At 49.3% G+C, this 922,746-nt stretch carries 848 protein-coding genes, 2 tRNA genes, 1 other RNA gene, 6 pseudogenes and 4 riboswitches (2 of these 861 cut by a window edge); of the genes and pseudogenes, 664 read left to right on the top strand and 193 right to left on the bottom strand.

Annotated elements, in window-relative coordinates:
• Window positions 1-877: the 5' portion of an MFS transporter gene (locus OHJ21_RS15585; RefSeq protein WP_486020478.1), read on the bottom strand. Its footprint begins 314 nt before the window's first position; only the first 877 of its 1,191 coding nucleotides appear in the window; it begins with the start codon at window positions 875-877; the stop codon falls past the left edge of the window.
• Between the two features lie 243 nt (window positions 878-1,120).
• Here OHJ21_RS15585 and OHJ21_RS15580 point away from each other — a divergent pair, with 243 nt between their 5' ends.
• Complete coding sequence (locus OHJ21_RS15580) at window positions 1,121-2,203, top strand: tetraprenyl-beta-curcumene synthase family protein (protein WP_486020477.1); 1,083 nt, start codon at window positions 1,121-1,123, stop codon at window positions 2,201-2,203.
• 21 nt (window positions 2,204-2,224) lie between these two features.
• On the top strand, window positions 2,225-3,196 hold the full coding sequence (gene pfkA, locus OHJ21_RS15575) for a 6-phosphofructokinase (protein WP_100538493.1): 972 nt from the start codon (window positions 2,225-2,227) through the stop codon (window positions 3,194-3,196).
• Window positions 3,197-3,383: 187 nt separating this feature from the next.
• On the opposite strand, the gene OHJ21_RS15570 is transcribed toward pfkA, so the two are convergent.
• From OHJ21_RS15570 to OHJ21_RS15555, 4 genes are all read right to left on the bottom strand, one after another.
• Window positions 3,384-4,760, bottom strand: coding sequence for an MATE family efflux transporter (locus tag OHJ21_RS15570; RefSeq protein WP_100538492.1), 1,377 nt, complete (start codon window positions 4,758-4,760; stop codon window positions 3,384-3,386).
• Window positions 4,761-5,034: 274 nt separating this feature from the next.
• Window positions 5,035-6,222 carry a putative glycoside hydrolase gene (locus OHJ21_RS15565; RefSeq protein ID WP_486020476.1) on the bottom strand — a complete coding sequence of 396 codons (1,188 nt, stop codon included), beginning with the start codon at window positions 6,220-6,222 and terminating at the stop codon, window positions 5,035-5,037.
• Window positions 6,223-6,611: 389 nt separating this feature from the next.
• Window positions 6,612-6,806, bottom strand: a complete 195-nt coding sequence (locus tag OHJ21_RS15560; protein WP_006211704.1) for a hypothetical protein — start codon at window positions 6,804-6,806, stop codon at window positions 6,612-6,614.
• Window positions 6,807-6,977: 171 nt separating this feature from the next.
• Window positions 6,978-7,799, bottom strand: a complete 822-nt coding sequence (locus OHJ21_RS15555; RefSeq protein WP_100538490.1) for a YitT family protein — start codon at window positions 7,797-7,799, stop codon at window positions 6,978-6,980.
• 286 nt (window positions 7,800-8,085) lie between these two features.
• Here OHJ21_RS15555 and cshA point away from each other — a divergent pair, with 286 nt between their 5' ends.
• Complete coding sequence (gene cshA, locus OHJ21_RS15550) at window positions 8,086-9,696, top strand: degradosome RNA helicase CshA (RefSeq protein ID WP_100538489.1); 1,611 nt, start codon at window positions 8,086-8,088, stop codon at window positions 9,694-9,696.
• A gap of 193 nt (window positions 9,697-9,889) precedes the next feature.
• On the opposite strand, the gene OHJ21_RS15545 is transcribed toward cshA, so the two are convergent.
• On the bottom strand, window positions 9,890-9,994 hold the full coding sequence (locus OHJ21_RS15545) for a YjcZ family sporulation protein (RefSeq protein ID WP_207797483.1): 105 nt from the start codon (window positions 9,992-9,994) through the stop codon (window positions 9,890-9,892).
• Between the two features lie 188 nt (window positions 9,995-10,182).
• Here OHJ21_RS15545 and OHJ21_RS15540 point away from each other — a divergent pair, with 188 nt between their 5' ends.
• From OHJ21_RS15540 to OHJ21_RS15530, 3 genes are all read left to right on the top strand, one after another.
• Window positions 10,183-10,989: a YesL family protein gene (locus tag OHJ21_RS15540; RefSeq protein ID WP_326113820.1), complete on the top strand. Its 807-nt coding sequence runs from the start codon at window positions 10,183-10,185 to the stop codon at window positions 10,987-10,989.
• 41 nt (window positions 10,990-11,030) lie between these two features.
• A non-coding RNA gene (gene ssrS, locus OHJ21_RS15535) (6S RNA) lies at window positions 11,031-11,222 on the top strand.
• A gap of 145 nt (window positions 11,223-11,367) precedes the next feature.
• Window positions 11,368-11,760, top strand: coding sequence for a DUF1499 domain-containing protein (locus OHJ21_RS15530; protein WP_486020473.1), 393 nt, complete (start codon window positions 11,368-11,370; stop codon window positions 11,758-11,760).
• 72 nt (window positions 11,761-11,832) lie between these two features.
• On the opposite strand, the gene tpx is transcribed toward OHJ21_RS15530, so the two are convergent.
• Window positions 11,833-12,351: a thiol peroxidase gene (tpx, locus tag OHJ21_RS15525; protein ID WP_071223106.1), complete on the bottom strand. Its 519-nt coding sequence runs from the start codon at window positions 12,349-12,351 to the stop codon at window positions 11,833-11,835.
• Between the two features lie 120 nt (window positions 12,352-12,471).
• Between tpx and OHJ21_RS15520 the strand changes: the two genes are divergently transcribed.
• Window positions 12,472-13,086 (top strand): rhomboid family intramembrane serine protease, encoded by a 615-nt coding sequence (locus tag OHJ21_RS15520; RefSeq protein WP_100538487.1) that lies wholly within the window; start codon window positions 12,472-12,474, stop codon window positions 13,084-13,086.
• 90 nt (window positions 13,087-13,176) lie between these two features.
• Window positions 13,177-14,112 carry a glutamate biosynthesis transcriptional regulator GltC gene (gltC, locus tag OHJ21_RS15515; protein WP_100538486.1) on the top strand — a complete coding sequence of 312 codons (936 nt, stop codon included), beginning with the start codon at window positions 13,177-13,179 and terminating at the stop codon, window positions 14,110-14,112.
• A 100-nt stretch (window positions 14,113-14,212) separates the two neighbouring features.
• Here the strand turns inward: gltC and OHJ21_RS15510 are convergent, their stop codons facing one another.
• Entirely contained in the window at window positions 14,213-14,893 is a 681-nt protein-coding gene (locus OHJ21_RS15510) for a zinc metallopeptidase (RefSeq protein ID WP_009594846.1), read from the bottom strand.
• Between the two features lie 43 nt (window positions 14,894-14,936).
• Entirely contained in the window at window positions 14,937-15,386 is a 450-nt protein-coding gene (locus OHJ21_RS15505; RefSeq protein ID WP_100538485.1) for a MerR family transcriptional regulator, read from the bottom strand.
• A 315-nt stretch (window positions 15,387-15,701) separates the two neighbouring features.
• Here OHJ21_RS15505 and OHJ21_RS15500 point away from each other — a divergent pair, with 315 nt between their 5' ends.
• From OHJ21_RS15500 to OHJ21_RS15490, 3 genes are read left to right on the top strand one after another with little or no spacing between them, the layout of a single operon-like run.
• On the top strand, window positions 15,702-17,141 hold the full coding sequence (locus tag OHJ21_RS15500) for an ammonium transporter (RefSeq protein ID WP_100538484.1): 1,440 nt from the start codon (window positions 15,702-15,704) through the stop codon (window positions 17,139-17,141).
• 48 nt (window positions 17,142-17,189) lie between these two features.
• Window positions 17,190-18,269 (top strand): DUF294 nucleotidyltransferase-like domain-containing protein, encoded by a 1,080-nt coding sequence (locus tag OHJ21_RS15495; protein WP_486020472.1) that lies wholly within the window; start codon window positions 17,190-17,192, stop codon window positions 18,267-18,269.
• Window positions 18,266-19,006 (top strand): 3'-5' exonuclease, encoded by a 741-nt coding sequence (locus OHJ21_RS15490; protein WP_100538482.1) that lies wholly within the window; start codon window positions 18,266-18,268, stop codon window positions 19,004-19,006. Before OHJ21_RS15495 ends, OHJ21_RS15490 begins: the two co-directional genes overlap by 4 nt.
• A gap of 33 nt (window positions 19,007-19,039) precedes the next feature.
• On the opposite strand, the gene OHJ21_RS15485 is transcribed toward OHJ21_RS15490, so the two are convergent.
• A complete protein-coding gene (locus OHJ21_RS15485) occupies window positions 19,040-19,579 on the bottom strand; it encodes a M67 family metallopeptidase (protein ID WP_486020471.1) in 540 nt (179 codons plus the stop codon).
• A gap of 481 nt (window positions 19,580-20,060) precedes the next feature.
• Here OHJ21_RS15485 and OHJ21_RS15480 point away from each other — a divergent pair, with 481 nt between their 5' ends.
• A complete protein-coding gene (locus OHJ21_RS15480) occupies window positions 20,061-20,612 on the top strand; it encodes a TlpA family protein disulfide reductase (protein ID WP_486020470.1) in 552 nt (183 codons plus the stop codon).
• Between the two features lie 102 nt (window positions 20,613-20,714).
• Here OHJ21_RS15480 and cimA read toward each other — a convergent pair whose 3' ends face one another.
• Window positions 20,715-22,331, bottom strand: coding sequence for a citramalate synthase (gene cimA / locus OHJ21_RS15475; RefSeq protein WP_100538479.1), 1,617 nt, complete (start codon window positions 22,329-22,331; stop codon window positions 20,715-20,717).
• A gap of 253 nt (window positions 22,332-22,584) precedes the next feature.
• On the opposite strand from cimA, the gene OHJ21_RS15470 reads away from it, so the two are divergent.
• The 4 genes from OHJ21_RS15470 to OHJ21_RS15455 all read left to right on the top strand — a co-directional run bounded on the left by OHJ21_RS15470 (window position 22,585) and on the right by OHJ21_RS15455 (window position 26,790).
• On the top strand, window positions 22,585-23,415 hold the full coding sequence (locus OHJ21_RS15470) for an MBL fold metallo-hydrolase (RefSeq protein ID WP_486020469.1): 831 nt from the start codon (window positions 22,585-22,587) through the stop codon (window positions 23,413-23,415).
• A 37-nt stretch (window positions 23,416-23,452) separates the two neighbouring features.
• The gene (locus OHJ21_RS15465; protein WP_486020467.1) at window positions 23,453-24,784 is read left to right on the top strand and encodes a DNA polymerase IV; all 1,332 of its coding nucleotides are present in this window, start codon (window positions 23,453-23,455) and stop codon (window positions 24,782-24,784) included.
• 185 nt (window positions 24,785-24,969) lie between these two features.
• A complete protein-coding gene (locus tag OHJ21_RS15460; RefSeq protein WP_009594795.1) occupies window positions 24,970-25,209 on the top strand; it encodes a ferredoxin in 240 nt (79 codons plus the stop codon).
• Between the two features lie 168 nt (window positions 25,210-25,377).
• Window positions 25,378-26,790 (top strand): L,D-transpeptidase, encoded by a 1,413-nt coding sequence (locus OHJ21_RS15455; protein WP_486020466.1) that lies wholly within the window; start codon window positions 25,378-25,380, stop codon window positions 26,788-26,790.
• Here OHJ21_RS15455 and OHJ21_RS15450 read toward each other — a convergent pair.
• A complete protein-coding gene (locus OHJ21_RS15450) occupies window positions 26,787-26,924 on the bottom strand; it encodes a hypothetical protein (RefSeq protein ID WP_015736685.1) in 138 nt (45 codons plus the stop codon). The two genes, OHJ21_RS15455 and OHJ21_RS15450, sit on opposite strands and share 4 nt — an antisense overlap.
• A gap of 198 nt (window positions 26,925-27,122) precedes the next feature.
• Between OHJ21_RS15450 and OHJ21_RS15445 the strand changes: the two genes are divergently transcribed.
• Genes OHJ21_RS15445 through OHJ21_RS15435 form a run of 3 tightly spaced genes read left to right on the top strand, consistent with a single transcriptional unit; the run spans window position 27,123 to window position 29,488 of the window.
• Window positions 27,123-28,217 carry a quinone-dependent dihydroorotate dehydrogenase gene (locus OHJ21_RS15445; RefSeq protein WP_207797508.1) on the top strand — a complete coding sequence of 365 codons (1,095 nt, stop codon included), beginning with the start codon at window positions 27,123-27,125 and terminating at the stop codon, window positions 28,215-28,217.
• A gap of 25 nt (window positions 28,218-28,242) precedes the next feature.
• Entirely contained in the window at window positions 28,243-29,055 is an 813-nt protein-coding gene (gene yjbM, locus OHJ21_RS15440; protein WP_076325749.1) for a GTP diphosphokinase, read from the top strand.
• Entirely contained in the window at window positions 29,045-29,488 is a 444-nt protein-coding gene (locus OHJ21_RS15435) for a DUF309 domain-containing protein (protein WP_326113827.1), read from the top strand. Before yjbM ends, OHJ21_RS15435 begins: the two co-directional genes overlap by 11 nt.
• A gap of 83 nt (window positions 29,489-29,571) precedes the next feature.
• Here the strand turns inward: OHJ21_RS15435 and OHJ21_RS15430 are convergent, their stop codons facing one another.
• Together OHJ21_RS15430 and OHJ21_RS15425 are read right to left on the bottom strand one after the other, a co-directional pair.
• Window positions 29,572-30,027, bottom strand: coding sequence for a PCYCGC motif-containing (lipo)protein (locus tag OHJ21_RS15430; protein ID WP_127591497.1), 456 nt, complete (start codon window positions 30,025-30,027; stop codon window positions 29,572-29,574).
• The gene (locus OHJ21_RS15425; protein ID WP_100538472.1) at window positions 30,024-30,551 is read right to left on the bottom strand and encodes a thioredoxin family protein; all 528 of its coding nucleotides are present in this window, start codon (window positions 30,549-30,551) and stop codon (window positions 30,024-30,026) included. Before OHJ21_RS15425 ends, OHJ21_RS15430 begins: the two co-directional genes overlap by 4 nt.
• 159 nt (window positions 30,552-30,710) lie before the next feature.
• On the opposite strand from OHJ21_RS15425, the gene OHJ21_RS15420 reads away from it, so the two are divergent.
• The 13 genes from OHJ21_RS15420 (at window position 30,711) to OHJ21_RS15360 (ending at window position 51,036) form a co-directional block, all read left to right on the top strand.
• Window positions 30,711-32,315, top strand: a complete 1,605-nt coding sequence (locus OHJ21_RS15420; protein WP_100538471.1) for an RsmB/NOP family class I SAM-dependent RNA methyltransferase — start codon at window positions 30,711-30,713, stop codon at window positions 32,313-32,315.
• On the top strand, window positions 32,312-33,067 hold the full coding sequence (locus tag OHJ21_RS15415) for a pseudouridine synthase (RefSeq protein ID WP_100538470.1): 756 nt from the start codon (window positions 32,312-32,314) through the stop codon (window positions 33,065-33,067). The genes OHJ21_RS15420 and OHJ21_RS15415 overlap by 4 nt, the downstream gene beginning before the upstream one ends.
• 38 nt (window positions 33,068-33,105) lie before the next feature.
• Entirely contained in the window at window positions 33,106-33,906 is an 801-nt protein-coding gene (locus OHJ21_RS15410) for a Cof-type HAD-IIB family hydrolase (RefSeq protein ID WP_100538469.1), read from the top strand.
• Between the two features lie 260 nt (window positions 33,907-34,166).
• Complete coding sequence (locus OHJ21_RS15405) at window positions 34,167-35,381, top strand: helix-turn-helix domain-containing protein (protein ID WP_486020465.1); 1,215 nt, start codon at window positions 34,167-34,169, stop codon at window positions 35,379-35,381.
• 48 nt (window positions 35,382-35,429) lie between these two features.
• The gene (locus OHJ21_RS15400) at window positions 35,430-36,500 is read left to right on the top strand and encodes an ABC transporter substrate-binding protein (protein WP_486020463.1); all 1,071 of its coding nucleotides are present in this window, start codon (window positions 35,430-35,432) and stop codon (window positions 36,498-36,500) included.
• An 11-nt stretch (window positions 36,501-36,511) separates the two neighbouring features.
• Window positions 36,512-37,354, top strand: a complete 843-nt coding sequence (locus OHJ21_RS15395) for an alpha/beta hydrolase (protein WP_486020462.1) — start codon at window positions 36,512-36,514, stop codon at window positions 37,352-37,354.
• Window positions 37,355-37,367: 13 nt separating this feature from the next.
• Window positions 37,368-38,153: a 2,3-dihydro-2,3-dihydroxybenzoate dehydrogenase gene (locus OHJ21_RS15390; protein ID WP_486020460.1), complete on the top strand. Its 786-nt coding sequence runs from the start codon at window positions 37,368-37,370 to the stop codon at window positions 38,151-38,153.
• 70 nt (window positions 38,154-38,223) lie between these two features.
• Window positions 38,224-39,468: an isochorismate synthase DhbC gene (gene dhbC / locus OHJ21_RS15385; protein WP_486020459.1), complete on the top strand. Its 1,245-nt coding sequence runs from the start codon at window positions 38,224-38,226 to the stop codon at window positions 39,466-39,468.
• 3 nt (window positions 39,469-39,471) lie between these two features.
• Complete coding sequence (locus OHJ21_RS15380) at window positions 39,472-41,124, top strand: (2,3-dihydroxybenzoyl)adenylate synthase (RefSeq protein WP_486020458.1); 1,653 nt, start codon at window positions 39,472-39,474, stop codon at window positions 41,122-41,124.
• A gap of 21 nt (window positions 41,125-41,145) precedes the next feature.
• Entirely contained in the window at window positions 41,146-42,132 is a 987-nt protein-coding gene (locus OHJ21_RS15375) for an isochorismatase family protein (RefSeq protein WP_100538462.1), read from the top strand.
• A 15-nt stretch (window positions 42,133-42,147) separates the two neighbouring features.
• Window positions 42,148-49,377: an amino acid adenylation domain-containing protein gene (locus OHJ21_RS15370; protein ID WP_486020457.1), complete on the top strand. Its 7,230-nt coding sequence runs from the start codon at window positions 42,148-42,150 to the stop codon at window positions 49,375-49,377.
• Window positions 49,361-49,588, top strand: a complete 228-nt coding sequence (locus OHJ21_RS15365; protein WP_486020456.1) for an MbtH family protein — start codon at window positions 49,361-49,363, stop codon at window positions 49,586-49,588. The genes OHJ21_RS15370 and OHJ21_RS15365 overlap by 17 nt, the downstream gene beginning before the upstream one ends.
• Complete coding sequence (locus tag OHJ21_RS15360) at window positions 49,585-51,036, top strand: MDR family MFS transporter (RefSeq protein WP_486020455.1); 1,452 nt, start codon at window positions 49,585-49,587, stop codon at window positions 51,034-51,036. Before OHJ21_RS15365 ends, OHJ21_RS15360 begins: the two co-directional genes overlap by 4 nt.
• 277 nt (window positions 51,037-51,313) lie before the next feature.
• On the opposite strand, the gene OHJ21_RS15355 is transcribed toward OHJ21_RS15360, so the two are convergent.
• Together OHJ21_RS15355 and OHJ21_RS15350 are read right to left on the bottom strand one after the other, a co-directional pair.
• Complete coding sequence (locus OHJ21_RS15355) at window positions 51,314-52,702, bottom strand: RsmF rRNA methyltransferase first C-terminal domain-containing protein (RefSeq protein ID WP_486020454.1); 1,389 nt, start codon at window positions 52,700-52,702, stop codon at window positions 51,314-51,316.
• A gap of 190 nt (window positions 52,703-52,892) precedes the next feature.
• Window positions 52,893-54,056: a GGDEF domain-containing protein gene (locus OHJ21_RS15350; protein WP_486020453.1), complete on the bottom strand. Its 1,164-nt coding sequence runs from the start codon at window positions 54,054-54,056 to the stop codon at window positions 52,893-52,895.
• 108 nt (window positions 54,057-54,164) lie between these two features.
• On the opposite strand from OHJ21_RS15350, the gene OHJ21_RS15345 reads away from it, so the two are divergent.
• From OHJ21_RS15345 to OHJ21_RS15335, 3 genes are read left to right on the top strand one after another with little or no spacing between them, the layout of a single operon-like run.
• Complete coding sequence (locus tag OHJ21_RS15345) at window positions 54,165-55,301, top strand: glycosyltransferase family 4 protein (RefSeq protein WP_100538456.1); 1,137 nt, start codon at window positions 54,165-54,167, stop codon at window positions 55,299-55,301.
• 27 nt (window positions 55,302-55,328) lie between these two features.
• Window positions 55,329-56,618 (top strand): metallophosphoesterase family protein, encoded by a 1,290-nt coding sequence (locus tag OHJ21_RS15340; RefSeq protein ID WP_486020451.1) that lies wholly within the window; start codon window positions 55,329-55,331, stop codon window positions 56,616-56,618.
• A gap of 11 nt (window positions 56,619-56,629) precedes the next feature.
• Window positions 56,630-59,827 (top strand): AAA family ATPase, encoded by a 3,198-nt coding sequence (locus tag OHJ21_RS15335; RefSeq protein WP_486020450.1) that lies wholly within the window; start codon window positions 56,630-56,632, stop codon window positions 59,825-59,827.
• 48 nt (window positions 59,828-59,875) lie between these two features.
• Here OHJ21_RS15335 and OHJ21_RS15330 read toward each other — a convergent pair whose 3' ends face one another.
• The gene (locus tag OHJ21_RS15330; protein ID WP_486020449.1) at window positions 59,876-60,922 is read right to left on the bottom strand and encodes a YkvI family membrane protein; all 1,047 of its coding nucleotides are present in this window, start codon (window positions 60,920-60,922) and stop codon (window positions 59,876-59,878) included.
• A gap of 252 nt (window positions 60,923-61,174) precedes the next feature.
• Here OHJ21_RS15330 and OHJ21_RS15325 point away from each other — a divergent pair, with 252 nt between their 5' ends.
• From OHJ21_RS15325 to OHJ21_RS15310, 4 genes are all read left to right on the top strand, one after another.
• Complete coding sequence (locus tag OHJ21_RS15325) at window positions 61,175-61,744, top strand: xanthine phosphoribosyltransferase (RefSeq protein WP_127591468.1); 570 nt, start codon at window positions 61,175-61,177, stop codon at window positions 61,742-61,744.
• Window positions 61,745-61,960: 216 nt separating this feature from the next.
• Window positions 61,961-62,290 (top strand): hypothetical protein, encoded by a 330-nt coding sequence (locus OHJ21_RS15320; protein WP_071221736.1) that lies wholly within the window; start codon window positions 61,961-61,963, stop codon window positions 62,288-62,290.
• A 119-nt stretch (window positions 62,291-62,409) separates the two neighbouring features.
• Window positions 62,410-62,628, top strand: a complete 219-nt coding sequence (locus tag OHJ21_RS15315; RefSeq protein WP_076325776.1) for a hypothetical protein — start codon at window positions 62,410-62,412, stop codon at window positions 62,626-62,628.
• Between the two features lie 70 nt (window positions 62,629-62,698).
• Window positions 62,699-63,028 (top strand): carboxymuconolactone decarboxylase family protein, encoded by a 330-nt coding sequence (locus tag OHJ21_RS15310; protein WP_486020447.1) that lies wholly within the window; start codon window positions 62,699-62,701, stop codon window positions 63,026-63,028.
• Window positions 63,029-63,108: 80 nt separating this feature from the next.
• Here the strand turns inward: OHJ21_RS15310 and OHJ21_RS15305 are convergent, their stop codons facing one another.
• Window positions 63,109-63,528: a YhjD family protein gene (locus tag OHJ21_RS15305; protein ID WP_486020446.1), complete on the bottom strand. Its 420-nt coding sequence runs from the start codon at window positions 63,526-63,528 to the stop codon at window positions 63,109-63,111.
• 181 nt (window positions 63,529-63,709) lie between these two features.
• Here OHJ21_RS15305 and OHJ21_RS15300 point away from each other — a divergent pair.
• From OHJ21_RS15300 to OHJ21_RS15290, 3 genes are all read left to right on the top strand, one after another.
• Window positions 63,710-63,793, top strand: a tRNA-Leu gene (locus OHJ21_RS15300).
• Between the two features lie 159 nt (window positions 63,794-63,952).
• Entirely contained in the window at window positions 63,953-64,267 is a 315-nt protein-coding gene (locus OHJ21_RS15295; RefSeq protein ID WP_486020445.1) for a DUF6944 family repetitive protein, read from the top strand.
• Between the two features lie 220 nt (window positions 64,268-64,487).
• On the top strand, window positions 64,488-65,375 hold the full coding sequence (locus OHJ21_RS15290; protein WP_486020444.1) for a divergent polysaccharide deacetylase family protein: 888 nt from the start codon (window positions 64,488-64,490) through the stop codon (window positions 65,373-65,375).
• Window positions 65,376-65,554: 179 nt separating this feature from the next.
• Here OHJ21_RS15290 and OHJ21_RS15285 read toward each other — a convergent pair whose 3' ends face one another.
• Together OHJ21_RS15285 and OHJ21_RS15280 are read right to left on the bottom strand one after the other, a co-directional pair.
• On the bottom strand, window positions 65,555-67,795 hold the full coding sequence (locus tag OHJ21_RS15285) for a methyl-accepting chemotaxis protein (protein ID WP_486020443.1): 2,241 nt from the start codon (window positions 67,793-67,795) through the stop codon (window positions 65,555-65,557).
• Window positions 67,796-67,997: 202 nt separating this feature from the next.
• Window positions 67,998-68,792: an N-acetylmuramoyl-L-alanine amidase gene (locus OHJ21_RS15280; RefSeq protein ID WP_486020442.1), complete on the bottom strand. Its 795-nt coding sequence runs from the start codon at window positions 68,790-68,792 to the stop codon at window positions 67,998-68,000.
• A gap of 151 nt (window positions 68,793-68,943) precedes the next feature.
• Between OHJ21_RS15280 and OHJ21_RS15275 the strand changes: the two genes are divergently transcribed.
• Window positions 68,944-69,135 (top strand): YqzE family protein, encoded by a 192-nt coding sequence (locus OHJ21_RS15275; RefSeq protein WP_100539482.1) that lies wholly within the window; start codon window positions 68,944-68,946, stop codon window positions 69,133-69,135.
• A 254-nt stretch (window positions 69,136-69,389) separates the two neighbouring features.
• Here the strand turns inward: OHJ21_RS15275 and OHJ21_RS15270 are convergent, their stop codons facing one another.
• From OHJ21_RS15270 to OHJ21_RS15260, 3 genes are all read right to left on the bottom strand, one after another.
• Window positions 69,390-70,520: a hypothetical protein gene (locus OHJ21_RS15270; RefSeq protein WP_486020441.1), complete on the bottom strand. Its 1,131-nt coding sequence runs from the start codon at window positions 70,518-70,520 to the stop codon at window positions 69,390-69,392.
• A gap of 159 nt (window positions 70,521-70,679) precedes the next feature.
• Window positions 70,680-71,642: a YqhG family protein gene (locus OHJ21_RS15265; protein ID WP_486020440.1), complete on the bottom strand. Its 963-nt coding sequence runs from the start codon at window positions 71,640-71,642 to the stop codon at window positions 70,680-70,682.
• 1 nt (window position 71,643) lies between these two features.
• Entirely contained in the window at window positions 71,644-73,401 is a 1,758-nt protein-coding gene (locus OHJ21_RS15260) for a DEAD/DEAH box helicase (RefSeq protein WP_100538445.1), read from the bottom strand.
• A 424-nt stretch (window positions 73,402-73,825) separates the two neighbouring features.
• On the opposite strand from OHJ21_RS15260, the gene OHJ21_RS15255 reads away from it, so the two are divergent.
• The 12 genes from OHJ21_RS15255 to OHJ21_RS15200 all read left to right on the top strand — a co-directional run bounded on the left by OHJ21_RS15255 (window position 73,826) and on the right by OHJ21_RS15200 (window position 87,770).
• On the top strand, window positions 73,826-76,471 hold the full coding sequence (locus OHJ21_RS15255; RefSeq protein WP_411830427.1) for an adenosylcobalamin-dependent ribonucleoside-diphosphate reductase: 2,646 nt from the start codon (window positions 73,826-73,828) through the stop codon (window positions 76,469-76,471).
• A 220-nt stretch (window positions 76,472-76,691) separates the two neighbouring features.
• Window positions 76,692-76,838, top strand: coding sequence for a hypothetical protein (locus OHJ21_RS15250; RefSeq protein ID WP_165789676.1), 147 nt, complete (start codon window positions 76,692-76,694; stop codon window positions 76,836-76,838).
• A 347-nt stretch (window positions 76,839-77,185) separates the two neighbouring features.
• Complete coding sequence (locus tag OHJ21_RS15245) at window positions 77,186-78,346, top strand: GntR family transcriptional regulator (RefSeq protein ID WP_394054406.1); 1,161 nt, start codon at window positions 77,186-77,188, stop codon at window positions 78,344-78,346.
• Between the two features lie 596 nt (window positions 78,347-78,942).
• Window positions 78,943-79,893, top strand: coding sequence for an ABC transporter permease (locus tag OHJ21_RS15240; protein ID WP_326113855.1), 951 nt, complete (start codon window positions 78,943-78,945; stop codon window positions 79,891-79,893).
• A 32-nt stretch (window positions 79,894-79,925) separates the two neighbouring features.
• Window positions 79,926-80,846 (top strand): carbohydrate ABC transporter permease, encoded by a 921-nt coding sequence (locus tag OHJ21_RS15235; protein ID WP_100538438.1) that lies wholly within the window; start codon window positions 79,926-79,928, stop codon window positions 80,844-80,846.
• A 92-nt stretch (window positions 80,847-80,938) separates the two neighbouring features.
• Window positions 80,939-82,597, top strand: coding sequence for an extracellular solute-binding protein (locus OHJ21_RS15230; RefSeq protein ID WP_486020437.1), 1,659 nt, complete (start codon window positions 80,939-80,941; stop codon window positions 82,595-82,597).
• A 94-nt stretch (window positions 82,598-82,691) separates the two neighbouring features.
• The gene (locus OHJ21_RS15225; protein ID WP_486020435.1) at window positions 82,692-83,480 is read left to right on the top strand and encodes a phytanoyl-CoA dioxygenase family protein; all 789 of its coding nucleotides are present in this window, start codon (window positions 82,692-82,694) and stop codon (window positions 83,478-83,480) included.
• Between the two features lie 41 nt (window positions 83,481-83,521).
• Window positions 83,522-84,505 (top strand): Gfo/Idh/MocA family protein, encoded by a 984-nt coding sequence (locus OHJ21_RS15220; protein WP_326113857.1) that lies wholly within the window; start codon window positions 83,522-83,524, stop codon window positions 84,503-84,505.
• Between the two features lie 18 nt (window positions 84,506-84,523).
• The gene (locus OHJ21_RS15215) at window positions 84,524-85,606 is read left to right on the top strand and encodes a Gfo/Idh/MocA family protein (protein WP_486020432.1); all 1,083 of its coding nucleotides are present in this window, start codon (window positions 84,524-84,526) and stop codon (window positions 85,604-85,606) included.
• A 326-nt stretch (window positions 85,607-85,932) separates the two neighbouring features.
• Window positions 85,933-86,436, top strand: a complete 504-nt coding sequence (locus OHJ21_RS15210; RefSeq protein WP_486020431.1) for an RDD family protein — start codon at window positions 85,933-85,935, stop codon at window positions 86,434-86,436.
• 123 nt (window positions 86,437-86,559) lie between these two features.
• Entirely contained in the window at window positions 86,560-87,030 is a 471-nt protein-coding gene (locus tag OHJ21_RS15205; RefSeq protein ID WP_486021047.1) for a P-loop nucleotide/nucleoside kinase family protein, read from the top strand.
• Between the two features lie 125 nt (window positions 87,031-87,155).
• Window positions 87,156-87,770 (top strand): alpha/beta hydrolase, encoded by a 615-nt coding sequence (locus OHJ21_RS15200; protein ID WP_486020430.1) that lies wholly within the window; start codon window positions 87,156-87,158, stop codon window positions 87,768-87,770.
• A 95-nt stretch (window positions 87,771-87,865) separates the two neighbouring features.
• Here OHJ21_RS15200 and OHJ21_RS15195 read toward each other — a convergent pair whose 3' ends face one another.
• The 4 genes from OHJ21_RS15195 to OHJ21_RS15180 are packed head-to-tail and all read right to left on the bottom strand — an operon-like array spanning window position 87,866 to window position 91,360.
• Window positions 87,866-88,567, bottom strand: a complete 702-nt coding sequence (locus OHJ21_RS15195) for an ABC transporter permease (RefSeq protein WP_326113861.1) — start codon at window positions 88,565-88,567, stop codon at window positions 87,866-87,868.
• Between the two features lie 12 nt (window positions 88,568-88,579).
• A complete protein-coding gene (locus tag OHJ21_RS15190) occupies window positions 88,580-89,533 on the bottom strand; it encodes a glycine betaine ABC transporter substrate-binding protein (RefSeq protein ID WP_326118996.1) in 954 nt (317 codons plus the stop codon).
• Window positions 89,530-90,195 carry an ABC transporter permease gene (locus tag OHJ21_RS15185; protein WP_100538430.1) on the bottom strand — a complete coding sequence of 222 codons (666 nt, stop codon included), beginning with the start codon at window positions 90,193-90,195 and terminating at the stop codon, window positions 89,530-89,532. The genes OHJ21_RS15190 and OHJ21_RS15185 overlap by 4 nt, the downstream gene beginning before the upstream one ends.
• A gap of 1 nt (window position 90,196) precedes the next feature.
• A complete protein-coding gene (locus tag OHJ21_RS15180; protein WP_486020428.1) occupies window positions 90,197-91,360 on the bottom strand; it encodes an ABC transporter ATP-binding protein in 1,164 nt (387 codons plus the stop codon).
• 744 nt (window positions 91,361-92,104) lie between these two features.
• Between OHJ21_RS15180 and OHJ21_RS15175 the strand changes: the two genes are divergently transcribed.
• A complete protein-coding gene (locus tag OHJ21_RS15175) occupies window positions 92,105-93,310 on the top strand; it encodes a macrolide family glycosyltransferase (RefSeq protein ID WP_486020427.1) in 1,206 nt (401 codons plus the stop codon).
• 175 nt (window positions 93,311-93,485) lie between these two features.
• Here OHJ21_RS15175 and OHJ21_RS15170 read toward each other — a convergent pair whose 3' ends face one another.
• Window positions 93,486-94,304, bottom strand: a complete 819-nt coding sequence (locus OHJ21_RS15170) for a hypothetical protein (RefSeq protein WP_486020426.1) — start codon at window positions 94,302-94,304, stop codon at window positions 93,486-93,488.
• 649 nt (window positions 94,305-94,953) lie between these two features.
• Between OHJ21_RS15170 and OHJ21_RS15165 the strand changes: the two genes are divergently transcribed.
• The 16 genes from OHJ21_RS15165 to OHJ21_RS15090 all read left to right on the top strand — a co-directional run bounded on the left by OHJ21_RS15165 (window position 94,954) and on the right by OHJ21_RS15090 (window position 106,108).
• A complete protein-coding gene (locus OHJ21_RS15165; RefSeq protein ID WP_486020424.1) occupies window positions 94,954-95,562 on the top strand; it encodes an HAD-IA family hydrolase in 609 nt (202 codons plus the stop codon).
• A 63-nt stretch (window positions 95,563-95,625) separates the two neighbouring features.
• Window positions 95,626-96,051 (top strand): DUF4275 family protein, encoded by a 426-nt coding sequence (locus OHJ21_RS15160; RefSeq protein WP_486020423.1) that lies wholly within the window; start codon window positions 95,626-95,628, stop codon window positions 96,049-96,051.
• Between the two features lie 388 nt (window positions 96,052-96,439).
• A complete protein-coding gene (locus OHJ21_RS15155) occupies window positions 96,440-96,889 on the top strand; it encodes a GNAT family N-acetyltransferase (protein ID WP_486020422.1) in 450 nt (149 codons plus the stop codon).
• Window positions 96,890-96,900: 11 nt separating this feature from the next.
• Entirely contained in the window at window positions 96,901-97,233 is a 333-nt protein-coding gene (locus tag OHJ21_RS15150) for a hypothetical protein (protein ID WP_486020421.1), read from the top strand.
• A gap of 39 nt (window positions 97,234-97,272) precedes the next feature.
• Complete coding sequence (locus OHJ21_RS15145) at window positions 97,273-98,442, top strand: alanyl-tRNA editing protein (RefSeq protein ID WP_486020420.1); 1,170 nt, start codon at window positions 97,273-97,275, stop codon at window positions 98,440-98,442.
• Between the two features lie 358 nt (window positions 98,443-98,800).
• Window positions 98,801-99,403, top strand: a complete 603-nt coding sequence (locus OHJ21_RS15140) for a hypothetical protein (protein ID WP_486020419.1) — start codon at window positions 98,801-98,803, stop codon at window positions 99,401-99,403.
• Between the two features lie 85 nt (window positions 99,404-99,488).
• A complete protein-coding gene (locus OHJ21_RS15135; RefSeq protein ID WP_486020418.1) occupies window positions 99,489-100,016 on the top strand; it encodes a GNAT family N-acetyltransferase in 528 nt (175 codons plus the stop codon).
• A gap of 52 nt (window positions 100,017-100,068) precedes the next feature.
• Entirely contained in the window at window positions 100,069-100,971 is a 903-nt protein-coding gene (locus OHJ21_RS15130) for a carbon-nitrogen hydrolase family protein (RefSeq protein WP_486021046.1), read from the top strand.
• A gap of 23 nt (window positions 100,972-100,994) precedes the next feature.
• On the top strand, window positions 100,995-101,810 hold the full coding sequence (locus tag OHJ21_RS15125) for a GNAT family N-acetyltransferase (RefSeq protein WP_486020416.1): 816 nt from the start codon (window positions 100,995-100,997) through the stop codon (window positions 101,808-101,810).
• A 58-nt stretch (window positions 101,811-101,868) separates the two neighbouring features.
• Window positions 101,869-102,414: a GrpB family protein gene (locus OHJ21_RS15120; protein ID WP_486020415.1), complete on the top strand. Its 546-nt coding sequence runs from the start codon at window positions 101,869-101,871 to the stop codon at window positions 102,412-102,414.
• Window positions 102,415-102,464: 50 nt separating this feature from the next.
• Window positions 102,465-102,953 (top strand): GNAT family N-acetyltransferase, encoded by a 489-nt coding sequence (locus OHJ21_RS15115; RefSeq protein ID WP_486020413.1) that lies wholly within the window; start codon window positions 102,465-102,467, stop codon window positions 102,951-102,953.
• A 96-nt stretch (window positions 102,954-103,049) separates the two neighbouring features.
• Window positions 103,050-103,520 (top strand): GNAT family N-acetyltransferase, encoded by a 471-nt coding sequence (locus OHJ21_RS15110; RefSeq protein ID WP_326113875.1) that lies wholly within the window; start codon window positions 103,050-103,052, stop codon window positions 103,518-103,520.
• Window positions 103,521-103,587: 67 nt separating this feature from the next.
• The gene (locus OHJ21_RS15105; protein ID WP_326113876.1) at window positions 103,588-103,995 is read left to right on the top strand and encodes an NUDIX hydrolase; all 408 of its coding nucleotides are present in this window, start codon (window positions 103,588-103,590) and stop codon (window positions 103,993-103,995) included.
• Between the two features lie 107 nt (window positions 103,996-104,102).
• Window positions 104,103-104,561, top strand: coding sequence for a GyrI-like domain-containing protein (locus tag OHJ21_RS15100; RefSeq protein WP_100538416.1), 459 nt, complete (start codon window positions 104,103-104,105; stop codon window positions 104,559-104,561).
• A gap of 278 nt (window positions 104,562-104,839) precedes the next feature.
• Window positions 104,840-105,487: a FusB/FusC family EF-G-binding protein gene (locus OHJ21_RS15095; RefSeq protein ID WP_326113878.1), complete on the top strand. Its 648-nt coding sequence runs from the start codon at window positions 104,840-104,842 to the stop codon at window positions 105,485-105,487.
• A 96-nt stretch (window positions 105,488-105,583) separates the two neighbouring features.
• Window positions 105,584-106,108: a GNAT family N-acetyltransferase gene (locus tag OHJ21_RS15090; protein ID WP_486020411.1), complete on the top strand. Its 525-nt coding sequence runs from the start codon at window positions 105,584-105,586 to the stop codon at window positions 106,106-106,108.
• A gap of 136 nt (window positions 106,109-106,244) precedes the next feature.
• On the opposite strand, the gene OHJ21_RS15085 is transcribed toward OHJ21_RS15090, so the two are convergent.
• On the bottom strand, window positions 106,245-106,847 hold the full coding sequence (locus tag OHJ21_RS15085; RefSeq protein ID WP_486020409.1) for a TetR/AcrR family transcriptional regulator: 603 nt from the start codon (window positions 106,845-106,847) through the stop codon (window positions 106,245-106,247).
• 196 nt (window positions 106,848-107,043) lie between these two features.
• On the opposite strand from OHJ21_RS15085, the gene OHJ21_RS15080 reads away from it, so the two are divergent.
• From OHJ21_RS15080 to OHJ21_RS15025, 12 genes and pseudogenes are all read left to right on the top strand, one after another.
• The gene (locus tag OHJ21_RS15080) at window positions 107,044-107,781 is read left to right on the top strand and encodes an SDR family NAD(P)-dependent oxidoreductase (protein ID WP_486020408.1); all 738 of its coding nucleotides are present in this window, start codon (window positions 107,044-107,046) and stop codon (window positions 107,779-107,781) included.
• 54 nt (window positions 107,782-107,835) lie between these two features.
• The gene (locus OHJ21_RS15075; RefSeq protein ID WP_100538411.1) at window positions 107,836-108,609 is read left to right on the top strand and encodes an SDR family NAD(P)-dependent oxidoreductase; all 774 of its coding nucleotides are present in this window, start codon (window positions 107,836-107,838) and stop codon (window positions 108,607-108,609) included.
• 242 nt (window positions 108,610-108,851) lie between these two features.
• Entirely contained in the window at window positions 108,852-109,316 is a 465-nt protein-coding gene (locus OHJ21_RS15070; RefSeq protein WP_486020406.1) for a GyrI-like domain-containing protein, read from the top strand.
• Between the two features lie 55 nt (window positions 109,317-109,371).
• On the top strand, window positions 109,372-110,124 hold the full coding sequence (locus tag OHJ21_RS15065) for a hypothetical protein (RefSeq protein WP_486020405.1): 753 nt from the start codon (window positions 109,372-109,374) through the stop codon (window positions 110,122-110,124).
• A gap of 67 nt (window positions 110,125-110,191) precedes the next feature.
• Window positions 110,192-110,746 carry a GNAT family N-acetyltransferase gene (locus OHJ21_RS15060; protein ID WP_486020404.1) on the top strand — a complete coding sequence of 185 codons (555 nt, stop codon included), beginning with the start codon at window positions 110,192-110,194 and terminating at the stop codon, window positions 110,744-110,746.
• Between the two features lie 133 nt (window positions 110,747-110,879).
• Window positions 110,880-111,254: a hypothetical protein gene (locus tag OHJ21_RS15055; RefSeq protein WP_100538408.1), complete on the top strand. Its 375-nt coding sequence runs from the start codon at window positions 110,880-110,882 to the stop codon at window positions 111,252-111,254.
• Between the two features lie 239 nt (window positions 111,255-111,493).
• Window positions 111,494-112,153: a TetR/AcrR family transcriptional regulator gene (locus OHJ21_RS15050; protein ID WP_326113886.1), complete on the top strand. Its 660-nt coding sequence runs from the start codon at window positions 111,494-111,496 to the stop codon at window positions 112,151-112,153.
• Between the two features lie 68 nt (window positions 112,154-112,221).
• Complete coding sequence (locus OHJ21_RS15045; RefSeq protein ID WP_486020402.1) at window positions 112,222-114,540, top strand: ABC transporter permease; 2,319 nt, start codon at window positions 112,222-112,224, stop codon at window positions 114,538-114,540.
• A 4-nt stretch (window positions 114,541-114,544) separates the two neighbouring features.
• Window positions 114,545-115,303, top strand: coding sequence for an ABC transporter ATP-binding protein (locus OHJ21_RS15040; RefSeq protein WP_486020401.1), 759 nt, complete (start codon window positions 114,545-114,547; stop codon window positions 115,301-115,303).
• Window positions 115,304-115,444: 141 nt separating this feature from the next.
• Window positions 115,445-115,906, top strand: a pseudogene (locus OHJ21_RS15035) (NUDIX hydrolase); the annotation flags it as partial.
• Window positions 115,904-116,458, top strand: a complete 555-nt coding sequence (locus tag OHJ21_RS15030; RefSeq protein WP_486021045.1) for a nucleoside-triphosphatase — start codon at window positions 115,904-115,906, stop codon at window positions 116,456-116,458. The pseudogene OHJ21_RS15035 and the gene OHJ21_RS15030, both read left to right, overlap by 3 nt.
• 1 nt (window position 116,459) lies before the next feature.
• Window positions 116,460-117,038 carry a GNAT family N-acetyltransferase gene (locus OHJ21_RS15025; RefSeq protein WP_100538403.1) on the top strand — a complete coding sequence of 193 codons (579 nt, stop codon included), beginning with the start codon at window positions 116,460-116,462 and terminating at the stop codon, window positions 117,036-117,038.
• Window positions 117,039-117,125: 87 nt separating this feature from the next.
• Here the strand turns inward: OHJ21_RS15025 and OHJ21_RS15020 are convergent, their stop codons facing one another.
• The gene (locus tag OHJ21_RS15020) at window positions 117,126-118,172 is read right to left on the bottom strand and encodes a PocR ligand-binding domain-containing protein (RefSeq protein WP_100538402.1); all 1,047 of its coding nucleotides are present in this window, start codon (window positions 118,170-118,172) and stop codon (window positions 117,126-117,128) included.
• A gap of 204 nt (window positions 118,173-118,376) precedes the next feature.
• On the opposite strand from OHJ21_RS15020, the gene OHJ21_RS15015 reads away from it, so the two are divergent.
• The 9 genes and pseudogenes from OHJ21_RS15015 to OHJ21_RS14975 all read left to right on the top strand — a co-directional run bounded on the left by OHJ21_RS15015 (window position 118,377) and on the right by OHJ21_RS14975 (window position 127,485).
• Window positions 118,377-119,513 (top strand): glycerol dehydrogenase, encoded by a 1,137-nt coding sequence (locus OHJ21_RS15015; RefSeq protein ID WP_486020399.1) that lies wholly within the window; start codon window positions 118,377-118,379, stop codon window positions 119,511-119,513.
• A gap of 1 nt (window position 119,514) precedes the next feature.
• Entirely contained in the window at window positions 119,515-121,275 is a 1,761-nt protein-coding gene (dhaK, locus tag OHJ21_RS15010; RefSeq protein WP_486020398.1) for a dihydroxyacetone kinase subunit DhaK, read from the top strand.
• Window positions 121,276-121,498: 223 nt separating this feature from the next.
• Window positions 121,499-121,600: pseudogene (locus OHJ21_RS15005) on the top strand (IS5-like element ISMra2 family transposase); the annotation flags it as partial.
• 134 nt (window positions 121,601-121,734) lie between these two features.
• On the top strand, window positions 121,735-121,950 hold the full coding sequence (locus OHJ21_RS15000) for a hypothetical protein (RefSeq protein WP_486020396.1): 216 nt from the start codon (window positions 121,735-121,737) through the stop codon (window positions 121,948-121,950).
• A 13-nt stretch (window positions 121,951-121,963) separates the two neighbouring features.
• The gene (locus tag OHJ21_RS14995) at window positions 121,964-122,674 is read left to right on the top strand and encodes a hypothetical protein (RefSeq protein WP_486020395.1); all 711 of its coding nucleotides are present in this window, start codon (window positions 121,964-121,966) and stop codon (window positions 122,672-122,674) included.
• Between the two features lie 481 nt (window positions 122,675-123,155).
• Window positions 123,156-123,986 carry a methyltransferase domain-containing protein gene (locus OHJ21_RS14990; protein ID WP_486020394.1) on the top strand — a complete coding sequence of 277 codons (831 nt, stop codon included), beginning with the start codon at window positions 123,156-123,158 and terminating at the stop codon, window positions 123,984-123,986.
• 194 nt (window positions 123,987-124,180) lie between these two features.
• Window positions 124,181-124,651, top strand: a complete 471-nt coding sequence (locus tag OHJ21_RS14985; protein ID WP_486020393.1) for an NUDIX hydrolase — start codon at window positions 124,181-124,183, stop codon at window positions 124,649-124,651.
• Window positions 124,652-124,715: 64 nt separating this feature from the next.
• Window positions 124,716-125,783, top strand: coding sequence for an ABC transporter ATP-binding protein (locus OHJ21_RS14980; RefSeq protein WP_486020392.1), 1,068 nt, complete (start codon window positions 124,716-124,718; stop codon window positions 125,781-125,783).
• Entirely contained in the window at window positions 125,776-127,485 is a 1,710-nt protein-coding gene (locus tag OHJ21_RS14975; protein ID WP_486020391.1) for an ABC transporter ATP-binding protein, read from the top strand. Before OHJ21_RS14980 ends, OHJ21_RS14975 begins: the two co-directional genes overlap by 8 nt.
• 595 nt (window positions 127,486-128,080) lie before the next feature.
• On the opposite strand, the gene OHJ21_RS14970 is transcribed toward OHJ21_RS14975, so the two are convergent.
• The 3 genes from OHJ21_RS14970 to OHJ21_RS14960 all read right to left on the bottom strand — a co-directional run bounded on the left by OHJ21_RS14970 (window position 128,081) and on the right by OHJ21_RS14960 (window position 131,499).
• Window positions 128,081-129,438, bottom strand: a protein-coding gene (locus OHJ21_RS14970; RefSeq protein WP_486020390.1) for an IS3 family transposase whose coding sequence is annotated in 2 segments (ribosomal slippage) — window positions 128,081-128,985 and window positions 128,985-129,438 — 1,359 coding nt in all. Because the reading frame shifts where the segments join, the coding sequence is not laid out codon by codon here.
• 293 nt (window positions 129,439-129,731) lie between these two features.
• Window positions 129,732-130,991 (bottom strand): chymotrypsin family serine protease, encoded by a 1,260-nt coding sequence (locus OHJ21_RS14965; RefSeq protein ID WP_009589838.1) that lies wholly within the window; start codon window positions 130,989-130,991, stop codon window positions 129,732-129,734.
• Between the two features lie 151 nt (window positions 130,992-131,142).
• Window positions 131,143-131,499 carry a DUF3221 domain-containing protein gene (locus OHJ21_RS14960; RefSeq protein WP_009590036.1) on the bottom strand — a complete coding sequence of 119 codons (357 nt, stop codon included), beginning with the start codon at window positions 131,497-131,499 and terminating at the stop codon, window positions 131,143-131,145.
• 303 nt (window positions 131,500-131,802) lie between these two features.
• On the opposite strand from OHJ21_RS14960, the gene OHJ21_RS14955 reads away from it, so the two are divergent.
• The gene (locus tag OHJ21_RS14955; RefSeq protein ID WP_133120331.1) at window positions 131,803-132,255 is read left to right on the top strand and encodes a hypothetical protein; all 453 of its coding nucleotides are present in this window, start codon (window positions 131,803-131,805) and stop codon (window positions 132,253-132,255) included.
• A gap of 157 nt (window positions 132,256-132,412) precedes the next feature.
• Here the strand turns inward: OHJ21_RS14955 and OHJ21_RS14950 are convergent, their stop codons facing one another.
• On the bottom strand, window positions 132,413-133,534 hold the full coding sequence (locus OHJ21_RS14950) for a hypothetical protein (protein ID WP_009589800.1): 1,122 nt from the start codon (window positions 133,532-133,534) through the stop codon (window positions 132,413-132,415).
• 277 nt (window positions 133,535-133,811) lie between these two features.
• On the opposite strand from OHJ21_RS14950, the gene OHJ21_RS14945 reads away from it, so the two are divergent.
• From OHJ21_RS14945 to OHJ21_RS14915, 7 genes are all read left to right on the top strand, one after another.
• Window positions 133,812-134,282, top strand: a complete 471-nt coding sequence (locus OHJ21_RS14945) for an RNA polymerase sigma factor (protein ID WP_486020388.1) — start codon at window positions 133,812-133,814, stop codon at window positions 134,280-134,282.
• Between the two features lie 469 nt (window positions 134,283-134,751).
• Window positions 134,752-135,033, top strand: a complete 282-nt coding sequence (locus OHJ21_RS14940; protein ID WP_083829904.1) for an AAA family ATPase — start codon at window positions 134,752-134,754, stop codon at window positions 135,031-135,033.
• 478 nt (window positions 135,034-135,511) lie between these two features.
• Complete coding sequence (locus OHJ21_RS14935) at window positions 135,512-136,018, top strand: DinB family protein (RefSeq protein WP_486020386.1); 507 nt, start codon at window positions 135,512-135,514, stop codon at window positions 136,016-136,018.
• Between the two features lie 59 nt (window positions 136,019-136,077).
• Window positions 136,078-136,872, top strand: coding sequence for a hypothetical protein (locus OHJ21_RS14930; RefSeq protein WP_394054432.1), 795 nt, complete (start codon window positions 136,078-136,080; stop codon window positions 136,870-136,872).
• A 64-nt stretch (window positions 136,873-136,936) separates the two neighbouring features.
• Window positions 136,937-137,554: an SUKH-4 family immunity protein gene (locus OHJ21_RS14925; RefSeq protein ID WP_486020385.1), complete on the top strand. Its 618-nt coding sequence runs from the start codon at window positions 136,937-136,939 to the stop codon at window positions 137,552-137,554.
• Window positions 137,555-137,794: 240 nt separating this feature from the next.
• A complete protein-coding gene (locus OHJ21_RS14920; RefSeq protein ID WP_100538394.1) occupies window positions 137,795-138,199 on the top strand; it encodes a zinc ribbon domain-containing protein in 405 nt (134 codons plus the stop codon).
• 46 nt (window positions 138,200-138,245) lie between these two features.
• Window positions 138,246-138,650, top strand: a complete 405-nt coding sequence (locus OHJ21_RS14915) for an NUDIX hydrolase (RefSeq protein ID WP_486020384.1) — start codon at window positions 138,246-138,248, stop codon at window positions 138,648-138,650.
• 229 nt (window positions 138,651-138,879) lie between these two features.
• Here OHJ21_RS14915 and OHJ21_RS14910 read toward each other — a convergent pair whose 3' ends face one another.
• A complete protein-coding gene (locus tag OHJ21_RS14910) occupies window positions 138,880-139,758 on the bottom strand; it encodes a carbohydrate ABC transporter permease (protein ID WP_100538392.1) in 879 nt (292 codons plus the stop codon).
• 37 nt (window positions 139,759-139,795) lie between these two features.
• Window positions 139,796-140,722, bottom strand: a complete 927-nt coding sequence (locus OHJ21_RS14905) for an ABC transporter permease (protein WP_100538391.1) — start codon at window positions 140,720-140,722, stop codon at window positions 139,796-139,798.
• A gap of 461 nt (window positions 140,723-141,183) precedes the next feature.
• Here OHJ21_RS14905 and OHJ21_RS14900 point away from each other — a divergent pair, with 461 nt between their 5' ends.
• From OHJ21_RS14900 to OHJ21_RS14815, 18 genes are all read left to right on the top strand, one after another.
• Complete coding sequence (locus OHJ21_RS14900; RefSeq protein WP_486020383.1) at window positions 141,184-143,460, top strand: helix-turn-helix domain-containing protein; 2,277 nt, start codon at window positions 141,184-141,186, stop codon at window positions 143,458-143,460.
• Between the two features lie 125 nt (window positions 143,461-143,585).
• Window positions 143,586-145,025, top strand: coding sequence for a DUF3502 domain-containing protein (locus OHJ21_RS14895; protein ID WP_486020382.1), 1,440 nt, complete (start codon window positions 143,586-143,588; stop codon window positions 145,023-145,025).
• Window positions 145,026-145,381: 356 nt separating this feature from the next.
• Window positions 145,382-146,755, top strand: coding sequence for an alpha-L-fucosidase (locus tag OHJ21_RS14890; protein ID WP_486020380.1), 1,374 nt, complete (start codon window positions 145,382-145,384; stop codon window positions 146,753-146,755).
• Between the two features lie 3 nt (window positions 146,756-146,758).
• A complete protein-coding gene (locus tag OHJ21_RS14885; protein WP_486020378.1) occupies window positions 146,759-149,875 on the top strand; it encodes a glycoside hydrolase 5 family protein in 3,117 nt (1,038 codons plus the stop codon).
• A 302-nt stretch (window positions 149,876-150,177) separates the two neighbouring features.
• The gene (locus OHJ21_RS14880) at window positions 150,178-152,469 is read left to right on the top strand and encodes a glycoside hydrolase family 3 N-terminal domain-containing protein (protein WP_486020377.1); all 2,292 of its coding nucleotides are present in this window, start codon (window positions 150,178-150,180) and stop codon (window positions 152,467-152,469) included.
• Between the two features lie 62 nt (window positions 152,470-152,531).
• A complete protein-coding gene (locus OHJ21_RS14875; protein WP_486020376.1) occupies window positions 152,532-154,448 on the top strand; it encodes a sensor histidine kinase in 1,917 nt (638 codons plus the stop codon).
• Window positions 154,414-156,105 (top strand): response regulator, encoded by a 1,692-nt coding sequence (locus OHJ21_RS14870; protein ID WP_486020375.1) that lies wholly within the window; start codon window positions 154,414-154,416, stop codon window positions 156,103-156,105. The genes OHJ21_RS14875 and OHJ21_RS14870 overlap by 35 nt, the downstream gene beginning before the upstream one ends.
• Window positions 156,106-156,199: 94 nt before the next feature.
• Complete coding sequence (locus tag OHJ21_RS14865) at window positions 156,200-157,882, top strand: extracellular solute-binding protein (RefSeq protein ID WP_486020374.1); 1,683 nt, start codon at window positions 156,200-156,202, stop codon at window positions 157,880-157,882.
• A 112-nt stretch (window positions 157,883-157,994) separates the two neighbouring features.
• Window positions 157,995-158,894, top strand: coding sequence for an ABC transporter permease (locus OHJ21_RS14860; protein ID WP_486020373.1), 900 nt, complete (start codon window positions 157,995-157,997; stop codon window positions 158,892-158,894).
• A gap of 16 nt (window positions 158,895-158,910) precedes the next feature.
• Window positions 158,911-159,792, top strand: a complete 882-nt coding sequence (locus OHJ21_RS14855) for a carbohydrate ABC transporter permease (protein WP_100538382.1) — start codon at window positions 158,911-158,913, stop codon at window positions 159,790-159,792.
• A 139-nt stretch (window positions 159,793-159,931) separates the two neighbouring features.
• A complete protein-coding gene (locus tag OHJ21_RS14850) occupies window positions 159,932-160,408 on the top strand; it encodes a DinB family protein (RefSeq protein WP_326113897.1) in 477 nt (158 codons plus the stop codon).
• Window positions 160,409-160,761: 353 nt separating this feature from the next.
• Window positions 160,762-160,935 carry a hypothetical protein gene (locus OHJ21_RS14845; RefSeq protein WP_486021059.1) on the top strand — a complete coding sequence of 58 codons (174 nt, stop codon included), beginning with the start codon at window positions 160,762-160,764 and terminating at the stop codon, window positions 160,933-160,935.
• A gap of 66 nt (window positions 160,936-161,001) precedes the next feature.
• The gene (locus OHJ21_RS14840) at window positions 161,002-161,769 is read left to right on the top strand and encodes a class I SAM-dependent methyltransferase (protein WP_326118967.1); all 768 of its coding nucleotides are present in this window, start codon (window positions 161,002-161,004) and stop codon (window positions 161,767-161,769) included.
• Between the two features lie 67 nt (window positions 161,770-161,836).
• Window positions 161,837-162,235, top strand: coding sequence for a DUF6508 domain-containing protein (locus OHJ21_RS14835; protein WP_326113900.1), 399 nt, complete (start codon window positions 161,837-161,839; stop codon window positions 162,233-162,235).
• Entirely contained in the window at window positions 162,229-162,903 is a 675-nt protein-coding gene (locus OHJ21_RS14830; protein WP_486020372.1) for an HAD family hydrolase, read from the top strand. The genes OHJ21_RS14835 and OHJ21_RS14830 overlap by 7 nt, the downstream gene beginning before the upstream one ends.
• Window positions 162,903-163,421 (top strand): hypothetical protein, encoded by a 519-nt coding sequence (locus OHJ21_RS14825; protein WP_486020371.1) that lies wholly within the window; start codon window positions 162,903-162,905, stop codon window positions 163,419-163,421. Before OHJ21_RS14830 ends, OHJ21_RS14825 begins: the two co-directional genes overlap by 1 nt.
• 194 nt (window positions 163,422-163,615) lie before the next feature.
• Window positions 163,616-164,038 carry a VOC family protein gene (locus OHJ21_RS14820; protein ID WP_071219842.1) on the top strand — a complete coding sequence of 141 codons (423 nt, stop codon included), beginning with the start codon at window positions 163,616-163,618 and terminating at the stop codon, window positions 164,036-164,038.
• Between the two features lie 48 nt (window positions 164,039-164,086).
• On the top strand, window positions 164,087-164,923 hold the full coding sequence (locus OHJ21_RS14815; RefSeq protein WP_486020370.1) for a PIG-L deacetylase family protein: 837 nt from the start codon (window positions 164,087-164,089) through the stop codon (window positions 164,921-164,923).
• Window positions 164,924-165,005: 82 nt separating this feature from the next.
• Here OHJ21_RS14815 and OHJ21_RS14810 read toward each other — a convergent pair whose 3' ends face one another.
• On the bottom strand, window positions 165,006-165,812 hold the full coding sequence (locus OHJ21_RS14810) for a lipase family protein (protein WP_486021044.1): 807 nt from the start codon (window positions 165,810-165,812) through the stop codon (window positions 165,006-165,008).
• Between the two features lie 242 nt (window positions 165,813-166,054).
• On the opposite strand from OHJ21_RS14810, the gene OHJ21_RS14805 reads away from it, so the two are divergent.
• The 17 genes from OHJ21_RS14805 to OHJ21_RS14725 all read left to right on the top strand — a co-directional run bounded on the left by OHJ21_RS14805 (window position 166,055) and on the right by OHJ21_RS14725 (window position 179,526).
• Window positions 166,055-167,605, top strand: a complete 1,551-nt coding sequence (locus OHJ21_RS14805) for a tetratricopeptide repeat protein (RefSeq protein WP_486020368.1) — start codon at window positions 166,055-166,057, stop codon at window positions 167,603-167,605.
• Window positions 167,606-167,849: 244 nt separating this feature from the next.
• Entirely contained in the window at window positions 167,850-168,626 is a 777-nt protein-coding gene (gene murI / locus OHJ21_RS14800) for a glutamate racemase (protein WP_100538374.1), read from the top strand.
• A gap of 143 nt (window positions 168,627-168,769) precedes the next feature.
• On the top strand, window positions 168,770-168,955 hold the full coding sequence (locus OHJ21_RS14795) for a hypothetical protein (RefSeq protein ID WP_100538373.1): 186 nt from the start codon (window positions 168,770-168,772) through the stop codon (window positions 168,953-168,955).
• Between the two features lie 166 nt (window positions 168,956-169,121).
• Window positions 169,122-169,496 carry a VOC family protein gene (locus tag OHJ21_RS14790; RefSeq protein WP_486020367.1) on the top strand — a complete coding sequence of 125 codons (375 nt, stop codon included), beginning with the start codon at window positions 169,122-169,124 and terminating at the stop codon, window positions 169,494-169,496.
• Window positions 169,497-169,619: 123 nt separating this feature from the next.
• Window positions 169,620-169,931 carry a hypothetical protein gene (locus OHJ21_RS14785; protein ID WP_394054454.1) on the top strand — a complete coding sequence of 104 codons (312 nt, stop codon included), beginning with the start codon at window positions 169,620-169,622 and terminating at the stop codon, window positions 169,929-169,931.
• A gap of 287 nt (window positions 169,932-170,218) precedes the next feature.
• Window positions 170,219-170,791, top strand: a complete 573-nt coding sequence (locus tag OHJ21_RS14780; RefSeq protein WP_394054456.1) for a hypothetical protein — start codon at window positions 170,219-170,221, stop codon at window positions 170,789-170,791.
• Between the two features lie 29 nt (window positions 170,792-170,820).
• Complete coding sequence (locus OHJ21_RS14775; protein ID WP_486020366.1) at window positions 170,821-170,949, top strand: hypothetical protein; 129 nt, start codon at window positions 170,821-170,823, stop codon at window positions 170,947-170,949.
• Between the two features lie 33 nt (window positions 170,950-170,982).
• A complete protein-coding gene (locus OHJ21_RS14770; RefSeq protein ID WP_486020365.1) occupies window positions 170,983-171,525 on the top strand; it encodes an NUDIX hydrolase in 543 nt (180 codons plus the stop codon).
• A gap of 766 nt (window positions 171,526-172,291) precedes the next feature.
• Window positions 172,292-172,969, top strand: a complete 678-nt coding sequence (locus OHJ21_RS14765; protein WP_326113907.1) for a response regulator transcription factor — start codon at window positions 172,292-172,294, stop codon at window positions 172,967-172,969.
• On the top strand, window positions 172,966-174,054 hold the full coding sequence (locus OHJ21_RS14760; RefSeq protein WP_326113908.1) for a sensor histidine kinase: 1,089 nt from the start codon (window positions 172,966-172,968) through the stop codon (window positions 174,052-174,054). Before OHJ21_RS14765 ends, OHJ21_RS14760 begins: the two co-directional genes overlap by 4 nt.
• Before the next feature lie 88 nt (window positions 174,055-174,142).
• On the top strand, window positions 174,143-175,528 hold the full coding sequence (locus OHJ21_RS14755; protein WP_486020364.1) for an ABC transporter permease: 1,386 nt from the start codon (window positions 174,143-174,145) through the stop codon (window positions 175,526-175,528).
• 13 nt (window positions 175,529-175,541) lie between these two features.
• Window positions 175,542-176,210: an ATP-binding cassette domain-containing protein gene (locus OHJ21_RS14750; protein WP_486020362.1), complete on the top strand. Its 669-nt coding sequence runs from the start codon at window positions 175,542-175,544 to the stop codon at window positions 176,208-176,210.
• A 35-nt stretch (window positions 176,211-176,245) separates the two neighbouring features.
• Entirely contained in the window at window positions 176,246-176,614 is a 369-nt protein-coding gene (locus OHJ21_RS14745; RefSeq protein WP_326118950.1) for a hypothetical protein, read from the top strand.
• 167 nt (window positions 176,615-176,781) lie between these two features.
• A complete protein-coding gene (locus OHJ21_RS14740; RefSeq protein WP_486020361.1) occupies window positions 176,782-177,555 on the top strand; it encodes a class I SAM-dependent methyltransferase in 774 nt (257 codons plus the stop codon).
• A 54-nt stretch (window positions 177,556-177,609) separates the two neighbouring features.
• Window positions 177,610-178,008, top strand: coding sequence for a DUF1801 domain-containing protein (locus tag OHJ21_RS14735; RefSeq protein ID WP_486020359.1), 399 nt, complete (start codon window positions 177,610-177,612; stop codon window positions 178,006-178,008).
• Between the two features lie 64 nt (window positions 178,009-178,072).
• Complete coding sequence (locus OHJ21_RS14730) at window positions 178,073-178,903, top strand: class I SAM-dependent methyltransferase (protein WP_486020358.1); 831 nt, start codon at window positions 178,073-178,075, stop codon at window positions 178,901-178,903.
• 179 nt (window positions 178,904-179,082) lie between these two features.
• Entirely contained in the window at window positions 179,083-179,526 is a 444-nt protein-coding gene (locus tag OHJ21_RS14725; RefSeq protein WP_486020357.1) for a GNAT family N-acetyltransferase, read from the top strand.
• 76 nt (window positions 179,527-179,602) lie between these two features.
• Here the strand turns inward: OHJ21_RS14725 and OHJ21_RS14720 are convergent, their stop codons facing one another.
• The gene (locus OHJ21_RS14720) at window positions 179,603-180,106 is read right to left on the bottom strand and encodes a VOC family protein (protein WP_100538358.1); all 504 of its coding nucleotides are present in this window, start codon (window positions 180,104-180,106) and stop codon (window positions 179,603-179,605) included.
• A 224-nt stretch (window positions 180,107-180,330) separates the two neighbouring features.
• Here OHJ21_RS14720 and OHJ21_RS14715 point away from each other — a divergent pair, with 224 nt between their 5' ends.
• From OHJ21_RS14715 to OHJ21_RS14685, 7 genes and pseudogenes are all read left to right on the top strand, one after another.
• Window positions 180,331-180,810: a GNAT family N-acetyltransferase gene (locus OHJ21_RS14715; RefSeq protein WP_486020356.1), complete on the top strand. Its 480-nt coding sequence runs from the start codon at window positions 180,331-180,333 to the stop codon at window positions 180,808-180,810.
• A gap of 20 nt (window positions 180,811-180,830) precedes the next feature.
• Window positions 180,831-181,571, top strand: a complete 741-nt coding sequence (locus tag OHJ21_RS14710; protein ID WP_486020354.1) for an SDR family NAD(P)-dependent oxidoreductase — start codon at window positions 180,831-180,833, stop codon at window positions 181,569-181,571.
• 43 nt (window positions 181,572-181,614) lie between these two features.
• Window positions 181,615-182,094: an NUDIX hydrolase gene (locus OHJ21_RS14705; protein WP_100538356.1), complete on the top strand. Its 480-nt coding sequence runs from the start codon at window positions 181,615-181,617 to the stop codon at window positions 182,092-182,094.
• Window positions 182,095-182,136: 42 nt separating this feature from the next.
• Window positions 182,137-182,661 carry a GrpB family protein gene (locus tag OHJ21_RS14700; RefSeq protein WP_326113921.1) on the top strand — a complete coding sequence of 175 codons (525 nt, stop codon included), beginning with the start codon at window positions 182,137-182,139 and terminating at the stop codon, window positions 182,659-182,661.
• 21 nt (window positions 182,662-182,682) lie between these two features.
• A pseudogene (locus tag OHJ21_RS14695) lies at window positions 182,683-183,567 on the top strand (class I SAM-dependent methyltransferase).
• Between the two features lie 18 nt (window positions 183,568-183,585).
• The gene (locus tag OHJ21_RS14690; RefSeq protein WP_486020353.1) at window positions 183,586-183,978 is read left to right on the top strand and encodes a histidine phosphatase family protein; all 393 of its coding nucleotides are present in this window, start codon (window positions 183,586-183,588) and stop codon (window positions 183,976-183,978) included.
• A 53-nt stretch (window positions 183,979-184,031) separates the two neighbouring features.
• Window positions 184,032-184,127, top strand: a complete 96-nt coding sequence (locus OHJ21_RS14685; RefSeq protein WP_486021043.1) for a hypothetical protein — start codon at window positions 184,032-184,034, stop codon at window positions 184,125-184,127.
• A 57-nt stretch (window positions 184,128-184,184) separates the two neighbouring features.
• On the opposite strand, the gene OHJ21_RS14680 is transcribed toward OHJ21_RS14685, so the two are convergent.
• From OHJ21_RS14680 to OHJ21_RS14660, 5 genes are read right to left on the bottom strand one after another with little or no spacing between them, the layout of a single operon-like run.
• Window positions 184,185-184,793: a response regulator transcription factor gene (locus OHJ21_RS14680; protein ID WP_326118941.1), complete on the bottom strand. Its 609-nt coding sequence runs from the start codon at window positions 184,791-184,793 to the stop codon at window positions 184,185-184,187.
• Window positions 184,790-185,896: a sensor histidine kinase gene (locus OHJ21_RS14675; RefSeq protein WP_326113924.1), complete on the bottom strand. Its 1,107-nt coding sequence runs from the start codon at window positions 185,894-185,896 to the stop codon at window positions 184,790-184,792. Before OHJ21_RS14675 ends, OHJ21_RS14680 begins: the two co-directional genes overlap by 4 nt.
• Before the next feature lie 51 nt (window positions 185,897-185,947).
• Complete coding sequence (locus tag OHJ21_RS14670; protein WP_326118939.1) at window positions 185,948-186,634, bottom strand: ABC transporter permease; 687 nt, start codon at window positions 186,632-186,634, stop codon at window positions 185,948-185,950.
• Window positions 186,631-187,365 carry an ABC transporter permease gene (locus OHJ21_RS14665; protein ID WP_486020352.1) on the bottom strand — a complete coding sequence of 245 codons (735 nt, stop codon included), beginning with the start codon at window positions 187,363-187,365 and terminating at the stop codon, window positions 186,631-186,633. The genes OHJ21_RS14670 and OHJ21_RS14665 overlap by 4 nt, the downstream gene beginning before the upstream one ends.
• 1 nt (window position 187,366) lies before the next feature.
• Window positions 187,367-188,311: an ABC transporter ATP-binding protein gene (locus tag OHJ21_RS14660; protein ID WP_486020351.1), complete on the bottom strand. Its 945-nt coding sequence runs from the start codon at window positions 188,309-188,311 to the stop codon at window positions 187,367-187,369.
• A gap of 175 nt (window positions 188,312-188,486) precedes the next feature.
• On the opposite strand from OHJ21_RS14660, the gene OHJ21_RS14655 reads away from it, so the two are divergent.
• From OHJ21_RS14655 to OHJ21_RS14635, 5 genes are all read left to right on the top strand, one after another.
• The gene (locus OHJ21_RS14655; protein WP_100538348.1) at window positions 188,487-189,182 is read left to right on the top strand and encodes a response regulator transcription factor; all 696 of its coding nucleotides are present in this window, start codon (window positions 188,487-188,489) and stop codon (window positions 189,180-189,182) included.
• Window positions 189,179-190,714, top strand: coding sequence for a sensor histidine kinase (locus tag OHJ21_RS14650; protein WP_486020350.1), 1,536 nt, complete (start codon window positions 189,179-189,181; stop codon window positions 190,712-190,714). The genes OHJ21_RS14655 and OHJ21_RS14650 overlap by 4 nt, the downstream gene beginning before the upstream one ends.
• A gap of 173 nt (window positions 190,715-190,887) precedes the next feature.
• Window positions 190,888-192,096 (top strand): WD40 repeat domain-containing protein, encoded by a 1,209-nt coding sequence (locus tag OHJ21_RS14645; protein WP_326113929.1) that lies wholly within the window; start codon window positions 190,888-190,890, stop codon window positions 192,094-192,096.
• 70 nt (window positions 192,097-192,166) lie between these two features.
• Complete coding sequence (locus OHJ21_RS14640; RefSeq protein ID WP_100538345.1) at window positions 192,167-192,856, top strand: stalk domain-containing protein; 690 nt, start codon at window positions 192,167-192,169, stop codon at window positions 192,854-192,856.
• A gap of 299 nt (window positions 192,857-193,155) precedes the next feature.
• Window positions 193,156-194,055 (top strand): phosphotransferase family protein, encoded by a 900-nt coding sequence (locus tag OHJ21_RS14635; protein WP_486020349.1) that lies wholly within the window; start codon window positions 193,156-193,158, stop codon window positions 194,053-194,055.
• A gap of 58 nt (window positions 194,056-194,113) precedes the next feature.
• Here the strand turns inward: OHJ21_RS14635 and OHJ21_RS14630 are convergent, their stop codons facing one another.
• Window positions 194,114-194,377, bottom strand: coding sequence for a hypothetical protein (locus tag OHJ21_RS14630; protein ID WP_326113932.1), 264 nt, complete (start codon window positions 194,375-194,377; stop codon window positions 194,114-194,116).
• Between the two features lie 131 nt (window positions 194,378-194,508).
• Here OHJ21_RS14630 and OHJ21_RS14625 point away from each other — a divergent pair, with 131 nt between their 5' ends.
• The 5 genes and pseudogenes from OHJ21_RS14625 (at window position 194,509) to OHJ21_RS14605 (ending at window position 196,908) form a co-directional block, all read left to right on the top strand.
• A complete protein-coding gene (locus tag OHJ21_RS14625) occupies window positions 194,509-194,892 on the top strand; it encodes a nuclear transport factor 2 family protein (RefSeq protein WP_486020348.1) in 384 nt (127 codons plus the stop codon).
• Between the two features lie 113 nt (window positions 194,893-195,005).
• Window positions 195,006-195,460, top strand: a pseudogene (locus tag OHJ21_RS14620) (GNAT family N-acetyltransferase); the annotation flags it as partial.
• 39 nt (window positions 195,461-195,499) lie between these two features.
• The gene (locus tag OHJ21_RS14615; RefSeq protein WP_486021042.1) at window positions 195,500-195,925 is read left to right on the top strand and encodes a GNAT family N-acetyltransferase; all 426 of its coding nucleotides are present in this window, start codon (window positions 195,500-195,502) and stop codon (window positions 195,923-195,925) included.
• Between the two features lie 41 nt (window positions 195,926-195,966).
• Window positions 195,967-196,410, top strand: a complete 444-nt coding sequence (locus OHJ21_RS14610) for a GNAT family N-acetyltransferase (RefSeq protein WP_326118930.1) — start codon at window positions 195,967-195,969, stop codon at window positions 196,408-196,410.
• A 39-nt stretch (window positions 196,411-196,449) separates the two neighbouring features.
• Window positions 196,450-196,908, top strand: a complete 459-nt coding sequence (locus OHJ21_RS14605; protein ID WP_486020347.1) for an NUDIX domain-containing protein — start codon at window positions 196,450-196,452, stop codon at window positions 196,906-196,908.
• A 73-nt stretch (window positions 196,909-196,981) separates the two neighbouring features.
• Here OHJ21_RS14605 and OHJ21_RS14600 read toward each other — a convergent pair whose 3' ends face one another.
• A complete protein-coding gene (locus OHJ21_RS14600; RefSeq protein WP_486020346.1) occupies window positions 196,982-198,190 on the bottom strand; it encodes an S-layer homology domain-containing protein in 1,209 nt (402 codons plus the stop codon).
• A 369-nt stretch (window positions 198,191-198,559) separates the two neighbouring features.
• Between OHJ21_RS14600 and OHJ21_RS14595 the strand changes: the two genes are divergently transcribed.
• Together OHJ21_RS14595 and OHJ21_RS14590 are read left to right on the top strand one after the other, a co-directional pair.
• A complete protein-coding gene (locus OHJ21_RS14595) occupies window positions 198,560-199,237 on the top strand; it encodes a class I SAM-dependent methyltransferase (RefSeq protein ID WP_486020345.1) in 678 nt (225 codons plus the stop codon).
• Between the two features lie 40 nt (window positions 199,238-199,277).
• A complete protein-coding gene (locus tag OHJ21_RS14590; RefSeq protein ID WP_326118927.1) occupies window positions 199,278-199,751 on the top strand; it encodes a DinB family protein in 474 nt (157 codons plus the stop codon).
• A gap of 53 nt (window positions 199,752-199,804) precedes the next feature.
• Here the strand turns inward: OHJ21_RS14590 and OHJ21_RS14585 are convergent, their stop codons facing one another.
• Window positions 199,805-201,289, bottom strand: a complete 1,485-nt coding sequence (locus OHJ21_RS14585; RefSeq protein WP_486020343.1) for an endonuclease/exonuclease/phosphatase family protein — start codon at window positions 201,287-201,289, stop codon at window positions 199,805-199,807.
• A gap of 179 nt (window positions 201,290-201,468) precedes the next feature.
• On the opposite strand from OHJ21_RS14585, the gene OHJ21_RS14580 reads away from it, so the two are divergent.
• The gene (locus OHJ21_RS14580; RefSeq protein ID WP_486020342.1) at window positions 201,469-201,870 is read left to right on the top strand and encodes a hypothetical protein; all 402 of its coding nucleotides are present in this window, start codon (window positions 201,469-201,471) and stop codon (window positions 201,868-201,870) included.
• Between the two features lie 335 nt (window positions 201,871-202,205).
• On the opposite strand, the gene OHJ21_RS14575 is transcribed toward OHJ21_RS14580, so the two are convergent.
• From OHJ21_RS14575 to OHJ21_RS14550, 6 genes are read right to left on the bottom strand one after another with little or no spacing between them, the layout of a single operon-like run.
• Window positions 202,206-203,297 (bottom strand): class I SAM-dependent methyltransferase, encoded by a 1,092-nt coding sequence (locus OHJ21_RS14575; RefSeq protein WP_486020341.1) that lies wholly within the window; start codon window positions 203,295-203,297, stop codon window positions 202,206-202,208.
• Window positions 203,298-203,326: 29 nt separating this feature from the next.
• A complete protein-coding gene (locus OHJ21_RS14570; RefSeq protein WP_100538334.1) occupies window positions 203,327-203,887 on the bottom strand; it encodes a methyltransferase domain-containing protein in 561 nt (186 codons plus the stop codon).
• Window positions 203,888-203,925: 38 nt separating this feature from the next.
• Entirely contained in the window at window positions 203,926-204,096 is a 171-nt protein-coding gene (locus OHJ21_RS14565; RefSeq protein ID WP_165789671.1) for a hypothetical protein, read from the bottom strand.
• A gap of 22 nt (window positions 204,097-204,118) precedes the next feature.
• A complete protein-coding gene (locus tag OHJ21_RS14560; protein WP_486020340.1) occupies window positions 204,119-205,351 on the bottom strand; it encodes a glycosyltransferase family 4 protein in 1,233 nt (410 codons plus the stop codon).
• Entirely contained in the window at window positions 205,348-206,079 is a 732-nt protein-coding gene (locus tag OHJ21_RS14555; protein WP_486020339.1) for a glycosyltransferase family 2 protein, read from the bottom strand. Before OHJ21_RS14555 ends, OHJ21_RS14560 begins: the two co-directional genes overlap by 4 nt.
• 33 nt (window positions 206,080-206,112) lie before the next feature.
• Window positions 206,113-206,712, bottom strand: a complete 600-nt coding sequence (locus OHJ21_RS14550; RefSeq protein ID WP_486020338.1) for a hypothetical protein — start codon at window positions 206,710-206,712, stop codon at window positions 206,113-206,115.
• 469 nt (window positions 206,713-207,181) lie between these two features.
• Here OHJ21_RS14550 and OHJ21_RS14545 point away from each other — a divergent pair, with 469 nt between their 5' ends.
• The 9 genes from OHJ21_RS14545 (at window position 207,182) to OHJ21_RS14505 (ending at window position 212,363) form a co-directional block, all read left to right on the top strand.
• Window positions 207,182-207,670, top strand: a complete 489-nt coding sequence (locus OHJ21_RS14545) for an NUDIX hydrolase (protein ID WP_326113943.1) — start codon at window positions 207,182-207,184, stop codon at window positions 207,668-207,670.
• Between the two features lie 43 nt (window positions 207,671-207,713).
• A complete protein-coding gene (locus tag OHJ21_RS14540) occupies window positions 207,714-208,130 on the top strand; it encodes a hypothetical protein (RefSeq protein WP_486020337.1) in 417 nt (138 codons plus the stop codon).
• Between the two features lie 114 nt (window positions 208,131-208,244).
• A complete protein-coding gene (locus OHJ21_RS14535; protein ID WP_486020336.1) occupies window positions 208,245-208,784 on the top strand; it encodes a YfiT family bacillithiol transferase in 540 nt (179 codons plus the stop codon).
• A 98-nt stretch (window positions 208,785-208,882) separates the two neighbouring features.
• Window positions 208,883-209,350 (top strand): NUDIX domain-containing protein, encoded by a 468-nt coding sequence (locus tag OHJ21_RS14530; RefSeq protein ID WP_486020334.1) that lies wholly within the window; start codon window positions 208,883-208,885, stop codon window positions 209,348-209,350.
• 61 nt (window positions 209,351-209,411) lie between these two features.
• A complete protein-coding gene (locus tag OHJ21_RS14525; RefSeq protein WP_394054521.1) occupies window positions 209,412-209,990 on the top strand; it encodes a hypothetical protein in 579 nt (192 codons plus the stop codon).
• A 54-nt stretch (window positions 209,991-210,044) separates the two neighbouring features.
• On the top strand, window positions 210,045-210,734 hold the full coding sequence (locus OHJ21_RS14520) for an HAD family hydrolase (RefSeq protein ID WP_394054523.1): 690 nt from the start codon (window positions 210,045-210,047) through the stop codon (window positions 210,732-210,734).
• Between the two features lie 108 nt (window positions 210,735-210,842).
• Window positions 210,843-211,355, top strand: coding sequence for a hypothetical protein (locus OHJ21_RS14515; protein WP_486020332.1), 513 nt, complete (start codon window positions 210,843-210,845; stop codon window positions 211,353-211,355).
• A gap of 34 nt (window positions 211,356-211,389) precedes the next feature.
• Entirely contained in the window at window positions 211,390-212,076 is a 687-nt protein-coding gene (locus OHJ21_RS14510) for a class I SAM-dependent methyltransferase (RefSeq protein WP_486020331.1), read from the top strand.
• 20 nt (window positions 212,077-212,096) lie between these two features.
• Window positions 212,097-212,363: a hypothetical protein gene (locus OHJ21_RS14505; protein ID WP_486020330.1), complete on the top strand. Its 267-nt coding sequence runs from the start codon at window positions 212,097-212,099 to the stop codon at window positions 212,361-212,363.
• 63 nt (window positions 212,364-212,426) lie between these two features.
• On the opposite strand, the gene OHJ21_RS14500 is transcribed toward OHJ21_RS14505, so the two are convergent.
• A complete protein-coding gene (locus OHJ21_RS14500; RefSeq protein ID WP_486020329.1) occupies window positions 212,427-213,314 on the bottom strand; it encodes a LysR family transcriptional regulator in 888 nt (295 codons plus the stop codon).
• A 166-nt stretch (window positions 213,315-213,480) separates the two neighbouring features.
• Between OHJ21_RS14500 and OHJ21_RS14495 the strand changes: the two genes are divergently transcribed.
• From OHJ21_RS14495 to OHJ21_RS14465, 7 genes are all read left to right on the top strand, one after another.
• Window positions 213,481-213,828, top strand: a complete 348-nt coding sequence (locus OHJ21_RS14495; protein ID WP_486020328.1) for a nuclear transport factor 2 family protein — start codon at window positions 213,481-213,483, stop codon at window positions 213,826-213,828.
• A 50-nt stretch (window positions 213,829-213,878) separates the two neighbouring features.
• Entirely contained in the window at window positions 213,879-214,673 is a 795-nt protein-coding gene (locus OHJ21_RS14490; RefSeq protein WP_486020327.1) for an SDR family oxidoreductase, read from the top strand.
• A gap of 313 nt (window positions 214,674-214,986) precedes the next feature.
• The gene (locus tag OHJ21_RS14485) at window positions 214,987-217,047 is read left to right on the top strand and encodes an alpha-galactosidase (protein WP_486020325.1); all 2,061 of its coding nucleotides are present in this window, start codon (window positions 214,987-214,989) and stop codon (window positions 217,045-217,047) included.
• A gap of 20 nt (window positions 217,048-217,067) precedes the next feature.
• Entirely contained in the window at window positions 217,068-219,677 is a 2,610-nt protein-coding gene (locus tag OHJ21_RS14480) for a carbohydrate-binding protein (RefSeq protein ID WP_486020323.1), read from the top strand.
• Window positions 219,678-219,819: 142 nt separating this feature from the next.
• A complete protein-coding gene (locus OHJ21_RS14475; protein ID WP_486020321.1) occupies window positions 219,820-222,171 on the top strand; it encodes a glycoside hydrolase family 95 protein in 2,352 nt (783 codons plus the stop codon).
• A 235-nt stretch (window positions 222,172-222,406) separates the two neighbouring features.
• Complete coding sequence (locus OHJ21_RS14470; protein WP_486020319.1) at window positions 222,407-223,753, top strand: SIR2 family protein; 1,347 nt, start codon at window positions 222,407-222,409, stop codon at window positions 223,751-223,753.
• Window positions 223,746-225,836: an ATP-binding protein gene (locus tag OHJ21_RS14465; protein ID WP_486020318.1), complete on the top strand. Its 2,091-nt coding sequence runs from the start codon at window positions 223,746-223,748 to the stop codon at window positions 225,834-225,836. Before OHJ21_RS14470 ends, OHJ21_RS14465 begins: the two co-directional genes overlap by 8 nt.
• Before the next feature lie 184 nt (window positions 225,837-226,020).
• Here the strand turns inward: OHJ21_RS14465 and OHJ21_RS14460 are convergent, their stop codons facing one another.
• Together OHJ21_RS14460 and OHJ21_RS14455 are read right to left on the bottom strand one after the other, a co-directional pair.
• Window positions 226,021-226,914, bottom strand: a complete 894-nt coding sequence (locus OHJ21_RS14460; RefSeq protein ID WP_009590032.1) for a carbohydrate ABC transporter permease — start codon at window positions 226,912-226,914, stop codon at window positions 226,021-226,023.
• Between the two features lie 19 nt (window positions 226,915-226,933).
• On the bottom strand, window positions 226,934-227,911 hold the full coding sequence (locus tag OHJ21_RS14455; RefSeq protein ID WP_119847286.1) for an ABC transporter permease: 978 nt from the start codon (window positions 227,909-227,911) through the stop codon (window positions 226,934-226,936).
• Between the two features lie 174 nt (window positions 227,912-228,085).
• On the opposite strand from OHJ21_RS14455, the gene OHJ21_RS14450 reads away from it, so the two are divergent.
• The 4 genes from OHJ21_RS14450 (at window position 228,086) to OHJ21_RS14435 (ending at window position 235,389) form a co-directional block, all read left to right on the top strand.
• Window positions 228,086-229,627, top strand: coding sequence for a response regulator transcription factor (locus OHJ21_RS14450; protein WP_009589857.1), 1,542 nt, complete (start codon window positions 228,086-228,088; stop codon window positions 229,625-229,627).
• On the top strand, window positions 229,605-231,440 hold the full coding sequence (locus tag OHJ21_RS14445) for a sensor histidine kinase (RefSeq protein WP_009589792.1): 1,836 nt from the start codon (window positions 229,605-229,607) through the stop codon (window positions 231,438-231,440). Before OHJ21_RS14450 ends, OHJ21_RS14445 begins: the two co-directional genes overlap by 23 nt.
• A gap of 122 nt (window positions 231,441-231,562) precedes the next feature.
• Window positions 231,563-233,176: an ABC transporter substrate-binding protein gene (locus tag OHJ21_RS14440; protein ID WP_009590024.1), complete on the top strand. Its 1,614-nt coding sequence runs from the start codon at window positions 231,563-231,565 to the stop codon at window positions 233,174-233,176.
• Window positions 233,177-233,277: 101 nt separating this feature from the next.
• On the top strand, window positions 233,278-235,389 hold the full coding sequence (locus OHJ21_RS14435; RefSeq protein WP_486020315.1) for an alpha-galactosidase: 2,112 nt from the start codon (window positions 233,278-233,280) through the stop codon (window positions 235,387-235,389).
• Window positions 235,390-235,590: 201 nt separating this feature from the next.
• Here the strand turns inward: OHJ21_RS14435 and OHJ21_RS14430 are convergent, their stop codons facing one another.
• The 3 genes from OHJ21_RS14430 to OHJ21_RS14420 all read right to left on the bottom strand — a co-directional run bounded on the left by OHJ21_RS14430 (window position 235,591) and on the right by OHJ21_RS14420 (window position 240,424).
• A complete protein-coding gene (locus tag OHJ21_RS14430; protein WP_326113962.1) occupies window positions 235,591-236,880 on the bottom strand; it encodes an ABC transporter substrate-binding protein in 1,290 nt (429 codons plus the stop codon).
• A 162-nt stretch (window positions 236,881-237,042) separates the two neighbouring features.
• On the bottom strand, window positions 237,043-238,662 hold the full coding sequence (locus tag OHJ21_RS14425) for a response regulator transcription factor (RefSeq protein WP_326113963.1): 1,620 nt from the start codon (window positions 238,660-238,662) through the stop codon (window positions 237,043-237,045).
• Window positions 238,637-240,424 carry a cache domain-containing sensor histidine kinase gene (locus tag OHJ21_RS14420; protein ID WP_486020313.1) on the bottom strand — a complete coding sequence of 596 codons (1,788 nt, stop codon included), beginning with the start codon at window positions 240,422-240,424 and terminating at the stop codon, window positions 238,637-238,639. Before OHJ21_RS14420 ends, OHJ21_RS14425 begins: the two co-directional genes overlap by 26 nt.
• On the opposite strand from OHJ21_RS14420, the gene OHJ21_RS14415 reads away from it, so the two are divergent.
• Window positions 240,423-240,554 carry a hypothetical protein gene (locus OHJ21_RS14415; RefSeq protein WP_486020312.1) on the top strand — a complete coding sequence of 44 codons (132 nt, stop codon included), beginning with the start codon at window positions 240,423-240,425 and terminating at the stop codon, window positions 240,552-240,554. The two genes, OHJ21_RS14420 and OHJ21_RS14415, sit on opposite strands and share 2 nt — an antisense overlap.
• 33 nt (window positions 240,555-240,587) lie before the next feature.
• Here the strand turns inward: OHJ21_RS14415 and OHJ21_RS14410 are convergent, their stop codons facing one another.
• The 3 genes from OHJ21_RS14410 to OHJ21_RS14400 all read right to left on the bottom strand — a co-directional run bounded on the left by OHJ21_RS14410 (window position 240,588) and on the right by OHJ21_RS14400 (window position 243,494).
• A complete protein-coding gene (locus OHJ21_RS14410) occupies window positions 240,588-241,424 on the bottom strand; it encodes a carbohydrate ABC transporter permease (RefSeq protein WP_486020311.1) in 837 nt (278 codons plus the stop codon).
• A complete protein-coding gene (locus tag OHJ21_RS14405) occupies window positions 241,421-242,386 on the bottom strand; it encodes a carbohydrate ABC transporter permease (RefSeq protein ID WP_009589829.1) in 966 nt (321 codons plus the stop codon). Before OHJ21_RS14405 ends, OHJ21_RS14410 begins: the two co-directional genes overlap by 4 nt.
• A gap of 214 nt (window positions 242,387-242,600) precedes the next feature.
• Window positions 242,601-243,494, bottom strand: a complete 894-nt coding sequence (locus tag OHJ21_RS14400; RefSeq protein ID WP_394054563.1) for an AraC family transcriptional regulator — start codon at window positions 243,492-243,494, stop codon at window positions 242,601-242,603.
• Window positions 243,495-243,663: 169 nt separating this feature from the next.
• Here OHJ21_RS14400 and OHJ21_RS14395 point away from each other — a divergent pair, with 169 nt between their 5' ends.
• Entirely contained in the window at window positions 243,664-247,002 is a 3,339-nt protein-coding gene (locus tag OHJ21_RS14395) for a tetratricopeptide repeat protein (RefSeq protein ID WP_486020310.1), read from the top strand.
• Window positions 247,003-247,102: 100 nt separating this feature from the next.
• Window positions 247,103-248,065: an aldose epimerase family protein gene (locus tag OHJ21_RS14390; protein WP_486020309.1), complete on the top strand. Its 963-nt coding sequence runs from the start codon at window positions 247,103-247,105 to the stop codon at window positions 248,063-248,065.
• Between the two features lie 22 nt (window positions 248,066-248,087).
• On the opposite strand, the gene OHJ21_RS14385 is transcribed toward OHJ21_RS14390, so the two are convergent.
• A complete protein-coding gene (locus tag OHJ21_RS14385) occupies window positions 248,088-248,837 on the bottom strand; it encodes an MBL fold metallo-hydrolase (protein ID WP_486020308.1) in 750 nt (249 codons plus the stop codon).
• Window positions 248,838-249,171: 334 nt separating this feature from the next.
• On the opposite strand from OHJ21_RS14385, the gene OHJ21_RS14380 reads away from it, so the two are divergent.
• From OHJ21_RS14380 to OHJ21_RS14325, 12 genes are all read left to right on the top strand, one after another.
• Window positions 249,172-249,960: an ABC transporter ATP-binding protein gene (locus OHJ21_RS14380; protein ID WP_326113969.1), complete on the top strand. Its 789-nt coding sequence runs from the start codon at window positions 249,172-249,174 to the stop codon at window positions 249,958-249,960.
• A 46-nt stretch (window positions 249,961-250,006) separates the two neighbouring features.
• Window positions 250,007-251,098, top strand: coding sequence for a winged helix DNA-binding domain-containing protein (locus tag OHJ21_RS14375; RefSeq protein WP_326113970.1), 1,092 nt, complete (start codon window positions 250,007-250,009; stop codon window positions 251,096-251,098).
• 39 nt (window positions 251,099-251,137) lie between these two features.
• Window positions 251,138-251,581 carry a DinB family protein gene (locus OHJ21_RS14370; protein WP_326113971.1) on the top strand — a complete coding sequence of 148 codons (444 nt, stop codon included), beginning with the start codon at window positions 251,138-251,140 and terminating at the stop codon, window positions 251,579-251,581.
• A gap of 49 nt (window positions 251,582-251,630) precedes the next feature.
• A complete protein-coding gene (locus OHJ21_RS14365; protein WP_326113972.1) occupies window positions 251,631-251,969 on the top strand; it encodes a YrdB family protein in 339 nt (112 codons plus the stop codon).
• A 274-nt stretch (window positions 251,970-252,243) separates the two neighbouring features.
• Entirely contained in the window at window positions 252,244-253,164 is a 921-nt protein-coding gene (locus tag OHJ21_RS14360; protein WP_486020306.1) for a Gfo/Idh/MocA family protein, read from the top strand.
• A 189-nt stretch (window positions 253,165-253,353) separates the two neighbouring features.
• Window positions 253,354-253,830, top strand: a complete 477-nt coding sequence (locus OHJ21_RS14355) for an NUDIX domain-containing protein (protein WP_100538295.1) — start codon at window positions 253,354-253,356, stop codon at window positions 253,828-253,830.
• A 23-nt stretch (window positions 253,831-253,853) separates the two neighbouring features.
• A complete protein-coding gene (locus OHJ21_RS14350) occupies window positions 253,854-254,267 on the top strand; it encodes a VanZ family protein (protein WP_100538294.1) in 414 nt (137 codons plus the stop codon).
• 224 nt (window positions 254,268-254,491) lie between these two features.
• Window positions 254,492-255,142: a bis(5'-nucleosyl)-tetraphosphatase (symmetrical) YqeK gene (gene yqeK, locus OHJ21_RS14345; protein WP_481856498.1), complete on the top strand. Its 651-nt coding sequence runs from the start codon at window positions 254,492-254,494 to the stop codon at window positions 255,140-255,142.
• 57 nt (window positions 255,143-255,199) lie between these two features.
• Window positions 255,200-255,487, top strand: a complete 288-nt coding sequence (locus OHJ21_RS14340) for a hypothetical protein (protein ID WP_100538292.1) — start codon at window positions 255,200-255,202, stop codon at window positions 255,485-255,487.
• Window positions 255,488-255,524: 37 nt separating this feature from the next.
• Window positions 255,525-255,929 carry an RDD family protein gene (locus OHJ21_RS14335; protein WP_100538291.1) on the top strand — a complete coding sequence of 135 codons (405 nt, stop codon included), beginning with the start codon at window positions 255,525-255,527 and terminating at the stop codon, window positions 255,927-255,929.
• Between the two features lie 308 nt (window positions 255,930-256,237).
• Window positions 256,238-256,510 (top strand): hypothetical protein, encoded by a 273-nt coding sequence (locus OHJ21_RS14330; RefSeq protein ID WP_486020304.1) that lies wholly within the window; start codon window positions 256,238-256,240, stop codon window positions 256,508-256,510.
• A gap of 2 nt (window positions 256,511-256,512) precedes the next feature.
• A complete protein-coding gene (locus OHJ21_RS14325; protein WP_486021041.1) occupies window positions 256,513-257,178 on the top strand; it encodes an HAD family hydrolase in 666 nt (221 codons plus the stop codon).
• A 184-nt stretch (window positions 257,179-257,362) separates the two neighbouring features.
• Here OHJ21_RS14325 and OHJ21_RS14320 read toward each other — a convergent pair whose 3' ends face one another.
• Window positions 257,363-257,995: a TetR/AcrR family transcriptional regulator gene (locus OHJ21_RS14320; RefSeq protein WP_486020303.1), complete on the bottom strand. Its 633-nt coding sequence runs from the start codon at window positions 257,993-257,995 to the stop codon at window positions 257,363-257,365.
• 175 nt (window positions 257,996-258,170) lie between these two features.
• Between OHJ21_RS14320 and OHJ21_RS14315 the strand changes: the two genes are divergently transcribed.
• From OHJ21_RS14315 to OHJ21_RS14300, 4 genes are all read left to right on the top strand, one after another.
• Window positions 258,171-258,545, top strand: coding sequence for a DUF6526 family protein (locus OHJ21_RS14315; protein WP_486020302.1), 375 nt, complete (start codon window positions 258,171-258,173; stop codon window positions 258,543-258,545).
• A gap of 34 nt (window positions 258,546-258,579) precedes the next feature.
• Window positions 258,580-259,077 carry a DUF6022 family protein gene (locus OHJ21_RS14310; RefSeq protein ID WP_486020301.1) on the top strand — a complete coding sequence of 166 codons (498 nt, stop codon included), beginning with the start codon at window positions 258,580-258,582 and terminating at the stop codon, window positions 259,075-259,077.
• The gene (locus OHJ21_RS14305) at window positions 259,070-259,462 is read left to right on the top strand and encodes a DUF6220 domain-containing protein (protein ID WP_486020300.1); all 393 of its coding nucleotides are present in this window, start codon (window positions 259,070-259,072) and stop codon (window positions 259,460-259,462) included. The genes OHJ21_RS14310 and OHJ21_RS14305 overlap by 8 nt, the downstream gene beginning before the upstream one ends.
• Window positions 259,463-259,616: 154 nt before the next feature.
• Window positions 259,617-260,498, top strand: a complete 882-nt coding sequence (locus tag OHJ21_RS14300) for an HAD family hydrolase (RefSeq protein WP_486020299.1) — start codon at window positions 259,617-259,619, stop codon at window positions 260,496-260,498.
• Between the two features lie 18 nt (window positions 260,499-260,516).
• On the opposite strand, the gene OHJ21_RS14295 is transcribed toward OHJ21_RS14300, so the two are convergent.
• Window positions 260,517-261,383, bottom strand: a complete 867-nt coding sequence (locus tag OHJ21_RS14295; protein WP_486020298.1) for a LysR family transcriptional regulator — start codon at window positions 261,381-261,383, stop codon at window positions 260,517-260,519.
• Window positions 261,384-261,531: 148 nt separating this feature from the next.
• Between OHJ21_RS14295 and OHJ21_RS14290 the strand changes: the two genes are divergently transcribed.
• The 11 genes from OHJ21_RS14290 (at window position 261,532) to OHJ21_RS14240 (ending at window position 269,379) form a co-directional block, all read left to right on the top strand.
• Complete coding sequence (locus OHJ21_RS14290) at window positions 261,532-261,879, top strand: DMT family transporter (RefSeq protein WP_100538283.1); 348 nt, start codon at window positions 261,532-261,534, stop codon at window positions 261,877-261,879.
• Complete coding sequence (locus OHJ21_RS14285; RefSeq protein ID WP_100538282.1) at window positions 261,879-262,193, top strand: DMT family transporter; 315 nt, start codon at window positions 261,879-261,881, stop codon at window positions 262,191-262,193. Before OHJ21_RS14290 ends, OHJ21_RS14285 begins: the two co-directional genes overlap by 1 nt.
• Window positions 262,194-262,335: 142 nt before the next feature.
• The gene (locus OHJ21_RS14280) at window positions 262,336-264,030 is read left to right on the top strand and encodes a M3 family oligoendopeptidase (RefSeq protein ID WP_394054598.1); all 1,695 of its coding nucleotides are present in this window, start codon (window positions 262,336-262,338) and stop codon (window positions 264,028-264,030) included.
• A gap of 135 nt (window positions 264,031-264,165) precedes the next feature.
• Window positions 264,166-265,047, top strand: coding sequence for a GNAT family N-acetyltransferase (locus OHJ21_RS14275; protein WP_394054600.1), 882 nt, complete (start codon window positions 264,166-264,168; stop codon window positions 265,045-265,047).
• A 40-nt stretch (window positions 265,048-265,087) separates the two neighbouring features.
• Window positions 265,088-265,648, top strand: a complete 561-nt coding sequence (locus tag OHJ21_RS14270; RefSeq protein ID WP_394054602.1) for an NUDIX hydrolase — start codon at window positions 265,088-265,090, stop codon at window positions 265,646-265,648.
• A gap of 34 nt (window positions 265,649-265,682) precedes the next feature.
• Complete coding sequence (locus OHJ21_RS14265; protein ID WP_394054604.1) at window positions 265,683-266,315, top strand: histidine phosphatase family protein; 633 nt, start codon at window positions 265,683-265,685, stop codon at window positions 266,313-266,315.
• Between the two features lie 55 nt (window positions 266,316-266,370).
• On the top strand, window positions 266,371-266,592 hold the full coding sequence (locus tag OHJ21_RS14260) for a hypothetical protein (protein WP_243390783.1): 222 nt from the start codon (window positions 266,371-266,373) through the stop codon (window positions 266,590-266,592).
• Between the two features lie 15 nt (window positions 266,593-266,607).
• Window positions 266,608-267,306 (top strand): cyanophycinase, encoded by a 699-nt coding sequence (locus OHJ21_RS14255; protein ID WP_394054606.1) that lies wholly within the window; start codon window positions 266,608-266,610, stop codon window positions 267,304-267,306.
• Between the two features lie 441 nt (window positions 267,307-267,747).
• Window positions 267,748-268,101 carry a DUF952 domain-containing protein gene (locus tag OHJ21_RS14250; protein WP_486020296.1) on the top strand — a complete coding sequence of 118 codons (354 nt, stop codon included), beginning with the start codon at window positions 267,748-267,750 and terminating at the stop codon, window positions 268,099-268,101.
• Window positions 268,102-268,143: 42 nt separating this feature from the next.
• Complete coding sequence (locus OHJ21_RS14245) at window positions 268,144-268,431, top strand: antibiotic biosynthesis monooxygenase family protein (RefSeq protein WP_326118875.1); 288 nt, start codon at window positions 268,144-268,146, stop codon at window positions 268,429-268,431.
• A gap of 30 nt (window positions 268,432-268,461) precedes the next feature.
• On the top strand, window positions 268,462-269,379 hold the full coding sequence (locus tag OHJ21_RS14240; RefSeq protein ID WP_486020295.1) for a phosphotransferase family protein: 918 nt from the start codon (window positions 268,462-268,464) through the stop codon (window positions 269,377-269,379).
• A 26-nt stretch (window positions 269,380-269,405) separates the two neighbouring features.
• Here the strand turns inward: OHJ21_RS14240 and OHJ21_RS14235 are convergent, their stop codons facing one another.
• Both OHJ21_RS14235 and clpP read right to left on the bottom strand, forming a co-directional pair.
• Window positions 269,406-269,618 (bottom strand): hypothetical protein, encoded by a 213-nt coding sequence (locus OHJ21_RS14235; RefSeq protein WP_100538274.1) that lies wholly within the window; start codon window positions 269,616-269,618, stop codon window positions 269,406-269,408.
• Between the two features lie 70 nt (window positions 269,619-269,688).
• The gene (clpP, locus tag OHJ21_RS14230; RefSeq protein ID WP_015736473.1) at window positions 269,689-270,285 is read right to left on the bottom strand and encodes an ATP-dependent Clp endopeptidase proteolytic subunit ClpP; all 597 of its coding nucleotides are present in this window, start codon (window positions 270,283-270,285) and stop codon (window positions 269,689-269,691) included.
• A gap of 163 nt (window positions 270,286-270,448) precedes the next feature.
• Here clpP and OHJ21_RS14225 point away from each other — a divergent pair, with 163 nt between their 5' ends.
• The 5 genes from OHJ21_RS14225 to OHJ21_RS14205 all read left to right on the top strand — a co-directional run bounded on the left by OHJ21_RS14225 (window position 270,449) and on the right by OHJ21_RS14205 (window position 275,502).
• The gene (locus OHJ21_RS14225; protein ID WP_394054612.1) at window positions 270,449-271,183 is read left to right on the top strand and encodes a sigma-70 family RNA polymerase sigma factor; all 735 of its coding nucleotides are present in this window, start codon (window positions 270,449-270,451) and stop codon (window positions 271,181-271,183) included.
• 188 nt (window positions 271,184-271,371) lie between these two features.
• Window positions 271,372-271,884, top strand: a complete 513-nt coding sequence (locus tag OHJ21_RS14220) for an 8-oxo-dGTP diphosphatase (RefSeq protein ID WP_326118870.1) — start codon at window positions 271,372-271,374, stop codon at window positions 271,882-271,884.
• Between the two features lie 17 nt (window positions 271,885-271,901).
• The gene (locus OHJ21_RS14215; RefSeq protein WP_486020294.1) at window positions 271,902-272,615 is read left to right on the top strand and encodes an HAD family hydrolase; all 714 of its coding nucleotides are present in this window, start codon (window positions 271,902-271,904) and stop codon (window positions 272,613-272,615) included.
• A complete protein-coding gene (fosB, locus tag OHJ21_RS14210) occupies window positions 272,596-273,021 on the top strand; it encodes a metallothiol transferase FosB (RefSeq protein ID WP_326118867.1) in 426 nt (141 codons plus the stop codon). The genes OHJ21_RS14215 and fosB overlap by 20 nt, the downstream gene beginning before the upstream one ends.
• 345 nt (window positions 273,022-273,366) lie before the next feature.
• Window positions 273,367-275,502 (top strand): Ig-like domain-containing protein, encoded by a 2,136-nt coding sequence (locus OHJ21_RS14205; RefSeq protein ID WP_100538270.1) that lies wholly within the window; start codon window positions 273,367-273,369, stop codon window positions 275,500-275,502.
• A 132-nt stretch (window positions 275,503-275,634) separates the two neighbouring features.
• Here the strand turns inward: OHJ21_RS14205 and OHJ21_RS14200 are convergent, their stop codons facing one another.
• Window positions 275,635-276,741: a glycosyltransferase gene (locus OHJ21_RS14200; RefSeq protein WP_100538269.1), complete on the bottom strand. Its 1,107-nt coding sequence runs from the start codon at window positions 276,739-276,741 to the stop codon at window positions 275,635-275,637.
• Between the two features lie 194 nt (window positions 276,742-276,935).
• Between OHJ21_RS14200 and OHJ21_RS14195 the strand changes: the two genes are divergently transcribed.
• The 12 genes from OHJ21_RS14195 (at window position 276,936) to OHJ21_RS14140 (ending at window position 288,960) form a co-directional block, all read left to right on the top strand.
• Complete coding sequence (locus tag OHJ21_RS14195; protein WP_100538268.1) at window positions 276,936-277,823, top strand: PhzF family phenazine biosynthesis isomerase; 888 nt, start codon at window positions 276,936-276,938, stop codon at window positions 277,821-277,823.
• 60 nt (window positions 277,824-277,883) lie between these two features.
• Window positions 277,884-278,429, top strand: a complete 546-nt coding sequence (locus OHJ21_RS14190) for an STM3941 family protein (protein ID WP_100538267.1) — start codon at window positions 277,884-277,886, stop codon at window positions 278,427-278,429.
• Window positions 278,426-279,355, top strand: a complete 930-nt coding sequence (locus OHJ21_RS14185) for a phosphotransferase family protein (RefSeq protein ID WP_394054616.1) — start codon at window positions 278,426-278,428, stop codon at window positions 279,353-279,355. The genes OHJ21_RS14190 and OHJ21_RS14185 overlap by 4 nt, the downstream gene beginning before the upstream one ends.
• Before the next feature lie 119 nt (window positions 279,356-279,474).
• Window positions 279,475-280,086 (top strand): hypothetical protein, encoded by a 612-nt coding sequence (locus tag OHJ21_RS14180; RefSeq protein WP_100538265.1) that lies wholly within the window; start codon window positions 279,475-279,477, stop codon window positions 280,084-280,086.
• Between the two features lie 60 nt (window positions 280,087-280,146).
• Window positions 280,147-281,361: a glycosyltransferase family 4 protein gene (locus OHJ21_RS14175; protein WP_394054618.1), complete on the top strand. Its 1,215-nt coding sequence runs from the start codon at window positions 280,147-280,149 to the stop codon at window positions 281,359-281,361.
• Between the two features lie 21 nt (window positions 281,362-281,382).
• Window positions 281,383-281,556, top strand: coding sequence for a hypothetical protein (locus OHJ21_RS14170; RefSeq protein ID WP_165789669.1), 174 nt, complete (start codon window positions 281,383-281,385; stop codon window positions 281,554-281,556).
• Window positions 281,557-281,579: 23 nt separating this feature from the next.
• Window positions 281,580-282,149: a methyltransferase domain-containing protein gene (locus tag OHJ21_RS14165; protein WP_100538263.1), complete on the top strand. Its 570-nt coding sequence runs from the start codon at window positions 281,580-281,582 to the stop codon at window positions 282,147-282,149.
• 21 nt (window positions 282,150-282,170) lie between these two features.
• A complete protein-coding gene (locus OHJ21_RS14160; protein WP_394054621.1) occupies window positions 282,171-283,304 on the top strand; it encodes a class I SAM-dependent methyltransferase in 1,134 nt (377 codons plus the stop codon).
• A 129-nt stretch (window positions 283,305-283,433) separates the two neighbouring features.
• Window positions 283,434-284,324 (top strand): TIGR01777 family oxidoreductase, encoded by an 891-nt coding sequence (locus tag OHJ21_RS14155; protein ID WP_100538262.1) that lies wholly within the window; start codon window positions 283,434-283,436, stop codon window positions 284,322-284,324.
• Window positions 284,325-284,430: 106 nt separating this feature from the next.
• Window positions 284,431-284,940, top strand: coding sequence for a GNAT family N-acetyltransferase (locus OHJ21_RS14150; protein WP_394054623.1), 510 nt, complete (start codon window positions 284,431-284,433; stop codon window positions 284,938-284,940).
• 245 nt (window positions 284,941-285,185) lie between these two features.
• Window positions 285,186-288,521, top strand: a complete 3,336-nt coding sequence (locus OHJ21_RS14145) for a DEAD/DEAH box helicase (RefSeq protein ID WP_394054625.1) — start codon at window positions 285,186-285,188, stop codon at window positions 288,519-288,521.
• 100 nt (window positions 288,522-288,621) lie between these two features.
• A complete protein-coding gene (locus OHJ21_RS14140; RefSeq protein WP_100538259.1) occupies window positions 288,622-288,960 on the top strand; it encodes a potassium channel family protein in 339 nt (112 codons plus the stop codon).
• Window positions 288,961-289,135: 175 nt separating this feature from the next.
• On the opposite strand, the gene OHJ21_RS14135 is transcribed toward OHJ21_RS14140, so the two are convergent.
• Both OHJ21_RS14135 and OHJ21_RS14130 read right to left on the bottom strand, forming a co-directional pair.
• Window positions 289,136-289,456 (bottom strand): hypothetical protein, encoded by a 321-nt coding sequence (locus tag OHJ21_RS14135; protein ID WP_486020293.1) that lies wholly within the window; start codon window positions 289,454-289,456, stop codon window positions 289,136-289,138.
• 39 nt (window positions 289,457-289,495) lie between these two features.
• The gene (locus OHJ21_RS14130) at window positions 289,496-289,624 is read right to left on the bottom strand and encodes a hypothetical protein (protein WP_394054629.1); all 129 of its coding nucleotides are present in this window, start codon (window positions 289,622-289,624) and stop codon (window positions 289,496-289,498) included.
• Window positions 289,625-289,768: 144 nt separating this feature from the next.
• On the opposite strand from OHJ21_RS14130, the gene OHJ21_RS14125 reads away from it, so the two are divergent.
• Window positions 289,769-290,386 (top strand): NUDIX hydrolase, encoded by a 618-nt coding sequence (locus OHJ21_RS14125; protein WP_394054631.1) that lies wholly within the window; start codon window positions 289,769-289,771, stop codon window positions 290,384-290,386.
• A gap of 24 nt (window positions 290,387-290,410) precedes the next feature.
• A complete protein-coding gene (locus OHJ21_RS14120) occupies window positions 290,411-292,480 on the top strand; it encodes a peptidoglycan D,D-transpeptidase FtsI family protein (protein ID WP_394054633.1) in 2,070 nt (689 codons plus the stop codon).
• Between the two features lie 100 nt (window positions 292,481-292,580).
• On the opposite strand, the gene OHJ21_RS14115 is transcribed toward OHJ21_RS14120, so the two are convergent.
• From OHJ21_RS14115 to OHJ21_RS14090, 6 genes are all read right to left on the bottom strand, one after another.
• Window positions 292,581-293,612: a glycoside hydrolase family 88/105 protein gene (locus OHJ21_RS14115; protein ID WP_486020292.1), complete on the bottom strand. Its 1,032-nt coding sequence runs from the start codon at window positions 293,610-293,612 to the stop codon at window positions 292,581-292,583.
• Window positions 293,613-293,655: 43 nt separating this feature from the next.
• A complete protein-coding gene (locus tag OHJ21_RS14110) occupies window positions 293,656-294,489 on the bottom strand; it encodes a carbohydrate ABC transporter permease (protein ID WP_100538255.1) in 834 nt (277 codons plus the stop codon).
• Between the two features lie 5 nt (window positions 294,490-294,494).
• The gene (locus OHJ21_RS14105) at window positions 294,495-295,394 is read right to left on the bottom strand and encodes a carbohydrate ABC transporter permease (RefSeq protein WP_100538254.1); all 900 of its coding nucleotides are present in this window, start codon (window positions 295,392-295,394) and stop codon (window positions 294,495-294,497) included.
• A 118-nt stretch (window positions 295,395-295,512) separates the two neighbouring features.
• Window positions 295,513-296,853, bottom strand: coding sequence for an ABC transporter substrate-binding protein (locus OHJ21_RS14100; RefSeq protein ID WP_100538253.1), 1,341 nt, complete (start codon window positions 296,851-296,853; stop codon window positions 295,513-295,515).
• A 143-nt stretch (window positions 296,854-296,996) separates the two neighbouring features.
• Entirely contained in the window at window positions 296,997-298,544 is a 1,548-nt protein-coding gene (locus tag OHJ21_RS14095) for a response regulator (RefSeq protein ID WP_326114013.1), read from the bottom strand.
• A 13-nt stretch (window positions 298,545-298,557) separates the two neighbouring features.
• On the bottom strand, window positions 298,558-300,291 hold the full coding sequence (locus tag OHJ21_RS14090; protein WP_326118849.1) for a cache domain-containing sensor histidine kinase: 1,734 nt from the start codon (window positions 300,289-300,291) through the stop codon (window positions 298,558-298,560).
• 227 nt (window positions 300,292-300,518) lie between these two features.
• Between OHJ21_RS14090 and OHJ21_RS14085 the strand changes: the two genes are divergently transcribed.
• The 3 genes from OHJ21_RS14085 (at window position 300,519) to OHJ21_RS14075 (ending at window position 302,544) form a co-directional block, all read left to right on the top strand.
• The gene (locus OHJ21_RS14085) at window positions 300,519-301,625 is read left to right on the top strand and encodes a rhamnogalacturonan acetylesterase (RefSeq protein WP_100538250.1); all 1,107 of its coding nucleotides are present in this window, start codon (window positions 300,519-300,521) and stop codon (window positions 301,623-301,625) included.
• A 101-nt stretch (window positions 301,626-301,726) separates the two neighbouring features.
• The gene (locus tag OHJ21_RS14080) at window positions 301,727-302,101 is read left to right on the top strand and encodes a sensory rhodopsin transducer (RefSeq protein WP_207797481.1); all 375 of its coding nucleotides are present in this window, start codon (window positions 301,727-301,729) and stop codon (window positions 302,099-302,101) included.
• Window positions 302,102-302,115: 14 nt separating this feature from the next.
• Window positions 302,116-302,544: a GNAT family N-acetyltransferase gene (locus OHJ21_RS14075; RefSeq protein ID WP_100538248.1), complete on the top strand. Its 429-nt coding sequence runs from the start codon at window positions 302,116-302,118 to the stop codon at window positions 302,542-302,544.
• Here OHJ21_RS14075 and OHJ21_RS14070 read toward each other — a convergent pair.
• From OHJ21_RS14070 to OHJ21_RS14060, 3 genes are read right to left on the bottom strand one after another with little or no spacing between them, the layout of a single operon-like run.
• Window positions 302,523-303,725, bottom strand: a complete 1,203-nt coding sequence (locus tag OHJ21_RS14070; RefSeq protein WP_207797480.1) for a Ger(x)C family spore germination protein — start codon at window positions 303,723-303,725, stop codon at window positions 302,523-302,525. The genes OHJ21_RS14075 and OHJ21_RS14070 overlap by 22 nt on opposite strands.
• A complete protein-coding gene (locus OHJ21_RS14065; RefSeq protein WP_100538247.1) occupies window positions 303,722-304,813 on the bottom strand; it encodes a spore germination protein in 1,092 nt (363 codons plus the stop codon). Before OHJ21_RS14065 ends, OHJ21_RS14070 begins: the two co-directional genes overlap by 4 nt.
• Window positions 304,814-304,838: 25 nt before the next feature.
• On the bottom strand, window positions 304,839-306,377 hold the full coding sequence (locus OHJ21_RS14060) for a spore germination protein (RefSeq protein ID WP_326114020.1): 1,539 nt from the start codon (window positions 306,375-306,377) through the stop codon (window positions 304,839-304,841).
• 365 nt (window positions 306,378-306,742) lie between these two features.
• On the opposite strand from OHJ21_RS14060, the gene OHJ21_RS14055 reads away from it, so the two are divergent.
• The 17 genes from OHJ21_RS14055 to OHJ21_RS13975 all read left to right on the top strand — a co-directional run bounded on the left by OHJ21_RS14055 (window position 306,743) and on the right by OHJ21_RS13975 (window position 322,747).
• Complete coding sequence (locus OHJ21_RS14055) at window positions 306,743-307,825, top strand: Gfo/Idh/MocA family protein (protein ID WP_100538245.1); 1,083 nt, start codon at window positions 306,743-306,745, stop codon at window positions 307,823-307,825.
• A gap of 157 nt (window positions 307,826-307,982) precedes the next feature.
• Window positions 307,983-308,774 (top strand): lipid II flippase Amj family protein, encoded by a 792-nt coding sequence (locus OHJ21_RS14050; RefSeq protein ID WP_100538244.1) that lies wholly within the window; start codon window positions 307,983-307,985, stop codon window positions 308,772-308,774.
• Window positions 308,775-308,822: 48 nt separating this feature from the next.
• Window positions 308,823-309,116: a hypothetical protein gene (locus tag OHJ21_RS14045; RefSeq protein ID WP_394054645.1), complete on the top strand. Its 294-nt coding sequence runs from the start codon at window positions 308,823-308,825 to the stop codon at window positions 309,114-309,116.
• A 359-nt stretch (window positions 309,117-309,475) separates the two neighbouring features.
• A complete protein-coding gene (locus OHJ21_RS14040) occupies window positions 309,476-310,174 on the top strand; it encodes a FadR/GntR family transcriptional regulator (RefSeq protein WP_100538243.1) in 699 nt (232 codons plus the stop codon).
• 90 nt (window positions 310,175-310,264) lie between these two features.
• Window positions 310,265-311,614, top strand: coding sequence for an acyclic terpene utilization AtuA family protein (locus tag OHJ21_RS14035; RefSeq protein ID WP_243390775.1), 1,350 nt, complete (start codon window positions 310,265-310,267; stop codon window positions 311,612-311,614).
• Window positions 311,615-311,627: 13 nt separating this feature from the next.
• Entirely contained in the window at window positions 311,628-311,954 is a 327-nt protein-coding gene (locus OHJ21_RS14030; RefSeq protein WP_127594255.1) for a DUF4387 domain-containing protein, read from the top strand.
• A gap of 3 nt (window positions 311,955-311,957) precedes the next feature.
• Window positions 311,958-312,851: an ABC transporter permease gene (locus tag OHJ21_RS14025; RefSeq protein WP_100538240.1), complete on the top strand. Its 894-nt coding sequence runs from the start codon at window positions 311,958-311,960 to the stop codon at window positions 312,849-312,851.
• A gap of 14 nt (window positions 312,852-312,865) precedes the next feature.
• On the top strand, window positions 312,866-313,738 hold the full coding sequence (locus tag OHJ21_RS14020; protein ID WP_394054648.1) for a carbohydrate ABC transporter permease: 873 nt from the start codon (window positions 312,866-312,868) through the stop codon (window positions 313,736-313,738).
• 70 nt (window positions 313,739-313,808) lie between these two features.
• The gene (locus tag OHJ21_RS14015) at window positions 313,809-315,302 is read left to right on the top strand and encodes an extracellular solute-binding protein (RefSeq protein ID WP_394054650.1); all 1,494 of its coding nucleotides are present in this window, start codon (window positions 313,809-313,811) and stop codon (window positions 315,300-315,302) included.
• Window positions 315,303-315,315: 13 nt separating this feature from the next.
• Window positions 315,316-316,470 (top strand): ADP-ribosylglycohydrolase family protein, encoded by a 1,155-nt coding sequence (locus tag OHJ21_RS14010; protein WP_486020290.1) that lies wholly within the window; start codon window positions 315,316-315,318, stop codon window positions 316,468-316,470.
• Between the two features lie 46 nt (window positions 316,471-316,516).
• Window positions 316,517-318,637 (top strand): ADP-ribosylglycohydrolase family protein, encoded by a 2,121-nt coding sequence (locus tag OHJ21_RS14005; RefSeq protein WP_394054654.1) that lies wholly within the window; start codon window positions 316,517-316,519, stop codon window positions 318,635-318,637.
• 20 nt (window positions 318,638-318,657) lie between these two features.
• Window positions 318,658-319,569 carry a ribokinase gene (rbsK, locus tag OHJ21_RS14000; protein WP_394054656.1) on the top strand — a complete coding sequence of 304 codons (912 nt, stop codon included), beginning with the start codon at window positions 318,658-318,660 and terminating at the stop codon, window positions 319,567-319,569.
• 261 nt (window positions 319,570-319,830) lie between these two features.
• Window positions 319,831-320,016, top strand: a complete 186-nt coding sequence (locus OHJ21_RS13995; RefSeq protein WP_100539464.1) for a hypothetical protein — start codon at window positions 319,831-319,833, stop codon at window positions 320,014-320,016.
• A 348-nt stretch (window positions 320,017-320,364) separates the two neighbouring features.
• Window positions 320,365-320,913, top strand: coding sequence for a nucleotidyltransferase family protein (locus OHJ21_RS13990; protein ID WP_394057338.1), 549 nt, complete (start codon window positions 320,365-320,367; stop codon window positions 320,911-320,913).
• Between the two features lie 101 nt (window positions 320,914-321,014).
• Window positions 321,015-321,722, top strand: a complete 708-nt coding sequence (locus tag OHJ21_RS13985) for a class I SAM-dependent methyltransferase (RefSeq protein WP_326114034.1) — start codon at window positions 321,015-321,017, stop codon at window positions 321,720-321,722.
• 3 nt (window positions 321,723-321,725) lie between these two features.
• Window positions 321,726-322,190, top strand: coding sequence for an NUDIX hydrolase (locus OHJ21_RS13980; protein ID WP_394054660.1), 465 nt, complete (start codon window positions 321,726-321,728; stop codon window positions 322,188-322,190).
• The gene (locus OHJ21_RS13975; protein ID WP_394054662.1) at window positions 322,187-322,747 is read left to right on the top strand and encodes a histidine phosphatase family protein; all 561 of its coding nucleotides are present in this window, start codon (window positions 322,187-322,189) and stop codon (window positions 322,745-322,747) included. The genes OHJ21_RS13980 and OHJ21_RS13975 overlap by 4 nt, the downstream gene beginning before the upstream one ends.
• Before the next feature lie 201 nt (window positions 322,748-322,948).
• Here OHJ21_RS13975 and OHJ21_RS13970 read toward each other — a convergent pair whose 3' ends face one another.
• Together OHJ21_RS13970 and OHJ21_RS13965 are read right to left on the bottom strand one after the other, a co-directional pair.
• Window positions 322,949-324,199: a methyl-accepting chemotaxis protein gene (locus OHJ21_RS13970; protein WP_326118836.1), complete on the bottom strand. Its 1,251-nt coding sequence runs from the start codon at window positions 324,197-324,199 to the stop codon at window positions 322,949-322,951.
• Between the two features lie 184 nt (window positions 324,200-324,383).
• The gene (locus OHJ21_RS13965; protein ID WP_394054665.1) at window positions 324,384-325,091 is read right to left on the bottom strand and encodes a class I SAM-dependent methyltransferase; all 708 of its coding nucleotides are present in this window, start codon (window positions 325,089-325,091) and stop codon (window positions 324,384-324,386) included.
• A gap of 158 nt (window positions 325,092-325,249) precedes the next feature.
• Between OHJ21_RS13965 and OHJ21_RS13960 the strand changes: the two genes are divergently transcribed.
• Complete coding sequence (locus OHJ21_RS13960; protein ID WP_100538229.1) at window positions 325,250-325,948, top strand: nucleotidyltransferase domain-containing protein; 699 nt, start codon at window positions 325,250-325,252, stop codon at window positions 325,946-325,948.
• Window positions 325,949-326,065: 117 nt separating this feature from the next.
• Window positions 326,066-326,161, top strand: a complete 96-nt coding sequence (locus tag OHJ21_RS13955) for a sporulation protein YjcZ (RefSeq protein WP_100538228.1) — start codon at window positions 326,066-326,068, stop codon at window positions 326,159-326,161.
• A 73-nt stretch (window positions 326,162-326,234) separates the two neighbouring features.
• Here the strand turns inward: OHJ21_RS13955 and OHJ21_RS13950 are convergent, their stop codons facing one another.
• On the bottom strand, window positions 326,235-326,840 hold the full coding sequence (locus OHJ21_RS13950; protein WP_326114040.1) for a YkoF family thiamine/hydroxymethylpyrimidine-binding protein: 606 nt from the start codon (window positions 326,838-326,840) through the stop codon (window positions 326,235-326,237).
• An 84-nt stretch (window positions 326,841-326,924) separates the two neighbouring features.
• Window positions 326,925-327,027, bottom strand: a riboswitch (TPP riboswitch).
• A gap of 182 nt (window positions 327,028-327,209) precedes the next feature.
• Window positions 327,210-327,812: a nitroreductase family protein gene (locus tag OHJ21_RS13945; protein WP_100538226.1), complete on the bottom strand. Its 603-nt coding sequence runs from the start codon at window positions 327,810-327,812 to the stop codon at window positions 327,210-327,212.
• A 522-nt stretch (window positions 327,813-328,334) separates the two neighbouring features.
• Between OHJ21_RS13945 and OHJ21_RS13940 the strand changes: the two genes are divergently transcribed.
• The 5 genes from OHJ21_RS13940 to OHJ21_RS13920 all read left to right on the top strand — a co-directional run bounded on the left by OHJ21_RS13940 (window position 328,335) and on the right by OHJ21_RS13920 (window position 333,758).
• Entirely contained in the window at window positions 328,335-329,288 is a 954-nt protein-coding gene (locus tag OHJ21_RS13940; RefSeq protein WP_486020289.1) for an ABC transporter permease, read from the top strand.
• On the top strand, window positions 329,278-330,225 hold the full coding sequence (locus tag OHJ21_RS13935) for an iron chelate uptake ABC transporter family permease subunit (protein WP_394054669.1): 948 nt from the start codon (window positions 329,278-329,280) through the stop codon (window positions 330,223-330,225). Before OHJ21_RS13940 ends, OHJ21_RS13935 begins: the two co-directional genes overlap by 11 nt.
• Complete coding sequence (locus tag OHJ21_RS13930) at window positions 330,222-330,980, top strand: iron ABC transporter ATP-binding protein (RefSeq protein ID WP_076325073.1); 759 nt, start codon at window positions 330,222-330,224, stop codon at window positions 330,978-330,980. Before OHJ21_RS13935 ends, OHJ21_RS13930 begins: the two co-directional genes overlap by 4 nt.
• A gap of 203 nt (window positions 330,981-331,183) precedes the next feature.
• A complete protein-coding gene (locus tag OHJ21_RS13925) occupies window positions 331,184-332,155 on the top strand; it encodes a siderophore ABC transporter substrate-binding protein (protein ID WP_486020288.1) in 972 nt (323 codons plus the stop codon).
• 178 nt (window positions 332,156-332,333) lie between these two features.
• Window positions 332,334-333,758 (top strand): NAD-dependent succinate-semialdehyde dehydrogenase, encoded by a 1,425-nt coding sequence (locus OHJ21_RS13920; RefSeq protein ID WP_486020287.1) that lies wholly within the window; start codon window positions 332,334-332,336, stop codon window positions 333,756-333,758.
• A gap of 158 nt (window positions 333,759-333,916) precedes the next feature.
• Here the strand turns inward: OHJ21_RS13920 and OHJ21_RS13915 are convergent, their stop codons facing one another.
• The 6 genes from OHJ21_RS13915 to OHJ21_RS13890 all read right to left on the bottom strand — a co-directional run bounded on the left by OHJ21_RS13915 (window position 333,917) and on the right by OHJ21_RS13890 (window position 340,574).
• On the bottom strand, window positions 333,917-334,879 hold the full coding sequence (locus OHJ21_RS13915; RefSeq protein ID WP_486020286.1) for a Gfo/Idh/MocA family protein: 963 nt from the start codon (window positions 334,877-334,879) through the stop codon (window positions 333,917-333,919).
• A 193-nt stretch (window positions 334,880-335,072) separates the two neighbouring features.
• Window positions 335,073-336,056 (bottom strand): Gfo/Idh/MocA family protein, encoded by a 984-nt coding sequence (locus tag OHJ21_RS13910; protein ID WP_100538220.1) that lies wholly within the window; start codon window positions 336,054-336,056, stop codon window positions 335,073-335,075.
• Between the two features lie 347 nt (window positions 336,057-336,403).
• The gene (locus OHJ21_RS13905; protein ID WP_486020285.1) at window positions 336,404-337,426 is read right to left on the bottom strand and encodes a Gfo/Idh/MocA family protein; all 1,023 of its coding nucleotides are present in this window, start codon (window positions 337,424-337,426) and stop codon (window positions 336,404-336,406) included.
• A 43-nt stretch (window positions 337,427-337,469) separates the two neighbouring features.
• On the bottom strand, window positions 337,470-338,306 hold the full coding sequence (locus tag OHJ21_RS13900) for a carbohydrate ABC transporter permease (RefSeq protein ID WP_100538218.1): 837 nt from the start codon (window positions 338,304-338,306) through the stop codon (window positions 337,470-337,472).
• A gap of 16 nt (window positions 338,307-338,322) precedes the next feature.
• The gene (locus OHJ21_RS13895) at window positions 338,323-339,264 is read right to left on the bottom strand and encodes a carbohydrate ABC transporter permease (RefSeq protein ID WP_486021040.1); all 942 of its coding nucleotides are present in this window, start codon (window positions 339,262-339,264) and stop codon (window positions 338,323-338,325) included.
• Window positions 339,265-339,311: 47 nt separating this feature from the next.
• Window positions 339,312-340,574 (bottom strand): ABC transporter substrate-binding protein, encoded by a 1,263-nt coding sequence (locus OHJ21_RS13890; protein ID WP_100538216.1) that lies wholly within the window; start codon window positions 340,572-340,574, stop codon window positions 339,312-339,314.
• Window positions 340,575-341,005: 431 nt separating this feature from the next.
• Here OHJ21_RS13890 and OHJ21_RS13885 point away from each other — a divergent pair, with 431 nt between their 5' ends.
• The 4 genes from OHJ21_RS13885 (at window position 341,006) to OHJ21_RS13870 (ending at window position 346,808) form a co-directional block, all read left to right on the top strand.
• Window positions 341,006-342,208, top strand: a complete 1,203-nt coding sequence (locus OHJ21_RS13885; RefSeq protein WP_486021039.1) for an ROK family transcriptional regulator — start codon at window positions 341,006-341,008, stop codon at window positions 342,206-342,208.
• A gap of 69 nt (window positions 342,209-342,277) precedes the next feature.
• Window positions 342,278-343,768 (top strand): glycerol kinase GlpK, encoded by a 1,491-nt coding sequence (gene glpK, locus OHJ21_RS13880; protein ID WP_486020284.1) that lies wholly within the window; start codon window positions 342,278-342,280, stop codon window positions 343,766-343,768.
• A 187-nt stretch (window positions 343,769-343,955) separates the two neighbouring features.
• The gene (locus OHJ21_RS13875; RefSeq protein ID WP_486020283.1) at window positions 343,956-345,686 is read left to right on the top strand and encodes a glycerol-3-phosphate dehydrogenase/oxidase; all 1,731 of its coding nucleotides are present in this window, start codon (window positions 343,956-343,958) and stop codon (window positions 345,684-345,686) included.
• Between the two features lie 129 nt (window positions 345,687-345,815).
• Window positions 345,816-346,808, top strand: coding sequence for an aldose epimerase family protein (locus OHJ21_RS13870; RefSeq protein WP_486020282.1), 993 nt, complete (start codon window positions 345,816-345,818; stop codon window positions 346,806-346,808).
• Between the two features lie 106 nt (window positions 346,809-346,914).
• On the opposite strand, the gene OHJ21_RS13865 is transcribed toward OHJ21_RS13870, so the two are convergent.
• Window positions 346,915-347,685, bottom strand: coding sequence for a YwaF family protein (locus OHJ21_RS13865; RefSeq protein ID WP_326114105.1), 771 nt, complete (start codon window positions 347,683-347,685; stop codon window positions 346,915-346,917).
• An 87-nt stretch (window positions 347,686-347,772) separates the two neighbouring features.
• On the opposite strand from OHJ21_RS13865, the gene OHJ21_RS13860 reads away from it, so the two are divergent.
• The gene (locus OHJ21_RS13860; protein ID WP_486020281.1) at window positions 347,773-348,717 is read left to right on the top strand and encodes a hypothetical protein; all 945 of its coding nucleotides are present in this window, start codon (window positions 347,773-347,775) and stop codon (window positions 348,715-348,717) included.
• Between the two features lie 88 nt (window positions 348,718-348,805).
• Here the strand turns inward: OHJ21_RS13860 and OHJ21_RS13855 are convergent, their stop codons facing one another.
• From OHJ21_RS13855 to OHJ21_RS13845, 3 genes are all read right to left on the bottom strand, one after another.
• Window positions 348,806-349,150 (bottom strand): LytTR family transcriptional regulator DNA-binding domain-containing protein, encoded by a 345-nt coding sequence (locus tag OHJ21_RS13855; RefSeq protein WP_009590070.1) that lies wholly within the window; start codon window positions 349,148-349,150, stop codon window positions 348,806-348,808.
• Window positions 349,151-349,283: 133 nt separating this feature from the next.
• On the bottom strand, window positions 349,284-350,468 hold the full coding sequence (locus OHJ21_RS13850) for a peptidyl-prolyl cis-trans isomerase (RefSeq protein WP_486020280.1): 1,185 nt from the start codon (window positions 350,466-350,468) through the stop codon (window positions 349,284-349,286).
• 134 nt (window positions 350,469-350,602) lie between these two features.
• Window positions 350,603-351,673: a permease gene (locus OHJ21_RS13845; RefSeq protein ID WP_326114053.1), complete on the bottom strand. Its 1,071-nt coding sequence runs from the start codon at window positions 351,671-351,673 to the stop codon at window positions 350,603-350,605.
• A 295-nt stretch (window positions 351,674-351,968) separates the two neighbouring features.
• Here OHJ21_RS13845 and selD point away from each other — a divergent pair, with 295 nt between their 5' ends.
• The gene (gene selD, locus OHJ21_RS13840) at window positions 351,969-353,021 is read left to right on the top strand and encodes a selenide, water dikinase SelD (RefSeq protein WP_100538208.1); all 1,053 of its coding nucleotides are present in this window, start codon (window positions 351,969-351,971) and stop codon (window positions 353,019-353,021) included.
• A 39-nt stretch (window positions 353,022-353,060) separates the two neighbouring features.
• Window positions 353,061-354,113: a tRNA 2-selenouridine(34) synthase MnmH gene (gene mnmH, locus OHJ21_RS13835; protein ID WP_486020279.1), complete on the top strand. Its 1,053-nt coding sequence runs from the start codon at window positions 353,061-353,063 to the stop codon at window positions 354,111-354,113.
• Window positions 354,114-354,298: 185 nt separating this feature from the next.
• On the opposite strand, the gene OHJ21_RS13830 is transcribed toward mnmH, so the two are convergent.
• Complete coding sequence (locus tag OHJ21_RS13830; RefSeq protein ID WP_326114054.1) at window positions 354,299-354,943, bottom strand: SDR family oxidoreductase; 645 nt, start codon at window positions 354,941-354,943, stop codon at window positions 354,299-354,301.
• Between the two features lie 192 nt (window positions 354,944-355,135).
• Between OHJ21_RS13830 and OHJ21_RS13825 the strand changes: the two genes are divergently transcribed.
• The 5 genes from OHJ21_RS13825 (at window position 355,136) to bcbE (ending at window position 363,023) form a co-directional block, all read left to right on the top strand.
• Window positions 355,136-355,825: a phosphatase PAP2 family protein gene (locus OHJ21_RS13825; protein ID WP_486020278.1), complete on the top strand. Its 690-nt coding sequence runs from the start codon at window positions 355,136-355,138 to the stop codon at window positions 355,823-355,825.
• 107 nt (window positions 355,826-355,932) lie between these two features.
• Window positions 355,933-356,991: an FUSC family protein gene (locus OHJ21_RS13820; protein ID WP_100538204.1), complete on the top strand. Its 1,059-nt coding sequence runs from the start codon at window positions 355,933-355,935 to the stop codon at window positions 356,989-356,991.
• A gap of 295 nt (window positions 356,992-357,286) precedes the next feature.
• On the top strand, window positions 357,287-359,617 hold the full coding sequence (helD, locus tag OHJ21_RS13815) for an RNA polymerase recycling motor HelD (protein ID WP_486020277.1): 2,331 nt from the start codon (window positions 357,287-357,289) through the stop codon (window positions 359,615-359,617).
• A gap of 312 nt (window positions 359,618-359,929) precedes the next feature.
• Window positions 359,930-361,633, top strand: coding sequence for a methyl-accepting chemotaxis protein (locus OHJ21_RS13810; protein ID WP_100539462.1), 1,704 nt, complete (start codon window positions 359,930-359,932; stop codon window positions 361,631-361,633).
• Between the two features lie 85 nt (window positions 361,634-361,718).
• Window positions 361,719-363,023 (top strand): bacillibactin exporter BcbE, encoded by a 1,305-nt coding sequence (gene bcbE, locus OHJ21_RS13805; protein WP_326114106.1) that lies wholly within the window; start codon window positions 361,719-361,721, stop codon window positions 363,021-363,023.
• A 150-nt stretch (window positions 363,024-363,173) separates the two neighbouring features.
• On the opposite strand, the gene OHJ21_RS13800 is transcribed toward bcbE, so the two are convergent.
• Both OHJ21_RS13800 and OHJ21_RS13795 read right to left on the bottom strand, forming a co-directional pair.
• Complete coding sequence (locus OHJ21_RS13800) at window positions 363,174-364,412, bottom strand: MFS transporter (protein WP_486020276.1); 1,239 nt, start codon at window positions 364,410-364,412, stop codon at window positions 363,174-363,176.
• A gap of 8 nt (window positions 364,413-364,420) precedes the next feature.
• The gene (locus tag OHJ21_RS13795; protein ID WP_326118813.1) at window positions 364,421-364,867 is read right to left on the bottom strand and encodes a MarR family winged helix-turn-helix transcriptional regulator; all 447 of its coding nucleotides are present in this window, start codon (window positions 364,865-364,867) and stop codon (window positions 364,421-364,423) included.
• Window positions 364,868-365,091: 224 nt separating this feature from the next.
• Here OHJ21_RS13795 and OHJ21_RS13790 point away from each other — a divergent pair, with 224 nt between their 5' ends.
• The 4 genes from OHJ21_RS13790 (at window position 365,092) to OHJ21_RS13775 (ending at window position 371,534) form a co-directional block, all read left to right on the top strand.
• Window positions 365,092-365,829, top strand: coding sequence for a glycerophosphodiester phosphodiesterase (locus tag OHJ21_RS13790; protein ID WP_100538199.1), 738 nt, complete (start codon window positions 365,092-365,094; stop codon window positions 365,827-365,829).
• Between the two features lie 4 nt (window positions 365,830-365,833).
• The gene (locus OHJ21_RS13785; protein WP_486020274.1) at window positions 365,834-367,042 is read left to right on the top strand and encodes an SLC45 family MFS transporter; all 1,209 of its coding nucleotides are present in this window, start codon (window positions 365,834-365,836) and stop codon (window positions 367,040-367,042) included.
• Between the two features lie 149 nt (window positions 367,043-367,191).
• On the top strand, window positions 367,192-368,202 hold the full coding sequence (locus OHJ21_RS13780; protein WP_326093264.1) for a LacI family DNA-binding transcriptional regulator: 1,011 nt from the start codon (window positions 367,192-367,194) through the stop codon (window positions 368,200-368,202).
• Window positions 368,203-368,312: 110 nt separating this feature from the next.
• A complete protein-coding gene (locus OHJ21_RS13775) occupies window positions 368,313-371,534 on the top strand; it encodes a cellobiose phosphorylase (RefSeq protein WP_486020273.1) in 3,222 nt (1,073 codons plus the stop codon).
• A 70-nt stretch (window positions 371,535-371,604) separates the two neighbouring features.
• On the opposite strand, the gene OHJ21_RS13770 is transcribed toward OHJ21_RS13775, so the two are convergent.
• Complete coding sequence (locus OHJ21_RS13770) at window positions 371,605-371,778, bottom strand: glycine zipper domain-containing protein (RefSeq protein ID WP_326114061.1); 174 nt, start codon at window positions 371,776-371,778, stop codon at window positions 371,605-371,607.
• A 216-nt stretch (window positions 371,779-371,994) separates the two neighbouring features.
• Between OHJ21_RS13770 and OHJ21_RS13765 the strand changes: the two genes are divergently transcribed.
• The 3 genes from OHJ21_RS13765 to OHJ21_RS13755 all read left to right on the top strand — a co-directional run bounded on the left by OHJ21_RS13765 (window position 371,995) and on the right by OHJ21_RS13755 (window position 373,752).
• Window positions 371,995-372,618: a TraX family protein gene (locus OHJ21_RS13765; RefSeq protein WP_326114063.1), complete on the top strand. Its 624-nt coding sequence runs from the start codon at window positions 371,995-371,997 to the stop codon at window positions 372,616-372,618.
• 57 nt (window positions 372,619-372,675) lie between these two features.
• The gene (locus OHJ21_RS13760; RefSeq protein ID WP_127594299.1) at window positions 372,676-373,107 is read left to right on the top strand and encodes a hypothetical protein; all 432 of its coding nucleotides are present in this window, start codon (window positions 372,676-372,678) and stop codon (window positions 373,105-373,107) included.
• Between the two features lie 69 nt (window positions 373,108-373,176).
• Window positions 373,177-373,752, top strand: coding sequence for a macro domain-containing protein (locus tag OHJ21_RS13755; RefSeq protein WP_100538193.1), 576 nt, complete (start codon window positions 373,177-373,179; stop codon window positions 373,750-373,752).
• Between the two features lie 82 nt (window positions 373,753-373,834).
• Here OHJ21_RS13755 and OHJ21_RS13750 read toward each other — a convergent pair whose 3' ends face one another.
• Window positions 373,835-374,032, bottom strand: coding sequence for a hypothetical protein (locus tag OHJ21_RS13750; protein ID WP_127594301.1), 198 nt, complete (start codon window positions 374,030-374,032; stop codon window positions 373,835-373,837).
• Window positions 374,033-374,121: 89 nt separating this feature from the next.
• Here OHJ21_RS13750 and rpiA point away from each other — a divergent pair, with 89 nt between their 5' ends.
• The 4 genes from rpiA (at window position 374,122) to OHJ21_RS13730 (ending at window position 376,564) form a co-directional block, all read left to right on the top strand.
• Entirely contained in the window at window positions 374,122-374,838 is a 717-nt protein-coding gene (rpiA, locus tag OHJ21_RS13745) for a ribose-5-phosphate isomerase RpiA (protein WP_326114065.1), read from the top strand.
• A 49-nt stretch (window positions 374,839-374,887) separates the two neighbouring features.
• Window positions 374,888-375,337: a MarR family winged helix-turn-helix transcriptional regulator gene (locus OHJ21_RS13740; RefSeq protein ID WP_100538190.1), complete on the top strand. Its 450-nt coding sequence runs from the start codon at window positions 374,888-374,890 to the stop codon at window positions 375,335-375,337.
• 30 nt (window positions 375,338-375,367) lie between these two features.
• Entirely contained in the window at window positions 375,368-375,799 is a 432-nt protein-coding gene (locus OHJ21_RS13735) for a GNAT family N-acetyltransferase (protein WP_326114066.1), read from the top strand.
• A gap of 129 nt (window positions 375,800-375,928) precedes the next feature.
• Window positions 375,929-376,564, top strand: a complete 636-nt coding sequence (locus OHJ21_RS13730; protein WP_326114067.1) for a GDSL-type esterase/lipase family protein — start codon at window positions 375,929-375,931, stop codon at window positions 376,562-376,564.
• A gap of 84 nt (window positions 376,565-376,648) precedes the next feature.
• Here the strand turns inward: OHJ21_RS13730 and OHJ21_RS13725 are convergent, their stop codons facing one another.
• On the bottom strand, window positions 376,649-377,320 hold the full coding sequence (locus OHJ21_RS13725; RefSeq protein ID WP_486020272.1) for a tetratricopeptide repeat protein: 672 nt from the start codon (window positions 377,318-377,320) through the stop codon (window positions 376,649-376,651).
• A gap of 178 nt (window positions 377,321-377,498) precedes the next feature.
• On the opposite strand from OHJ21_RS13725, the gene OHJ21_RS13720 reads away from it, so the two are divergent.
• Window positions 377,499-377,753, top strand: a complete 255-nt coding sequence (locus OHJ21_RS13720) for a helix-turn-helix domain-containing protein (protein ID WP_326114069.1) — start codon at window positions 377,499-377,501, stop codon at window positions 377,751-377,753.
• A gap of 205 nt (window positions 377,754-377,958) precedes the next feature.
• Window positions 377,959-378,066 carry a YjcZ family sporulation protein gene (locus OHJ21_RS13715; RefSeq protein ID WP_243390772.1) on the top strand — a complete coding sequence of 36 codons (108 nt, stop codon included), beginning with the start codon at window positions 377,959-377,961 and terminating at the stop codon, window positions 378,064-378,066.
• Between the two features lie 279 nt (window positions 378,067-378,345).
• Here the strand turns inward: OHJ21_RS13715 and OHJ21_RS13710 are convergent, their stop codons facing one another.
• The 3 genes from OHJ21_RS13710 to OHJ21_RS13700 form a co-directional block, all read right to left on the bottom strand.
• On the bottom strand, window positions 378,346-380,319 hold the full coding sequence (locus tag OHJ21_RS13710) for a stalk domain-containing protein (protein WP_486020271.1): 1,974 nt from the start codon (window positions 380,317-380,319) through the stop codon (window positions 378,346-378,348).
• Between the two features lie 235 nt (window positions 380,320-380,554).
• Window positions 380,555-380,728: a hypothetical protein gene (locus OHJ21_RS13705; protein WP_394054715.1), complete on the bottom strand. Its 174-nt coding sequence runs from the start codon at window positions 380,726-380,728 to the stop codon at window positions 380,555-380,557.
• 85 nt (window positions 380,729-380,813) lie between these two features.
• Complete coding sequence (locus tag OHJ21_RS13700) at window positions 380,814-381,023, bottom strand: DUF5316 family protein (protein WP_100538184.1); 210 nt, start codon at window positions 381,021-381,023, stop codon at window positions 380,814-380,816.
• A 474-nt stretch (window positions 381,024-381,497) separates the two neighbouring features.
• On the opposite strand from OHJ21_RS13700, the gene rsmD reads away from it, so the two are divergent.
• Entirely contained in the window at window positions 381,498-382,103 is a 606-nt protein-coding gene (gene rsmD / locus OHJ21_RS13695) for a 16S rRNA (guanine(966)-N(2))-methyltransferase RsmD (RefSeq protein ID WP_486020269.1), read from the top strand.
• Window positions 382,093-382,608, top strand: coding sequence for a pantetheine-phosphate adenylyltransferase (gene coaD, locus OHJ21_RS13690; RefSeq protein ID WP_100538183.1), 516 nt, complete (start codon window positions 382,093-382,095; stop codon window positions 382,606-382,608). The genes rsmD and coaD overlap by 11 nt, the downstream gene beginning before the upstream one ends.
• On the opposite strand, the gene OHJ21_RS13685 is transcribed toward coaD, so the two are convergent.
• Window positions 382,586-383,818, bottom strand: a complete 1,233-nt coding sequence (locus OHJ21_RS13685; RefSeq protein ID WP_100538182.1) for a nucleoside recognition domain-containing protein — start codon at window positions 383,816-383,818, stop codon at window positions 382,586-382,588. The two genes, coaD and OHJ21_RS13685, sit on opposite strands and share 23 nt — an antisense overlap.
• 113 nt (window positions 383,819-383,931) lie before the next feature.
• Between OHJ21_RS13685 and OHJ21_RS13680 the strand changes: the two genes are divergently transcribed.
• Window positions 383,932-384,972, top strand: a complete 1,041-nt coding sequence (locus OHJ21_RS13680; protein WP_486020268.1) for a SepM family pheromone-processing serine protease — start codon at window positions 383,932-383,934, stop codon at window positions 384,970-384,972.
• Here OHJ21_RS13680 and OHJ21_RS13675 read toward each other — a convergent pair.
• Window positions 384,962-386,197 (bottom strand): nucleotidyltransferase, encoded by a 1,236-nt coding sequence (locus OHJ21_RS13675; protein WP_486021038.1) that lies wholly within the window; start codon window positions 386,195-386,197, stop codon window positions 384,962-384,964. The two genes, OHJ21_RS13680 and OHJ21_RS13675, sit on opposite strands and share 11 nt — an antisense overlap.
• Before the next feature lie 198 nt (window positions 386,198-386,395).
• Here OHJ21_RS13675 and OHJ21_RS13670 point away from each other — a divergent pair, with 198 nt between their 5' ends.
• From OHJ21_RS13670 to ftsY, 12 genes are all read left to right on the top strand, one after another.
• Window positions 386,396-386,905: a YceD family protein gene (locus OHJ21_RS13670; protein ID WP_100538179.1), complete on the top strand. Its 510-nt coding sequence runs from the start codon at window positions 386,396-386,398 to the stop codon at window positions 386,903-386,905.
• Between the two features lie 53 nt (window positions 386,906-386,958).
• Window positions 386,959-387,132 (top strand): 50S ribosomal protein L32, encoded by a 174-nt coding sequence (rpmF, locus tag OHJ21_RS13665; protein ID WP_006211382.1) that lies wholly within the window; start codon window positions 386,959-386,961, stop codon window positions 387,130-387,132.
• A gap of 187 nt (window positions 387,133-387,319) precedes the next feature.
• The gene (gene fapR, locus OHJ21_RS13660) at window positions 387,320-387,886 is read left to right on the top strand and encodes a transcription factor FapR (protein WP_036664034.1); all 567 of its coding nucleotides are present in this window, start codon (window positions 387,320-387,322) and stop codon (window positions 387,884-387,886) included.
• 24 nt (window positions 387,887-387,910) lie between these two features.
• Window positions 387,911-388,897 carry a phosphate acyltransferase PlsX gene (gene plsX, locus OHJ21_RS13655; RefSeq protein ID WP_326114076.1) on the top strand — a complete coding sequence of 329 codons (987 nt, stop codon included), beginning with the start codon at window positions 387,911-387,913 and terminating at the stop codon, window positions 388,895-388,897.
• 8 nt (window positions 388,898-388,905) lie between these two features.
• A complete protein-coding gene (locus OHJ21_RS13650) occupies window positions 388,906-389,895 on the top strand; it encodes a beta-ketoacyl-ACP synthase III (RefSeq protein ID WP_100538177.1) in 990 nt (329 codons plus the stop codon).
• Window positions 389,896-389,945: 50 nt separating this feature from the next.
• The gene (gene fabD, locus OHJ21_RS13645; protein ID WP_100538176.1) at window positions 389,946-390,878 is read left to right on the top strand and encodes an ACP S-malonyltransferase; all 933 of its coding nucleotides are present in this window, start codon (window positions 389,946-389,948) and stop codon (window positions 390,876-390,878) included.
• A 46-nt stretch (window positions 390,879-390,924) separates the two neighbouring features.
• Window positions 390,925-391,674, top strand: a complete 750-nt coding sequence (gene fabG / locus OHJ21_RS13640) for a 3-oxoacyl-[acyl-carrier-protein] reductase (protein WP_071220042.1) — start codon at window positions 390,925-390,927, stop codon at window positions 391,672-391,674.
• A 109-nt stretch (window positions 391,675-391,783) separates the two neighbouring features.
• Window positions 391,784-392,017 carry an acyl carrier protein gene (gene acpP, locus OHJ21_RS13635; protein WP_006211375.1) on the top strand — a complete coding sequence of 78 codons (234 nt, stop codon included), beginning with the start codon at window positions 391,784-391,786 and terminating at the stop codon, window positions 392,015-392,017.
• Between the two features lie 161 nt (window positions 392,018-392,178).
• Window positions 392,179-393,417 (top strand): beta-ketoacyl-ACP synthase II, encoded by a 1,239-nt coding sequence (fabF, locus tag OHJ21_RS13630; protein WP_100538174.1) that lies wholly within the window; start codon window positions 392,179-392,181, stop codon window positions 393,415-393,417.
• A 12-nt stretch (window positions 393,418-393,429) separates the two neighbouring features.
• The gene (gene rnc / locus OHJ21_RS13625) at window positions 393,430-394,128 is read left to right on the top strand and encodes a ribonuclease III (RefSeq protein ID WP_071220044.1); all 699 of its coding nucleotides are present in this window, start codon (window positions 393,430-393,432) and stop codon (window positions 394,126-394,128) included.
• A gap of 205 nt (window positions 394,129-394,333) precedes the next feature.
• A complete protein-coding gene (gene smc / locus OHJ21_RS13620) occupies window positions 394,334-397,903 on the top strand; it encodes a chromosome segregation protein SMC (RefSeq protein ID WP_100538173.1) in 3,570 nt (1,189 codons plus the stop codon).
• 27 nt (window positions 397,904-397,930) lie between these two features.
• The gene (gene ftsY, locus OHJ21_RS13615) at window positions 397,931-398,932 is read left to right on the top strand and encodes a signal recognition particle-docking protein FtsY (RefSeq protein ID WP_098747111.1); all 1,002 of its coding nucleotides are present in this window, start codon (window positions 397,931-397,933) and stop codon (window positions 398,930-398,932) included.
• A gap of 93 nt (window positions 398,933-399,025) precedes the next feature.
• On the opposite strand, the gene OHJ21_RS13610 is transcribed toward ftsY, so the two are convergent.
• The 5 genes from OHJ21_RS13610 to OHJ21_RS13590 all read right to left on the bottom strand — a co-directional run bounded on the left by OHJ21_RS13610 (window position 399,026) and on the right by OHJ21_RS13590 (window position 402,869).
• Window positions 399,026-399,229, bottom strand: coding sequence for a hypothetical protein (locus OHJ21_RS13610; protein WP_100538172.1), 204 nt, complete (start codon window positions 399,227-399,229; stop codon window positions 399,026-399,028).
• A 62-nt stretch (window positions 399,230-399,291) separates the two neighbouring features.
• Window positions 399,292-399,567 carry a hypothetical protein gene (locus OHJ21_RS13605; RefSeq protein WP_486020267.1) on the bottom strand — a complete coding sequence of 92 codons (276 nt, stop codon included), beginning with the start codon at window positions 399,565-399,567 and terminating at the stop codon, window positions 399,292-399,294.
• Between the two features lie 64 nt (window positions 399,568-399,631).
• Window positions 399,632-400,642: a polysaccharide pyruvyl transferase family protein gene (locus OHJ21_RS13600; RefSeq protein ID WP_486020266.1), complete on the bottom strand. Its 1,011-nt coding sequence runs from the start codon at window positions 400,640-400,642 to the stop codon at window positions 399,632-399,634.
• A gap of 29 nt (window positions 400,643-400,671) precedes the next feature.
• Complete coding sequence (locus OHJ21_RS13595) at window positions 400,672-401,637, bottom strand: glycosyltransferase family 2 protein (RefSeq protein ID WP_486020265.1); 966 nt, start codon at window positions 401,635-401,637, stop codon at window positions 400,672-400,674.
• Between the two features lie 203 nt (window positions 401,638-401,840).
• The gene (locus OHJ21_RS13590) at window positions 401,841-402,869 is read right to left on the bottom strand and encodes a glycosyltransferase (protein WP_100538168.1); all 1,029 of its coding nucleotides are present in this window, start codon (window positions 402,867-402,869) and stop codon (window positions 401,841-401,843) included.
• 206 nt (window positions 402,870-403,075) lie between these two features.
• Between OHJ21_RS13590 and wecB the strand changes: the two genes are divergently transcribed.
• The 13 genes from wecB to ylqF all read left to right on the top strand — a co-directional run bounded on the left by wecB (window position 403,076) and on the right by ylqF (window position 413,487).
• A complete protein-coding gene (gene wecB / locus OHJ21_RS13585) occupies window positions 403,076-404,194 on the top strand; it encodes a non-hydrolyzing UDP-N-acetylglucosamine 2-epimerase (protein ID WP_207797479.1) in 1,119 nt (372 codons plus the stop codon).
• 261 nt (window positions 404,195-404,455) lie between these two features.
• Window positions 404,456-405,103 carry a PAQR family membrane homeostasis protein TrhA gene (gene trhA, locus OHJ21_RS13580; RefSeq protein ID WP_100538167.1) on the top strand — a complete coding sequence of 216 codons (648 nt, stop codon included), beginning with the start codon at window positions 404,456-404,458 and terminating at the stop codon, window positions 405,101-405,103.
• 138 nt (window positions 405,104-405,241) lie between these two features.
• Window positions 405,242-405,598, top strand: coding sequence for a putative DNA-binding protein (locus OHJ21_RS13575; protein WP_100538166.1), 357 nt, complete (start codon window positions 405,242-405,244; stop codon window positions 405,596-405,598).
• A gap of 21 nt (window positions 405,599-405,619) precedes the next feature.
• Entirely contained in the window at window positions 405,620-407,002 is a 1,383-nt protein-coding gene (ffh, locus tag OHJ21_RS13570; protein WP_076325017.1) for a signal recognition particle protein, read from the top strand.
• A 48-nt stretch (window positions 407,003-407,050) separates the two neighbouring features.
• The gene (rpsP, locus tag OHJ21_RS13565; RefSeq protein ID WP_006211361.1) at window positions 407,051-407,323 is read left to right on the top strand and encodes a 30S ribosomal protein S16; all 273 of its coding nucleotides are present in this window, start codon (window positions 407,051-407,053) and stop codon (window positions 407,321-407,323) included.
• A 21-nt stretch (window positions 407,324-407,344) separates the two neighbouring features.
• Entirely contained in the window at window positions 407,345-407,575 is a 231-nt protein-coding gene (locus OHJ21_RS13560) for a KH domain-containing protein (RefSeq protein ID WP_006211360.1), read from the top strand.
• A gap of 111 nt (window positions 407,576-407,686) precedes the next feature.
• Window positions 407,687-408,208 carry a ribosome maturation factor RimM gene (rimM, locus tag OHJ21_RS13555; protein WP_127594326.1) on the top strand — a complete coding sequence of 174 codons (522 nt, stop codon included), beginning with the start codon at window positions 407,687-407,689 and terminating at the stop codon, window positions 408,206-408,208.
• Between the two features lie 3 nt (window positions 408,209-408,211).
• Window positions 408,212-409,027, top strand: coding sequence for a tRNA (guanosine(37)-N1)-methyltransferase TrmD (gene trmD / locus OHJ21_RS13550; protein WP_486020264.1), 816 nt, complete (start codon window positions 408,212-408,214; stop codon window positions 409,025-409,027).
• A 186-nt stretch (window positions 409,028-409,213) separates the two neighbouring features.
• A complete protein-coding gene (locus OHJ21_RS13545; RefSeq protein ID WP_486020263.1) occupies window positions 409,214-411,010 on the top strand; it encodes a collagen-like repeat preface domain-containing protein in 1,797 nt (598 codons plus the stop codon).
• Between the two features lie 110 nt (window positions 411,011-411,120).
• Window positions 411,121-411,264, top strand: a complete 144-nt coding sequence (locus OHJ21_RS13540) for a hypothetical protein (RefSeq protein WP_164817561.1) — start codon at window positions 411,121-411,123, stop codon at window positions 411,262-411,264.
• A 240-nt stretch (window positions 411,265-411,504) separates the two neighbouring features.
• The gene (rplS, locus tag OHJ21_RS13535) at window positions 411,505-411,849 is read left to right on the top strand and encodes a 50S ribosomal protein L19 (protein ID WP_015736355.1); all 345 of its coding nucleotides are present in this window, start codon (window positions 411,505-411,507) and stop codon (window positions 411,847-411,849) included.
• A 102-nt stretch (window positions 411,850-411,951) separates the two neighbouring features.
• Window positions 411,952-412,566 carry a signal peptidase I gene (gene lepB, locus OHJ21_RS13530; protein ID WP_486020262.1) on the top strand — a complete coding sequence of 205 codons (615 nt, stop codon included), beginning with the start codon at window positions 411,952-411,954 and terminating at the stop codon, window positions 412,564-412,566.
• Between the two features lie 54 nt (window positions 412,567-412,620).
• On the top strand, window positions 412,621-413,487 hold the full coding sequence (gene ylqF, locus OHJ21_RS13525) for a ribosome biogenesis GTPase YlqF (RefSeq protein WP_486020261.1): 867 nt from the start codon (window positions 412,621-412,623) through the stop codon (window positions 413,485-413,487).
• A gap of 136 nt (window positions 413,488-413,623) precedes the next feature.
• Here ylqF and OHJ21_RS13520 read toward each other — a convergent pair whose 3' ends face one another.
• Window positions 413,624-414,661 (bottom strand): LacI family DNA-binding transcriptional regulator, encoded by a 1,038-nt coding sequence (locus OHJ21_RS13520; RefSeq protein WP_326114090.1) that lies wholly within the window; start codon window positions 414,659-414,661, stop codon window positions 413,624-413,626.
• Between the two features lie 508 nt (window positions 414,662-415,169).
• Here OHJ21_RS13520 and OHJ21_RS13515 point away from each other — a divergent pair.
• The 10 genes from OHJ21_RS13515 to OHJ21_RS13470 all read left to right on the top strand — a co-directional run bounded on the left by OHJ21_RS13515 (window position 415,170) and on the right by OHJ21_RS13470 (window position 428,706).
• Entirely contained in the window at window positions 415,170-416,093 is a 924-nt protein-coding gene (locus OHJ21_RS13515; protein ID WP_326114107.1) for an ABC transporter permease, read from the top strand.
• Between the two features lie 16 nt (window positions 416,094-416,109).
• Window positions 416,110-416,991, top strand: a complete 882-nt coding sequence (locus tag OHJ21_RS13510) for a carbohydrate ABC transporter permease (protein ID WP_100538159.1) — start codon at window positions 416,110-416,112, stop codon at window positions 416,989-416,991.
• Between the two features lie 57 nt (window positions 416,992-417,048).
• On the top strand, window positions 417,049-418,650 hold the full coding sequence (locus tag OHJ21_RS13505; RefSeq protein ID WP_100538158.1) for an ABC transporter substrate-binding protein: 1,602 nt from the start codon (window positions 417,049-417,051) through the stop codon (window positions 418,648-418,650).
• An 86-nt stretch (window positions 418,651-418,736) separates the two neighbouring features.
• Window positions 418,737-420,200, top strand: a complete 1,464-nt coding sequence (locus tag OHJ21_RS13500; protein WP_486020260.1) for a glycoside hydrolase family 32 protein — start codon at window positions 418,737-418,739, stop codon at window positions 420,198-420,200.
• Between the two features lie 43 nt (window positions 420,201-420,243).
• Window positions 420,244-421,128, top strand: coding sequence for an ROK family protein (locus OHJ21_RS13495; RefSeq protein ID WP_394054735.1), 885 nt, complete (start codon window positions 420,244-420,246; stop codon window positions 421,126-421,128).
• Between the two features lie 89 nt (window positions 421,129-421,217).
• Window positions 421,218-425,054: a GH32 C-terminal domain-containing protein gene (locus OHJ21_RS13490; RefSeq protein ID WP_486020258.1), complete on the top strand. Its 3,837-nt coding sequence runs from the start codon at window positions 421,218-421,220 to the stop codon at window positions 425,052-425,054.
• Window positions 425,055-425,283: 229 nt separating this feature from the next.
• Window positions 425,284-425,901, top strand: coding sequence for a ribonuclease HII (locus OHJ21_RS13485; RefSeq protein WP_100538154.1), 618 nt, complete (start codon window positions 425,284-425,286; stop codon window positions 425,899-425,901).
• Window positions 425,902-425,981: 80 nt separating this feature from the next.
• Entirely contained in the window at window positions 425,982-428,015 is a 2,034-nt protein-coding gene (locus OHJ21_RS13480) for a hypothetical protein (RefSeq protein ID WP_100538153.1), read from the top strand.
• The gene (locus OHJ21_RS13475) at window positions 428,012-428,323 is read left to right on the top strand and encodes an EscU/YscU/HrcU family type III secretion system export apparatus switch protein (RefSeq protein WP_100538152.1); all 312 of its coding nucleotides are present in this window, start codon (window positions 428,012-428,014) and stop codon (window positions 428,321-428,323) included. The genes OHJ21_RS13480 and OHJ21_RS13475 overlap by 4 nt, the downstream gene beginning before the upstream one ends.
• On the top strand, window positions 428,323-428,706 hold the full coding sequence (locus OHJ21_RS13470) for a YraN family protein (RefSeq protein ID WP_100538151.1): 384 nt from the start codon (window positions 428,323-428,325) through the stop codon (window positions 428,704-428,706). The genes OHJ21_RS13475 and OHJ21_RS13470 overlap by 1 nt, the downstream gene beginning before the upstream one ends.
• A gap of 300 nt (window positions 428,707-429,006) precedes the next feature.
• On the opposite strand, the gene OHJ21_RS13465 is transcribed toward OHJ21_RS13470, so the two are convergent.
• On the bottom strand, window positions 429,007-430,620 hold the full coding sequence (locus OHJ21_RS13465; protein WP_486020257.1) for a YifB family Mg chelatase-like AAA ATPase: 1,614 nt from the start codon (window positions 430,618-430,620) through the stop codon (window positions 429,007-429,009).
• Between the two features lie 310 nt (window positions 430,621-430,930).
• Window positions 430,931-431,731, bottom strand: coding sequence for a collagen-like protein (locus OHJ21_RS13460; protein ID WP_486020256.1), 801 nt, complete (start codon window positions 431,729-431,731; stop codon window positions 430,931-430,933).
• Window positions 431,732-432,278: 547 nt separating this feature from the next.
• Here OHJ21_RS13460 and OHJ21_RS13455 point away from each other — a divergent pair.
• The 3 genes from OHJ21_RS13455 to OHJ21_RS13445 all read left to right on the top strand — a co-directional run bounded on the left by OHJ21_RS13455 (window position 432,279) and on the right by OHJ21_RS13445 (window position 435,757).
• Entirely contained in the window at window positions 432,279-433,814 is a 1,536-nt protein-coding gene (locus OHJ21_RS13455) for an ABC transporter substrate-binding protein (protein WP_486020255.1), read from the top strand.
• Between the two features lie 149 nt (window positions 433,815-433,963).
• Window positions 433,964-434,881: an ABC transporter permease gene (locus OHJ21_RS13450; protein ID WP_326112928.1), complete on the top strand. Its 918-nt coding sequence runs from the start codon at window positions 433,964-433,966 to the stop codon at window positions 434,879-434,881.
• A gap of 12 nt (window positions 434,882-434,893) precedes the next feature.
• Window positions 434,894-435,757, top strand: coding sequence for a carbohydrate ABC transporter permease (locus OHJ21_RS13445; protein WP_100538086.1), 864 nt, complete (start codon window positions 434,894-434,896; stop codon window positions 435,755-435,757).
• A 24-nt stretch (window positions 435,758-435,781) separates the two neighbouring features.
• Here OHJ21_RS13445 and OHJ21_RS13440 read toward each other — a convergent pair whose 3' ends face one another.
• A complete protein-coding gene (locus OHJ21_RS13440; RefSeq protein ID WP_486020254.1) occupies window positions 435,782-438,022 on the bottom strand; it encodes a helix-turn-helix domain-containing protein in 2,241 nt (746 codons plus the stop codon).
• Window positions 438,023-438,152: 130 nt separating this feature from the next.
• Between OHJ21_RS13440 and OHJ21_RS13435 the strand changes: the two genes are divergently transcribed.
• The 80 genes from OHJ21_RS13435 (at window position 438,153) to OHJ21_RS13040 (ending at window position 518,606) form a co-directional block, all read left to right on the top strand.
• Complete coding sequence (locus tag OHJ21_RS13435; RefSeq protein WP_326112930.1) at window positions 438,153-438,308, top strand: hypothetical protein; 156 nt, start codon at window positions 438,153-438,155, stop codon at window positions 438,306-438,308.
• Window positions 438,309-438,515: 207 nt separating this feature from the next.
• A complete protein-coding gene (gene sucC / locus OHJ21_RS13430) occupies window positions 438,516-439,676 on the top strand; it encodes an ADP-forming succinate--CoA ligase subunit beta (protein ID WP_006211339.1) in 1,161 nt (386 codons plus the stop codon).
• A gap of 96 nt (window positions 439,677-439,772) precedes the next feature.
• The gene (gene sucD, locus OHJ21_RS13425) at window positions 439,773-440,702 is read left to right on the top strand and encodes a succinate--CoA ligase subunit alpha (protein WP_071220478.1); all 930 of its coding nucleotides are present in this window, start codon (window positions 439,773-439,775) and stop codon (window positions 440,700-440,702) included.
• 130 nt (window positions 440,703-440,832) lie between these two features.
• The gene (gene dprA / locus OHJ21_RS13420; protein ID WP_100538083.1) at window positions 440,833-442,008 is read left to right on the top strand and encodes a DNA-processing protein DprA; all 1,176 of its coding nucleotides are present in this window, start codon (window positions 440,833-440,835) and stop codon (window positions 442,006-442,008) included.
• Window positions 442,009-442,044: 36 nt separating this feature from the next.
• On the top strand, window positions 442,045-444,144 hold the full coding sequence (topA, locus tag OHJ21_RS13415) for a type I DNA topoisomerase (protein WP_100538082.1): 2,100 nt from the start codon (window positions 442,045-442,047) through the stop codon (window positions 444,142-444,144).
• A 15-nt stretch (window positions 444,145-444,159) separates the two neighbouring features.
• On the top strand, window positions 444,160-445,494 hold the full coding sequence (gene trmFO / locus OHJ21_RS13410; RefSeq protein WP_394054754.1) for an FADH(2)-oxidizing methylenetetrahydrofolate--tRNA-(uracil(54)-C(5))-methyltransferase TrmFO: 1,335 nt from the start codon (window positions 444,160-444,162) through the stop codon (window positions 445,492-445,494).
• A gap of 29 nt (window positions 445,495-445,523) precedes the next feature.
• Window positions 445,524-446,066, top strand: coding sequence for an ATP-dependent protease subunit HslV (gene hslV, locus OHJ21_RS13405; protein ID WP_006211334.1), 543 nt, complete (start codon window positions 445,524-445,526; stop codon window positions 446,064-446,066).
• A gap of 49 nt (window positions 446,067-446,115) precedes the next feature.
• Entirely contained in the window at window positions 446,116-447,522 is a 1,407-nt protein-coding gene (hslU, locus tag OHJ21_RS13400; protein WP_100538080.1) for an ATP-dependent protease ATPase subunit HslU, read from the top strand.
• Between the two features lie 458 nt (window positions 447,523-447,980).
• A complete protein-coding gene (flgB, locus tag OHJ21_RS13395) occupies window positions 447,981-448,388 on the top strand; it encodes a flagellar basal body rod protein FlgB (protein ID WP_071220075.1) in 408 nt (135 codons plus the stop codon).
• Between the two features lie 5 nt (window positions 448,389-448,393).
• Window positions 448,394-448,843, top strand: a complete 450-nt coding sequence (flgC, locus tag OHJ21_RS13390; protein ID WP_326112937.1) for a flagellar basal body rod protein FlgC — start codon at window positions 448,394-448,396, stop codon at window positions 448,841-448,843.
• 44 nt (window positions 448,844-448,887) lie between these two features.
• Window positions 448,888-449,196 (top strand): flagellar hook-basal body complex protein FliE, encoded by a 309-nt coding sequence (fliE, locus tag OHJ21_RS13385; protein ID WP_009594713.1) that lies wholly within the window; start codon window positions 448,888-448,890, stop codon window positions 449,194-449,196.
• Between the two features lie 34 nt (window positions 449,197-449,230).
• Window positions 449,231-450,811, top strand: coding sequence for a flagellar basal-body MS-ring/collar protein FliF (fliF, locus tag OHJ21_RS13380; RefSeq protein ID WP_127592524.1), 1,581 nt, complete (start codon window positions 449,231-449,233; stop codon window positions 450,809-450,811).
• Window positions 450,812-450,822: 11 nt separating this feature from the next.
• Complete coding sequence (fliG, locus tag OHJ21_RS13375) at window positions 450,823-451,839, top strand: flagellar motor switch protein FliG (protein WP_100539452.1); 1,017 nt, start codon at window positions 450,823-450,825, stop codon at window positions 451,837-451,839.
• Window positions 451,832-452,686 carry a FliH/SctL family protein gene (locus OHJ21_RS13370; protein ID WP_486020253.1) on the top strand — a complete coding sequence of 285 codons (855 nt, stop codon included), beginning with the start codon at window positions 451,832-451,834 and terminating at the stop codon, window positions 452,684-452,686. The genes fliG and OHJ21_RS13370 overlap by 8 nt, the downstream gene beginning before the upstream one ends.
• Window positions 452,670-453,989: a flagellar protein export ATPase FliI gene (gene fliI / locus OHJ21_RS13365; RefSeq protein WP_127592522.1), complete on the top strand. Its 1,320-nt coding sequence runs from the start codon at window positions 452,670-452,672 to the stop codon at window positions 453,987-453,989. The genes OHJ21_RS13370 and fliI overlap by 17 nt, the downstream gene beginning before the upstream one ends.
• A 9-nt stretch (window positions 453,990-453,998) precedes the next feature.
• On the top strand, window positions 453,999-454,442 hold the full coding sequence (gene fliJ / locus OHJ21_RS13360; RefSeq protein WP_100538075.1) for a flagellar export protein FliJ: 444 nt from the start codon (window positions 453,999-454,001) through the stop codon (window positions 454,440-454,442).
• A gap of 39 nt (window positions 454,443-454,481) precedes the next feature.
• Window positions 454,482-455,414, top strand: coding sequence for a MotE family protein (locus tag OHJ21_RS13355; RefSeq protein ID WP_394057347.1), 933 nt, complete (start codon window positions 454,482-454,484; stop codon window positions 455,412-455,414).
• 47 nt (window positions 455,415-455,461) lie between these two features.
• Window positions 455,462-456,805 (top strand): flagellar hook-length control protein FliK, encoded by a 1,344-nt coding sequence (locus tag OHJ21_RS13350; protein ID WP_486020252.1) that lies wholly within the window; start codon window positions 455,462-455,464, stop codon window positions 456,803-456,805.
• A 20-nt stretch (window positions 456,806-456,825) separates the two neighbouring features.
• Complete coding sequence (locus OHJ21_RS13345) at window positions 456,826-457,419, top strand: flagellar hook capping FlgD N-terminal domain-containing protein (protein WP_394054762.1); 594 nt, start codon at window positions 456,826-456,828, stop codon at window positions 457,417-457,419.
• Window positions 457,416-457,805, top strand: coding sequence for a TIGR02530 family flagellar biosynthesis protein (locus OHJ21_RS13340; RefSeq protein ID WP_394054764.1), 390 nt, complete (start codon window positions 457,416-457,418; stop codon window positions 457,803-457,805). Before OHJ21_RS13345 ends, OHJ21_RS13340 begins: the two co-directional genes overlap by 4 nt.
• Window positions 457,806-457,879: 74 nt before the next feature.
• Window positions 457,880-458,704: a flagellar basal body rod protein FlgG gene (flgG, locus tag OHJ21_RS13335; RefSeq protein WP_326112947.1), complete on the top strand. Its 825-nt coding sequence runs from the start codon at window positions 457,880-457,882 to the stop codon at window positions 458,702-458,704.
• A 51-nt stretch (window positions 458,705-458,755) separates the two neighbouring features.
• Window positions 458,756-458,980: a flagellar FlbD family protein gene (locus tag OHJ21_RS13330; RefSeq protein WP_009594749.1), complete on the top strand. Its 225-nt coding sequence runs from the start codon at window positions 458,756-458,758 to the stop codon at window positions 458,978-458,980.
• Entirely contained in the window at window positions 458,977-459,441 is a 465-nt protein-coding gene (locus OHJ21_RS13325; protein ID WP_100538069.1) for a flagellar basal body-associated FliL family protein, read from the top strand. The genes OHJ21_RS13330 and OHJ21_RS13325 overlap by 4 nt, the downstream gene beginning before the upstream one ends.
• 35 nt (window positions 459,442-459,476) lie before the next feature.
• Window positions 459,477-460,475, top strand: coding sequence for a flagellar motor switch protein FliM (fliM, locus tag OHJ21_RS13320; protein WP_100538068.1), 999 nt, complete (start codon window positions 459,477-459,479; stop codon window positions 460,473-460,475).
• Window positions 460,465-461,724 carry a flagellar motor switch phosphatase FliY gene (gene fliY, locus OHJ21_RS13315; RefSeq protein WP_486021037.1) on the top strand — a complete coding sequence of 420 codons (1,260 nt, stop codon included), beginning with the start codon at window positions 460,465-460,467 and terminating at the stop codon, window positions 461,722-461,724. Before fliM ends, fliY begins: the two co-directional genes overlap by 11 nt.
• A 29-nt stretch (window positions 461,725-461,753) precedes the next feature.
• On the top strand, window positions 461,754-462,119 hold the full coding sequence (locus OHJ21_RS13310; protein ID WP_006211317.1) for a response regulator: 366 nt from the start codon (window positions 461,754-461,756) through the stop codon (window positions 462,117-462,119).
• 11 nt (window positions 462,120-462,130) lie between these two features.
• The gene (locus OHJ21_RS13305) at window positions 462,131-462,655 is read left to right on the top strand and encodes a FliO/MopB family protein (RefSeq protein WP_100538066.1); all 525 of its coding nucleotides are present in this window, start codon (window positions 462,131-462,133) and stop codon (window positions 462,653-462,655) included.
• On the top strand, window positions 462,652-463,404 hold the full coding sequence (fliP, locus tag OHJ21_RS13300; protein WP_100538065.1) for a flagellar type III secretion system pore protein FliP: 753 nt from the start codon (window positions 462,652-462,654) through the stop codon (window positions 463,402-463,404). The genes OHJ21_RS13305 and fliP overlap by 4 nt, the downstream gene beginning before the upstream one ends.
• A 39-nt stretch (window positions 463,405-463,443) precedes the next feature.
• Window positions 463,444-463,713 carry a flagellar biosynthesis protein FliQ gene (gene fliQ, locus OHJ21_RS13295; RefSeq protein WP_100538064.1) on the top strand — a complete coding sequence of 90 codons (270 nt, stop codon included), beginning with the start codon at window positions 463,444-463,446 and terminating at the stop codon, window positions 463,711-463,713.
• Window positions 463,714-463,724: 11 nt separating this feature from the next.
• Window positions 463,725-464,513, top strand: coding sequence for a flagellar biosynthetic protein FliR (fliR, locus tag OHJ21_RS13290; protein ID WP_100538063.1), 789 nt, complete (start codon window positions 463,725-463,727; stop codon window positions 464,511-464,513).
• Window positions 464,514-464,533: 20 nt separating this feature from the next.
• Complete coding sequence (gene flhB, locus OHJ21_RS13285) at window positions 464,534-465,622, top strand: flagellar biosynthesis protein FlhB (RefSeq protein WP_100538062.1); 1,089 nt, start codon at window positions 464,534-464,536, stop codon at window positions 465,620-465,622.
• A 24-nt stretch (window positions 465,623-465,646) separates the two neighbouring features.
• Complete coding sequence (flhA, locus tag OHJ21_RS13280) at window positions 465,647-467,680, top strand: flagellar biosynthesis protein FlhA (RefSeq protein WP_100538061.1); 2,034 nt, start codon at window positions 465,647-465,649, stop codon at window positions 467,678-467,680.
• Entirely contained in the window at window positions 467,677-469,116 is a 1,440-nt protein-coding gene (flhF, locus tag OHJ21_RS13275; protein ID WP_486020251.1) for a flagellar biosynthesis GTPase FlhF, read from the top strand. The genes flhA and flhF overlap by 4 nt, the downstream gene beginning before the upstream one ends.
• Window positions 469,113-470,003 (top strand): MinD/ParA family protein, encoded by an 891-nt coding sequence (locus tag OHJ21_RS13270; RefSeq protein ID WP_486020250.1) that lies wholly within the window; start codon window positions 469,113-469,115, stop codon window positions 470,001-470,003. The genes flhF and OHJ21_RS13270 overlap by 4 nt, the downstream gene beginning before the upstream one ends.
• 38 nt (window positions 470,004-470,041) lie before the next feature.
• Window positions 470,042-471,379 (top strand): protein-glutamate methylesterase/protein-glutamine glutaminase, encoded by a 1,338-nt coding sequence (locus OHJ21_RS13265; protein ID WP_486020249.1) that lies wholly within the window; start codon window positions 470,042-470,044, stop codon window positions 471,377-471,379.
• A gap of 23 nt (window positions 471,380-471,402) precedes the next feature.
• Entirely contained in the window at window positions 471,403-473,472 is a 2,070-nt protein-coding gene (locus OHJ21_RS13260) for a chemotaxis protein CheA (RefSeq protein WP_326094805.1), read from the top strand.
• A gap of 50 nt (window positions 473,473-473,522) precedes the next feature.
• On the top strand, window positions 473,523-473,984 hold the full coding sequence (locus OHJ21_RS13255) for a chemotaxis protein CheW (RefSeq protein WP_071220099.1): 462 nt from the start codon (window positions 473,523-473,525) through the stop codon (window positions 473,982-473,984).
• Window positions 473,985-474,020: 36 nt separating this feature from the next.
• The gene (locus tag OHJ21_RS13250; protein WP_251035541.1) at window positions 474,021-474,614 is read left to right on the top strand and encodes a chemotaxis protein CheC; all 594 of its coding nucleotides are present in this window, start codon (window positions 474,021-474,023) and stop codon (window positions 474,612-474,614) included.
• Entirely contained in the window at window positions 474,607-475,104 is a 498-nt protein-coding gene (locus OHJ21_RS13245) for a chemotaxis protein CheD (RefSeq protein WP_100538055.1), read from the top strand. The genes OHJ21_RS13250 and OHJ21_RS13245 overlap by 8 nt, the downstream gene beginning before the upstream one ends.
• A gap of 3 nt (window positions 475,105-475,107) precedes the next feature.
• Window positions 475,108-475,509: a hypothetical protein gene (locus OHJ21_RS13240; protein WP_100538054.1), complete on the top strand. Its 402-nt coding sequence runs from the start codon at window positions 475,108-475,110 to the stop codon at window positions 475,507-475,509.
• Window positions 475,510-475,524: 15 nt separating this feature from the next.
• Window positions 475,525-476,313, top strand: a complete 789-nt coding sequence (locus tag OHJ21_RS13235) for a FliA/WhiG family RNA polymerase sigma factor (RefSeq protein ID WP_071220103.1) — start codon at window positions 475,525-475,527, stop codon at window positions 476,311-476,313.
• Window positions 476,314-476,343: 30 nt separating this feature from the next.
• Window positions 476,344-477,753, top strand: a complete 1,410-nt coding sequence (locus tag OHJ21_RS13230; protein WP_326112964.1) for a flagellar assembly protein A — start codon at window positions 476,344-476,346, stop codon at window positions 477,751-477,753.
• A 59-nt stretch (window positions 477,754-477,812) separates the two neighbouring features.
• On the top strand, window positions 477,813-478,124 hold the full coding sequence (locus OHJ21_RS13225; protein WP_486020248.1) for a hypothetical protein: 312 nt from the start codon (window positions 477,813-477,815) through the stop codon (window positions 478,122-478,124).
• 25 nt (window positions 478,125-478,149) lie between these two features.
• Window positions 478,150-478,695, top strand: coding sequence for a hypothetical protein (locus tag OHJ21_RS13220; protein WP_486020247.1), 546 nt, complete (start codon window positions 478,150-478,152; stop codon window positions 478,693-478,695).
• On the top strand, window positions 478,692-479,294 hold the full coding sequence (locus tag OHJ21_RS13215) for a hypothetical protein (RefSeq protein WP_486020245.1): 603 nt from the start codon (window positions 478,692-478,694) through the stop codon (window positions 479,292-479,294). Before OHJ21_RS13220 ends, OHJ21_RS13215 begins: the two co-directional genes overlap by 4 nt.
• 239 nt (window positions 479,295-479,533) lie before the next feature.
• Window positions 479,534-480,232 carry a 30S ribosomal protein S2 gene (gene rpsB / locus OHJ21_RS13210; RefSeq protein ID WP_071220108.1) on the top strand — a complete coding sequence of 233 codons (699 nt, stop codon included), beginning with the start codon at window positions 479,534-479,536 and terminating at the stop codon, window positions 480,230-480,232.
• A 248-nt stretch (window positions 480,233-480,480) separates the two neighbouring features.
• Entirely contained in the window at window positions 480,481-481,131 is a 651-nt protein-coding gene (gene tsf, locus OHJ21_RS13205; protein ID WP_100538050.1) for a translation elongation factor Ts, read from the top strand.
• A 295-nt stretch (window positions 481,132-481,426) separates the two neighbouring features.
• Window positions 481,427-482,155 carry a UMP kinase gene (gene pyrH, locus OHJ21_RS13200; protein ID WP_006211297.1) on the top strand — a complete coding sequence of 243 codons (729 nt, stop codon included), beginning with the start codon at window positions 481,427-481,429 and terminating at the stop codon, window positions 482,153-482,155.
• A complete protein-coding gene (frr, locus tag OHJ21_RS13195) occupies window positions 482,155-482,709 on the top strand; it encodes a ribosome recycling factor (protein WP_006211296.1) in 555 nt (184 codons plus the stop codon). Before pyrH ends, frr begins: the two co-directional genes overlap by 1 nt.
• Window positions 482,710-482,782: 73 nt before the next feature.
• Entirely contained in the window at window positions 482,783-483,550 is a 768-nt protein-coding gene (uppS, locus tag OHJ21_RS13190) for an undecaprenyl pyrophosphate synthase (RefSeq protein WP_100538049.1), read from the top strand.
• A 20-nt stretch (window positions 483,551-483,570) separates the two neighbouring features.
• Window positions 483,571-484,371: a phosphatidate cytidylyltransferase gene (locus OHJ21_RS13185; protein WP_100538048.1), complete on the top strand. Its 801-nt coding sequence runs from the start codon at window positions 483,571-483,573 to the stop codon at window positions 484,369-484,371.
• Between the two features lie 17 nt (window positions 484,372-484,388).
• Window positions 484,389-485,528 (top strand): 1-deoxy-D-xylulose-5-phosphate reductoisomerase, encoded by a 1,140-nt coding sequence (locus tag OHJ21_RS13180; protein WP_100538047.1) that lies wholly within the window; start codon window positions 484,389-484,391, stop codon window positions 485,526-485,528.
• Between the two features lie 136 nt (window positions 485,529-485,664).
• Window positions 485,665-486,933, top strand: coding sequence for an RIP metalloprotease RseP (rseP, locus tag OHJ21_RS13175; protein ID WP_371860414.1), 1,269 nt, complete (start codon window positions 485,665-485,667; stop codon window positions 486,931-486,933).
• A 222-nt stretch (window positions 486,934-487,155) separates the two neighbouring features.
• Window positions 487,156-488,613, top strand: coding sequence for a proline--tRNA ligase (gene proS, locus OHJ21_RS13170; RefSeq protein WP_100538045.1), 1,458 nt, complete (start codon window positions 487,156-487,158; stop codon window positions 488,611-488,613).
• 90 nt (window positions 488,614-488,703) lie between these two features.
• Window positions 488,704-488,886: a hypothetical protein gene (locus tag OHJ21_RS13165; protein ID WP_100538044.1), complete on the top strand. Its 183-nt coding sequence runs from the start codon at window positions 488,704-488,706 to the stop codon at window positions 488,884-488,886.
• A 49-nt stretch (window positions 488,887-488,935) separates the two neighbouring features.
• Window positions 488,936-493,252, top strand: a complete 4,317-nt coding sequence (locus tag OHJ21_RS13160) for a PolC-type DNA polymerase III (RefSeq protein WP_486020243.1) — start codon at window positions 488,936-488,938, stop codon at window positions 493,250-493,252.
• Window positions 493,253-493,431: 179 nt separating this feature from the next.
• The gene (gene rimP, locus OHJ21_RS13155) at window positions 493,432-493,893 is read left to right on the top strand and encodes a ribosome maturation factor RimP (RefSeq protein WP_076324962.1); all 462 of its coding nucleotides are present in this window, start codon (window positions 493,432-493,434) and stop codon (window positions 493,891-493,893) included.
• 32 nt (window positions 493,894-493,925) lie between these two features.
• A complete protein-coding gene (gene nusA, locus OHJ21_RS13150; RefSeq protein ID WP_076324961.1) occupies window positions 493,926-495,023 on the top strand; it encodes a transcription termination factor NusA in 1,098 nt (365 codons plus the stop codon).
• Between the two features lie 25 nt (window positions 495,024-495,048).
• The gene (gene rnpM / locus OHJ21_RS13145; RefSeq protein ID WP_053492673.1) at window positions 495,049-495,360 is read left to right on the top strand and encodes an RNase P modulator RnpM; all 312 of its coding nucleotides are present in this window, start codon (window positions 495,049-495,051) and stop codon (window positions 495,358-495,360) included.
• Window positions 495,353-495,676 (top strand): YlxQ family RNA-binding protein, encoded by a 324-nt coding sequence (locus tag OHJ21_RS13140; protein ID WP_174819209.1) that lies wholly within the window; start codon window positions 495,353-495,355, stop codon window positions 495,674-495,676. The genes rnpM and OHJ21_RS13140 overlap by 8 nt, the downstream gene beginning before the upstream one ends.
• Window positions 495,669-498,362 (top strand): translation initiation factor IF-2, encoded by a 2,694-nt coding sequence (gene infB, locus OHJ21_RS13135; protein ID WP_486020241.1) that lies wholly within the window; start codon window positions 495,669-495,671, stop codon window positions 498,360-498,362. Before OHJ21_RS13140 ends, infB begins: the two co-directional genes overlap by 8 nt.
• A 19-nt stretch (window positions 498,363-498,381) precedes the next feature.
• Window positions 498,382-498,735 carry a 30S ribosome-binding factor RbfA gene (rbfA, locus tag OHJ21_RS13130; protein ID WP_486020240.1) on the top strand — a complete coding sequence of 118 codons (354 nt, stop codon included), beginning with the start codon at window positions 498,382-498,384 and terminating at the stop codon, window positions 498,733-498,735.
• A 30-nt stretch (window positions 498,736-498,765) separates the two neighbouring features.
• On the top strand, window positions 498,766-499,743 hold the full coding sequence (locus tag OHJ21_RS13125; protein WP_100538039.1) for a DHH family phosphoesterase: 978 nt from the start codon (window positions 498,766-498,768) through the stop codon (window positions 499,741-499,743).
• Entirely contained in the window at window positions 499,740-500,651 is a 912-nt protein-coding gene (gene truB / locus OHJ21_RS13120; protein ID WP_326112978.1) for a tRNA pseudouridine(55) synthase TruB, read from the top strand. The genes OHJ21_RS13125 and truB overlap by 4 nt, the downstream gene beginning before the upstream one ends.
• A 36-nt stretch (window positions 500,652-500,687) precedes the next feature.
• On the top strand, window positions 500,688-501,641 hold the full coding sequence (locus tag OHJ21_RS13115) for a bifunctional riboflavin kinase/FAD synthetase (RefSeq protein ID WP_486020239.1): 954 nt from the start codon (window positions 500,688-500,690) through the stop codon (window positions 501,639-501,641).
• Window positions 501,642-501,806: 165 nt separating this feature from the next.
• Window positions 501,807-502,076, top strand: coding sequence for a 30S ribosomal protein S15 (gene rpsO / locus OHJ21_RS13110; RefSeq protein ID WP_006211281.1), 270 nt, complete (start codon window positions 501,807-501,809; stop codon window positions 502,074-502,076).
• Window positions 502,077-502,482: 406 nt separating this feature from the next.
• Complete coding sequence (pnp, locus tag OHJ21_RS13105; protein ID WP_100538036.1) at window positions 502,483-504,588, top strand: polyribonucleotide nucleotidyltransferase; 2,106 nt, start codon at window positions 502,483-502,485, stop codon at window positions 504,586-504,588.
• A gap of 214 nt (window positions 504,589-504,802) precedes the next feature.
• Window positions 504,803-505,795: a polysaccharide deacetylase family protein gene (locus OHJ21_RS13100; RefSeq protein ID WP_100538035.1), complete on the top strand. Its 993-nt coding sequence runs from the start codon at window positions 504,803-504,805 to the stop codon at window positions 505,793-505,795.
• 91 nt (window positions 505,796-505,886) lie between these two features.
• Entirely contained in the window at window positions 505,887-507,155 is a 1,269-nt protein-coding gene (locus OHJ21_RS13095; protein ID WP_100538034.1) for a M16 family metallopeptidase, read from the top strand.
• Window positions 507,130-507,576, top strand: coding sequence for a dUTP diphosphatase (gene dut / locus OHJ21_RS13090; RefSeq protein WP_207797476.1), 447 nt, complete (start codon window positions 507,130-507,132; stop codon window positions 507,574-507,576). The genes OHJ21_RS13095 and dut overlap by 26 nt, the downstream gene beginning before the upstream one ends.
• 34 nt (window positions 507,577-507,610) lie before the next feature.
• Window positions 507,611-507,742, top strand: coding sequence for a hypothetical protein (locus OHJ21_RS13085; RefSeq protein ID WP_486020237.1), 132 nt, complete (start codon window positions 507,611-507,613; stop codon window positions 507,740-507,742).
• 79 nt (window positions 507,743-507,821) lie between these two features.
• The gene (gene dpsA, locus OHJ21_RS13080) at window positions 507,822-508,718 is read left to right on the top strand and encodes a dipicolinate synthase subunit DpsA (protein ID WP_098746977.1); all 897 of its coding nucleotides are present in this window, start codon (window positions 507,822-507,824) and stop codon (window positions 508,716-508,718) included.
• Complete coding sequence (locus tag OHJ21_RS13075; protein WP_100538033.1) at window positions 508,719-509,309, top strand: dipicolinate synthase subunit B; 591 nt, start codon at window positions 508,719-508,721, stop codon at window positions 509,307-509,309.
• An 82-nt stretch (window positions 509,310-509,391) separates the two neighbouring features.
• A complete protein-coding gene (locus OHJ21_RS13070; protein ID WP_100538032.1) occupies window positions 509,392-510,438 on the top strand; it encodes an aspartate-semialdehyde dehydrogenase in 1,047 nt (348 codons plus the stop codon).
• Window positions 510,439-510,508: 70 nt separating this feature from the next.
• Complete coding sequence (gene dapG, locus OHJ21_RS13065; RefSeq protein WP_100538031.1) at window positions 510,509-511,723, top strand: aspartate kinase; 1,215 nt, start codon at window positions 510,509-510,511, stop codon at window positions 511,721-511,723.
• A gap of 107 nt (window positions 511,724-511,830) precedes the next feature.
• Window positions 511,831-512,712: a 4-hydroxy-tetrahydrodipicolinate synthase gene (gene dapA / locus OHJ21_RS13060; RefSeq protein WP_100538030.1), complete on the top strand. Its 882-nt coding sequence runs from the start codon at window positions 511,831-511,833 to the stop codon at window positions 512,710-512,712.
• Between the two features lie 224 nt (window positions 512,713-512,936).
• Window positions 512,937-514,616 carry a ribonuclease J gene (locus tag OHJ21_RS13055; RefSeq protein WP_100538029.1) on the top strand — a complete coding sequence of 560 codons (1,680 nt, stop codon included), beginning with the start codon at window positions 512,937-512,939 and terminating at the stop codon, window positions 514,614-514,616.
• 270 nt (window positions 514,617-514,886) lie between these two features.
• Complete coding sequence (locus OHJ21_RS13050; protein ID WP_100538028.1) at window positions 514,887-515,663, top strand: ClpP family protease; 777 nt, start codon at window positions 514,887-514,889, stop codon at window positions 515,661-515,663.
• The gene (locus OHJ21_RS13045) at window positions 515,660-515,902 is read left to right on the top strand and encodes a YlzJ-like family protein (protein WP_100538027.1); all 243 of its coding nucleotides are present in this window, start codon (window positions 515,660-515,662) and stop codon (window positions 515,900-515,902) included. Before OHJ21_RS13050 ends, OHJ21_RS13045 begins: the two co-directional genes overlap by 4 nt.
• 40 nt (window positions 515,903-515,942) lie before the next feature.
• Window positions 515,943-518,606 (top strand): FtsK/SpoIIIE family DNA translocase, encoded by a 2,664-nt coding sequence (locus OHJ21_RS13040; protein ID WP_207797475.1) that lies wholly within the window; start codon window positions 515,943-515,945, stop codon window positions 518,604-518,606.
• Window positions 518,607-518,684: 78 nt separating this feature from the next.
• Here OHJ21_RS13040 and OHJ21_RS13035 read toward each other — a convergent pair whose 3' ends face one another.
• Window positions 518,685-519,545 carry a helix-turn-helix transcriptional regulator gene (locus OHJ21_RS13035; protein WP_100538025.1) on the bottom strand — a complete coding sequence of 287 codons (861 nt, stop codon included), beginning with the start codon at window positions 519,543-519,545 and terminating at the stop codon, window positions 518,685-518,687.
• Window positions 519,546-519,740: 195 nt separating this feature from the next.
• Between OHJ21_RS13035 and uxaC the strand changes: the two genes are divergently transcribed.
• From uxaC to OHJ21_RS12900, 27 genes are all read left to right on the top strand, one after another.
• Window positions 519,741-521,165: a glucuronate isomerase gene (uxaC, locus tag OHJ21_RS13030; protein ID WP_100538024.1), complete on the top strand. Its 1,425-nt coding sequence runs from the start codon at window positions 519,741-519,743 to the stop codon at window positions 521,163-521,165.
• 3 nt (window positions 521,166-521,168) lie between these two features.
• Entirely contained in the window at window positions 521,169-522,680 is a 1,512-nt protein-coding gene (locus OHJ21_RS13025; RefSeq protein ID WP_486020236.1) for a tagaturonate reductase, read from the top strand.
• The gene (locus OHJ21_RS13020) at window positions 522,677-524,194 is read left to right on the top strand and encodes a UxaA family hydrolase (RefSeq protein ID WP_486020235.1); all 1,518 of its coding nucleotides are present in this window, start codon (window positions 522,677-522,679) and stop codon (window positions 524,192-524,194) included. The genes OHJ21_RS13025 and OHJ21_RS13020 overlap by 4 nt, the downstream gene beginning before the upstream one ends.
• A gap of 44 nt (window positions 524,195-524,238) precedes the next feature.
• Window positions 524,239-525,351, top strand: a complete 1,113-nt coding sequence (locus tag OHJ21_RS13015) for a glycoside hydrolase family 88/105 protein (protein ID WP_486020234.1) — start codon at window positions 524,239-524,241, stop codon at window positions 525,349-525,351.
• Window positions 525,352-525,542: 191 nt separating this feature from the next.
• The gene (gene sleB, locus OHJ21_RS13010) at window positions 525,543-526,358 is read left to right on the top strand and encodes a spore cortex-lytic enzyme (RefSeq protein ID WP_127592477.1); all 816 of its coding nucleotides are present in this window, start codon (window positions 525,543-525,545) and stop codon (window positions 526,356-526,358) included.
• 125 nt (window positions 526,359-526,483) lie between these two features.
• Window positions 526,484-527,764: an EF-P 5-aminopentanol modification-associated protein YfmF gene (yfmF, locus tag OHJ21_RS13005; RefSeq protein ID WP_326112996.1), complete on the top strand. Its 1,281-nt coding sequence runs from the start codon at window positions 526,484-526,486 to the stop codon at window positions 527,762-527,764.
• 3 nt (window positions 527,765-527,767) lie between these two features.
• Window positions 527,768-529,048 carry an EF-P 5-aminopentanol modification-associated protein YfmH gene (yfmH, locus tag OHJ21_RS13000; RefSeq protein WP_100538018.1) on the top strand — a complete coding sequence of 427 codons (1,281 nt, stop codon included), beginning with the start codon at window positions 527,768-527,770 and terminating at the stop codon, window positions 529,046-529,048.
• On the top strand, window positions 529,048-529,818 hold the full coding sequence (gene ymfI, locus OHJ21_RS12995; protein WP_071220144.1) for an elongation factor P 5-aminopentanone reductase: 771 nt from the start codon (window positions 529,048-529,050) through the stop codon (window positions 529,816-529,818). The genes yfmH and ymfI overlap by 1 nt, the downstream gene beginning before the upstream one ends.
• Window positions 529,819-529,926: 108 nt before the next feature.
• Window positions 529,927-530,181: a DUF3243 domain-containing protein gene (locus OHJ21_RS12990; protein WP_100538017.1), complete on the top strand. Its 255-nt coding sequence runs from the start codon at window positions 529,927-529,929 to the stop codon at window positions 530,179-530,181.
• 204 nt (window positions 530,182-530,385) lie between these two features.
• Window positions 530,386-531,153 (top strand): DUF3388 domain-containing protein, encoded by a 768-nt coding sequence (locus tag OHJ21_RS12985; RefSeq protein WP_100538016.1) that lies wholly within the window; start codon window positions 530,386-530,388, stop codon window positions 531,151-531,153.
• A gap of 47 nt (window positions 531,154-531,200) precedes the next feature.
• Window positions 531,201-532,211 carry a RodZ domain-containing protein gene (locus OHJ21_RS12980; protein ID WP_486020233.1) on the top strand — a complete coding sequence of 337 codons (1,011 nt, stop codon included), beginning with the start codon at window positions 531,201-531,203 and terminating at the stop codon, window positions 532,209-532,211.
• A gap of 77 nt (window positions 532,212-532,288) precedes the next feature.
• Window positions 532,289-532,462, top strand: coding sequence for a DUF4175 domain-containing protein (locus tag OHJ21_RS12975; RefSeq protein ID WP_146746999.1), 174 nt, complete (start codon window positions 532,289-532,291; stop codon window positions 532,460-532,462).
• 149 nt (window positions 532,463-532,611) lie between these two features.
• On the top strand, window positions 532,612-533,103 hold the full coding sequence (locus OHJ21_RS12970; RefSeq protein ID WP_100538014.1) for a YajQ family cyclic di-GMP-binding protein: 492 nt from the start codon (window positions 532,612-532,614) through the stop codon (window positions 533,101-533,103).
• Window positions 533,104-533,363: 260 nt separating this feature from the next.
• Window positions 533,364-533,951 carry a CDP-diacylglycerol--glycerol-3-phosphate 3-phosphatidyltransferase gene (gene pgsA, locus OHJ21_RS12965; protein ID WP_113058685.1) on the top strand — a complete coding sequence of 196 codons (588 nt, stop codon included), beginning with the start codon at window positions 533,364-533,366 and terminating at the stop codon, window positions 533,949-533,951.
• Window positions 533,952-534,072: 121 nt separating this feature from the next.
• On the top strand, window positions 534,073-535,335 hold the full coding sequence (locus OHJ21_RS12960) for a competence/damage-inducible protein A (RefSeq protein WP_100538012.1): 1,263 nt from the start codon (window positions 534,073-534,075) through the stop codon (window positions 535,333-535,335).
• A gap of 287 nt (window positions 535,336-535,622) precedes the next feature.
• Window positions 535,623-536,684 carry a recombinase RecA gene (recA, locus tag OHJ21_RS12955; protein WP_326113726.1) on the top strand — a complete coding sequence of 354 codons (1,062 nt, stop codon included), beginning with the start codon at window positions 535,623-535,625 and terminating at the stop codon, window positions 536,682-536,684.
• Between the two features lie 139 nt (window positions 536,685-536,823).
• Window positions 536,824-537,561, top strand: coding sequence for a regulatory protein RecX (locus tag OHJ21_RS12950; RefSeq protein WP_326113002.1), 738 nt, complete (start codon window positions 536,824-536,826; stop codon window positions 537,559-537,561).
• A 359-nt stretch (window positions 537,562-537,920) separates the two neighbouring features.
• Window positions 537,921-539,462, top strand: coding sequence for a ribonuclease Y (gene rny / locus OHJ21_RS12945; RefSeq protein ID WP_127592470.1), 1,542 nt, complete (start codon window positions 537,921-537,923; stop codon window positions 539,460-539,462).
• A gap of 128 nt (window positions 539,463-539,590) precedes the next feature.
• Window positions 539,591-540,394 carry a TIGR00282 family metallophosphoesterase gene (locus OHJ21_RS12940; protein WP_100539449.1) on the top strand — a complete coding sequence of 268 codons (804 nt, stop codon included), beginning with the start codon at window positions 539,591-539,593 and terminating at the stop codon, window positions 540,392-540,394.
• Between the two features lie 129 nt (window positions 540,395-540,523).
• On the top strand, window positions 540,524-540,784 hold the full coding sequence (locus tag OHJ21_RS12935; RefSeq protein ID WP_006211249.1) for a stage V sporulation protein S: 261 nt from the start codon (window positions 540,524-540,526) through the stop codon (window positions 540,782-540,784).
• Window positions 540,785-540,875: 91 nt separating this feature from the next.
• Window positions 540,876-541,832 carry a dipeptidase gene (locus OHJ21_RS12930; protein WP_486020232.1) on the top strand — a complete coding sequence of 319 codons (957 nt, stop codon included), beginning with the start codon at window positions 540,876-540,878 and terminating at the stop codon, window positions 541,830-541,832.
• A 176-nt stretch (window positions 541,833-542,008) separates the two neighbouring features.
• Complete coding sequence (gene pduL, locus OHJ21_RS12925; RefSeq protein WP_486020231.1) at window positions 542,009-542,581, top strand: phosphate propanoyltransferase; 573 nt, start codon at window positions 542,009-542,011, stop codon at window positions 542,579-542,581.
• Window positions 542,582-543,075: 494 nt separating this feature from the next.
• Window positions 543,076-544,635 (top strand): tRNA (N6-isopentenyl adenosine(37)-C2)-methylthiotransferase MiaB, encoded by a 1,560-nt coding sequence (gene miaB / locus OHJ21_RS12920; protein ID WP_326113007.1) that lies wholly within the window; start codon window positions 543,076-543,078, stop codon window positions 544,633-544,635.
• A gap of 102 nt (window positions 544,636-544,737) precedes the next feature.
• Entirely contained in the window at window positions 544,738-545,187 is a 450-nt protein-coding gene (locus OHJ21_RS12915) for a YlbF/YmcA family competence regulator (RefSeq protein WP_009590459.1), read from the top strand.
• 162 nt (window positions 545,188-545,349) lie between these two features.
• Window positions 545,350-546,135: an NUDIX hydrolase gene (locus OHJ21_RS12910; RefSeq protein WP_100538006.1), complete on the top strand. Its 786-nt coding sequence runs from the start codon at window positions 545,350-545,352 to the stop codon at window positions 546,133-546,135.
• A gap of 62 nt (window positions 546,136-546,197) precedes the next feature.
• A complete protein-coding gene (locus OHJ21_RS12905) occupies window positions 546,198-546,755 on the top strand; it encodes a cysteine hydrolase family protein (RefSeq protein WP_486020230.1) in 558 nt (185 codons plus the stop codon).
• Window positions 546,756-546,811: 56 nt separating this feature from the next.
• Window positions 546,812-548,266, top strand: a complete 1,455-nt coding sequence (locus tag OHJ21_RS12900) for a nicotinate phosphoribosyltransferase (protein ID WP_100538004.1) — start codon at window positions 546,812-546,814, stop codon at window positions 548,264-548,266.
• 78 nt (window positions 548,267-548,344) lie between these two features.
• Here the strand turns inward: OHJ21_RS12900 and OHJ21_RS12895 are convergent, their stop codons facing one another.
• Window positions 548,345-549,145, bottom strand: coding sequence for a hypothetical protein (locus OHJ21_RS12895; RefSeq protein WP_486020229.1), 801 nt, complete (start codon window positions 549,143-549,145; stop codon window positions 548,345-548,347).
• 215 nt (window positions 549,146-549,360) lie between these two features.
• Here OHJ21_RS12895 and OHJ21_RS12890 point away from each other — a divergent pair, with 215 nt between their 5' ends.
• Both OHJ21_RS12890 and OHJ21_RS12885 read left to right on the top strand, forming a co-directional pair.
• Entirely contained in the window at window positions 549,361-550,359 is a 999-nt protein-coding gene (locus OHJ21_RS12890; RefSeq protein ID WP_486020228.1) for an NADPH:quinone oxidoreductase family protein, read from the top strand.
• Between the two features lie 88 nt (window positions 550,360-550,447).
• The gene (locus OHJ21_RS12885) at window positions 550,448-550,975 is read left to right on the top strand and encodes a hypothetical protein (protein WP_100538001.1); all 528 of its coding nucleotides are present in this window, start codon (window positions 550,448-550,450) and stop codon (window positions 550,973-550,975) included.
• Window positions 550,976-551,035: 60 nt separating this feature from the next.
• Here OHJ21_RS12885 and OHJ21_RS12880 read toward each other — a convergent pair whose 3' ends face one another.
• On the bottom strand, window positions 551,036-551,554 hold the full coding sequence (locus OHJ21_RS12880; RefSeq protein WP_486020227.1) for a MogA/MoaB family molybdenum cofactor biosynthesis protein: 519 nt from the start codon (window positions 551,552-551,554) through the stop codon (window positions 551,036-551,038).
• Between the two features lie 107 nt (window positions 551,555-551,661).
• Between OHJ21_RS12880 and OHJ21_RS12875 the strand changes: the two genes are divergently transcribed.
• The 8 genes from OHJ21_RS12875 to OHJ21_RS12840 all read left to right on the top strand — a co-directional run bounded on the left by OHJ21_RS12875 (window position 551,662) and on the right by OHJ21_RS12840 (window position 558,372).
• Window positions 551,662-552,732 carry a CobW family GTP-binding protein gene (locus OHJ21_RS12875; RefSeq protein WP_486020225.1) on the top strand — a complete coding sequence of 357 codons (1,071 nt, stop codon included), beginning with the start codon at window positions 551,662-551,664 and terminating at the stop codon, window positions 552,730-552,732.
• Window positions 552,733-552,858: 126 nt separating this feature from the next.
• Window positions 552,859-553,197: a four-helix bundle copper-binding protein gene (locus tag OHJ21_RS12870; RefSeq protein WP_100537998.1), complete on the top strand. Its 339-nt coding sequence runs from the start codon at window positions 552,859-552,861 to the stop codon at window positions 553,195-553,197.
• Between the two features lie 167 nt (window positions 553,198-553,364).
• Window positions 553,365-554,585 carry an ROK family protein gene (locus OHJ21_RS12865; protein WP_486020224.1) on the top strand — a complete coding sequence of 407 codons (1,221 nt, stop codon included), beginning with the start codon at window positions 553,365-553,367 and terminating at the stop codon, window positions 554,583-554,585.
• A gap of 193 nt (window positions 554,586-554,778) precedes the next feature.
• Window positions 554,779-555,033 carry a hypothetical protein gene (locus OHJ21_RS12860; RefSeq protein WP_486020223.1) on the top strand — a complete coding sequence of 85 codons (255 nt, stop codon included), beginning with the start codon at window positions 554,779-554,781 and terminating at the stop codon, window positions 555,031-555,033.
• A 182-nt stretch (window positions 555,034-555,215) separates the two neighbouring features.
• Window positions 555,216-556,106 (top strand): ABC transporter ATP-binding protein, encoded by an 891-nt coding sequence (locus tag OHJ21_RS12855; protein WP_486020222.1) that lies wholly within the window; start codon window positions 555,216-555,218, stop codon window positions 556,104-556,106.
• Window positions 556,106-556,834 (top strand): hypothetical protein, encoded by a 729-nt coding sequence (locus tag OHJ21_RS12850; RefSeq protein ID WP_486020221.1) that lies wholly within the window; start codon window positions 556,106-556,108, stop codon window positions 556,832-556,834. Before OHJ21_RS12855 ends, OHJ21_RS12850 begins: the two co-directional genes overlap by 1 nt.
• 79 nt (window positions 556,835-556,913) lie before the next feature.
• The gene (locus OHJ21_RS12845; protein WP_100537993.1) at window positions 556,914-557,378 is read left to right on the top strand and encodes a hypothetical protein; all 465 of its coding nucleotides are present in this window, start codon (window positions 556,914-556,916) and stop codon (window positions 557,376-557,378) included.
• Between the two features lie 67 nt (window positions 557,379-557,445).
• Window positions 557,446-558,372 carry an S-layer homology domain-containing protein gene (locus OHJ21_RS12840; protein WP_486020220.1) on the top strand — a complete coding sequence of 309 codons (927 nt, stop codon included), beginning with the start codon at window positions 557,446-557,448 and terminating at the stop codon, window positions 558,370-558,372.
• 223 nt (window positions 558,373-558,595) lie between these two features.
• Here OHJ21_RS12840 and OHJ21_RS12835 read toward each other — a convergent pair whose 3' ends face one another.
• Window positions 558,596-560,701: an ABC transporter ATP-binding protein gene (locus tag OHJ21_RS12835; RefSeq protein WP_100537991.1), complete on the bottom strand. Its 2,106-nt coding sequence runs from the start codon at window positions 560,699-560,701 to the stop codon at window positions 558,596-558,598.
• Window positions 560,702-562,459 carry an ABC transporter ATP-binding protein gene (locus OHJ21_RS12830; protein WP_486020219.1) on the bottom strand — a complete coding sequence of 586 codons (1,758 nt, stop codon included), beginning with the start codon at window positions 562,457-562,459 and terminating at the stop codon, window positions 560,702-560,704.
• Between the two features lie 576 nt (window positions 562,460-563,035).
• On the opposite strand from OHJ21_RS12830, the gene OHJ21_RS12825 reads away from it, so the two are divergent.
• Window positions 563,036-563,341 (top strand): HesB/YadR/YfhF family protein, encoded by a 306-nt coding sequence (locus OHJ21_RS12825; RefSeq protein ID WP_100537990.1) that lies wholly within the window; start codon window positions 563,036-563,038, stop codon window positions 563,339-563,341.
• A gap of 46 nt (window positions 563,342-563,387) precedes the next feature.
• Window positions 563,388-563,837 carry an NUDIX domain-containing protein gene (locus OHJ21_RS12820; protein ID WP_100537989.1) on the top strand — a complete coding sequence of 150 codons (450 nt, stop codon included), beginning with the start codon at window positions 563,388-563,390 and terminating at the stop codon, window positions 563,835-563,837.
• 143 nt (window positions 563,838-563,980) lie between these two features.
• Here OHJ21_RS12820 and OHJ21_RS12815 read toward each other — a convergent pair whose 3' ends face one another.
• A complete protein-coding gene (locus tag OHJ21_RS12815; protein ID WP_326113025.1) occupies window positions 563,981-564,493 on the bottom strand; it encodes an ADP-heptose synthase in 513 nt (170 codons plus the stop codon).
• A 133-nt stretch (window positions 564,494-564,626) separates the two neighbouring features.
• Between OHJ21_RS12815 and OHJ21_RS12810 the strand changes: the two genes are divergently transcribed.
• Window positions 564,627-566,372, top strand: coding sequence for an ABC transporter ATP-binding protein (locus OHJ21_RS12810; protein ID WP_100537987.1), 1,746 nt, complete (start codon window positions 564,627-564,629; stop codon window positions 566,370-566,372).
• 77 nt (window positions 566,373-566,449) lie between these two features.
• On the opposite strand, the gene OHJ21_RS12805 is transcribed toward OHJ21_RS12810, so the two are convergent.
• From OHJ21_RS12805 to OHJ21_RS12775, 7 genes are all read right to left on the bottom strand, one after another.
• Window positions 566,450-567,742 (bottom strand): DUF6080 domain-containing protein, encoded by a 1,293-nt coding sequence (locus tag OHJ21_RS12805; RefSeq protein WP_486020218.1) that lies wholly within the window; start codon window positions 567,740-567,742, stop codon window positions 566,450-566,452.
• Between the two features lie 61 nt (window positions 567,743-567,803).
• Window positions 567,804-568,124, bottom strand: coding sequence for an EamA family transporter (locus tag OHJ21_RS12800; RefSeq protein WP_486020217.1), 321 nt, complete (start codon window positions 568,122-568,124; stop codon window positions 567,804-567,806).
• Window positions 568,114-568,455, bottom strand: coding sequence for an EamA family transporter (locus tag OHJ21_RS12795; RefSeq protein ID WP_486020215.1), 342 nt, complete (start codon window positions 568,453-568,455; stop codon window positions 568,114-568,116). Before OHJ21_RS12795 ends, OHJ21_RS12800 begins: the two co-directional genes overlap by 11 nt.
• Window positions 568,443-569,075 carry an HAD family hydrolase gene (locus OHJ21_RS12790; RefSeq protein WP_486020214.1) on the bottom strand — a complete coding sequence of 211 codons (633 nt, stop codon included), beginning with the start codon at window positions 569,073-569,075 and terminating at the stop codon, window positions 568,443-568,445. The genes OHJ21_RS12795 and OHJ21_RS12790 overlap by 13 nt, the downstream gene beginning before the upstream one ends.
• Before the next feature lie 29 nt (window positions 569,076-569,104).
• Window positions 569,105-570,031: a decaprenyl-phosphate phosphoribosyltransferase gene (locus OHJ21_RS12785; RefSeq protein ID WP_207797473.1), complete on the bottom strand. Its 927-nt coding sequence runs from the start codon at window positions 570,029-570,031 to the stop codon at window positions 569,105-569,107.
• Between the two features lie 196 nt (window positions 570,032-570,227).
• A complete protein-coding gene (locus OHJ21_RS12780) occupies window positions 570,228-570,671 on the bottom strand; it encodes a DUF441 domain-containing protein (protein WP_015736251.1) in 444 nt (147 codons plus the stop codon).
• Between the two features lie 130 nt (window positions 570,672-570,801).
• The gene (locus OHJ21_RS12775) at window positions 570,802-571,779 is read right to left on the bottom strand and encodes a YpdA family putative bacillithiol disulfide reductase (RefSeq protein WP_127592432.1); all 978 of its coding nucleotides are present in this window, start codon (window positions 571,777-571,779) and stop codon (window positions 570,802-570,804) included.
• 213 nt (window positions 571,780-571,992) lie between these two features.
• Between OHJ21_RS12775 and OHJ21_RS12770 the strand changes: the two genes are divergently transcribed.
• Window positions 571,993-572,301: a DUF2087 domain-containing protein gene (locus OHJ21_RS12770; RefSeq protein WP_486020213.1), complete on the top strand. Its 309-nt coding sequence runs from the start codon at window positions 571,993-571,995 to the stop codon at window positions 572,299-572,301.
• Window positions 572,302-572,397: 96 nt separating this feature from the next.
• On the opposite strand, the gene OHJ21_RS12765 is transcribed toward OHJ21_RS12770, so the two are convergent.
• The 5 genes from OHJ21_RS12765 to OHJ21_RS12745 all read right to left on the bottom strand — a co-directional run bounded on the left by OHJ21_RS12765 (window position 572,398) and on the right by OHJ21_RS12745 (window position 575,508).
• Window positions 572,398-573,024, bottom strand: coding sequence for an FMN-dependent NADH-azoreductase (locus OHJ21_RS12765; RefSeq protein ID WP_486020212.1), 627 nt, complete (start codon window positions 573,022-573,024; stop codon window positions 572,398-572,400).
• Window positions 573,025-573,102: 78 nt separating this feature from the next.
• On the bottom strand, window positions 573,103-573,951 hold the full coding sequence (locus OHJ21_RS12760) for a DUF4097 family beta strand repeat-containing protein (RefSeq protein ID WP_486020211.1): 849 nt from the start codon (window positions 573,949-573,951) through the stop codon (window positions 573,103-573,105).
• Window positions 573,948-574,508, bottom strand: coding sequence for a DUF1700 domain-containing protein (locus OHJ21_RS12755; RefSeq protein ID WP_486020210.1), 561 nt, complete (start codon window positions 574,506-574,508; stop codon window positions 573,948-573,950). Before OHJ21_RS12755 ends, OHJ21_RS12760 begins: the two co-directional genes overlap by 4 nt.
• Entirely contained in the window at window positions 574,501-574,830 is a 330-nt protein-coding gene (locus OHJ21_RS12750; protein WP_100537978.1) for a PadR family transcriptional regulator, read from the bottom strand. Before OHJ21_RS12750 ends, OHJ21_RS12755 begins: the two co-directional genes overlap by 8 nt.
• A 438-nt stretch (window positions 574,831-575,268) precedes the next feature.
• Complete coding sequence (locus OHJ21_RS12745) at window positions 575,269-575,508, bottom strand: hypothetical protein (protein ID WP_006211206.1); 240 nt, start codon at window positions 575,506-575,508, stop codon at window positions 575,269-575,271.
• A 366-nt stretch (window positions 575,509-575,874) separates the two neighbouring features.
• On the opposite strand from OHJ21_RS12745, the gene OHJ21_RS12740 reads away from it, so the two are divergent.
• The 10 genes from OHJ21_RS12740 (at window position 575,875) to OHJ21_RS12695 (ending at window position 587,380) form a co-directional block, all read left to right on the top strand.
• The gene (locus tag OHJ21_RS12740; RefSeq protein WP_100537977.1) at window positions 575,875-576,186 is read left to right on the top strand and encodes a hypothetical protein; all 312 of its coding nucleotides are present in this window, start codon (window positions 575,875-575,877) and stop codon (window positions 576,184-576,186) included.
• Window positions 576,187-576,275: 89 nt separating this feature from the next.
• Window positions 576,276-580,259: a type VII secretion protein EssC gene (gene essC / locus OHJ21_RS12735; RefSeq protein ID WP_486020208.1), complete on the top strand. Its 3,984-nt coding sequence runs from the start codon at window positions 576,276-576,278 to the stop codon at window positions 580,257-580,259.
• Between the two features lie 16 nt (window positions 580,260-580,275).
• Window positions 580,276-581,082 carry a hypothetical protein gene (locus tag OHJ21_RS12730; RefSeq protein ID WP_100537975.1) on the top strand — a complete coding sequence of 269 codons (807 nt, stop codon included), beginning with the start codon at window positions 580,276-580,278 and terminating at the stop codon, window positions 581,080-581,082.
• Between the two features lie 27 nt (window positions 581,083-581,109).
• The gene (locus tag OHJ21_RS12725; protein ID WP_100537974.1) at window positions 581,110-581,622 is read left to right on the top strand and encodes a WXG100 family type VII secretion target; all 513 of its coding nucleotides are present in this window, start codon (window positions 581,110-581,112) and stop codon (window positions 581,620-581,622) included.
• A 157-nt stretch (window positions 581,623-581,779) separates the two neighbouring features.
• Entirely contained in the window at window positions 581,780-582,055 is a 276-nt protein-coding gene (locus tag OHJ21_RS12720; RefSeq protein WP_006211202.1) for a WXG100 family type VII secretion target, read from the top strand.
• A gap of 158 nt (window positions 582,056-582,213) precedes the next feature.
• Window positions 582,214-584,283, top strand: coding sequence for a protein kinase family protein (locus tag OHJ21_RS12715; RefSeq protein ID WP_486020207.1), 2,070 nt, complete (start codon window positions 582,214-582,216; stop codon window positions 584,281-584,283).
• 42 nt (window positions 584,284-584,325) lie between these two features.
• On the top strand, window positions 584,326-585,078 hold the full coding sequence (locus OHJ21_RS12710; protein WP_100539444.1) for a vWA domain-containing protein: 753 nt from the start codon (window positions 584,326-584,328) through the stop codon (window positions 585,076-585,078).
• A gap of 10 nt (window positions 585,079-585,088) precedes the next feature.
• Entirely contained in the window at window positions 585,089-585,931 is an 843-nt protein-coding gene (locus tag OHJ21_RS12705; protein ID WP_486020205.1) for a hypothetical protein, read from the top strand.
• A gap of 160 nt (window positions 585,932-586,091) precedes the next feature.
• Window positions 586,092-586,889, top strand: a complete 798-nt coding sequence (locus OHJ21_RS12700) for an SDR family oxidoreductase (RefSeq protein ID WP_100537972.1) — start codon at window positions 586,092-586,094, stop codon at window positions 586,887-586,889.
• A gap of 110 nt (window positions 586,890-586,999) precedes the next feature.
• On the top strand, window positions 587,000-587,380 hold the full coding sequence (locus OHJ21_RS12695) for a DnaJ family domain-containing protein (protein ID WP_486020204.1): 381 nt from the start codon (window positions 587,000-587,002) through the stop codon (window positions 587,378-587,380).
• Between the two features lie 123 nt (window positions 587,381-587,503).
• On the opposite strand, the gene gluQRS is transcribed toward OHJ21_RS12695, so the two are convergent.
• Entirely contained in the window at window positions 587,504-588,481 is a 978-nt protein-coding gene (gene gluQRS, locus OHJ21_RS12690) for a tRNA glutamyl-Q(34) synthetase GluQRS (RefSeq protein WP_326120178.1), read from the bottom strand.
• A gap of 185 nt (window positions 588,482-588,666) precedes the next feature.
• Between gluQRS and hrpB the strand changes: the two genes are divergently transcribed.
• From hrpB to OHJ21_RS12655, 7 genes are all read left to right on the top strand, one after another.
• Entirely contained in the window at window positions 588,667-591,177 is a 2,511-nt protein-coding gene (hrpB, locus tag OHJ21_RS12685; RefSeq protein ID WP_486020203.1) for an ATP-dependent helicase HrpB, read from the top strand.
• Window positions 591,178-591,255: 78 nt separating this feature from the next.
• On the top strand, window positions 591,256-591,807 hold the full coding sequence (locus OHJ21_RS12680; RefSeq protein WP_486020202.1) for a general stress protein: 552 nt from the start codon (window positions 591,256-591,258) through the stop codon (window positions 591,805-591,807).
• A gap of 230 nt (window positions 591,808-592,037) precedes the next feature.
• Window positions 592,038-593,234 (top strand): acyltransferase, encoded by a 1,197-nt coding sequence (locus tag OHJ21_RS12675; protein ID WP_486020201.1) that lies wholly within the window; start codon window positions 592,038-592,040, stop codon window positions 593,232-593,234.
• Window positions 593,235-593,535: 301 nt separating this feature from the next.
• A complete protein-coding gene (locus tag OHJ21_RS12670; protein WP_071220214.1) occupies window positions 593,536-593,895 on the top strand; it encodes a replication termination protein in 360 nt (119 codons plus the stop codon).
• Between the two features lie 42 nt (window positions 593,896-593,937).
• Window positions 593,938-594,942, top strand: a complete 1,005-nt coding sequence (locus OHJ21_RS12665) for a Gfo/Idh/MocA family protein (RefSeq protein WP_100537966.1) — start codon at window positions 593,938-593,940, stop codon at window positions 594,940-594,942.
• Window positions 594,943-595,138: 196 nt separating this feature from the next.
• The gene (locus OHJ21_RS12660) at window positions 595,139-596,410 is read left to right on the top strand and encodes an MFS transporter (RefSeq protein WP_326113048.1); all 1,272 of its coding nucleotides are present in this window, start codon (window positions 595,139-595,141) and stop codon (window positions 596,408-596,410) included.
• A gap of 81 nt (window positions 596,411-596,491) precedes the next feature.
• A complete protein-coding gene (locus OHJ21_RS12655) occupies window positions 596,492-597,052 on the top strand; it encodes a winged helix-turn-helix domain-containing protein (protein ID WP_100537964.1) in 561 nt (186 codons plus the stop codon).
• A 66-nt stretch (window positions 597,053-597,118) separates the two neighbouring features.
• Here OHJ21_RS12655 and OHJ21_RS12650 read toward each other — a convergent pair whose 3' ends face one another.
• Window positions 597,119-597,682: a TraR/DksA C4-type zinc finger protein gene (locus OHJ21_RS12650; protein WP_486020200.1), complete on the bottom strand. Its 564-nt coding sequence runs from the start codon at window positions 597,680-597,682 to the stop codon at window positions 597,119-597,121.
• Between the two features lie 237 nt (window positions 597,683-597,919).
• Between OHJ21_RS12650 and OHJ21_RS12645 the strand changes: the two genes are divergently transcribed.
• On the top strand, window positions 597,920-598,297 hold the full coding sequence (locus OHJ21_RS12645; protein WP_009590687.1) for a DivIVA domain-containing protein: 378 nt from the start codon (window positions 597,920-597,922) through the stop codon (window positions 598,295-598,297).
• Between the two features lie 67 nt (window positions 598,298-598,364).
• Here the strand turns inward: OHJ21_RS12645 and OHJ21_RS12640 are convergent, their stop codons facing one another.
• Window positions 598,365-598,931, bottom strand: coding sequence for a cupin domain-containing protein (locus OHJ21_RS12640; RefSeq protein WP_486020199.1), 567 nt, complete (start codon window positions 598,929-598,931; stop codon window positions 598,365-598,367).
• Window positions 598,932-599,181: 250 nt separating this feature from the next.
• On the opposite strand from OHJ21_RS12640, the gene OHJ21_RS12635 reads away from it, so the two are divergent.
• The 4 genes from OHJ21_RS12635 (at window position 599,182) to nagE (ending at window position 605,363) form a co-directional block, all read left to right on the top strand.
• Window positions 599,182-601,866, top strand: a complete 2,685-nt coding sequence (locus tag OHJ21_RS12635) for a CHASE3 domain-containing protein (protein ID WP_100537962.1) — start codon at window positions 599,182-599,184, stop codon at window positions 601,864-601,866.
• A gap of 275 nt (window positions 601,867-602,141) precedes the next feature.
• Complete coding sequence (locus tag OHJ21_RS12630; protein WP_100537961.1) at window positions 602,142-603,029, top strand: BglG family transcription antiterminator; 888 nt, start codon at window positions 602,142-602,144, stop codon at window positions 603,027-603,029.
• A gap of 1 nt (window position 603,030) precedes the next feature.
• Window positions 603,031-603,528: a PTS sugar transporter subunit IIA gene (locus OHJ21_RS12625; protein ID WP_486020198.1), complete on the top strand. Its 498-nt coding sequence runs from the start codon at window positions 603,031-603,033 to the stop codon at window positions 603,526-603,528.
• Window positions 603,529-603,887: 359 nt separating this feature from the next.
• Entirely contained in the window at window positions 603,888-605,363 is a 1,476-nt protein-coding gene (nagE, locus tag OHJ21_RS12620; protein ID WP_326113054.1) for an N-acetylglucosamine-specific PTS transporter subunit IIBC, read from the top strand.
• A 90-nt stretch (window positions 605,364-605,453) separates the two neighbouring features.
• Here nagE and OHJ21_RS12615 read toward each other — a convergent pair whose 3' ends face one another.
• The 3 genes from OHJ21_RS12615 to OHJ21_RS12605 are packed head-to-tail and all read right to left on the bottom strand — an operon-like array spanning window position 605,454 to window position 609,114.
• A complete protein-coding gene (locus tag OHJ21_RS12615) occupies window positions 605,454-606,593 on the bottom strand; it encodes a Ger(x)C family spore germination protein (protein WP_100537958.1) in 1,140 nt (379 codons plus the stop codon).
• Window positions 606,590-608,002: a spore germination protein gene (locus tag OHJ21_RS12610; RefSeq protein WP_100537957.1), complete on the bottom strand. Its 1,413-nt coding sequence runs from the start codon at window positions 608,000-608,002 to the stop codon at window positions 606,590-606,592. Before OHJ21_RS12610 ends, OHJ21_RS12615 begins: the two co-directional genes overlap by 4 nt.
• A complete protein-coding gene (locus OHJ21_RS12605; RefSeq protein WP_100537956.1) occupies window positions 607,999-609,114 on the bottom strand; it encodes a GerAB/ArcD/ProY family transporter in 1,116 nt (371 codons plus the stop codon). Before OHJ21_RS12605 ends, OHJ21_RS12610 begins: the two co-directional genes overlap by 4 nt.
• Window positions 609,115-609,337: 223 nt before the next feature.
• On the opposite strand from OHJ21_RS12605, the gene OHJ21_RS12600 reads away from it, so the two are divergent.
• Window positions 609,338-610,714 carry an amino acid permease gene (locus OHJ21_RS12600; RefSeq protein WP_100537955.1) on the top strand — a complete coding sequence of 459 codons (1,377 nt, stop codon included), beginning with the start codon at window positions 609,338-609,340 and terminating at the stop codon, window positions 610,712-610,714.
• Here OHJ21_RS12600 and OHJ21_RS12595 read toward each other — a convergent pair.
• The gene (locus OHJ21_RS12595) at window positions 610,711-611,346 is read right to left on the bottom strand and encodes a LysE family transporter (RefSeq protein WP_486020197.1); all 636 of its coding nucleotides are present in this window, start codon (window positions 611,344-611,346) and stop codon (window positions 610,711-610,713) included. The genes OHJ21_RS12600 and OHJ21_RS12595 overlap by 4 nt on opposite strands.
• Before the next feature lie 244 nt (window positions 611,347-611,590).
• On the opposite strand from OHJ21_RS12595, the gene OHJ21_RS12590 reads away from it, so the two are divergent.
• The 4 genes from OHJ21_RS12590 to odhB all read left to right on the top strand — a co-directional run bounded on the left by OHJ21_RS12590 (window position 611,591) and on the right by odhB (window position 617,505).
• Window positions 611,591-612,100: a metallophosphoesterase family protein gene (locus OHJ21_RS12590; protein WP_100537953.1), complete on the top strand. Its 510-nt coding sequence runs from the start codon at window positions 611,591-611,593 to the stop codon at window positions 612,098-612,100.
• A gap of 116 nt (window positions 612,101-612,216) precedes the next feature.
• Window positions 612,217-613,119, top strand: a complete 903-nt coding sequence (locus OHJ21_RS12585) for a DUF72 domain-containing protein (protein WP_243390758.1) — start codon at window positions 612,217-612,219, stop codon at window positions 613,117-613,119.
• Between the two features lie 229 nt (window positions 613,120-613,348).
• A complete protein-coding gene (locus tag OHJ21_RS12580; RefSeq protein ID WP_486020196.1) occupies window positions 613,349-616,225 on the top strand; it encodes a 2-oxoglutarate dehydrogenase E1 component in 2,877 nt (958 codons plus the stop codon).
• Window positions 616,226-616,230: 5 nt separating this feature from the next.
• On the top strand, window positions 616,231-617,505 hold the full coding sequence (odhB, locus tag OHJ21_RS12575) for a 2-oxoglutarate dehydrogenase complex dihydrolipoyllysine-residue succinyltransferase (RefSeq protein WP_100537950.1): 1,275 nt from the start codon (window positions 616,231-616,233) through the stop codon (window positions 617,503-617,505).
• Between the two features lie 75 nt (window positions 617,506-617,580).
• Here the strand turns inward: odhB and OHJ21_RS12570 are convergent, their stop codons facing one another.
• On the bottom strand, window positions 617,581-617,748 hold the full coding sequence (locus OHJ21_RS12570) for a hypothetical protein (RefSeq protein ID WP_165789659.1): 168 nt from the start codon (window positions 617,746-617,748) through the stop codon (window positions 617,581-617,583).
• A gap of 173 nt (window positions 617,749-617,921) precedes the next feature.
• On the opposite strand from OHJ21_RS12570, the gene OHJ21_RS12565 reads away from it, so the two are divergent.
• The 3 genes from OHJ21_RS12565 (at window position 617,922) to OHJ21_RS12555 (ending at window position 620,371) form a co-directional block, all read left to right on the top strand.
• Window positions 617,922-619,004: a lactonase family protein gene (locus tag OHJ21_RS12565; RefSeq protein ID WP_100537949.1), complete on the top strand. Its 1,083-nt coding sequence runs from the start codon at window positions 617,922-617,924 to the stop codon at window positions 619,002-619,004.
• Between the two features lie 235 nt (window positions 619,005-619,239).
• A complete protein-coding gene (locus OHJ21_RS12560; protein WP_100537948.1) occupies window positions 619,240-620,031 on the top strand; it encodes an SDR family oxidoreductase in 792 nt (263 codons plus the stop codon).
• Window positions 620,032-620,116: 85 nt separating this feature from the next.
• Entirely contained in the window at window positions 620,117-620,371 is a 255-nt protein-coding gene (locus OHJ21_RS12555; protein WP_009590675.1) for a YuzB family protein, read from the top strand.
• Window positions 620,372-620,472: 101 nt separating this feature from the next.
• Here OHJ21_RS12555 and trhO read toward each other — a convergent pair whose 3' ends face one another.
• Window positions 620,473-621,378: an oxygen-dependent tRNA uridine(34) hydroxylase TrhO gene (trhO, locus tag OHJ21_RS12550; RefSeq protein WP_100537947.1), complete on the bottom strand. Its 906-nt coding sequence runs from the start codon at window positions 621,376-621,378 to the stop codon at window positions 620,473-620,475.
• Between the two features lie 201 nt (window positions 621,379-621,579).
• Between trhO and OHJ21_RS12545 the strand changes: the two genes are divergently transcribed.
• The 16 genes from OHJ21_RS12545 to OHJ21_RS12470 all read left to right on the top strand — a co-directional run bounded on the left by OHJ21_RS12545 (window position 621,580) and on the right by OHJ21_RS12470 (window position 641,966).
• Window positions 621,580-622,218 (top strand): SGNH/GDSL hydrolase family protein, encoded by a 639-nt coding sequence (locus OHJ21_RS12545; protein WP_076322084.1) that lies wholly within the window; start codon window positions 621,580-621,582, stop codon window positions 622,216-622,218.
• A gap of 281 nt (window positions 622,219-622,499) precedes the next feature.
• Window positions 622,500-623,540, top strand: coding sequence for an ABC transporter substrate-binding protein (locus OHJ21_RS12540; RefSeq protein ID WP_100537946.1), 1,041 nt, complete (start codon window positions 622,500-622,502; stop codon window positions 623,538-623,540).
• A 61-nt stretch (window positions 623,541-623,601) separates the two neighbouring features.
• Window positions 623,602-624,522, top strand: coding sequence for an ABC transporter permease (locus OHJ21_RS12535; RefSeq protein WP_100537945.1), 921 nt, complete (start codon window positions 623,602-623,604; stop codon window positions 624,520-624,522).
• Window positions 624,522-625,316: an ABC transporter ATP-binding protein gene (locus tag OHJ21_RS12530; RefSeq protein ID WP_100537944.1), complete on the top strand. Its 795-nt coding sequence runs from the start codon at window positions 624,522-624,524 to the stop codon at window positions 625,314-625,316. Before OHJ21_RS12535 ends, OHJ21_RS12530 begins: the two co-directional genes overlap by 1 nt.
• A 321-nt stretch (window positions 625,317-625,637) precedes the next feature.
• Window positions 625,638-626,321, top strand: coding sequence for a response regulator transcription factor (locus OHJ21_RS12525; protein WP_100539442.1), 684 nt, complete (start codon window positions 625,638-625,640; stop codon window positions 626,319-626,321).
• Window positions 626,322-627,323 (top strand): sensor histidine kinase, encoded by a 1,002-nt coding sequence (locus tag OHJ21_RS12520; RefSeq protein ID WP_100537943.1) that lies wholly within the window; start codon window positions 626,322-626,324, stop codon window positions 627,321-627,323. It abuts the gene before it with no gap.
• 101 nt (window positions 627,324-627,424) lie between these two features.
• The gene (locus OHJ21_RS12515; RefSeq protein ID WP_100537942.1) at window positions 627,425-628,363 is read left to right on the top strand and encodes a VanZ family protein; all 939 of its coding nucleotides are present in this window, start codon (window positions 627,425-627,427) and stop codon (window positions 628,361-628,363) included.
• A gap of 24 nt (window positions 628,364-628,387) precedes the next feature.
• On the top strand, window positions 628,388-629,071 hold the full coding sequence (locus OHJ21_RS12510; protein ID WP_100537941.1) for an ABC transporter ATP-binding protein: 684 nt from the start codon (window positions 628,388-628,390) through the stop codon (window positions 629,069-629,071).
• Window positions 629,068-631,659, top strand: coding sequence for an ABC transporter permease (locus OHJ21_RS12505; RefSeq protein ID WP_100537940.1), 2,592 nt, complete (start codon window positions 629,068-629,070; stop codon window positions 631,657-631,659). The genes OHJ21_RS12510 and OHJ21_RS12505 overlap by 4 nt, the downstream gene beginning before the upstream one ends.
• Before the next feature lie 81 nt (window positions 631,660-631,740).
• Complete coding sequence (locus tag OHJ21_RS12500) at window positions 631,741-633,174, top strand: VanZ family protein (protein ID WP_100537939.1); 1,434 nt, start codon at window positions 631,741-631,743, stop codon at window positions 633,172-633,174.
• Window positions 633,175-633,470: 296 nt separating this feature from the next.
• Window positions 633,471-634,859, top strand: coding sequence for a helix-turn-helix domain-containing protein (locus tag OHJ21_RS12495; protein WP_100537938.1), 1,389 nt, complete (start codon window positions 633,471-633,473; stop codon window positions 634,857-634,859).
• Between the two features lie 303 nt (window positions 634,860-635,162).
• Window positions 635,163-636,542 carry a helix-turn-helix domain-containing protein gene (locus OHJ21_RS12490; RefSeq protein ID WP_486020195.1) on the top strand — a complete coding sequence of 460 codons (1,380 nt, stop codon included), beginning with the start codon at window positions 635,163-635,165 and terminating at the stop codon, window positions 636,540-636,542.
• Window positions 636,543-636,584: 42 nt separating this feature from the next.
• Window positions 636,585-637,949, top strand: a complete 1,365-nt coding sequence (locus OHJ21_RS12485; RefSeq protein WP_486020193.1) for a transcriptional regulator — start codon at window positions 636,585-636,587, stop codon at window positions 637,947-637,949.
• Between the two features lie 167 nt (window positions 637,950-638,116).
• Window positions 638,117-639,346 (top strand): CynX/NimT family MFS transporter, encoded by a 1,230-nt coding sequence (locus OHJ21_RS12480; RefSeq protein ID WP_100537935.1) that lies wholly within the window; start codon window positions 638,117-638,119, stop codon window positions 639,344-639,346.
• 288 nt (window positions 639,347-639,634) lie between these two features.
• The gene (locus OHJ21_RS12475; RefSeq protein WP_100537934.1) at window positions 639,635-640,864 is read left to right on the top strand and encodes a chromate transporter; all 1,230 of its coding nucleotides are present in this window, start codon (window positions 639,635-639,637) and stop codon (window positions 640,862-640,864) included.
• Window positions 640,865-641,033: 169 nt separating this feature from the next.
• Entirely contained in the window at window positions 641,034-641,966 is a 933-nt protein-coding gene (locus tag OHJ21_RS12470; RefSeq protein WP_100537933.1) for an NAD(P)/FAD-dependent oxidoreductase, read from the top strand.
• 148 nt (window positions 641,967-642,114) lie between these two features.
• On the opposite strand, the gene OHJ21_RS12465 is transcribed toward OHJ21_RS12470, so the two are convergent.
• Window positions 642,115-642,414 (bottom strand): hypothetical protein, encoded by a 300-nt coding sequence (locus OHJ21_RS12465; RefSeq protein ID WP_100537932.1) that lies wholly within the window; start codon window positions 642,412-642,414, stop codon window positions 642,115-642,117.
• A gap of 149 nt (window positions 642,415-642,563) precedes the next feature.
• Here OHJ21_RS12465 and OHJ21_RS12460 point away from each other — a divergent pair, with 149 nt between their 5' ends.
• The 8 genes from OHJ21_RS12460 to OHJ21_RS12425 all read left to right on the top strand — a co-directional run bounded on the left by OHJ21_RS12460 (window position 642,564) and on the right by OHJ21_RS12425 (window position 651,352).
• Window positions 642,564-642,950 (top strand): antibiotic biosynthesis monooxygenase family protein, encoded by a 387-nt coding sequence (locus OHJ21_RS12460; protein ID WP_100537931.1) that lies wholly within the window; start codon window positions 642,564-642,566, stop codon window positions 642,948-642,950.
• 220 nt (window positions 642,951-643,170) lie between these two features.
• Complete coding sequence (locus tag OHJ21_RS12455; protein WP_100537930.1) at window positions 643,171-644,151, top strand: AAA family ATPase; 981 nt, start codon at window positions 643,171-643,173, stop codon at window positions 644,149-644,151.
• A gap of 12 nt (window positions 644,152-644,163) precedes the next feature.
• Window positions 644,164-645,270 carry a DUF58 domain-containing protein gene (locus OHJ21_RS12450; RefSeq protein ID WP_326120208.1) on the top strand — a complete coding sequence of 369 codons (1,107 nt, stop codon included), beginning with the start codon at window positions 644,164-644,166 and terminating at the stop codon, window positions 645,268-645,270.
• Entirely contained in the window at window positions 645,267-646,571 is a 1,305-nt protein-coding gene (locus tag OHJ21_RS12445) for a DUF4129 domain-containing protein (protein ID WP_100537928.1), read from the top strand. The genes OHJ21_RS12450 and OHJ21_RS12445 overlap by 4 nt, the downstream gene beginning before the upstream one ends.
• Window positions 646,572-646,583: 12 nt before the next feature.
• Entirely contained in the window at window positions 646,584-648,536 is a 1,953-nt protein-coding gene (gene pulA / locus OHJ21_RS12440) for a type I pullulanase (RefSeq protein ID WP_486020192.1), read from the top strand.
• Window positions 648,537-648,641: 105 nt separating this feature from the next.
• Complete coding sequence (locus OHJ21_RS12435) at window positions 648,642-650,246, top strand: S-layer homology domain-containing protein (RefSeq protein ID WP_486020191.1); 1,605 nt, start codon at window positions 648,642-648,644, stop codon at window positions 650,244-650,246.
• A 132-nt stretch (window positions 650,247-650,378) separates the two neighbouring features.
• Window positions 650,379-650,834, top strand: a complete 456-nt coding sequence (locus OHJ21_RS12430) for a RidA family protein (RefSeq protein WP_486020190.1) — start codon at window positions 650,379-650,381, stop codon at window positions 650,832-650,834.
• Between the two features lie 2 nt (window positions 650,835-650,836).
• Entirely contained in the window at window positions 650,837-651,352 is a 516-nt protein-coding gene (locus tag OHJ21_RS12425) for a GNAT family N-acetyltransferase (protein WP_486020189.1), read from the top strand.
• 73 nt (window positions 651,353-651,425) lie between these two features.
• Here the strand turns inward: OHJ21_RS12425 and OHJ21_RS12420 are convergent, their stop codons facing one another.
• Complete coding sequence (locus tag OHJ21_RS12420; protein ID WP_394054926.1) at window positions 651,426-652,274, bottom strand: alpha/beta hydrolase family protein; 849 nt, start codon at window positions 652,272-652,274, stop codon at window positions 651,426-651,428.
• Window positions 652,275-652,466: 192 nt separating this feature from the next.
• Between OHJ21_RS12420 and OHJ21_RS12415 the strand changes: the two genes are divergently transcribed.
• The 9 genes from OHJ21_RS12415 (at window position 652,467) to OHJ21_RS12375 (ending at window position 657,725) form a co-directional block, all read left to right on the top strand.
• Window positions 652,467-652,539, top strand: a tRNA-His gene (locus tag OHJ21_RS12415).
• Window positions 652,540-652,671: 132 nt separating this feature from the next.
• On the top strand, window positions 652,672-652,932 hold the full coding sequence (locus OHJ21_RS12410) for a YqkE family protein (RefSeq protein WP_071220257.1): 261 nt from the start codon (window positions 652,672-652,674) through the stop codon (window positions 652,930-652,932).
• Between the two features lie 172 nt (window positions 652,933-653,104).
• Complete coding sequence (locus tag OHJ21_RS12405; RefSeq protein WP_394054928.1) at window positions 653,105-653,689, top strand: uridine kinase family protein; 585 nt, start codon at window positions 653,105-653,107, stop codon at window positions 653,687-653,689.
• Between the two features lie 132 nt (window positions 653,690-653,821).
• Complete coding sequence (locus tag OHJ21_RS12400; protein WP_394054930.1) at window positions 653,822-654,541, top strand: DsbA family oxidoreductase; 720 nt, start codon at window positions 653,822-653,824, stop codon at window positions 654,539-654,541.
• A gap of 101 nt (window positions 654,542-654,642) precedes the next feature.
• A complete protein-coding gene (locus OHJ21_RS12395) occupies window positions 654,643-655,449 on the top strand; it encodes a GNAT family N-acetyltransferase (RefSeq protein WP_486020188.1) in 807 nt (268 codons plus the stop codon).
• A gap of 38 nt (window positions 655,450-655,487) precedes the next feature.
• Window positions 655,488-656,087 carry a DUF4269 domain-containing protein gene (locus OHJ21_RS12390; protein ID WP_326120219.1) on the top strand — a complete coding sequence of 200 codons (600 nt, stop codon included), beginning with the start codon at window positions 655,488-655,490 and terminating at the stop codon, window positions 656,085-656,087.
• Window positions 656,080-656,550, top strand: a complete 471-nt coding sequence (locus tag OHJ21_RS12385; protein WP_486020187.1) for a DinB family protein — start codon at window positions 656,080-656,082, stop codon at window positions 656,548-656,550. The genes OHJ21_RS12390 and OHJ21_RS12385 overlap by 8 nt, the downstream gene beginning before the upstream one ends.
• A gap of 53 nt (window positions 656,551-656,603) precedes the next feature.
• On the top strand, window positions 656,604-657,221 hold the full coding sequence (locus tag OHJ21_RS12380) for a TVP38/TMEM64 family protein (protein WP_486020186.1): 618 nt from the start codon (window positions 656,604-656,606) through the stop codon (window positions 657,219-657,221).
• 186 nt (window positions 657,222-657,407) lie between these two features.
• Window positions 657,408-657,725 (top strand): hypothetical protein, encoded by a 318-nt coding sequence (locus OHJ21_RS12375; protein ID WP_100537915.1) that lies wholly within the window; start codon window positions 657,408-657,410, stop codon window positions 657,723-657,725.
• A gap of 93 nt (window positions 657,726-657,818) precedes the next feature.
• Here OHJ21_RS12375 and OHJ21_RS12370 read toward each other — a convergent pair whose 3' ends face one another.
• From OHJ21_RS12370 to OHJ21_RS12360, 3 genes are read right to left on the bottom strand one after another with little or no spacing between them, the layout of a single operon-like run.
• Window positions 657,819-659,531: a CotH kinase family protein gene (locus tag OHJ21_RS12370; protein ID WP_486020185.1), complete on the bottom strand. Its 1,713-nt coding sequence runs from the start codon at window positions 659,529-659,531 to the stop codon at window positions 657,819-657,821.
• Window positions 659,532-659,549: 18 nt separating this feature from the next.
• Window positions 659,550-660,260, bottom strand: a complete 711-nt coding sequence (locus OHJ21_RS12365; protein WP_326113100.1) for a DUF4956 domain-containing protein — start codon at window positions 660,258-660,260, stop codon at window positions 659,550-659,552.
• 3 nt (window positions 660,261-660,263) lie between these two features.
• Window positions 660,264-660,977 (bottom strand): polyphosphate polymerase domain-containing protein, encoded by a 714-nt coding sequence (locus OHJ21_RS12360; protein WP_326120222.1) that lies wholly within the window; start codon window positions 660,975-660,977, stop codon window positions 660,264-660,266.
• A gap of 261 nt (window positions 660,978-661,238) precedes the next feature.
• Between OHJ21_RS12360 and OHJ21_RS12355 the strand changes: the two genes are divergently transcribed.
• The 4 genes from OHJ21_RS12355 to OHJ21_RS12340 all read left to right on the top strand — a co-directional run bounded on the left by OHJ21_RS12355 (window position 661,239) and on the right by OHJ21_RS12340 (window position 665,025).
• On the top strand, window positions 661,239-662,585 hold the full coding sequence (locus OHJ21_RS12355) for a sensor histidine kinase (RefSeq protein WP_486020184.1): 1,347 nt from the start codon (window positions 661,239-661,241) through the stop codon (window positions 662,583-662,585).
• Window positions 662,582-663,220 (top strand): response regulator, encoded by a 639-nt coding sequence (locus tag OHJ21_RS12350; protein ID WP_486020183.1) that lies wholly within the window; start codon window positions 662,582-662,584, stop codon window positions 663,218-663,220. The genes OHJ21_RS12355 and OHJ21_RS12350 overlap by 4 nt, the downstream gene beginning before the upstream one ends.
• Window positions 663,221-663,410: 190 nt before the next feature.
• Entirely contained in the window at window positions 663,411-664,364 is a 954-nt protein-coding gene (locus tag OHJ21_RS12345) for a DoxX-like family protein (RefSeq protein WP_486020182.1), read from the top strand.
• Window positions 664,348-665,025 (top strand): DUF4166 domain-containing protein, encoded by a 678-nt coding sequence (locus OHJ21_RS12340; protein WP_486020181.1) that lies wholly within the window; start codon window positions 664,348-664,350, stop codon window positions 665,023-665,025. The genes OHJ21_RS12345 and OHJ21_RS12340 overlap by 17 nt, the downstream gene beginning before the upstream one ends.
• Here OHJ21_RS12340 and OHJ21_RS12335 read toward each other — a convergent pair.
• Window positions 665,015-666,313 carry an MFS transporter gene (locus tag OHJ21_RS12335; RefSeq protein ID WP_486020180.1) on the bottom strand — a complete coding sequence of 433 codons (1,299 nt, stop codon included), beginning with the start codon at window positions 666,311-666,313 and terminating at the stop codon, window positions 665,015-665,017. The genes OHJ21_RS12340 and OHJ21_RS12335 overlap by 11 nt on opposite strands.
• A 157-nt stretch (window positions 666,314-666,470) precedes the next feature.
• Between OHJ21_RS12335 and OHJ21_RS12330 the strand changes: the two genes are divergently transcribed.
• The 9 genes from OHJ21_RS12330 to OHJ21_RS12290 all read left to right on the top strand — a co-directional run bounded on the left by OHJ21_RS12330 (window position 666,471) and on the right by OHJ21_RS12290 (window position 674,706).
• Window positions 666,471-667,226 (top strand): DUF2087 domain-containing protein, encoded by a 756-nt coding sequence (locus tag OHJ21_RS12330; protein ID WP_326113728.1) that lies wholly within the window; start codon window positions 666,471-666,473, stop codon window positions 667,224-667,226.
• A 27-nt stretch (window positions 667,227-667,253) separates the two neighbouring features.
• Window positions 667,254-667,607, top strand: a complete 354-nt coding sequence (locus OHJ21_RS12325; RefSeq protein WP_100537905.1) for a GIY-YIG nuclease family protein — start codon at window positions 667,254-667,256, stop codon at window positions 667,605-667,607.
• A 150-nt stretch (window positions 667,608-667,757) separates the two neighbouring features.
• A complete protein-coding gene (locus OHJ21_RS12320; RefSeq protein ID WP_100537904.1) occupies window positions 667,758-668,606 on the top strand; it encodes a DegV family protein in 849 nt (282 codons plus the stop codon).
• Between the two features lie 123 nt (window positions 668,607-668,729).
• Complete coding sequence (locus OHJ21_RS12315) at window positions 668,730-668,885, top strand: hypothetical protein (protein ID WP_164817406.1); 156 nt, start codon at window positions 668,730-668,732, stop codon at window positions 668,883-668,885.
• Between the two features lie 149 nt (window positions 668,886-669,034).
• Window positions 669,035-670,369: a beta-N-acetylhexosaminidase gene (gene nagZ / locus OHJ21_RS12310; RefSeq protein ID WP_100537903.1), complete on the top strand. Its 1,335-nt coding sequence runs from the start codon at window positions 669,035-669,037 to the stop codon at window positions 670,367-670,369.
• Window positions 670,370-670,626: 257 nt separating this feature from the next.
• Complete coding sequence (gene rpoD, locus OHJ21_RS12305; RefSeq protein WP_076322045.1) at window positions 670,627-671,577, top strand: RNA polymerase sigma factor RpoD; 951 nt, start codon at window positions 670,627-670,629, stop codon at window positions 671,575-671,577.
• Window positions 671,578-671,779: 202 nt separating this feature from the next.
• A complete protein-coding gene (locus OHJ21_RS12300; protein ID WP_326120226.1) occupies window positions 671,780-672,802 on the top strand; it encodes a UDP-N-acetylmuramate dehydrogenase in 1,023 nt (340 codons plus the stop codon).
• 125 nt (window positions 672,803-672,927) lie between these two features.
• Window positions 672,928-673,857, top strand: a complete 930-nt coding sequence (locus tag OHJ21_RS12295) for a manganese-dependent inorganic pyrophosphatase (protein ID WP_100537901.1) — start codon at window positions 672,928-672,930, stop codon at window positions 673,855-673,857.
• A gap of 333 nt (window positions 673,858-674,190) precedes the next feature.
• Window positions 674,191-674,706, top strand: coding sequence for a hypothetical protein (locus OHJ21_RS12290; RefSeq protein WP_100537900.1), 516 nt, complete (start codon window positions 674,191-674,193; stop codon window positions 674,704-674,706).
• A 229-nt stretch (window positions 674,707-674,935) separates the two neighbouring features.
• Here OHJ21_RS12290 and OHJ21_RS12285 read toward each other — a convergent pair whose 3' ends face one another.
• On the bottom strand, window positions 674,936-675,661 hold the full coding sequence (locus OHJ21_RS12285) for a hypothetical protein (protein WP_100537899.1): 726 nt from the start codon (window positions 675,659-675,661) through the stop codon (window positions 674,936-674,938).
• 282 nt (window positions 675,662-675,943) lie between these two features.
• Between OHJ21_RS12285 and OHJ21_RS12280 the strand changes: the two genes are divergently transcribed.
• The 6 genes from OHJ21_RS12280 (at window position 675,944) to OHJ21_RS12255 (ending at window position 681,648) form a co-directional block, all read left to right on the top strand.
• Window positions 675,944-676,711, top strand: coding sequence for an amino acid ABC transporter substrate-binding protein (locus OHJ21_RS12280; RefSeq protein WP_127592358.1), 768 nt, complete (start codon window positions 675,944-675,946; stop codon window positions 676,709-676,711).
• Between the two features lie 154 nt (window positions 676,712-676,865).
• Window positions 676,866-677,525, top strand: a complete 660-nt coding sequence (locus tag OHJ21_RS12275) for an amino acid ABC transporter permease (RefSeq protein ID WP_113058793.1) — start codon at window positions 676,866-676,868, stop codon at window positions 677,523-677,525.
• Between the two features lie 15 nt (window positions 677,526-677,540).
• Complete coding sequence (locus OHJ21_RS12270) at window positions 677,541-678,287, top strand: amino acid ABC transporter ATP-binding protein (RefSeq protein ID WP_486020179.1); 747 nt, start codon at window positions 677,541-677,543, stop codon at window positions 678,285-678,287.
• 195 nt (window positions 678,288-678,482) lie between these two features.
• Window positions 678,483-679,976, top strand: a complete 1,494-nt coding sequence (locus tag OHJ21_RS12265; RefSeq protein ID WP_486020178.1) for an alpha-N-arabinofuranosidase — start codon at window positions 678,483-678,485, stop codon at window positions 679,974-679,976.
• A 90-nt stretch (window positions 679,977-680,066) separates the two neighbouring features.
• A complete protein-coding gene (locus tag OHJ21_RS12260; protein WP_347708112.1) occupies window positions 680,067-680,264 on the top strand; it encodes a DUF6171 family protein in 198 nt (65 codons plus the stop codon).
• Window positions 680,265-680,406: 142 nt separating this feature from the next.
• Window positions 680,407-681,648 carry an MFS transporter gene (locus OHJ21_RS12255; protein ID WP_486021036.1) on the top strand — a complete coding sequence of 414 codons (1,242 nt, stop codon included), beginning with the start codon at window positions 680,407-680,409 and terminating at the stop codon, window positions 681,646-681,648.
• Between the two features lie 216 nt (window positions 681,649-681,864).
• On the opposite strand, the gene OHJ21_RS12250 is transcribed toward OHJ21_RS12255, so the two are convergent.
• On the bottom strand, window positions 681,865-682,257 hold the full coding sequence (locus tag OHJ21_RS12250) for a DoxX family protein (protein WP_100537892.1): 393 nt from the start codon (window positions 682,255-682,257) through the stop codon (window positions 681,865-681,867).
• Between the two features lie 135 nt (window positions 682,258-682,392).
• Window positions 682,393-683,307 carry an AraC family transcriptional regulator gene (locus tag OHJ21_RS12245; protein ID WP_100537891.1) on the bottom strand — a complete coding sequence of 305 codons (915 nt, stop codon included), beginning with the start codon at window positions 683,305-683,307 and terminating at the stop codon, window positions 682,393-682,395.
• A 192-nt stretch (window positions 683,308-683,499) separates the two neighbouring features.
• Here OHJ21_RS12245 and OHJ21_RS12240 point away from each other — a divergent pair, with 192 nt between their 5' ends.
• On the top strand, window positions 683,500-685,263 hold the full coding sequence (locus OHJ21_RS12240) for a glycoside hydrolase family 35 protein (RefSeq protein WP_486020177.1): 1,764 nt from the start codon (window positions 683,500-683,502) through the stop codon (window positions 685,261-685,263).
• A 96-nt stretch (window positions 685,264-685,359) separates the two neighbouring features.
• On the opposite strand, the gene OHJ21_RS12235 is transcribed toward OHJ21_RS12240, so the two are convergent.
• From OHJ21_RS12235 to OHJ21_RS12225, 3 genes are all read right to left on the bottom strand, one after another.
• Entirely contained in the window at window positions 685,360-686,613 is a 1,254-nt protein-coding gene (locus tag OHJ21_RS12235) for an MFS transporter (protein ID WP_326113120.1), read from the bottom strand.
• A 29-nt stretch (window positions 686,614-686,642) separates the two neighbouring features.
• Window positions 686,643-687,686: an ROK family protein gene (locus OHJ21_RS12230; protein ID WP_243390756.1), complete on the bottom strand. Its 1,044-nt coding sequence runs from the start codon at window positions 687,684-687,686 to the stop codon at window positions 686,643-686,645.
• A gap of 184 nt (window positions 687,687-687,870) precedes the next feature.
• Window positions 687,871-688,617: a sulfite exporter TauE/SafE family protein gene (locus OHJ21_RS12225; RefSeq protein WP_486020176.1), complete on the bottom strand. Its 747-nt coding sequence runs from the start codon at window positions 688,615-688,617 to the stop codon at window positions 687,871-687,873.
• 128 nt (window positions 688,618-688,745) lie between these two features.
• On the opposite strand from OHJ21_RS12225, the gene OHJ21_RS12220 reads away from it, so the two are divergent.
• From OHJ21_RS12220 to OHJ21_RS12205, 4 genes are read left to right on the top strand one after another with little or no spacing between them, the layout of a single operon-like run.
• Window positions 688,746-689,798 (top strand): LacI family DNA-binding transcriptional regulator, encoded by a 1,053-nt coding sequence (locus tag OHJ21_RS12220; RefSeq protein WP_486020175.1) that lies wholly within the window; start codon window positions 688,746-688,748, stop codon window positions 689,796-689,798.
• 25 nt (window positions 689,799-689,823) lie between these two features.
• Window positions 689,824-690,984: a Gfo/Idh/MocA family protein gene (locus OHJ21_RS12215; RefSeq protein ID WP_486020173.1), complete on the top strand. Its 1,161-nt coding sequence runs from the start codon at window positions 689,824-689,826 to the stop codon at window positions 690,982-690,984.
• A gap of 52 nt (window positions 690,985-691,036) precedes the next feature.
• Window positions 691,037-691,768, top strand: a complete 732-nt coding sequence (locus OHJ21_RS12210) for a ThuA domain-containing protein (RefSeq protein WP_260065378.1) — start codon at window positions 691,037-691,039, stop codon at window positions 691,766-691,768.
• Between the two features lie 20 nt (window positions 691,769-691,788).
• Window positions 691,789-692,895 (top strand): Gfo/Idh/MocA family protein, encoded by a 1,107-nt coding sequence (locus tag OHJ21_RS12205; RefSeq protein WP_486020171.1) that lies wholly within the window; start codon window positions 691,789-691,791, stop codon window positions 692,893-692,895.
• 132 nt (window positions 692,896-693,027) lie between these two features.
• Here the strand turns inward: OHJ21_RS12205 and OHJ21_RS12200 are convergent, their stop codons facing one another.
• Both OHJ21_RS12200 and OHJ21_RS12195 read right to left on the bottom strand, forming a co-directional pair.
• Complete coding sequence (locus tag OHJ21_RS12200) at window positions 693,028-693,720, bottom strand: pentapeptide repeat-containing protein (protein ID WP_486020170.1); 693 nt, start codon at window positions 693,718-693,720, stop codon at window positions 693,028-693,030.
• Window positions 693,721-693,802: 82 nt separating this feature from the next.
• The gene (locus OHJ21_RS12195) at window positions 693,803-695,638 is read right to left on the bottom strand and encodes a DUF2334 domain-containing protein (protein ID WP_486020169.1); all 1,836 of its coding nucleotides are present in this window, start codon (window positions 695,636-695,638) and stop codon (window positions 693,803-693,805) included.
• 173 nt (window positions 695,639-695,811) lie between these two features.
• Between OHJ21_RS12195 and OHJ21_RS12190 the strand changes: the two genes are divergently transcribed.
• The 3 genes from OHJ21_RS12190 to OHJ21_RS12180 all read left to right on the top strand — a co-directional run bounded on the left by OHJ21_RS12190 (window position 695,812) and on the right by OHJ21_RS12180 (window position 697,969).
• The gene (locus OHJ21_RS12190) at window positions 695,812-696,339 is read left to right on the top strand and encodes a GNAT family N-acetyltransferase (protein WP_326113127.1); all 528 of its coding nucleotides are present in this window, start codon (window positions 695,812-695,814) and stop codon (window positions 696,337-696,339) included.
• A 111-nt stretch (window positions 696,340-696,450) separates the two neighbouring features.
• Window positions 696,451-697,536, top strand: a complete 1,086-nt coding sequence (locus OHJ21_RS12185; RefSeq protein ID WP_486020168.1) for a redoxin domain-containing protein — start codon at window positions 696,451-696,453, stop codon at window positions 697,534-697,536.
• A gap of 100 nt (window positions 697,537-697,636) precedes the next feature.
• On the top strand, window positions 697,637-697,969 hold the full coding sequence (locus tag OHJ21_RS12180) for a hypothetical protein (protein WP_100537879.1): 333 nt from the start codon (window positions 697,637-697,639) through the stop codon (window positions 697,967-697,969).
• Between the two features lie 314 nt (window positions 697,970-698,283).
• Here OHJ21_RS12180 and OHJ21_RS12175 read toward each other — a convergent pair whose 3' ends face one another.
• Complete coding sequence (locus OHJ21_RS12175; RefSeq protein WP_486020167.1) at window positions 698,284-699,177, bottom strand: hypothetical protein; 894 nt, start codon at window positions 699,175-699,177, stop codon at window positions 698,284-698,286.
• A 356-nt stretch (window positions 699,178-699,533) separates the two neighbouring features.
• On the opposite strand from OHJ21_RS12175, the gene OHJ21_RS12170 reads away from it, so the two are divergent.
• From OHJ21_RS12170 to OHJ21_RS12125, 10 genes are all read left to right on the top strand, one after another.
• Entirely contained in the window at window positions 699,534-700,373 is an 840-nt protein-coding gene (locus OHJ21_RS12170) for a WXG100 family type VII secretion target (protein ID WP_127592318.1), read from the top strand.
• A 17-nt stretch (window positions 700,374-700,390) separates the two neighbouring features.
• Window positions 700,391-700,591, top strand: a complete 201-nt coding sequence (locus OHJ21_RS12165) for a hypothetical protein (RefSeq protein ID WP_071220301.1) — start codon at window positions 700,391-700,393, stop codon at window positions 700,589-700,591.
• A gap of 5 nt (window positions 700,592-700,596) precedes the next feature.
• The gene (locus OHJ21_RS12160) at window positions 700,597-700,917 is read left to right on the top strand and encodes a DUF4176 domain-containing protein (protein ID WP_100539441.1); all 321 of its coding nucleotides are present in this window, start codon (window positions 700,597-700,599) and stop codon (window positions 700,915-700,917) included.
• 204 nt (window positions 700,918-701,121) lie between these two features.
• Window positions 701,122-703,191 carry a bifunctional aldolase/short-chain dehydrogenase gene (locus tag OHJ21_RS12155; protein ID WP_486020165.1) on the top strand — a complete coding sequence of 690 codons (2,070 nt, stop codon included), beginning with the start codon at window positions 701,122-701,124 and terminating at the stop codon, window positions 703,189-703,191.
• A gap of 114 nt (window positions 703,192-703,305) precedes the next feature.
• On the top strand, window positions 703,306-704,571 hold the full coding sequence (gene rhaA / locus OHJ21_RS12150; RefSeq protein WP_100537874.1) for an L-rhamnose isomerase: 1,266 nt from the start codon (window positions 703,306-703,308) through the stop codon (window positions 704,569-704,571).
• 68 nt (window positions 704,572-704,639) lie between these two features.
• Complete coding sequence (locus OHJ21_RS12145) at window positions 704,640-706,109, top strand: rhamnulokinase (RefSeq protein WP_486020164.1); 1,470 nt, start codon at window positions 704,640-704,642, stop codon at window positions 706,107-706,109.
• A 30-nt stretch (window positions 706,110-706,139) separates the two neighbouring features.
• Window positions 706,140-706,916 carry a DeoR/GlpR family DNA-binding transcription regulator gene (locus OHJ21_RS12140; protein WP_071220495.1) on the top strand — a complete coding sequence of 259 codons (777 nt, stop codon included), beginning with the start codon at window positions 706,140-706,142 and terminating at the stop codon, window positions 706,914-706,916.
• A 105-nt stretch (window positions 706,917-707,021) separates the two neighbouring features.
• The gene (locus tag OHJ21_RS12135; protein WP_326094858.1) at window positions 707,022-707,759 is read left to right on the top strand and encodes a (Fe-S)-binding protein; all 738 of its coding nucleotides are present in this window, start codon (window positions 707,022-707,024) and stop codon (window positions 707,757-707,759) included.
• On the top strand, window positions 707,746-709,266 hold the full coding sequence (locus OHJ21_RS12130) for a LutB/LldF family L-lactate oxidation iron-sulfur protein (RefSeq protein WP_100537872.1): 1,521 nt from the start codon (window positions 707,746-707,748) through the stop codon (window positions 709,264-709,266). The genes OHJ21_RS12135 and OHJ21_RS12130 overlap by 14 nt, the downstream gene beginning before the upstream one ends.
• A complete protein-coding gene (locus OHJ21_RS12125) occupies window positions 709,259-709,999 on the top strand; it encodes a LutC/YkgG family protein (RefSeq protein WP_486020163.1) in 741 nt (246 codons plus the stop codon). The genes OHJ21_RS12130 and OHJ21_RS12125 overlap by 8 nt, the downstream gene beginning before the upstream one ends.
• Before the next feature lie 175 nt (window positions 710,000-710,174).
• On the opposite strand, the gene OHJ21_RS12120 is transcribed toward OHJ21_RS12125, so the two are convergent.
• Complete coding sequence (locus tag OHJ21_RS12120) at window positions 710,175-711,029, bottom strand: SDR family oxidoreductase (protein ID WP_127592307.1); 855 nt, start codon at window positions 711,027-711,029, stop codon at window positions 710,175-710,177.
• Between the two features lie 419 nt (window positions 711,030-711,448).
• A complete protein-coding gene (locus OHJ21_RS12115) occupies window positions 711,449-711,586 on the bottom strand; it encodes a hypothetical protein (protein ID WP_486020162.1) in 138 nt (45 codons plus the stop codon).
• Between the two features lie 330 nt (window positions 711,587-711,916).
• On the opposite strand from OHJ21_RS12115, the gene OHJ21_RS12110 reads away from it, so the two are divergent.
• From OHJ21_RS12110 to OHJ21_RS12095, 4 genes are all read left to right on the top strand, one after another.
• Complete coding sequence (locus tag OHJ21_RS12110; protein WP_486020161.1) at window positions 711,917-712,324, top strand: YmaF family protein; 408 nt, start codon at window positions 711,917-711,919, stop codon at window positions 712,322-712,324.
• A 109-nt stretch (window positions 712,325-712,433) separates the two neighbouring features.
• Window positions 712,434-712,532: a YjcZ family sporulation protein gene (locus tag OHJ21_RS12105; protein WP_100537869.1), complete on the top strand. Its 99-nt coding sequence runs from the start codon at window positions 712,434-712,436 to the stop codon at window positions 712,530-712,532.
• Window positions 712,533-713,638: 1,106 nt separating this feature from the next.
• A complete protein-coding gene (locus OHJ21_RS12100; protein WP_100537868.1) occupies window positions 713,639-715,147 on the top strand; it encodes a UDP-N-acetylmuramoyl-L-alanyl-D-glutamate--2,6-diaminopimelate ligase in 1,509 nt (502 codons plus the stop codon).
• A 23-nt stretch (window positions 715,148-715,170) separates the two neighbouring features.
• Window positions 715,171-716,256 (top strand): PQQ-dependent sugar dehydrogenase, encoded by a 1,086-nt coding sequence (locus OHJ21_RS12095; RefSeq protein ID WP_486020160.1) that lies wholly within the window; start codon window positions 715,171-715,173, stop codon window positions 716,254-716,256.
• A gap of 105 nt (window positions 716,257-716,361) precedes the next feature.
• Here the strand turns inward: OHJ21_RS12095 and OHJ21_RS12090 are convergent, their stop codons facing one another.
• Window positions 716,362-717,009 (bottom strand): helix-turn-helix transcriptional regulator, encoded by a 648-nt coding sequence (locus OHJ21_RS12090; RefSeq protein ID WP_486020159.1) that lies wholly within the window; start codon window positions 717,007-717,009, stop codon window positions 716,362-716,364.
• Window positions 717,010-717,295: 286 nt separating this feature from the next.
• On the opposite strand from OHJ21_RS12090, the gene OHJ21_RS12085 reads away from it, so the two are divergent.
• The 11 genes from OHJ21_RS12085 to OHJ21_RS12035 all read left to right on the top strand — a co-directional run bounded on the left by OHJ21_RS12085 (window position 717,296) and on the right by OHJ21_RS12035 (window position 729,522).
• Complete coding sequence (locus tag OHJ21_RS12085; protein WP_015736133.1) at window positions 717,296-717,532, top strand: ferredoxin family protein; 237 nt, start codon at window positions 717,296-717,298, stop codon at window positions 717,530-717,532.
• A gap of 938 nt (window positions 717,533-718,470) precedes the next feature.
• The gene (locus OHJ21_RS12080) at window positions 718,471-719,631 is read left to right on the top strand and encodes an ROK family transcriptional regulator (protein ID WP_100537865.1); all 1,161 of its coding nucleotides are present in this window, start codon (window positions 718,471-718,473) and stop codon (window positions 719,629-719,631) included.
• Window positions 719,632-719,659: 28 nt separating this feature from the next.
• Window positions 719,660-720,664 carry an asparaginase gene (locus OHJ21_RS12075; protein ID WP_100537864.1) on the top strand — a complete coding sequence of 335 codons (1,005 nt, stop codon included), beginning with the start codon at window positions 719,660-719,662 and terminating at the stop codon, window positions 720,662-720,664.
• A 94-nt stretch (window positions 720,665-720,758) separates the two neighbouring features.
• Window positions 720,759-722,348 carry a glutathione ABC transporter substrate-binding protein gene (locus OHJ21_RS12070; protein WP_486020158.1) on the top strand — a complete coding sequence of 530 codons (1,590 nt, stop codon included), beginning with the start codon at window positions 720,759-720,761 and terminating at the stop codon, window positions 722,346-722,348.
• A gap of 116 nt (window positions 722,349-722,464) precedes the next feature.
• Window positions 722,465-723,391, top strand: a complete 927-nt coding sequence (locus OHJ21_RS12065; protein WP_009592113.1) for an ABC transporter permease subunit — start codon at window positions 722,465-722,467, stop codon at window positions 723,389-723,391.
• Window positions 723,392-723,403: 12 nt separating this feature from the next.
• Entirely contained in the window at window positions 723,404-724,312 is a 909-nt protein-coding gene (locus tag OHJ21_RS12060) for an ABC transporter permease (protein WP_100537862.1), read from the top strand.
• A gap of 15 nt (window positions 724,313-724,327) precedes the next feature.
• Window positions 724,328-725,332, top strand: coding sequence for an ABC transporter ATP-binding protein (locus OHJ21_RS12055; protein WP_100537861.1), 1,005 nt, complete (start codon window positions 724,328-724,330; stop codon window positions 725,330-725,332).
• The gene (locus OHJ21_RS12050; RefSeq protein ID WP_100537860.1) at window positions 725,329-726,318 is read left to right on the top strand and encodes an ABC transporter ATP-binding protein; all 990 of its coding nucleotides are present in this window, start codon (window positions 725,329-725,331) and stop codon (window positions 726,316-726,318) included. The genes OHJ21_RS12055 and OHJ21_RS12050 overlap by 4 nt, the downstream gene beginning before the upstream one ends.
• A 38-nt stretch (window positions 726,319-726,356) precedes the next feature.
• Window positions 726,357-727,817 (top strand): leucyl aminopeptidase family protein, encoded by a 1,461-nt coding sequence (locus OHJ21_RS12045; protein ID WP_486020157.1) that lies wholly within the window; start codon window positions 726,357-726,359, stop codon window positions 727,815-727,817.
• Window positions 727,818-727,846: 29 nt separating this feature from the next.
• Window positions 727,847-728,533: a copper homeostasis protein CutC gene (locus OHJ21_RS12040; RefSeq protein WP_127592287.1), complete on the top strand. Its 687-nt coding sequence runs from the start codon at window positions 727,847-727,849 to the stop codon at window positions 728,531-728,533.
• A gap of 35 nt (window positions 728,534-728,568) precedes the next feature.
• Entirely contained in the window at window positions 728,569-729,522 is a 954-nt protein-coding gene (locus OHJ21_RS12035; protein WP_394055005.1) for an ROK family protein, read from the top strand.
• A 396-nt stretch (window positions 729,523-729,918) separates the two neighbouring features.
• Here the strand turns inward: OHJ21_RS12035 and OHJ21_RS12030 are convergent, their stop codons facing one another.
• Window positions 729,919-730,446, bottom strand: coding sequence for a hypothetical protein (locus OHJ21_RS12030; RefSeq protein WP_326120249.1), 528 nt, complete (start codon window positions 730,444-730,446; stop codon window positions 729,919-729,921).
• Between the two features lie 260 nt (window positions 730,447-730,706).
• A riboswitch (cyclic di-AMP (ydaO/yuaA leader) is annotated at window positions 730,707-730,837 on the top strand.
• A gap of 3 nt (window positions 730,838-730,840) precedes the next feature.
• Here OHJ21_RS12030 and OHJ21_RS12025 point away from each other — a divergent pair.
• Window positions 730,841-731,317, top strand: coding sequence for a C40 family peptidase (locus OHJ21_RS12025; RefSeq protein ID WP_100537856.1), 477 nt, complete (start codon window positions 730,841-730,843; stop codon window positions 731,315-731,317).
• Between the two features lie 227 nt (window positions 731,318-731,544).
• On the opposite strand, the gene OHJ21_RS12020 is transcribed toward OHJ21_RS12025, so the two are convergent.
• Complete coding sequence (locus tag OHJ21_RS12020; protein WP_486020155.1) at window positions 731,545-732,819, bottom strand: stalk domain-containing protein; 1,275 nt, start codon at window positions 732,817-732,819, stop codon at window positions 731,545-731,547.
• 225 nt (window positions 732,820-733,044) lie between these two features.
• On the opposite strand from OHJ21_RS12020, the gene OHJ21_RS12015 reads away from it, so the two are divergent.
• Window positions 733,045-733,428 carry a 2Fe-2S iron-sulfur cluster-binding protein gene (locus tag OHJ21_RS12015; protein ID WP_486020154.1) on the top strand — a complete coding sequence of 128 codons (384 nt, stop codon included), beginning with the start codon at window positions 733,045-733,047 and terminating at the stop codon, window positions 733,426-733,428.
• Between the two features lie 97 nt (window positions 733,429-733,525).
• On the opposite strand, the gene OHJ21_RS12010 is transcribed toward OHJ21_RS12015, so the two are convergent.
• Window positions 733,526-734,383, bottom strand: a complete 858-nt coding sequence (locus tag OHJ21_RS12010; RefSeq protein ID WP_486020153.1) for an AraC family transcriptional regulator — start codon at window positions 734,381-734,383, stop codon at window positions 733,526-733,528.
• Window positions 734,384-734,586: 203 nt separating this feature from the next.
• Between OHJ21_RS12010 and OHJ21_RS12005 the strand changes: the two genes are divergently transcribed.
• The 4 genes from OHJ21_RS12005 to fucU all read left to right on the top strand — a co-directional run bounded on the left by OHJ21_RS12005 (window position 734,587) and on the right by fucU (window position 739,168).
• Complete coding sequence (locus OHJ21_RS12005; protein ID WP_127592273.1) at window positions 734,587-736,380, top strand: L-fucose isomerase; 1,794 nt, start codon at window positions 734,587-734,589, stop codon at window positions 736,378-736,380.
• A gap of 26 nt (window positions 736,381-736,406) precedes the next feature.
• Window positions 736,407-737,066: a class II aldolase/adducin family protein gene (locus OHJ21_RS12000; protein WP_100537851.1), complete on the top strand. Its 660-nt coding sequence runs from the start codon at window positions 736,407-736,409 to the stop codon at window positions 737,064-737,066.
• A gap of 77 nt (window positions 737,067-737,143) precedes the next feature.
• On the top strand, window positions 737,144-738,655 hold the full coding sequence (locus OHJ21_RS11995; RefSeq protein ID WP_486020152.1) for a rhamnulokinase: 1,512 nt from the start codon (window positions 737,144-737,146) through the stop codon (window positions 738,653-738,655).
• Window positions 738,656-738,739: 84 nt separating this feature from the next.
• Complete coding sequence (fucU, locus tag OHJ21_RS11990; protein WP_486020151.1) at window positions 738,740-739,168, top strand: L-fucose mutarotase; 429 nt, start codon at window positions 738,740-738,742, stop codon at window positions 739,166-739,168.
• 62 nt (window positions 739,169-739,230) lie between these two features.
• Here the strand turns inward: fucU and OHJ21_RS11985 are convergent, their stop codons facing one another.
• A complete protein-coding gene (locus tag OHJ21_RS11985; RefSeq protein WP_486020150.1) occupies window positions 739,231-739,800 on the bottom strand; it encodes a DUF4183 domain-containing protein in 570 nt (189 codons plus the stop codon).
• 426 nt (window positions 739,801-740,226) lie between these two features.
• On the opposite strand from OHJ21_RS11985, the gene OHJ21_RS11980 reads away from it, so the two are divergent.
• From OHJ21_RS11980 to OHJ21_RS11970, 3 genes are all read left to right on the top strand, one after another.
• Window positions 740,227-740,640, top strand: coding sequence for a DUF4183 domain-containing protein (locus OHJ21_RS11980; RefSeq protein WP_100537847.1), 414 nt, complete (start codon window positions 740,227-740,229; stop codon window positions 740,638-740,640).
• Window positions 740,641-740,861: 221 nt separating this feature from the next.
• Complete coding sequence (locus tag OHJ21_RS11975; RefSeq protein ID WP_486020149.1) at window positions 740,862-742,352, top strand: amidase family protein; 1,491 nt, start codon at window positions 740,862-740,864, stop codon at window positions 742,350-742,352.
• 20 nt (window positions 742,353-742,372) lie between these two features.
• On the top strand, window positions 742,373-742,909 hold the full coding sequence (locus tag OHJ21_RS11970) for a hypothetical protein (RefSeq protein WP_100537845.1): 537 nt from the start codon (window positions 742,373-742,375) through the stop codon (window positions 742,907-742,909).
• Window positions 742,910-743,052: 143 nt separating this feature from the next.
• On the opposite strand, the gene OHJ21_RS11965 is transcribed toward OHJ21_RS11970, so the two are convergent.
• The gene (locus OHJ21_RS11965) at window positions 743,053-743,334 is read right to left on the bottom strand and encodes a CD3324 family protein (protein ID WP_006211013.1); all 282 of its coding nucleotides are present in this window, start codon (window positions 743,332-743,334) and stop codon (window positions 743,053-743,055) included.
• 442 nt (window positions 743,335-743,776) lie between these two features.
• Between OHJ21_RS11965 and OHJ21_RS11960 the strand changes: the two genes are divergently transcribed.
• The 11 genes from OHJ21_RS11960 (at window position 743,777) to OHJ21_RS11910 (ending at window position 757,514) form a co-directional block, all read left to right on the top strand.
• Window positions 743,777-745,498 carry a GAF domain-containing sensor histidine kinase gene (locus OHJ21_RS11960; RefSeq protein ID WP_486020148.1) on the top strand — a complete coding sequence of 574 codons (1,722 nt, stop codon included), beginning with the start codon at window positions 743,777-743,779 and terminating at the stop codon, window positions 745,496-745,498.
• Window positions 745,476-746,141, top strand: coding sequence for a response regulator (locus OHJ21_RS11955; protein ID WP_486020147.1), 666 nt, complete (start codon window positions 745,476-745,478; stop codon window positions 746,139-746,141). The genes OHJ21_RS11960 and OHJ21_RS11955 overlap by 23 nt, the downstream gene beginning before the upstream one ends.
• Before the next feature lie 180 nt (window positions 746,142-746,321).
• Entirely contained in the window at window positions 746,322-746,882 is a 561-nt protein-coding gene (locus OHJ21_RS11950; RefSeq protein WP_100537842.1) for an NADPH-dependent FMN reductase, read from the top strand.
• Window positions 746,879-748,591, top strand: coding sequence for a VOC family protein (locus OHJ21_RS11945; RefSeq protein WP_486020145.1), 1,713 nt, complete (start codon window positions 746,879-746,881; stop codon window positions 748,589-748,591). The genes OHJ21_RS11950 and OHJ21_RS11945 overlap by 4 nt, the downstream gene beginning before the upstream one ends.
• A gap of 103 nt (window positions 748,592-748,694) precedes the next feature.
• Complete coding sequence (locus tag OHJ21_RS11940) at window positions 748,695-749,237, top strand: NADPH-dependent FMN reductase (RefSeq protein WP_486020144.1); 543 nt, start codon at window positions 748,695-748,697, stop codon at window positions 749,235-749,237.
• Window positions 749,238-749,357: 120 nt separating this feature from the next.
• Complete coding sequence (locus tag OHJ21_RS11935; RefSeq protein WP_486020143.1) at window positions 749,358-750,977, top strand: response regulator; 1,620 nt, start codon at window positions 749,358-749,360, stop codon at window positions 750,975-750,977.
• Complete coding sequence (locus OHJ21_RS11930; RefSeq protein WP_486020142.1) at window positions 750,974-752,770, top strand: cache domain-containing protein; 1,797 nt, start codon at window positions 750,974-750,976, stop codon at window positions 752,768-752,770. The genes OHJ21_RS11935 and OHJ21_RS11930 overlap by 4 nt, the downstream gene beginning before the upstream one ends.
• A complete protein-coding gene (locus OHJ21_RS11925) occupies window positions 752,767-753,747 on the top strand; it encodes a substrate-binding domain-containing protein (protein WP_394055029.1) in 981 nt (326 codons plus the stop codon). The genes OHJ21_RS11930 and OHJ21_RS11925 overlap by 4 nt, the downstream gene beginning before the upstream one ends.
• Window positions 753,748-753,880: 133 nt before the next feature.
• Window positions 753,881-755,380 carry a sugar ABC transporter ATP-binding protein gene (locus OHJ21_RS11920; RefSeq protein ID WP_486020141.1) on the top strand — a complete coding sequence of 500 codons (1,500 nt, stop codon included), beginning with the start codon at window positions 753,881-753,883 and terminating at the stop codon, window positions 755,378-755,380.
• Between the two features lie 34 nt (window positions 755,381-755,414).
• A complete protein-coding gene (locus OHJ21_RS11915) occupies window positions 755,415-756,383 on the top strand; it encodes an ABC transporter permease (protein ID WP_486020140.1) in 969 nt (322 codons plus the stop codon).
• 102 nt (window positions 756,384-756,485) lie between these two features.
• A complete protein-coding gene (locus OHJ21_RS11910) occupies window positions 756,486-757,514 on the top strand; it encodes an ABC transporter substrate-binding protein (protein ID WP_326120361.1) in 1,029 nt (342 codons plus the stop codon).
• 223 nt (window positions 757,515-757,737) lie between these two features.
• On the opposite strand, the gene OHJ21_RS11905 is transcribed toward OHJ21_RS11910, so the two are convergent.
• Entirely contained in the window at window positions 757,738-758,283 is a 546-nt protein-coding gene (locus OHJ21_RS11905) for an AAA family ATPase (RefSeq protein WP_394055033.1), read from the bottom strand.
• A 388-nt stretch (window positions 758,284-758,671) separates the two neighbouring features.
• Between OHJ21_RS11905 and hxlA the strand changes: the two genes are divergently transcribed.
• The 3 genes from hxlA (at window position 758,672) to OHJ21_RS11890 (ending at window position 760,375) form a co-directional block, all read left to right on the top strand.
• A complete protein-coding gene (gene hxlA / locus OHJ21_RS11900; RefSeq protein WP_100537834.1) occupies window positions 758,672-759,304 on the top strand; it encodes a 3-hexulose-6-phosphate synthase in 633 nt (210 codons plus the stop codon).
• Between the two features lie 6 nt (window positions 759,305-759,310).
• Window positions 759,311-759,874, top strand: coding sequence for a 6-phospho-3-hexuloisomerase (gene hxlB / locus OHJ21_RS11895; RefSeq protein ID WP_100537833.1), 564 nt, complete (start codon window positions 759,311-759,313; stop codon window positions 759,872-759,874).
• 81 nt (window positions 759,875-759,955) lie between these two features.
• Window positions 759,956-760,375, top strand: coding sequence for a winged helix-turn-helix transcriptional regulator (locus OHJ21_RS11890; protein WP_100537832.1), 420 nt, complete (start codon window positions 759,956-759,958; stop codon window positions 760,373-760,375).
• Between the two features lie 138 nt (window positions 760,376-760,513).
• Here OHJ21_RS11890 and OHJ21_RS11885 read toward each other — a convergent pair whose 3' ends face one another.
• From OHJ21_RS11885 to OHJ21_RS11875, 3 genes and pseudogenes are all read right to left on the bottom strand, one after another.
• Complete coding sequence (locus tag OHJ21_RS11885) at window positions 760,514-761,020, bottom strand: SRPBCC family protein (RefSeq protein WP_486020139.1); 507 nt, start codon at window positions 761,018-761,020, stop codon at window positions 760,514-760,516.
• Between the two features lie 29 nt (window positions 761,021-761,049).
• Window positions 761,050-761,367 (bottom strand): annotated as a pseudogene (locus OHJ21_RS11880) (ArsR/SmtB family transcription factor).
• Window positions 761,368-761,391: 24 nt separating this feature from the next.
• Window positions 761,392-761,730 (bottom strand): DUF1801 domain-containing protein, encoded by a 339-nt coding sequence (locus OHJ21_RS11875; RefSeq protein WP_486020138.1) that lies wholly within the window; start codon window positions 761,728-761,730, stop codon window positions 761,392-761,394.
• Between the two features lie 610 nt (window positions 761,731-762,340).
• Here OHJ21_RS11875 and OHJ21_RS11870 point away from each other — a divergent pair.
• Together OHJ21_RS11870 and OHJ21_RS11865 are read left to right on the top strand one after the other, a co-directional pair.
• Complete coding sequence (locus tag OHJ21_RS11870) at window positions 762,341-763,549, top strand: GTP-binding protein (protein ID WP_100537829.1); 1,209 nt, start codon at window positions 762,341-762,343, stop codon at window positions 763,547-763,549.
• Window positions 763,550-763,948: 399 nt separating this feature from the next.
• Window positions 763,949-764,200 (top strand): YolD-like family protein, encoded by a 252-nt coding sequence (locus OHJ21_RS11865; protein ID WP_090908448.1) that lies wholly within the window; start codon window positions 763,949-763,951, stop codon window positions 764,198-764,200.
• A gap of 82 nt (window positions 764,201-764,282) precedes the next feature.
• On the opposite strand, the gene OHJ21_RS11860 is transcribed toward OHJ21_RS11865, so the two are convergent.
• The 3 genes from OHJ21_RS11860 to OHJ21_RS11850 all read right to left on the bottom strand — a co-directional run bounded on the left by OHJ21_RS11860 (window position 764,283) and on the right by OHJ21_RS11850 (window position 767,466).
• Window positions 764,283-765,386, bottom strand: coding sequence for a CobW family GTP-binding protein (locus tag OHJ21_RS11860; RefSeq protein WP_486020135.1), 1,104 nt, complete (start codon window positions 765,384-765,386; stop codon window positions 764,283-764,285).
• Window positions 765,387-766,358, bottom strand: coding sequence for a TIGR03943 family putative permease subunit (locus tag OHJ21_RS11855; protein ID WP_486020133.1), 972 nt, complete (start codon window positions 766,356-766,358; stop codon window positions 765,387-765,389).
• Window positions 766,359-766,455: 97 nt separating this feature from the next.
• A complete protein-coding gene (locus OHJ21_RS11850) occupies window positions 766,456-767,466 on the bottom strand; it encodes a permease (protein WP_486020132.1) in 1,011 nt (336 codons plus the stop codon).
• 157 nt (window positions 767,467-767,623) lie between these two features.
• Window positions 767,624-767,703: riboswitch (ZMP/ZTP riboswitch) on the top strand.
• A 67-nt stretch (window positions 767,704-767,770) separates the two neighbouring features.
• On the opposite strand from OHJ21_RS11850, the gene OHJ21_RS11845 reads away from it, so the two are divergent.
• The 8 genes from OHJ21_RS11845 to OHJ21_RS11810 all read left to right on the top strand — a co-directional run bounded on the left by OHJ21_RS11845 (window position 767,771) and on the right by OHJ21_RS11810 (window position 776,553).
• Window positions 767,771-768,619 carry a bifunctional 5,10-methylenetetrahydrofolate dehydrogenase/5,10-methenyltetrahydrofolate cyclohydrolase gene (locus OHJ21_RS11845; RefSeq protein WP_486020131.1) on the top strand — a complete coding sequence of 283 codons (849 nt, stop codon included), beginning with the start codon at window positions 767,771-767,773 and terminating at the stop codon, window positions 768,617-768,619.
• 315 nt (window positions 768,620-768,934) lie between these two features.
• Window positions 768,935-769,927 (top strand): LacI family DNA-binding transcriptional regulator, encoded by a 993-nt coding sequence (locus tag OHJ21_RS11840; RefSeq protein ID WP_486020130.1) that lies wholly within the window; start codon window positions 768,935-768,937, stop codon window positions 769,925-769,927.
• A 181-nt stretch (window positions 769,928-770,108) separates the two neighbouring features.
• Window positions 770,109-771,611 carry a glycoside hydrolase family 32 protein gene (locus tag OHJ21_RS11835; protein WP_486020129.1) on the top strand — a complete coding sequence of 501 codons (1,503 nt, stop codon included), beginning with the start codon at window positions 770,109-770,111 and terminating at the stop codon, window positions 771,609-771,611.
• Window positions 771,608-773,029 (top strand): sucrose-specific PTS transporter subunit IIBC, encoded by a 1,422-nt coding sequence (locus OHJ21_RS11830; RefSeq protein ID WP_394055045.1) that lies wholly within the window; start codon window positions 771,608-771,610, stop codon window positions 773,027-773,029. The genes OHJ21_RS11835 and OHJ21_RS11830 overlap by 4 nt, the downstream gene beginning before the upstream one ends.
• 266 nt (window positions 773,030-773,295) lie before the next feature.
• A complete protein-coding gene (locus OHJ21_RS11825; RefSeq protein WP_326113173.1) occupies window positions 773,296-774,096 on the top strand; it encodes a Cof-type HAD-IIB family hydrolase in 801 nt (266 codons plus the stop codon).
• Between the two features lie 272 nt (window positions 774,097-774,368).
• Window positions 774,369-774,731: a PadR family transcriptional regulator gene (locus tag OHJ21_RS11820; protein ID WP_100537819.1), complete on the top strand. Its 363-nt coding sequence runs from the start codon at window positions 774,369-774,371 to the stop codon at window positions 774,729-774,731.
• A complete protein-coding gene (locus OHJ21_RS11815) occupies window positions 774,718-775,734 on the top strand; it encodes a hypothetical protein (RefSeq protein ID WP_486020128.1) in 1,017 nt (338 codons plus the stop codon). The genes OHJ21_RS11820 and OHJ21_RS11815 overlap by 14 nt, the downstream gene beginning before the upstream one ends.
• 342 nt (window positions 775,735-776,076) lie before the next feature.
• Window positions 776,077-776,553 carry a hypothetical protein gene (locus OHJ21_RS11810; protein WP_127593660.1) on the top strand — a complete coding sequence of 159 codons (477 nt, stop codon included), beginning with the start codon at window positions 776,077-776,079 and terminating at the stop codon, window positions 776,551-776,553.
• A 244-nt stretch (window positions 776,554-776,797) separates the two neighbouring features.
• Here the strand turns inward: OHJ21_RS11810 and OHJ21_RS11805 are convergent, their stop codons facing one another.
• Window positions 776,798-777,217, bottom strand: a complete 420-nt coding sequence (locus tag OHJ21_RS11805; protein ID WP_486020127.1) for a hypothetical protein — start codon at window positions 777,215-777,217, stop codon at window positions 776,798-776,800.
• The gene (locus OHJ21_RS11800) at window positions 777,214-777,828 is read right to left on the bottom strand and encodes a glycine-rich domain-containing protein (protein ID WP_486020126.1); all 615 of its coding nucleotides are present in this window, start codon (window positions 777,826-777,828) and stop codon (window positions 777,214-777,216) included. The genes OHJ21_RS11805 and OHJ21_RS11800 overlap by 4 nt, the downstream gene beginning before the upstream one ends.
• A 224-nt stretch (window positions 777,829-778,052) precedes the next feature.
• Here OHJ21_RS11800 and OHJ21_RS11795 point away from each other — a divergent pair, with 224 nt between their 5' ends.
• The 3 genes from OHJ21_RS11795 (at window position 778,053) to OHJ21_RS11785 (ending at window position 779,314) form a co-directional block, all read left to right on the top strand.
• Complete coding sequence (locus OHJ21_RS11795) at window positions 778,053-778,256, top strand: hypothetical protein (protein WP_486020125.1); 204 nt, start codon at window positions 778,053-778,055, stop codon at window positions 778,254-778,256.
• 28 nt (window positions 778,257-778,284) lie between these two features.
• Entirely contained in the window at window positions 778,285-778,560 is a 276-nt protein-coding gene (locus tag OHJ21_RS11790) for a hypothetical protein (RefSeq protein WP_071220365.1), read from the top strand.
• A gap of 124 nt (window positions 778,561-778,684) precedes the next feature.
• A complete protein-coding gene (locus tag OHJ21_RS11785) occupies window positions 778,685-779,314 on the top strand; it encodes a DedA family protein (RefSeq protein WP_100537814.1) in 630 nt (209 codons plus the stop codon).
• A gap of 18 nt (window positions 779,315-779,332) precedes the next feature.
• Here the strand turns inward: OHJ21_RS11785 and OHJ21_RS11780 are convergent, their stop codons facing one another.
• Window positions 779,333-779,554 carry a hypothetical protein gene (locus tag OHJ21_RS11780; RefSeq protein WP_486020124.1) on the bottom strand — a complete coding sequence of 74 codons (222 nt, stop codon included), beginning with the start codon at window positions 779,552-779,554 and terminating at the stop codon, window positions 779,333-779,335.
• Window positions 779,555-779,795: 241 nt separating this feature from the next.
• Between OHJ21_RS11780 and OHJ21_RS11775 the strand changes: the two genes are divergently transcribed.
• The 6 genes from OHJ21_RS11775 to mnhG are packed head-to-tail and all read left to right on the top strand — an operon-like array spanning window position 779,796 to window position 785,623.
• On the top strand, window positions 779,796-782,654 hold the full coding sequence (locus OHJ21_RS11775; RefSeq protein WP_486020123.1) for a Na+/H+ antiporter subunit A: 2,859 nt from the start codon (window positions 779,796-779,798) through the stop codon (window positions 782,652-782,654).
• A gap of 2 nt (window positions 782,655-782,656) precedes the next feature.
• The gene (locus OHJ21_RS11770) at window positions 782,657-782,995 is read left to right on the top strand and encodes a Na(+)/H(+) antiporter subunit C (RefSeq protein ID WP_071220369.1); all 339 of its coding nucleotides are present in this window, start codon (window positions 782,657-782,659) and stop codon (window positions 782,993-782,995) included.
• Window positions 782,988-784,469: a Na+/H+ antiporter subunit D gene (locus OHJ21_RS11765; protein ID WP_486020122.1), complete on the top strand. Its 1,482-nt coding sequence runs from the start codon at window positions 782,988-782,990 to the stop codon at window positions 784,467-784,469. Before OHJ21_RS11770 ends, OHJ21_RS11765 begins: the two co-directional genes overlap by 8 nt.
• A 5-nt stretch (window positions 784,470-784,474) precedes the next feature.
• On the top strand, window positions 784,475-784,954 hold the full coding sequence (locus OHJ21_RS11760; RefSeq protein ID WP_100537810.1) for a Na+/H+ antiporter subunit E: 480 nt from the start codon (window positions 784,475-784,477) through the stop codon (window positions 784,952-784,954).
• Complete coding sequence (locus OHJ21_RS11755; protein WP_100537809.1) at window positions 784,951-785,244, top strand: Na(+)/H(+) antiporter subunit F1; 294 nt, start codon at window positions 784,951-784,953, stop codon at window positions 785,242-785,244. The genes OHJ21_RS11760 and OHJ21_RS11755 overlap by 4 nt, the downstream gene beginning before the upstream one ends.
• Window positions 785,228-785,623, top strand: coding sequence for a monovalent cation/H(+) antiporter subunit G (mnhG, locus tag OHJ21_RS11750; RefSeq protein ID WP_100537808.1), 396 nt, complete (start codon window positions 785,228-785,230; stop codon window positions 785,621-785,623). Before OHJ21_RS11755 ends, mnhG begins: the two co-directional genes overlap by 17 nt.
• A gap of 226 nt (window positions 785,624-785,849) precedes the next feature.
• Here the strand turns inward: mnhG and OHJ21_RS11745 are convergent, their stop codons facing one another.
• Together OHJ21_RS11745 and OHJ21_RS11740 are read right to left on the bottom strand one after the other, a co-directional pair.
• A complete protein-coding gene (locus tag OHJ21_RS11745; RefSeq protein ID WP_100537807.1) occupies window positions 785,850-786,503 on the bottom strand; it encodes a TVP38/TMEM64 family protein in 654 nt (217 codons plus the stop codon).
• Window positions 786,504-786,692: 189 nt separating this feature from the next.
• Window positions 786,693-787,529 carry a CPBP family intramembrane glutamic endopeptidase gene (locus OHJ21_RS11740; protein ID WP_486020121.1) on the bottom strand — a complete coding sequence of 279 codons (837 nt, stop codon included), beginning with the start codon at window positions 787,527-787,529 and terminating at the stop codon, window positions 786,693-786,695.
• Window positions 787,530-787,867: 338 nt separating this feature from the next.
• Between OHJ21_RS11740 and OHJ21_RS11735 the strand changes: the two genes are divergently transcribed.
• On the top strand, window positions 787,868-788,476 hold the full coding sequence (locus OHJ21_RS11735; RefSeq protein WP_100537805.1) for a TetR/AcrR family transcriptional regulator: 609 nt from the start codon (window positions 787,868-787,870) through the stop codon (window positions 788,474-788,476).
• Window positions 788,477-788,585: 109 nt separating this feature from the next.
• The gene (locus OHJ21_RS11730; RefSeq protein ID WP_100537804.1) at window positions 788,586-789,452 is read left to right on the top strand and encodes a YitT family protein; all 867 of its coding nucleotides are present in this window, start codon (window positions 788,586-788,588) and stop codon (window positions 789,450-789,452) included.
• A gap of 172 nt (window positions 789,453-789,624) precedes the next feature.
• On the opposite strand, the gene OHJ21_RS11725 is transcribed toward OHJ21_RS11730, so the two are convergent.
• Both OHJ21_RS11725 and OHJ21_RS11720 read right to left on the bottom strand, forming a co-directional pair.
• Window positions 789,625-789,837: a hypothetical protein gene (locus OHJ21_RS11725; protein WP_071220380.1), complete on the bottom strand. Its 213-nt coding sequence runs from the start codon at window positions 789,835-789,837 to the stop codon at window positions 789,625-789,627.
• Between the two features lie 49 nt (window positions 789,838-789,886).
• Complete coding sequence (locus OHJ21_RS11720; RefSeq protein ID WP_127593650.1) at window positions 789,887-790,459, bottom strand: thymidine kinase; 573 nt, start codon at window positions 790,457-790,459, stop codon at window positions 789,887-789,889.
• A gap of 500 nt (window positions 790,460-790,959) precedes the next feature.
• On the opposite strand from OHJ21_RS11720, the gene OHJ21_RS11715 reads away from it, so the two are divergent.
• The 7 genes from OHJ21_RS11715 to OHJ21_RS11685 all read left to right on the top strand — a co-directional run bounded on the left by OHJ21_RS11715 (window position 790,960) and on the right by OHJ21_RS11685 (window position 798,932).
• The gene (locus OHJ21_RS11715) at window positions 790,960-791,736 is read left to right on the top strand and encodes an ABC transporter ATP-binding protein (protein ID WP_100537801.1); all 777 of its coding nucleotides are present in this window, start codon (window positions 790,960-790,962) and stop codon (window positions 791,734-791,736) included.
• A 69-nt stretch (window positions 791,737-791,805) separates the two neighbouring features.
• The gene (locus OHJ21_RS11710; RefSeq protein WP_486020120.1) at window positions 791,806-792,825 is read left to right on the top strand and encodes an aliphatic sulfonate ABC transporter substrate-binding protein; all 1,020 of its coding nucleotides are present in this window, start codon (window positions 791,806-791,808) and stop codon (window positions 792,823-792,825) included.
• 38 nt (window positions 792,826-792,863) lie between these two features.
• On the top strand, window positions 792,864-793,724 hold the full coding sequence (locus OHJ21_RS11705; protein WP_486020119.1) for an ABC transporter permease: 861 nt from the start codon (window positions 792,864-792,866) through the stop codon (window positions 793,722-793,724).
• A complete protein-coding gene (locus tag OHJ21_RS11700) occupies window positions 793,721-794,533 on the top strand; it encodes an ABC transporter permease (RefSeq protein ID WP_486020118.1) in 813 nt (270 codons plus the stop codon). The genes OHJ21_RS11705 and OHJ21_RS11700 overlap by 4 nt, the downstream gene beginning before the upstream one ends.
• Window positions 794,534-794,573: 40 nt before the next feature.
• Window positions 794,574-795,953: an LLM class flavin-dependent oxidoreductase gene (locus OHJ21_RS11695; RefSeq protein ID WP_486020117.1), complete on the top strand. Its 1,380-nt coding sequence runs from the start codon at window positions 794,574-794,576 to the stop codon at window positions 795,951-795,953.
• Between the two features lie 168 nt (window positions 795,954-796,121).
• Entirely contained in the window at window positions 796,122-797,870 is a 1,749-nt protein-coding gene (locus OHJ21_RS11690) for an RNA polymerase sigma factor (RefSeq protein WP_486020116.1), read from the top strand.
• Between the two features lie 159 nt (window positions 797,871-798,029).
• Window positions 798,030-798,932: an EamA family transporter gene (locus OHJ21_RS11685; protein ID WP_486020115.1), complete on the top strand. Its 903-nt coding sequence runs from the start codon at window positions 798,030-798,032 to the stop codon at window positions 798,930-798,932.
• A gap of 89 nt (window positions 798,933-799,021) precedes the next feature.
• Here the strand turns inward: OHJ21_RS11685 and loaP are convergent, their stop codons facing one another.
• Window positions 799,022-799,597 carry an antiterminator LoaP gene (gene loaP / locus OHJ21_RS11680; protein WP_100537794.1) on the bottom strand — a complete coding sequence of 192 codons (576 nt, stop codon included), beginning with the start codon at window positions 799,595-799,597 and terminating at the stop codon, window positions 799,022-799,024.
• Window positions 799,598-800,064: 467 nt separating this feature from the next.
• Between loaP and fabD (OHJ21_RS11675) the strand changes: the two genes are divergently transcribed.
• The 10 genes from fabD (OHJ21_RS11675) (at window position 800,065) to OHJ21_RS11630 (ending at window position 851,854) form a co-directional block, all read left to right on the top strand.
• Complete coding sequence (gene fabD, locus OHJ21_RS11675; protein ID WP_486020114.1) at window positions 800,065-802,449, top strand: ACP S-malonyltransferase; 2,385 nt, start codon at window positions 800,065-800,067, stop codon at window positions 802,447-802,449.
• A gap of 20 nt (window positions 802,450-802,469) precedes the next feature.
• Entirely contained in the window at window positions 802,470-812,180 is a 9,711-nt protein-coding gene (locus tag OHJ21_RS11670; protein WP_486020113.1) for an SDR family NAD(P)-dependent oxidoreductase, read from the top strand.
• A 15-nt stretch (window positions 812,181-812,195) separates the two neighbouring features.
• Window positions 812,196-822,533: an SDR family NAD(P)-dependent oxidoreductase gene (locus tag OHJ21_RS11665; RefSeq protein WP_486021035.1), complete on the top strand. Its 10,338-nt coding sequence runs from the start codon at window positions 812,196-812,198 to the stop codon at window positions 822,531-822,533.
• Window positions 822,530-840,532 (top strand): SDR family NAD(P)-dependent oxidoreductase, encoded by an 18,003-nt coding sequence (locus OHJ21_RS11660; RefSeq protein ID WP_486020112.1) that lies wholly within the window; start codon window positions 822,530-822,532, stop codon window positions 840,530-840,532. The genes OHJ21_RS11665 and OHJ21_RS11660 overlap by 4 nt, the downstream gene beginning before the upstream one ends.
• 73 nt (window positions 840,533-840,605) lie before the next feature.
• Window positions 840,606-841,283 carry an MBL fold metallo-hydrolase gene (locus OHJ21_RS11655; RefSeq protein WP_394057361.1) on the top strand — a complete coding sequence of 226 codons (678 nt, stop codon included), beginning with the start codon at window positions 840,606-840,608 and terminating at the stop codon, window positions 841,281-841,283.
• Between the two features lie 11 nt (window positions 841,284-841,294).
• Complete coding sequence (locus OHJ21_RS11650; protein WP_486020111.1) at window positions 841,295-842,281, top strand: acyltransferase domain-containing protein; 987 nt, start codon at window positions 841,295-841,297, stop codon at window positions 842,279-842,281.
• A 352-nt stretch (window positions 842,282-842,633) separates the two neighbouring features.
• Window positions 842,634-843,377 carry a GTP pyrophosphokinase gene (locus OHJ21_RS11645; RefSeq protein ID WP_486020110.1) on the top strand — a complete coding sequence of 248 codons (744 nt, stop codon included), beginning with the start codon at window positions 842,634-842,636 and terminating at the stop codon, window positions 843,375-843,377.
• 517 nt (window positions 843,378-843,894) lie between these two features.
• Window positions 843,895-845,292 (top strand): protoporphyrinogen oxidase, encoded by a 1,398-nt coding sequence (locus OHJ21_RS11640; RefSeq protein ID WP_486020109.1) that lies wholly within the window; start codon window positions 843,895-843,897, stop codon window positions 845,290-845,292.
• Window positions 845,289-845,861: a DUF1697 domain-containing protein gene (locus OHJ21_RS11635; RefSeq protein ID WP_486020108.1), complete on the top strand. Its 573-nt coding sequence runs from the start codon at window positions 845,289-845,291 to the stop codon at window positions 845,859-845,861. Before OHJ21_RS11640 ends, OHJ21_RS11635 begins: the two co-directional genes overlap by 4 nt.
• 776 nt (window positions 845,862-846,637) lie before the next feature.
• Complete coding sequence (locus tag OHJ21_RS11630) at window positions 846,638-851,854, top strand: S-layer homology domain-containing protein (protein WP_486020107.1); 5,217 nt, start codon at window positions 846,638-846,640, stop codon at window positions 851,852-851,854.
• A gap of 170 nt (window positions 851,855-852,024) precedes the next feature.
• Here OHJ21_RS11630 and abnA read toward each other — a convergent pair whose 3' ends face one another.
• The 3 genes from abnA to OHJ21_RS11615 form a co-directional block, all read right to left on the bottom strand.
• Window positions 852,025-852,978 carry an arabinan endo-1,5-alpha-L-arabinosidase AbnA gene (gene abnA, locus OHJ21_RS11625; protein WP_394055080.1) on the bottom strand — a complete coding sequence of 318 codons (954 nt, stop codon included), beginning with the start codon at window positions 852,976-852,978 and terminating at the stop codon, window positions 852,025-852,027.
• 297 nt (window positions 852,979-853,275) lie between these two features.
• A complete protein-coding gene (locus OHJ21_RS11620) occupies window positions 853,276-854,505 on the bottom strand; it encodes an aminopeptidase (protein WP_394055082.1) in 1,230 nt (409 codons plus the stop codon).
• A 125-nt stretch (window positions 854,506-854,630) separates the two neighbouring features.
• A complete protein-coding gene (locus tag OHJ21_RS11615; protein ID WP_100537782.1) occupies window positions 854,631-855,002 on the bottom strand; it encodes a MerR family transcriptional regulator in 372 nt (123 codons plus the stop codon).
• A 207-nt stretch (window positions 855,003-855,209) separates the two neighbouring features.
• Between OHJ21_RS11615 and OHJ21_RS11610 the strand changes: the two genes are divergently transcribed.
• Window positions 855,210-856,790, top strand: coding sequence for an MDR family MFS transporter (locus OHJ21_RS11610; protein ID WP_100537781.1), 1,581 nt, complete (start codon window positions 855,210-855,212; stop codon window positions 856,788-856,790).
• Window positions 856,791-857,022: 232 nt separating this feature from the next.
• Here OHJ21_RS11610 and OHJ21_RS11605 read toward each other — a convergent pair whose 3' ends face one another.
• From OHJ21_RS11605 to OHJ21_RS11595, 3 genes are all read right to left on the bottom strand, one after another.
• On the bottom strand, window positions 857,023-857,844 hold the full coding sequence (locus OHJ21_RS11605; protein WP_326113189.1) for a carbohydrate ABC transporter permease: 822 nt from the start codon (window positions 857,842-857,844) through the stop codon (window positions 857,023-857,025).
• Window positions 857,845-857,860: 16 nt separating this feature from the next.
• The gene (locus OHJ21_RS11600) at window positions 857,861-858,820 is read right to left on the bottom strand and encodes a carbohydrate ABC transporter permease (protein ID WP_100537779.1); all 960 of its coding nucleotides are present in this window, start codon (window positions 858,818-858,820) and stop codon (window positions 857,861-857,863) included.
• A gap of 86 nt (window positions 858,821-858,906) precedes the next feature.
• Window positions 858,907-860,163 carry an ABC transporter substrate-binding protein gene (locus OHJ21_RS11595; protein WP_100537778.1) on the bottom strand — a complete coding sequence of 419 codons (1,257 nt, stop codon included), beginning with the start codon at window positions 860,161-860,163 and terminating at the stop codon, window positions 858,907-858,909.
• A gap of 486 nt (window positions 860,164-860,649) precedes the next feature.
• On the opposite strand from OHJ21_RS11595, the gene yqeK (OHJ21_RS11590) reads away from it, so the two are divergent.
• The 7 genes from yqeK (OHJ21_RS11590) (at window position 860,650) to OHJ21_RS11560 (ending at window position 870,397) form a co-directional block, all read left to right on the top strand.
• Window positions 860,650-861,285 (top strand): bis(5'-nucleosyl)-tetraphosphatase (symmetrical) YqeK, encoded by a 636-nt coding sequence (gene yqeK / locus OHJ21_RS11590; protein ID WP_486021034.1) that lies wholly within the window; start codon window positions 860,650-860,652, stop codon window positions 861,283-861,285.
• A 22-nt stretch (window positions 861,286-861,307) separates the two neighbouring features.
• Window positions 861,308-862,039 (top strand): metallophosphoesterase family protein, encoded by a 732-nt coding sequence (locus tag OHJ21_RS11585; RefSeq protein WP_394055086.1) that lies wholly within the window; start codon window positions 861,308-861,310, stop codon window positions 862,037-862,039.
• Window positions 862,040-862,393: 354 nt separating this feature from the next.
• Complete coding sequence (locus OHJ21_RS11580; protein WP_486020106.1) at window positions 862,394-863,824, top strand: SWIM zinc finger family protein; 1,431 nt, start codon at window positions 862,394-862,396, stop codon at window positions 863,822-863,824.
• 25 nt (window positions 863,825-863,849) lie between these two features.
• Window positions 863,850-865,712 carry a HEAT repeat domain-containing protein gene (locus OHJ21_RS11575; RefSeq protein WP_486020105.1) on the top strand — a complete coding sequence of 621 codons (1,863 nt, stop codon included), beginning with the start codon at window positions 863,850-863,852 and terminating at the stop codon, window positions 865,710-865,712.
• A gap of 15 nt (window positions 865,713-865,727) precedes the next feature.
• Window positions 865,728-866,831, top strand: coding sequence for an ATP-binding protein (locus OHJ21_RS11570; RefSeq protein WP_326120293.1), 1,104 nt, complete (start codon window positions 865,728-865,730; stop codon window positions 866,829-866,831).
• Window positions 866,810-869,182 (top strand): DUF5682 family protein, encoded by a 2,373-nt coding sequence (locus tag OHJ21_RS11565; protein ID WP_486020104.1) that lies wholly within the window; start codon window positions 866,810-866,812, stop codon window positions 869,180-869,182. The genes OHJ21_RS11570 and OHJ21_RS11565 overlap by 22 nt, the downstream gene beginning before the upstream one ends.
• Window positions 869,183-869,185: 3 nt before the next feature.
• On the top strand, window positions 869,186-870,397 hold the full coding sequence (locus OHJ21_RS11560; RefSeq protein WP_100537772.1) for a VWA domain-containing protein: 1,212 nt from the start codon (window positions 869,186-869,188) through the stop codon (window positions 870,395-870,397).
• 132 nt (window positions 870,398-870,529) lie between these two features.
• On the opposite strand, the gene OHJ21_RS11555 is transcribed toward OHJ21_RS11560, so the two are convergent.
• Window positions 870,530-870,709: a hypothetical protein gene (locus OHJ21_RS11555; RefSeq protein WP_100537771.1), complete on the bottom strand. Its 180-nt coding sequence runs from the start codon at window positions 870,707-870,709 to the stop codon at window positions 870,530-870,532.
• Window positions 870,710-870,943: 234 nt separating this feature from the next.
• Here OHJ21_RS11555 and pxpB point away from each other — a divergent pair, with 234 nt between their 5' ends.
• The 4 genes from pxpB (at window position 870,944) to OHJ21_RS11535 (ending at window position 874,129) form a co-directional block, all read left to right on the top strand.
• Window positions 870,944-871,663 (top strand): 5-oxoprolinase subunit PxpB, encoded by a 720-nt coding sequence (gene pxpB / locus OHJ21_RS11550; protein ID WP_486020103.1) that lies wholly within the window; start codon window positions 870,944-870,946, stop codon window positions 871,661-871,663.
• Window positions 871,660-872,661: a 5-oxoprolinase subunit C family protein gene (locus OHJ21_RS11545; protein ID WP_486020102.1), complete on the top strand. Its 1,002-nt coding sequence runs from the start codon at window positions 871,660-871,662 to the stop codon at window positions 872,659-872,661. Before pxpB ends, OHJ21_RS11545 begins: the two co-directional genes overlap by 4 nt.
• A 6-nt stretch (window positions 872,662-872,667) precedes the next feature.
• A complete protein-coding gene (locus OHJ21_RS11540; protein ID WP_486020101.1) occupies window positions 872,668-873,426 on the top strand; it encodes a LamB/YcsF family protein in 759 nt (252 codons plus the stop codon).
• A 64-nt stretch (window positions 873,427-873,490) separates the two neighbouring features.
• Window positions 873,491-874,129, top strand: a complete 639-nt coding sequence (locus OHJ21_RS11535) for a pyroglutamyl-peptidase I (RefSeq protein ID WP_486020100.1) — start codon at window positions 873,491-873,493, stop codon at window positions 874,127-874,129.
• A gap of 131 nt (window positions 874,130-874,260) precedes the next feature.
• Here OHJ21_RS11535 and OHJ21_RS11530 read toward each other — a convergent pair whose 3' ends face one another.
• The 3 genes from OHJ21_RS11530 to OHJ21_RS11520 all read right to left on the bottom strand — a co-directional run bounded on the left by OHJ21_RS11530 (window position 874,261) and on the right by OHJ21_RS11520 (window position 878,180).
• The gene (locus OHJ21_RS11530; RefSeq protein ID WP_100537767.1) at window positions 874,261-874,665 is read right to left on the bottom strand and encodes an immunity 7 family protein; all 405 of its coding nucleotides are present in this window, start codon (window positions 874,663-874,665) and stop codon (window positions 874,261-874,263) included.
• Between the two features lie 19 nt (window positions 874,666-874,684).
• Complete coding sequence (locus OHJ21_RS11525; RefSeq protein WP_486020098.1) at window positions 874,685-876,853, bottom strand: restriction endonuclease fold toxin; 2,169 nt, start codon at window positions 876,851-876,853, stop codon at window positions 874,685-874,687.
• A gap of 193 nt (window positions 876,854-877,046) precedes the next feature.
• Entirely contained in the window at window positions 877,047-878,180 is a 1,134-nt protein-coding gene (locus OHJ21_RS11520) for a phosphodiester glycosidase family protein (protein ID WP_486020097.1), read from the bottom strand.
• A gap of 231 nt (window positions 878,181-878,411) precedes the next feature.
• Here OHJ21_RS11520 and OHJ21_RS11515 point away from each other — a divergent pair, with 231 nt between their 5' ends.
• Genes OHJ21_RS11515 through OHJ21_RS11505 form a run of 3 tightly spaced genes read left to right on the top strand, consistent with a single transcriptional unit; the run spans window position 878,412 to window position 880,350 of the window.
• On the top strand, window positions 878,412-878,780 hold the full coding sequence (locus OHJ21_RS11515; protein ID WP_009591066.1) for a GntR family transcriptional regulator: 369 nt from the start codon (window positions 878,412-878,414) through the stop codon (window positions 878,778-878,780).
• On the top strand, window positions 878,780-879,670 hold the full coding sequence (locus OHJ21_RS11510) for an ABC transporter ATP-binding protein (protein ID WP_100537765.1): 891 nt from the start codon (window positions 878,780-878,782) through the stop codon (window positions 879,668-879,670). The genes OHJ21_RS11515 and OHJ21_RS11510 overlap by 1 nt, the downstream gene beginning before the upstream one ends.
• Window positions 879,667-880,350, top strand: coding sequence for a hypothetical protein (locus OHJ21_RS11505; protein ID WP_100537764.1), 684 nt, complete (start codon window positions 879,667-879,669; stop codon window positions 880,348-880,350). Before OHJ21_RS11510 ends, OHJ21_RS11505 begins: the two co-directional genes overlap by 4 nt.
• 17 nt (window positions 880,351-880,367) lie before the next feature.
• Here the strand turns inward: OHJ21_RS11505 and OHJ21_RS11500 are convergent, their stop codons facing one another.
• Window positions 880,368-881,693 carry a voltage-gated chloride channel family protein gene (locus OHJ21_RS11500; protein WP_486020095.1) on the bottom strand — a complete coding sequence of 442 codons (1,326 nt, stop codon included), beginning with the start codon at window positions 881,691-881,693 and terminating at the stop codon, window positions 880,368-880,370.
• A gap of 72 nt (window positions 881,694-881,765) precedes the next feature.
• A riboswitch (Fluoride riboswitch) is annotated at window positions 881,766-881,826 on the bottom strand.
• 231 nt (window positions 881,827-882,057) lie between these two features.
• On the opposite strand from OHJ21_RS11500, the gene OHJ21_RS11495 reads away from it, so the two are divergent.
• The 4 genes from OHJ21_RS11495 to OHJ21_RS11480 are packed head-to-tail and all read left to right on the top strand — an operon-like array spanning window position 882,058 to window position 886,948.
• Window positions 882,058-883,113, top strand: coding sequence for a FecCD family ABC transporter permease (locus OHJ21_RS11495; RefSeq protein ID WP_326113205.1), 1,056 nt, complete (start codon window positions 882,058-882,060; stop codon window positions 883,111-883,113).
• The gene (locus tag OHJ21_RS11490; RefSeq protein WP_100537760.1) at window positions 883,114-884,148 is read left to right on the top strand and encodes a FecCD family ABC transporter permease; all 1,035 of its coding nucleotides are present in this window, start codon (window positions 883,114-883,116) and stop codon (window positions 884,146-884,148) included.
• Window positions 884,149-884,201: 53 nt separating this feature from the next.
• Entirely contained in the window at window positions 884,202-885,917 is a 1,716-nt protein-coding gene (locus OHJ21_RS11485; protein ID WP_326113206.1) for an ABC transporter ATP-binding protein, read from the top strand.
• Window positions 885,918-885,949: 32 nt separating this feature from the next.
• On the top strand, window positions 885,950-886,948 hold the full coding sequence (locus OHJ21_RS11480; RefSeq protein ID WP_486020094.1) for an ABC transporter substrate-binding protein: 999 nt from the start codon (window positions 885,950-885,952) through the stop codon (window positions 886,946-886,948).
• A 137-nt stretch (window positions 886,949-887,085) separates the two neighbouring features.
• On the opposite strand, the gene OHJ21_RS11475 is transcribed toward OHJ21_RS11480, so the two are convergent.
• On the bottom strand, window positions 887,086-887,490 hold the full coding sequence (locus OHJ21_RS11475) for a winged helix-turn-helix transcriptional regulator (protein WP_100537757.1): 405 nt from the start codon (window positions 887,488-887,490) through the stop codon (window positions 887,086-887,088).
• A gap of 191 nt (window positions 887,491-887,681) precedes the next feature.
• Between OHJ21_RS11475 and OHJ21_RS11470 the strand changes: the two genes are divergently transcribed.
• The 3 genes from OHJ21_RS11470 to OHJ21_RS11460 all read left to right on the top strand — a co-directional run bounded on the left by OHJ21_RS11470 (window position 887,682) and on the right by OHJ21_RS11460 (window position 890,761).
• On the top strand, window positions 887,682-888,887 hold the full coding sequence (locus OHJ21_RS11470) for an MFS transporter (protein ID WP_486020093.1): 1,206 nt from the start codon (window positions 887,682-887,684) through the stop codon (window positions 888,885-888,887).
• A gap of 115 nt (window positions 888,888-889,002) precedes the next feature.
• Window positions 889,003-889,848 carry an aldo/keto reductase gene (locus tag OHJ21_RS11465; RefSeq protein WP_486020092.1) on the top strand — a complete coding sequence of 282 codons (846 nt, stop codon included), beginning with the start codon at window positions 889,003-889,005 and terminating at the stop codon, window positions 889,846-889,848.
• Between the two features lie 118 nt (window positions 889,849-889,966).
• Entirely contained in the window at window positions 889,967-890,761 is a 795-nt protein-coding gene (locus OHJ21_RS11460; RefSeq protein WP_486020091.1) for an SDR family NAD(P)-dependent oxidoreductase, read from the top strand.
• 26 nt (window positions 890,762-890,787) lie between these two features.
• On the opposite strand, the gene OHJ21_RS11455 is transcribed toward OHJ21_RS11460, so the two are convergent.
• Window positions 890,788-891,648, bottom strand: a complete 861-nt coding sequence (locus OHJ21_RS11455; RefSeq protein WP_486020090.1) for a helix-turn-helix transcriptional regulator — start codon at window positions 891,646-891,648, stop codon at window positions 890,788-890,790.
• Between the two features lie 191 nt (window positions 891,649-891,839).
• Between OHJ21_RS11455 and OHJ21_RS11450 the strand changes: the two genes are divergently transcribed.
• The 10 genes and pseudogenes from OHJ21_RS11450 to OHJ21_RS11405 all read left to right on the top strand — a co-directional run bounded on the left by OHJ21_RS11450 (window position 891,840) and on the right by OHJ21_RS11405 (window position 902,798).
• Window positions 891,840-893,720, top strand: a complete 1,881-nt coding sequence (locus tag OHJ21_RS11450; RefSeq protein WP_486020089.1) for a beta-L-arabinofuranosidase domain-containing protein — start codon at window positions 891,840-891,842, stop codon at window positions 893,718-893,720.
• Between the two features lie 183 nt (window positions 893,721-893,903).
• Window positions 893,904-894,026, top strand: a complete 123-nt coding sequence (locus OHJ21_RS11445) for a hypothetical protein (protein WP_279300449.1) — start codon at window positions 893,904-893,906, stop codon at window positions 894,024-894,026.
• A 70-nt stretch (window positions 894,027-894,096) separates the two neighbouring features.
• Window positions 894,097-894,627 carry a hypothetical protein gene (locus tag OHJ21_RS11440; protein WP_486020088.1) on the top strand — a complete coding sequence of 177 codons (531 nt, stop codon included), beginning with the start codon at window positions 894,097-894,099 and terminating at the stop codon, window positions 894,625-894,627.
• Window positions 894,628-894,646: 19 nt separating this feature from the next.
• Window positions 894,647-895,477, top strand: a complete 831-nt coding sequence (locus OHJ21_RS11435; protein ID WP_486020087.1) for an aminoglycoside phosphotransferase family protein — start codon at window positions 894,647-894,649, stop codon at window positions 895,475-895,477.
• A 316-nt stretch (window positions 895,478-895,793) separates the two neighbouring features.
• On the top strand, window positions 895,794-896,801 hold the full coding sequence (locus tag OHJ21_RS11430) for a LacI family DNA-binding transcriptional regulator (protein WP_326120314.1): 1,008 nt from the start codon (window positions 895,794-895,796) through the stop codon (window positions 896,799-896,801).
• A 172-nt stretch (window positions 896,802-896,973) separates the two neighbouring features.
• The gene (locus OHJ21_RS11425; protein WP_486020085.1) at window positions 896,974-898,650 is read left to right on the top strand and encodes a ribulokinase; all 1,677 of its coding nucleotides are present in this window, start codon (window positions 896,974-896,976) and stop codon (window positions 898,648-898,650) included.
• Between the two features lie 98 nt (window positions 898,651-898,748).
• Window positions 898,749-899,831 carry a glycoside hydrolase family 172 protein gene (locus tag OHJ21_RS11420; RefSeq protein WP_486020084.1) on the top strand — a complete coding sequence of 361 codons (1,083 nt, stop codon included), beginning with the start codon at window positions 898,749-898,751 and terminating at the stop codon, window positions 899,829-899,831.
• Between the two features lie 190 nt (window positions 899,832-900,021).
• Window positions 900,022-900,978: an acetamidase/formamidase family protein gene (locus OHJ21_RS11415; protein WP_486020083.1), complete on the top strand. Its 957-nt coding sequence runs from the start codon at window positions 900,022-900,024 to the stop codon at window positions 900,976-900,978.
• 73 nt (window positions 900,979-901,051) lie between these two features.
• Window positions 901,052-902,098, top strand: a pseudogene (locus OHJ21_RS11410) (ATP synthase beta subunit C-terminal domain-containing protein).
• Between the two features lie 226 nt (window positions 902,099-902,324).
• Window positions 902,325-902,798 (top strand): DUF3574 domain-containing protein, encoded by a 474-nt coding sequence (locus tag OHJ21_RS11405; protein ID WP_215154538.1) that lies wholly within the window; start codon window positions 902,325-902,327, stop codon window positions 902,796-902,798.
• A gap of 96 nt (window positions 902,799-902,894) precedes the next feature.
• Here OHJ21_RS11405 and OHJ21_RS11400 read toward each other — a convergent pair whose 3' ends face one another.
• A complete protein-coding gene (locus tag OHJ21_RS11400) occupies window positions 902,895-903,881 on the bottom strand; it encodes a DNA-3-methyladenine glycosylase family protein (protein ID WP_486020081.1) in 987 nt (328 codons plus the stop codon).
• 141 nt (window positions 903,882-904,022) lie between these two features.
• On the opposite strand from OHJ21_RS11400, the gene OHJ21_RS11395 reads away from it, so the two are divergent.
• From OHJ21_RS11395 to OHJ21_RS11345, 11 genes are all read left to right on the top strand, one after another.
• Window positions 904,023-904,619, top strand: coding sequence for a bifunctional transcriptional activator/DNA repair enzyme AdaA (locus OHJ21_RS11395; protein ID WP_486020080.1), 597 nt, complete (start codon window positions 904,023-904,025; stop codon window positions 904,617-904,619).
• The gene (locus OHJ21_RS11390) at window positions 904,606-905,154 is read left to right on the top strand and encodes a methylated-DNA--[protein]-cysteine S-methyltransferase (RefSeq protein ID WP_486020079.1); all 549 of its coding nucleotides are present in this window, start codon (window positions 904,606-904,608) and stop codon (window positions 905,152-905,154) included. The genes OHJ21_RS11395 and OHJ21_RS11390 overlap by 14 nt, the downstream gene beginning before the upstream one ends.
• Window positions 905,147-905,860 carry a 2OG-Fe(II) oxygenase gene (locus OHJ21_RS11385; protein WP_486020078.1) on the top strand — a complete coding sequence of 238 codons (714 nt, stop codon included), beginning with the start codon at window positions 905,147-905,149 and terminating at the stop codon, window positions 905,858-905,860. The genes OHJ21_RS11390 and OHJ21_RS11385 overlap by 8 nt, the downstream gene beginning before the upstream one ends.
• A gap of 91 nt (window positions 905,861-905,951) precedes the next feature.
• Window positions 905,952-906,770, top strand: coding sequence for an SPL family radical SAM protein (locus tag OHJ21_RS11380; RefSeq protein WP_100537742.1), 819 nt, complete (start codon window positions 905,952-905,954; stop codon window positions 906,768-906,770).
• Between the two features lie 173 nt (window positions 906,771-906,943).
• Window positions 906,944-907,708 carry an SDR family NAD(P)-dependent oxidoreductase gene (locus OHJ21_RS11375; protein ID WP_100537741.1) on the top strand — a complete coding sequence of 255 codons (765 nt, stop codon included), beginning with the start codon at window positions 906,944-906,946 and terminating at the stop codon, window positions 907,706-907,708.
• Window positions 907,709-908,208: 500 nt separating this feature from the next.
• On the top strand, window positions 908,209-908,304 hold the full coding sequence (comI, locus tag OHJ21_RS11370) for a competence inhibitor ComI (protein ID WP_486020077.1): 96 nt from the start codon (window positions 908,209-908,211) through the stop codon (window positions 908,302-908,304).
• 178 nt (window positions 908,305-908,482) lie between these two features.
• Window positions 908,483-908,689 (top strand): DUF1963 domain-containing protein, encoded by a 207-nt coding sequence (locus OHJ21_RS11365; RefSeq protein ID WP_100537740.1) that lies wholly within the window; start codon window positions 908,483-908,485, stop codon window positions 908,687-908,689.
• Window positions 908,690-908,923: 234 nt separating this feature from the next.
• The gene (locus OHJ21_RS11360; protein WP_326120327.1) at window positions 908,924-909,523 is read left to right on the top strand and encodes a transglutaminase-like domain-containing protein; all 600 of its coding nucleotides are present in this window, start codon (window positions 908,924-908,926) and stop codon (window positions 909,521-909,523) included.
• Window positions 909,524-909,597: 74 nt separating this feature from the next.
• Complete coding sequence (locus OHJ21_RS11355) at window positions 909,598-910,104, top strand: DUF6886 family protein (protein WP_326120328.1); 507 nt, start codon at window positions 909,598-909,600, stop codon at window positions 910,102-910,104.
• A 227-nt stretch (window positions 910,105-910,331) separates the two neighbouring features.
• Complete coding sequence (locus OHJ21_RS11350) at window positions 910,332-910,925, top strand: YdcF family protein (RefSeq protein WP_486020076.1); 594 nt, start codon at window positions 910,332-910,334, stop codon at window positions 910,923-910,925.
• Between the two features lie 604 nt (window positions 910,926-911,529).
• Entirely contained in the window at window positions 911,530-912,990 is a 1,461-nt protein-coding gene (locus OHJ21_RS11345) for a chitinase (protein ID WP_486020075.1), read from the top strand.
• A gap of 349 nt (window positions 912,991-913,339) precedes the next feature.
• Here OHJ21_RS11345 and OHJ21_RS11340 read toward each other — a convergent pair whose 3' ends face one another.
• Window positions 913,340-915,730: an Ig-like domain-containing protein gene (locus OHJ21_RS11340; protein WP_486020074.1), complete on the bottom strand. Its 2,391-nt coding sequence runs from the start codon at window positions 915,728-915,730 to the stop codon at window positions 913,340-913,342.
• 163 nt (window positions 915,731-915,893) lie between these two features.
• Window positions 915,894-917,246, bottom strand: coding sequence for a cytochrome P450 (locus OHJ21_RS11335; protein WP_486020073.1), 1,353 nt, complete (start codon window positions 917,244-917,246; stop codon window positions 915,894-915,896).
• 196 nt (window positions 917,247-917,442) lie between these two features.
• On the opposite strand from OHJ21_RS11335, the gene OHJ21_RS11330 reads away from it, so the two are divergent.
• The 6 genes from OHJ21_RS11330 to OHJ21_RS11305 form a co-directional block, all read left to right on the top strand.
• On the top strand, window positions 917,443-918,045 hold the full coding sequence (locus OHJ21_RS11330; protein WP_486020072.1) for a TetR/AcrR family transcriptional regulator: 603 nt from the start codon (window positions 917,443-917,445) through the stop codon (window positions 918,043-918,045).
• A 290-nt stretch (window positions 918,046-918,335) separates the two neighbouring features.
• Window positions 918,336-918,983 (top strand): YkoP family protein, encoded by a 648-nt coding sequence (locus tag OHJ21_RS11325; protein WP_486020071.1) that lies wholly within the window; start codon window positions 918,336-918,338, stop codon window positions 918,981-918,983.
• Between the two features lie 85 nt (window positions 918,984-919,068).
• Window positions 919,069-920,340, top strand: a complete 1,272-nt coding sequence (locus OHJ21_RS11320; RefSeq protein WP_486020070.1) for an alcohol acetyltransferase — start codon at window positions 919,069-919,071, stop codon at window positions 920,338-920,340.
• Window positions 920,337-921,014, top strand: a complete 678-nt coding sequence (locus tag OHJ21_RS11315; RefSeq protein WP_486020069.1) for a DUF6320 domain-containing protein — start codon at window positions 920,337-920,339, stop codon at window positions 921,012-921,014. The genes OHJ21_RS11320 and OHJ21_RS11315 overlap by 4 nt, the downstream gene beginning before the upstream one ends.
• Before the next feature lie 15 nt (window positions 921,015-921,029).
• Complete coding sequence (locus tag OHJ21_RS11310; protein ID WP_326113230.1) at window positions 921,030-921,629, top strand: GNAT family N-acetyltransferase; 600 nt, start codon at window positions 921,030-921,032, stop codon at window positions 921,627-921,629.
• A gap of 208 nt (window positions 921,630-921,837) precedes the next feature.
• A protein-coding gene (locus OHJ21_RS11305; RefSeq protein WP_486020068.1) for a LytS/YhcK type 5TM receptor domain-containing protein crosses the window boundary here: on the top strand, window positions 921,838-922,746 show its 5' portion. 843 nt of this gene lie beyond the right edge of the window; only the first 909 of its 1,752 coding nucleotides appear in the window; its start codon is at window positions 921,838-921,840; its stop codon lies off the right edge, out of view.

Here is a 922,746-nt window from a genome sequence, read left to right as displayed (position 1 = left end):
GGTCAGCTGCAAGGGCCATGAGCAGGAAACGGAGCGCGAACATCAGGCTTGCAAAAGCCAGCAGGGGAAGCTCCTTCATCTTGTCGCCATACTTGCTTAGCAGGAAGAAGATCGGGATCTCGCTGGCAGCCGAGACCATCAAGGACCAGCCGATGAGTCCTTCGCCTGCACCCAGGTCGGATAAGGTAAGCGTGAGGAAGGCTTCGTTCATACGGTGGGCGATGGCAAGACAGAACGAGCAGCCGAAGAACCACAATATTTCTTTGGAACGCAATATCTTGAGGAGGGCTGCCAGTTCGACAGCCTCCGACTTCGCAGCAACTCCGTCGCGGAGAAGAAACGAGCAGAGCAGCGTGAACACGCCAATTCCGATGCCGATGGCCAGTGTGGCCGATGCGCCCGCGGCACCGATGGCATATCCAATAGCAAGCGCGAAGAACGCGTAGCCGAGTGAGCCGAATACGCGAATGACGGTAAAGCTGCGTCCGTACCTCTGTGCCGTTTGGATCGCCATTGTATCCGCCAGGGGATAGACCGGATAGTAGAAAAAATAAAACAAACTGATTGTAATCAATACAACGCCGAAGCTTGCAACCTGCCACAAAACAAGCATCGTGACAAGCTGACCGATTATCAGAATGTTCATAATGCGTTTGATGGTCCGGTATTTGTCGCTCGTGTAACTCCAAATCATATTGGAGAACATGGATATAAGCGGGCCGATGGCATACAGATAACCGATCTGTGCGCTGCTGAAGCCGATTTCTTTGAAATATAGCGGGAAATAGGAAATGACGAGAGCTGTCGTGCCAAATATCGTAAACATAAAGGCGCGCAGCCAATTCTGATCCGGTCTTTTCGTAGCGGGAAGTTTCATGCTGGGGTTCTCCGTTCTTTTTATGAACCCGGCGCATATACGCAATTCGTGAGGTTCATGGTCTGTTATTCAGCTCCGACTAGTATATAACATATCGCAGAATGGAGATAGATGGATAATAGGACGCGCTCAACTACCCTACGCCGTCAATGATTTGTGTTATTTGTGCAAAATGAACGATCATATTATAATAGGTTTGATTTGGATAGGGATAAAAAGACAACCATGTGGAGGCAGAGTTCATTGAATAATCAAGAGCTAAGCCGTAAGGTTCCGCGCAGTCCGGTCGGGCTGATGAGCCGGGTGTACAAATTCATACTCCCGGAAGTGCGGATCGAATTGGAGAAGTGGCGCCGGGAGGCTGAGCAAATTCCGGATGAGGAGCTACGAAAGCAGGCACTGGCCAGTATAGATAACAAAAGATTCCACTGCCAGGGCGGTGCTGTGTATGCCGCAGCCAATTTGCCGGAGAAGCATATTCTCATTCCATTGATTGTAGCTTACCAGACAATTAGCGATTATCTCGATAATTTATGTGACCGTAGTACTTCGCTGGACCCAGCGGATTTCAGACAGCTCCATCAGTCGATGCTGGATGCCGTTACGCCTGAGACTGAGCCGGCCGATTATTACGCACTCCGGACCGAAAGGGAGGATGGAGGTTACCTTCTCCGTCTTGTGCAGAAATGCCGGGATTGCATCGGTCAATTATCAGGATATGAAGCAGCAAAGCCCTACATAAGGGATTTGGCTGGGCTGTATACCGATTTGCAGGTATACAAGCACATCCATCCGGATAAGAGGGAAGCGGCATTGCTTGAATGGTGGTCCCTGCATGCTCACCGGACACCGCATCTGCGGTGGAATGAGTTTGCGGCAGCAAGTGGATCAACCTTGGGTGTGTTCATGCTATTCTTGGCTGCAACCGATCCGTTTCTGGATGACGAGGATGCTTCGTCCATTCATGCGTCTTATTTTCCGAATGTATGCAGTCTCCACATTATGCTGGATTATCTTATTGATCAAGACGAAGACAGGCTGGGTGGCGATCTGAACTTTTGTAATTATTACGAAGATGCCGATACGATGCTGAACCGTATAGCTTCCATTGTTGAGTGGGCCCGGAAGGATGTCAGAACAATTCCCTCGACCCCTTTTCATCGTATGATCATTGAGGGGTTACTGGCGTTATATTTATCCGATCCAAAAGTCAGCGAGCAGCAACTGGTTCGCTCCGTATCCAAACGTTTGATGAAGAAGAGTCCGATGACCCGGATCTTTTTCTACGTCAACAGCCGATGGATTCGCAAGCATAAGCATGAGTGACATTGAAGGAGGAAAAGAAACATGGCAGAGGTTAAAAAAATTGCAGTTCTTACAAGTGGTGGCGATTCCCAAGGGATGAACGCGGCGCTTCGCGCTGTTGTACGCAGCGGTCTGTATTATGGTCTTGAAGTATATGGCATTCAGCGCGGTTACCAAGGACTTCTGGAGAACGACATTGTCAAAATGGATCTTCGCAGCGTAGGGGATATCATCCAGCGCGGAGGCACGATCCTTCGTTCCGCCCGCTGTGAAGAGTTCAAGACGGCGGAAGGGCAGCAGAAGGGTGCCGAGATTCTGAATCAGCATGGCATCGACGGGCTGGTCGTTATCGGTGGGGACGGTTCTTACCATGGGGCGAACAAGCTCAGCAAACTCGGAATCAAAACGATGGGCCTTCCTGGAACGATTGATAACGATATTTCCTTTACGGATTATACGATCGGCTTTGATACAGCCGTGAGCGTTGTTGTAGACGCCGTTAACAAACTGCGCGACACGATGTCTTCCCATGCGCGCTCGTCCGTTGTAGAGGTTATGGGACGCCACTGCGGCGACATTGCGCTCCATGCGGGTCTTGCTTCAGGGGCAGAGACCATTCTGGTGCCGGAAGTGGAATACAACCTTGATGAAGTGGCAACCCGCTTGCGCGAAAATTTTGCAAAAGGCAAGCGTCACAGTATCATCATCGTAGCGGAAGGCGTCGGACGCGGCGAGGATATCGTATGTGATCTTAAAGAGTGCCATGCCTCGATCGATGCACGGGTAACGGTGCTCGGACATATTCAGCGCGGTGGAGCTCCGACTCCGTTTGATCGCAACCTGGCAAGCCGTCTTGGCGATTTTGCAGTTCGCAGTCTGATTGACGGCCAATCCGATAAAGGATGCGGTATCATCAAGGGTGAGCTGGTCCTCACGGATATTGACAAGGTCGTTAATACGAAGAAAGAATTTAACCGTGAATTATATGATTTGGCATTGCGATTATCCCAATAAATTAGGCCGTGTCCTAATTTCGGACGATAAGCAAAAAGACCGTCTCCCATTGCAGAACGCATTCTGCATGGAGACGGTCTTTTTTTAGCGATGGAGATAGTATACGCTTCAGAGGTTTATCATCCCTGTCTCGCAAGAAAAATCCGCTAAAAGCGGTCTGTCTTCTGAGAAGTACGTCGATAGACGTTTAGGATGCGGATCGGGCTTGTGCATTGACTTGACGTGCGAACTTGCGTTGAACTTTGACCAGACGCATCAGCATCAGGGCAGCGCCGACGGCAAGGCCCGTGATTAAGCCGATCCAGTAGCCGAAGGCTTGCCAATCGGTGTAGTTGGCGAGCACATATCCTACTGGCAGGCCAATCACCCAGAACGACAAAAAAGCGAGCATGAAAGCGACATTAACGTCCTTATAGCCCCGCAGCGCCCCTTGGGTTGGAGTGGCGATAGCGTCCGAGATCTGGAAGAAGATCGCGAACAACAGAAACTGCTGGATCAACGCCACGACCGCAGGCTCGTTGGAATATAATCCGGCGACCTGGCGGCCGGCCATAAACAGGATGACAGCCGTGATCAGCGACAGGATAACGGCTGTGCTGATGCCGAGTTTAGCGTACTTCCAGGCATCCTTCATGCGTCCCGAGCCGGCCTCGAAGCCTACAAGGATCGTCAGACTCATGCATATGCTTAACGGCAGCATGTACAGTGTCGTAGCGAAATTCAGGGCCGCTTGGTGTGCGGCAATGGTCGCCGTATCAAAGCTGCTCATGAGCAGCGTCACTGCTGCGAAAACAGCGGTCTCGAGGAAGATGGAGAACCCGATCGGCACGCCGATTTTTAACAGGCTTTTCCATGCACTCAAGGAAACACCCTGAAGCTGCCTGAAGATGCCGAATGGAGAGAACGGGTGATTGTTATGGATGATCACCATGGCAATGATGAGAACGGTCCAGTATGTAATCGCGGAAGCGAGGCCGGCGCCCACGCCCCCCATTCTTGGAAAGCCCCAGAATCCATAAATGAATAACGCATTCAAGCCTACATTCACCGGCAGGGTAATCAGCGTGATCACCATGGAAATTTTAGTTTGCCCCAGAGCATCGATAAAGCTGCGGAGCACGGTGTAGGCGAATAGCGGAATGATGCCGATCGATATGGCGGCGAGAAACTGGGAGGCAATCCGCCGAACTTCCGGCTCGAGGCTCATGGCTCCAAGAATGCCCGGTACAACGGCATACCCGATCCCAAGCACGACGATGGCGAGTAAGATGGACAGCCAGAGCGCCTGGTTAACTTGGTAAGCGACTTTATGTTCCTGACGCCCGCCAACGAGCTGCGAAACGATGGGGGTTATCCCCATCAGAATTCCGCTGAGGCCGGTTTGGACCGGGATCCAGATGCTTGTAGCGATCGCTACGCCTGCCAAGTCAGCGGAGCTGAATTTTCCGGACATGTTGGTGTCAAAAAAAGTAATGGCCGATAAGGCTAGCTGTGTAATCAGAATGGGGATAAGAATAATCGCGAATTGCTTCAGCTTTCCCCGTGTTGTAGTGGTCGGTTGCATGTGCGATGTGCCTTTCTTATTGTAGTTTTTATGATGCTGCCCCCATATTGTAGGGTCTTGCTAAGGATGGGAACAATAACTGGCTTATTGAGCGGCGAGCCAGAACTCAACCAGCGGTTGAATCGGAGTGCGTCAGGTTTGCATGTTCAGGGCCCGAAGCCCGGCCCTAATCTTCATCATAGCATCTGCTGTCAAGTATGCTCACTGATCGATTTGAACGCTGAAAAGGGCCGGCCCTGTTGATGGGCCGACCCTTAACGAATGGATAATTGAATTATTTATGAGTGACGCCTTCCGTATAACGGTTGGAAGCATTCCAGAGTAAATATTCATCGACGTTTGTATCCTTGAGGGCGCGAATCTGCTCCTCGATTTCCTTTTTACCGTACTTGGCATAATTTCCGCTTCCAAGCCAACTCGCGGTAAAGTCCTGAATCCAAGGCCGAATGATTGGTTTTTGATCCCCCAGCTCTTCCAGCTTTTTGTGGGTATCTTCCATGGAGCCTTTGATGGTCTGGTATGGAGCCTTATCCGGTACAGGGGAGCCGAACCAGCCTGCCGTGTAATGGCTTGGGTATACCATCGGGCTGATGACATCCACGTTTTTGGAAATTTTGACGAAGTCTTGGCCGATCCCTTCCGCCGCGGGTACCGAAGCAGCATACCCGAAGATGTCAACGGATACGCGTATGCCGAGCGGCGCTAGCTCTTCCCGGGCATATTGCACAAAATCGGATACCACGTCCACACGCGATTGATCCGTCTTGGTATATTTCAGGGAATCGGCGCGTTTCTCAAAGCCCTCCGGAAAACGGACATAATCAAACTGGATTTCCTTGAATCCGAGTTTTGCGGCTTCCTTGGCGATTTCGATGTTGTAATCCCAAACCTCTTTGCTGTACGGGTTAACGAAGCTGTCGCCCCCGCCATTGGTCCAGACGCTGCCGTCTCCTTTACGGAAGGAAAGCTCCGGGTTTTTCTTGGCAAGAATGGTATCCTTGAACACGACAACTCTGGCGATCGGATAAATATCGTGTTTCTCCAGCCGCTTCATCAGCTGCTTGATGTCTTTGATAAAAGGCTGGGATTTACCGAGTTCCTTCAGCTTCGGATTATCGGTTCTGTACGTTATGTATCCTTCATCGTCCTTGATGTCAATGACCATCGCATTAAGATCGGTCTTGTCCATAAGATCCACGAGCTGATTCATTCTGGAGCCGCCTGCGCTATAAGCCGTTACATAAATGCCCTTGACTTTAGGCGCGTCAATCTGCGGATCGATTTCCGTCGTGTTTGGCTTGATGCCGGAGTGTCCTTGACCCTGGTTGTTATTTTGGTGCATGCCCTGAATCATGGCGGTATTTAACGAAGCCTGAAGTTTGGCGGTAAGATTGTTGTCTTGCGGACTGGAACCGCCGAAGCCCGCGGACGCCAAGATGAATAAAGCCAAGATGATATTCATAATTACTCTCTCCCTTGTGTACATTCACATCATGATTATAAAGGAACGGATGCCTTCAAAAAGAACAGGATTGTTACAATCGACAATAAATTGGAAACGGCGGGTGAGCGTACTTAGTTCATTAAACGGGTCGAGGGCGTTTTAAACGCTAAAAATCGACATTTGTGGCAGTTGGCCGTGAACAACATGTGAACATGGGGAGTGACTAGCATCGGAATATAACAACCATAAGAAGGTGGATAGCGTTTACAGCAGCTTACCCTGCTTTGGTGGGGAATGACGTGCTTATAGAATTTACATTTATCCATAAAAAAATGCCGTTACTCACCGGTGAATTTTACCGGAGAATAACGACACTTGTCGTGCGATATTTACGTGTAGCATTAAAATTAATGAAGCGGCGTTTGGTTCTGATGCTCGCAAATGCTGAACTGAATGATTTCAAGAGCGTCCTCCTGCTCCAGAATACTCAGCCCGTCCCTAAGAACGATCATGGAATTCAGTTCGTTCTGTCTAAAGAACGGTATCATTTCCGGGAACCACTTCATGACGATTTGTGACAATTTTACCGTTTCCATTTCCATAAAAATCACCCTTTCCTTCCAAATTGGTTAGGCAGGACGTTCTTTTGTAAAACGGAAAAACAATTAAAATTGGGCCAAAGCGATGCCCGGGAAAAGATCTCATGAATATTGTAGGAACCGCGCACCAATATTATACCACATATTTACCATACCCTCACAGGTGGTAAATATTTAGTTCTTGCGGAATTGACCCATGACAGCCGTGGTTTCCACGATATTAACGAAGGCCAGGGGGTCTGTCTCCGTAATGATTTGTTTTAGCTCAGCCAGCTCATATCGCGTCGTGACGGTCATTAGCATATCCTTTTCTTTATGACTGAAGGCCCCCTCGGTTTTGATCTTGGTTATACCGCGGGGGCGCTTAAGCAGCTTCTCCAGCAGGGCTTCCGTCTGGTTCGTGACAATAAAGACCGTAACCTTGATATGACTGACATGGAGCATATCCACCATTTTTCCGGCAATATAGATGGAGGCCATGGAGGCGAGGGCCAGGTTCCAGTCGTCTTCCAAATAAGCAACTGCCATAATGACGATGGCGTTCAGCGTCACGAGCACACTTCCAACGGGGAAGTCCCGGTATTTCGTAACGAGGGAGCCGATGATATCAAAGCCCCCGGTGGAACCGCCAACTCGAAAGGAGAGGCCGGTGCCGAATCCGACAAGCACGCCGCCGAAAACGGAGGACAGCAGCATGTCGGTTGCAACCGGAGTAACCGGAATGAGCTCCAGGAATAGGGTTGTAACGATAACCGAGAGAACGCTGAGACCAACGAACCTTTTGCCGAGCTTGAACCAACCGGTTATAAGAATCGGGATATTGAGCACAAAATACAGGATGCTGATATTTAGCGGCGTGAAATAGCCGATAATCAGAGCAACGCCGGAAACGCCTCCGCTGAGCAGATGATGGGGAATCAGAAACAAATTAAATCCGCCGGCGATAATGATGCCGCCGAACACGATCGAGAAATAGGTCCATAGACGCTTCAACATAGGAATCACCTCCCGGTTATTATGACTTCTTTAAGCTTGCTGGTATTCCAGAAATGTTTTGTGATATAATGTATTGGATATTCTTGAGTAGTCCGTTACATTGATAACTTTGCAAGCTTATCAGGATGATTATACATTAACCAGTCACCATACTGGTGATAAGAGAAATATACCGGTTCACCTCGTGCAGAAAATCCTGCTGGCCGGGAAAGCCTATAAACGTTACCACTACTTAAGAATACAGAGAAGAAAGTGGAAGTCCACAGATAGAAGGAGTATGAACCTATTGAAAAATTTCGCAGATTTTGGCTTGGAGCCGCGCGTGCTGCAAGCAATTACCGAACTTGGCTTTGAGGAAGCCACACCGATTCAATCCCAATCAATTCCGATTGCCCTTACCGGCAAGGATATGATTGGACAAGCACAGACAGGTACTGGTAAGACAGCAGCATTCGGCCTTCCTCTTATCCACAAAATCGCCAAGGAAGAGGAGCGTATCGTCGCTCTCATTATGACACCGACCCGTGAACTTGCCATCCAGGTTGCTGAAGAAATCGGTAAACTGTCCCGTTTTAAAGGAATTCGTTCCTTGGCTATTTATGGCGGACAGGATATCGGGCGTCAGATCCGCGCTTTGAAAAAGAAGCCTCAAATCATTATCGGCACACCAGGTCGACTACTTGACCACATCAACAGAAAAACCATCCGACTTGATGATGTCCAAACGGTTGTATTGGATGAAGCGGATGAAATGCTGGACATGGGCTTCATGGAAGATATTCAGTCGATCCTTAAGCTTGTTCCTGAAGAACGTCAAACCTTGCTGTTCTCCGCAACTATGCCGGCTAACATTCAGAAGTTGGCATCCCAGTTCCTTAAAGAACCTGAGCATGTATCCGTTATTCCTAAGCACGTTAGTGCACCTCTGATTGACCAAGCATATATCGAAGTTCCTGAACGTCAAAAATTCGAAGCCTTGAGCCGCCTTCTGGATATGGAATCGCCTGAGCTTGCGATTGTATTCGGACGCACGAAGCGCCGGGTAGACGAACTGGCAGAAGCTCTGCAAAAACGCGGCTACTCTGCAGACGGTCTCCATGGTGACCTGTCCCAACACCAACGTGATACCGTTATGCGTAAATTCCGTGACGGCAGCATTGATGTTCTCGTAGCGACAGATGTGGCTGCACGTGGTCTCGACGTATCGGGCGTTACCCATGTTGTGAACTTTGACTTGCCGCAAGATCCGGAAAGTTATGTACACCGTATCGGACGTACAGGCCGTGCGGGTAAAGAAGGTACAGCTTGGTCCTTCGTAACTCCTCGTGAGATGGATCATCTGTACTTCATCGAGCGTGTGACTCGTCACCGTATTCCACGTAAACCTTTGCCTACGATCGCTGAAGCGATTGAAGGTAAACAACGGATCATCGCTGAGCGTGTGCTTGAAATCATTGAGCAGGGCGAATTGACCGAGTATAAAGGTCTTGCCATTCAATTGCTGGAGCAGTACGATTCCGTACAATTGCTGGCAGCTGCAATGAAAATCCTGACGGGTGACAAGAAGGAAGGCTCCGATATTCACTTGACTCCGGAAGATCCGATCCGCGCAAAGCGCCGGAAGCCGGATATTCGAAGTGGCCGCAAGCCAAGCGGAGGCTATGGCGGACGCAGCAACAGCGGTGGCGGCGGCTATCGTCGTGAAGGCGGTAGCGGTGGCGGTGGTAACCGTGGCGGCTACTCCAAAGGTGGATACAACCGTGATGGCGGCAGCAGCAGTTATGGCAACCGCGATGGCGGTGGCTACAACCGTGACCGCAGCAATAGCGGTGACCGTAAACCTCGTTCCTACAGCGGCGGCGGCGAACGTCGTCCTAACCGGGGCGGAGACGAATAGTATTTAAAGGTTAACTTCTTCTGAAATGAAGTAACCGAACACCAAAAGACGAAGCAGCTGCTCACACCAAGTGGAGCCGCGCTTCGTCTTTTGTTCATGTTTAAAGAAGATGCACCCAAGGTGCATCCCCTTTAAACTCGCAGTTTTAGAGCAGTAACATCCGATCTGTTTCACTTCATGACTCAAAGAGACATTAGATGTAGAATGTGCTGAGAATAATGACAAGGAGAATAAACAGAACTAGGACAATTCCAACATTATTTCCGTAGCCGTAACCGCCGCCACCTTCACAAGACATACATAATCCCTCCTCTTTAAATTTGGAAATTCAAGTTTGTTGAACGGATTACGAGATATCGTATGGGGAAACCAAGGCGATGGATTGGACATTCACCCAGATGCGTTTAAATTAGGCTCTGGCAATGCATGTACCAAATAAGGTATATTAATAGATACATGCATGATTTGAGTGAGGAGGAAACGGATTTGGAAATGAAAGGAGCCATGGGTGGCTTATACAAGCTCACCGAGTGGATTACCCGTATTGCTTTTTCGAACATCTTGTGGGTTATTTGTACATCGCCTTTCCTGTTTATCGTTCTAACCAAATTCCTGATGGCCGTTCAGACACCGGAGGCGCATAATGAGCAGCTGCTGTCCAACTGGGTTCTGGGAATATTATCACCGTTTGTTTTGTTTCCGGCTACGGCGGCTTTATTTACCGTTGTACGCAAATGGGTAATGGGCAATCCGGATGTGTCCGTATTTAAAACGTTTTTCAAGGGTTATAAGGAAAATTACAAGCAGAGCATGATCGGCGGTATTTTTTATACGCTGCTGTTCGTGATTATGTACGTGGATTACACGGTTTATATGACGCAGCTTGATGGTTTCCAGCTTGTCGGCATTGTGATGCTCGTGCTGCTTATCGTGCTGTTTGTCTCCCTGTTCAACTTCTTCTCCATGGCCGTTCATTATGAGATGAAAACGACGCAGCTGTTGAAAAATGCGGTGCTGCTGACATTGATTCGTCCGTTCCGCGTATTTTCGACTTTGATCGGAAGCGCTGTCTTGGCGTATATCGGCACGCAAATGCCGGTGCTGTTCGTGTTCTTCCTGTTCTGCCTGATGGCATTGTTCGCGTTCTTTAACTTCTATGCCACCTTCACCAAAATGCAGGAACAGCAGGAGAAGATGAAGAAAGCCGAGGAAGAGGAGTCCGAAACCGAACAAGCCCTTCTTGAAAGCATGGATTCTGCCAAAAAGGGAGAGAACGGATCGAACCTTAAATAATGCGAGGTTTACTTTTCCGGCAAAACCCCCTATAATAAGACTACATCCTGCGATGTTCGTTTCGGTTTTCCGTTGTTTTGAACCAATGACGATGTCTAGGGAGATCTATACGTAATCGTGGCTGAAATGCCCTGTCTATATGACAAGGGGAATTCATAAGCGGTTCTGCGGTCACCCACCTGCTAATGCAGGTTCGAAGACAATGTTTACCGGACGGCATAGGCGGGTTTCGTTTAACCAATGAATGGGCACCTCTTTTATTTCGAATTCGAAGTGAAAGAGGTGTCTTTTTGCTATATATAAAGGTTTGCTGAAAGCATAAACAATGTTAAACTAGAGTATGGAAAGGAACGGTCATTTATAAAGGAGGAACGGTCTTTGTCATTAAAACGAGTTCTAATTGGTATCGTGCGCAGCTATGACGGCACAAGCGACCGTGCTAAAGATCCCAAGCTGAAGACGCGTTATTACAATCTTTCAAAAGAAAAGTGTTTTGAAGAGGTTTCCTCGACACTGAAAAAAATTCCGGGTTACAAAGTTCTGCATGAGGTTAAATCCGTGGGAGAAATCACGCTCGAGAAAAGAACCTCGTTTGGACGTACACTGGACATTACCGTATCCGTGCTCGGCATCAGTCCGGTTCGCAGCGCAGTTGATATGTATTCGGCGTCCCGCGGTTCCCTAGGGGATCTGGGAGCGAACTACCGGGTTATCTTGAACCTGTACACTGTTCTGGATAAAAAACTGAGCAAGTATAAAGTGGATGCTTAGTAGAATAAGAAAAAGCGGGAGAGCTGCTCTCCCGCTTTTTAAAAGTGTGCAGTGTATGTAGCCTTTGGCGTGTTACCGCAAAGATTTTACTGCATCGATCGCGGCTTCGTAATTCGGGTGCTCCGTCATTTCACCAAGGTATTCTACATAGGTGATGGTATCGTTAGTATCCACGACGAAGATCGAACGCATGTCGAGCTGGAATTCCTTGATAAGCACGCCGTACGCTTCACCGAAAGAACGCGATTTATAGTCGGATAGCGTAATGACCCGGTCAACGCCTGCAGCTCCGCACCAACGGGCTTGGGCGAACGGAAGGTCGGCACTGATCGTAAGGATCACCACATCATCGCCTAGACCAGCTGCTTCTTCATTGAAACGGCGCGTCTGAGCATCGCATACCCCGGTGTCGAGGGAAGGAACGACACTGATCAGCTTGATTTTACCGGCATAATCTTTAAGAGATACGTCTTCGAGCAGGTTTTTGCTCACTGTAAAATCCGGCGCGGCATCACCAGCCTTGAGCTGTGGTCCGATGAGTGTAATAGGATTGCCTTTAAAAGTGGCAGCTCCTGAACGTTCTTGAGCCATGAGAAATCTCCTCCTTGGATATCAAAGTTTGGTGATCAGGTTCATGGTACATTATAATCTTTTTAAAAAGGGAATGTCCACTATGGGCACCCCTGCCTGGTTTAGGATGAGGAGGATGCTATGATATTCGTACGTTATGAAAATTGGAAAAGTTATTTGCGTTATTATCCCGTTACATCGCTGCTGCTTGTGATCAACCTGGTGATGTTTGTAATTACATCCTTTGACGGCGGTTCCAGAAACCCGGTTACGCTGCTGAAATATGGAGCTTTATCGGATTTGCCGCAGTTCGTTGATCAGGCATGGAGATACTTTACGGCGATGTTCCTCCATAACGGATTTGACCACTTTTTGTTCAACAGCTTCGCACTGCTGGTATTTGTTCCCCCGCTGGAGAGAATCATGGGGAGCTGGAAATTTGCCATTCTGTATCTGCTCAGCGGTGTTCTCGGTAATGTAATCGGATTGGCTTATTATGAGCGCATGGAGGACTATACCTTCCTTGTAGGCGCCTCAGGAGCCATATACGGAGCTTATGGCGCTTATCTGTACATCGCCCTGTTCCAGCGGCATGTCATGGATGAGTCGTCCCGCAAGACGCTGTTCACCCTGCTTATTCTGGGGATACTGTTCTCGTTTACACCAGGGGTCAGCCTTGTAGCACATGTCGGCGGATTGGTAGGCGGATTTTTCCTCTACGGTCTCATGATTCGATTATTTAAACGTCGAACATAATCGGACCTTAGAGGGTCTGTTATAATAGAATTGGATGATTTGATAAAGTCTTCAAGTCTTCTAGGGAATAAGAATGGAGCGATAAAAGGCGTGGAATTACGACAGTTGCAATACTTTGTAAAGGTTGCGCAAAAGGAACACGTTACCCAAGCGGCAGAAGAGCTTCATGTGGCTCAATCAGCCGTCAGCCGTCAAATACATCAGCTGGAAGAAGAGCTTGGTGTTAATTTGTTCATGCAAAAAGGCCGGAATCTGCAGTTAACCCCGGTAGGTCAGCTTTTTTGCAAACGGGTGGAGAGCATTATGAAGGATTTGGACCGTGCGGTCGTCGAGATACATGAATTTCTGGACCCGGAGCAGGGGGAAATCCGCATCGGATTCCCTCACAGCCTGGGCATCCATTTGATTCCGTCCATTGTGGCTGAATTCCGGAAGAAGTACCCGAACGTGAAGTTCCGGTTCAAGCAGGGGATGTTCCCGACACTGATCCGGGACGTGGTCGGGGCTGAAGTGGACTTGGCATTTGTGTCTCCGTTTCCGGATCGCCATGATCAAGTGGACGGAGATATCGTCTTGACAGAGGAGCTGTTTGCGATCCTGCCGCCGAATCACCCGCTTGCGGGGGAGCAGACCATCAAGCTGGAGCAATTAAAGGAGGAGCGTTTTGTGCTGTTCAGCAAAGGCTACTCCTTGCGCCCGATCGTATGGCATGCCTGCCTGGAAGCCGGGTTCACGCCGAAAATTGCTTTTGAAGGCGAGGAGACGGATACGATCCGCGGGCTGGTTGCGGCCGGCATGGGGGTCAGCCTGCTTCCTGAAATGGCGCTGTTCCAGACGAATCCGCTGCAGCCAGCACGCGTCCGGATCTCGGAGCCGAAGGTAACGCGTTCCATCGGTCTGATTCACCGCGCGGACGAGAAGCTGCCACCGGTTGCGCAAGCCTTCCGTGCGTTTTTGCTTCAATATTTTGGCATTGATCCGTCGCCGAAAAAGGAAGGTGCAGGGACTGACGCATCAACTCCCTAACCTGGCTTCATTAATCAAAAATAACATATAAAAAAGAGGGCTTTCCTTCTCCACCCATCCATGGTAGAGAGGAAAGCCCTTTGTTGTTGTGCGTATTGGTTTATTCCCGGTTGCTCGTAAAGATCATGATATACCGGATCAACTCGAGCAGAGAGATCAAGGCTGCAGCGACGTAGGTCAGGGCCGCGGCGTTCAATACTTTAGCAACTCCGCGTTCTTCGTCATTGGCGATATAGCCTTCTTGAACCATCAGCTGACGGGCACGGTTACTTGCGTTAAACTCGACCGGCAGGGTGACAAGCTGGAAGGCAACGGCGCAAGAGAAGAAGATAATGCCGAGACCGACCAGGTTCATGGCTTGGAACAGGAATCCGGCAATCAAGAGAAACGGAGCGATACCCGATGCGAAGTTAACGACCGGGAACATCTTGTGACGGGCTACAAGCATCGGATAGTGCTCGGCATGCTGGATCGCATGGCCGACCTCGTGACAAGCAACCGAGACGGCCGAGATGGTACGTTCATAATAAACGGGCTCTGACAAGCGCACAACGCGTTTGGTCGGATCATAGTGGTCGGAGAGCGTGCCTGGCACCGGTTCAATCGGCACGTCGTGGAGTCCGTTGGCATCCAGCATATGCCGGGCCGCATCGTATCCGGTCATGCCGGTGCTGTTCTCAACCTTGGCCCATTTGTTAAATGTGCCTTTAACCCGGAACTGAGCCCAGAGCGAGAATATAAAAGCGATAATAATGAGAATAAACATCCAGTCAGAATACATGTATCATACCCCCATACAAAGTTGTTATTTGGTTCTTCACCATTTACATCGAAGTGAACTGGTTCAGCAAGATTTGTAGCGACTCGATGCAAGCAGCCCCTTTAGGAAGAATGTTAGCGAGTACCTCCCGGGCTTGACTTGGCTTTAATTCACTTAGAAGCGGGTTGAGTTCCTTCACATCCCGTTCCAGCTGTTTCATCTGTATTTCGAGCTTAGTTAGCTTCTCCGTCATTTCGGAATCATCGGGAACCGACTTCCAGCGATCCAGCCTCTCCTTAATCTCATCGAGAGTATATTTCTCTTGCTTTAACTGATTAATACGTTCGAGAGTGCTTAAGGTTTCAGAACTGTACAACCGGTAGTTTTTTAACGTCCGTTTCTCAGGGGAGATCAAACCCAGCTTCGTATAGTAGTCAATGGTTCTTTCGCTGATTCCGGCAACCTTGGCCAGCTCACCGATCCGGAAAAGGTTTCCTCTCGTGATCCCCATCATTCATCACCTCACAAGCTTTCATTGAATGGACATTAATGAATGCATTTATATTTTCATTTTAATAGAAATATGATACATGATCATGAACCATACAGTCAAACGTCATAGTTGTGACAAAAAACCTTGAAGCTTAGTCTTTACTTAACTATACAGGATGTTAGACGATTTGCACTGTATGCACTTAATGTTAGATTATATTACATAAGTGAAGTTTATTTTGAAAAAAACCGTTGCGGATTTTCATTCTCCCCCCTATAATGACAATATGAATTCAAGGTGATGTTATATTAGTTTACATTAAGGGGAGTGTAAAACATGAAAAAAAGATGGCTAGGTTTAATGGCGGGAGTAATCGCATTGCTTGCATTCCCGGCGAGCGCGTTCGCCGCTGATGGGGGAGCCACGAATGTTGAATTAACGGCTGGCTTGAACTCCGTGTTCGTATTCTTGGCAGCATTGCTCGTATTCTTCATGCAAGCAGGGTTCGCATTGCTGGAAGCCGGATCGGTTCGTATGAAGAATGCAGGCCACGTTGCAGGTAAAACCTTCCTGACCTTCGGCATTTCAATCGTCGCCTTCTGGGCGCTAGGGTTTGGCCTGGCATTCGGTAACGGGAACAGCTTTTTCGGATTTGAAGGTTTTTTCTTAAGCGGCGACAATGCGGCCGGCTCTTTTGATTCCTTGTCCGCTTACGATGTGCCAACAACCATTATGTTTCTGTTCCATTTATCCTTTGCAGCTGTATCCTTGGCTATCGCTTGCGGAGGTATGGCCGAACGGGCGAAACTCAGCGTTTATATCGTGTTCGGTTTGCTGTTCACCATCGTGATTTACCCGATTGTTGCTCACTGGGTATGGGGCGGCGGCTGGCTCGGGGCTCTGGGTATGCAGGACTTTGCCGGATCGACGGTTGTTCACTTGACAGGCGCTACAGCTGCGTTGGTGGCTACCGTTCTTCTGAAGCCTCGACTTGGCAAATATAATAAGGACGGGAAGCCTAACAGCATTCCGGGTCACAACCAAGTGTTATCGGTACTCGGCGTTTTCATCATCTGGATCGGCTGGTTCGGATTTAATCCAGGCAGCACCATCTCCGCACTCACGGACGGCTTCTTCGGATTTGTGGCATTAAACACGAATATCGCAGCTGCGGCAGGTGCGCTTGCGGCGTTGCTGATCTCTTGGGCGGTTCTGGGCAAAGCGGACATTCCCAGCATGCTAAACGGTATTCTCGCCGCATTCGTTGCGATCACGGGGGCTTGTGCATTCGTGGAACCTTGGGCGGCTGTCGTTATCGGTGCGGTTGCCGGTACGATTACCTTCTTTACGGCTCAGTGGTTTGACCGCAAAGGCATTGATGATCCTGTATATGCATTCTCCGTACATGGTATTGCCGGGATGTGGGGTGCCGTATCCACCGGTTTGTTCGCAGCACCGAGACTTGTTGAAATTACAGGCGTAGGCAAAGAAGGCTTGTTCTACGGCGGGGGCTTCGGTCAGCTTGGCGTTCAGCTTTTGGGCCTGGTCGGCACGTTTGCATTCGTTCTCGTGATCTCATTCATCATTCTGTATATCATGAAAGTTACGATGGGTATCCGCGTAACGGAGGAAGAAGAATTGGTGGGTCTTGATATCAGTGAACACGGAACTTACGGATATCCGGAGCAAATGAAACTTCTAGCGGAATCGGAAGGGAAGTCCCCTGAGTTTCGTTCCGGGGGCAAAGCGGTACCTGGAAGCGACACGGCTTTATAAGTACTAAATTCTAGATGGTTCATGAATATGTAATAAGGAGGCCGCGGCATGAAACCTCTGAAATCCGTCAATCTGTTTCCGGTATTCTCGGAAATTCAGACAGCAGCAACAGCCCAGCAATTACGAGATGAACGGATCGTTTGTCAGAACCATCTGATCGAGATGCGTCATGACATGGAGCTGAGAGAGTGGATCGCATCCGTCAATACGATGCACGATCTGATTGGACAGCGTGCCGCGGCAATCTGTGAGCAGGACATGTGGGAGGCTGGCTTGGGCCGGCCTCCTGCGCGTTATGCGTTTGTTGCTTTTGGCAGCAGCGGAAGACAGGAAGCGATGCTGTGGAGCGATCAGGACAACGGTTTGATCATTGGCGATGAGCTGGAGGAGGATCAGCTTCCCTTTTTTCGGGAATATGGCCTTCGGCTGGTGAATCTGCTGGAGTATGCAGGCTATCCCAAATGTTCGGGAAAGGTGATGTGTTCCGAACCCTTATGGAGCAAAAAGCTTGGCGATTGGAAAAATCAGATTAGCGAGTGGTGTGGAGATCAGCAGTGGGAGCCGATTCGCAATTTCATCATCGCTTCGGATCTGCGTCATATAGCGGGAGATGGCGAGCTATCGGAGGCTTGGACCGACCATTTCCGGAGCTCGGTCGAGCTGCATCCGAACATCGGCTATGCCGTACTGCGAAACACGGTCAAGCACAAGGCAACGCTTAATGTTATGGGGCGAATTGTGACGGAGCGGTTTGGTGAGCATGCCGGTGAATTTGACGTAAAGTATGGCGTCTACATTCCCCTTGTGAACAGCATCCGCACGATGGCGCTGCAAAGAGGCATCACCGAAACCTCGACGCAAAAGCGGATGGAGAAGGTCATGCTGCTTGAGGGCGGCAATTTGCTGCTGGAAAGCGTACAGCGTGCTTTCTTGACGGCTCTTCGATTGAGGAATAACACGCCCCATCGGGTGGAGAACGGGCTGATCACCAGCAGCGGGTATATTTCGCAGGAGCAGCTCAAGAACAAAACCATGCAGTACGAGCTTCGCGATACGCTTGGCGTTGTCAGACGGATACACCGGTCATTGCAGCGAGAGCACCGTTTTGCGGAGAGGAGGAACCCATGACTGAACCGGGACAATCGAACGGGGGCTTCTGGAGATCGCTCCGTTCGGGTAACTTTAATTCCGCCATCGCTTCCATGCGCGGGGCGCAGACGGCGCAGCAGCTGGCCTTCATCCGATCCCAGATGAAGGATAACCGGAGGCCGGAGGTGCTGGGTACCCCGCTGGACGAGCTGGAGGTTGTCGTATTTGATCTCGAGACGACCGGGTTCAATCACCAGCACGGTGATGAGATTTTGTCATTCGGTGCAACCAAGGTCATCGGGGAGCAAGTGATTGAGAACGAAACCTTTCATATGATCGTTAACAGCGGTGCTCCTGTTCCTCCATTCATTGCTGAGCTGACAGGCATTACGCAGCATATGGTTGATGCAGCCCCGCCTTTAATGGAGGGGCTGCATGATTTCATGGCTTTTATAGGAGGCAGGGTGCTTGTTGCCCATGCCGCTGCGCATGACCGCGGATTCCTGAACGCAGCCTTGTGGAAGACATCGAAGGTTCGATTAACCCACCGGCTCCTTGATACGATGATGCTTGCGCAGAGATTATATCCTGAGCAGAAGGACTACAGTCTGGATGAGCTGCTGCGAAGCAGCGGCATTCCGGTGGAGGGCAGACATCATGCTCTGTCCGACGCGCGCATGACCGCCCGGCTGTGGGCGGATTATATGCAAGAAATTCAGGCGCGCGGCCATGCAACCACGCTTGGAGATTTGTATGTCTATTTAAGCGAGGCGTAAACCCCGAGCATGATGGCTGCACGCGATAGCTCATTATTCGCTTTGGATTTTGCAAGGAATCGGGGCGAGGGAGTAGCATTTCGATCCCGAATGCCCCCAGGAATTGGATGGCAGATCGCTGGTTAATTCTGAGGCTTCTGTTCCCTGAATAATTTTGTAGGCATGAAGCTGCAGTGGTTTCAAGCCTGGAGCATATGAAGTTGAAGCTGCAGGAGATCCGATGGCATATACCTGAAGCAGTCCGCCGAAGGATGGAAGCTGCAGCAGATCCTCTTCGGACGGCTCAGGGGATGTGTACGGGTGACTGTGAAACAAACCGACGATTCGTTTTTCCGTCATAACCAAGCGGGTCCATTGAACAGGATCCAGATGAAAAGAATGCAGCGGAAACTCCGCTGTATTTTTTACGGGAATAAATTGTGTAACGGTTACCGCTCGGCTTGTTGCGCTGGAGTGCCCGATAAGGACACCACAAGCCTCCTCTGGCAGACAATGATACGTATAGTCCGATATATGCTGTTGTACCGCCGCGTGCAGCAGAAGCTGCTCCAGGGCCGTGTCAGACGGGTTCATCTTTTTCCCTCCCGGGCTGTAATTGGAGTCGATCGCGTGTTTGAAAGATTAGGGTTTCAGGGTACAATAGGGACTATAAGTGCGTGTTCAAAAAAGGTCGATTTTCAGCACCGAAGCTTATGCTTCCGATGTGCGTTTTTTCAAAACGCTTCAGTTGGATGAAGCTAGGGAGTGAGGAGCGGAGCGTACGTTTTGGGTACGTGAGCACCTAAGATGTTTCCGCAGGAAACATGACTTCGTAAGCATCCGCTTAGGCCCGGCTGAATTCAAGATTCGATGCCGAGCTGCTTGCTGATTCGCTTCGTGTTAGATATAGAATTTATGAGTTATCAGTGGAACTGATGAAATTCTATATCGCAAGAAAACCTACCTATGCATCGCGGTCGCTCATCCTTGAAGTGGCCTCGATAGAGGTTTTCTTATCAAAAGCGGACTTTTTGAACAACCTCTATAACTAAGTTTAGCAAAGGAACCTATACCTATGAAACGAAATATCATCATTCTCGTCCTGCTTGTTGTCGCGGCAGGCGCTGTAATCTATAATCAAGCCGGCGACAATATCCAGGCCGTCTTCATGCAGGAGAAGCCGCTCCCGACAGAGACAGGTGCCAAGGCCGGGCTGCTTGCCCCTACCTTCACGTTAAAGGGGATGGACGACAAGACATATTCCGGCGGCGGAGCGCGCGATAAAGCGATGGTCGTCAATTTCTGGGCATCATGGTGTGAACCGTGCAAGCAAGAAGCCCCGGAGCTTGATAAGTTGGCAGCGGAATATGCAGATGAGCTGGAAATCTACGGCGTGAACGTGTCCAAGTATGACAATGAGAAAAAAGCCCGTCAATTCGTTAAGGATTTTGAACTCCGGTATCCGATCCTTCTCGATCCCAAAGGAGAAGTGTTCGAGGAGTTGTATAAAGGCCAGGTCTTCCCGACGAATGTGCTGATTGATCGGAACGGCGTGATCCAGGAAATCATTCTTGGCGCTCCGGATCCCAAGGATCTTCGCAAAAAGGTAGCCAAGCTGTTGAATTAATTGTGAAGCGACAAGCGGCGGAAACACCCGGAAACACCAAAAAAAGCGCGGCCACCATGTTCATGACATGGCGGATACGCGCTTTTTATATTGAACGCAGCCTTAGTGATTAACCAACCCTTGCCTTGCCGCGGACTCATGCACCTGTTCCGGTGAGATTTGGCCGAGGAGCGCATAGCGCATACTGTCCACCAGCGCTTCCCAGCTCGCCTCAATGACGTTGCTGGAGACCCCGACGGTGTTCCAGGAATTCTCAAAGTTCTTGGATTCGATCAGCACCCGTACTTTGGCTGCCGTCGCATCCTTGTCATCCAGCACCCTTACCTTATAGTCAGCAAGATGCATTTCCTTAAGTGTCGGGAAGTATTGGACCAGTGCTTTACGCAGCGCGTTGTCAAGCGCATTGACCGGACCGTTGCCTTCTGCCGCGGTGTAGATGCTCTCGCCGGCAACGTTGACTTTGACGAAGGCTTCGGAGACGACGGGCTGGCCGGCTGATTTCTCTACCAGCATTTTGAAGGATTCAAAGGTAAACAATTCCTTGAGCTCTCCGTTCGCTTCCCGAAGAAGCAGCTCCAGGGAGGCATCTGCGCCCTCGAATTGATACCCTTCATGCTCAAGATCCTTGATCTTTCCGATAATATGCTTGGATTGTTCACTAGCCGGGTCAAAGTCAAGACCCATGTCCTGCGCCTTCGATACGATATTGCTCTGCCCCGCGAGCTCGGAGACCAGCACCCGCTGCTTGTTTCCGACCTTCTCCGGTTCGATATGCTCGTACGTTCTGGAATCGCGCAGGATCGCCGAAACGTGGATGCCACCCTTATGGGCGAAGGCGGCGTTGCCGACATACGGCTGGTTGACGGGCATGTTGACGTTGGCGATTTCACTGATATACCTTGCGGTATTCGTCAGCGTGCGGAGGTTATCGTCTCCGATGCACTCGTAACCCAGCTTTAACTGCAGATTCGGGATGATGGAGCACAGGTTCGCATTACCGCAACGCTCCCCGTAACCGTTCATCGTTCCCTGTACATGCTGGACACCAGCCTGTACGGCACTCAGGGTGTTGGCAACGGCAAGCTCGCAATCGTTGTGGGTATGAATGCCGAGCGGGGCGCCGGGCAATGGACCCGTTAAAGATGACACAATGCTCGAGATCTCGTGCGGGAGACTGCCGCCGTTCGTATCGCACATGACAAGCCAATCCGCACCTGCCTCCCGTGCTTTTGACAATACGGCAACAGCATACTCGGGATTGTTCTTATAGCCGTCAAAAAAGTGCTCGGCATCAAAAATCACTTCGAGGCCTTTTTGCTTCAGGAAGGCGATGGAATCATAGATCATGGCCAGATTCTCTTCGAGTGTCGTCTGAAGCGCGGTATGGACGTGGAAATCCCATGACTTCCCGACCAAAGTGGCCGCAGAAACACCGGATTCCAGAATTCGAAGCAGATTGGCATCCTGGTCGGCAATAGAGCCTTTGCGGCGCGTGCTGCCAAACGCGGTTACTTTTGAGGTTAGACCGAGATCCTGGACTCTTTTGAAAAATTCGATGTCCTTGCTGTTGCTTCCCGGGATACCGCCTTCAATATAATGAACACCAAGAGCATCGAGTTTCTTGGCGATTTTGACCTTGTCGTCCGCCGACAAGCTGATTCCTTCGCCTTGGGTTCCGTCGCGAAGTGTCGTATCAAAGATGGAAATGGACTTAGACATGATGTCCTCCTTTGGGTGTCCGGGATTGGACCGCATTGTTTATAATTTTGTATTATAGCATTTCTTTGCGGGAAAGTAACAGAGTAAAAAAACAAACGACCGATAGGGGCTTATTCTTGACCCCTGTTATGGGGAACGGTATGCTGGAGGCGTTAGGCTGGCTGGTAGTCATGCGTTCAACATAATCCTACGAACAAGACGTTAGAGGCACTCTTAATGTCTAAACAAGTTATAATGGAATGGGGCATATGCGATGATTCAATATTCTAATGACAAGGTGACGGTTTTTCAGAGTGCATTATTCCAAACAACTTCAACGGTCATCGAGCTGGATGATTGTATCATTATCATGGACCCGAACTGGCTGCCGCACGAAATCCGTGAAATTCAGGAGCATGTTAAGGCAGTCCGGGGAAACCGAGAAATATATCTGATCTTCACGCATGGGGACTATGACCACATTATCGGCTACAAGGCGTTTCCGGACGCCAAGACGATCGGGAGCGCGGGACTCAGGGATCACCCGGAGAAAGAGAAGAAATTGAAATTAATTCGTGAGTTTGATGCTTCCTATTATATTACTCGCGATTACCCCATAGAATTCCCCATGCTTGACTTCGTTATCGAGGAAGATGGGCAGCAGCTTATCCTCGGCTCTGCAACCTTGACGTTCTACAGAGCGCCCGGACACACGAAAGACGGCCTGTTTACCTTGGTTGACTCCGTTGGCGTATTTGCTGCGGGTGACTATTTATCCGATTTTGAGCTTCCCTTTATTTACGACAGCGCACTGGACTACGATGAAACGATTCGCAAAGCTTCATGGATTCTGAAGAAACATCCGGTATCCTTGCTGATTCCGGGGCATGGCCGGCATGCGACAAGTCGTTCCGACATGGAGCGAAGAGTGGAGACGGCCCGGAGCCACCTGGAACGTCTGCGACAGGCGGTTATGCATGGCGATGATGCGGCGCTTGACCGGCTGCAGCAGGAGCACGGATTCGGATCCGAATTTACAGCGGCATGTCATAAAGAAAACGTAAGAATCATTCAAACCGAACTCGAAAAAGAGGCCGGCAATTAATAGGAAGAACCGTACCAAAAGAAAGAAGGAATTCTGCGTGGGACATATCGACAATTATTATCCGGCCAGCGGCCGCGTTATACTTCATGTGGATATGAATGCATTCTATTGTTCTGTACACGAAGCGGAGGAGCCGGAGCGCTACCGGGGCAAACCCACGGCTGTTGCAGGCAGCATCGAGCTGCGAAAAGGCGTCATTGTTACCTGCTCCTATGCGGCACGGTCGCTCGGGATCCGCACTGGAATGAACGTGAGACAGGCGCTGCGGATTTACTCTGACCTGATGATCATCCAACCGAATTTTCATCTGTACCGCAAGTATTCCAATGCATTCATGAATATAGCTTATGCATATACGCCGCTGCTGGAAGCGACTTCGATTGACGAATGTTACCTGGATATAACGGGATCGAAGCAGTTCGGCACCCCCCTGGATATCGCCCGGGAGATCCAGGAGCGCATACGCGAGGAGCTGTCGCTGCCTTGCTCCGTCGGCATTGCTCCCAATAAACTGCTGGCCAAGATGGCCTCGGACATGAAAAAGCCCAACGGGCTGTCCGTGCTGCGGATACGGGATGTCCCGCAGGTGCTCTGGAACAGACCCTGTGCAGAGCTGTTCGGCATCGGGAGCAAGACCGCAGATAAGCTGCGTAAGCTGAACATCCAGACCATCGGACAGCTCGCCGCTGCCGATGAAGGCCTGCTGACCTCGACATTTGGCGTGATGGGGTCATGGATGAAACGGGCAGCCAGCGGCATCGACCATGCTCCTGTCAATGCGGAGCGGGAACAGAGCAAATCGATCGGACACACGACCACGCTCCCGCAGGATGTTACATCGGCGGAGGAGGCAAAAAGAGTGCTCCTGAATCTGAGCGATCAGGTAGCGCGCCGGCTCCGCAGGCAGGGTCTGATGACCAGCGGCATACAGATTACGCTGCGCACACCGGATATGAAGACCATTACCAGGTCGAGGCATCTGGTCATTCCGACGGAAAATACCGAGGATATCTACCGGGAAGCGTGCGAGCTGTACCACCGGCATTGGAAGCAGGATAAGCCCCTCCGTCTTCTTGGCGTTACGCTGCAGCAGCTTATCGCGAAGGAGGAATCCGCCATTCAGCTGGATTTGTTCGATTACGAGAAACAGCCGAAGAAAGAATCGCTCACCCGGGTTATGGACGAGCTGCGCAATAAATTCGGTGAGAGTGCAGTGCTGACCGCCGGCATGCTGGGAGATGATCCGTCGTCTTTAATCCGCAACCATAAGCGGAGAGGAACATCTTTACAGATGGATTTTGCAAGGGATCTGGGGAACGATAATAAAAATGCCGTCCAGCCAACCTCGAAGGACCCGGACATGGATTAGCCGTTTTTTGATAGTTGAAGCTCCTTCCATTCCTTAGAGCACAACTGATTTTTGTCGGAAAATGTTAGGAAATTTATTTGTATTCCTAAAAAAATTGTATTAATATATGTAGATGGTGGCGGGATACCGTCAGCTTATACTATGTTTATAAAGATGTTTATAGATATACAGGAGGAAGAGAGACTATGGCGAAGTTTACTTGGGTAGATAAAGATACCTGCATCGCTTGCGGCGCATGCGGCGCAACGGCACCCGATATTTACGATTACGACGACGAAGGCCTGGCAGAAGTCATTTTTGACGGAGACAACAACCGCGGGGTAACCGAAATTCCGGAAGATATGCATGACGATATGCTGGATGCCTGCGACGGCTGCCCAACAGATTCAATTCGGATTGCAGACGAGCCGTTTAACGCAGAATAACCAGTACCGCTTTAAGCCCTGATATTCCATCTTGAACTTATACCGACGCCCTCTGCCCGACAAAGGCAGGGGGCGTTTTTTCGTACCTTACAATTCATACATAATTGGAGCAATGATACCGATATACAGGATAATAGAGGTAAAAATGTCATAAAAGGAGGCTCCCGAATGAACAATTCGCTGTACCTCAAAAGGTATGTGGAGACGCATCCTGATAATAAAATGGCCTGGTACCTGCTGGGCAAGGAGTATGAGCAGGCCGGTGAACAAGGCAAGGCAAATTACTGCTATAACAAGGCTGAGGGGGTCTATGAAGCCTTCGAGCTTAGCCAGGTCCCGTCCGATATATGGAAAAATTACGAACAGCGCTTATTGGAGATGGAGAGGGACAAGGACCGCAGACGAAAAAGAACCCGGCGTTTGCTTGCTGCGCTGGTGTTATTGCTGCTCGTATTTCTTCCTCCGGCCCAGGCGCCGGGCTCCGTTCCCGGGGATGTGGCATCGGATGTGTTCCCGCCGAATGAGCCGGTATCCGCCTCGGCCGTTAACAAAGAGAAGCGGGATTCGCGTAAAGAACCGCTGTACACCGCCGTTGCTTCTGGCCAGGGGAAGGATTCCGCCGGAGCCCTGTCCTTATTGCTCCGGAATCCGCAGGCATTGCCGAATTGGTCGGTTGCGCTTGGAATGAAGCCATCGGGCAAGTGGCTGTTATGGAGCAAGGACATGGAACGTTTATACGGATTGCATCGGGATGCTAAGGGCGCTATTGCGATCCAGCCATATGAAGGAGCTGCATTGGAGTGTGATTGCGAGCCTGCGGATAGTTCGCAGCTTAAGCGGAGCGCGGGGCAATGGGCGGATCTGCAAGTCGAGACGGCCGTGCTGCAGGAAGCGGTCAGCCAGTATAAGGCTCGGCATGGACGCCTGCCTAAAAGCTTGAATGAACTGACGCACCCGTATCCGAACAATTGGCTGTCCGGCCGTTCGAAAGCGATGGAGGAGATGTTTGGAGCTTTAATGAAGCAGCAATCCCAAGGAACTGACGGCCCAGAGGACCAACCGGGACAGCAGCCGCCTGGGAACGACCCGGAAGAGCCTGGATATTGGGGGACTTCGCCGAACGGGGATCCTTTTTTTGAGCAGCCGCTTCAGGTCATCATTGACCGGAAACGTCATCGGCTGGCCGTCGTGAGCGGCACCGTCATGCTGCGCAATTATGCGGTCGGGCTCGGAGGAGTGAAAACGCCGCTGGGTGATTTTCATATCAATGACAAGGTTGTTAATCCGAACGGGACCACAAAGGGCCCCTATGGGACGCGGGGAATGCAGCTGTCCGATACGTTGTACGCGATACATGGTACGCTGGATGTGGACAGCATCGGAGCGAATGAATCCGAGGGCTGCATTCGTATGCTTAAGGAGGATGTAGAGGAGCTGTTTGATCTGGTTCCGATGGGAACCGTCGTAAAAATTCGGGAAGGGGTTCTGCCCGAGAGCCTGTGGACGCCGAAAGAGCGTTTTAAGCTCAAGCATGCCCAGGGGCAGACCAACCCGGGCAAGGTGTATCACTGGCTGGATTAAGGCTGGGCGATCACAATCAGAACAATAATCAGGATAATAAGAAGAGCAATGCCGGAGCTAATCCATAGTATGGCCTTCTTATTAACCTCTTCTTTTTTCTGCTGCAAGGTTGGAGGCTTACGTTTGGCTGACATGTCTTTCCCCTCTTTCTCTCATGATCGTTAAATATGATTTGTACAATCTTCCTTTATTGTAAGGGGTTTGTCCCGAAATTGCCATATCGCTTTCTCGCCAGGACGAACGCCCCGGTTTACGCTGAAGAACTTTCTTTTTGAGACAGAAACGGATAAACTGAAGGATAGAGAAATAACTGGATGAGAGGAAGAGTGGATGTGCTGTACCGCAACATAGGCAAACCTATATTTTTTAAACTCGACCCCGAAAAAGCCCACCACCTTGTGGTTGGCGGCCTTGGACGTGCCTCCGGCGTGGTTGGCGCAGACGCTGTCATGCGAGGGATGTACGGTGTTAGCGAAACACCGGATTTGGCAGTGGACCTGTTCGGTCTTCATTTCCCGACACCGGTCGGACTTGCCGCCGGATTGGATAAAAATGCTCAGGCCGTCAAAGGATTCTCCTCCATCGGCTTCGGATTTATGGAAGTAGGCACGGTGACCCCGAAGGGACAACCGGGCAACGAACAGCCGCGCTTGTTCCGCCTTCCTCCGGACGAGGCACTCATCAACCGGATGGGCTTCAACAACGAAGGGGCCGAGGCGATGGCAAAAAGGCTGTCTGGACTCAAGGAACGCCGTATTCCGGTTGCCGTCAACATCGGGAAGAACAAGGCGACCCCGAACGAGAAAGCCAACGGTGATTACGAAGCTTGCATTCAAGCTTTATTTCCGTATGGCGACTTTTTTGTTGTCAACATCAGTTCACCGAACACGCCGGATTTGCGCAGCCTTCAGCATGGGAGCGAATTGTCATCCTTGCTGGAGGCCGTAAAGAACGAAATGTCCCGCCAAGCCAAGATTCATGGAGGCGAGAAGGCCGTCCTGGTGAAGATTGCGCCGGATGTAAGCGATGAGGAACTGGAATTCATGGTAGATACGATTCGTGCAAGCGGGGTTTCCGGCATCATCGCCACGAATACGACGCTTTCGCGGAAGGGCCTGACGCACAGTAACGCCAAAGAAACCGGCGGCCTTAGCGGGAAACCGCTGCGTAACCGGTCAACGGAGATTGTATCCCGGATATATAAGCAGACCGGCGGTGCGCTTCCAATTATCGGGTCTGGCGGAATTTTTACGGCAAGTGATGCTTATGACAAAATACGCGCGGGCGCAAGCCTGGTGGAAATTTATACAGCACTTATCTATGAAGGGCCTGAGGTGAACCGCAAGCTTCATTCCGGTCTCCGGGAGCTGCTTGCACGGGATGGCTTCAGCCATATTTCCGAAGCCGTCGGGGCTAATCATCGGTAAAGGGGTAAAGACAGGAGGCAAGGCGATGGACGTTAGAGACTGGGGGACATTTTTGCTTCCGTATGAGCAGACCGTTGAGGAATTGAAGGTTAAATTCAAGACGATGCGTTCCGAACTGAAAAAGCGGGAGGAATACGCACCTATCGAATTCGTAACGGGTCGGGTCAAACGGATCTCGAGCATACTGGACAAGGCGAAACGCCTCGATGTGCCGATGGACGAGTTGGAAACCGGGATTGAGGATATCGCAGGCATTCGGATTATGTGTCAGTTCGTGGAGGATATCCGGCGGGTAGCCGAATATATCCGGGCACGGAAAGACCTGACCGTATTATATGAGAAAGATTACATTACCAATTTCAAAGAGAGCGGCTATCGGAGCTTTCATATGATTATCGAGTATCCGGTGCAGACGGCTCTGGGGCAAAAGAAAGTGCTTGCCGAAATTCAGATCCGTACGCTGGCCATGAATTTCTGGGCGACGATTGAGCACTCGCTTAGCTACAAGTACCGGGAAAGTCTGCCGGATGACATTCGGGCACGGCTGAAGAAAGCCGGAGAAGCGGCGAATACGCTGGATACGGAAATGTCGAGCATCCGGGAGGATATATTGGAGGCGCAGCGGCAGTTCGAGGACGATTCCAATATTACGACACAGGTGCTGAACGCGATACACAAGCTGTATTTCTTCCACCTGGTCAATGAGGCGATTGCTTTTCAGAGCCGGTTTAATGCGATATTTCAGGATCATGACATGGATGCGATGAAGGTGCTTCTGGACGAGGTGAAGGAGCTGCTGGCAGAAGCCAAGAAGAAAGTAAACGAACATGAGTTATGAACCGCTGTATGTCGCTTACCTCGTCTACTTTAACCGGGATCAAGACTACTTCGAATGCCATGAGGTGCTTGAGGAACTGTGGCTAGCGCGGGAGCGGGATCCCAGGTATAAGGGGCTTTTGCAAGTGGCTGTCGGGCTTTTTCATTTCCGGAACAACAACGTAAGAGGAGCATATAAAATGTTCACAAGCGCTGTATCCCGCCTCGAGGGTTATCCCGGCGATGAACTGGGGATCTCGATGGGGAAGCTGGTGAGCGAAGTGCGGGAATACGCCAAACAGCTGTCGTCGTATAGCGTTCATCCATTCCCCTATAGGGATTTGACGATCGAAATTGGGGATACTGAGCTTAAGCAGGCAGTTCAGTTGGCATCGGAGCGCATCCAGCCGAACATTCCGCAGCGGCGAAAGCCGGAGCGGGCACATTCCAAGTAACCCTAGGAACAAGTGAAAAAAGAGCTGCCCGTCTGTAGAGGGATCTACTTTTGGGCAGCTCTTTTTTGTATGACCGTGCAGAATCAGGATTCGGTACCTTTATATTTGTCATCGATGAACTGCTTGATTTCCTCGACGGATTTTCCTTCGTCATGGAGCCGTTTGGCATCCTGCAGCTCGGTCAGGCAGATGCCGCATTGGGCGCCATGGTCCGTCCATTTGACTTCGCCGTCCTTGTTCTCGGCAATGAAGCAGCGGTGGAGGGAATCATGGTAGCCGTTCTCCTCATCCATGCAGCCGCAATAACATTTGATTTCCTTGATGATGTCCTCTAGTTCGCCGACCGTGGCATAGGTTGCCTGCGTATTGTCGGTATAACTCGACAAGAACTCCGGCATAACCGTCAAGCTGGCCGTTGTCTCATATCGTTCCGAATCGGCGCCGTGCTGATGCCCGGCAGCGGATTCTTTACCGCCGCATGCGGTCAGCAGCATGCCCGAAATGACGAAGGTAAAGAGGATGGCGCGAGTGCGGTTCATTTCGTCACGCTCCCTTTATACTTATCCAGGAATTGCTTGAAATCATCGATGGAGTAGCCTTCACTGGAACCTTCCGGTTTCAATCCGCCGACCATGCGTTCTTTCTCTGCACCGTTCTCGAAGTAGACCAGCGTCGGGGTAAACTCGATGTTGTACTCTCTCCAGCCTTCCTGATACTCGCGAAGATTGTACTGGTGCATCGTAATGCCGGCATCATCCGCCAAAGGCATCAGTTCCGGGGTCGTCGCACGGCAGTGCGGACAGTCGGATGCAAAGAAGTACACAAAGAAGTTCTCTTTGTTGTCGACCTTGCTCTTCAGCTGATCCGGCAATATAATTTGCTGGTAGTTCGGATCATTAAGGAGCTCTTGCGTAGCCGGGTTCAGGCTGGAGACCTTCTTGCCGCCGTACAATTCGCTTGCTTCTCCTTGACCGTTCAAGAAAATGAGTGCAGCAATCAATAAGACGAAGACTCCGCCGAAGGCGTATAGTGCGGTGTATTTATTCTTTTTTTTGCGGTTCATGGATCCACCCCCTAATGATTAATAATAAATAAGGACTTGTCCTTTTTAATGTAGTTTATTATACAATATTAAAAGTCGGAGCGGAACATGCGAATGTTTGCTTCAGCACGGTGAAAATATACTTCAGACGATACGATACAGAACAGGTAGGTACTATGTATGGCATTACGACTGCCCTCGCCGTTTCTGGCGAAGATGAAATCGCTGCTCGGCGAAAACTATGACAATTTTATGAAGTCTTATGAACAAGCCCCGAATGCGGGCATTCGGGTGAATACCCTGAAGATCAGCAGAGAGGAATTCATGAAGTTGTCCCCCTTTGATCTTGCGCCCATCCCCTGGTGTTCAACCGGTTATTATACTCAGGCTGGTGAACGTCCGGGACGGCATCCTTACTATCATGCGGGGTTATATTATATCCAGGAGCCAAGCGCCATGGCTCCGGTCGAACTGCTTGGCGTAACGCCGGGAGATCGGGTGCTGGATCTGTGCGCGGCTCCCGGCGGCAAATCTACGCAGATTGCGGCAAAGCTGAATGGGCAGGGGGTATTGGTCAGCAATGATCTTCATCCGGACCGCACCAAAGCGCTTGCCAAAAACTTGGAGATGTACGGCGTACGGAACGCCGTGGTGCTCAATGAGGATCCGGAGCGGATCGCAGGTGCATTCCCCGGATTTTTCTCCAAAATATTGATCGATGCCCCCTGCTCCGGCGAAGGGATGTTCCGCAAAGACGAATCCATGCTGAAGTACTGGGAAGAATCGTCTCCGCTCAAGTTTGCGGAGATGCAGCGGGACATCCTGAAATCGGCTGCTGCCATGCTCCGACCGGGAGGTCGGCTGGTGTATTCTACCTGTACCTTCTCGCCGGAGGAGAATGAAGGGATGATTGCGGAGTTTCTGAATGAGCAGCCGGATTTTTACGTGATCCCGGTGGATCATTCGGAATCTTTTTCTCCGGGGGAAACGAACTGGATGACGGGACAGGAAGATGTGAAGGAGGACGTGCTGAAGCAGCTTTCCGGGACCGCAAGACTGTGGCCGCATAAGGTCAGAGGCGAAGGGCATTTCATGGCTGTGCTTCAGCGGGAAGGCGAGCCGGACATGCATGAGGCTGAACGGGAACAAGCTCCACTATTCAAGCCAGACGCCTTGGTCAATGGGTCGCTTGCTGTAACTTCCCGCACAGAGCACGCCCGTGAGCGTAAAGGAAAAGCGGCCCTTCGGGAGGAGCGCCCGGGTAAAGCAGGGAAATACGGTAAAGGTGCAGCGCGCCAACAGGGATCCCGCCGGAGCGGAGCAGATTCTCCATCGGGTTCGATTGCGATCAATCTGTTCCAAGCCTTTATCCGCGAGCAGCTGGATATGAAGCTGACCGGCTATCCCGTAATCTACGGGAACCATGTGTATGTCTCGCCCCTGCCGGAAGACCGGCTGAAGCAGCTTAAAGTGATTCGTCCCGGATGGTATATGGGACAGTTGAAGAATGAACGGTTTATACCTGGACATCCCTTGGCTACAGCGCTTCAAGCGGATGAGGCTGTCAGATATGTCAGCCTGTCCTCCGAGGACGGAGAAGCGGTCCGGTATTTGAAAGGGGAAACCTTGTCGATTCCGGAAGAGCGCGTGATTTGTCGATCGGGTGCTGAAGCGAAGGGTTATGTGTTAGTGTGTATAGACGGATACTCGGCCGGTTGGGGCAAATGGCAGGCAGGAATATTGAAGAATGAGTATCCGGCAGGGTGGAGGTGGACATCGGTATGAGTGCTAAAGGCAAAAAAACAACGCAAAGATTGGACAAGGTGTTATCCAATCTTGGATTCGGCTCGCGGGCCGAATTGAAGAAAAAGGCCAAACAAGGGAGCATCGTGGTCAACGGAACGGTAATGAAGGACCCCGGTAAACATGTTGATCCTTATACGGATATCATTGAGTTTGAGGGAGAGACCGTGCAATATCGGGAATTCGTGTATCTCATGCTGCACAAACCTCCGGGCGTCATTTCGGCGACCGAGGATCTTCGTGACCGTACGGTGCTGGATCTTCTGGATGAGGAGTACCTGATCTTCGAGCCGTTTCCGGTGGGCAGATTGGATAAGGACACGGAAGGACTGCTGCTGCTTACGAATGATGGTAAATTAGCTCATGAGCTGTTATCGCCCCGGAAGCATATTCCGAAAACCTATGAAGCGATTGTAGAGGGTTGGGTGGACGATGAGGATGTGCGGTTGTTTGCTGCGGGTGTTACCTTAGATGACGGATACGTGACCTTGCCCGGCGAGCTGGTGATCCATTCCCATGAGGAACGAGGCGACGGTGTCCAGCTGTCCCGCATCTCGCTGACGATCCATGAAGGCAAATTTCATCAGGTCAAGCGGATGTTTGAAGCAGTAGGCAAAAAAGTCGTTTATCTCAAAAGAGTCAGCATGGGCGAGCTTCGATTGGATGAAAATCTTGAAATCGGGACGTACCGGGAGCTGACCGAACAAGAACTGTCTTTGCTCGGAAGGGCATGATCACGATAGAGAAATAGAGACTAAAGGATGGATGGAGAATGGCATACAAATTGGTAGCACTTGATGTGGATGGAACGCTGCTGAATGATGATCATGAAATCACGGAGAAAACGCGGAACACCGTGATGGAAGCCGCAAAACAAGGAGTGGAAATTGTACTGTGCACAGGCAGAGGACCGCTGAATTCGATTCCTTTTATGAAAAGCATGGGTCTAGGCGGTTATGTCATCAGTCATAACGGTGCGGCAACGGTAGAAGTGGAGACCCATAACATCGTTCATCAGTTCGGTATGGACCCGCTTCAGCTTGAGCCCTTCATGAAATACTGCCGTGAGCACGGGGTGCATTTTGACGTAAACACCGCATTCGAGATGTATGTGGACCAAGTGGAGGAACTTGCCGGCCCGGTGCGTTCGATGTACGAGAACTACTTGATGCTGCCAAGCAACTTACCGACATGGGAGGAGCTGTCAGACCCGGTCGTCAAATTTACCACCTTTGGTGAATCCGCCGATATTGACCGCGTTTACGCGGATTGGAGCCAGTGGACGCTTCCCTTCAACATGCTGCGAAGCGGAGAGTACTTCATCGATCTGATGCATCGTCAAGCATCCAAGGGAAGCGCGCTTCAGCAGCTGGCAGCAAGAAGAGGTTATGAGCCGGACGAGGTGCTTGCCATCGGCAATTATTTCAACGATATTACGATGCTGACCTACGCAGGGATGGGGATTGCGATGGATAACTCTCCGGTCGAGGTCAAGGCTGCAGCCAATGCGGTGACAACTTCGAACAATGAGGACGGCGTACACGAGGCATTGGTGAAATACTGCTTGTCGTAAATCGACTGTTTTATGAATGAGAACCCGCCACAGGACACTTGGACAAAGTGCCTGATGACGGGTTTTTTGCGTGGTTTGGAGCCTGTTAACAGGTTTCACTCAGAGCATGGGGACAAGCATTTCCTTCCAAATTTGGATTGACACGCTGCAAATGGCATGCTATTTTTATCAGTGAAAATGATAATCATTATCAATTATTAAAGCTGGTAAACATGCCTGCATAGCCTGCAAATCGTTTTATCGTAAAAAGGGGGCAACTCATGCGTACGGAAGAAGAGCTGAACATAGATAGCGCATTGGATTTGGATCGTAGCGGAAGAACCAGCCTGGTTGAGATTAAGGAGTTTATCGATTGTCATTATAACGAGGCGTTAACCATTGGCCAACTGGCCGGAATGGCTAATATTTGTCCAAAGTATTTCGTGGACCTGTTCAAGAAGACATTCGGCCAGACCACGATTGATTACCTGACGCATGTCCGCATGAATCACGCCAAGCGTTACTTGGCTGAATCGGACGATCGGCTTCGGGATATTGCACAGCGAGTCGGTTATAAGGATGAGTTCTACTTCAGCCGTATCTTTAAAAAGAAGGTGGGCATTTCGCCGTCGGAATATGCCCGAAATTCGAGGCAGCTTATCGCGGCCTGTTCCTCTTCGATCATCGGGCAGCTTGTGGCGTTGAATGTCATTCCTGCCGCGGCGCCGCTTGACGCGAAGTGGACCCCATTTTACTACAATGCCTACAACTCGGAGATCAAGTCCCGCTTGAAATTGACAAACCCTTATCCGGACAGCCGCTTTGAGGAAAATATCGAGCAGCTATTCCGGGCCAAACCTGACGCCATTATCGGTATGGATCATCTCGGTCAAGAGGAAATCGCCAAGCTGGAGCCTATTGCCCCCACCTTAATTGTTCCGTCCCATGCAGGGTGGAGGAAGCAGCTGGAGACGATCGCAACATTCCTGAACAAAGAAGAACAGGCACAATCCTGGATCGAGCAGTATGAACGGAAAGTGGTGCATGCCCGCTCACGAATGCAGCAAGTGGTAGGAAATGAGCGTGTTGCCGCGCTGCGGATATATGGGCAAAGCCTCTATATATACGGTAACCGGGGGCTTGAGGAGGTGCTGTATCAGGATTTGCAGCTACAGGAAGCCTGCGGACTGAATACCATGCGTAATCAACAGATCACGCTGGATGATTTGCTCCAGATCAATCCGGACCGGATCCTGATTGCGGTATGCCCTGAAGCCACATCACGCCGCTATTGGCTTGCACTTTTGCATTCTGCGAAATGGCATACACTCCGAGCTGTCGCTCGAGGCAGCGTCTATATGATCTCGTCCGATCCCTGGTTCGAATATTCGGCTCTTGCCGTGACGAGAATGCTGGACGAGGCATTGCTGCTGTTTACAGGAGATAGTCCAAACGGAGTTCTGGATAAAAGCCATGGTGAATCGTTTGCTACGTAATATATACTCGACTTAATTGAGAATCATTATCACAGGAGGAGATACATTGTGGCAGAACGTTTTAACCGTGGAAAAAGAAGTTGGAGGATCAAAACATCAGCACTTGTGTGCTGTGTTATCGTCATAGGCTTGTTGTCAGGCTGTGGGGGCAAGGCGGATTCCGAAGCAGCGGGCGGCGATCAGCCTGCAGCGAAGAAGGCAGCGGCTGAGACGTCCAGTAAGGTAGAGGGCAGCCAAACGTCGACGGAAGAAACAGGGACGAACAGTGAGGAGACGTCACCCAAGGAGGAGCGTACGGTAACGGATGAACTCGGGCATGAAGTGAAGATTCCGGCGGAGGTGAACAAAGTGTTTGCACCGAACATGGAGGATTCTTTGCTGAAGCTCGGCGTGAAGCCTGTGGCGCAATGGGCCAACGGCAAGATGGGACACACCTATTTGCAGCAGGAGCTGGACGGCGTCCCGCTGATTGATTTTTCAGGAGGCTTACCTTCACCTGAAGCCCTGATGTCCTATGAACCGGATCTCATCGTGCTTCATACCGAAACCTATGCTGCGGATGGTACATATGAGAAATATGCCAAAATCGCGCCAACGTATGTGTTTAAAAATGCTTCCGGTCATGTTGAGAAATCGCTGACCACCTTGGGGGAACTGCTTGGGAAAGCTTCGGAGGCCGAGACTGCCTTGAAAAATTATCAGCAAAAAGCAAGCGAAGCGAAGGCGAAGCTTCATTCCGTGGTGGGGGACAAGAACGTTGCCATCATTCGTTTTGCTCCTAGAGGCGTCAGTTTGATGGGCGGAAATTATCTCTGCGGATATGTGATTCATCAGGATCTGGGACTGGGCAAGTCCAAGCTGGTCGAGAACGAAAATGCAGCTAACATCTCGCTGGAGATACTGCCACAGCTGGATGCGGACTATATTTTTGTCATTAACGCCTACGATCAGGGAACGGAACGCTTAAAGGAAATGACGGAAAGCCCGATCTGGAAGGGCATGCCGGCGGTCAAGAATGGGCAGGTGTATGAAGCGAATAACGAATACTGGCTGGGAAGCGGCCTTATTGCCTACGAGAAAATCGTGGATGATGTCGTTCGCTCCATCACGGGTCAATAGGGAGGCACTGCATGAGCAACCATACGCCTTACGTTGATATGATGCGGCGCAGCGTAGAGCTGCCCCATGCGGAGCATTGGGTGATGCGCTCGAGGGTAGGGCAGCGCCGCTACCGAATCATTGCGGCACAGCCGATGGGACCGGCCCCGCCGTCTGGATATCCGGTCATCTATTTACTGGACGGCAACAGCGTGTTTCACACGATGGTCGAAACACTGCGCCTGCAGTGCCATAGGCCGGACAAAACTGGGATATTGCCGGCGGTCGTAGTCGGTATCGGTTACGAGACGGAGGGGCAGTATGCCCCGAATCGGTTCTATGATTACACGCCCTACCCCAACATGAGGTTCAAGAACAAGCTGGATGGGGGTCCCGTACCGGAACAGGGAGGAGCGGCTGAGTTCCTGCAATTCATCGAGGAGGAACTGAAACCGCAGATCGAGGGCGAGTTTAACATCGACCGCCGTCGCCAGACGATATTCGGTCATTCCCTAGGCGGGCTGTTCACGCTCTACGCCATGTTCGCTAAACCGCAGGCATTCTCGTGTTATATCGCGGGCAGCCCTTCTATTCACTGGAATCAGGAATATTTACAAGAGCTGGAGCAGCGCTTTGTCGAACGCGTCAAGGAAGAGCCATATCCTGTACGGTTGCTGCTTGGCGCAGGAGAGTTCGAGAGGTCCCATGTCACCGGCAATTGCATCAGCGCATCCCAACTCGCTGAACGCCTGGCTCTTCAGTCCGGGTATGGCATTCATGCCGAATTCAAGGAATTTGAAGGTGAAGGGCATTTGTCCGTGCTGCCTGTCCTCATCAGCAGAGCGTTACGGTTTGCCCTCCATCCTCAAGAATAAGGAGATGATCACCATGGAGAGTACAGGTATTAGAGGGAAAGTAGCCCTCGTGACCGGTGCCGCCCAAGGGATTGGCGAAGCGGTGGCACGAGCCCTTGCCCGGCAAGGAGCCGTTGTCGCGGCTTGCGACCGGAAGGAGGCCGAGTTGATCCGCCTTACGGCAGATTTATGCAGCTCAGGCGTACAGGCTGTGGCTTACAGGACGGATGTCAGCTGCAGTGCCGAGGTTGAAGCGATGGTCGAGCGGATTGAGGAGGAACTCGGTCCAATCGAGATTCTCGTTAACGTTGCCGGAGTGCTGCGAATCGGTGGGGTTGAGTCGCTTCGCGACGAGGATTGGCAGGCGCATTTCAACGTCAACACCCACGGCGTATTCTACACGTCACGCTCGGTCGTAAGGCGGATGGCGAGCCGTAATTCCGGAGCTATCGTGACCGTGAGCTCGAATGCATCCAAAGTTCCGCGGGCCCAGATGTCGGCTTATGCTGCTTCCAAGGCGGCGTCCACGATGTTTACGAAATGCTTGGGGCTCGAATATGCCCGTTATCATATCCGTTGTAACGTGGTTTCCCCCGGCTCTACGGATACCGAAATGCAGCGTTTGTTATGGAAGGATGATCAAGGTGCAGTTCCCATTATCGAGGGAGCGCCGGATTCCTTCCGCGTCGGCATACCGCTTGGTAAAATCGCCCTTCCTTCCGACATTGCGGATGCGGTCGTATTCCTCGTATCCGATCGGGCCGGGCACCTGACCATGCAGGACGTATGCGTGGATGGCGGCGCGACGCTAGGATGCTGAGCATTCGCGGATCTCATGATTTTCTAACTTCAATATACTAGGTAGGCTCATAAGCAGAGAGGAGACTGAAATGGTACACTATGATGCTCCAACCGCAGCCGAGGCTGCGCAACTTATGGAACAATACCGGGTCGGTTCGTCTTTCTTCTTCTCTTCCCCGCGCAAGACGTTGTTAACGCATGGAGAGTATTCAAGGTTGCCGGTTCCCGCGGGGACCGATCACAGATCACTGCCGGAGCGCATCGTGGAACTGCTGGAATGTGCGAAGCAAGCGGGCCGGTCGGATGCCGTTGTTGTAGGCGCCATACCTTTTGACATTCAAAAACCGGCCAGTCTGTTTATTCCGCTAACGGCCCAGTGGCATGATTCCCTTCTATTCTCTGCAGGCAAGGCCCCGGAAATGCCCCGAATTTCCAGTTACAAGGTCCTTTCCGTTCCGGAGCCGGAGGCGTTCAAGGAAGGCGTGAACCGACTGCTGGAGCTCATTCGTCAAAAGAAACTCCATAAAGCGGTGCTTTCCCGAACGCTGGATATCACGCTTCCCCATGCCTTGTCCATTCCTCACCTATTGAATCATTTAGCGTACCATCACTCCCATGGCTATACGTTTGCCGTACCATTGGCACCCGAGTTGTCCCACACTTCAAGTCCGGATGCCGTTGCATCCACCAGGACGCTGTTTGGCGCAAGCCCGGAGCTGCTCGTTACGAAGAAGGGGCTGCGGATCAAAGGAAATCCGTTGGCGGGCTCTGCGGCGCGGAGTGCCGATCCCGTTGAAGATCAGCGGCGGTCGGCAGCCCTGCTGTCATCCGCCAAAGACCGATATGAACATGCCATCGTAATCGATGCCGTAGCATCGGCCTTGCAGCCTTATTGCAGCAAGCTGGAGGTTCCCGCCGAACCTTCGCTCGTACAGACAAAAGCCATGTGGCATCTGTCTACCGAAATCAACGGCGTCCTGAAGGATGAATCGATAATGTCATTGGAGCTTGCCCTGGCGATGCATCCGACGCCGGCAATCTGCGGCACGCCGACCGCTGCGGCCAGGGATGTCATACAAGAGATCGAGCCGTTCGATCGCGGCTTCTATTCGGGAGCCGTTGGTTGGTCGGATGCCAACGGGGACGGCGAGTGGGCCGTGACGATTCGCTGCGCGGAAACGGAAGGAACCTTATTGCGGGTGTTCGCTGGGGCCGGAATCGTGACAGGCTCCATAGCGGAAGCCGAACTAGCCGAGACGTCAGCCAAATTCCGCACGATTCTGGCTGCCATGGGCTTGAATGAACAACAAACCACGATGTTGGAGGAGGAATGAGGGATGTTGACAGGTTGTAAGGCTTGGCCGGAGGAGTTTGCCGCCCGCTACCGGGAGGCAGGCTGCTGGCAGGGCGAAACCTTCGGAGAGCTCCTGCGGAAGCGGGCGGCAGCGCACGGGGAGCGGATTGCGATCGTGAGCGGCGATCAGCGCATAAGCTACGCTGAGCTGGACAACCGGGTGGACCGCTTGGCAGCGGGATTTCTTAAGCTCGGAATTAAAGCACAGGAACGGGTTATTATTCAGCTGCCGAATATCGCTTCATTTTTCGATACGATCTTTGCGCTGTTCCGCATCGGGGCAATTCCGGTTTTCGCTCTGCCTGTCCACCGCCGGAGCGAAATCGTATATCTATGCGGCTTCAGCGAAGCTGCCGCTTATATTATTTCGGATCAGGATTCGGGATTCGATTACCGTGACTTGGCAGCTCAGGTTCAGGCATCGGTTCCTTCGCTGCGCCATGTCATCGTTGCAGGCGACGCGGGCTCCGGGTCATTTCTATCCCTGGATGACCTGTATCTTGATGATTCGGGCAGTCCTTCACGCGGATTAGACGAGGAAGGTCCAGATTCTGGCGATGTCGCGTTCCTGCAGCTGTCCGGCGGGACGACCGGACTGCCGAAGCTGATTCCGCGCACGCATGACGATTATATTTACAGCTTGCGCATGAGCGCCGAAATCTGCTGGCTGGATAAGGAAAGCGTTTATTTGGCGGTGCTGCCCGTCGCGCATAACTTCCCGCTCAGCTCGCCGGGCGTGCTGGGGACGCTGTATGCCGGGGGAAGGGTGGTTCTCGCACGGTCAGCGAGTCCGGATGCGGCCTTTCCGCTGATCGCCTCCGAGGGCGTCACGATCGCGGCGGTCGTCCCGCCCCTGGCCTTAATCTGGCTTGAAGCGGCACCATCCCGCTCCGAAGACCTGTCCAATCTGCAGGTGCTGCAGGTAGGCGGGGCCAAATTCAGTGCAGAGGCGGCCAACCGCGTGAAAACGGTGCTGGGATGTAGGCTGCAGCAAGTGTACGGGATGGCGGAAGGCTTGGTGAACTATACCCGGCTGGATGACCCCGAAGACATAACGGTGCATACGCAAGGGCGTCCCATGTCCCCGTACGATGAAGTGAGGCTGGTCGATGAAGATGACGCCCAAGTAGCTCCCGGCGAAGTCGGAGAATTGCTGACACGGGGGCCTTATACGATTCGCGGCTACTATAAGGCGGACAAGCATAACGAGAAGGCTTTCACATCAGACGGTTTCTATCGAACGGGTGATCTGGCGAGCATGACACCCTCAGGATATCTGGTGATCGAAGGTCGTTCCAAGGACCAAATTAACCGCGGGGGCGACAAAGTCGCGGCCGAGGAGGTCGAGAACCATCTGCTAGCCCATCCGAGCGTGCACGATGCCGCCGTGGTCGCCATGCCGGACGAGTATCTGGGCGAGCGGACCTGTGCATTCGTTATCGTTCATAACGGTACGGTTAGCGGCAATGAGCTGAAGGTGTTTCTCAGAAATAGAGGGCTCGCTGCGTACAAAATCCCGGATCGGGTGGAATTTATGGATTCCTTCCCCCACACAGGTGTCGGAAAAGTAAGCAAAAAGAAGCTGCGGGAGCTTGCGGCGCAGAATCAGGACGCACGGGTGAATATTTCAAAATAACATAGAAATGAGGAGATATTAATGGCACTTCCTAAGATTTTACCTTATCCAATGCCAGGGGAGGCAGACCTGCCCAAGAACAAGGTGGCATGGACTGCGGATCCGAATCGTGCCGTGCTGCTCATCCATGATATGCAGCAATATTTCATCGACGCGTTTACGCCTGATCAATCGCCTGTCGTGGAGCTGCTCACCCATATTCAGAAGCTGCGTTCCTGCTGCGCAGAGCTTGGCATTCCCGTGATCTATTCGGCGCAGCCCGGGGGCCAGGCACCGGAGCAGCGCGGTCTGCTGCAGGATTTCTGGGGATCCGGCATCAACGACGGTCCCTACCAGAAAAAGTTCGTGGATGCGGTCGCGCCGTCGGAACAGGATATGCTGTTAACCAAGTGGAGATACAGCGCCTTCCAGAAAACCAATTTGCATGACATCATGCGCGAGCAAGGCCGCGACCAGCTGATGATCTGCGGGATATACGCTCACATCGGCTGTCTGCTGACCGCCAGCGAAGCTTTTATGAAAGACATACAGCCGTTCTTCATTGCGGATGCCCTTGCGGATTTCTCGGAAGAGAAGCACCGTCTGGCACTTGTTTATGCTGCCGAACGCTGTGCTGTTACGCTGACCACGGAACGCTTGGTTGCTTCGTTAATAACGCAAGAGCAGCGTTTTGTCTCGGAGCATTCTAAAGCTCCAAGCGGGGAGGCAAATACCGTGGATGCTGCGAAGGGACAATCGCTGCTGACGCTGCAAACCTTGCGGGAGAACGTGGCGGAATTGCTGCAGGAACAGCCCTTGAGCATCGGTGAGGATGACCATTTGATTGAATACTGGGGACTGGATTCCATTCGCATCATGAGTTTGGCCGAGCGATTCCGGCGTGAAGGCTTGGATATCAGCTTTGTGGAGTTGGCCGAGCAGCCGACACTGGCAGGCTGGTGGGGATTGCTTTCAGATAAGCAGAACGTGTGCGTGTCACCGCCCAATTATGATTACTATACGGTGTAAAAGGAGGGAATGGATATGCTTGAGCAGAAGAGGGAGCGCTGGTCGCTGTCCGGCGCGCAGCTGGGGATTTGGTATGCCCAGCAGCTGGACCCGGACAATCCGATATTTAACACGGCGGAATGCGTTGAGATTCGAGGACCTGTAGATCCGGTTCTATTCGAGAAGGCTTTGCGTCAAGTGGTGGGGGAGGCTGAAGCCTTGCATGCCCGCTTCGACGAAGATGAAGACGGTCCTTGGCAGTCGATCGATCCATCTCCTGACTGGCCTCTTTATGTGATGGATGTGAGCGGGAAAGAGGATCCTCATCTTGCTGCCCAAAGCTGGATGGAGCATGACCTTGCCCAAGCCATCGACCTATGCCGAGGACCGCTGTTTACGGAGGCGCTGTTCAAGATCGCCGCCGATCGCTACTATTGGTACCAACGCATTCATCATATCGTGATTGATGGATTCGGCGTATCGCTTCTGTTGCAAAAAGTCTCTCAATTCTACACGGAATTAACAGGCGGAGTATCTTCCGGCATTGGAGCGTTCGGCAGGTTCCGGACGATCCTGGAAGAAGATACGTCATACCGCATGTCGCAGCAGCTCGACTCGGATCGCCAATTCTGGTTGCAGCGCTTTGCCGATGAGCCGGAGGTGGTCAGCTTAGGGGGACAGGCACAGCGTTCGGCACGGAGCTTCTTGCGCCGTTCGGCTCAGCTTCCGACCTCTTCGACGCTTCGCTGGCAGGCGGCTGCGCAAGCTGCAGGGACAAGCTGGCCGGATGTGATTGCGGCTGCAGCAGCCCTGTATGTACATCGTATAACAGGCGCTGAGGAGGTTGTGCTTGGATTGCCGGTGATGTGCCGCTTAGGTTCGTCATCCATCCGCATTCCGGGCATGGTCATGAATTTACTGCCGCTCCGGGTGCGCGTTAGGCCCGATATGAGCCTGATCGACCTGCTGCAGGAGGTCGCACGGGAGAATCGCGAGATCAAGCGGCATCAGCGCTACCGACATCAGGACATCCGGCGCGATCTCAAACTGCTTGCGGACAACCGCAGGTTATTTGGACCGCTCGTGAATGTGATGCCTTTTGCAGAGGAATTGAATTTTGGCGGTTTCGGCGGCAGCGTCCGCAATCTTGCGTCCGGTCCCGTGGATGATTTGACGATGAACGTGTATGGCGGATTGGGCGGGAACGGGCTGAGAATCGATATGGATGCCAATCCGCTGATCTATAGCGCAGAGGAGTTAGAATCCCATTTACATCGCTATTTGTATTTGCTGGACAGCCTGGCCGAAGCGGAGCTGATGGATCCCGTCGGGAGCTTGGCCTTGATTTTGCCGGAAGAACGCGAGAAGGTGCTTTTTCAGTGGAACGATACGACCCGTTCCTTGCCGCAGCTAAGCGTACCGCAATTATTTGAAGAGCAGGCTGCACGTACTCCTCAGGCGGAGGCGGTCATATGCGAAGGGTTATCTCTTCGTTACGAGGAGTTAAATAGGCGAGCGAATCGCCTGGCCCGTTTGCTTATTGCCCGTGATGTAGGGCCAGAGCGGATCGTGGCACTCTCGCTTCCGCGGTCGGTGGATATGATTGTTGCCATCCTCGCCGTGCATAAGGCTGGGGCGGCTTACTTACCGTTAGATCCGGATTATCCGGACGAACGTATCGCTTATATGCTTGAAGATGCGAAGCCGGCATGCTTGATAACAACACAGGAACTGGCTGGAAGTTTCGCAGCTGTCATGGAAGACAAGAACGTGGTCGTGCTGGATGCTCCGACTACTCTCCAGCGATTGGAGCGGCAGGCGTTTCATAATCCTGTCGATACTGATCGCATACGTCCGCTGCTGCCGCTTCACCCGTCTTACGTGATCTATACCTCCGGATCAACCGGTCGGCCAAAGGGGGTCATGCTCACGTTCGAAGGTCTTGCTAATCTGCTGTCGGATATGCGCGGGCGTTTGGGAATCGGGGAGCGGGACCGCTGGCTGTCGGTCACCACGATGTCATTCGATATCTCGGTCATGGAGGTGCTGCTGCCGCTGGCATGCGGTTCGACGCTCGACATCGTGATGCGGGATACCATTCTCGACGCATCGGCGCTCATACGCCGAATGCGGGAGACGGGGACCACCGTCATGCAGGCGACCCCGACGTTATGGCAGTCGATTGTCGCTTGCCGTCCAGGAAAATTTGAACGGCTCAAAGTCATTACCGGGGGCGAGGCGCTGCCGGTCGGTCTTAAGCTTGCGCTTCAAGACCTGAACTGCGAAGTGAACAATCAATATGGTCCGACGGAGACAACGATTTATTCGACGGCGGCCAAACTCGATCATGAACGGGAAAAGCCATCCATCGGGGGACCGGTATGGAATACGAGACTGTATGTGCTCGATTCTTCACTTTCCCCGGTTCCACCAGGGGTAACGGGCGAGCTGTACATTGCGGGCACTGGGCTTGGCCGGGGCTATTTGGGAAGATCCGACTTGACGGCGGAACGGTTTGTCGCGGATCCCTTCGGTCCTCCCGGGTCCAGGATGTACCGGACCGGCGACCTTGCCCGCTGGCTGGAGAACGGCTGGATCGATTATTTGGGACGTGCCGATCATCAGATCAAGCTGCGCGGCTTCCGGATCGAGACGGGGGAGATTGAGTCCGTGCTAGTCACTCATCCGGCAGTGGAGCAGGCCTTTGTCATGATTCGCGAGGATCGGATCGGTGATCGCCGGCTAGTGGCTTATATCGTCCCGTTGTCAGCAGGGACAGACCCCATCGATACCGCAGATTTACGGAATTACACCGCAGAGAAACTGGCCGAGTATATGGTGCCTTCTGTGATCGTAGCCCTTGAAGCGCTGCCGCTCACGCCGAACAAGAAGGTGGATCGCAAAGCGCTGCCCGTGCCTGATGTTCGGTTGGCGGCCGGGCGTATGCCGCGAACGCCGCAAGAGGAGATGCTTTGTACGATTTTTGGTGAGGTGCTGGGCTTGCCGAGGGTTACCATCGACGATGATTTCTTCGAGCTTGGCGGTCATTCTCTGTTAGCCGGCCGGGTCATGGTCCGTATCCGGGAAGCTTTTGGCGTAGAGCTCAGCATTGGCAGCCTGTTTGAAGCGTCAACGGCGGCGAGTCTCGCCAAACGGCTCGATCATGCGCAAGCGGCAAGACAGGCTGTGCGTCCTGCGGCAAGGGGCGAGCGCTTGCCGTTGTCGTTTGCCCAGCAGCGGTTATGGTTTTTATACCGGTTGGAGGGTCCGAGCCCGACCTACAATATTCCCCTTGTGGCCCGCTTGTCAGGTGAACTCGATCTGGCAGCGCTGCGAATGGCACTGGGTGATGTGGTGGCTCGTCATGAGTCGCTGCGCACGGTGTACCCTGAAAATGATGGGGCCTCGTATCAGCACATTTTGGATGCCGAGGGGACACGACCGGTGCTGATGGTGACCGAGATCAGCGAAGCAGAGCTTGCGGATCGATTGGCCGAAGCCGTTAGGTACCGTTTCGAGCTTGCAGCCGAAACTTCCCTGCGGGCTGAATTGTTCCAGCTGGGCGATCAAGAATTTGTACTGCTGTTGCTGCTGCATCATATAGCGGGAGACGGCTGGTCGCTTACCCCGTTGACGCGGGATCTATCGGATGCCTACGCAGCACGGTGCCTGGGGAGTGAACCGACATGGACTCCGTTACCGGTACAATATGCGGATTATGCCATTTGGCAGGAGAAGCTGCTTGGCAGCTCGGGCGATGAGAACAGCCTGATTGCCCGCCAGCTGGAATATTGGACCGGAGCGCTTTCCGACTTGCCGGAGCAATTGGAGCTGCCTACCGACTATCCGAGGCCCGCCGTGGCCACCTATCAGGGCGGAAGCGTACCGTTTCCGATATCCCGTGAGCTGCATCAGCAGTTGAATGCGCTCGCGCAGAACAACAGGGCGACTTTGTTTATGGTGTTTCAGTCTGCGATGGCTGCGCTGTTTACGAAGCTGGGCGCAGGGACGGACATTCCGATCGGTAGTCCCGTCTCGGGTCGGAATGACGACCATCTGGATCATTTAATCGGTTTCTTTATCAATACTCTTGTGTTTCGTGTGGACACGTCGGAAGACCCGCCGTTCGATGAGCTGCTGCAACGGGTTCGGGAAAAGAGCCTGGCAGCCTTCGAGCATCAGGATGTGCCGTTCGAGCGGCTTGTCGAGACACTGAACCCGCCGCGTTCCCGGGCGAGGCATCCACTCTTCCAAGTGATGCTCGTGCTGCAGAACACGCCGGAAACTTCGCTTGAGCTTCCGGGAATCACCTCGAGGCTGCAGCTGCAAAGCGTGGGCACGGCGAAGTTCGATTTAACCTTCGAACTGACCGAGCGGCGTGATAGGAACGGCGAACCGGACGGAGTCGACGGCTTCATTGAATTCAGCACGGATTTGTTCGAACGCAGCACGGTGGAAGCGATGGCGGAACGATACGTGCGCGTATTGGAAAGTGCTGTCGTTGAACCAAGTAAAACCATCAGCAAACTGGATGTTTTAACCGCTCATGAACGGGAAGAAATCCGGCGACAATGGAGTGCTCCGCTGCCGGTCACCGAGCAGGCAACCTTGCCTCAGCGGTTTGAAGCGCAGGTCAGCCGCTCGCCTCAATCGATTGCGATTATCCATGACGGCCAGTCTCTGAGTTATGAAGAGCTGAACGAGCGCGCCAATCGGCTGGCTCACTTGCTGATTGCATCAGGCGTCGGCACGGAGCAGATCGTAGCTCTCGCCCTGCCGCGTTCGGTGGATATGGTTATCGGCATTCTGGCCGTGCTTAAAGCGGGAGCCGCTTACCTTCCTCTGGATCCGGAGTACCCGGAGGATCGATTGGCTTACATGATGGAGAATGCTTGTCCGGTATGCGTTATTACGAGCATTCACGTGATAAACCAGCTGCCGAGTTACGCACGATTCATGTGTGTTGTCGTCGATGAGCCTGAACAAGCTTTGCGATTGCAGGGTTATTCCAAGGAGAATCCAAGCGACCGCGAGCGCCTCGGGCTGCTTATGCCGCAGAATGCCGCTTATATCATTTATACTTCCGGTTCCACCGGCAAACCGAAGGGCGTGCTCGTGCCGCATCAGAATGTCATCCGGCTATTCGACTCTACCCGGCATTGGTTTCAATTTGATGAGACCGATGTATGGACTTTATTCCATTCGTATGCCTTCGATTTCTCGGTATGGGAAATATGGGGGCCGCTCTTGTACGGCGGTCGGCTCGTCGTTGTTCCGCATACGGTCAGCAGATCGCCTGAAGAAATGTTAAGCTTGCTGATCCGGGAAGGCGTGACTGTGCTGAATCAGACTCCGTCGGCGTTCTATCCATTGATTCAGGCGGATCGGGAGCAGGCGGGGATAGGGCAGAAACTGTCACTGAGGTATGTTGTGTTCGGCGGCGAAGCTTTGGAGCTTGGACGGCTCACTGATTGGTATCGGCGTCATGCCGACGATGCCCCGCGTCTGATCAACATGTACGGTATTACGGAAACCACCGTGCATGTCAGCTATAAGGAATTGAATCAAAGCCTTGCGCTGCCGGGAGCAGGCAGCCTGATCGGTGAAGCGATTCCGGATCTGCGGGTATACGTGCTCGATGCCAGGCTCCAGCCCGTTCCCTATGGCGTCATCGGGGAAATGTATGTTGCCGGCGCAGGATTGGCACGCGGGTACTGGGGTCGTCCCGACCTTACTGCCGACCGGTTTGTGGCGGATCCATACGGTCCGCCGGGGACAAGAATGTACCGAACCGGCGACTTGGCAAGACGGTTTGCTGACGGCACCCTGGATTATTTGGGACGGTCCGATCACCAGGTGAAAATACGCGGCTTCCGGATCGAGCTTGGCGAGATCGAATCGGTCCTCATCCGTCATGTGGCTCTCTCGCAGGCGGCCGTCATGGTGCGTGAGGATCAGCCCGGAGACCAGCGGCTTGCAGCTTATGTTGTCGGCAAGCCCGGTGAGTCGCTTTCGAGTACGGAGCTGCGCCGTTATGTCGCCTCGCTGCTTCCTGATTACATGGTTCCATGGGCATTCGTATGTATGGACAAGCTGCCGCTTACACCTAACGGAAAGCTTGATCGCAAAGCGCTGCCGGCTCCCGATATGGCGCCGGATGCGGATGGGCGCAATCCGCGAACGCCGCAGGAGGAAGTGTTATGCGAGCTGTTTGCCGAAATACTCGGCGCCAAGCGGGTCGGCATCGATGACAGCTTCTTCGAGCTCGGCGGTCACTCTTTGTTGGCGGTCCGGCTCATCAGCCGGGTTCGCGAAGCCCTTGGCAAAGAATTAAGCATAGCAGCTTTATTCGAAGCGCCTACCGTAGCGGGACTTGTCGACAAGCTTGAGATGGGCGGCGGCAACAGTGCGCTGCAGGTCGTGCTTCCGCTTCGGTCGCATGGAGATCAAATTCCGCTGTTCTGCGTGCATCCGGCAGGAGGATTAAGCTGGTGCTACGCCGGTTTAATGAAGCATCTCGGCATGGATTATCCGATATACGGCCTGCAGGCAAGGGGAATTGCCCAGGCGGAGGAGCTGCCGGAATCACTGGAAGAGATGACGGCAGATTACATCAATCATATCCGTTCCCTTCAGCCAACGGGGCCATATCGACTGCTCGGCTGGTCTTTGGGCGGCAATGTCGCTCAGTCGATTGCGGTACAGCTGCAGGAAGCGGGTGAAGACATTGAATTGCTAGCCATACTGGATGCTTATCCAAGTCATTATTTGCCGATCAAGGATAAACCCGATGAAGATGAGGCTTTGACCGCGCTGCTGGCGCTTGGAGGCTTTGACAGGGAAAGCATTGAAGCGGGTCTTGGGGACGCGCCGTTAACGGTAGCGGCCGCCCTTGAATTGCTGCGTAACGAGAGCAGCGCGCTCTCGTCCCTTGAGGAAGAGACGATCATGATTTTGAAGACAACCTATGAAAATTCGGTTCAATTGTTAAAGGCTTACGTTCCGAAGCGGTTTGAGGGAGACATGTTATTCTTCCACTCCACCATCATCCCTGATTGGTTCGACCCCATTGAACCGGAGATGTGGGAGCCTTATGTGGGCGGTAACATCGAGCGGCACGACATCGAATGCCGGCATAAGGATTTATGCCAGCCGGGTCCACTGGATTATATCGGCAAGTGCATTCTAAGCAAGCTTGAGGAAATGGCACCTAAAACAGTGACAACAATGGACAGGAGGGAACTCATCCATGACCAATCCTTTTGAGCAAGCCGACGGCAAGTTTCTTGTACTGATGAACCATGAGGGCCAATATTCGCTCTGGCCGGGTTTCGCGGCTATTCCGGCCGGCTGGAATCAGGTTCTGGGACTTACCACACGGGAGGAATGCGTCGCCTATATCAACAAGAGCTGGGTCGATTTACGGCCGCGGAGCCTGTATGCCGACGCCGGGTCAACACCGGAATCTAGGTCATGAGCCATGGGCTGAATTCGAAAAAGGTATTATGCATCGTCTATGTGGCAGCGATGTTTGTGGTTGCTATGGACGCCACCGTGCTGAACGTGGCGCTTCAGACGATCAGCCGGGAGCTTGAAGTGCCGCCTGCGGCATCCGGGGTTCTGAATGTCGGTTATTTGGTCAGCTTAGCCATCGTTCTGCCGATGGCGGGCTGGCTTGGCGATACATGGGGAACCAAGCGAACGTTCCTCTTGGCCCTGTCTCTTTTCACGGGTGCATCTGTATTGTGCAGCTTTGCTGACAGCTTGGCAACGCTGACCCTGTTTCGCGTGATCCAAGGCATCGGCGGCGGCTTGCTGACCCCCGTCGGCATGGCGATGTTGTTCCGCATGTTCCCGCCGGAGGAACGCGCGAAAATCTCCCGGGCTCTCATCCTGCCCATTGCGATTGCGCCTGCAGTCGGACCGATTGTGAGCGGTCTGCTCCTTGAGTATTTGACCTGGCGGTGGATCTTCTACGTGAGCTTGCCGATTGGTTTTCCCGCGATAGTGTTCGGTCTATTCTGGCTGAAGGAACATCGAGAGCCGGATGCCGGCAAACTGGATGTGCCGGGTTTGCTGCTGTCCGCGCCGGGTCTTGCGCTGGTCATGTATGCCCTGAGCCAGGGTCCGCTGCATGGGTGGAACGCCCCGCAAGTATGGAGCGCCGGCTTGGCTGGCATCCTGCTCCTTGCTGCGCTGGTGAGGGTAGAGCTAAGAACTCCAAAACCGCTGTTGGATTTGCGGCTTCTAGGGAATCGCTTGTTTCGGACGACGGGTTTCATCGCGATGTGCGCTTCGGCAGGGTTGCTGGGTATGCTGTACGTATTCCCTTTGATGTATCAGAACGCCCTGCATGTGTCCGCGCTGGATACGGGGCTGACGACGTTTCCCGAAGCCATCGGACTTATGGTTGCCTCGCAGCTCGTACCCTGGACGTATCCAAGACTCGGTCCAAGACGGGTGATCATGATGGGATTGGTGGCCACCGCGTTTATCTTCATCATGCTAAGTTTGGTAGATGCCGGGACGAATCCGTGGTTTATACGGGTGCTGCTGTTTGGCGTGGGAATTTTCCTCGGGCAAACGGTGGGAGCTGTTCAGATTGCGGCCTTTGCCACCATCCCGCCTGCTTCGATGGGACGCGCTTCGACCTGGTTCACGGTGCAGAACAGGCTTGGTCCTGCGATAGGGCTGGCCGTTCTGTCAGGCATCTTGGCTGCCGTTGGTACGGGGACTATGAGCGCGACAGGGGAGGTGGAGCCGAATCTGATGGCATATCGAGCAGCATTGCTCGGGGCTGCAGGCTTCCTGCTCATCGGTGCTGGAGCGGCGTTATGGATTCGGGATGCCGATGCGGCGTCTACGTTTCGTAGACCATCCGCCTCGAATCCAGCGAAGGAACGGACGGCCCCGGTCGAGAGCTGAACGTAAGGGATTGCAAGATATGAATGAGGAGTTTGGGATTTAAGCATTGAGCGAAAAAAAGCATGTCATGTGAGGAGAATCGGACCTACCGGAAAAAGCTGCTGCTGTTTAGAAGTTAAGGATGCAGCCTATGATGAGTAAAAAAGCGTTCGGTTTGGTTAGGTGGATATAGTGAAGGCTGTCTCTCTGTTTGTTTATGCAGAGAGACAGCCCTTTTTTACGCGTTTGAACGTATGTTATACATGGTTATGTTCCATCGGTATTCGGTTCGGAAGGGTTACTTGGGATTTCGCAAGCCTTTGGGCAGGTGATTCTTGAGCTGTCCGCCGCTGGCTTTGCCCCAACCCAGAGGTAATCCATCCGTGGTCACCAACGTCCATCCCCGGTATTCGGAAGGAATGGAGAGCACCTCTCCCCGCAAATAAGCAGCTACCTCGGCTGAATCTGAAGGCAGATCCCAGCTGCGGGCAGCTGGGCCAGGATGCAAGGACATGGCGAGGGCATGTGCCGGTTCGATTCGGTTCTTCTTCAGATGAGCCAGATGCAGACCTGCACGAGGCATCTTCAATCCTTTTAGCTGCTTGTCATTCCATGCCAAGCTCTCACTGACCGGAAGCCAGTACAGTTCCTCACCGAACAATATCGGAGTACCGCCGTTAAGCTCAAATCCTGGGATGTCCTGCTTCGCCCAATCTTGAAATGCAGTCAGGGCGGAAAGCGCAGGCGTGTGTTTGCTGCCTCGGTTTGATTTAGCCGGGGATTTACTGCTGACCGCAGAGTAACCGAGGTCTTCATTTAAAGCTTCGGGAGCCGCCGATTTGACCAAGATAGCAACAAAATGCCCCTCCCCCCGCTCCAAGTGGGGCCACAAGCGCTTCATTTCACGCAGCTCCATATCGGGATACTGCGAAAGAATGCGCTCAATCATCTCTTCATTCTCCGCCGTGTTGAACGTACAGGTGGAATAAGCCAGGGTTCCTCCCGGTTTGAGCATCGGGTACGCCTCCTGGACAATGTCCCACTGCCGGGCAACGCACAGATCCACATGTTCAGGAGACCATTCCTCAATCGCAGCGGCATCCTTTCGAAACATGCCTTCACCGGAGCATGGCGCATCAAGCATGATCCGGTCAAAGCAGGCAACGAAACGGCGGGATAGCTGATCCGGTGCCGCACTCGTAACGACGGTATTCATAATTCCCATACGTTCCACGTTCTCGGCCAGAATCCGCGCCCGTTCGGGATGGATCTCATTGGAGACAAGCAGTCCCCTGCCCATCATCTTGGAGGCAATATGGCTTGTCTTGCCGCCAGGAGCTGCCGCAAGATCCAGGATGGTCTCTCCGGGCTGAGGGTTCAACAGCTCGACCGCGGACATTGCCGAGGGCTCTTGAATATAATATAGTCCAGCAGCATGATAGGGATGTTTGCCTGGACGCAGGCTTTCATCATAATAGTATCCGGTGTCACACCAGGGAACCGGCGTCAGCTGGAATTGCCGGATGAGGTTTTTTACGCTGTCTGCGGCATGAACCGCTTTCAGCTGGTTAAGACGCAGCCCGTGGGTGCGGGGCAAATCGTAGCTGTCCCAAAAATCGCACGAGGCATCCCCGAGAATATCATTCATGCTGGCGACAAAGCCAACAGGCAATAGTTCCTTTCTCATTCGTTATATTGCTCCTTCTTTAGAATAAGGTACATGCTGTAGTTAAGGCAAAAAACCCAGTTCAGAGTTCTTTTTTTCTCTGGCATTAAGGAATCGGTCATTAGTTTATCACGTTGCCGCAGGCGTAGTAAAGAAATGTCAAGCAAAAAAAAGACCGCCCACTTCATATAGTGGGCAGCATGCGCCTGTGTTATCCGGCGGATTCCGTTGGTTCGGTTGAAGAGGTTTTTAATGACCGGTAATCGGACACCTTGTTTTTGCCGGTCGTTTTGGAATGATACATCGCTTTGTCGGCCTGCTTCATGAGTTCATCGCCGCGAACGCCTTTGCGCAGTATGCTGTAGCCGATACTGATGGTCACGATGCTCTCGCTTGCCACCCTGGCACGGATGTTTTCGGCGACCTGGGCGGGTTTGACTTTACGGTCAACCACCAGGGCGACCAATTCCTCACCGCCATACCGGCCGGTAATTCCGATACCTTCAAGCTCTTCCTCCATAATGGCGGCGACCTGCTTCAGCACTTCATCGGCTCTGGCATGGCCCTGGGTATCATTCAGCTTCTTGAAATTGTCGATGTCGCAGAAGATCGCGGATATCTTCAATTCCTGAGACGCGTAATGGTCCAGATACTTCATGAAATGCCTGCGGTTGTAGAGCCCTGTTAATCCGTCCGTTATGGCGGACCGGTAGATGGACTGCATCAGCTCGACAATGCGTCTGAACAGGATAAAGAACACGATGCTGTAGAAGAGCACTGGCAGCGCGAGTGCCAGTCCCTGAAGAACGGGCGACAGACTGCCGGAATAGGTATGTATGGCTTGCAGAATAGCCGAGAAAGCGTAAACGGCAAGTCCAATCGCATATTTGATCGGCTGTCCGATCCGCGGGGTGACTTGGGTATAAGCCAGGTAGAACGAAACGAGCTGAAAACCATCAAAATATATGCTTTGCCATATCGGGTCCAGGGTGTAAGGAAGAAATGAGGGAAGAATGAGCGGAAGCATAAGAAGTAGGGCTGACAACAAGGGAAGCCAATAATGCATGGTCTTGATTTTACGGTACAGCATGACAACCGAGACGTTCAGCAGGACAAACGAAAAAAGCTGAATGAAACGGAGGACGTCCGATTCCGGTGAAAAAACAAGTTTTCCCGTCCAAGCTGAATGGATGTTCAGACCCTCGTATGTCATAATGAAGAAGAAGGCTGCCGCCATATATATGTAAGCATTCTTGCGCTGCTTGCTGTACATAAAGAGACACATGATCAGCATCATGAGCGCGATATAAGCTCCGCATACAGCAAATATGGTGGGTAGTGGAGAAGTGGACCAGTAGCTCAATTCATAGGACAAATCGATTCACTCCTGAGTAGGGATAGGTTTCCTTTGCATGAAACATATGTTCTAATATATCATATCGAAAAAGAATCTGAAAAGAGATTTAGAGAAAGGGGGATCCCCATGAAACTTCTTCAAGCATTATTCTTCCCTCCTGAACAGCCGGGCGGCGTCTCGTCCATGATTCCTTATTTGCAGGAGCGTTTTCATTCCTCCCGTTGGGAGATGGAGATGTTCTGGCTGCCCAAGCGGATCCGCAACAAAGGCCAGGAGGATCCGATATTCCACACCTTTGATTGGAAAGAGTTCGAAGACAGTCCGATCGTAGCCAAATACCTTCAGACCTACCGGGATTACCTGTGGTGGACACGTCTGCGTCTTCAAAAGCCTTATGATCTTATCCATAGCCATCATCCGATTGCAGGCATGTCGATGAAAGCCGTATTCCCTGAGGTTCCGCTCATCCAAACCGTGCATTCCAGTTACGAGCGCGAGCTCATCCTGAACGGAAGAATCAAAGAAGGAGGGCTGGAGCACAGATTTCTGGTCTCTTTATATAAGGAGCTTGAGCATATCAGCGACCGTCTGTTGACGGTGTCGAACTCCTTCAAGGATTACATGGCTCCGTACGTGAATACGCCCGAATCGATCGGGGTCATCCATAACGGATTTGATGATAAACGATTTAAACCGGTGCCTCATGAAAATGCGGTTCCGCAGTTGATTACGGTATGCCGTCTGGTACCTGCAAAAGGATTGGATATTCTGCTCCAAGCCTGCGCGGAACTGAAACGCAAAGGGTATGATTACGTCCTCCATATTATCGGCGACGGACCTTCCCGTCAGGAGCTCGAGGAGATGGCCAAAACCTTGGACATCTACCAGGAGACGATTTTTTACGGATATACGCTGCATCCTGAAGAGTTCATGCCGTTCTTTGATATCTTTGTACTGCCTTCAAGAGCGGAGGCGTTCGGCTCGGTGTTCGCAGAAGCGGCACTCAGCTGTCTTGCCCTGGTAGGCACCGATGTCGGCGGCATCGCCGAGCAGATTGAGGATGGGGTAAACGGTCTGCTGGTACCGCCGGAGGATCCGATGGCACTCAGCGTTGCGCTTGAGAAGGTCATCAGCGATCCGCTCTATCGTTACGAGCTCGCCCGGACCGCTTCGGATAAGGCGAAGAATCAATACTCCCTGTCCAGATCCGTGAATGAACTGAAAAAAATGTATTTGAAATTTCAACCTAAGATAGAGAGTTAGGGATCGGTTATGACTTCTTTTCGATTTATGCATGCTGCAGATTTACATCTGGACAGTCCGTTTATCGGCATAAGCGGACTCGATGACAAGCTGCGGTCGTTCGTACAGGAATCTACGTTCAGGGCGCTGGAGCGCCTCGTTAAACTCGCCATCGACGAGCAGGTTGATTTTATCGTCATCAGCGGGGACATCTACGACAGCTCCAACATTTCGCTGCGTGCGCAGCTTCGCTTCCTGGATTCCCTTAACCGTCTGGGAATGGAAGGGATTGCGGTATATGCGATCCATGGCAATCATGATCCGCTGGACAGCACCAAGCTGTCCATGACGCTCCCCTCCCATGTCCATGTGTTTGGGGCCGAACCTGCAAGCGTAACGGCTGTTCGCCGATCGGATCGTCAAGAAGTGGCGGTCATCGCCGGCATGTCGTACCCGACCTCGAAGGTCACGGATAATATTGCGTTACGCTATCCTGCCCCGTCATCCGGGCTCTACCATATCGGACTTCTGCATGCGAATGTGGATGGGGATCCCCAGCACGAAACCTATGCACCCTGTACAAAAAGGGAGCTGATCCAGGCCGGATTTCATTATTGGGCGCTCGGACATATTCACTCCCGTCGAACCTTGCAGGAATCTCCTTATATTGTGTATCCGGGCAATGTCCAGGGACGTCATGTTCGGGAGACGGGGCCAAAGGGATGTTATATCGTCGATGTGGATGGGGACTTCAACACAAAGCTGAGCTTCCATGAGCTCGATTCCATGCGCTGGAACATCGTTGAAGCGCCACTAGATTCCTGTCAGGATGTCGATGAATGGAGACGCTCGCTGGAATCCATTCTGAGTGAAATAGCCACAGCGTACGCGGATGGACTGAGCATGATCCGTGTTCGGATTACCGGACGAGGTCCGGTTCATCGTCAGCTTGAAGGCGGATATGTGCTCGATGAGCTGCTGACCGATCTGCGGAGAAGAGAGGCCGCGAAGGGGCAGACATGCGGCTATCGGGGATGCGTCTGGATCGAGAGCTTCTCCCTTCATTCCGGGGACGCGATCGACAGGCAGAGGCTGCTTGCGGAAGACAGCTTTGCAGGGGACTTGCTTCGTCTTGTTCGAGGAGAACAGGGACGGGTTCAAGATCCTGACGGGGTTGTTGCCAAGAGCCTGGAGCCTCTGCTCGAGCACGCGGAAATCCGTTCTTTGCTGGACGAGATCAGTCCCGAGGAAATGCTGGATTGGGTAAGTAGAGCAGAGGAACTGACCTTAGGGTTATTGCTCCGCGACCGTTCGCAAGGGGAAGGTGCCGGTATATGAGACTAGAGCGGATGAACATTCAAGGCTTCGGAGCCGTCCGGGACAAGAGCCTTGCGATCGATGCTCCTGTAACCGTGTTGTATGGGCCGAATGAAGCGGGAAAGAGCAGCGTCCTGTATTTTATCAGAGCCATGCTGTACGGATTTCCGGGCAAGGGCTCGCCGGCAGAACGCGGCGAGCCTTCGGGGGAAGGCGTTCACGGCGGCGAGCTGCGTTTTCTGGATAAGGAGGGAGTGCCTTGGGTGATCCGGCGCTACAGCCGTTCCAGAGAAGGACATTCAGCCACCGGCAGAGGCGAGCGCGTACATATTCATAAACTAGCGGATAACGGGATCGTGATCGAACTTGGACAACAGGAGCTGGAGCAATATGCCTTGGGCGGCGTGTCCAGGGATATGTTTCGTCAGCTGTTTGCCATCTCGTTAAGCGAGCTGCAGGAAATCCGCAGTCTGCAATCTGCCGAGATGAGCGGTTACCTGTTCCATGCCGGAATCGGCGGCGGGGGCAATATACTGGAGGCCGAACGCAAGTTGTCCCAGGAGATGGACAAGCTGTATAAGCCGCGTGGAAAGGTTCAGCATACAGCTAAGCTGCTGCAGTCCATCGAGCATTTAAGAACCCAGGTTTCGGAGAGTCGGACTTTCGTTCCCCGCTATAACGAGACCGTTACATCCATTCTGGAAATACAGGAACGGTTGAGCCTGCTGGAGCAGGAGCGTACCAGGGACGCCGAGGATTTGTCGCTGCTTCGAAAAGCGCAGGAGATTCGTCCGGCTTGGCTGGAATGGCGTGAGGCCAAGTTGGAATTGAAGGAACTGATGGACAGTGACAACTTTCCTCCGGATGGAATCACCCGCTACGAAAAGATGCAGGAGGAGGAGCGCCTTCTCCTCGCCCAGTCGATTCGCACCGAGCGGGCGATCGAGGATGCGGAGCATAAGCTGAGCGCTCTCCCCTTGAATGGTTTCATGGAACAGTATGGCGAACGGATTGAGGAGCTGTGGGCGAAACGAAGTCTGCACGAAGCCGGAAACCGGGAGCTTGCCGAGCTAACGGCCGAATATAAATCTCAAGAGATTCGGCTGGAACAGCTGCTTCGGGAAATTGATCCGGCATGGACCCGGCAAGAGCTGCTGGCTCTGCCTTTATCCACCTCGGAGCGCGAGGAGGTACGGCGAATCAGTACGGCCTTTGCCGGGTATGATCGCCGGATGGAGGCGCTGTTCATTGAACAGCGCGGGGCCCAGCGTTCTGCAGCGGCAGCCGAATCGGCCCTGCGAGAAGCCAGGCGGCAGCTGCGCGAGGAGATGGACCGGGGACAAGAGGCTTTTGCCATGATTAAGCCGGCAGCGCCCCAGGAGACCGCCGCACTGTGGAATCAGCTGCAGCTGGAGATCGAGCGTTGGCGTGAACGGAGATTGACCCGAACTCAGCCTGAGCCTGCTTCCACGCGTCAGTCGTCGAGGGACAGATTCCCTCAGATGTACGCGGGTCTGTTGGCGGGAATGGCTGTTATGACATTCCTGCTGGTAGCCGTATTGTTATGGACGGCAACCACGGAAGCCGCCGTGGTCTCAGGTATCGTGATGCTGATTGGTATGGGTTATGTTTTCTGGAGCGGTCAACGCAGCCGGGAGGTTTATGGTGCGGCTTCGAATGAGACCCAGGTTCAAGACGGGCAGGGAACGGAGCATGTAGATCATCTCTATTCCAGGCTCGTCTCTGCTCCTTACGCGGCGGCTACAGCAAGCACGATTCCGGGCAGTCGAAGGGACAAAAACGCAGCTCTCGCTCGCGACCCCTTCATGGTGGAGGCGCAGATGCGCGAGCTTCGATCCGTGATGGAGGGCTGGCAAGCATGGAGGCAGCGGCTTGATCGATTGACGTCCGATTGTGCGGCGGCTGAGGAGAAGGCTGCGCTGCAAGCGACTGAACTACTAACGGTTCAGGGCGCCATTGATCAGGAAGAGAAGCGATATTTGGAGCTGGAACGGCAGTGGGAGAATTGGCTTATGTCCCGATCACTCCCGCAGAGTCTGTCGCCTGACGTGATGCTGGACGTATTCGTCAAAGTGGAGCAGGGGCAGGAGCTGATCCGGCAGCAGAAATCGCTTGGAGTGAAAATGGACGTGCTGTTAAAAGAGGCGGAGGATTACATCATCCAATGCAATGAGATCTTTGCGGCGGATCCCCAAGGAGACGCTAACGGCAGCCGAATCCCAACCGTCGCTGAGCTCGGCAACGTCCATTCCAGATGGAAGACCTATCAAGAGGACTCAAGACAGAGGAAGGCTCTTGCAGAGCGAATACAAGAGCTGCGCAAAGAGGGGGCTGCGATTGCAGAGGAGCGGGAAGGGCTGCAGCTGCGCAAAGCGGCTCTGATTGCATCGTCCCAATCGGCAGACGAAGAGACCTTTCTTCGTATGGGAGCTGCTGCGAAGCGCCGTGAGGAACTTGTTCGCACGATCCGCCATCACGAAATTACCATGTTCAGCGGATGGGATGAAGCGGGTCGCCGGCAGCTTGAACAGCTGTTGGAGCTGACGGATGGTGCGGAACTTGAAGCACAATGCATCAAGAAGGAGGAAGCCGTATCCGCCGCGCTCCGCCTGCGGGACGAGCTCCAGGAACGGCGGGGGCGGCTGCTTCAGGAGAGAGAGTCACTGGAAGCAGCGGGAAATCAGGATTCCGCCCTGCAGCAGCTGGAGGAGCAGCGATCGGCCCTGCGGGAATTAGTCTCGCAATATGCGGTACGTTCGATGGCCTCCGAATTTATCAAACGCACGCGCCGCATGTACGAGGAAGAGAAGCAGCCGCAGGTGCTGCAGCTGGCATCCCGGTACTTCTCCATACTGTCCGGCGGCATGTACAGCCGGATTGTCATGCGGATGGGGGATCAGAGCCTGCTGGCAGAACGCCCGACTGGTGAATGGGTGGAGAGCTGCAGGCTAAGCCGCGGCACGGCGGAGCAGTTATATTTGGCGATGCGGCTCGGTTTGATCCAATCGATGCAGCATGCGGCGGGGTTGCCGTTATTGCTTGATGATCTGTTTGTTAATTTTGACGGGGAACGGCTCGGATATGCGCTCGAGCTTCTCTCAGAATTGTCGCAAGACCGGCAAATCGTGATGATGACGTGTCATCGACATGTTGCGGAGCAAACCATGGAACGCATACCCAATGCACAATTCATCACGATGCAGCCATAAGAAGGGGGCTTCCCAAAGGCAGATTTACCATCCTTTGGGAAAGCCCCTTTATTTCCCCCTGATTTCGGGGATTCCGAACAAAGTCAGTCGGAGCACCCAGAGCAGACACAATCCCCCGAACATCGGGTAGAGGAGAGAGAGCAAGGAACTGAATCCGAACTGGCTGAAAAAATAACAGAACACCATGATACCAAGGGTAATCACTCTGGGCGAGAGCGAGGTTCGCTGCTGAACCTGCAGGGTAATGCCGTAGATATTCGCCACGAAGGTGCTGAAAATTTCAAGGAAGATCAGAATGAGATAGATGATCTGCACCAGCCAGCCTAGCTGGTTGGCGATGCTGCCCATCGGGATTTCGAATTGGGCGATGCCGGGCATATGGGCGGACATCGCAAAATGTGCTGCCATCAGCATAAAGCCTACACCCGTACCTCCAATGATGCCTCCCCAGGTTACGGTGCGGGCGCTTTCGGTCTGGCTCCCGAGCGGGACCAGCACCGGCATCGCCATTACCAGGTTAAAGGCGGTGTAGAGCAGGGGCGCAAGCCAAACCGAAGGCAGGCTGTGGTCCGTAGTCAAGGTTAAGAATCGGGTGGCACCCGGCGTTTGAATCGTCTGAGAAATAATCGCAAGCGATAAGGTTAGCATCATGGGCACAACGAGACTATTCATCGTCATGATGGACTGGATGCCTTTTCTGAGAATGAAATAGGTTCCGATCATCGTGACAAACAACCCGGTCTGGTAATTCAAATTTAGATGCTCCACAAAAACAGAGCCCGCGCCGGCAAGCATGATGCTGTTGACTCCAAGCAAAATGATAAACATAAAGAGGCTGATCCACACGCCGGCTTTCTCTCCAAACAGGAATTTGTTCAAGTCCTCAAAGGATTTGGCCCCGATCCGCCTGGATATCGTCATGATTTTCGTTCCGAGCCAAATGAATAGTCCTGTCGTAAGCAGAATGGTAAGGGTAGCCCAGTGACCATATTGGGTAAAGAATTGAAGGATTTCCCGTCCGGTAGCAAAGCCAGCGCCAACGATGGTTCCGATATATGTAAAGGCGATCTGTAAAACACGAATAGAATTACGCAAGCCCCGCATCCCCCTTGAAAGTTAATCGTTCTGCATAGTACAAGGTATGCTTGGCTCAGCTGGGACATGACTCCTACCTGTCCCAGGTCCTTGGCCGGAGGCATGACCCATGATTAGTTCCGGGCAGCGGAGATCAATGTCAGGAATGATGACGGAAACCGTACAGTTAAATGACGGAGTATCCGTTTATACTTGCCGTACAGGGAGGAATATGTTACTTTTACGACAAAGGAATCGTGGGAGGTCTTTGGGATGGATTGGTTGAAGGAGCGGATCATCAAAGAAGGTGTCGTGTTGTCGGATCAGGTGCTGAAGCTGGATGCCCTGCTGACGCATCAAGTGGACCCGGCTTTAATTATGGATATGGGCCGGGAATTTGCGGCGAGATTTAAAGAGAGCGGCGTGACCAAGGTCGTGACGCTGGAATCCTCCGGCATTTCTGTTGCATTTGCCGCGGCGCTTGAATTGGGAGTCCCCATGGTATTCGCCCGGCGCAAAAAAACGCTGCTCGCCGATCCAGACGCCTTATGTGAGCGGGTTCCGTCTTTCACCAAGGGCATTGTCACGGACATTATGGTATCGCGCCAGTTTATCGGTGAAGGGGATAAATTGCTCTTCATTGATGACATTATCGCGAACGGAGACGCTGCAAGAGGCCTGATCAAGATCATTGAACGGGCAGGGGCGGAATTAATCGGGCTTGGCGTTGTGATTGAAAAGAGTTTCCAGGCCGGAGCGAGAACGCTGCGCGAACAGAATGTTCATGTGGAGTCGCTTGTCACCATATCGTCGCTTGAGGACGGCAAGATTACGTTCAGCTAGGATCAGGATTATATCAAGCGCTTATGGCATGACAGGATAGAGCTGAAAGGTAGGCCTTAAGTCATGAACGTTTGTACCCTGGCCTTTGGCGTGCGTAATCATGGAAATTCGTAGACGAATTTAAATGCATTTCAGCCTAAAATCACAACAAAATCTTTTCGCCTCCGTGATTTTCGCTTATAATAAAGAGGTAGGCAAGAGAGAGGAGGCAGCACCATGGGGAAACAACCTGTAACCGAGCCGTTTTTGATTGAGAAGCTGAATGAAGCAAAGGTACATTTTGAACGTGCTTTGGATTGTAAACATACGGAGTTTGATGATCTATATCCCTATATGATTGAACATCCTCAGTTTTTCTGGTACAAACGCTATGTTGCCTGGTCAGAACTGCTGACGATTGCCGGATTGTGTGAGGAGGTTTCCTTCGAGTGGAAGGAACAGTTTACGCCTCAGCAGGTAGAATATATCGAAAAGCGCGTCATGTCTTCAACCGTTCTGGATTTTTGGTACGAGAAGAATGACAGTATCGAGCCGGCACAGCGTTAATGGGTATATAGAACATCTCTTAGTCGGGATGTTTGTCGATATCGCAACGCATTCAAAAGACCTAAATGATCTCATTTAGGTCTTTTTTTGCACAGTAAGTTTATGAAGGAGGTATGGTGATGATTAGCGATGAAAGACTTGATGAGCTTAGGCTCTCCGGCGAATTGGTCCGGGTTGTGCGGGATGGCTTGGAGACCAATGATATTATAGGCTTTGTCGTAGCCTGGGACCCCGAGCAGGTCATTATACGCCGCAGAAACCGGCGGGTCGTTAAACTGGATCGCCGCTACAGCTACCAGCTTAAAAAAGATCCAAGAGTAAGCCCGATCGAAGAGTAGGCATAGATCTCGCACTCGTCGGACAACTTAACCTCGCATCAAATTTTTTGTGGAAGAGGTGCTTTAGGTTATGGAAATGTCCAATGACAAGGTTTCGGCTTATAAGAATGAAATTCTGAATTTGAAGCAGAGCATGCCGGATATGGCAGAGGCGTATCATCAGTTCACCCGCGTCTGCTTTCAGGATGGCGAGCTGGATGAACGAACGAAGCAGCTGATCGCACTCGGGATCGGACTGTTTGCCAATAATGAGCTGTGTACCTTCTATCATATGGAGGAAGCTCGTGCGAAGGGAGCCTCGGATGCGCAGATTATGGAGGCTGTAGCCGTGGCGTCTGCCGCCAGTGCGGGACATGCTCTCTCGCAGGGACTGACCCGCGTGCAGCATAATCTTCATTGATTCGCGATCACCAATAACCGTCTCACCGGAGCAATCTTGTTCAGGGGGAGACGGTTATTCTCTGTTTAAGGGGCAGCGATTTAGCGGGCGGAAACAGCTGCAGGAGGATGGGCTTGCTCAGAGGACTCGGTCTCGGGCGAGACCAGTCCAAGATAGGCTCGCATGCGGTCCATCATCTCCTCACGGAAGGATGGCCATAGAATGTTCATCGAACCAATGTAACCCCGACATGCATATCGCGCCTGGATTCCTTCCTGGTTTTGCCCGATATCATACACCTTGATCGCCCGCTTGGTAAATTCTTGCTTCACCTCACGAAGAAGCACAGCAGCCCGCTTGGCCCCGTTCCCCACAACCTCTACATACAATTGAGGGCTCTTGAAGACACCGCTCTCCTGAATGATTCGGCAATCCCTTTCAAACACCTTATGGATGCACATCAGCAGCAGGTAACTTTTGATCAATGCTCGTTCCTCCGTCGTAACAGCCGGTATGGCCATCAACATCACCGCCTTTATATAGAAAATGGTCATTGAATGAGAACTTATGTTCTTATTTTAACCGAAAAACAGGTTTTTAATCAAGTTCAAAAAAAATGTTGACTCGATTCACATGGCGTGATATTATATATCTTGTCGCCGCTGATAAGGACTTGTCTCCTATAAGCGATGAACATGATACGCGGTCGTGGCGGAATTGGCAGACGCGCACGGTTCAGGTCCGTGTGGGCTAACCCCCGTGGAGGTTCGAGTCCTCTCGACCGCATTCTTCTAAAGAAGCTCGTAAACTTGCTTTTTAGCAGTTTACGAGCTTCTTTTGTGTTTAGATTTGGAAGGGGCGGGATGTAAGACTTTAACCAAAATAAATGATGCGCGTATTATATTAAATAATGAAATATATGGATAGTTGAAAGAAGGGATTGCCTTGCCAGCTAAGTCATTGGATCCTCAGGAGCAGCTCGCGGCCTATGCTTGGCTGCAAGCATTGGGGACGAATATTGCCGCGCTTGGTCAAACGAAAATGTTGTCCAAAAGAAGGAAGCAGCAGGATGAAGGTCAACGGCTCTCCATCCTTGGAAATGCGATGCAGTCGATAGCCAACGCCGCTCAGGCTAAAATTACCGCGGAGCTGCGGGGCACGGCTGCGAATAAGAAAGCCAACGATTTGACGGTGGCCGGCAATCTTCTGCAATCCGTCGGAAATGCGCTGCAGGTCATTGCGGGAGCGAGAGATTCCTGAATGACGATGCTTTTTACTTTTTGAAGGGGAGCTGAACCGAATCAATAAGGAATATGAAACAAGACGTTTTCCGGCGACGGGAAGTGTCTTGTTTTTATTTCTTAGTAAAAAGGTTGTGTGTCTATGCTGAATGCACCTTGCTTACATATTTGCATACCTTTTCTCAAACAATACGGTTAGGTGTACATTAGCATGAAAATGAATGGAAAGGGGAGTAACCATGCGGAACGTATATAAAAAATCGGCTATCTTGCTGTGTGTGATATGGATCCTCGTGAACGCAGGTCAGATCGGATATGGGGCGGGAGTGATGAGGATCCCAGCGGCAGCTTCTCATCATCAAGAAACAAAAGAGATGCACAAAGAATCCGGGAGCAGCAGGCATGGTCAAGAAGCGAAAGTTAAAAAGTTAGCCGTCATCATCGATGATTTTGGCAATGATCAGAAAGGGACTCAGGAAATGCTCAATCTGCCTGTCAAGATCACGGTCGCCGTGATGCCTTTTTTGTCGACAAGCGTGAAGGACGCCGAAGCCGCGCATCGTCAAGGCCATGACGTCATTATCCATATGCCCATGGAGCCAAAGCAAGGACGATCTTCCTGGCTTGGACCGGGTGCCATTCTGAGTTCGCTCACCGATGAGGAGATTCGTAAACGCATGGAAGAGGCAATCGATTCGGTCCCTTACGCCGTAGGGATTAATAATCATATGGGCTCCAAGGTTACCGGGGATGAGCGGGTCATGTCCATTGTACTCGAAGTATGCAGGGAGAGAGGGTTGTTCTTTATCGACAGCAAGACAAACTACCGCAGCGTGGTTGGCAAATTGGCAGCGGAGAAGGGGATGCCGTCCATCGCCAATGACATATTCCTGGATGATGTTCATACCGTTCAGCACGTGAGCAAGCAGCTGCAGACTGCGGCACAGCATGCGGAAGAGAGAACATCCTGCATTGCCATTGGCCATGTCGGCAAATATGGAACGCGAACGGCAGAAGCACTGAAAGGAACCATTCCGAAACTGCAGACAAAGGTGGAGTTTGTCGGTATCAGCGATCTGGTCAGAGAGCATTCAAGCTGGAGGCCTGATCCGCTTCGTGCGCATTAGCGCAATTGCAGAACCGATGGCAATGTAATGGCATTGTGAGTAACTGGACGGTAAAAGGTTATCGGGCAATGGTCAGCCCACTCCCTGCACGGCCATAAAAAACAATAGCCTTCCATACAAGGCCCCGGTGATTCGGATCCCTATATGGAAGGCTGTACTTATGTTGAGGTGCATTCAATTTATCGGATACGGGAATCGGTGAGCTTGAATTGTCCTACCAGCTGCTGCATGGATTTTGCAATAACTTCAACATTGCCGGAAGTGTACCTTACGCTTTCGATTTCCTGTGTAAGCTCCTGTACCTTGCTCTCCACATCCTTGGAAATCTTCCGGTTCTCCTTGCTGACCGATGCAATTTTCTCCATGAGCTGTACCACTTTATCAACAGCCTGATGCTTTCGCAGATCATCCTCGGCAGCGGCGGCGAGCAACTCGGAGGCGGCGGAAACCAGCAGATTCCCTTCTTGCACGACCTTGGTACCTTCCTTCATTGATAGCACGGCTTGCTGGGCGTCTTTATAGATATGGCTGATAATTCGATGGACCTCTTCTGTGGAATGTCTGGTCAGTTCGGACAGCTTCCGGATTTCGCTAGCAACCACGGCAAATCCTTGTCCGTGTTCTCCGACCCGCGCCGCCTCAATCGAAGCATTCAGGGCCAGTAAATGGGTTTGGGAGGATATTTGCTCGATGGCGTGCAGCACGCCGGTGACCTCCTGAACGGTTCCCATGAAATTCCGGATCGTCTGATTCGTTTCCTCGACTTTTGAGGAGATATGTGACATCTTGTCTCCGATACGGACCACTTCATTCTTGGCTACATCAATCTGTTGATTCGCTTGCCGTTCCAGCTGGCGTAGGGTCTCCCGCATCTGTTCCGCGCTTTCCTTCACCGCATCGATATCCTGCAGCTGGCTGCGCATGCTGCGAATCATCTCGCTAATGTTGCCACTGACACGCTGTGCGGAGGTAACGGTGACGGCCGTTGTGTCATTCATGACCAGTTGGCTGGCGGAAACATCGCCTGCCGTTAATTTCACCTGCATCATGATGCTTTCCAGGGAGTCGATCATATTATTGATCCATTTGGCTAATTCGCGCGTTTCGTCCTGATCGAATCGGTGAATATCCAGCCTCTGCGTCAAATCGCCGCTGCCTTCGGCATTCATGCGGATGAACCGGCTGAGGTTGCGAAGACGATCTGCGAAGCGCCCGATTTCTTTACGGCCGACCAGGGAAGAGGTAAGAAGGCCAGAGACCAAGCAGGCGAATCCTCCTACAATTGCGGCGAATGCAGGTGACCCATAAGCAGCAGCAACATAAACAATGAGAGCGATCAGAATACTGGACAAAAGGGTGGATCCGCCATGGAGCTTAGCGTGTCTAAAGCGAATGCTGCGAATGCGGTAAACCTCTTCCAAATCTCCTTCGCACATCATTCCCCAAACATCCGGACAATGGGGCAAGCGGAACGTGACGCCTTTGCCGATCACGGAAATGTGGCGGTAATCGGAATATCCCGGAAAGACCACGAACAGATTGCTTCCGTTCGCAATGGTATTGGCTACTCCCGGGTGCAGCTGACCCGTCGCCGGATCGGTGAAGATAAGCTCAAGCTCGGTATGCTCTTTAACGGAAACGGTTCCCCAATCGGTGGTAACACCGTCCTTCAGGTTCTCGCCATGAGTAAAGGTTCGATCTTCAAACCTGCTTCTGGAAAGAGCGGTTCCGGGAGCGATGTGATGATTCATTTCGGGCTTGGACATGAAAATGTAGTTGTCGCCGGAATCAGGGTAAACGTGGCCGGATTCCCGCTGGATTAAATCTCCGATCACGTCATTCGGCACACGGCCGCACAGGATGCCGGCAAACGTGCCGTTCGTGTAGATGGCATTCATGAACAGGAGCGTCATTTTGTCGTGAAAGGTAGAGGATCGCGGGCCAATGGTCAACGTGATGGGGTCGGCATATGGCCCAAAGAGCAATTTGCCGGTGTCTGAACCGGTAAGATAGGTGATCGCTTGGCCCAGAGGGCTGCTGTTGCTATAGCTGGCTCCAATGTGTGAAGCATATGTAGAGTACGTGACTTCACCAGAGGGGTTCAACAAGAATAATTCCGTAAAGTCGGTAGCGCGCGAATACAAGGCAGAGAAGAGCTGTTCCTGATTCAACCGGGTGTCTGAAGACAAAGGGCGAGGACGTTCGCTGCCGACTTGCGAATCATGGGGGTTATCCTTGTTCAGCTGCTCCTTCAGTCGTTCCAGATGTCCCCAATACTCATAACTCCAAGTGAACAGCAGGTCTTTACGCGTTTCGGCAATACCTTCGAATATGTCTTCAACATCGTTCTTCAAATTACGATTCAGACGCCATGAAATCCAGAGCGGAAGTCCCTGGCGATAGCCAAGCCAGTCCAACATCGCGATCTCCCCCAATTCCTATTTGAGTAATCTATCTTTCTATATGTTAGTTATACTATCATAATATCCCGAAATTTCTATCACAATTTCAAAAAAAATGATACTTTTTTCATATTGATGTTAATTAAAGTTACATAATATAAGGCTGATAGACCTAATTATTGGAGCAGGCAGGTCTATATAGCAAAAAAACAGCCCCTAACTACAGGGCTGTTAAATAACTGATAATCCCGTCGGCAATGGCCTCGGCGATCTGCATTTGACCGTTACGGCCGGTTAATAATGTCCGGTCCTCCATATTGCTGAGAAAGCCGGTTTCGACAATGACGGCGGGTACTTTGGTTTGATTCAGCAGATAATATGGTTTACCTACCATGATGTGATTGTTGTTACGGTAAACCAGATTCAACTGCTCTTGAATGGTGTCCGCAAGCAGGGTGCTGCGTCCCTCGGATTGATGCAGAACGATGCCTCCGCGCTTGGACGAGTTCTTTCCCCAATTCACATGAATGCTGACCACCAGCTTGGTCGGGATTTCACTGCTGAGCTGCTTGCGCTGCGACAGATCGCGGCGATGTCTCGAGGAGCTTCGATGCCAACGGTTGTCGTCGCTAAGCGCGTAATCGGCATCGCGGTTCAGGACGGCATGATAACCTTCCTTGCGAAGCAGCATGAACAGTCTGCGCGAAATGGCCAGGTTGATATCTTTTTCGAGAATGTCTCCATACGACGTTCCTCCATCGATTCCGCCATGCCCCACATCGATCATAATGACATCATGGGCAAAAGGGTGCAGTTGCCTTAGTTCTGACTGGTCGACCTCCTGCCCTGAAGAGTGGGTGGATTCCGGCGTTTCGGTCAGAAGCCTTGTTGTCGATATGGGGATGGGATGAACGGGGCGCGTCATGGCTTGCTCCTTCACTGGATAGGCTTCCATAACAGAACTCGGGAGTACCAGTGTAAAGAGAAGCATCCATACCATGGCTGTCTTAATCATGTTGGCTCCCTTCTTTCACGTAAAATTTTCGGCTTTTTTAGAATGTGCATTTGGCGGAAAAATCATGCTGTTCAAGTGCGTGCGTCTAGAATCGATCGAAATGGAGCAAACTGATACTGGGATGTGGAAAAACCATAAGGAGTTGATTCGTATGGCTAGCGGCGATGAATTGATCAAGTACATTACCGAACGCGTGGTTCATTATATAGATACGCCTAAGGACGTTCGGCGCCAGGCGAAGGTGAAGGAATCCTGGACCACAAGGTGGTTCGGCATGATTCCGCTCTCCATGTCGCTGTGGAAAGAGGATGTAACCACCAAACGCAAAAAAAAGACAAAGTAGCTGCTGCTGCATGTTATTATGAATCCGCATTTTGTACATCGTGCGAGTTGCTTCATGTGCGCACGATCTCCGGTTTGGGGCGACCAAGCTCCTGGATGGCTGTCGACCCATGTGGGTGAACATGTTGTAAAACGCCGTGAAATCATAAAGGACGCTGCCCTGTGAAAGGGCCGCGTCCTTTTGTCATTTATGGCATATTTTGCAGGAATGAGGGCTGTTGTATGGGATGGCATATGATATTCGTAAATCGCTTGTTAGCTGCCGAAGCCGTATTCTTCCGGCTGAGCATAAAATTGTCCCTGCCCGATTAACCGGGATGCCGGCAGGAAACGGAGGGTGTCCGTATTCCGCAAGGGAACCGAAACATATAGCGCAGCCGGGTTCTCCTGATTCCCCGATGACCAGCGATGCCAGCCGGTTAAGTTAAAAGGTGCGCCGTAAGCGGCATTGCCTTTTTTGGACTTGAATATCAGGGTGGAGTGCTCCTGCAGTAAATTCCGCAGATCGGCGCTGCTTCGGGCCGTTAGATTGCTTGAGGTCAGCCACAGCAGATTATCGTAAGGATCAAGAGAGTCCCCGGATGCGATGGAGGGCGTTCCGGCAAACCAACGATTCGACGTGGATGAAGCCACGAGTCCTTTGGCTGCGGCAGGCAGGGATATGGATACCGGCTTAGTCTTTGTTTGTGTCTTCTGAGGCTCATCCGGGAGCGCTTCGCTGTTCAGTGCACTAAAATAGACTGGCTTTTTGCCGGGGAGCTGGACCTGCCAGACAGGGGATACTTCATACAGCTTACGCACGATGCTCCCTTGAGGCAATGATCCTCCGGCCTTCATAAGACCTTCCGCAGCGAGCCGCTCTTTCAGCGGAGCTTGGCTGTAGGGAAGGGTCGAGCCGATCCCGTATTCACTTAGGATATATCCACCCTCTTCTCCTGCACTGATAATCATGTATCCTTGCGGCAGTCCTTCAGCAGAAATCGTGACCAGCCAGCCGTGCGTGCCCGGACCGAGCGGGGTGAATTCGAGTTTTGCTTCGTCCCAGGTCGTAAATGGCGCATGGGCCGATAATTGAGCGACGGTCTCCTCAGCAAAGTCCATCAAACTCCCGGGCACCTGAGCCACGGCTTTGTTCGGATTAACACCTGAAATACCTAATATATGATGATCCGCTGTAAACGGAGTGCTTGTCAGACTAAGGCTATCCGCAGAATTGGAAACATCGGCTTGGCTTGCAGCAGCTATGCTTGCCTGCGGCTGGACCGTGCTGAACGACAGGATGGTCGTTACGATAACGGAGACAGACAACATTCGATATCGGCTCAACTGCTTATTATAGGGTGATCTGGGCTTAAAATCCTTGTCATTAGGGTTATGAAGTTTCATGTTCCACCGTTTCAAATCATTAACCGCCTTTCCTTGGCCCTACGCGCCATGGATGTGATGGAATCATCATATCGGACAAGCTCTGCAAAGGCTGTTGCAAGCTGTCGCGGCAGGAGAAGGGAGAATGGTTCTTTTTTTGCCTGCTTTTGTAGAGGGGCGTCATGATGACGCACCCACAGGCGAACATAGATGAAATAGACCGCAGGTTATGACGGACAAGCTCAATTTCGGCTCGTACTGCCACTGCATTTCGGACCGGCGGTTCTTATATTGCTCCTCGATGAGCGCTTTTTTCTCTTCGTCCTGCTCCTTGAGCAGGTCCTCGTAATAGCTGTCGATGACCAACAGTTCATCTTCAAGACGTTCTCTTGCTTTTGTGGCCCAGTCATAGTCGAGCTTGCTTAGCTTGTCGATGAGATGGTTCTCCAGCGCATCTACGGCCTGCTGCAAGGTGAGCGCAGCCGGGCGGACATGAACGCTCTCCGGCAAGCGGGGCGTCAGTTCGCGTCCATTCAGGACCGCCGGGAAGTCTTGGGCGATCGAACGGCTGGATAGTGAGATGCCGAGAAAAAACAATTCCTCCCGCTTCAGATCACAGCTGAACTCCACCTTGAAACAGACGCCCAGCCACTGCTCATACGGAGTGGAACGGGCTCGCGGACGCGGCTCGGTCTCGCGCTGCTGGAACAGATAGACGCATTTGCCTTCCTCCCGGGAAGCATTCCAGATCTGTGCGAGCCGGCTGCTGCCGTAGCCGATGTTCTCCCGCTGAATGCGGCCGGGACCAAGGATAGGCAGCACCGGGGCATTCCCATAAAAGCGGGCCAGGAGCGGATCCTGCGCAGGCGCAGCGAGCTGCGCTTTGGTTTCGGCTTCTTTGGTCTTTGCCAGCCGTTCGTCGTATTTTTCCGGATCAAACACGAAATTGAACGACAACGTTTCGGCGGGAGCGCCGGTACGTTCCACGAAGCCCCAGTAATACGGGCGGTTGGTGAGCATTTTGTCAGCTTGCGGCGACAGTTTCACGGTGACGTGCTCAGGCGATTTTTCAATGACGGTGCATTCGGTGGCTTCCAAATAGGCCATGAAGTGCTGCTGCACCTCCTGCGGCGTCATGGTCATATTAGGCCTCTTCCTCTCTCAGATTTTCTTCGACGATGCTTCCTTGCTCGATATCCTGTTTAATATGGTGAATCGAGTCACCCAGTGTACTGATGCGCTGGCGAATTTCATCATCGTTGCCGGACTCCAGCATGATTTTGTACAGGCTCTTCTCGATGGATTCCTTCTTCTCGAACCGCTCCAGGATGACGTCCAGTCCGCCGATGACCATCTCGAACATGTTGATTTTCTCGTGCAGCAGATTCAGGATATGCTCTTCAATGGTTCCCGACGTGGACAGGTTGTAGATCTTCACGTCATTGGTCTGGCCGAGACGATGCACACGTCCGATCCGCTGCTCGACCCGCATGGGATTCCAGGGCAGATCAAAGTTGATCATATGGTGGCAGAATTGCAGATTGATGCCTTCACCCCCGGCTTCCGTCGCAATCATGACCTGCGCCTTGCCCCGGAAGAGGTCCATCATCCAGTCCTTCTTGCCGCGGTTCATGCCGCCCCGGTACGGTACGGAGATCAGTCCGTGATCGCGGAAATAATTGAGCAAATATTCCTGCGTGGCACGGTATTCCGTAAATACAATGACCTTCTCGTTCATTTGCTGGATCAGCTCAATGGCTTTTTCCGCCTTGGTGTTGGCTTTGATGGCCTTGATGAGATAGACCAGCTCCCAGATTTTATCGCGCAGCGGCGAGTCCTCCGGCAGCTTCTTGGACAGATTAACAAGAGTCACGAAGACGGCATCGCGGCTGCTGCACACTTCACGCTGGAGGGTAACGAGGGACAGCATACTGCTTAAATTTCCCCCTGCTGCCTGATACTGATCTTTGACGAAGGACGTGACGCCGTCGTATAATGACTGTTCTTCGGGCGAGAGGCTAAGCCCTACATTGCGGACGGATCGCTTGGTGAATTTCACTTCGCCTTCGCCGCGGCGGTTACGGATCATGACCTTGGACAGCTCATCCTTGAGCTGATCCTGGTTCTTGGGTCTTCGTTTATCGACAACAAAATTAGCGGCAAACTGCCCTTGGCCTCCGAGCTGACCCGGCTTCAGCAGGGTGATCAGATTGAAGAGCTCGCTGAGATCGTTCTGCACCGGCGTGGCCGTCAGCAAGAGGCAGTATTTTTTGCGCAGCTTTTGAATGAATTGATAATTGGACGTTTTCTTGTTCTTGAGCTTATGCGCCTCATCGATGATGAGCATATCGTACTCCTCGTTCAGCAGAATCTCCTGATGCGGATCGCGTTTGGCCGTGTCCATGGAGGCGACAACGATATCATTGCCCCAGGAGTACGCTTTTTTCTGCGCAATCGCGGGAATGCCGAACTTGGAGTTGAGCTCGCGAACCCATTGCAGCACAAGGGAAGCCGGAACCAGAATCAACACTTTGGATACCAGGCCGCGCACGATGTATTCTTTTAAAATAAGGCCGGCTTCAATCGTCTTCCCAAGTCCCACCTCATCGGCCAGAATCGCTCTGCCCGACATCTCGAACAAGACGCGTCTTGCGGTATCGGTCTGATGGGGGAGCGGGGACAAGCCGCCAAGGTGCTTGAGGCATTGCAGTTCTTCAAAGCTTGTAACGAGACGCGATTTCTCGCCCTCCACGGCAAGCTGGGCGAGACGATAGTCACCCCAAGGTCCGCCCTTGTCCAGTCGACCGGCGAGATCGTCAAACCAGGAACGGTCGATCTGCAGTGGAACGGGAAGGCGCGGGTCGAAAATCATGCCTGAGTCGGCAGATGGCTGATGGTTCATGTCGATCTCCTCCTGTTGTGAAAGATTCCGGGCCAACGGTGTATATGTAGTATGGACGAAAAAAGAAGTCTTCATAACCTTGCACGGATTCGGAAGGGCGTGGAATAACCCGAATGGCGCACGGCTGCTGGAATTGGATATTTTCATCCTTTTTTTTCATAGGGAATGGCGAAAAAGAGAGCGAGAGGAAGAAAGCGGAAGCTTGCGAGCGGGAGCTTGGATCTGTCGGCTTAATTTTCACAATATCGGCATAGTTAACCTATATATAGTGTAGTATAATGAATTAACAGCACTATATATGGTGTATATAGTGGTTTTTGATGTTTGACCGGCTACATAACAGGTTATGTTGTTGGTGAGCGCATATACTGGGGAATCTTTTTAATTTTATATCTTATATAGGAGGTAGTTGCTCTTGAGTACGATGCAGAATCAGCGGCTGGAAGGTTTAAGCGAGAAGATCTTTTTGGACCGGTATGCCTGGAAGGATGCCGACACCAACAACGCTAAGGTAGGCGATGTGGTGCTCGTTCTGACAAAGGATGATCCTAAATTTCCGACCAAGGAAGTTGGCGAAATCGTGAAGCGCGAAGGCCGCAAGGTCACGGTGAAGACACGGAAGGGCGAGCTTGTGGAATCGGATGTGGAGAAGCTGACGTTAACCATCGAGAAAACGCCGGAAGAAATGTGGGATCGACTCGCGGCCGCCATGTCATCGGTTGAGGCAACGCCGGAACTGCAGGAAGAGTGGCGCGGGAAGTTCCGCGAGATTCTGGATGATTGGAAGCTGGTGCCGGGCGGACGGATTGCGGCCGGAGCGGGTGCAAGCGATGAATTGACGCTGTTCAACTGCTACGTGATTCCTTCACCGAAGGACAGCCGGGGCGGTATCATGGAAACCCTGTCCGAGATGACCGAGATTATGGCACGCGGCGGCGGTGTCGGCATTAACTTGTCTTCCTTGCGTCCTCGGCGCGCGATTGTAAGAGGCGTGAACGGATCTTCCAGCGGTGCGGTATCGTGGGGCGGATTGTTCAGTTATACAACGGGATTGATCGAGCAAGGCGGAAGCCGCCGGGGTGCGCTCATGCTGATGATTAACGATTGGCATCCGGACGTGGAGGATTTCATTACGGTGAAGCAGACGATGGGACAAGTTACGAATGCGAACCTGTCGGTATGCGTCAGCAACGATTTCATGAAGGCCGTAAAGGAAGATCTGGACTGGGAGCTGGTGTTCCCGGATACTACCGATCCGGATTATGATGAGCTGTGGGACGGCGATCTGGATAAATGGAAGAAAGCTGGACGCAGTATCATTCCATATAAAACGGTAAAAGCACGCGAGGTCTGGCATACCATTATCGAATCCGCGTGGAAATCGGCAGAGCCGGGCGTCGTCTTCATGGAATACTACAACCAGATGTCCAACAGCTGGTATTTCAACCCGATTATCTGTACGAACCCTTGCGGTGAGCAGGGCCTCCCGGGCTGGGGCGTATGCAACCTGTCCGCGATGAACCTGTCGAAGTTCTATGATGAAGCGAATCATGACGTTGCCTGGGAAGAGCTGGCGACAACGACGCGTTACTCCGTGCGGTTCCTGGATAATGTCATTGACCGGACGCCGTACCATTTTGAAGAAAACGAATTAAATCAGAAGAAAGAGCGGCGCGTGGGTCTCGGAACGATGGGTCTGGCCGAGCTGATGATCAAGCTGAACATCCGTTACGGCAGCCCGGAATCGCTGGAGTTCCTGGATAAGCTGTATGGCTTCATCGCGCGCGAAGCATATCTTGCATCCGCCGATATTGCCGAGGAGAAGGGTTCGTTCCAGGCATTCGATGCCGAACTGTACCTGCAAAGCGGATTCATGAAAAATATGACCGAGGTATATCCAGAAGTTGCTGAAGCGGTACGCAACAAAGGTGCACGCAACGTAACCGTCATCACCCAAGCACCGACAGGCAGCACGGGTACGATGGTCGGAACGTCGACGGGTATCGAGCCGTACTTCGCCTTCAAATACTTCCGTCAAAGCCGTCTCGGCTTCGACGAGCAGTTCGTCCCAATTGCCCAGGATTGGCTGGACAGCCATCCGGGTGAGGAGCTTCCGGACTATTACGTCACGGCGATGAGTCTTTCCGCCGAGGATCATATCCGCGTGCAAGCGGCGATTCAGCGTTGGGTGGACAGCTCCATCTCGAAGACGGCGAACTGTCCGGCGGACTTCACGGTTGAAGATACGAAGCGCCTGTACGAGCTGGCATTCGATCTGGGATGCAAAGGCGTAACGATCTACCGCGACGGCAGCCGCGACGTGCAGGTGCTGCAGACGGAGAAAAAAGAAGACAAAGCCGCCGAAGCGACGACAGCTTCTACCGCGGAAACGGCGCTTGAGCAAAGCGCGGCAGGGCAAGCGGCTGAGGATGCGGCGAGCGTGGAGCCGGCGGCTGCAAGCATGGCCGTGACAGCCTCACCGAGCAAGAGCGGGCTGGATAAACAATACAAGAAGCGCCCGCAAGTGCTGCGCGGCGCGACCTATAAAATGAACACGCCGTTCGGTATGGCGTACATTACGATCAACGATCTGGACGGCATTCCAAGCGAAATCTTCCTGAACGTCGGCAAAGCCGGATCGGATGTGTTCGCGATGGCGGAAGCCTTGGGCCGCGTTTGCTCCCTGTTCCTCCGTTACGGGGACCATGGCAATAAGGTGGAGCTGCTGATCAAGCACCTCAAGGGCATCGGCGGCACCGGCGCGATCGGCTTCGGCGCGAACCGCGTCGAGTCCATCGCCGACGCCGTGGCGAAGGCGCTCGAAACGCATGTGGCCAACAACGCCGAGGCGGATCATGACCATGATCCGGCACCGGTCGCAGCCACGATGGCGCCTGTCGATGCAGGCGAAGCCGGGGCAACGCCAGCTGCTGGATATGGCGGACATGGCGCGCACGCAGGCGGGGGCTCCATGTCGCTGGATCTGTGCCCATCCTGCGGCGGGGCATCCTTGATTAACATCGAGGGGTGCAAGACGTGCGGGAACTGCGGGTATAGTAAGTGTTCGTAAGGAAGTTGAACTCTTCGTTTAGAAAACATTAAATAATGAATAATGAATGATCATTTCAAATGCATTGGAGATTTCCGCGAAGGCGGGGATCTCTTTTTTTATGGTTCCGGCAGAGCGATGCCGATAGTATGGAGTTCTTTATAGGGAATGACATAGCATTATGACGGGTAACTCATTCTGGCAAGAGACGAGACTTTATCCCATGGTTTTACTTCCCTTTATGGTCTTGTTATTTGCAGCGGCAATGATTAGTCGAAGCCTGTACAAATTGACAGGAAATATTTGGCTCGGTGCAATGGTGAACACATTGATCATAACGATGATTGGAGTTGCAAACACGGCTACCTTGGTTTCTTTTCAGACCTAAAAGCACATGTAGAATTTATGGTAGTGCAGGGGCATGCAAGATAGCTTACAAAGACAAGAAGGCAGTCGATGTTAGAACAGTCGGCTGCTTTTTGTTATGCTAACGGGCAAATTAAAACCGGGAGATGTTAATCTCGTTTACTGGGATTTGTCGTTTTGATCATACAAAAAGTCCCTTTCAGGGCGGGCTATTTTCTCAGGTAAAAGAAAATCCACCCTCCCCATCAAAGAGTCTAAGGGTATTCACATCCAGCTGCACGACGCATTTATTCCACCCTAATGGAATAAAACGATGGCGTCTTTCGTAATGTATATATTGAACATATTGATTGAAATGTGGTGATTCGGATGAACCCAACGGAAAGAATACCTTTGTATCAGATGGTTCAAGAGTATATACGCGACTTGATAACATCGCAAGTATTGAAAATCGGTGACCGTATACCTACGGAAAAGGAACTCATGGAGCGTTTCGGAGTAAGCAAGATTACGGTGGTGAATGCCCTCTCCGGATTGGTTAACGAAAGAATCATAACGAGGGTGCCCGGAAAAGGGACTTTTGTAAGCGATCCTGAATATGAAATTCCGATGACACCTCCTAAAAGTGCCGTAAAGCAAATCCATAAAACTAGCGGAGAAACGCGGACACGGTTGATAGGCCTAATTATGCCGAGCATTTATGACTACTTTACCATTAGACTTATACAAGGCATTCAGCAAGCACTAAATGAGAACGATTACCGCTGCGTTATCTATTTATCAGAGGGCAACCTAGATAAGGAAAAAGAGGCTATCCAGACATGCAGTAAAATCGGAGTGGAAGGCTTACTGATTTTCCCGGTTGACGAGGAATTATTCAACGAGGAAATATTAAGCATGAAATTTGCGGGTTTTCCGTTCGTTCTCATCGACCGTTACCTTCCTGGGGTGGAAACTCATTATATAGCGTCGGACGGTAGGCTTGGCGTTAACATGGCTGTCAATTACCTGTGGGAGCTGGGGCATCGTGATATCGCTATTTGCTCTGATTCGCCCATACAAACCGTTACTGTTCAAGAGCGGATCGATGGATATATGAATGCCTTCAAGGAAAAGGGATCACTCATTAACCCTGCCCACATCGTAACCGATTTTGAAATCGGAAGTTTGGTGCAAGCTCAAACACATCCCCTATACCGCTATATTCAAAATCGAATGGCAACGGCCTACATTACGCTAAATGGAAGTCTTGGCGTGAAAATCTATCAGATGGCGCGTCAAGCTGGATTGAAGGTGCCTGAGGACATATCCATCATCAGTTTTGACGATCCGACTTCCATCATCGAAGGATACAGCACGTTCACGCATGTTAAACAGTTTGAACGAGACATGGGTTACCGCGCGGCTTGCACGCTGCTTGAAGTCATTAACAGTGAAGACGGGCAACACGGAAAATTCGTTAAAACCCTAGTGGAGCCGGAATTGGTGATTGGCGAGACGACGGGAAAAAACGTTTTCTCCACTTCATGATATCAACATCCGCTACTCTCTTATATATAGATAACCTAATAACGAGTCCGACGCGCTATTCGAACGAAGCGAGGGCGTTTGGGCTCTTCTGCTAGGTCAACTACAACTTCCTCACATCAAATCCCCCCATAATAAGTCCCAAATCCATAAAGAAATTCAGCAGAAGCTCTTCCAACAATTTCATATGTATATATTGAATATAATGTACCCTCATCAAGGAATAAAGCGCCTGAAAAGAAGGATGAGAGAAGAGGTGCTTAATCCGTTATTTATAACCTAAAGAATAGGAGCCTCCTCTTGCTCAACAACCGCTTTCTTTTTCAAGCAGCCCCCCATGCATTCATTAATGCAACCACCAGAACCTTTTTGACCTGAAGATTACTTTTTATCCAAATGAGGAAATTATGGAATGATTTCAACACCATATTGAATATATTTAAACTATAGATATGAAACCGCTTGCAATAAAGGAGGGGGAGACAGTCGCTATATACCGTCGAAACATCGAAAACCATTGGCATAGGCTCTGTTCCTAAACGATCGGGAATGGATTCGTAAAAATCCGATACGACGAAGATGTAGGAGGTGTTCGGAGAATGGTACCAAAGGGTGCTCTTATCCCTGGATTTGAACAATTAAAAAAGAATAAGAAACTAACTAGAATATGGTATTTCAGGCACATATACTTATTTTTGCTTCCTGCTATTATCTGGTTCCTGGTGTTTGCTTACTATCCGATGTACGGCATTATCATCGCATTCAAAGATTACAAATTCAATTTGGGGATATTGGGGAGTCCGTGGGCAGGCTTTAAATATTTCGAACAGTTTTTAAACGATTCCAGTTTTTACGATGTACTCCGCAATACGTTATCCATTAGTGCCCTTAAACTTTTTTTCGGATTTCCAGCTCCATTGATCCTAGCCTTAATGCTCAATGCCGTCATGCACAAAAAATTCAAAAGAGTGTTTCAAACGATTTCCTATCTGCCGCACTTCGTTTCGTGGGTCGTAGTCGTTACCTTACTTCAAAAAATCCTGTCTCCGAATGTTGGGCTTATTAATGACATTCGCTACCAAATGGGTTTGGATCCGATCTTTTTTATGGGAAAGCCGGAATTATTCTATCCATTGGTCATCATTTCCGACATCTGGAAAGGTGTAGGCTGGGGTTCGATCATTTACTTAGCCGCCTTAACGAATATCGATCCGCACTTGTATGAAGCTGCGGAAATCGACGGGGCAGGTCGATGGAGCAAACTATTTAAGATCACGCTTCCATGCCTGACTCCAACGATCGGCATATTGCTCATATTCTCCCTCAGCGGAATACTGAACGCGGGTTTTGACCAAATCTGGCTGATGCAGTCCCCGGCCACATTAAGCGTCTCGGAGATATTGGACACCTATGTCTTAAAAACAGGCCTACAACAGGGGCAACTAGCCTATTCCACGGCCATTGGTTTATTCAAGTCTGCGATTTCGCTGCTGCTCATCGTTGCTGTCAATAATATATCCAGACGCGTGAGTAACGTATCGTTATGGTAATCAGCTAGCACTGAAGACAAGGAGGTGTGTGTATGGGTGTGAGAAGGCTGACGCCAGCAGATAAAATGTATATGACGCTTAACTATGCGGTGCTGCTTTTATTCTGCGCTACGGCACTCTATCCATTTATTTATTTTCTAGCCCTTTCTTTCAATGACGGCTACGATGCGATGAAGGGTGGAATCTATTTTTTTCCTAGAGTGTTTACATTAGAAAACTATGCTAAAGCTTTCAGCAACCATTTGATCTTGAATTCGTTTTATATTTCCATTACCCGAACCGTTGTGGTCACGGTTGCCTCCGTATTTTTGACGGCCTTATTAGCCTACGCACTTTCGCGGAAAGGTTTGCCCGGAAGAAAGTATATCGTATTCTTCTTTTTCTTTACGACGTTGTTCAGCGGAGGACTTATTCCGACGTTTATCCTGTTCCGGCAAATCCATATCCTGGATACGTTTTGGGTGTTGGTGCTGCCATCCCTATATAATTTTTTCAATGCGATTATCATGAAAACCTTCTTCGACGGGATCCCCGAAGGTCTGTCGGAGTCGGCCCGAATCGACGGGGCAAGCGAGTTGTCGGTATTTGCAAGAATCATACTACCTCTTTCGATGCCGGTGCTTGCTACCATTGCCTTATTTGTTGGGGTGGGCGTGTGGAATGACTGGTTTACCGGTCAGTTTTTCATACAGAATGAAAACCTGCAGCCTGCAGCTACGTTTCTTAACAAGATGATCAGCGAAGCGTCTTTCCAGTCGATGACGTCGTCCTCGGGAAATAGCGGATCTGCCATTCAAAACATGACCGAGGCGCAGATGGAGCTGCGAGGCGTAACGCCGGAAGCCTTGAGGATGACTTTCGTCATTATCATAACGACTCCGATCATCTGTGTGTATCCATTCCTTCAGAAATATTTTGTGAAAGGCGTACTGGTAGGTTCTCTTAAGGAGTAGTTGGTATAAAAGGCTGTGCCTTTTATATAAATAATCTTCCAATGGAAGGGGATTGTAGGATGAGGATGAACAGGCGTAGGAGTGTGCTTGGCATGGCACTAATCGCTTTACTGCTTTTAGTGACCATGACGGCATGTACGGGAAAAGGCGGAGGGGAGGATGCAGGCACGGTTGACACGGGTCCGAAGGAGCAAGGTACTGAAGAAATAAAACCGGTGACCTTGTCTTTCCTCAGTGCTTGGAACGGTGGCGGAGCCGGTTTCCCGCAGGACCAGGAGAATAATCCCGTGGCCCAACAAATCAGGGAAAAAACCGGGGTCACGTTGAAACTGGAGTCCATCACGACAAGCGAAGTAGAAAAGCTAAACACCATTTTTGCTTCCGGTACGGTTCCGGATATCGTTAACGCACCTTTCTGGTCTACGACAGGAGGAGAAGGACAAGTCATCAAAAAGGCGGCCATGGAAGGACAGCTTCTGGATTTAACCCCTTATCTCGATAAATACCCGAATATTAAAAGACTTGTGACTACCGGGATCGCGAAGGATTTTGCCGAGTTCGATCTCAACAGTCCCGAATTTGAAGGCAAGACGTATCTCATTCCTACGGAGACCCCGGACGGGACCCCTGAGAGCATTCATAATTGGAATTACGGCCTTTTTGCCAGGGGAGATATCCTGAAAGCATTAAACGTAAAAGCGGAGGATATTGATACGCAGGAAGAGCTAGTTGATCTATTGATCAAGATCAGAGATGGCGGTTTCAAGGATATTGGCGGGAAGCCGGTCATCCCTGCCGGAACCATGTGGAATGGATGGGATTACGGCCAATTCCTTGCCGGGTGGACGGATTACACGATTTCGGACTACCGTGAAGTGGATGGAAAACTGATTCACTGGACGCAGTCCAAGGATCATGAAGCTAGGTTGTTATACATGAGAAAGTTATTAACGGAAGGTTTGTTTGATCTTGAAGCCTTCAACAATACGAGCACAACAGCGAATGAAAAGCTGACGACGGGCAAGCTTGCCGTATTCGGAGCCCAGCCTATGTTAGTTGATTTACAAAAAACGCTTTATAAAACGAATCCGGAAATGCAATATGAACTGCTCGGACCGATGAAGAATAAGAGCGGAAACATTCGAACGCAAGTGGAAAAACCCGGCCGTTCCGGTTTCCCTGCCCTTTTCTTAAGCGCTAACATCAAGGATCCCGATGCGGCCTTGCGGTACATTGATTATGTCAACAGCGAAGAAGGCCGATTGCTTGCGTATTTCGGGATCGAAGGAACGCACTACACGATGGAAAACGGGATACCCCAATGGATCCCGGATGTGAAAAAACAATTCGATGAAAACCCGGATCTGAAAAGAGACGCAGGGCTCAGTTATCTTCCGGGAAGGTTCATCGGGGCATTCTCCTCTGAAGTCACTTGGCCTACGCCGGAAGATCAAAAAACGGAGTGGCAAAAGCTGGAGGAAAGTTTCTCGGCAAAAATGCCTATCAAAATCATAGACAAAGTAAGCGCCAGCTACCTTGCAAGAGAGTGGCCTAAATATCAGGAATATATCGATAAAACCAGCAGTTTGAATTTCGATGAGGAATTTAAGAAAGCCTTTTTTGCGGCGTCAGATGAAGAAGCTCTAAATATGCTTCATAGTGTTCAAGAAAAGTTTAGAGCTGCCGGCGTGGAAGAAATGGCGGAGTTCGTGGCTCAAAAAGCTGCAGAACGGGATGATGTCGGGTTCTAGTGAAGAGGTTTGCGGGATGGTGTCACTGCCATCCCGAATATTTCATGAATACTAGGTCAGTCTTCTTTTAAATATGCAAGAGAGGGGAGAACTCATGTTAAACCCGGTCGTTTCAGCAGGCGCATTCACTGAACTCGATAAGTTTATGTTCGAATCGTGGGGTTATTTTGTCATTCCGAATGTGCTGTCGAAAGAGGAGGTCAAAGAATGCCTGCAGGCATCAATTCGACTTCATGAAGCGGCAGGTACAGTCGGTTGGGGTCAAGCCGGCAGAGGGTATGAGTCTGAACACGCTCTTGAAAACTTAATGGATCATCCCTCGGTTTTACCGAAGATAAGGGGGTTACTTGGCGATCGATTCATTATGCAGTCCGGGTGGAATACGATGCAGCCGGCAATGGGGAGGATGGGAGGCTGGCATCAAGACGGATCCAGCGCCTTCGATTTTAAGAATCTGGGGTACCCAGTCCCTCTTATTCAGCTCCGTGCTTCATTTTTATTGACCGATCAGGAAGAACCCGGCATGGGGAATATGGAGTTGATTCCAGGCAGCCACCGCAGTCTCGTTCCACTACCGGATTCAATCCGGACTGCAAATTCGGGTACGCCGATCAGCCATGTGATATGTGCGTCTGCAGGGTCAGTCCTGGTGTTTCACAACGCAGTATGGCATCGGGCGTACGAACATAATTGGGATTACGACCGCTATACCATGCATTACATCTATAGCCCTCCGTGGGTAAAGCCCTCGGACCGTTTTCATAACGATGTCAACTTTATGCAAAGAACTACGCCTGTGCGAAGAGCTTTAATGGGGGATTTTTCAAGGCCTGATGCGCCATTTGGAGCAAGTTATACGCCACCACCCTTTGAAGAAAACTAAAATCTTGTAAAAAAATACAAAAGATGACGGAGGGGAAACGCATGTTGAACGTTGCGATGTTGAGTAAGTGGCATGTGCATGCAGATGATTATGCAAGAAGGTTGCAATCTCACGGTAACGTTAAACTCACGGCAGTCTGGGACGAACAGCCTGAGCGCGGAAGCGAATGGGCTGCCCGATTGGGAACGGATTTTGAAGCGGATTTGGATACGCTGCTAGAGCGGGAAGACATCGATGGGGTCGTGGTGGATGCTCCTACAAGCATGCACGCTGACGTTATGGTAGCTGCCGCTGAGGCCGGCAAACACATTTTTACTGAGAAAGCCATGGCTCTTACCGTCCAAGAATGCGATCGGATATCCGCGGCGGTACGTAAAGCAGGGGTCAAGTTCTGCATTTCATTTCCCGCTCGCACAAGGCCTCACCAATTGTTCGCGAAGCAGCTGATCGATGACCAAGTATTAGGGGATGTCACCCTTTTGCGCATTCGGAACGGCCACGACGGCGCATTGAACAATTGGCTTCCGGAATACTGGTACGATGAGAAGCAAACCGGCGGCGGAGCGATGATGGATTTGGGATGTCATCCGATGTACTTAGCCAGTTGGATGTTAGGTCAGCCCAAACGAATCACCTCCATGTTTCATTATTTCACCCATCGTGCAGTGGAAGATAATGCGCAGTGCTCCATTGAGTTCGTCAACAACGCGGTCGCATTGGTCGAAACGAGCCTGGTGACGTACAGAACTCCTTCCGCTCTCGAGATTTACGGAACGGAGGGCACCTTGATGATCTCAGATGATACCGTCAGAGTCATCTCGAAGAAGCTCGATGCGCCTTTTTCCGGATGGATCTCACCCACTCAACTCCCTAAAGAGCAGCCGCTTCCGATCATCCAATGGGCGGATGCCTTGATTCATGACAAGCCGATGCCCTTCGGATTGGAAGAGGGAACGAAATTGACGGAGCTATTGGAAGCGGCATACATCGCTCATAAGGAAAACCGAACGGTAGAGTTTAAATAACGCGAGGGAGGGAATTCCATGAGAAGCGTAAAAGTAGGGATCATCGGTTGCGGAATGATTGCGAACGGCAAACATATGCCGTGTTTGTCCAAGGTAGACAACGTACAGATGGTGGCCTTCTGCGACTTGAAGCCGGAAAGAGCCGAGGAAGCCGCGAAAAAATACGGCACGCCTGACGCAAAGGTGTTTACTAATTACAACGATCTGCTTGCCATGGAAGAGATTGAGGTCGTGCATGTGCTAACACCGAACAGCTCGCACGCGACGATTTCCATTGATGCGCTCGAAAGCGGTAAACATGTCATGTGCGAAAAACCCATGGCGGTCACTGGTGCGGAGGCCAAAGCGATGTACGAAGCCCACTTGCGAACAGGCAAGAAGCTTACCGTCGGGTACCAGAATCGTTCCAACGCCAAAAGCCAGCTGTTAAAAAAGATGATTGCCGATGGGGAGCTTGGAGATATCTATTTTGCAAAAGCGGTCGCTACCCGAAGAAGAGGCGTTCCGACATGGGGCGTGTTTCTGGATAAAGAGAAACAGGGTGGCGGTCCCATGATCGATATTGGAACCCACTCCCTGGATCTGATCCTATGGTTGATGGATAACTATGAGCCGGTGAGTGTCGTCGGCAGTGTCTTCCATAAACTGAAGTATACCGAAAATGCCGCGAACGAATGGGGGGCCTGGGATCCAAACGAATTCGAAGTAGAAGATTCGGCGTTCGGGTATGTGAAGTTCAAAAACGGAGCGACGGTCATCATTGAAACCAGCTGGGCCCTGAACATTGCGGATGGTGGCGGCAACCTGCTGTGCGGAACGAAGGGAGGAGCGGATTTTGCTAAAAATGAACTGCGGATCAATGGCGAGCGGGACGGGAGCTTGTTCCTGAATAAAATCGAGGTGAATCCGAATGCACGAGAGCAATTCAGGGGAGAAGAATTGACGGATTTCGAATATGAAGCCAAACAATGGATTCACAGTATCGTGAACGATACCGAACCCTTGGTTAAACCGAGGGAAGCTATGATTGTTTCACAAATATTAGAGGCGGTGTATATATCCGCAGAAACAGGAAAGACCGTTTATTTTGATCAGGAATAAGGACGTGAAATAAAGAGCGCTATTCCGTGGTAATTTCCCCTCATGGTAGACAGTGAAAAAAGAGTTCATGGTAGTGGGGGAGGCTTCGAAGAACGAAGGCCTGCAGCATAAGTCATGATCATGACCTGCTGCGGGCCTTTGTTTGTGTTCGGGGGAAGAAGTGCGATCGGGGGGACATGTTCAGCATGAAGGAGGCAAAGCATTCGATTCACTTATTCAACAGAAACTTGAGAAATTCAGGAGGAAGAATCACTTATTCTGAAGAATTATTTAATACCGTAAACTATCAACCTATGTAGGGGAGCAGGGTATGAGAAGGGGTTAGGATGAAATTATTCCTTAAAAGATTAATTGCGTATTGGCTTGATATTATTTTTATTGCATTTATTCTTATTTTTCTTCAATTGCTGATTTATAAAACAACGTCTGGCTTCCCCTTTGATTATTTACATGAGGGAATTGAAATAGAGATTTGGGTACTTTTATCAATGTCTTTGCCAGTTTGGACATATTTTATTACCTTTGAGATGTATAAACAGCAAACTATTGGAAAACGACTGCTAAGGTTAATTGTTATGGACAAAGAGGGATCAAAAATCAATTTCTATCAAGCATTATGTAGAAGCTTTATAAGACTGTTGCCATGGGAGTTAACACATGTAATTATTCTGGTTCCACAACCTTGGTGGAGTATTGAAATGCCAAAGAATCCATATTTAAATTTATTTCCCAATATAATTTTGGTTCTATATATCGTAGTTTTATTTTTTAATAGAGGGAAAACAGGTATACATGACTATTTTGCACACACGAGAGTAAAGGAAATATAGGTGAGTTTTCTGGTTGACTGTTCAAGATGGCAGCAACCTCTGAAAGGAGAATACCAGTTGTATGACTATTTAGAAATAGATGATGTTATTAACCAAGCAGATGTTGCCGCTCCATTGGTAGTAATGACGTGCGGAGTAGCAGGATCAGGAAAGACAACGCTGGCTCAAAGATTTGAGAAGAGAGGTTTCGTACGTCTTTCCATTGATGAAGAAATCTGGGCTACACATGGTCGTTACGGAATTGACTACCCCATTGAAATGTATGAGCAATTAAAAGTTGAAGCTGAAATAAAGTTGCGTAATGAATTAGTAAATCTTTTGAATGAAAAGCGCAATGTAGTTGTCGATTTCAGTTTTTGGCAACGAAAAAGACGAAATGAATATAAGAAGTTAATTGAAGATGGAGGAGGAGTGTGGAAACTAATATATTTGAAAGTTCATCCTAATGAATTACGTGAACGACTTCGCATTCGGAGCCAGCGATTCGATGCCAATGCAGCATTTACAATAACAGAAGATATATTATCTTCATTCCTAGAGGGTTTTGAAGTGCCTACTGGTGAAGGGGAAATGATCATAGAAGCAAATAGTTAGATTTTATCTTGTTTGGCTTAACTAAAGATGAATTTATTGAAAAGCAAATGGAAGATGGAGGATGATTATAAAGCTCATCAAGGTTGTTAAAACGAATCATCCGAAACAGGAAAGGATGGGAGAGAATGAAATTAGAGACTTTAACGGTGCCCTCGTTTTGGAAAACGGAAATGAAACAAAAATATTATCAACTTTATGAGGAAAACAGCAAGTTGGTTGTTCTGTTCCCCGGAAAAAACTATCCTTGTGATAAACCAAGTCTACATTTTGCTGGAACTTCCGCACTTCAAAGTGGTTTTGACTTAATGGTACTGGAGTATGGATATCAAGCTGCGAGAACGAATTTGGATATTAATGATCTGCAAAGAGTAATAGAGGAAAGCCACGAATCGGTTCAACGAATCATTGGCAAGTACAATCAAGTTGTTTTTATTAGTAAGAGCTTAGGGACAATAGTTGCTGGAGAAGTTCATGGGAAACTTAAAATTCCAATAAAACATTTATTTTTGACACCAATTAAAGACACCATTCACTATATCAACAAGTTTAATGGACTTGTGGTTTATGGTACAAAAGATGAAGTGTTTCATCGTGAACTTGCAGACCAAATTAACATAGACAAAGTCAGAGAGATCATTGAAATTCCTAATGCAAATCATTCCTTGGAGACCAATAATGTGGAGGAAAGTATTGAGATTCTAAGTAAACTTGTAAGGATATATTTGGATTTTCTAAAATAAGGATGTCACTCATGCTAACAATTAAAAGAAAAGAGGCATCCCGCAAGATCCTAGATCTTCTGGAATGCCCCTTTGGAATGTACCCTCTACAAACCTCAGTTTATATTTTGCATTTTTGCAGGCGATGGAGCCGCACCGGCTGACTTCCGCTTAGCCAGATCCATCTTACGCTGCAGCATGCCGAGCACGATATCCGCAACGATTGCCAGCACCGCGGCAGGAATGGCGCCTGCAAAGATCCGGAGGGAGTTATTGCTGTTCAGTCCAGCATAGATTTCACGTCCCAACCCGCCTCCCCCCACGAGGGGAGCGATCGTTACCACGCCGATGGCAATGACGGCTGCGATACGCAGGCCCGACATGATATACGTCAGCGCCAGCGGAAAACGCACCTTCACGAGCATTTGGAAGGGGCTCATCCCGATTCCTTTTCCGGATTCCAAATAGCTGGGATCCACCTGTTTTAACCCAACGTACGTATTCCGCACGATGGGATTCAGGGAATACAGGAAGAGTCCCACCATGACCGTTGTCGTTCCAAGCCCCATCCATAACATGAGAACCACTAACATGGCCAAGCTCGGCACTACCTGTAGGATGTTGGTGATAAACAAAATGATTTTGGCCGCCCATTTGCTTTTAGAGCAGAGGATGCCAAGCGGCACGCCGACGATGAATGCCAGCCCCAGCCCGATAACGACCATCGTAATATGCTGGATGAAATACTCCCAGAGCAATTCTTGATTTCGTGATATATACGACAAAAAGTCGGCAAATGTTAAATGTTCACTTTCCATGCTTACCCTCCTTTAGCTTTTCAAGAGGCCCTGCTCTTTCAAATACGCGATGGCGACCTCCCGCTCGCTTTTCTTCTCAATGTCCACCTGATAATTAAGCGATATCATCGTATCTGCATCCAGATGACCGATTAAAGGCGCTATCGTATCCTCAATTTCAGGATGCTTCTTCAAAAGGTCGGAACGCAATACCGGACTCGCGTCATATGGAGGGAAGAATTGCTGGTCATCCTGAAGCGTCTGCAATTGGTAGGCTTTCAGCCGGGAATCCGTTGAATAGGCCAGCACAATATCCACCTGCTCATTGGCTACCGCGCTGTATACCAGGCTGATTTCCATGGGGAAGACCTGACCGAATTTGATGTCATACGCTTTGGAGAACGCCGGATATCCATCCGTGCTTCTCTCCAGCCACGTCGTATCCACTCCAAGCTTCATGGTGGCCATGTCTTTTTTGACATCGGAAATTTTGGTGTACCCGTTGGCTTCGGCCAGATCCTTTCTTACCGTGAATGCGTAGGTGTTCTCAAAACCCAGCGGATTCATCCAGGTAAACCCAAAGTGTTCCTGAAATCCATCCTGCGCCTCCTGCAAGACTTTCGCGCGGTCTTTGGTACCGCTGATCGGGAAATGGTTGTTGAATATCTCACCGGTATATAGCGTCGCCATCTGAACGTCGTTTCGTTTCATCGCATTGATGACCAATGAACTTGATGCCAGATCGGGTATAACATCCACCTTCAGATCGGTTTGGTCCTCAATCAGCGCTTTATACATTTCGGCAATAATCTTGGTTTCGGTATAGGTTTGCGTCCCGATGGTGATGTCGCTTTGAATTCCGCATGCGGAGGTAAAAGCGGCAAGAGCCATCAGGCAGACTAACATCGGTATCCTCTTGAGCTTTTTCAGTTTCATCACGCCTTCCTTGTTCCGTCCGGCCTGCTGTTTACGGTTGATGTAACTCATATCGCAGCGTCCCGGGTCTGAGTCTGATGGTAGTGTTTGCTTAGCCAGCCCTCAAGCAGCCCAAGCAGTCCGTCAGCTACAAGTGCCAGGAGTATAGCGCCAATGCCACCGATGAAGATCATCTCGGGCTTGTTGACGCCAAGTCCAGATACAATAAGCTGGCCTAAACCTCCTGCACCGATCAGGGAAGCCAGTGTTGCCCAGCTGATGATGTACACGGTCGTAATGCGGACACCGGACATGATGTAAGGAAGCGATAAGGGAAGCTGAATTCTCAAAATCGTTTGGGCGGTGCTGTATCCCATCCCCCTGGCCGAATTGAGCACGCCTTTATCCACGGACTGAAAACCGTCATAGGTATTCCGCAGAATCGGCATCAGGGAGTACAGAAACAGCGCCAGTATGGCCGGCTTCATGCCGATGCCGAGCAGTGGAATCAGTATCGCCAGAAGTGCCAGGCTCGGAATCGTCTGGAACAGGTTCGTAATGAAAAACACGATGCTGTTCAGCCAGCCGACCCGGTTGTAGACCAGCAGGATTCCGATCGGTACGGCAATAACAGTCCCCAAAAGCACGGCAGAGAATGAGAGGACCAGATGCTCCTGCAATGCCTTCAGAATATCCGGATAGCGATCTGTGATGAAACTCCAAAATGCGTTCATATCACTCACCCTCTCCGTTCAGCACCGGAGGAACCATCGTAGGATAGACTTCGGCCAAATGTTTAACCACACTGCCTCTTGTGATTAATCCGAGGAATCGGTTATTACTGTCTACGACAGGGAGATTACTGAGCTGATGGCTGTCCATGATCTCGATGGCCTGCGGAAGCGTGCTTCCTGAAGCTACGGAAAAACGGACCGGATGCATAACGTCCGCCACAGTTTTGCCTTCCTCGCCGTATTGGTCGAGAACCCGGTAGATCGAAACCGCTCCTTGGAGCTGACGGTTACGGTCCACGATCAGCAGCGAATCGACCCGCTTCATTTCCATCATTTTGATGGCTTCGGCTAATCCCCGGCTCGGGAATGCCGTGACCGGATTCGTAATCATCACTTCATCCACAAGCGGAATTTCATAGGCGCTTTCATTTTCATTTTGCAGACGTTTGGAACCGATAAAGTCACGTACAAATTCGTTTGCGGGATGCCGTAAAATGGTGTCCGGTTTACCCGTTTGAATCACTTCGCCATCTTTCATCAGAACGATGGTATCCGCAATTTTAATAGCTTCATCCATATCATGCGTAACAAAGATAATGGTTTTATTGAGCTCCTGCTGAAGCCGGATCAGCTCATCCTGAAGCTGCTCGCGGCTGATGGGATCCAGTGCGGAGAACGGCTCATCCATCAGGATGATATCGGGTTCAGCAGCCAGCGCTCGCACTACGCCTACACGCTGCTGTTGTCCGCCGCTAAGCTCGGATGGATAGCGCGTACCATAAATGGTGTGGTCCAGTCCGACCATGTCCAATAATTCATTAACTTTTTGATCTGTTGTGTCTTTATCCCACTTCTTCAAACGTGGAACCACGCCCGCGTTCTTGGAGATGTTCATATGCGGAAATAAACCAACGCTTTGAATGACGTAACCGATATTGCGCCGCAGTTCAACCGGATTCAATCTCGAGATATCCTTACCGTCAATCAGAACTTTACCCGACGATGGCGTATTGAGCGCGTTGATCAGCTTCATGGTCGTTGATTTGCCACAGCCGCTCGGTCCGATGAGGACGGTAATTTCCCCTTTTTTGAATTCGAGATTAATGTCTTTCAGCGCGTGAAAGCCATTATCGTAAACCTTGTTCACATGCTCCAGTACTATCATCCAATCGCCCCTTTGCAAGCAGTATCCATATTATGCGGAGCATTTGGCATATCATCCATCGGGGACCCAAAAATGTTGGGGGAAATGTGGTGCTAGAGTTAAGGGAAGGCTTCAGCATTGTTATGTAGAAATGGAAAATGAAGCTAAGCAAGTTAGCATTAAAAGAAATCAAAATGGAATAGGATTAAGCGCATGATTAAGGGGTGGAGAACAATCTAAGAGGAAGCCCTGAGGGTACTAACAATTTAAGTTGAGAATCTTCGTTATGGCATTGACTTACATACCCAAAATTCCACCTTTATATGCATTATAGCTTTCCAAACTGTGCAATCCCTTGTTACATCCATCCGAAGAAGTATTCCAAGCCTGTATGCCCCTGTTCGTATTACTTCCCTCAGCCCAAATGGATATATGCAAAATGCGTAAGCAGGCAACGAGTCCCTTTCGAGTAGGACTGTATAACTGCAATAATATGTTTAATACAATTACCCACTTCGCATTGGATTGAAACATGTATATCGAACGATTTTGATTTTTGGTACCCCAGGTCCAAAACTGTCCATGAAGTAAGACCGGCTCTGTAACGACATTGCTTAACTGAAAAATATGGCGATCCAAGTTTGAGATTTTCAAGTATTGTACTATGATAAACGTGATTCCATTATGGATTCGAACAATAGTATGGGACAGTGCCCCTTACTCATTCATAGTTTAGAGAACTGCATACCTAAAGGAGTGGTTGAAATGGCGCGTGTATTATTTATTAATGGCGGATCAGAGGGACATATCAATCCAACGATTGGTGTTGTGCAGGAGCTTATTTCTCGTGGGGAAGAGGTCGTGTACTTTTGTATAGAGGCTTTTCGGGAGCGTATGGAGAAGACGGGAGCAACCGTTCGAACATTTGACGATCAAAAATTTATAAAAGCCTTTATTTCAGGTGGAAGAGATTATATGCTCCAAAGAATCAACGGTCTTTTACTTACGGCAGATATCGTCATACCAAGCGTTCTTGAACAGATCAAAGGAGAGCATTTTGATTATATCATCCATGATTCGATGTTTGGCTGTGGGCGATTACTTGCTCAAATTCTTAAGCTTCCTGCAATCAACTCTTGTACTACTTTTGCACAGACACGAGAATCATTCGATAAAATGCTGGAAGCATTTTTTAAAAATGTCCCTGAAGACATCGTTAAACCGATAAACGATACATTTCAAAGCCTGACGGCAATGGTGAAGGAAAAATATGAGGTGGAGATCGATTCGCCTTACGAAGTGTTTTGCAATCCAGCGCCGCTTACGATCGTTTATACAACAAGGGAGTTTCAACCTGAAGAAGAAGCATTCGACCAAACGTATCAATTTGTAGGGCCATCCATCTCTTCACGATTAACGCAAGAAAACTTCGACTTTACTGCCATCGAGGGGAAAAACCCCATTTACATATCACTGGGTACCGTGTTTAATCATGCAATGGATTTCTATAAGCTTTGTTTTGAGGCATTTGGAAACACGGAGCATACGATTGTCATGTCGATTGGGAGTAAAGTCCAAATTTCTGATGTAGGGGAAATTCCTAAAAACTTCATCGTTAAAAATTACGTTCCACAAACCGATGTACTGCCATACGCTAAATTATTTATTACACATGGTGGAATGAATAGCACCCATGAAGGTCTGTATTATGGTGTTCCGCTGATTGTCATTCCACAAAACGCGGATCAGCCGATCATTGCGGGGCAAGTCGCCAATATCGGAGCAGGCATTACATTACACATGCAAAGTTTGACTGCAAATCAACTGCGTGAAGCTGCAGATCATGTGTTAAGCCTTTTATCTTTTAAGAAAGCGGCTGCAAATATTAGGGAATCTTTTCGACAATCTGGTGGGTATCAACAAGCTGTTGATGAGATTTTCGAATTTAAGTGTCAAGATAGATCTGAATAAAGAGTGTGCACTTTAAGTAACACGGGGCTCCGCAGGACCAAGAGCAATAACTATAGCACCGTTACAAACAGTCAATAATTGTTCACACGGTGCTATTCATTTTCATGTCAATCCTTGAGATAACGGGTTCTATCGTTATGATAAATATATGTATATTTCGAAGTGTAATTCTCTTCTAAGCGCGAATATCAATACCAACATTCCGTTGTGTTTGTAGGTTATTATGCTTATTCATGTCGATATCCTGATTATGCCTTAGCATATCCGCAGCGTTCACAGTTTGAGCAGATACGGATACATCCTCCTTATGATCAACCTCTCTGGTGACGAACTTCTTGTTTTCGTTTTGAAACTCTTCTTTAGTGGCTTCCATCTTTTCACTCATTTTACGATCCAATTCAGTAATTTTCTTCTCGATGTTTAGCGCTTCATCGGTTTTCGATTTATTAACTGTCAATTCTAGATTCTTTCTCATTTCCGATTTGCCTGGGTCGCCGGGTTCATTCTCACCTCCAAGAATAGTTCTTCCCTTTCTTACTTCATGTCTAAGAGTGTCAGTTTCCACTTTCAGTGATCTACGTACACTTGCCATTTTGGTCAATTGGTCATGTAGATTACTAGCTTGTAAAAACTTTTCCATCGATATGCCTGATACATCTTGCTTACTTGTATCCATTTCGATTTTATTACTCAAATTCTCCTTTTGAGAAGAAGCATTATTGTTATTTTTATTCTCCTCAGTCTTCTCCATTCTCTTCTGCATAATTTGAGATTCAAGTAATTGCATATCCGTGGTTAAAAGTTTAATTCTTTCATCTTTTTGTTTAGAGTCCAGCTTTTCGTCCGATTTAATACTCGCGATTTTTTCATTAATAATTCCTTTTTGATTGATTAGCTGCTCAATCTCCCGGTCAATAGGAGAGATTATATTTGTTCTGGACTTTACAGGCGGTGTAGACTGTGGTCTGCTTGATACGCTTGAAATTTGAGGCATTTAAACACGTCCCTTATAACGAAATGGTGAATATTTCCTTGTGGTTATTATCGGTTGTTAACCATATGAATATTAACAAGAATTTTATATTCTGTTCAAAATTGAACTAAGAGGCATTACGGAGACCGGCTTTACGGATAATGCGCAAGTTTTAAGACACGCAGTAGGGCTTTTTTACTTCTCCATCTGTCAATTCCAAATTGTAGTGAAAATCCTTTAGGTAGATGTTAGAGTGTACTGAATGATTGAACTAGCGCGGAATAATAGTTGGTTAGTGTAAGGGATGAAATCAGATAACACGGTATTTAAACTATTGGACTACCACCGTTTGGTTGCCATATGTATAATGATGGAAGAAAGGTTATCTGAATCTTATGCGAAACACCTGAAAATAGTGATATTAACATTCGATTTAAGGGTCAATGGTCCGTAATTTAGTTTTTAGTTTATTAAGGGGGTAATATCTTGGGCTTTTTTTCGATGGCATTGTTGTTTCAAATCATATTCATTGTTTTATTAGTTATACTGTTTTTTGTTGGATTATTTCGATTTGTAAATAGATTCATTCTACACACAAAAAATACAAAAGAAAGCTTGAGAAGAATAGAAGACAAAATTGATAGACTAAATCAAGAATTAAACAAGACCAATGAATAATGATTCGATGACTGCCAAGCCACAACTGGTATTAGATTTAGCTGGTGTATTAGTAAGTAATTTTTCATCTGAGGTTTGGCTCAAATTATCTGAAGGTTCCGAAATCTCGTTTCAAGACATCAGAGAACAATTTGATGAGATTCGAAAAGATTTATGGACAGGAAAGATCAAAGAAGAGGAATTTTGGGGATGGATGAGCCAGCGAATGAAGCAGATCAACAAAGAGCAATCCAGAGAATTATTAATGCAATCACTGGAACCACTCCCTGGCTTAAATTACTTGGCTGAGTGGAGTGAAATCGCAGATATCCACATAGTAAGTAACCATTGTAAGGAATGGTTGGAACCGATATTAGAAAGAGTAGAACCGTATACCAGGAGCATAACGATTTCAAATCAAGTAGGTTTAAGCAAACCCGATATACGAATTTTTCAACATGACGGGAAACAATTTGAATCCGGCCAAACGGTTGTTTATATTGATGATCAAGAAAAGAACTTAAACCCGGTTATCGAACTTGGATGGAAAACCTTGTTAGCAGATAAAGAGCATAAGTGGATAGAACAAGTTGAACCGATGCTAGGAAAGAGCCTTTTGTAAGCAAGTCGAGAAGATGGCCCATAAGTATAATAAAGTAGTTACACTTATTTAGGGGGAGAGAACTTGATCAGAAAAGAGATTCAATTGATTGAAAAGTTAATTGAAAAAGCTATAAACATCTCAGATGTATTTGATGGAGCAACAGAAATTATGGATAAATGGGATAAGACATTTACACTAAACATTAGTGAAGATGTAAAAGAAAGCATTTATTACAGTCAATATAAGTGGCATATTTTTAGTTATGAAATACAAGGTTGTTTGAAAGAAAATGCAGCAAGAAATGCTTTTAATACTGAAATAAAAGATGAATTATATGTAATGTACCAAAACTCTCCCGATGTATTTCTATACAGTAACGCAAATGCAGTAGTCGCGGAGGATTTTGATTCTCAACAAGATATATATATTTTTGATAAAAACTTTACTTGGACGTATGTGAATACCCATGAAGACATGTGTGGGCCATATTTTTACAAAGTGAATTAATGTCGTCAGACTATCCGCCTAAAAGAAAAAGGGAGTTTTAAGGGGGAATGACTGTCTCCCTGACGTGTTTCATGAACTGAAGTCAGGCAAGTGACCCCGCATTGGCTAATTCCGTTGGAGCTAAGATAAGAAGGTTATTCTTCTCTTCAAGATACAGGAGAGAGATAGCTTTTAACGACATTTTTTCCCGAGGTGTAAGGAAGAAGCTCAGACAACAAATACCCAGCCTAAGATAAGAACAGTCTCAGGCTGGGTTGTTTCTTTATGACCAAAACATTATAAACAATTCCTTCATTCGTTGAAATATGTGTATGCGGTTGGACAGAAGAGCCTCATAGGAGAAACACCTGTGAAAGAAAAATAAATCACATAATCGGAGTTGTATCTAATGCTGATACTAGAACGAGCAAACCAAAATGATTCCCCAAAACTTGCTGAAATACAAAAGGCCAGCTTTGATGATGAATTGAAACATTTTAATAATAATGAAATCTGTGGTCCACTAGGATATGACTCCATAAGTTGGCAAGAAGAGATGATGCTAAATTGTGAGTACTTTAAAGTGCTCTATAATGGAGAAATAATTGGGGGAGCTATGATATTTATAGAAAGCAATCAAGTACATAATCTAGGGCGAATTTTTATTGACCCAAAATATCAGAATCAAGGAATCGGTAAAAAAGTAATGAAAGACATTGAAGGAAGTTTTCCAGATAGCGCAAAATGGTGGTTGGATACTCCTAGCTGGAGTGTCAAAAATCATCACTTCTACACCATGTGCGGATTCACCAAAGTCAGAGAAGAAGATGATCTATACATTTTCGAGAAGACTTTATAGGAGATGAGTTCATGTTAGTAGATGTTTTTTATTATATAAAACTTTCTATGAGTATTTTTATTTTTAGTTTGCTAATCACATTGATTTTAATATTATTGAAAAAACCTGTTGTTAATAAATATGCTGTCGGTATGTTGGCGGTTGTTTCTAGTTCTGTATCAGTAGTAAATATGATCATCTCGGGATATGTAGCAGATGAAGTTCCATCTGGAGGAGACCCAATTACCTTGTATATGTTTTTTGCTGTTCTATTATTAAGTATAGTAAGCATGATTTTTAGTTTCAAGAAAAAGGGAAGAAGAAGTAGAATGTACTTAAAACTAATGAGTGCCAGCAAGCTGTGACTAAAGTTAATTTAACCTGAGAACTGCGAGGACAAGAAAATGACAAAGAAGTTATATTACGAATCCACTCATATTCGGGAGTGGGAGACACGAATAACACGAAAACTGGAGCGGGAGGACGGAACCTATCTGGTAATGGAGGAGACGGCCTTTTATCCGCACGGCGGAGGGCAGCCTTGTGACCTAGGGTGGATCGATAAAATTCCCGTTCTTGATGTCTTCCAGGAGGAAGGAGAAATTCTGCATAAAGTCGAGCGTTTTCCTGAGAAAGAAGTGGTTGGCTGCCGTTTGGATTGGGATAGAAGATTCGACCATATGCAGCATCATAGCGGCCAGCATCTCCTGTCTGCCATATGTCTGCAAGTATGCCAGGCGGAAACACTCAGTTTCCACCTGGGTCAGGATTACGCCACCATTGATATCGCCCGATCTGACCTGGCTCAGGACCAGTTGATGATGCTGGAGTTGGAAGTCAATGATCAGGTTTACCTTAATCGAAAGATAACGAATTATGTTGTGAGTCGGGAGCAGGCTGCCGCCCTGCCGCTGGTGAAGCAGCCGAAGGTAACCGACGATATCCGGATCGTAGAAATCGAAGGTATCGAATATAACGCCTGCGGCGGTACACATGTATCTGCAACCAGTGAGATCGGAATGATCAAATTGCTGAGAGCCGAGAAGCAGAAGGGGCATATGCGTCTCTATTTTAAATGCGGATATCGAGCGTTAAAAGAATTTAATGCCGGAATGGAGATTCTCGGCAGCCTTTCGGCTAGGTTTAATACCGCAAAGGAAGAGATTCTGGATCGGATTGCAAAATGGGACCAGGAGCAGAAGCAGCTCCAGACAGAATTGAACGCCGTGAAGGCCGAGAATGACGCTTACCTGGCCGGGAAGCTATTGGCCGAACGTCAAGGCAGCCTGATCAAACATGCTTTTGCGGACAAGCCGCTGAAGGATATGCAGAACCTGGCGGCCAAACTCACCGAAGAAGCTGACGTTATCGTGCTGTTCGTGTCCAACGCCGACCATAAGGTTGTCCTCGCCCAGGGAGGACAGAGCGGACTCGCCTGCGGTGCGTTCTTGAAGCAGTATCTGGCCGATTATCGCGGTAAAGGCGGAGGCAGCGACAAGATAGCACAGGCCGGTTTTGCCACCGGAGAGGATGCCATGGCGTTTTACCATTTTGCAGCACAGTCATTAAGTTAGCTTGAAGAGGTGTAAACGGTCTATAAGTAGAAAGCATTCAAGCGGGTTAAGCGGCAGTTTTTATAACCAAGGGATGTAAGCCCCTAAGTGTGAATAAGACGGAAACTCACGCATACGGTCATGAATATTCATCCTTTTCCACTGAATAAATAGCTCGAAACGTGTTGGGGCTTAAAAGTTGCAATCAATGGCAGTTGAGCCCCGAATAAACTGCGCACAAGCTCGACATCACGCCTCAGCCTAAGATGACTATCTATGCTGGGGCTTTTCATTAATATACAGAACGGTATGTGAAATCTTGCAATCATGAGTTCCAGTTCAAGGAGTAATTTGAAAATATCGAATAAGGAGAAAAATGATGAAACGTATGCCATTTGAACGTCCAACCGAGCATTATGATGAAAATTTGATTACTATTGATGAGCAAATTTGTGCATTGTTGAAACAACGGAAGGAACTTTCAGGCAACAATCCAGGTTTTCCGCCATTTGAGTATATTTCACAATGGGCGACAACGTTTGAACTTTACGAGGATTTTCTTAAAGCCGTTTTTGGAACGTTTATGGGTGAAGAACATTATAAATCCATGGTTGATCCAACAAGGTTCAGAAAACATATTCCGGTTTTAAAATCAGTTGTAAAAGGAGCATTCTTTTATACACTAAACTCAATACGACAATACGCTAATGCAAGTGTAGTAACATTCAGCATTGATTGGGACATGACAATTGAGCAGACTTCAACTTTATATAACCTTAGCCATTTTGAATTGTATGTTGGAGAACAATATGATTGTCGAATGACCAATGGCGGGAGTTGTTCTGGTCATGCATCCTATAACTATGTAATATCTCCACCATTACCTGATGATATTTCAGGAATGGAGCTAGTGTTCAAGGAATTTAGTAAACCCTTTAAAAATAATGAGACAGGTACTGTAGTTGTCTTCAGAGTTGAATGAATTGAAAGTATTAAAATGATGATGTAGGTATTTCGAAGAAAATCACGCTGTGTTTCGTGAATGAGTTCCGAGAAGGAGATAAAACATGAGGGACATCATAAATATAAAGAGACTAACTACATTAGAAGAAGCTGAATTATTGGATCAAGAATTTGCTAAGCGTTATGGGTGGTATCGACAAGGAGATTATGTTCACAAGTGCCTAAATGAGAACAATACCAATAAACGAGTAACCATGATTGCTTATTACAATGATTCGTTAGCAGGATGCTGTCATTTGATCCATGAATCTCAGTATCCTCATTTTCTTGATAACAATATCCCGGAGATTAATGATTTGAATGTATTTCCTGAGTATAGAAGAAAGCATATAGCAAACAGATTATTTGATGAATTAGAGCTTATTGCGTCAAAGACCTCTAAATACATAGGGCTAGGTGTTGGGCTGTACAGAGATTATGGAAATGCCCAACGAATGTATACTTCTCGTGGATACGTCATGGATGGTAGGGGCATGTGCTATAAAAATATTCCGGTAAATCCGGGAGAATCCGTTATGGTTGATGATGATCTATTAATTTATTTAGTTAAAAATTTAAAGAGCAACTTGTAAATCTTTGAAAGAAGTGACGGTAAAAAAGATTATAAATGTGAGGTGTAGAATGATGAAAACCTTTACAGTTGCAACCGTGCAATATAATTGCAGTGAACCTGATCAAAAACTAAATACGGAAATTGGATTGAGCTACGTAAAAAAAGCCAAAGAGCTTGGAGCAGATATTGTATTATTTCCGGAGTGTTGGATAACAGCATATGCCTTTCCCGACATCGTTGAAACCAAGCTCCCCGAAGAAGAGATAGAGAATCATCCTGACTTCAAAGCTTGGTATGAGGCGGCATTAGACGAAAATAGTACAGCCTTAAAAGCTTTTCAAGAAATTGCTGAAGAATTATCTATTGGAATTGTCATCACGGGTTTTACAAAAGGGGTAAAGCTTCCTCAAAATTCAGCATTTGTAATTGATCGTAAAGGTGAAATTTTATTAAAGTACAGCAAAGTCCATACATGCGATTTTGATACTGAACGTATGCTTGAGCCTGGTACTGAATTTAAAGTATGTGATTTTGACGGTGTGAAGATTGGGGTCATGATTTGTTACGACAGAGAGTACCCAGAAAGCGCAAGAGTATTGATGTTAAAAGGGGCAGAAATCATTTTGGTTCCCAATGATTGTGGAACCATGGAGCCTAGATTACAGGCACTTTCAACAAGAGCATATGAAAATATGGTTGGTATTGCGATGGCGAACCCTCCTGGTGAAAATGCGGGATGTTCTTGTGCCTATAGTCCAATGATGTGGGATCTTGATGGGAAATCGGTCGATAACACCATTATGCTGGCGGATAATGTGTCGGAAGGCGTATTTATTGCAAAATTTGATCTGGATGAAATTCGTAAATATCGTAATCAAGAAATGATGGGCAATACGTTTAGGAAAGTGAAAACTTATAAAGAATTACTATCTGAAAAAGTAGATGCTCCCTTTATACGAGGGAATAATCAATAATTCATAGAATCGGTGATATAAAAATGATAACAGAACTTAATAAATCAGAGTTTTATAAGATAAGACACATTACAGATATGTGTAAAAATATCGAGGTTAGGGCTGTGGTTAGCGGAAATAACCCGGGTAGGGTCTATGTAGATCATCCAACAGAACCCACAGCAGCATTAATTTGGATTGAAGGACAAAAGGGTTTTCAGCTTGTTGGGGACTCACAGAGCATATCCTTTCTAACAGGATTAGAAGAATACATGGGACATCATATAGAACCTAAATTACAGAAGCAAAATATAAATTGTGTCGAGATTGGTTTAGATCCTGATCCTTGGGATAGAGCGATACAAAACATTTTTAAGACGCGTGGCATTTCGAGTGATACTCAACATGTGTTCACATTAAGAGGAAAACCTCAACCCATTGAATTTCAAAACCAAGAGGTGAATATTCAACGGATAGATCGTGATTTATTGGAGTCAAGACGATGGGAAAACCATTCGTTTTTAGAAAAGAAGATATTACGATTTTGGGATTCAACAGACTCTTTCTTAGAGCAGGGATTTGGATATTTTGTTGAGGTTAATAACAATGTGGTGAGTTTATGTTTTTCAGCATTTGTTGTGGATAAAACGCATGCGATTGATATCGAAACGCTTGAAGAGTATAAAAGAAGAAATTATGGCGCTGCAGTCGCTCGAGCTTTTGTTCAGGAATGCCTACAAAAAGGGATACATCCTTACTGGGACTGTACACCAGAAAATACAGGGTCGATTCGACTTGCAGAGAAAGTTGGAATGTCCCCTGATTTTGACTACCAAATATCCTGGTATGGTTTATCCTAATGCCGCTGTTATACCGGAAACCACCACTAAAAGTATTAAATCATAGGAGACAATTACAATGGATGATCAATGGGGAATAGCTGAGTATGATCCGGAATGGCGAAGCTTGTTCTTGGAGGTAGGAAGGAACATACGAGAAGCTCTAGGGGACATAGCTGATCGAATTGACCATGTAGGATCTACATCGATTGTTGGACTAGATGCCAAACCAATTATTGATATTCAAATCTCAATTAGTAATTTCGAAGATGTAAGTCAATATAAGAATAAATTAGAATCTATAGAATTTGTATTCCGTAAAGAAAATCCTGATAAAACTAAAAGGTATTTTCGTGAAGTTCCAGGACATCGGAGAACACATATTCATGTCAGACAAACAGGGAGTTACTCAGAGCAATTGACATTGTTATTTAGAGATTATTTAAGAGAACATAAAGAGGATTGCATAAGATATTCGGCAGAGAAACACCGGTTAATGGGATTATATAAACATGAAAGACAAAAATATGTTGAAGGCAAAGGTCCGATTGTGTGGGAGATCATACAAAAGGCACATATTTGGTCACAAGAAATAGGTTGGAAACCAGGTAAACCGGATCTGTAAGCCGAACCTACGAAACTTTCAGAAATAATAGGGTGATAAAAGGAGACGTTATGGAAATCAAACTTCTTCCCGTTACAGTTCAAGAGAAAGAAACATTATCGAACATGTATCAATTTTATTATTATGATTTTAGTCGATATACGAATCAGGATTTAAATGATGATGGAACTTTTGGGGTGAATATTGATTTCTACTGGGGAGGCGACCCAAGATGGAACCCGTATTTCATTTTATCTTCAGGAGTAATTGTAGGGTTCTTGGTTGTGCTTTTTGAAAACTTTGATACGGATCCAGACCCAACGCATGTAATTTATGATTTTATGATTTTGAAGAAATATAGAAGAAATGGGATAGGCCGCACCGCAGCCAAACAGGCATTTGAGTTATTCAAAGCAAATTGGAAAGTAGCTCAAATGGAGAGTAATACATCTGCCATATCTTTTTGGAGAAAAGTAATCAGTGAATATTCCGAGAATAATTACACGGAGAGATACAGGGAAGATTCGAAGAAATACATTCAGGAGTTCAGTACAAAGTAGTAACATTTTGCTTTCACGCTGTGGGAACTAGCATACTGAGATCTCTTTATCTTAGTTGAAAGGTGAAGTGATTTTAATGTATTCCGGGGTGATTTTATGATAATTAGAATTGCGACTAAGGAAGATATGGATCAACTCATTCAAATGAGATGGGATTTTACACTGGAAGACGATTTAGATGGAAAATTAAAAAATGAAACCTATAGTGACTTCTACGAGGAGTGTCATGATTTTTTAGGGAAAGCTTTTCGTAGTGATATTTGGAGTATTTGGGTTGCTGAAGAAGACGGCATGGTCGTGTCCAACATATACATAGAACTCATTCACAAGGTACCGAGACCAGGGAGAATTACACATCCATTTGCATATATGACGAATGTGTATACGAAACCTGGTTATCGAGGTAAAGGAATAGGAAGTAAATTAATATCAAAAATCAACGAATGGGCAAAAGAAAACAAATATGAATTCATTATTGTATGGCCCAGTGATGAAGGTGTTGATTTTTACAAAAAGAATGGTTACCAGCATTGCAAAGAGCCAATGGAAAACATGTTTGGTGAGTAAAGCAGTCAGCGAGTCACTTAACCTAAATTGACTTTATATCAAAGAAATTTATACAAGGAGAAATATGATGAATCTACCAAAACATTTTGTCTCTGCTGCTGCGGTTGTTTTGAATGATAAAAATGAAATATTACTGATCCGGGGCCCGGAAAGAGGCTGGGAGATGCCAGGTGGAGTGGTTGAAGTTGGAGAGTCTTTGGCACAAGCAGCAATCAGGGAAACCAAAGAAGAAGCTGGAGTGGATATTGAGATTATAAGGTTTTGCGGGATATTTCAAAATGTGAAGGCGAATATTTGTAATACATTATTTCTTGCTAAATACGTTGGGGGTACACCGGTAGCTACAACAGAAAGTCTTGAATCAGGATTCTTCCCATTGGATGAAGCATTGAATATGGTGACCTATATGAATTTTAGGGAGAGAATCGAAGCTTGCTTAAGACTAGCTGATGAGCCGGTATATATTGAGTTCTAGAAGGAACAAGCGTGAAGATAACTAAGGAAATACAAACGCTTCGTTTAACAACATTTTCACGCATCTGGCCATTATAAATAAAAACTCAACGAAAGAGAGTGAGCCCTGTGAAAGTAGTCGAACTTCATGAAATGAAATTAATCGGAATAAGAGTAGTATGTCCCGGTGACCAGTATGTCAATGAGATCCCCAAGGCTTCTGTTGAACTTAAAGAAAGATTGCATGAGATTCGTGACGTCGTAAAGCCGGTAAGACTTGTTGGTGCATTCATGGTTGAGGATGTATCGGAAGAGGAAGATGGTTATTGGGTATGCGTTGAGGTGAATGACATGAAACAAGTTCCTGAAGGGATGGTTTCTTTAGTCATTCCAAAACAAAAATATGCAGTCCAACAACACAAGGGGCCTAATTACGAAATTAGAAATACATATGAAAAGCTCCATCACTGGATACTAGAAAATAACCATGAACGACTGTTGAGATCCTGGCATCTGGAGATTTCGGATGAATGGGGACATGGGGAAGTGAATCATATGGAAGCAGACTTGTATGACACCATTAAATAGATTTTAAGGTTGAGATAGACGGTGTCCCATTCCAACGGAATAAATTGCGCCATTTGGGTCTTCCTGTTATAATTTTGCGTATGATATGTGATTGGGGGTTATACCGATGGCAATGCTGGATTGCTCATTAGCTAGGAAGTCCTCATGCAAAGCCTGATCTGGGGCGATACTTTGCGTGGGGTGCGATAGGATGAATTCGATCGCCCAACCTTAACTTTATCGTTTCTAATAACAGGCTTTGCACCTTCATTTTTAATAAAAATAAGGGGCTGAAAGCTATGAGTACACCATTTATTAGAAACCACCAGTTTAATGTGATTAAAAAACAATCGGATTTCCTTCTGAAAACATTGCGAACGATCGCGGATAGAAAAGTACTGGAAACGGTCAGGTATCGTTCCGTAATGAACATTATGGAAACATTTCCGGCTCTGACAGAGGATCAGAAGCGGATGCTGGGAGAAATATCGACCATCGAGAAGGCCGATGATTTCCAGAGATATCTTAACGGATTAGAACCTTATCTGGAGCCTTATCCGACGATTACGCTGAAACAGATTCAGAAGTTATTTCCTAAAAATAAGAAGCTGAAAGTTCCGGATCTGCAATCGATCGACTTTCGATATGTAACGTATTTGGGCTGGGTGGATATAGCCACTAACAAGTTATTTATCGTGTATCCCTTCGAAGGAAGATTCATCGGTATTGAGGGAAGAATTACGCCGACCAACAAGAAAGGGTACTGTCTGTTCTGCAACCGGCATCAAGAGCTTGCCTTGTTCTCGGTCAAGACCAAGCCGGCCGTTGCTTCACCGGATAATCTTTCTTTCATTGGCCAATACGTATGTTTGGATAGCCAAGCATGTAATCACAGTATTACCGATACAGGGGCGCTTGAAAAATTCATTCTCTCCGCCAGCAAGTAAACACAATATCAAGAATAGGCTGCCTTTAAGGGCAGCCTATTTTGTACTATATTCCCGTTTGAAGGACATAAAAACCATGAAAGGGCGTTGAAACATATGAACGATGTAAGCTTAGTTAAGCCTCAGCTGGGACTGAAAGATGAATACTTATCATTTTATCAAGAATGGAAAGAATCCGGTGAGGATATGATTCCTTGGGTCATTAGCAAGGATCCAAGTGATTTTCAGGGAATGTTGCAGGAGCTCTCTAATCAAGAGGAGGGGATTGGTGTAAAGCAAGGCTGGGTCGCAGATTCAACCTTTTGGTTAGTCGATAAACATCATAGAGTATTAGGTGCGGCTAATATTAGACATCAACTAACCGAACATTTGTATCATGCTGGCGGGCATATTGGCTATGGTATCCGCCCGTCAGCAAGATTAAGAGGCTATGCGACGAAACTATTGGAATTGTCCTTGATTGAGGCTAAGAAACTGGGGATAAACGATGTCTTAGTTGTCTGTGATGCCGGTAATGTGGGATCTGAAAGAACCATTATCAAAAATGGTGGGAAGCCGGATACCGATTACATAGAGGAAGACGGAAACGTAGTTAAAAGATATTGGATCAAGAATACTTGACAGTAGCGATCCCGCAACACGTCTGCTAGAAAATAATAGATCGAATAAGTCCGGAAGGTGCCATCGTTACCCGCTACCGGACTTTTTTAGGCAGCATTGCGGCTCAATAAAGGTTTGAGTTGTTGCTCCGTCCACCTTACTCCCTCACATACTCCACCGAGTATATATGCGTCCTCGTTAAATCAATGACCTCTTTAATAAAATCCTCCTGGGATTCCCTGAAATCGTTTCGGATCCAGTTCAGAATCAGTCCGTGGAAGCCGTAGGCCGTGTACCGTTTAAAGTAATCCATGTTAACCGGAGTATGGTTAATCGTTTCGAATATAAATCGTTCCTTATAGATTTTTACGATCATTTGAGGGAATTCCGTATGTAGTCCCGGCAAGGTATCCTCGTATTTAATCAGCTCAAAAAAATCACGATGCTCATAAATGTAGGCAACGATATTGAAGGACGGCGCACTGAGGTTTGCCGTATATACTTTGTGCCCCGGGATGTAAGGCTTGCCCACCGATTCTTCCAGGCCACGTAGTATGGAAGCCAGCAAGTCCTCGGCTAACTCGATTTTATCCTGGTAATGGACATAAAAGGTGCTGCGGTTATAAGAAGCCTTATCCACGATGTCTTTCACCGTCACGGCATGATATCCCTTCTCTTTTACAAGTTGAATAAAGGCGGATTTCAGATGTTCTTTCGTACGATTTTTTCGCGCCGATGTCACGATTTGTTCATGATTCACGAAAAGAGCGCCCCCTCAAAAAGACAGTTTTGTTCTAAGTGTTGACTAGATCGACACTTCATAACAGGTTAATGATTGTGAAATGTGAACAGAATAGTACAATTGAATTGTAGCAAAAATAGTACTAAATTTAATATCTTAAATTGCTTCTAATTAATATAGTACTATTTTAATTCATTATACGGGGGTATCCAAGATGGGGAAATTACTAAACAAAGTAGCTGTAATTACCGGTGGTGCATCCGGCATCGGTGCGGCAACAGCACGCCTCTTCGTTGAAGAGGGAGCCAAGGTGGTGCTTGTTGATATAAATGAGGAAAAAGGTAAGGCGTTTGAAGCCGAACTGAAAGCGAATCATCACGAAGCGCTGTTCGTCAAAGCGAATATCACAAGCGAGGAAGAAGTAGCGGGCATCTTCAAACAAGCGATTGACGCCTTCGGTAAAGTTGACGTTGTATTTAACAACGCAGGGATCGGGCGCGTTCATTCTTCGCATGATCTGGAGTACTCCGAGTGGCGCAACACCGTAAACGTGGACCTGGACGGCGTATTCCTGGTGGCACGCGAAGCTATCCGTGAAATGTTAAAAGCTGGCGGAGGCACGATCGTCAATACCGCATCCATGTACGGCTGGGTCGGCTCGCCTGGTTCCGCAGCCTATAATGCAGCTAAAGGCGGGGTTATTAACTTGACGCGTTCCCTGGCACTGGAGTATGCGGAGCAAAATATCCGGATCAACGCACTATGCCCGGGCTTTATCGACACACCGATCATTCCGGAGGAGAGCAAGCAAGCGTTGGCAGCGGCCACTCCGATGAAGCGTCTGGGACAAGCTGAAGAAATGGCAAAGGCTGTTCTGTTTATGGCATCGGATGACTCTTCATTCATGACGGGAAATACCCTGACGGTTGACGGTGGATATACAGCCCAATAATGGGTGAGCTTAGACGTAGAGAGAATCATGACATCTTACTAGGAGGTATACACCATGAGCAAGTTTGATGGAAAAGTGATTGTAATTACTGGCGCAGCAGGCGGGATCGGAACGGCAGCCGCGAAAAAGCTGGCGGAGCAAGGTGCCAACCTTGCCCTGGTCGATTTGAACCTGGAAGCCGTCCAACAAGTGCTCTCCGATTTGGGTCTGGACGATTCCAGAGCGATTGCGCTGCAAGCCAATGTCGCCATAGAAGAGGAAGTCAAAGCCTATGTGGATGCCACGGTCGAGAAGTTTGGCAAAATCGACGGCTTTTTCAATAATGCAGGGATCGAAGGAATCACCGCAAATGTAGAGGATTATCCAACCGAGACTTTTGAAATGGTCTTCAATGTCAACGTGAAGGGGGCCTTCCTTGGATTGAAATACGTTGTGCCGGTGATGAAAAAACAAGGATATGGCAGCATCGTAAACACCTCCTCCGGTGCAGGCCTTATCGGTTCGCCGGGATTTGTCGGATACAATAGCTCCAAGCATGCCGTGATCGGCATGACAAAAGTGGTAGCATTGGAAGCTGCTCCGTTCGGCGTTAGAGTGAATGCCGTAGCGCCTGGGGTGATCAATACGCGCATGATGCGCCAAATTGAGAAAAACACCGTTCCTGAGGATGCGGAAGGTGCAAGAAAAGCATTTGGCGCCGCCGTTCCGCTCGGAAGATATGGGGAAGCGGAAGAGGTAGCCAACGTCGCCGTTTTCCTGCTGTCTGACGATGCCTCTTATGTCACGCAATCCATATATACCGTGGATGGCGGCCAAATCAACCAGTAAGGTTTATAAATAGCCTAGCATACAGGGTCTTGGTCCGGTGTTTATACCGGTCAAGACCTTTTTTACATTCATTAGGAGTAGCAGTGCAGCGGCCTATTTCCCTCTGTTTATAGGTGGGTCATTTTTCATATTGGGGTCTTGCGCTTTTTGGAATATAATGGTGTTACTAGCTCCCGCATGAGGAATGGAAGGATCCGAAAACAGTAGTGCACGTAAAATGGGAATTAGAAAGGGGATAGGAAGTGACGGAGATCAGCCAAGTCCGTATGGAAGACCTGTGGTCGGTTCGAAGAGAACGTTTAGGTAATCGATGGTTAATCGGCGTTCAGAATCAACTTCCACAGTCTTACGAGGACGAACAGCGCTTGTTTGCAACCCTTAAAGCCAGAAGAGATGAAATACAGCATCAAACAGCTGATCCGAATACGTACATGGTGATCCATGATGACGGGTGGAAGATGACGGTAGCATTGATGGTAAGTCGTATCGGGGATATCCCGGAGGGCATGGTATCATTGAATCTTCCGGAAGAGGAGTACGAGGTTTTCCGGTTTGAAGAGAAACATATTTGTTCATTCTGGCAGTATTTCTGCGAAACCGATCATCGGAACAAATATGGCGTCAATGCAGCCAAGGCACGATTTGAAACATTTAACGACACCTTGCAGCCGAATGGCGTAACGGAAATTTATTATCCGAAAGAATAGGAATGGATGTCCGAACATGTATCATGGATGAGTAACTGCGAAGGGAGGAAGGGATATGCGCGCGACTGAAGATATCATGCAGGTATGGAGGAAGTTCAACGACTTTCCAATGGAAACCCTAACTAAAGCCTGGCACAGCCTAATCGACCCGGAATGCAAACAACGAACAACAGATGTCATGAAAGAGCATCGAGCATTATATGGAACGTCGGGCAATTGTTTTGATTTGGCGATTTGGTTAATCGATGAATTCAGACAGAACAAAGTACCCTGTTATGGAGTGCTAACGGAGCATTTGCATGTCGCCGTGGTCGCCGTCAACGAAGAGGGCCACAACTATTTCTGCGATCTTGGAGATCAATGGATTGAGCCTGTTTTGTTGGAACCGGGCCATGAAGCGTATACGGAAGAGTTTGTGGATGGTTTTTTTCCAGGTTCGTTCATTAAACTGAACACCCGAGCGAATCGTCTCTGGGTAACCTACAGAAGACCAAACGGAAAGGAAAGCAGCCAAGAATTCGACTTGACGCCCATATCCGATGAGGCATTGATCGAAGCGGGGCAAAAAACGCAGCGCCTGTTCAGCGATCCGCTTGTGGAAAAGCGGATTTTTACGGATCAGCAGGTTCTCCATTGGGAATTCGATAATTACGAAAGCTACCTAAGTTCCAAGGAAGGCCGAAAAGTGGAGCCTCAGCTGAAGGATATCGAGGAATGGGCAAAACGAATACATACAATGAGCGGGATCCATGAAGAAGTCGTCATGCGGGCATTGGAAGTCTACTTGAAAAAGTCGTCTCATCCTTAACCCGTCACCCAAAAAAGGAATAAACAACGTTCACGATTCGATTGCCGAAACAAGGGGGGAGACAAACGTGAAGAAACTGCCGACAATTCAATTAGAAAGATTAACATTACGGCCATTCCATTTAGATGATGCCAAAGTCGTTCAACAATTAGCAGGGGATCCATATATTGCGGAAACCACATTGTATATCCCGCATCCGTATGAGGATGGGATGGCAGAACAATGGATAGAAACACATGCTCATAACTTTAATGAAGACCGATCACTGGAACTAGCTATCGTACATAAGGAAGAACAATATGTAATAGGTGCTATATGTATTGGATGTAATAAGAAGTTTGATCATGGTGAACTTGCATATTGGATTGGGAGACAGTATAAGAATAATGGATATTGTACGGAAGCGGCCAAAGGTATCGTAAGGTATGCGTTTGACGAAATGAAATTAAACCGTATATTTGCCCGTTATCTGGGGAAGAACCCTGCATCGGGTAAAGTTATGGAAAAGTTAGGAATGAAATATGAAGGGCGATTAAGACAGCATGTTCGAAAATGGGATCAATATGAAGACCTTGTGTATTATGGTCTTTTAAAAGAAGAATATGTTTCAGAGAATAGCTAAAGACTTAGTAGAATTAGAAAACTGCATCACAGGGACAACTCGAAAAACAAACGATTAAACGGGTATTTTTGTCTTTAACCATTCTATAACTCTGGTAATATACTATATCATTCCCAAACAAGGAGTGATATAAATGGCAAACAGTGATGTACGTCTTGCGCTTTGGTCAGGCACTAATTTTTCCGTTCGTCGGATTCTCTTCAGACGAGGAGGCGTTGCGGTTCGAGACCTTGGAGCGTTTCGGTTTGACAATGTTCTTTCGAGTTTCCGACTCAGAAATGTTGCGCAGAGCTCTGAAATAACGCTTGTATTGTTTTCGAGAATTAACTTTCAGGGAGCGTTCCGTGTGTTCCGTGGCAGCCAAAACGTAGCGAACTTGGCGAATTTTAACTTTAACAATGTGACATCTTCGTTCATTGTTGTAGGACGCAATCTTACGGACGCTGAAATATCCCAAATCCAAAGAACTGCTAGACCGCCTCAAGACATCCTCGTAATTAGACAGTAATACTGAGATAGTTGAATGAAATGAAGAACCCAAAAGCGGCTCATTCCTCGTGAGAGGATGGGCTGCTTTTGTATGATTAGTTGAACCATTCGACAAAGAAGTTCCTTATACCGATTGAACGTATGATTAATACTGTTTTAAGAAAACCTCATCGATTCATTTAACAGCATATTGACAATAACAAGAAGCATGTTACTATATTACCGACAGACAGTCGGTCTAGAAAAGGAGGGGGAATCATGCGAGTCGTAAAAAAAGCGGAAGAACGCAGGAACGAAATCCTTAACGCGGCGGAGGAGCTTTTTGGTCAGAAGGGCTTTGACGGCACAAGTACAAACGAAATTCTCGAAAAGGTCGGGATTGCGCGTGGAACCTTGTATCATCACTTCAAGTCAAAGGAGGATATCATGGATGCGCTGATTGACCGGTATACCGTCCGGCTGTTGGAAGGAGCACAGGTAATTGCCGCGGACAAGAGCATACCTGTAGTTGAGCGCATCATCCGCGTTGTGATGGCATTGAACATAAGTGGCAGCGACGAAAATGGAAGCAGCAAGGAAATCATGGAGCATATTCACAAGCCGCAGAATGCGCTAATGCATCAGAAGATTCAAAAGGTCATCATCCATGGCGTTCCGTCGATTCTGACGGGCATCATCCGCGAAGGCATCGAGCAGGGGATGTTCAGCACGCCGTACCCGTATGAATGCATGGAAATGGTGGTGATCTATGCGAATACCGTGTTTGATGACGATATGGTTGCTATGACGGACAAGGAACGAGGGAAGCGTGTTCTGGCCTTTGTTTTCAATGTCGAGAGGCTGCTCGGTGCAGCAAGCGGAAGTCTTATGGACGTTATGCAGATGTTTGGTGGAGGAGATGAAAGCAGCCTTGAATAAATCAGGGAAGTCTTTCGTCATTCTGTATAAGTTAAAGTCGGTTAAAATGCTTGAAACAGAGGTGTCTTATGTACTCCAGAATAATCCGCAATGATCTTTTAAAAAGCAAGGCCACTACGCTAACAACCATGATATTTGTTGCTGCTGCGGCTATGCTTGTTTCGCTCGCGGCGATCCTCGTCGTCAATCTCTCGGGTGCGCTGAACACATTGATGACACAAGCCAAAACCCCGCATTTTATGCAGATGCATTCCGGTGAAATAGATTCTGCGCGACTTTCAGCTTTTGCGGAGCAACATCACAATGTGGATGATGTTCAGGTGATGGAATTTCTCAATATGGACGGTGCGCGGATACGATTAGGCGAACATTCACTTGCGAATAGTGTCCAGGATAACGGATTTAGCATGCAGAGCCAAAAATTCGATTATCTTCTTGATCTCAACGGTAGCATCATTAATCCCGCCATCGGCGAGTTGTATGTTCCAGTAAGCTATATGAAGGATGGTACCACCAAGGTCGGTGATAAGGCGGTTATTAGCGGGAAGGAGTTTATCGTTGCAGGATTCCTCCGGGATTCACAGATGAACTCTGCGCTCTCCTCCTCCAAGAGATTTCTTGTACATAAACATGATTACGCGGAAATTAAGAGCCTCGGCAGCACGGAGTATCTGATTGAGTTTAGATTAAAGGATTTGTCCGAGCTCGGTTCATTTGAAGCGGCTTATGCCTCCGCAGGCCTTGAAGCAAACGGACCAACCGTTACATATAAGCTTTTCAAAATGATGAACGCACTTTCCGATGGGATGATGATCGCGGTTATACTGCTTGTGAGCGCGCTTGTCGTGGCCATCGCATGGATGTGCATACGTTTTACGCTCCTGGCGAAAATCGAAGACGACTATCGTGAGATTGGAGTGATGAAGGCAATAGGGCTGCGTGTTTCCGACATAAAGAAGATGTATCTTGCGAAGTACGCAGCGATTGCCGCGGTGGGTAGTATGCTCGGTTTTGCACTGTCGGTTATGTTCAAAGGCATACTTCTTGAAAATATACGGCTTTATATGGGGGAAAGTGAAAATTCCTCTTATGCTTTGTTGTTCGGAATCATCGGCATACTGCTTGTATTCCTTGCCATGCTCGCCTTCGTAAGCGGAGTGTTGAAGCGCTTTCGGAACATATCCGCTGCAGAAGCCATACGCTTTGGTACTTCGCAGGAAAAAAACACAGGCGCCAAACGTTTTAATCTAAGTGGAAACAGGCTGTTGAATACGAATGTTTTCCTCGGTATCAAAGACGTTCTCGCACGGAAAAAGCTTTATGCTACAAGCCTATCGGTACTGGTGATTTCTGCATTTATCATGATGGTTCCACAAAATCTGTACAACACCATTTCATCTACAAGCTTCATCGAATATATGGGGATCGGAAACTACGATATACGTGCTGACATACAGCAGACGGATAACATTTCAGAGAAAACGGCTGAACTACGAAATGCGATGAACAACGACCGTGCCATATCTAAGGTTGCCGTCCTTACAACAAAGGCATTTAAAATCAAAAGAGAAGACGGTTCAGAGGAAAACATAAAGGTCGAACTTGGCGACCATTCCATATTCCCAATTGCCTATTCCAAAGGCAGAGCACCCGCCGCAGAGAATGAAATTGCACTGTCGGCTTTGAACGCTGATGAGCTGAGCAAGAAGGTCGGTGATGTCATTACACTGGTGATGGAGGGCCGGGAGAAGAATCTAACGGTAAGCGGAATATATTCCGACATTACCAACGGCGGCAAAACCGCAAAGGCGGTATTCACCGACAATTCGGCGGATATGATGTGGAGCATGATCTCCGCTGAACTTTCGGATAAATCTCTTGCCGCCGCGAGGATTTCGGACTTTGCGGATAGGTTTGATTTTGCCAAGATTTCAGACATTGATGAATTTATTGCACAGACATTCGGTTCAACGATAAATTCTGTTAAAAAGGCCTCTCACGCTGCTATGGCTGTTGCGCTGATGATATCGGTACTGATTACCCTGTTGTTTATGAAAATGCTTATTGCTAAGGACAGATATCCCATTGCCGTTATGAAAGCCCTCGGTTTTACGAACTCGGACATGAAGTTGCAATATGCTTCGCGTTTGGTATTTGTTCTGATTGTCGGTATTGTTCTCGGAACTCTCCTGGCAAACACGCTCGGAGAAATGCTTGCGGGTGCGGTTATCTCTTCGTTTGGAGCGTCGACGTTTCATTTTGCGGTCCATCCGCTTTCGGCGTATCTGTATAGCCCGCTTATGATGATAGCCTCGGTGCTTATCGCAACGATCATCGCCATATCGGGCGCAGGACAAATAAAAATATCCGAATATATGAAGGAGTAGGCATATGGAAAAGATGATTATCGGTGATTATATCGTAAAATCTTTCGGCGAGGGCGACGAACAGCGTAATGTTCTGGACGGGGTGTCCGTCTATGTTAACGAGGGCGAGTTCGTTGCTGTTATGGGACCATCTGGATCGGGAAAGTCAACGCTAATGTTTGCACTGAGCGGGACGGATGGCGTGGATGGCGGAAAAGTCGTTTTTGATGGTAAGGATTTATCGACGCTTGGGGAGAATGAGCTTGCAGATATACGCAGAACCAAAATGGGTTTTGTGTTCCAGCAGCCGACGATGCTGAAAAATCTGAATATCCTCGACAACATCATTCTTCCATCCATGCGGGATAACCGGAAAAACGCGGCGAAAATTTCACTCAAGGCAAAAGAGCTTATGAAAAGGGTAGGCATTGCAGAGCTTGAAAAACGCAGCATTACCCAAGTTTCGGGTGGTCAACTTCAGCGCGCGGGAATATGCCGGGCGCTAGTGAACAGCCCGAGCATTATTTTCGGCGACGAGCCTACGGGGGCACTCAACTCCATATCCGCTCAGGAAATCATGGACATATTTTCTGAAATCAATGCAGACGGTACCGCGGTCATGCTTGTCACTCACGATGCACAAGTTGCAGCGCGGACGGAGCGCATCATGTTTATGCGCGATGGGAAAATGGTAAGTGAACTCAAGCTTCCCAAGTTTGTGGGAACGGATATGGATGGCAGGGCCCAGAAAGTTATGGTGAGAATGCAGGAAATCGGAATATGAAATCAACCTCACTTCAAGCCGCAGGGCTATCGCCCTTGGTTAATCGGATGTATAATTATGGAATCATTTGATTCGATCGATAATTACACTTGATTAGTCATTGGAGCGAAACATCAGTCATGAAACGGGTGGTGTTATACGATGCATGAACAGTCCAAACATTTCGTTGCTGTTTCAGCTTTAGTGAAGAATGAGGATGGACATGTGCTAATGGTTCGTACGCATTTGCGTTCAGATACGTGGGAACTGCCAGGTGGCTTCGTAGATGCTGGCGAGCCGTTGGATCAAGCGGTGTGCCGGGAGTTTCTGGAGGAAACGGGAATGGTGATACGCCCTGTAGGCATATCCGGCGTTTATTACAACGAGAGGCTTCATGTCTTGTCCGTCGTTTTTCATGCGGAATACGTCAGCGGAGAAATAACCATTCAACCTGAAGAAATTGTGGAAGCGAAATTTGTAGACTTGGATGATACGAACCTGGATAAATACATAACAAGGCCTCAGATCAAATCACGCTTGTTTGATGCCATCCGTGCAGAGAGTTCGGCCCCGTATGAGACTTGGGATTTGAACCCGCCTCGGTATAAGCTGCTGTCCAGATTGGACGGGGAACCGCTGAATGTCAAAACGGCATTTTTACTCACGGGGGAGCCTCGGATGGGTAAAACGACGATGATCAAGGAACTCGTACATCACCTCGGCCCTGATCTTTGCGGTGGATTCTATACGGAGGAAATAACGAACTCGAGTGATCGAATAGGTTTCAAATGCGTGTCCGTTAGCGGGGAAAGCGTCGAGATTGCACATGTAGATAGTCCCAGCAGCACCCGTATTGGAAGATACGGAATGGATGTAGAAGCATTCGAGGATTTTGCCGTGAACATACTAGAAGACGCCTTGTCCTCCAAGAAAATCATTGTCATCGATGAAATGGGATTTATGCAAATGCTATCTGCCTCTTTTCAAAAAATAGTACAAGAGATTATTTCTGATCATCGGATTGTTCTTGGGACGATACCCGTAGAGAGTCACCCTGAAATAGATAAAATTAAACATCAGAAGGAAGTAAGTATCATCAGCTTGAATGAATTCAATCGTGACACGATATCCAAAACTTTGTTAAAGGATATTTTGCAAGCCTTGGAGGGTGAATGATATGCGGATCGAAGATATCTTTTCGGATCTCCCAACATTGGAAACAGAGAGAACGATTCTAAGAAAATTAAGAAGCGAAGACGAACAAGATATCTTTCAATACGGATCGGATGATGACGTATCGAGATATACCGCTTGGCCGACGCATCGAACGATGGAAGATACCCGTATCTATTTAACGAAGGTGCTGCAGAAATATGATCATCATGCAGTCGCCCCTTGGGGAATCGTGGACAAAGAAACCGGAAAGATCATCGGAACTTCGGGATTTATGGCTTGGAACGTCCATCATGCTAAGGCGGAGTTGGGATATGTCTTGTCCAAGGATTATTGGAATCTCGGTTACATGACCGAAGTAATCAGGGCCATCCTCTCTTTTGGATTTGACAGAATGCAGCTGGTAAGAATCGAAGCAAGCTGTCTACCGTTAAACCTAGGTTCAGCGAGAGTGATGGAAAAGGTCGGCATGACCTATGAAGGTTTAATAAGACAGACGATACTCGTTAAAGGGAAACATGAAGATCTGAAATTATATTCGATTGTATTGGATGACTACCGGAATCCGAATAACGTCCCTTAACGGGCCTTGGCCGAATAACACTCATCGTAAAACCCCCTCGTTCATGAACGAAGGGGTTTTACATGGAATGATCAGCAGGTAAGCCGATTACTTAGCGGATCTCCCGGCATACATGTTCCGGTACACGGCCGGGGTGAGGTTCTCGAACTTTTTGAACGTTTTGATGAAATAGCCCGTATCGCAGAAGCCCAAGTCATCGCTCACTTGATGGATTGGCGAATCGGTTGATTCCAGCAGCTGCTTGGCCCATTCAATCTTGAGCCGGGCGATGAAAACGGAGAAATTCTCCCCTGTCTCCTTCGTAAATGTGCGGCTAAAATAGCTGGGGCTGATGTGGCAAAGCTTGGCCATCTCTTTCAGGCTGAAATTCTCATGCTTGTGCGCAAAAATATAGTCGAACGCGGGTTGAAGTACTGCATTCGAAGAGATAAACCGCCCAGCGCCATTCTTCAATTTCGTATCGATCAGTGCACCCGACAGCTCCTGCTGTATGGATTGAATGCTGCGGACCGCACGATCGGATTCGTTAAAAGTCTCAACGGAAGTGGGCGCGTCCATGTTAGCCGTGAGCACTTTTTTGTACATATCAACCGTGGTATGCTTTTGAATCGCTTCCTCCACGATATAAGTGCTTAATTGCAGCAGCAAGTCCACACACTTCGTTACTTCCTCGTAAGACAAGATTGGCAGGGCGTTGTAGTCCGCTTCGAGTTCTTTAAACTTCCGGTTTGACTCCACATTGGGCGGCCGAGACACGATCTGCTCCAGCATTGGCGCGTCAGGTTCCCGGAGCTTAAGCTGTCCGGCCATGATCGCACCAAGATATTGGTTATCGATGATGATCGGAATGGCGATATCGATAATGTTGAAATGGCACAGATAGATGTATGGTTTGTTCTGGCGAACCGCTTCAATACCGGCTCGCGCGTCGCATTTTTGACAATACTGCGAAAGATGGCCATCCTGGCGCACGCCTTGGCAGAAAGGCTGACAGTAGCTGTGTTTGGTCACGGGAACGCCCTTGTAATCGACCGTAAGGATTGCCATTTTGGTCACGAGCGATAAGGAATCCTGCAGCTTCTCCCACTTCTCCAAATCAATGATTTCTTCTAAATCGAACCGGGATTTGGACATGACGATATTCTCCTATGAACATAATAGAAATTCTATTGAATATTATAGCGAATAATTCTACTAAAGGACAAGATAATACAATTTACCATGTAAATGACAAAAAAACACGATAAGAAAACGCTTTATTCCGATCTCATTGTTTCATGCTTCCCTAATGAGTGAAATCTATAATAATACATATAGTCAATCTAGGAGGAATGAAAAATGAGAAGGGCGTTTATCAGTCCGACAAAATATGTGCAAGGTGAGAACGAACTGTTGAATTTAGGCTATTTTGTAAAGACATTCGGAGATTCCGCTCTGCTGATTGCCCATCCTGATGATGTTGAACGGGTGAAAGACAAGCTGGAGTCAACGAAACAGAAATTCAATATAACGCTAGTTGAAAGCGGCTTCCGTGGGGAATGCTCCCGGCAGGAGGTTGCCCGATTGCAAGCTTTGGCGAAGGAGCATCAATGTGCCTGCACGGTTGGCCTCGGCGGAGGCAAAGCCATTGATACGGCAAAATGCGTAGCCGAAGGCGAGGCTCTGATTATTGTCCCGACGATTGCGGCAACCGATGCACCGACAAGCCATTCGGCGGTCCTCTATACCCCGGAAGGCGAATTCGATGATTATGCTTATTTCAAACAAAGTCCTAGCGTTGTTATGATTGATACAACGGTTATTGCCAAAGCACCGACTAGATTCCTTGTTGCTGGAATGGGAGACGCGCTCTCTACCTATTTCGAAGCAAGGGCGACGGCTCAATCGTATTCCAATGTCAATGCTGGTTTGCCATGCGGCGTTCGCGAAGGCGTGTGCGGTGAGGCCAAAGGGACGATTACATCGCTGGGGCTTGCAAAGCTATGCTATGACACGCTGCTTGAGAACGGATACAGAGCAAAACTGGCCTGCGATCAAAATATCGTGACGCCAGCCTTGGAGAATATCGTCGAGACGAATATTCTGTTATCGGGACTAGGCTTCGAGAGCGGCGGCTTGGCAGCGATTCACGCGATACACAATGGCTTGACGGCTTTGGAAGGAACCCATCATTATTATCACGGCGAGAAGGTAGCCTTCAGTACGATTGCTCAATTGGTGCTTGAGAATGCGGACCGGGAGGAAATGAAGGAAGTGCTGGACTTCTGCCTGTCGATCGGTCTCCCTGTATGCCTGGCGGATATCGGAGTAGAGCAAGTGACCTACGAGGAATTGCTGGAAGTGGCCAAGAAGGCATGTATTGCCGAGGAATCCATTCATTCAATGCCATTCCCGATTTCGGAGGAAGCGGTAGCATCCGCGATTATGGCCGCTGACCAGTTGGGCCGTCAATACAAAATAAGTAAGGAGATATAAGATGAAAAAAATCATGAACAAGCCGGAAACCTTGGTTCGGGAAATGTGCAATGGGCTTGTGCTGGCGCATCCTGAGCTGGCGTTCCACCCTAAATTTAAAGTGATTTCCAAAAAAGAAATCAACCCCAATAAAGTTACGCTGATCAGCGGCGGCGGAAGCGGGCACGAACCGGCCCATGCCGGATTCGTTGGAAGCGGCATGCTGGATGCGGCCGTGTGCGGCGATGTGTTTGCTTCCCCATCCCAAATTCAGGTGTATCAAGCGATCCGCAGCTCCGCGAGCAATAAGGGAACGCTGCTTATTATCAAAAATTACAGCGGCGACATCATGAACTTCAAAAATGCGGCCCACCTTGCGAGCGAGGACGGTATCCAAGTGGATTATGTGAAGGTCGACGATGACATCGCCGTTGAAGACAGTCTCTATACAGTAGGGAGAAGAGGGGTTGCCGGAACGGTGCTCGTTCATAAGGTAGCCGGAGCGGCCGCAGAAGCGGGACTGTCCCTGCCGGAAGTGAAAGAAGCGGCGCAGCATGCGATTAACCATGTTCGCAGCATCGGCTTTGCGTTTACCTCCTGCACCGTGCCCGCCAAGGGAACTCCGACGTTTCATATCGAAGCTGACGAGATGGAATACGGCGTCGGCATTCATGGCGAACCGGGAATCCGCAGGGAGAAAGCCGTTCCTGCAGATGAGCTGGCGCAGCGGATGGTCACGTCTTTGCTGGACAACTTGCAGATGAATGATTCTGCGGAGCACGAAGTTGCCGTATTAATCAATGGATTTGGCGGCACGCCGCTGCAGGAGCTGTACTTGCTGAACAATTCCGTGATGCGCGAATTGGCTTCCCGGAACAAGCGGGTATTCAAAGTCTTCGTCGGCAACTATATGACCAGCATCGATATGGCAGGCGCATCGGTGACGATCATGAAGCTGGACGAGACGCTCAAGAAGTGGCTGTCTGCGCCATGCGATACGCCAGCACTGTCGGTTAAGGGATCTTTTGAGCCCGTGAACTATACCGAGGTTATCCATGAACAGAAGTCAGAGAACACGGTATCGTATAAAAACAATACGGATGCTGACGCAGCAGTGATTAAGAACAACCGGTTATCCTTGCAAAATATCGTATATCTGATCGATCAAATGAGCGAGGTCATCATCGAGAACGAGGTGCCGTTCTGCGAGCTTGACGCCCATGCCGGAGACGGGGATTTCGGCATGAGTGTCGCTAAGGGATTCAAGCAGCTCAAGGCGGAGTGGGATGATATTCTAACCCACCATCTTCGTGATATCGGCGATTTCCTCGACGCCTGCTCGATGATCATCATGGAGCATTGCGGCGGGGCTTCCGGACCGATCTGGGGATCCGCATTCCGTGCAGCGAGTAAATCTGCCAGTCAGAAGCAGGAATTGTCCGTTCAAGAGGTCGCAGATATGATGCAGGCCGTTGTGAAAGGGATCCAGGATACGGGCGAAAGATCGTTCGGAAGAGGAGCGGTCGTCGGCGACAAGACATTGATCGATGCACTCGTGCCGTTCGCGGATGCCTGGACACATAGTGCAGAGCAGGGCGAAGAGATGAAGCCGGCAGCGATCAAGGCGGCAGAGGCAGCGGTTCTCGGAGCGCAGAAGACGGCAGACATCGTTGCCCGAATGGGAAGAGCGGGGACGGTAGGCGAACGCAGCATCGGATACCCGGATGCGGGCGCACACGCGCTCGGGGTTATTTTCACCGAGCTTGCCAAAGTGATGAAGTAATGTACAAAAGCGGTATGTACTTTTCGGAGAAGATGTGCGTTGTCATAATTAGTGATAATATTTTCATAATTTATGAGAAAACTTTTTCACAATTAGCGAGAAATGTATTTTTATACAATTGATATGCATGTTGTTGGTGACATTCCACACTTATAAAATATTTAGTTAATCTAGGGCGTGTATGCAAACTGTGACCCTATAATTTGGGTAATTAATAAGTATGATGAGACGATATGAAATACGTGACGACCAATGGGAAAAGATTAAGGACCTACTGCCACCGGAACGAAAACCACAAGGAGGGAGACCCCCGAAAGACCATCGTCATACGGCTTTAGAGGTGATTCTGCTGCCAGTGCTGTTGCAGGTACAAGTTGGAACCCGAATGGTTTAGTTATTAAAAGCCCATTTGATCCTAAGAAAGAAATAGCATTTTATACCTATAAATCTGATCCGGGCATGATATATTATGGTGAAAGGAAACGTCCTGATAATAAAATCACTATTAAAGAACCTCAAACTGTTTGGGACAAAGTAAAGGATTTCTTTTCGGCTGATTATTATCCTAATGGGGTACCATTGCCTAATAATATGCCTCCTCTAGGTGAAAAGAATAGTGGAGGCACCTGGTTACCGATCCCTAGGAGAGGAATACCTTTTATGCCATTACGTTAAAAGGAGAAAATGTATGAATATTACTAAGTGTATTGAAGATATTTTAGTAGATAGGTTCGCCCAGCTTGGGTTTAACTATGAAAAATCAGATACTGGTTGGACTTTTATAAGGGAGTATGGCGGAGTAAAGGAGTTCATCGAAATTGAAAAAAGCAATTGGTATGAAAATGCTATAAGTTGTGAGTATCGAAAAGGTACTTCTACTAGAAATACTATTGCCTTTTTGAGAGATCGTATAGAACAGGTGCATGTATTTTCAGATGAATCTACTTTAAAAGAAGAATTGAAATTGATAGTAGATATAACTGAAAAGTATGCTTTAAAATGGTTTGAACAAATAAAAGTTAAGAAAAAAAACCCGCCGGATAACTTTCTTAAAGAGGAGTGGGCTCCATTACTCCAGTCATTTATCAGAAAAAATAGTATTGAATTTGATAATATTGAATCAATTTCTATCTTAGACAAGATGCTAATACAAGAAGTTTCAAAAGAGGAGATATACTCAATAAGCTATTGTTTCGGGGAGATTATAAAACAAAATTTTGGTGCGGAATGGGATTATAGTCCAGAAGATGGGCCTTATATTAAAAACATTGCAGGCTCAAAGAAGATTGCTCTCAAACCATTTGTTCTTGTTACTAAAACAGTAATGAATCCCGATGCCCTTAGTTTAGAGTATTTTTTTACAAATATTAAAAGCGCGGTTGATGGTATCAAGAATTAATCCATGTGCACGCAAATACGTGGTAGGCTTCTGAAGGTGGGGTATGTGTCTGAAATTCCCTTGCCAGTAATTACGCGAGAGTGTTTATATTGAAGATCAAAAATTGATAAAGTCCTATATGGCTGAGTTGTATTGCTGTAAATACCACATGCGAGTGTACCGCTCCATGTGGTTTGTTTTTTTATTGTTGAGTTCTAAGAGAATACTGGTGTCGGGTGAGAAAAACATAGTAACATTAGAAGCCGCTAATTATGCGGCTTTTTATATTTATGTTATCAAGTTCTTGTCAAAACAAAATGACAAGAACTTGATAACATTCCCGACTGATGACAAGAACATTGTTACATATGATTTCATCGAAGGCAGCAGACGCCTTTTTATTAAGCTAACGGGCAGGATAATTGAATAACCCTGCGGAATAGTTGCAAGTTGAGTCCCTATGCTAAAATAAGGAAACTGGAAAGGAGAGTGGTGTGACGCAATGCAGACGAGAAACTCTACATACAACATTCAAAATGCAAGCTTAGGAATAGAACGAGAGGTTGACCGATTAAAAGCACAAGCATCTATGGGATGGGAGAAAGAATATAGGAATCTGAAATGGTATGGATTAAAAGATGGTATGGATATTTTGGAGCTGGGGAGTGGTCCTGGGTTCTATACGGAACAATTGCTTAATAACCTGCCCCAAAGTCGGGTCACAGCACTTGAAATTGATAGCTTACTACAAGATAAAGCAAAACAAATGCTTTCCAATGTCTCAAATTCCAAACTAAATTTTGTGCAAGCCTCTGTTTATGATACAGGACTCCCTGACAATACGTTTGATTTCGCTGTTGCAAGATTGCTCTTTTTGCATTTACATCACCCAGTTGAAGCTGCAAAGGAAATTTTTCGCGTGTTAAAGCCTGGAGGAAAACTCGCTATTATTGATATTGACGATGGGATCTTCGGAGTCATTCATCCCGTGGTTGAATCTTTACATTCAATTGTGAAGAAACTTGCGGATTTACAGGCTTCGATGGGTGGGAATCGCTATTTAGGAAGGATGCTTCCTCGATTGTTAAGGGAAGCTGGTTTTATTGATGTGGACATAGATGCGACTTTACAACATAGCGATATTCACGGTGTCGAGGGGTTCAGGAAGCAATTTAACATTCAACGTTTCAAGGGCTTCTTTGAAAGAGGAATCTTGTCGCAAGATGAGTTCGAGCAAATTAGAGAATCATCCGAGAGATTAGATACTTCCGAAGATGCTTACGCTATGATGACTTTCATTTTGGGCTGTGGTACAAAACCCACGTTCAACTAACGGGAAACGATAGCTCAATGAAGATATATAGAGGCAGCCGGCTTTTTGGTCGGCTGCTTCTTCTCAACTAACGGGCAGGATATTTTCAAAAGTTTAGAGAATACCCTACATATGGAATTATTTACGAAGTAGTGAATAAGACGTTATACGACAGTCTCTAAAATACATAGAAAAACATAGAAAGGAATCATTGAATGATCATTAGGACCGTTTCATTGTGTCTAATTCGAAGAGGCGATCAAATATTAGTTGAAGAAACATATGATAAAGCCGTAAACAAGACTTTTTATCGACCGATTGGTGGTACGGTTGAGTATGGAGAGAATAGTAAAGAGACGATAGTTCGAGAAGTAAAAGAAGAATTAAATGCCCAAATACAAGAACCCAAGCTAAAGTTTGTCATCGAAAACCTATTTTCATACTTGGATCAGATAGGTCATGAAGTAGATTTCATTTATGAAGCTGATCTTGTTGATCATGACTTATACAAAAGAGAAGTTATCGAAGGCATAGAAGGAATAACTCCATATAAAGCAGTTTGGAAATCAATTAATGGATTCGAGAATAATGAACAGGAAAAACTAGTACCGGATGGATTATTGGACCTATTGCTTGCGAATTACTCAGAGAGAATTAGCAAAGTCGAGCACATTAGAACTACATAATACGGTGTCCGGGTTGCTGGAGCTCAGAGCCTATCAAGGAGAAGATTGGGATACAGCTCAAGTTATGTCAAAGCAACATGAATTGCATGATAAAACCAATCTGCTTCATTTCATGAGCTATGCGAGAGGGCTTGTTCGCCGAGTGTCCGTTCAATTCGGAGCGGTGGCCGTATTTTCATATGGTGCGTTTTTGTTAAGCCGGGACGCTGTAACGACAGGTGCTTTAGTCGCCTTCATGTTCTATTACTTCCGTATGATTCAGGATATCACTTTCCTTGTGACGATGACATCGGAACAAAAAGTGTTGATGAATCAGGTTGATAGACTTTTCAGCTTTATGAAGCAACAACCGGATATTCGGGAATATGAATCTACGAGTTCTCTATCGGGGGTGCAAGGAGAGATTGTTTTTCATAATGTCGCTTTCCGTTATGATACCCAATCCGAATTGATCAAGGGCTTCTCTTTACATATTAGACCAGGGGAGAAGGTCGCTTTTGTCGGTACCAGCGGCAACGGTAAGTCGACATTACTCAAGCTGATAGGCCGCTTCTACGATCCGACGCAAGGGGAAATTCGTCTAGATGGCATTCCGCTTCCGAAGTTATCGGTAAAGCAGATTCGCGGGACAATGGGATATGTGTTCCAGGAAACCTATTTGTTCGGCAGCACTATCCGTGAAAATATAAGATTCGGTGCGCCAGATGCAACGGATGAACAGGTTGAAGCTGCGGCCAAGGCGGCTTATGCCCATGACTTCATTCAACAGTTTCCACAAGGTTATGATACGTTCGTTGGGGAGCGCGGCGTGAGGCTGTCGGGTGGACAGAGGCAACGCATCGCAATAGCCCGAATGTTTATCAAAAATCCAAGAATTGTGTTGCTCGATGAAGCAACAGCGGCATTGGACAATATCAGTGAATGGGAAGTCCAGCAAGCTTTAACTCGCTTGTTTGAAGGAAGGACAATCATTGCGGTAGCTCACCGGTTATCTACCGTGGAGAATTTCGATACAATTATTGTCGTGGATCAAGGCATCATTGCCGAGAAGGGTAATTATGAGCAATTGATGCAACAGCAAGGCGTTTTCCGCCGATTGGCAGCGGGAGAGGAGCGTGCGGTTGGTGAATAATTGGGCATGGATCTGGACATATGCAAGGCAGGTCAAGGGCCTACTGGCGCTCACGATATTGCTGTTAGTGTTGGAGATAATATCCAGTATCGGCGTTGTGGGTATCCAGAAATTTATCATCGATGATTTATTTGTAAACCGTAAGTTCGATTTGTTAGTCCCCTTGATGGCAGGGCTTGCCGGTCTAGCAGTCACTTACAATGTGCTTCATTTATTTGCCGCGCTTGTGAGAAACAAAGCAACGTTCAGACTGCAAAAACTGCTGCTTGCCGATATGCTCCGTTATATGCATCGCATTCCGGTAGGACTTTTCCGGGAGGAACGCACCGGCAAATATGTCACCCATCTGACTGATGATGTTAATCAATCTGCGAATCTGGTAGGCGGTACGATCCCAAACGGTATGATGGAAATAAGCGGAGCAATCATTCTTACCATTATTATCGGAATGGCAAGTCCGGTATTGCTTCTGGCAGTGATACTGACCAGTATCGTTTATATTTTGATGGGCAAGCATTACGCACCACGGATGAAAAAAGCGGCAAAGGACAGCGCCGCTAGTCAGACGGAAGTTAGTGTTACTATTGAGGAAGGAATTGCTTCCTCCCGTGAGGTCATTGCCTTTCATCGTGAGGAATGGGAAGGTCGGCGTTTCAGGGAGAAGCTGACTGTTCATTTCACCAATTTAATGAAGCAGGTTGACATTTCTAATCGGCAGTCGATGTTTTCCATGCTCATGCTGTGGGGGATTCGATTGCTCGTATTGGGCTACGGAGGCGTGCTGGTTATTCAGGGAAGTATGTCCATCGGTTGGCTGGTCGTAGTGTATCAGTTCTCTACTCAGCTTCTACAAGCCTATGAGAAGGTATACAACTTCTTTATGGGGGTAGCAGGGAGTATGGCGTCTGTGGAGCGCGTCCGCGAAGTGATGGGAGGAGAAATAATCACGAATGGCGCACTCCAGATTAAAGAGCCACTTCGCAGCCTTGCCTTTCAAAATGTCTCCTTTCAATATACATCAGATAGACAGCCGGTCATTCGCGGGCTCGACATTGATATACCGTTAGGTAAAAAGGTAGCTTTTGTTGGGGCGAGTGGCGGTGGGAAGTCGACTATTGCGCAACTGCTTGTCCGATTCTACGATCCGTATCAAGGACAGATTGCAGTTAACGGCGAACCGTTGACGCAAATTCTACGGGATGACTGGATGAAGCGGATTGATATTGTTTTTCAAGATGCTTATCTGTTTCCCGATACGATTCAATATAATTTGACATTGGGACGCCACATTCATGAGGATAAGTTGAAGGATATCTGCAGAAGCATGAGAATTCACGAGTTTATTGAGTCTCTTCAACACGGTTATGATACAAAGGTGGGAGAGCGGGGTATCCAACTGTCAGGTGGACAGAGGCAGCGTATTGCCCTCGCACGTGCATTATTGGCGGACAGTGAAATTCTCATTATGGACGAAGCTACTTCGGCGCTGGACTTGGAGACCGAACGACTTGTACTGCAGCAACTCGATATTCTTCGTCAGGGCAAAACAACGATTTTTATAGCACATAGGTTGACGACAGTTATGGATGCGGACATTATCTATGTTTTGGATGATGGCCGTGTGGAAGAACAGGGCACACATGAGCAACTTCTAGAGAGGGGGAAAATTTACTCTCAACTGGCACTAGCTGAACTGAGATAGATGTTTTCTTCTCGTATGACGTCGAAACCACGCACCTCAATTTAACTTGATATTGAGATTTCCTAAGTTGTTTATGGCATTCAAGAAGTTGACCGCTCGGTAACAATGGCCACCGTAGGGTGGCTTTACTTGGAGGCGTGATGTTAAGACATATAAATCATCGGTGGTCAGCTTATAGTAAAGATCCGGATTACCTTGTTCTAAGGCATCTCGTTCTTCCTGGCTAGTTGTTGTTTCTGAATCACCTGCATATGTCGGAGGACAAGAACTTTTATTCATTGCCGATAAGAAATTTATCTAATGAAATTCGGTATAATCATCTATTAAGCTAACGGGCTGGATAGTAGAGGAGAAGGTTAGCCGGCAAGTATCGAAGTAGATAGACCAAAGGGAGTTGTTGAAGCGATGATGAAGATTCGAACAATGACAGGCGCCTTTCTCTTCAATTGTCGGTGGACAAAAACATAGTCCCATAAGAGCCCGCGCCCAGCGCGGGTTTTCTGTTTAGGCTTTAGCCAGTTGAGTGCGTGAAACGCGCGAAACAAAAAAACCACCCGCTATGAAGTGACCCCATAAAGTTAGACATATTATTTTATTAGGCAACTTGTTGGGCATGAGTTCGGTACTGTACCGGACTCATGCCTTTTAGTTTTGCTTTAATACGCTTGTGATTGTAATAATCGATATATGTAGAGAGCTCTTGTTTAAACTGCTCAATACTTTCAAATTCATTTATATATAGAAATTCAGATTTCATGATGCCAAAAAAGTTCTTAATGACGGCGTTGTCGTAACAGTTACCCTTACGGGACATACTTTGCTTGACACCGCGTTCTTTGAGGGCATGACGATACTGTTTCATCTGGTTGTGCCAGCCTTGGTCCGAATGAATCAGAAGCGTATCTTCATCCGCTAGTCGATTGAATGCTTGATCTAACATTGTTGAAACAAGGGAATAGATGGGTCTTGAACCGATCGTATACGTAATAATCTCCCCATTATAAAGATCTAACATGGGAGATAAATATAGTTTTTCTCCAAATAATTTAAACTCTGTTATATCCGTTACCCACTTCTCATTTGGCTTTTCCGCGAGGAAGTTACGCTCTAGAATGTTTGGTGCAATCTTCCCAATCAAACCTTTATATGAACGATATTTCTTCATGCGTACCAGACACTTCAATCCCAACACGTTCATCAAACGCTGCACCTTCTTATGATTTACATGGTGACCGCGGTTCACTAACTCATCTCGAATACGGCGATAACCGTAACGCCCCTGATGTTCCTCGTAAATCGCTTGAATAACGTCCTTTAACTCAGAATCTTTGTCCGGCATACCGAATGTATTCACCCAGTAGTAATACGTGCTACGAGGGATATCTGCGAGCTGCAGAAGTGCTTTCACCGAAAATTCGTTCCTTAGTTCATAGACTACTTGCGCTTTGTCTTGTTTGGTGATTTTTCCTTGTTTTGAACTAAGGTGTTCAACTTTTTTAAATAAGCATTCTCCATACGCAAAAGTTCTATCTCTTTTTGTAAAGCCTCTACAGACCCCTCTACAGGCTTTTGATCATTCAGTTGTTTTGGATCCTTTTTCATGGATGAACGCCCCTTTTTCTTTGGTTGTAGGGCGTCTATTCCGTGTAATTCTAAGCTTCTTTGCCAGCTTAGAATGGTACTATGACTGGCAATATTAAATACTGCAGCTGTCTCTCTAATAGACGTCCCGTGTTCTTTCATATGATTAAGTACGTCTAGTTTATCCTGTACGGAATACGGTGTATAGCGCTTTTTAAAGACCTCTTCACCATGGTGCTCATATTGTCTAATCCAATGTAATAGGACAGTATGATGAAGTCCTATTGATTTCGCAATCGATTTCATGCTTTCTGATCCATTTTGATAACGTATAACCGCTTGTAATTTTTCGTCCGGACTAAAATTAGCCATAGAAAAAACTGCACCTCCAATGTTAGATGGTGTCTAACAATTGGGGTGCAGTTCATTGGACGGGTGGTCATGATTTTTATGTAGTCAAAATTGTGTCATGAAAACCTAGGGTTTTAGGTCGATTATATTTATCGAGAACGCGTTCGATATTGAGATGAGATATTATTTAGACAGAGGGAGAAGATAGGATGGAATTTGTTTGGTATCTAGTTCTTATTTTTAATTTACAGCCGTGGGGAAGACTGATAAAAAGTCCCCCACGGTTAAATCTCTTTCCTTGCTGGATTATGAATTTAGTAAGACGGATCCGTATAGACCCCAGACATACCTAAACCATCAAATACTCGACTATATTTGGAGAATGTAAGGTACTTAGTGCTTGTCGGTGTTTCTTGGTATCTTCCACCGAAAACTCCTTCGATTCTTGCATAGTTCTTAGTCCCGTTATGTGCCAGTGAGTAAACCAAAGCCCCACTATCACCAGGAAGAAGTGAGCTATTATTTTGTGTAAGAACCATGTCCGTGGGTCCACCGATTAAGTCATAGTTAGTAATCGTAATCCTTAAGGATCCGTAGCTATTCCCTACTCCTGAAACAGCATGAATGTAAACATAATCCCCTACCTCCCGATGAATACCAGAATAATCCGTAGTACCAATTGTCATCGTATTACCGTTCAAATAATAGCTTGGATTAACCCCGCTAACATACTCGATGAACCCGGCATCAAACAATGAATTATCTGAGAAAACAGCGTTACTCATTTTACCAATGGAGGATGATCCATCAGATACGTCATACCAAGTCCGGTTTCCACAATGTCCCGCCGTTACCCCAACGTCCTTTAAATTTGCTCTGCCGTTAAAGGATAATGAACAAAAATTCGTGCTTGCTGTTGATTGCATATCAATTTGTTCTCCGGGATACATATTATAGGCTAACGGTTCGTAAACCGCTTTCTCTTCGTTTACTTTCCAGTGGATAATATCAGAATTCCCCTCTTTTAAAATAGCTGCTTCATTTGCTTTATTAGGTTGAGTAGTAGTAATGGCTAAAACACGATTGTTTTCAATATCTAGTCCAACGCCTTGCAAATCAAAGGCTTTAGCCGATTGGGACAGACTGTTTTTCACAGCTTCCAGTTGCTTTTCTGAATATTGTACTTGTTTAATCTCAAAAGTATCCGGAAAATCACTTAATTTCCGAATTTCCAACTCTATTTCAGGGGTTACTTCGGTTAATAGAAAATATTTTTGGCCTTCAATAGAGGTATAGGTTCCCCCATAAATATCACTATAATTTGTTTGCAAATAGATAGAGATTTCTCCATGATCCTCATCCCGTTTAGTTTTCTCAGGATTACTTTCTTCAAAAGGAATAACTGACTTAATGGCGTTTGGAGGCGCGGGGCCAAGGTCTACTTTAATTTCCCCTCTTTCATTGCTTTCCAGATTACTTGAGACAGATACTTGTTTGGTTTCAGAAAAAGCCGTTCCTGTTATCAAAAAGAACGATGAGACAATTATTATAAATGATGACAATTTTCTCTTCACAACCTCAATCCCTTCAATAAATTTTTGGCTCTATTTATAGAACGCATAAACCTCGTGATAGGTTAACCATTTATTGAAATTTTTTTTGTTGTTAGCATTTACTGTAAATTCACTTACTATCAGAGGATCCGTTTTTTTAACATTTCGGTTTTTAATTTTTATCTTCATATCTTTTAACTTCTATCGCTATAGCTTGAGGCGGGCTCGTAAGCAAAGTAGTTGGAGCTGTTACCGTAACTCTCTCACCAATTTCTAGATCCTCGTATAATTTAATATCTGTTATGTGGTAATAAATAACATCGTCTGGATTATCATTATTTAAATAGTCGGACAACTCATTATTGGCTGCGTCATTTTTAGATATATTTCGTACGACCGCAATCATAGGTGTGTTATCATCGTTAATTACCTTATCAAAAATAAAGTCACCTTTCTCTACCTTGGATTGATTGCAACCAATGATTGTGCAACATAGTAATATCGTTATTAATGTTTTGGCTTTTTTCATTTCTGTTCCTCCTAATTCATAGTTTGGATTAGTCTCATTGATGTACCTGAACTCACTTCACAGAAATTATTACATTGCTTAGTCTTAAGTTATTGCTGTAGCAAGATGTGGAGGTTGAAACGCTTTTGATAGTTGTAGATGTTAATTCCCAAAATGAATAGCCATAAGTCCCTTCCCATGACAGATCCATCTAAACTCAATGCAGGAAATAAATAAAATTGGATATAAAGGATTAAAATGTATATAATAATATATAATTTATAAAGACAATGTAATCTATAACATGAAAGGGGCATTAAGATTATGACTGTTACAAGATTTAGAAACTTCCCATTCATCATCAGATTAGTTTCTTTATTATCAGTTTTTACTGGTTTTTTGTACCTACCTTATTTTCTAAATTTAGGATTACCGATATCTCTCGGTCCAGAAATAACTCAAGCCACGATGGCTACAGAAAAGTGGGCATTATTTGCTGTTTTTGGTGGTTTCGGATTATTTGCCGGTTCTTTCTTATATAATTTATCACAAAGCCAACGTTATAAACGCTTTATTTTAGGAATCACGCTTTTTTCCATGTTATTACTAATTTTAGCGCAATTACCTCCACTATTTTTGTGGTTTTATGTGGGAAGTGCAGATTTCTCGTCGACAAGTTTACTGGGGCTTTTTTTACATTTAATATTGTTAGTTCTTGCTTTCTGGGGAGGCATAGCTACAATGCTTGCTTTTGGTAAAACAAACGTCACTTCCTAAGTAACAAAAACCTTTATATTTATCGAGATGCTCTATAATCATTCTCCCTTCCGTAATTAACAAAGTAACTGATCTAGAAAAATAATTAACAAGGCGATCACTCTCACAGAGCGATCGCCTTGTTAATTTCGTAACTTTTATAAGATTGGTATTGCTCTTAATTTCTTGTATTCTCCAGTTTCCAGTAAAGGCCATTCGGCTGAATTCCTTCTGTCCCGATTTCAACGGAGAAAATATTAGCTTCTGAATCTCTAGCTTTTTTTAAATCATCACTACTTGCTTGACCTTCGATTTCGATAAAGCCTTTGAAATCAAGATTTTGATTTTCTACTATTTGTTTTAGAACATCTTCATTAAGACCATTAAGTGCAATTGTAACTCTATCCCCTTTTTCATTAAATGCACGAGCATAAAATACAGAAGAACTAAGTTGGTTCTGCTCATTCATAGTAGTGACTTCTTCAAGAGTTAAAGGTTTGTTAAAAGTAATTTTATACTTGTATTCTTGATCTACAGCGGATGATAAGACACTATCGGCCAGACTTATATATGAAGCAATGTCATCTGCAGTCTTCAGACCTTTATAGGAAGGGCTCACAACCTGTCCCTCGGAGTCATTACTCTGAAGCTCAATTTGATTCAATATTTCCATTTTTTCGTCCCAGGTTGGTATGTAAGACTGATCTAACATCAAAGTTGACATTGTCGATAAATCATTCCAGTAATGACCTGCCAATGAATCTGTAGAGTTTGGAATAGTATTGAAATCTCCACCTGGAAATAATGGAGAGCCACTCATAGACGAATAAGCAATCATGTAAGGGTTACTGGAACCAGACTTTGACCATGAAGCATAAAAATTATAATCGACCAAATCTTGAATTTCAGCTTTCCCGACTGCTACAACCTCAATTTCATCAACTTTTCCATCTGAATTATCATCCTCGAAATCGAACTTAGGATCAGGTAAGTTACTTGAGGCACCGCCACCAGAATCAAGAGCGCTCTTTCCATTATCCCTAAAATCAAAGGTAGGGTAATTTGCCACCCATGACATATAGTCAACTTGGCTAGCAGACCACCAAAAATCCAACTCGTTATATGCTAGAGTGGATGAAATTTTTTCAGCTGTAAAAGTTCCGGAAATAGGTTTGTCCCAATTTGTCAATGTATTATTGGTCCAAGTTTTTGTTGCGGCAAATGCACTTGTAGAAAAAGCAGAGAACGAAAGTGCCACTACTGCTAAACATGTTACGAATTTTTTACTAGTTAAAGTCAAACTACTCACTCCTTGTAAGCGTTATATTAGTATACATAAAATTACTTTAATACTAACTTCCCCCTCCTTTTTTAAGTTTTTTAAGTGTCCCTTACAGCTACTTTAATGCGGTGTACAATAATATAACGATTATAATTACAAATTCTTACTAAAATACATAAATTTATTTCAAAATTTGATATTTTATGGGGGAGTTTAAATGAGCATACAAATCAAGACTTCAATCAACGAGGAGAAAAGGGGTACAGACATTTCTCCAGAAGAAAAGGTCTACTGATTGTATTATCACTATTTGTATAGATACATTGTTCCACTGATTAAAGATCATTCGTCGATAGAGGATATTATTCATGATTCATTTATTAAAATTATGAACCATTGGCCAAGAGGAACCGTTCCAGATATAGCTTGGATAAAAAGAGTCGTGAGAAACACTGCGTTAGATCACTATAGAAAACTTAAAAAAGTTCAGATTTTCTATGACGCTGAACAGGTAAATACAATAAAGGAATTAGACAGCCACATAAACACATTAGATAGAATTGAAGAGAAAATAAAAAAAGAATTGTTACATCAAACGATAAATGAGTTAAAAAGAGACTATAGAGATTTAATCAAATTATTTTATTTTCAAGGAAAATCCTATAAAGAAATTTCTCAGGAACTTAAATTGTCGGAACAAGTGATTACTCAACGGCTATTTAGAGCAAGAAAAAAGCTATATCATAGTTTTTCGAAAAAATGGTAAAAACTACGGGGGGGTACCATTGAAAAAGGCGATCAATGAAGTAGTAAGTGCCTTTCACAATGGCCAAGAGCATTCGAATTATTATTCAAATAAAGCCGACCCAAAGGGAATCCCTCGAAAAGATATTTGAAGCCAGCCTAGTCTTATGATAGCCACCTGTCAACAAGTTACTTATACGGAAAATAGAATCAACTACTAATGTTAAATGACATATGTATAAAAGTTGACTTTTGTGACGATACTTCTAATATTAAAAAGTATTTGGGAGGTAAATAAAGTGAATGATATAATTTATGAGAAAACTCGTGGTCTTATTTTGGACTTCTTGCAATAGTAACGAAAAGTTTTGCTTTGTTATAGCTGCTTCTGGAACGGAAACGGGGAATACCTTTTTGAAAAAATACTGTGAAGATAATACAAGAGCTTTATATATGGATCTACCGTCCTTAGAGTTAAAATCTCCTAATCCATATTAAAATGTATACTTCAGACATTAGGAGTTCCTAATGTTAATAGAACGACTTCACAATTATATGAATATTTAGAGATTGTCCTAAGTAATAAGGACATTTCTCTTCTGATAATTGATGACATTCAGCAAATTAAATTTAGCAGACACAGTTTTGAGGTTTTTGAATTTTTAAGATTCCTTTCAGAGAAATTTAGTGTGAAATTTGTTTGTGCAGGTAACGAAATTCCTGAGTTTTCATCAGAAGTCGCTAGATATAGTAGGATTCAAAAAGTAGTGTAAAACAAGCTAAGTGTCAGACCTCGATCAGTTATCGAGGTCTTTTTTTGTGCATTAATCGTATTGGAGACTAATTGTATACACTAAATACATTAATTTGTATATTTATTCAGTTCCTCGATTGCTGATATTCTCATCAATTATGAATTTTAATACGATTATTCTTGTTTTCTTAATAGTCCTTCTCAATAATTATGAAAACGCCTCTTGATATATTAGGGTTTTTACAGTGCTTTCTCTCAAAAATTATGACGCCACACAGAAGAGAAGAAGTAAGTAGAATATGCCAGAGACATGAAAATTTTTTCAACCACTTTGTGGCTTACGCCCTTCGATCATCGGATGTATAATCATGGAAGAAGCAGGCAGCAAGCGCCCCAGCCTAAGATCAATGCTATCTAAGGCTGGGGCGCTTTTGTGAATTCAAAAGATGTTATATGGAATTATGGATTCTTTTGATCAAGGAAAGGGAGTGTTTTCCATGGAACTTCAAGAAATCAATCAAAAGTTAAAAGAAACAAGAGACGAATTACTTGGAATCCTTAATGGAGTGAGCGGAGATCAATTAAACCAGAAGAAAGACTCGGACAGTTGGAGTATCAGCCAGGTGTGTCAGCACCTATATAAGACAGAAGAATTATATGTGGTTGCTATTAAAAGAGGATTAAAGGGCAAGGAAGATTCAATTATTGAGAATAAACCTTTGGAATTTCTGCTGGACAGAAGTAGAAAGTTAGAAGCACCTGACATTGCTAAACCAACCGATGAGTCTATAGAATATCAAGAAATTGTCGAGAAACTGCATCATTCAAGAGAGAAGCTAACGGAACTGCTCCATTCATTAGAAGACCCGTCCGTGCTAAGCAGAAGACATTTCACCCACCCCGTCTTTAAAGAGATGTTATTAATTGAATGGGTTAAATCACTTTACTTGCATGAACAAAGACATATTAAACAAATAAATGAAATGATCGAAGGATTTAAATAATTCTTTTGCTTACTTTGATATGATAGGGACAAGAAAATAGTGGGAAGTGAGGAGAAGTGGTGGATAAAAAAGCGAAAAAGACTTTACTCCAAACGTTCTGGTCATCCAGCGGCTGGAAAAGCAGTCCTTTGCCGTTCGTTGGGGAGGATTTTGATTACGCGAAGAGCATGAGGCTGATGTTCGACCCCATCACCATCAGACATGATGAGCTGGTCCAGCGGCTGCACTGCCTGCATCAGACGGTTACAAAAGAAAAGGTGGCAGCTGCTTTTCTGCACAGCTTGTCCACGAAACAGGTCCATTTGCGAAGCGCGCTCTCCAGCTGGGCGCTGACCTCGCGCCTGCCTCTTCATACGTACGAAGAGCGGCGCTCGGCCGTGCCGAATTACAGCAGCTGCGGGGATTGCAATCACGCGGGGCTGCAGTCCGACCGGGATTATATGAATGCCGACTTGAATGTGCTTAATTTCGAACGGGTCAAATGGGGAGGCATCCGTTTGAATCACCTGCTCTACTGCTGGCTTGATCTGGAGCTGTTGAGCCATGAGGAGAGCTTAACGGTGGATGATGAAGATATCGCCATCCTGCGGGGTCTGATAGAAGCCGTTGAAGACTGTACCGAACAAGAAAGCCCACGTCATTTGGAGAAGCGCTGGAAGGATGTTTTACCTTCAAGCAAGCATGAACGAGACGTGCTCATGGAAGTTTGGGGATATGCCGGCGTGCTGGTTCCGCAGGATACACCTCGCACGCGTCCGAGGAGAAACGACGATTTTTTCTCGATGTCGGAGTGGCAAGGAAGCGACGGGTATTCCCGGGATGCGCTTCAGTATTATTTCGGCGAATATCTATAAATCGCACTTTATCACAATAGGTTCAAGTTTGCGTGCCCGATTAGGATTAAAAGGGAGGGTTAGAATGGAGCAGCAATATCACACGTTGTATGATCACGGGAAGCTGTCTTATAGGAGGGAAAGCTTGGACCATCTGGGAATGCCCGATAAGATGGCGGAAGCGCTAGTGCATTGGGGAATGCCGGACTTTGATCCGCAGGAGCCTCCTTTGGGTCTTCTGTTTCACGAAGCGTTACCGCTGCAGGATGTTCATGGAGCCTATATCGCGATCGGAAGGGAAATCTGGAGCGAAGGGCTTCATGTCGCGATCAAAAGGGATACAGGGGTGGTATGGGCAATAACGGAGGGCGGTACACAGAAACCGACCTATATGAACGCCTCCATCGAGAGCCTGCTCGCCTTTATGGATCGTGTGCTTCGATTCAAACAGCAAACGGAGCGCTTGCAGCCCGATCCTCCTCCCATGATCTTGACGGCAGAACAATCTCGCCTGATGCTTGAGAAGTTCAGGAGAGGGGAGATCAAGCCGAGAACCCGACCGGACGCCTTGCAAGCTCAGCACGAGTGGAAGGCGGCCTTCGAACAAATGATGCTGGAACTGAAAGACATGGACCTTACTGCCGTCCGTTCCTCATCATGGTGGGGAATTGTGCTGAAGGAAATGAAGGAGCGCTTGAGGTAGCACAATGGGGCTTCATGGCTGCACAGCATGAACAGTCGTTACCATACTCCTCGAAATCCACATGGTGGAGTTAGAAGTAAGTCCATTCGTGGATATCATGGAAAGTAGAAAAGAAAACGACATACCAATAGATTTTATAAGATCAGGTATCTACATAATCGAGAGTAGGCCTGGTTCCACTATATAGAATTGGACTTCCTACATATGGATAATTGAAGACATATTAGAGAGGAGCTTCAAATGAGAAGCATTAAACCAGGTCGTGGACCATCGGCCATGGGAGCGGTTGGGAGTGTTGCGGTTGGAATTTTCGGGATTTTCTGGACGATATCGGCAGCAAGCATGGGGGCTCCTGTCTTTTTTGTACTGTTTGGAGTCGTCTTTGTCGGGGTCGCGATTGTGCAGGGAATTTTTCATCTTAAAAATGCTACTGGAGCTAACCGCATGTCAATATATGATATTACCGACGACGAACCGGATCCATTAGACCCTTACCTTAAAGCGAATTCAAGGCAAAGTGTTAACAACGAAGAATTTAGACAGGATGGCGATTTCAATTTCTGCCCGTATTGTGGGAGAGCGATCAAACATGACGCGTACCAATATTGTCCGAAGTGCGGAAATGACATTGGGGAGAGGCAGTAGTCTTACTGGGAGTGGCATTTAAAATGACAGGATGGGAGGATGAATGTTGGGATTTCATGACACGTACAGATTTGGTGTGCATGCCATCATATCGAATGCCGACGGCAAGCTGCTCTTATTGAAGCGAACCTATGGGAACAAGGGGTGGAGTTTGCCCGGAGGCGGGGTGGATCCCGGTGAAACGATCCATGAAGCGATTTTTCGTGAATGTCGCGAAGAACTGGGCCTCACCATACAAGATGTGGTCTTAACCGGATTTTATTACCACAGCCACATCAATGCACAGGTCGGCATTTTTCGTTGTTCGATCCCGCCACAGGAGGAAATTATCCTTAGCGCCGAGCATTCGGAGTATAAATGGGTCGAGTTGTCGGAGCTAAGCGAAGTTCAGCGATTAAGGGCCATGGATGCATTGGCTTATCAGGGAGAAGTCAAAAGCCGGGCGTTTTAGGGTTCATTCCGTTCTTCATAGAGCTGTAACCGTTACTGTCCATGTTCAAATCAACAACGCTACGTTAGCCAGCACCGTGCACGATGTTCCATCCCAAGCGGTAGACGAATCCAAACAGCCAGCCATCATAGAAAAGAGGCTAACCGTGAAATCGGTTAGCCTCTTTGTTTTCGGTAAAGCCTGAGATCCCCGGCTTATGACCTAAAGACCATTGCATGCGGATGAAGCCCTACTCCTTCAAAGAGCCAATCAACAGCCCTTTAATGAAATACCGCTGCAGGAACGGATAGAACAGCACCACCGGACCGATCGTCAGAATGGCGGTGGCCATCTTCACCGATTCCTGAGGCAGCGTCTGGGTGCCGAGGATGGCTCCGCTGCTCTGCATCTGTTGGATCATGCTGATCTCGGAGTTCAGCTTAAACAGCAGGTACTGAAGGGGATACAGCTTCTCGTTGTCCACCAGCATGATGGCGTTGAACCAGTTGTTCCAGTAAGCAATGCCGTAGAACAGCGTAATCGTGGCCAGGACGGGCATGCATAGCGGGAAGAAGATTCGGAACGCGATATAGAAGTCGCTTGCGCCGTCGATTTTGGCCGCCTCCGTAAGAGAAGGCGGGATTTGGGACATGTAGTTCCGGACGAGAAACAGGTTGAACGGGTTGAACACCAGGGACGGGATGATCAAGGCCCAAATCGTATTGTTCATGCCGAGATTGAGGTTGATCAGGTACCAGGGAACCAGGCCCGTGTTAAACACCATCGTAATGAAAAAGAACAGTCCGAGCCCATTGCGGTAACGGATATGCTTGGCGGCCAGCGTATATCCGGCCATGGATGTAATGGTGACCGCAAGGATCGTACCGATCACCGTCACGAGGATCGAGATCATGTAACTCCGGTACAGCGGCGTGCTGCCGAACAGGAGCAGCTTGTATGCATCCAGCGACAGCTCGGTCGGAAACAGCTGGTAACCGAACTGCTTAATGCTGGCTTCGTCGGTAAAGGACACCATGAGCACAAGCAGCATGGGCAGGATGCAGAGAATGGAGATGATGCCGATCAGTGCTGCATTCACGGCGTCGAAAAATTTAGGTCTGGACGTCATCTAAGTTTGGCTCCTTTCCGAATGGTTCCGGCTCGCTTTAGAACAAGGCGTGGTCCGGATTCACTTTTTTCACGATTTTATTGCTTCCCCATACGAGAATAAAGCCGACGACGGATTGATACAGCCCGACAGCCATTGCCTGTGCCGGATTCCCGATGGTGCGGAGGGAACGGAACACATATGTGTCGATGACGTCTACGGTCGGATAGAGCAGCCCGTTGTCCTTCACGATGGCATAGATCATGTCGAAGCTGCCGTACATGATTTTGCCCAAAGCGAGCAGGGTCAAGATGGATATGGTCGGCAGCATGAGCGGAATGGTGATATGGCGGATGAGCTGCCAGCGGGTAGCGCCGTCGATCCGGCCGGCTTCGTAATAACTGTCATCAATCCCCGTAATGGCCGCCAGATAGATGACGAGGTTCATCCCGAGATCCTTCCAGACCGCCGCGGTCGTAAGAATCCACGTCCAGTATTGCGGAGAGGCATACCAGTTGACGGGATCGACATGGAAGAACGCCAGGATCCGGTTCAGGATACCGTAGTCGGTCGACAGCAAGCTGTAGATGATGTAGCTGACGATGACCCAGGATAAGAAATGGGGGAACAAAATCGTAGATTGGGTCACCCTCGAGAACCAGCGGCTGCGGAGCTCATTGAACAGAATGGCCAGCGCCATGGCTGCGAGCGTGCCAACGATGATGAATAGAAAATTGAGCTTCAAGGTGTTGAAGGTGACCTCCCACGCCCGGGGTGACGAGAAGAAGAACTTGAAATTGTCGAAGCCGACCCAGGCGGAATTGAAGAGTCCCGTCTTGAAGTTGAATTTCTGGAACGCAATGAGCATGTACGGAAGCGTGAAATATCCGAAGACCAGCGTATAGATGGCAGCCGGTACGACGAGCAGGTAGGCGGATCCGTTCGAGCGGATTTCGCGCAGGAAGCCGGAGCGGCTTTTTTTCATTGGTAAGCACGTCCTTTCGTTTGTGATGGCGGTTGCAAGCGTCTGCAGTTCTGATTCGAGTGTAAAGAGAGTTACCGCGGGCAGTAAACTATGAAAATAGAGTTTGAACGGATTGAAGGGAGGAACGTGTGCTTTAAAAAACGGAAAAAACTTTGAATTTGAGTATTTTGAAGCATGTCGTCCGGATTGAATAAAGGCCCAAAAGCCTTTGTTTTATAAGGGATTTAGCCGATGAAGTCTATAAAGGAAAGATGGGGGAGGAAAATAAAGAATGCGTTTTCATATTGATGAATGCCCTGAGCAAATGTAAGATGAGAGTAAAATATGAATCCGTTCCAAGTGATCGGTTCGCTAGGAAACACTACTAAATTGACATATATATTACATATAATGTTAGCAATATTCATGAACATTGAAGATTTCAGTTTAACGATACAGACCAAATGGCAAGGAGGGAGAATATGATCCGGCAGCGATTATTCCGTTATGCAGTGTATCGAAATATGTTTCTCAGCTTTGTTTTACTCACGGCAGCCATGATTGCCCTCGTAACCGTCGTCCTGTACATGATGTTCTCCTGGAGCACCGCGAAGGAGGTAGGGAACATATCCGAGTCGATGCTGAAGCAGAACAGCGCCGTATCCAGTGTCATCCGCGACCAGGTGTATAACGTGGGCAACCTTCTGCTCAGCGACAAGGAGATCGTGAACGCCCTGTTGGACAAAGAGGCCGATCCGGTGAAACAGTATGGCGTGTTTGGCACCCTTAACCGAGTCCAGTCCACATACCCGTTCATTCATTCGATCGGGATCTACAACGGCTCGAATAATACGTATTTGAATACGAAGGGGATTACCAAGGAGCAGGAGATGGCGCTGCTGGAGGAGATCAACAGCAAGAATACATCTTATTTTCACCTGTTCCCGCGCAAGATCTCTTCCGCCACTTCGGCGAACCGGAGCGAAGACGTCCTTACCTTCGTCCTCCTTCCGAGCTATTATTCGCCGCTAAGCTCCAAAGGAGCGATCGTGATCAACATGAGCACCGACACCATCCAGGATCTGATCGGAGGCTACCGCAACGAAGCGGTGGATTCGCTGCATGTTATTGACGACAATGGAACCATCATCACCCATTCGGATCGGTCCCGCTTCATGGAGGATATATCGCAGGAATCCTATGTCCAGTCCATTCTGGCATCGGATGCGGAGAGCGGTTATTTCACCCGCTCCATTGACGGCAGCAAGAGCCTTGTTACCTATGTCAAATCCAAGGATATGAACTGGACGTATATCAGCGTAAGCCAATATCATAATCTGCTGTTCAACATGCAGGCCCTCCGAACGTCGGCGCTGGTTCTCGCTTTGGCCTGCTTCGCCGTCAGCATGTTTTTATCGATCTGGCTGACGCATCATGCATACAACCCGATCCGCCATCTGCTGGAGAAAATGAGCGCCATTCCGAAGATAAAGGACCGTCGGCAGATCAACGAATTTGCGATATTGGACACAACCTACGCCGAGATGACGGAGAAAATGAAATCGATGGAGTCCGCGGCTTCCGCTGCACGCCAAGCCCATGTTCTGCAGCTGCTCAAGGGAGGAGATGAGACGGCATTCCGCCGTTTGGCCGGGGAAGGCAAGGGCCCCTATTTCCTGGCGGCGGCTCTCTTGCTCGATAGTCAGGACGGCTCGCCCGGCGGCGAGGACGAGGAGCTCCAATCGTATTCCTGCGCAGCCGTTGCCCGGGCGGCCCAGCAAATGCTGGAGCCGGAGGGAGCGAGCGTGGCAACGGTGGGGGACGGGACCGTGGCGATCATTCTTCCTATGAAGCAGAACCGGCCTCCGCTCCATGTATTGGGCATGCTGGAGGAGCTGCAGGGCGAGCTGCTCCGCACGCTCCGCGTGTCCGTTACTGTCGGCATCGGAACGGGAGCGCAGACATACGAGGAGCTGCGCGAATCGTTCGATTGCGCGCAGTCCTGCTTCCAGCAGCGTTTCTTCGAAGGCAAGGGGAAGATGCTCCATGGCGATCCGGTCATCACCGCGGAGGTGGAGCATTCCGAGGCGCAGTATCCGGACAAACGGGAGAAGCGCATTATCGAGGCCATCAAGCTGCAGCAGCGGGATAAACTGGAGAAGGAAATCGATCAGTGGATCAAGGAAATTCGCGATTACAACTATCATGAAGTCATGTTTTTCATCAACCAGTTCATCGGGGGCCTGTACAAGCAGCTCAATGTCCATACGGTGAAAAATCGGGAAAGCGCGGATCTCTTTCTTGACTTTACGCGGCGGATTACCCGCTTTCAGACGCTGCAGGAAACCGCGGATGCCCTGAAGGATCTTGCCCTTAGGCTCTGCAGCCTGTCCGAGGAATCGGGAGCGGTAAGGCATGCGGAGGTGGTTGATTTTATCCAGATGTACGTACGCAAGCATTATGCAAGGCCGGACATGTCGCTCGAGCAGGTTGCGGGGGAGGTGAAGCTGTCCCGCAGCTATGTCGGCAAGCTGTTCAAGGCGCATTGCGAGCTGTCGTTCAACGATTACCTGAATGCCGTTCGACTGGAAAAGGCACGGGAGCTTCTCGCGAGCACCGAGGAGTCGATTCAATCGATCAGCGAGCAGGTGGGCATTCTGAATACAACCTATTTCTATACGCTGTTTAAAAAGCACTACCAGATCTCGCCGGCCCAGTTCCGAAGCCAGCAGGCGATCGAGACGAAAAAGGCGCAGTGACGGTCATTTCTAGCGTTTTAAAATGGCGAAAAGAATCATTTTGAAGTATACGTCATCCCTAATGTCTCCTTAAGATAGGAATCGTACCGCATGACCAAACCAAATGAAGACAGGGGGAGACACGCATGAAAAAAAGGAAAGCGCTAGCACTATGGTTGGCCGCGATATTCATGGTTACGGTGATCGCGGGCTGCTCCGGCGGAGGCGACACCGACGGTGAGAGCGGATCGGCGAGCGGGGAGAACGGCGGCGGGGACAAGCTGCCGGTCCGGTATTTGCTTCCGGGCTCCGCGCCGCAGGATCTGGAGTCGGCGGTCAAAGCAATCAACGAAAAGCTTGAGGCCGATGGTCTGAACCTCACCTACGAACCGACGTACATTGCATGGGACGTATGGGATCAGAAGACCAACCTCATGATGTCAACGGGAGAGGAATTCGAACTGATTGCCATCATGCACGATACCAAAGGACCGACGGTGCTTGCCGGCAGCGGCGGGATCATTCCGATCGACGATTTGCTGGATCAATACGGCAGCGAGCTCAAGGCTTCCATGCCGGACTGGATCTGGGAATCGTCGAAAATCAACGGCAAGATCACGTACGTGCCGAATTTCTGGGCGGATACCGCTTATAACGACGGCATGTTCACGATCCGCACCGATCTGCTCGAAGCCAATGGCTTGAAACCTCCGACATCGCCGGAGGAGCCTGCCTACTTCCTGCATACGACGTACGACACCTATCCGTTTACCGTGGCGGACAACATGATTTACATCGATCAGCAGGGGAACGTGAAGTCTTGGTTTGAAACCGAGGAGTTCAAAAAAGACGTGCTGTACATGAACGAGGCATACAAGCGCGGGCTAATTATGAGTGATCTGCTCACAACGCCGACGGAAGTCATTAATCAGGAGGAGCTGGCCGGACGTTATCTGTATCGACCGGGCGACGTCGGCTTGAGCGACGCTATTCTTCAGTCATTCCCGGACGCGAAGCTGGATATTTACTATTTGGCCGACCAGCCGAAGTTTAGATCCTACGCGATCCGGAATTCCAACGGGATCTCGGCCACGTCTCCGCATCCGGAGGCCGGCATTCAATTTTTGAATTGGGTGTACAGCAGCCAGGAGAACATGGATCTCGTACAAAGCGGCGTGAAGGACGTGCATTGGAAGGATACCGGCAAGAATACGAAGGATTATCTGGCCAAGAACGAGAACGGTTCCCCGGCTTATGAGCTTCCGTACTGGCTGCTCGGCCACGTCGAGATGAACCGTTACCCGACGAATACGGATCCTGCTCGGCTGGAGCGCCGTACGACGGTTGCGGACGATGCCGTGAACAGCATCACAATCGGCTTTACCTTCGATCCGACCAACGTAGCATCGCAGTACGCTAACTGCATTGCCGAGCTGAAGACCAGCGTTTATCCGGTCATGCACGGGGTTGTGAAATACGAGGACGCCTACGATAAAATGCTGGCCGCAATGAAGTCCGCTGGTCTCGATGAGGTCGTTGACGAATACAAACGGCAATTCGATGAATGGAGAGCCGGTCAGTCGTAAGTTCAGGCGCGATCGCTGCAATGAACATGATTTTTAAACAGGGCAATTCCTCCCGGCTAGTGCCGGGGTGGGATTGCTTTTTTTCGTGCTTTGGCCATGAAGAAGGTCGTGTGGAATTTCGAGTCGAGTCTAAGGGGATTCAGGAGTGATCATGGGCGCCGCCTTACGGCTTCAATTCTCCGATATTAGCTAAATTCGAAGTTTTCTCTCAAAAGTAAAGTGTTCAAGACAGGGATTCCCGGGCTAGAGTAAAGGTCATACGAAGCCTCGAGGCTTCTCTTGGATCTAGAAACGACAATTACGATCAAGGCTGACCGCACAATAAGAGCGGAGCAGCATAAGGAGGACATTGTTCAATGAACAAGCAATCACAAGCCATCCGAGAAGGCTGGCAATGGTTTACGGAAAGCCGGTACGGCATGTTTATTCATTTCGGGCCTTATGCCCAATACGGGCGGGGCGAGCAGGTCCTGTTCCGGGAACATTTGGACCAGGCCGAATATGCACGGAAAGCCTGCGAGTGGAATCCGGTGTTCTTTGACGCCGAGCTGTGGGCATACACGGCACGCAAGGCAGGGATGAAATATGCCTGCTTGACGACAAGGCATCATGACGGATATTGCTTGTGGGATACGGCCACAACGGATTATTCCAGCGCAAAGCAGGCGCCCGGCAGGGATCTGGTGCGCGAATTTACCGATGCGTTCCGGGCCCAGGGGCTTCGGGTCGGCTTATATTACTCCTGGATCGATTGGCGGATTCCGGCATACTTCGACGGACCGGAGAAGGACCCGGAGGGCTGGGAGACGATGAAGCAGTATTTGCATGCGCAGGTGGAAGAGCTGGTCACGAAATACGGGCGCATCGACCATTTCTTTTTTGACGGGGTCTGGCCGCGAACTGCGGAGGACCTGGACAGCATCAAGCTGGTGGAACGGATGAAGTCGATTCAGCCGGACATCCTGGTCAACAACCGTCTGGGACTGTCCGAGGAGGAGAAGCTGCATGCGGATGGCGGCGGTGGCTCGGGCGATTCCGAGGTGCTGGGCGACTTCGGCTCGCCGGAGCATGTCATCGTCCCGGACCAGAAGCGGCTCTGGGAATCCAGCCAGGTCACCACGTGGAGGTTGTGGGGGTACACGAACGGCGAACGATGGCGTCCGGCCGACGTCCTGCTCGACATGCTGTGCGAGTGTGCGGAAAAAGGGGGCACCGTGGGCGGCAATCTGCTGCTTAATGTCGGACCGCAGCCCGACGGGCAGCTTCCGCCGGCTTTCGTGGAGCGGGCGCTGAAGATCGGGGAGTGGCTGGACGTTCACGGCGAGGCTATCTACGGCTCCGACGGCGGAAACCTTACGGAGTTTATTACTTACGGGCGGCAGACCATGAAAGACAATCAACTGTATCTTATCATTCGTTTCTGGGATGGGCGGCCGGTGCTGAGGCTGGCGGATCTGGTCACGCCGGTAACACGGGTGACGCTGCTGACAACGGGACAGGAACTGTCGTTCCGGCAGGAGGACGATGTGTTGTGGATCGAAGGGCTGCCGCGGGAACGTCCGACCGAGCTGTTCCCGGTCATCCGCATCGAATGCGAGGAGCGGCCGCAGACCAATCAATGGGGAGTGGACCGACTCTGGACCGGCGACCCTTCCCGGATCGCCGACTGGGCCCGAACGCGCGGCACATCCGTATACGTCGACGGCCAGCCGCGGTCGAGAAAGGAGTAAACGATGAGAACGCTGGTATTTTACGACGAGCATTTTCCTTACGAAGGCGAACGCCCGTCTGCAGAGGCACTGGGGCGATTGCGGGACTGGGCGGAGATCGCAGGTTCCGCGGACGTGGCTGAGCGGCTGACGGAAGGCGGCTGGGACGCGCTGGTTCATCTGCACGGTCCGTACTTTCCGAAAGCGGCTTGGGCCGCCATCGAAGGCCATCTGAAGGCCGGCGGCGGTCTGGTTCATGCCGGGGGCGTGCCTTTCCGCAGGCCGGTTCGAGAGCTGAACGGAAGCTGGCATGCCGAACGCGAGCAGCTGGCTTATCACCAGCGAATGGATATCCATGATGCGCTGGCGGTCGACGTGTCGCGCGTCCGGGAGATGAAGGCCTCTGCCGAATTCCCGATCCTGCAGGGGCGCGAGGAGCTGTTCGGCATGGAGCCGACCTGGGGCTTGACGCTGCATCCGACCAAAGCGAGCGACATCCCGGCCGAGATGGGGGCGTGCGGTCCGATGGACGCTGTCATCTCGCCGCTGCTGGTCGGCGTGGACCGTGATCAGCGCGAGCGGTCCGCTCCGGTTGTCATGCTGGAGCAGCATAAGGGCGATTACGCCGGGGGCCGCTGGATTCTGATCAACCAGCAGCTTAGGGCATCGTTCTGGGAGACGAAAGGGATGGACGCCCTGAAGGAGCTGGCCGAATACTCGGGCACGGGCGTGACGGAGCTGTGGCTGAAGCCGAACTATGCCTCCTACGAGCCGGGCGAGCAGATGCAATTGACGATCCAGCTGCAGATGCTGTCCCGGACGTCCGCACCGGCGCAGACATGGCATTTTGCGGTGAGCGTCATCAAGGAAAGCGACGGTGAGACCGTCTGGAACGGACACGCGAAGTCGAAAGCCGGCAGCGAACAGCGGGATCTGCAGCAGATTCGCTTGTCTGTACCGGTACGGCTGGATGCGGGCTTGTACCGAATCGTTTGCGAAGCCGAGTCCGAATCCGGGGAGCGCCGCAACTTGACCCAGGCGGTATGGGGCGTCGACCGTTCACTGCTGCAGGCGGGAGAGCGGCTGGAATGCGGGCGCGATTACTTCCGCCGCGGCGGGCGGACGGTTCCGATCGTTGGCATGACGTACATGACCTCGGACGTCGCGCGCAAATTTCTTCATCTGCCGAACGTGCAGCGTTGGGATGCGGATATGGCGGAGATGAAGCGGGCGGGGATCAACCTGATCCGGACGGGCATATGGACGGGGTACCGGATGATCATGTTTGCCGACGGCCATGCGGCCGAGGACGTTATGCGGGCGATCGATGCCTTTGTCCTGACGGCCAAGCGGCATGAGCTGGAAGTGACGTTCACCTTCTTCTCGTTTGCGCCCGAAGCCTGGGAAGGCGTGAACCCCTATCTGGACCCGAGATCGGTGGAGGCGCAAAAGCGCTTCGTTGCCTCCATCGTCGGACGTCACAGGGGCACGACCAACGTGCATTGGGACCTGATCAACGAGCCTTCGCTGTTCGATCCGAAGCGAATCTTTGAGGGGCCGGTATCGATAGGGGACCGGTTCGAGCGGCAGGCCTGGTCCGAGTGGCTCCGGCAGCGCCACGGGGAGGATCTTGAACTGCTTCAGGAGCGCTGGAACATGACGCCGGGCGAGCTGCCTTCATTCGAGTCGGCACCTACTCCGAGTCCGGACGACAAGCTGTTCAACAGCGTGCTGCAGCCGAAGAAGTGGGGACCGTGGATCGATTTCACGCTGTTCACCATGGACATGCATAATCGGTGGGCGTCCGAGCTCATCGCCACCATTCGCCGCTCCGATCCCCGCCAGCTAGTAACGGTCGGGCAGGATGAGGGTATCTGCTCCCAGCGCCCGTCGCCTTCGTTCTACGGCCCCGCCGTCGATTACACGACGGTCCACTCCTGGTGGCAGAACGATCACCTGGCTTGGGACGGCATATTTACGAAAACGCCGGACAAGCCGAATCTGATCCAGGAGACGGGCATCATGCACGTGCAGCGTCCGGACGGCATCGCCAAGCGGACGGAGGAAGAGCTTCGCAGCATCCTGGAGCGGAAGTATGCGTATTCGTTCTCGACCGGGGGCGCGGGTGCCGTGCAGTGGATTTGGAATATTAACTATTTCATGGATAATGCCAACGAATCCAACATCGGGGCGCTTCGGGCGGACGGAACGCAGAAGCCCGAAGCCGATGTGTCCTATGACTTCGGCCGCTTCATGAAGGAAGCAGCCGGCTTGTTCGACGATGAACGTCAGCTTGAGGATATCGCCGTCGTTTACCCGTATTCGAATGATTTTTCCAGCCGGAAGCTGGCCTACGAAGCGACGACGAGGGCTATGCGCGCATTGACGTTCGGCATGAACGTCCATCCGCGGGGCATTGGCGAATATCAGCTCGAGGATCTGAAGCGTTATCCGGCCAAGCTGATCATCGTGCCGAGTGCGCATAATTTCGACGAGGCCGCGTTTGCCCAGCTCCTCGACTTGGTAAAGGAAGGGAGCACGGTCTTGTGGACAGGCCCGCTTCGGACCGACGCGTATTGGGGGCCGGCACCGCATCGCCTGCGGCAGGAGATGGGCGAAACCGTCCATGCCAACGTTCTTCGCGAAGAAACGCTGGAGCTGGCGGGAGCGCATTTCGCCGTTTCGTTCGGCGAACGGAAGATTAACGCGCTGGCGGTGGATCGTCCGGCGGGCCGGTTGGATGGGAGCCTAGGGCCCGTCACGGTGACCTTAGGTTCGGGACGATTCATCTGGTGCCCGCTTCCGGTCGAAATGAACGATCGCTGGGAGCCGATCCAGGCGCTGTACGCGGAAGCTATCCGCTCCGCAGCCGTTTCGCCGGAGCTGGAATGGCTAAAGGGAGGCGAGCTGCCCGGGATCTACGGCCGCAAGCTGGCGTTCGGACAGGGAAGCTTGTACATTTTCGTCTCCGAGCATGGGGCAAGCTCAGAAGTTGAGGTAAAGGACCCGGCATCCGGGACGGTCTACGCCTTCGAATTGGAACGGGAACGGACCGTGATGTTTACGACCGATGCCGGGGGACAAGTGCGGACCGTATACCGGCCGGAGGAGGTACGGATCCGGCAGAGCCAACCATCTTGAGGCGTACTCGCCCCTCAAACGGTTGGAAGAGGGTTCTTGCTGTTGACCTGGATAGTCACGGTGCGGCGCCGCCTTCTGCACGTTACGCATAGAGGGAGGTTCTCCGGCCGATCGGATCGTGCCGGGGAACCTCTTTCTTCCATCGGGAACGTCGGAAGGGCTGCTGCTTGGGCTATGCGGCGTTTGAATCCGATGGGGAAGAGCCTAAAGCCGAGCCCCAATAAGATGTGGGAACATTCCAATGAACGGTTAGCATGTCATCATTTTGAACGCTTTTAACAAAAAGAAAGGGTGTGCGCGCTATGGACTACAAGGATGCTGCATGGCCGGTTTCGCGGCGGGTCGAGGACTTGCTGGAGCGGATGACGGCGGCGGAGAAAATCGGACAGCTGATCCAGCCGTTCGGCTGGAAGGCTTACATAAGGAACGACGACGGTACGATCAAGCTTACCGAGGAGTTCAAATCGCAGCTTGCGGAGGGAGGAATCGGTTCCTTGTACGGTACGCTGCGGGCCGATCCCTGGACCGGGGTGACGCTGGCAAACGGACTGTCCCCGCGGGAAGGGGCGGAAGCGGTTAATGCGATTCAGCGTTACGCGGTGGAGCACTCGAGGCTGGGGATTCCGATTCTGTTCGGGGAAGAATGCTCCCACGGACATATGGCGATCGGGGCGACGGTGTTCCCCGTACCGCTCACGATGGGCAGCACCTGGAACACGGAGCTGTTCCGCAGCATAAGCCGGGCCGTTGCCGCTGAGACAAGGGCTCAGGGGGGAGCGGCCACCTATTCGCCGGTGCTGGACGTGGTACGGGATCCCCGCTGGGGCCGGACCGAAGAAACCTTTGGCGAGGACCCCCATTTGGTGGCCGAATTCGCGGTTGCCGCCGTGCAGGGACTGCAAGGCGAACGCCTTGATTCGCATACCAGCCTGCTGGCTACGCTGAAGCATTTCGCAGGCTACGGCGCTTCCGAAGGGGGACGCAACGGAGCCCCCGTTCACATGGGCCTCCGGGAGCTTCACGAAATCGATCTGCTGCCGTTCCGCAAGGCCGTTGAAGCAGGCGCCTTGTCGGTTATGACGGCTTATAACGAAATCGACGGAGTCCCTTGCACGTCCAGCCGGCATCTGCTGCAAGACGTACTTCGCGAGGCGTGGGGCTTTGACGGCTTTGTCATTACCGATTGCGGCGCGATCCATATGTTGGCATGCGGTCACAATACGGCCGGATCGGGTGTGGAGGCGGCGGCCCAGTCGCTAAAGGCCGGAGTCGACATGGAGATGTCCGGGACCATGTTCCGGGCCCATCTTCACCAAGCGCTGGAGCAAGGGCTGATCTCTGAAGACGATCTGAATATGGCAGCCGGACGCGTGTTGGAACTGAAGTTTCGCCTGGGGCTTTTTGATCGGCCTTATGTGGATCCAGCCTGGGCAGAGCAGGTCATCGGCTGCAAAGAGCATATCGCTCTGGCCTACCAGGCCGCGGCTGAAGGCATCGTGCTCCTGAAGAACGAGGGGAACCTGCTGCCTCTGGATACGAGCAGCGGGACCATTGCCGTCATTGGCCCCAACGCCCATGCGCCGTACCATCAGCTTGGCGATTATACCTCCCCCCAGCCGCCGGGGCAGATCGTAACGGTGCTGGACGGCATCCGCCGACGGCTGGGAGACAGCCGCGTTCTGTATGCCCCGGGCTGTCGCATTCAAGGCGATTCAAGGGAAGGCTTCCCTCGGGCGCTGGCATGCGCCGAGCAAGCTGATGTCATCGTAATGGTGCTTGGCGGCTCCAGCGCACGGGATTTCGGGGAGGGCACCATTGATCTCAGAACCGGTGCCTCGGTCGTGAGCGGGGATGCAAAGAGCGATATGGAATGCGGGGAAGGGATTGACCGCTCGACCCTGACGCTGATGGGTGTGCAGCTGGAGCTGCTGCAGGAGCTCCATAAGCTCGGCAAGCCGGTGATCGTCGTTTATATCAACGGACGGCCGATTACGGAGCCGTGGATCGACGAGTTTATTCCGGCGATCATCGAAGCTTGGTATCCCGGCCAGGAGGGAGGCGGTGCCATTGCGGACATGCTGTTTGGCGATATCAACCCGTCCGGTCGTCTGCCGCTGTCCATTCCGAAGGAGGTCGGCCAGCTGCCGGTCTCTTACAATGCCAGACGGACCCGGGGCAAACGTTACTTGGAGACGGATCTTGCGCCGCGGTATCCGTTCGGCTTCGGCTTAAGCTATACGGAATTCCGTTACAACCGTCTGACGGTCGAGCCGGCCGTCGTCCCCATAGGCGGCGAAGCCACGGTCCGGATCGACGTGACCAACGCGGGAGCACGGGACGGTGCGGAAGTCGTTCAGCTGTACGTCTCGGATTTGGCCGCCTCCGTGACCCGTCCCGAGAAGGCGTTGAAAGGGTTCCGCAAGGTGTTCCTGAAGGCCGGGGAGACGCAGGAAGTAACGTTCACCATCGGCAGCGAGCAGCTGGAGTTGATCGGCCTTGACCTGAAGCCGGTGGTGGAGCCCGGCGAGTTCCGCATTCAGGTCGGCCCCGACTCGACAAGAGGAGAGATCGCAAGCTTGATGGTGGAAGGCTAAACGGTCCGTACCGCAAACTTAAACCATCTTAACGATACAGGTTCAACCCGGCGAAAGCGGATATGCTGAAGTTGTTGGCCGTCCTTGCTGAAGCCGGGCAACCGGTCGTGAATAGTCGTGTAACCGTTATTGTCCGCATTCCTCCTGTCTTCAATCGGCCAGGAGAAGCGATCATGGTAACGAAGTGGAGGCGAACGATGATGCTGCTGTGGTTCAAATCGATTTATCCCAAAATCGTGGCCGGCTTTTTGTTGGCCATTACGCCGGTTTACGCCGCTGCCCTGTATATGAACGAGTCCGGGCTTGCGAGCGTGGAGCAGGAAATTACCCAGTCATTGAATGCGAGGACTAATTTCTTTATGCGCACGCTGGAACAGGAGCTGCGATCGACGGTGCTGCTGATGAACGATTTGTCGCAGGACTCGGACTTGCAAAAGCTAAGCACTATCGCGCCCGCCATGAGCCGTTCCGAATATTTTCAGGCGATCAACCGCCTCCAGGGCAAAATGCGGCTGCTGCAAAGCTCCAATCAATACGTTCAGGAGGCCAAAACCTATATTCCGCTGATTGAGAAAACGATTGAGCAGGTGTCGTACGAAGGTGCCATGCCGCCGGAACAGATGAAGGCGCTTGAGGAGCATCCCGATCGGGTCATTTTTGAGTGGAAGAACAAGCTTCTGCTGGGTATGGTATATCCGGAACGAATGCGAAACGACAATCCGCCTAATTTTGCGATTGCCGCGGAGCTCTCCGTACCGAAATTGCAAACGGCGCTCCTGCAACTGGCCACGGGGGACGGGGGCGCCGTTCTCATCGGCGTGGACAATAGCTGGGTCCTGACTCGGGAGGACGCAGGCAGCATCGGGCCTCGGTTAGTCGAACGCATTGAGATGGAAGCGCTAACAAACACGGAGTTTTCAAAGCTCCCCTACAACACGAAGGTAAGGGCGGATGGGGCCAATTATTGGGTGAGCGTGGAGCGTTCCGCCTTTTTGAATGCCGATCTGGTCGTGTATGTGCCGGAGGACGAATTTTTGGGCCCGCTTGGGAAATACCGCCTGATATTCTTCGGGCTGTCGGGCTTCTCCCTTCTTGTGGTTATTCTGTTCTCGGGTTGGATCTACAGGCGGATTCATCAGCCGCTTCAGCGAATGGTGAGGACATTCCGCAACATCGATTTCGACAGTCCCCGGGTGGAGCTGCGCCACAAGCATCATGACGAGTTCCACGATCTGTACGAGCAGTTTAACCATATGGTGAAGCGTCTGCAGGTACTGATTCACGAAGTGTTCGAGCAGAAAATCCGTTCGCAGCGTTCCGAGCTGAAGCAGCTCCAATCCCAGATCAACCCCCATTTTTTATATAACAGCTTCTTTACGCTCCATCAAATGGGAGAGATGCAGGATTACGAGAATATCGTTCGTTTTACGAGGCATTTGGGGGAATATTTCAGGTTCATTACCCGCAACGCTGCCGACGAAGTTTCGTTGAAGGCGGAAGTGGGGCATGCCAAGGCTTACGTGGACATTCAGTCCATCCGTTTCCATAACCGGATATCGGCGTATTGGGATGACATCCCCGGTGATTGGGAGCGACAGGACGTTCCGCTGCTCATTCTGCAGCCCTTAATCGAAAATGCATACGAGCACGGACTTGAGGAGAAGGAAGCGGACGGGCAAATCCGGGTGACCATGGCCGCTGATCGGCATGTCCTGCATATCATCGTGGAGGATAACGGGGAGACGTTGACGGACGAAAAGCTGCGGAACCTGCAATCCATGATCGCGAATTCGGACGTGAAAGGAGAGATCACCGGTTTATCCAACGTGCATCGACGCCTTCGATTAAAATTCGGGCCTGCGGGCGGATTGGCCTTTTCGAGAAGCCGATTAGGCGGTTTGAGAATCGATATGACACTGCCAAAGCAAGAAAGGAGCGAGATGGATGAAGAGCAGGTACAGAATACTGATCGTGGATGACGAACCTTTTATCGTGAACGGGCTTGCGGAATTGTGCCTTGGCGCGGAATTTCTCGAGCTTGAGGTGTATAAGGCGTATTCCTCTTCGGAAGCCTTGGGCTGGCTTAAACGGGCGAAAATGGACATCGTTTTGTCGGATATCAAGATGCCGGGGTTAAACGGCCTCGCCCTGCAAAAGGAAATATCCAGGCAGTGGCCCCATTGCAAAGTGATTTTTTTGACCGGATACGACGACTTTTCTTATATCCACGAGGCCACCCGGCAAGGGAGCGTCGATTACGTTCTTAAGGCGGAGGGAAACGATGCCGTGCTGAGCGCGATCGAGAAGACCGTGGAGCTGCTTGACCAGGAGATGGAAGAGGGAAGTCTGATTGCCAAAGCGAAGGACAATATGCGCATGGCGCTGCCGTTTTTACAGCAGCAGTACGTGCTGGAGCTCATGCAAAAAGCATCCGGACATATTCGGCGGGAGGAGCTGGAGCAGCGCTTTGCGGAGCTGGAGATGAAGCTGGATCCCGGCAAGCCTTGCCTGCTGCTGTTATGCCGGCTGGACGGCTGGCGAAGGCAGGATGGTCCATCGGCCCATTCGCTGATGCTGTACGCGGTCCAGAACATCATCGGCGAGCTGCTCGGCCCGATGACCGTCGGCATGGCCGTGGAGTACGGCAGGGCCAAGATGATCTGGATTTTGCAGCGCAAAGAGGATGGGGAGGAGCATCCGGAGGAGGTTCAAAGTCCGGCGGCGGAACGGGTCCAGCGTTTTGTCCGCGGGATGCTGGAACAAATTCAGGACGTTTGCAAAACGCTTCTGAAATTGAAGACTTCGTTTGCCATGGCTGGCGAATGGGTTGATTGGGAGCGGCTGCCGGACAAATTCGAAGGGCTGAAGCAGCTGCTGGACAGCGGCCTCGGGATCGGCCACGAATCTCTGCTGACCGAAGCCGGCGAGCGCAGCCGCCCGGATCGTATTGGGAATTTTCTGGGGCGCTCCCGCGCGCATCTGAAGCGGATGGAGCTGCTGCGCGGCTGTCTTGACAATGGGGACCGGGAGGAATTCATGGATCTGTTCCATGAGGTGACCGATATTTCTTCCTTCCCGCCGGAAGTCGAACATTTGCTGAAGATGGAGGTATATTATGGCCTGGTGTCCGTGATGATGCCGTCCCTGGTGGATATGGAAGCTCTCTGTCAGAACGAAGAAGGGGAAGGGGCTGTGGATTATATCACATTGACTCATCTGGAGGAGCATGATTCCTGGACGGAGGCGGCCGAATATTTCGAAAGGCTGGCGGACATCATCTTCAGCCGGAAAGAGCAGGGGAAGCAGGATCAGCAGCATGAGGTGATTGCCAAAGTTCAACGGTATATCGAGGATCACTTAAGCGGCGACCTGTCCTTGACGCAGATCGGGGAGGCGGTGGGACACAACCCTTCGTATTTGTCCAGATTGTACAAACAAGTGACCGGTGAGGGCCTGTCCGAGTCGATTAATGCGGCTCGGCTGGCCAAAGCGAAGCAGCTGCTGAAGGAAACGACGGACAAAATCCATGTCATTGCCGCTGCGGTGGGTTTCAGTTCTCCGCCGTATTTTTACCGCTTTTTCAAAAAAACGACCCATTTGACGCCGCAGGAATACAGAGAACTTCACAACATGTAAAGAGAAGATATCAAAGTAAAGAGCTTGGAGTAGATAGCTCTTTTTTTGTTCCCTTATACTCTAAACAAACATCGAATTCAAGGAGGTCGCAAACATGAAGAGAAATAAGATCTTGTCCGTATTGTGGATCAGTATGCTGGCTTTCGTGTTTATTTTAAGCGCTTGCAGCAAAGGGGAAGATGGCGGAGGCAGCGCGCCTGGTTCATCCGCCGATAACGAAGCATCGGCCGGGGAGCCGGGCGACCCGTTCGGCAAGTATGATCCCCCCATTCAGCTGGATGCCGTCCGGTTTGTGGGAGAAGAAGTGAAGTTCCCGTCCGGACAGGATATTAAAAACAACGTGTGGACCGACCTTTATAAGGAAATGGGCATCAACCTCAACTATAAATGGGTGGTGACGGGTCAGGAGCAATATGAATCCAAAATGAATATCGCGATTGCTTCGAATGACCTCCCGGATATCATGCAGGTGACGCCGGAGCAGCTGCGCCAGCTTGCGGACGCCGGGCAATTGGCGGACTTGACGCCCGCTTTCGAGAATTTCGCCAGCGATGACCTGAAGAAGGTCATGGAGATCGAGAAAAACGCGCTCCCTTCCGCGACGTTTGACGGCAAGCTGTTGGCGATCCCGTCCACCCAGCCGGTCATCGGCGGCTCGGCTCCGCTGCTGTGGGTCCGGGAGGATTGGATGGAGAAGCTGAATCTGCCTGAACCGAACACGATGGATGACCTTGTGGCCATTGCGGAGGCGTTTGCCAAGCAGGATCCGGACGGAAACGGCAAGGCGGATACCTACGGACTTGCGCTGACTAAGGATATCGGATTAAACAGCTCTTCGGTAGGTTTCTTTAACGGCTTCGGCGGTTTCCCGCAAATTTGGATCGAAGACGCGGAGGGACAACTGCAGTTCGGCAGCATTCAGCCGGAGATGAAGGAAGCGCTGGCCAAGCTGCAGGAGATGTTCAATAACAAGCTGATCGACCCGGAGTTCGGCGTAAAGGATACCGTCAAGGTCTTTGAATCCGTGACCACCCACAAAATCGGCATGCTGATCGGACCGAGCTGGTATCCGGCATGGCCTTTCTGGGACATGGTGAAAGAAGATGAATCGGTGAATTGGAAGTCCTACCCGATCCCGTCTTTGGAGGGCGGTCCGGCGACGGTGCAGATGCCTTTTGCCGTATCCCAATATTACGTGGTCAAAAAGGGGTACGAGCATCCCGAGGTCATCGTCAAGCTGGCTAACCAGTATTATGAGAAGCTGTACAGCGACAATGCCGAATTTGACAAGTACGGCCAAATCATCGAAGACGGCGTATCCATCGGGGTCAACAAATATTCGTTGGTTGAGGTCGTCAATCCGAACAAAGACCTGATCCGGCAGGAGGAGCTGGCCAAAGCACTGGAATCCGAAAGCGACGCGGACATCACCAGCGCCGAAACGAAGATCATGTTCAAGGAGTTTCAGGACTATCTCGCAGGCAACAATCCGATGGGCTGGTCCGGCTATGCCGCCAATGGTCCGGAAGGCTCCATGAAGCAGCTTCGCGATTTGAACGATGCGGGCAAAGTCATCTCGAACGGTTATGTCGGCGCTCCGACCGAGACCATGGCCGACAAAAAAGCGACGCTCGACCGGCTGGAACAGGAGACGTTCATCAAAATCATTTTGGGCGAGGCAAGCATCGACGCCTTTGATGAGTTCGTGGCCAATTGGAAGAAGCTCGGCGGCGACAAGATTACCGAAGAAGTTAATGCATGGAAGGCCGCCAGATAAGAAGTTCGGCTAACGGGAACAGGGGAGGGAGGTTTCTGACACCCGCCCCTGTTCTCTTTTCACCACCTGCTGAAGGTGAATGGGATATACATTGACAGACAGGAGGATCGCCATGTTAAGCAAAAAATTTCGGCGGCAGTGGCCGCTTCATTTGATGATCTTGCCCGGCATCGTCATCGTATTGATTTACAGCTATTGGCCGATGATCGGCATCGCCATGGCCTTTCAGAAATTCGTGCCGTTCAAAGGCCTTTTCGGCTCGGATTGGATTGGGCTGGACAATTTCCGCTATGTGTTCGATTTGCCGGAAACCGGCCAAATCATTTGGAATACGGTGTTTATCGCTTTCATGAAAATCATCGGAGGATTGGTCGTGCCGATCCTGGTTTCGCTGCTGCTAAATGAGCTGAGGAACGAGCTGATCAAACGGGGCGTGCAGACGCTCGTATATTTGCCGCATTTTTTATCGTGGGTCATCCTCGGGGGAATTTTCATCGACATTTTGTCGCCGACAAACGGGATCGTAAACCAAGTATTGGGCTGGTTCGGCATCGAGCCGATTTTTTTCCTGGGCAGCAACCAATGGTTTCCTTATACCCTCGTCATAACGGACATCTGGAAGGAGTTCGGCTTTAGCACCATCGTCTATTTGGCTGCGTTAACCTCCATCAATCCATCCCTGTATGAGGCGGCTACGGTCGATGGCGCAAACCGCTGGAAACAGACCTGGCACATCACGCTTCCCGGCATGATGCCGATCATCATTTTGCTGGCGACCCTCTCGCTTGGGAACGTGCTGAATGCCGGTTTTGACCAGGTGTTCAACTTGTACAGCCCGCAGGTGTATGAGAGCGGGGATATTCTGGATACGTTTATTTACCGGATCGGCATGCAGGGCGCCCAGTACGGGGTGGCCACGGCGATCGGCTTGTTCAAATCCTTGATCTCGTTCGTCTTTATCGTGACGTCCTACGCCCTGGCATCCAAGTTCGCCAATTACAGAATATTTTAGGAAGGAAGGTGTCCCTATGCATAAACCGTCACTCAGCCGCAAATTCTTTCTTGGCTTCACCTACGCTTTTCTGATCGGTCTGGGGCTGCTCTGCTTTCTTCCCATCGTTCATATTCTGGCGGTTTCCCTCAGCTCCAAAGGCGCGGCGACGGCGGGGATCGTAAAGCTGTGGCCCGTCGATTTCACGCTTAGCTCCTATCAGTACGTGCTGAATAAACCGCAATTTATGGTAGCGATGTGGGTCACCGTGCAGCGTGTCGTTCTCGGGACCGGGATCAGCATGCTGCTAACATTGCTGATCGCCTATCCGCTGTCGAAGGAACCGCGGGATTTTAAATTCCGCACGCAGTATGCCTGGTTCTTCGTGTTCACGACCCTGTTCTCCGGAGGGTTGATACCGAGGTATATGACCATCAGGGATACGGGGCTGATCGACACGATGTGGGCGTTGGTCATCCCGGGCGCTGTAGCGGTGTTCAACGTGATTTTGCTGCTCAATTTTTTTCGAGGTCTGCCCAAGGAGCTGGAGGAATCCTGTTTTATTGACGGCGGCAGCTACATCACCAGCCTGTGGAAAATATACGCGCCGCTGTCGCTGCCGGCCATGGCTACCGTTACGCTATTTACGATCGTCGGCCAATGGAACGAATGGTTCGACGGACTGTTACTCATGAATTCGCCGGAAAAATACCCGCTGTCCAGTTACCTGCAGACCGTTATCGTTCAGACCAATCTAACGTCGATCAATGCGGACGATGCCGCGGCCCTTTCCGAAGTGTCCAACCGAACGTTTAAAGCCGCGCAAATATTCATCGGCTCGCTGCCCATTCTGCTGCTCTATCCCTTCCTCCAGCGTTTCTTCGTCAAAGGCATCGTGCTGGGCAGCGTGAAAGAGTAATCCGAATATGCTCTATATTTTGTTTGATCCGCGTGCCTCCTTTTTCGGAACATATGGTATAATTTCCTAGTCAGGTGTCAGGTGCTAGCATCGTAAACTCAGGCTTACCGATATAGCAATCAAGTAAGGAGAGAGCAGAATGAACAAACCTTTTCTTCAATTGTACGACTATCACATGTGGGCGAACGAAAGAGTATGGAATCATTTGCAATCCTTGCCGGAAGGCGTGTTTCTCCAGGAAGTGAACCTGGGCTTCAAATCCATCGCCGAAGTTTTCGGTCACCTTGCAGCTGCGGAGGAAGTTTGGTTTGCCCGGATCAAGGAGGAAAGTCCTCCGTCGCTTGCCGCGAGACCATTCGCGAATATGGAAGCAGCTTATCAATACCTGAGCCAGCTCCAAACCGAGCACCATGAATATTTAGCGTCAATTGGCGATATGGGGAAGGTTGTGACTTATCACAATACTGCGGGTGAGGCATTTCAGAATTCGATTTCGGAGATTCTCCAGCAGGTCGTAAATCATGGAACCTACCATAGAGGCAATATCACGACCATGCTTCGGCATTTGGGACACAAAGGAATCATAACGGATTATATTGCTTTTTTAAGAGTGTAGCTTAAACGAAACCACACATAGGGGACTTCCTGCTGCCATGATCTCATGAGCCGGGGGAGTCCTTTTCCTATTTTTACCAAACGGAAATGAGGATGTAAAATAGATTGAGAATGCCAGGTCAACAGAAGGATGATCGGGAGTCGTTTTATGTAAAGAATGTTTATAAATATCGTTGGTATAGAGCTTCCTACTGCTCATTTGTATGATATAAGGAATGACTTCATAGCTATAGATATTCTTAGGATCAAAAGAGCGACGCGAGTGAAGTGCTGATCACATTCGAGGAATACAATAACACGAAACCACATACTACCTAATTAGTTTATTTGAATGTGTATCAGGACGGTCAAGTCTTGGTCCACGACCCGCCCCGGGACGTCCGTAGCCATCTTGATGAGCTAAACGAATGGTTTCAGGATGGGACGCTGTTCACGACATTCGATGGCGCGCTGCCTCGTGATATGGATTCTAAAGATTGGGACTACCAAAGAATCCTCTATCGGCCGGAAGAGAAGCGGGAAGTGTAGTGAGTGATCATATCAGCTGAGTTGACGGGAAATAAAAAACATTTATAAAAAAGTGAGGTTATTCCAATGTATAGTTTGTACGGAGCGCTGTGTACGGAGGTGTATGATCTGAGCAAACCGTTAGGTTTCTCGTTTGGCGACGTGGAATATTATGTAGAGCGCCTAAAAGACGTTAAGGGCAAGGTGCTGGAAGTTGGATGTGGATCGGGCAGGGTATTAATCCCGTTGCTCCAAGCAGGCATCAACATCGAAGGCGTGGATAATTCGGCTGCGATGCTGGATTCCTGCAGAAGAAGATTAGCGGAATTGAGCCTTGAGGCTAAGTTGTTTGAAGACGAGATGCATAACTTTTCGTTGGCGGATGCCTACGACGCCATTATCATTCCAGCAGGATCTTTTCAGTTAGTGGAGGGACGCGAGCGGGCGGATTCGGCTCTGAAACATTATGCTTCCCATTTGACGCCTGGGGGTAGATTGATCGTGGATCTGTATATTCCTACGGATTTAGACGCGAATCACACCTCGACTAGAAGCTGGGAAACTTCCGATAACGAAGTCATCGTTCTGGAGGAAAGACGTACGGAATGCAATCTGCTTGACCAGCGCATCGTCTCGATTCTGAAATATGAAAAATGGAAGGAAGGCCATCTGGTTCAGACCGAGCTGCAGCGGTTTCCTCTAAGCTGGTATGGGATGCATGAGTTTGAACTCATGCTGGAGAAGCAGGGATACGAAGAGATTACGAAGTCGGCTGACTATCGCTGGATGAATCAACCTGTAATTGCGGGTCAGATGATGACATACGAGGCTAGGAAGGCTTTAAGGGGGCGTTAACAGTCATTAGGGCGTTTATCCGAGGTGCCATAAGAAACTTGGGCAGAAAATGAAGTGAGGTGATGGTATGCCGTATGATTCAGACTTAACTGCTTCAGATGTGGAGCGATTGCTCTCATACCTCGATTATTTTCAAAATCCCGGGTCCGTTTTTTACCATGATGTTAATGGATATCGATGCGAAAGCCAGGAAATCCGAAGTTTTCGTAAAACCTTAGATGATGTCGGCTTCCTCATGGTATTTAACTGGAGCGAATGGTTAGCGGAGAACGAGGTTTATCGAGATTTAAATAATCATATTGGGAGCAGCATTAGCAGCGCCGATCTGGTAACCCTTAGAAAATTGATGACCAGTTATGTTCGCGGTGACCGATTCAATGAAGGGTTATTCATCAGCGTATGTATGAAAGGACATGTTGCTGAAATTTTATTGCGACTGAGAGCGTTAAAGGGTTTGCTATGCTGACAACCAAAGCGATTTTCCTCGACTTTTATGGGACTGTAGTTCATGAAGATGATGAGATCATTCCTTTAATATGCCGGAAAATTAAAGAAAGTTCTCGTGAAAAATGTACGATTCAGGAAATAGGGCAATACTGGTGGACATCATTCTCGAAGATGTTTCAAGAAAGCTACGGGGAAAACTTTGATACTCAAAGAAATCTGGGTAGGATGTCTTTAAGCATGACGATAGACTACTTCAAAGCGGATTGCATTGCAGAGGGGATCATACAGGAGCAATTTGAGCATTGGCAAATGCCAGGCATTTATGAAGATGCTCTCTCATTTTTTAAGTCGTGTGAATTGCCCCTATATATCATTTCTAATATTGATACATCAGATGTGATGGCAGCCATAAAGTTTCACGAATTAAAGGTTACTGGCGTGATTACGAGTGAAGACGTTAGATCATATAAACCTAGATCGGAAATATTTGCAGAAGCACTTCGAAGGTATGAGTTAAAGAATACGGAGGTACTGCATGTCGGGGACTCATTAACAAGTGATGTTATAGGGGCTCAAACATTGGGAATAGGAGCCGTTTGGATCAATCGCATGAACAAAATGAAGCCGGATCATATACAGCCCGATAACATCATAAAGAAGCTGACGGAATTAGAAAGGATCATCTAGTGCGAAATATTGTGTTGATTGTCATTACATCATGTAAGACCAACTCTGAAGGTTCAACTACAAATTATGTGCATTTAACGGAGCAGCCGGTTGAGCTTATTGAATCCAAACTGGAATTCATTCCGGAGATTCCAATATACATCCCGATTGATGTGGCAGAAGAAACCGCCTCTTTGGAATCGTATGAAACCAAGCAAGGGAAATTTCAGGAAGTGGTATACCATCATAGGAATAATGATAAACAGCAGCTTTATAATTTAATCATTACGTATGATGAGACTGACCAGATATACAGTGAACAATCCATTGCGAGAGGGAAGACAAGCCACGCTCTGGAACATGGCATTCAAGGATATTATGAAGAAGATGATGATGGTCAATCATTATGGTGGAGAAATAACGGCTTAACGTATAGATTTGTATATTTTCTTAATGAAGGACAGCCTAAGTTAGATAAGCAAGAATTAATTCAGTCCGCCAACTCAGTTGAGCCGCTGCAAACTAATGGAACCCGTTAATTCAGAAAAAGATAGCTTCTGTTTTTATTGATGTAACCCTATGGAAAAATCGGTAGAATGTATACAAGGCTTCCGGACCTTTCGGATCCGGTCTTATGGGAAGATGTACAGCTCTGGACGGGAACATCATGATGATTGTACTAGAAAATAAATAAGAAACAGAAATGAAAAATCATATCAGAGGGGGAGAGAGCATGATACAATCCATTGTTCATATCGCGTTAGTCGTGAAGGACTATGATGAGGCCATCGCATTTTATACCGAAAAGCTGAATTTCACCTTGATTGAAGATACATACCAGCCTGAACAAGATAAACGCTGGGTGGTCGTAGCACCACCGGGATCGGTCGGCACAACGATATTGCTTGCGAAGGCGTCCAAGCCAGAGCAAGAGCCATTTATAGGCAACCAGTCGGGCGGCAGAGTGTTCCTGTTCTTGAATACGGATGATTTCTGGAGAGATTATCGTGAAATGGTATCGCGGGGGATTGAATTTGTAAGAGAGCCCAAAGAAGCGGATTACGGCATGGTGGCGGTATTTAAGGATTTATACGGCAATCTGTGGGATTTGCTGGAGTTGAAGGAAGATCATCCATTGATGAAACGAACGAAGTAATTGGTATATTGATCGTTCATTCAAGAAATTACAAGGAGGGAGCAGCAGATGTCTCATATTCTCAATCTTATTGTCATTGCTGCACATCCGGATGAACCTGAAATCTATGCAGGCGCGATCTCGGCAGCTTACGCGGAGATGGGTCATCGGGTCAAGTTCGTAACGCTAACCGATGGATGCTGTGGTCATCATGAAATGAGCGGGCAGCAGCTGGTCGAACGTCGGATTCAAGAAGCTCATGAGGCAGCAAAGCGGCTTGGGGTGCTGGAATACGTCGTTCTGCCCATTCCCGATGGCGAATTGATGCCCGCGCTCGAAGTACGCAAGGAGGTGATCCGTCAAATCCGTGGCTGGGAGGCGGATATCGTCATTACGTTCCATCCGGACGGTCCCGGTCATGTAGATAACCGCAATGTCGGGAAGGTCGTGCGGGATGCGGCCGATTTTGTTGCGAATGTGCCGAATGCCGTCCCTGAAGTGCCGTCATTGAAGAAATCCCCGATATTCCTGCTGATGCCGGATTACGCGGCACGAGCGACGTATCAACCGGATATGGTGTTCGATGCAGGAGCCGTCATCGAGAAGAAATTGCTGGCCTGCGATGCCCATGCTTCCCAATTCTATGAGTTTGCACCTTGGCAGGGCGGTTTCTTGGATGCGGTACCGAATACTTGGGAAGCGAAGCGGGATTTTATTCTGAAGTATTGGGATCGGTTCCTGAGCGTCTCGGACGAAATGCTCCCTTCGCTTGCGAAGCAATATGGCCAAGACTACGCAGCCAGCGTACAATATGCAGAGCCTTTCGAAATTGCGGATTATGGCAGAAGACCGAATGAGGATGAAATGAAGATTTTGTTCCCGATGTTAAGGGGTGCTCATGAGTAATCTATTCTTGGTTAAATAAGAAAAAGAGCGGATTCCCTTCTCAGGGAAGTCCGCTTTCTTTATATAATTTTGAATAATAAGCTTACACCTTCTCTAATGGTGATTCTGTAACTGGACAGAATTCGGGATTCGTCGAACTTAAGCGTTCGGCAAATTGCGGCTGGAGCTTGGCAAGCTCCGTATAATAACTACCGATCACGTGGTTTCCGCTCACCGACCCATTCTGGAAGGTCAAAGGCCATTGGGTATGCACGTGGCTGTAATAGTACTTCTTCTCCCGTTTCGGCATCTTGTAGATATGAGGCGGAGCATGCGTTACGACATCGAACAGGTTGGCAATACGGGAGCTGCTTCGAACATATTTAGCAAAGGCCTTGGCAAAATCGGGATCTCCCACACGAGGGGACCCGTAGGTAAACACATAGGGGGATAGGTGGTCTGTGTTGGCGGCAACATCAACTGCGCATAAGGTTGCGAGTGCTCCTCCAAGGCTGTGGCCTGTAATGAACAGTGTCTTGTGTGTAGGAAGTCGGTTAAGCGCCGACATCACCTGGCCGCGAGCAGAGGCGTAGATGTTAGTGAAACCGCGGTGTGTGAGAGAAGAGTCCTTCATATATTTGAAGTTTTTTTGGGAGGCGATGGCATCTGAGATCCAGTTTGTCGTTGAACTGGTGCCCCGAAAGGCAATAATAATTTCGTCCGGTGATTCTAGAATAAACCCAAAGCGCTCGGACACGCTGATTAAGGAGTTCGCCTCAATGGTGTCATAAAGCGAATAATTTAGCGGAAGGACAAATGAGCCGTCCGTATTGGTGAATTGTGTATAGGTCTGTCCGCAGATCGCTGCCAGAAAAATGGCCCATTGTTCTCGTTCCATGCTCGTACCCATGCACATCCCGCCCTTCTGTTCTCCTACACTATATTAGGGTGTGGAAGGAAAGGTGCCTATACGCCTGAGAATAGCGAATCCACCATCAAGTCCAAGCTTAACACGGATTTTATTATCAGAAGGGTTTGGGTAGAACCGAGTTATATGGTACGATTCAATAGACGTTTTTGGTTGACAGGTGCATCAGCATGCACGTCATCAGATTGTACTTTAAAGATACATAGAGAGCAGGGTTATAAAGAATGACGGACAATATTCAACAACGCTTCCGTTTCAGTGAAGCACCCATCTGGGAACTACAACGGACTTATTACGAAGAACTGGGGATGAAGGCTTGGAATAATGACCAGGTTCCGCAGTATATTACGAGCAACCCTATGATTGCAACGGCTTACGCCGAAATTATATTCGGATTCCTTCGGGACCGCGCCGATCAAGGCGATCTAACCGAAACGGTTACGATTCTGGAATTGGGTGCCGGAGCCGGGCGCCTCGGTTACCATGTCCTGCACAAGCTGTGTGAGCTGAGAGATTTTGCGGGTATAGCGCTGCCCCCTTTCCGCTATGTCATGACCGATCTGCCGATTAAAAATGTTACGGCATGGAATCAACATCCTGCCATGCAATCCTATATTGAACAGGGACTGCTGGACTTCGCGAGATTTGATGCCGTGCATGATACAGAATTGAACCTGGTGGTATCGAAGACAACGATACGTCCTGGAGATCTGAAGCAGCCGCTGCTGGTTGTGGCTAACTATTTTTTTGACGGCATTCCGCAAGAATTGATCTACGTGGGAGAAGGCAAGATTTATGAGAGCGATGTTGTCATCGAATTTCCGGATCAGCACGACAAGCTCAAGCCGGCTGAAGCACTGGAACGTATGAAACTGGCATACGAGCACAGCCGCGCACCCAGATACGAGGAGGATACCTACCCGTACCGCGATGTGATTGCCTATTACCAGCAAGAGCTGGAGGATTCACATATCCTGTTTCCGGAGGTGGGTTTGACCTGCCTGGAGCGACTGAATCAGTTATCAACATCGGGTTTCATGCTTCTTACTGCGGATAAAGGAGATCATCGTATCGATAATTGGAAGTTCGCCGAACCGCCGCAATTAATTTACCATGGCAGCTTCTCTTTAACGACTAATTATCATGCGATGCAGCATGTGTTTGAGCAAAGGGGCGCGCAGTCGATTTTCCCCACGCAGCATTATAAAAATATTAACATCGGCTGTATCCTCATGCTGGAAGCACCAACGAGTTATGCGAATACTCGGATCGCTTATCGCCAATTTATCGAACGCTTCGGACCTGATGAATTCTTCAGCATGAAGGAATGGGTCGACCGGAATATTGAGAGCATGGGCATGCAGCAAATATTGTCGTTTTGGCGATTGGGCGGGTATGACGCCGAGTTCTTCATTCAGAGTGCAAAGCGTATCTCGAATTTGCTGCCGGATGCCAATGACGAAGAAATGCTGGATATTCGAACAGGCATCTACAAGATGTGGTCATCGTACTATGTAATGGAGCAGCGTTATGATCTGGCATTGGACGCGGGGCTGGTGCTGTTCGAGATGGATATGTACGAGGATGCGAGGTTCTTCCTGAAGGAATCCGTGGAAACGGATGAAGACGAGCCGGTGCCAACGGTTTTATATTGCTTGGCGATCTGCTGTTATGAGCTGGGTCTCGACGAGGAGGCTCTGGAATACACGCGTGAGGCGCTTGTTCTGGAGCCTGATCATGAAGAGGCCTTGGCACTGTTGAAATGTTTTGAGTAAAACACGTATTTCTTCATGTCCGCGAAGGAAATTACGTATTCTTCTCAGAATCGCATAGGAACGACGCACGCGACCCGGCCTCTGAGATTACAATAAGGCTGGGTCGTTCTGTATTTTGAACCTGATCCACTTACGATTCAATTCGCACAGATGGCCCTGCGAGGATTCGGGTAGTGGAGTATAATGTATAAGGACATGAACGTAATGATGCTGACAGAAAAACATACAACGATAGGTGAAAAACATGAGAATAGCTTTTTTTGATTCAGGTTTAGGCGGTTTAACCGTGTTATCGGCGGCTATGAAGGAGCTGCCGCATGAAGACTTTTTGTTTTATGCGGACACCCTCCATGTGCCATATGGTACCAAAGCCAAGGAAGACGTGAAATCTTACATCCATCATGCGATGGAAACGATCATGAAGGAAGAAGTCAAAGCCATCGTCGTTGCATGCAACACGGCAACAAGCATGGCGATTTCCGATCTGAGGAAGGTTTATCCGATCCCGGTGATCGGGATGGAGCCGGCCGTAAAGCCGGCCGTCGAAATCAATCGTTCCAGCGGGAAGCGAATCCTTGTGCTTGCCACGCCGCTGACCTTAAAGGAATCGAAGTACAGAGATCTGGTTCGACGAGTCGATAGCATGCATATCGTGGACTCCCTGCCTCTGCCGGAGCTGGTAGAGCACTGTGAGGCATTGAACTTCGATCAAAAGGTCATGAACGCATACTTTACCAAGCAATTCGAATCCTTTGATATGAATGAATACGGAACCATCGTCTTGGGCTGTACCCACTATCCTTTTTACAAAAGAATCTTATCGGATCTGCTGCCGGATCATATTCGCATTATAGATGGCAGTAAAGGAACCGTGAACAGACTCATTCAGGTATTAAGTGACCATGATCTGCTCAGCTCCAGCGGGAGTCAGGATGTAAAGCTATTAAATTCTAGCCAGTCCACGGCATACACAGACAAGATGGAGAAAGCGCTGAGCATTTATAGAGAAATAGAGGGATAGAGAACTGGCAATTGAACCCGCTTGCAGCGCTTCCTCAGTGGTTATCGATGTATGCAACGAAATAAAATAATAAGACACACTTGACCCGACCTAAGCAGAGTAAGATCTATAGGGCGGGTTTTGTCGTTAGAAGGGGACTTTTTATGAGTGATCCGTTCCAGAAACTAATTTCATATACTCAAGCCTCTCAGGAGAAGTATGGTGCTTCTGCCTCTGCTTTGTTCATCATTCAAGATGGTCATGCCGTAACGGAATGGTATTCTGGACAGCATCATTTTAAGAGTGGTGCAAGGGGTTCGGATGCTGAACAAATATACGGAGAATTATAGTGAAGATCAGACCAAGTTTAATGAAACATTTTACGAGTGTTTGCGGTTATAAAGGGTATACGTGTTAATGAATATGGGCGAGGGGTGAAAGTCCAATGACGGAAGCCCGTGCAATCCTATTTGCTGCTCGCGTTTTATATAGGAGAAATTAAGAGGAGGATGAAAAATGGGGAGAGTTTTTTTGTCCGGTCCAACCATGGTATTACTCGTTAAAAATATTGACCAATCGATTCATTTCTATAAGAATTTGGGCTTTCAATATGAACTAGTAGGCGGTCCCGAAGTTCAGCATGTTCATATGACCAGAGATCAGGTGACGTTTATTCTGCATCAAGCCGTGAATCCCAGTGATGTTAAACCCTATTCATCTGTTCAGGGAGGGCTGTATTTTGATGCTTTTTGTTATACCGACGTTTGGGCATTGCTTGAAGAGTTCACTGTAAAGGGGATCTCCATTGTAAAGGGACCGGATTTGAATGATCATTTTAGTGAGTTTACGATTGAAGATGTGGACGGGTATCGTATTTCATTTGGCGGATAATCGGTAAAGGCTTCTCATTCAGATACTCATTTCCATGCAGGAAGGACCGGAGAATTGAAAATAAAGTTATTATTCAACATTAGGAATCATTGCATTGAAGGATATACGAACGGAGGTGCTGCTATGACAACGATACCTGAAGGCTTCATCTACTTGGAGCCATGGGAAGCCGAGACCTCGGAAAGATTCGCGGAAGAATTATATAAGGAAATCTCGAGGAACCATATTCTGTTCGGAGTTCAAGTGAAGACCGTAGCAAGAAGATGCGATCGGGATGATTTTTTATTTTCTTTATTAGATGAGCAGGGGACGTATGCGCAGGTGCATTTAACCTGGAAATATGAAGAGTCGGCGGAATGGCCGAAGACCGTGATGTTTAGTAGTTTTGAAGAATGGGTGCACGCTTCGATGTTACCTGATAACAAGTATTTTTAGAGATCAATCTAAGAACGGAAAGGATACATTCTACATATGATCAGTTTGATTATTATCGTTTTGATAGTTGGCTTGGCCGGGATAATCAGCAATCAGTATTCTGCACTGAGAAGGATGGAGCGCATGCAGCGTTCATTGGATGAGCTTAACACTAGAATACAAGAGATAAATCATCATCCTAAACAATGATATTGTTTTTTTATTGAGTGAGGTTAGCCTTGCTAAACCAGTAGAGAAGGAATCTGGGAGCGTATTCGCCTTAATTCAGATCCATGTGGGAGTATGATATGAACCCTTTTAAACATTCTAAAAAAGAAATCAGAACGAAGTTTGAGATCGATTTGCTGCACCAGGCACAAGCCAAAGAACCTACGAAACCACCACATCCTTGGCGTCACGAGGTTATCATTCCAGCTGCGGGGTGTATTGCGTGCGGGTGGGATACCGATGAGAACCTGGTTCTGATCAGCAGCAATGGATACAGTATTACGCAGGCCAAGTCAGGAACCTTGATTCACAGAGAGCGGGATTCTGAAGTAACCGAAGATCATATTAGCGAGAACTACTTGAGTTTTCGTATTCCGCAGAGCGGACAGGATATTGCGATATTTGGATTTGAGTCCGGAGACGGGATTCACGTGACGAACGATGGCTGGATGCTGGAAGTTATTCACCCTTGGTGGCCAAGGGCTTCCGTCGTATTGGATCAGGTGTTTGTCCCTAACTATGAATATCTCAAAAACGCCGCGATGATCGATTTGAACCGGCTGGATGGAAAAATAAAAAGTGGTTTTTCGCCGTCTGGTCAACATTTCGTTATTCTGGGATCTGGCGGAGCACTCTTATATTCGAGGGAGTAGCAGCTATACACCTGTATAAGAGAGGTCGTTTGTCAAAGCAAGCTGACACGCTGCAGGACGGAGGAAAAATGAAATGTCTAGGGACCTTTGAAATATCCATCGTGTGGGATGAAGATGAGCAGAAGCCAATCGAAGAGAAGATCCGAAGCTTAACATAAGTGCAACCGATGCGGAAGGGGGATTCATTTCGGATGATCAAATACAATATTTGTTATGTTCGGCGCGGTGATGAGGTTTTATTGTTGAATCGTAAATCCCCGCCCTGGATGGGGTGCTGGAATGGTGTAGGTGGCAAGCTGGAGGCGAACGAACCCCCGCGAGACTCAATGTTACGTGAACTGGAGGAAGAGACACATATACAAGACTACAGTCTAACCTTTAAAGGCGTAGTGACTTGGTCCGTCAACGGTTCTATTACGGGTGGTATGTATTTATATCTAGCAGAGGTGCCTGAGGATTACATCTACCATACTCCGATCACGACAGCTGAAGGCATATTGGATTGGAAACCCGTTACATGGATAACGGACGATGCGAATGTTGGAATTGCAGCTAATATACCGGGTTCGCTCGAACTTATCTTGCATGATCCGAATTGCTATGATCACCGATGCACGTATGAGGACGGTAAGCTGGTCGAACAAACACCGTTTCAGATTAGTGCCTCGATTGAAACGGATGAAGCGATGAGAGAGGCGTTGGATCACTATCGGGTAGAGGGAGTTAGGATTTAATCTCGTTAGAAAAAAATACGCAAACACCACATGACCCGACTTAGATAGGAAATATCTTAGGCCGGGTTTTGCTTTCAGTATGAGGAGTTCTGGAAGCTCGCTGGAAGAGTAATATAAAATCCTAAAGGTGTTGCAGGCCATAGGGATATGGATTTCGCTTGCGCACGAGTGGAGCTTGCAGGGGAGTTCATTCACCGTGTGAAGCACATCATTAAGGGTCCTTAAGGGTCCTTAAGGGTCCATAAGTCAGGCGAATCATGGTTAAGGATTCTGAGATTCAAAGAGGAGATTGATCAGCATAATGGGCAAATTTATTGGAAGGGCGTTAGTCCCCATATCCTATGGACTCTTGCTTGCAGTGATCTGGCTGCCTATCGGAATTATAATCTACATGAACCATCTGGCTGGCGGCATTACTTTGAAATACATCATGCACTTTTTACCCGGTTTGCCCCTAATTGCCGTTTTGATCGGGTTGATCTGCCTTCGAAAGAAATCGGGGTATCACATTTTTTCCGTTTCATTTTTATTGTTGACCCTGTTGATTACTGTGCTTATGCCTATAATCGCAGAGTCCTAATGATAATGATTTAGGCAATAAGGGGAGTGTAACAACTGGACTCATGAAGTAATAGCCATTCCGAAGACCCTGGAGCACTGCTGCTCCAGGGTCTTTTCAAATCCTATCAATATAGTTTCTCTTAAGGTCCTCTTAACGTAGATTTAACATTGGCAGCCGTATAATGGTGGGGAGGTGGTAGAAGAGATGCGTCTGCTAATAATCGAAGATGATCGTGAATTATCCTATGTTATGAAAGCCGGGCTTGAAAAAAGCGGGTTTCATGTCGATGTCGCTAACCAAGGGCTTGAAGGTGAAGATAAAGGATTTGCCAACCGGTATGATGCTATTTTGCTTGATTTGAATTTGCCTGACAAAGACGGGATGGAGATCCTCTCCTTTCTACGGGAACAGCATATCGACACGCCCATCGTGATTGTTACGGCACGGGATGAAGTCGTTCAGAGAGCACTAGGATTAAACACGGGTGCCGATGATTATATCATCAAACCTTTTGATTTTGTCGAGCTTGAAGCACGGATTCAAGCCGTCATCCGCCGCTACTATGGGCGAACGAAGAATGAGATTGATATTGGCCGAATTCGAGTCTGTCCCCGTACAAGGAAGACTTACATAGATGGAATGGAAATCGCATTATCCGCCAAGGAATTTGATATATTGGAGTATCTGGCAAGCCGAAGCCCGGATATCGTATCCAGCGAGGATATTGCGGAGCATGTGTACGATGAGTTTTTTGACCCGTTCTCGTCGGTGCTAAGGGTGCATATTGCGAATTTGCGTAAGAAACTAACGCTGCAAGGTGGACAGGGGCTGCTGATCACGATGAAAGGGAACGGGTACCAGTTATGTGGTCAACATCGATGAAAGTCAGCCGAATTCTTCTGTATTACTCCCTGGCGGTGACAGCCTGCCTGATTCTTGCTTTCATTTTTTTCATTCGTTCCATATCCGCCCCGGAGACCAACCTCCCTAAATATTTTTTTATGTTTAACATGAACAAGGTGACAACGCTCATTCAAAACGGGAGTTTTAGCGGCATGTCCTTCCTCGATCTAAAACCTTCCGTTATTAACAAAAGAAACCTGGAGGATTATTATGTTGGAGCGCTGCTTCAGCATATCCCGATCTTGGTTCTATGTCTTGTAGGCATTCTGGTGACAGGGACCTGGGTATTGTCCAAAATTTTGAAAGCTCAGCATGAGAAACAGGCCCTACTCCTAGCGAAGCAATTAAGCAGTATGGATGAGGAGCATATCATCATGGAGCAGCACCCTGCCATTGTGAAGGCTTATCAGGAGATTAAGAGTAAATTCGAGGCGTACACCCTGGATTACGTCCGCCTTAGTGCTTACGTGACTCATGAACAGAAAAACATCCTGTCCTTGCTCCGAGCCAAATTGCAGCTTTCAGACCATGGAGAGCTGACGGAAGAGGTGGACAAGGTGACGGACAGCCTGGACGATATTTTGACATTGAGTGCTTCCAAAGAGAATACGACCATGGAAATCGTCGATACCGCCCTTGTATGCGCGGATGTGTGCGACGAATACCGAAGGCTTCACCCGAACATCCATTTTGATTTTGATGACGATGCCAACAATACGGTGATCGGGCGGGAGCTCTGGATAAATCGTGCTGTCACCAATCTGGTGTCCAATGCAGTGAAGTATGGCGGGAACAGTGAAATCCTGGTGTCGGTAAGCAACAGGAAAGGCAGTGTGATTATAGCGGTCTCCGATGGAGGAGAGGGCATTGACGAAGTGGAGCAGGAAAAGCTGTTCGATTACCAGTATCGGGTCGGCAAACTCAAGAAAGACGGCTACGGGATCGGGCTTAGTCTGGTACGGCATGTGTGCGAGCTCTGCGACGGGCTGTGCTGGGTAGAGAACAGAGGCGCTAAAGGCACTACATTTTATATGATTTTTCCAGAGGCCTTAACATTAGATTAACATGGCATTCGTTAGAATGGGATTGTCCATGAGGATGCAGTGAACCGGTTCGCTGCACCTATGGCCAAAAACAATAGGGAGGATAACCATGTACATCTTTCAACATGCCATGAAAAACATCGGCCGTAACAAAGGACGAAATATGCTGATGGGTATCATCGTCCTGGTCATCATCATTGCGACCGTCATCTCGCTGATTATCAATAACACGTCAGGCAGGATCATTGACGATTATAAAACACAGTTTGGCTCCAAAGTTAGCTTGGCTCCCGATTTAGAGCAAATGTACAGCAAGGGGCCAGATTACGAAAAAGTCACATCGGAGCAATATTTGGAATTTGCCGAATCCGAATACCTGAGTCAAAGCACCTTTTCCGCCGTCGTACCGAGTGCCAGTGATACCGTCAAAGCGGTGGACCAGGATAACGATCCGAAGGGCGGAAATATCAAGCTTCAAGGGCCCGGCGGAGCGTCCAAAGGAAATCCAACGATGAAACTCGTGGGGAATTCAAACCTGGAGACTCTTGCCGAATTCTCGGATGGACAGAGAACACTGGCTGAAGGCGAAATGTATAAGGAGGCCAATGAAAGTATCGTAAGCAAGGAGTTTGCAGAGCTAAACGATATCTCGGTCGGAGACACGATTGAGGTAAACAGTGTGATGGGCGAGGGCGATCCGTTTACATTGACCGTTACCGGAATCTATCTAGACTCCACGGCCGAATACGGGGACATGCCGATGGAGATGAGTTTCATGAACCGCCGCAATGAAATTTTGACGAGTTTTGATACGGTGATGGGGGACGACCAAGCGGCAGCGAGTGCTGTCAACATTCAGGCCACTTATTTTCTGAAGAGTCCGGATCTATTGCCTGATTTCGAAAATGAGCTGCGTGATAAAGGGCTTCCGAGTTCCTATACGGTAAGTACCGATGAGGAAAGCTATGCCAAGGTTGTCGGTCCGGTCGAAGCGATGAAGGGAATCTTTCTGACTTTTATGATCGTCGTGATTATTCTGGGCTCCATCATCCTTGCGCTGTTGTCTTCCATAACGATCAGGGAGCGGAAATATGAGATCGGGGTCCTTCGGGCGATGGGTATGAAAAAAGGTAAGGTCGCTGCAGGCCTTATCAGCGAGGCGCTTATGATTACGGCAATCTGCCTTATAGTAGGGCTGGCCATTGGAAGTGCGCTGTCGCAGCCTACGGCCAACACCATTCTGCAGAATCAGATCGAAGCGGCGGAACAGACAAAAGCCGCGAGCGGTCCCGGTAAATTTCTGATGGTCGGGGGACAGAGCAATATGAGCAATGTAACAACCCCGCCGATCAGCCAAATCGATGTCGGGCTGGGAATGGATACCCTTTTACAAATCGCGCTTATCGCGCTGCTGCTGGCAGCAGTATCCAGCATAATGAGCATCAGCCGAATTACGAAATACGAACCCATTAAAATTTTGATGGAACGGAACTAGGGGGCGCTTAAGAATGAGTGTATTAGCCTTACAGAATGTATCGTATCGCTATGAGGGTGCAAAGCAGCTTGTTTTGAAAAATGTCAATGTGGCGTTTGAGAACGGCAAAGTATATACCATTGTAGGAAAATCCGGTTCCGGCAAATCCACCCTGCTGTCGCTCCTCTCCGGTCTGGACGTATGTGCAAACGGGGATATTCTGTATAAAGGAGACAGCCTGAAGTCGCTGGACCGCGACCATTACCGAGCGAAGAGTATCGGCGTTATTTTTCAAAGCTTTAATCTGCTCACTACGGCGACGGCCGTCGAGAACATTGTGCTGTCCATGAATATAAGCGGCAGTAAGGAAAAGGACAAAAAGGCGTTTGCCTATTCGCTCCTGGAAAAAGTGGGGATCAACCGGGAAACGGCAGATCGCAGAATATTGAAGCTGTCAGGGGGAGAGCAGCAGCGCGTCGGCATTGCACGCGCCTTGTCGCACAATCCGGATGTTGTCATTGCCGATGAGCCGACCGGGAATTTGGATCGGGATACGGAAGCCGAAGTGTTGAATATTCTGATGTCCCTTGCACATGATCATGGAAAATGCGTCATTATCGTTACCCATTCCAAGAAAGTCACATCGGTGGCAGATGAGGTGTGGGGACTCTCGGAAGGAAAATTGCTGTATATCAAGTCATAATAATTAAAGTTTATATAGAGAAAGGCTGATCCTATATGAGCAAAAAGAAAATACATGTCTTTAGCATCATTCTGTACGTACTTGCCGGCTTGTTAACGCTGTATGCAGCTTGGGCAGCGGTGGAGTCTCATGGTTACATTAGCAGCATGGTGGAACAGAATCAGATCAGCGTGAGCGGAAGCGAGTATGATATTGTCAACTTCTATATGGCCAATAGTGCACAATATGTACTATTTGCTGTTACCTTGGGAACGCTGGGTTGGATCTTGCAGAAGAATGCTTCGGGTCCAGCAAATCATGTAACCTTCGAACGGCCGCAAGCAGGTCCGTCATCCTTCCAGGAGAGACGAAATGAAGCGGACGGGGAAGATTTCGAAGAATGGTTCCGGAATAACGCGAACTAATATACAACCATCGTATTCACATCAAATGAACCTCCTAATTGGAGGTTTTTTTGGTTCCTTCCCGGGCACAAATCATCTATGATAGGGGAAAGGGGAATTTTTCTATTTCGTATACCGCTCTGTAATTCTTGAGGGATCATCCAATTCATGATCGGGAGGAGATTGTGTTGAAGGACACCAGCTTGGACTTTTACGATGGGCTAGCGGATACATATCATTTGATATTTAAGAATTGGCATGAAACGGTTCAATGGCAGGGTGCTTTCTTCGATAAGTTTATTCGTTCGTTATACGCAGAGGAACACGAGCGGCCGATTCATCTCCTGGATGCATCATGTGGAATAGGAACACAGGCTTTGGGAATAGCGCAGCATCATTTTACCGTAACGGCTACGGATCTTAGTCCCAAATCCATTGAACGAGCCAAAAAGGAAGCAGACAAGTTGGGGGTTCATGTTCATTTTGGCGTCGCGGATTTCCGCTCGCTGGATAAGGATGTTCCAGGACAATTCGATGTCGTCTTGTCTGCTGACAATGCTGTCCCCCACTTACTGGACGACCAAGAATTAAGCGTGGCTTGTCGGAACTTTTACGTGAAGCTTAGAGACAAGGGGCTGCTGATTATATCGATGAGGGACTATGACGAGATTCGGCAGAACCGACAGCGTGCAACGGTACCCAGGGTTATGGATGAAGGAAAACGTATCGTTTTTCAAGTGTGGGATTGGGCTGAAGGTGGGAAACACTATATAACCAACCAATTTATTATGCAAGAGATTGACGGGGCATGGAGGACTGAAATTAACAGCACATCCTATAGAGCTTTATTGAGAACGGAATTAAGTGCAATATTGGAGGAAGCGGGATTTGCCGATATCAGGTGGCATATGCCCTCGGAATCGGGCTTCTATCAGCCGATCTTGACCGCAAGAAAATCATGAACGAAGTCCACCTGGGTAAAATGAGTTTTTTCAATATTTGAGGAGGAGTCATGGATGGCAAAATTATCAGGTCCCGAACAAGTCATGGAGTATCTTCACGATCTTGAGCATCCACTCAAGGCTGAAATCGAGGAAGTAACGAGCTTCATATTAAGCGTCGATGATCAAATAACCGAGCAGATCAAATGGAATGCACCCAGCTTCTGCGTTCAGGGAGAAGACCGGATCACTTTGAATTTGCAGGGGAACGGCTTCTTTCGCATCATTTTTCATTGCGGTGCAAAAGTTCAAAATCATGACATCAAGGGTTCCCTGCCTGAGGATACCCTATTGGAATGGGCCTCTAATGATCGGGCAATCGTGAAAATATTCAATTTAGACGATCTGGAGGAGAAGAAAGAACAATTAAGAGAAGTCATCGTTAGATGGATTGAAGTGACGAGTAAGGGTTAAGCAGGGAGCAATATGTTGTTGTTCAGCTCTACAAGCTGGCGATTAAGTGAAGGGGTGACTCTGTTTGAATAAAGTGATAGATTATTATAATGCCTTCGATGAATGGGGGCGCTTGGATAGGGAGCCCATTGAGTTTGTTGTCAATCTGCATCATATCTTGAGTATGCTGCCTGAGAAAGGCCATGTGCTGGATAACGGTGCGGGACCAGGGAAGTATTCCATGGAATTAGCGAAGAACGGTTACGATGTGACCTTAACAGACCTTACGCCAAGATTAGTTGAGATTGCGGCTGCTAAAGCCGAGGAACTTAGGTTAACCGACCAGTTCAAAGGGTTTCACCGTGCCAATGCCAACAATCTTAGTCTGTTTCAAGATGGGTTGTTTGACGCCGCACTTATGATGGGACCTTTATATCATTTGCAGACAGAACAGGATCGTTCCACGGCTGTCCGGGAATTGTATCGCGTTACACAAGCGGGAGGCTACGTCTTTGTGGCATTCATGACTCGAATTCGGCATCTGATGACCTCATTATCATCTCCGGAACATTGGAAACCGAATGATAATATCAGCAGCATTAAGGAGTTTGTTAGGACCGGGATATTCAATCATAGCGATGAAGGAAGATTTACCGGTGCGTATTATTACAACTTGGAGGACATCAAGCCGTTTATGGAATCGCATGGCTTCGAGACGATTAAATTGATAGGTTCGTCAAGTATAGCAGGCTCATTCAAGGCAGAGCAGTTCGATTATTGGCGGTCTCGAGGGGCAGAGGAGTTTCAAGAAGTGATGAACCTGATCTACCAGGAAGCGGAGAACCCAAGCATTTTGGGAGTCTCGTCTCATTTGTTGTACATCGGGCAGAAACGGCAAGTGAATGGTTCGACTTGATATTCCTGATGAGTACACGTTTATGGATGAAGAACTCATTGAAGTTTTAAAGAATAGAGTGTCAGCGTGCATCGAAGTACCTGAGTTGGAATTATAGGAGGGGTATAGACTACTTTTTTTGAATACTAGACTCTACAAAAACAACAAAATTCGTAGGAAATAGAGGATAATGATATACCATGAACAACATGATCGTTCACGAAGTTACCGACCTGGGCGCAGTAGACATTACCGAGCTCTTGACTGAAAGTAAGGAAGAAGGATTCAGGAATATCCATAGGCTAGTGAATGAATATAATGAGGGGATGAATACGTTTCAGCATGAAGATGAAGCCTTGTTTGAATGTCGGGTTGGTCATAGAGTCATCGGCATTTGCGGGTTAAACCGTGATCCGTATTCTGGCGGAAGCATAGGCAGGATCCGCAGACTGTATGTTTTAAAGGAATGTCGGCGTCATGGAGCCGGGAGAAGGTTGGTGGAAGCGGTAATTCATAAGGCCAGCAGCCATTACACCAAACTCGTGTTGAAAACGGACAATCCCAAGGCGGCTGAATTTTATAAGAATTTAGGTTTTAAGGAAATTGCTGATGATGAAATAGTCATGCATGAACTTGAGTTATGATGGTATCCTAATGTCCCGCCTCGATCTGCTAGAGAGCTTTCAACGGTAAGAAAGACTGCCATGAAGGCAGCCTTCCTTACCCCTCGTATGCTTGTTGTAACGTCTGCATGTCGATTTTTGATTTCGTCTGGAGTAAAGCTTTCATAACTCGTTCCGATTTTGCCGGATCGGGATCGGTTATCATTTCGCTTAAGTTAGCCGGGATAATCTGCCACGATACACCGAACTTGTCCTTCAACCAGCCGCATACTTGTGCTTTTTCGTCCCCACCCTCAGATAGCTTCTCCCAATAATAATCCAGTTCTTCTTGTGTCTCGCAATGCACAATAAACGAAATGGCTTCGTTGAATTTGAAATGCGGACCGCCGTTGAGTGCAACGAAGTGTTGTCCCTCCAACAGGAATTCCACGGTCATTATTGCTCCTTCCGCAAACTCATGGTTGTCATTCTTCTCTGCACCGTAGCGCGTGATACGTTCGATCTGCGAATTTTTAAAAATAGACACGTAATGCTGGGCTGCTTCCTCGGCGTGGTGATCAAACCACAAGTTTGGTGAAATCTTTTGGACTCTATTCTTCATCATCCCAACTCCTTCATCACAGATAATAGAATGTAAAGTAATCGTATCATACCCTTCTTATCTGGATTTCTTTTCGATTGCGATTTATTCCTGCTGCTTATGATTTTCGCATAACAATGCATTTAGGAAATTGTGTGATGGTTGCAGGATAACGGATGTCTCATGTGAAATCCATTAGGTGTGGACGATATATGAATACCAATAGGCGACTGGGGTGACTAGTGATGATTGAGGTGCTATTGCGAGATGTATTCGAAGATGATGATCTTGCTATATTTTTCGAGCAACAACGGGACCCGGAGGCGAACTACATGGCGGCTTTTACAGCAAAGGATCCTTCGGATAAGGTAGCCTTTGAAACGCATTGGGCCAAAATCTTAGGGGATGAGAGCATCATCAAGAAGACGGTTCAATATGAGGGACAAGTAGCCGGGCAGATTGTATTCTTCGAACATATGGGTCAGCCCGAGGTCAGCTACTGGATAGGGCGCGAATACTGGGGAAGAGGCATAGCGACTAGAGCCCTTTCGTTATTTCTCAAAGATATCAAAACACGTCCATTATACGCACGTGCAGTAAAAGATCATACCGCCTCGATTCGGATTTTGGGAAAAAACGGCTTCATTATCTGGGGGGAAGATAAGGGTTATGCCCATGCTCGTGGTGAAGAAGTGGAAGAATATATTCTCAAGCTTTCTTTTTAAGAATAACGGAGGTTAAAACAATGAGTGGAAGTCATTTCATAATCACGGGAACTTCAAAAGGAATTGGCGAGCAATTGGCCTATATGCTTCTAGAGAAGGGCCACATTGTACATGGAATCGCGAGAGGAACGCCGGAAAGATTAGGCACTCACTCAAATTACAGGCACCATAAATATAATCTGAATGATACATCGGGGCTTGAGGAGCTTATGGATCACATATTTGAGGAGCTCGATCCCGATCACGCGGATATGATCTGCCTTATCAATAATGCGTCCATGCTTGAACCACTGAAGGCCATTGAACTATGCGATGCGACAGATATTCATATGAATGTGCAACTCAGTCTGATTGCACCGATGATCTTAACTTCCTGCTTCATCAAGAAAACGGAGGAGCTCCCCATTCGGAAGAAAATCATCAACATCTCTTCAGGCTCTGGAACATATCCAGCGCCTACGATGAGTGTCTACTGTACGGCGAAGACCGGAATCAATATGTTTACGCAGAGTGTTGGAGCCGAGCAAAAGAACCGGCAGAACCCGGTGGAGATCATTGCGGTCAACCCTGGTATGGTGGATACGGAAATGCAAAGATTGGCCAGAGGGAAAAATGAACAGGAGTTTGAAATGGCCAAGGCTTTCGCCCATGCGTTTGAGTCAGGGCAGCTGCTGTCTACAGAGGAAATCGGGGCTCATCTGTTACATATCATCGACAAGAATTTTGAATCCGGAAGCATTGTGAATTATGACGAAATCTAAGGGACCTTGTGCAAGTATATCTTATCTATCGGAGGCTGTTGATATGATGATGCCAACCCATATCGTCGCTGTAGGCGGCGTGATTGAGAATGAATGCGGTGAAATTCTGTTGGTGAAGGACCGTAGCGGCTGGGTTTTTCCAGGTGGGCAGGTGGAAGCCGGAGAAAATCTAATGGATGCATTGATAAGAGAAATCAAAGAGGAGAGCGGCATGGATACCATCGTTTCCCATCTGATCGGCGTCTATTCCAATACATCAACCTATCCGGGACATAGCGGCGTTGCTGTGGTTCCAACGAAAGTGATGATGGATTTTGTGTGTAAGCCTACCGGGGGAGAACTGAGCACTTCGGATGAAACGACAGACAGTCGTTGGATCGCTAAGGATGAAGTACTTCAATACATTAAAGCCCCGGCCATTCGTACGCGATTTCAGGCTTATTTGGATTTCAATCGAGAGGTCGTCTATATGGAATATATCACGAAGCCGGAGTTTGAAATTAAGCTGAGACGGAATATATAAGGGCTTTGTAATGGTCAATCATGTATCGAAAGGAAAACTCGCATGGAAGAAGTTATTGTAACACCATACAATCCGGACTGGAACAATGAGTTTGAACGGGAACAAGATAACATTAGGTTGGCTTTGAAGGGGCTTGACGTACACATCGAACATATCGGGAGCACGTCTGTGATGGGTTTAGGGTCCAAACCGACCATCGATATGATGGCTGGTGTTTTGAGTTTAACATCAGTAAATGAACATTATATAGAGAATCTGGCCAGAATCGGGTATGAATACGTGTTTAAACCGGAGTTTCCGGAGCGGATGTTCTTTCGAAGAGGGCAATGGCGGGCGGGGACGCATCATCTACATATTTACAAATACAAGGGTCCGCAGTGGAATGACCAAATTTTATTCAGAGAATATTTAAAGAACCATCCGGACACCAGGGATCAGTACTATGCCTTAAAAAAAGTTCTGGAAAGCCAGTACAAACATGACCGCGTAGCCTATACGAACGGCAAGGCTGATTTCATTCGTGAAGTGATCCAAAAGGCAAGGTTGGATAGACAGTTAGAATCTTGATGCAGAAAGGAAGTAAAGAGGATGTCCGAATATTACTGGGATTCCAAAATCGATTACCTGAGGAATACCAGATGGTTATATTACAATGACGACTACCTGGAGTTTTTGATTAAGAACGTCTGGAAAATGCATGCTCCCGTTAACATTGTGGATTACGGTTGCGGTTACGGGTATCTTGGACTGAAGCTGCTCCCGCTTTTACCCGATGGGTCAACCTACACAGGTATAGACAAAGGTGAAGATTTGATCAAGGAAGCAAGGAAGGTTTTTGACAAGCTGCCATATACCGTTGAATTCATTCAAGGAGATATAGAGGAAATCCAGGTGCATCGTCAGTACGACATTGCGCTCTGTCACGCGTTTTTATTACATATGAAGAGTCCCCGGGATATCCTTCAGAAAATGATCGACAGTGTACGGAACGGCGGCCGGGTCATTTGTTTTGAGCCCCATTGGATCGCTAATGCGGCGAATTTTGGTTTCGATGATGGTTTGCAGCATTCCGAAGTTGTCCGTCTAGGCGTATTACAGAAGCTGTATGAAGTCGACGCCAGCCGCAGCGGCAAAAACGGGAACATCGGCATGAAGCTGCCGATTCTTCTAAGTCAGCTGGGATTACGGAATGTGGAATGCCGAGTAAGTGACAAGGTGAATTTTTTGGATCAGAATATGGATGCAACAGAGAAGGATCGGCTTCTTCAGTCCTTAAAGGAAGAAGGCATTGGGCAGGAACTGGAAGATCAGTTTAAGGTAGTGGAGCAGCTGGTACAGAGAGGTTTAACAGCGGAGGAAGCATAAGAGCAATATACCGCCGAACTCAAGTTGTTTAAGGCGTTTGATAGCGATTCGTGGATGACTTACGCGCCGAATATGAAGATTTCTTTTGGTACGGTTAGCCGAGAATAAACTTACATAAGGAGCCCTATGAAAATTGGATTGGTAAGACATTTTAAAGTTATACATCAACTCGATAGGAATTGGATGTCGTCGGACCCGTTCAATTCTTGGGTGGAGGCTTATAACAACGCTGAAATAGAACAAGCAGACCTTAACGATAGCTTCTCGGAATGGAATGTCTGCATATCCAGTGATTTATCCCGAGCCATTCAGACAGCAGAAACGAAATATCCAGGCCCTATCATCGCAACGAATCGGTTAAGAGAGATTGAGGTTCAATCGATTCATCCTTTGGGAAATCTAAAGCTGCATTACCACATGTGGTTGCTGATGGGACGTTTGGCTTGGTATTTTTCTCATAGCTCACAAGTGGAGAGGAGATCCGAGACCTTGGATCGGGCTAATCAGATTTTAGATTGATCGAAGAGCGTTACCGCAATCGCAACGTATTAGTGGTTAGCCATGGCGCATTCATGAAAGTGCTGACTCAGGAATTGTCCAGAAGAGGTTATCGAGGCAAGCGATTTGTAAAACCTAGGAATGGTGCCATGTATATTTTTGAAAAATAAGAGGGTAGAACGTTGACGAGACCCAGAATGAGTGATCCATCTTTACGAAAAAGAACACTACAACGACTGCCTCCAATAATAAATCGCCAACTGGGTTCTGTCCCGGAGCTCCAGCTTATCCAGTATGATCGACAGGGTATTGCGCACGGTTCCTTCGCTGATAAACAATTGCTCGGCAATTTCCCGATTTGAGCAGCCTAAAGCAACCAGCTCGAGAATATCGTTTTCCCGCGGGGTAAGGTCGGCACGATTCTCTTTTTCGGGCAGCATCAAGGTTTTCAACACATTGGCATCCACAACGGAAGTACCGGAAGCCAATGCACGCAGCTGTTGTGCCATATTGGAGACCTGCGTCGATTTCAGCATGTACCCCTCGGCTCCGGCTAGCAGCGCTAGGCGGATATTATGCTCATCTTGGAACGTGGTCAGCATCATAATCTGCACTTGGGGCCATTTTTGCTTGATGAGCCTCGCCGCTTGGATTCCGTCCATGCCAGGCATCCGAATATCCATGAGGACGATGTCCGGCAGGACCTCTTCGCAGCATTGAATGGCTGCAGCGCCGTCATTCGCAGTGGCCGTTACTTCCATATCCGGTTCTCTGGATAGAAGCAGCCGGAGACTCTGACATACCAATGGATCATCATCTACGATGAGAATGTTCATCGAATGCCTTCCTTTCCCGTAGGTAATACGCAGACCAATTGAAAGCCGCTGGATGTATTGGTGGAGATGCTGCCGCCTGCCGCCTGGGCTCTTTGTCTTAGGTTGCGGAGCCCGGTTCCAGGCAGCGAGGAGGAATCCAAAACGCCGTCATTTTGGACGCTTAACCGCACGATATGTTCATTGACGTCCAACGATACTTCAACGTGTTTGGCTTTGGAATGACGTACCGCATTGGTTAAGGCTTCTTTGAGACAAGCATTCAGGATGACCCACAGATGGGCAGCTATACGGGATGTATCTCCATAAATTTGCAGCTGTACAGGCATCGCTTTGAAATTACGGCAGATCTCCTCCAGGCTCCGAATGCCGGTCGCTTGGACAGGCTGCATATTATGGACTGTTTCCCGCAGTTCCAGGGCGCTGCTCGACAAGCGCATCTGGGCTTGAGCAAACATGTCTTCCGCTTGCGGGTCATGCTCCTTCCATAATGTTTCAAAAGCTTGAAAGGCCAACATCGCGGCTGTTAATTCATGGCCGACTTCATCATGCAGCTTCTGAGAGATCCGATGGCGCTCTCTCAGCTCGGCAAGCTGGGCCGTTTGCACATTGGCCATAAGCAGCTCACCCTTCAATATTTCCAACTCGTAGCGGTCGCGACGCTCCTGATCGGCCTCCAACCGATACTGATGGATTTGTTTGGACCAACATAAAACGATCCATCCTGCAAATGAAGCTTGAACGAGTAAGAGAAGAAGCGGGAGGTCCGGATCGACATACCCGATGACAAGTGCTGCCAGAATGGGCAGGGAAAACAGCGGTTGACCGGCAAGCATGGATTCAAATAGCGGCAGAGCCAGTCCGAAGCTGGCCTCCGGCCAGTATGGAATGATGGACATGCATAGGATCTGGTCGACCATTGTTGTCCATGTAGGAAGGGAAAACCGCCATCGGGCTAACGCCAGGATCACTAAGGCGAAGATCAGGATGAACCCTTCGGTCCCGGCATCTCCCATAAACCAAAGAGCGGCCAGAAGCAGCAGGGCAAATATTCTCCAAATCACTACGGCGATGCTCGGGGACCACGAATCGGTATAGCTTTTCATGAAAACCTCCCATGGCACACGTTCTCTACTCCCCATATCGTAACATATTCTTCAAGCCAGTTTCCTTCGGCTGCCAATCAGCACAAAAGCGATCGCAAACAACAGCAGGATCCCGAGCGGAGGGAGTAGCTCCGTGAACAAGCCCCCGTTCTTAGCGAGCATAATTCCCTTATGGAGCCAATAGGTCGGGGATAACATGGCGATTTTCTGCAATAATGCAGGCATAGCCTGAATGGGAAATAAGGTTCCTCCGAGCAACGCCATGACCATGATGATTCCCAGCATGACGGCCGTAGAGGATTCAGGCTGGCGGAACATGGAGCACCAAGCGAGAGAGAAACTAATTGCGGTGACCGAGAACACACTGAACATGCTGAAGAGTTGAATCAGACTGCCAAAAACATCGGCATGCAGCAACCCGGCGCCGATCGTGACCACGGCACTTTGTCCTACGAGCAGCAGAGCGAAAGCAAGCAGATTCTGCGATAAATACTTGAAGTGGGTCACCGGTGCAACGCCGATCCGGGTCATAATTTTATTCTTCCGATCCTCCATGATCATATGAACGAGTTTGGAGGCTGTGAATAACAGCAGGATTCCATAGAAGTGATACCCCAGCGGTAAGCCATGCCAACCGCCCACAGGGAGGACAACGACGGCTGCGGGAAGGCCTAACAGCAGGATAAGATTGGGCAAGCTGCGGACGCTCCGAATGAGCGCGAAATGAAATATCGTCAAGCGAGCTTCCTCCTCCCAAGCCATGCGCTGATCATCAAGCATATTACGGTTAAGGCTAACAGCAATAATATGCTAAGGTACGCTTTCCCTTGCCCGCCATCGACAAGCATCTCCAAGATGGACATTTTTCCGAGGGATACCGGATTCCCATAGGACGACATGAACTCAAAGAAACGATGATCCGGAAGAGGGAACATGAATCCGGTCAGGAGAATGAAGCCGATTCCGAGGATTTCAGATACCCTTTCAGCCAATTTTACATTATGGATGGATAATGTCAGCAGCAGATGTACGGACTGTGCAAACAAGGAAAAAATAATAAAAACCAGCAGGACCCAGCCGAGCGATCCCCACGCGATCCCGAACACCCAGGTTGTGAATAACACCAAGACCAATCCTTGCAAAGTACTGAAGAGTGTGCAGGCAAGAATAAGAGAGCTTGAATAAACCGCAACGTTAATAGGGAGCGAATAGATTCTCCATTTCCGGGTTTTAAGTAAATCCATATCCAAATAACTCATCAAATACGTGCCGCCAAAAAACTGAACGCCCATAATGGTCGTAACGACCATCAAATCCATCGGAGGAACACCGTTCATGCCTTCATAGGGTCCGATAACGAGACCCAGCACGGTAATGACGACCAGTGGAAGGACCACCAGAAGCAGCTGCCCGATGGGTTCGCGTATCAGGCGAAGCAAGGAGAAGTACGCCATCCTGAATAGAAGCATGTTAAGTCCCCTCCGTGTCACGTAATTGCTTACCGGTAAGCGTAAGGAATACGTCTTCAAGCGTGGGTTTCTCCGCATGGATGGATAAGACGCCACCCGCGCATTTGGCCAACGACAGGATACGATCCAGATTTCCCGCCCCTGCTCGTGATATGATCTGAATTTTCGTTCCTGTCAGAATCACTTGCTTGACTCCATCCAGCTGTTTGATGTTATCGATCAGATCCTCTGTCAGCTCCACGACTTCCAGCTTGATCTTCTCTTCATGTTGGATATTCTTTACCAACTCATCGATCGTCCCCTGCGCAATGACATGGCCTTGATCCATAATCACGACACGGGACGCGAGGGACTGTACCTCTTCCATGTAGTGGGTTGTATAAAGAATGGTCGTCCCCCTTTTTTGCAGTTCGCGTACCGATTCCAGGATGTGATTTCTGGATTGGGGGTCGATTCCAACCGTAGGTTCGTCCATGATCAGGAGCCTGGGCCTGTGAATGATAGAGCAGGCGATATTCAGCCTCCGCTTCATTCCACCAGAAAATTTGGAAGGGCGTTTATGGGCTTGATCCGTTAATCCGACGAACTGGAGCGTTTCCATTATTTTCCTTTTCAGTTCAGTGCCTCTTAACCCATATATTCCACCGAAAAAGGCGAGATTCTCTTGTGCGGTAAGATCCTCAAAAACGGTGACATCCTGCGTGACCAGTCCAATTTTTCGTTTGACCTCCAGCATAGGGCCGCTTAGCTGTTTACCAAACAGCTCGATGCTTCCGGAATCGATGTCAATTAAACCGGATAACGCATGGATCAATGTGGTTTTACCTGCACCATTCGGTCCAAGAAGGCCGAGTATTTCCCCTTGCCTGATTTCTAGATTGACATGGTCCAAGACAAGCTGATGTCCATAGCGCTTAATGATATGGTTCATCGTAGCGATTGTCATCCGAATCCTCCTTTGCTTGAGTGCTTAGCTTTATTATCGCAACCTGGCAAAAACGTTCATAGTTACAATTGTAATGAAATCGGCAGGGGACCGCGTGTTGAAATATGATGCCGGATACGTTACCATCATGGAATTAGCAAATGTGTAATCGGCCAACAAAGGAGTCGTATCTGCGATGACCAAGGTACTTGTAGTAGATGATGAGATCAGTATCTCAAGCGCAGTCGCTTATGCGCTGCGAAGGGAAGGATATACGGTGGAGACGGCAGGAGACGGGCAGGAAGCGCTGGAGCGTGTGGAGTCGTTTGATCCTGACGTGATGGTGCTCGATGTCATGATGCCGAAGCTTAGCGGGTACGATGTTTGTCGCAAGCTCGAGGAGCGGCAGCGCCCTGCCATTTTGCTGTTGACGGTGAAGGACGATATTGTGGATAAGGTGCTTGGGCTGGAGCTTGGTGCCGATGATTATATGACGAAGCCCTTTGACATGCGGGAAATCATCGCCAGGGTAAAAGCATTGTCCCGAAGAAGCCGTACTCCTGAAGCAGCCGGGAAGCAAGCCCCGGAACAGCATGTGATTCGGATATCCGGGCTTACCATGAACCTGTTAAATCGCACCATTCACGTGGAAGGAAAGCCCCTTGAGCTGACCCCGAAAGAGTTTGATCTCATGGCTCTCCTGGCCCGGAATCCGGAGCGGGTATATTCGCGCGAAGCCTTGCTTGAACAGGTATGGGATATGGATTTTGCCGGCGGAACCCGTACGGTAGATATTCACGTGCAGAGGTTGCGCAAGAAGCTGGGGAACCAGCATGACGTGATCCAGACCGTGTATGGCATCGGTTATAAAAGCACGGAGATTCCATCATGAGCAAAAGAAAAGTGCGTTTTGGCTTAAAGTGGAAAGTCGCACTTCTTCTCGCCTTGCTGCTGATCGCCGTTGTGGTTGTTCTGAGCACATTGGTTCTTGCCGGGATACGGGAGGATCAGCGGGTGCGACTGGAGCAATCCTTCGCCCATGAAGCAGAAGCTGCCAATCTCAGGGTTCAGCAGGAATTATTGACGAATCCTCAAACGCAGCCAGATGATTTTATGGAAAATGTAGGTCAACGGCTAGCCGTCGATCTTGGAGCCCAGAGCGGCATGCCGGTAACCCTGTACAAGCTGGATGGTACATTCACGGGGACTTCCCTTCCGTTTCAGCCCAAAATGGATGTACAAGACGCGCTTGCACACACGGCGCAAGGGCGTTCCGCTTATATTACCGAGGGTGACCAGCTGCTCTATCTTGCCCCGCTTCGGAATATGGAACAGCCGATCGGAACGATTCAATTCCACGCTTCCCTAACTGAGCAGCACGCTTTCTATGATCGAATCCAGAACCTGTTTATCGTGACAGGCCTTGCGGTGCTGGCCGCCGGCTTCCTGATCGGTTTTCTATACGTCTGGCGGCAGGTGCATGTCATCAGCAGGCTGAACCAGGCTGCACAGAAGATTGGCGAAGGCGTCTATCTTAGCGAGCCGACGGTTAAGCGAAGCGATGAGCTCGGCGAGCTGGCACAAGGCATATATGAAATGAGCGGGCGAATTTCCTCCTCGGTGAGCCAGCTGACGGAGGAGAAGCTGAAGCTGCTGGATGCCATCGAACGGCTGCAGGAGCTGGAACAACAGCAGAAGCAGTTTATCGGGAATATCAGCCATGAGTTAAAGACGCCGCTGACTTCCATACTCGCTTATGCGGATCTGCTTGAAATGTATCGTGACGATCCCGCGCTGCTCGAGGAAGCCAGAGGACAGATCAGCAAGGAAGCACAGCGTCTATACCGCCTGGTAGAGAAAGCGCTTCAGTTATCGTCCATGGATATTTATGAATTCGAAACCCATGCGGAGCACATAGACCTCATGCCGATTCTGCAAGAGGCGGCAGCCCGGTTAGAGGCCAAGGCAGAGCAATCTAACATTGCGATTCAATCATTCCTAACGGAGGGTAAGGTATGGGCCGATCCGGAGAATTTGATGCACATGGTTCTGAATCTGCTGGATAACGGAATTAAATACAATAGGCCCGGAGGGACCGTCACACTCTCGAACGAAGTGAAGCAGGATGAGCATGGCCATGATCGGATGTTCATAAAGGTAAGCGATACCGGGATGGGAATCCCGGATGATGCCAGAGAACGGATCTTTGATCCGTTTTATACGGTGAGCAGCGACCGCTCCAGGGTTCACGGAGGGACTGGGCTGGGGCTAGCCCTGGTACGCAATTTGGCGGAGAAGCAGCATGGGTCCGTTCAGCTTGTGGAATCCGGTCCCAGCGGTTCTACGTTTGTGATTGTCTTGCCGATGAATCGGCCACAATCGTCAGAGGTTATTTCGACAGAAGAAAGTTCAGACTTGGAATAAGGTCTGGGCTTTTTTTAAATGTACATCTTTGTTTACAAGTTCGTTACAAGCTCGATATCGTATCGAGATATTTGCATTCTATACTGAGTTCAACAGGGAAAGAGGCGGCATGCTTAGACACATTAGCTGCAGCTGCCGAAGCTCCTTGGGGGAATGCTTAGGAGGAACCTGTTATGAAACATAGATTTGGGAAGCATGGGTTCAAGTTGTTGTCTGTAGTTGCTGTTGCTGCAACGCTTGCGGCCTGCCAGTCCCAGGATCGGTTGACGATCGTGGAGCCAGGCAACAGTCTAACTGTCCAGCACCCTGTATCGAACGCCGGAGAGACGGCATCGGGGGAGCGCAAACTCACGGTTGTGGAAGGGGCGAGTGGGCAATCCAGTCAGGAAGTGGTCGTGAATCAGGCGCATCGGATCGCCTCGTCCAACATTGAGGCATGGCTGTCGGAGAATGAGGTCAAGGTGCTTACAACCAAGCTGATCAAGGAAGCGACCGAAACGGAAGAACCGCAGTATGATTATACCTCCGAAGCAGTGAGTGTAAGCACAGGTGAGCGGCGTAAGCTGACGAATCATGAAGAGTCGCATCCAGGCGAACATCTTGTCAAAGAAGAGATCTCGCCAGACGGTAAATATAGCTTTGTTCAGAAATGGAGGGATAAGTACACAGCTGACAATTTCCTGAAGGATTTGAGTACAGGCAAGAGCATACCGGTTAAAGGTGACAATTACATGGAGATTGGGGGATGGCTGGATTCCGACACCTATGTTCTCGCAGCAGGCTCCATGAGCGGCAAAGGCGATATTCGACTCATTTCCACGGACGGCACTTATACCACCATAGCCATTGAGGATGAGGATGTTGAATTTTACAACCAATTTGGAGCGAGTAAGGGCCGCATCTACTATACCGATGTGAACCAGGTGCTTAAGGTGGTTGAACCCGGACAGTCGAAGCCGATACATCTCATAGAAAATGTATGGAACTTTGCGATTTCTCCGGACAGCGAGTACATTGCCGTCTCAACAGCTACCAACCCGGGAGGGGACCAAAGCAGCAAACTGCTGATCTATGACGCGGCCGGCAGTTTGCAAGGTTCTCTGATCGGAAAAGGCAATTTGATCTCGTACTTATCCTGGTCGCCGGATTCTGCCAGATTAGCCTTTGATGTGTACTCGGAAAATGAGAGCGGGATGAACGGCGTGTATGTGTTTGATACGGCTTCCGGGAAAGTAAGCTGGATGGCGCCTTATTATTCAGCGGTGCATCCTGCGGCCCATCCGGTCTACCCACTGACTTGGAGTCCATCTGGAAAAAGACTGGGAATTACGATTGAAGATAAAGAAGATTTAATTGCAACGTATGTTATTGATTTTCAATAAAGATATCGTGCTTCATACTATGACTCATCGACTTAGAGATGTTGATGGGACAACGAGGGGAATGGATGAAATGAAACAATTAAAAAAATCAATCGTGGCAGTTGCCGTGCTAGGAATGACGTTAACGGGAGCCGCGGGTGTCTATGCGGGAGCAAACCTGGAGAAAATCTCGGCTTACCTGAACCACAGCATCGGTATCCAAGTGGACGGTACCGTTTATAACACCGGCAAAACATTGACTCCGATCACGTATAAGAACACAACGTACCTGCCGGTTCGCGCAATTGCCAATGTGCTGGATGTTCCTGTACAATACGATGCGAAGAATAACCAGGTGCTGATCGGAAGTAATCCTGGAAACGGTCAGACGATCGAGCTGATCAACGTGAAATACAGCGATGCACAACTAAAAGAGATCAAAAGCGCATTCGCCAAATTTGATGGTTTCCAAACACCGTATGCTCCAAGTCAGATGGTAAAAGGAGATATGTATCAGAAGACGGGTGCATCGGGAGATGGCGTTAACATGCTGTTCAAACACATGACGGTATATATCTCCCCAAGAGACTACTCTCATGGATATGACAGCAAACCGGTAACTCTGTCCAATGGGACCAAAGCAAAATGGTATACACCGGATGATACGGACATGCTGGGGTTTCAAATCAATGACCGCTTCGTGACGATCAGCTCTCCGGATCATTCTTTAAGCAAAGCACAGCTGGAGAAGGTTGCAGTAAGCGTTGCCCAAGTGCAATAAATATAGAGACAAACCATAGGAATAGAGATATGGCTTAGATATGAAAAAGGCGAATCGTGGTTCTTACGAGGAAGCTTGCAGGGTGAATGGATACCCTGCAAGCTTTTTTCATTACAAGAGGCTATTTGGGAAGAGATATTTCCTGGGCAATCTAATCTGGAAAAAAGATGGGGAATCGGAAGGGAGTGAAAATTAGGGATGTACGTAATCAATAAATCTTATTATGATAGGTTTACTCGAAATGGCTTACCGTTTCGATGTTCTCTGAAATATGGGATGATATGAAAAGAGGAGCCGCCATGAATAACATACAAAAATTCATTAAAAGATTTAAATTGAATGTGATTCATGTGGATGGAGTTCCGGAGTCTTATAGCTCGGAGGTCTACCGCTTAACCCTGTCGAACCAACAACAAGTATATTTAAAGATCCCATTCAATAAGGTGAAGTTATATCGTGAATTTGCTATGTTGCAACGATTGGCTGGGAAGCTGCCTGTTCCGAAAGTTCATCAATATTGGGAAGGAGATGATGAAGTCACCGGCGCATTGCTGTTAGAATCCATTCCCGGCCTACCTATAACAGACGTTATCCCGGATAAACTTGCCTATGAAATCGGAAGTTTGCAAGCGCAAATGCATTCAGTAAACATGCCGGGGTACGGTTACGATACGCCAGACGGATTTCATGGTTTACCCGATAATCATTGGCGTTCCTATATACGTTGGAATTTTGAAAATTGTAAACCAATATGCCTGGACATATTGGAGCAGGGGCTATATGAAAGATGCGTCGCATATTTTGATAAAGCATATTCAAGTCTTCCAGAACCGGATCCTCCATGTGTTGTTCATTTAGATTTTAGACCGGGAAACCTATTGGTTCAAGATCATAAGATTACAGGCATTATTGATTTTGAGAGCTCCAGAGGAGGGTCATCCGAGATTGATTTCACGAAAGTGAATCGATATATCTGGGAGAGGAATCCAGCTACAAGAGAAATATTTGAAGAAGGTTATAACAGCATTAAAACGTTAATTGATCTTAAGCGAACACTGTCCTTTTATTCATTATATGATTCATTTTGTGGGGTGGCATGGTGTGCCAAACGAGGGATTGATAAACACAAGGCGTTTTTAAATGAAAATCTCGATGAATTAAAGAGAATAACAAACTCACTAGATGAGATGAATATATAAGATGACCCCAAGAAAAGAGACAAAAAAGAGCAGCGATAAGGCTGCTCTTAATCATAGGTTATGCATTACGCTGCAATAACAGATATCCGCTAATATTGGATGTTCTTTGGCGGAATACGATTTTGAAACCTACATCATTATCTAATAAGCAGGCCAAGGCAGTTCTTAGCAATGCATTCGGCGTCAAATCAGCTCGGCAAGGAGAAGCATTGCCAATGACACGGGCAGCAACGATTCTACGCGCGGAGCCCGCAACAAGAGGGTTTCTTGACCAGCTGATTAATACTAAATCCGGTTGAGGAACAGCGCGGACACGACCCATTCGATTCACCTCTTTTACTATAGTAGAGTCAGTATATTAAATGACAAGTTGATGAGAAGTGTGCAAAGCAAAAGGCGGAGTTTTACAAAATTAGAGTTGTAACCCAAAACGGACGAAAGGGGATAGGTAATGTGAAACCTATGAAAATGAAGGACATGATCGAAGAGTATGTGAGGCTCTATAATTCTTTTGATGTCGAGGGGATGGTAGCTCTTCTGCATAAGGATATTGAATTCAGAAATAGTTCTAGCGGATCGGTGGATGTGGAGACAAAAGGAATCGAGAAATTTCGAGAAATAGCCGAACAGTCCAAGTCGTTATTCTCCTATCGCTGTCAGACTATCGTTGGTTATTCGTTTGAAGATGACAAAGTTCAGGTTGAGATTGATTACGAGGGTATTCTTGCCAAGGATCTGCCTAACGGTATGAAAGCCGGCCATAGGATTCATATGAAGGGAAGCTCCGTATTTGCGTTTAGAGACGATAAGGTAGCAGTGATCGAGGATTATAGTTGATTGGGCTGGATGTATTTTGGAAGAGTTTATATAAAGTCGTTTAATTCCAGGAATATCGCAACTCCATATGGTATTATTTGGTTTAATGTACGCTCGCTTGGGAGGACGATGATATGGACATCGAGTTAAAGCCGGTCAATCGAAAGAACTGGGAAGAAGCATTAGCACTGCAGGTTTTGGACCCACAGCAGGGGTTTGTGCCAGCGGTAGCTGTATCTCTAGCCAAGATTTACATCAAGCCGGATGGTGAACAAGTCGAATACATTCCTTTTGCGATATATGACGGGAACCGAATGGTCGGATTTATCATGCATGCTTATGAAGTGAATACAACCGATGTTATTGGATCAACGGCTTTTTAATAGATGCAAAAGAACAGGGCAAAGGATATGGCAGAGCAGCTATACTCCAGATGATTACATGGATCCAAAGCCAATTTCCGCAATGTGAAGAAATACGCCTGACCGTACACAAGGATAACCGGATAGCGAAAACCTTGTACAGCAATCTAGGTTTTGCGGAAACGGGAGACTGGTTTGGCGATGAGGAAGTCCTGAAGCTCGATGTTCTACCAAACCAAGAAGTTAAGAGAAAGAGGAGTAACGAATTGCCGAAGATTAACATCCATCGAAGCAGTCCTGAAGAAGCACATTCAGTACGGACGAATCTGATTAAATTTAATGCACAGTTTATCGCAGAAGATTTGCAGCAGAATTACGAGGAGATCAACTTACATATAAAAGATGAGAATGATGAAATCGCAGGCGGTATCAACAGTGTATTTTGCTGGAATTGGATTGAGGTCGATATTCTGTGGGTCGATGATCGGCTTCGAGGGCGGGGATACGGCTCAAGATTGCTACAGGAGATCGAGAGGATCGCAAGAGAAAAGCAATGCACATTCATCAAGCTCAATACCTTCAGCTTTCAAGCGCCGGAATTCTACCGTAAACATGGATTTCAAGAGACTGCTCGCATTGACGATGCCCCGAGGGGTCATCAGCATTATTACTTTATTAAACATTTGGTGTAGAGGCGAGTGTTTATACCAACAACCATCCGAAGGAGCTTAATATGATTAGACTGCAACCCGTTGATAAGGATAATTGGACCGAATGCATTAAACTGAAAGCGAAACCGGATCAAGAAGGCTTTATTGCCTCTAATCTATATTCGATTGCCCAGTTTCAATTCCTTGAACATTTTGAAGCGATGGCGATTTATGATGAGCAGACGATGATCGGATTCGCGTTGTATGGCTTGGATTCCGATGACGGAAACTATTGGATTTACCGTTTCATGATCGACGGGCATTATCAAGGGAAGGGATATGGCAAAGAAGCACTTCGAATCATAATCGAAGAAATCCGAAACAAACCTGACCGGACGGATGTCCTTATGATAAGTTTTGATCCGAAGAACGAACGGGCCAGGCAGTTTTACGTCAAAGCGGGGTTTGAGGAAATCGGCGTCATGCCGTGGTCGGATGGTGAATCCGTAGCGAAACTGATGCTTTGAACCCTTGGTCTATAAGTATGTGGAGAGGATTATGCTGATATGAAAATCATCGTGACTGGCGGCGCCATCATCCGGGATCATCAAGGGCGAATCTTGCTCCAACGACGCTCGGACTACGGCGATTGGGGACTTCCCGGCGGCGGTATGGAGGCAGGAGAATCCGTTGAAGAGACGATGAGACGGGAAGTGCTCGAAGAAACGGGGCTGGTCGTCCTCGATCATGAACTCTATGGGGTTTATAGCGGACCCAGAATGCAATATCGTTATCCGGACGGAAATGAAGTCGTGTTTGTCATGTTTATTTTTAACGCCACGGCGGATTTGAGAGGGAGGACGGAGGAGCAAGGCAGAATACTGATTCATCACGATGAGGATAACGAGTCGTTACAGTTGGAATTCAAGGCATTGCATGAGATTGAGCTAGAGGACATCAGCTCTGTGCAAAGACCGGTATTTGAGGATCTGCAAAGCGGGAAGGCAAACATTTTAAGAACTTGAATATGTCTCGTAACACGATAAAAAGGGAGTGCCTACTGTTTGCAACAGTTGTGCACTCCCTTTGTTAACTTAACTAGAACTTGGGTTCATACCATATGGCTTGGGTAAAGTCCTGGAACTTATCAGAGTAATAATACATAACTTCAATGTTGTTATTGTCGCCGGTTGCTTTTTGACCCTTGCTTCGGATAATGGGGATGAATTCTGCATAGTATGCGCCATTCAAGGAGATTCGAACAGGCTGCTTAGGGTTGCTCAACTGCTCGTAAGTATAATAGGATGGCTCCCCGTTCACGTTGATCTGCAAGTCGATTTTCTCCGTAGCCTTAAAGGCCAGATAGAATTCCGGCAGGGCATCGCGATTCACCAAAGCAAAGTCAGAAACCGGACTTTGTCCGTGTCCTGATGGGGAACCCGCATAGATAAAATTTCTTGTGCCATTCGGAATGAGATCATCCGGCGATGGTTCCCGGACATAGTCGCTGCCACTATAATAGTCGTAAATTCGATGCAGGACAACTGCGGTTTCTGCTAACGTTACCTTTTGATTCGGGCGAAAATACCCTTTCGTATCGGGTTTCATGATGCCGGCCTCGGCAAAGCCGAGCACCGCATAGGCTTTGACGTAATCGAGGTCGGAGGCTAAGGAAGGCCCATATTTTTTGTCTTGCATCAATCCGATTTCGGGTGTCAATGGCTGATAGGCATACTTCCATTTCTCATATTGGTTGTAGGAATTGAAATATCTTTTGGGTAGGTCTTTAATCGCCCGCAATCTCGCGATATCCTCACCGTCCGATAACTCCAGGGAATAACCAATATCATCAAACAGCGCATTCAGCGTAATCAACAAGTCCCAGCGTGTTAACACTTTCTCCGGTATATACTTGAAGGTTTCATTGCCATAATTGATTTTGTCGGCGGCTCCGATTAATCCGTTCGGCGCTGAAGGTATACTGCCGTATACATCCTTAAAGATCTGGTAGGATGGGTGCCCATAAGGGACGCCGGGAATGTTGATATTCTTATCGGCTTCGACCCGGAAATCGGTAAACAACCGGTGAACCATAAGGGTAAGATCGGATTTGGTCACCATCTTGCCTAACGTTTTTGTCCGATACTCCATGTTCTCAAAAACCCCATGGGATCTAAGGAAATCAACGGACTCATTGGCCCAGGCATATTTGTCTTGGTTGGATCCCGCCGCGCTTGCCATGGATGTCATGCACAACGATAGAATAAGGGTTAAAGATAATAATAGACGCCACCTTTTTAGAAACATTTGAATCCTCCTGTATGTATCTATGTATTGGATTAATATTCCTCCATTGTAGTCGACAAATTATGACAGGAGCAATTGTTTTTTCTGAATGTTTACCTATGGATTGGGAGTTAGCCTGCGCCCGTTTCAGTTTTTTGAACGTCTCGAATGAGGAGCGAATATCGGGGAGATCGAAAGATAAAGGTATGATTTAGACGGGAATTTTTTAAATGTAACCGTTGACATTACGGAACAAAATGGTAATATTTTAAGTCATTAGATATTTCGGTTGATTTCAGCACCTAGCGGCTTGTATCAGATCACGTAAAAACCGGTTTCTGCCATCTTGGATGGTGAGTGCAATGCAGCTTATCACGGAGGAGGTAATGCATGGGGATTGATTGGTATGACATGATCGCACGCAGAAATGGCGGCTACAGAGGAAGAGCGGTGTGTACCGTAGTCGGAAGGTCGGCGGAAGAGGTGTTTGAGGAGCGGTTAGTGGAGATGCTACCGCAGTTTCATTCGGTGCTGGATGCAGGCTGCGGGCATGGCGAGTTCACGCTCCGGATGTCCAGGCATGCTGAGAACATCATCGGTTTTGACAATTCCGCAGAGATGATCCGAATCTCCCAATCCTTACTCGAGAGCAGTGGAATCGGGAATGTGGAATTTGTGTATGCCACAACGAAAACCGAGATGCCCTTTCAAGACGGACAGTTTGATCTCATCTATGACCGCAGAGGGCCCACCTCGATCCTGGAACATCCCAGGATATTAGCTTCAGGTGGCACCATTATCGGGATACATACGGATGTGACTGACGTTCGAAGGCGATTGTCGGAGAACGGCTACATGAATGTCGAGATCGAGGAGTATAATGAAGCGATTACTTACTTCCCGAATGCCCGCGAATTTGCATTGTTTGTGTCGGATACGCCGGGTAATCCCGATATCACCTTGCCGGAAATGAAGGGTGAACTCGAGGCTAAGATACGGGAGAATCAGATCGACGGGCAGCTTGGAGTCCATGAACACAAATACATCTGGAAAGCGATGAAGAAGTGACGTCAAGTCGTTTATCATACCGAAAAAGGAGTGTTGCGTTATGGATCATGAGTTCAACCGGAAGTGGCTGGAGGACAAATTTGAAAACATCCGCAGCCGTACCTTAAAAGTGCTGGTGCAGTTAAACGATGAGCAAGTCAATTGGCGGCCCAACCATTCCAGTCTGAGCATATCGACGTTGATCAGGCACATTGAAGGCAACATTCAAGAGCGGGTCATTAAGGGGATTCTGCACCAAGACATTACGCGGAACCGGGAGGAAGAGTTGACGCAGGTATTTGTCAGCCGGGATGATCTGATTCAGATCGTGAAGAACCGGTTTCAGTTCCTGATCGATACGGTAAAATCCATGTCGAGTCAGGACTTTGAACGGGTTCAATCGGTACGCGGAAAAGAACGGAGTAACCTCGACATCCTGCATCAATGCGCCACGCATTACTCGGAGCATATGGGTCAGATTTTTTACATCGCGAAGCAGTGTTTGGCGGTTCAATATAAATCCACATCGATCTAATAAGCAAGTCCCCCTTAGATGGCGTATCCGGCAATCAAGGGGGACTTTTTATTTTACGGTTGACCTGGAGAAGGAATCTGGTGGGTCTCTTTTTTCTGCATAATGCTCGTCAGCGGCTCGGGCTCCCGATACGTGATCGATTCGTTAACTCCGGCATCCAGCTGACCGTTATTGAACTGGACGCCCACAAGATGCGTGCCGGATGGCGACGAAATGCCCAAGGAGCGTCCATTGGTGGAGGTTCCATTCAGCCCCTGATTGTCCCCCGGCGTGAAGACGGCCAGCAGTTGAGAAGGCGAGAGCTCATCTCCGGAGGCATTATAGTTGGCTAGGAACTGCTCCATACTCAGGTCATAACAGCAGGGCTGCTTCTTGATCCAGATCACTTTGGTTTCATTCGGGCCGATGATGGTGTTCGTGCTGTAGCGATCCTTCGTAAGGGTCCAGCGGTTGGACTTGGATTTATCGAACGGAAGCGCAGGGTCGTAATAGTAGTAGATTTGGTATCCTTCCAGGTCGATTTCCCGGTCATTCGGATTGTAGATCTCCACATAATTGTAATTTCCTTGTTCGTTCGAGTTAGCGACCACCTCAGTGATATGAAGGGCAGTGGTCAGAGGCGGCTTAGGAACCGTTTCTTCGGTCGTTTTGTTGGATTTTTGCAAGGTGCCTTCCATCATGACGGGATAATGATCGCTAGGGTATTGGCCGTTTTCATTGTAGTTGATAATCTCGCTGTGCAGGACATTCCAGTCTTGGTTATGCAGAATCCAGTCAATCCGGTTTCCGCTGCCGCCGCCCGTAGGGTCCTTATAATTATGGAAGGTTCCCAGGTCATCGTTGGTGCGTTTCTTGGCGGTGACATGTCCGTCCGACAGCTCGTTGCTTGTAAAAATCGAATACGTATCGCTTCCCGGAACGGTATTGAAATCGCCGGTTACGACCACGGGGATATCCGAGGCAAAGGCCTTCATTTTGTCGACAATGAGTGCGGCGCTCTTCTGCCGGGAAACCTCGGATTGGTGATCCAGATGCGTGTTGACCATATAAAAGGTTTTGCCGTTCTGAAGATCTTGAAAGCGAACCCAGGTCGCCATCCGCGGAATCTGGTTACCCCAACTGGCGGAGCTGATCGTCTGCGGCGTATCGGATAGCCAGAAGTGAGACTGTTCCAAGGGCTTCAATCGCTCCGTATTATAAAAAATCGCCATGTACTCTCCTAAGTTCCCGCCTTCACGTCCGACTCCAATTCGATCATATCCCGGCAGATCGTTCTCCAGATCGACGAGTTGCCGGTGAAGTCCTTCCTGCGTCCCGATGACATCCGGTTTATGCTCCAGAATCAGGTTCTTCGTGACAGGGCGGCGTTTTTCCCAAGGTTGACTGTCGTTGGCGGCATAACGCAGGTTGAAGCTCATCACGCGCAAAGGTCCTGACGATGCTTCGGCCGTGCTTGCCAGTTCGCCGGAAGTGGATAGCGACGCCGATGTCAAAAATGTAAGCATCATGAACAGGCTGGTGATTTTGGGGATTCTCATTAAAGTTCCTCCTTCGTCATGTGCAAGATGATGTTTCTTCTAAAGCCGGTAATTAAGTAGGTTTATCCTGTCCTCCCTTCCTGATTTGCCCATATCATATCTTATTTTTAGCGGGTTGCGTATTTACAATATTTTAGGTTTTTGCTTTCCTTTTGGATATTCGTGGAGGAAATGGTTGAGTGTATCAGGAATATACCATTATGGATCGAGGTGATTATGGTTTGAAGACATTGAATTACGGTTCAATTATCAGCTCTTTGATTATCGGGATTTCCATCGTTGCGGCGAGTTTTATACTTCAGGGGACTGAGGGTTCAAAGTCTGTGCCAGCTGTTGCGGATGAAGCCTACTTGGTGCAATCTGAAAGTCCGTTAATGACTCTTGAACAAACCGCTGAATTCTTGAACCTGACCGAGTATCAGGTGAAAAATATCATCTCAGCCGAGAATGCGGTAAGAGGGCAGGGGGCTGCTGCGGGTTCGCCGTTTCCTTATATTGTGGTGCAAAACGAAATCTATATTAGCAAAATGGGGCTTATCTCATGGCTTGAGGAGGCTACGCAGGAAAGAAGGGTGTATTGATTCTGCGTTAGTTACGATCTAAGGCCCTTAAACTAACATGAAAACGGACAAAACCTGCACTCAACCAGAGGTTGAGTGCAGGTTAGCTTACTCTACTTCCGCGTTATGTAGCACATGATCCCGGAAAAGTTTTATCAGGCTGTTCGTGATATGTAAACCTAACCCCACCGCGTTTTTTTATTTCTCCGGTCATTCCCGGCTCTTGCGGTGGGTCGCGGTACATGAATGAGGCCAAGAAGAGCCATTGTACCTGCAGGGCCTTTTGACCTCAACGCTGTAATTAACGTCTCAAGAGCACCGCCTTCCGAGTTTCAGCTCACCTGTAAACACCCATTTCAGGTTTTTAAGAATACGCCGAGCTCCCTTACTTTCCCTGTGCCCGATGTTGCCGCCAGCTTCACGTACCGGGTGAAATGTGTATTTTGCAACAGAAGCGATTTTTCCGTTTCAGGCTCGCCGCCGGATTCCCAGAAAAGCATATCGGTTATGCATTGATTGATTTTGCGCAAAAAAGCGTTACGGATATCCCGGTCTCCCATAAGATGATAAAAAACGGTTAACAGGATGCCAATCTCATATCTCTGAAGTCTAGATGAAGATTCGAAGCGGTCCGGAAGCAGATTAAAGTTCACCCTTTCCAGCTGATTCAGCCGCAAAGCCAGATCATAATGCTCAGCCATCGGTTCCAGCCCGGTTACGTGCGCACCTTCGCGAACGAAATGCCGCGCGTAATATCCGATATTGCAGCCGATATCGATCACTTTCGTACCGCGAAGCGAACGTGAGCCCAAGAAATCCATCATGATATCAAGTCTTGTCGGATAAATTTGGTCGCGCTCGCTTTTCAAATGAAGATAGGAAGGGTGCAGTATGGGCGTATAAATAAGGTTCCGTTGATATCTCTGAAAAGAATCGGCAACCTCCGAAAGCCCTTCGATATTCATCCAGTGAATATAATCTTCGCAGGATATTTTGACTTTAATGCTCCTTTTACCTTGGCAGTACAAAAAAGTCGACCTGTGATGCCCGTCCCTCAGGTTAAAATAACCTCCTGCGCGATTAAATTTCACCAAAGGCGGATTTTGGTGTAAAAAAGCGCTATTGGACGATAAATCCACCTTCATCATGTGAAACTGATTTTTCCTAAGGGCGATGACCTCTTGATCATTTAAAGGTGGTTCGATTCCCCGGGTGATATAGATTTTCTTATACCAATCCAGGTACGCCGACGGGCTGGCTTGTTCGTTCATGAAATATCGGTACAGGCTTTTGTGCGAATTAAAACGCATGATTGGAATATCCGCGGAAAGCTTATGATGTTCGTACCAGTGATCGGTGTAGTTCGGAACATCCTTTTTTCCTTCCTCCGTGACCAGATCCGTGAACAGCAGTTCAATCGGGACATCAACATGTAAATACCCGGACATCGCTCACCCTCCAATTTATCGAAATCCCCTTACTTCGAAGAAAATAAATACGTTGAAAAATCTCGGTTAATATAATCTTTAAAATGCCTTTTGGCTTTAACCGGGAAAGCATCAAGTTCCTCGGTTGTCCAGATGCTGCGGTGGGCCTCGAACTCATTGCCGTACACCGTACCTTGCGGCCATTCCGTTCCGATGGGAATGTTCAGCAGAACGTGCTTGCTTCTTGCAATGCCAGCATTCAGAAGGGTAACCGCCTTGTCCTTTTCGAAGTGCTCCAGAACATCACCCATGATTATGACGTCATATTCTCCGGGCGAAGAAGACGGAATAAATTCAAAAGCGTCAGCGATGTGAATCTTATCGTAGAAATACGAATGGTACCGGTCAATGTTTTTAGGAAATATTTCGATTCCTTCCACCCTTACCTTCCAATCCTTGCGAAATACCCGACCTGACCACACATCGAGGAATTCGCGGCATAACATGCCCCAGCGGCCAAATCCAACGCCGACATCAAGTACCGAGGACGGTGAAATTTGACGGAGTAGTTCCACGCAATATGAAATATTTTGCCAATTGGATGTTCCCATATTCTTCTTCCCCTCTAATTCTTATTGAGGCGATGGTCCTAAGCGTTCATCATGAGATTGATGATGCGGAAATCCGGAAGGAAGTATTCTTTGGGGAGATTGGCGGAAATCCGGTCCCACACCTGTCGGTTGACAACAATATGCGGCTGGGAAAGCTGGGTTAAAAACAACCCGTTGTATCTGTCCCCGGGAACCTGATGCACGTTCATGACAAACACCGCCTTTTTAAAATTAGGATTGTTTTTTTAGAGACACCTGCTCCGAATAAACCTCTGTCAAACGCTTGACCATCGTCTGGAGAGACCGGTTTTTTAAGGCCCACGCCAGCGCATTGTCTCCAAGCCTGCGCCGGAAAGATGGATCTGACAGCAACCGGCCCAAGTGCAGATATAGTACATGCGCGTCTCCCGGAGGCGACAGCAATCCATCAACGTTATGCCGTACCGCTTCCTTTAATCCGCCTGCGCTGGATGATGCGATGGGAAGACCTGCTAGCTGTGCTTCCATAACCGAGTAGGATAGGGTTTCCATCAAACTGGGCATTGCGAAAATTTCGGCCTGACTCAGCAAATAGGGGACGTCCTCCCGGCTTCCCAGGAAACGCACCGCCGACTGAATGCCCATCTGGAGGCATAACTCCTCGTATTCCTTGCGTTTGTCCCCGTCTCCGACCAGCCAGCACTCCCAGTCCTGGCGGTCTACATACAGCCTGCACAAGGCATTCAGCAAGACATGGATCCCCTTCTCGTAGCTAAGACGCGAAGTGCTGATGATCACGGTTTTACCCGTGGGCTTCGCGATCGGATTTAGGGAAACCGTACGCATGCTGCTGTGAAAAAAAGGGATGTCGATGGCGTAAGGAATAAGAGCAATCCGTTCGGACGGAGCCCTAAATTGATGAACCATCACTTCCTTAAGCCATTCGGAAGCAAGAAGAATTTTATCGCTTACCGAGCTTCCCAAGTATTCCATAGATTTATAGTATTTCCAGACCAAGGAGCTCATCGGGTCTTCCGAAGAAGTTTTGTTGTTCTTCAGCATATCCAGTACCGTGAGAGCCGCAGAAGCGTGAATGGAGGTCACCAACGGTATCCGTTCGGGTTTTATGCGTTTTATGGCAGCGGCGGCAAGAACGTCTTGCGCGTGTATGATATCGTATTGGTCAAGACCGATAAAAGCGAGCGATAACTCCATGTTATACCTGTCGGTCTCCGCCCCCCTGACCCAGGGATGCTCGGCAATTAAAGGCGCGGTGGCAGGGGTTATCTTGTGATCGAACATTTCTTTGAAGTGAACCTTCGGAACCTCCTGGTTACCGTTGAAAATATAAAATCGGTTCAGTCCGTTCCCAAAAAGATCCACCTGATGCCCTTCTTGTTCAAGTCCCTGTTTCACCTGCAACATATATTTCCACACTCCGCCGACATGCGGGATTTGAAAATAGGTAGCCAGCAAAATTTTCAAGGCTTCCGCCCTCCTGTTAGTAATACCTGTCTTCGCTGCTCCAGCCTGTCGCTATATATGGCCTGAAGGGCCGCGAATTCTTGCTTAAGGGCGTTTTGGTGCTTTAAGGTCCCCATGTTCGGATGATAACGGTAGTGCAGAAGAATATCATGCAAGTAATGAAATTCGTAACCGGTGAGCACGACCCGGCACCACATGTCGTAATCCTGTGTGTATTTAATCTTTTCATTGAACATGCCGACCTTTTCAAAAAGGTGTCTTTTCATCATGGTGGTGCAGCCATTAATCGGGCATGCAGTTTTTAATCGATCAAGCAGCTCCACAGTAGAAGAAAACGAAAAATTAGGGGCTTCTTGGAGCACTAAGTTCCGTTCGTTGACGAAGTTGAAGTTTGTACTGCTGATCCACGCTCCGCGTTCCAGCATAAACGAAATTTGGCGTGCTATTTTGTTGGGGAGATAATAATCGTCCGAACTGAGCCAAGCGATATAATCTCCTTTAGCTTCTCGAATACCGGCGTTAAGAGCGGAAGCCGTTCCCCCGTTGATCTTTCGGATATACCGGATGCGGTCAATATAAGGAGTTAGGAGATCCATATGCTCGGAAGACCCGTCATCGACCACAATGACTTCCATCTCAGGATAGGTTTGCGCCAAAGCACTCTCTACGGCTTGTTGAACATAGGAACAGTTGTAAAAAGGGATAATAACTGTAACCTTCGGTAACATGTTTTCTTGCCTCCCGCCCGTGTCTGACCCCGGTTAGGAAAGCACCGGCTTTCCGATCGGGCTTTTTATAAATTCATCTTGGGTTAAATAGATCAGCTGATGGACGCTCCATTGAAAGTAGGAAAAAACCATGGGACCTTCCACTTTTCGCAGCATTCGCCGTTCGCCGTAGTAAATATGACCGTTCGGGGAGCAGTACAGGCGTCCGTTTAGAACCGGGTGCTGAAGAAAAAAAGAGGTGCTAATGGAGTGTCCAACCGGCAAAGAACGAACCAAGGAATCCGGGACATGCACGATTTCGTCCATTTGGCACCGCAAACGTCGGAACACTTCCCCAGACTGGATCGGGAACAAACGGCTGTCCATCCACAAATAGATCCCAGATCCGCTCCCCTTTACGAATACAGTTGCCGGGGCGCACTTCGCCCACGGTCCCGAAGCCGCCGTCACGCCTTCTCCAAGAGGATACGGGCGAAGCAGCATATCCTCAAGTGGTATGATTTTATTGGTCATTAGTTTGTAAAAATAAAAGGAACTGGAATCCATAACGGGCCGTTTTTTGCCGTGTTCAATCAGAAATACAGCCGAGCCCGAACCGCGGACAAGCGTTCCATCGGGAATCTTGGTAAACATGTTCTGGGCATGGTTATTATTAATAGTACTCCCTCCCTTCACCAGTCTTCAATAATATACTCTTTGCTTTAGCGGCCTGACCCGACGCGTGACTCTATCTTCAAAAAAAAGACTCCTTGCAAGAGTGACTTGCAGGAGACTAGAGGCATCATTTATATTCAAAACCAATCGAGTTATCGTAGAACTGAGTCCTATTTATCTGCCGTTGCCGCGTGAATTGAGCAGATTCGGGACTAAGGCTTCGCATGGCTTCTGGATTTTACGGATCCTTATGGACAAGCTTGGATCATTATGCGCGAGAAGGGGAGTCATTTGTATTGAATTTTCAACAACGCCGCGCGATTGCACGTTATGTGCTTTAACGGTAGAATGATGTTAATCAGCCAATATTTCATCCAAGAACCCTCCTCGTGGTTAACGCCAAAGGTGGGTTCTGTTTGTTTATGATCATGTGCAAAGGGATGTGGATATGACGGAAAATGGAAATGTTCTTGTGGTCAGCGTTACCCTTTTTCAAGGGGATCAAGTGCTCATCATCCAAGAAAATAAACCTTCGGTGCGGGATACCTGGACCTTCCCGGGAGGGCGCATCGAGCCTGGGGAAGCTATGCTTGAGGCGGCTATAAGAGAAGTGAAGGAAGAGACAGGTTATGATGTCCAGTTGACAGGCACCACAGGCGTGTATCCATTTATCAGCAGCTTGAATCACCCAGTCATCATGTTCCATTTTACCGGAGAAGTGGTGGGGGGCTTGCTTCAATTGGGAGCTGGCGAGATTAAAGATAGCCGGTGGGTTAAGCTGTCCGATATCCTGGCGGATGACAGCATGGAATTCCGGGATGCTGCCGTGATGAGACAGATCGTGGAGAATCTCAAGAATGGCGTTCAGCACTCGCTTGAATTGTTTCATCCTTCTTTGCTTCTAACTTCAAGCGAATCGCATAATCATATTTCTTAGCGTGTCATTTCGTGTTTTTTCTGAATAAAGGAGTGAAAGAGGGATGATCCATTTTAAAAAAATCGCTTTTGGCGGATTCGTTATGATTGGTATGTTCATATTACTGTACCTGATGACAGAAACTCTTCATGAAATTCAAAGATCGTATCAAGATTTTTCTCCTCAGCTATTTTTCTTATTAAAGATGAGCCTATGGGGATTCCTTTTCGGAGTTTTGATAGAGTGGAGAGCGCTAGGAGATGTGATTAAAGGGCATATTCATGTAAGCTGGTTACTGTTACCTGCTATTATACTTATGGTCGTGGTGTTTATTCCGTGGATCTATTGGGCAGAGTGGTTTGGCTTAGGAAGGTTTTTCGTTATAGAGGTGTTAGGAAAACCGGAAATTCACATGCTGCTTACCGTATTCTCAGGTGTATTGTTTATACGATCCGTTGGAGACAACAGATATCGGGGCTAAGCTATGACTGGGTTCTAGTAAAGGGTAGGGCAAGATGGTTTAGTGCTGTTGTGAAACACAGATCCTTGTTGCTTGGAACCGTAGGATACGATGATGTATCGAGGAGGTAAGGAAGTGGGCGGTATTCGTTTTCCCCTTGGTTCCTTTGAGCCGATAGAAGAGCCAACATTAGAGGAAAGGCATAAGTTTATACAACTCATTCCGACGATCGCACCGACGCTTCGGCAAATCATAATGAAATGCCCCCATGCTCTGCTTCGATATCCCTATTGTGAAGAGGGTTGGAGCATTCAGCAAATCGTGCACCATCTGGCTGATAACGACATGAACGCATACTTGCGATTTAAACGTGCATTGACCGAGGATGAGCCGCTGGCAAGCTCGTACCGGGAGGATTTATGGGCGGAGCTGAGTGATTACACGGAGGTTCCCATTGAAAATTCGCTTTCGCTTCTGGAAACACTTCATTTTCGTTTTCTTATCCTGCTTAAGGATTTACAGCCTGAGGATTTCAAAAGAACGATGAGAACTCAAGTGCTCGGCAGTATTACCCTGGATATCGCGCTGCAGCGATTCGTGTGGCACAACCAGCATCATATCGCGCAGATTACATCCATATTGAACCGTGAAAACGCGAAGTTACATAAGGAGTGAGGCTAATTGAACTGGAGATCGAAGTATGCTTGGCGTTAATAATAGCGAACAGATTCTAATCATCCATTTGATTAGGAATCCAAAGGAGCCATCAAATCATGGGAATGTCAGACTACTATAAGGATCTAAGAGAAAAGATCGGAAACCAGTTAATATTTATGCCATCCGTTGCGGGGATTATCCGTAATGAGCAGGATTTTATTTTATTTGGAAGAAAGCATCAAGAAGCATTATGGGGACTTGTGGCGGGCGCCATCGAGCTTGGGGAATCCCCGGCAGAGGCGATGACTCGCGAAGCGAAGGAAGAGACGGGGCTTGATATCGTACCTGAACGAATTATTGGAGTATATGGTGGAAAAGAACGCCGATATACGTACAGCAACGGACATCAAGTGGAGTACCTCACGATTGTGTTCGAGTGCCGCATCATTTCGGGGGAGTTGGATCGTGAGAATGACGAGTTTGCCGAACTCGTATTCTTTCCGGAGCATCAACTTCCGCCCATGGCTTTAAAATATCCGGAGCATATTTTCATCAAAGTGAATGGAGAGCGGGCTCTATTCTGAAGGGTATGACAGACTGAAATCTAAAACGTATGCATGAACTTAACTTGGAGGTGAGCGGCCTATGTCGGAGAGCAAGGAAGCAAGATGGAATCCGCATGCTGCCGTTCTTGGTTTGGTCGTAGGCCTATACGTTGTGATCTATGCCGGAGTAATCATCCGGTTGATCTACCACTATCATATTGTATTGTCTTTTTTATCGGTAGTATTGGTTTCTTTGCCTGTTCTGTTGCTGCTGCTCATTCTGTATCTAATATCCAAAACATCGAGGAGCAAGTTACATCCCACGCATTATTGGTCGACTGGCATTATCGGTGTACTTCTCTTATCTTTTTCAATCTACGCCTTAAGTTACAACCAATCGCAGCAGCACTTCGATTACAACCGTTGGGTTGGTTATCCAGAACAAAGATCGATTATGGTGGACGATTTTTTGGAGAAACATGATTTGATCGGATTAACTCAGGGGGAAGTGACGGACCGCCTCGGTGCCAACGACAATGCCAAATGGGCAAATGGCGATGACGATAAAGCTGTGTATGATCTTGGATCACTGCGAAGGGTCGATTACAAGAGTGAGGGTCTTTTTATTTACTTTGATGAGCGCGGGTTGGTCAATAGCTATGAGATTGTACCGAAGTAGGATATACAGAGGTGATCCCTTTCCTAGACCAAGACAACAGAAAGCAGGTCCGCTATGACGTTAAAAGCGATAATTTTTGATTTGGATGAAACATTAACGGACAGAAGGGCGGCGATTGACTCGTTCATTGAGCGATTGATTGCCAGGTATTTCCCGGACTCCGATGAAGATACTCAGCTTAGGATAGCCAAGCGATTTAAGGAGGCGGATCATAACGGTTACCGGGATAAGCGCGAGGTGTATGAGATGCTGGTCGAGCATCTTCAGTGGGTGAATCCGCCTACGGCCGACGAATATCTGACATTTTTCAGGGAAGAAATCCCGCTATGTATCCAGCCGATGGATCAGCTGTTTCCCGTACTCCGTCATTTGAAGTCTCAGGGATTGAGGCTTGGCATCATCACCAATGGAACCGTTCAAGTTCAAGAGGGGAAGATCCGTCAACTGGGTATACTTGAGTATTTCGATTCCATCGTAATTTCCGAAGAGGCTGGCGTTAAAAAACCGGATCCAAGGATCTACATGAGGGCTTTAGATCTGCTTAACGTACTGCCGTCAGAGACGTGGTTCGTGGGCGACCACCCGCATAACGATATCATTGGAGCAGCGCAATGCGGTATCAAACCCATATGGTGTACGAGAGCTGGAAGCTGGGACTACTCCGAAGAAGTAAGGCCGTACAGGACCATACATAAGCTGGAGGAATTGATTCGTATTTATACCGAACACGATGAGGAATGGTAAGCGGCAGCGTAATGTTAAGGACGCGGGTCACTTCATAACCTTTAGATGCCTTAGATATTTATGACGAGAGGCTTTTGCAGGGAAGCTTGAGTGAGGTGGAGATCACAAATGAAAATAAAACAAGTCATCGGTTTGCTCATCAATGCGCTTGTCTGTCTGATCCTGGTTCTATTCGGAAATGCGATGACACCCATACCCGGCGGCAGTTCCGGTAACGGCAATCCCGCCATCCTGCTTCTTATCCCTCTGAGTATCCTTTTTCTCGTGTTGGTCTATCAATGGATTCGTGTATGGAAAGGTGTGAAGGTATCCCTGAGCAGGTTAAGCCTCTTGATCTTAGCTCTGACCGGCTATATTATAACGGGTTATATATATCAGCTTCATAGACTCGAAATCTATAGAACAATCCAAGCTGAAGCATTCGAATCCAGATATGGTGAAGTGGACTGGGTTCATATCGAATCCATCACAACCGGTATTTTATCGATCCATATGAATAATCAATTCTTTAATGTAAACACGTACTTCATGCTGGTGGCCTTCTCGCTTCTATTGTGTTTCGGGTACAAGTTGATCCAAGGACTCATGAACAGAAGACAGGGAACATCAGTGAAGAATTAAACCTGGAAGCAGGTAGGATAGGGGATGGCATGTTATGTCTACGAACGGGATTTACGATAAGCAGGCCGAAGCTTATGAGGCCATGGTTAGCAAACAGCCCGATTTATCGGATATCATTCATGGTATTAGACCATACGAGGGCTTGGATGTACTTGATTTGGGAGCAGGATCAGGCCGATTATCTATGATGCTTGCCCGTGATGCCAAATCCTTGATTTGTACCGATATATCCGAGCCGATGCTGAATATTTTAGATGACAAATTATCTGAGGTTTATGATTCTCGCAACTGGACTACCGTAGTCGCTGATCATCGCAGCCTGCCGGTTGATTCCTCTAGTGTAGATCTGATCGTATCGGGCTGGAGTATTAGTTATCTGGCTGATTCAAGCCATGAGCAATGGAGTGACAATCTCGGACTTGTCATGGCAGAGCTACAGCGAGTTTTGAGACCAGGCGGGACGATCTTGATTCTGGAAACGATGGGAACCGGAACGGAGACACCGAATCCTCCCGATTTCCTAACCGGCTATTACGCTCAATTGGAGCAGCAATACGGATTCAGCCATCAGTGGATTCGGACCGATTATGTTTTTGATACGGTAGAGGAGGCATTGCTAAACACAGGCTTCTTTTTCGGTGAAGAGTTAACGGACAAGATCATAGCGAACCAATGGTCAACGGTGCCGGAGTGCGCTGGGATCTGGTGGAAGCATGTTTAACTAGGAGGTGACGCGGCCGCGTGGAGCTTCAAATCTATGTCGTGTTGTTCATCCTGAATATTCCGATCTATAAGTGGATCTTTAGACGGATATTCGATGACGTGGATGATCTGAAGCAGTCGGTGAAGTATTCGTTTACGCCGGATATTATCTCCTTGTTCCGCAGACGTTATTGGAAGGATCAGTTCGGGGAGCTGAAGCTGTCCGTTTTCTATTTTTGTTGTTTACTGATCTTCGTCATGGAGTGCGTGGTCGTGGCGAAGGTGATTGACGTGATCTTTCGATGAGTTAGCAAAGGCTATCCAAGCGTCGTTTTGACCTGGATAGCCTTTTTATTGTGTACCAAACGGTTACTTCCCGCTGACTTGATAATGATGCTTCACATATTCAATGAATCGTCTGGCCGCAGGCGAGAGGTAGCGGTCTTCCCTCCACTTCAAGCCGATCTCCCAGTACCAGCCTTCATCAGTAATGGGAATCCACGAGAGACCTTCCAGCATGAGGCCGGCCGTTTTCGGCAGAACGGAGACGCCAAGTCCCTCTTTAATAAAACCCGCAACGGTGGCCAAATCTTCTGCATCGTACGTCGAAGACAGAATAAAGCCGGTATGCTGAAATCGCGATTGAATCGTGGCTCGAAGGCCGCAATTATGCTTCAGGCCGACGAACGGCTCTCCGGACAAATCCATCAGACTTAGGGAGAGACGTTTCGCCAAGCGGTGGCGGCTTGAAACCACGATATATAAAGGCATGGTTCTCATGACCAGCCAGTTATGATGATCCATGGTGGATTCTCTCGATGTAATCATGAGGTCCGAATGCCCTTTTTCCAAATGTTCGTCAATATCGCCGAGGTTTCCCTGATTCAATTCAAAACGAACCTTGGGATGAGCCAGCTGATAGGCCCTGACAAGGGCAGGGACGAGATCGACCCCTAAAATATTCAGGTAAGAAACCGAAATGATCCCCGTGTCCGGATTGGACGATTCTTCGATTTCCTGCATCCCGTTCTGAATGTCCTGAAGTGCCTGCTCCACCCATCTGGCAAACATGCTGCCATAGCGGTTAAGCTTCACATTACGGCCATTTCGTTCAAAAAGAGGGACGCCCAGCTCACTCTCCAACTTGGAGATGGCGTGGCTTAAAGCCGGCTGCGTGATGCTGAGCGCTTTCGATGCCTTCGTCATATGTTGAAGACGGGAAACCGTCAAAAAATACTCCAGCTGGGTAAGCTCCAATCTTCAAGCACCTACTTTATATGAATTTTATTTATAAATTTTATGATTATTATAAATTGGACGTTATGAAACCGTCAAGGTAAGATATCCTTGTCTTCAACCGGACCGGGGGAGGATAAGCGGCGTCAAGCCTGAGGAATATCACATCATAAGGAGTGAAGCGTTTATGATCGAGATAAGCGAGAAGCAGCTGCCGAGTATAATTCGCACATTTATATCCGCAAGCAATGATCATGATACAAACCGGATGCTTACGTGCATCGGCAAGGATGCTATAGTCGTCGATGACAGCAGGGAGTTCAGGGGCAAGGCAGCCATACAGAAATGGAGCGACGACGAATTCATCGGCGCACGGGTAAATGTCCGGGCGACCAACATTCATCATCGCCTAGACCAGTACATCGTTTCAACCGAAGTAAATGGTGATTATCCGGCAGGCCCTTACTATTTTGAATTTTGTTTCACGGTGCAAAGCGGTCAGATTTCAAAATTGCAGATATCTGAATCCAAGTAAGAAAAAATACCATATTCAAAATTTAAGCGTACGAATACTGGAGGGCAATTATGAAACAAAGACATGAAGGAGCATGGAATGAGTTTGAAGGCAAAAGAGTGCTGGTTACTGGAGGAACCAGAGGAATGGGTCAGGCCATCGTAAAGAGGCTTTCAGACGGTGGGGCGGCTGTACTGACTACCGCCCGTTCCGAACCTAGCGTTCGGGTCGGCTCCGGCTTGTTCGTTCAAGCCGATATTGCGACGTCTACAGGCGTCGACAAGGTGGTTCAAGGTGTACAGGAGCACCTGCATGGAATTGACATCGTGGTGCACTGCGTAGGCGGTTCGACCACACCCCCTGGAGGGGCGCTTGCCTTAACCGACGAGGATTGGGTTCAAGCCTTGAATTGGAATCTTCTCGCAGCGGTTCGTTTGGACAGGGGGCTGCTGCCGTACATGGTAGAGCAGGGATCAGGTGCCATCATTCATATCACTTCGATACAGAGACGCTTGCCGCTCTATGAAACCACGCTGGCTTATGCCGCGGCGAAGGCTGCCCTTGCCAATTACAGCAAAGGGTTATCCAACGAGTTTTCCCCGCGGGGCATTCGAATTAACGCCGTATCGCCCGGATTCATTCAGACGGAGGCTGCAGATGCCATGATCGACCGGATTGCGTCGGTATCAGGAAGCCGAGAAAGTGCGCTCCAGGAATTGATGGATTCGCTCGGTGGGATCCCTTTAGGACGTCCCGGGCTTCCGGAAGAGGTAGCCGAGCTGGTGGCATTTCTTGTATCGGACAGGGCGTCATCCATAACGGGAAGCGAATATGTGATCGACGGCGGCACCATACCAACCGTCTAATGATAAGATCTAGCGTGAGAACAGTGGTACTTCATCATCCATAGGTAAAACAGGCTATCCGGAGAACTTTAGGCGCTCTGCGATAGCCTTTTTTTTCGAGTGGGTCCGTCGCCAGCGATCGGCGGAAAGTGGCCATATTGCATTTTAACAAATGGGTCGCTCCAGATGCGTTATATCCCGATATGGATCGGAAGATCGTTGTATAGTAAGCGCTTTACCCGCGCTTCTATAATGGTAGCAAGCTGTAAAAGGCGCTTGATGCGATAGCGTCCTGAATGCAGCACAGATGCACGCAGAAGGAGGCAATCCACAGATGTTAGGAAGCAGCGATACGGCGGTGAACGTGGGGGTGAATGCCGAAACTCACATTCGCTTGGCGAATGGTCTGGTGGCCATCGAGGTGGATTTGGAAAAAGGCGGTTACGCCTACGCAGGCAGCAGGGGATTCGCTCTGCAAGAAGTACGAAGCGGCTTTCGATGGCAGGGCCGGGAATACCATACGGGACATTACGACCGCCACTATATGATGGGGCAGCCGGAGAAGATCCAAGATTCGTTCGGAACAGGAATCCATGCCGTGATTAAGCATGAATCCGATCTGCTCCCAGGACTGGAACAGCATTTTTACGTCTATGAAGGGGCTGCATCTTTCATCACACGTGTCGTCATTGTCGGTCAGGAGGACTTAAAGGTAAACCGCATCGCAGTGGTGAAAACCGATAGCGTATCCAGCGGGAGCGAGACGGTTCCGGCAGAAGCGCTGCATGTGCTGCGCGTGCCTTATGACAATGACAAATGGGTGCGCTATCTGACGGAGACGGCCCCGCTGGAGACGGAAAGCTACGAAGTGACGGCCTTGTTCCAGCCGAATAGCCGCAATGGATTGATTATGGGATCGATCAGTCATGACGTGTGGAAGACCGGCATTCGCGTGAAAGGGGAAACGGCAGGCAAGCTGGATGAACTGGAACTGTACGCTGGCGCGGCCGACATCATGACCCGAGATTCCCAGCCGCATGGCTACGTAAGAGGAACGCGCGTCGCATCTCCGCTGGTTATGGTAGGGGATTACGACGATTACCGGACAGGACTCGAGGCGTATGGGGAAGCGAATGCAAAGGTAGCGCCTGCACTGAGCTGGGCAGGCGGCGTCCCGATTGGCTGGAACAGCTGGTCGGCCGCCATGAGCACGCTAGATTACGATCTCTATGTGGCGACAAGCGATTTTCTGAAGCGGGAGGTTCAGCCGCAGGGCTTTCATAACGAGGATACCCTGTACATGAATTTCGATGCGTTCTGGGATCGCCTGACGCCTGCCGAGATGGAGAATGCCTTGAAAAGGGTCCGCGAAAACGGGCACAAACCCGGTACATACTGGACGCCGTTTGCTTTCTGGGGAAGTCCGGCTGGGTTCGGGAACCCCGTGGAGGGCACCGATGGGAAGTACACCTATGGCGATATCCTGCTTCGCGACCAGGATGGCGAGATTTTGCCGGATGTTGACGGCGGACTTGCGATTGATCCTACGCATCCCGGGAACCTGGCGCGAATCGATTGGTTCATGGGTAAATTCGTTTCCGAGGGATTTGAGTATATCAAGCTGGACTTCATGGCTCACGGGGCTCTTGAGGGCAAGCATTACAACCCGAATATTACGACAGGGATCGCTGCGTATAATTACGGCCTGTCGTATCTGACGGAAAAGCTCTCCCCGGAGCGGATCGGCAGACCGTTCTTCATCAACCTGTCGATTGCCCCGCTGTTCCCTTATTCCTATGCGCACAGCCGCAGAATTTCCTGCGATGTATTCGGAACCATTAAGGATACGGAATATTTGCTGAACTCGCTGACGCACGGGTGGTGGATGAACGATACGCTGTACCGCTTTAACGATCCGGACCATGCCGTGATCTATAAAAGCTTCAACCAGGATTCGACGACCCGCCATGAAGGGCGAAGCCGTCTGACCGCGTCCGTGATCTCGGGAACGGTGCTGCTGCTGGGCGATGACTTCCGGCATGAGGAAGCGGCATGGCGCGCCAAGACCTGGTTGGGAAATGAGGCAATCACTGAGATTGCCCGATTGGGTAGAACCTTTGTGCCCGTAGAGGGGAATCTAGGGAAAGAGGCTGCGGATACGTTTGTACTGACACATCCAAGCGAACCGGGAACAACGTATATTGCCGTATTTAACTTTGACGGGGCCGAGTCCGTACAGAAGACGGTTTCCTTGGAACGCTGCGGCCTAGAGGCGCACGCTTCCTACACGGTCCTGGATTTGTGGGAAGGTACGGCAGGTCAAGCGCACGGCACACTTACGGTCGAGCTGTCCCCAGCCGAATCGAAAATCCTAAAGGTTAGCCAAATTCAATGAATAGAAGGAGGAGAGGTTCAGTGCGTATTTATCCGTTCAAATTCTTCCAAAAGCCATTCATGCTATTCTTATCGATTCTGTTAGCGGGGGCTATGCTAGGCAGCTCCTTGGCTTCGGCAGAACCGCAGCCGCCGAGTCAAACGGCCGGAGGCATCCTTTCCTACGAGGCCGAGGCATCTCAGAACTCGTTTACCGGCAATGCAGGAGCGGTCGATTGCGGCTTCTGTTCAGGCGGGCAAAAAGCCGGCAATCTATACGGCGGCTCCACGCTGACGTTCAACGGGATACAGGCCGATAAGGCCGGTATCTACAATATGAACATGTTCTACATCTCCGGGGATTCCCGCGCGGCTTCGATCTCCGTGAACGGAGCGGAGAAGGAGAATTTCAGTTTTCCGAAAACAGCGGATTGGAACACGATCGGCACCTATCAGATTCAAATTTACTTGAATCAGGGCAGCAACACGATTCTGTTCGATGACGCAGGCGGATACTCGCCCGATTTTGACAAGATTGAGCTGACCTTTGATTCAGTCGGCGATGACGGATCAGGCCCTGATGGAAGCATTGGCGATTTAGGCAAGCAAAAGAAAGCCACGAGCTATGGCTCCATCACCCTAACCGAGTATGCCAACGGCTTCAAGGTGTCCAATCCGACGTATGAGCTGCTGTACAATACCTCGACCGGATTGTCCCAATACAATTGGAACGGCAAAGCGGTTGCCAAGGGGTTATACAGTGAGATCCAGCTCGATCGGATGGTTGCAAGCAAGGATTATAAACATCATAAATTCTATAAAAATCAAGTGGTCCCATTCCAGGATGCTACCGGCAAGGGCATCAAGGTGACGGTCGTGAATGAGGATGGGGGAATGCCATCGCTCAGCCAAATCTATTACGTCTATGAAGACGGGCCATATTTGCTTACGGAAACAGTCGCTACCCACAATTCCGCAATATCTACTGGGAATATCGCACCTATCGCGATGGAAGCGAGGGGCGGCATCGACATCGGCAGCTATGACGATAACCGGGTCCTCGTCGTTCCGTTCGATAATGATGCTTGGTCCAGATACCAGGCGAAGTCGATGAATACCGGCCTCAACAACGGTCTGTATGTCAGTTCGGAGCTGACGGCCATCTATGACAATACGAGCCGGAACGGCCTCGTTATCGGATCGGTGACGCATGACACGTGGAAAACCGGTATCTATTGGAGCGGCTCGAATGACAAATTGAACAAAATGCGCGTATATGGCGGATTTACGTCATCCACCTCCACGTGGGACACGATTCCGCATGGAAAGGTAATGGGCAAGCAGATTGCTTCGCCGAAAATCATGGTCGGCTTTTTCGAGGATTACCGGACCGGGCTGGAGGAATTTGGCCAGGTGAATGCAGCGATCCAGCCTCCATTAGCCTTTGGCGAGGACATTCCTGAAGGCGTTCCGGTCGGCTGGAACAGTTGGGGAGCTTATGCCAGCGATTTGAGCTTTGACAAGGCAGTTTCCGTCTCGAATTATTTTAAAGACCATATTCAGAACCATTCCTTCAACAATGAAGGCGATATCTACATCAATCTTGATTCCTATTGGGATAACATGACGGATCAGCAGCTGACGGATCTGGTTCAGCTCATTCATAGCAATGGACAGAAGGCCGGCATCTATTATTCGCCGTTCGTGTACTGGGGCAACAATATGGAGCAGGAGGTCGAAGGGACCAACGGCAAATATAAATACGGCGATATCGTGCTGCGCGATTTGGAGGGCAACGTGCTGCCAACGCTGGACGGCGCTTATGCCGTGGATCCGACGCATCCAGGCGTGAAGCAGCGGATCGATTATTACATGAATAAGTTCAAGAGCAAGGGCTTCGAATATATCAAAATCGATTTTCTGAGCCATGGGGCAATGGAAGGCAAGCATGATGACCCTAGCGTTCAAACCGGCATCCAGGCCTATAACCAAGGGATGGCTTACGTGAATGAAGTGCTGGACGGCTCCATGTTCATCAGCGCTTCCATCGCGCCGCTGTTCCCAAGCCAATATGCGCACAGCCGCCGCATCTCCTGCGATATCGACGGTAGCATCAGCAGCACGGAATACCAGCTGAACAATCTGACGTACGGCTGGTGGCAGAACGGAACGATCTACCATTATACCGATCCGGACTATATGCACTTGACCAAAGGCGGATCGATCGAAGGCGCGCAGTCTCGCGTTAATGCGGCCGCAATCTCCGGCACGGTCTTCCTGAATTCGGATGACGTAACGGATGCGACGGCACGGCAGTACATGGAAACGCTGCTGACGAATCCGGAAGTAAACGGGATTGCGATGAAGGGCAAGGCGTTCCGGCCGGTAGAAGGCAACACGGGCACGCAGGCAGCGGACGTATTCGTGCTGGACGATCAGGGAACCCACTATGTAGCTGTGTTTAACTATACGCAAAATCCGGCACAGCACACCGTGGATCTCGTTCGGGCCGGTATCGCATCGGAAGGGGCGGCATCCTATACGGTGACGGAAGTATGGAGCGGCCAATCTCAGACGGCGTCTGGCTCTTCGCTGGATGTGGCGCTTAAAGCGGCCGAATCCAAGCTTTATAAAATCGTCCCTAATCCATAACAAGTAATCATCGATTCATCATGTACATCTGCAAGTTCATCGCGGTTCCCGGCTCCATCCGGGAATCGCGATTTCTTGCTTTTGCTGTAAGGGATAGCGCTTGTCTCGATATTGGAAAATCAAATGAAGAGGAGAAAACAACATGTCAGATATGAAGCTTTGGTATAGGAAACCGGCCCGAGGCTGGTCGCAAGGGCTGCCGATCGGCAATGGCCGAATGGGGAATGTGGTGGTATCCACGCCTGACAGAGAAATATGGAATATCACCGAAACCACCTATTGGTCCGGCCAGCCGGAGCCGACTCAAGGACGAAGCAACAGCAAAGGGGATTTGGAGCAGATGCGGCAGCATTTCTTCCAGGGCGATTATCGTGAAGGCAATCGACTGGCCAAGAAGCACCTGGAGCCGGAAAAATTGAATTTTGGCACCAATCTGGGACTATGCCAAGTCGTGCTGGAGTTTGACCATAACGTGAATCCATCCGAAGGCGAGAGACAAGATGCAGCAGCTGAGCCGCTGTTCCATCGGGAATTGGATCTGCAGGAGGCGGTGGCGCGTTCTTTTTGCGAGATCGATGGAGCGGAGATGACGCGAGAGGTATTTGCTTCCCATAACGATCAGGTCATCGTTTCGCGGATCCGCAGCAGCATTGGCTCGTCAGGTGTGTCGTTCCGCATTTCGATTCGAGGGGAGAATGGTCCTTTTCATGTTGCTGTAACCGAAAAGGACACGATCGAATTCCAGGGACAGGCGTTGGAAGGCATACATAGCAATGGGGAGTGCGGGGTGTCCTGCCAAGGCCAGCTTCGGGTCGTAGCGGAAGGCGGGAAGGTGAGTTGCACGGATGACACCATAATCGTGGCCGAAGCGGATGAGGCGGCGATTTATTTTGCGGTGAATACGGATTACCATCAAGAAGGCGAGAACTGGCGTGAGAAAAGCGCGTTGCAACTGGAACAGGCTGCGCTCCTGGGATATGACGCGCTGAGAGCCAAGCATCTGGCGGATTATCAGCCGCTGTATGCCCGCGTACGATTGGACCTGGGAAGCTACGAGCATTCCAGTCTGCCTACAGACGAGCGGATCGGCAGGTTCAAGTTGAGCAAGCGGGATGACCCGGCGTTGTTTGCGTTGTTTTATCAATATGGCCGGTACTTGACGATTAGCGGGTCACGACAAGACTCCATCCTGCCCATGCATTTGCAAGGTATATGGAATGACGGCGAAGCCAACAAGATGGCCTGGAGCTGCGACTATCACCTGGATGTGAACACCCAGATGAATTATTTTCCGACGGAGGCCGCGAACCTGAGCGAGAGCCATGAGCCGCTCATGCGGTATATCCAGCAGCTATCGGTGGCCGGACGCTCGGCGGCGCGCCATTATTACGATGCCGAAGGCTGGGTGGCCCATGTCTTCTCCAATGCCTGGGGATTTGCGTCACCGGGGTGGGGGACTTCCTGGGGGCTTAACGTGACGGGCGGACTATGGATCGCGACACATATGATGGAGCACTACGCGTACAACCGTGATCAGGCTTTTTTGGAAGAGCTGGCTTATCCCGTCCTGAAGGAGGCTGCGGCCTTTTTCATGGATTATATGACGGTACATCCGAAGTATGGTTGGCTGGTGACAGGTCCGTCGAATTCGCCGGAAAACAGCTTTTATACCGGCAATCTGGAGGATGGCCATCAGCAGCTGTCCATGGGCCCGACCATGGATCAGGTCCTGGTCCGGGATCTGCTGGCGTTCTGCGTGAAGGCTGCACAGACGCTGGGCATGGATGAGGAGCTTCAGCAGAAGTGGCAGACGGCGCTGGATCAATTGCCTCCGCTGATGATCGGCAAGAAGGGGCAATTGCAGGAATGGCTGGAGGACTACGAGGAGGCACAGCCGGAGCACCGCCATCTGTCGCATCTGTTTGCCTTGTATCCCGGCAGCCAAATCACGCCGCATCGTACACCGGAACTCGCTGCGGCAGCCCGAGTGACATTGGAGAACCGGAACAGCCGGGCCGACCTGGAGGATATCGAATTTACCGCGGCCCTGTTCGGACTCTTCTACGCCCGATTGCATGACGGAGACCAGGCCGTGCAGCATATCGCCCACCTGATCGGGGAGCTGTGCTTCGACAACATGCTCAGCTACTCCAAACCCGGCGTAGCCGGAGCCGAGGCCAACATCTTTGTCATCGATGGCAACTTCGGCGGCACCGCCGCCATTGCGGAAATGCTGCTGCAGAGCCACGAAAGCGAGATTCATCTCCTGCCCGCACTGCCGACGATGTGGCCGACGGGCAGCGTAACAGGGCTGAAGGCGAAAGGGAATATTGAGGTGGATATGAGCTGGGAAGATGGGAAGCTGGTTGAGGCGAGGGTGAAGGGGAATGAGGAAAAGAGTGTGCGGGTGTTTTATGGGGGGAGGGAGATGGAGGTGGGGTTTGAGAAGGTGTTCGTGGTGAGGTCTTTGCAGAAAATGGAATATGAGAGTTAAAAGGGACTACTAGCAAGTGCGGGTATATAGAAATAATAGGTGAGTATAAAGATTTAAACGAATTATTTATCAGAATGGATCAATTGAAACTTTTATGATTGGTGTTGAAGAGCCTCTAGAATAATTTCTAGAGGTTTTCAAATTGGAGAATTTTAGTTCTTTTGGAAGGGGAGAATCGAACTATGTCGAAAACATTATTATGAGTATAAATATTGAGCTTAAATAGGAGGTTGTAATGAATTATCAAGTTAATTGGGAGCACGAGCATATATTGAAAATTAATCGTTCAATTTTTACGTACGATGAATCAAATGAGATTAGTTCAGAAGAATCTAGAACTATTGTAGAACCATGGCTTTCCGCAATTTTTCAAAGCGAACATCTCTCTATTTTACTTGGGGCTGGATTAACTACTGCTGTTACATCTATAGCTAAATTGCCTGCACAAGGTATGTCAAGAATTGAGTTTGAAGGACCCTATAAGGATAAGATTAGAGACTATGCAGATATTAAAGCAGAAGTCAATGGTAGAGGTAAAGCAAACTTGGAAGATGATTTAAGAACAGCATTTGAGCTGTTAGCTGGCCTTCAGATTAGTGGTTTGGAGATTGAAGCTCGAAATTTGAGAGCAGTTATAGATGATCAAATGTTACAGTTCATAACCGCAGTCTTAAAAACTGAAGAAACATTTAGAAGAGCACTTGAATCAGGTTACATTAACATTGAAAGTAAGTTATCGAGATTATTTGAGAGTACTGCGGAAAGAGAAATGGGGAGTGAAATAGTTTTAGCGGAGGTGGCATTAAATTATTTAAAATCTTTCCTCACTAGTTTTGCAAGTCGAACAGCAAGTAGAGACCGATTAAATATTTTTACGACCAACTATGATCGCTTTATTGAGTATGCTTGTGATATGGCGGGAATTTTATTGCTGGATCGTTTTGTTGGAAAGATAGCTCCTGTTCTTCGCTCTACTAAACTAGAGTTAGATTATCATTACAATCCACCAGGGATTAGAGGAGAACCACGTTATGTAGAGGGAGTTGCACGCCTTATTAAAATGCATGGATCAATTGACTGGCAGTTTCAAGGAAAGCAAATTGTTAAAGAACCATTAAGATTTGGAGCATCGCATTTTTTTAATGATACTACACCTGACTTAGCTGTTATATACCCAAATTCCTCAAAAGATATCGATACAGATTTTTATCCTTATGCTGATATGTTCCGGGACTTTTCCTCTGCTCTTTGCCGTCCTAACTCTGCACTTGTAGTGTACGGTTATAGCTTTGGTGACTCACATATTAATCGAATAATTGAGGATATGTTAACTATTCCATCTACACATTTAGTTATTATTGCTTATGAAGATAGTGCAAAAAGGATTAATAGATTTTATGAAAAGCATAATCCTGCCCAAATCACTCTATTAATTGGAAGTCACTTCAGTGATTTGAGGAATTTGGTGGATTATTATTTACCTAAAGCTGCAATAGATAAGATATCTGCAAGAGCCCATGAATTGAAAGAAAGAAGAGGAGATATTTCTCACCATAGTGAGGCAGGTGATGAAGATGAATAATATTACTGATTTTGATTATCTTCGGAACTTAACCGTGGGTACAGTCGAGTTTGTTAGTCCATTAGAAATTAAAGTTTTACTTGAAATGAATACACCACATAGTACAGCATTCAATGCAGGATTTCCAGTTTCATTTCCGAAAATTAATGGATTTGTTATCGTTCCAAACGAAGCAGGGGCAATAGTTGGTACAATTTCTTGGATAGGCATTGAAAACTCAATTTATCCTAAGAGAAACGGTCTTAAAGATTTCGATCTTATTGACCTACCATTTCCACAAAGGAAAATGTCGGTTAGCTTACTAGGTACTTTAAAATTCAAACGTAATGATTGTTTTGAATTTGAAAGAGGGGTTTACCAGTTTCCTTCTGTTGGTGATGTTGTTGCCATTCCTACTAAAGAACAAATGGAGGCTATAATAGAAAATCGTGAAGAAAACGCTCGTGTAATTATCGGAACAGCACCTGTTGCAGGTAATGCACCTGTTAAAATTAATCCTGATATTTTGTTTGGTCGGCATATTGCTGTTTTGGGTAATACAGGGAGTGGTAAATCTTGTTCAGTAGCAGGACTAATAAATTGGTCAATTGGTGCAGCAAAAAAAGATAAAAATAATGAAAAACCTTTAAATGCAAGATTTATCGTCCTTGACCCAAATGGTGAATACTTTAACACTTTTGATCATATCGGAAAAGTGAGAAAGTTTAAGGTTAATTTAGACCAAGAATTAATTGAAATAGCAAGTCAACTAAAAGTTCCAGCTTGGATGTGGAATAGCTACGAATGGAGTTCAATAGTACAGGCTAGTGGGAAGTTGCAACGTCCGATACTGAGAAGGGCTTTGCGAGAATTAAGGAATGGGGAAACGAAAGAGGATAAACTTTCATCTCTAAATCGAATGTTAATCTCCTATAATACATCTTTGTTAGGTGACCTAAAGGCCGGAGCGAAAGTTCTTGCAGAGTTCCCGGGGAAAAGAAATTTAGGAGAGAAAATCTTAACATTAAAAGATGAACTGAACAATTTTAAAGATGAAGAATATGTAGAGCCAAATCTAAGAACAAAAATGGATAGCTTATTAATATCTATAAATAGCATCCTTGAGCGAAGATATGCTCCTTATCCTGATAAATCCGATACAACTAAAATGATCTCAAATTTTAAGAATTTTAATTCTGCTGAAATTGAAGATCTTATCAAAGAAATCAAGGAAGTTACGAGTATTTTCAAAGAAAATTTAAAGTATAAGGGTTTAAACGAGGATACTCCCATTTCCTTTGATATATCAAATTTGTCTGTTCATATTGAACAAATTTCAATTGAGCAAAATGCTCTTCATTTTCTGGATTTTTTAATTATGAGAATTCAAACCATGTTAGCAGATGCTAAAATGACTTCTATTATTAATCACCATGAAGAAATAACATTGGAACAATGGTTAGGGGAATACATTGGTGATGATGGAGGTAGAAATGGTGAAATTGTCGTTATTGATTTATCTCTTGTTCCTTCTGATATTATACATCTAGTAGTTGCTGTCATGTCCCGTATAATTTTTGAATCACTACAGAGATATAGAAGACAAAGGCAAGAATCACTCCCTACCGTCTTGGTTTTGGAAGAAGCACATAACTTTATCACGCGTTACTCCCACAATACAGAAGAGATCTCACCTGCAATTATGTGCACACAAGTTTTTGAACGAATAGCAAAAGAAGGAAGGAAATTTGGTCTAGGGCTTATGCTTTCCTCCCAAAGGCCATCAGAATTGTCGTCAACAGTGCTTTCACAATGTAATACTTTTTTGCTCCACCGTATTGTAAATGATCGTGATCAAGAATTAGTTAAGCGTCTTGTACCTGATAATCTCGGGGCAATGTTAAATGAACTTCCTGTACTTATGACTGGTAAAGCTATACTAATTGGTGCCGCTTCTTCTATCCCAGTTCTGGTTGAGATGAAACGTCTCAGTAATAAAGAACGTCCTCAATCATCTGACCCTGATTTTTGGAATGTCTGGACGGGAAGATCCAAGAGAGAAATTGATTGGAGTGGTATAGCTAAAGAGTGGCAAGAAGAGTGAAGCATCGTGAGGGATCTAATTTCTCAGGAACATTTAACAAAGATATTGTGCTCTTTTAGGGTTAAATCTTTATTTCTTTTATATAGATAGTTTATTTGTATTCATTACGTTTCATTCCTCTCACAAACGATATAAATGAGCCCTTACCCCTCCCGGGTAAGGGCTTCTCTTCTTTCCCCACAATCTAACTCTTTATAGCCCCCATCATAATCCCCTTCACAAAATACCTTTGCACAAACGGATATACCATAATGATCGGCAGCGTGGCGACCATGGTCACCGCCATCCGGATGCTTTCGCTGGAGACCGGGATCCGTTTGGAGCCCTGCGCCAGCTGCTGGGCGTCGGACATCATGCCGGCGGTTTGGAACTGGTTGAGGATTTTGACCAGGACGGCCTGCAGGGTCTTGAGCTCCGGCTTGTAGGTATACACATAGGAGTCATACCAGGAGTTCCAGTGGCCGATAGCCAGGAACAGGCCGATCGTGGCAAGCACCGGCACGCACAGCGGCATGATGATGCGGAAGAACGTCTGCAGGTCGTTCGCGCCGTCGATTTTGGAGGATTCCTCAATTTCGCCGGGGATCTGCTCCATGAAGGTGCGCACCAGAATCATCAGGAACACGCCGATTAAGCCAGGGAAGATGTAGACCCAGAAGGAGTCGATCAATCCCAGGGATTTGATGATCATATACGTCGGGATCAGTCCGCCGCCGAAATACATCGTGAACACAAAGAAGAAGGAGAAGTATTTCCATCCAAGGAGATTGCGCTTGCTGAGCGGATAGGCGAGCAGCGTGATGAAGAAGATGGATACTGCGGTCCCGACGATGGTACGCAGCACGGTAATCTTAATGGCGCTCCAGATTTCCGGATTCCGGAAGATGGTCAGGTAACTCTCGATCGTTGGCACGCGCGGCCAGAAGTACAGATTGCCCCGCATCGTATCGGTCGCATCGTTCAAGGAGATGACCAGGATGTTCCAGAACGGATAGAAGGTGACGAGAAAGATGCCGGTCAGGAACAGGTATAAAGAGGCATCGAAGATACGCTCGGGCACGGTTTTTTTGCTTAACATGGATGTACCTCCTTATGGTTTAGAATAGGGACTGCCCGTTCAGCTTCTTCGCCGTATAGTTGACGATGACCACGATGATGAACGCCACCACGGAGCTGAACATGCCGACGGCTGCCGCATAGGAGAACATGCCGTTCTGGATACCATAGCGGAACGAATAGGTGGACAGGACGTCGGAGTAATCCCGCGTCAGGTCATTGCCGAGCAGGAAGTGCTGGTCGAAGCCCGCGTTCAGGATGCCGCCAAGCGCCAGAATCAGCAGAATGACAATGGTTGGCTTCAGGTGAGGCAGAGTGATGTAACGGATCTGCTTAAAACGGTTGGCGCCGTCGACCTTGGCCGCTTCATAGAGCTCCTGGTTGATCGACGAAATGGCCGCCAAATACATGATCGAGCTGTAGCCCATATCCTTCCACGTATTGCCGAGCGCGACGATCCACCAGAAGTACTTGCCGTTCTGCAGGAATAAAACGCTTTCATCGGTAATATGGAGGAATTTCAAAATGCCGTTAATGGCACCATCCGAGGAGAGCAAGGTCACGATGATGTTGGCCGCGATAACCCAGGATATGAAATAGGGAAGATAGGAGGCGGTTTGCACCGTCTTTTTGAATTTCACATTTTTGATCTCATTAATCGCGATGGCGATCAGGATTGGCATCGGGAAAGAGAAGAGAAGCGTGATCAGCGTGGAGGCCAGCGTATTTCGCATGACAATCCAGAAGTCGCCGTTGTTGAAGAAGTAACGGAACCACTCCAGGCCGACGAACTCGCTCGAAAACAGGGTCGACCAGAAGCCGCCGAGCGTCGGCTGGTAATTGACGAAGGACATGTATAGACCAACCATGGGCGTATACGCAAACACAATGGCCCAGATCAGTCCGGGCAGCATCATCAGGAATAAATACTTCTGCTGCTTCAGCATCGCCCAGCGGCTTTTTCGATGAGGACTTAAGTTCAAGTCACTCCGCGTCTGTAAGGTTGTAGCAGGTTTCATATGGGGCACCTCGCATCTCAAGTTAACTCAAATTATAAGACTCCGAAAAAATGAGTGTCGATATGACAATGTAACGAAAGATGCTTGAAAATAACTTACATTGCTTGTTCCCATAGTTAAAATAACGAAATCGCTATAATATTAAGGGATAAAGCCGACACAGGGGGTATGAGCATGTATAGCATTTTTCTCGTAGATGACGAAGAGCTAGAGCTAGAGATGATCCGAGATTATATTCGTTGGGAAGAGATGGGGATATACGTGGCCGGAACAGCCCTGAACGGTAGGGATGCCCTTGAGAAGATCGAGGTGATTCAGCCCGATATCGTATTGACGGACGTCCAGATGCCCGTCATGAACGGGCTCGATATGGCGAAGCGGGTGAGTGAGTTATTCGACTGGATTCAGTTCGTCTTCCTGACTGGACATGATGAATTCAATTATGTGAAATCAGCCTTAAACGTGGGAGCCGTCGGCTATTTATTGAAGCCGCTGGATCTGAGCGAAATTGTAAGCGTTATCGATAAAGTCAAGCGGCGCTGCGAGGAAGTGCGGATGAAGAACCGCTCCATTCGCGTGACCAAATCCAATATCGTACGAGAGATGATGTTCGAGCAGAACGAGGAGCGATTCCGAAACCTCGCTGCCAGCTACCATAAGCTGTCCCGCCATACGGAGCCGAGAACGTATACCCTTACACTGCTCGGCCTCGATGCTCCGCACGCTGCACAGCCGGGGCTGTCTCTCGAAGATGGCATGGCGCGCCTGCAGACACATATGGAGGAGTGGCTTGCGGACAAGAAGCTGGAGGCGGATCTGGTCATTTGCCGGGAAGGCGAGCTGGGCATCTTCATGGATGCTGCCAGTCATCTGAGCCGCTTTACGTGGGAGGATTTGCTGAAGCAGATGCAGGATGCGCTGGGCTTTACGATGACCGCGGCCGTGAACGAGGAGCCGGAAGAGCTGTCCCGCATTCAGGATTTATACCGGGAGACGCGGCTGATGCTGGAGGAGATGTTTTACGTCGGGAACGGGAGAGTCATCTATGCCAAGGACGTGTTGCGGCAGCTGGAGAGCCGGCAAATTCCTCCTTTCCAAGAGACGGCCTATTTCGAGGACATTCATCAGCTGGCATCCGAGCAGGCCGCGCAGAAGCTGCGGGATTATTTCAACCGGCTGGTGATGCTGCGGATCCGAAAAACCGAAGTGTGCGATTTTGCCATCGGACTGGTGGAGCGTCTGCTGGAGGGGATCCACGAGCCGATCACGGAGAGCCACAAGCGGGCGGAGCTTTACCAATCCATCTATCAGTGCCGAACCATGATTGAAATCGAAGCGATCATCATGGATTACGCCGGGCATGCGATTCGGACGCTGGAACACCGGTTCATGGACAAAAATGCCAGGCTGGTGCACCAGGTGCGCACGACGATCGACCAGACCTATCACCAGGCCATCACGATCAACAGCTTGTCCGATCAGGTATATCTGTCTCCCAACTACCTGCGTTCCATCTTTAAGGAGAAAACCGGCATGACGATCCATGATTACCTAACCAAAATCCGGCTGAACAAAGCCAAGGAGCTGCTCGCCGACGATTCGCTCAAAGTGCAGGACATCGCCCAAAGGGTCGGTTATGAGAGCACATCCTACTTCATTTCCTTATTCTTAAAAAGCCAAGGAGTTACGCCGAATGAATACCGCAAAAACATCTAGCCCGTCCGGCCCGTGGAGCCGTCTGGCAGGGGCTTTCCCGTTCGCGCACTTACGCGCATACACCAACTGGCGGCTCCGGCACAAGTTCTTTTTCATCTTTCTGATCGTCATCATCCTGCCGTTCTCGCTGCTGATCTATTATTCGTATTCTTCGACGCGCAGCACGATTACGGAGCATACCTATACGGCCTTGGGCGGATCGCTGGCACAGATTAACACCAACGTGGAGAAACGGCTGGAGTATTATAATCAGCTGTCGAACATCCTTTACATGGATGCGCAGCTCCGCAATTATCTGTCTACCGACTATGAGCAGGCGTATTATTATTTGGATGCTTTCCAATATATCAACCGGACGCTGCCGTCTCTGATGACCCTGAATGCCAACATTCTGGGTATCACGATTTATACGGGGAACCATACGCTTTATTCCGACGGCCAATACGTCAAATATACGGAAGAGATGCCTTCGGCGATGGAGGAACAGGTGCTGGATGCCGCCGGCAGTACGGTGTACTTTCATTCCGAGGATTTCAGGGCCAATGATGCACATATCACCATAGCCCGTTCGTTAAGCTATTTCAGCCTGCAGCATCCGTACGGGATTTTGACTATGGACATTAACGCAAACGAATTCTATTCTTTGATCAAAATGGAGAACGACAACAAAAGCGTCTATATTATCGACGAGTCTGGCGGCGTGATCAGCACGGGGGATCAGAACCTCCAATCGAACCAGCTGTTCGACGTGTTTCCGATTCAGGAGCGGATGACCCAGGATGCGGGTTCATTCGATATTAGGATTAACGGGCAGGAGCGTTTTTTTACGTATAAAAAGCTCAGTAACGGCTGGTCCACCGTCATCACCGTGCCCTACGACGAGCTGCTGGCCAATGCGAATCAGGCGACCAAGAATGTCATCTGGTTCTCCGTACTGGCGATTGGCATGGCCATCCTGCTGCTTTATTTTACGACCAAGGTCATGACCAAGCGGATCGAGGTGCTGCTGCAGCAGATCCGGAAGGTGGAGCGCGGGGATTTTCGGCTGTCGATTAAGCCGATGGGGCATGACGAGATCGGCCAGGTGTCCTTTGCGTTCAATAAGATGGCATCAACCATCCAATCCCTGATCCATGACGTGTACGTGAAGGAGATTGCAAGGAAGGAGTCGGAGCTGAATACGCTCCAGGCCCAGATCAACCCCCATTTTCTGTACAACACCTTGTCATCCATCTCTTCCCTGGCGATTAAGGAAGGGGCTATGCAGGTGTATCAAATGGTCAATTATTTGGCCAAGTATTACCGGGTGTCGCTGAATAAAGGGAAACGCATCATTCTGCTGGAGCAGGAAATCAACCTGGTGAAGAATTATGTCGCGATCCAGAAGATCCGGTTCCGGGACAAGCTTCATATGCATTACGACCTGGATGAGCAGCTGTTCGGGAACACGACGATCAAGCTGATTCTGCAGCCCTTCATCGAGAACTGCATCAATCATGCCATTGGGGACGAATCGGGAATCAACATTAACGTGAAGCTGAGGCAGGAGGGGGACGACATCTTGCTCCGGGTCATCGACGACGGCATCGGGATGACGCCGGAACAACTCGATCATGCGTTGAACAAATCGGATAATCTGTCGGGCTACGGCGTGAAAAACGTGGATGACCGGATCAAACTCACCTACGGGGAAGAATATGGCGTCAGCATCTTCAGCCGGCTCGGCATCGGAACCGCGGTGACCATTCGGATACCTGTAATCTCCGATAGGCATCCTGCAAACGAACGGGACCCGCAGCAGGCGTTACCCTGAATGAAAGACATTTTGCATCATGGATTGTAAGATTGCGTTATAGATCAATGAACTCCCGATTTTTACAATGATAGATATATTCGAGCACATGAATATGACGACCTTAGAAAGGGGTTCAGGGAATGAAGAAACTAAAATTGATTCTGGCAGCAGCGCTCGTTATGACAACGCTTTCGGCTTGCGGCGGCAACCAGAAGGCGGCATCGGGCGGAGACAGCGGCACGGAGACGGACAGCAATGCGCCGATCACGTTAACCTGGTTTGACCAAAACACGGGGGATGCCTTTACGAATCCGGTCGCTAAAGTGATAACGGAAAAGACGGGCGTCACCGTCGAGATCCAGCAGCCTACGGGCAATCCGGTCGAGAAGCTGAATCTGATGCTGGCCAGCGGCGATCTTCCGGACGTTATTTTGATGAGTCGTGGAAGCGATATCATGAACAAGTATATTACCTCCGGCGCGGTGATTCCGCTGAATGATCTGATCGAAGAGCACGGACCGAATATCAAAAAAATGTACGGCGACACGCTTGCCAAAACCCGAAGCGAGGACGGCAACAATTATTATTTCTCCAACTGGTACGGCTTGGAGCAGTACCCGGTGTTCGGATTCATGATGCGCATGGACATCATGAAGGAGCTGGGCGTCGGCGATAAAGTGAACAACGGCGAGCCGTTTACCGCGGAGGAATTTGAGCAGCTGCTCGTCAAGTTCAAGGAGAAATATCCGACCATCGACGGCAAAGAAAGCATTCCGATGACGCTCAACGGCGAGAATGTCGGAGCGGTGACCGGCAGCTTCAAGGGCATGTACGGCATGATGCCGTATTATGAAACGAACGGAGAGCTGAAGAAGGACGTCCGCGATCCGCATTATCTCGAAATGGTTAAATTCCTGAACTCCCTGTACCGCAAAGGCCTGCTCGATAAGGAATGGGCGACGATGAAGACTAAGCAGTTCGAGCAGAAGCTCGGCAACGGCAACGTATTTGCCACGGCGGAAGCGCTCTGGAATGTAGGCAATGCGAATGCGCTGCTCAAAACCGAAGCAGCCGATAAGGCTACAGAGGAAGAGCGTCAGTTCTACCAATATAAAGTGCTGGCGCCGGGCGTGAAGCCGGAAGAGGCCACTTACGGACCGAAGAGCTCTCTTGGCTGGGACGGCGTCGCCATCAGCCGCTCCAACAAGGATCCGGTGCGTACGATGAAGCTGCTGGATTTCCTGGCCAGCGAGGAAGGCCAGTATCTGCTGATGTGGGGAGTAGAGGGCGAGCATTGGGACATGAAGGACGGCAAGCATGTGCCAAGACAAGAAGTGCTGGACGCCTTCAAGAAGAATTGGGATGAAGCTTCCCGTACGACGGGCATTCGCAAGTGGACCTGGATGATCAAGAACGGTCCCGGCGAGGACGGAACCCCGTATGACCTGATGGGCCGTTACCAGACCGATCCGGTCACGGATCTGGCGATCAAGAACCTGGCCGATACGTCGTTTGATACGGCACCGTATGACAATCTGGGTCCGGCTGGCGGAACGCCGGAAGCCATTATGGAAACGAAGGTGAACGACACCATCAATAAATATTTCCTGAAAATGGCCCTGTCGCCGTCCGAGGACCAAGTGGTGGAATCCTATAACCAGATGATGGCCGAGATCGAGGCGGCTGGCCTGGCCAAGCTGGAAAAGATTTATACGGACAACTTCAACAAACGTCAAGAGCTGTGGGGCAAATAATCTGACCAAGGGGAGTCAAAAGATGCTTCGTCTTTTGACTCCTCCTTTTTTTCTTGCGCAGGCATAAACCAGATCAACACGAATCGGAAGGATGATATTCTGTGAACATTCAATACCAAGAACAGTTTCGCGTGTTTGCGATACAAACCGATAACAGCTCCTATCTGTTCGGCATCAACGACAGCGGCAATCTGCAGCATCTCTACTGGGGGGAGTCCGTCGCGATCGAAGACGCTGCGCCGCTGCTGAGGCCGAGATCCCACAGCTCGTTTGACGCGGAAGTCCATTCGGAGGTGGAGGAATACAGCTTCTGGGGCGGCGTCAAATACAGCGAGCCCAGCCTGAAGGTCCGCATGCCGGATGGCGTGCGCGACTTGGCGGTTCGTTATGCCGGGCACCGCACGCTGCAGACGGAAGGCAGGGAGACGCTAGTCATCGTCTTGAAGGACGAAGCGTACCCGCTCGAAGTGGAACTGTCCTACCGGGCGATTCCCGAGTGCGACCTGATCGAACGTTCAGCCCGGATCGTCAACCGCGGCGAGGCGGATATCGTGCTGGAAAATACGCAATCCGCGGCATGGGTCATCCCCTATCTGGCGGATTACCGGCTTACGCACGTGACCGGGAAATGGTCCGGCGAATTTCAGCTGCGCAGAACCTTTCTCACCGAAGGGAAGAAGGTGCTGGAATCCCGCAGGGGCTTTACGGACAGCCACGCTAACCCGTGGTTTGCGATGGATGACGGACATGCCACGGAGTCGGCGGGGCAGGTCTGGTTCGGCGCGCTGGCCTGGAGCGGGAACTGGAAGATCACGGCCGAGCGGACGGTGTTCGAGCATGTCCGGGTGACCGGGGGCATCAATGACTTCGACAGCGAGTGGGTGCTGGAAGCGGGAGAAGCCTTCGATACGCCAAGCTTCGTCGGGGGATACAGCAGCGGCGGCTTTGGCGGGATGAGCCGGCAGCTGCATCGCTATCAATACTCGGATGTGCTGCCGGGCAGCCAAACGAGACCGGTCTTGTATAACTCTTGGGAGGCAACATACTTCGATGTCAATGCCAAGGATCAAATGGCTTTGGCCGAAAGAGCCGCGCGTTTGGGCGTGGAATTATTCGTCGTGGACGACGGGTGGTTCGGCGGGCGTAACCATGATCGCGCAGGCCTTGGCGATTGGTTCGTGAACCGGGAGAAGTTCCCGAACGGTCTGGGCGAGCTGATTAACCGGGTGCATGAACTGGGTATGGATTTCGGCATTTGGGTAGAGCCGGAGGCCGTTAATCCAGACAGCGATCTGTACCGGGAGCACCCGGATTGGGTGTACCATTTCGAGACGCGGGAGCGCTCGGAGCTTCGCAATCAGCTGCTGCTGAACATTTCGAAGCCGGAGGTTAAGGCTTACATTGTGCAGTTTATGACGGACCTGCTGGAGAAGCATGACATCAAGTTCATTAAATGGGACATGAACCGGACGGTGACCGAACCCGGCATGAAGGATCATCCGCTTCACCGCCAGAAGGAGATCTGGATTCGCCACGTTAAGAGCCTGTACGAGATTTGGGCGGAGCTGCGGCGCAAGTTCCCGCATGTGGCGTTTGAAACCTGCGCCGGCGGCGGAGCGCGCATCGATCTTGGCATCTTCCGGTATGCCGACCAATCCTGGCCGAGCGATAACACGGATGCCTTTGACCGCCTCAGCATTCAGGAGGGCTTCTCGTACACGTATGCTCCGCGGATGATGACCTGCTGGGTGACGGAGTCGCCGACAGGGATGAATCGCAGACAGGTCTCCCTCAAATACCGCTTCCACAGCGCCATGATGGGAACGCTCGGCATCGGCTCCAACCTGAATGAGTGGAGCGATGAGCTGATTGCGGAATCGGCCGAATATGTGGCACAGTATAAATCCATTCGCCATCTGGTTCAGTTCGGCAGTCAGTATCGCTTGGACTCGATTCGGCATAAAGGCGTAACGGCTGTGCAGTACGGCAGCGAAGACGGCAGCGACAACGTGCTGTTTGCGTTCCTGCACAGCCAGAAGCTGGGCGAACCGCTGCCGCGACTGCGTCTGACCGGACTGCAAGCCGATCAGTCGTATGGCATCGAGGGGCTTGAAGGTACGTGGAGCGGCAGGGCACTCATGAACATCGGCGTTGAGCTGCCGCTGCGCGGGGATTTTGACAGCTTGGTGTATCGCATTCTGAAACAGGGATAAGATATCCTAAAATAGAAAGCGCCGCGTTGTCTAATAGACAATGCGGCGTTTTTTTGCCGTTGCCTTCCATGTTAACTTCAATGTTATGCATGATATTAGATCGCGAGAAAAAGCACCCGATACGTTCAGGTGCTTTTTGGTGTGCCACCGCTTCCGCGTGGCGGTTCTATCCAAACAAAAACAACAGCTTAACGGCATGGATTACTCCAGGCTTTTGCTCAATTTGACAATCTGGTCCCAGCCCTCGTCGATGCTGATTTTACCGAACATGATCGACTGCGTGATGTTATCGTATTCCTTCGTGAAGTTGGCCCAGCCGCCCTTATTCCCGGGGCCGGGGTCAAATGCGGCTCCGTCCTTGGACACCTCGTTAATCAGGCCGAGGGAGCTTTTATCAACGTCCGTAAATTTGGGCTGGAGTGCATCGGCTACGGTTTTGTTGACCGGAATCCCCCGCGAAGTGCCCAAAATTTCTCCGGCTTCCTCGCTGTTGACAAACCAGTCGATGAACTCCTTCGCTTCTTCTTTATATTGGCTGTTGGGGCTGACGCTCCAGTACATGGAGGCTTTCAGCCAGCCGCCGGCCTGCGTTCCCCCCGGCTGGGTCGTTAACGCCATCACGCCGGGTTTTAAGGCATCCGTTCCGCCGAATTCCGCGGCATGCGCGCCCCGAAGCAGAATCTTTTCCTGGATGAGCAGGTCCATTTGCGCGTCCTGCGCTTTATCCGACACGGTCACGTCAGGGGGTGTTACGAGTTGGTCCTTGCGCAGCTCCGCCCATTTGTTCATCCAATCCTTCCAGGTAGCCTCGTCATAATGGAATTTTCCGTCCTTGCTCATGGAGAAGCCTTTGCCCATGCTCAGCTGATACGACATGTAGAATGCGCCATCCGCGGTCAGGTCCCGCGTGAGGTATTGGTCCTTAGCCAGCTTCGGCTTCAGGTCGCGCGCCATGGCGAAAAATTCGTCCCATGTCTTCGGCGGCTGAACGCCGAGGCTGTCCATCATCGTCTTGTTGTACACCATGCCCCAGGCGTTGTTGCCAAGCGGCATTGCGTACAGCTTGCCCTGGTAGGTGCCTGTCTCGAGCAGCACCTTATCGATATGGTCCGCCGGAATGGAGGAGAGCTCCTCCAGCCGTCCGCTGGACGCCCAATCGTTGAACCAGGCAGCATCCATTTGGAAAATATCCGGCGTGTTTTTCCCCGCGGACTGGGTCGACAGCTTGTCTTGATACCCGTCGAACGACTGATACTCCGGTTCGAACGTGATACCCGGGTGCTTTTCAGAGTACAGATCAAGCGCTTTCAGAGTTGCGTCATGCCGGGCCTGAGAGCCCCACCACATGATTCGGAGCTTGATGGATTTGCCGTCTCCCGACACCGCGGATCCGGTTTCTTCTTTCTTGATCCCGCTGCAGGCGGAAAGAACCAGGGACAGTGACAGCACAGCCGCAGCGCCGGCGGCGAGACGGTGCCATGATTTTCTCATTGGAAATGAACCTCCCTTAAGTAACTGATCTTCTTCCTTTACCGTACCAAGTCCAGGGTCCTGCTCGTAGGGGACAAATCAACAAATCATTTCAGTATTTTACGATGATCGAATGAAGGGGGGCGAGATGCTCAGTCGCCAGGAGTAAACGGGACCATCCGTTTAGGCTTTGTGGAACTCGGTGGGACTGCGTCCGGTATGCTTTTTGAACAGGGTGGTAAAGTAGGGAACATTCCGATAACCGACCCGCTCGGCGATTTCGGCGATCAGCAGCTTTTTCTCGAGAACCATGCTCTTGGCTTTTTCCATTCGCACCCTGGTTAGATAATCGCCAAAGGTTTCACCTGTAAACTGGCGGAATAAGGTGCTGAGATAGTTTTTGGAGATATAGACCTGGTCGGCCACATCCTGAAGATGGATGTTCTCGGCGTAATGCTCATGAATGTATTGGATGATATAATCGACCGTTTCCTTATGCTTGAGGTTTTCATTCGGCGTGTAACGCGAACAGATTCGGTTCACTTTTTCCGCTACCCATGCCTTCCACTGCCGGGCATCTTCCAATTGCCCCAGTTCTTTGGTCAATTCGGTAAGGGATATCTCATCGTCGAGCCGGATGCCGGACTCGTACAGGGTAAAGGAGAGGATGGCGAACAGCTGCGTTCCGATGGCGGCAAGCTCGTCGGACTGGAGCTGAGCCGCGCCGCCGTCCTTGCGGAAGAAGTCGTCCAGCGCCAGCAGCGCTCTGGGCTCGTCAAAGGTCCGCACGGCGTCGGCCATCTCCTGGAAGAACCGCACCGGCCGCACGTTCCGGGGTGCTGAACGACGATAGCCGCCTTCGTTATATACGTAGACACAGGGAAGGGCGACATCCGGTTCGCGACGCTCGGCGAGTGCTTGAAACGCTTCTTCGGTGGAGTCGGAGATGGCAAGCCAGTCGTCCTTGCGAAGACTGGCGCCGATGTGCAGCTTGACCTTGAGGAATCGATGCACGGACGAAATGATTCGCCCTGCCAGCGCCAGAACTTCCGAGCGGAACGCTTCCGTCGGCCAGGAGAGGGGCTTATACAGCAGCAGTGCCATATGGTGACTATGCAGCTCCAGGAAATAGCTGCGCAGCCCGTCCTGCCCGGCCAGCTCCTCCACCGTGTTGCCTACGGCGAAACGGAACAGGTGCCAATCCCGGACGGAGATGCCTTCCATGCGTCCCTGCCGCTTGATTTCCAAGGCCAGCATCATATATTGGGCATTCTTCCACCCGAGCCGCTCCAGCATACGGGAGGGATCCGTCAACGGGGAGGAAGTCCCTCCGGTGAGGACGGATTTGACCCATTCCCTTTCCAGATACGGCTCATACTCCATGAGTTGGTTTTGAAGCTCCCGCTCCCTGTCTTCCAGCGCGCGGCGCTCCGCAAGCTCGCGGGTGACGCGCTGCAGCACCTCGCGGATCGTGGTCGGTGAGGCCGGCTTGGGCAAATAATCGTCGACCTGCAGCCGCAGCGCTTTACGAGCGTAGTCAAAATCCGAGTACCCGCTCAAAATGATGATTTTGCCGGTGTACTGCTGCTTACGGAGCTGTTCGATCATGTCGAGGCCGTTCATGACCGGCATATAAATATCCGTAATGATGATGTCGGGTTGGCTTGCTTCAATCAGCCTCAGTCCTTCTTCGCCATCCATGGCCTCCCCGGCGGGCCTTACTCCGAGCTGCTCCCAAGGGATCAGCCGGGACATGCCGCCGAGCACTTGCCGGTCGTCATCCACGATTGCGATGGTCCACATGTATTCTTCCCCCTTCGTGATTGCGCTGCTGATTCAGCTTGGGCCAATAGATCTCCACTTCGGTGCCTGGCGCATCGGTACGGTTGCGAAGCGAAACGCCAAAGGGCGGGCCGAAATAAACCTGAATGCGCTCGGTGACGTTGCGGATGCCGTATCCGCCCGTCGGATGGCGTTTTCGCGTTTTCCAGTCTTTACGCAGCCCGATGCCGTCGTCCCGAATCCAAATCCGGATGCCTCGGTCTTCTACCGTACAAGTCAGATGGATCCGGCCCTGGCGTCTGCCATGAAAACCATGCATAATGGCATTTTCCACAAAGGGCTGCAGGGTCAGCTTCGGAATCATCAGATGCTGTACTTCCTTCGGGCAATCGATGTGCCATTCCAATCCTTCGCCCCACTTGAACTGTTGGATTCTCAGATAGCAATCAACATGCAGAAGCTCTTCCTGAATCGGAATCATGGATTCGCCGCCCGACAGGCCGATGCGAAACATCTGCCCCATCAGCTCGAGCACGCGGCTGATCTTCTCCTGGCCGGCTTCAAGCGCCATCCAGTTCAGCTGATCCAGGGTGTTGTAGAGAAAATGAGGGTTAATCATCGCTTGAAGCGCCTTAATCTCCGCTTCGCGCTGCGCTTTATACTGCTGCTCCAGCGACTGATACAGCGTTTCGATCCGCTCGGTGAGCTTGCGGTAGCCGCTGAACAGGCTGCCGAATTCGTTGCGGTATTCCGTCGGCAGCGGCTGCCCGCGCTTCCCTGGATTGAACGCCTGCATCAGCTGAACCAGCCTCCGGATCGGCCGTGTGAAATTCCGGGAAAGGAACAACGTGAAGAATAGGGACAGCAGAATGGCGGCGGCTCCCACCACGGCCATTGTCCACGCCAGGCGGACACTCCCGCTGGTGATTTCCTTCCAGGGCGTAAGCTCCACCAGCATCCAGCTGCCCGGGGACGTCCGGGACCACACGGTAAGCATGTTCTTCTCCGGCAGTGAGCCGGCGGCGGCCAGCAGCTGATGCGCATGGCCGGTGTCCCCGCTGACCCGCTCCAGGATGGCATTGATTTCCCCGGGCGGCGGAGCAATCCGGGTGTGCATGATCATCCGGCCGCCGGAGTCGAGCAGCAGCCGGCTGGCCGAGGAGTTGTCTTCCGTCAGAATTTCCCGCAGAAATTTAACCCGGACATTGATGATCAGAATTCCCCGGTTCACACCGTCCAGCGTTGTGATTTTACGGACAAAGCTGATCACCTGCTGCTTTCCCTGCGGCGAACCGACCTCCCGCTGGCCGATCCAGAGAAAATCGGATTTGTCGACGGCCGGATACCAGCTCTCCCGGCTGGCCGAGGCGAGCGGGAGGTACTGAATGTTGGCGTTGGGATCGACCTGAAGCGGATCGCTCATATAAATCTGAAAGGAAAACATCGAGCGCGAGCTGTTCAGCATCGGCGCCAAATAATCCCGGTTCAGCTCGTCCCTGGCCGTCTTGCGTTCATAATAATCTCCTTTCATCGTTACATAGTTGACCAGAGGCGAGTTGATGGACACGGCGAGCGAGGTTTGCTCCACAGCGCTCATCTGGTCGGTAAGCTGTTTGTTGAGCTGCCGCAGCACCGCCTGTTGGTACTTGGAGGCGCTGTCCGCCTGCTCATCTGCTGAGAACCGATAGCTGACAATCATCATAATCGTGATGAGGATCGCGATAAAACCGGCAAAGCTGAAGAAAAAAACGTAATCGATGCGGAACGTGCGAAACGGATTCATGCGTTTTCCCCTTCCTTTGGAAGCCATGAGGACACAGCATTCGCAATGCTGCCTCAATGCCCATGATGGCGGAAGCCGGATGATCGCGATTGTCCGGCTTAACCGTTACCTGAAGAAGAGCTGGAAATAACGCGGCACAGCTATCCGTTTACCGCTCTGAACCTTAACCTTTCAGCCCGGATGTGGCGATCCCTTCCACGAAATGCTTTTGCGCCAGAAAGAAAATGATCACCGGCGGCAGAACGGAGAGCAGGGATACGGCAAGCAGCTGCCCCCACGGAACGGCCGACTGGGAGTCGATGAACATCCTGAGCGCGAGCGGGACGGTATACTTGTCCACGGTGTTCAGATAAATCAGAGGCCCAAAGTATTCGTCCCAGCCCCAAATAAACGAGAAAATCGTAACCGTGATGAGTGCCGGCAGGGTCAGCGGCATGATGATGCGCAAATAAATGCCGAACCAGGTGCAGCCGTCGATTTTTGCCGACTCATCAAGCTCCCGCGGAATGCCGCGGATGAACTGGACAAGCAGGAAAATAAAGAACGCTCCGCCCATGGCCGACGGGACGATCAACGGCAGATACGTATTGATCCAGTCGAAGGAATGGAACATCGTATACTGCGGGATGAGCGTGACTTGTCCCGGAAGCATCAGGGTCATCAATAGGATGGAAAACCATAACCCCTTCAGCGGAAAGGACAGTCTCGCGAAGCCGAAAGCCACCAGGCTGGCTGAAATGACGTGTAAAATCGTGGTCGCCACGTTGAGCTTGAGGCTGTTCATAAAGAAGCGTGTAAAGGTATACTTGGGCAGCGCCATCCAGCCTTCCGTATAATTTTGCCACAACCATACTTTGGGGAACAGAGTGGGCAGACTGATTTCCGGCGTTGATTTGAAGGAGGCGCCGATCCACCAAAGCACGGGATAAAACATCACAAAACAGAATGCGATCATCAGCACATGGACCAGCCAGTTTTGTTTTTTATGAGCACCTGTCATTTGCGGCCCTCCGTTTCGGTTTCGTAGAAGACCCAGTATTTGGACGCGATAAAATTAAGGGCCGTGGCGATGCCGATGATAACAAGCAGTATCCAGGCCAAGGCCGAGGCATAGCCCATCTGCAGTGATCCGAAGGCTTTGTTGTACAGGAACAGGGCAAACATCTCGGTTGAATTGACCGGTCCTCCATTCGTGACCACGAAAGCCGAAGTGAACATTTGGAATGCGTTGATGATGCCCATGATCAGATTAAACAGGATGACCGGGGATAACATGGGCAAGGTAATCCGGATGAACTTGCGGAGCGGAGAGGCCCCGTCCACGGAGGCAGCCTCATACAGCTCGCTTGGGATTTGTTTAAGCCCGGCAAGGAAAATAATCATCGATGAACCGAACTGCCAGGCCGTCAGCAGCACCAGGGTGCCGAGGGCGGTGGAGGGGGTGCCGATCCAGTTTTTGGGGGCGATTCCGACCCATATCGCGAGCTGATTAATGAAGCCGTTCAGGCCGAAAATATTGCGCCACAGCACGGCCACCGCCAAGCTTCCGCCGATCAGGGACGGCAGGTAAATGATCGTCCGGTAGAAGGATATGCCCCGGATGTTCCGGTTCAGCAGCAGGGCTACAACCAGCGCGACCAGCAGTTTCAGCGGCACGGAAGCGATCACGTACAGAAATGTCACCTTCAGCGAATTGAAGAAGAGCCGGTCTTGAGCGATATCCTGGTAGTTCTCAAGCCCGATCCAGCGGGCCGGCTCCAGCAGCGAATACTCAGTGAAGGATAGATAGAAGGACTGGATAATGGGCCACAGCTGTAAAATAAGAAAGCCCAGCAGCCAGGGGGCGATGAACAGGTAGCCGGCTATCGGCGCGTTCCAGCGCCCTTTGAGTGTTTTGGCAACCGCTTTCATGCCCTTGTACAGTCCGGCCTTGTCCGACGACTGTACCGTTTGTGCATTCATGATTAATCACCTCTCGCCTATTGATAGCTCCCATTGTATCCTGATGGAAATCGGGCCTGTAGGCGAAAGATGCACAAATTCTTTCATAATTGAATGATTAAGGAGCGAGTTCGGGAGAAAGTGCAGGGGCATCGTCCTTCGAGGAAACGACGCCGGAAAAGAACAAGCAGCGACGTTACGAATAACGCGCTGCAGCTAAGAGGCAATAAGTGACCTACCCCTTCCGGGTATCTCGGTACTCGGAAGGGGATTTTCCCATGATTTTTTTGAACAGCCGCGAGAAGTAGTAGGGGTCCTGGAAGCCGAGACGATGGCTGATCTCCTTGACGCTCTGGCCGGTCAGGTCCAGATGCTGGCAGGCTCGCTGGATTTTGAGCCGCAGATAGTAATCGATGGGGGAGTAGCCCGTCGCTTCCTTGAACCGGAAGGTGAAGTGCGGAATGGACAGATTGGCGTAGGCCGCCAGCTCCTTCAGGCTCACATGGCCCTCCAGATGCTCGGCCATGAACCGAAGCGTCTGCTCCATGTCATGCTTATTATGCTGATCCTGCCCCCGCTGCGGTTGGAGCCGGGCGAGGCGGATGACGGCCGCCAAGTGGCCGGCTAACTGCGAGACATGGATGATATGGTTGAGCGTATACCCTTTTTGCAGCAGCTCGTAACTTTCCTGAAACAGCTCCACGATGCTCCTTGATTGGTCGACCGGAAGGACGGCAGGTTCCGCCGAATGGCTAAAGCCTTCAAATAATAGGCCCGCATGCGTACCCTTCATATGCCACCAGTAAATGCTCCAAGGATGAAGCTCCGAGGATGCATATTCATGCGGCAAATCCGGCGGGAGGACGATCGCCTGTCCCTTGAGCAGCTGATAGGTTTTGCCACCGTTCAATCGGTACCAGCCTTCACCTTCCACGCAGTAGATTAAGATGTATGCGCCGCTGCCCTCCGGGCGTTCCCGGTAGTGATGCAGCGCGCGCGGAAAGTACCCGATGTCGGTTACATGCAGCGGTTCCACAAGCGGATGGCGGGCCGCTTCTTTCATAATATGATCCGGGAGGACAATGATTTTCTGGGACTCGAATCCGTCTGATTTTCGTATGGTATCCATAGTTTTACTATGTATCGGGACGGCAGCCTTGTCAACCTGATGGAGAGCAAGATAATCAGAATATAATCCATCATGAACATGATATCGTCAATGGCTCTGCGTGCAGACGTGCTTATAAAATAGAGACATGAAGCAGCCAATGCTGATATCAATGGAGGGATGACGAATCATGACAAAACAGCTGCAAGTGAGCGTACGGGAAGAGACCGTGGAGATTCCCACGTATGAAGTGGGGAAGCCGGACCTGAACCCGATGTTTTTGGAGAAACGGGTGTATCAGGGGAGCTCGGGGCGTGTCTATCCGCTGCCGGTCATCGATAAAATTTACGATGAGAAAGTTTTAAAGCCCTACCGGATCATTTTCCTTGAAAATGATTACGTGCAGATTCAGATCATGCCGCAGATTGGCGGCCGCATCTACCGGGCCATCGATAAAACCAACAACTATGATTTTGTGTACCACAATCAAGTGATCAAGCCGGCTTTGGTTGGCCTTGCAGGTCCATGGATATCAGGAGGAATCGAGTTCAACTGGCCGCAGCATCACCGGCCCAACACCTATGGCGAAGTAGAGTGGAGACTTGAGAATCATCCGGATGGCAGCAAGACGGTATGGGTCGGCGAGATCGACCGGATGTACGGCACGAAGGTGTCTACCGGTTTCACGTTGTATCCGGGCAAGGCGTATCTTGAAATTCACGCGCAGATGTACAATCGGACCTCGGAGCCGCAGACTTTTCTGTGGTGGGCGAATCCGGCCGTAGCGGTCAACGATCATACCCAGTCCGTATTTCCGCCGGATGTTCACGCGGTGTTCGACCACGGGAAACGGGACGTGTCCAAATTCCCGATCGCCACCGGCACGTATTATAAGCAGGACTATTCGGCGGGCGTCGATATTTCCATGTACCGCAACATTCCCGTTCCGACTTCCTATATGGCTTATCATTCGGATTATGATTTCGTCGGCGGATATGACCATGGCTTGAGAGCGGGGATTCTGCATGTCGCCAATAAACATATATCCCCCGGCAAAAAACAGTGGACATGGGGGCACGGCGAATTCGGCCAAGCCTGGGATCGCAACTTGACCGACGAAGACGGCCCGTACATCGAGCTCATGATCGGCGTGTATACCGATAACCAGCCCGATTTCACCTGGCTGGCACCGTATGAGGAGAAAAGCTTCAAACAGTACTTCATGCCTTATAAAGACATCGGGTTGGTGAAGAACGCGTCCATTGATGCCGCCGTAAATCTCGAAGTTCAAGACCATAAGGCCGTTGTCCATGTCTATGCCACCTCGGTTAGGAAAGGGGCTCGCATCCTGGTGACCGGAGCGGGACGCACCTATTTGGAACGGAAAGTCAAGCTGTCGCCAGCCGACACCTTCCAGGCCGAGATGGAACTGGATCCCGGTGTCAGGGAAGAAGATGTGCGGGTGGCGGTATTCGCTGAGGACGGCAGAGAACTGGTCGCTTACCAGCCCAAGCCGCGTACCTTGGAGAGGACGCCGGACCCGGCCACGGCAATTGGCAAGCCGGAGGAGCTGAAGAATACCGAAGCGCTGTTCTTGGCAGGGCAGCATCTGGAGCAGTACAGGCACGCAACCTATGAACCGGAAGCCTATTATATAGAAGGTCTTCGGCGCGATGCCGGAGACGTCAGGCTGAACAATGCCTATGGTTTGCTCCTGCTGCGCAGAGGGTGCTTCACGCAAAGTGAGACTTATTTTAAAAAAGCCATTGAAACCTTGACCCGCCACAATGCCCGGCCCTATGACAGCGAACCATTCTATCATTTGGGCAAAGCCTTGAAATGGCAGGGGCGTTTGGACGAAGCGTACGCTAATTTGTACAAGTCGGTCTGGTCGGGGGCTTGGCAAGGGGCGGGATATCTGGCTTTAGCCCAGATTGCCTGCGAGAAGCAGGAATATGAGGAGGCGTTCGAGCTGATCGAACGGTCCCTGGCTGCCCAGTACCGTAATTATAAAGCGCGGCATCTGAAGAGCATCATTTTAAGGAGGCAGGGGCGCTTGGCGGATGCCGCGTTATGGCTTGAGGAAACGCTGAAGCTGGATCCTATGGATGCGGGCGCGATGAACGAGCTGGCAGCCGTATATCAAGAATTGAAGCAAGAGGACAAGAGCCGTCATGCTTACGAATCACTTGTCCAGCTCCTGCGCGATCATCCGCATAATTATATCGCCGTTGCTCAGGACTATGCGGATGCAGGCCAATATGGCGACACTTTGGATGTGCTGCAGCGCCTCGAACGCCTTACGGCACCTGCTGTCTATCCAATGGTTTATTACTACCAAGGCAGTGCACTCATGAAGATGAACCGGGCGGAAGAGGCATCCGCTTGCTACCGATTGGCCTCGGAAGCCGATCCGTCGTACTGTTTCCCGAATTCCCTGCATGACTACGTGACGTTAAAGCTGGCGCTCAGCGTTCAGCCGCAGGATGCGAAGGCGATGTACTACTTAGGAAATCTGCTGTACGACAAGAAGCGCTACGAGGAAGCCATAAGCAGTTGGGAAGCTTCCGTTGCTCTGGATGGCAGCTTCGCTACGCCGCATCGGAATCTGGCGCTCGCTTACTATAACAAGAGGCAGGACCGCGATAAAGCATTGGCATCCCTGCAAACCGCCTTCTCGCTGAATCCGGCGGACGCCAGGGTCTTCTACGAGCTGGACCAATTGTATAAAAAGCTCGGTCATACTCCAGCCGATCGCTTGAAAAGGATGGAGGAGCACATGGAGCTGGTCGAGCAGCGTGACGATTTATATCTGGAATATTTGACGCTGCACAATACGCTGAATCGTTATGAGAAGGCATTGGCATTGATTCTGAAACGCAACTTTCACCCATGGGAAGGCGGCGAGGGCAAGGTTCCGGCCCAGTATGTGTTGGCCCGTGTGGAGCGGGCGAAGCAGCTGCTTCAGGAGCGTCACTGCGAGGAAGCCATAGAGCAGCTCCTTACTGCCAAGCAGTATCCGCTCAACATCAATGAAGGGAAACTCACGGGAGCGCAGGAGAACAACATTGACTATTACCTGGGCTGCGCATATGAGGGGCTGGGCTTGTCCGAAGAGGCGGAGGCGTACTTCCTGAAAGCTTCGGAGGGGCTGGATGAGCCGACCAGTGCAATGTATTACAACGATCAGCCGCCGCACATGATTTTTTATCAAGGGGCCGCGCTGCGGAGGCTGGGCCGAGAGAATGAAGCCCGCAGCCGGTTTAACAAGCTGATCGATTACGGGGAGAAGCATATATTCGAGCCTCAGAGCATCGATTACTTTGCTGTATCGCTGCCGGACTTCCTGGTGTTTGATGAAGATCTGGACCGAAGAAACGAAATTCATTGCCGCTACATGATGGGGCTTGGGCATCTTGGTCTCGGTGACCGGCAGTCCGCGGAGAAGCTGTTCCGCGAGGTGCTGCAGCTGGAGTCTCACCATCAAGGAGCTGCGTTGCATTTGTCGCTTTGCAAGACGTTGATGTAAAAGATTGACACTTTATTCTCAAGGGCCGGTATGAACGGTCCTTGAGCATTTGTGTATTCCGGGTAATGCCTTTGACTTATAACGGAGGAGGATGACGAAGATGATCTGGAGCAAAGGGATGCTGGATGGATATGAGGTTTGGACAGGGCGCACGGAGGTTATGGAGATGGTCCTGGTTCCTGAACTCGGAAGCAGGGTCATCTCGCTTCGCAATCGAAAGACTGGCCGGGAATGGCTGGTGCAGCCTGCTGGAGCTCTGGAAACGAACGGGTATGCAAGCTCCTTTGGACAGCGGGACGGCAGCGGCTGGGACGAAATGTTTCCAACGATCAATGACTGCCGGTATCCCGCGTATCCATGGGAAGGAACGGAGCTTCCGGATCATGGCGAGGTATGGGCCATTCCATGGAAGGCGCGCGGCGAACAAGAACAGCTTCATTGCAGCGTACAGGGAATCCGAATCCCTTATCAGCTGCGCAAAACCTACTCCTTCCCCCGTGAAGATAGCCTGCGGATCGATTATGCCGTTCATAATTCGAGTCCGTTCCCATTCTCTTTCCTGTGGGCAGCACATCCGTTGTTTCAGATCAATGAAGGCATTGAGATCATCGTTCCAGATAAGTTGAGTGAGATCATCGTATCGTACTCGGCGAACGGTCGATTGGGAGAATCCGGCGATATTCGTACTTGGCCGCAGCCATGGGATGAAAAGCCCCATATTCGCTTGAATCGAACCGAGAGCAGGCTTGAAGCAACTGCCGAGAAATTCTATTTTGCAGGCGAGCTGCCGGAGGGGACAGCCTCCATTTACGATCCGCTTGCGAGGGAAGGACTCCGCATGACGTTTCCTAAAGAGCAGGTGCCTTATCTAGCGGTTTGGGCGAACTATGGCGGTTATCAGGGACAGTACCATCTTGCGCTGGAGCCTGCGACGGGGCAACTCGATGATCTCTCGTATGCCATGCATCGTCAGGCAGCGGCCGAAGTGCCGGCCGGCGGCACGTATACTTGGTACCTTGAGATTAGCTGGATTGATGGATATAAACAAGGGAAGCCTTCATGACCAAAAGTGGACCAACAAACGCTTAAGCATAAGCCAATTCACGAATGCGCTGGTTGGGATTGTCCGTAAATAATCCGCCGTGGTAACAGATCACGTTACGGATGTCATAGTGGGTGAGCTTCTGCAAAGAGAGCTGGGCTAACGCCAAATCGAAAGTGGTTGCCGGATCCGGCCCGATCAGTTGTCCCTCCCTGACGTTCAGCGCATCCGCGGCAATCAGGGTTTTGCTCGGTATGTGATATAAGCTGGTGTGGCCGGGGGTATGGCCCGGCGTATGGATCACGATAATGCTGCCGCCAAAAGGCAGCTCCTCGCCGTCGCGCACAATACGATGCACAGGGGCTGTAGGAGGGTTCTCGAGGGTATGCTTAAACGCGTTTCTCCACTCTGTAGGCACGTTGTCCGGCAGCGATGCCATAGCTTGAGCGATAGCCTCGGGCGATAATTTGACAAGCCTTGTATCGCCTTCGATATAAGGCTTTTCGATTTCGCTGGCGAACACTTCGGGGGCTCGCTTGCTATGTTGGATAACGGCCGGCAAACTGCCGATATGATCCAAATCCTGGTGTGTTATAATAATTTTGTTTACGTCCTGAACGGAAAACCCGATGTTCGATAACTGCTTCTGAATCAGCGCGAACTGGCCGGGATAGCCGGTATCGATAAGCACCAAATTCTGATGATCCCAGAGGAACGTCGGGTGGATCGTTTCAATACGTCCCATCATGGCTGCGGAAATTTCCAGCATGGCAATGCCTTGATCGATTAACATGTTACTTACCTCCACTATATAGGGATTTCTTCTCCCGATTTCAACATCCAGAGAAGACTGAGCAGAAGTAGATTATCAAATCAACAAATTTGTGTAAACAGATAAATATTTTATCATAACACAAAAATAATTATTTGTCAATATATAATTTATTGACTAGAATCCTCGTTTAGGTATGAAATGTCCAGCCTGGCATTCATCGCTTGATTCCAAATCGTAGCCTGATCACAAGGCTGGATTTCATCTTTTTATTGAGGAATATGTAATTGCTGGTATAATCCTTGAAAAGAGAAACGAAATTTCGCAGCAGATTGAAGAAGGAGAGGGAGCAGTGATGAACACGACGATTGAACTGAATAACGTAACCTGGAAACGGGAGCAGAAGACCGTTCTTACAGGCGTGGATTGGACCGTACAGCAAGGAGAGCATTGGGCGGTTCTTGGGCTGAACGGGTCCGGAAAGACCACCATTTTGAATATGATTAATGGTTACATCTGGCCGACCAGCGGTACGGTTTCGGTGCTCGGGCATCGTTTTGGCAGGGTGGATCTAAGAGAATTGCGTAAATCGATAGGCTGGGTCAGCTCCTCGCTGCAGGAAAGAATCCGGCCGAGCGAATCCACGCTGGATGTCGTGATTAGCGGCAAACACGCCTCGATCGGCCTTTATCAGAAGGTGGATGAAGCTGACCGGGAACAGGCCGAGCAGCTGATGAAGGATTTTAATTGTATTCATCTGCTGGGTCGTACATATGAGACTTGTTCGCAAGGGGAGAAGCAGAAGCTGCTGATTGCCCGGGCGCTTATGGCTTCGCCCAGGCTGTTGATACTGGACGAGGCCTGTAACGGACTGGATTTTCTGTCGAGGGAAGCGCTGCTGTCCAGCATTACGGCACTGGCTTCAAAGCCTGATGCGCCGACCCTGCTGTTCGTTACGCATCATATCGAAGAAATACTGCCGATTTTCTCGCACTCCTTGCTCATCCGCCGGGGCACCGTATTCGGGAAGGGGCGTTCCAAGGACATGCTGACAAGCGACAATTTGAGCTCGTTTTTTGAGACGCCGGTTGAGGTCAGCTGGCAGAACGAACGCGCCTGGATGTCCATTCCGGATTTAAAATGAAGGCTCGAAGCTCGCGAGATATTCATGACCTAGGAGAGTGACCATTGTGCCAAGTCGAATCATAGCGAATCGAAGGCTGTTCAATCAAGGGATAATCGGCATGAAGCATGAGAGTCCGGAGCAAGTCGTCAGAGGACTCGGCGCGGTGCAAGCTCAGGATTATCATCAAGCGGTATGGGGAATCGGTCTCCGTACCCAATCTGCCAAGCTGTCCGAAGTAGAGCAGGCCATGATCGATCGCAAGATCGTGCTAACTTGGCCGATGCGGGGGACGATATTTTTTGTGCCGGCCGAGGACGCCAAGTGGATGGTGAAGCTGACGGAATCGCGTTTTCTTACGAATGATAAGAAGAAGCAGGCCGAACTTGAGCTTGACGGAAGTACGCTCCATCGATGCCGAACAATAATTGGCGACGCGCTGAGTGGTTGCACACCCGTATCCCGTCCCAGACTGATGGAACTGCTGGAGGAAGCGGGGATCAGCACCAAGAACGGCCGCGGTTATTATATTCTTGGATATTTGGGACGGACAGGCATGATCTGTTTCGGTCCGCATGAAGGCAAACAGCAGAGTTTCGTGCTGCTCGATGAGTGGGTCCCGAATTCAAGGGAGCTGACGCTCGAAGAATCGCTGGGGGAGCTGGCGCTTCGTTATTTTATCGGTCACGGACCCGCAACGATTCAGGATTTTGCGTGGTGGGTCGGGTTAACGCTGACGGAAGCTAAACGAGGCTTTGAGGCGGTCAAATCAAATCTTCGTTTAGATTTTGTCAACGGCACGGAATACTGGAGCTCTGTTACTGCGCCGGCCGTGTCCGCTGATACGGATTCGGTGGTTCTGCTTCCAGGTTTTGATGAATATTACTTGGGTTACAAGGACCGCAGCGCGATCATAGAGACAGAGCACGATGCGAAGATCGCTCCCCATCGCAACGGGGTATTTCAACCCATGATGGTGGCAGGCGGCGAAGTGGTCGGTGTCTGGAAGCGGGAAATCAAGCGCAGCGGCATCGAAATCACGTTTAGTCCGTTCACGCTAAGGAACGATCGAGAAGAGGAGTTTATGGAAGCTGCCAAGCAATATAGCGATTTCGTTGGAATGCCGATGACACGAATAGAATGGAATCAAGCTCTCTAAGCCTATCGGCTGAGAGGAGCTCTTAGGAGGAAGATAATGATGGAGTCAATCATGAAATTGGAATCATTGATTGCCGAAATGACTGAAATTGTAACGGCGACAAATGAGGTGGAGTTCAATCTGAAGCTTGCGCCTGATAAATGGTCCAAGAAGGAGATCCTGGGTCACCTATGCGATTCGGCAGTCAATAACCATATCCGGTTTGTAAAAATTTTGCTCTCCGATTATCCGATTGCCATTCAAGGGTACGCGCAGAACGATTGGGTCCGGGTGAACGATTACCAGGAACAATATGATCAATCGGAAGTGTTGTCGCTGTGGCAGCAGATGAACTGGATGATTCTGCGTGTCATGCAAAAAGCAGATTCGTCTGATTTCCAGAAAAAATGTGTGCTGCCCGATAAAACGGAGGTCACGCTGGAGTGGTTGTTTAACGATTATGTGGATCATATGATCCATCACATGGAGCAAATCGAGCTGTGATTACAGCATTGACAGTAGGAATACAACAGGAAACGAAAGGTATCCCACCATGTTCAAAGTGCTGAATCTTGCTATCCGATTTATCCTGGAATTGATTCTATTATTTTCGATAGGTTACTGGGGGTTCCATTATGGCTCCGGGCTCATGGCACAGGTTGCACTCGGTATTGGGCTTCCACTGCTTGCAGCCGTCATCTGGGGCATGACCATCTCTCCGAAAGCAAGGATCAAGCTGCCGCTTGCCGTGGTGCTGCTTATCGAATTTCTTATATTTGCAACCGCGGTGGCATGCCAGGTATCCTCGGGCTTTATAACGTTTGCCATTGTGTTTGCTTTTGTGGCTCTGGTCAACCGCCTCATCGTGATAAGATGGAGGATGCAGCCGTAGAGTATCTGGAATTGCCCCTTATACAACTGCACGACGCATTTATAAGTCCGCTAGGAGGCTGCCAACGTCTGATAAACAGATGGAGGCGGTCTTTTTGTGTCGGATCCAGGTTTAGGTTAAAAGACGAATTAAAGTCACGTCCTTTAGTCGTTCAGGGTGATATGATGATTGTTAGAAAAGCCTATGTTCCGGCTGCTGATATCTCTCAGTAACGCAGCGAATGGAAAAGCCATCGTTATCATCTAATATCCTGCAGGTAAAGGAGTATGAACTTATGACCCTGAAGATCGGTATGATTGGTTTGGATACATCGCATGTCTCCATTTTCTCGAAAATGCTGCATGACAAGGCGCATCCCTATTACGTTCCCGGCGCACGGGTTACAGCGGCATTTCCCGGAGGATCCCCAGACTTCGAACTTAGCATAAGCCGGGTGGAGGGATATACGAAGGAACTCGCTGGATGGGGAGCCGAAATATTGGATTCTCCGGAAGACGTGGCCAAACAGGTCGATGCCGTCATGCTCGAAGCGGTCGACGGAAGGTCGCATCTGTCCTTGTTTCGCGCGATTGCTCCTCATTGCCAAATGGTATTTATCGATAAGCCGTTTGCGGTGAGCAGTAAGGACGCAGTGGAAATTGCCGAACTGGCGGAGCAGTTCCAGGTTACCGTTATGAGCAGCTCGTCTCTTCGATATGCACAAGGACTTCAGGATGAACTGGCTCGGGGCGGTGTGGATGATATCATTGGCGTGGATTGTGTCGGACCACTTCCGCTTCAACCTACACAGCCGGGATTTTTTTGGTATGGAATCCACGCGGCGGAGATGCTTTACCGCGTTCTTGGACCCGGTTGCGTAAGCGTACATGTCGCCGCGACGGAATTGCATGAGGTATTAACGGCGGTTTGGAATGGCGGGAGGATCGGGATAATTCGTGGCAACCGTGCAGGTAATGATCGCTTTGGGATGACCATTCATCGCGTGGAGGCTAGCAGCTTTGTGGACATTATGGCGCATCCCAAACCCTATTATGCGAGTCTGCTGGAACAGATCATGAGGATGTTCACGACAGGTGTCTCGGATGTTCCTTTATCTGAGACGCTGGAGATCATTCGATTTCTGGAGGCGGCGAATGTCTCCCGCGAAACGGGTGAAACCCTGAGACTGGATGATAACGATCGAACAGGACGATAGCGGAACAGACGCCATGTGAATCCCTGAGGGATGGAGGTTGTTGGGGAGGTCGATGTGACTCGCCTCGCCTGATGACCTTTTTGACCTGCAATTATACATAATATTTCCATATTAGCCTCGTTAATTGTATGATAGACAGATCAAGGAAGTTCAGCAGCTATTCGTTAGCCGTGTGGAGAGGTGGTTAAGATGACATATCATATTCGGGTGAGACCGACAGCATTGGTTTTTCAGAATGAGCATGTTTTGTTGGTTGAGTATGTAGATGAGAACGGATTGCATTACAATTTGCCGGGGGGCGGGGCCGAGCCAGGAGAGTCGATCGCAGAGGGGGCCTTGAGAGAATTGTATGAGGAAACCACGCTGGAAGCGCAGACTGGGCCTGTTGCTTTTGTGTATGAGAATGCTCCGCATAAACAGTCTAGAGATAACAGTTCTGGCATTCATACGCTATACATCGTGTTTGAATGTTATCCACATGAAGGATCGTCCCCCAAACTTCCGGCTGTGCCAGATCCGAATCAAACCGATGTGAAATGGATTCCGCTCGAGCAGCTGGACGACATTATTTTGTATCCGAATATCAAGAAACACATTAAACAGTACGCACAGGAACGCCGAAATATTGACATGATCGAGGATTATGTATTGGATAAATATGTGTGAATTCAGTTTAACAGGAGACCTTCATGAAATCCCATGTTAAAATGATCACCTTGATCCTCCTCATTGGATACACCATGTTGTTAGCATACTGGATGATTTGGGGATTCGGGAGGACAACGCAGCCGGAATTCAGTTATAATCTGGTTCCATTCTCGACGATGACAAGGTATTTTCCGATTCGCAGCTTGGGCTCATTGATCAATATCGTTGGGAATATCGCTGTGTTTGTACCCTTTGGAGTACTCATTCCGCTTGCATTTCAAATTCGATTTCGTAAGATGTTTGCTTACTTTTTGGCCGGGTTATTCGTGCTCGAAATGACACAGCTGCTCTCGCGACGGGGAAGCTTGGATGTGGATGATTTTATGTTGAACTCGGTAGGAGTTACCATGGGCTATGGTTTGCTTGGGGTCATCATGAAATCGAGGAGCAGATAACCGTAACCGCATATTTCGATCATACATAAAATCGTGTATAACAGGCAGCAGAATGACTTAACTACGATGTAGGAAAGTCATTCTGTTTTTTTATTTGTGGCTGATTTTGTTGTGTAGAAGTTACATTCTCAACATGAGATGGATGACGCCAATATGGGGAATTGTGGAAAATAACTATTGTTCGATCAGGAACCGAAGCTTACAATGATATGAGCGATTGGAAAATGTTGTGCGGAAAGGTGTGGTCTAGGATGAGGGATTCCGTGTTTAGTAAGCTGACGTGTGGCATAGAGTTTACATATAACCTAAGGGATGATGTAGAAGCTTTTCTAATCAAGCATGGAGAGCAGGAAACGTTCGAGCATATCATGAATGTAGTACAAGAGGCGTTAGCCATCGCACCGTTATTTAATGTAAGCCCAGATGCCGCCCGGCAGGCGGCGCTGCTGCATGATATCAGCAATGCTATTTCGGTAAGTGAAATGAAGGAGGCCGCGGAAGAATGGTCTCTACCCATTATGGAAGAGGAACATCGATATATCAGGATCATTCATCAGAAGCTTTCCATGGAAATGGCTCAGCGCATCTTCGGCTGCACCTCACCGGACATATTAAACGCTATTGAATGCCATACAACGTTAAAAGCCGGGGCGAGCCAATTGGATAAGGTATTATTCGTTGCGGATAAGATCTCATGGCAACTTGAAGGCAATCACGCCTACCAAGCGGACATGCGCAATAAACTGGACGATCTGGATTTAGACGGAGCGGCGCTTGTGTATTTGGACCATGTATGGAATCAACGCGACAAAATGAAATTGGTGCATCCGTGGTTAATCGCCGCCAGAAGTGAGCTAATCGCCCAAAGGGTATAATCATGGCAGCTGCTTGCTTTGTGTGCGGCACCGTTAAGAGGAAGGACTACACACACTATGAACCATAAAACGATGGGTATTATTTTTATCTGTATTTCGGCTTTTTTGTACGGTATCCGGTATTTAACAGCTGCGATTGTGGGGATATACAGCCCCAGGACGTTTGAAGACTTGTTATCGGAAATAGGAAAAGGGCCGTGGATATTCAGCATCATCAGTTTGATTATTGGTATCTTATGCATCATCGTCCCCATCATTCGTAAATGGCTAAAGGATGACCTGAACAAGATCAAGCATAACTGGGAGGAGATTGACCAGCCAGACAACGCCGATAGGAGTCCATAATTGAATGTTATTTTGATTTTTTAAGGGGGTATATTGAGTGGGGGAAAACCAAGTTGCCGGCTTTTGGATCCGCCTAGGCGCCAATCTTCTGGACGGTCTAATTATTGCTCTTCCTTTATCCATCATTGCAGGAATTATCACGGGAAACTTTGAGAATGAGCGGATTTCCGATTTGATTTACGGTCTGTATGCTATGCTGGTGCCCGTGTATTGGAATGGTTATACGATTGGCAAGCGCATATGCGGCATCCGCATTCGCAAATTCGATTTTCTTGAGCCGCCGGGCATTGGAACAATGCTGCTCCGCAACCTCGTAGCCGGAATTGTGTATGCACTGACGTTTGGAATTGGACTCATTGTGAGCATATTTATGGTTGCGATGCGCGAAGATAAGCGTTCCCTGCACGATTTTATCGCCGGTACGGAAGTTGTACATGATTAGGAGATGAAGGAGTTTACGAGTATATGCGAATAAGTATCAGCAAAAGGCTGATCTTCACCATGATTGTTATAATGATGTTGATTGCTGGGAGCCATGGGCCTAGAAGCAATGATTCCTATGAAGTACAAAATGCGACGGAAGAAGAACGTATACTCCATGAGATCGACTATTTGCAAATCCACTACACGTAGCTTTTATACACCAAGACCTCTCCGGAATTTACCTGGGAGTACCGTTCGATTGAGTGCCTTGACCCGGTCATTCAACAGCTTTATGATGACGGCATAAATATGGCTCCCGGCGGGTGGGTGCTTAAGGAAACGGATCAGGAAATTTATCTGCTGGTCAGCGGTGGGCAGCTTCCGTCTGCCCGAGGTTTCCGGATTGCGTCCATGAAGATGGCTAGCGGACAGCTAGAGAATGAAAAGAATCACTTATACATCACTTTAGCATCCCAACAGGATGAAGGGACGGAGGGTTACCCTGGTCAGGCAAGCGTCACATCCTTGATCAGCATACCCAAATCTGGATTGCCTGACGGGGCAGCAATTCAAGGCATTTCTATGACTGGAGTTGATTAGATATCGCGTTTACGATAAAAGGCATTGTCTTTGATATGGATAATACGCTGCTGCATTCCAGCATTGATTTTGGTGCAATGAAGAGGGACATCTACGCCTTTTTATGCCTTCACAGAATCTTGCCCCAAGGTCTGGCCATGGACACCCACACCACCTCAACCATCATTGCTGAAGCCATGAATACAGGGCTGCTGTCGGAAGATCTTCGTCACGCGATGTGGGATATTGCCAAGGAACATGAGATGAGGGGGATGATGGGTACGGTTCTTGAAGCGGGAGCAAGCGAGCTTGTTCAGCAATTGCATGGGCAGCTGCATCTGGCCATTGTGACGAATAATGCGGTGGAAGCAGCGATGGCCGCACTGGAAGAGAACAAGATTGCGCATTATTTTGATCTCATTGTTGGCAGGGAGGCCATGGGATTGTTAAAGCCGGCACCCGATGGTTATATGGAGGTGCTGAAGCATTTCCCTCATACATCGCCGGAGGAATGGTTGTCTGTCGGAGATGCCTGGGTGGATGGTATGGCCTCCGAGAGCGCCGGAATTTCATTTATCGCCTATCGCGGGGACATCGCGAGAATGAACAGCATGGGTGTTTTTCCGTTTGCCGAGATTCAGCATATACAAGAAGTTATAGGTTATCTTCAGCCGCGAGGAGAGGATTGAGGTCATCCGCAGGGCTGGCATTCTGTCGGGAATGTTGGCCGAGGCTACGTGATGAGTTCTTAATTTATTTGTCTGCGTCACCCTATTCTCGCTGTACAGCTTCATGTTTCCACCTGAGGCAGGGAGTCCCTTACAGGGACTCTGGTATGCGGCGATTCTTCTGTTACCACCCGTTGCTCTCCGGTCATTTATTCCCCATCCCTAGAAACAATGTATCCAACACCGAATATACAAACTCATTCTGTTCTTCATCAGATAAGGGGCGGCCTAGAAAGTTTAATTGAAATGCATATTGGAAGCAGCTTCCAAGCAGCATGTCCGCAACGGATCTCGGTTTAACATGCTCCGATACTCTCCCAAGTCGCTGCTCCTCCAGCAAATAGGATTCAACTGCTTCATTTGCCCGGTGGGGGCCTTCATTCCGAGTGGTGAAACCTTCCCTGTGTTGTGCTAACAGTCCTGGCTCAGAGAAGATGGAACTGATCAGAGGCATGGATTGATAATAATCCGATAGGCCCGCACGAGCCACTTTTTCCAGATTGCTGCGTACTGTATCTTTTCCGATAAGATCTCTGAGAGATATGAGTGTCTGCATAAAATTTTGTAATTGTCCGCGTAAAATGTGAAGGTATAGATCGTCTTTGCTCTTAAAATGATTGTACAGCGAGCCTTCTGAACACCCGGCGGTTCTGGCGATTTCTTTCGTTGTTGCTTTGGCCAATCCATTTGTGCGAATGACCAGCTCCGCTGCATCGGCGATCTTGCTCTTTAAATCCAAAATAATCCCCTCGCTCTGTTGACTTCGTAATGGTTCCACTTGTATTATGAGTGTGCACTCACTCAAAGTCAAGGAATTCACCTTGGATGAGTTGGGAAACGTGATATCTAATAATGAGTGTGTGCTCACTCACAATAAAGAAAGGAGGTATTCCTATGAAAAATCAATCCTACAGCAACCATGAAAGACATGTGCCTGCATTTCATTTTTTCTTGTGCCGCTTAGCTTTGCTATGGTCGCCGCAGCATTCGTTTATCTGTTTGTGACAAATATGCGTGGAATATCGTTATTTACGTCATTGCTTCTCATACTCATGTCATTTTCGGTGGTTATGACCTTATTTCTCATCCGGCAATTCGTTTGTAAGGTGCAAGATCGCGTAATTCGAGCAGAAGAGAACCTAAGGCATTTTGTAATGACAGGGAGGCTCCTGGATCCAAATCTGACAATAGAACAAATTATTGCACTTCGATTCGCTTCGGATGATGAGTTTCTAATGCTGTGTGAGAAAGCTGTTAACGAAAACTTATCATCCAAAAATATCAAGCTTACTATCCGGAACTGGAGATCTGATCATCATCGTGTATAACTCACATATCCAAATTAAAAGGTGGAGGATAGAAATGATCTTAACAGAGCGTTTAAACGTATCCATGATGAAGGCATTGGCTCATTACTGCCAGAGATATATGGATGATCAGTGGCAGAATGTATGGGAAGAGAACCAGAACGAGCTTGAGCATATTTTTCAAAATAAAGGAGATTACGCTTATGGACTCTTTTGTTCCAAGCTATTCCGTCCATTGGAAGCAGAAGTATACAGTGCAGGTTTAACCCCTAAACCCGTAATGCCGGGTACCTTTCCACAATCTGAGGAGCTTTGGGGGCCGTGGGAAGAGAGGGAGAGGCGATTTTGGAGTGTGATTCACTATGATAATGAAAGGGCAATAGGTACCTTAATCACGCGTTTTTTTCACGACCATACTACTTTTCGTATTCCTATCGTGCCGCAAATATATGCCATTCCTCAAACCGACGGAACAGCAATAAAAGAGGTGATTTCTCATTTGCAACCGGAAGCATGGGGATCTATAGGTTGGGGAGATGAGAGGTATGAATAACATAAACTTGGTTCGAGTTTCCCGTGCTTCGTTTATCGTGCTCACTTTGATATTCAGTGTTAGTGTTGCGCTTCAAGTTCTTATCGCCGGAATGGCACTGTTTGTGGATCCAGGAAGTTGGGCAGCCCATGTTAGCTTTGCGAGATATTTTGCCTTTGTACCACTCATCATGGCAATCATGGCATGGATAGGAGGACTTTCCCGACGATTACTTCGGAAAAGCATAGGTTTATTCGGTATGGTGATCGGGATGTTCTTAACAGCGGTATTCTCGTCTCAGATCGGATTTCTATCTGCACTCCACCCGGTCATTGCTTTAATGTTGTTTTGGGGGAGTGTTGACATTATGCGATCAGGTAAAGGATCTAAAATAGATGGGGATTGAAGCGAAATAAGCAATTAACCTTTACCATCTCTATCATAGAAGTTGTATAATCATGGAAGACGTCTCATTCATAATAATGACCCAGTCTTAGATAGAGCTGCTCTATGGCTGGGTTTTGTCACATACTGGACGGCGAAGGAGGCATTGCTTCTTGATGAAGAAAAGAGCATATATTACGGATCTGGATGGAACGCTTCTGCGATCAGATCAGACACTTTCACCCTATACTAGGGATGTTATCTCGAATGCGCTGGAGCAGGACGTGGTTGTTACGTTTGCCACTGCCCGCGGCAATATTAGCGCTCAAAGCGTTGTATCGGTTATCCCGTGGAAATACCCCGTGATTCTATATAACGGCGCTTTAATATATGACGGAGTGAATCAAACCGTTGTAAATGGATACTGGCTGGAGCGCGACATTTCGAATGAGATTATCGACGTCGGAAGAAAGCACGGCATTACCCCCTTTTATTTTTCGCTTGATATGGATCAGCGGGAGCGAGTTCTGCATGAGACGCTGCGCAGAGAAGGGGAAATGTCCTTCTACGATAGCCGCCCCCGTGATCCGAGATTCCTGGAAGTGAAGAACCTGAACTGTCCGCCGGATTACCGGACTTTAGCTCTTACATACATTGGACTACATGAGGAATTGGAGCCGATTCGGCAAGAGGTCACGGCATTATACGGCGACGTGATTCATGCGCATATGATGCCGGATTATTACATTCGCAACCACTATTTCCTCGAATTCAGCCATGCCAAAGCAAACAAAAGAGACGGTCTCCGATTATGGTCCGCCCACATGGGGATTGATCTGGAGAACGCGGTGGTGTTCGGCGACCACATCAATGATATCGGCCTGTTCGAGGCCGGAGGCACACGGATCGCAGTCCGGAACGCGCACGAGAGGATACGGCAGCTGGCTGACCATATTATCGACTCGAATGAGCTTGATGGCGTCGCCCATTATATCGAGCGGCAGATGGAACTATCGCGGAAGAATACCACCATATCCACTCTAGGAGGACAATTATGACGTTGAAAGTGTAATTATTCATAAACCTTCCGTCTTATCGAAATTGACCTTAACCAGCTCGGCAAAAGCGGAAAATGCCTTGTTCTTGAACCGGTCGTTACGCCGGATCAGGCTTGTCGAGGTGTGCCGGAAGACTTCCGGGATCGAGAAGCTGCCCATATTCGCAAATTCTCCACTCAAGACGGAGGTGGGGAGCAGCGTAGCGGCAAGCCCTGATTGTACGATGCCTAATTGGGTCTCTAATGATGAGACTTCGATCATATTGGTCAGCGGAATCCCTTGGCTTAACAGCCATCTTTCGAGGATGCTTCGAAACGGGCATCCCGCCGGAGCAACGGCCCATTTGGTCACCGCCAGATCGGGAAAGGGCTGCTCCTTCGATTTGGTCAGCAGTTTGACCTCATCCTCTTCTATATAATCAGCAACCAGCTTCGGCGGAATGTTTCCCGTCACAAATGCCCCGTCCAGCTGATAGTTTAATACTTGGGTAATCAGCTCCGAAGAGCTGCCGGTCAAGAGCGATAGCTTGACGTCCGGGTACATGGTTTGATAGTCCGACAAGGATTTAATGAAATGTCCGCAATGCACCGTATCCACGACGCCAATGGTTAAAGAACCGCTTGGATAAGGCGTTTCCTGTACAGCACGCACCGCTTCTTCAGACAGATTGTGAATAGTACACGCATAGTCCCGGAACGTGCGCCCTTTTTCCGTCAAGGTCACTCCATTGGCGTGTCTGTTGAATAAGGGGACTCCCAGTTCATTCTCAAGCTTTTTGACCCGGGCCGTAACATTGGACTGCACATACCCAAGTTGCTCCGCAGCGCGGGTGATATTCCCTTCATCGGCAATCCTCAGAAATACCTTCAGATCGGTAAGCTCCATCTAAACCATCCTCTCTTTCCTCCAGGCATCACTAAAAATGATGACATCATTATTTATTATCATTATACGGTATGCCATTTTTAGATTACAATCACAACTACATCACAAACATTTTATATACAAATAAAGAGTGGAAGGATGTTGGAGGATGAAAAAGGCATGGTGGCTCTTATTATTGGCGGGGGCACTGGAGGTTGTATGGGTATCCGGTTTGAAGCATTCCGATACCTGGTGGCAGTGGATCATTACCATCGCTTCGATTATATTCAGCTTTAAAGTTTTTCTGGACTCTGCGGCTAAACTTCCCATCGGTACGGTCTATGTGATTTTCACAGGACTCGGGACAGCCGGTACGGTGCTGATGGAGATCCTTGTGTTTGGCGAGCAGGCGAATCCCATCAAGCTGCTGCTGATTGGCATGTTGGCTGCAGGGGTGTTGGGACTCAAACTGGTCACGAAAGACACGGATAATCAGGCGAAGGAGAGTGGTGCGTAATGGAATGGATCGCTCTGATCGCCGCAGGGTTATGTGAAGTGTTGGGTGTGATTGCGTTAAGAAGGGTGAGCCTGACTCGCAGCTTGGGCTCCTACATCTTTTTGGCCTGTTCGCTCGGTTCGAGTTTTCTGCTGCTGACGTACGCGATGGCCTTTATTTCCATGGGAACCGCTTATGCGATTTGGACGGGAATGGGGACGGCCGGCAGTACCTTGCTGGGGATGTTTGCTTTTGGAGAACCGAAGGAAGCACGTCGGATATTTTTCATTGCTTTAATCCTGGCTTCAGCGATTGGCCTTAAGATTATAACGTAACCCATAGGGGCGTGTAGAATTTCATAGACCTGTGAAGGATATTCTGATTCGCATATAGAATTTAGATATAGTTTGGTGTTTTGAATCCATGCGATCAGACGCCAGGATGCATTTTTTATATGGGAAAGGATAGGTGTATCTTATGAAATTCAGCGAATATCGCTATGAACGCCCCGACGTTAAAGCTTTTGAGCAAAAGTTTAAAGAACAGCTTAGCGCCTTCACCTCCGCCAGCACGTATGAGGAGCAGGATGAGGCGATGACCCGCATTAACAAACTCCGTAGTGAGATGGACACCCTGAGTCAACTGGTGTACATCCGTCACTCGATTGATACAAACGACGAGTTCTATAAGGCAGAGCAGGATTTCTTCGACGAGAACGGACCGGTCATCCAGGAATACATAACGGATTATTATCGTGCCCTCGTGGATTCTAAATTCAGAGCCGAGCTTGAGAACAAATGGGGGCGGCAGCTGTTCCAGCTGGCAGAGCTCTCCCTCAAAACATTCAGTCCTGAGATCATTGAGGACTTGCAGCAGGAGAATAAACTGACGACGGAATATTCGAAGCTGATCGCTTCTGCCAAAATTCAGTTCGAAGGTGAAGAGCGTACCTTGTCGCAATTGATTCCTTTCCAGCAATCGACGGACCGCAATATGCGTAAACGTGCAATGGAGGCGTCCAGCGGCTTCATGGCTGAGAACGAAGCAAACTTCGACCGTATCTATGATGATCTGGTTAAAGTAAGAACCAAGATTGCCAAGAAGCTTGGATTTAACAATTACGTAGAGCTTGGTTATGCTCGCATGGCCCGCACGGATTATAACGCGGAGATGGTCGCTAATTTCCGTAACCAGGTGCTGGAGCATATCGTACCTGTTGCATCCAAGCTGAGAGAACGTCAGCAGAAACGAATCGATGTGGACCAATTGCTGTACTACGATGAGAACTTCTCATTCAAATCGGGGAATGCCACACCTAAGGGTGACCCGGATTGGATCGTCAACCATGGTGCGAAGATGTATGAAGAATTGTCTCCGGAAACTCACGAGTTCTTTACCTTCATGCAGGAGAACGGCCTCATGGATCTTGTTGCCAAAAAAGGCAAGCAGAGCGGCGGATACTGCACCTATATTAGCGAGTACGGCGCACCGTTTATTTTCTCCAACTTTAACGGGACTTCCGGCGATATTGATGTGCTGACGCACGAAGCCGGTCATGCGTTCCAAGTGTACGAGAGCAGAGGGTTCGAGGTACCGGAGTATGGATTTCCTACCTATGAGGCGTGCGAAATTCATTCCATGAGCATGGAGTTCTTCACATGGCCGTGGATGGACCGCTTCTTCGAAGACGAGGCGGATAAATACCGCTTCGACCATCTCGCGAGCGGACTCATCTTCATTCCTTACGGGGTCACGGTTGATGAATTCCAGCATTTTGTTTATGAGAATCCGGATGCAACGCCGGCCGAACGCAAACAGGCATGGCGCGAGATCGAACGAAAATATCTGCCGCACCGGAACTATGAAGATAATGCGTATCTGGAACAAGGCGGTTTCTGGCATAAACAAGGTCATATCTTTAATTCGCCGTTCTATTATATCGACTATACCTTGGCTCAAATCTGTGCATTCCAATTCTGGAAAAGGATGCATGAGGATCAATCCGCTGCATGGGCAGATTATCTGCACCTCTGCCGTCAAGGCGGAAGCAAGTCGTTCACCGAATTGGTGAAGGTGGCAGGTCTGATCTCCCCATTCGAGGATGGCTGTGTCACTTCCGTCATTGGCAGCATCGAGGCTTGGCTGGATAGCGTAGATGATGCAGCTCTTTAAACGTAAATAAGCATGGCTAAGACATGCAGGAGAACACGATGAGTACGTTACTCAGGTGTGCTTCCTGCATGTTTTTAATAGAGAGCATCTCTAAGTATGCCTTACTCACTCATGGCTAATTAGGAGGATTTGACTATGATTACATACAAACCGTTAAGCGCGCTTCCGATTCGGGAAGTATCGGAGCTGTGGAATCACTCATTTGAAGGATACATGGTGAACGCCTCGATGCCGCTGGACCGTTTCATTGCCCGTATCGGAAATGATGGTCTGTGCATGGAGAGATCACTCGCTTGTTACATGGATGGCGTACCGGCCGGCATCGTCATGAACGGCTTTCGGGAGGAAGATGGCGTTAAGATTGCACGTAACGGCGGGACGGCGATAGCCCCTGATTTCCGGGGGAAGGGAATCGGCAAGAACATGATGGAGAAAAACGAAGAGCTGTACGTAGAACAAGGCGTCCGTCGTGCCTATTTAGAGGCGATCAGCACGAATGCGCCAGCGATTCGTCTCTACGAAAGCGTTGGATATCATATCATCGACCGGCTGCTCATCATGACGAATGAACAGCCTCCGGAGCAGCAAGGTGCGAAGAATACTCGTTCACCGTATACGCTGGTCAGAGGCCTAGCTGCGGAGGCTGCCTCCGTAGCCTTCTATCGATCCGGTGAAGTCTGGCAGACAGACGCTTCCAGTATCAAGGATGGCGAATGCGTTATTGTGTATGAAGGAGAAGAACCGGTGGGCTTTGGTTTGTTTAAGCGGGTGTTTGATGCCACAGGTAGTTTGGCAGCAATTACGCTGTTTCGCTGTGAAGCCGCTCCAGGACATCCGGATGCAGAAGCCGTGATGAAGACCGCGGTACTGGAGATGATACAACCCGGTTATGCCTGCAAGCGGTCCGCATTCAACATCCGAGCTTCGCATAAGGAACTGGTGAACGTGCTGAAGGAGCTTGGATTTACGAGCTCGATGGAGCAGGTGCTTATGGTTCATGAATACAGTGCTACATAGGTAGCATAAATATTTGTAAAATTCGAAAGGAATTGCGTGTATGAGAAAAAACAGGGATTTGAGCCTGTACCCGGCCCTCTCGAATGATATCCATTGGGGCGTAGTGAGAGCCAGGTTTGCCTTTGGCGAAGAAATCAATGAATCGAAGGTCAGCAATGTTACCATCCTTCCATTTGACGGGGATCGCTGCATTATTTTTCAGGTAGCGGACGGAAGTTGGGAGCTTCCTGGAGGAACCCTGGAACCCGGGGAGTCCTATATGGATGGACTTAGACGGGAAGTGAGGGAGGAGTTGGGTGCAGAACTTGAGTCGTATCGAATCTTTGGCCAGTTTCGTTGTGAATCCAACAGCAAGACCCCCTATCGGCCGCATATTCCCCATCCTCATTTTGCCCGATTGGTAGGTTATGGGGATGTGTGCATCGTCGGAGAGCCGCTAAATCCCGAAGATGGCGAGCAGGTCATCGCGGTAGAATCTGTTGATTTGGAGGAAGCCGTTAAGCGATTTGAAGAGACCGGCAGGCAAGATATTGCGGACCTGTACAAGCTGGCTTATGCCATACGGCAAGAAGACCTTTCGATTAAGTTAAACGATGAATGATGAGTTGCACCTTAGGTTAGGGAGGGAACGATTGATGAAAGAAACAACCACGATCTATCTCGTGAGACACGGACAGACCGAGTGGAATGTGTTGCACCGTTTTCAAGGACATATGGATTCGCCGCTGACGAAGCTGGGCGTTCAGCAAGCGGAATGGCTCGGCGAAGCCTTGCAGCATGACCCTATCGACCTCATCTACTCAAGTACCAGTAACAGAGCATTCCATACAGCCGAGATTATTAGAGGGGACCGAGATGTGTCGGTTACGGCTTGCGATGAATTCAAAGAAATTAATTTGGGCGTATGGGAGGGACAGATACAGGAACGGATCGGCGAATTATTTCCTCAGCAGCTGGATCATTTCTGGAATCATCCAGAGCTGTTCGGCGTCCCGGGCAGCGAGACTTTTCATGAGGTCAGAGAACGTGCGGTTAACAAGCTTGTCGATATTGTTGCTTCGAATCCAGGCGCCAGTATTTTGCTGGTCACGCATACCGTAGTGGTCAAGCTGTTAATGGCTCATTTTGAAGGGAGAAGCATGGACCGGCTGTGGGATCTGCCATACATCCACCCGACATGCCTGAGCAAGATCGAACTGACCGATGAGGCGCCTTCCATCATTCTGCATGGGGATGTCAGCCATTACAGGGAGGAGCAGGGTGCGTAATGATCGTTCGCTGGTTTGCTGTAGGAGGCCGGCAAACCCAAACAACTTCTAGGATGTGAACAATGCTGTGAGATTCCCTTATAAAATAGGATATGCCGTGACGTTGGTATGGCTGGTTTGGGTTGTATACGGGTATGTGAATTACGATGATATGGCAGACCGCGGCCAACTTTCCATCGTCCTGCTGAGTGCCGTGATTGGCATGATCCTGCTTCCGATTTATTTTATATCCGTGCTGCTGTTCTATGTTTACAAACGTGGTCCGAAAAAGAAGTAGTAGGGGGGCGTTATCTTGAGGGATCGATATCTATATTTGCTCGGAGGACATTCCTTTCAAGCAGAGGCCAATAGACAATTTATAAAGCAAGCCGGCGGTTCCAACGCTAGAATCGCATTATGCATCATGAACAAACCGGGCTGGGAGGAGTATGTTCCCCTTTTTCAGCGGATGTGGAAAGACTCGGGTGCCCAGGATATGCAGGTGATCGTCCCAGACGATCATGGAAAGCTGGACATGGAACATGTCGAACAGGTGTTGTCACAGGCTACGGGAATATTTATTGGCGGTGGCAACACGGAGAAATACCATCACTATTACGCAACCGGTCCCTTTAAAGAGCTGTTAATCGATCGTTACGAGAAGGGTGTTCCAATTGCGGGGAATTCGGCAGGCGCCTTGATTCTTCCGGAGATCTGCCTCATATCGCCGCTGGATAATGAACAAGGCGTAATGTTGTTTAAGCAAGGGGTAGGGTTATTTTCAAATATATTGATCAGCGTACATTATACGGAGTGGAGCGACCAGTCCAATCTGCTGGAAGGTATGAGAACTAAGAAGGTGAAGCGCGGGATCGGCATCGATGAGCAGGCCTGCGCCGTTTTTATCAATGGACAGCTGGCGTATGCTTTGGGGGAATCCGTCCATGAAGTAATCTTCGAGGATGTTGACCTGGATCAGTATACGATCGTAAAGGGGCTGTCCCATAAGTAGGTAGTTTACTCACTAAGCGGTAGATTCGTCAGATTAACAAAATGTGTCAAATGAAGAAATGGCGATGCTCAGGATGTTATCCTTGCACCGCCTTTTCTTGCTCTTGCCGCTTGCTTGTGTAGATTATGGGCAGCGAAAGCCATCCGACCTCTAGACTCATTTTCGTCAGTCCTCAATCAGAAACCAAGAAATGGTTCTTTTCGTATGTCTAACGTATGTTTTCGCACAACGTAGCGGAAAGGACGAAACGATTCCGGACAAGAACAGCGATGGGAGGAACGATTCGTACACGGAGCGTCTCCTATTAGGAAAAAAGGGGCGCTCCGCCAGATCTCGCTAATGAGAAGGATGCCTTCATGAAAACTATAAGAAAAGAATGGTTTTTTTATCTCAAGTGTGTCAAGATAGTACGAAAAATAAGCGACTGGGGGAACGGACAGCATGATCTATCATATGATTTCTAAGGAAGTCTGGATGGCAGCACGAGAGCATAGATTGTACGAGCCGCCGAGCTTAGAGACGGACCGATTCATCCATTGCTCCACAGAGGAGCAAGTCGGCGGAGTAGCCAATACGTTCTACTCAGGCAGGACGGATCTATTGGTATTAGGTATTCAGGAAGATCAGGTGGATGCGGAGATTGTATACGAGGACTTATATGAGATGAACCAGTTGTACCCGCATATTTATGGAGGGCTGAACCTGAATGCCGTCCAGAAGGTGTATCGTCTTGAGCCGGATGAAGAGGGAGTATTTACTTCTCAGGCTTCTACCGAGCTTGAATATAGAGGATAGAACGCAATATAAATCGTAGCCTTATAACAAGGAGGGAATGCAATGATACTCGAAGTGGCCATGCTGCAGGTGAAACCAGGACTTACGGCAGATTTTGAACGCAATTTCCAAGTCGCCTCAGGAATCATATCCAAGATGGAGGGTTATATCCATCATGAGTTGAAGCGGTGCCTGGAGGATCCACACAAATACGTTCTATTGGTGAAATGGGAGACGCTGGAGGATCACACGATAGGATTTAGGGGATCCGCCGAATATCAGGAATGGAAAGAATTACTGCATCACTTTTACGATCCATTTCCCGTCGTTGAACATTTTGAAGATGTATAAATAAAACAACCGTTAAGGCAGGTGGTGGAGATGAACCTGGAAGATCTTATAATGGAGGTTTACGGCAGTCCGCCGCTAAAGATCGAACGCATGTCATTTGGCCATACCAATCAGGTATACAACGTGACATTTTCAGACGAACAAATCATTCTCAGAACCAATCACAAGCCCGGCGTCCTGAGGCATACAGCGGACAATATTGCGATTCTCTCTTCATTAGGTTTGCCGGTACCGAACGTGATCCGAACGGATGTATCCTTGGAAAAGGTCCCCTTTGCTTATATGATACTGGAGCACTTTCCCGGACGGGACCTCCGATATGAGCTTGAGGGAATGACGCGTGAACAATTAGCTGAACTTGCCCAGCAGATCATTTCCTACCAGCGCAGCGTGTCAGAGCTTCCCAGGGGCAGCGGATTCGGATGGGTTCCGATCGGGGAGCAGGGCCCTTTTTCATCTTGGACACAGATCATAGAACGTGATTTCTGCAGTCATATAGATCATATTATCGATGAAGTTACTCCGGAAACCATTGTCCTATTGCAAAAAATGAAGCAGCGTTACACGCCTTATTTCGACCGAGTGGAGCCTGTCTGTTTCCTTGATGATCTTACGATCAAGAATGTAATTGTAGCTGAAGGCAAGCTTCAGGGCATCGTTGATTTCGACTGGGTCTGTTACGGGGATCCACTGTACATGATCGCCCTCACCCAGACGGCGGTGGTCTCCGATATTGGAGATCAGGGAATGCCCTACGTGGAGGCGTTATGCAGGCAGTGGGGAGCGAACCGAGAGCAGCGGGCGCTGATTGATTTCTACTCCGTTATTCATGCCCTGCAATTTATCGGCTTTCACCAGAGGGAGCAGAACGATGTCTGCAAACAGCGAATGGTCTCATTCATATTAGACAAAATAAATAGCGATACAGACGAAAACCGCATGAGCTAAGTTGCCCATGCGGTTCTTGTTATCCATCAGGAGGTTGGCGTGAAACCGACCTTCGGTTTGTCTCGTTCCTTGGTATTCACCGAAACGTAACGGATTGCGGTTAACGGTACATACAGCATCTCGTATTCATCCTTGTACCGGATGAATTGCTCGCCTACTTCCTCCAGCGTGCCGCTCCGCACATAGCTTCCATCCGTAAAATAAATGCTCACTTCCTGGTTCAGCAAACTTTTCAGCATACACGGTTCACTCCTTGTGAATAAAATATAGTATCGGGGCTTGCAGTGTTGGACATGATTACGATTAGCGTCACAGTTTAGTGACGATATCGTCAATGATCCCGTATTCCTTCGCTTCTTCTGCCGACATAAAATAATCCCGCTCCATATCCTTTTCGACGCGTTCGACCGATTGCCCTGTCCGCTCGGATATAATGTGCGCCAGCTTCTCGCGGGTTTTCAAGATGCGTTTAGCCGTAATGGCAATATCGGTGGCCTGCCCCTGTACACCACCCAGCGGCTGATGGATCATGATCTCGCTGTTCGGCAGCGCGAGGCGTTTGCCTTTAGCCCCCGCCAGCAGCAGGATCGCGCCGTAAGAAGCGGCGAAGCCCGTGCAGATCGTATTAACTTGAGGTTTGATAATCTGCATGGTATCGTAAATGCCAAAGCCCGCAGAAACAGAGCCGCCCGGACTGTTAATGTACATGTGGATATCCTTCTCAGGATCCTCAGCCGCCAGAAACAGCAGCTGTGCAATAATACTGTTAGCGATGGCGTCATCGATGGCTGCACCCACAAACACGATCCGATCCTTCAGCAATCTGGAATAAATATCGTAAGATCGTTCACCCCGGTTGGTTTGTTCAACAACATAAGGAACAATATTCATGGTTTCATCCTCCATATTCGTTAGGTTTTCTGGTTTCAGCAAGTAAACGAAGAGGCAGCCGCAAAAGATACGGAGAAACCACGAAATAAAATTTTCGACCATCAAAGTAACGAAAAGATACCTTCGTTCGTTTACCTATAAGATATCTTACCGAGATGAGGAAAGGAGTTAGCTTCCGATGACGATATATCGACCGAGCGTCACCCCTCCGGCTGATCTGAGCCTGGAGGAAATGAATGCTACCCTGCACAGATATTGTCTGTCCCTTACAAACTCCCCATGGGATTCCGATGATCTGGTGCAGGACACTTGGATCAAGGCACTGGAGCATATGAAGCAGCGGAGCCATGTTAATCCCGAAGCGCTGCTGCTTCGGATTGCCAAGAATACATGGATTGACCGGGTCCGCCGGGATCAGACCTATAGACGAATTCTGGATGAGAAGCTGGAACAAGTTTTGCCTAGGGAAGAAACGTCGAACGAGGACAGCAAACTGAACATCGAGTTCGCTTTTCAATGGCTGCGGGAACACTTGTCGCCCCTGCAGCGAACGGTGCTGCTGCTTCGTGAAGTGTATGAATATTCGGTTTCGGAAACCGCGGTTAAACTGAAAACGACGGAGGGAGCGGTGAAAGCGGCTCTTCATCGTGCTCACAAAGTGCTGCAATCGATGGATCCAGAAGAAGAGGAACTTATCTTGACCATGCCGGAAGAGGAGGAAATGACGCTAAATCTTCGGGCATTGGCTGAGGCTTACCAATCCGGGGATGTTGAAGCGGTCGTAAGACTTATTCAATGGAATAGCAGTGAAGCATCAGCCATCGGTTGCATGGTTCCGATGCAGGTTCAAACCCCGAGCGCAAGTTATATGACGTATGGCGGATATTCGTCCGACATGAGAATGGCCGCGTAAAGCGGAGATTTGACAAGGCTGATCATACACTTACCGGAAAGGCCGGAGCAGAAGCTGCTCGGGTCTTTTTTTACGAAGATTTACAAACCTGAATTGCAAGCAGAAGACATGAAATCTCCGTTCATCATATCGTCATCCAGCGTTTCTGGTTGTATACTATAACCACGTAGAACCGTAAGGAATGAGGGATGAGGTTGCAGACCGAAGTGAAGTTGTACACCATGTGCATGATCCAAGACGGAAGCAGAATCCTGCTGATGAATAGACCGGATGCCAAAGGATTTCCCGGTTATATTGCGCCCGGCGGCAAAGTGGATTTTCCGGAAAGCATTGTGAACGGAGCGATTCGGGAGGTTCGGGAAGAAACCGGTTTAATTGTGAAGGACATCATCTATAAGGGCCTCGAGGAATCGTGTGAACCGAATACAGGTCTTCGGTATATGGTGTTTAATTATTTGGCCACTTCTTTTGAAGGGGAGTTGCTGGAGAATCCCCCCGAAGGCGAGCTGGTATGGGTGGATCGGGAAGCGGCATTGAAACTGCCCATGCAGGATTGGTTTAAGCGCCGGTTCCCCCTGTTTTTTGAAGAAGGCACATTTGAATTAAGCGAGATATGGGATGAGAAGACGGGGATTGTTCTGGATGAAACAATCAAGCAGTATCCGGCTAAAATGCCTCAGGCGGCAGGTGTCGTTGATTAACGAAGGGAGCTGTGTTCATGGTGGTCAGAGCAGTGTTCTTCGATTTGTACGAGACGTTAATCACGGAGTTCGAAAAGGGCAAGCGGATATCCAAGAGGCCCTATGATTATATGAATAGCCTCGGGCTATCGGAAGCAGAGTTTAAACGGGAGTGGCATATCCGGTTTGAGCGAAGAATGAATGGGCATTATCCCAGTTATCATGCTGTTATCCGGGATATTCTGGAGTCGCGAAGTTTGCCCTATCATGAGGAACACGTCGAGTTTCTCTACCAATCGAGAGTAAGCGAGAAGACAATCCCTTTCAGCGCCATTCCACAGGAAATCTATGAGATGCTCGGCCTTTTGCGTAAACGGGGATTAAAGCTGGGCTTGATCAGCAATTGCTCGGAAGAAGAGGTGATTTCTTTTGGCCAGAGCGGCTTGGCACCCTACTTCGATGACGTCATTTTCTCTTATAAGGTTGGGGCAGCCAAGCCGAATACCGAAATCTATCGATTGGCTTGTAACCGATTGTCCGTGGCACCGCAGGAATCTCTGTTTATCGGGGATGGCGGTTCAGACGAACTGAGGGGCGCCAGCAATGCCGGTCTTACGCCATATCACGCCTATTGGTTCAATACATACCTTGAGAGCGAGTATGAGAAGATCCATCAACCGCTGCATGTGCTGGACATCATCGAATCTATTAATGAAATGGAGTCGCCTAACAATGAACCTGCAAGCCATTAACCATCTTTGCTTTTCTGTTTCGGAATTGGAAAGGTCCATCGCTTTTTACAGGGATGTGTTTGAAGCCAAACTTCTGGTCAAAGGGAGAAAGCTGGCTTATTTCGATCTGAACGGACTGTGGATTGCTTTAAATGAAGAACAGGTCGACAGAAGCACCGCGAATAGAACGTATACGCATATTGCCTTTACTATGGAAGAGGATGAATATGAATCAACGCTGCTTCGTCTGCAAGCGCTCCAGGTGGAGATTCTGCCGGGCAGGGCAAGGGATGAGAAGGACAAGAAGTCGATCTACTTCCTGGACCCAGATGGACATATGTTCGAGTTTCATACGGGCGGTTTGAAAGACAGGCTGGATTATTACCGCGCGGATAAAGAGCATATGACCTTTTACGATGCCGAATAGTTAGGGGTACGAACGATTCCAATTGCAGATCGAGGGGATGAGCCGATGAATCTTGCCAACAAAATAACGATAGCCAGAATGTTGTTGATTCCATTATTTATTTTGAACAATTATAAACTCATACAATTGAACTGATTAAGCAGGATGACCATTACCCGGGTTTAGACTGATAGGGGCAGCTGTCCATTTCATCACGCCGGAATTTTTCAGCGATTCGGAGCTGGGAAATTATCCTACTTTGTGCCTATTTTGGCGTCGGAAGGTAACGATTTAATCCCGGATTGTCGATATAGAGATAGACTGAAAAAAAGCCTGAGAGACAGAAGGTACAAAGGAGAGAAATAAATGAGCTTAAACAGAAAGACAACGAAGATCTTTCTTGTCGTTGTGATGATGTTGGCGATGGTTTTTCCAACCAGCGTATTCGCCGCCTCCGGGGACGTAACGTCGATTGAATTTGATACGAACGAGAGCAAAATTTACTTAACCGTTAATGAAACAACGGAACAACTTCGCGTATTGGCTAACATTGAAGGCTCTTCTACGAAGAAGGATGTAACCAATGAGTCGACGTGGACTTCGTCCAACACAAGAATCGTAAAGGTTGACGGTGGACTCATTATTCCACTGGAGAAAGGTACGGCTCGAATTACGGCAAAATACAAAGGCGCGATCAAAACGATTGAAGTCGATGTCAAATTTGCCATTGATGAGTTTAAACTGGATCAACCGGATAAAGTGGAACATAAGCTTGGAACGGAAGGTCTAACCGTTAAAGCGTTGGCTGACGGAACGAACGACGTCACCACGGAAGCGAAGTGGACCACTTCCGATGACAGCGTAGTAAAAGTAAGCAAAGGCGAATTGACCCTTGTAGGTTTGGGAAGCGCAACCGTGACTGCGGAATACAAAGGGCTTAAGGCTTCTTTTACGGTAAAAGTCGTCGCGCCTTACCAAAAGCTTGCGATCGTGCCGGGCGAAGATCAGGAGCTCTTAGTTGGCGATGCGCCTGTTGAGCTGAAAGTCTTTGCCAAGCAGTCGGAGACCGATGCAGGTATGGACGTAACGGACAAGGTAGAGCTGAAATCGTCCAATTCTTCCGTAGCTACGATTGAGGATGGCAAGCTAAAACCGGTTGCGTTGGGTAAATCTACGATCAGCGTGAGCTATCTGGGTTCAACGGCCAAAGTGGATGTGTATGTGCGCAATCCTTATGAAGCGTTGATTCTGGATCAGACGGATTTCGTCAAGAATCCGGTTCTGTTTATGAATGATTCGATTACGGTCAAAGCCAAGGTTCGCAACGCGGCTTCGCAATCCATTGACGTGACCGGGGAATGGACCTCATCCAACCCGCTGGCCGTATCCGTTAATGGTGGCGTGATTACAGCGAGAGCTTCGGGAACTTCCACCATCAAGGTGAGTTACTTGGGAATCAGCAAAGAATTCACGGTAAAAGTATATCCGACCGTGACCAAGTTTGAGGCAGCCGAAACGGAAGTGGACGTGCTCAAAGGCGAATCCAAATCATTCCCTAAAGTGACGGGAACGCTTCTGGACGACGAGAAAGAGGATTTCAGCAGCGCGGTTATCTGGACTTCCAGCGATGAGAAAGTGGTAACGACCGAAGACGGCAAAATCAAAGCCATTGATGCCGGTACAGCAACAATTACCGGTAAGATCGGTTCCAGAGAAGTAGCGACGGTGCCGGTTACTGTCAATGAAAAAGTGCTGGTGCTGCTGCCGGATGTAGAAGAGTATCAGCTGGTTATGGGCAGAAGCATTGCGCTGCCGAAAGTAAATGCTGTTTTTGAAGATGGCACGGAGAGCGATGTGACTTCTTCCGTTGAATGGTCACTGACAGGCTCAGCAGCTGTCATTAAGGACGGTACGCTTAAGGGATTAACCAAAGGCTCGACTACACTGAAAGGAACTTATCTGAATAAAGACATCAAGATTCCGGTCGTGGTTGAGCAAGAAGTTGTCAAGATCGTTGTAGAGCCCGAGAAAATCGATCTCAACATCAAGAAATCCAAATCGATTAAAGTTACAGGCTATTACAGTAACGGCAAGACGGTTTCGCTCTCCTCCAAGATGAATTGGAGCTCCTCGGACAGCGCGATTGTGACGGTATCCAAAACGTCTGTTAAAGCGGTTGCCGAGGGAACGGCTACGATTACGGGTTCTTACCAAGGCAAAGAGGTTACAGTCAAGGTAAACGTAGTTCCGAAATTGAAGAAATTGACGGCAAGCGAGAAGAAACTGAACCTGAAGCCCGGTGACGTTAAGACTGTAACGGTTACAGCTGAATTCGATACCGGCGCGAAAACAAATGTTGGAGACACAGCCGTTTGGACAACCAGCAACTCCAGCGTTGCCAAAGTAACGAACGGACGTATTGAAGCGATCGCGAAGGGAACCGCCCGCATTAAAGGGCAGTACGATTCAAAGACCGTATCCATCACCGTCTCTGTCAAATAGATCCAATAAATAGCAGCAGCCCGGCTCATTAGAAGCCGGGCTGCTGTTTATTCTAAGAGAGGTTCTGGAGTTCACATGAAAATCCGTCGCTTCCACGAGTACATACAATTCGTCAATCGTATAATATCCACCTCACTCCCGGTTCTCTTGGTCGCTTTGGAGCTCCTGCAGCTTGTTTCGAAAATATTCTTGGTTAGCCAGCATCGTCTCATCACCTGGGCGATAGACAAGCGCCTTCTCATTATGCTGATTCGCAAGAGCATGGGCTCCGATCCGGTCGTAACAAACGGCCAATTGCAGGTGAGGCAGCCAGGTGGAGAAGGAGGGATTGTGAAATCCCATGTAATCCGAAGGCAGTTCAAGCTCGCTCGCCAGTTTATACCAGTAGATGGCCGTATCGTAGTTGTTTTTTAAGAAAAAATGGTAACCGATGCGGCAGCAGAATTCTGACCGTGGTGGCGCATAATGCAGGGATCTGATAGAGGATTCAAAAGAGGCTTGCCCGTTTCCGAGCTCGTGATGGCAATCGGAGAGCCTGCTGCAGGCCGTGAGTATATCCTCAATCCAACCTTTTTCCGTATGTAAAAATTGTTCGTAATTATCAATAGCCTTCTCGAATTGGCCGTGATCCTTTAATTCATTCGCATAATAGAATAAATCTCGTGGCGTGAACGATTCGCCAGCGGCCGCACGTTTCTCGTAGATTCTAAGATTTCGGCCGGTATCGGGATCATCCTTCGAGCTGAGATGGGTAACCGCTACATCACTATTAATGATATTGCCATAGACCTCTAAATACTCATGAACGGGTCCAATCCATCGGAAGCCCCTGATTCGCTTCACAAGGCGGTTGCGCCGGAGACTGAAGGTGACATTGCCAAATTCGTCTGAACTTAAATGGTAGAGCATGGTAACGGAATCAATGCCGGACGCAAGGGTTTCCTTAAGCACTTTTAACTTGAGCTGGTCTTCTTCCAGCAGGATATCGTCAGCATCGAGCCATAAGATATAGTCCTGGGTAGCCTTACTAAAAGCAAAATTTCGCGCAGCCGAGAAATCGTCAATCCACTCAAAATCATAGATGGACTCCGTAAAGGATTGAGCGATTTCTTTTGTACGATCGGTTGAGCCTGTATCAACAATAATGATCTCATCCACGATGTCGGCAACACAGGATAAACAGCGGTTTAAAACGAGTTCCTCGTTTTTTACGATCATGCACAGGCTGATAGTGTTCAATGAAATTACCCCCATGTATGGTTTTGATTCATAAGAATATGCCAGATATATATTCAAGTGGGCTTACGAAATGAACCGTATGTAGGAAGCCGTTTGTAAATTTGGTCTGGATTTAACAAATCCCTAATGGTAAAATTTTCACTAAACTTCGATGCTCAAATCCTAGACGGTGCAGAAAGAAGGATCAGAGAAACATGAAATCAATAAACGTACTTCATTATGATGCATTCTCGGTGCAGCCTAACAAGGGAAATCCTGCTGGTGTGGTCTTGAATGCAGATGATCTCGCGGAGGAAGAGATGCAATCCATCGCCCGCAGCGTTGGATTCAATGAAACCACCTTTATCTTAAAATCAGAGCAAGCGGATATTAGACTAAGGTATTTTACTCCCGGCCATGAAATGAATTTGTGCGGCCATGCTACCATGGCATCCATGTATGCCTTGAAAACCAAGGGACTGCTGCCGGAAAAAGAAACCGTGTGGATGGAGACCAAGGTGGGTATTTTGCCTATAGAATTTCAAAATGCCGAGGGCCAGTTAACCATGAAAATGAAGCAGGATCATCCTCAATTCATATCCTATGGGGGAGATGTTGACCGCCTGGCATCCTCCATAGGTCTGAAGCGTGACGATTTGGACTTCAGTATGCCCATTGTGTATGGAAGCACGGGGATCTGGACATTGTTGGTGCCGATAAAAGGATTGGAGCATTTTGACCGGATGGTGCCTGACAATGCAGCGTTTCCGGATATTTTAACAAAAAATCCAAAAGCCTCGCTGCATCCTTTTTGCCTGGAAACGATGGATGGGTCTTCGTTCATGCATGCGAGACATTTCTCTTCGCCGTACTCCGGCACCGTAGAAGACCCGGTAACTGGAACTGCATCGGGCGTAATGGGGGCTTATTATTTGACGTACTTGAACCCTGAGATATCCTCTGCTCGATTTACTATTGAACAAGGCCAGGAAATGGGGAAAGACGGTAGGGTACAGGTTCAAGTGGAGCGCTGGAAAGAGACCATGGATGTCTACATTTCCGGCACGGCGGTGTTCGTTAAGGAATTCCAAGTTAGCTATTGATGGATGTCCATCGGATGATAAAACGCCTACATAGGTTAATACAACCAAGGAGTGCGACGAATGCAGGAACAAGAAGAAATAAAGATCTATCCCAAGGTGACCAAAATGCTAATAGGCTCTCTGGCGTTTGTGCTGCTAGGTAGTGGATTGGTATACGGTGGGGTGACATCGGACAACATGGTTATCGCCATTGTCGGAATCATCTGCGCTTTGTTTTTTGGCGCGGGACTGGTGTTTGCCATCACCAAGCTTTTCCAATCGGATCCGGCACTCTTGATCAATAAGGAGGGCATCGTCGATAAATCCTCCTATGTGAGCGCTGGAGCCGTCGCGTGGAACGAAATTAAAAATATGCATATCTATCAGATCAAGAGTGAGAAGTTCATAGGAATTGAGGTTTATGATCCTGATCATCTGATGTCCAGGCACCCTGCCTGGAAACGGAAGCTCATGAACATGAATAAAGGCATGACGGGTTCGACTATTCATATTTCTGCATCGAGCATCTCCGCTAATTTATATGAATTGTTCCCCTTGTTATATCGAAGATGGAATGCGTCCAAGTCGAGCCCGGATCAGATGATGAAGGAGGAGAGCATGATATGAAAACATTTAAGCCGGAGATGTCTTTGGATATGGCGATAAGTCATCTGAAGCATATTGAAGGGGAATCGGTAATGAATGTCACCCCCATCGAGATGGGGGAACTAAGCAAGGTGTTCAGTTACCGTAAGGGCGATGCCGATTATGTCATTCATTTTAAGGATAATGGGGACAGCCTTCATAAAGTGTTCAAAATCTACGATATGTACGGCGCGCAATCTTTGCCCATTCCCCGTATTCACAAGATAGGGAAAGTGGAGAATATTCACTTCTCCATTTCGGACAAAGTATCCGGTACGCCGATAAGTGCTCTTGAGCCGACGCAAATTCGAGGGCTTATCCCGGGCATTGTCCATCAATTCATGCGGATCCGTCAGATACATGTCGCGGATTCCCATGAGGGTTATGGCTGGATTACTCCGGAAGGCAAGGCTGTCCATCGTTCATGGCTGGACTACATCACGTCTGTTTTCGATGAGGAGCAAGAAGGGTTCTACCATGGATGGCACAATCTGTATGAGAACAGCTTTCTGGAAAAAGAGTTTTTCGAAGAAATTTACCAAACGATGATCGAACTGGTTCGCTATTCGCCTCCGGAGCGATATCTTGTACATGGAGATTTCCATTTGGGCAATATGCTGGGAGAGAACGGGAACGTAACGGGGATCGTGGATTGGGAGATGGCCATGTTCGGCGACTTCATGCTGGATGTCTCTGTTCTTCATACGTGGTACCCGATGCTGGAGTTTCCGAAAAGGCTGCAGCAGGCGTTGGAGCAGCAAGGCGTAGGTATTCCTTATTTTGAAGAGAGACTGTTAGGCCATCAACTGTTCAAAGCGCTGGACGGACTTCGTTTTTATGCGAAGAAGGATGATCCCCACAGCTATCAATTCATGAAAAACCAAATCATATCTCTATTAAATCGATAGATCCCTACGGGGATCTTTTTTTGTGAGAGAAATGTGTGAAACGGAATAGTTACCTGACGAGTCCAGAATGATTGGCCAAGAATATACTGGACTAGGTTAAGTTGAAGGGTGGGAATGTCATGCATCATACCGATCGGGTGAGGAGCCGTGTACCGGATGGCATTCTAATTAGGGGCTTGGATTCTGCTGTGTATTTGGTTGAGCATAGCAAGAAGCGTCCCATTGGCGATATGGTGACATTCCATTCGTACGGATTTACCGCGAAAGGTATTGTGAAATTGGATGAGTCGACACTCGAAGGAATGGAGACCGGTTCACCTCTAAACATAAGCGGGGATTTCATCATGAACAGTCCTGCAACCCTTCTAGTAAAAAGCAGCGGGTCGGAAATCTATCTGTGGAGCGATCAGCGTCTTCATCCGATTGTATCCCTCGAAATGTATTTCAGGCTCCATTTTAATTATTCAAGTGTCGTCACCTTGCCGGACGAACTAATCGCTTTACTTCCTGAAGGGGATCTGATCCATGATTCATCGCTACTTACGCCTTTTCTTGTTAACGGCAGAGTATACAGCGCTCCGAATGGGTTGATTTATTATGGGGAGCGGCATAAGCTGCGAAAAATCGGCGGACCCGCCATCTTCACTTTCTATCGATGGAGAGTTGAGGAAATTGTTCATTTAACGAGAGATGAGTTTCACAACTACCGATTAGGGGAGCCGATCCTGTAAATAACTTCGCAATATAAGGAAGCTGGTTATTACGAGGTTTCTACGAAAAGGGTGAGGTACTTGAAGATATTGCTCGTGACGATATTCCTGATTCCTCATGTCGGTGGATTATGGAAGTATATGCAGCAGATCAAGCAGGGGCTTGAAGCACTGGGCCATGAGGTCGACATGGTTGGTGATAGCATTGATTGTTTTTATGTATATGGAGATGACAACCGGAAGGTGTTCAAGAGTCATTACAGGCCGATGCTGGAGTCGAATCTTCCTGCTGCATCGCCTATTTTCTCGGATAATTGGGTCAGGCATGCTGAATGCGAGCGGTTATGTTTGGAGTTGACGCTTTCTTATTTGGACTTGGAGCAATACGATGTAATTCATGCACAGGATGTACTGGCCGCGGCAGCCGTCAGTCGTGTAAAGCCTGCGGGCATTCCTTTGATCACCAGCATTCATGCCTCCGTGGCACTTACCATTTTGGATATGATTCAGAACGATCAAGGGATTAAACCTTCCAGCCCACAGCTCGTCTGGAACTATTACAAATCTGTCGAGAACATCGGGGGCTCATCCAGCGATCAGGTGCTGCTGGCTTCTGTGTGGCTTAGGGATGTCATGGTATCGCATTTCGCTCTGCCGGAATCCCGAATTTCATTGATTCCCTATGCGATGGATATTCTAAGCTTCGAAGACAGGCTGAAGAAGGAACACGAACTGACCCGGCCGGTGGACAAAAAAGTGATCATCTGCACTTCCAGACTCAGTTATGAAAAGGGCATTCACGTATTGTTGGAAGCCATGGGTAAACTCCAGACTTTACGTCAGGACTGGGAGTGCTGGCTTGTTGGAGACGGTGATCAGCGATCATTGTACGAAGAGCGCGTTCGTCAGCTGGGTATAGTGGGGGCAGTCCGTTTTTGGGGCTCGCGTGACGATGTTCCCACGTTGTTAGGGCTTGCGGATATTTTTGTTATACCGAGTCTAATGGAGACCTTGTCCTATTCTGTCATGGAGGCGCAGATTGCCGGATTGCCGATCGTATCTTCGGATGCGGGCGGTCTTAAGGAAGCGGTACAGCATGAGGTGAACGGCCTTCTTTTTCAGTCGGGAAATGACGATATGCTTACTGCACATCTGAGTCTGTTGTTGGAAGATGAAGCGTACCGTGGGCTTCTTGGTAAAGAAGCGCGGAAATGGGCTTTGGCTCATCGTGGTCTGGATTCCATGGTGAAGCGAGTACTGGAAGTTTACCGAAAAGAGATGAGCAGGGCACAGTAACTAGGTAAGGGAGGAATGACCATGCATGGGGTAGAGGTACCCGGAGACCAGTACCGTCATTTGTTTCTGGTCAATCATTCCGATTCGTCTTTAATGGTCTATCAAGTGGTGTGGGAGCAAACGGTAAGCAAGCTTCCTAAGGATTATTTCATACCGGATTACCGGATTATTAATATGATGATGAATATGAAATAGAACGATCGAATGGAGGTAGGGGAATGGGAACATCAAACTGGCAGAATTTATCTTATTGTGTGGATCTGATCCGGTATGTATCTCCTAAGTCCGTCCTGGATGTCGGCGTTGGTTTTGGCCGATGGGGGATGATCTGCCGTGAATATTTGGATGTCTGGGAGGGGCGCGTATTCCGCACATATTGGGACACGCGAATCGAAGGGATTGAAATCTATCCGGTCAATATTGATACCTATCATTCCTGTTTCTATAATATCATCCACGTTGCGGATGCGTTCGATCATATACAAGCGGAGGTTCAGCCAGGACAATTTGATCTGATTATTCTAGGTGATGTTCTGGAGCACTTTACAAAAGAGCCGGCGCTTGTCCTGCTGCAGACCTGTATTGAAAAATCCCGCTTTGTCCTGCTTAATATTCCGATTGGAACAGACTGGCCGCAGGGAGCTGCGTACGGCAATGAATTCGAGACCCACTTGAGCACATGGACAACGGAGGATCTGGAACTGTTTCCCGTCGTCGACAAAAGGCATTTTAAGGATTACATTAACCGTGATTTTTCCACGTATTTGTTTTCGATACAAGGCAAGTAGGTCAGTAGGGAGGCTTGTACGATGTCATCCGAACCACATCTGCAGACCATGGTCACGAAAGTGCCGCTGGAATTGTTGTTTACGGACTTCATAGATGAAGAACATAAAACCGTATTAATTCCACACTACACGGACGCCTGGTATGAAGTCCATAAAAGATATGGGGATCTACCCATTGCTCGCTTGACACCTCATTTGCAATTGTTCCGTTACCTTATGGGTCAAGGGGAATACCCGACGTTGTATCTGGGTTGGCATGCCTCCATATTTACCACCCGTGATATGGAAGTGCCGATCTCGGACTACGATCTATTGGAGCAGCGGCGCTTGCAATATGGCACGATGGCTGCCTTATTCACCAATGACCTGGATCATTTCAATAAAGATCCGATTATGGTCGAATACGACAGAAAGGGCGGTTATTTTCATGTGAAAGACGGTCACCATCGGGCCATCTTTCAGTATTGCAGCGGAGTTAGGCAGGTCCCCGCCCGAATGACCGAAGATGATTATGAGTTTTGGAAGCATACGGATGCTGTGAACCAGGTAACCGAGGTCTTTTCCCGCCATCTTCGAACGTTGATATATACTCCGATATTGAATCCTTACTTCATGCATTTGAAAAGTGAACGGGATGATGCCTATCCAACCCGTATGGACCTGATTATGGAGTATTTGGGTTCTTCATCCGTTCGAGGAAAAAGGGTGATCGATATTGGCTGCAATATCGGATTTTATGCCAGACACTTTGCGCGTCAGGGGGCCATCGTAACAGGCTATGAGCCATTGGCTGAGCATTACGAGCTGGCAAGGCAGCTAAACGTTCTAGAAAGGGTTCACTTTGACCTGAAGGAGGAACGGTTTGAACGCTCAACTTGTTCGGATACATTCGATATCGGATTGCTTTTAACCGTATTTTATCATTTGATGGACGATGTGCCGGTACGGGAAGCATTTTTGAGGAAATTAGACCAGGGCGTGACAGGGATGCTTTTTTGGGAATCCGGGGCCGAGCCGGAGAAGGAGAAGTCCATTTTGCTTGCGGGAACGCATTTTGACAGATATGAGAAATTGGCAGATACCGAAGGAACCGGGAAGAAGAGAGAGTTTGGTGTTTATCTGAAATCATCCTACAATTCCGGCAGCTATGAATGAACATCTTCGATTATGGGAGGTGTTTTCTTTTTATTCTCTATTGAAACAATGATATATTGTAAGAAACCATGGTTAAATTGAACGTTTATGATGTGGATAAATCATAGAGAAAAGAGCTGATTCTATTCTATGAAAAAGATCGTTCTGGCTGGTGGAACTGGTTTTATTGGAACTTATCTTGCCAAAAAATTCACGAATGAGCCGCAAACACAAATACTGATGATATCCCGACGGAAAGGCCATATCGCATGGAACGATCAAGAAGCCATCGTCGCTGCTCTGGACGGGGCAGATATGCTGATTAATCTGGCAGGTAAATCAGTCAATTGCCGTTACGATGAAAAAAATAAGGAGCTTATTCTGAATTCAAGAATAGATACAACGAATATACTCGGCAGTGCCATCGAGGCATGCCATACTCCTCCGCGTACTTGGTTTAATTCCAGTACGGCCACGATTTATCGCCATGCCGATGATAAGCCGATGACGGAGGAGCAGGGCGAAATCGGCTCAGGTTTCTCCGTTGAGGTTGCCAAGGAATGGGAGCGTGCCTTCTTCTCGTTCTTGCTGCCTCAGACAAGACAGATCGCCCTGCGTATTGCTATCGTGCTGGGGCCGGGCGGCGGCGTCATGACTCCTTATGTTAACTTGGTAAAATACGGACTCGGTGGCGTTCAAGGCACGGGCAAGCAAAAGTTCAGCTGGATTCATGTAGAGGATTTGTATCGCATTATTCTGTTTTTACAAGAGAGGGCAGAGCTGAGCGGGGTTATCAACTGTGCTTCTCCTTATCCGGTTACGAACAAGGAACTGATGGAGCAGCTTCGGTTAGCATTAAATCGTGGAACGGGATTGCCATCACCTAAATGGCTGCTTGAGCTGGGCGCTCGGCTTATTCAAACCGAAACGGAACTCGTGCTGAAGAGCCGCTGGGTGATTCCGGACAGACTCTGCAAGGCAGGTTTTCAATTTACATACGACACGCTGAATAAAGCACTGGCTGACATCTTAAAACGATAAGGGGATTCCGAGCACGCTCCTTGGTTTCGCATCGTAAAAAAATGATTGCATATGGTAATCGAACGGATAGAATGAGTTTATTAGATGACAGAGGGAGTGTCCTATCATGAATGCTGCGTTTACGATTATGGAGGTCGAACAATTAGAAACCGACACGCATCATCAATTAACGGAATTATTGATTCGGGTAGTAGAAGAGGGAGCATCGGTGGGATTCTTAGCTCCACTGTCTTATGATGAAGCTTCCGCTTACTGGGAGGATGTGCTTGGCCCAGGGGTTACCCTGTGGGTAGCTGTGCAGGATGGGCAGATGATCGGCACGGTTCAATTGCAGTGCGCCATGAAGGCGAATGGCAGACACCGGGCCGAGGTAGCGAAACTGATGGTGGATCCTGCATCCCGTCGCGGAGGGATCGGCAGAGCGTTGATGCAACATCTCGAGCCTAAAGCCAAGGAAGAGGGCAGAACCTTGCTGGTCTTAGATACCCGGGAGGGGGACCCCTCCAACAAGCTATATCAGTCTCTGGGTTACATCCAAGCAGGAGTCATTCCTGATTATGCCATATCCTCTAACGGCCAACTGGACGGGACGGTGCTGTATTACAAACGTATCTAAGCCACGAAGCGGAGGGGTTGGATGGAGCGGGACGGATAGTCGGTTTCATCATATCTATCGGGGCATGGAGAGGGAATAACAAGCGTTATGATCGATTGATCCGTTATGATGAGAAGCAGCGCAAGAACTTGCCGTAGCGGCGAGTTCTTTTTTAGATATCAGAAAGTATAAACTTGGAAGCATGGGCCTTTCCGCACAAAATGGTATACTGTTTTTTAGCAGTAAATAGAGAAGGGATTGTGGTTATGGGTTACCAGCTGACTGAACGGGTGATCAAGCTATTATGCGGAAAGACCTCCTACGATCGCGGCGGGGTTTTATATAGAGATGGACATGTAACGATGCGGAAACAAGATCCGGACACTCGAAAATACGAGGCTGAAGTGACGGATCAGGAGTCGGGTATCGTCTATGTCGAGATTGACTCAAACGGGGATGTATTCACCGAATGCAGCTGTATCGATTATGGATTCTCCCGGAAGCGCTGCAGGCATATTGCGGCTCTGCTCCTGAACATCCGTGATATTGAGCAAATGGTAGAAGCTCCAATGCGCCCCTATCCATCGTTATTACATCCTTCTGTCAATGGAAATGCCGGAGACGGGCAATTAACGCCTCGGTACTCCCCGGAGCATGACAGAAGCATGGATGAAGGGGAACAAGATGCGCTGCTCAGCAGCCAGCTGCTCGGATTGTTCTCATATTCTGAAGGCCGGAGAGCTACGGCAGCTTCCAGGTTTGACACCCGAGAGGTGCTGGAGATGGAGTTCATTTTCAAATTATATCCTTACGGAAATCGGAAATACTTGTTCGGCGTTGAACTGCGAGTAGGTAAGAAACGCCTGTACATCGTACAGCGGATTCGAGAGTTTTTGGCGTGTGTAAAACACGCTGAAACCTGCATATTCACGAAGAATTTCACGTACGATCCGGACTTCCACAGCTTTCAAAAGGAGGATGATGATATTCTCCAGGAGCTGATTCGTATATACGATCATGAAAGCATGTATAAACAGTCAATGGACATGTATACCTCGCATGGGAAAAACGGAAGCGGTGACCGAATGCTGATTATTCCTCCCACTTTTTGGCCCCAGGTAAGGGAACGATTATCCCATTCGAACCATTCCCTGTTGTCTTTGGACGGGATCCTCACGGATAAGCTGGAATTCGTTCAAGATCCGATCCCCCTTCAATTCGAGTTTGATGAAGCCGGGGATGATCATTACCTGATGAAGATCGAGGGACTGGAGCGAATGATCGTTCTGGAAGGCTACGGCCTCGTCATTGTGGACGGTAAGCTCATTCAGCTTGAATTGGATGCTTGCAGAAGACTCTCCGAGATGAAATTGCTGCTTGAGAATTCGAATAAACCGCATATCCGGATTCAACCTGAGATGATGGAGTCCATTATGGAACGGGTGGTTCCGGGACTGATGAAGCTTGGAAGTGTCCATGTGGCGCAGACTGTATCCGACCGCATTGTCAAAACGCCTTTAAAAGCGAAGCTCTATCTGGACCGGGTGCGTGGCCGGCTTTTGGCCGGACTCGAATTTCATTACGGAGACATCACCATTAATCCGTTGGAGGGACATCGTGCCATACGCAGCAGCAGCTCAATCCTCGTTCGCGACGGAGAGCAGGAGCAGCGGATTCTCGAGCTCATGGAGAACGCCTCCTTTGCCAAGACCGATGGCGGTTTCTTCATGAACGATGAGGATGCCGAATACGATTTCCTGTACCATACGATACCGCAGCTGGAGAAGCTGCTGGTTGTTTATGCAACGACGGCCGTGAAGGAACGGGTGCTTACTGAACCGATGGGAGCCAAGGTGCGGGTGGAGGTCGACGAACGGACGGATTGGCTTGAATTGAAGTTTGATATGGAGGGGATTCGAGAAGCCGAAATCCGGGAGATCGTCAAATCGCTTGAAGAAAAACGCAAATATCACCGGTTGCGAAACGGAGCGCTGCTTCCCCTGGAAAGCGCCGAGTTCCAGGCGGTGGTCGCCTTAATGAACCGGGTAGGGCCTTGGTTATACGAAGGGGAGGGCACGCAGTTCAAAATGCCGGCAGTCCAAGGACTTCAGCTGCTGGATTGGGAAGATACGGGATCAACGGTCCAGCTTGGCCGATCCTTGCGCCGAATGCTGCAGCACGTGAAGAATCCGGATCATTTGGATTTTGCCGTGCCGCCGAGCCTCGAAACGGTCCTCCGGGATTATCAGAAATTTGGCTTCCAATGGATGAAGACGATGGCCCACTACCGCTTTGGCGGCATCTTGGCCGATGATATGGGTCTCGGCAAAACGATTCAGAGCATTGCTTTCATTCTATCGGTGCTCCCGGAGATCAGAGAGCGCAACGAACCTGCACTCATCGTGGCGCCGGCTTCTCTGCTCTATAACTGGCATAACGAGCTCCAGAAGTTTGCACCCGAGATCAAGGCCGTCATTGCCGATGGTACGCAGAACGAGCGGGCTAAAATCATACAGAATGCGGGGAATGCAGATGTCATCATTACTTCTTACCCGCTGCTACGCAGGGACGTTGAACGCTATGCGAAGCTGCCGTTTTTAACGTTAATTCTGGATGAAGCCCAATTCTTCAAAAATTACACGACGCAAACGGCTCAGGTTGTAAAAACGCTGCATGCCCGTTATCGGTTTGCGCTGACAGGCACTCCGGTCGAGAACCGACTGGAGGAATTGTGGTCCATATATGATGCCGTTTTCCCGGCACTCTTTGGAGATCGAAAAGCGTTTCAGGAATTGCCGAAAGAAACCGTGGTGAGAAGGGTGCGTCCCTTCCTGCTTCGCAGGCTGAAATCAGATGTGCTTAAGGAGCTGCCGGAGAAGATCGAGACGGTTCAGTCATCGGGTCTGCTGATCGAACAGAAAAAGCTCTATACCGCCTATCTTGCGAAGTTAAGGCAGGAGACGCTCAAGCATTTGGCGCAGGATGGCTTTCAGAAGAGCCGGATTCGCATCCTGGCGGGTATTACCCGTCTGCGCCAGATCTGCTGTCACCCGGCCCTTTTCGTGGAAGGCTATGAGGGCAGTTCGGCCAAGTTTGAGCAGCTCATGGAAACCATTGAAGAATGTCGCCTTGCGGGAAGACGGATGCTGGTATTCTCCCAGTTTACGGGGATGCTGAATCTGATTGCCGGGGAGCTCGGATATCGGGGGATTCCGTTTTTCTACTTGGATGGACAGACTCCGGCCTCGGAGCGAGTGGAGCTGTGCCAACGCTTTAACGAGGGAGAACGGGAAGTGTTCCTCATATCGCTGAAGGCAGGCGGAACGGGGCTGAACCTGACCGGGGCCGATACGGTGATCTTGTATGACCTTTGGTGGAATCCGGCTGTGGAGCAGCAGGCGACGGACCGGGCACATCGCATCGGACAGAAGAAGGTTGTGCAGGTGATACGGCTGGTGGCTCAGGATACCATCGAGGATAAAATGGTCGCTCTGCAGCAGAAGAAGAAGGATCTGATCGAGGAATTGGTTCAACCGGGAGGAGAGTCGCTTCCAAGCTGGACCGAGGCGGAAATCCGGGAGCTGCTGACGCTTCAGGGTTAGCCTCTAAGTGAGGATGGGCGCAGGGTATAAACGCTGATATAATAGCTGTATGTGATTTATGTAACGTATACTCCAGTTAGAGAATAGGACGGTTTTTGGGATGATATCTTTTTTACTAACATTAAAACGTCTTTTCAGCGGTTTATTTCGAGCGTTTAAGCAGCGTTATTTTGTAGCGCTGTTTGTCCTGATTGTCATTATGCTGTTATCGGGTACGATGTTTTATACCAGGCAGGAAGGGTTATCCGTGTTGGACGCTCTATATTTCTGCGTAGTGACGTTGAGCACGGTAGGTCATCCGGAATTCGTGCCGCAGACGCCGCTCGGTAAAACATTCACGATGGTCTATATTGTCGTTGGTACGGGTTTATTCCTTGGGATGGCGGGACAATTGGCGTATGCCTTAATCCGAACGAATCAAAGGGATGAGAAAGACTGAAAGAATTCCTAATGGAAAAAAGGAAACATTCCAGGCGTTTGTGCTGTGACCCGATTTGTGGAAGGTGCATAGAAAACAGTCTTGGACTTAACTAGCAAGCAGATGACCTCTGAATTCGTCAGAGGTCATCTTTTTTTTTATGTCCACTGATATCGCTCTAGTTGAGCTGCTTACCCTATTGGACCGTTACCGCAAAATAAAAGCTGGCGCGTCCCTGATCCAGAGGCCATGTACAGTGAATTTCGTACAGATACGAGCCGGGTACTGTCGGTACGGTATATCCGTCGTTATCGGGATCCGTCAGATTTAGGATGGTGAAGCCATGTATTCCTTCGGGTGGCGTTGTTTTAATGTCCACACCGCCTTTGACAACAACAGGTGTTATATCCTTCAGCTCCGGTCGGACTGCATCCGTCATCGAACACTTATCCCCGTTGCACCATGAATAAAGGTACCAGCCTCGCTGCACCGCGATTTCGGTGCCGTCGATTGTCACCTTGGGCATCGGAGGTTCGACGGACTTAACCCATAGGGACTAGACGGCTTGGCGCGCATTGTCCTTTGAGATCGGTTTTAAATTCTCTGACCTTGATCCGACATAATACCCTGTACCAAACATAACGATTAGCAGGATTACATATAGAACCGATCGGGTTTTCTTCATGTAATAAAGCCCCCTTAATATATCACTCGTCTCATAATCAGGCGGAAAATATGTTATAATTTTGAAATCAAACACTTCCATTATAAACCAATCGTGAGTAGCAGGCGTTATATATATGAGAAGAAATCGAAGAGGGATGAATCTATGACACTAAAATGGTTGGATTGGGCAAAAGAGATACAGGCGATCAGCCAGGCCGGACTGGAATATACGAGGGATGTCTATGACAAGGAACGGTTTGAGCAGCTGAGGGAGCTCAGCATCAAGATCATGCAGGAGTATACCGAAGCAGGCGACGAGAAGATTCGTACCCTGTTTGCGAGTGAAACCGGATACCAAACGCCGAAGGTGGATGTCCGCGGCGTTATTTTTCAAGACGGAAAGCTGCTGCTGGTGAAGGAAAAGGCCGACGGAGCTTGGGCGCTGCCGGGAGGATGGGCGGACATCGGACTATCGCCTGCGGAGGTCGTGGTGAAGGAAGTGAAGGAAGAGGCCGGTTACGACGTGCGTGCAGGGAGGCTGCTGGCCGTATTAGACAAGAAATTTCATAACCATCCGCCATCTGCCTTCCATGTGTACAAAATGTTTATTCATTGCGACATTACGGGCGGAGCTGCAGGCGTGGGGACAGAAACATCCGCGGTCGGTTTTTTCCGGCAGGACGAACTGCCTCCGCTGTCTGAGGAACGAAATACGAAGGAACAATTACAGCGAATCTTCGAATTCGAGAAACAGCCACATTTGCCAACTTGGCTGGATTAAACCATATAAAGGAGCGTAGACAATGTGATAGGTTTTAAACCTTATAAGGACGTACCAGATGAAGCGGAAATGAAACGAAGATTTAATGGACGGATCAATATTTTCTTTTTTAGTGCATTTCTTATCTTTTGCGTCATCATCATTCGCATGGCCATCTTGCAGTTCGTTGAGGGACCGGAGCTGGCGAGTCAGGAAACCGGCGGAGAGCAGAAGCATTTCCCGCTGCAGCCGATCCGGGGTTCCATCATCGATGCATCCGGCACGAAGCTTGCTTACTCTACGGCTTCAAATTCTCTATACATCACCCTGATGAAGGATTACAGCAAGAAGACGGACAAAGGAAAAGAAAACCGACCGGAAGCGGAGGAGATAGCGAAGCGGCTTGTCCAGGCGTTTAACAAGTATGGGGATCCGGACATGGAGCCGATGACCGTCAAAGAAGTGATTGACGCCTTGGATTTGGAGTATATCAAGCAGCATGGATATGAGCCGAGACGGATCAAGTCCGATTTGACGAAGGAAGAGATCGCTTATTTTATGGAGAACCGCGCCAAGTTCCCCGGCATCCAGATCGTGGAGGAGAATGTAAGGCACTATGATCCGGATACGGTGGCCGTTCAGACGATCGGATTTCTTAAGAAGTTCAGAGGCTCTAAAGACCTTAAGGATTATGAGGCTATTGATCAGAGCAACAAGGATCAGAAGAATCCCGGCTTGATCTACACGGAAGAAGAGTGGATTGGCTATGACGGATTGGAACGGATGTATCAAGAAGAACTGCGCGGCAAGAGCGGGTATCTCAGCATTCCGATCAATCCTCAGAATATGGTGGACGGCGTACCGACGATGGTCGCCCCTGAAAAAGGCCATGATATTCACACCACGATTCATAAAGACATTCAGCTTGCCACGGAGCAGGCCATCATGGATCAGCTTCAATATCTTCATACTCATCCGGTATCGGGTAAGTTACATAAGGATGCCTTAACTGGATATGCGGTCGCCATGGAGGTGGATACCGGTCATGTGGTTGCGATGGCGAGCATGCCGGATTACGACTCGAATGTGCGGGTAAATGGTGGCAAAATTACGCAGGAAATCGTGGATGCGACAGGAAACGGCACGATCACGATATTTGGCTCAGGCAGATCGGGACATGGGTTCGAATCCATGATCTATCTCGGTTCCGTCATTAAACCGCTGTCTGTGTTGATCGGGCTGAATGAGGGGTTATTCGGTCTTAATGAGACGTATCCCGATCAGGGCTTTGCATCCATTGGTCGGGAAGGACATGAAAAAAAGATCTCTAACTCAGGTGGACATCGAAATGGCCCCATTAAAGCTCAACAAGCTATCCAGCAATCCTCGAATGCTTTTATGATCGATATGATTGGCAAAAGGTTAGTCAATAAGTATGGCGGGGAGAAGGGCGTTGAGGTCTGGGGTCAGTATATGGAGCAGTTTGGTCTTGGAGTTGTAACGGGGAGTGGCTTGCCCGGGGAATTAAAGGGCCGGGGAGAGTATACCGATACGAAGGCAGCGGGAAGTAATCTGGCTGCGTTAGCTTATGCGTCCTTCGGGCAGATGGGGAAATACACCCCTCTTCAACTTGCCCAATACACCGTCATGCTGGCGAATGAAGGCAAGCGGATCAAGCCGCAGCTGGTCAGCAAAATCACGGATCAGGATGGCAACGTGGTCAAGGAATTCGGGCGCGAGGTCCTGGATGAGATTGAATTCCCCAAGGCATACTGGCAGACCGTCAAGCGGGGGATGAATACACAGGGTCTTGCAGCCTTCGAAGATTTTAAATACGACTTTGCCCGCAAAACAGGTACATCCGAGCAATCATATAAAGGTGTTAACCTTGATAACGGTGTTTTCATCGCCTTTGCTCCGCGGGATAATCCGAAGCTGGCGGTGGCCGTCGTTGTGCCGGAAGGCGGCTTCGGCTCGCAAAGCGCCGCGCCGATTGCGAGGAAGATATTCGACGCTTATGACGAAGTCTACGGACTTGACGGAACGCCGCATCCGAAGAAGACTGAAGAGCAGAAGAAGGATAGCGGCGAGGACGAGACAGGGGACAATAGATAAGAAGCGTAGTCGCAGAGTCGCGTTAAATTGCATAAACCAAAGGCAGGCTGTAGAGGTGAACTTCTCCTCTCCAATCCTGCCTTTTTTGTGTCGCATTTCATCAATAAGGATTGTCCTTGATCTTGAGCACTTCTGCGAGAAAGGTTAATGCCAGGCCTTGACCCCAGCCTTGTATCCGCTTATCGGGCACGCCTTTGTATCCCGCGGCGTCCTTCATGACGGCCGTTCCCGCGGAGACGCCGGTAACGGTACCATCCTCGGTGATCTTGGACAAGATCCCGTCAATCGATTTCTGCGTGTATTTATTGTAGATGCGTCCTTTGGTGAGCAGGGCAGCAGCGATACCGGCTGAGCCGGACGTTTCCAGCGGAGATTGCGGATCGGTTGTAATCGTATGCCACAGGCCGGATTCATGCTGCAGCCGGACCAGGGCGCTAAGCTGGTCGCGCAGCGAGCCTTCGATGATCATGAAGGAGGGATGCGTTACCGGGACGAGCTCCAGAGCACGGGCCATCGTGATGGCAGCCCAGGCATTGCCCCGGCACCAGAAGACGCCTGACATATGGTTTCCGGCGATATTGTCCCAGCCGTGATAATAGAGATTTGTGACGGGATCCTGCAGGCAATCCTCGTGGCCGTGATACTGCTTCAAGCCATCCTCGAAGTAATCCTCCCGGTCCAGCATCACGCCAATCCGAAGCAGGAAGTAGCCTGCCATGAACATGGTATCGACCCACGCCTGTTCCGGAAAGTTATACGTTTCGGAGTTCACCGTATGCTGAAAGATGCCGTTGCCGAAACGCAGCGCATCATGCGTGAGATAATCGGCCATTTCCTTGGCCGTTTCGATATAACGCTCATCCTCATAAACCTCGTACAAGGTGAGGAGGGAGTGGCCGATGGAGACGCCGTTGACGGACAGCTTCGGCAGCCCCTCCTCCATGTTTTCGTCGACCCAGGCTTTCAGTTGTTCCAGATACTCCTTTTTGCCAGTGGCCTTATAGGCCTCGCATACTCCGTAAAAGGCAACCCCGCCCGGCCAATCCCAGCTGAAATCCATGCGAAAGGTCCGGTCAACCACGCGGTCTATGACATTCTCAATCTGTTGATCATCAAATACAAGTGCAGCCATTGTTAAAACTCCCTTCATATTCAATTGCGTCGATGTGTATGAATTACCCTTTCAATCCCGTCGTGCTGATCCCTTCCACGATGTATTTCTGGAAGATAAAGAAGACGATGACGACCGGCAGCAGCGATAAGGTAGCCATGGCAAACATGCCGCCCCAGTTATTAAGCGACTCGCCGTCAAGGAACAGCTTCAAGGCAAGTGACACCGGATATTTCTCCGGGTTGTTCAAATAAATGAGCGGATTGATGAAATCATCCCATCTCCAGTAGAAGGAGAAAATCGAACACGTAATGAGAGCGGGCACGATCAGCGGCACAACGACCCGGAAGAAAATCCCGTACTTGCTGCATCCGTCAATTTTGGCGGCTTCGTCCAGTTCCTTCGGAATGGTGCGGATAAATTGCATGATCAGGAAGATGAAGAACGGAATGCCGAAGAATTGGGGAACAATTAATGGTTTAAAGGAAGACAGCCAGCCGAATTTGGCAAACATCACATATTGCGGAACGATCACGACATCATGGGGCAGCATCATCGTAATCATCATGCAGGCGAACCAGAACTGCTGTCCGAAGAACTTGGTCCGAGCCAGGCCGAAGGCGACAAGCGCAGAGGAAGCGACGGCACCCATGGTGGAAATGATGACAATGATGAACGAGTTCTTGAAGAAGGTGCCGAAGGTGGTCCCGGCGAATCCCTTCCAGCCCGTAGCATAATTCGAGAATTCCAGCCGACTCGGAATCAGGCTGTAAGCCGTCGTGAATATTTCATGGTTCGGTTTAAGCGAGCTTGCCACCAGCCACAGAATCGGATAGGTCATGCCGAGGGCGAACAATCCGACCAGGGTATGGTAGAGAACACGTCTGGATTTGGTCATAATCGTCAATCTCCTTTCGACTCGTAATGAACCCAGCGGGTGGATGATCTGAAGATGAGCAGGGTCAGGATACCGACGATAATGAGCATGATCCAGGCAAGCGCTGACGCGTAACCCATTTCAAAATGCGAGAACGCCTTGCGGTACAAATAAAGCGAATAGAGCAGCGTTTGATCGAGCGGTCCGCCTTCTCCGCGCGAAATGATGTAGGCGGGGGTGAAGGTCAGGAACGCTGAAATCGTCTGGAGCGTCAGATTGAACAAAATAATCGGACTGAGCATAGGCAGCGTAATTTTGAAAAAGCGATGGACCGCGTTGGCGCCGTCCACGCTGGCGGCTTCGTAGTAATCCCTTGGGATATTCTTCAAGCCGGCCAGAAAAATAATCATTGAAGAGCCGAACTGCCAGATGGACAATGCAATCAGCGTCCAAAGCGCCGTGCTGGGATTCCCGATCCAAGAGGTCGTGGAGTGGATCCCGAAGAGGGACAGGGCAGAGTTCACGAGTCCCTTGTCGCCGAAGATCTGCTGCCACATGATGGCCACGGCCACGCTTCCGCCGATGAGTGAAGGCAGGTAGAAGGCGGAGCGGTACAGCCCTACGGCCTTGGTTGCGGTATTCAGAATCATGGCAACGAAGAGGGCAAATATGAGGCGAAGGGGAACGCTGGCGAATACATAGGTGAACGTGACCTGAAACGACTTGCCGATTTTGTCGTCCTCGAGGAACAATCGTTCATAATTCCCTATGCCCAGCCATCTTGGCGCTTCCATCAGATTATAATTGGTGAACGAATAATACAGGGACGAGAGGATTGGATATAAGGTAAAGATGAGAAAACCAAGAACGAATGGCGCTGAAAACACGTAACCGGTGATGTGCTCGTTCTCACGGAGCCTCTTCATAGATTTCAACCCCTACGATTCAGATTTGGTTGCGCCCCGTGCAGGGGTCACTGATGTAAAAAGGCATCTCTTGCACGGGAAAGATGTGCCGGAGATGCCTTGTCTAGCCGTGTCCTGGTTATTGCTGAGATCTGGCCAAGATGGCATTCGCTTCCTTGCGGAACTCGGCCGCGGCATCTTCGATCGAGATTTTCTTGAACAGGATGCGTTCGCTGAGATCTCGCAGCAGCTTCTCGATCTCCACCGCGCCAATCGGGTTAGGCGGATCGCCTGGCGTGCTGTTGGCCTCAGCCCAAGTAACATAGTCGAAAATTTTGGCTTCATTCTCGGAGAGGAGCGGCTTAAGTGCTTCTTTCACCTTGGCGGATACGGGAACGCCGCGCTCGCCCTTAATCAGCTTGTTCGCCTCAATATCATTGATGAAGAAGCTGATGAATTTAGCGGCTTCCTCTTTATGCTTGGACGTTTCGGTGACCGAGAAGTACATCGAAGGTTTCAGGAAAAGACCGTCCTTCGTTCCAGGCCCGGGCATCGGATTCAGCTCCAACGGACGATCGGTGACCAGGTTGGCTACAGCAAGGAACTGGTTGGACCAGCCGGTACCCGATATGGAGTTGCCAAGGACGATTTCATCCTCTTCCGCTACGCCTTTCTTCTGGGCTTCCTTGTCCAGAGACAGGATGTATCCGTTGTCGTACCATTTCTGGTAGCGGGTGAAATAATCGATAAAAGGCTTATCGTCGCTGTATCCGATCGTTTTACCGTCAGCGCTGTACATTTTCTGGCCGATGGTTCTTAGGTAGTACGGGAAGAAGACGTCATGCCGGTAAGCAAAGCCTCCGATTTGCAGGCCTTTTTCTTTGGCTTGGGCACCCATTGTGTCCATGTCGTCCCAAGTCCATTCTTTGGATGGAATATCGATACCGTTCTTCTTCATCGTCTCAACATCGAAGGTGGTCTGAAGTGCGTTCACGCCGAGGTTCATGGCAACGAGCTTACCGTTGACCTCACCTCCGCTCAGCGCATTCTCGCTGACATCGGCGACATCCAACTCGCCGCTCTCGGTGAACGGCTTCAAATCCGCCAGCTGATTCCGGCCAGCATATTGATTCAGATAGGAGATGTCCATTTGAATAATGTCCGGGAGTCCGCCAGCCACCGCTTGGGGAGCAAGCTTTTTCCAGTAGTCATCAAATGGAGCGTACTCCGGCTCAATCGTGACATGCGGATTCTGGGACTCATACATTTCAATGACCTTCAAGGTATAATCATGCCGGGACTGTCCGCCCCACCAAGCAATGCGGAGTTTGACCGGATCCTTGCTATCGCTTGCAGCCGCCGGCGGTGTCTCCGTTCCGGTTCCGCCGCTGGCTGGTGGTTCGGCAGCGCCGCCGCCCGAACAGCCGATCAAGCTTCCGATCAGGGAAAACATCAGAACCGCGTTTAACACTTTTTTCATTCCATTTCCTCCCCTTTGTTGATAAACCGCTTCATATCGTTTCAAATGTTAGTGCTTACATTCCCAATTATCTTGTTTCCGCGGGGAAAGAGTAAGGAAAAAAACCGTGCAATTTGTTTAAAAAGCAGAGATGTACGTACAAGTTAATCACTCTTTTTCATATATTCGGAGGGAGTGCACCCGATCTGTTTCTTGAACACCTGGCTGAAATATTGAGGATTATCACCGAAACCGAGCCGCTCGGCCATTTCAAAAATCTTGATATCGGGATCGCTTGCCATCATTTCGGTTGCGCGCTTCATCCGTAGTTTCATCACGTAATTGGAGAATTTCTCACCGGTCTCCTTCTTGAACAGCTTGCCAAGATAGTCGGCGTTCATATACAGCATGTCGTTTGCCACCAGATTGAGTGTAAGCTCCGAGTTTCCCAGCTGCTCCTCGATAATCTCAACTACCTTGCGGACGATGGCATTATACTTGACTTTGTTCTGCTCGAAGTTTCGCAGCGTGATTTCCCGTACCGTTTCTTCCAGTACGGCTTGAATCGCTTGGAGCGTGCTCATTTCGGCGATTTCCGGGATCCGCGCGTAACGTTCCTGCATCTGGTCCGGATCGGTCAGCCTGATGAGGGACACGTATTGCTGAATGATATAGGATTTGGTCATCTCGATGCTCAGCTGCGCACGCTTCAGTTCCTGGACGAATTCGGTCAGGGCCAGCTCCGCTTCATTGCGGTGGCCGGATCGGACCGGCATGCAGAGTCGTTCCTCGTCGAGGACAAACGTTCCTTCCAAGCCGCCGGCGTGAAGCGTGTCTTCCGTAGTGATCATCCCGCTCTCATCCAGATAGAAGCGGTAGTTCAGGCATTGCAGAGTATCCCGGTACAGCTTTCGAGCCAGGGTAACAGGTCCGGGATCGCTGATCGCGATCGTTACGTCCATCTTGTAATACTGTTTAAAAGTACACCGGATATCCTGCAGCTGTTGATGGAGCCGCTGTTGATCTTTTTGGTTCTCAATGAGCACCAGTACATGCTGCCCGATCGTCGTACTCAGGAGCGTTGTGTCCAACAGATCCTCGGCAATGTTCTTCACGGCGAATTGATGCTCATATTCAACGATGCCCTCCAGCTGGAACAACAGCAGACGGACGGGCTGATCGAAATTCGTTTCGAACAGGCTTCGGTACTCCTCCAAGTCATGGCGTCCATAGGTTTTGTTGGTGACAAACTCCTTGAGCACCTGTTCTTTGACATGAGGCAGCACCTTTCGAAGACGGCCTTTCATCTCCTGGATAAAAGACTCCTTGTTTTCGTTCAGGGTCAGCTCGTCAGTGACCTCTTTCAGCGCCCCTCCGATCTTGACCTCGTCGGTCGGCTTGAGCAGGTAATGCTTCACGCCGTATTGCATGGCACGGTTAGCATATTCAAATTCGCCGTAACCGGAGAGCAGCACAAATTTGATATGTGGATGGGAGGCATAGGTTTTGGCTACGAGCTCAAGCCCATCCAGCCCGGGCATGCGAATGTCGCAAACGACGATATCCGGGCTCTCCCTGACGATTTTCTCATACGCTTGAATTCCGTTCTGGGCGGTACCCGCCAGCTCGGTTCGATATGCCTTCCAGTCCACCATTTGAGATATGCCGTCCAGAATAATTCGTTCATCGTCCACGAGCAGAACTTTGTACATCCGAATCCCTCCGTTATTTGGGTAAAGACAGAATTACGCGGGTCCCAAGACCCGATCCGCTGTCGATGGTTAAACCGTAGTGGTCGCCAAAAGCCAGCTTGATCCGTTCATCGATGTTTAACAGTCCAATCCCGTTACCGCTGGTAGCCAAGTCGCCGTTTCGCAATCGGGTCAATGTATCCGGCGGCATGCCGGGGCCGTCATCCTCAACCATGACGCAGAAAGCGGAAGGAGTCTCCTTGCAGGACAACGTTATTCGGCAAGGGTTAACGGATGGCTCCAGCGCATAATGAATCGCATTTTCAAGCAGTGGCTGAAGGGACAGCTTTGGAATTTTGCGCTGCAAATCCTGCTCCTTCACATCCATCGTGAAATCTAGGCGGTCTTCAAATCGGAACTTCTGAATAATGACGTAGTTTCGGACAATCTCGAGTTCCTCTCCCAGTGTCAGAATCGGCTCTTTCAAGCTGACGGAGTTACGAAGAAGGAAGGCTAAGGCCTGCACCATGTCGGAGATTTGGGTTTGCTTGTTCATCTTCGCCAGCCAGTTCACGGATTCCAACGTGTTATACAGAAAGTGGGGGTTGATTTGCGCTTGCAGCGCTTTGAACTCGGTCTCTTTGATTAACAGCCGGTTCGAATAGTTCTCGGTAATCAGCGCATTGATTCTCTCGATCATGAGACGGAACGTCCGATGCAGCAGGCCCAGCTCGTTCATGGCGACAGGAGCAGCGTCCTGAGGCAGTACGTTGGCTTCCGCAAAGTTTCCTTTTTCCGCAAGCTTCATCCGAGAGATGAGACTTTCGATAGGACGTGTCAGGCCTCGGCTGAACCGGATGCCGAGCAGAATCGCAACCGCGAAGATAACGGTAAACACGATGATGACAAGCTCTTTAATGAATATGATTTGCTTGAAGGTCTGATTAAAAGGCGTGACATTCATATACGTCCACCCCGTGTTGCCCGATCGGTTATGTGCAATGAAGTAGGTATGGCCATCGATTTCGCGGGTAAGGTACCCGTTTCCGGATGACAGGGAGAATTGAATGACCGACGGATCAAAGTGCGGCGTTGCAGGGTAGATCACATCCGCACCCGAGGTCACGATCAGGTCGCCTTCTCCGCCGGCGGATTTCCGGACGATTTTGTCCATATTGATCCGAATAATGATGGTTCCCAAGTAGTTAAGATCGAATAAGGTTCCAGAGTAGGATCTTATTTCCCGGGAAAGTACAAGAGCCGAATCCGTTTCGTCCGGGTACACCCAGCGTTCTTCTCCATCCGCATCTCCGGCAAGCTGAAGAATAAACTCCTTTTTGGCGGGATTAATCGGGACGACACTGCCGACATCCTGCTGTTTATCGTAGGAATCGATCAGATGGATGGAATACAGCATCGGCTCGGAGCCTACATAATTCAGGAGGCGGTCCACCAAATGCTGCCGCAGGATGAGACGGTCATAGTCGGAGTCGCTCCCGGCGATGGAACGTAACATATTTTGAATCTGGGTATCGGTCATGATGTTGAAGGACAACTGTTCGATCCGTTCGAGCTCTGACTCAATCGCAGAGGAGGACAGGTGTAAGACCTGTGATGATTTGAGGTAAAGCTGCTCGTCGTAGATGGAGAATGCATATTGCTGGACGATGACGGCGAAGGTAAATGCCATCGCAACGATTAAGCTGATAAGTAGGGAAAGCTTATTTTTGATTTTCATATTTTTATAGATCGTCATCCATTTTTGCACGGCAACGTCTCCTTGCGCAGGGGCCTAAAATGTCGTGTACACATTATGTACCGGGTTGTAAACGCTGTCAACATAGACATCGTTATTACAGCATCTGGAATATCAATATCAAAGATTCGTCAGGTAGTCGGTTATTTGAACAAGGAGGTCGGTTATTTGAATTTATGTTTGGGGGCTCCCATACGATAATGTTTTTAGATGAAAGCGACAAAGGGAGGTGAAGTTCGTTGCAATGCAGGTATAAATTCGATTTCGGTACGGAAGCGCCGGGCCACGAACATACCAAAATAACCGCTGAAACCTTATATAGTCCGGAACTTGGCTTTGGATTCCATTCTTTATCTCACCTATCCGCTGTGAATCGGGCAGGGGAGAAGGCGTTAATGCGAGATTTTGTAATACCACTGCATGCTGCGTTTCAGGTCGATGTGATCGATGGCTTGTACACCCTGCATCTACTGATCGGCGATGCCTGGTTTGATACCGAAACCTCCATTCGGGGAACGGAAGGGCAGATGCTGCTGGATGGGAAACGCATACCGGCAGGTCACTTTGAACGATTTAGTGTGACGGTGCCGGCTGTTCAAGGCAAAATCGTATTGACCTTCTCGGGCCGTGCTCCCCGGATTAATGCTTTGGAAGTGGCACCTGCGCCGCATGCTTGCCATGTGTTTCTGGCGGGGGATTCAACGGTAACGAACCAACCGGCTGACGGTTATCCCTATGCCGGGTGGGGGCAAATGCTGCCCGCTTATATTAAAGCGGATGCGGCTGTAAGCAATTATGCCCGTTCCGGCCGAAGCTCCAAGAGTTTTATTACGGAGGGAATTCTGGAGCAAATATCTGAGAAGATGAAGCCTCATGATTATATGCTGATTCAGTTTGGCCATAACGATCAAAAGCGGGATGAGGAGAGGTATACCGAGCCTTTTTCGACATACAAGGATTCTTTGAAGAAATACGTGGATGTTTGCCGGGAGAAACAGGCGACTCCGATTCTGGTAACGCCCGTTCACCGCCGTTATTTTGATAGCAAGGGGTTATTGGAGGATACGCATGGCGATTATATCATGGCGGTGCGGGAACTGGCGGATGAGGAGCGTATACCCTTAATCGATTTGGCTGCGCTGAGTTTGGAGTATTTTAACCAGCTGGGTCCCGAAGGGACCAAATCCGTGTTTATGTGGGGGAGGCCAGGGGAGTTTCTTCTGTTTCCGCAGGGTGTAACGGACAACACTCATTTTCAAGAGCGCGGTGCGGCCCGGTTGGCCGACATGGTGGCTCGCCGTTTGAAGGCGCTTGGACTCCAGCCGTTGTCTCTGTTTTTACGCTAGCCTGATGGGTCGGAACGAGGATTAAAGGAATTTTCGGTGTCCATAGCGAATGTATTTTTATTTATGCAGCCTAAATCGATGAGTTGCGAGGAGTGAAACGCATGTCAAAAGGTGAAAAACAATGGATTATTCCCGACGGGTATATCCCTCCTGAAAGCAGCGGAGAACTAACCAGTCATGAATCCGTCTGTGTGTTGAACTTAACCGAGCAGGACGTTGTGGTTACGATTCATGCTTACTTCGAGGATCGTGATCCATTGCTGGGAATGGAAACCATCGTACCAGCAAGAAGAACCAAGCACATACGAACCAGCTCGCTTCAAACGGACGGCGGGCAAGGTATTCCTCCAGGTATTCCCTATGCCATGGAAGTTACGAGCAGTGCACCCGTATTTGTTCAATACAGCCGTCTCGATTCCACTCAGGCTGAGAATGCCTTGATGAGTGTTATGGCGTATCCGGTAACCAGATCCTAAAGGATGGTGATTGTATGGTACAGACTGTGACATATACCTCAGAGCCGCCTGAGGACTTTCGTCAACTAGAGGCTTTGTATGCTTCGCTAGGTTGGAACTCCATTCATCTCTCCGTTACGGAATTGAAAACCATGTGCTTGCAGAGCTGGTATGCCATCTATGCATATGAAGGACGGAGATTGGTAGGCATGGGACGTTTGATCTCCGATGGGGTTATTACCGGCGTTATATGCGGATTAGGCGTACATCCGGATTATCGGTCCAGAGGGATCGGCCGACAGATCCTCCATCGATTGGTTGAACATTGCGAGAAGTCCCGGGTCTTCCCGCAACTGATGTGTGAGGAAGGGCTGGAACCGTATTATGAGAAGCTGGGCTTTCAGCGATTTACCATTGGGATGAAGAAGGATATACAGCGAACTCATTCATCGGATGTCCCATAATCTTTGATCGTTATTTTTACCTCATACTGGATCGGAACCTCACTAAATGTTTGATCCCAATCTTTTTTGGCTGTCTTCCATATATGAGGATACTTAATTCTTAATTTGTTTCCGAAACCGGAAACGTCTGTCTTGTATTCATGTTGAATTTTATCGAGTACATTCTTTACCAAACGTTCAACCTCGTCTTCAATCGCTTTTTCCACTCTTTTCAAAAATTCAGTTTCGATGGTTTTCTCCGAAACGACCCAATGCTCGGCAATTCTTCCTTCAGACTCGATTTCTATATTAAACGAGATATTGTTTCCATCAACATGAGGTTTAATTTTACTTTTCATAGACAATATTTCGTATATTACAGGCTGACCTGTCTTTTTATCAACGCTTTTAACCAAACCGCCTTTCCCCTTTCCGGTTATCCACGTTAAGCCCTCTATTTCCTTTTCATTCAAAAAACCACGTAGTTTTTTCGTTTTCCCTTCAATGACGGCAGCTCCTGAAAATTTCGTTTCTCCATTGGATGACGAGACGACATTTTGCAAAAGAAAGCTGGCTCCGGAATGCAGCTTCCCCTCTATTTTGGTAAGTGTAGTGGGAGGTAAAATTTTGGTGGTTCTTCCGTGACCGTGTGTCATTTCAACGAGTCGGAATGCTGGGATATCCATCGGTTTTTTCGATTCTAGTGTTTTACTCGCACGGTTTTGAGCAATTAGAAGGAGGCCGCTTGGTCTCATCTCTTGTTCTCTAATAAAAAAATCCAAAATCTTTTGCATATCCAAGGTACGCGCAAGGTCCTCTCCAATGATTATCACTTTTGAATGTTCGGCAAAGGCACGTTTGTCGATTCTTAATACCATATTGCGTAAAGTTGGCAGGATCGCATCTCCTGTTTCAGAAACGTTATTGTAAGCTTTTTGCGGTGATGAACCTGTTTTTGCTCCTTTTCCTGTTGTTTCTGAGGTGACAAATTGATTGGTTATCGTAATTCGATCCCGGTTAAGACGCCCGCCTGCTTGTCCCGCTGACTCTTCTTGAGGCCCCCCTTGTTTTTCCAAATCCAAAGAAGTGCCTACAATGAGGCCCAGATCTTCAATTTCTTTTTTGCTCCAGCAACCTGTAAGAGGTAGGAGTATAAGAATCAACAGCGCACTCAAGAGGAACCGTATCGTGATGTGCTTCAAGCTTTTCCACCTCTCAAACTCGATACTAGAAGTAAGATGAATGGCAGTACAGCAAATAATAATAACGCGACATTGCCGATGATATCCCCCAGTTTAAAGAGGTCATTGATATTTTTTGGAACCATCGCAATGACGTAAATAATCGGAATCAAGCCATATGTAAAGGGATGAATCTTCTTTTTGAAGAGCTGCGCCAGCCCTAAAGCTGCCGCATAGTAGGTAATGGTAAAGGTCGTAAATATTTGCATAATCCATATCACAAGCAGCAAAGATTCAAAACGTTCAAAGATCAAACCGGGGATTTCAAAACTTCGCATAAGCTCAAGTGTAGGCCATGTACTCGTGACCACTCCGTCGATAGACAGGGCTCCTATGACCATAACAACGGTGATGACGTAAAAGAGCAAGGGGATGAATACTCCAACTAAAACAACTTTGACGGCTTTGTCCGGCTGTTTCATAAACGCTACAAGAAGCAGCATAATTTCAGAACCTAAAAATGCAAGAGCGGTTGTCTTTATTCCTTTTAGCATGGGGCCAATTCCCAATCCTAATACGGGACGGAGATTGTCCATCTCAAATATGCCTAAGCTCAAAAAGGCAACCAGTAAAAAAATGACGATTGTAATAGGAAATATGATTTCAAACAAACGGGCGATCGTGTTTATTCCGCCTAAGATCAGATAGAGACCTATCCACATAAAAGGCAGGATAATGGCCCAGGTGGGGGTGCCTTCCAGCAAAAAAAGGCCGGTTACTTCTGCCATGGTTCTGACCTCGTATGCAGAAATGGTAAAAAAGTAGCCGATAATAAGTAAACTGAGGAACCCGCCCACCCATTTTCCTACAATTTCTTGGCTGTATTGATAGAAGGTTTTTTCGGGGAATCGCTGGTTTAATTTCACGATGATCAACCCCACGATCATGGCGATCATCCCGCCCAAAATAACGGTGATCCACACATCCGGTGTTTTCACTTTCTCCACAGATGTTCGGGGGAGGGTGAGGATCCCGGCAGCAAGAATATAGTTGACGAGGATAACAACTGCTTGTGAATTCGTAATTTGTTCTTTTGGACTACCCAACATGTTGTTTATTTCCTTTCATAGAGAGCTATCCTTTGCGGATGGAGTCTTTCCTATGTATCGCCTTCCGACGGCGTTTCATCTTCACAAGTGGCATACGAATCATATAGTCTTTCCAATCACTTACTCGATAAGGAACGATCGGAGTGACAAAGGGAACACCAAAACTCTCCAACCTTACTAGATGGCTGCAAAGGAAAAGGAAAAACAGAACGACCCCGTATAATCCAAACACAGCAGCGAAAAACATGGCTATAAAACGAAGCATGCGAAACGTAATTCCAGCGCTGTATTGAGGGATGGCAAAGGAGGAAATGGCGGTTAACGCCACCACGATCACCATAATTGGACTGACAATCCCCGCTTGTACGGCAGCTTCTCCTATGACCAATCCACCGACGATACCCATGGCCGGACCAATGGGTTTAGGCAATCGCAGCCCACCCTCCCGCAAAATCTCGATCGCGACTTCCATAATCAGTGCTTCGATTAGTGCGGGAAACGGTACGCCTTCCCTCGTGCCCATGATAGACAAGGCCAGTTTGGTTGGGATCAATCCCTGGTGAAACGAGACAAACGAAATATACAAGGAGGGTCCAAAAAGCGAGATAAGGGCCGCGAAATAGCGCAAAAGACGGATGAGAAAAGTAGGTAACCAACGATCGTAATAGTCCTCTGGTGAGTGCAGCATCATACTAAATGAAACCGGAACGATCAGAGCGAAAGGTGTCCCATCCAACAAAATCGCAACTCGTCCTTCCATCAAGGCACTGTAAACGCGGTCGGGACGCTCCGTATTCTGTACTTGTGTAAAAGGACTGAGGTAATTATCCTCGATCAGCTGCTCTACATAGCCTGATTCCGGTACATCATCCATATTTATTTTTTTGATTCTTGCCTGGACCTCTTCCACCAAAGCAGGGTCTGCCATGTCTTTGATATAGGCGATGACAAGTTCTTTTTTCGAACGTTGTCCGACTTGAAACTTGATGATGGATAAGTTGTAGTTGTCACCATGCTGTCGTAAAAGGGCGGTATTATCACTTAACGATTCCGTGAAACCTACCCGTGGACCTCGAACCAATGGTTCCGAAGTCGGCTCTTCAATACTGCGCGATTTCCCTTTGGTTGTACCGAGAATGAGCACATTCTGCACACCATCCACTAACAATGCGGTCGAACCTGTCAATACCTTGGACACCAAGTCGTTTACATGAGGTGCTTCTGTTACTTCACTAATGGTAAGAACTTGATTTTTAATAAACTCTTTAGAAATGGCCCCTAGCACAGAAGATGGATCTGGGTTATTTTTTTCGGAGAAGCTCACCATAAGAGATTTCATAATATGTTTGTCGATGAGTTCTTTATCCGACAGTCCTTCTACGAAAATGATGGCTGCACAAATGCCTGTGCCTCCCATGTGAAACTCCCTAAAGTGCACATCCGAGTTATGACCGATTTCTTTTCTCACCAGTTCAAGATCCAAGGCGAATTTCCCCGTAAAATGCTCTAATGAGGGTTGAGCAGAATTCAATGTTTTGTTTTTTTCGCTCTCATGTTGTTTCATTGTGAATACCTGCCATTTCCTCAGTCTTCCTTTGAGTTATGAATCCATTTAAAAAGCCTTGAGATCATATACGGAATCATAAATGCGATGAAACCCTGCATAAAAACCTTCCAATCCGGAAGGTAGGAAAGCACCATGTTCCACATGTTAATCCCCCTGTTAAGCCAGCATTAGCGTCGTATAAGCATAAGCCTCTATCTTTCCCATTATTATCTAAGCAACAACCGTTTAAACTTAAACCTCGGGGATGCGGGAGTACATTGATCTTGGAAAGGTTCGCTTGGTCAAAATCGCAGGATACGAGGGAGGGAAATAATGTTAAAATAACATCAAGCGGGCAGCTTGATGTTAGGAGGTTCCATAGGATGAAGACATTGTCAGTAGGAATCATAGGGACCGGATTTGGCGGTTGCGTTCATGCTCCCATTTTTCGGATGCACCCGGGGATGGAGGTGAAATCCATTGCCAGTGTCCATCGACAACGCTCGGAGGGCCGCACGTGGAATGGAATTCCGTATTACAGGAATTGGCGTGAGATGCTGGAGAATGAGCAGTTGGATCTGATATCGATCGTATCGGCACCGGTCCATCATTATGAAATGACGATGCTCGCCTTGCAATCCGGCCACCATGTCCTGACGGAGAAGCCTCTGGGCATGAATACGGAGCAAACGTTACAAATGCTGAGTGAGTCGGAACGGGTGGATCGACAAGGTTTCGTTAATTTTCAATGGAGATGGACGCCGATTCGGCAGCGAATAAAGCACATGCTGCAGGGTAAAGAGCTGGGAGACATTCAGCATATCAAATATACAGGAAGCTTCCCCGGGTATTCCCTAATGGCTAATTCTTACCGGGGATGGGAAGCACGCCGTGAGGATGGAGGTGGATTCCTGTTTGCGATCGGTTCGCATATGGTAGATTCACTCTTATGGTGGATGGACGAAGAGATTACGGAAGTGTACGGCGACCTGAGAATTCAGATCTCGGCCTATAACGGAGATGAAGGGCTTGAGCTTAGGGACGCGGAAGATGCCTTTACTTTTTCGGGGCGTTTTAAGGGCGGAGCCTCTCTCCTTGCGGATGTATTTTTTCCGGGAATTCGTGGCATGGGTTGGACGTTGGAGATTTACGGGACCAAGGGAACGCTGATCATGCGAGATGACCGTTCTCTCGAATGCAGTTTTGGCGGGGCGTTTGAGTCTGTCGATATTGAGACGTTCCAACCGCCTACGGATCTGGAGGCACCAGCGGCGCACTACTATAACGGTTTTTATCAGATGATAGATGGGATATACCACAGTATAAATGCAAACCCATCAACGTTGAATATGCCGTATTTCGTGGATGGCCACAGGGTACAAGCTGTTCTGGATGCGATTCGTCTGTCGTCCGAGACGCACAGCCGAGTCAGCGTTAATTATGGATCTATCATTCGGCATGGCTAATGGAAAGTGATGCTGGAAGAGCAGGGAGGGCACGTACTAATCCGATAGCAAATCGGATAGATATAAAGAGTGGGCTGGAGCTTGCAGACCCCATTGGTCAAGGGCGACAGTATAGGGTTCGACGTTTTGACCAACATCAGGTGGGGAGGAAACCTCTATGATACAGAGCTTGATCGTTGTGTTTGTACTGACCATGATTATTCATACGGCGGAAACCTTGTCATACTCCGCAAGATATGCGGGGGTGAAGCTAAACAAGATTGCTGTTGCATTATCGTTGACGGGGATCATTGTGCTGGTTTCCCGAACGTCCAACTTAGTTCAAGCCCCGCTGACGGCCAAATTTGTTGATTATGCGAAAGTGGATCCTTCGTTTGACGTGCTCTCCTATTTCAGGGCGATTTTGTTGGCCGCCTCGATCGGAACGATTGTTGCAATCGCGTTGTTTCCTACCTTCGTCAATCTGTTCAGCAGAGTCATCAGCAAGCTGGAGGTCGCCGGATCGATTCCGAAGCTGGTATCAAGCGTGACCATTGGACAGCTCAAGAACACAAGGCATTACATAAGAAAGCCCAATTTGAAATGGAGTCAGTTTCGTTACTTAGGGGTACCTAAACGGTTTATTATGCTGAATATTGTGGTCACGGCTTTTTACACAGTCGGTGTTCTGTCGTCCCTGTACGCAGCTCATCTCATCCCTCAGTACAGCACTACAGCATCTCAAGCGTCCGGGTTAATCAACGGAATCGCGACGATTATTTTAACGATATTTATCGATCCCCAGCTTGGCTTGATTACCGACAAGGCAACTCGGAACGAGGAAGCGAGGGACCAGCTTGGCAAAGTATATACGATGCTGATGGTTTCAAGGTTTTTTGGAACCATGCTGGCACAGCTCGTGATCATTCCGGCCGCTTGTGTGATCAGCGAGATTGTGAAGTGGATATAAGGACAGTGGTTGTGGTTAGAAAGTCAGAAGGAGAGAGGAAGAATCATAATGACACGTAAACGTGTAGTGATGGAATCCGTGCTGTTTGCTGCAGCGATATATGTAGGCTATTTTGTATTTATGATGCTGCAAGGGATGGTGCTAACACAGAGACATGTCCGGAATATAGATTTGGCTCTGCAATATGAACAGGCGGAATCCCTCCAGGCTCAGGTAGCTTTTGGAATGATCGAGCGCAATAGCGAATGGTTTACCGTGGCTGTAATGGGAGGCTTTATTGTATTAGGCAGCTTATATGGAAGTATTAGATGGATGTTGGCAAAACGAAGACCGCAATCCTAACATTGGATTTTCTAGAGAGCATAAACCCTGTCATGGATTCCTGTCCAAAGCCAGGGTTATTTTGTCTTGGGATTTATAATCGATGTTGGATCCAAAACCTTATCTCATATTTGAAGTAATCCATACTCGACGGTATGGACAAATAGGGACAAATAGGGACAAATAGGGACAAATGAAGATAATTGGGTCACCCAATTATCCGGTACACAACGTAAATAAGGCATTATATACCTATAAAACAGCAATGAAAGCGCTATTTTTATGCTTGACAGCCTTTTCAGATGCGTTTATGCTAAACATGCGGTTAATTGGATCACCCAATTATCGTTTGCGCAAGTAGGGATAGAGAGGGTAGTCATATGACCATTAAGAAGATTAAATATCATCGGGTGTACGAGGATGTTATCGAACAGATCAAGAATCTGATTCTGGAAGGGAATCTGGCTCCGGGAGACGTTCTTCCGACAGAACGGGAGCTGGCCCAATCGTTTGGCATTAGCCGCGGAACATTGCGAGAAGCCTTTCGCATTCTGGAACGCGAGGGGCTGATTGAAGCCAGACCGGGCGGCGGACGTTTCCTGAGCAAAGCACTGGATGTAGCCGAGGATCGAAGCCGCATTCTGGACAATATTGAACGCGCTACCATTATAGAATTGCTGGAGGCGCGGGAATTGTTCGAGACGGGAATCGTGGAGCTGGCGGCGAAGCGGGCAACCGATGAGGATATTGCCGAGATTGTGGCTGCATTTGAAGCATGGGGACAGATCGATCAAAATGCGGAGGATCGTTCGAAGCCGGATCAGGCGTTTCACCTGTCGATCGCCAAAGCCACGCATAACGTGGTTCTCGTCAATATGATTGAATTGCACATGGATTTGCTTCAGCGGACGCTGAGCAAAACCGCCCAGATTCCGGGTCGCAAGAGCGAGGTCTACGAAGAGCATTTACTTATTTTGCAAGCCATTAAGGAACGCGATCCGGTAAAAGCAAAGCTGGCTTTGCTGAACCATCTCAGCCGGGTTAAAGAAAACATACAGAAAAACTACATTCATGTATAAGAGGGGAGAAACGTCCCCCTTTTAGCACAAATTGGATAATCCAATTATCCAATGGTCATGGGTGAATATTTTGGTAAAGAGGGACTGCTGATGAATACAGACATTCGAATACTATCACCCTGCGGCATGCTGGGATATGGCTTTCCTGAACAATCCTTTATGAACGGCCTGGAGTTCGATCCGCACGGCATCGTTGTTGATGCAGGCTCAACGGATGGGGGACCCCATAAGCTGGGCGCCGGCGTATCGATCGTCAGCAAGCGGGCGGTTAAGAAAGACCTGGACATTATGCTCACGAACGGTTTGCCCCGAAAAATTCCGATCATCATTGGCTCGGCTGGCGGCTCGGGCGCACGGACCCATGTGAATTGGACGCTAGAGATCATTGATGAAATTTTGGATGAACGGGGCCTTCAGGCCAAGGTATCTGTCATATGGGCCGACTTTACGCAGGAGGAAATCCATCAGGCGAAGGAAGAAGGGCGGATTAAGGCACTAAGCCCAAATATTCCGCCACTCACCAGTGAGTTGATTGACTCCACCAACAGCATCGTTGCCCAGATGGGACACGAGCCTATTGTGGAAGCGCTTCAACAAGGCGTGGACATTATCGTCTGCGGCCGGGCGTATGATCCTTCCCCGTTCGCGGCGATCGGGATCTATCACGGCAAGGACCCGGGGCTATCCTATCATCTGGGCAAAATATTGGAATGCGGCGCATTGTGCGCGGAACCGGGAACAACCAAAGACAGCATTCTTGGCACGATCAGCGACGATTCGTTTACCGTTCAGTCACTCAACCCGAACCGGACGTGCAGCCCGACCAGCGTTGCGGCACATACCTTTTATGAGAAGGAACATCCTTATATTCTGCATGGTCCCGGATTTACGCTTGATTTGGAGAACTGCCGCTTCGAGGAAGAGGAGGAAGGTGTCGTTCGCGTAACCGGCAGCCGGTTCCTTCCGGCGGAGAAATATTTCATCAAGCTGGAAGGCGCTAGACGCGTCGCTTATCGGACCTTCGTGGTGGCGGGGATCCGGGATCCGATCCTGATCGGGAAGCTGGAAGAGGTTGAGGAATATGTTCGCAGCCAGGCACGGGAATATTACCGGGAAATTCCGGAATCGGATTATCGGATTCAATTCTACAACTATGGCAAGAACGGCGTTCTCGGAAGCAAGGAGCCCGAGTCGTTCGCTGGACACGAGGTCGGCGTCATGTTCGAAGTGGTGGCCAAGACGCAGGAATTGGCGAACAGCATCTGCGCAACGGTGCGTTCCACCTTCCTGCATTATGGCTACGAAGGCCGTAAATCAACGGCAGGCAATCTGGCTTTTCCATTCGCGCCAAGCGATATCGAGTTCGGTCCTGTCTATGAATTCTCCGTCTACCACCTGATGGAAATGAAAAATAATGCTTTTCGGATAGAGCATCGATAAGGAGGATCAAACCGTGACTCAACTCGGCGATTTGGCGAAGGTGCTGCGAAGTAAAAACTCGGGCCCCTTCGAAATTACGTTAGACGTGTTGTTTGATTCCAAGGAGCAATATGACAGAGTGAAACAGTCCGGTATCATTACGAAACGGACGATATGCGAGCTGTATCAGATCAGGGAGGAGCAGATTCATCACCTGGTATTCTTCGACCAGGCGCTGGGCTTCAAAATCACGATGTCTCGGGACATATCGTCAGGCAGTGTCGGCGACCGCGACGTGTACGGAGCCCAGCAGCATGCTCCCCTCATGAAGCTATCCATCGAACATCTGGAGGAGGGGTAAGCCATGAAGGTGTTAAGACGCTTAAGGCAGGATTGGGTACTATACGCGATGCTGTCGCTGCCTCTGCTCTACTTTTTTATTTTTCATATCATTCCGCTGTACGGCATGAAACTCGCCTTTCAGGATTACCGGATTCTGGGGGATCATGTATGGGTCGGGTGGAAGCACTTCAAGACGCTGTTCAGCTCGCCCGCCTTCACAAGCGTGCTGCAGAATACCATCATCATCAGTTTGATGAAAATCGTATTCGTATTCCCGATTCCGATTATGCTGTCACTGCTTATTAATGAAGTTCGTAGCTCGAAATACCGCAAATATGTGCAATCCGTAGTCTATCTGCCGCATTTCCTGTCCTGGGTTGTTATTGCCGGGATCTGGATCAGTCTCTTGAATCCTGCCGAAGGCGGAGTCAATCTGATTGCGAATTTCTTTCAACTGCCATCCGTGGATTACATGACCAGCAAGGAGCATATCCGTTGGGTGCTCGTATTCTCCGAAATATGGCGAAGCGCCGGCTGGGATTCCATCATATATCTGGCAGCCATCATGAAGATCAGCCCAGGATTGTATGAAGCAGCCAAGATCGACGGGGCGACCCGGCTGCAGCAGATGAGGTACATTACGCTTCCTCATTTATACAGCACAGTTGTAACCGTCTTCATTCTAAATCTGGGCTTCTTCATGAATGCTGGTTTTGATCAGGTGTTTAACTTTATGAACGATTCCATCATCAGTGTGGTGGATATTCTGGACACGTATGTGTACCGAATCGGTATCGGGAACGGACAGTTTGCTTATGCAACCGCAGCGAGTCTGTTCAAGGGCGTGATCGGTATCATCCTCATCCTGGGCACGCACTTCATATCGAAGCGCTTCTCGGGTAAGGGCGTCTGGTAAAGGAGGGTTTTACGATGAGACGGCTGGAAATTTCGAAAATCGTCATTTATCTCATGTTGTTTGTGTTTACGCTCATGGTATTGGTTCCTCTCCTGAATCTGCTGGCGCTGTCCTTAACCGATCCCGGCAAAGCCCACTTGATGGGCGGACTGGACATTTTTCCGAAGGGATTCTCAACGATCAATTACCAACTGTTATTGTCCAATCCCTTGATTACGGGCAGTATTCTGAATTCCGTATGGATTACCGTGGCGGGCACATTCCTAAATCTGCTGCTGACCTCGATGGCAGCATACGTGCTGGCCAGAACCGAATTTATCGGTAAAAAGGTCGTGTTATTCTTTCTGATCGTCATTATGGTGTTCGAGCCGGGCATGATTCCCGAATACCTGCTCGTGAAGGATCTCGGACTGATGAATACGCTAACTTCACTGATCCTGTACAAAGCGATCAACGTGTACTATCTCTTTATTCTCATGCGGTTCATTCAGGACATTCCGGAGGAGATTCTGGAGGCATCCCGAATCGACGGCGCAGGTCATTTTCGCTTATACAGCCGAATCATACTGCCGCTGTCCAAACCGGGGCTGGCGACAATGGGTTTGTTCTACGGGGTGTATCACTGGAATGAATATTTCAGAGCCACGCTCTACATTTCGGACCCGACCAAATGGCCGCTGCAGGTCGTGCTCAGACAGTTTGTTGTCCGCAAGGACAATACGTCCTTAATCGGCAACCAAAACATGTTCGACAGCTCGATCAACTTTGATTTCGCTTCCCTGCAGGCAGGTACGATCATGATTGCGATTGTACCGCTGCTGTTCCTATATCCGTTCATTCTGAAATATTACGCGAAAGGCGAACTGGAGGGCGGAGTGAAGGATTAAGCGGGAGGGCGAAGGCAGCTTACTTATAAGGCATAAATGTTCAAATTCAAAAAAGGGGAGAAAGATGAACATGAAAAAATTAAGCCTGTTATTCATCGTTGCCATGCTGGTTATGGTTATGTCAGCATGTACGTCGAATTCGAAGACACCGGAGGCGGGTCAGACCGAAACCGGGACCGCGCAGCCTGACGGAAGCGGTGATCCCGTTACGCTGAAAATTGTGTACAAGGATGAAGGAACGGCGAACCCTGTTTCGGTTAAATTCTTCGAGACCTTGGAGAAATCCCTGGCCGAAGACGAAGGCTTGAACGTGAAATTCGAGCTTGTGGATCTGGCTCAAGGGAGTTATGCCGAGAACCTGAATCTCTTGCTGTTAGGCGGAACCATTCCAGATATCATCTATTTCCAGGGCGGTGACCAGCAAATTGCCGATCAAGGTCTGCTGGAAGATCTGACACCTTACATTGAAAATTCAACCTACATTAAAAATATCATCGAGCCGCACAACAAGACCCGGATGGCGAGTTATCCGTATCTGCTGTGGATCAAGCCGCTAGCACCGAAGACGCCGGTCATTCGGGCCGATTGGTTTAATGCCATGGAGAGCTCCAAGGCCTTGATGGAGAACCCGACCGTCGACAATTATTACGCCTTCTTCAAGGAACTGGTGGAGAAGAAGCCGGGTGAAGGCAAGCCGAGTTACGCGCTGACGGCAGCAGGCGATATTGCCGAGATCAACTTCATTTTTAATACGGCTTTCGGTTTGGATACGACTTGGCTCAAGAAGGAAGACGGAACTTATGAGTACTCCAAGGTTTCTCAGAAGGAAAAAGAAAAGCTGACGTTCTACAATAAGCTCTACAAGGAAGGGCTTCTTGACCCGCAATTTATTACAAAGCAGTGGGATACCAAGGAGGATGCCTTCTATAAAGGAGAAGCTGCCGTTATTACGGGCACAGCCGGCAAAATCATCGATTTGTATGACGGAAGAATGCAGGAACTGGGCGGAGACGACGCCAATCTGATAGTGCTGCCGCCGGCCAAGGGCGAAGCTCAAGGCTTTGGGGCTACCGATGTGACGAAGGAATCCAGAGGACTTGCGATCTCTTCGCAGTCGCCGCATAAAGACGTGGCGTTCAAGGTCTTCGATTACCTTGCAAGCCCGAAGGGGCAAATGCTGGACCGCCTCGGTTTTAAAGATGAGCATTACAAGGTGGTTGACGGCGAGATTGAGTTGAACGAGAAGTACTACACCGAATGGTATGCGCGTTTCTGGGAGCCGACCGAGATCAAATCCGAAATGCCTTTGAAAACGCCTCTCCTGGGTGAGCCGGGCTCCGAATCGTTGAAAATGGCTACCGAATTCTACACGGAAGACAACAACTTTATCATTCCCGAGCAGTTCATTGCCAACTGGGACGCAATGAACAACCTGTACAAGGAATACTCGACGGACTTTATTACGGGCAAGAAGGACTTGTCCCAATTCGACCAATTCGTTGAAGCCTGGAATGCTGCGGGCGGTGCAGAAATTACGAAATACGCCAACGAAAACATCAAGTAAGGAGCCTATGACTATGACTTCGTTTCGTGACCGGGTGAGGGGCGTGGTGATATCCACCGCGCTCGGAGACGCAATGGGAGCTCCAATCGAGAAATTAACGTACGAGGAAATCAAGTCCAAATACGGACGCGTGGAATCCCTGATGACAAGATGGCATAAGATGGATCTGCCGGCCGACGTCCGGCTTGGACGGGTAAGGGGCGATGGGATTGTCACGGACGATACGCTGATGACCATTGCGCTCATGAATGTGTATCTTACCGAGGGCAGGCATTTGGATGCCTATGATATGGGCAATGAATTCGTGAAGGAGATTGCGTTCCGCAAGACGTTTGTCCCTGAGCTGAATGAGGAGACGTTGATCATCGATCGATTGTTCTATCCGGAAAAATATATCTTTATGCGTCATGTGCTCGCCAATTGCGACCCGAGAGAAGGCGGCATCGGGAATATGGTGAACTGCGGGGCGGCGATGTACATCGCCCCGATCGGGATCGTCAATGCCGGCAATCCCAAGGCGGCTTATGATGAAGCCATCCTGTTTGCGATGGGTCATCAGAGCAGCTACGGCCTGGAAGCTGCGGGCGTACTGGCCGCTTGCGTGGCAAAGGCGTTTGAGCCGGAGGTGAGTGTGGACGATATTGTCCGCACCGCCATCAGCTTGGCAAAAGACGGCACGAAAGCTGCCATTCAAGAGATGACGCAAGCTGCCTATGATCTGCGGCAGGAGCGGGAAGACATGGACAAAGTGATCGAGGTGTTTCAGGCGATCATGCTTAAATATTCGCCGATGGGCGATGACGTGAGCCGTCATATCGACAAGGTTGGCATCCCAAGCAACCATTACACCCCAAGCCGCTTATGGTCGATTGAAGAGCTGCCCATGGCACTGGCGTTTATCGTTCTCAATGAAGGCGATTACTATCGTTCGATTCTGGACGGGGTTAACTCCGGACGTGATACGGACTCGATCGGCGTCATGGCCGGGGTAATCCTGGGCGCCATGTATGGCGCCGAGGTCATCCGCGAGGAAGATATCGAGCAATTGAATAAGGTGAACCGCTTGGACCTGTGTGCCATCGCCGACCGGTTCAGCGGCATTGCCGCGAAGATCATTGAGGAGGATTTGCGGATCAACGAGAACCGAAAGCGAATGATGAATCGTTAGCTTTTCATGTGCACGGACATGGTTTCAAAGCTAGGAGGGAGAGCAAATGATACCTAAACATTATGTAGAGACGGTATATGCGGGATTCATCGGTATGAACATTGGCATAAGACTCGGTGCCCCCATTGAACCGGTTGCTTGGACGTATGAACGCATTCGGGACGTATACGGCGATATCCGGGATTACGTGAAGCCGTACAAAACCTTTGCCGCGGACGATGACGCAAATGGTCCGGTTTTCTTTATTCGTGCGCTGTATGACGATGCGACGGACCGAGAGTTAGAGCCGGAGGATGTGGGCAAAGCATGGCTCAATTACGCAAGGGAAGGGATCGGCATGTTCTGGTGGGGCGGCGAGGATATCAGTACCGAACACCGCGCCTATATGAATCTGCGCAAAGGCATCCCGGCCCCTCGTTCGGGTTCGATCGAGGTCAACGGCACGGAGATGGCGGAGCAGATCGGCGGCCAGATCTTCATTGATTCCTGGGGCCTGCTGTTCCCTGGGCAAGCGGAAAAAGCAGCGGATTACGCCGAAAAAGCAGCCAGCGTCTCCCACGACGGCAATGGGCTGTATGGTGCCCGCTTCATGGCTGCTTGCATAGCCAAAGCCTTTGATGCTTCAACCATGGATGAGATTATCGCGGAAGGACTTCGCATGATTCCGGATGACTCCACCTATGCACGCGTGGTCCATGCGGTGATGGACTTCCACCGGGAGCATCCATCGGATTTCCGGGCGTGTCGTCAATACTTGGAGGATCACTGGGGATACGATAAATATACGGGCGTATGCCACATTATCCCGAATGCGGGGGTCTGCGTGGTAGCTCTGTTGTACGGTGAGGGAGATTTTGCACGTACGGTAGAGATTGCATCAATGTGCGGCTGGGATACCGATTGCAATGCAGGAAACGTAGGGACGATCCTCGGCGTATACGGCGGTTTGGCGGGGATTCCAGAACACTATCGCAAACCGATTAATGACTTTATCGTAGCCTCCAGCGTGTCGGGGTACTTGAACCTGGTGGATTTTCCGACATTCGCAAAAGAGCTTGCCCTACTGGGTTATCGCCTCAACGGAGAGAAGGCACCTGAAGCGTTGGTGCGGCGGGTGAAGCAAGGGGAGGTCTACTTCGATTTCGACCTGCCGGGATCCACGCACGGCTTTCGGACGAGTCATTCGTTCAAGACGCCTGTCCTGCGCCATTCAACCAAGAATGCCTATGACGGCAGAGGCTCCTTAGAAGTCGTCTTTGACCGACTGGTAGAAGGCGATAGCAGCAAAATCTACTATAAACCGTTCTATCGCCGGGCGGAGTTTAATGATGAGAAATATAAGCCGACCTTTGCCCCCCTGGCCTACAGCGGACAGACCGTATCCGCCCAAATTTATGTGGATCAGTGGGAAGGCGAACCGGTAACCTTGACTCCGTATGTGCGCAATACCTATACGCAGGAGGACATTCGATTGGCAACGTATACTCCTGCGGGCGGAGAGTGGAATGCGGTTGAATTCGTCATTCCGGATACCGAAGGCGCCATGATTGATGAGATCGGCTGGATACTCGAGAGCCCGTCGCCGCTCTTGAACCGCGCCATCGGAAGTTTGTTCGTCGGGCAATTCCGCATCACGGGAGCTGCGGACTATACAATCGATTTTGCCAAGCAGGCTAAAGAGTTCGCTTCTATCACTCCATTCTCGCATCATCGGGGAATATGGGAGCTGCGTGACGGCGTGCTGCATTGTACTTCGCAAGGGGATACCTCGTCCTATTCCGGCAATTACTACGCCGGAGATATGGAGATGGAGGCTACCATCAAACCGATATCCGGCAACAGCCATTGTCTGATTACGAGGGCACAGGGCGTCATGCGTCATTATCTGGCCGGCTTCGACGGCCCGAACTCCGTATCGTTTATGAAACAGGACTTCGGGATCACGCGTCTGATTACGGCAAGATACGATTGGGCATTGGGTCAAGAATACCGCCTGAAGCTGGTGTCCGAGAAGGATCGGTTCATCTTGTATATTAATGGAGAGAATGTGCTGGAATGCAAGGATACCGCCTTTGGTCATGGCATGTTCGGCTTTGGCTGCCTCGAGGACGGCGAGAATGAGATCAAGGATGTTCACGTCCGTGCAACGGAGCCGAAGCCGGTTTAAGAGAAGGGAGCGGGTTATCTTTGCGTAAGCTGGTTGTCATTGGAAGCATTAATATGGATGTTGTGAGTAAAGTAGAGCAGTTTCCCCGGCCGGGGGAAACGATTCATAGCAGGGGCACATCTTTTTTTCCTGGAGGTAAAGGGGCGAATCAGGCTGTGGCTGCGGCCTCGGCCGGTGCGGATTGTACCATGGTCGGTGCGGTTGGTCTTGATCCATTTGGGAATACGCTGGTTACTTCCTTGGAAGAGCGCGGGGTTGGCGTTACATCGGTCCTCTCCAAGCCAGGCACCTCAGGTATTGCGATCATCACGGTCAACGATGAAGGCGAGAATTATATCGTGCTCTCGGAAGGAGCCAATGGACGGCTGACCGAAGAGGATGTTGCCGCCGAGGTGAAGTGGGATGGAGTATATGCTGTGCTGCTGCAGAATGAAATTCCGTGGCAGACGACGCAATATGTTATCCAATCGGCCAGCAATGCAGGCGTTCGCGTCTGGCTGAATCCGGCGCCTGCGCGAAAGATCCCTCAAGATGTGTTACCGCTGATAGATACATTGATTGTGAACGAAACGGAAGCAGAAGTGGTAAGCGGCCTAAAGGTGGAGGACGCAGCTTCAGCTAATGCTGCTGCAGCATCGATCATCGACAGAGGCACCTCCAACGTGATCATCACCCTTGGCGAGTTAGGCTGCTTCTATGGGAATGCACGGGGCGAGCGTTTCACTGTTCCGGCTTTCCGCGTCAAACCTGTGGATACCACGGCGGCAGGAGATACCTTTATCGGTGCGTATGCGGCGGCTTGCACGGAGGGACTGGAAACGGAAGAGGCGCTTCAGTTTGCAACTGCAGCGGCTGCACTGACGGTGACCCGTCCGGGCGCTGCATCCTCCATACCGTCCAAGGAAGAGATTTTGGCTTTTATGATTCAGTAATCCGTTGCAATAAGCGAGAGGGCGTTTAGTTGCCTTCTCGCTTTTGTTATCTTCCCCCATCGCATTTCGAACATGCGACGGAGACGTGTCATGACGGCGATCCACCATCTATTCGATCCATTACTCCGGATCGGATGAGGCCGTAATGGCTGTGAGTCATGTTATGTGAGATCTAAATGGAGCTGCCCGACATGTTCTGCCGAACCCTTTCATATATGTAAGAGTGACAATAATGAATCTATGAAATGGGGTATCTGGCTAATGGCAAAACAAAAAAGAGGCAAATCCTTGTGGAACCTACCAACTCGCGCTCGCGGTACTTGCCCGGTGTGCAAGAGTACCCGGACTAAACTGTTGTATCCCCGAACCAAATCGGACGGGACTGCCCTGAAGGTGTGCAAGCGCTGCGACGGCGCTACGCAGGAGCGAGTGGACGCGGCGGTTTAGCCTGCTTCCCGATGATAAATACGCCTAGCTCTCTTACAGTGGCTGGGCTGGGCAGCCTGCTTTCCAGCCCGGCATGCACAGCTTGGCCCAATACGCAGCTCGGGCATCACCCGCTGCGCCCTATAATCCCTGCCTGTCTTGCCGATCAGGGATTATTTGGAATATAATAGATTTACCTATGAGCGTGCATAGACCGTTTTCCTCGTGAAGCGGTCTATGCTTTTTTACACGGATACAGGATTTTAGGATTATGCTCTTATTCAAGTTGCGGCTAGCCAATAGAAGAACCGGTGGAGGTTGAATTGTAAGAGGGCGAAGAAGAATATCATGTCATTGGCGGTGGATGGTATGTTAGAGGAACGGTTAAAGGAGTACATAAGCCAGCATAAGCAATTGATGACCGATTTGGGCAGCGTTCGCGACTTGGGGCTGCCGCAATGCTATATTGCTGCAGGCTACATTCGAAATTATGTGTGGGACCTGCTTCATGGGTTAGAAGGGACGGACCGGCATACGGATATCGATGTCGTATACTTCGATCCGGAGGATGTTTCTGAAGAGCGGGATGCAGACTTGGAGCAACATTTAAGGATCTCGACGGGGAACCAGAAATGGTCGGTTAAGAATCAGGCCAGAATGCATGTGAAGAATGGAGATGAGCCTTATAACTCGACCCATGCAGCGTTAACCTATTGGCCGGAGACGGCTACCGCGGTCGGGGCAAGGCTGAACGCCGAGGGAGAGCTTGAGCTCTGCTGTCCTTATGGATTGGAGGATTTATTTGCGCTTCGGGTTCGCAGAAGCCCTAACTTCCATAAGCGAAGCTATTATTTGGAACGGGTAGGGAAGAAACAATGGGAGGATCTTTGGCCGCAGCTAACGATAAGCGATGATTAGACAAAGGTATCCAACCAGGAGCTGCGGTGAGCAAGGAAATGAGGTTGTCCATGTGGAATTTATAGAGTGGCCTATTAACGGCCGGAACGAGGGGCTGTTGTATGGACATATTTAACCGCGCACGTGAAAAGGAAATGTCGTATCACGAGAAACTATATGAACAAGCTGTATTATTTCAACCTGGAAGCTGGTTAGCCAAGCCCGTTCAGACGGTCCTGGATCATTTGGAATTATTGTCATTTCAAGAGATGCGGGTACTGGATCTGGCCTGTGGTGTTGGGCGTAATAGTATCCCGGTTGCGCAGCGGATCCAATCGACGAACGGGAAGGTCACCTGCGTGGATCTGCTGCCATCGGCAGTCGACAAGCTGCAGCAGTATGCCGCATTGCATGGCGTAAGCTCAAACCTTGAGGCACTTGTGGCAGACGTGGAGCACTATGAAATTGCCGAGGATACCTATCATTACATCGTTGCATGTTCATGTCTGGAGCATATGAGCTCCGAGGAAGCCTTCGTATCCAAGATCGAACAGATGCAGGCAGGAACCGTGGAGCAGGGTATACATTGCATATTGATGAGCACAGAGGTTAAGGAAATCGATCAGGAAACGGGCTTGGAGGAGGAAGGCTTAATCGAGTTGAATCTATCCGCCGACAGGGCCTTTTCCATCCTTGATGAGCTGTATTCGGAATGGGAGATCCTAACGAGGCGGCAGGTGCAGCAGAATATTCAAGAAGTGAAGGATGGGAGAGACGTACGATTCCGAAGTCAATGGATCACCTTCACTGCAAGAAAAGGAGTGTGTTGACCCGTGGTGAAACATACGCATCTCGGCGTTTATGGAGTATTGATTCAGCATGATCATATCCTGTTGATCCAGAAAGCGAGAGGGCCGCACAAGGGGAAGTGGGATTTACCGGGCGGCTCCATTGAGTTCGGAGAAGAGCCGGAGTTTACGCTGCAGCGCGAATTTATAGAGGAAACCGGGCTTTCTCCAATTAAGGGAACCATTCGGACAGCTGTATCCTACACGATCGTATATCAGTATGGAGCGAATCAGATGGAAGAGCTGCATCACATCGGCATTATGTATGATGTCGAGCTGCTGGATCATCAGGCCGTGATCAAGACGGACGGTGACGGCCAGGACTCATTAGGAGCAAAATGGATTCCTTTGGAGTCATTGGGCTTGTTACCGTTAACCCCATTTGTAGAGATGATGATGGAGCCCGTGTTAAAGGGTGAGACTCCTAAAGAAGCAGAGATTGAGGGATGACAACTTTCTATTTTGTGAGGCATGCGGAATCTCCCTTTATCGAAGGGAAGGAAAGGTCGCGGAGATTGTCTGCGGAGGGTTCGCTCGCTGCGGTTCGAGTCAAGGAATTACTCCTGGGGGAAGGGATTGACGTTATCATATCAAGCCCCTATCAGCGAGCCAAGGATACGGTCCAACCATTGGCGGACGCTTTAGGACTACCGATTGCGGAGCAAGAGGACTTGAGGGAACGGAATGCCGGAGATTTTCAGGGGCATTCATTCCTCGATGCCAAAAAGATACTGTTTCAGGATCCAGCCACTTCCTTCCCCGGAGGGGAATCCAGCAAAACCGCGCAAAGCCGAGCAGTCCAGGTGCTGGAGGAAATCCTGAATACACATATAGGCAAGCGCGTTGTGATTGGCACGCATGGCGACATTATGACACTCATGCTGCAGCACTATGATCAACGATTCGACTATCAGTTCTGGCAAGGAATGACGCTGCCGGATATATACCGAGTCGAGTTTGAAGAAGGACGGCTTGCGAATACAGCGCGGTTATGGAGCGAGCAATAATGCTGGTGTACTCTATATGATACAAAAAGGGAGCTGCCCCATTTGAAGATTTGCTCTCATGACATACGGTTCGTCAGATTTAATAATGGTACAAATGAAAAAATGGCTGTGCTCAGGATGTTATCCTCGCACAGCCATTTCTTGCATTTTCGGTCCGTAGTCGCTTCGAAAGCAGTATACATTATGTAGTCTGTACCATACTTAAAATTTGAAAATGTTGATCGTTTTTTGCAGCCGGAAGACGGCATTATTCATCGCTTCTGCTTCCTCGGCCATCTTCTGGATCGATGAAATGCCTTCATTCATGGATGCCGACACCTGCTCCGTTCCTGCGGCGGATTGCTGTGTGATCGCCGATATATTCTGAATCGCGGAAGAAATGCTCTTCGCACTATCCAGCATGGATTCGCTCTCCTTGGAGAAAGCAGCGATCTGCTCCGAAATATACTGCACACTGTTTACAATCTCCATGAACACCAGCTCAGCTTCACGGATCATTTCGGTTTGCTGCCTGACGACCTCTTCATTAATTTTAATGTTCTGAGTCGCATGTTTCACGTCCGATTCGATGCTCCGTACGAGATTGAATACTTCCCGTGTCGATGACGTGGATTCTTCGGCCAATTTACGCACCTCTTGGGCTACGACGGCAAAGCCCGCGCCATGCTCCCCTGCTCTTGCGGCTTCAATGGATGCGTTCAAGGATAACAAGTTGGTCTGATCGGCAAGTTCCGAGATCGTCTCCGTGATCTGCGTAATTCCCCTGGCACTCTGGGCCAGTGCATCAATGGATTCCGAGACCTTGGCCGTTGCGTCAATATTACGCTGCATTCCGGCAGACTGCTTGGCAACGGAGTCCCTTCCTTGCTCAACCAGTCCCAGCGTTTCGATCGAACGGGTATTCATTTCCTGGGTTGAATGCGTATAATTGCTGACCTTCTCTTCGATCTCACGGATGGAATGCGTCATTTCGGCTACGTCTTCCGAAATTTCGTTAGCGCCGACGGCCAGCTCATTGGAGGATAAGGAGACCTGATTCATCACTTGAATGAGCTCCTGGTTTTTAATCGAGATGTTTGAGCTTGACGTCATGACCTGGCGGGTGATATCCGAGGTCTCCTGCAATATTTTACGAAGCTTGTCCACCATGCTGTTGAACGTTCGGCTGAGATCGTTCATTCCCCCAACCTCTTCTACCTGGAAGGTGAAGTCGCCTTTAGCGATTTTGGCGGAAACGCTGGAGATTTCCGCAAAGGAATTCGTAAGCGCTTTCTCAATGAGGCGAGAAAGAGGAACCGTAAGACCGGTTAGTGCCACGACGATGACCACACCAATGATTGCTTTACCCATTAGAATAAATGCAAGCAGCATTGGAACCGCAAACAAAGCGGCAATGAGAAAACAGGCTGCGGTAATTTTCCGCGAGATAGGGAGTCTGTTGAACCATGCCATAAGAATGAGTCCTCCTCAACAACATAGGATATATTTACCATGATTATAGCATCGACGGGCAAAACTAGATAGAACGAAATGACAAAAAGTGTTGAATTAGGTCGAAAGAACTGAAATTTGAGGAGGGAGAGGGGATACGCAGCGAATATGCGAATCCCCCTTAATGCACAGATAGGAAATGATTTTATTTTACAGCCCGGAATAAGGCGGAAGCGAGATAATCGGTATTGTCCAGGATCATGCGGTCATGCTTGAACAGCGTTTCCCAAAGCGCAACATCGAACAGAAGTCCTTTATCGCGCTGTTCTAATGTATCCAAATGACGTGTTTGCTCTTCCTTTAACTGCTCATTGAAGTGATTGTACTCCAGAATCTCTTCTTGTTTAAACCCGCAAGCCAAGAGCGACTCCGCCCATTCTTCCCTCATCATGAGATTAGGGATCCCGAAGAATTCGAGCAGTTCCTGAAGCTTTGCCTCCGGCATGGGCTTATCTAGCAGCAATTCTCTGTCCAGCAGGACACCTCCATGATCCAGAACGCGGTAATATTCGGGCAGCGATTTCGAAGTATCTGTAAATACAGTAACGGACTCGGCCATGATCAGATCAAATTGGTTGTCCTCGAAAGGCAATGCGCATACATCCGCCTGATGGAACTGGACATCGATTTCCATAGCCTTGGCTCTTGCGCGGGCTTTTTTGATCATATTCTCGTTTAGGTCAATGGCGGTCACTTGATACCCCATCTCCGAAAGATGGCATGCGGTTCTGCCAGTTCCGCACCCCACCTCCAGAATGCGGCTGCCCGGTTGAATGGGAAAATTCTTCAGCATTCTGAGGGTTGCCTCGAATCCTCCCGGGTGGGCACTGCCCATGCCTAATTTGGAGAGCATATGAATATAGTTCATCTCATCTATCCCTTCTTCCTTATGATCAACATGAGGGTAATCGTTTATTTACCATATGATTCAGGTACGTTTAGGGTTTTAGCTGAATTAGATATTTTGAGCCCTTTTTTCGGGAGGATTAGAGTCATATTGGAGGAAACGTCATGAGGATGGAACCGGTAGAGGCAGCGAAACGTGTCATTCAACACGATTATCCCGACTGTTTGCTTGCTGTGCTCGGCGGCAGTGCGAGCAGAGGCGAATATAATGAACAATCCGATTTGGACATCATGGTCATAGAACGGGACGGATATGATTTCAGCAGGAAGACGATAGAGGCACATGGGTGGATCGCGGAAATATTTATATTGTCTTTATCCTCGTATCGCGAATATTTCGACGAGGGCGTCATGGCGGCGAATCCGTCAATGCAGCGGATGATTGCGGATGGGACGGTGCTGCGCGCGCTGCCCGAGGGAGAAGAGGTACGGGCGGAGGCCCGAAGCGATTTGAATTACGGCCCCATGCCCTTGACGCTAACCGACATGAACCAATACCGTTATATGCTAACCGAGTACATGCTGGACTTGGAGGGTCCACGAAGGGATGGCGAAAAATGGTTTACGGTGCACAAAATCGCGGCGATTCTCTGTGAATTTGTACTTAGGGTGAACCGGGAGTGGACGGGTGAAGGGAAAACACTGTTCCGGCTGTTCAGCCGCTATGACACAATCTTGGGAGACCGATTGGAAGCAGCGCTCGCGGCGATGTATCGCCAGGATGATCCCTCAGCTCTGATGGCATTCACCGAGGAAATGCTCCGTCCGTACGGAGGGAAGCTTCTCATTGGTTTTGAGGAATAATATTTCCTAACCAATATATAAAGAGAGGTACATTAGCCGTGACACTAGCACAAAGCGGGCAATACTATAATAGTGTGATTACATCACGTCATTCTTTAAATCCAGGAGGGGATCTTCATGAGCGGAGAATACGGCGGCGCATGGGGCAATTCAGTAGGAACTATTTTGGTTCTCTTTATCCTGCTCGTAATTATCTTGAGTGCTTGGGTTTAAACTGTCAAGATTCTTGGCAGCTAGTGACAGGAAAGCCCGGCTTTTGCCGGGCTTTTGTCTGCCTCAATAGAACTCAATTCGATGCGGCTTTGATTGATGGGCTGTGTGCGGACACAACTGCAGTCATGACCAGATGGCTGCTGTCGGATTGAATCGCATGTAAAAACGCGTCTTCAAGCGATCCAAATACCCGGGACAGGGACCCGTCCAATCGGCTGGCGTAATGAACGCTTCCGGCGAATGTCCCGGCTTCCTTCGCACGATTTACTTCACTGTAGATGACTTCCATATAGTTATCGGTACCCATGGGGTAAAGAGCGAATTGGCAGGCAGTCTCGATTTCGGCATGTTCTCCGATGTCACGGTTTAAGAGGGTCGAATCCTCAGTCATATATACATCGGCGTCCGTATCACCGGGGCAGCCGATGGAATAAGTACCATTAAAAACGGTGTGCACGCCGCTCGCCGCGGCATGGGCGAATATCGCCCTTGTAACATCAAAGACATGCTCTGCTCGTCCACGAATACAGGTGCTCACATCATCTGTCTGAATCCACACTTTCTCCGTATCCACAGATTGTAGTGCGTCCATGATGACCTCTACAAACCGGTCCGTCATGGGAAATACCGAGAACCGGCATCCGACGATCCGGCTGGTTCCGCATACAAGCTCATTCATTGTCATTTCCTCCCCATAATATAAGTCCACGCAAAAAAACCGCACCCCATGAAGAAGGTGCAGTTATGCCTACGAAAAGAAATAAACATAAATGCTACACTTCCCCACGCTAGTATGACCTAGATCGGGTGATAAGGGTTAACGGCAGCCCGCCGTCTCTCAGCACATGGCACCCCTAGTACAGCCAACATCCTATGTAGTTGGTTATTGCAAGTTTGCCCCGGAGCCTCCGTTATCGTAGGAATTCGAGGGTTCTTACCTGTGTAATTGTATCGTTTTGCGATCGGTTTTTCAATCTTTGCCCATTATAAAAAAGACCGCCTATCCCAGTTGCAGGAACTTAGGAAGGCGGTTTTTTCATCTATTGGTTTAGTTGTATACTTTCACGCGATCTTCCAGCGGTGCAAATTCTTTTTCGCCTGGTTCAGCAACCGGCTTACCGAAAGGCATTTGAGCAATCAGCTTCCAGCTTTCTGGGATGTTCCATTCGGATTTTACTTTTTCGTCGATCAGCGGGTTGTAGTGCTGCAGGGATGCACCCAGACCTTCTGCTTCAAGGGATGTCCATACTACAAATTGCAGCATGCCGTTGGATTGGTTGGACCAAACCGGGAAGTTGTCGGCATAAGCGGCAAAGTTTTGTTGCAGCCCGGCAATGACGTTGTTGTCCTCGAAGAACAATACCGTACCGTAACCAGCGCGGAATGCAGCCATTTTGTCGGCCGTGGATTTGAAGGCTTCTTCATCGCCAACGACTTCCTTCAGGATGCCTTCCGTCATGTTCCACAGTTTATCATGCTGTTCGCCAAGCAATACAACGACGCGTGCACTTTGGGAGTTGAAAGAAGAAGGGGTATACTTAACCGCTTCGTTTACGATTTCTTGGATACGCTCGTCCGAGATAACGGATTCTTTGCTAATCCCGTAATAAGAACGGCGATTTTTGAGTGCAGTTGAAAAATCTTTAGACATTGAAAAAAAACCTCCTGGTGTAATCGAATTTGCATTCGCCTGATAAGAAGATGTCCTTTACTTCAAGCAAATATGCATTTTGCTTTTTATTGCAATCAATTTAATTATCATTCCATATTAACTTACGTTTAGTTAGAAATAATAATTATGTTAGGATATTAATATAACTTAGAGCAATTGTCAACGGCTTTTGATTAAATATAATTTTTCTTATGTATTTAATATGAATTGAATTCGTCTAGTTTTTAGAGAAGCCTCATTAAAGGGAAGCTTAACGAAAGTGTGACTCTGCCTGTGGATATTAGTTATGTCTCCTCGAAACTTCATATTATGAACAATTCATGACAAAATATACATGTATGAAGCTATTAATTGATTTTCATTCTCAATTATACTTGTCGAGCCAGAATGAGGATGATATAATGCATATCAGAACGCAATTGATAATCAATCTCAATGAGAATGGTGATGAAAATTGCAAGATCCCGGGTGTTTAGAGACATACGCATAGAAGGAAGAGCCATGAAGATTAGATACTTATTTGCAGCCGTTGTGGTACTCTCCGTAATTTCATTATTTATTGGAGTTAAAGATATCTCGCCACTGCAACTGTTTTCGATGACAGAACAACAACAGCATATTATGCTTGTAAGCCGGTTTCCTAGGCTTGTCAGTCTCATATTGGCGGGTGTCAGCATGAGCATCTGCGGATTGATCATGCAGCAGCTCAGCCGCAATAAGTTCGTATCGCCGACCACGGCAGGTACGATGGACTCAGCCAGACTGGGGATTTTGGTAGCGATGCTCGTCTTCACGACAAGCGGACCGCTTATCAAAATGCTTGTGGCCTTTGTATTCGCTCTGGCAGGAACCTTTATCTTCATGAAGATCCTGGATCGGATCAAGTTCAAGGATGCGATCTTCATCCCGCTCGTTGGACTGATGTTTGGTAATATCGTCAGTTCGATAGCCACTTTCTTTGCCTACAAATATGATCTTATTCAGAATATGTCCGCATGGCTTCAGGGTGATTTTTCCATGATCATGAAGGGCCAGTATGAAATGCTCTATATTAGCATCCCGCTTGTGATTCTGGCGTATCTGTTTGCCAACAAGTTTACGGTGGCCGGAATGGGAGAGGAGTTTGCAACCAACCTGGGCCTTCACTACCGGAGAGTTGTGAATCTGGGACTGGTCATCGTGGCGCTGGTTACGGCATCCGTCGTGCTGACCGTCGGCGTGATTCCGTTTCTTGGTCTGATCATACCTAATATTGTCAGTTTATACTTAGGAGACCATTTGAAAAAAAGCCTTTCGCATACCGCGCTGTTGGGGGCCGGGTTCGTACTGTTCTGTGACATCCTGGGCCGGATCATTATTTATCCCTATGAAATTCCGATTAGTCTAACCGTGGGCGTACTCGGAAGCGGTATATTCATTTTCTTACTGATGAGGAGAAAGGCATATGACTTATAAAGCCAAACTCGGCCTGTTGGCCGCAGCGGCAATCATCCTGGTGGCAGTCTTTCTGTTCATTGATCTTGGCGGCAATTGGGATTACGCGCTTCCAAGAAGAATCAAGAAGGTGCTGGCCATTATTCTGACCGGCGGAGCGATTGCTCTGTCTACCACGGTGTTTCAAACGGTCACGAATAACCGGATACTGACGCCAAGCGTTATGGGATTAGATTCCTTATATATCCTGATCCAGACCACCGTCATCTTTGTCTTCGGATCCTTTACGCTGTACAAACTGGGCAGCAACGTTAACTTTTTGATCAACGTCGGCGGGATGATCCTGTTTGCGGGAGTCTTATATAAGATTTTGTTCAAAAGGGAAGGAAACAACATTTACTTCCTGCTGCTGATCGGCATGATTTTTGGGACCCTGTTCTCCAGTATGTCTTCCTTCATGGAAGTGCTGATTGATCCGAACGAATTCCAGTTTGTGGCAGACAAAATGTTTGCCAGCTTTAACAATGTAAAGACCGAGCTTCTGGTCCTTTCCGTCATTGTTATTGCGCTGACCTTGCTGTATTTTGCCCGGTTTGCCAAGTACCTGAACGTGCTGGCACTAGGCCGTGAGCAGGCGATCAATCTCGGCGTGAATTATGATTATGTTGTGAAGCGGCTTCTGATTGTGGTTGCAGTTCTGATCTCGGTGGCCACCGCTTTGGTGGGGCCGATTACATTCCTCGGGCTCCTGGTTGTCAATGTTGCGTACGAAGTTATGAAGACGTACAGGCATTCATATTTAATTGCAGCATCCATACTGATTAGCGTTATTGCGCTGGTCGGCGGTCAATTGGTTGTAGAACGGGTGTTTACGTTCTCTACAACGCTCAGCGTCATTATCAACTTCATCGGCGGTGTCTACTTCATATACCTGCTACTAAAGGAGAGTAAAGCATGATCCAGGTTACGAACGTATCGAAAGTCTATGGCGGCAAAAAAGTCGTTGATAACGTGTCGGTTACGATCCCGAAAGGTCAAATCACTTCCTTTATCGGCCCGAACGGTGCCGGCAAGAGTACTTTGCTGTCCATGATTAGCAGATTAACAGGCAAGGACAGCGGACAAATTACGGTGGATGGTAAAGAGGTTAGCCAATGGAAGAGCGGCGATCTGGCGAAGAAGGTTTCGATCCTGAAACAATCCAACCATATCAGCCTCCGGCTGACGGTGCGTGAGCTTGTATCCTTCGGTCGTTTTCCATACTCTCAGGGCAGATTGAATGCGGAAGACGAGAAATACGTGGATGAAGCGATTTCCTATATGGAGCTTGGGGATATGCAGCATAAATATCTTCATCAGCTCAGTGGCGGTCAGACCCAGCGTGCCTACATTGCGATGGTTATCGCCCAGAATACAGAGTATATCCTGCTGGATGAGCCTTTGAACAATCTGGATATGAAACACTCCGTACAGATTATGAAGATTCTCAGAAAGCTTGTCGCTGATCTGAACAAGACGATTGTCATCGTTATTCATGACATCAACTTCGCCTCCTTCTATTCGGATTACATCGTCGCATTGAAGGATGGAGCCATTGAAAGCGAAGGGAAGACCGAGAACATCATTCAGAGCAATGTGCTTCGCGGCATCTATGACATGGACATTGAGATCGAAGAGATTAATGACAATCGGGTATGCGTATATTACGGCTAAGCGACATGGTATCAGAGAGTGGAGGATAAGGATTCTAAGGAGAACAACAGCACGGAATCCTTATCATATACAAGGACAGGGCTGCCTTGGGTACAAGACGGCATGATTTAATCTGTTCGAATTGAATTACATATTCAACCATAAATTCAAATATATGTTGAATTATAGAGCTTTTTTAAATATAAAAAATTGGGGTGTAAACAATGAAAAAATGGTTGGCTTTATTTATGGTAGCAATGTTCACGCTTGTACTCGCGGCTTGTGGTCAAGACGATAAAACAAGCGGCACGGGTGGTGGAGATGCAGCTGGAGATACACCGGCTGCAACCGAAGAAATCACGATTACCCATCAGCTGGGTGAAACGTCTGTTAAGAAGAATCCTTCCCGCGTCGTTGTTTTCGATTTCGGTATTCTGGACTCTGTCGATAAACTGGGCAAAGAGGTTTTGGGCGTTCCACAAGCGAATATCCCGGCCTACCTGTCCAAATTTGAAGACAAGAAATACGAGAATGTGGGCAGCTTGAAAGAGCCGGACTTTGAGAAAATCAACAGCATTAACCCGGATCTGATCATCATTTCCGGCAGACAGCAAGATGCATATGAGGAACTCAGCAAAATTGCTCCAACCATCTTCCTGGGCGTTGATACAAGCAAATACATGGAATCCTTTAAAGCAAACATGAACACGCTGGGTCAAATCTTCGGTAAAGAAGCAGAAGTTGAAAAAGAGCTTGCTGCGATCGATGAGAACATCAAAGCTTTGAATGAGAAAGCTACAGCAACCGGCAAGAAGGCATTGATCATCCTGGCTAACGAAGGCAAAATCAGTGCATACGGACCAGGTTCCCGTTTTGGCATTCTGCATGACGTGTTCGGTTTCGGAGCCGTAGATCCTAACATTGAAGTCAGCACACATGGTAAAGACATTTCGAATGAGTACATCGTTGAGATGAACCCGGATTATCTCTTTGTTGTTGACCGTGGCGCAGCGGTTGCCACCGGTGAAGGGGATTCAGGCGCTAAAGCGGTGGTTGAGAATGAACTTGTGAAAACAACGAATGCGGCGAAAGAGGGTCACATCGTTTACTTGAACCCGGATTTCTGGTATCTTTCCGGTGGCGGCCTGACGTCCGTATCCGAAATGATCACGGAAGTAGACGCAGCTATTAAATAAGTTTAGCGTAGTCGTTATGAATAGAGGAAACACTGGAGCTTCCCATGAAGCCCCAGTGTTTTATTTTTTTGCATTAGGGTAAGTGGGTATCGGATAATTAGAAGGACAGATCGTACCTTAGCAGATGATGATCAACAAGCACTCGCAGCCATGAAGAGACGATGAGGAGGTCTTTACTATGTTTCGAAATCAAATCTATATTGCTGGACAATGGATTCAGACCGAGGAACAGATGGATGTATATAATCCGGCGGATGGAAAGGTGATCGGCACCGTGTCCAAGGCCGGCAAGAAGGAAGCCGGGCTTGCCGTCGATGCGGCGGCCGATGCTTTTCCGGCGTGGTCCCGCAGAACGGCGAATGAGCGGGGGGAACTGCTGCGCCGCTGGCATCAGCTCATAGAGGAACATACGGATGAATTGGCGCGGATTATGACAACAGAGCAGGGGAAACCGCTTAAGGAAGCAGCGGGCGAGATTCAATATGCCAACAGCTTTGTGTCCTGGTATGCGGAGGAAGGCAAGCGAATCTACGGCGAGACCATACCCGGATCATCCAGCCGCCAACGCATCATCGTAACCAAGCAGCCCGTTGGTGTCGTAGCAGCGATTACGCCGTGGAACTTCCCGGCCTCCATGATTACCCGTAAGGTGGCGCCTGCTCTGGCCGCCGGATGCACCGTGGTGATCAAACCATCCGGTGAGACGCCGTTCACGGCCATCAAGCTGGTGGAGCTTGCCGATCAGGCCGGGATTCCTGCCGGGGTCATGAACATCGTAACCGGATCTTCTAGCGATATTTCCGGCGTGTGGCAGGCGGACAGCCGCGTAAGAAAGCTGTCGTTTACAGGATCAACCGAAGTGGGGAAACAGCTGATGGCCGGAGCTGCCGCTAACGTCAAGAAAATATCGCTGGAGCTGGGCGGTCATGCGCCGTTTATCGTGACGGATCAGGCGGACCTGAATCAAGCGGCTGCGGGATTAATCTCCTCCAAGTTCCGCAACGGGGGACAGACCTGCGTATGTGCCAACCGGGTTTATGTTCAGGAAGGCATTGCGCAGGAGTTTGCCGCGAGGTTTGCTGAGCTTGTAAAGCAATTGAAGGTAGGAAATGGACTGGAGAACGGCGTCGATATCGGTCCTTTGATTAACCGGGACGCTGTGGATAAAGTCGTAAGGCAGATCAAGGACGCAGAAGAGAAGGGCGGCGTGATACTGGCAGGAGGTCAAGCATTATCTGAGCTGGGCCGCAACTATATTGAGCCTACGGTCATAATGAACGCAACCGACGACATGGAATGCATGAACGAGGAAACCTTCGGCCCCCTTGCCCCGATTACCACGTTCAAAACGATAGACGAAGCGGTGCAGCGTGCCAATAACAGTCCCTATGGATTAGCTGCCTATGTATTTACGCAGAATCTGGGCGAAGCGGTGAACATTGCGGAATCGCTGGATTACGGGATTGTGGGCGTGAATGATCCCGTACCTTCAACGGCGCAAGCGCCCTTCGGCGGATTCAAAGAGAGTGGACTCGGCCGGGAAGGCGGGCACTACGGAATGGATGAGTTCCTGGAGGTGAAGTACATTTCGCTTGGTTTATAAGAGTGGAATGGGCTCAACTCTCCCATATGATTACGCGCAAGCGGCAAGCTGCCCGGAGACAATGCAGCTTGCCGTGTTGCGTGATATGAACTAAACACTCTTAACCAAACATGAAGGGGCATGCTCAAGGTCTACAGACCACAAGCAGCCCCTTTTTATTATGACTGTAGGATGACAGGTTTGCCGGTTTCCGCGGATTCGTTGGCGGCCAGCGTTACTTCCAGCGTCTTGAAGCCGTCTTCATAAGATGCCAGCACCAGGCTCGGGTCGTTGTTACGAATGGCGTCGATCAAGGCATTGGTAAGGTTTTTGTAAAAGTCCGTTTTGCTCCGGTACACGATTTCTTTCTCCTTGTCTACGATGGAGAGCGTGGTTCCGTCCAGAACGACGCGGAAGTCGCGGCCCATGATCTCGATCCCGCTGCGGTGATCGAACTGGATAAATCCAGTTTGCATATGGCCGACAGCTCCGGAATCCAACACGAATTGGATGGCGCCCACATCCGGTATGTCGAGGTCCGGAATGTCGTTCACCAGCAGCAGCTTCATATCGGCATACAGGCGGGTGATATCGCCGCACAGGTAGCGAACCAAATCCATGGTATGCGTGGATTGCTCAACCAGCTGCCCTCCGGATAATGCTTTCTTTCGCCACCAAGGAGTTGGTACAGGCGTTGTTATGTAGTGGGCGCGGACCATGCCGATTTTTTTGTCCTTGAGGAAGTCTTTGGCGATCGCAACGGTGTCCAGGTATCGCAGACAATAGCCGGAGGCTGCAATGATTCCGCTTTCAGAAATGACCTTGGCTTTGTGGCGGACGGACTGGGCGTCCAGACCCAGCGGCTTTTCCACCATCAGGTGAATGCCCTTCGCGGCTGCCTGCTCTTCGATATCTCCATGGCAAAATGGAGGAATGCATACATACAGCACATCCAGCTGCTCCTGCTCCAGCATCGTGCTGCCGTCCGTGTAATAAGCCGTACCGTACAGCTCGGCCTGCTGCTTGGCTAACGCTTCATTCGTATCGCATATCGCGGCCAGCTGAACATATTCGTTCCCGTGAAGGTTTTTGATATGGACAGCGCCCATGCCTCCCGCTCCAAGCACGCCTGCTTTAATCATAGATTGCCTCACTCCTGATCGTATAAGATGATGGTTACATATTCCGGTAACTCGATTACTCACACGTGATTATAGCCCCGCTATCCATATTATTCAAGCATTCATTTGAACCTGGATTGCCGGATCCGCTATGAAAAAAAGCACAGAAGTCCTCCTCAAATACCACGAGCATGCCTTCTGTGCCGGTTAACGATTACAGCTCCGACATGGTGATGGCCCGATGGCTCTCGGACGATCGGTAGGCGGCTACAGCCACGGCAAGTGCCTTGAGACCATCTTCACCGGTGACGGATGCCTCCGCAGCGCCGGAGGAGATCGAGGATACGAAATCCCTGATCAGGCTGACATCCATGCTGTCTCCCCATGCATGATGGCGGTAGCCGGAATCATCGGTGTATACGTGCAGTTTCTGGCTGGTGGCATTAACGCTTAGGGTCCCTGCAGAGCCGACAATCTCCAAGGTGACGTCGCCCCATGTCGGAAACTCCTTATTGCGGGACCAGCTGCAATCCAGCGTGGCAAACACACCATTATGGAATTCCATGGTCAGAATGCCGCAATCATCAATGGGAGATTCCGAGATGAGATGGTCGACTTCGGCATACACGTCCTTCACCTCGGCACCTGTAATCCAGCGCATGATATCGGCGACATGCACCGTATGATCAATGACGGCACCTCCGCCGGATAGCTCCGGATCGATGAACCAACCGCCGGGATTGCGCCCGCGGTTGGTCCCCTTCATCGCCAGGATACGGCCTAGTTTTCCATCATCAACCATCTGTTTGGCCCGAACGACCGCAGCATGGTAACGTACGGGAAATGCCGTTTGCAGCAGCACGCCGCTTGCTTTGCACGCATCAATCATGACCTGTGCATCCTGTATGTTAGTCGAAAGCGGTTTTTCGCAGAGCACATGCACCCCGGCTGCAGCGGCGGCCAGAACGTGCTCCTTATGATGGACATTCTCGGATGTGACAATGACGCCATCCAGGCCCTGACTAAGCAGCTCGTGATAATCCCGATAATAGGCTGTTCCGAAATACTCGGCGTATTTCCTTCCGCGCTCCTCTACAGGATCGGCTATCCCGGCAAGCTCTACGCCTTCGATCCCCTGCAGCGCTTTGGTATAACTGAACGCATGCATATGCGCAAAGCTGATCACTCCTAATTTCATGGCCTTCACTCCTTTTTAAAGAGATTAGAAAGTATAAGCATCAGAGGCTTAGCCTCCTTATCTCGCAAGAAAAATTTCCGCTGTATGCGGTCTGTCTTCTGAGAAATTACGTCGATACGTATTTTCTTTAGAGATAAGAAAGGATAAACATCAGAGGCTAAACCTCCTTATCTCGCAAGAAAAATTCCCGCTGTATGCGGTCTGTCTTCTGAGAAATTACGTCGATAGGCATTTTCTTTAGAGATAAGAAAGTATAAGCATCTGAGGTTTAGCCTCCTTATCTCGCAAGAAAAATTTCCCCTATATGCGGTCTGTCTTCTGAGAAATTACGTCGATACGTATTTTTCTTATGGTGAAGTAAGTGTAAACGCAGCATCTTCGATAACCACGGGCTCGCCGGAGGCCATCGAGGCTATAGCGGCAAGCGCGATACGAAGCGCTTCGTATGCGTCTTCAGCCGTTACGAGCGGCTCGCAGCCATCGCGGATGCACGACATGAAGTGCTCCAGTTCCCGGTAATAGGGACTATGCTCCAGCGGGCTTTCCGGCACGACGACGCCGGGGATGGTAGCGGAACTGCTCCGTGTTTTGAAGAGGAGAGGGCTGTCCTTGACACTGTCATAATCGATAATGCCGCTTGTGCCCGCCATCTCTAAATTCATGGAGAAACCCTCGTGCGCCCAGGTGCCTTCCACATGCGCGATGACACCACTTCGAAAACGAAGGGTTACCAGCGAATAATCCAGCTGGGTCTGATGACGACCATGGAGCCCTTTGGCATAAACGCGCTCCACCTCGCCGAAGCACCAGCGCAGGTAGTCAAAATCATGAATCATCGCGTCCAGCGTAATTCCGCCGCTCGCTCCGAAGTCGCTGTACCAATGGTTCCAGCCCACAGGATAACCGCCGCCACGGCCTGCCCGAATGACCGCGGGTTTTCCGATGCTGCCCTGATCCAGAAGCGACTTGGCCTTCACATATTCCGGGAAAAAGCGGAGCACATGACCGACAAATAATCGTACTCCTTTTTCGTGGCAATAGTTGATTATGAAGCGCGCGTCTTCCTCGCTTCTGGCCAGCGGTTTCTCACATATGACATGCTTGCCGATGTCCGCCGCTTTCACAACGTATTCCTTGTGAAGCGGGGTTGGCAGGCAGACGTCAATGACATCAACTACATCAGAACCCAAACCTTCAACTGCTGCTTCGAATGAAGCATAAGCCTGTGCCCCGTGTCTGTCCGCCAGCTGCTGCGCTTTCTCCGTCTGGATATCGGCAATCCCGGCAAGCTGGACGTCCGGCATCGAAGCGTAGGCGGCGGCATGGGTTCTTCCCATGGCGCCCGCACCAATAACTAACACCTGTAACATTTCCGTACACTCCTTTTTTTGCATGGTTGGTGCTTACCGAGTTCTAACCTTTAATCCCGTTCATGGCAATGCCTTCAATGAAGTAACGCTGAAGGAAAATAAACAGGATGATGATGGGCAGGGTAGCCATTAGGGCGCCTGCCATCAGCAGCGGGTAATCGGTGGAATGCTGTCCCTGGAAGCTGGAAATCCCGATGGAAAGTACGCGCATCTCCTCAGAGCTCGTCATGATGAGCGGCCATAACAGATCGTTCCATGAGGCTAATATGGTGAAGATCGCCAGGGAGACGAGAGCCGCCTTGGATAACGGCAAGTATATATTCCAGTAAATCCGGAAATAACTGCAGCCGTCGATTTTGGCGGCTTCCTCCAGGTCTTTCGGCAGCGTCATAAAGAACTGTCTCAATAAGAATGTGCCGAAGGCACTGAATATGCCGGGTACGATGAGCACATAGAACGTGTCCAGCCAATTGAACTCGCGCATGATGACAAAGCTCGGAATCATAACGACCTGGGAAGGGACCATCAATACGGCCAAGAGCGCGAGAAAGATGGCGTTCTTGAAAGGGAATCTCAAGCTGGCAAAGGCATAGGCTGCAAGGGAGCACAGAATGAGTTGACCAGCCGTCCGCCCCACCGTCACGATAACGGTGTTCAAATAATAGGTACCGAAATCGATGGTTTGAATGACCCGCAGGTAATTGTCCGGATGCCATTCCACAGGCAGCCATTTCGGCGGAACGGACATGGAATCGGCAAATGACTTGAAGGATGTCGAGATCATCCACAGAAACGGCATAATCATGAGCAGCGCCCCGACTGCTAACAGGATGTGGACCGTCAGACGGCTTGCTTTACCTGCATTGGTTGAAGTATTCACGTCTACACACCTCCTGTTATTGGTAGTGGACCCAGCGCTTCTGAATATACATCTGGACCATGGTAATGATCAGAATAACGATAAACAGAATGAAGGCCTGCGCTGAAGCGTAACCCATGTTGAAGTATTTGAAGCCGTCTTCCCAGATGCTGTATACCACCGTCCGGGTGGATTCCAGCATCGTGGTCTGTTGATCCATCATGATGAAGATCAGGTCAAACACCTGGAACGAATTGATGAAGGACATGACCAAGACAAAGAACAAGCTGGGCGTCAGCAGGGGCAGTGTAATCCGGAAGAACTTATACAGCGTCCCTGCTCCGTCAAGCGAAGCTGCTTCATAATAGCTGCCGGAGATGCCTTGCAGGCCGGACAGCAGAATGACGGCATTGTATCCGATGCTGCTCCAGACACTGACGAGCACGATGGAGAACAAGGCGAATCTCTCATCGAACAGCCAATTGGGCTGCGGCAGGTTCATGATCCCCAGCACATGGTTGATCAATCCGAATTCGGAGTTGTACAACCATTTCCATACCATGCCGACCGCGATCGGCATGGTGATGACGGGAATGAAATAGAAGGTGCGGTAGAAGACCATGCCTTTGATCTTCTGGTTCAGGAGCACGGCCAGCACCGTTGCAAGTGCAACGGATAACGGCACCGTACCTACGGTATACATCATCGTGTTCAGCATGGAACCGGTGAATTTGTCGTCCTTCATCAAATTTGCAAAGTTATCAAGTCCGATGAATTGAGGTGAAGTTAGTCCATCCCACGATGTAAACGACAGAAACAGGGATGCTGCGGAAGGTGCCATATAGAACAGACCGAGGCCCAGCACGACAGGCAGAATGAAGATGTATCCCCACATGGCTTCGTGAACGGCAAGTTTTCCTGCTTTTCGCTTGGTTGTTGTTTTAGGAGGTTCTGTGGTCACAGTGACGGGAGAGCTCACAGGCTGCACCGTCCTTTCTTAATTTCCGTATTAGGAGCGGCTGCTCGTCATTTGGTTTCTGTCGCAAGGATGGCATTCATCTGTTCGCCGGCATTTTTCAGCGCTTCTTCAAACGATTTCTTTCCGAGGAAAGCCGCCTGAATTTCCTTTACTTCAGCGTCTTGCCACTCAGCGGTTTTCTGGGATACGGGATATGGTACGGCGAACTCCAGACTGTCCACGAACACCTGCAGATCAAGAGATGGAATAGACTTCAGCCAGCCGCCCTCCGTGCCTTTGTACGCAGGCATCGAGAAGCCAGAGTCAGCCAGCAATTCCTGTCCTTCCTTGCCGGATAGAATCTGAATCAATTCCCATGACTCCTGCTCAACCTTGGTCTTGCCGTTGATGGCCCAGCTGAGGCCATGGACAATGGACGCCTTTTCCTTTCCGGCGGGCAGAACCGCGACACCCAGCTTGTCGCCAAGCAGCTTGTGGAGTTCCGGAGAGTTGACGGAGATTCCCGGGAACATGGCGGCCTTGCCCGAGCCGAACAGCTGGCGCGACTTGGTTTCAAGCTGCTGCTGCGCATTCGGAGAGTAGCCTTTCTCAATCAAGCTCTGCTGCCATTTGAATGCCGAAAGAGCTTCCGGCGTATCGTAACCGGATGTTTTTTTATCGTCGGATATCACGAACCCGCCAGCCTGGGCAATATAGTTGTAATAACCGATTTGGCTGTCGATCGGCGTAATGTAGCCGTAGATCCCGTTTGATTTATCCGTCAGTTTGGCCGCGTTCTCTTCTACCGTTTCCCAGGTCCATGTATCGTCTGGATAGGGCAGCCCGGCCTTGTCAAACAATTCTTTATTATAAAAAAGTCCGACGGAATCCTGGAAATAAGGAAGTCCGTGAAGCTTACCCTGATAGGTGTACATATCGACAAGCGCTTCGGTGTAAACCGAGGTGTCCAGACCGCTTTGCTCAATTAGGGGAGACAGGTCTTTGATCAGACCGGAGGAGGCATAGGAGTGAAAGTTAGGACCGTTCATCCAGTAAACGTCAGGGCCGCTGTTGCCGGCGAGGCTGGTTTTCAGCTTGGTCCAATAATCGGCCCAGGGGGTGTAAGTCACTTTCACTTCAACATTCGGGTGCTTCTCATTGAAAATCTTAATGGATTTGTCCAGCGTATCCCGCACATTTTCGTCCCATAGCGCAACGTTGATGACCTTCTTGCCGTTATTTCCTCCAGAGGCATTGCCGCCTCCGCATGCGGACAGTAACGCGGTGAGCACGAATAATACCGAGATCAGGACAGACATTCTTTTTTTCATCAGATAACCCTCCTTGAATTCATATGATTTTGATCAAGCGTGGTTGGTTGTACGGCTTGTTCAGAGAGAATCGGACCCCTTAAGCGCCCCCTTTATGTAAGTGGTATAAAAGCGGTAGTTATTCCATAAGTCGAAAAAAGTTAACATCCTTATGCTATCTTTCTTGACAGAATAACCAGCTTCTATTGCGAAAGATTATATAATCACCTTGTTTATTTTTCAAGATAGCGATTTCAAAACCTTTTAAATTCTTTTTCTCACAATATGAGAGAATCGCTATCAGATCTTACGCCGTATGTTAATTCGATAGATGGAATAAGTTTATATCTGCTTGTTGAAAATGTTATAGTGATTCTATCCTCATTTTTCCGATACAGAAAGTCGCACTACGATGAAGAAACTATAGAAAGGTTGAGCTTGTTTTGAACAATATGAAAAAAGGTGACCACAAGCTGATTCAGGCATTAAACCGGTCCAAGGTGCTGAACAAGATCCGCACAGAGGGACCCATATCCAGAATCGATCTGGCCAAAAAAAACAAGCTGAGTCCCTCCACGGTCGCCTCAGCCGTACAGGAGCTAATTAAGGAAGGCTACGTTTCCGAGATTGGAACTGGCTCCTCCAGCGGAGGAAGAAAGCCCATTCTGCTTAAATTCAATCCGGATAATCATTATTTGTTCGCGGTAGCGATAACGAATTCGGTCATGATGCTGGCCCGCATGAATCTGGAGGCGAGGGTGCTGCAGAAGGAAACACATCCTCTAACCGGCCTCAAAGGAGAAGCCGTTGTCGAACGATTGCAGAGCCTGATGGATGATTTCATGACAGGACAAGAAGACTTGGAGCGGTGTGTCGGGATTTCCATTACCGTGCCGGGCATTGTGAGTGATAGTCAGGGCATGGTGCACTATAACACAAAACTTCGCATGACCGATGTTCCGATGAAACGGATGGTTGAAGAACGCTACGGGCTGCGAACCTGGGTGGAGAACGATATGAATTCCGTTGTGCTGGCTGAACGCCGATTTGGCGATTACGCATTCGCGAACCTGATTTATATTTCCATTGGCGACGGGCTGGGTTCCGGTATTTTGATTAACGATCATCTCCTAAGGGGCAAGCATGGCGGTGCCGGCGAATTCGGGCATACGAGCATAAACCGCAGCGGAATCCGCTGCGAATGCGGCAATGTAGGCTGCTTGGACAGTTACATCAGCTGGATTGCCGTGTATTCGCGAATTATTACGGCGATCGCAACGGGGAGACCGACGCTGATCCAGGAGATGAGCGGGGGAGATTACAGTCAAATTGTTCCGTCCGTATTCAAGGAAGCTCTTCGTAGAGGGGACAAGCTGGCAAGGGATCTGAATGAGGAAGTGGCGGAGCTTCTGGGAGCAGCCATCGTCAACCTGGTCAATATGTTTAATCCCGAAGCGCTAATCCTGGGTGGAGACATGGCGCATGGAAATCCGGAATTGCTGGAAATGGTTCGCAGCTATATAGACCGGCACGCGCTTCCGATTCTGAAGGAGGACATGGTATTTGGTCTGGCCTCTCTTGGCGAGGATGAGAAGCTAATGGGTGCGGCTTCGGTCCTGCTGCAGGACTTGCTAGGCTTCTCCCTGACGGAATAATGGATTTGACAACGTTTCCACCTGCACGTTATCTTTGGTTAAATGCATATGCGGAAGGGGAGAAGTTGATTGGAGCAGTACATTCTGGCGCTTGACCAAGGAACGACAAGCTCGCGCGCGATCCTGTTCAACAAGGAAGGAGATATCGTACACTCAGCTCATAAGGAGTTTCCGCAGTATTTTCCCAAGCCGGGCTGGGTGGAGCAGAATGCCAATGAAATATGGGGTTCCATTCTTGCGGTCATTGCGACCTGCTTATCCGAAGCGGGCGTGAAGGCGGATCAGATTGCGGGAATCGGGATTACGAATCAGCGGGAGACGGCCGTGGTATGGGATCGGAATAGTGGAGAACCGATATACCACGCCATTGTTTGGCAATCCCGTCAGACGGCCGGCATCTGCGAGGAGCTGATAGCTGCCGGGCATGACGGGACGGTTAGGGGAAAGACCGGACTTTTGATTGATCCTTATTTCTCGGGAACGAAGATCAAATGGATCCTCGATCATGTAGACGGTGCCCGTGAGCGGGCCGAGCGCGGAGATATTATTTTCGGGACCATCGATACTTGGCTGATCTGGAAGCTGTCCGGAGGCCAGGCGCACGTGACCGATTATTCCAACGCCTCTCGTACGATGCTGTATAACATTCATGAATTGAAATGGGATGAGGAGCTGCTGCAGCTGCTGGACATCCCCAAGTCCATGCTGCCTGAAGTCAGGCCTTCTTCCGAAGTGTATGCCAAAACGGTTTCCTATCATTTCTTCGGACGCGAGGTTCCGATTGCCGGAGCAGCTGGCGATCAGCAAGCGGCGCTATTTGGGCAGACCTGCTTCTCGGAAGGCATGGTGAAGACAACCTACGGAACCGGCAGCTTTATGCTGATGAACACCGGTGACAAGCCCGTAAAATCCGAGCATGGACTGATCACTACGATCGCCTGGGGATTGGATGGCAGCGTACAGTATGCGCTCGAAGGCAGTGTGTTCGTGGCCGGCTCGGCGATCCAGTGGCTGCGCGACGGTCTTCGGATGTTCCGCGAAGCGAAGGACAGCGAGCCCTATGCGCGCCGGGTCAACTCCACGGAGGGCGTGTACGTGGTGCCGGCCTTTGTCGGACTTGGCAGTCCATACTGGAACAGCGATGTCCGAGGGGCTGTCTTCGGTCTGACACGGGGCACGTCGAAAGAGCATTTCATCCGTGCAACCCTGGAGTCGCTTGCATATCAAACACGGGATGTCCTATCCGTGATGGAAGAAGATTCCGGCTATAATATCACATCCCTGCGGGTGGATGGAGGGGCTGTTACCAACACGTTTCTCATGGAATTCCAAAGCGACATCCTGAATGTTCCGGTGGAACAGCCGAACATTACGGAGACAACGGCACTCGGTGCCGCCTACCTGGCGGGGCTCGCTGTCGGCTTCTGGAAAGATCAGGAGGAAATCTGCAGCAAATGGAGCATGGGACAAAGCTTCAAGCCAACCATGGAGGAAGACGTAAGGGAGCAATTATACAGCGGCTGGAAAAAAGCCGTTTATGCGGCAATGGCTTTTCATTAGCATTTTCTATGGTATAATGAGCAATAAGTGAATATATGTCTGGAGACTTGGAGAGACCACTAGGCGCGGAATACCTCATGATATGGGGTTGCTACTGCGTGTTTCGTGGTCTCTTTTTTGCTGTCTTTTTGCATTGGAAGGTAACGATAGATAAAAACAGGGTAAATCATACTGGGAGGGATTCATTGTGAAGCAGGCACAGTCGTTTTCAAGTTTGGACCGCAGGCATCGATTTCAAGAAATGGCAGAGGGAACCTTCGATCTGATTGTTATCGGAGGGGGCATAACCGGTGCAGGGATTGCGCTGGATGCGGTCACGCGCGGGATGTCCGTTTTGTTGGTCGAGATGCAGGATTTTGCCGCAGGAACGAGCAGTCGTTCGACCAAGCTGGTGCATGGCGGCCTGCGGTACCTGAAGCAGTTTGAAGTCGGCATGGTGGCCGAGGTAGGCAAAGAACGGGCCGTTGTGTATGAGAATGGGCCGCATGTAACGACGCCGGAGTGGATGCTGCTGCCGATACACCAGGGTGGCACCTTTGGGAAGTTCAGCACCTCCATCGGGTTGATGGTGTATGATTTCCTGGCCGGCGTAAAGCGGGGAGAACGGCGTTCCATGCTGTCCGCATCCGAAACGCTGAAGAGGGAGCCGCTTCTGAAGCAGGAGGGTCTTAAGGGCGGTGGTTATTATGTGGAATACCGGACGGACGATGCCAGGCTGACGCTGGAGGTCATGAAGGAGGCAGCCGCCAGAGGGGCGGTTCTGTTCAATTACACGAAGGCCGAATCGTTGAATTATGATGCGAATGGACGAATTACCGGTATCACCGTAAGAGATATGCTGGGTGGCGGGGTCAAGTCCGTATCCGGAACCAAAATTGTAAACGCCGCAGGGCCCTGGGTGGATCAGGTGCGCGAAATGGATAAGTCTAAGAAGGGGAAAATGCTTCAACTGACCAAAGGGGTTCATCTGGTCATCGATCAATCCAAGTTCCCGCTTCGTCAAGCGGTGTACTTCGATACACCAGACGGCCGAATGGTGTTTGCTATTCCCCGCGACGGGAAGACCTACGTGGGAACCACCGATACGGTCTACAAAGCCGATCCCGTGCGTCCCTTGATCACGGTGGAGGACCGGGATTATATTTTGAAAGCCATTCATTACATGTTCCCTGGCGTGAAGCTAAGTCCGGCAGACGTCGAGTCGGGATGGGCTGGAGTACGGCCCCTTATTTTGGAGGAAGGCAAAAGTCCCTCCGAAATTTCACGCAAGGATGAAATTTGGGAGTCTCCGTCCGGCTTGATTACTATTGCCGGTGGCAAGCTGACCGGCTATCGCAAAATGGCCGGCACCGTTGTCGACCTGGTTGCGCAACGGATTCTAGAGAACGGCGGCAAAGCGTATGGTGCCTGCGTAACGAAAAATCTGCCGATTTCCGGCGGTCAGGTAGGCGGATCCGGCCAATTCCCTGATTTTGTCCGCAAGCAGGCGGAGATCGGCGCAACGCAAGGAATTGACCGTAAGCTCGCCGAGCAGTGGGCGCGAATGTACGGCTCCAACGTGTCGGAATTGTTCCGCTTGGCCAAGGAGGGCTCCGATCAGGCGGAAGCAGCAGCGCTTCCGGTATCGGTACTGGTTCCGCTGATGTATGCGATTCAGCATGAGATGGCAGCGAAGCCGGCTGACTTTTTTATCCGTCGCACGGGTTCCCTGTTATTCCATATCGATTGGACGAGAAAATGGAAGCAGCCTGTGATCGATTATATGGCTGCGGTACTGGGGTGGAGCGAGCAGCAGACACTTGAATACACGAAGGAACTGGATGTGGAGTTGGTCTCGGCCACACAGCCTGCAGCAAGCGATCAATCAGCCCCGGCTCCAATTCCGCAAAACGCTTCTAAAACGAAGCTTTCGTCTTAACCGGCAGCAATTTTAAACGGACGGAATGAGTGGGGGGGGATGTGCCGACCATCCACCCCGAAAATATAGAAGTAAGGGCTTTGGTATGATAATCTATATACGTTCACACTTGAGAGGAGAGATCACCCGATGAACCACAAAGCGTATGAAGGATCATATCACGGAGAGCGCGCGGTTTGGCTCCAGCACGGCCCTTACGAAGCGGCGATATTGCCCGGAATCGGAGGCAATCTCATCGCTTTTAGGGATAACGAAAGCGGTTACCGGTTTCTTCGCGAACCGGAAGCAGACGAAATGGAAGCATTCAAATCCAATCCGGGCGTTCACGGCATTCCTGTTCTTTTTCCGCCTAATCGTTATGAGGACGGCCGGTTTCCATGGAATGGACAAACCTATCAGTTCCCGATCAATGAAGAAGCGACGGGCAATCACCTCCATGGCTTTTTACATACGATCCCTTGGAGCGTCGAGGATTTTGGCAGCAGCGAGGCTGAAAGCTACGTGGTGGTTTCGGTCACCATTGATGAGAATCATCCCGTGTATGCCATGCTTCCGCACCCGTTCACGTTCCGGCTTCGCTATACGCTGAATCAGGATGGTTTGGCTCAGCATGTGTTTATTCGTAATCTCGGAACCGGCAGCATGCCGTGCCTGCTTGCTTTCCATACGGCCATCAACGCTCCGTTTGCTCCCGAGAGCACGGCGGATGACTGCGTCGTGAGAATAACCATCGGCGAGCGGTGGGAAATGAGTGAGCGGATGCTGCCGACAGGCAAATTCCAGACGCTTACGGCAGAAGAGGAACTGCTTCGGACAAGCGGCGTAACTCCTTATTTTGATTCGATGGACAACCATTACACGGCCGTCCCGCAAAACGGCAGAAATCGTATGGAATTGACGGATACCAAGCTCGGGAAAACGTTCGTTTATGATGTCGGCAACTCGTATAAGCAGTGGATGGTATGGAACAACGAGGCATCCCGGAAGTTCTTCTGTCCCGAACCGCAGATTAACCTGGTAAATGCGCCAAACGTCGACCTGCCGGCTGACGATATCGGTCTGTTCGGTTTGGCTCCGGGCGAAATTTGGGAAGCAACCTCCAGGCTGTATCTTAAGGATTAAGGATCTGGTCTAGGCCTTTTCAATGAAAAAAAGCGTATGGATATTGCAGCACCCGAATACGCGGGCGTTTGCAGTCCATACGCTTTATATGTATAGGACTCCTTCTTCAACTGCCAGCCGAAGAAAAGGGCGGTTGTTGCTGTTTATGGCGGCGACTCCGTTTCAAGCGATCCGGAATGACAAAAAAGGCGATATACATAAGGATAAACAGCGCGAGTGCGATGAGCTCCTCAACGAGGATGTATACGGGATGCGGTCCCAGCAGGTCCAGCAGTGAAGCGGTGTCGGGCTTGCGCATCAGGAACATATAGTTCGAGCCGACAGCGAGGTTGACCAGACCGACAACGAATGCGGATACGTTCAGGAAGACCATCGTCCAGGCGATGGATTTCCAGGTTGGACGGTATCCTCGCACCCATGTCATGTACAATGCCGTCAATATGATCGCGATATGGACAACAAAGAAATGAAAGAACCGGAAGTGTGGGAAAGGGTAACCCAGATTGGGTGTTAATATAGCCTGCAAGGCCCCACCAATTCCGGCGAAGTAAACCAACGGATATAGACGGCGTTCATCCGTAAGCAGGATGGCGATGGAGAGAAACAGGGTCAAACTGCATAATTCCAATGGAAGGGAAGTGGCAGGGTCCCATATTCCCGTTGACGCATACCAGATATGAAGGGAGGCTTCGGGTAACGAAAGTGCAGCAAACAGCCCCCATCTCACGTTTTTTTGCAGAGAAGACTTGGAGGCGATTGCCGTCCTGAACAAGTACAATAGGGAGCAAAGGGCGATAAACACCAGAATGGCTATCCAATGTTCGGTGGAGAAAGCAGCAAACGCTTCCGGATATCTCGGATCAAAATAGGGATCGATGCGTGATCATCCTCTCTATGTTCATAAACCTAAAATTTGATAATACCATTATAGATGATATGACGATGGAAGAGAGGTGCATTTATTGTGAGTAAACGACAGGGAACCAAACGTTATGCGAGTCTCCTGCTTAGCTTAGCGCTGATCTTCAGCTTAAGCGGACTTGCTCATCCCGGAGAGGTCGAAGCAGCCAGCTCGAAGTACAAAAAGTTTTTCGATATCAGCAAAAAGGGAGCCCCGATTCCTGGTTACTCCGGGACCAAGGAGTGGATTCCGCAAGGGCTGGCCCTCGTTCCGAGTAAGAACTGGATCATTATATCGCATTATTGGGGTAATAAGGATAGCAATCAAGCCAGCAGCATCTCGATTACAAGCAGCAAAACCAATAAACGCATCAAAACACTCTATTTGTATGAGAGCGGCAGCAAAAAGCATACCGGGCATGTCGGAGGGCTTGCGGTTAGCAAAAAACATCTGTGGGTGGCGTCCGGCAAAAATGTGTACAAAATTCCGCTGAGTACCATTAGCAGCAAAAAAGATTACAGCAATATCGTCATGACCCCATATGCGCTCGCCCATAAAGCATCCTATGCCACTTATTCTGACGGCATTCTATGGATTGGCGAATATATGGATGGCGAGGATCAAGGCGGCAAACAGTGTGCGCCGGGACCCAAGGGCAAGCTGCGAGGTTATCCCTTGACGTCCAGCGACGGCTTGCCGTCGAACCGCAAAGCGACCTATACTTGGAGTACCCCTGACCGAATACAAGGGGCGGTCGTGACGAAATCACGCGTGGTGTACAGCCAGTCCTGCGGTCGTAACAATGCAAGTAAATTGCTCATCTATACTCGTGGAACCAAGGGAAAGGCTGCGGCTACGCCGCTGACGATGCCTCCGATGTCCGAAAATATTGCGTTGCGGGGCAATGACCTGTACGTTCTGTTTGAATCCGGTGCCCGGAAGTACAGAAATGGTGCCATGCCGCTGAAGAACCTTTACATTGTCAATACTAAAAAACTGAAGCTTTAACCCTACAAACCAAAAGATCCCGCCTCCGGTTAACGGATACGGGATCTTCTGTGTGTTGCGCCCCATTTCAGAAGAGAGCGCAGCTCACTCAAACAGGCTGTTTTACTTCAGCGACAAGGCGCTTGAGCGACTCTTGCTTCCATCTCGGAATCCGAAGATGTTTAGCAGAAGGTGCCTTCTCCCCAAAGTAAACGATGCCTTGTTCTACCGTCGTGATTTTGTCAACGTTGACATAGCAGTTGCCGCCGACATGATAGAACTGTTTACCGGAGAGCAGGGATGCGATTTTTTCGGCAGTCATTCTCTTTTTAATGTTATAGTTTCTGCCGTGAAAGCTGACCAAACCGTGCGATCCGGTTTTAAAGAACAGAATGTCTGTCTCCACCACGAAGTCCTCATACATGTTGCGGGATTCCGATACGTGCTTCATCATTCTGCTTCCCCCTTTTCCAAGATCAACATTTGATAACGCTTACATTCTAACATGTTTTCCCTGGGGTTTAAAGAACTTTTTATTTGGCATTAAAAAAAGCCCATACCGCAAGGGTAGGGGCTTGGACTAACGTTTAAGGTGCAGCAGGTGCTTCTGGTGTTTCCGCTGCAGGATCTGCTGGCGTTTCAGCCGCAGTTTCTTCCAGCGTATTGGTGATGGTTGCTTTGTCCTTCAGCTCTTGAATGTAGGCTGTGGATTCGGAGTAAACCTTCTGGTTCTCAAGCTGACTGCGAATTTCTTCCTTCTTATCTTCAAGGGTAGGGTTCGTGGCTTCTTTACGGTCGGTAACCTTGATGATGTGGTAACCGAAAGAACTCTTCACCGGGTCGCTGATTTCACCCTTCTTCAATTTGAACGCTGCCTCTTCAAATGCAGGGTCCATCTGGCCGCGTCCGAAGAAGTCCAGGTCGCCGCCGGTCTCCTTCGTAGCATCTTGGTTCTTCTCTTTGGCAATCGCTGCAAAGTCGGCGCCTTCCTTCAATTGCTTCACGATGGCATCGGCTTCTTCCTTGGTTTCCACCAGGATGTGGGAAGCGCGAACTTGCTCAGGAGTAGCAAAACTTTCTTTGTTTTGGTCGTAGATTTCTTTAATTTCTTCATCAGTTACTTTGATTTTGTCGGCCATCAATTTTTTGAGCTCAACCTGGGTCTTGGTCTGCTCCTTCAGGTCGTCGAGCGTCATGCCGGATTGCTGCAGAGCTGAATTGAATTGATCCTCGGACGGGAAGGTCGCCTTCAAGGTATCTACTTCTTTATTCACATCAGCGTCGGTTACCGTAATGGATTTCTTCTTGAGTTCCTGCTGGATCAATTCCTCAGTGATCATGGAATTGAGTGTTTGTTTACCACCTACGCTGACAAGCTCATCGTACAGATTATCCTTGGTAATGTTAACGTCATTGACTTTAGCTATAGCTTCATTGCCGGATCCCTTGGCAAACGGAGGGACAATCAGGACGACAATTAACGCTGCCGCCAATACCAGCGAAGCGATCATCCAACCTTTGCTTCCGTTCCCGCCGCCACCTGCAGGAGACTGTTCATCGTAAAGCGGTTGATCCCCTGCTGGATGCATGAGCGCAGGCTGTTCGTTCTCATCCTTGTGAAGCTCGATGGGCTCAGGATAGGTTGAATCTATTCTTTCTTCTTCATTAGACAAGCTGCCCGGATCTTGTTGGTTATTCTCTTTCTCTTGGGCTTGTCCCTGTTCATCCTCGGGTTGCCCCGGATGGTTTGGCTGCAAATCGTTATCTTTCATTTAATGATTGACTCCCTTCGACTGCATGTAATAATGAGTTGGTTCATTCTTTAATCACTTTACCAGATAAGCCAAGGGTTTACCTTAAGAAAAAATAAAAATTGAAAAGATAATCGAAAAAGTTGGAGCTGGACCTACAGGATCAGCATTCCCGCTATACCACATACAATTCCAAGCAGGACAACGGAAGCAACAACAAACCACATGACGTTCCTCGGGAATGAGCGTCTTACCATGAGCAGGGACGGAAGACTGATGGCCGGCAGCGTCAGAAGCAGGGCTGCTGCCGGACCCGCTCCGAGGCCCGCTGCCATAAAGGCCTGAATGATCGGGATTTCCGCTGCAGTTGGAATGACAAACAGCATTCCCATCACGGAGAAGAAGATGACGGCCAGCAGCGTGTTGCCGGCGGCTGCTCCCAAATGCGGGAACATCCACACTTGCAATGCGCCAAGGAGAAGCACGGCTATAAAATACGCCGGAACCACGCGAATTATCATATGACCAATGCTGGAGAACCAGCGCAGCCACAGCGGACGTTCATCGGGTTGATCGGTGCTCACTGGTGCGTCAATCTCGATGGGATCCGCCTCTTTAGCGAAGCGGTTAGCGAGGTAACTGACGCCAAAGGTTAGAATGAGGCCGAAGACCAAACGCAGCGCGGTGAATTTCCATGATAAAACAAACGTCATGAAGACGAGTGTTGCCGGATTGATGGTGGGATTGCCGATCCAGAACGCGAGGGCGGAGCCCACGGACACCTTTTTCTTACGCAGACCGATCGCGATCGGTGCTGCGCAGCAAGAGCACATCATGCCTGGAATGGAGGCAATTCCTCCAATCGCCGTGCTGCCGAAGGTGGTTTTGCCGAGAACGCGGAGCAGCCACTGGGAAGGAAGCAGCGACTGAATCAAGGTCCCGAGCAGGATACCGAGCACCGCCGCTTTCCAAACGGCTTTAAAATACGTGACCGCATAGTCCCAGGCCGCTTGCCAAGAAGGTACGGCATTGCCCGGGTCCATGCCTAATATGGAGGAGCCGATGCTGTGCTCCATAATGGCTTTGAGCGCTTTATCGTAATAAGGCCACCATTTTACGTAGGTTAGCCCTGTTGCTGCAATGATGATGAAGATGGTGATGAACCAGATGGTTCTTCTGCGATCCGAATGATCAAAGGCCATTCTGCCGTCGCTTGAGTGATTCATGATCTATACTCCCCCGATGCGTTATGAAATGATGTACATATCCAATCAATTAGTATATCACATTGTGGACAGAACGAAGAAAGATATTCCCGGTAATTGCAAGAAATAGGAAGATCATTAGACTTGGAGCAGCCGATTTCTTATAATATAGATATGGTGTGTGATCACAAGTGTTAGTAAACGGACGAATATCAGATTATCCCCGGGGTAGATGAGACGTTTTTTAAGCATCCACGCCGGGTTTGTTGCATGTGTTTTGTTAAATTCAACTCTTAAGACGAAGGGAAGACCCGTGATGAGTCAATCGGAGAAAATAAAATTAACCTCGTATTCCTCTAAAGGAGGATGCGGCTGCAAGATCGGGCCAGCGGACCTGGCTCAGGTCATTCGCAAGCTCCCGCAAGCTGAGCCGAATCCTAATTTATTGGTAGGTTTGGATACAAGTGATGATGCAGGCGTATACCGTCTCACGGATGAGTTGGCTATGGTTCAGACCGTCGATTTCTTTACGCCGATTGTGGATGATCCCTATGATTTCGGACAAGTGGCTGCAGCGAATGCCATCAGCGATATTTATGCTATGGGAGGCAAGCCGTTGACTGCTTTGAATATCGTGGCATTTCCGATCTCCACGCTGGACAAGCAGGTATTGACGGATATTTTGAGAGGTGCAGGAGATAAATTGAAGGAAGCGGGGGTTACCCTGGTTGGCGGGCACTCCATCGATGACAAAGAACCCAAATTCGGCCTTGCCGTTACAGGTACTGTCCATCCGGACAGAATAAGAACCAATGCCGGCGCGAAGCCAGGCGATGCCTTGATTCTAACGAAGCCAATCGGCGTGGGTATCCTTACGAGTTCCATCAAAAAGGATCTGTTAAGCGATGAGGAGATTCGCCGAGTTACCGCCGTGATGGCGGCATTGAACAAAACGGCTGCCGAGCTCATGGAACCGTATGAGGTGCATGCTTGCACCGACGTGACAGGTTTCGGTCTCCTTGGCCATGCGCTCGAAATGGCCAAAGGAAGCGGCACGGGGATCCGGATATCTAAACCTTCTGTTCCTATTCTGGAGCGAGTTCGCGAGATGGCCGACGGCGGTGTTATTCCAGGCGGTACGAAGAACAATTATGATCACGTGAAGGACGACGTGGATTTCCCGGACAACATGGACCAGATCGATAAGTGGATTTTGTGCGATGCCGTAACTTCGGGAGGACTCCTCATTGCGGTTGATGGCTCGCAGGCAGATCAGCTTCTGTCAGAGCTTCGCCATGCCGGGCTGGAAGCTGGAAGAATCGGCGAGGTCGTGCATGACCATCCGAATCGCATTGTTGTTGAGTTATAAAGTGAATCGCGTTTTGTTTCAATAAAGGAGCGAACAGACATGTTTCAAGACATCACCGTAAAAGAATTAATGGAACTGCAAAGCAGGAAGAAGATTACTTTGATTGATGTCCGTTCCCCTTCGGAGTATAGGGATTCCACGATTCCGGGAAGTCTGAACATTCCGGTCTTCAATGATGAAGAACGGGCGGAGATCGGGACGATTTATAAGCAGGTGAGCGTGGATGCGGCTAAAGAGCGTGGACTTGCCATTATGTCGGCCAAGCTCCCGAGCTTTGTGAAGCAATTCAAGGACATCGAGGGAGATAAGGCGGTCTATTGCTGGCGTGGTGGCATGCGCAGCCGGACTGCCGCAACCGTTCTCTCTTTGATGGATATCCATGTCAATCGGATTACGGGCGGGATTAAGGCATACCGGAAGTATGTGCTGGATACGCTGGAGCATAAGAGTCTGGACGCGGAAGCATTTGTCCTCCACGGATTGACAGGGACCGGCAAGACGGCCGTGCTTAGACAGCTCCAGCAGGAAGGCTACCCGGTCGTGGACCTGGAAGGGCTGGCAGGACATCGCGGCTCGATCTTTGGGCATGTTGGTCTACAGGCGAATAATCAGAAGACGTTTGATTCGGGATTGGTTGAGCGGCTGAAGCAACTGGAATCTTCGCCGTATTTGTTATTTGAGGCGGAGAGCAAACGGATCGGCAAAATCGCCGTTCCCGATTTCCTGATGAAGAAGAAGGAGTCGGGGGTAGCCATCGTGTTGGAACTGCCGATGGCGGAACGGGTTCGCCAGATCCTGGAGGATTACAACCCTGCCGCTTTTAAAGAGCAATATTTGGCGGCCTTTCAATTAATCAAAAACAGGATCCACACACCTATCGCCGCGGAAATCGGCAAGTCTTTGGAAGAGGGGCGGTTTGCTCAGGGAATACAGCTGCTGCTCGAGCATTATTATGATCCCAAGTACAATCACTCCTTCGGCCAATATGAGGGCAGCACTCCCATTGTTGTGGCGGTGGACCGGGTGGAAGAAGCGGTGGTTGCGGTTAAAGATATATTGCGGAATCAAATGCTGCGGAAAACAGGCGCGTAAGGCAGCAAAACAAAGGCTACTGCGACAAAGTAAATCATAAACTATGCGCCTGCGTTGGCATTGACCGCTTTTATTGTGAGCTGGTTATGATTGGAACTAGTATGGAAAATCGTCCCTGAAGTATGAGCCGATACCAACGTATCGCTTATGCTGAGGGGCGATTTTTTTTGACAAAGGCATTCTCTTTAAATGGAGGATAACGCTTCGGATATAGGAGTATCTCCTGAAATCAGATCGAAGGAACGACGGAAGGTATTTTCTTCATCTAGGGATAACAGTATCGTTCGTGCTACATCCTCACGCGGAATCGATCCGCCCTGGATATTCTCCGCAGCGGTGATGCGTCCGGTACCGGGGTTATTCGTAAGTCCCCCTGGACGAATGATGGTGTACGAGAGGCTGCTCTGACGAAGCAGGCGATCCGCGTAATGCTTGGCGACATAATACGGTTTGATCTCCTCATTCCAAAATTCCCGATGATGCGCCCCCATCGCGCTTACCATCACAAAGCGCGAGACAGACGCCTGCTCGGCGGCTTCCATCATTTTTGCGGCTCCATCCAGATCGATTAACAGGGTTTTGTCGTATCCGGTAGCTCCGCCTGAGCCGGCAGCGAATACCACCGCCTGGCAATTCATCGCCGCGTCAGCAAGCTCCTCGACCGACCCTTCCAGGTTCGCAAGAACACACTCTATTCCGGCAGCTTCATATGTGGCTGCTTGTTCCTCTTTTCGTACCATTGCTCTTACGGTATAGCCTTCATGGTCTTGCAACAGATGGGTAAGCTGGTTGCCTATTTGGCCGTTGGCACCGACAACGAGAACCTTCATGTGGACATGCTCCTTTATGGTAAACTTTTTGGTATAAATACCCTTGAAAGAGTAATCATTGCGATTTTGACATAGACTACGAGATATTTCATGTATATCCCAAATGGACTTTCCTTTATCTCAGGAAAATGATATTATCTTGTTTTCACCAATTCGCACGGATTCGAAACAAAGGCAAAGGAGAAAAGAGAGTTGAGCGGACAGAAGCTACACCCGACTTCAGGAAGACAACGCTGGATTTTCCTCATTTCGATGATCAGCTTGATAGGATTTGTTACGCTGGCTGCTTTGGTAATGCGGCAAAGCCTGGCATCGTTTGATTTGGCGATCATAACAACGGTACAAGCCTGGGAGCATGCGCTTATCACGGATATCGCCATTGGGCTGTCGTTTATAGGTTCTATCGGACCGGTGATTGTGTTATGTCTGATTGTAATCGCCGTGCTATATTGGGTACTGGGACACCGCGTGGAGATCCTTCTCCTTATTGTGGTCGTCTTCGGTTCATCTATTCTGAATGTATTATTAAAATGGGTCTTTCAACGGGCCAGGCCCGACATCCACCGCTTAATTGAAATTACGGGGTACAGCTATCCCAGCGGACATTCCATGGTCGCCTTCTCGTTCTACAGCGTGTTGGCTTACTTGTTGTGGAGACATATTGACAGCAGAGCGGGGAGAGGCACATTAATATCCATCTCCGTCGTAATGATTCTCGGCATCGGACTAAGCCGGGTCTATCTTGGGGTCCATTATCCAAGCGATATCGTTGGCGGATATCTGGCTTCTTGTGCTTGGCTTGCATATCTGGTCCGATCTTATGAGAAAAGGATGGGGAAGCGGGCCAACCCGGAGCATGTGAATGAATCTGAAATTGCATAACATTGGAAGCGGAAGGGTAATTCATGTAATAGCGGTTCAAACGGAGGAGTATGTATCATGGTGTGTATCCATAGATGTGAAATTGGGTTAGGTAAGGAGGGCTGTCTGTGGCGTTTGGAGCAAGAATGTTCAAAACCGGCTTAGCCGTGACGCTGGCTCTTTATTTAGCCATGCTGTTTGATTTTAAATCCCCTGTCGTTGCCGCCATAGCCGCGATATTTGCGATGCAGCCGTCCATATACAGGTCGTGGAGATATTTCCTGGACCAGCTGCAGACCAGTACGCTCGGTGCGATTCTGGCGATGCTCGGAGGATATTTTTTATCGAATCAGCCGATTTCCGTCGGTTTGGTATGTATTCTAGTGATTATGATTTGCATGAAGCTCAAAATGGGCGAGACCATCGGACTTACGCTTGTCACGGTCATCTCCGTGATGGAAGCTTCCGGGCAATGGGATTTTGCGCTCAATCGCTTTATTCTGACGATTATCGGTATCATATCAGCATTTCTTATCAATATTCTTGTGTTTCCCCCGAAACCCAAGGAACAGTACATCACGCGGATTCATATTGTATTTGGCAAAATGTCGCTGCTGCTGCGCACGGCCATCTCCCACGAAATGAAGGATTCGGTATACCGTGCGGAGAAGAAGGAACTGGAATCCGCGATCAAATCGTTGTCCGACAAATACAATTTATTTGAGGAAGAGCAGAAGAAGCTGAAGCGGGCCAAGTACAGTCAAGCCAGACAGCTTGTAGTGTATAAGCAATTGCTGCAATCCCTTCGTAAGGGATATGAAGTGCTGGATGCGGTGGAAAACCACTATTTTCAGGCGGAACGGTCCGAAGAAATCGACGAGCAGTTTGATCACAATCTGGAGCGGTTAATGAAGTACCATGAGCATATTTTGTGGAAATTCGAAGATAAACTGAAACCGAATGAGGACGAAGCCGAGACCATGGCGGAGAACAATGAAGCGTTCATGGAGCAGGTGATGTGCGGACCAGGCGCCAATCCAGGGGGGCTTCGGCTATCGGTGGTGGCCGCCTCCATGTATGATTACGGATATCAGCTTGACCGGCTGAACCGGGTAGCGGATCAAATTAGCCGTGTCGTGGATGATAAAGAGCAGGAGGAGGCCTTGTTCTCGTGGCTGCGTAAATAAGAGAAGTTCATCATTTGGGTGCCGATCAAGATGCCATATTTGATCGGCTTTTCATGCACCAGGATTTAGGATGATTCCTCTTGGCAGTGAGCCTTGGGAATGGTATTGTATATAAACGCAAAAAAAACCGCCCCGGTGGGTCGGTTACTGAGATTCGATGTTGAATTATACGGGACACATTGTTATAATTAGCAATGGTTTGTCATTAAACGTTGGCAATATGGTTAGAATATCACAATTGTATTTTATCACAGACGAATTGCGCTGTCAACCAGTATATTAGGGGGATGAACAAATGGCTATCAGCGAACAGGATTGGCAAGAAGAACAAGCACGGGTAACGGAAGTGACAACGAAAATCAGTAATAAAATATCTCAGCTGGAAGCGAGCGTCGGAGATATCCGTGAAGTCGTGATTGATATGCGGAAAGACTTTTGGGACGAAGTTACGGTCAACTTCAGCAACCCGGACGATTTGGGTGAAACGTCCACCAACCTGAGACAGCAGTCGCAAGTGCTCGCGGAACGTGAGCATGCTCATCTGCAATCCAGCAAGCTGCTTAAAAAGTATAGAAAACTTGTGGAATCCCCTTACTTTGGACGCATTGATTTTCAAGAGGATGGAACCACGGAGACGGACACCATTTATTTAGGGACAGGATCTTTTTTGGATGAACATATGGAGACGTTTCTCGTTTATGACTGGCGGGCTCCGATATCAAGCTTGTATTATGACGGGGCACCCGGTCCGGCCCAATATGAAACGCCTTCGGGTACGGTCAAAGGCAAAATGCTGCTTAAGCGCCAATTCGTCATCCATAACGGCGAGATCAAGGTATTGTTTGATACCGGTGTGACGATTGGTGATGAGCTGCTGCAGCAGGTGCTCAGCCATAGCGCGGATGATCGTATGAAGAGCATCGTAGCTACGATTCAGAAGGAACAGAATGCCGTCATCCGAAACGACAAAACCCGAATGCTGATCGTTCAGGGGGCTGCCGGCAGCGGCAAAACCTCAGCCGCACTGCAGCGAGTGGCCTATCTGTTATATAAGTACCGGGAGACACTCCGGGCCGATCAGATGATTCTGTTCTCCCCGAATCCGCTGTTCAATAGTTATGTATCCACAGTCCTTCCGGAGCTGGGCGAGGACAATATGCAGCAGACGACCTTCCAGTCTTATCTGGAACACCGGCTCGGGAAAGAGTTTGAGCTTGAAGACGTGTTCACACAGACGGAAACCTTGCTGAATGCGGACGATTCGCCGCGGTACCGGGCACGACTTGAGAGCATATCCTATAAATCCTCGGGAGCTTATCTTGACACCATCAGACAATACAAGGAGCTGCTGGAGAAGGGCGGGATGCTCTTTAAGCCGGTCGTATTCCAAGGTAAGGTTATCGTCAGCTCCGACGAAATGTCCGCGCAGTTTTATAGTTATGATTCGGCGGTTAAGCTCGCTGGCCGGATCGACCTGATGAAAGAGTGGATGCTGAAACGCCTGTCGGAGTTCGCTCAGAGCGAAAAAGACGCCCCGTGGGTGGAGGAGCAAATCCAGCTGCTGGATACGGATGATTATCAACGGGCCTTTCAAACGATGCGACGTAAGCAAAACCGGAAGGCGGATACGTTTGACGATTTTGATAAAGAAAGGGATGTCCTTGCCAAAATGGTCATCAGCAACCGGCTCAAGCCGGTTAGACGCTGGATCAAGCGGTTCCGATATGTGGATGTGAAGGGCATGTACCGAAAATTATATACGGATGAATCGCTATTTCGCCGGGCGGCCGGGAATTTGGAGACACTCCCGGATGATTGGGAGGAAATCTGCAAGCTTACCGTTGCGTCACTGGACAACAAATCGCTGTTGTATGAGGATGCGACTCCGTTCCTCTATCTGAAGGAGCTGCTTCAAGGTTTCCGCACGAACACGTCGATTCGTCATGTGATTGTGGATGAAGTACAGGACTATTCGGGATTTCAGCTGGAATTCCTGAAGCGGTTGTTCCCGCGTGCGAAAATGACGGTGCTGGGGGATCTCAATCAAGCGATTTACGCACATGGAGAGGCGCTCGGCAATCTGGAAAATCTGGTGAGTCTTTACGGCAAGGACGATACGGAGGTCATCAATCTGACGCAAAGCTACCGGTCCACCTATGAAATCGTTGATTTCACACGGCAGATGATACCGGGCGGGGAGCGGATCGTTCCATTTAACCGGAGCGGCGAAGCTCCGCGTGTGGTTGCGGTGAACGATGAGGAACACCTGCATGGAGCGATTGTCTCTGATATCCGTGAGCTTCATGAACAGGGATTCCAGTACGTGGCGGTGATCTGCCGGACAGAAGAGGAGAGCAGACGCGTACACGAGCAGCTGTCAGCAGATATACCTGCGCGATTAATTACCAAAACTACTCCTGCTTTCGAGAAAGGAACGCTTGTCGTTCCTGCCTATCTAGCCAAGGGCGTGGAATTCGACGCGGTGATCATATACAACGGCTCCGAGGATGTGTACCACCGCGAAAGCGACCGCAAACTGTTCTACACCGCATGTACGCGTGCCATGCACAAACTTCATGTGTATCATATCGGGGAAAAGAGTCATTTTATCCCGGATGAAAATTAAATGAATAAAGGTCTGTCTGAGCCACGGCTTAGGCAGGCCTTTTTTTCATGATTATTATATGAAATCCAAACATGTTTCATGGAAAAGGAAAAAAACGGAAAGATATTTAGGGTGAGATGGGGAGTATTCTTTATACCATAAGGAGGGAGTTATCCAATATTTATGATGATTTGACCGGTGATTAATAATTTTTTTTCAATTATTTTCGGGAAAAGCGCTTTCTCGATCGCCCCGTCTATTCATTTTGGACACAAATTTGACGAAAAAAGGATTGGGGGTATATTACTTATATCAAAGGTCGGGTGCTTGCGGATGAAGATAAAAACAAAATTAATTCTTTCGTCTACGATTCTTGCAACGGTTACGGCGGTGATCGTAATCATCGCGTTCATCACTTCGAATATGACGGAGAAGAGGTTCAGCAAGATTATTGAAGTGGATCAGAAGGTCATCTATAACCTGACGCAATTGGAGACCCTATTGACGGGCGTATCTAATGATGAGCGTGGCTACTTATTGACCGGTGATTCGACCTTTGCCGATTCATTGAAAGCGAAACAGGAGTCGGTCGCCAAACTCATGGCCGAAACCAAAGGCTTGATGACGGCTGAGGAAGACCACAAAGTGTTTAACGAGATCGAAACCGGGTATGTCATCTACACCGAAGCCGTTTCTGAGGTGTTAAACAAATTGGGGTATGATACCGGATTTTACAAGGCTGTGCCGTTTCGGGTATATGAAGCTGCATTTAACCAGGAACGCGAAGTGCGCAAGTCATTTAGCACGCTTATCGCACAATTTACGGTAGATAAAAATGAAGCCTTGGCTAAGCAGGCTGATCAAATTGCGGCCAGCAGCCGATTTCAGAATTTGATCATTATGCTGATCGGAATCGCAGCCGTTGTTTATTTTGCTATACAGGGTTATCTTCTTACTCGCTCGATCCGTCCGTTGAATCAGATGAGCAGTCAGCTTTTGAAGATTGCCGAAGGCGGGGGTGATCTGGTTACCCGATTACATATCACAACGAAAGACGAAATCAGGGATGTAGCCGACGCTTATAACAAATTGGTCGATGGCTTCAGGGAGCTTGTCGTACAGGTGCAGGATACGGCCGGCAAAGTCGGTGTCGCAGCTTCGACGCTGCACTCCACGACCGAGGAAATCCGTCAAGCTTCCCAGCAAACCTCAGGCATCATGGAAGAGCTGGCGGCCGGGGTAGAGAACCAGCTTCAGGATACAGAGGAAACGACAGCTACGATAACGGACATGGCGGAAGGAATGAAACATATCGCGCATGCCGCCCAAGACGTCTCCGGATTGGCAGCAACGACGAACCAACTTGCGGCTGGAGGGGAACAGGCACTTATACATACACTGGCTCAAATGGAAGGCATACGCACCAGTGTGGATCAATCCGCGCAGTCGGTGCGGGCGCTCGGCGAAAAGGCCTCCAACATCGGTGCGATGGGACAGATCATTATCGAAATTGCAGAGCAGACATCACTGCTTGCCTTGAATGCCTCGATTGAGGCGGCTCGGGCGGGCGAGCATGGCAGAGGTTTTGCGGTTGTAGCTGCCGAGGTCCGGAAATTGGCTGATCAGGCATCAAACTCCTCCGTTGAAATTAGACAATTCGTCCATGAGCTTCAGCAGGATATTGTTGATTTGGCCGGCGTCATGGAGCAGGGGACCCGTGAAGTGACCCAGGGCATGAACGTGGCGCAAGGAGCCGAGAGAGCCTTTAAGGAAATTGAGCAATCCGTCGGAGAATTGAACGAACAAATTCAGAGTGTCACCGTTGCAACAGAACAGATGAACTCCGGAGCAGGGGAGCTTGTTCACGCAATCCGCAGAATTCAGGAGGTCACGGAGACGACGGCAGGCGGAACCCAAAGCGTCAGTGCTGCCACGGAAGAGCAGCTGGCCTCTATGGAGGAAATTACAAATTCCGTTGAAGATTTGAATGTAATGTCTGGCAAGCTTCGGCAGTTGATGTCCGGCTTTAAAGTATAAATAAGGAAAAATGGCATATGGGAAAAAACGGCCACCTTGCAATCATGCATATTCTGGGCAAAAGAACCTACAATATGGATGACAGATAACGCAAAGGTGGTCTTCTCTCATGGAAAACAAGAAATGGGATCTGGTTGCCCTTGCATCCATACCACTCATCATGACGTTGGGCAATTCCATGCTGATTCCCATCTTGCCGCAGATTTCAAAAGCTCTGGGGATCAGTTCCTTCAAAGTCAGTATGCTTATAACGGTATATGCTGTTGTAGCCATCTTACTGATTCCGATTGCCGGTTATTTATCGGATCGGTATGGACGAAAGAAGATCATCATCCCCAGCTTAATTATTGCGGCATTAGGCGGAGCTGTCTCGGCTGTGGCAGCCTGGATGCTGAGTGGGACGGCGGCATATTACGTTATTTTGGCGGGACGGTTTCTGCAGGGGATTGGTGCTGCCGGGGCATTCCCCATTGTCATTCCGCTTGTCGGTGACATGTTTAAAGAGGAAGAAGAGGTCAGTAAGAGTTTGGGTATTATCGAAACCTCCAATACGTTTGGCAAGGTAGTCAGCCCGATACTGGGTGCCCTGCTCGGAAGTTTTATTTGGTTCTTGCCCTTTATAGCTATTCCGATTCTATGCTTGATCTCTATCGTGCTTGTCATTTTTCTTGTGAAGACACCGAAGTCGAACGACAACGACAAACAATCCATTCGCGAGTTTTTGAAAACAACCAAGCAGGTTTTGCACGAGAAGGGAAGATGGCTGTATGCGATATTTGCCATCGGCGGCATCGCGATGTTTGGCGTATTCGGCGTACTTTTCTATTTGTCGGAAACGCTCGAGAGCACTTACCATTTACAAGGTGTGGTGAAAGGGCTGGTGCTTGCGATTCCGCTGGCTTTGTTATGTCTGTCTTCCTATTTAGCCGGTAAATTCACAGGCAAAAATAAAGCGGCTAAAAAGTGGACCGGTTTCGCGGGTATGGCCATTTTGACGGCCTCCCTGATCGTCACCGGATTTAGCGCTCAGATCTATTTTGTAGTCGGAATGATGACGCTTGGCGGCATCGGGATCGGGATGGTCCTGCCATGCATGGACACGCTGCTGACGGAAGGTATAGAGAAGGAACAGCGCGGTACCATTACCTCTCTGTACAGCAGTATGCGCTTTATCGGCGTATCGCTTGGTCCGCCAGTTGTCTCGCTGCTGCTCGGGGCGAATCATTGGGTTCTGTTCGGCACGTTGGCAGCCGTCGCGGCGGTAGGCGGCCTGCTCACATTATTCGCCGTGAAGCCGGAGGCGAAGAAAGACGACACCGGAGGGAACTCATACCGAGTCGACTTCAAGAAACCGCAGGGCTTGAAAAAGAAAGGTCTTGTCCATAAATAATGGACAAGACCTTTTTCTCATATCCGGATATGGACGGGGAGCATATTGATATGGAGGAACTTTCATCGTCTACTTTGTTTCCTGGTCCATTCCTGAGACGTTTTCGAAGTTCATATGCCGCTGCTTCTCTTGGCTTCGCTGCAATCTCCGTTATCCTGCAGCGGTGGGTTCGGTATCCTCAAGCTTTAAGGTTGCTTTGGAGCGCGATTTGCCGGTTACCTGCATGATGATATAAATCAGGATTAACAGCACAAGCGCAATGGCGGAATATCGGTACATGATCGTGTACGAAGTGGATTTGGCAATGGAGCCGAGCGCGATCGAGCCGATAGCGACACCGAAATCCAGGGAGTTGAAGAACATGCCGTTGGCCATGCCGCGCTGGAGCGGATGAACCTCCTGGATCATCCAGGTCTGGATGGACGGCTGCATCGCGCCGAAGCCAAGGCCATAACATAATGCTGATAACAGCATAGTACCCGTCGATGAGGCGAAGGTCAGCAACAGCAGACCGGTGACCATCAGAACAGCAGCGGGTATAACCATCGCCTTGTGTCCATAGCGGTCATAGATTCTGCCGGAGAACGGCCGTACCAGAATGATGGCAATGGCATTGAACAAGAAGAAATACTGGGGATTCCGGAGGTGAGCCTCGGTGCCGAACAACGCCATGAAGCTTAGCAGCCCTCCGTACGTAATGGACATCAAAAAGTTAAGGACGCTGGGGAGAATCAGCTTTTTGTTGAATGAGCCCTTCGGTTGATCCTCAATTCGAGGTTGAACCGCTGCGGGGCGCTCCGTTTTCCGTTTTGCCGATCTTGACGTTAGAACGTAGGCGAGTGGGAAGATAAGTATATTGATGATGACGGTGATGACCACAAGCGGTGTGAACCCCCCGTCTTGCAGGAGCGTCAAGCCGATCATCGGGCCGATCGACATGGCGAGCGTAGTGGATAATCCGAAGTATCCCATGCCTTCGCCCAGTCGTTTGATAGGAATGACGTCCGATGCCATCGTAGGAAACGAGGTGCTTGTCATGCCAAAGCCGATGCCAAACAAAACGCGCATCAGCAGCAGAAAGGCGATCCCGGATGCCCAGTAATAGCCCAGCGTGGCTGCAAGCGAAATCATCAGCCCGACGTACAGCAGCAGGCGCAGTTTTCCTTTTTCCAGCGCTTTGCTTGACACGAAGCGGGAGGCGATCGCGCTGAAGGCGAACAGGCTGGTTATCAGGCTGACTTGAAGCGGACTTGCCATAAACGCCTCCTTGGCGTATGCGGGCAGCGTGGTCAGCATCATCTGCAGGGTCAGAAACAGAAATAGGTTGCTGACCATCAAGGTGATGAATTCTTTGGTCCATAAACGTTGTTTTGTATTCATTTCATTCATGTGAAACATCACTCCTGTTTGTGTAAGTTGTCTATGTTGGCATTGATGCGTGAGAGTGTGTCCCAGAACATCTCTAATTGATGATCGTCAATGCCTTCGATTAACTGGCTTCCGCATTGACTTTCGATGGTTGTGGTTGCCGCGATCAATTCTTTCCCTGTATCCGTCAAAAAGAGCTGGAAAGCTCTCCGGTCGTTAACCGATACGGATTTGCGGGTATATCCTTTTTTCTCGAGCAGATCCAAAATACGGGTAGTGGTCGGTTGATCCTTGTCTGCTTTGGCGGCAACTTCCTTCTGATTCACCCCTTCATGCTCTCCGATGTGGTACAGAACCAACCATTGCTCGGGGGTAATATCATAGGGCTTCAAGGCATTCGCAAACAAATGGGAGGCGCGGCGATAGGTGTAACCCAGATGAAATCCGATGGAGGGGTTGCGTTTAGGTATTTTCAAGAAACAAGTCACACCTTTCATTTCAAATTTTCAAAAATAGTTGTCTAAACAATTATATGCCTGACATACAAATCAGTCAAACCATTTAAAAAATTAATTGTCTACATGACAGGGTTTCGTTAAACGATGTGGAATATGAAAAATGGAATGATAACATAGCTCTAACAATGGCGAGCTATATTTATAGTACAAACCAATATCTCACCACTCAGGAGGAAGTACAAATGTCACAATTGATTAATTTTGCACACCGTGGGTCATCGGCCATATGCCCCGAGAATACGATGGCTGCCTTTGCCAAAGGCTTGGAGCAGGGTGCTACCGGGATTGAAACTGATGTTCAGATGACGAAGGATGGAAAGCTGGTTTTGATCCATGACGAGAGTGTCGCACGCACGACGGGGGCTGAAGGGCTTGTCAAGGATTATACATATGAGGAGCTGGCCAAGTTGGACGCAGGCTCATGGTTTGGGGCCGCCTTTCAAGGGGAACGGATTCCGCTGCTGGAAGAACTGCTGGAATTGACAAAAAGCCATGGTACGATCGTGAACATCGAGCTGAAGAACGGGTCGATTCAATATCCTGAGCTGGAAAAGCGTGTGATCGAGACCGTAAGGCATTACAAAATGTCAGAGCAAATCGTCATTTCAAGCTTCAATCATTATTCTCTGGTGGAGTGCAAGCATATTGATCCTGAAATCCGTACCGGCCTGCTGTATGGGGAAGGGTTATACAAACCATGGGAGTATGCCAAATTGGCGAAAGCGGATGCGCTTCACGCATACCATCGCGCGGTTCTGCCGGAATGGGTAACGGAAGCAAAGCAGCATGGCGTAGTCTATCACCCTTGGACCGTCAATGACGAGGAACAGATGAAAGCCTTGATCGATGCTGGCGTGGCGGGCATTATTACGGATTATCCGAATGTACTCGGGGGATTGCTACAGACCAAGGGAGCGTGACTTTGTGAAGAAAACATGGCTGCTGGGCTTTGGCTTTTTCAGCATTAGTATTACCTGGGCGCTGTACAATGCGTTTGTGCCCTATTTTCTGGAGGATTACATATCCAGCGTCGCACTGATCGGTTTTTTTATGACGATCGACAATTACTTTGCCTTGTTCTTGCAGCCATGGATCGGAAGTCGCAGCGACAGGACCCATACCCGGTTTGGCAGAAGAATGCCTTATCTGCTCATCGGCATGCCGCTTGGCGCTCTGTTTACCGCAATCATTCCGTTTCACACCGGGATGGTAACATTGATACTGTTCATGGTCCTCATGAACCTGGCCATGAGCCTGTATCGTTCGCCCACCGTTTCATTAATGCCGGATATTACGGAGGAGAAACGCCGCACGAGAGCCAACGGCATCATAAATTTTATGGGCGGCATAGGGTCCATATTGGCTTTTGGCGTGGGCTCGGTACTGTATAGCGCTCATCAAGCTTTGCCTTTTATTGCCGCAGCCGGCATAACGCTGGTGTCGTTGTTCATTTTGAGAACGTTTATTCAAGAGAAGCGTGACGCTCCAGGCTATCAAGCTCAGACGGCCGCTAAAGCTAAAGTTTCCTTTAAGAGTCAGATCAATCGGACGACGGTGCTGCTCTTGGCGGCGATATTTTTCTGGTTTGTCGCTTATCAGGGAGTTGAGACGCTGTTTACATTGTACGGGAAAAATGAGATGGGCCTAACGGAATCGCAGGCTTCCTTTTCCCTAACGTTTTTTTCACTCGCCTTTGTTCTGTTCGCCATTCCAAGCGGATGGCTTGGCGGTAAATTCGGCAAGAAACGGATGATTCTGATCGGCGTCAGCGGGCTGTTCATTGTCTTCGCGCTCGTACCTTGGGTCGAATCACTGCTATGGCTCCGTGTATTGCTGACCGTTGGCGGATTATTCTGGGCTTGCATCAATATTAACTCCTATCCGTTTATCGTATCTACCGGATCGGAGGACAGCATTGGGACGCGGACAGGAATGTACTATTTGGTATCCTCGCTGGCGGCGATCTCGTCACCGCCGCTTCTAGGGAAGCTCATTGATGGCATGGGGTATTCGATTCTGTTTTATTGTGCCGCAGGCAGCATGCTGCTTGCATTGATCTGCGTTCTGATGATTCGCCACCAGGAAACGGAAAGTCCTGCACAATCGCAGACCGCTTCCGCCGGCTTGTCCTAGCCGATTGGTTTGTTTGATAACCGTAGGTTCGGCTCCTGCTAGTCCGTGCGGAATAACATTGACGAGAGCCTGCCAGCACAGGTAGAATCTAATATCAGATAGATTTGAATTAGAATATGCCGGCGAAGGTGCAGGAGCTGATTCCAAGGTTGACAACGATTTATGATATTGCCAAGAAAACAGGCTATTCGCCTACGACGGTGTCCAAAGTCTTCAACAACTATCCGGATGTCCGGGAGAAGACGAGAGCCAAGATCCTGGCAACCGCGAAGGAAATGGGCTATCTTCCGAACGCAAACGCCAGATCGCTTACGACGAAGCGATCCTGGACCATTGGTATTCTCTTTGTGGAGGCTACGGGAGCAGGGATTCGTCACCCCTATTTTGGAGCCGTGATCGAAAGCTTTAAGAAAATTGCCGTATCCAAAGGGTATGATCTGATGTTCATCTCCAAGGATGTCGGCGGCCGAAGAAGCAGTTATGTGGAGCATTGCAAAATCCGGGGCGTCGACGGTGTGGTCGTCATTCTGTCGAGCAGCGAGGACCCTGATTTCCAGGAGCTTCTGGAGAGCGGCATTCCGTGCGTCATTCTGGACTCCTCACCGGAGTTTGTGCATTCGGTTTACTCCGATAACATCGGAGGCAGCGTGCAGGCACTTCGGTATTTGCATTCGCTTGGACATCGCAGCATTGCCCACATATCGGGCGGATTGAATACGTTTGCAGGCGAGCAGCGCCAGCAAGGCTATGAGCAAGCCCTTCGGGAGCTTGATCTGGACCTAAGGGAAGAGTACATAACCGGCAGCGATTTTTTCTCCACTGAGAGTGGATATGAAGCCATGAAGAGGCTGCTGGGGCTAGAGGATCGGCCGACTGCTGTTTTTGCAGCTGGAGATCTACTCGCGCTTGGAGCTATTCGTGCCGTTCAGGATCAGGGCCTGAATGTACCAGGAGATGTGTCCATCATCGGTTTTGATGATATTGAAATGTCCCGTTACATCACCCCTGCATTAACGACAATACGCCAGGATACGGAGCAGCTGGGCACCGTTGCGGCGGAGATCCTTCTTTCTTCCATCGAAGAACAAAACGCAACAGTCAAGTCGGTTATGCTGCCAGTTCAATTGATTATCCGGGAATCCTGCCGCCCGGTCACCTAGGTGAACCTAAAGGCAGGACTCATTTTTGCCGCTTTTCGAAACCGGTTTCGAAATCTGAATTGATCCTGAAGTCGAGTCGATTATGAACCCAATTTAAGGAGGATCTGAACATGTCAAATTATCGTTTTGAGAAGGATACCTTTGTTATCGAGCAGTATGACCTTGCCAAACCATTCTCCAGCTTTCTGCCCGGAATCGCAGGCTTGAAAGGGATTCCGATGTGGACCTTTTATGTGAATCGGGGGCAGGGGATATGCAGCTTCGGCATACGCGATAAGAACTCGCCGATCATGGAATTTTCTCCAGCGAATATCTCGTATAAGAACGTCTCCGCTACCGGCTTCCGTACGTTTATCAAGTTGGCGGGGGCACCGTCCGTTTATGAGCCGTTCCAGTCCTTTCAGCCGGATTCTCATGCGAAGAGAACGATGTTGATCCGTCAGAATGAACTTGTCATTGAGGAGGAGCACGCCGGTAACGGACTTCGCACTTCGGTATCGTATTTTCAGCTGCCCGGTGAAGATTTTGCCGCCCTTGTCCGCGAGGTCAGCATCACGAATATCGGAACTCGGACGGAATCGTTCGAGCTGCTGGACGGCATGCCGGAGATTCTGCCTTACGGTGTCGAGAACAGCGGGTACAAGGAGGTTGGCAATCTGCTGCGGAGCTGGATGGAAGTGGAGAACCTTGATCAGGGGATCCCGTTCTATAAGGTTCGCTCCAGTACGCACGACGAGGCGGAAGTTAGCGAAGTTACGAGCGGTCACTTCTATCTGTCGTTTGATCAGCATGGGCAGTTGATCAAGCCGCTTGTAGACTTTGAGCTTGTATTCGGCGGAAACACTTCATTAATCTATCCCGATCGATTTGCTGTAAGTTCGATGGAAGCTTTGATGAACGCCACGCCGTATCCCGTTAACAAGGTGCCATGCGGCTTCAGCGGGTTATCGGCCCGGCTTGCGCCCGGGGAGACGGCGACCGTTTATACGCTGATTGGTCATGTGAACGATATCGGCAAAATCAACAAGCGCTCAAAAGATTTGTGTTCTCCTGCCTATATCCTCAAGAAACGCGAGGAGGCCTCGGCATTGACCCGGAACTTGACCGAGGATGTTGCTACCAAAACGGGATTACCCCTATTTGATGAATACAGCCGTCAGTCCTATCTGGACAATTTTTTGCGGGGCGGATATCCGTTCCTATTCGATAACGGGAAGGAAGGAGTGGTCGTCCACCTATACTCCCGCAAGCATGGGGATCCGGAGCGGGATTATAACTTCTTCTCTCTTTCGCCGGAGTACTATTCACAAGGGAACGGCAATTTCCGGGATATGAATCAGAACCGCCGAAATGACGTGTTTTTCAACCCGAAGGTGGGCACATTCAACATTCGGATGTTCTTCAGTCTTATTCAAGTCGACGGTTATAACCCGCTTAGCGTAGAGGGAACGAAATTCCGCGTAAGTGAAGGGAAGGCGGAGGAACTGGAGACGCTGCTGCGGGCCTCCGCGGCGCAGGAAGATTATGAGAAGCTGGCCAAGGCATGCGCCGGGGATTATACGCCGGGTAAAATCATCAACGCGATTTCGGATCAAGGCATCCGGCTGGAGATCGGTGAGGAACAGTTCTTATCCGGGCTGTTGAGTATATCCGATCAACATTTTGCGGCTTCGTTCGGCGAGGGTTTCTGGTCGGATCATTGGACGTATAATATGGATTTGGTTGATACCTACTTGGACATTTATCCCGACCGTTATGAGGAACTATTGTTTGGCGAGAATACGTATACGTTCTTCGACAGCCCGGTGTACGTCCTTCCACGAAGTGAGAAGGTTGTGATCAGCCGTGGCAAGGTACGGCAATACGGTGCGCTGCTGGAGGACGAGGAGAAGCTGAACAAGCTCGGCAGAAAACGGAACGCGGCGGAATGGCTGCGGGTAGATAGCGGACAAGGCAGCATTTACCGCACGAATCTGTTTGTCAAAATGATCTCATTGTCCCTTAATAAAATGGCAACACTCGATCCTTACGGGATGGGGGTAGAGATGGAGGCGAACAAGCCGGGCTGGAATGACGCGATGAACGGCTTGCCGGGCCTGTTTGGGTCGGGCATGAGCGAAACGATGGAATTGAAGCGTATGGTCGCATTTATCGTGGATGCGGCCGAGCGGTTCGGCCATCAAGCGATTCAGGTCCCGGAGGAGATTGCGTCTTACTTAGAGAGTGTATACGAAGCCGTACAGCAATATCAGTCCGGCTCACTGGACTCATTCGGTTATTGGGACAGGGTAGCGGGACAGCGTGAGGCCTATCGTGCATCGGTCCGGTACGGGATCAGCGGCGAGGAGGTTGAACTTTCGGTGAAGAACGTGAAGGATATGTACGCGGCATTTCTGGACAAAATCGAAGAAGGAATTCAGCGTGCCGAGCAGATGGGAGGCGGAATCGTGCCAACGTATTTCCGCTTTGAAGCCGAGCGCTATGAAGAGGTTCGGGATGCAGCGGGGAACCCGGTCATCACGCGCTATGGTTTGCCCGCTGCAAAAGTTCTTGAATTCAAGGCCTATGCGCTCCCGCATTTCCTGGAGGCGCCGGCCCGCGGAATGAAGCTCGCCGATGAAGGCCAGGCAAGAACGATGTATGATCGGATCAAGGCTTCCAATCTGTATGATTCCGCGCTGGGGATGTATAAAACGTCCGTCAGCCTGGAAGGCGAAACGGATGAAATTGGACGCATCCGAGCATTTACAGCGGGCTGGCTGGAGCGGGAATCCGTATTTTTGCATATGACCTATAAATACTTGCTTTCATTATTAAAAGCCGGATTGTATGACGAGTTTTTCTCGGAAATCAAAACTTCCCTTATCCCTTTTTTGGACCCGGCCGTTTATGGACGAAGTACGCTGGAGAACTCCTCGTTCATTGCCAGCAGTGTGAATCCGGATCCTCACGTGCATGGACGAGGCTTTGTGGCAAGGCTGAGTGGATCGACGGCCGAATTCCTAAGTATGTGGATTTCGATGATGGCAGGGAAAAAGGTATTCCGTTACGAAGACAACCAGCTTCAGCTGCATCTGAACCCTGTGCTTCCGGCTTGGCTGTTTGATGAGAATCAAGAAGTGTCGTTCACCTTCCTTGGTTCCGTCAAGGTGACGTATCGCAGTGAGCGCGCAGCAAATACGTATGGTCAGGACGGCGTTACGATTCAGCGATTAACGCTCATTACGGTGGGAGGGGATTCGATCGAGGTGGATGGCCCCCTCCTTACAGGAGAGTTGGCTCATGAAGTCCGCAATGGGAACATCCAGGCAATTCATGCTGTAATGAGATAGATGTCACTTGCCCCAAGTAGACCACCCGGCAAATCTCGGGTGGTCTATTGATAGTTATGAGAAGTTTTTTTTATTCATTAGGAGGCTTTTCATTATTGCTTGTCATGGCTGAGCCAAACATAATGCCAATGCCAGCACCGATCGCAATGCCGATAGCGATATTTTTCATGGCAACTCCAATCGCTACGCCAACGCCGATCCCCATGCTCATCCCAAGGGCCATGTTGTTTTTTTTCTTTTCCATAAGGCCGTCACCTCCATCTGCATCATGTTGATCCAAACAAGTTTCCTTCTCAAGCTGCTATTGTTCTTATTATAGAGGATATGGACTTAGGATGCCGGATATCCGGTTCCTTCATGTTTTCTTCGCTTGCAAGTCCCCGTGTTGCAACCCATAATAGATATATCGATTTCAAGTACATATGGATTCAACATCTTCGAGTGCGAGGAGGGGGTTATCATGCAGTGGATCGCCATGCTGACGATGCTGATTGATCATGTAGGGCTTGTGTTTTTTCCGCACCAGGAGGTTTGGAGAATCATCGGCCGCATTGCATTCCCAATCTACGTCTATGCTCTCGTTCAGGGGCACCGCTTCACTTCTTCGAGACCCAAGTATATCATTCGGCTGGCCGTTATTGCTGCGATTTCTCAAATTCCCTATCAGCTTGCGCTGGATCCTGAAGGGTTGAATGTGGTCATTACCCTGGTAGCTGGGGCCATCGTTTTGTATGTGCTGGAACGATCGGATTCCCAGCTGTTATCGTGGTTGGTTGTTGTTGCCGCCTGTGCGTTAATGAGTGGATTTCCGTTTGATTACGGAGCTTACGGCCTGCTGTTGATTTTGATATTCCGATATGCCCAGGCCAGCTGGCTTGTTCCGCTTCATATGGTGTTGAACCTGTTATTCTGGTTCCTTAATAACTGGGAGCTGCAGATGTGGAGCGTCATCCCGACGGCTGTAATAGCTTATGGCCCGCATGTATGGAAGAAGCTGGAGTCCATCCGGGTGAGCCGCTGGGTATGGCGTTCATTTTATCCGCTGCATTTACTGATTATTGCGTTATTACGGGTGTTTTTATAGAGAAAAACTCTATAGGTGAATGCCCGATGGATTGATTATATACAAGGAGAGACATACATGTTGAATATCGCAATTGCTGCCGGCATTCTTTTGTTCGCGGCGGCGGGTTACATCGCATTCATGAACTCCAAATTAATTGCGGATAAAAAACGGGAAGCATACATTCCTCCGCCTGCTTCGGAATATACCGTTTATATGACGCCTCAGTTCACGGAGGAGGACAAAAGGTCGATGAGTCCCATCGGGGTCATGGAATTCCGCGATCCGCAAGGCATGATGAAGGTATATCTTTGCCGGGTCAAGAATGAATCCGAGGATCTGAAGCTGGAGCAAGCCGGCCATGTGTTTCTTCATCATTTGACCAAGGCCAGGGACACCGGCACGCTGATGTTCTACCGTACGGTGGAGGAAGCGCTGCAAGGACCGGAAGAGAAGAGTTTGACCGACCGACTGTCTGCAGCTGCGAAAAAAAAGCCGAGAACAGAATAGGCAAACAGGGTCAATCCACCCACTTGCGGGGTAATAAAGAAATAAAAGACCGAAAGGAGATTTTCCGAAATGAAAACATTTAAAATCGGAAGGACATCGGTCTCCGTCTTTATAGGCGATATTACGACATGGACGGGCGACATTATCGTCAATGCTGCAAATTCGGGACTGCTGGGTGGAAAAGGCGTGGACGGCGCAATTCATAGCGCCGGCGGGCCGGAGATCATGGAGCAGTGTATGGAAATTCGCAAGCAGCAAGGCGGATGCCCGCCTGGCAACGCCGTCATCACCGGAGCAGGCCGGCTGCCTGCCCAGCATATCATTCATACGGTCGGCCCGATCTGGGAGGGCGGTGGACGGCGTGAGGAGCATACGCTGGCGGAATGCTACCGCAACAGTCTTCTGCTTGCAATCGAGGTGGGTGCCAGAAGCATCGCCTTTCCTAATATAAGCACGGGTATCTATGAGTATCCTAAGGCTCCGGCATGTGACGTTGCGTTAAAGGCGGTTACGAAGCTGCTTGAGGAGGATCTGCCGGATAACCGTCTGGATCGGATTGATTTCGTTTGTTTTTCTCCTGATAATGAAGAACTCTATGTCCATTGGCTTGAGCAGTTCACGCAGGAGAAGGAGGCGCAAATATAAGCTCCGCTTAAAAATTATTAATTCTATAATCTTAATAAAAATCAGGGGCGCAGTTAGCGCCCCTGCCGTTTGTCAGTCGACTTTACATATGATAGGAACCGCTTGGCTCAAACAGTACCCATTCCAGCATCGTGATCATATCGTCGAGGCGGGCTTCCTGATTGAGAAGAGAAGCTCGCTCCGGACTGTTCTCTTCGAGAGCAGTCAAGCGGGTTTGCAGCTTTTTCTTCTGCATTGTAAGTTCATTGATCTTGGATTTGATCTGGTTCTCTGTTCGCATGGTATAATCCTTTCGTTAGTTATGAAATCTCATCAATTCACCCCATATTATAGCATTTGATTCAGCTTAAGACGAAGGAGGGGGTACACATGACAAGTGAATATAATATGAAGAAAATGGCGGCGGAGCATGCCGCCAAGTATGTGCAGGATGGAATGAAGATAGGACTGGGCACGGGCTCAACCGCTTATTACGCCATTCTCAAAATCGGCGAGATGGTCAGATCCGGGCTCTCGATCCAGGCTGTGGCTACCTCTGAAGCTTCGGAGAAGCTTGCGATGGAACAAGGGATATCCCTGACCCCCATACATCAGATCGAACGCTTGGATTTGACGATTGACGGGGCTGATGAGCTGGATGATCAGCTGCGGTTAATCAAGGGAGGGGGCGGGGCCCTTCTCCGTGAGAAGATCACTGCTTTTCACAGCGAACGGCTTGTGATTGTGGCGGATGAAGCGAAAGCCGTAACTCAACTCGGCGCTTTCCCGCTGCCGGTTGAGATTGTCCCTTTTGCATATGAGTGGACGGTTCGGTCACTGGCCCAGCTTGGCTGTTCGGTGTTAATCCGCCGTAAGCAAGATGAAGGGTTTTACGTTACGGATAACGGGAATTATATTGCTGATTGCCGGTTTCAGCATATTGCCCGTCCAGAGGAATTAAGCTCTCGGCTAGGCGCCATTCCGGGCGTGGTTGAACATGGGCTGTTTATCGGTATGGCCGACCAAGCGATCATAGGCTGCCAGGATGGAACGGTACGGATATTGCATTCCGGGAGCATAGGAGCAAAGAATATATTTGACAGTTGATCTGGCGTTCATTAACCTTAATTACATGATATCTTTCGGAGGGTGAAATATGTCGGATATTCAAGAACACGAGGATACCCCGTTACATTTGCTGGTTGTCCTTGCCAGAGCTTATAACGCAGTGATGACACATTCCAATCGCAGCATCAATAGTCACGGATTGAACTCCACCGAATTCGGTGTATTGGATGTACTCTATCACAAAGGACCGCAGCCGCTGCAAAAAATAGGGGAGAAGGTGCTCATTTCCAGCGGTAACATTACATACGTGGTGGATAAGCTTCAAAAGAAAAACCTGCTGGTTCGCCGGGCTTCCGCTGAGGATCGGCGCGTCATTTATGCTGAGCTTACCGCAGAGGGACAAGAATTCTTCGAAGCCATTTTTCCTCAGCATCAGGAATTAATGGTTAAGGTTCTCAGCGGCTTGTCGGAAGACGAGAGAGTGCAAGCGGCGGCGCTGCTGCGCAAGCTGGGGATCAGTGCAGAGAAGATGCTGTAGACCTAAACAAGTTTTAGATTGGAGATATGTATGCTTAAAGATATAACGATGCAAGCGATGCAACCCGAAGTAAAGGAACTGCTCAGCTACTCGGTATTTTCGGATCCGGAGGCGGTGGATCAGGCGGCAGCTTCTTATCAGACGGGCCGAAGCCGGCTGTTTGGATTTGAAGAGGACGGACTTCTCTTAGGAATCATCGGTTTTGATGTGGATCGGGACGAGCTTACCATTCGTCACCTTGCCGTTCTTCCGGAGAATCGGGGAAAGGGATATGGACGCGGATTGATTTTGGAGCTGCTCCTTGAGGTCCAGCCTAAGCCGGCCCGAGTCATTGCGGAAACGGATGAAGAAGCCGTAAACTTCTACCGCAGTATCGGCTTTGAGGTATACAGCCTGGGAGAGAAGTATCCGGGCGTTGAAAGATTCCGCTGCATTTACGAGGTGGAGGAGTCCGAAGAATAGGCCATTTATATAAAAAAGCATGTTTGCCGACTTCGAGTGGAATTAAAATTGCCATTCAAGACAATAAACCCGTTTCGCAATGGGGGCCTTCCTCATATAATGTCGTAACGAGCGGGGCAGGGGGTGAACATGTTGGTGTACCATTATACCGCTGTCGGCGATTCCTTGACCTTCGGGTTTGGGGCAATGCCTGGCAGCGGTTTTGTTCCGTTATACCGTCGGATGGCGGAGGAGAAGCTTCGCCAGTTCGTGGCCCATGAGAATCTTGGGGTCAATGGATTAACCTCGGATGAGTTATACGATCGTGTCGTTCGACTTCCTACGTATCGCTATCATCTGCAGCAGGCCCAGATCATCACGATATCGATCGGAGGCAATGACTTGATACGTGCGGTAAAGTCCACGGGGGGGCGACCGAATCGGGAGGTGCTGGACGCTGCTTTGTATCGATGTCAGAATCATGTGGCTAATACCGTTAGACATATCCGTAAAATAAAGTCACCGGTCAGCAAACCTTATTTTATTCGCGCTATCGGTCTGTATAATCCATATCCGGCCTGGACGGAGGCAACGGAATACGTGATTCGGTTCAATCGGCATTTGATGGGGTTAAGTGACGGCTATTTTCGAATAGCTGATATTTACACACAATTTTCAGGCCGAGAGAAAGAACTGATGTCGGTGGACGGTTTACACCCGAATGGCCGAGGGTACCGGGTGATCGCGGAACAATTAAACCGGCTTGGGTACAAGCCACTTGCATAAATAACCGAATGATCAAGAAAAAAAGGGCGTCCCATGGTCTTTTGACCGTGTGGGCGCCCTTGGTTTATGGTAATCACATATTATTTAAAATAATTTCCTGAAAAAACTTCGTACGGCCCATTTGCGTTCTTGCCGTTTCTTGTACTTGGGCAGTGACCGATACACATCCAGCGATTCCTGATAAGACTTCTTGGCATCTTCGGTCCTTCCAAGCGATTGATACATATAACCCAGCAAATAAAAGGCTTCGCTGGAGGAAGAGTGAATGGAATGGAACTGTTCCAAATAATGGAGGGCCTTCTCCCGATCCGAATCCCGAAATGCATCGGCAAGCCTAAGATAAGGCCGGCCATATTTGACCCTCGGGTTGATCCCCAGTGCCCGGATCATATCTGCCTCCCCTTGTGTGATGCTGCCGGTATGCAGGCGTGCATGTCCGATATCGTCCCAGAATTCGGCGGAGTCCTCTAAACTGGATTCTATGGATTCCAGCAGCTTCAGAGCCTCCCCATACTTACGGCGCTCCAGTAGCAATCTGGCAAGCTCGTGCCTTGATGAAACGTCGCTGGGGCTAACAGCAATCAGTCTGCGCAGCTTGGAAATATTCCGTGCACGCTTGATTGGCTTGGTCAAGCTGGGAAATACCCCGACAAAACGGCGATCCAGCACATACACGATGAGAAGCAGCACAAGAATTGCCGTAATCGGATTACCGAAGATGTAGAACAGAAATCCAAAAATAATGAGTTTAGACAAAAGAGATCCCTCAATTTCTATGTAAATTTGTAACACAAATTATACCATAACATGGATTTATTTAGGTGGAAACACGATCGGTTCTATAGACCTTGAAGACATGCGCATGTCGGAATAGGCCATAGGTATTGAAAGAAGGTCGATGATAGCCGATAAAGGTAGTAAAGAGGTGATAATCATGGCGAAAAAGGGACAAATATTCCATCATTACAGTTTCGAAACGAAAAAAAAGGCAGTCGCCATGCGGCTGGAGGGTATGACTAAGAAAGAAGTGGCATCCGCCTTACAAATATCAGATATCGGACGGCTGAAAGTGTGGATGCGCAAATACCGTGAGTTGGGCGAGGAAGGTTTGATCGATCGCCGCAGACGAAATGTACATTCAGACCATGTCAACGAGCGGGATGGAAAAGAACTGCTTTCGCAGGTATAAGAATCAAAAATTACATGAGGCGTGGTGAACGACCGTTCCACCGCGCCTTTTTCATATGGGAATCAAGGGTGATGTTCTATAGTCGTATCCGGCAGTTCCGAATGCATGGGCCAATTCATTAATCTTATCTCGAACAGGCGGCAGCCCAGTTCATTTGAGCGGAACCGACATAACATGTGGTATGTTCAAAAAAGGAGGGATTCATGTGAGCGGAGTAGGAGAAGGTTATGGTGGTTATGGATATGGCTCTTCTATAGGTGCTATTCTGGTATTATTCATCTTGTTAGTTATCATTACTCGCGCATTTATCTAATCCATCTTTTGAGTGAACAAACCAACTGAATCAATAAGTGAACACCGAGCACCTTGAGCAGTCACAACGACAGACCGTCCAAAAGAGGCATGGCCTCTTCTTAGGGCGGTCTTGTTTTTGATGAAGCGACAATCGGGGCTAATGACTTGTTTTGAATCATATGGTTAAACGCCTATCAGAAAATCCCTAATAAAAACAGACCGCTCGAAAGAGTGGTCTGTTTTTGGGAGAACGAACATGGACCCGGGTTCAAGCTCTTGTCCCGGTCTGTTCCTGCTGCTACATCATAATCAATATAACCTTACCGTTTACGAAAGATACGATATCAAAATTCGAGTAACCCCAGGTTTCAATGGTTTTCCCGCCGCCGGTGGTAATGTCCTTGGCTGCCGGGTTCCCCCATGAAAGCTGCACCTGTTCTTTTGTCATGCCGAGGGAAACCTGGCCTGCTTTAATCTGTTTCCAGACCGATGCGGACCATTTGTATTTTTGGTAAGGGTCGTAATTTAATAACGAAGAACGGTCTGCAAACAGCTGCATCACTTCCGAAGAGCGCATAGGATAGCTTTTCACGGATTTTCCTGATCCCGTTTTGAAGATCACGTTGAATTCGCCTTTGTCGTCCGGCAAAATGTCGGTTACCGTCAATTTCGAGAAACGTTCCAAGTCTTCGAAATCATTCACCCAATACGTTCGGCCGATAAATTTAACCAAGCTGCCTTGCATCGCTTTTTTGATCAAGCCGGCCGTTTCGCTGGAGACAACGGTCATAGCTGCATCTCTGCCGAAAGAGATATTCGCTTGTTTCCACTTGGCATCCCAGCTGATTTTCGCGCCCAGAACATCGGATAATACGGTGGCTGGAATCAGCAGCTCGCCTTTGTCGGTTATCGGAACCGCCTTTAGACGCAGCGGGCTATCATTCAGCTTGGCCTGATTGCTGCCGGCCGTGAGCGAGAGCACGGTCTCTCCGAACTTGGCCTCCACGGCTCCGTTTTTGGCCGAATAGGTGCCGCCCAGTGCCTGAATGACGGATTTGGCCGGCACCATGATATTCCCGTTTACTTGTTTCGCATATTTCAAATTGTTGCGCAGACTGGACGATACCGATATCGATTTGGACAAACCGCCCGAGGTTACCGTAATCTGTGTCTTGCCAACGCCCGCAGACTTCAGTGTTCCATTCTTCTGTATGCTCATCAAATAAGGCTTGTCTATATCGATCTGGGCATCTTTAACCGGCACTTTAATCTTGGCCCCGTTTGTGTAAGTTTCCTGGATACTGACTTCCAGGGTGTCCCCTACATAAGGCTTGGCATCGGATACCGAAACCGATAAGGCCTTAACGACAGGCACATCAACCGATTTGTTCTGTCCGTTCGTGTGATGTATCCAGCTTCCGTCCGAGCGCTGTGCATAGAACCCCTCCGACAGATCCTTGGCATTTCCGTAAATGGAGGTTCTCACGATCCCGCTCAGTCCGGAGACCTGCTCCTTGAGCTTCCAGCGGTCTTTATACACTCCGGTTGTCCATACGGTTCCGTCCTGGAGCGTCACAATCAGAAGATCCGTCGGTTCATTGGATGCGTAAACGATATGGGCTGCATTCTGGGCGACGGTAACCGGGATGATGCGCCCGTTATCGTCGAAGTTGGACGTTTCGTATACAACCACATCACCGTTGTCACGCAATAGGGCAACACGCCCGCTGTGAACCGTCATGGATTTGACCCCTGCCGGGTTTTCCACGATACCGAGCTTCTTGAATTGTCCCTTTTTGTAGTTATCCTCTAATAGCAGCTCCCCGTTTGAGGACAAGGCGGCAAATTCTTGATCCGCATTGGCGATGAGCAAAATGCCGCTGAGGTTTTTTGCTTTTTCCGAGCCGTTCCATACGGTGCCGTCTGACTTCAGCCAGTAGTAACCCGCTATCTGCTTCACCCCGCTTGTTCCCGGAACGACCTTGGGTCCCTTGCCGATATCCCATTCCACTAATCGCCCATCCTGCGTCATACCGATGCCTGCATATTCATAACCGCTGATGGCTGCAACTTTACCCGGCGTGCGAATGGCATGTCGTCCGTCAATCAAGGACCACATGGAGCCATCGCTCATCAGGTAGGTGTTTCTTCCCGCAATGTCGCTGATCTGGAGCTTGGACTCTTCGGCAGAAGCGATCCCGTGCGTCGTGCCTGCAAAACCAAGTCCCACCAGCATGCTAAACCATACGAGAACATACAACGTTCTTCTCACTTACATGACCTCTCTTCACTACAATTAGGAATATTTTTCAAACAGCTATATTGATTCGACAAAATCGGTGCTATTCCTGCAATTTGTCGCTTGGTGTTATGGCTAAAAAAGGGAACAAAAAAACGCCCGCCGGATATCCGGGGGCGCCTTGCCGGTTAAACTCGCGATAGTTCGTTGTATTGCCTCGAACTAACGGCGTTAGTTAAGGGGATTCATCGTGGTTGCAGAAACCTGATTAAGGAATGCCAGTTCCCTTCAACAGCAATAGAGCCGCGTATAAATCATTCTTTACTGTTTCGATTTTGGCGATTTTCCTGAACGTGAGAATAGAGATTAAAGCGATCAAGGCATATTTCATTCTCGTTCGTTCTATTTCTGTATCTTCATGGCTAATAACAAAAAGATTCATGAATCAGATCCTCCTCTCGTTACAGATGCTTCTGTGCCTTTATTCGTCCGCTGCGGGGAGTGGGCAAATATTCACAGTGTCCCCCCTAGCGAAACAAATACACAATACCGGCGACCGCAAGAAATACGAAACCGGCTAGTAAGAACCAGATGGATACTTTCTCCCTGGATACGCGGTCGTCCTTGGGTTCAGTAAAGAAGTAGTCTCTTTGTTGGTAATCCGTAGTAATAAACACTCCGGATAGAAGCCCTGCAATCGCCAGGCAAGCCAATCCTGCATATAAAAACAGGTTCATCACGTGTTCCCCCATCATGCCCTTTATTGTTAGAACGTTCGCTGAGAGGGAATGGTTATACTTTTTATACAGGTAAGTGCATCGTCTGACTAGAAGTAGCAGATTGATATGACAAAATGCCACTCAACTTCGTTTAGCGGCTCAACATAAAAAAAGAACTAAATCCCTGTAATAAACATTGCCGTTACAGGGATTTAGTTCGGGAACCTCCGAAGAGATTCCCTCATGGGAGAGGAGAAACCGGACGAAGAGCTTATGGGGAAACGTAAGTCTTCTCCGCGGTTGTCTACGACATTCATTGATGTCGATATTTCAAGGATGCCCGGCTGTGGTAGAAATATACATGACTTTGAAAAAAATGGAGAGTCGTTATGTTTCGTTTTTCATATATGGGATGATTGTGTTACGATAATCACTGTCAATGGCGTTGTCTTGGCAATGAATTTATAGATAATGAAACGGGTGAATGAAGCAGTGAGAGTAGTATCCGGAAGTGCGAAGGGCCGGCCGCTCAAAAGTGTGCCTGGTACAAGCACCCGTCCGACGACGGATAAAGTGAAAGAATCCATATTCAGTATGATCGGCCCTTACTTTGAGGGGGGCGCCCTGCTTGATCTGTTCGCAGGCACGGGAGGCCTTGGCATTGAGGCGTTAAGCCGGGGGATGGATCGTGCTGTTTTTATTGATGTGGAACCGAAGAGCATCAGTACGATCAAGTATAATTTGAAGGCGGCCAGGCTTGAAGAAAGCGCAGAGGTGTACCGCAACGATGCGGCGCGCGCGCTTAAAGCGCTTGAAAAGCGCGGCTACAGCTTTGATTTGGTCTTTTTGGACCCGCCATACCGGTTTAAGAATGGTGACGAGCTGATGCTGGATATGGCAGAGCGAGGTTTACTGCAAGATTCGGCAGTGGTGGTATTGGAATACGAATCAAGTTACAATTATCCTGAGAAATTTGGTGATTTTTGTTGTTTCCGGACCGCGAAGTACGGAGAAACCGCCATATCGATATACCGTTACGACACAGCCCAAGATCAAGCGTCTGAGCTTGATGAGGAGGAATTACAGGATGACAAATGAGAATACTAGTACATACCGTGTTGCCGTATACCCGGGAAGTTTTGATCCGGTCACCATGGGACATATGGACATCATCACACGCGCTTCCAAGCAGTTTGATCTGCTGATTGTGGCCGTGTTGAATAATCTAAGCAAGAACCCGCTGTTCACGATTGAAGAGCGCAAGGACCTCTTGAGGCAGGAAACCGCACATCTTCCGAATGTGGAAATCGACAGCTTCCGTGACCTTTTGGCAAATTATATCCGCCAGAAGAATGCCCAGGTCATCGTACGGGGGATCCGCACGGTGACCGACTTTGAGTATGAACTTCAACTGGCATCCACCAATCATAAGCTGAACCCGGATGCGGAGACGATTTTTATGATGACGCACCCGAAATATTCGTTCCTGAGTTCAAGTCTTGTTAAGGAAATCGCCCATTTTAATGGAGATACAACGGACTTGGTTAGCCCTGAGGTCCATGCCGCGATGCGCCGTAAATTTAGCGGCGATAACGGTCAATAAGACGGGAACACAGCCAGAACGCCGCGATCAATAATAAGCAGATCACGCCTTGAACCTGCAAGAATGAAGGCAATCCGCTCCAAAAGTTGAAGTGCTGATCTGTATTGGCGTGATCCAGCGGTTCCGTTCGGAAAGCAGGCATGATGCCTGCTGAAAGGGCGCTGACCGGCTTCCACATGGCCAGTGTAATTCCAAAGGCGAGTACCGAATGCAGGGCTCGCTTCGTCATAAAGTAACGCCAAGAGAGACCGGTTTCCCGCATCAGCGACAAGCTTTGCAGCTGAGCGCTGATGCCGCTCCACGCCAGTGCGGCGGATAGAACAGCCAGCTGCAAAACTCCGGCTTGGAATGCCGAGGCACTAATGGACTGGGCTGCCAGATGGGCCTCCAATATTCCGGATACAAGATAGGGTGGAAGCTGCGGCAGCAGGTGACCGGTCAATACTCTGGTCAGGACGGCGAAGAACAAGATAAACCCGCCTGTCATCATTAAGGTCTGAACCGAACGGGTAACGGAATCTCCCAGTAATTTGCCGAAGCTCCGTCCATCCCGTTGATGGGCCTCCAGCGCTGCAGTCGCTGCCCTTTTAATGAGGGGGCGCCGGGCTAATTCGCTTGTTCGGACTTGGTTTAAAGTTGCTGTAAACGGTCGTGTGCCTTCTGAAGAAGCCTGTTTATGGAAGAGGCTGAATATCCATGCGGCCAGCAGCCCGGAAATCCAATGAACGATCAGCAGCAGATAACCGGCTTCCGGTTTATGCAGCAGGCCAGTTCCGATGACAACGAGAATGGTCATTGGATTGCAGAAGTGGGATAAAGCAGCGAGCCTGCCAGCATCAATGGCACGAAGCTCGCCTTGTTTATACATTCCGGAGGCGGCCTGCGCTCCTGCCGGGAACCCGGCAGTCATTCCTGTTATAAGAACCCAGCCGCCAGCACCGGGAAGTTTGAATGTTTTTTTCATCAAAGGGTCCAGCAGTACGCCAATTCCATGGGCCCAGCCATAGGCAATGAGTATTTCCACCAGAACGAGAAAAGGCAGCAAAGCGGGAAATACGATATTCCACCATAGCTTGAGTGCTTGCAGGGTGGCTTGGAAGGCAGGTTCGGGTGCGCTGACGACAGCCAGTACAAGCAGGAAAGCGGCGGCACCCAGCAGGATGGTGTTCCACAGCCCGTTTGATGACTTGACGGCGTTGTCTTTATTCATAAGGAATCTCCTTTCAGCGTAAACATGGCTAGTACAACTTTATGCAAAGGAGACAACCGTCAGACCAAACTTGGTGGAAGGCTGGATATATAAGGCGGAGGGAAGGAAACTACATGAAGAAGTCTGTAAAACCGAATGGCTTAAAAATTGCGCTGTATTTGTTAATGGTTGGGGTCATGCTGTACGTTGTCGTTTATATGCCGACCCCTTATCTTGTATACCAGCCCGGGAGTGCCGAAGAGGTTCGGCCCATGATCAATGTCGAGAAGAGCGATCCGGCGGAAGAGGGCACATTTATGATGACAACCGTGTCGGCAAGCTATGCCAATATGGCTTTGTTGATGATGTCTGCGTTTAACCCCAATGCGGAGGTTGTGAAAAAGGCAGAAAAAATGGGCGATCAGAACAAGGATGAATATGCAGCCACACAAGTGTATTACATGAATTCTTCCCAGTCGTCTGCGATGGAAGCTGCCTATCAGGAAGCAGGAATTGACTACAGCATCGAGCCTGCTTATGTATTCGTGATGTCGATCTCCGACAATTCTACTAATGCCGAGCATTTCCGGCCAGGCGATAAATTGATTAAGATCAATGGGCAGCCGGCAGAGGATAATGAGAAAATTGCCAGTCTGTTAAGCGGGAAAAGCATCGGGGAAGTGGTATCCGTGGAGCTCGAACGCAAGGGGAAAACGGTTAAGGAACAAGTTCAGCTTGTTAGCATTAAGGATGAGAAGACCGGAGCGGAGCGTCCGGGTCTGGGCGTCATGATTGCTACGATGCAAAGCGTGGAGCCGGCGAATCCCGATCACACCATTCATTTTGCGGATACCAATATCGGTGGGCCGTCAGCCGGACTGATCTTTACCCTTGAAATTTATAACCAGCTCACCGATGGTGATTTAAGCAAAGGTTACCGGGTAGCGGGAACGGGTACCATTGACAAATCAGGCGCCGTAGGTCCCATTGGCGGCGTGAAGCACAAGATCGTCGCGGCTGACCGGAAGGAAGCCGATATCTTTTTTGTGCCGCAAAAAAATTACGAGGAAGCCAAGAAGCGGGCGGACCGAATCAAAACGGACATGGAGCTGATCCCGGTTGAGGATCTGCAGGATGCAGTAGATTATCTGGAGCAGCTGCCGCCTAAGGGGTGAGTGGCGGCAGCAGGTAATCACTGTAATAATGGCGGATATTCGGTTTAGGGTGTCCGTTGGCGTAAACGGCGGCTGCCATCAGGTCCCTCTCCAGCTGTGGATGCTCCAGCGTTGTCGGCTTCTGAATGACGGGGAGCGAGGCAGTCTGCTTCATTCGTTTCAACAAGGAACGCCCGGTGTCGTTGAAGCCGAGGACCCGGATATATCCCGGACCTTTGGCCAATTCTTGGCGATTCATGGATGCTTTGTCATGATTCAGCATGATATGCAGGAGCATCCGCTGAAGCTTGGTGCGGGTATAGCGTTTGGTTTTTAACGCTTCGAGGAGAGCTTCAACCGTAGGCTGCTTTAACCGGGCAAGCATGCGCTGAACCCGATACTCCAAGCCTTCGGTCACTTCAAGGAAGCCTTCAAGCTGCGCGGGCGTATGCGTGAGCAGGGATTGAAACAGTGGCTGACGAAACCGTTCCCAGTGGACGGGAGCTAGTCCGTTCTCCATTTCCCGCTCCATGATGCTATGCGTGAATTCGGGGATGTAGGGTCTGGCTGCTTCCAATCCCTGTGAAAGTATGATGTTCCGGATGGCGGTAGCACTGGCAATGGACGACGCTCCCGGCACGGGATCATGGTACTGTGCGTTTTCTCTTGGAATGGTATAGGGTGTAATGCGGCTTCCCAGGCGCTCTAGAGCGATCAGGTAGTGCAGGCCCAGGGAATTGTTCGGCTGCGTGAGCAGCTCTTGCAAGTGGGCAATTGCAGGTCCGGACTCACCGAATAGGGCTGCAGCGGCAGCGCCGTAAGCAGACGGGAAGTTCATGCCTTCCTGGAGTCGCTTTTCAATTTCGGATTGGAGCTCGCCGGATTCGCTGGCAAGCGAACGGGACAGCGGCAGAATCTGCTCCAGCGTACCGCTCTCCGATCCGAAGGAAAGATAGTCCACCACCCCTGTGGCTTCCAGAATGGCTACCGCACCGTACGCGAACCACTCCGCAGGCTGTACGGCATAGGTTACCGGCAGTTCAATGCACAGGTCAACTCCCATGGCAAGGGCCATTTCGGCCCGTGCGCGCTTGCCTGCAATGGCAGGTTCGCCGCGCTGGAGAAACGGACCGCTCATCACCGCGACGACGGCATCCGCCCCCGTTATTTCTTTGGATCTGCGATAGTGCAGCACATGACCGTTATGTAAGGGATTATATTCAACAACAATGCCAACCGTCTTCATTCGTTTCAACTCCTTGATTAGAATATAACATAATTGCATGACGTTCCTGCAACAATAAGCGCCTCTCCTCGGAGCGTTGTAATTCTGGTAGTATGAAGTGAAATATCGGGTAACAATATAGAGGTTGTTAGGGTTATCCTGTTGACAAAAGTCTTCGAGAATCGGTATAATAATCTTTGTTTGTTTGGAGTGATGGATATGCTAATTCAATTTCGTAAATTGACAACCAGCGATCAACCGTTACAGTTCCATCAAACCGTGGATGTAAGCAATGCCGTTAAGGACCGGAAGGATATCATTGCTGTTCAGCCATTAGACGTGGATTTGACAGCAACCCCAACGGTTTCGGGTACGGTGGATGTTCGTGGACGATTGCAAGGCGAGCTGGAGATGAATTGCTCCCGCTGCCTGAAGCCGATCAGCGAACATGTGCACATCCCCTTTCATGAAGTATTCCAGCCGGTGGAAGATCCTGAAACCATTCAGGATGAGAATGATGACACTACATACGTGCAAGGTGAGAGTGTGGATCTCACTCCCTATGTAGAAGAAGCATTTTTGCTCCACCTGCCGCTAGCTCCGGTATGTAAAGCCGACTGCAAGGGACTCTGCCCGAATTGCGGCAAAGACCTGAATGAAGGCACGTGCGACTGCGATACGGAAGTGATCGATCCTAGGCTAGCCGGACTGAAGGACTTCTTTAAATGATGATGGATATGGCACCCGTGTTCAGCGGGTTGAACTGATAAGGAGGTGGGAACATGGCAGTACCTCAACGTAGAACGTCCAAAACACGTCGTGACAAGCGTCGTACTCATTTTAAGCTGGCTGTGCCAGGCATGGTGAAATGCGAGCAATGTGGAGAATTGAAGCTTGCTCATCGCGTATGTAAAGTATGCGGAACGTATAAGGCAAGAGAGATCATCAAACAATAGTTTTTAAATAAGTAGTACTTCATCTTTGGTGAGGTGCTATTTTTTTTGTCCGAAGTCCCCCTTTCTTTTTGACGTGACATGATTTATACTTAACATTAGTACCAGGTTCTAATATTTGCGACTAATTTACATATATGTATGTTTGAAGAATGGCGGCTTTCATAGCGGCAGAAGGAGTTGTTTCGTCATCGATCGTTTATCCAAGAAAGACCGTCACCAGCGGCTGATTCAGCTGATCGACGAGAATCCCTTTGTTACAGACCGCGAGTTGACTCGCCAGCTTAAAGTGAGCATTCAGACGATACGCCTTGACCGTATGGAACTTGGCATCCCGGAGCTTCGTGAGCGAATGAAGCAGATGGCGGAGCATTCCTATGACCAGGTTCGTTCCTTGTCACTCGAAGAGGTGATCGGGGATGTCGTTGACTTGCAGTTGGACAAGAGCGGAATATCGATATTTGAAATCCGTGAGGAGCATGTATTCAGCAAAACGCGGATTGCCCGCGGGCATTACGTGTTCGCTCAAGCCAATTCACTTGCCATTGCCGTAATCAATGAAGAAATCGCATTGACGTCTTCAGCGGATATACGGTTTTTGAGACAGGTGCGTCTCGGCGAGAAATGCATTGCCAAAGCCTACGTTAGGTCCATTGCCGGCCAGAAGGGAAAGGCCAAGGTGGAAGTGTTTACTTATGTCGCTGATGAAATGGTGTTTCAGGGGAATTTCGTAATCTACCGATCTGCAGGGGAATGACATAAGTAAAGGAGGAAGTTTGGCATGAGAATTGCGATTGATGCGATGGGCGGCGACAATGCCCCCCAGAGTAACGTCGAGGGAGCGCTGATTGCCGCACGGGAATGGAGCGATACCGAGATTATCCTCGTTGGGGATGAAGCGCAGATTGGAGCGCTGCTAAAGGACAAGCCGTCCAATCTGAAGGTGGTTCATGCAAGTGAAGTCATTGAAGCGGAGGATGAGCCGGTTAAGGCTGTTCGCCGGAAGAAGGATGCTTCGATGGTTGTGGCGGGGCGCATGATTCGCGAAGGTGAAGCCGATGCCATGATCTCGGCAGGCAATACGGGGGCCCTTATGACGACCGGGTTGCTCGTTGTGGGCAGGATGAAGGGGATTGAGCGTCCAGCCCTTGCGCCTATGATTCCTACTCTCGACGGCAAGGGGATGCTCGCCTTGGATCTCGGAGCGAACATGGATTCGAAGCCTGAGCATCTGCAGCAGTACGCATTAATGGGCAGCCTGTATCGCGAGAAGGTGCACGGAATCACCAAACCGCGGGTCGGGCTGTTAAATGTCGGTACCGAGCCGGGCAAGGGGAATGAATTGACGAAGCATGCTTATCCGCTGCTGGAGGAGCTGCCTATTCATTTTGTTGGCAACGTCGAGTCGCGCGACGTCATGAACGGGGTTTGTGATGTGCTCGTATGTGACGGGTTTTCGGGCAATATTTTGTTGAAATCGATTGAAGGAACGGCTGGCGCACTCTTTTCGCTGTTGAAAGAGCAGTTCAGCAAGTCGCTTAAGACCAAGATGGCTGCTGCCTTGATGATGCCGGAGCTGCGCAGCCTGAAATCAACGCTCGATTATAAGGAGCATGGCGGAGCTCCCCTGCTTGGTCTGAGCGGTCTGGTCGTTAAGAGCCATGGTTCATCGGATGCGAACGCCATCAAGAATGGGGTTCGCCAAGCGCGGACGGCGCTGCAGAACCAGTTGGTAGAGAGTATTTCGAATGAAATCAGCGGGAAGTGAGTGAGGAAATGAACAATTTGCGTCCGGTCGGTATTATTGGCACAGGCAAATACGTACCTGAGAAAATATTGTCAAATCGTGATTTAGAGAAAATGGTAGATACAAGCGATGAATGGATTGTCTCGATGACGGGAATCCGGGAACGGCATATTGCCGCTCCGAATGAAGCGACGTCGGATCTGGCTTACCACGCTGCTGTGAACGCGTTGAAATCCGCTGGAATGAACGCCGAGGATCTGGAATTGATTATTGTGGCGACCATTACGCCGGATATGTTCTTTCCCTCAACCGCATGTTTGCTCCAGGATCGGCTTGGTGCCAAAAAAGCGGCGGCATTTGACCTGTCGGCTGCTTGCTCGGGATTTGTATACGGACTGGCTACAGCTACAAATTTCGTGAAGACCGGCATGTACAACAACGCTTTGGTGATCGGGGTGGACTGCTTGTCCCGCATTACGGACTATACCGACCGCAATACCTGTGTCCTGTTCGGTGACGGTGCCGGAGCGGCGATTGTCGGTGAAGTGCCGGAAGGCCGCGGGTTCCAAGCCTTTGATCTGGGTGCTGAAGGTGCGGGCGGAGCACATCTCTATATTGAGGCAGGCGGCTCGAGATTGCCGGCATCCGCTGAAACGATTAACACGAATAAACACTTTATTTATATGAACGGCCGCGAAGTGTTCAAATTTGCGGTACGGGTGATGGGATCTGCCACGGAAGCCGTATTATCCAAAGCAGGCATCGACAAAAAAGATATCGACTTATTCATTCCTCATCAAGCGAACATCCGGATTATTAAGTCTGCCATGGAGCGCTTGGAGCTTCCGGAAGAGAAGGTCGTGATTAATGTTGATAAATACGCCAATACCTCAGCTGCTTCCGTTCCGCTAGCTCTTGTCGAAGCACAGGAGTCCGGCCGCCTGAAAGAAGGAGACAAGGTGTTGATGGTTGGTTTTGGCGGCGGATTGACATGGGGTTCTTCCGTACTAATCTGGTAAACAGAATGCTTTTTTAGGCCTAGTGAAATAAGAGAAGGGAGCTAACGATTTTGGGTAAAACAGCATTTATATTTCCAGGTCAAGGCGCTCAGTCCGTCGGAATGGGAAAGGATGCCTATGATGCGGTTCCTGCCGCAAGGGATCTGTTTCTAACCGCGGATGCTCAGCTTGGATTTCCGCTCAGCTCCATTATTTTTAATGGTCCTGATGAAGATTTGAAACAAACGGCAAACACTCAGCCAGCTCTACTGGCTACCAGTATGGCTTATCTGGAAGCCATTCGCGGCAAGGGGATCGAACCGGATTACGTTGCGGGACATTCGCTTGGCGAATACAGCGCACTTGTAAGCGCAGGCGTGCTATCGTTCGAAGAAGCTGTGTCGATCGTTAGAGCGCGCGGAGAATACATGGAGGCAGCCGTTCCCGGTGGTCAAGGCGCAATGGCGGCCGTGCTTGGCGCAGACCGCGAGGCTTTGTCCGAGCTGTGCAAGAGCATTACGGCAGAGGGACATGTTGTAGAACTTGCGAACATGAACTGTCCGGGTCAAATTGTCATCTCGGGCTCCGCCCAGGGCGTTGCAGCTGCCGCAGAAAGAGTTAAGGAAGCAGGCGGTAAGCGGGCCATCCCTCTGGAGGTAAGCGGACCCTTCCATTCGACCTTGATGAAGGGGGCGGCTAACCAGCTGGCTGGTAAACTGGAGCAGGCTGCGTTTAATCCCCCTTCCGTTCCGGTAGTTGCCAATGTGACGGCGCGTCCAGTGGAAGATGCCGCTGCCATCCGCGGTTTGCTGGTAGAGCAGGTATACTCCCCCGTGCTTTGGCATGACAGTGTGGAATGGATGATCGCTCAAGGCGTGGATACCTTTGTCGAGATTGGTCCGGGGAGTGTTCTCAGCGGTTTGATCAAGAAGATTGACAAATCCGTCAAAGTCATTAATGTAAATAGTCTGGACAGCATCAGCAGTTTGGAGACGGTCGTATAAATAACGATGGATGAAAGTCAGATGACTCTGGAAAGGAGGAATAGGTATGAGTGAAGCTCTAAAAGGACAGACTGCGCTTGTTACGGGTGCTTCCCGCGGCATTGGCCGGAGCATTGCTCTCGGACTTGCGGATCTGGGCGCTAACGTTGCCGTCAATTATGCAGGAAGCGAAGCAGCTGCAGCCGAGGTCGTGGAAGCGATTCGTGCAAAGGGCGTATCGGCCATCGCGGTTAAATCCAACGTTGGACGGACCGAAGAAGCCGATGCCATGGTAAAGCAGGTGTTGGAGACTTTTGGTCGAATTGATATCCTGGTGAATAATGCAGGGATTACTAGAGATAATCTAATCATGCGGATGAAGGAAGAGGAGTTCGATCAGGTAATCGAAACGAATCTTAAAGGGGTATTCAATTGTCTTAAGGCGGTGACGCGTCCTATGATGAAACAACGTTATGGACGCATTATCAACATTTCCTCCGTTGTCGGAGCGCTTGGCAATCCAGGGCAGGCCAACTATGTTGCGGCCAAAGCCGGAGTCATCGGTCTGACCAAATCAGCCGCGCGGGAACTGGCCTCCCGTGGAATTACGGTGAACGCCGTGGCTCCTGGTTTTATCGACACCGATATGACCCGGGAACTTCCTGAGGACATGCGGGAAGGCCTGCTTGGCGGAATTCCGCTCGCCCGACTGGGTCAGCCGGAGGAGATTGCCGGCGTGGTTGCTTTTCTAGCATCTTCCAGTGCATCCTATATGACTGGACAAGTGCTGCATGTGGATGGCGGCATGTATATGTAGGCGCCGCCAATGTTCCGGCGCTGGCCGCCGGGCATTAAATCGTTTTCAAATGCCTTCTATGGCAATTTGAAGTCATATCTCGTATAATTACCAAGAGGAGGTGAGCCGGATGTCCGATGTATTGGAACGCGTGAAACGCATCGTTATCGACCGCCTGGGTGTTGACGAAGCCGACGTAACATTAGAAGCATCTTTCAAAGACGACCTTGGAGCTGATTCTCTCGATGTAGTTGAATTGGTGATGGAGTTGGAAGATGAGTTTGATATGGAGATCTCTGATGAAGATGCGGAGAAAATTACGACCGTAGGTGAAGTTGTAAATTACATACAATCTCATACCTAAGTCATTACAGTTAAGTCCCGTTCTTTAGCAAGACGGGACTTCTCCACATTCAATCCAAGCTTCAGTACGAACAAGTGATAGATTATTACTGCCGTCGTTATCATGAGTCTGCATTTGCGGCTTCATAGATGGACGGGCAGTCCATATAGAGGTGAGTCTGTTTGAAACATAGAGTCGTTGTAACAGGAATGGGAGTCATGACCTCGATTGGTCAAGACCTGGATACATTCTGGAACAGTTTAATGGAAGGCAAGTCTGGCGTATCCCGCATCGAGGCATTTGATGTGAGTGATTACACCACGCAGATCGCAGCATCCATGAAGGATTTTAATCCGGAGGATTACATGGATCGCAAAGAAGCCCGCAGGATGGACCGTTTTGTACAGCTTGCGGTTGCAGCCGGCTCGAAGGCGCTTGAGGACAGTGGTCTTGAAATTGGCGTGAATGCCGATGCAGAGCGGGTTGGCGTTTCGATCGGATCGGGTATCGGCGGTTTGGGAACTTGGGAGGATCAGCATAATATCCTGCTCGAGAAGGGCCCGAAACGTGTAAGCCCATTCTTTATTCCGATGATGATCGCCAACATGGCCTCAGGCCAGATGTCGATCAATCTGGGAGCCAAGGGTCCGAACACCACACAGGTTACGGCTTGTGCCACCGGAACGCATTCGATCGGCGATTCATATCGTCTGATTCAGCGCGGTGATGCGGATGTCATGATCTGCGGCGGGGCGGAGGCAACCATTCGTCCAACAGGGATGGCTGGTTTCTGCGCTATGCGTGCAATGTCAACCCGCAATGACGAGCCGGAGAAAGCCAGCCGGCCGTTCGATACCGGCCGCGACGGTTTTGTTATGGGTGAAGGCGCAGGCGTGCTCGTGATCGAATCTCTGGAGCATGCGTTGAAGCGCGGAGCCAGAATTTATGCCGAAGTGGTTGGCTATGGCCTTAGTGCCGATGCCCATCATATAACCGAGCCGGATCCGGACGGAGCAGCTCGCTGCATGAAGATGGCGATCCGCGACGCGGGCATTGCGCCCGAGGAAGTGGACTACATTAATGCTCACGGGACTTCAACGCCGGTGGGTGACCGCTCGGAAACGAAGGCCGTTAAGATGGCTCTTGGTGACCATGCCTATAAAGTGGCCGTTAGTTCAACCAAGTCGATGACAGGTCATTTGCTTGGAGCTGCCGGCGGCGTTGAGGCGGTTATCTGCGGACTGAGCTTGAAGAACCAAACCATTGCACCAACGATTAACCTGGAGGATCAAGATCCGGAATGCGATCTTGACTACGTACCGAATCACCCGCGTAAAGCCGATTTGGATATCGTCATGTCCAATTCATTCGGATTTGGCGGGCATAATGCTACGATTATCCTGAAAAAATACGCCGAGTAAGGGGACAGTGTGTTGAGTGGAGATCTGAAGCAGTTACAGCATAAACTTCAAATCCAGTTTCGCAATGCAATGCTGCTGAAGCAGGCCTTTACCCACGCATCTTATGTAAACGAACATCGCTTCAGTCAGAGCCAGGACAACGAGCGTCTTGAATTTCTAGGAGATGCTGTTCTGGAGCTGACGGTGAGTGAATTCTTATACAACCTTTTTCCGGACCGTCCGGAAGGCGAGTTAACCAAGCTGCGGGCTGCTATCGTATGTGAGCCCTCCCTGGTGCAATTCGCTGTAGGTCTGGACTTTGGTCGTTACGTTCTGCTAGGCAAAGGAGAGGAAATGACGGGCGGTCGAACCCGCCCGGCTCTTCTGGCAGACGTATTTGAGTCATTTGTGGGGGCGCTTTATCTGGATCAGGGATTGGAAGCGGTTCGCCGGTTTTTGAGCGACCATGTCTTTCCCACGGTGACCGTCAACGGTCGTCCGCAGATGAGCGATTATAAGACCGAGCTTCAGGAACTGACCCAGCATCACGGCATGGGCGCACTGGAATATCGTATCGTAGAAGAGCGAGGACCGGCACATGAGCGGGAGTTTGTCTCGGAGGTATACATGGGAAGCGAATGTCTTGGACGCGGAAGCGGCAGATCCAAGAAAGAAGCCGAGCAGCAGGCAGCGGCAGTAGCCTTAAAGCAGCTGAAACGTGCGGATGCCTAAAGCTTCGCTGATGTGATGACAAACAAAGAGCAAAGAGCAGTCAAGCGGATAACCGGACCCGGATAGGATGACTGTTTTTTGCTCTTTTCGTTGTCTGTCTTTTGTAAAGGGACAGCTGCTTACAATGTAGATGGACCTCGTCCAAAGACGGCGGTGAAGCCGATTCTACTTATGGTACAATAGCAGGAGAGGTGATAGGTCGAATATGTTTTTGAAACGGATCGAGTTAGCAGGATTTAAATCGTTTGCCGACAAGACGGAGATGGAATTTGTCCGGGGAATTACAGCCGTTGTAGGTCCGAATGGCAGCGGTAAGAGTAACATTTCCGATGGAATCCGCTGGGTGCTTGGCGAGCAAAGCGCCAAATCGCTTCGCGGCGGCAAGATGGAGGATATTATCTTTGCCGGGAGCGATGCGCGCAAAGCGGTTAATTATGGAGAAGTCTCCCTTACGCTGGATAACGAGGATCATGTATTGCCGCTGGATTTTAATGAAGTGACTGTAACCAGACGGGTGCACCGGAGCGGGGACAGCGAGTATTTCATTAATCGGCAATCGTGCCGGCTGAAGGATATTACGGAGCTGTTCATGGACACCGGAATCGGTAAAGAAGCCTATTCCATCATTGGACAAGGCCGCATTGAGGAAATTTTGAGTACACGTTCAGAAGATCGCCGGGGGATATTTGAGGAAGCGTCCGGGATCGTTAAATATAAATCTCGTAAGAAAGAGTCTGTGCGCAAGCTGGATGAAACGGAGCAAAACCTGCTTCGTATCCACGACTTGGTCACAGAGCTTGAAGATCAGATCGGACCGCTGAAAGAGCAGTCCGAGAAGGCCATTCGCTACAAGGAGCTTCGGGAAGAGCTGAAGCACAAGGAAATTTCTCTGTATGTGTATCAGATCGAACAGATACATACCTCATGGAGCGAGGCCAATGCCAAGCTGGAGCAGCTGAAGGAAGAGCAGCTCGCCTTGTCCACTGTTGTATCCGCGCACGATGCCAAGCTGGAGAGTGACCGATCGGCGCTGCGCCAGCTGGAGCAGGAAGTTGAGGATCTGCAGAGCCAGCTGCTTCAATTCAGCGAGCTATTTGAGAAAAGCGAAGGGTATGGCGAGGTGCTCAAGGAACGCCGCCGCAACCTGGAACGTACGCGCGAGCAGCTGGAAGACAGTTTGCAATCAGGCGATCATCGTTTGGGAGAGCGCGTAGGCGAGCTTGCGAGCATGAAGAGCAAGCTGCAGGAGCTCCAGCAGGAATTAACCCAGGTGCGGGACCAGCTGTCAGCGGAAGAAGCGAAGCTGGTTGGCGTAACCGGCGGAATCAGCCAGCAGCAGGAAGAGAGCTTGAAGGGGAATTTACTGGAGCTTATGAACCAAATGGCTCAAGCCCGGAATGAAATCCGGTACGCCGACCAGCAGCAGGAAGCGCTGGACCGTCGAATGAATCGGGCGCAAGAGGAGTCCGGTAAATGGGAAGCCCTGAAAGAGGATTTGCTCCGCCGCAAAGAGAGCATCGATCGGAGTATTGAACGATTCGGTAAAGAGATTGCAGACCTCCGCAGCGGTTATATCAGCGAGAGTGAGCGATATCAATCCCTGCAGAAATTGCAGGAAGAGACGCAGGGAGCGCTTCGGAAATGGGAGCAGAAGCGGGAAGCGCAAATTTCCCGCCGCGATACCATGAAAGAGCTTCAAGATGACTTTGACGGATTTATGCTGGGTGTTAAGGAAGTACTGAAGGCATCCCGAAAATCCGTGCTCCACGGGGTCCATGGTGCGGTGGCCGAGCTAATTCGCGTGCCGGAAAAGCTGGAGCTTGCCATGGAGACCGCTCTTGGCGCATCGGTTCAGCATATCGTCATGGAGAACGAATCCGTATCCAGGCAGGCGATTGCCTTCCTGAAGCAGCGCCAGTTAGGACGGGCGACATTTCTGCCTTTGGACGTCATTCGTCCACGGAATGTATCCGCTTCGGACCGTCACTTGGCAGAAGGGGAAGCCGGGTTTGTAGGCTTTGGCTCCGAGCTGGTCCAGTACGACTCGAGATACAGTAACATCGTCGGCAGTCTTCTGGGCAATGTCGTTATCGCCGAGACCCTGGAGCAAGCGAACAAGATTGCTGCCAGATTCTCCTATCGCTTCCGCGTGGTTACGCTTGAGGGAGACGTGGTCAATGCAGGCGGCTCCATGACAGGCGGCAGTCAGCATAAGAAAACGAACAGCCTGCTGGGGCGCAAGCGGCAGCTGGAGCAGCTCGATCAGGAAATTTCGGAAACCGAGAAGCAGCTGGAGAAGCTGCAGCAGGGCATTGAAGGCGTCCGGAATCAAATGATTGAATCTCAGGATAAGCTGGACGAGCTCCGCAAAGCCGGAGACGACAAGCGGATTGAGGAACAGCAGGCTGCAGGGGACCGCAAGCAGCTTGAGCATGAGCTGCGCCACGTCCTCGAACAAGCCGAGCTGGCAGGCGAAGAGAAGAGCAGTCAAGAGAAGGAAGCCAAAGAAATTCAGCAAAGCCGTGAACGCGCCCAGAAGCTGTTGTCTGAGCTGGAGGAGGAAGAGAAATCGACCCATCTGGCCATTCAAGCTGCAGAGTTTGCCCGGAAAGCCAATGAATCGGCGAAGGAAGAGCTTCAGAGTCAGCTGACAAACCTCAAGGTTCGCGAAGGAAAGCTGGATCAGGAAACCTTCTCGCTGGAGGAGCAGCTCAAGCGCCTTCAGTCGGATGTAGACAACCACGAGAAGGAACAGAAACAGAACCGCACGATGCTGGCCTCCGTTCAAGCCGACCTGAATCAGAACGAAAGCGAAAGCGTGAAGCAGATCGAGGATCTGAACCAGTACAAGCTGAAGAAGGAAGAGGCTACGCAGCAGCTGGAATTCAAACGGGCTGCACGCACCGCGCTAAGTCGGAAGCTGGAGCTGGAAGAGAGCGAAACCAAGGAGCAGCGCACGCAGCTGCGGGCCGTGGATGATCAGCTTCGCCAGACCGAGATTGGAGTAAACCGGCTCGATGTTGAGCTTGAGAATATATTGAAGAAATTAAGCGAGGACTATGAGCTGAGTTATGAGCTTGCCAAGCAGCGGTATCCGATTCCGGAAGACATCACGGCCGCTCAGAACGAAGTGCGTGATTTGAAGAGGTCGATAACTTCCCTGGGAGATGTGAATCTGGGGGCCATTGAAGAGTACCAGCGCGTCAATGAGAGATATCTGTTCCTGAGTGAGCAAAAGGCGGATTTGGTTGAAGCGAAGACAACGCTGTATCAGGTCATTAAGGAAATGGACGATGAAATGTCCAAGCGCTTCAAGCTGACATTCGATGCAATCCGGCGCGAGTTCGGCACGGTATTTACGAAGTTGTTCGGAGGCGGACGAGCCGACCTGGTCCTGATCGATCCGGATCGATTGCTTGAGACGGGGATAGATATCGTTGCTCAGCCTCCTGGCAAGAAGCTGCAAAATCTGCAGCTGCTCTCCGGTGGAGAACGTGCATTAACCGCTATGGCGCTGCTGTTTGCCATTTTGCAGGTGAAGCCGGTTCCGTTCTGCGTACTGGATGAGGTCGAAGCGGCGCTTGATGAAGCGAACGTAGTCCGATTTGCCCAGTATCTGCGGGAGTTCTCCGAACAAACGCAGTTTATTGTGGTCACCCACCGCAAAGGAACGATGGAAGAGGCGGATGTGCTGTACGGCGTCACGATGGAAGAAGGCGGCGTGTCGAAGCTGGTGTCCGTCAAGCTTGAGAATGAGGAAGCGGAGATTGCCTAATTTAACATAACGACATGGAGGGTACGTATGAGCTTTTTTAAGAAGTTAAAAGAGAGCATTTCCAGCAAAACGGAAAACGTAACAAAACAGTTCCGCGACGGACTCGAGAAAACCCGGAAGGGATTTATCGAGAAAGTGTCGGACCTGGTGATTCGCCGTAAAAAGATCGATGAAGAATTTTACGAGGAATTGGAAGAGATTTTGATTGGCGCTGACGTCGGCGTCAATACCGTCATGGATCTGATGGACGATCTTCGTGCCGAAGTGAAGAAACGGCGGATTGAGGACGCTGCCGATCTGCAGCCGGTATTGTCAGAGAAGCTGATGGGACTCCTTCGTGATGACAGCAGCAATGAGCTGCGGGAGAATCCGGATGGAATTACGGTCATTCTGTTTGTCGGCGTTAACGGAGTCGGTAAAACAACTACGATTGGCAAGCTGGCGCATCGTTACAAGCAGGAGGGCAAGAAGGTTTTGCTTGCAGCGGGCGACACGTTCCGTGCGGGTGCAATCGAACAGCTGGAAGTATGGGGAGAACGGGTTGGCGTTGAAGTCATTAAACAGCAGCCCGGCTCAGACCCGGCAGCCGTCATGTTCGATGCGGTTCAAGCAGCCAAGCAGCGGCAAGCGGATGTTCTGCTCTGCGATACGGCAGGACGCCTTCAGAACAAAACCAATCTGATGGAAGAGCTGAATAAAATCTTCCGCGTCATTCAACGCGAAATCCCGAGTGCCCCGCATGAGGTGCTGATGGTCCTTGATGCGACGACAGGACAGAATGCACTGAGCCAGGCGAAGCTGTTCGGGGAGAAGAGCGGCGTGACCGGCCTCGTATTAACCAAGCTGGATGGTACGGCTAAGGGCGGCATCGTGATCGCGATTCGTCAAGAGTTGAATCTTCCGGTGAAGCTGGTAGGCTTGGGAGAGAAAATGGGTGATCTCCAGACCTTTGACTCGGAGCAGTTTGTTCATGCCCTCTTTGCGGGTTTGATTAAGGAAGAAGAGAATGCCGTAGAACAACAAGACTAGAACGGGTCTAGTCGAATATGTATACAAAAGGACCGAAAGATATGCTTTCGGTCCTTTTTCATGTTCGGCTCGATCTACGGGCACAAGTTTTTTTTATGAAGAGACGATCCGAACGAATTCAATCGAACGAAGCGGGATAAGGGCAGTATCTGTAGGAGGACCGTAGATGATGGGCGGTACTTTTAAGGTGATGGTTCCTTCGCCCACTTCGGTCAGCGTGCCAATGATCACATCTCCCGAGACCGTTACTTCGGTTTCCGAGCCGATAAATCCTTGCAGCCAATCCACGTAGCGCATATCGGTTAACCTCCTTGCCGTAATGAAAGTTTGAAGCTGACATCCAGTATCATCCTCAGGAATTACTGAACGGAAGTAATATTGGCGAACGGAATCAGCACGAGGTCACCCGATGCTTCACGGAGCTGAACACCATCTTCAGCAGTAGCCAAAACGACCCCTTCCAACGTGACAAAGGTTGTGCTGACCCGTACCTTTTGGCCGGTACGGACTTCGAAAAATTGAACCAGCTCCGGATTAATCGTTAAACCCGTGAGGACCTGACTCTCCAGCGACTCTACGCGTTCAGTTAATTGACTGGTTTCCTGGCTTAGAAGTTCGACCTGCCGCGTTAACACCTTGACTCGCCTTGCAAGTCTTCTGCAGAACAGGAAGCAACACATAGTCATTCTCCTTTCTGTATTACCAACGGTTGTGCTCTTCGATATGCTTCTTTAAACCCCGAAGCGAGGCAGTGCTTTCTTCCTCCGCTGCGCGGATCATCGGCATAATCTGCTGCACATGACCAGGGCCGTATTTAAGGAAGGTTTCGGTTTTATCGACCAGAACATCAAGCGGCTGACGATAATCCGTAAAGTACTGGCCGAGATGAAAAGAGCTCAGCAGGCTATGCACTTTGCTCATGGTGCTGAGCGCCAGTACAGGCTTGCCGCCGCGTAAAGCGGCTAGCGACGGGTGAAGCTTGAACGATATTAAATAGTCGACAGATTGAATGAAACGGTAAGTGAGCTCAATATCCATAAGGAACGGCAGCGTCTCAATGGAAGCGCCGGGTGTAGACTCCTTTACCTTTTGCTGCAATTGCAGACATGTGTTGTAATCGGAGTACGCATTGCCCGGATGATGAATGACCGGGATCAGGACGGCATGATAGCCTTTTGCAATAAGATGTCCCAGCAGTTTGGTCATGTTGTCCATCGGAAATGATTCATAGGAAAATACAACGACGCCAATCGTTGGACGCTTAGAGAAACGTTTCACCGGGATATCGGGCTGACGATAGCCAAATACCATGTCAGGGGCTGTTTCGACGTTTCGATGGAAGCCTGCCCGTTTGGCGATGGCCGACGATCGTTCATCCCGGAACACCGCGCGGTTTGCCTTGGAGATCATCTCCCGGTAGGCGGATACCTGCTCCTCCGGCCAAGTGTGTTCCGGGTAGGCATCCACGATGCCGACACCGTAGACCCAGGTAGGCTGTCCTTTGAGCTGCGGAGGGAAGTAATATGAATTGAACGAGTAGGGTGTAATTAAATCGCCACCGCCGATGATGAAGGCATCCGTCTGATGGGGGTCCAATCGGGCGTTCCAGGGATAGACGTGATGATCGTGGAATACTTGGCGAAGGGCATGAAGAAATAAATCATCACCGAAGTTTCCCATTCCATAGTACCCGGAAGCGGCAATATGCATGTACGTATCACCTCCTTTTCGAGCGCTGTCTAGCTCTTGTATGTTTGCTGATTCCAGGCTTCGAAGAGGCTGCGGTTACGTTGGCTGGTACTGCTGCCATAAATGACGCGATGATACAAGAGGGCATCGACTTGAACCGGGGAGCTGTGCTTAAGAAGCCTGGCGGTGACATCGATATCTTCGAAGATACGTCCGAGACGATCCTGCCGATTCCACCAACCGCCAATGGCGATTAGGGATGACTTTCGATACATACGGGGGACGAGCGGGTGGCCATGCTGATTCGTTCGATTTAAGGAAGCAGACCATGCCGAATAAAGCTTGCCCGAATCAACGTTTCTTCTCCATAGAGGACCGAGCTGCCGGGTTCGTTCCCAGCACCCATACCAGCCTGTGGCGATCCTGCCGTCCGGATTCTTGTCAAGCGCTTCGGCCAGGAGTGCGGTGGCATCGGGAACCAGCCAGTCATCTCCGTCCAATTCCAGAATATATCGACCCTTTGCTTCAAAAAGCAGGCGATTCATCATGATTGCTTTTCCGCGGTTACGCGATTGGGACAGAACCCGAATTCTGCTGTCAGTATAAGCGCAGGCTTCCTCCAGACTATCGTCCTCAGAGCCGTCATCGCCTATTAACAGCTCCCAGTTATCGCTTGATTGTGCCAACACGGAACGGATGCTCCAGCCTAAAGTGTCCTTCATATTATGAATGCTCATCAGAATGGAGACGACAGGTTGCTGAGGGATTTCAGGGGACAAAGTCCCTGTGGAGCTGGCGGTTTTCTCTCGCATCCTTGTTGCAGACAGAACAGGGAGAATATACTCCAGATCCTTTTGAAACGGAGGGTTTTGCGATGGGTTTAGATGCATCGTAAGGCTTGGATCGGCGGGCAGCAGATCATAAGGCAGAAATCTGGCAGCAGGAAGCCTGTCATTCCAGCGGGTGAGGGCGGCAAGCAGCCAGGTTTTTCTCCAATAGAGTGGGGCGCCGTTCATACAAATACAGACAACACGATCTGGAATATGAGCTGGCATTGGAATGAAAGTCTGTGCGCTTTTATGGAAAAAAGAGATGTTACCGCCCCATAGAATCCACTCACGGTCAATTTGTGAAACTTCCTGAATGATTTGTTCACGATAGGCTAACGTATCGCTGGCTCTATAGCCGAATGGCTGCGTACGGAGTATGGCATAGGGTTTCAAAGGGTGTTCATGCCTTTGTCCAGGATGACCTGTCGAATCACTTGATCGGCTTTCAATCCGCGTTCAACCCAGCGATTCTCTCTGGCGTAGGCAATGCGGGCCAGCTTATGCTCTGCTGTATCCGGGTGATGGAGCATGGAGGCCAGCTTGCCCAAGAAATCATCATGGGTTGTCGCCGTGGTAACATGCGGCTCCATGGCAATGCATTCCGGCAGAGCCGTTGACAATACGCGAACACCGGAAGCCAGATACTCGTATGCTTTGACTGGATTGGTTGCCAGCGTAATCGGATGGTATTGGAAGGGGATCAATGCAACGTCAATGTGAGCGAGATAACGCTTGAGCTCCTGGTGCGGCTTTTCCCCGAGAATATGCACATTGGGCAGCTTCGAATAATCGCCTGAGCTGCCATAAGGAGCTCCAATGGAAACGAATTGGACGTTTGGAAATTGAATGGCCGCTTTGGCGAACAGTTCATGATCTACCCAATACGCCCAAGCACCGATATAAGCAACAACAGGACCCGGAGGGAGATCGGCGGGTCTTTCACTGAATGGAATATGAAAAAATGAAGAGTCAGCGCCATTCGGGATCAAGGTAAGCGGTTTATCCGGATACGCCAAGGATAACCGGGTGTGAATCACCTCTGCGGTACATACAACATGGTCCGCCTCGTCAATCATTTTGGGTTCATACTTAGCCCAATGCGGAAATTCATCGCAGCAGTCGTAAATCGTAATGTCGGGCTTAAAGAGAGTGGAAATGCGCGTCCGGAGTTTAGACCACGTCGTCCAGACGACAATCGGATGTTCTTTGCGAAGGGCAGGCAGTTTTTTGTGCAGAAATGTTTTGGTATCTGTGAATAGGAACACATTCGGTTCCACTTCTTTGAACTCCTTATCCAGCGGTGCCAGGTTTTCGAAGAAAACCTGATGACCAAGCGCCCCCAATTGAGTCATAAGCTGCTGCGGTCTCTGTTTCATATACGACCAGTTCATCGTTCTCGGATAAATGATAACAGCCAAGAGGTTTCCTCCTTTCTTTTGTACTCGGGATAATATATGCATTGCTAGCTTCATAGAATTGGACGAATGAGCCGAAAGGCCGAAAAATGGTTGATTTCTACAAGGATGCAACTGACCGGAACGAATCTATCAACTTGCCATATAATGCTTAAGATATGAGGTTTCAGATCTATCTTTTCATATAAAACGAGGGGGAGTGAAGGTTCGTGAAACAGAAAAATGTTCTTGTTATATTCGGAACGCGTCCGGAAGCGATCAAAATGGCACCTTTGGTCAAGGAATTGGAGTCAGCCCCGGGATTAACTCCAATCGTATGCGTAACCGCACAGCATCGTGAGATGCTGGATCAGGTGCTTCGTTTTTTTGAAATTCAGACGCAAACGGATCTGAATATCATGAAGGAAGGGCAATCCTTATACAGTCTGAGCGCTGAACTGCTAAAAGGGATGGAGAAGGTATTCCAAGCGAGAACATATGATCTTGTGCTGGTCCACGGGGATACAACGACAGCATTCATCGGTGCTTTGGCAGCGTATTACGCGAAGATTCCGGTGGGACATGTGGAAGCAGGGCTGCGGACGTATGATAAATACGCGCCGTTTCCAGAGGAAATGAACCGCGAGTGGATCGGCAGGGTGGCTGATATGCACTTTGCCCCGACGGCGCTGTCCGCAGCTAATCTCAAAGCCGAGAACCGTTCGGCTCACGTATATGTAACGGGAAACACGGGAATCGATGCGATGAAGTGGACGCTTCAGGCTCCTTTTGAGCATCCGATACAGAGCAAGTTACGGAAAGATAGCCGATTAATACTGATGACCATGCATCGCAGGGAGAATTGGGGAGAACCGATGAAAGGGGTATTTGAGGCGGTGAAGCGGGTGATCCAAAAGCACCCTGACATTGAAGTGATATATCCGGTCCATCCAAACCCTGTGCTGCAGGAGACGGTCGCGCAAGAGCTTGAGGGGCACGAGCGAATCCATTTGACCGAACCGCTCGATGTGGTAGATCTGCATCATATCATGCAGCGTTCCTATCTGGTCTTGACGGACTCCGGGGGCATACAGGAGGAAGCGCCGTCACTAGGGAAGCCGGTATTGGTACTGAGGGATAAAACCGAACGCCCGGAAGGAGTCACGGCCGGTACCCTAAAGTGCGTCGGCACGAAGTGTGAAGCGGTTCAGGCAGGAATAGAGCAGCTGCTGACGGATAAGGAAGCGTACCGCAGCATGGCAAAAGCCCATAATCCGTTTGGCGACGGCACTGCGTCCCGCCAAATCGTCAGCGCCATCCAGCAATTTTTCCAATTGCAGGGGGGCTGATCTAGGGGGCGGCTTTGATTTTGCATGCCCGCAGGGCGTATAATGAAGTATAAGTCGGGTTCAAAAAGTCAGGTTTTCAGCACCGAGAAGGTTGGATGAAGCTAGGGACTGAGGAGCGGAGCGTACGTTTTGGGTACTTGAGCACCGGAAGGCCCGGCTGAATTCAAGATTCGATGCCGAGCTGCTTCCTGATTCGCTTCGTGATCAAAAGCGGACTTTTTGAACAACCTCTATAAGATTTTAAGCGAAAGGATACCTGTTATGGCCAATACTTACACTTATCCACGCAGAGAAGAGATAGCGAATGCAATAACGCATGGCATAGGAGCGGCACTAAGCGTTGCTGCACTCGTGCTCCTGATCGTATTTTCAAGTTTGAAAGGCACAGCCTGGCATGTGGTGAGCTTCACGATCTACGGATCGACGATGCTCCTGCTGTATTTGAGCTCAACGCTCGTACACGGCTTGAGAGACGGGAAAGCCAAGGATTTCTTTGAGTTTATGGACCACTCCTCCATTTACTTGTTCATCGCAGGGACGTATACGCCATTCCTGCTGGTTGCCGTCCGGGGATCGCTGGGCTGGAGTCTTTTCGGGATCGTATGGGGCATTGCGCTGTTCGGCGTCGTATTTAAAGCATTCTTCGTCAAGAAGTTTTTGTTCCTCTCCACGATATTTTACATTGCGATGGGCTGGCTGATCGTCATTGCCTGGAATCCGTTAACGGCGGTTGTAGCGCCGCAAGGCATGAATTTGCTTGCCATCGGGGGCGTGCTGTATACGCTGGGCACCATATTCTATGTATGGCGGGGCTTTCCTTACCATCATGCCATCTGGCATTTGTTTGTGCTGGCAGGTTCGATTCTCCACTTTTTTGCGATATTGATTTACCTTCTTCCGATCGGTTGAACGGGTAGGAAGAAGGCTTCCTGCACATGAAGAAGGATGACAAGGGAAATGGCTTGACATCCTTCTTTGTTTTTTGTATGATAAGGTTCGTTAAGCGAACTGTAAAGTGTTTTTCCTTGACGAGGGGGGTGCCCTTAAATGAGTCAGGAGAATCGGCTCGAGAAGACGAACCGGATCAATTTGCTGTTCGATTTCTATGAGCAGCTGCTGACAGAGAAACAGCAGACCTTTTTGAAATATTATTTCCATGACGATTTTTCCCTCGGAGAAATCGCTGGTGAATTCGAGATTAGTCGCCAGGCCGTCTATGAACATATTAAGCGCGCAGAACAGGTGCTCGAGTCCTATGAAGAGAAGCTGGGGCTCCTGAGCAAGCATGAAACGCGCATCCGGGAGCTGGATAAGTTTCGGGAAATGGTGGAGAGTAGCGACCTGGGTGAACATGATAAGCATGCAATAACCGATATGGTTGAACGTTTAAAAGTATGGGATTAAGTATGAACGGAGGTGGCGGATATGGCGTTTGAAGGATTGACCAGCAGACTACAGAATGTGTTCAGCAAGCTTCGTGGTAAAGGCAAGGTGTCCGAAGAAGATGTAACAGCCGCCATGCGTGAAGTTCGACTCGCGCTTCTAGAAGCCGACGTTAACTTCAAAGTGGTTAAGGATTTCGTATCCAAAGTAAAAGAGAAGGCCATCGGCAAGGAAGTGATGGACAGCTTTACGCCCGGCATGGTGATCATTGACATCGTGAATAAAGAGCTGACGGAGTTGATGGGAGGAAGCCAAGCCAAACTGGCGAAGAGCAATAAGCCGCCAACGGTCATTATGATGGCCGGTTTGCAAGGTGCCGGTAAGACAACGACTTCGGGCAAGCTGGCCAAGCTGCTTCAGAAGCAGAACAGCCGACCGCTGCTCGTTGCCGGCGATATCTATCGTCCTGCTGCGATCAAGCAGCTCGAAGTACTCGGTGATCAGATCAACGTGCCGGTGTTCTCTTTAGGAGACAAGACAAGCCCGGTCGAAATCGCGAAGCAAGGCCTCCAGCATGCCAAAGATAATGGTCACGATTATGTCATTATCGATACCGCCGGCCGTCTTCATGTCGATGAAGAGCTGATGGAAGAATTGAAGCAGATTCACAGCGTCGTAAATCCTGACGAAGTTCTGCTTGTCGTTGACGCAATGACGGGTCAGGATGCGGTGAACGTCGCGGAAAGCTTCAACCAGCAATTGACGCTGACGGGTGTCGTGCTCACGAAGCTGGACGGGGATACCCGAGGCGGTGCCGCCCTCTCGGTTAAGGCGGTTACCGGATGTCCGATCAAATTCGCGGCGCTTGGCGAGAAGATTGATGCGCTGGAGCCGTTCCATCCGGAACGGATGGCATCGCGGATTCTCGGAATGGGCGATATGCTGTCACTTATCGAGAAAGCACAATCGAACATTGATGCGGACAAGGCCAAGGAAATGGAACGTAAAATGCGTAATGCCGAATTTACGTTCGAGGATTTCCTGGAGCAGATGGACCAGGTCAAGAAGCTCGGTCCTCTGGACCAGCTGATGGATATGATTCCCGGCATGGGCAAGATGAAGCAAGCCAAGGATCTCAAGGTTGACGAGAAGCAGATGGGACGCATCGAGGCTATCGTCCACTCCATGACAACGGCGGAGAAGCAGCAGCCTGACATTATCAATCACAACCGCCGTAAACGGATTGCGGCAGGCAGCGGAACCTCGCTGGCTGAAGTGAACCGGCTCATCAAGCAGTTTGACGAAATGCGCCGCGTGATGAAACAGTTCTCGGATATGATGGGTCCTAAAGGCGGCAAGAACAAAGCGATGAAACAGCTGAAAGGCTTGACTGGCGGAAAAGGCATGAAGTTTCCATTCCGTTAAGTCTCGGATATATCGAAAGGACATTTTTTGAAGGAGGTGAATTTTCAAATGGCAGTACGTATTCGTCTGAAACGCATGGGTGCTCACAAGGCTCCTTTCTACCGCGTGGTGGTTTCTGATTCCCGTTCCCCACGTGACGGCCGTTTTATCGAGGAAATCGGTTATTACAATCCGGTTGCTCAACCGGCTGAAGTTAAAATCGATGAAGAGAAAGCACTGAACTGGCTTCAAAATGGTGCGCAAGCATCTGACACGGTTCGCAACTTGCTTAGCAAAGCGGGCGTAATGAAGAAATTTCATGAGCTGAAGCATCAGAAATAAGACTGATCGCGAGGGTTATCTATGGAAGAATTAGTTCGCGTTATTGCTAAGGCTTTAGTGGATCATCCAGAAGATGTGACTGTGAAGACCGTTGAGAAGGAGCACTTGATTGTATATGAGCTGTACGTGCATCCTGACGATGTCGGGAAGGTCATAGGCAAACAAGGGCGTATCGCCAAATCATTGCGTACAGTCGTAACATCGGCGGCGGTTAAAATGGATAAACGGGTGACCGTTGATATCATTTCTTAAAATATACGAAAGGGGGTTAGGATGCATGTCCTAGCCCTTTTTCGTACATGCTGAAGAAATCAGCCGGTCATACCAGCGAGAACGTTCATTAAGTGATGCAGGAGGAAGACCATGTCTGAAAAGTTGTTTACCGTAGGGAAAATCGTGAATACGCACGGCATCCGCGGGGAAGTTAAAGTCATGCCGCATACGGATTTTGCCGATCAGCGATTTGCTCCAAAGAGCCAGTTGTATATTGTCCCGGACAAAGGGAGCAAGGTAGAAGTAACGGTGGATACATCCCGTTTTCATAAAAACATGTATATCCTTAAATTCAAGGAGCTGCATGGCATTAATGATGCCGAAAAATATAAGGGCTCGCTGTTGAAGATTCCAGCGGATCTTCAGGAGGAGCTTCCGGAGAACGAGTACTATTTCCATGAGATCATTGGCTGCAAGGTGATGACCGATGAAGACCCGGCCGAGGAGCTCGGCACGATCTCCGAAATTTTGACGCCAGGCGCTAACGATGTATGGGTTGTCAAAACGCCTCAGGGAAAAGAAATTCTCCTTCCGGCCATACCGGATGTCGTACTTGATGTAGACAAGGAATCGAAGCTTGTCCGCGTGCATCTCATGGAAGGGTTGTTATAGTTCATGCGGATTGATGTACTGACGCTCTTCCCCGAGATGTTTGATGGTGTGTTTCATTCGAGTATTTTGGGGAAAGCGGCCGAAAAACAAATTGTGAACTTGAATGCTATCAACTTTCGCCAATATGCCGGGAACAAGCATGGTCAGGTCGATGATACTCCTTATGGCGGCGGAGGGGGAATGGTGTTAAAGCCGGACCCGATTTTTGCTGCGGTGGAGGATATCCTAGCTTCTGATACGGATGCGATTTCGAATCATGAGGATGGGGCTAATCCTTCCGGTGAGATTTCAGCGGATATCGCCGGAACAGCCAAGCCTCCGCGTGTCATTCTGATGTGTCCGCAAGGAGAGACCTTTACGCAGAAAAAGGCGGAAGAGTTGTCTCAGGAAGACCATCTGGTGTTTATATGCGGGCATTACGAGGGTTATGATGAACGCATTCGCGAGTTTCTTGTTACCGATGAGTTATCCGTCGGGGATTACGTGCTTACCGGCGGAGAGCTGCCGGCGATGGTTGTCATCGACTCTGTGGTCCGATTGCTGCCGGGTGTGCTTGGCAATGAAACCTCAGCGGTGACGGATTCATTTAGTACAGGCCTGCTGGAATATCCGCACTATACACGTCCGGCTGAATTTCGCGGCTGGAAAGTGCCGGATATTTTGCTCAGCGGTCATCATTCGAATATTGACGTGTGGCGTCGGGAACAAGCGCTTAAGCGGACATGGGAGCGTCGCCCGGAGTTGTTAGACAAGCTGGAATTGTCCAAACAGGATCAGGCGTATTTAAACAAGCTTCAGCGAGAAACGGGATCCTCATAAGTTTTATTGTTCAATACTAACGAACAGATCTGTAAGCACAGGTCTGTTCGTTTTTTTTCTATCATGTGCGCGTATGTAGTAATATGCACGTTTCTTGCTTGGCACCCGAGAACAAAAATCGTATGAATTGAATAGTGTGATAAATAGGCGTTTGCGGATGCATGAGATCGTAAGGGGTGAAATCGATTGAGGCAAGAAAGAAGGAAACGTAGGGACAGCAAGGCTGTAATTCAGGGACTTACACCCGGGCGAATCCGTGTCGGAAAGAACCAAGCCACTCGATTCGTTACATTGATCCGTCAATTAACATCACGGTTACGCGCATTTGTGGAACAGCCAGTTAATGAGAATTTCACGCTAATCAAAATACAATTGCAGAGCCTTAACGATCTGGTCTCGGGCATGAGGTTCTCGCTGCGGGAACGACGGGGCCTTAGGCTGGTCGTACAACAAATTGCAAGGATTTCCAATGCGGATAATCTGGAAGAGATTTTAACAAGATTGAACGAAGTTTTGACGTTGATTCAATCGTATGGAGAACGAATTGGAGTCGGCAGCGAGATCGGTCCGGACATCGCCGCCTCACAGCATGAAATCCACTCCTGCATAGAGTCGATTCAGAGTATGGAAGCCGCTCCACCAATCAACCTTATGGATAATATACCTTTATATATCATGGACGCGACTACGAAGCCAGGGGTTGGATCGCGTCAGCGGCTTGCTGAAGTGTTCCAAGGCATTAATGAGCAGGCTTCCAGATCAGTGAGTTCAGAACAACAGCTGGAAAGGCTGCAAGCAGCGGATGGAATGAATGCATTACTGTCGAATGGAGCGTCGACTGCGACAGGATCAATAGGAGTGACAGGTGCAGCAGGGACTACAGGTCCGACCGGATTGGGCGGTTTGCCGGGAGCAACCGGCCCTAAGGGTGCAAGGGAGGTTGCAGGACCAACAAGTCCTGAGGGAGCACCGGGAGTGCCGGGTGGGATTAGCGGAGCGACCGGACCAACTGGGGAAACAGGTGCGACGGAGGCAATAGGCGAGACCGTGGCAACGGGAGCCGCCGGAATCAGAGCTGCAGGGGCGACAAGCGTAACTGGAGCTACAGGAAAAACCGGGCCAGTAGGTCCGCCTGGAGCTATGGCTGCCGGGGCTACAGGAGAAGCAGGGGTCAGAGGTGTAACCGGGGTGACAGGCGTTCTAGGAGCCACAGGGGCTACAGGTGTAACTAGGCGAACGGGAGTTGCGGGAACTACAGAAGAAGCAGGTGGAACAGGCGCAACGAGCCCGACTGAGGGAACAGGAGAAGTAGGGGCCGCCACAGATGTAACTGCGGAGACAGGGGCTGCGGCAGCTACAGGAGCAGCAGGAGGCACAGGATCGACAGGCAGGACCGGGTCAACAGGTGTTATAGGTCTGACAAGAGTGACCGGAGAAATAGCTGTAACCGGAGCCACAGGAGCTACTGGGGCAGCAAGAGCCATAGGTCCAACCGGTTCAACTGGACCAACAGGCCCGATGGTCGTAACCGGATTAGCTGGAGCCTCAGGCCCTGCCGGACCAACCGTTCCGACGGGCCCTGTCCTTGTGGGTGGAAGTGTGATTTATGCCAGTAATGGGACGGCACAGAAAGTGGCCACCAACTCGCCGGTTACTTTTTCAACAAGCACGCTTCAAGGTGTAACCTTTAACGGTAACACGACCCTGACCATTGTGACAGCTGGTTTCTACTACTTTGATTGGCAGATTTCGCTCGAAACTGGTTCGACTGCGCCGAATGCTTTCGGAATCGTTGTTAACGGTAATACGACTAATACGGCGAACATGAACTCGAATTCAACCAACGCCGAAGTTTCAGGATCTGCCGTGATCAATTTAAGTGCAGGTAATACCGTTGGGCTCTATAATTTATCGCCAACAACCAAATCGATTACTGCTCTGCAAACCGGCGCAAGGATTTCTATCTTTAGAATTGGCTCATAGTCCAGTATTGTATACTTCAGTGTCATTTTTTTAATCATGTTGATACAACTCCTGCATTGGTGGGTAATATGTAACTGGAGAATCACTAGAGAGACTGGAGGCATCTTGTTATGACAGAACATCGACAACAACATGAAGCGAAAATTGAAGAAACAAAAAATACAGAAGCCCAATTTCAAACGGTAGACGACATCCTTGAATACTATGGCAAGCGTCATAAGGGCATGCACGACTCGAAAGAAACCGTAAATTAAGTTGAGGCTAACCGCTTTCGGCAGGATTCTTCATGCTGGAAGTGGTTTTTTTATGGACGAGAGCTCGGTACAAAATCCGGTTTATACATAAGGGTGTAAAGATAAAATACTTGATTCGAACTGCAAAATATGTTATTATTTCTTTTGTTGTGAATACGGTGGTCCGCTGCGGATAATGAAGGAAATACATAGAGTTTCCGGAAGATGCAAGAACACCTGTGTGAGAGGAGGGAGTCATAGATGAATATCGTTCAAGCGATTACTCAAGAACAACTTCGTAAAGATATTCCGAGCTTTCGTCCTGGTGATACTTTAAAAGTACACGTTAAGGTTATCGAGGGAACTCGTGAGCGTATCCAGTTGTTTGAAGGTGTAGTAATTAAACGTCGCGGTGGCGGAATCAGTGAGACTTTTACCGTTCGTAAAATTTCTTACGGTGTTGGTGTGGAAAGAACTTTCCCAATCAACTCGCCTAAAATCGATAAAATCGAAGTGGCTCGCCGTGGTAAAGTGCGTCGTGCGAAGCTTTATTATCTTCGTGAACTGCGCGGTAAAGCAGCGAGAATTAAAGAAATTCGTCGTTAATTACAAGGCGGTAAAAGGGGCTTGTGCGTATATACAAGCCCCTTTTGTATATCCAAAAATCGCTATAATGCGAAAGCGATCTATAGGGAAGGACGGTGGGTTATGGAGAAAGATCAACACCAGGAGGCAATTGAAACCAACGTGGGGAAACCGGCCAAAAAGGCTAAGAACGAGCTTGTAGAATGGCTGAAGGCTCTTCTCATTGCTCTGGTTCTCGTCGTTCTCATTCGCTGGCTTCTCTTTAAACCGTTTATTGTGCAGGGCCCATCCATGGAACCTAACTTTGTATCCAATCAGAAGCTGATCGTCAACGAGATTTTATATGATATCCGCAAACCCGAACGTGGAGAAGTTATCGTGTTCCATGTACCTGATGAGGGCAGGGATTTCATTAAACGCGTAATCGCAGTTGCTGGTGATACGGTTAAAGTTGAAGGCGATAAAGTGCTTGTCAACGGGGAGCCTGTGAATGAAACCTACATACAGGAAGCGATTGATCAAGCCCATGCTGAAAACAGGTTATACAATAACACAGATTTTCCGAACTCGTTCGTTCAGAATGGCGTTGTGCCAGAGGGGCATGTGTTTGTGATGGGTGATAACCGCTCCAACAGCACGGATAGCCGTATGATAGGATATGTTCCTTTGGGGGATATTATCGGGCGAGCAGACTTGATCTTCTGGCCGATTAAAGACATAGGGCTCATCAACCATTAGCCTGGCGCTATAGAAACGATGAAAGTTTGCAGAGCAAAGTAGAGGTGACGACGTTTGACAATACAATGGTTTCCAGGACATATGACCAAAGCGCGCCGCCAAATTCAGGAGAAGCTGAAGCTGATCGATGCAGTAATTGAACTGATCGATGCGAGGCTTCCGCTCTCAAGCCGAAATCCGATGATTGACGAGATTTTGCAGGGCAAGCCGCGGCTCATTATTATGAACAAAGCCGATTTGGCAGATCCTGAGGTTACAAGGCAGTGGCAAGCCCATTTCAAGGAAAACGGCCTAACCGCCTTTCCTGTAGATGCTTCAACCGGGACAGGTGTTAAGGATATTCCGAACCAGATTAAGTTGCTGCTGAAAGAGAAGATCGACAAACAAATAGCCAAGGGCATGAACCCGCGAGCGATGCGTGTGTTGATTGTAGGCATACCGAATGTAGGCAAATCCACGCTGATTAACCGGCTTGCCGGCCGTAACATCGCGGAGACGGGAGACCGACCGGGTGTCACGAAAGGGCAGCAGTGGATTAAGGTTGCCGGCGGTGAGATGGAATTGCTGGATACACCCGGTATCCTGTGGCCAAAGTTCGAGGATCAGAATGTAGGGTACCGCCTTGCGGTAACCGGCGCCATCAAAGAGGAAATTTTGAACGTAGAGGACATTGCCTTTTTTGCGATCAAATATTTCTCCAACTATTATTGGGAATCGATGAGCGATCGCTTTGATCTGAAGGAGCGCCCAACAGATCTGGATAACCCGGATGAAATTGTTGCGGTAATGGAAGCCGTCGGAAGAAAACGAGGCTGCATCGTCAGCGGAGGAAGAGTCGATCTGGAAAAAGCCTCGGGCATTTTCCTGCGTGAGCTTCGCGCAGGCAAGCTTGGGCGTTATTCCATGGAATCGCCTTATTGATTCAATAGGGTGAACGAGAGATCCCTTCTACTCAGATTAAACCCAAAATAACCATTCTGCCGGATAACGGCGGAATGGTTATTTTTTCTGGATCAGAACAGGAAGAGGAGATTAGACTGCACTCATTCTATGCCATCTAATGTAACTCGGTAGATGCTCTGAAGATCGGCTTCGTTTGGATATGCGTGACTTGATAGGGTAACTTCGGTTCTTTCACCCGGGATAACAGCATGTTAGCCGCAGCAATTCCCATTTCATCGCTATATATATGTACAGTTGATAAGTGAGGTTCAACAATACGCGATTCAGGTGCATTATCGAAGCCGCACACCGCAATGTCACCGGGAATGGAGATGTTTTTATTTTTTAACGATTTCATCACATTGACCGCAATAAAATCATTGGCGCATACAAAGGCAGACGGCATCTGTTTCATTTGCCCCAGTCGTTTGTCCATCCAATCGGACTCAGAGAAAAATTCCCGGTCCGGGTTCAGAACACATTGTTCCAAATCCAGCCGTATCCCCTTCTCGGTCAGAGCCCGATTAAATCCCGCCCAGCGTTCATTGAAGCTCTTACAATGACGGATATCACCGATAAATCCCAAGCTCGTGTTGCCCTGCGCAATGAGCTGCTTGGTCATATGACAGGTGCTGTGTTCATTCTCCATCAGAAGTAAATCCGCCTGCAGATCCGGGTAGAACATATCTGCCGCACAATCGATAAATACGGTAGGAAGCCCAAGGCTTGTGAGCAACTTGGTGTATTCCATATCAAATAACTCAATACATATAATTCCATCGACCTTGGATGATTCAAAATTGTTAGGCAGCGTCCGAGAGCTTCGATCGATATCCCGGACAATATGAATGGACAGATTATAGCCCTCCGCGCTGATTCGTTTCTCAAGCCCGCTGATTAACCGCGAGCCAAAATGGGAGGTGCTCGGAAGATTTGCCGTCAGAAGAGCGATATTTCCCGGGTTTTTGGTCAGCAGATTGTCCGTCTCCATGAAAGCAAATTGTTTGTATTTCAGTTCAATCGCTTTTCGGATAACCTTGCTGCGCGTCTCGTCCGGAATACTTTCGCTCCCGTTCAACGCCTTGGAGGCCGTATTTCTGGAAATCCCCAGTGCATCGGCAATATCTTGAATTGTGACTTTTTCTTTCGACATGTATCTGATTTCTCCTCAAATGATCAAGTTCATACTAAGGTCCGCAGTTTCTTCCAGTCGCTAATGACCTCTGAATATCTTAAATCAAATGTATAATAGATTAGCTAAAATAGCAACCTCAACTTTACAAATGCATAATTCAGTTAACATTTAAACATAACGGGCTTTGTTGTGTTTCTCTTCAATATTCATTTACAGGGGATAAAACATCACCAAACAAGGAAATAACGAACGATTCTCCGCAACTTTGCAAAGAAAACGGCTTATGCTGCTCATTTTCATGATAGGAAGGTGAAATAAATGAACAAATATTGTTGTCAATTGCACAATTTAATTTTTACAAAAACTATTGACTGATGTTACATCATTTGATAAATTGTAAAAGCGACATTCAACATAAGTGAAAAATGAAAGCCTTTTCTGTAAGCAATATGTAAACTTCTCTAGAAAGAACGGGGGAACAGGTTTGGAAAATTCAGTGGATCCAGCCCATCAGGGGGCAGGGGGAATCAGGGGACGGAGCTCTGCAGGAAGAACGCTAGCTTTTATCAAGAAAAACTATTTTCTGTACATACTGCTAGCTCCGGCGCTTATATTGACCCTTATATTCAAGTACGTCCCGATGTACGGTGCCGTTATCGCATTCAAGGATTTCAGTCCCATTAGAGGGATTCTCGGCAGCGAGTGGGTCGGGCTCAAGCATTTTGAAAAGTTTATCGCCTCGCCGAATTTTGACGTCATTTTTATGAATACGCTTAAATTGAGTTTTTTTGGTCTTATCTTTAGCTTTCCGGTGCCGATCCTGCTTGCACTTATGTTAAATCAGGTTCGCAAAGCGACAGTCAAGAAAAATGTTCAATTGTTTCTTTACGCACCCAATTTCATCTCGGTGGTTGTCATTGTCGGGATGCTGTTTATCTTCTTGTCCCCAACGGGGCCAATCAATCAATGGGTCATATGGATGACGGGAAGTCCGCTGATGTTTATGTCGCAGCCGGAATATTTCAGGTGGATTTATATTCTCTCGGATATATGGCAGAGCGCGGGCTGGGCCTCGATTATCTATGTGGCAGCTCTTGCGAATGTGGACCCCGAGCTGCATAATGCAGCCAGCCTGGACGGGGCTAACCTGCTCCAGCGCATCCGAAATATCGATCTGCCCACCATAAGGCCGATTATGGCGATTGTATTCATACTTGCGGCAGGCGGCATTATGTCGATTGGCTTTGAGAAGGCCTATCTGATGCAAACCTCGATGAATCTTCCTACTTCGGAAATTATCGCTACCTACGTATACAAGGTCGGCTTGCAGTCTGGCGATTACGCGTACTCTGCAGCGGTTGGTTTATTCAACTCCGTCATCAATGTCATTTTGCTCGTAACGGTGAATTTTATTGTCAGAAAACTTAATGAAGGCGAAGGCCTCTACTAGGAAAGGAGTCATACTCATGGCCGTCAAACACTCACGCTTCGACCGCTTTCTGTTGTCATTAAATGCGATCTTTTTAACGCTTGCCGTACTGGTCGTTGTCGTTCCATTGGTTTATATCGTGGTGGCCTCGTTCATGGATCCCACCGTGCTGCTGAATCAAGGACTATCTTTTAACATTTCCGATTGGAGTCTGGAAGGATATCAGATGATCCTGTCCAATCCGGCGATGCTTCGCGGTTTTGGCAATGCGGTGTTGTATTCAACAGCATTTGCGCTACTAACGGTAACGGTATCGGTCTGTGCGGGATACGCACTTTCGGAAAGCCGGCTGGCCGGACGCCATTTCTTCATGACGCTGTTCATCATCACCATATTTTTTGGAGGCGGACTGATACCTACGTACTTGCTTGTGAGGGAGCTAGGCATGCTCAATACGGTGTGGGCCGTGATCATCCCGGGTGCGGTGAATGTGTGGAATATCATTTTGTCCCGAACCTTCTTCAAAGGGGTGCCGAATGAACTGAAGGAGGCAGCCAATGTGGATGGAGCTTCCGATATGAAAATCTTTTTCCGGATCGTTCTTCCGCTGTCCAAACCCATTATCTTTGTACTCGCCCTGTATGCCTTCGTTGGCCAGTGGAACGCATTCTTCGACGCTATGATCTATCTGGACGATCCCAAGCTGCACCCGCTGCAGCTTGTCCTAAGGTCGATTCTGATTCAAAATCAGGCGGCGCCCGGCATGATCAGCGACCAGCTTGCGATGGCGGAGCTGAAACGGCTCTCGGAGATGATTAAATATTCGGCGATCGTGATATCCAGTCTTCCGCTTTTGATTATGTACCCGTTCTTCCAAAAGTACTTCGAAAAAGGTGTTATGGTAGGCTCGCTTAAATAGCGGGTCGCCTTCAACATAAAGTCATTATCCAAATACATGATTCGGGAGGTCATTGATATGAATAAGAAGAGATCAAAGAAACATATCAGTAAAAAAACGGTATCCCTTACGGCTCTGGCAGCCGTGCTGCTCTTGGCCGGCTGTGGCAACAGCGGGGAATCATCAACAGAGTCGCCGGACGGTAAGGTGACCTTGAATGTCCTGACGCAAAGCTCGCCGCTGGCTCCGGCAGACCCTAACGAGAAGCTGATCAACAAGCGGCTGGAGGAGAAGACGGGCATTCATATCAAGTGGAAGAACTATACCAGCGATGTGTTTGCGGAAAAACGCAATCTGGCCGTGGCGAGCGGGGATTTGCCGGATGCCATTTTTGACGCCGGGTACGGAGATTACGATCTGCTGAAGCTGGCAAAGGACGGAGTCATCATTCCCGTGGAGGATTTAATCGAACAGCATATGCCGAATTTGAAAAAGGTGCTGGAGGAAGCTCCGGAATACGTCAATATGATTACGGCGCCGGATGGACATATCTATTCTTTTCCATGGATCGAAGAGTTGGGCTCAGGGAAAGAACGGATTCAATCGGTGGATAACTTCCCCTGGATTAACGTGGAGTGGCTCGACGCCTTGGGGCTGGACATGCCAACTACGACGGAAGAGCTGAAAACCGTATTGAAAGCGTTCAAAACCCAAGATCCGAACGGCAACGGGCAGGCGGATGAAATACCGCTTTCCTTCATTAATAAGCCGGGCGGCGAGGATCTGACATTCCTGTTTGCTTCATTCGGCTTGGGCGAGAATTGGGACCACACCGTTGTTACGGATGACGGGAAGGTGGTGTTTACCGCCGCAGAGGAGGGGTATAAGGAAGCAATCAACTTCATCCATGAATTATACAAAGAGGGACTTATCGATATCGAAGCATTCCAGCAGGATTGGAACACCTACTTGGCCAAAGGCAAAGACCACCGGTACGGGATGTATTTTACTTGGGATAAAGCCAACATCACAGGCATGAATGATACATATGATCTGATGCCGCCGCTTGCAGGACCATCCGGCGAGATCAATGTAACGAGAACGAACGGGATCGGTCTTGACCGGGGAAGATTGGTCATTACCAGCAGCAACAAGAAGCTGGAAGAAACGGCAAAATGGATTGACGCGATGTATGAACCGCTCCAATCGGTTCAGAACAACTGGGGAACTTACGGTGACGATACCCAGCAAAATATTTTTGAGCTGGACGAAGCCAAAGGGATGCTGAAGCATCTTCCGCTTGAAGGCACGGCGCCTGTAGAGCTCAGACAAAAAACAAGTATTGCGGGCCCGCTTGCGATCCTGGACGAGTATTATGGCAAATACACCACGATGCCGGATGATGCGGCATGGAGATTAAAACTGATGAAGGATGTCATGGTACCGCACATGAAGGCGGAGAATACGTACCCGAAAGTATTTTTCTCCATCGAGGAATTGGACCGCTTATCCACGATTGAAGCGGACTTGTTTCCTTACCTGGAAAGAATGCGTACCGAATGGTATCAGAATGGGAAAGTGAATCAGGAATGGGACGCCTACCTGAAGGAGCTGGATCGACTGGGACTCCAGGAATGGCTGACGATCAAGCAAACGGGTTATGACCGAAATATGAAATAAACTCATAAAGTGAAACGGCCGTGTAAGGAATATCAGTCCAAATACGGCCGTATATCCCTGATTACGATAATGAAGGAGTACAGCCAATGTCTAACATCAAACTTGAAAATTACCGAAATGCCTATCATTACTCTCCCCGGGAGAACTGGATGAATGACCCGAACGGGATGGTCTATTTTAAAGGAGAATACCATTTGTTCTATCAGCATCATCCCAAGGGCACAACCTGGGGGCCCATGCATTGGGGACACGCGGTCAGCAAGGATCTGGTGTCCTGGGAAGAGCTTCCCATCGCTTTAGCGCCGGATGAACACGGCACGATCTTTTCAGGCAGTGCGGTTGTGGACTGGAACAATTCCAGCGGGTTCTTCGATCAAGAGCCCGGCCTTGTGGCAATCTTTACGCACCATGACGATTCGACGGGCGCAAATCAAATCGTTCAGTGCCAAAGTCTTGCGTATAGCAAGGATAATGGGAGGACCTGGACCAAATATGAAGGTAATCCGGTCCTTAGGCATGACACCTATGTTGATTTCCGGGATCCCAAAGTGTTTTGGCATGAGCCGTCATCGCAATGGGTGATGATTGTTGCGTGCGGGCAGACGGTATGCCTCTATCGATCTCCGAATTTGAAGGACTGGACCTTTGCCAGCGAGTTTGGCGAAGGCATCGGATTTCATGATGGAGTCTGGGAATGTCCGGATCTGTTCCCTCTTTCTACGGAAGATAGTCAAGCCCAATGGGTCATGCTGGTCAGCATTGGCGATGATCCGGCCTATGTTGAGGGCTCCAGAACGCAATATTTCATTGGAAACTTTGACGGGACAACGTTTATGCCGGATGAACGATCCAGAGGTGATGTGCGGTGGCTGGATTACGGCAGAGATAATTATGCCGGGGTCAGCTGGTCGGACATTCCGGCAGCGGATGGCAGAAGGCTGTTCATCGGCTGGATGAGCAATTGGAAATACGCCAACCTGACGCCAACGGATGGTTGGAGGGGGGCCATGACCTTGGTCCGGGAACTCAAGCTGGAGACGCTGGAAGGCGAAGTCGCGGTAACGCAGCAGCCGATCCGTGAAATGGAAGCGTACCGAAATGAAGTACGATCCTTCCATGATGTAATCGTGGATGAAGCGGCTGCCTGGTTAGCCGATGTACGGCTGGAGAGCTGCGAAATTCATGTCCGCTTCGATGCAGCGTTTTCGCTTGGGTTTAAAGTAAGGGTAGGTCCGGGCCAAGAGACGGTTGTCGGCTGGGATGCCAAGACAAACGAAGTTTACGTGGATCGCACCCGTTCAGGGCTGGCTGATTTCCATGAAGATTTTTCCGGGAAGCACATGGCGTCACTACGGGTTACGGGCGCACTCCTGGAGCTGCGTATATTCGTGGACCGGTCGTCCGTGGAATTGTTCGCGGATCGCGGGCAGGCGGTAATCACGGATTTGATTTATCCTGATCCTGCATCTACGGGGATAACCGTGTTTGCCGATGATGACCGGAAGGTCATAAAATCGCTGCACATCTATGATCTTTCTTCTAGAGGTTAGTTTACGTTAAATGAATGTATAAATGGCAAGGAGAATCAGCGATATGCGTATTGGAGCGATAGAAGCGGGCGGCACCAAATTTGTCTGCGGCATTGGAAGCAAAGATGGAATCGTTGAGGACAGCATCAGCTTTCCGACAGGGCAGCCGGAAGACACATTGTCCAAAGCGGTTTCGTATTTTCAAGATCATCAGGTAGAAGCCATTGGCATCGGGTCATTTGGTCCCATCGATCTGAAACCGGATAGCCCAACTTATGGTTATGTAACTTCCACACCGAAACCAGGCTGGTCGCAGATCAATGTCCTCGGCAAGATGAAGTCGCATATGGACATACCCTATGGCTGGGATACGGATGTCAATGCTGCCGCTTTGGGAGAAGCGACTTGGGGAGCAGCCAAGGGTCTGAACAGCTGCGCTTATTATACGGTGGGTACTGGTCTCGGGGTAGGCCTATATTCCGAAGGCCGGCTTGTACATGGACTGCTTCATCCCGAAGGTGGGCATGTTCCCGTTAGACGTCATCCCGAAGATGCCTTTGCAGGAACCTGTCCCTATCATGGGGATTGCTTGGAAGGAATGGCAGCAGGTCCGGCGCTTGAAGCCCGATGGGGGTTGAAAGGGCAGCTGCTGCCAGCCGACCATCCCGCTTGGGAAGTAGAAGCCTATTATTTAGCGCAGTCTATAACAGGACTGATTCTGACGAATTCCCCGCAGAAAATCATACTGGGCGGCGGCGTTATGCAGCAAGCTCAGTTGTATCCCCTCATTCGTGCAGAGGTGCGGCGCAATTTGAACGGGTATGTGCTTGCTGACGAAATCATACACCATATTGGGAATTATATTGTTCCACCGGGATTAGGCACCCAATCCGGATTGTGCGGGGCATTGGCTCTGGGAATACAGGCATGGCAAGATTCACAATCATAAACAGGCTCGTCTTGAGGAGGTGCAGCCCGATTGATCGGGCTGTTCCTTCCTATATAACGCGTGGTAAAGAATCGAAGAGAGGTGGATATATGAAATTATCGCAGGATATACATACGGTGATGATGCGCATGGTGTCTGCGATCATGATGACCGTGATGCTGGCGGCAAGCGTTACTCCGGGATCGGCATGGGCTTCAGCGGTCCAAGATGAGTCTGCAGCTATGAAAGAGAAAGGAGGGGGCACCATTTTTGAAAGCGCATCCAATGTGAATACCAACCTTGAAGGCTGGCAGTTGAAGGGGAATGGCAAGATGGAACATACGGCTGAAGGACTACGGCTTAGCTCCGATCCAGGTGAGAACGCAGCCGCGATTTCCGCAACAAGAGCGGATGATTTTGTGTATGAAGCCGACGTGATGATCACGGATATGCAAGCAGAAGCTTCGCTGGTCTTTCGCTCAAGCGTTGATGGCTGGTCATCGTATATGCTGCAAATTGTGCCAAGCGCAGGCTTGGTTCGTCTCAAGGATGCCCGTGAAGATAGCGGGAGAATAAAGGTAGAAAAAAAGGTCTCGTTAAGTCAAGGAGATATCGTTCACCTCAAGGTTAAGGCGGTAGGGAACCAAATCCAGGTATACTGGGGAAGTCAATATGAACCTATGATTGATGTCAATGATACGGCATATTCCACAGGATACTTGGGTCTTCATGTGTGGGATGGTTCCGCGCTGTTTCAAAACATCAAGGTGAGCGAGTGGAAAGGCAATCTGTTCGGTCCGGCAGTTACGAGCGGAGATTGGCAGCCTGATATCAAAGGCCTTAAGGGGACGGCATTAGAAGGGCATGAAGCCTACAGGATCTATAAGAATGCGGCTGCGGATTATGTGCTGGAAGGCAATATCACCTTAGGGGGACAGGCTGAATCGGGGTTCTATTGGAGAGGGAACGATCAAGGAACGGAGGGATACGAGGCCGTATTCAGGAGAGAGGATGATCAGGTGCGGGTAACGCTGGAAACTTCGGATGGAAAGGTGATCGGCGCATCGAGCCGTACCTACCCAAGCCTGCCCACAAGTGCGCATCATGTGGAGATCCACGTCTCCGAAGACAGCATTCAAATCGCTGTAGATGGTTACGAACCCGCTGCGATCCGCGTATCCGACAGTAGTTACGCGGGCGGATCGATCGGGATGAAGGTAAAGTCCGGAACGGCTTACTTTCAGGACGTGTACGTAACCCCAATGGCGGATTATTATACGGAGGAATACCGCCCGCAGTATCATTATAGCCCAATCCGAGGCTCGGCAAGCGATCCGAACGGATTGGTCTATTTCGAAGGGGAGTATCATCTCTTCCATCAGGACGGAGGCCAGTGGGCGCATGCGGTAAGCCGGGATCTGGTGCATTGGAACAGGCTGCCGATCGCACTGCCTTGGAACGATCTCGGACATGTCTGGTCGGGTTCCGCCGTAGCCGATACAACGAACGCTTCAGGTCTGTTCGGGGATTCCGGAGGCAAAGGACTCATTGCCTACTACACATCCTTCAATCCTGATCGGCCGGGCGGAAATCAGAAAATCGGACTGGCTTACAGCACCGATCACGGACGGACCTGGACGTATTCGAAGGAACGGCCGATCCTCATCGAGAACCCGGGCAAACAGGGCGAGGATCCGGGAGGATGGGATTTTCGCGATCCCAAAGTGGTTCGGGATGAAGCCAACAACCGCTGGATCATGGTGGTATCAGGGGGAGACCATATCCGCTTCTATATCTCCGACAATCTTGTCGATTGGACCTTAACGGACCGTTTCGGGTATGGGGAATATATCCGTGGAGGCGTGTGGGAATGCCCGGATCTGTTTCAGCTTGCCGTGGACGGCTCCGGTCAGCGCAAATGGGTGTTGATGATCAGCAGCGGCGCTAATCCGAACACCCAAGGCTCCGATGCGGAATATTTTATCGGCGATGTGACGCCAGACGGCAAATTTATGAATGATCATACGGCGGGGACCGTGCTGAGAACGGATTGGGGCAAGGAATTCTACGCCTCCATGTCCTTCTCCGACCTGCCGGACAATCGAAGAATCATGCTGGCATGGATGACGAACTGGGATTATCCCTTCAATTTTCCGACTTCGGGCTGGAAGGGTCAGCTGACCATCCCTAGAGAGTTGTCGCTCAGAACGACGAGTGAGGGAATACGTCTGCACCAGTCTCCAATCTCTGAGCTAGAAACCCTCCGGAATACGGTAATCCATGTGAATAACAGGGAAGTTACGGAGTCCTCGCAGAATGTGTTAAAGGGAATTCAGGCCGGCGCGTTTGAAATCGAGGCGGAAATCGAGATTCCATTAGACAGCAGCGAGCTGGAATTCGGCTTCCGACTGCGGGAAGGCGGCGGACAACAGACGGTGGTCGGTTATAACAACGCCACGCATCATATGTTCATAGACCGCTCGGCATCGGGAACCACGGATTTCTCCAACCTGTTCACGACCGAACACAAAGCTTTGCTGCACCCCGTAAATAGAGTGGTTAAGCTGCGTATTTATGTCGATGAATCTTCAGTGGAGGTGTTTGGCAATGACGGAAGCGTTGTGTTCTCGGACGTTATTTTTCCGGATCAGGCCAGACGGGGGATGAGCTTCTACACCCAAGACGGCCAAGTGAAGCTGAAGTCCCTTAAGGTGCATGAGCTGGATTCCGTGTGGAGGCCTCTTGATCCATCGGAGCCTGCTTCCCGCATCCTAATGGATTCATACGAGCTGGAGCTGTCCCAGGGACAGACCGAATCGCTGTACGCAACTGTGGATCGTGTCCGGGGTAAGGGGAAAAAACCTCTGGTATGGACATCCAGTCATCCCGATACGGTCCGGATTGTTTCATCCGATGACACTCATGCCGTATTAAAAGCGGTGAATGCGGGAGAAGTCATCATTACCGCCTCGACTCCAAACGGAAAAATATCGGCGAGCACCCGCGTGTTGGTCACGAGCGGAACATTTCTGACGAATCTGACGGGGTGGAAACCGGATTTTAAGGCTTCGAAGTGGGTCGTTACGGAGCATGGAATCCGGGGCAGCCATCCAAGCGATGCCAATTATATGGCGGAAGAGAAGGCCGGCGACTTCACGTTTGAAGGCGACATGCGGCTTGGGGAAGCAGGCGGTGCAGGATCCATGCTGTTTCGGGCAAGCGAGGATGGCCGCAGTGGATATTATCTGAATCTGGACCCTGGTATGAAGGCTGTTCGACTCTTTTACAAGATTGAAGGTCGATTTGAGGAACGTCAGGTACTGGCCAAAGTCCCTGAATTTATCCAAGGGGGAAGAACCTATCACCTGAGGATTGAAGCGAAAGGTCCGCATATTCAGGTCGACGTGGACGGGAAGAAGGTGATCGATGTGATGGACGGGACATTTGCCGAAGGGAATTTTGGCGTCAATGTGTTCGGCGGACAGGCTTCCTATCAAAATGTCTACGTCCGTCATTCGTCTGAAGCTCATCTTACGAAAACCAGCTTCACGAACGAAGCCGTGAACCAAGTGATCTATGCCGAGAAATCCGTAAACGGCGAACCCGTTACCGTGAAGGAATCAGCGGGTACGGGCAACCCGCTATGGCTATTGGTACCAACAGGAGAGGAAGGCACCTATTCCATTCGCACGCCGGAAGGGAAGGCTTTGGATGTCGATACCGGGCAGAACCGGATTCAGCTATACACGTATCTCGGTTATAACAATCAGCGATGGAGAGTGAAACGTCAGGAAGATGATACGGTCTCCATCCTATCGGTGCACGATGACCGGGCCCTTGCCGTGAATGCTGACGGTGCGGGGCTGGAATTGAATGTGCCGGATGCCGCTTCGGATCGTCAGAGGTGGCGGCTTGGCAATGAAATGGAGGGATCGATCATCGAATAAGGGAAAGAGCTGCCGATGCCGGCAGCTCTTTTTTTCGGGGATGGATAAACCGATTGTTTGGCAAAGGTAGATCCGTCTCCTATAGGAACATCGGGACGGGATAAAAGGGTGACGCTCCGTGGTGAGTGTGATAATCTAGAAGAGTTACTAGATTGATAGAAAGCATGGGATACACCGTGTGCACGAAGATGTAACAAACGGTAATTTTGGAACCAAAGGGGTTAAACCTATGACAGATTTATTAATGTACGAGCGTGAGTATTGGAGCCGTTATATACATATTGCAGGTATTGACGAAGTAGGCCGCGGCTGTTTGTTCGGCGACGTGGTCGCTGCGGCGGTCGTTTTGCCGGAGGGGTTAGTGATTGAAGGGATTAACGATTCAAAAAAACTCAGTGCCAAGAAGCGGGAAGCCCTCTACGACCTTATCATGGAACAGGCGCTGGCGGTGGGTGTCGGTTTGGTGGATGCAGAAACGATTGACCGAATCAACATCAAACAAGCCGCAAGGCTTGCCATGAAGATGGCCATCGAGCAATTGGTTGTGACTCCCCAGTTTCTGCTTGTTGATGCCGAGAAGGTGGATTGCGATATTCCCCAGCGTGCCATCATCAAAGGAGACGCCAACAGCCAGTCCATCGCGGCAGCCTCCATTATTGCCAAGGTCACCCGCGACCGATTGTGCGAAGGGGAATGGGAGGAGCGTTATCCTGAATACGGAATCGCCGTACATAAAGGCTACGCCACCAAGTTTCACCGGGAGCAGCTGCAGCTGCACGGACCTACAGCCATGCATAGAAGAAGCTTTCTGAAAAATATGGAGATTGAGCAATTGTCCCTATTCTAGATTTCGATGCAGCCCGCCCTCGTCAAAAGGCGGGCTGCTGCCGATATATAAGGTAAACAGAAGGTGTGGGAGGAACTATCGTGAACATCGGATCGTTGATTCGCGGACTCCTGGGTGAGCAGAAGCCGGGAGACGCCAAGACGTTGGAATTAAAGCCGGGTCAGGTCGTTCGCGGTGTCGTTATGAACGTATCGGAAGACGGGCAGGAAGCCGTGGTGCAGATCCAGGGCGTTCAAGTGAAGGCGAAGCTGGAAACACCGCTTCGAGCCGGGGAAACAGCCCTTCTGCAGGTTCAGCCGCCGGGAGAGGGAGGGACGGCCGTTCTCAAGCCGCTCAGTCAAACGCCGGGACAGCCGCTGTCCCCGTCATCCATGGCTGAGGTGCTGGATTTTGCGGGTCTTCCGGATACGAAGGAGAACCGCGAAATGATCCGGGGCATGCAGAATGCTGGAGTTCCGCTGACGAAGGACAATATCGCCATGTTCCGAGAAGCATTGGCCGTGAAGCCTCCGCAGATTCCCGCGGCGGAATGGGCGGAGTCGGCTGCGATCGCGTTTCACCGCGGCCTGCCGATTACCCCCGAAAGCGTGAAGGGACTGCATCAGGCTGTGTTCGGACCCCAGCTGCATCAGCTGCTGCAGTCGCTGGAGCAGCAGCTGGCGTCCGCTTTAAGCAACGGTACCGGAAACGCAGCCGCTGCGGGGAAAAATGCAGCATCCGCTGCGCCTCCGACGGCAGCTGGCGGAGAAGGAGCCGCTGCCGCTCAGCAGCAAGCAGCAGCGGCGAACGGTGCCGCTGGCAGTACAGCGCAGGCCGGTTCAGGTCAGCAGGCGCTGCTGACCAAGCTGCAAGGCCTGCTGCAGCAGCTGCGCGGCGAGCTCGCGCAGCCATGGGCCAGCGGCGGCACGGCAACGCCTGCCGCCGGACAACCCGCCGCCGTGCCCACGGGGCCGGCGGCAGCTCTAGGCGAAGGGGCCGCAGGCCCTTCGCCAAAGCCGCCCACCCCCGGCGCGGAGCCGTGGGTGGGGCGGCTCTTGAAGCTGCTCGGTGCGGAGCACGAGCAGCAAGCCCTGCGCGGGGCCGGTACGGGCCCCGCGGGCGAAGCGGCGCGCACGGGCAGCGCCGCAGCACCTGCCGGGCAGCCGGGGGCCGGGCTGCCCGGCAGCGGCACGGCCGCGGGCGCGGCTCCCGGCGCCGCCGCGCCTGGAGCGAATGCGACAGTGCCCGCACCCGCTCCTGCTCCAGCTGCGGGAGCTGCTGCACCGCCGCCCCCTGCAGCTCAGCCAACCGCTGCTGCTGCAGGTCAAGCAGGCGGACAAGCGGGATCCCTGCCAGCAACCCCTGCCCCTGGCAGCAGTGGCTCAGCAGCGATTACACCAGGGGCCCTCGCCACGCCAGGGAGTGCGGCGAATGCGAACCAGCAAGCTGTCCCGAATGCTCAGGCCGGTGCCGTGAATCAGCCGGGCTTAACACAGCCGGTTGTGCCATCCGGCCAGCAGAATATCGCCTTAGGCGTACAGCAAGCCGTCATGGCCTCAACGCCATCGGGTGAATCGGCGCTTGCCCTGCAAGACACACTGAAGGGAGTATTGCTTCAGGTGTTATCCAGTCAGGATGCGCCGCCCGCCCTAAAGGAAGCGGCACAGCAAGTCGTTCAGCATTTAACGGGCCAGCAGCTCTTGCTAAACACCGATCGAACGGCTCCGTTCGCACAGGTCACGATGTTCATACCCCTGCATGGGGCCGACGGGGAACAGACTGCATCCGTACATATTCAATCACGCAGAGGCCGCAGAGGTGAGCTGGATGCAACCAACTGCAGGCTGTTGTTCGACTTGGACATGAAATTTCTGGGTCCGACCTTGATCGATGTGCAGGTCGTTGACCGGATTGTCAGCCTTAACTTTCGGAATGATCAAAGTTATGCCGCTGAGCTGTTTGAGGGGAAAAAGGAAGAGTTGGCTCAGGCTGTTTCGTCTATCGGCTACCAATTGCTCAGCGTAAAAACAGAACCGCTGCCCCAAGCTGCGCCGCCTACTTCAGACACGTCCGTGCAGGGAACGGCAGCAGAATACACCCCGCAAACCTACAAAGGGGTGGATATGCGAATATGAATAAGCTTGAGAAAGAGCAAGGGGAACTAACGGCCATGAAAAAGGCGGTCGCCCTTAAATATACGCCCGGCGAGAGCGAAGCGCCGGTTGTGGTTGCCAAAGGACAAGGGAAACTGGCGGAGTCTATATTAGACAAAGCCAAAGAGCATGGCGTCCTTGTCCAGGAAGATGCCGCTTTGGTGGAGATTCTCTCCAAGCTGGATCTGGATCAGCAGATTCCGGAGGAATTGTACCAGCTGGTTGCGGAAGTGCTGACATATGTTTATCGTGCGGATCGTCAAGCGAAGGATGGAGGGATAATGCCGTAATGACCTCGCCATCCGGAAAAAAGGACAACCGCAAACAAAAGGGAGCGGCTGCCGAAGAGCTGGCGGCCGCTGCCCTGATTGAAAAAGGATACCGGGTTCTGGACCGGAATTGGCGCTGCCGCACCGGAGAATTGGACATCGTTGCCGAAACAGGGGAGACCCTTGTGGTGATTGAGGTCAGAAGCCGGAGCGGAACGACCAGCTTCGGTACGCCTTCCGAGTCCGTGAATGCCCGCAAAGTGATGCAGGTCCGGAACACGGCCCAGCAGTACGTTCATCATAAGCGTTATTATGAACGGCCGATCCGGTTTGATGTTATCTCGGTTATGCTTCGGGCAGATCTGACGCTTGTCTCGATGGATCATATCGAGAATGCATTTTAGATGGATGCGATCCGAAGAATCCATAAGAATTACAATAAAGAAGAAGGTGATAGGAGCTGAGCTCCATCACCTTCTTTGCGTAGGACAGGTTATTTATTCAATAGGAGCAAGCTTCCAGACCGTTGTTATCCAGATCATAAAAAGTGAAATAGGTTGCGCCGTACTCCAGGATGGTATCGACACGTACTCTGTTTTCTTTCAGATGCTGATAAGCCTCTTCGACATTGGAGACATAAAAATTAAACAGGGCATGTCGCGGCTCGAAGTACTTCGCTTCCCCCGTGGGCTAAAGACTACATTTCATAAACGAGTTGTTTCTTCGGCGGTGATATATTGTCGATCCAGCTGACGATATTGAATCGCTTCTGCAACGTGCTGGCTTTGTATTTCATCGGATGCCTCCAAATCGGCGATGGTTCTGGCCAGCTTCAGGATGCGGTCGTAAGCGCGCATGCTCAGGCCCAGCGTATCGATTGTCGCTTGCAGAAGCTCTGCCGAGTCCTTGTCCAACATGGCATGCTTCCTCAGGAAGCTGCCGAACAGTTCACTGTTCCAGCTGAACGGGAGCCTGCTGTAGCGTTTCAATTGAATCGTTTGTGCCGCATAGACTTGATCCCGCATTTGCTCGGAGGATATAGGTGTCGCGTTTCCCGGCCACTCCTTGGGCCGCGGCACGTCCACTTGAAGGTCGATCCGATCCATCAAGGGCCCCGATATTCTAGCGCGGTATTGAGCAATTCGTGTAACGCTGCACGTGCAGCGCTGATGGGGGTGATCACTGCCGTAATAACCGCACGGACAGGGATTCATCGAACAAGCGAGCATGAAATGCGCCGGGAAGGTAAATACCGCCCGTGCCCGGCTGATGGTTACTTCACGATCCTCCAGGGGCTGTCGCAGCACCTCCAGCACATGCCTCGAGAACTCAGGAAGCTCGTCCAGGAACAGGATGCCTTTATGGGCCAGACTGACTTCCCCCGGCTTCGGAATGGTGCCGCCTCCGATGAGCCCGCCGGCCGAAATGGTATGGTGAGGAGACCGGAAGGGACGTCTTGTCATCAACCCATCGGATGGCTTTAGCTTTCCGGCAGCGCTGAAGATTTTCGTTGTAGTCAACGCTTCTTGATCCGCCAGCGGCGGCAGTATGGTAGGGAGGCGCTTCATAAGCATCGTTTTTCCAGTACCCGGGGGCCCAATAAGCAGAATGTTGTGCATGCCTGCAGCTGCGATGGTCAAGGCGCGTTTGATATGCTGCTGACCGATTACATCTCTATAGTCTTCCAGCTGCTTGTCCTGCAGGCCGTCCCCTTGTGTTTTGCTTAAATGCGTTGACCGATCATATTTGAGCTTGGACAGCGAAACGGTATAGCTTGTAGCTCCCCCAGTTTCACTATTATGGCTGTGATCATCGGGTCCTTCCTGGACAAGCTCCTTTAAATGCTGGAGCTCATAAACCTCGATTCCCCCGATCAATGCGGCTTCCGGAGCATTTTCGCGCGGAAGAAGAACTCCGGCATACCCTTCCTTTTTCGCTTGCTCTACCATGGGCAATACCCCTGTAATGGGCCTAAGCGTACCATCCAGAGCAAGTTCGCCCAGGATCAACATTTGTCCGGCATTCGCAAAGGTCCATTGCTCGCTTGTTAGCAATATGCCGACGGCGATCGCCAGATCGAAGGAAGAGCCCTCTTTGCGCAGATCTGCCGGTGCAAGATTGACGGTTATCCGTTTTAAGGGATAGGTAAAACCGCAGTTCTTAATTGCTGCCCGTACCCGCTCAATCGATTCGCGAATGGAGGAATCGGGCAGACCGATGATAGAGGTTTGGGGCAGCCCGTTCGCCAGGTCCACCTCCACCTGGATGACAACGCCGTCAATGCCGTGCAAGCAAGCGCTATGAAGTTTTCCGTACATAAATGAAAGCACCTCTCTTCAGATATCAGTGGATTGAATCGAAATAGAACATCCAAGATTCGAAAAGGGTGCTTCCTCATTTTCGCTGGGTAACTCTAGTCCGTATTGTAAAAGTTTACCTCCCGCATGTCAATTTATGATCATATACCAAAACCTCGTCGAGCAGGTAAGAGCCCAGTCTTGATGTCATTAAGCCGCATATTGGATCAAGATCGATGAAATTATTTCAGTTGGATGGGAATTTATGAAAAAAAAGAAAAGAACCCAATATCTACGGATTCTTTCCTTAAGTTAAATAGTTGAATTATTGTTAAGCCAAACGCTCAATAACAATAGATGCACTTACGGTTGGCGTACCTCCACCGATAGCGCTTTGTAAAGTTAATGCCCCCATATTGTCCATACGGTTCAGGGTCAAGACCCCGCCAGCTGTTAAAAAGGCAACTACCTGGCCTTGGTATGGCTGATTGCCTGCATTCGTTCCATAATTGCTGCAAGGAACCAGGGCTGGAACTGCCGGACCGGCTGCATCTGGATCAAAGAACAAACCAAATGCATTCACACCCGGGGTTGGGAATACCTCCCAACTTATATTATATACGCCTGTTTCATTGACAGTAAATGTTGAAGGAGCAGTGAACGTAAGGGCTGTTCCTCCAATTATAGGAGGATTGTTGAAGGTTACTGCGCCTCCTTGAGCACCAGGTGCTGGAGCAGCGGCGGGAGATTGCGTTTCCGTACTACATACAAAAGCAAATGCTGAAACGCCGGCCGGCCCTGTCGCTCCAGTTGCTCCAGTTGCTCCAGGGGCTCCAGCGGGTCCAACAGGCCCTTGAATTCCTTGAGCTCCAGGAAGTCCTTGTGCTCCGACCGGTCCTTGAGGTCCTGGAATACCTTGTGCTCCGGCAGGTCCTTGAGGCCCTTGAGGCCCTTGAGGCCCTTGAGGTCCAGGCACAGGTGTTACATTGATTCTAGGTGGCGGGCAGGAAAGATTGATAACCTTTCTCTTTTTACACACGATTTCTTTTTTCTTTTTCCCTTTACAACACGAGAGATTTCTTTTTAGTGGTTTTTTGTGTAATTTTCCAATAGAACTTTTCAATATGAGCACCTCCTTAGGATGTACTTGCAGGATATGTCACATAACCTGAGAATGAATAGATGGCTACCTAAGGAATTAATAGTCTCAAGTCCATTTATCCAAAAAGGGGCGATTGTAACTCGATGTTCATCAGTCAATTTAAATTAAAGAATGTATTGCCCAGTCAATCAAGGTCTTATTTGTGTTAGATAAAGTGAACGTTTCAGTGCACCTCATAAGTCAAGATCCGTTTTCGGATCTTGACTTTTTTTTTCAAATACTTATGAGATTTCTACCAATTTTCTTTCTTATTAGAGACGAAGATGGGGTTGCTGGGCAATATGATTGATTGCTTTCATTCAATAGGTTAAGACCCAGCCACGGCGCGGGATTTGAACGGTGAATGTACCATGGTTCAGAAAGTTGTCACTTTTTCAGAATCGTAGCTTCAGGCAATAACGGGAAGGAATGTAAATAGTCAAAACACGGGTCCGGCAAGTAGAATCAAAATCATAAACGACATGCTGCCTTAAGAGCGGCTGGCGTAACATCATCAATACATAAGGGAGAGGGTTGCGTGAAAGTTTGGAACCGAAAGCTCGGGTTGGTGGCATTGGTCGCCGTTATAACCGGTACAGTATTGAGCGGCTGCTCAAAAGAGAACGCGGTAAAAGAGGAGAATCCTGAAAGCGCCGCCTTAGGCAAGGAAGTCGCACTAGAAATGATGACCTTCTCTCATACGAATTGGCCCTATAAGGAAAACTGGCCGATTTATAAGTACTTAAAAGAAGAAACCGGCATCTCCTTCAAGGTACAACCCGTAATGAGCGATTACACCACAACGATGAACCTGGCAATATCCTCGGGCGAGATACCGGATCTTATGATGGTTAACAGCTTGAATGCCGCCAATACGCACGGGGCCAGCGGAGCGTTTGTCGACTATTTCGAGCATCTGGATCAGATGCCAAACTATAAGAAGTTTCTCGATGATCATCCGGAAGTGAAAGCAGCTGTTCTGTCTCCTGAGGGAAAGAACTATTTTATGCCGTTGTATGGACTTGAGCAGCAATCCAGGCGGTCATGGCTTTACCGGGACGACGTATTCGAGAAACACAATCTGACACCGCCGACGACTTACGACGAGCTGTATACGGCCGCGAAAAAATTAAAGGAATTGTACCCGGACAGCTTTCCGATTGCCGTGTTTAACGGTTTGAGTCCGCTGGTCAATATGGCACCTGCGTTTAATACCAACAGCAGCTACTATTACGACTTCGAGAAGAATGAATGGCGCTACGGTCCGACAGAGGACAACTACAAGAAAATGGTTGAGTATATGAATAAATTTTACACGGAGGGATTGGTTGCGCCTGACTTCATGGCGCATAAACGTAAGCAATTTAATGATCTGCTGCTTCAGAACAAATCGTTTATTGCCAGCGATTATATCGGCATCATGGACGAACTTCCGTTAATGCTTGGGGATAAGGCATCCGAGTTTAGTCTCGATTATATGGTTCCTCCTGTTGGAATCCCGGATGGCAAGTCGCACAACGTATTTGCCGGATTGCAGTCCGACGGCTTTGCGGTGGCGGCAAATTCCAAGGAGCGGGATCGGCTGCTGCAGTACCTGGATTTCTTGTTCTCTCCCGAAGGAATTGAGCTGGCAACCTGGGGCAGGGAAGGGGAGACATTTACAACCGGGAACGGGGTTCGCAAATTCAATACGGATTACAAAGAGTTCGGCGACTTGAGAACCAAGACGGGGATCGCAACAATCGGAGCACATACGGTATTGGATATGACGGCTTACGAGTCCATGTATTCCCCAAAAATGCGGGAAGCGATGAAAATCGCGCCGGACCATGAAACGAAACCGCAGCCAAGGCTTGCCTATACGAATGAAGAAAATGAAGTGCTGAGCATGGTCGGCGAAACCGTGAAAAAGTTCCATGAGGAGCAGATTGCCAAGTTCATTTTAGGACAGAAACCGATGGATGATTGGGATGCTTACGTTAATGAAATAAACAAGCTTGGCGTGCAGCAGGTGCTGGATGTTCATAAAAGTGCTTATGAGCGGACGCAAAAGTTCTTGAATGAAGCTAAGTAATTTAAACGGAACGCCATGCTGTTGGATGAACGCAGTGGCTCTCTTTTACGGACCGGCTCTTCGGATGCGTTTCAAGCCCGGTCCCGGTCCGCAAGGGGAGCGGCTTGCAGATACAGCATGGATTTCGCTGCAAAAGGAGGAATCGTTTTTTGCAAGCACAGAATCCGGGTTTCTTGACGAAAGTGAAGCGGGACAAATACCTGCTGCTGCTGCTTCTGCCCTGTGCTCTTTATTACATCATCTTTAAGTATGTTCCCATATTCGGCATTTCGATCGCCTTTATGGACTACAACTTATTTAAGGGGATCACGGAGAGTGACTGGGTGGGTTTTAAATATTTCAGCATGTTTTTTAGTACGCCTGACTTCTGGCCTGTTCTCAGAAATACATTCCTGCTGGGCTTATACAAGCTGATCTTCGGCTTTCCAGCCCCCATCATACTTGCGTTACTCATCAATGAAGTGAGCAAATCGTTTTTAAAACGGTTTGTCCAGACGGTCAGCTATCTTCCACACTTTATATCTAACGTGGTTGTAGCGGGGATCGCGGTTATGTTCCTGTCTCCGACAGGCGGGGTGGTCAACCAGCTGCTGAGTGCCATCGGACTCGAACGAATCAACTTTTTGGTTGAGTCCGCCTGGTTCAGGTCGATTTATGTAACGACCGACGTATGGCAGCATATTGGATGGGGGACCATTATCTATTTGGCTGCTTTGACGGCAATCGATCCGCAATTATACGAAGCGGCACGGATAGATGGGGCTAATCGGTGGAAGCAGGCGCTGAACATTACACTTCCCGGCATCGCGCCGGCAATCGTGATCATCTTGATACTTGATATCGGAAAAATACTGGAGATCGGCTTTGAGAAAGTATATCTGCTTGCGACTCCGGCCACCTACGAGACAGCCGATATTATATCCACCTATGTGTACAGGGTCGGCTTAACGCAAGGCAACTACAGTTATGCCACGGCGATTGATCTGTTTACCGGCATCATCAGCTTTATTTTCATTATTGCGGCCAATTCGTTTAGCCGGCGAGTTAGCGGAAGCAGCATCTGGTAAAGGAGGAACGTGATGAAACCGAAATGGAATTGGTTTGACGCGCTCAATGCCTTGATTCTTTCCGGAATTGTGATGGCGTGTCTATACCCGTTTGTTTATATGCTGGCCGTGTCCCTTAGCGATTCCGCATCGATCGCCTCCGGGGAAGTGTGGTTATGGCCGAAGGGCTTCAACCTGGATATGTATCAGTATGTGTTCGAGGACGGACGGGTGCTGAAAGGATATAAGAACACGCTGATTTATGTGATTACAGGGACCGCCATTTCTTTGATTGTCACGGCACTTGGGGCTTATGCGCTGTCCAAGACCAAGATGGTCATGGGCAAACCGATCCTGATGCTGATCGTCTTTACGATGTTTTTTAACGGCGGGATGATTCCGACGTTTCTGGTCGTGAAGGAGCTTGGCTTTGTCAACACCCTCTGGGGCATGGTGCTGCCCGGTGCGGTAGGCACCTGGAATCTGCTCATCATGCGAACTTTTTTCATGGGCATGCCTCAAGAGCTCGAGGAATCCGGGAAAATTGATGGACTGTCTGAGATCGGGATTTTCTTCCGGATTGTGCTCCCGCTCTCCAAGCCGGTGCTGGCCACCATCGGCTTGTATTATGCCGTCGGAATGTGGAATAACTTCATGGGGCCGCTGCTGTATTTGCGGGATGCCGATATGCAGCCCCTCCAGGTGATTTTAAGAAACATCGTGCTGTCAGGGCAATTGACGGGAACGGACGGTCCGGTCGTGGGTGATATCGTGGTGGTGGAGGATGGCTTGAAATTCGCTACCATTATGGTGTCCACCTTGCCGATCCTGCTTGTTTATCCGTTTATACAGAAGTATTTTGTAAAAGGGGCTTTGATTGGCTCTGTTAAAGGTTAAAGCGGCCGGCCGCTCACCTGTGTGTTATCGGACCCAGTTGGTTTTCCGGTAATCACCCGGTGTTTGGCCGGTTATTTTTTTGAACATGCGGATAAAGGAAGTGACATTTCGGTACCCGATCCGGTTGCCTACTTCCTGAATCGGCATGTTCGTCGTCTCCAGAAGTACTTTCGCTTTTGCTATTCGAATCGCATTCAATTGGTCGCTGAAATTGCTCCCCGTCTTCTCTTTAATATACCCGGACAGATAAGTAGGCGACATGTTGAGTTTATAGGCAAGCTGCTCAAGTGATATTTCTTCAGCGTAATGGGACTCCAGATAATGAATGACATATTGAATAATATCGTAATGTTCCTCCCGTTTCAGACGGATCGCATGGGTTGCATGGGCAAGCTCGTCGAGAAGGGCTTCCCGGTATTGCTCGGGGGTTACGCTGCAAGCAAGCCTTTCGGCGTAATCCGGAAGCGCGTCGATGTTGATTTTCAGCAGTTCTACTGTTCTTCTCATGCGGACCGATACCGATTTGGCAAAGTGGCTTAGTTGATCGGCCGTGGCCTCTTGTCTCTGCAAACGATCCAGGGCGCGCTCAATGAGCGATTGGCAGCTGCTCTCGTTGCCGGCCTGTAAATTCACGTAAAACTCATGTTCCTGCTCGGCAGTGAATCCTGTTACATCTTCACGGCGTTCCTTCTCCCAGATAATCTGGGTTTCCTCAATCGGCATGGCTTGTTGCAGGAGCGACATGGCTTCTGCATAAGCCCGGTCAAAATCAGAGGTTTGCTGGAATACGGACGAAACCGCAATATTCACGAGATAGGTGCTTTGATCTTGATCAAAAATCTGTTTGAGCTGACTGAGACACTGCTGCAGCATGTCCGTTTTTTCTTGTGTATACACAATGGATAAAATTTGCTTCCCCTCCATCTGAAGGGTGTGCGATAGGGGAAACGATGCTTGTATCTGCAGCGTGATCATATCTTTGATCTTGCCGGTTGCCCGTGTCATTAAGGCATCAAGCTGACGAGAAGGGACGTGCCGGTACCTCAACTGATATACGAGAACCATGAATGCACCCTCGCCGACCCAAAGCTCTTTGGAAGCGGAGGTATCAAGGGCAATGTTTTTGAACTGGGCCAAATAATGGTAGCTGGTCAACAACGGTTTGGTATGGTCCATCCATTCCTTGATGATCTTCCGTTCATGCTGCAAACCCTTCAAGTGGTTGGAGATGGCGCTGAATTCGGCAATGCTCCCTTGATATAGCTCCATCTCCGCCTGCCCCAGTCCCGTTACCATTCTCTTGAGCGGCCGATTGATTGTTCGGGAAAATATCCAGGATGCCATAATCCCAATGAGCAGGGTAGCTGCAAATAACAGTACGGCTATCCAGTTCATACGGCTGATGCTTTGGTTGAGTTCGTTATGCGGAATAATGGAGATGTAGGTAAGGCCGGAACGGGAGCCCTTTTCGAAAAAGTAATAGGATCCCTTCTCGATCATCCATTCCGAGTGGCCGTCCCATTCCGGCAGTGGCTGGGATTTCTCATCCGGGGCGGATTCGTACAGGGTTGCTCCCTCCGAGTCCACCAGCAGAAAACGGGAACCGGCCATGCCTTTATAGGATTCATACCAGCTTTTCATATTTACGAAAGCTATGATCTTCCAGGGGCTGCCCTGTCCGTTCGTAAGTAGAGGCATCAACTGAAGCTCATTCTTCTCTGTCCCGATGGAGAAAGTGCTGCTGGGGAACATTTGCAGAAAGCCGTTTGTGTGATCGCTCCGTTTCCAGAACTCGTACGGATAGGCGTCGCTTATGTAGTAATGGTTAAACATGCGGTCATCATCGACGATGCCATCCCGTTCAAGCAGGAAGGACTGATTCTGGTAGTAGATCATGACATTGCTCAAGTGATAGTAAGGCTGGCTTACCAGGGTCCGGATCTGATCCATCACCATATCCACCTGCAGATAATCGATGCCTTTCTTTCCGCCGGAATCGGCCTGCCTGCTGATATTGCCGACAAATTCATCGTGCTGAAGGTTGAGGAGGAGATTCTTCCAAGTGGAGTATTGTTTCTCAAAATGATCTACGGTATTTCGAATCAGGGTCAGATTGTATTTGACAATTTCATTGTGAACATGACGGGAGTAGAATGTCATCGACCATAGGTTGTAGGAGGAGAGCAGGAAAATCACGACGAGAAAATACACCAGCATTTTGACAAATAATGAATGCAGCGGGAAAAATGACTTCAACCAACTCATGCTGAATCTCCTTATGAATGCGTTCACTAATCTTTCAATCATTCTAACGGATAGCAGAAAAAGGATAAAGAGTTTTATTTTGCGTCACAAGTTTATCTCAAACAAAAAGGCATTTAATGGTATAATAGTAATGAATGTACCAAATATTATGGGGATGGGAGAGGGGAATCGGATGACCGTATTATGGGGAAATATCATCACTACACTAGTTGCAGGATTGTTAGGCATTGCCGTTGTCGTATTGGGGATTATCGGATTGATAAGCTTTGCACGAAAAAACAAATAATTTTACATATTTCTCCAATTTATATCTGGAAGGAATCATACCCATGCCAAATCGAGTGGATAAACGGTGAACTTTTTAAGGTAAGCGTTTTAAAAACATGTTACAATAGCTTGGGTTTAATATATAAAGGTTGACAGGGAAATCTTTCATAGATTCGTTCCGTGTTAGCCAGCCTTGTTCCAGTCATGTTGATAGGAGGATTCGAGAATGAATATCCATGAATATCAAGGAAAACAAGTACTGAAGCAATATGGAGTAGCTGTTCCGAACGGCAAGGTAGCGTTTACGGTAGAAGAAGCAGTTGAAGCTGCACAATCTTTGGGCAGTCCCGTAACCGTTGTCAAAGCACAAATCCACGCAGGCGGTCGGGGTAAAGCCGGCGGCGTTAAAGTGGCGAAGAACCTGGATGAGGTTCGTGCTTATGCTGAAGAAATTCTGGGCAAGGTGTTGGTGACTCACCAAACGGGTCCGGAAGGCAAGGAAGTCAAGCGTCTCCTCATTGAAGAGGGCTGCGATATTCGCAAAGAGTATTATATCGGTGTGGTCGTTGACCGTGCTACCGGCCGTGTCGTTTTGATGGCGTCCGAAGAAGGCGGAACCGAGATCGAAGAGGTTGCAGCAGCAACTCCCGAGAAGATTTTCAAAGAGGTCGTAGATCCAGCGATCGGACTTCAAACATTCCAAGCACGGAAATTAGCGTATTCCATTAATATTCCGAATGAACTGGTAGGGAAAGCCGTTCAGTTCATGCTGGCCTTGTATAAGGCATTCGTAGAGAAGGATTGCTCTATCGCTGAAATCAATCCGCTTGTCGTAACCGGTGACGGAAACGTCATGGCTCTGGATGCCAAACTCAACTTTGATTCCAATGCGCTGTTCCGTCATAAAGACATCCTTGAACTGCGTGACCTGGACGAAGAAGATGAGAAGGAGATCGAAGCATCCAAATACGACTTGAGTTACATAGCTCTGGATGGCAACATCGGCTGTATGGTTAATGGTGCCGGTCTTGCCATGGCTACGATGGACATCATTAAGTACTATGGCGGCGACCCTGCTAACTTCCTTGATGTTGGGGGCGGTGCAACAACGGAGAAGGTAACGGAAGCCTTCAAGATTATTTTGTCCGATCCTCAAGTAAAAGGAATTTTTGTCAACATTTTCGGTGGTATTATGCGCTGTGACGTTATTGCTACCGGTGTTGTCGAAGCAGCGAAACAGTTAGGACTGACTCGTCCGCTTGTTGTACGTTTGGAAGGAACGAACGTAGACCTCGGCAAGCAGATTTTGGCTGAGTCCGGTCTTAATATCGTACCTGCTGATTCCATGGCCGACGGAGCACAGAAGATCGTCTCCCTCGTTCAGTAATATTTCATTCCTGAAGGGGCATGGCACGATGGGCTTCTTAGCCCTGCCGTGCGGTTGCTTTCATTTTCAAATAACAATAGGGGATGTGAATCAATCGTGAGTATTTTGATCGATAAAAATACAAAAGTTATCACGCAAGGGATTACAGGTAAAACAGCCCTTTTCCATGCAAAAGGCGCCCTGGATTACGGTACACAGATGGTCGGGGGAACTTCACCCGGCAAAGGTGGAACCGAAGTCGAAATTACGCTTGAGAACGGCGAAACCGTCAAATTGCCGGTTTACAACACCGTTGAGGAAGCCAAAGCCAAAACAGGCGCAACCGCTAGCGTAATTTATGTGCCTCCGGCTTTTGCAGCCGATTCCATTCTGGAGGCTGTTGATGCCGAGATGGATCTGGTTATCTGTATTACGGAAGGCATTCCGGTGCTGGATATGGTGAAAGTATCCCGCTATATGGAAGGCAAGAAGACTCGTTTGATCGGACCTAACTGTCCGGGTGTCATTACACCGGGCGAATGCAAAATCGGCATCATGCCTGGTTACATCCACACGCCAGGACATGTCGGCGTTGTATCCCGCAGCGGTACCCTGACATATGAAGCCGTTCATCAGCTGACAGCTCGCGGCATCGGACAATCCTCCGCCGTAGGGATTGGCGGCGACCCGGTTAAAGGGACGGAGTTTATCGATGTATTGAGACTCTTTAATGAAGATCCTAACACCAAAGCGGTTATTATGATCGGTGAGATCGGCGGTACAGCGGAGGAAGAAGCGGCTGAATGGATCAAAGCGAACATGACCAAACCAGTGGTAGGCTTCATTGGCGGCGCAACGGCGCCTCCAGGAAAACGTATGGGCCACGCAGGCGCGATTATTTCTGGCGGTAAAGGAACAGCCAAGGAGAAAATCTCTGTACTTGAAGCTTGTGGTATCAAAGTAGCTCCTACACCTGCTGAAATGGGCTCAACCCTGGTTAGCGTGCTTGAGGAGAAAGGTCTTTTGGAGTCTTGCACGACTCACTAGAACAAGATTCTGATGCATGATTAGACTAAGTCAATGGTTTTTACTTGAGGTAAGCAACCTTTTATTTCCTAAACAGGAAATGAAGGGTTGCTTTTTTGTTTTCGATTTTATATTTTAAGGAGGTCCCGTTATGAAGGTGGACAGCTTACTGCTGATTGCATTGCATGAAAGCGAAGGTATCGGATGGAAGACCATTAACCGAATCATATCGAATGGCGAGCTGCATGAGGGGCTGCTGTCATATGATGCGAATGATTGGAGAGCCTGTGGTCTACCTGTCGAAAAAGCGAATAAGCTGGCCAAAGACTTTCCTTCCGTTGTCGAAAGTAAGCAGGTCGATCTGTCGAGTGCGGATCATGCCGGGTTTCGACAATATGAGGCCGGGGTATGGAATTTGACAAACCGTTCAAAAATACGTATTATAACAGCCCTTGATGATATCTACCCGGACACGTTAAAATCTTCGCCACAGGCACCCTGGGTGCTGTATTGCATAGGCGATCCTCATCTGCTGTCCAGGCCGGGGATTGCGATGGTAGGTACAAGAATGCCTACGGCATATGGGCGCAAGATTGCAACGATGTTATCCGAGGAGTTGGCAAGGGCAGGGTTCATGGTTGTCAGCGGCATGGCCAGAGGCATTGATAGCGTTGTCCACGATACGGCTTTGCGAAGCGGGGGACCGACCTTGGCAGTTCTTGGAGCCGGCATTGACGTTATATATCCACCGGAGAACCGATCGCTCTATGAAGAGATCGCGGCTAAGGGACTTATCATTTCGGAATACCCGCCCGGCACCAAGGCGCTCCCGGGATTCTTCCCGCAGCGAAACCGCATTATCGCGGGACTCACGCTAGGTACCGTGGTGGTGGAGGCGGATGCCCGCAGCGGATCGTTGATCACGGCGGATTTAGCTTTGGAGGCGGGAAGGGACGTGTTTTCCGTTCCGGGACCTCTCACTTCACCCAAGAGCAGAGGGACCCTGGATTTGATTAAGCAAGGGGCCAAGATGGTTACGGAAGCTAGGGATATAATAGAAGAATATGATTCCTGGTTGCCAAAAGTGGCCTCGGATACATACAATAAGGAGCGGCAGGCCCCTTGTCAGGAGCAACCGGATGTACTAGCCGGGTTGACAAATGACGAACGACAAATATACCATATGCTCGAACAGGGTCCCGGGTCGCTGGATGAGATGATCGAGCGAACCCGGTGGGATTTTGGACATTTGCATTCAGTTCTGTTATCTTTAATCATAAAAAAGCAGATTACCCAATTACCCGGTGCTATATATAAGATCATTTAATGGGAAAGTTTGAATGTTGGAGAGGAGGATGAACCTGTGGCGGATTCACTCGTCATCGTAGAGTCGCCTGCTAAGGCGAAAACGATTGGCAAATATCTCGGCAGCAAGTATATCGTGAAGGCTTCGATGGGTCATGTTCGCGATTTGCCGAAGAGCCAAATCGGGGTTGAAGTGGAAAACGACTTCAATCCGAAATACATTACGATCCGCGGAAAAGGTTCTGTCTTAAAGGAACTTAAGGATGCTAGCAAAAAGGTGAAAAAAGTGTACCTCGCAGCTGACCCCGATCGCGAAGGGGAAGCCATTGCATGGCATCTTGCGCATGCGTTGGAGCTGGATGATACTCAAAGCCTGCGGGTTGTATTTAATGAAATAACAAAAACGGCCGTGAAGGATGCCTTCAAAACGCCGCGCAAAATTAACATGGATTTGGTTAACGCGCAGCAGGCAAGACGTATCCTGGACCGCTTGGTTGGTTATAAGATCAGCCCTATTCTATGGAAGAAAGTAAAAAAGGGACTTTCTGCCGGCCGCGTTCAGTCGGTAGCCGTCAAAATCATTCTCGACCGCGAGAATGAGATAAGCGCTTTCGTTCCGGAAGAATATTGGACCATTACGGCCAAACTGGCCATTAAAGGAACCGCATTCGAAGCCAAATTTACGCAGCTTAACGGCGCGAAGAAGGAGCTGACCAATGAACAGGAAGTGAATGAAATTCTCGAAGCGATTCGGGATGCTTCCTTCCAAGTCGGCGAAGTAAAAGAGCGCGAGCGTCAGCGCCACCCGTCTCCACCGTTTACGACGAGCTCCTTGCAGCAGGAAGCTGCACGTAAACTTGGTTTCCGTGCTGCCAAGACTATGTCCGTTGCCCAGCAGTTGTACGAGGGCGTCGAGCTTGGCAAGGAAGGCACCGTCGGTTTGATTACCTATATGCGTACGGATTCCACACGCATTTCAGGTACGGCTCAAGAAGAAGCAAAAGAATATATCACCGAGAAGTATGGTGATCCGTTCGTTCCGGAGAGCCCGAGACAATACTCGAAAAAAGCAGCCAACGCTCAGGATGCGCATGAAGCGATCCGTCCTACTTCGGTGCTGCGGGATCCTGAATCCATGAAGCCGTTTATGAGCCGTGATCAGCTTCGCCTGTACAAACTGGTCTGGGAGCGTTTTGTGGCGAGTCAGATGTCTTCTGCTGTGCTGGATACGCTTTCTGTTGATATCACCGCTGGTAAAACGGTCTTCCGCGCAACCGGTTCGAAGGTTCGTTTCCCTGGATTCATGAAGGTCTATGTTGAAGGAAATGACGATGGGACGACGGAGGAAGACAAATACCTGCCAGAGCTTCACAGTGGCGACATTCTGGAGAAGCAGGATATTGAGCCGAAGCAGCACTTCACGCAGCCGCCTCCGCGTTATACGGAAGCACGGCTTGTCCGAACGCTGGAGGAGCTCGGCATAGGACGTCCGAGTACGTATGCACCGACGCTGGAGACGATCCAGAAGAGAGGCTACGTTGCCATCGAAGAGAAAAAATTCATGCCAACCGAGCTCGGTGAACTTGTCATCGAACAGATGGAGCAGTTCTTCCCGGAAATTCTCAATGTAGAGTTTACGGCGAACATGGAAGAGGACCTCGACCATGTGGAGGAGGGCTCCGAAGATTGGGTCAAAGTATTGGCAGAGTTCTATGAATCCTTTGAAAAGCGCCTTGAAGTAGCAGAGGAAGAAATGAAGGAAATCGAAATCGAAGATGAGGTTTCCGATGAGATCTGCGAAAAATGCGGTAAGCCGTTGGTGTATAAGCTGGGCCGTTTCGGCAAGTTTCTTGCCTGCTCGGGTTTCCCGGATTGCCGGAATACCAAGCCGATCGTGAAAGATATCGGCGTGGCGTGCCCGAAATGCAAGGAAGGCCATGTGGTGGAACGCCGGAGCAAGAAGGGGCGCATCTTCTTTGGGTGTGATCGTTATCCCGAATGTGATTTTGTATCATGGGATAAACCATCAACGAAGCCGTGTCCGAATTGCAGCAGTTTAATGGTAGAGAAGAAAAGCAAGCAAGGCATCAAGCTTCAATGTACTTCTTGTGATTATTCCGAAATGGTCGAGGAACAGGACGATGCAGCAGATTTGTAAGGCATACAGGGGGTAATGACGTTGACAGATTCACAAAGGGTTACGGTTATCGGTGCAGGGCTTGCAGGCAGTGAAGCTGCCTGGCAGATCGCTAGCCGTGGCGTACCCGTTACATTATATGAGATGCGGCCGGTCGTTAAGACGCCGGCTCATCATACGGACAAGTTCGCTGAGCTTGTATGCAGTAATTCGCTTCGGGCGAACGGTTTAACCAACGCAGTCGGGGTATTGAAGGAAGAGATGCGGATGCTAAACTCGCTTGTCATCGGTTCGGCAGATCGCAATTCCGTCCCGGCTGGGGGCGCATTGGCCGTTGACCGCGACGGTTTTTCGGGAGAAATTACGGAAACCCTGCATCAGCATCCTTTAATTGAGGTTGTAAATGAAGAAATTCAGCATATACCTGAAGAAGGCATCGTTGTTATTGCCACAGGGCCGCTGACTTCGCCCGCGTTGTCATCACAGATTCGTGAGCTGATGGGTGAGGACTATTTCTATTTTTACGATGCGGCTGCTCCAATCGTGGAAAAGGATTCCATCGATATGAGTAAGGTCTATCTGGCATCCCGTTATGATAAAGGCGAAGCGGCTTATCTAAATTGTCCCATGACGGAAGAAGAGTTTGACGCTTTCTATGACGCTCTTATCAATGCCGAAGTTGCTCAATTGAAAGAGTTTGAGAAGGAGATTTATTTCGAAGGCTGCATGCCGATCGAGGTCATGATGAAGCGCGGTAAACAAACCGCCTTGTTTGGCCCGATGAAGCCTGTTGGATTGGTGAACCCGCATACAGGCAAGCTGCCGCACGCTGTGGTGCAGCTCCGTCAGGATAATGCGGCAGGTACGCTTTACAACCTTGTCGGTTTCCAGACTCATTTGAAATGGGGCGAACAGAAGCGGATCATTTCCATGATTCCGGGACTCGAGAACGCCGAAATTGTGCGTTACGGTGTCATGCACCGCAATACGTTTGTCAATTCGCCTAAACTGCTGGAACAAACCTATCAGGTGAAAACACGGCCTAATCTGTATCTGGCGGGACAAATGACGGGTGTCGAAGGCTATGTAGAATCAGCGGCATCCGGATTGATTGCAGGGATCAATGCAGCAAGAGCAGCTCAGGGACAGGAAGGGATCGTATTCCCTCAGGAATCAACCATCGGGAGTATGGCCTACTACATAACCCATGCAGATCCTGATAACTTCCAGCCGATGAATGCGAACTTTGGTCTTCTTCCAAGTCTCGAGAAGCGCATTCGCAACAAAAAGGAAAAAAATGAAGCGCTTGCGAGCCGAGCTCTTGACGGAGTACGAGTATTTATTAATGCTAACGAACTAAATACAATCTAATCTTATTTTCTTAGGGAGGTCTTGCCATCATGGAAATGACTTTTCACGCCACTACGATTTGCGCGGTACGGCATAATGGCACAGCAGCTATTGCCGGCGATGGCCAAGTTACATTTGGTGAAAGTGTAGTGATGAAGCAGACCGCCAAGAAAGTGCGCCGTCTTTACCGGGGACAAGTTGTCGCCGGTTTTGCCGGTTCTGTGGCGGATGCAATCACGTTATTTGAGAAATTCGAAGGCAAGCTGGAAGAACACCATGGCAACCTGCAGCGTGCCGCTGTTGAGCTCGCGAAGGACTGGCGTCAAGACCGCGTGCTTCGCAAACTTGAAGCTTTGATGATTGTTATGGATAAAACAGGGATGCTGCTGATTTCAGGCGGCGGCGAAATCATCGAGCCCGATGATGATGTGCTGGCCATTGGGTCAGGCGGCAATTTTGCCTTGTCGGCAGGTCGGGCGCTTAAGCGTCATGCCGGACATATGGAAGCGAAAGACATAGCCAGAGAAGCGCTTCAGATCGCTTCTGAGGTGTGTGTCTATACCAACAGCAATATTATTGTCGAAGAGCTGTAAGGATGCCATACAGCAACATATAGCCATATCAGGGGTGGAGGTATTCGCGATGAGTAAAGAATCGATGACGCCAAGACAGATTGTATCCGAGCTGGATAAATACATCGTAGGCCAAAAGGACGCTAAAAAATCGGTCGCTGTAGCACTTCGGAACCGCTATCGCCGGAGTTTGCTTACGGATGACGAGCGGGATGAAATCGTACCGAAGAACATTCTGATGATCGGTCCTACCGGTGTCGGCAAAACGGAGATTGCGAGAAGGCTTGCCAAGCTGGTCCATGCACCGTTCGTCAAGGTCGAGGCGACAAAGTTTACCGAGGTTGGATATGTCGGCCGTGATGTGGAATCCATGGTCCGGGATCTGGTGGAAACCGCGATCCGGATGGTGAAGCTGGAACGTACCGAGAAGGTAAAGGACAAAGCCGAGGAAATGGCGAACGAGCGGATCGTTCAGCTGTTGGCGCCTTCAACCAAAGGCCAGAAGAGCCAGCGAAATCCCTTTGAGATGCTGTTTGGCGGTTCTAATAACGAGACCCAGGCCGAAGATGAGGATGCGGACGAAAAGGACGTTAGTCTCAAAGAGAAACGGAGACAGGTGCGCTTTAACCTGCTGTCCGGTAAGCTTGAAGACGAAACGATTGAGATTGATGTTGAGGATGCTGCTCCGAACATGTTTGATATGTTTGCGGGGCAGGGCAATGATCAAATGGGTATGAACATGCAGGAAATGTTCGGCAACCTGATGCCAAAGCGCACAAAGCGCCGCAAGCTGTCCGTCAAGGAAGCCAGGAAAGTGCTGACGCAAGAGGAAGCGGGCAAGCTCATCGATATGGATGATGTCATTCAGGAGTCCATTCGTCGGGCAGAGCAATCCGGCATTATCTTTATCGACGAGATCGACAAGGTTGCCAGCCAGGGCCGTCAATCGGGTCCGGATGTGTCCAGAGAAGGCGTGCAGCGCGATATTTTGCCTATCGTGGAAGGCTCAACCATTATGACCAAATATGGGCCGGTCAAAACGGATTTTGTCCTTTTCATCGCTGCAGGTGCTTTTCATATTGCGAAGCCATCGGATTTGATTCCCGAGCTTCAGGGGCGTTTTCCGATTCGGGTGGAGCTCAGCAGCTTGTCACTCGACGATTTTGTATCCATTTTGACCGAGCCGAAAAATGCGCTGACCAAGCAATACGTCAATCTGCTGCGTACTGAAGATCTTGAGGTTGAGTTTTCTCCGGAAGCGATACGGGAGATCGCCCAAATTGCTGCTTCGGTTAACCAGAACACGGAGAATATAGGTGCACGGAGACTTCATACGATATTGGAGAAGCTCCTCGAAGACCTGTCATTTGAAGCGCCTGAGTTGACGCTGGATCGCATGGTGATCACGCCGCAGTATGTCCGGGAGAAACTGGCCGGGATCGCCCAGGACCGGGACCTGAGCCAGTATATTCTGTAGTTGCATCCATATAGGTCTATCTGCCGGGGTATGCGAAAGGAAATAATTGTCGATATTCATCCCGACCCTTGCAGCAAGTTGTCGAAGCGCTTTCGCATGTTGGAAGGGAACGGGACGGATTTCGTAATTTTTTGTGAATTTTATGGTCCCTACCAGGACCTACCCTTCGGGAAAAATCGCTTAAATTTTACAGATTTAGTGATACGATTTGCAATAATATAGAAAAAAACCGGATAAAAATGAACACAAAGCCCTTCTTTTTGGTAAAAGATAGGGCTTTTTTCTTATTGTAAAAAGTCCCAATCTTTAAGAAACTTAGTTTATGTGACATCATGTTGTCTTTTTCTACTTAAGACCTAGGTTAGTTCATACGGATTATATGATTTGTCGAAAAAAGAGGATTTAGCTAGGAAGAGTGGAATACCTTTCTGCAAAGTCCAGTCAGGAGGAATGAGCTAGTGAATCTGTTGAACAATAGTTCTTTTCAACGGCTTCAAAGCGGTTTGGATGCAGCGAATCTCAGAAACAATGTGATTGCAAACAACATCGCCAACGTGGATACTCCTCATTTTAAGAGATCCGAGGTATCCTTTGAGAGTCTTCTGAAAAAAGAAATGGATGGGGCCCAATTGTCGCTTCAGGGCAGAAGAACGGATCCCAGGCATTTTGTCATTGGTTCAACCGGGGGGATTCCTGAGGCTTCGGTCATGAAGGATGGCAGCAGCTCCATGAATAACAACCAGAATAATGTCGATGCAGACAGAGAAATGTCGCTGCTTGCAGAGAATCAGCTCCGTTATAATTCATACATACAAGCTGTCAATGAGCAGATTCGAATGATGCGTACAGCTATTGAAGGGAGATAGGGTTCATGAATATTAGCAATAGCTTCGGTATTAATGCATCAGCTCTAACAGCACAACGGCTTCGAATGGATGTCATATCCTCCAACATTGCCAATGCGGAAACCACTCGCGCGCGAATCGAGAACGGCCAAGCTGTACCGTATCGCCGTAAAACGGTTGTGTTACAGCCGCAGCAAGAATCATTTGAAGGGCTTCTCAGAGCTCAGATGAGTGGTCAGAATGTGGGACAAGGGGTAAAGGTTGCGCAGGTACGGGAAGATCAAACCCCGCTGAAACAGGTATATAACCCTACACATCCGGATGCGAATGCGGAAGGCTATGTCTTTATGCCTAACGTGGACATTACGAAGGAAATGGTGGATATGCTGGCAGCTACCCGTTCTTACGAAGCTAACGTTACTGCGATAAATGCTTCGAAAGCGATGATTATGAAGGCGTTGGAGATCGGTAGATAGCACAGCGGTAAATACATAAGCCCATATTGTAGGAGGAGAGAGAGATGATTCAAAATGCAATGTTCAGTGTTCAGGGCGTACAGCCGCTTCAAATGCAGGAGCAAGTGAAAAATGGAGCGACTCCATCCGAATCGATTCGCGATTTTGGCTCTTACCTGAATGAAGCACTGAACTCTGTGGCAGCACAGGAACAAAATGCACATGTCATGAGCGATAAATTAATGATTGGACAAGTAAACGTAGATCAGGCGATGATATCCGCCCAACAGGCTCTGTTGAGCATTCAGCTCACAACACAGGTCCGAAACAAAGTGGTAGAAGCCTATCAAGAGATCATGCGCACGCAAATCTAAATGTTTCTAGCAAAGTTTCGGATGGGGTGACAATGTGAACGAGAGAATTACCCAATATCGGGAGAGAATGACCCAGTATTGGAACCAATTCAGCAACAAACAAAAAATAATGTTAATCGCTACAATAGCATTTGTTTTGATTGCTCTAATCGTACTAACGATGCAGTTCTCTAAGACGAAGTACGAAGTAGCATTCCGGGATCTAAATTCCAGCGACGCCGCAGGAATCATCAGCCACCTGGAGACCCAAGGGATTTCCTACAAGCTGAGCGAGGATGGCAGAAGCATCCTGGTTCCGAGTACGAGCGCAGCTAAAGTCCAGATTGATGTAGGGTCTCAAGGACTTGTACAGAATGGTACGATCGGATTCGAAACCTTCGAGAAGAACGCATCAGCCATCGGGATGACAGATAACGAATTCGAAGTGAAATATGTAAATGCACTGAATGGCGAAGTAGAACGACTGCTTGAGAAGATGCAGGGCGTTCAAGATGCAACGGTATTATTAAATCTGCCTAAAGAAAGTGTATTTGCAAAAAACGGAAACGAAGATCAAGCCAGCGCTTCTGTAGTTGTCCAATTCAAACCGGGCTATCGTCCTAATCAAGAAGTCATTGACGGGTATTACAACCTCGTGAAGACGGCCATTCCGAACTTACCGGTTGAGAACATTACAATCACCAATGACGAAGTCGAGCTGCTCGCAACAGCTAAAGGCGGTCAAGGCGGATTGATTGGTAAGGTGGAAGAAAACTTCGCGCTTCAGAAAAAATTCGAAAGCGACGTTAGGCAAAATGTTCAGCAGTTCCTCTCGCAATACATGGGATCGAATAAAGTCAATGTACTGGTTGCTTCCAAACTGAACTTTGATCAGGTGCAAAGCAAGGAAAACATCGTAACCCCTGTTGATGAAGAAGAAATGAAGGGGATTGAGCTCAGTGTTCAGGAGATCCAGAAGAACTATTCGGGAACCAGTAGTCCAACCGGCGGAGTGGCCGGTGTAGGCGAAGAAGCTGTTCCGGGATATCCAAGCGATTCTGGAAGCGGGGAAACGAATTCGGAAGAGCTCTCCAAAACCGTTAACTATGAAGTTAACCGGATTACGAAGGATATCATAGCAAGTCCATATACTGTTAAAGATTTAACCATTAATGTCTCGGTTGAACCACCTGCCGGACAACAAACTTTGGATGACGCAACAAGAACGGCAATACAGAACATTCTGGTTAATATCGTACGAGCATCGCTCTCGGATACAGGCTCTACTTATACAGACGCTGATTTGTCCAAAAAAGTTTCGGTTATTTCACAGGTATTTAATGTAAATGCGGATGAAAACCCGAAAACCGTATTTTCACAGCCTGTATTATGGGGAATTGGTATCGCTGCGTTGGCGTTAATTGCCGGAGGAACCTATTTCATTATCCGCAGACGCAGACAGCAGCAGGAAGAATTTGAAGATGACATTCAACTTCCGCCGGTTACGGAATTCCCATCGATTAATCTCGAAAGTATAACCAATGAAAGCCAGGTTCGTAAGCAGCTCGAAACCTTGGCGAAGAAGAAGCCAGATGAATTCGTGAATTTACTTCGCACATGGCTAGCTGAGGAATAGAGGTGGAAGCATTGGCTAAGGGAAATAACCAACTGTTAAGCGGACGTCAAAAAGCGGCTATACTGCTCATTACACTTGGCCCGGAAGTGTCTGCTCAAATATTTAAGCATCTTCGAGATGAAGAAATTGAACAATTAACGCTGGAGATTGCGAATGTTCGCAAAGTCGACAGTGATGAGAAAGATAGCATTATTCAGGAATTCCATCAAATTTGTCTGGCCCAGGAATACATCTCCCAAGGCGGTATTAATTACGCTAAAGAGATTTTGGAGAAGGCGCTTGGACAGCAAAAAGCGATGGAAGTGATCAACAGACTGACGGCAACGCTTCAAGTAAGACCGTTTGACTTTGCCCGCAAAGCGGACCCAAGCCAAATTCTGAACTTTATCCAGAACGAAAATGCGCAGACCATTGCACTTGTCTTGTCATATCTTCAATACGAGCAGGCATCCGCGATCCTCTCTTCGCTTCCGCAAGAGAAGCAGGCCGAAGTAGCTCGTAGGGTTGCAGTCATGGACAGTACTTCACCGGAAGTCATTGCCCAGGTGGAGCGCGTGCTGGAACAGAAGCTGTCGGCGACCGTTACCCAGGATTACACCAGTGCGGGTGGCATTGAATCCATCGTTCAAATTCTGAATGGTGTGGACCGTGGAACAGAACGAACGATCCTCGACTCCCTGGAAATCCAGGATCCCGAGCTCGCTGAAGAAATCAAGAAGCGGATGTTCGTATTCGAAGATATCGTCAACGTGGACAACCGTTCGATACAGCGTATTATCCGCGATGTCGAGAACGCCGATTTACAGCTTGCACTCAAGGTGGCAAGCGAAGAGGTACGGGATGTCATTTTCCGCAACATGTCCAAGCGTATGGCCGAAACCTTCCGCGAAGAAATGGAATACATGGGACCGGTGCGGTTGCGTGATGTAGAGGAAGCTCAGACTCGGATTGTAAGCACGATCCGAAGACTCGAAGAAGCGGGCGAGGTCATTATTGCCCGTGGCGGAGGAGATGACATCATTGTCTAACTTGATCAAATCGTCCCACTATAAACCGATGGATGTGTTGAAAGAGTTGGATCTTGCTCGTCGTTACGCTTCACCGACCCAGGAAACGGTAGAGGAACATACTCCGCCGACTGCCGAGCCGGCCGTCGTACAGACGCTGGCTGAAGCTGAACGCTTAAAGCACGAGATGCTGAAGGATGCTCAGGAGTTTGCCGAACGACAAATCCGTGAGGCTTCGGAAGAGGCGGAGCGGCTGTTGACTGAAGCACAGCAGCAGATTGAAGCGTGGTGGACCGAAAGAAGGCTTCAGGACGAGGATTTGTCCGAAACGCTGAAGATGGAAGGATTTAACCAAGGATACGCCGAGGGCTCGGCCAAGGCAGAACTTGAGATGAAGGAACTGATGGAGCAAGCGACATTACAAGCGAGTGAATTGCTTCAGCTGGCCCATCAAGCGAAGGATGATTTGATTCAGGAAGCGGAGCCGTTTTTGGTGGAGCTCAGCTGCAGCATAGCGGAGAAAGTACTGGATCGTCAGCTTACGATTGAACCTGATTTCACGCTGGAGCTGATTCGAAAGAATCTGGCACGCAAACGGGAAAAAGGAGTCATCTCCCTCTGCGTTGCTCCTGAACAATTCGAATTTGTATACGCGGCACGGGAAGAGCTCGGATTATCGATCGATTCTCAGGCGGAACTTCAAATTTTGCCGGATTCCACGGTTAAGGATCACGGCTGCGTGATCCGGTCTTCCTTCGGAAGCGTGGATGCCCGCATCGATACACAGCTATCCGAGATCAAAAAAGAACTCGTGCGGTTCGCTCTTGATGACGAGGAACGGAGAAATCAAGATGAAGAAGCTGAATAGCGCACGGTACATGGATCATCTGAAACATCTGGACCCCGTTCGCATCAACGGCAAAGTTACACAGGTAATCGGACTGATGGTGGAGTCCGAGGGACCGGATGCGAGCATCGGCGATGTTTGTTATATCTATCCCACGAAGCAGTCCAAGCCGCTCAAGGCGGAAGTCGTGGGTTTCAGAGACAATAAAGTGTTGCTGATGCCTCTCGGCGAGCTTCACTCTATCGGACCCGGCTGTGATGTAGTCGGGACCGGAAAACCGTTGAGCGTGCAGGTTGGTTCGGAACTGCTTGGCAAAGTGCTGGACGGATTGGGACAACCGCTGGACGGATCTATCATTCCGGCGCGTATGCCGCATTATTCAACCCATAATGTTCCTCAGAACCCGCTGAATAGGCCGAGAGTTCAGGAGCCGATCAGCATCGGCGTCCGTGCGATTGACGGATTGCTCTCCATCGGCAAAGGCCAGCGGGTCGGTATATTCGCCGGATCCGGTGTCGGGAAGAGTACCCTGATGGGAATGATCGCCCGAAACACTTCTGCCGATGTCAATGTCATTGCCTTGATCGGGGAACGTGGACGAGAGGTGCTGGACTTCATTGAACGGGACTTGGGTCCCGAAGGGTTAAAGCGGTCCGTCGTGATTGTAGCGACCTCAGATCAACCGGCACTCATCCGTATTAAGGGGGCCTTGATCGCTACAACGATCGCTGAGTATTTCCGGGATCGCGGCCTGAATGTGATGCTGATGATGGATTCCGTTACCCGCTATGCGATGGCGCAGCGAGAAGTAGGGCTTGCCGTAGGAGAACCGCCGGCCATGCGCGGTTATACTCCGTCTGTTTTTGCTAGTCTGCCGAAGCTTCTGGAACGCGCAGGAACAGGGCCAACGGGCTCGATTACAGCTTTTTATACGGTGCTGGTAGACGGTGACGACATGAATGAACCGATCGCGGATGCGGTCAGGGGAATACTCGATGGTCATATCGTTCTAAACCGAAATATCGCAAACAAAGGGCATTTTCCGGCTATCGATGTGCTGGCTAGCATTAGCCGGGTGATGAAAGATATTTCTCCAGAGGAACAAATCGATGCTTCCGAGAACGTAAAGCGACTGATGGCGATATATAAGGACTCGGAGGATTTGATTAATATTGGGGCATATCAACAGGGCTCGAATGCCGATATCGATGAGTCGATTGAATATATCGGGCGAATATGGGATTTTACGAAGCAAAAAGTGAATGAGAAGACAACATTGAATGAGGTTCAGGAACGTTTGATTTCCGAGTTTTCAAGGAGATGACTTTGAAGAATGAAATTTCATTATGCATTCCAGAAAATCGTAGACCTGAAGAGCAACGAGAAAACGCAAGCCGAATGGATGCTGTCAAGTGCCATCGGGAAGCTGCAGGCGGAAGAGAAAAGTCTGAATGAGCTGTATGAGATGCGGGATCAAATGTATCATGCTCAGCAGGAGGCGGCATCGCGGTGCGTGCCGGTCGCTGAGATCCGAAACATTCAGGTATATGCAGAGCACTTGGAAGAATGCATTGAGCGGAAGCGGGATGACATAAGGATCGCACATGTCAATGTAACGAAAAAACAAAAGGTATTGTCAGACAAGATGCTTGACGAAAAAGTGTGGCTGAAAGCAAGAGACAAATCCCAAGAAAAGTTCCGGCATGAAAGTCTCCTTCGGGAACAAAACGAGCTGGACGAGATGGCGACGGTACGTTTTGCGATCAAAGCCCGATAAGGTTTGCAAACACCGAAGGGTTATGACCGCGAAGGAGGAATGAGAGTGGCACGAAAAGACATGCCGCTTGATAAGGAAGAATCAGGCGGAGGATTTGAACGGATACTGTTGATTTTGGTACCTGCTATATTTACGATCGTTCTGCTCGGGGCGCTCGCCGTATTTTTTAGAGCCGATGTGCGGGATGGACTAATCGATGTAGCCAATAAAATTCCGGTCGTCAAGAACTGGGTCCCGGATCCGGTGCTGACCCCGGAAGAGCAGAAACTCAAAGAAGCGAAGCAGCAGGAAGAAAGCGCGGAAGCAACGATTGTTGAACTCAAGAAGCAGCTTGCTGAACGCGAAGAAACATTAAATGAAGTAACGGAGCAAAAAGCGGCGCAGGAAAACAAGGTGAAAGAGCTGGAAACCCAAATTGATTCGATGCAAAGCACATCGACAAGCGGTGAGGCAGAAGAGGAGGACGCGTATACCAAGCAGATTCGAGAACTGTCTAAGCTCTACGCCGACATGAGTCCAAGCAAAGCCGCACCGATTATGCAAAACCTTACGCTGGAAGAAATGGTGCTTATGCTTAGCCAGATGAAGAGCAGCAACCGGGTTGCCATTTTGCAGAAAATGGATCCGAAAACGGCCGCGGACGCAACCATGATGCTTAAGGATGCTGAGACTTCTGAAGATATGGCCATTGCGGCTTTGCAATCCAGGCTCAAGAAGAACGAAACGGAAGCGGCGCAGAAGAAGACATCCGACAATCTGGATAAAAACCAGTTGAATCAGACCTTTGCCGGAATGACACCTGCCAACGCTGCCGAGCTGCTGATGCAGACATATAAGATCAGCCCCGCTAAGACCATGACCATTCTGAATACCGTGGATGATGCTACTCGTTCACGTATTTTAAATGCGATGTCTTCAAAAGATGCGGAGCTGGCAGCAAAGATATTGAATCGCCTGATGGGCTCTAAATAAGCTCTGAAATGAATCTCCATCCTCAGGAAAGGAGGTGAAATAAGACGATGACAATAACGGTACAAAACATGTCTTCATCCGTAAGCACTCCCTCGGGGAGCGGAAAGACAAGCGCAGCGGGTCAAACGACAGCAGGTGTTTCCTTTGATGCGACACTGGCATACCAGATGAGCAGCAGCGGGAACAGCGCTTCAACAACTTCGACGGAAGTCGCTGCCAAGCTGGAATCCTTGCTAACGCAGTATTCTTCGGAAACCGATGGATCGCTTGAAGGCTTGATGGAATTGCTTCATGGTTTGCTGCAGGAACTGGACACCATGGACCAGGCATTAATGGAGGATCCATCCCTATTGCAAGAGCTGCAGAACTGGCTGTCGCAAGCGAATCTTATGTTGAGCGGAGCTGCTCCCCAAGCACAAGAAAACACGGATGGGAATGCGATGTCTCCATTGGCTTCCAGACCTGAGACCATTCGATTTGCGGTACAGGATACGATCAGCCAGCTGGCGTCGATGCTATCCAAATCGAGTCAGGTGGATCTGAATACCGAAGCTGCAGTCAAACAGCTTGTCCAATCTTTCCATAGTCTGCTTGGTCAAGGAACAGGGACCGGGGAGAGTAAAACAAGCGGCAGTTTTGATAACATCCTAACCCAAAAGCAGCCGGATGCCGTTCAGCCTAACGTATCCACGAATACCTCGGGACAGTCGGCTTCATCTCAATCAACGGGTCAAGCAAATGCCAAGTGGTCATCACTGACGACAAGTACCCACGTTGAGGGTACAGCATCCGAGTTCGTGATTAACGAAGGAGATTCGCTGTTGGAGCAAGGAACGGTCACTGCCGGTCAGCTTGCCCTGCGTTCGGGAACGCAAGTTGCAGTAAAACCTGCAGCTCCACCGGTGCCTGTTGAGAATTTCGCAAGCGAAATGACTTCCTTCATTATTAATAAGCTCGAAATCGTGAAACAAACCGGTTTTACGGAAGCGAGAATCTCCTTGAATCCGGAACATCTAGGTCAAGTAGATATCAAACTTACGATGCAGAATGGCCAATTAATCGCCCAGTTCATGACAAGGTCGACGGATGCTAAAGAGCTGATTGACCAGCAAATGGCACAGCTTCGAAGCGCATTGATTGCACAGGGACTGCAGGTCGAGAAAATTGAAGTTACACAGAGCAGCCAGCCTTCCAATGCGAATCTTTATCAAGACGGCCGTCAGCCTGGATCAGGCCAGCAGCAGTCACAGCATCGATCAAAGGAGAAGGATAGACCATCCGATGATGCCGTGCTGGCAGCAAATTTGACAGAAGAATTAAACGATTGGATTGCTGAGCATCAAGCCGACGATGAACGGATGCAAGCAGGAACATTTACCGCAAAAGCCTAACAGTGAGGAGGTGAGCTTGGATGGCAACAAATCCGGTATCTACAAATAATATGTGGCCCAATTATGCTAAAGGGAATGTCAGCAGTAAAAGCGGAAACGGCCAGGAGCTTGGAAAAGACCAGTTCTTGAGCATCCTGATTACGCAATTAAGGCATCAGGATCCGCTTCAGCCGATGCAGGACCGGGAGTTTATTGCCCAAATGGCCCAGTTTACTTCCCTGGAGCAGTTGATGAATATCAACACTCAATTAACAGCGATGAGTCAGTCTCTGGGTGCAGCTTCAAGTTTGATCGGTAAACAGATCAGCTGGATGTTCAAGCCGGAGGATGGTTCGGAGTCGGTGATGAAGAGCGGTATCGTAGATTCCATCATGGTTCGTGAAGGCGTCCATTATGCGAAAGTCGGTGACAGTGAAGTATCGCTTGACCAGATCGTGAAAATCGAGAACGCCGTAACCGAGAATGATCCAGAAGCATCGAATCCAGGTCCGACAGATCCTGCAACAAACCATCCGGATCCTTCCGTACCTGAAACAGGCAATCCCGATCCGTCAGAACCTGAAGCCGGAGATTCCGGACAAGGGGGAGAAGAGCCTGGGGGAACAGCGTCATGAATGACCGTATGATGATAGGGCATTTATACCCTGGGAAAATACATCCCGCAGCACTTCATAATGAACGAAAAACAGCACAAGCTCAGACGAATCCACCCGCCGGGACGTTCCAGGAACTTTTAAATGAGAATCTTCTAAAAATCAGCAATCATGCGGCGAAGAGACTTCAGCAGCGCGGCATTGAATTAAAGAGTGATCAGCTTGCGCAGATTCAGAGCGCTGTGGACAAAGCTGCAGCGAAGGGAAGCAAGGAATCACTCATTCTGATGAGGGATATGGCTCTCATTGTGAATATTCCGAATCGGACCGTGGTCACTGCAATGGATGGCAACGCGATGAAGGATAACGTTTTTACGCAAATTGATAGTGCAGTAATTATTTCGTAAATCTGGCTGGCCCGTGAGGAAGCCAGGCGGCCGCTGATCGACAGAAGCGGTCCATAACAAAAGGAGGAAAATCGATGTTAAGATCCATGTATTCCGGTATTTCCGGAATGAGAGGTTTCCAAACCAAGCTTGATGTCATTGGTAATAACATTGCCAACGTAAACACGGTTGGGTTTAAAGCGGGACGTGTGATGTTTAAAGATATCCTCAGCCAAACGATGTCCGGTGTTACGCCGGGTACCGATGATCCAACCGGTGGTGTAAACGCGAAACAGATCGGTCTTGGTGTATCGATTGGTTCGATTGATACATTGCATACTCCAGGTAGCGCAATGACAACCAATAATCCGACGGATCTGAGAATTGACGGTGACGGATTTTTCATGGTGAAGCTAAGCGAGGATCAAGAGATGGCTTTCTTGACCCGCGCAGGTGACTTTCATGTAGACGTAGCGCGAAACCTGGTCACTTCGGATGGTATGCTCGTTCTTGATTCGGCGGGTGAACCAATCCAGTTGGACGATGATGTAACGGCCTTTACGATTGCGCAGAATGGCGCCATCATTCAGAAGATGAGTGACGGAACGACGGAAGAGGGAGCCATCATCGGCGTTGCGAAAATTCCGAATCCGGAAGGCCTGGAGAAAATCGGCGGCAATATGTATCGCGTGACCCTTAATGCAGTCCCTGATGGCGATCTGGATGCCGTTATGTTTGAAGCGAACAATGCCGAAGAAGGAACCGGTGCTATCATTTCAGGTCAGCTCGAAATGTCCAACGTTGACCTGACCGGTGAATTTTCGGAAATGATTGTCGCTCAGCGGGGCTTCCAAGCCAACTCCCGGATTATCACGACTTCGGACGAAGTGCTTCAAGAAGTTGTCAATCTGAAACGATAAGGATGGATAGGGAGGGGTAATCCCCTCCCTGATTAAACAAGGAGGCTGTCCATGATATCGGTAACGAGGTTAAATGGTTCGCAGCTGTGGCTTAACGCGCTGTTGATAGAAATGGTTGAGGAGACTCCTGACACCTACATTACATTGATTAATGGAAAACGCATGATTGTGCTTGAAAGTGCAAATGAAATCATCGCTTCCGTTAAGGCGTATCATCACGAGGTAGGCATTCATCAAGCTACCATTAAAGTGCAGCAATTGGAGGAACCTTCATGAAAAAGATGCTCCCCTGGTTAATTACGATCCTGTTATCCATTACGTTGATTGTTCTGGCTATATTCCTATTGTCGGACAAGCTGCTTGGCGATAACGGTAAAAGTCAGGCTTCAGCCAATGCGGCGGCCTTACCTAAGTTGTCTGCCGATGAGATCGTGGCGATGACATCGGAAATCGCCGGGATCAAGACGAATTTAGCCGATCCAAACTATATCGCCCAGATGTCCTTTGCTTTTCAGCTTAGTGATAAAAAAGCTAAGGAAGAATTCGAAAAAATCAAGAATATCAAGATTAAACCGATTATTATCAAGACGTTAGCCGATACGAAGCCCGAATTACTGAATGATTCGAAGGGGCGCGAACAATTTAACGCTAAACTGGTGAATCTGGTTAATAAGTCGTTAACGTCTGGACGTTTAATTCAAATTGAAATGACAGATGTTATCGTCACTGAAATCTAGACTGTTCGTCGGACGACCTGTAAGGGGGTGAGTAGATGGTTGATGTTTTATCGCAGAATGAGATCGATGCCTTATTGGCCGCTCTCTCTTCAGGGGAAATGGATGCTGAAGAACTGAAAAAAGAGGAAACGCAAAAGAAAATTCGTTCTTATGATTTTAAGAGGGCACTCCGGTTTTCCAAGGATCATATTCGGAGCTTGACCCGCATTCACGAGAACTTTGCACGATATTTGACCACTTATTTCTCAGCACAATTACGTACTTTTGTGCAAATCAACGTGGTGCAGGTTGAACAGCTTCCATATGATGAATTTATTCGCTCCATACCCAAAATGACAGTTCTTAATATATTCGAGGCGGAACCGCTTGTCGGACGCATGGTGCTCGAGGTCCATCCGAACATTGCTTACGCGATGCTGGACCGTTTGCTGGGAGGAACGGGCATTGCTCCTTCTTCAATCAGCTCGATGACCGAAATCGAGACGATCATCATGGAACGCATTTTCAGCCGGGCATTCGATAGTCTGCAGGAAGCATGGAAAACGGTGCTCGACATATCGCCGCGCCTTGAAGCATTGGAGACGAACCCGCAATTTATGCAGATCGTTTCTCCAAACGAAACCATTGCGCTAATTTCCCTTAGCACCAAAATCGGCGATACCACGGGGATGATTAATCTGTGTATCCCGCATGTGGTGCTGGAACCGATCATGTCCAAGCTATCCGCGCATCAATGGTTTATCTCGGAGAAAAAAGCGAGTGTTCCAGAGGAAGTAGATGCTCTTAAGCAGCGTGTAAGTAAAGCCAAACTTCCGATTGTTGCCGAGCTTGGCGTTTCCCAGCTTACCGTGTCCGAATTTTTAGGACTGAGTGTCGGTGACGTCATCTCATTAAACAAGCCGATGCATGATGGACTCTCCATTAAGGTTGGGGACAGATTAAAGTTTATTGGCAGTCCCGGAACGATAAAAGACCGGGTTGCTGTACAAATCGATGAAATTGTCATCGAAGGAGCTGAAGAATTTGACGAGTAAAGACTATTTATCCCAGGAAGAAATCGACGCTTTGTTAAAACAGTCGGAAATGGCATCACCAGCATCAATTCCTTCGGCGGCGACTGTCGATGATGTATTAACACCTCTAGAGCAGGATGCGCTTGGAGAGATTGGTAACATTACCTTTGGCAGTGCTGCAACCGCTCTGTCTACCTTGCTGGGCAAAAAAGTGGATATCACGACACCGAAAGTGTCGATCATTAAGCGAAGCGAGTTTGAGGAAGAATTTCCGAAGCCGCATGTAGCGGTACATGTTACTTATGTGGATGGATTTGAAGGAATCAACTCTCTAGTTATTAAAACACGTGATGCTCAGGTCATTGCCGATCTGATGTTAGGCGGGGAAGGCAACCCCGTGGAAGAGGAACTAAACGAGATTCATATCAGTGCCGTTCAGGAAGCGATGAACCAGATGATGGGTTCTTCGGCAACGAGCATGTCGACGATTTTTAACCGATTTGTCAATATCTCGCCGCCAGGCATTGACATTCTGAACATGGCGAATGGTGAAGGGGTCAACAACCTTCCGCAGGATGAAACACTGATTAAGATTTCATTCCGGTTAATTATCGGTGACCTTATTGATTCAACCATTATGCAGCTGCTTCCCGTTCATTTTTCCAAGGATATGGTTCACATGCTGATCAACGGAACGGAAGAGCCGCAGCCCGCGAAGCAGGAAGCCGCCCCGGCAGTGGAAGCACCTGTTAATACACAGGAACCGGCTCAAGCACCGGCTAACCCTGTTAATAGCAATGATATGGGCCAAGGATACGACTACGGACAAGGCTACAACCAGCCAGTGCAAGGACAGGGAGGACCGATCCCGCAATCCATGCCATATGGACAGCCGCAGATGCCTTACCAAGCGCAGCCGCAACAGTATGGCGACATGCCGAATCGTAATGTGAATGTACAGCCCGTACAGTTCGCGAATCTGCAATCGGCGCCTTACACCCAGGTGGATGAAAACAATCTGAACTTACTGATGGACATTCCCCTTAAAGTCACCGTAGAATTAGGGAGGACTCAAAAGCAAATTAAGGATATCCTGGAAATGTCGCAAGGTTCGATCATCGAGCTGGACAAGCTGGCCGGCGAGCCTGTAGACATCCTTGTCAACCATAAACTGATCGCCAAAGGCGAGGTCGTTGTCATCGATGAGAACTTTGGTGTACGCGTGACGGATATCGTAAGCCAATGGGACCGGATTCAAAAATTACAATAGCACAAACATTTTAGGGAGGATTTTTATCAATGGCTAACCGAATTCTGATTGTGGACGATGCTGCATTTATGAGAATGATGATCCGTGACATATTGGTCAAGAACGGATTCGAGGTTGTGGGAGAGGCACAGGACGGTGCGCAAGCAATCGAGAAATTTAAAGAACTTCGTCCAGATCTGATTACGATGGATATTACGATGCCGGAAATGGATGGTATCGCTGCGCTGAAAGAGATTAAAAAAGTCGACGCAAACGCAAAAGTGATTATGTGCTCTGCCATGGGCCAGCAAGCGATGGTGATTGATGCGATCCAGGCTGGAGCCAAGGACTTTATCGTTAAACCGTTCCAATCGGACAGAGTCATTGAAGCCATCAATAAGACGCTTGGCGTATAAGGATTCTTCTTATGATGATGGCAGCTTCTGATGGATTAGGCTCAAGTAGTACTACCGGGTATTATTTACAGTTGTTTTATGTCTTTATCGTACTTGCCATCATCGTTGCGTTGATCGTGTTCCTGATTCGCTTTCTCAGCAGAAAGAATCAGAGCTGGATGCAGGGCCGCTCCATTCGTACTTTGGGTGCGGTTGGGATGGGCCCTAACAAATCCCTTCAGCTCGTCGAAATTGGGGGCAGTATCTATGTGATCGGAGTTGGCGAAGACGTCCGGTTGGTGGACAAAATTTCTGATCCAGCTGAAGTTGCGCTTATCCAAGCTGCATTTGAACAGGATTCTGGAATACATAATGGGGCACTGCCGCCTTTTGTAACGAAACTGGCGGCAAAACTCCGTAAAGGTAAACCACCGGAAGAAATGGAATTGGACGATACATCTTCTTTCCATGAAGTGTTCGAATCCAAGCTGCGCAGCGTACCGAACCGGAAAGAAAAGGTCGAAGAATTGCTGCGGGAGGATCATAAAGATTCATGAATAAAAAGATCTCGTACGCTATCGCGATTTTCATATTGTTTGGATTTCTGTTTTCCCATACGGCATTTGCGGATCCGATTCCAAACATCGATATTCAAATCGGCAATGAGGGAGACACACCGGGGACAAGCTCCTTGTCCTTGATACTCCTGATCACCATTCTTAGCATTGCACCGGCGATCCTAGTGCTGATGACGAGTTTTACAAGGATTGTTATCGTGCTTGGCTTTGTCCGTACTTCGCTCGGCACACAGCAAACACCGCCAAACCAAGTGTTGATCGGCCTGGCTCTGTTCCTTACCTTATTCGTAATGGCTCCAACGTTGTCGTCGATAAATGATGTAGCGCTGCAGCCCTATCTTAAAGGTGAGATTACCCAAGCGGAAGCGCTGGATAAGGCTCAAGATCCAATGAAGAAGTTCATGTTCGCGCACACGCGGGAAAAGGATCTATTGTTGTTCATGAATTACACAGGCGCAGAGAAGCCCGAATCTTACGAGGATATTCCATTAACGGTTTTGGTACCGGCATTTGCCATTAGTGAGCTGAAGACGGGCTTCCAAATGGGCTTTATGATATTCATTCCGTTTCTGGTCATCGATATCGTGGTCGCCAGCGTGCTGATGGCCATGGGTATGATGATGCTGCCGCCGGTCATGATCTCGCTGCCATTCAAGATTTTGCTCTTCGTTTTGGTAGACGGCTGGTATCTGGTCGTGAAATCCATGCTGATGAGCTTTAACACGTAGCAATAAGCGGCAAGTAATTCGAATACAGGGGGACTCGCCGTGAGCGCTGAATTTATTATCGGTCTGGCAGGACAAGCGGTTTATATTGTGCTCCAGGTGAGCGCACCGATGCTGGTTCTCGCACTGGTTGTCGGACTTATCATCAGTATTTTTCAAGCGACAACACAAATCCAGGAACAGACACTGGCTTTCGTACCAAAAATCATTATCGTTCTTATAGCATTATTGCTGTTTGGTCCTTGGATATTAACGACGTTAGTGGATTTTACCCACGGTATTTTGGACAATCTCTACAAATATATCGGATAGGCTGAGTGTCCATGGAATGGTTGCAGCAAAGTTTACCTGTTTTCATGCTTATTTTTTGTCGAATAACAGCTTTTTTTGTAATATCGCCAGTGTTTACTTCACGCGGTATACCTCCTTCTTACAAAATTGGCCTTTCGGCCATCATCGCCCTGATCGTATATTTTTCGTTCGGGCTCGGAGAAACGGTTCCGCAAGATCTGTCTTACGTCATATTAATTGTCCAGGAAGTATTGGTGGGGCTGCTGCTTGGTTTCACTGCTTATCTTATTATGGCCGTCGTCCAAACGGCAGGAGCGTTAATTGACATTCAGATCGGGTTCAGCATGGCAAATGTTATCGATCCTTTTACAGGGGCTTCCTCCCCATTAATCGGCAACTTCAAGTATTATCTCGCTCTACTGGTATTCCTGAGCATGAATGGTCACCATTATCTGTTCGATGCGATTATGTACAGCTATGACTGGATCCCGATAACGGGAGATGTGTTTGGGAAGATCCATAACGGCAATGTGACGGATTTCCTCGTCCGGACATTCTCGCACTCATTTGTACTGGCACTTCAAATGGCGGCCCCGCTGGTAGCAGCCTTGTTCCTGACGGATGTCGGGCTTGGCTTTCTGGCAAGGACGGCACCGCAGTTCAATGTGTTTGTGATCGGGATTATTCTCAAAATCATCGTTGGACTCGTACTGCTGATGCTGCTCATGCCGATGCTGGTGTCACTATTTGATCATCTGTTTGCCAAAATGTTTGAAGCGCTCCGGCAGCTGCTCGGCGTTATTGGCGACGGGCCGACTTAAGGAGGATGGAGGTGAAGCGGATGTCATACCGGTATCCGGTCGACTTACAGCTGTTCGCTGGCGAAAAGACGGAGAAAGCCACGCCGAAGAAACGCCAGGATACACGTAAGAAAGGCCAAGTTGCCAAAAGTATGGAGGTATCGGGTGCATCGGTTTTGCTGGCCGCATTCTTTTGCTTGTTGATTTTCGGCGGTTATATGAGAGACCGCACCGTTCGACTGTTTACCGACGTTTATATTAATCGGCTCTCCATGGACGTAACGAAAGACAATGTGATGCAGTTATTCGGGGAGTACGGTATTCAAATCCTGCTTCTGCTGGCTCCATTGTTTATCTCGGTGTTCGTTGTTGCGCTGGTCGCTAATTATTTACAGGTCGGGTTTATGCTGACGGGCGAAACTTTGAAAATGAAATTCAGTAAAATCGATCCTATCAAAGGGTTCAAAAACATATTTTCGATGCGCTCCTTGGTCGAATTTTTGAAATCGGTCATTAAACTGACCATCATCGGTTACCTCGTGTACACCACCTTATGGGCTGCCAGGGAAGGATTATCGTCCTTGTCGACGATGGGGCCCGATACCATTTTTCATTTCGTGGCCGATATCACCATGTCACTGGGTTTCAAGATTGCCATCGGGCTGATCATTCTAGCCGTTTTGGATTACATGTATCAGAAATATGATTACGAAAAAAACATTCGAATGTCCAAACAGGACATCAAAGACGAGTACAAGAAGATGGAGGGCGATCCGCTGATCAAAGGAAAGATCAGGGAACGCCAGCGTCGGATGGCACTTCAGCGGATGATGCAGGAAGTCCCGAATGCCGACGTTATCATCACGAACCCGACCCACTTTGCAGTGGCGATCAAATATGACGGGTCCATGATGGAAGCACCGCAGATCATTGCGAAGGGCCAGGACTTCATGGCCTTGCGGATTAAAGAAATAGCGAAGGAACACGGAATTATAACGATGGAAAACAAGCCGCTGGCACGCGCTTTGTACCAACGGTCGGAAATCGGGGATTCGATTCCGGGAGACCTGTTCCAGGCCGTAGCGGAAGTGCTGGCCTATGTATATAAACTAAAAGGTAAAGTGAAATAATTAGGGACCGGAGGCGTCAGTGCAGTGAAAATAAAAGATCTATCTGTCCTTGCGGGTGTCATTGGCATCGTACTCATGATGATTCTTCCGATCCCGGTATGGCTGCTCGATGTACTCCTGATTATCAATATCTCGCTGGCGCTTATTATTTTGCTGGTGGCCATGAATACGAAGGAAGCCTTGGACTTCTCCATCTTCCCTTCCTTACTGCTCATCACGACACTGTTTCGTGTAGCGCTTAACATTTCGACAACGAAGCTGATCCTGTCGGAAGCTAATGCGGGTGAGGTCGTAGCCACGTTCGGTAAATGGATAGCGAATGGCGAAATTGCGGTTGGATTCATCGTCTTTTTGATCCTCGTTGTCGTACAGTTCATCGTCATTACCAAAGGCTCGGAGCGGGTTGCCGAGGTTGCGGCAAGATTTACGCTCGATGCGATGCCTGGTAAACAGATGAGTATCGATGCGGATCTGAACGCAGGTTTGATCAATGAGCAGCAAGCCAGGGAGCGCAGAAGAAAAATCGAGCGGGAAGCCGACTTTTACGGGGCTATGGATGGTGCAAGTAAATTCGTTAAGGGTGATGCCATCGCCACGATTGTCATCATGCTGATCAACCTGATCGGCGGATTTATCATCGGGATCTCGATTCATGGAATGTCATTTGGAGACGCGATGAGCACATATTCCATCCTGACAATCGGGGACGGATTGGTCAGTCAGATTCCGGCGCTTCTAATTTCCACTGCAGCGGGGCTGATTGTTACAAGAGCTTCTTCGGAAGGGAACCTGGCGGAGGATCTGACAGGGCAGCTCTTCTCATACCCTCATCTATTGTACATTGTTTCAGGTACCGTTCTGTTGCTAGGGATTTTCACACCCATTCATCTGATTACGACCGCACCGATTGCACTCGTCTTATTTATTGCGGCGAGGAGGATGCAGAACAATCTGGACCGCAAGCAGGTCGAGGTGGAGCAGCTGGAGGAGGAACAGCAAATCGAAGAGGTTCGAAGTCCGGAAAGCGTGATCAACCTGCTGCAGGTTGACCCGATCGAATTCGAATTCGGGTATGGGTTGATTCCGCTCGCAGATGCGCAGCAGGGTGGAGACTTATTGGACCGGATCATTATGATTCGTAGACAATGCGCACTTGAGCTGGGACTCGTCGTACCGGTTATCCGAATTCGCGACAATATTCAACTAAAACCGAACGAATATGTCATAAAAATAAAAGGGAATGCTGTCGGCGGCGGTGAATTATTATTAAATCACTATCTTGCCATGAGCCCTGGGTACGAGGATGATTCCGTAACGGGGATCGAAACGACCGAACCGGCTTTTGGGCTACCTGCTCTTTGGATAGATGAAGCCATGAAAGAGCGAGCGGATCTTGCGGGCTATACCGTTGTCGATCCACCGTCCGTTGTGGCTACCCATTTGACCGAGTTAATTAAGAGACATGCACATGAGCTGATTGGACGCCAGGAGACCAAGGCATTGGTTGACAACATTAGAGAAAGCTATCCGGTCCTTGTGGATGAGCTCATTCCTTCCGTGCTGACCATTGGAGAAGTGCAGAAGGTATTGGCTAAGCTTCTCCGCGAAAAAATCTCGATCCGGGACATGGTCACGATTCTTGAGACGCTTGCGGACTATGGACATTACTCGAAAGATCCCGATGTCCTTACCGAATATGTAAGACAAGCCCTCTCGCGCCAGATTACCCAGCAATATGCTCAAGAGGGAGAGGCCATGCGGGTCATCACGGTTGGACCACAGCTGGAGAAGAAGATCGCCGAAAGCGTCCAGCAGAGCGACCAAGGAAGCTATCTTGCCATGGACCCGGCATCGACACAGAGTGTGTTTCAGAAGCTCAGTGAACAGGTTAACCGGATCATTCAGATGGGACAGCAGCCTGTTCTGCTTACCTCACCGGCCATAAGAATGTATTTAAGGCAGGTCATTGAACGAAGCATGCAGGATATTCCGGTGTTGTCCTATAGTGAGCTGGAGCCGAACGTCGAAATTCAAAGTGTCGGAGTGGTGAACTTATGAGAGTGAAGAGGTATATCGTCGACACGATGCCTGAGGCGATGCAGCACATTCGGACCGATTTGGGTGCGGATGCCGTCATACTGAGTACGAAGGAAACCAAGGTAGGCGGATTCCTGGGGATGTTTACCCGTAAGAAGATCGAGGTGATCGCGGCAGTAGAACAAGCGGAGAAATCCAAAGGTTCTGCTCCGATAAAGTCCAAAGTTACGCCTTCTGTACCTTCTGGTGCCGTACCCAGGGCATATCAACGAACAGCAGAAATTTCGAAGCCAGGTTCACAGACTTCCACGAGTTCTGTGAATAACACGGATACAGCTTCCGGCGTACAGCATGAGGACGACTATAGTCGTTTTGCAGAGATTCTCAGCCAGGTTGCAGCTTCCGAGGAGACGGTTGACAGGCAAAAGGACGAATTGGACCTCGCGCAACAGCCTGCAGCAGCTGCAAAAGCAGCGATGCGAAGCGGTCAAACGGAAACAGCAGTGTCAGTTGAATCTGTTAAGTCATCCCGTGGGAGACAGGAGGAGCCTTTAAGTTCCCGTCTGGGAATTAGCGAATCCGAACAAAGAGTCCTTGAAGAGCTTAAGGAAATGAAGGAATGGATTGCGCGATTATCCAGGCAAAATCTTGAAGCGCAGCATCTTCCCGAGCCGCTGCAAAGCATTCGGGATCAGCTGCTCAAGCAGGATCTTTCGGCCAAGCTGACGGAAGAGTGGCTCACAGCCGCGGAGGAAGCCTGGAAAGCTAATCATATGCAGATGAGCGAGGCCGAGCTGCAGAACGTGATTTACAAGCAAGCCGAGGCGTTCCTTGAGGGTCGTATCGGCGGCGGAGTTCAGCCCGAGACGCGGATTGTGTATATCGCCGGACCGACAGGGGTCGGCAAGACAACCACGATCGCGAAGATCGCTGCAGAGCAGCTGTTCCGTAACCAACGCAAGGTAGGTCTGATCACCTCCGATACGTATCGGATATCTGCCGTTGAACAGCTGCGTACCTACGCATCCATTCTCAATGTGCCGATGGATGTTGTGCAATCGCCTGGTGATATGCAGCGGGCCCTTCAGAAGCTGCAGGATTGTGATTTGGTGTTAATGGATACAGCGGGTCGGAACTACCGGAATGAGCTGCTCGTTTCCGAGCTTCAAAGTTTGTTCTCCCATTCCGATCAAAGCGAAACCTATCTGGTGCTCAGCCTGACTTCCAAGAGCAGCGATATGATCGAAATCGCGGATCATTTCAGCAAATACGAACTCGATAAGGTCATTTTCACGAAGATGGATGAAACCGGAAGCTACGGCTCCTTGTTTAATCTGATTGATGCCCATAACCTTCGCTTGTCCTATATGACCAATGGTCAAAATGTGCCGGATGATCTGTTGATGGCCGACAGTGAGCGGTTATGCCATCTGCTGCTGGGAGAGATTCGTACATGACGGATCAAGCTCATTCGCTTCGCCAGCTGGTTTCTTCCCAGCAGTCAGGGAACAGCGGTATGGCAACATCTCCAAGAACTGCCAAGATTATAACGGTCAGCAGCGGAAAAGGCGGGGTTGGCAAATCCAATTTCACACTGAATTTTGCGCTGACTTTGCAGTCGATGGGCAAAAAAGTATTGGTGTTTGATGCCGACATCGGGATGGCAAACATTGACGTTCTTATGGGCGTAAGCTCCCGGTACAGCCTATATCATCTCATTCGCCGGGAGAAGAGCATTGAAGAAGTGATTCAGTACGGGCCGGACAGGCTTCCCTACATTGCTGGAGGTTCCGGTTTGGCGGACATGATGTCCCTATCGGAAGACGAGATGGATTATTTTATATCCCAGATTGAGCGTATTGCTTCCAAGATGGACTATATCATCTTTGATACAGGAGCCGGCTTATCCAAGGAAAATATGAAATTCATTACGTCCGCTGATCAATGCCTTGTCGTCACGACGCCGGAACCGACATCCATTACGGATGCCTATGCCTTAATCAAGGTGGTGCACGGCACGGAATGCCAGGTTCCGTTCAGCCTGATTGTCAATCGTGCGGGTGATGAACAGGAGGCTCGGGAAGCTGCTAACAAAATCATTTTGACGGCCCAGCGTTTTCTGGATATCGATATCAAGCTGCTCGGTTCGATTGCCGATGATACACGTGTTGTCCAGGCGGTTAAGCGGCAGGTCCCGTTCACAGCGGCTTATCCGCGATGTAACGCTTCTAGTGATATCAGACGGATCGCGCTCCGCTACATGACCGTTCCTGCTGCCACAGAGCCGGAAGCTCCGAAGGGAATCAAAGGATTTATGCATCGGTGGCTCAAACGTACGAAATGATTCTTTGCTTGGATTAATGGAAACTGAGGTGGACATCTATGAAGCCTTTTCGTGTGCTTGTCGTTGACGATTCCGCATTCATGAGGAAAATCTTTTCCGATTTCATCGAGCGCGACCCCTCTTTTCAGGTTGTCGGAACAGCTGATAACGGGCTTGATGCCGTTCGGAAAGTAAAGGAATTGAATCCGGACGTCATTACACTGGATGTAGAAATGCCGGAAATGAACGGCCTGGATGCTCTGAAATTAATTATGGATTCGGGCCCCCGTCCGGTCATTATGTTGTCCGGCATTAATGAGCAAGGCATGAAAGAGACCATTCTTGCCCTTGAGGCAGGAGCATTTGATTTTATACGAAAGCCTTCCATTTCTAATGCGCTTGATATTGAGCAGGTGCGTTCAGAACTAATGAAGCAACTGAATGCGGCGATGCAGGCTAAACAGCGGAGGGCATTGTGGGAAGAAGAAGAGCAGAGACGACGGAGCGCGGACATAACGGTTCCTCTTTCGCCAAAGCCTTCTGACAAAACGCTGAACAAGAAACCGCAGGTGAATGAGACTAAAACGAAGGTCAGCGAGACTGACCAACGGAGCAAACTAAAGGATTCACCTCGTATGCCGTCATCACGGACTGTTGAGAAGAAGGTGTCTACTGCTACGGAAGGAGCAGAGCCCTCTGGATCAAAGAGAAAACGTGCAGATCGTAAGCCAGTTACGGACTTAGCTCCAGTCGTGCTTCCAGAGAACGAGAGTCGTCAGCGCCATGAAGCAAAGATACCGCAGTCAACGGAATTGACGGATTTGGTTGCGGTGGGCTGTTCGACCGGCGGGCCAAGAGCATTGAAGGCTTTTCTCGAGCCCATTCCCGGTGACTTCTGTGCCCCGATTGTCATCGTTCAACATATGCCGCCGAGTTTTACCAAATCGCTTGCACAGCGCCTGAATTCATTCAGCCAGCTGGAGGTCATGGAAGCAGAACAAGGGATGGTATTGGAACCAGGCAAAGCCTACATTGCCCCGGGAGGCAGCCATATGAGGGTTTACCGCTCGGACAGCGGCACTTACCAAATTAGGATAAGTGAGGATGAGACCCGCAACGGTCACCGTCCATCTGTAGATGTGCTGTTCGAATCCCTGCTGCCGTTGACCATGATCAAGCGTCATGCGGTACTGATGACCGGCATGGGAAGCGATGGAGCGAGAATGATGAAGAAGCTTTACGATACAGGGGTGACATCGACCTATGCGGAGAGCGAGCAAACCTGCGTCGTATACGGGATGCCGAGATCAGCTGTTGAGCTCGGATGCGTAAGCCACGTTCTGCCACTTCATGATATTGCACCTAGAATGGTTCAAGCTGTAAATAACGGAAAGTGAACTTGAAGAGGAGGTGTCTCTCAATGGACATGAATCAATATTTGACAATGTTTATTGATGAGTCAAATGATCATCTGCAATCATTAAATGAAAACATGCTTCAATTAGAAAGCAACCCGGACGATATCGGGATCGTACAGATTATTTTCCGATCGGCTCATACGCTCAAGGGTATGGCAGCAACGATGGGATACGAAGATCTGGCTTCGCTTACCCACCAGATGGAAAACGTGCTGGATCTTGTCCGGAACGAAAAGCTAAAGATGCAGGATTTTATCTTTGACACGCTCTTCAAAAGCTTGGACGCTCTTGAATCGATGGTGCAGGATATTACCGAAGGCGGGGACGGGAAAGCGGATGTTTCCTCTATCGTGGCTTCCTTGCAGTCGATTGTACGTGGAGAAGGAGCTTCGACTGGCGGTGGTGCTGCCGAAGGGGATAACTCCGTTGTGGCCGTCCAGGGAATTGAATTGGATGAGTTTCAATTCTCCGTGCTTGATCAATCGATTTCGGAAGGACATAAGGTTCTATATATACAAGTGACATTGCGAGAGGATTGCCAACTCAAGGCGGTTCGTGCCTACATGGTATTCGAAACGCTGGAAAGATCCGGAGAAATTGTCAAGACGTATCCGGACGTTCAAGAGATTGAACAAGGTGAATTCGATCGCGTATTTTCGTTGTATTACATAACACAAAGAGAAACGCAAGACATTGAAAGCCAGATTCTTGGCGTTTCGGAGATCGAGACTACTACGGTTGTGGCGCTCGATCATGAATCTTTGCAGCAAATGGTTCAGGAGAGCGCGGCTACAGCAGAAGCTGTTAAACCGCAAGTTTCAGAGGCAGCTCCAGCGGCAACGGCTTCGCCGGAAGCCAAGAGTACTTCTGCACCTGCCAAAGAGTCCAAGGCACCTGCCCGAAATGCAGGGGGAGGTAATCCTTCGAGAACGATACGGGTGGATATTGAGCGGCTGGATGTATTAATGAATCTGTTCAGTGAACTGCTAATTGACCGGGTACGGCTAGAACAATTGGCCAGTGAGTCCAAGAATCAGGAACTGACGGACACCGTTGAGCATATGAGCCGCGTGAGCAGCGATTTGCAGAATATCGTCCTGAAGCTGCGCATGGTCCCTGTGGATACGGTGTTTAATCGTTTTCCTAGGATGGTACGGGACCTTGCCAAAACATTGGACAAGAAGATTGATTTGATTATTACCGGGGCTGAAACGGAGCTGGATCGTACGGTTATTGATGAGATCGGGGACCCGCTGGTCCACTTGCTGCGGAACTCGGCAGACCATGGCGTCGAACCTGTAGCCGACCGTATCGCTGCCGGTAAACCGGAGACCGGTACCGTGCACCTGCGTGCGTTCCATAGCGGCAACAATGTTTTCATTGAGATTGAGGATGATGGACGCGGTATCTACCGTGACAAAATTCTGAAGAACGCATTGGCAAAGGGCGTTGTTACGGAGGCTGAAGCAGCGACCATGACCGATGACGAGGTCAATCAACTGCTATTTGCACCGGGATTCAGCACCGCAGAGAAAATCTCGGATGTATCAGGCCGAGGCGTTGGGCTTGACGTTGTTAAATCCAAAATCGTTGCTCTGGGCGGTAACGTCACCATCTACTCGACACCGGGAAAAGGCACGAACTTTTCCGTTCAGCTTCCATTAACGCTGTCTATCATTGCAGCTATGCTGATTCGGATGGGATCCGAAAAATATGCAATTCCGCTTTCCTCCATTGTTGAAACGGGCATCATCAAGCGTGGACAAATCAAACATGTTCACGGCAGCCGCATGATCCAGTTCCGGGAATCGCTGATTCCGGTCATCTCGCTCAGCCGTCTGTTTGAAGTTCCGGATTTTGACGAAGAGCTGGAAGAAGAAACAGAGATCGTTGTAATCCGCAAGGGGGATCGTTTGGCGGCACTCACCATCGATGATTTTATCGGACAGAGTGAAATCGTCATTAAAAATCTGGGTAAATATCTGCCTGCCATTCAGGGGGTATCCGGAGCAACCATCCTAGGGGATGGACAAGTCGCTCTTATCATTGACGCAAATGCATTTATCAAATAAAGGGTTGCTATTACGCACGGCAGGCCACACATTTTGAAGGAGGACTTATCATGGGAGAAGAAATCAAGGTTATTGTCTTTAAACTTGGCGAGGAAGAATACGGCATCGAGGTAGACAAGGTTCAGACCATTGAGCGAATGATGCCCATTACGCGTGTTCCCAAGACCTATGCTTTCGTAAAAGGGGTTATTAATCTTCGAGGCGTTGTCATCCCCGTCATTAATTTGCGCGGCCGTTTTGGATTGGACGAGGTTGAAGCAACCGATCAAACGCGGGTTATCATCGTAGCGGTCAATGACATGCAGGTAGGCTTTATCGTGGATTCCGCCAGTGATGTAATCGATCTGAATACGGACAGCATTGACTCTCCACCTGAGGTGGTCGGCGGAATTAAAGCGAAATATCTTCGCGGTGTCGCGAAGGTAGGAGAGGAGCGCCTTCTCGTTATGCTGAATCTGTCCGAAGTGCTGAACAAGAGTGAGATTATTCAGCTGGAAGGCCTTGAGGAGTAGACAGTGGAGCTGTTTAAGCATGGCAAGGAAATCAAAATGGATGTTTTGAAGGAAGTAGGAAACATCGGAGCGGGCAATGCGGCAACCGCCCTCTCCCGCTTGCTTAACAAACCTATTGATATGGCTGTTCCAAAAGTTCAACTCCTGCCGTTTGAACAGATTGCTGAAAGTGTAGGGGGGAGCGAACAACTCGTTCTTGCCGTATTTTTAAGGGTCGAAGGCAGTGCGCCGGGCAATCTCTTCTTTATTATGAGTCCGGAAGCTGGGAAGAATTTGCTGCAGAATCTGGCGGGATTTGAAGTTTCGGATGAGGAGCAATTCTCCGAGATGGAGCAGTCCGCATTATGCGAGATCGGAAACATATTGTCAGGCTCGTACTTATCGTCGCTCGCGGATTTGACCAATCTGTCCATGACACCTACGGTGCCGGCTCTCGCAATGGATATGGCAGGCGCCATCTTAAGTTATGGACTGCTGCAGTTCGGAGAAATGGGAGACGATGCCCTCTTAATCAACACGACGTTCCTAGAAGGGCAGAACGAGGTGGAAGGCCAGTTCTTCCTGATACCTGATCCACAATCATTTGCTCAAATTTTCGAAGCTTTAGGAGTGCCTTTAGAGCATGATTGAAGAACAAAGCATAGTGAAAGTAGCCATGGCGGATCTGAACGTCGCAGGTCCAAACGGTATTTTGCGAACAACGGGACTCGGCTCGTGCGTCGGACTGACGTTGTATGATCCGGTGACGAAGATTGGTGGAATGGCGCATGTGATGCTTCCATCTTCGGCGATCGCCAGAGAAGGGCAGCTGAATCTGGCAAAATACGCCGATACGGCTCTTCCGATCCTGTTGAACAAGATGAGGAATTTGGGTGCTTCTCCGGCACGTATGGTAGCCAAAATGGCAGGGGGAGCTCAAATGTTTGCTTTTGCCGGATCCGGTGACACCATGCGCATTGGACCTCGTAATGTGGAGTCTTGCAAGGCTGGGCTCGAGCAGATGGGGATTGCGCTAATTGCCGAGGATACCGGAGGAAATTATGGAAGAACCGTTGAGTTGGACTGTACAACGGGTAAGTTTACAATACGAAGCGTACAAAAGGGCATAAAGGAATTGTAGCTAATGGGAAAACTCCGTTTTTATCTGATGACTGGAATTGCCGGGTTTGTGTTCACATTTATTTTCTCCATACGTAACAATCTGTGGATGACTAGCATGTATCGGGCTCTCATTGCATGTGCGATTTGGTTTCTCCTGGCGTTCCTGTTGAATTGGATGTTTGCTGCCATTACGGGTCCGCGAGCCGCTGTTCAAGGGGACGCCGACACGCAGCGGGAGCAAAACCGAGGAACTGTTCTTGATTTATCCACGCCTGATGAGGATCGGGAATTGATGGATTTAATCCATTCCGAATCCAGCAGCAAAGAGAATGGAGACTTTGTACCGCTAAATCCTCCTAAGCTGGTTTCAACGAAAGAACCCGAAGAACTGGCCAAGGCCGTTCGTCACCTTACGGAAGAATAAGGAGGGTGAAGGCAATTGGACGAACGTAAAGCTTCTGTGCTAAATCATGCGGATTTATGGAGCGCATGGAAGGAAGATGGAGACCATGAAGCGAAGAAGAAACTAATCGAATATCATTTGCACATCGTTGACTATGTTTCAAGCCGTTTGGCCATCGGTCTTCCGAAGAACGTTTCTAAGGGAGATTTGGCCAGCAATGGGGTAATGGGTCTGATTGACGCTATCGAGAAGTTTGATTACAAGCGAGGGCTGCAATTCGAAACCTATGCTTCTTGGCGTGTGCGTGGGGCCATTCTGGACTCGCTGCGTCAAGGGGACTGGGTGCCTCGTTCCGTCCGCGAGAAGGCGAAGAAGATTGAAACTGCATATCAGCAGTTGGAACAGAAGTATTTACGCAGCGTCAGTGATTCCGAGATGAGTGATTACCTTGACGTGACCGAGAAGGAATTCCGGCACATGCTGCAGGAAGTAGCGGTCATGACATTGACATCTCTGGAGGATCCGATCCGCGAGGAGGAGTCTGAGACCCGAATGTCGCTCCTGGTTGATGAGAAAGCGAAGAATCCGGATCACAAGGTCCATGAATTTTACCTGCGAGAAGCCCTGATGAAGGGTATCGGTAAATTAACCCCGAAAGAGCGGACCGTAGTTTCCTTATTATATTATGAGGATTTATCACTCAGTGAAATTGCTGAAGTGATGTCGCTATCACCTTCACGAATATCTCAGCTTCATTCCAAAGCGATATTGAGACTTCGGGGCGCGCTCGATAAAGATCGGGATTTGCTGATGCAAAACGATTGACGCTTGCCATTTATGAAGGGGGTTCCTGGATTGTCTGTAGATTATGCATTGGATCAGTACTTTAGCGTTACGCTATCGGATGACAAGGTCGTCGCCTATATACAGTTCACCAAGTGGGAGAAGGATTTCTCTTGCTCTGTAGAAGATCTTGAGCAATTTCTGAGAAGTCATGATGTACGATATGGACTTCAACATGATACGTTGCGGCGAATCGCAGATCATGCGGAGGAATATCAATATAGTAGAACGCCGATTGCCATGGGAACGGAACCTGTGCACGGACAGAACGGCAGAATCGAATTTACCGTCAGTTTTGGGAATGAGACGAATCTGAAGCCGCTGGAGATCGAAGATGGCAAAGTGGATTATAAAGAAGTGATTCGTTTAAATAATGTAAAAAAGGGGCAGCTGCTTGCCAACCGAATCCCTCCAACGAAGGGAGTCCCCGGAACAGCGGTAACCGGAGAGGAGATTCCGAGCAAACCGGGAAAGGAAGCTCATTTCAAGGTTGGGAAGAACGTTGTTGTTAACGCGGAGAAAACCGCAATGTACGCTGCGCTTGACGGACTCCTCACCAAAACGGAAAAGGGAAAAATCAATGTGTTTCCGGTATATGAGATTAACGGGGATGTTGATTACAGTATAGGCAATATCGACTTTGTCGGTACGGTGGTCATTCGCGGCAATGTGCTTACCGGTTTCAGAATCAAGGCAGCAGGAGATATCCGAGTCACTGGCTTTGTGGAGGGAGCCGAGCTGGAGGCTGAAGGTTCGATCGATATATCCGGCGGAATCATCGGGTACAACAAGGGTTATGTAAAGGCGGGTCAGGATGTCAAAAGCTCGTTCATCCAGGATGGAAACGTCATAGCCGGAGCTAGCGTATTCGTCTCGCAGAGCATCATGCACTCCAATATCCGGGCGGTTCAGAATATCGAATGCAACGGTATGAAGGGCCTTGTGGTAGGCGGCATTTTGCAGGCGGGGGAAAAAGTGGTTGCCCGAACGATCGGAAACAGCATGTCGACGGCTACCGTAGTTGAAGTTGGTGTGCTGCCCGAGCTGCGGAATGAACTGGCAGATCTTAGAGCTCAATTGAAGCAGTCATTAGAAAGTATGGACAAAACCGATAAAGCGCTTTATCTTCTGAATCAGTTAGCATCCTCGGGTCAATTGTCTCCAGACAAGTTGGCGCTGCGAATCAAGCTGAATGCGACCAAGAAATCCAACATGGCAGAACAAGCCGATATAAAGGATAGAATGCTGGAAATCGAGAAGATGCTTGAGGATACCGGCAAAGCAAGAGTGAATGTGGTAAAGACGATCTACGGCGGAGCCAAAATTGTCATAGGGCGGTATACCCGCTTTGTTAAGGACCCCACGCAGCGGGTTTCTTTTTACTATCATGAAGGGGATATCACCATGGTGCCGCTCTTGTAGGGATAGAACATACGTGTTAAATGCTTGTGGACATGATCCTATATCATGAGGTGATTCCATTGAGTTTGAAATCGGTTGAGATGCAAATTGCGGTCCCCAGAACCAATGAAGCGGGCAAGATGCATAATGAAACCCAGCAGCGCCCGATGAATGATCAGACGCTGCTTGCGGTTGAGTTAAACAAGAACAGCCGTGCGGACGCTCAGCGAAGCACGGAAGTGAGTGAGACGGCGGAAACAGCCGTGCGCGATGACGGGAGTCGTCAATCCTCTGAGCAGCAGCAAGGCCGGGGAACGGCGGAATCGGGCGAGATCGTGGAGCAGCCGGCAGAGCATCCCTATAAAGGCAAAAATTTCGATGTTTCGCTCTAGATAATTTATAGGCACAAAGGAGTTAATGGATTTGAAACCATGGATATATATCGTGCTGCTTGGCATTGCCGCCGTGCTGTATGCTTTTATGCTGCCGAAACGCCGTGAAGAGACCGTGTCCAGCGAGCGGGTTGTCAAAGAAGTGGAGAACACGCTTGAAGGATATATGGCGGAAATCCAGAACGAGAACGAACAGCTGGTGGAACTGGTTAGTCAGATGAAGAAAGAACTTGATGCCAAGCAGCAAGCACATCAAGAGCAGGTCAGTGATTTGCGGCAGCGCATGCTGGCCATGGAGCAGAAAATGACCGATTCGCAAACGCGAATTCGAACGGCGGAAGAGAAGCTGGCGCAAGCCGCTGCAGCCGCTTCTTTGTCTGCGGGAGCGGCTGCAGCGGCTTCCGAGGTTGAACCTGCACCTCCTGTCCATTCCATCAAATCCAGATACACGGAGCTGTTTGATCTATATGAACAAGGAAAGTCCATCGATATGATTGCCAAGAACACGGGTCTTCAGCGAGGCGAAGTTCAACTTATTATCCAGTTGGCCAAACAGGAGGAATCCGTGTGATCAAGAACCGTACATTTATGATGGGCCTGGGGAGCGGTCTCGTGATCGGCGCGGTGCTGCTTCAGCTGATGTGGATCGGTCAAGGCACCACCGCAGCAACGACGGAGGAAATAACGAAGGAGCAGCTGATGGCTGCAGCGGAAGCCATGGATATGCAAGTTTTCGAAGGCTCGGAAGAACTGTTGACAGCGGAGCAGTGGGAAGAGAAACGGCTTTCTGATGGCGCAGGTGAGTCCGAAGGAGCCGATCCTGCGCTGAAGACGGGTACGGAAAAGCCGGAAGCACCGCAGCAGCCGGAGAAACCTGAAACAGGCGTGGATAAGAAACAGGAATCTCCCCGTGTGACGAATCCGGCGGAGCCGAAAACACCGGCCAAAGCGGAAGCGCATATTAAAGTAAACATTCAATCCGGAAACAATCTCAGTGATGTGGCAAACAGTCTTTTGAATGCCGGCGTCATTGACAACAAACAGGCATTCATCACTAAAGCTACCGAGAATAAAATCAATACCAAGATCCTGAGCGGTACATACTCGTTCACGGCAGGCGAGAGCTACAATTCGATCATCACGAAGATCACTACAAAACCCTCCAACTAGCACTTCGGTTGAGAGTGGTTTTTTTCTTTGCGGGATCTGCTTGCAGCCGTTGATAGAATGGACCTGATCAAGCACACAAAAGACATTGCAACCTGCCCATGGTTATGTTATAGTAATTGACGGTGTTAAAACACACGCTAGAGTGATTTCGTTAAGGGTGCTTCCAGGACTGGGAGTCTTAATGAAAAATGATCTTGGCGGAGGGACACACAAAAACCAAACTTAGGAGGTGCGTGAAGATGGCAGTAATTTCCATGAAACAGCTTTTGGAAGCTGGCGTTCACTTCGGTCACCAGACTCGTCGCTGGAACCCGAAAATGGATAAATTTATCTTCACTGAAAGAAACGGTATCTACATTATCGACCTGCAAAAAACGGTCAAGAAAGTTGAAGAAGCATTCAACTTCGTGAAAAGCGTAGCTGGAGAGAACGGTACAATCCTGTTCGTCGGCACGAAAAAACAAGCTCAAGATTCCGTGAAGGAAGAAGCAGAGCGTTGCGGCATGTACTACATCAACCAACGTTGGCTCGGCGGAACTTTGACTAACTTCGAAACGATCCAAAAGCGTATCAACCGCTTGAAGCAGCTCGAAACTTGGGAAGAGGACGGCACGTTCCAAGTATTGCCTAAGAAAGAAGTTATCCTTCTCCGCAAAGAGAAAGATCGTCTTGAGAAATTCTTGGGCGGTATCAAGAACATGAAGGGTCTTCCAAGCGCATTGTTCGTTATCGATCCTCGCAAAGAGCGTATCGCAGTAGCGGAAGCTCGCAAATTGGGTATCCCAATCGTTGGTATCGTTGATACGAACTGTGATCCGGATGAAATCGACTATGTAATCCCAGGTAACGATGACGCGATCCGCGCTGTCAAATTGTTGACTGGTAAAATGGCCGATGCCGTTGTTGAAGCTCACCAAGGCGAAGAAACAACTGCTTAATCGGGATTAAACGTATAAACCATGAATTAAATGAAAAGGGTGGTTGGTAGGTGTATAACCTCTCACTGCCCTTTTTTTAAGATGTTAGAACGGATAACGTGCGTATAACGTATGGCATTCGGAGCCTGGCATCGCAGGGGAAGAACAACTACTTAATGCGGTCTGGAATCCTGGAGAGAACAACAGAATGACGGTCTTCTTGAGGTCCAAACGCAAAACTTCATCATACCAATTTGGAGGGAATTCTAATGGCAGTAACAGCTAGTGCGGTAAAAGAACTTCGCGAAAGAACAGGCGCGGGCATGCTGGATTGCAAAAAAGCGCTGGATGAAACAAATGGTGATATCGACAAAGCGATCGCAGTACTTCGCGAAAAAGGCTTGTCTGCAGCAGCAAACAAAGCGGGTCGTATTGCAACTGAAGGCGTTGTAGAGTCTTATATTCACGGCGGCGGACGCATCGGCGTTCTCGTTGAAATCAACTGTGAAACCGACTTCGTAGGTAAAACAGATCAATTCAAAGAGTTTGCTCGCGATATCGCAATGCATATTGCCGCTGCAAATCCTAAATATGTTCGTCGTGAAGAAGTGCCAACGGAAGACCTTGAGAAAGAAAAAGAAATTTTGAAAAACCAAGCTCTGAACGAAGGCAAGCCTGAAAAAATCGTTGAGAAAATGGTTGAAGGCCGCATCAACAAATACTATGAAGAATATTGCTTGCTTGAGCAAGCCTTCATCAAAGATCCTGACAAAACAATCAACACGCTGCTTAATGAAAAAATCAGCACGATCGGTGAGAACATTTCCATCCGTCGTTTTGCTCGTTTTGAATTGGGCGAAGGCTTGGAGAAAAAACAAGACAACTTCGTTGAAGAAGTTATGTCCCAGGTGAATAAATAAGCCGAATAGGCTAATATAAGTTATAGAAAAGAGTGGAACACACCTGTGTTCCTTCTTTTTTAAGAGATATAAGGCATAAGAGAGATAAGATTGTTATAAATTCGGAGTAAAGGCACCCCTTATCTCACAAGAAAGAATGGACTCGAGTCTTGATTAGACGACCAGAAGTTTCTACTTGAGACGGATGTTTTTACCCGATTTTTATAAACCGTCAAGCAGTGCCGGTGTGTCTGTCTGTCGTTTTTCAAACGGGCGTCGTATACTTAGGCGCCGTCTTAAAGTGGAGGGTTATCATTTGGAACAGCCTGTATATAAACGAGTGATATTGAAAGTCAGTGGGGAATCCCTTTCAGGGCAGAATGGATATGGTATTGATGCTGAGACGATCTCATCGATCGCTGAGCAGGTTCGCGAGGTTGTCGAGCTTGGTGTGGAGGTCGCGATCGTGTGCGGCGGCGGAAACATCTGGCGCGGTATCGCTGGCAGCGCGAACGGAATAGACCGTGCGACAGCAGATTATATGGGAATGCTCGCAACGGTGATGAACTCTTTGGCTCTTCAGGATGCTTTGGAGCAGATCGATGTGCCGACTCGGGTGCAAACCTCTATCTCAATGCAGCAAATTGCGGAGCCGTATATTCGCCGCAGAGCCATTCGGCATTTGGAAAAAGGTCGTGTCGTTATTTTTGCGGCAGGAACGGGTAACCCATACTTCTCCACCGATACGACTGCAGCGCTTCGCGCAGCGGAAATCGAAGCAGAAGTGATTCTCATGGCGAAGAACAAGGTGGACGGAGTGTACTCCGCTGATCCATTTAAGGATGAAACTGCCGAGAAGTACGAGCAGCTGACGTATCTAGACGTATTGAACAAAAACCTTGGGGTAATGGACTCTACAGCTTCATCGTTATGTATGGACAACAACATCCCGCTCATCGTCTTCGCTATTACGGAGCAAGGTAATATCAAGCGCGTCGTTCTGGGCGAGAAAATCGGAACGATCGTCAAAGGGAGTGTAGACTAATGCCGCAATCGGTGAAAAAGAATGCAGAAGAACGCATGGAAAAAGCGATCCTGTCTTTGAAACGTGACCTGGCAACGCTGCGCGCAGGACGGGCAGCGCCAGCGCTACTCGACCGGATCACGGTTGAATACTACGGGGCACCAACTCCGCTGAATCAGCTGGCTAACATCAGCACGCCGGATTCAAGAACGCTCATGATCCAGCCTTGGGACAAGTCGTCCTTGGCCGATATCGAGAAAGCGATCATGAAATCGGATATCGGTTTGACGCCGGCGAATGATGGTAATCAAATTCGTCTCGTCGTACCTGCACTGACGGAAGAACGCAGAACCGAACTGGTGAAAATGACGAAGAAATTCGGCGAGGAAGCGAAAGTGGCCATCCGCAACATTCGCCGTGATGCCAACGACGACATCAAAAAATTGGAGAAAACAGATATTTCCGAGGACGAGTCCCGGAGACATCAGGAAGATATCCAAAAAGCGACGGATAAATTTATCGCAGAAGTCGACAAAGTCCTCGTTGCTAAAGAAAAAGAGATTATGGAAGTATAAGAGACTTGTGGCCCCTCCTGTCAATGGTGGGGTTTGTCTCTTTTTTTGCAGAAAGATGCCTGGAGGAAATGGAATGATCAAACGGGTTCGATCGTGGTTGAATCAGGAGGACAGTCAGCAGACGCATCAGCTCTCTCCGGACAACATCCCACATCATGTCGCCATCATCATGGATGGTAATGGACGCTGGGCGAAACGGCGCGGTATGCCGCGAATCGTTGGCCATCAGAATGGCATGAAGGCTGTCAAAAGAGCGGCCATTGCCGCCGATGATTTGGGAATCAAAATATTGACGATGTATGCTTTTTCGACAGAAAATTGGACGCGTCCGAAGGATGAGGTCGATTTTCTGATGAAGCTTCCGCAAGAGTTCCTGGCTATTGAGCTGGAGGAGCTGATCGAGAAAAATGTCCAGGTCCGCATGATGGGGCATCCGGAAGACCTTCCGTCCCATACCGTGTCTGCGATGGAAGAAGCAGTTGCGAAGACAGCCGGCAATGACGGGCTTGTGCTTAACTTTGCACTCAATTACGGCAGCCGGAAAGAGATCACCGAAAGTGTCAAGGCGCTCGGACGAGAAGTGCGCGACGGGATTCTTCGTCCTGAGGATATTACAGAGGAACTGATCGGCCAGCGGCTCCTCACAGGCGAATTGCCGGATCCGGATTTACTGATCCGCACAAGCGGCGAGCTGCGACTGAGTAATTTTATGCTGTGGCAGCTCGCGTATAGTGAGCTATGGTTTACGGATGCCTATTGGCCGGAATTTACCAAAGAGCATTTGGTGGAGGCCGTAGCCGATTATCAACAAAGAACAAGGCGCTACGGTGGACTTTCGTAGCCGATGGAGGATGGAACGTTTTGAAACAGCGATTGATTACCGGAATTATAGCGGGAGCGGTCTTTTTAGGATTATGTTTCATAGGCGGTCTGTGGTACCATCTTCTTATTCTGGCGATGGCGCTAATCGGTTATTATGAGTTTGTGCGCATGACCAATACGGCAGCATTCGGGGGAACGGCTTGGATTGGGTATGCGGGGGTGCTGTTACTTGTATTTCCATGGGGTCCGCTTAATTTGAATATTCAGATCCCGTGGGAACATGTGCTTTGGCTCCTGCTGCTTTTATTTTTGCTGGCGACCGTGACGACGAAGAATGTAATAGATATCAAACGGGTTTCTTTATTGTTTTTGGCATCGGTGTATATCGGAATCGGATTTTCCTTTATCGCCGAATCACGACATGCTCCTGACGGCCATGGCGTATTCTGGACTTTTCTGCTTCTGGCCTCGATCTGGGCAAGCGATGCGGGAGCGTATTTTGTCGGACGCGCCATGGGGCGCCATAAATTATGGCCTTCCATAAGCCCGAACAAAACGGTTGAGGGTGCGCTCGGCGGTGTGGTCATTGCCGTGTTCACATCACTGCTCTTTTCATTCTTCTCAGATGGATTCCTGACGGCTGGACAAGCGATTCTAATCGGACTTTCCTGCGCTGTTATCGGTCAGCTCGGCGATTTGGTGCAATCCGCTTATAAACGGGTGTATGACATCAAGGATTCGGGCAAGCTGCTGCCGGGCCATGGAGGGATACTGGATCGATGTGACAGTTGGATCGTCGTATTTCCGTTTGTACATATATTGAGTCTCCTGCCTTACTGATGAAAGGAAAGATGTGCATGAAGAAGATCAGCGTACTCGGCTCCACTGGCTCCATAGGTACCCAGACCTTGGATGTCGTGAGGAAACACCGGGAACATTTTCAGATTGAGGGCCTTGCTGCAGGGAGTAATAAGGAAGTGCTGCTTCAGCAGGTCAAGGAGTTTTCTCCGCGTAAAGTGTCCGTTGCCACGAAAGAGCTTGCTGACAGCATAAGGCATGATCTTCCTGCCAGAACCGAAGTGTTCCATGGTCATGAAGGATTGATCGAGATTGCGGCCGCGACAGACGCGGAAATGGTGGTTACAGCGGTCGTTGGAAGTTTGGGCCTGTCCTCTACGCTTGCAGCAATCGATGAGGGGAAGACAATCGGGCTTGCCAATAAGGAAACGTTGGTAACCGCAGGTCACCTGGTTACGGCTCGAGCGGCTGCCAAAGGGGTAAAACTCTTGCCGATCGATAGCGAGCATTCCGCCATATTCCAATGCCTGAACGGAGAGCGGCATGAAGATATTGAACGGATCACGTTGACGGCTTCCGGAGGCTCATTCCGGGATTACACCCGGGAGCAGCTGGTGAACGTTACGGTGGAGGATGCGCTTAAACATCCAAACTGGTCCATGGGTGCCAAAATCACAATTGATTCGGCCACCATGGTCAATAAAGGGCTTGAGGTGATTGAGGCCCATTGGCTGTATGGAATTCCTTATGACAACATTTCTGTGCTTCTGCACCCGGAAAGCATTATTCACTCTTTTGTGGAATTCCGTGATTCAAGTATCATTGCCCAGCTCGGCAACCCGGATATGCGGGTTCCGATTCAATATGCGCTCACCTATCCGGAGCGGTGGTCTTCGCCTGCGCCGAGGCTATCTTTGGCAGAAGCGGGCAAGCTGCATTTCCGGGAGATGGATCTTGAACGTTTTCCTTGTTTAAGGCTTGCTTATGAATGTGGTAAAATGGGTGGGACAGCGCCAACGGTATTCAACGCTGCCAATGAAATTGCGGTCGCCCGGTTTCTCCGCGGCGAAATCTCTTTTCTGCGAATCGAAGAGATCATTGAGGAAGTGCTGCAAAGCCATCGTGTTGCGCCGGAACCGGCACTGGAGACGATTGAAGAGAATGATCGAATCGCACGTGAATTAGCTTCCCGACTATAGGATTGAAGTGTTTTTGAAATCTCCCTTGAAAAAAAGCGGACAGCTTGTGATTCTCTTGTGGACGACAGGAGAATAATGATAATCTATAGGGACATACTGCGTTCTCAGAGGAAAAGGGGGATGTAAAGAATTGGAAATGGTTCGGGTCGTTTTTCTAACGGTGCTCATGTTTTTTGTGATCGTTACCGTGCATGAATGGGGTCACTATTATTTTGCCCGGCGTGCCGGAATATTGGTGCGCGAGTTCGCGATTGGATTTGGTCCAAAGCTGTTCTCATATAAACGCAATGAAACGCAGTTTACGCTTCGTCTTCTTCCATTCGGCGGTTATGCCCGTATGGCCGGGGAAGATCCGGAACTTGTCGAGATTCAGCCCGGTCAGACGATTGCGGTTCGATTGAATGCAGAGAATCAAGTAAAAAAGATTTATCTGGATCAACTCGACAACCGTAAAAATGTCATTCGCGGCGAAGTCCAGTTTATGGATATGGTGGATCGTTTGTCGGTTAGACTTGATGTGGATGGTGAATTCCAACAATTTGAAATCCATCCGCAGGCCTTAACGGTAGCCAAAGGTGTCGAGACGCAGATCGCACCGAGAGACCGCCAATTCGGCAGCAAAACTGTTGGACAAAGAGCGCTTGCGATTTTTGCCGGTCCTGTCATGAACTTCATTCTGGCCTTCGTGCTGTTTGCCCTTCACATTCAAATGGCCGGCATACCGGTTGAGAATCCAACTTATGTGCAGATTGGCGAGATTACAAAAGGCATGCCTGCCGATGAAGCCGATCTGAAAGAGGGAGACATCATCGAGAGCATTAACGGAACCGCTATTGGTGCCGATTATCAGAAGATGATCGAATTGATTGCAGCTTCCAAGGACAAGCCGATGGAATGGACCGTACGCCGGGGTGAGGAATCATTTGATCTGACCTTAACTCCGCGGACGATGGAGGGCCAGGAAGGCGGCAAGGTCGGGATTGTTCCTGAGCTTCCGACCCGATCCGCAGGGATTGGGGAGACGATTGCCGGGTCCGGGACCGCGATGGTAGATACAACGAATATTATCTTCCAGGGCTTCAGACAGTTGATTCAGAAGTTCTCCATGGATGATCTTGGCGGTCCTGTGCGGACGTTTGAAGTAACGGGACAAATCGCCAAACAGGGTATCGAACAGCTGACCTATTGGGCAGCCATTCTAAGCTTATATCTGGGCATATTCAATCTGCTGCCGATACCGGCACTGGATGGAAGCCGGCTCGTATTCTTAGGGATCGAAGCCTTAAGGGGCAAGCCAGTTGACCCGAACAGAGAAGGCATGGTTCATTTTATCGGGTTTGCGATGCTGTTCCTGTTAATGATTGCCGTCACCTATAACGATATTTTGCGTTTGATCAACGGATAAACCCTAAGGTACGGCTCGGTGCGCCAGCCGCAACGAAAGCCGTACCTTTTCTAGTGTTAGCAGAGTTTCACGCATAACGATATCTAGCAAATGGAGTTGCTATAATAAGGGCGGGCTCCATAGCCGCAGCTCGTTCACACATATCGCCAATAACGCCAGTCCAAGCCGCTTGAATCAGGGGCTTTGACCATGCGTTTTATTAATGGGAGGCACACGATTTATATGTCTAAGGAATCGAAGGATAAACAATTCGTGACGGAGATTACGCCGCAAGCGGAAGATTTCTCGCGCTGGTATATCGATGTCATCAAAAAAGCGGACCTGATGGATTATTCTCCAGTCAGAGGCTGCATCGTCTTCAAACCGGACGGTTATGAAATTTGGGAGCATATCCAGGCAGAGTTGGATCGGCGCTTTAAGGCGACGGGCCATCGGAATGCGTATTTCCCGCTCTTCATTCCCGAGAGCTTTTTCCAGAAGGAGAAGGAGCATGTCGAAGGATTTAATCCCGAGCTGCCATGGGTAACGGAAGCGGCTGGAGAGAAGCTGGAAGAACGTCTGGCGATCCGACCGACTTCTGAAACGATGTTCGGGCACATGTATTCCAAATGGATCCAATCCTATCGTGATCTCCCTGTGCTGATCAACCAGTGGGCCAACGTGGTGCGCTGGGAAAAACGCACGCTTCCGTTCCTTCGCACGAGCGAGTTTTTATGGCAAGAAGGCCACACCGCTCATGAAACGGAAGTTGAGGCTAGAGGGGAAACCATGCAAATGCTGGATATCTATCAGCAGTTCGTGGAGGACTATCTCGCGATTCCGGTAATCAAAGGGCAGAAGACACCTTCGGAGAAATTTGCGGGCGCCGTAGATACGTTCTCGATCGAAGCGATGATGAAAGACGGACGAGCGGTACAGGCAGGTACTTCGCATTATATGGGGACCAACTTCTCGCAAGCTTTCGACATTCAATATTTGAACCGTGAAAATACGCTGGAATACGCTCATACGACATCCTGGGGCGTCAGCACGCGCCTCATTGGTTCCTTGATTATGGTCCACGGGGATGACCGCGGATTGGTGCTTCCTCCTAAAGTCGCACCGACGCAAGTGATTATGATTCCAATCGGTCCACCGAAGACGAGAGACGCGGTTGTGGGTCGTACGGACGAGCTGTTCCGTGAACTGAAATCCGCAGGCATCCGTGTACGCGTTGACGACAATCCGGATGTGCGCCCAGGCTGGAAATTCAATGAGTATGAAATGCGCGGAGTTCCGGTGCGTCTGGAGATCGGGCCGCGGGACATGGAGAATGGCGTGTGCGTGCTTGTCTCCCGCATTACAGGCGAGAAGAAAATCGTAGAGCAAGCCAATCTGACCCAGGAAGTACAGAATATGCTGGAGCAGGTGCACCAGGAAATGTTCGAGCGCGCGAAGCAGTTCCGTGAGGATCATTTCTATTCGGTGGAAACGCTGGATGAAATGAAGGAAAGCATGGAGGAAAAACGCGGGTTTACGTTGGCAGGATGGTGCGGTTCGGAAGCTTGCGAAGATACCGTCAAGCAAGAAACCGGCGCTACGAGCAGAAACATTCCGTTTGAGCCGGCCGAGAAGAAAACCAAGTGCCTTGTATGCGGTGAAGATGCAAAACATACGGTGCTGTTCGCGAGAGCGTACTAGTAAATCGATATTATGAATTTCCGGCAAGTTTGGGCGAGGGGAGAGTCCTTCGTCCAGAACCGGAATTCATCATCTGGAGGAAGCTTCCGGATGGCAGTATGGCGGACGCTCTTCTTTTTGGGGCAGGACGAATGGGTGCTGCCGGCGGAGGCTTTATTCTATTTATTTAAGAGTATAGAATTTATAAGTTTTCAGCGAAGCGGAACGAATTCGACAATCGGAAGAAAAACGTCCACTAAACGCGGTTTGTCTTTTGTGGATGTTCGTCGATAGAAGTTAGAAGTTTTTCTTATAGCTTTATGCATTGCAGGGGGAGGGAACCATGGGCACAACAGAAGATAAAAGGAAGCGATTTGAACTGCTGATCAAGCAGGGAGAAGTTCCGGCCAATCTGGTGGAACCCTATTTTTTGGACGGCGTGATTGAGCAGGTAGAGACAAGCAAGGCCAGTAAGGACTGGAGAATAACCGTCCTGAAGGAGACCTTGGTTCCAGCTGAGGTCTATCGCACATTTTGTCTGAGAATTCAGGAGAAGATGGGGCATATTGCGAAGATTAAATTTGTGTTCCGATATGGAAGCGGCGTTCCCGAAGCAGATATCGTGCAAGAATACTGGGGCTTGTTCCTAGAGTGGGCACATCGGGAGATCCCTTCGGTCAATGGATGGATGACAAGGGCTAAATACGAGGTGGAAGATGGGCAAGTCCTTCTCTCCATGTCAGATGGCATGTCGCTTGAGCTTGCCCGTAAGAAACAGATCGATTCCGCCATTACCCGCTTTTTCGGGCAGTATTTTGATCTGACGCTGCGCGTGAAAATGCAGGTCGGCGATAATGGCCAGGCGGCCTATGAGGAGTTCGAACAGAGGAAACGAGAAGAAGAGCGCGAGGTCATCGAGCAGATCATGAGCAGCATGGAAGCTGAGCTGGATGCCGAGGATGAGGAAGAGGGCGCGGTTCGGCTGCAGGTTGGGTATGATATCAAGGATCAGCCGGTTCCGCTCCAGGAGATCCAAGACGAAGAGAAGAAAATTACGATTCAGGGAACCATCTTCGGATTGGATCGTAAGGAGCTTCGTAACGGAAGTACGTTATTCACATTCTATTTGACGGATTTCAGCGATTCCTTGCAAATGAAAATGTTTGGCAAGACGAAGGACGACTTGAAGGTCCTGAGCCTTCTTGAGAACGGCAAATGGGTGAAGGCGCGCGGGCGCGTGGAATATGACCGGTTTATGCAGGTGCCGGAGCTGGTGATGATCCCGTCCGATCTCAATGAAGTGCCGTCGCCGCCATCACGCAAGGATAATGCCGCCGAGAAGCGGGTTGAATTCCACCTGCATACAACGATGAGCACGATGGACGCGGTCACACCGATTGACCGTTATATCAAAACAGCGGCGAGCTGGGGACATAAAGCCATCGCCGTAAGTGATCATGGTGGCGTACAATGTTATCCTGATGCAGCAAAGAACGCCAAGAAGCATGGCATTAAAATGATGTACGGCGTTGAGGCCAACGTCGTGAATGATGCCGTCAACATTGTGGAGCAAGCGCAGCCGATCGAGCTCAGCAGTGCGACTTATGTTGTATTTGATATTGAGACAACAGGTTTGTCCATCACCGCGAACAAAATCATCGAGCTTGCTGCCGTGAAGATGAACGATGGCAAAGAGATTGATCGATACGCTACCTTCGTTAATCCACACGAGAGAATCCCGTACCATATTCAGCAATTGACGAACATCAATGACGATATGGTTAAGGATGCTCCTGAACTGGAGCCGGTACTGAAAGAGTTTGTTGAATTCGTCGGGGATGCCGTGCTCGTGGCTCACAATGCACGATTTGACATGGGGTTCATCCAGGCAGCACTCAAGAATGCCGGCATGGACACGCTCGACAATCCCTATCTGGATACGCTGGAGCTGGCACGTCTGGTGCATCCGGGCCTTAAGAATCATCGTCTGAACACATTGGCAGATAAGTATAAGGTGCTGCTCGAAAGCCATCACCGCGCGATTGACGATACGATTGCGCTGGCTGGAATCCTGAACGGGCTCCTTAGCGATGTGGACAAAACCAAAGGCGTCAAGATGCTGGACCGCCTCAATGATTACGTCGGTACGGATTTGTCCAATACCCGTCCTTTCCACTGCGGTATTTATGCTTTGAATATGACAGGCAAGAAAAATCTGTACAAGCTGATCTCCATGTCACATACCGAATATTTCAAGCGAGTGCCGTGTATTCCTAAATCCAAGCTTCAAGAGATGCGAGATGGGTTGCTGGTGCTTTCCGGCTGCGAAAAAGGGGAGTTCTTCGAAACGGTGCTGAACAAGACGGAGGAGGAAGCCGAAGAGATTGCGGACTTCTACGATGTTTTGGAGATTCAGCCGTTGACGATGTATATGCATTTGGTGGACAAAGGCTTGGTGGGCAGTCCCGAAGAGATCAAAACCGCAATTTCCAAAGTCGTGCGCATCGGCGAAAAGCTGAACAAGCCGGTCATCGCCACAGGAAACGTGCACTATCTTGAACCGCGGGATAAGCTGTTCCGGGACATTACCATCCATGGGATTACCGGTTTCAGCCCGCTTAAGGATATGCGTAAGCCTGACGCGCATTTTCGGACTACGGAAGAGATGCTCGAAGAGTTCGAGTTTTTGGGACAAAACAAATGTTATGAAGTTGTTGTAACGAACACTAGCGAGCTGGCCGACCGCTTTGAAGAGTTGGAATTGTTCCCGGATAAGCTGTTTACGCCGATTCTGGATGGCGCGGATGAAGAAATCCGCAACACCTGCTACGACACGGCCAAGTCCATTTATGGCGAGAACTTGCCGGAAGTCGTAGTGGCCCGGTTGGAGAAAGAGCTTGAGCCGATCATTAAGTACGGTTTCTCAGCGAACTATTTGATTTCCGAGAAACTGGTTAAGAAATCGAACCGGGACGGCTATTTGGTTGGTTCACGGGGTTCCGTAGGCTCATCCGTCGTTGCCACATTCCTCGGCATATCCGAGGTTAACCCGCTTCCGGCCCATTACATTTGCTTGAACAGCGACTGCAAGCACAGCGAATGGTTCCTGGACGGCAGTGTGCCGAGTGGATTCGACTTGCCGGACAAGGCTTGTCCGGAATGCGGAAACATGATGAAAGGCGAGGGACAGGATATACCATTCGAAACCTTCCTGGGTTTTAAAGGGGATAAGGTTCCCGATATTGACTTGAACTTCTCCGGTGAATATCAGCCGCATGCCCATAATTTCACCAAAGAGATGTTTGGCGAGGAGAACGTATTCCGTGCGGGTACCATCGGCACCGTGGCAGAGAAGACGGCGTTTGGCTTCGCCAAAAAATATGAGGAACACAACAACAAGCGCTGGCGGGGCGCGGAATTGAACCGGCTGGCATCAGGCTGTACCGGTGTGAAGCGGAGCACAGGCCAGCATCCCGGCGGTATTGTCGTTGTGCCGGATTACATCGAAGTGGAAGAGATCACGCCGGTGCAATTTCCCGCGGACGATGTCAACGCAGAGTGGAAAACGACGCATTTTGATTATCACGCCTTTGAAGCGAATCTGCTCAAGCTTGATATTCTCGGGCACGATGATCCGACCATGATGAGGATGCTTCAGGATTTGACCGGCGTGGATCCAACGACCATTCCGATGAACGATCCGAAAGTAATGAGCATGTTCAACTCAACGGAGGCGCTGGGCGTCAAGCCGGAGCAAATACGCTCGCCGGTGGCCACCTTCGGCGTGCCGGAGATGGGCACCAAATTCGTCCGCCAGATGCTGGTGGAATCGCAGCCGTCGAGTTTTGCCGACTTGTTGCAAATCTCGGGTCTGTCACACGGAACCGGCGTTTGGCTCGGCAACGCTCAAGAGCTCATCAAGAACGGTACATGCAACATCAAAACCGTTATTGGTTGCCGCGACGATATCATGTTGTTCCTGATCTATAAGGCGGGCATGGACGCGAGCCTCGCATTTAAGATTACGGAAAGCGTGCGTAAAGGCCGGGGGCTGTCGCAGGAATGGATTGACGAGATGAAGAAATGCAAAGTGCCGCAGTGGTACATTGATTCCTGTCTCAAAATCCAGTACATGTTCCCGAAAGCCCACGCCGCCGCGTATGTTATCTCAGCGGTGCGGACGGCTTACTTCAAGCTTTATTATCCGATCGAATATTATGCAACGTACTTCTCGGTGCGAGCCGAGGATTTCGATATCGAATTATGCTGTCAGGGCTATGAGGCGATTTATCGCCGAATTGAAGAAATCGAGCAACTGGGCTTCGGAGCAAGCCCGAAGGAAAAAGGAATGCTGCCGATTCTGGAGATGGCGCTGGAAATGACGGCAAGGGGCTTCTCGTTCAAGAACATCGATCTGTATGAATCGGATGCGCTCCGATTTAAGGTGGATGGAGATTCGCTCATTCCGCCGTTCTCCGCACTGCAGGGGATCGGTGATAATGCCGCCCGCAATATTGCTGCCGCACGTGAATTCGGTGAATTCCTCTCCATAGAGGATTTCCAGCAAAAATCGAAGGCAAGCAAAACCGCCGTGGAGCTGTTGACCCAAATGGGATGCTTCCGCGGTCTGCCGGAGAGCAATCAGTTATCATTGTTCTGATTCTTGTCATCCCGTCATTGCCGTGACGCCTTGACAGTCAAGGAGTCATACTTGTCACTATTACCAGACTATGTTATAATTTTTTTGGTAATCATGGAGATAAAACCGTTGTGTAAAGAGTGGGGCAACCCACTCTTTACTCTTTGGTATATAGGAAATCAACTTGGAGGTTATGTTCTTTGAGCACATCAAAGATTAAAACGACTGTGGAAGAAATGGTGCAGCCGTATTTGGACGAACACGGCTTTGAACTGGTAGATGTGGAATACGTTAAGGAAGGAAGCAACTGGTTCTTGCGCGTGTTTGTTGATAAAGACGGCGGCATTGACATTGACGATTGCGGTTTAATCAGTGAATACCTGAGCCAGAAGCTGGACGAGAACGATCCGATCCCGACAGCTTATTTTCTTGAAGTCTCTTCTCCTGGCGCGGAACGTCCCCTTAAGAAAAAAGAGGATGTTGCGAAGTCGGTCGGCAAGAACGTGTTTGTTACGGTATACGAGCCGATTAACGGGTTGAAAGAGTTTGAAGGCAAGCTGGAATCCTTTGATAATGAGGAGCTAGTCATTCAAACCGTCAAGAAGCAGCACGTGATTCCATATGCAAAAGTAGCCAGTGCCAGATTGGCCATCATTTTTTAAACGGAAGTTTTGAAAGGGGGAACCGATTTTCAATGAGTATGGATTTTATTGAAGCGATGAATGAGTTGGAAAGAGAAAAGGGCATCAGCAAGGATGTGCTGTTTGAAGCCATTGAAGCGGCACTGATCTCGAGTTACAAGCGCAATTTCAACACGGCGCAAAATGTACGGGTAGACATGAATCGCAATACGGGTGTCATCAAGGTGTTCGCGCGGAAGCTGATTGTGGACGAGGTGCTGGATCCGCGGACTGAAATTTCGCTGCATGCGGCCCGGGAAATCAATCCGCATTTTCAGATTGAAGATATAGCGGAAATCGAGGTTACGCCGCGTGATTTTGGACGGATTGCAGCTCAAACGGCAAAGCAAGTTGTTACCCAGCGCATTAGAGAAGCCGAGCGCGGCCTGATCTACAGCGCTTTTATTGACAAGGAAGATGATATCGTAACGGGTACGCTGCAGCGTCAAGATTTGCGTAACATTTATATCGACCTTGGCAAGATCGAAGCAGCCTTGCCGCTTACCGAGCTTATGCCTAACGAGAAGTTCAAGCATGGCGACCGGATCAAAGCGTACATTACCAAGGTTGAGAACACAACCAAGGGTCCGCAAATTATGCTGTCCCGTACGCATCCGGGTCTTTTGAAGCGCCTGTTCGAGCTTGAAGTGCCGGAAATCTTTGACGGCGTTGTTGAAATCCGCTCGGTTGCGCGCGAAGCTGGATTCCGCTCCAAAATTGCGGTATTTTCCCGTAACGATGAAGTCGATCCGGTTGGTTCTTGCGTCGGACCTAAGGGCATGCGCGTACAGACGATTGTCAATGAGCTTCGCGGCGAAAAAATTGACATCGTGCGTTATTCCGATCAGGTTGAAGAATACGTGGCCAATGCGCTGAGCCCATCCAAAGTACTTGAAGTTCAAGTATTTGAAGATGAGAAGATGGCGCGCGTAATTGTTCCGGATTATCAACTCTCGCTTGCGATTGGGATCAAAGGCCAGAATGCTCGTCTCGCGGCGAAGCTGACAGGCTGGAAGATCGATATTAAGAGCGAAAGTCAGGCGGAGCAGGAATTTGGCAGACCGAAGTCCCAATCAGGTGAAATGCACCAGGATTCCGTCTCTGTCGATTAATTCCAAATGACAGGGGGTTGTCGTCTTGAAACAGAGAAAGATACCGCTGCGTAAATGTGTAGCGTGTCAGGAAATGATGCCGAAAAAAGAGCTTATCCGGATTGTTAGGACTCCCGAGGATGCTGTTCTGATTGATCTCACCGGCAAAAAGTCGGGACGGGGAGCGTATTTATGCGGCAAAGTTTCCTGCTTCAAGCTGGCACACAAAAATAAAGCACTGGATCGAGCGTTGAAACAACATGTGAAACCCGAGATCTATGAACAGTTGGCACAGGATTTCATCAAGGTGGAAGATGAATTCCTCGCTGCAAAAGAGAGTGCTGCCGATGATGAATAGGGCGCTTTCTCAGCTCGGCCTGGCCATGAGGGCAGGTAAGGTGGTTACCGGGGATGAGATCGTGCTCAAAGCCATCCGGTCTTCTGAAGCAAAATTGGTTATTCTGGCGGGTGACGCCTCAGTTAATACAACAAAGAAGTTCCGCGATAAATGCGGTTCTTACAATATCCCTCTGGTAATCGGATTTGACCGGGAAAGTCTGGGCACAAGTGTAGGTAAACCCGAGCGGGTTGTGCTGGCAGTTACGGATCAAGGATTCGCAGAAATGATCTCCAAGAAACTGGAGACAATGTCGGAGGTGGAGTATATTGAGTAAACAGGAAAACAAAGACAATAAACTTCGAGTATACGAATATGCTAAATCGTTGAACATGAGCAGTAAAGAAATCATCACGATCCTTAAACGTTTGAACATTCCGGTCAATAACCATATGAGCGTAATGGAAAACGATACGGTGTCCAAGGTAGAGCAGTTTTTCAAAGATATCAAATCGAATGCAGCAGCCAAGCGGGATAGTGGAGACGCTTCGCGTACCGAGATTCGTAAACCAGCGGTTTCCGGAGCCAATGCGGCTGCAACTGTATCCAATGCAAAAACAGAAGGTACTTCCGCTAGCGTGAGTGCCGAAGGCAACCGTAATGGGCAGGACGGTATGCGTCATTCAGGACAGAAAGCACCAGAACAACAAGGTCAAAGCCAGCCCAAAAAACAACAGGAAAAGCAGGTAGGTATGAATAGTAGAACGAATCAAAACACTCAGAATGCTTCAGGTTCCCAGCGTCCCCAAGGAGGGCAGGATACCCGAAGAAATCAGTCTGGCTCCGCACAAGGAAGTCAGCAGAACAATCGTAGCCAAGCATCCCGACCAGGCGGCAGCACGCAGACCGGATCACGTCCTCAGGGCGGAGGTCAAGGCGGCGCACGTCCGCAAGGCAATAATCAAGGCGGATCACGTCCGCAAGGTAGTAATCAAGGTGGAGCGCGTCCTCAGGGCAGCAACAACCAAGGCGGGGCTCGCCCGCAGAGCAAGCCGGGTGGAACCGGAGGCGGATTCTCAGGAGCTAATAGCAATAACAATAATAGCAACGGCCAGAACCGCGGTTCCAGAAACAACAATAACAATCGTTCAGACTCCAAGCGTTTTGATGACAACCGTCAGGGAGGATTCCGTGGCAACAATCGCGGTGGAAAGAACAACCGCGGCCGGAATCAACATAATCAGCAGCCGCCTCGTGAGAAAATCGACAACACGCCGAAGAAAATTATCGTCCGTGGCAACATGACCGTCGGTGAAACGGCGAAGCTGCTTCATAAGGACGCTTCCGAAGTCATCAAGAAGCTGATTTTCCTCGGCGTGATGGCCACCATTAACCAGGAGCTGGATATCGATACGATTCTATTGCTTGCTGGCGAATTCGGTGTAGAAGTCGAAGTGAAAATTCCGGTAGAGGAAGATCGTTTTGAGACCGTTGAAGAAAACGATGCTCCGGAAGAACTGAAGGAGCGTCCACCGGTCGTTACCATTATGGGTCACGTCGACCACGGTAAAACGACGCTGCTTGATGCGATCCGTTCCACGAACGTATCCAGTGGCGAAGCTGGCGGTATTACGCAGCATATCGGTGCTTACCAAGTCGAGATCAATAACAAGAAGATTACGTTCCTGGATACACCGGGTCACGAAGCGTTTACGGCCATGCGTGCCCGTGGTGCACAAGTAACGGATATGACAATCATCGTGGTTGCGGCTGACGACGGCGTGATGCCACAGACGGTCGAAGCCATTAACCATGCGAAAGCAGCAGGTTTGCCGATCATCGTTGCCGTGAACAAAATCGATAAACCGGACGCTAATCCGGATAAAGTCAAACAAGAATTGACGGAATACGAGCTAGTGCCCGAAGAGTGGGGCGGAGATACCATCTTTGTTAACGTTTCGGCGAAACAGCGGATGGGTCTGGAAGACTTGCTTGAAATGATCCTTCTGGTAGCAGAAGTGAATGAATATAAAGCAAACCCTGACAAACGCGCACGCGGTACCGTTATTGAGGCTGAGCTGGATAAAGGCAGAGGTCCGGTAGCACGCATTCTCGTTCAGCATGGCACATTGAAAGTGGGCGACGCCTTCGTAGCGGGCAACTGCTTTGGACGTATTCGTGCGATGGTGAACGATAAGGGCCGTCGATTAAAAGAAGCGGGTCCTTCAACACCGGTTGAAATTACCGGTTTGACTGAAGTTCCGGGTGCCGGCGATCCGTTTATGGTGTTTGAGGATGAGCGTAAAGCGCGTAATATCGCTGATAAGCGTGCGATTACCCATCGTCAATCCGAGTTGAACACGAATACCCGCGTGACGCTGGATGATCTGTTCCAACACATTAAAGACGGTGAGATCAAGGATCTTAACGTGATTATCAAAGGTGACGTACAAGGTTCTGTTGAGGCGCTGAAAGGTTCCTTGAACAAAATCGAGGTGGAAGGCGTTCGCGTCAAAATTATCCACAGCGGTGCCGGGGCGATCACGGAATCCGACATTATTTTGGCAGCTGCCTCCAACGCGATTGTTATCGGCTTTAACGTTCGTCCGGACGTTCAAGCGAAGCAAACCGCCGAGCAGGAAAAGGTTGATATTCGTCTGCACCGTGTAATATATAATGTAATCGAGGAAATTGAGCAAGCTATGAAGGGGATGCTCGATCCGGAGTACAAAGAAACCGTGATCGGTCATGCGGAAGTCCGCAGCACCTTTAAAGTGAGCAAAGTGGGTACGATTGCAGGATGTATGGTGACATCCGGTAAAATTACGCGTAACGCAGAAGCTCGCTTGATCCGTGACGGCATTGTCGTTCATGAAGGCAAGATCGATTCCCTCAAGCGTTTTAAAGATGACGCTAAAGAAGTGGCACAGGGTTATGAGTGCGGTATTACCTTGGTAAGCTATAGCGACGTCAAAGAAGGGGACGTAATCGAAGCCTTCATCATGGAGACGGTAGAGCGCTAACGAATGAGGTGATCAGACCATGGCAAAAATCAGAACTGGGCGCGTAGGCGAGCAGATTAAAAAAGAGCTCAGCCAACTGATCCAATCGGAGATGAAAGACCCAAGAATCGGTTTCATTACAGTGACCGGTGTTGACGTTACAAATGACCTGTCTCAAGCGAAGGTATACCTGAGTGTGCTCGGCGACGACGAGCAGAAGGCAGCCTCCTTGAAAGGGTTGGATAAGGCAAGCGGCTTTCTCCGCTCCGAGCTGGGCAAGCGGATTCGACTCCGGCATGTGCCGGAGCTGATCTTCAAATTCGATGATTCCATTGCGTATGGCAGCCATATCGAGAAGCTGCTGACCGAAATCGTGGATCGCGAAGAGAAATAGAGTAGTTCGTTTTTATAAAGGAGAGGGCGAATGCAGACCTATGAACAAGAGCTGCAGCAGGTGAAATCATTCCTGCTGGAGCACGATGATTATTTGGTTGTGTCGCATGTTCAGCCCGATGGAGATGCAGTCAGTTCCACCCTTGCGGTGGGCTGGCTTCTCTCATGTCTGGGCAAGAAATTCACGATGATTAATGAAGGGCCCATTCCAAAACGCATGAAAATGTTGTGGCATGCAGAAGACATTCTCAATCTGTCTGAACAGCAGCCAGGAAGAACGTTCTCACACGTCATTTGTGTCGATTGTGCAGATTTTGCTAGAGTAGGCTATACGAAGCAGGTATTTGCCGATCATGCAAGCATCGTTAATATTGATCATCATCCAACGAATGATCGATATGGAGCCGTCAACCTGGTCGTGCCGGAAGCGGCAGCAACCGCAGAAATCCTTTATGATTTGCTGAATTTGTTTGAAGTGAACTGGGATGCCGAAATTGCAACGGCGATTTATACGGGGTTGCTAACGGATACCGGCGGTTTTCGTTATTCGAATACATCGCCCAAGGTCATGAGCATCGCTTCCAATTTGTTGTCCTACGGCGTGAACGGACCCGAAATTGCGGAAACGTTACTAGAGGAAATGACGCTTCCACAGATGAAGGTGCTGGTTCAGGCGTTAAATACGTTAAGCGTGTCGGATGACGGTAAAATAGCCTGGGTATACGTAACGCCTGAGTTTATGGAATCATGCGGCGCCGTGAGCGAGGATCTGGAAGGGATAGTCAATTACCCCCGAAACATTCAGGGAGTTGAAGTCGGGATTCTGTTCAAGTCGCTGAAGTCCGGAATGGTTAAGGCGAGTTTGCGTTCAGCCGGAAAAGTGGATGTTGCGGCATTAGCCCAGATATTTGGAGGAGGCGGCCATGTTCGGGCAGCCGGTTGCAGCATTGAAGGCTCACTGCACGACATCATCCCTAAAGTAGTAGAGCAGGTGAGATTAAAGCTATGACGCAATTAGAAGGCATCTTGGCCGTTCACAAACCAGCAGGCTGGACATCCCACGACGTGGTAGCGAAGGTTCGGGGAATGGTTCGTTTGAAGCGAATCGGACATACGGGTACGCTGGACCCCGAAGTCACGGGCGTGCTGCCGTTATGCCTGGGGAGAGCTACCCGAGTTGTGGAATACCTGCAGGAACTGCCTAAAGAGTATCATGCGGTCCTACGCCTCGGATATTCGACGGATACCGAGGATATTACCGGGAGTGTGGTGGAGACGGCAGATGAAGTTCGTGTGACCAGGGAGGAGGCGCTTGAAGCGCTTCAATCTTTTACAGGCCAGATCTCTCAGATCCCACCCATGTTTTCCGCTGTTAAAATCAATGGTAAACGGTTATACGAGCTTGCCAGAGAAGGTAAAACAGTGGAACGCAAGAGCCGGACCGTAACGATCCATGAAATCGAGATGACGGATTTTGATGCTGAAGGGGATTATACGGAAATTTCTTTTCGGGTATTGTGCTCCAAAGGTACATACATCCGCACGCTTTGTGTGGATATCGGGAGGAAGCTCGGCGTGCCATCTGTCATGGTTAAGCTGGTACGCACGGTATCGGCGGGAATCTCAGAGGAGCAGTGCTTAACCCTGGAGCAAATTGAGCAGTTCATGAAGGATGAAACGCTGCACACCCGGCTTATTCCCGTGGATCAAGCGATTGATTATCTGCCGAAGCATACGGTTTCTGAAGAGAAAACGGATGCTGCCCTGCAGGGACAGCGCTTGTCCTCAAGAGCGGTGGAACCGCCTGTTGACAGCTCGGAGCCTATTCGCTTGTATGATATAAAGGAAAACTTTCTGGGAATCTATAAGCGGCAAGAGGAGACAGGGGCTATCGTTCCTGTGAAAGTATTTTCCTAAGCACGACTGGATTTAGTGAGTGGAGGTGAGTATTTTATGAGGGTTGTTTCTTTATCTTATCCTGTATCTTCCGATATCGTACGAGAAGCTGCCGAGCCGAAGGTAGCTGCAATCGGCCAGTTCGACGGTCTTCACCTGGGACATGCCAGCGTGCTTTCAACGGCTGTCAATATCGCGCGGGAGAATGGAGTGCCGGCCGCACTCATTACCTTTTATCCTCATCCGAAAGACGTGATTGGTAAAGGGAGCTATGAGGGTTATCTGACACCTCAGCCTGACAAGCAGCAGCTGCTTGAGGAGATGGGCATCGATATTTTGTACGTTGTCGAGTTTAATAAAGAGTTCTCCCAGGTGAGTCCGGAAACGTTTGTTGATGAGATGCTGTTTCCCTTGAATCTTCAAACGGCGGTTGTCGGATTTGATTTCCGGTTCGGCCATAAAGGCGCCGGTGATGCTGTCAAACTTCAGGAACTTGGTGAAGGCAGGATGTCTGTCGTTACGGTTCCGCCGTTCTTGGTCGATGGCGAGAAGGTAGGGAGTTCCTCCATACGAATTGCCTTGAAAACAGGACAGCTGTCGGATGCAAACCGCTGGCTCGGACGGAATTACCATATCCGCGGCACGGTCATTCATGGGGAGAAGCGGGGGAGGAAGATCGGTTTTCCTACCGCTAACCTGGAATTGACGGATCCGTTCGTGGTACCGGCACTAGGTGTCTATGCCGTTCGGGCACGGACGGATCAGCATCACAATTGGATTCCGGGCGTGATGAACATCGGCGTGAAGCCAACGTTCCATGAAGGGATCACAGAGCCTATCTTTGAGGTGCATTTGTTTGATTTTGAAGGGGATCTGTATGATCAGATCATGACGGTGGATATCGTTCAATATATCCGCAAGGAGCATAAATTCGAATCGGTTCAGGAACTTGTTGAATGGATTCAGCGAGATGCCGTCGAGGCCCGCAAAATTTTGAAAGTCAGTGAATAAACGTTTTGGGACAAATTGTCCGCAAACGGATTTTCTTTTTCAGGTAAAGTATGCTATACTCTTAGAGGTTGCCCGAAGATTGGGCAATTCTAACCTTGGCTTGGATGTTCGATCTCACCGTCGGTACCTGGGCCAACGGCGATTATAATGAGGGAGGTGAACAGGATGGCATTAACTCAAGAACGTAAACAACAACTGATTGACGAGCACAAAACTCATGAGTCCGATACAGGATCTCCAGAGGTGCAAATCGCTATCCTAACGGAAAACATTACGAACTTGACTGACCACTTGCGTACACACAAGAAGGATCATCATTCCCGTCGCGGACTGTTGAAAATGGTCGGCCAACGCCGTAAGTTGCTTGCATACTTGAAAAACAAGGATGTTAAACGTTACAGTGCTTTGATCGAGAAGCTTGGATTGCGTCGCTAATCATCCATAAGATGTGCCGAAAACAGCCTGGTTGTCCACTGTCCTTCTTGGAACGACAGCGGCACAGCCGGGCTCTTTTCTAAGTATTGTACAATTTACCGTTTTCGAGCTTCCCCACAAAGTACTGCGTACGCTTCATAGCCTAAACTCCACTTTGTGGGGTTATCTTAATATAGATTCTTTATAGATTGTAGGCGTGGTCTGTTCGCTAATTTTCGCTTAATTAGTATAACCAGGGGCAATCTATACGGAGAATGTTCTATACGGTTCGGGTTGTTCCTGTACATAGGTTTGCGATTTCGACCGTTTGGATGGCTCTGGTTAGGAAATGTGGACAGCGTTTTGCAAAAGACATGCTGATGGTAGAAGATTTCAAAAAAAATTTATCCCCATGAGGAGGGATTACATGGAAACACGTGTTGAAATGCAGCTTGGCGGAAGACCCCTCGTGTTCGAAACAGGGCGCCTTGCGAAGCAGGCAAATGCGGCTGTGATGGTTCGTTACGGCGAAACGGCAGTCCTGTGTACAGTGACAGCTTCCAGTGAACCGAAGGATTTGGATTTCTTTCCATTGACGGTCAACTACGAGGAGCGTTTGTACGCAGTCGGTAAAATTCCGGGTGGATTCATCAAACGCGAAGGCAGACCAAGCGAGAAAGCGATTCTTGCCAGCCGTCTGACAGACCGTCCGATTCGTCCGTTGTTCCCAGAAGGATTCCGTAATGATGTACAGGTTCTGAATCTCGTCATGAGCGTCGATCAGGATTGCGAGCCGGAAATCGCGGCAATGATCGGTACTTCCGCTGCCTTGAGCATCTCGGACGTGCCTTTTAACGGCCCGATCGGCGGCGTAGCCGTAGGGCGTGTTGATGGCAATTTTGTGGTGAATCCGGATATTGCGCAGCAGGAAGCAAGTGACATCTATCTTGTTGTTTCAGGTACCAAAGATGCAATCATGATGGTTGAAGCTGAAGCAAACGAAGTTCCTGAGGAAGTCATGCTGGAAGCCATCATGTTCGGGCATGAGGAAATCAAGAAAATCGTAGCCAAGATCGAAGAACTCGTGGCCGCTTGCGGTAAAGAGAAAATGGCGGTTAAACTTCATGCGGTCAATGAAACGGTGAATCGTGAAGTGCGTGATTTTGCCGAAGCTCGTCTTGTTGAAGCTGTTCGCATTGAGGAGAAGCATGCCCGCCAGGATGCGATTGACGCTATCAATGATGAAGCATATACCGTATTTGAAGAGAAGTATATCGAGACACCTGAGTTGTTGAAGGATGTTAAAGAAGTGCTTCACGATATCGTGAAGGAAGAAGTTCGACGTTTGATCACGCATGACAAGGTTCGTCCGGACGGTCGTGGTCTGTCTGAGATCCGTCCTATCGATTGCGATACCAGCCTGCTGCCTAGAACGCATGGTTCCGGTCTGTTTACACGTGGACAAACCCAGGCTCTTAGCGTGTGTACACTCGGTGCTCTAGGTGATGTACAGATTCTCGATGGAATCGATCTGGAAGAGACCAAGCGTTTCATGCACCATTACAACTTCCCGCCGTTCAGCGTAGGGGAAGCACGTCCGCTTCGCGCTCCGGGCCGTCGTGAAATTGGTCATGGTGCACTCGGTGAACGTGCGTTGTCGAAGGTCATTCCGAATGAAGTGGAATTCCCGTACACGATTCGTCTCGTATCTGAAGTTATTGAATCGAACGGTTCGACCTCCCAAGCAAGTATTTGTGCAAGCACACTTGCTATGATGGATGCAGGGGTACCGATTAAAGCACCTGTAGCCGGCGTAGCGATGGGCTTGATTAAAGACGGAGATCATGTTTCCATCTTGACGGATATTCAAGGGATGGAAGACCATCTCGGCGACATGGACTTCAAGGTTGCAGGGACACCTGACGGAGTTACCGCCATTCAAATGGATATCAAGATTGACGGTATCGACCGCGCGATTTTGCAGGAAGCCCTGCAGCAGGCAAAAGAAGGACGCATGCATATCCTTGGAAAAATGGCAGAAGCCATTCAAAAGCCAAGAGAAACGTTGTCCCAATATGCGCCTAAGATTATTACGATGCAGATCAATCCGGACAAAATTCGCGACGTGATCGGCGCCGGCGGCAAGATCATCAACAAAATCATCGAAGAAACCGGCGTGAAGATCGATATCGAACAAGACGGCCGCGTGTTTATTGCCTCTTCCAACGATGAGATGAACAAAAAGGCTCTTTCGATTATCGAAGGCATCGTGCGTGAGGTAGCTGTTGGCGAAATCTATACAGGTACTGTAAAACGAATTGAGAAATTCGGCGCGTTCGTTGAAATCCTGCCTAACAAAGACGGGCTTGTTCATATCTCCCAGCTCTCAACTGAGCGCGTAGCGAAGGTAGAGGACGTGGTTGCCATCGGTGACGTCATTACCGTGAAGGTTACCGAAATCGACCAGCAGGGACGGATTAACCTGTCTCGCAAAGCGGTTTTGACTGCGGAAACAAACAAGAGCGGATCTTAATCCGCGCTTTGTTTGTTTAACAGCATATAGATAGAAGCAAAAAGAGGCAGAACCTATCATTCTGGCTCTTTTTTTAATCATTACGGCTCATGGGATTCGTAAGCTCTTGGACAAGCATCTGAAACAGGCTTCACAGCGTAAGCCCACTTTGCGGCACATATTTCCTCCTGAACCTACATAAAATGGGACAAAGCTTCTCAAGGGGAGGGTGGATATGCCCATGAATGGAAAAAAGATGGTTGTGCTGCTAACCGGTGCCGCAATGGTGTCGGCTGTTGCTGTGTTCAGCGGGGCCTGGGGATATGTTTCGGGACTGCAGATTAAACCCGAGGGGCAACTCGTTAGCGGTTCAGAGACGGCAGTAGACCTGGATTTATTGAGTCAAATCGAAGCCGCCGCGGCAAAATCACGCATTGAGCCGGTGGATGCCAGGGTGGACTCCGTGTGGAAGGCGATTCCCGGTTATAATGGACTCGAAATCGATATTGAAGCTACATACCAAGCAGCATCGTCGAAAAAGCGAAAAGCCGGAGAGGCCATCCCTTATGTATACCGGCAAATTCCGGCCAAAGTGACGCTTCATGATCTTGGAGACCAACCGATCTATCGGGGCAACCCCAACAAGCCAATGGTGTCGCTGATGATTAACGTGGCCTGGGGGAATGAATTTCTGGTGCCGATGCTGGACACGCTGGATGCGGAGAATGTGAAGACGACCTTTTTCCTGGATGGGAGCTGGCTGAAGAAGAACCCGGAGCTGGCCGGTGAAATTCTGAAACGAGGTCATGAGGTGGAGAATCATGCCTATACGCATCCGAATATGAGTCGTCTCAGCAGGGATCGGGCGGAGCTGGAAATTGCGAAGACGCAGGAGCTGCTTAAAGAAAGCCTCGGGGTAGAGAACAAATGGTTTGCGCCGCCTTCCGGTGATTTTAATCAGCAGACCGTATCCATCGCCCAGGCAAGGGGATTGAAGACGGTCCTATGGACGCTCGATACGGTGGATTGGAAGCATCCTGCACCGGATGCAGTCGTACAGAAGATCTCTACGAAGGTGGAGCCGGGTTTCCTAATTTTGATGCACCCCACCGATTCCTCGTCCCAAGCATTAAAGGGAATGATTGACGGAATACGGGCCAAAGGGCTGGAAATTGGAACCGTCAGCCAGACGCTTTCTCCTGAGCGAATCATGCCGAAGGGAAGTTGAGCCGTATGGTAAAGTTTGATAGAATGAATGGATGGCATGAGGCTGGTAATCAGCTAAAGTGATCCTGGATGGAACAGTTAGGGGGGCCCTCGTGAAAAAAATACAATTGTCTAACGGCCTGAGAGTGGTTATGGAGCAAATCCCGACAAGTCGTTCGGTTTCATTCGGTATTTGGGTAAAGACCGGATCCCGCAATGAATCGGAGGACATCAACGGGATTACGCATTTTATAGAGCACATGATGTTCAAAGGGACGGAGCGCTTTGACGCCCGTGCCATTGCTGAAGAATTTGATGCTATCGGCGGAAACGTCAACGCTTTTACGTCCAAGGAATATACGTGTTATTACGCAAAGGTGCTGGATGAGCATTTTCCGATTGCGGTTGACGTATTGTCCGACATGTTCTTCAACTCGAAGCTGGATGCGGGCGAGTTAGCCAAGGAGAAGAATGTCATTCTGGAAGAGATCGCGATGTATGAGGATACGCCGGATGATCTGGTTCATGACCTGATGTCGTTATCGGCGTACGGCGATCATCCGCTGGCTTATCCGATTCTCGGCACGAAGGAACGGCTTGAATCGATGGATTCGCAAGCGCTGAGAGCTTACATGGACAAACACTATACCATTGAGAACACGGTGATTGCCTTGGCAGGCAACATTAATGATGAAGTGATCGAGCTGTTAGAACGTCATTTTGGCAGCTTTTCCAATCACGGCAGCTCCGAGCTGCTAGACGTGCCCGCCTTTTTGGACGGTGTTCAATTCCGTAAGAAGAAAACAGAGCAGAATCATATCTGCATGTCGTTTCCCGGCTGCTCCATCGGAGACGAGCTTCAGTATGCAATGGTATTGTTGAATAATGCCATTGGCGGCGGCATGAGTTCACGCTTGTTTCAGGAAATCCGGGAGAAACGCGGATTGGCTTATTCGGTATACTCCTATCATAGTTCGCACGCAGATAACGGGATGTTCACCATTTATGCAGGCACAGCGCCCAAGCAGACAAAGGAAGTCCTTCAGCTGACCACGGAAATGCTGCAAGATCTGGCACAGAACGGGATGACGGAGGAAGAGCTGCGCAAAGGGAAGGAACAACTGAAGGGCAGTCTCATCCTGAGTTTGGAGAGCACGAGCAGCCGCATGAATCGCTTGGGTAAGAACGAACTGATGCTGGGTCGCCATTTCAGCCTGGATGAAATCATTAAGCGGATTGAACAGGTGGAGATGAAGGATGTCGACGCGGTTCTTGACCGTATGTTTGGGACTCCATATGCACTAGCGATGGTAGGAACTTCAGATAAAGCACTGAATGTACTTAGGAGGAATGAATTTGTTGCACTACGTTCAAATCAATAGATTGCCAGGTAATGAAGATGTGAAACTTCCCGTAAAAATGTCCGAACTAGCCGCAGGTTTTGATCTGCATGCGGCGGTTCACGAGCCGGTGGTATTGAACCCCGGTGAGCGCAAACTAATCCCGACCGGTTTTGCGATTGCCATGCCGGCCGAGCTTGAAGCTCAAATCCGTCCGCGCAGCGGACTGGCCTACAAGCATGGCATTACCTGCCTGAATTCTCCGGGTACGATTGATGCTGATTATCGCGGGGAAGTAAAGGTGCTGCTGGTGAATTTGGGACAAGAACCGTTTGCAATTGAGCGTAATGAACGCATCGCCCAGATGGTGTTTAAAACCGTCCCTGCCGTAGAATTCATGGAAGTTGATGAGTTGTCGGGCACCGTACGGGGTGCAGGCGGATTCGGTCACACCGGCAAGTAAACCGTATCATGTACAATTAAGGGGTATTATCATCATGGTTTTACCACGCACACCGCTCCGGCTTATGCCGGGCGGTGTTTTTTTTACATTAGCCATCATGCGAAATGGATTCGGTCCCGGCCTCGTCGTTTATAGCGGTATTTATTGCGTTAAGGCGGTAGTTTAATTGAAATGCGCTCACCACCATATAGGCGGCGGCATAAGATGGTTTATACATTGGTTAGAAGAAAGGAGCGAGGCCTTCCATGCTGACTGGAGTCCGGACCGTCTTTGTTGGAGGAGACGCAAGGCAAATTGAGGTCATAAGAAAATGCGCTGAGATGGATGCCTCCGTCATGATCGCCGGGTTTGAGAAGCTGCAGGATTCTTTTCAGGGAGTGACTCGCGAGCCGCTCACGCCAGAGCTGTTATCAAATGCCGATGCTCTGATCCTGCCTGTCGTGGGATGTGATGATGAGGGACGTGTCAGCGCGCTGTTCTCAGAAGGGCCATTGCGACTGCAGGAGGAACATATCGCAGCGATGCCCGGACATGGAGTGATCTATACAGGCATGGCGAAACCCTATTTACGCTCGCTATGCGACAAATATAAGATCAAGCTGGTAGAGATTTTGGAGAGGGACGATGTAGCCATCTATAATTCCATTCCGACAGCGGAAGGGGCACTGATGATGGCGATCCAAAACACGGATTTTACGATTCACGGATCAACTAGCATGGTGCTTGGCATGGGACGGACAGGGTTCACAATGGCACGCAGCCTGCAAGGCCTGGGTGCCAAAATTCGGATGGGCGTACGCAAATCGGAACACTATGCCAGAGCTGAGGAAATGGGCTGGAAGCCCTTCCTGGTAAGGGATCTGAGCTCTTATGTGTCGGATATTGACTTGCTTTTTAACACGATTCCTACTATGATAGTCACAGCACAAATCATCTCGAAAATGCCTCGGGAGGCTGTCATCATCGACCTTGCCTCTGCACCCGGCGGATGCGATTTTCGCTATGCCGAAAAACGGGGTATCAAAGCTATGCTCGCACCCGGACTACCCGGAATCGTGGCTCCTAAAACAGCCGGCATCATTATGGCCAACACGCTGGTGGAGCTGATTTCTGAAGAAATCAAGATTCGGGGGGATGCGTAGATGAATTGGAATGGAATAACAGTGGGTTATGCCCTGACAGGATCGCACTGCACGCTTGAAGAAGTGATGCCGCAGATCCAGCGGTTCAAAGATGGTGGAGCGAACGTGGTGCCGATTGTGTCCAGCACCATCATGACAACCGATACCCGATTCGGCACATCGGAGAATTGGCAGAAACAGTTGAAAGATATAACCGGGAATGATATTATTTCTACAATTGTGGAGGCGGAACCACTAGGTCCATCCAAGCTTCTTGACGTTCTGGTTATCGCCCCATGCACGGGAAACACGACCAGCAAGCTGGCCAATGCGATGACTGACAGCCCTGTTTTAATGGCAGCCAAGGCGCAGATGAGAAATTGCAGACCGCTGGTTCTGGCAATTTCAACGAATGATGGCCTTGGACTGAATGCGGCGAATATCGCTAAGCTGCTTGTAACAAAAAACATATATTTTGTCCCGTACGGACAGGATAATCCACAGCAGAAGCCGAACTCGCTTGTCGCCAAAATGAATTTGATTCCGGAAGCCTGTTATGCGGCACTGGAAGGGAAACAGCTGCAGCCGATGATCGTTGAATATTCGCATTAACCGCGATTAAGCCTTTTGAACAACAAGGGCAACATAGAAAAGTGACAGCCGCAGTTCCATTCATGAAGGGGAGTTTAGCCAGATGACTGAGCATCATTATAATGTGGCCGTTGTTGGAGCAACCGGTGCAGTCGGGCAACAGATTCTCAAGCTGTTGGAGTCGCGTCATTTTCCGATTGCGGAGTTAAAGCTGTTGTCCTCTGTAAGATCCGCCGGTAAAGTATTGAACTTCAACGGCCAAGCGATCCTTGTGGAAGAAGCAACCCCTGACAGTTTTGCGGGAATCGATATTGCGCTGTTCAGTGCGGGCGGCGATGTAAGTAAGGCACTGGCGCCACATGCGGTACGCCATGGAGCGGTATGCATCGATAACACCAACGCTTTCCGCATGGATCCGGATAAAGTGCTGGTCGTGCCGGAGGTAAACGCCGAGAAGATTGATGAACATAACGGTATTATTGCGAATCCGAATTGCTCGACGATTCAGATGGTAGCCGCGTTGAAGCCGCTTCATGACGCATACGGCATATCCCGCATTATCGTTTCAACCTATCAAGCCGTTTCTGGCGCCGGACATCAAGCCATTGATGAAATGCTGCGCCAGAGCAAGGAGATTCTTGACGGCCAAAAGGTGCAGCCTGACATTTTACCTGTTGGATCGCTGCCTGTGAAGCATCAAATCGCCTTTAACGCGATTCCGCAGATCGATAAATTTACAGAGAATGGTTATACCTTGGAAGAAATGAAGATGGTCCGCGAGACCAAAAAAATTATGGGCGACGAATCCATCGAAGTGACGGCTACTTGTGTACGTATCCCGGTCGTTAGCGGGCATTCGGAATCCGTGTACGTTGAATTCAAGAATGACTATGATCTGGAAGAAGTTCATCGGCTTCTGTCGAATGCACCCGGTGTTACGCTGGTTGACGATCCATCGGCACAATCGTATCCGCTTGCTACGGATGCCGTGGGGAAACCGGATGTATTCGTAGGAAGGCTTCGCCGCGATCTGGGACATAAGCGTGGACTTAACATGTGGATCGTTTCAGATAATCTTCTGAAGGGTGCTGCATGGAATGCCGTGCAAATCGCGGAAATCATCGTCAACAAACGGAACGGCCAGGCTTAGTAGCCGGCCGTTTCAGTCGGTCGGCCCGAAATTTACGTCTCCTGGGCATATATAAACGGAGGAATATTTTATGCGCATCTTAGTTCAAAAATTCGGCGGCACCTCATTATCATCACCGCAAGCAAGAACCCATGTTATTGGACACATCCAGCGCGAACTGGCTAATCACTACCAATTGGTTGTGGTTGTATCGGCTATGGGACGCCGCGGGGAGCCTTACGCAACAGATACTCTCCTGGACTGGATCGGTCATAACGGAAACGCGCTTCCTGACAGAGAGCGGGATTTGCTGCTCTGCTGCGGTGAGATTATCTCAGCCACAACGCTGTGCAGCCTGCTTCAGCATGAAGGCATAACTGCGACGGTGTTGACGGGTGCCCAAGCCGGATTTCTTACAGACGATCACTTCGGAAATGCACGCATTAAGGACGTAAAACCTGAACGGGTTTTGAAAGAGTTGGAGTCTTATCAGGTTGTTATCGTGACCGGTTTCCAGGGGCAGACCGATTCGGGTGACTTTACGACGCTGGGCAGGGGCGGAAGCGACACCTCGGCTACAGCACTTGGAGCCGCGCTTCGGGCTGAAATGGTTGATATCTACACGGATGTCAACGGCATCCTTACGGCGGATCCCCGCATCGTCGAGGATGCGAAGCCGCTCAGCTATGTAAGCTATACGGAGATTTGCAATATGGCTCATCAAGGTGCCAAGGTTATTCATCCTAGAGCAGTTGAGATTGCCATGCAATCCCAAATTCCGGTCAGAGTGCGGTCAACCTTCTCGGATAATGAGGGAACACTGGTTACCCAGCCGGAAGGTTTCAGAGATATACAATCCGGAATCGTGGACCGCTTTGTGACGGGAGTTGCTTATGTAAGCAATATTACGCAAATCTCAGTGGAGTGCGATCGCACGGAAGGTCTTCAACTGAAGGTTTTCAAATCGATGGCGGAACATTCCATCAGCGTGGACTTTATTAATGTTACCCCTACAGGAGTCCTTTATACGGTGTTTGACAGCGATTCGGAGAAGGCGATTGAAGTGCTGCAGAGCCTGGATTTGAAACCAAAAAGCTTGTCCGGTTGTGCGAAGGTGTCCGTCATTGGCGGCGGGATCAACGGGGTTCCGGGGATCATGGCCAAAATCGTGGAATCGTTGAGCGAGCACGATATCCCGATTCTGCAATCGGCAGATTCGAACACAACGATCTGGGTGCTTGTGAAGAAGGAAGATATGGCTCAAGCGCTGCGTGCTTTGCATCACAAATTCGAACTTCACCGATAAGCACATAAGATGAATCTGTTCGTTAAACGTTTGATAGGAAATACTATATATAAGATTACTTACGAAGGAAGCTTGCCCGTTTGGGACAGCTTTAAGGAGGAATCATTGTGGATTTCGGAAGATTGATTACGGCTATGGTAACCCCATTTGATCAGAATGGTGAGATCAATTGGGACGAGACTGCGAGATTGATCGAGCACCTGATTGTGGAACAAAAGTCGGACTCCCTGGTCATTGCAGGAACGACGGGCGAATCGCCAACGCTTAGCGAAAACGAGAAGCTTGAACTGTTTAAGTTCGCAGTGAAGCAGGCAGGTGGACGGAGCAAGATCATCGCAGGTACAGGCAGCAACGATACGGCACATTCTGCAGAATTGACGAAAAAAGCGGAAAGCTGCGGCGTCGACGGTATTCTGCTTGTCGCTCCATACTACAATAAGCCGAACCAGGAAGGGCTCTACCAGCACTTTAAGGCGGTCGCTGAGGCCACTTCCTTGCCTGTCATGCTGTACAATGTGCCTGGACGGACGGGCATCAGCCTAAGCACGGCCACAACCTTGCGTCTGGCTCAAATAACGAACATCGTTGCGACCAAGGAATGTGCTTCGATTGACCAGGTCACCGGCATTGCCGCAGGAGCTCCGGAAGGGTTCATCGTTTATTCCGGCGACGATTCCGCGGCACTTCCTGCTCTGGCCGTAGGTGCTTACGGAATCGTAAGCGTGGCCAGTCATATCGCTGGGGCCCGCATGAAGGATATGATCCAAGCCTATGTGGAAGGAAACGTGAAGGAAGCCGCCAAGCTGCATCAATCCTTGTTCCCGCTGTTTAAGGGCCTGTTTGAATGTCCTGACCCGCTTCCGAACCCGGCGGCAGTTAAATTCGCTTTGATTGAGCGGGGCTATCAGGTCGGCGGCGTTCGTCTGCCGCTTGTTTCTCCTAGTGAGAATGAGGCTGCATTTATCCGTAAGATGCTGTCTTCCTTGTAACCTGCACACCTACCATATCCAAGCCATTGCCTTCAATGAAGGCAGTGGCTTTCTTCGTTTTAAACCCTTCTGTTTCTGGGTATCCTATGGCTCACGAAGGTGGTTGACTTGTGTTTTCACTTTTTCATCATGTATAATGAATTCAAGTGACTGGGTGCGGTATTTTTTTGAAATTTAATATAACAATGGTACGACGTCCAAAACTATAGGAGGGTTAGATACATTTGTCTAAGAAAATAAGCAACGATAAACTATCGATTTTTGCCTTGGGCGGCGTCGGTGAGATCGGGAAGAACATGTATGTCATTCAATATGCCAATGACATCGTTGTCGTGGATGCGGGATTGAAGTTCCCAGAAGAAGATATGCTTGGGATTGATATTGTTATTCCTGATATTAGCTATTTAACGGAGAATCGCGACAAAGTGAGAGGGATTTTGCTGACTCACGGTCACGAGGACCATATCGGCGGCCTCCCATACGTATTGAAACACTTGAATGTTCCTGTATACGGAACGAAATTGACGCTCGGATTGGTGGAAAACAAGCTCAGAGAAGCGAATTTGCTTGGTGAGACGAAACGGATTCTGATCCATGCGGATTCGGAAGTACAACTCGGAAACACATTGAAAGCGACCTTCTTCAAGACCAATCACAGTATTCCGGATTCCGTAGGGATCTGTATCGAAACACCGGAAGGCAATGTTGTGCATACGGGGGATTTTAAGTTCGACCATACTCCGGTAAATGACCAGTATGCGGATCTGCAGCGTATGGCTGAGATCGGAAGCAAGGGAGTATTGGCTCTTCTGTCAGATAGTACGAACGCAGAGAGACCAGGCTTCACGCCTTCCGAGAAAAACGTGGGTATCGTGCTGGAAGATATTTTCCGTAAGGCCGAGCAGCGGGTTGTTGTTGCAACGTTTGCATCCAATGTGCACCGCATTCAACAGGTTGTCAACGCAGCCGAATCCACTGGCCGCAAAATAACGGTTATCGGAAGAAGCATGGTCAACGTGGTGTCCATTGCCGCTGAGCTTGGATACTTGCACATTCCGGACGGCATGCTGATCGAACCTGAAGAGGTTAACAAAATGGCAGCCGACCGCGTTGTCGTATTGTGTACAGGCAGTCAGGGAGAGCCGATGTCAGCGCTCACACGCATGGCGCGTTCTACTCACCGCAAGGTGGACATTCTGCCAGGGGATACGGTCATCATTGCAGCGACACCGGTTCCAGGCAATGAAAAATATGTGGGACGTACAATTGATGAGTTGTTCCGTCTTGGAGCAGACGTGATTTATAGCGGATCCAATTCGGGTGTCCACGTATCGGGTCACGGCAGCCAAGAAGAACTCAAGCTGATGCTGAATCTGATGAAACCGCAATTTTTCATCCCTGTCCATGGTGAATACCGGATGCAGCGCCGTCACGCTCTGCTTGCAGAGTCCGTTGGTGTTGATCCGGATAACATTTTTATTACAGATATCGGTGAAATCGTGGAAATTCAAGGCGGCTCTGCCCGCAAAGCCGGCAAAGTAACCGCTGGCAATGTTCTGATTGACGGACTTGGCGTTGGTGACGTAGGAAACATCGTACTCCGCGATCGCAAGCTTCTGTCCCAGGACGGAATTCTGGTCGTTGTTGTTACCTTGAGCAAGCAAAACGGTTCCATCGTATCCGGTCCTGATATTATTTCGCGTGGATTCGTATACGTACGGGAATCCGAAGGGCTTCTGGATGAAGCCAATCGTATCGTTTCCAGCACGCTTCAGAAGCTGATGAGTGAAAACGTGAATGAATGGGCGTCACTGAAAACCAGTGTAAAAGACGCATTGGGACGCTTCTTGTATGAACAAACACGTCGCAGACCGATGATCTTGCCGATCATTATGGAAGTCTGATACAAGATAACAAAATAAATCAGGCACACAGTCGCCCCTTTTTCGCAGGTAATAATTGGACGGTTCCCGCGAAAGAGGGGCTTTTTATAGGTTGATCCCAAAACTTCTCCCGAGTCATTTCGGCAGGAGTTTTTTTTGTGGCTGCTGCAATTACGATCTCTTGCTGAATGCACCCGATAAGCATAAAATAGTCCCGTCATTTGCCATACTAAGGGTTAGCTATGTGTTGGTTGCAGCAGCTAGACATTAAGATAAAGGCAGGGATGCGCAGTGGACAACGATCAATGGACTACCGGCAACAGAAAAGCAGGATGGACTGGTGAGACGGAAGCGCCTCCGGTTCTCCCCACCGAGGAAGGCAAGAAAGCAGCCGTAACGGAAACCATACAGCAGCTGGGACAGACGGGACTGCCGAGCGGCGGGGAATCCAACGTTTTTTGCATGACGATCATTGGACAAATCGAGGGACATCTCGTGCTTCCACCGCAAAACAAAACCACCAAATACGAGCATATGATTCCACAGCTTGTGGCAGCTGAACAAAATCCGCGGATCGAAGGGCTCTTGATCATCCTCAATACCGTTGGCGGTGACGTCGAAGCCGGACTTGCCATTGCCGAGATGATTGCATCGCTCAGCAAACCGACCGTAACGGTTGTCATTGGAGGGGGGCACAGTATCGGCGTCCCTATCGCTGTAGCAGCAGACCACTCGATCATCGCGGAGAGCGCGACGATGACCATTCACCCGATACGTATGAGCGGGTTAGTCATTGGCGTGCCGCAGACCTTTGAATACATGGAGAAAATGCAGGAACGCGTCGTGCGCTTTGTGACGAGCCATTCGAGGATCACGGAGGAACAGTTTAAGGATCTGATGTTCAAAACCGGTGAATTGAACAGGGATATCGGCACCGCGGTTTCGGGTACGGACGCCGTAAAATATGGCCTGATGAACGAAGTGGGGGGAATCGGGCAGGCATTAAGCCGGTTGAACAGCATGATTGCAGAACGTAAAACGATAAGCCCCGGGGGGATTACGCAATGATATGGTACAGCGTCATGCCATTGGATCCGATCGGGATGCTGCAAGGGGAGCAGGCAGCCGTTACGTCCAGGGAAGTTCGGGTGGAAGGAATACTGATGGAAGTTGAACCCATGGCAGAGGATCAGGCGAAAATTGTCCGTTTATTGGACTGCGGGCTTCAAGATTACTTGAATCCACGCTACGCTCCGGGGGCAATAATTCGCTATATTCCGACGGTAGAAAATGAGGCTAAAGGCTGAAAACAGAACATAGGTACGCCACCGAATATTATGCTATAATATGGATTCGGGGGTGACACTTTTGGCAAAGCGGAAAAGAAAGAAGAAGGCAGCCTTTGCAGCCGTATTGAAGTATGAAATTTATGGGATTGTATTGATGACACTTTCGGTCATCGCATTATCCGGAGAAGCACCGGTGGGGCGTTCCCTGTCCAAGATGTCTGGATATCTGCTGGGCAAGTATTATTTTATCATCCCCCTAATCGGCATCTATTACGGGTTAATGGTGATGATTCACCGGAAATGGCCCAAACGGTGGAACAGCAGACGCACCGGTGTCCTTCTCTTGGTATTATCGCTCACCTTAATGAGCAGTATTGCAGGTTTGGAGTCGAAGCTGGCCCCGATTGGACAATTGAATGCGTCAAATGCGATGAGCCAGATACATAGTGATTTGCAAGGCGAGCTCCTTCATGCCGGCGCAGATGATGGACATCATCCCGTCATGGGTAGAGACATCAGCGGCGGTTACGTTGGAGCGCTGCAGTTTGCCTTTCTGTTAATGCTGTTCGGCAGCATCGGGGCAAAGTTGATTATGATTGTCATGCTAGTGATCAGCTTCATGCTGATTACCAACCTGTCCTATGTTGATTTAATGCGGATGTTCCGCGTAAGGGTTGTGAAGGCCGGAGAACGGATTCAGAAAAAAGTTAACAGCCAGCAGACGAAATCCAAAGCGGCGGCGAAATCAAGCGCGAAGGAACAACGCATGCAGCTGCCGGAGGATCTGGATGAGGATGATGATCTGGATGATATGGAGGGCATGAGGCTGCCGCGCCGCAAAGCGCCGCAATTCTTCCAGCTGTTCGGTTCCAAAGGCAACAAGCGGGACGAAGCAGTGGAAGAGGCCCGGGATGATGCGGATGAGGCATCTCCGGTATTTACGGTTGGTAACGGGCATGGTGCTAAGGAGAAAGAGGAGGTCGTCTTGTTCAACAGTCCGGTTCAACCGGAGGAGGAAGCGGAGATTATCTCTCCTGCAGCAGAATCTGTGCCTTCATCGCCGATTATTCGCGATTTCTTTGAGCAAGTGAAACAAGAAGGGCGTCTGGATGACGAGTACGACGATCACGAAGCGATGATACCTTCGGCACAAGAGGAACCTCTGGGGAACACGGCAGCGAGTCCGGAGCCCATGGGAGATCCTGAGACGTCGAATGGCGAGTCGAATGCAGCCATTATGGAAGATGGGGCGCAAGAGGGAACGGCACCGGCAGCGCCTCCCGCTCCGCCTCCCAAGCCGTATAAGCTGCCTCCATTCCGGCTGCTGTCCAAACCGAACAATGGCGGCAAGGGTGGAGACCAGAACGATTATATGCAGGTAGCCCGTAAGCTGGAGGCGACGCTGGAAAGTTTCGGCGTTCGAGCCAAGGTGCTGGAGGTTGTCCGGGGGCCGTCGGTCACCCGCTATGAAATTCAGCCGGACATCGGGGTTAAGGTTAGCCGGATTGTCAATTTGACCGATGATATTGCACTCGCGCTTGCGGCCAAGGATATTCGGATGGAAGCGCCGATTCCCGGCAAATCAGCCATCGGGATCGAAGTGCCGAACAACGAAGTTTCACTTGTTACGATGAGAGAGGTTATGGAGACGCCAACGTTCCAGGAATCGGAATCGAAGCTGTCGATTGCATTTGGCCGTGATATTTCAGGTCAGACGATTGTCGGTAATTTGGCACGCATGCCCCATCTTCTTGTTGCAGGTGCAACGGGTTCGGGTAAATCCGTATGTATCAACGGCATTATTACCAGCATTTTGTATAAAGCCAAGCCGGATGAGGTTAAGTTCCTGATGGTCGATCCGAAGATGGTTGAGCTTAATGTCTACAACGGGATTCCGCATTTGATGGCACCGGTGGTAACCGATCCGAAACGGGCATCCTTGGCACTTAAGAAAATCGTAGTAGAGATGGAGAAACGGTATGAGCTGTTCTCCAAATCCGGGACGCGAAATATTGAGGGCTACAACAATCTGATGAAGGATAATTTGCCTGCAGTATTGCCTTATATCGTCGTTATCGTGGACGAGTTGGCCGATTTGATGATGGTTGCAGCCAACGATGTGGAAGACGCGATTACGCGGCTGGCCCAAATGGCCCGTGCTGCCGGGATCCACTTGATCATCGCGACGCAGCGTCCGTCGGTCGACGTTATTACCGGGGTCATTAAAGCAAACATCCCGTCGCGTATCGCCTTTGGCGTGTCTTCGCAGGTCGATTCCCGAACGATTCTGGATATGGCGGGCGCTGAGAAGCTGCTCGGCCGCGGGGATATGCTGTTTATGCCGATGGGCTCCTCCAAGCCGATCCGGGTGCAGGGAGCCTTCATGAGTGATCATGAAGTCGAGAACATCGTGGATTTTGTCCGGGATCAAGGGCAAGCGGAGTATGATGAGTCGTTGGTGCCTGAAATTGAGGAATCTTCGAATTCAGATGAAGAAGAATTGGATGAGCTGTATGAGCAGGCGGTGACCATCGTATTGGAAGCCAAGCAAGCGTCCGTATCGCTGCTGCAGCGGAGAATGCGGGTAGGTTATACCCGTGCAGCGCGTCTCATTGATTCCATGGAGGCACGCGGGGTTATCGGACCCTATGAGGGAAGCAAACCGCGGGAAGTGCTGATGTCCATGGAGCAATACCAACAACAGCAGAATCGAATCAGTTAAGGGAGCCAATCCCCTAACTTCGTAAAAAGGAAGCGAGCAATCCCAAATTTTGGGTTGATCGCTTCCTTTTTTGTTGGTTCACGGGATGCTATTCATTTTGCGGTATTTACTTGCCGTCATCTTCATTATCTTCTTAAAGGTTCGGTCAAAATGCGTAAGGCTTTCAAAACCGATCGATTCGGCGATGTCCACGATTTTTAGGTCCGTATCCGTCAGAAGGCGCTGCGCCTCGCGAATGCGGGTCAGGTTCAGATAATTAATGATTGTAAAGCCCGTAATTTCTTTGAATATCCGCGACAGGTAGAACGGACTGATGTAGAAGGTTTCGGATAATTGCTGCAGCGTGATTTTGTCTGCATAATGGGCGTGAATAAACTTAACGACGTCCGTGATTTTCTGATGGAGCGGATTCAAGGAAGTGTGGGCAGGCAGCGAGGCGGAATGGGTTAACCGAGAGGTTTTGATTAATAACTCCGTAAGCAGCACCTGCAGCATGTACTCGTACGAAGCGGAACCTTCTCTGATCTCATCGGCCATTTTGTTCAAAATTTGCATGATGATCGCTTGCTCTGGAACGGTTAAACGCAGCAGCGGCCGATCCTGATTAAACATGCCCAGCAATCCGGATACCAGCAACGGGTGGCCTTTCCCGAGAAAAGAATCGCTAAAATTAATGACGATACGTTCATGCTCCGGATCGCCTTGACCCGACGTTTTATGAACGTCGAATTTATTGATGAGAATGAGGTCACCCGCCCGAATGGTGTACAATTTTTCTTTTATAAAATAATTGCGCTCGCCAGAAACCAAATAGTAGATTTCATAGGTTCCGTGGTAATGGTTATTTCGTTCAAAGGGCTTTGTGCGATGAATGCGATGGTAGTAAAATTCCCCTTCTTCTTCCCCGTAGGTTACGGTATGGGTATCGCTGGATATCATAATCGCCCCCGCTTCGTTTCAATGCCTTCATGGTGAGGTATATTTCAACTCATTAGTTATATTGTAACAACTTCTACTGACTAAAACAAAGCAAGATATGTTGAATAATCCCTCAAATTCGCAATAAACGTGAAGAAATCCAACTGATGATGCCGTAACATAGTAGATAAATCTACAGAAACGGGCGGTGTTAACATGAGACCTTTTATGGATGAACATTTTTTGCTTAACAACGAGACTGCACGTACCTTGTACCACGATTATGCAAAAGACATGCCCATCATCGACTACCACTGTCATCTGAGTCCGCAAATGATCGTTGACAATCACCGGTTTGAGAACTTGACCGAAGCGTGGATTAACGGCGATCACTATAAATGGCGGGCGATGCGAGCCGCTGGAGTGGAAGAGGCATACATTACGGGCGGACCGGGTGTGAGCGATTATGACCGCTTCTTGGCTTGGACGCGCACCGTTCCGATGACGATCGGCAATCCGTTATTCCATTGGTCTCATCTGGAGCTGCAAAGACTGTTCGGCATTAAGGATATCATTAATGAACAGAACGCTCCGCAGATATGGGAAGCGGCAAACAAGCGTCTGCAGGAACATGATTTGACAACCAGGGGATTGATCGTTTCAAGCCGCGTCAAAGTGGTCTGTACGACAGATGATCCAACGGATAGCTTGGAATATCATATCAAGCTGGCGGAGGAAGGCGATGCCGGATTTCAGATGCTCCCATCATTCCGTCCGGATAAAGGGCTGGAGATTAACCGGGAGACATTCCTTCCGTGGGTGAAATTGTTGGCGGAGCGAAGCCGGATGGAGATTACGGAGTATTCGGCATTCCTGAAGGCACTTGAGCAGCGGGCTGAGTTTTTCCATTCCGTTGGTGGTCGGGTATCCGATCATGCGCTGGATTACGTGCCTTATCAGGAGGTTACGGAGACACAAGCGGCTGACATATTCCTGAAAGCGCTTAAAGGGGAGCGGGTTTCCCGTCAGGAAGAGGAGCAATTCAAAACGTATACGCTGCTTTATCTGGGCCAAGTTTACGCGAAACTCGGCTGGGTCATGCAATTTCATATTAACGCCCAGCGCAACAATAACACCCGGATGTTCCGAGAACTAGGCCCGGATACCGGCTATGATTCGATTCATGATAGTCCAATCGCGGTACCACTCGTGAAGCTGTTGGATCGGCTTGATCAAGAGCGGGCACTTCCGAGAACGATTCTCTATTCGCTTAACCCAAGCGATAACGATATTCTCGCAGCACTGATCGGCAGTTTTCAAGGCGACGGCATTCCGGGCAAAATCCAGTTCGGATCCGCGTGGTGGTTCAACGATACCAAGGACGGCATGGTCGACCAGATGAGCAAACTCGGCAATATGGGGCTGTTAAGCCGATTTGTCGGCATGCTGACCGACTCCAGAAGTTTCTTATCCTATACCCGGCATGAGTATTTCCGGCGGATTCTATGCAATCTCCTCGGAGAGTGGGTTACACGGGGAGAGGCGCCGGATGATCTTCCATGGCTCGGGGGGATCGTACAGGATATTTGTTACAACAACGCTGAGCGTTATTTCCGATTTGGCCGGACGGAAGGGAGATAGAGCATGGATGCAAACACAGACCGCGGCCGAGCGTTAAAGCTGATAGGAAGGGATTCCTTACCATTACAACAGCAGCATCAGTTGGATATGTTGAACTACCCCGTTAAAGTGCTTCAAATAGGCGAGGGTAATTTTCTAAGAGGTTTCTTCGATTGGATGATCTATGAATGCAACCGGCAGGGGTTGTTCCAAGGGAGCGTTGCCGTCAGTCAGCCAAGACCCGGGGGACGGCGCAAGCTGGAGCAGCTGCGGGAGCAGGAAGGGATTTACGGCTTGCTGACCCGAGGGCTGCAGGATGGCCGGAAGTTTGAGGATGAGTTATGGATCACGGTGTTCTCCGAGATGATTGACCCCTATGCCGAATGGGAGCATTTCTTGAGCGTCGCCGAGCTGGATTCCCTGGAGATCGTAGTCTCCAATACCACGGAAGCTGGTCTCGCTTATCAGCGCAGTGACTGGAATCCGTCGGAACCGCCGATGTCATTCCCCGCCAAGCTGACCATGCTTTTATATCGGCGTTATGAGCATTATGAGGGCTCGCCGCATAAGGGGCTGTTGATCCTGCCCTGCGAGCTGCTGGAACGAAACGGGGATATCCTGCGATCGATTGTGCTGCGGCATGCTGAGGATTGGGAGCTTTCGTTAGCTTTTCGGAGCTGGGTCGAGGAGAGCAACCTGTTTCTGAACTCGCTTGTGGACCGGATCGTAACCGGTTATCCGGAAGAGGCCGAGCGCTATTTTGACAAATGGGGTTATGAAGACCGATTGTTGAACACGGCGGAGCCCTATTATTTCTGGGCTATTGAGGGCGACCCGTCATTGGAGTCCAGGCTGCCACTACAGTCAGCGGGTCTCCAGGTAAGGTGGGTATCCGATCTGACCCCGTACCAGGTGAGAAAGGTAAGGATCTTGAATGGAACCCATACCCTAATGGCTTCCATCGGCTTGCTTCACGGTTTCACTGAAGTGAAAGAGATCGCAGAGAGCACGGAATGGGGAGAAGACATTCGCAGCGCAATGCTGCAAGAGATCGTCCCCTTGGTGCCTCTCCCGCCGGAAGAGGTCAAGGCATATGCCGACACCGTATGGGAGCGATTCCGCAATCCCTTTCTTCGGCACAAGCTCCAGGATATTGGCATGAACAGCATCTCCAAGTTCAAGGTGAGGCTTTTGCCAAGCTTAAAGGAATATGTCAGTTCGCACAGTACGCTCCCAAGCCTCATGACACGGGGATTGGCCTCCTTGATCCGTCTGTATCATGCCAAATCGATAGAGGGGCAGTGGTACGGAATGCGTCTTGATGGTGAACAGATGCTGTTGAGAGATGATCCGGACAGCCTGATGACATTTTATCAAGCGTGGCAAAAGGTAGAAGACGGGGAATGGAGTATACGTCAGCTTGTGGCATCCATTCTTGGCAATCAGGCTTTATGGGGCGAGGATTTGAACCGGATATCCCATCTTCATGAAGTGGTAAGCCGTTATATCGAAGAAATGGAGCTGATCGAGACATGAGCGACATCGTTATACTTCACAACAAGGATGATGTCGGTGTTGCGCTTCGTCCTTTGTCGGCAGGAGAACATGCCATCGGGCTTTTGAACGGGAAGGAGCATGCGATCGAGTTAACCGAGAATGTGCCAAAAGGTCATAAGGTGGCTCTTCGCTTGATACAGCCGGGCAGCCATGTACTAAAATTCGGCTATTCGATAGGACTGGCGAAGGAAGTCATTTTGCCGGGGAGATGGATCCATACTCATAATTTGAAGACTGGACTTTCCGGTGAAGTGGAGTATCAGTATAAGCCTGGTGCAAAAGCAGCACCTGAAGATTCGGCGACTGTTATGGGGGAATCTCCGACGTTCCAGGGGTATATCAGACCGAGCGGTGAGGTTGGGATCCGCAACGAAATTTGGATCATCAACACCGTTGGCTGCATTAACAAAACTTGCGAGCTGTTAGCGCGCATGGCCGGGCAGCAGTTTCAAGGGAGAGGCATTGACGGGGTTTATCACTTCCCGCATCCCTACGGCTGCTCGCAGCTTGGTGATGATCTAAACCATACCCAGCGTCTGCTCTCGTCCCTGGCCCAGCATGGCAATGCGGCAGGCGTGCTTATTATCGGGCTCGGCTGCGAGAATAATCAGATTGATCAAATGCAGGCCATGATTGGGGAGCAGGATGGGAAACGGATCAAATATATGCGTGCTCAGGACATGGAGGATGAATTGGAGGAGGGGTTGTCCCTCATCTCGGAGCTCGTTCAATATGCAGAGACTTTCAAAAGGTCGGCGGTTCCACTATCCAAGCTGAAGATCGGACTGAAATGCGGCGGCTCGGACGGTCTGTCGGGCATTACAGCCAATCCGCTGGCGGGTCGCATTGCGGATACCATCACCGCTCACGGCGGCACCGCTTTACTGACGGAGGTGCCGGAGATGTTTGGAGCCGAAACGATCCTGATGGACCGGGCCGCCGACGAACAGGTGTTCAAGGATATTACGATGCTGATTAACAATTTCAAGCAATATTTCGTATCGCACGGACAGGAAATCTATGAAAATCCTTCGCCCGGGAATAAAGACGGCGGCATCACAACCCTGGAAGAGAAATCGCTGGGGTGCACGCAAAAAGGGGGAAATGCCACCGTATCCGCTGTTCTCCGTTACGGCGTGAGATCAACAAAGCCGGGGTTAAACCTGATCGAAGCGCCAGGCAATGATCTCGTATCGGTTACGGCCTTGGCTGCATCGGGCGCCCACCTCGTGCTGTTCACGACAGGGAGGGGGACGCCGTTTGGTGGCCCGGTCCCAACCGTCAAAATCGCGACCAATTCCGAGCTGGCCGCTCGCAAAAAACATTGGATTGATTTTAATGCAGGTGCTTTGCTGGAAGGTAAAGGCATGGATGAGCTTCATGAGGAACTCATGAATCATATTGTCCAATTAGCCTCGGGCGTTGAACAGACGAGAAATGAACGCAACGGCTTCCGGGAAATATCCATTTTTAAGGATGGCGTCATTTTATAGCGTGAGTCGTTGGAACATGATTAGAAAAAAGAGGAGGCGCACCTATGTCCAATCCCACTCAGCAGCAAGAACATCGGACCTTGTCACCCTTAGAACTCGGCACCAAGGCTTGCCAATCGATCATGGAAACGTATTCGCCCGAGCAGCTGCCGCCCGCAGGGCGGTGGCATTACCACCAGGGCGTATTTCTGGTGGGTATGTCTCAATTATGGAAATTTAGCGGGGAGTCAAAGTTTTTGGATTACGTAAAGGGTTATGTCGATCATCTGGTGGATCCCAACGGGAATCTGCTGTTGGAGCGGGGGGAGCTGGATTCCGTGCAAGCGGGCCTGCTTCTGATGGAGCTGGATGCTGTATTTCCCGAATATCGGTACAGGGCTGCCGCGGATAAGCTGCTCCGTCTGTTATCTACGCTGAATCGGACCACGGAAGGAGGATACTGGCATAAGGATCGCTATCCTTACCAGATGTGGCTGGACGGCTTATATATGGGCGGCGTGTTCACGATGAAATATGCACAGCAGTATAACGAGCCGCATTTATTTGATGAGGTGCTGTTCCAGGAGAGGCTGATGCGTTCCCATACCAAGGATCAGGCAACCGGGTTATTTTATCATGCTTGGGACGAGAGCAGAACGATGCCTTGGGCTGATCCGGTTAGCGGACAATCCCCGGAATTTTGGGGACGCGCGTTAGGCTGGTATGCGCTGTCGATCGTGGAGTTCCTTGATTTACTGCCTGAGGATCATCCGGCGAGGGAAGAACTGGCTGTCGTGCTCCGTGAATTAAGTGAGGCGCTGGTGCGTTATCAGGATCCGCTTACCGGGCTGTGGCATCAGGTTATAGATAAAGGGGACCGTGAGGACAATTGGCTGGAAACTTCGTGCTCCAGTCTCTTCATATATACCTTGGCCAAAGGAATCCGTCTCGGTTATCTGGATTCTTCCTTGATCTCGCATGCAAGACACGGATTTAACGGCCTGGCTCAATCCGTATATATGGATGGTCAGGGACATCTGGTTATGCCCAAGATCTGCATCGGGACAGGTGTCGGCGATTATAAGCATTATGTGGAAAGGCAGCAATGCGAGAATGATCTTCATGGGGTTGGCGCGTTGGTTATGGCGTGTGTAGAGCTTGGCAGAACATATGGATAAATCCTTGTATGATCAATGAAATCCATTCCAAACATCAGGAGCTGTTCCTTTGAGGGACAGCTCTCTTTGTGCTGTGATGATGTGCTGTCTTCATCCGCTCCTCTCGGGAACAGGTGCATAGGAAACTGGCAGGCTTGTCATAATAACCGTAGCGAGGCTTGTTAAACCACAAGAGAAAGGTAGAGCGCAGCATGAAAAACTCAAGAATCTGGATTCTGATAAGCATTGCGATTCTGTTATCTGCCGTTGTCTTCGCTCAGGGAGGCCTTAAAGCAGATCATTCGAATCTTCAGGAAGCTTTGCCAACGTTTAGCCAGCAGACCATCAAATTCGGTTCTACCGGCGAAGATGTGTATGAGCTGCAAGGCCGTCTGAAACACCTGGGCTTTTATCATGGGAAAATCGACAGCGTATTTGGTTCCAAAACCCAAGGAGCCGTTAAATGGTTCCAATCGGAGTTTGGCATGAAGGTCGACGGTATCGTAGGTCCGAAGGTCAAGCTTAAACTGTATAATGCTACCAAGGACTTCCGTCCAACCGCTCCGAAGCTTCATGAAGGCGGCGGCGGTGCAGCGGCCGGAGCCGGCGGTGGCGGTTCAGCAAACAAAGAAAGCGGCAATAACAACCTAGCATCATCTGATTCAATGGGCCTTTCAGAGAACGATTTGAGAATCATGGCCAATGCCGTATATGGCGAAGCGCGCGGAGAGCCGTTTGAAGGCCAGGTTGCCGTAGCGGCGGTTATTCTCAATCGGGTAAAATCACCAAGCTTCCCGAACACGCCGCATGGGGTTATATTTGAGCCGAGAGCCTTTACCGCAGTAGCCGACGGTCAAATATGGCTTGAACCGAACGAGCAGGCGAAGAAAGCGGTACAGCAGGCGCTGAGCGGCTGGGATCCGACAGGGGGCTGTCTGTACTATTTTAATCCGAAAACGGCCACCTCGCCATGGATATGGACCCGTCCTCAAGTCAAAACCATCGGTCAACATATCTTCTGTATGTAAGCCGTAAACAACAGCAACCGGGGCCTGTCTTCGGTTGCTTCTTCACTTTGCAATGGGTTAGAATGAAAGTTATCTATGAAGTAAATTTTGGCAACGACAATCCATGATGTAAGGGGATATGGACCTTGACGAAAACGGAATTTGAACACGGTACAGTCGGAGGAATACGGATTCACGTATTGCCGACCAACCGATTCAAGACATTTGCGATATCGCTTTACGCCGGAAGTCCGTTAGCAGAAGAAACCGTGACCTCGACCGCGCTCACACCTTTTGTGCTACGCAGAGGGACCGTTTCCTACCCGGAAACGCGAGCTTTCCGAGAACAGCTGGAGCAGCTGTACGGCGCCGGATTTGGATTTGACGTGTATAAGCGCGGCGATTATCAGATCGTGCACTTTCGCATGGATACGATCAATGACTCTTTTGTTAAGAGTCCGGAGAGCCTGCTGCGCTCTTCATTTGCTTTTTTGGGCGAGGCTTTCACCCAGCCTGTGTTAGAGAATGGAGCATTCCGCAAATCTTATGTACAGACCGAGCGTGACACAGTCCGCAAGAAGCTGGAGTCCATCGTCAATGATAAGATTCGTTACGCTGCGGAGCGCTGCATTGAGGTCATGTGCAAGAACGAACCGTATCGATTGCATCCGCTAGGAGAACGGAAGGATCTTGACGGTATCACGCCGGAAGGCTTGTATGAGTCCTATCAGAATTGGCTTAATGAATCCGTTCTGGATTTATATGTGGTAGGCGATACGAGTTTGGATGAGGTGAAGAAGCTCGTGGAGGAGCATTTTAAACTGAACAGAACAGGAAGTAAGGATTATGTTCCTTCCTCCACACGAACGGCCGCAAACGAGACGCAGACGGTCGTGGAGAAGCTGGACATTAATCAAGGCAAGCTCAACATGGGTCTGAGAAGCACGATTACTTACGGAGATGATGAGTATGCCGCCGCGCTCTTGTATAACGGGATATTGGGCGGTTACCCGCATTCAAAGCTGTTCGTTAATGTGAGGGAGAAGGAAAGCCTGGCGTATTACGCGTCGTCCCGATATGACGGCCATAAAGGGATTGCTACTATCCAGTCCGGCATCGAGGTTCAAAATTTTGAGAAGGCCGTCCAAATTATTCGCCAGCAGCTCGAAGACATGGCGAAGGGTACCATTACGGATATCGAAATGACCCAAACGAAAGCGATGATCCGCAACGTAATTAAGGAAATGCAGGATTCAGCCTTTGAGATGATCGCTTATGATTTTAATCGCACGTTATCGGGTCGGGAACGTACGCCGGATGAGCTGCTGCAGCAGGTGGAAGGCATTACAGTAGCTGATGTGAAGCAGGCCGCTGCGGCATTCTCGCTGGATACGATCTATTTCCTGAAAGGTCAAAAGGAGGAATAGCCGGTGGAGAGCATTCATTATGACAACCTGCAGGAAACGCTGTATTACGAAGTGATGGATAACGGTCTGCACGTGTATGTGCTGCCTAAACCCGGCTTCCAGAAAACCTATGCGACCTTCGCAACCAAATACGGCTCGGTGGATAACCATTTCAAGGTCGAAGGCGAGTCCGAAACTCGCGTTCCTGACGGCATTGCGCATTTTCTTGAGCACAAAATGTTTGAGGAGCCGGAAGGCGACATATTTGCCAAGTTTGCCTCCAACGGCGCCTCCGCGAATGCCTTTACAAGCTTTGACCAGACCGTGTATCTCTTTTCGGCTACGGAGAACATTCATGAAAATTTGGAGACGCTGATCAATTTCGTGCAGAACCCTTACTTTACCGATCAGAACGTAGAGAAGGAAAAGGGGATTATCGGGCAGGAAATCAATATGTATCAGGACAATCCGGATTGGCGAGTGTACTTCGGTCTTATCGAAGCGATGTACAAGGTGCATCCGGTGCATATCGATATTGCCGGTACGGTAGAATCCATCGGGACGATTACGAAGGAAGATCTGTATACGTGCTACAACGCATTTTATCACCCGAGCAACATGCTGCTATTCGTGGTGGGTGGCGTCGATCCCGAGGAAACGATGAACCTGATCCGTTCGAATCAAGCCGGGAAATCATATGAGAAGCAAGGTTCCATTGAGCGTTTATTCGATCCGGAGCCGCAGGGAGTCGAAGAGAAGCGAAGAGAGAGCCGCCTGGCCGTATCGCTGCCGAAATGCCTGTTCGGCTTCAAGGAGAAGTTGGTCGGCTTAACAGCCGAGGAGCAGCTGCGCCGCGATTTGACAACGAAGCTGATGATGGACCTCCTCTTCGGATCCAGCACGGAATTGTATCAGCAGTTATATGACGAAGATTTAATTTCCGACAGCTTCGGCCATGAGTATAATAGTTCACCCCAGTATGCATTCTCTGCGGTTGGCGGAGATACGAAGGATCCGGATCAACTTCTGGCACGCATCCGCACTGAGGTGGATAAGCTCAAGGGAACCGGGTTTCAGGCTTCCGACTTTGAACGTGCCCGCAAAAAGAAAATGGGCGGATACTTGCGCATGCTCAATTCCCCGGAAAACATTGCTCATGAATTCACACGCTACCAATTCCGCGGGGCGGATTTCTTCAAGGTTCTTCCGGTTTATGAATCCATTACCCTAGAGGATGTAAACCGCCGACTGCAGGAGCATGTCGATTGGGAGCAATTGGCCGTATCGATCGTTGTGAGTCCGTAATGAAGCAAGACATGGGAAGAGAATTGAAACCGATCGGGGAAATGACGGTACTGATCACGGGTGCGAGCAGAGGCATTGGAGCGGCAGTTGCCGAGCGCTTTGCCTCGGTACGCATGAATGTGGTAATTCACTATATGAATTCGCATGAAGCGGCTAATGAAGTTGCCCGTCGCTGTATGGCCTATGGGGCTAAGGTATTAACTGTATCCGCAGACCTTCGCGACAAAGAGCAAATATTGCGCATGAAAGAGAAGCTTCAGAGTCATGATATGGAGCCGGATATCCTGGTAAACAACGCCGGGGTATCCCATTACGGGCTTCTGTCCGACGTGACGGAAGAAGAGTGGGATACTTTGATGTCCATTAACCTGAGAGGGATGTTTCTATGTTCCCAGGCGTTTATGGGGCGTATGATCTCGCAGCGGTTTGGCAGGATTATCAATGTTTCCTCGATTTGGGGTTTATCGGGTGCCTCCTGCGAGGTATTGTATTCAACAAGCAAGGGCGGCGTTAACGCCTTTACGAAGGCTCTTGCGAAGGAGCTTGCTCCATCAGGCGTGACGGTGAACGCCGTTGCACCCGGTGCGGTGGATACGTCTATGCTGGGGCATCTGGAATCGGATGAGATTCGCATGCTGGAGGATGAAATTCCGGTCGGCAGATTGGCGCAGCCCGATGAGATTTCTTCATTGGTGTATTTTCTGGCGCTGCCCGAGTCAGGCTACATTACCGGGCAAGTGATCAGCCCGAATGGCGGCTGGGTAACCTGATCGTCATTCGTGGTGCAATTCACCACTCATAAGGTATTGGTTACGGGGACATATTACTATTGTTACTTTAAATCTGAATTGCCACCACGCAAAAGGAGGATTTAATTCATGTCATCCGTAATCAAAAACTTTGATTCCTGGAAGAAATTTCTGGGCGAGCGCGTCGTTCAAGCCGAGAAAGCGGGTATGAGTGAAGACACCATTTCTCAGCTGGCTTATGAGATCGGTGATTTCCTCGATGAGAAGATTGATCCGCAAAACTCATCCAACCGGGCACTGAAAGAATTGTGGGATGTAGGTAACGAGGAAGAACGCCACGTTATCGCGCGCCTGATGGTGAAACTGGCCAAGAACAACGCATAACCTTCTTGCAAAAAGCCCCCCGCCAACGGGGGCTTTTTGTCAAGAAAAAAGAATGTAATTTTCATGTCATCGTTAATACTTGCCTTTCATTTTTATTTTATATATCATTAACGTGACCCATTTTTAATTTGACCAGTTTTTGCGTGCAATTTTCGCTGGAATTTGTCGAATATTGATGGAAAAGAAGTGCAAAGAGGTGTCTTTGTGGAATCGAACCAATGGTACATGGAATACAAGATACATAAGAACCGGCCTGGTTTGCTCGGTGATATTGCATCCGTGTTAGGTATGCTCGAAGTGAACATACTGACAATTAACGGCGTGGAAGGCCAAACTCGCGGAATGCTGCTGGAAACGGATGATGAAGAAAAAATTATCCTGATGGGCAAAATGTTAAACAAAATGAAAAATATTACGGTAACAGCCTTGAGACCCCCGAAACTGGTGGATATTTTGGCTGTCCGACATGGACGATATATTGACCGGGACTCGGATGATCGTAAAACGTTTCGTTTTACGCGTGATGAGCTCGGTTTACTTGTTGATTTTTTGGGTGAATTGTTCAAAAGGGAAGGTAATCAGGTCATCGGTCTTCGCGGAATGCCGCGTGTCGGCAAAACCGAGTCCATTATCGCGGGCAGTGTCTGTGCGATGAAGCGCTGGACGTTTGTTTCCTCTACGCTGCTTCGCCAAACCATTCGCAGTCAACTCTCCGAGGACGAGATGAATTCGAACAACATTTTTATCATTGACGGGATTGTCAGCACAATCCGATCGAATGAGCGCCACTATCAGCTCCTGCAGGATATTATGGGGATGGAGAGCACGAAGGTGATCGAGCATCCGGATATTTTTGTTCGTGAATCCGAATATTCCTATGAGGATTTCGACATTATAATCGAATTGCGAAACAATCCGGAAGAGGAAATCGTTTATGATACGTTCACGGGCTCTTATAGTGACGATTTATAATATTTTTTTGACTTTGACCACGAAATTCTAAAGTAGGAGGTGATGGCATGTCCGAACTGGGACAGCAATTAAGGGAGGCGCGTCTACAAAAAGGGATGAGCCTTGATGATGTGCAGGAAATGACAAAAATACGCAAGCGATACTTGGAAGCCATCGAGGCAGGGGATTACAAAGTACTTCCCGGCAGTTTTTACGTGCGGGCATTCATCAAAACCTATGCGGAAGCGGTGGGGATTGACCCGGACGAACTGCTTGAAGGCCATAAACAGGATGTGCCTAAATCCGAACCGGAAGCGACCATGGAACCGGTTATTCAAAAACGTGCCACCAGACCTTCAGCCGAACGGAACATGAAATGGCTGCCTACACTGCTGATGTGGACATTCCCGATTCTGATCGTTGTTGTCATTTATTTGGTGGCAATCAATTCGAATGAACCTAAGGATGAACCTCCGGTTAGCAATAATGATCAGACGCAGACGGATCAAGCGCAGAAGCCGGAAGACACAGGCAATACGGATCCCGCCACGCCTGGCGACGGAGCGCAGGGCGGCGACAACGCCACGGACGATACGGGGAACGAAGGCACAGACGGTGAAGGTACAGACGCAACGGACGGAACAGATGGCACGGACATCGATGAACCGGGAAATACAACGCCTGGAGAAACTACGGTGACGCAGGACCGGACGGAAGGCAAGAACACCGTATTTAAGGTAACAGGCTCGTCTGTGAAGGTTGAGATTGTGGCAACCAGCGATGGAAAGAGCTGGGTAGAAGTGTATCGTGGTTACAATACCTCCGGAGAGAAGCTGGCTTTCCAAATGCTTGAGAATGGTGCTTCGCTCAGCTTTGATCTGGATAGCCAGGGACTCTACGTGAAATCGGGGAATTCCGCTGCAACCACCATTACGGTTGGCGGCCAGCCCGTAACGGATGGAAAATCAACGTCGCGTATCTTGCTGGAGCCGGCAGATGGTTCCACAGGGACTATGGACACCAGCACTACGGACACTACAGGGACTACAGACACGACAGGCACCACGGATGTAGAATAATTGTCTCTCCTCCGGGCCATCATAACAGCATGCAGCTGCATGCTGTTATTTCACTTCCTGGAAGAGGTGATGCTTTCGTGACGGTCAACTGGATTATATTCGGATTAGGCGTTATCGTCAGCCTCTTGGGCTATTACCTGATTCCAAGTGACTGGGGATATGGCATATTAGGCTTTGGACTGGCACATATTTTGCTCGGTATACTTAGCATGTTCCGCCGTCCGGTGCATGATGAGAAAGCTAGCAGTTGACGGAACAGGCTTCGTTTTCGCAGGATGCTTGCGATAAGCGGAGTCTTTTTCGTTCCACATTCATCTGCTGATCGGGTACAGGATTAGACTTGGCTCATGGTTTTACCTATAATAGAAGCATTATCGCCAAATGAAAGGAAGGATTCACCATGGCTTCAGAAAATTCATTTGATATCGTATCCAAAATGGATATGCAGGAACTTAGCAATGCAGTTAATCAGGCGGAGCGGGAGATCGAGAACCGTTTTGACTTCAAGGGCAGCAAGAGCAGCTTGAAGCTGGACAAGGACGCGCTGGTCATTGCATCCGATGACGAGTATAAACTCAACGCCGTTATTGATATTTTGCAAACGAAGATGGTGAAACGGGGCTTGTCGCTGAAAAATGTGGAGTACGGCAAGATCGAGCCGGCTTCCATGGGCACCGTCCGCCAGCGTTTGACCTTAAAGCAAGGGATCGATCAGGAAAATTCGAAAAAGATCAATATATTGATCCGTGATTCCAAGCTGAAGGTCAAGAGTCAGATTCAGGGTGACCAAATTCGGGTAACCGGAAAAAACAAGGATGATCTCCAACAAATCATGCAGCTGCTTCGCAAAGCGGATCTTTCGCTGGACCTGCAGTTCACCAATTTTAAATAAACGCCGCCGTCCGGCTCATATAGGATTGGATGGACAGGTTTGTTTCTTTTGACAGGGTGTCAACGGAAATATTATACTAAAAAACGATATATAAGGATTAACGTATACATAGATTACTGGGGGATGAATATGACAGACAGCGCTTCACGCTTCGAACCCTTTAGGCTCTTGGGAAGAGCGACCCTATTGAATTACAGTTGGATAACAGTCGCGGGGTCTGCGAAAATTTCAAGACAACCCGTTGCAAGGGAGGTTGCCCCATGAATTTACCCAATCGTATCACGTTGGCCCGCATTTGCTTGATCCCTGTCATGATGATTTTTCTGCTGGTGGATTTTGATTTTTATCCGGCTCCTATTGTGTGGAATGATTTTGTCCTTCCTTACAACCAATTGATTGCGGCATTGATATTCATACTTGCTGCAAGCACGGACGGGATTGACGGGTATTTGGCCCGGAAAAACAATATGGTGACGAACCTGGGTAAACTTCTGGATCCGCTCGCGGACAAACTGCTGGTGGCAGCGATCCTCATATCGCTTGTAGAGATGGGGAAATGTGAATCCTGGATTGCTGTTGTCATCATTAGCAGAGAATTCGCGGTTACTGGCTTGAGACAAATTGCGCTCCTGGAAGGTTCCGTCGTTGCAGCAGGTCAATCAGGAAAAATCAAGACGGTGATTCAGATCGTGGCGATTGTCGCGCTTCTGATCAATAATTTCCCGTTTGTATTCTTGGGAATTCCGTTTGATGTCATTGCAATCTGGGCTGCCGCGATGATTACGATCTATTCGGGAATCGAATATTTTGTCCAGAACAGGCACCTGCTCAAAGGTACCGGGGCATAACGGCAATAGGAGCTATCCTATTGCTTTTTTCTTCCGCAGGGTAAGAACATAGTGAAGGCGAGTACTGGTGAAGAGATAGAAGATATAGAAGATATAGAAGATACAGGAGGATCGACGAATCATGAAAGCAGAAATCATTGCAGTTGGAACCGAACTTTTGCTTGGACAGATTGTGAATACCAATGCACAGTATTTGTCCAGACAGCTTGCTTCAATGGGAATCGATGTATACTATCAAACCGTTGTCGGGGATAACCTGGAGCGGCTCAAGGAGGCCTTGCGGCTGTCCAGCGGCAGAGCCGATATCGTGCTTCTGTCCGGCGGCCTGGGCCCCACGCAAGATGATCTGACGAAGGATGCGCTCGCATCCTTTCTGAATCGTTCATTGCATATTGATCGGATGGCGATGGACCGGATTGAACGCTTCTTCCATGAACGGGGATCCGTTATGACCGAGAACAATCGGCGCCAGGCCCTGGCCATTGAGGGAGGGACACCGCTTCCGAATGAAACAGGCCTCGCCGTCGGGAACGCGGTATCGTATGAAGGCACTCATTATATTGTGTTGCCGGGACCGCCGAAAGAACTGATGCCGATGTTTGAGCAGGAGGCCAAGCCTTGGCTTCTGCAGCATGTGCTTACGGGAGAGCTTCCCATCTATTCGAAGATGCTCAAATTCGCAGGCATCGGGGAGTCCGCGCTTGATAAGCGCCTGGAAGACCTGATTACGGCCCAGACCGATCCGACGATCGCCTTGTATGCCAAGGAAGGGGAGGTCACCGTCCGAATCTCCACGAAGGCCGCCAGCGAGGCTGAGGCGATGGTCCGGCTGAATGAACTGGAAGCCCGGATCCAGGAGAGAGGCCCTGAATTTATGTATGCTAATGAGGATGTGCCCATAGAGAAGGTCATCGTGGATATGATGGCGGATCATAACTGGACGCTGAGCGCTGCGGAGAGCTGCACGGGAGGCCTTGTAGCGGAGACGCTGACCTCCATCCCCGGCAGCGCATCGATGTTCCTTGGCGGGATCATCTGTTATACCAATCAGATCAAGGAGAAGCTTGTTCATATCCCGCATGCGCTGCTTGAGGGGGATGATGCGCCGGGAGCCGTCAGTGCGGAGGTTGCCGAAGCGCTTGCGGATCATGTCCGGATGGTGACCGACAGCGACTTTGGTTTATCGGTAACGGGCGTGGCAGGTCCAGGGTACGCTGAACGCAAGCCTATAGGTCTTGTTTACATCGGATTGTCTCAACGGGGAAAAGAAACGGAAGTGCACGAGCTGCACCTCCAGGGGAACCGTGAGACGATCCGGCTCCGTGCAACGAAGGCGCTGCTCTACCGGCTTTGGCAGCGTCTTGTTGCCTCCAAACAGGTTTAGTATTGCTGAATAGAGAAACCCGCTTTTCAAGAAAAGTAAATAATTTACACCTTGCTTGGTACCTCTTCTTGAATTAACGAACGGTTCCAAGTATAATGGGAAATACGGAAGAACCGTGGCATATCGAATGATGTTGCCACGGTTCTTGTTGTTTATACATAAGGCATGGAGCATATACGGGAAGGGGTGCTGAATAAAAAAAACGAATGTATGTTCGAAAAAAAGCTTGGCAAACGTGTCAAAACAAGGTATGATATGACTATCAACAGTGAAGGGTTGTGGAACAATTGTCAGATCGTCGTGCTGCGCTGGAAATGGCGCTTCGTCAGATAGAGAAACAGTTCGGAAAAGGTTCCATCATGAAACTGGGTGAATCCACCCACATGCAAGTAGAGATTGTGCCGAGCGGATCGTTGGCATTGGATATAGCTTTAGGAACCGGCGGCTTGCCTAGAGGCCGGATTATTGAGGTGTACGGACCGGAATCCTCCGGTAAAACAACAGTAGCCCTCCATGCTATTGCGGAAGTTCAGAAGGCTGGTGGACAGGCTGCATTTATCGATGCCGAGCATGCTCTGGATCCATCGTATGCAAACAAACTGGGCGTCAATATCGATGAATTGCTGCTCTCCCAACCGGACACGGGTGAGCAGGCGCTGGAAATTGCGGAAGCTCTGGTACGCAGTGGTGCTGTCGATGTCATCGTTATTGACTCGGTTGCCGCGCTTGTACCGAAAGCCGAGATTGAAGGCGACATGGGTGATTCCCACGTGGGTCTGCAAGCTCGTCTGATGTCCCAGGCTCTTCGTAAATTGTCGGGTGCTATTAACAAATCGAAAACGATTGCCATCTTTATCAACCAGCTTCGCGAGAAGGTCGGCGTTATGTTTGGTAACCCTGAGACGACGCCTGGCGGACGTGCTCTGAAGTTCTATTCCACGGTTCGTTTGGACGTGCGTCGAATTGAGAGCATTAAGATGGGGAACGATGTGGTGGGTAACCGCACACGGATTAAGGTTGTTAAGAACAAGGTAGCTCCACCTTTCAAACAGGCTGAGCTCGATATTATGTACGGCGAAGGCATCTCTAGAGAGGGAAGCCTGATCGATATCGGTACGGATCTGGATATCGTGGATAAGAGCGGTGCATGGTATTCTTATGCAGGTGACCGTCTTGGCCAAGGACGTGAGAATGCGAAGCAATTCTTGAAGGAGAATCCGGAGATTGCTAGTGTTATCGAGAACAAAATCCGTGAAGCCAGCAATCTGACCACGGCTGTTCCTGAGCCTTCCGAGAAGGATAAGGAACAAGAGGAATTAGAAGAGCAAGAGTTGTTTAAAGTTGAGTAGTAAAATTGCTGGTTAACGATGACAGTGTTGAGGACCGTCCGGTGTTTGTAACGCCAGACGGTCTTCTTTGCATTTAATTCTGACTTGAGATGCAGTCTTGGTTATATTCAGAATGGTGCGGTAGTGAGAGGAGCGACATATGGAAAAAGAGAATAAAGAAATGTCGGAGCAGGCAGAATCATCAGGTATTGGGCATTTTCCGGATCACGAGGATTTGGTTGTAACGTCAGTGGAAATGCTGAAAAAGCCCAAACACCGATACCAAATCGCGTTTGGTCCGTACCTCATGACCGTTCATGAAGATGTGATGCTGAAATACCGGATGTTCAAGGGAAATGTTTTTCACAAGGAAGAGCTGGAAGAAATTATCGTGGCCGATGAGCGACAGCGGGCTTACGTAGAGGCGCTGAATCATCTGGCCAGGAAACCAAGAACAGCCAAGGAGATCACCCAGCGTCTGCAGCAAAAAGGTTTCGAGCCGAGCAGCGTGGAGACAACGCTGGAGCGCCTGGAGAAGGACAAGCTGATTGATGACGCGTTATACGCCAAGATGTGGACGGAGCAGCGCATGACGAGCCATAAGAAGGGGCGGCTGTGGGTCAAACAGGAGCTGAGACAGAAGGGAATCGGCACGGAGCTGATCAGCGAGGCCTTGGGCGAGATCAGTGCAGATGCCGAATTGGAGAGCGCGCTCGCCGTAGGACGGAAAAAATGGCAGCAAACCCATGGGGAGATACTGGATCGCAAACGTAAAACAGGAGCATATTTAATGCGTAGGGGCTTTGGCGGGGAGCAGGTGCGTCAGGTACTCAAACGTCTGGCTGATGAGGATCAGGAAAAGGGCGAGTGGGACGACGAGCTGGAAGATTTCGAATAAAGGGCAATTTGGCTACTTTTTCGTGAAAGAAATGGTTTCATTGGATGAAACTGACGTTTACCCATTGCTTTCCCTTGACAATATCTTTTTATAAATACTAAAATAAATATGAATCTTTTTATCATAAATTAGAATCCTTTTTCCTTCCAAAAAAGTGACTACTTTGTGAAAGATTCTTGAAACGCCTATTCATAGTGAAATGTATTCCGCTGGCTAAGGCGGAATTTGCGTACGTGATACGGCGTGCGCAGTATGGACGGCAGCTTCCACTGCCGGAAAATTTTATGTATGAATGAGTAACCTGACAATTGAACATTTCCCAAGGAATGCCTTGGAGGAACCAACGAGGAGGTGAACAGATGCAATCATGGATCTGGATCGTAATCGTTCTCGTTGTAGCCGCTATATTCTTTGGGTTCGGTTATTTTATTCGCAAATCCCTTGCAGAAGCTAAAATTTCCAGTGCCGAGCATGCCGCTTTGCAGATCGTCGAAAGTGCGAAGAAGGAAGCAGAAGCATTGAAGAAAGAAACGGTTCTCGAAGCAAAAGATGAAGTTCATAAAATCAGAGCCGAAGCTGAAAAAGACACTCGCGAGCGCCGGAATGAAATTCAACGGCAGGAGCGCAGATTGTTGCAAAAGGAAGAGTCGCTGGATAAAAAAATAGAATCTTTGGAACGTAAAGAAGAACAAGTGGCGAACAAAGAGAAACGAATAGAGGAAACCCAACAGCAAATCGATGCCATTTACAAGAAACAAACGACAGAACTGGAGCGCATCTCCAACTTGACGATGGAGGATGCCCGCAGCATTATTCTCAGTAATGTTGAGCAGGAAGTTCGTCATGAAACCGCTCAGATGATTAAAGAAATCGAGCAGCAGGCGAAGGAAGAGGCAGATAAGAAATCACGCGAGATCATCACGCTGGCTATTCAACGCTGTGCGGCTGATCACGTAGCTGAGACCACGGTATCTGTTGTCACCTTGCCGAATGAAGAAATGAAGGGCCGGATTATCGGACGTGAAGGCCGGAATATTCGTGCGCTTGAGACCCTTACAGGGATTGACCTTATTATCGATGATACTCCGGAAGCTGTTATTCTCTCCGGTTTTGATCCGATTCGCCGTGAAATTGCCCGTACAGCTTTGGAAAAGCTCGTGGCAGACGGACGGATTCATCCGGCTCGTATCGAAGAAATGGTGGAGAAATCCCGCAAGGAAGTGGACGAACGCATTCGCGAGTATGGAGAACAAGCCACTTTCGAGGTTGGCGTTCATGGTTTGCATCCAGATTTGATCAAAATTCTGGGTCGACTGAAATTCCGTACGAGCTATGGACAAAATGTGTTGAAACACTCCATGGAAGTGGCCTATTTGACTGGCCTGATGGCCGGCGAATTGGGCGAAGACATCGTGCTTGCGAAACGGGCAGGACTGTTGCATGACATCGGTAAAGCGCTGGATCATGAAGTGGAAGGATCGCACGTTGAAATCGGCGTGGAGCTGGCGAAGAAGTATAAGGAACATCCGGTGGTTATCAACAGCATTGCCTCTCATCACGGTGATTGTGAAGCAACTTCGGTTATTGCCATGCTGGTGGGCGCAGCCGACGCATTGTCCGCTGCCAGACCGGGAGCACGCAGAGAGACGCTTGAGACGTATATCCGTCGTCTTGAGAAGCTCGAAGAAATTTCCGAATCCTTTGAAGGCGTTGAGAAATCCTATGCCATTCAAGCGGGACGTGAAGTTCGTGTCATGGTACAGCCTGAGAAAATCGATGATGCCGAAGCATTCCGCTTGGCACGCGACATTACCAAAACGATTGAGAATGAGCTGGATTATCCGGGTCATATCAAAGTCACCGTCATCCGGGAAACCCGAGCGGTGGATTACGCGAAATAGAGTTTGGACCTTAAAAAGTGGCCGCAATCCGGCCACTTTTTATCTTTAAGAAATCCGAAAATACAGTTTCGGATATTTATGAATCGGGAACGGTCCTGCCGGGAATCAGGACAAGCATCCCTGAAGGAGTGATTGACATCAAAGTATTATTCATCGGAGACATTGTCGGCAGCACAGGACGTAAAGCTCTGAAGGCTTCCCTTCCGGAGCTGAAGTCCAAATATAATCCTAACATCATTATTGCCAATGGGGAGAATGCAGCTTCAGGACGCGGCATTACCTCGGCCATCGCCAATGAATTTTTCAATTGGGGCATTCATGGCATCACCTTGGGAAACCACACGTGGGATAATAAGGATATTTTTGAGTTTATCGATGATGAGCCTCGCATGATTCGTCCGGCAAACTTTCCGCCCGGCACCCCGGGCCGCGGATACACGATCATCAAAGCGAACGGCAAACAGCTGGCGATCGTGAATTTACAGGGACGAACATTCCTGCCAGCGATCGATTGCCCATTTCGCGCCGCCGATGACATTGTGGATGAGCTGCGCCAGAAGACGAAGTGCATTCTGGTGGACTTCCATGCCGAAGCCACCTCGGAGAAGATTGCCATGGGATGGCATCTGGAAGGCCGCGCCTCGATGGTGGTCGGAACGCACACCCACGTGCAAAGCAATGATGATACCATACTGCCGGGAGGAACAGCATACATTACGGATACCGGCATGGTGGGCTCCAAGGAAGGCATCCTTGGCATGCAGCGCGATGCGGTGATGTATAAGTTCAAAACCCAGCTTCCTGCTCGTTTCCAGGTCGACGAAGGCAAATGGCAGTTCCATGCCGTATGCGTGGATATGGATGAGGAAACGGGAAGAGCCCGGAAAATACAGAAAATCCGCATGTACGAAGACGAATGGCGGATGGATTAAAAAAGGCGGAATCCGTTTAATTAAATTAGGAACGGATGGTAAAAAGCAGGAATTTTTTCCCCTCTCACGAATAACATCTAGTAAGCGGAAGCAAACCATCACTCAACATTCCCAGGGGAGGTACTTACCATGGAAGTATTAAAAGTTTCAGCAAAATCCAATCCTAATTCAGTTGCAGGGGCGCTCGCTGGAGTTCTTAGGGAGCGGGGCGGAGCGGAACTGCAAGCGATTGGGGCGGGAGCACTGAACCAGGCCATTAAAGCGGTAGCGATTGCCCGGGGATTTGTAGCACCGAGCGGGGTGGATTTGATTTGCATCCCTGCTTTTACGGATATTGTGATTGATGGCGAAGACCGGACGGCAATTAAATTGATCGTAGAACCTAGATAAATTTCGAATGTTGAGGTATTAGCCTGTTTACTCTCCGTGGTGTAAACAGGCTTTTTGCTGTGACAAGATTAGAAAGGAGATGAACGGCGCGATGCGGACGGTTGATTTTCACTGTGACGTTTTGAGCAAAATGTGGGAAGATCCACAAGCCTCCTTTGTGGATGACCCGCAATTGGATGTAACGAAACAGCGCATGGAGGAGGGGGATCTGGCCCTTCAGGTGTTCGCTGTTTTTTTATCGGAGAACTGGGGGAGACCGTCCTTTGAACGGGTGCTGGCACAAATCGATACTTATCGCAGCCGCATCGTCAAACCGGGTCATCTTAAGCCCCTGCTCTGGCAGGAACAACTTCAAGAGATCGGACAAGGGCAGCAGGGGCGGTTCGGCGTTCTGTCGCTGGAAGGCGCTGACGGGCTGGAGGGGAATTTGCATTATGTCCAGCTTTTGTTTGAGCTGGGCGTGCGTTTTATGGGGGTTACCTGGAATTATGCGAACTGGGCTGCAGATGGAGCATTGGAGCAGCGAAATGGGGGATTCACGGAACGGGGGCGTCAGCTGGTAGAGCTATGCCATTCGATAGGCATCATTCTGGATGTGTCCCATCTGTCCCAAGCTGGCTTCTGGGAGCTCGCGGAGCTAACCCAGCGCCCCATCATAGCCTCGCATTCCAATGCGTTCTCCGTCTGCCAGCATCCCCGGAATTTGAATGATGAACAGATACGGGCATTAATCGCGCTGAACGGAATGATCGGCATCACGTTTGTGCCCTGGTTTATCCGCAGCGGAGTAGATCGCGTGAAGCCGGAGGACGTATTGCCGCACATCGAGAAAATTTGTGAGCTGGGCGGTGAGAAGCACATCATGTTTGGTTCGGATTTCGACGGGATTGATCAATGGGTCGCCGGACTCGAGCATCCGGGCCGGTATCCGGTTTTTCAAGAGCTGCTGCTTAAACATTATCCGGAATCGATGGTAAAGGGCTGGATGTCGGAGGGTGCCCTCCATTTTCTTGAGCAGAATTTGCCTTCATTGTCAGCCCAAGCATAGTAATTTCGCATAACGACCATGATTCGAGGATAACTTTGACAATCCTGTTGCAGATTGCTCAAGAAACGGAAGAAGGCGGCCTGAATCACCCGGGTTGCCTTTTTATTTTTGGGTAATAGAGAGTATAATAGGTGATGGCATGTACAGCATATAGAGAAAAACAAGGAGTGAGACAGATGAGTAAAACTGTACCTGTGGGTGTATCCGCCCGCCATATTCATTTAACCCAAGCGCATATTGAGGCATTGTTCGGCCCTGGATATCAGCTTACAGAGTTCAAACCATTGTCCCAACCAGGACAATTCGCAGCCAACGAAACGGTAGCGGTCATTGGAACGAAAGGACAATTCGATAAAGTAAGAATTTTGGGACCTGCACGTCCTGCAACCCAGCTGGAAATTTCCCGCACGGATTCCTTTGCGATCGGTGTGAAAGCACCCGTGCGCGAATCCGGAAACATCGCCGGAACCCCGGGTATCACGATTAAAGGCCCGGCAGGTGAAGTAACGGTGGACGAAGGCGTCATCGTGGCCGCTCGTCACATTCACTTCCATACGTCCGATGCGGATCAATGGGGGATTAAAGACAAGGACCTGCTGAAGGTGCGCTTAGGCGGCGAACGCGGTCTTGTACTGGAGAACGTCATTGCCCGCGTATCCGACAATTTTGCGCTCGACATGCACATCGATACCGATGAAGCTAACGCTGCTGGCGCCAAAAACGGAGACACTGCTGAAATTATTGATTAATCTGTAGCTTCAGTAAACCTTCATGAACATACTGTATGTGTCACGCATGTGCTGCTGTTAAGCGTTCGCAGCTGGAAGAGCCTGAGTCGATTCATTTCGATCTCAGGCTCTTTTTTGAAATGTCCCAAGGGTTCCATGTTTCGGGGAGCCTCTTTGAAAGAGAGAGATCATCTGTTTAGGGTTTGGCCTCAATAACGCCAAGGTGGTAGCTTAGGCAATAAGATCATGATATAATTTAAAACAGTGCCTAATTAGAGGTAGTTCAAAAAGTCATCTTTTGATCACGAAGCAGCACATGAAGCTTAATCGACATCGAATATTGAATTCAGCCGGGCCTTCCGGTGCTCACGTAGGTTTTGCCTACGCTCCGCTCCTCAGTCCCTAGCTTCATCCAAGCTTCTCGGTGCTGAAAACCTGACTTTTTGAACACGTACTATTTAAGATATTTTGTCATGTTAAACCAGAGATTTTGCGGATCTAAGGAGTGACCTAGCATGTCCAAAGAAAGTAAGGACTACTCCAAGTATTTTGATTTTTCAGGAGCCAAAGTTCTCTCGGAAGACGAACACGGGAAGAGAATTCGCATCAATGGTCGGGAAATCAACATTCTTTCGGAGCCTAATCATAGACAGGAAAAACAGCGCGGCAAGCAGAGTGTCGAAGTATTGTATGATACCGAGCTGCCGGAAGCGTTTCGAACCATCGGGGCTGGCAAGCATTATATCGTGTATACGTACGGATGTCAGATGAATGAGCATGATTCCGAGACGATTAAGGGACTGCTGGAGCAGATGGGCTACCGGGCAACCGAGGATCGGAAGCAAGCGGACATCATTTTGCTCAATACATGTGCCATACGTGAGAACGCGGAGGACAAAGTGTTTGGCGAACTCGGTCACCTGAAGCATTTGAAGACGGAGAAGCCGGATATGCTGCTTGGGGTTTGCGGCTGTATGTCTCAGGAAGAATCGGTCGTGAATCGAATTCTCCAAAAGCACGGCTTCGTGGACTTGATCTTTGGTACGCACAACGTACATCGTCTGCCTCACCTTATTCAGGAAGCGCTCTTCAGCAAGGAAATGGTGGTTGAAGTGTGGTCCAAGGAGGGCGACATTGTTGAGAATCTTCCGAAAAAGAGAGAAGGTCTCCGCGGCTGGGTCAACATTATGTACGGCTGTGATAAATTCTGTACATATTGCATCGTCCCTTACACCCGCGGCAAGGAACGCAGCCGGCGTCCGGAGGATGTCATTGCTGAGGTTCGCGAATTAGCCCGGCAAGGGTATAAGGAAATTACGCTGCTTGGTCAGAACGTGAACGCATACGGCAAGGATTTTGAAGATATCAAGTATCGTTTCGGCGATCTGATGGATGATATTCACAAGATCGATATCCCGCGTGTTCGCTTCACGACATCCCATCCAAGGGATTTTGATGATCATCTGATTGAGGTGCTAGCGAAGGGTGGTAACCTAGTCGAGCATATTCATCTGCCGGTGCAGTCGGGAAGCTCGGAAGTGCTCAAAAAAATGAGCCGCAAATATACGCGCGAGACGTATTTGGAGCTGGCCCATAAGATTAAGAAGGCGATTCCCAATGTCGCGTTTACCACCGACATCATTGTCGGATTCCCCGGTGAGACCGATGAGCAGTTTGAGGAGACGCTGTCCCTGGTTCGGGAGGTGGGCTACGACTCCGCTTACACGTTCATATATTCTCCTCGCCAAGGAACGCCAGCGGCGGTGATGGAGGATAACGTACCGATGGAGGTCAAAAGCGAGCGTCTTCAGCGTTTGAATGCCGCCATTAATGAGTACAGCCGCAAGAGCAACGACAGGCTGCTTGGATCTACGGTGGAAGTGCTGGTAGAAGGAGTCAGCAAGAACAATGACTCCATGCTGTCGGGACGCACGCGAACGAACAAGCTGGTGCATTTCGAAGGCTCAACGGACCTCGTAGGCAGCTTCGTGAATGTCCGAATTACGGATACGAAGACCTGGTATATCAAGGGGGATATGATCCCGGACACGATTGCTGCCTCGGATGCGGTATAATAGAGGAGCAGGCAGCATTCAAATGCAGCATAGGGCCGCGAATTGAATCCGGCCGGTGCTGCATATTCCCATATAGATGATGAAGAATTGGAGCGATGAACCTTGGCACATGATCATGTTCGTACCAACACATACGGTATGTCAACTTACAATACACGTGAATTGATTATACGCGACGATATTTTGGCAAAAGCCGGCGAGCTGGCGGATTTAATATCTACTAGCGAAGAAGTTCAGATGTTTAAGCAAGCGGAAGAGAAGATCCAGAATCACGAACGTGTCCAAAACCTCATTAAAACCATTAAGAAAAAGCAAAAAGAAATCGTAGCTTTTGAAACGTTCCAGAACAAGGATATGGTCGCCAAAATCGAACGGGAGATCGAAGAACTGCAAGAGGAGATTGACGGTATTCCGCTCGTGATGGAGTTCCAGCAAAGTCAAAGCGACATTAATTATCTTCTTCAGCTGGTCGTATCCGTGATTCATGATACCGTTTCGGAAAAAGTGAATGTGGAAACAGGAAAAGATACGCCGCCAAGCAGCTGCGGATAGATGAAACGAGGTGCGGAATGGTTCCGCACCTTTTCTATTCTTGTTACATCATGCACAGAATGGGAATGAATAGGGCATAGTAAACTTATAAAAAGGATGATGTCAGGAAATCCTTGACATCATCTTTAAATATGTCATAATGAAATTATCAAAATAATAGTTATGGTGATGGAAATGACGGATCGCGAACAGACGCCAAAGAGCAGTGCCAAGAAATACAGAACACCGGATGGTGTGCCCGCCGATATCGTCATGTTTACCTTGACGAAGCGGGAACGAAAAACCTTCACCAAGACATTGCCCCTGCGTGAGCTTAAGGTGATGCTGATCAGGCGCAGATCATGGCCATGTGCGGGTATGTGGGCACTCCCCGGCGGGTTTTGCCGTGAGAGTGAGTCTATTTACGATGCCGCCAAACGGGAACTGAAAGAAGAGACCGGGGTGGACGGCGGCCATTTGGAGTACTTGGGCGTGTACAGCGCACCCGGACGGGATCCAAGGGGCTGGATTATTAGCCATGCATTCTACGCGCTTGTAGAGGAATGGATGCTGGAGCACCGCCAGGCTGCCGATGATGCCGAAGAGGTGGGGCTGTTTACGGTTGCGGAAGCTTTGGAGGAGCTGGAGCTTGCTTTTGACCACAGGGATATCATGTTGGATGCATACCGCAAGATTCAGCAGCAAATGCTGCAAACGACGATTGCGCGGCAGTTTTTACCGGAGCATTTTACACTGAGTGAGTTATATCAGGTCATCCAGACCGTTGTGCCCGAGTTCAACGAGCCCAATTTTATCCGCAAAATCACCTCGACCCGCAGCAGGCAGGGGATACTGGAAGAAGCCCGGGATGAGAACGGCAAGCCGCTAAACTCCAATCAATACTCCCAACGGCCTGCCCAGTTGTATCGATTTACGGATCATGCACCACTGCTATCCATTTATACGTAGGATGGATTCACCCGCTGTTATTTTATCGATCACATTAATCATGTTGTAGAGGAGTGTGTCAGATGAAAGCCTTGATCGTGATAGATTTCACGAATGATTTCGTGGATGGCAATCTGCCCGTAGGCGAACCGGCCATCAACATTCTAAGCACAATCGCGCAGCTGACTAAGCTATACAGCGACCGTGGTGATTTTGTTGTAATGGCCGTCGACCTGCATGAGCACAATGACGCTTATCATCCCGAAACCAAACTGTTTCCTCCGCATAACATTCGGGGAACCCGGGGGCGGGAATTATACGGTGAACTTCAGCAGGTATATGAGGAACGCAAGGATGCCGTCTACTGGATGGATAAAACGAGATACAGCGCATTTTGCGGTACGGATCTGAATCAGAAGCTGCGGGAACGCGGGATTACCGAAGTCGATCTCGTCGGCGTTTGCACGGACATCTGCGTGCTGCATACTGCAGTGGATGCCTATAATGACGGATATCGGATTACGGTTTATGAAGATGCCGTCGCAAGCTTCAATCCGGAAGGACACAAGTGGGCGTTAAGCCACTTTCAAGGAAGTCTCGGGGCATCGGTAGTACGAAGTGAGGAAGTTCTTAATCAATAGACAGCTTGAACACCCGGAAGCAGAGTTGAACCGGGGAACAGTGGAGGATGATCGTGATGCTGACAGCAGGATTAGCACTGCATACGGACAAATACCAGATCAACATGATGTACGCTCACTGGATTAATGGCTCTCACCATACGCGTGCGGTGTTTGAGGGGTATTTCCGGAAGCTGCCATTCGGCAACGGATACGCGGTTTTTGCCGGTCTTGAGCGGATTGTACATTATATTGAGTCCTTGCGATTCTCGGAGGATGATATAGCGTATTTGGCTAAACAGGAAGAGAAGTATAAACCTGAATTTCTGGAGGAGCTTCGCCGGTTCCGTTTTCAAGGGAATATTCATTCCATGAAAGAGGGGGCGCTGGTATTCCCGAATGAGCCGCTCATTCGAGTGGAAGGCACCATTTTTGAAACACAGCTGGTTGAAACGGCACTCTTGAACTTCATGAACTTTCAAACCTTGATCGCAACGAAAGCATCCCGTATCCGTCAGGTTGCCAGCGGGGATACCTTGCTGGAGTTTGGCACAAGACGTGCACAGGAAGCGGATGCGGCGGTTTGGGGCGCGCGTGCTGCGTATCTGGCCGGTTTCCATGCGACATCGAATATGCTGGCAGGCGAAAAGTTCGGAATCCCGACAAAAGGTACGCATGCGCATTCCTGGGTGCAGACCTTCCGGAGCGAGCAGGAGGCATTTGATATCTTTGCCGAGGTTATGCCGGATCAAGTGACGCTGCTGGTGGATACCTTTGATACGTTGAAAAGCGGGATTCCCCATGCCATTGTAACGGCGAAGAAGCTGGAGGCCCAAGGGAAGCGTATGAATGCCATTCGTCTCGACAGCGGGGATTTGGCTTACCTGTCGATTCAGGCGAGGAAGATGCTGGATGAGGCCGGTCTTCACTATGTCGGCATCGTGGCGTCCAACGATCTGGATGAAGGTACGATTCTGGATCTGAAGGCACAGGGTGCCAAGGTCGATACTTGGGGCGTCGGTACTCAGTTGATTACGGCGGCCGACCAGCCTGCACTCGGAGGCGTCTACAAGCTGGTGGAGCGGGAGGTTGACGGCAAGATGGTACCAACCATCAAAATCTCCGGCAACCCTGAAAAAGTATCCACGCCAGGCAAAAAGGAAGTGTACCGCATCATATCCAAGGGCAGCGGCAAAGCAATCGCCGATTACATCTGCTTCCCGGAAGAGGAGATGCCCCCGGAAAGCGGTAAGCTGAAGCTGTTTAATCCGCTGCATCCTTACATGCGCAAGAACGTGAAGAATTTTGAAGCGGTGTCCATGCTTGAACCGGTATTCATGAATGGCGAGCTGGTGTATGAGCTGCCGAAGCTCGAAGAGATTCGCAGCTATCATGATGCGCAGCTGGATCAGTTCTGGCCGGAGTATCTGCGGAAGCTGAATCCGGAAATTTACCGCGTTAATCTGAGTGAAGAGGTCTGGGAAGTGAAACAGCGGATGATGGCCGAGTTCATGGAACAGCATGAGGATTAGGTTTTAGAATACAGAAATTAAAAAGACGCTTTTCTGTCTTGCCGCTTGGCAGATGAAGGAGCGTCTTTTTGTATCCTGCTATATGTCAAGTCGATCCACCATAATTCCATTGACGTCATGGGCAGTGAGATGAACCTTATCCATGTTCTCGAGCATGCCCGGCGGGTATTTGTAGTACCAAATGTACAAATCTTCACTGACATATGGCTTGAGTTGCTGATAATGTATGGTTTGGACCGGCTGACCATTTACTTGGACCTGAAGGGGTTCCTGGCTTCTATATATGCCAAGGACGAGTGATGAATACTTGTCTGTCTTCGAGAATACGGAGGGAGAAGAGGAATCTTCAGCAGGAGGGTACACTATTGTTGCAAATGAAGTGTTCCATCCGAGCCATCCCTTGGTATAGGTTGATAAATGCAATCCTGTTCCAGGTGTAACCAAGAGAGCATACGCCTTGTTCGGCGCTGATTCTGGTTGTATGATTTCAGCATGATCAACCCTGAAAGATGCCTCAAGAAAAGCATGCTTCCCATTGAACACGGCCGCTTCAACTGTGCGGTGTGTGCTCCTGTATTCGTAGAACCCGGTAAACAATAGGAAGAGTAGACTGATTAATACGTATACTTTGAGACCAGGCCGGGTAATGATGGGGAATACTCTGAAGATTAGCCGATACAGTGTTAGAATGAGCCCCAAGCTCAGGAAGAACACGAGAAACGAGCCGGTAATGCCTCCTGATTGTATAGGAATACCAAGGGCTTCAAAAAACTGGCTGATCGGTTTATAAACGACCGATAACAGAATTAACGTCACCAAAGTGAGTAAGTACGAGAAGCGGTAGGATGAACGTTTAGATCTATATTCTGAATGCATCATAAATTAGATTTCAACTCTTTCTGGTGATTTTTGTATAAAAGTATTCCTTTTCCATGATAACATAATTTTGACTAATTAAGCCGAGTGGAGGATCATTTCTCGGGAAAGCGCACAAGTCGCCATATTCCGAGTGTATGGATGACGCTTCGACATTCATAGTGCAGATCCTGATGGATAGACCAGTAATACCACCACTAACCTAAGGAGTGATACATATGTACAACGAAACCGACTTTCAGGCCTACGTGCTGCGTCAAGATGAGCAAGGGGTTCGCGGCAGCGTGGAGAACCTGAGTTTGAAGCAACTGCCCGAAGGTGACGTTATTGTCCGGGTGTTATACAGCGGGGTTAACTATAAAGACGGGCTGGCCAGCATACCGGAAGGAAAAATTGTTCGCCGGTACCCGTTCATTCCGGGCATTGATCTAGCAGGAACAGTTGTGCATTCCACTCATGCAAATTACAAGGAAGGCGATTCCGTCCTCTGTACCGGTTATGAATTAGGGGTATCTCACGAAGGCGGATTCAGCCAGTACGCACGGGTTAAGGGAGAATGGCTCGTCCCGCTGCCGCAGGGTTTGTCCCCGCGTGATGCGATGGCCATCGGAACCGCAGGTTTTACGGCTGCATTATCGATAGAGGCCTTGTTACGGAATGGCCTGCAGCAGGAGCAGGGTCCCGTCCTGGTTACGGGCGCGACGGGGGGAGTGGGCAGCTTCGCAGTGTCCATCCTCAGTCAGTTAGGCTATCGCGTGACGGCATCCACAGGGAAATCCAGTCAAAGGGACTGGCTCTTACAGCTGGGAGCCCATGAAGTGATATCAAGGGCAGAAGCTGCGGCAGCCTCCAAGGGAGCCATCTCTGCCGAGCGATGGGCAGCAGTGGTAGATCCGGTCGGAGGCAACCAACTGGGTTCGCTTCTGAAAAGCGTAAAATATGGAGGAAGCGTCGCTGTTTCCGGTATGACAGGCGGCGGTGCTTTTGATGCGACGGTGTTTCCGTTTATCCTTAGAGGCATCAATCTCCTCGGAATCGATTCGGTATACTGCCCTATGGCCTACCGCCGCTCGGTATGGTCGAAGCTGGCCGGTGAATGGAAGCCGGCATCCGTGCTTCAAGAAGGAATTACGGAATACAGACTAACCGATCTGCCTGAAGTGCTGAACACCATCCTGCAGGGTGGGGCGGTTGGAAGAAGCGTCATCGCTCTATAATAATTGGCTTGAAATTCGCATAATGTTCCTCACCCGCAGGCATCCTAAGGGAAGGCAACCTTTGACACCTAAGGAAGGGTGAGTGAACATGAATTACCGCAGAATCGTTACCGCTTTATTGCTTTGTTCCATTCTTGTCATATCGGTCGGTTGTTCCCGGCAGGTGGCCAGGGACGAGATGCGCCTATATAACATGAGGGCTTACGAGGAAGGTTCCAGGGAGGCCCGCATATCGGGGCGGGGCTTGAACGGAAAATTCCTTGAGGATCTCCAAGCCTCGTTCAACCAGGTGGGCATGCCGTTGACCAACGAAACCTATGCGGAGGACAACGTCGGCAATATCACGTATCAATACCGGATCAATTATGATGCAAGCCAGTTTATTACCGTGTATGTCTATCAGGATCAAGCGGCCAGGGAAAAAGGGATCAAGGAGATATACGGCGTTGCAGAAGGGGATGCCAATGCGGCCGGCGGGCATAACCTGATCGTGAGCGACCAGGAAACGTCCATCGTATATACGTCGACGGGCGACAAAACGGATAACTATTATGACCAGGTCAAAAAAATAGCGCCCTCCCTGCTCGCCAAACATCAACGACGCGCCAGCAGTTAGAGTGGAGAAAAGGCCGGATGCACGTATGCATCCGGCCTTTCGCATGGTGCCCGGCTTTTGTTATGATCTGTGTTTATCCAGCTCATATTTGATGTGCCGCAGCTCAGGCAGCAGAATACGGTTCATCGCAAGCTTCACAGCTCCAGTAGAACCCGGCATCGAGAAGACTGCGGTGTTGCTTAACGTGCCACCGATCGCGCGGCTCAAAATGGCCGCAGACCCAATATCCTCAGTAAAGCTGAGGAAGCGGAAGATTTCGCCGAATCCGGGGAGTTCCTTATCGAGCAGTGAAGATACCGCTTCATAGGTGGTATCCCGGCTGGATATGCCTGTACCGCCTGTTAAGAGGACGACATCAATCTCCGGATGGCTAACCGCGGAATAGATCGTTTCACGGATCGTTTCATAGTCGTCCTGTACAATGCTGTAGTCCACAACGGCATGCCCGGCTTCTTCGAGCAAGCCGATCATAAGTTTACCACTCTTGTCCGTGTCCTTGGTCCGCGTGTCCGAGACCGTAATCACCATACAGTTCACGGAAGCGGGGGATTGCTGTTTATGTTCTTGCGCTGAATTCATGGCGATGACAACTCCTGTTAAGTTAATGGCGGGACGCTTGCAGTAGATGGATGAAATGTAGTACACTCGCTAGCATAATAAACGATGCGCGCAAAGGAGTATGGAACGTGGAGCACGTAACACCCATTTATATTTTATCAGGTTTTCTCGGCAGTGGAAAAACGACATTGCTTAGCCGCCTCATTGCCTCCTTCAAGCAGCAGGGTTTGCGGCCGGCCATTGTCATGAACGAGATCGGCGAGGTTAACATTGAAGGGCTTGTCGCCGATGAAGAGGTACCGACGGCAGAAATGCTGAGCGGCTGTATCTGTTGTACCATTCGATCCGATTTATCATCTGAAATCGCGATGCTCATCCAGCGGGAACAGCCGGATGTCATCGTCATTGAAGCGACGGGGATCGCCAATCCGATGGAAATTTTGGACGCGGCCGCGGAAGCTGCTTTATACATGAGGATTGACGTGAAAAAACTAATCACCGTCGTGGATGCCGCGCATCTGCTGCATTTGAACACAGAGCAGAAGGGGAAGACCTATCGTTTGATGCAAGAGCAGATTCGTGCAGCCTCGGCGCTCGTCCTCAATAAGATGGACCAGGTGAACGATCAAGACAAAGAGACGATTCAGCAGCTGGTCGAGCGCTGGAATCCGTATGCTCCGATTATGCCCGCGGTGCGCTGCGACTTGAATCTTGAAGAACTGCTGCAGAGCGGTCCACATGGCCAGGATGAGCATTCGCACGCGCATGATCGAGAGGGCAGGGAAGCCCGAGAGCATGCAGATAAGCACGAACATGCCAACCACCATGAACATACCCACAGGGATGAGCATGACCACAGCCATGAGCATCTCCACAACCACGACCATGCACATGATCATGGTTCTCATGATCATGTCATGTCGTACACATACTATTTCAGCCATCCGGTAAACAGCGTGGAGTTTGAACGATTGATAGCCGGGCTGCCAAGGGATGTATACCGGGCCAAAGGGATTCTCACCTTTAGCGATACCAACAGCCGTTTTTTGTTCCAGTACGCGTTCCGCGAATCCGATTTTATGAAAATAACGCCCCAGGGCCAAGTACCGGATGTGGTGGTGTTTATCGGGGAGCATTTTCAGAAATCGCTGCTGCGGGAGCAGCTTGAAATGCTGGAGGGGAAGGCAAGTCGGGCATAAGTCAACAATCTCCTGATCATATTGGGCAATTGTACCTTGGGTCTTTCTGGCCAATGTTTGATTCAGAGGGCAGTCGAGCGTTTAATACAAAGGCATAGCGTAATAACTACAAGGAGGATCTATCCAATGTTAAATGAACTCAAATATAAAGAATGCATCGAAGCATGTCTCCAATGTATGAACGCTTGCAATGTATGCTATGTGTCGTGTCTGAAAGAATACGAACTGGCCAAGCTTCGCGATTGTATATCACTCGACAGAGAGTGTGCCGATATATGCGCGTTTGCGGCTCAAGCCATGTCACGAAAAAGCCCATACGTTAAGGAAATTTGCGAGCTGTGCATGAAGGCGTGTCTTGCTTGCGCCGAAGAGTGCGGGAAGCATGATCACGAGCATTGCAAACAATGTGCCGAGGCGTGCCGGAAATGTGCCGAAGCATGCCGCGAAATGCTAAATCACATGTAAGTCAACAAGTCACCATCGGTTGATATAACAAAGCCTGATTTCCGAAGAGGAAATCAGGCTTTTTAGTTGGAGCCTGAGGGAATGGATTTTACTAACTCTGAATTTTCCCCTATGATAGATGTGTGAGAAAGCAAGTACAATTATTGGTAAAAGAATGAGGTTTTAACATGAACAATTCAGTTGGTAAGAACAATCGGCATGTCCGGAACCTGAATCGTATCGGCATTATCGGGCTGCTTCGTGACTACGGCAGTTTAACGAAAGCGGAAATCGCGGCCAAGATGAATTTAACGTTTACTGCCGTTAATAATCTGGTGGAAGAGCTGATGAAGGATCGATTGATTATTGAAGCCGGATTTTATGACGATTCCAGCCGCGGCAGGAAGCCCAAACTCATCTCCTTGAATCCCGGCGATATTTACACGGTCGGAGTACATATCAGCGCATCCTCCGTAAGGGCGGCCGTCATTAATTTGCAGGGAAAAGCGATGACGGAGAAACGCTGCTCCTTCGAAGATAATACCAATCGCGGAAGCGTTGTGAATATGATTATCTCCACGATCCAAGCCGTATTGGGCGAGTCGGGCCTGAAGTCCCAAATCATTGGTATTGGCGTGGGAGCTCCGGGACCGCTCGATCCCGAACAAGGCAGGATATTGACACCGCCCAACCTTCCCGGGCTGCATCAGGTACGATTAAAGGGACTGATCGAGGAGAATACGGAGCTTTCAACCCAAATCGAGAAGGACGCTAACGTTATGGCACTCGGTGAGTTATGGTACGGTAACGGCAGGCATTTCAACAATTTGGTGTATGTGGATGCCGATACCGGGATCGGGAGCGGACTGATCTTCAATCAAAAAATATATCAGGGTTACCCTTTTGGAGCGGGTGAGATCGGGCACTGTACGATCGATATTGACGGTCCGCGCTGCAATTGCGGCAATTACGGCTGCCTTGAAGCGATTGCATCGGGTATTGCTATTGTCCGCAGAGTCGGAGAGGAGCTGCGGCGCGGAGCTGCCAGTTCTCTTAAATCCTCGTATGATGGCAATGACCGCGGTTTGGACGTCACCGATGTGATTACGGCCGGTCTGGATGGAGATCAATTAGCTGCCAATATGCTGAACGAATCGGCACGCTATGTTGGCATTTCGCTGGCTAATGTCATTAATCTGCTGACGCCGGAGACCATCATCATTGGCGGGGTTCTCGCTAACCGGTATCCGGATTTCTTCGAATATGTAAAAGAAACATCCTATAACAGAAGCCTGTCCAGCTTCCATAATAAAATCGTGCTTCAGCCATCCGAGTTGGGAGAGCATGCCGGTATCATTGGGGCCGGAACGATCGTGCTTGAAAAATACCTGAATGAAATGAGTGAGTAGAGGGGATAAGGAGACCCTCACCCGGATTAATATTGAATCTAGTTCAAGAATCTTGTGTAAAATATCAAAAAAGTATAGACCTTTAATTGTGTAAGCGCTGATAATTTCATTATCACTCATTAAATATTGAATATCGTTTAACAATTGTAGGAGTCTAAAATGTTCACTACTACCAAGTACAGGGGGCAATGTGATGATGAAGAGGATCAGGTTTGGCATGATGCTGTTAATCTCTACGCTTTGGATGTCTGCTGCACTGGTCGGCTGCGGTAATGGCAAGAAAAACGGATGGGGGCAGCCGGAGAACCGCGTTCTAGGCAAGCTGAGTTCTAGCAAGTTGAACTTAAGAGTGAATAAACAAAAAGGCGGCCTTCTGGGCCGTCTTCGCTATGTTTTATCGTCTTTCCTGATCGGTGCTTCGAATGCCATTTTGAAATTGGCAACCTAACGCTAATCTTCTGGATTTATGTCAAGTTTCGGAAGATAGAGCCGTCTTGAAGTACATATATATCGTGTTACTGTCATGTCAGGATGAGACCTTTGTCTACCGAGCTTGCGATGTTGTGTTTACAGGTAAAATAGATCTACAATACATACAGCACCAGAATACGTGAACAGGAGTTGAAATGTTTGCAGGAGCTGTTGGAATTGAACGGAATAAACAAGCGTTTCGGCAAATTCGCCGTCTTACATAACATCAATTGGAGCATTTCCCGAGCCGAATGCGTCGCTATTACGGGAAGCAATGGTGCGGGAAAGAGCACCCTGCTGCACATAATAGCCGGGCTTGCTATCCCATCGGAAGGATCCCGGGTCGAGTACGAATCCTCGCTCCGCGTCGGGTATGTTCCGGAGCGCTTTCCTGCGCTTCGGTTTCATCCTTCCGAATATTTGCGTCATATGGCCAGCATTCAGGGCATGAACAAGCAAGAATCGGGGAAGCGAATTGATGCGATGCTGAATGTGTTTCAGCTGCAGGACATGAAGATGACATTATGTTCCAAGGGTATGCTGCAAAAAGTCAATATCATGCAGGCCCTGCTTCGTCAGCCCGATCTATTGGTTCTGGATGAGCCACTATCGGGATTGGACGAGCCTTCCCAAATGGAGATGATTGGCATACTAAGTGAAATTAAAAGACAAGGGACAGCGATCGTAATGTCCGTACACGAGCCGCTGCTTATTGCTTCGCTGGCCGACCGGGTAACGCAACTCCGCCGGGGGCGGATCGAACGGGACGGAATGCTGGAAACCGGTTCGGAGACGGGACGGATGAAGTTGGAATTCACGCGTGTTACCCAGGACAAAATGCTGGAACTGGAACGCCGTTCAGGATTTCACTATTGGATATCGAGAGGTAATCCTGCATCGATGGTAGTCTCACGGCAGGTCGCGGATGAAATGCTGCTGGATATTTTACAGTCAGGCGGTTCGCTGACACGGCTGGAGCCCTGGAGCGGAGAGAGGGCAGAGCAAGTGCACTCAATTCCCGGTCAATCAATGCAAGGGGAGGGAGCATAATGGGATCATTGATTCATTACATGCTTGCCAGCTACACGAGATCCTATCGATATTTTGCGCCGATTGCTTTTATATTGATATCGGTGGTGTTTATCTACTCCTACCGGCCCAACCCGATCATGGACAGTTATGCCGTAACGGCTGCATTTCTGTTTGTCGGCTCAGCTTGGCTTGGTTTGAACTTTCTCAATCATGATCAAGGGCGTCAAACGATGCTCCTCATCGTTCATAGCGGGAAGGCCATACGATATTATGCCGCCCAATATTTAACCGTAAGTCTTCTATCGATTCTATTCAGTTTATTGGCTGTCTTTTATCCGATCGTATTTGGAATGTTTGATAAGCCGATGACATTATCTCAGTTTGCTCTGGGTTTTCTGGGTCATGCTGCATTGTCCTTGCTCGGCATTTCACTTTCCGTATTTTTTCAGCTTGGATTTATGGAGAATCAGGGAAGAGCGGCAGGTTTGCTGTTAATCGTTATCATTATTTCATTAGCCGGGCAATCTATTGTTCAGGATGATCTTGTCTATTTGAGAATGGTTCCTTATGTGCTGCCGCCTGTCTCTGTTATGATTGATATGCTCATTCATGCTGACGAGCGTTCCCGGTCCGTATTATTCATGACGATTGCATATACGTTCATATACAGCTTCATTTTGCTGGCTGTTTATCTATGGAACGCCTGCCGTAAGGATGCGGCAAGCATGATCCGAAAAGTAGGTTGAAGTAGGAGTAATCTTCCTTTACCATAGGGATATACACAATTAGAAACGGTAAAGACAGCCAATACTAGAGGAGGATACCATGAAACAATCTCGACTGATGGACAGTGACCACTCCAAAGAGCTGTTTGCCTATTTCGGATTAGCGGTGTATTATTCACAAGCGCTGGAGCAGCAGCTCGCGAATCTGTTGATGCTGATTAAGCTTTCCCAAGGGAATGTGCCTTCAGAAGAAGATTTCACCCAATTATATCAACGGAAATTAAGCAGCTCTCTGGGCCAACTGGTACACGAGATCCAGCATTACTTTCCATTCTCCGAAGAAGAAACGGTTCAGTTAAAAGAGGTCTGGAAGCAGCGTAACTATATCGTTCATGATTATTTCAAAGAGCGGATTCATGAGACGTTCAGCCCGGCTGGCCGTTCCCGAATGATTCGGGAGCTGACCGCATTTAAGGACCAGGCTCAGGCGCTGGAGCAGAAGCTGCAGGGTTATTCCCGTGAAATGTATGTAAAGCTTGGCCTGGACAGCGAAAAAAGCGTGTAAAATAAATTAGGGCTGAGATGAAACATATTCCAGCACCTCTGCGTCAGAAAGATTAGGAGGTGTAATTATGAAAAAAACTACGAAATTGTTAACTGCAATGCTTGTCACTTCGTCATTGCTCGGTGCCGGCGCCGCCTCTGCATTCAGCGATATTCAAGAGGAGAAGCCATTGCAAATGGTGAAGGAGCTGCAATCGAAAGGAATTATTCAAGGAGTTAGTGCCGACAAATTCGCTCCGGCCAAAACAATAACGACTGCCCAAGCGGTGCAGATGATTGTGAATGTTGCCGATCTGAAGGTACAACCGAATTTTACGGGCCGTTCGTTTGACAGTGTGCCGAAGGATGCCTGGTTCGCTGATGCTGTGAATATAGCGGCTCAGAACGGATTGTCCGTATCGGCAGACATGAAATGGAACGAGCCGATAACCCGTGAAGGGTTTGCGACATTGCTCTCGGAAGCGATTCAGAAGACCGGAAATTATCCCGTGGTCATGATGTATCTGCATGTGGCCGACGAGGATCTGATGAAAGAGGAGAGCAGAGGAGCGGTGCAGTTCCTGCTGTTAACGAAGATTGCTGAGCTCGACGCTAACGCCAAGTTCCACCCAACGAAGAGTTTAACGCGAATTGAAGCGGCAGAGCTTGCGTACAATTCCATCCGATTCATTGAGGAGCATCAGAAGAACATGATACCCGAGGAGCCGGGACAATCTGACCCGTCTGTGAGTACAAGCGTCGTTAAGGTGGATGATGCGCAGAACAAAGTCACGGTAACCAAGGAAGACTTACCGAATCCGGGGTACGGCATTAAAATTACGTCGGTCGACTATGTTAGCGATACCGAAGCCGTGATCTACTACAAAGTTCTTCAACCCGATCCGGACAAAATGTACCCGCAAGTCATCTCCAAATCTTCGGATGACGTGCTCGTGCCTTCCAAGTACACCAAAATCACGGTCAAAGCTGAAGTTACCCTTGATTCGGCAAAGTGATGCTTGTCATGTACCGCCAGAATACAAGGTAAAAAAGAAGGCTGTTCCCAAGCGAATGTTACATTCGATAGGGGACAGCCTTTTTTAGATGCAGAAAGAATAAACTTCGATTGCAGGGACCTTCCTGATATCGCAGGAAAACTACCTCAAGCAGAGGTCTGTCTTCTGTGCACGTCGATAGACGTTTTTCTAATACTACTGCGTTAGTTTCACCTAACTTGGTCTACACGTGGCCACCGGCCAGCTTGCTGTTGGAAGCGGTAAGCACCGTTTCCTTCGTCTCTGGAACCGAAGCCGAGCTTCCTTGCTGAAGTTGGTACATTTTAAAATATCTTCCGCCCAGGGCCATCAACTCGTCATGGGAACCTTGTTCCACAATTTCTCCGCGGTGAAGGACCAGAATCTGATCGGCGCTGCGGATCGTGGACAAACGGTGGGCGATGATAAAGGTCGTGCGTCCTCGCTTCAGCACCTCCAGGGCTTCCTGAATTAAGGCTTCCGTCTCCGTATCGATGTTAGCGGTGGCTTCATCGAGAATCAGTATGGCCGGATTGAACGCAAGAGCCCGGGCAAAGGAGATTAACTGGCGCTGCCCGGCGGACAGTGTGCTGCCTTTCTCTAGCACTGGCTCATCAAAGCCTTGAGGAAGATGAGCGAGCAGCCGGTCGGCCCCTACGTCGCGCAGTGCCTGCTCCACCTGGTCCCGTGTAATGCCCGGATCACCCAGGCTGACATTCGAAGCAATCGTTCCAGTGAACAGGTAGGGGTCTTGCAGCACGATGCCCATATGCTTGCGGAGCCATTGCTTTGGAATATCGGTAACGGGCTGCCCATCAATGGTAATCGTGCCTTTCTGCGGATCATAGAAGCGGAACAGCAGATTGATGATGGAGCTTTTGCCGGAGCCGGTATGACCCACAAGCGCCACGGTTTGGCCCTGCCTCGCTTCAAATGAAATGTCTTTAAGCACATAGTCCTTCTTGTACGCGAAGGATACGTTTTGGAACTCCACATTCCCTAAATATCGCGGCATGCTGCCGTCCGTTACTTTCTCGCCTGTTTCATCCATCAGCTCAAATACCCGTTTGGCGGAGACGATGGAGGTATCGAGCGCGGCCAGCTGGTTAACCATGCCCGTTATCGGCTGGAACATGCGGCCAAGCAGATCAACGAAGGCGTAGAGGACGCCGATCGAGACGATGCCGGCACCGTTCAATGATGCAGAACCGAAATACCAGAGAACAACCACAAAGGAAACGTTACGCAGCACATTCACCAGGTTGTGCGTGGTGAAGGAGTTCAGATTGAGCATTTTGTTCTGATGAGCCATATAGTCCGCATTCAGCGCTTCGAACTCTTCTTGGGTCGCTTTTTGGCGGCGGAATACACGGATGATGGCCATACCCTGAATGGATTCATTAATGATGGCGTTGATCTCGCTCAGCCGGGAGCGGATGACCGTATTGTATTTGGTTGCAAATTTGCGGTACAGGATGGTCCATACAATCAACATCGGGATAACAAACAAACTGATCAAGCCCAGTCTGACGTCCAGAAGGAACAAGGCAACATAGACACCCGTAATATACACGGCACCGGAGCTGAAGTTGGATAATACCGCAACAAACAGATCCTTTACCGCTTCGGTATCATTGGTTACCCGGGAAACGACTTTGCCTGCCGGCAGATTATCAAAGAAGTTGACGGGCAGCCGCTGAATATGGGCATATACATCGGTGCGCAGCTTTTGAATGACCCGATTGGCTGCCGATTGCAGCCAGTAGGTTCTGCCGAATACCGTAATCATGGAGATCAGCAGACAGATCAGGAACAGGCCGACGAGCTTGTAAATGCTGGGCAGCTCGGGTTTATAAAATTCAAACAGCTGTTCTTTGGTTAATTTGATGGCCGGATATTGCAGTTCTTCCGAGGCATAGGAAATTGTCAATACACCATCCTGGAAGGAACGGTTTCCTTCGGTTCGGGTTACCGGCTCATCAATGAAATAGAAGCTGCGGCCAGCCTGAACCAGGCGTACTTCCTGTCCTCGCGTCTCGCCTTCTTGAAAGCGATCCTCGCGTTTATAATAAGTCCCGTTATAGGATGCGGCGCCCTGGGCGTTCGTCGTCTCGTAATAAGGTCGCTCGATGCCCAGAATATGCTCATCGATCATCGTTTTTGCGATGAAGGGGCCAGCAAGCTCTGCGGCAACGCCGATGGCCAGCAGAATCAAGGCGGTAATGAAGGTGCCCTTGGCCGTTAAAGCATAGCGGAACAGCCGTTTGGCAATTCCGGATTCATTCGATATGGTTGTATCGCTTGGAGTCAATTAAGACACCTCCTCCGAGGTCAGATTGTTTTCTACCTGCTGGCGTTCGAATTGCTCATGGTACCAGCCGCCGAGCTCCAGCAGTTCATCATGGGTTCCTTGCTCCGTGATTCGACCGTCCTCCAGCACCACGATCATATCGGCATGCTGAACGGCCGAGAGTCGATGCGTGGAGATCAGGGTCGTTTTACCGGCTCGTTTGCTCCGGATATTATCGATGATTCTAGCTTCCGTCCGGGCGTCCACAGCGGACAAGGAATCGTCCAATATTAAGATTTCAGGGTCGCCAATAAAGGCTCGGGCCAGTGAGACCCTTTGTTTTTGCCCGCCGGACAGCGCAACGCCTTTTTCGCCTACAAGGGTATCAAGGCCATCGGACAGGGTAACCAAATCGCGGTCAAAGGCGGCGGTGGTGATGGCTTCCATAATCCGTTCGTCGCTGGCATCCTTTTTGCCGAATTGGATGTTCTGACGTACCGTCTTGGAGAACAAGATCTGCTCCTGCGGCACATATCCGATCCAGCTGTGGAGCTGGTCGGTTGCCAGCATCTCCATGGGGATATCGGAAATGAGGATATCGCCGGTCCCGGTAGGGTACTCATGAAGAAGCTGCTTCAGCAGCGTCGATTTGCCGCTGCCCGTGCGTCCTACGACGCCGAGCGTCTGGCCTTTTTGCAGCGTAAAGTTAATATTTTTCAAATTATCAATCGTAGAGGTCGGGTAACGGAAAGTGACATCCTTAAATTGAATCGTATCCGGAACCTTCACGTCTGCAGGATTTGCGGCGTCGGTAACATCCGGCGGGGTCTTTAAGGTTTCGTTGACCCGATCCAGCGAAGCGTTTCCGCGCTGCATAATGTTAATCAATTCCCCGATGGCGAACATCGGCCAAATCATCATCCCGAGGTACATGTTAAACGATACGAGATCTCCGAGTGTGATTTGATTCTGGAACACCAGGTACACACCGTAGGCTAAACCGATGACGTAACTGAGACCGATGGAGAAATTGATGGTTGGTTCAAAAAAGGCGTCCACTTTGGCTACCGCCAGATTTTTACGATATACGTCATCCGTAATGTCCTGAAAGCGCTGCTGATCGGCGCGTTCTTGTACATAAGCGCGGACGACACGCACACCGGCTACGGACTCCAGAACCTGGTCGTTCATGTCACCGAAGGCATCCTGGGCCAGCGTGTAGCGTTTATGAATGGCTCTTCCGTAGATGACCATGCCAATGGCGATGATCGGCATGGGCAGAATGGCCGCCAATGTCAGCTTCCAGCTGACAATGAAACCCATAGCGAAGAGAACGACAATCAAGTAGATGGTGGAGTCGGTCATGACGAGCATCCCGAAGCCGGCAGTTGCTGCCACGGAGCGAAGATCATTCGTGGCTTTTGCCATAAGATCTCCGGTACGGTTACGTTCAAAAAACGGCGGAAGCATCCGCAGCAAATGGTTCATGTACCGGGTACGGAGCAGGCGTTCCACGAGGTTCGCTCCTCCGAATAAACGGTGCATCCATATGTAAGTGGCACAGTACACGACAGCAACGATACCGAGAATCATGAGCAGATATTGGACGAGGGAGGCCCACGTTATAGAACTGCTGACGATATCGTCAATCGCGTTTCCGAGCAGAAGCGGCGGCAGTAGCTCTACCAGTCCGCAAAAGATGAGAAGCGCAAGGCCGATCAAGTAACGCTTTTTCTCTTGCTTGAAAAACCAGCCTAAATTTTTAAGTACAGCAAACACATTATCCCTTCCTTTCGTAGGTCGTTCTGGCATCATATCATCCGTAAAAACCAAAAAAAGCACATCATCCGGCGACGGACGATATGCTTCATTAATTTTGAACTTATCATACGCACGGTGATCATGACTTCCGTGCAACGGTTAGCAGCTTCGTTCTGATCATTCTGGCAATGAATGAACGAGGCTTGATGATGATGAGACAGCACCATTGGGGAGTCGATCCATATTTAATTGTAGGAAATGATGATCCTGATGATCTTGATCCATCGCAAACAATTTAAACATGTCACTCACCCTTTCTTCGTAATTTACATTTTATTCAAATCGATCTACTGAATTTTATCACCATGAACTGGAATGTGTCAAACTTATTTTTCAGGATCATCGTAAGATATTCGATAGTGAAGGTAGGTTAGAACCTTATGTCACTATTTTATTATCAAAATGATTTGTATCCTAACGTACGTATGCGTTATGATAATATTGCAACTAAATATGGATACCGTCCCTAAGATCTCCGGTCTGCTAACAGATAGGGGTCAACATCATATGACGTCTAAGGAGGGTGTACGACACATGCAAATTCAAGTCAGCGATCAGGCGGCACGGTGGTACAAGAAGGAACTTGACCTTCAGGCAGGCACGTTCGTTCGCTTCTTTCCACGATATAGCTCAGGCGGAGGCCTCCATCCCGGCTTTTCGCTCGGTATTTCGGTAGAAGAACCAAGAGAAGCGGGACTGACGGAGCGTTCCGAAGAGGTAACATTCTTTATGGAAGAACAGGATTTATGGTATTTGAAGGGGTATACGCTCCGCGTGAAATATGAGGAATCCTTGGATGACATTTCGTATATTTATGAAGAAGAGGGCGCAGTAAATTAACCTGATGAGAGACTGCAGCGCCATCTAGGGAAAGGAGGTTCCCAAGATGAGCGTATATCACCGTGATATTCGCCAATACATCGGCAAACGTTCGGTGGTCCGCGTAAAAGCGGCGGTGCTTGTGCTGAACGATAATGGAGAGATCCTGCTCCTGAAGCGGCAGAACAAGGACGAGTGGGGACTTCCAATCGGAAACCTGAAGCCCGGCGAAGCTCTTGAAGACACAGCGTCCAGAGAGCTGTGGGAGGAGAGCGGCCTGACAGCGGATGATATGCGACTCTTGGACCTTGTGTCTGGTCCGGAGTATATGAAGAAGCAAATTGGTGGAGATGAAGTGTATTATGTGATAGGTGTGTACGCGGCAACCGGTCTGCACAGTGCCATTCATTTGTCCCCTAATACGGAAGTGTCTCTTAAATATTTTGATTTTCAAGCATTGCCCGTTATGGATGCGATCACGGTCCGCCTGCTGGACAAGATAAATAAGAACAGCTGAGGCTAAGTTAGTGGTGGCAGTTTTATACGCCTTAAATTCCCCGCACGGGGAATTTTTTTCGGTCAACATGAGGAGTCCCTGCCCCATTCAAACCGGGGGGAAGGGACTCCTTTTGCCATGCGAAGGTGTGTACCTATGATTCATTATGGCTGCCCGGACAGCGGGACCTCCAAAGCAAAGTCAAAATCGTCGATATCATATACCTGAACGGGAAGAGCGCTTTCGACGATACGCTGAATCAATTCGTATTGATCAGTCAGTATGGGAGCCTCGGCTCTTTGGGATGCCAGCAGCAGCTCGGTTTCGACAGGATCGAAGGATTCCCCATAGGGTGCGGTGTCCATGGTGTTCATGACCGTGACCCGGGTACTTTCACTCACGGGAATGGTAGGGCTCTTGGACCAGGGAACCTGCAGGGCGCGCTCGATTTTCTTTTTGTTCAGCGGCTCTTCAAAATAGGAAATCAATTCGCCGATCTTTATCTTGACGTGCTGGTCATCAGCACTGCTATTCATGAGATGTTCTTCGGTGGTATGAAGCTCATATAATTCCAAAATGGTAGTGTACGGAATGATATACTCGACGGGTTTAGGTGGTACTAACAGCTGACCGTAAATGGCCAGCATGACGGCCTCCGTCACGAAAATTCTGGTCATGACTAAATCCTCCTGCAAGACATGATACAATTCATAAGTTTAGAACTAATAAAGCATTGAAGTTCATAAATGTCAACTGCCCGTCGCCTAACAACCGCGTGGAAGTTGCTTAAGAAAGGGGCTGTGCTCACCTTTGAAATCATGGAAAATCTATTATCCATTCGTTAAGCCCTATATGAAGTGGATCATTCTGACCCTTATTATCGGCATGATCAAATTTGCAATCCCGTTATTGCTGCCCATGATCATGAAATATGTCGTGGACGATCTGCTGATCAACCAGCAGATGACCATCGAACAGAAAATCCAGGATCTGATGTGGATTCTTGCCGGGACGCTGGTGCTGTTTGTCGTTGTGCGTGGTCCGGTGGAATATTTGCGGCAGTATTTTGCCCAATTCATTACCAGCCGTATTTTATTTGATATGCGTAATCGGCTATATGCCCATCTGCAGCGCCTATCCCTTCGTTACTATCAGAATACCAAGGTAGGCGAGGCGATATCGCGCTTTATCAATGATGTGGAACAATCCAAGAACCTGGTAGAAGTCGGTATGATGAACATCTGGCTGGATATGTTTACATTGCTGTTCGTATTAATCGTTATGTTCTTCATGAATCCCGTTCTGACGCTGGTTGCCATCTCGATCCTTCCTCTCTACGGGTTAGCGGTGAATTTGCTGTATAAGCGGCTTAAGCGTCTGACCAAGGACCGGTCGCAGGCTCTTGCCGGCATTCAAGCGTACCTGCATGAGCGAATTCAAGGGATCTCGGTCATCCGGAGTTTCACCCTTGAGCGTTACGATCAGAAGAAGTTCGAAGGCATCAACGGTAATTTTCTGAAAAAAGCGATGGCGCAAACCCGCTGGAATGCGCTCACCTTCTCCATTATCAACACGCTCACCGATATTGCGCCTATTCTGGTTATCGGTTATGGGGGATACCGGGTGATTCAGGGAGATCTGACCTTGGGTACGTTTGTTGCCTTCTTTGGCTATCTCGACAGGCTATATGCACCCCTACGCCGCCTGATCAACTCATCAACGGTGCTGACGCAGGCCTCAGCGTCGCTGGAGCGGGTCAAGGAGCTCATGGACGAGCCATATGACATCGTGGACCGTCCGGATGCCAAAACGCTCAAGACAGCGGGACAGATCGAGTTTGACCGCGTATGCTTCAAGTACAATGATGCCGCGGGCTGGGTGCTGCAAGATATTAACCTGACCATCAAGCAGGGGCAAACGGTCGCATTTGTCGGCATGAGCGGCGGCGGCAAATCGTCCCTGATCGGATTGATACCGAGATTTTACGATGTACAGCAGGGAGCAGTGAAGGTGGATGGTCACGATGTCAGGGATTTGACGCTGGACAGCTTGCGCGGATCGATTGGCATGGTACTGCAGGACAACTTCCTGTTTAGCGGATCCGTTCGTGAAAATATTCTGTTTGGCAACCCGGAAGCGGATGAAGATGCAATCGTCGCCGCTGCCAAAGCCGCCAATGCGCATGATTTCATCACCCAGCTGCCGCAGGGCTATGAGACGGAAGTGGGTGAACGTGGCGTCAAGCTCTCGGGTGGGCAGAAGCAGAGACTTGCGATCGCCCGTGTCTTCCTCAAGGATCCGGACATTCTGGTACTGGATGAGGCGACTTCGGCGCTGGACCTGGAGTCCGAGCATCTGATACAGCAGGCGCTGCAGTCCTTGTCCAACAACCGCACCACTTTGATCGTGGCTCATCGCCTTTCAACCATTACGCATGCCGATCAAATCGTAGTGCTGGAGAATGGGAGAATTACAGAGCAAGGCACGCACGGCGAGCTGATGAATCTGGATGGAAGTTATGCCAGACTATACAACGTGCAGCATTTGGAGAATTAATATTAAAGACCCGTCCTTCCAAGGCATGGTGTTCAGCCATGCTTCAGTGGGACGGGTCTTTTGATGTGTTTAAAGGCTTATTTCTCGATATTTTTGAACACCGTGTCATAGGTCATCTGAATATAGTCCAGCGTCTGTCCATGCAATACAATATTGTTGACCAAGGTGATCAGCAGGAACAGTACCATGATGCCGGTCAGAGCTTGTTGAATCCGGTGGTTCTTCGTTTTGGCAATAAACCGTGCTGCAAGCACAAACAGAGCAAACAGATAATGTCCTGCGTACAAGTATAGATCGTAAGCATAGGTAGCCAATCCAAACCCGACGATGATGTGCAGCAGAATCGCGAACAGGATATAGATGCCAAATGCCCAGGTATCGCGGGAGCGGATACCCTTAATGAAGGATAGAACCGCAAGGACAAGCATCCCGATACCGACGATATGGACATGAATCGGATACGGCTTGGCCAAATTCGTCACAAATGCCGCGATTCCCGGATCGATCATGGCAAGCTCAGGCGACAGGATGGGACTTACAAACAGCATGTAGAAGACTCGTGAATGGTGCTCGAATGAAAAAGGAGAAACGTAGCTGAGTGCACCGTTCTGCACGCTTGAGAACACGTTAGCGATCCACGATTTGCCTGAGAACAGCAAGTGTTGAAGCAGGGTTACGATCACTGCCATCCCCAGAAAAACCAGCATGATCATGATAAACCGTTTAAACGTGCCCTTCTGTCTTTTATCGAACTGGCTGATCAGCAGCGCTCCTGCGAACGTTGCAACATTCGTAGACGTGATGCCGAAATTAATCAGGGCCAGGGAGGCATTCGGCATGACGGCAAACCGATTCTCCAATCGGCAATAGTGCAAGTAAGCGGCTGATAAAATGATCATAAACTGCGCATAAGCGTAGGAATCCGGTATAAACGCCGTGAACAGCGTATAAGAGCTGATACCGAAAAAAGCCGCCGTTACGAAGGACAACAGCCAGCCGGCGCCGCTTCTTCGGACGATGTAATAGACCAGCGCTGCACTAAAGGCATTCAAGACCGATTGAATCAGAAGATAAGGGAGGTTGGAGCTCCCGATCATCGTCGTTAACGGACTGGTCAGGAAATTAATGAACGGATGGATGATTGAGATATTTTCCGGTCCATATTCCATCGAAGGATCGAAGTTGAACAGATTCAATGTGAAAGGCGCACCATAAAACGGGCTGTGCGGCATTAACTCGGCTGCATGATCCTTGATGTAGGCTACGAACGGAAGGTTCATGAAAACATACCATAGGGCAAGACAGATACTTAGGCCGATCGCCGTGTAATTATCTTTTTTATGTCGAAATAAATAACTGAAAAAAGTCATGTTTTTCGTTCCACCAATCTTTCCATTATATGTACTCTGAGTAGGTTTTAGCTGCATTCGCTTACCAGATCAGCAGAAGCAATCCGGATATAATAAAAGCGATGCCGGCGATTTTACGCATCCCGATGGTTTCCTTGAATACCCATTTGGCAAACAGCAAGGCCCACAGGAACGTCAGTGCATTGGCAGGCATAACCAGCGTGTAGGGCAGCTCCCCCAGAAGGTATATGTTTAATAATGCTCCTAGTCCGTAACTAAGAAAGCCGATCAGCAGCAGCTTGATTTGTTTGTTTGCGGTATACCCCTTGAAGAATACGCTGCCCAGCGAGCCAAGCAAAGTCATCAGGAGCAGGAGCAAGTATAGGAACCCGTCATTTTTCATAGGAAGTTAATGTCACCCCGATTCCAAGCAGGGCTACGGCTGCCAGTTTTTTCAGGGTCAATGGTTCATCCAGGAAAAAATCACCATAAAACAGAGCCACAATATAGCTGATGCACATCAGAGGATAGGCCACGGACAGCTTCTCCAGGGAAAATGATTTGATCATGAGAATGGCCCCGAGGCCGTAGCAGATAAAACCGATTCCCATGTACAGCAAGTTGGCGTGGCCCCATTTCCAGAACAGCTGGCCGGTAGCCGTCAAAAAAGCCGATAAGACCATGAACAGCTTGCCCAGGTGGCGCGGGGCGGTCTGCGCTTTTATCTGTTCCATGTTAATCCCTCGCATCCCTGAGCGGATTTGTGATTGATCAAATATTTGTGTTTGACGAGCGCGAACATCGGGAGGTCGGATAAGGAATCGGAGTAAGCGCAGGAAGCAGCATAGTCAATGGTCAGTTGCCGCTCGTTCAAGTACTGCTGAATCCGGTGCACTTTTTCCTCCCCCTTACAATTGTTCCCTTCGATCATCGACGTAAAGCGTCCGTTCCGTACGGAAAGTTTCGTAGCGATCACCGTGTCGACGCAAGGAAGCTCTGCAAAGTATCTCATGTAAGCGTCAGGGGACGCCGTTACGAGCAGCACATGGCAGCCCTCGCTTTTTTTTCGCTGCATTTCCTTCATCGCATCCGGGAAGATGGCAGGTTTCAATTCCGTTTCATAAAAATGTTTCAGGTCGGCATCATCCATATGGCGCATCGCATGGAAATAAGCGCTCTTTGCCTTTTCAGCGTCCAGAAGACGGAGCTTATACAGCACGGAATGCAGCACGACTTTCAGAATGATGGGTGCCGTGGACGGTTTTTTCCGTATGCCATATTTTAAAAATCGAAACATAGAGTCCGTATGGATGACCGTTTTGTCGATGTCAAAGATTGCGAATTTCTGATTCATATCATGTCCCTCAATTTACCCATTCTGTATTATTCAAAGTATACCAAAATTCCGATAACGCTGATGACATAGAGGATCACGGTGACCAGGATGTGTGTGTCTTCCAGGAGCACCCGGTCCGGAGCCCCGCCTTTTTTCTCGATATGAATCAGATAAAGATAGCGGAACATTCCGTAAATGACGAACGGTATGGTCCACATGAGGTGAACGGTTCTGCCGGAGGTAAAGGTAAACAGCGAATAACTGATGATCGTTGCTGTGGTGACAATGCTGCTCATCTGGTCCAGCAGATCGAACGAATATTGATCGAGCACCTTGCGGTGCGAGCCCTTGTCATGCTGCAGCAGATGAAGCTCATGCCGTCTCTTGCCGATGGCCAGGAAGAGCGATAGCAGCATCGTACAGAGAAGGAACCATGGCGTGAACGGGACGTGGATGACCAGTCCGCCTGCGATGGCGCGCAGCACAAATCCGGCCGCGATAATCATGATGTCAATGATGACAACATGCTTCAGCCTGAAGGAGTAGGCAACGTTCATGGCAAAATAGAGCACCAATAACACGGTAAACAGCGGATTGAGTAAATAAGATACGGCCAGCGAGGCTATCAGCAGCAACGCGCCGAATACAATAGCCAGCTTAGGCGGCAGCGCACCCGAGGCCATGGGACGGTATTTTTTCACCGGATGGTTGCGATCCGCTTCGCGATCGGCATAATCGTTCACAATGTAGACGCAGCCGGATACGAAGGATAACAGGAAAAAACCGATCAAGGTGTCGAAGAGCACGCCGGGATTTACCCCTTCAAACGAGAAGAGGGGGGCTGCAAATATGAGCAGGTTTTTGGTCCATTGCTTCGGCCGCAGCTGCCTGAAGAGCAGCATGGGAAGCTGCCTAAGGGGAGCAGCAGCCGATTCGGTATTCGTTGAAGACAAGTGTGTTACCTCCTGATACATCATATTTCATAAGGGATTACGGAAAAAACGCTAAAACACGATAGCTATCATACCATAAAATAGACTATATATGGTAATGAGCCGTCTGATACAAGGCTTGAATATAGAACAAATAAACCTCCCCAAACGTTCATGAACCGGCAGGGAGGTTATTGTTCTATTTATGTTATGGATAAAAAAGAGCTGCATCTGTTCCTTACGATTTGCCGATGAGCAGGGACAATAGACCGGCAGCAATGAGCGGCCCGACGGGTACGCCGCGGAACAGGGCGACCCCAAGCACCGTGCCAACGAGAAGACCGGCAACCACGGTAGGATTGCTTCCCATCAGTGTGGCACCACGACCGCCCAGATAAGCGACAAGCATGCCGACGGCGATGGCCAAAAGCGATTTCCAGTTCAGGAATGATTCGCCGATCGTTTGCAGACTCATTTTGCCGCTGGCCAGCGGTGACATGACACCTATGGTGAGAATGATAATGCCGAGAGTCAGTCCGTATTTCTCCAGCCATGGGAATGCTTGCTGAAAGCCGGTTACGCGGATGAGCAGCAGTGCCAGCATCGCAATCGTCACTGCAGAATTGCTGCTGATAATACCAAGTCCCGCCATCGCCAGCAGGATGAGTGAAGTTACGTCCATGGGGAATCACTCCTTATGTTTAAGATATCAGAAAGTATAAACGTCGAAGCGTAAACCTGCCTGATATCGCAAGAAAAACTTATCTAAACGCAGTCTGTCTTCTAAGAATATAGGTCGATAGACTTTTTGGTTAAGCGTTCGAGACCAGATGCTCGGCAATCAAACGACCGTGTAGTCTGCCTGTTTCAATGAACACCTCATTGGCATTCCGACCGGATGCAATAACGCCAGCGACATAGAGTCCCGGAACGTTGGTCTCCATCGTCTCTGGATGATAGAGGGGCTTCTCCATGTCTTCATCCAGTTCGACGCCGGAGGAGGCGAGCAGTTTGCGGTCAGGACGGAATCCGGTCAATGCCAGTACAAAATCATTTTCAATGATCGTTTCCTGGCCTTGATTCGACAGAACGGTAATGGAAGACTCCGCGATTTGGACGACACGCGAGTTCAGGTGAAGCTGGATATGTCCCTTCTGCACCATGCTGTCGAACAGAGGACGTACCCAAGGTTTGATGTTCTGTGAAACTTCCTCACCCCGGTATACCATCGTCACCTCGGCTCCGACACGGATAAGCTCCATGGCAGCATCCACAGCGGAATTACTGCCGCCGATGATCGCGGTTTTCATCCCTGCATACGGATGGGCTTCCCGGAAATAATGGGTTACTTTCTCCAAGTCTTCACCAGGAATGCCAATATAATTCGGATGATCAAAATAACCCGTAGCAATGACTACGTGTTTGGCTTCTCGCATGGACTCTACACCACCGCGGCGCTGGGTTTTTACCTGGAAGCTGCCGTCAGGCTGCTTGGTTATGGTGAGCGCTTCTTCGTATGGAGAGATTTTCAGATTAAAGTGACTGGCAACTCTGCGATAATAGGCCAGAGCCTCGTGCCGAAACGGTTTATCATTCGATATCGCGAACGGAACATCTCCGATTTCAAGCATTTCAGCCGTACTGAAAAACTGCATATGCGTCGGATAGAGATAAATGGAATGAACTACATTGTGTTTATCGATGATCTCGCAGCTGAGGCCCTGGTTGCGGCATTCAATGGCAGCTGAGAGACCGCATGGGCCTGCGCCGATAATTAAGACGTCGAGCATGGTGAACCTCCTTATGTATTAACCTTGCGTTATCGATCAGCATAATAATCCTACAGCAAATAAAAGGATAAATCCAGATTTGACGGTATGGAGCCCGGCTGACTTGACCTAAAACAGAAAGGGTTTGACAAACATTTCAAATTCGATTAACGTCTAATTAGACGAGTATTAAATTAGATGTTTGCGAAATTATGGTAGAAGGGAGGAAGAAAAATGATGGAACCGACTGCTACTGAAGCCTATAAAACATCCGTTCTCCGGAATTTTATAACGAAAGACGGAACGCTGCGTTCCATTCCGGCCCAGTACAAGAAGAAACTCGTCATATTGGAATATCTGGTAGAGCAGCTTGAAGCAGGGAAGGAATATCCGGAAAAGGACATCAATGCGTTTATCAAGCGTTATCATGCGGATTATGCGACCATTCGGCGGGAATTTATCATTCATCAATATATGAGCCGTGATCATGAAATCTATATACGTAACCCGCGCGAGTTATGGACCCAATGGGGAAAGGTTTAAATGGGAGTATCACAAAAAGCCACCTTTCACTGCCTAAGACAGTGGAAGGTGGCTTTTGTGTATAACGTTCAGTGTTATTAGTACGTATAAGTTCGATTAGAAACTGGCAGCAGCCTTTTTAACAAGCTCAAGACCGTTTTGAACGATCATTTCCGCATCGTCAGGGAATTGGTTGTGGCCTTCGATGATCAGGGTTTCGATATCCTGTACGCCCCATTGACGAAGATTGCCCATTACGAAGTTCACGGCCATCTCAGCCGCAGCCATAGGTCCCTCGGAATAGTTACCGCCGCGCGCATTCAGGATGACGACTTTTTTGCCAGTCACGAGACCAACAACGCCTTGAGGCGTATATTTGAACGTTTTGCCTGCTTGGTTCAGGTAGTCGATATAGGTATGAAGAACGGCAGGTACGGTCATGTTCCACAATGGGAAAGCGAGCACGATTTTGTCTGCAGCAAGAAACTGGTCAAGATATTTGCTCACATTCGAAGCAGCCGTCTGCTCTTCCGGTGTAGCTTCCAATCCTTGGGCAGCTTTGAACATACCGTTGATAGCAGTGCTATCGTAATAAGGAAGATTCTCTGCAAAAAGGTCAAGCTCCGTGATTTGGTCTTCCGGATGGCTTGCTTTGAAGGACTCCAAAAACGCATGGTACATTTTGACGCTTACCGATTGTTCGATGGCTCTGTTGTTTGCTTTGATGAATAGTACATTAGACATGTATGAAAACTCTCCTTGTTGTTAGGTTTACTTTATAAAGTATAGTATATTTCATTTTTATTGTTTGTCAACAACGTCTTAATGTACGATATCGATATTACCGGAGTACGTTTCCACTTGTATGGTATCGGTTGTTTCTTTCCGTGACTCCGGCGCCGAGACGGATCCCGACAGTGCCTTAAGGTCATAGAAACCACGAAATGACGGGTCCGGCTGAACTTTCACGTTGCCGGATCTGCACAGAATATTAACTGATGAAACGCCAATCAATCCTGCGTTTACGTTACCGGAGGTGACCTCGATGTCCAAGGGACCTTCCATATTTTTCAGCACGACATTACCCGAATGATGGACTAGCCGGGTGGATGCCCGAATGTCAGAACCGCGAATATTTCCAGAAATGTTCTCAACGCTTAACTGCTCGGCTTGTATTCCGCTCATGTTAATGTTGCCTGACTTCACGGAGATGTCAACCACCTTGGAGGAAGCTCCGCTTACCTGGATGTTATCGGAGAGCGTCGACAAATCGAGTTCCTCCAGTTGCGTGCTTGATGGAAGCACGATGGTCAGTTTTCCTTTCGGTGAACGAAAGTCCACACTCATCAACTGTAAAGTGGAAGGTGTAGTCAGATCCAATTTCACCTCAGGGCCTGATGGATTAAAGTTTTTAAGAATATCGACATGCTCCGGTTTTAATTTGCCGTCAAACGCGATATATCCGTTCGAATCGCCGCTGTCCTCAAACGCGAAGCTGATATTAATATTGCTGGCAATAGTTAATTTCTTTAAACTTACGGCATCCTGCAGATCCCATCGATTCTGATAGCTGACAAGCTCTTCACCGAATTTAAACTTGTTCGCAGCCATGCCGACGATTCCCACCAATATAAGTGCGATTGCTAAACTGAACAACCATTTTCTGTTCACTGTGCGTCACGTCCCTTCAACAAACGCGTATTCCATCTGGAGTACCTCAAGGTTAACGATAACAATCCAACCATGGCGGAGCGTGTGGCATATCCGAGGAAGATGCCGATTCCGAGCAAAGAGATGGATAAGAATAATTTGGCCGGATAAAACGTTCCGTTTACGATATAGTCAAGCAGAACGAGCACCGGGCTCAGCAAGGTTGCCAGGGCTCCGAGAGCAATAGCGACGCCTCCGGACCATAATGCCGCAAGGAAGGGGACTGCCACCAATGCACAGAAGAACAAACCGACTCCTGCCGCATATTTTCCAAAAGAAGACGGTCTTCGGATCGCTGCGGGAGCAGGCCTATCCATATCCACATACCGGTCGCCTAACGCTTCCTTTGCCATTTCAAAAGGATCTCCCAACTCACGGGCGATTTCCTCTTCGGTTCGTCCATTCTGCATGCCAATGATAAAATGGGACTCCACGTCTTGAATGAATTCCTGTCGTTCGTCGGGAGGAAGCGCGGCAAGCCGCGATTCCAAAATCGAAATAAACTGTTTTTTAGTCATACAAATTCCCTTCCTCTATCAGATTGGTCACATTGCCCACAAAAGCTTGCCATTCCTTTACCATGGCTTTCATATAGATTACTCCGCTGGGCGTCAGCTTATAATATTTACGGGGCGGACCCTCGGTCGATTCCTGGAGGTACGTCGTACAATAGCCTTCATTTACGAGGCGGCGAAGGAGAGGGTACAATGCCCCTTCGGCAACTTCAATATGCCTCGATACCGCTTGAGCCAACTCGTACCCATATTGGTCCTTGCGATGGATTAACACCAGAACGCAGAGTTCGAGAACGCCTTTTTTGAATTGAATACTGACATTCATACGGCAAATACCTCCTTTCATAAGTCCTTGATCATGCTGTTCATCACGAGGTAGTGATTAATATTCAGTAGTGGTCTACAATAAGATATCATTTAGTACTGAATAATGCAAGGTACTGATTATAAAATGGGTTGTTGCCAGAAAATCGTCGAATCATAAGAAGCTTTGTTAAACGAAAGGAAGTCTCGTTTAATCTTCAAAAGGCACGGTTAATAGAAGTTATCAGAACATAGGGTCGTTTTTCCAAGATAAGAATGGAGGGATGAACAGTATGTCCATCGATCGGTTTATATTAAAAAAATTGAACAGTTGCCAGGAGATCACAACGCGGAGAAATCTCGTAAAATTGTTTCAAATCCGAATTCAGAGAGCGCAGATAGCCGAGGATCGTCATTACGGGTTATAATGGAGTTAAACAAAAAAAGGGCTACCCCTCTTTTAAAAGAGAGATAGCGCAAGAGAGTCGTTTTCGCTTTTGCTGTGAAGAATTGCCTCGGATCCCTCGATTTCAATGCTGATCAGGGAATTGAGGCATTTTTGCAGCGCCTTTTTGCCGGTTTGAATTTTATGGTCAAGCGCGCTGGTTAGCAGTTTTAGTACCTTCTGTACCGGCTGCTTGCTATCCGTTGTAAAGTATACGGGAACCGGCTTATTTTGGAACATGATTAGTGTTTTCATATCAATCACCTCACGAAAGATTTTTCATGATATTTGCATTATAAATTGCCAATCTTAAAATAACCTTAAATTCATAGAATTAATCAGCATCATTTTTCTGAGCGTGACATTTTTGTGAACGACGATATTTTACCGACGAAAAACCCGGATTTACCCTATAATCAATACATAAATAGTCCCTCCGGACTAACAAACCCGTGTGAAAAATAGGAAATAGGAAATATGACACAAATTGACAGAACTAACCTTGGAATGATATTATTACAATAATGTAACTATTTTTTGTAACTATTGAAATAGGTGATTGGACTTCGCATATGGAATAAACATAAGGATTACCATTTTTGGGAAAGTAGGTCGACTTAGATGATACTCACCGTGATCAGCGGGCGAAATGAAGAGGATTGGTTTGATATCGACGTACCCGATGAGTGCTCCATTGAACGGTTGAATGAGCTGCTGGGGCTACGTCTTTTTCGTGAACCCTCGGGTGAAGGGATTCAATATATATTAGAAGCAAAGTTCCCGGAAGGCTTGTGGTTTACGGTGGGGGGCCATTCTAATCTGGTTGAAGCAGGACTTAGGGAAGGCTCCTATATCCGTTTACAACGGGCATTCTCAACAACAACCGAGGAAGCTCCTGTCTACGGCAGAAGATCGTTGTTTCAAGAAAGCTAAGATTGGGTAAATAACCGATTGGTTTTGATTGAAACAGCAAAATACATAATTGTACATTTCAGATGCTCTGGATTAGGAGGAAGTGACACATGAACGTGTTGTACCAACGTTCGCCGCGTATTAGACCGGCTTTACCGAATGAAGACTTGGAGATTCTGAGACCGCCGTCCGAGCCAAGCAAACCGTCGTTTTCGATGATTGCCATCATTATCCCCATTATTATGACGGCGGTGACGATCGGTTTCTATGTCTATATGAACGTGAGCGGTAAGATGGGGAATTCCAATTACATGATGTTCCAGATGATCTCCATTTTTATGATGCTGACATCCTACACGCTGCCGTTCTTCATGTATTTAAGCAACAAGAAGACCTATCAGAAGAACCTGGCCGAACGTAATCAGAAGTACCGGGCTCAGCTTGATCTGCATCGGGAAGAGCTGAAGGAGCGGCAGGAGGATCAGGTCCATATTCTGTTTGATATCCATGGGGATCCGGACGTCTGTTACAACGTTGTGAAGAACCGGAGCAGCAGCTTGTGGGAACGTTCCCCGGAAGATAAGGACTTTCTGGAAATTTGCGTGGGCAAGGGGGAAGTGCCGTTTCACATTAATGTGAAGCCGCCTCGTGCGGATGGGTATGATAAGGACCCGTTAATCGAAGCAGCCGAATTGCTGTCAGCCGAGTTCCAGACGGTCGACGATGCATCCATTGCATTGCCGTTATTCGAATCCAAGGTCATAGGGATCGTCGGCGGAAGAGAACGCGTATTAAATATGCTTCGCGTCATGATGGCCCAAACCGCCGTAAGGCACTCGCCTGACGAAGTGAAAATCGCTGCTTTCTACGAGGAGAAGGAAGCGAGCGAATGGCAGTGGCTGCGCTGGCTGCCCCATACTTGGGATGATGACCGTTCCAGCCGCTATCTTGCGGATCGACGGAGCAATGCGCATCAGCTTGCTGATGAAATATTTACCCATTTATACCGGCGTAAAAACAATCGTTCCGAACATGGAAAAAAATCGATTGAGACGCCGGCTTATGTCGTGATCCTATCCGCTGCCCAATTAATTGAGGAAGAACCGCTGCTGCCTCTGTTGATGGAAGATGCCGATGCGGCTGATGCCGTCACCATCATCTTGTCCGACCGGAAAGAAAGCTTGCCGATGCACTGCCAGCTTATCGTTGAGGTTGATCGGGAGCAGGCGGCGTACACGATTAAGAAACCGGACGGCACCGTCTCCAAGCAATCCTTCCAATCCCATCACGTCAGCAGGGAACAGATCGAAGCATTGGCTCGGTATATGGCGCCGATTCGGCTGAAGCGATCCTCTGCATCTGACATCCCTAGCGTTTTGGCGCTTTTCGAGATGATGGATATTCAGAAAATCAACGATTTGGATGTATCCAAACGCTGGCAGCAGAACCGATATCCGGATTCATTACCCGTACCCATGGGTGTCCGGGCGGGCGGAAAGAAGATTAATTTGAATCTTCATGATAAAATAGAGCGTCAAGGTCATGGACCGCATGGTCTGATCGCGGGAACGACCGGTTCAGGGAAAAGTGAGGTTATCCAATCCATCGTTGCTTCCCTGGCATCGGAGTTTCACCCTCATGACCTGGCATTTATGCTTATCGACTATAAGGGCGGCGGCATGTCCAATACGTTTGTCAACCTTCCCCACGTCGTAGGCACCATAACGAATTTGGACAACAATCTGATCGAGCGGGCGAAGGTGTCGCTGAAAGCCGAGCTGGTCCGCCGCCAGAAAATATTGAACGATGCGGGAAACCTGCAGCACATCGACGAGTATTACAAGCTGCTGCGCAATCGGCATGGCGAACCGCTCCCGCATCTCGTGATTATCATTGATGAATTTGCACAGCTGAAGAAAGACCAGCCGGAATTTATGGATGAATTGATCAGCATTGCCGCAATCGGGCGAACGCTGGGTGTCCATCTGATTCTTGCGACTCAGAAACCGGCAGGCGTCGTGGACGATAAAATTTGGAGTAACTCGCGCTTCCGGATCTGTCTTCGGGTACAAAGCGAGGGTGACAGCCGTGATATGCTGAAGATTCCGAATGCAGCCTGGATTAACAAGCCCGGACGAGGCTACTTCCAGGTGGGCAGCGATGAAGTGTTTGAAGAAATGCAGTTTGCTTGGAGCGGCGCTCCTTACGTTGAAGAGAAGGATACGCCTGGCGCAATCTCGATCCGCGAGGTCCGGATCAACGGGAAGACGGAGCCGCTGCTTGCGTCCACTCCATCCCTGGGGGCACATCTGGAAGTGCCCAAACAGCTGCAGGTGTTTATTGACCATGTAGCGGAAGTGGCCAAGGAGCAAGGGATCGAACGGCTGCAGGGTCCTTGGCTTCCACCGCTTCCAGAGAGTCTGGATCTGGACGGAGTACAGTCCGGCATCGAACAGCCGGTGTCGTACGGCGATTCGGCACTTGTGTCCTATGTCGGGATGGTTGACGATTTGCCAAACCAATGCCAGAAGCCGCTGGTGCTCAATCTGGAGCAAGGCCACTGGGCCGTATATGGAATGCCGGGACTCGGTAAGACCACCTTTATTCAAACGATGCTGATGTCGCTGGCCAGCCGGTACACCCCGGACTTTTGGCATGGATTTATCGTGGATATGGGCCGAATGATGCGGGACTTCGCAGGATTGCCTCACATCGGTGGGGTCATGACTGCAGAGGAAGATGATCGTATCAAGCGCCTGTTCCGTTTTCTTACGAAAACGGCAGCGGTTCGCAAGGACATGATAGCCGAGGCTGGCGTGAAGACCGTCGCATCCTACCGCCGTGGCAGCACGGAGACGGTTCCGCAGCTGGTTGTCGTTATTGACGGTTATCTGAATTTCAGGAATTCCTATCCGGATGAGAACGATATGCTTGAATACTTGCTGCGAGAAGGCGGCAGTCTGGGGATCACGTTTATCATTACGGCAAACCGGATATCGGATATGTTCGAAAAGGTCCGGAGCAATATCTCACAAGCGGTATCGTACGAACTTGCCGATCCGGCCGATTATTATTATGCGGTGGGTCGTCCTACAAGAGCCCCAAGCCAGCTTCCGCCAGGAAGAGGACTGGTCAAAGGCCAGGTGCCGCCGCTTGAATTTCAGACGGCCTTGCCGGCTTCCGGTCAGGAAGAGGGGGACCGTTCGGCCGCGCTTCGCGATATGATTCGCGTATACCGGGAATCATGGCATGGCGAAGAAGCGCCGCGGATCGAATCATTGCCGGATAAGATTCCGCTCCATCAGCTGCTTAAGGTGCAAAAGCCTTATGAAGCGGCAGTAACGGTGAAGTATCAGGTTCCTGTCGGTGTGGCTACGGATGATTTAACTCCTTTTGCGATCAATCTGGAGGATGGGCCGCATTTTATCGTTGCGAGTCCGATGGAAGGCGGTAAAACGTCATTCCTCCTAAGCTGGATGTTATCACTTGCATATCATACATCGCCGGATGAGCTGGAAATCTATACGGTAGATACGCGTTATGGAAGCAGCGGTCTGAGTCGGATGAACCATCTTCCGCATGTCCGTGGGCATGCGGAGAATGAGGAAGACCTGGCTCCGCTCATTTCAGGCCTTTATGAACGGGTTCAGACCCGATCGAAGGACAGTGAGGATCCGGCTATCCTGCTAATGATTGATGACGCTGACGTGCTCAGCAAGCAGCTTTCGGATTTCACCTTGAAGGACCAGCTGTCAGCCATCGTCAGACAGGGAAGGGACCGCAGGGTACATGTGGTCATTGCCGGCGTGCCGGCGGATTTCCCGACGTATGGCGTCGATTGGTTTACCGATATCAAGGCTGCACAAAACGGATTTTTATTCGGAACATTGGATTCGAACGATTTATCGTTCTTCCGGATTCCTTTTTCCGAATCTTCTAATAGTCCTGGGGGACTAAAAATACTTCCGCCAGGACAGGGGTACTACGTAAAACGTAAATTTTCCAGAATAAAAGGCGCAGTTCCGTTTGATGATGAATGGAACGCCCAGAGATGGGTCACAGAAATTCGCGACCGATGGCATGTTGTAGTTTGAGGGGAGGTGGCTCATAATGTTGACAATTCATGCTTCCAAACAAGAAACGATCACGCTGAATGACAAGGAATTTTTCTTCTTGGCTGGAATTATCGGATCGGACCGATTACTTGGTGTTGAAGATCCTTTTGTAGGATATTTAACGGAAGAAATCGCGGTTGAGTGGGAGAAAACCAAACAATCGCTCCTAAGCAAGCAATATTTGATTCAAGAGGAAGGCGGGGAATTGTCGATTCCACCCGAAGTCTTCTCACGAGTGGCTATTGCCGGACTTGCGGAACGAGCGTGCTGGTTGAAATATGAAAATCAGGATTCGGCGTTTGAAGGATATCTGCATGTTACTGACGAACGGGTAATACAAGTATGCAGAAGCGGCGATGATAACCGGTGTTACATGCTTAGCGAACTCGGTACCATTGAACAAACCTGCGATCAGCTGGTGCAGGATCTGGCCCTAAGCGATCAAAACTGGGGGGATATTCCGGCTTTATTGCTTAGCCGGAAGGAGTTCGGGGATATTTACACCTCCGTTTCCGAACAGAACAGCGATGATATCGGTGATCGCTTGGCCAGGTTGACGGATGATGCGGAGGGTTCCATCGCTTTAGCGAAATGTATGAAAAACAAGGTGTCTTCGGGGGAACTCCAGCTGTCGATATGGAACGGAATCAGCTGGGAAAGTCAAAATGCAGCATTTATAGTGAACGAGTCCATGAATTGGCTGCTGCGTATGAGCCTGGAGGGAGACCAGGACTGGCTAACCGCAGCGCCAGCGACCAAAGAGCAGTTTCGTCATATGCTACTCATGTGGCTGAAACAGTAACAGAGCCTGTATGAAAGGTGAGGACCAATGCGTATTTCTGTCGAGCCGGAGTCTCTCCGGACGTTAAGCCGTCAGCTGCAGCATAGTGGCGATGAATATTTAGCGATTACGAGAACGCTCAACCAAGCTATGGAATCACTCGTTTGGGAGACGTCTCTCAAAGCGGCGGTTATTGATGAGTGGCAGTCTGCCCGGAGTCTTGGAGAGCATCTGGGAGCTCTTCTTGCTCAGCTGGGCAAGCATCTTCAAAGCAAAGCCGACCAATTTCAAGAAACGGATCATCAGTACCATACGATTTTGGAGCATGCAATCGTAAGTACCGTATCACCGACGGCTCTGTTTGCAGCTTCCGGAATGGATGGGCGCTCGTCCATACTTCCGGAATATGGAAACTCCACCACGGTTATATCGAACCCGAGCTCGGTGGCCGCTGCCGTGGGCATGACCAGTGGAGATAACGGGGATTCGGCTAAACAAGCCGCATTATCCGGGCAAGGCTGGACCTTTACCGATCCGTCTTCGTTTGGAATTGCCAACTAAAACCCTATTCCTTTCGGGATAATCGGGATGGTAAATGTTTCAAATTGGGACGTATAGGGTACCTGGAAATTAGGTCTGAGGACATTTTGATAAACTGAGGCTCTTGGGCTAAGATGTCAAGTGTCACCAGAAAACGAATTTCTAGGAGGTTACATAAATGGCAGGACGTATTTTAATTACGCCAGAGCAAGTCGAGCAAGTAGCGAACCAATTTAAACAAAGCGGTGATCAAAGTCAGCAAATCGTTAACAGCCTGACTCAATCGATCAACGGAATGGAAGGTCAATGGGATGGTATGACGAAGCAGCGCTTTTTCCAGGAATTCCAGGAAGCAAGTCGCTTGATGAACTCCTTCGTACAAACGCTTGACAGCATCAGCAATGAGCTGAAAGCGATCGCTCAGAAATTCCGTATGGCTGACGAATCCCGTTAATATCCATTCGGAGACTTTTGCTTTATAATAGTTTAATAGGCAGAATAAACCGGGTGGAAGATAACCCGGTTTTCTTGCAATTTTGGATGTTTAGAATATAACAATCTGGTTAATAGAGTTATAGAGTTAGGTAACGGAGTTAAGAGAGGATGACGTTCATGACATTTCAGCCAAACCCGGGCGATGGGATTGTTGTAAATGGAACGGCTTATACAGTAGGGCAGCATCCCGCAGCGCCAGGCGTAGCCTATGCCCAAGCTGGGAGGCAGGGAATCGTCTACCAGTTGATCCCTGTGGATGGGGAGCTGCATGAAGCCAAAGCACTAAAAGTCTTTTTTCCTAAGTTCAGAATTCCGGCTATGGTGTATCAATCCGAACATATGGGGAATTATCGCGAGATACCGGGTTTGCAGGTAAGCAGTCGAGAGGTGCTCACTCCCGAAAGAAACGGAGATTTGATAGCGGAATATCCGGATTTGCTCTACGCGGTCATCATGCCATGGATTCATGGATGTACTTGGTTTGACGTTATAAGCGATCAGCGTAATCTGGGACGTTCTGAAAGTCTGATGCTTGCCAAGGCATTGGCAGCCATCGGCTCAAGCATGGAGCAGCGCGGATTAGCCCACTGTGACCTGTCTGCGCCTAATGTCATGCTTCCGTTTTTTTCGGAAGTGAAGCTGCCGGAAGGCGCTGCCGCCGTTGAGCTTGTCGATGTGGAGCAGATGTACAGCCCCAAAATGGATCGACCTGATGTTTTGCTTGCTGGCTCTCCTGGGTATGCGGCTCATCGAACGGTGCATAGCGGGTTATGGAGTTCTTATGCCGATCGTTTCGCAGGTGCGGTTATCATTGCGGAAATGCTGGGATGGAGCGATCCGGCAATCGTTAATCGGGCATGGGGTGAAAGCTATTTTGATCAGCATGAAATGCAGACCCCGTGCGAGCGTTATTTTTTACTGAAAAAGTCGCTGGGTCAGCGTTGGGGTACACGGATTTCGGATCTGTTCGGCAGAACCTGGGACAGTCAGGATTTGAGCAGCTGCCCTACCTTTGGTGAGTGGCTGATTGCATTATCATCTTTAAGTGAGGAAGAAGTGGTGGAGGAAGTCCCAGCCGTTATAGCCGCTGCCGCCGCCCATGACGACAAATCGGATGAAGTCCGTTCTGAAACTCCCCAGGAGGTGCCGGCCGAAATTATGGCATCGCTCGGAATTGAGCCAGGCACCCGGGAGGTCAACGATAATGTGGTTGGACGCTTGTTTCATCAGGCGCGTGATCTGGAGGATGCGGGTAATCTTTCCGGTGCTTTGGAAATATTCCGCTCCGCGTATCATTTCGTAAAGAAGGACAGTCCGCTTGAAGTGGAGCTTGCCGCCGCTATACAGGGGCTGGAGGAGCAGCTTCGTCCGGCTGAAGAATCATCCAACAAAGGCTTTAAAGCACTGTTATTATCCCGTAAATTCATGCTCTCGACCGCTGCGGCTATCGTCATATTGGCAGGTTCTGCGATTACGGTGAATCAGATTTTGGCGGAGAAAGCAGAGAACCGTCAGTTGGATTCCCAGCGATTAGCCGATCAGCAAGCGCAGGAGAAAGAGGAAGCTGCGCGTAAGCAAGAGGAAGAAGCGAGGAAGCAGCAGGAAGAGGCTGCCCGGAAAGAAGCAGAGGCTAAGAAAGCGGAAGAGGAGCGCTTGAAGGCAGAAGAGGCCAAGAAGGCTGAAGAAGCCGAGCAGGCTCTGAAGGAACAGGAGAAAGCCGAGCTTCAGACGAAGTATGAGAAGCAGGCGAAGTATGAAGCTTATCTGGCATCGCTTGAAGAGAAGAAAAAGAAGCAGGCATTGCAAGAGAAATATGACAATCAAGCCAAGTATGAAGCGTACTTAGCTCAGCTGGAAGAGAAGAAGAAAAGAGCGGCCCAGGAAGCAGCGGCTGCCAAAGCTGAGGCAGAGCGCCAGGCGAAAGCAAGAGCTGCCCAAGAAGCCCATGCCGCAATGCTCCAGAAGCAGCGTTCCCAAAACGTTGTAGAACTGGTTGCCCTATATAATAAGGCGTATAATGCGCAGGTAGCCGGCAACAAAGACCGTGCTAAGAATGCCGCACGTGAATTCATAGAGCTGTATAACAAGGATAAGGCTTATTATAAGACGGTTGGTAAAATGAGCACCCGCCTTAACAATCTGCAGCAATTCATAAGTGACGACAGCCACTGGATACCAAAACTGTAAAGAATTAAACATGACGAAATGCAGGGGTGAATGTTATTCACGATGAACTATACCATTCAAGCATCACAGCGCACGCCAGCGCTCATTATATATCTGATTGATATCAGCGCGTCCATGAATATGCTGATGGAGGACCGCAGGCGGATCGACGTAGTTTACGAAGCATTGTCCTTGGCCATTCGGCAAATGGTATTTCGCTCCACCAAAGGCAATCGCCTGACGCCCCGGTACCGGATTGCAATCCTTGCATATAGCGATGATGTCTATGATTTGTTAAACGGGATTAAGGGCATTGATGAAATTGCGGCGATCGGCTCGCTTCCGGATTTGACCCCTAAGCGGTTCTCCGATTCGGCGAAAGCGTTCCTTCAGGCCGAGAAAATCCTGCAATCGGAGATTCCGAATATGCAGGATTGTCCTGCGCCGCTCGTGTGCCACATGACGGATGGTGTGGCAACGGGAGAGGATCCGGAACCGATTGCCCGCCGCATCATGAACATGAGCGTTCCGGACGGCAACGTGCTTGTGGAGAATATTTTCATTTCCGATCATCTGATGAATCAGCCGATATCGGAACCGCGCCGCTGGAAAGGAATTTTGACTGATACCTCGCTTGAGGATGAACACGCGCGTAAACTTAAAATGATGTCTTCGGTTCTTCCCGAAAGTTATCGAGAAATGCTGCTTGAGGCAGATTATCAACTGAGCCCGGGAGCCTTGATGATGCTCCCAGGCACTTGCTCTGAGCTGGTGTCCATCGGCTTTCAGATGTCAGCTGCCACGCCGGTAAGGTAAGAGGTCACAGATGAAGCGATCATACGCAAGAAGCATGGAATCGTTGGGAATTCGTCAGCGGAAGGCTCAAGCCGCATCGTTTTATTATGAGAGCAAGCAGACCGTGGAAGAACCGATTACGAAGATTAAAGATTTGTTCACATGTCGTTATGCGTATGGCAGAGCGGCGGAGTCTGTCATGCTCTCTGAGATGGGGCAGGATTTCATTGCATTAAAGATGAATGAAAATGTGTGCCATTTTGTATTGTGTGATGGTGTCGGATTGAGTTATCGAGGGGATGTGGCCTCACGTCTGTTAGGTCAGGGGCTGATGAACTGGCTGGAAACGGTTGAGGAACTCACAACCGCATCGCTTGAACGCAAACTGAAAGAACTTACGCATGAAGCTGATCGTGAAATGCGGACTCATTCCCTGAGCTCCGAAACGCCCAAGCTGCTTCGAGAAGTACTGGAAGAGAAGCAGCGCAAGGGAAGCGAAGCCATGTACATTTGCGGTCGCATCGAGCTTTCTTCGGGTTTTCGTCGCAAAGGGAGGTTGTGGCTTGCCTGGCAGGGTGACTCCAGGGTACGCTTGTGGCGCAAGGAAGACGAGATCACCTCGGTATTCGGAGATCGTTTCCGAACGTCGGAACGCTGGTCTTCCCGAAGTGGTCCGATCGGAGGCAGCCCTCATGTGTTTTCGTGCAAATTAGACCCGGAGACCGAATATCGGCTTCAGCTGTACAGCGATGGGCTCAACGACCTAGATCCCATGAAGGAGCCGATTCCCGATGAGGAAGTGCAAGTATTAATGAATGCTCGCCATACCGACGGCCTGGAAGATGATGCTTCCTTTCTGGAGATTGTTTGGTAGGTTTCTAAGAATGTTTTTTAGAATAAACGCTGAGTCGGACCCAAAGGTCCGGCTTTTTTGTGCAAAAAATTAGAAATCATGATTATAAAACAACTCCTTTTGGGTAATCTTGTGACAGATGAATGCATAACGGATTACGATAAAAAGGAGCGTGTGAATAATGAATGAAGGACACGGACGTTTTCATGGGAGAACAGCTATCATTACCGGAGCCGGATCAGGCATTGGGAAGGCTGCGGCCATCCAGCTGGCAAAGGAAGGCGCAAATGTTGCCTTATTCGATCTGTTGGATGACCGAACGAATAAAGCGGAATCGGAGATCAACTTGATTCGCGATGGTTCCGCCAGAGCCTTTGACGTGGATACCACAGATCCTGACCGGGTAGAGAAGGCAGTCCTCGAAACGGTGGAGATTTTTGGCGGCGTCGATATCGTATTCGCCAATGCAGGGATTAACGGCGTGATGACGCCAATTGATGAAATGAAGCTGGAGGAATGGACCAAGACGCTGAACGTGAATTTGAACGGTACGTTTCTGACGGTCAAATATGCGATTCCGCACCTCAAGAAACGGGGACAGGGCAGCATTATCATTACCAGCTCCGTCAATGGCACCCGAACCTTCTCCAACTTTGGGATGAGCGCCTACAGCACAACTAAAGCAGGACAGGTAGCTTTTGCGAAGATGGCCGCGCTGGAGCTGGCGAAATTCAAAATCAGGGTGAATGTCATCTGCCCCGGCGCGATATCCACCAACATTGATCAAAGCACGAAGAAACAGGGAGATTTGGAGGAGATCGTGATTCCGGTGGAATATCCCGAGGGGAGTCAGCCGCTGTCTGACGGTCCGGGTACACCTGAAGAGGTGGCGGATTTGGTGGCGTTTCTCGCTTCCGATCAATCCAGACACATTACCGGGGCGCAAATCTTCATAGATGGAGCCGAATCGCTCTTGTAAATGGATCAGGAGCAACACCCTGAGGGTTCCCTGCATTTAGACCTTGGAATATACAAGGCGCTGCTATATGATGAGGAGGACGAAGGAAAAAAGGAGGAGGCTGGGGAATCATGAGCATCTTTTCCAGATTGGCTGAGCAGAAGATCGAAGAAGCGATCCGCAACGGAGAGCTCGATCATTTGCCTCTTGCCGGGAAGAAACTTCCGATCGACGATCTTTCGCACATTCCGGAGGATCTGAGAATGTCCTACCGCATCATGAAAAATGCGGGTTATGTCCCTGAAGAAGTTACGCTTCGCAAGGAATGCGTTCAGCTGTATGACTTGCTCGGTGCTGCCCGGAACGACGGTGAGCAGGAGCAGCTTCAACGCAAGCTGAATGAAAAGCATCTTAGATTGCAATTGCTGATGGAACAGCGGGGGTTTAGCGGGAATAGCGTGTTTACGCAGTATGAGTCCAAGGTCAGGGAACGATTAACCCATGAGGAATAACAGAACAGCGCCAGCCTTTCTTCTCTTATTGAGGATGAAAGTGCTGGCGCTGATTGTTTATCAGGATATGAAGGAACGTAATTTGAATATTGCTCATGAATCCCTGATTTCGATGAATCGCAATCAGGATTCAAACAGCTGACGTTTGACATGTTCCGTTATTTTTATCGGGGCAGAAGATACTTTCGATAAGTCAAAAACAGGAATTAAATCCGCAGGGCGAACGGATTCCGGATGTTCCAGGAGACCGGCGGTCCAAGCCAGCCAGCCGATGATGCGCTCGGGCATGATGCCCTGGCCGCGAAGAAATGAGAGGCTAAGTCCGCGGGTTCTCTTGGCGAGCCTTCTGCCTTCCGCATCTACCATCAATGGGGTATGCGCAAACTGTGGCGGCTTGTAGCCTAACGCTTGGTATAAGAGAAGCTGACGTGGGGTGGAGTCTAGTAGATCGGCTCCTCGAAGTACATGGGTTATGCCCATTAACGCATCATCAACGACCACCGCGAGTTGATAGGAGATGATATCGTCTGCTCTGCGAACCACAAAGTCTCCCCCATCGGATAGCCGATAGGACTGCTCTCCGGCGATGCCATCAACAAAGGAAACGATGGTTTGCGGTACCTTCATCCGCAGCGAAGGCTTCTTATGAAGCGCTCTAAGCGCCGCTTCCTCCCGAGATAAATCTCTACAGGTTCCCGGGTAGCGGAGGCCTTCCGAGGCAATGCCGTGCGGTGCGCTGGCTGCAGCCGTTATGTCGGCCCGACTGCAATAGCAGGGGTACAGTTTATTCGATTCCTTCAGCCTTGTGATTTCCCGCTCGTATAACGCTTGGCGTGCCGCCTGATGATAAGGTCCGTAGGCCCCGGCAAGACCGGGACCTTCATCCCAATCCAAGCCGAGCCATTCCAGATCTCTCATCATCTCCACCGCAAGCTCCTGGCGAGAACGCTGCACATCGATATCTTCTATACGGAGTATATATTGTCCGTCCATACTCCTGATTTGCAGCCATCCAAGTAAAGCGGTCAACGCATTGCCGATGTGCATCTTTCCTGATGGCGTAGGGGCAAAGCGGCCGCGAAATGTGGCATGCAACTCCATACATTTCACCTTCCGACTACATGAATCTTGATGTTTATGTTTACATGGGAATGATATTCATATTGTATCGCAATTATATCGATACTTTCCAGCCGTGGCACAAGCAGCTCCCCTTGACGTACATCGGTTGTTTTATATAATTAAGGGATTATATTGATATTTGATAGGATAACGGAGATGTATCCATGACTGAATTACCGATTCACCGCATACTTCCACAATTGAAAATGGCTTTATCTACTGGAACCCATGCGGTTTTGATTGCTGAACCGGGTGCTGGGAAGACGACCCAGGTGCCCTTAGCATTTTTGAATGAAAGCTGGCTGGAAGGCAAGCGGATCATCATGCTGGAGCCCAGAAGAATTGCAGCGCGCTCGGCCGCGAGTTATATGGCATCCTCTTTGGGAGAGGCAGTTGGTGAGACGATCGGTTATCGCGTCCGAATGGACAGCAAGATCGGTCAGAACACTCGGATCGAAGTCGTGACGGAAGGGATCCTGACGCGCATGCTGCAGGATGATCCGGAATTGACCGGCATCGGTATGATTATATTCGACGAATTCCATGAACGAAATTTACAGGCCGATACCGGCCTGGCTTTTGCGATGGAATCCCAGTCGGTGCTGCGGGAAGACTTAAGGCTGCTCGTCATGTCCGCTACCCTTGAGGCTGAGCCAGTCGCGAGGCTTCTTGGCGATGCACCGGTCATCGTTAGCGAAGGGCGTGCTTTTCCAGTATCTACTCACTATGTACGCTCATTCTCTCTCGACGAGTTGCATAAAGGTGCAGCGAATGCCATCTTGCGGGCACTCTCCGAACAACAAGGCGATATCCTTGTATTTTTACCGGGCGCCCGTGAAATCAGGAAAACCGCTAACGAATTAGTAAGAACGGGTTTAAGCCAAGATGTCGTCATTCGGGAGTTATACAGCGCGCTTCCAGCGGAGAAGCAGGATGAAGCAATCAGACGCGATTCGAACGGGAGGCGTAAAATTGTACTCTCTACTAGCATTTCCGAGAGCAGTATTACGATCGAGGGAATCAAGACCGTTGTTGACAGCGGTTATATGCGCACGGAGGTGTTCTCGCCGAGAACGGGACTGCCGCAATTGATTACGAGACGGTTATCCCGGGCATCCGCGGATCAGAGAAGGGGAAGGGCCGGGCGCGTATCGGCTGGTGTATGTTATCGCTTATGGAGTGAGGAAGAGCATCGCCATCTGCCGGAAAGCACCATTCCGGCGATCCGTGAATCCGACCTGACGCCGCTGGCCTTGGAATTGGCGGTATGGGGGACGCGTGATCCGGAGCAGCTTGCCTGGCTGGATGCGCCGCCGCGACCAGCTCTTACGCAAGGACAAGCTTTGTTGAGGCAGCTGTCGGCTCTGGATGATTCGGGAAGTATCACCCAGCATGGCCGTGAGATGGCGCTGCTTGGGCTCCATCCGAGGCTGGCTCATATGCTGATAAGGGCACAGGAAATAGGTGAGGCGTCACTGGCCATCCGAATCGCTGTACTGCTTCAGGAGCGTGATATCATGAGCAGAGGTGAGGCCATACGGGATCAGGATTTGCGATCGCGTGTGGAGCGTCTACTGTTGTTTGAGCGCCAAGGTCAGCGATCGGCTGAGCAAGACATGACAAGTGAAGCCGTGCTCCAGCGGATGAAACAAGAGATCAGGAAACTGCATACACAGCTAAATGTCGCATATACGATAAGCGGGAACCTGAATTTCTGCGGCCTATTACTGTCGTTTGCCTACCCGGAACGGATTGCGAAGAACAGGGGAGGAAGCGGGTTTCTGATGCGCAGCGGCAGAGGTGTGAAATTGGTGTCGGTTCAGCCTATGAGCCGTGCCCAGTATATTGTGGTCGCTGCCGTTGATGATCAAGGCGCAGACGGGAATATTCAGCTTGCATCTGAAATGGATGAATTATGGCTTGATAAGTATTATTATGACGAGATGGAACAGCGTAAAGAGGTCGTATGGGATTCTGCTTCCGGCAGCATCAGGGCGAGGCAGAAGCTGATGCTTGGAGCCCTCGTTATCAAGGAACAAGCCTATTCGAATCCAACTGGGGAGGAAATAGCGCTAGCCCTGCTGCAAGGAATCAGGCAGGAGGGCCTTGGATTGTTGCAGTGGAGCAAGCCAGCACTGCAGCTGAGAGAGCGGCTGGCCTTTATGTTCCGGCATGATCCCGAGGGAAATTGGCCTGATGTTTCGGACGAGGGCCTGCTGAATCAAGCGGAGGAGTGGCTGCTCCCTTATTTGGAAGGGCTGCGGAATCGAAATGATATAAGACGTCTTGCTCCGGGAACGCTCTTGGAGCATATGCTTAGCTGGGAGCAAAAGCAGCAGCTTCAGAAGGAAGCGCCGACTCATATCAGGGTGCCGAGCGGGTCCTTGATCCCAGTTAACTACAGTGACCCTGAACAACCGTTCCTGGCTGTCCGCCTGCAGGAGATGTTCGGACTCCAGGATACGCCGCGGATTGCGGAGGGTCGGGTTGCGTTGACCTTGCATTTATTGTCACCCGCCCAAAGGCCCGTTCAGGTGACCTCGGATCTATCCAGTTTCTGGCGCAGCGGCTATTTCGAGGTGAAAAAAGACTTAAAGGGGAGATACCCTAAACATTATTGGCCTGATGATCCCATGGAGGCGACTGCAACCCATCGGACCCGGCCCAAGGCTTAACACAGCAGTGTCACGTTTAATTTCCCCCTCCGTCGGGTAATGTTAAATATAAACGACCACCGATAAGGAGGGTTTATCATGGAGAAGAAAATTGTTGGAGTATTCCGTTCGGAACAGGAAGCGGCTCAAGCCATCGAGCAGCTTCAACGGCATGGGATTCCGAACGATGCCATTTCCATTATAGCGAAGGATCAACGCGAAGCAGATATGATTGCCGAGCAGACGGGGACGATGGCACCTGAAGGGGTAGCTGCAGGTGCAGCAACAGGCGGCATACTCGGAGGTACGGCAGGTTTGCTGGCAGGACTCGGGGCTCTGGCTATTCCCGGCATCGGCCCGATTCTTGCCGCAGGACCTATAGCAGCGACGCTTACCGGCGCAGCAGTCGGTGCGGGAGCCGGCGGGTTGGTCGGTGGTTTTATCGGCCTTGGCATTCCGGAAGACGAGGCGAAAGAGTACGAGTCTCATATCGAGCAAGGACGGATTCTGGTATTGGTTGATGCTGATCAAGAAAATACAGGCATCTACGATATATTCCGCGATTATGATTACAGAAACGAGGGCCGTGCCGGAGCGGTAGATCTGGATCGGGACGACACGCTTCCGCCGCGAGGGACAACGCTGCTGTAAGGAAACATTAACCGGTTCCGAATGGAGCCGGTTTTTATATAGTTATCAACAACGTTCTGTCTTCTGTTAAGGTACTTTGATCGATGTGTTTCTTAAGATACATAACCATATAGATCAACCTTCGTTTTGCTTATAACATTAGGATCAGTAAATAATTGGATTACCCGATCAAGGGCAGTCTCCCTTACAATGAGGGGTGTTCACACGAAGTCAGACGAAGGGGGAGCAGTATGCCCAAAGAAAGAATACCGGAAATCGAGCGCCTGCGGGGAATTGCTTTTCTAGCCGTGGTCTTACAGCACTCCATTGCGCATTATTCTGTCGCGCCGGGAATGACGACAGGTGATGGTTTGATGATGGCAGTTCTTCTGATGGCGACGAAATTTGCTGTGCCCGTCTTTATTTTTATTACCGGCATGGTGCTGTTCTATAACGATAAAGGTCAGCTGCATTACGGAAGGTTCATCAAGAGGCGTTTTGGTGACATCTACGTTCCGTTTGCGGTTTGGACCTTGATTACTTTATTGATCAATCATAGGTTCAATCCTGCTGTCATTGAGGACTGGAAGTATCTTGGAGAAGTATGGCTAACCGGGAAATCGAGCTCGCATTTTTGGTACATCATTATGCTGTTTCAATTCTATCTGCTGTACCCGCTGTTCCGCTCTGCTATACTAGGAATCAAAGAAAGATGGGGCTGGAAGACGCAGCTTAAGATATTGGTCTTATCCGGACTATTGTACGTGGGTTTGACAGGAATGATTAGCGATATTGGCCAATGGATGGGGAGCTTGAATATCCCGGTATGGAGTGAGCTGTTCACAACCTACGCAGATCGGAACGCACTTTATTATTTCTTCTATTTTGCACTGGGGGCGGCAGCCGGTTTATACCATGATTCTTGGAAAAAATGGATTCAAAAGGCACGGCCGGCTATATGGCTCATCTTCGCATTTTTGTTCGGATGGATGCTCATGCAGGCCGTTAATGAACTTCGTTCCACTGCGAATGGCACAATCACGTTCTATTCCTTATCACTGCTTCGCCCGATGATGGCACTTTTCCTGATTAGCTCTATATTGGTCATGTACGATGTGGCCGGCTGGATATGCCGTCATGCCGGGGCGGGAGCGAATGCGCTTCTTGCCTCCATTGGGCTCTATTCGTATGGTGCCTACCTGATGCATCTTTTGACACTGCGTATAAGCTATGCAATCGATGAATCTTTGCTGATCAGCATGCACCCTCTGGTTCGGATACTCTCTTCATGGATCATCAGCGTGGGCTTGGCTTACGGTGCCACACGCTTGCTCGCCAAGCTGCCGTTCGGGAAGTGGCTTATCGGAATCGCTGGAACAAGAAAAAATGGCGGTCTTCGCCCATACGGCAAATCACACCCCACAACCGGTACATCCTCTGGGATGTGAATTAAACCCACCCTTGAGGGTGGGTTTTTTGTGATACCAACCCTTCGATCCACGCCAACAACCCAAAAAGCAACAGATGAAAAATCATATACTATATAAATTCAACATATGAAAAATTCACAACAACAAAAACATAGACGCCATCGCATCACTTTTATTCACCCAACACCCGACAACGTTTCAAGCTACGCCTTCTTGGTTTAAAAAGAGGGGGATGCTTCCTATTGTGCAAACTGGGAAACTGTGGGTTATAATTAGGTATATTATGGGACAAGTAGCTCGTGAAGGAGGAGGCGTCCAGATGGCATTTATGATCGCCCAGCGTGCTTTTATCAAAGTATATCTCATTACCATGGTGGAGCAGCAGCGCGGATATGGATATCAGATGCTGGAAGAACTGCGGCAAGAATTCAAGAGCCATGGGTATTCACCGCCGCAAAGCGAAATTTACCGGGCGCTGCATGAATTGGTGCAGGAGGGTGTACTATACCGTACCAAGCAGCTGAAAGGGAATGATCCGCGGGTCGATTTTCAAGAAATCGTTCTTTATCATTTTACCGATGACGGTGCCGAGAAAGCTAAACTCTACAAAAAACAGGTCAAAACAGATTTGGATCGATGTTTGGGGATCCTTCATAAAGCGGTAAACGATAATTTTTAAAAAACCATCGGAATGGAATGCAGCCAAAGGAGGAATGACCTCGTGAGCAAGAAACTGCGCTTTGGAATTATGAGTACTGCTCGGATTGCAAGAAATTCAATGATACCAGGCATATTGAAATCGGAACGCTGTGAAGTCGGGGCGGTCGCTAGCCGCAATGCAGAAAAAGCTAGTGAGCTTGCCGAGCGATATCATATCGGGAAATACTATGGATCCTATGACGAGCTTCTGGAGGACCCCGACATCGATGCGGTATATATTCCATTGCCGAATCACCTGCATAAGCCTTGGACCATCAAAGCGGCACAGGCCGGCAAGCATATCCTATGCGAAAAACCGGCAGCCCTGACCGAAGCGGATGTCCGTGAAATGGCTGAGGCTGCTAAAGCACACAACGTGCTGTTTGCCGAAGCCTTTATGTACCGATATCATCCGAAACACGCACGTGTACGCGAAATCATCGAAAGCGGCGAAATCGGTCAGCTTCGCGGAATTCACGGATCGTTCACCTTCAACAATGCGGAGGATAAAAGCAATGTTCGTTACAGCAAGGATATGGGCGGAGGCTCAATCTATGACGTGGGATGCTATCCCATCTCGGCGGCGCGAATGATTTATGGGCAGGAGCCCAAGGCTGTAACGGCCCATGCTTTTTTTTCTGAGGAGCATGACGGAGTGGACATGATGGTCCACGGAATGGTGGAATTTGAAGATGGACTGGGGCTTACCTTTGAGTGCGGGATGTGGACATATTCCCGATGCTCTTTAGAGATTGCGGGAACCGATGGCAGGATTGAGCTACCTTCAGCCTTTGGATGGGAGAGGATGGAGGACATGGCCCAGATCTGCGTTCATACGGCTAAGGGATCCCGTGAGGAGAAGGTAGGGATATACAACCACTTTGCACTGCAAGCGGATGCTATGGCAGCAGCCGTGATGGACGGCACGCCGCTGCCATATGGTCCGGAAGATGCCATCAGCAATGTCAGAGCCATTGAAGCGTGCCTTCAAGCAGCCAGATCCTCATCGCGAGTGGTCATTAAATAAAGAAGCAATACGGTCAAAATATCCGTTAGACCCAATAAATCGCCAACATGGCGGTTTATTTTTTTTTACCTATTGCATTCTTCTTCGAAATCATTAAAATAAACTTAACGATAAAATAATTTTAACGTAAATATTATTTTAATGAGTTGAAAAAGTTTAATGTTGTTATCCATTTAACGAAGAGGAGTAGGAAACCATGCAAAATGCCGCTGTTTTAGAAAAGCAAGGATTTGGTCAGCTCTTGAAAATCCGCCCCTACCTGATTTATTTATCTGCCCAGGCCATTACCCGATTCGGGGATTCCCTGGATTCCATCGCTTACAGCTGGATGGTCTATATGCTCACAGGTTCAGAACTATTAATGGGTACATTGTTCGCCTTTAATTTTTTGCCTGGGTTACTTTTTAGTTTGTTTACCGGGGCCTATGTAGACCGCTGGCCGAAGAAACTAGTGCTTGCCTTAACCTATCTTAGCCGCGGTATTGTGGTTTCGATAACAGCTTTTCTGTACGCTGTGGGTTCCCTTGAAGTCTGGCATTTGTTCCTGTTCACGTTTCTAAATTCAACCCTGGAATGCTTCTCCAGACCCGCCGAGACCTCCATCGTCCCCCGGTTGCTGCCCAAGGACAAACTGCTTGCAGGCAATTCTTTCTCAACTTCCGTAAGTCGGAGCGCAGAATTAATCGGTTTATCCATCGCCGGGGCCCTTATCGCTCTGATCGGAATTTCGGGAACGATCCTGATGGATGCCGTAACGTTTCTCATTGCCGCCACGATTATCGCTTTTATGCCGAATCCAGAGGCAGCCGAACAGGCTGAGGCCAAGGATGCCTCCACACAGACAGAGATGACTAAAACGGTGCTGGGCGACATTAAAGAGGCTCTGCTATTTGTGAAGCAGCATACGCTGCTCCTCATAACAACGATGCTCGCCATGATCAATAATTTCTGTTTGGCTCCCCTGAATGTACTGCAGCCGGTCTATGTCAAGGAGACCTTGGGTGCCGGAGCCGGAGGTTTGAGCGTATTAGGAACGGCCCTCCTGATCGGCATGATTTGCAGCGGGCTATGGATTGGACGTTACGGCAAGAGCTTCAAAAAAAGCACCTTGATCATGTCAGGCTCGATCATGCTCGGGATCGGATATTTTGCATTAGGGATTCCGGGGCATCTGCCGGCATGGCGCGTGGAGTCTGCAGCGGTCTGCATGTTTGTTGCCGGATTTGCCGTCTCTTTGCTTAGTGCCCCTATCTCGACGTATCTGATGGAGGTAACGCCGAGGCACATGCTGGGCAGAATTGGCGCCCTTATGTCGGTAGTATGCACGGCTGCCATTCCTGTCGGGAGCTTGATAACGGGACTTGTGGCGGAGCATCAATCCCCTCCTTTGCTCTTCTCGATCATGGGAATTATCATGATGTTACCCGTGATATTCCTCATTCGGAAGAAGAGTTTCCGTGCCATTTAAATCCTTCGCGTTTTGTAATTTCGGCATTGTCGGCCTATAATGGAAAGAAGCGAAAAATAACATGAAGCTGAGGTGTACGGTGTGGAAACGAAGGAACTGACTACACTGGAAGAGATCAAAATATATTCAGATCCATATCGGCTCCAGATTTTGAATGTATTGAATAAGATGGACCGTCCGGCAACGGTAAAGGAAGTCGCGGACAAGATCGGGGATGTGCCTGCTAAAGTTCATTATCATATGAAAAAGCTGGAGCGAATCGGACTGGTCAAGATCGTATCCACGAAGGAGATCAACGGTATCATTGCTAAATATTATGAGCCTTTTGTCGGGACGGTAAAGATCAAACGCGGGGCAGATTCCGACGAGCCGGTCATCAAGGAATTAATTCGATCTGAAACGAACAAATTATTATCCGAGCTGTTTGACCAGAATAGAGACCGTTTCTTCAAAAATATGAGTCAAGATGGCGAAACAACGTCCATGTTAACCAATACCACCTTGTATATGAGCGAAGATGAAGCGCGTGAGTTTTTTGTTGAGCTGGATAAAATGCTGACCCCTTATAAAAAGAAACGCGGGGAAGGTTACGATGAATATGAGTTTTTTGCTTCCAATGTTCGGACTCATAGAGAATCTTGATCACGCAAAGAAAGCTGGTACCTCAAGGTCAGGTACCAGCTTTCCCGTCTATTTTGCAAAATCAATTCATACATTCTTCTTATAATCGTCTTGTCCGGGTTTAATGGACATGCCGGGCGAAGTCGACGTACCGTAATCCTCAACGGCGTCCCACGCGCCAGCGTCATCAAATTTACCGTCGGCCGCCTGGCGGTTGACGCCAGCTCCAGAAGGGGGCGGGGTCATGACATCCTCTTCAACCGGCCGGTTGTCGTTGATATCTTTCCGAGGCGTATGATCGAGACAATAGGCCGTATAAGGCAAAGCTTCCAGCCGCTCGTACGGAATTTCTAGGCCGCACTCGGCACAGGTTCCGTATTCGCCCTGGTCCATTCGCTGCAAGGCAGACACGATCTGCTCCAATTCATGATCAAGCGTTTCCTGAATGGCCAGGTCCCGTCCGCGTTCGAAAACCTCGGTCCCTACGTCTGCGGGATGGTTATCTGCTGCGCTTAGTTCTCCCGTGGAGTCCCGAAGGGAATGGTCCCTGTTGGTTTCTTCGCGGGACTTCAATTGTTCTTCCAATCGTTCTTTATCACTGAGCAACCGTCGTTTAAGTTCACTGTATTGTTGTTTCGTCATCGTCGTCATATAAAAGTCGCTCCTCTCTTTCGCTAAGTACAAAATAAAGCTTCTTATGTAAAATCAATACCCGAAATCGATTGGTAACAATCACATGAATCATGGGAACGGCAGCCTATCGTTTTTGGAACATTCTCCAAAAAAGCCCCGGAGTGTTTTAATCCCGGTGCTTAATATGATATAAACAAAGATAGAGAGAGAAGGCTAAAAAAGTAGGGCTGCACCAATATTTGGAGGTAAATCATTATGGATGAACACATGAAACGCCGATTGGATAAACAGAAAAAGCTATTTCGGCAACTAGGCATTCAACTGGACGCTTTGTCTATCCATGAAAAGAATTTTTCGAATAAACTGCGGGGTTACGATCAGGAGGAAGTGGATTCCTTTCTGGATGAAGTGATTCAGGATTATGAGCGGTTTTATGCCACCATCTCCGATCTTATGGATAAATGGCAGGAGCAGCAAATCACGATTCGCGATCTTAGAGCTGGCGTTAAGCCGGAAGCAGAACGCCCGGCACTGAATCCGGAAGAGATTGAAGAGACGGTGGCGAAGCTGGAAGCTGACTTGCGTTTGCTTAAGAAGCAGATCCGTCCTGAACAAAGATTTTATATTGATTGATGTTATACGTTGCGAGCGAAATCATTACATAAGAAGCGTCCCTATAACAATAACCACACATGGCCGATCACCGGCTGCGTGTGGTTTTGTTGTTTGGGTGCCCGGTCATGAGTAAGGGTGGCGCCGGCATAGGCTCGTCCGAAGCGTCACTCTCCATCTTTTTGTGTAGCGGGACAGGTGCGATAAGCGCCTTCGAATGAGGTTTCGCGATCGTGCTATTACATTGCAGCGCTTCTGGACCCGTGAGGGTATAAGCCCAGACCGGGGCAATGTCCATTTGGTGTGGACGCTCGGTGTTATAGATCAATAGTAAGATCGTTCCAGGGGTTAACGCTGTTATCCAGTGACACCAATCGATCGGGGCGTGTATCACCTGACCGGGTACTAACTGATACACGAGATTCTGATGAGTATGCGGATCAACCAGGAAATAGCTGATTTCTCCGTGAATGACATAACACAATTCGTCCGTGTCCGGGTGGCTATGGGGAGAGAGGCCCTTGCCGCGTTCAAGGTGAATTTCTGACATCATCATGCCTTGAAGAAGGGGCAGCTCCAGTGACGACACATTCGCAACTCCGAGGCCCGCTATACGCTCAGCCTGTTTCCTGGGATGATAAACATGCCTCGTCAATGCAGTATCTCCGCAAGCGCTTTAAAGGTCATCATATGAGTGACTCCTCCTTTTTTAAGAATGAGATCTATAATGTTGTCCAAGCTTGATCCTCTATAATATATGCCCAAACGTGTATAAATCTGACTGCCTACGACTAAAGAATCATTGATGTCATCCAAACTGGTTTTGCTTGTAAACCATTTTCATAACAATTACTATGAGGATAGGAGCAGACTTAGACTGATAGATGACAAGGGAGGTTAGCCATTTGTCTAACAACCTGAAATTCAACATCCGCAGCAAGATTGTAGTCGGATATTTAATGATATTATTATGTCTTGGAGCTTTTCTCTGGATTGTATCAGACCGCATCTCTTCACTGCAGCAAGAGGCGGATTTTATAGAGAAGCATGATATCGAAGTACATAATCTTACGCACGAAATCGAGAAGAATTTACTTGAAATGGAAACTGGCCAAAGGGGTTATGTCATTACGGGGGATGATACCTATCTGGAGCCGTTCAACCAAGCGCTGTCGTCTTGGCAGATTAACTATAACAAGCTGTACAAGCTTGTTAGCGATAATTCGGAGCAAGCCAATCATCTGGAAAATATCAAGGAGAATATCAAGGAGTGGATCACCAACGCCGGTCAGCCTGCGGTCCAATTGAAGCAGCTCGGACAGGATGAGGAGGCTCTTCATTTCTTTATTAACGATCCCGGCCAGCAAGCCATGAACTCCATTCATGAGCTGTTCCTTTCGTTTAGAAGCAAGGAACGTGAACTGACAACCAGCAGGATCGAAGAGATGAAGGATAGCAATACCCATTTATTGTATACGATGTATCTCCTGTGGGCTGGAGCAGCGCTGATTACCATATGTGGGGCTTTGGTGATATCGAAGAGCATCGTAAGGCCGATCACTCAGGTAACTCATATCATCTCCGATATTGTCAAAGGCGGTAACCTCTCCCAACGGATTCATGTGCGATCCAATGATGAGGTCCGCCAGTTGGCGGACACAACCAACGAGCTTCTTGAACAAGTCGGCAGACAGAACTGGGCTAAGGATCATATTTCGGTTATGTCAACGCTCCTTCAATCGTCTGATCGCGTGGAGACAGCCGTACAGTTTTTCATTCATAAGCTGGCATTGATCATGAAGCTGCCGTACGGTGCTGTTTTTATTAACCGGGGGGGATCGGAACTGGTAAAGGCAGCTGCTTTTGCCGATCCGGATGGCGAGCCTTGGAACAAGGTCAGAGATCGCTTTTTGCCTGGTGAAGGTTTGGTGGGACAGTGCATGCTGGAACAGCGGATAATTATTCTGGACGATATCCCACCTAACTATGTGCGGATTGAATCAGGGCTGGGTGATGCTGAGCCTACCACGCTGCTGCTGGCGCCCGTTATGTTTGAAGGACAAGTGCTTGGTGTGATTGAATTAGCCAAGTTCAAGCCCTTCGATGAACTGGAAATTCAGCTGATCGAACAACTGAATTTCCAGCTTGGGGTAACCTTGAACTCGATTCAAAGCAAAATGGAAATCCAGCAATTGTATCATGAATCCCAAACGCTGAATGAGGAGCTTCAGAGTCAGACCGAAGAACTGCAGGCACAGACCGAGGAGCTGCAAACCCATTCCGCAGAAATGCATATGCTGAACGAACGATTAGGGGCCCAGAAGGAGGCCGCATTAATTGCAGCCGGCGAATTGGAAAAATATGCGAAAGAGCTGGAGAAGAGTTCGAAATATAAGTCTCAATTTCTGGCCAATATGTCCCATGAACTGCGGACACCGCTGAACAGCATGTTAATTCTTTCCCAGATTTTAGCTGAGAACAAGCAGGGGAACCTGACAGAGGAAGAGCAGCATTACGCTTCCGTCATTCATAATTCAGGCAGTGAATTGCTGAATTTAATCAATGATATTCTGGATCTGTCCAAGGTCGAGGCCGGAAAGATGCAGATCGAAATGGACTTGGTGAATTTGACGGAGCTCCCAGAACTGATGGAAGGATACTTCTCCAAAAGCGCGGAATCCAAAAATCTGGAATTTGAAATTGAGATGGCCGACGATTTACCTGACATGATGTACAGCGACGGGATGCGGCTTCATCAAATTCTGCGTAATTTGCTCTCGAATGCGATTAAGTTCACGGAGAGCGGCAGCGTTAAATTACGGGTGAAGAAGATGAATTCGATTGTAACCTCGGATTTTGCGATCAGTGGCGACGTTATTGCTTTTTCCGTTGAGGATACCGGCATCGGGATTGCCGCAGAACATCTTCAACCGATCTTCGAAGCGTTCCAGCAAGGCGAAGAGACCACGGCCAGAAGATTCGGGGGAACGGGCCTCGGCTTATCCATATCGCTGCATTTAGCGAAGCTGCTGGGCGGGTATATTACCGTGGAGAGCGAGGAAGGAATCGGGAGTACCTTTGTTTTATATTTACCGCTCATTACGGAAAATGGCACCAGCGAAAGTCTGTTTTTGCTGCCTGAAGTAGCTGCCACTTCGAGCAGTGCCAGTTGGAGTGATCTCCGAATGGAGGCGTTCGACATGGAAGTACCTAGCCGTCTGGAGTACAAAACCGTATTGATTGTTGATGATGATATTCGGAACGTGTACGGTTTGACCAATGTGCTGGAGAAACTCCAGATGACCGTGCATACTGCCCAGAACGGGTTCGAATGCTTGGAGATGTTATACAAACATCAAACCATTGATGCGGTGCTGCTGGATATGGTCATGCCGGAAATGGACGGAGTCGAAACGATGAAGCGGATTCGCGAGAACCCGGAATGGGCGGAACTTCCCATTATCGTGATGAGCTCCAACACGATGAGGGATACGGATCAGTTTCTTGCAGACGGCGCGAATGGATATCTTCACAAACCCATTCATATCCAAGAAGTGATCCATACGCTTCAACAATGGATCGGGATTTAAGGAAATCGACCGAATATTATTCCTGTGGCGTAGCTTAAGATGATGTCGTGATGTCGTATGTTGACGAATGCAAGACAATTGTTTTATGATGGATTCATAGCAGCAACATAAAGCGGCGTGTTACCTTAACAGGGCATGAGCCAAGAAGAGACAGCTTTCACATGGGGTCTTTTCTTGGTTTTTTTAATGTTTTGGGGAATAAGTATAGCAGCATTTCTTTGGACATGAATCCTTCGCCGTTTCACTGATTAAACTTAAAGGAAAGGGGGAAGTTTATGAGCGGGATCGAGTTGTTTACAGTCGTACGTGTTATTGGTAACAATGTCGTGATGGTCACCGGCGGTAAGAAAGAATCGGAATACGTCATCTTAGGCAAAGGCATTGGCTTCGGCGCCAAAGCAGGCGGAACGATCGCTTCGGATGATAAGCGGATTGAGAAGCTCTTCAGGCTGGAGGATCGGGAGCAGTGGAGTCAAGCTCACCATCTGCTGGAAGAATTTGATCCACAGGTGATGGAGATCACGGATCAGATACTCAATATCATTGGACAGGAATTTCCGGGCACATTAAATGACAAGGTGTACCTGGCACTTCCAAGCCATATCCAGTTTACGATATACAGAATCCGTAAAGGCATGGATATTATTAATCCTTTCCTTGAAGAAACCCGGATCAGCTTCCCAAAAGAATATGATATCGCAGCCAAGGCAGCGGAATTGATCGGCCAGACCTTCGATATCGAAGTTCCGGAGGATGAGATCGGCTTTTTGACCTATCATGTGTATTCTGCTGTCAGCCATGTGCCCGTAGGCCATCTGGTGAAGGCATCGAATGTGGTGGGAAGCCTGGTAAGGTATATTGAAGAGGAACGGCAGGTTGCTTTTGACCGGGGAAGCATGGATTATGTCCGTCTTCTGATGCATTTGAGGTTCTCGGTAGACCGTATGTTGAATCAAGAAATCCATGTGGATAATCCGTTCGCGGACCAGATCCGCTCCAAGTTCACAAATGAGTATGGTCTGGCTACACGCCTCGCAGGCATGATGGAGAAAGAACTCGGCAAGAAAGTACCTGAAGCGGAGGTTTGCTTTCTAGCGATGCATCTATATCGGCTCTTCACAGGCCGGCTACAGCAAAAGAATCAACCCAGGGAGGAATCTTAATATGTTTGATCGTTGGAAAAAGAAAAAAACAGCTACTGCCATTCAACTTATCGCACCATTGTCGGGTAAAGCGGTGCCTTTATCACAAGTGCCCGATGAGGCTTTTGCTGCTGGTCATATGGGCCAAGGCATTGCCATCGAGCCTTCCGAGGGCAAATTAATTGCGCCTTTTGACGGGACGGTTGCGCATGTCATCAAATCCAAGCATGCCGTGATGCTGGAGGATCCGGCGACCGGTTTGCAGTATTTATTCCACATCGGGATTAATACAGTCGGTTTGAAAGGTGAAGGTTTCACAAGCCATGTTCAAGCAGGCGATCAGGTGAAGTCGGGTCAGACGCTCATCGAATTCGACATGGCTGCAATCCAAGCCGCAGGTTACCCGACGATTACCCCGATTATTGTGACCAATGCGGATGAGGTGGCTTCCAAGGTTGACGGTCAGACCGGCAGTGTCGTGTCCGGCCAGGATCCTGTCATGACCATTGAATTGAAGTAGTTCAATTCCATAGGCGATTGATTGAAATATTGGTTATTGACAAAACAGGAAGACGTGAATTAAGATAACAACATCAAAAGAATACGTTTTAAGGCGTGTTACCATAAACATGGGCATGAGCCAAGAAGAAACGGACTATAACTTTTATAGTCACCGTGCTTCTTGGCTTTTTTTGTTGGTATAGAATCATTCATGGCATCCATGCCGCCTTAAAATGGTGAATACATGTACTACCAAGGAGGAGGATTTTCTGAGTCTTTTTGTTCCTTGATGGAAGGGAATAAATGGTTATTCATTCGACGCATTATGTAAACGGTTTCAGTAAAAGCTAAATTATTGAAGTTGAAAGGATGATTGACATGCTGGCTAAATTGCAAAAGCTGGGTAAGTCCCTTATGCTGCCGGTGGCCACCTTGCCTGCGGCGGGAATCTTGCAGGGGCTTGGATTGATCGACTATCAAAAGGATATACCTTTGGGAGCTCTCGGAGCTTTTCTGAATCAATATGTAACTCCGTTCATGACTTCCGGCGCCCTTGCCATTCTGGATAATTTGCCGATTATCTTTGCGATCGGCGTCGCGATCGGATTCGCCGGGGACGCCGTTGCGGGTCTATCCGCCCTTATTGGGTACATGGTGCTTACAAGAGTTCTGGAGCAAGTGCCGCTGCAAATGCCGTTTATACCGGATGATGTGAAGCTGAATATGGGCGTTCTTGGCGGGTTCTTTGTCGGTCTGTGGTCCGCCTACCTGTATAACAAATTCCACAACATTAAAATGCCGGATTGGTTGGGCTTCTTCGCGGGTAAACGCTTTGTTCCAATTATCACGGCAGCCTCCACGATGGTGCTCGCGGTGCTGATCGGCATGATTTGGAGCCCAGTCCAGGATGGCATTTCCGCCTTCGGCAACTGGGTTGTCGGCCTTGGAGGCATCGGATCGTTCATTTTCGGTACGGCCAACCGCTTGCTGATCCCTCTGGGTCTGCATCACGTATTAAACTCCATCGCATGGTTCCAGATCGGCGATTACACGAATGCCGCGGGCGAAGTCGTTCACGGCGACCTGTGGCGTTTCTTTGCGGGAGACCCGACGGCTGGTATGTTCATGTCCGGTTTCTTCCCGATCATGATGTTTGCGATGCCGGCTGCGGCGCTAGCGTTTATGCATACCGCCAAGCCGTCCAAACGCAAGCTTGTCGGCTCCATCTTTATCGGTTCGGCAGTGGCATCGTTCCTGACGGGGATCACGGAACCACTTGAATTCGCGTTCATGTTCATTGCTCCGGTATTGTATGTGGTGCATGCGATTTTGACAGGCCTTTCCGGATTGATCATGTATGTCCTTGATGTGCATTTGGGCTTCTCGTTCTCGGCAGGCCTGATCGACTACCTGGTGAATCTGAAGCTGTCTACCAATGCTTGGCTGCTCTTGCCGGTAGGCTTGGCTTTCGGTGTCGTTTACTATCTGCTGTTCAGAATCCTGATCGTCAAGCTGAACTTGAAAACGCCTGGACGCGAGGATGACGACGACTTGGATCCGGTTTCTGACGATGCTGATACAGCAGCGCCGTCCCCATCTGGCGCAGTATCCAATGAGTCCAAGGCGGCCAAGGTTCTGCAAAACATCGGCGGTGCGGATAATATTACCAGCATCGATGCTTGTATCACACGCCTGCGCCTCGTGGTTAAGGACGAGAAGGCTGTTAAGGATTCGGAGTTAAAGAAATTAGGCGCATCCGGTGTCATGCGTCTGGGTCAAGGCGCGGTTCAGGTCGTATTCGGACCGCAGGCTGAATCCATTAAGGACGACATCAAGGAAATTATGAAGAAATAAATGAACAACCAAAAGAAGCAGGCCGATAAAGGTCTGCTTCTTTTGGTTGTTATCACATTTCGGGGAACAGCAGCTAGTCCAGGAAGCCCCTTATCGGTTCAGGCTTTTGCGTTGTCCCCAGTATCGGATATTGACATCGATGTCAAACTCGAGCGACGTTTCGTCGTAGATATCCTTTTTCTCTTTCTCTAATTTCTTCCAGAGCTTCGGATCGATCCGGTACAATTGGAGACATAGCTCGTAGGGATCCGCGTGGATCAATGCTGCTTTATGGAAGGTATTATACAATTCTTTTCGCAGAGTATCTTCCGTTAGGCGCTTCATCTCCTTAATTCCCACCTTTTTGTACATATTCTGTACCGTCCCGATGATATTCAGCTTGATCCGATACGACGCATCATTTGGTTTACGGATAACTTCAATCGAGGATTGGGGCTTCTCCAGCCGTATGCTCCCGACGGCTTCGTCGTTGCCCCGAACAATGATGGCAGCGTGGGATTGAGGCGATGCTAACCAGCGGATGCCCAGCAGATCGGATCGTTTGAGCCAACCCATCAATTCCTTGTTCTTGATAAGAAAGCCGCCGTTCACTTCTAAAATCGGATGCTGCTTCAAATTTTCCGACCAATTTTGAGCCGAAATATGAAGGGAGGGCAATACGACGGTAGCGGCTTTTTCCCGGTAGAGACGAATAAAGTTCACGAATTGAATCGGACGTATAAACGAGAACTGGATATAGCTTTCTCTGGGTTCATGAAGCAGCGAATGCAGGGGTGAGAGCTGGAAGAACGGCGACACCGTAAAGAGATCCTCCATTTTATCCTGGGTGCCATAAATCCATTTCGTGTAACGGATTTCCTGCGAACGGTTGGTCAAATCGAACACTTGGGACAACTGCTTAGGTTTTAATACCGATTCCGAAAGGACCAAGGCCGTGACATGGCCCCAAGAGATCCGCTGCTGACTCGATGTATATAAATCGATCAGGGCTTCAGTCAAAGTGGTGCCGGTTCCTCGGCCGACCCAAATCGGCGCTTTCTCCGTTGGCTTGCTGCTTTCTTGTTTGGCAATCGTTGCGAAGTCCAGCATCTGCACATAGATAATATACTTGTCGTCCTTATAATCGACGCCCATAGCCGTAATATAGTTGATATCCTGAACTTCTTTGTTGTCCCAGCAGCCTGAGAGCAGCAAAGATACTATACATACGAGAATCCATGCCCGTTTCATAGCGCGCCGCCTTTTTTTCGTTTCCCCGGGACTCGCATGAGATTGCCCAAGATTTTGGATTTAGAGAAGGGGGAGAAGGGGGCAAGGTATGGCTGTCCGAAAGGGTTATGGTGGGCTGCATACTGAACGATGATGAAGACCGATATGAAGAAGCCGAATAACCCGAACAGGGAGGACAGGGTAAGGACAAAAAAGCGAAGAATCGTCTGAGAGACAACAAAATCCTGATTGGAGTGAGTGGAGCCCGCAACAAAGGCAAGTGCAGCGACTACCGTCATCGTCGGCGAGAAAAAGCCGCCCCGAATCGCAGCGTCACCGATGATGATACCCGAAACAACCGTAATGGTGGATGCAATGGGTGAGGGCATTTGCATGCCAGCTTCCCGCAGCAAGGTGAGCAGGAACAGAATGACCAGCATTTCGATTCCGGTCGGTATGGGCATTCCTAGCCGGGTGTTGGCAATGGTTGCGAGCAAGGGAAAAGGAATTTGATCCTGATGAAACGACATCAAAGTAATATAAAATCCTGGGAGCAGAACGGAGAGCAAGAATCCAACCAGCCTTAAAATTCTCCAAGGCATGACGAAATAAAACGGCATTTGGGGATCTTCCGCGGCAAACACCAGCTGCATGAAGCTGGCAGGCGCAATCAATATCACGGGACTTCCCTGCATAATAATGATTAAACGTCCGCGCGTTAAAGAATCGTATGCTAAATCCGTTCTGCCCGTATAATCGAACATCGGGAGGACCGTGAAGCGATAAGGCGATAAATGTTCTGCAAGCTCGCCGATGCCCACGGGAGGGTCCCCAGTGAAATGATTTAGTTTATCCACGACCTCCTTGACGGTCTCCGGTATCACCTTGTCCTTTAAATACATGATGCCGACGGAGGTTTTGCTCTTGTCGCCCAGCTTAAAGGAGGAGTAGACAAGCTCGGGAGATTTCAACCGTTTCCGTATAAGCGATACATTGATATCCAATTCCTCGACAAATCCGTCGCGAGGTCCTTTGACAGAGGTTACGGAGGCACTCTCTTCCGGTGCACGTGTAATACTTTTACTAGCGCTGTAAGAATACAGCTTGTTCTCCTTAGGAAAATACAACGCAACATAGCCAGAGTAAACAATATCATCGAACGATTCCATGTTGGACTCCGAAGAGTCCAGGGTAAGATGATAATCCAGAAGATTTGGATCGAACGGCTGCTTCTGGGGAACGGATAAATTCCATTCTTTGCTGATAACAGGCAGCAGAATCTTGGACATCATCTGCGGATCGCACATCATCGGATTGTAAACCATGATCGCCCATGGCAGCGTATCGCCTTCCGCACCCGGATAAGACGTGATATAGATGTCATCGGAATCGGCATAACGCTCTCGGAGTTGTTGTTCTGTTATGGTCATTGTTGAGATTCTCCTTTCGCTGAAGTCTGTTGTTGTTGTTGTTGTTGTTGTTGTGGCTTGCGGATCAAGAAGAACAAGAGCAGACTTAAGACGGTGATATAGACAGCGGATGCGGGCAAGAAGTAGTCGGCCATGGCATAGTACATTTTCAAATTGCTGATCGGTGAGGCACACAGAATGATCAGCAGCGTGGAGACGGCTAATACGCCAACACTTTGCCTGGACTTGGGAAGAACGGTTTCGCAGAGCAAAAAAATCGAAATCGAAATCGAGACATAAGCTCCGCTAAGCCATTGGAAAATCGATAAAAAATCGACATGCTCCACGAATTTTCCTAACTTTACGAGACGCCACTGTTCATAGGCAGGATAACGCTGAAGCTTCATTTCTTCGGGTCCAAATTCGGCAATGCCGCCGATCGTGGGTCCAAACGTGAGGAATACGAGAACAAGATGGATGAGCAGGATGGTAAGGAAACCGGGCTTTTTCTGCAGGTGAGGCCGCAGAAACAAGATCAAGATAAATTGGGACAGCCCCCCCAACATGGTCGGGATTCCGCTCAGCACCGGCATAAAGCCGCCCTCAAGTACAGGGAGCAAGTAACTGTAATTTTTCACTTTCAGGTTGGACAAGGATACGAATATGCCTAGCATTACAACGAAAGGAAGCAAGATTCCGGCTGAAACGCCGATGGTCTTTATGCCGTGATTTACGCTGACAAGACATAACACCACGAGTAACAACGCGGTAGCAATAACGGGAGTTTGGATCATATAGGTCGACTTTGTCCAATCGATAACTTCCTTTAAGGTATAAAAGGCAAAGGTGAAAAAATACAGACCGGACATACTCATCGCCAGTATTCGAGCGCCTCTGCCGCTGCTTTCGTCCAACGCTTGCGTGATAGAACGATTGCCGACCTTTTGAATGATCCGGTAAATAAGCAGAATCCAGGGCATGAATAATACGGCTGACACGATAATGGTGATCCAGGCATCCCGTCCGGATTTCTCCAGAAGCACAGGTATGATCATGACATGATTGGTCAAGCCGGCCGTAAGCATCATAATCATAAACGCCTGATTTGTTGGAATACCGCGAGCTCCTGACATCTGTGATCCCCCAATTCAGCTTTCTTTCGTTTAGGTTTCTCGGGGAACAACCAAAATATGCGAGAGCACCCAGCCACAGGCTGGATATGTGCTTAATTCCATGGCTTCTCTTTGCCATAAGGCATTTTTAGGTTGGGATCCGCGGTACATAAATCACGAAGGTTCCCTTCATAATAAGGAAAGTTTTGAACGAACCCATAACAATAATCTGGAGGACTGAACCGTGAACAAAGGGGCGAAGACGGAGGCAGGGAACTTGAGATGGTGGCAGCTATCGCTGCTGGGGGTTGCATCAACGATCGGCACAGGCTATTTTCTTGGATCCGCATTAGGTATCCGGCTTGGAGGACCGGCTTTTCTTCTTTCGATTATATTGGCGGCGACAGCCACCTTCTTTGTGTTTGATGTGCTGTCACGAATGACGGCCGACGATCCGCAGAAGGGCTCGTTCCGAACCTATGCCAAAAAAGCCTATGGCCGATGGGCAGGCTTTTCTACAGGGTGGATGTACTGGTGTTCCGAAGTGTTGATTATGGGGAGCCAGATGACGGCGCTTGCGATATTCTCGCGTTTTTGGTTTCCAGGCGTTCCGATGTGGATATTTGCGTCAGGTTTTGCCGTATTGGGACTGTTTGTCATATGGATCGGGAACAAAGGCTTCGACCGGTTGGAGAATGTATTGGCCGTGATTAAAGTCGCCGCGATTGTCATGTTTCTCGTTATTGCTGCTGCCGCTTTGATGGGGTGGTTAAAAGGAGGGACGAAGCCGCACGTTCCAGGCAGTTTCAATGCCTTTTTTCCGGCAGGTGGCATGGGCATGTGGTCGTCTCTAATTTTTGCATTTTATGCCTTTGGCGGAATTGAAGTCATGGGGGTCATGGCGATTCGCTTGAAGAATCCGAAGGAAGCGCCCAAAGCGGGTAGAGTGATGATTCTGCTGCTATCCATCGTATACGTACTTTCGATTGGCATGGCGGTGATTATGGTGGCTTGGAACCAATTCTCCACGACGAAAAGTCCCTTTGTTGTGGCGCTAAGCTCCTACCAGCTTCCTTTTATCCCGCATATATTTAATGCTGTATTGATTATAGCCGGTTTCTCAACCATGGTGGCTTCGCTGTATGCTGTGACCACGATGCTCGTTACGTTATCTGAAGATAAGGACGCTCCCAAGCTTTTTTCCAGGAAAAAATTTAAGCGGGATACGCCCATATACGCACTATCCCTTACAGCTATCGGATTGATTGTATCGATTGTGTTGTCTCTGCTCATGCCAGGCAAGATTTATGAGTATCTGACCACGGGTGCAGGACTAATGCTGCTGTATAACTGGTTCTTCATCCTCATATCGGCAGGCCGACTCATAGAGCTTACGGTTTGGGGCAAGATCAAAAGATACATCGGGATGCTTTTAATCGCGGGAGCGGTCAGTGGAACCGCACTGCACCCCACAAGTCGCCCGGGGCTCTGGATCAGTCTGGGGTTTATCCTGGTAATCGGTCTGGTTGTCCTATGCATGCGCGCCGTGTGGAAGAAATCCGGCCAAGGCCACGCCAGGGAGGCGGACAAGCCCAAGTTTCGTCCCAAACCAGCCCGTTAGAATATGAGCGGATATAGCAGGGCGAGAGCCCGAATTCCAAAATAGACGCCAAAGATGATCAACGAGATTCCGGAAAGAATGGAGACCAGGGAGAGCGCTCTATTGCTTAAATATCGGCGGAATACACTGCCGAGGGCAGCCATGAACAAATCCCATATCACAACCCCGGTGATGACGGCCACGCTGTAGAGAAACAGATTGGCGGATCCGTCGTCCGCTGCGGTTTTAACGAGAATTGAGCCATAGATGCCCAGCCAGAACAGGATCGTCATCGGATTGGACACGGACATGAGAAACCCGGAGAGCATGCTTTTCCACAACGAATCTTCATTGCTGTCTTGACTGATCGTCACTTTATTGGCATTCAGGATGCTTTCCAGCCCGGAATAGATAAGAACAAAGGCGCCGAACAGCCACAGGAAGGTCTGCATGAACGGTGTATTCAGAAAGTGAACAACGCCCAGGTAGACCAGGATCATATAAAGGATGTCCGCCAGGACCGCACCGATTCCGAACAGCCATGCATGCCAAAAACCTTTTTTGATCCCCTTGTCGAGCTGCGCTGCATTGACCGGGCCTACGGGGGCTGATAGAGAAAGTCCCAGAATCATGTAGCTTATAAAAATACTCATTGACTTCCACCTCTCGTCATGAACATAGATAAGAAAGCTTGTACCTTCATGCTCGTACATTGTATTCAGCACCAGGACAAACTAAAACTTATGATTGGAAATTTTTTCTGTCTGCAACAGACCAACAAAACCGCGCAGTTCACCTGCGCGGTTTTATTTGAATTCGTTTATTTGGTAGGATATAAATTAGTGTCAGAAAGCAGATATCCCAGCATTTCAAATCATGAAGAAGGGGTCAATCAAGATGAGTCATCCATTTCGGATTACGGTATTGTCAGACACCCATATGCCAAGAAAAGCGAAAGAGCTCCCAGCCTCGCTGCTTGAAGATGTAAGACATTCGGATCTTATTCTTCATGCAGGAGACTGGTCCAATTGGGAGCTCTATGAACAGCTTAGTCAATACGCTCCGGTGGAAGGAGTAGCCGGAAACGTTGACGACGAGCGGATCATAGAACGGTTAGGTTACAAGAAGCTGGTCGAAATCGAAGGCAAACGCATCGGTATTGTGCATGGGCACGGACAAGGAGGAACAACCCCCTCCCGGGCAAGGAAAGCTTTTGCTGACACGGAGGTGGACTGTATCTTGTTCGGTCACTCCCATATCCCGTTTAAAGAACATGAACAAGGGGTGCTGCTCTTCAATCCCGGTTCCGCCACGGATAAAAGGCGCCAGCCCAGGTACTCCTATGGGAGGATTCTCATCCTAAACGGAGCGTTGGAGGCGCATCATATTTTTTACGATCAGAAGTAACGTTTATGAAGGCGTTGGTAAAATCAGTAAGGGGTTGCCTGCTTTTGAAAGATCCCGTATGAGGTTAATTAATAGAAGTCCCCGATATGGTAAATCATGTGGATGAGAGGATTGTTATGTTAAAGGAAGAAAAGCATGAGCATGTGATTCAGGTTGGGCTGTCCGGATGGGGAGATCATGACAAGCTGTATGATGAAGGGGCGAGGCCTTCGGACAGGCTGGAAATGTACAGCCGACATTTTCCCATCGTGGAGATGGACAACTCGTTCTATGCCATACCTTCACCGGAACAAATGAATAAGTGGGCAGCTGCCGTCCCAGACCACTTTGGTTTTATTGTTAAAGCTTATCAAGGCATGACGGGTCATGCACGCGGCCAGGGCAAGGACAGATACCCGAGCGTCAAAACGATGTTTGATCATTTGCTCACGTCAGTCGAGGAATTGCGGGCTGCGGGCAAATTAAGAACCGTTCTTTTTCAATATCCGCCATGGTTCGGTTGCGAACGCAAACATGTGGACATTCTGAAGCGTACGCGGGAGTGGATGAAGGATGTTCCGATAGCGCTGGAATTTCGGCATCAGAGCTGGTATGCGCCGGAGTTTCGGGAGAAGACGCTTGAGTTTATGCGAAGCGAGGGCTGGATCCACAGCATTGCCGACGAGCCGCAAGCAGGCATTGGATCCGTACCGGTCGTGCTTGAGACATCGGGTACAGAGGCTGTGATGATCCGGATGCATGGACGTAACGCCGAAGGGTGGCACTCCAGCGGTCAGCCCAACTGGCGCGAGGTGCGATATTTATATCGTTACAGCTTAGAGGAATTGGAGCAGTGGAAGGAATGGATAGAGCAATTGCTTGAGAAGTCGAAGCAGTGCTGGATTATATTCAACAACAATTCGGGGGGCGATGCTTCCGACAACGCCAAACAGCTTCTCCAGCTGCTGGGGATGGATACCGGCCCCGAACCGCTGCGGCAGATGGACTGGCTGGAAGTGGATATTTTTTCAGATAAATGACTTTAATTGGAATCATGTACAGGGAAATGGGAGGGTCACGGACAAATCGTCAAAAAATTGACGCAAATTCATCTGTTTCTGAGATCATTATTATATATAAAGGGTATTTTCGGTATTGAGGCCAAGTGTATTATAATGTAATCGTAAGAAAACGTTTATTTAATGTAAAATGTAAAATTAGAAATTCCGTCCTTGAGCAATCAAAATAATCTGACGGAGGGAGTCAGCGATGAAGACCCTTGACAGAATGACAGAGGGACCTTGGCAGAAATATCACGGTCCGAACTTGGGGTACATTCAAGATCAGTATGAGAAGTTTTTGCAAGACCCGCAATCTGTGGAGCCAGGATACCGTGAGCTGTTCGCCAGCTGGGGACCGCCTCCATCTTTGGAAAACAATGAAAAGAAAGCGGATTCGCAGGGACAAGGTGTTAGCTACGACCCGCAATTACTGAAAAAAGGGGTAGCTGCCGGCAAACTGGTATGGAACATTAGAACCTACGGTCATCTGGCCGCCGACATTGATCCGATTGGAATTGGAAACGAAGCTGACACGCGTCTGCTTCAACCAGAAAGCTACCAACTCAGCCAAGCGGATTTGGCAGCCCTGCCTGCAGAGATCGTCTGGGAGGAGGCTCCTAGCGATATCAAGAATGGCTTAGAGGCAATCCAGCGGCTGTTACAACTATATACAGGCTCCATTGCCTATGAATTTAGCCACGTTCACGATGAAGAAGAACGCAAATGGCTCAATCAGCAGGCCGAATCGGGACGTTATTTGTCCGGCATGAGCGTAGACGAGCGCAAAGGGCTTTTGAAGAAGCTGCTTGAGGCCGAGCAATTCGAGGAATTCCTGCACCGTACGTTCGTAGGTGCGAAACGCTTCTCGGTTGAGGGCAACGAAGCACTCGTTCCGCTGCTTGACGAGATCGTTCGTCAAATGGCCGAAGTGGATGTTAACTCCATCCTCGTGGGAATGGCGCACCGCGGTCGTTTGAACGTCCTGGCTCATGTGCTGGGCAAGGATTACAGCAAGATTTTCTCGGAGTTCATGCACTCTCCGAATAAACATCTCGTTCCATCCGAAGGCTCCATGGGCATTAACTACGGCTGGACAGGTGACGTGAAGTATCACTTGGGTGCGGACCGTTATCTGAAGAAGGATGAAGCACGGCAGGTTCGCATTACCCTCGCGAACAATCCGAGTCACCTGGAATATGTCAATCCGGTGGTAGAGGGCTTTGCTCGTGCTGCTCAGGAGGATCGCAGTGAAGCGGGATATCCGAAGCAGGATGTAAACAAAGCGCTTAGCATTCAGATTCATGGTGATTCCGCGTTCCCTGGCGAAGGGATCGTGCCGGAAACCTTGAACTTTAATAAACTGCCGGCGTTCCGTACGGGCGGATCGATTCACATTATCGTGAATAACCGTATCGGATTCACGACGGAAGGCAGAGATTCCAGATCGACTCATTATGCGAGTGATTTGGCGAAAGGATATGAGATTCCGATTATCCACGTGAACGCGGATGATCCGGAAGCATGTATCGCGGTTGCTCGTCTTGCGAGCGATTATCGCAACAAGTTCAAGAAGAGCATTCTGATCGATCTTGTGGGCTACCGGAAATATGGCCACAACGAAACCGATGATCCGGAAACAACCCAGCCGCTGATCTATCAGAAGGTGAAGAATCATCCAACCGTCAGCACGATTTATATGAAGAAGCTGGTGGATGGAAACATTCTGACCCAAGAACAAGTGGATGGTCTGAAGAATAGCGTCCTGGAGGTCCTGAAGAATTCTTACGAGAGCGTGAAGTTGAAGGATCCTGTTGATCAGATCCTGCTTGGATTGAACGCTACGGACGGTAAATCCAAGACCGAAGCAGCTACGAATGTATCTGCAGAAGTGCTGCGCGGGATTAATCGCGAGCTCCTGCAGTGGCCGGAAGGCTTTACGGTATATCCGAAGCTTCAACGTATCCTCGAGCGCCGCAGCAACTCGCTCGACGAAGGCGAGAAGGTGGACTGGGGCCATGCCGAAACGCTGGCATTCGCTACGATTCTTGCAGACGGCAAGCCGATCCGGATTACGGGACAGGATGCTGAACGTGCAACATTTGCCCATCGTAACCTCGTGCTTCATGATGCGGTTAATGGGGAGACCTTCTGCCCGCTGCACCGGTTGCCGCAAGCTAAGGCTTCGTTCGCGATCCATAACAGCCCGTTAACCGAAGCAGCCGTTGTTGGATTTGAATATGGCTACAATGTGTACTCTCCTGAGACCTTGGTTATCTGGGAAGCGCAGTATGGCGATTTCGTTAACTGTGCCCAGGTCATCATTGACCAGTTCATCACAGCCGGCCGCTCGAAATGGAGACAGAAGTCCAGCTTGGTGATGCTGCTTCCTCACGGGTATGAAGGGAATGGTCCTGAGCACTCCAGTGCAAGATTGGAACGCTTCCTCCAGCTGAGTGGAGAAGACAACTGGACGGTTGCGAATCTGACTTCCGCTGCCCAGTATTTCCATCTGCTGCGCAAACAGGCTTCATTGACCGAAACGGAAGATGCTAGACCGCTGGTGATCATGGCTCCGAAGAGCTTGATCCGAAATCCACGCGTGGCATCGCCTGTGAACGCGTTCAGTGAGGGCGGTTTCCAGAAAGTGATGGAACAGCCGGGTCTTGGCCAATCACCGAAGAAGGTGGAACGCCTGGTGCTATGCTCGGGGAAAGTTGCGATCGATTTGGAGGACGCACTGGATAAACAGAAGGATCAGGATCAGTCCTGGATTCATATTCTTCGTGTGGAACAGCTGTATCCGTTCCCGAAAGAAGAAATTTCCCGTGTATTGCAGAAGTATCCGAACCTGAAAGAGATTCTGTGGGTTCAGGAAGAACCTCAGAACATGGGCAGCTGGAGCTTCATGGAACCAAGAATTCGTGAAATTGCACCTAAAGGCACAGAGGTCCGTTACAGCGGACGTCCTGAGCGTTCGAGCCCTGCTAGCGGCTATCAGGATGTTCATGCTTATGAGCAACAGACCATCATTTCTTTTGCCCTTAATCGTAAAACTATAAATCAAGAGATCTCATTGGGGAGGTAGCGGCTGTGAGCGAAATTACTGTACCAGCTATGGGCGAATCCATCACCGAAGGAACGATATTCAAATGGCACGTTAAAGAAGGGGATAGCGTTAACATCGGTGATGTGCTGCTCGAGTTAGAAACGGATAAGGTTAATCTTGAAATTAGCGCAGAGTCAGAAGGCGTTGTGGAAAAAATCCTTCGTCAAGAAGGGGAGAATGTAACGATCGGTGAAGTGATCGGTCAAATTTCTCCGCAGGAAGGCGTTGCAAGCGCACCGGCACCGAAGGCAGCTGAAGCTCCTGCATCCGCGCAAACGGCGGCTGCTCCGGCACCGGCGGCAGAAGCACCGAAGCCGCAAGCTCCGGTACCGGCTCAGAACGAGGAAGGAGCGGGTCTGACTGCATCGCCATCCGCACGCAAACTGGCTCGTGAACGCGGGATTGATCTGGACCAGGTACAGGGCCGCGACCCGATCGGTCGGATTTACCATGATGATGTGAAGAATCATAATGAAGCCAAGCAGCCTGCAGCACCAAGCAAGCCAGCAGCTTCCACAGCTGCACCGGCAGCACAAGCTCCGGCCGCTGAGTATGGAAAGCCGGTAGAACGCACACGCATGTCCCGCCGTCGTCAAACGATTGCGAATCGTTTGGTCGAAGCGCAGCATACGGCTGCCATGCTGACGACCTTCAATGAAGTGGATATGACAGCAATCCTGGATGTGCGCAAACGTCGTAAGCAAGCTTTCCAGGAGAAGCATGACGTAGGCCTCGGTTTCATGTCCTTCTTCACCAAAGCGGTTGTAGGTGCGTTGAAGAGGTTCCCGCATCTGAATGCCGAGATCGATGGCGATGATATTGTTGTGAAGAAATTCTATGATATCGGTATTGCGGTATCCGCGAAAGAAGGACTTGTTGTTCCGGTCGTTCGCGATGCTGATCGTCTTGGCTTTGCCGAGATTGAGAAAGAAATCGGCAACCTTGCTGCGAAGGCTCGCAATAATGCGCTGTCCTTGTCTGAGCTGCAAGGCGGTACATTTACGATCACGAATGGCGGTGTCTTCGGTTCGCTGTTGTCTACGCCGATCCTGAATACGCCTCAGGTGGGTATCCTCGGCATGCACAAAATCCAGCTTCGTCCGGTAGCTATTGATGCAGAGCGTATGGAGAATCGTCCTATGATGTATATCGCACTGTCCTATGATCATCGGATCGTTGATGGTTCCGAAGCGGTTCGCTTCCTGGTAACGGTTAAAGAGCTCCTTGAAGATCCAGAGTCGCTGCTGTTGGAAGGTTAATCATCCCAGCTTTGCGACATATTCATAATAAGAAGGCCGCATGGACATTGCCATGCGGCCTTCTTATATAAGCGATTATGATTTTGATTTATGGTTATCGTTTGGATCGGGGAGATCCCGAGGGTTCCAATTCTCAGCCTGAGGCTCCACATCCTGATGTTTCTTCACCTTGTCCCTTTGTTCCTGAGAGTCATTCTCCGTGTCCTGCTGATTGCGTACTTCCTCGCTGTTCGGTTGTTTCATGGGAATACCTCCTTCAGTCGATATAATACATACATACCCGGTATGACAAAAGACAAACAGGCATACGACGTCAAGTCATTTGATTTTCATGAGGGTTGAAGTTAACATGGTAACTGAAAGTACATTACATAAAACATGAAAATTATAGATAAATGAGAGGAGAGATAGGCATTATGGCGAATCCATCACAACGTACGCTGCTGTTTACAGGTGCGTATGCGGAAAACAACCAAAGCGGAGTATGCGTATATGAATTTAACGGGAATAGCGGCGAACTGAAGCTGCTTGATGAGGTATCCGGCATTAAGAATCCGACCTTTCTGAACGTAGACCCGGAAGCCAGACGTTTATATGCCATTGGCGAAATTACAGAGGAAGGCGGAAAGACAGGCGAGGTCATCAGCTTTGAGATAGACCCTATTGCCGGCAAGCTGACCGAACGGAACCGGGTTCGCAGTGTGAGCAGCTCTACTTGCCATATCCAGCGAGATGAAGCGAGTAAGCATCTGATTGTTTCGAGTTATCATGGAGGTTTGGTAGGCCTTCATGCAATCGGTACGGATGGACAAGCCGGTGAACTTCTGGATGAGAAGAAACACGCGGATCTCGTTTCTGTACGGGAAGATCAGCAATGCAGAGCGCATTCGGCGTTTTACAGTCCAGATGGTAGATTCGTGTTCGTACAGGACTTGGGACTGGATAAAATTCTCGCTTACACGGTAAATGAGAATACCCAAGAATTGAGCTTTCATGGCGAAACCCAGCTGGAAGCTGGCGTAGGCCCCCGTCATTTAGCGTTCCATCCAAGCGGTGCATACGCTTATGTCATCAACGAGTTGAATTCCAGTGTCACGGTGCTTCGCTACATCCCGAACGAGGGGCGTTTAGAAATACTGGAAACGATATCGACACTGCCTGCGGATTTTGACGGGGAGAGTTACTGCGCCGAGATTGCCGTGTCTGCGGACGGCAAAACGGTATACGGGTCTAACCGCGGACATGACAGCATTGTTGTATTCTCCGTGCATGAAGATACCGGTCGCTTAAGTCCGGTTCAATATATTTCGACAGAAGGCGGACACCCGCGTCATTTTGCTCTCATGCCTGGGGGCAAGTTCCTGGTTGTCGCCAATAGGGACGGGAATAATCTTGTATTGTTTGATGTGAATCCGGAAGACGGCAAGCTTGCCTTTACGGGATATACAGTCTCGCAATCCAAACCGGTGTGTGTAAAACCAGCGGTATTCCAGCTATAGGATCGGAAATGCAAGTCATCGATAGCGGATGATTTCAGAAATCGTTCCCACGGACTCTTGGTATGTTTACCATGATGAGTCGGGGAGCGATTTCTTTTTTATGGACTGAAGATTTTGGGCAGAGAGGAGATTAATTACGTATACGCATCATACACAGCTCGAGGCAGCCAAGATTCAGACACGGACTCGTTGGGTTATCTATAATCAGGAAAACTTAAACGAGGAGGTTGTGGCAATGTCAACAAATCAACGTTTGGATGGTAAAGTAGCCATCATTACCGGTGCTGGTTCCGGAATCGGCCAGGCCGCAGCCCTTCTATTGGCGGAGCAAGGAGCTAAACTGCTGTTGATCGATATTGATCGTGAACGCGTAGAGAAGGTGAAACAAACGATTGAACAAGGCGGGGGCGAAGCGCTGACCGGCAACTGCGATATTTCCAAGGCGGAATCGCTGAAGGATTGCTTCAGCCAAGCTGCCGAGAAGTGGGGAAAGATGGATATCGTGTTTGCGAATGCCGGCATCAATGGGACCAAGGCTCCAATCGAAATCATGGAGCTTGATGAATGGGATGCTACGATCAATACCAATCTAAGAGGAACGTTTGCCACGGTAAAATACGCCATTCCCTATTTGAAGGAGCATGGAGGCAGCATCATCATTACCAGCTCCATCAACGGTAACCGGGTGTTTACCGGCTTTGGTTTTTCAGCATACAGCACCACGAAGGCCGGACAGGTTGCTTTCATGAAGATGGCGGCTCTGGAGCTCGCACGTTATAAAATTCGGGTAAATGCCATTTGTCCCGGCGCGATTTCAACCAACATTGATGAGAGCACCATCGAGAAGCCAGAGCTCGACGAGGTGACGATCCCGATTGAATATCCGGAAGGTGACCAGCCGTTGGCGGACGGGCCGGGACAGCCATCACAGGTTGCCCAGCTTGTAGCATTTCTGGCCTCCGATGATGCTTCCCATATTACCGGCACTGAAATTTATATCGACGGAGCGGAATCCCTCATTCACTAACCTTCAACAAAGACCGATTTGACAAAACCGGGCGTTTTCCTCATAATGAATGAACGTATTGTCAAATTGAATAGTGGTGATGAAGATGGGGATGGGGATTGTCGTTGTGGAAATATGCGACAGCAACTTGATGAGTGCTTTGGAGCTTGAGCATCTTGAGGAATTGTATCCCGAAATCGCTGTCCTGCGGGCGGATTGCATGAATCTTTGCGGTCTGTGCAAGCTGCGGCCATATGCACTGGTGAATGGTAAACGTGTATTCGCGGCAACGACGGAAGAATGCGTCGAGAAGATCAAAGCTGCTATCGAAGCTGAATTGGCTGTTTTCCATGATATTTAATACGTCTGAATGCAGACGAGATCGTATAGTAAAAGGGCAAGGTGCGAGTGAATCGCACCTTGCCCTTTCGTTTGGGATAACTATTTATGGCTGGGTTTGGCTCAGGAAGCATTGTGGCTTGCAGCAACAATCTCTTCACACTCTGCAGAGCAGCAGCCATGATGAAGCTCCTCGCACTCTTCGCAGCATACATGCTGCAGATGGCAAGCGTCATTATCGCAGTTGATATACCGGTCTTCCGGCTTTCCGCAATGGTGGCATTTACCAACGATGATATCCTCGTCCGTTTGATTGATCGGTACGGCAATACGCTCATCAAATACATAACATTTCCCGTCGAACAGACGGCCTTGTACTTCAGGGTCTTTACCGTAGGTGACAATGCCGCCCTCAAGCTGGGCAACGTCTTTGAAGCCTTCCTTCAGCATGAAACCGGTCAGCTTCTCGCAGCGAATGCCCCCTGTGCAGTAAGTCAGGATGGTTTTATCCTTGTGCTCGCTCAGGTTCTCGCGAATCCACTCCGGAAACTCACGGAAGGATTGAACCTCTGGACGTATCGCATTGCGGAAGTGGCCGATATCGTATTCGTAGTCATTCCGACCGTCGATGACGATCACATCATCACGCTGCAAGTATTCATAGAATTCTTGAGGCGACAAACGGGTTCCGCTGATTTCATTAGGGTCCAGCTCATCCTCCACCCGGAAGGTAACGAGTTCTTCGCGGTGACGGACAAACATCTTCTTGAATGCGTGCCCTTCGGATGGGTCAATCTTAAACACCATGTCCGCAAATAGCGGGTTGGCGTGCATATCCTGCATATATTGCTCAGTTTGTTCAATCGTTCCGGATACCGTACCATTGATGCCTTCGGAGGCAACCAGGATACGTCCTTTGAGCCCAAGATCTTTGCAGTATTGCAGATGCTCGTCTTTGAACGCTTCAGGGTCCGGGATTTGAACAAATTTATAATAGAGAAGGATCTGATAGTTCTGTTGCTCTGACATGATTTAATCACCTGTTCTTTTATATATTCAGCCATACGTGTACCTATAGAATTGTAGTGAATTCACTCCACATAGTCAACTTAAATGTATAGAAAGTTTGCCATGATATGTGAATTTAAGGGGTTTCACGATTGCAGGAAAGCGGTTATGATGAAGGGGTGAGCTTGAGAACACTTTCAATTATTGGAGGCGTTGAACAGCATGGTACATATCGAGCAAAATGCACTCGTATTGTTTCAAGGCGACAGTATTACCGATTGCGGGCGAAATTACGAGGAGTCGGACAGTTTGGGGCATGGATATGCGCTGATGGCTGCTGCCCGGCTTGGTATGGAGCTGCCTTTGAAAAGGCTGCGTTTTGTAAACCGCGGAATCAGCGGTAACCGGGTTGTCGATTTACGGGGGCGCTGGGAGGAAGATTGCATTGACCTGGATCCGACATGGGTATCCATTCTGGTCGGTATTAATGAGACCGGCAGGAAGTATAACCGTGGTGAAGCAACGTCCGTGGAAGCCTACTATGAAGGGTATCGTGAGCTGCTTATCCAAACCCGCGAGTTAACCGGCGCGAATTTTATTCTCATGGAGCCGTTCTTGCTGCCTGTTACGGAAGCGAAGAAGGAATGGCGGGAGGATCTGGATCCCAAAATTCAGGCCGTTCGCGAATTATCGCGAGAATTTGAGACGCTGTACGTTCCGCTCGACGGCATTTTTGCTGCAGCCAGCTCCAAGATAGAGATGAGTTATTGGGCATCTGACGGTGTTCATCCTTCCCCGGCAGGTCATGCGCTCATGGCTGAAGCGTGGCTAGCGACGATGCAGGGCCGGTCCATTTTGTAGACGCTCCGGATTTTTTCTACTATATATATCATATTTCGTTTAGCTGACATCCCCGGAAGCGTGTAACGTCCGGGGATGTTCTTTATGTAAACCATTACATGCTTTATAAAATCTTGATTGACGAAAACAATTGGGTACATATAAAATGTTCATAATAGACCGTTGTTCAATAGGAACGACTTATTTTTTAACTTTAATGCTTTCGTCTATGAAAGCGGGGAAGCGTTGTCGCTTTATGTAGAAAATTATTGAAGCGGTTAACAAATGAGAGGGGAATCATGATGAAGAGAAAAATGTGGTTATCACTTACACTCTCCGCACTGCTGGTTACGGCTGTAGGATGCGGGGACAAGCCGGAAGGCGGCGGTACGAGTCAAACGGGAAGCGGCGGAGAAGCGGAGAAGAAATCCTATAGCATCGCTATTTCGCAGATCGTAGAGCATCCATCCTTGGATGCAACGCGGGAAGGCATTCTGGCAGCTTTAAAGGAAGCCGGAATTTCCGAGGAAGACAATACGCTGAAAATCGATTACAACAATGCGCAAGGCGATCAAGCGAACAACCTGTCGATTGGCCAGAAGCTGAAGGATACGAAGTCGGATCTGGTGGTCGCTATCGCAACCCCGTCTGCGCAGGCAGTGGCTGAGAACGTGAAGGAAAAGCCGGTGCTGTTCGCAGCGGTGACCGATCCGCTAGACGCGAAGCTGGTGAGCGACTTGCAGAAGCCAGGTGGCAACGTCACCGGGGCATCGGATACGAATCCGGAGGCAGCTAAACAGCTGATGGATTTCATCAGCACGAACTTCCCGGACGTGAAGAAAATCGGTCTTGTTATTAATGAAGGGGAAGCCAATGCAGTAGTTATGGCAAAGACGGCTGAAGAGGCGCTTGCCGAGCATGGCATCGAGCTGGTTAAGGCGGCTGTTACAAACACTTCGGAAGTGAAACAGGCGGCAGAGTCGTTAGTCGGGAAGGTAGATGCGTACTATATCACGTTGGATAACGTTGTGGTCAGCGGCGTTGACGCGATTATCCAAACGGCACAAAAGAATAAAATTCCGTTCTTCTCCAGTGACCGCGATACGGTGGAGAAGGGGGCTTTTGCAACCGTCGGATTCAAGTATTACGACCACGGCTATCAGGTTGGACAGATGGCTGTAGAGATCCTGAAAAACGGCAAGAATCCGGCGGACATGGAAGTGACGAAGCCGGATAAGCTGGATCTGATCTTGAACACGAAGGTTGCGGCTGACTATGGTATTGAAGTGACCGACGCCATGAAACAGGAAGTCAAAGACCCGGACAACAACATCATCGAGTAACTGTAAGGCGCGGAGATAACAGCCCGCGCCTTACTTCTTAATCCTTAAGGAGGTCAATGACATGCTGGATTTCGTGATGAGGCTGGATGGTCCGATTGAATTGGGGCTGCTGTATGCGCTAATGGCACTCGGCGTATATATCACGTTCCGAATTTTGGATTTTCCGGACTTAACAGTGGATGGAAGTTTTACGACAGGCGCAGCGATTGCAGCGATTCTGATTACCAACGGTGTGAATCCATGGCTTGCTACGCTGGCTGCGTTTGCCGGAGGTATGTTAGCCGGTATCTGTACAGGCCTGCTGCATACCAAAGGTAAGATCAACGGTTTGCTGTCAGGCATTATTATGATGATTGCCCTGTATTCGATTAATATGAGGATTATGGGTAAGCCGAATATTTCGTTGAGCCAGGAAGCGAATATCTTCGGATCGATTGATCCGATCTATATTATGTTAGTGATTGTGATCATCGGCAAGCTGCTGCTCGATGCATTCTTCCGCACGGATCTGGGTCTTGCACTGCGCGCGACAGGGGACAACAAGCGGATGATCCGCAGCTTTGGTGCGAACACGGACACCACAACCATTCTGGGGCTCAGCATTTCAAACGGTCTAGTCGCCTTATCTGGCGCAGTTGTTGCCCAGCAATCCAGTTTTGCCGACATTAGCTCCGGTATCGGGATGATTGTTATTGGTTTAGCATCCGTAATTATTGGCGAAGCCGTGCTTGGGACCGGTTCGGTATTCAGGACAACGCTGGCTGTAGTCTGCGGTTCGATTATCTATCGGATTGTTGTTGCTGCTGCGTACGAGATTGAATGGCTGGAAGCTTCGGATTTAAAACTGATCACCGCGATCATCGTCATTATCGCTCTCGTGGTTCCGACCATCAATCGGGCGATGAAGCAGCGTTCACAGGCACGGAGGCGCTCAACCGAATTGTTAGCTACGCAAGGGAAGACCAAAGGAGGTGCGCTCTGATGCTTCAAATGAACCATGTGTCCAAGCTGTTTAATCCGGGAACGGTGGACGAGAAGATTGCCTTGATGGATGTTAATCTTCACTTGAAGCCGGGGGATTTCGTAACGGTTATCGGAAGTAATGGTGCAGGCAAATCCACGCTGATGAATATTATTTCCGGGGTAATGAAGCCGGATGCGGGTGAAGTGCGCATTGACGGCACTTCGATCAGTCATCTGCCGGAATTCCGTCGCAGCCGCTGGATCGGCCGGGTATTTCAGGATCCGATGGCGGGCACTGCGCCGCATATGACCATTGAAGAGAATCTCGCGATGGCTCATCGCCGCGGTCAGTCCCGTGGGCTCAGCATTGGCGTTACAGCCTCCAAGCGGGCGGGCTTCCGCAAGCATTTAGCGCGGCTCGGCATTGGACTTGAGGATCGGCTCCGGGCCAAAGTGGGGATGCTGTCCGGAGGGGAGCGTCAAGCGCTAAGCTTGCTGATGGCGACCTTCACGCAGCCGCAAATTCTGCTGTTGGATGAACATACGGCAGCGCTTGATCCGGCGCGTGCGGAGCTGATCACCCGGATTACCGATGACATCGTACGCGACATGAAGCTGACCACGCTCATGGTCACGCATAACATGGAGCAAGCCATCCGTCTTGGCAATCGCCTCATTATGATGGACAAAGGACGTATCATTCTGGATGTGAACGAAGAGCGCAAGAAATCGCTGACGGTGGAGCAGCTGCTCGGGGAATTTGAGCAGATTAGCGGCCATAAGCTGTCGGATGATCGTTTGGTTCTTGGGTAAGCATCTTGCGTTGAGACGGGAAACATGTTAACGAATATAACGCTAAGCCTTCAATCTTGACAGGCTTAGCGTTTTTTTATACGCTAATTTCTTTCTGGTCAGTCACCTGCCGAGGTCGGTTCATGATATGGCTGGTGTTGATTCCATCGCTTTTTGCATGGATTCCTGCTGACGTGTTAATGTTGGGTGAGCCACATCTTGTATCGGGAATAACATCAAGAGTGTGTTTTGAAATGCCTGACGACCGCTAAGCTTGAACTAGCGGACATTTGAATGTAGGAGGCTTATTTCTTCATGGTTGTTCATAAAGATAATCTGCAAATGAAAATATTGTTAGTGGAAGATGATAAAACGATTGCGTCCGGGCTGGAATATTCGCTGCAGCAAGATCGCTTTTCTACCGTTCTATGCCATGATGTCGTTTCTGCAAAAAAAGTGCTCACTGAAGATATAGATCAATTCGCTCTATGCTTATTTGATTTATCGCTTCCGGATGGAAGCGGTTATGAATTGTGCCAAATGGTGAAAGAACGACGAGATATTCCGGTCATCTTTTTAACGGCGATCGACGATGAGGTCAATGTCGTGATGGGGCTTGACATGGGAGCCGATGATTATATTACAAAGCCTTTTCGTATTCGCGAGCTTCTCTCGCGGATCAAGTCGGTCTTGCGGAGATACCATAAGTCGTCTCAGACCCAAGGGATCATTAACATGGACCAGGTTCGCATGAATACGCTGGAAGGAAAAGTGTATAAAAACGGCGCCGAAATTTCATTGACCGCTTTGGAGTATCGCTTATTGTTGATTTTTGGCAACCATATTGGACAAGTTCTCTCAAGAAATCAGCTTTTGGAGCAGATTTGGGACGTCGCAGGCGACTTCGTGAACGACAATACGCTAACGGTATATATCAAAAGGCTAAGGGAAAAGCTGGAGGATGATCCGCAGCATCCGACGATGATCAAAACGGTACGCGGTTTAGGTTATAAGGTTGGTGATTAGATGCTGCGTAATCGAGAGATCCGAATATTATTGTTCATCATGGGTTCAATCAGTTTAACGGGGGTCGTTGCCGCTGCTTTCATTTCGTCTGCTGCTGTGACGATTGTTTTTATCATGTCTATTTTACTTATGGGAACCAGTCTGTTATTCACGAGATGGAGATACCGCGAACTTGAAAACCTGTCCGTCTATTTGCGTGAAATTAACAGCGGCAATTATTCACTTGACGCTCGTGATAATCAAGAAGGCGAGCTTAGCATTTTAAAAAATGATATTTATAAAGTGACACTCATGCTATCAGAGCAGCGATCGCTTCTGCAGCGAGACAAAACGGGGCTGACGGATGCCATTTCCGATATCTCGCATCAGCTTAAAACGCCGCTTACCTCCATGACGGTGATGGCGGATTTGTTAAGCAAACCGGACCTGCCTCCAGCGAAAAGAGCGGAGTTCACCCGGAATATCGGTATTCAGCTTGAACGAATCGATTGGCTTGTTTCTTCTTTATTAAAGCTATCGAAAATCGAAGAAAAGACAATCCAGTTTAAAAAAGATCAAGTGTTTGTTCATAAGCTTATACAAAAGGCATTAGAACCGGTGTTGATTCCGATGGAAATCAAGGACCAAACGGTTTCCATCAAGGGCGATGACAGTGTCTCGTTTGTCGGTGATTTCAAATGGACGGCCGAAGCGATTATCAATATTTTGAAAAATGGCGTTGAGCACACGCATGAAGGCGGACTCATAGCCATTTCTTTTTCCGAAAATGCGCTATTTACGGAAATTATCATCGCTGATAACGGAAAAGGAATTCCAAAAGAAGATTTGCCTTATATTTTCAAACGTTTTTATAAAGGGAAAAATGCGAGCGAGGGGAGCATCGGTATTGGTCTTGCGATGGCTTACAGCATTATTGCAAGCCAGAACGGAGTGATCGATGTGACGAGCAGCAGCGACAAGGGTACGCAGTTTCGGATTAAATTTTATAAGCACGTGATTTAGCGGCACTCCGTAAGTGACTGAATTGTCACCTTCATCGTCACTGAAAAGTCATTTTAGACAGATACAATGATATTCAACAGATGAACGATGGAGGTACGACCATGCATTTGAAACAACAACGTAAAATTATTTTTGCTATCACGATATTCTACACCCTGTTTATTCTTTATTTTTTGTTTTTCGCTTTCGGCAGAGTAGGTAAGGTAGATCAAATCTCCGAGTACACCTTTATGTTTTTACCTGACAGTTTTTTCAGGGTGCCAAGTCTATCAGATCTTCTACATCCTACGCTGATGGATTTTGTGGGTTTCGGAAACATCGCAGCCTTTATCCCTTTTGGCATATTGATTCCGTTGTTATATCGGACTAGCTTTGTTCGCTTCATGACATTGTTCATCCTATCTATCCTTCTGCTGGAGACGATTCAGGCACTAACTTTCCTCGGCAGTTTCGACATGAACGACGTCATACAGAACTCAACGGGCGCAGCCATCGGGTTCGGGGCGTACAAACTTGGCTTTCGCGCGAAAAACATCTGGAGAATTATGGTTGCTTCAGGTATTTCCAGCGTTGTTTTGATGCTCGGGGTGTGGGGGATCTTCGGGGTGGTTGATCAAGTGTTCACCAAAGAGATGGGCCCCTTTGTGGCGATAAACGAATGGAAGGATAGTAACGGCAATCCATCAACGGGAACGAAACCGAACCGTCTTAAGATAGGCGGTCAAGACGTGGAACCCCAATATAATATGTACAGCATTGAAGGCAAAAACAAGGAAACGTACAGGTACACGTTAGGCAATAAGAAGGAGGTGTACCTCTTTTTGAATTATGGAATTCCCGATCAGGAGGATTCCCAAGGCAGCATTAGGGTTACCGCCGATGGACATGAGTACCTGACTGTATCTGTAGAAGCCGGACGCCATGAGCCGGATATGACCTCCATTTTTCTCCCACAGGCCAATGAGCTTACGATAACCATTGAGGGAAATGTAACCCTGTGGGATGTTGGATATAAAGAGATGGTATATAGCTGGAATTGAGCATGAAGGGAGGGAGATATGGCAATGGAAATTTTAAAGATAGATCATCTGTCTAAAATATACGGTAAAGGCGAATCGGCGGTAAAGGCGCTTGACGATGTTTCCTTTTCGGTTCGAAAAGGTGAATTTGTTGCGATCATTGGCCCGTCCGGATCGGGGAAATCCACGCTTCTGCACATGCTGGGCGGTGTGGATTTGCCGACGAGCGGCAAGGTCCTCGTAGAGGATACGGATATGTATAACTTGGACGAAACGCAGCTGGCTATCTTCAGGCGCAGACAAATCGGACTGATCTACCAGTTTTTCAATCTGATTCCCGTCTTGACGGTGGAAGAGAATATTACGCTCCCGCTCCTGCTTGATAACCAAAAGGTAGACAAGAAGCAGTTGGATGGTCTCGTGAAGACTTTGAATCTGCAGCGTCGCTTAAACCATCTGCCTAATCAATTATCAGGCGGACAGCAGCAAAGGGTGTCGATCGGCAGAGCCCTCATCAGTAATCCTGCCATTATGCTGGCGGACGAGCCGACCGGGAATCTGGACAGCAAGAATAGCAGCGAGATCATCGACTTATTGCAAATGTTGAATAAAACCTATCACCAGACATTGATCGTGATCACGCATGACGAACGAATCGCTTTGCAAGCTGACAGAGTCATTTCGATTGAAGACGGAAGGATTGCCAAAGACGAGGTGATTCGCCCTTGAATATTGTCAATAAACTCACCGTCAGACATTTGAGGCAAAACAAGAGACGAACGCTTGTAACCATCATAGGTGTCATCATGTCAGTTGCCATGGTGACGGCTGTTGCAACGCTTGGTTTTTCTTACTTGGATTTAATGAAAAGGCAAACCATCGCGGATGAAGGGGAATGGCATGTCCTATATCAAGATGTAAACAAGGAACAGCTTGCAGCGATAAAAAACGATGACGCAACCAAGACCCTTGCGATCACAAACGATCTTGGCTATGCCCCATTAGAAGGGGGACAAAATCCAAATAAGCCGTATTGGTTCATCAAGGCGTATGATGCACAAGGTTTAGCGCAATTTCCGATTGAATTGAGCAAGGGGCGTCTGCCGCAAACCGACAAGGAAGTTGTGATTTCTGAAGCCGCTGCGACAAACGCCAAGGTGAAATATGAAATCGGGGATCGTCTCACTCTCCGCGTCGGCGAACGATTCGAGGTAGGGAACGATCAACCGCTGGGTCAAACGGAATCCCTGCGTATGGTAGATAACGAAAAGAACGAAACGCTGCAACATATAAAGACAAGGGATTACACGGTCGTAGGCTTCATCAAGCCTCCCGTATGGGAACCGGCGTGGGCCCCGGGGTATACGACCATTAGCTATGTCGATGAAAACCTCATGGGGGCGAACGATCAAGTCCATGCGGCGGTAGTATTGCAAAAAGTCAATCAGTCTTTGTTCGCTCATGCAGAAAACCTGGCAGAGAACAACCAGATCGAAAAGGTCCAATATCATCACGATTTGCTGCATTATTATGGCGTCTCCAAAAGCGAAGCCTCGTACAGCACGATGTTCTCCTTATCGGTGATCCTGATGGCGGTCATTATGATCGGCTCGGTTTCGCTGATCTATAATGCTTTTGCAATTTCCGTCTCGGAACGTTCTCGCCATTTAGGGATGCTTGCAAGCGTGGGGGCTACGAAAAGGCAGAAGAGAAATTCGGTGTTTTTTGAGGGTGTCATCATTGGCTTGATCAGCATTCCCGTTGGGATCCTATGCGGTCTTGCCGGGATCGGCATTACCTTTCAGTTCATAAACGTTATCATTCAAGGGGCTTTAGGAATCACTGAAAGGCTAACGGTAATCGTCACGCCGTTATCGCTTTTGATTGCCTGCGCTGTTTCCATGTTGACGATTTTCATTTCGACGTATCTCCCGGCCGTCAAAGCATCCCGGATTTCCGCCATGGATGCGATTCGTCAAACAACCGATGTGAAGCTTACGGGCAAAAGCGTGGAAACGTCAAAATGGATTCGAAAGCTCTTCGGAATCGAAGCGGAGATCGGATTGAAAAACTTAAAAAGGAACAAGCGGAGATACCATGCCACCGTATTTTCGCTCGTGATCAGCATCGTTTTGTTTTTAACGGTATCATTTTTTACCGGTAATCTGAAACAATCCTTGGCCATGTCGCAGGAAGGCGTCAACTATGATATAGAACTATCTTACGGCAATGAAAAAAGAATAGACGATCGGTTGGTTCAGTCCATTGCATCCCTTTCGGATGTATCGGAATACAGCGTGATTCATGAATTGTATAGGAACGCTTGGATCGAAGAAGCGTCCATCGCCGATGAATTGCAGGAGGCGGTCAAGCAGGATAAGAGCATCCTGAAGGACGGAAAATATCCTTACGATATTAAAATCAATGCACTAAACGATTCGAACCTGCAAGCCTATGCCAAAGCAGTCGGCGCAGATTTCGAGTTACTGACGGATCCGGATCGTCCCGCCGCAATTGTGATCGATACCATCGATTATAAAGATATGGATACGGGAAAATACGTCCAAACGAAGGCTATTCATGCGAATGTCGGGCAAAGTCTCGATTTGACAACGATCCATGAGGAAACGGAACAAGAGACGGATGTAAGTAAAGTGTACATTGCGGCGTTGACGGATCAATCTCCGATGGGGATGAACTCAATCGGAACAGGCGGGTTAAATATCGTCGTCTCGGAACGAGTCCTGAATCAACTGGCAGACGATAAGAGTAGAGAGTTCGTTCAAACCTTTCTCTATCTGAAAAGTGCGGACCCGCTGAAAACGCAGCAGGAAATCGAAGAAATGAAAGAGCCTAATCTGCATGTGTACAATTTGTATCAATCCAGAAAACAGGAAGAACAGATGATACTATTGATGTCCGTCTTTTCTTATGGCTTTATCGTATTAATCTCAGTGATATGTATTGCGAATATTTTTAATACGATCGCAACGAGCATCTCGCTTCGAAAGCGGGAATTTGCGATGCTGAAATCCGTTGGAATGACGCCAAAAGGCTTTGCGAAAATGATGAACTACGAGAGTGTTTTTTATGGAGCCAAGTCGCTGCTGTTCGGGCTTCCTATCAGCTTCGTCGTGATGTATATGATCTATATGGCCTTTGCAAACAAATTTAGCTACGGATTCGTCCTCCCCTGGATGAGTATTCTATCTGTCATTGCCGCCGTATTTGTCATTGTCGGTTCTGCCATGCTATATTCCAGCGCGAAAGTAAAAAAGGAAAACATTATCGACGCGTTAAAGCAGGAGAGTATATAAAAGTGACCGGCTCTGACTTGAAGTGGAATGACAAGATAGTGTCAATCATCATCAGGATAAAATCATAAGGAGGACCTCGTCTTGGGGATCGATGAAATTTATATTAATCTACGTTTTTTATTGCTGCCGGTCATCGTAATTATCGGGATCGAATTCGTTCTAATCGGACTATATTATTACCTTTATTATAGAAAACAACAATCAGAGGGAAAGCCACGGATTCACATGAAAAAGCTTTTTCTCGGTGCCTTGTTCATCGGATATGTTGTTTTTGTGCTCGAGCTCACCATGTTCGGCCGCGGCCACTCCCATTTCTTGCAGATGAATCTCCATCCATTCAGCGGTTATATTGAAGCATGGAATAAGTATTCCTTACGTGATCTTCAGAATGGGTTATTTAATATCATCATGTTTATCCCGATGGGAATATTGCTGCCTTTCATCAGCCAAAAATGTAAAGCATTCAAGTGGCTGCTTCTGGTCGTTGTAAGTTCTACGCTATTTATTGAAACCTACCAGACGCTTACAGGCGCAGGGCTGTTTGAGCTTGATGATATCATAAACAACACGCTTGGTGGTATTTTTGGATATCAATTATACAGACTTGCTGCTTCCATTGTTCATAACAAAAGAATAAGAATGAAAAGCCTGCTGGGAAACCTGGCGATCCCTTTATTGATGGGTTTGTTATTTGTCGGCATAAATATCGTCTACTTTCAGCAGGAGTTCGGTAACCTGGCCATAAACTCGTTTACCAAATGGAATATGAAAGATGTTCATGTGACAACATCCCTTCAGCTAAGCTCGGCACCTGCAGTGGCCCCCGTCTACAAGAAAATCACTCAGCCGGAAGGAGTCGAAGCCCTGCTGCAGCAGAAGTTAGGATTATCTGAGTTGAAGGTTAAGGATCGGGATGGCGATCGTGAGGTTCTATTGAAAGATAAATCAGGAACACCATATACATTCTATCAATCCCAAGAGGGAAACTGGTCGTTAACCGAGAACAATGATACACCGGAGCGAGCTTCATTCAATGACCAAGAACTGCTATCACAAAAGGCCAGAACCATAATGGCCGATCTTGGCCTACTCCCTCAAGACGCTGATTTTACAGCATTGGATGGCGGGGAATATCAATGGTCCCTCCCGGATAAAGCGGGGTTAAACGAAAGTTATTGGACTGGCGAACTGTTACTCGCTCTTAAACAAGATGGCACTATCTACTCGATAAATAATGGGCTTCAAGAGAATCAATTTATGAAGGAAGTAGATATACGGTCTCCTGCAGAGGTATATGAGCGTATAAAGAATGGTGAATTTCCTCAAATCAAAAGAAATGCAATATTAAAGCCGGATCAACTCGTTATTAAAAAAGGTGACCAACTTGATATAACAGGGATTGAGCTATCATTCATTTATGACACAAAGAACTTCTATCAGCCTGTATACAGAGTAAACGGTGTATTTAATGGGGATACGAATTGGTTCACATTAATTCAGGCAAGAAGAAGCTAGGAGAGTATATCGTAGGTAATCGGCCCTGACATGATTGAAGTCAGGGCCGTTATTGTTGTCCAACTTTCAAAGCGTTTCCGAAAATTTCGGAGCGCTTTTTCTCATCGTAGTGATCAATATGACGATATATAAATAGTAAAGAAAAGTGTTGAATTTGGCATTTTTAAATTGTATTGGTTATTTTTTGTAAAAAAATGACGTATTTAAGTATTGACCGCTGGAATATTAATCAATATGATTACTGTATAGAGAGATATACTAATATTTGGGTTCTGATCCTAGAGGGTGGTGTTAGCTTGGAAAGGACAGCCACGATTCGCGAACAAATGGAAGAGTTTCTACATAAGAACGAAATGACGATTAATCGGTTTGCTGAGATATCGGGTGTCAATAGCGGCACGCTCAGCAACATTCTGAATGGGAACCGCCCGATTTCCATGCAGCAGTTAGACCGGATTACGTTAGGTATGGGTCTGGAAGAGGGTTATTTTTATGAGCTGTACATAGATGAATGCATTTTCCATGCTACGCCGGATTGGCGTCGTCTGGGTCCGTATCTTCACCGATGCGCTGAGCTGGGGAAGCTGGATTGTCTGGATAAGGCTGTCCGGATGACGATGGATAATATCTCTTATTCACCCTTACTCTTTGAAACGGCAGAGTTTTTTTTCAAAGAGGGAAAGCATGAAGCGGCCGTTCTGCTCTACAAAAGCGTGGCTGAGAGTGAACGATTTCAGCATTCGGAGCGGTTGGCTCTGTGTCAGTATCGGTTGTTTACGCTTGGGTTAGGCGATGATCAGGAGGTTAATTCAAGGGCTGCAGTATACTTTGAACCTTATATTGATAGATTAGATGAAGTATATCAATTGGATGCACTAGTTGATTTGATTAATGTAAATGGTTCTATACATCGTTGGGATAAAGTTGAGGAATTCGCTGAGCTAATGTTGCATAAAGCAATAATTGAGTATAAGTATATTGAGACAAAAAATCATATTGAGATAAAGAGGAAGAATCCACTTATTTTTTATATCCTATACGCACATTTATCATTAGAATATAGCTACAGTGAGCGTGGAGAATATGAAAAGGCACTATACTATGTATCACAATATGCTGATCCTTCATGGATAAGTAACGCTAATAATGAAGAACTACAAATTATTAACCAGTTTAAAGAGTGGGCAGTTGCTAACAGATATGTGTACCAGTTAATGGTCGGACAAGCTGAGGTTCTTTCTGAGTATATGGAATACGTCTCGACACGTGAAGACGAGATTTTTGTGGCAATGTGTAACATAATGATAGCGGCCAATCGACATAAATTTCAGGTAGATCATATCTTGGAAGATTACAAAGAATATTTAATCTATAAGCAACAACGAAATCACATAGGTAAAGTTAGTAAGCAAGTAACATTAGAGAGACATACGCGTTTATTGGCCGAATTAGGGATCTACTATATAAATTCGGAGCAATATGATAAAGGAATAGAATTTATATTGGAAAGTCTGGGGAGTTCCATTACAATTAATAGTAACAATGGCATGCTGAGATGCATGGGGTTATTCGAACAGTATCGTCATTTTTCATCTTTTGAATCACAAAAACGGTATACTAATTTAGTTAGCGAGGTGCAAAAATTAAATGAGAAAAAAATTGGTTTCTCTATTAGTTATGTTTAGTATCGTGTGGACATTTGCTGTTCCAACTTCAACGATTCATGCTGACAATAACAAAGAAATAGCGGTATTTTCAACTTTAACTCATGGATTTGGATCTGGCGGTACATAATTGTCTTTAAACTCGAACAGGTGGGTCATAGTAAGATGCTTCCGAGTCATCGGAGGCGTCTTTTATTATATCTTATAGAAATATTAAAGGCATGTTCAGTTCATCTACTATTGACCTAACGATTGTAAAATAATAGCATGTAATTAATTATTTACTATACTAATATTTGGTTTTCCATCTGGGGGTGTTGTTACTTGGAGACGACAGCCACGATTCGCGGAGAAATAGTTAGATATTTGCAGAATCATCGTATGACAATCAACCAATTTGCCAGGATATCGGGTATCAACAGCGGGACACTCAGTAATATCCTGAATGGAAATCGTCCCATGTCCATGCACCAGTTAGACCGGATTACCGAAGGGATGGGTCTGGAAGAGGGGCACTTTTACGAACTTTACATAACGGAAAGTATTTTTCATACCACTCCAGATTGGCGGAGGCTTGGACCTTTTCTTGAACGATGTGCGGAATTGGATAAATTGGACTGTTTGCATAAAGCTGCACGAATGACGATGGAAAATATTAACTACGCACCGATGCTTTTTGATATGGCGGAGACCTTATTCAACGAGGAGAAGCGTGAAGCGGCAGCTTTGTTATATGAATGTGTGGCTGAGTGTGAAAAGTTTCAGTATTCCGAACGGTTAGCTCTTTGTCAGTATCGATTATTCGTAATCGGATTAGGTGAGAATCAGGAAGAGAATTTACAAAAAGCAGTATACTTTGAACCCTATATCGATAGATTGGATGATATGTATCAATTGGATGCGTATGTTAAGCTGATTAATGTGAATATATCCTTACAGCGGTGGGATAAAATTGAAGCTCTTGGCAAAAGGATGGGACATAAAGCTAAAATTCATTATCAACAAAATAGAAATATTTTTGGTGCTTACGAATATCCAAAGAAACCCTTTATATTTTACATATTATATTCGTATTTAATTCAGGCCTCTTCGCATCAAGAACGTGGAGATTACGATAATGCATTTTATTATGTATCATTATATGAAAATCCTGATTGGATAAACAAACCTAGTGAGGAAGAATCACTGATTATGGAGCAGTTCAAGGAATGGGCTGAGGCTAATCGGTATATGTATGGTTTAATGAGCGGACAACCAGATGCTTTAAACCGGTACGTAGATTATGTGGACTCAAGGGAAGACGAGATTTTTTTGGCGCTATGTAATATTATGATCGCAGCCAATCGCTATCAACTACATATCGATCATATATTGGATCGGTATAAGGAGCATTTGGTTTTCAAAGAGAGGCAAAATCAGCTCGGAAAGGTTAACGATCAGGTCACAATAAACCGATACACCCGCCTCCTCGCCGAGTTAGGGATATACTATTTAAATGCTAAACAGTATGATCGGGGGTTATCCTACATCCTGGACAGCCTCGCGTACTCGATAAGAATCAAAAGTGATAACGGGATGCTGCGGTGCATGGGAATCTTCGAGCAGTTCCGTCAGTACGCATCCGAGGAAATACAGAAACGGTATAATGAATTCATTCGTGATGTCCAAAAATTATCCGTGTATGCTTGGAGCCCGCTTGTGTAGGGGGGAAATGCTAAATATAGATTTTTCTGGGGGTGTTGTTACTTGGAAACGACAGCCACAATTCGCGGTGAAATAGCTAGATATTTGCATGAACATGGTTTGACTATTAATCAGTTTTCGAAAATATCAAATATAAACAGTGGATCTTTGAGTAGTATACTTAACGGAAATCGCCCAATGTCGGTAAATCAATTAGATCGTATCACTACAAGTATAGGACATTCTGAAGGGTATTTTTACGACCGTTACATTTTTGAATGTATATTTCATACAACCCCTGACTGGAGGCGGCTAGGAGCTTTTCTTCAACGTTGTGCAGAGTTAGATAAACTGGATTGTCTGCAACTAGCAGCCCGTATGACGATGGAAAACATGATTTACGCACCGATGCTTTTCGAAACGGCGGAAGAGTTTTTCAATGAGGAAAAGTATAAGGCGGCAGCTATACTATATGAATGCGTTGCTGAAAGTGAAAAGTTCCAACACTCTGAAAGGCTTGCATTATGTCATTATCGGCTGTTTGGGTTGGGGCTAAGTGATAACATGGAAGCTAATTTACAATTGGCCGTAACTTTTGAGCATTATATTGATCGGTTGGATGAAGTTTACCAGTTAGAAGCTTATAGGAAGCTTATTAACGTTAATATTTCACTGCTTCGGTGGGATACGGTGGAAGTTCTTGCCGAAAGAATGGGTCTTAAGGCAAAAATAAAATATGAAAACAATTACAAATATGAACAAGAGAAGCCAGTTATATTTTACATATTATATTCGTATCTAATTCGAGCCAATGTCTGTCGTGAAGCAGGAAACTTTGATGAGGCATTAGGTTATCTCTCCATGTATGAATACACTAATTGGATAACAGCACCCACAGATGAAGAAACTTTAACTATTAATCAGTTTAAAGATTGGGCAAAAGCGAATCGTTACTATTATAAACTGATGGCTGGTCATTCTAGCATCCTACCTGAATATGTAAATTATGTTATCACAAGAAGAGATGAGATTTTTGCAGCCTTATGCAATATTGTAATAGCTGCTAATCGACATCACTTCAACATAGATCATATACTGGAACAGTTTCGTGATTACTTGGTACTTAAATTACAAAGAAACAAATTCGGAAAGGTTAGTGAGCAAATTACAATAAACCAATACACCCGCCTCCTCGCTGAGTTAGGGATATACTATTTGAATGCTAAACAGTATGATCGCGGGTTATCCTATATCCTGGATAGTCTCGAGTATTCGATCAGAATCAAAAGTGACAACGGGATGCTGCGGTGCATGGGAATCTTCGAGCAGTTCCGTCAGTACGCATCCGAGGAAATACAGAAACGGTATAATGAATTCATTCGCAATGTCCAAAAATTATCCGTGTATGCTTGGAGCCCGCTTGTGTAGGGCTCTATCTGTGCGTCTACAGGCTAATGCACAACGTTGAATCGGCGGCGGACTGGCCCTAAAAGCTGCCATGATAGCATCCCGAGGCTATGGCCTAATGCCCGGGTTTGTGATAAACTCGGATAAGTTTATTTTTACATATCGCTTGAAAGTAAGGAGTCCATGTCATGACATCAAGAACATCAATAGATCAAAACACAAATTCTGGAGGGCGCACATGGATGATGTTTGCAGGAATCATCCTTATTGCTATTAACTTGAGAGCGGCGATTACATCGGTCGGCCCGCTGATCGGGATCATTCGCGACGATACGGGAATCTCGAACACCTTGGCGGGTATGCTCACCACGCTGCCGCTATTAGCCTTTGCCCTGCTGTCGCCGATGGCACCGGCCATGGCCAAAAAATGGGGACTGGAGAATACCCTTTTGCTGAGTATGGTGGTGCTGACATTCGGAATCGGCATACGCTCGGTATCATCCCCATATACGCTGTTAATCGGAACCGCATTTCTTGGAATGGCCATAGCTGTAGGGAACGTGCTGCTTCCAAGTCTGGTCAAGCGGGATTTCCCGCGGCATATCGGATTGATGACGGGCACATACTCTGCCTCGATGAACCTGCTCGCCGCCATCGCATCCGGGATTAGCATTCCGCTGGCTACCCAAGCAGGGCTTGGTTGGCAAGGGTCCCTGCTCATTTGGGGTTCATTGTCCGTCTTGGCTCTGATTGTGTGGATCATCCAGCGCCGCAGTTCCGGAAAAACAGCTGAGGTCCGTTCGACTTCAACCAAACAACAGAGTGTGCTGAGGTCACCGCTTGCTTGGTACATTACTTTATTTATGGGACTTCAATCGTTTACGTTCTACGTGAACGTCTCATGGCTGCCCGAGATTCTGAGAAGCCAAGGCATGGATTATAGTGCTGCGGGATGGATGCTCTCGATTCTCCAATTTGTCAGCCTGCCATTTTCCTTCATTATTCCTGTTCTGGCTGGCCGGAATCCCAATCAGCGTATGCTGGTAACGATCTCTGCATTGTGCATGCTGACCGGATATGCAGGCTTATTTTCCGGCATGACTTCGTTGAATTTGCTGTGGGTGATGCTGGTAGGTATTTCAGGCGGGGCCAATTTCAGTTTATCCCTGATGTTCTTCACCCTTCGTACCAAAACGGCTCAAGAAGCTGCCGCGTTATCCGGAATGGCGCAGTCACTGGGTTATTTATTGGCCGCCGTCGGTCCGATGCTGATCGGGTTCCTGCATGATGCGACAGGAGGATGGAAGGTGCCGCTGGCGGTGCTGTCCGCCGTTGTTGTGGTGTTGTTCATCTTCGGTTTCGGGGCAGCGAAGCCGGGTTATCTCTCCGTGCCAAACGAAACGAAGCCGGAGGCTTAAAGGTATAGAAGTCACATTGTATTGACGCATACAGTAAGTATGATACTAAGAGCGATCCATGGAACAAAAGTTCTGTTGGGTCGCTCTTTTTTTAGAGCATGTCCGGTTTTCACTTGATAGCATTCAAAAAAATCTATAGATTTTACATAGCGTTTACATAAATGGGTAGATTGACAATGAGGACTTGGTATACTCTGAAATTTGATAAAAGATGATCTGTATACCTAAGGGTTAAACGGGTTACGAGGTTCTATTACATTACACCAAGCATATGGGGAGCGATGGATATTGAATCCGGAGACAGAGAAAGAACAAGTACAAGCTCAAGTCGGCAATAGGCAGCCCTCTGGCAGGTGGCGTGCCCTCAGCGAAACCTGGTGGACCGCTCTGCAGTTGGGACTCACATCGTTTGGCGGACCGATCGCACATCTTGGATACTTCCACCAGACTTATGTGCGGCGCAAACAATGGCTGGACGAAAAAAGTTATGCGGATCTGGTGGCCCTGGCCCAATTTCTTCCCGGACCGGCCAGCAGCCAAGTGGGCATTGGTGTTGGGATGATACGAGCGGGACTATGGGGCGGTATCGTCGCCTGGCTCGGCTTTACGTTACCATCCGTGCTTATGCTCATGATTTTCGCCTATCTGATGCAAACCTTCGATCCCGGCTCGGCAGGCTGGATTCAAGGGCTGAAAATTGTCGCAGTGGCCATCGTAGCTCAAGCGGTACTTGGGATGGCAGGAAAGCTGGCCTCAGGTCCCGTGCGGGCGGCCATAGCGTTAATAGCCATGGCAGTCGTTCTGCTGTGGCAGAGTCCCGTTTCTCAAGTGACGGTCATCGCGCTGGCCGGCATATCGGGACTGTGGTTGTTCAAGCGTCAAGCGAATGAAGAGGCAGCACCCGAGATCAAGATGCCGATCGGACGGAGAGCCGGACTCTTTTGCTTGGGCATGTTTGTCGTGTTATTAGTGGGTCTGCCGCTCCTTAAAGGGCTGACCGATAATGGTTGGGTAGCCATTGTGGACAGCTTCTACCGAGCCGGATCGCTTGTATTCGGCGGAGGGCACGTTGTTCTCCCGCTGCTGGAGAGTGAGACGGTATTGAACGGCTGGATGTCCAAAGAGGATTTCCTAACCGGTTACGGGGCAACACAAGCTGTACCCGGTCCGTTATTTACTTTTGCCGCTTACCTTGGGGTCTTGATTCAGGGGATACCCGGAGGTGTCGTTGCTATACTTGCGATCTTTTTGCCTGGATTTCTGCTCATCGTAGGGGCAATGCCGTTCTGGAACAGCATCCGCAGAAACCCTAAACTGCAAGGCGTGCTGACAGGCATGAATGCCGCAGTGGTCGGAATTCTGTTGGCCGCTTTGTACCATCCCATATGGACATCCTCCATCCATAGTCCGCTTGAATTTGTGATTGGCGCGGGTCTGTTCGGGATGCTGATGTTCTGGAAGAGCCCTCCGTGGCTTGTTGTGATTACCGGTGCATTAGCCGGACAGCTACTCCTGTGATTCATTGATTTTTAGACCTCGGCGCTTTGTGCCGGGGTCTATTTGATTTTTCAGGAGTAAATCACGGCCGATTGGTTAAATATTTAGGGTGTACCTCTCTTCTTGAAGTAAATCTTGATGCCAAGAGTTCCAGCCTTAATTCGATATAGAAATGAGTGGATAAACCTACATGTTGGATACCGAAGTGAAAGATTGCATTATCATAGGCGGCGGAATTGCAGGTCTGCAGGCGGCTATACAGCTGGGGCGGTATTCTGCCTACGATATCCTAGTGATCGACCGGGGAACGGGGCGTTCCACCATATGCAAGAGCTACCGCAACATCCTCGGATGGCCGGATGGGGTATCTGGTGAAGAGCTCAGGGGGCGGGGACGTCAGCAGGCGGAGTCTGTCGGCGTTACGTTTGCAGCCGATGATATCCGGAAAGCGGAACGGGATGAAGCGGAATATTTTGTGTTAACCGGTAAAGACGGCGTTCAATACAGGACCAAAACCTTGCTGCTCGCAACAGGCGTGATGGACCGTTTTCCCAAACTGCCAGGCCTGATGTCCACGCTGGGCACATCCGTCTTTGTATGCCCCGATTGCGATGGTTATGAAATTCAAGATCGTAAGACCGTCGTGATGGGATCGGGCGATCCCGGTGCCAGTATGGCCGTGCTGCTATCGGAGCGGACCAAGGATATCATCTACATCAATCATGAGCGGGAGCCGGCTTCTTCCGAGCATATGTCCCAATTGGCGGATTTAGGGATTCCGTATATAGAGAAAAAGGTGTCTGAAATTCGGGAGGAGGACGGCATCCTATCGGCCGTTGTGCTGGAGGATGGGAGCATCGTGCCCGCAGAGCGGGGGTTCATATCTTTTGGCGGGAATAGGATCTATTCCGAATTGGCCGAGCAGCTGGGGGCAGAGCTGGAGCACAACCGTCATGTCAAGACCGATCCAAGGTCCAAAATGACGAGTGTCGAGTTACTCTGGGCGGCCGGTGACCTGGGCGTCCATTCCGAATTAACTACCGTGGCGATGGGGGAAGGCGCGACGGCTGCGATCTGGATCAACAAGACATTAAAGAAGATGACTAGCGAAGCCGTTACATGAGGGTATAGAAATAGAACAGAACCATTAGAAAACCTCGGAACGATCCGGTTGATAAAGTATTCTAAAAAACCCGCCTGATCAGGCACGGCATGAGCGAGAATGGCCGGCGGATCAAGGCGGGTTTTGTTAAATGTACGCCGATCGGCATTTACAGACCGAATCGGGTGATATGCTCATCGAGTCTATACTTTTGCAGTAATTCGGTTTGCTTGGGACCGATCAGATCAAAGTGCGGGTAAGGTTGGCGGTAATGGATATATTTCGGATTAAGCCCGTTGGATACACACCAGTCCTCAAGGCGCTGGATGTTCGAGCAGCCTACTTTGGTTACGGTATGGAACTCCGGAAACCGCTTGTCGTACCAATAATGGGTCAAAAAAGCGATGTCGCCTTGTGCGACCTTCTGCTTCCATTGCTGCAATTCCTGTCTCGAGATGCCGAATGCCATGTTTGTCTCATCCTTATAAGTGTATTCATGCTTCTCATTATATCAGCATATACTTGACTGCACCTACTTGTTTTCCTAGCATGGCGCTGCCAAATACAAGCGTTATTTTTTACCGTTGATCGGATGGATATCGAAGAGGGGGATACGATATGATACTGGAATCAGCGATACTTTATATCAAACCGGGGCTGGCAAGCGAGTTTGAAAGTGTCTTTCGGGAAGTTTCCGGCGTTCTGTTAACGAAAAAGGGATATGTAAGCCATGAGCTTCACAAGTGCGTGGAGAACCGGGATGAATATATATTCCTCGTCCGTTGGAGCGGTATTAAGGATCGCCTGATCGGCTTCCGCGGACATCCGGATTATAAGCTATGGACTGCGTCACTGGAGCCGTTTTATGCCCGGCCGCCTGAGGTTAGGCATTATATCGATATCCGGATCGATAGCCGCGAGCAGGCTGAGGCGGAGCTGACGAAACTATTGATCCCGGAAAGCGGGACGGATTCAGCTTCCCATGAAGAGAGGACGGCAGAATAATCAGAGCTTAGTAATATCAGGTCGTACGTCAATAGGGTGCATTCTCGGAAGCTGTCCTTGGACGGCTTCTTGGCGTATCGGAGTGCGGGAGATCCGTAAATATCCTCATGGTAACGGAAAGAGAAGCCATATATGAGGCAATCGGTCTTATTTTGTCCCGAATAACAGGAATTATGGGATGTCATGACGAACTTTGTTGTTAAGTTAAACTACATAAGGGGTGGTTACAATCACTATAGATTATCATGGCGTTCGCCGTCTTGCCGACGACATTCGAGCAAACGTTTCCAAAGTTATGGTAGGTAAAGAGCAGCTGATTGACAGACTGTTTATTGCCATGGTCACTTCAGGTCATGTTCTGTTGGAAGATGTGCCGGGTACAGGTAAGACATTGCTGGCCAAATCCATCTCGAAGTCGATTGATTGCACGTTTAAGAGAGTACAGTTTACGCCGGATTTGCTGCCGTCGGATCTGAGCGGCATTTATTTCTATAATCAACAATCCGCGACGTTTGAATTCCGACCGGGGCCTCTGTTCACGAATATCCTTCTAGCCGATGAAATCAACCGGGCGACACCTCGTACGCAGTCCAGTCTATTGGAGTGCATGGAGGAACGCCAGATCAGCATTGACGGGGTAACCCATCAGCTGAAAGAACCGTTTCTGGTCATCGCGACGCAGAATCCGCTGGAACAGCAAGGAACGTTTCCGCTGCCGGAGGCACAGCTGGACCGCTTTCTGTTCAAACTGAATATGGGATACCCTACCTCAGAGGAAAGCGTGAATATTCTGAAGCGATTTAAAGAGGATCAGCCCTTGGAGTCTCTAATGGCAATTGCAACGTCTGAGCGGATCGTACAAGCCAGACATATCGTCAGCAAAGTACATGTCAGTGATGAGATGTTATCCTATATCGTTGCGCTTTCCGAGCATTCAAGAAGAGATGAAGCGGTTGCCTCCGGCGTAAGCCCAAGGGGCTGCCAAGCATTATTGAAGGCTGTGCAGGTACAAGCCGTCCTGAAGGGCAGGGAGTTTGTTACCCCTGATGATGTAAAAGATTTGGCTGTGCCGACATGGGCGCACCGGTTGAAGCTTCGAGGGACGCTCCACAGCCGCGGCGGCGCTGCCGCGGCGGAAGAAGTGATCGAACGGCTGCTGCAGCAGGTTCCCGTACCGACAGAAGAAGGCATTTCGTCGTAGGGGCGGATGGCGATGGGAGCCTATTGGATATTGTTAATCGCCGCAGTGGTCATCGTTGTTCAGGGCAAGCTTTTCAAACGGACGGCATTGAAAAGGCTGAACTACAGCCGTTCCTTCAAGGTGTCGACCTGTTATGAGGGAGATTCCGTGGAATTGATCGAAATCATTGAGAACCGCAAAGCATTGCCTGTACCCTGGTTAAGGGTAGAATCCCAATTTCGTTCGGGCCTGGCATTTGATAACCAATTGAACCTGGATATCAGTGAGGGGCAATTCAATCAGAACCACAAGAGCTTCTTCAGTCTTCTGCCTTGGACCAAAATCCTTCGCCGACATCGGATTATCGCTAAGCGCAGAGGTCTGTACAAGCTGGGAACGGTATCCATGACGACGGGTGATTTGGTCGGAATGGAGTCGATTGTCCAGAGCAAGACGTTGTCCGGTGGAATTATCGTGTACCCGATGCCGATGGATGTGTCGGACATGGCCCTCCCGGTCCAGACTTGGATGGGCGAAATGCTGGTCCGAAGATGGATCTTGGAGGATCCTTTCCTGATATCGGGCGTACGCGAATATCGCGACGGCGATCCGCTGAAGGATATTCAATGGAAAGCGACCGCACGGACGGGCACGCTGCAGGTCCACAGGCGGGATACCACAGCGGACAGCCGGCTCTTAATCTATCTGAATATAGAGGATCATGAGCAGATGTGGAGCAAAGCGACGCGGCCTGAGCCGATCGAGTATGGCATCCGCCTGGCGGCCGGCATTACAGCTCACTTATTGTCGCAGGGCATGGAGATCGGAATGGGGACGAATGGAACGCTTGGCGAGGATTCCACCGATGAGGCATTTGTCCCGGTTGCAGGCGGCATGACCCAGCAGCATCTGATATTTGAAATGCTGGCGAGACTGGAGCTGATCCGAAAGGCTTCTTTCCATGATTATCTGGCCCATGAGCTATCCCGACATGAAGAGGCAAGGGATATCCTGATTTTAAGCACTTACGTCAGCCCCAGGCTGGAAGAGATGTTTCAGCGATTTCGGGACAATGGGCACACGATTCAGGTATTTCCCCTCGGTGATGTGCCGACTCCTGCGAAGGAGGTGTCGGCATGACCTCTCGAGGTACTGGATTTATAAAGGCTTCTTTGCAGGGATTCGTGGAATGCGTACTCTATTTTCCGGTACTCTTTATTCCGGCTTTCTACCTGCTGCCTGAATCGTACCGCTGGGTATGGCCTGCCCTAGTATTAGGCGGGTACTTACTTGGCTATACAGGTGCGCAATGGTTCAAGCTGGATCGTCAGTTTAAGGCAACCTTATGGGCTTGCCTGGTTTCCATTGCGGTATCCATCGCATTTATAGGCGTCGATATTACCCTAGCTTATTTTATCCCCTTGATCTTTATTGCCAGTTATCGCGGAAGCCGAATGGAGCAGGTAAGCTGGAATCTGATGTTTCCGGGGACGTATTTCTTAATCGGTTTGATTGTGTACGGAGTCAGCAGTTTCATATTAAGTTTCATGGATTCGTTCCGTGGTGGAATATCGTCTCTGACCTGGATGGGGGCAGCCGCGTTAGGATTGACACTGTTGATTGTCAATCGGCAGTTGGTGTTGGATGAGACCCTGCCAGGCAATGATCAGCCCGTATTGGAACGGCGCGTGCTGCGCTACAATCGCTGGTTTATCATCGTATTGCTGCTTCTTGTTGCGGTCGTCGCTTTTCTACCGCAGCTGCAGCAATGGGTCTCTGATATGGCGCGGGGGATCGCTGCATGGATCTCCGGATGGTTCGGCTCCGGAGCGGAGCAGGCCCCGGAGCCGCCTTCGATGTCGGAGCCTCCGCCCGAAATGTCATTTCTCGATGAAGAAACCAAGCCGCCGAGTCCATGGATGAAAGTACTGGAGCAAGTGCTGATCTATGGCGTGTTCACCGTTATCGGGATCGGGATACTGTATGTTCTATTCAGGTTTGGCAAAATACTGCCTAAGCTGTATAGAAGATTCTCTGCATGGATGAACAGGATGATGAACAGACAGAACCTTCAGCCCTCGCTAGGTTATGAGGATGAAGTAGAGAATATTGAACATGACCCGGCATCCAAGCGGCTCAAACGGCTGTTGTCCGGCATGCGTATCGGCGGTAAGTTTCGGGCAGGAGAAGGATCGGAGCATTTGAATGAGAAAATTCGCCAAATGTATCGCATGATACTTTCCCGAAGTATCAGGGAAGGCTATAATTGGAAAGCGTCGCTAACACCGCGGGAAACCGAAAGCGATCTTAAGGAATGGGACGGGCGGAAGGAACGTATTCCACAATCCTTGATTCAGCTTTACGAGGAAGCCCGCTATGGTACCCGTACCATCACGGAAGAAGAAGTTAAACAGGTACGATTGGATAGGAAGCATACATGAGGAGTGAACATCTTGTCGGTACAAAAAGAAAGCAATGCTGTTATTCACTACGGAGATCCCGCGGTCACCGGGGGAGTCTCCGTCTTTGATAAGGAATTTGACAAGCTATTTTATTACGATGGAACGGATCTGGGTTTAACTTATCAACCGCAAGAGTCCACGTTTCGACTGTGGGCACCGACGGCTAGCGAGGCATACGTTCTCCTGTATCTGGATTGGCAGGCAGCAGAAGCCCGGCGGTTCGCGATGACTCGTGATGTGAAAGGAACTTGGCTGCTGAAAGTAGGAGAAAACCTTCAAGGCATGTTCTACACCTATCAGGTCCTTATCGGGGATCAATGGAACGAAGCTGTCGATCCCTATGCCGCCGCTGTAGGCGTCAATGGGGATCGTGCTTACATCTTGGATATGGCCTCGACCGATCCAGAACACTGGACAGAGGACAAACCGCCACTCCATAGTCCTCTAGATGCCGTGATCTATGAACTGCATGTTCGTGATTACACCATTCATCAAGACAGCGGAGTGAAGCATAAAGGCAAGTTTAAAGGTCTGGCGGAGACAGGTACCCGAGGTCCCGGAGGGATTCGTACAGGGCTTGATCATATTGTCGAGCTTGGGGCCACCCATGTGGAGCTGCTCCCGATCTACGATTTTGCAACGGAAAGCGTGGACGAAACCAGGCTTGATGAGCCGCAGTACAATTGGGGATACGACCCGAAGAACTACAATGCTCCCGAAGGCTCGTATGCTACGGATCCGTATGTGCCTGAGGTTCGGATTCGTGAACTGAAGCAGCTGATTCAGACATTCCACGATCAAGGCCTTCGAGTCATCATGGATGTAGTGTATAACCATGTATATGACGGGTATCTGATCAATTTCACGAAGCTGGTTCCCGGATATTACCTGCGCTATACGAAGGACGGCAAATTCTCCAACGGATCCGGGTGTGGTAATGACACGGCATCTGAACGTCCGATGATGCGGAAATTCATTGTGGAATCCGTCCTGCACTGGGTGAAGGAGTACCGAATTGACGGTTTCCGATTTGACCTGATGGGATTGCTGGATGTGGAGACGATGAATGAAATCCGGGCGCGCCTGGACGAGATCGATCCGGCTATCATCACGATCGGCGAAGGTTGGGTCATGAATACCGAGCTGGACGAGAAGAAACGCGCGAATCAACAGCAGGCACCGGTAATGCCGCGAATCGCTCATTTTAACGACGGTTTCCGCGATGCGGTCAAAGGAGACATCTTCCAGTTTGATTATAGAGGCTTTGTGAGCGGCGGAGATGGATATGAAGACAAGGTGAAGCAGGGCATCGTAGGCGGCATCCCGTATTCCGAAGATATCAAGGCGTTTTCTTCTGAGCCGGATCAGTGCGTAAACTATGTGGAGTGTCATGATAACCATACGCTATGGGACAAAATTATGCTGTCAACAAAAGGGGAGACTGATGCCATACGTCGCGATATGCACCGGCTGTCATCGGCCATGATTCTGACCAGTCAGGGAATCCCTTTCCTGCATGCGGGCCAAGAGTATTACCGTTCCAAGAACGGAGTGGAGAACAGCTACAATTCTAGTGATGAAGTGAATCGGCTGGACTGGGGTATGGCATCGAAGCACCAGGATGGCGTGAAATACATTCAACGGCTCGTTCAGCTCCGCAAGCAGCATCCGGCATTCAGATTAAGGGATGCTGCGTCGATTCGTAAGCATCTTCACTTTGAACGAAGTCCTGAGCATACTGTCGCTTACACGCTTCGTGATCATGCGGGCGGCGATCCACAGAAACATATCTATGTACTCTATTATGCCGCACGGAAAGAGTCCTCCCTGGCTTTACCTGAGCTGGGCGAATGGAAGATTCTGCTTGGCGAAGAGCATATTACGCGTTTAACCCGGAATTCTCTTGTTGTAAAAGGGATCGGTGCTGTCATTTTATCCTCTTAAATCAATACTGGCAGCGATTATTACCAAGAAATGAATAATGCCTGATTCTATGATCATCTGATATGCTGAAGGTATCAGATGATAGAATAGAATCGAGGCGTCCCTTTGAAGAAATATTTCCTGTCACTTTGTTTGCTGTTGTCATTTACACCGCTTTTTGGCCCTCTTCAGGCAACAGCGGCTCAAGCTCCTAGTCCGACCGATTTTCACGATATCTCGGCAAGCTTTGCAAAAGACGCGATCCATCGTCTAGCCAATAGAGGTATCGTAAGCGGGGATGGCACAGGAGCTTTTTTGCCGCGAAATCCGGTAACGCGGGCCGAATTCATGGCCATGGTTGCCAGAATGCTCAAGATGGAGCCCGTTCAGAATGATTTGTCCGCCTTTCAGGATGTATCCAAATCAGCTTGGTACTACGGCTGGATTCATGCAGGCCTTAATCTATCCATCGTGGAGGGGAACGGCTACAAGTTCTTTCCGAATGCTTCGATAACAAGACAAGAGGCCGCGGTCATGGTTATTCGTGCCATGAAAGAAAGTGGATATGATAACGGAAATACATCCGGCCTATATACGGATTCGGGTTCGATCGCGGAATGGGCTTGGAATGCGGTTGGCAAAGCGACGAATACAGGTTGGCTGCAAGGAAGCAAAGGGCAATTCAGACCGCAGGATCCGATCACCCGGGAAGAGACGGCAATGCTGCTGGATCGGGTCCTCCAATCGGGAAATGTGAAGTCCATGATCGATAGCCAGACACCTGCCAATATTCATATGGGCTGGTTATATAATGGTACAACGAAGCAATACATTTCCTATGCCAAACGGGCCGGCTTGAATGTTCTGGTACCGCGCTGGTACTACATGGAGGCTGACGGCAAGGTGACGGACCATACCGACAAGGAGCTGTTGAATTGGGCTCATAACAACAGTCGGCAGGTGTGGGCTATGGTGGGGAACCGTGGGAATGCGGAAGGAACTCACCAAGTTTTAAGCAGCGCACAGACCCGGAAGTCTGTCGTTGACCGTATTGCAGCGAATGTATCCCGGTATCGATTGGATGGGATCAATATTGATTTTGAGAACGTCATGCCTCAGGACCGGCAGAATCTGACGGCCTTTATCACGCAATTATCCATAGAGATGAGACGGCTTGGAGCCAAGTTATCCATCGATGTTTCACCTGATCTGAATACGGATTGGACGGCTGCATTCGATTACGCAACCCTTGGCACTCAGGTGGACTATATGGTGCTCATGAGTTATGACCAGCACTGGGGCGGTTCGCCCCAAGCGGGCTCCGTATCCTCGCTGCCATGGAGTGAATCCGCGCTGAGCAAGCTGCGGACCCAAGTGCCGGCTAAGAAGAGCATCATCGCGTATCCGCTGTACACGAGAGATTGGCAGATTGCTTCGTCGGTATCCTCGCAGGACATCAGTTTGGTTGAGCAAGGACATCGCATTCGCCTGAATAAGGCTTCATTCACATGGAATGAGAGCGTGGCGCAGTATGAAGCGGCTTATAATAGCGGCGGCATTCCGCATCGCATATGGACCGAGGAGTCCCGCTCTTTATCCCTGAAGCATCTGATGGCCGCCAAATATCAGATTGCCGGTTATGCTTATTGGTATCCGGGCGCCGAGACGACGGACGTATGGCAGGCCATTCATAATGCGGAGCGTTATGCTTATTATTCGTTCCAAATCTAAACATCCGATATGCCCGCATATCAAGACCAGCCTCAAAGCGTGAGGTTGGTCTTTTTTTTACTTGTAAAAAGGTTTTTCCGTGATACAATAGTTAAAATTTATATAGAATATTTTTCCTGTAGGAGTGATCATATGACCGTTCATGCCGAGGAACGTCTGAAGCAGCTGGGCATTAGCCTGCCTGAAGCCAGCACGCCAGCAGCCAAGTATGCCAACTATGTTGTCGTTAACGGGTTGATGTATGTTTCTGGTAAGGGTCCCCCAGGACAGCCAAGAGGGAAGCTCGGGGAGCATTATACAACAGAGCAGGGGTATGAATATGCGCGTCTGACCGGGATTGAAGTTCTGGCCGTATTAAGAGAAGGGCTGGGGTCACTTGATAAAGTGAAGCGCGTGGTTAAGGTTCAAGGCTTCGTTAACGCAACAACCGACTATGAGGAGCATCATAAGGTGCTGAATGGATTCTCGGACTTGATGCTAGAGGTGTTCGGGGACCAAGGGATTCACGCCAGATCCGTATTCGGAGCCGTATCCTTACGGGATCAGCTGCCCGTCATTGTAGATTCGATCTTTCAAGTGGAGGAATAGTCATGGCATTAGCATTAAGGGAGCTGCAGGTGAAGGAGGATGAAAGTCTGCTGCTCATGGTCCAGGAAATCGGCCAGGGCGGGAACGGCTTCGTTAATGGACTAAATAGCGGCAGCATGGAAGAGTTCGCTTCCAAGGTACAGCGCAATTACGAAATGGGCAGAGGCATCGATCTGCCGGATCAGTATGTTCCCCAGACGATATATTGGCTGTACGATAACGACAAGCCTGTAGGATATGGTAAGCTGAGACACCGCTTGAATGACAATCTGCTAGAGCTAGGGGGACATATCGGGTATGTCATCAGGCCGTCGGAGCGTGGGAAAGGATATGGCAAGCGGCTGCTGGCGGAGCTGGTCAAGAAAGCCAATGAGAAGAACATATACCGTGTCCTTCTGACCTGCGATGAATTCAACCTGGCTTCTCGTCGCATCATTGAAACGAATCACGGTGAGTTAAGTTCCATTACGAACGGGACGTGTAAATACTGGATTGAGACGGCTGCCTTGCACAACTAGTTGGAAGCATTGCCAATCAACATTTGCTTGGAGGGAGATAGGTAGAAGGAGAGGCGCGCTCCTCAACTTCTACTTATTTCTTTAACCAGTCGAACATTCGGTGGATCGCCGCTGCATGCTGCGGTGGCGGGAAATGATGCCCAAGCCCTTCGTACAGGTGGGCTTCGGGCTGGCGTCCCAGCTCTTGAAGCTTGTTCATCATCCGGTAACTATGTTCCACCAGGACCTGCTCGTCCCGCGTCCCATGGACAATTAGAACGGGACATTGAATTCGATCCGCATAATGGATTGGGGACCGAAGAAGGTATCGTTCCGGAAACTTGGTTGGCGTACCGCCAATGACGCGTTTCATCATCCTGCGCAGATCGATCCGTTCCTCATAGGTTTGCGTCAGGTCGGAGACACCGCTCCAGAGAATCATTTTGGATACATGTGGTGACAGAGCAGCTGCCACGGCAGCATTGATCGCACCGCGGGAAAAGCCCAACAGATGAATACGGCTGTTATCTATCCATGAAATGCGTGATAGCCATTCGATTGCAGTGATCACATCCATCGTATCGGCACCACCGAATTCATCCCTGCCCTCGCCGCCTTCGTTTCCGCGATAGGCCGGAGCAAACACGGCATATCCTTGCGCCGCGAATTCTTCGACCCACTTTAACCTTACCGCGCCGATCCGGCCTATGCCGCCGCGGCAATACAGGACCAGCGGCAGCTTAGGGGCAGTCGATCCTGAGAATCCTTCCCGGATAGTGTCCTTATTTAAGGAGCATGCCAGCGTGCCGGTTATTGTAACGCCGTGAATTGCGTTGAACGCTTCGGACATCTCATGGGCGCTCGAACGGGGCAGTTGCGGCGGCAGACCCAGATACCCCTTGACATGCAATCCCTCTGAGACATAGTCAATATGATAGATCATCGATGTGCTTCCTCCCGTGCTTATATCATCATGTTGTATCGAATAAGGGCGCTATTATCTAGTTGGAATCAAGTAAGTATAGTATGTTCTTTCGGTTGAAATCAAGAATGGGATGTAAGAAATTACAATTTGCCAAATAGCTAAATATCTGATAAATTATGATCTCGGGCATATCCATTGCTCATTGTCATGGCGGTCGTGGCGAAGGGGTTAACGCACCGGATTGTGGCTCCGGCATTCGTGGGTTCAAGTCCCATCGATCGCCCTCAAAAGTAAAGTATACATAATGAGAAGGAGAGCCGAGAGGCTCTCTTTTTTCGTGGTTATAACCAAGCAGATATAGATGCCAGGTCCTTCATAAGATGATATAATAATGTGGAAATCGAGGTGAATGAACATGGCAAAAAAGAAACAGAAGTCTCCCTTGCCGCGAACCGAAGCTGCCGATAAACCCGCAACGTTAAAGGATATGCTGGACCCTCAAGTTCTGGCGAAGTTGAAGGCAACAACCGAATCCTTGAAAGCCAATGAAGCCGAGCGGCTGGAGAAGGAAAGGCAGGAACGGGAAGCTGTGCGCAAGGCCGAACAGAAACGGCGCGACAATGATTTTGAATATTTACTGGAACACAGCGAGATGGATTGGAAAAAATATAAGTGACAGGCGGCGGTATGCTGTCTGTTTTTTTATTATCGTGGTCTGTCTTCTGTGATCTTACGCCGGGGGCGGGAGAGGTTTTTCTTGTAACGCAGGAACTTTCAACTTCCTGGGATCGGTTGTATAATAATGGAACCTATACACTGGACATACATACGGAGGAAGATGAAAGGATATGGAGCGTAGGCAGACTTTAAGGATCGGGATTGGCGGGGGTTCGGGCAGCGGCAAGACAACGCTAAGTCTTAAGCTCAAGGAGAGATTAAGCGAGTACCGGGTGGCCATCTTCCATATGGATAAATACTATAAGTCCGTTAGGCCCTTGGCCAAGGCGCCCTTCACCAATCAAATATTTGAGGATTTTAACCATCCGGATGCCGTCGATATCGAGCGTCTGACCGAGGACTATGAGCACGCCGTCCATAGTGGCGAATACGATGTAATCGTTGTTGAAGGATTTCTCCTGTATCAATTCGAATACCTTCGGAACTCGCTTGATTTGAAGCTGTTCGTAGACTGCCCCGCGGATGAAAGAATGCTTCGCAGGAACCGGTGGTTTATAGATAAGGGACACAGCGAGGAAAGTGTGCTTCAGGAATATTTGCAGCTTGTAAGATACAGGCACGATGAATATGTTGAGCCTACCCGCTGGCATGCGGATCTGGTGATGAATAGTTCCTTGGCGGGAAATCAAGGCGTCGAGGTTGTGACGGATTGGATTTTTACCAGATTACGGGAGAACAGAAAACAGCTTGGATAACTGGCGCGCCTGTACTCGGTATCGTAAACATCCTTCTTAGACCTTTCCATATTTATGCGAGGTGTTGATGTCATGCTGAAAGCGGGTTACAATAAGTAAGTTAGTATTCATGCTCGCTAGGAGGCGAAAAGAATGAAAGTTGAAATATGGTCGGATTTTATGTGTCCGTTCTGTTATATTGGCAAACGCCGTTTCGAATCGGCACTCGAGCAATTTCCTAATAAAGATCAGGTTGAAGTGGTATATCGCAGCTTTGAGCTTGATCCCAATGCATCGTATAAGGCCGGGGTTACCATGGACGAGATCTTGGCATCCAAATACGGCATGAGTATCGAGCAGGCCAAGGCTGCGAACGACAACGTGACCCAGCAAGCGGCAAGCGTCGGGCTTACTTATCACATGGATCGCGTCATCCCGGCCAACTCATTTGATGCTCACCGCCTGGTTCATTTTGCATCCGGGCATGGTAAAATGAAAGAAATGACGGAGCGGTTGTTCCGTGCATACTTTACAGACGGCGAGAATCTTGGTGATAAGAATCGGCTTGCTGATCTGGCAGCTGAAGTCGGCCTGGAGCGGAATCAGGCTGTGGCCGCGCTCGAGGGTGACGACTTCCAATCCGAAGTAAGGGCAGACGAAGCAGCAGCAACCAATTTGGGAATTCGGGGAGTGCCGTTTTTTGTGCTGGGAGGCAAATACGCCGTATCCGGCGCGCAGCCGCTGGAAGTGTTCACGGACGCTCTAGATAAAGCTTATCGTGAAGCGAATCCGCTAGTGATGATGAATGATTCGGACAGCAGCGACGGCATGTGCGCCGACGGATCATGCGATCTGCCGGGCAGCGCGAAATAAAACATACACAGCAAGTAAGAGCCCGAAGCATCAGTAAGCGATCTTCGGGCTCTTTTTATCACACGTTAAGGAGAACTAATCATTAATACATAGGAGGCAATATGCAGCATCTTCCATCTGAGGAACTTATCCATCGAATTCAGGATTCGGAAACGGATTATATGTTTGATCGAATGAAAGCAATCGAAGGTCGGACCGGAAATCCCGAAGGGGTCGAAATGAAGCGCTTCGGCCATGCGCTGTGCTTATACAGCAAGACGATGCCTTGGCTTTCTTTTAACACGGTGAAAGGACTGCGTTCAGAGGATCTATATAACCTGGATGATATCATCGACTTTTATCAATCGAGGGATCGCAAGTTCCAGTTCGAGATTGTTCCCGGCCTGGTGAATCAGGAAGTTCTGGCTGCGCTTGCCGATCGCGGATTCTATCAATCTGCTTTTCATAATGCCATGTATATGAACCCGCAGGAGCTGGAGGGGGTGCAAGGTAATGGAATTGTGATCAGAACAATAGACAAAGATGAATTTGAGGATTATGCTAAAGTTCATTGCCGTGGAACAGGATTGCCTGATCAAGGAATTCCATCTGTAGCCTCGAATAATCGTGTATTGTATTCACGACCGGGATGGAACTTCTATATGGCTTATGTCGAAGATGAGCCGGCCGCAGCTGGCGTCATGTACGTAAATCAATCGACAGCGTCACTAACATTTGCGGCAACACTCCCGGAGCATCGAAGACAGGGCTTGCAGCGGGAGCTGCTTCGCAGGAGAATACAGGAGGCGAAGCTTGCAGGGTGCGACCTTGTTGCCTCGCAGTGCGCTTTCTTATCGCAGAGCCATCGTAACATGGAATCGGTCGGCATGAAGCTGGGCTATGTTCGGACGACGTGGACCGAGCGCTAACCTGAAAGTTGAGCGGAGTAAGGCAGGTGGAGGCAGCCATGCAAGAACCTATGGATTTTCTTAACTTGGAATACTTACGACTAGGCTCTGATAGACAAAAGCAAGCAGCGATGGTTATAGACGAGCTTCGACTATGGGATCATTTGAAACCCTGCAACCCGATATTGGTGGGCACGATCCCTATCGGGATTGACATCGCTTCAAGCGATCTTGATATCATCTGCCATGTGACGGATTTTGCCCGTTTTGAGCGAGAGCTCAAGACGCGTTATAGCGAACTTGTTTTGAATTTCACATGCTCATCCCGTACGGTCAACAACATGGATCGAACGGTAGCGCGTTTTCGGTATAAAGGATGGGAATTCGAGATTTTTGCGCAGTCATTACCTTCTACGAAGCAGAATGGTTACCGTCATATGATCGTGGAATACAAGCTTCTGAAGCAACTCGGTGAAGCTGCAAGACAAAAGATCATCGAGCTGAAGAGGTTGGGTTACAAGACGGAGCCTGCCTTTGCGAAGCTGTTACATATCTCGGGCGATCCTTATGAAGAGCTATTGAAGATGTATCACTGGCCGGAGGATCGACTTGACGCCTATATGAAATCTTATATGGACAAGGAGAATGGATATGAGTGACAACCAGCAGCTGCTGAATGAGTATTCCGCGTGGATCGGCAAAGTGAGAGAGTTCGCGGAACAGGAAGAGGGGTATTGGAGCACCCCGATTGCAGAGGGGAAATGGACCGTACGTGATGTGGTATGCCATATCATGCGCTGGGATGAGTATTTTTACACTGAAGCCATTGCCAAAATCTCCACAGGGGATGCATTGACCGTCCGGCATGTGGATTATGACACGTTCAATGAAGAGTCGAGGCAATATGCCAAGACATTATCAACAGAAGCGCTGGTGGATCAGACGATAACCGCAAGGGAGAAGCTGATTCGGGCGATTGAAGCCATGCCTGAGACGTCATATGAGTTGCGGTACACGGACGGGGACGGGCATCCCTTTGAGGTGGCGCAATTTATGCGGGATTTCATCTGGCACGACAACCACCATCTGGCTCAGCTGAATCAGGTGCTTCAGGTCGGCTAGTCGGCAATACTTAGCAGAAATGGGTGAAGTCATTGAATGGCTACTTGGACATCATGTCTTACTTTACAGAGAGCAATCTGGAATGGTGGTTAGAACAATTTAGAGCTTTAGGCCCTCTGCCGGGCATCCTTCTGACTTTCCTGAAGTCTTTCATTCCACCGATGCCTACAATCGTGATCGTAGGTGTTAATGCGGCGGTGTATGGGCTTTGGGCAGGGTTTCTTTACTCCTGGATCGGTATGGTGGCAGGATGCTTAACGACCTTTCTCATCGTGCGCAAAATATCCGGTACGGCCCTGATCGAACGCTGGGCGAATAAACCTAAAGTTCAGCGTGGTATGCGCTGGATTCAGCGCAACGGATTCAGTTACGTTTTCCTGCTTGGCATACTTCCCGTAGGGCCGTTTGTCGCTGTCAATGTGGCCGCCGGGCTGGCCCGAATGAACCTGATGTCCTATCTGATGGCTGTAACCTTGGGCAAGGGCATTATGGTGTTCTGTGTCTCTTACATCGGTGCCAACCTGTCCGATTTTATTGCTGAACCTTTTAAATTGTTAGGTGTCCTTGCCTTTATCGTGCTGTCCTTGTGGGTCAGTCGGAAGCTGGATTCATATTTTATAAGAAAACAATCGGTTCAGGATCAACAAGCAGAGTTAGGCCCCATGAAATAGCCGGCTCCGTGATGGTTATTTAGGAACGGTTGAATTACCAGTACAGGTTATCGATTTACCTCAAGATTAAAGCGGGCGGTATGGGTGCATCATGGCCATATCGCCCTTTTTGCTTATCATGAGCTTATTTTTGCTGTATAATGGAAAAATAACCAGTACCAGCATGATTATAAAGGAGTAAGTGTTATGACCAAATTGGCCTCATCCATTCTCGAAATGATTCGTATGATGATCATTATGATGATCTTTGTAACCGTTCTGGGCAACATAGAGCATCAAATACTGAAGAACTGGGTACCTTGGGAAGGACTATACTTCCTGTTCCTGTTCGTGGGGAATGTACTGTGGTTTCTGGTCCTTTATCGCAATCGCCTGCAATTCAGCGGTTGGTATCGCTCAACCGCGACCCAGCACAAGCTGTCGAGAAATACGACGAGGATTGTCATGGCGCTGGGCATGATCCTGATCGGAGCGCCCATCATGATCACGTGGTTCATTGTATAATAGGTGTAAACCATCGGTCATAGGCTCAAACGATCGTAGATAAAGGGGCAGTTCCCAAGGTATCGACCTTGGGAACTGCCCCTTGTTAGATGATTACAGTCTTTTACGTTTATACAGTGTTACAAAGAGACAAGAGAGAAGCAGCAGGGCGATGGATACTCCGGCGTATAAGGCTTCCTTGGGACTGCCTTGTTCCTCGGCAGCCCCGTTTGACCGATCGCCCGGCCGGCCCATTCCTGGGCCTCCCTGCACTTGACCGCCAAACTCGCCGCCGAATCCGTTGCCCATCTGCCCCTGAGGGAAATCCGGCACTTGGCCTTGACCATTCTGAACAGGGTCTTGAGGCATGACCGGTTGATTTCCATCAGAAGGGGGCTGATCCGAAGATTGGGTTTGATCTTTAGGAAGCACTTCTGCATTTTGTGATGGTTCCGTATTTACGGCTGGAGCAGCATCAACCGTTGTTCTTTCGTTGTTGGTGGGCGTGTTCCCGCCAGGTACCATCCCGCCACCACCGCCCGGACCCATGCCGCCGCCGCTGCCGGTTCCATCGCCTGCGGAAGGAATCGTTCCATCCAGCTGCTGCTGGATATTATCCATGGACTCTTCCACGAATGAGGTTAATGTCGGGATGGATCGCTCGTACTCCTCATAGGAGTAGAAAGATCTCGGGTCTTGCTTAACGTGCCCGGAAATTAAATCTTGTAATTGCGCCACCCGTTCATTGAATGTTTCCTGCTGCATGTAGCCCTCCAGCATCTCCGAGAGGATGGCGTGATAGCGCTCCTTATATTCGTCAACCTCGAGCAGCTTGGCAATCAGGGGCCGTTCCGCCAAGGCTCCCTGAGTAGGTTCGTCAATAAGGATGCCCGATCCGCCGAATCCCCCAAATGCCATATTGTAATCCCAAGGCAGGACAGAGAAGACGCCTTTGTTCTCATACAGATAATAGTTCTGTTTATTCATCCCCAGGTAGCTGTCCATATTAGAAGCAACGACGTTCAAGGCAACGTACTTAAGTACATTATCCACGTCCAGGACCTTCTCATAATCGTTGCCGTTATTGAGCTCGTCCAGCATATCGATCAATACATCGTCATTGAATGATTTGGATTTCATGACAAGTCCGGTATAGGAATCGGGGTCATTGCCAAGCCAAGTCAGATCGCTGCCGGCACCGTTCATTTCGGCCTTGTACAACGCGCCGTAGGAATTATTGAAATGACGCTCCAGATAGGAGTCGCCAATCTGTTCAATCGCGAGGTAGAACCCCCATAATTCATCGTTAACGTATACATTGACGTAAGAGAAGCCGGGTGTCGGCAGTCCGACGGAATCCGCCAGCTCGTAGGTCAGGAATTCCCGCATATACGAGGCGTCGCTGTAGTTGTTGTTCAGATTGATTTTACTGATTCCATTCAAGGTTTGATTAAGGTATTCGTCAAAGGATAGTTTGAAGCTGTAACGGTCGGAGTCCGAATTGACTACGCTGCGCAGGCTTAAATTGCCTTTGGTGCGAATGCCGACATGATCAAATTGCATGCCGTTGTAATTGACGGATGCTTCTTTATATTCTTCAGCGCTGGCGTTGTCCAGCATATCCTGAAAATCGGCTTCGTCAATCGTGATTTTAACATCAATGACCTTATCCTTCGGAAAAACCGTCGAATCCATTTGCTCCTGCTGAGCATCGCTCTCCGTGCTGCTTACCGTCCCGGCAGCCGTGGATGTCCATTGGCAGCCTGAAATTAGGAGGACTATGGTCATCACAAGGGACAGTTGAACCGTCATTCTTTTTTTTATCATCTCTGACCACCGCCTGACTTAGGATACATAGTCGCCACTGTAACTGATCAGAACCGCGTTATGAACGCCCGGGAGCTGGGACAGCTTGTTCACGAACTGGCCTTCGGCGTCGCGCAGCCTTACTTCCAGTGTCAGCTCAATGCTGCCTGGGGTCACGGTTTTTTGCTTCAGATTATAACGCTTCACGGCTTGACCCATTTGTTCTTTTACGGCTTGTTCGCTCTGTTCATTATCGCAATGAATCACGAGCAGATAAGGGGTATCCACCGTTGCTTTTTTAATGAAGAAGAACAGGATCAGACCGACTACGATGGAGCCGATGGCAGCCAGCGTGTAGAACCCGGCTCCGGTTACGATCCCGGCAACCGCGGCCCAGAACAGGAAGATCAGATCGGTTGGGTCCTTGATGGGCGTACGGAAACGGACAATGGAGAGTGCGCCGACCATACCGAGTGAGAGCACGAGATTGGAGTTAATGGCTATGATGACAACGGCCGTGATCATGGTCATCCCGATCAGAGACACGTTAAAGCTTTTGGAATACAGCACGCCGCTGAAGACTCTTTTATAGAGCAGGTAAATGAATAACCCGATAACAAAGGCAACGGCCAGCGTAAGTAGAATTTTGGAGATGCTGATATCGGATACGAAGTTTTCCATGACGGATTTTTTGACGATATCCGAAAAATTGGTGGTGTTCGTATTGCTTGAAGTCGATGTGGTGTTCATGAATTATTGATCCTCCCATGTGTTATATTTCAGAAATTTACGGCACATCACGTATTTGGAGGCCGATTGACGGGCCAGTCCTTCCAACTGCAGTGCGATTTTGATGTAATCCGGGATGTATTCGTCATATTTGACCTCGAGTATAATCAGATTCTCATCGATCGCCCGGATGGGCAGCAGATTCCGATTAAACAGATCCGTGGAGTGCAGGCCGGTTCGAAGCTCCTTGTCAAACGTAATTCGGACATTTCCGTTGGCGCAGACATATGGCTCGCGGACATAATCGACAATGACCTTGGGACGCAGCAGCTTATGCTTCATTTCGTGATACAGCTCCATCATCAATGGCTTGTCCGGCTGATAGAGGCATTCATATTGACCGGCCATGATCTGATCGGCCATCTCCCTTGTGAGCGGCTCCTTCAGTTTGGCGATGTAATCCCGGAATTTGATTTTTTTCTCAAAATGGATGGTGTTGTCGGTTACGTTGTAGATGCGGATGCGGTATTTCACCCGGTCCCGAACCCCAGCCAGCTTCTCGTATAACGCTTTGTTGTTGATATCGTCAAAGTACAAGCTTCGAATGTGATATTCCCCGCCGGGCCCTGCATGCTGATCGTAGGTCACCAGATTTCTTAATCGTTGACGGATGATTCGGTACTGGTGAATATTCATAAAAAATTTAAGCTCGTTCCGGTATTTTAATTGGGTTGTCATGATTCCACCTCGTTTCTCTCTATCATTCGTGTGCTTGATTGCTTACGAAATCTATCCTATCAATCGTTCCTGATATCTTTCTTAAATACGGCTGAATGTAAACTGAATGTTTTCGCTATGTAAAAATCGAAGTATCGAAGCAAGACAAAATTCATGATTTGATGGATCCGACTTGTTCGTGGAGGCAAGCTAAGAGGTCCCGCAGCCGTAACAATTGTGGTAGGATGAAACTATATTCGCGAAGAGAATGGACGATGCGTCATGATATATTATGTGGTAGCGCTTTGGAGCGCGGCGGCTGTACTGCTGTTCAACCAGCCTCGGAGCGAGGTGAACCGCTGGGCGGCTTTTTTTCTGTGGAGCGCAGGAATCGGCGGTTTGACAGATTTGCTTGTGCCTGCGGGTTTTATTGCGGTCCGGTACGAGCCGTGGATTCAATTTCTAAACCATACCTTGACACCGTATGGCGTGTTAATATTTTGCTTGGTGTATACACGCACGCCCGGGCAGCATAAGAGAAAACGCGATTTCAAAATAGGATTGTTTTTGCCGGTGCTCGCGATGTTGGTCCAGGTGCTTTTGACGGAAGATTACCGAATTCATTATGGCTGGTTATTCGTATGGACAGTTCCCTATTATGTGGCCGCCTGTGCCTTGCTTATTCGCGCGTTGTCGCATGAGATGAATCCGCAAAAACGCAAAAGCATGTGGATTACCACCTGGATTATGGTGCCTACCTTGCTCGGGGTGATGCTGCTGATTAATGTGGGAAATCTGATCTCGCCCGGTTATGATTCGTTCCGGTATGTGTCCCTGTTCATTCTGTATTCGCTGGGCGTTGCCGTCATCTGTACCTTTGTGTACGGCGTCCTGGGCGTACGCCTGAAATTTGAGCGCGATCCGCTGGATCGCACGATGCAAGCCGTCAGCTCGGGGACATCGATGCTGAATCATACCATTAAGAATGAGATCGGGAAGATTGCGATGAGCACGGACAATGTAAAGCGGCTGCTGCCACAAGACAACGGCGTTGCCATCGAACAGCTTGAAGTCATAGCGAATTCATCCGAGCATCTGCTTGCCATGGTGGGGCGCATGCAGCAGCAGATGAAGGCGTTTAAGCTTGTGGAACAGCCAGTCCGCGTGGATCAGCTGCTTGCTGAACTGCAGCTCCGCGAACAGGATCTGCTGCGCAGGCATGGCGTCGAATTTAGCGTAATCTGCCGCCAGCGGCCGTGGCTGCTCGCGGATACCGTCCATTTGAAGGAAGCGATCAGCAATCTCATTCGCAACAGCGTGGAGGCGATGCCTGAGGGAGGGCTGATTACGATAACGATAACCGCAGACCGCAAAGGGGCGGCGATTACCGTTAAAGATAACGGGATTGGCATTCCAAGAGCGCAGCAGGCGATTGTGTTTGAACCTTTTTACAGTACCAAGGGTCATAAGCAGGATAATTTCGGGCTCGGTTTGTCGTATGTTTATAACGTGATGAAGAAAAGCGGAGGCTCCGTAGGTCTGGAGAGCCGCGAAGCGGTTGGTACGGAGATTACGTTATATTTTCCGCGCAGTAAAATGATTCGTTTATCCGGGAGGGAAGAAGCTTGAACCGCATACAAATCTTCTTGGTAGAGGATGATCCGGATTGGATTAAATCGATGACCGTTTTTCTGAATGCGCAGGAGGATATGATCGTTGTCGGGACGGCCGAGTCGTCCGAACAAGCGATTGCGATGGCGCAAATCCTCTCCTTTGATATCGTGCTAATGGATATTCAGCTGACTGCCGGCCGACTTGACGGGATATACACGGCCGCCGAAATTCTTGAGCGCAAGCCGCAGGCCAAGGCCATCATGTTGACCTCGCTGGGTGACGAGCAGGTGATCACGCAATCCTTTACGGCCGGTGCCGTCAATTATATTGAGAAGTCGAAGTTTAAGGAGCTGCCGGCTGCAATCCGAAGCGCTGTGCTTCATCTGGGATCGATGGAGGTGCTGCTCAAGGAATTCGCCCGCCTTAAGCGCGAAGAGCAGCTGCGCGGCTTGACGCCTGCGGAGCGTGAGGTGTTTGATCTATTGGATGAAGGGTACACCCATTCCCAGATGGAGAAGAAACTGTTCAAAACCGAGAGCACGCTCAAGAACCAGATCAATAAAATGTTGAAAAAGCTCGGGGTAAGAAGCAGCAAGGAAGCCGTGGAGAAGATCCGCCGCAAAGGGATCGTGAGAGAGAACGACAACTAGCTCTTGGGACCAATTAAGGCCGGATTATATAGAAGGGACGGAAGAGGTACTACGAAACGTAGTACCTCTTCTTTGTATGTTCTACAAAAGTGAGGTCTAACGGGGAGTTCCCCGCGGCTGTAAAATGACTTGTAAATAGAGAGGTGTCCGGCTGAAGACCTAAAGGACATCCCAAGGGGAGCTGAAGCGTATGAAGAGAAATCCGATCTATGTCGAACTCGATATCAAGACGGATATGGAGAAGCTGTGGACGTTGACGCAGAGGCCTGAGCTGCATCAACAGTGGGATTTGCGGTTTTCCGAGATCCATTATTTGCCGAAGGCTGATTCGGACATGCAGCGGTTTTTATATAAAACCCGCATTGGTTTCGGGCTGGAAGTGACGGGGACGGGAGCTGCGAAAACAGCCGTGCACCCGAAAACGGGGAATCGCATCTCGGTGCTGCGATTCGGCTCGGATCAGCGCTGCTCCCTGATTCGGGAGGGAAGCGGCTATTGGAAGTATACAAACAAGGGGAGCAGGGGCATCAGTTTCTCTACCCAATACGATTACAAAACACGGTTCGGCATGGCAGGCGCATGGTTTGACCGGTTGCTGTTTCGGCCTTTATTCGGCGCGGCGACGGCTTGGAGCTTTGATGTGCTGCGTTTGTGGGCAGAGAAGGATATTCCGCCTTCGGCAACGATTCCAAAGGCACTCATCCATGCTTTGAGCGTACTTATGCTGGCCATTCTATGGTGTTATGAGGGGCTGGTACCGAAGCTGTTGTTCCCGGAAGCCGGTGAGCTTGATCTGTTGCGGCAGTCGGGCTTGGCTGGAGGGCAGGAGGGCTTGGTGCTGACATTGCTCGGCATAACCGAGATTGGCGTTGGGTTATTGACGCTGCTCTTCCATAAGAGTCGGTTGTGGTACAGGCTGCAAATTCTCTTGCTGTCGGTCTTGATGCTTGGAGCATGGATGACGGCCCCCCAGTTAATGAAGGCTCCGTTCAATCCGTTAACGCTTAGCGGATCCATGATGGGATTATGCTTCATGGCTTTGCTGTCTGCTGCAGATTTACCGAGTGCCTACCGCCCCGCACGAAGACCCGTCCCCGGGCATAACTCCCGTAAAGGAGGGGAGATGCATGACCTCGATCTATGAACAAGCGCTGGGCTTGCAATTTCAACAGCTCCATCCCAAAATTCGGGAGAGGTTCGGGTTTGCCAGCAAGGATCACATCGCTTCGATTGGCGAAGGCATTATGGAAGAGATCTGGTACGCACCTTGGGCTGCGCTGCCTCTGTATATAGGCACGAAGCGGCATATTATGATTCCGAATCGCGGAAAAGGGATTCCGTTTCGGATCGAGAACTATGCGTATCGGGATGAATGGGGAAGAGAAACGGTGACGTGGTGTCGCAGCTTTGATTTTCCGGGTGTCCAAAGGCGGTTTGATGCCACGATGATCTATAGTACGCAGCGCAGCCGAGTCGTGGATTATTTAGGGAATAAACAGCACTTGGCGGTCGATCTCCGGATAGCCGTAGGGGCTAACGGCGGAATTCGCATTCAATCGGGGGAGCAGAGGTTTTATGAGGGGCTTTTGCAGTTTCGAGTTCCCCGGTGGTTCACCGGAACAGCCGATGTAAACGAATGGTATGATGACGGGGATCAACAATACCGGATCTCCGTTGAGGTGGACAATCCGATATGGGGGCCCGTCTTCCGGTACAAGGGAAGCTTTCAGGCCCGGACCATTGCCGTAGCTGATGGAGCTGTTCCGCTCCATGCGAAACCACTGCGGGTTGAGGCTAGAGAGTAGCGGCGGTATCAGAGGAGGAGAGGCTGCTGCCTTTGCGCTCACGGAACATTCGATAGTATAGAAACGAAGATACAACATATAGCGTTCCGGTAATACAAAATGTGATCGCATATCCCCAATAACTGCCGTAAGTGGTGACGAGTTTAGATTGTACAGGTCCCATGGTGGCCCAGCCCAGCATGAAGGCGGTTTGCGTGACCGAATTGGCGATTCCTCTTCGGTGATCCGGTACGCGGTCGATCAGAATCGAGGATTGTATCGGATTGGCGGCATTCATTAGAGCTTGGCGGAACAGGAAGCCGACCGATGCAATGAGGAGTACGTTCGTGAATCCGGTTAACAGCAGGAAGGGCAAGGATAGCACTTGAAAGAGCACCACGGCCCTGACGGCTCCCACCCGATTCACCAGTGTAGGTCCGATCATCATCGACACAATCGTCATGACTTGTCCGAGTGATATCAGAATGCCGACCGCCGATAACGATACCGAGAAGCGGTTGGTAAAATATAAATTCAAATAAGGCACGACAAGCCCAGAGCCCAGGCCGATTAACAATTGGGCAAGCGCGAACTGACCGATGACTTTGTAATCCCCCAAACCGGAGGTGTTAATAGCTCCTCCTGCCTGAGCTGGTTGATGATCCGTAAGCGGTGCATCCAGTGCCTGTATCTCCTCGGCCTTCAGATCGGTTGTGAACAAGAGCGGGATAAACGCCGCAAAGGTTGCCAGGCCGCCTATGAAAAGCGCGGTTTTCAAGCTGCCGACCTTGTTCATACCAACGGCCTGCAGGGCATCAGCCAAAAATCCGCCTCCCATGCTTCCGAGCACTTGAGAAGCAAGGACAAGCGAGGCGTGGATGCTAAAGATCCGCATGCGAGCCGATTTCGCCGTGTTTTCCGCCAAGAAGGGGATAGCCAGCACCTGAAAGAAGGATGCGAACAGACCGGTATATATCGCAAGGCCAAGCAAGCTGAACTCGCTTTCCAGAAAAGCGCGGGCGATCAGTCCTGCACCGCTTAACAACGCCCCAAGGACGAGGATTCGTTTGCGGCTGCCACGGTCTCCGATCAGGCCAATCGGAATGAACATCAATGCCGTTGCCAGGGATTGAATACTGACCACTGTTCCATTCATGGAGTCATTATACCCAAGGCCTTGTATGTATAAATTGTAGAGCACGCTAAACATGCCGGTACCGATCTGATACAGCACGTTTGCTAGAAAAAACAGCTTGATGTTACGCGGCCAAGAACGCATTTCTTTTGCCGACTGTTGGATGAAACTCATGATGATACCCCCTAAATTTTACAGCAGCAACCTCTATTCTAGCAGGTTCCACAGAAGGGAGGAAGAAATATTATATCGAAGTGGAGTACGATTGACATGTTATAGACAAAAATATAAAATGTCTATATAAATAACAATTTGAAAAGTGGTGTTTACATTGGATCCGAACGAGCGTTTCTGGAATGCTTCTATAGATGAACTTAAACAAGGCTATGTTGACGAAGGTCCCGTATGGGTATGCCTCCTGTGCGGCAAGACGATCGAGAAAGGGATCATCTACCCGGACCAAGATGTGTTATATGAGTCAGAACGATACATGACTGTACATATCCGCCGGGAGCATGGTTCGGTGTTTCAGTATTTGTCGGGACTCGATAAGAAGCTGACTGGACTGACCGAGCATCAGAATCGATTGCTGCAGCTCTTCTATCAAGGCATGAACGATAAAGAGGTTCAACAGGAGCTGGGCATAGGCAGCGCATCGACGATTCGCAATCACCGGTTTGCCTTGAAGGAGAAGGAAAGGCAGTCCAAGGTGCTGCTGACTTTAATGGAGCTGCTGAAGGAAAAGGATGACCACGCACCGGCATTTGTTGAGATTCCCAAGCAGGCCAAGATGGTGGATGAGCGCTACAATGTTACGGAAGAAGAAAGGCAAGCAATTCTGGCCAAGGTATTTCCCGAAGGGACCGATGGTCCGCTGAAGACATTTAAGCTCAAGGAAAAGCAGAAATACGTCGTTTTGCGAGAAATCGCAGCTCGTTTTAAACCGGGTGTCAAGTATACCGAACAAGAAATCAACGATACGATCGGGAGGGACCATCCCGATTATGTGACGATTCGCCGATATTTGATTGAATATGGTTTTTTGGATCGCAAGGACGATGGAAGCCAGTACTGGTTAACGATTTAAACGCTAAGATTAGGAGGATTTAACGCCATGAATCGCAGACAGGAATTAAATCAAATGTATAAGGAAATCAAGATTGAAGCAGGCGTGTATCAAATACGAAACACAAAGAACGGCAAAGTATTTGTTGCCGGAACGAATAACTTGAAGACCATGAACGGCAAACGATTCGAGCTGCAGATGGGAACAAGCTACAATAAGACGCTTCAGCGGGAATGGAATGAGTATGGCGAGGATGCATTTGTTTTTGAGATTCTGGAGACCATGGAGCCGAAGCAAGATCCGTTCTATGATCTGAAGGATGCGGTCAGCAAACGGGAAGCCTATTGGATTGAACAGCTGGAACCTTTTGGAGAAAAGGGGTATAACGCAGAGAGAAAATAAGGCTTTTGTGTGGCGAACCTATGTGTAGGATATGAAATCACGTTCCTTTCGTTTGCAATGCGCTGTAAGGGTAAGATATGATGAATTTAGCGGCTTAAATTGCTTCCTTTCCTACTTTTTACTACACGAAAGCGAGACGTGAACACGATAATGAGATCCATAGCATGGGTAACCGACAGCACGAGTACGATCGATCCTGAATTCGCCAAGGAAAATCATATTTATATTGTACCTTTGAGGTTGATACTTGGACAGGAGGCGTACAGGGAAGGAATTGACATTTCGGCAGAGGCCTTTTATGAAAGAATGAAAGATGAACCGAAAGTCAGCAGTTCACAGCCTCCGATCGGTGAATTCATCGAATTATATGAATCCCTGAAAGTGAAGTATGATGATATTATCGCCATTCACTGTTCATCCGAGCTCAGCGGAACATTGAATTCATCGATGCAGGCGGCAGAGATTGCCGAGGTACCCGTGGTTGGCATCGATTCTCAAGCGGGAGCGTTTCCGGTACGCGAAATGATCATGTCCGGGATTCACTGGCATAGCCAAGGGGATACCGTGCAGATCATAAAAGATAAAATCCAGTCCATGGTGCAAAACATGTCGTTCTACCTTATTCCCGCAAGCCTGCACCGGCTTCACAGCAGCGGCCGGGTATCCGGCACCCAGCTTCTTCTCAGCAACCTGCTCCGCATTCATCTGCTGCTGCGTTTTGATGAAGGCAAGGTCATTGTGGAAGAGAAGATCCGGACGTTCAAGAAGGCCAAGCAGAGAATGCTGGAACTTATGAAACTGGATTTACAGAAAATTAAAAAGGTCTGCATCATGCACGCAAACAACGTCGAAGTTGCCGAAGAAATCCAGAAGGAGATCAGCGGGGCCCATCCGGCGTTAAAAACCGAAATCATGACTTTTATTCCTGTTGCGGGCATTCATGCCGGCGAAGGGACCATTGCTATGTCGTGGATTAAATATCATCCTGCTTATTCCTAGTTATAGTACAGACCCTGCCTGCAGATACTATCTGCAGGCTTTTGCTTGTTTATCGATTCTATACGACCTTTGATGGTTGTATATGTAGTAGGAGATGATTCCAAGGAAAGGAAGGATGCTAACATGAAGGTGATTATCACGCAAGCTGAGGCGATGCAAAAGAATATATGGGATGATATTATGCTGATGTTCGGAAGAACGGATGAGGATGAAGTGTGGGAGACGGAGCAGTTTATATTAACAGAGGAGCAAGCCCGTAAGCTCGGATTGCTTAAATAGGCGAGCAAGGGCCGCTGTCGATGCGGCTCTTGCTTCTTCTTGGGCGGACAGCTTCAGCTGGTTTGGGCTGTAAGGAAATCATGTTATGATGGAAGGACTCTGTGGAACAGAGGACGAATATAGTATTGTGAATTTGAAGGAAGGTGACAATGTTGAAGCGTACGACAAAATGGATGTGCTTAACGATGTTGGTTGTCATCTTGCTATTGGCTGTGGCAGGTTGTCGGGACGGAGCCGAACCCAGCAACCTCGGAGATAACGGATCAGGAGCTTCGCCGCCCGGGCAAGTGCAGGAGCCGCAGACTCCATCTCCAGAAGATGAAGACGGGACACCGCCTCCATCAGACAGCACGGACAGCGAAGGGAATCTGCCTGAGAACGAGACGGATGATGCGGTAGCCGAGCTTTTGAATAGCATGACCGTCAAGGAGAAGATCGGACAGCTGGTGCTGGTTGGAATCGAAGGGACTGCCCTGGATAATACCTCGCGCAGGTTGCTGGAGGATTACCATGTCGGCGGATTTATCTTTTTTAAGGATAATATCGAGAGCGCGCAGCAGTCAGTAAAGCTGTTCAACGATCTGAAGGAAGCCAATGCTGCGAATCCGGTGCCCCTGTGGCTGAGTATAGACGAGGAGGGCGGACGGGTTACGCGTTTTCCCGATGAGTATGTAAAGCTGCCGTCAAGCGGCAAAGTCGGAAGCAAGGGGGATCTTGCGCTGACGAAGCGTGTTGGCGGTCTTATCGCGCAGAAGGTAGCGGGACTCGGGCTCAACATGGTATTCGCCCCGGTGTTGGACATTAATAGCAACCCGAACAATCCGGTCATCGGCGATCGATCCTTTGGCAATACAGCAGAAACCGTAAGCACGCAGGGGATTGCCTCCATGAAGGGGATACAGGAGCATGGTGTCGTACCTGTAGTGAAGCATTTTCCAGGGCATGGCGATACTTCGGTCGATTCCCATCTCGGTCTGCCCGTTGTTAATCATGATCTGAAGCGTCTGCATGAATTGGAGCTGGTACCGTTTCAACAAGCGATTGATGAAGGGGCCGATGTGGTTATGGTTGCGCACCTGCTGATGAAGAGCATCGATCCGGATACGCCATCCTCCTATTCGAAACCCGTGATAAATGATTTGTTAAGGGAAGAAATGGGGTTTAAGGGTGTCGTTATAACGGATGATATGACAATGGGGGCTATTTCCGGCAGTACGGACGTAGGAGAGGCTTCCGTGAAGTCCGTTGTCGCAGGGAGCAACATGATTCTGATCGGACATGAATATGCATTGGAGGAAGCCGTCATTCAGGCATTGACCGAGGCTGTTGAGAGCGGCGTGATCCCGGAAGAGACGCTGAATGACCGGGTGAGGGCCACGCTTGAACTCAAGCACAAATATCAGCTGAGCGATGAGCCGGTGAAGGCTCCCGATGTGAAACCGCTGAATCAGAACACGAAAGCTGTACTAGATCAGCTTAAATAAACGTAGCATATGTAGTGTAAGAAGATGAACTTGTACTTGTTCGCGAAGGGGCAATGACTAGTTCCCTAAGGCAGATTTGGAGCATAAAAAACCCGGTCTCAGGGTGAGATCGGGTGAGATGAACTAGAATATATTAGAAGTTGATATAGTGTGAAAAATATGCTAGAATGAAGGATAAATAACTATTGGCTTAATATCATAATAACCTAATGCTAGATTAGCATGAAAATATGGGATTGTCAACAGGGGGGCATAGAATGGAGAACCGTCAAAGTGCGGATTTTGCATTGGAACGAGAGGTTACGGATACAGAGAAAGCGGCTAATTCTCCGACAGAGGATTTTTCGGTTCATGACGATCTCTCACTTCCACCAGGCATCAAGATTAGCGATCCGGTTCGCATGTACCTGAAAGAAATCGGTCGTGTTCCCCTCCTTACAGCCGATGAAGAAGTGGAACTGTCCAAACGAATAGAGGAGGGAGATGAAGAAGCGAAACGCCGTTTGGCTGAAGCGAATCTTCGTCTCGTTGTAAGTATAGCAAGACGCTATGCTGGTCGGGGAATGCAGTTCCTTGATCTGATACAGGAAGGCAATATGGGCCTGATCAAAGCGGTGGAGAAGTTCGACTACTCCAAAGGCTTTAAGTTTAGTACGTATGCCACTTGGTGGATTCGTCAGGCGATAACCCGCTCGATTGCTGACCAAGCAAGAACCATCCGGATCCCGGTGCATATGGTAGAGACGATTAATAAGCTCGTCCGTGTCTCCAGGCAGCTCCTTCAGGAGCTGGGGCGCGAACCGACACCGGAAGAAATCGGTAAAGAGATGGATATCACGCCGGAAAAAGTACGTGAGATCCAGAAGGTATCCCAAGAACCTGTGTCCCTGGAAACGCCGGTCGGCGAGGAAAGCGACTCCAACCTGGGTGATTTCATTGAGGATCAGGACGCATTGGCACCGGCAGATGCCGCGGCGTTTGAGCTGCTGAAGGAACAGCTGGAGGAAGTGCTCGATACGCTCACCGAGCGTGAAGAGAATGTGCTCCGGCTGCGCTTTGGACTTGAGGATGGACGGACCCGAACTCTGGAGGAAGTAGGGCAGGTGTTCGGCGTTACGCGTGAACGCATTCGGCAGATTGAGGCGAAGGCGCTTCGTAAATTGCGTCATCCGAGCCGCAGCAAACGTCTCAAGGATTTCCTTGAATAAATCCTGGGCACGAATAAAGTGATTATGAATGAATCCCTTGGTTACGGTCTACGGGCTGTAATCCAGGGATTTTTTGCTATTTAGCCAGGATTCCTCCCCAGATTGACACCACCTAAGCAGTTGGATCATAATGATGTAACATCCCCACATTTAGTAAGGATTGTTGTGCCTAATGTGAAGAATAGGGAGTGACATGTCTACGATGACTTTACATACATCTGCTATAGACCGATTGTGCAAGCGCAATGTGGAGCTGTCTGCTTTTTCGACGTATGGGATCGGCGGTTCAGCCAATTATCTGGCCCTGCCTGAAACGGCAAATGATCTGGCGGATCTCCTGCAGGACTGCAGGAAACGCGGGATGCCATGGTACATCTTTGGAATGGGCTCCAATATCCTGTTCCCGGATGAACCGAAGCATGATCTGGTGTTTATATCGCTCAAAAACCTGGTGGAGCTGCGGGTGTCGGGAGATAAATGGTACGTTTCATCCGGCGCGCCGATGTCTTTGCTGTCCTTAATGGGTTTAATGGGCGGAACGGATTTGCTCGACTTTACTTTTTTGCTCCCTGGCTGCGTAGGGGCCGGCATCTATATGAACGCCAAATATAATGCGCGCCAAATCTGCGATATTCTGGATACAGTCTATTATATTGATACGATGGATTCGAGCTTAAAGGTACAGTCCATTACCGTGGCGGACTGTTTATTTGCATACAAGCAATCCATCTTCCAGCAGCACCCTTGGATCATCGTAGGGGCCGATCTCAATATTCCGGTCAGCTCGGAGGAGCAGATCAGCATGACGTCTGAGCTGCTTACGGAGTGGAAAACTCGCGGCAGCCATCCATCATCATTGCCATCCTTTTTCTCATTCTTCCTGGGTGAGGTACACGCGTTGGCAGGAAGGGGAATTGAGACGCCCCAGTCGATGCTTGACATCATCAAGTACCGGACGAGTAAACGCCATTTCGATTACCCGTCCTGCGGTTCCGTATTCAAAAATAATTATGATTACGGGGTAGCCGTCGGCTCGCTTGTGGATCAGCTGAATATGAAAGGAACCGAATATGGCGGCGCGATCATCTCTCCGCATCACGGTAACATGATTCTGAACCAGAAGCATGCCAAAGCAACGGACATCCTGTACTTGATGAATCTGATCTCGGAGTCGATTAACAACCATTTTGGATTCGTTCCGGAACCGGAAATTGTACTGGTATAACACAGCCGGAAAATAATCTCTGTAAAGGAATTGGAATAAGTAGAATTTAACGATATAATCAGATAGGTGATCATCTGTTTATCGATATAAACGATGAAATTCTTGTTGCGAGAGGGGCATTACACATGGCTAAAACATTAATTTTTGGACACAAAAATCCGGATACGGACACGATCTGCTCTGCTATTGCTTATGCTGATTTGAAGAACCAGCTGAGCCTTTCCGCCGAGCCTGTACGTCTAGGAGACGTTAACGGTGAAACGCAATATGCGCTCGATTACTTTAAGGTAGAAGCACCTCGTTTCGTTGAGACGGTTGCAAACGAAGCGCAAGAGGTTATTCTCGTGGACCATAACGAGCGTCAGCAAAGCGCAAGCGACATTGATCAGGTTCGCGTGATTGAGGTTATCGACCATCACCGCATCGCGAATTTTGAGACAAGCCATCCGTTATACTACCGTGCTGAGCCTGTCGGCTGCACAGCTACCATTCTGAACAAGATCTACAAGGAAAAAGGTGTGGCCGTTCGCAAAGAAATTGCTGGCCTGATGCTGTCCGCCATCATCTCGGACTCCTTGTTGTTCAAATCCCCAACCTGCACGGACGAAGATATCGCAGCAGCTCGCGAGCTGGCTGAGATCGCTGGCGTGGATGCGGACAGCTATGGATTGGAGATGCTCAAGGCAGGTGCCGATCTGAGCGACAAAACCATCGCGCAATTGATCTCCCTGGACGCCAAGGAATTCCAAATGGGCGGAGCCAAAGTGGAAATCGCCCAGGTTAACGCGGTCGATACCAATGATGTATTGTCCCGTCAAGCCGAACTCGAAGATGCGATTCAAGCGATTATCGCCGACAAAAATCTTGACCTGTTCGTCTTCGTTGTGACGGATATCCTGAACAACGATTCGATCGCTCTTGCACTCGGTAAAGAGTCCAAAGCTGTTGAGAAAGCATATAATGTGTCTCTGTCAGAGAACAAGGCCCTTCTTAAAGGTGTGGTTTCCCGCAAATCGCAGATCGTTCCTGTTCTGACCGAAGCATTCAATCAATAATATAGGGTGAGTATCAACAAGCCTGCCATCGACTGAGGAATCAGCGGGGTGGGCTTGTTTTATATTGTGGGTGTTTCCTGGTTCATCCATAACAGAAGATCCTTCATCGTTCCCATACTTAAGCGCTTACGAAGATTGAAATATTGTAATGAATTTACATCGAATTGACATCCTTTTTACCAAGTGGGCTCTTATAATAAAGATATAAATGATAAAATACATATACGTTTCAAATATCCAGGAATTGGGTTAATCATGTTTAATGAACAATGTCGGGTTGGGTTCACGAGCTGAATCTATTCAATAGAAGGATGAAGAGGGAGCGATGAGAAGATGAAGAAGTCGGCTTGGAAATTGGGAGCAATGATGCTGCTGGTACTGATCATGATGACAACCGTTGGCGTAGCCTCAGGCAACAATTATGAGCCGGTTCCGAAAGCTTCGAATCAGGAAGCTGTCTATATCAACGGGCTTGAGATTAGAGACGGCAAAGTCTATCTGCAAGTCGATCCGATTGAATGGTACGAGGGAGAAGAAGCGAATCAGGTGTTCCGCGAACGGGAGCAGGACCCTGAGATGACGGAGGCTCCGGACGGCTATTATATCGTAAACGATACGGAAGAACAGATTGAACTTCCTGTGGCAGACGATGCAGAAGTGTTGCTTCAGTTGTACGATCATACCGGACGGTATGAGGATGCTCAAATTTCCTGGAACCAGATGGTAAGCCTGGACAAATTCACGAACATCTACAAAAAGGATGATATCGTAGACATGAAATGGTTTCCGTTTCATATCACCATTGAAGATGGCGTCGTTGTGAAGATGATCCAACAATACGTGCCTTAATATGGATGATAAATAGAATATACGAATGATAAAGAGCCGCTTCCCATTGGTTATTCCTAACCGATGGAGCGGCTCTTGTGTTAAGAGATAAGAAAGTATAAACATCCGTGGCTTAGCATCCTTATCTCGCAAGAAAAACTTCCGCTACATGCGGTCTGTCTACTGAGAAAGTACGTCGATAGACGTTTCTCTTATCCAATGACCAAAGGGTCAAGCGCAAGCGGGAACTTTACCGGCTGTGTTTCATCGGTTTGAGTTTGCCATTCACCACATCGCTGACAAATGGAGCAATTCTGGATTTGCGATCCTCGTATTCTTCCTTCGTCAGCTTGCCTTCGGTCAACTTCTGATCCAGGCGCTTCGTGAGTGCCTCGACTTGTTGATCAATGACGGACTGGACGGGCACGCCTTGCTCCTTCGCGATCTGAGCCAGTGATTTTCCGGATTGGAGCGACTGCTTGAGTGCTTCCGGTGTCGTCTTCAGAAGCTTGGCCAGTTCGGCGCTATCCGAGATCAGCCGGCCATGACGCTGGTGCATCCGCTGCTGATGCCATCCGCCTTTGGCGTCAAGCAGCTTGTCAGCCGCAGCGGAGTAATCGATGGATTTGCCCAGCTGCTTCGGATGCGAGGAGATTTTATCCTTCAACAGCTCAACGATCTTGGCTTTCATGGCATCTCTAGATATACCTTGTTCCTTGGCGATCTCCGCGAGCGTCGAGGTTTTGAGTTTATCTCGAAGAACTTGCGGTTCCAGCTTCAGAAATTCGGAGATTGCCTTGAACATATGACCGGGTTTATGTTGCCCGCGTTCGTCTTTGGAAGAAGGAACAGCCGGTGATTCGGTTTGCTGTCCGATCGGTTCCGCCGAGACCGAGACGGGAAGATAAGCGAGGCCCATGACTACAGCGATGGCGACAAGCACCAGTCGCTTCACTGACTTCAAGTGGGTTGTCATTGTTGTTTACCGCCTTTCTAGATGTTGGTCTTACAGTTCTTCATTCTTTCCCGCTAAACTGAAATCATCCTTAAAATAACCTTAAAATAGGATGAAAATACATAAATTTCATATCGGGTGGTGAAAATTGGCCATTCTATGAAACTATCGACTCTTCTCTGCTAATATGGTATCATGGAGTCTTGATAACGTACTAAAGTGAAAAAGCAGTTTTGCATAGGATATGGATTCCTCTACATCCTGAATTTGGCTGCGTTTAATGTCTACGAGGGGGATTTTTTGGTGAAAAAGATAGCATCAGTATTAGCAGGCTTCATGCTTTTATTAACCGTAGTCGGCTGTTCAAGCTCAGCAAGCGGTGGCAATGAGCTGGTTGTCGGAATCGATGACAAGTTTGCGCCCATGGGCTTTCGTGACGAGAGCAATGAAATTGTCGGCTTTGATATCGATTATGCTCGTGCAGCAGCTGAGAAGATGGGCAAGGAAGTCAAGTTCCAGCCTATTGACTGGAAATCGAAGGAGTCCGAACTTAGCAGCGGCCGCATTGACTTGATATGGAACGGCTATACCATCACCGATGAGCGCAAGGAGAAAGTGTTGTTCACCAAGCCTTATCTGGAGAATAGCCAGGTCGTCGCTGTGCTGGCTGATTCGGATATAACTTCGATCAGCGATTTGGCAGGCAAAGAGATCGGATTGCAGTCACTGTCCTCGGCTGCTGATGCGTTAAGCGCCAACGAGATTCACACGCAAGTGAAGAAGATCAACGAATTCCCTGACAATATGCTGGCTCTGAGCGATTTGAAGAATGGGCGCGTAGAGGCTGTGGTCATAGACGAAGTCGTCATGAAATACTTCATGTCCAAGGAAGAGGGAATATATAAGATTCTTGAGGAATCCCTGGCGCCGGAGCAGTACGGGATCGGGGTTAAAAAAGGCAACGAGGAGCTGCTTCAAAGCCTGCAAAAAGCACTGGACGAAATGAATGCCGATGGTACGGCAGCCAAGATTTCCGAGAAATGGTTTGGCGAAAACAAAGTGTTGAAGTAAAATGCTTCACAAGGATGGTATTCATCCTTTCATAGGTATTCCAAGAAACCGGACTTTGACCAAAGGCTCCGGTTTTGTGTTCCCCATGGGTCTACGATATTTTTGAAGAACTTCAAGCATCTCAAGAAGTTTTTCCATTAGGAGTTAAGCGTATATGAGTATGGATTACATTGTTCAAATCGGCAAACCGATGCTGGAGGGCGCACAGACCACGATACTGTTGTTTTTAATTGCTATCCTGGTCTCTATCCCGCTCGGGTTTGTGTTCACGTTAATGGTTCGAAGCGCAATCAAGCCGCTGGCTTGGTTGGCCAATGCCTATATTTATGTGTTTCGTGGTACCCCGCTGCTGCTGCAGCTGTTGTTCTTTTGTTTCGGGCTGCCAGTGCTGCCCGTGATCGGAGAGTATCTCGTTCTGGACCGTTTTGTAGCCGCATGTTTGGCATTTGTGCTAAACTATGCCGCTTATTTTGCGGAAATCTTCCGGGGAGGCCTTTTGGCGATTGACAAGGGTCAATATGAAGCGTCCAAGGTGCTGGGTCTGAACCGTTGGCAAACGACCACGAAAGTAATTCTGCCCCAAATGTTTCGCGTAGCCCTGCCGGCGGTATCCAACGAATCCATTACGCTGGTAAAAGATACGGCGCTGCTGTATGCCGTAGCGGTTCCGGAGTTACTGCACTTCGCCTATACGGCGGTCAATCGCGATGTCACGATTATGCCGTTTTTCATTGCAGGTGTAATATACCTGCTAATGACGCTAGTGTTAACCATGTTGTTTAAGTTTCTGGAACGCCGATTTAAATATGAATAGAAGGACTGTCGTGTAATGGCAATTATCGAAGTAACCCATGTAAAAAAATCCTTCGGCCAGCTGGACGTGCTGAAGGACGTCAGCTTTGAAATTCAGAAGAATGAAGTGATTGCCGTCATCGGACCTTCCGGTTCGGGTAAGAGCACCATGCTCCGGAGCCTGGTGCATCTGGAGGAGATTAATGGCGGATCGATCAAGCTGCAGGATCAATATCTCGTGAAGGATGGCGTGTATGCCAGCCCGCCGGGGATCAAAGCGATCACATCCAGGATGGGCATGGTATTCCAGCATTTCAACCTGTTTCCTCATCTCACGGTAGAGGAGAATCTGGGACTGGCACCTAAACATGTAAAGAAACAATCAAAGGAAGAAGTTAGGTTAAACAGCGCCGCTCTACTGAAGAAGGTCGGTTTATCTGATAAAGCAGATGTATACCCCGGGAATCTGTCGGGCGGACAGAAGCAGCGTGTGGCCATTGCGAGAGCACTGATGATGAATCCGGACATCATGCTGTTTGACGAACCGACATCGGCGCTGGATCCCGAGCTGACCGGCGAGGTGCTGGCGGTTATCAAGCAGCTGGCCGAGGAGCATATGACGATGGTGATCGTCACGCATGAGATGAGTTTTGCCAAAGAAGTGGCGGACCGAATTATCTTCATGGATAACGGACAGGTCGTCGAATCCGGCACGCCGGATCAAATATTTAACCAACCGAAGGCAGAGCGGACCCGGGAATTTTTAATCCGGGCGACGCGTTGAAGAGAGACTGGCTCAGAGCCCGATCGGAAGATCGGCTTGGGCCGGTTTTTTTATTGGTGAAAAATAAGGCTATTTCGTGAAAGCGTTTAAATTACGGGTTGACGGAATACGGTTTGGTCGATATCATTGTTTTAAAGATTATTAAACTGTTTCATATAAACATCTATAAAATAACGGCGAGGAGCGGAATAAGTCATGAGTCATGTTATTACCATTCATTCGGATTTATCCAAAGGCAAGATCAACCGCAATATTTATGGTCATTTCTCCGAACATCTGGGTCGCTGCATTTATGAGGGCATATGGGTGGGGGAGGATTCACCGATTCCGAATACGGAGGGGATCCGCAATGACGTACTGGAGGCGCTGAAACAGCTTAAAATACCGGTGCTGCGCTGGCCTGGCGGTTGTTTTGCCGACGAGTACCACTGGAAGGACGGCGTCGGTCCGCGAGAGAATCGGAAGCAAATGGTCAATACGCACTGGGGCGGCGTTGTGGAGAACAACCATTTTGGCACCCACGAATTCCTGCGTCTTTGCGAGCTTCTGGGTTGTGAACCATACATATCGGGCAATGTCGGCAGCGGCACCGTGCAGGAAATGTCGGAATGGGTTGAATATATGACCTTTGATGGTGTGTCGCCGATGGCCGCATGGCGCCAGGAGAATGGCCGCGAGAAGCCATGGAATGTCAAATATTTTGGCGTCGGGAACGAGAACTGGGGCTGCGGCGGCAATATGCGGCCGGAGTATTATGCGGATCTGTACAGACGCTATCAGACTTATGTTCGCAACTATGGCGACAACAAGATCTATAAGATTGCCTGCGGCCCGAACGTGGATGATTACCGCTGGATGGAAATCGTGATGCGAGAAGCACATCCGTTCATGGATGCCATCAGTCTTCACTATTACACCATTCCAGGCGAATTCTGGACGGGCAAAGGCGCTGCTACCGGATTCAGCGAACAGGAATGGTTCACCACGATGAAGAAGGCGCTTCATATGGATGAATTGATTACAAGACATTCGGCAATCATGGACCAGTATGATCCTAACAAGCGGATCGGCCTTATTGTAGACGAGTGGGGGACCTGGTTTGACGTTGAGCCTGGCACCAATCCGGGCTTCCTGTATCAGCAGAATACGATCCGTGATGCTCTGGTGGCGGGTTTAACGCTGAATATCTTCCACGAGCATAATGATCGGGTGGTCATGGCGAACATTGCGCAGATTGTCAATGTACTGCAGTCCGTCATTTTAACCGAAGGCGAGAAGATGATTCTTACTCCAACCTATCATGTGTTTGATATGTATAAAGTGCATCAGGATGCAGAACGTTTGGCTACCCACTACAGCGGCGCTGATTATGAGATGGACGGCGAGAAGATTCCGCAAGTATCCGTAACGGCTTCGAAGGATCAAGCCGGCAAAATCCATGTGAGTCTGTGTAATGTGAGTCATGTGGAGCAAAGTGACGTGACGATTCAGCTTCGGGGATTAAGCGGATCGGTGTCCAAGATCGTAGGCCGGCAGCTTGCCTCCGATTCGCTGGACGCCCATAACACCTTTGAATCGCCGGAGACCCTGAAGCCGGCTGCATTCCATGCTTTTGAACAGGAAGGCGACGTTCTGCGTGCCAAGCTGGCACCGATGTCCGTTACCGTTCTCGAGATCACGGCAGGATAAACGAAGGGGATGGCGGATAATCGGTGTAAAGGTTGTCATGACGATTACCGGGTTAACGAGGAACAAATTACGCGCGTCCTATCTTCTCCTATGTTTACGTCTGACCGCTGCGTGCCGGATGGTGAGTATGATGCCCGTCTTCGTGCGTGCTTCTCTTGTCCAAAGCTGCAAGGGGACACGACCTGCACGCTGTGCGGCTGCATCGTACAGATCACTGCAAAGCTGAAAGACAAGCGATGTCCTTATCCGGGGCAGGACCGTTGGTCGGTTGCCCATAGTGCTTCATAGCCGAGTTATAGTAAGTCTGCTCTCATGGATGGATCATGGGAGCAGGCTTTTTTTCGTATGGGTGACTTTCCGTTATCTTTACAGAAACTTTCAACCTATGTTATGACTATTAGAAAAAAGATCAGCAGGATAGGGTGTGAACATGAAAAGAGGGAGCTTTCTATACTACTGGACCGCGCACTCGAGCATTTCGCTGGCAGGCGTTGTCTACATTATGGTACTGACTACCTTTATGTATCAAGAATCCGGATCGGCCTTTATTGCCGCGTTGTTCCCGCTGTTTAACGCAGTCGCACGGTTTGTCGCCGGTCTTACGGCTCCGCTTGTCATGGAGAAATTCGGCTTCTCCAAGCTTCTGGTAAGGCTTCAAGTCATGAAAGCTCTGTTGTTAACCGCATTGGTCATTGCATTTCCATACATATCATCTGAGGTTTCCATACTATGTATGTTTATCTTGTTCATTGCTTTTACCGAAGGATGGGGAAACCCGCTCATCCAGTCCATGGTTCCGAGACTAGTTGCACCTGACCGATTGGTTAAGGCCAACAGCTCACTATCCGTGACCAGCCAATCCTTGCAGATTGCAGGATATACCTTTACGGGCTTTCTAGTTGTACGGTTTGGACATATGCCGACTTTAATCATGAGCTGTGTACTCATCTGGGTATCCGTCTTTTCCCTTTGGATCGCAGCGCGCTCCATGAAGGCGAAGGAACCGGCTGCAGCTGGACGAGCGAAACCAAGCTGGGAAGTGATTCGTGAAGGCTGGTTCTACCTGTGGAGAAATCCTACATTAAGAATCGTCACGATGATGGATATGATTGAAGGGATTGCCGGAACCATCTGGGTAGGAGCGATCACGCTGGTGTATGTCAAGGAAGTGCTGCATCAAGGCGAAGCTTGGTGGGGATTCATTAACGCCAGTTATTATGTAGGCGCCATTGTGGGTGGGTTACTGATGCTGCTGCTGTCTTCCTTTATCCAGAAGAATCTGATTCCATGCATGGCCGTAGGTTCCGCGGTGTTCAGTTTGCTTACCCTGTGGTATGGCCTGAACAGTATCCCGATCGTGGCTTTGATCCTGTGTATAGCAATGGGACCGGCCTACCAGCTGCGGGATGTGGCTCAGCAAACCGCGCTCCAATCCAGTGTAAATCAAGAGAGTCTGCCGAAAATTTACGCTTCGCGTGATATCTTGCTATCCACGGTAACGAGTTTATCGATTGCCATAATTGGTCTAATTGCGGATACACTCGGCATTCGCATGGTGTACATTGCAGGTTCAATCTGTATTGCGATATCCGCAGGATTGTCGTTTACGCTCCTGAGATTGCAAAGGAATTCGGCTTTAGAGGCAGAAACGTGCGGCAGCAACTTTTCATAACATGTTATAAAAAGAGCCGTACCTGGATCAGGATCATGGGAGACTGATCGTCAGGTACGGCTTTCTTTAAGATATAGAAACTTCGAAGGATCTGCTGCCTGATATCGCAAGAAAAACTACCGCTAAACGCGGTCTGTCCTCTTTGAGAGTACGTCGATAGACGTTTTTCTTAAATGAGGTGTCGCCTCGGATTACCGGCGAGCCTTTGCGATTACTTTAGGCTTTATTCTTCTTGCTGAACAACGAATCAACCGAGAGCAGGCTGCTGCCGCTAAGGGCAAGGTGAACAGCCATTGCCAGCAGCGCTATATCCAATTCATAGCCACCCAGGAAGCCCATGCCCAGCTTGGCCTGAAAAATAGCAACGACAAGCACAATGCCAAGAACAAGAGAGGCAATTCTCGTTCCCAAACCGATAATCAGTGCAATACCACCCACAATTTCGATAATGGCCACAACGGTTGCCATAAATGCGGGGATTCCCAAACTGGCGAAAAAGCCCTCGATATTTCCGATGCCGCTCTGGAATTTATCCAAACCGTGAGCCAAAAAGATGACCCCCAGAATAACCCGAATGATGAAAGTACCCGTAGAAGAATAACTACGCATGAATGGTAACAGCTCCTTATTATTTTTAAATTTGTTATCAACTAACTTTTGTATAGCTGAAACTATAGATTGTATCATACTCAACAATGCTGTTAATTGTCAAGTAACTTACTAAAAATAATCAAATTCCACTATTTAGTGTTTTGGACGGTATTCCGTCGGCGACTGCCCGGTCCAGCGGCGGAATTGCCTTGAAAAGTGGCTGGCTGAGCGAAATCCGAGTTTGTCGGCGATCGCCGTCATTGGCAGATGGGTCGTGACCAACAGCTCCTTGGCTAGGGTGAGCTTTTGACGGCTGATATATTGTCTTGGTGATATTCCGTAAACCTGGCGAAACAACTTGCTGCATTGGCTGCGGCTTAAATTAAGCTCTTTGGATACCGCTGCGACAGAGATTTCCTCTGTGAGCCCCGATGATAGTTTCTCTTCAATGGCATGCGCTGCATCGGCAGCAAGCAAGGAAGGCGGTTTGTGCGAGCCTGATACAGCCTGTGTCGACGAAGGCAGCTTGACTTGGTCCTGCACCTTCAGAAGAGAGAGCACATCGTGGATGATAAGCAATGTATAGGATTGGAGCAGCAGTCTGTCTTCAAAGGTAAGATTGTATTCGGCTCTCGGATTCTCCGAGAGATGCGATTGGGCTGCCGGCTGACTGCGCCGAACGATCCCCTCCAGCTCTTTTACGTATGTATTCAGATTGCTGTGCTCGCTTTCCTGTTGACGAATGTGGCGGTAAGGGGCAGCGGACAATGAGCTCCGAATTTCCTGATCATCGAGATCAAAATGAACATTGAAGTATCCATACGGTCTGTTGGCCAGATTAGTTGTTTGATGGGGCACCCCGGATTTGATCAGAAGCCATTCCCCTTGCCGCAGCGTAAAGGACTCACGATGAATTTCCTGCAAGACCTCGCCTTCCAGACAGTACAGCAGCTCGAACAGGTGATGATGATGCCTCGGATAACTCCAGCCGGGCGGCTGGGAATCAAAATGGCATCCCGTTACCTGAAGCGTGTGAATCATATTGGGAAAGCGAAAAGCGATATCCATAATGGGCAGGCTCCTTTGGCATCGAAAATTCCATTGATTATGCCATCTATTTTATCATAATAGGATCATGCGAATTGGAAAATTCGGCACAAAAGGTATAAAGAATGATCCATTTGGAGATTGAGCCGCACGAGGTTTTGATAGATGATGACAATAGCAAGCGAAATGATACGAGCAGGGAGGAAACAGGATATGAAAGCTCAATTGAAAGCGGTTAATCAACAGTTCGTGCTCGGGGATGAGCCGATACAGATTCTGTCAGGTGCCGTACATTATTTTCGGATCGTACCGGAATATTGGGAAGACAGACTGATGAAGCTGAAAAGTTGTGGATTGAACACCGTGGAAAGCTATATTCCGTGGAATTTGCATGAACCCAAGGAAGGACAATTTGCGTTTGATGGCATCGCCGACTTGGAGAAATTTGTCCAAATCGCCGGTGATCTCGGGCTGCATGTGATACTTCGGCCGAGCCCTTACATATGCGCCGAATGGGAATTTGGAGGGCTTCCGTCCTGGCTGCTGCAGTATCCGGATATTCATCTCCGATGCATGGATCCGGTGTTTCTGGAGAAGGTTGATCATTATTATGATGAGCTGATTCCGCGGCTGGTTCCGTTATTAACCTCCAAGGGAGGTCCGGTGATTGCCATGCAAATCGAGAACGAGTACGGGAGCTACGGAAATGATACGGCATATCTGGAGTATTTGAAGGATGGCTTGGTCAAGCGGGGCGTAGATGTACTGCTGTTCACTTCGGATGGTCCCACCGACGGCATGCTGCAAGGCGGAACCGTTCCGGGGGTGCTCGCCACCGTCAATTTCGGTTCAAGAACGAAGGAGGCGTTTGATAAACTGCGGGAATATCGCGCGGAAGACCCTCTGATGTGCATGGAATACTGGAATGGCTGGTTTGATCATTGGCTGAAACCGCATCATACCCGGGACGCGGATGATGCCGCCGCTGTGTTCAAGGAGATGCTGGACTTGAATGCATCCGTGAACTTCTATATGTTTCATGGCGGAACGAATTTCGGATTTTATAACGGGGCGAATTTCCACGAGAAGTATGAGCCGACGATAACCAGCTACGATTATGATGCGCCTCTTTCGGAGTCCGGGGATGTAACAGCTAAATTCGAGGCTATTCGCAGCACGATTGCGAAGCATCAGGGGAAAGAGCCCTCCGATTTCCCAAGTCTGCCTCAGCCCGTCAAGAAAAAAAGCTATGGTTCGGTTCGCATGACCCATTATGCCGACTTGTTGGAGCATCTGCCGGTGCTATCCGAGCCGGTGAAAAGTACGACACCTGTACCGATGGAACTGCTGGGTCAAAGCTATGGCTTCATCGTTTATGCAACGGATATCTCCGGACCTCGTCAAGGAGAATCGCTGTATCTACAAGAGGTGCATGACCGGGCCCAGGTATTCCTGGACGGTAAGTATCAGGGGACGGTTGAACGCTGGAATCCCCAAGCCCTGCAGATCGATGTTCCGGCAGCCGGGGCGAAGCTGGAGATCGTTGTCGAGAATATGGGGCGTATTAATTACGGCCCGAAGCTGAAGGACTATAAAGGGATCACCGAGGGAGTCCGGATGAACAACCAGTTCCTGTATGACTGGAGCATCTATCCTTTGCCGCTTGAACATCCGAATGCGGCACTGTTTCAACCGCTGGAGGGTCCGCTTGAAACGCAGGATCGTCCTACCTTCTATCGGGGTGAATTCGCGGTGGATGACATTGGAGATACGTTTATCCGCTTGGACGGATGGGGAAAAGGAGTGGTCTGGGTCAATGGCTTTAACCTGGGGCGTTACTGGGAACAGGGACCGCAGGCTGCGCTTTATCTGCCTGGACCACTGCTGAAGCAGGGCCGCAATGAAATCTTGGTGTTTGAACTCCATCATACCGAAACAACCAGCATCGAACTTGTCGATCAACCCGACTTGGGCTAATTAGGGTGTGGGTAGACAAAGGATAGTAATGAATAAAAAGGGAGCCCTCTTGTGGTCATGAGAGGGCTCCCTTTTATGTTTCAAGGAATCATAGGGTTAGACCAACTGCTTACGGACTTTTAAATAACGGTACAGAATGATGCCAAAGAGTGAGCATAGGATGGCACACAATCCGATGAAGCCATAGCCGGCCTGCAGCCCGCGCAGCAAACCGAGTTCTGTTCCGCTGCCGTACATTTGCTTGAATCCGTTCGTGATCGCTCCGATAGCGTAATTGCCGATAACGCTGCCGATTCCCATCATGGTAACGATGAACGTAATCGCGGTGTCGCTCTCTTTCGGATATCTTTTGGCAATTAGAGCCATGACCGTTGGATAAATCGGAGCAATTCCAATGCCTGCAGCCGCGAACAGGAAGGCATAGGATTCCCCGCCAAAGATCGCGACAAACGTACATACTCCGGTCAACGCGGACAGGATGATAATGGACAGCGTGAAGCCGATCCGGTCCGTTATTGGGCCAAGCAGCAGGCGTGCTGCCGAGAAGCAAAGGAAGAAGGCGGACAGCATCCCGGCTGCAGCCGTAGGTTCCCATTTGTACGATTTTTCAAGAAAGTTTACGAGCCAACCGCCAACGGCCATCTCCGATACGACACCGAAGGATAGAATCATGACAACAAGCCACAGCGCGGGATCTTTAACTAATAACTTGAGCGGAGTTCGTTCCGTTTCGGATAGATCGTCCCCGGGAAACTTACTCATGAGTGCCGGTATCATCGGCAGTATGGATAACATCAGCATGGCCAGATACATGCCCCGCCAGTCCAGCGTGTGATTAAACACGGTTACCGTCATGAGGCCGGATGCAATCATTGGTGCCACGGTTGAACTGATTCCGTAGAAGAAATGGGACAGGTTCATCATCGTGCCTGTGTTTCGCACAAAGATCCGGGCCGCCAAAATGGCGAGGCCGATCTCCAGCATACCGTTTCCAATGTACATGAAGAAGTAGGATGCGGTAAACATCGGGTAGCTGTGCGACAGGAAGATGAACACACCCGAGATGGCCATCGAACCGAAGGCAGCCATACTGACCCACTTGATCCCGATCTTCCGGGTTAACAGCGCGGTGAAAGAGCAGGCAATCAAGTACCCGAGCGCGTTCAGCGATAGCAAGGTGCCGATCTGCATTTCATCCAGGTGGAAATCGAATTGAATCCTTGGAATGGCGGGCCCCTTAATATTTTCCGAAATTCCGAAAATGATAAAGCCGAGAAAAATGGTTGCTAAATGAAGGGTGTAGTCTTTGCTGAATTTAGGTTTTGTTTTCGTTTGAAGGTCTGTATTCACGGTTATTCCCCAATCGTCATCGTTGAATTTTACATTGCACTTGTATCGGATATCATCATGTCCAGAGCAAGCCGCTGCAGGCCGGCTATGTAGTCATGTTCCCACTCGCGAAGCAGCATGTCGGGCAGATGCCGTTCCGGTACGTAGGCGGAAGCCCGGTCTTTGATGGAGAGCAGGGTAGAGGGCAGGAGGTTATGCTCACACCACAGAATGGCGTCCGGATTGAGAATCGCGGTGAAGGCGGCACTTAATCGGCTTAACGCATCGATTTGCTCCTCATCCGGCTCGATGAGACGGCTCATGACGGAACTTTTGCGATCCAATACATCGTGAAAATTGTTGTCTTTGCTCATCGGTACATAACCGATCTCCCCCGTAAAGAACGACTTGCCCCGAACGACGTTTCCGTTGATCAGCAGTCCCGCCCCCGGTCCATTGTGTCCGAGATACACGTATACAAGGGAGGCCTCCTCCGAGCGGCTCAGATTCTGATAGCCAAGCACGGCCGCATTCATGTCATTCTCCACAATGACAGGAATGGAGAACAGGTTCTCCAGGTAAGATTTGAGGTCGAAATCCTGGAATGTCCCATACAACGGAACGTGAAAAATAACGCCATCACGCACCGCAGCCGGCATGCCGACGGCGATCGTGCGGATCTTCGGATAACGGCGGATCCAGCTTCTTTGCTGGGAAGCCAGCGCTTCCGGTCCAAGCTGGAGTATGCCTTCTTCTGCTTTTTGTTCGACCAGATCGCCGTTCCAATTAAAAATGGTGTATACGCTCCGCTCCTTCTCATAATAAACGGCGAGACCCAGCATATAGTCCGGGTTAAAAGCGTAGCGGTTTGCACGCCTGCCGCCGCTGGACTCATCCAATCCGAGCAGGGTAACTTCGCCTTCCTGCGCCATCTGTTCCAGAACTTTGCTCACCGTAGGAAAGCTGATGCCGAGCCTATCACTCAGCTCTACTTTGGTTCCGCTGCCGAGCTCCAGCAGGGAAGCGCGGAGCGCGCGCCGCACGGCATATTTCATGGATTGCGGTGTGGGTAAAGCTTCTTTGCGCGTTGTCATCACCACTTCCCTCTCTTTTTAAACAGGTTTAATAAGTGTCTGGAGATGATTATGGCACATCTGAAAACATGGTGCAAGAACAATTTTGCTGCTTGAAATTCGAGGGTATCCGGAGGACAGAAAAAGAACGTTCGCAACAAAGGATAAGGGTTGCGGACGCTCTAATTCCAGAAGCGGTATAAGATTATCGCAGAAGCATGATGGTACCGCCGAGGATCGGCATAAGGATCATGGAGAACCGCAGCAGCGTTCTTGGCGCTTTGCTTGTAAACTTCGCGCCGATGTACGAACCGATCATCGTACCGGCAACGACCTGCAGCAGCAGCTGCCAGTCGATATACCCTGCTTGGAAGTAGCCGATGCCGCCAAAGAGGGCAATCGGCATAATAACCATCATGGTTGTGCCTACGGCCAGCGCAATCGGCAAGTTAAACAGAATCATCAGGGCAAGCTGAATGAATGGAGTCGACCCAATGCCGAATACGCCGGACATGCCGCCGGTGATTAAGCCGGAGATTAGAGCCATCACCCAGAATCGTGAGGAACGGATAGAGGTCAACATGGGCTTCGGCGAAAACTGCATGCGAGTCCGGAGCATAATGAGCAGGCCGGACAAAAACAGCATGATCGCCGTACACCATACCAGCCGGTCCTCCGGAATGAGCCGGGCGGCAAAGCTGCCTGCATATGCGCCGACGGCTCCGAACAGTCCGACGGCAAGCCCGGTGGATAGAATCGAATTCTTTTCCCGTAGATGGCTGATGGAACCGGAGATCATGGTGAATACCATGGCGGCGATGGAAGTGCCCAGCGCCGTATGTACGGGAATGTGAAATACGGTAACCAGAAGCGCAATAATGAAGCCTGATCCGCCGGCACCGACAAACCCGAGAAGACCGCCCAGAAATAACATCGTGATGAAAATGCTCATATGTGTCTCTTCTTTCGTCGTGGTTTAATCTCAATCTCCCCATTATACATGAAATTAGGTTAAGACAGTTGACAACAGCGAAGCTCCATGAGAAAATGTACGCGCGTACATAAATTGCAGGAGGCTTGATGAATATCGCTAGTCGTAAAGAGGTAGCACAGCTTGCCGGCGTTTCGGAAGCAACGGTATCCCGTGTACTGAACGGGGTCGGACCCATCAAGGAGGAGACCAAGCAGCGGGTGCTGGAAGCGGCGGATCGGCTTGGGTATACCCCGAGTGCGCTTGCCCGAAGTTTTGCCCGCCGAAGAAGCGGTAACCTGGGCGTTGTCATGCCCTACCTGCCGAAAGCCCGCATATTCTCCGCGTACTATTTTTCCGAGATATTAAGCGGTATTGGCAGTAAGGCGCTGGAAAGCCAACATGACCTATTGATGCTGTTCCGTGAGCCCGGTGGTTCGATGGACTACTTGAACCTGTTCCGGACCCAGAAGGTCGATGCCTGCATTATTCTTGGCGCCCGGGATGATGAAGGCGAACGTGCGGCCATCAAACAGCTGAGTGAAGCGGATCACCCATATTGCCTGATTAATCAATACTTTGACGGCGAGGCGTTTCACGTTATGGATGCCGATCATGTGGATGGCAGCTATCAAGCCGTTCATCACTTGACACAGCAGGGATTTCAGAAAATTGCATTTCTTAATGGGCCGCCCCAGTATTCCAACAGTCGCGACCGGTTGAAGGGGTACAGCCAGGCGCTGAATGAAGCGGGAATCGTGCTGGATGAATCTTTGCTGTTCGAAGGTAACTTCAGCCGCAAAAGCGGTTATGCCGCAGCCGAGTTAATCGCCGGGAAGTTAGACCGGATAGAAGCCGTATTTGCCGCCAATGACCGCATGGCGATTGGACTTCAGCAGGGCCTGCGTGCGTTAGGCATTTCGGAAGAGCGAATGCCTGCCTTTGTCGGGTATGACGATTCGGAAGCCGCCGAGCTGTGCACCCCGCCGCTTACCAGCGTGAGAGTTCCGTTCTATGAACTGGGATGCCTTGCAGCAGAGCATGTGCTTCGCATGCTGGAAGCCTCCGATCTGCCAGAAGGTAACGAAACGAACGCAGTGCTTCACCGTCAGCTGCCAACTCGCCTGGTAATCCGTGCATCTTCGCTTCATCGAAATGAATGAACTCTTATTCAAGGAGGAATGAAGGATGAAACAATTACGTGTCGGCATGATCGGTTATAAATTTATGGGTAAAGCTCACAGCAATGCATACCGGAGCCTACCGATGTTTTTTCCGGAGGCGCTGAAGCCTGAAATGGTGGCAATCTGCGGCCGGAATGTGTCGGCCGTGCAAGCAGCAGCCGATCAATTAGGCTGGAATGAAAGCGTTACCGATTGGAAGGAGCTTGTCAATCGGGAAGATATCGATCTGATCGATATCAATGCCCCAAGCGATGCCCATAAGGAGATTGCCATTGCCGCGGCCAAGGCGGGCAAGCATATATTTTGCGAGAAGCCGCTTGCTTTGACCTTAGCGGACGCCAGAGAGATGCTGCAGGCTGCGGAAGAAGCGGGAGTCACCCATATGGTCGGGTTTAACTATAGATTTTCGCCAGCCGTAAGACTGGCCAAGAAGCTGGTTGAAAGTGGAAGATTGGGTCAGATCTATCATTTTCGTGCCTGGTTCTTGCAGGATTGGATCATGGATCCGCAGTTCCCGTTGGTATGGAGGCTGCAGAAGGAAGTGGCCGGATCCGGATCGCACGGGGATCTTGGCGCTCACCTGATCGATCTTGCGCATTATCTGGTCGGCGATATGCAGGAAGTGATCGGAATGAGCGAGACCTTTATCAAGGAGCGCCCCATTGCCAGCGAGATGACCGGGTTAAGCGCAAAAGGAAGCACAGGCGGTCCCATGGGGAAAGTGACGGTAGATGACGCTACGTTATTCATGACCCGCTTTGAGAACGGGGCGCTTGGCAGCTTTGAGGCGACGCGCTTTGCCGCGGGTCACCGCAGCACCAATTCCTTCGAGATCAACGGCAGCTTGGGCAGCGTCAAATTCGATTTTGAACGGATGAATGAGCTGGAGGTTTACTTTACGTCCGACGATGAGGATGTTCAAGGCTTCCGCCGCGTATTGGCAACCGATCCCGTTCACGATTATATGGAGGCATGGTGGCCTCCGGGACATACGATCGGTTTCGAGCACACCTTTACGCATGAAATCCTGGAGCTGTCGACCGCTATTTCCGAGGGAAGGCAGCCTGTGCCGAATTTCGAGGATGGCGTGAAATGTCAGGCTGTGCTGGAAGCCGTGGATAAATCCATCGAAGAACGCCGCTGGGTGCGGCTGTCGGAAATGTAATCAAGTCATCCGGCCAATCTTGGCCGGACACATAAAAGAAGGAGTGCTATGCATGAAAAAGGCTTTGATCGTATGGGGCGGCTGGGACGGACATGAACCTGAGCAGGTTGCCGGCATTTTCGCCGAATTGCTTCGGGCTGAGCAATATGAGGTTGAGGTATCCGATACGCTGGATGCTTTTAATGATGCAGAGAAGCTTCAGGCCTTGGATCTGATCGTGCCGGTATGGACGATGGGAGAAATATCGAAGGAGCAGGTGAGCAACGTATCGCTTGCCGTGCAGAAGGGAACCGGCTTGGCGGGCTGTCACGGCGGCATGTGCGATTCGTTCCGCAACAATGTGGATTGGCAGTTCATGACCGGCGGTCAATGGGTTGCGCATCCGGGCAACGATGGCGTGAAGTACCAGGTTGAGATTAAATCGAGCTCCAGCCCGCTGGTGGAAGGGATGCAGGATTTCACGGTGGTCTCCGAGCAGTATTATCTGCATGTGGATCCGGCCGTTGAAGTGCTGGCAACCACTCGCTTTCCGGTTGTGGCCGGACCGCATCTACTGAACAAAGCGGTTGATATGCCGGTAGTATGGACGAAGCGCTGGGGATACGGACGGGTCTATTACAATTCCCTCGGCCATCATGCCGATATCGTCGATATGCCGCAGGTGAAGGAAATGATGCGCAGGGGACTGCTCTGGGCTGCTGAAGGAAAAGCATTATATTCGGGTTCGGACATGAGTGTGTTTACGGAAGGTCAAGGTTACACAGGCATGGGAGACAGCCAATAAGGCAGAAGGAGACTTGGATCATGAAGAAAGTAAAGGTTGGCATCATTGGCTGCGGAAAAATCAGCGGCATCTATATGGAAAATTGCCATAAGTTCGATATCCTGGAGCTGACGGCGTGTGCGGATATCGATCGTGCCCGTGCCGAGGAACAGGCTGCCAAGTATCATATTCCGAATGTATACACCACCGAGGAGCTGCTTGCAGATCCGGAGATTGAGCTGGTCATTAATCTGACGATACCTGCACTACACGCGCAAATTATGCTGGATGCGCTGCAAGCCGGCAAGCATGTGTACGTGGAAAAGCCCCTTGGCGTAACCCGTGAAGAGGGTAAGGCGGTGCTGGATATGGCTGCGTCCAAAGGACTGCTCGTCGGATGTGCTCCCGAGACATTTCTTGGAGCCGGTATTCAAACGGCACTGAAGCTGATTGAAGATGGGCGCATCGGCAAGCCGATTGCAGCGACCGCATTTATGATGAGCCGCGGACATGAGCATTGGCATCCCGATCCGGAATTTTATTATGCCGCCGGCGGTGGTCCGATGTTCGATATGGGGCCATACTACCTGACGGCGTTGGTTCAGCTGCTGGGACCGATCCGCCGTATTAGCGGCATGACCGGGACGGCCCTTACGGAGCGGACGATTACCAGTGAGAAAAAACAGGGTCAGAAGATTCAAGTGGACATTCCTACTCACGTGGCTGGACTTATGGAGTTTCATAACGGCGCGATTGGCACGCTGATTACGAGTTTTGATGTATTTGGAGGCAGCACGCTTCCTAATATTGAAATCTACGGCACCAAGGGCACGATGCTCGTCCCGGATCCCAACGGCTTTGGCGGCTCCGTTCAATATCGATTGACCGGAGACACCGAGTGGACGGAAGAGCCACTGCTTCCCGGGTATAACGAGAATACAAGAGGGATCGGCCCGGCGGATATGGCCTACGCCATCCGCAGCGGAAGAGCTCATCGTGCGAGCGGCGAGCTTGCCTATCATGTGCTTGAAGCCATGTGGGGCTTCCATGATGCTTCTGATGAAGGCAAGCGCTATGAGATGGTCAGCACCTGTGACGTCCCGGCACCGCTCCCGCTTGATTTGCAGAAATACACCCTTGATCAATAATAGAATGGCGTAAAAAAGCGGCTTATCCCGGAGGGTCCAACGGACCACGGTGTAAGCCGCTTTATGCTATGCACGGATGCGTTCTCCATATAAACGAACGAACTCGATGATTTAGGCACGTATAAATCACGGTCATTCTTTTACGACTAGACCGAATATTTTGGTTAACGGGATGGCTTGATGCGGTGAAATGATGCATCCTTGAAGATCTTCCAGGGTGACGCCAATATTATGGAAATCCGTTCGGCTTAAGTCGATCCCTGCAAGCTTCGTGCCGGAGAACTGCGATTGATCGATCTGGCAATCTGCAAATTCCACCTTGCTTAATTCGGAATGATAAAAGTCCGACTTTACGAGCGAGGTGGCTTGGAAGGACACCTGCTTCATGTTAGCAAAACGAAACGTAGCGTAGTCGCCCGTACAATGATCGAATACGACGTTACGGATGGTGGCTGCCGTCAAGTCGAGCCCCAGAATTTTGCAATGATTGAATTGTACGCGGTACATAATGGCCTCACTGAGATCTACGTTGGACAAGTCGCAATGGTTAAACACAAGGTCTGTTAGCTCGGCATGGTGGAGCGTGACGTGCTGGAACGTAACGTTATGGAATATCATTTGATCGAATTGAACCTTGTCGGCTGAAATATAAGACAGGGTCTCGTCCTGACAAGTGGATTGAATGAACGAGGATTCATCGTCAACGCCGAAATCGGATAGAATCATAGGCTCAAGCTGCTTGGGGAGCTTGGGTTTCACGATTTTGACTGGGGGTGATGGACTGGCTGTATTGTTGTTAGTATTGCTTTTGCCATTGGATGACATGATTTCTCCTCCAAACATAGAAAATAAGTATAGAGATGATCAGAATAAACCCGGTTTTGTTGTATAGAAGTATATCATGTCCTTATTCGATTGTCCGGTCCCTGGAATTGATGGCGGCGTCCAAGGTTCCGCCGAGCCGATTCGGAGACCATGCCAGCAGACTGACACGGCCATTGCCCGTCAGATCACCAACGAAGGGCATCATTCCTTCTCCGGCAACCCAGGGTCCGAACCGTTCTTCCTGCCGCCCGAAGGCGAAGGCGGTCCCCGAGCTATATAGAACGAACCAGTTCCCTGCGGTATGTTCAACGAGGACCAAATCTTCCAACCCATCGTCATCCACGTCACCTAGCATCATGGATATGGACGAGCCCATGGGACTCTTGGCGGAATACCAATCTCCGGCGTCCACGAGCTGTTTCCCGCTGCTTAACCAGACCTGGCATGTGCCCGAGTCGGAGTTCCACACAACCAGGTCATCCAGCCCATCGCCGTTCACATCTCCGATGGAGGGAATCATGCCTACACCCTGTACGGAAACCTCATGCTGAATGAGGGGAGAATAAAAATCACACCCGGAGCTATAAGCAATGGCGGCTTTTCCTGTGACAGGGTCCCATAGAAATAAATCATGTCTGCCGTCCCCGTCAAAATCCCCCGTAAGAGCTTTCCAGTCCACAGCTCCAGATTCACAGAGCCAATGACCCGAAGGTACTAAACGGCTCCCTGAGTCCAAGGCAACCTCACATATCCCCAGCTTGGCATTCCACACAGCCGTATCGATGCTGCCATTTCCATCATAATCGCCTGCCATCGCTGTCCCACCCGGGTAAAGCGGCCAGTCTGCCAACAGCGGGCGTATATATTGTATGCCATTATGGATTTTAATGGGGGACAGAACCATAAGAGCAGCGTCGTACCATAGGTTGTTGGCCTCGTCGTGGACGATCCATCGATCTGGCTTCCCTTTTCTCGGGGCGTGCAGAAGCTGAGGGAGTTTCATGGTCATCCTATCCTGCAATCGGGTTTCCCTGAAATCCGGAATGAAGGGTAAGATTGAGGATATGGACACAAACGATTTACGCTCCCTCTTGAAGAATTGAATGATTCTTCTAAGCGGCGAATGCTCGTCATAATGCACAGTGCCGTCAGCAAGGAAGCGGATATAGGGAAATTCGAGATAGGGGTGGTAGAAGAACGAAGCCAGTTCGTGATCGCCTGTGAAATCCGGTAATGACCGTTCCATACGAGTAACTTCTTCCTCGATCTTGTCACCTGCAACATAATAAAGCGGAGTGGGAACATAGATCGTTCCGTTCGTCAGCGGATCGTCCGGGGTGTGCTGGAGTCCGGCTGTCCTTGCATCCGGACTGGAAGGCGGAGATTCATAGAGGATGCCGTTACAGATCTCAATAATGTGCCGCTGGACAGATGAAGCGGTATAGTGGGGAGTTTCATACCATACCGCTGCAAGACCAGCCGATTGAAACATCTTATGTGCCCGTTGTATCCGCTGATAAGCATAGGAACGCTGCAGCTGCGGGAGCGAATGAACTGCTTCGGGCGAATCATCCGGAGGACAATCGGCCCAACATTCGGGATAGGCAAATTCGAATCCGTCACCGCTTACCGATCCACTGTACTGATGCGTATATCCATGAATACCAAGCGAGGCGCCAAGGGCTACCATCGTTCGTAGCAGCCGTACAAATCGAAGGGAAACTTCATCATGCAGATCATCTATCGACCGGTCCGTATGGTGCGCCGGATCGACATATCGCGGTATGACGGCCAGGTGAAAGGGTATCCGTTGGCGGTGCAGGAACTGTGCGATGACCAGCAGCTTTGCCTGTTGTTCCTCCGTCTCATACCAGCCGCCCGGTCCGATATCTTCAAGCCGTATCAATGCCTTATTCATTAAGATGCCCTCCTTCCATGGGTAGCTGATGGAGATAACGATCCCGATAATTTATGCCCGGAATAGGCATTGCGTCATCGGGGCTGAAGCGTTCAGAAAAAAAAAGAGGATCGCAGATCGTGTTCCGCGAACTAAATAAAGATTAAGATATGAGCAGGAGGAAGTGGATGTACATGCATATTAGACACGCAAATGAACAGGATGCAGCCGGCATCGCTAACGTCCATGTGAATAGCTGGAAAACGACGTATAAAGGGATCGTGGATGATAGCTTCTTAGAAAATTTGTCTGCTGCGGATCGGATCGAAGGCTGGCGCTGGAAACTTGCCAATATGCCGGAGGACGAACAACTTCTGGTCATTGCAGATGAAGATGGCAAGGTTTACGGGTTCATGTCTTACGGCACGGAGCGAGAGCAGAAGATTTCTCATGAAGGAGAACTTTACGCGATCTATCTTTTGGAAGAGATCCAGGGGAAGGGCTGGGGGAATCAGCTATTTGCGAGGCTGAAGGAATTTCTGCAAGTGAGAGGATATCGTTCTTTATTGGTCTGGGTGCTGGAAGGCAATAAGGCTGAACATTTTTATAAACATATGGGCGGCCAGGAACTGAAACGAAAAGAGATTGTAATCGGCGGAAAAACACATACTGAAACGGCGCTCCTGTGGAGTTCCATTGACCTTATTCGGTCCTTCTCCTAAAAAGTGCTCCGCGAGAGTTTCGTGAGTTTACATTAGAGGGGGAATCTACTATGATGGGGATATACCCCGGTGGGTAATTGCATAACTTTGCCGACCTGAGGAGGTTCGCATTTGAGTATAATTCCGATAGGTCCTTTTATGATGAGGGCCGACATTGTGATTTTTCTGATCTGCGCGGCAGCCGGTTTCGCTGCGCTTCGAATTCGTTTGCGTCAGATGCCGCAGCGGCAATGGATCCTGGACACCTATTTATCTGTACTGATCATCGGTTTTATTTCATGGAAATTCGGGATGCTGGTGTTCGATCCGATCCGCACCTTTCAGCATCCGGCCTCGCTTATTTATATGACGGGCGGAACCAGGGGGATATGGCTTGGGGCTGTTCTAGCCCTGATCTACGCAGCTCTGCGCTGGAACAAAAAAAGGGAAGATTCAGGTCTGCTGCTGAAGTCCGCTCTGTTGTCGGCATTCGCGAGCGGATGGGCCGGGTATGTATTTCAGTGGTTGTGGGCGGACGGGGCTGGTCTAAACTCTTCCTTATTTTATATGCTATTATTCGGTACATTGCTGACGATGAGCTGGCTACAATTCCATTCTCCTCTCACCCGTTTTCTTACCCTGGGATTAGGGAGAAATGGAGCGGTGCTGCTCATCATAGGCGCTCTCTTCGTCTGGGTAATCTATGACTTCACTTCTACCTCGGCAAGCCAGCGAGAAGCGATCGTATCTCCGAATGTAGAAGGCAAACCGGAAGCCGTTGCTGAAGGGTTGAAGCCCGGGCTTCGCGCACCGGATTTTACGCTGATGAATCGGGAAGGGCAGGAGATCAAACTGTCCGATTATCGAGGGCAAACGGTTCTTCTGAACTTCTGGGCATCCTGGTGCCCGCCTTGCAAGGTTGAAATGCCTTATATGCAGGATTTTTACGATAAATATCAGGATGAGAATGTGATCATTTTGGCTGTGAATATGACCCACCTGGAAAATAGCATGAGTGAGGTACAGTCTTTCGTCGAGAGGAATGGCTTAACATTCCCTGTCCTATACGACCAGAACGGAGCGAGCACCAGACAATACGAGGTGGTGGCCTATCCGACTACCTATGTAATTTCTCCAGACGGCATCATCTCCGAGCGGTTTCAAGGCGCGATAGACGAAGATTTAATGGTCAGAGCCTACCGTAAGGCTAGTAATTAAGTAAGGTTAATTGCGGATTTTTGGTGACACGGACATCTATCTCTGCCGCCTTCTCCCCAGCAGGAATATAATACACAAACGCTGGGGAGGGGGAAATAGAGTGCAGCCAATACCAATTTCGGCAGAAGGATGCAGGGGTTACATCGGTAAAACCGTTTGCGCTGTCATGCGTGATGGAACGGAAGTTGTGGGGACTATTCGAGGTGTACATGATCGAGGTCTTGAACTCGAATTTGCGAACCCATCCGCATATATATTGTCCACAAAGGGTAAAAAGGGCAAAAAATCTTCGAAGTCAGCTAAAGGCGGTGCGCAAACGTCCGCATTTGGACCTTACGGCTACGGTGCATACGGCGGATATGGCTGGGGAGCCAATGTGTTTGCTTGGGAAGCCATAGCGCTGTTGTTCCTCATTCCGTTTTTGTTTATCTAAACGGTCATCGATTTTAGATCACGGGCGCAGTGTTTTTATAGAAGAGACAGGCGGGGGATATCCCGGCACTGTCTCTTTTTTTAGATATCAGAAAGTATAAACTTCGAAGCATGGGCCTTTCTGATATCGCAAGAAAAACATCCTATAAACGCGGTCTGTCTTCTGAGAAAGTTCGTCGATAGCCGTTTTTCTTTAGATATCAGAAAGTATAAACTTCGAAGCATGGGCCTTTCTGATATCGCAAGAAAAACATCCTATAAACGCGGTCTGTCCTCTGAGAAAGTTCGTCGATAGCCGTTTTTCTTATGCGAGTCTTATACACTACGTGTGGATTGGACTTTGTGGTCGGGTTCAGCGGATGTGTTCAATTGACTTAGCAGCCATATAACCGGGGTGAATGCGACGAGAAAACAGCTGCCAGCCAGAATCGGAAGCAAGGACCATTCGGCAATGGAGTATCCGAGAAGCGTCTGCCATCCGATGGCAATCAATCCGAGCAAATAGGCCAGACCGCTAATGTGGATCAGAATCGGTTTAACTGCAGGATTGACGGATTTCCTCGTGGACAGCCACGCTACAAAAGGGATCGCTTGCAGTGCATGAAACCCTAGTCCGTGCAGCCAGATGATATTGCCGCCGATCCCGGTAAAGCGTCCTGCATTGATGGAGATCCATATGCCGGCTGCAAAAGATACCAGCACCGCGATCATGGCATAACGAATGCCGAGTCCGAGTTCCGGATGGGCTTCCATTACACGCTTGCGGAAGTACTGGGCGCCAAGGATCAGGTAGAACACGATAAGCAGAAGCGCAACAGCAGGGAAAATAGTCGAGATGACATGATCAAAGGGCGAGCCATTCTGAACGAACCGCGGATCGACACCGCGGAAATTTTGAACGCTCTCGGCGAAATAGGAGAACAGAACGAGCGGTATATAGCAGCAGCGGTAGAACGATTTGCTTCGTGGCCGCATACCGGAAACCGGCAAAATGATTGCGGTGGATAGGATGAATATCCCCAGGGCCGCGTTGAAGGAAAACGCTTTGGAGATATCTCCATCTGGCGAGACAGGCCCACCATTCAGCAATACCCAGATCCCGCATATTCCGGCTAACAAAAACCCGAGCAGCCCCGTCAGTAAAAGCCAAGTCTCCTGCTTATACAGCCTGAACGCCCAGTTGGTCGCTTCACGTGCAAGTTGATTCATATGAACGACACCCTCTCCCGTAATAATGAATTGTTTATAATTTACAGGAGAATGGGGGTGACTTTAACGGGCTGGGGATGTAACGGGACCCTGTACCCCGGAATGATTTCAGGGCTGGACTAAAGCCGGGGATGAAGCGAGTCTTATTCAGGACGGGAGAAAAAGGATGCCAGTTCTTTTTTACTAGATTAGCAACTAAGAAATGAACCTCTCGCTTGATTGCTCCTTTCCTGTATACCTACTAAAATTGTAAAATGTGGTTATTCACGCGGTAGATCGGTTTAAGTTGGTTATGGAATTTGCATATAGACTGCCTGAAGAGCAGAGGCAGCAAGACAGAAGGGGCGTCCATATTTATGTCCAATCGAATTTTAGTTACACCCGAGCAATTGGAGCAGGTATCCACGCAATTTGCGCAGTCAGGGCAACTTAGCAGCGATATGGTGGAGCGGCTTCAACGAAGCATTCAAGAAATGGAAGGCCAATGGCAGGGAATGACCCGTGAGCGGTTTTACGGGGATTACCAGCAAGCCAGGGCGACCATGATCAAGTTCGTAGAGTGCTTGCAATCGATATCCACCGAACTGAAGCAAATTTCCGTCAAATTCCGTTCCACGGATGAAATGGTGAACGGTGCTGCAGCTGGAGGAGCCGTAGCAGGCGCAGGCATTCTGGCCGGGGCGGCAACCGGAACGGGCATCGCTGCGGCAGCTGCAACCAAGACTTCCGGCGTGTCTGCCAAATCCTCAAGCAACCCGCTGGACGCGGCGCTTGAAGGTGTTGAAGTGGAAGGCAGCGTAATCAAGCACGAAGAGAATGGACTTTATGCCAAGGCAATAACAGGCAGTGCGGGAGCAAGCTTATCCGAAGGAGCGCATGCCAGCGGGGCTGTTGTAGAAGCGGGCTATGCTAATGATCATGTCGAAGGATCAGTTAGCCTCGTTAAGGCCGAGGTTGAGGCAGCTGTCAAGGATGGCACACTCAGTGTTGGGGCTGAAGCTACATTAAACAAATATGAAGGCGGCGTGAATATTCCGCTTCCATGGACGGATAAGGAGCTGCATATCGGAGGTTCCGCCTCACTCGGCGTACTCGGCGCATCCGCTGAGGTAGGAAAGAGCGGTTTAAAGTTCCACGTGCCGTTAGGACCAGGGGCAAGCCTTGTCGGGGTCGGAGGAGCGATTACGGTAAAATAGAAGGAGGAGCACCCCCGATGAGCGATAAACAAAAACGGTTCAAATACATAATGGTGATCATTGCTGTTGTCGGTGTACTGGGGACCGTGATTCCTAATCTGCTTGACACGAGTTACGCAGCTGCGGAAAAAGCAGTCATTTGCCTGTCCTTTCTGATTGGAGTACCGCTCGTAGTGTCGATTGTATATTGGATCGGTAAAAAAATATTGAAGGGTTGATGTATATGGAACAGCATGAGCAAACGGAACAGAAGCTGCTGCCAATCGGATCTGTAGTCAAGTTCAAGGAGTGGGACCAGACGCTGATGATCTATGGCCGAATGCAGAACGACTCCAAGACGTTGAAGCGTTGGGATTACGTGGCCTGCTTCTACCCTCACGGAAATCTTACCGCAGATTCCAATATCTTTTTCAACCATAAGGAGATTTCGGAAATTGTATTTATGGGTTATGTCAATGAAGATGAAATTGCCTTTCGTGACGCATTGATCGAAGGAATTGCAAAGACGGATCAAATGGCAGCCGCAGGCTCAGACCCATCGTAATTTATAATGATAGCAGCTCTGTCTAGAGGTAAACTCTGGCAGGGCTGCTTTTTTGTTTGTAATAGATTTATAAGATGGAATTCTAAATAAACGGATATAAATCTGTGTTTATTTTTGAAAATTAACTATTCAAAAATAAACGGGCGTGATATTATGGGAAACAAATGAAAGCAAATTCATATGGTCAATCGGAGGGGAAACTTCATGGTTCAAAGCTTATGGGAACAGTCAAAGGCACAGCAGGCACAAAATACATTGGATGAGCTGGTCTACCGTTCGAACTTGATCGGTTCCGACCGGCGCGTCTGCAACTGGGGCGGCGGCAATACATCCAGCAAAACAACGATTCAGGATTTTCGCGGCAAAGACATCGAGGTTATGTACGTGAAAGGCAGCGGATCCGATCTGGCTACCATGAAATCGGGCAATTTCACAGGCTTGCGCATGGAGGATATCCGGCCGTTATTCGAAAGGGATTCGATGTCGGACGAGGAAATGGTGGCTTATCTGGGTCATTGCATGGTCGATGCGAAGCATCCGCGAGCATCCATAGAAACGCTGCTGCATGCGTTCTTGCCGTTTCGGCATGTGGACCATACCCACCCGGATGCCATTATCAGCTTATGCTGTGCCCATAACGGCAAAGAATTAGCCAAGGAGATCTTTGGCGACCGATTTGTGTGGGTTCCTTACGTTCGTCCCGGATTTACCTTGTCGAAGATGATTGCCGAAGGGGTGTTGGCTAATCCGAAGGCCGAGCTGGTTCTGATGGAGAAGCACGGGCTTGTCACTTGGGGCGATACTTCGGAAGCCTGTTACGCGCAAACAATTCGTATCATTAGTGAAGCGGAAGCCTTCATTGAAGCCCGAGTGAACAACGACAAGCTGTTCGGCGGCCGGAAGCATACACCGCTGGCCTCGGAAGTACGCCGCCGCATCGCCGCCCAAGTGATGCCCGCCGTTCGTGGGGCCGTCAGCGACGCTAAGAAAATGATCCTGTCCTTCGATGATCAAGATGATGTGCTGGACTTTGTCGGTGGCGCCGATTCGCCGAAGCTGTCCCAGGTAGGCGCAGCTTGTCCCGATCATCTGGTTCATACCAAGGTAGTTCCTCTCTTCATCGACTGGATACCTGACGCTGAAGATGTGGAAGGCCTTAAGACCAAGCTTATCGATGGCATTGCTGCTTACAAAGAGCAGTACAAAGCTTATTTTGAACGTAACCATCACGAAGGCGACATCATGTTTGAGGCAGCTCCGCGCGTCATTCTTATTCCGGGCATCGGAATGATCAACACGGGCAAGAGCTGGGCGATGTCGCAAGTCAGCGGCGCCCTGTATCATCGGGCAATTGCAGTCATGCGCGGTGCGACGGCTCTGGGCGATTTTGTATCCCTGAGTGAAAATGAATCCTATAACGTGGAATATTGGCCGCTTGAGCTGTATAAATTGAGCCTTGCACCGGCTGAAGCGGAGTTTTCCCGCCAGATCGCTTTTATCACCGGGGGAGCGGGCGGTATCGGAAGTGCCACAGCCCGCAGGCTGGTAGCTGAAGGCGCGCATGTCGTTTTGGCGGATTTGAACCTGGAAGGAGCACAGCAGGTTGCCGAGGAGATCAATGCACAATACGGAGAGAATCGGGCATTTGCTGTTAAAATGGATGTAACCGACGAAGAGGCCGTTCAAAGCGCCTATCGCGAAACTTCCATCACTTATGGCGGTGTTGATATTATTGTCAACAATGCGGGCCTTGCAACATCCAGCCCGTTTGACGAGACATCCCTGAAGGAATGGAACCTGAACATGAACGTGCTGGGCACAGGTTATTTCCTGGTAGCGCGAGAAGCCTTCTCGTTAATGAAGACACAGGGAGTTGGCGGAAGCATGGTATTTGTCGGATCGAAGAATTCGGTCTATGCCGGCAAGAACGTGACCGCATACAGCTCCGCTAAAGCACTGGAGGCACATCTGGCGCGCTGCATTGCTGCTGAGGGCGGAGAATACGGCATCCGAGTCAACACCATTTTGCCGGACGCCATTCTGCAAGGCTCCGCAATCTGGAATTCGAACTGGAGAAACGAGCGGGCAGCAGCTTACGGGATTGAACCCGATCAGCTGGAAGAGCACTATCGCAAACGCACAACACTCCTTGTGAACATCTATCCGCAGGATATTGCCGAAGGCATCGCTTACTTTGCATCATCCAGATCTTCGAAGACGACCGGCTGCATGCTGACGATTGATGGCGGAGTGCCAGCAGCGTTTACTCGTTAATCTTTATCAAATGAAGATGTGACGCATCTACCGCAAGAAATCAAGATTTCTTAATAAGATGGGGAGCTGGGTCTAATATGACCCGGCTATCCTCATCATACGGGAGGATATGTGATGAGGCAGGATGTTGCAAGGAACTTTGAAGAGGCTAAAAAGCTCTATGGACACCATGGCATCAACGTAGACGAAATCTTGACGGAACTTGAACGCATCAAAATCTCGATCCATTGCTGGCAAGGAGATGATGTCCGGGGATTCCTGTTCCGCGATCAGGAGCTGTCCGGGGGCATCTCGGTAACCGGGGAATATCCCGGGGCTGCAAGTACGCCGGATCAGCTACGGGCCGATCTGGAAAAAGCGATGTCGCTCATTCCGGGATCCCACAAGGTGAACCTCCATGCCATCTACGCGGATACCGACGAGTCTGTTGATTTGGATCAGCTGGAGCCGAGGCACTTCCAGTCTTGGGTGGATTGGGCCAAGGAGCAGGGAATCGGACTCGATTTTAATCCGACCTGCTTCTCTCACGACAAATCGAAGGACGGGTTTACGCTGAGTCATGACGATCCGGCGATCCGTCAATTTTGGATTGAGCATTGCAAGGCCTCACGAAGAATCGGGGCTTACTTCGGGGAACAGCTGGGTCAGACCTGCGTGACGAATATCTGGGTTCCGGATGGTTACAAGGATATGCCGGTAGACCGAATGGCGCCGAGGCAGCGGCTGAAGGATTCGCTGGATGAGATTTTTGCGGAGACTATCAATCCGGAATGGAATTTGGATGCTGTCGAGAGCAAGCTGTTCGGACTGGGATCCGAGGCTTATGTTGTGGGTTCTCACGAGTTCTATATGGGATACGGCATTCGGAACAACAAGTTGATCTGCCTGGATGCGGGTCACTTCCACCCAACCGAGAGCATTGCCGGCAAACTGTCGTCACTCGCTCTTTTCACCGACGGACTTCTCCTTCATGTCAGCCGGCCGATGCGCTGGGACAGCGACCATGTTGTCATCATGGATGATGAGCTGACCGAAATTGGACGCGAGCTGGTGCGTAATAACCTGCTGGATGTTACCCACATCGGACTGGACTTTTTTGATGCCAGCATTAACCGTATCGCGGCATGGGTTATCGGTACCCGGAATACGATCAAGGCGCTGCTGCGTGCCAAGTTGGAACCAATCGATAGGCTGAAGCAGGCTGAGCTTGAAGGCGATTACACGACCCGCCTGGCATTAGTGGAAGAATTTAAATCCTATCCGTTCGGAGCGGTGTGGGATTATTACTGCGAACGCATGGGTGTACCTGTCCGAGAAGAGTGGCTGTCTGAAGTGAAACAGTATGAACAGACTGTATTGCTGAAGCGTTCGCAAGCATGAAGAGATACGGAACAATCGGGTTCGAGCCCGAATCGTTGATATTTCTCTGATAAGGAGGCTGGGGAGCGTTGAGCGTTCTTGCATTTGATTTGGGCGCGAGCAGCGGAAGGGCGATGCTGGGCCAATTGAACAGCCGCACCATCGACGTAACGGAAATTCACCGGTTCCCGAACGATCCGGTTCGAATCGGCGACCGCTTTCAATGGGATATATTACGGATCTACCATGAGATGAAGCAGGGCTTGCTCCGGTTGAAGGGACAACATACCCTGCCGTCGAGCATCGGCATTGATACCTGGGCCGTAGATTTCGGTCTTCTGGATCGGAGCGGGGAGCTGCTTATGAATCCGTATCATTATCGGGACACACGCACGGATGGCATGATGGAACAGGTCTTCCGGGATGTGTCGCCTGTCGAGATCTTTGATCGGACGGGGATTCAGTTCCTCTCGTTCAACACGGTCTATCAGCTGGCTTCATTGCAGAGGCAGAAGCCCTACCTGCTTCAAGAAGCCGAGCGTTTTCTTATGATTCCCGATTTGCTGCGATACTTCTTCACCGGCGAGATGGCAAACGAATTTACGAACGCTACCACAACGCAGCTGTATAACCCGCTTTCGGCCAGCTGGGATGATCATCTCTTGAAATCATTAAATATCCCTCATAAACTGTTCCAACCCGTGGTTTCGCCTGGCACGCAAGCAGGAAGCTTAAGATCCTCCGTCACGGAGGAACTGGGGATCCCGCCGATTCCGTTTTATATGGTTGCAGAACATGATACGGCTTCCGCCGTTGTTGCGGTTCCGGCTCTGGAGCGGTCGTTTGCTTACTTAAGCTGCGGTACCTGGTCGCTGATGGGAACTGAAGTCGATCAGCCTGTCATTCATGAAAAGGCCAGAGAGCTGAATTTCACGAATGAGGGAGGGGCATACGGCACGTACCGGCTGCTCAAGAACATCATGGGACTGTGGATTCTGCAGGAATGTCAGCGGACCTGGGGACGGGAAGGGTTATCGTATTCCTATCCCGAATTGGTTAACATGGCGGATGCGGCACCGGCCTTTGCTTGTTTCATTGATCCCGATGATCCCGTATTCCTCCCTGCGGGAGATATGCCGAAGCGGGTAACGGAATATGCGGCCCGCACGAACCAGAGCGTTCCGCAGGGTGTAGATGCTCTTGTGCGCTGCATTATGGAGAGTCTGGCCATGCAATACCGTTATGTGCTCGAGTTGACCGAGGAATTGTCCGGGCGAACATTTCAGGGCTTGCATATGGTAGGCGGTGGCATTCATAATGAAACATTATGCCAGTGGACTGCGAATGCAATAGGGAAGCCCGTATGGGCGGGACCTGCGGAGGGCAGTGCCATCGGAAATATGGTCGTGCAGTGGATCGCTCAAGGCGAACTATCCGATATATGGGAAGCACGTGCAGTCATTAGAGAGTCCTTCCCGGTCAAGACTTACGAGCCGAAGGATGCCTCCTTATGGGAGGAAGCTTACGGAGTGTTCAGACAGCGTACCGGGAAGCGATAGAATATATGAACAGTAAGGATGGGCGGTATGATGCTGGTTGCAGAACGATATGAGAAAATAGTACAGTTGGTCAACGAAAGAGGGAGCATCCGAGTCTCCGAGCTGAGTCAGCTCTGCGGTGTAACGGAAGAAACGATTCGCCGCGATCTTGACAGGCTGGAGCAAGCAGGGCGCCTGCGCCGTTCCCATGGCGGAGCGGTTAGCGTGAAGGATCAACCGGAAATTCAGCGGTCGCAGCCGGAAATACCGTATGCTGAACGGGAAATCATGCATGCGCTGGAGAAGCAGCGGATCGCGGAGGAAGCGGTCAAGCGAATCCATCCGAATGATCGCATCCTGCTGGATGCAAGCTCAACGGCTTGGTATATGGCGAAAATCATACCGGATATTCCGATTACCGTGCTGACGAATTCGATTAAGGTAGCTGCTGAGCTGAGCACCAAGGAGAGGGTTCAGGTGATCTCCACAGGCGGTATTCTGGCTCATCGCTCCCTGTCCTTTGTCGGTCCGCTTGCGGAGCGCTCGCTGGATGCTTACTACGTGGATAAAGCCTTTCTGTCATGCAAGGGTGTGCACATCGAGCGGGGTCTTAGCGAATCCAATGAGCTTCAAGCGAGAATCAAGCATAAAATGATCGGAATGACGGATGAGACCATTCTGCTCGCCGATGCCAGCAAATTCGGTACGCAGGCTTTTGCGCAGGTTGCCGATCTCTCCCAAGTGAATCTGATCATCACCGATCGGAGATTGACGGAAGAGGAAGCGGCACCTTATCGAGCATTGGGCATCAAGATCGAATCTGTATAGAGGAAGCTACTATAACATATCAACATGGAATCCCCCCGTTCCGGGGGGTTCTTGCTAGAGGCCGATCCTTCGGTCCATATCCTGATGATTAGCGGGGTGAAGATGTTGAAGATTTCATTATTTGTCACTTGTCTCAGCGATGCCTTGTTCCCGCGGGTGGCTGAATCGATGGCAAGATTGCTGGCAAGGTACGGGGTGCAGCTGGAATTCCCGGAAATCCAGACTTGCTGCGGCCAACCGGCCTACAACAGTGGGTATTGGGATGATGCTCGCATAAGTGCCAAGACGATTCTGGACGCTTTTGACGATAGCGACTTCGTTGTGTCCCCTTCCGGCTCGTGCACGTATATGATTCATCATTATCCGGATTTGTTCAAGGACGATCCTTTATACCTGGATAAAGCGAAAGCGCTTCAATCCAAATGCTATGAGTTTACGCAATTCCTTGTTGACGTGCTGGGGGTGACGGATGTAGGCGCCGTTTATCCGCAAAAGGTAACCTATCATCCATCCTGTCACGGAAGCCGCCTGCTCGGCGTTAAGGAGCAGCCGATGAAACTGCTCAGCCACGTCAAGGGGCTGGAGCTTGTTCCCTTGCCTTTTGCCGAGGATTGCTGCGGATTCGGGGGAACGTTTGCCGTGAAAATGGCGGATATTTCAGGTGCGATGGTAACGGAGAAAAGCGATCATGTGCTGGAAACCGAGGCGTCCGTGCTGGTCGGACTTGATATGGCCTGCCTCTTAAACATTGCCGGCAATCTGCGTCACCGGGGCGAGAAGGTTCAGGTCAAGCATTTAGCCGAGCTTCTGTATGAGGGGGTGAGCGTGCATGAGCACAGCTGAGACGAGAGCGCAGACGGTTAAGGAGCGTGCAGGTTATGCCCTTAATAATGATTTTCTGCGCAATGCGGTGAAGTTTACGACAGAGCGGCTGCGGCTTGGCAAAAAGCTTGCGTCGGAGGAGCATGGCAACTGGGATGCGTGGAGGGAACGGGGGCGCCAAATTCGGCTCCATACCATTGCGCACCTGGATTACTATTTGAATGAGTTTGCCGAACAGGCCAGGGCGAACGGAGCCCATGTCCATTTTGCGGAGACGGCGGAAGAAGCGGTCGCGATCTCCCTGCAGATTGCGGAGCATAAGTCGGCCAAGTCCGTCGTGAAGTCAAAATCGATGGTGTCCGAGGAGCTGCATCTGAACAAGGCGCTCGACTCGATCGGGGTAGAGGCCGTGGAAACGGATCTCGGCGAGTATATTATTCAGCTTGCGGATGAAACGCCTTCTCATATCATCATTCCCGCCATCCATAAGAACCGTTACCAGATCGCGGAGCTGTTATCAGCAGAGGCGGGTGAGACGCTGCCGCCCGATACGGCGATTATGGCGGGGTTCGTCCGCATGAAGCTGCGCGAGAAGTTTCTTGAAGCGGACATTGGTATGACGGGTTGTAATTTTGCGATCGCCGAAACGGGCTCGATGGTATTGTTCGAGAATGAAGGCAATGCCCGGATGGTGACAACCGTGCCGAAGACACAGATCACCCTGATGGGCATGGAGCGGATTATTCCGTCATGGGCGGATCTCGAAGTGATGGCTACCTTGCTGCCGCGGTCGGCGACCGGTCAGAAACTGACGGTGTACATGTCCGGCATCAGCGGGCCGAAGAGAGAGCTGGATGCCGATGGGCCGGACGAAATGCATATTATCATCATCGACAACGGGCGCTCTCTCCAGCTCGGCGACCCCGAATTTCAGGAGCTGCTCAACTGCATACGCTGCGGCGCCTGCCTGAATGCTTGTCCCGTATATCGCCATATTGGCGGGCACGCCTATGGAGGCACGTATAGCGGCCCAATCGGTGCCGTATTAACGCCGGCCTTAAACAAGAATGTCGCGGAATGGGACGATATCGCCAACGCATCCAGCCTGTGCGGCGCCTGTTATGAAGCATGCCCCGTGAAGATTCCGCTGCATGATATGCTGGTATCCCTCCGCCGCCGGAAGATTGAAGCCGGGCGCGGTGACAAGCTGGAAGCAATGGGAATGAAGGGCTTCTCGGCGATCATGGGGAATGCCAAGCGTTACCGCAGCGTGGTATCCCTCGGGAAGTGGGGCCAGAAATTGGTAGTGCGAGGCGGGGAGATCCGAACGCGGATCGGTCCTTTGAAGGGGTGGAATTCGTACAGGGTAACCCCGAGTCTTCCCAAGCAATCCTTCCGTGACCGGTGGCCGGAGATGGAGCAGGATATTCGAAGCACCTCGGGGACAATGGACCCTGAAATCGCAAACCGATTGAAAGAGCGGCTTCAGCAGCAGAAGTCCGGAAAGGGGGAGAATGCCCATGACTGACGAAACCAATCGCAGTTGGCTGAGCCGTCTTGAAGAACAGTCTCGCAAGAAGCAGGAACTGTTCATGGATGGAATCGCAGCGAAGCTGGGGAGAGACCGGGTTCGCACCGCTCCGGAGCACCCTTTTCGCGGTGCCCCCGACTTCTGGAAAGAATTTGAGTGGCCTCTCGAGGAGAGGATTACGCAGTTTACCGCCAACTTTGAAGCGGCCGGGGGCCATGTTGTAAGGCTGAACCATCTTGAAGAGGTCAGCCGGTTTATTAGGGACAAAGCGATGGAGATGAGTGCGGCTACGATTCTTCGTCAGCAGGAGGACGCGCTGGACCGCCTGGGGCTGGAAGAGAGCTTGCCGGAGGCACTTGTTCTCTCCTGGAATGATGCAGCGGACACGGACTGGAGGGCTGTAGCTGCCAGAGCTGATTTTGGCGTTGTCATGGCGGATTACGCAGCGGCTTACACCGGTTCGATTACGGTGAAATCGGCCCCGCAAAAAGGCAGATCCGTCAGCCTGCTGCCGACCGTGTTGATGGCTATCATCCCCATAGAGCGAATGGTTACCCGGCTAGGCGAGATTCTGGTTCAGTTCGATCAGGCCGGACGCGAGCAGCTGCCGGCGGGAATCCATTTTATTTCAGGCCCGAGCCGCTCTGCCGATATTGAGAACGATCTGACGATTGGCGTTCACGGGCCAGGCATCGTGTACGCCTTGCTGGTAGACTCCTACGACGAATAACGTAACACCTGACGCAAGATAAGCCCCAAGCCAGGAGCAGTCACATGATGCTCACGGCTTGGGGCTTATTTAAATTATAGAATGTATAAGTTCTCAGCGAAGCTGTAAACTACGATCCACACCATTCTGTCTACTATGAAAGCACAGCGATAGATGGATGTTTTTACGTATGAGGTTATTTTCCTTTACGCGTCAGCTCGGCCAGCCGATCCCACTGCTCATGGGTCACTTCCGCCAAGTCGTTGAACTGCCCCGCACCCCGCAGCCATTCGCCGCCATCGATGGTGATCACATCGCCATTTATGTAACCGGCATAATCGGAAATGAGATATGCGGCCAGATTGGCTAGTTCCTCTGCATCCCCAACTCGCCTTAGGGGGATGCGATCGATCATTTTTTGCTCCAGGTCCGGCGTGGGCGATAATCTTGACCAGGCGCCTTCGGTGGGGAACGGACCCGGGGCGATCGCTACCTGACGGATGCCATAAGGGGCCCATTCCACCGCGAGGGACCGTGTCAGCGCAAGCACGCCCGCTTTTGCGGCTGCAGAAGGGACCACGTAGCCAGAGCCTGTTGAGGCATAAGTCGTGACGATGTTGAGCATTGTTCCGCTTTTGCCTTGCTCAATCCAGCGTTTGCCAACTTCAAGGGTTGCGTAGAAGGTGCCGTGCAGCACAATGTTCAGCACGGCATCTACAGCCCGAGGAGATAGACGTTCCGTAGGGCTGATAAAATTCCCAGCGGCATTGTTGACAAGTACATCAATGCCGCCGTAATGCAGCTCTGCCGCTTCGACAAGAGCCGTGATCTGCGCAGGGTCCCGAACATCGCAGCTCTTGTACCATACCTCGCAGCCCTGCTGTCTTAGTTCTGCAGCCGTTTGCTGCAGAACTTCCTCACGGCGTCCGCATATGGCGAGTTTGGCGCCAAGCTGGGCGAATTTCTCTCCCATGGCTCGCCCAAGCCCGGTGGCGCCTCCCGTAATCAGTACGACTTTATTTTGAAGCAAATCGTCAGTGAACGGTCCCATCGATGGTTCTCCTTTCAAGCAGAAATGAATGTAGCGAGGCGGATCCTCTGTCCGCGTTTTATAAACGGCAGGCTGCATTAACCCCTCTTTAATTCCAGGATTGCAACCGCTTACTTCCAGCGTAACATGGCTAACGCTTCCAGTCATCATATTCTTTATGTTGGTAAGGAGCACGAGATCAAGAAAGAGCTGCACGAGCCAAGTTACCAGAACAGGAAGGTACACCCCGGGGGGGATGAAATACACCGACAGCTGCTTGTGAATAGTAACTAACGACAGAAGAGGGGATCCCCCATTAAAAAAGCCTCATGATCCAACGAGGGATATGGAGGAGGATAACATCCAGAACCAGGGTGGCGTTACCAGATAAATTTTCCAACTTGGTTCGTCCGGGCCAGTTCATCTTTTTCATGATATATTCACCTCATTTCAAATGGATTTGTTGGACGATCGATAGATATGCCGATCTCTATATTAATGGCACCAACAAACAGACCGAACAAAATGATCAGAACGTTGACCGATACGCTCAGAACGTCGAGTATTAGTAAAAACATAAGATCAGCCCCTTAAGGCTAAATACGCACGAATCAAATGGAGGTTCCAGTATATGGAAGGTGAAGGAGCGTTCTTTCCAAGGAAGGGAGCAGCATAAGAAAAAACGTAAAGACTGACGCATGCAAGCGCCACATATCCTTGGCGGAGAATACAAAATGCCTTCTTTTCGATTTTAGTTTCCAATAGCATATTGAAACTTGTCATCCCCATATACTTTGCTATCAAGCAAATATAAATGGTTGTCTTATTAAGTGTGCCGAAAGGTGGGATATGGTGTGGCATGAAGGCAAACACGAAAGAAATCATGATATGAAGGAGGATTCTATTTGATGGAAATACAAATAACGGGGTTTGTTGTTCATTCCAATGACTCCGATTCGGGACATTCACATCAACTCTTTCTTACATCCTGGGATGGAAGACCGGTTAACGTTCATGTGCATCCCTTTGAAGGAGATACATCCTTTGATGTTGGACATTTTCATCATTACGTGGGTGTAACTGAACCAGCTCCAAGTGGTGTTCCACACGTCCATAATTATCATGCCCAAACATCATTTAATGACCAACACAAGCACATGATCAGAGGAACAACTGGCCCTGCCGTTCCCTTGGCAGGTGGTGGGCACTATCATTATTTTGAGGGTTATACCACAGTAGATGGCAGGATTCCACATGCTCATCGATATAGTGGAAATACAGGTAATGAACAGGGCTATCCAGGTACTTCCTATTGATGCATTTTTGTTCTTATAAATTATGCCTCTGACTATTACCTCCTGCCTTTGCCTTATCAGATTCCCTTTCATATGATGTATTATTCCAACTGGAAAGGGGTAATGATGAATGAGCGGCTATGAAGGTTCTGGGTATGGTAGTAGTCTTGGTGTTATTCTCGTTCTCTTTATTCTACTTGTAATAATACTCCGTACTTGGGGATTTTAAGTGAATACATTATAGAGGCTCTCACTTACGCGCATTGAATATACCAGGGTTAACATCTAAAGGCATCCAAAATAAATTTGGATGCCTTATTCACGCGCCCAGCTGTATGAATGGGGCAGATGATTCAAAAAAAGGAGCTAATCACGCTTTTTATTATAACCAAGCTTTAGCGGTGACTTCACCCGGTGGAGGCTTTTGAGGAAACTGAGAGCATATCATGTACTCGGAAGCTGAGGGATTCTTTACTGATCCTTTCAGGACCTTCATTTTTTTCATTAATTATTCGTCCAATTCATTTTTATAGATTCTGCATATAATGCATTATCTTCTTCGAAGGGAGGAGTTCTTATGAAAAAACATCATCATAAGGTTAAAGTGATTGTCCTCAAACCGGGACAAAAGGTCATTGTAAAGTGTGAAAAGCACAAAAAGCATCGCCCGTAAAAAGCTTAGAGAAAGATGATACTAGTTTTGAGAAATACCAAAAAGAGCGGCAAACTAAGAAGTGAAGTTCATTCTTGGTTTGTCGTTATTTTATTTAAGTAACGCACCGTGAAATAGGATGATATGGCATGGATCTTGCAGGTTTAAAGTGGATCACTAGGCAATGCCTAGAACTGCAAAATCTGTTCAAATCAATTGGCACACCACACCCAACCATTTGGATCGGTGCAGCTTTGATTCTCACTGGTGTTCTGTTCGTTATCATGAAAAAGAAATAGGAATTCACTCATTTATCTGTGCAGGCGAAAAGCAGCTTCCTTATCGAGCTGCTTTTCTGTTGTTGTGGTACGGAATAAGAAGAACGAAGAACGTGTTCGTCTTGGATTGTTATTGTACCCGCTACCTTGAGCAGGATTTGATCAGTGGTGAATCCTCAAATAAATTAACTGCAACTTTCGCAGAACGAATGGGTGTCAGCAAAAGCGTGGACGGGTGTTTGATCACCATGGAAATTGCCTTTTTAAGTTTCAGAACGTGTTTGCTTGGTTAGGTTAATAAGAAATGCTGGTTAAAACGATACATAGTCGTAAATTCTACATCTTATATATCACACTGCCATTGACCATGGGATTTTGATTACATCACGAGATGAGGAACCTTACATGATTCTGAAATCACTGACGGAGCGGCTGATACTTAAGACGATAACGGGCAGTACTTCCATGGATATCACGAACCTGAATACAGATTCAAGAGAGATCCGGCCTGGCGGCCTGTTCGTCTGTGTTCCGGGCTTTCACGTGGACGGCCATGACTATGCCCGGCATGCGATACGCAACGGCGCTGTTGCCATCGTAGCTGAGAGGGAGCTGCCGGTGCTTCCAGGGAACGTAACGCGTATAACAGTACCAGATACCAGAAGAATTCTGCCGATTCTCGCAAACGCATTTTTTGAAGATCCCACACAGCGTTTGAAGCTGATCGGAATAACCGGGACAAACGGCAAGACCACGACAACCCATATGGTAGAAAAGATACTGAACGACGCTCACCGCAAAACGGGCATTATTGGCACACTGTATATGAAGATCGGAGATCATATGGAGAAGACGCTGAATACCACGCCGGATACGATCCAGCTGCAGCGTTATTTTCACACGATGGTCACCCATGGCGGGGACTATGCCGTGTTGGAAGTGTCTTCGCACGGATTGGATATGGGGAGAGTGCGCGGATGTGATTTTCAAACCGTAGTCTTTACGAATTTATCACATGATCATCTGGACTTTCATCAGAATATGGAGAGCTATCGCAATACGAAGGAGCTGTTGTTCGCCCAGCTGGGAAACAGTAACCGTGACATGCTGAAGAAGGCGGTCCTGAATGCGGATGATGAAGCATCGTCCTATTATGCAAAACGTACATCCGCACAGATCGTAACCTATGGCATTCATAACGAGGCTGATGTTCGGGCAACGCACATTCAAAATATGCCGGAGGGCAGCACGTTTCATGTAGAAACGCCATGGGGACAGGGCGGCTTCAGACTGAAGGTGCATGGTGTTCACAATGTATATAACGCACTTGCTGCCATGACCACTTGCCTGCTGGAAGGGATACCGCTTGAAGAAATTCGCAGAAGTCTTGAACAATTTGCAGGGGTTCATGGACGATTTCAAGAAATAGAAACAGGACGGAGATTTCGCGTGGTTGTGGATTATGCGCATAATCCGGATGGACTTAAGGCAACATTACAATCCGCCAAGGAAATCACTTCGGGCAAAATGATATGCGTGATGGGCTGCCGGGGCGAGAGGGATCGGTTGAAACGCCCGATCATGGCGGACATTGCCGCTTCGTATTCGGATTATGTGTTGTTCACGACGGACAATCCGTTCTCGGAGGATCCGGAGCAGATTATGGCAGAGATGCTGGGTGGCTTAACCTCGCATGAGGCGGGGAATTGGGAGGTTATCCTGAACCGTAAAGAAGCCATTCAACGAGCAGTGGAATTGGCCGGTGACGAGGACAGGATCATTATTACCGGACGAGGACATGAGACCCGTTATGTAGCAGGCAGCCAGATCGAATCATTTAGCGATGAGGATATTGTGCTGCGTTCATTGCAGGACATGGAGCAAGGCATCCAGATGATGACACCGGAGCTATAAAATTACCCGGGAGGTGCTGGATTTTGAAACGAACGGTGTTTGGTGCTGCGTTAATCGCGGTTTTGCTGCTTCTTGCTGCTTGTACACAGTCTCCCCCTTCTGAGGAAGAGGGGAGGCAGGAAGAACATCGGGAGGAGAAAACCGATTCCTCCGTTCAAGCGCTTGCAGAGCAGTTGAGGACACCTTGGTCTATCGATTTTGACGGCGATACGATTTATATCAGCGAGCGGGAAGGAAATATCGTTCAGATCCAGGACGGCACCTTAACCAGACAATCGGTACATACCGAGAAGCCGGTCGCCCATCAAGGAGAGGGTGGATTCTTAGGCTTTGCGTTAGCCCCTGATTTTCAGGATTCCGGCAAGGCTTTCGCCTACCACACCTATGATTCGGATGGAAAGGTCATGAACCGGTTGGTCCTTCTGAAGCAGGAGGGGAATCAATGGACAGAGTCGCAAGTCTTCCTGGAGCGTATTCCTGGCTCCAATGTGCATAACGGAGGCAGAATTGCGATCGGACCTGACGAGATGCTATACGTAACAACTGGAGATTCGGGAGAAGGAGAGCTTGCGCAAAACCAGGAAAGTCTAGCAGGCAAAATATTGCGATTGACGCTGGATGGGAAGGTCCCGGCGGATAATCCGACCGCAGGCTCTTATATCTATACGTTAGGGCATCGGAATTCGCAGGGCTTAGCTTGGAATTCGGATGGTGAATTCTACAGTTCGGAGCATGGACCGTCCGGAACACCCGGTGGACATGATGAGATTAATGAGATAACGGCCGGCAGCAATTACGGCTGGCCCGAGATTATTGGGGATGAACAGCAAGAGGGCATGAATGCCCCGCTCTACCACAGCAGCGAAACGGCTATTGCTCCTTCAGGCATCGCTTTTGATGAGGAGGATTACATGTACGTGGCGACCCTTCGCGGTCAGAAGCTGTACCGATTTCGGCCGGAGGATGCCTCGCTTGAGACGGTATTGGAGGGGGAGGGCAGGTTAAGAGACGTCAAAGTCCATGACGGCAAAACCTATGTCATTACCAACAATACCGATGGCAGGGGTGTGCCCTCCGATCAGGATGATCGACTGCTGGTGCTGAAATAATTCAAAGAATTGTACATGTCTTGCGATTTAAGAGAATAGGATAGGACAAGTACAAAAAAAGGCCCCTTCCTGTATGGAAGGAGCCTGAAGTGGCAATAACAGATATTATGTTTGCATGGCTTCGGTTTGTTTTCGAATACGGTACACGCATTTTTTGTCGCCCTTGGCAAGGCACTCGGTACGTTCCACATCCGCCTCCAGCAAGGATTGAAACAGGTCAAGCTCACAGCGGCATGCGTGTTGATACCGGTTGGCTACTTGGGATATGGGGCAGTTCAGTTCTTCGAGGAGGTATTCTTCTTCGGTGACTTTTTTGTAATCCACCATATATCCGTTGTCATTCTGAATCTGGGCAAGGGCTGCAACGCGATCTTCGAGAGCATCGGCTTTCACCGTAGGCGTATACTTGTTCAGCAATGTATCTTTGCGCTTGTCGAACAACCGTGAAATCATTTCGTCACCGGCCTCGTCCTGCAGCTCGTTCAGCAGATCGAGTGCAAGCGTATGATAGTTCTTAGGGAAAAAATCCTCAGCTGATTCAGTAAGACTGTATAAGGAGACGGGTCTTCCCATCGGCTGCTTCACGGTTCGATAGGTGATGTAACCCTCACTCTTCAAGCTCTCCAGATGGCGCCGGACGGCCATGCCTGTTATGCCCAGTGCCTCGGTAATGGATTTCGTGCTGAGTTCACCATTTATTTTTAACATTTGCATGATATACTCGCGGGTACTGTATGCGACTTCTTGATCCACTATAATCACCGCCTTGTTTCTCGATGAATGCTTTCTTTTTCAACTAAAAAGGTTAAAAAGCAATATGTCTCATCTTATGTCTTTACCTTCTATAAGTCAACCGGAATAGCTGTTTTTGAGGCTGTCCTCACGCGGTTCATTGACAATTGGCATGTTTACCACATAATTATGATATATTTTAGTATAAAAAGTATAGAAAACCAAGAAATCTATGAAGATCGACTTTTTGCAATGATAGCCGTCGAAAGTTTGAAAGATTATTACAATCGGGAAGGTGGAATCACGAATGTATGTTATTGGCTCAGCTTGTATCGAAGAGAAAGCGGGAGAATGCGTTGACGTTTGCCCTGTGGATTGTATCGAAGAAGGAGATGACCAGTTCTACATCGATACCGATATTTGTATCTCCTGCGGGGCTTGCGAAGCAGCTTGTCCGGTTGCGGCCATTTTCTATTTTGAGGATCTGCCGGAAGACCAGAAGCATTATTTCGATAAAGCGGTTGAATATTACAAGAACAAGTAGGGCGCTCCGGTTTGAGTCTATCGGGCGCTCCGGTTTGAGGCTATCCGCTCTGTTGTCTGTCCGTTTCTTGAATGGAATAGGTAAGGTAGAAACGGACTCCCAAAGGATCCGTGCGCTCCGGTTTGAGGCTACCCGCTCTGTTGTCCGTCCGTTTCCGGAATGGAATAGACAAGGTAGAAACGGACTCCCAAAGGATCGGTTATCCTCAAACCTCCGCTGGTTGGAAAGTTCAAAAGGAAAGATCAAAAGACTAAAGATAAGAGACTAAAGATTAAAAGATTAAAATAGATCAAGGATTACAAGTTGTAACTCATATCTGATGCGATCAAATAAAAGAGGCTACGATAAATAGTCGAAATTATGATAGCTTTAAGCTGCGCTCATGCGTTAATCAAAATACGTGTTCTATATACGTAGACCATCCGGGATTATTTGAGGGTCACCTCGAATTTATTTCTCGGGTGGTTTAATTCGTTGTGGGAAGATCGAGCAAGAAAGTACCTAAAGACCCGGCACAACACCGAAAAAATCATGTATTTCCTCTTTTAGAAGCCATTCGAGATGAAGAATGTTCCAATCATTCATTTCTCGGGTGGCTTTATTCATAGGGTGGAAAGACGTTGTTATCTACATTTTAGGAGATCCTGCGTCAAGTTGATGTCATGTTGTGCGCGATGCGCGGTCAATTGTATGTATACACGAGAATGAATTTCTTTCGTAAAATATTGAAACACTTACATTTCCAGAATCAAAAAAATAATAATTTAAATGTGTCATATATATTGACACATTTACAAAACACGTTTTATTATTAATATCACTGGAGAATAAAAATAATAAACTTGATAATAATCACGGTTTTTTGATGATTTCGGATCGTTTTATTTGGAAAAATGATCTAATTAATCTACTGATGAAATTAAATAGGGGATGTCTTCATGAAAAAGCATGATCAAGACTTTATGAAGCGGCAGAACAGACTCACAGTATTCCAAATCATCAAGAACGAACAGCCGATTTCAAGAGCAGCCATTGCCAAACAGACGGGAATGAGTCCGACAACGGTCAGCCGGATCGTATCGGAGCTGACGGAAGAAGGATACGTTCACGAAACAGAAGAACAAGCCTCGGCCGGCCGCGGAAGAAAGTCTTCCTTAATAAGGCTGCTGGATACGGCGGTCATCTCGATCGGCGTCGAGCTGGATCGCCATCAAGCTAATATTGGATTCATCGATGTTCAGGGAAACGTATTGTGCAGCGGAAGTTTTCCGAGATCGTCGGAGGATACGGCAGAAGCCACGGTGGCCCGAATTGCAGACACCATTGAAGAACTCATCGCGGAATGCGATATCGATCGCAGACGGGTGGTGGGCATTGGCGTGGGACTGCCGGGCATCATCGATGTTGATGCCGGTGTGGTCAATTTCTCGGTACAGCTTGGTTGGAAGAATGTGAGGCTTGCCGAGAGGCTCAAGGAATTAACCGGGCTTCAAGCAGTCGTGGACAATGAACTGAAGGTGAAGGCGTTGGCGGAGCAGCTCAAGGGTTCGGCCTACGGCTCCAACCGTACGGTGCTCCTGGGCTTCGGTAATGGCGTCGGATCGGCGCTCATTCTGGAGGGGGAGATTTACCGCGGGGTGACGAACAGCGCCGGGGAAATCGGTCACACGACCGTGGACCCTGAAGGCATGATGTGCGACTGCGGGAAAGCCGGATGCCTCCAAACGTATATCAATATACCGTCCTTGTTGTCGGAAGCCAGCAAAATCAAACCCGTCCGCACGATCGAGGAGCTGTTCGCGGAGAGGCGGGCCGGAACGCGCTGGGCAAGCTATTTGATCGATCGGGCCCTTGCATATATGGCGATTACGATTAATAACGTCGTCAGTATGTACAATCCGGACAGCGTCATATTGAGCGGTGAGATTCTGGACAAGTTCCCTGAAGTATATGAAGAGATCACCGAGCTGTGCTACTCACAGTATATCTGGGAACCGCTTCAGGATTCCTTTACAATTGTCCGATCCGAGCTTCACGAGCATGGGGTCATCATCGGGTCGGGACTTGTCGCACAGGATCGTTATTTTCAATTGAATTAATTCATCTGGAGATCGGGGGAGCAAAATCATGGGATTTGTGCCATTGGTAGAGGAGTATCGCGGAAACGTACTGGAGAACATCCACTACGGAGCGATCAGTGTTGTAGACGAGAACGGAAAGGTGGTTTATGCAGCGGGTGATCCGCATCATATGACCTTTCTGAGATCGGCGGCTAAACCGTTCCAGGCAATACCGGTAATGAAACGCCGGATTGACGAGGTGTACGGACTTACAGGGGAAGAAACGGCCTTGTTTGCCGCTTCACACCGGGGCGAACGCTTCCACATTGATGCCTTGGAATCTATTTTGAAGAAAACCGGGATTCAGGAAGAAACGCTGCACTGCTGTGCAACTTATCCATTGAACGAGGATGCCAAGGCGCAGCGCCATCGCGATCATGAGGACAAGCGCAGAATCTTCCATAACTGCTCAGGCAAGCACAGCGGCTTGATTGCCCTATGCAAGCATATGGGCTGGGACGAGAGCACGTATTACAAGCCGGAGCATCCGGTTCAGCAAGAGATCATTGAGACGCTGGCTTATTTTGCCGAGGTTCCGGTTTCCTCGATTCCGCAAGGCATTGACGGCTGTGGCCTTCCTATCTTCGCGCTTCCGCTGGACCGCATCGGTTACTCCTTCCTCAAGCTGGCATGCCCGGATTTGATCGAGGATCCAGAGACTGCAGAGGCAGCTGCCAGAATGGCAAAACGGATGAATGAGTACCCGGATATCATTGCAGACACGAAGTTTGTATGCTCTGCTCTGCTCCGGGACCACAATCTGACTGCCAAGGGCGGCGCCAAGGGCGTGTACGGCATCGGTCTTCGGAAAGAACGCTTGGCGATCTCGCTTAAAGTGTCCGATGGCTCCGAGCAAGTATGGCCATGCATCATCGCTTCCATCCTGGAGCGCCTGGGTTACAGCGATCAGGCTACGATCGACCGCTTGTATGCGCTGGTTCCGAATGAGATTTTCAACGATGGCGGTACGCTGGTTGGGAAGCGACGTGCGGTGTACGAATGGAATGTTTAAGCTGTGAGGAACTCAAGGCGATCGGCAGGATGTTATATGCTGAAGCGGCGAGTGAATCTATAGATATTCACTACATCAAAGGGGGAGTAAAACAATGAGATTCAAAGGTAGAACATGGTCACTGCTCATGCTGCTGCTCGCATTTACGATTGTTGCGGCAGGCTGCGGCGGAAACAGCGGAAGCGGCAAAGGGGCAAGCGAAGGCGGCGGCGAGAGCAAGCCGGTGACAAAAGATAACAAAGATGTTGTCATTGCGATTAACGCCAACTTCATCACGCTTGACCCTCACAATGCCGGAGACACGCACTCCATTTCCGGTGCACGCACAATGTACGAAGGTTTGATGGGCTTCAACGACAAGATGGAACTCGTTCCTGTGCTGGCTGAAGACTACAAGATCAGCGAAGACGGCCTGACTTACACATTCAATCTGCGCCAGAACGTGAAGTTCCATGATGGAACGGATTTCAACGCAGAAGCTGTAAAAGCCAACCTGGATCGCATCATGGATGAAAAGAACAACCTTAGAATGCGTAAAAGCTTCTCTACCGTCGCCGATGTTCAAACTCCGGAAGACCACACGGTTGTCATCACCCTTAGCCAGCCGTACAACGCTTTCTTGAACAAGACCGCGATGGCGCTGATGATCAGCCCGAAGGCGCTTAAAGAAAGTGCCGACATCACGAAGAACCCTGTAGGTACAGCGGCATACAAGTTCAAGGAATGGATTCAAGGTGACCGCCTTGTTGTTGTGAAGAATGAAGATTACTGGCAAGAAGGACTTCCGAAGGTAGACAGCATTACGTTTAAACCGGTACCGGAGAACGGTTCCCGGATCGCAATGCTGAAGACGGGCGAAGCGGATTTCATCTATCCTATGCCAACCGAGCAAGTCTCTGAAGTAGAAGGCGATTCCAATATTGTCATTGATAAGATCGATTCCACCATCGTTCGTTATATCACTCTTAACACCATGAAGAAGCCTTATGACGATCTGAAGGTTCGTCAAGCCATCAACTATGCCATTGATAAAGATGCTTACATTAAAGTGGTTAAATCCGGACTGGGTTCGAAGCTGAAGTCTTCCATGTCCTCAATGACCCAGCACTACTCCGAGCAAACCGGCTATGATTACGATCTGGAGAAAGCAAAATCACTCTTGGCGGAAGCGGGCTATCCGGACGGATTCGAAGCAGAGCTCTGGGGAGAGAACGATTCCGAAACGATGAAAGGCATGCAGTTCATTCAGCAGCAGCTGGCTCTTGTCGGAATCAAAGTCGACGTGAAATCGATGGAGGGTGCAACCCTGTCCGATCAGATTAACTCGGCTACGCCGGAAAACGCAAAAATTCAAATGTGGTATGTAAGCTGGTCCCCTTCGTCAGGTGATGCCGACGGCGCAACAAAAGGTCTGTTCAGCAGCGAGTTCTTCCCGCCGGCTGGTTCTAATACGGCTTACTACAAGAACGACAATGTAGACCAATGGATCAAAGATGCTAACGCATCTGTAAAAGCTGAAGATGCAAAAGAAATCTATGCGAACATCCAAAAACAAATCTGGGAAGACGCTCCTTGGGCATTCCTCGGGGTCGATCAGGTCATCACCGGCAAGAGAGCTTATCTTGAAGGCGTTAAAGCCCTTCCGGACGGATCGATCAGCGTGATCAACGCAGAAGTCAAATAATCAGGCAGCGAAGAGCTTGCTAAACGTATACCTTGTGGTGGGCCGCCTCTTGAATCAATAAGGAAGCGGCCCATCGTATTTTTAAAAAGCTGGCATGTTGAAAGGAGGCACATCCTTTGGGAAGATATGCAATTCAGAGGCTGCTGGGTGTTATCCCGCTGTTGTTCGTTGTATCCATTCTTGTATTTATGTTCATTCACCTTATTCCTGGAGATCCGGCACGACTTGTTGCAGGTAAGGATGCCACCCTTGAGGAGATCAACGGGATTCGAGAGCAGCTAGGCTTAAACTTGCCGCTATGGCAGCAGTATGTGAACTACATGAGTGATCTGTTGAAGGGTGACTTGGGTGTATCCGTTACTTCCGGTTTGCCGGTGACGGACATGTTGGAAAGCCGCTTTTTCCCAACGATTGTCCTGACCTTTACCAGCCTTGGCTGGGCACTGGTCATTGGTCTGATCATTGGTATCATATCTGCCGTCAACCGCGGAAAATGGCCGGACTATATCGGAATGTTGACTGCGATATCCGGTATTTCCCTGCCAGGTTTCTGGCTTGGTCTTGTACTTATTCAAATTTTCTCCGTTGAGCTGGGCTGGTTCCCGACAGGCGGTGTCGACAGCTGGCAGTCCTATATTCTGCCATCCTTTACGCTGGGGGCAGGGATTATGTCCATGCTGGCAAGATACTCCCGTACTTCGATGCTGGAGACGATGCGTGAGGATTATGTCCGGACGGGACGCGCGAAGGGTCTGCGGGAATTCGTCGTTGTCGGCAGACACGCGCTGCGCAACTCCCTGATTCAGGTCGTAACCGTTGCTGGGCTGCAGTTCGGATTTTTGCTGGGCGGTTCCGTTATGGTTGAGACGGTATTCAGTATTCCTGGCATGGGGCGTCTCTTGGTAGACTCGATTGCGTTCCGGGATTATACCGTCATTCAAGCGCTTTTACTGCTGTTTGCAGCCGAATTTATCCTGATTAACCTGATTGTCGATTTATTGTACGGTGTACTGAATCCAAAAATCCGGTATGCATCGAAATAGGAGGGGGAACCCATGAGCGACAATTCAACAGTGACGGTCCATTCCTCCGTACCGGAGGATACGCTTGCGAAGAGTCAGGCAACTGGCAAATTCAAAGCGTTTACGTCTAAATTCATGAAGCAAAAGCTTGCCGTTATATCAAGCGGATTTATCTTGTTATTGTTAGTGCTGGCGGTGATCGGTCCGCAAATCGTTCCGTATCCTCCGAATGAGCCGAACTATGATGCGATGATGCAAGGCCCGTCGGCTGCCCATTGGGCAGGTACGGACGAGTACGGCCGTGATATTCTGAGCCGCTTGATCGACGGAACAAGGTTGACCATGGCGGTCAGCTTAAGTGCTGTATTTATATCCGCCATTCTCGGTACGATTCTTGGTCTGATCAGCGGTTACTATGGCGGCTGGATCGACCGTCTCATTATGCGGGGAAGTGACGTCATGTTCTCATTTCCTGACCTGCTGCTTGCCATCGGAATCGTGGCGATTTTGGGACCGGGCTTATCCAATGTGGTGATCGCGGTGGCGGTCTTCGGGACGCCGTCGTTTGCCAGAATCATTCGAAGCGTGACACTCTCCGCGAAGGAGTCTTTATATGTAGAGGCAGCACGGTCCATGGGCGCCAAGCATAACCGGATTATCTGGAAGCATATTTTTCCCGAGACGGTTCCCAGCATCATTGTGAACGTATCGATGAGAATCGGCGGCGCCATTCTGGCAGCTTCTTCGTTAAGCTTCCTCGGACTTGGAGCCAAGCCGACGGAACCGGACTGGGGCGCCATGCTCAGCATGGGGCGCGATTACTTGAGCATTGCACCTCATATCGTGTATTATCCGGGACTTCTCATATTCCTGACCGTGCTTGCATTTAACCTGATCGGTGACGGACTGAATGATGCCCTTGATCCGAAGACGAAAAACTAATAGGGGGGATAGATCGTGACGCAAACATTGCTTGAAGTAAAAGGTCTCAAAACCGAGTTCAAACGCGATGGCTCATCGGTGCTTGCCGTAGCAGGAGTGGATTTTCACATCAATAAAGGCGAAGTGCTCGGGCTCGTTGGTGAATCCGGATGCGGCAAAAGCGTAACCTCCCTGTCCATCATGAGGCTTCTTAAAGATACGCCCGGCCGAATATCCGGGGGCTCGGTAAGCTTTGAGGGCAAGGATCTCGTGCAAATGTCGGAAAAAGAAATGCGCCGCTATCGCGGAAATGAGCTGGCCATGATCTTCCAGGAGCCAATGACGTCGCTAAATCCCGTCCTTCGTATCGGGAAGCAGCTGGAGGAAGCCATTATGCTGCATTTGGGGTACAGCCGCAAGAAAGCGCGGCAGCATGCCATCGATTCACTCCAACTTGTTGGTATTCCGAGAGCCGATGAGGTTGTGGATGACTATCCGCACCAATTGTCCGGCGGCATGCGGCAGCGGGTCATGATTGCGATGGCGATGTCCTGCAATCCGAAGCTGCTGATTGCGGATGAGCCGACCACCGCCCTTGATGTTACGATTCAGGCTCAGATCCTTGATCTGATGAATCGACTCAAGACCGAACAGGAAATGGGCATGCTGCTCATTACCCATGACCTTGGCGTCGTCGCGGAAATGTGCGACCGGGTGGTTGTCATGTACGCAGGCAGAGTCGTGGAAGAGGCGACAGTCGAGGAATTGTTTGAGAATCCTCAGCATCCGTACACCAAAGGACTTATTAACTCGGTGCCTAAGCTTAGACAAAAGGTGCGCCGTTTGGAATCCATTCCAGGGAATGTGCCGGATCTAAGGAACATGCCGAAAGGCTGCAAGTTTGCTCCGCGTTGTCCGTTCGTGATGGAGCAGTGCCTCTCTCAGGAGCCGGAGCTTCTCCCTGTCGCACATGAGGAGCATCGTAAGAGCCGCTGCTGGCTGACACAAGAAGGTCACTCGAAGGGAGGAGAAACCGCATGAAAGAAACACCTCTATTAGAAGTAAAGAATTTGCAGAAATCATTCACGGTAAAAAAGGGGTTCTTCGGTACATCCAAGCAGCTTCGTGCCGTGGATGGCATCTCCTTCGCAATCCATAAGGGCGAGACCTTCAGTCTGGTTGGCGAGAGCGGCTGCGGCAAATCGACCACCGGCCGCTTGGTAACCCGTCTGCTGACGCCGAATAGCGGCGAAGTGATTTTTAACGGAACCGATATTAGCGGATACAACGAGAATCAGATGCGGCCGCTGCGGAAAGATATGCAGATGGTCTTCCAGGATCCTTATGCTTCCCTTAATCCAAGAATGAAGGTCAAAGAACTGGTCGCGGAGCCCTTGCTGATTCATACCAAGCTGAGCACCAAAGAGCGGGATAAATTGGCTTGTGAGCTGCTGGAAACGGTCGGACTGAACAGCTTCCACGCCGAACGCTTTGCCCATGAGTTCAGCGGCGGGCAGCGTCAGCGGATCGGCATTGCCCGAGCGCTGTCCGTGCGTCCGAATCTGATCGTGGCCGACGAGCCGGTGTCCGCGCTGGATGTTTCCATCCAATCGCAGGTGCTGAACCTGCTGCAGGATCTTCAGGAGGAGTACGGCCTGACTTATCTGTTCATCTCCCATGATCTCAGCGTGGTTGAGCATATCAGCGACCGGATCGGCGTCATGTATCTGGGCGCGCTCGTGGAGACGGCTGATAAGGATACGCTGTACGATCGCCCGCTGCATCCTTATACTCAAGCGCTGCTGTCCTCGGTGCCCGTTCCGGATCCGAAGCAGAAGAAGGAACGGATCATTCTGAAGGGCGATCTGCCGAGTCCGGTGAATCCGCCGACAGGCTGCCGCTTCCATACACGCTGTCCATCCTGCATGGAAGTATGCAAACAGATCACGCCTGCTTACCGTGAGGTTGAGCCAGGGCATCAGGTGGCTTGCCATTTATATGACGAAGAAATCATGAAAAACGCATAACGGTGTTGATTCTCTTATAAAGGAGGGAAAGCCTCGATATGAACATCACAATCGATGAAGCTTCATTGGCAGAAACTTCGATATATGTGGTTTATGAGGGCGAGGAGTCTCATTTTCGTTTAAAGGAATCTCGTAAACATAGCATGACGCTAACGTGGTTCTATGGCCGCTCCGATCAAGAAGCGGACGATCTCGTTGTCGGCATGGGGCAGCGTTCGAACCTCACGTTGGAGCAAGTGCGCAGAACGGGCGCTTCAGCCGCGAGAGCGCTGCTCAAGGAGAATAAATCAAGCGCAGTGCTGGTCCGGGCAACAAACGGGGATGGCAGGGGTTCTTCCCGGATTTCGGAGGAGGAAGAACTCCAGGCGTGGGTTGAAGGCTGGATGTACGGATTATATCAATTCAATAAGCATCGCGGGGTCACGGCCAATCTGCAAGCCCTGTCCCTAAATCTTCGACAAGAAGATTGGCAGGGGCTTTCCCGTAAAGACCTGGAAGCCATCATACAGACGGCAGGAATCCGAATCGAAGGGACGCAGCTCACTCGAGACTTGGTGAATGAATCTCCGGAAACGTTAAACCCGGAAGCATTCGTTGCAGTGGTCGAGGATCGCTTCAAGAAGGCACCCGTTCAGCTTCATGTGTATCGCGGACAAGAGCTCCATGACCGGCAGATGAACGGACTAATCGCTGTGGGCGCTGGAAGTAAATATGAGCCTGCCATGATTGAGATTTCCTATAATGGAGTGGATTCCGAGAAGGGGAGCCCTCATATTGTGCTCATCGGCAAGGGCGTAACCTTTGATATGGGCGGGATGAACGTCAAAATTGGCCGAGACATCAGCGATGCCCGTATGGATATGGGCGGGGCTGCAGCCGTCGTGGGTGCCATGGATATTCTGGTATCGCAAAAAGCTCCGGTACGAGTCACGGCGCTGATAGCCGTTGCGGATAATTTATCGGGACCGGATGCGATGCTTCCTTCTTCCGTCGTTCACTATCCGAATGGCTTAAGCGTTCAGGTCGCGAATACGGATGGGGAAGGAAGATTGATCATTGCGGATGCCCTGCTGCACGCTGCGAATCTTGGCGCAGATAAGGTGATTGATATCGCAACCCTCACCGGTAATGTCGGAGCCGCACTGGGCTTGGAAATTGCGGGCATCTGGGGCGATCAACAGATTACGGCCGATTTGGTTGAGATTGGTGAGCGTAACGGAGAGCGCCTATGGCCTATGCCGCTGATGGATGAGTACGAATCGGATCTTAGAAGCGATTATGCCGATCTGAAAAATGTCGGTACGTCAACGTTGGCAGGCGCTATAACGGCCGCGCTGTTTATCCGGCATTTTGTGGCCGATTCCATGAAATGGGTGCACATCGATATGGCGGGCACGGTCCAGTATAAACGGGAATTCCCCCATTCCGCAGCGGGGGCTACCGGATATGGCGCGAGATTGTTGGCGGATTATGTGGAGAAGCAGTTTCTCCATGCTTAAAGAATCAACTTCAGTAAGGAGTGACGACGATGCTGCTAGAAATTATCGCAACATGTGTGGATGATGCCATCACGGCAGAGAAGAATGGCGCGGATCGTCTGGAATTAATCACGGCGATAACCGAAGGCGGGCTTACGCCGGGAATCGGGCTCGTTGAAGAGGTTGTGAAAGCCGTTCAGATTCCTGTTCATGTCATGGTCAGACCTCATAGCAGATCCTTTGTGTACAATGAACATGATATTGCTACCATGATCGCGGAGGTTAAGGCGATCCGCAAGGCAGGTGCAGCTGGCGTAGTGCTTGGTATGCTGACTCCGGAACGGAAGATTGACGAGGTCTCCTTGGTCAAAATGCTGGAATGGACAGGTGATATGCAGGTCACGTTCCATCGGGCCTTTGATGAATTGGAGGATCAGTTCGAAGGGCTGCGTACCTTGCAGAAATACCCGTCCGTTACCCGCGTCCTAACGTCGGGAGGACCGCAGCCTGCACCGCAAGCCATCCCAAGAATTCGGGAGCTTGTAGAACAAACGGCAGGCAGTGAGCTGAAAATATTGGCTGGTAATGGCCTGAAGTGGGAAATCATACATGATTTTATCGACCAGACCGGTGTGAGCGAGGTGCATTTCGGCTCAGCCGTCCGGTACGGTCGATCAGGGCTGAAGCCCATTGATCCGGTTGAGCTGCGATCATTGGCTGACAGCTTACATCAATAGAAGTAGCAAACCTATCGGAAACAGGTGAACAAAAATTGCAAACCGTATGGAATAAACAGCAAGAATTTGTGGTTGGCGTTGACCTTGGGGGTACGAAGATCGCGGCAGCGCTCTTTGATTCCGAAGGACAGCTGCTGAACCGGGAGCAAATGGAGACAGCGGGTGCGCGTACGGCCGAAGAAGTGGTCGCGCGAATTACGAACATGATTCGCAGCGTGTCGGGCGGTCACCCGCTTCGAGGCGTAGGCATGGCTTCACCCGGAACGGTTAACAGCCGGGAGGGAATTGTCATTCATGGTACGAATCTGCCGGAATGGACCAATGTTCCTCTCAAAGCTTGGATGGAACGCGATCTGCATACGGAGGTTCAGGTGCTGAATGACGCCAATGCAGCTGCATGGGGAGAGTATGTAAGAGGTGCCGGAAGAGGGTCGACGAACATGATATACGTGACGCTAAGCACAGGCATCGGTTCAGGCATCGTGCTGGACGGGAAGCTGTTCCTGGGCAGCAGTTCTTTTGCAGGGGAGCTTGGGCATCATATCATTGATCCGAGCGGTCCGCAGTGTAATTGCGGCAGCCACGGCTGCTGGGAGGTATTTGCTTCAGGAACGGCCATCGGTTTGGCAGCATCCCAGCGGATGCTCACCCAGCCCAGCGTAATTTCTGAACTGGCCGCAGCCGAGGCCGGCGTCAACGCCAAGCATGTATTCGAGGCTAAACGTCTTCATGACCCCGTCGCTGTGGAGGTCATCGATCGTGCTATTTATTACATGGCGCTTGGTCTGGTTAACGTCATTCACAGTTTTAACCCCGATCGTATCGTGATTGGAGGGGGAGTAAGCAGAGCAGGCGAGCTTCTATTCCCGCAGCTGCGGGAAATGACAGATAAGCTGGTCATGCCATCCTATCTGGGTACGTACGAAATCGTTCCTGCAGGACTTCGGGACGATGTGGGTCTGGTTGGAGCTGCGGCCTTGTTCCAGTAGCCTATGTGTAAAGAGAACGTTACGGATAGGATAAAGAATGAAATAGAGGTTAGATAAAAAGCGTTCGGATCGGCAACATAGTTTCATGTTAACCGAGCTTAAGCGAATTAGACAAAAGCCGCCCTTCAAGGGCGGCTTTCCAATTATTTATGGAGAGAGCGGGAAACGGAGCGATCATTTTTTTCGTTATAAGTCCGTAACATGTGACAAGTGATAGGCGTGAACCGTAAGCCGTCATCCGTTTTCACTGGAGGCGAGTTTTTGGTTTCCTGGTTAGGTTTGTTTGTATCCGACAAACAATAAGCGGTTGCTCGCACTTTCCCGCCCGCCGGCGGAAACCGCCGGCTCCAAACCCGCATGTGGAGTGACCTGCAGGCTTGGAGCCGGCGGCTGCCGCTACTCCATGTACTTCGATGCGTCAAACGTAATCATGGACGTATGATTGGCATGTTCAATCAGTGAAGAGAGCTTGGTTACTTCGCGTTCCTTCTTGCGCGCTTGCGCCTGATAGGCTTCCGGATCATATAAGGCGACGTTGAACAGCGTTACGGCACCGTCTCCGCTGCCACGGCTGCTCTGCCGCTCCAGCTTCTTGCGGGAGCCGAGATGAGCAAGCTGTCCGATATCGCTGCGTATCTGTTTGGCCAGCTCGATCGCTTCCATGATGGTCATGTCGGAGCCGTTCCAGCTAATGGTTTGCGTTGTATTGGAGATGGCCATCAGCAAATCCAGCTTTCTGTAATCCGCCGCGGCGGCTTCGATCTCTTCCGTAATGGCATCCACGCTGCGTGCAGGATATTCCGCCGTTTCCCCTTTTTCAATGATCGTGCTGCTGTTATTCAAGCGTTCCGACATCAATTGATTCATGAGACGATTGATTGCTGCCCGGACAGCCAAAGCTTCAGCCATCGTAATTTGAATCATAAGTGATCGATCACCTCTTTAATTTCATTTCTGAATATGTAAACGTATAAATCTGTTAAAAGTTGCTAGATTACTAAAAAAAGCAGTTCGAACAGGAAAGCAGAGTTACATAATTGTCATGACTGTGTGAGATGGTTAACAAATGGACGCCTGAAATTAACCATCTTTACGACAGTTCCAAACATAAAACGATAGATTCTTAGGATATTATTGACAGCATCCTTGCTTGTATACTATATTAAGAGAAGGTTACAAAACGTTAATGAATTTTGCCGAATTTCGTTTGTGAAAACGGGGGAACCGTCTTGGGTGAATTACTCTTGTATATAGAGTATAGGGAACCTTCAACCGAACCTTTAGCTAACTCCGTAGGCATCGAAGGAGAGAACATATTTTGAAGAAGTTTGTCATCACTTTGCTAGGGTCTGCAATTATTTTTTCTTCTGGTGCCGTATCAGCATTTGCTGATCAACAACCGAATTTTCAGTATCAAGTGAAGCAATTGGTAGGAACTCCATACAAATGGGGCGGAACGACTACCAGCGGGTTTGATTGCTCCGGATTTATTCTGTACATGTTTAGAAATTTTGATATGGATCTTCCACGCACTTCCCAAAGCCAGGCTAAAGCCGGTGAACATGTGGATCGCGAAGATCTGCGGGTCGGAGATTTGGTATTCTTCAATACAAGTGGCAGCGGAATTTCCCATGCAGGCGTTTACATTGGTGATGGACAATTTGCGCATGCTTCCAGCAGCAAGGGAGTTAGAATCAGCAAGCTTAGCGATTCATATTACGAGCCGCGTTATGTCACGGCGCGTCGTGTGTTGAGTCAAGAAAACTATGCGAAGCTGGTAGGAAGCGCAAGCTAATTGGATTACGTTGCAGTTTAGGGTTCGATACATAACCAGAAAGCCTGACAAAGGGATGCCCTTGTCAGGCTTTCTTTTTTTAGATATCAGAAAGTATAAACTTCGAAAGCTTGTGACTTGCTGATATCGGAAGAAAAACATCTATTAACTGCGGTCTGTCATCTGTGAAAGTACGTCGATAGACGTTTTTCTTACGATAAGTCTATCATCCCACAGAGGTTGTTCGGTTACTCCTTAACAACAGAGGCATTCACAGCAGCTTCTATTCCATTATTATAGAGACGGAACAAGCCAAGGCGCCAGAAAGCAGCACCTTTCAGATCATAACGCTTGGCCAAGCCGAGCTTATCGTCAACGGAAGTGGCGGTTTCACTGCTTAAACTGATGCCGAGCAGGAGCTTCTGCTTCGGGACACCTGCTTGGAGTGCCAACTGGATCGCTTGGTCCACCAGACTGTTTGGTTCGGGAACCTGAGATTTGGTTCCGACCGGATTGTACTGATAAGCCATAACGATGAGATCATCAGCGATGGAAGCCAGCGTCTTGTAATCATAGCCTTTGTAGGCGCTATTCAATGGCGGGACCGCTAAGGACAGGGCAATGTCATTTGGCAATGCCGCCTTCAATTGCTTGACGTAATCATTGAGCAGCTTCTGCTGCTTCACGGCATCCAATTTAAAACCGAGTCCTTCAAAATCAAGCACAACGCCGCCGAACCCGTTATCGGCAACCGCGGTTGTGATGCCTTCAATGGACTTTTCGCGCAGACTGCTGTCGCTCAGGACTTTGGTTAATTCTCCGTTTCCGTCCAGAGCATAAACCATAAGGTACGGTTTAATCTCCTGATCCGCCGCATCCGCAACAATCGATTGCGGGGTCACGTCGCCGGCCGCCCCTGGCAGACGATACTCGTCGCCTTGAAGCGTAAACTGGCCATCACGATCGATGCGGCTCCAGCCAAAAGCGACTGAATTCATGGATCCCACGAGATCCCGTTCTTGGAAAGATTGCAAAGCATAGAAGGCTCTCAAATGCATTTCGCGCTGGGGCGATACGAGAGAGACCGTGCGAGTCGCCTGATTCCAGCCGACGTCGACACCGAATTGGCTGCTGAAAGAGCTAAGCGGGATCAGCACGCGGCCTTCCCGTTGGACTGGAGGAGCTGCAAGCTTTACTTTTTTACCGTTGACGGTCGCCGTCGTGCTTCCCACCTGAAGCAGGACTTCCGTCGTTTGACCTTTCACCTTGCCTATAGCCTTGACGGTTTGCGTCTTGCTGTTCCACGTGATCTGAATGCCCAGTGCTTCACCGACCGTCCGGAATGGAACGTAGGTGACCCCTTTGTCTACCCGCGGAGCCGCATCGAAGGTTAGTGTCACATCATCCAGCTTTACCGAAATGGCAGGCTCAGCATGTACCTGACCGATATGGGGTGCGGTTCCGATAAAGGATAAGGCAAGAGCGGCAGCGACAGCTGTTTTTCCTATTCGTTTATGCAGCATGCTTTTGTATTTCCTCCGATCCATTAAATAATAGAATGATTTCATAGAATATGGAATTTGGTCTAGCATACGCTAGTATAGCAAAATTTTCATAGAGTTCCAATTTCGTGATGTCAATGTCATAGAATAGATAAGAGTAAGCATGTTGATTTTTAAAACTTTCCAGTATAATAAATGGAGGATTTCTTACATAACCTGATGATTACATGCATAGGGGGATAACGCGTGTTTAAATTCTGGAAAAACAAAAAGGGCGGGGGAGATAAATCGTTGAACCCGGCAGCGGAAGAGATGATCGAAGCCGTACAGGATCCGATCATTGAGCTTACAGGCCGCGAAGTTCAGCGCAGCGTGGCTCCCGTTCTAGGCATGACGGTGCTTGACTTGGCCGAGCGGAATGACGTCGACTGGAACTCTTTTTGCAAAAGAGGAACTTGTGCCCGCTGCCGCTGCATGGTGGTGGAGGGAATCGAGTATTTGTCCGATCCCAATCTGGCTGAAGAACGACGCCTGGATCCCGAGGAGATTGAAGAAGGATATCGACTGGGATGCCAGAGCAAGATCGAAGCGGTCGGTCCCATCAAAATCAAGCATGCCCCATATTTTTGACGACATCGAAGGCAGATTGCCGTTTCATACTAAAAAAGCAGGCAGCCGTACCACAACGGCTGCCTGCTTTGCTCGGAAAGATCAAAATGCTAATGCTTTACTCCATGCTCAGTTTGCTCTGTTCCCGGAACGAGCTCGGCGTTTGACCGGTAATTTTTTTGAATAACATGGAGAAATACTTATCGTTGCCGTAACCCACTTGAGAAGCAACCTCATGGATCGGCATTTCGGAATCTGCCAGCAGGCGCTTGGCCTCTTCAATCCGGCGGGATATCAAGTAATTGAAGGGGGAGTCGCCGACTTCTTTTTTGAACAGGTGGGATAAATAATGCTGACTGACATACATCGTATCGGCGATGTCCTTGAGACTGATGCTCTGGGTATAATTGGTGTCGATAAAGTGTTTGGTCCGCAGCGCGATTTCGTTCTTGCCCTTCAAGGACTGGAATTGGTGTTTAACATCCACAATGCGATAGATCACGGTAATCAATGACATCAGCAGGTTGGTGCTCAGCGTTTCATACCCCAGTACCTGCGAATCGCATTCGCGGAGGATCTCGGAAAGATAGCTCTCCACTTTATAAGCGTATTTCTCGCAGGATATGACCGGCTCCACGTAAGCCGGGAGCAGCATCCCTTGGGGAACCCCTTCAATGTGAAGCGAATCCACGCCGCAGTAGATCACCTTAAAAGGCCCGTCCGTGATGGATCTCTCCTCGTGAGGAATGCCGGGATTATAAATCGCGACATCGCCTTTGTGTAGTTCGTATATTTTTCCTGCAATGGTGAATTCTCCGCGTCCTTCTACTACATAGATGATCTCGCAAAAATCATGAATTTGCGGCGGTCCATAAAAGAAGTCCTCGTCCACGACCTGCCCGGCAAAGAGCAGCTGCGGATTTTTAATGAAGCGGAAGTGATCGCTTTTGCTATGCGAGATTTCAATCTTTGGCACGTTCTGGTCCCTCCTGGAAAGCAACATCCTCTACCTATTATAATGCAAAACGCCCTTCGATGCGGAAATCGTTTACATCGGCTGTTCGGAATGGTTCACTGTCTTGCTGAAATTAAGATTCGATATAACAAAATAGTGGGTTATCTCTTGCACCGATTAATCTTACAATGATGTCATATTCCTTATAGGGAGGCGTGACATACATGACAATTGAAAACGATTACAGATGGCGGGACGGATTTCCGAAAATCGGCATTCGCCCTACGATAGATGGAAGACGGAGAGGGGTACGGGAATCTCTCGAGGAACAGACCATGAATCTGGCCAAGGCCGTCGCTGAGATGTTGACGAAGGAGCTCAAATATCCGAACGGCGAGCCGGTTGAATGCGTGATTGCGGATACTTGCATTGGCGGAGTGGCCGAAGCGACTGCGGCTGCCAAAAAATTCAAGAATGCCGAGGTCGGCCTGACCATAACCGTTACGCCTTGCTGGTGTTATGGCACCGAGACTATGGATGTGGATCCTTCGCGTCCGAAGGCGGTATGGGGCTTCAACGGAACAGGACGTCCAGGCGCGGTTTACCTGGCTGCCGTACTGTCTGCGCATGCGCAGAAGGGACTTCCTGCATTCGGCATCTATGGCGAAGACGTTCAGGATGAGGGGGATACTCGTATTCCGGATGACGTTCAAGAGAAGCTTCTGCGTTTTGCACGGAGCGGCTTGGCTGCAGCTTATATGCGCGGACAATCGTATTTGTCCATGGGCTCGGTGTCGATGGGCATCGCCGGCTCGATCGTGGATGACAGCTTCTTCCAGGAGTATCTGGGCATGCGGAATGAATATGTCGACATGAGCGAGTTTACGCGCCGTTTGGAAGAAGGCATCTATGACCCTGAAGAGTATGAGCAGGCGCTTGCTTGGGTGAAGGAGAACTGTACGGAAGGACCGGATAACAACCCGGATCATCTCCAGAACAGCCGGGAGCGCAAGGATCTGGAATGGGAAACCGTCGTTAAAATGACGTTGATCACCCGCGATTTGATGATCGGCAATCCGCGTCTGAAGGAGCTTGGCTTCGAAGAGGAAGCTCAGGGCCACAGCGCTATAGCTTCCGGATTCCAAGGTCAGCGCCAGTGGACGGATCATTCCCCTAACGGTGACTTCCTGGAGACCATCCTCAATTCCTCCTTCGATTGGAACGGCAGACGTTCGCCATATATCGTGGCAACGGAGAATGACAGCCTCAATGGAGTCGGCATGCTGTTCGGATACCTGTTGACCAATACGGCACAGATTTTTGCGGATGTGCGGACGTACTGGAGTCCGGCTTCGGTGGAACGGGTTACCGGCTATAAGCTGGAAGGCAAAGCGGAGAACGGCATCCTGCATCTGATCAATTCCGGCTCGGCTGCACTGGATGGAACGGGCGAGCAGGAGATAGACGGCAAACCGGCTATGAAGCCGTTCTGGGAGATCACGGATGAAGAGGTTGATCGCACGCTCAAGGCCACACAGTGGAGACCGGCTAACCTGGAGTATTTCCGGGGAGGCGGTTACTCGACCGACTACTTGACGCGCGGCGGCATGCCGATGACCATGTTCCGTCTTAACCTGGTGAAAGGGCTTGGTCCCGTGCTCCAAATCGCTGAAGGCTATTCCGTGGATTTGCCGGCGGAGGTGCATGACACGCTCGACAAGCGTACCGACCCGACATGGCCAACGACCTGGTTTGTACCGAATCTTACAGGACAGGGTGCGTTCTCAAGCGTTTATGAGGTCATGAACCAGTGGGGTGCTAACCATGGCGTGATCAGTTACGGACATATCGGAGCAGATCTTATCACGCTGGCTTCGGTGCTGCGTATTCCGGTCAACATGCATAATGTGCCCGCCGAAGAGGTGTTCCGTCCACGCGCATGGGGAATGTTCGGAACATCCGATCCGGAGAGCGCCGATTTCCGCGCTTGCCAGAACTTCGGTCCTCTATATAAATAAGGTCATATTCGAGAGGAGAGCGAATCATGCTGAATGTAGAAACGAGAAACGAGCTCTGCAAATATGCCAAAAAAATCGTCGACAGCGGACTCGTTGTAGGACCGGGAGGAAACATCAGCGCGAGAGCCGGGGACAAAATGTATTTGTCCCCGAGCGGCTTTGCGCTGGAGGAGATCGAGCCGGAGCAATGGATTGAAGTGGATATCCCAACCGGCGATATTACCGATATAGGTCTACGACCTTCGTCCGAAGTGCTGATGCACTTGTATGGATACCGCAGCAACCCCGATATCGGGGCGATGGTGCATACACATCCATCCCATTGCATTGCCTTTACGTTGGTGGAGAAGGAACTGCCGGTGATGTTCCCGGACCAGGCGGCATTGGTTGGACGTACGGCATACATTCCTTACATCATTCCGACAACAGATTTGCTGGCAGATGCCGTCGCGGAGAAAGTGACGATGGCCAGTTCCATACTGCTTGGTAACCATGGACTGGTCACAACCGGCCGGAATCTGCGCGAAGCGTATTACCGAACCCAGGTGGTTGAAGAGAGCGCCAAAATTTATCTGAGCGCCAAGGCGGCCGGCACGCCGGTGCCGCTGACGGACCAGGAAGTAGATGATATCGCTGCACTGGAGAGCGAAGATTATCGTATTCAGCTTCTGCAGAAGATGAAATAAATGTTGGTTAAGGTTCAGATCTCGGGTTGTTGGAATTTGAATAGGTATCGTACTAAAGGTGAGGAAGGATGCGGCGTATGAGTAATTCATCTGCGGTGCTTGCGTTTGATTTGGGGGCCAGCAGCGGCCGGGCGCTGCTGGGCGAAATTACCGCTTCTGATCATGACTCCCCCGGCATGCTGAAGATTACGGAGATTCACCGCTTTGCCAATATACCTGTCCAGATGGGAAAGCATTTGCACTGGAATTTCCCGATGCTGCTGCAGGAGGTGAAGCATGGCATCCGTAAAGCGTTCCAGACCGGCCATCAACCGGTCAGTTATGGCATCGATTCATGGGGCGTCGATTATGGACTGATTGACCGTAACGGGGAGCTCATCGGAGTTCCTTATCATTACCGGGATCTGCGCACGGAAGGCATGGTGGAGGAAACCTGCGAGCAGGTCGGGAGAGAACGTCTGTTTCAAGAAAGCGGTCTGCAATTCATGCCGTTTAACACGATATTCCAGTTAAATGCGATGCGAAAGTCAAAATCCCCGATGCTGGACATTGCGGATAAGTTTCTGCTCACTCCGGATCTGCTGAACTATTTTCTGACCGGGGTCCAGGCATGCGAGTTCACCATGGCAACCACCACTCAGCTATATCATGTTACAGAAGGCAAGTGGAATGAACCCTTAATGGAGGAGCTGGGGCTTCCCGCATCCCTGTTCATTGAACCCGTACAGCCGGGAACCGTGATCGGCAGACTGCAGGATACGGTGGCGCAAGAGCTGGGCATTCCGGCAATTAAAGCGATTGCTGTAGCATCGCATGATACGGAATCCGCCGTGGTAGCCGTTCCGGCGAACACATCCCGTTTTGCCTATCTTGTATGCGGAACCTGGTCGCTTCTCGGAACAGAGCTTCCGGAGCCGCTTGTCCATACGGACGTGCTGAAAGAAGACTTCTCCAATGAGGGTGGAGCTTATCAAACCTTTCAGTTGCTGAAGAATATCATGGGCCTCTGGATTCTTCAGGAGTGCAAGCGGCAATGGGAGAATCAAGGATTGACGTATTCTTTTTCAGAGCTGGTTGAACTCGCACAGGACGCGAAACCGTTCCGCAGCTTCATAAACCCCGATGACCTGCGCTTCATGAATCCGGCGGATATGACAGCTGAAATTCGGGATTACTGCCGGGAGACCGGGCAGCCCATTCCGCATAGCACCGGAGAGTATGTCCAGTGCATACTGCAGAGCCTGGCCCTAAGATACCGGGAAGTACTTGAACGGATAGAGGTACTTACAGGGCAGCGCTACGATGGGCTCCATATGGTTGGCGGAGGCATTCAAAACGAGCTGTTATGCCGGTATACGGCCAATGCCATGGGCCGAACGGTGTGGGCCGGACCGATCGAAGCAAGTGCCATCGGGAACATGCTGGTTCAATTTGTGGCGAACGGCACATTGCGCAATCGGGAAGAGGGCGTAGAGCTCGTCAAGCGGTCTTTTCCGCTTGCCTGGTACGAGCCTGAGTCCAACGAGGATTGGGAGGCAGCATACCAACATTACAAGACCCTTGTTGAACAGCAGCAGGTACAACAGTGAGGTTAAGGGATTCTAAGAGAGAATGATGTTCTCCTGACATATCCAAGCCTTACATTTTAATTCGATAGAGGAGGATGTCATATCATGCTAAAAGGCATATCTCATGTGCTCTCTCCTGAGCTGCTGAAGATTCTAATGGAGATGGGGCACGCGGATGAAATTGTGCTCGGCGATACCAATTTTCCGGCAGCCAGTCATGCCCAGCGGTTGGTCCGGGCAGACGGACACGGGATTCCTGCGTTATTAAACGCGATATTGCCGTTATTTCCGCTGGATACGTATGTTGAATCCCCGGTAGCGCTAATGGCCGTGACGCCGGGGGATACCGTGGAAACTCCAATCTGGGATGAATACCGTGAGATCGTGCAGCAGTTTCACGCCGTGCCCATAGAATTTGATGAGGTAGATCGATTCTCGTTCTACGAACGGGCAAAAAATGCGTATGCTATCGTGTCGACAGGCGAAAAAGCGCTGTATGCAAATGTTATCCTCAAAAAAGGCGTTGTCATTTAAATAACATGAAATGCAAAGAACCTCGCTGCCCGGCTGCAGCGGGGTTCTTTGTGCCGCGTCGCTCAAGCCACCACCTGAACGGTGAGATACAAAACCTCCAGCAAAATCGGGGTGCCGGCCAGGAGCACATCGCCGGGAGAAAATAAGGTTAATGCTTCCGACGAGAGTGTGTATATTCGGCCTTCCTGAATCATGCCGTTGATATAAACCGTTGAGGAGGTGTTCGGACCGACCTCGATGCTCTGAAATGGATTTCCGTCATCATCCGTAAATTGCTGGGCAGAAATGGCGAAGGGAGCATCCAGACTAACCTCGGACATCAATACGTAAAAATAACGAAGCGTGGTCGGCAGCACCATGATCTCCGGCACAATCACGCTTCCCGGTAATCCTTGGATGCCCTGCGGCCCTGGGGGACCTGGAGGACCTGCAGGACCCGGGATGCCTTGAGCCCCGGGAATGCCTTGAATCCCCGGGGTACCCGGCAGCCCTTGGGGACCTATCGGACCTGGAATGCCTGCTGGTCCGGCGGATCCCGGAAGACCTGGCGTGCCTGGAGGCCCTTGAATGCCTGGAACGCCTTGAAGTCCTGGATTACCCGGCTGACCAGGTAATCCAGGTAATCCCTCCAAGCTCCTTCCCCGTTGTCTTTCCGACCATTCAGATGGGATGATGCTTGAATGATCGGGCCTGTATTTGCACGGTCGGATTTTTTTTCTATTGCCAGGTGATACGACATGTTTACATTTGCGCTTCTTGTGGTTCCTGCGTTGTTGAGTGGATTTTAATCTTGGATATCGCTTCCGTTTTATCACGGGAGTTTTCAGTCTTATCACCGCCCCGAATGAATGTATGTACTTAGTTTATGTCATTGAAGGGGGAGTCGAGTGGACATATATCCTTTGCTTACGGATATATTGACCAGATCATATGCCTTTCTCTAATTTATTTTTGCTTTAATAGGGAGAATGCCAGAATCAAAACTCAAAAACTAACATTTAATGATAATGTGGCACAGTCTCATAGTTTTAACATCCCTAATTAGGAGGAGTGATGATATGCCTGTTATTAAACCTATCATTACCGCTGTCGCAACGGTTCCCGTTGCAACAGGCGGAACGATCACAACAACGGTAACGCCAGCTGTAACCCGTTACTTTGCTCTGATAGATGAAGCTATGATCGGAGCAGACTCGATTACCATGCCGGCTACGAGCTTTGTTGATGATGCCGAAGCAGCCGTGACAGCGTTCCCCGCGTTGACAGGTTCAGAATACTTTAATGTGTATATTAACGGCATGCTGCAACAGCTTGCCTTATCGACATTAACAACTGCCAGCTTGGTGCTCGATACGACGGATGTTCCAGCGGGAATACCGGTTTTGTTGGAAATCGCCAGTTTCACGAATACAGCATCCGCGATCACGACACAGCCGACGATATCGGCGCCGGTCATTACGATCATTAGTTAACAATAGAATCGAAGCGGCTATAAACCAAGGGTTGCCCCTAAATCAAGAAGAAAGGGGTAACCCTTGTTTATGGCTCAAGGTTACATAGATTAGAGGAATTTTGCGCCTGAATCCCGAATTTCATTAAGAACATGAAACGTTTGGGGGCTACAATATGAAACATTAATCCCCACCACCTACCGTAAGGTCAGAAAGATAAGTCAGGGGGACTATATAGGATCATGGATAAAAAATCATGGATTGTGGAAGCAACCATTTCGGATATGCAGCATGCGATGGCAGAGGGTTGGATGACTTCAGTAGAGCTGGTTCAATTGTATCTGGAGCGGATCAGGTTATACGATGGAATTCTCCGCTCGATTCTTGAGGTGAACCCTGAAGCGCTGCAAATTGCCGAGCAGCTGGATCGGGAGCGCAAGGACCAGGGTGCAAGAGGATTGCTGCACGGAGTTCCCATCCTGCTTAAAGACAATATCGACACCGGGGATCGGCTGCATACGAGCGCCGGCTCCATCGCTCTTGCCGATTCGTTTGCCACGAAAGACTCCTATGTTGCAGCGAAGCTGCGTAAGGCGGGTGCTGTTATTTTGGGCAAGAGCAACATGACCGAGTGGGCGAATTTCATGTCACCGACGATGTGGGCAGGATTCTCGTCAAGACATGGGCTTACGTTAAATCCCTACGGCCCTGGCGAAATGTTTGTTGGAGGTTCAAGCTCAGGCTCCGGTGCTGCGGTGGCGGCGAATTTGGCCGCGGCCGCCATCGGGACGGAAACATCTGGATCGATTATCAGTCCTTCCAGCCAGAACAGTCTGGTTGGCATTAAGCCGACGATCGGACTGGTAAGCCGGTCAGGCATCATACCCATCACCCATACGCAGGATACGGCAGGTCCAATGACCAGAACGGTGGAAGATGCCGCGATTCTGCTTAGCGCGATCGCGGGAAGCGATGATCTGGACGAAGTGACCCAGATAAATCCTCAAAAAAGGGTTGAGGACTATACCAAGTTTCTGGATTCGAGTTATTTGAGGAAAGCTCGAATCGGGATTCCCCGATACTACTATAAGCACCTCGATCGGGATAGACTAAATATTATTGAGTCCGCGATTGAAGTGCTGCGGGACCAAGGAGCCACCATTATTGATCCGGTGGAGTTGCCCTGCCAGGATACCCAATGGGATGCTAATGTCCTTCGCTATGAGTTCAAGAAATATGTCAATGATTATTTGGCAAACGTGGATGAGTCCCTGCCGGTTCATTCGTTGGCCGAGGTTATCGCTTATAATGAGGCACACGCTGATATTGCCTTGAAATATGGACAGGGCACATTAATTTGGGCCGAGGAAACGAGCGGCACGCTGACCGAAGAAGCGTATCTTGAGAGCAAGCAGAAGAACAAAGAAATGGCGGGAGCGAGAGGGATTGACCATGCTTTGCAGGCGTATCAGCTGGACGCCCTGCTGTTTCTGGGTAATGAATATGGACCGGATCTGGCTGCCCGGGCAGGGTATCCATCGGTAACCGTTCCCGGCGGTTATGCCGAGAAGGGCATCATAGCACCGGGAGGATATATCACGAAGGGTCCACAGGGCATTACGTTCATCGGGACGGCATATAGCGAGCCCGTGCTGATCCAATTAGCCTACGGCTTTGAGCAGGCTACCCAGCATCGCGTACCACCGAAGCTGTCATCCCAGTCGTCAGAGTAAAAGAGAGGTGATGTTCCATCATGCCGCGCAATTTGGAGTATGTTCCTTACGGTTACGAGCCCCCGAAGCCCACAACCAAAGGAACCTTAATATTTTATGACCTCTTTGAGCAGGTCCAGAAGGATTTAGAGCAGGCGGCTGCCATTTTAGAAGAGCGGTCATTTGTAAAATTGGTGTTGTATCCGCTGCATGAAGAGACGGCAAGGCGGATGTTCAAGGAGCCGGTAAGCCCTTATTACAAGCGGGAGAAACAGCTTCAGGAATGGGTAGAGGAGCATGGGGGATCATCGGTTGTGATTGAACCCTTCGAGTCGAAACGGAAGAAATACACGCCGATCGATACCGCGCTTCGTCATCTGGTAGAGAAATACGGAAGTCCCCATTTTCTGATCCTGACTCCTGAAGTAGCTAATGTGTTTGCATCCTTTTCTTCATTCGAGGAATGGATCGTGAAGCTGAGGCTAATCCTCTTGTCCGAGCCGCCGTACTTGCACCCGAGATTGGAGAAATTTCGCCATCGCTGGGACATCGCGGGGGAGAAGCGGGAAGATCACTAGGGTATAAAAAATGCCCGACTGTAGATTCGCCTACAGTCGGGTATTTTCTGTGATGGAGTAACGTTCATATAAAATGAAAAGGACTGCGCCCCAGGGGAACAGTCCTATGTTAATCCGTATGCAGACCGTTAAATCTCATCGATTCAGGTCCCTACGCGGGTAAGTTTACTTATGATCTTGCGCACGCTTTCTCCAGACAGGAAGTAGGTCCGTTCCAATTCCTCAATGGACCGTCCTTTGCAATAAGCGCGATACATTTCTTTATTTCGACTTTCGATGCGTTGTTTGGAACCGCTTAACTCTCCCCAGCCGGCTCTTTGCTCGCTCTGTTTCGGTATGTAGAGTAATTCTCCATCTATATACTGTTGAATTTGCTGCAGCAGCTCGGGGGGAAGCACTTCTCTTCCGTTCTTGTAATGGCCCATCGATGCCCTCCTCTTTCTGTATACATATTTAAGCTATCGCTGAGTTTCAAAACAATTGCATTGATCATGCTTGCCCTCCTCCTTTCGTGAAATTGGTTTTTTTTTTGGATTTGTTGGATTTTTGAATTTAAAAATAGATATAGGGAGCCCGCAGCGGGCTCCCATTTAACGGATATTCGCTTTACGCGAATACCACCTCACGGATCTGAATCATTGCAATCAGCCTCCTTTCAGCTCATTTCGTCGGCCCCGACTTCTATATTAAGCCATATGTAGATGGAAATTTGCAAGAGATAAAACAATATTAATTGTTTTTTACCAAAATTCATGAGGTGAACGATCTGAGAAAAACCCGAACGACTCATAGGGAATTTTGATGGTGTGTGACAGGATTATATAATATAGTTACTTCAGAATGCAAAAAAAGAAGGAGCTTTCGTGTATGTCCAATCACGATCCGCATATTCAGGAGTTAATCACGCTGAAGACGATCGCAGAAACGTTGAACGAGTCCAATGAGCTTGCCCCCATGCTGGACGTTGTTATTGCCAAGCTGCTGGAGCTAACGGGACTTACGACCGGTTGGCTGTTCTTGGTGGAAGATCAGGGAACGCATGAATTCGTAGCCAGCCGGAATTTGCCACCTGCCCTGAGCCGGGATAATAATGAACCCATGAGATGCGGCAGCTGCTGGTGCCTGGAGCGTTACGATGACGGACGTCTGAAAAATGCAGTGAACATTTTGAATTGCAAGCGTCTGGATAACGCCGTTCGGTATCAATGGGGCGATACAGAAGGCATAACCCACCATGCAACCGTTCCGCTGCGATCCGGCAGCCGCAGGTTCGGCGTACTGAATGTGGCTGCACCCGGGAAGCTGCATTTCACCAAAGAGGAACTGGCACTGCTGGAATCGGTAGCCTACCAAATTGGCAGCGCCATTGAGCGCATGCGGCTCTACGCAGCTGAGCAGCGCCGTGCGGATTTGTTTGCCCGGCTTGGGGAATATAGCAGCGCTCTCGGTGCTTATGCTTCCCAAGCGGTTAATCGGGCCGAATTAACGAAGCAAGTCATGAGTTTAATGGGCCGTTATTTTGACTGGCCGGTTGCCGCATTGCTGGAGCCAATCGGCAATGAAATGACACTTCGTGCCCTATACAGCGGAGGGCAGACAACGCTGCCCCATGCTAAATTTCGGCTTGCTGAAACTCCTCAAACCCGTTCTGGCAAGGGAAGGGTCTCTGAGGATCCGGTCCTCAGTGCTGAAGACGCGCAGCGGCTTGCGGATCTATTGGTGGAACAGGGATGGATTTCATCCATCCCCCGAGCAGTTGCGGTTCCGCTGGCGGCTGCCGGGGACACCTCATTTGGACTGCTTTTGGTAGGGTACGATCATCATGGGAATTCGTACCGGGCGGATAGGGAGGTGATTGAGGCACTGGCTGAACATATCGGTATGACACTTCAGCGCATTCGTCTAGAGGAGAACCGGCGCGAGCTCGCAAGAATGGATGAACGAAATCGTCTAGCCCGAGACCTGCACGACTCGGTAAGTCAAACCCTGTTCTCGCTGGTGATGATGTCCAAGGGTGTAGGGAGTATGCTTGCTGCGGAGCCTAATGAGCAGAGAAGCTTGCTCCAGGACACGATCCACGATATTCAGTCGTTATCGCAAAGCGCGCAGAAGGAAATGCGGGAACTGATCATGCAGCTTCGCCCACCCGGACTTGAGGAAGGGCTTATGACAGGCCTGAAACAATACGGCGAACGTTTGAAGCTCCATGTAAGTTCACATATCAGCGGGATACGGGACCTGCCCCGGATCGTGGAAGAAGCATTGTGGAGGATCGGTCAAGAGGCGCTGAACAATGTTAGCAAGCATGCGGATACAAAGGAAGTAACGGTAGTATTAACCCTGCAGGACAATGAAGTCGAACTTCGGATCGAAGATCATGGCCGCGGGATTACCAAGCAACGATTGAACGAGCTGACAAGACATTCGATAGGGTTGTCCAGCATGCGGGAACGGGCCGAATCGCTCGGAGGACAATTCCGTCTATACAGTGTGAACAGAGAGGGAACCATCATTGAGGTTTCGCTGCCCATAAGAGTGAGATCAACAGAGAATGGGGGGATAACGGATGATCCGATTGTTGATCGCTGACGATCACGCCATGGTGCGCCGGGGGCTACAGGTTTTTCTGGCGTCGCAGCCGGATATCGAGATGGTTGGCGAAGCCGCGAATGGCGAGGAGACGTTGGAGACGGCCAAACATCTAAATCCCGATGTCGTGTTAATGGATCTGAATATGCCGATCCTCAACGGAATCGATACGACCGCACGGTTAAAAAAAGAACAGCCTCACATTAAAGTCATCGTGCTGACCTCGTTTATCGATTATGACCATGTTCTTCCAGCCATTCGGGCAGGCGCACGCGGCTATCTTCTTAAGGATATCGAGCCTGAGGATCTGGTGGCTGCGATCAGGCGTGTAAATGAAGGCCAAGTCGAACTGCATCCGGATGCGGCAGGCCTGCTCATGACACATGTTACATCGCCGGCGGGAGCAGATGAGACCAGCGCGTCCGGCCATCAGGAAGAGGCTGCGCAGTTGGATAAACTTACCCGCCGGGAGCAGGAGGTGCTGCAGCTGATTGCATCGGGTATGAACAACAGGGAAATCAGCGAAGCGCTTTACATCACCGAGAAGACGGTTAAAACCCATGTCAGCCATCTGCTCGATAAGCTGGGGGTTGCCGACCGGACACAGGCGGCCATTTATGCGCTCAAGCATGGAATCGTATAAGGATTGCTGTATTTGGCTTACATAACGGTAAATATCTAAGACTATAGTTGTAGAAGCTCTCAGCCGAAGGCATGAGAGCTTTTGCTCGTAAAATCACTCTAAATGTTGACGATTTCCATGGCCTGCCTCCTCTACAATGTACTTAACAAAACATTGGATACCAATAAGGGAGGCAGTACCATGAAGATCGTGATTATAGCTGGCAGCAATCGTAAGGAAGCAACAAGCACCGTTCTGGCCAAAGCCTTGGAAGCGCAAATGAATCGGTTGTTCGTGGAAGTGAAGCTGTTTAACCTGTATGAAACACCGCTCCCGTTCTACTCGCCTGACGAGATATTCAACCGCCATGATGGCGTGCGCGAGCTGCAGCGCCTATTAATGGAGGCGGACGGCATTATTTTGACTACCCCAGAGTATCACGGAGGGATGAGCGGAGTTTTGAAGAACGCTTTGGATCATTTGGGGCAGATGCATTTCTCGGGTAAACCGGTTCTATCGGTAAGCTCGGCGGGAGGGGCGGTCGGCGTGAGTTCACTGCAGCAAATGCAGGCTACCATACGCAATTTGCACGGAATTAATAGTCCGGAATGGATCTCCATTGGCGGTTCTCAGCGTGCCATTTACGAATCCGAAGCGGCAGAAGGCACGATTGTGCTGGATTATCGGGCTAAAGAGGCGCTATCCATCTTTATGGAGCTGGTCAAGAAGATCAGCAGTAAAGAGGAGGTTGAAACCTCATGATCACTCATTTTGCCGGATTGAAATTAAAAACGGTCTCCATTCAGGGCGTGAAACAATTCTACAACGGATTGCTTCACTTCCCGATTGCAAGTGAAAGCGAGGTTGAGGTCGTATTTCAGCCTACACCGGATTTCACGCTCGCTTTTGAAGAAGCGTATGAACCTATAGCTCCTGCCCATATCGCGTTTGAAGTGCCTTATTCTCAGTTTGAATCCCTGATCCAGAAGCTCGCAGAGCAGGTACCTTTGTTGAAATGGCCTGATGGCGAAGTGGTTGAGCGCTTCGAATCCGGTGTGAACGTGTACTTCAAGGATGGTGATGGAAACTTGCTTGAGTTTATCGCGCATGATGATCTAAAGGAAGGGGTACTGGCGCCAAACGGCACCTATGGCGTCCTGTATTTGCGGGAGGTGGGATTGCCCGTGGAAGATCCGGTAGCCGCAAGATTGTGGATGAAGCGGACGCTGGGATTAACGATCGCCAAGGAGTCGGAGCAATTCGCTTTTGCCATTGGAGGAACAGCCCATGCCGTTGTTGTATCAACGAAGCGCAAATGGATTCCGATTTCGATGTATGCGCTGGCACCACCCTTGGAGATAACTTACGGAGTAACAGACGAACGGTTTCTGGACCGGGTTCGTTCCACTCTGGATCGGCGGATGATCGTTTCGGATAACAAGGATGGATTGCATTTTAGAATGTATGGTTACAGCATCCGAATGAAGATAACAAGCTTTCCCAAAGACATTGCAGCCCGGCTGAATCTGCCGAGTGCCATCGAAGGGAAGGAGGTGAATTCGGTCATTAGTGACCGGTATTTGGAGGATGGTCTTACGGCCTTGAGCCGCGGCGGCGAGGTTGGCTGGTTTGAAGGACATGTCGGCGGGGCGTATTTGGCTGCTTATTATATGCAGAAGGAGTTTGATTTGCCGCAAGATGTACGGAAGGGATTGGCCGCCAATTGCCGGCATTTGCGCAGTCAGCATGAAGATTGGTTCGAACCCTATCCTGCCGAGCCTGCTCAGCCTGAATTAATGAATCAATTGATTGAAGGGCTGCTGCCTAATCTGACGAATCTGAGCACCTCCGGACATGGTGTTACCCTGGCCGTCTTGGGACTGAAAGCATTGCGGGACCGTCCGGACTTGCTGACGCCGTCTATCGTTCGAGGCTTACTCAAGCTGATGGAAGATGCGGCCGTTGAACATAAGCTTGCAAGGTATTACGGAATCGAAGATTATACGAAGCTGGATCGTTCCGAAATCCGGCTCTCGGACGAGCCGCCGTACCGGAATGCATCCGATCTGGCTGGGCGTGCTTTATCCGAGTTGGATCACGTGCTGCCGGATCAACACGTTGAAGGTAAGTACTACTTTTTTGCAGGTGAGCTTGAGCATGGAATTACCCACGCCCACGCATTGATTGAGCTGGAACGGCTCGGATATGCTCAGCTTGCCAAGCTTGGTCAAAGCAATCACCGGCTGCAAATGAAACTCAACCGTTTAAAGCCACAAACGCTTTTGAATCAGGGGGTTCAGGCACCTGAAGAAGCTTCGATTATGGATTCGGCTTATTGGAGTAAACGGTATGAAGATCCGCATGCCATCAAGGTGCCTTATGCGGCACTGGCTCTGCTCCAATATGTGCCGCCTGAACGGAGAGAAGATATGGAGCGAGATGTGTGTAAACTACTCTCGTTGATGAAATAGGGCAATGGATATTTTGACATTGGTAATATATGGTGTTAGGCTAAAAATTAGTTGTTAAAAATAGATTGAAATATGCTAAGAAGGCATAGAACTGGAGGGTATCATGAAAGTCGCAATCGTTGTAGGAAGCATTAGAAAAGAGTCGTACAATATGAAACTGGCGGAATATTTGAAGCAGCGCTACTCGGATCAGATTGCGTTTGAAATTTTGGGGCTTCGAGATCTTCCGTTTTATGATCAAGACATTGAGCTGGACCCTCCTGCGGTCGTCAAGGATTTCAAAGAGCGGATTGCTGTCGCCGATGCGGTATTGTGGATCACGCCGGAGTATAATTACTCCATACCGGGCGTACTCAAGAACGCGCTCGACTGGTTATCGCGTGTCGATAAGGTCATGAACGGGAAGCCTTCATGGATCATGGGGGTGTCGATGGGACAGCTTGGAACCGTTCGCGCTCAAGAACATCTCCGGGATATTCTGTTTTCTGTTGGCATTACTTCGCCGCTGCTTCCGAACAATGAAGTATATATCGGAGCGGTACATGAGAAGATGGATGAGTCCGGCAAGCTGATTCATGAGCCGACGATCGGTTTCCTTGATATCGTGGTGAACAATTTCATTACGTGGATGAACACCCGCAAATAAATACGTAGTCATGGAGCCCTTTGGCAGTTGCCTGCCAAAGGGCTTTTCCTGTAATATTCACCTCGTAACACGAGATAACCTAAGCAAATGCGATTTGCTTTTGAACGGGGGAGGCTTTGATTGTATACGATTCTTATTGTGGACGACGAACCGATCGTAAGGGAAGGGATCCGAAACCGGATTCAGTGGGCTGATCATGGCTTTGAATGCATCGGGGATTGCGAGAACGGCAGGGATGCATTGGAGACTGTAACCCGCCATCCACCCGATGTTGTGTTAACGGACATCAACATGCCGTACATGGATGGCCTGGAATTGTCCCGCCATATTACGGAACGTTTTCCAAAGACGAAGATCATCATCCTGACCGGGTTTGACGATTTCGAATATGCCCAGCAGGCGGTGAAGCTGCAGGTCACGGATTTTATTTTGAAACCGGTTACTTCGGCGGAGTTAAGGGAGATGCTAGATAAACTCAAACTGGAAATGGATGAGGAACGCGGACATACGGAGCACTTGAAGAGGCTCAAGCATCAGTTGAATGAGAGTTTGGTCCTGCTTAAGGAACGATTTCTTGAACGACTGGCGTCATCGCCGATGAAGCGATCCGAGATCGAGAGCAAGCTGTCTTATTTTGATATTTCGCTTCCGGGGCCGCTTTATATCGCAATGGCAGCGGATATGGATGAGCGACGTTCGGATGAACAGCACGTCGATCATGAGCTGTATGCTTTTGCCTTATACAACATCATTCAGGAAATATTGGCGGGAGAGCCCGGTACAGCCGTTTTTCGCTACAAGGAGAACAAAGTCATGACCATTCTATCGGGCTCCGGCGAGGAGGAGCTGCACGCTCGGGCGCAGAAGCTGGCGGAGGAAATTCGCGGATCTACGAAACAGTTCATGAAATTCACGGTCACGCTGGGCATCGGAACGATGTGCCGCGACCTTCAGGATATCCGTTATTCCTGCAGAGCTTCGGAAGCTGCATTGGAATACCGGCTCCTGATCGGCCGCGATCAGGTGATCCATATCACGGATCTTGAAAAGCGGGGGGAAGCTCCTCTCCAGGATGGGATCGAAACCGAGTCAGCGCTAATCTCTGCGATCCGGGCCGGTACGGACGCTGAAGTGAAGGCGAGCATCCGGCAGCTGATCAAGGAACTTGGAAGCGCTTCAATTTCGATCGACCTGTGTTATGTGCGGATCGTACGAGTGATGCTTGCAGTTCTTCAAACCTTGATGGAAATCGGCAGCAATGAGAATGAGCTGATCGGCAAGGAGAAGAGGCTGCTGTCCGATTTGTATTCTTTTCGTTCACTGGACGAGATTGAGCATTGGTTAAATGAGGTGTGTGAACAAGCGCTAAGGGACGTTGCCAAGACGAGAAAGGACATGACCCGCACCCAGATGCTGGAGGCGGTCGATTTCATTCAGCGGCATTACGAGGATGTGGAGTTATCGATTAAGACCGTGTGCAGCCGGATCTACATGAGCACGAGTTATTTCAGCGCTTTGTTCAAGTCGCATACCGGGAAGACCTTCGTTGAATACGTAACGGAAGTCCGAATGGAGAAAGCGAAGGAACTTCTGAAGCATTCCTTGATGAGAACCTATGAAATTGCGGCGAAAACCGGTTATCAGGATCCTCAATATTTTAGCGTGCTGTTTAAGAAACATACCGGAGATACCCCGACGGAGTACCGGAATAAAATGACGTCAGGCAGGGTTAGTCCATGAAGGCTCCCCAGCGAATCAAAAGCATTCAATCCCGGATTGCCAGCTCCTTCGTGATGCTGGTGCTGTTTACGGCGCTGCTGCTGATCTTTATCTCCTATCGGCTGTCCGAATCGGCTGTGCGCGAAACGGCGGAGAGTTATACCTCCGAACTGATCAATCAAGTCAATGCGAATATCCAAACCTACGTAACGGGGATGAAGGACATCTCGCTGGCGGCGATGAATAACCCGAATGTGAGGGAATATCTCGCCTTGGCCGATGAACTGCAGCCTGCGGAACTAGCCATATTGAAAGCGAAGATATCGGAATATTTCCACTCGATTCGGGTTTCGCGCAAAGATATTGCGTCGATTAATATTTTTGGAGCGGGCGGGACCTTCATCTCCGATCGGGCGGACGCCGAACTGAATCCCTATATTGTGGTATCGGAGCAGCCCTGGTATCGGCAGGCGAAGGAAAACAACGGACAGACGGTGATCTCTTCGTCCCATGTACAGCCGGTCATCAAGGGAGAGTACCGTTGGGTCGTATCACTGAGCCGCGAGCTCAGCGGCGTGAATCCTTCGAATGGGCTTGGCATTCTGTTGATCGATCTTAACTTCAAGGTGATTAACGATATGCTCAGCAAGCTGGATCTGGGGAACCGGGGCTACGTGTTCGTGATTGACCGTCAAGGGCGGATTGTGTATCACCCGCAGCAGCAGCTGCTCTACAGCAATTTGAAGACGGAGAGATTAGAGCAGGTGCTTCAGGACAAGGAAGGGGGATTTGTCGTGAAGGAGGGCGGGGCAAGCCGGATATACAGTATCAAGGATACGGATTTCGGCTGGAAAATCGTCGGCGTTTTTTATGAGAATGAGCTGGTGGACAATAAGAAGCAGATGCAGCTTTCTTTTGCCATAGCAGGGTTGTTATGCCTTGGCGTCGGCGTGCTGTTCTCCGTCGTCATCTCCCGCAACTTGACGCGTCCCATCAAGAAGCTCCAAGAAAAAATGATGGAAGTGGAGAAGGGGAATTTTGATATCCGGGTTCCCGTGGGGCATTCCAGGGAAATCTCGGGCCTAGCCCGCAGCTTCAATGTGATGGTGCTGAAGGTGAAGGAATTGATGGTTCAAATCGTGATAGAGCAGGAGATTAAGAGGAAAAGCGAGTTGAATGCCCTGCAAGCCCAAATCAATCCCCATTTCCTCTACAATACGCTCGATTCCATTATATGGATGGCCGAGAGCAAGAAGCATGATGAGGTGATTCTGATGACATCGGCTTTAGCAAGGCTGTTTCGAGCTTCGCTCAGCAAAGGGAGGGAAATGATCCCGATTGCTACCGAGGTGGAGCATATAACGAATTATTTAAAAATACAACAAATGCGATACCAGGACAAAATCCGGTTTGCTCTGGATATGGATCGCGAACTTTACCCTTATCTTACGTTGAAGGTGCTGCTGCAGCCGCTGGTGGAGAATGCCATTTATCATGGTATCAAGAACAAAGAAGGTCCGGGTACGATCACGATTACGGGGAAGCGTCGAGATAACCGCATCGAGTTTCAAGTCAAGGACGACGGCATCGGGATGGATCAGTCCAAAGTTGAGACATTATTAACCTCTACAGGGAGCAAACAATCGAGAAACAGCGTTGGCATTGCAAATGTTCATCAGCGGATTCAGTTATATTTTGGAACGGAATATGGTCTTAGCTATGCGAGCGCGCCGGGATCGGGGACAATCGTAACGCTGGTTATTCCTGCCGTTCATCCGGATGAATGGCGGAGCTTGGAGGGGGATGTGCCATGAAGTCGTACATGAGACTGCGATATATTTTATTGCTGCTGGTTCCGGTTCTTATTCTGGGTTACGCGGTTTATCACTGGTCCAAGGAAGACCCCGGTACCAAGAAGATCATCGTGGGTGTCAAAGCCCTGGATGAGAATGAATTCTGGCGGGTGCTGATTGAAGGGGTGAGCACGGCTTCTCGTGAATTCGGCGTGGATGTCTCGGTGGTAGGACCCACGCAGGAAATCGAAGTCGACTTGCAGATTCAATTGCTGGAGGAAGCCATCAAGCAGAAGCCGGATGCGATTGTTTTGGCCGCCGCTGATTATAACCGTTTGGTTCCAGTTGCGGAGTCGATTCGCAAAGCTGACATCCCGCTTATTATGATTGATTCCGCCGTTAACGGTGATTATGCACAGAGCTTAATCGCGACCGATAATGTTCATGCGGGACAGAAGGCAGGCAAGGAGCTTTCCTCGCGGCTGCCGGCACATGCCAAGGTTGCTATTATCAGTTTCGTACGGGGCACCTCGACGCAGATTGAGAGGGAACAAGGGGTTCGAAGCATTTTGGAGCAGCGCAGCGGCACGGAAATTGTGGGTACTTACTACAGCGAGGGCAAGGAGGAGAGAGCTTATGAAATCACGAAGAAGCTGCTGCTGGAGACGCCTGACCTGAATGGAATCGTGGGACTGAATGAGCCTTCAACGGTGGGGGCAGGCAGAGCGATTCGAGAATTGGGGCTGGGGGGCAAGGTCAAGCTGGTCGGATTCGACAGCTCGGTGAAGGAAGTCAAACTGCTCGAAGAGGGAGTCCTGCAATCCACGATCGTTCAAAAACCCTTCAACATCGGCTACTTAGGCATCAAAACAGCCGTATCCATCATCGAAGGAGACAAAGTGTCACGCAACGTGTACACCGATTCCGTTGTCATCAACAAAGACAATATGTATACCGAGGAGAACCAGAAGCTGCTCTTTCCCTTTGTGGAAGAGTAGCTTCTTCCTTTATGGGGTCCTGTTAACAGATCATAGATTATTCAACATCGATCAGAGAATATTCCATTCCTCCGCAAGGGGAACGCTTTGTACAATGATTCATAAAAGGTGCCAGCTAGAGAGGTGAGGGGCTTTGAGCGAAGTATTGATACAGATGGAAGGAATCATGAAGGAATTTCCGGGCGTGCTTGCATTAAATAACTGCCGATTTGAACTGCTGCGCGGTGAGGTCCACGCGCTTATGGGTGAGAACGGTGCTGGCAAATCAACCATGATGAAAATCTTGACCGGCGTATACCAGAAGGATGCAGGAACGATCACGTACAAGGGGCAGCCCGTGGAGTTAACGAATCCGAAAGCGGCACAAGACGCGGGGATCAGCATGATCCATCAGGAATTGAACTTGGCGCCCGATCTGACAGTTGCTCAGAATATATTCATCGGGCGGGAGCCGCGGCGAAAGCTCCGATTGTTTCTGGATGATCAGGCGCTAAAGCGACAAGTGAAGGAACTGTTCGAGCGGATGGGCCTGGACATGGATCCATCCATCAAGGTTTCGGAACTAACGGTGGCCAAGCAGCAGATAGTGGAGATTGCCAAGGCGTTGTCTTATAGCGCCGACGTGCTGGTCATGGATGAGCCTACGGCGGCTTTAAGCGAAACCGAGATTGAGGATTTGTTCCGCATCATTCGCCAGCTTCGCGAAGGCGGAGTTGGAATCGTTTACATTTCCCACCGGATGGATGAGATCAAGCGAATTACGGATCGCATTACGGTAATGCGTGACGGACAGTACATCGATACGGTATCCACAGCTGAAGTTACCACCCAGGACATTATTTCCAAGATGGTTGGCCGGCAAATCTACGAGACCTCGAAGCCGGAGAGGAGCGCAGGTGAACGTGAGACGGTATTGGAGGTTAAAGGACTGAATCAAGGTCGAACTTTGAAGGACATTAACTTCACTCTGAAAAAGGGAGAAATCCTTGGCATTGCAGGGCTGGTTGGCGCGGGGCGGACCGAGCTTGCCCGGGCGATCTTCGGTGCCGACCGCATTCAATCCGGCGAGATCCAGGTTCATGGCCGCAAAATAACGATCAAGGGCCCCCACGATGCGGTGCGCCAAGGGATCGGTTATTTATCCGAGGATCGTAAGCGCTATGGATGCGTCGTCGATCTGGATGTGAAGAGCAATGTGGCTATTGCGTCATACGGTAACTTCGTGCGTCCCGGGGGCTGGATGAGTACGGCCAGGATTCGCAAGCAGGCGGAGGATATGGTCGAACGACTGAAGGTCAAAACACCGCATGTGGACCAGGAAGTAAAGTACCTCTCCGGCGGCAATCAGCAGAAAGTCGTGATCGGCAAATGGCTGACCCGCGATTGCGACATTCTGATCTTCGACGAACCGACGCGCGGGATCGATGTAGGGGCCAAGAGCGAAATCTACCGTTTGCTGAACGATCTAACGGCACAGGGCAAATCCATCATCATGATCTCCTCAGAGCTGCCGGAAATTCTTCGGATGAGTCATCGGGTTCTCGTGATGTGTGAAGGTCGGATTACGGGCGAGCTGGATCAAGAACAGGCGACCCAAGAAAGCATTATGCATCTGGCTACAGCAAGAATGTAAGCCGTTATCCATACACGTTAGGAGGAATAAGCAGATGAACATTCAAATCAAATCGGGCGCGCTTCAGCAAGTGCTGGCCCTAGCCAGCCTGGTCGTTCTCATTCTATTCTTTACGTTCTCATCCAGCAATTTCTTTCAGTTCTCCAATATCGTGGGCATTCTTCTTTCGACCGCGGTGATTGGCGTGCTGGCCTTGGGATCCACCTTTGTCATCATTACCGGCGGCATTGATCTGTCCGTCGGGACGGTCATGACGCTGAGCGGCGTTATGACCGGCGTATGCATCACCTTCTGGGGATTACCGGTACCTGTCGGCATCCTTGGCGGCATCTTAACGGGCGCGCTGTGCGGGCTTTTGTCGGGAACGGCAGTGGCGAAGATGAAGATCCCGCCTTTTATCGCAACGCTGGCGATGATGATGATTGCCAAAGGGCTGGCACTGATTATCTCCGGAGCCAAGCCGGTCTATTTCAACGACGCGGAAAGCTTTGCCGAGGTGTCCCAAGGCAGTGTGCTGGGCTGGTTGATACCGGGCCTTGTTATTCCGAATGCGGTCGTTATTTTCTTCATTGCGGCCGTTGTGGGTTACCTCATCTTATCGAAGACCATTATCGGCCGGTATAACTTTGCACTGGGCAGCAACGAGGAGGCGACCCGATTGTCCGGCGTCAATGTGGGCTTCTGGAAAATCGTCATTTACACCCTAACCGGCGCCTTTACGGGCTTGGCCGGTGTCATGATGGCATCGAGGCTGAATTCGGCCAATCCGGCCCTGGGCGCCGGGTATGAGCTGGAAGCCATCGCGGCGGTCGTGATCGGGGGAACTTCGCTCAGCGGAGGGAAAGGGACCATCATCGGTACGGTGATCGGCGCTTTGATCATGAGCGTGCTGACGAATGGATTACGCATTCTGTCCGTGCCGCAGGAGTGGCAAACCGTTGTCGTAGGGTTCGTTATCATACTCGCGGTGTATGCGGATATTTTGCGCAGACGCAAAGCGTAATGTTAGAGCTGCGTTCCACGCTAAGTTAGCCGAATGTTAACGGGTTAGAAGCTTCCTTGGATGGAAGTTCTATAGATGTACTATTTTGATAAACAAGGGGAGATGAAGATTATGAAAAAGCTATCCGTATTGGCTCTGATTCTCATGCTGACTGCAAGTATGCTGGCGGCTTGCGGTTCATCGGGCAATAACGCTGCCGGAGGAACCGACAATCCAAGCGAGGGCGGATCGGGTTCAGGTTCCAGTTCTGCAGCCGAAGGAGAAATCTACATCCCGATCATTTCCAAAGGCTTTCAGCACCAATTCTGGCAGGCGGTAAAAGCCGGTGCCGAGCAAGCTGGGGAAGAGCTTGGCGTACGGATTACCTTTGAAGGACCGGAGACGGAATCCCAGGTGGATAAGCAGATCGAAATGCTGCAGGCAGCACTCGACAAGAAACCAAGCGCGATCGGCTTTGCCGCATTGGATAGCCAGGCCTCCATACCTTATCTGAAAAAAGCCCAGGAAAACAACATCCCTGTCATCGCCTTCGATTCGGGCGTGGAAAGCGACATTCCGGTCACGACCGCATCGACGGACAATATGGCTGCATCCGCGCTTGCGGCAGATAAAATGGCGGAGCTCATCGGGAATGAAGGTAAAATCGCGATGGTGGTCCATGACCAGACCAGCGTAACCGGGGTTAGCCGCCGCGACGGTTTTAAGAAGCAGATCGAAGAGAAGTATCCGAATATCGAGATCGTAGACATTCAATATGGAGGCGGCGATCATCTGAAATCGACGGACCTGGCTAAAGCCATGATGCAGGCACATCCGGATTTGAAGGGGATATTCGGGGCGAATGAGGGCTCCGCCGTCGGCGTCATTAATGCGGTAATGGAGATGAAGAAGGAAGGCCAGATTATCGTGGTCGGGTTCGATTCCGGAAAAGCGCAGATTGACGCGATCAAGAACGGAACCATGGCGGGAGCCATCACACAAAATCCGGTCGGCATCGGATATGAGACGGTAAAAGCCGCCGTGGCGGCCGTCAAAGGGGAGAAGGTCGAGCCGCAGATCGATACGGGATTCTACTGGTACGACAAAAACAATATCGACAGCGACGAGATCAAAGCCGTGATCTATGAGTAAAATGAAATGAAGGGGAGCCCTATAGAGGGCTCCCCTTAACGTGACATCCGCTTACGCAGATGCCACCTCCATATTCTGAATCAATTCGTTCAGCCTCCTTTCCGAGCATTTGGTCCAGCCGGACATCTATATTAAACCATGGCTGGCGGTGGGAATGAAGTGAATAAACAGGCTTAATTGTTTTTTACCAGGAAGCCTTGTCATGAATGATACCGGATTTATGTTAACGGATCTGCCCCTCGTCCCACATCCGCTTCCAAATCTCTTCAACCGTTTCTTCAGGAGATAAATCGGAGGTGTCCAGCCACAGGCCAATTCTCGGCGTCTCGTCGGTCAACCGCCGATTCAACTCATGGATGGTCCATACCCCGTAACCTTTTTTGTCACGAATCAACTCGCGTGCGCTGATGGCATTCTCGGATGGGTTCAGCACAACAACGAAGACGGGAAGGCCGTTTAGCATTTCGGTTATTTGTTGCAGCGCCGGGCCGAGAATGACGTCCTGCAGAACGACATGAAAACCGGCTTCGGCATAGGTTCTGGCAGTGGAGGCGGATAACCTGTAGCGCAAGGCAAGCTGTCTTACCGCTTCGTCAGAAGCATCCGGAAGCATTTCTTCCCTTCCCCTGACAATCATTCTCCGAAACGAGTCTCCCCGCAAATGGACTGCGCGTTCAAACTTCTCGGCCAGCAGCTGGGCTACCGTCGACTTACCGGAAGCCATGACGCCGGTGACAACGATAACCGCTGGTTTACGTGAATGTGACATCGTGTTTCCTCCAGTTTGATTGGATTACAAATGAAGGGAGCCCTATGAGGGGCTCCCTTAAACGTGACACCCGCTTATGCGGATGCCACCTCCATATTCTGAATCAATTCGTTCAGCCTCCTTTCCGATCATTTTGTCCGGCCTGACAACTATATTAAACCACAGCCGTAGGCTGGGCTAAAGTGAACAAACAGGCTTAATTGTTTTTTACCAGCATCTAGACGGAAATTCGTAAATAAACGAAAACCTGAAAACCCTTGTCCCTCCATATTACTTACTTCCACGTAAGTATCTCACTTATAAGTACGTACTTCCGTAAAGTAAACTGTCTACTCTACAATAATCGTGTAGTTATTAACCAATACACTCATAAGGAGAGATTGACAATATGGAACTTCAATTGGCATTGGATTTGGTGAATATTCCGGAAGCAAAACAAGTGGTGGCTGAAGTCGCCGAGTTTATCGATATCGTGGAGATCGGCACGCCGGTTGTCATTAACGAAGGGCTTCATGCCGTAAAAGCGATTAAAGAGGCTTTCCCGCATCTGCGCGTGCTGGCCGATCTAAAAATTATGGATGCGGGCGGTTATGAGGTCATGAAGGCATCCGAAGCGGGCGCGGATATCATTACGGTGCTGGGCGTATCCGACGATTCCACGATCAAAGGCGCGGTGGCGGAAGCCCTCAAGCAAGGCAAGCAGGTCATGGTGGATATGATCAACGTAAAGGACATTGAAGGAAGAGCACGGGAGATTGATGCGTTCGGCGTCGATTACATTTGCGTGCATTCCGGATACGATCACCAGGCGGAGGGTAAAAACTCATTCGAGGAATTGGCTGCGATCAAACGTGTCGTTAAACATGCGAAGACCGCCGTTGCGGGAGGAATCAAAATCGAGACGCTCCCTGAGGTGATCCAGGCGAATCCCGATCTCGTCATCGTCGGCGGCGGAATTACAAGCCAGACGGACAAGAAGGTTGCAGCGGCTCAAATGAACCAACTTGTGAAGCAGGCTTAAATCAGAATGAGTCAAAAGATATTTCAACAAGCAGCCGTCGTTGCCAAGGAAATCGCGGAATCCATACAGCAGGTTGATGCTGTCCAGATCGAGGAATTAATTGAACGGATCGAGCAATCCGATGCTATTTTCTTGGCAGGGGGCGGCAGATCCGGTCTGATGATCCGAGCATTTGCGATGCGGTTAATGCAGATGGGATATAAGGTGCACATCGTCGGTGATACGGTAACTCCGGCCATCGGCGCGCGGGATTTACTATTTATCGGTTCAGGCTCCGGCGAAACGCAGAGCTTGGTGGCGATGGCTCAGAAAGCCAAGGATATCGGGTCGGCCGTAGCGGTCGTAACGGTGAAACCCGAATCACGTATCGGTCAGCTGTCGGATGCCATGGTTCAGCTTCCGGGCACAACGAAGGAGCAGAATCAGGATACTCTCGTCACCGTTCAACCGATGGCTTCATTATTTGAGCAAAGCATGCTGATCGTGCTCGATGCGGTTATCTTGAGATTAATGGAGAAGAGTGAGCTCCACTCGGACCAAATGTTTGGCCTGCACGCCAATTTGGAATAAGGTGCTATCATGTGATGTTTTCCACTTTTGTTGATATGCCCGCACCCGTTGTATACTATAGGCAAGAAGGGGTGATGCATTATGGCAAACGAGGTCAAGCAGCGAATTAATCTGAAGGAAATAAACTGCCATAAGGAGTTAACCCTGGCGGTTATCGGCGGCAAGTGGAAACTGATCATCCTATGGCATCTTGGCTTGGAGGGCGTTAAACGCTTCGGTGAACTGAACCGAATGATTCCCCACATCACGCAAAAAATGCTGACCAATCAGCTGCGTGAACTAGAGGAAGATCAGCTCGTTCATCGCATGGTTTATCCCGAGGTTCCGCCTCGAGTCGAATATTCGCTCACGCCTTATGGGGAGAGCTTGATGCCAATTTTGAAGTTGATGTACGATTGGGGAAAAGATTACGGCGAACAGGTCATCTGGAAAGACGGCGAGTTGCCTGAGAATAAAGACGATGAACAGGCAGCGGAACAAGCAGTCGCCCAGAAGCTGTAATTTCTCGAATATGTATGGATAAGCCTCCTTAAATTTTAAGGGGGCTTTTTAAATGAGGGATGCTGACTTCTGAAGAATTAAAAAACGGCGAACAAATAGGTTCGCCGCAGCTGGTTTGCGCTTCCTTGATCAATGTAATTATTGCTGGCTTTCGAGGTATTCAGCGAGTTGATCAAAAGTACCGCCAAATCCTTGTTTCACCATTGGAGCCATTTCATCAAACGCTGCCAGTTCTTCCGCAGTTGCGTTTATAGGGCCTCCCTGCATGGTAAGCGTCGTTTTTCCTTCGATTTCTTCAAATGTGATGATATTCATAATTTCAAGCGGCCAGTTTGCGTTAAAAGGTGCACGTATCGTGTTACCTTCCTCATCTGAGAATGATTGAACGAATACCAGTTTCTCAGGAACGATAACTTCCTGATATAGAAATTTACCCCACATGGCTTGGTTGCCGTCCGGAGACTTCTGACAACCTAGGAACATGCCTCCAGGACGTACATCCATTTTAATAACTTCTAAGGAAAAACCTTGAGGCCCCCACCATCTGCCGAAGTGTTCAGGGTCGGTCCAAACTTTAAAAACCAGTTCTCGAGGGGCATTGAAAACACGTGACAGAAGTAAGCCTTGTTTGCTTTGCTCAGTCATTTGAATTCCTCCTAAGAAGGTAGCGACTGCTACCTTTTCTTTTGTAATTTTTCCAAATAATCCTCAAGTTGATCTAAGCGCTTCTCCCAAATACCGCGGAACGATTCCAACCATTCGTCCATCCCTTGAAGCGGTTCAGGACGTAGTTTATAAGTGCGTCGATTAGCCTCTGCTTGGATTTCTACCAGTCCTGCTTCATACAATATTTTTAAATGTTTGGAAGTCTGAGGTTGCCGGATATGAAGACGATCAGCAATCTGACCGACGGTTGAAGGACCTTCTCATAATAGTTCGACAATCTGTAATCGGTTAGGTTCGGCTAGTGCGTTCAACGTTGTCTGTTTCATAGGACCTTACCCCCGATCTAGTTATTACAACGAACTTGATGCTTGAACTAATAGTTCAGATAGCAGTTCATAGTCTGGAGTATCATCTTTTCGAATTTTAAGCCATTTTCGTTCGGGTGGACCATCGAAATTTTTGGGGACTTCTAGATTTGTTGTGTTCATGATCATAAAAGCGATTGCATCTTTTGATGGTGAAATCACAGCTGCAAAATGTCCGTTTTTTAGAAAATGGGGTTTTTTGTACTGAATCCGTTCTTCTACCTCCGGAATGGCTTCATGGACCATGAGTCGAAGCTTTTTGCCGACTTCTACTTGCCATGGCAGACTAAGGTTTTCAATGAACGAAATTACTTCTTGGCTCATATCTTATCCTCCTTATTTGTGAAAATTAACCAATGATTGATTACAATATACCACCAAGGGAATATTCTTGTAAAGGAATATTTTGAATTGAATATTACCTCCTTAGAGGATTGTAACTGAACTAAATTTGACTATAAAGTGAGAACAATCGAGAGTAGTTTAACCGTATGTTGAGTACCACATGATAGTTTTACCGTAATACTATGTAAGCATAGAAAATGCGAGAATGACACGCACGGCTGCATGAATGCGGCATACGATCGTGGCGTAAATCTTCTCGCCTTAAGTTTTTCATTATCAATTTTTAATATTAATATTGATCTTCTTCTCTCCTCATGTGGTAGTGATGGCGATTTTCTCCTTTTCGTCTTGAGATGATTCATATTATATATACAAACGATTAGTGACACTTGACCAAAAGAAATTGGGCTAACAAGATAAAAGTTGAAAATAGTGAGGAATTAAACCTCCGGTACCTAAATACCGGGGGGGATTTTGCTTGCCGGATCATTATTTTGCACGGAAGGATTGACAATTTAATGGAGGAGATATAATATCATACCGTATAAATCGTAATAATTACGATTAAGGAATGGAGGAAGTTCAATAAATGAATAACAACAATAGGATTCCGGTTACTGTACTCAGCGGTTACCTCGGGTCAGGCAAAACGACGGTGCTGAATCATGTGCTACATAATCGCGATGGATTGAAGGTAGCGGTCATTGTGAACGACATGAGCGAAGTGAATATTGACGCGGATTTGGTTCGAGGGGAAGGGAGTCTGTCCCGAACGGATGAGAAGCTGGTCGAAATGTCCAACGGCTGCATCTGCTGCACGCTCCGGGAAGACCTGGTGCAGGAAGTTCAGAAGCTGGTACAGGAAAACCGTTTTGATTATATCCTCATTGAATCAACGGGTATCAGCGAGCCCGTGCCCGTTGCGCAGACCTTTGTCTATCCGGATGAGGTGTCCGGCGTCCAGTTGTCCGACCTTGCCCGGCTGGATTGCATGGTGACGGTTGTGGACGCGAACCGGTTCTGGAAAGACTTCTCTTCGGGCCAAAGCCTGCTCGATCGAAAGGAGGCGCTGGGCGATGAGGATACGCGGGAAGTCGTGGATCTGCTGATTGACCAGATTGAAATGTGTGATGTACTGCTACTAAACAAATGCGATCTGGTAAGCGAAGATGAATTGGCCAAGGTGGAAGGCATCCTTCGTAAGCTTCAGCCAAGCGCCAAAATCATACGCACCGAGAAAGGACAAGTCGCTCCTACGGAAATTCTGAATACCGGTTTATTCGATTTTGAAAAAGCCAGTCAGTCCCCCGGCTGGATTCAGGAGCTTCAGAAGGAAGAGCATGTGCCGGAAACGGATGAATACGGCATCAGCTCTTTTGTATATCGGAGAAGAAGACCGTTTCATCCGGAGCGCCTGGCAGAATTCTTGAGTGATTGGCCGGAAGAGGTCGTACGTGCAAAAGGGATCGCTTGGCTGGCTGTACGTGAGGATGTTGCGGCAAGTTTAAGTCAGGCCGGTCCTTCGATTCAATTCGGGCCTGCAGGATATTGGGTGGCTGCTTTAACCGAGCAGGAGCAGCAGGAGCTGATTCAGAGTGAGCCGGATGTGCAGAGAAAATGGGATGGCGCCTGGGGAGATCGGATGACGGAGCTCGTGATGATCGGGATTGGGATGGAACAGACCCAAATCGAACAGAAGCTGGACGAATGTTTGTTGAACGATCAGGAAATGCAGCTGGATTGGTCGACTTTTCATAATCCGCTGCCATGGATGGCCATCGAAGAGCTATCGCTGTAAGGCTATATTTTTTTGAATGAAATTAATCGTAATAATTACGAACAGTTGAGGGGCCACTCGTAGTGGCTTTGCTGTTCTTGATATACAGAGCGTATTGATGAATGTCGGATTAACATCTCCCACATGATCAGGTTTTCTAGAATATGATCCCCTTTTCGTAGACAGTGCTGAAGAAGAGCGCTACAGTTTACTTAAAGGGGATATTTGTCATGGAAAGTTCAACAAGTTATTCCCTGTTTATACGCATATTCTAATCCTTCATTCCGCTGCCCCAAGTATTCTGAATCGTATTTCATGTATAATAGGAAGTAGATTCCTAATTCAGTTATCTTAAAAGTTCAGTTTTCATTGAGAATGTAATGCTGACGCATGAACAACATAAAGCAGGAGGACAAGGTTATGGCAAAAGCAAAAGTTCCAAAGAGACCCACTAGAGATGAGTTTGTACTAGAAGAGCTCGGAAATCAGCTTACGGAAGCATACCAGGAGGAATCGGTCATCGTACTGACGGTCTGGGGATGGGAAGAAGCGGTCCGCGGACAAATCGATCAAATGGATTCCCGCACAGGGAAGGTGCATATGAAACAGAATGGCGTCATTACAAAGGTTCCTTTTATGGACATTATGGAAGTGAATTATCCTCGGGACTAATCCGAAGCATATCGAAAAAGGAGATCCTCTGTGGACCTCCTTTTTATTATATCTATTATCTATCCAACCAACCATCCAGCTTTCATTGCACCACGCCGCTTAGCAAGTCTTCCCACTCCTGGACGATGCGCGTTTTATTCAAACGATGGCCGATCAGCGTTAGATAGCCGCGCTGCAGCTGCAGCGTGCTTGGTTGGCACTCAAGCTGTGAACCCGCCCACTGAACTAGAGAGGGACCCGTCGAGAGATGAATGTAACCTTTGGCCCGAATCAGACTGGAGCCGAGAGCGGCGAGAAAAGTTTCAATTACGCTCATCTGAAGCGGGAAGGGAGATGGAGCAGATAATGTCAAGGTGTCCAGGCCCGTAAAGGAAGGGCTGCTGTGCCCGGACTCCTCTCCGTGCTGATGGCTATGGTGGTCAAGGTTAATGACTGTTCCCTCAGGGGCGTCGTGCCCATGCTTGCCGTGATCGTCAATCAGCGGTTTGTCCTGCTTACGATCCGCAAGATTCCCTTGCCTCCGGTTCGAAGGTGGAGACGAATGGATCCCATCCTCCCGGGGCTGAAGCTGAAGCGACGTAAACACTTCATTCTCATCCAACCGGCTGTAGTCGGTTACGGCCAGACTTGCCGTCGTGTTTATTTTTCGGATGGAGGTGATGACTTTGTTGATCTGTTTATCGTCGCAGTCCCCCGCCTTGTTCAGGATGATCATATCCGCGAAGCTAATCTGCCCCCTCAGGGTGCGGACCAGTTCACGGCTGGATGCGAAGTAGCTGTTGTATTCCAGAAATTTGCCGCAGTCGGCCAAGGCGATTTTGCGCTGGATTGAGATTTGATTAGACAGGGATGGATCCTGCAGATCCTCCAGGATCTGTTCAGGATTCGCCACGCCGGTCGTCTCGATGAATACGAGATCAGGCTTCTGATCGAACAGGGTCTGTAATGCTTGACCCAGCTCGTCTCGCCTGGTACAGCAGATACATCCGTCGAGCAGCTTCTCAATCGGAAGATCGGGCATTTCGCCGGAGACCGTATCGCCATCCACATCTTGTTCGCCCATCTCATTCATTAATACGGCGGTTCTCCACTGCCGCTTGGCGGCATACGCCAGCAGTCTGAGCAGCAGCGTGGTTTTGCCGCTTCCCAAAAACCCACTGATCAGTACAACAGGTATCTTGTTCATTTATTTGTTACCTCCCGGTATCGTTATGTTCGAATATAGTTCATCAAACTCCGCGACGGAGTCCGGATTCGTGAAAATGTAAGGGGATGCCGGCTGCTCAATCGGCTGAATCTGCTCCGCTTGAATTTGCAGAGTCTCTTTACCATTCAAGGTGGTAACCTGGATCGTGCCATCGATCTGAACCCACGTGTCATTAGCGAACGAGGCAGCATTTGTGCCGCGCACAAGAACCCCGAACGGGACAGCATCGGCCGTACAGCACATCACGAGGAATCGGCTGACGGCAAAGGTATCCTCATTCATATGCCCGTCGCGGAAGACGAAGCCTTGGACCGTGATGGCTTTACCTTGAAACTGCTCTTTATACATATCCATGGCCCCGACGGTTTCCGAGAAAATGTCCGGTTCCACCCGGATGACGGGCAGCGTATATAAGCGCTTGGCAAGCTCTGCAAACTCCACGCTATAGATGTCCGTGGCAACGAATCGTTCGTTTAATGTGAGGTCTTTTGGTGCTCCCTGATCAACTTCGGGTAATTGCTTATCCGTGCCCGAAAAGACGGAAGCGTTGCGGTCATCGGTTTTACGGCGTACATCGGGATTCGGATAGGTGTAGATCATGCCTTTTTTGGCAGCCATATCGCTGCCGAGGGCTTGGTCCGGCAGGAGCAGGCCAAACAGCAGCGGCACCATGAATAGCCCGTATACCGTTACGTTTTTGACAAGGCCGGCAGGAAGGGGGTGCTCGCAATCACACACCTCTCCGGAATCACCTGCAAGGGAATGCCACATCATGCCGAATGCAATGAACAACAGCGGAACCGGGCATAGAAGCAGCAGGGTCTGCATATGAGGCGCTAAGTAATATTCAAGCGAATCTGAAGCGTTCAGATGCATGATATAAGCGGCGAGAGACGCAACAAGCAGCGACCGGAGCGTATAGTGAATCCGTATCCTCAAACTGGACTTCATGGTCCCAATCACCTCCAATCTCAACGGGTACCTGGTGAGTCTGAACGGTCCCGGTAATCTCCTCTTCGTTTTTCGCAAATCTTCCTTCTCTCGCCAGCTAACCACCCAATAGAGCGTCAACGGCTACAGAGCCGATAAATACGAGCGTCATCACCAGCAGGCTTAAACCGATCACAAATTTGGTTTTGAAGGTAGCCGACAGCATGAGCAGGCTTTTGAAATCCAGCATCGGGCCGAGCACCAGGAAGGAAACAAGCGGGCCTACGGTAAAGGTATGCGTGAACGCCGATGCCACAAAGGCATCCGAAGTCGAGCAGAGGGACAGGATGAAAGCAAACCCCATCATGAACAAGTAAGAGGCGGCGGGACCGCTCCCCAATGCCAGCAGCTCCTCCCTTGGAATGAAGGATTGGATGCAGGCCGTCAGGAATGCGCCAAGAACCAGGTATTTGCCCATCTCAATCAGTTCGTCTCCGGCGTGGACAAACATGCTTCTCCATGTTTTGGGATGCTCATGCAGCTTGCGTCCGCCATTGGCGGAATCACGTTCGGAAAACTCTTGAAAAGAACGCTTGAGCGGGTTGCTCCTTGAAAAAACATAGACGAGCAAACCTACCGTCACCGCGACTGCAAAAGCCAGTCCCATCCGGCCGATCGTCACTTCGGGATGCGAACGGAAGGCCATGATCGTTGCAGCGAACACAATGGGGTTCAGGATGGGACCGCTGAGGATAAAGGTTACGGCGATGTAGGCAGGCATCCCCTTGAGCATCAACCTTCGGACGACCGGGATCATACCGCATTCACATATGGGAAACATGATCCCCAGCATGGAAGCGAACAGGACGCCGACGACCGGATTTTTGGGCGTGATACGACGCACCCATTGTTCTTTGACGAACATTTGCAGGAGGGACGAAATTAGCACCCCAAGCAGCACAAACGGAAGTGCCTCAAGGAAAATACCCGTAAAAATGGTTTTTACCTGCTGTATGTCATGGCTTGAGATTAGACTTGAATCCTTCTGCAGCCATATCGTCAAGACCGGAATCACGAAGACAAGCGGAATAATGAAGGGCAGCATTCTGAAGATTACCGGATATTTCATTTGGGCCTCCTGGAGCGATTTGATCTTAGGACATTCTATGCTTGTACCATCAGCAACATACGTGATTCCCCTAAATTAATCAAAAAGATTACGATTTAAAATGGTCAGTTTCGTAATCGGTAGCGCGATGTCCAAAGTCGTGGTATATTAAAAAAAGTTATCTATGTGTTACTGGCGTAGCTTGGGGTACCAAGAGGGAGCACATAGGATCATATGCCGTACGCCTGGGCAAGAGGTAAGGAGACGATGAAGTCGCCTTGCCTCTTTATGTTTTTTAAATACAATGGCGAAGGAGCGGATTAGCATGAGTAAGGAACCCGTAATTTTGGATGGAAAAAAGGTATCCGACGATATCAAGGCCAAGCTGGCCGTAAAGGTACAGGAATTGAAGCAGCAAGGGGTAACGCCTTGTCTGGCAACGATTCTGGTTGGCGATGATCCTGCCTCGGCGACCTATGTGCGGATGAAGGGAAATGCTTGCGAGCGGCTTGGCATCATATCGAAGAAAGTGGTACTGGAGACATCGACAACGACAACAGAGCTGATTGCCGCGATCCAAGAGCTGAACGAGGATCCGAATGTCCACGGCATTCTGCTGCAGCATCCGGTTCCGCATCATATCGATGAACGGGCGGCTTTTGATTCTATTGATATTGAAAAAGACGTGGATGGAGTGACCACGCTTGGTTTCTCGCAAAATGCGTTTGGTTTTGCCGATTACCCGTCTTGTACGCCTGCCGCGATTATTGCGATTATGGATTATTATGATCTGCCGATCGAAGGGAAGCATGCCGTGGTGGTCGGACGCAGTCCGATTCTGGGTAAGCCGGTATCGATGATGCTGCTTAATCGCAATGCTACCGTTACGATCTGCCACTCGAGAACGAAGAACCTTGGGGAGATTGTGTCCCAGGGGGATATCGTGGTTGCGGCCGTAGGCAAGCCTAATTTCATTCAAGGGGACTGGATCAAGCCGGGAGCCGTCGTATTGGATGCCGGCTATAATCCAGGCAATATCGGCGACTGCGATTACGAAGCCTGCGCGAAGTTGGCATCCGCAATTACACCAGTACCTGCCGGTGTTGGCCCCGTTACGATTGCTACATTGCTGAAGCATACCGTCGAATCGGCTGAGCGAACCGTGCAAGCCTAACAGTAACCATGTAATAACGGGATAAGGCACGGTTCATTTGCGCGTCCCGAAAGGGGAGTTGCATGGAGAATCCCCCTTTGAATCGCTTCGTTCCCCGCTAGAGTCTGGAACGCAGAAAAGTATTGCCCATCAAAGGCTCGGGGTGAAGTCTGCATTTCACGGATGCCCAGACGTCATGTTATAGTTAGGAAAAAGTGAAATCGAAGGGGAGAGATTCATGCACAAACGAATCATTGCCTGTTGTGTGGCGGAGCAAGGAGCTGCGGAGGTTTATCCGTTCGGTGCAGCGCCGCAAACGGCTCCCGGGAGAACCGAATGAAGAACACGATTGCAGATATTGCCAAAAAAGCCGGAGTTGCCAAAAGCACGGTCTCCCGTTTCTTAAACGGAGGTTCCGTCAGTCATGCGACACGCCAAAAGATTGAGCTGGTCATTCAGGAAACCGGCTATATTCCGAATTCGTTCGCACAGAGCTTGAAAGCGAAAAAAACCAACATGATCGGCACCATTGTGCCGCGTCTGGATTCATTCTCAGCATCGCAGACCGTTGCCGGCATGGATGAAGAATTAAGGAAACACGGTTATCATCTTCTCATCATCAATGCAAGCCAGGATTTATCCAGGGAGATAGAAGCGCTGTATGATCTCGCTAGGCAAAAAATATCTGGCATTATTTTATTCGCCACCCAGGTGACGGAAACACATCTTGCCGCGATTAAAGAGATCAGCATTCCCGTCATTCTGCTCGGACAACAGCATAAGGAGGTCCACAGCATGATTTATAACGACCATGCCGCAGGCTATGACATGGGCCGATATGTGCTGTCCAAGGGACACCGTCATATAGCTTATATCGGTGTGACGGAAAAAGACGTTGCTGTCGGAGTTCAGCGGAAAGAAGGGTTTCTGAAGGCGTTAAGCGAGTATGACGGGGTGGAAGCGATTTTCTATGAAAGTGGATTTAAGATGGCGGATGGAGTTGCGGAGGCTTTGGCTGTTTTTGAGCAAAACCGAACGATGCCTACTGCGGTGGTCTGCGCTACTGACAACATAGCGCTGGGCGTGATGAAAGCGGCGCACATGAGAGGCATTCATATTCCCAACGAACTCTCCGTTACCGGCTTTGGCGGATACGACGTAACCGAAGTGATTCATCCCGGATTGACAACCGTTAAATATGGATATTCCCAAGCGGGCCACCTCGCAGCTCAGCATATTATAAAGCTGGTCAACGACGAGCCTGTGGATTTCCTGACGGTCATGAATTGCGATATGATTCATCGGGAAAGCGTTGACAATCTAAATTAGGTATTTTATACTGAAAAAAACGGAACCGGTTCCAATACTGTTTTTGCCTGGTATTGGAGCTGAGTTCATTATTTTTACCTCGAATTGGAACCGGTTCCACTGCAAGTGAATCAGGCTGGTGTTCACGCACAGCATGATCCGTTTGTTGCTATTAGAAAGCCCATTTACAAGGAGAAGAGACATGGACAGAGAACGGAAATACCGACGCCTGGATCAGGCCTCTCCCGAAGAGATTTCCTCCTTAAAGGAGCAAGCAAAACAAAGCGAATGGAGGCAGAGGTTTCACATACAGCCCATCATGGGCTTGTTGAATGACCCCAACGGATTTTCTTATTATAACGGGGAATATCACTTGTTTTATCAATGGTTTCCGCTGGGTACGTTTCACGGCTTGAAATACTGGTACCACACCTCCTCCAAGGACTTGGTGCACTGGCAAAACAAAGGCATTGCCATTGAGCCCGGGCACTCGTTTGACGCATATGGCGCCTATTCGGGAAGTGGGATCGTGAAAGACGACATACTGTATTTGATGTATACCGGGAACACCCGGGATGAGGGATGGAACAGGCATTCTTATCAATGCATGGCGGTGATGGACCGCGTTGGCACCATTACGAAATTCGATCAACCGCTGATTGACCGTGTGCCGGACGGATATACCGAGCACTTCCGGGATCCGAAGGTATGGAAAGACGAAGACCTGTTCCGGTTCGTCATCGGCGCCCAGAGGGGTGATCAGACAGGAACGGCTGTTGTCTATGAATCACCGGATTTGCTGGATTGGACATGCAAAGGGGAAATCCAAACCCGTCTTGGACATTTCGGCTATATGTGGGAATGCCCCGATTATTTTGAACTGGAAGGACAGGGCGTGCTGCTGTTTTCACCGCAGGGGCTGAGTCCGCAAAACGACGAATTCCGGAACATTTACCAATCCGGCTACATCTCGGGCAAACCGCTGGATCGGGATACGCTGGAGTTTGAACACGGCCCTTTTTACGAACTGGACCGAGGTTTTGATTTTTACGCACCGCAGACCATGCTGGATGAGAAGGAGCGGCGCATCCTGGTAGGCTGGATGGGTTTGCCGGAGGTTGTCTATCCAACGGACTCGCATGGCTGGGCCCATTGTTTGACTCTTCCGCGTGTGCTCACTTTCCGTGAGGGCAAGCTGATTCAGCAGCCGGTCCCCGAGTTGGAAACGCTTCGTGGGACAGCCATGGAAGCAGCGGATACGTTATACAGCGAGGTGAAGAATTATACAGGGTTAGAAGGGACCGTATTCGAGATGATATGCGAGTTCCATGCGATCGAAGCGGACGTTGTCGGCATTGAATTTCGAGCCGGCGAAACGGAGCGCACAGTCATTTGGTATGACGCTGTCAGGCAGAAGGTTACACTGGATCGCTCATCATCGGGTGCAACGATTGTGAGTGATTACGGAACGACACGAACCTGTATGCTGCATAATAAAGCAGACTCGATCAAATTCCATCTCTTTGTGGATATTTCTTCGGCAGAAGTGTTCGTCAATGATGGCCAAGAGGTGTTTACGAGTCGGATATTTCCCAAGGAGGACAGCCGTCATATTCGATTTTTTGCAAAGAACGGCAGCGCCGGCTTGAAGGTCACGAAGTGGGATCTTGCCCAAGCCGTAAAAGATATAGAAGGGGATGAATGAACATGGCAGCGGATCATCGGAAAATTGCAAGGCAGGTAGTGGAAGCCATCGGTGGCAGGGAGAACATTGCTTCCTTTGCTCACTGTGCTACGAGACTCCGAATTATGGTTCACGATCAGAAGAAGATAGACCAGAAGAAGGTCGAGAATATTGATAAGGTTAAAGGCGCTTTTTTTAACTCCGGACAATATCAAATCATTTTCGGAACAGGAACCGTTAATCAGATTTTTGAAGCGGTTGAATCGCTTGGGCTGGAGAGCACAAGCAAGGATGAGTTGAAGTCCGAGGCGAAAAAATCAGGGAATCCGTTTCAGCGGGCGATTCGTACGTTCGGTGACGTGTTTGTGCCGATTATCCCGATATTGGTCGCCACAGGTTTGTTCATGGGATTACGGGGATTATTGACGCAAGAAACCGTCCTGGCCTGGTTTGGAGCGGTACCGGATGATATCTCGCCTAATTTTCTGCTCTTCACCCAGGTACTGACGGATACGGCTTTTGCTTTCTTGCCGGCATTGGTGGCATGGTCCGCATTCAGGGTGTTCGGAGGCAGCCCCGTGCTCGGTATCGTGCTGGGTTTGATGCTGGTTAACCCGGCTCTTCCCAACGCTTACAGCGTGGCGAACGGTTCGGCCGAAGCACTCATGCTCTTCGATTTCATTCCGGTTGTCGGATATCAGGGCTCGGTCCTGCCAGCCTTCTTCATCGGACTCCTTGGCGCGAAATTCGAGAGATTTTTGAGAAAACGCATTCCTGAAGCTATTGATTTGATCGTTACGCCATTTTTAACCTTGCTCGTTATGATCGTCCTTGGTCTGTTCGCAATTGGACCCGTGTTCCACTCCTTGGAAGAGGTCGTGATGAACGTGACGACTTTCTTGCTGGAGCTGCCGTTCGGCATTGCGGGTCTTGTGATCGGCTTTTTTAACCAGATCATTGTGGTCACCGGTGTGCATCATATTTTTAACTTCCTTGAAATTCAGCTTCTTGAGAAGACGGGAAGCAATCCGTTTAATGCGATCGTGACAAGTGCCATGGCAGCGCAAGGTGCAGCTTGTCTCGCTGTCGGACTCAAGACGAGAAATAAAAAACTGAAGGCGTTATCCCTGCCATCAGCATTCTCGGCCATGCTGGGAATTTCGGAGCCTGCGATCTTCGGGGTCAACCTCCGTTACGTCAGACCGTTCGTTATCGCCTTGATCGGCGGCGGCGTGGGCGGTTTCATGGCTTCCATCTTCCAGCTTGAGGCTACGGGTATGGCGATTACCGTTATTCCGGGTACGCTCTTATACTTGAACAGCCAGCTTCCACTTTATATTTTGTGCAACGTAACCGCGATGGCTCTAACTTTTGTGCTGACTTGGCTGTTCGGATTCAATGATAAAATGCTCGACGAGGTTCGCTCGGAAGCGAAATAAAGACCACAGAAGAAGTCCGTCTGTTATAGGCGGGCTCTTTTGTCGTTAGATAAGAAAATTACAGCACATGCACGAAATGTTAATGCAGATGGTATTATTAATTCATCCATATTTGATATCGTGAAAACCGTGCACCGGCGCGGTTTTTATGCATGTTCGGAAAGCGTCCGAGCGACCTTGCTGAAATTATGGCTTGCTCTGAAATGCTTTTCATCATTTACAATAGGGGTACTGGCTAGCATATACGGAAGAGAGGCGAGTTTTCATTGAATAAAAAAATCATATTTTTTGATATTGACGGGACGCTGCTGGATCATGAAAAGAAGGTTCCAGCGACAACAAAGGAGTCTATTCGAGAGTTAAAGGAAGCCGGACACATCGTCGCCATAGCGACAGGGCGCGCCCCTTATCATTTTGAAGAGCTGCGGGAGGAGCTCGGGATCCATTCCTATGTTTGTTTGAATGGTCAGTATGTGGTTCATGAAGGCAAACCGATATATGGAAATCCATTGGCGCAAGATGCCTTGCAGCAGCTGACGGAGCAGGCCGTGGAGCTTGACCATCCGATCATATATGCCGGCAGTGAAGCCATGAAGATGAACGTAACCGAGCATGTTCATATCGATTCCAGCTGGGGAGAACTGAAACTTACGATTCCGGAATATGATCCCGAATATTACTTGGGCAGAGACATTTATCAGGCCATTGTATTCTGCACGGAGGATGAGGAAGCAGATTACGTAAAAAGATTCGATGGCCGGTTCGATTTCGTGCGCTGGGGCCCCTATGGAATTGACGTGTTACCGGCAGGGGGATCCAAAGCAGAAGGAATCAAACCATTAATTCAGCTGCTGCACATCGATCTGGAGAATACCATCGCTTTTGGCGATTATCTGAATGATCTGGAGATGCTGGCATACGTGGGCCACGGCGTGGCGATGGGCAATGCGCCGGAGATGGTCAAGCAGGCGGCCAGACATATAACCCGCGATGTCGGTCAAGACGGAATACAATACGGACTTCGCATGCTCGGTTTGCTGGGCAAGGAGCCGCAGGAGATCGTGTAGTTTTTCGAAAGCGGCTGGTTTGACAGCGAAGCAACATCACTTGGAATGTGTAAATGAGATGAGAGTATATAAAAAGGTTATCTTATGGTCTGGGACTGTCCCGACTGTAGGATAACCTTTTTTACATGAAAGGGCAGGCCTCAACGTGGCCTGCTGCCTGGTTTAGCAGCCTTGCAACTTGTATTAAACGAAAAATAATAGTAAATAATTATTATTTGACTATATACATTAGTGTGTGACATACAGTATAATAATTTCCAGGAGATGATGATATGTCAGAGGATCAAGACATTCTACACAGTTTGGTGCAGGAGCTTCGGCGAGGAACCATCATTCTTGGTGTTCTCAGCCAGTTGTCGGAACCTCAGTATGGATATTCATTGGTGACCATATTGCAGGAGAAGGGGATCAGCGTGGAAGCGGGTACCCTGTATCCCTTGCTGCGGCGATTGGAGAAACAAGGTCTGCTGGATAGCGAGTGGGATACGAATGAAGCTCGTCCGAGGAAATATTACATCATAAGTCAGACAGGCAAGGATATATATCGGCAGCTCTACCATGAATGGAAGGATATGATGACAAGTCTGGAGGGACTTGTTGATAACAAGGGGGAGTCAGGTAATGGATCTGATTAACAGGTATATTTATGCGGTGACACAGAAGCTGCCCGAATCGCAAAGGGCTGAGATTGAAAAGGAGCTTCACGGACTCATCGAAGACATGCTGGAAGACCGGAGAGCCGGCGGTGAGATCGCAAGCATTGCAGATGTGGAACAGGTGCTGATCGAGCTCGGGCCACCCGGGGAAATGGCAGCAAGATACAGAGGGAGAGAGCGTTATCTCATTGGTCCCGGTTTGATTGACAGTTATTGGGCTGTTCTGCGGATTGTATTGTACTCGGTCGCCGTCGCTCTTGGTATCTTCTACATTGTTGATTTCTTTGCAAGCCCGGCTCCCACCGCCGAGAAGCTTCTGGAGTACTTCGTCTCCCTGCTGAGCGTGGGTATCCACGGGTTTGCTTGGGTGACCGTTATCTTTGCCTATATCGAATACCGCGGTGCACGACAAGTCTCCAAAGGCCCATGGAAACCATCCGATTTACCTGCAATTCCGGAACCAGCCGATCGGATTAAACCGATCGAGCCGGTGCTGGGCATCCTGTTTACCGTGCTGTTCTTCGTCCTGTTCACGTTTTCCATTAATCTGATCGGTGTTCATCGATTCGATGAAAACTCGATCGCCATTCCGGTGTTTGAACAGGCTGTCTTTGCCAAGTATTTGCCGCTGATCTGGCTTCTTACCGCCTTCAGCATATTCAATGAAGCCATGAAATTAATCACAAGAAAGTGGACGCCGCAGCTCGCCGTCATGCATGTCATATTTAACGTCGCTTCCGTTATCGTTGCCGTGATCCTGTTCTCCGATATGACGATTTGGAATCCGACATTCATGGATCAGCTCGTTCAAGCCGGTCTCGTAACACCGGGAGATGAAGCGTATGAAACCGTAAAATCAATTTGGGATCGATCCAGGGACGGACTCATTTACATCATTGTGGTCATTACCCTTATTGATACCGTATCTGTCGTGATGAAACGGTTTCGGGGAAAGGAAGGAAATACGACGTTAACCAAGTAAAAATAAAAGTGTTGAAGCAAAGAGTATCCCAAAAGATCTTGGATCTGGCGGGATGCTCTTTTTTGTTGTTAGGAGACACCATAGGAAAACGAATCGTTCCTCATCCACTTTTGCCGCCATTCGCCATTAACGAGGACAACCTCCCTTGCGTCACGGTGTACTTACAAGGTTGGCTAGACCATGAACGACACGAAGTAAAATGGATAAGCATAGGATAAGGGGCGACGCAAATATTTTTTTTGACAAAAATGTGAATGATGTGTGTCAAAATTATGTACAATGGTGTTATAATAAGGTAAGAGCTAGATGAAAACCCTTACAGAATGAACGGAGCTGATTAATATGAAATACGCGATCCATTACTCTACAAGAATGAAAGACGTTATTTTATTTTCCTTTGTCATTAGCATTATCCTGTTCCAGGTAGCGACCTTGACCGAATATTCCTATCCTGTTCTATTCTATATGCAGATGGCGGTGAACGTCGTTGTTGTTGCGGCACTAGCTATTGAAGGGTATGCCCGATTGGTGAAACGGGAAGTGAATATTCAGGAGACTTCGGATACGATTACAATCAATGGCGTAGAGATTCATGCGGACCAGATACGTGAGATCAAGGTTTCCGGATGCCATAAAGCCGCATTCCAAATAAACCTTAAGGACAAGAACGTGAATCCAATGTATTGCTGCTTTAAATTTGAAGAGAAAAATTGCGATGGGATTCGGAGTCTTACGCGTTGGGCCGAGCGGAACCAGATTTCCGTGCGTAAGGTCGGACCGCAAACCCGTTCCGGTTTGGTTCTCTCATCTAACAATTAATATGCTGAGTTTATATCAATGATATAGAAGCACCTGAACCTTCGATGAATGGGGTCAGGTGCTTCTTTGTTTTAGTTGGAGATGTATGGTTTTTCTGGACATATGCACTTATGCGTAACTGAGCAAGTAAATATGCTATGACCGTTTGTTATTTTCGTCCCGGAATAAGCATGGGCCTGAAATCTGGGCCCGTACTTTATGTTCTGTTCATTAATAAGCAGGCGTTCCTTGTTACGTTTGCAGCTTAGCTGCTGCAGCCGCCCCCGCAGCCACTTCCGCAAGAGGACCCGCTGCTGCAGGATGAACCGCTGCTGCAAGAGGATCCGGATCCATCGCCTGAGGACCCATCACCCGAATCCGATCCGCCGGACCCGCATGCCGAAGCGTAGGTACAGGAGGAGCTGCTGTTGTTTTTATGAAGCTCGCGCTCATCAGGGATCATATGGTCACCAAATTGTTCCGGTGTGTTCCAGGCAAAATAGACGGCCGCTGCCAGGAGCACATCACTATTTCGGAAATTGACCTGCTTCTCATGACGCGCCGGCTCTTCTTGGGCGGTTCGAACCCGATCCTGCAGATCCTGGATGATAGCATCAATGGCCGTACGCGCTGCTGGGATCTTTTCATAGGTCCAGACATTAAAGCGCTTCTGTCCATGATTCACGGTGAAATGACGGGAAGTGCAGACCTCCAGCTCTTCGCGCGGCAGAAAGCTCCCCATAGTTTGGCGCTGTATTCATGCCAGCCGAATAATTGTACATATACCGTATCAAACCACGCGCGTTCATTCGGAATCGGTACATGTTCGCTTCCGGTGTTTGGGGCGTGGTGAAGCATTTTACCAAGAAAGCGTTCCGAGAATTGTTGGTACTCGTATGTATACATCAGCATTTCATGCCATACTTCATCCACGTCTTTGCTGAACATCGGGACACGATCCAGCACGGCGCACATGATGAAGAACCGTTTGAGCTCCTGCCATCTCCATTCATACTCCTGTTCGGACAGATTCGGATGCTCACTCATCACTCGCTGCTTCAGCATGTTCTGATAGGTGTAGGGCAGCGCGGCTTCCAGTCTCCCGACAAGCTCACTCGCCGGGTTTCCCGCTTTGACGATCGGCGGCAGCTCGGGTATCTTCCCGAGGCCAAGCTTATTGCCTTTAGGCAGCTGCTGTCCGCTGTGTCTGCGTAACGAGCGTTTCACGAAAAAAGAAATAATCCATACATCCACCACAATGAATAAAATAATCAGTATCCAGGTTGTTGAGTTCATAACATGTTCCTCCTGTCTTTTTAGTGTTCGGAGGTCGGCTTATAATTTCTCTCCTGAGTAAATTATTGCAAATGTCATGAGTGTTGGCAATTGAAATTGGAGAATCGATTATAACTTGAACATGGGTGCTTCTTTATGATACATTCCGTGTGTGTCTAGCGTATTTTTTTCATGTAGATATGATCTTGATGGATGGCAATTACGTTTACTTTAGGAGCATACATATGTTAACAGGTTGGAAACTATCCGTATTAGGTATTATTATTGTAGGCATTATCGGCATCGTTGCATCTATTACCGGTCTGATCGAGCCTGGTCGGGCGATTGCGCTCTTCGTGGTCTTCGTACTGTTTATCGGGGCGCTGGAGCTGCTGGAACGAATCAAGAGCCGCAGAAAGAAGAAGGGGGAAGTGCGATCTTCCAAATAAAAAAGCAAAGACAGCAAGGAGGGAGCTTGTGAATTGGGTAGCCGTACAGCCATACTACAAAATCAACCGAGTTGTGGATGGCATCGAACAACGAACGGAAGAGCAGGGGCGGGAGATGTTCCTGTACGAGGATCGAATCGTAACGAAATACCGGGAGTTCCCGATTAAGCAGGTGTTTGACCTGTCGTATCGGCCGATGGGAGACGGCGGGGGTTTCTTATACTTGCACACCCAGCAAGGCGTGTATTCGTACACGGTGAAGGATGATCCGGGTTCATTCATATCGGCATTTAAAAATCTCTAATGGCATGATCCATAATAAAACTGGTCTCAGGTCCAGTTCATATCCTCGCCTACAGCACGTTTGCGAAAACCACGTTGTCATATAAGCTGATACTATATTCTAGGGACGGATTAGGGGGACAGGGGTGGATACGCTATTAGATTTTATTGAACAGATCGGGCACTATGCATTATTCCTCGTATTGTGTCTTGGATTGGTCGGTCTTCCTGTGCCTAATGAAGTCGTGGCAATGACAGGCGGAGCGTTAGCGGCATCCGAAATTTTAACGCCGTTTCCGTCTTTTATCATGACGTTTCTTGGCGTGTGCTCGGGATCGACGGTAGGTTACATGCTTAGCCGCTTTACCGCGAGCAAGCTGTTAAACCGCGTAGGGGAAAAGTCGAAAATACGCCAGTTTCTCGATGTATCCGAACGGTTGACCCGCCAGTATGGCAATTACGCCATATGCATCAGCGCTTTTTTGCCCATCTTGCGCAACGTGACGCCCTATGCGGTTGGCATGAAAGGGATGCCGTATCGCCGATTTGCGATGTATTCGTATTCCGCGTCCTTTGTATGGACCATCGGTTATTTCTCTTTGGGCATGTTTGTCGGCGATCAGGTCGTCGATCATATTGGAGTACTGATTAACCGGTACGGATACTATGCAGCGGGAATCGTTGCGGTGCTTGCTGTCATCCTGATCATTTCGTGGTTGATACGAAGAAATAAACGAAGCAAAGAAGAGAATACTGAAATCCAAATTCACGGATAAACGATTCTGATCCATGGGTTATGGCTGATCCGGTAAGGGGTCGGGTGATTTGCGAATGATTTTCACATATTCCCGGGGAGAGAACCAGTGAGATCCATCTTGGGAAGTCTGCATTTGATATACGCCGTTTGGCGGGTTATCCTGTCGGTAGACGGGCTGCGTGTGAATATGGGTCACGATGGCCGCCGCCAATACCACGAGAAAGATGAAAGCGCAAACAGCCGCTTTTTTGATCATCATGGGAACCACTCCTTTACATACAGTGATTTCCCAACGGACCTCTTTTCATTCCAAGATACCTTTGACAAAGCTTTGATCTCAAGATATACTGATTTTCAGTGTGATTCGAAAAAATACCATATGGTTTTACCTGGAGGAGCCTGCCATCAACGGGCTCTTTTTGTGTTTTTTTGGACTTATGCCTAAATAATGGGGAAATACTACTAATGAAGGAAAAATCGGACTATAGGAGGAGTAGACTTTGTCTTTGCTGCACATCGCCGTAATGGCACCTTTTATTGTAGCGCTTGTAGTTATGCTGACTTACAAGCTCATTGGCCGTGTCCACACCGGGTGGGTCATTTTGCCGGTACCGGTTGTTCTGTTCGCCTATTTTTTAGGACTTATCCCAACCATTCAGGGAGGTGAACAGCTTCAAGCCGTTCTGGAATGGATTCCAAGCGTGGGAATAAACTTTACCGTTTATTTGGATGGATTAAGTTTAATTTTTGCACTTTTAATATCCGGTATTGGTTCACTCGTTGTACTGTACTCCATCTTCTACATGGATAAGAACAAGGAAGCGGTCCACAAATTCTACATTTATCTGCTTCTGTTCATGGGCGCCATGCTTGGGGTTGTGCTCTCCGACAACCTGATGGTGCTGTACGGCTTCTGGGAACTGACAAGTATTTCGTCATTCCTGCTGATTGCATTCTGGCATCATCGGGACCGCTCCAGATACGGAGCATTAAAATCCATGCTGATTACCGTGTTTGGCGGACTTGCCATGTTCGCAGGGTTTATCCTTTTGTACATCATGACGGGTACCTTCAGCGTGCGGGAGATCGTGGCGAATGTGGGGAGCATTGCGGGAGACGCGCTGTTTATCACAGCCATGATTTTGATCCTGCTGGGGGCATTCACCAAATCCGCGCAGTTCCCATTCCATATCTGGCTGCCGGATGCGATGGAAGCACCGACCCCGGTTAGTGCTTATCTGCACTCCGCTACGATGGTTAAGGCCGGGATCTATCTGGTTGCCAGGTTTAGCCCGGTGTTTGCCGGGCAAGCTTCCTGGTTCTGGATCATTGCGATTACGGGCTTGACCACGCTGATCTACGCTTCGATCCGTGCGATCAAGCAGACGGATCTGAAAGCACTGCTGGCATTCTCCACCATCAGCCAATTGGGGCTGATTATGAGTTTGCTCGGTCTTGGCTCTGCCGCAGCTTATTATGGAGGCGGCGTGGACACGCTGCTCTACACCAAAGCGACGACGGCAGCCATCTTCCATTTGATGAACCATGCCATATTCAAGGGCGCTTTGTTTATGGTCGTTGGCATCGTGGATCATGAGACGGGCACACGGGATCTGCGGAAGCTCGGCGGTCTGATGTCGCTCATGCCGATCATGTTTACCGTGGCCGTCATTGGAGCTTTTTCCATGGCCGGTCTGCCTCCGTTCAACGGATTCCTGAGTAAAGAGATGTTCTTTACGGCGGTCGTTCAAGCGTCTCAAATGAATTTCTGGAATGGTGAGACCTGGGGCGTGCTGATCCCGGTCGTTGCCTGGATCGCCAGTGTGTTTACGTTCCTGTACAGCATGATCCTGGTCTTCAAAACCTTCACGGGACGCTTCCAGCCTGAAAAACTGGAGAAGAAGCCGCACGAAGCACCGCTGGGGATGCTGATTCCTCCGGTCATTCTGGCATCGCTCGCCATCGTGTTCGGTCTGTTTCCGAACCTGCTGTCCCATGCACTCATCGAACCGGCGATGGCCGCGATTCATCCAGGGCTGCTCGCGGCAGAAGATCGTTTTCACGTGCATATCGAGATGTGGCACGGCTGGACAACGGAGATTTTTATGACCATCGGCATCATTGTTCTCGGTACCGTTCTGTATAAGCTTCACGGCAGAGCACGTATATTGAATACATCGCTAACGAAGCGAGTGACATTGAACAAGCTGTATGACGGGGGATTGCGGGCCCTCGAAAGAGGCGGCGAAACGCTGACCTCAACCTACATGACAGGCTCGCTCCGTCATTACGTGATTTATATTTTTGTGTTTTTCATTGCCGTTCTTGGCGGGGGACTTCTGCTGGCCGATCATATTGGATTTGATATGACGGACTACGCACCGATGTCCTTCTATGAGGCCGTTGCCATCCTCGGCCTGGTGATCCCGGTCATTGCGCTGCCGTTCGTCCGGACACGACTGATGGCGATCATATTAACCGGTGCTGCCGGCTACATGGTGACCTTGTTCTTCGTTCTGTTCCGGGCTCCGGATTTGGCGTTGACTCAGATGGTCGTCGAGACGGTATCCGTCATGCTGTTCCTGCTATGTTTCTATCATCTGCCGAAGCTGAAGCGGGAGAAGGTGCCAATGAGCCTGAAGTGGAGAAATCTGCTCATATCGGTAGGCGTCGGTGCTGTCGTAACCTTGATCGCGCTGGCCGCAAGCAGCGGCAGAACCTTCGACTCCATCGCGGATTACTTCATTAAAGAGAGCTACCACTCGGCAGGCGGTAAAAATATCGTCAATGTCATTCTGGTGGACTTCCGCGGATTTGATACCTTGCTTGAAATTACGGTTCTTGGCATTGCATCCCTTGGGATATATGCCTTGATCAAAATCGATTTGGGTGAAGGGATTCTGGGTGAGCGGGATCGATATGAAGGGGCATATCTGCCCAACAGCAATGATGTCATTCTTCGAACCATATCCAAGGTGGTTATCTTTATCGTGGTAACCTTCTCCTGGTTCCTGTTCAACTCGGGACATCATGAGCCGGGCGGCGGATTTATCGGAGGGCTGATGACTGCTGCCGCACTGGTTCTGTTATCGATGGCTTTCGGCATGGATATGACCCGAAAGATCGTGCCCTTCGAGTTCCGAAAGGTTACGGCGGCGGGGCTTGCCATCGCACTGCTTACGGGGATCGGCTCTTTTGCCTTTGATGCACCGTTCTTAAGTCATTCCTTCGGTTACTTCAACCTGCCATTGCTCGGGGAAACCGAGCTGGCTACTGCGGTTCTCTTCGACCTCGGCGTCTATTTGGCCGTCGTTGGCGTGACGATGACCATCATCAATTCGATTGGGAGGGATAACTGACCATGGAACTATATATGTCGCTTGCCATCGGGATCATATTTGCGGTTGGGATATACCAGATCTTATCCAAAAGCTTGCTGCGGATTATTCTCGGTACTTCACTGTTAACCCATGGGGTCCATCTACTGCTGCTTACCATGTCGCGGCTGAAGACCGGTGCTGCTCCGCTGCTTGGCGAGAAGGCTTCCTCTTACGTTGACCCGGTTCCACAAGCGTTGATTCTGACATCCATTGTCATTAGCTTCGGCGTCACATCGTTCTTCTTCGTACTGGCGTATAAAGCGTATCAACGCTTGGGCACGGACAACATGGAGGAGCTAAGGGGGATGGATGATGAATAATGTAATTGTTCTGCCCCTCCTTATTCCGCTGGTTACAGCCGTTATTCTTATTTTCTGCTCCAAGTACGTCCGCGCACAGCGCTGGATCAGTGTGGTCAGTGTCATACTAAACCTGCTTGTGGCGTTGTTCATTGTGAATCAGGTAAACCACGAAGGCATTCAGACGCTTTATATGGGCGGATGGCTGCCGCCGTATGGGATCGTGTTTGTAGCCGATATGCTCGCGGCGCTGCTGGTGCTTACGACGTTGATTGTGGCGGCTGCCTGTCTGTTCTATTCCTTTCGGAGTATCGGGGAAGAGAGAGAGAAGCATTACTTTTATGCCTTTTTTCAATTTTTGCTGGCCGGCGTGATCGGATCGTTCCTGACAGGGGATCTGTTTAATCTGTTTGTCTGTTTTGAGGTCATGCTGATCGCTTCCTACGCCTTGATCGTACTGGGCGGCACCAAGCGGCAGCTGAGAGAAACCCTGAAGTACATGCTGATTAATATTATTTCATCCACCCTGTTTGTTGCAGCCGTTGCTTATTTGTACGGGACGGTTGGCACGCTGAATATGGCGCATCTATCCCTGCGTGTGGCGGAAGTACAGCAGGATGGAATTTTGTCGGTCATCGGCCTGTTGTTCCTGATTGTATTCGCCTTGAAGGCGGGCTTGTTCCTGTTCTTCTGGCTGCCTGGCTCCTACAGCGCACCTCCGGCGGCCGTTACGGCTTTGTTCGGCGCGCTGCTTACGAAGGTTGGGTTATATGCGATTATCCGAACCTTTACGCTGATCTTCCATCACGACACCGGCGGCATCCATGTCGTCATCGGCTGGATGGCCGCGGCAACGATGATTCTGGGCAGTTTGGGCGCGGTTGCGTATAAGGATCTCGGACGCATTCTGAATTACAATATCATCATTAGTGTTGGCTTCATCGCCTTTGGTGTGGCGGTGGCCTCCTCCGACTCCTTGAACGGAGCCGTATTCTACTTGATGCATGACATGATTGCAAAGGCACTGCTCTTTATTCTAGGCGGTATCATCATGGCTCGTGCAGGCACGAACAAGCTGAGCGAGATGGGCGGGCTGATGAAGCGCCATCCCTTGGTGGGATGGATGTTCTTTATCGTTGCCCTGGCGCTGGTCGGCATCCCGCCTCTTAGCGGATTCCTAGGCAAAGTGCTTATCGTCCGCGGCGGATTGAGCGAGGGTCATTATGTGTTAACGGGACTGGCACTGGCATCAAGCTTGGCGGTATTGTATTCCCTGATCAAAGTGTTTATGGGGGCATTCTGGGGCGAATCACCTAGACAGCAAGAATCGAAACCGGTTAGAATCCACAGAACAGCTTATGCGGCAGCTATCGGGCTAACGGTTATGGTGATTGTCCTTGGGGTGGGCTCGGAGTGGATTTATTCCTATACCTCTCAAGCAGGCGCCGTATTATCCGACCCATCACTATATATTAACGCTGTATTAAAGGAGTAGTGGATATGGGCCATCAAATCCTGTTAAATATCATTATTGCTGTTGTCTGGATGTTCTTGAACAATAACTGGTCCCCCCAGCAATTTATCATCGGCTATCTGATCGGAATCTTGCTGATTTTTCTGCTGCGACGCTTCTGGCCGAACGATTTCTATTTGCGCAAGCTCTGGTCCATCATCCTGCTGCTGCTATTGTTCCTAAGGGAACTGTTAAAATCGAGTTTCACCGTAATCGGACAGATCATAAGGCCGAAGCTGAATGTTCGTCCCGGCATCTTCGCCTATTCAACCGAGCTGAAATCCGACTGGGAAATTACGGTGTTATCGTGCCTGATCTGCTTGACGCCAGGAACGCTTACCCTGGAAGTGTCTCGCGATGGTCAGACGCTGTATATTCATGCGATGGATATTGAAGACGTCGAAGAGCTGTCGAATCAGATCCGCGGTACCTTCGAACGCGCGATCAAGGAGGTGACCCGCACATGATCCAAAGCATCCTGATTGCCTCTCTGGTGATTTTGTCGCTTGCAATACTGGGCTGCTTGTACCGATTAATCAAGGGACCTTCCATGAACGACCGGATCATGTCGCTGGATACGATTGGAATTATACTGTTGTCCATGATCGCTGTCCTGTGCATGCTGTTCCGGACAACCGTCTATTTCGATATCATTCTGCTGATCGGGATTCTTACGTTTATCGGAACGACGGCGCTTGCCAGATATATCGAGAGGGGTGATGTCATTGAACGCACAAACGATGAGTCAGATCGGTGAATTTCTGATCGCGCTGATGGTGCTGCTCGGAGCTTTACTTGGTGCATTGAGCGCATTTGGCCTTATCCGTCTGCCGGATGTTTACATGAGGTCCCATGCAGCTACGAAAAGTGCTACGCTGGGCGTCCTCTTGATCCTTGCAGGCGCATTCCTGTATTTCACCTTCTACCTGGAGCATGTCAGTGCCAAACTGCTGCTGGGAATCGTATTCGTATTCATTACGGGGCCGGTAGCAGGTCACTTGAACGGGAGAGCGGCCTATCGATCAGGCGTGTCCATGTGGGAGAACAGCGTTCTCGATGACCTTAAGCCTGAACTCAAGCGCGAACGTGAGCGGATGCGCGCTTCCCGGAAGGGGGAGCACTCCGAGAAGGGGTGACCTCGAACAAAAAGGCTACGATTTGAAATATCGGGAATATGAAAAACGGGCTTCCCGCGAACTTGGGAAGCCCGTTTCTTTTTTATGCCTTAGCTCGTGGGTGTCATCCTATGGTAGAATTGGCCAAAACGAGTTCGCGAAACGCTTGGACATGGACTCTAGCACGTCTATTATGAACAAGACCCGCCAGTTCCGGTTGTAGGGATAGGCGGGTCTTGTAATGAATTTAACGCTTTGTCTTTTTGTTGCTTATCACGACACTTCCCGGCTGATCATCGTGATGGTAACGATTTTCCATCTTTTTGCCGGCCAGCCACAGCAGCCAGAGGACGACGGCCGCGATAAGGATGCGCCAAGGCTGCTGGATAAAGGCTTGCCAATCATGTCCGATGAATGCGACCATAAAGATCATGACGGATTTACCTGCCATTACGGCTATCGTGAACGTCGTTGCCGATACCGTGCTGATGCCGGATGCGATATTGATCAGCGAGGAAGGCGTGAAGGGAAAGCAGTACAGGATGAAGATGGGCGTAAAGCCTTTTTCTTCGATCCAATGGAAGAACCGCTGGGACCCCGGCATTCTTTTTTGTATGAGCAGTCCCAGCTTGCCTCCCAGTTTACGAACAATCCAGAATACCGTAACGGATCCTAGGCAAACGCCGATCCAGGACAGCAAGAATCCCCACCATAAACCATAGGCCGCCGAGTTCCCCATGACCAGGACAATAAGGGGCAGAAAGGGGAGAAACGCCTCTATAAATGGAAGCAAAATACCCGGGATGGGACCCAGCTGCGAGTACTGCTGAAGCCATCCCTGTACTTGATCCATGTCAATTTCTTTCATATGGGTCCACACGTTCTGAAGCCATTCCAACATGATGAGTAAATCCTCTCCCTGCCTGGGGTAAAATGATGTATTTTCCGGTCAATCGCGGATGGAATATATTATAGCATAACCGGAATCAATATTATAAATTGCAAGTATTAATGCGGGAGCCGGATACAGGCAAAAGCCCAAACTCCGCCAAAGCAGCGGTGAGTTTGAGCTATACCGGTTGACATATTCCTATTCCGAACGGGAGATGGATGCCGCTTCCTCGGTTTCAGGTTTCGAATCCGGCGGAAGATCCGGCTCTATCCGGTTCCAATCAATTCGATTTTTGCCCCGCAGCGACCAGGCGATCAATAGGATGATTCCAATGATGACCGAACCGATTGTTACCATATAATTGCCCCAGACCGAAAGGTATTCGATCTCGATGAATGCATAACTCGAAGGCACTACGACGTATCGCACCATCTCCAGCCAGGCAAGGTGAAAGCCGATGCTCACCCACAGATTGTTGGATACGATGCGACACAGCTGCAGAACCGTACCGAACGCGATTAAGTTAACGATATACTCCACCGTGATCAGGTCCCATGTCCCTATTCCGATCGCTACCATGAATCCCGTTACGGCGATGGGTGCAAGCACGAACAATACGACCTGAAGGATCAAAGCAAGCCAGCGAGGAAAACGGGTATTCAGGTTCCGATACACATAACCGCGGAAGGTGATTTCTTCGGGAAAAGCTTCATAAAAAAATGCAATGAGAGCATTGATGAGGATAACGAGCATCGTAGCTACAGGTAAATGAAAAGCAACGATCCGGAGCCATCCGGCGGCACTGCCAATCAGCAGGGCCGCTGCCGTGACAAGGGCAAGGAAGCCAATGCCGAGAAGAAAATAACGAAAACCGGAAGGTGGAGAGCTAAGACCAAGTCCGCTCCAGGGACGCTGGTCGGCATAACGCCTAAGCAGATAAATCAGCGGCACGGATACGCTGGTCGTTACGACTGCAAGGAGGATTTGCAGCCCGAGCGTGGGTATTTCGTAAGAGCCCGCAACCGTTGCAATCACAACCGCTAAACTGAGCCCGACAACAAAAGCCAGCCACCCAAGGACGACACGCCAGAACAGGTTTAAGCGGCCCTCCCGATCACGGAATGCTTGAGAGACACCATGCCTAGCCTTCGATTCAGTTAATGTACGAATGACGACTCTCTCCTCTCCTGGAACACGCTACCCGTGTTCCCTATTCTTTTTGACATTAATATATATAGTATTGGTTCTACCAAGGTGTTCCATAGAGAGCACCTATTTTTAAGAGGGTAGGCATGAACGAAGCAAATTAAAGATGCTGACATGTTGTTTATCGTACGTTGTATTAAAAAAAACCGGAAGTGTATAATGGGGTTATGCCGAAAATCGTAGATCATGATAAACAAAGACAACGGGTCGCTGAGGCTGCCCTGCGCGTTATTCAGAGGAGTGGACTCGAAAAAGCGACGGTTCGCAATATCGCGGAAGAGGCGGGTTTATCCGTAGGTTCAATGAGGCACTATTTTACCAGCCAGGCTGAGCTGTTAGCTTTCTGTATGAACCTGATTATCGAACGGATTGAAGAACGTTTTTCTTCTCTACCCTTGAAGGGACCCGTGTTTGAGGATGTAAAGAAAGTGTTGATGCAATTTCTGCCGATGGATGAGGATAGGACGATGGAGATGGAGGTGTGGATGTCGTTTGTTGCCAAAGCGTTAGTCTATCCCGAATTAAGAATAATGACCGATCATATGTACGATGGTTTAACCAAGGCGTGCCATTATGTGGTGGATACCCTGGTTGCCCATAAGCTGGCTAAACCGGAGCTGGATCTTGAATATGAGAAGGAGCGAATATACGCATTGGTGGATGGGTTAGCGATTCATCATATCATGAGGCCACAGCAACTCGCCAAAGAAAAAATCGAGAGGATTGTCGATCAGCATCTGCGTTCTTTATGTCTGGATGACAAGGAAATGGCCTAAAAGACCCATGTCACTTCGCGTGTCAACATTGACATGCCATTCCTTTTTTTAATACAATGGTTCTTCGACAGGCACTTCGTGTGAAAAAAGATACAAAAAGGAGAATGGCATGGTCAAAAAACACAAAAATCTGACAGTCGGCGAAATTCTGAAACGGTTCATCTTTATTACCATCGGTGCAGTTCTGATGGCCGTGGCGCTTGAAATATTCCTGGTGCCCAACGAAATTATCGACGGTGGTATTACCGGTATTTCCATCGTATTATCATCGATTACGCCCATCAAATTGGGGGTATTTCTGTTTATTATCAACTTACCGTTTCTGTTCATCGGTTACAAGCAGATCGGCAAAACGTTTGCATTTTCCACCTTATATGGGATTGTGGTGTTGTCGGTGGCGACTACCTTCCTGCATCATGTAGACCCGTTTACGAACGAGAAAATTTTAGCGGTGCTGTTCGGTGGCTTGGTTCTGGGGCTGGGGGTAGGTCTTGTTATCCGTTACGGCGGAGCTCTTGACGGGACGGAGATCGTAGCTATCCTGCTGTCTAAAAAGCTGCGGATGCCGGTCGGACAGATCATCATGATCATCAACGTGTTTATTTTTATTACGGCAGGATTTGTATTCGGTGCAGATTCGGCCATGTATTCGATCTTCTCATACTACATAGCGGCAAAAGTGATGGATATTGTGGTAGAGGGCTTGGACGAGTCCAAATCCGTTACGATTATATCCAATGAATACGAAGAAATTTCAAGTGCCATCATGCAGCGTCTGGGCCGCAGCACGACGATGATCTATGCCAAGGGCGGGTATTCGAAAGAGGATACGCAGATGATTTATTGCGTCATCACTAGGCTGGAGATTGCGAAGCTGAAGACGGTTGTGCAGGAGATTGACAAGAACGCATTTATTTCGATTCAAAATGTCGCGGACGTGCTGGGCGGAAGCATGGCGAAGTCCGATATTCACTAGGTGCAAGCACACGCTCTCCGTGTAATAGGTTGCTTAACGAACGGCGGTTTTTTGCAGATCTTGTTCTGCAGAAGGCCGCTGTTTTTTATAGCGGGGGAAAAGATCGGATTGCCTGAGGGTCTGATAGAGATTTCGTAGGGTCTATCATGTAAGCGATCAGGCAATCCATCTATCATTTTCGTACTTCAAAAAATTCGCATTCATCCCGCTTATGATAGCCGAGCGAACTGACGCTGGATTGCGTAATGACGGTTTCGTCGGTGAAGCGGATGACGAGACTGCCGGAATCAATCAGATGATTATCCTTGAAGATGCGTATACGGATCTGCTGCTCCATAACTTCCTGAAAGTCCTGGTCGGTTAATAGCGGTCTGACTATCGGCATGGATCACCTACTCCTTACGTTTGAATGGTAGATTGTTCGTAAAAACGTCCTATGATAAAGGGGGATTGGTATGACATTTGCGGCAAACAGGGAAGTAGGTATCATTCCCTCCGATCAGAATCTGCTCGCCGGCATACACGGGCTTACCGTCAATGACGCGAAGGTTCATGATCGCTTTGCGCTCGCAGAACCAGCAGATCGTCTTCATTTCCTCGATTTTATCGGCGTAAATCAGCATCCAGCGGCTGCCTTCAAACAGCTCGTTGCGAAAATCATTCTTTAGTCCGAAGCCCATGACAGGCACGTTAAGTTCATCTACGATTCGAACGAGCTGCAGGATGCTGTCCTTGGACAGGAACTGGCACTCGTCAACAAGAACGCAGTATGGCTTAGGCTGATGATCCTTCACAATCCCGTAGATGTCGGTCGTATCGGATATAGGTATCGCTTCGCGGCGCAGGCCGATTCGTGAGGATACATAACCAACAGCATCCCGGTCATCGATAGCGGACGTAAAGAGGAGCACCGGTTTGTTCTGTTCTTCGTAGTTATGGGCGACTTTCAAAATCTCGATGGATTTACCACTGTTCATAGAGCCGTACTTAAAAAATAATTGAGCCATGCTTTCGTTCCCTTCCTATAAGTGCAATGTTGCTTCTTTGAGTGTCGTGGTGCAAAGTTCGTTATTCTTACTATATAAGATATGACATGCAGAGTATATTGTCGCATTATTGGACGGCATTTGTCCATTGCCTGCTAGGACTATATTCTGACATATATGACTGAGGCGCGGAATAAAAAAAGGTTTGACAACCTTTACCAGCGGTTGTAATATAACGACATACCCAAAGAATACCAAGATAATCGACCGGATAACTGGAGATATCGCGCATATGAGCAAGTACGACGATGGATGGACGTACTTAGACAAGCGCTATATCTCTTTTTTTTTTTCGAGATCAGAATGTATAGTCATCAGAGGTTAACCAGCCTTATCTTGTAAGAAAAAAGCCTTCGTTATATGCGGTCAGTCTTCACAGAAATTATGTACTTAGACGGTCTTGTTGTCTTATTAACCAAGTAAACAGGTGCGAATAATTATATTATAGGATGGTGAGACCAATGTCAGCGGACACCTTGATTATTCAACAGGTCAATAAAATTTTTCAAGCCCCGACGGGGAATGTTACTGCGCTGAAAGGCATTGATTTGCGGGTTCGAAAGGGAGAGTTCATTACGTTAATCGGACCGAGCGGCTGCGGTAAGAGCACCCTGCTCAAAATCGTTGCCGGTCTGGACACAGCGTACGAAGGGAGTGTCTTGTTGAATGACAAACCGATATCCGGTCCAAGCATCGAGAAAGGGTTCATCTTTCAAGAGCCGCGCTTGTTTCCATGGCTTACTGTGGAGAAGAATATCGCTGGCAATTTGTCGCTGAAGCAGAAGGACATCCGCAACAAAGTAGATGAATTCATCGAGCTGGTGCGGCTCAAAGGCTTCGAGAAAGCATATCCCAGGGAGCTGTCAGGAGGGATGGCTCAGCGTGTGGCGATCGCCCGGGCACTGCTGCGGAATCCGGACGTGCTGCTGTTGGATGAGCCGTTTGGCGCGTTGGATGCATTCACGCGTTCCCATATGCAAGAGGTGCTGCTGGATATTTGGCAAAATAACCGCACGACCATGCTCTTTGTTACCCACGATCTGGATGAAGCCGTGTTCCTCGGCGAACGTGTTGTCATTATGAACCCGAGGCCGGGCCATATCCGTTCTATCCTGCCGATTGATCTGCCGTTTCCTCGCAAACGGACCGGTTCCTCCTTTCAGGAGCTGCGGACTAAAGTGCTGCGCGAGTTTGAGAAAGTGGAAGAACCGGAGTTCGACACCGGTGCGGGCATTTAAACACGCTGGATGATGCTGAACTTCTTACCAGATAGATGAACGACGGAAAACGGGGGAGAGAATCTGATCATGAACACAAAGAAAAAGAATATCGTCATTATGTTATTCCTCATCATGTCTGTCTTGGCATCCGGATGCGCGGACGCAAACAGCCAGCCCAAGGTTAGCGCAGTGGAGAAAGGGGCGGACGGAAAGTACAAAGATCTGACCGTAAGACTCGGGGTACAGGGCAGCGGCGGTTTGTTTGGCAAGGCACGTGAAGAGAAGTGGTTTGAGGAGGAGTTTGGCAAGTTGGGTGTCAAGGTGGAGTGGTCGGAGTTTCAGAGCGGCCCCCCGATGACCGAAGCGATGGCTTCGAATCGCCTGGACTTTGCGGGGCTCGGCAATATGCCGATTATCGCTGCCCAGGCGGCTGATATCCAGTTTAAGGTCATTTCCCAGAGCCTGCATGGCCAGAAGAATGTGGCCATCATCGTGCCGCCGGGCAGTACTGCGCAGACCTTAAGTGATTTGAAGGGCAAGAAGATTGCGGTAACGAAAGGGAGCAACGCCTTTAACTTTCTGTACCGGGGATTGGCGGATCAGGGAGTCAAGGTGTCCGATATTGAAATCATCCAGCTTCAGCCCGACGAAGCCCAGCCCGCATTCGAATCGGGCGGCGTCGATGCATGGGCAACCTGGGACCCGTATATCACCTTGAACACGCTGACGGGCAAAGGCAAAGTGCTGGCGGACGGCGAGCAGCTTGGCGTTCTGTCACCGTCGTTCAACATCGTGCGGAAGGATTTTGCCGATCAGTATCCGGATTTGGTCACACTCTATCTGACCGTGCTGAACAAAACGCTCGCTTGGGAGAAAGAGAACGAAGCCGAGGCACTTAAGCGGTATGCCGATGAGCGCGGCATTCCGCAAGAAGTCATTCAAGGCACCTTTGACCGTTCAAGGTCGATCAACATTCCGGTGACGGATGCAATAATTGCCGAACAGCAGAAAACGGCCGATTTCCAATTTGAGCAAAAAACGATCCGCAAAAAAGTCCAGGTTAAAGACGTGTTTGATAATCAGTACATTGAGGCTGCGTCTAAATAAGCGGCAATTCATCTGAATCAGAAAGGAGGTATTCGTATATGCTCCCAGAAGGGATCAGCAAAGGAGCCGTGGTCATGCCCGCCGAGCCTGTTCGCCGCCAAAAACGGCTAGACCGCAGGTTCCTGCTAAAGCTTACAAACGCATTGATCGGCTGGCTTGTTCCGCTCTTTATAATCATCGCATGGCAGACCGCGGGAGCTCTAGACTGGCTCAATCCGATTCTGCTTCCGACTCCGCTAAGTATCTGGCATGAGTTCGTCCAATTAACCAGCACGGGCGAACTGATCAGGCATCTTGGCATATCATCCTGGCGAGCGCTGCTCGGATTCCTGCTTGGCGGCAGTTTGGGTTTGGCTGCGGGCATATGGGTAGGATTTTCGTACAAAGCCGAGCGGCTTGTCGATCCTTCCTTGCAAATGCTGCGGACGCTTCCCCATCTGGCGATCGCCCCGCTGTTCATCCTTTGGTTCGGTTTTGGGGAGACCTCGAAAATACTTCTTATTGCCAAAGGCTCGTTCTTTCCGCTTTACGTGAACACGTTCCTCGGCATCCGATCCGTGGACAACAGGCTGTTTGATGTAGCACGCGTTCTGCAGTTCAGCCGCTGGGACCAGATCCGCAGGCTGATCGTTCCCGCTGCGCTGCCCCATATCTTCCTCGGCATCCGCCTCTCCATCGGCGTGGCATGGCTTGGTCTTGTTGTGGCGGAGCTGATGGGCGCAAGCTCCGGCATCGGATATATCATCAATGACGCGCGGTCCTTCTCGTGGACCACCGTTGTCTTCGTCGGAATTATGGTGTTTGCACTCGCCGGAAAGCTCTCGGATACACTCGTTAAATGGCTCGAAGGCAGGCTGCTGCGTTGGCAGGAAAGCTACAAGGGGGATGACAAGTCATGAAAAGTCAAATAGCCACCCGTGAACCAACGGAGAAGGATTGGTTGAAGGCTATACCAAAGCCGCTTCATGCCTGGCTTGCGCCTGTAGTGATCGTGGCTTTATGGCAGGCAGCGGGCGGTTTAGGATGGATTTCGGCAACCCTGCTGCCTACGCCGCTTACGATTGCCAAGCAATTCGCGGGTTTGGGTGCTAGCGGAGAGCTGTGGGAGCATTTTCGAATCAGTATTCTTCGAGCGCTCTCGGGCTTTTTGCTGGGCGGTTTGACCGGTCTTGCACTGGGGGTGTCCACGGGTCTAGGCAAAATGGCGGAGCGAACGCTGGATCCCTCATTGCAAATGCTGCGCACCGTGCCGCTCTTATCGCTGATTCCGCTGTTTATTCTCTGGTTCGGCATCGGGGAATTCTCAAAGATTCTGATGATTTCCCTGGGGGCTTTCTTCCCGATGTATGTAAACACCTTCCTCGGCATTCGAAATGTGGATGCTAAGCTGTATGAAGTGTCAAGGATCTTTCAATATTCCAAGCCGCAGCTGCTGATCCGATTGATCGTACCGGCTGCATTGCCGAACATTTTGCTTGGCATCCGCCTGTCGCTTGGCGTCTCCTGGCTTGTTCTGGTCGTTGCAGAGATGATGGGGACCAGCGCGGGCATCGGTTATATGATTCAGGACGCCAGAGCCTACTCACAGACGGATATCGTATTTGTAGGCATCATTATTTTCGCGATCATGGGCAAAGCGTCCGATTCTGTGGTGCGTCTGCTGGAATCCAGACTGCTGAGCTGGAGAGAGACTTATAAGGGCTTCTAGGAGGGTTGGTCGACAATTTATTAAAAGGAGTGTTCTACGGATGGGAACAACCGATCGCAGAGATCACCAGATGCACCTGGGTGCGTTTATTTATTATGCCGGACATCATCATGCCGGGTGGCGTCATCCTGCATCCGATGTGGAGGGCATGTTTGGAATTGAGCTGTATAAGCAGCTTGCCGCCACAGCGGAGCGGGGGAAGTTCGACATGATGTTTTTGGCCGATTTGCTGTATGTGACCCAGGTCGAAAATTCCGCCTCCGGCATGCTGGACCCGTTGACGCTTTTATCCGCTCTCTCAACCGTTACGGATAAGCTGGGACTGACCGCCACGGTCTCCACAACATACAATGAGCCCTACAACGTGGCAAGGAAGTTCGCTTCTCTCGATTGGATCAGCGGAGGAAGGGCGGGTTGGAATATCGTAACGTCCCAGCTGGATATCGAAGCGCACAATTACGGGAAGACAAAGCATCCGGAGCATGGCCTGCGTTATGAAATGGCACGTGAGTTTGTCGAAGTGGTTACCCGTTTATGGGACAGCTGGGATGACGATGCGTTGGTGCTTGACCGGGAGTCTGGGAGATTTGCGGATGGAGCGAAGGTACGGCCTGTGGATTTTAACGGGCAATGGTATTCCACGAAAGGCCCGCTGAACGTACCTAGGCCGCCGCAAGGCTACCCCGTGTTGATACAGGCCGGGTCTTCCGATCCGGGACAGGACTTCGCCGCGCAATATGGCGAGGTTATCTTCACGGCCCAGCAGTCCAAGAAGGCCGCACAGGAATTTTATGAAAGCGTCCACTCGAAGCTGTCTCATTATGGTAGAGGAAGCGGGAGCCTGAAAATCATGCCAGGCCTGTCGCCTGTCATCGGGTCCACAGTGGAGGAGGCACGGCGCAAGGCGCGGGAGCTGCTGGAACTGCTGGAACTGATTCCGCCAGCGTCGGCGATCACCGTTCTATCCGGGTTCCTGAATTACGATCTTAGCAGCTATCCGCTGGACCAGCCGCTGCCAAGAAACATTCCGGACCCCGTGGCAGCTTCCAACGGTATGAAGAGTCGGGTCCAGTTATATATGGATATGGCTTACCAAGGAAATCTGTCGATCCTGGAGTTAGGCAGAAAGATACTGACTTCGAGGGGCCATATGCAATTTGTTGGAACGCCCGAACAATTAGCCGACATGATGCAGGATTGGTTTGAAGGTTATGCCTGCGACGGATTTAATATCATGCCTCCGGTTCTGCCGGGAGATCTGGATGATTTCGTGAATACGGTTATACCGGTGCTGCAAGAACGAGGCTTATTCCGTACCGAATACAGCGGAACGACACTGCGGGAGCACCTGGGCCTAACACGTCCTGAACCCGGACATTTTCGCGGGGAGGTTCACCAGGCAGCGGCGGATGTCATCTAAGCGAGTATGTTTTTAATGAACGTTTCGAGTGACCGAGTTTTGGGGGTCATCTTGGAACGTTTTTTATGTATTATAAAAGTCAGATCATATTTTTCAATTACTTTGTCAGAAATGACAAACTTCTCTGGTCATATAAGTAGTCAACGATAAGAAAGAGGGTTTGAGCAATTGGAAACGACAGCAGACCGCACGGTCCAGTGGGATGAGATGGAAGATCAGGAGTTGGTGGAATATGCGCAGGCAGGGGAGCGGGAAGCATTCGGGGAGCTTGTTCGACGTCATCGCTCCAAGGTATATGGCTATGCCAAAGCTATAACCCGGGAGTCCTACCTGGCAGAGGACGTTGTACAGGATGCGCTAATCCGTGCGTTCATGCACCTGGGAAAATTGGTCGATGCCCGGCGGTTCTTGCCGTGGGTGCAGCGGATCGTCCGGAATCAGGCCTATACCCGGCTTAAAGGAAGCCACGTGATGAAAGAGCAGACCTTCACCGAGCTTGAAGGCAGGAGAAGGTTTGATAGTGCCGGGAGTTCAGATCAGTGGAACAATCTGGACAGCATTCTGGGCAGGCTCCATCATTCTGCAACCGAAGCTGCCGCTGGATTCAACGTGCCGGAGGATCGAATCGTCCAGCAGGAGACGCTGCGTGTTTTAACGGACATCATTCAATGCCTGAAGCCACGCGAACGGCTTATTTTCGAATCCCATTTTTTCGATCAGCTGTCCCCGCAAGAAATTGCCAACTTGTTTCAGCTCTCTTCGGCCAATGTGTATCAGATTATTTCGAGATCACGGAAGAAAGTGATCCAAGAAAAAATCCGCGTCACCGTTGACTCTTATATTAAGACGAGAAGGGACTTGGGAATTATGAAAAAGAAGATTCTGTCGTATGAAGGATCGTTGAAAGAAATCAAAACTTGGACAACCGCTGCGGATGCCACGTATAAAATGCTTCAATTTACGGATCGGAAGCTATCCCTGCCGATGGCTATGGGGCTTACAGGTCATGCATTCCGGATCAACATCATTCCGGATCAAGTTCACATTGCAGGTCCGACGGCGTATTTTTTTGGCGAAGTATTATCTCGGGGACTTCATAATATCGGCTTCCATTCCAAATACGTCGACGGCATGTCGGAGGGCATCGGTGCAAATACCAATCTGCTGGATCCATCCGTCTTGGAGAAGGGCGCCATGAGCAAGCGCAGCATTCATCAGGAGCTGCCAAGGGCGCTTGATTTGATTCATAGCTCGCTGGATCGCGGATACCCTGTGCTGGCATGGGATATTTTCATTCCTGAATTCGGTACGCTGTATGGATATGACGATGAGACCAGAACCCTCTATGCCGAGGAATGCGGAAGAGTGGATACGCTGCCTTATGAGAATCTCGGAAGGAGTGTATTGGAAGATCTGTTCGTCCTGGCCATTGAGGGCTCGGTCGATTTAACGCTTCAGCAGCAGCTTCGACTTGCGCTTGAAACCGCCATCGAACAATATGAGGGGAAAGAAAGCGTGGTACCGACGGCCGTGAAGGGGCTTGCGGCATATGATGCCTGGATTGAATCGCTGCAGGGGCGGAAGATAGAACCGAACGGTCATGCTTACAACATCGAGGTATTAAGAGACGCCCGGTATTACGCTGCCGAGTTCTTTAAGGAACTGATTGCAGCTTGGCCCGATGCGAATAAGGAAGGACAGGAGCTCACGCAGCAGTTCAAGGAAGCCAGTGCGTTATATTCGGGAATGTGCGAGAAGTACAGTGTCCTGCATCAGATGTTTCCATTTCCGGTAGGCGGGGAGCCTAATTCGGAGGTTCAAGCAACAACGGCGATATCGCTGGTAGAGGATATTAAAGCTCTGGAAATCGAGGCTGTTGATAAATTGAGAGAGATCTTTGCAAAGCTGTCTTCATAAATACAAACGTACCCCATTTGGTATTTACAATGTTGAGATTTTGTCTTAAGATAAGACCATAATTCAATATCTAACAGAGTCAACCCCACTTTTTACTGTTTTCTGGATTCCAAAACAGTGAAAGTGGGGTTTTTTGTTGCGTAAAAGGGGGAGTCTGAGTTGTTGCATTTGTTGAAAAATTCATTCTTCGTATTTTTGGGAGCCTGCTGTTTCGGTATTCTGTCAACGGTCGTTAAGCTCGCTTACCAGGAAGGATTCCTGTTTCAGGAGGTTATGATCAGCCAATTCGGGACAGGCTGGCTCATTCTGTTTGTGCTGATGCTGTTTTTTGGATGTCAAAAGGTTACGGGCAAGCAATTCCTAAAGCTGGCTGGGGTTGGGTTATGTACATGTCTTACAGGCGTCACGTATTACCTTGCCCTTCAGAGCATTCCGGCATCGATTGCCGTTGTTCTTTTATTTCAATTCACCTGGATCGGCGTCATGATCGAAGCCATTGTGAAACGGAAATGGCCGGATAAATCCACTGTCATCTCCGTTATCATCCTGTTCGTTGGGACGATTATGGCTGGGGGGATTATGGGCGCAGGCGAGATTCAGTTGGATTTGAAAGGGACTTTATTGGGGCTGACTGCTGCCTTGATGATGGCTTTGTTTGTTTTCTTCAGCGGCCGGGTTGAGACGCAGATGTCACCGATTACCCGGAGCTTCTATACCTCAACGGGTGGCCTGATTCTGCTGACGATCCTGTTTACGCCGAAAGTGTACACGGAGATTTCCCTGTTTGACAACGGGTTATGGCTGTTCGGCCTCATCTTGGGCGTATTCGGTGTTGTTTTGCCCGTGCTCCTATTCGCACTGGGCGCACCCAAAATCAGCACGGGACTGGCAACCATCCTTGGTGCCGGAGAGCTGCCCGTCGCCGTTATCGCTTCGGTGCTGGTGCTGAGCGAGCAGGTGACTGCGCTGCAATGGATCGGGGTTATTGTCATCCTGCTGGGCATTGCGTATCCGCAGATGGCGGCGCAGAAGCGGGGCAGGGTGCCAGCGGTACAAGGATAGGATTCAGATGAAAATCATAATGCTGATAGGAATGCGGGGGGGCTGCTTGCAGCCCCTTTTCTGTGTGGGGAAGAAGGTCCATGCATCCATCATCTAATGATCTCGATTCCAAAATCGACCAGTTGCTCTCTTCCCATGATGTTCATGAGCACTTTCGCGCGCTTTTTATGCTTATCAACTTTTTTTATAAGGCTTTCCATTCCCTTCAACGGACCCGATTTAACGATGACATTGGACTCCTGGAACGTGACTTGGGAATATTCGATAACTTCACTTTCACTGATCAGTTTGAGAACGATCAGCATTTCATCTTTGGGGATCTCTTTGAAAAAATAAGACTCGTCCGGTTTTTGAGATGACAGGTGTACTTGCTGCGTATTCGATGGGAGTAATCCCTTATCCTTGTTATTGAGATAGTTTAGTGAGTTGTAAATGAAGGGATTCTCTTTTAATGTATAATATATGGAAAAATTCATTTTTGTCTCCACAAACACATAGCCGGGGAAAAGTGTTTTGATCGCATGGTATTCCTGGCGGTCTTTCTTCTCCGGTACTTTTCTTCTAGGAATCACGCTGGTTAGCAAGCTATCATCGAATCTGGCGTCAAGCCATTTTTTAATTGAAGACTCGTATCCGGTTTTAACAAATAACGCATACCATGACATAAATTGCTCCCCCACTTCCTTTTGATGAAGAAGATAATACCAAATAATTTATGAAATAAATGTCGAAACAGGGAAATCGAAGAAAAAATAATCGACTAATCTTATAAGATTAATAGTTTACAAAAAAATATTTATATAATAATATATTGGTAATGAATGACTTAATTTAACAAAAACTTAAACAGACTTAATCGACGTTTCGGCGCGTTAAGAACATTTAAGGGCCATAATGATACACGTATTGTGTGTGAATGCTTACGAAGCCTCCAGTGAGTTGGGGAGGACCTCGTAGGCATTTTTATGTTCATTTCCAAAAAGCAAAAGCTCGATAGCTTGTGACTGAGCAATTGACGGCAGGTATACGGACCATAAAAGATCTCCATATTATGAGTTAAAACCGTCAAGCAGGGATTAAGTGGGGGTAAAACGCACCAATATTTATCTATTTGGGAGGATGGTACAAGTATATGCTAGCCTATGTATTTCCCGGCCAAGGCGCCCAGAAAAAAGGAATGGGCGAGGAGCTTTTCGACGAGTTTCAAGAATTGACTGCACAAGCGGATGATATTCTAGGGTATTCGATCAAACAATTATGCTTGGAAGATCCTGATTTCAATCTGAATAAGACTCAATATACCCAACCGGCATTATATACCGTAAATGCTTTAAGCTACTTCAACAAGATTAAGCATTCGGCAAGAACGGTAGATTTTGTTGCGGGACATAGCCTTGGGGAATATAACGCCCTGCTGGCCGCGGGAGCCTTTGATTTTGCTACAGGTTTAAGGCTTGTTCAAAAGCGAGGGCAGTTAATGAGCCAGGCTGCGGGGGGCGGCATGGCGGCCGTCATCGGACCGACCGAGGAACAAATTGCAGAGGTGCTGCAGGAACATAAGCTTGAAACCATCGATATCGCCAATCTGAATAGCCCTCATCAGATCGTAATCTCTGGAGCGAGGGAAGATATGGATCTCGCCAAGCAGGTCTTTGAATCGCTTAAGGATGTCATGATGTTTATTCCCTTGCGAACGAGCGGTGCCTTTCATTCTCGTCATATGGAGGATGCGGGCAGAGAATATGAAGCTTTTCTCCAGAACTTCACGTTCCATGAATTGCGTATCCCGGTTATCTCCAATGTGTATGCCAGGCGATATCAGACGTCCTCTATCAAAAGGAATCTGGTTCAACAGATTACAAGCTCCGTTCGATGGACGGACAGTATTCGATATTTGATGGGGCTTGGTGTTATTGATTTTGAGGAGATTGGTCCGGGAAGGGTTTTAACCGATTTAATAGGGAGAATCAAGAACGAAGCAGGACCTCTAATTGTGGATGAACCTGCATTCGATACTGAAGCAGTTATTGAAGCCGTGCATGAGGATCTGAACAAAAGCCATTTAGAGATATCTAATAAATCTGAACCGATAGCTGTGGAACAACTGTATTCATACGAAATTAAACCATGTTCGCTGGGAAGCGCAGCATTCAGAAGGGATTACAATCTTAAATACGCCTATTTGACTGGCGCTATGTACCGGGGAATTGCCTCTAAAGAAATGGTTGTAAGAATGGGCAAGGCAGGAATGATGGGTTTTTTCGGAGCTGGAGGTTTAAAATTACCCCAAATTGCAGAGGCGATTCAATACATACAGCAAGAACTTTCTGAAGGTCAAACTTACGGCATGAACTTGGTGCACAATCCTTCTGAGCCGGAAATCGAAGAACAAACGGTGGACATATTTCTTCAGAGCGGCGTGAAGGTTATGGAAGCGGCTGCTTTCATGAATATCACTCCAGCATTGGTCAAATACCGCGCCAAAAGTTTAACCCGCGATGCCGATGGAAGAGTTGTTTCGATAAATAAAATGATTGCCAAGGTATCGCGGCCGGAAGTTGCCGAGGCGTTTCTTAGTCCAGCACCCGAGCGAATCATTGCAAAGCTGCGGGAAGAAAACAAAATTACGCTGGAAGAAGCTCATATGCTCAGGGATGTCCCTGTTGCGGATGATATTTGTGCCGAGGCAGATTCCGGTGGTCATACAGACGGTGCCGTGGCCTATGCATTAATGCCGGCCATGATTAAATTACGGGATGAGATGATGCAACGGTATTCATACCCTACAAGCATACGGATAGGAGCTGCAGGTGGGATCGGCACTCCAGATGCCATATCAGCGGCATTTACATTGGGTGCGGATTTCATTGTGACAGGTTCGATTAACCAATGCACGGTCGAGGCTGGAACTAGCGACGAAGTAAAGGATTTACTCCAGCAAATGAATGTTCAGGATACGGAATACGCGCCTGCCGGGGATATGTTTGAGATGGGGGCTCGGGTACAGGTGCTGAAAAAAGGACTGTTCTTCCCGGCACGCTCCAATAAACTGTACGATTTATACCGTCAGTTCAATTCCATTGATGATATTGACGAGAAGACAAAGGCGCAGATCCAAGAAAAATATTTCAAGCGCAGCTTTGAGAGCGTATATGAAACAGTCCGGACACGCTACCCTCAAGTCGTTGAGAAGGCAGAACGGAATCCCAAATATAAAATGGCTTTGATATTCAGATGGTATTTCAGTTACAGCACGCGATTGGCTCTGCAAGGGGATCAGGAGAATAAAGTCGACTATCAAATTCATTGCGGGCCAGCCTTAGGCGCATTTAATCAATGGGTGAAAGGAACGGAGCTCGAGGATTGGCGGAATCGGCATGTAGATGAGATTGCCGAGAAACTGATGACGGAAACGGCTGCACTGTTGAACCGGAGATTTAACAGCTTTCGAATGCCTTCGGAGGAACCTGGCCTGCCAGATCTTCAGGGCAATCGAAGCGTTCAAGAGGTTTATTAAAAGTGAGGTGTACCATATAAATGAAAAATGAAATCGCGATTATTGGTATAGCTTGCCGGTTCCCGGGAGCACAGAACTATGAAGAATTCTGGGACAATCTGAAAGAAGGTCGTTCAAGCATTCAGGAGATCCCCAAGGAGCGCTGGGATTGGAAGGAGTATTGGGGCGATCCGCAGGCTGACAACAAGAGCAACAGCAAGTGGGGCGGCTTTATTCAAGATGCAGACGCCTTTGATCCGGGCTTTTTCGGCCTTTCGGCAAGGGAGGTAGAAGCGACGGATCCCCAGCAGCGGATCATGCTGGAATTATCATGGTCCTGTTTGGAAGACGCCGGGATTCTTCCTTCCCAGATATCAGGGGACAAAATCGGCGTTTACATGGGGGTTTTTAATTTTGATTATAAAGGGCTGCAGGAGCAGACGAACCAGATTATTGAAACCTATCATTCCATAGGTACGGCATCTGCCGTCATAGCGAACCGAATCTCCCATTTCTTTAACTTGAAAGGTCCGAGTTTTCCGATAGACACAGCATGCTCAAGTTCCTTTAACGCGATTCATTCGGCGGCCCAGTCCATACTTCTCGGGGAGAGCAATATGGCTCTTGCGGGCGGGGTCAGCCTTATTCTAACCCCCTCACGTCATATCTCCTTTTCCAAAGCAGGGATGCTGTCCCCGACCGGCTCATGCAAAACCTTCGACGACAATGCAGATGGCTATGTGCGCAGTGAAGGGGCAGGGGTCGTGTTGCTTAAACCTTTAGAACAAGCCCTTGAAGATGGGGACTCCATTTATGGCGTCTTAAAGGGAACTGCCGTAAACCATAATGGAAGAACTCATACCCTTACTTATCCCAACCCTGAAGCCCAGGCAGATGTTATAGCTGAGGCCCATAAGAAAGCGGACATCCCCGTGGAAAGCATCAGTTATATTGAAGCTCATGGAACGGGAACTCCAAAAGGAGATCCGATGGAGTTTCAAGGACTGCTAAAAGCTTTTCAATTACGATCGAAAAAGGACCAAATACTTTCCAAGAATTATTGCGGCCTGGGTTCGGTGAAAACAAATATCGGGCATTTGGAATCTGCCGCCGGGATTGCCGGACTGATCAAGGTCCTCATGTCCATGAAGCATAAACAGCTGCCTGGACTGCAAAATTTCAAAACATTGAATCATCGTATCTCAATTGAAGAAAGTCCATTCTACATGGTAGACAAGCTGCAGGAGTGGAAGCTTCTGGAGGGAGCAGATGGGCAAAGCTTTCCGAGACGTGCAGGCATTAGTTCTTTCGGGTTCGGAGGAACGAATGCGCATATCGTCCTCGAAGAAGCACCCGCTATGAAGAAAAAATCCGCTAAGAAGCTCCCCCAATATCTCATCTGTTTATCTGCGAAAACAGAAGAATCTTTGCGGCAGAGGGAGCTGGATCTAGCACGGTGGATCGATAGGAATGGGCATGGGATCAGCCTGACGGATGTAAGTGCAACTCTCTTGCTCCAGCGGGAGCATTTCGGAATAAGATCTGCCTATGTGGTTAAGGATGTGCAGGAACTTCGGGAGAAATTAAAGCAGGTGCTGGAGAATAGTAAACCAGATGGATATTGTAAAGATCAAATTCCGTTAATCGGTAAGAAGCAAGAGCCGCTGCTTGAACATCTGGGTAAGGTGTTGGTAACAGAACTACAATCCCTCAAGAGGAGCGATGTACAGGAATACGGCAGCAAATTGAAGGCATTAGCAGAATTATATGTAAAAGGGCATGAAGTGGATTGGAAGGCCATATTTCTCAAGGGAAAGACACAGCATGTGCATTTGCCCACCTATCCATTTGCACGGGAGCGGTATTGGATCCCAGTGGAAAGCTTCTCGGATCATGCTGTTACAGCTGAGAGAGCTGAAACCTCCTATGTTCATCCGCTGCTGCATCAGAATACATCCGATTTTTCAGAACAACGCTACAGTTCTACCTTTACGGGTGAAGAGTTTTTCTTGAAGGACCACATGGTGAAGGGTCGCCATGTGCTGCCAGGCGTAGCGTACCTTGAAATGGCACGGGAAGCGGTTGAAAAGGCATCTGGGTTATCATCCGATGCTGATTCACCGATTCGGCTTCAACATGTGGTGTGGGCCAAGCCGGTAATCGTTGGTAAACATCCGGTTCAAGTCCATATTGCGCTTTTTCCAGGCGAAAACGGTGACGTTACCTACGAAGTTTACAGTCAAACCGAAGAGGGACGCGGGGATTCTATTGTACATAGCCAGGGCAATGCTCAGATGAACACAGATCTGTTTGGCGAATTGACCAGCGTGAATATCGATCGATTGAAAGGACAATTAACCAGGGCAAACGATACGGTGAAGCATTTTTATGAGACTTTTCAGCGCTCCGGAATTCATTATGGTCCAGCCCACCAAGGGATAGAAGAGGTATACAGCGGGGGCGGCCGCGTACTGGTCAAGCTGCTGTTGCCTTCCTTGATCGAGAGTACAGCAGCTCGATATATTCTGCATCCCAGCCTCCTGGATTCGGCTTTGCAAGCCGCAATGATTCTGATGCTTGGTTCGGAGAAGCAAGACACTTCCGACGGCAAAGTTTCATCGCGGCTTTTTCTTCCGTTTGCACTTGAACAACTCGATGTGTTACAGAGATGCTCTTCAGTCATGTGGGCACATGTTCAATACAGCAATCAAAATACCACTGGGGGACAGTCAAAGAAAGTTGATATTGACCTTTATGATGAGCAAGGAACGTTGTGTGTGAGGATGAGAGAATTATCCTGGAGAAAACGAAGTGAAGAGGAAACCTTGCTCCAATCACGGACGGATTCGGACACGCTCATGCTGCACCCTATTTGGAAGGAACAGGTTATTTCGAGGGATACGACTTTCGCGAGCTACGAAGACTATTGTATCGTGCTTTGCGAAATGGACGATGTGGTGAAGGAGCGCATAGAAACCGATGTAAACGAAGCTCGCATTCTATCATTGCAATCCAACCGTAACGGGATAAAGGAGCGGTTTCAAGATTACTCGGTAAAGCTGTTAAAGGAACTTCAAAGCATTCTTAAAGCCGGCACGAGGACGAAAGCGTTTATTCAAATCGTATTCTCCAGGCATGGAGACCAACAGCTAATCTCCGGTTTGGCGGGACTTCTTAAGACAGCCAGACTCGAGAATCCAAAACTCTCGGCCCAGATGATTGAGGTCGATTCGGGAGAAACGCCGGAGGAGCTCGTCTCCAAGCTGAAAAGCAATCTTCAGGACACCCGGGATTTCCATATCCGGTACGAGTCAGGGAAGCGATTGGTCAAAGGCTGGGATCAGGTTGAAGCTTTGCAGTCAGAAGATAGCAATCCGTGGAAAGACACAGGGACGTACTTGATCACGGGTGGAATGGGCGGTCTCGGTTTCATCTTTGCCAATGAGATTGCCAAACGCACAAAGGGTGCGACGTTGATTCTAACCGGCCGTTCTGATCTCAGCAACGAAATGGAGTCTCAACTGGAGGAAATAAGAGCACGTGGGGCCCAAGCGGAATACTGGCAGGCTGATGTGACCAAGGGCAAGGAAGTAGATGACCTAATCCAGCGTGTCACAGCTGAGTTTGGTGGTCTCAGTGGAATCATTCATAGCGCTGGAGTGATTAAAGACAGTCTTATTCTTAATAAAACTGTAGAAAACCTGCAGGCTGTATTGGCACCGAAAGTGGAAGGGATCGTAAACTTGGATCAGGCGAGCAGGGAATTGAAGCTTGATCTATTTGTCGTTTTTTCATCGGTATTCGGAATCGTGGGCAACCCGGGTCAGGCGGACTATTGCTCGGCTAATGCCTTTATGGATGCTTATGCCACGTACCGAAACGAGCTTGTTCGTTCGAAGGAGCGGAGCGGGCACACCCTGTCCATGAATTGGCCTTTATGGAAAGACGGCGGGATGCATGTCGATGAAAAGACCGAACAGATGATGATGCAGCAGTTAGGTATGGCGGCTATCGATACAGGCTCGGCTGTCCTTGCTTTCTATCAAGCGTGGGCTTCCCGTAATGACCAGGTTCTCGTCATGGAAGGGGATTTAGAGCATTTTTATACAAAACTCACAGAAAAACAGAATGTGGAAGATACGCCAATCGAAGCGATTCAAGGGAAAGGACATGAAGATCATGAGCTCTTCCCGGGTATGAGTGAGGACGATTTTACGGAAAAGGCAATTAGCTTCGTGAAAAAACAGATTTCGACCGTCTTGAGGCTGCCCGTACAGCGAATTGAAACGGATGCCCCGATGGAGCATTACGGCATTGATTCCATCATGACCACCCAATTGACGAATGAATTGGAGAAAACGTTTGGCTCGCTGTCCAAAACGTTGTTTTTCGAATATCAGAATATCAGGGAATTGACCGGGTATTTCATCAAATCATACCGTGATAAGTTGGTGAGCGTGCTGGGAGAGAGGGGGTCTGCAGAACCCTCAGTTCAGCTTGCAGCGCCTTCCGTTTCAACGAAAGGACCGGATGTATCGCATCCTCCCAGCCTTAGACGTTCGCGTTTTGGACAGCCAACCATTAAGCAACAGGATGAACATGCGTCTACCGCGATGGATATTGCCATTATCGGAATGTCCGGGCGTTATCCCGGCGCCGAGAATATTCGGCAGTTTTGGGAGGTACTGAAGAATGGCAAGGATTGCATTACGGAAATACCGAACGACCGCTGGGATTACAATCTATATTATGACGAGGATCGCAACAAACCAGGAACAGCCAACAGTAAATGGGGGGGCTTCCTCAAAGGGGTCGATCGATTTGATCCCTTGTTTTTTAATATATCCCCTCGGGAAGCGGAGATGATGGATCCGCAAGAACGCCTGTTTCTGCAATGTGTCTATGAAACCCTTGAGGATGCGGGATATACCCGGGAAACCCTGGGCTTATACAGCGATTTTGGCTTGGAAGGTAGTGTGGGAGTTTATGTCGGTGCCATGTATCAGGAATATCAGCTCTACGGTGCTCAGGAGCAAGCAAGGGGGAATCCTCTGGCACTACCCGGACTGCCGGCATCCATCGCCAATCGGGTGTCTTATTTCTTCAACTTCCATGGCCCAAGTATGACCATAGATACGATGTGTTCTTCATCCTTGACGGCCATTCATCTGGCTTGTCAAAGCTTGCTGACGGGAGAATGCAAGGTATCGATTGCGGGCGGGGTTAATGTTTCGATTCATCCCAATAAATATCTGTATCTGTCACAGGGGAAGTTTATCTCCAGCAGAGGAAGATGTGAGAGTTTTGGCGAGGGAGGAGAGGGATACGTGCCTGGTGAGGGAGTAGGAGCCGTTCTTCTTAAACCGCTGTCCCATGCCATGGAGGATCGAGACCAGATTTATGGAATTATTAAGGCGACTGCAATCAATCACGGGGGGAAAACCAATGGATACACGGTACCGAATCCCAAAGCCCAGTCCAGCGTAATTGGACGAGCTTTCAAGAAGGCGGGGATTGATCCGCGCACGATTAGCTATATGGAGGCGCACGGAACGGGAACCTCGCTGGGAGATCCAATTGAAATAACGGGATTACACAACATCTTTCAGGAATACACAGGGGATAAGCAGTTTTGTGCGCTCGGTTCTGCAAAATCAAATATCGGACATTGTGAAAGTGCAGCTGGAATCGCAGGCTTGACCAAAGTCCTGCTTCAGCTTAAATACAAGCAGCTGGTGCCTTCATTGCATTCGCAGGTATTGAACCCGAACATCGACTTTAGCCAGACTCCATTTGTTGTGCAGCAAGAGCTTGCGGAGTGGAAAAGACCTGTCCTCGAGTTGAATGGAGTAATGAAGGAGTACCCAAGAATTGCAGGAATATCGTCCTTTGGTGCGGGAGGGTCCAATGCCCACCTCGTCATTGAGGAGTATATCCCCGGAGTCGAGGAGTCTTCACCAATCATCATGGAAGGACTCAATCCGGTCATCATTGTGCTATCAGGCAAAAGCGAAGAACAGCTGAGGATACAGGCGCAGCGTCTTCTCGCGGATATCAGCGACCAACCGCAAGAAGATTCCAGCCTTATTGACATGGCTTACACTCTACAAGTAGGACGGGAATCCATGGAGGAACGATTGGCTGTGATTGTATCTACAATGAAAGAGCTGATCGATAAACTAAGAGAATATATCGAAGGCCGCGATCATGTGGACGGTATCTATTATGGTCAGGTAAGACGGAACAAAGAAGCGCTATCTGTATTTACAAGAGACGAAGAACTGCAGGAAGCCATTGCTAAATGGATTCAGCGTAGAAAATATGACAAGCTCGCAAGTCTCTGGGTTAAAGGATTGGATGTGGAATGGAGCCGGCTTTATGAGAATACGAAGCCACGCCGAATCAGCTTGCCCACCTATCCGTTTTCCGAAGATCGCTACTGGGTTCCCGAACCGAGTAACGCTCAGGCGTGGAGCAATCCGGAGCCCAAGCGAGAACTGGTAGTCCCTAACCGGGAAAAAAGTCCAGTTGAGCGTAAAGTGAGCTATTTGAATAAAAAGTGGGAACTGACTGCCATAGATGGTTCTGCCGACCGAAGCAAATCCGTTACGCAATCCATTGCGATATTGACTACGCAGGAAACGATGGAGTTAGCTATTCACATATCCAGGCATTTTAAAAGCAGCCGGATCATTGATATTCAGGATATGGCACGCGAGTTTCATCAGACTGAACAGGATTGGAACCAATATGGCGGCTGTATCGACGTTGTAGGCTGCGGGTTGAATACAACGGGGCTGACCGGATGGGTTCCCTGGCTCCAGAAATGGATCGAGCATGCTGACACAGACGGCCTAACACTGCTTGGGGTAACGAAATGTCTGGAGTCTTTCCAGAATGCTGAAGTCAACTTGTCCGGTGCCGAACGCGCTGGACTGTACAGAATGCTGCAGAGTGAATACAGTCGCCTGAGCTCACGGCATGTGGATGTGGATGCTGAGACGGATGTTCAGATCATTGCTGAACAGATCGTTAACGAATATGCTACCGAAAGCCGGGACACGGAAATCTGTTACCGGAGCGGTAAGCGATATCGGGCTTCGCTGGAAGAGTTGAAGGGGGCGATTTCCGATAAAGAAGCGTTCGCTTTCCCCGAGGATCATGTGCTTTGGATTACAGGAGGTACAAGGGGGATCGGTTACCTATGCGCCAGACATTTTGTACAGAAATATGGCGTTAAGAAGCTGGTTCTGACAGGTCGGGAGGTTTTGCCTTCACGTGAAGAATGGAGTCTCTATAAGGGGCAAAAAACGCCGGTAGCACAAAAAATTCAGGCGATTGAGGTGTTGGAAGAACTTCAGGCAGAAGTGAAAATCTTGTCGGTATCATTATCGGATGAGCAAGCTGTTCAGCAGAGCATGGAGTTGGTCAAAAGGACAATGGGGCCCATTGGAGGCGTTATTCATTGTGCGGGGCGGATTGACACCCATAATCCAGCGTTTATTAGAAAATCCGTTGAAGGAATCGAGCAGGTCTTCGAACCGAAAGTGTCAGGCCTTCGTGTACTCTACGAGTGCTTCCGAAATGAATCTTTATCGTTCTTTCTGCTCTTCTCTTCGGTTTCGTCCACGATTCCTGCTTTAGCTTCCGGACAGAGTGATTATGGAATGGCGAATGCCTATATGGATTATTTTGCGGAGAAAGCGAAACATACGGTACCCATTGCCAGCATTCAGTGGCCGAGCTGGAAAGAGGCGGGAATGGGCGAAGTGAGAAGCAGGGCCTATGAGCAGACGGGTTTGCTGAGCATAACCAATGAAGAGGGCTTACAGCTGTTGGATCAGATTCTTTCAAACCGAATACCATCGGTGGTTATGCCGGCTGTGGTCAATCCCGAATTGTGGAATCCCGGCAGGCTAATGCAGTTTGCCAACCAGGAGAGCTTGAAAGGCAGGATGAGACAAAGAGGGCAAAAGCCGGAGAATTCGAACAAGAGTCCCCAAGGCCTGTTGAATCAAACGCGAGCATGGCTTACGGAGCTGCTGGCCGAAGAACTGAAAATTCCTGTTACGAAACTGGAGCCCGATATAGCTTTCCAAGATTATGGTGTAGATTCAATCATGATCGCTCAATTGCTTCGACGAATCAATCAGCTGGCCGGGTTGGATTTGGAGCCTACCCTGCTATTTGAATATCCGACCATAGAATCATTGGCAGGCTGGATGGTCAATGCTCATTCTGCTGCGGTATCGCAGATGCTGGGGACTGCGGATATTGGTGAATCCATGTCTGACGTAAAGGCATCATCACCTCAGGCGCCGATGGCTTCGTTAGAAAGCGTAGCATCAACGAAAGGACTTCCAGGCGAGCCTGCCACGGGTATAGCGGTGGTAGGATTGTCATGCCGATTTCCTGGTGCCGGTTCACTTGAGGACTATTGGAGGATTTTGTCCGAAGGGATATCGGCCATTCGGCAGGTTCCGTATGAACGGTGGGGGCACGCCACCTCTTATTACGCTGGAATGCTTGAGGAAATCTCAAGCTTTGATCCGTCCTTTTTCCTGATCCCGCAAGAAGATGCCAGAGTCATGGATCCGCAGGCACTGTTGGTGCTGGAAGAAAGTCTGAAGCTGATATGTCATGCTGGATATTCGTGGCAAGAATTAAAGGGCAAGCCGATGGGAGTCTATATTGGAGCTCGAACGCAGCATCAACCGGAGGAATCCGACTTATACCAAGCGCGTAATCCGATTGTGGCGATTGGGCAGAACTATCTGGCTGCCAATATTTCACATTTCCTTGACCTTCGTGGTCCAAGCGTTGTAGTGGATACAGCATGCTCTTCGGCGCTGGTAGCGATGAACATGGCGGTACAAGCTCTGCGAGCAGGCGATATCGATTCGGCGATTGTCGGAGGCGCGAGTCTGCTAACTACTGACCGTGCACACAAAATTTTTGAACAACGCGGGATCTTAAGTCCGGTACAGGACTTCCATATGTTTGACAAACGGGCTGAAGGTATCGTGCTGGGAGAAGGCGCAGGTATGGTTCTGTTAAAAACGGTGGAGCAAGCTATTGCCGATGGCGATCGGATCTATGCAGTCATTAAGGGCTTGGCCGTTAATAACGACGGGCGAACGGCAGGACCGTCAACTCCGAATATTCAAGCGCAAAGGGATGTATTACAGACTGCCTTGCGCAAGAGTGGAAGGCATCCCGAGGAGATCAGTTATATTGAAACGAATGGCTCGGGTACCACGGTGACCGATTTACTGGAGCTTAAAGCGATTCATTCGATTTATCGGGAATCGAGCACGGTTCCGCTGGGGCTGGGATCGATGAAACCTAATATCGGACATCCACTTTGTGCAGAAGGCATTGCCAGTTTTATTAAAGTGGTGTTGATGCTGCATCACGGGCAATTCGTTCCTTTTTTATCAGGCGGAGAAGCGATGGTTCACTATGATATGGAATCATCTCCGTTCTATTTTAGTAGAGAAAAAACCGAGTGGGCGCATACATCCAGAGTGGCGGCAATTAACTGTTTTGCGGACGGAGGAACCAACGCCCATGTGATCCTGGAGTATGGCGCAGGGGTGCCTCTTCAACGTGATAGAAGGCAGCCTTTACCGGTTCCGGTTTTAAACAGGCGGCAGTTATGGGAGACACAAGCTCATTCCAAAACCTTATCAAGCGGCAGAAAAACAGCAGCAAACGTTCCGCAGGGCATTTTTTGGGAAAATTTCGACTAGGAGGGAGCAAACGTGATGTATGAACAGTTTAACCTGTCCGCCAAGAACCCGATTATTAGCAATCATATGGTATACGGGCAACAATTATTGCCTGGACTGGCCTATATTGACCTTATCTACCAGGTTTATAAGAAACATCACTATCTATTCGACAAACTTGAGCTTCGTCATTTAAGTATATATAAACCGCTCATAGTCGAACGGGATGTTACTATAATTCTCGGCATTCAATGTGATGAGGCTTCTCCTGGTAGATGGAAGATTCGGTTGGAGGGACAGAATCGTCGTAACGGTATGGAAGAACCAGAGCAAACACTTTATGCCACAGCCGAGATGCATGCAAGAGATCAGGTGTCATACTCGGAAACGCTGGATTTAGGCTTCGTGAAGGGGGCAGCAAACCGTGTGCTCCCCATCCATGACATTTATGAAGAGTACCGAAGCCAGGAGTTGGTGCATACCGGATTTATGAAGGCGGAAGGCCAGATTTATGAGATGGATACAGCAGCAATTCTGGATCTTTCTATTAGTCGGGAAGCGATAGCCAGCTCGAAAGAGTTCTTATTTCATCCTGCTCTGATCGACGGCAGTGGCGTAGGGGGCGGAAGAATGTATGCTCCTTCTGCCCAAGAGGAACAGCGCTTGTTCTTGCCTCTGAGTTATGCCGTTTTTAATGCTTCGGAACCGCTCCAGGAATGCTGTATTACAAGGGTGCAGAGGTCGTCCGTTCTTCATAAGAATGAGCTGATGTTTTGGACGATGGAGTTTTTTAACGGGGATGGAAAAAAAGTCGGGGAACTGAAAAACTTATCTACGAAACTGGTTCGCGATGCCGGGTTGATCCATCCGGAGCGGAAAGGGTCCCTTTCATCATCTCAGATCACGGAGCGGCGCAAGCCACCTCGGGTCAGCTCCAATAAGCAGGTTCAAATAACGGGTGCCGACGAAACGGCACCCGTTATTTCGATCGAATGGTTCCTACGGCAACTCATGGCGGACACGCTTAACTGTAAGGTGGAAGATATCCATCCTGAATCCGGATACTACGAGATGGGACTGGATTCCCCCGGATTGTTAGAGATTGTGAGGGCGATTGAGACCAGCATTAATATCTCGTTATCGCCGACTTTGTTGTTTGAGTATACAACAATTGCCGAGCTTGCTGCTTATCTCGAAGAAAACTATGCTTCAAAATTCAAGCAATCCGAGGCTGCATCGGTAATATCCGTAACTGATACCGCTTCAGATCCGGAATTTCAGAGTTCATCTAAGCGCTCGTTTTCCGGTTCCAATCTTTCTGATAATCCGTCAACGGAAGGAGACGTTGCCATTATCGGTATGTCCGGCCGATATCCCCAAGCTAGAAACCTTCACGAATTTTGGAGGAATTTGCAGGAGGGAAAGGACTGCATAAGCGAAATTCCAAAATCCCGCTGGGACTGGAAGACGATGGATGGTATAAAATCAGCTGGCGGGAAAGCGATGTCCAAATGGGGGGGATTCATAGACGATCCGGATTGCTTTGATCCGAAATTTTTTAGAATATCCCCTCGTGAAGCAGAAACGATGGATCCCCAGGAAAGGTTGTTCCTGGAAACTTGCTGGGAAGCCATTGAGGATGCTGGATATACCCCTAAATCATTAGTCCCGCCCCGAGGTGAAAATAACAGGCGGAAGGTAGGCGTCTTCGCGGGTGTGATGCATAAGGATTATTCCCTGGTGGGCGCAGAGGCTGCTTCCCAAGGGGAAGCATTCCCACTTTCGCTGAATGCAGGCCCTATTGCCAATCGGGTTTCATATTTTTGCAATTTCCATGGCCCCAGCATGACCGTGGATACGCTATGTTCATCTTCCCTCACGGCCGTTCATCTGGCGATGGAGAGCTTGAAACGTGGAGAAAGCGAAGTTGCATTGGCCGGTGGGGTGAATTTATCTCTGCACCCGTCGAAGTATATGACATACGGGTTGTGGGGGATGCATTCAAGTGACGGTTATTGCCATACCTTCGGCGAAGGAGGCGACGGCTACGTTTCAGCCGAAGGCGTTGCGGCAGTCCTCTTAAAACCATTAAATAAAGCAGTTCGAGATAATGACCGAATCTATGCGGTTATAAAAGGCAGCGCGATCAACCATGTAGGGACTGTGAGCGGCATTATGGTGCCTGGCCCAGTGGCACAGGGGGAAGTGATCGCTGATTGTCTCGAGCAATCAGGCATAAACCCGCGAACGATCGGTTATGTCGAAGCTCACGGTACAGGCACCTCGCTGGGGGATCCTATTGAGATCGAAGGGTTAATGAAAGCCTTCGAGTTGTATACCCGAGAACGGCAGTATTGCTCGATTGGTTCAGTAAAGTCCAATATTGGCCATGCGGAGTCCGCCGCGGGAGTTATCGGCCTCCAGAAGGCAGCTCTCCAAATCTATCACAAAACACTGGTTCCATCCCTGCATTCCGAGCAATTGAATCCCTATATTGATTTTGAACAATCTCCATTCTATGTGCAGCACACCAAGGAGAAATGGAAACAACCTGTAACCATGGACGGCATGCGCAAGATTAGCTATCCGCGGAGAGCTGCGTTAAGTTCTTTCGGAGCCACTGGTTCAAATGCCCATATGATTCTAGAAGAATACATAGGTGCGAAAGTAAGCGATACAACGCAGGCGAACCATGGACAAGAGCGACCTGTGATTGTTCCTGTTTCGGCTAAAAATGAAGAAAGGCTCAAAACCTACGCAAAAGAGATGCTCGATTATCTGTTAGGATTGCCTGAGAGCGAACCGGTACAGCAGGATAAAGAGCCGGGATTTACAGTCGGTCTACAAGGTAAACTGAAGGAATTATTAGCTGATATCATGCATGTTCATGAAGAACTCATTGAACTAGATGTTACGTGGAGTGAATATGGAGTCGAGCCTGTTCATATTCGATTATTAAAGGGAAAAATTCAGGATGAATTCCTCGTTGAGATCGATGATCAGGAATGGGGGCAGAGAAGCACGATTGCTTCCGTAACCGCTCATCTTCTGAATGAGCACCCAGAAGTGATGGGGGCTCCTAACGTTGGAACTGATCATGATGGCGGATCCGATGATCAGGACAAGCGGGGACAGAACCGCTCGATAATCTCCATCGAAGATGTGGCTTATACACTGCAAGTCGGACGCGAAGCCATGGAAGAACGAGTGGTGTTTGTCGCTCAGGATATCCTCGAATTGATTCAGGGGCTTCAAGCTTTTCTGGACAATAAAGAACTTAAACACGGCTTTAGAGGCAAGGCCAAGTTAATGAAGGATTCAGCTGCATCCTCCTCTGCAGGTGATAGGAATAAGCAGTCCGTCAGCCAATGGATCGATGAGGGGAATTGGGATGAATTGGCTGAAGGGTGGGCTTCGGGCATGGAGTTAGATTGGAATTTATTATACGGCGAGAGCACCAGGCCTTCCCGGATCAGTTTACCGACCTACCCGTTTGCACGGGAGCGTTATTGGGTACCAGCTGCCGGAAAACCAATCGTTGCTGCGACTGCTGAAGCAGGGATACACCCTTTGCTGCACAAAAACACGTCCGACTTTACCGAGCAGCGATTTAGCAGCACTTTTAGGGGAAATGAATTTTTCTTATCCGATCATGTCGTGAGGAAGCAGAAGATATTACCGGGTGTTGCCTATCTGGAGATGGCGCGTATGGCAGTCATGGAATCCCTTGGCAGCCGAGCGGAGCATCATACGGGAATCCGTCTGAAAAATGTGGTTTGGATTCGGCCTGTCTCCGTTGGGGAGGAATATGCTGAAGTGAATATCCGACTGCTTCCCGCTGAGCATGGAGGGATCGTTTACGAAATATATAGTCAAGTTCAGGAGAGCACAAATTCAGAGCCTGTTGTACACAGCAAAGGCAGTGCCGAGCTGCTACCAGCTGCTGGAACGAAGGATGTCTTGAATATTGAAGATTTGAAGAGGCATTGCGGCGAACAGTGCTTCTTATCCTCCCAATTCTACGAGGTCTTTCATGAGATGGGGATGGAGTATGGCCCGGCCCACAGGGGAATAGAGAAAGCGTATGTAGGTGCGGGACAAATATTGGCTAAGTTATCCTTGCCGTCATCCGTTTCTAATACCTTGAAGGGGTATGTTCTCCACCCAAGCCTAATGGACTCAGCTTTACAGGCGACGATTGCTTATTCTATGAATTCTGGCGACATGCCCCTGGTTTCGGTGAACCCGGTGATGCCTTTTGCCCTTCAGGAACTGGATATTCGGGGGGAGTGCACGCCGAATATGTGGGCATGGATACGAAACAACGATAAGGCTGCAAAGACAGGTTTAACTCCAAAGCTGGATATCGATATATGTGATGATCAGGGCAATATTTGTGTTCGTATCAAAGGATTCTCAACAAGGGTGCTGGAAGGGGAGCTTGAGGCCAGCAGTCGGTCTAATGCGGCTACACAGGAGGCAATGGTACAAACGCCTGTCGGAAATATACATCTTGTGCCAGCATGGGAGGCCGTTCCGGTAGAGAATGGAACATGGCAGGCGCATGATTCCGATCATGTGATCTATGTTGGTGGGGAAGAGAATAGGAGCATGATTCAACAGATGTACCCGCGGGTGCATTTTTTTGATTTGAATCCAGCAGATACGATATCAGAAATTGCTGCAAAACTAGAAACTTTCGGCATAGTTGATCATATCGTGTGGGTTGCTCCTGCAGGTCCGTCATCTTCCCTGGAAGATGAAAAACTGATTGAACGACAGGAGCATGGCGTTATCCCATTGTTCCGCTTGATTAAGGCGTTCATTGGATTGGGTTATTCTGCCCGCGCCTTGGGATGGACAGTGATCACATTTGACACGCAGAGGGTTAACGAATCTCGCAAGGTCGATCCTTCGCATGCCGGCATTCACGGTCTGGTAGGTTCAATGGCAAAAGAATATCCGAGCTGGAATATCCGAATTATCGATTTGGAGGCCGGCCGTCCGTGGCCTGTATCCGATATATTCGCTCTCCCTGCTGATCGGCGTGGACACCCTTGGGTGTACCGGAAACAGCAGTGGTACCGGCAGCAGCTTGTACCATTGAATACTCCTGCAATGGTGAAATCAAGCTTTAGGCAGGGTGGCGTATATGTCGTAATTGGAGGAGCTGGCGGTATCGGCAAGGCATGGAGCGAGTATATGGTTCGTGCTTATGGAGCCTATGTGGTATGGGTCGGCCGCAGACAGATGGATGAACATATCCAGGCGGATATGGATAGAATCGCTCGTTTTGGACCCAGACCCGTCTATATCTCAGCAGATGCAACCGATTATGAAGAACTCAGAGCAGCTTATGAAAAAATAAAGCAGACATATTCGCGAATTAACGGCGTCGTGCATTCGGCGATGGTGCTGTCGAATCGAAGTCTCCTGGACATGGAAGAGGATCAATTCAGATCAGGGCTATCGGCCAAGATTGACGTGACCGTACGGATGGCCCAGGTTTTCCGTAAGGAATCATTGGATTTTGTTATGTTCTTCTCTTCCTTGATCGCTTTCATTAAGAATCCAAAACAGAGCCACTACGCAACAGGCTGTACGTTCAAGGATGCGTTCGCACATCGGCTTTCGCATGAATGGCCGTGCAAGGTGAAGGTGATGAATTGGGGGTATTGGAGCAGCGATGACGCTTCTGCTTCAGAGGATGTACAACAGCTGTCCCGGATCGGGATGGGACTCATTGAGCCTGAAGCTGGCATGAGAGCTTTGGAACGATTGGTTTCCATTCCGATTCATCAAATGGCGATGATTACAACGACCAAACCTCTTATCGTGGAAGGCATGAATCCTAAAGAGCGCATCGATATCCGATCGGATAGCATACCGTCAGTGATCAACAAAATTAGGGACTATAATTCGGGAACAGCAGATCGGCTCCAGAACATGAATGAGGCCCAGAGTTTAAATAAGGAAATGATCAGCCTTCTATTAAGAATGCTGCTAAGTGAGCTATCGTCAATGGGATTATTGGAAAAGGATACGAAGTCAGCCGAGAGCAAAGCCCATATTGGAATCATCCCAATGTACCAAAAGTGGTTTGAGGAAAGCTTGCGCGTCCTTGTGCAGCATCACTCCCTCTATCAGGATGGTGAAATGTACAAAGTAACCGATCCGTTATCCGTTGATAAAGCCTTGTTATGGAAGGAATGGGAACTGAAGAAAGTCGAATGGCTGGAAGATCCGAGTCTAAAGGCATGGATGACATTAGCTGAAGAGGTCATGCTTGCATTGCCTGAAATTCTGACAGGTAAACGCCTGGCCACCGATATTATGTTTCCGAATTCCTCCATGAACCTAGTGGAGGGCATCTATAAAAATAATCCCATCGCCGATCATTTCAATGAAGTTCTTGCCGATACCTTATTGGCCTATATGGAGGAACGGATCAACGAATCTCCTGCCGTTAAAATCCGGATCATTGAAATTGGTGCCGGCACGGGAGGAACGAGCAGCAGGCTTTTCCAAAAACTAAAGCCTTACAGTGATTATATCGAGGAGTATTGCTACACCGATATTTCCAAAGCGTTTTTATTATTTGCTGAGAAGGAGTACGGTCCGCACAATCCCTTTTTGACTTATAAAATATTGAATGTTGATGCGCCCGTTGCCGGCTCGGACACCCCTATGGGTGAATTCGATATAGCTATTGCAACAAATGTGCTTCACGCGACCCGAAATATCCGCCAAACTTTACGCAATACCAAATCCGTCCTGGAAAAGAACGGTTTGATTCTAATCAATGAGCTGAGCGATAACCGATTATTTACGCACTTAACCTTTGGACTCCTGGAAGGTTGGTGGCTTTATGAAGATGCACCTTTACGCATTCCTGGTAGTCCGGGTCTGTATCCCGAAACCTGGAAGGACGTGTTGGAGTCCGAAGGCTACGAAGCGGTTTTTTTTCCGGCAAAAGAGTCTCATGAATGGGGACAGCAGATCATTGCGGCAAGTAGTAACGGGGTGGTCCGAGTGAAACAGGTGCCCCATTCAGACAGAGCCGATGCAGAGGTCAAACGCACGTTTAATGCCAAACCATTTGATACAAGGGACGGGTTAGAAACGATTGCCGCAGTGGAAGAGCAGCCTCGAGTTAAGAACGTTGCCGCTAAACAGGCCAGCACGGTTATGACCGAACAGATGCTGGAAGATCATGTGAAGGAGACCATCATTGAGAAGCTTTCCGAGGCATTAAAAGTAAATAGGAACGAAATCGAATTGGAGGAGTCCTTTGCCGATTATGGTCTGGATTCCATTATCGGGGTTCATCTGGTACAAGTCCTTAATCAAGCCTTACGCATCGAACTCGATACCACGAGCCTCTTTGATTACAGTTCTGTTAAGCAGCTTACAGCTTATATTTTATCGGATCACAGGGATGCAGTCGCTGGCCTGCTTGGGCAGAATCTAAACAAACCAGTCGTCTCTGATGACAATCGGCGGGATATACCTGAACTAGGTGAAGCAGCATCGCCATCTTATTCCAGCCGGTTTATCGATAAGGCTTCTATATCAGGAAGGCAAGCACCTGATCTCGTTAAGCATGAGGTCTCTCCTATGACACCCATGAACAAAGAACCGATTGCCATTATCGGAATGAGCGGAAAGTATGCTAAATCAGCTAACGTGAACGAGCTATGGACGCACTTGTCCAACGGAGCAGAACTTATTGGAGAGTCTCCGCGTTGGGATCTCTCGGCACATTATCCGAAAGTGGCCCAGTATTGCGATCGCGGAGGTTTTGTAGAGAATATTGATCAGTTTGACCCATTCTTTTTTAATATTAATGGTCTGGAAGCCAGCTATATGGATCCTCAGCAAAGGATATTTATGGAGGAATGCTGGAAGGCACTGGAGGACTCAGGTTATGCCGGATCCAGGATTCAGGGACGCCATTGCGGCGTTTATGTCGGCTGCCTTGGAGGTGCGGGCGATTATCAACAGCTCTTCGGAGATGATGCGCCGGCGCAAGCATTCTGGGGCATAGCTGGATCGGTCATTCCGGCACGGATTGCGTATTATCTTGATCTCAAGGGACCGGCCATCGCCATTGATACGGCCTGTTCCAGCTCATTAGTCGCCGTCCATATGGCATGTCAGGGGTTATGGTCAGGCGAGACGGAAATGGCATTGGCTGGAGGCGTGTTTATCCAGTCTACGCCATGGTACTATTTGAGCACCAACAAAGCGGGAATGCTTTCGACAACGGGCCACAGCTATACTTTTGACGAGCGTGCTGACGGATTTATCCCGGGTGAAGGGGCGGGCGTTCTAGTACTGAAGCGTCTTCAGGAAGCGATACATGACGGAGATCATATTTATGGAGTCATTCGCGGATCGGGAATGAACCAGGACGGAACGACGAACGGCATAACGGCGCCAAGCGCCGTCTCTCAGGAACGCCTGGAACGAAACGTATATGATGCCTTCCAAATTGATCCCGGCGACATACAGGTTATAGAAGCTCATGGAACGGGCACGAAGCTGGGAGACCCCATTGAGTATCAGGCACTAACGAAGGCTTTTAGAAATTATACCGACAACAAAGAGTACTGCGCGATCGGCTCGATCAAGACCAACATCGGGCATGCGGCCCATGCGGCTGGCGTCGCGGGAATCATTAAGGTTTTGCTGTCTTTGAAGCATAAGCAAATTCCGCCTACGCTAAATTTTGAAACGGGGAATTCGAATATTCAGTTTAAGGACAGCCCCTTTTATGTAAATACGAGCCTCAGGGATTGGGAGAAAGGAAGGAGTGGTAAAAGACGAGCAGCCGTGAGCTCCTTCGGATTCAGCGGAACTAACGCCCATATTGTTATAGAAGAGGCACCGGAACTAACAGGGAGTCATACCGACAAACCGGGATATCTGATTGTGTTATCTGCACGAACGCCTGAGCAGCTGCGCAAGCAGGCGAATCAACTGCTGGATTTCTGCCAAGATGACAGGCAAGCAGACTGCGGAAACCTTAGCTATACCTTGTTGGCGGGAAGAAAGCACTTTAACAACCGCTTAGCCTGCGTAGCTCGGAGCTTGGATGAGTTAATGACATTCCTTAGTAAATGGCTGGCCAGAAGCAAGGTACCACAGGTTTATGTGTCGGAACTGAATGAAAATGATCGTCGGGAACAGCCTTCCTTAAAGCGATACGGAAACCAATGCATCCAGGAATGCCATTTGGTCGAACCCACCGAATATGTGGAGCGGCTAACAACGATTGCTGAGTTATATATTCAAGGATATGGGCTTGATTATGAAGCGTTGTTCTCGAATGAACGCTATACCATCATATCTCTGCCAACCTATCCCTTTGCGACTGAACGCTATTGGGTACCGGATAAAAAAGGCAAAGGCAGCTCTTCTATTGAATCAGCCCCACAAGGGCAGGCCATGCTGCACCCTCTGCTTCATCAGAACACATCGGATCTTTCGGGAGTCCGCTACAGCTCGACTTTTAACAGAGACGAACCTTTACTGGCTTCAACTGATGTCTCAGGAAGGAATACACTCTCGGGGATGATATATGTGGAGATGGCCAGGAAAGCAGCGGAGTTATCGGGGGGAGTTTTCCTTGACGCCCATGAAGAGATTCAGATCAAGGATGTGGTTTGGTCCCAACCGGTTGAATTTGTGGAAGAAGACTTGCAGCTCCATATTGATATCTTCCCGGATGCGGGAGACCTTTCATATGAAATCTACAGTACAGCGGACAAGAATAGCATAGATCCGGTTATACACAATCAGGGACGGGTGTTGACAACGGCCCTTCAAAGCAAGGCATTGCGGGCTGATATGAGTCTTGTACAGGCACAATGCAATGTGAAATATTTCTCGAAGTTTGAGTGGTACAAGGTATATGTGGAAGCAGGAATAATTCATAGTCCTCAACAGCAAGTGGTAGAGGAGATGTTTATCGGACACCACCAGCTGCTCGCGAAGCTTTCAATGCATTCTGCTTTTCGGGATTCATCCCATCATTTCATATTGCATCCAAGTCTAACCGAGGCTGCTATGCAAGCGACGATAGGCCTCTTGCCAGATTGGGATGAGCAAATGGGTAGCGGAATCGTGAGTTCTGCACAACCGCTATCCTTGCAGGAGGTTCATATGATCGGTAAGCCAACGCCATTGTCATGGGTTCACGTACGAAACAGTGCGTATGGCGTTCAGGGGACAAATATCAAAGTTGATATTGACTTCTACGATCATCACGGAGCGTTATACGCAACCATGAAAGGACTTACAGCGCGATTGGAGAGCAACGGACAGCATACCGTAAAACACGCAAAGGTTGGAGGAGGATTACAAATATGAGAAATCAGGATGCTCTTTCAAGTTCAAAAGGCTCAGTTTCTGCTTCAGGGGTCCAGATGTTTACACCGATCTATAAAGAAACAGAGACCATGAATGGTCGGAATCCGTCGAGTTATGTCCGGCATCTAGCCATCTTTTGTGAGATGGATCATTCAACCTTCGAAAGTCTACAGAGCGGGCTGACAGGCATCGAGTGCCTGATGCTTCAGTCACCTTCTTACCTGGAGATCAATCAACGCTTCCAATCCTATGCACAGCAGTTTCTTGACCTCGTAAAAACGATAATGGAACAGAAAGTGACCGGCGAGGTGCTTATTCAACTTGTGGTGCCGGTTCAGGGTGAGCAGAAGCTGTTCACCGGACTTTACGGCCTCCTACGAACAGCCCGTATGGAAAACCCGCGATTAAGCGGTCAACTGATAGAAATAGAACCGGACGTAGAGGCATCAATACTCGTGCAAATGCTTAACCGCAGCAAGGGGTTGGCAGTAGATATCATACGCTTTGATCAAGAAAAAAGGTGGGAGGCAGGGTGGAATGAAGTTATTGTTCCGCCGGTGGAGGTGAGCATTCCATGGAAAGACAACGGGGTTTATCTGATTACCGGAGGCGCAGGTGGACTCGGACTCCTGTTTGCGGAAGATATTATCCGGCGAGTTAACGCTCCAGTATTGATTCTTACCGGTCGTTCTGTCCTATCTATGGATAAAGAAGCCAAACTTCATGAGATGAGAGCAACAGGAGCCAGAATCGAATATAAACAAACGGATGTGTCTCTTAAGGATCAGGTAGAACTCCTGATTCATGACATCCTGGAGGAATTCGGAAGCCTGCATGGGATCATCCATGGTGCAGGTGTCGTTTGTGACAATTTCATACTTAAAAAGACCGGGGATGAATTGGAGCAAGTGCTGAATCCCAAAGTGTCAGGGACGACATATCTAGATTCGGCCACCAAGGATTTGCCGCTGGATTTCTTTATTTTCTTCTCGTCGATCGCGGGCTGTTTCGGCAATCCGGGACAAGCGGATTATGCTGCTGCCAACGCATATATGGATGCCTATGCGGCGTATAGAAACGGTCTCGTAGCAACCGGACTGCGTCAAGGCCAATCGTTGTCCATCAACTGGCCATACTGGAAGGATGGCGGAATGGAAGTTGATGAAATAACGGAGAAATCGATGATGCAAAGCTGGGGAATGATGGCTCTGGACACGAAAACCGGTATACAGGCTATGCATCAAGCACTGGCTTCCGGTCATGATCGAGTCCTCATCGTGTCAGGTCAAGTAGATCAGATCAGAGAGAGGCTGCTACCCGGTCCCACTCCTAAATCAGCAGCTTCTGAACCGACGAAGCGTCACCAAGTCGATGAGGGCTTGTTAAGAGACAGAACGGGCCGTCAACTCAAAGTCCTCTTTGGAGAAGTGACACAACTCGAGGTTACCCAATTACATGTGAATGAACCCCTTGAGAGTTATGGAATCGACTCGATCATGATCAACCAATTGAATGCAAAAATGGCAGTGATCTTCGGGGAGCTTTCCAAAACATTGTTCTACGAGTACCAGACATTAGGTGAAGTCCTTGATTATCTGACTGCCGAACACACGGAACGATGTGTGTGGTGGACAGGGCTGGGAGAGCAGAGTGAGGAGGGATCTGCAAGACCATCGGTGGATCCTCGTTCCGGTGAACCTTTTCCTGTTCTCGTTTCATTCCGTAAAGAGAAGAACCGTTCTACCCGCTCTCCAATCCATAAACCTGAGCTCAAATCGCGAGAACCCATTGCTATTATCGGTATAAGCGGACGTTATCCTTCTGCCCGCAATCTCAACGAATATTGGGAGAATCTTAAGGCAGGCAAAGATTGTATTACCGAAATACCTGGTGACCGCTGGCCGATGGAAGACTTCTTCGATTCGGATCCACAGGAAGCAGTGGCGCAAGGCAAGAGCTATAGTAAATGGGGAGGGTTTTTAGAGGGATTTGCGGATTTTGACCCTTTGTTTTTCAATATTTCTCCCCGTGAAGCCATGATGATGGACCCTCAAGAGCGCTTGTTCATCGAGTCCTGTTGGGAAGCGTTAGAAGACGCGGGTTATACGCGAAAGCAGCTGGCGATCAAGCATAACCGCCGGGTAGGCGTTTTTGCCGGGATCACGAAGACGGGTTACGATCTGTACGGCCCCGGTTTATGGGAGCAGGGGGAACATGTTAACCCGTACACCTCCTTTAGCTCAGTTGCCAACAGAGTTTCGTACTATCTGAATTTACAAGGACCCAGCATGCCGATTGATACGATGTGCTCATCCTCTCTGACCGCGATTCACGAAGCCTGTGAGCATCTTCATCTGGGAGAATGTGAAATGGCGATCGCAGGCGGTGTGAATCTATACTTGCACCCTTCCAATTATCATTGGCTTAGCGTTCAACAAATGCTCTCGAAGGATGGCAGATGCAAAAGTTTTGGCCAGGGCGCAAACGGATTCGTTCCTGGTGAAGGCGTGGGGATCGTTCTTCTGAAACCTCTGTCACGTGCAATTGCAGATGAAGATCAGATTCATGCCGTGATTAAAAGCACCAGTACGAATCATGGCGGTAAAACCAACGGCTATACTGTACCCAATCCTGTAGCGCAGGGAGATCTCGTCCGTGCTGCACTGGATAAAGCAGGAATAAATGCAAGAGCGGTCAGTTATATCGAAGCGCACGGAACAGGAACCGATCTCGGCGACCCCGTTGAAATAACAGGGCTTACCCAAGCATTCTCCATAGATACAGGGGATACTGGGTTTTGCTCCATCGGTTCAGCCAAATCCAATATCGGCCATTTGGAAGCGGCAGCCGGCATGGCCGGTCTAACCAAAATCGTCTTGCAAATGAAGCATAAGATGCTGGTACCCAGTCTGCATGCCAAAGAACTGAATCCGAACATTAACTTTGCCAACACGCCTTTTGTCGTCCAGCAATCGCTTCAGGAATGGCAAAAACCGGTGATTCATATGGATGGAGAGCTTATAGAGTTTCCTAGGATAGCGGGTGTCTCGTCCTTTGGAGCAGGCGGTTCCAATGCCCATGTCATCTTGGAAGAATATACGCCTGAGGAGACGTATCGCCCGGCCCCGTCTTCTCAAGATGGTCTTCCTGTGGTTGTTCCGTTGTCAGCCAAAAACCAATCATGCCTTAACGAGAAAGTGAAACAGCTTTTGGAGATGATGGCTGAGGAGATTTTATCGGATAGTCAGCTCCTTGATATGGCTTACACTCTTCAGGTTGGGCGAGAAGGCATGGAAGAACGGATTGCAGTCGTTGCGGAATCGATTCAAGATCTTCGAGCTAAGCTAACACGTTATGTGACGGGACACAACGATATTGATGGACTCTACAGGGGACAGATGAAGCAGGGTAAAGAGCAACAGAGTATAGAAGAAGCGGATTCATCGATGGAGAAGCTGGTACTGGAGCGGAATTTTCATAGCATCGCCATGATTTGGGTTCAAGGCCTGCGCGTGGATTGGAATATCCTGTATAGGAATGGCGTTAAACCACGCCGTCGAAGTCTGCCCATCTATCCCTTTGCGAGGGAACGATATTATATTGCAGAGCATCAGCTGATTAAAGAAGGCGTTGTTTCATCAACCCGGAAGTCGCTCGTGGATTCTGCGAATGCGAATGAGTCTGCAAGGATGGAGATGGATGGAAGCTCCAAGGAAACAATCCACGCGGCAAGTCATCGAAGTGCTGTGTCAGGTAAAGGCTGGCGAAGAGAAATGAGAGGCATGAGCACGAAGCAGTGCATTGAATGGGATTTGAAGGAGCAGATCGGTATATTGCTCCAAATTCAGAAGGGTAGGCTGGACAGCGAAATCAATCTTGCTGACTTTGGCTTTGACTCCATAAATTTAACCCATTTGGCGACCAGGCTGTCTAAGCATTATGGGGTGGAACTAACACCTTCGGTATTCTTCGGTCATTCCACGATAAGTAAAATAACGGAGTATTTGATGAAGGAGCACCAAGAAGCACTTGCCGAGTTTTACTATGAGGCTGACGAGCACAGGCCTGCAAAGATCGCTCCCCAAGCACGCCCCATCGCGCAGGCAAAGATGAAGCTAAGCAGCAACCTATCTGATGATGCCCATGAGCCCATCGCCGTTATCGGCATGAGCGGACGATTTCCGGAAGCGAGAAACGTTGAAGAAATGTGGACGATTCTGACCGAGGGAAGGAACGCAGTGAGAGAAATTCCCGCTGATCGGTTTGATTGGCGTCATTATTACAGTCCCTCAGACAAGGATCCTCACAAGACAGACAGTAAATGGTGCGGTTGTATCCCGGGCGTTAGCGAATTCGATCCGTTATTTTTCGAGATCTCACCTAAGGATGCGGAATCAATGGATCCGCGGCAGCGCTTATTGCTCCAGGAAGCCTGGAAGGCGTTGGAGCATGCTGGCTACGGAGACAAAAAAATCAGAGCTGGGAAAATTGGCATGTTTGTGGGTGCTGAGCAAGGGGATTACCAGCAGCTAGTTAGAGGAGAGGCAGGGATTACCTCCAACCATAATGCTATTCTGGCGGCAAGGCTGTCCTATTTTCTGAATTTGAATGGTCCGGTACTCACGGTGGATACGGCATGTTCTTCTGGGCTGGCCGCAGCACACCAAGCTTGTTTCAGCCTTCGCAATGATGAGTGTGATACGGCCATTGCTGCCGGTGTCAATCTGATGCTTACTCCAGACCCGTATGTTGGAATGAGTCAGGCCGGGATGCTCTCCAGGGATGGTACATGCTTTGCATTTGATAAACGGGCGAACGGGCTTGTTCCTGGAGAAGCGGTCACCGTGGTTGTGCTCAAGCGTTTATCCAGGGCAGAGGCCGATGGGGATTCGATCTTGGCGGTGATCCGCGGCAGCAGTATTAACTATGACGGCAAAACAAACGGAATCACGGCTCCGAGCGGAGTTGCGCAAACCGAGCTTGTGAAAGCCGTTTATGAACAGTCTCGTGTTAACCCGGGTGATGTTGAATATGTCGTAACACACGGGACCGGAACGAGGCTGGGGGATCCGGTAGAGGTAAACGCCCTTCAAGATGCATTCAAAGCCTATACGGATAAACAAGGATATTGCGCGATTACTTCCAATAAAACGAATTTTGGGCACACCTTCGCCGCTTCTGGGTTAGTCAATATGATCAATCTGATACAAGCTTTCCGTCATGAAACGATTCCTGCAAGCCTGAATTTTGAGCAAGAGAATGATTTTATCCATTGGACGGAAAGTCCTTTTTATGTCAATATATCGAATAAACCCTGGCCAGCCAGCGGAATTAAAAAACGTCTGGGTGCCGTAAGTGCGTTCGGAATGAGCGGAACGAACGTTCATATGGTTTTGGAGAGCTACGTTACAGCTTCCGTAGAAGAGCCAACAGGCATTCCCCCTTATCATTTGCTTACGTTCTCTGCCAAAACGAAGGAAGCAATGGAAGAGAAGATTCAAGATATGGTTGTCATGCTAGGAAAAGCGGATGCATCACAGGAATCGTTGAGCAAAATAAGTTATACCTTGTTGGAAGGACGACAGCATTTTAACCATCGTATAGCAGTTGTTGCTGGGGATAAACAGGACGCAGAATATATATTATCGGCAAACGGGGATACCTTACGTCTGCCCAATCGCTTTGCTGGAAAAGTGCCACGTGATTTTGAAGGCCAACCTTTGATCCAGCAGTACGTCAACGATCTACTGAGATCTGCCCAATCTCTGAAGGAAGATCCGGATAAATACCGAGAAGCACTCTATGCATTAGCTGATCTGTACTGCCAAGGGTATGAGATCAGCGGCGAAGGTTTATATGACGGTGCATTGGCCCAGCTGACAGAGCTCCCGACTTATCCATTCGCCAGAGAGCATTATTGGGCATCTGTCCAAGACGCGACCGCTGGCGTTCCAAATACGAAACCCGGGCGCTTCCGAATCATAAACAGGCCCCGAAGAGATGCACATCATTGGCCTTCTGTGGGACAAGATCAGCTTCGAATAACAGAAGGTGCGGCGCCGCAAGAAGCTAACGAATTGATGACATTTGAAGAGGTCTGGGAAGAAGAGGCTTTAGAGGATATCCATAACGCCGATTTAAAGACGCTGGTTTGTTTCCTAACCGAAGAGGAGAGCAAACAGATTGTTACGGACAAAGCCACAGCCTTGGATGGAGACATGCAGGTTATTTTTGTTTCGCAAAGTACCGTCTTTGACAAGAAATCCAGGCATGATTACCGTATTCCCGTGATGAATAGGGATTCATATGTACAGGTGCTGTCGAGTATCCGCGAGGATTTCAAAGAAATCGATGCCGTGCTGTATTTATGGCCAATTGAAGATGCTGCGTACATCAAAGATTATTCCAGCATCGTGCATTTGGTTCAGGCTATCGCTGCCGCAAAATTAAAACCGAAGCAGTTGTTGCTTGCCGGCCAATTCGAGAATCCGATTGAGCGATGTTATATGGAATCATGGATTGGCTTTGAGCGATCTTTAGGTCTCGTACTGCCAAATGTTCGCGTAAGTGTCGTTTCCATTGAGTTGCAGGCACGGTTGCGAAAGGAGTCTCTGATCGTCCCGATTGAGAAGCTGTGGACGGAACTTCAAGCAAACCAATCAGGAAGTGTACTGTATCAGGACGGTAAACGATATATTTGCCGAGTCAAGCCCACCATGCTGGAGATTGATTCTATCATGTTGAAGCGAGGGGGAACCTACCTGATTACCGGTGGATGTGGCGGCTTGGGGCTTCTTTTTGCCAGACATATCGCAAGCCGGTATGCTGCGAATTTAATCCTTACAGGCAGATCCCCGATGAATGATGAAATACGGGCCGGCATCAAGGAGCTGGAGGACCTGGGCAGTCAAGTTCTATATGTCCAATCCGATATTTGTGACGTGGAACATATGCGTGAAGGTTTGGTCGCTGCAAAGGCTCGTTTCGGACCTATACATGGGGTTATTCATGCGGCCGGCATGTCAAGCCGTCAACATATACTTGAAAAAGTGTTGGAAGATTTCCATGCAGTGCTCGCTCCTAAAGTGGAAGGAACACTCGCACTGGATGAAATACTTCAGGATGAGCAGCAGTTGGAATTTATCTGTTATTTCTCATCCACCTCGGCTGTGATTGGCGATTTTGGTTCATGCGACTACGCCATTGGAAACCGGTATCAGATGGCATATGCGCGACATCGGAACGAACAGAACCGGGCCGGTCGATCCATCGTGATCAATTGGCCGCTTTGGAAGGAAGGCGGCATGGGCTTTGAGGATCAGGATAATACCAAGATGTATTTGAAATCCAGCGGTCAGCGCTTGCTGGAGACTGAAGAGGGCTTACAGATATTTGAGCGCATTCTTTCTCACAGTCTTTCGCAGCATCTGGTGCTGGTTGGTCAGCGAAGCCGGGTGCATCGATTCCTGGGGCTGGCCAACAACGAGAATTCATTTGAAGCAAATAGACAAACACCAAATACCGTAAATGCGAACGCTGCTCAAGGCAAGGGATGGCGGAATGAAATGAAGGGATTGAGCCTTGCGCAGCGCCTGGAATGGGATATGAAGGAAATCGTAAGCGAGCTCCTTAAGATCCCTCGCGATAAGCTGGATTTAGACGAAAATTTGGCGGAATTCGGCTTTGATTCCATCAATCTTGCACAATTTGCCAATGTGCTGACCGGGCATTATGACTTGGATATCACACCTTCGTTATTCTTCGGACAATCCACGATCGGAAAATTAATCGATTATTTTTTGAAAGAGCATAACGAAATGATGACTGAATTTTATCGAGAAAGTCAGATCGTAGATACGGAATCGCCAAACTTCCCAGACACAGCTGCAGCTGAGCCAAAAGCTTTCAAGAGAGCGAGGGTGCAGGAACGAATAGCCTCATCATCAAACCTCCATGAGCCTATTGCGATCATTGGCATGAGCGGACGGTTTCCGGAAGCCCGAAACATCGATGAGATGTGGACGATCCTGGCGGAAGGCAAAAGTGCCGTGTCGGAAGTTCCTGCCGAGAGATTCGATTGGCGGCGATATTATGGGGATGGCGAGCAGGAATCAACGCCAATCCATTGCAAATGGTGCGGAACCATTCCGGGCGTCCGTGAATTTGATCCGATGTTTTTTGAGATTTCGCCTAATGAAGCGAAAACGATGGATCCGAGACAGCGGCTTTTGCTTCAGGAATCCTGGAGGGCGCTGGAAGATGCCGGGTATGGGGAGGACAAGCTTGGCGGATGCAAGATCGGGATGTTTGTTGGAGTCGAAGATGGCGACTATCATCTGCTTGTGAAAGACAAAGGGAGTATAACCTCTAACCATAATGCTATTCTGGCAGCGAGATTATCGTATTTTCTGAACTTGACCGGGCCGAATATGGCCATTAATACAGCATGTTCATCGGGACTGGTTGCAGCTCATCAAGCGTGTATGAGCCTACGTAATGGAGAGTGCGACGCGGCCATCGTGGCAGGAGTCAATCTTCTGCTTACACCCAATGCATACACTGGCATTAGTCAGGCTGGGATATTATCTGCAGACGGCAAGTGTTATGCGTTTGACCAACGGGCTAACGGAACGGTTCCCGGTGAAGCTGTTACCGCTTTGGTATTCAAACGCTTGTCACAAGCCGAAGCGGATGGGGACCCTATACATGCGGTGATTCGCGGAAGCGGAGTTAATTATGATGGGAGAACCAATGGGATCACAGCTCCCAGCGGAATTGCCCAAACCAATCTGTTGAAAGAAGTTTACCATCAATATCAGATCAATCCAGCAGAAATAGAGTACATTGTAACCCATGGCACCGGGACAAAATTGGGCGACCCAGTAGAAATTAATGCCTTGAATGAAGCGTTTAAAGCGCATACGGAGAAACAGGGGTACTGCGCGCTTACCTCTTCCAAGACGAATTTCGGCCATGCTTTTGCGGCTTCCGGACTGGTAAGCCTGATTAATCTCGTGATGTCCCTGCGTCATGAAATGATTCCGCCAAGTCTTAATTTTGTGCAAGAGAACGATTATATCCAATGGGCGGACAGCCCGTTCTATGTGAACAAGAAAGCGAAGGCTTGGAGTCAAGCTAACGGAGCATCCCTAAAAGGAGCCGTCAGCGCTTTCGGAATGAGCGGAACTAACGCGCACATGGTTGTCGAGAGTTATTCGAGGAAAAAAGTTGCTGTGTCCACGGAGCGACCGCCGTACTATGTGCTTGCACTTTCAGCCAAAACGAAAGAAGCGCTCGAGGAAAAAATCCGGGATATGCTTCATGCACTCGTTAATGAGAAGTGGGGTGAAGAGGACCTTCAGCATATCAGCTATACGCTGCTGAATGGCCGCGTTCATTTCAGTTATCGCTGTGCCGTTGTCATACAGGATTTAAGTGATGCTGTGTATGTAATGAAACAGGCTGGGAACCGCGAGAAAGTGCCGAATCTTTTCGAAGGCAGGGTTCCCCGCGATTTTACCGGACAAAAAGCGATGCAACTGTATATACAGGAACTGCTTGCGAAGAGCTGTACCCAGCATCTTGGCAAAAGCCAATTTCAAGACACGCTATATGCCCTGGCGGACTTTTACTGCCAAGGATATGAAATCGAGTGGGGTCAACTTTTTGGTCATGTTCGACCTTACAAGGTTAAGCTGCCGACGTATCCATTTGAACGGGAAAGCTATTGGGTGAATACTGCTGAAGCAGAATTTGGTGAGCCAACAATCAGGAGGATCGATGCCGCAGGACCTCATCCTGCAGTAGAGGCTGAGGTGTGTCCGTTAGCCGACCGCACATATGATGTGGAGATCAAAGCTGATGTTGAGATTTCATATCATTCAGGCGAAATGGATTCCGAAGCGCTGGTGTCGTCAGTTTCTGCTCAACTAAGAACCCTCTTGACGGAGGTAACCGGGATTCCCCATGACAAATTGGAGAATGCGGCCACCTTTGAAGAATTGGGACTGGATTCCCTGATGATTCATGCGTTAAATAAAAAAATCGAGCTCTGGGTTGGACAGTTAGACGCCACTCTTTTTTATACGTACAACAGCATCCAAGCATTAGCCGCTTATTTGGCACAGGAATATAATGTAGCGGTCTCCAAGCATGTGGATACGGCTGTGAATGGGGCATCTCTGAAGAACATAAAGCAGGTTGAGGAAGTGGGACCGGCCTCAAAACAACCTCCGTCAGCTCCTATTCCAGCAGCGATACCTTTAAGCCGTTCGATCTTATTAACGGATCGGCAGCCAAACGCCTCGAACGATATTGCCATTATCGGTTTAGCTGGCCGCTATCCGAAAGCAGATACGCTGCAGCAGTTCTGGAATAACCTGTACGCAGGAAAGGATTCCATTGAAGAAATTCCGGCAAGTCGCTGGTCTTTAGACGGCTTCTATGAACCGGACCGGACCAAAGCGGTAGCGAAGGGTTTAAGCTATAGCAAGTGGGGAGGCTTTTTGGATCGCATTGAATATTTCGATCCATTGTTTTTTAATATTTCGCCAAGGGACGCCATGTACATGGATCCGCAGGAACGCTTGTTTCTTGAGGTTGCCTGGGGATGTATGGAGAATGCGGGATATACCCGGGAATCGCTGAAGCGGGATGGGTATGGAAATCAAATCGGAGTATATGTCGGTGCTACTTTTAACAACTATCAGTTGTTTATGGCCGATGCTGCCGGGCAAGCCAGTAAAGAGATGTATCTGGCGACAAGCCAGATGTTCTCGATAGCAAACCGGGTGTCTTATATCATGGATTTTACAGGTCCAAGCTTGACGGTGGACACAGCATGTTCTTCATCCCTATATGCAGTTCACCTGGCTTGTGAAAGCATTCGAAATGGGCAGTCCCGGATGGCAATCGCCGGCGGTGTAAATCTTTCGCTCCATCCTAGCAAGTATATTACATTGTGCCAGGGACAATTCAGCGCCTCCGACGGAAGATGCCGCGCTTTTGGCGAAGGGGGAACAGGTTATGTGCCGTCTGAGGCGGTAGGCGCAGTCTTTTTAAAGCCTTTGCAGGAGGCAATCAAGGATCAGGATTCCATTTATGGGGTCATAAAAGGAACCGCGGTCAGTCATGCGGGCAGGACGAACGGTTATACGGTACCAAGTCCAGTGTCCCAGTCTCAGGCGATTGAAAAGGCGCTTCTCCAAAGCGGGATTGATCCAAGAAGCATCAGTTCCATTGAAGCTCACGGCACCGGAACTTCTCTCGGGGATCCGATTGAGATTAAAGGCTTGACGGATGTATTCGGCAAATATACCGGGGATATAGGATATTGCTCCATTTCTTCAGTCAAATCCAACATTGGACATGCAGAGGCAGCGGCTGGTATTGCGCAGCTTACCAAAGTGCTGCTTCAATTGAAGCATCAAACCTTAGTGAAAAATGTCATGCACGGGCATGGTTTAAATCCTAATATTGACTTTGATCGGACACCATTTGTTGTGCAGCGTGATACCGCTCATTGGAAACGTCCAACGATTCATGGACAGGAAGTTCCTCGCCGTTCCGGTATTTCATCCTTCGGTGCAGGGGGAGCTAACGCACATATCATAGTTGAAGAGTATGTCCCGGTGAACGATCCACGGGCCCGCATTGCCGTCAATTCGCAAAGTCCTGCGCTAATTCTCTTATCGGCTAAAAACGAAGACAGGCTCCGGGAAAAGGCCAGGCAGTTATTGTATGCCATTACGGAAGAACAGTTCTCTGACGGCGCGCTTGCTGATATTGCCTATACGCTTCAAGTGGGGCGTGAAGCCATGGAAGAACGATTGGCATGGATCGTAGGGTCTATGGACGATCTTAAGATGAAGTTGGAAGGATTCATTGAGGGCCGTGGTCATATCAAGGACATGTTCCGGGGACAGGTTAAACGCAATAAGGAGACGTTGTCAGTCTTCGAAGCAGATGAAGAGTTTCAGGAAGCCGTTATCAAATGGATCCAGCGTGGAAAATACGCCAAACTTCTCAATCTTTGGGTAAGAGGACTGGGTGTCAACTGGAACCAGATCTATGGAGACGTGAAGCCGTGCCGCATTAGCTTGCCAACTTATCCGTTTGCTGGTGAACCTTACTGGATTCCTGAGATCGAGAAGGATGCCAATGCAACAGAGCCTGTTGGAGTTCCCGCCGTATCGGTTGTTCATCCTTTACTTCACCGGAATACCTCCGATCTTTCGGGGCTGCGTTTCAGTTCGGTTTTTACGGGGAGCGAGTTTTTCCTAAAGGATCATGTTGTGAAGGGACAGCGGGTTCTGCCTGGAGTGGCTTATCTTGAAATGGCTCGAACGGCCGTAGAACAAATTGCCGGAGAGACGCTGGAGCAAGGTCGCACAGGAATTCGGCTTAAAAATGTCGTATGGGCTCGGCCCATTGTGGCGGAAGATCAACCGGTTCAAGTCCATTTGGATCTATATCATGAGGATAATGGTGAAATTGCCTATGAAGTATACAGTGAGCAGGAAGCGGGAGGAGAACCGGTGCTGCACAGCCAGGGAAGTGCGGAAGTATGCAGCATGAATGATCATGCTTCGTTGGATATTGAATCTCTTCTGGCTGAATGCAATCTGGACATCATTTCATCAAGCAAGATCTATGAAACCTATAGCGCAATGGGTATACAATACGGTCCAGCACATCAAGGCATACAAAAAGTCTATCTGGGCAGAGGCCAGGCGTTAGCGAAGCTGTCTCTTCCATCCGGAGTGACCGACCCAGCTGCTCCATTTACGCTGCACCCCAGCCTAATGGATTCTGCTCTGCAGGCCACCATATCCATGATGATGAGCCCAGATTCAGCGTCGACCGCTTCATTGAAGCCGGGGCTTCCTTTTGCCCTGCAGGAGCTGGAGGTTTTCGGCAGCTGTCCTTCCGAGATGTGGGCACGAATCCGGTACAGTGACGGAAATAAACCAGAGAGTAAAGTGCAGAAACTGGATATCGACCTATGTGATGTTCTGGGTAAGGTTTATGTAAAAATGAAGGGGTTTTCAACCAGGGTGCTTGACGGAGAGGTGAAATCATCGGCGGTTTCGGAAACACCTGGCACCCTCATGCTGGAACCGATCTGGAGGGACCAGCCAGCTGCTCGGATTGGCAGTGCCCCGGAGTATGCCAAACACTTGGTGTTCCTGTGTGAAATCAGTTCGGGCATGGAGCAGAGTTTAAACCATCCGTTGAGCCAGGCCCGTTGCATTACGCTGGAATCATATCAGGAACGAATAGAAGAACGGTTCATAACGTATTCGGCCCGAATCTTTGAGGAGATTCAAGCGATCCTGAGAGACAAGCCCAAAGAAAAAATCCTTATCCAGGTGTTGTCACTCTCTCAGCAGGATCGGCTGTTGTTATCGGGTATCTCCGGCTTGATGAAGGCTGCACAGTCGGAAAACTCCAAGCTGGTATGTCAATATATCGAAATAGAATCCGTTGATTCTAATATAACGGACGTACTGATGGAGAACAGTCATTATCCAATGGATCAACGGATTCGGTATCGGGACGGCAAACGTTGGGTTGCCGGATGGGATGAACTCCAAGCTGATGCTATGAAGGCGGCTGCTCCCTGGAGAGACCGAGGCATTTACCTGATCACAGGTGGTGCAGGAGGTCTTGGCATCATTTTTGCCAAAGAGATTCTCCATAAAGCGAAAGAGGCCGTATTGATTCTTACCGGACGCTCATCACTGCATGAGAGCATGCATGCCGAACTGGATGAACTGCGGGTTCTTGGAGCCAAGGTTGATTATCGACAAGTCGACGTGACAAATAAGCAGCAGGTTACTTCCTTAATTCAGAGCATTCATGAGGAATACGGAAGCCTGAACGGCATCATTCATGGGGCGGGCATTATCCGAGACAATCTAATTCTCAGAAAAGATGTCGAAGAGTTGGAAAACGTGATGGCACCCAAAGTAAGGGGACTCGTAAATCTAGACGAAGCTAGCGAAGACATTCAACTGGATTGGTTCATTGCGTTTTCTTCTGTGGCTGGGGCGACGGGGAATCCGGGACAAGCGGATTACTCAGCCGCTAACGCTTTCATGGATGCCTACGCGGAGTATAGAAATTCGCTTACGGCTTCCAGGCAAAGGCATGGACGCATGTTATCCATCAATTGGCCGCTCTGGAAAGAAGGCGGTATGCGTGTTGACGAGGAAGTCGAAAAAATCATGATGAAGAGCCTGGGTACTGTCCCAATGCAGACTTCGACAGGTATCCAAGCACTGTATCAGGGGCTTGCCTCGGGAAGGAACCAGGTGGTAGTAATGACAGGCATCCTGTCCCGAGTGAAGCCTAGAATGCTGCCTGCAGCCGCATCCGGTCAGCATGAGAACATGCCAGCGCTCGTTAAGTCAGATGATACCAGCTTGGCAGCAAGAGTAGAGACAGCCTTGGTCCAGACTGTATCCAAGCTGCTAAAGGTCAAGCTGGAAGACATCGATATGCATTCGGAGTTAAGTGAGTATGGGTTTGATTCGATCTCGCTTACGCAATTTGCCAATCATTTGAATGAGGAATACCACCTTGAACTTACACCTACCGTGTTCTTTGAATATACGACGCTGGATAGCTTTGCCGAATACTTGTTATCGGAACATCGGACTGCCTTTGATGTAAAGGCTGCATTAACCGCTGAGCAGGATATATCCGTGCCGAAGACAAGGGGGCCCAAGGAAGAAGAGATTCCCTTGAGAAAATCACGTTCTCGCCCGGCAAGGATGGCAGTCCGGTCTGAGTCGCCGTCTCCGGACCCGGAGGCCACCGATTCTGAATCTGAGCCAATTGCGATTGTGGGCATCAGTGGCCTGTTTCCGATGGCAAAGGATGTGGATGAATTTTGGAAGAATATCGTGGAGGGCAAGGACTGTATAACGGAAATACCGAAAGAGCGCTGGGATTGGAGAGAATGCTTGGACGATGATTCTGATGACGAAGAGCAAACCAGTCTGAAATGGGGGGGCTTTATTGAAGGCGTGGAAGAGTTTGATCCGTTGTTTTTCGGTATTTCTCCGAGAGAAGCCGAAATGATGGATCCCCAACAGCGTCTCCTGCTGACTCAGGTTTGGAAGGCGGTTGAAGATGCCGGCATTTCGCCGAGCAAGCTCTCGCAACAGCCTACAGGCGTTTTCGTAGCTGCTGGCCCAGGCGATTATATGAACATCACTTCGATTTCACAAGGAAATCCCCAAGCGATGACCGGCGTGGTCCCGTCCCTGATTCCAAACCGCATTTCATATGCATTAAACTTGCAAGGTCCCAGTGAATACTACGAAACAGCTTGTTCTTCTACATTGGTAGCGTTACATCGAGCGATCCGATCCATATATAACGAAGAATGCGAACAAGCAATTGTAGGCGCTGTAAATCTGCTGATTTCTCCTATAGGCTTCATAGGCTTTGATGCTATGGGATATCTAAGCCCAGATGGAAAAGCTAAATCCTTTCAGTCCAACGCGGACGGATTTGTTCGGAGCGAAGGTGTTGGTGCAATCATCATCAAGCCATTGTCGAAAGCGATTGAGGACAATAATTTAATTTATGCCGTAATTAAAGGGACCGGCGTGTCCCATGGGGGCAAGGGAATGTCATTGACCTCGCCCAATGCGGCAGGGATGAAGGCTGCCATGGCCCAAGCATTTAAAGGCACGGGTGTTAACCCCCGGACGATATCCTACATTGAAGCCCATGGTATCGCGTCGCCTATCGCCGACGGCATCGAAGTCAATGCATTGAAGGCGGGTTATCAGGAGATAGCGTCTAACGATCCATCCCCATCTGGTTCTTTGGGAGAGAGCGCTTGTTATATCAGCACGCTGAAGCCTTCACTGGGTCATGGGGAAGTTGCCTCAGGCATGGCTTCGTTGATCAAGTCCATTCAGGCGATAAGACACAAACTTATCCCTGGAGTGAAACGATTTACGAGTCCGAGTCAGCATATTTCGCTGGAGGGAAGTCCGCTTCGAATTTCTGCAGAGCATCATGAATGGGAGCCGTTAACCGATGTGCATGGTAAGGTGCTCCCGCGACGTGCGGCGATAAACAGTTATGGCATCGGCGGTGTGAACGCTCATGTCATCCTGGAAGAGTATGTTCCGGCAGATGCCGGTAAGCATCAGGAACCTTCGAGGAAACCTCAGATCGTAGCTCTCTCGGCAAAAAGTACAGAGCGACTGGAAGAATATGCTCGACACATGCTTGAATATGCAGAACGTGTGCCGGAATTCTCTTTATCCGATTTCGCATTCACCTTGCAGATAGGCAGAGAACAGATGGAATCCCGGCTGGCTTTCGTTGCAAGTTGTCGCGAGGAGCTGATTAGTGGTTTCAGGCAATTCCTGAAACCATCGCAAGTCCTCCCGATGGCGAAAGATTCGCATCCTGTCATTTTTACAGGAGAGACAGTCAATTCCAAGCCCAAAATGGATTCGGATGCCGTTCTAACATTATTTGCGGATAACAACCTGAATGATATTGCTCTCCAATGGACAAGAGGCGGCATATTTCCATGGGAAACACTTCACGATGCAAAAGAGGTTCGTAGAATGTCACTGCCTGTCTATCCGTTTGAGAGGAGAAGGTGCTGGCCCGATCTTGATAGCGAGAGTGCACGAGAGATCCATGAGGGACAGGTTAAACGTGCAGCTTCAACCCATCGTTTAACAGAAACCACATCGGTTATGGCGGAGACGGACCCTAATGTAAGCAGCCGTGTTATCGAGATCGTATCGAAAATACTGGGAATGGCACCCTCTGAGATGAATCCGGACCGGCCTTTGGATCAATATGGGCTTGACTCCATTCTATTGATGCAGCTTTTGCAGCAATTGCAGAATCAGTTGGCCCCGGCGGTGGATCTCATTAAACTTCAGGAATGCAGGACCTTTCTGGATATCATTACAATGATCGAATCGCTGAGCAAAGTGGATGGATCACGAAGTATCAGCCGACAAAGTAAGTCCGAAGTGCCCGGGAGTTGGCCGCAGTTTCCCGAGCTAATCCTTCTTAACAATGGCTCACAGGGATCGCCCGTATTTTGGTTTCATGGCGGCTTGGGTGGCGTGGAAATGTATCAAAAGCTCGCGCAAAAGAGCGAGCGGCCATTTTACGGCATCCAGGCAAGAGGGTGGTTAACTGATCGATCTCCGTTAAAAGGGGTTGGGGCGATGGCTGCGTACTATGCCCATATTATTCAATCCGTTCAGCCTAACGGGCCTTATGATCTGGGAGGTTACTCCTTAGGCGGAGTACTGGCGTATGAAGTGACGCGTCAATTGCAGGAGCTTGGTCATTCGGTGAATTCAGTGGTGATGCTGGATTCACCATATGGAAAAGAGTTTCAGCAAGGAGCCGTTTCTAGAAAGACGGCCGTATTGCAAGCCGTTAATTTGGCCCTTGCTTCAAAGAATTTTCAGGAACCGGACACATTTATGCAGACGCTCATCCATCGAAATGAATTGGATCTGAGTGTTCAGGAAGAGGAATTGTTTGAACAGTTAATTAAGCTTGGAAACACCCGCGGACTCACCAAGACGGAGGAGCAAATCATGTCGATGATCGAAGCGAATATCAAGATACAGCATGCATACCAATTTGATCGATTTTCGGTGAGGCCGCTATCCGAACCCGATGCAGTAACCTGCTACTACTTCCGCAATAAGGGTGGACTGATCTTCGGAGAGCTGGAACCCTATTTCTCTACTACCGAAGATTCTTCTGCTCTTGACCATGCAACCTACTGGGAGGAATGGGAACGTCAATTTCCTAATCTGCATGTTATGGATATAGATCCTTCCAATCATATGGTGCTGTTATCAGAAGCCAAATCTTATGAAACGATTTTTGCGTTTTGCGAAGAGTTATATTCGGAACATGGCATGACCAAAGAGTTTCTCCACATGTTTAAAGAGAAGACGAAAGAATTACACGGAGTCAAGGCATGAACGAATCCCGGTTAAGCTGCAGTAAACGGCACTTAGCCGGGAGTTTTTTGTAACCCAATGTGAAAGGGGAGGAATCATGGTTCATTACGAAGTGTTTGTACTGCGAACGGTTTCGCATCCCTTTATTAATTATAGCTATATTGTTTTTGATAAAAGCAGCCGCTCTGCCATCATCATTGATCCTTCATGGGAACTCGATACCATAATGGGCAAGCTAAACGATTTAAACGCAGATGTGAAAGGGATTATGCTGACCCATTCTCACTACGATCACGTAAATTTGGCGTCGGTGTTAACCGAGATTTATGAATGCGATGTATTCATGTCGAGCGTGGAAATTGAAGACTATGGTTTCAATTGCCGACATTTGAGAAGTTTATCCGATCATGAGGTCGTCGTATTCGGGGAGACAAACGTGACGTGCTTGTGGACGCCCGGGCATACTTCGGGAAGTATGTGTTTTTTGCTTGAAGACTGTATTTTTACGGGGGATACACTCTTTATTGAAGGCTGCGGGGGATGCAATTTCAAGGGCGGATCCGCTGAGGCGATGTTTGATAGCATTCAAAAAATCAAATCTTTTGCGTCTCCGGAACTGCGGGTATTTCCCGGTCATTCCTATGGAACCCCTCCTGGTCAAACGATAAGTATGTTGTACGATCAGAACATCTACTTTCAATTGGATTCGCTCAAGCATTTTGTCAATTTCAGAATGAGGCCAAATCAAGAAGGAATATTTAATTTTCGATGAAATGGGAGTGAATGAAAGTGGGGAAATCGATCGTATTTTTGTTTTCCGGGCAAGGATCACAATATTATCAAATGGGCAAGGAGTTATATCGGGATCAGCCGGTATTTCGTCATTGGATTCAGAAGCTGGATCAATATTATTATCAAATCTCCGGTAAATCGGTAACCCGCGAGCTTTACGAGAATAATTATCCAATCAGCCGGCCATTTGATTCATTACCATTCACGCACCCCGCAATATTCATGATCGAGTATGCCTTAGCTCAGGTATTTATGGAATATCAGATCTTCCCTGATTATGTGTTAGGCACAAGCTTGGGGGAATTTGCTTCCTGCACGGTCGCAGGTTCCATGGATTACAATGCAGCGTTGGAGCATGTGATCGCCCAAGCTGAAATCATTCAGAATCATTGCGAACCCGGGGGCATGATCGCTATTCTTGATCAGGTATCGCTATACAGCAGCGAATCGATACTTTATCAGAACTGTGAAATTGCATCGGTTAATTTTGATACGCATTTTGTCATCTCGGGAGGAGTTTCGGCTCTTTCCGAAGTGGAGTCTTATTTAAGAGATCGTAATATCATGGCTCAGCGATTACCCATTCGTCATGGTTTCCATTCCAAGTGGATCGACCCGGCTGGCCCGTATTATAAGCGCCATGTAAGCTCTTTAGCTTTAAAGTCTCCCCATACAACCGTAATTTCATCTTTTAGCGGGCAGAGGGTGGCTGCTTTCGAACCCGAATACTTATGGAACATGGTGAGGGAACCGATCCGATTCCGCGACGCGTTGAAATCTTTGATGCCCCTGGAAGATAAGATTTTTGTAGATTTAGGCCCTGGAGGAACACTTGCCAACTTCATTAAGCATAATCATCAAATGTTTGGCTCCCATGAAGCCCGAAATATACACACCGTTCTAAGTCCTTTTCATAAGGATATCCAAAGATTGGAACAAGTCATTTCCAAAATAAAAATGCAGCGAGTAACCACTTAAGTCATTCTAAGAGAATTGATGTCGAAACCATGAGTATTTTGCGATTACCCGAGAAATAATAACTTGTTCATAAACCGTATGGGATAATAAAATACGAGCATAAACGCCTTGCAAGATATGGTTTATACCAACGATATCAAGCAGCGCGGTGCTCGCATAAGATAAAAGACGTTGCGGCTTTCTGACTGCAGCGTCTTTTTGACGTTATTGCACTAAAGTTGCAGTCGCACCTCAATATCAACTACTATTTAAAGAGGGAACAGAACTTCTAGAATGTTAGCAGCGTGTTTTGTTTTTATTTACTACTCGAGTCATCACGGCTCTGAATCACACAATCGAAAGGAAGTATCCCATGAATTCTTTGCAAATTGAACAGCTCAAAATCATTCGGAATGAAATTACCCGATTTATGATGAAATACAAATTCGCTTTAGATGAGATCGAAACCAAAATGGAAATATTAAAAGAGGAGTTCCAGGCTCTTCATGATTATAGCCCGATCGAACATACGAAATCCCGCCTGAAATCACCGGAGAGCATCATGAAGAAGCTGCTCCGAAAAGGCGGAAACATCTCTCTCAGTTCCATAGAAGATAATATCAAAGACATCGCGGGTTTAAGAATCACCTGCTCATTCATTACCGACATTTATAAAATCAGCGACATGCTGCAGAAGCAGAGCGATTTAACGGTCCTAAATGTCAAAGATTATATCAAGAATCCGAAGCCGAACGGTTACCAGAGCCTGCATCTCTTAGTCGAAGTGCCAGTTTTTTTCTCCGACCGGGTGGAGAAGGTATGCGTTGAAGTCCAAATTCGAACCATTGCCATGGATTTCTGGGCGAGCTTGGAGCATAAAATTTTCTACAAATATAATAAGTCGGTCCCTCAGCATCTGCTGGAAGAGCTTAAGAAGGCTGCCGATACGGCTAACGCGCTGGACCGTCAGATGGAGCAATTGCACCACGAAGTGCAGGCCATTAAGGATTCGGAAAGCGATGATTCGCTGCTGGAGGAATTGAAGAGCATTCAGATCAACAACCGCAAGTATGAGCTCCCGGCAGGCTTGATTGAAGTGTTGACTGAGGATAAATAAAGTTCTCGCCGGTGGGAATAAGAAAAGTTTCACCTGTTTCATCGACTGTGCACCGGGTATATATATCCTAAGTGGGAAGTGGAAACACATCAACACCAGACGGATAACAAGACGTTAAGTCGGAATTACCGAAAGGATTTGATACCCATGTACAACGTAACGAGGAATAAGGACGACACAGTCTGAATTATTCCAAACGTACACCTCAAGCTATTAAAGCAATGGAATGATAGCGTCAGAATGGATATACTGCTTCCCACGATAGAAAAACTCTGCGAGTGATCTCGCGGAGTTTTTTGCTGTCGACAACCATCCAAGCACGTGCATAAAAGGGAGCAGTACACACGGTATATTCCGCGGGCGGGAAGCCGGTGGCTGTATAAACGGATCAGTTCACAATATTGAGGGAATGGCGACCCTCGAAAGAGCGGCCTCTATGATATACTTAGAAATTGGATACAATGGTAACAATCATGATTAAGATGTTATGAACCTACATAATAGAGGTGTATGTACAGTGACAACTACCGTAGTCATCGGCGGCGGCATTACCGGACTGTCGACCTTATACTATCTGCAAAAAGAGTTGAATCACCATCAACAGGATATGGAACTGGTGCTTATCGAGGCAAGTGAAACGTTGGGAGGCAAAATCCGAACCGTTCAGAACGGTGAATTTATGATGGAAACCGGAGCGGATTCGATCGTCTCCCGGAAAACGAATGTGGCACCGCTTCTGGAGGAACTTCAGTTAACAGACCAGGTTGTGTATAATGCCACGGGGACTTCTTTTATCTATACGACTGCAGGTTTGAAAAGAATCCCGGATGAGAGCGTATTCGGCATACCGCTTAGCCTGAAATCCTTGGCGGAAAGCGAGCTGGTGTCTGCCGAGGGGAAGGTGGAGGCGCTCAAGGACTACTACACGCCGAATGAGTCATTTACCAAGCATGATTCTCTGGGGGAGTTCCTCGAGTCTTTCCTAGGCAAGGAAATCGTTCAGAATCAGATCGCTCCGGTCATATCGGGCGTCTATTCCGGGGAGCTTCATGACCTGACCATTGCGTCCACATTTCCCTATTTGCTGGAGTACAAAAATACGTATGGCAGCATCATGGGGGGGTTGGCCGAGAATAAACAGAAATTCCTTGGCTCGGGCAATAAGAAATTTCTTTCCTTCAAAGACGGAGTCTCGGTTGTGATTGACGCACTGGCACAGAGCCTGACAGAAGCAGGTGCGAAGATATACAAGGGCGTTGCCGCAGAGAAGCTGGAGAAAACAGCTAGCGGCTACGGGATAACGTTGGCAAATGGCGAAAAGCTTGAAGCTGATTTTGTTGTATTAAGCACGATGGGATCTGCGGCGAAGGAACTGCTGCAAGATCCGCAGCTTAACGAGGACTTTGACCAGCTCTATACCAAATCGCTCATCAGCGTGTACCTTGCCTATGATATTCAAGACGAAGAGCTTCCTTTTGATGGAACGGGATTTATTACGGCTAAGGGAACCCAGTTAAAATGTGATGCTTGCACCTGGACGAGCCGGAAATGGGAGCATACCTCGGAGAACAAGCGGTTGTTGATGCGATTATTCTACAAGAGCTCCAATCCGCATTATGAGGAGCTGATCCGATTATCCGACGAAGAATTGAAACAGATCGGGATGGGGGATATCAGCCAAAGCCTTGGTATTAAGGCTGAACCGATCTCTTATGAAGTCACCAAATGGCATGACAATATGCCGAATTATCATTTGAAGCACCGGCAAATCGTGGAGTCATTAGAACAGAAAATGGATGACCTGTATCCTAACGTTATTCTCGCGGGATGCTCCTATTATGGAGTGGGTATACCGGATTGCATCGCGAACGGGGAGAAGACGGCAGGTCTGATTCTGGAAAGGATGCCTGGATGACAATCTATATTGCGTTGCTTAGAGGGATCAATGTCGGCGGACACAATAAAATCAAAATGGCCGATTTAAGAAAGATGCTTGAATCTATGGGACTAGATCGCGTGCAGACCTACATCCAGAGCGGAAACGTGCTCTTTGAATCCGGGGAATCCAAGGAAACGCTGCGCGTTCATATAGAGCAGGGCATAATTGAAACGTTCGGCTTTCCGATATCGGTGATTATTAGAACCTCCGAGGAAATCGAGGGGATCGTTCGGAACTGTCCATTTTCGGATGAAACGCTGCGTCAAGCGGAGGCAGCATCGGAGTTTGAGAGTCTTTATGTTGCCATGCTGCCGGAAGCGCCTGCTGCTGAAGACGTGGAGAAATTAAGGCTTTATGTGAATGAAAAAGAAACCTTCGAAGTTATCGGTGAAGAGGTATACTTACTGTTCAAGGAAAGCGTTCGGAATTCCAAGCTGGCGGTTCAGTTGTCGAAGCTTGGCGTACCGATGACGATGCGGAATTGGAAAACCATGAACAAGCTGGTACAACTGTCTCAGTCGATGAAAAGTGAGCCATCGCAATAATTTATACAAATGAAGGGGACATAGGCCGATCTCCCAATTCGAGAGGAAGTTCGGGCTAAAGTGTTTCACTTTCTGAGGAACGGGTAAATATAGAACAAGTGGGAAGTGGTATTGTCAATCGACGGACGGAAGAACATGATGTCATTCCGAAAGGCAGTTGATTCGCCATGAACACTCGCAAAAGGAGAAGGAGAGCGAAGTTTCTTCGATTCTTTTCAGGTAAGGCACCCTAGCAATTGGAAAATTGCTGCATAATGAATAACAGAATCGCTTCCCACTGATAAGGATCCTGCGATAACATTCGCGGGGTCTTTTTTTTGTGCAGAATATGCAGAAGCCACATCCTATGATAGAGGATGGGACCGATCTTTGCTCAAAGATGAACCGGATAAGACGTGAATAGTCCGGAAGTAATGAGCTTTAAACGTCATGCTAATCTCATATGCGGACCTTGAGATATGGATGCTTACTCAAGAAATAGTGATGCAGGTCTGTTTACATGTTGTCCTATTTTACTAGATGGTTAGCTGATTCCGGGACTTGTGTATCATTTATCAGATTTTACATAAAGTGGTTTAAAAAACGAAGGGAATATGCAATTATTGATCTTAGGAGGTGAAGTGCTAAATGGATCTCTCTAGGGGATAGCCTGAATCTGATATCATGAGGGATTTAATCTTGAAAACGCTTTAATTAAATTTGGAGATCCCATGGAGACCTGGAGAATTGGGAAACTGAATTGATTGTTCAAAAAATCATTTCTAGGAGGTTTTCCATTGTCTAAGATCGTCCTGAATCGATGTATATCCTGCTTCTTGATTCTCTGTATCGTGTTGTCGGCCTCGTTTATCGGTTTTGCAGGACAGGCTTCAGCCCAGTCATCCACTGCGCTGAACAATGTGCCTGAACTGCTGATCACCGAGCTTGTTCCTGATTCTACGAATGTAGGAACCGCCGACGGATATGAATTTATTGAAGTATACAACAATACCGATCAAGACATCGATTTCAGCCATTACAAAATTCGTTATCGCTACTTGGAGAGTGATACCCTCTGGGCTCATGTTCCCGATGAGGTGATGATACCATCCAGAGGCACGCTGGTGTTCTGGATCATTAACGCTCAGAACAGCAAATCCACGATTGCTGATTTTAATAAAAATTACGGCACGAACCTGATTGAAAACACCGATGTTGTCAAAATATTCTCAGGCGGCATGTCCAATTCACGCATGCGGGAGCTCGTGGTGGTGACAAACACCGGCAATCCGATCGTGTCCGCATTTTACAATGACGGAGATGTTCATAACGAAGCTGATCAGGGGATCTTCTATAAGTATCCCGAAGATGGCAGCCTGAAGATGCAGCGGATCTCCCAGCGTGAGCATAAGGCTACGCCGGGTTCGCTGCAGCATTCCGAGGTGCCTGCGGAGCCGGTACATATCGACGTGACCAAGGAACCGACGGTCACCAACCGGACGACAACGACGAATGTGGAGCCGGGCGAAAATCTGGAGATTGCCGCAGAAGCGCATGATGATCGTATGGTTACCTCACTCGCGCTATCTTATCGTGTCGATGGACAGAACGATTACAAGGTCGTACAGCTTCAGGAAGGGGAGCAAGGCCTCAGCCATACGATTTCTTATCTGGAACTGCTGGGACACACGAAGCTGGAGTACTATTTCACAGTGTCCAACACCTTTAAGAAAGTAGAAAGTCCCAAATACGAAGTCGATCTAACGGGGAATGGTGCCAGCGCTAGCCTGAATGTTGACGATCAACAGACCGTCACCGGGATAACGTATATTCGGGGGGCAGCGGATGGGGTAGAACCTGCCGATCTTGAGCTTCATATCGACGGGCAGCCGGTTCAAGGCACACCTGTTATGGAGCATTCCGCTTATTTTGTTTTTGAAGGCGATGGTATTGACGATGGGATCAACACGGTAACCATCGGCAAGAATGTTCTGTTCAAAACCGCGGCGAACATTGACGGCTATCAAACGATCGCTGTCCCCATCGAACCGCAATGGCTGACAAGCGGCACAAACGAAATTACCCTTCGGGCCGGCGATAACGAGAAAACCTATTTCGAGGATGACAAGCCGACGGGCAATATGGATGACTTTAATGCCCGCAACGTACGGCTGCTGTTAGGAGATGGGACAGAAATCCGGGATCCGCAATTTAAGGATCCTGCGCTTATCCACGACCTTGGTGACGATGGGCGGTTTCTGCCTTTTGTTGCGTTTCAATTCGATATTCTTGCCGATAAAGTAAAAGCCCTGTCTTACGCATGGGATACCACGTCGGTAACAGACGGGCAGCACAAGGTTGATTTGCATGTAAAGGGTAAGTCTGAAGCATTTGCCAACGTTCAGGTCGATAACAATGGACCGGAAATTAACGTGACCGTTGAAGAGGGGAAGAGTTATAAGGGAAGCATTCCGATCGATGTGACTGCCCAAGATAACGTATCCGGCGTGGAACGGGTGGAGGTCCTGCTAGATGGTCAAGCCATCCAGGTGCCGTATGATACTTCATCTTCCAAGCTTGATCCAGGTGATCATAAGCTGGAAATCCGCGCAGTGGACAAGATCGGCAACATCTCGGAACGTATGGTTACGTTTAACACTTCACCGGAGCATCCGAATGCACCTGTATTGATCTCACCAGCAGATATGGAGAGCGGAACCGGGTTATCGCCGGAGCTTAAGGTCCAAGTCAGCGATCCATCGGATGACGATCTTGAGGTCTCCTTCCATCAGGCGTTTCCGTATCATGCATTAAGCGGCGATCGGGTGAAGCTCTCCAAGAACTCCTCGGATGAAGAGCCGCCTAAAGATAAGTTCCCGGCGGGCGAAACCGCGCTGACTGAAGAGGAATTGAAGCTGGTAGCTGAATCCAACGATCAATATGTCACGGTGGATTCCACGTCCCAGTTCCCTTATATCCGGTTTGAGGTAGAGCTGGAGCATGCCGTGGAGCCGGGTGACAGCGTTGAAGTGACTTGGGAAGGACACACTGTTTCGGGCCGCAAGGTCACGATGTATGCCTGGAACCACAATCTGAACAAGTGGACGGAGATCACCAAACATATTGCGCAGTCTGAAGATGATTTTACGCTTCGAGGCGAACTGACGGCAGCAGACTACGTACTGAACAGCAAAGTGGATGTCATCGTACAGGATGAAATCCCTTCCCGTGGGGATTATGATTACACGTTTGTATGGGTATCGGATACCCAATTCTTAACGGAGCTGTACCCGCATATCCAGCAGAAGCAATTCAACTGGATTGTCGATTCCATCGATGATATGAACATCAAATATTTGTTCCATACCGGTGACATCGTGAACGATCCAACAGCTGAGTATCAATGGAAACGTGCCGATGATTACATGAAGATGCTGGAGGATGCAAATCTTCCGCACGGCGTGCTTGCCGGGAATCATGATGTGGGAAGTTATGATTGGGATTACACGACCTACAGTCAATACTTCGGGGAGGACCGTTATAAGAATCAGCCATATTACGGAGGTTCCTACAAGGACAATCGCGGGCACTACGATCTTGTCTCCGTAGAAGGAAACGACTTCATCATGATGTATATGGGATGGGGCGTCGAAGATCAGGATATCAAGTGGATGAACGAGGTTCTCGCAGAGTATCCTGACCGTATCGCATTCCTGAATTTTCATGATTATATGCTCGCGAACGGAACTCGCTCCGGAATAGGCAACAAATTATACAAGGAAGTTGTTGTCCCGAATCCGAACGTGGTAGCCGTTCTGAGCGGCCATTACACGGGAGCCAGTCTGCTTAAAAATGAATTGGATGATAATGGTGACGGTACTGCGGACAGAACCGTGTATCAGATGCTGGCAGACTATCAAGGACATGCCGATGGCGGGAGTGGTTACTTGAGACTGCTGCATTTTGATAAGGATAGCAAGCAGATTTACGTGAATACGTATTCTCCTTACCTGGATAAGTACAATTATTATACAAATGGATCGGATGAGTTCAAGATGAATCTGGATCTTGAACCGAAATTAAAGCGAGTAGCAACGGATTCGATCCAAGTAAATCATCTAAGAGGAGCACCCATCGGTACACCGCAGAACGTGGCTAGCGGCACGGAGGTTACTCAGCCGTGGGCAGGACTTCATTCCGATGGCACCTATGCCTGGTATGTCGTCGCAAAAGACAAATTCGGAGGGAAAACCCTTTCGGATGTGTGGACCTTCACGACAGATGGCGGGAAGCTTGATGCTCCGACCAACCTGAAAGCACTGAATGTGACATCGTCAACGGTTCAAATCGGTTGGGATCCCGCGAAGGGTCCGGACCAACAAGTTGTGAACTATAATGTGTATCAGGACGGGGAGCGCGTGGCAACTGTCACCGATAGCGTATATGAAGCGACTGGGCTGACCCCGGACACGCTGTATGAATTCAAAGTTACCGCCGTGGATAAGCAAGGCACAGAATCGGCTCCGAGTGAGATTTTAACGGTCATCACTCAAGCCGTAGAAATTCCGGGTGCACCTGTGTGGATAGCCGGGAAGCTTGAATTTTCGGACATCACATCAAACGGCGTATCCATGAGCTGGCCGGAAGCAACCGCAGATGATGGCGTGGATGGATATCGTGTATATCTGAAAGGGCGGAGTGAACCGGTGGTTACCGTGACAAATGATGTGTATTCACATACCGCCACCGGTTTGGAGCCGGACACCCGATATCATTTTACCGTAAAAGCCTATAATGCTGCGGGAGAGAGCGCCGGACTTCATAACTCGGTCACAACACCGGCAGCAGCAGTTGACAAGAGCGAGTTAATCGGATTGATTGCATCGGCACAGCAAAGGCTTGACGAAACACGGGAAGGCACATCGCCGGGGCAGTATCCGGCCGGAGCAAGGTCAGCACTCCGTGCCGCCATTGAAAGCGCCAGCGCCATAGCGCAACAGGATCATGCAACTGCCAAGGAAGTACAGGATGCGATCAACGCTCTGCAAGCTGCGATTCGTGCCTATAACGCTTCGGTTGTACCTTCACCGGAGAATCCTCCATCATCGGGATCAGAATCGGGATCGGGATCCTCTGGAGGCCATGTATTATCTGGAGACAACCGTTTAAAAGGACTTGAATTGATCATCGGCGGCAAAGCAGCTGAATTAACCCCTGCATTCCATGAGAACACGACAGAGTACCGACTTGAGACGGAAGCCGATTCCGTCCAGCTCCGTGTTGATGCGGCGCATAGCAAGGCAACAATCCTTCTGGGAGAAGAACCCCTGAAGAAGGATCAGGTAATTGCGCTGAAGGAAGGGGCTAACCTGTTGAAGCTGGTAATTCGGGCGGAGAACGGTACGACCCGAACCTACCAGATAACCATTCACCGTAAGGCGAAGCCGGGGACCGAAGAACCGAAGCCGGAGCCAAAACCGGTGATGTTAACAGACATCGCTGGACATTGGGCTACGTCGGTGATAGAGGAAGCGGTTCAGCTTGGTATCGTTGGCGGCTATCCGGATCAAACCTTTAAACCGGACCGTAAGGTAACGCGAGCAGAATTTATGGTGATGATGGCCAAAGCACTGGATGGACAAGGGGAAGCTGGGAAGCTGAATTTCAAAGACAGTTCCCTGATCGGATCCTGGGCGCTTGAAGCGATTCAATGGGCCGTATCCGAAGGTATTGTGAAGGGATATCAAGACGGCTCATTCAGACCGAATCAATCCGTCAACCGTTCTGAAATGGCGGTCATGATCACTCGTTATCTGGGCCTTGCCTTACCAGCAACAGCAACGGAATTCCGTGATCAGCAAGCCGTTCCGGCTTGGGCGGAGAGGGAAATCGCAGCCGCGGCCGAGGCCGGCATCGTGAATGGCCGTTCGGGTAACCGGTTTGCTCCTCGGGAATCTGCTACCCGTGCGGAAGCGGTCATGATGATTCTGCGGATGCTGGAGCATGGAGAATAACAATAAGATTTAAGAACAAATAAGAGGCTGACACTAGAGCGATCGCTTTAGTGTCAGCCTTTTTGGAGTTGAAGCCTTCATGGTTGACCACCGTCATGTAACGCCAAACAAGGCGCGCTGGGAGCCGCGCGTGGTGCGGATGGAAGGATACGCTTTAAAGGTATGCATCCTCAATAAGTTGGCCAGCCCTGGGAATCCCAGTTTAAATCGTTGATGAGCAGTTTTGGCGTGCCATTGTCGGTTGCGTCATACGCATGTCTAATCAAGAGGTTATTATAGACATCCTGATGTCCGGGACCTTTCCACACTGCATTTCCACTGTCCATAATCGTGCCGCCGCCATTCATCATACTGGTGCCGTTCTTATCCACGTATGGACCTGTTATGCTGGAGGAACGGCCGTAGGCGATTTTGTAGGTGCTGTTTACACCTTGGCAGCAGGAATCGAAAGAGGCGAACAGATAATAATATCCGTTTCTATAAACGATGGTTGGCGCTTCAATGGCCCCCCCGTTGTTCGGGCGTGAGGCAATGGAATACAAGGTTCCGGTCGGTTTCATGGTGCTCGCATCAAGCTTTGTCAGCTTGAGTCCGCTCCAGAACGAGCCGTAAGCCAGCCACGGATTGCCGTCCTTGTCGATTGTCAGCGTCGGATCAATTGCATTGTAGTTATTGGAGGAGGTCGTACGCGTGACTAGACCGTCATCTCGCCAATTGCCGGATGAGATGCTGGTCGTAGAAGCCAGACCGATAGCGGATGTGTTGGAGCCGAAGGAGGAGATCGAATAATAGAGCCAGTAGCGGCCGTTGAAATATTCGATATCTGGCGCCCATAGATCGTTGGTGCTTTGGTTTGGCACATAGTTTTTCCACCAGGACAACGGGGAAGCAAACACCTGGTTCGATCTGGTCCAGTTCGTTCCGTTGGTCGATTTCAGCAGTTGGATGCCCTGACCGGTAGAGAAGGTGTACCATGTGTTCCCTTCCTTAATGATCGTTGGATCATGTACCACGATATCGCCGCTCAGGTTCCAGAATGCACCGAAAGCGGATTGCGCGCCTGCCGTGCATAAACTAATGGCAAGTAAAAGCGTGGCAAGCCATTTCCCTTTTTGCTTCATCATCATCCTCTTCCCTTTATTATGACATGAGCATTGCTAAACTGTGCCGCGTTTATCTTTCCTCGGATCACCTCCAACCTTTTATGATATTGATTCATAGTTATGTGAAATGATTTATGTTATATTAAATTATAAAAGCGCTTCCAAAATAAGTAAAGTAAAAAAATCGGTATTGGCAATTCCTTTTGAAGTCTGCATAATCCAGTATGTACGAGTGATGAACATTAGAAAGCCCTGCGATTTCCCGCAGGGCTTTGTCCTAACTATTCAGATGCGTTTCTGAACTTGTTCAGAGTGAATTTAAACCCATCGTCCGCCGCGAAATACAGGTTCAATCGTGCCGTCAGCCAGCATGCCGTCAATGTCCAGCTCAGCCGAACCAATCATGAAGTCAACATGCGTCAGACTGACATTGGCTCCGCGAGCGAGCAGTTCTTCTTTGTTCATCTTGGTACCGCCCTCGATATTGACAGGATAGGCGCTTCCCAGGGCAAAGTGGCACGATGCATTCTCATCGATACCGGTGTTATAGAAGACGCGGTTCAGCTGGGAGATTGGCGAGTCATGCGGTACGAGTGCCATTTCTCCTAGATAAGAGGCACCTTCGTCCGTTTCCAGCAGTGTTGTAAGATGCTCCCGTCCGGATTCGGCTTCATATTCGACAACCTTGCCGTCCTTGAACGTGAGCTTCATGCCTTCCACCAGGCGACCGTTCAAATTAAGCGGAAGCGTACTGGTTACGGTCCCGTTCACGCCTGTACGGTGCGGCATCGTGTAGATTTCTTCGGTCGGCATGTTGGCCACGAAATATACGCCGGCTTCATTCTCGTCACCGCCGCCGAGCCAGAGATACCCCTCTGGCATGTCCACGCGCAGATCCGTTCCCGGCGCACGATAGTGGAAACTCTTATAGCGTTTGGCATTCATGTGATTCTGGCGTTGCTTCAGCTGAGCAATATGATCCCGCCAAGCGGCAACCGGATCTTCGCTACCCACCCGATTCATCTGGAATACCGCATCCCACATCGCTTGAATCCGATCCTCTTCGGGAAGATCCCCGAATACCTTATCGGCCCAGGCACGGGTAGGGGCTTTAATGAGCGACCAGCTGATTTTATTGTTGCGCACATAAACCTGGTATTTCTCGTTAGCTACGGCAGCGGCTTTCACGGCTGTAGATACTTTGGCCGAATCAATGCCGCGGAACAGCTCCGGATCCGGAACCTTAATGCGCAGAATGGCTCCTCCACCTTCAGCCAGCTGCTGCATGGCGTCAGCCTGCCACTGCGGATAATAACCGAAAGAGTCATCGGGTGCTTTCTCGTAGCGAATGCGGGTGATTCGCTCATCATCCCAGTCGACTTGCACATATTTCGCGCCTGCATCGTACGCCTTGGCCACGATGTGGCGTGTCAATTCTACGGTTTCGATTGGAGCATTGACGATCAGCACTTGGCCCGGTTGAACGTTTACGCCAACCTTAACGACCAGCTCCGCGTATTTCTCCAGATTTTTCTCGAAATTGTCCATATGTAGATTTCCTCCATTTCAGATGTACACTTTATTTTAACATGTTAAGTAGGAATGCAGATAACGGATCTAATCCTTGAAATGAACGGCCCCGAGCATGATGACACTCGGGGCTGCGGATGTTGTCAGACAGGGACCTGATTCTTTTTCTTTAGCGTAAGGGAAATTTGCCTTTCAAGCAGTCTTTTCAACTCATGGAGAGCTGCGATCTGACCATCCACATGACTTAACTTCTCTTGGTAAATGGACAGCATTTCCTCGCAATACTCGTAATCATCTGGAGAAGTGACCTCACCTTTGAATAAAGCTCTGATTTGATCCGTCGTTAAACCCAGTTTCAAATACAATTGAATCATCTTAACCCGTTCGATGGCCGATGTGTCGAAATGACGGTAATCATTATCAAGCCTGTCGGCTTCAAGCAGGCCTTTTTGTTCATAATGCCGGATGGAGCGTGCACTGACCTGGCTGATTTGCGATAATTCACTGATCTTCATTCCACATGAACCTCCTTGTTCCTTGCATGAGTTGGATACCCAGATTATACGCTACCAGGTATGTGGGTTGAAAGTGTCTGGGCTTTATTTATATAGTCGAAAAAAAAGAGAAGTAGGGCAAAAAGTGTGACAGTCACCTGTCATATTTTCTGAATTACAATGACAACAGTAATGAAAGAAACTTACTTAGAAGGAGTGTATGAGAACTTGAAGACACAATCAACGAACAAATTACCCATCGTGCTTGCCGGCCTGCTGCTCGGCATATTAATGGCCTCCATGGACAATACCATCGTAGCGACCGCAATGGGGAATATCGTCGGGGAGCTCGGAGGGCTTGATCATTTCGTATGGGTGACCTCCGCTTACATGGTCGCCGAGCTTGCGGGAATGCCGATCTTCGGAAAGCTGTCCGACATGTACGGTCGCAAGAAGTTCTTTGTATTCGGGATGATTGTATTTATGCTGGGTTCCGTGCTGTGCGGTACGGCGAACTCCATTACAGAACTGGCGTTATATCGTGCTGTGCAAGGTATCGGCGGCGGTGCGCTCATCCCGATTGCATTCGCTATAATGTTCGATACGGTTCCCCTTGAAAAGCGGGGTAAGCTCACCGGGTTATTCGGAGCCGTGTTCGGATTATCCAGCATATTCGGACCGCTCGCAGGTGCGTATATTACGGATCATATTACATGGCAGTGGATATTCTATATTAATTTGCCAATCGGCATCGCGGCTTTCATGATGGTTACGCTGTTTTATAAGGAATCGCATGAACGTTCCAAGCAGCCGATTGATTGGATGGGAGCCGCTACGCTCCTGACGGGTGTCATCTGTTTCATGTTTGCTTTAGAGCTTGGCGGCAAGCAGTTGGCGTGGAATTCCTGGATCATTCTGGCATTGTTTGCTATGGCGTTTGTCATGCTGGTTCTCTTCGTGCTTGCGGAGAGAAGGGCGGAGGAACCGATAATCTCGTTTCGTTTGTTCAAGAATAAACTCTATACATCCAGTGTGCTGTGCGGTTTATTTAGCGGAGGATCGTTCATCGTGGCTTCCGTGTATATTCCGATCTTCATTCAAGGCGTACTCGGCGGAAGCGCAACGAACTCGGGGCTCGTCCTGCTGCCCATGATGGTGGGCTCCGTCATCACGGCTACGGTGAGCGGCTTTCTGATGAGTAAAATATCGTATCGCAACATCATGATCCCGACGCTTGTCCTGTTCACGGGAGGGATGGTGCTCGCATCGACGCTTACGTCGGAATCCAGCAGGTTCATCGTAACCCTATATATGGTGCTGATCGGGCTTGGCATCGGCGGATCGTTCTCCGTGCTGGGTACGGCCGTCATGCATGGCTTATCCTATAAACAGCGCGGGATGGCGAGTTCGACTTTCAACTTCACGCGATCGCTTGGAATGACCATTGGAATAACGGTGTTCGGGTTAATACAGAGCCGCTTCTTCACCGGATCCCTGTCACCGGGAGGAATGAACACCAGTGGTCTTCCTGAAGGATTCGATCTGAAGGATCCCCACATTTTATTGGCGCCGGAGACGAGGTCTCTGATTCCATCAGAACTGCTCAAACCGATCTCGGACACCCTCGCTTCCTCTATTGCGGTTACATTTGCCTGGGCAATTGTTCCTGCAGCATTAGCGCTTGCAGCAGCAACGTTAATGGGCCGTAAAAAGTTGGATGAAACAGCGGAGTTAAAGAGGGAGGCCATGGTTGATTCAGAAGAAGAGGGAGAAACTCCGGAAAATGAAAAGCTGGTGATGGTGCCGTAGCGTTTACAGTTCGGTGGCATGATCTGGGGTCAACATATCAAAGATTTGTCCCACAAGCAGATGGCTCATGGGACTGATGGTTCGTCAGTTTGAAAGCTATGTTCTATGAAAACATGGCGGTGCTCAGGATATTATCCTTGCACCGCCATTTCTTGCGTTTCAGTCGGTTGCTCTTAAGAGAAAAAGAGGGCATCCCGCCAGATCCAGGATCTTTTGGGGCACCCCCTGATGGTTAACTCTTAATGGCACCTGCTGCAATATCGGAAATGAATTGCTTGCTGATGAACAGGAACATAACGATCAGCGGAATGACGGCGAGCAGCGTACCGGCAATAACCATCGAATAGTCGGTCGTATATATTCCGTTCAATGAGGAGAGCGCAACCTGTAAGGTGAATTTGTTCTCATCATTTAGAATAATAAGCGGCCACAGGTAGTCATTCCAAACGCCGATGAACGTGAAGGCGGCCAGGAACGAGAGGGCGGGACGCAGAATCGGCAGCGATATATTCCAGTAGAGGCGGAAGAAACCGCAGCCGTCGATTTTGCCGGCATCGAGCAGCTCCGAGGGTACCGACTCCTGCGCATATTGCCTGATCCAGAAGATCCCGAAGGCGTTTACCATTCCCGGAATGATCAACGCTTTATAAGTTCCTACCCATCCGAACTCTGCCATAATGACAAACGAGGGCACCAGGGACAACTGGGCAGGCGCCATCATGGTAGCTAGCAGCAGCACAAACAGCCATTTTTTGCCCGGGAATTGGAATTTAGCGAACGTGAATCCGGCCAGGGAATCAAAGAATAAGACTAACAGTGTACAAGCGGAAGCTACGAACAGGGTATTCCAGAAGGCGCCGAAAAAATCGATGCTGCTCAGCACCCTCGACACGTTATCGAGCAAGTGTGGACCGAACCATAGTTTCGGAGGAAAGCTGTAAATATCCGAAGTGGTGCGCGTTGCCATTACAAGCAGCCAATAGAAGGGGAAAATCGACAGCAGCAGTCCGGCGATTAACCCGATGTGAAGGAATATGGATTTCCATTTGAACATACGATTCACCCCCATTTCAGTCATTGGAAGGACTGCCCTGCACCATTTTCCAGTTCACGATGGAGAAGAGTGCAATGAGCAGGAACATTCCCCAGCCGACGGCAGCGCCATATCCGAAATAGTTATTCACGAAGGCTTCACGGTATAGGTAGAGGACGATGGTCATACCGCCGCCGCTGACACCGCCATCGTTGCCGACAAGCACCTGCGGTTCGGTAAAGATCTGCATGCCGCCGATGGTCGAAGTAATAACCGTGAAGAGTATGATGGGCCTTAGATTGGGAATGGTGATCTTGAAAAAGGATTGTATGCCGGAGGCACCGTCGATCTTGGCGGCTTCGTACAGGACGGTCGGGATGCTCTGCAGCCCGGCAAGATAGATAATGGCGTTATACCCTGCCCATCTCCATATGACCATGACCGAAATGGCGAGCTGTATGCCCCATGTTTTATTCAACCACTCGATAGAGTTCAGGCCGAGCAAGGACAGAATATAGTTGAGCAGGCCGTAATTGTTTGAGAATACGGTACCGAACACGATGGCAACCGCTACGAGTGAGGTAACGTTCGGCAGGAAATAACCGATTCGGAAGAATGTGCGGAATCGGACAAACGATGCGTTAAGCAGGAAGGCAACAACCAGCGCGATAAACAGCATCGGTATCGTGGAGTAGATCCAGATGAGCAGCGTGTTGCCGACAGCTCTCCAGAATTCCGGATCGGTGAGCATGAATTGGTAGTTGCCCAGCCCGTTAAAGGTCATCTCGCCGATGCCGTCCCATTTCTGAAAGGACAGGAACATCGAGAAGCCGATCGGGAAGAGCCCGAATATGGCAAATAGAATGTAAAAAGGGGAAATCGCCAAATATTCTTTGCGGTGTTTCCATATCTGTGCGGACAGTCTGTCTTGTGATTTCGGATGCTTAGGAACAGGCTTCTGTTCCGCGGGCGTATGATTCAGCATTGGATTATCCATCGTACTGTAACCTCCTCAATCGGTTGGTATTTAAGTACTTATAGCCATCGAGAAACATACAGGTAAGAACCGAAAACGGATCCGGGTTAGCGAAGCAGTTCTTTTTTGACTCGGGCCAGCGCGTCTTCCCAGGCTTTATCAGGATTCTTGCCCTGGAGCGCAACGGATGACAGCTCTCGATTGACAATGCCGTTTACATTAGCGAATTTACCGCCGAAATAAGCAGGTTTGACGTTACGCGCAGATTCCGAGAACACCTCGCCCGTTGCCTGATTCCCGAAAAATTCCTCGGGTTCCTTCATCACGGGGGCATCCAGCGCGTCTTTGGCGGAAGGGAAGAGGTTGATCTTCTTGAAGGATTGAACTTGATTTTCCGGACTCTGAATATATTTCATCACTTCAAATGCTTCTTGCGGATATTTACTCGTTTTCATAATGGCCAGGAAGGAGCCGCCATTGTTGCCGTCCCCGCCAGGGGCGCGTGCTACTCTCCACTTGCCGCTGGTATCTGGCGCCGCCTGCATCAAGATTTCCTTCATCCACACCGCACCGACAAAGGAAGCGACCCGTCCATTGTTCATGGCGGCATTCCATTCGGAGGAGGACGTATTGACGTTGGCGCTTAGCTTCATCTGGGAAGCCTTCACCGCCGTATCCCACGCCGTCTTCATGGAGGACTCGGGAGTTTCGCCGATAAACGTATTGTCCTCGGCAAAATATATGCGTTCAGACTGAGCATTCATTTGCGTGTAAATGTTGGTGATGTTGTCGAGCATTTTTACTTTTTGATCAAAATGCTCCTGCAGCTTCTGCCCGGCTTCAAAGTATTCATCCCAGGTGCCAAGCTGCGCATGGACCTCTTCCGGTTCGGTCGGCAGCCCGGCTTCCCCGAACAAATCGGCCCTGTAGTAAAGAGCCGTTGGCCCTGTATCGATTGGCAGGGCAATCATGGTGCCTTCGGGCGTAACGCCTAGCTTCCATTTCCAATCCAGGAAATCCGGCTCAATGTCCTTTGCGCCCAGCTCATACAGATCGTAGAAACGATCCGAACTCGTAAACAGCTCTGCCACCCAGTCGTTAAAAGCGACGATGTCCGGTCCTCCGGAACCGGCCGCTAGCGTTGTTTTTAACTTCGATTTGAAGTCGCCACCGATTTTTTGCGCATCGATTCGGATCCCCGGAAACTCCTGTTCAACGGATTTAATCAGCTCATCGTCCAGGCTTCGGTTCCAATACCAGAGTGTAAGCGTTTTCGTCTTTTCGGTGGAAACATTTCCAGCGCAACCGCTGATGAGCATAACAAGAATCAGTAACCCCAAGCTAACCATCCTGCGTGTATTCACTATCGTCAGCCTCCTAACGTGGTGAAGTCGGTGATGCTTTAAATCTTATTCAGTTACCAAGCTTGCGTGAGTAAAAATATATGATTACCTTTATAAACATTAGACTAAAAATCGAAACATTCCATATTAAGGAATAATAAATGGACAAACGGTACGCTTTCGGATCACCCTAACTAATTCCATTGAATGAAGCAGCCTCCGGGCTGCTTTTTAATAGAATCCTTTGGGCTCGTTCCAGTGTATAATTGCCTCCTTCCAATGTGCGTTATGTATTGCCGTTGCTGTGGATATACGCATCGCGTGCTCTAATACCCAGCCGACGATGCATGGAATCGGATGACCTCCTTTCTTTGACTTTCATGTATAATAGCTTCAAACTATTCTCAGTATAAGTGAATATTGTATGGAAAATGAAGTGCTAGATTGGTAAATTCAAGGGGATTAGGTGAGGTGAAAAGAGTGAATGACCCGCGTAACCGTCGATTGATGATCAGTTCCTACCGTGAGCTTGGGGGTCACAAGCTCACCGGGAATCTTAGGAATGACGTGGCCAGCTTTCTGCTGAAACACCAATGTCCACAGACAGCAGAGCATGTACTGAAAGTGGGGGAGGAAGCCCGCAGAATTGCTGTTCTCTATGGTGCCGATCCGACCGCTGCTGAATATGCCGGGTATCTTCATGATATTAGCGCCGTTTTTCCAAATCACGTCCGCATTCAGGTATCCCGCGAGATCGGGTTGGATGTATTGCCTGAAGAAGAGCAATTTCCGATGATCATACATCAGAAAATATCAGCATACATGGCCGAGAATATGTTCAAGATTACAGAACAGGAAATTTTAAATGCGGTTGGCTGCCATACAACGTTGAGAGCCAAGGCATCTTTGTTAGACAAGGTATTGTTCGTCGCTGACAAGATCGAGTGGGATCAGAAGGGGACTCCCCCATATTTAAAGGAGATTACGGAGCAGTTGCAAATCTCGTTGGATCATGCCTCATTTGAATATATACAATACTTATGGAAACGGCGTGAATCGCTGAAAGTTGTCCATCCTTGGCTTCGAGACGCATATGATGAATTACGGGATTCACTAAACTACAACCACAGTAATCTGAAATAAACGAAGTTTGGAGGCGGGTTCATTGACGCAAATTGCATTGATCTCCGACATACACGGAAACATCCCTGCCCTGGAGGCCGTTCTGAAGGATATCAAACAGCGCGGAATCGAAACCATTTATTGCCTGGGTGACTTGATTGGCAAAGGCCCGCACGGAGATATCGCGGTTGATATGGTGAGAACCCATTGCCAGCAAGTCATCAAGGGGAACTGGGATGACTTTATAGGTAAGGAAACCGACAATCCGGTCCTCCAATGGCATCAGCATAGACTCGGAAGCGAGAGGCTTCAATATCTTGCCGATCTTCCGTATATTCTTGAGTTCATGATGAGCGGTAAATGGATCCGGTTGTTTCATGCTTCGCCCCGCAGCGTGTACGAGCGGATACAGCCCTGGGATGATCAGGAGCAGCGGGAAACCTTGTTTCACAGTTCCGCGCTGTGCGGGGACCCAAGAATCGCGGATGTCGCCGGTTACGGGGATATTCATAATGCGTATCACCAGCATCTGGACGGGAGAACGCTGTTTAATACCGGCAGCGTCGGCAACCCCCTTGAAATGCCTGACGCCTCCTATGCCATTTTGGAGGGGATCTATGATAGCGAAGATCCTGCTCCTTTCAACATTCAATTTATTCGCGTGCCATACCCTATTGAACAAGCCGTACAGGATGCCTTGGAATCCGGCATGCCTTCCCCTGAGGACTATATTCTTGAGGTTAGAACGGGACGGTATCAAGTAAGAAAAGACTAATGGATGATATCGATTTCTGAAGAGCCGGTGATGCCGGCTCTTTTTTTTAGAGATAAGAAAGTATAAACTTCCAAGGCTTAGCATCCTTATCTCGCAAGAAAAACTTCCGCTACATGCGGTCTGTCTACTGAGAAAGTACGTTGATAGACGTTTTTTTTATGTTAGCAATCACATAAATTTAATTTTACATTACTATCTATTAAAGGATGAAGATGATTGAATAAATAGGAATGAATGTTCTTAAATAGGTCTTAAGAAGGGTAGGGAGCCAGACACAGATTAGATATGATTATGAGTAATGGATAATTACACTGTGCAATGACCAGCAGTGACTTGATTTAGGAGGGTATGAGTTTGGTTGAGATTACAGAGACATGGATCGATTCGCAGGCACCGAATAGTGCAGCCATTAAGAACGGGCAGGGCCTTGTAAAAAAAGGACGGTTCCTGCAGCTGCATCATTCGGAGGACCATGCCGTGCTGTTCGGCACATGTGCAGGCAGCGGAAGCTCCGATTACCAGCCGTCCGCCGATTTTGCGGTGCCGGAGAAACCGGTGATGCGGTGCACTTGCCCGAGCCGGCAGTTTCCGTGCAAGCATGTGCTTGGACTGCTTTATGCGTATGCGGGCGGAGCGGCGTTTACCCCTGCCGAGGTGCCGGAAGATTTGGCTGCCAAGCGGGAGAAAGCGGAGAAGCGGGAAGAGCGTAAGCTCAAAGAAACGGCCGAAGGGGCAGCGCCCAAACCGAAGAAGGTCAACAAATCGGCATTAAAAAAGAAAATCAATGCGCAGCTGGAAGGTCTGGACGTATTGGAGAAGCTGATCCACTCGTTGATCCGGAACGGATTAGGAACATTGGATAAAAAGGAACAAAAGCTGATCCAGGAACATGTAAAGCAGATGGGCAATTATTACTTGTCGGGTGCTCAGTCGGAACTTCGTCGCTTGGCGCTGGTGCTGTTGGACAAAGACCAGGAGAAAGCTTATACATATGCAGTGGAGCAGCTAGCCGTCATGAACGCAATGATTAAAAAAGGCAGACAATATCTGACTTCAAAGCTTGAGGATCCGGAAATGGCGCTGGATCATGAGTCGACGATTGAGGAATGGCTGGGGCATGCCTGGCAGCTGACGGAGCTGCAAAGCTTCGGGCTCGTAAGTGAACAGGCAGAGTTGATACAGCTTTCTTTTCTGAGTTATGCCGACGATGCACGGCTGGAGCATGTGGATACCGGATACTGGCTTCAGAAGGACAGCGGCGAAATTCACCGAACGATCCAGTACCGTCCCTATAAGGCCGCCAAGCTGATGCGTGAGGAAGACAGCTTTTTCGAAAAAGCCCGAGTCCCTGTATTGTACCGTTATCCGGGGGATATGAACCGGCGGGTCCGCTTTGAAGAGATGGCTTCAACTCCGGTGACAGAGGAGGATATGGTTTGGATTCACGAATATGCGGCGGGCTCTTATGCTGACGCAATTAAAAAGGTGAAGAACCAGCTGAAAAATCCGCTCGCTGACAGCCATCCCGTGATGCTGCTTCATGTTTCTCGGATCAGCCGGAACGCCGATGGTCAGTATGCCATCACGGATGAAGCCGGACAGTCGGTTGCGCTTGGTGACGTTTTTTTACAGCCGACGGTACCGATGCTGCGGTATCTGCCGGAGGAGAAGCTGAGCGGTGTCTCCATGCTGGTTATGTTTGAGCACTGCCTGACGACAGGCCGCCTCTTGGCGCAGCCGCTGACCATCATTTCGAATCACGAAATCATCCGGCTGTTGTACTGAGCAGGGTAAAGAAGGAGGAACAACCATGAGTACGGCATTACTGCAGGAGCTTAACCAGGAGGTTAGGCGTTTATATATTGCCGGCAGCGAACTCGCGGCAGGCGACTTCCGCCTCAAGAGGCTGCTGCCGCAGTTTCAGCAGCTCGGAGAGCGCGCTCCCGTATTCAAGAGATTGGGTGAAGGGATCAGCGCTTTAATGTTACCGGAATCCGGGAAGGAGACCCAGTCGGCACAGCTGCTTCAGGATTTGAACCAGCTGCTGAGCTCCGTGCTGCATACCCAAGGAACGACAGCCCCTGAGGGAGAGCTCCACCCGGTAGACCATCATCCGGTTTCACTATCATCCCATTTATCCTTCCGCAAGCTTTCCGCTGTACAGACCGCGTTGACTACAACGGGCGGCGGCCGTTACGAGATCATAGAAGAAGCATGGAAGGAAGGCTTGTTCCGGGATTTCCGTCTGGTATATCTTGCAATTGAAGCTTTGAATGACCCCTATGTCGAGATTGGAGAGCTGGCAGCCAATGAGATTTTGCCAGCGTATGGCCCGGAAATCGTTCCATTTCTGCTGGAAAGCTTTAATCCGGAGGGCGGAAAGCCGGAGTCGCGGAAGCTGAAGGTGATGGCGCAAACCGGCGGCAAGGAAATAGCAGAGCTGATTCGACAAGCGGCCGAGACCGGCAGCGATGAGGTGCGGTGCATGGCGATCAAACTGCTTGCCCGCTACGAAGAGTATGAGGCTGATCTGATGGAATGGAGCAAGAGCAAGAAGAAGGTGATCCGCGAGGCGGCTTATGACGCACTTGCCGAGAGCGGTTCGGATCAAGCCGTGGAGCAATTGTATGAAGCCGCTCAAGGAAAAGACAAAGAGCTGGTTAACCCTGCCCTGGGCAAATGCCGTTCCGCCTTGTTGACGGATTGGCTTGTACGAGACATGTCCGCCGAGCTTCAAGCGGTTTCCGAATTTCCGGATGACAAGCAAAAGCTGGAGGAGAGCTGGAGCAAGGTGAAGCGCTGCTTGTGGGCCCTGCACGATAAACAAAGTCCGGCGCTCGAGGAGCTGTACCGGAACGTGCTTCAGCAGTATTCCTTATATATCAAGTCTTTGGGCTGGACATACCTTATGAATGAAGCGGTCATTTACATGAATCGCGTGGATTCCGAGGAAGCCAGGGAACTGCTTCGCCAAAACGCGGAGAATGATTTGGAGCAATACAGACATGGCAGCTCTTATGTCCGCGAAGTATTCCAAAAAGCCGCTCGCGTGCTCCCGCCGGACCGCGTATATGAACAATACAAGGACGTTGTGTTAGAAGGCTTCTCCTCCTCGTCACTTGGCAACGCGGCCAAAGAACGAAAAAGGCTTTTGGACACCCTGTCAGATATGGTCATCCATAGGCAGTATAAACCTTATGAGGAAGTTATGCCGTTTACGGGGAAGGAGAGCTATACGTATTACGTGGAAATGCTTCCGCAGGAGCAGCTGCAAGCAAGCTGGGATGATAGATGGCTTGAGCTGTTTATCGAGCAGGATGAGCTTGCGCTGGTTAGCGCTTTCGCCCGCCGGGGACACCTCGAAGCCGAGTCGTATTTGCTGGCGAAGCTGAAGAATTCACCGGAATTCCGCAACCGGTTTGCCAATTTGATCATTATGGGGCTTGTACGTTCCGGCATGAAGGATGAAGCGTTATTTGAAGCTATTGTGGTCGCAATGGAGGATAAGCGCAATCAGGACTGCTATATGATTGAACCTTTTATATTTAAGCAGCTTTGCCGATTACCGGCAGGCTATTATGACCGCGTTCATGCGGTGCTGGGCAACTATTGGGACAGCGCCGAAGATCAGCTTCGTTACATCCTTCGGATGATGAAGGAACAAGAAATTTAAAGGAGTGAAAAGCCCATGGCAGCAGGACAAGAGCAATTACAAGATATCATGCGGCAGCCGGCGGAAATACTGTTCCGTCACGAGCTGGAAGCACTGCGTAAGGAGGATTCCGGGAACATTCCTGCCGGATGGCAGATGTCGCCTCAATCCGTACTCAAATTCATCGTCGGCGGCAAGGCGGGCCAAACGGAAATCACGCCTAAATATATCGGGAACAAGCGGTTGATCGAGATGGCGGTTGCTACCTTGGTAACCGACCGTGCCCTGTTATTAATCGGGGAACCAGGCACGGCCAAATCCTGGCTGTCCGAAAATCTGGCGGCAGCGATCTACGGAAACTCCGGTCTGGTCGTTCAGGGAACGGCCGGAACGAGTGAAGAGCACGTCCGGTATTCCTGGAACTATGCCATGCTGCTCGCTCAAGGCCCTACACCCGAAGCGCTGGTGCAGAGTCCGATCATGCGGGCGATGGAAGCGGGAGGGATCGCCCGGTTCGAAGAGATTTCCCGCTGTGCATCGGAGGTACAGGATGCACTCATCTCCATTTTGTCCGAAAAGACGATATCGGTGCCTGAGCTCGGAAAAGAAATGAACGCCCGAAAAGGCTTTTCTATTATCGCTACTGCAAATACAAGAGACCGCGGGGTCAATGAGATGTCAACAGCGCTCAAGCGCCGTTTCAATATTATCGTTCTTCCTGCTCCAGCGGATCTGAGTACCGAAATCGAAATCGTGAAGAAACGGGTGTCCGAGATTGCCGCCTCTTATGATCTGCAGGCTGCTGCTCCCGCAGATGAAGCACTGCTCAAGGTCGTGACGATTTTTCGAGAGCTGCGCAGCGGCATGACCCTGGACAAAAAGGAAAAGGTGAAGTCTCCGGCCGGGGTGATCTCGACGGCTGAAGCGATTTCGCTCCTGACGAACAGCATGGCGCTGGCAGCGAGCTTTGGCAGCGGTGAGCTGACGGATGAGGATTTGGCGGCGGGACTCCAAGGGGCGATTGTGAAGGATGATGATAAAGACCGGCTCGTATGGAAGGAATATCTTGATAATATCATGAAGAAACGCGGAGCGCAGTGGCGTGGCTTATATAACGCATGCAAGGAGATCAACCAGTGAATGCTGCCGGTATACATGTTTTTGGAGTTCGGCATTTGTCGCCCGCCGGTGCGAAGCATGTACTGGATTTTCTGGATGAGATCAATCCTACGGCGGTGCTCATCGAAGGTCCGTCGGATGCAAGCGGGGAAATACGGCATCTGACCCAGGCAACAACAAAGCCGCCGGTTGCTATATTGGCGTTTACCGAAGAACTGCCCGTACGAACGGTTCTGTGGCCTTTTGCGGTATATTCCCCGGAATATCAGGCCATGAGATGGGCGCAGAAGCACGGAGCATATGCCGCATTTATCGATCTGCCCTCATCTGCTGCCGTCTGTCTGCAGGAGCTGCGCCGCAGCTCGGACGGCGAAGCGGGCGGGGAAGATCTTAAAGGCGAGGATCATGGATCCAGCTCGGGGGCAGCCGAGCCGATGGACGAGAGCCAGCCGGACGAAAAATCCGTATATGAGCGGATTGCCGAGCTTGCCGGCGAATATGATTATGATATGTACTGGGAGCGGAGTTACGAACATAATCTGAGCGAAGGCTCTTACCGGCAATCCATATCGGCTTTTTCCGTGCAGATGCGAGAGCTGTGGGAGGAGAAAGAGCGTCGTGAGGTTACTGTGGAATACGCCTACAATGCCGTCCGGGAGTCGTATATGCGCCGTCAGATTGTTGAAGCGATTGCGGCGGGGCATGACCCCGAGCGCATTGTAGTCATTTGCGGGGCTTACCATGCCTCCGCGCTTAGCGATTTGTCCAGCCCGATGAGCGACGAGGAATTGAATCAGCTTCCTTCCCGGATAACCAAGCTGACGCTGATGCCTTATTCCTACTATAAGCTGTCGTCCATTTCCGGTTATGGTGCCGGGAATATCGCTCCCCATTATTTTGAGATGATGTGGGAACGAATGCAGCAGGGCGCGCTAGCGGAATTGCCGCATCATTATTTAACCATGGTCGCGGGTTCGATGAGAAAGAATGGTACCCACCGCTCCACGGCGGAGGTGATCGAAGCCGTCCGGTTGGCGGAGTCGCTCGCAGCGCTCCATGGTGGCGGTCTCCCGACACTGCGGGATTTTCGGGATGCAGCCCAGACACTGCTTGGGCGCGGCGATCTTTCCGTCGTAGCAGAGGAGCTTGCACGAGTGGAGATCGGCACGGCGATCGGCGAGCTGGCCGAAGGCGTCAGCCAGACACCGATCCAGGACGACCTGAACCGCCAGCTGAAAAGGCTGAAGCTTGAGAAGTATAAATCGGTTGTGGCCAACGATTTAATATTGGATTTGCGCGAGAACCGGAGGGTAACCTCGAAAGAGTCCGCGTATCTCGATTTGAACCGGTCCTTTTTGTTTCACCGCTTGAAGCTGCTGGGGATTGATTTTGTTAAGGCCAGACCCAGCGGGCAGGAGCAAGGGGCGTGGGCGGAGCACTGGGTTGTGAAATGGACGCCTGAGGTTGAAATTCAGGTTGTCGAATCGACGCTGCTGGGAGAGACGGTAGAGGTAGCCGCTGCTTATAGGCTCCAGCAGAAGCTGGCGGGCTGCAGCTCGATTGACGAAGCCTCTTCGCTCATCCGGATCGCATATGAATGCGGGATGATTCACCAGATGGAAGCAGGTCGGCTGACCCTGCAAAAGCTTGCTGTGGACAGCCGCGATGTCGTACAGATTGCGGCAGCTTCCCGGGAGTTATCCGTTCTGATCCGCTACGGCGGGATCAGGCGGATGAATACAGAGCCGTTAGTACCGCTGCTGCAGCAGCTCTTTATGCGCGCTTGTTTGTTTTTGCTCGATGGCAGCCAGTGCAGCGACGAGGTATCAAGCTCGATGATTACTGCCTTGAATGAACTGAACAGTGTCGCCATGGAGCACGCGGAGCAGGTGGACGAGGAACTTTGGCTGCAAGAACTCGGGCATTTGTCTGAGAGGGATGACTTGAACGCCCGGTTGTCAGGATATGCGTGTGCGGTATTGATGGAGCGGAATGCGATTTCCGCCCGGCAGTGTGCCGAAGAAGTATCTCGCAGACTATCGCCCGGCATTCCGGCCGATTTGGGTGCTGGATGGTTTGAAGGCTTATCGATGCGGAACCGGTATGCCCTTCTCTCGCGGTTGAGCCTGTGGGAGCAGCTGAATGAATACATCCAATCCCTGGAGGATGATGAATTCACTCGTGCGCTTGTTTTTCTGCGCCGGGCGTTCAGCAGCTTTTCGGCGAAGGAGAAGACCATGATTGCCGAGCTGCTTGGCGAGCTATGGGGCGTGAATGCAGAGCAGGCTGCCGAGCTTTTGACCGGTGACCTGAAGGAGGAAGAAGCGAAGATGATCGATGATTTGAATGATTTTGACTTTGAGGATTTTTAGGCGATGAGCTGCATAACGGAACCAAACCAAATATCGCGTTGGCGGCTCATTCTGGGCCAGTCGGCTGAACCTCAGCTAGCGGGCTATAGCGCCGGGGGAAGCATACAGCTGTCGGAGGAAGAAATGATTATGGACCGTGCGCTGGCCGCGATTTATGATAATACGGACGGCGGGGCGGAAGCTGGAAGTGCGTCCGCGGGGCAGCGGGCAGCCGGGCAAGGAAAGTCGGCTCCCCGGCTCGCGCAGTGGCTGGGTGATGTCCGCTCCTTTTTTCCGGAGGACGTGGTGTCCATTATCCAGAATGATGCCATGGAACGAAAGGGATGGAAGCAGCTGCTGTTTGAACCGGAGGTCTTGGCTACGGTCAAGCCGGATATACAGCTGGTTGGCACGCTGCTGTCCCTGAAAGGCAAGATTCCCGAGAAAACCAAGGATACGGCACGCCTGCTGGTGAAGGCGGTTGTGGACGAGCTTGTCCAGCGCCTGCAGGATGATATTCGCAGGGCAGTGACTGGTGCCTTGAACCGCAGGCAGCATACACCGCTTCCTTCGCTCAGCGGTATTGACTGGAAGCGGACGATACAGCGAAATCTGAAAAATTATGATGCGGACCGCAAGCAGATCATTCCGGAGCGTTTTTATTATTTTGACAGAGTAAGACGCAGCAAAGAATGGACCGTCATCGTGGATATCGACCAGAGCGGTTCCATGGCGGAATCCGTGATCTGGGCTTCGGTCATTGGATCCATATTTGCAAGCATACCTTCGCTCGACACCCGTGTGGTTGTATTCGATACGGAAGTCGTTGACTTGACGGAGCAGTGTGCCAATGATCCGGTGGATATGTTATTCGGCATCCAGCTTGGCGGAGGAACGGATATTCATAAATCCGTTGCGTATTGCGAGCAATTTATTGAAGAACCGAAAAAGACTCTGTTTATCATCATTTCGGATCTGTACGAGGGCGGCAATCAAGCCGGGCTGATCCGGCGAATGCGTGAATTACGGGAAGCGGGAGTCAAGACGATGTGTCTCCTCGCATTATCCGACGAGGGAAAACCGTTCTATGATGAGCAGGTAGCCAGGTCACTGTCGAGAGACGGAACACCTTGCTTTGCATGCACTCCTGCGCTTCTTCCGCAGCTGGTGGAAGGAGCCCTTAAAGGGCAGGATTTGGCGGAACTTGCGAAGCGGTTAGGCACCAAGGGTATTTAAACCGAAAGCTTAAATAAGAGCTTCATGGATGGCTAATTAAACCATAAAAACCCGAATGACTGTAAAATAATACACCTAAAAAGACCTCACGGACGATCCTGTAAACAACGGATGATCCGTGAGGTCTTCTACTTATTGTTGGTTCTCGGAGCTATGACCAGCGTTTGGTTGCTGCTGCTGTTTAAACACCTCGGCTGCTTCTTCGGCAGAGATCTCGGTGTCAAATTCACCTGGAATCGGCATTTTGTTCAATTTTGTGGTTTGTACTTCTGCTTTTGTCGGTTCGTTACGGTTATGGTTTTGTTGGCTCATGTGGGTGGCACCTCCTTATTAAAGTACGACTTCTGTATTTTGCCAACCATTCCCTAAAATTATGCAGATAACAGCATGGACGCTTGGTAGGATCCGTACAGAGCCAGCTGTTCTGATTCTTTCGACCAAAAATTTAACTTCATATTCAACGGATGCCCGTTTCTCTGCTATCATAGGAATAATCATTCAATGATTGACGACAATCAGCAGTCCATATGGAACGGAGAATGTCCTATGAGTAAGTCTTATTCGTTCTTCCCTTTAGGGGATTCGGCTGTTCTCATTCAATTCGAAGACATCGTGAGCGAGAAGGTACATCGCCTGGTTACAGCTATGGCGAGGCGATTGGAGAAGAACCCTTTTCAAGGCTGGATCGAATGCATCCCTTCGTATACGAGCTTAGCGGTTTACTATGATTATGATAAGATCGGCAAACCAGACGGATTCGATACGGTGTTTGCTTATGTCTGCTCGATGCTGGATGAGCGGATGGAGGAGGAAGCTGGGGAGAAGGACATCACAAAATATGAGGTTGTTGACATTCCGGTTTGTTACGGGGGCGACTATGGACCGGATCTTGACGAAGTCGCTCAGAAGAACCGCCTTTCTCCCATGGATGTCATCCGTATTCATTCCGGGCAGGATTACTTAATCTACGCCATCGGATTTGCGCCCGGCTTCCCCTATGTCGGAGGTATCCCGGAGCAAATTGCGACACCGAGGAAACAGACTCCAAGGCTGCTTATACCGGCTGGATCGGTAGGAATCGCCGGCACGCAAACCGGCATTTATCCGATCGAAACGCCGGGCGGGTGGCAGATTATCGGCCGGACGCCGCTCGCTTTATTTCGTCCCGAATCTGAGCCTCCAACGCTGTTGAAGAGCGGGCAATATATCCGGTTTCGGCCTATTCAAGCGGAGGAATACGAACAGATAAGGGAAGTGGGTCTATGAGTATAACCGTTATAAAGCCGGGACTTCTTGTTACTCTTCAGGATGCGGGAAGACGGGGTTACGGCAGATACGGTATTATAATGGCAGGAGCCATGGATAAATACGCTTATCGGATCGTCAATCGACTAGTTGGCAATGAGGATGAACGAGCCGTTCTGGAAATTACATGGTCAGGATTCGCGGTTGAATTTCATAGCGATCGGTGGGTCGCCATTACAGGCGGAGATCTATCGCCATCGATCGAAGGCGTGAAGGTTCCTATGTGGCGTCCCGTGCTGATCAAAGCGGGCCGTGTTCTGCGCTTTCAACAGCCGGTAACGGGCTGTCGCGCTTATATGGCCGTATCGGGCGGATTTGATGTCTGCCAGGTAATGGGAAGCAGCAGTACGTATTTAAGGGCCGGAATCGGCGGGCATGAAGGGAGACCGTTGAAGAAAGGGGATACGCTGCATGCCCATCCTTCTCGGCTTCCCCTGGTTTCGTCTAAACGATATCTTGATGATTACGGCGGTTTCCTCACCGTAAAATGGGCCGTCTCTGCTGAAGGGTATCCTGGTCCAGGACAGGAGGCGGTGATACGCGTGCTGAAAGGGCGTCAATATGATGACTTTGACGAAGGCAGCAAGCAGGCGCTGCTCGGAGAACGGTTCACCGTAACTCCGCAATCGGACCGTATGGGCTACCGATTGTCCGGCCCGTTGCTTCAATTAAGCCATGCAAAAGAATATATATCCGAGCCGGTAGCCCTTGGAACGGTGCAGGTACCTGCAGATGGCCAGCCCATCATTCTAATGGCGGATCGGCAGACGCTTGGAGGCTATCCCAAAATCGCACAAGTGGCGACCGTCGATATTTCGCTGATCGCTCAGTTGTCGCCTGGGGCGGCCATTCGCTTTGCGGAAATATCCTTGGCAGACGCAGAACAGCTTTATACGTCTCACGTTCGAGAGCTTCGAATGTTGGAGGCCATGATCAAGCTTAAATTAAAGGAGTGGTGAGTCAGCATGGTTCGTGTGGACCTGAACTGCGATATGGGAGAGAGCTACGGTGCTTACAGGTTAGGCAATGATACGGAGCTTCTTCGCAGTATAACTTCGGCCAACATTGCTTGCGGATTTCATGCAGGCGATCCGGCGGTCATGAGGGCAACGGTCCGTCAGGCTATCGCAAACGGTACCGCGATCGGTGCGCATCCGGGCTTGCCTGATCTGGCCGGCTTCGGAAGAAGAAGAATGGAGATTACGCCTGCCGAAGCTTATGATATGGTAACCTATCAGGTTGGAGCCTTGATGGCTTTTGCGATACAGGAAGGGTCCGGACTGCAGCATGTAAAACCTCATGGTGCTCTGTATAATATGGCAGCGACCTCCAGACCCCTTGCGGATGCGATTGCATCCGCAATCAAGCATATCGATCCGACGCTCATTCTGTATGGGTTGGCAGGCAGCGAGTTAATCGCGGCGGGGGAGAGGGCAGGGCTTCGCACAGCAAGCGAAGTGTTTGCGGATCGTACCTACCGGGATGACGGCACCCTCACGCCGAGAAATCAGCTGGATGCCATCATAACCGATCCCGAAGCTGCGGTCACGCAAGTCGTGCGGATGGTGAAAGAAAGAGTGGTAGTTACCCTGAACGGCAAGGTGATCCCCATTACGGCCGATACCGTATGCATTCATGGAGATGGCGCGCACGCATCGCTGTTCGCCAGCACCTTGCGATCACGGCTTGAAGCTGAAGGTGTAAGCATTCGAGCGCTGCTATAATAAAAGTCAGGATGCTATTTACGTGATCCGGCAGCTTACATAACGAGTACAGGAGATATGACAGATGTTAAAAATATTAATTTCAGGCTTTGAACCTTTTGGAGGAAGTTCTATCAATCCAACCGAAAAACTGGTTAAGGAGATCAAGCACGACGACTTCCCCGGTGCAGAAATCAGAACGCTGCTTCTTCCCGTGCATTACGATGAGTGTGCGGACATTCTGCTGCAAGAGATGAAGGCATACGAACCCGATGCTGTCATTGCCTGCGGCGTAGCGGGTGGACGAACCGCCATTACACCGGAGAGGATCGCCATTAATATCAAGGACATACCGCCGGAATCGACGATTTCGGATAATCGGGGTGCAAGACCTCAAGATGTGCCCATAGACGCTGACGGACCGGACGGACTATTCTCGACCCTCCCAATCCGTTTGATGGTCAACCGACTGAAGGAAGCTAGAATTCCTGCTTCGGTTTCCAATACTGCCGGAACGTATATTTGCAATAATACGATGTATGCGGTTTTGAACGAAATTCGCCTTCAGCAAAGTTCTGCCATAGGCGGCTTTGTGCATTTTCCGGCATCGACGGAGATGGCCGTGGAGAAGCCGGCCTTGCCGACCTTATCCCATGAAACGATGTTGAATGGCCTGCGGATCATCGTGCAGGCAACGATGGATGAATTGAATGGACGAGCTTAAGTTACTGTCACTCATTCATTGGTAATATCCATTCGGATATACCAACGATAACGGCTCAACAAAAATCCCGCAGCTTCCCACCATGAGAACAAAACATGGTGGGGTTGCGGGATTTCTATGATTTCATATGGTCATTCATCGACCTCATCTTCGATCACCGGGACGCAAGGGGAGAGAAACGAATCGCGTTGTTCCCGTAGTTGTCCCCGTGCCAGCACCTGAACCCGGAACTCGTTGTCATAACCCTCCAGATTCTCATCATCTCGGGTATACAGAAGACCGTATGAGCCGGGAGCGATTTCGCCAATCAATTGGTACAGCGCTACGATCTCGGCAGCCTCAGCTCCCTTGCGGTTCGTAAAACCTCCGACATGAAGGTAATAGGAGCCGTTAGCCGCATTCAAGGATAGCAAGCCGCTACCCCATGCAAACTCGGTCATCTTAAGCTGTATTTTCTGAATGATCATGTCAAGCTGCCCGGCATCCGCTTCCGCAGGATTCTCCTGGATGGTAGCCCAGCCGTGAAATTCATACATGAATGTTCACTCCTTGTCGTTATAATGGATCGGTATCAATGTGGACTTCTATTCCATATCTTTGGCTGTATTCATGTAATTTGTCAATAACGGATTGGGCAGGCTCCCCTTCAAAATGATAATAGACCTTTCTGCCGGTTTGCTCCGCTGCTTCAAAGGTCGCTTTCATTTGATCACGAACCTTTTTGTTAACCTGTTGCAATGCCGGCTTGGTCTGGGCAATATATTCATCGCTAACGGCGTCGAATTCCCGCCCGATGGGGTCGGAATCAAACTTCATTCTCGATTCTCCGCCAAGTCGCTCCGCAAGCGCATCGGCGGCAGCATCCGGTTTGTTAACCTTCTGCAGTTCTCCGGAATATCTCGGCACCTCTTGCGGTGTGTCGTTTGGTTCGTCAGACTTTTCATCATCGGGTTTGTCTTTTGGCTTTTCTTCCTCCGGCTTTTCGTTGTCAGGCTTATCTGGATTCGGCTTATCTTCATCAGGTTTATTCTCATGGTCACCATCTGGCTTCCTCGGATTCTCTTCCGGTTGTTCATTTGTACCGTCAGGCTTTGGATCGCGAGTTCCGCCAGTTGGAGTATCCGGCTCATCGCGCGTTTTCAAGCCGACTTTTTCGGCGAGTGTATCCAGCCACCTCCTGGCTCGTGGGCCCAGCTTATTGGACAGCCAAGATATCCCTTTACCGACTGGAATACGGCTGAGGATAACGGCTAACACGGCAGCGGCCGCATTTTGTGGGGATAGCAGCTTCTTCGGGTCACGGATGTATCCGGCAATCTCGTGTCCGCCACCGGCAATGCCGGCACCGGTCAAGGCAATACCAAGCGCAGGCCAGAAGCTGACAAATAGCAGGGAAAGGGCAAAAGCTCCCAATATGAGACCCGCTTGTTCCCAGCCGCTAAGCCGATCCCACCAGTTCTGAAGAGAGTCGAATAAGCACGCAAAACAAGAGGAGTCGCCAGCTATCATCGAAGCGCCGATACTGGACAGAATCCCGGCAGCAAGTATGAGGATGCCGATGACTCCCAGAACAGCGGTATACTTTCTTACATTTTCCTGGACCTGATCCCTTTGGCCTGCTGCTTCGAGATTGCCATACAATAACGAATATCCGAGCTCGCGTCGTTCTCGGTAGAATCCGATCAGGTAACCGAGGCGTTTCCGGTCTGTAAAGAGAGCCCGCGTCATCTGCCAACATTCCGTTAATGGATTGATGAGAACCTCACCCTTCAGAACCGGGAGACGGTCACGAATTCGATGCAGATCGAAATAATCGATGAACAACCCTGCAACCAGCAGGATAAGGAAGAAGCCTTCGGTTCGGTAGCCCTCACCGGTCCATTCATGAAGAGTAAGTACCCACTCCGGCAGCCGATTCTGTCCATTCCAGGCCGCATGATTCAGGATAGCCCAGAGCAGAAGGACAGCCGGAAATGCATAGACCCAGCGTGTCAGACGTTTGGCGTACCGAAATGCAATGCCGATTCCAAGCGCGATCATGGCACTATGTACAGGATGCGTAACATTCATCATGGTCGGAATAAAGCTTTCCTCAAAGTAGCCCGGAAACCAATCGAAGAACTCCCAGTGGAGCGTTTTGCCGCCGAGAAAAGACACCCCGTAATTGCTTTGGACCAAGCGTCTTGACAGCTCCTCCATAAATTGAAAGCCAATGCCGGGAGCAGCCCCTAATAATACATAATCGCTCAGGCTTAACGTCGTGGCTCTTCTTGAAAAAAATAAATACAATGCCAGCGGCAGCAGCTTGTAGATTTCCTCTACGACCGGTGTCATGACGGCGAATGACCATGTGTCGGTCGTCCGTCCTCCAAAAATCAAATGAAGTCCCTGCATGGTCCCGTTAGTCAAGGGAATGACCAATAGAACGCCTGAGAGTACAAACAAGCTGACCTGCTTCCAGGTAACGGTTTTGCTCCGGCTTAGCAGCCAAAATTGCAGTAGTACATAGAAAGACCACAAATATTGCACAAGCATGGTCCGCGACTCTTCGATCAGAACCAGACTTATAACGAGCACCAGCAGGGAAAGCCAGGAAAATAAGTGATACACCTTGGCAATCAAAGGGTACCTCCCAATCCATTCCTTCCAAACCCGATATATCCCCTCGATCGTGTCCCTGATTCTCGTCCGAATGACCGCAATAGACGATGTAATCGAATCCACCCCCCGCTGAATGAACCACTATCTTACGAATCGCTCCCTATAGACAGTTTGCTATATATTTACACAAATGGTCCTCATATTGAAACATTTCTTTGATCAGCATATGCGGCTCGAAGAGGAGGTAGTGCTGTTCATAAAATAAAACTCCTCTGGCAGCCGGCGGAAGATCCGGTTAACCAGAGGAGAGGGTTCATTATTGATATTTTACGACGATGGCATTGCTGATCTGACGGCCTGGCGTCGTTAAGTAAGAGCCGTTATAATACAATCCGCTGGAAGCTCCGCCATCTAGATTCATTGCTTGATAGGCACCTGCCTGCTTCATCATTTCAGCCAGTTGAGGAATGGTAGCGCCGCCTGTCGTTAACATAATCAGCTTATGATCCTTCGTGATACCCAGTGCGCTTCGTGCGCCGCCGCCCGTTAGTATCTTCGGATCCTTGAATCCTTCCTTCTTGACGTCCAGCGTCACCTTGCCATTGGTCAACAGACGCGGACCCGCCTGAAGTGCTCCTTCCATACGGCCTGTTTCATATACGGATTTGAAGTCGAGTCCTGGCATCATCGTCGCCAGATTGTTGCTGTCATAGGTGAAGATCGTCCGGTTATCTCCCGAGGCCTTGTGAAAAATATTGCCTTTGCTGACCAAATAACCGTACGGTGCTCTGTACGCTCCTGAAGTATAGGCGTCAAAGAACGTTCCGTTAATGGCAACTACGGCGTTGCTGCGCTTTGCTATGCTCCGCAAGTCTTCGACTTTCCCTGCTTTATTGCCTGCCAAAACAACGTCCAGTTCCACCTTCGGATGGAGCAGCGAAACGGTGACGACCTGTGCGCTGAAGGAACGGGAGCCCACTTTAAATGTTTTTCTGGCCGACGTCACGGCCTTGGATGAACGGGTCATCATGTTCCCCGAAAGAACGGGGAGGGTGTTTGACACGCTGCCGTCCGTAATGTTCAGGGTGGATCTGTTATTGCTCCAGGACAGCTTAAGCCCAAGATGCTGGCTGACAAATTGCAGCGGTACATAAGTAGAGCCGTTCTCGGAAAACGGGGCTGCTTTAGCCTGAACCTTTTTTCCGTTTATATAGGCATTCCGACTGCCCAGATATAGCGTGAGAGCAGTATCTTCACGGGTGATGTTGAGTTTCTTCTCTGCAGCTGTATAAGCTACCTTTACACCGTCATAGGTCTTGAGTACCCCGACCGAGATGAAGGACTGGCTGTTCTTGTCCACGTAGGCCAAATTTTTGGGGGCGGATGCGGCATAAAGCGGCGTCATGACCGTCAGCATGGCCAGTACAACGATTGCAATGATTCTTTTCATGTTTTCTCTCAAGCTCCTTTGTCTCTTTATCTGTATTGGGCGTATAATTTGTGCCTATATTTTATCGGCTTGCAGGGACTATTTGTTTAGGACTAAAGTCCAGTATTCCTCTTGTTTTTGTAAAAAAATTCCGAGAACCCATTGACAAAGAACTCCATCTCTTATATGGTTAATTACATGAGTAACTAACCAATTATGTAACGAGGTTATAAACGAAAGTTGGTGAGGTAAATGGCATTTCAGATTGATGACAGCAGACCGATATTCATGCAAATTGCCGACAAAATTGAAGATGACATCATCGAAGCACGACTGCCTGAGGAAACGCAGGTTCCATCAACGAATCAGTTTGCAGCCTTTTACCAGATCAATCCGGCTACAGCTGCCAAAGGGGTTAATCTGCTGGTCGATCAAGGAATTTTGTACAAGAAACGGGGGATTGGCATGTTTGTAGCTTCTGGAGCTCGTGAACTGCTGATGGAGAAGCGCAAGACGGAATTTTATGAACAGTACGTGGTCGCCATGGTTAAGGAAGCGGCCAAACTTGGGATTACCAAAGATCAATTATCGGAAATGATCCGCAGGGGGGAGCAAGACTGATGAGCCAAACCGTGATCGAAGTCAAGAATTTGAGCAAGGCATACAAGGATGCGACGGCTGTCGATAATGTGAGCTTTACCATCGAGGCGAATAAGATCTATGGATTGCTGGGCAGGAACGGCGCGGGCAAAACGACCATCATGCAGATGATAACGGCGCAGCTGTTTCCGAGCCAAGGGGAGATTCGCGTATTCGGAGAGCATCCATACGAAAATCAGAAGGTGATCCGGCAGGTATGCTTCATTAAGGAAGGCCAGAAATATCCGGATATCTTTACGGTCAAGGACGTTATGGGAATTGCAGCTAACGTTTATCCGAATTGGGATGCGGCATATGCAAACAAACTGATCGAGGTATTCCGGCTGCCAATGAAACGACTCGTAAAGAGATTGTCCCGCGGCATGCTCTCATCGGTAGGCATCATCGTCGGACTCGCCAGCCGGGCACCGATCACGATCTTTGATGAGCCTTATCTTGGACTCGACGCCGTGGCAAGAGAGCTGTTCTATGATCATCTGATTGAGGATTACACGAATCATCCGCGCACGATTATTCTGTCCACGCATTTGATTGATGAGGTTAGCAGATTGCTGGAGCATATCATCGTTATCGATTCCGGCCGAATTTTGCTTGACGATGCCACGGATGACCTGCGGGGACGTGCGTTTAAGATCGTCGGTCCTTCCGAAACGGTTGAATCGTTTATCCAAGGGCAGGAAGTGATAAATCGGGAATCGTTCGCTTCCATGTTGTCCGTCACGGTGATGGGAAGTGCGACTACGAGGTTGCATAAAGAGGCGGAGGAATTGGGCTTGGAAACAACCCCCGTTTCCCTTCAACAATTGATCGTATATTTAACTAAGCGCGAAAAGGTGGGGATCCAACCATGAACGGAATTCCTGGCGTAATCCATATTTATTCGAGACAGAAACTATCCTGGTTTTATTTGCCCTGGGCCATCACGGCATTCAGCTTTCTGATCAACTACATTATCAGCGTATTGGTTGATGGTGAAGCGTTCTATGCCGGGGGATTGGCAACGATCTTTATCTATGTGTTTATCGCGGCTCTGGTATCGGTGCTGCAGCTGTTTCCCTTCTCCCTCGGATTCAGCATTCGAAGAACGGACTTCTATCTGGGCTCTGTTCTGATGGTGGTATCGTACAGCGTCTTTACGTCGATTATATTATTAGTTTTAGCCGAAATTGAACGCATTACGGGTTCTTGGGGAGACCGGATATCGTTCTTCAACCTGCCGTATTTGAATGACGGCACGCTGTTAGAACAATTCATCATTTATTTCATATTGCTTCTTACATTTGCCTTTATTGGGATAGGAATCGGCGTCTTCTATCTTCGTAATCGCGGCATCAAGACCTTTGTCATGCTTGCGGCCTATTTCATTCTATTGTCGGTGGTCAGCGTACTGATCACCCAATACGGCCGGTGGGGGCAAGTGATTGACTGGGTTGTGAAACGTACTGCCTTTGAATTGTCCCTGTGGCTCATTCCCATCTCGGTTATCATCGCACTCGTCAGCTACCGCTCGATTCGCAAAAGCTCAGTGTAAGGCAAAAAGACGTCCGATTACTCGGACGTCTTTTTGTTGTGCTTCTGTTTGTTTAACATCTTCGCTCCCGCAAGCGTGGTGCCCAGCGGAAACGAGAAGAACGGGTGTTTGGATATGCCGATTTGTTGGGAGGTGTAAATGCCGGAGTGCCCGGAGAATAGGTAGCTGATAACGCAGGCCATAAACATATAAACGGCACCTTCCCCGCCGAACAGTTCGATTCCCATGATAAAACAAGCAATTGGCGTGTTCGTCGCTCCGCAGAAGACGGCAATAAATCCTAGTGCTGCCAGGAACGGTGCGTATAATTCGATCCATCCCGACAACGCGTTGCCAAGCGTTGCCCCGATGGCAAACAAGGGGGTAACTTCTCCGCCCTGAAACCCTGCTCCGAGCGTCAGCGAGGTAAAGAGGATTTTGCCGAGAAAGGCGAGAGGCGATACTTCGCCTGTGAAGGAGGCTTCGATCAGGGGGAGGCCCAGCCCCAAATAATCGCGTGTCCCAAGCAGATAAACCAGTCCAATGATGATGATGCCGCCGACAGCGCTTTTGATCATCGGATTCCGGAAGAAATAGCTGTACCACCGTTTCAAGGAATGGGTTAGCTCACTGAATAGTCGGCTTGTCAGACCAAAGAGTATCGAGGCCAGAATCACCTTTAGGATCACTATGAAACTCAAAGCCGGAATGTCTCCAATCGGATAATGCAGATGGCTGACCCCCCACAGAGAGGTGGCGGTCAGGTTCCCGACCAAGCTGGCTACGAATGCTGGTAATAGTGCTTGATGCGAGATCAGTCCGATGGCAAGCACTTCAAGTCCAAACAGGGTTCCCGCTAGCGGCGTGCCGAAAATGGATCCGAAACCGCCGCTAATTCCGCAGATAAGCAGGATTTTTCGATCCGCCGGCGTTACGCGGATTAGCTTACCGAACCACTCCGATAAACTTCCTCCCATCTGAACGGCAGTGCCCTCGCGTCCTGCGGAGCCTCCGAACAGATGCGTGATTAATGTTCCGATTAGAACTAAAGGCGCCATTCGCAATGGAATGGATTCCGTACCGCCATGGATTTGTTCAAGGATGAGGTTATTCCCTTTGGTACTGCTCTTGCCAAACTTGTAATATAGGTAGCTGACCACGGCGCCTCCCAAGGGAAGGAAGAACAGCAGCCAAGGGTTCTCCATGCGAAGGGAGGTTACATAGTCCAGACTGTAAAGAAAGAAGGCGGAGGCACTGCCCGTCATCAATCCAACGAAGCTTCCCAGAACGATCCATTTGATGAAGTAACCGGACAACAAGGCGTAGGGCCATTTTTCGGTACCTTCAAGCCATTTTTTAATCATGCAAATTCACCCGTTTCTATGTATTCGCCGCTGACCCTTCCATATACAAACAGACTCCTACCAGGAAAGCGACCTCTGGTAGGAGTCATTAGCTATCGAAGCGGTTATGGCGAACTCCATCGCCTCATTCAATTAGCATTTATTGTAATGGAATAGAGGTTTCTGTGTCAATGGCACAATCCATCAGGAGCGAGCTTTTTGTTGAGCCAAAAGAGGTATGCTTTAATTTGGAGAAAAGTGCTTGACTTGGACATGGACTTTTTTCAGGTAAGAAATTCAAGATGTCCATGGACGCAGGAAAGACCTTTATTTTATCATTACAGATGATAATGAGAATCAATATCAAAGTATTGAGGGGAAAATGATGTCATCAAACACGTCCAATCCAAGTCTTACAGATTCCAAGACCCACGTTAAACTCAAGGGGCGACCATGGGCTGCGACCCTGATTCTCACCGGAGGCGTGGCAGCGCTGGTGCTTGGCATAGCTTTATCGATATCACTCGGGGCGGCCGAGATTGATCTGCGAAAGGTATGGGAGGCGGTGTTCTTCTTTAATCCCGATGTGACGGAGCATCAGATTATACAGGAGCTGCGCTTGCCGCGGGTCCTCGGTGGTGCGATGGTTGGCGCTTGCTTTGCGGTATCGGGCGCGATCATGCAGGGGATGACCCGGAATCCGCTCGCTGATTCAGGTTTGCTCGGATTAAATGCGGGAGCGGGTTTTGCCATTGCCCTCTGCTTTTCATTTTTTCCGGGGCTGCCTTATATGTATCTGATTCTGTTCTCATTCCTTGGGGCAGGATTAGGTGCGGTCCTCGTGTATGGTGTCAGTTCCATGGCAAAAGGCGGTCTGACACCGGTACGTCTTGTTCTGGCTGGTGCTGCGCTTAGTGCTCTGTTAAGTGCGCTTAGCGAAGGCATCGCATTGTATTTTCAGGTCGGACAGGACATGGCATTCTGGTATGCCGGCGGAACGGCGGGGATTAAGTGGGTCCATCTGAAGATTATGCTGCCGTGGATCGTCGCTGCTATATTGGGAGCTATTGCGTTGTCACGCTCCATTACCATGCTTAGCCTCGGCGATGAAATTGCCCGCGGGCTCGGACAGCGAACAGGACTCGTCAAGCTGGCCGGAACGGTTATCGTGCTGGTGCTGGCAGGCGCTGCCGTCTCGGTTGTCGGTGCGGTAGGCTTTGTCGGTCTCATGATTCCGCACGTCACGCGCAAGCTGGTCGGCGTGGATTACCGGCTCATCATTCCTTGCTCGGCAGTACTTGGGAGCTTGCTGGTCGTCATTGCCGACCTTGCGGCAAGAATGGTGAACCCCCCTTACGAGACACCGGTGGGCGCGATCATCGCGTTGATCGGGGTGCCCTTCTTCCTCTACTTGGCACGCAAAGAAAGGAGGGAACTGTGAATGGAAGCTGTTACCAATAATATGCATGAACGAAAAGGCAGGAAGCGCAGGTTCATGACATTGTTTGTCCTGGTTGCATTAATCATTCTGGTCTTTCTGATCAGTATGAACACGGGGGTGATCCGTTTATCGCCGTTTGAGGTCATAAAAACCCTGTTTGGCAGCGGGACGGACAAGCAGGAACTGGTGCTGTTTGAATTCCGTTTGCCGCGGATCGTGATTTCAATTCTTATTGGTGCCGGGTTAGCGATATCGGGCTGCGTCATGCAGGGGATTTCCCGTAATGAGCTGGCGGATCCCGGAATCTTGGGGATTAATGCGGGAGCTGGCTTGATGGTGATGCTGTTTATTTCATTTTTCCCGAGCACGACGGCGGCCCCGGTCTATTTACTGCCGGTTCTTGCACTGATTGGGGCAAGCTTAACCGCTGCCTTAATATGCGTGCTGGCCTATAAGAAGAATCAGGGCTTTAAGCCGACAGGGCTGCTCTTAACGGGGATTGCCGTTGCGGCTGGCATTAGTGCGGCTATGATCGTGCTAACACTGCGCTTGAGTCCTGAAAAATACCAGTTTGTTGCCACTTGGCTAGCAGGAAGCATCTGGGGTTCCAGCTGGAAGTTCGTCCTGGCCTTGCTCCCATGGATACTTGTGCTGTTGCCCTTCGTCATGTACAAAGCGCAGGTGATGAACGTTCTCAATCTTGGAGAATCGATGGCAACCGGACTCGGTGCTTCCGTCACAAGGGAGCAACTGAAGCTGCTGGCTGCGGCGGTTGGCTTAGCAGCCTCCTGCGTCGCGGTAAGCGGCGGAATTGGATTTGTCGGACTTATCGCGCCCCACCTGTCCAGGCGCTTGGTCGGTGCGAAGCATCAGATGCTGCTGCCGGTAACAGCGCTGGTCGGTGCATTGCTGGTCATCACGGCCGATACCCTTGGACGTTGGATCATACAACCTTCAGAGATTCCGACGGGGATCGTGGTTGCGGTAATTGGCGCTCCCTATTTCCTCTACCTGCTATCCAGGTCGAGAGCTTAAAAGGGAAGGACTTGCTCATTTCTATAACGGAATTACGGATTAAGGAGGTCCTTATGCTGCGTCGATTTTTTTCCTACTACAAGCCTTATAAAGGGCTGTTCATATTGGATTTTTGCTGCGCGATCTTTGCAGCTTTGCTGGAATTGATATTCCCGGTTGCTGTCAACCGCGTGATAGACGACTTGCTGCCGAGCGGCAACTGGAAGTGGATCTTGTACGCTTGTCTGGGTCTTCTCGGCATTTATGTTGTCAGTTCTTTCTTACATTACGTGGTCACCTATTGGGGGCATAAACTCGGCATCAACATTGAGACGGATATGCGCAAAAAGCTGTTTGATCGGGTGCAGAAGCAATCCTTCCGTTTTTTTGACAATAACAAGACGGGGCATCTAGTCTCGCGGATGACAAACGACCTGATGGATATCGGGGAAATTGCCCACCACGGTCCGGAAGATCTGTTCATTGCCCTTATGACGCTTGCCGGAGCCTTGGGCATCATGCTCGGGATTAATTGGCAGCTTGCCGTAATGACGTTTGTGATCGTTCCATTGATGATTTATTTATCGCTGTATTTCAGCGGAAAAATGTCGGCAGCGTTCAAGCGCATGTTCTCCGATATTGCCGATTACAACGCACGTGTGGAGAACAACGTCAGCGGTATCCGCGTGGTTCAAGCCTTTTCGAATGAGGAGCATGAAATGACGCGTTTTGCTGAGAACAACAACCGCTTCCGCGTGACAAAGCTGATTGCCTACCGCATTATGGCTTGGAATTCTTCGATCAGCTTTATCCTGATGAAATTCATTTCCCTGTTCGTTTTGGTGTGCGGTACTTGGTTCGTGATCGAAGGCCGGATGACCAACGGGGAATTTATCGCTTTTGTTATGCTGTCCAATGTGTTCCTGGGTCCGATTAAACAGATCAATGCGGTCATTGAGATGTATCCGAAGGGAATCGCCGGCTTTAAGCGTTATTTGGAGCTGCTTGAGAGCGAACCGGACGTTGCGGATACGCCGGATGCAAAGCCGGTTAACCATCTGCGGGGAGACATTGCCTTTGACGGGGTATCCTTCGGGTACGAGAACAAAGATCAAGTGCTGCAGAATGTCAGTTTGTCCATCCGAGCAGGTGAAACCGTTGCGCTTGTGGGTCCTTCCGGAGCAGGCAAGACAACGTTGTGCTCTTTGCTGCCGCGTTTCTATGACGTTGAAGCCGGGCGGATAACGATTGACGGGATCGATATCCGAGACATGACGCTGCAATCCCTTCGTTCCCATATTGGCATCGTGCAGCAGGATGTTTTCCTGTTTGACGGCAGCATCCGCGAAAATATTGCCTACGGCCGGCTCAACGCTGCAGAGAGCGACATGATGGAAGCCGTGAGCCGTGCCCAGCTTGAGGAGCTGGTCGCTTCGCTTCCGGATGGGCTGGACACCTTAATCGGCGAGAGAGGCGTTAAGCTGTCCGGCGGACAGAAACAGCGCCTGTCGATCGCCCGGATGTTCCTCAAGAACCCGCCGATTCTTATTCTGGATGAAGCGACGTCTGCATTGGATGCGGAGACCGAAGCGGCGATTCAGCAGGCGCTGGCCGAACTGTCGGAGGGACGTACGACCCTGGTGATTGCACACCGGCTAGCAACGATCAAGAATGCAGACCGCATTGTGGTTGTTGCAGACAAAGGCATTGCCGAACAAGGAATCCATGAGGATCTGCTCGCGGCGCACGGCATATACAGCCGATTACATCGAGCTCAATTCGGAGCTTAAATCCAGCCATCATTTTATTAGGAGGATAAAACATGTTCAATTCTAAAATACGTGTCATGCTCTCCACGCTTGTCTTATGCTCGATCGTTATTTCGGCATGCAGTGGGAATGGAAATACCGCGAATAATGGGGGCTCTGCCGGTGAAACCGCTGCGGGCACGGACAAGTCTCAGACTGAGGCCTCAGCGCCCACGACTAGAAAGGTGGATACGATTAACGGAGAAATCGAAATTCCGGCCGCTCCCGAGCGGATTGTAGTTGATGCCTACCTGCCAACTCTGCTGCTGCTCGGAGAAAAGCCGGTCGGCGCGACAGCGACGGATCTCGAGAACGTCCATATTCAAGACATGATTGAGGGCATAGAGAACACAGGGGAAAGCGCTGCGGAAAAGATTGTGGAATTAAACCCCGACCTGATTATCAGCGCTAACTCGGACCCGGAATTATACGAGAAATTGTCCAAAATCGCACCGACGGTCATTCTCCCTTATGAAACCTATCGAAGCGTGCACGAAGAAGTGGAGGGATTGGGGGCTATTCTAGGCAAAGAAGAAGAAGCGAAGGAATGGCTAGCTGATTTTGATGAGAAAATAGAAGGACTGCGCGCGAAAGTGAATGGTGTGGTGGAAGAGGGAGAGACGTTCTCGATCTTTGGCGCATTCGGCAAAACCTTCTATCTGTACGGTGACGGCATTTATCGCGGGGGCTTGGCGATCTACAAGGAGCTTCAGCTAACACCTCCGGCAACGATTCAAAAAGAATTGATTGATGCCAACGTGACATACAAAGAGGTCTCCCTGGAAGTGCTCAACGATTATGCAGGCGATTATATCTTCTTTGATGAGTCTAACGGTGCCGAGATGGATAAGAAGGATAAGGTATGGACATCGATTGAGGCGGTGAAGCAGGATCGCGTGTTTTATCTGGATGCCAAGCGGTTCTGGCCGTTTGATCCCATTGCTGTACTGGCCCAGGCCGAGGAAGTGACGGAAATGATCGTCAGCCAAAAAGAGAAGGAGGACACGAAATAACCAGCGGTATCGGTGATCCCCGATAGATTGCTGGGCGATTTCGAATATGCTAGGAAGAGATGGTTTATACGAAAAGGGCAAGGTCCGCAATCACGGACCTTGCCCTTTGTTGCATCAGGATCGCTTATCAATCAGGTTTAGCGTGCATCTGTGGTTGTGGGCTCTTCCGAGACTTTCAGTTTATCATTCAGAATACTATCTTCAAGCACGCTGAATTTGTCCCCATATACTTTCGTGATATGTTTTTCTCCCCATGCACAGAGCATATCCAGAATTCCGCTCAAACTCATGCCGTAATCGCTCAACTCATATTCCACTTTGGGCGGCACTTGATTATGGATAATGCGATTGATCACGCCATCATCCTCGAGCTCCCGCAGCTGCTGGGTCAACATTTTTTGCGTGATATGCGGCATGAGACGCTTCAGTTCATTGGTTCGTTTACGGCCATGGGTCAGGTGACACAGAATGACGCATTTCCACTTGCCTCCGATCACTTCCAATGTCGCTTCGACGGCGATGTTGTATTTCTTTGCTTGCATAGTCATCCTCCTATTTCTATAGGCACTAAAAAGTGCCTAGGGTACTGTCAGGTACCTACATTACAAAAAAGTACGTTCTTCACACAAAAAACGATATAGATCATAATAGCATTTGCCAGCTGGATTACACCATACTCAATATTTTTACAATATACAAGCAAGAGAATAGGATAGGGGGAAATATCAACACCATGATGATAGATAAAAGAAGAAGTTTATTTGCGCTGCTGGCGCTTGCCGTTAGTGCCTTCGCTATCGGAACAACGGAATTTATCAGCGTAGGGCTGCTGCCGTTGATTGCGGAGGATATGAATATATCCGTAACGACGGCCGGATTAACCGTTTCGATGTATGCGCTGGGCGTTACCTTTGGTGCGCCAATCCTAACATCGCTAACGTCCAGGATGTCCAGAAAAACGTTGCTGCTCTGGATTATGATCATTTTTATCATCGGTAATAGCTTGGCGGCCAGCGCAGCTTCCATTGGTATTCTGCTTGCCGCACGCGTGCTTTCGGCCTTTTCCCATGGCGTATTCATGTCGATCGGTTCGATCATCGCCGCAAGCGTGGTGCCTGAGAACCGCAGGGCATCGGCGATTTCCATTATGTTTACGGGCCTGACGGTAGCTACGGTCACCGGCGTTCCGCTTGGAACGTTTATCGGTCAGCAGTGGGGCTGGAGACTTGCTTTTGTTGCGATTGTTGTGGTCGGCCTTGTTGCGCTGATTGCGAATAGTATCCTGGTCCCATCGGACTTGCCAAAAGGAGAACGCACTTCATTCCGTGATCAGGCTAAACTGCTGACGAATGGCAGACTGCTGCTCATGCTCCAGATTACGGCCCTCGGTTATGGCGGCACCTTTGTGGTCTTCACTTATTTATCCCCATTGCTGCAGGATATAACAGGCTTCAAGGAAAATACGGTGGCCATTATCCTCCTTGTATACGGGATCGCCATTGCGGTCGGGAATGTGATCGGCGGTAAGGCAGCCAATCGCAACCCGCTTAAAGCACTATTCTATATGTTCATCGCCCAAGCGTTGGTGCTGTTGACGCTTACGTTTACCGCACCGTTTCAAGTAGCGGGACTCATCACGATTATTCTCATGGGATTTCTGGCTTTCATGAATGTGCCGGGTTTGCAGGTTTATGTCGTAATGCTGGCTGAGCGGTTTGCACCCGGAGCCGTGAATATGGCGTCCGCGCTGAACATTGCCGCATTTAATGCAGGCATCGCCATCGGGGCTTTTCTGGGCGGCTTGATCACGAATTCCATGGGCCTGATTCATACGGCATGGATCGGAGCGCTCATGGTAGTAGGTGCCATCGTCCTTACGGGATGGAGCTTGAAGCTGGAACGGAAGAACTCGGAGAAGCCGGATAAGCAAGCGGCCTGAATGCCTGAGTGATTATTTTATGATGAAGGGAGGTGATGTCTAAGCGTTTTATCGGAGATACTTCATTATAGGTTAATTTAATCACAACCAAAAAAATGTTCGGAGGTTTATCAACATGACAGCACAACACTTACAAGATACAACCATTTTATATAATGGCGTCAACATGCCTTGGTTTGGATTAGGCGTATTTAAAGTAGAAGAAGGACCGGAGCTGGTGAATGCCGTACGTACAGCCATCCAGCATGGGTATCGCAGCGTGGACACGGCCGCCATATACGGCAATGAAGAAGGCGTCGGACAAGGCATTCGCGAGGGCTTGGAAGCTGCCGGTTTTAAGCGGGAAGATCTGTTTGTCACATCCAAAGTGTGGAATGCTGATCTGGGTTATGAATCGACTATGAAGGCTTACGAGGAGAGTCTACGGAAACTAGGCCTGGAATATTTGGATTTGTACCTTATACACTGGCCGGTTGAAGGGAAATATATAGAGGCGTGGAAGGCGTTAGAAACGTTGTACAAAGAAGGACGCGTGAAAGCGATCGGTGTGAGCAACTTCCAGATCCATCATCTGGAGCGGTTAATGAAGGAAACGGAAATCAAACCGATGGTGAACCAGGTGGAATATCATCCCCGATTAACGCAAAAAGAATTGCAATCGTACTGTCAGGCCAACGGAATTCAGCTTGAGGCTTGGTCTCCTTTAATGCAAGGACAGCTGCTGGATCAAGAGGAGCTTCGAAACATTGCCGACAAACATCATAAATCCATTGCCCAGATTATTCTTCGTTGGGATTTACAGAACGGCGTGGTCACGATTCCGAAATCGACCAAAGAACATCGGATCGCCGAGAATGCCGCCATCTTTGATTTTGAATTGTCTGTTGAGGAGATGCAGCGCATCGACAGCTTGAATCAGGATCACAGAGTGGGACCGGATCCCGACAATTTTGATTTCTAAGAAATCTGCGTGAACGGCAAGAATACAAGTGTAATGAATATTGTGGCTCTCCTGTACTGCCGGCAGCACAACAGGGGTCAGGAGAGTCCAATCCTACATAACGGAAGGAGAGAGCATAATGAATATGGATCTAAAGGGAAAAGTCGCCTTGGTAACGGGCTCGACATCCGGTATTGGCAAAGCGATTGCCATGTCGCTTGCAGCCGAGGGAGCTTCCGTCATTATTAATGGAAGGCATGAGGATAAAGTAAAACAGACGATCCATGACATTCACGCTGTGCATCCGGATGCCGAGCTGCGTATTGCTGTGGCGGATCTTGGAACGGAGGAGGGCTGCCATCAGGTCAGGGAAGCTGCTCCGGTCGTTGATATTCTGATCAATAATTTAGGGATTTTTGAGCCTGCTGAATTTTTCGATATCCCTGACGCGGATTGGTTCAGGTTCTTCGAGACCAATATCATGAGCGGTGTTCGGTTAACCCGGCACTATTTGAAGAACATGATCAATCGCAATGAAGGTCGAATTATTTTTATCGCGAGTGAAGCAGCCGTCATGCCTTCCCAGGAGATGGCACATTACAGCGCAACCAAGACGATGCAGTTGTCCCTTTCCCGGAGCTTGGCCGAGCTGACGACAGGAACCCGCGTAACGGTGAATACCGTCATGCCTGGATCCACTCTTACGGAAGGCGTGGAAACGATGCTGAATACGCTATATCCGGATGAGGATCTTTCGATCGAAGAAGCCGAGCAGCGGTTTATGAAGGAAAATCGGCCGACTTCCATTATTCAGCGATTGATTCGACCAGACGAGATTGCGGATTTTGTTACGTATCTCAGCAGTCCCAAATCCTCGGCGATTAACGGTTCAGCGCTTCGAATCGACGGAGGCTTGGTACGAAGCGTATTCTAAGCTACCGTGGTGCTGTGAACGCTCTGTTAGGAACGGTATTTTTGCCTAAAGGATTTGGGTTTGAAGCCTGTATAACGAACAAAGCAGCGAATGAAATACGGAAATGAACCGAACCCGGATTCTTCGGCAATACGTCCAATCGGATCATTGGTGTGGATCAACATTTGCTTTGCTTGTTCGATCCGATGCCGAGTCAGAAATTCCAGGGGCGTGCAGCCAAACGTTTTTTTCATACAGATCGAAAGATAGTTCTGGTGGAAATGCATCGCATCGGATAATTGCTGGTAGCTCACCGGTTCCTTGTAATGTTGTCTCAAATAGTTGGCGGTTCGTTCGGCTATGGCATATTGAGGATTCTGATGCTGGATTCCTTCCTCTTCGGCCTGAAACAGCAGGAGCAGCTCATGCAGCAGCTGCTGCTGCTTCCAGCGTGCCGCGGAAGAAGATGATTGCTGAAGGTTCTGCAATTGTTCGATCAGGAGTCTCGCTTGCTCTATCGTGGGCAGCTCTCCATACTTGGGTATGTAAAAAGAAAAACTCTCGATCTGTACATAAGGCTGATCGGTTTGCGATAAGGCAAAAAGGGTCAGTTCCTCCGTTTCAATCCAACGACCGAGTGTCTGAAAATGCAGCCAATAAAAGTGGGTCTCCTCCTGACAGGGCAGATATGTCCGGTGCGCGGCATCGGGCCTTAGAATCAGGTGGCAGCCGCTCTTTACCCTGTAAGCAACGCCGTTCTCCTCCAGGAATAATGTCCCTCTTGTCACCAGAATCAGATCAAAGACCCCGATGTTATAGCGATCCGGATGTTTGTCTCCTACCTGATAGGTATCTTCTCCACAAATCATATAGTGCGGTAGCGGCGGCGCCGTGAACTGGAAGATCATCTGCGGCCAGGCCTCCTCCTCAAACGAGCTTTTCTCTATGATAATCGTTTTGCTGATCCGGATTCAATAAGACAGCAAGTTGCAATCGGATAAAAAGATGTTGTTTCTGTGTATAGGGTACGCCTGGCCCAGATGGTATATTTCTACCAGAGTGTGCACCTACAAGACAGAAACAAGGAGCGTGGAAATGGATGCTGCATAATCCTGCCTTTAACAGCTTGCCGCTTAGAGCAATTAAACCGGCCGGCTGGCTTAAGAGTCAGTTGGAGATTCAAGCAAGCGGGTTTACCGGACATTTGGAAGAACAGTGGAAGGACGTAGGGGATGAGAATGGGTGGCTCGGCGGTCAAGGAGAGAGCTGGGAACGGGGACCGTATTATGTCGATGGCTTGCTTCCGTTAGCTTATTTGCTTGAAGACGAGTCTTTGATTGCCAAAGCGAATCGCTGGGTCGAGTGGTCGCTTACCAGTCAGCAGGAAAATGGCATGTTCGGTCCGGCGCGCATAACCTCCGTCAATCAGGATATTGATAAGGAGCAGGACTGGTGGCATTACATGATCATGCTGAAAGTGATGATGCAGCATGAAGAAGCAACGGGCGATGAACGGATCATCCCTTTTCTCACGAAGTTTTTCACTTATGTCCATTCGGTTATCGAGGAACAACCGCTGCGGGGCTGGGCCCAAACAAGGGGAGCAGAGATGCTGCTGTGCATGGTGTGGTTATATAGACGTACGAAGCAGCCCTTTCTGTTAGAGCTTGCCGATATCGTTGCCGGACAAACCACGGACTGGAGCGATATCTTTCATGATTTTCCGTTCTGGCGAAAGGTCGAAGAGTGGGATTGGACAACCCATGTCGTGAATGTGGCGATGGGAATCAAAACGCCGGGCTTGCTGTATGAACTGAACGGAAATCCGGTGGAGCGAGAAAGCGTACATCGGGGCATTGATTCCCTGATGACGTACCACGGTCAAGCGCACGGCATGTTTTCCGGGGACGAGTGGTTATCCGGCACCCATCCGAGTCAAGGCGTGGAATTATGTGCCGTCGTGGAGTATATGTTCTCGATGGAGCAGCTGACGCGTATTTTCGGGGACGGACGTTTCGGGGATATCCTGGAGAAGGTCGCTTTTAATGCGCTTCCTGCCGCCATCTCTCCGGATTGGACCTCGCATCAGTATGATCAGCAAGTCAACCAGATGATCTGCAATGTCGCTCCGCGGTCCTGGAGCAACAGCCCGGACGCCAACGTCTTCGGCCTGGAGCCGAACTTCGGATGCTGCACGGCTAACATGCATCAGGGCTGGCCCAAGCTGACCTCTCATTTATGGATGAAGGATCAGGAGGACGGGCTTGTTGCCGTGTCCTATGCGCCATGTACGGTGAGAACCACAGTCGGTCGTCAAGGCGTTCCCGCTGTAGTCGAGGTAACCGGAGAATATCCATTCAAGGATCGCGTTCAAATCAAATTGTCGTTGGAACACGCGGAGTCGTTCGCTCTATCGCTGCGCATCCCGGCCTGGTGCGACGATCCCGTCATAACTCTGAATGGGCAGGAATTGCCATTCGAAGTGGAGTCCGGTTATGCAAGGATCGTACAGAACTGGCAGAACGGCGACCGATTGGAGATTCATTTGCCCATGGAAGTGAAGACCGTGTCGCGCAGCATGTACGCTACCAGCATTGAGAGAGGGCCTCTGGTGTATGTGCTGCCCGTGAAGGAGAACTGGCAGATGATCCGGCAGCGCGACATGTTCCACGATTGGGAGGTATATCCTGCTTCGCCTTGGAAATACGGTTTGGTCGCCGATACGTCATTCGAGGTACTAGAACAGGATATGGTCAGCCAGCCGTTCCTGGCGAAGGATGCGCCTGTCAGAGTGAAGGTTAAGGGCCAACTGATTCGGGATTGGAAAATGGAAGGCAACAACGCCGGAAACCCTCCGCTTCATCCGAACACGGACGGACAGCCCATGACGGAATTGGAGTTAGTTCCGTATGGAAGCGCCAGGCTTCGGATCGGTGAATTTCCTCTGATTGGAGAGCGGAAAAAGGTCGCTAAGAAATAAGCAAGATGGATTGCATCATCAAAACCGCGTTGATCGCGGTTTTTTTGTTGTACAGATATGCGTTCAAGGTTAAGATAAGTGTTTACGAAGCTCAGAAATACACATAATATGGAGTTATTGGAAAAGATGGTACTGGGCTGCATTCCCCGATGTTAGTAGCTATCAATCCATGGAGGTGATCAGGTGAGAATAGATAAGCGCATATTTAATATCTCGGCATGGCTGGCTCTGTTAACCATCCTTGTGTTCCCGGGAAAAATAGGGGCGGAGGGTGTGGGTACACCACGAATCGAATATGGATATTGAAAGTGAGAAAAACATATAAAAGGAATGTACGGGTTGCCGAGAAGGAAAAATGACCGAAGGAGCTCTCCATATGAAAAAAATTTCAATGGTCTTGTTGTTTATTAGTTTTATTGTAATGGGCTGCGTTTCTAAGACGGATTCGATCGATATGCCCCTTTATGAGGGCAGAAGCCTCGTTATTGGTGTGATCGGAGAAACACCGCAGGTTAGGGAGGAAGGACATGTGGATTTTAAGGAGGTTACGTTTGAGCAGCTAGAGGAGCTAGACCTTTCTCCTGAGCTTGACGCCGTGTTCATAACGAAAGAACATCTGGTGGAAGCTTCTGAGCCCAAGTATACAGAAGTTTATAACAAGGCTGAAGTTCCTTTTTTCTATATCGAGTCTAGCAAATCTCATGTCCCCTTCACGATCGAAGAATTGTCCTATGATGAGGTTCAAGATCTTTCAACGGATATGTTCGCAACAGGATATTACGGCAAGGATGATCAATATTGGGGTTACGGATTATACAACAATGTTATGAATGAGACCAATATCAAAGCTGTCTATTCGCGTATTTTCACAACCATCGAGTCGTTGCACAATGACGGAGGAATGTAATTTGCGGGAAATAAACTGGTTGGAGAAAAGCGAGACGCTTGAGTTATTGCTGGAACATGAAACTACCATTCAAGTCGTCCCGTTAGATTCCGGTCTGGAAGCTGAGGTGGTGAAGATCGCCACGTCAACGGCAGACTATGTATTAAAGGTATGGAATAAAAAGTCCAAGCCAAACGTTCAGATGCAATATCAAATATTGAATGCATTAAGCTCGCATGGAAGAGCGGTGTCGAAGCCTTTGGGCTGGGGGTCAGACCGGAATGGCAATCCGATATTGCTGACCAGTTACGACGGTACGCCCGTTCAAAAGGTCGATCAGCCTAAATTATTGAAACTTGCAAAGATTCTAATGGATATACATAAACTTCCTCTGGATAGCCTGAAAGGCTCCGGGCTGCCGGATTATGACTTCATCTCCTATTTTTATCCTCGAATGGATGAGTACCCCGATATCCTACACCCATTGATGGAGCTTGTTCAGCGTGCGGGCATGAAACAAGAATGTGTTATCCATGGCGATTACCACCTTGGCAATATTCTTGAGAATGAAAACGAACTGACTGTGATCGATTGGACGAATGTCCAGATGGGTGATCCCAGATATGATATCGGATGGTCGATTATCTTAATGTGGATATATGTAAGCGAGAAGCGAGCTTCCTTCTACCGTGCTGCATTTTGTACCGAGAAACGATACGAAGCGGATGAGCTTGAGTTGTTTGAAGCCATAGCCTGTCTTCGCTGGGTTTTGCTCAGTAGAGTGGACCACCCACCCATTAGAAAGGATACGATCGCAAGGGTTAGGTCCATACTTACGAGCAACAAGTATTTAAATTTCAAGCTTGTTTAAGTCTGAGCCAAAACATACACAGCCGGTTCTCAGATAAGAGGTGGATAGATATGCGGAAGCTTGCAGCAGTACTCTGAGCCCCTTATAGCCATTTTACATGATGGTAGGGGCTTTTTTGTCTATAAGAAGCAGCGTGATCCCCTTTCAATCCGCCAAGAAGAGAAGTAGAAGGTATGCAAAAAGCTCGATTAAATCTTTCTCCGAAGATTTAAAAAAGAGGGTTGACATCAGCATGTCCATTCTTGTAATCTTTGTTTGTAATCGTTTACGTAATCGATTACATATCGGAATCATGACGTTTTGAGGTGAACAATGTTTGGCAAAAGCAACGATTAAACAAGTAGCGGCGGCAGCAGAAGTATCCACGGCCACCGTTTCAAGAGTGCTGAACGACAGCGATTATGTAAGCGATGAGATTAAAGAGCGAGTGATGGCCGCGGTGAACCAGTTAAATTACCGGCCAAGCGCCATCGCCCGCAGTCTGAAGCAGGACCGGACCTATATGATCGGGGTCGTCGTTCCCGATATTTCCAACCCTTATTTTATGGGCATTTCCAGAGGTATTGAGGATATTGTAGGCAAAGAAGGCTTTCAGCTTATATTCTGCAGCTCGGATGAGAATCCGGACAAGGAAAGACGATTGCTTAAGCTTATGCAGGAAAAGCGCGTGGATGCCGTCGTACTGGCGACGTCTGGCGGCAATGACCCGGCGATCCAGCAGCTGGCGGATTCCAAAATGCCGATTGTTCTCGTAGACCGAAAGCTGGACTCGCCGGAAACGGGGGTGAGTCTCGATCTGGTAGCCGAGGACAATATCGAAGGCGCATCCCGCCTAACCCGGAAGCTGCTTGAGGATGGGCATACGGCAATTGGTGTGGTAAACGGTCCAACGAGATCCAGCACGGGCAGGGAACGGCTTGACGGTGTTCGGAAGGCGATGAAGGAATACGGGCTGAACGAGGAACCCATGGTATATAACGGTGACTTCTCTACAGAGGACGGAATCCGGGCGGTGCGGCATTTTCTGAGTTCGGAGCGTCGGCCAACTGCAATTATATCCCTGAACAACCGAATGAGTCTTGGCGTTCTGCTTGAAATTGTACGCAGCGGTCTAAAGATTCCGGCCGACATAGCGGTAGCTTCTTTCGGTGAGGTAGAGGCCGGTCCATTACTCAAGGAATCGGGACTCTATTATATGGAACAGCATCCCTATGACATGGGGATCAAAGCCGGAGAGATTCTTCTAAGTCGAATTCGCGAAGAAGCTCCGTTGTCTGAACCGGAAATCAAGATTTACATCAATGAAGTGAAACAGCTGAATTGATCACTTTGGGATCGATGCTTTGCATTCTGGTATGCATACACAATGTCCCAGAGGAAGGAACGGATATTCCGGTTAATCGCGCCTGGACCGCCTTCGGCGGACTGGAGCCGGTCTCGGCCGATTACCGGGCATGCGCAGCTTATGGTCCTTTGTACAATAGGAGGCAGATAACATGAAGCAGTTATACACCATTGGCGTGGATTTCGGTACGGAATCGGGCAGAGCTCTGTTGGTTGATATCACGACCGGGCAAGAAGTTGCTACCCATGTGACGCCATACATGCACGGGGTCATGGACGAGGTTCTGGTCCACTCCGGTTTGAAGCTGGAGCAGGATTGGGCGCTTCAGCATCCGGGCGACTACATGGAGGTGCTTCGGCAATCCATCCCGCGTGTGTTGTCGGAGGCAAACGTACCACCAGATCAAGTCATCGGGATCGGCATCGATTTCACGGCATGCACGATGATGCCGCTGGATGCCGGAGGGACTCCGCTGTGCATGCTGGAGGAATGGAGGAACAATCCCCATAGCTGGGTAAAGCTGTGGAAGCACCACGCGGCGCAGGATGAAGCGAACCTGATCAATGAAGCCGCTAAGCGGCGTGGGGAGAAATTTCTTGCACGTTACGGAGGGAAGCTGTCCTCGGAGTGGATGCTAGCGAAGTCTTTACAGATTCTGAATGAAGCTCCCGAGCTGTACGAGCAAGCTGTACTGTTCATGGAGGCTGCCGATTGGGTGGTCATGCAATTGACCGGTCAGCTCGCACGGAGCAGCTGCACCGCAGGCTATAAAGCCAATTGGCATAAACGTGAGGGATATCCGTCCAAGGAATTCCTGCAGTCGCTTGACCCGAGATTCGGGTCCCTCGTGGAGACGAAGCTGAGAGGACCGATCAAGCCACTGGGTTCGAAAGCGGGCGGATTAACCGAATCGATGGCAGCCTTAACCGGCCTGCTGCCGGGCACCGCGGTAGCTGTAGCCAACATCGATGCCCATGCCATGGTGCCGGCCGTCAGTGTGGTAACCCCGGGCAAACTGGTGCTCGCCATGGGAACCTCTACTTGTCATTTGATCTTAAGCGACAAGGAAGTGGCGGGGGAAGGCATTTGCGGTGTCGTCGAGGACGGGATCATTCCCGGTTATTACGGTTATGAGGCGGGCCAGTCGGCCGTTGGCGATATATTCGCCTGGTATGTGGATGAGGCAGTACCGGAATATGTCCGGCGCAAGGCTGCCGAAGAGCGCCTTGGCATTCATGAGTGGCTTGAGAGGGAAGCGGTCCAATATGCGCCTGGCCAAAGCGGACTGCTGGCTCTCGACTGGTGGAATGGAAGCCGTTCCGTACTGATGGACGCCGATCTGAGCGGCGTCATCCTCGGATTGACCCTCCAGACCAAGCCGGCTGAAATATACCGGGCGCTGCTGGAGGCCACCGCCTTTGGAACGCGGGCGATCATCGAGGCCTTTACCGAAAGCGGCGTAGAAGTCCAGGAGCTCTATGCTTGCGGCGGATTGCCGCAGCGAAACCGACTATTGATGCAAATCTATGCTGACGTTACCGGCAAGGAAATTAAAGTAGCGGATACCGTCCAAACGGCCGCTTTTGGTGCAGCTATGTTCGGCGCCGTCGCGGCAGGTAAAGAGCAGGGAGGCTTTGGGAGCATCGTGGAGGCTGCAGAAGTCATGGCACGTGTTCGCGAAGAGACCTTTAAGCCGATTGAGGCCAACGTGCGTGTATATGATCAATTATACAAGGAATATAAAGGACTTCATGATTATTTGGGAAGAGGCGAAAACGGGGTGCTGAAACGCTTGAAGGCATTACGGAGCGGAAAATTACTGGAATGAGCGTAAGAATGAACACCTAAATGAACGAGGGATTAAAACCTGGCAGCAACGAAATATATCGCCGGATTGTCTTTACATACTAAAAGGAGTGATAACAGATGATGAACTTTAATGGGCTCAACATGCACCTCGGAAATTTATCCCGGCTGTCCAATGCGCAGACGAGATCCATCAGCGCGGAGAATTTTACCGGTGAAAAAGGAAAAGGCGGCATGGCCACCGACGGCACGGGCGCAGCGGCTTCCAGGGATCTGGGCATAGGCTGGAAGGTCTCTCCTTCCGTGGAGATTTTACCGGGAGAAACGTTTACGATGGGGGACATTCAGGGTCCCGGAGCGATTCAGCATATCTGGCTGACCTGTCATCCAACGCTGTGGCGCAATCTGATTATCCGCATGTATTGGGATGATGAGAAAGACCCTTCGGTTGAGGTGCCCGTCGGCGATTTGTTCTGTAACGGATGGGGAGAGCGCAGCGATGTCAATTCGATTCCGGTTGCCGTGAATCCGGCCGGCGGCATGAACAGCTACTGGCAGATGCCCTTCCGCAAGCATGCCCGTTTGACGATGGAGAACCGTGCGCCGGAAAAGGCAGTCCTTTACTACCAAATTGACTATACGCTGACGGACATCCCGGATGATGAGGCTTATTTTCATGCGCAGTGGCGGAGAACGAATCCCGTTCCTTATAAAGAGGTTTACACCATTCTGGATGGGGTGACTGGACACGGGCACTATGTAGGGACTTACCTAGCGTGGCAGGTGAATAATAACGGCTGGTGGGGCGAAGGCGAGATCAAGTTCTATATGGACGGGGATCAGGATTATCCGACCCTTTGCGGTACGGGAACGGAGGATTATTTTGGCGGGGCCTGGAATTGGGAGCAGCCGATCGGTACCTATCGAACCTACTCGACGCCATATTTGGGGATGCACCAAGTGCTGAAGCCGGACGGATTGTATCGAAGCCAGCAGCGTTTTGGCATGTATCGATGGCATGTCATGGATCCGATCCGCTTTCAAAGCGATCTTCGCGTGACCATTCAGGATCTCGGCTGGAGGTCCGGAGGAAGGTATCTTCCGCAGCAGAGCGATATTGCATCGACGGCGTTCTGGTATCAGGCCGAGCCCCATGCGCCATTCCCAGAGCTTCCGGATAATGATAAGCGGGAGGTTATATAAAGGAGGAGCTATTGCTTACCAGCCGGTAAGGTGGAAATTTAACTGAGCATGGTGATGAACCGTCCCTCGCAGCGATGCTGCGCAGTGGACGGTTTTTTGTGTTTTCCGACGACCCACTTTGGTCCAACCGGGAATGATAATGAGACATTGAATGACCACTCTGTTCATGGGGGTGAAGGGAGAGAAACGGATGTCAAAGGTTCATAATCTAAATCCGGATATTCACACACTTCACGGATTTTTTAGCAAGGAGCTTGAGCCCGCCCTATTTATTCAGTCAGGGGATACCGTTGTGTATCAAACCTTAGATGCGGGTTGGGGACTGGAGAAGCGATCTTCTCCAGGCGCGGCGAGAACGAAGTTTACGGAGCGCAAGCCGGAACGGCTGGAGAAGCATTTTGGGCATGCTTTATTAGGTCCCGTCCATATCCAAGGGGCTACACCCGGGCTTACATTGGAGATCCGGATCAACGAAGTCGTTCCCGGTTCGTGGGGATGGACCTCTGCCGGAGGTTTTCCGAGCTATTGGAACGAGAAGCTGGGCGTGGCCGACGCCAAGGAAGTGACGTTGGACTTTGAATTGGATGCCCGGACAATGACAGGCAAGAGCCAGTTCGGAGATTTCATGTACAGCATCGGCCTGAAACCGTTTATGGGAATTATGGGCATGCCGCCGAAAGAAAAGGGTCAGCATTCCACTTTTGTACCTCGCCCCTATGGAGGAAATCTTGATTGCAAAGAATTAACCGCCGGCAGCACCTTGTATCTGCCGATCCCGGTGGATGGCGGGCTGTTCTCAACAGGGGATGGACATGCGGCTCAGGGTGACGGCGAAGTTAGCGGTCCCGCCCTGGAATGCCCTATGGAGAAGGTGAGTTTAACCTTTCATGTCCGAGAAGACATGCCCATAACGATGCCCAGAGCGAAGACGAGTACCGGCTGGCTTACGATGGGGTTTCACGAGGATCTGGACGAAGCCATGTGGATGGCATTAAGCGGGATGCTGGATCTCATGACTGAGCTTTACTCTATTTCAAGAACAGAGGCGTACGCTTACGCCACCTTGACGGTGGATCTGCGGGTAACCCAGATCGTGAACATCCTAAAGGGTGTGCACGCATTTTTACCTTTTGGGGCGTTGAGATGAAAGGAAGTTAAGATTCTTTTCTGAAGAGATGAAGCAGAACCATCAATCTATTTATTAAAAAGGGTGTACGCACTTGGACAATCTGAAGCTGAATGTATCACTTTTACGACAAAGGGTTCCGAACCTGACCAGCGCAGCCAAATCCGTCGGATTGCGGCCCGCCACGGTTTCCAATCTATGTACGGGAAAAATACCCGTTGGTCGGGCGGAAGTCCGTACCATTGCCGCTTTGGCATCTCTGGCGAAATGCAGTCTGGATGAACTGATCCTGCGCGGGGAAAGCGTGGAGATGATCGAAACCGGCATCAAACCGCTTGATCTATTTGCCCCTTTGGCAAAAGGCGGTACCGTTGGTCTGGTCGCCCGTCCCGGAATGGGCCAACTGGTGCTGCTCGGCGAGCTGTTTCATCACTTCAAGCAGGAAGGGTTCATGACGATTTTGCTAAAGCCGGAAGGGGAACATCCCGAACTGCAGGATATGCTGAACGACGTAGAAAAGGTTGCTTATTCTATAGAAGAAACCTATTCCATTGTGGCGAATGCGAATACCGAGAAAGACATTGTGTTTGCAGCGGACCGGGAGCACGTCTTGACCGGCCATATCTACGCTCTTCAGGAACGTTTTCAACAAGAGGGCATGAGGCAGGTCACGACTTTTCTTGTGGACCTCAAAGGTGGGGTTGTTGATGAAGATATGCCTTACGGACCGCTGGAGACGTTGTGGTATTTCGATGCCGATCTGGCGGCAAGACATATGTTCCCTGCCGTGAACCCGTTATATTCCACATCATCCGTATCGGAAGGCGTTCATCTGGATCAGGCTCACTTATCCGTCCAACAGCGGGCCCAAAAGCTGCTGCGCCGTTATCGCGAGCTGCGTTCACTGGTTCAAGTGCGAGGATTGCAGGCTATTCCGGCTTCCGAGACGGAGGTTTAAGAGCGGGGAGAACGGCTCGAGGCCTATCTTACGCAGCCTTTTTACGTTGCCGAAGCTTATACCGGGTTACCAGGCGAGCGGGTTCATTTGCAGGATACGCTGCATGATGTTCAAGCTATTTTGAACGGCAGCATGGATCACCGATCAGTGGAGAGTTTATCCTGGATCGGGACAATAAAATAGTACTGTATCCTTCAAAAGTCGATTTCTCGTAGTTTGTTTATCGGGAATATCGGCTTTTTTGCATGATTCCGCATAATATAATCCGTATGTCCCATAGCTGATAAGAAAAGGCCAGTATATAATATGTGCTAGTCTGAATCGTGCGGATGGCAGGAAGGATTGCACTGGACAACAGTAATGCCATCCTTGTACGGGACACGAGACCATACATAAAGGAGAAATGGACATGAAGAGAAAAGGTTGGCTTATCGCATTTGCAGCGGCATTATTGTTAACACTTATCGTAGTACCGGTCCAACAGTCTTTCAGTGCAGAGGGAAATCCGACGGCAACGGCCATTACACAGAGTGCTCTGAACGATCAGTTCCACTTGGATCATGTCGTTAAGATTTACGTGCCTTCAACGGTGAAGGGGGACATTCCAATTACGGACGCAGCTCATCAGAAGTTTGTCGACCAAACGCTGACGAAGCTGTCCGGCTGGTTTGGCGGGGCAACGGCGATTCCGGGTGAAGGAGCTTGGGTAGACAACAACAAAACCCTCATCAAGGAAAAAGTAACGATCGTGTATGCTTTTGCCGAGAAACTGGACAAGGACGCTCTTAATCAAGTGGTTGACTATGCGAAGAAGCTTAAGGACGATCTGGCGCAATCCGCCATTTCCCTCGAGGTTGACGGCAAACTGTATTTCATTGAGTAGTGGATTCTCGGACCCACGATGTGATAAATGGGGAGGTCTCCCTTCTGTCTGTGATGGCAGAAGAGGGAGACATCCTCTTTATTTTTTGTTTCGGCTTTAATAGAGAAACCTCCACAGATAAAAGGTGGCGTAGGATTCCCAGTTCGCCCATGCAGCCGACAACTCCAGTATTTCCTTCTTCGTCGGTTTGACCTCCAAGCCCAGCAGATGTTTGATGGCATTGTGCAGACCCACATCATCGATGGGAAAAGCCGCCGGCATTCGCAAACAGCGCATCAGCACATAGTTGGCCGTCCACGGTCCGATCCCGCGGATGCTGACCAATTGTTTCTCCGCTTGTTTCAAGCTGCCTGCTTCAAGCAGCTGCTCCTTCGTCAATTTTCCTTCTACCATAAGCTGAGCAACTCCAATAAGATACTCGCCTTTTTTCACGGTCATCCGAAGCCCGTCCAGGTCTTCAACGAGCAGCGGTGCTATGTCCTCAGGACTTGGGAAGATCCAGTACACCTCTCCTTCACACTCCACGCGGCGGCCGAAGGCTTCAACGAAACGTCTTTTTAACGTATAGGCATAGGCCAGGTTAATCTGCTGCCCCAGAATGCCCCAGCACAAAGCCTCGAACAAATCGGGAATGCCCATGTTGCGAAGTCCATAGAAGGACTGAACGGCTTGACTGAGCAATGGATCTGTCTCCGCCATCGTATAAAACGGTACGAGATCGGTATTCAGATCGAACCAGTCCCGGACATAACCCGCAACTTCCGCCCGCTTGCAAGGATCGGAGGGGGCCGTATTCCCCAAGAACCGAACAAGGATCGCTTGCTCCTGAGGCTCCGCACTGACTTCAATTACAGCGATATCACCATCAAGTGGGATAGCCCGGTAGATCCTGTCATTCCGGATATGATAAAGACATTCGTTCGGCGATCTTTGCAAATAATTAAGGTTCTCCGTAAAACTGAACTCCTTCGGTACGAAAAGCCTTATGGCTTCGGCATGATCTTCCCAGCTGTCCCGGGGGAGTTGATTCTCGATAGGATATCGCTTGTCGTCATGTGTCTGGTTTCGTTCCTGCATCTTCATCGTTTCCTTTCGCTCCTGGAATTATCTATACTAGTTGTACCATAAACAGGGGGCGTATAATTTTGTTATCTTGCTCTTCTATTCCAAAAAGCGTACAACAAGGATATCCTGTGGTTATAATGTTAGCGGAGGTGAGGAAACGTGGCAAACCGAATACAACCGACCGAAGCCCAGTGGAAGGCCATTATCGACAACGACAAGGATAGTGACGGCAAGTTTTTCTATGCAGTGCAGACAACGAAAATCTTCTGCAGGCCATCCTGTAAATCCAGGCCCCCGAAGTTTGAAAATGTGCGCGTGTTTCAATCGGTGGATGAAGCGAGAGCTGAGCGCTTCCGGCCATGCAAAAGGTGCAAGCCGACGGGAGAACGCCTGCCGGACCATGAATGGATTGAACTCGTCACCGAGTATATCGATAAACACTACATGGATCATTTGTCGCTTGATGTCTTGGCCGATGTGAGCCACGGCAGTCCGTACCATCTGCACCGGATCTTTAAGCGCGTCAAAGGTCAGACCCCGATGGAATACATTCAGGATTACCGGATCGGCAAAGCCAAGGAGCTCCTGACGAATTCCAGCTTGGCCATTTCGGATATCGGCCATAAGGTGGGCATGGAGAACACGGCTTATTTTATCACGTTGTTTAAGAAGAAGACCGGGATGACCCCCCTTAGCTATCGCGGGCAATATTTGAAAAATACGAGTGCGGAGGTGCACGATCATGAAATCCAATAATGCAATTACCATTAACTGGACTCAACTGCGTCATGATAACTGGAGCGTATACATCGCGGCCACGGAGCAGGGCTTATGTTACGTTGGATCACAGGATAAGCCTTTAACAGAGTTGGAGAACTGGGTACAAGCGAAATTCCCTGGCTGTGAACTCGTGCAGAATGATGAAGCCATGCAGTCGTATGCGGCCGAGATGGTGGAGTATTTTCAGGGGAAGCGCGATCGGTTTGAGTCGGCTATGGATTACAAGGGGACCGCTTTTCAGATGGCGGTATGGAATGCATTATGCCAGATCCCGTATGGGCAGACTTTTACGTATTCTGACATCGCCAACCAGATTGGTAAGCCGGCAGCGGTTCGAGCTGTAGGAGCGGCTATTGGGGCTAATCCGCTGCTGATAACAGTGCCTTGTCATCGGGTAATTGGCAAAAGCGGCGCTTTGACGGGGTATCGCGGGGGGCTTGCCATGAAGACCCGGCTGCTGGAGCTTGAGGATGAGCAAGCCAGGATGAGGGAGACTATGATGTATGCCTAAATCGTTGTCACAACGCATAGCAGGGCTGGATTGGGCAGGGATACAAGCAGCTCTGGATGAACAGGGATATGCGGTCATTCCAAAGCTGCTGCTGCCTGAAGAGTGTACAGAGATTATCAACACATATTCGGAAGAGGAGCGGTTCCGAAACACGATCAATATGGCTAGGTACCGGTTTGGGATCGGAGAGTACAAGTATTATCAAGCTCCGCTTCCAGAATCGCTGCAGCAGCTTCGGGAAGGCTTTTATCCTGAGCTTGCACTAACGGCTAACCGCTGGTTGACGCAGCTTGGGCATGAGGCGAGGTATCCGGAGAGATTGGATGCGTTTCTTGAGATGTGTCACGCGCAAGGGCAAGAGCGTTCGACGCCGTTGATTTTGAAATATGAAGAGGGCGGCTATAACTGCTTGCATCAGGATTTGTACGGAGATGAATTTTTCCCGTTTCAAGTGGTATTTGTGCTGAATGAGAAGGAAGTCGATTATACGGGTGGAGAGTTTCTGCTCATGGAGCAGCGGCCGCGGGCACAGAGCCGGGGACATGTAATCACCTTGGAACAAGGAGCGGGGTTAATCTTTCCAACCAACCATCGTCCCGTTCAGGGAGCGCGGGGGTATTACCGGACCACGCTTCGGCATGGCGTCAGCACGATTACGTCGGGGACCCGATACAGCCTCGGGATTATTTTTCATGATGCGAAGTAGAGGGGGGCGTGTGTGTTTACTCATTCATTATGGGATGGGAGGAGCGAAATAGTATAATAAGAAGAAAGTGTAGAAATGAGGTGTGTCCAAGGTGAAACATGCAGTGTACTATAAAACGCCGAAGACCCTACTCAATAAAGGAACGGGATTCCTGAATGGATACAGCCATACATTGAACCCGTATACGGGCTGCGCCTTCGCTTGTTCTTACTGCTATGTCCGGCAAATGCCGGTATCGATATTCCGCAATCAGGAATGGGGAAGCTGGGTCGACATTAAGCTCGAATCTGCTGATATATTGCAAAAAGAACTGAAGCGTGCCAAGTCCAAGGGACCCGTCACGATCTTCATGTCTTCCAGCACCGATCCTTACCAGCCGGTTGAGGCCAAGGAAATGGTGACTCGCACGTTGCTTGAGGTGATGGTCGGCGAGCCGCCGGATTTTCTGCTCGTACAGACGCGCAGTCCGTTGGTCCGGCGGGATATCGATCTGCTGCAGCAGTTAGGAGATCGCGTGCGGGTAAGTATGACGGTCGAGACGGACCGTGAGGAGATGCGCAAGCATTTTACGCCGTCTGCCCCGCCGATCCAAGCTAGACTGAAAACCCTCGCGCTCCTGAGGGACGCAGGAATTCCCACTCAAGCAGCGATTGCACCCGTGCTTCCGAGCACGGAGGCTTTCCCACAGATCCTGCGGCCGCTCGTTGATCGCGTGTGCATCGACGATTATTTTATGGGGGACGGCAGTGGCGGTAAACGTACGAAGAGACTTCCAGTTCAGGCTCTGTACGAGGAGCTTGGGGAGCAGGAATGGTACGATCCTACTGCTTATCAAGTGGTCTACGATCGATTTAGCAGGGAGTTTCCGGAGGAGCAGTTGTTTGTGAGCCAGCAAGGTTTTGAACCTTAGGGGATAGGTTGGCAAGTATAGTAGTTATCCGTGATTCATGGATTAGATAGATTTTGATAGGTTTAGGCGAGGACCGGGAGAACGTTTCCGGTCTTTTTTGCCATGTCTGCTGGTAGAGGATTATGGTATGATAGGCGAAAATAACCAGTCATACGTAAAGGAGCGAATGAACAATGAAGATGGATTTGACGGATAAAATTGCGTTAATTACGGGAGCCGCGGGCCAATTAGGCCGCGTCATGGTCAGAACTCTAGCGGAATGCGGCGCGGATGTGGTTATCCACTATCGGGGAAGCCAAGCCAAGGCCGAAGAGCTTCAGCGAGAAGTAGAGTCGATGGGAAGACGGGCTTTCCCGGTGCAAGCCGATGTGACGGATCAAGCTTCCGTGAATGCCATGCGGGATGCGGTGCTTGCACACTTCGGTGCGCTCCCGCATATCATTGTTGCCAATGCCGTCGAATCCTATCAATGGACTTCCGTATTGGAGCAAGCGCCGGAAGATTACGAGAGTCAGTTCCAATCCTGCGTTATGCAAAGCGTCTATCTGGCGAAAGCCTTCGTTCCCGCTATGATCGAGCGTCAAAGCGGCCGCTTCATCGGGATCAACACCGAGTGTTCGATCCAGAATTTCCCGAGCCAATCCGCCTACGTAGCAGGCAAGCGCGGCATGGACGGTGTCTACCGCGTCCTCGCCAAAGAGATCGGCGAGCACGGTATCACCGTCAACCAGGTCGCGCCGGGCTGGACGATCAGTGACCGCGATCGGGAGAACGGTACCGAGCATAGCGCCTCCTACGAAGCCTCCGTTCCACTGAAACGCCGCGGAACGGACCAGGAGATTGCCAATGCCGTGGCATTCCTGGCTTCGGACTTGTCGTCGTTTATTACCGGGGCGTATATTCCTGTGTGTGGCGGGAATGTGATGGTAGGGATATAGAGGTTCGGTAAATGGAGTGAGCTCAGCCGTGTTCATGAGCTTCGTAGATTCTCATTGTGATGGGGGATTTGCGAAGTTCGTGGATTTTTGAATCATTAAAATCTATGAGCGCGTGAAATTATGGTATGAGCCCAATTTCATGAATCGGTTTGATATGCATAATAAGTGCAATTATACAGATAAGATACCCGAAATTATTTTGAGACTCAAACCTTTTGGAGTACGATCAATAGAAGCTTTGATCTTCCCGAAGCATTCGAAGATGTGAGTTCCAGGCAGATAACCCTGCAAGGCTAAGTGGCAAAGCCACGCAGTCGCACTCGCTCCTTTAAGCCTTTCGGGTTCGTGAAAACTTACAAAGGTAGATGAAATCAACGGATTCAAGATTGATTAAAAATACCGAACAATCGTTCTTCATCTTGTTGGTAGATGATGGTACAATAAGGAAAGACAATTGAATCTTGGGTGGGCATGGTTTCCCTTCGAAAGGAGGTGAAGCCATGGAAGTTAAAGATGCGATGACGGTCATGTTTCTGTTTGGATCGTTTATCCTTGCACTTTTAACATACATCAATTCGAACAACAAGAGAAAGTAAAAACCCACCCCAAGGTTAGCGCCGAAGGTGGGTCTTTATTCTGATCGCTTAGAAGGGAATAAACCATCCAAGCCAATTGTTCAGCCGAGTGTTCCCGCACTCGGCTTCTTTATAAATTATGATAACACAATTGGAAAAAGAAGTGAACAGGAAATGGGTTAAAGGATAAGCCCTCGAATTGTACTGGTCTATATTCAGACCAAAATTTTTAGATAAACATAGTCGAGGGATAGGATATAGATTTCTTGGACACATCGATACTTTACAATTTGGTAGTTATCCATTAAACGAAACGCTATTATTCCAATTTGATTCTGATCGCGATATTGGGATGGAGTGGGATTTATCGGGTCTTTTATATTTCTTTATTGAGAAAGAGGATTAAATAAATCTGAATTTTGACCACATTATGACAAGTCGAGTGGGTACTTAGTTGGTTTATGAATCTCTGAGATGTTGTGTACGTCATACAACACCGCATTGACCCATCGGGGCGATGCAGCAATCTTGGTCTAGGCTAAGTCCGTCGAACCCAGTCGCGGTGCTCCTTTAGCTCTGGGGTTTGTATATACAAGAACGTTAGCTGAAATTGCAGATTTAACAACTAGGAGGAGAAACAATGAAGCAGGTATCATCATTGGAAGCCTATCTACAGGCATCTGAGTATATTGATTATTTTGATGCTCAAATACAAGATGTGATCTTATCTTTTACAGAAGAAACTGAAATAGAAAGAATAAAAGCCGCATTTGAATTTGTGCGCGACCAGATTGATCATTCTTTTGATATTAAAAATGATGAAGTAACAAGAAAGGCCTCTGAAGTATTGAACAAAAGACATGGAATATGCTATGCCAAATCTCATTTGTTAGCAGGAATACTACGTGGAATGGGTATACCTTCAGGCATTTGTTATCAAAGGTTAACCCTATTCGATAAACCCGAGGATGGGTACTGCATACATGCATTGAATACAGTGTATTTGAAGGAATATGACAGGTGGATACGGTTAGACGGAAGAGGAAATAAGGAAGGCGTAAATGCACAGTTTTCAATAGATAAGGAGAGATTAGCATTTCCCATTAGGGAAGAATATGGCGAGAAGGATTATGAGATTAATTACGATCAGCCCCATCCCATCATTATTCAAACATTAGAAGCCTATTCAAATGGTATGGAGATGTACCTAGGCGGATTACCAGAAGACCTGAGTGAGTGAACGAGGGCAGCAAGCAAAAGGCGGTAATTGAATACGAAATTACTGAAATACATAGATAAAAATGAGGTGCATGAATGCTTTTTCATTTTAGCGAAGAGGCTGATATTGAAGTCTTCATCCCCAGAGAAAAACAGAACCGATCAGATTTTCCGGCAGTGGTTTGGGCAATCGATGAGGAACATGAATTCTCATATTACTTCCCGAGGGATTGTCCGCGAATCGTATGTAGTAGAACAGAGGATATCAGTGAGAAAAACAAAGAATTATTTTTTAATAACACGTTTGCTGACATCATTGTAACTGTAGAAAGTGATTGGTATGCAAGAATCGTTGAACAAACATTATATAAGTACCAATTTGAAGACGAGGGGTTTGAAATTTTTGATAAGACTGCAGGATATTATATTTCCTATCAAACCGTAAAGCCAGTGGGTATAGAGAAAGTTGATAGACTGGTTGAGAGACTTCTAAGTAAGGGGATTGAATTAAGGGTTACACCCAATTTACGTCCTCTTAGGGAATCAATAGTTTCTTCAGATTTTAAGGAATTTGGAATACATAGATTTAATAATGCCAAGTAATTGTAGGGAGGATTCACCTACTGCATTCGTCAAAACTTAAAGTGAACAAGGATAGAAGTGCAGGTATGGGACGATCGTGTGATTCGTCTTTTTTTAAATAATGTAAAGGAATGAGATGAAGTTATAGAATCTAATGAGTAATTTTATCGATATGGAAATCGACCAGGCCTGGGTTGCGTTTGGATGAACATGATAAACGGGAGGCGATCATACTGCTGATCTCACAGATGAATCCAGAGACATTAACGAGAGAACAGATCACGAAGGTGGTGTTCGGAGCGGAAACGGAGATTGATGATGGTACGCAGACCGGAGATTGTATCTTTGTGTTTGGCGGAAAAAATCTGGACCGGGTATGGAAAGCGGTTGAATTATACAAAAGCGAACGCGCCCCCTATATATTATTCACTGGTGGAGACCGATTTGGCGAGTGGGAGCAGCCTGAGGCGGTTATGATGCGGGATCAAGCGATAAAAATGGGTATTCCGGCAGAATCCATTTTTATTGAAACGATGTCCAACCATACGAAGGAAAACATATTGGCCTCCCTAACCGTGCTTGACCGGGCATTGGGGTTACAACGAATCCATCGGCTCATGCTTGTCAGTGCACCTGGTCATATGCGCCGATGCCAACTGATGCTCAGGACCTTTATGCCCCCTTGGTATGAGTATGTATGGTGTCCGGACCATCGTTCTCTAGGGAGACGTGACAATTGGTGGACCGATCCTGTTGAAGAGAAACGGGTGCTGAGTGAGCTTAATAAAGTGATTGGCGGGGTAAAGGGCCGATATTTTGTTGATGCGGATGTTGAAATTTGAAAATAATCTTAAGGTAGGCATTACAGAGTGGACTCGAAATTGAGCTGGCAGTTTACCTGATGGCCAGAGAAGGCAATAGCCGGAGTGATAGATGCTTTCCAGACTCCAACGGAGAAGGCGGAATCATGCTGGAGAAGCGGAGCGGTCCCCTTTGCCCCCGGATTTCAACCTTGGAGAAGTACAATAAGAAATCTGGGGGGAACAGGGATCGAAAGCATAATCCGCATACGTAGTGCTGCCTTACGATGAGTTGGTTTTTTATCACCATTGCATACAATGATAGAAGGGGCCGTTTTCCTGAACACATTTCAAGGAGGACGGTTGTTTTTGTGTTGCCTAGGCCCGGGCGTATCTTGTTTGAAAATCTTCTTACATACACAAATTGATCCGTTAGAGCTATGGATAATAATTAACATATAAAGTAAATTTTTTACATATAAATCAACTTACGAAATATGTAAATGAATCAAAATGGAGTAAATAAGTTGTATCGACCTAGTTTTAGAGAATTTAGCAAGATCATTGTGATTTATAAAGGAGGTGATGTCGTCTTCGCAACAAAGGCTAAGGCTAACTATCACTTATTTTGAGGAGGGATTAATGGATGAAAAAGGGTTTATCCAGAGTGCTGGACAAATCGAGAATGATGATGTTGCCTTTATTGGTCGTCGTGTCTATGATAATGAACTTTTTTCCTCTTGAGGCGTCCGCAGCAGAACGAGGCGCTTGGGCACCCAATGTATCTTATGCCGTAAACGACAACGTGACGTACGATGGGAAAACGTATAAAGCAATTCAAGCTCATACCTCATTACCCGGATGGGAACCGCCTAATGTTCCTGCATTGTGGCAGTTTGTTCAAGGTGGTGGAGGTGGTGATACTGTAGCTCCGACAACTCCTACGAATGTAACTGTAAGCGCAGTCACCTCTTCAAGTGTTACTATATCCTGGCAAGCCTCTACGGACAATGTAGGCGTGACAGGGTATGATGTATACCAAGGCACATCCCTTGCCATTTCTGTTACCGGTACGACAGCGATAATAACGGGTCTTTCACCGAACACGACCTATTCTTTTAAGGTCATTGCTAAGGATGCTGCCGGGAATCTTTCTCCTGCCAGTGCAACCGTGAATGCAACCACTTCAGAAGGAACAGGAGGTCCCCAGCCGACGAAGCATATATTGACAGGGTACTGGCAGAACTTTGTCAATGGTGCGAGCAAGTTGAAAGTGAGAGATATACCGGATCAGTACGACATCATTGTGTTAGCGTTTGCCGAGATGGATCCTGTTAACCCTGGTGGTGTCACTTTCACTGTGGATTCTGCGCTATCCGCAGCGCTTGGCGGGTACACCAATGCCGAACTGATCGCGGATATTCAGGCAAAACGCGCTCAAGGCAAAAAGGTCATTATATCCATTGGAGGGGAAATGGGAAACATTAATTTGAATAATCCTTCCCCGAATGTAGCGAACTTTGTGAACAGCATGTACGGAATCATCACTCAATTTGGTCTTGATGGGATAGACATCGATCTGGAGCATGGCATGAATGTACCTAATTTAACCAATGCAGTCCGCCAACTGAAGCAAAAAGTGGGAAATGATTTTGTTCTGACGATGGCACCCCAAACGATAGACATGCAGAATCCAAACACCTCCTATATGCAGCTTTATACCAATCTGAAGGATATTACAACGGTAATTAACGTCCAATATTATAATTCTGGATGCATGCTAGGTCGTGACGGAAAATGCTATTCCCAAGGAACGGTTGATTTCCTGACGGCACTTTCGGACTTAACACTGCAATGGGTGTCACCTTCCCAATTGGGATTGGGAGTGCCTGCTACCTCTTCGGCAGCTGGAGGCGGATATGTCTCTCCAACCGTCGTAAATAATGCGCTAAATTGTCTAGCAACTGGAAACAGCTGTGGAAGTTATAAACCCGTTGCTAAATACCCTGATATCCGGGGAGCGATGACTTGGTCCATTAACTGGGATACGACCACGAATTACACGCTTGCCAAAACGGTGAGACCATTCTTGAACACGCTGCCTTAACATGAATGATATTTGTACAATTTAAGTAGATTATTCTATTTAATAGAAGGAAACCTCTCTTTGATAGATGGTGGTAAATAACCGTCATTATCATAGTGAGGTTTCCGTTTTGTTTTGGCTGGTCGAAAGGGTCTGTCCTTGGACACGCACTATCCAGTATCAGATCATATTGTTACAGACCGGAATCATGCTGTAGAAGCGAAAGCGGTCCCCTTTGTCTCTGGATTTTCAACCTTATAATAAGATCATAAGAAATCGGGGGCAAAGATCGGAAGCATGATCCGCATTCGTAGTGCTGCCTCGCGAAGAGTGATTTTAATCTCCATTGCATTTACAATCAAACTGAGGATCAGGGCTCCCATATGACCGTCGGGTACGGGAGTTGGTCATAAGCACTGGCCCAGTAATAGGAGTCGGCCATGATGCGCCGCGGCAGGAAACCGATCTCCCCTCGGGAGACGGAGATGAGCTCGGACTGCGATTGGAATACGCCTTCCGCATTTGTTCCGGCATTAACATATTTGCCAGCCATATGGGTGAATCGTCCGCTGATCTTGGCTGTAACAGGCAGCCTTGTTTCCATATCGACCATCTGCATGGAGACACTGGCGATGCCGGCAGAGTAGGTGACGGTCATCTGATCAATCACCATCGGTTTCATGGTGGACGGTGCTGTTGTTGCTGAAGCAGCCGCGCTGGCAGCTCCTTCATTGCCACTGATATCAACTGCCGTGATTTTATAATAATAGGTGGTGCTCGGCAGCAGCCCGTTATCTTTGTAGGAAAGTCCTTTGGAGGTTCCGGCGTAAGTAGCGGGTCCGATCTCAAAGTCGGCTTCGGTCCCGCGGTAGATCCGATATGCATTCACCGCCGTGTTATCCATCGCCATATTGTAAGATACATGAATGCGCTGAAAATCAAACATGGCCGCTGTTGCCCCGCTAACCGTGCTTGGTGGTTCATGGTCGGAAGGAGGCTGCCATGCGTAGCCGCCAGGGCCCCATTCGCTTGGAAAATCAACGATCGAGGAGTAATGATGGAGGGCAATGCCGCCAAACGCCGAATCGTTCAGAAAAGCGTCGTATACCTTGTTTAACTCCTGCTCCATATAAGTTCGCCCTTCTTCATGGAAGCTGATGGTTTCCGGATCCCCGCCATCCGCGATGTCTTTCGTCTCGACTCCGATCACAACCGACTTCGGCTTGCCGATCGAATTGGCATAGGCCAGCTCATTTAGCGCTTGCGCGATGATGCCTGCGCTGCCTTCGGCCTGATCGCGATAATTCATAATCGAGATATAATCGGCCGTGTCCTGAATATGCTCAGACAGCCATTTCGTCTTTCCGTTCCATGAAATATTGCTGGCGTCGGCAGAAGTGTCGTACCATCTTGGAATCGCTGCGCCGACTGACAAGGCGAGTCCCGATGCCTGCTTACGTTCCATCAGCAGCTGCAGCATATCCAGGTACTGAATCTGGACGGAAGGCTTTGCTGTTTTGAAATCCGGCAGGATATACGGTTCGGTATCCAAGTTCACGCCATCAAAACGTGCGGACTCGCCTGAGGCCAAATTGTAATTCAATATCTGCTCAAATTCCCTTACGGCATGAGTCTGATATCGACTATAGGCTCCGAAGTAAGGCGGGGTAGTACCGCCGGCGATCAACGCTTGAACCCGAAAACCCTCGGCGTGTGCCCACTCGATGAATTGTTGAACCTCGCTTCGATGATCCTCCAGCATTTTGGTTCCGTTATATTGACCGACAGCCAAATAAAGCGTCGTAATCGGACGTTGATGAAAGGTCGTTGTATCCTTTGCCATGGACGAGAGGACAACGCGGGAGTTCGGATTCAGGACGAGAGGGTAGGAGGCATTTTCCCAGATCCAGATCGCTCGATCCTGATCCGGCAGTGGTTCCGGAGTATAGGTGTTGCTAGTTGCCGTTTCAGGATTCGTCGCGGAGGCATTGTATACTTCATCTATTACGCTAACTTGAGTGGGATGGATGAGATCCATATAGACGGCATCTGTAACCGCCGCGGGATTTTTACCTTGGTTAACCGGGGGTTTCCCCCCTGTTCTTGCATAGACCGTTAGGCTATAGCCTGTATTGCCATAAGTATCGGTTGCTCTGGCTTCCAGGCTGTGAACCTGTTGCGTGGATTGACGCGAATCGAATGTATATTGATATCCGTTTTTGGCAGGGGAGACCTGCAGCCATTCTCCACCATCGATGCGCAGCTCAACAAGTGATATCGGATTTTTACCTGTAGCGGATATGTTAATATCCACTTTGTTACGCTGCAACGTAGACTCTATAGGGCTGGTAATCTCCACTTTTGGAATATGGGCTGCAGGATTATCGACGTTCAGGTGAATCCAAGGAGACCAGATGCCGTAACGCGTAACCGCGTCATTTGCTTTCAGCACCATTTCGACTGAACCGTCCAAATGACTTGTGTCGAGCTTGTAGGACCAGGACCCGCTGTTATCACCGTTGGGATCATCCATCTGAACATCTGTCACAAACTCACCATTTACGATGAGCTGAAGCTCATACACGCCAGAGTAGGTCCCGAATAACTCAGCCACACCCGGCTGAAGCGTTTGCCCTTCCTGATGGGAATCGATTGTTATCAACGCTGCTGCCTTGGCATGGGGAGATGGGATACAGATGGTAGAGATTAGAACTGCCGCCAGAAACAAAAGCCCGCACCTACGTAAATGTGAAAGCATCATCGTAGTCACATCCTTGTCAGTATGATGTAAACCTAATGGACTCTACGGCAGTTACAATTACTTACTTTCCCTAGGAGTATATATTTTCGTAAATATGAAGCGCTTACTTTTTAATATTACGAAAAAAACCGAATAGAACCGATGTCGGGTTCGTGTCAAATTATTATTTTTTATGGCAGGCAGGTTCAACTCCATATTCGATAAGCCGATGAATGGTGCCACGCACGTCAACCCGTTCAAAATTGCCATGTTCCTGGCTTATATGCATAGGCATACCGTGAACGGGCCGCATCATCAGATTCGGGGTGATTTTGGCATGACGCACTAACGAAAAATGATAACGTTGAAGAAGAACAGCAAGGACAATCTTAAGCTCTTGCATGGCGAAATGCCAGCCTATACACATATGGGGTCCCGCGCTGAACGGCAAGAATTCGAAAGCTGTTGGCTTCATGGTTACCCACCGCTCCGGCTTGAAATGATTCGGATCTTCGTAAAGCTGCGGAAGACGATGAGTAATGAATTGGCTGAAAAATATATTCGTCCCTGCTGGGAGGGCATAACCATCCAGCTCACAAGGCGCAGCTGTAATGCGGGTGCCGATGCTGGCTGGAGGAAGTAAACGCAAACTCTCTTTGACGACATGATCCAGTAGGGGAAGTCGGCCTAATGTCTCTTGTGTCGGAGGGCTTCCACCCAGCACAACGTTTAATTCTTCCATCAAGTTTGCATAGATATCCGGGTGCTGTATCAGTAGAAAAAAAGCCCAAGTCAAAGCATTTGCGGTGGTTTCGTGACCAGCTGTATAAATTGAGAATGCATGCCCGACTAACTCCTCATCCGTTAAGGTTGAGCCATTCTCATCATGTCCTCTAATTAGTGCGGCTAGCACATCCGTTGCATCAGCCTCTTGCCGCTTCTTATGAATCATGGACCGTATTTGAGTATTAAGCTGTTGTGCAGTACGAAGAGAGCGACGATATGGAGTGAACGGAAGATTAAGGGGAGCGAGCGTAGTAAGCAGAAAAGATTTCGTAAACCGGTTGATCAGCGTCCCCATCGTATCCATTAGTTCACTATTATGAACACCAAATAACGTCTTAAGCGCGATGCGCTGCGTTAACTTTTTCATTTCGGTGTTGATGTCAATCCGGGTACGTCCTCCCCATTCGTCTGCCAACTGTTCCGTTGTGCCTGCCATATCCTGGCCGTATTTTTCAATTTGTCCATGCAAAAAGGCGGGCTGTATCAGGCGGCGGTGCTGTTTGTGCTTTTCACCGCTCATCAGCAGGAGATTATGGTAGAATAAATCCCCCATTACGGTGTCTTTGGGTATCTTAACAAGAGCCGTGCTCATCTCGAAAAAGTTCGGGTTGGACAGGATTTGACGGTTCAGTTCGGGTCCAAACGCAAAGACAGAAGAAGGCTTGTGGCTTTTTCCCAGGGCAGCGAGCTTACCATACGTTTCAAATAACTTATGCTGAAATGCGAACGGACTGCGGAAGAAATGAAACATATGGATCCTCCAGCCAAGGGCGGAATCAGGTCCTGGTATACGGTTCATATTACACACTTCCTTTTTATAATTTGTAATGAAATCGTTCATATATTTCATAATAAGCCTTTCGCGGAAACTGAGCAACATATTTTTGAAATATATGAATTGCATTATTACAAAACATTCAGTATAGTTTTATGCGAGAGGTGAGGATATGAACGGTTATCAACTACGCACGGAGAAGAAAAAAGAACAAATTATGAAAACAACCTTCGATTTGATAAGCAAATATGGAGTCGATAAGACCAGCATTACAGAAATCTCCAAACACGCCCGCGTGTCCCCCGTCTCCATTTATAATTATTTCGGCAGCAAGGAAGAGCTTGTTCGTATGACGTTTGTCGAGTATATGAGTAAAATCATGAATGAGTATGAGAGTTTACTGGATAAGCCCATCCCTTTTCAGGAAAAATTGGAGTTGCTGCTGGGAGCGCGAATGAATAGCGTGGATCAGATTAACGCGGATCTTATTCAAATCAGCCATGAACCGTCTGTTCGAGAACTGATCGAGACATTTTACAAGGAGAGAACGATTCCCTTTTTTGTGAAATTGATTGAGCAAGGCAAGCAGGAGTGGGTTATTGATCCAGAAATATCGATAGAAGCGGCTTTGTTCTTTATTCAAGTGTTTAAGGAGGCGCTGGCACGACCGGGGTTCATTACGCAAGCGAGTCCTACCATGCTTCGGGATATCGATCGCCTGTTTTATTATGGTTTGATTGGGAAACCGGAGCACTCCGGGACAGAGAGAGCTTAATGAGTTGTTGATACAGGAGTCAAGGCGAGGCAACCTTTGGTGCAGACCAAGGGTTGTTTTGGTTTGCATACAAAGTCATAAGCTAAATGGATTGTAAGACATTTCATTGTGATCCAGGATCATCAGGAGTAATAAACGACGCAGCTTTTTTTATCCTCATTTCCGTCTTGAGACCGAGAGCAACTCTATACCTGAGACGGTGTGAACCTGTGCAGATCTGCTTTATTCTGAGATTAACGGATTTCTACCGGAGAAACATCGAATGAAATATTCAATCCAAAAATAGTGGGGTGTTCCAACTGCTGCGAAAATTACTTAAAACCGTCATGCAAAGCTCCTGGATGATGTGGGAACGTATCTTCAGCTTCATTTCCAGGTTCCGCAGCTCGCATATCTCGCGCTTTGGCATATGCACGGTCATGATTAAGAAGCATCGAGGAGAGTGCATCGTTTGCGAGGACTCGACGGTTATTCAGAATGGAGATCTGGTAGGCGAGCTTCATTTAGATAATGAAACGATTCTGAAACTAATCCGATCGGAAGGGCCGGATCGTGCGGCTCTGAAAATAGCAAGACTTGCAAGAAAGTCCATGCTGCAGATTAGCCGTGCATATGAAGACCAGTCCGAGTTCAGCAAGGTCAGCGCATTGGTCGGGATTACCCTGCTGCACCGTGGATTAACGCATGGGCTTGGTTTTGAGCATCAATTGATGAAGCCGGACTTGTTCCAAAAGCTGACCACTTCCTACCTGCGAATGCTGTTATCCGTGATGCATCCGGATGGCAAGAGCCGGATTGATCGAAGAACCGAATTACTAGTTCCCATGATGTTGATACATACCCGCTCATCGCTGTTGAAGCGATTTTCAATGGCGGATAAGCGGCCTTCACGTGAAGAGGGGCATGCCGTCTTGGTATCGGCTGCGGTTGAAGCTTGAGTGAAAGAGGCATGGCGACGTACATAAGATAAGGCTGTTGTGTGCAGTTATATGGGAGTTCAAAAAGAAACGAGGAGAGCAACAGATGGAAGAATGGTATAAACTTGACCACGCCGGGAAGCTGTTTCCCGCGGTTGCGGGAAGGGAGAATTCATCAACCTACCGGTTGTCGATGATGATGACAAGTCACGTGAAGCCATCGGTTTTGCAACAGGCGCTGGATAGCGTAATAAAGCGATTCCCTCTATTGAACGTCGAGCTTAGAAATGGCCTGTTCTGGAAATTCCTGCGGGAGAAGGAGACGCGATTGATGGTGGAACCGGAATCCACCTATCCCTGTGCTCCTGCAGCCCTCTCCACTGAGAACGGAAGCTTGGTAAGGGTTTTATATCATGGCAACAAGATCAGCGTGGAGATATTCCATGCGCTGACGGACGGAGGAGGGGCACTGGAGTTCCTCAAAACCTTGGTGTTCCAGTATTTATATCTGCTCGGTGAGAACGTGGAGGACAAGGAAGGACTGATTCTGCCGCCCGCTTCATTTGCCCGTTATGCCGAAGCACAGGACAGCTTTAAAGCTCATTATACTTCGGTCACGGCCGATTCCAGAATGCCGGAGGCCCTGCAAATTCCCGGTACCCGATTCTCGCCTTATGGACACAACGTCATCCACGGCATGATTCACGCTTCCCGGCTGAATGCCCTGGCCAAGCAGAAGGGAGTGACCCTTACCGCGTACCTGACAGCGATTTTGATCATGGCGGTTTATGAGACCACGTTGCCCTTTAACAACGGGAATCGGCCGATTGTGATCAGCATGCCGGTGAACCTGCGAAAAATCTTCCCTTCGAGCAGCCTGCGCAACTTTTTTGCGGTCATCAATATTGGCGTACAAATGAAGGAAGGCATGACATTGGATGAGGTACAAGGTATCGTGCATGCACAGATGAAGGAGAAAACGACGAAATCTTATCTAAGCCAAGCGATGGCCGGCAGCATGAAATACGAGAAGAACCTGATATCCCGATTTACGCCGCTGAAATTGAAGGATCTGGCGATTCGTTATGGATTCGACCATTACGGCGAAGAGGCCAAAACGCTTACGCTCACCAATCTGGGCCGAATCGACATCCCTGCGAGTATGGCTGCGCATATCGAGTCGATGGAAACCACGATGTATCCTACGGCCAAGAGTCCCATGAACTGTGCCGTCAGTTCGATCAATGACCAGCTTACTATCACCTTTGCCAGGAATATCGTTGAGAGCGATGTGATTAGGCACTTTTTTCATCAGCTTGCCAGCCTGAGCGGATTGGATATCAGGATTGTCAGCAACGATTGGGGGATGGGCGCATGAGATGCGAGAGCTGTGGGGTATCCGTAGAGCCTGCGCACGCAACCTGTCCCTTGTGCCGAAGAAATTTACATGGTAAGGGCGGTGCACCATCCGTAGGAAATTCTTGGTATCCCGTCTATGAGGCTGTAGAGGAGCAGCGTGCGAGCAGTCTGTTATCCAAGTGGCTTACCTTCATTGCAGTGTCCGTCATCGGTTTGTCCGTGCTTATAAATATTCTCGGAAATCACGAAATATGGTGGAGCCTGTATCTCATGCCCTGCGTGCTCTATGCATGGCTGTTCATCAGACATACCTTGATGTCCAAGTCGCATCTCGGCGGCAAAATCGTCGTACAGCTGCTCGGACTGTCCGGCATGCTGCTTTGGCTTAACGTGGCAGCGGGTACGAATTACTGGTCAACCGGTTATGTCATTCCGTTCCTGATGATGGCGGCAACCCTTCTGATTACCGTTATATGCTGCACCAGAAAAATGCGCTGGCGTGAGTTCGCAGGTTACTTATTGACCCTGATCTTGCTTGGGTTTGTGCCCTTATTACTGTATGCCGTCGGCATGTCGCACGTATTATGGACAGCCGTTGCGGCTGCTGTATATGCCTTATTAACGTTTGGCGGGATGTGTTTGATTGCAGATAAGGGATTCCGTAAGGATATGAAGCGCAGATTACATTTTTGACAGGAGGAGAACAAGATGTGCTCCATTACGATTAGAAGAATGGCAGAATATGAACGAGACGTTCGCGAGGAAGTCGCGGAAGTGTTTGTTGATGGGTATTATAACGAATTGTCCTATTTCACCCAGGACCGAAACACGTTAACGAAAGCTTTCCGGAGTCTGTTCAGTCCTGAGGTGTTTTATGTGGCGGAGGTCCAGGGCATCATTATCGGGATTTTAGCCTGTTCCCATCATGGGCAGCGGGCCATGCCGGTCGAATCAGCTCCGCTTCAGGAGGCATTTGGAGACAAGACAGGGGAGTTTGCATATAACGTCATGAAAAACGAATTTAACCCGGCATTGCCCTATGATGACGAGACGGGTTATATCGAATGTGTGGCAACTACCACGAAAGCGCGCGGCAAAGGCGTTTCCACCGCCTTAATGAAGCATGTCATGGAGGAGCTGCCATACAAGCGTTATGTTTTGGAAGTGACCGACAGCAACCAAACCGCGCTTCGGTTATATCAGAAATTAGGATTCCGGGAGTTTAAACGCATATCCGAGGATGACTCGGGGGAGAAAGGCTTTAACGACCGTATTTATATGGAATGGAGAAAGCCGTTTATAAGGTGATATTCATCTAAAATTAGATTCTCACACGAATATGACCGTTTGGAGTTAACAACCTTTCGCTTTAGATATAATTGAAGCGGGAGGTTTTTTGTTGTTTTTTAAGCTTCAGCCATGATAATTTAGTATGTATTGCCAGGTTTACGGCAACCTTCATAAGGAATCAATGGTGAGGAATAACCGACTCAAAGTCAGATTGCGGGGTGACGCCATGTTTGAACTGCTGATTACAATGACCGAGCGGATTGGAATTATTGTGACGATTGCATTTATCGTAACCCGGTTGAGGTTCTTTCGGTCGATGATAAGTCAGGACAAGCTGACGCCTGTACAACAGCTTCAGGCCATATTAGTTTTCGGTATTTTAGGAATAATCGGGACTTATACCGGCATTACGGTGAACACCGAATCACTTGAAGTCAACAAATGGATGATGCAGGTTTCCGGAGACGAAGCGATTGCGAATTCAAGGGTTGTCGGTGTTGTCATGGCCGGATTGTTCGGAGGCTACAGAATCGGGCTCGGTGCAGGACTGATAGCAGGGCTTCACCGTTTTACATTAGGGGGATTTACGAGCTTGGCCTGCGGGCTCGCGACCATACTCGCAGGTCTTCTGGCCAGCTTGTTTCATAAGAAGAATGAGCAGGTTCGTTTCTCAGCTGCGCTTCTAATGGGGGCATTGGCGGAGTCCCTTCAAATGCTGATCATCCTGCTTTTGTCCAGACCATTCGAACAGGCGATGTCCTTGGTCGGCTATATTGGAGTTCCGATGATTGTAGCTAACGGGATCGGTTGTGCCTTGTTTCTGCTCATTATTCGATCCGTATTGAATGAAGAGGAGAAGGTAGCGGCTCAGCAGGCTCAAGCTTCTCTTCGCATTGCCAGCAGGACCATTGGATACATGCGCCAGGGGATGAATGCGCAATCCGCGGAAGCGGTATGCCGGATTCTTTACGAGGAAGTCAACGCCAGTGCGATTGCGATTACGAATGATCGGATGATTCTGGCCCATGTCGGCACGGGGGATGATCATCATGCGGCAGGCCGCCCGCTGCAGACGGAAGTGACGCGTCGGGTCATTGAACAAGGGGAGCAGTTGATCGCGGATCGGGCGCATATT

Source organism: Virgibacillus sp. LDC1, assembly GCF_025792345.1.
Taxonomy (GTDB): domain Bacteria; phylum Bacillota; class Bacilli; order Paenibacillales; family Paenibacillaceae; genus Paenibacillus_AQ; species Paenibacillus_AQ lautus.
This window is presented reverse-complemented; position numbering and strand designations above follow the sequence as displayed.

Excerpts from the sequence above, each read along its gene's own strand:
- pfkA (WP_100538493.1), top strand. The coding sequence starts at position 2,225 with ATGGCAGAGGTTAAAAAAATTGCAGTTCTTACAAGTGGTGGCGATTCC.
- OHJ21_RS15570 (WP_100538492.1), bottom strand. The coding sequence starts at position 4,760 with ATGCAACCGACCACTACAACACGGGGAAAGCTGAAGCAATTCGCGATT.
- OHJ21_RS15565 (WP_486020476.1), bottom strand. The coding sequence starts at position 6,222 with ATGAATATCATCTTGGCTTTATTCATCTTGGCGTCCGCGGGCTTCGGC.
- OHJ21_RS15560 (WP_006211704.1), bottom strand. The coding sequence starts at position 6,806 with ATGGAAATGGAAACGGTAAAATTGTCACAAATCGTCATGAAGTGGTTC.
- OHJ21_RS15555 (WP_100538490.1), bottom strand. The coding sequence starts at position 7,799 with ATGTTGAAGCGTCTATGGACCTATTTCTCGATCGTGTTCGGCGGCATC.
- OHJ21_RS15545 (WP_207797483.1), bottom strand. The coding sequence starts at position 9,994 with ATGTCTTGTGAAGGTGGCGGCGGTTACGGCTACGGAAATAATGTTGGA.
- tpx (WP_071223106.1), bottom strand. The coding sequence starts at position 12,351 with ATGGCTCAAGAACGTTCAGGAGCTGCCACTTTTAAAGGCAATCCTATT.
- OHJ21_RS15520 (WP_100538487.1), top strand. The coding sequence starts at position 12,472 with ATGATATTCGTACGTTATGAAAATTGGAAAAGTTATTTGCGTTATTAT.
- OHJ21_RS15510 (WP_009594846.1), bottom strand. The coding sequence starts at position 14,893 with ATGTATTCTGACTGGATGTTTATTCTCATTATTATCGCTTTTATATTC.
- OHJ21_RS15505 (WP_100538485.1), bottom strand. The coding sequence starts at position 15,386 with ATGATGGGGATCACGAGAGGAAACCTTTTCCGGATCGGTGAGCTGGCC.
- OHJ21_RS15500 (WP_100538484.1), top strand. The coding sequence starts at position 15,702 with ATGAAAAAAAGATGGCTAGGTTTAATGGCGGGAGTAATCGCATTGCTT.
- OHJ21_RS15495 (WP_486020472.1), top strand. The coding sequence starts at position 17,190 with ATGAAACCTCTGAAATCCGTCAATCTGTTTCCGGTATTCTCGGAAATT.
- OHJ21_RS15490 (WP_100538482.1), top strand. The coding sequence starts at position 18,266 with ATGACTGAACCGGGACAATCGAACGGGGGCTTCTGGAGATCGCTCCGT.
- OHJ21_RS15485 (WP_486020471.1), bottom strand. The coding sequence starts at position 19,579 with ATGAACCCGTCTGACACGGCCCTGGAGCAGCTTCTGCTGCACGCGGCG.
- OHJ21_RS15480 (WP_486020470.1), top strand. The coding sequence starts at position 20,061 with ATGAAACGAAATATCATCATTCTCGTCCTGCTTGTTGTCGCGGCAGGC.
- cimA (WP_100538479.1), bottom strand. The coding sequence starts at position 22,331 with ATGTCTAAGTCCATTTCCATCTTTGATACGACACTTCGCGACGGAACC.
- OHJ21_RS15470 (WP_486020469.1), top strand. The coding sequence starts at position 22,585 with ATGATTCAATATTCTAATGACAAGGTGACGGTTTTTCAGAGTGCATTA.
- OHJ21_RS15460 (WP_009594795.1), top strand. The coding sequence starts at position 24,970 with ATGGCGAAGTTTACTTGGGTAGATAAAGATACCTGCATCGCTTGCGGC.
- OHJ21_RS15455 (WP_486020466.1), top strand. The coding sequence starts at position 25,378 with ATGAACAATTCGCTGTACCTCAAAAGGTATGTGGAGACGCATCCTGAT.
- OHJ21_RS15450 (WP_015736685.1), bottom strand. The coding sequence starts at position 26,924 with ATGTCAGCCAAACGTAAGCCTCCAACCTTGCAGCAGAAAAAAGAAGAG.
- yjbM (WP_076325749.1), top strand. The coding sequence starts at position 28,243 with ATGGACGTTAGAGACTGGGGGACATTTTTGCTTCCGTATGAGCAGACC.
- OHJ21_RS15435 (WP_326113827.1), top strand. The coding sequence starts at position 29,045 with ATGAGTTATGAACCGCTGTATGTCGCTTACCTCGTCTACTTTAACCGG.
- OHJ21_RS15430 (WP_127591497.1), bottom strand. The coding sequence starts at position 30,027 with ATGAACCGCACTCGCGCCATCCTCTTTACCTTCGTCATTTCGGGCATG.
- OHJ21_RS15425 (WP_100538472.1), bottom strand. The coding sequence starts at position 30,551 with ATGAACCGCAAAAAAAAGAATAAATACACCGCACTATACGCCTTCGGC.
- OHJ21_RS15420 (WP_100538471.1), top strand. The coding sequence starts at position 30,711 with ATGGCATTACGACTGCCCTCGCCGTTTCTGGCGAAGATGAAATCGCTG.
- OHJ21_RS15415 (WP_100538470.1), top strand. The coding sequence starts at position 32,312 with ATGAGTGCTAAAGGCAAAAAAACAACGCAAAGATTGGACAAGGTGTTA.
- OHJ21_RS15410 (WP_100538469.1), top strand. The coding sequence starts at position 33,106 with ATGGCATACAAATTGGTAGCACTTGATGTGGATGGAACGCTGCTGAAT.
- OHJ21_RS15405 (WP_486020465.1), top strand. The coding sequence starts at position 34,167 with ATGCGTACGGAAGAAGAGCTGAACATAGATAGCGCATTGGATTTGGAT.
- OHJ21_RS15395 (WP_486020462.1), top strand. The coding sequence starts at position 36,512 with ATGAGCAACCATACGCCTTACGTTGATATGATGCGGCGCAGCGTAGAG.
- OHJ21_RS15390 (WP_486020460.1), top strand. The coding sequence starts at position 37,368 with ATGGAGAGTACAGGTATTAGAGGGAAAGTAGCCCTCGTGACCGGTGCC.
- dhbC (WP_486020459.1), top strand. The coding sequence starts at position 38,224 with ATGGTACACTATGATGCTCCAACCGCAGCCGAGGCTGCGCAACTTATG.
- OHJ21_RS15380 (WP_486020458.1), top strand. The coding sequence starts at position 39,472 with ATGTTGACAGGTTGTAAGGCTTGGCCGGAGGAGTTTGCCGCCCGCTAC.
- OHJ21_RS15375 (WP_100538462.1), top strand. The coding sequence starts at position 41,146 with ATGGCACTTCCTAAGATTTTACCTTATCCAATGCCAGGGGAGGCAGAC.
- OHJ21_RS15370 (WP_486020457.1), top strand. The coding sequence starts at position 42,148 with ATGCTTGAGCAGAAGAGGGAGCGCTGGTCGCTGTCCGGCGCGCAGCTG.
- OHJ21_RS15365 (WP_486020456.1), top strand. The coding sequence starts at position 49,361 with ATGACCAATCCTTTTGAGCAAGCCGACGGCAAGTTTCTTGTACTGATG.
- OHJ21_RS15360 (WP_486020455.1), top strand. The coding sequence starts at position 49,585 with ATGAGCCATGGGCTGAATTCGAAAAAGGTATTATGCATCGTCTATGTG.
- OHJ21_RS15355 (WP_486020454.1), bottom strand. The coding sequence starts at position 52,702 with ATGAGAAAGGAACTATTGCCTGTTGGCTTTGTCGCCAGCATGAATGAT.
- OHJ21_RS15345 (WP_100538456.1), top strand. The coding sequence starts at position 54,165 with ATGAAACTTCTTCAAGCATTATTCTTCCCTCCTGAACAGCCGGGCGGC.
- OHJ21_RS15340 (WP_486020451.1), top strand. The coding sequence starts at position 55,329 with ATGCATGCTGCAGATTTACATCTGGACAGTCCGTTTATCGGCATAAGC.
- OHJ21_RS15335 (WP_486020450.1), top strand. The coding sequence starts at position 56,630 with ATGAACATTCAAGGCTTCGGAGCCGTCCGGGACAAGAGCCTTGCGATC.
- OHJ21_RS15325 (WP_127591468.1), top strand. The coding sequence starts at position 61,175 with ATGGATTGGTTGAAGGAGCGGATCATCAAAGAAGGTGTCGTGTTGTCG.
- OHJ21_RS15320 (WP_071221736.1), top strand. The coding sequence starts at position 61,961 with ATGGGGAAACAACCTGTAACCGAGCCGTTTTTGATTGAGAAGCTGAAT.
- OHJ21_RS15315 (WP_076325776.1), top strand. The coding sequence starts at position 62,410 with ATGATTAGCGATGAAAGACTTGATGAGCTTAGGCTCTCCGGCGAATTG.
- OHJ21_RS15310 (WP_486020447.1), top strand. The coding sequence starts at position 62,699 with ATGGAAATGTCCAATGACAAGGTTTCGGCTTATAAGAATGAAATTCTG.
- OHJ21_RS15305 (WP_486020446.1), bottom strand. The coding sequence starts at position 63,528 with ATGGCCATACCGGCTGTTACGACGGAGGAACGAGCATTGATCAAAAGT.
- OHJ21_RS15290 (WP_486020444.1), top strand. The coding sequence starts at position 64,488 with ATGCGGAACGTATATAAAAAATCGGCTATCTTGCTGTGTGTGATATGG.
- OHJ21_RS15285 (WP_486020443.1), bottom strand. The coding sequence starts at position 67,795 with ATGTTGGACTGGCTTGGCTATCGCCAGGGACTTCCGCTCTGGATTTCA.
- OHJ21_RS15280 (WP_486020442.1), bottom strand. The coding sequence starts at position 68,792 with ATGATTAAGACAGCCATGGTATGGATGCTTCTCTTTACACTGGTACTC.
- OHJ21_RS15275 (WP_100539482.1), top strand. The coding sequence starts at position 68,944 with ATGGCTAGCGGCGATGAATTGATCAAGTACATTACCGAACGCGTGGTT.
- OHJ21_RS15270 (WP_486020441.1), bottom strand. The coding sequence starts at position 70,520 with ATGAAACTTCATAACCCTAATGACAAGGATTTTAAGCCCAGATCACCC.
- OHJ21_RS15265 (WP_486020440.1), bottom strand. The coding sequence starts at position 71,642 with ATGACCATGACGCCGCAGGAGGTGCAGCAGCACTTCATGGCCTATTTG.
- OHJ21_RS15260 (WP_100538445.1), bottom strand. The coding sequence starts at position 73,401 with ATGAACCATCAGCCATCTGCCGACTCAGGCATGATTTTCGACCCGCGC.
- OHJ21_RS15255 (WP_411830427.1), top strand. The coding sequence starts at position 73,826 with ATGCAGAATCAGCGGCTGGAAGGTTTAAGCGAGAAGATCTTTTTGGAC.
- OHJ21_RS15250 (WP_165789676.1), top strand. The coding sequence starts at position 76,692 with ATGGTCTTGTTATTTGCAGCGGCAATGATTAGTCGAAGCCTGTACAAA.
- OHJ21_RS15245 (WP_394054406.1), top strand. The coding sequence starts at position 77,186 with ATGAACCCAACGGAAAGAATACCTTTGTATCAGATGGTTCAAGAGTAT.
- OHJ21_RS15240 (WP_326113855.1), top strand. The coding sequence starts at position 78,943 with ATGGTACCAAAGGGTGCTCTTATCCCTGGATTTGAACAATTAAAAAAG.
- OHJ21_RS15235 (WP_100538438.1), top strand. The coding sequence starts at position 79,926 with ATGGGTGTGAGAAGGCTGACGCCAGCAGATAAAATGTATATGACGCTT.
- OHJ21_RS15230 (WP_486020437.1), top strand. The coding sequence starts at position 80,939 with ATGGCACTAATCGCTTTACTGCTTTTAGTGACCATGACGGCATGTACG.
- OHJ21_RS15225 (WP_486020435.1), top strand. The coding sequence starts at position 82,692 with ATGTTAAACCCGGTCGTTTCAGCAGGCGCATTCACTGAACTCGATAAG.
- OHJ21_RS15220 (WP_326113857.1), top strand. The coding sequence starts at position 83,522 with ATGTTGAACGTTGCGATGTTGAGTAAGTGGCATGTGCATGCAGATGAT.
- OHJ21_RS15215 (WP_486020432.1), top strand. The coding sequence starts at position 84,524 with ATGAGAAGCGTAAAAGTAGGGATCATCGGTTGCGGAATGATTGCGAAC.
- OHJ21_RS15210 (WP_486020431.1), top strand. The coding sequence starts at position 85,933 with ATGAAATTATTCCTTAAAAGATTAATTGCGTATTGGCTTGATATTATT.
- OHJ21_RS15205 (WP_486021047.1), top strand. The coding sequence starts at position 86,560 with ATGACGTGCGGAGTAGCAGGATCAGGAAAGACAACGCTGGCTCAAAGA.
- OHJ21_RS15200 (WP_486020430.1), top strand. The coding sequence starts at position 87,156 with ATGAAATTAGAGACTTTAACGGTGCCCTCGTTTTGGAAAACGGAAATG.
- OHJ21_RS15195 (WP_326113861.1), bottom strand. The coding sequence starts at position 88,567 with ATGGAAAGTGAACATTTAACATTTGCCGACTTTTTGTCGTATATATCA.
- OHJ21_RS15190 (WP_326118996.1), bottom strand. The coding sequence starts at position 89,533 with ATGAGTTACATCAACCGTAAACAGCAGGCCGGACGGAACAAGGAAGGC.
- OHJ21_RS15185 (WP_100538430.1), bottom strand. The coding sequence starts at position 90,195 with ATGAACGCATTTTGGAGTTTCATCACAGATCGCTATCCGGATATTCTG.
- OHJ21_RS15180 (WP_486020428.1), bottom strand. The coding sequence starts at position 91,360 with ATGATAGTACTGGAGCATGTGAACAAGGTTTACGATAATGGCTTTCAC.
- OHJ21_RS15175 (WP_486020427.1), top strand. The coding sequence starts at position 92,105 with ATGGCGCGTGTATTATTTATTAATGGCGGATCAGAGGGACATATCAAT.
- OHJ21_RS15170 (WP_486020426.1), bottom strand. The coding sequence starts at position 94,304 with ATGCCTCAAATTTCAAGCGTATCAAGCAGACCACAGTCTACACCGCCT.
- OHJ21_RS15165 (WP_486020424.1), top strand. The coding sequence starts at position 94,954 with ATGAATAATGATTCGATGACTGCCAAGCCACAACTGGTATTAGATTTA.
- OHJ21_RS15155 (WP_486020422.1), top strand. The coding sequence starts at position 96,440 with ATGCTGATACTAGAACGAGCAAACCAAAATGATTCCCCAAAACTTGCT.
- OHJ21_RS15150 (WP_486020421.1), top strand. The coding sequence starts at position 96,901 with ATGTTAGTAGATGTTTTTTATTATATAAAACTTTCTATGAGTATTTTT.
- OHJ21_RS15145 (WP_486020420.1), top strand. The coding sequence starts at position 97,273 with ATGACAAAGAAGTTATATTACGAATCCACTCATATTCGGGAGTGGGAG.
- OHJ21_RS15140 (WP_486020419.1), top strand. The coding sequence starts at position 98,801 with ATGAAACGTATGCCATTTGAACGTCCAACCGAGCATTATGATGAAAAT.
- OHJ21_RS15135 (WP_486020418.1), top strand. The coding sequence starts at position 99,489 with ATGAGGGACATCATAAATATAAAGAGACTAACTACATTAGAAGAAGCT.
- OHJ21_RS15130 (WP_486021046.1), top strand. The coding sequence starts at position 100,069 with ATGAAAACCTTTACAGTTGCAACCGTGCAATATAATTGCAGTGAACCT.
- OHJ21_RS15125 (WP_486020416.1), top strand. The coding sequence starts at position 100,995 with ATGATAACAGAACTTAATAAATCAGAGTTTTATAAGATAAGACACATT.
- OHJ21_RS15120 (WP_486020415.1), top strand. The coding sequence starts at position 101,869 with ATGGATGATCAATGGGGAATAGCTGAGTATGATCCGGAATGGCGAAGC.
- OHJ21_RS15115 (WP_486020413.1), top strand. The coding sequence starts at position 102,465 with ATGGAAATCAAACTTCTTCCCGTTACAGTTCAAGAGAAAGAAACATTA.
- OHJ21_RS15110 (WP_326113875.1), top strand. The coding sequence starts at position 103,050 with ATGATAATTAGAATTGCGACTAAGGAAGATATGGATCAACTCATTCAA.
- OHJ21_RS15105 (WP_326113876.1), top strand. The coding sequence starts at position 103,588 with ATGAATCTACCAAAACATTTTGTCTCTGCTGCTGCGGTTGTTTTGAAT.
- OHJ21_RS15095 (WP_326113878.1), top strand. The coding sequence starts at position 104,840 with ATGAGTACACCATTTATTAGAAACCACCAGTTTAATGTGATTAAAAAA.
- OHJ21_RS15090 (WP_486020411.1), top strand. The coding sequence starts at position 105,584 with ATGAACGATGTAAGCTTAGTTAAGCCTCAGCTGGGACTGAAAGATGAA.
- OHJ21_RS15080 (WP_486020408.1), top strand. The coding sequence starts at position 107,044 with ATGGGGAAATTACTAAACAAAGTAGCTGTAATTACCGGTGGTGCATCC.
- OHJ21_RS15075 (WP_100538411.1), top strand. The coding sequence starts at position 107,836 with ATGAGCAAGTTTGATGGAAAAGTGATTGTAATTACTGGCGCAGCAGGC.
- OHJ21_RS15065 (WP_486020405.1), top strand. The coding sequence starts at position 109,372 with ATGCGCGCGACTGAAGATATCATGCAGGTATGGAGGAAGTTCAACGAC.
- OHJ21_RS15055 (WP_100538408.1), top strand. The coding sequence starts at position 110,880 with ATGGCAAACAGTGATGTACGTCTTGCGCTTTGGTCAGGCACTAATTTT.
- OHJ21_RS15050 (WP_326113886.1), top strand. The coding sequence starts at position 111,494 with ATGCGAGTCGTAAAAAAAGCGGAAGAACGCAGGAACGAAATCCTTAAC.
- OHJ21_RS15045 (WP_486020402.1), top strand. The coding sequence starts at position 112,222 with ATGTACTCCAGAATAATCCGCAATGATCTTTTAAAAAGCAAGGCCACT.
- OHJ21_RS15040 (WP_486020401.1), top strand. The coding sequence starts at position 114,545 with ATGGAAAAGATGATTATCGGTGATTATATCGTAAAATCTTTCGGCGAG.
- OHJ21_RS15025 (WP_100538403.1), top strand. The coding sequence starts at position 116,460 with ATGCGGATCGAAGATATCTTTTCGGATCTCCCAACATTGGAAACAGAG.
- OHJ21_RS15020 (WP_100538402.1), bottom strand. The coding sequence starts at position 118,172 with ATGTCCAAATCCCGGTTCGATTTAGAAGAAATCATTGATTTGGAGAAG.
- OHJ21_RS15015 (WP_486020399.1), top strand. The coding sequence starts at position 118,377 with ATGAGAAGGGCGTTTATCAGTCCGACAAAATATGTGCAAGGTGAGAAC.
- dhaK (WP_486020398.1), top strand. The coding sequence starts at position 119,515 with ATGAAAAAAATCATGAACAAGCCGGAAACCTTGGTTCGGGAAATGTGC.
- OHJ21_RS15000 (WP_486020396.1), top strand. The coding sequence starts at position 121,735 with ATGATATATTATGGTGAAAGGAAACGTCCTGATAATAAAATCACTATT.
- OHJ21_RS14995 (WP_486020395.1), top strand. The coding sequence starts at position 121,964 with ATGAATATTACTAAGTGTATTGAAGATATTTTAGTAGATAGGTTCGCC.
- OHJ21_RS14990 (WP_486020394.1), top strand. The coding sequence starts at position 123,156 with ATGCAGACGAGAAACTCTACATACAACATTCAAAATGCAAGCTTAGGA.
- OHJ21_RS14985 (WP_486020393.1), top strand. The coding sequence starts at position 124,181 with ATGATCATTAGGACCGTTTCATTGTGTCTAATTCGAAGAGGCGATCAA.
- OHJ21_RS14980 (WP_486020392.1), top strand. The coding sequence starts at position 124,716 with ATGTCAAAGCAACATGAATTGCATGATAAAACCAATCTGCTTCATTTC.
- OHJ21_RS14960 (WP_009590036.1), bottom strand. The coding sequence starts at position 131,499 with ATGAAAAAAGCCAAAACATTAATAACGATATTACTATGTTGCACAATC.
- OHJ21_RS14955 (WP_133120331.1), top strand. The coding sequence starts at position 131,803 with ATGACTGTTACAAGATTTAGAAACTTCCCATTCATCATCAGATTAGTT.
- OHJ21_RS14935 (WP_486020386.1), top strand. The coding sequence starts at position 135,512 with ATGGAACTTCAAGAAATCAATCAAAAGTTAAAAGAAACAAGAGACGAA.
- OHJ21_RS14925 (WP_486020385.1), top strand. The coding sequence starts at position 136,937 with ATGGAGCAGCAATATCACACGTTGTATGATCACGGGAAGCTGTCTTAT.
- OHJ21_RS14920 (WP_100538394.1), top strand. The coding sequence starts at position 137,795 with ATGAGAAGCATTAAACCAGGTCGTGGACCATCGGCCATGGGAGCGGTT.
- OHJ21_RS14910 (WP_100538392.1), bottom strand. The coding sequence starts at position 139,758 with ATGACGTCCAGACCTAAATTTTTCGACGCCGTGAATGCAGCACTGATC.
- OHJ21_RS14905 (WP_100538391.1), bottom strand. The coding sequence starts at position 140,722 with ATGAAAAAAAGCCGCTCCGGCTTCCTGCGCGAAATCCGCTCGAACGGA.
- OHJ21_RS14900 (WP_486020383.1), top strand. The coding sequence starts at position 141,184 with ATGATCCGGCAGCGATTATTCCGTTATGCAGTGTATCGAAATATGTTT.
- OHJ21_RS14895 (WP_486020382.1), top strand. The coding sequence starts at position 143,586 with ATGAAAAAAAGGAAAGCGCTAGCACTATGGTTGGCCGCGATATTCATG.
- OHJ21_RS14890 (WP_486020380.1), top strand. The coding sequence starts at position 145,382 with ATGAACAAGCAATCACAAGCCATCCGAGAAGGCTGGCAATGGTTTACG.
- OHJ21_RS14885 (WP_486020378.1), top strand. The coding sequence starts at position 146,759 with ATGAGAACGCTGGTATTTTACGACGAGCATTTTCCTTACGAAGGCGAA.
- OHJ21_RS14880 (WP_486020377.1), top strand. The coding sequence starts at position 150,178 with ATGGACTACAAGGATGCTGCATGGCCGGTTTCGCGGCGGGTCGAGGAC.
- OHJ21_RS14875 (WP_486020376.1), top strand. The coding sequence starts at position 152,532 with ATGCTGAAGTTGTTGGCCGTCCTTGCTGAAGCCGGGCAACCGGTCGTG.
- OHJ21_RS14870 (WP_486020375.1), top strand. The coding sequence starts at position 154,414 with ATGAAGAGCAGGTACAGAATACTGATCGTGGATGACGAACCTTTTATC.
- OHJ21_RS14865 (WP_486020374.1), top strand. The coding sequence starts at position 156,200 with ATGAAGAGAAATAAGATCTTGTCCGTATTGTGGATCAGTATGCTGGCT.
- OHJ21_RS14860 (WP_486020373.1), top strand. The coding sequence starts at position 157,995 with ATGTTAAGCAAAAAATTTCGGCGGCAGTGGCCGCTTCATTTGATGATC.
- OHJ21_RS14855 (WP_100538382.1), top strand. The coding sequence starts at position 158,911 with ATGCATAAACCGTCACTCAGCCGCAAATTCTTTCTTGGCTTCACCTAC.
- OHJ21_RS14850 (WP_326113897.1), top strand. The coding sequence starts at position 159,932 with ATGAACAAACCTTTTCTTCAATTGTACGACTATCACATGTGGGCGAAC.
- OHJ21_RS14840 (WP_326118967.1), top strand. The coding sequence starts at position 161,002 with ATGTATAGTTTGTACGGAGCGCTGTGTACGGAGGTGTATGATCTGAGC.
- OHJ21_RS14835 (WP_326113900.1), top strand. The coding sequence starts at position 161,837 with ATGCCGTATGATTCAGACTTAACTGCTTCAGATGTGGAGCGATTGCTC.
- OHJ21_RS14830 (WP_486020372.1), top strand. The coding sequence starts at position 162,229 with ATGCTGACAACCAAAGCGATTTTCCTCGACTTTTATGGGACTGTAGTT.
- OHJ21_RS14820 (WP_071219842.1), top strand. The coding sequence starts at position 163,616 with ATGATACAATCCATTGTTCATATCGCGTTAGTCGTGAAGGACTATGAT.
- OHJ21_RS14815 (WP_486020370.1), top strand. The coding sequence starts at position 164,087 with ATGTCTCATATTCTCAATCTTATTGTCATTGCTGCACATCCGGATGAA.
- OHJ21_RS14810 (WP_486021044.1), bottom strand. The coding sequence starts at position 165,812 with ATGGGTACGAGCATGGAACGAGAACAATGGGCCATTTTTCTGGCAGCG.
- OHJ21_RS14805 (WP_486020368.1), top strand. The coding sequence starts at position 166,055 with ATGACGGACAATATTCAACAACGCTTCCGTTTCAGTGAAGCACCCATC.
- murI (WP_100538374.1), top strand. The coding sequence starts at position 167,850 with ATGAGAATAGCTTTTTTTGATTCAGGTTTAGGCGGTTTAACCGTGTTA.
- OHJ21_RS14795 (WP_100538373.1), top strand. The coding sequence starts at position 168,770 with ATGAGTGATCCGTTCCAGAAACTAATTTCATATACTCAAGCCTCTCAG.
- OHJ21_RS14790 (WP_486020367.1), top strand. The coding sequence starts at position 169,122 with ATGGGGAGAGTTTTTTTGTCCGGTCCAACCATGGTATTACTCGTTAAA.
- OHJ21_RS14785 (WP_394054454.1), top strand. The coding sequence starts at position 169,620 with ATGACAACGATACCTGAAGGCTTCATCTACTTGGAGCCATGGGAAGCC.
- OHJ21_RS14780 (WP_394054456.1), top strand. The coding sequence starts at position 170,219 with ATGAACCCTTTTAAACATTCTAAAAAAGAAATCAGAACGAAGTTTGAG.
- OHJ21_RS14770 (WP_486020365.1), top strand. The coding sequence starts at position 170,983 with ATGATCAAATACAATATTTGTTATGTTCGGCGCGGTGATGAGGTTTTA.
- OHJ21_RS14765 (WP_326113907.1), top strand. The coding sequence starts at position 172,292 with ATGCGTCTGCTAATAATCGAAGATGATCGTGAATTATCCTATGTTATG.
- OHJ21_RS14760 (WP_326113908.1), top strand. The coding sequence starts at position 172,966 with ATGAAAGTCAGCCGAATTCTTCTGTATTACTCCCTGGCGGTGACAGCC.
- OHJ21_RS14755 (WP_486020364.1), top strand. The coding sequence starts at position 174,143 with ATGTACATCTTTCAACATGCCATGAAAAACATCGGCCGTAACAAAGGA.
- OHJ21_RS14750 (WP_486020362.1), top strand. The coding sequence starts at position 175,542 with ATGAGTGTATTAGCCTTACAGAATGTATCGTATCGCTATGAGGGTGCA.
- OHJ21_RS14745 (WP_326118950.1), top strand. The coding sequence starts at position 176,246 with ATGAGCAAAAAGAAAATACATGTCTTTAGCATCATTCTGTACGTACTT.
- OHJ21_RS14735 (WP_486020359.1), top strand. The coding sequence starts at position 177,610 with ATGGCAAAATTATCAGGTCCCGAACAAGTCATGGAGTATCTTCACGAT.
- OHJ21_RS14725 (WP_486020357.1), top strand. The coding sequence starts at position 179,083 with ATGAACAACATGATCGTTCACGAAGTTACCGACCTGGGCGCAGTAGAC.
- OHJ21_RS14720 (WP_100538358.1), bottom strand. The coding sequence starts at position 180,106 with ATGAAGAATAGAGTCCAAAAGATTTCACCAAACTTGTGGTTTGATCAC.
- OHJ21_RS14715 (WP_486020356.1), top strand. The coding sequence starts at position 180,331 with ATGATTGAGGTGCTATTGCGAGATGTATTCGAAGATGATGATCTTGCT.
- OHJ21_RS14710 (WP_486020354.1), top strand. The coding sequence starts at position 180,831 with ATGAGTGGAAGTCATTTCATAATCACGGGAACTTCAAAAGGAATTGGC.
- OHJ21_RS14705 (WP_100538356.1), top strand. The coding sequence starts at position 181,615 with ATGATGATGCCAACCCATATCGTCGCTGTAGGCGGCGTGATTGAGAAT.
- OHJ21_RS14700 (WP_326113921.1), top strand. The coding sequence starts at position 182,137 with ATGGAAGAAGTTATTGTAACACCATACAATCCGGACTGGAACAATGAG.
- OHJ21_RS14690 (WP_486020353.1), top strand. The coding sequence starts at position 183,586 with ATGAAAATTGGATTGGTAAGACATTTTAAAGTTATACATCAACTCGAT.
- OHJ21_RS14685 (WP_486021043.1), top strand. The coding sequence starts at position 184,032 with ATGAAAGTGCTGACTCAGGAATTGTCCAGAAGAGGTTATCGAGGCAAG.
- OHJ21_RS14680 (WP_326118941.1), bottom strand. The coding sequence starts at position 184,793 with ATGAACATTCTCATCGTAGATGATGATCCATTGGTATGTCAGAGTCTC.
- OHJ21_RS14675 (WP_326113924.1), bottom strand. The coding sequence starts at position 185,896 with ATGAAAAGCTATACCGATTCGTGGTCCCCGAGCATCGCCGTAGTGATT.
- OHJ21_RS14665 (WP_486020352.1), bottom strand. The coding sequence starts at position 187,365 with ATGCTTCTATTCAGGATGGCGTACTTCTCCTTGCTTCGCCTGATACGC.
- OHJ21_RS14660 (WP_486020351.1), bottom strand. The coding sequence starts at position 188,311 with ATGACAATCGCTACGATGAACCATATCATTAAGCGCTATGGACATCAG.
- OHJ21_RS14655 (WP_100538348.1), top strand. The coding sequence starts at position 188,487 with ATGACCAAGGTACTTGTAGTAGATGATGAGATCAGTATCTCAAGCGCA.
- OHJ21_RS14650 (WP_486020350.1), top strand. The coding sequence starts at position 189,179 with ATGAGCAAAAGAAAAGTGCGTTTTGGCTTAAAGTGGAAAGTCGCACTT.
- OHJ21_RS14645 (WP_326113929.1), top strand. The coding sequence starts at position 190,888 with ATGAAACATAGATTTGGGAAGCATGGGTTCAAGTTGTTGTCTGTAGTT.
- OHJ21_RS14640 (WP_100538345.1), top strand. The coding sequence starts at position 192,167 with ATGAAACAATTAAAAAAATCAATCGTGGCAGTTGCCGTGCTAGGAATG.
- OHJ21_RS14635 (WP_486020349.1), top strand. The coding sequence starts at position 193,156 with ATGAATAACATACAAAAATTCATTAAAAGATTTAAATTGAATGTGATT.
- OHJ21_RS14630 (WP_326113932.1), bottom strand. The coding sequence starts at position 194,377 with ATGGGTCGTGTCCGCGCTGTTCCTCAACCGGATTTAGTATTAATCAGC.
- OHJ21_RS14610 (WP_326118930.1), top strand. The coding sequence starts at position 195,967 with ATGATTAGACTGCAACCCGTTGATAAGGATAATTGGACCGAATGCATT.
- OHJ21_RS14605 (WP_486020347.1), top strand. The coding sequence starts at position 196,450 with ATGAAAATCATCGTGACTGGCGGCGCCATCATCCGGGATCATCAAGGG.
- OHJ21_RS14600 (WP_486020346.1), bottom strand. The coding sequence starts at position 198,190 with ATGTTTCTAAAAAGGTGGCGTCTATTATTATCTTTAACCCTTATTCTA.
- OHJ21_RS14595 (WP_486020345.1), top strand. The coding sequence starts at position 198,560 with ATGGGGATTGATTGGTATGACATGATCGCACGCAGAAATGGCGGCTAC.
- OHJ21_RS14590 (WP_326118927.1), top strand. The coding sequence starts at position 199,278 with ATGGATCATGAGTTCAACCGGAAGTGGCTGGAGGACAAATTTGAAAAC.
- OHJ21_RS14585 (WP_486020343.1), bottom strand. The coding sequence starts at position 201,289 with ATGAGAATCCCCAAAATCACCAGCCTGTTCATGATGCTTACATTTTTG.
- OHJ21_RS14575 (WP_486020341.1), bottom strand. The coding sequence starts at position 203,297 with ATGTCCGGGTATTTACATGTTGATGTCCCGATTGAACTGCTGTTCACG.
- OHJ21_RS14570 (WP_100538334.1), bottom strand. The coding sequence starts at position 203,887 with ATGGGAACATCCAATTGGCAAAATATTTCATATTGCGTGGAACTACTC.
- OHJ21_RS14565 (WP_165789671.1), bottom strand. The coding sequence starts at position 204,096 with ATGAACGTGCATCAGGTTCCCGGGGACAGATACAACGGGTTGTTTTTA.
- OHJ21_RS14555 (WP_486020339.1), bottom strand. The coding sequence starts at position 206,079 with ATGTTACCGAAGGTTACAGTTATTATCCCTTTTTACAACTGTTCCTAT.
- OHJ21_RS14550 (WP_486020338.1), bottom strand. The coding sequence starts at position 206,712 with ATGTTTACCAAGATTCCCGATGGAACGCTTGTCCGCGGTTCGGGCTCG.
- OHJ21_RS14545 (WP_326113943.1), top strand. The coding sequence starts at position 207,182 with ATGACGGAAAATGGAAATGTTCTTGTGGTCAGCGTTACCCTTTTTCAA.
- OHJ21_RS14540 (WP_486020337.1), top strand. The coding sequence starts at position 207,714 with ATGATCCATTTTAAAAAAATCGCTTTTGGCGGATTCGTTATGATTGGT.
- OHJ21_RS14530 (WP_486020334.1), top strand. The coding sequence starts at position 208,883 with ATGGGAATGTCAGACTACTATAAGGATCTAAGAGAAAAGATCGGAAAC.
- OHJ21_RS14525 (WP_394054521.1), top strand. The coding sequence starts at position 209,412 with ATGTCGGAGAGCAAGGAAGCAAGATGGAATCCGCATGCTGCCGTTCTT.
- OHJ21_RS14520 (WP_394054523.1), top strand. The coding sequence starts at position 210,045 with ATGACGTTAAAAGCGATAATTTTTGATTTGGATGAAACATTAACGGAC.
- OHJ21_RS14515 (WP_486020332.1), top strand. The coding sequence starts at position 210,843 with ATGAAAATAAAACAAGTCATCGGTTTGCTCATCAATGCGCTTGTCTGT.
- OHJ21_RS14510 (WP_486020331.1), top strand. The coding sequence starts at position 211,390 with ATGTCTACGAACGGGATTTACGATAAGCAGGCCGAAGCTTATGAGGCC.
- OHJ21_RS14495 (WP_486020328.1), top strand. The coding sequence starts at position 213,481 with ATGATCGAGATAAGCGAGAAGCAGCTGCCGAGTATAATTCGCACATTT.
- OHJ21_RS14490 (WP_486020327.1), top strand. The coding sequence starts at position 213,879 with ATGAAACAAAGACATGAAGGAGCATGGAATGAGTTTGAAGGCAAAAGA.
- OHJ21_RS14485 (WP_486020325.1), top strand. The coding sequence starts at position 214,987 with ATGTTAGGAAGCAGCGATACGGCGGTGAACGTGGGGGTGAATGCCGAA.
- OHJ21_RS14475 (WP_486020321.1), top strand. The coding sequence starts at position 219,820 with ATGTCAGATATGAAGCTTTGGTATAGGAAACCGGCCCGAGGCTGGTCG.
- OHJ21_RS14470 (WP_486020319.1), top strand. The coding sequence starts at position 222,407 with ATGAATTATCAAGTTAATTGGGAGCACGAGCATATATTGAAAATTAAT.
- OHJ21_RS14465 (WP_486020318.1), top strand. The coding sequence starts at position 223,746 with ATGAATAATATTACTGATTTTGATTATCTTCGGAACTTAACCGTGGGT.
- OHJ21_RS14460 (WP_009590032.1), bottom strand. The coding sequence starts at position 226,914 with ATGTTAAGCAAAAAAACCGTGCCCGAGCGTATCTTCGATGCCTCTTTA.
- OHJ21_RS14455 (WP_119847286.1), bottom strand. The coding sequence starts at position 227,911 with ATGAAACCTGCTACAACCTTACAGACGCGGAGTGACTTGAACTTAAGT.
- OHJ21_RS14450 (WP_009589857.1), top strand. The coding sequence starts at position 228,086 with ATGTATAGCATTTTTCTCGTAGATGACGAAGAGCTAGAGCTAGAGATG.
- OHJ21_RS14445 (WP_009589792.1), top strand. The coding sequence starts at position 229,605 with ATGAATACCGCAAAAACATCTAGCCCGTCCGGCCCGTGGAGCCGTCTG.
- OHJ21_RS14440 (WP_009590024.1), top strand. The coding sequence starts at position 231,563 with ATGAAGAAACTAAAATTGATTCTGGCAGCAGCGCTCGTTATGACAACG.
- OHJ21_RS14430 (WP_326113962.1), bottom strand. The coding sequence starts at position 236,880 with ATGAGAAAATCATGGCACCGTCTCGCCGCCGGCGCTGCGGCTGTGCTG.
- OHJ21_RS14425 (WP_326113963.1), bottom strand. The coding sequence starts at position 238,662 with ATGTGGACCATCGCAATCGTGGATGACGACCGGCAAGTGCTCGGCGGC.
- OHJ21_RS14415 (WP_486020312.1), top strand. The coding sequence starts at position 240,423 with ATGCGTTTTCCCCTTCCTTTGGAAGCCATGAGGACACAGCATTCGCAA.
- OHJ21_RS14420 (WP_486020313.1), bottom strand. The coding sequence starts at position 240,424 with ATGAATCCGTTTCGCACGTTCCGCATCGATTACGTTTTTTTCTTCAGC.
- OHJ21_RS14410 (WP_486020311.1), bottom strand. The coding sequence starts at position 241,424 with ATGACAGGTGCTCATAAAAAACAAAACTGGCTGGTCCATGTGCTGATG.
- OHJ21_RS14405 (WP_009589829.1), bottom strand. The coding sequence starts at position 242,386 with ATGAATGCACAAACGGTACAGTCGTCGGACAAGGCCGGACTGTACAAG.
- OHJ21_RS14400 (WP_394054563.1), bottom strand. The coding sequence starts at position 243,494 with ATGGATACCATACGAAAATCAGACGGATTCGAGTCCCAGAAAATCATT.
- OHJ21_RS14395 (WP_486020310.1), top strand. The coding sequence starts at position 243,664 with ATGACAAAACAGCTGCAAGTGAGCGTACGGGAAGAGACCGTGGAGATT.
- OHJ21_RS14390 (WP_486020309.1), top strand. The coding sequence starts at position 247,103 with ATGATCTGGAGCAAAGGGATGCTGGATGGATATGAGGTTTGGACAGGG.
- OHJ21_RS14385 (WP_486020308.1), bottom strand. The coding sequence starts at position 248,837 with ATGTTAATCGATCAAGGCATTGCCATGCTGGAAATTTCCGCAGCCATG.
- OHJ21_RS14380 (WP_326113969.1), top strand. The coding sequence starts at position 249,172 with ATGAACACGACGATTGAACTGAATAACGTAACCTGGAAACGGGAGCAG.
- OHJ21_RS14370 (WP_326113971.1), top strand. The coding sequence starts at position 251,138 with ATGGAGTCAATCATGAAATTGGAATCATTGATTGCCGAAATGACTGAA.
- OHJ21_RS14365 (WP_326113972.1), top strand. The coding sequence starts at position 251,631 with ATGTTCAAAGTGCTGAATCTTGCTATCCGATTTATCCTGGAATTGATT.
- OHJ21_RS14360 (WP_486020306.1), top strand. The coding sequence starts at position 252,244 with ATGACCCTGAAGATCGGTATGATTGGTTTGGATACATCGCATGTCTCC.
- OHJ21_RS14355 (WP_100538295.1), top strand. The coding sequence starts at position 253,354 with ATGACATATCATATTCGGGTGAGACCGACAGCATTGGTTTTTCAGAAT.
- OHJ21_RS14350 (WP_100538294.1), top strand. The coding sequence starts at position 253,854 with ATGAAATCCCATGTTAAAATGATCACCTTGATCCTCCTCATTGGATAC.
- yqeK (WP_481856498.1), top strand. The coding sequence starts at position 254,492 with ATGTTGTGCGGAAAGGTGTGGTCTAGGATGAGGGATTCCGTGTTTAGT.
- OHJ21_RS14340 (WP_100538292.1), top strand. The coding sequence starts at position 255,200 with ATGAACCATAAAACGATGGGTATTATTTTTATCTGTATTTCGGCTTTT.
- OHJ21_RS14310 (WP_486020301.1), top strand. The coding sequence starts at position 258,580 with ATGATCTTAACAGAGCGTTTAAACGTATCCATGATGAAGGCATTGGCT.
- OHJ21_RS14305 (WP_486020300.1), top strand. The coding sequence starts at position 259,070 with ATGAATAACATAAACTTGGTTCGAGTTTCCCGTGCTTCGTTTATCGTG.
- OHJ21_RS14300 (WP_486020299.1), top strand. The coding sequence starts at position 259,617 with ATGAAGAAAAGAGCATATATTACGGATCTGGATGGAACGCTTCTGCGA.
- OHJ21_RS14295 (WP_486020298.1), bottom strand. The coding sequence starts at position 261,383 with ATGGAGCTTACCGATCTGAAGGTATTTCTGAGGATTGCCGATGAAGGG.
- OHJ21_RS14290 (WP_100538283.1), top strand. The coding sequence starts at position 261,532 with ATGAAAAAGGCATGGTGGCTCTTATTATTGGCGGGGGCACTGGAGGTT.
- OHJ21_RS14285 (WP_100538282.1), top strand. The coding sequence starts at position 261,879 with ATGGAATGGATCGCTCTGATCGCCGCAGGGTTATGTGAAGTGTTGGGT.
- OHJ21_RS14280 (WP_394054598.1), top strand. The coding sequence starts at position 262,336 with ATGAAATTCAGCGAATATCGCTATGAACGCCCCGACGTTAAAGCTTTT.
- OHJ21_RS14275 (WP_394054600.1), top strand. The coding sequence starts at position 264,166 with ATGATTACATACAAACCGTTAAGCGCGCTTCCGATTCGGGAAGTATCG.
- OHJ21_RS14270 (WP_394054602.1), top strand. The coding sequence starts at position 265,088 with ATGAGAAAAAACAGGGATTTGAGCCTGTACCCGGCCCTCTCGAATGAT.
- OHJ21_RS14265 (WP_394054604.1), top strand. The coding sequence starts at position 265,683 with ATGAAAGAAACAACCACGATCTATCTCGTGAGACACGGACAGACCGAG.
- OHJ21_RS14250 (WP_486020296.1), top strand. The coding sequence starts at position 267,748 with ATGATCTATCATATGATTTCTAAGGAAGTCTGGATGGCAGCACGAGAG.
- OHJ21_RS14245 (WP_326118875.1), top strand. The coding sequence starts at position 268,144 with ATGATACTCGAAGTGGCCATGCTGCAGGTGAAACCAGGACTTACGGCA.
- OHJ21_RS14240 (WP_486020295.1), top strand. The coding sequence starts at position 268,462 with ATGAACCTGGAAGATCTTATAATGGAGGTTTACGGCAGTCCGCCGCTA.
- OHJ21_RS14235 (WP_100538274.1), bottom strand. The coding sequence starts at position 269,618 with ATGCTGAAAAGTTTGCTGAACCAGGAAGTGAGCATTTATTTTACGGAT.
- clpP (WP_015736473.1), bottom strand. The coding sequence starts at position 270,285 with ATGGAGGATGAAACCATGAATATTGTTCCTTATGTTGTTGAACAAACC.
- OHJ21_RS14225 (WP_394054612.1), top strand. The coding sequence starts at position 270,449 with ATGACGATATATCGACCGAGCGTCACCCCTCCGGCTGATCTGAGCCTG.
- OHJ21_RS14220 (WP_326118870.1), top strand. The coding sequence starts at position 271,372 with ATGAGGTTGCAGACCGAAGTGAAGTTGTACACCATGTGCATGATCCAA.
- OHJ21_RS14215 (WP_486020294.1), top strand. The coding sequence starts at position 271,902 with ATGGTGGTCAGAGCAGTGTTCTTCGATTTGTACGAGACGTTAATCACG.
- fosB (WP_326118867.1), top strand. The coding sequence starts at position 272,596 with ATGAACCTGCAAGCCATTAACCATCTTTGCTTTTCTGTTTCGGAATTG.
- OHJ21_RS14205 (WP_100538270.1), top strand. The coding sequence starts at position 273,367 with ATGAGCTTAAACAGAAAGACAACGAAGATCTTTCTTGTCGTTGTGATG.
- OHJ21_RS14195 (WP_100538268.1), top strand. The coding sequence starts at position 276,936 with ATGAAATCAATAAACGTACTTCATTATGATGCATTCTCGGTGCAGCCT.
- OHJ21_RS14190 (WP_100538267.1), top strand. The coding sequence starts at position 277,884 with ATGCAGGAACAAGAAGAAATAAAGATCTATCCCAAGGTGACCAAAATG.
- OHJ21_RS14185 (WP_394054616.1), top strand. The coding sequence starts at position 278,426 with ATGAAAACATTTAAGCCGGAGATGTCTTTGGATATGGCGATAAGTCAT.
- OHJ21_RS14180 (WP_100538265.1), top strand. The coding sequence starts at position 279,475 with ATGCATCATACCGATCGGGTGAGGAGCCGTGTACCGGATGGCATTCTA.
- OHJ21_RS14170 (WP_165789669.1), top strand. The coding sequence starts at position 281,383 with ATGCATGGGGTAGAGGTACCCGGAGACCAGTACCGTCATTTGTTTCTG.
- OHJ21_RS14165 (WP_100538263.1), top strand. The coding sequence starts at position 281,580 with ATGGGAACATCAAACTGGCAGAATTTATCTTATTGTGTGGATCTGATC.
- OHJ21_RS14160 (WP_394054621.1), top strand. The coding sequence starts at position 282,171 with ATGTCATCCGAACCACATCTGCAGACCATGGTCACGAAAGTGCCGCTG.
- OHJ21_RS14155 (WP_100538262.1), top strand. The coding sequence starts at position 283,434 with ATGAAAAAGATCGTTCTGGCTGGTGGAACTGGTTTTATTGGAACTTAT.
- OHJ21_RS14150 (WP_394054623.1), top strand. The coding sequence starts at position 284,431 with ATGAATGCTGCGTTTACGATTATGGAGGTCGAACAATTAGAAACCGAC.
- OHJ21_RS14145 (WP_394054625.1), top strand. The coding sequence starts at position 285,186 with ATGGGTTACCAGCTGACTGAACGGGTGATCAAGCTATTATGCGGAAAG.
- OHJ21_RS14140 (WP_100538259.1), top strand. The coding sequence starts at position 288,622 with ATGATATCTTTTTTACTAACATTAAAACGTCTTTTCAGCGGTTTATTT.
- OHJ21_RS14130 (WP_394054629.1), bottom strand. The coding sequence starts at position 289,624 with ATGAAGAAAACCCGATCGGTTCTATATGTAATCCTGCTAATCGTTATG.
- OHJ21_RS14125 (WP_394054631.1), top strand. The coding sequence starts at position 289,769 with ATGACACTAAAATGGTTGGATTGGGCAAAAGAGATACAGGCGATCAGC.
- OHJ21_RS14115 (WP_486020292.1), bottom strand. The coding sequence starts at position 293,612 with ATGGCTGCACTTGTATTTGATGATCAACAGATTGAGAATGTCATAGAC.
- OHJ21_RS14110 (WP_100538255.1), bottom strand. The coding sequence starts at position 294,489 with ATGACCAAATCCAGACGTGTTCTCTACCATACCCTGGTCGGATTGTTC.
- OHJ21_RS14105 (WP_100538254.1), bottom strand. The coding sequence starts at position 295,394 with ATGAAGAGGCTCCGTGAGAACGAGCACATCACCGGTTACGTGTTTTCA.
- OHJ21_RS14100 (WP_100538253.1), bottom strand. The coding sequence starts at position 296,853 with ATGAAAAAAGTGTTAAACGCGGTTCTGATGTTTTCCCTGATCGGAAGC.
- OHJ21_RS14095 (WP_326114013.1), bottom strand. The coding sequence starts at position 298,544 with ATGTACAAAGTTCTGCTCGTGGACGATGAACGAATTATTCTGGACGGC.
- OHJ21_RS14080 (WP_207797481.1), top strand. The coding sequence starts at position 301,727 with ATGTCAAAAGGTGAAAAACAATGGATTATTCCCGACGGGTATATCCCT.
- OHJ21_RS14075 (WP_100538248.1), top strand. The coding sequence starts at position 302,116 with ATGGTACAGACTGTGACATATACCTCAGAGCCGCCTGAGGACTTTCGT.
- OHJ21_RS14065 (WP_100538247.1), bottom strand. The coding sequence starts at position 304,813 with ATGTTGGGTAGTCCAAAAGAACAAATTACGAATTCACAAGCAGTTGTT.
- OHJ21_RS14060 (WP_326114020.1), bottom strand. The coding sequence starts at position 306,377 with ATGAAACAACATGAGAGCGAAAAAAACAAAACATTGAATTCTGCTCAA.
- OHJ21_RS14055 (WP_100538245.1), top strand. The coding sequence starts at position 306,743 with ATGAAGACATTGTCAGTAGGAATCATAGGGACCGGATTTGGCGGTTGC.
- OHJ21_RS14050 (WP_100538244.1), top strand. The coding sequence starts at position 307,983 with ATGATACAGAGCTTGATCGTTGTGTTTGTACTGACCATGATTATTCAT.
- OHJ21_RS14045 (WP_394054645.1), top strand. The coding sequence starts at position 308,823 with ATGACACGTAAACGTGTAGTGATGGAATCCGTGCTGTTTGCTGCAGCG.
- OHJ21_RS14040 (WP_100538243.1), top strand. The coding sequence starts at position 309,476 with ATGACCATTAAGAAGATTAAATATCATCGGGTGTACGAGGATGTTATC.
- OHJ21_RS14035 (WP_243390775.1), top strand. The coding sequence starts at position 310,265 with ATGAATACAGACATTCGAATACTATCACCCTGCGGCATGCTGGGATAT.
- OHJ21_RS14025 (WP_100538240.1), top strand. The coding sequence starts at position 311,958 with ATGAAGGTGTTAAGACGCTTAAGGCAGGATTGGGTACTATACGCGATG.
- OHJ21_RS14020 (WP_394054648.1), top strand. The coding sequence starts at position 312,866 with ATGAGACGGCTGGAAATTTCGAAAATCGTCATTTATCTCATGTTGTTT.
- OHJ21_RS14015 (WP_394054650.1), top strand. The coding sequence starts at position 313,809 with ATGAAAAAATTAAGCCTGTTATTCATCGTTGCCATGCTGGTTATGGTT.
- OHJ21_RS14010 (WP_486020290.1), top strand. The coding sequence starts at position 315,316 with ATGACTTCGTTTCGTGACCGGGTGAGGGGCGTGGTGATATCCACCGCG.
- OHJ21_RS14005 (WP_394054654.1), top strand. The coding sequence starts at position 316,517 with ATGATACCTAAACATTATGTAGAGACGGTATATGCGGGATTCATCGGT.
- OHJ21_RS13995 (WP_100539464.1), top strand. The coding sequence starts at position 319,831 with ATGGCAAAACAAAAAAGAGGCAAATCCTTGTGGAACCTACCAACTCGC.
- OHJ21_RS13990 (WP_394057338.1), top strand. The coding sequence starts at position 320,365 with ATGTTAGAGGAACGGTTAAAGGAGTACATAAGCCAGCATAAGCAATTG.
- OHJ21_RS13985 (WP_326114034.1), top strand. The coding sequence starts at position 321,015 with ATGGACATATTTAACCGCGCACGTGAAAAGGAAATGTCGTATCACGAG.
- OHJ21_RS13975 (WP_394054662.1), top strand. The coding sequence starts at position 322,187 with ATGACAACTTTCTATTTTGTGAGGCATGCGGAATCTCCCTTTATCGAA.
- OHJ21_RS13970 (WP_326118836.1), bottom strand. The coding sequence starts at position 324,199 with ATGGCATGGTTCAACAGACTCCCTATCTCGCGGAAAATTACCGCAGCC.
- OHJ21_RS13965 (WP_394054665.1), bottom strand. The coding sequence starts at position 325,091 with ATGCTCTCCAAATTAGGCATGGGCAGTGCCCACCCGGGAGGATTCGAG.
- OHJ21_RS13960 (WP_100538229.1), top strand. The coding sequence starts at position 325,250 with ATGAGGATGGAACCGGTAGAGGCAGCGAAACGTGTCATTCAACACGAT.
- OHJ21_RS13955 (WP_100538228.1), top strand. The coding sequence starts at position 326,066 with ATGAGCGGAGAATACGGCGGCGCATGGGGCAATTCAGTAGGAACTATT.
- OHJ21_RS13950 (WP_326114040.1), bottom strand. The coding sequence starts at position 326,840 with ATGAATGAGCTTGTATGCGGAACCAGCCGGATCGTCGGATGCCGGTTC.
- OHJ21_RS13945 (WP_100538226.1), bottom strand. The coding sequence starts at position 327,812 with ATGTCTAAAGATTTTTCAACTGCACTCAAAAATCGCCGTTCTTATTAC.
- OHJ21_RS13940 (WP_486020289.1), top strand. The coding sequence starts at position 328,335 with ATGAAGATTAGATACTTATTTGCAGCCGTTGTGGTACTCTCCGTAATT.
- OHJ21_RS13935 (WP_394054669.1), top strand. The coding sequence starts at position 329,278 with ATGACTTATAAAGCCAAACTCGGCCTGTTGGCCGCAGCGGCAATCATC.
- OHJ21_RS13930 (WP_076325073.1), top strand. The coding sequence starts at position 330,222 with ATGATCCAGGTTACGAACGTATCGAAAGTCTATGGCGGCAAAAAAGTC.
- OHJ21_RS13925 (WP_486020288.1), top strand. The coding sequence starts at position 331,184 with ATGAAAAAATGGTTGGCTTTATTTATGGTAGCAATGTTCACGCTTGTA.
- OHJ21_RS13920 (WP_486020287.1), top strand. The coding sequence starts at position 332,334 with ATGTTTCGAAATCAAATCTATATTGCTGGACAATGGATTCAGACCGAG.
- OHJ21_RS13915 (WP_486020286.1), bottom strand. The coding sequence starts at position 334,879 with ATGATTAAAGCAGGCGTGCTTGGAGCGGGAGGCATGGGCGCTGTCCAT.
- OHJ21_RS13910 (WP_100538220.1), bottom strand. The coding sequence starts at position 336,056 with ATGAAATTAGGAGTGATCAGCTTTGCGCATATGCATGCGTTCAGTTAT.
- OHJ21_RS13905 (WP_486020285.1), bottom strand. The coding sequence starts at position 337,426 with ATGTTACAGGTGTTAGTTATTGGTGCGGGCGCCATGGGAAGAACCCAT.
- OHJ21_RS13890 (WP_100538216.1), bottom strand. The coding sequence starts at position 340,574 with ATGAAAAAAAGAATGTCTGTCCTGATCTCGGTATTATTCGTGCTCACC.
- OHJ21_RS13885 (WP_486021039.1), top strand. The coding sequence starts at position 341,006 with ATGAAAAAAGGTGACCACAAGCTGATTCAGGCATTAAACCGGTCCAAG.
- OHJ21_RS13870 (WP_486020282.1), top strand. The coding sequence starts at position 345,816 with ATGAACCACAAAGCGTATGAAGGATCATATCACGGAGAGCGCGCGGTT.
- OHJ21_RS13855 (WP_009590070.1), bottom strand. The coding sequence starts at position 349,150 with ATGATGAAGCACGTATCGGAATCCCGCAACATGTATGAGGACTTCGTG.
- OHJ21_RS13850 (WP_486020280.1), bottom strand. The coding sequence starts at position 350,468 with ATGAAAGATAACGATTTGCAGCCAAACCATCCGGGGCAACCCGAGGAT.
- OHJ21_RS13845 (WP_326114053.1), bottom strand. The coding sequence starts at position 351,673 with ATGAATCACTCAAGCGACGGCAGAATGGCCTTTGATCATTCGGATCGC.
- selD (WP_100538208.1), top strand. The coding sequence starts at position 351,969 with ATGAGTCAATCGGAGAAAATAAAATTAACCTCGTATTCCTCTAAAGGA.
- mnmH (WP_486020279.1), top strand. The coding sequence starts at position 353,061 with ATGTTTCAAGACATCACCGTAAAAGAATTAATGGAACTGCAAAGCAGG.
- OHJ21_RS13830 (WP_326114054.1), bottom strand. The coding sequence starts at position 354,943 with ATGAAGGTTCTCGTTGTCGGTGCCAACGGCCAAATAGGCAACCAGCTT.
- helD (WP_486020277.1), top strand. The coding sequence starts at position 357,287 with ATGGCTATCAGCGAACAGGATTGGCAAGAAGAACAAGCACGGGTAACG.
- OHJ21_RS13810 (WP_100539462.1), top strand. The coding sequence starts at position 359,930 with ATGAAGATAAAAACAAAATTAATTCTTTCGTCTACGATTCTTGCAACG.
- OHJ21_RS13800 (WP_486020276.1), bottom strand. The coding sequence starts at position 364,412 with ATGAATGAAATGAATACAAAACAACGTTTATGGACCAAAGAATTCATC.
- OHJ21_RS13790 (WP_100538199.1), top strand. The coding sequence starts at position 365,092 with ATGTCACAATTGATTAATTTTGCACACCGTGGGTCATCGGCCATATGC.
- OHJ21_RS13775 (WP_486020273.1), top strand. The coding sequence starts at position 368,313 with ATGTCAAATTATCGTTTTGAGAAGGATACCTTTGTTATCGAGCAGTAT.
- OHJ21_RS13770 (WP_326114061.1), bottom strand. The coding sequence starts at position 371,778 with ATGGAAAAGAAAAAAAACAACATGGCCCTTGGGATGAGCATGGGGATC.
- OHJ21_RS13765 (WP_326114063.1), top strand. The coding sequence starts at position 371,995 with ATGCAGTGGATCGCCATGCTGACGATGCTGATTGATCATGTAGGGCTT.
- OHJ21_RS13760 (WP_127594299.1), top strand. The coding sequence starts at position 372,676 with ATGTTGAATATCGCAATTGCTGCCGGCATTCTTTTGTTCGCGGCGGCG.
- OHJ21_RS13755 (WP_100538193.1), top strand. The coding sequence starts at position 373,177 with ATGAAAACATTTAAAATCGGAAGGACATCGGTCTCCGTCTTTATAGGC.
- OHJ21_RS13750 (WP_127594301.1), bottom strand. The coding sequence starts at position 374,032 with ATGCGAACAGAGAACCAGATCAAATCCAAGATCAATGAACTTACAATG.
- rpiA (WP_326114065.1), top strand. The coding sequence starts at position 374,122 with ATGACAAGTGAATATAATATGAAGAAAATGGCGGCGGAGCATGCCGCC.
- OHJ21_RS13740 (WP_100538190.1), top strand. The coding sequence starts at position 374,888 with ATGTCGGATATTCAAGAACACGAGGATACCCCGTTACATTTGCTGGTT.
- OHJ21_RS13735 (WP_326114066.1), top strand. The coding sequence starts at position 375,368 with ATGCTTAAAGATATAACGATGCAAGCGATGCAACCCGAAGTAAAGGAA.
- OHJ21_RS13730 (WP_326114067.1), top strand. The coding sequence starts at position 375,929 with ATGTTGGTGTACCATTATACCGCTGTCGGCGATTCCTTGACCTTCGGG.
- OHJ21_RS13720 (WP_326114069.1), top strand. The coding sequence starts at position 377,499 with ATGGCGAAAAAGGGACAAATATTCCATCATTACAGTTTCGAAACGAAA.
- OHJ21_RS13705 (WP_394054715.1), bottom strand. The coding sequence starts at position 380,728 with ATGAATCTTTTTGTTATTAGCCATGAAGATACAGAAATAGAACGAACG.
- OHJ21_RS13700 (WP_100538184.1), bottom strand. The coding sequence starts at position 381,023 with ATGAACCTGTTTTTATATGCAGGATTGGCTTGCCTGGCGATTGCAGGG.
- coaD (WP_100538183.1), top strand. The coding sequence starts at position 382,093 with ATGACAAATGAGAATACTAGTACATACCGTGTTGCCGTATACCCGGGA.
- OHJ21_RS13685 (WP_100538182.1), bottom strand. The coding sequence starts at position 383,818 with ATGAATAAAGACAACGCCGTCAAGTCATCAAACGGGCTGTGGAACACC.
- OHJ21_RS13680 (WP_486020268.1), top strand. The coding sequence starts at position 383,932 with ATGAAGAAGTCTGTAAAACCGAATGGCTTAAAAATTGCGCTGTATTTG.
- OHJ21_RS13675 (WP_486021038.1), bottom strand. The coding sequence starts at position 386,197 with ATGAAGACGGTTGGCATTGTTGTTGAATATAATCCCTTACATAACGGT.
- OHJ21_RS13670 (WP_100538179.1), top strand. The coding sequence starts at position 386,396 with ATGCTAATTCAATTTCGTAAATTGACAACCAGCGATCAACCGTTACAG.
- rpmF (WP_006211382.1), top strand. The coding sequence starts at position 386,959 with ATGGCAGTACCTCAACGTAGAACGTCCAAAACACGTCGTGACAAGCGT.
- plsX (WP_326114076.1), top strand. The coding sequence starts at position 387,911 with ATGAGAATTGCGATTGATGCGATGGGCGGCGACAATGCCCCCCAGAGT.
- OHJ21_RS13650 (WP_100538177.1), top strand. The coding sequence starts at position 388,906 with ATGAACAATTTGCGTCCGGTCGGTATTATTGGCACAGGCAAATACGTA.
- fabG (WP_071220042.1), top strand. The coding sequence starts at position 390,925 with ATGAGTGAAGCTCTAAAAGGACAGACTGCGCTTGTTACGGGTGCTTCC.
- acpP (WP_006211375.1), top strand. The coding sequence starts at position 391,784 with ATGTCCGATGTATTGGAACGCGTGAAACGCATCGTTATCGACCGCCTG.
- smc (WP_100538173.1), top strand. The coding sequence starts at position 394,334 with ATGTTTTTGAAACGGATCGAGTTAGCAGGATTTAAATCGTTTGCCGAC.
- ftsY (WP_098747111.1), top strand. The coding sequence starts at position 397,931 with ATGAGCTTTTTTAAGAAGTTAAAAGAGAGCATTTCCAGCAAAACGGAA.
- OHJ21_RS13610 (WP_100538172.1), bottom strand. The coding sequence starts at position 399,229 with ATGCGCTACGTGGATTGGCTGCAAGGATTTATCGGCTCGGAAACCGAA.
- OHJ21_RS13600 (WP_486020266.1), bottom strand. The coding sequence starts at position 400,642 with ATGCATATTGCCGCTTCCGGGTACTATGGAATGGGAAACTTCGGTGAT.
- OHJ21_RS13595 (WP_486020265.1), bottom strand. The coding sequence starts at position 401,637 with ATGAACGGCGCCCCACTCTATTGGAGAAAAACCTGGCTGCTTGCCGCC.
- trhA (WP_100538167.1), top strand. The coding sequence starts at position 404,456 with ATGGCCAATACTTACACTTATCCACGCAGAGAAGAGATAGCGAATGCA.
- OHJ21_RS13575 (WP_100538166.1), top strand. The coding sequence starts at position 405,242 with ATGAGTCAGGAGAATCGGCTCGAGAAGACGAACCGGATCAATTTGCTG.
- ffh (WP_076325017.1), top strand. The coding sequence starts at position 405,620 with ATGGCGTTTGAAGGATTGACCAGCAGACTACAGAATGTGTTCAGCAAG.
- rpsP (WP_006211361.1), top strand. The coding sequence starts at position 407,051 with ATGGCAGTACGTATTCGTCTGAAACGCATGGGTGCTCACAAGGCTCCT.
- OHJ21_RS13560 (WP_006211360.1), top strand. The coding sequence starts at position 407,345 with ATGGAAGAATTAGTTCGCGTTATTGCTAAGGCTTTAGTGGATCATCCA.
- rimM (WP_127594326.1), top strand. The coding sequence starts at position 407,687 with ATGTCTGAAAAGTTGTTTACCGTAGGGAAAATCGTGAATACGCACGGC.
- trmD (WP_486020264.1), top strand. The coding sequence starts at position 408,212 with ATGCGGATTGATGTACTGACGCTCTTCCCCGAGATGTTTGATGGTGTG.
- OHJ21_RS13540 (WP_164817561.1), top strand. The coding sequence starts at position 411,121 with ATGACAGAACATCGACAACAACATGAAGCGAAAATTGAAGAAACAAAA.
- rplS (WP_015736355.1), top strand. The coding sequence starts at position 411,505 with ATGAATATCGTTCAAGCGATTACTCAAGAACAACTTCGTAAAGATATT.
- lepB (WP_486020262.1), top strand. The coding sequence starts at position 411,952 with ATGGAGAAAGATCAACACCAGGAGGCAATTGAAACCAACGTGGGGAAA.
- OHJ21_RS13520 (WP_326114090.1), bottom strand. The coding sequence starts at position 414,661 with ATGTCGAAAGAAAAAGTCACAATTCAAGATATTGCCGATGCACTGGGG.
- OHJ21_RS13510 (WP_100538159.1), top strand. The coding sequence starts at position 416,110 with ATGGCCGTCAAACACTCACGCTTCGACCGCTTTCTGTTGTCATTAAAT.
- OHJ21_RS13505 (WP_100538158.1), top strand. The coding sequence starts at position 417,049 with ATGAATAAGAAGAGATCAAAGAAACATATCAGTAAAAAAACGGTATCC.
- OHJ21_RS13500 (WP_486020260.1), top strand. The coding sequence starts at position 418,737 with ATGTCTAACATCAAACTTGAAAATTACCGAAATGCCTATCATTACTCT.
- OHJ21_RS13495 (WP_394054735.1), top strand. The coding sequence starts at position 420,244 with ATGCGTATTGGAGCGATAGAAGCGGGCGGCACCAAATTTGTCTGCGGC.
- OHJ21_RS13490 (WP_486020258.1), top strand. The coding sequence starts at position 421,218 with ATGAAATTATCGCAGGATATACATACGGTGATGATGCGCATGGTGTCT.
- OHJ21_RS13485 (WP_100538154.1), top strand. The coding sequence starts at position 425,284 with ATGACAGATTTATTAATGTACGAGCGTGAGTATTGGAGCCGTTATATA.
- OHJ21_RS13475 (WP_100538152.1), top strand. The coding sequence starts at position 428,012 with ATGAATAAGCTTGAGAAAGAGCAAGGGGAACTAACGGCCATGAAAAAG.
- OHJ21_RS13470 (WP_100538151.1), top strand. The coding sequence starts at position 428,323 with ATGACCTCGCCATCCGGAAAAAAGGACAACCGCAAACAAAAGGGAGCG.
- OHJ21_RS13465 (WP_486020257.1), bottom strand. The coding sequence starts at position 430,620 with ATGTACGGAAAACTTCATAGCGCTTGCTTGCACGGCATTGACGGCGTT.
- OHJ21_RS13445 (WP_100538086.1), top strand. The coding sequence starts at position 434,894 with ATGAAACCGAAATGGAATTGGTTTGACGCGCTCAATGCCTTGATTCTT.
- OHJ21_RS13440 (WP_486020254.1), bottom strand. The coding sequence starts at position 438,022 with ATGAGTTGGTTGAAGTCATTTTTCCCGCTGCATTCATTATTTGTCAAA.
- OHJ21_RS13435 (WP_326112930.1), top strand. The coding sequence starts at position 438,153 with ATGAATGTACCAAATATTATGGGGATGGGAGAGGGGAATCGGATGACC.
- sucC (WP_006211339.1), top strand. The coding sequence starts at position 438,516 with ATGAATATCCATGAATATCAAGGAAAACAAGTACTGAAGCAATATGGA.
- dprA (WP_100538083.1), top strand. The coding sequence starts at position 440,833 with ATGAAGGTGGACAGCTTACTGCTGATTGCATTGCATGAAAGCGAAGGT.
- trmFO (WP_394054754.1), top strand. The coding sequence starts at position 444,160 with ATGACGTTGACAGATTCACAAAGGGTTACGGTTATCGGTGCAGGGCTT.
- hslV (WP_006211334.1), top strand. The coding sequence starts at position 445,524 with ATGGAAATGACTTTTCACGCCACTACGATTTGCGCGGTACGGCATAAT.
- hslU (WP_100538080.1), top strand. The coding sequence starts at position 446,116 with ATGAGTAAAGAATCGATGACGCCAAGACAGATTGTATCCGAGCTGGAT.
- flgC (WP_326112937.1), top strand. The coding sequence starts at position 448,394 with ATGAATATTAGCAATAGCTTCGGTATTAATGCATCAGCTCTAACAGCA.
- fliE (WP_009594713.1), top strand. The coding sequence starts at position 448,888 with ATGATTCAAAATGCAATGTTCAGTGTTCAGGGCGTACAGCCGCTTCAA.
- fliI (WP_127592522.1), top strand. The coding sequence starts at position 452,670 with ATGAAGAAGCTGAATAGCGCACGGTACATGGATCATCTGAAACATCTG.
- fliJ (WP_100538075.1), top strand. The coding sequence starts at position 453,999 with ATGAAATTTCATTATGCATTCCAGAAAATCGTAGACCTGAAGAGCAAC.
- OHJ21_RS13355 (WP_394057347.1), top strand. The coding sequence starts at position 454,482 with ATGAGAGTGGCACGAAAAGACATGCCGCTTGATAAGGAAGAATCAGGC.
- OHJ21_RS13350 (WP_486020252.1), top strand. The coding sequence starts at position 455,462 with ATGACAATAACGGTACAAAACATGTCTTCATCCGTAAGCACTCCCTCG.
- OHJ21_RS13345 (WP_394054762.1), top strand. The coding sequence starts at position 456,826 with ATGGCAACAAATCCGGTATCTACAAATAATATGTGGCCCAATTATGCT.
- OHJ21_RS13340 (WP_394054764.1), top strand. The coding sequence starts at position 457,416 with ATGAATGACCGTATGATGATAGGGCATTTATACCCTGGGAAAATACAT.
- flgG (WP_326112947.1), top strand. The coding sequence starts at position 457,880 with ATGTTAAGATCCATGTATTCCGGTATTTCCGGAATGAGAGGTTTCCAA.
- OHJ21_RS13330 (WP_009594749.1), top strand. The coding sequence starts at position 458,756 with ATGATATCGGTAACGAGGTTAAATGGTTCGCAGCTGTGGCTTAACGCG.
- OHJ21_RS13325 (WP_100538069.1), top strand. The coding sequence starts at position 458,977 with ATGAAAAAGATGCTCCCCTGGTTAATTACGATCCTGTTATCCATTACG.
- fliM (WP_100538068.1), top strand. The coding sequence starts at position 459,477 with ATGGTTGATGTTTTATCGCAGAATGAGATCGATGCCTTATTGGCCGCT.
- OHJ21_RS13310 (WP_006211317.1), top strand. The coding sequence starts at position 461,754 with ATGGCTAACCGAATTCTGATTGTGGACGATGCTGCATTTATGAGAATG.
- OHJ21_RS13305 (WP_100538066.1), top strand. The coding sequence starts at position 462,131 with ATGATGATGGCAGCTTCTGATGGATTAGGCTCAAGTAGTACTACCGGG.
- fliP (WP_100538065.1), top strand. The coding sequence starts at position 462,652 with ATGAATAAAAAGATCTCGTACGCTATCGCGATTTTCATATTGTTTGGA.
- fliR (WP_100538063.1), top strand. The coding sequence starts at position 463,725 with ATGGAATGGTTGCAGCAAAGTTTACCTGTTTTCATGCTTATTTTTTGT.
- flhB (WP_100538062.1), top strand. The coding sequence starts at position 464,534 with ATGTCATACCGGTATCCGGTCGACTTACAGCTGTTCGCTGGCGAAAAG.
- flhF (WP_486020251.1), top strand. The coding sequence starts at position 467,677 with ATGAGAGTGAAGAGGTATATCGTCGACACGATGCCTGAGGCGATGCAG.
- OHJ21_RS13270 (WP_486020250.1), top strand. The coding sequence starts at position 469,113 with ATGACGGATCAAGCTCATTCGCTTCGCCAGCTGGTTTCTTCCCAGCAG.
- OHJ21_RS13265 (WP_486020249.1), top strand. The coding sequence starts at position 470,042 with ATGAAGCCTTTTCGTGTGCTTGTCGTTGACGATTCCGCATTCATGAGG.
- OHJ21_RS13260 (WP_326094805.1), top strand. The coding sequence starts at position 471,403 with ATGGACATGAATCAATATTTGACAATGTTTATTGATGAGTCAAATGAT.
- OHJ21_RS13255 (WP_071220099.1), top strand. The coding sequence starts at position 473,523 with ATGGGAGAAGAAATCAAGGTTATTGTCTTTAAACTTGGCGAGGAAGAA.
- OHJ21_RS13250 (WP_251035541.1), top strand. The coding sequence starts at position 474,021 with ATGGATGTTTTGAAGGAAGTAGGAAACATCGGAGCGGGCAATGCGGCA.
- OHJ21_RS13245 (WP_100538055.1), top strand. The coding sequence starts at position 474,607 with ATGATTGAAGAACAAAGCATAGTGAAAGTAGCCATGGCGGATCTGAAC.
- OHJ21_RS13240 (WP_100538054.1), top strand. The coding sequence starts at position 475,108 with ATGGGAAAACTCCGTTTTTATCTGATGACTGGAATTGCCGGGTTTGTG.
- OHJ21_RS13220 (WP_486020247.1), top strand. The coding sequence starts at position 478,150 with ATGGATTTGAAACCATGGATATATATCGTGCTGCTTGGCATTGCCGCC.
- rpsB (WP_071220108.1), top strand. The coding sequence starts at position 479,534 with ATGGCAGTAATTTCCATGAAACAGCTTTTGGAAGCTGGCGTTCACTTC.
- tsf (WP_100538050.1), top strand. The coding sequence starts at position 480,481 with ATGGCAGTAACAGCTAGTGCGGTAAAAGAACTTCGCGAAAGAACAGGC.
- frr (WP_006211296.1), top strand. The coding sequence starts at position 482,155 with ATGCCGCAATCGGTGAAAAAGAATGCAGAAGAACGCATGGAAAAAGCG.
- uppS (WP_100538049.1), top strand. The coding sequence starts at position 482,783 with ATGATCAAACGGGTTCGATCGTGGTTGAATCAGGAGGACAGTCAGCAG.
- OHJ21_RS13180 (WP_100538047.1), top strand. The coding sequence starts at position 484,389 with ATGAAGAAGATCAGCGTACTCGGCTCCACTGGCTCCATAGGTACCCAG.
- rseP (WP_371860414.1), top strand. The coding sequence starts at position 485,665 with ATGGTTCGGGTCGTTTTTCTAACGGTGCTCATGTTTTTTGTGATCGTT.
- proS (WP_100538045.1), top strand. The coding sequence starts at position 487,156 with ATGTCTAAGGAATCGAAGGATAAACAATTCGTGACGGAGATTACGCCG.
- OHJ21_RS13165 (WP_100538044.1), top strand. The coding sequence starts at position 488,704 with ATGGCAGTATGGCGGACGCTCTTCTTTTTGGGGCAGGACGAATGGGTG.
- OHJ21_RS13160 (WP_486020243.1), top strand. The coding sequence starts at position 488,936 with ATGGGCACAACAGAAGATAAAAGGAAGCGATTTGAACTGCTGATCAAG.
- nusA (WP_076324961.1), top strand. The coding sequence starts at position 493,926 with ATGAGTATGGATTTTATTGAAGCGATGAATGAGTTGGAAAGAGAAAAG.
- OHJ21_RS13140 (WP_174819209.1), top strand. The coding sequence starts at position 495,353 with ATGAATAGGGCGCTTTCTCAGCTCGGCCTGGCCATGAGGGCAGGTAAG.
- rbfA (WP_486020240.1), top strand. The coding sequence starts at position 498,382 with ATGGCAAAAATCAGAACTGGGCGCGTAGGCGAGCAGATTAAAAAAGAG.
- OHJ21_RS13125 (WP_100538039.1), top strand. The coding sequence starts at position 498,766 with ATGCAGACCTATGAACAAGAGCTGCAGCAGGTGAAATCATTCCTGCTG.
- truB (WP_326112978.1), top strand. The coding sequence starts at position 499,740 with ATGACGCAATTAGAAGGCATCTTGGCCGTTCACAAACCAGCAGGCTGG.
- OHJ21_RS13115 (WP_486020239.1), top strand. The coding sequence starts at position 500,688 with ATGAGGGTTGTTTCTTTATCTTATCCTGTATCTTCCGATATCGTACGA.
- rpsO (WP_006211281.1), top strand. The coding sequence starts at position 501,807 with ATGGCATTAACTCAAGAACGTAAACAACAACTGATTGACGAGCACAAA.
- pnp (WP_100538036.1), top strand. The coding sequence starts at position 502,483 with ATGGAAACACGTGTTGAAATGCAGCTTGGCGGAAGACCCCTCGTGTTC.
- OHJ21_RS13100 (WP_100538035.1), top strand. The coding sequence starts at position 504,803 with ATGCCCATGAATGGAAAAAAGATGGTTGTGCTGCTAACCGGTGCCGCA.
- OHJ21_RS13085 (WP_486020237.1), top strand. The coding sequence starts at position 507,611 with ATGGTTTTACCACGCACACCGCTCCGGCTTATGCCGGGCGGTGTTTTT.
- dpsA (WP_098746977.1), top strand. The coding sequence starts at position 507,822 with ATGCTGACTGGAGTCCGGACCGTCTTTGTTGGAGGAGACGCAAGGCAA.
- OHJ21_RS13075 (WP_100538033.1), top strand. The coding sequence starts at position 508,719 with ATGAATTGGAATGGAATAACAGTGGGTTATGCCCTGACAGGATCGCAC.
- OHJ21_RS13070 (WP_100538032.1), top strand. The coding sequence starts at position 509,392 with ATGACTGAGCATCATTATAATGTGGCCGTTGTTGGAGCAACCGGTGCA.
- dapG (WP_100538031.1), top strand. The coding sequence starts at position 510,509 with ATGCGCATCTTAGTTCAAAAATTCGGCGGCACCTCATTATCATCACCG.
- OHJ21_RS13045 (WP_100538027.1), top strand. The coding sequence starts at position 515,660 with ATGATATGGTACAGCGTCATGCCATTGGATCCGATCGGGATGCTGCAA.
- OHJ21_RS13040 (WP_207797475.1), top strand. The coding sequence starts at position 515,943 with ATGGATTCGGGGGTGACACTTTTGGCAAAGCGGAAAAGAAAGAAGAAG.
- OHJ21_RS13035 (WP_100538025.1), bottom strand. The coding sequence starts at position 519,545 with ATGATATCCAGCGATACCCATACCGTAACCTACGGGGAAGAAGAAGGG.
- uxaC (WP_100538024.1), top strand. The coding sequence starts at position 519,741 with ATGAGACCTTTTATGGATGAACATTTTTTGCTTAACAACGAGACTGCA.
- OHJ21_RS13025 (WP_486020236.1), top strand. The coding sequence starts at position 521,169 with ATGGATGCAAACACAGACCGCGGCCGAGCGTTAAAGCTGATAGGAAGG.
- OHJ21_RS13020 (WP_486020235.1), top strand. The coding sequence starts at position 522,677 with ATGAGCGACATCGTTATACTTCACAACAAGGATGATGTCGGTGTTGCG.
- OHJ21_RS13015 (WP_486020234.1), top strand. The coding sequence starts at position 524,239 with ATGTCCAATCCCACTCAGCAGCAAGAACATCGGACCTTGTCACCCTTA.
- sleB (WP_127592477.1), top strand. The coding sequence starts at position 525,543 with ATGAAAAACTCAAGAATCTGGATTCTGATAAGCATTGCGATTCTGTTA.
- ymfI (WP_071220144.1), top strand. The coding sequence starts at position 529,048 with ATGAAGCAAGACATGGGAAGAGAATTGAAACCGATCGGGGAAATGACG.
- OHJ21_RS12990 (WP_100538017.1), top strand. The coding sequence starts at position 529,927 with ATGTCATCCGTAATCAAAAACTTTGATTCCTGGAAGAAATTTCTGGGC.
- OHJ21_RS12980 (WP_486020233.1), top strand. The coding sequence starts at position 531,201 with ATGTCCGAACTGGGACAGCAATTAAGGGAGGCGCGTCTACAAAAAGGG.
- OHJ21_RS12970 (WP_100538014.1), top strand. The coding sequence starts at position 532,612 with ATGGCTTCAGAAAATTCATTTGATATCGTATCCAAAATGGATATGCAG.
- pgsA (WP_113058685.1), top strand. The coding sequence starts at position 533,364 with ATGAATTTACCCAATCGTATCACGTTGGCCCGCATTTGCTTGATCCCT.
- OHJ21_RS12960 (WP_100538012.1), top strand. The coding sequence starts at position 534,073 with ATGAAAGCAGAAATCATTGCAGTTGGAACCGAACTTTTGCTTGGACAG.
- OHJ21_RS12950 (WP_326113002.1), top strand. The coding sequence starts at position 536,824 with ATGGAAAAAGAGAATAAAGAAATGTCGGAGCAGGCAGAATCATCAGGT.
- rny (WP_127592470.1), top strand. The coding sequence starts at position 537,921 with ATGCAATCATGGATCTGGATCGTAATCGTTCTCGTTGTAGCCGCTATA.
- OHJ21_RS12935 (WP_006211249.1), top strand. The coding sequence starts at position 540,524 with ATGGAAGTATTAAAAGTTTCAGCAAAATCCAATCCTAATTCAGTTGCA.
- OHJ21_RS12930 (WP_486020232.1), top strand. The coding sequence starts at position 540,876 with ATGCGGACGGTTGATTTTCACTGTGACGTTTTGAGCAAAATGTGGGAA.
- pduL (WP_486020231.1), top strand. The coding sequence starts at position 542,009 with ATGAGTAAAACTGTACCTGTGGGTGTATCCGCCCGCCATATTCATTTA.
- miaB (WP_326113007.1), top strand. The coding sequence starts at position 543,076 with ATGTCCAAAGAAAGTAAGGACTACTCCAAGTATTTTGATTTTTCAGGA.
- OHJ21_RS12910 (WP_100538006.1), top strand. The coding sequence starts at position 545,350 with ATGGTGATGGAAATGACGGATCGCGAACAGACGCCAAAGAGCAGTGCC.
- OHJ21_RS12905 (WP_486020230.1), top strand. The coding sequence starts at position 546,198 with ATGAAAGCCTTGATCGTGATAGATTTCACGAATGATTTCGTGGATGGC.
- OHJ21_RS12900 (WP_100538004.1), top strand. The coding sequence starts at position 546,812 with ATGCTGACAGCAGGATTAGCACTGCATACGGACAAATACCAGATCAAC.
- OHJ21_RS12895 (WP_486020229.1), bottom strand. The coding sequence starts at position 549,145 with ATGATGCATTCAGAATATAGATCTAAACGTTCATCCTACCGCTTCTCG.
- OHJ21_RS12890 (WP_486020228.1), top strand. The coding sequence starts at position 549,361 with ATGTACAACGAAACCGACTTTCAGGCCTACGTGCTGCGTCAAGATGAG.
- OHJ21_RS12885 (WP_100538001.1), top strand. The coding sequence starts at position 550,448 with ATGAATTACCGCAGAATCGTTACCGCTTTATTGCTTTGTTCCATTCTT.
- OHJ21_RS12880 (WP_486020227.1), bottom strand. The coding sequence starts at position 551,554 with ATGAATTCAGCGCAAGAACATAAACAGCAATCCCCCGCTTCCGTGAAC.
- OHJ21_RS12870 (WP_100537998.1), top strand. The coding sequence starts at position 552,859 with ATGTTAAATGAACTCAAATATAAAGAATGCATCGAAGCATGTCTCCAA.
- OHJ21_RS12865 (WP_486020224.1), top strand. The coding sequence starts at position 553,365 with ATGAACAATTCAGTTGGTAAGAACAATCGGCATGTCCGGAACCTGAAT.
- OHJ21_RS12860 (WP_486020223.1), top strand. The coding sequence starts at position 554,779 with ATGATGAAGAGGATCAGGTTTGGCATGATGCTGTTAATCTCTACGCTT.
- OHJ21_RS12850 (WP_486020221.1), top strand. The coding sequence starts at position 556,106 with ATGGGATCATTGATTCATTACATGCTTGCCAGCTACACGAGATCCTAT.
- OHJ21_RS12845 (WP_100537993.1), top strand. The coding sequence starts at position 556,914 with ATGAAACAATCTCGACTGATGGACAGTGACCACTCCAAAGAGCTGTTT.
- OHJ21_RS12840 (WP_486020220.1), top strand. The coding sequence starts at position 557,446 with ATGAAAAAAACTACGAAATTGTTAACTGCAATGCTTGTCACTTCGTCA.
- OHJ21_RS12825 (WP_100537990.1), top strand. The coding sequence starts at position 563,036 with ATGCAAATTCAAGTCAGCGATCAGGCGGCACGGTGGTACAAGAAGGAA.
- OHJ21_RS12820 (WP_100537989.1), top strand. The coding sequence starts at position 563,388 with ATGAGCGTATATCACCGTGATATTCGCCAATACATCGGCAAACGTTCG.
- OHJ21_RS12815 (WP_326113025.1), bottom strand. The coding sequence starts at position 564,493 with ATGACCAGAATTTTCGTGACGGAGGCCGTCATGCTGGCCATTTACGGT.
- OHJ21_RS12805 (WP_486020218.1), bottom strand. The coding sequence starts at position 567,742 with ATGACTTTTTTCAGTTATTTATTTCGACATAAAAAAGATAATTACACG.
- OHJ21_RS12800 (WP_486020217.1), bottom strand. The coding sequence starts at position 568,124 with ATGAAAAATGACGGGTTCCTATACTTGCTCCTGCTCCTGATGACTTTG.
- OHJ21_RS12795 (WP_486020215.1), bottom strand. The coding sequence starts at position 568,455 with ATGGAACAGATAAAAGCGCAGACCGCCCCGCGCCACCTGGGCAAGCTG.
- OHJ21_RS12790 (WP_486020214.1), bottom strand. The coding sequence starts at position 569,075 with ATGAATCAGAAATTCGCAATCTTTGACATCGACAAAACGGTCATCCAT.
- OHJ21_RS12785 (WP_207797473.1), bottom strand. The coding sequence starts at position 570,031 with ATGTATCAGGAGGTAACACACTTGTCTTCAACGAATACCGAATCGGCT.
- OHJ21_RS12780 (WP_015736251.1), bottom strand. The coding sequence starts at position 570,671 with ATGGACGTAACTTCACTCATCCTGCTGGCGATGGCGGGACTTGGTATT.
- OHJ21_RS12775 (WP_127592432.1), bottom strand. The coding sequence starts at position 571,779 with ATGCTCGACGTCTTAATTATCGGCGCAGGCCCATGCGGTCTCTCAGCT.
- OHJ21_RS12770 (WP_486020213.1), top strand. The coding sequence starts at position 571,993 with ATGATGGAACCGACTGCTACTGAAGCCTATAAAACATCCGTTCTCCGG.
- OHJ21_RS12765 (WP_486020212.1), bottom strand. The coding sequence starts at position 573,024 with ATGTCTAATGTACTATTCATCAAAGCAAACAACAGAGCCATCGAACAA.
- OHJ21_RS12755 (WP_486020210.1), bottom strand. The coding sequence starts at position 574,508 with ATGACTAAAAAACAGTTTATTTCGATTTTGGAATCGCGGCTTGCCGCG.
- OHJ21_RS12750 (WP_100537978.1), bottom strand. The coding sequence starts at position 574,830 with ATGAATGTCAGTATTCAATTCAAAAAAGGCGTTCTCGAACTCTGCGTT.
- OHJ21_RS12745 (WP_006211206.1), bottom strand. The coding sequence starts at position 575,508 with ATGAAAACACTAATCATGTTCCAAAATAAGCCGGTTCCCGTATACTTT.
- OHJ21_RS12740 (WP_100537977.1), top strand. The coding sequence starts at position 575,875 with ATGATACTCACCGTGATCAGCGGGCGAAATGAAGAGGATTGGTTTGAT.
- essC (WP_486020208.1), top strand. The coding sequence starts at position 576,276 with ATGAACGTGTTGTACCAACGTTCGCCGCGTATTAGACCGGCTTTACCG.
- OHJ21_RS12730 (WP_100537975.1), top strand. The coding sequence starts at position 580,276 with ATGTTGACAATTCATGCTTCCAAACAAGAAACGATCACGCTGAATGAC.
- OHJ21_RS12725 (WP_100537974.1), top strand. The coding sequence starts at position 581,110 with ATGCGTATTTCTGTCGAGCCGGAGTCTCTCCGGACGTTAAGCCGTCAG.
- OHJ21_RS12720 (WP_006211202.1), top strand. The coding sequence starts at position 581,780 with ATGGCAGGACGTATTTTAATTACGCCAGAGCAAGTCGAGCAAGTAGCG.
- OHJ21_RS12715 (WP_486020207.1), top strand. The coding sequence starts at position 582,214 with ATGACATTTCAGCCAAACCCGGGCGATGGGATTGTTGTAAATGGAACG.
- OHJ21_RS12710 (WP_100539444.1), top strand. The coding sequence starts at position 584,326 with ATGAACTATACCATTCAAGCATCACAGCGCACGCCAGCGCTCATTATA.
- OHJ21_RS12705 (WP_486020205.1), top strand. The coding sequence starts at position 585,089 with ATGAAGCGATCATACGCAAGAAGCATGGAATCGTTGGGAATTCGTCAG.
- OHJ21_RS12700 (WP_100537972.1), top strand. The coding sequence starts at position 586,092 with ATGAATGAAGGACACGGACGTTTTCATGGGAGAACAGCTATCATTACC.
- OHJ21_RS12695 (WP_486020204.1), top strand. The coding sequence starts at position 587,000 with ATGAGCATCTTTTCCAGATTGGCTGAGCAGAAGATCGAAGAAGCGATC.
- gluQRS (WP_326120178.1), bottom strand. The coding sequence starts at position 588,481 with ATGGAGTTGCATGCCACATTTCGCGGCCGCTTTGCCCCTACGCCATCA.
- hrpB (WP_486020203.1), top strand. The coding sequence starts at position 588,667 with ATGACTGAATTACCGATTCACCGCATACTTCCACAATTGAAAATGGCT.
- OHJ21_RS12680 (WP_486020202.1), top strand. The coding sequence starts at position 591,256 with ATGGAGAAGAAAATTGTTGGAGTATTCCGTTCGGAACAGGAAGCGGCT.
- OHJ21_RS12675 (WP_486020201.1), top strand. The coding sequence starts at position 592,038 with ATGCCCAAAGAAAGAATACCGGAAATCGAGCGCCTGCGGGGAATTGCT.
- OHJ21_RS12670 (WP_071220214.1), top strand. The coding sequence starts at position 593,536 with ATGGCATTTATGATCGCCCAGCGTGCTTTTATCAAAGTATATCTCATT.
- OHJ21_RS12660 (WP_326113048.1), top strand. The coding sequence starts at position 595,139 with ATGCAAAATGCCGCTGTTTTAGAAAAGCAAGGATTTGGTCAGCTCTTG.
- OHJ21_RS12650 (WP_486020200.1), bottom strand. The coding sequence starts at position 597,682 with ATGACGACGATGACGAAACAACAATACAGTGAACTTAAACGACGGTTG.
- OHJ21_RS12645 (WP_009590687.1), top strand. The coding sequence starts at position 597,920 with ATGGATGAACACATGAAACGCCGATTGGATAAACAGAAAAAGCTATTT.
- OHJ21_RS12630 (WP_100537961.1), top strand. The coding sequence starts at position 602,142 with ATGAGCGGGATCGAGTTGTTTACAGTCGTACGTGTTATTGGTAACAAT.
- OHJ21_RS12625 (WP_486020198.1), top strand. The coding sequence starts at position 603,031 with ATGTTTGATCGTTGGAAAAAGAAAAAAACAGCTACTGCCATTCAACTT.
- nagE (WP_326113054.1), top strand. The coding sequence starts at position 603,888 with ATGCTGGCTAAATTGCAAAAGCTGGGTAAGTCCCTTATGCTGCCGGTG.
- OHJ21_RS12615 (WP_100537958.1), bottom strand. The coding sequence starts at position 606,593 with ATGAAACGGGCATGGATTCTCGTATGTATAGTATCTTTGCTGCTCTCA.
- OHJ21_RS12610 (WP_100537957.1), bottom strand. The coding sequence starts at position 608,002 with ATGACCATAACAGAACAACAACTCCGAGAGCGTTATGCCGATTCCGAT.
- OHJ21_RS12605 (WP_100537956.1), bottom strand. The coding sequence starts at position 609,114 with ATGTCAGGAGCTCGCGGTATTCCAACAAATCAGGCGTTTATGATTATG.
- OHJ21_RS12595 (WP_486020197.1), bottom strand. The coding sequence starts at position 611,346 with ATGAGTATTTTTATAAGCTACATGATTCTGGGACTTTCTCTATCAGCC.
- OHJ21_RS12590 (WP_100537953.1), top strand. The coding sequence starts at position 611,591 with ATGAGTCATCCATTTCGGATTACGGTATTGTCAGACACCCATATGCCA.
- OHJ21_RS12585 (WP_243390758.1), top strand. The coding sequence starts at position 612,217 with ATGTTAAAGGAAGAAAAGCATGAGCATGTGATTCAGGTTGGGCTGTCC.
- OHJ21_RS12580 (WP_486020196.1), top strand. The coding sequence starts at position 613,349 with ATGAAGACCCTTGACAGAATGACAGAGGGACCTTGGCAGAAATATCAC.
- OHJ21_RS12570 (WP_165789659.1), bottom strand. The coding sequence starts at position 617,748 with ATGAAACAACCGAACAGCGAGGAAGTACGCAATCAGCAGGACACGGAG.
- OHJ21_RS12565 (WP_100537949.1), top strand. The coding sequence starts at position 617,922 with ATGGCGAATCCATCACAACGTACGCTGCTGTTTACAGGTGCGTATGCG.
- OHJ21_RS12560 (WP_100537948.1), top strand. The coding sequence starts at position 619,240 with ATGTCAACAAATCAACGTTTGGATGGTAAAGTAGCCATCATTACCGGT.
- OHJ21_RS12555 (WP_009590675.1), top strand. The coding sequence starts at position 620,117 with ATGGGGATGGGGATTGTCGTTGTGGAAATATGCGACAGCAACTTGATG.
- trhO (WP_100537947.1), bottom strand. The coding sequence starts at position 621,378 with ATGTCAGAGCAACAGAACTATCAGATCCTTCTCTATTATAAATTTGTT.
- OHJ21_RS12545 (WP_076322084.1), top strand. The coding sequence starts at position 621,580 with ATGGTACATATCGAGCAAAATGCACTCGTATTGTTTCAAGGCGACAGT.
- OHJ21_RS12540 (WP_100537946.1), top strand. The coding sequence starts at position 622,500 with ATGAAGAGAAAAATGTGGTTATCACTTACACTCTCCGCACTGCTGGTT.
- OHJ21_RS12535 (WP_100537945.1), top strand. The coding sequence starts at position 623,602 with ATGCTGGATTTCGTGATGAGGCTGGATGGTCCGATTGAATTGGGGCTG.
- OHJ21_RS12530 (WP_100537944.1), top strand. The coding sequence starts at position 624,522 with ATGCTTCAAATGAACCATGTGTCCAAGCTGTTTAATCCGGGAACGGTG.
- OHJ21_RS12525 (WP_100539442.1), top strand. The coding sequence starts at position 625,638 with ATGAAAATATTGTTAGTGGAAGATGATAAAACGATTGCGTCCGGGCTG.
- OHJ21_RS12520 (WP_100537943.1), top strand. The coding sequence starts at position 626,322 with ATGCTGCGTAATCGAGAGATCCGAATATTATTGTTCATCATGGGTTCA.
- OHJ21_RS12515 (WP_100537942.1), top strand. The coding sequence starts at position 627,425 with ATGCATTTGAAACAACAACGTAAAATTATTTTTGCTATCACGATATTC.
- OHJ21_RS12510 (WP_100537941.1), top strand. The coding sequence starts at position 628,388 with ATGGAAATTTTAAAGATAGATCATCTGTCTAAAATATACGGTAAAGGC.
- OHJ21_RS12480 (WP_100537935.1), top strand. The coding sequence starts at position 638,117 with ATGACATCAAGAACATCAATAGATCAAAACACAAATTCTGGAGGGCGC.
- OHJ21_RS12470 (WP_100537933.1), top strand. The coding sequence starts at position 641,034 with ATGTTGGATACCGAAGTGAAAGATTGCATTATCATAGGCGGCGGAATT.
- OHJ21_RS12465 (WP_100537932.1), bottom strand. The coding sequence starts at position 642,414 with ATGGCATTCGGCATCTCGAGACAGGAATTGCAGCAATGGAAGCAGAAG.
- OHJ21_RS12460 (WP_100537931.1), top strand. The coding sequence starts at position 642,564 with ATGATACTGGAATCAGCGATACTTTATATCAAACCGGGGCTGGCAAGC.
- OHJ21_RS12450 (WP_326120208.1), top strand. The coding sequence starts at position 644,164 with ATGGGAGCCTATTGGATATTGTTAATCGCCGCAGTGGTCATCGTTGTT.
- OHJ21_RS12445 (WP_100537928.1), top strand. The coding sequence starts at position 645,267 with ATGACCTCTCGAGGTACTGGATTTATAAAGGCTTCTTTGCAGGGATTC.
- OHJ21_RS12430 (WP_486020190.1), top strand. The coding sequence starts at position 650,379 with ATGACCGTTCATGCCGAGGAACGTCTGAAGCAGCTGGGCATTAGCCTG.
- OHJ21_RS12425 (WP_486020189.1), top strand. The coding sequence starts at position 650,837 with ATGGCATTAGCATTAAGGGAGCTGCAGGTGAAGGAGGATGAAAGTCTG.
- OHJ21_RS12420 (WP_394054926.1), bottom strand. The coding sequence starts at position 652,274 with ATGATCTATCATATTGACTATGTCTCAGAGGGATTGCATGTCAAGGGG.
- OHJ21_RS12410 (WP_071220257.1), top strand. The coding sequence starts at position 652,672 with ATGGCAAAAAAGAAACAGAAGTCTCCCTTGCCGCGAACCGAAGCTGCC.
- OHJ21_RS12405 (WP_394054928.1), top strand. The coding sequence starts at position 653,105 with ATGGAGCGTAGGCAGACTTTAAGGATCGGGATTGGCGGGGGTTCGGGC.
- OHJ21_RS12400 (WP_394054930.1), top strand. The coding sequence starts at position 653,822 with ATGAAAGTTGAAATATGGTCGGATTTTATGTGTCCGTTCTGTTATATT.
- OHJ21_RS12395 (WP_486020188.1), top strand. The coding sequence starts at position 654,643 with ATGCAGCATCTTCCATCTGAGGAACTTATCCATCGAATTCAGGATTCG.
- OHJ21_RS12390 (WP_326120219.1), top strand. The coding sequence starts at position 655,488 with ATGCAAGAACCTATGGATTTTCTTAACTTGGAATACTTACGACTAGGC.
- OHJ21_RS12385 (WP_486020187.1), top strand. The coding sequence starts at position 656,080 with ATGAGTGACAACCAGCAGCTGCTGAATGAGTATTCCGCGTGGATCGGC.
- OHJ21_RS12380 (WP_486020186.1), top strand. The coding sequence starts at position 656,604 with ATGTCTTACTTTACAGAGAGCAATCTGGAATGGTGGTTAGAACAATTT.
- OHJ21_RS12375 (WP_100537915.1), top strand. The coding sequence starts at position 657,408 with ATGACCAAATTGGCCTCATCCATTCTCGAAATGATTCGTATGATGATC.
- OHJ21_RS12370 (WP_486020185.1), bottom strand. The coding sequence starts at position 659,531 with ATGATAAAAAAAAGAATGACGGTTCAACTGTCCCTTGTGATGACCATA.
- OHJ21_RS12365 (WP_326113100.1), bottom strand. The coding sequence starts at position 660,260 with ATGAACACCACATCGACTTCAAGCAATACGAACACCACCAATTTTTCG.
- OHJ21_RS12360 (WP_326120222.1), bottom strand. The coding sequence starts at position 660,977 with ATGACAACCCAATTAAAATACCGGAACGAGCTTAAATTTTTTATGAAT.
- OHJ21_RS12355 (WP_486020184.1), top strand. The coding sequence starts at position 661,239 with ATGATATATTATGTGGTAGCGCTTTGGAGCGCGGCGGCTGTACTGCTG.
- OHJ21_RS12345 (WP_486020182.1), top strand. The coding sequence starts at position 663,411 with ATGAAGAGAAATCCGATCTATGTCGAACTCGATATCAAGACGGATATG.
- OHJ21_RS12340 (WP_486020181.1), top strand. The coding sequence starts at position 664,348 with ATGACCTCGATCTATGAACAAGCGCTGGGCTTGCAATTTCAACAGCTC.
- OHJ21_RS12335 (WP_486020180.1), bottom strand. The coding sequence starts at position 666,313 with ATGAGTTTCATCCAACAGTCGGCAAAAGAAATGCGTTCTTGGCCGCGT.
- OHJ21_RS12325 (WP_100537905.1), top strand. The coding sequence starts at position 667,254 with ATGAATCGCAGACAGGAATTAAATCAAATGTATAAGGAAATCAAGATT.
- OHJ21_RS12320 (WP_100537904.1), top strand. The coding sequence starts at position 667,758 with ATGAGATCCATAGCATGGGTAACCGACAGCACGAGTACGATCGATCCT.
- OHJ21_RS12315 (WP_164817406.1), top strand. The coding sequence starts at position 668,730 with ATGAAGGTGATTATCACGCAAGCTGAGGCGATGCAAAAGAATATATGG.
- nagZ (WP_100537903.1), top strand. The coding sequence starts at position 669,035 with ATGTTGAAGCGTACGACAAAATGGATGTGCTTAACGATGTTGGTTGTC.
- rpoD (WP_076322045.1), top strand. The coding sequence starts at position 670,627 with ATGGAGAACCGTCAAAGTGCGGATTTTGCATTGGAACGAGAGGTTACG.
- OHJ21_RS12300 (WP_326120226.1), top strand. The coding sequence starts at position 671,780 with ATGACTTTACATACATCTGCTATAGACCGATTGTGCAAGCGCAATGTG.
- OHJ21_RS12295 (WP_100537901.1), top strand. The coding sequence starts at position 672,928 with ATGGCTAAAACATTAATTTTTGGACACAAAAATCCGGATACGGACACG.
- OHJ21_RS12290 (WP_100537900.1), top strand. The coding sequence starts at position 674,191 with ATGAAGAAGTCGGCTTGGAAATTGGGAGCAATGATGCTGCTGGTACTG.
- OHJ21_RS12285 (WP_100537899.1), bottom strand. The coding sequence starts at position 675,661 with ATGACAACCCACTTGAAGTCAGTGAAGCGACTGGTGCTTGTCGCCATC.
- OHJ21_RS12275 (WP_113058793.1), top strand. The coding sequence starts at position 676,866 with ATGAGTATGGATTACATTGTTCAAATCGGCAAACCGATGCTGGAGGGC.
- OHJ21_RS12270 (WP_486020179.1), top strand. The coding sequence starts at position 677,541 with ATGGCAATTATCGAAGTAACCCATGTAAAAAAATCCTTCGGCCAGCTG.
- OHJ21_RS12265 (WP_486020178.1), top strand. The coding sequence starts at position 678,483 with ATGAGTCATGTTATTACCATTCATTCGGATTTATCCAAAGGCAAGATC.
- OHJ21_RS12260 (WP_347708112.1), top strand. The coding sequence starts at position 680,067 with ATGTTTACGTCTGACCGCTGCGTGCCGGATGGTGAGTATGATGCCCGT.
- OHJ21_RS12255 (WP_486021036.1), top strand. The coding sequence starts at position 680,407 with ATGAAAAGAGGGAGCTTTCTATACTACTGGACCGCGCACTCGAGCATT.
- OHJ21_RS12250 (WP_100537892.1), bottom strand. The coding sequence starts at position 682,257 with ATGCGTAGTTATTCTTCTACGGGTACTTTCATCATTCGGGTTATTCTG.
- OHJ21_RS12245 (WP_100537891.1), bottom strand. The coding sequence starts at position 683,307 with ATGGATATCGCTTTTCGCTTTCCCAATATGATTCACACGCTTCAGGTA.
- OHJ21_RS12240 (WP_486020177.1), top strand. The coding sequence starts at position 683,500 with ATGAAAGCTCAATTGAAAGCGGTTAATCAACAGTTCGTGCTCGGGGAT.
- OHJ21_RS12230 (WP_243390756.1), bottom strand. The coding sequence starts at position 687,686 with ATGACAACGCGCAAAGAAGCTTTACCCACACCGCAATCCATGAAATAT.
- OHJ21_RS12225 (WP_486020176.1), bottom strand. The coding sequence starts at position 688,617 with ATGAGCATTTTCATCACGATGTTATTTCTGGGCGGTCTTCTCGGGTTT.
- OHJ21_RS12220 (WP_486020175.1), top strand. The coding sequence starts at position 688,746 with ATGAATATCGCTAGTCGTAAAGAGGTAGCACAGCTTGCCGGCGTTTCG.
- OHJ21_RS12215 (WP_486020173.1), top strand. The coding sequence starts at position 689,824 with ATGAAACAATTACGTGTCGGCATGATCGGTTATAAATTTATGGGTAAA.
- OHJ21_RS12210 (WP_260065378.1), top strand. The coding sequence starts at position 691,037 with ATGAAAAAGGCTTTGATCGTATGGGGCGGCTGGGACGGACATGAACCT.
- OHJ21_RS12205 (WP_486020171.1), top strand. The coding sequence starts at position 691,789 with ATGAAGAAAGTAAAGGTTGGCATCATTGGCTGCGGAAAAATCAGCGGC.
- OHJ21_RS12200 (WP_486020170.1), bottom strand. The coding sequence starts at position 693,720 with ATGTCATCCAATGGCAAAAGCAATACTAACAACAATACAGCCAGTCCA.
- OHJ21_RS12195 (WP_486020169.1), bottom strand. The coding sequence starts at position 695,638 with ATGAATAAGGCATTGATACGGCTTGAAGATATCGGACCGGGCGGCTGG.
- OHJ21_RS12190 (WP_326113127.1), top strand. The coding sequence starts at position 695,812 with ATGCATATTAGACACGCAAATGAACAGGATGCAGCCGGCATCGCTAAC.
- OHJ21_RS12175 (WP_486020167.1), bottom strand. The coding sequence starts at position 699,177 with ATGAATCAACTTGCACGTGAAGCGACCAACTGGGCGTTCAGGCTGTAT.
- OHJ21_RS12170 (WP_127592318.1), top strand. The coding sequence starts at position 699,534 with ATGTCCAATCGAATTTTAGTTACACCCGAGCAATTGGAGCAGGTATCC.
- OHJ21_RS12165 (WP_071220301.1), top strand. The coding sequence starts at position 700,391 with ATGAGCGATAAACAAAAACGGTTCAAATACATAATGGTGATCATTGCT.
- OHJ21_RS12160 (WP_100539441.1), top strand. The coding sequence starts at position 700,597 with ATGGAACAGCATGAGCAAACGGAACAGAAGCTGCTGCCAATCGGATCT.
- OHJ21_RS12155 (WP_486020165.1), top strand. The coding sequence starts at position 701,122 with ATGGTTCAAAGCTTATGGGAACAGTCAAAGGCACAGCAGGCACAAAAT.
- rhaA (WP_100537874.1), top strand. The coding sequence starts at position 703,306 with ATGAGGCAGGATGTTGCAAGGAACTTTGAAGAGGCTAAAAAGCTCTAT.
- OHJ21_RS12140 (WP_071220495.1), top strand. The coding sequence starts at position 706,140 with ATGCTGGTTGCAGAACGATATGAGAAAATAGTACAGTTGGTCAACGAA.
- OHJ21_RS12130 (WP_100537872.1), top strand. The coding sequence starts at position 707,746 with ATGAGCACAGCTGAGACGAGAGCGCAGACGGTTAAGGAGCGTGCAGGT.
- OHJ21_RS12125 (WP_486020163.1), top strand. The coding sequence starts at position 709,259 with ATGACTGACGAAACCAATCGCAGTTGGCTGAGCCGTCTTGAAGAACAG.
- OHJ21_RS12120 (WP_127592307.1), bottom strand. The coding sequence starts at position 711,029 with ATGGGACCGTTCACTGACGATTTGCTTCAAAATAAAGTCGTACTGATT.
- OHJ21_RS12115 (WP_486020162.1), bottom strand. The coding sequence starts at position 711,586 with ATGTTTTTACTAATACTCGACGTTCTGAGCGTATCGGTCAACGTTCTG.
- OHJ21_RS12110 (WP_486020161.1), top strand. The coding sequence starts at position 711,917 with ATGGAAATACAAATAACGGGGTTTGTTGTTCATTCCAATGACTCCGAT.
- OHJ21_RS12105 (WP_100537869.1), top strand. The coding sequence starts at position 712,434 with ATGAGCGGCTATGAAGGTTCTGGGTATGGTAGTAGTCTTGGTGTTATT.
- OHJ21_RS12100 (WP_100537868.1), top strand. The coding sequence starts at position 713,639 with ATGATTCTGAAATCACTGACGGAGCGGCTGATACTTAAGACGATAACG.
- OHJ21_RS12085 (WP_015736133.1), top strand. The coding sequence starts at position 717,296 with ATGTATGTTATTGGCTCAGCTTGTATCGAAGAGAAAGCGGGAGAATGC.
- OHJ21_RS12080 (WP_100537865.1), top strand. The coding sequence starts at position 718,471 with ATGAAAAAGCATGATCAAGACTTTATGAAGCGGCAGAACAGACTCACA.
- OHJ21_RS12075 (WP_100537864.1), top strand. The coding sequence starts at position 719,660 with ATGGGATTTGTGCCATTGGTAGAGGAGTATCGCGGAAACGTACTGGAG.
- OHJ21_RS12070 (WP_486020158.1), top strand. The coding sequence starts at position 720,759 with ATGAGATTCAAAGGTAGAACATGGTCACTGCTCATGCTGCTGCTCGCA.
- OHJ21_RS12060 (WP_100537862.1), top strand. The coding sequence starts at position 723,404 with ATGAGCGACAATTCAACAGTGACGGTCCATTCCTCCGTACCGGAGGAT.
- OHJ21_RS12050 (WP_100537860.1), top strand. The coding sequence starts at position 725,329 with ATGAAAGAAACACCTCTATTAGAAGTAAAGAATTTGCAGAAATCATTC.
- OHJ21_RS12045 (WP_486020157.1), top strand. The coding sequence starts at position 726,357 with ATGAACATCACAATCGATGAAGCTTCATTGGCAGAAACTTCGATATAT.
- OHJ21_RS12040 (WP_127592287.1), top strand. The coding sequence starts at position 727,847 with ATGCTGCTAGAAATTATCGCAACATGTGTGGATGATGCCATCACGGCA.
- OHJ21_RS12030 (WP_326120249.1), bottom strand. The coding sequence starts at position 730,446 with ATGATTCAAATTACGATGGCTGAAGCTTTGGCTGTCCGGGCAGCAATC.
- OHJ21_RS12020 (WP_486020155.1), bottom strand. The coding sequence starts at position 732,819 with ATGCTGCATAAACGAATAGGAAAAACAGCTGTCGCTGCCGCTCTTGCC.
- OHJ21_RS12005 (WP_127592273.1), top strand. The coding sequence starts at position 734,587 with ATGACAATTGAAAACGATTACAGATGGCGGGACGGATTTCCGAAAATC.
- OHJ21_RS12000 (WP_100537851.1), top strand. The coding sequence starts at position 736,407 with ATGCTGAATGTAGAAACGAGAAACGAGCTCTGCAAATATGCCAAAAAA.
- OHJ21_RS11995 (WP_486020152.1), top strand. The coding sequence starts at position 737,144 with ATGAGTAATTCATCTGCGGTGCTTGCGTTTGATTTGGGGGCCAGCAGC.
- fucU (WP_486020151.1), top strand. The coding sequence starts at position 738,740 with ATGCTAAAAGGCATATCTCATGTGCTCTCTCCTGAGCTGCTGAAGATT.
- OHJ21_RS11980 (WP_100537847.1), top strand. The coding sequence starts at position 740,227 with ATGCCTGTTATTAAACCTATCATTACCGCTGTCGCAACGGTTCCCGTT.
- OHJ21_RS11975 (WP_486020149.1), top strand. The coding sequence starts at position 740,862 with ATGGATAAAAAATCATGGATTGTGGAAGCAACCATTTCGGATATGCAG.
- OHJ21_RS11970 (WP_100537845.1), top strand. The coding sequence starts at position 742,373 with ATGCCGCGCAATTTGGAGTATGTTCCTTACGGTTACGAGCCCCCGAAG.
- OHJ21_RS11965 (WP_006211013.1), bottom strand. The coding sequence starts at position 743,334 with ATGGGCCATTACAAGAACGGAAGAGAAGTGCTTCCCCCCGAGCTGCTG.
- OHJ21_RS11960 (WP_486020148.1), top strand. The coding sequence starts at position 743,777 with ATGTCCAATCACGATCCGCATATTCAGGAGTTAATCACGCTGAAGACG.
- OHJ21_RS11955 (WP_486020147.1), top strand. The coding sequence starts at position 745,476 with ATGATCCGATTGTTGATCGCTGACGATCACGCCATGGTGCGCCGGGGG.
- OHJ21_RS11950 (WP_100537842.1), top strand. The coding sequence starts at position 746,322 with ATGAAGATCGTGATTATAGCTGGCAGCAATCGTAAGGAAGCAACAAGC.
- OHJ21_RS11945 (WP_486020145.1), top strand. The coding sequence starts at position 746,879 with ATGATCACTCATTTTGCCGGATTGAAATTAAAAACGGTCTCCATTCAG.
- OHJ21_RS11940 (WP_486020144.1), top strand. The coding sequence starts at position 748,695 with ATGAAAGTCGCAATCGTTGTAGGAAGCATTAGAAAAGAGTCGTACAAT.
- OHJ21_RS11930 (WP_486020142.1), top strand. The coding sequence starts at position 750,974 with ATGAAGGCTCCCCAGCGAATCAAAAGCATTCAATCCCGGATTGCCAGC.
- OHJ21_RS11925 (WP_394055029.1), top strand. The coding sequence starts at position 752,767 with ATGAAGTCGTACATGAGACTGCGATATATTTTATTGCTGCTGGTTCCG.
- OHJ21_RS11915 (WP_486020140.1), top strand. The coding sequence starts at position 755,415 with ATGAACATTCAAATCAAATCGGGCGCGCTTCAGCAAGTGCTGGCCCTA.
- OHJ21_RS11910 (WP_326120361.1), top strand. The coding sequence starts at position 756,486 with ATGAAGATTATGAAAAAGCTATCCGTATTGGCTCTGATTCTCATGCTG.
- OHJ21_RS11905 (WP_394055033.1), bottom strand. The coding sequence starts at position 758,283 with ATGTCACATTCACGTAAACCAGCGGTTATCGTTGTCACCGGCGTCATG.
- hxlA (WP_100537834.1), top strand. The coding sequence starts at position 758,672 with ATGGAACTTCAATTGGCATTGGATTTGGTGAATATTCCGGAAGCAAAA.
- hxlB (WP_100537833.1), top strand. The coding sequence starts at position 759,311 with ATGAGTCAAAAGATATTTCAACAAGCAGCCGTCGTTGCCAAGGAAATC.
- OHJ21_RS11890 (WP_100537832.1), top strand. The coding sequence starts at position 759,956 with ATGGCAAACGAGGTCAAGCAGCGAATTAATCTGAAGGAAATAAACTGC.
- OHJ21_RS11885 (WP_486020139.1), bottom strand. The coding sequence starts at position 761,020 with ATGACTGAGCAAAGCAAACAAGGCTTACTTCTGTCACGTGTTTTCAAT.
- OHJ21_RS11875 (WP_486020138.1), bottom strand. The coding sequence starts at position 761,730 with ATGAGCCAAGAAGTAATTTCGTTCATTGAAAACCTTAGTCTGCCATGG.
- OHJ21_RS11870 (WP_100537829.1), top strand. The coding sequence starts at position 762,341 with ATGAATAACAACAATAGGATTCCGGTTACTGTACTCAGCGGTTACCTC.
- OHJ21_RS11865 (WP_090908448.1), top strand. The coding sequence starts at position 763,949 with ATGGCAAAAGCAAAAGTTCCAAAGAGACCCACTAGAGATGAGTTTGTA.
- OHJ21_RS11860 (WP_486020135.1), bottom strand. The coding sequence starts at position 765,386 with ATGAACAAGATACCTGTTGTACTGATCAGTGGGTTTTTGGGAAGCGGC.
- OHJ21_RS11855 (WP_486020133.1), bottom strand. The coding sequence starts at position 766,358 with ATGAAGTCCAGTTTGAGGATACGGATTCACTATACGCTCCGGTCGCTG.
- OHJ21_RS11850 (WP_486020132.1), bottom strand. The coding sequence starts at position 767,466 with ATGAAATATCCGGTAATCTTCAGAATGCTGCCCTTCATTATTCCGCTT.
- OHJ21_RS11845 (WP_486020131.1), top strand. The coding sequence starts at position 767,771 with ATGAGTAAGGAACCCGTAATTTTGGATGGAAAAAAGGTATCCGACGAT.
- OHJ21_RS11840 (WP_486020130.1), top strand. The coding sequence starts at position 768,935 with ATGAAGAACACGATTGCAGATATTGCCAAAAAAGCCGGAGTTGCCAAA.
- OHJ21_RS11835 (WP_486020129.1), top strand. The coding sequence starts at position 770,109 with ATGGACAGAGAACGGAAATACCGACGCCTGGATCAGGCCTCTCCCGAA.
- OHJ21_RS11830 (WP_394055045.1), top strand. The coding sequence starts at position 771,608 with ATGAACATGGCAGCGGATCATCGGAAAATTGCAAGGCAGGTAGTGGAA.
- OHJ21_RS11820 (WP_100537819.1), top strand. The coding sequence starts at position 774,369 with ATGTCAGAGGATCAAGACATTCTACACAGTTTGGTGCAGGAGCTTCGG.
- OHJ21_RS11815 (WP_486020128.1), top strand. The coding sequence starts at position 774,718 with ATGGATCTGATTAACAGGTATATTTATGCGGTGACACAGAAGCTGCCC.
- OHJ21_RS11810 (WP_127593660.1), top strand. The coding sequence starts at position 776,077 with ATGAAATACGCGATCCATTACTCTACAAGAATGAAAGACGTTATTTTA.
- OHJ21_RS11800 (WP_486020126.1), bottom strand. The coding sequence starts at position 777,828 with ATGAACTCAACAACCTGGATACTGATTATTTTATTCATTGTGGTGGAT.
- OHJ21_RS11795 (WP_486020125.1), top strand. The coding sequence starts at position 778,053 with ATGTTAACAGGTTGGAAACTATCCGTATTAGGTATTATTATTGTAGGC.
- OHJ21_RS11780 (WP_486020124.1), bottom strand. The coding sequence starts at position 779,554 with ATGATGATCAAAAAAGCGGCTGTTTGCGCTTTCATCTTTCTCGTGGTA.
- OHJ21_RS11770 (WP_071220369.1), top strand. The coding sequence starts at position 782,657 with ATGGAACTATATATGTCGCTTGCCATCGGGATCATATTTGCGGTTGGG.
- OHJ21_RS11765 (WP_486020122.1), top strand. The coding sequence starts at position 782,988 with ATGAATAATGTAATTGTTCTGCCCCTCCTTATTCCGCTGGTTACAGCC.
- OHJ21_RS11760 (WP_100537810.1), top strand. The coding sequence starts at position 784,475 with ATGGGCCATCAAATCCTGTTAAATATCATTATTGCTGTTGTCTGGATG.
- OHJ21_RS11755 (WP_100537809.1), top strand. The coding sequence starts at position 784,951 with ATGATCCAAAGCATCCTGATTGCCTCTCTGGTGATTTTGTCGCTTGCA.
- mnhG (WP_100537808.1), top strand. The coding sequence starts at position 785,228 with ATGAGTCAGATCGGTGAATTTCTGATCGCGCTGATGGTGCTGCTCGGA.
- OHJ21_RS11745 (WP_100537807.1), bottom strand. The coding sequence starts at position 786,503 with ATGTTGGAATGGCTTCAGAACGTGTGGACCCATATGAAAGAAATTGAC.
- OHJ21_RS11735 (WP_100537805.1), top strand. The coding sequence starts at position 787,868 with ATGCCGAAAATCGTAGATCATGATAAACAAAGACAACGGGTCGCTGAG.
- OHJ21_RS11730 (WP_100537804.1), top strand. The coding sequence starts at position 788,586 with ATGGTCAAAAAACACAAAAATCTGACAGTCGGCGAAATTCTGAAACGG.
- OHJ21_RS11725 (WP_071220380.1), bottom strand. The coding sequence starts at position 789,837 with ATGCCGATAGTCAGACCGCTATTAACCGACCAGGACTTTCAGGAAGTT.
- OHJ21_RS11720 (WP_127593650.1), bottom strand. The coding sequence starts at position 790,459 with ATGGCTCAATTATTTTTTAAGTACGGCTCTATGAACAGTGGTAAATCC.
- OHJ21_RS11715 (WP_100537801.1), top strand. The coding sequence starts at position 790,960 with ATGTCAGCGGACACCTTGATTATTCAACAGGTCAATAAAATTTTTCAA.
- OHJ21_RS11710 (WP_486020120.1), top strand. The coding sequence starts at position 791,806 with ATGAACACAAAGAAAAAGAATATCGTCATTATGTTATTCCTCATCATG.
- OHJ21_RS11705 (WP_486020119.1), top strand. The coding sequence starts at position 792,864 with ATGCTCCCAGAAGGGATCAGCAAAGGAGCCGTGGTCATGCCCGCCGAG.
- OHJ21_RS11700 (WP_486020118.1), top strand. The coding sequence starts at position 793,721 with ATGAAAAGTCAAATAGCCACCCGTGAACCAACGGAGAAGGATTGGTTG.
- OHJ21_RS11695 (WP_486020117.1), top strand. The coding sequence starts at position 794,574 with ATGGGAACAACCGATCGCAGAGATCACCAGATGCACCTGGGTGCGTTT.
- loaP (WP_100537794.1), bottom strand. The coding sequence starts at position 799,597 with ATGTCATGGTATGCGTTATTTGTTAAAACCGGATACGAGTCTTCAATT.
- fabD (WP_486020114.1), top strand. The coding sequence starts at position 800,065 with ATGCTAGCCTATGTATTTCCCGGCCAAGGCGCCCAGAAAAAAGGAATG.
- OHJ21_RS11670 (WP_486020113.1), top strand. The coding sequence starts at position 802,470 with ATGAAAAATGAAATCGCGATTATTGGTATAGCTTGCCGGTTCCCGGGA.
- OHJ21_RS11665 (WP_486021035.1), top strand. The coding sequence starts at position 812,196 with ATGTATGAACAGTTTAACCTGTCCGCCAAGAACCCGATTATTAGCAAT.
- OHJ21_RS11660 (WP_486020112.1), top strand. The coding sequence starts at position 822,530 with ATGAGAAATCAGGATGCTCTTTCAAGTTCAAAAGGCTCAGTTTCTGCT.
- OHJ21_RS11650 (WP_486020111.1), top strand. The coding sequence starts at position 841,295 with ATGAAAGTGGGGAAATCGATCGTATTTTTGTTTTCCGGGCAAGGATCA.
- OHJ21_RS11645 (WP_486020110.1), top strand. The coding sequence starts at position 842,634 with ATGAATTCTTTGCAAATTGAACAGCTCAAAATCATTCGGAATGAAATT.
- OHJ21_RS11635 (WP_486020108.1), top strand. The coding sequence starts at position 845,289 with ATGACAATCTATATTGCGTTGCTTAGAGGGATCAATGTCGGCGGACAC.
- abnA (WP_394055080.1), bottom strand. The coding sequence starts at position 852,978 with ATGATGAAGCAAAAAGGGAAATGGCTTGCCACGCTTTTACTTGCCATT.
- OHJ21_RS11620 (WP_394055082.1), bottom strand. The coding sequence starts at position 854,505 with ATGGACAATTTCGAGAAAAATCTGGAGAAATACGCGGAGCTGGTCGTT.
- OHJ21_RS11615 (WP_100537782.1), bottom strand. The coding sequence starts at position 855,002 with ATGAAGATCAGTGAATTATCGCAAATCAGCCAGGTCAGTGCACGCTCC.
- OHJ21_RS11605 (WP_326113189.1), bottom strand. The coding sequence starts at position 857,844 with ATGTTCAAATGGAAATCCATATTCCTTCACATCGGGTTAATCGCCGGA.
- OHJ21_RS11600 (WP_100537779.1), bottom strand. The coding sequence starts at position 858,820 with ATGGATAATCCAATGCTGAATCATACGCCCGCGGAACAGAAGCCTGTT.
- yqeK (WP_486021034.1), top strand. The coding sequence starts at position 860,650 with ATGATCAGTTCCTACCGTGAGCTTGGGGGTCACAAGCTCACCGGGAAT.
- OHJ21_RS11575 (WP_486020105.1), top strand. The coding sequence starts at position 863,850 with ATGAGTACGGCATTACTGCAGGAGCTTAACCAGGAGGTTAGGCGTTTA.
- OHJ21_RS11570 (WP_326120293.1), top strand. The coding sequence starts at position 865,728 with ATGGCAGCAGGACAAGAGCAATTACAAGATATCATGCGGCAGCCGGCG.
- OHJ21_RS11565 (WP_486020104.1), top strand. The coding sequence starts at position 866,810 with ATGCAAGGAGATCAACCAGTGAATGCTGCCGGTATACATGTTTTTGGA.
- OHJ21_RS11560 (WP_100537772.1), top strand. The coding sequence starts at position 869,186 with ATGAGCTGCATAACGGAACCAAACCAAATATCGCGTTGGCGGCTCATT.
- OHJ21_RS11555 (WP_100537771.1), bottom strand. The coding sequence starts at position 870,709 with ATGAGCCAACAAAACCATAACCGTAACGAACCGACAAAAGCAGAAGTA.
- pxpB (WP_486020103.1), top strand. The coding sequence starts at position 870,944 with ATGAGTAAGTCTTATTCGTTCTTCCCTTTAGGGGATTCGGCTGTTCTC.
- OHJ21_RS11545 (WP_486020102.1), top strand. The coding sequence starts at position 871,660 with ATGAGTATAACCGTTATAAAGCCGGGACTTCTTGTTACTCTTCAGGAT.
- OHJ21_RS11540 (WP_486020101.1), top strand. The coding sequence starts at position 872,668 with ATGGTTCGTGTGGACCTGAACTGCGATATGGGAGAGAGCTACGGTGCT.
- OHJ21_RS11535 (WP_486020100.1), top strand. The coding sequence starts at position 873,491 with ATGTTAAAAATATTAATTTCAGGCTTTGAACCTTTTGGAGGAAGTTCT.
- OHJ21_RS11530 (WP_100537767.1), bottom strand. The coding sequence starts at position 874,665 with ATGTATGAATTTCACGGCTGGGCTACCATCCAGGAGAATCCTGCGGAA.
- OHJ21_RS11520 (WP_486020097.1), bottom strand. The coding sequence starts at position 878,180 with ATGAAAAGAATCATTGCAATCGTTGTACTGGCCATGCTGACGGTCATG.
- OHJ21_RS11515 (WP_009591066.1), top strand. The coding sequence starts at position 878,412 with ATGGCATTTCAGATTGATGACAGCAGACCGATATTCATGCAAATTGCC.
- OHJ21_RS11510 (WP_100537765.1), top strand. The coding sequence starts at position 878,780 with ATGAGCCAAACCGTGATCGAAGTCAAGAATTTGAGCAAGGCATACAAG.
- OHJ21_RS11505 (WP_100537764.1), top strand. The coding sequence starts at position 879,667 with ATGAACGGAATTCCTGGCGTAATCCATATTTATTCGAGACAGAAACTA.
- OHJ21_RS11500 (WP_486020095.1), bottom strand. The coding sequence starts at position 881,693 with ATGATTAAAAAATGGCTTGAAGGTACCGAAAAATGGCCCTACGCCTTG.
- OHJ21_RS11495 (WP_326113205.1), top strand. The coding sequence starts at position 882,058 with ATGTCATCAAACACGTCCAATCCAAGTCTTACAGATTCCAAGACCCAC.
- OHJ21_RS11490 (WP_100537760.1), top strand. The coding sequence starts at position 883,114 with ATGGAAGCTGTTACCAATAATATGCATGAACGAAAAGGCAGGAAGCGC.
- OHJ21_RS11485 (WP_326113206.1), top strand. The coding sequence starts at position 884,202 with ATGCTGCGTCGATTTTTTTCCTACTACAAGCCTTATAAAGGGCTGTTC.
- OHJ21_RS11480 (WP_486020094.1), top strand. The coding sequence starts at position 885,950 with ATGTTCAATTCTAAAATACGTGTCATGCTCTCCACGCTTGTCTTATGC.
- OHJ21_RS11475 (WP_100537757.1), bottom strand. The coding sequence starts at position 887,490 with ATGCAAGCAAAGAAATACAACATCGCCGTCGAAGCGACATTGGAAGTG.
- OHJ21_RS11470 (WP_486020093.1), top strand. The coding sequence starts at position 887,682 with ATGATGATAGATAAAAGAAGAAGTTTATTTGCGCTGCTGGCGCTTGCC.
- OHJ21_RS11465 (WP_486020092.1), top strand. The coding sequence starts at position 889,003 with ATGACAGCACAACACTTACAAGATACAACCATTTTATATAATGGCGTC.
- OHJ21_RS11460 (WP_486020091.1), top strand. The coding sequence starts at position 889,967 with ATGAATATGGATCTAAAGGGAAAAGTCGCCTTGGTAACGGGCTCGACA.
- OHJ21_RS11455 (WP_486020090.1), bottom strand. The coding sequence starts at position 891,648 with ATGATCTTCCAGTTCACGGCGCCGCCGCTACCGCACTATATGATTTGT.
- OHJ21_RS11450 (WP_486020089.1), top strand. The coding sequence starts at position 891,840 with ATGCTGCATAATCCTGCCTTTAACAGCTTGCCGCTTAGAGCAATTAAA.
- OHJ21_RS11440 (WP_486020088.1), top strand. The coding sequence starts at position 894,097 with ATGAAAAAAATTTCAATGGTCTTGTTGTTTATTAGTTTTATTGTAATG.
- OHJ21_RS11425 (WP_486020085.1), top strand. The coding sequence starts at position 896,974 with ATGAAGCAGTTATACACCATTGGCGTGGATTTCGGTACGGAATCGGGC.
- OHJ21_RS11420 (WP_486020084.1), top strand. The coding sequence starts at position 898,749 with ATGATGAACTTTAATGGGCTCAACATGCACCTCGGAAATTTATCCCGG.
- OHJ21_RS11415 (WP_486020083.1), top strand. The coding sequence starts at position 900,022 with ATGTCAAAGGTTCATAATCTAAATCCGGATATTCACACACTTCACGGA.
- OHJ21_RS11405 (WP_215154538.1), top strand. The coding sequence starts at position 902,325 with ATGAAGAGAAAAGGTTGGCTTATCGCATTTGCAGCGGCATTATTGTTA.
- OHJ21_RS11400 (WP_486020081.1), bottom strand. The coding sequence starts at position 903,881 with ATGAAGATGCAGGAACGAAACCAGACACATGACGACAAGCGATATCCT.
- OHJ21_RS11390 (WP_486020079.1), top strand. The coding sequence starts at position 904,606 with ATGAAATCCAATAATGCAATTACCATTAACTGGACTCAACTGCGTCAT.
- OHJ21_RS11385 (WP_486020078.1), top strand. The coding sequence starts at position 905,147 with ATGCCTAAATCGTTGTCACAACGCATAGCAGGGCTGGATTGGGCAGGG.
- OHJ21_RS11375 (WP_100537741.1), top strand. The coding sequence starts at position 906,944 with ATGAAGATGGATTTGACGGATAAAATTGCGTTAATTACGGGAGCCGCG.
- comI (WP_486020077.1), top strand. The coding sequence starts at position 908,209 with ATGGAAGTTAAAGATGCGATGACGGTCATGTTTCTGTTTGGATCGTTT.
- OHJ21_RS11360 (WP_326120327.1), top strand. The coding sequence starts at position 908,924 with ATGAAGCAGGTATCATCATTGGAAGCCTATCTACAGGCATCTGAGTAT.
- OHJ21_RS11355 (WP_326120328.1), top strand. The coding sequence starts at position 909,598 with ATGCTTTTTCATTTTAGCGAAGAGGCTGATATTGAAGTCTTCATCCCC.
- OHJ21_RS11350 (WP_486020076.1), top strand. The coding sequence starts at position 910,332 with ATGAATCCAGAGACATTAACGAGAGAACAGATCACGAAGGTGGTGTTC.
- OHJ21_RS11345 (WP_486020075.1), top strand. The coding sequence starts at position 911,530 with ATGAAAAAGGGTTTATCCAGAGTGCTGGACAAATCGAGAATGATGATG.
- OHJ21_RS11340 (WP_486020074.1), bottom strand. The coding sequence starts at position 915,730 with ATGATGCTTTCACATTTACGTAGGTGCGGGCTTTTGTTTCTGGCGGCA.
- OHJ21_RS11335 (WP_486020073.1), bottom strand. The coding sequence starts at position 917,246 with ATGTTTCATTTCTTCCGCAGTCCGTTCGCATTTCAGCATAAGTTATTT.
- OHJ21_RS11330 (WP_486020072.1), top strand. The coding sequence starts at position 917,443 with ATGAACGGTTATCAACTACGCACGGAGAAGAAAAAAGAACAAATTATG.
- OHJ21_RS11320 (WP_486020070.1), top strand. The coding sequence starts at position 919,069 with ATGGAAGAATGGTATAAACTTGACCACGCCGGGAAGCTGTTTCCCGCG.
- OHJ21_RS11315 (WP_486020069.1), top strand. The coding sequence starts at position 920,337 with ATGAGATGCGAGAGCTGTGGGGTATCCGTAGAGCCTGCGCACGCAACC.
- OHJ21_RS11310 (WP_326113230.1), top strand. The coding sequence starts at position 921,030 with ATGTGCTCCATTACGATTAGAAGAATGGCAGAATATGAACGAGACGTT.